General features: G+C 65.8%; 876 protein-coding genes, 8 tRNA genes, 1 other RNA gene, 27 pseudogenes and 1 other annotated feature (2 of these 913 cut by a window edge). Of the genes and pseudogenes, 424 read left to right on the top strand and 488 right to left on the bottom strand.

Going from position 1 to position 922,746, the window contains the following annotated elements:
- Together ileS and B133_RS0107745 are read right to left on the bottom strand one after the other, a co-directional pair.
- A protein-coding gene (gene ileS / locus B133_RS0107740; protein ID WP_018600176.1) for an isoleucine--tRNA ligase crosses the window boundary here: on the bottom strand, positions 1–24 show its beginning. 3,189 nt of this gene lie to the left of the window's left edge; 24 of the gene's 3,213 nt are visible here — the first part of the coding sequence; its start codon is at positions 22–24; its stop codon lies off the left edge, out of view.
- Between the two features lie 301 nt (positions 25–325).
- A complete protein-coding gene (locus B133_RS0107745; protein WP_232423272.1) occupies positions 326–883 on the bottom strand; it encodes a hypothetical protein in 558 nt (185 codons plus the stop codon).
- 136 nt (positions 884–1,019) lie between these two features.
- On the opposite strand from B133_RS0107745, the gene B133_RS0107750 reads away from it, so the two are divergent.
- Positions 1,020–1,376 (top strand): hypothetical protein, encoded by a 357-nt coding sequence (locus tag B133_RS0107750; RefSeq protein ID WP_026256117.1) that lies wholly within the window; start codon positions 1,020–1,022, stop codon positions 1,374–1,376.
- Positions 1,377–1,421: 45 nt separating this feature from the next.
- Positions 1,422–2,156, top strand: a complete 735-nt coding sequence (locus B133_RS0107755; RefSeq protein ID WP_026256118.1) for a hypothetical protein — start codon at positions 1,422–1,424, stop codon at positions 2,154–2,156.
- A gap of 55 nt (positions 2,157–2,211) precedes the next feature.
- Here B133_RS0107755 and B133_RS0107760 read toward each other — a convergent pair whose 3' ends face one another.
- The 5 genes from B133_RS0107760 to mutA form a co-directional block, all read right to left on the bottom strand.
- A complete protein-coding gene (locus B133_RS0107760; RefSeq protein ID WP_018600180.1) occupies positions 2,212–3,480 on the bottom strand; it encodes a serine hydrolase domain-containing protein in 1,269 nt (422 codons plus the stop codon).
- 74 nt (positions 3,481–3,554) lie between these two features.
- Entirely contained in the window at positions 3,555–3,896 is a 342-nt protein-coding gene (locus B133_RS0107765; protein WP_036418485.1) for a DUF4333 domain-containing protein, read from the bottom strand.
- Between the two features lie 37 nt (positions 3,897–3,933).
- The gene (gene meaB / locus B133_RS0107770; RefSeq protein ID WP_018600182.1) at positions 3,934–4,905 is read right to left on the bottom strand and encodes a methylmalonyl Co-A mutase-associated GTPase MeaB; all 972 of its coding nucleotides are present in this window, start codon (positions 4,903–4,905) and stop codon (positions 3,934–3,936) included.
- Positions 4,906–4,909: 4 nt separating this feature from the next.
- Positions 4,910–7,180, bottom strand: coding sequence for a methylmalonyl-CoA mutase (gene scpA, locus B133_RS0107775; RefSeq protein ID WP_018600183.1), 2,271 nt, complete (start codon positions 7,178–7,180; stop codon positions 4,910–4,912).
- Position 7,181: 1 nt separating this feature from the next.
- Positions 7,182–9,047: a methylmalonyl-CoA mutase small subunit gene (gene mutA / locus B133_RS0107780; protein ID WP_018600184.1), complete on the bottom strand. Its 1,866-nt coding sequence runs from the start codon at positions 9,045–9,047 to the stop codon at positions 7,182–7,184.
- Between the two features lie 132 nt (positions 9,048–9,179).
- On the opposite strand from mutA, the gene B133_RS0107785 reads away from it, so the two are divergent.
- The 3 genes from B133_RS0107785 to B133_RS0107795 all read left to right on the top strand — a co-directional run bounded on the left by B133_RS0107785 (position 9,180) and on the right by B133_RS0107795 (position 11,115).
- Entirely contained in the window at positions 9,180–9,932 is a 753-nt protein-coding gene (locus tag B133_RS0107785; protein ID WP_018600185.1) for a TVP38/TMEM64 family protein, read from the top strand.
- A 74-nt stretch (positions 9,933–10,006) separates the two neighbouring features.
- A complete protein-coding gene (locus B133_RS0107790; RefSeq protein WP_018600186.1) occupies positions 10,007–10,639 on the top strand; it encodes a TetR/AcrR family transcriptional regulator in 633 nt (210 codons plus the stop codon).
- The gene (locus B133_RS0107795; protein ID WP_018600187.1) at positions 10,636–11,115 is read left to right on the top strand and encodes a nitroreductase family deazaflavin-dependent oxidoreductase; all 480 of its coding nucleotides are present in this window, start codon (positions 10,636–10,638) and stop codon (positions 11,113–11,115) included. The genes B133_RS0107790 and B133_RS0107795 overlap by 4 nt, the downstream gene beginning before the upstream one ends.
- Positions 11,116–11,155: 40 nt before the next feature.
- Here B133_RS0107795 and B133_RS0107800 read toward each other — a convergent pair whose 3' ends face one another.
- Positions 11,156–12,355, bottom strand: coding sequence for an SPFH domain-containing protein (locus B133_RS0107800; protein ID WP_018600188.1), 1,200 nt, complete (start codon positions 12,353–12,355; stop codon positions 11,156–11,158).
- A gap of 21 nt (positions 12,356–12,376) precedes the next feature.
- Positions 12,377–12,811, bottom strand: coding sequence for an NfeD family protein (locus tag B133_RS0107805; protein WP_018600189.1), 435 nt, complete (start codon positions 12,809–12,811; stop codon positions 12,377–12,379).
- 57 nt (positions 12,812–12,868) lie between these two features.
- On the opposite strand from B133_RS0107805, the gene B133_RS0107810 reads away from it, so the two are divergent.
- Entirely contained in the window at positions 12,869–13,723 is an 855-nt protein-coding gene (locus B133_RS0107810) for a hypothetical protein (RefSeq protein ID WP_026256120.1), read from the top strand.
- Positions 13,724–13,744: 21 nt separating this feature from the next.
- On the opposite strand, the gene B133_RS0107815 is transcribed toward B133_RS0107810, so the two are convergent.
- The 9 genes from B133_RS0107815 to B133_RS22520 all read right to left on the bottom strand — a co-directional run bounded on the left by B133_RS0107815 (position 13,745) and on the right by B133_RS22520 (position 22,803).
- Entirely contained in the window at positions 13,745–14,752 is a 1,008-nt protein-coding gene (locus tag B133_RS0107815; protein WP_018600191.1) for a ferrochelatase, read from the bottom strand.
- 13 nt (positions 14,753–14,765) lie between these two features.
- Entirely contained in the window at positions 14,766–15,575 is an 810-nt protein-coding gene (inhA, locus tag B133_RS0107820) for an NADH-dependent enoyl-ACP reductase InhA (protein ID WP_018600192.1), read from the bottom strand.
- A 62-nt stretch (positions 15,576–15,637) separates the two neighbouring features.
- Positions 15,638–16,402 carry a 3-oxoacyl-ACP reductase FabG1 gene (gene fabG1, locus B133_RS0107825; RefSeq protein WP_018600194.1) on the bottom strand — a complete coding sequence of 255 codons (765 nt, stop codon included), beginning with the start codon at positions 16,400–16,402 and terminating at the stop codon, positions 15,638–15,640.
- 89 nt (positions 16,403–16,491) lie between these two features.
- On the bottom strand, positions 16,492–17,499 hold the full coding sequence (locus B133_RS0107830) for a VWA domain-containing protein (protein ID WP_026256121.1): 1,008 nt from the start codon (positions 17,497–17,499) through the stop codon (positions 16,492–16,494).
- Between the two features lie 108 nt (positions 17,500–17,607).
- Positions 17,608–18,555: a DUF58 domain-containing protein gene (locus tag B133_RS0107835; RefSeq protein WP_018600198.1), complete on the bottom strand. Its 948-nt coding sequence runs from the start codon at positions 18,553–18,555 to the stop codon at positions 17,608–17,610.
- Positions 18,552–19,733, bottom strand: coding sequence for a MoxR family ATPase (locus B133_RS0107840; RefSeq protein ID WP_018600199.1), 1,182 nt, complete (start codon positions 19,731–19,733; stop codon positions 18,552–18,554). The genes B133_RS0107835 and B133_RS0107840 overlap by 4 nt, the downstream gene beginning before the upstream one ends.
- Before the next feature lie 128 nt (positions 19,734–19,861).
- Complete coding sequence (gene ripB, locus B133_RS0107845) at positions 19,862–20,566, bottom strand: NlpC/P60 family peptidoglycan endopeptidase RipB (protein ID WP_018600200.1); 705 nt, start codon at positions 20,564–20,566, stop codon at positions 19,862–19,864.
- A gap of 15 nt (positions 20,567–20,581) precedes the next feature.
- Positions 20,582–21,994 carry an NlpC/P60 family peptidoglycan endopeptidase RipA gene (ripA, locus tag B133_RS0107850; RefSeq protein ID WP_026256123.1) on the bottom strand — a complete coding sequence of 471 codons (1,413 nt, stop codon included), beginning with the start codon at positions 21,992–21,994 and terminating at the stop codon, positions 20,582–20,584.
- Between the two features lie 200 nt (positions 21,995–22,194).
- Entirely contained in the window at positions 22,195–22,803 is a 609-nt protein-coding gene (locus tag B133_RS22520) for a DUF6676 family protein (protein WP_051088098.1), read from the bottom strand.
- A gap of 344 nt (positions 22,804–23,147) precedes the next feature.
- Here B133_RS22520 and acnA point away from each other — a divergent pair, with 344 nt between their 5' ends.
- Both acnA and B133_RS0107865 read left to right on the top strand, forming a co-directional pair.
- On the top strand, positions 23,148–25,973 hold the full coding sequence (acnA, locus tag B133_RS0107860; RefSeq protein ID WP_026256125.1) for an aconitate hydratase AcnA: 2,826 nt from the start codon (positions 23,148–23,150) through the stop codon (positions 25,971–25,973).
- A 64-nt stretch (positions 25,974–26,037) separates the two neighbouring features.
- The gene (locus B133_RS0107865; RefSeq protein ID WP_026256126.1) at positions 26,038–26,625 is read left to right on the top strand and encodes a TetR/AcrR family transcriptional regulator; all 588 of its coding nucleotides are present in this window, start codon (positions 26,038–26,040) and stop codon (positions 26,623–26,625) included.
- 28 nt (positions 26,626–26,653) lie between these two features.
- Here the strand turns inward: B133_RS0107865 and B133_RS0107870 are convergent, their stop codons facing one another.
- The 4 genes and pseudogenes from B133_RS0107870 to trxA form a co-directional block, all read right to left on the bottom strand.
- Positions 26,654–26,848, bottom strand: coding sequence for a helix-turn-helix domain-containing protein (locus tag B133_RS0107870; RefSeq protein ID WP_026256127.1), 195 nt, complete (start codon positions 26,846–26,848; stop codon positions 26,654–26,656).
- 125 nt (positions 26,849–26,973) lie between these two features.
- Positions 26,974–28,602, bottom strand: coding sequence for an ABC-F family ATP-binding cassette domain-containing protein (locus B133_RS0107875; RefSeq protein WP_018600206.1), 1,629 nt, complete (start codon positions 28,600–28,602; stop codon positions 26,974–26,976).
- Positions 28,603–28,653: 51 nt separating this feature from the next.
- Positions 28,654–28,839: pseudogene (locus tag B133_RS0107880) on the bottom strand (enoyl-CoA hydratase); the annotation flags it as partial.
- Between the two features lie 136 nt (positions 28,840–28,975).
- A complete protein-coding gene (gene trxA, locus B133_RS0107885) occupies positions 28,976–29,341 on the bottom strand; it encodes a thioredoxin (protein WP_018600208.1) in 366 nt (121 codons plus the stop codon).
- A gap of 141 nt (positions 29,342–29,482) precedes the next feature.
- Here trxA and B133_RS0107890 point away from each other — a divergent pair.
- Positions 29,483–29,623, top strand: a pseudogene (locus B133_RS0107890) (TetR/AcrR family transcriptional regulator); the annotation flags it as partial.
- 10 nt (positions 29,624–29,633) lie between these two features.
- Here the strand turns inward: B133_RS0107890 and B133_RS0107895 are convergent.
- The 9 genes from B133_RS0107895 to B133_RS0107935 form a co-directional block, all read right to left on the bottom strand.
- Positions 29,634–30,170, bottom strand: a complete 537-nt coding sequence (locus B133_RS0107895) for a hypothetical protein (RefSeq protein WP_018600210.1) — start codon at positions 30,168–30,170, stop codon at positions 29,634–29,636.
- A 93-nt stretch (positions 30,171–30,263) separates the two neighbouring features.
- Positions 30,264–30,791 (bottom strand): hypothetical protein, encoded by a 528-nt coding sequence (locus B133_RS0107900; protein ID WP_018600211.1) that lies wholly within the window; start codon positions 30,789–30,791, stop codon positions 30,264–30,266.
- Between the two features lie 29 nt (positions 30,792–30,820).
- Entirely contained in the window at positions 30,821–31,162 is a 342-nt protein-coding gene (locus B133_RS0107905; protein WP_018600212.1) for a metal-sulfur cluster assembly factor, read from the bottom strand.
- Positions 31,159–31,617: a Fe-S cluster assembly sulfur transfer protein SufU gene (gene sufU / locus B133_RS0107910; protein WP_026256128.1), complete on the bottom strand. Its 459-nt coding sequence runs from the start codon at positions 31,615–31,617 to the stop codon at positions 31,159–31,161. Before sufU ends, B133_RS0107905 begins: the two co-directional genes overlap by 4 nt.
- Positions 31,617–32,906, bottom strand: coding sequence for a cysteine desulfurase (locus B133_RS0107915; protein WP_018600214.1), 1,290 nt, complete (start codon positions 32,904–32,906; stop codon positions 31,617–31,619). Before B133_RS0107915 ends, sufU begins: the two co-directional genes overlap by 1 nt.
- Positions 32,907–32,985: 79 nt before the next feature.
- Positions 32,986–33,753 carry a Fe-S cluster assembly ATPase SufC gene (gene sufC, locus B133_RS0107920; RefSeq protein ID WP_018600215.1) on the bottom strand — a complete coding sequence of 256 codons (768 nt, stop codon included), beginning with the start codon at positions 33,751–33,753 and terminating at the stop codon, positions 32,986–32,988.
- A complete protein-coding gene (gene sufD, locus B133_RS0107925) occupies positions 33,750–34,964 on the bottom strand; it encodes a Fe-S cluster assembly protein SufD (RefSeq protein ID WP_018600216.1) in 1,215 nt (404 codons plus the stop codon). The genes sufC and sufD overlap by 4 nt, the downstream gene beginning before the upstream one ends.
- Positions 34,964–36,394, bottom strand: a complete 1,431-nt coding sequence (sufB, locus tag B133_RS0107930) for a Fe-S cluster assembly protein SufB (protein WP_018600217.1) — start codon at positions 36,392–36,394, stop codon at positions 34,964–34,966. The genes sufD and sufB overlap by 1 nt, the downstream gene beginning before the upstream one ends.
- On the bottom strand, positions 36,391–37,164 hold the full coding sequence (locus B133_RS0107935) for a metalloregulator ArsR/SmtB family transcription factor (RefSeq protein WP_018600219.1): 774 nt from the start codon (positions 37,162–37,164) through the stop codon (positions 36,391–36,393). Before B133_RS0107935 ends, sufB begins: the two co-directional genes overlap by 4 nt.
- 122 nt (positions 37,165–37,286) lie before the next feature.
- On the opposite strand from B133_RS0107935, the gene mptB reads away from it, so the two are divergent.
- From mptB to B133_RS0107955, 4 genes are all read left to right on the top strand, one after another.
- Entirely contained in the window at positions 37,287–38,960 is a 1,674-nt protein-coding gene (gene mptB, locus B133_RS0107940; protein WP_018600221.1) for a polyprenol phosphomannose-dependent alpha 1,6 mannosyltransferase MptB, read from the top strand.
- Positions 38,957–39,910 carry an ABC transporter ATP-binding protein gene (locus tag B133_RS0107945; RefSeq protein WP_081618201.1) on the top strand — a complete coding sequence of 318 codons (954 nt, stop codon included), beginning with the start codon at positions 38,957–38,959 and terminating at the stop codon, positions 39,908–39,910. The genes mptB and B133_RS0107945 overlap by 4 nt, the downstream gene beginning before the upstream one ends.
- A 202-nt stretch (positions 39,911–40,112) precedes the next feature.
- Complete coding sequence (locus B133_RS0107950; RefSeq protein WP_026256130.1) at positions 40,113–40,892, top strand: ABC transporter permease; 780 nt, start codon at positions 40,113–40,115, stop codon at positions 40,890–40,892.
- Positions 40,893–40,947: 55 nt separating this feature from the next.
- Positions 40,948–41,958 (top strand): heme A synthase, encoded by a 1,011-nt coding sequence (locus tag B133_RS0107955; protein WP_018600224.1) that lies wholly within the window; start codon positions 40,948–40,950, stop codon positions 41,956–41,958.
- Here B133_RS0107955 and B133_RS0107960 read toward each other — a convergent pair.
- Positions 41,854–42,822: a RimK family alpha-L-glutamate ligase gene (locus tag B133_RS0107960; protein WP_157625987.1), complete on the bottom strand. Its 969-nt coding sequence runs from the start codon at positions 42,820–42,822 to the stop codon at positions 41,854–41,856. The two genes, B133_RS0107955 and B133_RS0107960, sit on opposite strands and share 105 nt — an antisense overlap.
- Positions 42,823–42,932: 110 nt before the next feature.
- Between B133_RS0107960 and B133_RS0107965 the strand changes: the two genes are divergently transcribed.
- Positions 42,933–43,907, top strand: coding sequence for a quinone oxidoreductase (locus B133_RS0107965; protein ID WP_018600226.1), 975 nt, complete (start codon positions 42,933–42,935; stop codon positions 43,905–43,907).
- Between the two features lie 40 nt (positions 43,908–43,947).
- Here the strand turns inward: B133_RS0107965 and B133_RS0107970 are convergent, their stop codons facing one another.
- On the bottom strand, positions 43,948–44,874 hold the full coding sequence (locus tag B133_RS0107970) for a heme o synthase (protein WP_018600227.1): 927 nt from the start codon (positions 44,872–44,874) through the stop codon (positions 43,948–43,950).
- Positions 44,875–45,458: 584 nt separating this feature from the next.
- On the opposite strand from B133_RS0107970, the gene tkt reads away from it, so the two are divergent.
- The 6 genes from tkt (at position 45,459) to B133_RS0108000 (ending at position 53,313) form a co-directional block, all read left to right on the top strand.
- A complete protein-coding gene (gene tkt / locus B133_RS0107975) occupies positions 45,459–47,549 on the top strand; it encodes a transketolase (RefSeq protein ID WP_018600229.1) in 2,091 nt (696 codons plus the stop codon).
- Between the two features lie 12 nt (positions 47,550–47,561).
- Positions 47,562–48,680: a transaldolase gene (tal, locus tag B133_RS0107980; RefSeq protein ID WP_198291048.1), complete on the top strand. Its 1,119-nt coding sequence runs from the start codon at positions 47,562–47,564 to the stop codon at positions 48,678–48,680.
- On the top strand, positions 48,677–50,221 hold the full coding sequence (zwf, locus tag B133_RS0107985; RefSeq protein WP_018600233.1) for a glucose-6-phosphate dehydrogenase: 1,545 nt from the start codon (positions 48,677–48,679) through the stop codon (positions 50,219–50,221). The genes tal and zwf overlap by 4 nt, the downstream gene beginning before the upstream one ends.
- 31 nt (positions 50,222–50,252) lie before the next feature.
- Positions 50,253–51,164: a glucose-6-phosphate dehydrogenase assembly protein OpcA gene (opcA, locus tag B133_RS0107990; RefSeq protein WP_018600234.1), complete on the top strand. Its 912-nt coding sequence runs from the start codon at positions 50,253–50,255 to the stop codon at positions 51,162–51,164.
- Positions 51,157–51,870 carry a 6-phosphogluconolactonase gene (gene pgl / locus B133_RS0107995; protein WP_018600235.1) on the top strand — a complete coding sequence of 238 codons (714 nt, stop codon included), beginning with the start codon at positions 51,157–51,159 and terminating at the stop codon, positions 51,868–51,870. The genes opcA and pgl overlap by 8 nt, the downstream gene beginning before the upstream one ends.
- An 87-nt stretch (positions 51,871–51,957) precedes the next feature.
- Positions 51,958–53,313 carry an FAD-dependent oxidoreductase gene (locus tag B133_RS0108000; protein ID WP_018600236.1) on the top strand — a complete coding sequence of 452 codons (1,356 nt, stop codon included), beginning with the start codon at positions 51,958–51,960 and terminating at the stop codon, positions 53,311–53,313.
- A 17-nt stretch (positions 53,314–53,330) separates the two neighbouring features.
- On the opposite strand, the gene B133_RS24610 is transcribed toward B133_RS0108000, so the two are convergent.
- The 10 genes from B133_RS24610 to uvrC all read right to left on the bottom strand — a co-directional run bounded on the left by B133_RS24610 (position 53,331) and on the right by uvrC (position 64,916).
- Positions 53,331–53,477 (bottom strand): hypothetical protein, encoded by a 147-nt coding sequence (locus B133_RS24610; protein WP_018600237.1) that lies wholly within the window; start codon positions 53,475–53,477, stop codon positions 53,331–53,333.
- A gap of 60 nt (positions 53,478–53,537) precedes the next feature.
- Positions 53,538–56,342, bottom strand: a complete 2,805-nt coding sequence (gene ppc, locus B133_RS0108010; protein WP_018600238.1) for a phosphoenolpyruvate carboxylase — start codon at positions 56,340–56,342, stop codon at positions 53,538–53,540.
- A 104-nt stretch (positions 56,343–56,446) separates the two neighbouring features.
- Entirely contained in the window at positions 56,447–56,680 is a 234-nt protein-coding gene (gene secG, locus B133_RS0108015; RefSeq protein ID WP_018600239.1) for a preprotein translocase subunit SecG, read from the bottom strand.
- Positions 56,681–56,724: 44 nt separating this feature from the next.
- Positions 56,725–57,510, bottom strand: a complete 786-nt coding sequence (tpiA, locus tag B133_RS0108020; RefSeq protein WP_018600241.1) for a triose-phosphate isomerase — start codon at positions 57,508–57,510, stop codon at positions 56,725–56,727.
- A gap of 31 nt (positions 57,511–57,541) precedes the next feature.
- Positions 57,542–58,765 carry a phosphoglycerate kinase gene (pgk, locus tag B133_RS0108025; RefSeq protein WP_018600243.1) on the bottom strand — a complete coding sequence of 408 codons (1,224 nt, stop codon included), beginning with the start codon at positions 58,763–58,765 and terminating at the stop codon, positions 57,542–57,544.
- A 4-nt stretch (positions 58,766–58,769) separates the two neighbouring features.
- A complete protein-coding gene (gene gap / locus B133_RS0108030) occupies positions 58,770–59,792 on the bottom strand; it encodes a type I glyceraldehyde-3-phosphate dehydrogenase (RefSeq protein WP_018600244.1) in 1,023 nt (340 codons plus the stop codon).
- A gap of 132 nt (positions 59,793–59,924) precedes the next feature.
- Positions 59,925–60,902, bottom strand: coding sequence for a DNA-binding protein WhiA (gene whiA, locus B133_RS0108035; protein ID WP_026256131.1), 978 nt, complete (start codon positions 60,900–60,902; stop codon positions 59,925–59,927).
- Positions 60,899–61,966, bottom strand: coding sequence for a uridine diphosphate-N-acetylglucosamine-binding protein YvcK (gene yvcK, locus B133_RS0108040; protein ID WP_026256132.1), 1,068 nt, complete (start codon positions 61,964–61,966; stop codon positions 60,899–60,901). Before yvcK ends, whiA begins: the two co-directional genes overlap by 4 nt.
- A complete protein-coding gene (gene rapZ, locus B133_RS0108045) occupies positions 61,963–62,880 on the bottom strand; it encodes an RNase adapter RapZ (RefSeq protein WP_018600249.1) in 918 nt (305 codons plus the stop codon). Before rapZ ends, yvcK begins: the two co-directional genes overlap by 4 nt.
- On the bottom strand, positions 62,877–64,916 hold the full coding sequence (gene uvrC, locus B133_RS0108050) for an excinuclease ABC subunit UvrC (RefSeq protein WP_018600250.1): 2,040 nt from the start codon (positions 64,914–64,916) through the stop codon (positions 62,877–62,879). Before uvrC ends, rapZ begins: the two co-directional genes overlap by 4 nt.
- 56 nt (positions 64,917–64,972) lie before the next feature.
- Between uvrC and B133_RS0108055 the strand changes: the two genes are divergently transcribed.
- On the top strand, positions 64,973–66,931 hold the full coding sequence (locus B133_RS0108055; RefSeq protein WP_018600251.1) for a gamma-glutamyltransferase family protein: 1,959 nt from the start codon (positions 64,973–64,975) through the stop codon (positions 66,929–66,931).
- 119 nt (positions 66,932–67,050) lie between these two features.
- Here the strand turns inward: B133_RS0108055 and B133_RS0108060 are convergent, their stop codons facing one another.
- The 4 genes from B133_RS0108060 to B133_RS0108075 form a co-directional block, all read right to left on the bottom strand.
- On the bottom strand, positions 67,051–67,455 hold the full coding sequence (locus tag B133_RS0108060) for a PH domain-containing protein (RefSeq protein WP_085974256.1): 405 nt from the start codon (positions 67,453–67,455) through the stop codon (positions 67,051–67,053).
- Between the two features lie 56 nt (positions 67,456–67,511).
- Positions 67,512–67,994, bottom strand: coding sequence for a 6,7-dimethyl-8-ribityllumazine synthase (gene ribH, locus B133_RS0108065; RefSeq protein ID WP_018600253.1), 483 nt, complete (start codon positions 67,992–67,994; stop codon positions 67,512–67,514).
- Between the two features lie 48 nt (positions 67,995–68,042).
- A complete protein-coding gene (locus tag B133_RS0108070) occupies positions 68,043–69,389 on the bottom strand; it encodes a bifunctional 3,4-dihydroxy-2-butanone-4-phosphate synthase/GTP cyclohydrolase II (RefSeq protein WP_018600254.1) in 1,347 nt (448 codons plus the stop codon).
- Between the two features lie 98 nt (positions 69,390–69,487).
- Positions 69,488–70,087 carry a riboflavin synthase gene (locus B133_RS0108075; protein ID WP_018600255.1) on the bottom strand — a complete coding sequence of 200 codons (600 nt, stop codon included), beginning with the start codon at positions 70,085–70,087 and terminating at the stop codon, positions 69,488–69,490.
- Between the two features lie 73 nt (positions 70,088–70,160).
- Here B133_RS0108075 and B133_RS0108080 point away from each other — a divergent pair, with 73 nt between their 5' ends.
- Entirely contained in the window at positions 70,161–70,880 is a 720-nt protein-coding gene (locus tag B133_RS0108080; RefSeq protein ID WP_026256133.1) for an LppX_LprAFG lipoprotein, read from the top strand.
- Positions 70,880–72,493: an MFS transporter gene (locus B133_RS0108085; RefSeq protein ID WP_018600258.1), complete on the top strand. Its 1,614-nt coding sequence runs from the start codon at positions 70,880–70,882 to the stop codon at positions 72,491–72,493. Before B133_RS0108080 ends, B133_RS0108085 begins: the two co-directional genes overlap by 1 nt.
- A 1-nt stretch (position 72,494) precedes the next feature.
- Here the strand turns inward: B133_RS0108085 and B133_RS24325 are convergent, their stop codons facing one another.
- Positions 72,495–72,671, bottom strand: a complete 177-nt coding sequence (locus B133_RS24325) for a hypothetical protein (protein ID WP_157625811.1) — start codon at positions 72,669–72,671, stop codon at positions 72,495–72,497.
- 176 nt (positions 72,672–72,847) lie between these two features.
- On the opposite strand from B133_RS24325, the gene B133_RS0108090 reads away from it, so the two are divergent.
- Together B133_RS0108090 and B133_RS0108095 are read left to right on the top strand one after the other, a co-directional pair.
- Complete coding sequence (locus B133_RS0108090) at positions 72,848–73,897, top strand: ABC transporter permease (protein WP_018600260.1); 1,050 nt, start codon at positions 72,848–72,850, stop codon at positions 73,895–73,897.
- A gap of 2 nt (positions 73,898–73,899) precedes the next feature.
- Complete coding sequence (locus tag B133_RS0108095; RefSeq protein WP_018600263.1) at positions 73,900–74,892, top strand: ATP-binding cassette domain-containing protein; 993 nt, start codon at positions 73,900–73,902, stop codon at positions 74,890–74,892.
- A gap of 11 nt (positions 74,893–74,903) precedes the next feature.
- On the opposite strand, the gene ribD is transcribed toward B133_RS0108095, so the two are convergent.
- From ribD to B133_RS0108120, 5 genes are read right to left on the bottom strand one after another with little or no spacing between them, the layout of a single operon-like run.
- Entirely contained in the window at positions 74,904–75,914 is a 1,011-nt protein-coding gene (ribD, locus tag B133_RS0108100; RefSeq protein ID WP_018600265.1) for a bifunctional diaminohydroxyphosphoribosylaminopyrimidine deaminase/5-amino-6-(5-phosphoribosylamino)uracil reductase RibD, read from the bottom strand.
- Positions 75,911–77,302: an RsmB/NOP family class I SAM-dependent RNA methyltransferase gene (locus B133_RS0108105; protein ID WP_018600268.1), complete on the bottom strand. Its 1,392-nt coding sequence runs from the start codon at positions 77,300–77,302 to the stop codon at positions 75,911–75,913. The genes ribD and B133_RS0108105 overlap by 4 nt, the downstream gene beginning before the upstream one ends.
- Complete coding sequence (gene fmt, locus B133_RS0108110; RefSeq protein ID WP_018600270.1) at positions 77,299–78,228, bottom strand: methionyl-tRNA formyltransferase; 930 nt, start codon at positions 78,226–78,228, stop codon at positions 77,299–77,301. Before fmt ends, B133_RS0108105 begins: the two co-directional genes overlap by 4 nt.
- Positions 78,229–78,255: 27 nt before the next feature.
- Positions 78,256–78,792, bottom strand: a complete 537-nt coding sequence (locus tag B133_RS0108115; RefSeq protein WP_018600271.1) for a LemA family protein — start codon at positions 78,790–78,792, stop codon at positions 78,256–78,258.
- On the bottom strand, positions 78,786–80,594 hold the full coding sequence (locus tag B133_RS0108120) for a DUF2207 domain-containing protein (RefSeq protein WP_018600274.1): 1,809 nt from the start codon (positions 80,592–80,594) through the stop codon (positions 78,786–78,788). The genes B133_RS0108115 and B133_RS0108120 overlap by 7 nt, the downstream gene beginning before the upstream one ends.
- A 397-nt stretch (positions 80,595–80,991) precedes the next feature.
- Here B133_RS0108120 and B133_RS0108125 point away from each other — a divergent pair, with 397 nt between their 5' ends.
- A complete protein-coding gene (locus tag B133_RS0108125) occupies positions 80,992–81,195 on the top strand; it encodes a helix-turn-helix domain-containing protein (RefSeq protein ID WP_018600276.1) in 204 nt (67 codons plus the stop codon).
- A 7-nt stretch (positions 81,196–81,202) separates the two neighbouring features.
- Here the strand turns inward: B133_RS0108125 and B133_RS24330 are convergent, their stop codons facing one another.
- The 5 genes from B133_RS24330 to B133_RS0108135 all read right to left on the bottom strand — a co-directional run bounded on the left by B133_RS24330 (position 81,203) and on the right by B133_RS0108135 (position 85,962).
- The gene (locus B133_RS24330; protein ID WP_157625813.1) at positions 81,203–81,925 is read right to left on the bottom strand and encodes a hypothetical protein; all 723 of its coding nucleotides are present in this window, start codon (positions 81,923–81,925) and stop codon (positions 81,203–81,205) included.
- 185 nt (positions 81,926–82,110) lie between these two features.
- Positions 82,111–82,368, bottom strand: coding sequence for a hypothetical protein (locus B133_RS24335; RefSeq protein WP_157625815.1), 258 nt, complete (start codon positions 82,366–82,368; stop codon positions 82,111–82,113).
- Entirely contained in the window at positions 82,365–83,228 is an 864-nt protein-coding gene (locus B133_RS24340) for an ETEC_3214 domain-containing protein (protein ID WP_157625817.1), read from the bottom strand. The genes B133_RS24335 and B133_RS24340 overlap by 4 nt, the downstream gene beginning before the upstream one ends.
- Positions 83,229–83,236: 8 nt before the next feature.
- Complete coding sequence (locus B133_RS22525; RefSeq protein ID WP_157625819.1) at positions 83,237–83,758, bottom strand: hypothetical protein; 522 nt, start codon at positions 83,756–83,758, stop codon at positions 83,237–83,239.
- Between the two features lie 257 nt (positions 83,759–84,015).
- On the bottom strand, positions 84,016–85,962 hold the full coding sequence (locus B133_RS0108135; RefSeq protein ID WP_232423356.1) for a primosomal protein N': 1,947 nt from the start codon (positions 85,960–85,962) through the stop codon (positions 84,016–84,018).
- A gap of 168 nt (positions 85,963–86,130) precedes the next feature.
- Here B133_RS0108135 and B133_RS0108140 point away from each other — a divergent pair, with 168 nt between their 5' ends.
- The gene (locus tag B133_RS0108140; protein ID WP_018600283.1) at positions 86,131–87,081 is read left to right on the top strand and encodes an alpha/beta hydrolase; all 951 of its coding nucleotides are present in this window, start codon (positions 86,131–86,133) and stop codon (positions 87,079–87,081) included.
- Between the two features lie 77 nt (positions 87,082–87,158).
- Positions 87,159–87,512 (top strand): VOC family protein, encoded by a 354-nt coding sequence (locus tag B133_RS0108145; protein WP_026256135.1) that lies wholly within the window; start codon positions 87,159–87,161, stop codon positions 87,510–87,512.
- Positions 87,513–87,671: 159 nt separating this feature from the next.
- Here the strand turns inward: B133_RS0108145 and B133_RS0108150 are convergent, their stop codons facing one another.
- The 6 genes from B133_RS0108150 to mihF all read right to left on the bottom strand — a co-directional run bounded on the left by B133_RS0108150 (position 87,672) and on the right by mihF (position 92,268).
- A complete protein-coding gene (locus tag B133_RS0108150) occupies positions 87,672–88,109 on the bottom strand; it encodes a hypothetical protein (protein ID WP_018600288.1) in 438 nt (145 codons plus the stop codon).
- Between the two features lie 219 nt (positions 88,110–88,328).
- A complete protein-coding gene (gene metK / locus B133_RS0108155; protein ID WP_018600290.1) occupies positions 88,329–89,528 on the bottom strand; it encodes a methionine adenosyltransferase in 1,200 nt (399 codons plus the stop codon).
- Positions 89,529–89,655: 127 nt separating this feature from the next.
- A complete protein-coding gene (gene coaBC / locus B133_RS0108160; protein ID WP_018600291.1) occupies positions 89,656–90,900 on the bottom strand; it encodes a bifunctional phosphopantothenoylcysteine decarboxylase/phosphopantothenate--cysteine ligase CoaBC in 1,245 nt (414 codons plus the stop codon).
- Between the two features lie 18 nt (positions 90,901–90,918).
- Entirely contained in the window at positions 90,919–91,242 is a 324-nt protein-coding gene (gene rpoZ, locus B133_RS0108165) for a DNA-directed RNA polymerase subunit omega (RefSeq protein WP_018600293.1), read from the bottom strand.
- Between the two features lie 89 nt (positions 91,243–91,331).
- A complete protein-coding gene (gmk, locus tag B133_RS0108170) occupies positions 91,332–91,910 on the bottom strand; it encodes a guanylate kinase (RefSeq protein ID WP_018600294.1) in 579 nt (192 codons plus the stop codon).
- Positions 91,911–91,950: 40 nt separating this feature from the next.
- Entirely contained in the window at positions 91,951–92,268 is a 318-nt protein-coding gene (gene mihF, locus B133_RS0108175) for an integration host factor, actinobacterial type (protein WP_026256136.1), read from the bottom strand.
- A 251-nt stretch (positions 92,269–92,519) separates the two neighbouring features.
- Here mihF and B133_RS24345 point away from each other — a divergent pair, with 251 nt between their 5' ends.
- Both B133_RS24345 and B133_RS0108185 read left to right on the top strand, forming a co-directional pair.
- Complete coding sequence (locus B133_RS24345; RefSeq protein ID WP_018600296.1) at positions 92,520–92,672, top strand: hypothetical protein; 153 nt, start codon at positions 92,520–92,522, stop codon at positions 92,670–92,672.
- 99 nt (positions 92,673–92,771) lie between these two features.
- Positions 92,772–93,260: a hypothetical protein gene (locus tag B133_RS0108185; RefSeq protein ID WP_018600298.1), complete on the top strand. Its 489-nt coding sequence runs from the start codon at positions 92,772–92,774 to the stop codon at positions 93,258–93,260.
- A gap of 97 nt (positions 93,261–93,357) precedes the next feature.
- Here B133_RS0108185 and pyrF read toward each other — a convergent pair whose 3' ends face one another.
- The 8 genes from pyrF to B133_RS0108225 all read right to left on the bottom strand — a co-directional run bounded on the left by pyrF (position 93,358) and on the right by B133_RS0108225 (position 103,565).
- Complete coding sequence (pyrF, locus tag B133_RS0108190) at positions 93,358–94,170, bottom strand: orotidine-5'-phosphate decarboxylase (RefSeq protein ID WP_018600299.1); 813 nt, start codon at positions 94,168–94,170, stop codon at positions 93,358–93,360.
- 2 nt (positions 94,171–94,172) lie between these two features.
- The gene (gene carB, locus B133_RS0108195) at positions 94,173–97,514 is read right to left on the bottom strand and encodes a carbamoyl-phosphate synthase large subunit (RefSeq protein ID WP_018600300.1); all 3,342 of its coding nucleotides are present in this window, start codon (positions 97,512–97,514) and stop codon (positions 94,173–94,175) included.
- A 97-nt stretch (positions 97,515–97,611) separates the two neighbouring features.
- A complete protein-coding gene (gene carA / locus B133_RS0108200; protein ID WP_018600301.1) occupies positions 97,612–98,781 on the bottom strand; it encodes a glutamine-hydrolyzing carbamoyl-phosphate synthase small subunit in 1,170 nt (389 codons plus the stop codon).
- On the bottom strand, positions 98,778–99,278 hold the full coding sequence (locus B133_RS0108205) for a hypothetical protein (protein WP_018600302.1): 501 nt from the start codon (positions 99,276–99,278) through the stop codon (positions 98,778–98,780). The genes carA and B133_RS0108205 overlap by 4 nt, the downstream gene beginning before the upstream one ends.
- Entirely contained in the window at positions 99,275–100,588 is a 1,314-nt protein-coding gene (locus B133_RS0108210; RefSeq protein WP_018600303.1) for a dihydroorotase, read from the bottom strand. Before B133_RS0108210 ends, B133_RS0108205 begins: the two co-directional genes overlap by 4 nt.
- Positions 100,585–101,541 carry an aspartate carbamoyltransferase catalytic subunit gene (locus B133_RS0108215; protein ID WP_018600304.1) on the bottom strand — a complete coding sequence of 319 codons (957 nt, stop codon included), beginning with the start codon at positions 101,539–101,541 and terminating at the stop codon, positions 100,585–100,587. Before B133_RS0108215 ends, B133_RS0108210 begins: the two co-directional genes overlap by 4 nt.
- A 28-nt stretch (positions 101,542–101,569) precedes the next feature.
- On the bottom strand, positions 101,570–102,127 hold the full coding sequence (gene pyrR / locus B133_RS0108220; protein ID WP_026256138.1) for a bifunctional pyr operon transcriptional regulator/uracil phosphoribosyltransferase PyrR: 558 nt from the start codon (positions 102,125–102,127) through the stop codon (positions 101,570–101,572).
- Positions 102,128–102,221: 94 nt separating this feature from the next.
- Positions 102,222–103,565 (bottom strand): MFS transporter, encoded by a 1,344-nt coding sequence (locus B133_RS0108225; RefSeq protein ID WP_018600306.1) that lies wholly within the window; start codon positions 103,563–103,565, stop codon positions 102,222–102,224.
- A 121-nt stretch (positions 103,566–103,686) separates the two neighbouring features.
- Here B133_RS0108225 and B133_RS0108230 point away from each other — a divergent pair, with 121 nt between their 5' ends.
- Entirely contained in the window at positions 103,687–104,901 is a 1,215-nt protein-coding gene (locus B133_RS0108230; protein ID WP_026256139.1) for a serine hydrolase, read from the top strand.
- 61 nt (positions 104,902–104,962) lie between these two features.
- A pseudogene (locus tag B133_RS22530) lies at positions 104,963–106,161 on the top strand (FAD-dependent monooxygenase).
- A gap of 5 nt (positions 106,162–106,166) precedes the next feature.
- On the opposite strand, the gene B133_RS0108240 reads toward B133_RS22530, so the two are convergent.
- From B133_RS0108240 to B133_RS0108265, 6 genes are read right to left on the bottom strand one after another with little or no spacing between them, the layout of a single operon-like run.
- Positions 106,167–108,866 (bottom strand): fumarate reductase/succinate dehydrogenase flavoprotein subunit, encoded by a 2,700-nt coding sequence (locus tag B133_RS0108240; RefSeq protein ID WP_018600308.1) that lies wholly within the window; start codon positions 108,864–108,866, stop codon positions 106,167–106,169.
- Positions 108,863–109,690, bottom strand: a complete 828-nt coding sequence (locus tag B133_RS0108245) for an ABC transporter ATP-binding protein (protein WP_051088040.1) — start codon at positions 109,688–109,690, stop codon at positions 108,863–108,865. The genes B133_RS0108240 and B133_RS0108245 overlap by 4 nt, the downstream gene beginning before the upstream one ends.
- Complete coding sequence (locus tag B133_RS0108250) at positions 109,687–110,550, bottom strand: ABC transporter permease (protein WP_018600310.1); 864 nt, start codon at positions 110,548–110,550, stop codon at positions 109,687–109,689. Before B133_RS0108250 ends, B133_RS0108245 begins: the two co-directional genes overlap by 4 nt.
- Positions 110,547–111,920 carry an ABC transporter substrate-binding protein gene (locus B133_RS0108255; protein WP_051088102.1) on the bottom strand — a complete coding sequence of 458 codons (1,374 nt, stop codon included), beginning with the start codon at positions 111,918–111,920 and terminating at the stop codon, positions 110,547–110,549. Before B133_RS0108255 ends, B133_RS0108250 begins: the two co-directional genes overlap by 4 nt.
- A gap of 55 nt (positions 111,921–111,975) precedes the next feature.
- Positions 111,976–112,203, bottom strand: a complete 228-nt coding sequence (locus tag B133_RS0108260) for a ferredoxin family protein (RefSeq protein ID WP_018600312.1) — start codon at positions 112,201–112,203, stop codon at positions 111,976–111,978.
- Positions 112,200–112,955, bottom strand: a complete 756-nt coding sequence (locus B133_RS0108265) for a GntR family transcriptional regulator (protein WP_036418494.1) — start codon at positions 112,953–112,955, stop codon at positions 112,200–112,202. The genes B133_RS0108260 and B133_RS0108265 overlap by 4 nt, the downstream gene beginning before the upstream one ends.
- Before the next feature lie 211 nt (positions 112,956–113,166).
- Between B133_RS0108265 and B133_RS0108270 the strand changes: the two genes are divergently transcribed.
- A complete protein-coding gene (locus tag B133_RS0108270; RefSeq protein ID WP_018600314.1) occupies positions 113,167–113,463 on the top strand; it encodes a hypothetical protein in 297 nt (98 codons plus the stop codon).
- A gap of 129 nt (positions 113,464–113,592) precedes the next feature.
- On the opposite strand, the gene nusB is transcribed toward B133_RS0108270, so the two are convergent.
- From nusB to B133_RS0108285, 3 genes are read right to left on the bottom strand one after another with little or no spacing between them, the layout of a single operon-like run.
- Positions 113,593–114,075: a transcription antitermination factor NusB gene (nusB, locus tag B133_RS0108275; RefSeq protein WP_018600315.1), complete on the bottom strand. Its 483-nt coding sequence runs from the start codon at positions 114,073–114,075 to the stop codon at positions 113,593–113,595.
- 23 nt (positions 114,076–114,098) lie between these two features.
- Positions 114,099–114,662, bottom strand: a complete 564-nt coding sequence (efp, locus tag B133_RS0108280; RefSeq protein WP_018600316.1) for an elongation factor P — start codon at positions 114,660–114,662, stop codon at positions 114,099–114,101.
- Positions 114,663–114,688: 26 nt separating this feature from the next.
- The gene (locus B133_RS0108285; RefSeq protein ID WP_026256140.1) at positions 114,689–115,774 is read right to left on the bottom strand and encodes a Xaa-Pro peptidase family protein; all 1,086 of its coding nucleotides are present in this window, start codon (positions 115,772–115,774) and stop codon (positions 114,689–114,691) included.
- A 33-nt stretch (positions 115,775–115,807) separates the two neighbouring features.
- On the opposite strand from B133_RS0108285, the gene B133_RS0108290 reads away from it, so the two are divergent.
- Positions 115,808–116,365 (top strand): B-4DMT family transporter, encoded by a 558-nt coding sequence (locus B133_RS0108290; protein WP_018600318.1) that lies wholly within the window; start codon positions 115,808–115,810, stop codon positions 116,363–116,365.
- Between the two features lie 26 nt (positions 116,366–116,391).
- On the opposite strand, the gene aroB is transcribed toward B133_RS0108290, so the two are convergent.
- The 3 genes and pseudogenes from aroB to aroC form a co-directional block, all read right to left on the bottom strand.
- Positions 116,392–117,480: a 3-dehydroquinate synthase gene (aroB, locus tag B133_RS0108295; protein WP_018600319.1), complete on the bottom strand. Its 1,089-nt coding sequence runs from the start codon at positions 117,478–117,480 to the stop codon at positions 116,392–116,394.
- A gap of 187 nt (positions 117,481–117,667) precedes the next feature.
- Positions 117,668–118,180 (bottom strand): annotated as a pseudogene (locus tag B133_RS0108300) (shikimate kinase); the annotation flags it as partial.
- Positions 118,180–119,406 (bottom strand): chorismate synthase, encoded by a 1,227-nt coding sequence (gene aroC / locus B133_RS0108305; protein WP_018600321.1) that lies wholly within the window; start codon positions 119,404–119,406, stop codon positions 118,180–118,182. The pseudogene B133_RS0108300 and the gene aroC, both read right to left, overlap by 1 nt.
- A gap of 125 nt (positions 119,407–119,531) precedes the next feature.
- On the opposite strand from aroC, the gene B133_RS22535 reads away from it, so the two are divergent.
- From B133_RS22535 to B133_RS0108320, 3 genes are read left to right on the top strand one after another with little or no spacing between them, the layout of a single operon-like run.
- A complete protein-coding gene (locus B133_RS22535; protein WP_018600322.1) occupies positions 119,532–119,819 on the top strand; it encodes a hypothetical protein in 288 nt (95 codons plus the stop codon).
- Positions 119,791–120,114 (top strand): hypothetical protein, encoded by a 324-nt coding sequence (locus tag B133_RS0108315; protein ID WP_232423273.1) that lies wholly within the window; start codon positions 119,791–119,793, stop codon positions 120,112–120,114. Before B133_RS22535 ends, B133_RS0108315 begins: the two co-directional genes overlap by 29 nt.
- On the top strand, positions 120,111–120,686 hold the full coding sequence (locus B133_RS0108320) for a hypothetical protein (protein ID WP_018600324.1): 576 nt from the start codon (positions 120,111–120,113) through the stop codon (positions 120,684–120,686). Before B133_RS0108315 ends, B133_RS0108320 begins: the two co-directional genes overlap by 4 nt.
- A gap of 76 nt (positions 120,687–120,762) precedes the next feature.
- On the opposite strand, the gene B133_RS0108325 is transcribed toward B133_RS0108320, so the two are convergent.
- The 6 genes from B133_RS0108325 to B133_RS0108350 all read right to left on the bottom strand — a co-directional run bounded on the left by B133_RS0108325 (position 120,763) and on the right by B133_RS0108350 (position 127,033).
- Positions 120,763–121,188, bottom strand: a complete 426-nt coding sequence (locus tag B133_RS0108325) for an A24 family peptidase (RefSeq protein ID WP_018600326.1) — start codon at positions 121,186–121,188, stop codon at positions 120,763–120,765.
- Between the two features lie 43 nt (positions 121,189–121,231).
- A complete protein-coding gene (locus tag B133_RS0108330; RefSeq protein ID WP_026256142.1) occupies positions 121,232–122,035 on the bottom strand; it encodes a shikimate dehydrogenase in 804 nt (267 codons plus the stop codon).
- Positions 122,036–122,048: 13 nt separating this feature from the next.
- Positions 122,049–123,293, bottom strand: a complete 1,245-nt coding sequence (gene mltG / locus B133_RS0108335) for an endolytic transglycosylase MltG (RefSeq protein ID WP_026256143.1) — start codon at positions 123,291–123,293, stop codon at positions 122,049–122,051.
- Positions 123,286–123,834 carry a Holliday junction resolvase RuvX gene (ruvX, locus tag B133_RS0108340; RefSeq protein WP_018600332.1) on the bottom strand — a complete coding sequence of 183 codons (549 nt, stop codon included), beginning with the start codon at positions 123,832–123,834 and terminating at the stop codon, positions 123,286–123,288. The genes mltG and ruvX overlap by 8 nt, the downstream gene beginning before the upstream one ends.
- Positions 123,835–123,838: 4 nt before the next feature.
- The gene (gene alaS / locus B133_RS0108345) at positions 123,839–126,529 is read right to left on the bottom strand and encodes an alanine--tRNA ligase (protein WP_018600334.1); all 2,691 of its coding nucleotides are present in this window, start codon (positions 126,527–126,529) and stop codon (positions 123,839–123,841) included.
- A gap of 114 nt (positions 126,530–126,643) precedes the next feature.
- On the bottom strand, positions 126,644–127,033 hold the full coding sequence (locus B133_RS0108350) for a secondary thiamine-phosphate synthase enzyme YjbQ (RefSeq protein ID WP_198291050.1): 390 nt from the start codon (positions 127,031–127,033) through the stop codon (positions 126,644–126,646).
- A 211-nt stretch (positions 127,034–127,244) separates the two neighbouring features.
- Here B133_RS0108350 and B133_RS0108355 point away from each other — a divergent pair, with 211 nt between their 5' ends.
- Entirely contained in the window at positions 127,245–128,186 is a 942-nt protein-coding gene (locus tag B133_RS0108355; RefSeq protein ID WP_198291051.1) for a DUF1254 domain-containing protein, read from the top strand.
- A 115-nt stretch (positions 128,187–128,301) separates the two neighbouring features.
- On the opposite strand, the gene B133_RS0108360 is transcribed toward B133_RS0108355, so the two are convergent.
- Positions 128,302–129,648, bottom strand: a complete 1,347-nt coding sequence (locus tag B133_RS0108360) for an AAA family ATPase (RefSeq protein WP_018600339.1) — start codon at positions 129,646–129,648, stop codon at positions 128,302–128,304.
- Between the two features lie 30 nt (positions 129,649–129,678).
- Positions 129,679–130,512: a DUF3097 domain-containing protein gene (locus tag B133_RS0108365; RefSeq protein ID WP_018600341.1), complete on the bottom strand. Its 834-nt coding sequence runs from the start codon at positions 130,510–130,512 to the stop codon at positions 129,679–129,681.
- Positions 130,513–130,744: 232 nt separating this feature from the next.
- Here B133_RS0108365 and B133_RS0108370 point away from each other — a divergent pair, with 232 nt between their 5' ends.
- The 4 genes from B133_RS0108370 (at position 130,745) to B133_RS0108385 (ending at position 133,354) form a co-directional block, all read left to right on the top strand.
- Positions 130,745–131,506 carry a GAP family protein gene (locus B133_RS0108370; RefSeq protein WP_018600343.1) on the top strand — a complete coding sequence of 254 codons (762 nt, stop codon included), beginning with the start codon at positions 130,745–130,747 and terminating at the stop codon, positions 131,504–131,506.
- A 58-nt stretch (positions 131,507–131,564) separates the two neighbouring features.
- Positions 131,565–131,699 carry a hypothetical protein gene (locus B133_RS24855; protein ID WP_018600345.1) on the top strand — a complete coding sequence of 45 codons (135 nt, stop codon included), beginning with the start codon at positions 131,565–131,567 and terminating at the stop codon, positions 131,697–131,699.
- Between the two features lie 168 nt (positions 131,700–131,867).
- Positions 131,868–132,419 carry a hypothetical protein gene (locus B133_RS24860; protein WP_232423274.1) on the top strand — a complete coding sequence of 184 codons (552 nt, stop codon included), beginning with the start codon at positions 131,868–131,870 and terminating at the stop codon, positions 132,417–132,419.
- Between the two features lie 80 nt (positions 132,420–132,499).
- Complete coding sequence (locus B133_RS0108385; RefSeq protein WP_018600349.1) at positions 132,500–133,354, top strand: pentapeptide repeat-containing protein; 855 nt, start codon at positions 132,500–132,502, stop codon at positions 133,352–133,354.
- Positions 133,355–133,429: 75 nt separating this feature from the next.
- On the opposite strand, the gene aspS is transcribed toward B133_RS0108385, so the two are convergent.
- Positions 133,430–135,205 carry an aspartate--tRNA ligase gene (aspS, locus tag B133_RS0108390; protein WP_018600351.1) on the bottom strand — a complete coding sequence of 592 codons (1,776 nt, stop codon included), beginning with the start codon at positions 135,203–135,205 and terminating at the stop codon, positions 133,430–133,432.
- An 85-nt stretch (positions 135,206–135,290) separates the two neighbouring features.
- On the opposite strand from aspS, the gene B133_RS0108395 reads away from it, so the two are divergent.
- On the top strand, positions 135,291–136,172 hold the full coding sequence (locus B133_RS0108395; protein ID WP_085974259.1) for an oxidoreductase: 882 nt from the start codon (positions 135,291–135,293) through the stop codon (positions 136,170–136,172).
- Position 136,173: 1 nt separating this feature from the next.
- Here B133_RS0108395 and B133_RS0108400 read toward each other — a convergent pair whose 3' ends face one another.
- Complete coding sequence (locus B133_RS0108400) at positions 136,174–137,703, bottom strand: carboxylesterase/lipase family protein (protein WP_018600355.1); 1,530 nt, start codon at positions 137,701–137,703, stop codon at positions 136,174–136,176.
- 74 nt (positions 137,704–137,777) lie between these two features.
- On the opposite strand from B133_RS0108400, the gene B133_RS0108405 reads away from it, so the two are divergent.
- From B133_RS0108405 to B133_RS0108425, 5 genes are all read left to right on the top strand, one after another.
- Positions 137,778–138,668 carry a neutral zinc metallopeptidase gene (locus B133_RS0108405; RefSeq protein ID WP_018600357.1) on the top strand — a complete coding sequence of 297 codons (891 nt, stop codon included), beginning with the start codon at positions 137,778–137,780 and terminating at the stop codon, positions 138,666–138,668.
- Positions 138,661–140,295, top strand: a complete 1,635-nt coding sequence (locus tag B133_RS0108410; RefSeq protein WP_026256146.1) for a DUF885 domain-containing protein — start codon at positions 138,661–138,663, stop codon at positions 140,293–140,295. Before B133_RS0108405 ends, B133_RS0108410 begins: the two co-directional genes overlap by 8 nt.
- Before the next feature lie 57 nt (positions 140,296–140,352).
- Complete coding sequence (locus B133_RS23620; RefSeq protein WP_018600361.1) at positions 140,353–140,475, top strand: hypothetical protein; 123 nt, start codon at positions 140,353–140,355, stop codon at positions 140,473–140,475.
- A gap of 452 nt (positions 140,476–140,927) precedes the next feature.
- A complete protein-coding gene (locus B133_RS0108420; protein ID WP_018600364.1) occupies positions 140,928–142,832 on the top strand; it encodes a multicopper oxidase family protein in 1,905 nt (634 codons plus the stop codon).
- Between the two features lie 119 nt (positions 142,833–142,951).
- Entirely contained in the window at positions 142,952–144,169 is a 1,218-nt protein-coding gene (locus B133_RS0108425) for a hypothetical protein (protein WP_157625823.1), read from the top strand.
- Here the strand turns inward: B133_RS0108425 and B133_RS0108430 are convergent.
- The 4 genes from B133_RS0108430 to B133_RS0108445 form a co-directional block, all read right to left on the bottom strand.
- A complete protein-coding gene (locus B133_RS0108430; RefSeq protein WP_018600368.1) occupies positions 144,166–145,179 on the bottom strand; it encodes an Rv2578c family radical SAM protein in 1,014 nt (337 codons plus the stop codon). The genes B133_RS0108425 and B133_RS0108430 overlap by 4 nt on opposite strands.
- 115 nt (positions 145,180–145,294) lie before the next feature.
- A complete protein-coding gene (locus B133_RS0108435) occupies positions 145,295–145,729 on the bottom strand; it encodes a hypothetical protein (protein WP_198291052.1) in 435 nt (144 codons plus the stop codon).
- A gap of 87 nt (positions 145,730–145,816) precedes the next feature.
- Positions 145,817–147,085: a histidine--tRNA ligase gene (hisS, locus tag B133_RS0108440; RefSeq protein ID WP_018600372.1), complete on the bottom strand. Its 1,269-nt coding sequence runs from the start codon at positions 147,083–147,085 to the stop codon at positions 145,817–145,819.
- On the bottom strand, positions 147,082–147,747 hold the full coding sequence (locus tag B133_RS0108445) for an MBL fold metallo-hydrolase (protein WP_018600374.1): 666 nt from the start codon (positions 147,745–147,747) through the stop codon (positions 147,082–147,084). The genes hisS and B133_RS0108445 overlap by 4 nt, the downstream gene beginning before the upstream one ends.
- A gap of 119 nt (positions 147,748–147,866) precedes the next feature.
- Here B133_RS0108445 and B133_RS0108450 point away from each other — a divergent pair, with 119 nt between their 5' ends.
- Both B133_RS0108450 and B133_RS0108455 read left to right on the top strand, forming a co-directional pair.
- On the top strand, positions 147,867–148,733 hold the full coding sequence (locus tag B133_RS0108450) for a peptidylprolyl isomerase (RefSeq protein WP_018600375.1): 867 nt from the start codon (positions 147,867–147,869) through the stop codon (positions 148,731–148,733).
- A 3-nt stretch (positions 148,734–148,736) separates the two neighbouring features.
- Positions 148,737–149,747, top strand: a complete 1,011-nt coding sequence (locus B133_RS0108455; RefSeq protein ID WP_018600377.1) for a peptidylprolyl isomerase — start codon at positions 148,737–148,739, stop codon at positions 149,745–149,747.
- A gap of 21 nt (positions 149,748–149,768) precedes the next feature.
- Here the strand turns inward: B133_RS0108455 and B133_RS0108460 are convergent, their stop codons facing one another.
- The 6 genes from B133_RS0108460 to yajC all read right to left on the bottom strand — a co-directional run bounded on the left by B133_RS0108460 (position 149,769) and on the right by yajC (position 157,960).
- Entirely contained in the window at positions 149,769–152,099 is a 2,331-nt protein-coding gene (locus B133_RS0108460; RefSeq protein WP_018600380.1) for a bifunctional (p)ppGpp synthetase/guanosine-3',5'-bis(diphosphate) 3'-pyrophosphohydrolase, read from the bottom strand.
- A 57-nt stretch (positions 152,100–152,156) separates the two neighbouring features.
- A complete protein-coding gene (locus B133_RS0108465) occupies positions 152,157–152,699 on the bottom strand; it encodes an adenine phosphoribosyltransferase (RefSeq protein WP_018600382.1) in 543 nt (180 codons plus the stop codon).
- Positions 152,696–154,405 (bottom strand): ABC transporter substrate-binding protein, encoded by a 1,710-nt coding sequence (locus B133_RS0108470; RefSeq protein ID WP_198290987.1) that lies wholly within the window; start codon positions 154,403–154,405, stop codon positions 152,696–152,698. The genes B133_RS0108465 and B133_RS0108470 overlap by 4 nt, the downstream gene beginning before the upstream one ends.
- Positions 154,406–154,410: 5 nt before the next feature.
- The gene (gene secF / locus B133_RS0108475) at positions 154,411–155,706 is read right to left on the bottom strand and encodes a protein translocase subunit SecF (RefSeq protein ID WP_018600386.1); all 1,296 of its coding nucleotides are present in this window, start codon (positions 155,704–155,706) and stop codon (positions 154,411–154,413) included.
- 4 nt (positions 155,707–155,710) lie between these two features.
- The gene (gene secD / locus B133_RS0108480; RefSeq protein WP_018600388.1) at positions 155,711–157,528 is read right to left on the bottom strand and encodes a protein translocase subunit SecD; all 1,818 of its coding nucleotides are present in this window, start codon (positions 157,526–157,528) and stop codon (positions 155,711–155,713) included.
- A gap of 72 nt (positions 157,529–157,600) precedes the next feature.
- Positions 157,601–157,960 (bottom strand): preprotein translocase subunit YajC, encoded by a 360-nt coding sequence (gene yajC, locus B133_RS0108485; protein WP_026256150.1) that lies wholly within the window; start codon positions 157,958–157,960, stop codon positions 157,601–157,603.
- Positions 157,961–158,232: 272 nt separating this feature from the next.
- Here yajC and gabT point away from each other — a divergent pair, with 272 nt between their 5' ends.
- Positions 158,233–159,573, top strand: a complete 1,341-nt coding sequence (gene gabT, locus B133_RS0108490; protein WP_026256151.1) for a 4-aminobutyrate--2-oxoglutarate transaminase — start codon at positions 158,233–158,235, stop codon at positions 159,571–159,573.
- Here gabT and B133_RS0108495 read toward each other — a convergent pair.
- Positions 159,570–160,190, bottom strand: coding sequence for a hypothetical protein (locus B133_RS0108495; protein WP_018600394.1), 621 nt, complete (start codon positions 160,188–160,190; stop codon positions 159,570–159,572). The genes gabT and B133_RS0108495 overlap by 4 nt on opposite strands.
- 344 nt (positions 160,191–160,534) lie before the next feature.
- On the opposite strand from B133_RS0108495, the gene car reads away from it, so the two are divergent.
- A complete protein-coding gene (car, locus tag B133_RS0108500; protein ID WP_018600396.1) occupies positions 160,535–164,044 on the top strand; it encodes a carboxylic acid reductase in 3,510 nt (1,169 codons plus the stop codon).
- Positions 164,045–164,227: 183 nt separating this feature from the next.
- On the opposite strand, the gene B133_RS0108505 is transcribed toward car, so the two are convergent.
- The 4 genes from B133_RS0108505 to ruvC are packed head-to-tail and all read right to left on the bottom strand — an operon-like array spanning position 164,228 to position 166,852.
- Complete coding sequence (locus tag B133_RS0108505) at positions 164,228–164,614, bottom strand: DUF1304 domain-containing protein (protein WP_018600398.1); 387 nt, start codon at positions 164,612–164,614, stop codon at positions 164,228–164,230.
- A gap of 5 nt (positions 164,615–164,619) precedes the next feature.
- Complete coding sequence (ruvB, locus tag B133_RS0108510; RefSeq protein WP_018600400.1) at positions 164,620–165,675, bottom strand: Holliday junction branch migration DNA helicase RuvB; 1,056 nt, start codon at positions 165,673–165,675, stop codon at positions 164,620–164,622.
- A gap of 35 nt (positions 165,676–165,710) precedes the next feature.
- Positions 165,711–166,298, bottom strand: coding sequence for a Holliday junction branch migration protein RuvA (gene ruvA, locus B133_RS22540; RefSeq protein ID WP_018600402.1), 588 nt, complete (start codon positions 166,296–166,298; stop codon positions 165,711–165,713).
- The gene (gene ruvC / locus B133_RS0108525; protein ID WP_026256152.1) at positions 166,295–166,852 is read right to left on the bottom strand and encodes a crossover junction endodeoxyribonuclease RuvC; all 558 of its coding nucleotides are present in this window, start codon (positions 166,850–166,852) and stop codon (positions 166,295–166,297) included. The genes ruvA and ruvC overlap by 4 nt, the downstream gene beginning before the upstream one ends.
- A 116-nt stretch (positions 166,853–166,968) precedes the next feature.
- On the opposite strand from ruvC, the gene B133_RS0108530 reads away from it, so the two are divergent.
- Positions 166,969–167,640: an NAD(P)H-binding protein gene (locus tag B133_RS0108530; RefSeq protein ID WP_018600406.1), complete on the top strand. Its 672-nt coding sequence runs from the start codon at positions 166,969–166,971 to the stop codon at positions 167,638–167,640.
- Here the strand turns inward: B133_RS0108530 and B133_RS0108535 are convergent.
- On the bottom strand, positions 167,637–168,392 hold the full coding sequence (locus B133_RS0108535; protein WP_018600408.1) for a YebC/PmpR family DNA-binding transcriptional regulator: 756 nt from the start codon (positions 168,390–168,392) through the stop codon (positions 167,637–167,639). The genes B133_RS0108530 and B133_RS0108535 overlap by 4 nt on opposite strands.
- 150 nt (positions 168,393–168,542) lie before the next feature.
- Between B133_RS0108535 and B133_RS0108540 the strand changes: the two genes are divergently transcribed.
- Positions 168,543–169,406: a hypothetical protein gene (locus B133_RS0108540; RefSeq protein WP_232423275.1), complete on the top strand. Its 864-nt coding sequence runs from the start codon at positions 168,543–168,545 to the stop codon at positions 169,404–169,406.
- An 80-nt stretch (positions 169,407–169,486) separates the two neighbouring features.
- Here the strand turns inward: B133_RS0108540 and B133_RS0108545 are convergent, their stop codons facing one another.
- From B133_RS0108545 to B133_RS24865, 11 genes are all read right to left on the bottom strand, one after another.
- Complete coding sequence (locus B133_RS0108545) at positions 169,487–171,415, bottom strand: glycosyltransferase family 39 protein (protein WP_018600412.1); 1,929 nt, start codon at positions 171,413–171,415, stop codon at positions 169,487–169,489.
- A gap of 90 nt (positions 171,416–171,505) precedes the next feature.
- The gene (pdxT, locus tag B133_RS0108550) at positions 171,506–172,087 is read right to left on the bottom strand and encodes a pyridoxal 5'-phosphate synthase glutaminase subunit PdxT (RefSeq protein WP_018600414.1); all 582 of its coding nucleotides are present in this window, start codon (positions 172,085–172,087) and stop codon (positions 171,506–171,508) included.
- Positions 172,084–172,932, bottom strand: a complete 849-nt coding sequence (tesB, locus tag B133_RS0108555) for an acyl-CoA thioesterase II (RefSeq protein WP_018600416.1) — start codon at positions 172,930–172,932, stop codon at positions 172,084–172,086. Before tesB ends, pdxT begins: the two co-directional genes overlap by 4 nt.
- Positions 172,933–173,844: a pyridoxal 5'-phosphate synthase lyase subunit PdxS gene (gene pdxS, locus B133_RS0108560; RefSeq protein WP_026256153.1), complete on the bottom strand. Its 912-nt coding sequence runs from the start codon at positions 173,842–173,844 to the stop codon at positions 172,933–172,935. It abuts the gene before it with no gap.
- 98 nt (positions 173,845–173,942) lie between these two features.
- The gene (locus B133_RS0108565; RefSeq protein ID WP_018600420.1) at positions 173,943–175,007 is read right to left on the bottom strand and encodes an NUDIX hydrolase; all 1,065 of its coding nucleotides are present in this window, start codon (positions 175,005–175,007) and stop codon (positions 173,943–173,945) included.
- Entirely contained in the window at positions 175,004–176,173 is a 1,170-nt protein-coding gene (locus B133_RS0108570) for a glycosyltransferase family 4 protein (protein WP_018600422.1), read from the bottom strand. The genes B133_RS0108565 and B133_RS0108570 overlap by 4 nt, the downstream gene beginning before the upstream one ends.
- A 35-nt stretch (positions 176,174–176,208) precedes the next feature.
- Complete coding sequence (locus B133_RS0108575) at positions 176,209–177,129, bottom strand: phosphatidylinositol mannoside acyltransferase (RefSeq protein WP_018600424.1); 921 nt, start codon at positions 177,127–177,129, stop codon at positions 176,209–176,211.
- Positions 177,126–177,797, bottom strand: a complete 672-nt coding sequence (gene pgsA / locus B133_RS0108580; RefSeq protein ID WP_018600427.1) for a phosphatidylinositol phosphate synthase — start codon at positions 177,795–177,797, stop codon at positions 177,126–177,128. Before pgsA (B133_RS0108580) ends, B133_RS0108575 begins: the two co-directional genes overlap by 4 nt.
- Positions 177,794–178,381 carry an HIT domain-containing protein gene (locus tag B133_RS0108585; RefSeq protein WP_018600429.1) on the bottom strand — a complete coding sequence of 196 codons (588 nt, stop codon included), beginning with the start codon at positions 178,379–178,381 and terminating at the stop codon, positions 177,794–177,796. The genes pgsA (B133_RS0108580) and B133_RS0108585 overlap by 4 nt, the downstream gene beginning before the upstream one ends.
- The gene (thrS, locus tag B133_RS0108590; protein ID WP_018600431.1) at positions 178,378–180,477 is read right to left on the bottom strand and encodes a threonine--tRNA ligase; all 2,100 of its coding nucleotides are present in this window, start codon (positions 180,475–180,477) and stop codon (positions 178,378–178,380) included. Before thrS ends, B133_RS0108585 begins: the two co-directional genes overlap by 4 nt.
- Positions 180,478–180,561: 84 nt before the next feature.
- The gene (locus tag B133_RS24865) at positions 180,562–180,687 is read right to left on the bottom strand and encodes a hypothetical protein (RefSeq protein ID WP_369751444.1); all 126 of its coding nucleotides are present in this window, start codon (positions 180,685–180,687) and stop codon (positions 180,562–180,564) included.
- Positions 180,688–180,993: 306 nt separating this feature from the next.
- On the opposite strand from B133_RS24865, the gene B133_RS0108600 reads away from it, so the two are divergent.
- Together B133_RS0108600 and B133_RS0108605 are read left to right on the top strand one after the other, a co-directional pair.
- Positions 180,994–183,480 (top strand): glycogen/starch/alpha-glucan phosphorylase, encoded by a 2,487-nt coding sequence (locus B133_RS0108600; RefSeq protein WP_018600433.1) that lies wholly within the window; start codon positions 180,994–180,996, stop codon positions 183,478–183,480.
- 330 nt (positions 183,481–183,810) lie between these two features.
- A complete protein-coding gene (locus B133_RS0108605) occupies positions 183,811–184,023 on the top strand; it encodes a molybdopterin-binding protein (RefSeq protein ID WP_018600436.1) in 213 nt (70 codons plus the stop codon).
- Positions 184,024–184,031: 8 nt separating this feature from the next.
- Here B133_RS0108605 and B133_RS0108610 read toward each other — a convergent pair whose 3' ends face one another.
- Positions 184,032–186,473, bottom strand: coding sequence for a Tex family protein (locus B133_RS0108610; RefSeq protein WP_018600438.1), 2,442 nt, complete (start codon positions 186,471–186,473; stop codon positions 184,032–184,034).
- Between the two features lie 828 nt (positions 186,474–187,301).
- Between B133_RS0108610 and B133_RS0108620 the strand changes: the two genes are divergently transcribed.
- The 6 genes from B133_RS0108620 to B133_RS23625 all read left to right on the top strand — a co-directional run bounded on the left by B133_RS0108620 (position 187,302) and on the right by B133_RS23625 (position 193,169).
- On the top strand, positions 187,302–187,892 hold the full coding sequence (locus B133_RS0108620) for a TetR/AcrR family transcriptional regulator (protein ID WP_081618203.1): 591 nt from the start codon (positions 187,302–187,304) through the stop codon (positions 187,890–187,892).
- 590 nt (positions 187,893–188,482) lie between these two features.
- Positions 188,483–190,579 carry a choline BCCT transporter BetT gene (gene betT, locus B133_RS22545; protein ID WP_018600442.1) on the top strand — a complete coding sequence of 699 codons (2,097 nt, stop codon included), beginning with the start codon at positions 188,483–188,485 and terminating at the stop codon, positions 190,577–190,579.
- A gap of 139 nt (positions 190,580–190,718) precedes the next feature.
- The gene (locus B133_RS0108630) at positions 190,719–191,102 is read left to right on the top strand and encodes a cupin domain-containing protein (RefSeq protein WP_018600443.1); all 384 of its coding nucleotides are present in this window, start codon (positions 190,719–190,721) and stop codon (positions 191,100–191,102) included.
- Positions 191,103–191,573: 471 nt separating this feature from the next.
- The gene (locus B133_RS0108635; protein ID WP_081618204.1) at positions 191,574–192,161 is read left to right on the top strand and encodes a TetR/AcrR family transcriptional regulator; all 588 of its coding nucleotides are present in this window, start codon (positions 191,574–191,576) and stop codon (positions 192,159–192,161) included.
- Between the two features lie 86 nt (positions 192,162–192,247).
- Positions 192,248–192,655 (top strand): cupin domain-containing protein, encoded by a 408-nt coding sequence (locus B133_RS0108640; protein WP_232423276.1) that lies wholly within the window; start codon positions 192,248–192,250, stop codon positions 192,653–192,655.
- 187 nt (positions 192,656–192,842) lie between these two features.
- Positions 192,843–193,169, top strand: coding sequence for a WhiB family transcriptional regulator (locus tag B133_RS23625; protein ID WP_026256157.1), 327 nt, complete (start codon positions 192,843–192,845; stop codon positions 193,167–193,169).
- Between the two features lie 209 nt (positions 193,170–193,378).
- Here B133_RS23625 and B133_RS0108650 read toward each other — a convergent pair whose 3' ends face one another.
- On the bottom strand, positions 193,379–194,023 hold the full coding sequence (locus B133_RS0108650; protein ID WP_018600447.1) for an MspA family porin: 645 nt from the start codon (positions 194,021–194,023) through the stop codon (positions 193,379–193,381).
- A 296-nt stretch (positions 194,024–194,319) separates the two neighbouring features.
- Positions 194,320–195,252 carry a phosphatase PAP2 family protein gene (locus tag B133_RS23305; protein ID WP_018600448.1) on the bottom strand — a complete coding sequence of 311 codons (933 nt, stop codon included), beginning with the start codon at positions 195,250–195,252 and terminating at the stop codon, positions 194,320–194,322.
- A gap of 302 nt (positions 195,253–195,554) precedes the next feature.
- On the opposite strand from B133_RS23305, the gene efeU reads away from it, so the two are divergent.
- From efeU to B133_RS0108675, 3 genes are all read left to right on the top strand, one after another.
- A complete protein-coding gene (gene efeU, locus B133_RS0108660) occupies positions 195,555–196,454 on the top strand; it encodes an iron uptake transporter permease EfeU (protein WP_018600449.1) in 900 nt (299 codons plus the stop codon).
- Positions 196,455–196,725: 271 nt separating this feature from the next.
- Positions 196,726–197,172, top strand: coding sequence for a hypothetical protein (locus B133_RS24350; RefSeq protein ID WP_157625825.1), 447 nt, complete (start codon positions 196,726–196,728; stop codon positions 197,170–197,172).
- 258 nt (positions 197,173–197,430) lie between these two features.
- Entirely contained in the window at positions 197,431–198,837 is a 1,407-nt protein-coding gene (locus tag B133_RS0108675) for an ATP-binding protein (RefSeq protein WP_051088041.1), read from the top strand.
- On the opposite strand, the gene B133_RS0108680 is transcribed toward B133_RS0108675, so the two are convergent.
- The 5 genes and pseudogenes from B133_RS0108680 to B133_RS0108710 form a co-directional block, all read right to left on the bottom strand.
- On the bottom strand, positions 198,798–199,475 hold the full coding sequence (locus B133_RS0108680) for a response regulator transcription factor (protein ID WP_018600456.1): 678 nt from the start codon (positions 199,473–199,475) through the stop codon (positions 198,798–198,800). The genes B133_RS0108675 and B133_RS0108680 overlap by 40 nt on opposite strands.
- A 278-nt stretch (positions 199,476–199,753) precedes the next feature.
- Positions 199,754–200,443 (bottom strand): response regulator transcription factor, encoded by a 690-nt coding sequence (locus B133_RS0108690; RefSeq protein ID WP_018600460.1) that lies wholly within the window; start codon positions 200,441–200,443, stop codon positions 199,754–199,756.
- A 287-nt stretch (positions 200,444–200,730) separates the two neighbouring features.
- The gene (locus B133_RS0108695) at positions 200,731–201,939 is read right to left on the bottom strand and encodes a hypothetical protein (RefSeq protein WP_081618279.1); all 1,209 of its coding nucleotides are present in this window, start codon (positions 201,937–201,939) and stop codon (positions 200,731–200,733) included.
- Positions 201,940–202,470: 531 nt separating this feature from the next.
- A pseudogene (locus B133_RS24870) lies at positions 202,471–202,627 on the bottom strand (nucleotidyltransferase domain-containing protein); the annotation flags it as partial.
- A 290-nt stretch (positions 202,628–202,917) separates the two neighbouring features.
- A tRNA-Val gene (locus B133_RS0108710) sits at positions 202,918–202,992 on the bottom strand.
- Between the two features lie 426 nt (positions 202,993–203,418).
- Between B133_RS0108710 and B133_RS0108715 the strand changes: the two genes are divergently transcribed.
- The 5 genes and pseudogenes from B133_RS0108715 to B133_RS0108740 all read left to right on the top strand — a co-directional run bounded on the left by B133_RS0108715 (position 203,419) and on the right by B133_RS0108740 (position 205,403).
- Positions 203,419–203,491 (top strand) — tRNA-Gly (locus B133_RS0108715).
- Positions 203,492–203,518: 27 nt separating this feature from the next.
- Positions 203,519–203,589, top strand: a tRNA-Cys gene (locus tag B133_RS0108720).
- Between the two features lie 16 nt (positions 203,590–203,605).
- Positions 203,606–203,680, top strand: a tRNA-Val gene (locus tag B133_RS0108725).
- A gap of 168 nt (positions 203,681–203,848) precedes the next feature.
- A pseudogene (locus B133_RS25305) lies at positions 203,849–204,391 on the top strand (TIR domain-containing protein); the annotation flags it as partial.
- 352 nt (positions 204,392–204,743) lie between these two features.
- Positions 204,744–205,403: a heme oxygenase (biliverdin-producing) gene (locus B133_RS0108740; RefSeq protein ID WP_018600474.1), complete on the top strand. Its 660-nt coding sequence runs from the start codon at positions 204,744–204,746 to the stop codon at positions 205,401–205,403.
- A 25-nt stretch (positions 205,404–205,428) separates the two neighbouring features.
- Here the strand turns inward: B133_RS0108740 and B133_RS0108745 are convergent, their stop codons facing one another.
- Positions 205,429–206,520 carry a 3-deoxy-7-phosphoheptulonate synthase gene (locus B133_RS0108745; protein WP_018600476.1) on the bottom strand — a complete coding sequence of 364 codons (1,092 nt, stop codon included), beginning with the start codon at positions 206,518–206,520 and terminating at the stop codon, positions 205,429–205,431.
- A 227-nt stretch (positions 206,521–206,747) separates the two neighbouring features.
- A complete protein-coding gene (locus B133_RS0108750) occupies positions 206,748–208,001 on the bottom strand; it encodes an MFS transporter (protein WP_026256160.1) in 1,254 nt (417 codons plus the stop codon).
- Between the two features lie 47 nt (positions 208,002–208,048).
- On the opposite strand from B133_RS0108750, the gene B133_RS0108755 reads away from it, so the two are divergent.
- Positions 208,049–208,714, top strand: a complete 666-nt coding sequence (locus tag B133_RS0108755; RefSeq protein WP_026256161.1) for a FadR/GntR family transcriptional regulator — start codon at positions 208,049–208,051, stop codon at positions 208,712–208,714.
- Positions 208,715–208,748: 34 nt separating this feature from the next.
- On the opposite strand, the gene B133_RS22560 is transcribed toward B133_RS0108755, so the two are convergent.
- Positions 208,749–210,146: a HAMP domain-containing sensor histidine kinase gene (locus tag B133_RS22560; RefSeq protein WP_018600482.1), complete on the bottom strand. Its 1,398-nt coding sequence runs from the start codon at positions 210,144–210,146 to the stop codon at positions 208,749–208,751.
- 98 nt (positions 210,147–210,244) lie between these two features.
- Here B133_RS22560 and B133_RS0108765 point away from each other — a divergent pair, with 98 nt between their 5' ends.
- From B133_RS0108765 to B133_RS0108775, 3 genes are all read left to right on the top strand, one after another.
- Positions 210,245–210,979 carry a Clp protease N-terminal domain-containing protein gene (locus B133_RS0108765; RefSeq protein WP_018600484.1) on the top strand — a complete coding sequence of 245 codons (735 nt, stop codon included), beginning with the start codon at positions 210,245–210,247 and terminating at the stop codon, positions 210,977–210,979.
- 28 nt (positions 210,980–211,007) lie between these two features.
- Entirely contained in the window at positions 211,008–211,433 is a 426-nt protein-coding gene (locus B133_RS0108770) for a PPOX class F420-dependent oxidoreductase (protein ID WP_018600488.1), read from the top strand.
- A gap of 73 nt (positions 211,434–211,506) precedes the next feature.
- Positions 211,507–212,076 carry a GNAT family N-acetyltransferase gene (locus B133_RS0108775; RefSeq protein ID WP_018600490.1) on the top strand — a complete coding sequence of 190 codons (570 nt, stop codon included), beginning with the start codon at positions 211,507–211,509 and terminating at the stop codon, positions 212,074–212,076.
- A gap of 49 nt (positions 212,077–212,125) precedes the next feature.
- On the opposite strand, the gene zapE is transcribed toward B133_RS0108775, so the two are convergent.
- The gene (gene zapE, locus B133_RS0108780) at positions 212,126–213,214 is read right to left on the bottom strand and encodes a cell division protein ZapE (RefSeq protein WP_198290988.1); all 1,089 of its coding nucleotides are present in this window, start codon (positions 213,212–213,214) and stop codon (positions 212,126–212,128) included.
- Here zapE and B133_RS0108785 point away from each other — a divergent pair.
- The 5 genes from B133_RS0108785 (at position 213,213) to B133_RS0108805 (ending at position 218,491) form a co-directional block, all read left to right on the top strand.
- Positions 213,213–213,986, top strand: coding sequence for a pyrimidine reductase family protein (locus B133_RS0108785; RefSeq protein ID WP_018600494.1), 774 nt, complete (start codon positions 213,213–213,215; stop codon positions 213,984–213,986). The two genes, zapE and B133_RS0108785, sit on opposite strands and share 2 nt — an antisense overlap.
- Before the next feature lie 25 nt (positions 213,987–214,011).
- Positions 214,012–215,583, top strand: a complete 1,572-nt coding sequence (locus B133_RS0108790; protein WP_036419067.1) for an alpha/beta hydrolase — start codon at positions 214,012–214,014, stop codon at positions 215,581–215,583.
- 21 nt (positions 215,584–215,604) lie between these two features.
- Positions 215,605–216,897, top strand: a complete 1,293-nt coding sequence (aftC, locus tag B133_RS0108795; RefSeq protein WP_018600496.1) for an arabinofuranan 3-O-arabinosyltransferase — start codon at positions 215,605–215,607, stop codon at positions 216,895–216,897.
- Positions 216,898–216,976: 79 nt separating this feature from the next.
- A complete protein-coding gene (msrB, locus tag B133_RS0108800) occupies positions 216,977–217,393 on the top strand; it encodes a peptide-methionine (R)-S-oxide reductase MsrB (protein ID WP_018600497.1) in 417 nt (138 codons plus the stop codon).
- 15 nt (positions 217,394–217,408) lie between these two features.
- Positions 217,409–218,491, top strand: a complete 1,083-nt coding sequence (locus B133_RS0108805; protein WP_018600498.1) for a VIT1/CCC1 family protein — start codon at positions 217,409–217,411, stop codon at positions 218,489–218,491.
- Positions 218,492–218,549: 58 nt separating this feature from the next.
- Here B133_RS0108805 and B133_RS0108810 read toward each other — a convergent pair whose 3' ends face one another.
- From B133_RS0108810 to hemE, 4 genes are all read right to left on the bottom strand, one after another.
- A complete protein-coding gene (locus tag B133_RS0108810) occupies positions 218,550–219,296 on the bottom strand; it encodes a class I SAM-dependent methyltransferase (RefSeq protein WP_026256162.1) in 747 nt (248 codons plus the stop codon).
- A 151-nt stretch (positions 219,297–219,447) separates the two neighbouring features.
- Positions 219,448–220,143 carry a hydrogen peroxide-dependent heme synthase gene (gene hemQ / locus B133_RS0108815; RefSeq protein ID WP_018600500.1) on the bottom strand — a complete coding sequence of 232 codons (696 nt, stop codon included), beginning with the start codon at positions 220,141–220,143 and terminating at the stop codon, positions 219,448–219,450.
- Between the two features lie 4 nt (positions 220,144–220,147).
- On the bottom strand, positions 220,148–221,524 hold the full coding sequence (locus B133_RS0108820; RefSeq protein ID WP_026256163.1) for a protoporphyrinogen oxidase: 1,377 nt from the start codon (positions 221,522–221,524) through the stop codon (positions 220,148–220,150).
- On the bottom strand, positions 221,521–222,582 hold the full coding sequence (hemE, locus tag B133_RS0108825; RefSeq protein WP_018600502.1) for a uroporphyrinogen decarboxylase: 1,062 nt from the start codon (positions 222,580–222,582) through the stop codon (positions 221,521–221,523). Before hemE ends, B133_RS0108820 begins: the two co-directional genes overlap by 4 nt.
- A gap of 155 nt (positions 222,583–222,737) precedes the next feature.
- Between hemE and B133_RS0108830 the strand changes: the two genes are divergently transcribed.
- Positions 222,738–223,277, top strand: coding sequence for a DUF3000 domain-containing protein (locus B133_RS0108830; RefSeq protein WP_232423362.1), 540 nt, complete (start codon positions 222,738–222,740; stop codon positions 223,275–223,277).
- Positions 223,274–224,524: a ribonuclease D gene (locus B133_RS0108835; RefSeq protein ID WP_018600504.1), complete on the top strand. Its 1,251-nt coding sequence runs from the start codon at positions 223,274–223,276 to the stop codon at positions 224,522–224,524. Before B133_RS0108830 ends, B133_RS0108835 begins: the two co-directional genes overlap by 4 nt.
- Positions 224,525–224,639: 115 nt before the next feature.
- On the opposite strand, the gene dxs is transcribed toward B133_RS0108835, so the two are convergent.
- Both dxs and nhaA read right to left on the bottom strand, forming a co-directional pair.
- Positions 224,640–226,553, bottom strand: a complete 1,914-nt coding sequence (gene dxs, locus B133_RS0108840; RefSeq protein WP_018600505.1) for a 1-deoxy-D-xylulose-5-phosphate synthase — start codon at positions 226,551–226,553, stop codon at positions 224,640–224,642.
- A 27-nt stretch (positions 226,554–226,580) separates the two neighbouring features.
- Positions 226,581–227,876, bottom strand: a complete 1,296-nt coding sequence (gene nhaA / locus B133_RS0108845; RefSeq protein WP_026256164.1) for a Na+/H+ antiporter NhaA — start codon at positions 227,874–227,876, stop codon at positions 226,581–226,583.
- 126 nt (positions 227,877–228,002) lie between these two features.
- Between nhaA and B133_RS0108850 the strand changes: the two genes are divergently transcribed.
- Complete coding sequence (locus B133_RS0108850) at positions 228,003–228,446, top strand: CBS domain-containing protein (protein ID WP_018600507.1); 444 nt, start codon at positions 228,003–228,005, stop codon at positions 228,444–228,446.
- A 5-nt stretch (positions 228,447–228,451) separates the two neighbouring features.
- Positions 228,452–229,741, top strand: a complete 1,290-nt coding sequence (locus B133_RS0108855; RefSeq protein ID WP_026256165.1) for an SLC13 family permease — start codon at positions 228,452–228,454, stop codon at positions 229,739–229,741.
- Between the two features lie 73 nt (positions 229,742–229,814).
- On the opposite strand, the gene B133_RS0108860 is transcribed toward B133_RS0108855, so the two are convergent.
- Positions 229,815–231,038 carry a class I SAM-dependent RNA methyltransferase gene (locus tag B133_RS0108860; protein ID WP_018600509.1) on the bottom strand — a complete coding sequence of 408 codons (1,224 nt, stop codon included), beginning with the start codon at positions 231,036–231,038 and terminating at the stop codon, positions 229,815–229,817.
- Positions 231,035–233,035 carry an APC family permease gene (locus tag B133_RS0108865; RefSeq protein ID WP_018600510.1) on the bottom strand — a complete coding sequence of 667 codons (2,001 nt, stop codon included), beginning with the start codon at positions 233,033–233,035 and terminating at the stop codon, positions 231,035–231,037. Before B133_RS0108865 ends, B133_RS0108860 begins: the two co-directional genes overlap by 4 nt.
- A 97-nt stretch (positions 233,036–233,132) precedes the next feature.
- On the opposite strand from B133_RS0108865, the gene B133_RS0108870 reads away from it, so the two are divergent.
- Positions 233,133–233,804 (top strand): TrkA family potassium uptake protein, encoded by a 672-nt coding sequence (locus B133_RS0108870; RefSeq protein ID WP_026256166.1) that lies wholly within the window; start codon positions 233,133–233,135, stop codon positions 233,802–233,804.
- 37 nt (positions 233,805–233,841) lie between these two features.
- Positions 233,842–234,510, top strand: a complete 669-nt coding sequence (locus B133_RS0108875) for a TrkA family potassium uptake protein (RefSeq protein ID WP_018600512.1) — start codon at positions 233,842–233,844, stop codon at positions 234,508–234,510.
- Between the two features lie 12 nt (positions 234,511–234,522).
- Here B133_RS0108875 and B133_RS22565 read toward each other — a convergent pair whose 3' ends face one another.
- Positions 234,523–235,203: a DUF3159 domain-containing protein gene (locus B133_RS22565; RefSeq protein ID WP_018600513.1), complete on the bottom strand. Its 681-nt coding sequence runs from the start codon at positions 235,201–235,203 to the stop codon at positions 234,523–234,525.
- Entirely contained in the window at positions 235,200–235,571 is a 372-nt protein-coding gene (locus tag B133_RS0108885) for an OB-fold nucleic acid binding domain-containing protein (RefSeq protein ID WP_018600514.1), read from the bottom strand. The genes B133_RS22565 and B133_RS0108885 overlap by 4 nt, the downstream gene beginning before the upstream one ends.
- A gap of 134 nt (positions 235,572–235,705) precedes the next feature.
- On the opposite strand from B133_RS0108885, the gene B133_RS0108890 reads away from it, so the two are divergent.
- On the top strand, positions 235,706–236,404 hold the full coding sequence (locus B133_RS0108890) for an alpha/beta hydrolase (protein ID WP_018600515.1): 699 nt from the start codon (positions 235,706–235,708) through the stop codon (positions 236,402–236,404).
- A 69-nt stretch (positions 236,405–236,473) separates the two neighbouring features.
- On the opposite strand, the gene B133_RS0108895 is transcribed toward B133_RS0108890, so the two are convergent.
- Positions 236,474–237,220 carry a DUF3710 domain-containing protein gene (locus tag B133_RS0108895; RefSeq protein WP_018600516.1) on the bottom strand — a complete coding sequence of 249 codons (747 nt, stop codon included), beginning with the start codon at positions 237,218–237,220 and terminating at the stop codon, positions 236,474–236,476.
- On the bottom strand, positions 237,220–237,684 hold the full coding sequence (gene dut / locus B133_RS0108900; RefSeq protein WP_018600517.1) for a dUTP diphosphatase: 465 nt from the start codon (positions 237,682–237,684) through the stop codon (positions 237,220–237,222). Before dut ends, B133_RS0108895 begins: the two co-directional genes overlap by 1 nt.
- A 25-nt stretch (positions 237,685–237,709) precedes the next feature.
- Between dut and B133_RS0108905 the strand changes: the two genes are divergently transcribed.
- Positions 237,710–238,189: a DUF3093 domain-containing protein gene (locus B133_RS0108905; RefSeq protein WP_018600519.1), complete on the top strand. Its 480-nt coding sequence runs from the start codon at positions 237,710–237,712 to the stop codon at positions 238,187–238,189.
- Positions 238,190–238,198: 9 nt separating this feature from the next.
- On the opposite strand, the gene B133_RS0108910 is transcribed toward B133_RS0108905, so the two are convergent.
- The gene (locus B133_RS0108910; protein WP_018600521.1) at positions 238,199–238,501 is read right to left on the bottom strand and encodes a DUF4193 domain-containing protein; all 303 of its coding nucleotides are present in this window, start codon (positions 238,499–238,501) and stop codon (positions 238,199–238,201) included.
- 165 nt (positions 238,502–238,666) lie between these two features.
- On the opposite strand from B133_RS0108910, the gene cei reads away from it, so the two are divergent.
- Positions 238,667–239,317: an envelope integrity protein Cei gene (gene cei, locus B133_RS0108915; protein ID WP_018600523.1), complete on the top strand. Its 651-nt coding sequence runs from the start codon at positions 238,667–238,669 to the stop codon at positions 239,315–239,317.
- Here the strand turns inward: cei and B133_RS0108920 are convergent.
- The gene (locus B133_RS0108920) at positions 239,291–240,145 is read right to left on the bottom strand and encodes an inositol monophosphatase family protein (protein WP_018600525.1); all 855 of its coding nucleotides are present in this window, start codon (positions 240,143–240,145) and stop codon (positions 239,291–239,293) included. The genes cei and B133_RS0108920 overlap by 27 nt on opposite strands.
- A gap of 156 nt (positions 240,146–240,301) precedes the next feature.
- Here B133_RS0108920 and ppgK point away from each other — a divergent pair, with 156 nt between their 5' ends.
- The 5 genes from ppgK to B133_RS0108945 all read left to right on the top strand — a co-directional run bounded on the left by ppgK (position 240,302) and on the right by B133_RS0108945 (position 245,012).
- Entirely contained in the window at positions 240,302–241,108 is an 807-nt protein-coding gene (gene ppgK / locus B133_RS0108925) for a polyphosphate--glucose phosphotransferase (protein WP_018600527.1), read from the top strand.
- 215 nt (positions 241,109–241,323) lie between these two features.
- Positions 241,324–242,736, top strand: coding sequence for an RNA polymerase sigma factor (locus B133_RS0108930; protein WP_026256167.1), 1,413 nt, complete (start codon positions 241,324–241,326; stop codon positions 242,734–242,736).
- 147 nt (positions 242,737–242,883) lie between these two features.
- Entirely contained in the window at positions 242,884–243,321 is a 438-nt protein-coding gene (locus B133_RS0108935) for a MarR family winged helix-turn-helix transcriptional regulator (protein ID WP_018600531.1), read from the top strand.
- Between the two features lie 58 nt (positions 243,322–243,379).
- A complete protein-coding gene (locus B133_RS0108940) occupies positions 243,380–244,249 on the top strand; it encodes an LLM class F420-dependent oxidoreductase (protein ID WP_018600534.1) in 870 nt (289 codons plus the stop codon).
- A 136-nt stretch (positions 244,250–244,385) separates the two neighbouring features.
- Complete coding sequence (locus B133_RS0108945) at positions 244,386–245,012, top strand: response regulator transcription factor (RefSeq protein WP_018600536.1); 627 nt, start codon at positions 244,386–244,388, stop codon at positions 245,010–245,012.
- A 164-nt stretch (positions 245,013–245,176) separates the two neighbouring features.
- Here B133_RS0108945 and B133_RS0108950 read toward each other — a convergent pair whose 3' ends face one another.
- Positions 245,177–248,068, bottom strand: a complete 2,892-nt coding sequence (locus B133_RS0108950; protein ID WP_036418508.1) for a BTAD domain-containing putative transcriptional regulator — start codon at positions 248,066–248,068, stop codon at positions 245,177–245,179.
- A 700-nt stretch (positions 248,069–248,768) separates the two neighbouring features.
- On the opposite strand from B133_RS0108950, the gene B133_RS0108955 reads away from it, so the two are divergent.
- Positions 248,769–249,173 (top strand): RidA family protein, encoded by a 405-nt coding sequence (locus B133_RS0108955; protein ID WP_018600540.1) that lies wholly within the window; start codon positions 248,769–248,771, stop codon positions 249,171–249,173.
- Here the strand turns inward: B133_RS0108955 and B133_RS0108960 are convergent.
- A complete protein-coding gene (locus B133_RS0108960; RefSeq protein WP_018600541.1) occupies positions 249,125–249,487 on the bottom strand; it encodes a DUF952 domain-containing protein in 363 nt (120 codons plus the stop codon). The two genes, B133_RS0108955 and B133_RS0108960, sit on opposite strands and share 49 nt — an antisense overlap.
- A gap of 157 nt (positions 249,488–249,644) precedes the next feature.
- Between B133_RS0108960 and B133_RS0108965 the strand changes: the two genes are divergently transcribed.
- A complete protein-coding gene (locus tag B133_RS0108965) occupies positions 249,645–249,836 on the top strand; it encodes a hypothetical protein (protein ID WP_026256169.1) in 192 nt (63 codons plus the stop codon).
- A gap of 61 nt (positions 249,837–249,897) precedes the next feature.
- On the top strand, positions 249,898–250,875 hold the full coding sequence (locus tag B133_RS0108970) for a YihY/virulence factor BrkB family protein (protein ID WP_018600545.1): 978 nt from the start codon (positions 249,898–249,900) through the stop codon (positions 250,873–250,875).
- Here the strand turns inward: B133_RS0108970 and B133_RS0108975 are convergent.
- On the bottom strand, positions 250,865–251,101 hold the full coding sequence (locus B133_RS0108975) for a DUF3039 domain-containing protein (protein WP_018600547.1): 237 nt from the start codon (positions 251,099–251,101) through the stop codon (positions 250,865–250,867). The genes B133_RS0108970 and B133_RS0108975 overlap by 11 nt on opposite strands.
- A gap of 131 nt (positions 251,102–251,232) precedes the next feature.
- Between B133_RS0108975 and B133_RS0108980 the strand changes: the two genes are divergently transcribed.
- From B133_RS0108980 to B133_RS0108990, 3 genes are all read left to right on the top strand, one after another.
- The gene (locus B133_RS0108980; RefSeq protein WP_018600549.1) at positions 251,233–251,649 is read left to right on the top strand and encodes a DUF3099 domain-containing protein; all 417 of its coding nucleotides are present in this window, start codon (positions 251,233–251,235) and stop codon (positions 251,647–251,649) included.
- A 117-nt stretch (positions 251,650–251,766) separates the two neighbouring features.
- Complete coding sequence (locus B133_RS0108985; RefSeq protein WP_255327448.1) at positions 251,767–252,756, top strand: sigma-70 family RNA polymerase sigma factor; 990 nt, start codon at positions 251,767–251,769, stop codon at positions 252,754–252,756.
- Between the two features lie 170 nt (positions 252,757–252,926).
- On the top strand, positions 252,927–253,622 hold the full coding sequence (locus B133_RS0108990; RefSeq protein WP_018600553.1) for a metal-dependent transcriptional regulator: 696 nt from the start codon (positions 252,927–252,929) through the stop codon (positions 253,620–253,622).
- A gap of 22 nt (positions 253,623–253,644) precedes the next feature.
- Here B133_RS0108990 and B133_RS0108995 read toward each other — a convergent pair whose 3' ends face one another.
- Positions 253,645–254,715 (bottom strand): DUF4192 domain-containing protein, encoded by a 1,071-nt coding sequence (locus B133_RS0108995; protein WP_018600554.1) that lies wholly within the window; start codon positions 254,713–254,715, stop codon positions 253,645–253,647.
- A gap of 175 nt (positions 254,716–254,890) precedes the next feature.
- Between B133_RS0108995 and sthA the strand changes: the two genes are divergently transcribed.
- Positions 254,891–256,297: a Si-specific NAD(P)(+) transhydrogenase gene (sthA, locus tag B133_RS0109000; RefSeq protein WP_198291053.1), complete on the top strand. Its 1,407-nt coding sequence runs from the start codon at positions 254,891–254,893 to the stop codon at positions 256,295–256,297.
- Here the strand turns inward: sthA and B133_RS0109005 are convergent.
- Positions 256,294–257,133: a serine protease gene (locus B133_RS0109005; RefSeq protein WP_036418513.1), complete on the bottom strand. Its 840-nt coding sequence runs from the start codon at positions 257,131–257,133 to the stop codon at positions 256,294–256,296. The two genes, sthA and B133_RS0109005, sit on opposite strands and share 4 nt — an antisense overlap.
- 182 nt (positions 257,134–257,315) lie before the next feature.
- On the opposite strand from B133_RS0109005, the gene B133_RS0109015 reads away from it, so the two are divergent.
- Genes B133_RS0109015 through B133_RS0109025 form a run of 3 tightly spaced genes read left to right on the top strand, consistent with a single transcriptional unit; the run spans position 257,316 to position 260,149 of the window.
- Positions 257,316–258,353 (top strand): proteasome assembly chaperone family protein, encoded by a 1,038-nt coding sequence (locus B133_RS0109015; RefSeq protein WP_018600560.1) that lies wholly within the window; start codon positions 257,316–257,318, stop codon positions 258,351–258,353.
- 36 nt (positions 258,354–258,389) lie between these two features.
- Positions 258,390–259,412 (top strand): alpha/beta fold hydrolase, encoded by a 1,023-nt coding sequence (locus B133_RS0109020; protein WP_018600562.1) that lies wholly within the window; start codon positions 258,390–258,392, stop codon positions 259,410–259,412.
- Positions 259,413–259,462: 50 nt separating this feature from the next.
- Complete coding sequence (locus tag B133_RS0109025) at positions 259,463–260,149, top strand: PhzF family phenazine biosynthesis protein (RefSeq protein ID WP_018600564.1); 687 nt, start codon at positions 259,463–259,465, stop codon at positions 260,147–260,149.
- Positions 260,150–260,156: 7 nt separating this feature from the next.
- Here the strand turns inward: B133_RS0109025 and nrdR are convergent, their stop codons facing one another.
- Both nrdR and B133_RS0109035 read right to left on the bottom strand, forming a co-directional pair.
- Positions 260,157–260,609: a transcriptional regulator NrdR gene (gene nrdR / locus B133_RS0109030; RefSeq protein WP_026256171.1), complete on the bottom strand. Its 453-nt coding sequence runs from the start codon at positions 260,607–260,609 to the stop codon at positions 260,157–260,159.
- 161 nt (positions 260,610–260,770) lie between these two features.
- Positions 260,771–261,256, bottom strand: coding sequence for a LysM peptidoglycan-binding domain-containing protein (locus B133_RS0109035; protein WP_157625827.1), 486 nt, complete (start codon positions 261,254–261,256; stop codon positions 260,771–260,773).
- Between the two features lie 208 nt (positions 261,257–261,464).
- On the opposite strand from B133_RS0109035, the gene lexA reads away from it, so the two are divergent.
- Positions 261,465–262,175, top strand: coding sequence for a transcriptional repressor LexA (gene lexA / locus B133_RS0109040; RefSeq protein WP_018600569.1), 711 nt, complete (start codon positions 261,465–261,467; stop codon positions 262,173–262,175).
- Between the two features lie 18 nt (positions 262,176–262,193).
- On the opposite strand, the gene B133_RS0109045 is transcribed toward lexA, so the two are convergent.
- Both B133_RS0109045 and B133_RS0109050 read right to left on the bottom strand, forming a co-directional pair.
- A complete protein-coding gene (locus B133_RS0109045; RefSeq protein ID WP_026256173.1) occupies positions 262,194–264,422 on the bottom strand; it encodes an LGFP repeat-containing protein in 2,229 nt (742 codons plus the stop codon).
- Positions 264,423–264,588: 166 nt separating this feature from the next.
- Positions 264,589–265,749: an acyl-CoA dehydrogenase family protein gene (locus tag B133_RS0109050; RefSeq protein ID WP_018600571.1), complete on the bottom strand. Its 1,161-nt coding sequence runs from the start codon at positions 265,747–265,749 to the stop codon at positions 264,589–264,591.
- Between the two features lie 304 nt (positions 265,750–266,053).
- Here B133_RS0109050 and B133_RS0109055 point away from each other — a divergent pair, with 304 nt between their 5' ends.
- Positions 266,054–267,520 carry a PE-PPE domain-containing protein gene (locus B133_RS0109055; protein WP_157625829.1) on the top strand — a complete coding sequence of 489 codons (1,467 nt, stop codon included), beginning with the start codon at positions 266,054–266,056 and terminating at the stop codon, positions 267,518–267,520.
- Between the two features lie 15 nt (positions 267,521–267,535).
- Here the strand turns inward: B133_RS0109055 and hflX are convergent, their stop codons facing one another.
- From hflX to B133_RS0109075, 4 genes are read right to left on the bottom strand one after another with little or no spacing between them, the layout of a single operon-like run.
- Positions 267,536–268,936 carry a GTPase HflX gene (gene hflX, locus B133_RS0109060; protein ID WP_018600573.1) on the bottom strand — a complete coding sequence of 467 codons (1,401 nt, stop codon included), beginning with the start codon at positions 268,934–268,936 and terminating at the stop codon, positions 267,536–267,538.
- A 45-nt stretch (positions 268,937–268,981) separates the two neighbouring features.
- Positions 268,982–269,932 carry a diaminopimelate epimerase gene (gene dapF, locus B133_RS0109065; protein WP_232423277.1) on the bottom strand — a complete coding sequence of 317 codons (951 nt, stop codon included), beginning with the start codon at positions 269,930–269,932 and terminating at the stop codon, positions 268,982–268,984.
- Positions 269,886–270,791 carry a tRNA (adenosine(37)-N6)-dimethylallyltransferase MiaA gene (miaA, locus tag B133_RS0109070; protein WP_026256174.1) on the bottom strand — a complete coding sequence of 302 codons (906 nt, stop codon included), beginning with the start codon at positions 270,789–270,791 and terminating at the stop codon, positions 269,886–269,888. The genes dapF and miaA overlap by 47 nt, the downstream gene beginning before the upstream one ends.
- The gene (locus tag B133_RS0109075) at positions 270,788–271,474 is read right to left on the bottom strand and encodes a hypothetical protein (protein WP_026256175.1); all 687 of its coding nucleotides are present in this window, start codon (positions 271,472–271,474) and stop codon (positions 270,788–270,790) included. Before B133_RS0109075 ends, miaA begins: the two co-directional genes overlap by 4 nt.
- Positions 271,475–271,705: 231 nt before the next feature.
- On the opposite strand from B133_RS0109075, the gene B133_RS0109080 reads away from it, so the two are divergent.
- Positions 271,706–273,037, top strand: a complete 1,332-nt coding sequence (locus B133_RS0109080; protein ID WP_051088043.1) for a DUF349 domain-containing protein — start codon at positions 271,706–271,708, stop codon at positions 273,035–273,037.
- 27 nt (positions 273,038–273,064) lie between these two features.
- On the opposite strand, the gene B133_RS0109085 is transcribed toward B133_RS0109080, so the two are convergent.
- Together B133_RS0109085 and miaB are read right to left on the bottom strand one after the other, a co-directional pair.
- Positions 273,065–273,652 carry a hypothetical protein gene (locus tag B133_RS0109085; protein WP_018600581.1) on the bottom strand — a complete coding sequence of 196 codons (588 nt, stop codon included), beginning with the start codon at positions 273,650–273,652 and terminating at the stop codon, positions 273,065–273,067.
- Positions 273,640–275,147, bottom strand: a pseudogene (gene miaB, locus B133_RS0109090) (tRNA (N6-isopentenyl adenosine(37)-C2)-methylthiotransferase MiaB); the annotation flags it as partial. The gene B133_RS0109085 and the pseudogene miaB, both read right to left, overlap by 13 nt.
- 121 nt (positions 275,148–275,268) lie before the next feature.
- Here miaB and B133_RS0109095 point away from each other — a divergent pair.
- The 6 genes from B133_RS0109095 to B133_RS23635 all read left to right on the top strand — a co-directional run bounded on the left by B133_RS0109095 (position 275,269) and on the right by B133_RS23635 (position 280,619).
- Positions 275,269–275,997, top strand: a complete 729-nt coding sequence (locus B133_RS0109095) for an amino acid ABC transporter ATP-binding protein (protein ID WP_051088104.1) — start codon at positions 275,269–275,271, stop codon at positions 275,995–275,997.
- A gap of 26 nt (positions 275,998–276,023) precedes the next feature.
- Positions 276,024–276,842: a glutamate ABC transporter substrate-binding protein gene (locus tag B133_RS0109100; RefSeq protein ID WP_026256177.1), complete on the top strand. Its 819-nt coding sequence runs from the start codon at positions 276,024–276,026 to the stop codon at positions 276,840–276,842.
- 15 nt (positions 276,843–276,857) lie between these two features.
- The gene (locus B133_RS0109105) at positions 276,858–277,538 is read left to right on the top strand and encodes an amino acid ABC transporter permease (RefSeq protein ID WP_018600590.1); all 681 of its coding nucleotides are present in this window, start codon (positions 276,858–276,860) and stop codon (positions 277,536–277,538) included.
- On the top strand, positions 277,538–278,446 hold the full coding sequence (locus tag B133_RS0109110; RefSeq protein ID WP_018600591.1) for an amino acid ABC transporter permease: 909 nt from the start codon (positions 277,538–277,540) through the stop codon (positions 278,444–278,446). The genes B133_RS0109105 and B133_RS0109110 overlap by 1 nt, the downstream gene beginning before the upstream one ends.
- A 213-nt stretch (positions 278,447–278,659) precedes the next feature.
- Positions 278,660–279,649 (top strand): hypothetical protein, encoded by a 990-nt coding sequence (locus B133_RS0109115; RefSeq protein ID WP_018600593.1) that lies wholly within the window; start codon positions 278,660–278,662, stop codon positions 279,647–279,649.
- Entirely contained in the window at positions 279,642–280,619 is a 978-nt protein-coding gene (locus B133_RS23635; protein ID WP_018600595.1) for a hypothetical protein, read from the top strand. The genes B133_RS0109115 and B133_RS23635 overlap by 8 nt, the downstream gene beginning before the upstream one ends.
- A gap of 6 nt (positions 280,620–280,625) precedes the next feature.
- Here B133_RS23635 and recX read toward each other — a convergent pair whose 3' ends face one another.
- Positions 280,626–281,183 (bottom strand): recombination regulator RecX, encoded by a 558-nt coding sequence (recX, locus tag B133_RS0109125; RefSeq protein WP_026256178.1) that lies wholly within the window; start codon positions 281,181–281,183, stop codon positions 280,626–280,628.
- Positions 281,152–282,201 (bottom strand): recombinase RecA, encoded by a 1,050-nt coding sequence (gene recA / locus B133_RS0109130; protein ID WP_018600599.1) that lies wholly within the window; start codon positions 282,199–282,201, stop codon positions 281,152–281,154. The genes recX and recA overlap by 32 nt, the downstream gene beginning before the upstream one ends.
- 195 nt (positions 282,202–282,396) lie before the next feature.
- On the opposite strand from recA, the gene B133_RS0109135 reads away from it, so the two are divergent.
- The 17 genes from B133_RS0109135 to hypD all read left to right on the top strand — a co-directional run bounded on the left by B133_RS0109135 (position 282,397) and on the right by hypD (position 297,933).
- Complete coding sequence (locus tag B133_RS0109135) at positions 282,397–282,726, top strand: hydrogenase maturation nickel metallochaperone HypA (RefSeq protein ID WP_026256179.1); 330 nt, start codon at positions 282,397–282,399, stop codon at positions 282,724–282,726.
- A gap of 1 nt (position 282,727) precedes the next feature.
- Positions 282,728–283,573: a hydrogenase nickel incorporation protein HypB gene (gene hypB, locus B133_RS0109140; RefSeq protein WP_018600604.1), complete on the top strand. Its 846-nt coding sequence runs from the start codon at positions 282,728–282,730 to the stop codon at positions 283,571–283,573.
- Between the two features lie 87 nt (positions 283,574–283,660).
- A complete protein-coding gene (locus B133_RS0109145) occupies positions 283,661–284,716 on the top strand; it encodes a hydrogenase expression protein HypE (protein WP_018600606.1) in 1,056 nt (351 codons plus the stop codon).
- Between the two features lie 93 nt (positions 284,717–284,809).
- Complete coding sequence (locus tag B133_RS0109150) at positions 284,810–286,606, top strand: nickel-dependent hydrogenase large subunit (protein WP_018600608.1); 1,797 nt, start codon at positions 284,810–284,812, stop codon at positions 286,604–286,606.
- A gap of 3 nt (positions 286,607–286,609) precedes the next feature.
- Positions 286,610–287,506 carry a NifU family protein gene (locus B133_RS0109155; RefSeq protein ID WP_018600610.1) on the top strand — a complete coding sequence of 299 codons (897 nt, stop codon included), beginning with the start codon at positions 286,610–286,612 and terminating at the stop codon, positions 287,504–287,506.
- A complete protein-coding gene (locus tag B133_RS0109160) occupies positions 287,503–288,132 on the top strand; it encodes a DUF5947 family protein (RefSeq protein ID WP_018600612.1) in 630 nt (209 codons plus the stop codon). Before B133_RS0109155 ends, B133_RS0109160 begins: the two co-directional genes overlap by 4 nt.
- Positions 288,129–288,785 carry a DUF6084 family protein gene (locus B133_RS0109165; protein ID WP_018600614.1) on the top strand — a complete coding sequence of 219 codons (657 nt, stop codon included), beginning with the start codon at positions 288,129–288,131 and terminating at the stop codon, positions 288,783–288,785. The genes B133_RS0109160 and B133_RS0109165 overlap by 4 nt, the downstream gene beginning before the upstream one ends.
- A complete protein-coding gene (locus B133_RS0109170; RefSeq protein ID WP_018600616.1) occupies positions 288,782–290,104 on the top strand; it encodes a hypothetical protein in 1,323 nt (440 codons plus the stop codon). Before B133_RS0109165 ends, B133_RS0109170 begins: the two co-directional genes overlap by 4 nt.
- Positions 290,105–290,248: 144 nt before the next feature.
- Positions 290,249–290,725, top strand: a complete 477-nt coding sequence (locus tag B133_RS22580) for a hydrogenase maturation protease (RefSeq protein ID WP_026256180.1) — start codon at positions 290,249–290,251, stop codon at positions 290,723–290,725.
- Between the two features lie 3 nt (positions 290,726–290,728).
- Positions 290,729–290,983 carry a HypC/HybG/HupF family hydrogenase formation chaperone gene (locus B133_RS0109180; RefSeq protein ID WP_026256181.1) on the top strand — a complete coding sequence of 85 codons (255 nt, stop codon included), beginning with the start codon at positions 290,729–290,731 and terminating at the stop codon, positions 290,981–290,983.
- Complete coding sequence (gene hypF / locus B133_RS0109185) at positions 290,980–293,259, top strand: carbamoyltransferase HypF (protein ID WP_026256182.1); 2,280 nt, start codon at positions 290,980–290,982, stop codon at positions 293,257–293,259. The genes B133_RS0109180 and hypF overlap by 4 nt, the downstream gene beginning before the upstream one ends.
- Before the next feature lie 3 nt (positions 293,260–293,262).
- Entirely contained in the window at positions 293,263–294,012 is a 750-nt protein-coding gene (locus B133_RS0109190) for a DUF6390 family protein (protein ID WP_018600626.1), read from the top strand.
- Complete coding sequence (locus tag B133_RS0109195; protein WP_018600628.1) at positions 294,009–294,740, top strand: sedoheptulose 7-phosphate isomerase; 732 nt, start codon at positions 294,009–294,011, stop codon at positions 294,738–294,740. Before B133_RS0109190 ends, B133_RS0109195 begins: the two co-directional genes overlap by 4 nt.
- Positions 294,737–295,411, top strand: coding sequence for an SIS domain-containing protein (locus B133_RS0109200; RefSeq protein ID WP_018600630.1), 675 nt, complete (start codon positions 294,737–294,739; stop codon positions 295,409–295,411). The genes B133_RS0109195 and B133_RS0109200 overlap by 4 nt, the downstream gene beginning before the upstream one ends.
- Complete coding sequence (gene hypE, locus B133_RS0109205; RefSeq protein WP_018600632.1) at positions 295,408–296,499, top strand: hydrogenase expression/formation protein HypE; 1,092 nt, start codon at positions 295,408–295,410, stop codon at positions 296,497–296,499. Before B133_RS0109200 ends, hypE begins: the two co-directional genes overlap by 4 nt.
- A 26-nt stretch (positions 296,500–296,525) precedes the next feature.
- Entirely contained in the window at positions 296,526–296,798 is a 273-nt protein-coding gene (locus tag B133_RS0109210; RefSeq protein WP_026256184.1) for a HypC/HybG/HupF family hydrogenase formation chaperone, read from the top strand.
- Positions 296,799–296,808: 10 nt separating this feature from the next.
- Positions 296,809–297,933, top strand: coding sequence for a hydrogenase formation protein HypD (gene hypD / locus B133_RS0109215; RefSeq protein ID WP_018600635.1), 1,125 nt, complete (start codon positions 296,809–296,811; stop codon positions 297,931–297,933).
- A 1-nt stretch (position 297,934) separates the two neighbouring features.
- On the opposite strand, the gene B133_RS0109220 is transcribed toward hypD, so the two are convergent.
- The 3 genes from B133_RS0109220 to B133_RS0109230 are packed head-to-tail and all read right to left on the bottom strand — an operon-like array spanning position 297,935 to position 299,553.
- Complete coding sequence (locus B133_RS0109220) at positions 297,935–298,138, bottom strand: hypothetical protein (protein ID WP_018600637.1); 204 nt, start codon at positions 298,136–298,138, stop codon at positions 297,935–297,937.
- A gap of 41 nt (positions 298,139–298,179) precedes the next feature.
- Positions 298,180–298,371, bottom strand: coding sequence for a DUF3046 domain-containing protein (locus B133_RS0109225; protein WP_018600640.1), 192 nt, complete (start codon positions 298,369–298,371; stop codon positions 298,180–298,182).
- A gap of 9 nt (positions 298,372–298,380) precedes the next feature.
- On the bottom strand, positions 298,381–299,553 hold the full coding sequence (locus B133_RS0109230) for a glycosyltransferase (RefSeq protein ID WP_018600642.1): 1,173 nt from the start codon (positions 299,551–299,553) through the stop codon (positions 298,381–298,383).
- A gap of 42 nt (positions 299,554–299,595) precedes the next feature.
- Between B133_RS0109230 and B133_RS0109235 the strand changes: the two genes are divergently transcribed.
- Entirely contained in the window at positions 299,596–300,057 is a 462-nt protein-coding gene (locus tag B133_RS0109235) for a limonene-1,2-epoxide hydrolase family protein (protein ID WP_018600644.1), read from the top strand.
- Positions 300,058–300,069: 12 nt separating this feature from the next.
- The gene (locus B133_RS0109240) at positions 300,070–300,486 is read left to right on the top strand and encodes a DUF5313 domain-containing protein (protein ID WP_018600646.1); all 417 of its coding nucleotides are present in this window, start codon (positions 300,070–300,072) and stop codon (positions 300,484–300,486) included.
- An 18-nt stretch (positions 300,487–300,504) separates the two neighbouring features.
- Here B133_RS0109240 and B133_RS0109245 read toward each other — a convergent pair whose 3' ends face one another.
- From B133_RS0109245 to pgsA (B133_RS0109265), 5 genes are all read right to left on the bottom strand, one after another.
- Positions 300,505–301,323, bottom strand: coding sequence for a membrane protein (locus tag B133_RS0109245; RefSeq protein ID WP_018600647.1), 819 nt, complete (start codon positions 301,321–301,323; stop codon positions 300,505–300,507).
- 18 nt (positions 301,324–301,341) lie between these two features.
- Positions 301,342–302,145 (bottom strand): phage shock protein PspA, encoded by an 804-nt coding sequence (pspA, locus tag B133_RS0109250; protein WP_018600649.1) that lies wholly within the window; start codon positions 302,143–302,145, stop codon positions 301,342–301,344.
- A gap of 150 nt (positions 302,146–302,295) precedes the next feature.
- Positions 302,296–302,607, bottom strand: coding sequence for a transcriptional regulator ClgR (clgR, locus tag B133_RS0109255; protein WP_018600651.1), 312 nt, complete (start codon positions 302,605–302,607; stop codon positions 302,296–302,298).
- Between the two features lie 83 nt (positions 302,608–302,690).
- Complete coding sequence (locus tag B133_RS0109260) at positions 302,691–303,179, bottom strand: CinA family protein (protein ID WP_018600653.1); 489 nt, start codon at positions 303,177–303,179, stop codon at positions 302,691–302,693.
- Positions 303,157–303,762: a CDP-diacylglycerol--glycerol-3-phosphate 3-phosphatidyltransferase gene (gene pgsA / locus B133_RS0109265; RefSeq protein ID WP_026256186.1), complete on the bottom strand. Its 606-nt coding sequence runs from the start codon at positions 303,760–303,762 to the stop codon at positions 303,157–303,159. The genes B133_RS0109260 and pgsA (B133_RS0109265) overlap by 23 nt, the downstream gene beginning before the upstream one ends.
- A 42-nt stretch (positions 303,763–303,804) precedes the next feature.
- Between pgsA (B133_RS0109265) and B133_RS0109270 the strand changes: the two genes are divergently transcribed.
- Positions 303,805–304,326: an amino-acid N-acetyltransferase gene (locus B133_RS0109270; RefSeq protein WP_018600657.1), complete on the top strand. Its 522-nt coding sequence runs from the start codon at positions 303,805–303,807 to the stop codon at positions 304,324–304,326.
- A 168-nt stretch (positions 304,327–304,494) separates the two neighbouring features.
- Here the strand turns inward: B133_RS0109270 and B133_RS0109275 are convergent, their stop codons facing one another.
- Positions 304,495–307,044 (bottom strand): DNA translocase FtsK, encoded by a 2,550-nt coding sequence (locus tag B133_RS0109275; RefSeq protein ID WP_198290989.1) that lies wholly within the window; start codon positions 307,042–307,044, stop codon positions 304,495–304,497.
- 190 nt (positions 307,045–307,234) lie between these two features.
- Between B133_RS0109275 and B133_RS0109280 the strand changes: the two genes are divergently transcribed.
- Positions 307,235–307,549, top strand: a complete 315-nt coding sequence (locus B133_RS0109280; protein ID WP_018600660.1) for a putative quinol monooxygenase — start codon at positions 307,235–307,237, stop codon at positions 307,547–307,549.
- A gap of 66 nt (positions 307,550–307,615) precedes the next feature.
- The gene (locus B133_RS0109285; RefSeq protein WP_026256189.1) at positions 307,616–308,488 is read left to right on the top strand and encodes an SAM-dependent methyltransferase; all 873 of its coding nucleotides are present in this window, start codon (positions 307,616–307,618) and stop codon (positions 308,486–308,488) included.
- A 14-nt stretch (positions 308,489–308,502) separates the two neighbouring features.
- On the opposite strand, the gene B133_RS0109290 is transcribed toward B133_RS0109285, so the two are convergent.
- Positions 308,503–309,105 (bottom strand): DUF2249 domain-containing protein, encoded by a 603-nt coding sequence (locus tag B133_RS0109290; RefSeq protein WP_018600663.1) that lies wholly within the window; start codon positions 309,103–309,105, stop codon positions 308,503–308,505.
- A 48-nt stretch (positions 309,106–309,153) separates the two neighbouring features.
- Here B133_RS0109290 and B133_RS0109295 point away from each other — a divergent pair, with 48 nt between their 5' ends.
- Positions 309,154–309,765 (top strand): metalloregulator ArsR/SmtB family transcription factor, encoded by a 612-nt coding sequence (locus tag B133_RS0109295; protein WP_018600664.1) that lies wholly within the window; start codon positions 309,154–309,156, stop codon positions 309,763–309,765.
- Positions 309,762–310,199, top strand: coding sequence for a hypothetical protein (locus tag B133_RS0109300; RefSeq protein WP_018600665.1), 438 nt, complete (start codon positions 309,762–309,764; stop codon positions 310,197–310,199). The genes B133_RS0109295 and B133_RS0109300 overlap by 4 nt, the downstream gene beginning before the upstream one ends.
- On the opposite strand, the gene B133_RS0109305 is transcribed toward B133_RS0109300, so the two are convergent.
- The 3 genes from B133_RS0109305 to thyX all read right to left on the bottom strand — a co-directional run bounded on the left by B133_RS0109305 (position 310,196) and on the right by thyX (position 313,667).
- Complete coding sequence (locus B133_RS0109305) at positions 310,196–311,872, bottom strand: ribonuclease J (protein WP_018600666.1); 1,677 nt, start codon at positions 311,870–311,872, stop codon at positions 310,196–310,198. The genes B133_RS0109300 and B133_RS0109305 overlap by 4 nt on opposite strands.
- 9 nt (positions 311,873–311,881) lie before the next feature.
- Positions 311,882–312,784 carry a 4-hydroxy-tetrahydrodipicolinate synthase gene (gene dapA, locus B133_RS0109310; RefSeq protein WP_018600667.1) on the bottom strand — a complete coding sequence of 301 codons (903 nt, stop codon included), beginning with the start codon at positions 312,782–312,784 and terminating at the stop codon, positions 311,882–311,884.
- A gap of 130 nt (positions 312,785–312,914) precedes the next feature.
- Positions 312,915–313,667, bottom strand: a complete 753-nt coding sequence (gene thyX, locus B133_RS0109315; protein ID WP_018600668.1) for an FAD-dependent thymidylate synthase — start codon at positions 313,665–313,667, stop codon at positions 312,915–312,917.
- A 190-nt stretch (positions 313,668–313,857) separates the two neighbouring features.
- On the opposite strand from thyX, the gene B133_RS0109325 reads away from it, so the two are divergent.
- Together B133_RS0109325 and B133_RS0109330 are read left to right on the top strand one after the other, a co-directional pair.
- Complete coding sequence (locus B133_RS0109325) at positions 313,858–314,739, top strand: hypothetical protein (RefSeq protein WP_018600670.1); 882 nt, start codon at positions 313,858–313,860, stop codon at positions 314,737–314,739.
- 141 nt (positions 314,740–314,880) lie between these two features.
- Positions 314,881–315,162 (top strand): hypothetical protein, encoded by a 282-nt coding sequence (locus tag B133_RS0109330; protein ID WP_018600671.1) that lies wholly within the window; start codon positions 314,881–314,883, stop codon positions 315,160–315,162.
- A gap of 77 nt (positions 315,163–315,239) precedes the next feature.
- Here B133_RS0109330 and B133_RS0109335 read toward each other — a convergent pair whose 3' ends face one another.
- The 4 genes from B133_RS0109335 to B133_RS0109350 all read right to left on the bottom strand — a co-directional run bounded on the left by B133_RS0109335 (position 315,240) and on the right by B133_RS0109350 (position 318,599).
- Positions 315,240–315,941: an RsiV family protein gene (locus B133_RS0109335; RefSeq protein WP_018600672.1), complete on the bottom strand. Its 702-nt coding sequence runs from the start codon at positions 315,939–315,941 to the stop codon at positions 315,240–315,242.
- Between the two features lie 60 nt (positions 315,942–316,001).
- Positions 316,002–317,210 (bottom strand): winged helix-turn-helix domain-containing protein, encoded by a 1,209-nt coding sequence (locus B133_RS0109340; protein WP_018600673.1) that lies wholly within the window; start codon positions 317,208–317,210, stop codon positions 316,002–316,004.
- Positions 317,211–317,299: 89 nt separating this feature from the next.
- On the bottom strand, positions 317,300–317,776 hold the full coding sequence (locus B133_RS0109345) for a dihydrofolate reductase (RefSeq protein WP_018600674.1): 477 nt from the start codon (positions 317,774–317,776) through the stop codon (positions 317,300–317,302).
- A gap of 22 nt (positions 317,777–317,798) precedes the next feature.
- Positions 317,799–318,599: a thymidylate synthase gene (locus B133_RS0109350; RefSeq protein WP_018600675.1), complete on the bottom strand. Its 801-nt coding sequence runs from the start codon at positions 318,597–318,599 to the stop codon at positions 317,799–317,801.
- A gap of 42 nt (positions 318,600–318,641) precedes the next feature.
- Between B133_RS0109350 and B133_RS0109355 the strand changes: the two genes are divergently transcribed.
- Positions 318,642–319,379 carry a dienelactone hydrolase family protein gene (locus tag B133_RS0109355; RefSeq protein ID WP_018600676.1) on the top strand — a complete coding sequence of 246 codons (738 nt, stop codon included), beginning with the start codon at positions 318,642–318,644 and terminating at the stop codon, positions 319,377–319,379.
- A gap of 63 nt (positions 319,380–319,442) precedes the next feature.
- Here B133_RS0109355 and B133_RS0109360 read toward each other — a convergent pair whose 3' ends face one another.
- From B133_RS0109360 to dapB, 4 genes are all read right to left on the bottom strand, one after another.
- On the bottom strand, positions 319,443–319,895 hold the full coding sequence (locus B133_RS0109360; protein ID WP_026256191.1) for a hypothetical protein: 453 nt from the start codon (positions 319,893–319,895) through the stop codon (positions 319,443–319,445).
- Positions 319,896–319,963: 68 nt separating this feature from the next.
- Positions 319,964–320,416 (bottom strand): flavodoxin family protein, encoded by a 453-nt coding sequence (locus B133_RS0109365; protein ID WP_018600678.1) that lies wholly within the window; start codon positions 320,414–320,416, stop codon positions 319,964–319,966.
- A gap of 1 nt (position 320,417) precedes the next feature.
- On the bottom strand, positions 320,418–320,882 hold the full coding sequence (locus tag B133_RS0109370; RefSeq protein ID WP_018600679.1) for a hypothetical protein: 465 nt from the start codon (positions 320,880–320,882) through the stop codon (positions 320,418–320,420).
- Entirely contained in the window at positions 320,879–321,616 is a 738-nt protein-coding gene (gene dapB / locus B133_RS0109375; RefSeq protein ID WP_026256192.1) for a 4-hydroxy-tetrahydrodipicolinate reductase, read from the bottom strand. Before dapB ends, B133_RS0109370 begins: the two co-directional genes overlap by 4 nt.
- Positions 321,617–321,750: 134 nt before the next feature.
- Between dapB and B133_RS22585 the strand changes: the two genes are divergently transcribed.
- Positions 321,751–323,133, top strand: a complete 1,383-nt coding sequence (locus B133_RS22585) for an HNH endonuclease signature motif containing protein (protein WP_018600681.1) — start codon at positions 321,751–321,753, stop codon at positions 323,131–323,133.
- Positions 323,134–323,179: 46 nt separating this feature from the next.
- Positions 323,180–323,950: an META domain-containing protein gene (locus B133_RS0109385; protein ID WP_026256193.1), complete on the top strand. Its 771-nt coding sequence runs from the start codon at positions 323,180–323,182 to the stop codon at positions 323,948–323,950.
- On the opposite strand, the gene B133_RS0109390 is transcribed toward B133_RS0109385, so the two are convergent.
- Positions 323,939–324,454: an Lrp/AsnC family transcriptional regulator gene (locus B133_RS0109390; protein ID WP_018600683.1), complete on the bottom strand. Its 516-nt coding sequence runs from the start codon at positions 324,452–324,454 to the stop codon at positions 323,939–323,941. The two genes, B133_RS0109385 and B133_RS0109390, sit on opposite strands and share 12 nt — an antisense overlap.
- A gap of 92 nt (positions 324,455–324,546) precedes the next feature.
- On the opposite strand from B133_RS0109390, the gene ald reads away from it, so the two are divergent.
- Together ald and B133_RS0109400 are read left to right on the top strand one after the other, a co-directional pair.
- Entirely contained in the window at positions 324,547–325,659 is a 1,113-nt protein-coding gene (gene ald / locus B133_RS0109395; protein WP_018600684.1) for an alanine dehydrogenase, read from the top strand.
- Positions 325,660–325,771: 112 nt separating this feature from the next.
- Positions 325,772–326,317, top strand: a complete 546-nt coding sequence (locus B133_RS0109400; protein WP_018600685.1) for a DUF4334 domain-containing protein — start codon at positions 325,772–325,774, stop codon at positions 326,315–326,317.
- Positions 326,318–326,394: 77 nt separating this feature from the next.
- Here the strand turns inward: B133_RS0109400 and bla are convergent, their stop codons facing one another.
- The 5 genes from bla to B133_RS0109425 form a co-directional block, all read right to left on the bottom strand.
- Positions 326,395–327,270: a class A beta-lactamase gene (gene bla / locus B133_RS0109405; protein WP_018600686.1), complete on the bottom strand. Its 876-nt coding sequence runs from the start codon at positions 327,268–327,270 to the stop codon at positions 326,395–326,397.
- Positions 327,271–327,295: 25 nt separating this feature from the next.
- Entirely contained in the window at positions 327,296–328,618 is a 1,323-nt protein-coding gene (locus B133_RS0109410) for a pitrilysin family protein (RefSeq protein WP_018600687.1), read from the bottom strand.
- Positions 328,596–330,860 (bottom strand): polyribonucleotide nucleotidyltransferase, encoded by a 2,265-nt coding sequence (locus B133_RS0109415; protein ID WP_018600688.1) that lies wholly within the window; start codon positions 330,858–330,860, stop codon positions 328,596–328,598. The genes B133_RS0109410 and B133_RS0109415 overlap by 23 nt, the downstream gene beginning before the upstream one ends.
- A gap of 417 nt (positions 330,861–331,277) precedes the next feature.
- Complete coding sequence (gene rpsO / locus B133_RS0109420) at positions 331,278–331,547, bottom strand: 30S ribosomal protein S15 (RefSeq protein ID WP_018600689.1); 270 nt, start codon at positions 331,545–331,547, stop codon at positions 331,278–331,280.
- Between the two features lie 236 nt (positions 331,548–331,783).
- Positions 331,784–332,776 carry a bifunctional riboflavin kinase/FAD synthetase gene (locus B133_RS0109425; protein ID WP_026256195.1) on the bottom strand — a complete coding sequence of 331 codons (993 nt, stop codon included), beginning with the start codon at positions 332,774–332,776 and terminating at the stop codon, positions 331,784–331,786.
- Between the two features lie 80 nt (positions 332,777–332,856).
- On the opposite strand from B133_RS0109425, the gene mntR reads away from it, so the two are divergent.
- Positions 332,857–333,564: a manganese-binding transcriptional regulator MntR gene (gene mntR, locus B133_RS0109430; RefSeq protein ID WP_018600691.1), complete on the top strand. Its 708-nt coding sequence runs from the start codon at positions 332,857–332,859 to the stop codon at positions 333,562–333,564.
- 43 nt (positions 333,565–333,607) lie between these two features.
- Here the strand turns inward: mntR and truB are convergent, their stop codons facing one another.
- Genes truB through B133_RS0109445 form a run of 3 tightly spaced genes read right to left on the bottom strand, consistent with a single transcriptional unit; the run spans position 333,608 to position 336,137 of the window.
- On the bottom strand, positions 333,608–334,516 hold the full coding sequence (truB, locus tag B133_RS0109435; RefSeq protein WP_036418523.1) for a tRNA pseudouridine(55) synthase TruB: 909 nt from the start codon (positions 334,514–334,516) through the stop codon (positions 333,608–333,610).
- 2 nt (positions 334,517–334,518) lie between these two features.
- The gene (locus B133_RS0109440) at positions 334,519–335,184 is read right to left on the bottom strand and encodes a 4'-phosphopantetheinyl transferase (RefSeq protein WP_018600693.1); all 666 of its coding nucleotides are present in this window, start codon (positions 335,182–335,184) and stop codon (positions 334,519–334,521) included.
- Positions 335,181–336,137 (bottom strand): metallophosphoesterase, encoded by a 957-nt coding sequence (locus B133_RS0109445; RefSeq protein WP_018600694.1) that lies wholly within the window; start codon positions 336,135–336,137, stop codon positions 335,181–335,183. Before B133_RS0109445 ends, B133_RS0109440 begins: the two co-directional genes overlap by 4 nt.
- Before the next feature lie 147 nt (positions 336,138–336,284).
- Between B133_RS0109445 and B133_RS22590 the strand changes: the two are divergent.
- Positions 336,285–337,944: pseudogene (locus B133_RS22590) on the top strand (CocE/NonD family hydrolase).
- On the opposite strand, the gene B133_RS0109455 reads toward B133_RS22590, so the two are convergent.
- The 9 genes from B133_RS0109455 to rimP form a co-directional block, all read right to left on the bottom strand.
- The gene (locus B133_RS0109455; protein ID WP_018600695.1) at positions 337,933–338,490 is read right to left on the bottom strand and encodes a DUF1802 family protein; all 558 of its coding nucleotides are present in this window, start codon (positions 338,488–338,490) and stop codon (positions 337,933–337,935) included. The pseudogene B133_RS22590 and the gene B133_RS0109455 overlap by 12 nt on opposite strands.
- Positions 338,487–338,753 (bottom strand): DUF2277 domain-containing protein, encoded by a 267-nt coding sequence (locus tag B133_RS0109460; RefSeq protein ID WP_026256198.1) that lies wholly within the window; start codon positions 338,751–338,753, stop codon positions 338,487–338,489. The genes B133_RS0109455 and B133_RS0109460 overlap by 4 nt, the downstream gene beginning before the upstream one ends.
- Before the next feature lie 138 nt (positions 338,754–338,891).
- Positions 338,892–340,226: an MATE family efflux transporter gene (locus tag B133_RS0109465; protein WP_018600697.1), complete on the bottom strand. Its 1,335-nt coding sequence runs from the start codon at positions 340,224–340,226 to the stop codon at positions 338,892–338,894.
- On the bottom strand, positions 340,219–341,202 hold the full coding sequence (locus B133_RS0109470; RefSeq protein ID WP_018600698.1) for a bifunctional oligoribonuclease/PAP phosphatase NrnA: 984 nt from the start codon (positions 341,200–341,202) through the stop codon (positions 340,219–340,221). The genes B133_RS0109465 and B133_RS0109470 overlap by 8 nt, the downstream gene beginning before the upstream one ends.
- Complete coding sequence (gene rbfA, locus B133_RS0109475) at positions 341,192–341,710, bottom strand: 30S ribosome-binding factor RbfA (protein ID WP_018600699.1); 519 nt, start codon at positions 341,708–341,710, stop codon at positions 341,192–341,194. Before rbfA ends, B133_RS0109470 begins: the two co-directional genes overlap by 11 nt.
- A 34-nt stretch (positions 341,711–341,744) precedes the next feature.
- Complete coding sequence (gene infB / locus B133_RS22595) at positions 341,745–344,561, bottom strand: translation initiation factor IF-2 (RefSeq protein WP_026256199.1); 2,817 nt, start codon at positions 344,559–344,561, stop codon at positions 341,745–341,747.
- A 101-nt stretch (positions 344,562–344,662) separates the two neighbouring features.
- On the bottom strand, positions 344,663–345,010 hold the full coding sequence (locus tag B133_RS25310) for a YlxR family protein (RefSeq protein ID WP_081618206.1): 348 nt from the start codon (positions 345,008–345,010) through the stop codon (positions 344,663–344,665).
- A 48-nt stretch (positions 345,011–345,058) separates the two neighbouring features.
- Positions 345,059–346,090 carry a transcription termination factor NusA gene (nusA, locus tag B133_RS0109490; RefSeq protein WP_018600702.1) on the bottom strand — a complete coding sequence of 344 codons (1,032 nt, stop codon included), beginning with the start codon at positions 346,088–346,090 and terminating at the stop codon, positions 345,059–345,061.
- Positions 346,087–346,635 (bottom strand): ribosome maturation factor RimP, encoded by a 549-nt coding sequence (rimP, locus tag B133_RS0109495; RefSeq protein WP_018600703.1) that lies wholly within the window; start codon positions 346,633–346,635, stop codon positions 346,087–346,089. The genes nusA and rimP overlap by 4 nt, the downstream gene beginning before the upstream one ends.
- Before the next feature lie 188 nt (positions 346,636–346,823).
- Between rimP and B133_RS0109500 the strand changes: the two genes are divergently transcribed.
- Complete coding sequence (locus B133_RS0109500; RefSeq protein WP_018600704.1) at positions 346,824–347,348, top strand: hypothetical protein; 525 nt, start codon at positions 346,824–346,826, stop codon at positions 347,346–347,348.
- Entirely contained in the window at positions 347,345–347,827 is a 483-nt protein-coding gene (locus B133_RS0109505) for a ferritin-like domain-containing protein (protein ID WP_018600705.1), read from the top strand. The genes B133_RS0109500 and B133_RS0109505 overlap by 4 nt, the downstream gene beginning before the upstream one ends.
- A 79-nt stretch (positions 347,828–347,906) precedes the next feature.
- Here B133_RS0109505 and B133_RS0109510 read toward each other — a convergent pair whose 3' ends face one another.
- Positions 347,907–349,664, bottom strand: a complete 1,758-nt coding sequence (locus tag B133_RS0109510; RefSeq protein WP_026256201.1) for a proline--tRNA ligase — start codon at positions 349,662–349,664, stop codon at positions 347,907–347,909.
- Positions 349,665–349,898: 234 nt separating this feature from the next.
- On the opposite strand from B133_RS0109510, the gene B133_RS0109515 reads away from it, so the two are divergent.
- Complete coding sequence (locus B133_RS0109515) at positions 349,899–351,074, top strand: FAD-binding domain (protein ID WP_018600707.1); 1,176 nt, start codon at positions 349,899–349,901, stop codon at positions 351,072–351,074.
- Positions 351,071–351,589 (top strand): MarR family winged helix-turn-helix transcriptional regulator, encoded by a 519-nt coding sequence (locus B133_RS0109520; protein ID WP_232423279.1) that lies wholly within the window; start codon positions 351,071–351,073, stop codon positions 351,587–351,589. Before B133_RS0109515 ends, B133_RS0109520 begins: the two co-directional genes overlap by 4 nt.
- Before the next feature lie 12 nt (positions 351,590–351,601).
- Here B133_RS0109520 and B133_RS0109525 read toward each other — a convergent pair whose 3' ends face one another.
- The 8 genes from B133_RS0109525 to mqo all read right to left on the bottom strand — a co-directional run bounded on the left by B133_RS0109525 (position 351,602) and on the right by mqo (position 361,333).
- Entirely contained in the window at positions 351,602–352,363 is a 762-nt protein-coding gene (locus B133_RS0109525) for a dienelactone hydrolase family protein (protein ID WP_018600709.1), read from the bottom strand.
- A gap of 113 nt (positions 352,364–352,476) precedes the next feature.
- On the bottom strand, positions 352,477–353,997 hold the full coding sequence (locus B133_RS0109530; RefSeq protein ID WP_051088105.1) for an MFS transporter: 1,521 nt from the start codon (positions 353,995–353,997) through the stop codon (positions 352,477–352,479).
- 102 nt (positions 353,998–354,099) lie between these two features.
- Positions 354,100–355,308, bottom strand: a complete 1,209-nt coding sequence (gene cobA / locus B133_RS0109535) for a uroporphyrinogen-III C-methyltransferase (protein ID WP_018600711.1) — start codon at positions 355,306–355,308, stop codon at positions 354,100–354,102.
- Between the two features lie 20 nt (positions 355,309–355,328).
- Positions 355,329–356,717, bottom strand: a complete 1,389-nt coding sequence (locus B133_RS0109540) for a cobyrinate a,c-diamide synthase (RefSeq protein WP_018600712.1) — start codon at positions 356,715–356,717, stop codon at positions 355,329–355,331.
- Positions 356,718–356,817: 100 nt separating this feature from the next.
- On the bottom strand, positions 356,818–357,432 hold the full coding sequence (gene cobO / locus B133_RS0109545) for a cob(I)yrinic acid a,c-diamide adenosyltransferase (RefSeq protein ID WP_018600713.1): 615 nt from the start codon (positions 357,430–357,432) through the stop codon (positions 356,818–356,820).
- Between the two features lie 22 nt (positions 357,433–357,454).
- A complete protein-coding gene (locus B133_RS0109550; RefSeq protein ID WP_026256203.1) occupies positions 357,455–359,317 on the bottom strand; it encodes a magnesium chelatase subunit D family protein in 1,863 nt (620 codons plus the stop codon).
- Positions 359,318–359,331: 14 nt separating this feature from the next.
- Positions 359,332–359,817 (bottom strand): GNAT family N-acetyltransferase, encoded by a 486-nt coding sequence (locus B133_RS0109555; protein WP_018600715.1) that lies wholly within the window; start codon positions 359,815–359,817, stop codon positions 359,332–359,334.
- 13 nt (positions 359,818–359,830) lie between these two features.
- Positions 359,831–361,333 (bottom strand): malate dehydrogenase (quinone), encoded by a 1,503-nt coding sequence (gene mqo / locus B133_RS0109560; RefSeq protein WP_018600716.1) that lies wholly within the window; start codon positions 361,331–361,333, stop codon positions 359,831–359,833.
- Positions 361,334–361,513: 180 nt separating this feature from the next.
- On the opposite strand from mqo, the gene B133_RS0109565 reads away from it, so the two are divergent.
- Together B133_RS0109565 and mtr are read left to right on the top strand one after the other, a co-directional pair.
- On the top strand, positions 361,514–362,518 hold the full coding sequence (locus tag B133_RS0109565; RefSeq protein WP_026256204.1) for an alpha/beta hydrolase: 1,005 nt from the start codon (positions 361,514–361,516) through the stop codon (positions 362,516–362,518).
- Positions 362,519–362,526: 8 nt separating this feature from the next.
- Positions 362,527–363,912 (top strand): mycothione reductase, encoded by a 1,386-nt coding sequence (gene mtr, locus B133_RS0109570; protein ID WP_018600718.1) that lies wholly within the window; start codon positions 362,527–362,529, stop codon positions 363,910–363,912.
- Here mtr and B133_RS0109575 read toward each other — a convergent pair.
- The 6 genes and pseudogenes from B133_RS0109575 to B133_RS0109600 all read right to left on the bottom strand — a co-directional run bounded on the left by B133_RS0109575 (position 363,909) and on the right by B133_RS0109600 (position 367,755).
- Positions 363,909–365,003, bottom strand: coding sequence for a HoxN/HupN/NixA family nickel/cobalt transporter (locus B133_RS0109575; protein WP_018600719.1), 1,095 nt, complete (start codon positions 365,001–365,003; stop codon positions 363,909–363,911). The two genes, mtr and B133_RS0109575, sit on opposite strands and share 4 nt — an antisense overlap.
- A gap of 50 nt (positions 365,004–365,053) precedes the next feature.
- The gene (locus B133_RS0109580; protein ID WP_036419085.1) at positions 365,054–365,392 is read right to left on the bottom strand and encodes a helix-turn-helix transcriptional regulator; all 339 of its coding nucleotides are present in this window, start codon (positions 365,390–365,392) and stop codon (positions 365,054–365,056) included.
- A gap of 255 nt (positions 365,393–365,647) precedes the next feature.
- A complete protein-coding gene (locus tag B133_RS0109585) occupies positions 365,648–366,421 on the bottom strand; it encodes a 3-oxoacyl-ACP reductase (RefSeq protein WP_018600721.1) in 774 nt (257 codons plus the stop codon).
- Positions 366,421–366,927, bottom strand: a pseudogene (locus B133_RS22600) (aldehyde dehydrogenase); the annotation flags it as partial. The pseudogene B133_RS22600 and the gene B133_RS0109585, both read right to left, overlap by 1 nt.
- Complete coding sequence (locus B133_RS24360) at positions 366,920–367,048, bottom strand: aldehyde dehydrogenase family protein (RefSeq protein WP_018600723.1); 129 nt, start codon at positions 367,046–367,048, stop codon at positions 366,920–366,922. The gene B133_RS24360 and the pseudogene B133_RS22600, both read right to left, overlap by 8 nt.
- On the bottom strand, positions 367,045–367,755 hold the full coding sequence (locus tag B133_RS0109600) for a gamma-glutamyl-gamma-aminobutyrate hydrolase family protein (RefSeq protein WP_051088106.1): 711 nt from the start codon (positions 367,753–367,755) through the stop codon (positions 367,045–367,047). The genes B133_RS24360 and B133_RS0109600 overlap by 4 nt, the downstream gene beginning before the upstream one ends.
- A gap of 323 nt (positions 367,756–368,078) precedes the next feature.
- Between B133_RS0109600 and B133_RS0109605 the strand changes: the two genes are divergently transcribed.
- Both B133_RS0109605 and ngg read left to right on the top strand, forming a co-directional pair.
- The gene (locus B133_RS0109605; protein ID WP_018600725.1) at positions 368,079–369,887 is read left to right on the top strand and encodes an N-acetylglutaminylglutamine amidotransferase; all 1,809 of its coding nucleotides are present in this window, start codon (positions 368,079–368,081) and stop codon (positions 369,885–369,887) included.
- Positions 369,884–371,674: an N-acetylglutaminylglutamine synthetase gene (gene ngg, locus B133_RS0109610; RefSeq protein WP_018600726.1), complete on the top strand. Its 1,791-nt coding sequence runs from the start codon at positions 369,884–369,886 to the stop codon at positions 371,672–371,674. The genes B133_RS0109605 and ngg overlap by 4 nt, the downstream gene beginning before the upstream one ends.
- 14 nt (positions 371,675–371,688) lie before the next feature.
- Here ngg and B133_RS0109615 read toward each other — a convergent pair whose 3' ends face one another.
- The 6 genes and pseudogenes from B133_RS0109615 to B133_RS0109640 form a co-directional block, all read right to left on the bottom strand.
- Positions 371,689–372,252, bottom strand: a complete 564-nt coding sequence (locus B133_RS0109615) for an alpha/beta fold hydrolase (RefSeq protein ID WP_018600727.1) — start codon at positions 372,250–372,252, stop codon at positions 371,689–371,691.
- 89 nt (positions 372,253–372,341) lie between these two features.
- Entirely contained in the window at positions 372,342–373,004 is a 663-nt protein-coding gene (locus B133_RS0109620; RefSeq protein ID WP_026256207.1) for a hypothetical protein, read from the bottom strand.
- Positions 373,001–374,458: a cobyric acid synthase gene (locus tag B133_RS0109625; protein WP_051088107.1), complete on the bottom strand. Its 1,458-nt coding sequence runs from the start codon at positions 374,456–374,458 to the stop codon at positions 373,001–373,003. The genes B133_RS0109620 and B133_RS0109625 overlap by 4 nt, the downstream gene beginning before the upstream one ends.
- A gap of 97 nt (positions 374,459–374,555) precedes the next feature.
- Positions 374,556–375,623: pseudogene (locus B133_RS0109630) on the bottom strand (IS110 family transposase); the annotation flags it as partial.
- Between the two features lie 332 nt (positions 375,624–375,955).
- Positions 375,956–376,798, bottom strand: coding sequence for an aldo/keto reductase (locus B133_RS0109635; protein WP_018600730.1), 843 nt, complete (start codon positions 376,796–376,798; stop codon positions 375,956–375,958).
- Positions 376,799–376,803: 5 nt separating this feature from the next.
- The gene (locus tag B133_RS0109640) at positions 376,804–377,631 is read right to left on the bottom strand and encodes an aldo/keto reductase (RefSeq protein ID WP_018600731.1); all 828 of its coding nucleotides are present in this window, start codon (positions 377,629–377,631) and stop codon (positions 376,804–376,806) included.
- Between the two features lie 65 nt (positions 377,632–377,696).
- Between B133_RS0109640 and B133_RS0109645 the strand changes: the two are divergent.
- The 10 genes and pseudogenes from B133_RS0109645 to mutM all read left to right on the top strand — a co-directional run.
- Positions 377,697–377,884 (top strand): annotated as a pseudogene (locus B133_RS0109645) (alpha/beta hydrolase fold domain-containing protein); the annotation flags it as partial.
- Between the two features lie 47 nt (positions 377,885–377,931).
- The gene (locus tag B133_RS0109650) at positions 377,932–378,756 is read left to right on the top strand and encodes a DsbA family protein (protein ID WP_026256208.1); all 825 of its coding nucleotides are present in this window, start codon (positions 377,932–377,934) and stop codon (positions 378,754–378,756) included.
- Positions 378,753–379,379 (top strand): vitamin K epoxide reductase family protein, encoded by a 627-nt coding sequence (locus B133_RS0109655; RefSeq protein ID WP_018600734.1) that lies wholly within the window; start codon positions 378,753–378,755, stop codon positions 379,377–379,379. Before B133_RS0109650 ends, B133_RS0109655 begins: the two co-directional genes overlap by 4 nt.
- A gap of 49 nt (positions 379,380–379,428) precedes the next feature.
- Complete coding sequence (locus B133_RS0109660; protein ID WP_018600735.1) at positions 379,429–382,848, top strand: pyruvate carboxylase; 3,420 nt, start codon at positions 379,429–379,431, stop codon at positions 382,846–382,848.
- On the top strand, positions 382,845–383,399 hold the full coding sequence (gene rsmD, locus B133_RS0109665) for a 16S rRNA (guanine(966)-N(2))-methyltransferase RsmD (RefSeq protein ID WP_081618207.1): 555 nt from the start codon (positions 382,845–382,847) through the stop codon (positions 383,397–383,399). The genes B133_RS0109660 and rsmD overlap by 4 nt, the downstream gene beginning before the upstream one ends.
- Positions 383,400–383,410: 11 nt before the next feature.
- Positions 383,411–383,890 (top strand): pantetheine-phosphate adenylyltransferase, encoded by a 480-nt coding sequence (gene coaD, locus B133_RS0109670; protein WP_018600737.1) that lies wholly within the window; start codon positions 383,411–383,413, stop codon positions 383,888–383,890.
- Between the two features lie 136 nt (positions 383,891–384,026).
- Positions 384,027–384,764 (top strand): cell division protein SepIVA, encoded by a 738-nt coding sequence (gene sepIVA / locus B133_RS0109675; protein WP_018600738.1) that lies wholly within the window; start codon positions 384,027–384,029, stop codon positions 384,762–384,764.
- Positions 384,765–384,823: 59 nt separating this feature from the next.
- Positions 384,824–385,408 carry a DUF177 domain-containing protein gene (locus tag B133_RS0109680; RefSeq protein ID WP_018600739.1) on the top strand — a complete coding sequence of 195 codons (585 nt, stop codon included), beginning with the start codon at positions 384,824–384,826 and terminating at the stop codon, positions 385,406–385,408.
- A 117-nt stretch (positions 385,409–385,525) separates the two neighbouring features.
- On the top strand, positions 385,526–386,218 hold the full coding sequence (gene rnc / locus B133_RS0109685; protein ID WP_018600740.1) for a ribonuclease III: 693 nt from the start codon (positions 385,526–385,528) through the stop codon (positions 386,216–386,218).
- A gap of 3 nt (positions 386,219–386,221) precedes the next feature.
- A complete protein-coding gene (mutM, locus tag B133_RS0109690) occupies positions 386,222–387,076 on the top strand; it encodes a bifunctional DNA-formamidopyrimidine glycosylase/DNA-(apurinic or apyrimidinic site) lyase (RefSeq protein WP_018600741.1) in 855 nt (284 codons plus the stop codon).
- A gap of 16 nt (positions 387,077–387,092) precedes the next feature.
- On the opposite strand, the gene B133_RS0109695 is transcribed toward mutM, so the two are convergent.
- Positions 387,093–387,734 (bottom strand): hypothetical protein, encoded by a 642-nt coding sequence (locus B133_RS0109695; RefSeq protein WP_232423280.1) that lies wholly within the window; start codon positions 387,732–387,734, stop codon positions 387,093–387,095.
- 170 nt (positions 387,735–387,904) lie between these two features.
- Between B133_RS0109695 and B133_RS0109700 the strand changes: the two genes are divergently transcribed.
- From B133_RS0109700 to B133_RS0109740, 9 genes are all read left to right on the top strand, one after another.
- Positions 387,905–388,324 carry an OsmC family protein gene (locus B133_RS0109700; RefSeq protein ID WP_018600743.1) on the top strand — a complete coding sequence of 140 codons (420 nt, stop codon included), beginning with the start codon at positions 387,905–387,907 and terminating at the stop codon, positions 388,322–388,324.
- On the top strand, positions 388,321–388,608 hold the full coding sequence (locus tag B133_RS0109705; protein ID WP_018600744.1) for an acylphosphatase: 288 nt from the start codon (positions 388,321–388,323) through the stop codon (positions 388,606–388,608). Before B133_RS0109700 ends, B133_RS0109705 begins: the two co-directional genes overlap by 4 nt.
- A 26-nt stretch (positions 388,609–388,634) precedes the next feature.
- On the top strand, positions 388,635–392,222 hold the full coding sequence (gene smc / locus B133_RS0109710; RefSeq protein WP_018600745.1) for a chromosome segregation protein SMC: 3,588 nt from the start codon (positions 388,635–388,637) through the stop codon (positions 392,220–392,222).
- Positions 392,223–392,288: 66 nt separating this feature from the next.
- Positions 392,289–393,788, top strand: coding sequence for a signal recognition particle-docking protein FtsY (ftsY, locus tag B133_RS0109715; RefSeq protein ID WP_018600746.1), 1,500 nt, complete (start codon positions 392,289–392,291; stop codon positions 393,786–393,788).
- Positions 393,789–393,962: 174 nt separating this feature from the next.
- The gene (locus B133_RS0109720; RefSeq protein ID WP_369751445.1) at positions 393,963–395,318 is read left to right on the top strand and encodes an ammonium transporter; all 1,356 of its coding nucleotides are present in this window, start codon (positions 393,963–393,965) and stop codon (positions 395,316–395,318) included.
- Between the two features lie 6 nt (positions 395,319–395,324).
- The gene (locus B133_RS0109725) at positions 395,325–395,663 is read left to right on the top strand and encodes a P-II family nitrogen regulator (protein WP_018600748.1); all 339 of its coding nucleotides are present in this window, start codon (positions 395,325–395,327) and stop codon (positions 395,661–395,663) included.
- A 92-nt stretch (positions 395,664–395,755) separates the two neighbouring features.
- Positions 395,756–398,206 carry a [protein-PII] uridylyltransferase gene (locus tag B133_RS0109730; RefSeq protein ID WP_018600749.1) on the top strand — a complete coding sequence of 817 codons (2,451 nt, stop codon included), beginning with the start codon at positions 395,756–395,758 and terminating at the stop codon, positions 398,204–398,206.
- 76 nt (positions 398,207–398,282) lie between these two features.
- Positions 398,283–399,851, top strand: a complete 1,569-nt coding sequence (gene ffh, locus B133_RS0109735) for a signal recognition particle protein (RefSeq protein ID WP_018600750.1) — start codon at positions 398,283–398,285, stop codon at positions 399,849–399,851.
- Between the two features lie 4 nt (positions 399,852–399,855).
- Entirely contained in the window at positions 399,856–400,920 is a 1,065-nt protein-coding gene (locus B133_RS0109740; RefSeq protein WP_018600751.1) for an amidohydrolase family protein, read from the top strand.
- A gap of 24 nt (positions 400,921–400,944) precedes the next feature.
- On the opposite strand, the gene B133_RS0109745 is transcribed toward B133_RS0109740, so the two are convergent.
- The 3 genes from B133_RS0109745 to B133_RS0109755 all read right to left on the bottom strand — a co-directional run bounded on the left by B133_RS0109745 (position 400,945) and on the right by B133_RS0109755 (position 404,406).
- Complete coding sequence (locus B133_RS0109745; RefSeq protein ID WP_018600752.1) at positions 400,945–402,525, bottom strand: sulfite reductase flavoprotein subunit alpha; 1,581 nt, start codon at positions 402,523–402,525, stop codon at positions 400,945–400,947.
- A gap of 94 nt (positions 402,526–402,619) precedes the next feature.
- Positions 402,620–403,441, bottom strand: a complete 822-nt coding sequence (locus B133_RS0109750) for a D-alanyl-D-alanine carboxypeptidase (protein ID WP_018600753.1) — start codon at positions 403,439–403,441, stop codon at positions 402,620–402,622.
- A 77-nt stretch (positions 403,442–403,518) separates the two neighbouring features.
- Positions 403,519–404,406 carry a D-alanyl-D-alanine carboxypeptidase family protein gene (locus B133_RS0109755; protein WP_026256212.1) on the bottom strand — a complete coding sequence of 296 codons (888 nt, stop codon included), beginning with the start codon at positions 404,404–404,406 and terminating at the stop codon, positions 403,519–403,521.
- Positions 404,407–404,698: 292 nt separating this feature from the next.
- On the opposite strand from B133_RS0109755, the gene rpsP reads away from it, so the two are divergent.
- The 4 genes from rpsP to trmD are packed head-to-tail and all read left to right on the top strand — an operon-like array spanning position 404,699 to position 406,663.
- The gene (rpsP, locus tag B133_RS0109760) at positions 404,699–405,166 is read left to right on the top strand and encodes a 30S ribosomal protein S16 (RefSeq protein ID WP_018600755.1); all 468 of its coding nucleotides are present in this window, start codon (positions 404,699–404,701) and stop codon (positions 405,164–405,166) included.
- A gap of 8 nt (positions 405,167–405,174) precedes the next feature.
- The gene (locus tag B133_RS0109765; RefSeq protein WP_003881089.1) at positions 405,175–405,417 is read left to right on the top strand and encodes an RNA-binding protein; all 243 of its coding nucleotides are present in this window, start codon (positions 405,175–405,177) and stop codon (positions 405,415–405,417) included.
- A 15-nt stretch (positions 405,418–405,432) separates the two neighbouring features.
- Positions 405,433–405,951 carry a ribosome maturation factor RimM gene (rimM, locus tag B133_RS0109770; RefSeq protein WP_018600757.1) on the top strand — a complete coding sequence of 173 codons (519 nt, stop codon included), beginning with the start codon at positions 405,433–405,435 and terminating at the stop codon, positions 405,949–405,951.
- A gap of 13 nt (positions 405,952–405,964) precedes the next feature.
- On the top strand, positions 405,965–406,663 hold the full coding sequence (gene trmD, locus B133_RS0109775) for a tRNA (guanosine(37)-N1)-methyltransferase TrmD (protein ID WP_026256213.1): 699 nt from the start codon (positions 405,965–405,967) through the stop codon (positions 406,661–406,663).
- Positions 406,664–406,721: 58 nt separating this feature from the next.
- On the opposite strand, the gene B133_RS0109780 is transcribed toward trmD, so the two are convergent.
- Positions 406,722–407,651 (bottom strand): hypothetical protein, encoded by a 930-nt coding sequence (locus B133_RS0109780; protein ID WP_026256214.1) that lies wholly within the window; start codon positions 407,649–407,651, stop codon positions 406,722–406,724.
- Between the two features lie 343 nt (positions 407,652–407,994).
- Between B133_RS0109780 and rplS the strand changes: the two genes are divergently transcribed.
- Genes rplS through B133_RS0109800 form a run of 4 tightly spaced genes read left to right on the top strand, consistent with a single transcriptional unit; the run spans position 407,995 to position 410,346 of the window.
- Positions 407,995–408,336 (top strand): 50S ribosomal protein L19, encoded by a 342-nt coding sequence (rplS, locus tag B133_RS0109785; RefSeq protein WP_018600760.1) that lies wholly within the window; start codon positions 407,995–407,997, stop codon positions 408,334–408,336.
- Between the two features lie 46 nt (positions 408,337–408,382).
- On the top strand, positions 408,383–409,240 hold the full coding sequence (gene lepB / locus B133_RS0109790) for a signal peptidase I (protein WP_018600761.1): 858 nt from the start codon (positions 408,383–408,385) through the stop codon (positions 409,238–409,240).
- Positions 409,241–409,260: 20 nt separating this feature from the next.
- Positions 409,261–409,986 carry a ribonuclease HII gene (locus tag B133_RS0109795; protein ID WP_026256216.1) on the top strand — a complete coding sequence of 242 codons (726 nt, stop codon included), beginning with the start codon at positions 409,261–409,263 and terminating at the stop codon, positions 409,984–409,986.
- 54 nt (positions 409,987–410,040) lie between these two features.
- A complete protein-coding gene (locus tag B133_RS0109800; protein WP_018600763.1) occupies positions 410,041–410,346 on the top strand; it encodes a DUF2469 domain-containing protein in 306 nt (101 codons plus the stop codon).
- 9 nt (positions 410,347–410,355) lie between these two features.
- On the opposite strand, the gene B133_RS0109805 is transcribed toward B133_RS0109800, so the two are convergent.
- From B133_RS0109805 to B133_RS0109815, 3 genes are read right to left on the bottom strand one after another with little or no spacing between them, the layout of a single operon-like run.
- Positions 410,356–411,060 carry a dienelactone hydrolase family protein gene (locus B133_RS0109805; protein ID WP_018600764.1) on the bottom strand — a complete coding sequence of 235 codons (705 nt, stop codon included), beginning with the start codon at positions 411,058–411,060 and terminating at the stop codon, positions 410,356–410,358.
- 23 nt (positions 411,061–411,083) lie between these two features.
- Positions 411,084–412,556, bottom strand: a complete 1,473-nt coding sequence (locus B133_RS0109810; RefSeq protein WP_018600765.1) for a YdiU family protein — start codon at positions 412,554–412,556, stop codon at positions 411,084–411,086.
- Positions 412,553–412,939 carry a DUF2237 family protein gene (locus tag B133_RS0109815; protein ID WP_018600766.1) on the bottom strand — a complete coding sequence of 129 codons (387 nt, stop codon included), beginning with the start codon at positions 412,937–412,939 and terminating at the stop codon, positions 412,553–412,555. Before B133_RS0109815 ends, B133_RS0109810 begins: the two co-directional genes overlap by 4 nt.
- 199 nt (positions 412,940–413,138) lie before the next feature.
- On the opposite strand from B133_RS0109815, the pseudogene B133_RS22605 reads away from it, so the two are divergent.
- The 7 genes and pseudogenes from B133_RS22605 to dprA all read left to right on the top strand — a co-directional run.
- Positions 413,139–413,789, top strand: a pseudogene (locus B133_RS22605) (aldehyde dehydrogenase family protein); the annotation flags it as partial.
- 121 nt (positions 413,790–413,910) lie between these two features.
- Positions 413,911–415,296 (top strand): aspartate aminotransferase family protein, encoded by a 1,386-nt coding sequence (locus B133_RS0109825; protein WP_026256217.1) that lies wholly within the window; start codon positions 413,911–413,913, stop codon positions 415,294–415,296.
- A 157-nt stretch (positions 415,297–415,453) separates the two neighbouring features.
- Positions 415,454–416,227, top strand: a complete 774-nt coding sequence (locus B133_RS0109830) for an HAD-IIA family hydrolase (protein ID WP_026256218.1) — start codon at positions 415,454–415,456, stop codon at positions 416,225–416,227.
- 44 nt (positions 416,228–416,271) lie between these two features.
- Complete coding sequence (locus B133_RS0109835) at positions 416,272–418,407, top strand: thiamine pyrophosphate-dependent enzyme (protein ID WP_018600770.1); 2,136 nt, start codon at positions 416,272–416,274, stop codon at positions 418,405–418,407.
- Between the two features lie 87 nt (positions 418,408–418,494).
- Positions 418,495–418,863, top strand: a complete 369-nt coding sequence (locus tag B133_RS0109840) for a YraN family protein (RefSeq protein WP_026256219.1) — start codon at positions 418,495–418,497, stop codon at positions 418,861–418,863.
- A gap of 1 nt (position 418,864) precedes the next feature.
- A complete protein-coding gene (locus B133_RS0109845; protein WP_026256220.1) occupies positions 418,865–420,376 on the top strand; it encodes a YifB family Mg chelatase-like AAA ATPase in 1,512 nt (503 codons plus the stop codon).
- A complete protein-coding gene (dprA, locus tag B133_RS0109850; RefSeq protein WP_018600773.1) occupies positions 420,373–421,494 on the top strand; it encodes a DNA-processing protein DprA in 1,122 nt (373 codons plus the stop codon). Before B133_RS0109845 ends, dprA begins: the two co-directional genes overlap by 4 nt.
- Positions 421,495–421,544: 50 nt before the next feature.
- Here the strand turns inward: dprA and B133_RS22610 are convergent, their stop codons facing one another.
- The 5 genes from B133_RS22610 to B133_RS0109875 all read right to left on the bottom strand — a co-directional run bounded on the left by B133_RS22610 (position 421,545) and on the right by B133_RS0109875 (position 430,094).
- Positions 421,545–424,793 (bottom strand): NAD-glutamate dehydrogenase domain-containing protein, encoded by a 3,249-nt coding sequence (locus B133_RS22610; protein ID WP_018600774.1) that lies wholly within the window; start codon positions 424,791–424,793, stop codon positions 421,545–421,547.
- Between the two features lie 15 nt (positions 424,794–424,808).
- The gene (locus B133_RS0109860; protein WP_018600775.1) at positions 424,809–426,086 is read right to left on the bottom strand and encodes an enolase C-terminal domain-like protein; all 1,278 of its coding nucleotides are present in this window, start codon (positions 426,084–426,086) and stop codon (positions 424,809–424,811) included.
- A gap of 23 nt (positions 426,087–426,109) precedes the next feature.
- Positions 426,110–427,513: a glycerate kinase gene (locus B133_RS0109865; protein ID WP_018600776.1), complete on the bottom strand. Its 1,404-nt coding sequence runs from the start codon at positions 427,511–427,513 to the stop codon at positions 426,110–426,112.
- Positions 427,510–428,910 carry an MFS transporter gene (locus B133_RS0109870; protein WP_018600777.1) on the bottom strand — a complete coding sequence of 467 codons (1,401 nt, stop codon included), beginning with the start codon at positions 428,908–428,910 and terminating at the stop codon, positions 427,510–427,512. Before B133_RS0109870 ends, B133_RS0109865 begins: the two co-directional genes overlap by 4 nt.
- Positions 428,911–428,972: 62 nt before the next feature.
- Entirely contained in the window at positions 428,973–430,094 is a 1,122-nt protein-coding gene (locus B133_RS0109875; protein WP_018600778.1) for a tyramine oxidase subunit B, read from the bottom strand.
- Between the two features lie 180 nt (positions 430,095–430,274).
- Here B133_RS0109875 and B133_RS0109880 point away from each other — a divergent pair, with 180 nt between their 5' ends.
- The 5 genes from B133_RS0109880 (at position 430,275) to B133_RS0109900 (ending at position 434,763) form a co-directional block, all read left to right on the top strand.
- Positions 430,275–431,183, top strand: a complete 909-nt coding sequence (locus tag B133_RS0109880) for a LysR family transcriptional regulator (RefSeq protein WP_018600779.1) — start codon at positions 430,275–430,277, stop codon at positions 431,181–431,183.
- A gap of 104 nt (positions 431,184–431,287) precedes the next feature.
- Entirely contained in the window at positions 431,288–432,154 is an 867-nt protein-coding gene (locus tag B133_RS0109885) for a siderophore-interacting protein (protein ID WP_018600780.1), read from the top strand.
- Between the two features lie 24 nt (positions 432,155–432,178).
- A complete protein-coding gene (locus B133_RS0109890; RefSeq protein ID WP_018600781.1) occupies positions 432,179–433,336 on the top strand; it encodes a lactate 2-monooxygenase in 1,158 nt (385 codons plus the stop codon).
- 226 nt (positions 433,337–433,562) lie between these two features.
- Positions 433,563–433,775, top strand: coding sequence for a hypothetical protein (locus B133_RS25315; RefSeq protein ID WP_198290990.1), 213 nt, complete (start codon positions 433,563–433,565; stop codon positions 433,773–433,775).
- Positions 433,776–433,839: 64 nt separating this feature from the next.
- Positions 433,840–434,763 (top strand): tyrosine recombinase XerC, encoded by a 924-nt coding sequence (locus B133_RS0109900; RefSeq protein WP_018600783.1) that lies wholly within the window; start codon positions 433,840–433,842, stop codon positions 434,761–434,763.
- A gap of 139 nt (positions 434,764–434,902) precedes the next feature.
- Here the strand turns inward: B133_RS0109900 and B133_RS0109905 are convergent, their stop codons facing one another.
- A complete protein-coding gene (locus B133_RS0109905; RefSeq protein ID WP_018600784.1) occupies positions 434,903–435,397 on the bottom strand; it encodes a M23 family metallopeptidase in 495 nt (164 codons plus the stop codon).
- A 322-nt stretch (positions 435,398–435,719) separates the two neighbouring features.
- Between B133_RS0109905 and rpsB the strand changes: the two genes are divergently transcribed.
- Entirely contained in the window at positions 435,720–436,553 is an 834-nt protein-coding gene (gene rpsB / locus B133_RS0109910; RefSeq protein ID WP_018600785.1) for a 30S ribosomal protein S2, read from the top strand.
- A 29-nt stretch (positions 436,554–436,582) separates the two neighbouring features.
- Complete coding sequence (tsf, locus tag B133_RS0109915) at positions 436,583–437,410, top strand: translation elongation factor Ts (RefSeq protein WP_018600786.1); 828 nt, start codon at positions 436,583–436,585, stop codon at positions 437,408–437,410.
- Between the two features lie 13 nt (positions 437,411–437,423).
- Here the strand turns inward: tsf and B133_RS25175 are convergent, their stop codons facing one another.
- Together B133_RS25175 and B133_RS0109920 are read right to left on the bottom strand one after the other, a co-directional pair.
- Positions 437,424–437,546: a hypothetical protein gene (locus B133_RS25175; RefSeq protein WP_255349252.1), complete on the bottom strand. Its 123-nt coding sequence runs from the start codon at positions 437,544–437,546 to the stop codon at positions 437,424–437,426.
- Between the two features lie 112 nt (positions 437,547–437,658).
- Positions 437,659–438,087 carry a MarR family transcriptional regulator gene (locus B133_RS0109920; RefSeq protein ID WP_018600787.1) on the bottom strand — a complete coding sequence of 143 codons (429 nt, stop codon included), beginning with the start codon at positions 438,085–438,087 and terminating at the stop codon, positions 437,659–437,661.
- Positions 438,088–438,123: 36 nt separating this feature from the next.
- Between B133_RS0109920 and B133_RS22620 the strand changes: the two are divergent.
- From B133_RS22620 to rlmN, 5 genes and pseudogenes are all read left to right on the top strand, one after another.
- A pseudogene (locus B133_RS22620) lies at positions 438,124–438,702 on the top strand (class I SAM-dependent methyltransferase); the annotation flags it as partial.
- A gap of 270 nt (positions 438,703–438,972) precedes the next feature.
- Positions 438,973–439,722 (top strand): UMP kinase, encoded by a 750-nt coding sequence (gene pyrH / locus B133_RS0109930; RefSeq protein ID WP_026256725.1) that lies wholly within the window; start codon positions 438,973–438,975, stop codon positions 439,720–439,722.
- A gap of 28 nt (positions 439,723–439,750) precedes the next feature.
- A complete protein-coding gene (gene frr, locus B133_RS0109935; protein WP_018600790.1) occupies positions 439,751–440,308 on the top strand; it encodes a ribosome recycling factor in 558 nt (185 codons plus the stop codon).
- The gene (locus tag B133_RS0109940) at positions 440,308–441,198 is read left to right on the top strand and encodes a phosphatidate cytidylyltransferase (RefSeq protein WP_018600791.1); all 891 of its coding nucleotides are present in this window, start codon (positions 440,308–440,310) and stop codon (positions 441,196–441,198) included. The genes frr and B133_RS0109940 overlap by 1 nt, the downstream gene beginning before the upstream one ends.
- A 123-nt stretch (positions 441,199–441,321) precedes the next feature.
- Positions 441,322–442,437, top strand: coding sequence for a 23S rRNA (adenine(2503)-C(2))-methyltransferase RlmN (gene rlmN / locus B133_RS0109945; RefSeq protein ID WP_036418532.1), 1,116 nt, complete (start codon positions 441,322–441,324; stop codon positions 442,435–442,437).
- Positions 442,438–442,559: 122 nt separating this feature from the next.
- On the opposite strand, the gene B133_RS0109950 is transcribed toward rlmN, so the two are convergent.
- Together B133_RS0109950 and glgC are read right to left on the bottom strand one after the other, a co-directional pair.
- On the bottom strand, positions 442,560–443,114 hold the full coding sequence (locus tag B133_RS0109950; protein ID WP_026256223.1) for a TetR/AcrR family transcriptional regulator: 555 nt from the start codon (positions 443,112–443,114) through the stop codon (positions 442,560–442,562).
- A 376-nt stretch (positions 443,115–443,490) separates the two neighbouring features.
- A complete protein-coding gene (glgC, locus tag B133_RS0109955; RefSeq protein WP_018600794.1) occupies positions 443,491–444,729 on the bottom strand; it encodes a glucose-1-phosphate adenylyltransferase in 1,239 nt (412 codons plus the stop codon).
- Between the two features lie 256 nt (positions 444,730–444,985).
- On the opposite strand from glgC, the gene B133_RS0109965 reads away from it, so the two are divergent.
- A complete protein-coding gene (locus tag B133_RS0109965; protein WP_255349243.1) occupies positions 444,986–446,503 on the top strand; it encodes a sugar porter family MFS transporter in 1,518 nt (505 codons plus the stop codon).
- Positions 446,503–447,450: a carbohydrate kinase gene (locus B133_RS0109970; RefSeq protein ID WP_018600797.1), complete on the top strand. Its 948-nt coding sequence runs from the start codon at positions 446,503–446,505 to the stop codon at positions 447,448–447,450. The genes B133_RS0109965 and B133_RS0109970 overlap by 1 nt, the downstream gene beginning before the upstream one ends.
- A gap of 183 nt (positions 447,451–447,633) precedes the next feature.
- On the opposite strand, the gene B133_RS0109975 is transcribed toward B133_RS0109970, so the two are convergent.
- From B133_RS0109975 to B133_RS0109990, 3 genes are all read right to left on the bottom strand, one after another.
- Complete coding sequence (locus tag B133_RS0109975) at positions 447,634–447,888, bottom strand: DUF2631 domain-containing protein (protein ID WP_018600798.1); 255 nt, start codon at positions 447,886–447,888, stop codon at positions 447,634–447,636.
- A 188-nt stretch (positions 447,889–448,076) separates the two neighbouring features.
- Positions 448,077–448,520 carry a nitroreductase family deazaflavin-dependent oxidoreductase gene (locus B133_RS0109985; protein ID WP_018600800.1) on the bottom strand — a complete coding sequence of 148 codons (444 nt, stop codon included), beginning with the start codon at positions 448,518–448,520 and terminating at the stop codon, positions 448,077–448,079.
- Positions 448,521–448,530: 10 nt separating this feature from the next.
- Positions 448,531–449,376 (bottom strand): NAD(P)H-binding protein, encoded by an 846-nt coding sequence (locus tag B133_RS0109990; RefSeq protein ID WP_018600801.1) that lies wholly within the window; start codon positions 449,374–449,376, stop codon positions 448,531–448,533.
- Positions 449,377–449,456: 80 nt separating this feature from the next.
- Between B133_RS0109990 and sigI the strand changes: the two genes are divergently transcribed.
- From sigI to B133_RS0110035, 9 genes and pseudogenes are all read left to right on the top strand, one after another.
- Positions 449,457–450,320, top strand: a complete 864-nt coding sequence (gene sigI / locus B133_RS0109995; protein WP_018600802.1) for an RNA polymerase sigma factor SigI — start codon at positions 449,457–449,459, stop codon at positions 450,318–450,320.
- A 43-nt stretch (positions 450,321–450,363) separates the two neighbouring features.
- Positions 450,364–451,536, top strand: coding sequence for a 1-deoxy-D-xylulose-5-phosphate reductoisomerase (dxr, locus tag B133_RS0110000; protein WP_018600803.1), 1,173 nt, complete (start codon positions 450,364–450,366; stop codon positions 451,534–451,536).
- A complete protein-coding gene (locus B133_RS0110005) occupies positions 451,533–452,759 on the top strand; it encodes an RIP metalloprotease (RefSeq protein ID WP_018600804.1) in 1,227 nt (408 codons plus the stop codon). The genes dxr and B133_RS0110005 overlap by 4 nt, the downstream gene beginning before the upstream one ends.
- Positions 452,760–452,790: 31 nt before the next feature.
- Entirely contained in the window at positions 452,791–453,924 is a 1,134-nt protein-coding gene (gene ispG / locus B133_RS0110010; RefSeq protein WP_018600805.1) for a flavodoxin-dependent (E)-4-hydroxy-3-methylbut-2-enyl-diphosphate synthase, read from the top strand.
- Between the two features lie 56 nt (positions 453,925–453,980).
- Positions 453,981–454,835: a GNAT family N-acetyltransferase gene (locus tag B133_RS0110015; protein ID WP_026256226.1), complete on the top strand. Its 855-nt coding sequence runs from the start codon at positions 453,981–453,983 to the stop codon at positions 454,833–454,835.
- Positions 454,836–454,980: 145 nt separating this feature from the next.
- Positions 454,981–456,747: a penicillin-binding transpeptidase domain-containing protein gene (locus B133_RS0110020; protein ID WP_018600807.1), complete on the top strand. Its 1,767-nt coding sequence runs from the start codon at positions 454,981–454,983 to the stop codon at positions 456,745–456,747.
- A 46-nt stretch (positions 456,748–456,793) separates the two neighbouring features.
- Entirely contained in the window at positions 456,794–457,381 is a 588-nt protein-coding gene (locus tag B133_RS0110025; protein WP_018600808.1) for a DUF1707 domain-containing protein, read from the top strand.
- Positions 457,382–457,474: 93 nt separating this feature from the next.
- Entirely contained in the window at positions 457,475–458,332 is an 858-nt protein-coding gene (gene map / locus B133_RS0110030; protein ID WP_026256228.1) for a type I methionyl aminopeptidase, read from the top strand.
- A 334-nt stretch (positions 458,333–458,666) separates the two neighbouring features.
- Positions 458,667–459,734, top strand: a pseudogene (locus tag B133_RS0110035) (IS110 family transposase); the annotation flags it as partial.
- Positions 459,735–459,799: 65 nt separating this feature from the next.
- On the opposite strand, the gene B133_RS0110040 reads toward B133_RS0110035, so the two are convergent.
- Genes B133_RS0110040 through B133_RS0110050 form a run of 3 tightly spaced genes read right to left on the bottom strand, consistent with a single transcriptional unit; the run spans position 459,800 to position 464,378 of the window.
- Positions 459,800–460,501 carry an HNH endonuclease family protein gene (locus B133_RS0110040; protein ID WP_018600811.1) on the bottom strand — a complete coding sequence of 234 codons (702 nt, stop codon included), beginning with the start codon at positions 460,499–460,501 and terminating at the stop codon, positions 459,800–459,802.
- Positions 460,498–462,753 (bottom strand): ATP-dependent DNA helicase RecG, encoded by a 2,256-nt coding sequence (gene recG, locus B133_RS0110045; RefSeq protein ID WP_018600812.1) that lies wholly within the window; start codon positions 462,751–462,753, stop codon positions 460,498–460,500. The genes B133_RS0110040 and recG overlap by 4 nt, the downstream gene beginning before the upstream one ends.
- Positions 462,753–464,378, bottom strand: coding sequence for a DAK2 domain-containing protein (locus tag B133_RS0110050; protein ID WP_018600813.1), 1,626 nt, complete (start codon positions 464,376–464,378; stop codon positions 462,753–462,755). The genes recG and B133_RS0110050 overlap by 1 nt, the downstream gene beginning before the upstream one ends.
- Before the next feature lie 260 nt (positions 464,379–464,638).
- Here B133_RS0110050 and rpmB point away from each other — a divergent pair, with 260 nt between their 5' ends.
- Entirely contained in the window at positions 464,639–464,833 is a 195-nt protein-coding gene (gene rpmB, locus B133_RS0110060; RefSeq protein WP_003881125.1) for a 50S ribosomal protein L28, read from the top strand.
- Positions 464,834–465,239: 406 nt separating this feature from the next.
- Here rpmB and B133_RS0110065 read toward each other — a convergent pair whose 3' ends face one another.
- Together B133_RS0110065 and B133_RS0110070 are read right to left on the bottom strand one after the other, a co-directional pair.
- The gene (locus B133_RS0110065; RefSeq protein WP_036419098.1) at positions 465,240–465,947 is read right to left on the bottom strand and encodes a uracil-DNA glycosylase; all 708 of its coding nucleotides are present in this window, start codon (positions 465,945–465,947) and stop codon (positions 465,240–465,242) included.
- Positions 465,948–466,075: 128 nt separating this feature from the next.
- The gene (locus B133_RS0110070) at positions 466,076–467,035 is read right to left on the bottom strand and encodes a thiamine-phosphate kinase (RefSeq protein ID WP_018600815.1); all 960 of its coding nucleotides are present in this window, start codon (positions 467,033–467,035) and stop codon (positions 466,076–466,078) included.
- A gap of 107 nt (positions 467,036–467,142) precedes the next feature.
- On the opposite strand from B133_RS0110070, the gene B133_RS0110075 reads away from it, so the two are divergent.
- Together B133_RS0110075 and B133_RS0110080 are read left to right on the top strand one after the other, a co-directional pair.
- Positions 467,143–467,385 carry an Lrp/AsnC ligand binding domain-containing protein gene (locus B133_RS0110075; protein ID WP_018600816.1) on the top strand — a complete coding sequence of 81 codons (243 nt, stop codon included), beginning with the start codon at positions 467,143–467,145 and terminating at the stop codon, positions 467,383–467,385.
- A 10-nt stretch (positions 467,386–467,395) separates the two neighbouring features.
- Positions 467,396–467,980, top strand: coding sequence for a DUF3515 domain-containing protein (locus B133_RS0110080; protein WP_018600817.1), 585 nt, complete (start codon positions 467,396–467,398; stop codon positions 467,978–467,980).
- A 27-nt stretch (positions 467,981–468,007) separates the two neighbouring features.
- Here B133_RS0110080 and B133_RS0110085 read toward each other — a convergent pair whose 3' ends face one another.
- The 3 genes from B133_RS0110085 to B133_RS0110095 form a co-directional block, all read right to left on the bottom strand.
- Positions 468,008–469,129 carry a D-alanine--D-alanine ligase family protein gene (locus tag B133_RS0110085; RefSeq protein ID WP_026256229.1) on the bottom strand — a complete coding sequence of 374 codons (1,122 nt, stop codon included), beginning with the start codon at positions 469,127–469,129 and terminating at the stop codon, positions 468,008–468,010.
- Between the two features lie 61 nt (positions 469,130–469,190).
- On the bottom strand, positions 469,191–470,294 hold the full coding sequence (locus tag B133_RS0110090) for a cystathionine gamma-lyase (protein ID WP_026256230.1): 1,104 nt from the start codon (positions 470,292–470,294) through the stop codon (positions 469,191–469,193).
- A gap of 6 nt (positions 470,295–470,300) precedes the next feature.
- Positions 470,301–471,281 (bottom strand): NAD(P)H-dependent glycerol-3-phosphate dehydrogenase, encoded by a 981-nt coding sequence (locus B133_RS0110095; RefSeq protein ID WP_036419100.1) that lies wholly within the window; start codon positions 471,279–471,281, stop codon positions 470,301–470,303.
- An 83-nt stretch (positions 471,282–471,364) separates the two neighbouring features.
- On the opposite strand from B133_RS0110095, the gene cofC reads away from it, so the two are divergent.
- The 3 genes from cofC to B133_RS0110110 are packed head-to-tail and all read left to right on the top strand — an operon-like array spanning position 471,365 to position 475,249.
- Entirely contained in the window at positions 471,365–472,027 is a 663-nt protein-coding gene (cofC, locus tag B133_RS0110100) for a 2-phospho-L-lactate guanylyltransferase (RefSeq protein WP_018600821.1), read from the top strand.
- 22 nt (positions 472,028–472,049) lie between these two features.
- Positions 472,050–474,260 carry an RNA degradosome polyphosphate kinase gene (locus tag B133_RS0110105; protein WP_018600822.1) on the top strand — a complete coding sequence of 737 codons (2,211 nt, stop codon included), beginning with the start codon at positions 472,050–472,052 and terminating at the stop codon, positions 474,258–474,260.
- 56 nt (positions 474,261–474,316) lie between these two features.
- On the top strand, positions 474,317–475,249 hold the full coding sequence (locus tag B133_RS0110110; protein WP_018600823.1) for an NUDIX hydrolase: 933 nt from the start codon (positions 474,317–474,319) through the stop codon (positions 475,247–475,249).
- 62 nt (positions 475,250–475,311) lie between these two features.
- Here the strand turns inward: B133_RS0110110 and B133_RS0110115 are convergent, their stop codons facing one another.
- From B133_RS0110115 to leuC, 3 genes are all read right to left on the bottom strand, one after another.
- The gene (locus B133_RS0110115) at positions 475,312–475,941 is read right to left on the bottom strand and encodes an HU family DNA-binding protein (protein WP_018600824.1); all 630 of its coding nucleotides are present in this window, start codon (positions 475,939–475,941) and stop codon (positions 475,312–475,314) included.
- Between the two features lie 203 nt (positions 475,942–476,144).
- Positions 476,145–476,738 (bottom strand): 3-isopropylmalate dehydratase small subunit, encoded by a 594-nt coding sequence (leuD, locus tag B133_RS0110120; protein WP_018600825.1) that lies wholly within the window; start codon positions 476,736–476,738, stop codon positions 476,145–476,147.
- Positions 476,739–476,749: 11 nt separating this feature from the next.
- Positions 476,750–478,192 carry a 3-isopropylmalate dehydratase large subunit gene (leuC, locus tag B133_RS0110125; RefSeq protein ID WP_026256231.1) on the bottom strand — a complete coding sequence of 481 codons (1,443 nt, stop codon included), beginning with the start codon at positions 478,190–478,192 and terminating at the stop codon, positions 476,750–476,752.
- A gap of 110 nt (positions 478,193–478,302) precedes the next feature.
- On the opposite strand from leuC, the gene B133_RS0110130 reads away from it, so the two are divergent.
- Positions 478,303–479,004 carry an IclR family transcriptional regulator gene (locus B133_RS0110130; protein ID WP_026256232.1) on the top strand — a complete coding sequence of 234 codons (702 nt, stop codon included), beginning with the start codon at positions 478,303–478,305 and terminating at the stop codon, positions 479,002–479,004.
- Between the two features lie 167 nt (positions 479,005–479,171).
- Here the strand turns inward: B133_RS0110130 and B133_RS0110135 are convergent.
- From B133_RS0110135 to B133_RS0110155, 5 genes are all read right to left on the bottom strand, one after another.
- Positions 479,172–479,244, bottom strand: a tRNA-Glu gene (locus B133_RS0110135).
- Positions 479,245–479,301: 57 nt separating this feature from the next.
- A tRNA-Gln gene (locus B133_RS0110140) sits at positions 479,302–479,376 on the bottom strand.
- A gap of 114 nt (positions 479,377–479,490) precedes the next feature.
- A complete protein-coding gene (gene gltX / locus B133_RS0110145; protein ID WP_026256233.1) occupies positions 479,491–480,957 on the bottom strand; it encodes a glutamate--tRNA ligase in 1,467 nt (488 codons plus the stop codon).
- An 8-nt stretch (positions 480,958–480,965) separates the two neighbouring features.
- The gene (locus tag B133_RS0110150) at positions 480,966–481,769 is read right to left on the bottom strand and encodes a fumarylacetoacetate hydrolase family protein (protein ID WP_018600829.1); all 804 of its coding nucleotides are present in this window, start codon (positions 481,767–481,769) and stop codon (positions 480,966–480,968) included.
- Positions 481,770–481,806: 37 nt separating this feature from the next.
- Positions 481,807–482,982 carry a S9 family peptidase gene (locus tag B133_RS0110155; RefSeq protein WP_018600830.1) on the bottom strand — a complete coding sequence of 392 codons (1,176 nt, stop codon included), beginning with the start codon at positions 482,980–482,982 and terminating at the stop codon, positions 481,807–481,809.
- 140 nt (positions 482,983–483,122) lie between these two features.
- On the opposite strand from B133_RS0110155, the gene B133_RS0110160 reads away from it, so the two are divergent.
- Positions 483,123–484,286, top strand: a complete 1,164-nt coding sequence (locus tag B133_RS0110160) for an MFS transporter (protein WP_369751488.1) — start codon at positions 483,123–483,125, stop codon at positions 484,284–484,286.
- Between the two features lie 12 nt (positions 484,287–484,298).
- Here B133_RS0110160 and B133_RS0110165 read toward each other — a convergent pair whose 3' ends face one another.
- On the bottom strand, positions 484,299–485,057 hold the full coding sequence (locus B133_RS0110165) for a lytic transglycosylase domain-containing protein (protein ID WP_018600832.1): 759 nt from the start codon (positions 485,055–485,057) through the stop codon (positions 484,299–484,301).
- Positions 485,058–485,060: 3 nt separating this feature from the next.
- Positions 485,061–486,059, bottom strand: a complete 999-nt coding sequence (locus B133_RS0110170; RefSeq protein WP_018600833.1) for a VWA domain-containing protein — start codon at positions 486,057–486,059, stop codon at positions 485,061–485,063.
- 109 nt (positions 486,060–486,168) lie between these two features.
- Between B133_RS0110170 and B133_RS0110175 the strand changes: the two genes are divergently transcribed.
- Positions 486,169–487,137, top strand: a complete 969-nt coding sequence (locus tag B133_RS0110175; RefSeq protein ID WP_018600834.1) for a VWA domain-containing protein — start codon at positions 486,169–486,171, stop codon at positions 487,135–487,137.
- Between the two features lie 116 nt (positions 487,138–487,253).
- Here the strand turns inward: B133_RS0110175 and B133_RS0110180 are convergent, their stop codons facing one another.
- Positions 487,254–487,544 (bottom strand): helix-turn-helix domain-containing protein, encoded by a 291-nt coding sequence (locus B133_RS0110180; RefSeq protein ID WP_232423281.1) that lies wholly within the window; start codon positions 487,542–487,544, stop codon positions 487,254–487,256.
- Between the two features lie 110 nt (positions 487,545–487,654).
- Between B133_RS0110180 and B133_RS0110185 the strand changes: the two genes are divergently transcribed.
- From B133_RS0110185 to brxL, 6 genes are read left to right on the top strand one after another with little or no spacing between them, the layout of a single operon-like run.
- On the top strand, positions 487,655–488,275 hold the full coding sequence (locus B133_RS0110185; RefSeq protein WP_018600836.1) for a DUF1819 family protein: 621 nt from the start codon (positions 487,655–487,657) through the stop codon (positions 488,273–488,275).
- The gene (locus tag B133_RS0110190) at positions 488,262–488,861 is read left to right on the top strand and encodes a DUF1788 domain-containing protein (protein WP_018600837.1); all 600 of its coding nucleotides are present in this window, start codon (positions 488,262–488,264) and stop codon (positions 488,859–488,861) included. The genes B133_RS0110185 and B133_RS0110190 overlap by 14 nt, the downstream gene beginning before the upstream one ends.
- Positions 488,862–488,865: 4 nt before the next feature.
- On the top strand, positions 488,866–492,324 hold the full coding sequence (gene brxC / locus B133_RS0110195; protein WP_018600838.1) for a BREX system P-loop protein BrxC: 3,459 nt from the start codon (positions 488,866–488,868) through the stop codon (positions 492,322–492,324).
- The gene (gene pglX, locus B133_RS0110200) at positions 492,324–495,797 is read left to right on the top strand and encodes a BREX-1 system adenine-specific DNA-methyltransferase PglX (protein ID WP_026256238.1); all 3,474 of its coding nucleotides are present in this window, start codon (positions 492,324–492,326) and stop codon (positions 495,795–495,797) included. The genes brxC and pglX overlap by 1 nt, the downstream gene beginning before the upstream one ends.
- Positions 495,794–498,286: a BREX-1 system phosphatase PglZ type A gene (pglZ, locus tag B133_RS0110205; protein WP_018600840.1), complete on the top strand. Its 2,493-nt coding sequence runs from the start codon at positions 495,794–495,796 to the stop codon at positions 498,284–498,286. Before pglX ends, pglZ begins: the two co-directional genes overlap by 4 nt.
- A gap of 12 nt (positions 498,287–498,298) precedes the next feature.
- A complete protein-coding gene (brxL, locus tag B133_RS0110210; RefSeq protein ID WP_018600841.1) occupies positions 498,299–500,410 on the top strand; it encodes a BREX system Lon protease-like protein BrxL in 2,112 nt (703 codons plus the stop codon).
- A gap of 581 nt (positions 500,411–500,991) precedes the next feature.
- Here the strand turns inward: brxL and B133_RS0110220 are convergent.
- Together B133_RS0110220 and serA are read right to left on the bottom strand one after the other, a co-directional pair.
- A complete protein-coding gene (locus tag B133_RS0110220; RefSeq protein WP_018600843.1) occupies positions 500,992–502,002 on the bottom strand; it encodes a 3-isopropylmalate dehydrogenase in 1,011 nt (336 codons plus the stop codon).
- Positions 501,999–503,585 carry a phosphoglycerate dehydrogenase gene (gene serA / locus B133_RS0110225; protein ID WP_018600844.1) on the bottom strand — a complete coding sequence of 529 codons (1,587 nt, stop codon included), beginning with the start codon at positions 503,583–503,585 and terminating at the stop codon, positions 501,999–502,001. Before serA ends, B133_RS0110220 begins: the two co-directional genes overlap by 4 nt.
- A gap of 59 nt (positions 503,586–503,644) precedes the next feature.
- Between serA and B133_RS0110230 the strand changes: the two genes are divergently transcribed.
- Entirely contained in the window at positions 503,645–505,075 is a 1,431-nt protein-coding gene (locus tag B133_RS0110230) for an NAD(P)/FAD-dependent oxidoreductase (protein WP_018600846.1), read from the top strand.
- Positions 505,076–505,288: 213 nt separating this feature from the next.
- On the opposite strand, the gene ilvC is transcribed toward B133_RS0110230, so the two are convergent.
- The 3 genes from ilvC to B133_RS0110245 are packed head-to-tail and all read right to left on the bottom strand — an operon-like array spanning position 505,289 to position 508,726.
- Positions 505,289–506,290, bottom strand: a complete 1,002-nt coding sequence (gene ilvC / locus B133_RS0110235; protein ID WP_198291056.1) for a ketol-acid reductoisomerase — start codon at positions 506,288–506,290, stop codon at positions 505,289–505,291.
- 58 nt (positions 506,291–506,348) lie between these two features.
- Positions 506,349–506,861 (bottom strand): acetolactate synthase small subunit, encoded by a 513-nt coding sequence (gene ilvN / locus B133_RS0110240; RefSeq protein WP_026256239.1) that lies wholly within the window; start codon positions 506,859–506,861, stop codon positions 506,349–506,351.
- A gap of 2 nt (positions 506,862–506,863) precedes the next feature.
- The gene (locus B133_RS0110245; RefSeq protein WP_018600852.1) at positions 506,864–508,726 is read right to left on the bottom strand and encodes an acetolactate synthase large subunit; all 1,863 of its coding nucleotides are present in this window, start codon (positions 508,724–508,726) and stop codon (positions 506,864–506,866) included.
- A gap of 296 nt (positions 508,727–509,022) precedes the next feature.
- Between B133_RS0110245 and B133_RS0110250 the strand changes: the two genes are divergently transcribed.
- The gene (locus B133_RS0110250; RefSeq protein ID WP_085974182.1) at positions 509,023–509,421 is read left to right on the top strand and encodes a PH domain-containing protein; all 399 of its coding nucleotides are present in this window, start codon (positions 509,023–509,025) and stop codon (positions 509,419–509,421) included.
- 3 nt (positions 509,422–509,424) lie between these two features.
- Here B133_RS0110250 and B133_RS0110255 read toward each other — a convergent pair whose 3' ends face one another.
- Positions 509,425–510,276, bottom strand: coding sequence for a DoxX family protein (locus tag B133_RS0110255; protein WP_026256241.1), 852 nt, complete (start codon positions 510,274–510,276; stop codon positions 509,425–509,427).
- 146 nt (positions 510,277–510,422) lie between these two features.
- Here B133_RS0110255 and B133_RS0110260 point away from each other — a divergent pair, with 146 nt between their 5' ends.
- A complete protein-coding gene (locus B133_RS0110260) occupies positions 510,423–511,544 on the top strand; it encodes a PQQ-dependent sugar dehydrogenase (protein ID WP_198290991.1) in 1,122 nt (373 codons plus the stop codon).
- Between the two features lie 60 nt (positions 511,545–511,604).
- Here B133_RS0110260 and gatB read toward each other — a convergent pair whose 3' ends face one another.
- The 4 genes from gatB to gatC all read right to left on the bottom strand — a co-directional run bounded on the left by gatB (position 511,605) and on the right by gatC (position 516,176).
- A complete protein-coding gene (gene gatB, locus B133_RS0110265) occupies positions 511,605–513,110 on the bottom strand; it encodes an Asp-tRNA(Asn)/Glu-tRNA(Gln) amidotransferase subunit GatB (RefSeq protein ID WP_018600858.1) in 1,506 nt (501 codons plus the stop codon).
- A gap of 151 nt (positions 513,111–513,261) precedes the next feature.
- Positions 513,262–514,293, bottom strand: coding sequence for an ATP-dependent 6-phosphofructokinase (locus B133_RS0110270; protein ID WP_018600863.1), 1,032 nt, complete (start codon positions 514,291–514,293; stop codon positions 513,262–513,264).
- On the bottom strand, positions 514,294–515,880 hold the full coding sequence (gene gatA, locus B133_RS0110275) for an Asp-tRNA(Asn)/Glu-tRNA(Gln) amidotransferase subunit GatA (protein WP_026256243.1): 1,587 nt from the start codon (positions 515,878–515,880) through the stop codon (positions 514,294–514,296).
- A complete protein-coding gene (gene gatC, locus B133_RS0110280) occupies positions 515,877–516,176 on the bottom strand; it encodes an Asp-tRNA(Asn)/Glu-tRNA(Gln) amidotransferase subunit GatC (protein WP_018600865.1) in 300 nt (99 codons plus the stop codon). The genes gatA and gatC overlap by 4 nt, the downstream gene beginning before the upstream one ends.
- Before the next feature lie 113 nt (positions 516,177–516,289).
- Here gatC and B133_RS0110285 point away from each other — a divergent pair, with 113 nt between their 5' ends.
- Positions 516,290–516,949, top strand: coding sequence for an amino acid-binding protein (locus B133_RS0110285; protein WP_018600867.1), 660 nt, complete (start codon positions 516,290–516,292; stop codon positions 516,947–516,949).
- A 10-nt stretch (positions 516,950–516,959) separates the two neighbouring features.
- On the opposite strand, the gene ligA is transcribed toward B133_RS0110285, so the two are convergent.
- Both ligA and B133_RS0110295 read right to left on the bottom strand, forming a co-directional pair.
- Positions 516,960–519,047: an NAD-dependent DNA ligase LigA gene (gene ligA, locus B133_RS0110290; RefSeq protein ID WP_018600868.1), complete on the bottom strand. Its 2,088-nt coding sequence runs from the start codon at positions 519,045–519,047 to the stop codon at positions 516,960–516,962.
- A gap of 34 nt (positions 519,048–519,081) precedes the next feature.
- Complete coding sequence (locus B133_RS0110295; RefSeq protein WP_018600869.1) at positions 519,082–520,515, bottom strand: multicopper oxidase family protein; 1,434 nt, start codon at positions 520,513–520,515, stop codon at positions 519,082–519,084.
- A gap of 66 nt (positions 520,516–520,581) precedes the next feature.
- On the opposite strand from B133_RS0110295, the gene B133_RS0110300 reads away from it, so the two are divergent.
- Entirely contained in the window at positions 520,582–520,992 is a 411-nt protein-coding gene (locus B133_RS0110300) for an MmcQ/YjbR family DNA-binding protein (protein WP_018600870.1), read from the top strand.
- A 181-nt stretch (positions 520,993–521,173) separates the two neighbouring features.
- Here B133_RS0110300 and B133_RS0110305 read toward each other — a convergent pair whose 3' ends face one another.
- The 7 genes from B133_RS0110305 to B133_RS0110335 form a co-directional block, all read right to left on the bottom strand.
- Entirely contained in the window at positions 521,174–522,184 is a 1,011-nt protein-coding gene (locus B133_RS0110305; protein WP_018600872.1) for a methionine synthase, read from the bottom strand.
- Positions 522,181–523,251, bottom strand: a complete 1,071-nt coding sequence (gene mnmA, locus B133_RS0110310; RefSeq protein ID WP_018600874.1) for a tRNA 2-thiouridine(34) synthase MnmA — start codon at positions 523,249–523,251, stop codon at positions 522,181–522,183. Before mnmA ends, B133_RS0110305 begins: the two co-directional genes overlap by 4 nt.
- Complete coding sequence (locus tag B133_RS0110315; protein WP_018600876.1) at positions 523,248–524,465, bottom strand: cysteine desulfurase family protein; 1,218 nt, start codon at positions 524,463–524,465, stop codon at positions 523,248–523,250. Before B133_RS0110315 ends, mnmA begins: the two co-directional genes overlap by 4 nt.
- A 45-nt stretch (positions 524,466–524,510) precedes the next feature.
- Positions 524,511–525,365: a 1-acyl-sn-glycerol-3-phosphate acyltransferase gene (locus B133_RS0110320; protein ID WP_026256246.1), complete on the bottom strand. Its 855-nt coding sequence runs from the start codon at positions 525,363–525,365 to the stop codon at positions 524,511–524,513.
- On the bottom strand, positions 525,362–526,204 hold the full coding sequence (locus B133_RS0110325) for a GNAT family N-acetyltransferase (protein ID WP_018600880.1): 843 nt from the start codon (positions 526,202–526,204) through the stop codon (positions 525,362–525,364). Before B133_RS0110325 ends, B133_RS0110320 begins: the two co-directional genes overlap by 4 nt.
- A 169-nt stretch (positions 526,205–526,373) precedes the next feature.
- Complete coding sequence (locus tag B133_RS0110330; RefSeq protein WP_018600882.1) at positions 526,374–527,330, bottom strand: electron transfer flavoprotein subunit alpha/FixB family protein; 957 nt, start codon at positions 527,328–527,330, stop codon at positions 526,374–526,376.
- 51 nt (positions 527,331–527,381) lie between these two features.
- The gene (locus B133_RS0110335; protein ID WP_018600884.1) at positions 527,382–528,173 is read right to left on the bottom strand and encodes an electron transfer flavoprotein subunit beta/FixA family protein; all 792 of its coding nucleotides are present in this window, start codon (positions 528,171–528,173) and stop codon (positions 527,382–527,384) included.
- A gap of 216 nt (positions 528,174–528,389) precedes the next feature.
- Here B133_RS0110335 and B133_RS0110340 point away from each other — a divergent pair, with 216 nt between their 5' ends.
- Genes B133_RS0110340 through B133_RS0110350 form a run of 3 tightly spaced genes read left to right on the top strand, consistent with a single transcriptional unit; the run spans position 528,390 to position 531,977 of the window.
- Entirely contained in the window at positions 528,390–529,163 is a 774-nt protein-coding gene (locus tag B133_RS0110340; RefSeq protein ID WP_018600886.1) for a bifunctional 2-polyprenyl-6-hydroxyphenol methylase/3-demethylubiquinol 3-O-methyltransferase UbiG, read from the top strand.
- A complete protein-coding gene (locus tag B133_RS0110345) occupies positions 529,160–530,710 on the top strand; it encodes a glycoside hydrolase family 57 protein (protein WP_018600888.1) in 1,551 nt (516 codons plus the stop codon). Before B133_RS0110340 ends, B133_RS0110345 begins: the two co-directional genes overlap by 4 nt.
- A 25-nt stretch (positions 530,711–530,735) precedes the next feature.
- Complete coding sequence (locus tag B133_RS0110350) at positions 530,736–531,977, top strand: glycosyltransferase family 4 protein (protein ID WP_018600890.1); 1,242 nt, start codon at positions 530,736–530,738, stop codon at positions 531,975–531,977.
- Between the two features lie 67 nt (positions 531,978–532,044).
- Here the strand turns inward: B133_RS0110350 and B133_RS0110355 are convergent, their stop codons facing one another.
- The 3 genes from B133_RS0110355 to B133_RS0110365 are packed head-to-tail and all read right to left on the bottom strand — an operon-like array spanning position 532,045 to position 533,476.
- Positions 532,045–532,359: a DUF202 domain-containing protein gene (locus B133_RS0110355; RefSeq protein ID WP_018600891.1), complete on the bottom strand. Its 315-nt coding sequence runs from the start codon at positions 532,357–532,359 to the stop codon at positions 532,045–532,047.
- Positions 532,356–532,739, bottom strand: coding sequence for a YidH family protein (locus tag B133_RS23315; protein ID WP_051088109.1), 384 nt, complete (start codon positions 532,737–532,739; stop codon positions 532,356–532,358). The genes B133_RS0110355 and B133_RS23315 overlap by 4 nt, the downstream gene beginning before the upstream one ends.
- Positions 532,736–533,476: an acyltransferase gene (locus B133_RS0110365; RefSeq protein WP_018600893.1), complete on the bottom strand. Its 741-nt coding sequence runs from the start codon at positions 533,474–533,476 to the stop codon at positions 532,736–532,738. Before B133_RS0110365 ends, B133_RS23315 begins: the two co-directional genes overlap by 4 nt.
- 94 nt (positions 533,477–533,570) lie before the next feature.
- Here B133_RS0110365 and B133_RS0110370 point away from each other — a divergent pair, with 94 nt between their 5' ends.
- Positions 533,571–534,932, top strand: a complete 1,362-nt coding sequence (locus B133_RS0110370; protein ID WP_198290992.1) for a PQQ-binding-like beta-propeller repeat protein — start codon at positions 533,571–533,573, stop codon at positions 534,930–534,932.
- A gap of 12 nt (positions 534,933–534,944) precedes the next feature.
- Here the strand turns inward: B133_RS0110370 and B133_RS0110375 are convergent, their stop codons facing one another.
- The 7 genes from B133_RS0110375 to B133_RS0110405 form a co-directional block, all read right to left on the bottom strand.
- Positions 534,945–535,634, bottom strand: coding sequence for an esterase (locus B133_RS0110375; RefSeq protein ID WP_026256248.1), 690 nt, complete (start codon positions 535,632–535,634; stop codon positions 534,945–534,947).
- Positions 535,635–535,708: 74 nt separating this feature from the next.
- Complete coding sequence (locus tag B133_RS0110380; RefSeq protein WP_036418545.1) at positions 535,709–536,842, bottom strand: hypothetical protein; 1,134 nt, start codon at positions 536,840–536,842, stop codon at positions 535,709–535,711.
- A gap of 26 nt (positions 536,843–536,868) precedes the next feature.
- Positions 536,869–537,861: a class I SAM-dependent methyltransferase gene (locus B133_RS0110385; RefSeq protein WP_018600901.1), complete on the bottom strand. Its 993-nt coding sequence runs from the start codon at positions 537,859–537,861 to the stop codon at positions 536,869–536,871.
- A gap of 30 nt (positions 537,862–537,891) precedes the next feature.
- The gene (locus tag B133_RS0110390; protein ID WP_018600903.1) at positions 537,892–538,557 is read right to left on the bottom strand and encodes an enoyl-CoA hydratase; all 666 of its coding nucleotides are present in this window, start codon (positions 538,555–538,557) and stop codon (positions 537,892–537,894) included.
- Complete coding sequence (locus tag B133_RS0110395) at positions 538,554–539,393, bottom strand: NUDIX hydrolase (protein WP_026256249.1); 840 nt, start codon at positions 539,391–539,393, stop codon at positions 538,554–538,556. The genes B133_RS0110390 and B133_RS0110395 overlap by 4 nt, the downstream gene beginning before the upstream one ends.
- Positions 539,394–539,454: 61 nt before the next feature.
- A complete protein-coding gene (locus B133_RS0110400) occupies positions 539,455–540,309 on the bottom strand; it encodes an ABC transporter ATP-binding protein (RefSeq protein WP_018600905.1) in 855 nt (284 codons plus the stop codon).
- The gene (locus B133_RS0110405; protein ID WP_018600906.1) at positions 540,255–540,953 is read right to left on the bottom strand and encodes a YitT family protein; all 699 of its coding nucleotides are present in this window, start codon (positions 540,951–540,953) and stop codon (positions 540,255–540,257) included. Before B133_RS0110405 ends, B133_RS0110400 begins: the two co-directional genes overlap by 55 nt.
- Before the next feature lie 210 nt (positions 540,954–541,163).
- Between B133_RS0110405 and B133_RS0110410 the strand changes: the two genes are divergently transcribed.
- Complete coding sequence (locus B133_RS0110410) at positions 541,164–542,603, top strand: PLP-dependent aminotransferase family protein (protein WP_026256250.1); 1,440 nt, start codon at positions 541,164–541,166, stop codon at positions 542,601–542,603.
- A 7-nt stretch (positions 542,604–542,610) separates the two neighbouring features.
- On the opposite strand, the gene B133_RS0110415 is transcribed toward B133_RS0110410, so the two are convergent.
- The 3 genes from B133_RS0110415 to ctaD all read right to left on the bottom strand — a co-directional run bounded on the left by B133_RS0110415 (position 542,611) and on the right by ctaD (position 545,972).
- Positions 542,611–542,907 (bottom strand): hypothetical protein, encoded by a 297-nt coding sequence (locus B133_RS0110415; RefSeq protein WP_018600908.1) that lies wholly within the window; start codon positions 542,905–542,907, stop codon positions 542,611–542,613.
- 61 nt (positions 542,908–542,968) lie between these two features.
- Positions 542,969–544,207, bottom strand: coding sequence for a phosphoserine phosphatase SerB (gene serB / locus B133_RS0110420; RefSeq protein WP_026256251.1), 1,239 nt, complete (start codon positions 544,205–544,207; stop codon positions 542,969–542,971).
- 37 nt (positions 544,208–544,244) lie between these two features.
- Positions 544,245–545,972 carry a cytochrome c oxidase subunit I gene (gene ctaD, locus B133_RS0110425; protein ID WP_026256252.1) on the bottom strand — a complete coding sequence of 576 codons (1,728 nt, stop codon included), beginning with the start codon at positions 545,970–545,972 and terminating at the stop codon, positions 544,245–544,247.
- Between the two features lie 165 nt (positions 545,973–546,137).
- Here ctaD and B133_RS0110430 point away from each other — a divergent pair, with 165 nt between their 5' ends.
- The 3 genes from B133_RS0110430 to B133_RS0110440 all read left to right on the top strand — a co-directional run bounded on the left by B133_RS0110430 (position 546,138) and on the right by B133_RS0110440 (position 548,724).
- Complete coding sequence (locus tag B133_RS0110430) at positions 546,138–547,208, top strand: iron-siderophore ABC transporter substrate-binding protein (RefSeq protein ID WP_018600911.1); 1,071 nt, start codon at positions 546,138–546,140, stop codon at positions 547,206–547,208.
- 23 nt (positions 547,209–547,231) lie between these two features.
- A complete protein-coding gene (locus B133_RS0110435; protein ID WP_018600912.1) occupies positions 547,232–547,507 on the top strand; it encodes a YciI family protein in 276 nt (91 codons plus the stop codon).
- Between the two features lie 164 nt (positions 547,508–547,671).
- Positions 547,672–548,724: an NAD(P)-dependent alcohol dehydrogenase gene (locus tag B133_RS0110440; RefSeq protein ID WP_018600913.1), complete on the top strand. Its 1,053-nt coding sequence runs from the start codon at positions 547,672–547,674 to the stop codon at positions 548,722–548,724.
- On the opposite strand, the gene B133_RS0110445 is transcribed toward B133_RS0110440, so the two are convergent.
- The 4 genes from B133_RS0110445 to B133_RS0110460 all read right to left on the bottom strand — a co-directional run bounded on the left by B133_RS0110445 (position 548,725) and on the right by B133_RS0110460 (position 552,685).
- A complete protein-coding gene (locus B133_RS0110445) occupies positions 548,725–549,087 on the bottom strand; it encodes a DUF3349 domain-containing protein (protein WP_036419109.1) in 363 nt (120 codons plus the stop codon). It abuts the gene before it with no gap.
- Between the two features lie 183 nt (positions 549,088–549,270).
- Entirely contained in the window at positions 549,271–550,233 is a 963-nt protein-coding gene (gene nrdF / locus B133_RS0110450) for a class 1b ribonucleoside-diphosphate reductase subunit beta (RefSeq protein WP_018600915.1), read from the bottom strand.
- A gap of 75 nt (positions 550,234–550,308) precedes the next feature.
- A complete protein-coding gene (locus tag B133_RS0110455; protein ID WP_018600916.1) occupies positions 550,309–551,850 on the bottom strand; it encodes an NAD(P)/FAD-dependent oxidoreductase in 1,542 nt (513 codons plus the stop codon).
- Positions 551,851–551,944: 94 nt separating this feature from the next.
- Entirely contained in the window at positions 551,945–552,685 is a 741-nt protein-coding gene (locus B133_RS0110460; RefSeq protein ID WP_026256254.1) for a TetR/AcrR family transcriptional regulator, read from the bottom strand.
- 152 nt (positions 552,686–552,837) lie between these two features.
- On the opposite strand from B133_RS0110460, the gene B133_RS0110465 reads away from it, so the two are divergent.
- Positions 552,838–554,016 (top strand): NAD(P)/FAD-dependent oxidoreductase, encoded by a 1,179-nt coding sequence (locus B133_RS0110465; protein WP_018600918.1) that lies wholly within the window; start codon positions 552,838–552,840, stop codon positions 554,014–554,016.
- Between the two features lie 30 nt (positions 554,017–554,046).
- Entirely contained in the window at positions 554,047–554,313 is a 267-nt protein-coding gene (locus B133_RS0110470; protein ID WP_018600919.1) for a YdeI/OmpD-associated family protein, read from the top strand.
- 30 nt (positions 554,314–554,343) lie between these two features.
- Here the strand turns inward: B133_RS0110470 and B133_RS0110475 are convergent, their stop codons facing one another.
- The 3 genes from B133_RS0110475 to B133_RS0110485 form a co-directional block, all read right to left on the bottom strand.
- On the bottom strand, positions 554,344–555,006 hold the full coding sequence (locus tag B133_RS0110475; protein ID WP_018600920.1) for an ArsR family transcriptional regulator: 663 nt from the start codon (positions 555,004–555,006) through the stop codon (positions 554,344–554,346).
- Positions 555,007–555,024: 18 nt separating this feature from the next.
- Positions 555,025–555,828, bottom strand: a complete 804-nt coding sequence (locus B133_RS0110480) for a class I SAM-dependent methyltransferase (protein ID WP_018600921.1) — start codon at positions 555,826–555,828, stop codon at positions 555,025–555,027.
- Positions 555,829–555,978: 150 nt separating this feature from the next.
- A complete protein-coding gene (locus B133_RS0110485; protein WP_018600922.1) occupies positions 555,979–556,692 on the bottom strand; it encodes a LysR family substrate-binding domain-containing protein in 714 nt (237 codons plus the stop codon).
- A 28-nt stretch (positions 556,693–556,720) separates the two neighbouring features.
- On the opposite strand from B133_RS0110485, the gene B133_RS0110490 reads away from it, so the two are divergent.
- Positions 556,721–557,107 (top strand): DUF5997 family protein, encoded by a 387-nt coding sequence (locus tag B133_RS0110490; RefSeq protein ID WP_018600923.1) that lies wholly within the window; start codon positions 556,721–556,723, stop codon positions 557,105–557,107.
- 59 nt (positions 557,108–557,166) lie between these two features.
- Positions 557,167–557,823, top strand: coding sequence for a VOC family protein (locus B133_RS0110495; protein WP_018600924.1), 657 nt, complete (start codon positions 557,167–557,169; stop codon positions 557,821–557,823).
- 247 nt (positions 557,824–558,070) lie between these two features.
- Here B133_RS0110495 and B133_RS0110500 read toward each other — a convergent pair whose 3' ends face one another.
- Positions 558,071–558,550, bottom strand: a complete 480-nt coding sequence (locus B133_RS0110500; protein ID WP_018600925.1) for a hypothetical protein — start codon at positions 558,548–558,550, stop codon at positions 558,071–558,073.
- 773 nt (positions 558,551–559,323) lie between these two features.
- On the opposite strand from B133_RS0110500, the gene B133_RS0110505 reads away from it, so the two are divergent.
- The 3 genes and pseudogenes from B133_RS0110505 (at position 559,324) to B133_RS24620 (ending at position 564,720) form a co-directional block, all read left to right on the top strand.
- On the top strand, positions 559,324–563,685 hold the full coding sequence (locus B133_RS0110505) for a hypothetical protein (protein WP_018600926.1): 4,362 nt from the start codon (positions 559,324–559,326) through the stop codon (positions 563,683–563,685).
- 258 nt (positions 563,686–563,943) lie between these two features.
- Positions 563,944–564,183, top strand: a pseudogene (locus B133_RS24885) (hypothetical protein); the annotation flags it as partial.
- A gap of 300 nt (positions 564,184–564,483) precedes the next feature.
- A complete protein-coding gene (locus B133_RS24620) occupies positions 564,484–564,720 on the top strand; it encodes a helix-turn-helix domain-containing protein (RefSeq protein ID WP_018600927.1) in 237 nt (78 codons plus the stop codon).
- A gap of 77 nt (positions 564,721–564,797) precedes the next feature.
- On the opposite strand, the gene B133_RS0110515 is transcribed toward B133_RS24620, so the two are convergent.
- From B133_RS0110515 to B133_RS0110540, 6 genes are read right to left on the bottom strand one after another with little or no spacing between them, the layout of a single operon-like run.
- The gene (locus tag B133_RS0110515; RefSeq protein WP_018600929.1) at positions 564,798–565,112 is read right to left on the bottom strand and encodes a hypothetical protein; all 315 of its coding nucleotides are present in this window, start codon (positions 565,110–565,112) and stop codon (positions 564,798–564,800) included.
- The gene (locus tag B133_RS0110520) at positions 565,109–565,501 is read right to left on the bottom strand and encodes a hypothetical protein (RefSeq protein ID WP_018600930.1); all 393 of its coding nucleotides are present in this window, start codon (positions 565,499–565,501) and stop codon (positions 565,109–565,111) included. Before B133_RS0110520 ends, B133_RS0110515 begins: the two co-directional genes overlap by 4 nt.
- A complete protein-coding gene (locus tag B133_RS0110525; RefSeq protein WP_018600931.1) occupies positions 565,498–565,698 on the bottom strand; it encodes a DUF4926 domain-containing protein in 201 nt (66 codons plus the stop codon). The genes B133_RS0110520 and B133_RS0110525 overlap by 4 nt, the downstream gene beginning before the upstream one ends.
- 7 nt (positions 565,699–565,705) lie before the next feature.
- Positions 565,706–566,248: a hypothetical protein gene (locus B133_RS0110530; RefSeq protein ID WP_018600932.1), complete on the bottom strand. Its 543-nt coding sequence runs from the start codon at positions 566,246–566,248 to the stop codon at positions 565,706–565,708.
- Positions 566,245–567,312: a hypothetical protein gene (locus tag B133_RS0110535; protein ID WP_018600933.1), complete on the bottom strand. Its 1,068-nt coding sequence runs from the start codon at positions 567,310–567,312 to the stop codon at positions 566,245–566,247. Before B133_RS0110535 ends, B133_RS0110530 begins: the two co-directional genes overlap by 4 nt.
- A complete protein-coding gene (locus tag B133_RS0110540; RefSeq protein WP_018600934.1) occupies positions 567,312–567,581 on the bottom strand; it encodes a hypothetical protein in 270 nt (89 codons plus the stop codon). The genes B133_RS0110535 and B133_RS0110540 overlap by 1 nt, the downstream gene beginning before the upstream one ends.
- Positions 567,582–567,777: 196 nt before the next feature.
- Here B133_RS0110540 and B133_RS0110545 point away from each other — a divergent pair, with 196 nt between their 5' ends.
- The 3 genes from B133_RS0110545 to B133_RS24625 are packed head-to-tail and all read left to right on the top strand — an operon-like array spanning position 567,778 to position 569,245.
- On the top strand, positions 567,778–567,969 hold the full coding sequence (locus tag B133_RS0110545; protein ID WP_018600935.1) for a hypothetical protein: 192 nt from the start codon (positions 567,778–567,780) through the stop codon (positions 567,967–567,969).
- Complete coding sequence (locus B133_RS0110550; protein ID WP_018600936.1) at positions 567,966–568,340, top strand: hypothetical protein; 375 nt, start codon at positions 567,966–567,968, stop codon at positions 568,338–568,340. The genes B133_RS0110545 and B133_RS0110550 overlap by 4 nt, the downstream gene beginning before the upstream one ends.
- Positions 568,337–569,245, top strand: coding sequence for a VOC family protein (locus B133_RS24625; RefSeq protein ID WP_018600937.1), 909 nt, complete (start codon positions 568,337–568,339; stop codon positions 569,243–569,245). Before B133_RS0110550 ends, B133_RS24625 begins: the two co-directional genes overlap by 4 nt.
- Before the next feature lie 37 nt (positions 569,246–569,282).
- Here the strand turns inward: B133_RS24625 and arsB are convergent.
- Together arsB and B133_RS0110570 are read right to left on the bottom strand one after the other, a co-directional pair.
- Positions 569,283–570,769 (bottom strand): annotated as a pseudogene (gene arsB / locus B133_RS0110565) (ACR3 family arsenite efflux transporter).
- On the bottom strand, positions 570,766–571,194 hold the full coding sequence (locus B133_RS0110570) for an ArsI/CadI family heavy metal resistance metalloenzyme (RefSeq protein WP_018600941.1): 429 nt from the start codon (positions 571,192–571,194) through the stop codon (positions 570,766–570,768). The pseudogene arsB and the gene B133_RS0110570 overlap by 4 nt, the downstream one beginning before the upstream one ends.
- A gap of 101 nt (positions 571,195–571,295) precedes the next feature.
- Here B133_RS0110570 and B133_RS0110575 point away from each other — a divergent pair, with 101 nt between their 5' ends.
- The 5 genes from B133_RS0110575 (at position 571,296) to B133_RS23320 (ending at position 575,474) form a co-directional block, all read left to right on the top strand.
- The gene (locus B133_RS0110575; protein WP_018600942.1) at positions 571,296–571,649 is read left to right on the top strand and encodes an Rv2640c family ArsR-like transcriptional regulator; all 354 of its coding nucleotides are present in this window, start codon (positions 571,296–571,298) and stop codon (positions 571,647–571,649) included.
- Between the two features lie 163 nt (positions 571,650–571,812).
- The gene (locus B133_RS0110585) at positions 571,813–572,220 is read left to right on the top strand and encodes a hypothetical protein (protein WP_018600943.1); all 408 of its coding nucleotides are present in this window, start codon (positions 571,813–571,815) and stop codon (positions 572,218–572,220) included.
- Positions 572,221–572,435: 215 nt separating this feature from the next.
- Positions 572,436–572,624 carry an excisionase family DNA-binding protein gene (locus tag B133_RS0110590; RefSeq protein ID WP_018600944.1) on the top strand — a complete coding sequence of 63 codons (189 nt, stop codon included), beginning with the start codon at positions 572,436–572,438 and terminating at the stop codon, positions 572,622–572,624.
- Positions 572,624–573,217 carry a hypothetical protein gene (locus B133_RS0110595; protein ID WP_018600946.1) on the top strand — a complete coding sequence of 198 codons (594 nt, stop codon included), beginning with the start codon at positions 572,624–572,626 and terminating at the stop codon, positions 573,215–573,217. The genes B133_RS0110590 and B133_RS0110595 overlap by 1 nt, the downstream gene beginning before the upstream one ends.
- Before the next feature lie 106 nt (positions 573,218–573,323).
- On the top strand, positions 573,324–575,474 hold the full coding sequence (locus B133_RS23320) for an AAA family ATPase (RefSeq protein ID WP_018600948.1): 2,151 nt from the start codon (positions 573,324–573,326) through the stop codon (positions 575,472–575,474).
- Positions 575,475–575,873: 399 nt separating this feature from the next.
- Here B133_RS23320 and B133_RS0110605 read toward each other — a convergent pair whose 3' ends face one another.
- Complete coding sequence (locus tag B133_RS0110605) at positions 575,874–576,842, bottom strand: AraC family transcriptional regulator (protein ID WP_198290993.1); 969 nt, start codon at positions 576,840–576,842, stop codon at positions 575,874–575,876.
- Between the two features lie 57 nt (positions 576,843–576,899).
- Between B133_RS0110605 and B133_RS0110610 the strand changes: the two genes are divergently transcribed.
- The 20 genes from B133_RS0110610 (at position 576,900) to B133_RS0110710 (ending at position 587,880) form a co-directional block, all read left to right on the top strand.
- On the top strand, positions 576,900–577,736 hold the full coding sequence (locus B133_RS0110610; RefSeq protein WP_018600951.1) for an NmrA family NAD(P)-binding protein: 837 nt from the start codon (positions 576,900–576,902) through the stop codon (positions 577,734–577,736).
- A 15-nt stretch (positions 577,737–577,751) separates the two neighbouring features.
- On the top strand, positions 577,752–578,195 hold the full coding sequence (locus B133_RS0110615) for a nuclear transport factor 2 family protein (RefSeq protein WP_018600953.1): 444 nt from the start codon (positions 577,752–577,754) through the stop codon (positions 578,193–578,195).
- A gap of 154 nt (positions 578,196–578,349) precedes the next feature.
- Positions 578,350–578,550 (top strand): excisionase family DNA-binding protein, encoded by a 201-nt coding sequence (locus B133_RS0110620; RefSeq protein ID WP_018600955.1) that lies wholly within the window; start codon positions 578,350–578,352, stop codon positions 578,548–578,550.
- Positions 578,551–578,784: 234 nt separating this feature from the next.
- Positions 578,785–579,261, top strand: coding sequence for a hypothetical protein (locus B133_RS0110625; protein WP_018600957.1), 477 nt, complete (start codon positions 578,785–578,787; stop codon positions 579,259–579,261).
- An 89-nt stretch (positions 579,262–579,350) separates the two neighbouring features.
- A complete protein-coding gene (locus tag B133_RS0110630; protein ID WP_018600959.1) occupies positions 579,351–579,749 on the top strand; it encodes a hypothetical protein in 399 nt (132 codons plus the stop codon).
- 126 nt (positions 579,750–579,875) lie between these two features.
- Positions 579,876–580,187, top strand: a complete 312-nt coding sequence (locus tag B133_RS0110635) for a hypothetical protein (protein WP_018600961.1) — start codon at positions 579,876–579,878, stop codon at positions 580,185–580,187.
- Between the two features lie 23 nt (positions 580,188–580,210).
- Complete coding sequence (locus tag B133_RS0110640; RefSeq protein ID WP_018600962.1) at positions 580,211–580,456, top strand: hypothetical protein; 246 nt, start codon at positions 580,211–580,213, stop codon at positions 580,454–580,456.
- Between the two features lie 102 nt (positions 580,457–580,558).
- The gene (locus tag B133_RS23325; RefSeq protein WP_018600964.1) at positions 580,559–580,840 is read left to right on the top strand and encodes a glutaredoxin family protein; all 282 of its coding nucleotides are present in this window, start codon (positions 580,559–580,561) and stop codon (positions 580,838–580,840) included.
- 8 nt (positions 580,841–580,848) lie between these two features.
- Positions 580,849–581,145, top strand: a complete 297-nt coding sequence (locus B133_RS0110650) for a hypothetical protein (protein WP_157625833.1) — start codon at positions 580,849–580,851, stop codon at positions 581,143–581,145.
- The gene (locus B133_RS0110655) at positions 581,142–581,366 is read left to right on the top strand and encodes a hypothetical protein (RefSeq protein ID WP_157625835.1); all 225 of its coding nucleotides are present in this window, start codon (positions 581,142–581,144) and stop codon (positions 581,364–581,366) included. Before B133_RS0110650 ends, B133_RS0110655 begins: the two co-directional genes overlap by 4 nt.
- Positions 581,367–581,706: 340 nt before the next feature.
- Positions 581,707–582,282: a hypothetical protein gene (locus tag B133_RS0110660; RefSeq protein ID WP_018600970.1), complete on the top strand. Its 576-nt coding sequence runs from the start codon at positions 581,707–581,709 to the stop codon at positions 582,280–582,282.
- Positions 582,282–582,812: a hypothetical protein gene (locus B133_RS0110665; protein ID WP_018600972.1), complete on the top strand. Its 531-nt coding sequence runs from the start codon at positions 582,282–582,284 to the stop codon at positions 582,810–582,812. The genes B133_RS0110660 and B133_RS0110665 overlap by 1 nt, the downstream gene beginning before the upstream one ends.
- Positions 582,805–583,476 carry a hypothetical protein gene (locus tag B133_RS0110670; RefSeq protein ID WP_018600974.1) on the top strand — a complete coding sequence of 224 codons (672 nt, stop codon included), beginning with the start codon at positions 582,805–582,807 and terminating at the stop codon, positions 583,474–583,476. Before B133_RS0110665 ends, B133_RS0110670 begins: the two co-directional genes overlap by 8 nt.
- Entirely contained in the window at positions 583,458–584,726 is a 1,269-nt protein-coding gene (locus B133_RS0110675) for a phosphoadenosine phosphosulfate reductase (protein WP_018600975.1), read from the top strand. Before B133_RS0110670 ends, B133_RS0110675 begins: the two co-directional genes overlap by 19 nt.
- Positions 584,692–585,114, top strand: a complete 423-nt coding sequence (locus B133_RS0110680) for a hypothetical protein (RefSeq protein WP_018600976.1) — start codon at positions 584,692–584,694, stop codon at positions 585,112–585,114. Before B133_RS0110675 ends, B133_RS0110680 begins: the two co-directional genes overlap by 35 nt.
- Positions 585,111–585,752: a ParB/RepB/Spo0J family partition protein gene (locus B133_RS0110685; RefSeq protein WP_018600977.1), complete on the top strand. Its 642-nt coding sequence runs from the start codon at positions 585,111–585,113 to the stop codon at positions 585,750–585,752. Before B133_RS0110680 ends, B133_RS0110685 begins: the two co-directional genes overlap by 4 nt.
- Positions 585,753–585,787: 35 nt before the next feature.
- Positions 585,788–586,009, top strand: coding sequence for a helix-turn-helix domain-containing protein (locus B133_RS22645; protein ID WP_036419129.1), 222 nt, complete (start codon positions 585,788–585,790; stop codon positions 586,007–586,009).
- Positions 586,010–586,379: 370 nt separating this feature from the next.
- Positions 586,380–586,685 (top strand): hypothetical protein, encoded by a 306-nt coding sequence (locus B133_RS0110700; RefSeq protein WP_018600983.1) that lies wholly within the window; start codon positions 586,380–586,382, stop codon positions 586,683–586,685.
- A 114-nt stretch (positions 586,686–586,799) separates the two neighbouring features.
- Positions 586,800–587,201, top strand: a complete 402-nt coding sequence (locus B133_RS0110705) for a hypothetical protein (protein ID WP_018600984.1) — start codon at positions 586,800–586,802, stop codon at positions 587,199–587,201.
- 40 nt (positions 587,202–587,241) lie between these two features.
- Positions 587,242–587,880 carry a helix-turn-helix domain-containing protein gene (locus B133_RS0110710; protein ID WP_018600986.1) on the top strand — a complete coding sequence of 213 codons (639 nt, stop codon included), beginning with the start codon at positions 587,242–587,244 and terminating at the stop codon, positions 587,878–587,880.
- Positions 587,881–587,943: 63 nt separating this feature from the next.
- On the opposite strand, the gene B133_RS0110715 is transcribed toward B133_RS0110710, so the two are convergent.
- The 4 genes from B133_RS0110715 to B133_RS24375 form a co-directional block, all read right to left on the bottom strand.
- On the bottom strand, positions 587,944–590,640 hold the full coding sequence (locus tag B133_RS0110715) for a hypothetical protein (protein ID WP_051088045.1): 2,697 nt from the start codon (positions 590,638–590,640) through the stop codon (positions 587,944–587,946).
- 348 nt (positions 590,641–590,988) lie between these two features.
- Positions 590,989–591,246, bottom strand: coding sequence for a hypothetical protein (locus B133_RS0110725; RefSeq protein ID WP_018600989.1), 258 nt, complete (start codon positions 591,244–591,246; stop codon positions 590,989–590,991).
- Positions 591,243–591,533, bottom strand: a complete 291-nt coding sequence (locus tag B133_RS0110730) for a helix-turn-helix domain-containing protein (RefSeq protein ID WP_018600991.1) — start codon at positions 591,531–591,533, stop codon at positions 591,243–591,245. Before B133_RS0110730 ends, B133_RS0110725 begins: the two co-directional genes overlap by 4 nt.
- A 69-nt stretch (positions 591,534–591,602) precedes the next feature.
- A complete protein-coding gene (locus B133_RS24375; protein WP_157625837.1) occupies positions 591,603–591,977 on the bottom strand; it encodes a hypothetical protein in 375 nt (124 codons plus the stop codon).
- 75 nt (positions 591,978–592,052) lie between these two features.
- On the opposite strand from B133_RS24375, the gene B133_RS24380 reads away from it, so the two are divergent.
- Positions 592,053–592,298: a hypothetical protein gene (locus tag B133_RS24380; RefSeq protein WP_157625839.1), complete on the top strand. Its 246-nt coding sequence runs from the start codon at positions 592,053–592,055 to the stop codon at positions 592,296–592,298.
- A gap of 23 nt (positions 592,299–592,321) precedes the next feature.
- Here the strand turns inward: B133_RS24380 and B133_RS0110745 are convergent, their stop codons facing one another.
- Complete coding sequence (locus tag B133_RS0110745; protein ID WP_018600994.1) at positions 592,322–593,080, bottom strand: hypothetical protein; 759 nt, start codon at positions 593,078–593,080, stop codon at positions 592,322–592,324.
- Between the two features lie 423 nt (positions 593,081–593,503).
- Complete coding sequence (locus B133_RS0110755) at positions 593,504–594,325, bottom strand: hypothetical protein (RefSeq protein ID WP_157625841.1); 822 nt, start codon at positions 594,323–594,325, stop codon at positions 593,504–593,506.
- Positions 594,326–594,549: 224 nt separating this feature from the next.
- Here B133_RS0110755 and B133_RS22650 point away from each other — a divergent pair, with 224 nt between their 5' ends.
- Complete coding sequence (locus B133_RS22650) at positions 594,550–594,783, top strand: hypothetical protein (RefSeq protein WP_018600997.1); 234 nt, start codon at positions 594,550–594,552, stop codon at positions 594,781–594,783.
- A gap of 49 nt (positions 594,784–594,832) precedes the next feature.
- Here B133_RS22650 and B133_RS0110765 read toward each other — a convergent pair whose 3' ends face one another.
- Both B133_RS0110765 and B133_RS0110770 read right to left on the bottom strand, forming a co-directional pair.
- The gene (locus B133_RS0110765) at positions 594,833–595,261 is read right to left on the bottom strand and encodes a DUF1870 family protein (protein ID WP_018600998.1); all 429 of its coding nucleotides are present in this window, start codon (positions 595,259–595,261) and stop codon (positions 594,833–594,835) included.
- Positions 595,258–596,115: a hypothetical protein gene (locus B133_RS0110770; RefSeq protein ID WP_018600999.1), complete on the bottom strand. Its 858-nt coding sequence runs from the start codon at positions 596,113–596,115 to the stop codon at positions 595,258–595,260. The genes B133_RS0110765 and B133_RS0110770 overlap by 4 nt, the downstream gene beginning before the upstream one ends.
- Positions 596,116–596,441: 326 nt before the next feature.
- Here B133_RS0110770 and B133_RS0110775 point away from each other — a divergent pair, with 326 nt between their 5' ends.
- On the top strand, positions 596,442–597,050 hold the full coding sequence (locus tag B133_RS0110775) for a recombinase family protein (RefSeq protein WP_018601000.1): 609 nt from the start codon (positions 596,442–596,444) through the stop codon (positions 597,048–597,050).
- On the top strand, positions 597,047–597,850 hold the full coding sequence (locus tag B133_RS22655; RefSeq protein WP_018601001.1) for a helix-turn-helix domain-containing protein: 804 nt from the start codon (positions 597,047–597,049) through the stop codon (positions 597,848–597,850). The genes B133_RS0110775 and B133_RS22655 overlap by 4 nt, the downstream gene beginning before the upstream one ends.
- A gap of 300 nt (positions 597,851–598,150) precedes the next feature.
- Here B133_RS22655 and B133_RS0110785 read toward each other — a convergent pair whose 3' ends face one another.
- The 3 genes from B133_RS0110785 to B133_RS22660 all read right to left on the bottom strand — a co-directional run bounded on the left by B133_RS0110785 (position 598,151) and on the right by B133_RS22660 (position 601,303).
- Positions 598,151–598,681: a hypothetical protein gene (locus B133_RS0110785; RefSeq protein ID WP_036418553.1), complete on the bottom strand. Its 531-nt coding sequence runs from the start codon at positions 598,679–598,681 to the stop codon at positions 598,151–598,153.
- A 2-nt stretch (positions 598,682–598,683) separates the two neighbouring features.
- Positions 598,684–600,279, bottom strand: a complete 1,596-nt coding sequence (locus B133_RS0110790; protein ID WP_157625843.1) for a hypothetical protein — start codon at positions 600,277–600,279, stop codon at positions 598,684–598,686.
- Positions 600,280–600,421: 142 nt separating this feature from the next.
- Positions 600,422–601,303 (bottom strand): hypothetical protein, encoded by an 882-nt coding sequence (locus B133_RS22660; protein WP_157625845.1) that lies wholly within the window; start codon positions 601,301–601,303, stop codon positions 600,422–600,424.
- A 209-nt stretch (positions 601,304–601,512) separates the two neighbouring features.
- On the opposite strand from B133_RS22660, the gene B133_RS24070 reads away from it, so the two are divergent.
- Positions 601,513–601,857 (top strand): hypothetical protein, encoded by a 345-nt coding sequence (locus B133_RS24070; protein ID WP_018601004.1) that lies wholly within the window; start codon positions 601,513–601,515, stop codon positions 601,855–601,857.
- 27 nt (positions 601,858–601,884) lie between these two features.
- Here the strand turns inward: B133_RS24070 and B133_RS0110805 are convergent, their stop codons facing one another.
- Entirely contained in the window at positions 601,885–602,547 is a 663-nt protein-coding gene (locus B133_RS0110805) for a hypothetical protein (RefSeq protein ID WP_018601005.1), read from the bottom strand.
- A 222-nt stretch (positions 602,548–602,769) separates the two neighbouring features.
- Between B133_RS0110805 and B133_RS0110810 the strand changes: the two genes are divergently transcribed.
- From B133_RS0110810 to B133_RS0110820, 3 genes are all read left to right on the top strand, one after another.
- On the top strand, positions 602,770–605,847 hold the full coding sequence (locus B133_RS0110810) for an N-6 DNA methylase (RefSeq protein ID WP_036419141.1): 3,078 nt from the start codon (positions 602,770–602,772) through the stop codon (positions 605,845–605,847).
- A 52-nt stretch (positions 605,848–605,899) separates the two neighbouring features.
- The gene (locus B133_RS0110815; protein WP_018601007.1) at positions 605,900–606,193 is read left to right on the top strand and encodes a hypothetical protein; all 294 of its coding nucleotides are present in this window, start codon (positions 605,900–605,902) and stop codon (positions 606,191–606,193) included.
- Positions 606,194–606,327: 134 nt separating this feature from the next.
- Positions 606,328–607,308, top strand: coding sequence for a three-Cys-motif partner protein TcmP (locus tag B133_RS0110820; RefSeq protein ID WP_018601008.1), 981 nt, complete (start codon positions 606,328–606,330; stop codon positions 607,306–607,308).
- A gap of 18 nt (positions 607,309–607,326) precedes the next feature.
- Here B133_RS0110820 and B133_RS0110825 read toward each other — a convergent pair whose 3' ends face one another.
- The 14 genes from B133_RS0110825 to B133_RS0110890 form a co-directional block, all read right to left on the bottom strand.
- Positions 607,327–608,073: a DUF5131 family protein gene (locus tag B133_RS0110825; RefSeq protein WP_018601009.1), complete on the bottom strand. Its 747-nt coding sequence runs from the start codon at positions 608,071–608,073 to the stop codon at positions 607,327–607,329.
- A gap of 118 nt (positions 608,074–608,191) precedes the next feature.
- Positions 608,192–608,908, bottom strand: coding sequence for a hypothetical protein (locus B133_RS0110830; protein WP_018601010.1), 717 nt, complete (start codon positions 608,906–608,908; stop codon positions 608,192–608,194).
- Positions 608,905–609,549, bottom strand: coding sequence for a hypothetical protein (locus B133_RS0110835; protein WP_018601011.1), 645 nt, complete (start codon positions 609,547–609,549; stop codon positions 608,905–608,907). The genes B133_RS0110830 and B133_RS0110835 overlap by 4 nt, the downstream gene beginning before the upstream one ends.
- An 81-nt stretch (positions 609,550–609,630) precedes the next feature.
- Complete coding sequence (locus B133_RS0110840) at positions 609,631–610,110, bottom strand: hypothetical protein (RefSeq protein ID WP_198290994.1); 480 nt, start codon at positions 610,108–610,110, stop codon at positions 609,631–609,633.
- A 426-nt stretch (positions 610,111–610,536) separates the two neighbouring features.
- A complete protein-coding gene (locus B133_RS0110845) occupies positions 610,537–613,707 on the bottom strand; it encodes a hypothetical protein (protein ID WP_018601018.1) in 3,171 nt (1,056 codons plus the stop codon).
- Complete coding sequence (locus B133_RS0110850; protein ID WP_018601020.1) at positions 613,704–613,892, bottom strand: hypothetical protein; 189 nt, start codon at positions 613,890–613,892, stop codon at positions 613,704–613,706. The genes B133_RS0110845 and B133_RS0110850 overlap by 4 nt, the downstream gene beginning before the upstream one ends.
- Before the next feature lie 94 nt (positions 613,893–613,986).
- Positions 613,987–614,532 carry a hypothetical protein gene (locus tag B133_RS0110855; RefSeq protein WP_018601021.1) on the bottom strand — a complete coding sequence of 182 codons (546 nt, stop codon included), beginning with the start codon at positions 614,530–614,532 and terminating at the stop codon, positions 613,987–613,989.
- A gap of 34 nt (positions 614,533–614,566) precedes the next feature.
- The gene (locus B133_RS0110860) at positions 614,567–614,890 is read right to left on the bottom strand and encodes a helix-turn-helix domain-containing protein (RefSeq protein ID WP_018601023.1); all 324 of its coding nucleotides are present in this window, start codon (positions 614,888–614,890) and stop codon (positions 614,567–614,569) included.
- A gap of 278 nt (positions 614,891–615,168) precedes the next feature.
- Complete coding sequence (locus B133_RS0110865; RefSeq protein WP_018601026.1) at positions 615,169–615,564, bottom strand: hypothetical protein; 396 nt, start codon at positions 615,562–615,564, stop codon at positions 615,169–615,171.
- Positions 615,561–616,055 carry a hypothetical protein gene (locus tag B133_RS0110870; RefSeq protein ID WP_018601034.1) on the bottom strand — a complete coding sequence of 165 codons (495 nt, stop codon included), beginning with the start codon at positions 616,053–616,055 and terminating at the stop codon, positions 615,561–615,563. Before B133_RS0110870 ends, B133_RS0110865 begins: the two co-directional genes overlap by 4 nt.
- Before the next feature lie 98 nt (positions 616,056–616,153).
- Positions 616,154–616,384 (bottom strand): hypothetical protein, encoded by a 231-nt coding sequence (locus B133_RS0110875; protein WP_018601036.1) that lies wholly within the window; start codon positions 616,382–616,384, stop codon positions 616,154–616,156.
- On the bottom strand, positions 616,381–617,004 hold the full coding sequence (locus B133_RS0110880) for a hypothetical protein (RefSeq protein WP_018601038.1): 624 nt from the start codon (positions 617,002–617,004) through the stop codon (positions 616,381–616,383). Before B133_RS0110880 ends, B133_RS0110875 begins: the two co-directional genes overlap by 4 nt.
- The gene (locus B133_RS0110885; protein WP_018601040.1) at positions 617,001–617,432 is read right to left on the bottom strand and encodes a hypothetical protein; all 432 of its coding nucleotides are present in this window, start codon (positions 617,430–617,432) and stop codon (positions 617,001–617,003) included. Before B133_RS0110885 ends, B133_RS0110880 begins: the two co-directional genes overlap by 4 nt.
- Positions 617,432–617,611, bottom strand: a complete 180-nt coding sequence (locus tag B133_RS0110890; RefSeq protein WP_157625849.1) for a helix-turn-helix domain-containing protein — start codon at positions 617,609–617,611, stop codon at positions 617,432–617,434. The genes B133_RS0110885 and B133_RS0110890 overlap by 1 nt, the downstream gene beginning before the upstream one ends.
- A 274-nt stretch (positions 617,612–617,885) precedes the next feature.
- Here B133_RS0110890 and B133_RS23330 point away from each other — a divergent pair, with 274 nt between their 5' ends.
- The 12 genes from B133_RS23330 to B133_RS0110950 all read left to right on the top strand — a co-directional run bounded on the left by B133_RS23330 (position 617,886) and on the right by B133_RS0110950 (position 627,039).
- Positions 617,886–618,752, top strand: coding sequence for a hypothetical protein (locus B133_RS23330; RefSeq protein WP_081618281.1), 867 nt, complete (start codon positions 617,886–617,888; stop codon positions 618,750–618,752).
- A gap of 2 nt (positions 618,753–618,754) precedes the next feature.
- The gene (locus B133_RS0110900) at positions 618,755–620,803 is read left to right on the top strand and encodes an FtsK/SpoIIIE domain-containing protein (protein ID WP_157625851.1); all 2,049 of its coding nucleotides are present in this window, start codon (positions 618,755–618,757) and stop codon (positions 620,801–620,803) included.
- Between the two features lie 28 nt (positions 620,804–620,831).
- Positions 620,832–621,650 (top strand): hypothetical protein, encoded by an 819-nt coding sequence (locus B133_RS0110905; RefSeq protein ID WP_018601043.1) that lies wholly within the window; start codon positions 620,832–620,834, stop codon positions 621,648–621,650.
- Positions 621,647–621,964 (top strand): helix-turn-helix domain-containing protein, encoded by a 318-nt coding sequence (locus B133_RS0110910; RefSeq protein ID WP_018601044.1) that lies wholly within the window; start codon positions 621,647–621,649, stop codon positions 621,962–621,964. Before B133_RS0110905 ends, B133_RS0110910 begins: the two co-directional genes overlap by 4 nt.
- Entirely contained in the window at positions 621,961–622,347 is a 387-nt protein-coding gene (locus tag B133_RS0110915; RefSeq protein ID WP_026256260.1) for a hypothetical protein, read from the top strand. The genes B133_RS0110910 and B133_RS0110915 overlap by 4 nt, the downstream gene beginning before the upstream one ends.
- Positions 622,348–622,722: 375 nt before the next feature.
- Positions 622,723–623,052: a hypothetical protein gene (locus B133_RS0110920; RefSeq protein WP_018601046.1), complete on the top strand. Its 330-nt coding sequence runs from the start codon at positions 622,723–622,725 to the stop codon at positions 623,050–623,052.
- Positions 623,052–623,381 (top strand): hypothetical protein, encoded by a 330-nt coding sequence (locus B133_RS22670; protein WP_018601047.1) that lies wholly within the window; start codon positions 623,052–623,054, stop codon positions 623,379–623,381. The genes B133_RS0110920 and B133_RS22670 overlap by 1 nt, the downstream gene beginning before the upstream one ends.
- 327 nt (positions 623,382–623,708) lie before the next feature.
- Positions 623,709–624,776, top strand: a complete 1,068-nt coding sequence (locus B133_RS23335; protein WP_051088047.1) for a DUF2637 domain-containing protein — start codon at positions 623,709–623,711, stop codon at positions 624,774–624,776.
- 29 nt (positions 624,777–624,805) lie between these two features.
- Positions 624,806–625,348, top strand: a complete 543-nt coding sequence (locus B133_RS0110935; protein ID WP_018601048.1) for a hypothetical protein — start codon at positions 624,806–624,808, stop codon at positions 625,346–625,348.
- 98 nt (positions 625,349–625,446) lie between these two features.
- Positions 625,447–626,094: a hypothetical protein gene (locus B133_RS22680; protein ID WP_018601049.1), complete on the top strand. Its 648-nt coding sequence runs from the start codon at positions 625,447–625,449 to the stop codon at positions 626,092–626,094.
- Position 626,095: 1 nt separating this feature from the next.
- On the top strand, positions 626,096–626,785 hold the full coding sequence (locus tag B133_RS0110945; protein WP_018601050.1) for a hypothetical protein: 690 nt from the start codon (positions 626,096–626,098) through the stop codon (positions 626,783–626,785).
- Positions 626,782–627,039, top strand: coding sequence for a hypothetical protein (locus tag B133_RS0110950; protein WP_018601051.1), 258 nt, complete (start codon positions 626,782–626,784; stop codon positions 627,037–627,039). The genes B133_RS0110945 and B133_RS0110950 overlap by 4 nt, the downstream gene beginning before the upstream one ends.
- A gap of 94 nt (positions 627,040–627,133) precedes the next feature.
- Here the strand turns inward: B133_RS0110950 and B133_RS0110955 are convergent, their stop codons facing one another.
- The 5 genes from B133_RS0110955 to B133_RS0110975 all read right to left on the bottom strand — a co-directional run bounded on the left by B133_RS0110955 (position 627,134) and on the right by B133_RS0110975 (position 632,640).
- The gene (locus B133_RS0110955) at positions 627,134–628,504 is read right to left on the bottom strand and encodes a tyrosine-type recombinase/integrase (RefSeq protein WP_018601052.1); all 1,371 of its coding nucleotides are present in this window, start codon (positions 628,502–628,504) and stop codon (positions 627,134–627,136) included.
- 161 nt (positions 628,505–628,665) lie between these two features.
- Entirely contained in the window at positions 628,666–630,834 is a 2,169-nt protein-coding gene (gene nrdE, locus B133_RS0110960; protein ID WP_026256261.1) for a class 1b ribonucleoside-diphosphate reductase subunit alpha, read from the bottom strand.
- Positions 630,801–631,244, bottom strand: a complete 444-nt coding sequence (gene nrdI / locus B133_RS0110965; RefSeq protein ID WP_018601054.1) for a class Ib ribonucleoside-diphosphate reductase assembly flavoprotein NrdI — start codon at positions 631,242–631,244, stop codon at positions 630,801–630,803. The genes nrdE and nrdI overlap by 34 nt, the downstream gene beginning before the upstream one ends.
- A 35-nt stretch (positions 631,245–631,279) precedes the next feature.
- Positions 631,280–631,519 carry a glutaredoxin-like protein NrdH gene (nrdH, locus tag B133_RS0110970; protein ID WP_018601055.1) on the bottom strand — a complete coding sequence of 80 codons (240 nt, stop codon included), beginning with the start codon at positions 631,517–631,519 and terminating at the stop codon, positions 631,280–631,282.
- A gap of 578 nt (positions 631,520–632,097) precedes the next feature.
- A complete protein-coding gene (locus tag B133_RS0110975) occupies positions 632,098–632,640 on the bottom strand; it encodes an NADPH-dependent FMN reductase (RefSeq protein ID WP_018601056.1) in 543 nt (180 codons plus the stop codon).
- An 88-nt stretch (positions 632,641–632,728) separates the two neighbouring features.
- On the opposite strand from B133_RS0110975, the gene B133_RS0110980 reads away from it, so the two are divergent.
- The 3 genes from B133_RS0110980 to B133_RS0110990 are packed head-to-tail and all read left to right on the top strand — an operon-like array spanning position 632,729 to position 635,624.
- Complete coding sequence (locus tag B133_RS0110980; protein WP_018601057.1) at positions 632,729–633,337, top strand: TetR/AcrR family transcriptional regulator; 609 nt, start codon at positions 632,729–632,731, stop codon at positions 633,335–633,337.
- A gap of 4 nt (positions 633,338–633,341) precedes the next feature.
- Positions 633,342–634,442 (top strand): DNA polymerase IV, encoded by a 1,101-nt coding sequence (locus B133_RS0110985; RefSeq protein WP_018601058.1) that lies wholly within the window; start codon positions 633,342–633,344, stop codon positions 634,440–634,442.
- Positions 634,443–634,451: 9 nt separating this feature from the next.
- Positions 634,452–635,624, top strand: a complete 1,173-nt coding sequence (locus B133_RS0110990; RefSeq protein ID WP_018601059.1) for an AAA family ATPase — start codon at positions 634,452–634,454, stop codon at positions 635,622–635,624.
- Between the two features lie 10 nt (positions 635,625–635,634).
- Here B133_RS0110990 and B133_RS0110995 read toward each other — a convergent pair whose 3' ends face one another.
- Positions 635,635–636,489, bottom strand: a complete 855-nt coding sequence (locus B133_RS0110995; protein WP_026256263.1) for an SDR family oxidoreductase — start codon at positions 636,487–636,489, stop codon at positions 635,635–635,637.
- Between the two features lie 22 nt (positions 636,490–636,511).
- A complete protein-coding gene (locus B133_RS0111000; protein ID WP_018601061.1) occupies positions 636,512–637,153 on the bottom strand; it encodes a TetR/AcrR family transcriptional regulator in 642 nt (213 codons plus the stop codon).
- Between the two features lie 128 nt (positions 637,154–637,281).
- Between B133_RS0111000 and B133_RS0111005 the strand changes: the two genes are divergently transcribed.
- Entirely contained in the window at positions 637,282–638,763 is a 1,482-nt protein-coding gene (locus B133_RS0111005; protein WP_018601062.1) for a cytochrome P450, read from the top strand.
- 12 nt (positions 638,764–638,775) lie between these two features.
- On the opposite strand, the gene B133_RS0111010 is transcribed toward B133_RS0111005, so the two are convergent.
- Positions 638,776–639,267: a hypothetical protein gene (locus B133_RS0111010; RefSeq protein ID WP_018601063.1), complete on the bottom strand. Its 492-nt coding sequence runs from the start codon at positions 639,265–639,267 to the stop codon at positions 638,776–638,778.
- A 278-nt stretch (positions 639,268–639,545) separates the two neighbouring features.
- On the opposite strand from B133_RS0111010, the gene B133_RS0111015 reads away from it, so the two are divergent.
- A complete protein-coding gene (locus tag B133_RS0111015) occupies positions 639,546–640,307 on the top strand; it encodes a sulfite exporter TauE/SafE family protein (protein WP_026256264.1) in 762 nt (253 codons plus the stop codon).
- Positions 640,308–640,386: 79 nt separating this feature from the next.
- Here B133_RS0111015 and B133_RS0111020 read toward each other — a convergent pair whose 3' ends face one another.
- Positions 640,387–641,202: a class I SAM-dependent methyltransferase gene (locus tag B133_RS0111020; RefSeq protein WP_018601065.1), complete on the bottom strand. Its 816-nt coding sequence runs from the start codon at positions 641,200–641,202 to the stop codon at positions 640,387–640,389.
- A gap of 152 nt (positions 641,203–641,354) precedes the next feature.
- On the opposite strand from B133_RS0111020, the gene B133_RS0111025 reads away from it, so the two are divergent.
- Positions 641,355–642,029 (top strand): helix-turn-helix domain-containing protein, encoded by a 675-nt coding sequence (locus B133_RS0111025; RefSeq protein WP_026256265.1) that lies wholly within the window; start codon positions 641,355–641,357, stop codon positions 642,027–642,029.
- 23 nt (positions 642,030–642,052) lie between these two features.
- Here B133_RS0111025 and poxB read toward each other — a convergent pair whose 3' ends face one another.
- Positions 642,053–643,789 carry a ubiquinone-dependent pyruvate dehydrogenase gene (poxB, locus tag B133_RS0111030; protein WP_018601067.1) on the bottom strand — a complete coding sequence of 579 codons (1,737 nt, stop codon included), beginning with the start codon at positions 643,787–643,789 and terminating at the stop codon, positions 642,053–642,055.
- A gap of 227 nt (positions 643,790–644,016) precedes the next feature.
- Here poxB and B133_RS0111035 point away from each other — a divergent pair, with 227 nt between their 5' ends.
- The 3 genes from B133_RS0111035 to B133_RS23665 are packed head-to-tail and all read left to right on the top strand — an operon-like array spanning position 644,017 to position 648,024.
- Entirely contained in the window at positions 644,017–645,540 is a 1,524-nt protein-coding gene (locus tag B133_RS0111035; protein WP_018601068.1) for an ATP-dependent DNA ligase, read from the top strand.
- Positions 645,541–645,586: 46 nt separating this feature from the next.
- A complete protein-coding gene (locus B133_RS0111040) occupies positions 645,587–647,887 on the top strand; it encodes a carbon starvation CstA family protein (RefSeq protein ID WP_018601069.1) in 2,301 nt (766 codons plus the stop codon).
- Positions 647,887–648,024, top strand: a complete 138-nt coding sequence (locus tag B133_RS23665) for a CstA-like transporter-associated (seleno)protein (protein WP_018601070.1) — start codon at positions 647,887–647,889, stop codon at positions 648,022–648,024. The genes B133_RS0111040 and B133_RS23665 overlap by 1 nt, the downstream gene beginning before the upstream one ends.
- Positions 648,025–648,079: 55 nt before the next feature.
- On the opposite strand, the gene mgtA is transcribed toward B133_RS23665, so the two are convergent.
- Entirely contained in the window at positions 648,080–650,854 is a 2,775-nt protein-coding gene (gene mgtA, locus B133_RS0111050) for a magnesium-translocating P-type ATPase (RefSeq protein WP_018601071.1), read from the bottom strand.
- On the opposite strand from mgtA, the gene B133_RS0111055 reads away from it, so the two are divergent.
- The 5 genes from B133_RS0111055 to B133_RS0111075 are packed head-to-tail and all read left to right on the top strand — an operon-like array spanning position 650,853 to position 655,291.
- On the top strand, positions 650,853–651,953 hold the full coding sequence (locus B133_RS0111055) for a 4Fe-4S dicluster domain-containing protein (protein ID WP_018601072.1): 1,101 nt from the start codon (positions 650,853–650,855) through the stop codon (positions 651,951–651,953). The two genes, mgtA and B133_RS0111055, sit on opposite strands and share 2 nt — an antisense overlap.
- Positions 651,946–652,785 (top strand): FAD/NAD(P)-binding protein, encoded by an 840-nt coding sequence (locus B133_RS0111060; protein WP_369751446.1) that lies wholly within the window; start codon positions 651,946–651,948, stop codon positions 652,783–652,785. Before B133_RS0111055 ends, B133_RS0111060 begins: the two co-directional genes overlap by 8 nt.
- Positions 652,786–653,544 carry an oxidoreductase gene (locus B133_RS0111065; RefSeq protein WP_018601074.1) on the top strand — a complete coding sequence of 253 codons (759 nt, stop codon included), beginning with the start codon at positions 652,786–652,788 and terminating at the stop codon, positions 653,542–653,544. It begins immediately after the preceding gene.
- On the top strand, positions 653,541–654,833 hold the full coding sequence (locus B133_RS0111070) for a Ni/Fe hydrogenase subunit alpha (RefSeq protein ID WP_018601075.1): 1,293 nt from the start codon (positions 653,541–653,543) through the stop codon (positions 654,831–654,833). The genes B133_RS0111065 and B133_RS0111070 overlap by 4 nt, the downstream gene beginning before the upstream one ends.
- Positions 654,830–655,291: a hydrogenase maturation protease gene (locus tag B133_RS0111075; RefSeq protein ID WP_018601076.1), complete on the top strand. Its 462-nt coding sequence runs from the start codon at positions 654,830–654,832 to the stop codon at positions 655,289–655,291. Before B133_RS0111070 ends, B133_RS0111075 begins: the two co-directional genes overlap by 4 nt.
- Here the strand turns inward: B133_RS0111075 and B133_RS0111080 are convergent.
- Both B133_RS0111080 and B133_RS0111085 read right to left on the bottom strand, forming a co-directional pair.
- Complete coding sequence (locus B133_RS0111080; RefSeq protein WP_232423283.1) at positions 655,272–655,982, bottom strand: hypothetical protein; 711 nt, start codon at positions 655,980–655,982, stop codon at positions 655,272–655,274. The genes B133_RS0111075 and B133_RS0111080 overlap by 20 nt on opposite strands.
- A gap of 83 nt (positions 655,983–656,065) precedes the next feature.
- Complete coding sequence (locus tag B133_RS0111085) at positions 656,066–657,337, bottom strand: wax ester/triacylglycerol synthase domain-containing protein (protein WP_026256267.1); 1,272 nt, start codon at positions 657,335–657,337, stop codon at positions 656,066–656,068.
- A gap of 247 nt (positions 657,338–657,584) precedes the next feature.
- On the opposite strand from B133_RS0111085, the gene B133_RS0111090 reads away from it, so the two are divergent.
- The gene (locus tag B133_RS0111090) at positions 657,585–657,881 is read left to right on the top strand and encodes a hypothetical protein (RefSeq protein WP_018601079.1); all 297 of its coding nucleotides are present in this window, start codon (positions 657,585–657,587) and stop codon (positions 657,879–657,881) included.
- Positions 657,882–657,892: 11 nt separating this feature from the next.
- On the opposite strand, the gene B133_RS0111095 is transcribed toward B133_RS0111090, so the two are convergent.
- The gene (locus B133_RS0111095; protein WP_018601080.1) at positions 657,893–659,605 is read right to left on the bottom strand and encodes a GAF domain-containing protein; all 1,713 of its coding nucleotides are present in this window, start codon (positions 659,603–659,605) and stop codon (positions 657,893–657,895) included.
- A 157-nt stretch (positions 659,606–659,762) separates the two neighbouring features.
- Between B133_RS0111095 and B133_RS0111100 the strand changes: the two genes are divergently transcribed.
- Positions 659,763–660,872: a 3-oxoacyl-ACP synthase III family protein gene (locus tag B133_RS0111100; protein WP_018601081.1), complete on the top strand. Its 1,110-nt coding sequence runs from the start codon at positions 659,763–659,765 to the stop codon at positions 660,870–660,872.
- The gene (locus B133_RS0111105; RefSeq protein WP_018601082.1) at positions 660,856–661,749 is read left to right on the top strand and encodes a 3-oxoacyl-[acyl-carrier-protein] synthase III C-terminal domain-containing protein; all 894 of its coding nucleotides are present in this window, start codon (positions 660,856–660,858) and stop codon (positions 661,747–661,749) included. The genes B133_RS0111100 and B133_RS0111105 overlap by 17 nt, the downstream gene beginning before the upstream one ends.
- Before the next feature lies 1 nt (position 661,750).
- On the opposite strand, the gene B133_RS0111110 is transcribed toward B133_RS0111105, so the two are convergent.
- Positions 661,751–663,796 carry an erythromycin esterase family protein gene (locus B133_RS0111110; RefSeq protein ID WP_026256270.1) on the bottom strand — a complete coding sequence of 682 codons (2,046 nt, stop codon included), beginning with the start codon at positions 663,794–663,796 and terminating at the stop codon, positions 661,751–661,753.
- Positions 663,797–663,957: 161 nt separating this feature from the next.
- On the opposite strand from B133_RS0111110, the gene B133_RS0111115 reads away from it, so the two are divergent.
- Positions 663,958–664,614: a hypothetical protein gene (locus B133_RS0111115; RefSeq protein WP_018601084.1), complete on the top strand. Its 657-nt coding sequence runs from the start codon at positions 663,958–663,960 to the stop codon at positions 664,612–664,614.
- Positions 664,615–664,618: 4 nt separating this feature from the next.
- Here B133_RS0111115 and B133_RS0111120 read toward each other — a convergent pair whose 3' ends face one another.
- The 3 genes from B133_RS0111120 to B133_RS0111130 all read right to left on the bottom strand — a co-directional run bounded on the left by B133_RS0111120 (position 664,619) and on the right by B133_RS0111130 (position 670,129).
- The gene (locus B133_RS0111120; RefSeq protein ID WP_018601085.1) at positions 664,619–665,053 is read right to left on the bottom strand and encodes a pyridoxamine 5'-phosphate oxidase family protein; all 435 of its coding nucleotides are present in this window, start codon (positions 665,051–665,053) and stop codon (positions 664,619–664,621) included.
- Between the two features lie 85 nt (positions 665,054–665,138).
- Positions 665,139–669,116: a trehalose-phosphatase gene (gene otsB, locus B133_RS0111125; RefSeq protein WP_018601086.1), complete on the bottom strand. Its 3,978-nt coding sequence runs from the start codon at positions 669,114–669,116 to the stop codon at positions 665,139–665,141.
- Positions 669,113–670,129, bottom strand: coding sequence for a 1-phosphofructokinase family hexose kinase (locus tag B133_RS0111130; RefSeq protein WP_026256271.1), 1,017 nt, complete (start codon positions 670,127–670,129; stop codon positions 669,113–669,115). Before B133_RS0111130 ends, otsB begins: the two co-directional genes overlap by 4 nt.
- Before the next feature lie 158 nt (positions 670,130–670,287).
- On the opposite strand from B133_RS0111130, the gene ppsA reads away from it, so the two are divergent.
- Both ppsA and B133_RS0111140 read left to right on the top strand, forming a co-directional pair.
- Positions 670,288–672,546: a phosphoenolpyruvate synthase gene (gene ppsA / locus B133_RS0111135; protein WP_026256272.1), complete on the top strand. Its 2,259-nt coding sequence runs from the start codon at positions 670,288–670,290 to the stop codon at positions 672,544–672,546.
- A 90-nt stretch (positions 672,547–672,636) separates the two neighbouring features.
- Positions 672,637–673,419 carry a universal stress protein gene (locus B133_RS0111140; protein ID WP_036418560.1) on the top strand — a complete coding sequence of 261 codons (783 nt, stop codon included), beginning with the start codon at positions 672,637–672,639 and terminating at the stop codon, positions 673,417–673,419.
- A gap of 65 nt (positions 673,420–673,484) precedes the next feature.
- Here the strand turns inward: B133_RS0111140 and B133_RS0111145 are convergent, their stop codons facing one another.
- A complete protein-coding gene (locus B133_RS0111145) occupies positions 673,485–674,888 on the bottom strand; it encodes a wax ester/triacylglycerol synthase family O-acyltransferase (RefSeq protein ID WP_018601090.1) in 1,404 nt (467 codons plus the stop codon).
- A gap of 289 nt (positions 674,889–675,177) precedes the next feature.
- On the opposite strand from B133_RS0111145, the gene B133_RS0111150 reads away from it, so the two are divergent.
- On the top strand, positions 675,178–676,059 hold the full coding sequence (locus tag B133_RS0111150) for a universal stress protein (protein ID WP_018601091.1): 882 nt from the start codon (positions 675,178–675,180) through the stop codon (positions 676,057–676,059).
- A gap of 43 nt (positions 676,060–676,102) precedes the next feature.
- A complete protein-coding gene (locus tag B133_RS0111155) occupies positions 676,103–677,083 on the top strand; it encodes an NAD(P)H nitroreductase (protein WP_026256274.1) in 981 nt (326 codons plus the stop codon).
- 34 nt (positions 677,084–677,117) lie between these two features.
- Here the strand turns inward: B133_RS0111155 and B133_RS0111160 are convergent, their stop codons facing one another.
- Positions 677,118–678,560, bottom strand: coding sequence for an AAA family ATPase (locus B133_RS0111160; protein ID WP_018601093.1), 1,443 nt, complete (start codon positions 678,558–678,560; stop codon positions 677,118–677,120).
- A 244-nt stretch (positions 678,561–678,804) separates the two neighbouring features.
- Here B133_RS0111160 and B133_RS0111165 point away from each other — a divergent pair, with 244 nt between their 5' ends.
- Entirely contained in the window at positions 678,805–679,629 is an 825-nt protein-coding gene (locus B133_RS0111165; protein WP_018601094.1) for a universal stress protein, read from the top strand.
- Positions 679,630–679,802: 173 nt separating this feature from the next.
- Here B133_RS0111165 and B133_RS0111175 read toward each other — a convergent pair whose 3' ends face one another.
- Together B133_RS0111175 and B133_RS0111180 are read right to left on the bottom strand one after the other, a co-directional pair.
- Positions 679,803–680,801 carry a hypothetical protein gene (locus B133_RS0111175; protein WP_018601096.1) on the bottom strand — a complete coding sequence of 333 codons (999 nt, stop codon included), beginning with the start codon at positions 680,799–680,801 and terminating at the stop codon, positions 679,803–679,805.
- A gap of 141 nt (positions 680,802–680,942) precedes the next feature.
- Positions 680,943–681,749 carry a universal stress protein gene (locus tag B133_RS0111180; protein ID WP_018601098.1) on the bottom strand — a complete coding sequence of 269 codons (807 nt, stop codon included), beginning with the start codon at positions 681,747–681,749 and terminating at the stop codon, positions 680,943–680,945.
- A gap of 209 nt (positions 681,750–681,958) precedes the next feature.
- On the opposite strand from B133_RS0111180, the gene B133_RS0111185 reads away from it, so the two are divergent.
- The 5 genes from B133_RS0111185 (at position 681,959) to B133_RS0111205 (ending at position 686,242) form a co-directional block, all read left to right on the top strand.
- Complete coding sequence (locus B133_RS0111185) at positions 681,959–683,005, top strand: zinc-dependent alcohol dehydrogenase family protein (protein ID WP_018601099.1); 1,047 nt, start codon at positions 681,959–681,961, stop codon at positions 683,003–683,005.
- Between the two features lie 137 nt (positions 683,006–683,142).
- A complete protein-coding gene (locus tag B133_RS22685) occupies positions 683,143–683,616 on the top strand; it encodes a universal stress protein (protein WP_018601100.1) in 474 nt (157 codons plus the stop codon).
- Positions 683,610–684,239, top strand: coding sequence for a response regulator transcription factor (locus B133_RS0111195; protein ID WP_018601101.1), 630 nt, complete (start codon positions 683,610–683,612; stop codon positions 684,237–684,239). Before B133_RS22685 ends, B133_RS0111195 begins: the two co-directional genes overlap by 7 nt.
- 86 nt (positions 684,240–684,325) lie before the next feature.
- Positions 684,326–685,147: a universal stress protein gene (locus B133_RS0111200; protein ID WP_018601103.1), complete on the top strand. Its 822-nt coding sequence runs from the start codon at positions 684,326–684,328 to the stop codon at positions 685,145–685,147.
- Between the two features lie 213 nt (positions 685,148–685,360).
- The gene (locus tag B133_RS0111205; protein ID WP_018601105.1) at positions 685,361–686,242 is read left to right on the top strand and encodes a universal stress protein; all 882 of its coding nucleotides are present in this window, start codon (positions 685,361–685,363) and stop codon (positions 686,240–686,242) included.
- A 128-nt stretch (positions 686,243–686,370) separates the two neighbouring features.
- On the opposite strand, the gene fabG is transcribed toward B133_RS0111205, so the two are convergent.
- From fabG to purU, 3 genes are all read right to left on the bottom strand, one after another.
- Entirely contained in the window at positions 686,371–687,120 is a 750-nt protein-coding gene (gene fabG, locus B133_RS0111215) for a 3-oxoacyl-ACP reductase FabG (RefSeq protein ID WP_018601109.1), read from the bottom strand.
- A gap of 68 nt (positions 687,121–687,188) precedes the next feature.
- Positions 687,189–687,641 (bottom strand): MaoC family dehydratase, encoded by a 453-nt coding sequence (locus B133_RS0111220; protein WP_018601112.1) that lies wholly within the window; start codon positions 687,639–687,641, stop codon positions 687,189–687,191.
- A 33-nt stretch (positions 687,642–687,674) separates the two neighbouring features.
- The gene (gene purU / locus B133_RS0111225) at positions 687,675–688,565 is read right to left on the bottom strand and encodes a formyltetrahydrofolate deformylase (protein ID WP_026256276.1); all 891 of its coding nucleotides are present in this window, start codon (positions 688,563–688,565) and stop codon (positions 687,675–687,677) included.
- Positions 688,566–688,987: 422 nt separating this feature from the next.
- On the opposite strand from purU, the gene B133_RS0111230 reads away from it, so the two are divergent.
- Genes B133_RS0111230 through B133_RS0111240 form a run of 3 tightly spaced genes read left to right on the top strand, consistent with a single transcriptional unit; the run spans position 688,988 to position 693,745 of the window.
- Entirely contained in the window at positions 688,988–689,740 is a 753-nt protein-coding gene (locus B133_RS0111230; RefSeq protein ID WP_018601115.1) for a hypothetical protein, read from the top strand.
- A complete protein-coding gene (locus tag B133_RS22690; RefSeq protein WP_018601117.1) occupies positions 689,737–691,878 on the top strand; it encodes an Rv1355c family protein in 2,142 nt (713 codons plus the stop codon). Before B133_RS0111230 ends, B133_RS22690 begins: the two co-directional genes overlap by 4 nt.
- Entirely contained in the window at positions 691,871–693,745 is a 1,875-nt protein-coding gene (locus tag B133_RS0111240; protein ID WP_018601118.1) for an EAL domain-containing protein, read from the top strand. The genes B133_RS22690 and B133_RS0111240 overlap by 8 nt, the downstream gene beginning before the upstream one ends.
- On the opposite strand, the gene B133_RS0111245 is transcribed toward B133_RS0111240, so the two are convergent.
- On the bottom strand, positions 693,695–694,597 hold the full coding sequence (locus tag B133_RS0111245; RefSeq protein ID WP_026256278.1) for an FAD-binding protein: 903 nt from the start codon (positions 694,595–694,597) through the stop codon (positions 693,695–693,697). The two genes, B133_RS0111240 and B133_RS0111245, sit on opposite strands and share 51 nt — an antisense overlap.
- A 550-nt stretch (positions 694,598–695,147) precedes the next feature.
- On the opposite strand from B133_RS0111245, the gene B133_RS0111250 reads away from it, so the two are divergent.
- Both B133_RS0111250 and B133_RS0111255 read left to right on the top strand, forming a co-directional pair.
- Positions 695,148–695,858 (top strand): TetR/AcrR family transcriptional regulator, encoded by a 711-nt coding sequence (locus B133_RS0111250; RefSeq protein ID WP_018601121.1) that lies wholly within the window; start codon positions 695,148–695,150, stop codon positions 695,856–695,858.
- Positions 695,859–695,869: 11 nt separating this feature from the next.
- Positions 695,870–696,526, top strand: a complete 657-nt coding sequence (locus B133_RS0111255; protein ID WP_018601123.1) for a ScbR family autoregulator-binding transcription factor — start codon at positions 695,870–695,872, stop codon at positions 696,524–696,526.
- A 4-nt stretch (positions 696,527–696,530) separates the two neighbouring features.
- Here the strand turns inward: B133_RS0111255 and B133_RS0111260 are convergent, their stop codons facing one another.
- The 3 genes from B133_RS0111260 to B133_RS0111270 all read right to left on the bottom strand — a co-directional run bounded on the left by B133_RS0111260 (position 696,531) and on the right by B133_RS0111270 (position 701,053).
- Positions 696,531–696,893 (bottom strand): PAS domain S-box protein, encoded by a 363-nt coding sequence (locus B133_RS0111260; protein WP_026256279.1) that lies wholly within the window; start codon positions 696,891–696,893, stop codon positions 696,531–696,533.
- A gap of 243 nt (positions 696,894–697,136) precedes the next feature.
- Positions 697,137–699,362, bottom strand: coding sequence for an RNA polymerase recycling motor ATPase HelR (gene helR / locus B133_RS0111265; RefSeq protein ID WP_018601128.1), 2,226 nt, complete (start codon positions 699,360–699,362; stop codon positions 697,137–697,139).
- A 293-nt stretch (positions 699,363–699,655) separates the two neighbouring features.
- Positions 699,656–701,053: a DUF2252 domain-containing protein gene (locus tag B133_RS0111270; protein WP_018601129.1), complete on the bottom strand. Its 1,398-nt coding sequence runs from the start codon at positions 701,051–701,053 to the stop codon at positions 699,656–699,658.
- Between the two features lie 336 nt (positions 701,054–701,389).
- Between B133_RS0111270 and B133_RS0111275 the strand changes: the two genes are divergently transcribed.
- From B133_RS0111275 to B133_RS25320, 3 genes and pseudogenes are all read left to right on the top strand, one after another.
- Positions 701,390–702,070: an LpqN/LpqT family lipoprotein gene (locus B133_RS0111275; protein WP_232423284.1), complete on the top strand. Its 681-nt coding sequence runs from the start codon at positions 701,390–701,392 to the stop codon at positions 702,068–702,070.
- Positions 702,071–702,923: 853 nt separating this feature from the next.
- Positions 702,924–703,448 carry a helix-turn-helix domain-containing protein gene (locus tag B133_RS22695; RefSeq protein WP_157625853.1) on the top strand — a complete coding sequence of 175 codons (525 nt, stop codon included), beginning with the start codon at positions 702,924–702,926 and terminating at the stop codon, positions 703,446–703,448.
- Positions 703,366–703,557 (top strand): annotated as a pseudogene (locus B133_RS25320) (IS481 family transposase); the annotation flags it as partial. The gene B133_RS22695 and the pseudogene B133_RS25320, both read left to right, overlap by 83 nt.
- On the opposite strand, the gene B133_RS24890 reads toward B133_RS25320, so the two are convergent.
- Entirely contained in the window at positions 703,489–703,647 is a 159-nt protein-coding gene (locus B133_RS24890; RefSeq protein WP_232423285.1) for a hypothetical protein, read from the bottom strand. The pseudogene B133_RS25320 and the gene B133_RS24890 sit on opposite strands and share 69 nt — an antisense overlap.
- Here B133_RS24890 and B133_RS25325 point away from each other — a divergent pair.
- Positions 703,585–703,785 (top strand): integrase core domain-containing protein, encoded by a 201-nt coding sequence (locus B133_RS25325; protein ID WP_369751489.1) that lies wholly within the window; start codon positions 703,585–703,587, stop codon positions 703,783–703,785. The two genes, B133_RS24890 and B133_RS25325, sit on opposite strands and share 63 nt — an antisense overlap.
- Here B133_RS25325 and B133_RS24385 read toward each other — a convergent pair.
- The 5 genes and pseudogenes from B133_RS24385 to B133_RS23685 form a co-directional block, all read right to left on the bottom strand.
- A pseudogene (locus tag B133_RS24385) lies at positions 703,740–703,919 on the bottom strand (IS3 family transposase); the annotation flags it as partial. The gene B133_RS25325 and the pseudogene B133_RS24385 sit on opposite strands and share 46 nt — an antisense overlap.
- A gap of 177 nt (positions 703,920–704,096) precedes the next feature.
- On the bottom strand, positions 704,097–704,672 hold the full coding sequence (locus B133_RS0111295) for a hypothetical protein (RefSeq protein ID WP_018601137.1): 576 nt from the start codon (positions 704,670–704,672) through the stop codon (positions 704,097–704,099).
- Between the two features lie 42 nt (positions 704,673–704,714).
- On the bottom strand, positions 704,715–705,515 hold the full coding sequence (gene istB / locus B133_RS0111300) for an IS21-like element helper ATPase IstB (protein WP_018601139.1): 801 nt from the start codon (positions 705,513–705,515) through the stop codon (positions 704,715–704,717).
- Entirely contained in the window at positions 705,512–707,110 is a 1,599-nt protein-coding gene (gene istA, locus B133_RS0111305; RefSeq protein WP_026256280.1) for an IS21 family transposase, read from the bottom strand. The genes istB and istA overlap by 4 nt, the downstream gene beginning before the upstream one ends.
- A 206-nt stretch (positions 707,111–707,316) precedes the next feature.
- Positions 707,317–708,402, bottom strand: a pseudogene (locus tag B133_RS23685) (IS3 family transposase); the annotation flags it as partial.
- Positions 707,974–708,105: a sequence feature (AL1L pseudoknot), on the bottom strand. It overlaps the preceding pseudogene by 132 nt.
- Positions 708,403–708,422: 20 nt before the next feature.
- Between B133_RS23685 and B133_RS25330 the strand changes: the two are divergent.
- A pseudogene (locus tag B133_RS25330) lies at positions 708,423–708,566 on the top strand (IS1634 family transposase); the annotation flags it as partial.
- A 762-nt stretch (positions 708,567–709,328) separates the two neighbouring features.
- Here the strand turns inward: B133_RS25330 and B133_RS0111330 are convergent.
- Complete coding sequence (locus tag B133_RS0111330) at positions 709,329–710,717, bottom strand: hypothetical protein (protein ID WP_157625855.1); 1,389 nt, start codon at positions 710,715–710,717, stop codon at positions 709,329–709,331.
- A 444-nt stretch (positions 710,718–711,161) separates the two neighbouring features.
- Here B133_RS0111330 and B133_RS0111335 point away from each other — a divergent pair, with 444 nt between their 5' ends.
- Positions 711,162–711,461 carry a hypothetical protein gene (locus tag B133_RS0111335; RefSeq protein WP_018601151.1) on the top strand — a complete coding sequence of 100 codons (300 nt, stop codon included), beginning with the start codon at positions 711,162–711,164 and terminating at the stop codon, positions 711,459–711,461.
- Positions 711,462–711,532: 71 nt separating this feature from the next.
- Here B133_RS0111335 and B133_RS0111340 read toward each other — a convergent pair whose 3' ends face one another.
- Both B133_RS0111340 and B133_RS0111345 read right to left on the bottom strand, forming a co-directional pair.
- Positions 711,533–711,847 carry a type II toxin-antitoxin system RelE/ParE family toxin gene (locus B133_RS0111340; RefSeq protein ID WP_026256283.1) on the bottom strand — a complete coding sequence of 105 codons (315 nt, stop codon included), beginning with the start codon at positions 711,845–711,847 and terminating at the stop codon, positions 711,533–711,535.
- Positions 711,844–712,113: a ribbon-helix-helix protein, CopG family gene (locus B133_RS0111345; protein ID WP_018601155.1), complete on the bottom strand. Its 270-nt coding sequence runs from the start codon at positions 712,111–712,113 to the stop codon at positions 711,844–711,846. The genes B133_RS0111340 and B133_RS0111345 overlap by 4 nt, the downstream gene beginning before the upstream one ends.
- A gap of 216 nt (positions 712,114–712,329) precedes the next feature.
- On the opposite strand from B133_RS0111345, the gene B133_RS22715 reads away from it, so the two are divergent.
- Positions 712,330–712,854 carry a Wadjet anti-phage system protein JetD domain-containing protein gene (locus B133_RS22715; RefSeq protein WP_051088048.1) on the top strand — a complete coding sequence of 175 codons (525 nt, stop codon included), beginning with the start codon at positions 712,330–712,332 and terminating at the stop codon, positions 712,852–712,854.
- On the top strand, positions 712,773–713,003 hold the full coding sequence (locus tag B133_RS25335; protein WP_369751447.1) for a Wadjet anti-phage system protein JetD domain-containing protein: 231 nt from the start codon (positions 712,773–712,775) through the stop codon (positions 713,001–713,003). Before B133_RS22715 ends, B133_RS25335 begins: the two co-directional genes overlap by 82 nt.
- Before the next feature lie 21 nt (positions 713,004–713,024).
- Here B133_RS25335 and B133_RS0111355 read toward each other — a convergent pair.
- The 3 genes from B133_RS0111355 to pgm all read right to left on the bottom strand — a co-directional run bounded on the left by B133_RS0111355 (position 713,025) and on the right by pgm (position 716,109).
- A tRNA-Ala gene (locus B133_RS0111355) sits at positions 713,025–713,097 on the bottom strand.
- Between the two features lie 55 nt (positions 713,098–713,152).
- A complete protein-coding gene (locus B133_RS0111360) occupies positions 713,153–714,466 on the bottom strand; it encodes an MFS transporter (RefSeq protein WP_018601159.1) in 1,314 nt (437 codons plus the stop codon).
- Positions 714,463–716,109: a phosphoglucomutase (alpha-D-glucose-1,6-bisphosphate-dependent) gene (pgm, locus tag B133_RS0111365; RefSeq protein WP_026256284.1), complete on the bottom strand. Its 1,647-nt coding sequence runs from the start codon at positions 716,107–716,109 to the stop codon at positions 714,463–714,465. Before pgm ends, B133_RS0111360 begins: the two co-directional genes overlap by 4 nt.
- 80 nt (positions 716,110–716,189) lie before the next feature.
- On the opposite strand from pgm, the gene crcB (B133_RS0111370) reads away from it, so the two are divergent.
- The 6 genes and pseudogenes from crcB (B133_RS0111370) (at position 716,190) to mbtN (ending at position 721,094) form a co-directional block, all read left to right on the top strand.
- Complete coding sequence (gene crcB / locus B133_RS0111370) at positions 716,190–716,585, top strand: fluoride efflux transporter CrcB (protein ID WP_036418562.1); 396 nt, start codon at positions 716,190–716,192, stop codon at positions 716,583–716,585.
- Positions 716,582–716,950: a fluoride efflux transporter CrcB gene (crcB, locus tag B133_RS0111375; protein WP_018601165.1), complete on the top strand. Its 369-nt coding sequence runs from the start codon at positions 716,582–716,584 to the stop codon at positions 716,948–716,950. Before crcB (B133_RS0111370) ends, crcB (B133_RS0111375) begins: the two co-directional genes overlap by 4 nt.
- Entirely contained in the window at positions 716,929–718,023 is a 1,095-nt protein-coding gene (locus tag B133_RS0111380) for a DUF190 domain-containing protein (protein ID WP_051088049.1), read from the top strand. The genes crcB (B133_RS0111375) and B133_RS0111380 overlap by 22 nt, the downstream gene beginning before the upstream one ends.
- Before the next feature lie 34 nt (positions 718,024–718,057).
- Positions 718,058–718,345: pseudogene (locus B133_RS0111385) on the top strand (acyl carrier protein); the annotation flags it as partial.
- Positions 718,342–719,922, top strand: coding sequence for a long-chain-fatty acid--ACP ligase MbtM (gene mbtM / locus B133_RS0111390; protein ID WP_026256287.1), 1,581 nt, complete (start codon positions 718,342–718,344; stop codon positions 719,920–719,922). The pseudogene B133_RS0111385 and the gene mbtM, both read left to right, overlap by 4 nt.
- Positions 719,919–721,094: a mycobactin biosynthesis acyl-ACP dehydrogenase MbtN gene (gene mbtN / locus B133_RS0111395; RefSeq protein ID WP_018601174.1), complete on the top strand. Its 1,176-nt coding sequence runs from the start codon at positions 719,919–719,921 to the stop codon at positions 721,092–721,094. Before mbtM ends, mbtN begins: the two co-directional genes overlap by 4 nt.
- A 50-nt stretch (positions 721,095–721,144) precedes the next feature.
- Here the strand turns inward: mbtN and B133_RS0111400 are convergent, their stop codons facing one another.
- On the bottom strand, positions 721,145–721,768 hold the full coding sequence (locus tag B133_RS0111400) for a GNAT family N-acetyltransferase (protein WP_018601176.1): 624 nt from the start codon (positions 721,766–721,768) through the stop codon (positions 721,145–721,147).
- Positions 721,769–721,822: 54 nt separating this feature from the next.
- The gene (locus tag B133_RS0111405; protein WP_018601178.1) at positions 721,823–722,194 is read right to left on the bottom strand and encodes a DUF488 domain-containing protein; all 372 of its coding nucleotides are present in this window, start codon (positions 722,192–722,194) and stop codon (positions 721,823–721,825) included.
- Between the two features lie 19 nt (positions 722,195–722,213).
- Here B133_RS0111405 and B133_RS0111410 point away from each other — a divergent pair, with 19 nt between their 5' ends.
- The 4 genes from B133_RS0111410 (at position 722,214) to dhaM (ending at position 724,889) form a co-directional block, all read left to right on the top strand.
- Positions 722,214–722,411: a hypothetical protein gene (locus B133_RS0111410; protein WP_018601179.1), complete on the top strand. Its 198-nt coding sequence runs from the start codon at positions 722,214–722,216 to the stop codon at positions 722,409–722,411.
- 114 nt (positions 722,412–722,525) lie between these two features.
- Positions 722,526–723,524: a dihydroxyacetone kinase subunit DhaK gene (dhaK, locus tag B133_RS0111415; protein WP_018601182.1), complete on the top strand. Its 999-nt coding sequence runs from the start codon at positions 722,526–722,528 to the stop codon at positions 723,522–723,524.
- A gap of 1 nt (position 723,525) precedes the next feature.
- Positions 723,526–724,161 carry a dihydroxyacetone kinase subunit DhaL gene (gene dhaL / locus B133_RS0111420; protein ID WP_018601184.1) on the top strand — a complete coding sequence of 212 codons (636 nt, stop codon included), beginning with the start codon at positions 723,526–723,528 and terminating at the stop codon, positions 724,159–724,161.
- Positions 724,158–724,889 (top strand): dihydroxyacetone kinase phosphoryl donor subunit DhaM, encoded by a 732-nt coding sequence (dhaM, locus tag B133_RS0111425; protein ID WP_018601186.1) that lies wholly within the window; start codon positions 724,158–724,160, stop codon positions 724,887–724,889. The genes dhaL and dhaM overlap by 4 nt, the downstream gene beginning before the upstream one ends.
- A gap of 16 nt (positions 724,890–724,905) precedes the next feature.
- Here dhaM and B133_RS23695 read toward each other — a convergent pair.
- From B133_RS23695 to B133_RS22720, 9 genes and pseudogenes are all read right to left on the bottom strand, one after another.
- Positions 724,906–725,151 (bottom strand): annotated as a pseudogene (locus B133_RS23695) (LuxR C-terminal-related transcriptional regulator); the annotation flags it as partial.
- Entirely contained in the window at positions 725,090–725,560 is a 471-nt protein-coding gene (locus tag B133_RS0111430; protein WP_018601188.1) for a PTS glucose transporter subunit IIA, read from the bottom strand. The pseudogene B133_RS23695 and the gene B133_RS0111430, both read right to left, overlap by 62 nt.
- 79 nt (positions 725,561–725,639) lie before the next feature.
- Positions 725,640–725,945 carry a hypothetical protein gene (locus B133_RS0111435; protein WP_018601190.1) on the bottom strand — a complete coding sequence of 102 codons (306 nt, stop codon included), beginning with the start codon at positions 725,943–725,945 and terminating at the stop codon, positions 725,640–725,642.
- Positions 725,942–726,541: a hypothetical protein gene (locus B133_RS0111440; RefSeq protein ID WP_018601193.1), complete on the bottom strand. Its 600-nt coding sequence runs from the start codon at positions 726,539–726,541 to the stop codon at positions 725,942–725,944. Before B133_RS0111440 ends, B133_RS0111435 begins: the two co-directional genes overlap by 4 nt.
- Positions 726,542–726,661: 120 nt before the next feature.
- Positions 726,662–727,555 (bottom strand): DUF2993 domain-containing protein, encoded by an 894-nt coding sequence (locus B133_RS0111445; protein WP_369751448.1) that lies wholly within the window; start codon positions 727,553–727,555, stop codon positions 726,662–726,664.
- A 192-nt stretch (positions 727,556–727,747) separates the two neighbouring features.
- Positions 727,748–728,476 (bottom strand): TIGR02206 family membrane protein, encoded by a 729-nt coding sequence (locus tag B133_RS0111450; RefSeq protein WP_026256288.1) that lies wholly within the window; start codon positions 728,474–728,476, stop codon positions 727,748–727,750.
- A 145-nt stretch (positions 728,477–728,621) separates the two neighbouring features.
- On the bottom strand, positions 728,622–729,518 hold the full coding sequence (locus tag B133_RS0111455) for a cutinase family protein (RefSeq protein ID WP_051088050.1): 897 nt from the start codon (positions 729,516–729,518) through the stop codon (positions 728,622–728,624).
- A gap of 121 nt (positions 729,519–729,639) precedes the next feature.
- On the bottom strand, positions 729,640–730,980 hold the full coding sequence (locus tag B133_RS0111460) for a DUF1254 domain-containing protein (RefSeq protein WP_018601202.1): 1,341 nt from the start codon (positions 730,978–730,980) through the stop codon (positions 729,640–729,642).
- Between the two features lie 29 nt (positions 730,981–731,009).
- The gene (locus B133_RS22720) at positions 731,010–731,270 is read right to left on the bottom strand and encodes a hypothetical protein (RefSeq protein ID WP_036419163.1); all 261 of its coding nucleotides are present in this window, start codon (positions 731,268–731,270) and stop codon (positions 731,010–731,012) included.
- 673 nt (positions 731,271–731,943) lie between these two features.
- Here B133_RS22720 and B133_RS0111470 point away from each other — a divergent pair.
- The gene (locus tag B133_RS0111470; RefSeq protein ID WP_018601207.1) at positions 731,944–732,207 is read left to right on the top strand and encodes a hypothetical protein; all 264 of its coding nucleotides are present in this window, start codon (positions 731,944–731,946) and stop codon (positions 732,205–732,207) included.
- A complete protein-coding gene (locus B133_RS0111475) occupies positions 732,207–732,473 on the top strand; it encodes a hypothetical protein (RefSeq protein WP_018601208.1) in 267 nt (88 codons plus the stop codon). Before B133_RS0111470 ends, B133_RS0111475 begins: the two co-directional genes overlap by 1 nt.
- A gap of 90 nt (positions 732,474–732,563) precedes the next feature.
- Here B133_RS0111475 and ssrA read toward each other — a convergent pair.
- The 7 genes from ssrA to prfB all read right to left on the bottom strand — a co-directional run bounded on the left by ssrA (position 732,564) and on the right by prfB (position 737,884).
- Positions 732,564–732,932, bottom strand: a transfer-messenger RNA (tmRNA) gene (ssrA, locus tag B133_RS23700).
- A gap of 205 nt (positions 732,933–733,137) precedes the next feature.
- Positions 733,138–733,626 carry an SsrA-binding protein SmpB gene (smpB, locus tag B133_RS0111480; protein WP_026256289.1) on the bottom strand — a complete coding sequence of 163 codons (489 nt, stop codon included), beginning with the start codon at positions 733,624–733,626 and terminating at the stop codon, positions 733,138–733,140.
- A 13-nt stretch (positions 733,627–733,639) separates the two neighbouring features.
- Positions 733,640–734,536 (bottom strand): permease-like cell division protein FtsX, encoded by an 897-nt coding sequence (ftsX, locus tag B133_RS0111485; protein WP_018601212.1) that lies wholly within the window; start codon positions 734,534–734,536, stop codon positions 733,640–733,642.
- Positions 734,537–735,226: a cell division ATP-binding protein FtsE gene (ftsE, locus tag B133_RS0111490; RefSeq protein WP_026256290.1), complete on the bottom strand. Its 690-nt coding sequence runs from the start codon at positions 735,224–735,226 to the stop codon at positions 734,537–734,539.
- A gap of 45 nt (positions 735,227–735,271) precedes the next feature.
- On the bottom strand, positions 735,272–735,787 hold the full coding sequence (locus tag B133_RS0111495; protein ID WP_018601214.1) for a hypothetical protein: 516 nt from the start codon (positions 735,785–735,787) through the stop codon (positions 735,272–735,274).
- A complete protein-coding gene (locus B133_RS0111500; protein ID WP_018601215.1) occupies positions 735,787–736,779 on the bottom strand; it encodes a mechanosensitive ion channel family protein in 993 nt (330 codons plus the stop codon). The genes B133_RS0111495 and B133_RS0111500 overlap by 1 nt, the downstream gene beginning before the upstream one ends.
- Positions 736,766–737,884, bottom strand: coding sequence for a peptide chain release factor 2 (gene prfB / locus B133_RS0111505; RefSeq protein ID WP_018601216.1), 1,119 nt, complete (start codon positions 737,882–737,884; stop codon positions 736,766–736,768). The genes B133_RS0111500 and prfB overlap by 14 nt, the downstream gene beginning before the upstream one ends.
- Before the next feature lie 159 nt (positions 737,885–738,043).
- Here prfB and B133_RS0111510 point away from each other — a divergent pair, with 159 nt between their 5' ends.
- Entirely contained in the window at positions 738,044–739,411 is a 1,368-nt protein-coding gene (locus tag B133_RS0111510) for an FAD-dependent oxidoreductase (RefSeq protein ID WP_026256291.1), read from the top strand.
- A gap of 71 nt (positions 739,412–739,482) precedes the next feature.
- Here B133_RS0111510 and B133_RS0111515 read toward each other — a convergent pair whose 3' ends face one another.
- Positions 739,483–739,815 carry a hypothetical protein gene (locus tag B133_RS0111515; protein ID WP_018601218.1) on the bottom strand — a complete coding sequence of 111 codons (333 nt, stop codon included), beginning with the start codon at positions 739,813–739,815 and terminating at the stop codon, positions 739,483–739,485.
- A 23-nt stretch (positions 739,816–739,838) separates the two neighbouring features.
- Between B133_RS0111515 and hisN the strand changes: the two genes are divergently transcribed.
- From hisN to B133_RS0111530, 3 genes are all read left to right on the top strand, one after another.
- The gene (gene hisN, locus B133_RS0111520) at positions 739,839–740,621 is read left to right on the top strand and encodes a histidinol-phosphatase (protein ID WP_018601219.1); all 783 of its coding nucleotides are present in this window, start codon (positions 739,839–739,841) and stop codon (positions 740,619–740,621) included.
- A gap of 107 nt (positions 740,622–740,728) precedes the next feature.
- Complete coding sequence (locus B133_RS0111525; RefSeq protein ID WP_018601220.1) at positions 740,729–742,126, top strand: acyl-CoA dehydrogenase family protein; 1,398 nt, start codon at positions 740,729–740,731, stop codon at positions 742,124–742,126.
- 14 nt (positions 742,127–742,140) lie between these two features.
- Positions 742,141–743,361: an acyl-CoA dehydrogenase family protein gene (locus B133_RS0111530; protein WP_018601221.1), complete on the top strand. Its 1,221-nt coding sequence runs from the start codon at positions 742,141–742,143 to the stop codon at positions 743,359–743,361.
- A gap of 123 nt (positions 743,362–743,484) precedes the next feature.
- Here the strand turns inward: B133_RS0111530 and B133_RS0111535 are convergent, their stop codons facing one another.
- Together B133_RS0111535 and B133_RS25340 are read right to left on the bottom strand one after the other, a co-directional pair.
- Positions 743,485–744,462 (bottom strand): esterase family protein, encoded by a 978-nt coding sequence (locus B133_RS0111535; protein WP_018601223.1) that lies wholly within the window; start codon positions 744,460–744,462, stop codon positions 743,485–743,487.
- Positions 744,463–744,981: 519 nt separating this feature from the next.
- Positions 744,982–745,065, bottom strand: a pseudogene (locus B133_RS25340) (peptidase C56); the annotation flags it as partial.
- Positions 745,066–745,272: 207 nt separating this feature from the next.
- On the opposite strand from B133_RS25340, the pseudogene B133_RS24395 reads away from it, so the two are divergent.
- The 19 genes and pseudogenes from B133_RS24395 to nuoN form a co-directional block, all read left to right on the top strand.
- Positions 745,273–745,422 (top strand): annotated as a pseudogene (locus tag B133_RS24395) (alpha/beta hydrolase); the annotation flags it as partial.
- A 17-nt stretch (positions 745,423–745,439) separates the two neighbouring features.
- On the top strand, positions 745,440–746,639 hold the full coding sequence (locus B133_RS0111545; RefSeq protein WP_018601227.1) for a CaiB/BaiF CoA-transferase family protein: 1,200 nt from the start codon (positions 745,440–745,442) through the stop codon (positions 746,637–746,639).
- Entirely contained in the window at positions 746,636–747,526 is an 891-nt protein-coding gene (locus tag B133_RS0111550; protein WP_018601229.1) for a hydroxymethylglutaryl-CoA lyase, read from the top strand. Before B133_RS0111545 ends, B133_RS0111550 begins: the two co-directional genes overlap by 4 nt.
- A gap of 73 nt (positions 747,527–747,599) precedes the next feature.
- On the top strand, positions 747,600–748,118 hold the full coding sequence (locus tag B133_RS0111555; RefSeq protein ID WP_018601231.1) for a YceI family protein: 519 nt from the start codon (positions 747,600–747,602) through the stop codon (positions 748,116–748,118).
- Between the two features lie 64 nt (positions 748,119–748,182).
- Positions 748,183–748,581, top strand: a complete 399-nt coding sequence (locus B133_RS0111560) for a response regulator transcription factor (RefSeq protein ID WP_018601233.1) — start codon at positions 748,183–748,185, stop codon at positions 748,579–748,581.
- A 174-nt stretch (positions 748,582–748,755) separates the two neighbouring features.
- Entirely contained in the window at positions 748,756–749,124 is a 369-nt protein-coding gene (locus B133_RS0111565; protein WP_018601235.1) for an NADH-quinone oxidoreductase subunit A, read from the top strand.
- Positions 749,115–749,669 (top strand): NADH-quinone oxidoreductase subunit B family protein, encoded by a 555-nt coding sequence (locus tag B133_RS0111570; RefSeq protein WP_026256292.1) that lies wholly within the window; start codon positions 749,115–749,117, stop codon positions 749,667–749,669. The genes B133_RS0111565 and B133_RS0111570 overlap by 10 nt, the downstream gene beginning before the upstream one ends.
- Positions 749,666–750,343 carry an NADH-quinone oxidoreductase subunit C gene (locus B133_RS0111575; protein WP_018601240.1) on the top strand — a complete coding sequence of 226 codons (678 nt, stop codon included), beginning with the start codon at positions 749,666–749,668 and terminating at the stop codon, positions 750,341–750,343. The genes B133_RS0111570 and B133_RS0111575 overlap by 4 nt, the downstream gene beginning before the upstream one ends.
- Positions 750,343–751,641 carry an NADH dehydrogenase (quinone) subunit D gene (nuoD, locus tag B133_RS0111580; RefSeq protein WP_018601241.1) on the top strand — a complete coding sequence of 433 codons (1,299 nt, stop codon included), beginning with the start codon at positions 750,343–750,345 and terminating at the stop codon, positions 751,639–751,641. The genes B133_RS0111575 and nuoD overlap by 1 nt, the downstream gene beginning before the upstream one ends.
- On the top strand, positions 751,642–752,373 hold the full coding sequence (gene nuoE / locus B133_RS0111585) for an NADH-quinone oxidoreductase subunit NuoE (protein WP_018601242.1): 732 nt from the start codon (positions 751,642–751,644) through the stop codon (positions 752,371–752,373).
- The gene (gene nuoF, locus B133_RS0111590; RefSeq protein ID WP_018601244.1) at positions 752,370–753,686 is read left to right on the top strand and encodes an NADH-quinone oxidoreductase subunit NuoF; all 1,317 of its coding nucleotides are present in this window, start codon (positions 752,370–752,372) and stop codon (positions 753,684–753,686) included. Before nuoE ends, nuoF begins: the two co-directional genes overlap by 4 nt.
- A 92-nt stretch (positions 753,687–753,778) precedes the next feature.
- Positions 753,779–756,166: an NADH-quinone oxidoreductase subunit G gene (locus B133_RS0111595; RefSeq protein WP_018601245.1), complete on the top strand. Its 2,388-nt coding sequence runs from the start codon at positions 753,779–753,781 to the stop codon at positions 756,164–756,166.
- The gene (gene nuoH, locus B133_RS0111600) at positions 756,163–757,386 is read left to right on the top strand and encodes an NADH-quinone oxidoreductase subunit NuoH (RefSeq protein ID WP_018601246.1); all 1,224 of its coding nucleotides are present in this window, start codon (positions 756,163–756,165) and stop codon (positions 757,384–757,386) included. Before B133_RS0111595 ends, nuoH begins: the two co-directional genes overlap by 4 nt.
- A pseudogene (gene nuoI, locus B133_RS0111605) lies at positions 757,361–757,900 on the top strand (NADH-quinone oxidoreductase subunit NuoI); the annotation flags it as partial. The gene nuoH and the pseudogene nuoI, both read left to right, overlap by 26 nt.
- Positions 757,900–758,664: an NADH-quinone oxidoreductase subunit J gene (locus B133_RS0111610; protein WP_018601250.1), complete on the top strand. Its 765-nt coding sequence runs from the start codon at positions 757,900–757,902 to the stop codon at positions 758,662–758,664. The pseudogene nuoI and the gene B133_RS0111610, both read left to right, overlap by 1 nt.
- Before the next feature lie 23 nt (positions 758,665–758,687).
- On the top strand, positions 758,688–758,987 hold the full coding sequence (nuoK, locus tag B133_RS0111615; protein ID WP_018601251.1) for an NADH-quinone oxidoreductase subunit NuoK: 300 nt from the start codon (positions 758,688–758,690) through the stop codon (positions 758,985–758,987).
- A 7-nt stretch (positions 758,988–758,994) separates the two neighbouring features.
- Positions 758,995–760,875 carry an NADH-quinone oxidoreductase subunit L gene (gene nuoL, locus B133_RS0111620; RefSeq protein WP_018601254.1) on the top strand — a complete coding sequence of 627 codons (1,881 nt, stop codon included), beginning with the start codon at positions 758,995–758,997 and terminating at the stop codon, positions 760,873–760,875.
- Positions 760,869–762,473, top strand: coding sequence for an NADH-quinone oxidoreductase subunit M (locus B133_RS0111625; RefSeq protein ID WP_018601255.1), 1,605 nt, complete (start codon positions 760,869–760,871; stop codon positions 762,471–762,473). Before nuoL ends, B133_RS0111625 begins: the two co-directional genes overlap by 7 nt.
- A 1-nt stretch (position 762,474) precedes the next feature.
- Positions 762,475–764,040, top strand: coding sequence for an NADH-quinone oxidoreductase subunit NuoN (gene nuoN, locus B133_RS0111630; RefSeq protein WP_026256293.1), 1,566 nt, complete (start codon positions 762,475–762,477; stop codon positions 764,038–764,040).
- Positions 764,041–764,113: 73 nt separating this feature from the next.
- Here the strand turns inward: nuoN and B133_RS0111635 are convergent, their stop codons facing one another.
- From B133_RS0111635 to B133_RS22730, 6 genes and pseudogenes are all read right to left on the bottom strand, one after another.
- Positions 764,114–764,710, bottom strand: coding sequence for a TetR/AcrR family transcriptional regulator (locus B133_RS0111635; protein ID WP_018601259.1), 597 nt, complete (start codon positions 764,708–764,710; stop codon positions 764,114–764,116).
- Positions 764,707–766,203: an FAD-dependent monooxygenase gene (locus tag B133_RS0111640; protein ID WP_018601260.1), complete on the bottom strand. Its 1,497-nt coding sequence runs from the start codon at positions 766,201–766,203 to the stop codon at positions 764,707–764,709. Before B133_RS0111640 ends, B133_RS0111635 begins: the two co-directional genes overlap by 4 nt.
- 158 nt (positions 766,204–766,361) lie before the next feature.
- On the bottom strand, positions 766,362–767,786 hold the full coding sequence (locus B133_RS0111645; RefSeq protein ID WP_026256294.1) for a DUF2252 domain-containing protein: 1,425 nt from the start codon (positions 767,784–767,786) through the stop codon (positions 766,362–766,364).
- Between the two features lie 52 nt (positions 767,787–767,838).
- The gene (locus B133_RS0111650; protein WP_018601262.1) at positions 767,839–768,876 is read right to left on the bottom strand and encodes a zinc-dependent alcohol dehydrogenase family protein; all 1,038 of its coding nucleotides are present in this window, start codon (positions 768,874–768,876) and stop codon (positions 767,839–767,841) included.
- Positions 768,877–768,924: 48 nt separating this feature from the next.
- Positions 768,925–769,623 (bottom strand): PIG-L deacetylase family protein, encoded by a 699-nt coding sequence (locus B133_RS0111655; RefSeq protein ID WP_018601263.1) that lies wholly within the window; start codon positions 769,621–769,623, stop codon positions 768,925–768,927.
- 67 nt (positions 769,624–769,690) lie between these two features.
- Positions 769,691–770,012 (bottom strand): annotated as a pseudogene (locus B133_RS22730) (helix-turn-helix domain-containing protein); the annotation flags it as partial.
- Here B133_RS22730 and B133_RS0111665 point away from each other — a divergent pair.
- On the top strand, positions 770,005–771,144 hold the full coding sequence (locus B133_RS0111665; protein WP_018601264.1) for a phosphotransferase family protein: 1,140 nt from the start codon (positions 770,005–770,007) through the stop codon (positions 771,142–771,144). The pseudogene B133_RS22730 and the gene B133_RS0111665 sit on opposite strands and share 8 nt — an antisense overlap.
- Positions 771,145–771,301: 157 nt before the next feature.
- Here the strand turns inward: B133_RS0111665 and B133_RS0111670 are convergent, their stop codons facing one another.
- Together B133_RS0111670 and B133_RS0111675 are read right to left on the bottom strand one after the other, a co-directional pair.
- On the bottom strand, positions 771,302–771,661 hold the full coding sequence (locus B133_RS0111670) for a DUF4345 family protein (protein WP_018601265.1): 360 nt from the start codon (positions 771,659–771,661) through the stop codon (positions 771,302–771,304).
- A gap of 473 nt (positions 771,662–772,134) precedes the next feature.
- Positions 772,135–773,067: an alpha/beta fold hydrolase gene (locus B133_RS0111675; RefSeq protein ID WP_018601266.1), complete on the bottom strand. Its 933-nt coding sequence runs from the start codon at positions 773,065–773,067 to the stop codon at positions 772,135–772,137.
- A gap of 187 nt (positions 773,068–773,254) precedes the next feature.
- On the opposite strand from B133_RS0111675, the gene B133_RS0111680 reads away from it, so the two are divergent.
- The 4 genes from B133_RS0111680 to B133_RS0111695 all read left to right on the top strand — a co-directional run bounded on the left by B133_RS0111680 (position 773,255) and on the right by B133_RS0111695 (position 778,794).
- Complete coding sequence (locus B133_RS0111680) at positions 773,255–774,226, top strand: NADPH:quinone oxidoreductase family protein (RefSeq protein WP_018601267.1); 972 nt, start codon at positions 773,255–773,257, stop codon at positions 774,224–774,226.
- Between the two features lie 84 nt (positions 774,227–774,310).
- Entirely contained in the window at positions 774,311–775,414 is a 1,104-nt protein-coding gene (locus B133_RS0111685; protein WP_018601268.1) for a DUF2235 domain-containing protein, read from the top strand.
- A 189-nt stretch (positions 775,415–775,603) separates the two neighbouring features.
- Positions 775,604–778,519: a UPF0182 family protein gene (locus tag B133_RS0111690; RefSeq protein ID WP_018601269.1), complete on the top strand. Its 2,916-nt coding sequence runs from the start codon at positions 775,604–775,606 to the stop codon at positions 778,517–778,519.
- Between the two features lie 35 nt (positions 778,520–778,554).
- Positions 778,555–778,794 (top strand): hypothetical protein, encoded by a 240-nt coding sequence (locus B133_RS0111695; RefSeq protein ID WP_018601270.1) that lies wholly within the window; start codon positions 778,555–778,557, stop codon positions 778,792–778,794.
- A gap of 10 nt (positions 778,795–778,804) precedes the next feature.
- Here the strand turns inward: B133_RS0111695 and B133_RS0111700 are convergent, their stop codons facing one another.
- The 15 genes from B133_RS0111700 to B133_RS0111770 all read right to left on the bottom strand — a co-directional run bounded on the left by B133_RS0111700 (position 778,805) and on the right by B133_RS0111770 (position 798,128).
- A complete protein-coding gene (locus tag B133_RS0111700) occupies positions 778,805–780,061 on the bottom strand; it encodes an SLC13 family permease (RefSeq protein ID WP_018601271.1) in 1,257 nt (418 codons plus the stop codon).
- A 188-nt stretch (positions 780,062–780,249) separates the two neighbouring features.
- Positions 780,250–781,143, bottom strand: coding sequence for a universal stress protein (locus tag B133_RS0111705; protein ID WP_026256296.1), 894 nt, complete (start codon positions 781,141–781,143; stop codon positions 780,250–780,252).
- A gap of 84 nt (positions 781,144–781,227) precedes the next feature.
- On the bottom strand, positions 781,228–782,871 hold the full coding sequence (locus B133_RS0111710) for an NAD-dependent malic enzyme (protein ID WP_018601275.1): 1,644 nt from the start codon (positions 782,869–782,871) through the stop codon (positions 781,228–781,230).
- 32 nt (positions 782,872–782,903) lie between these two features.
- Positions 782,904–784,043, bottom strand: a complete 1,140-nt coding sequence (cax, locus tag B133_RS0111715) for a calcium/proton exchanger (RefSeq protein WP_051088051.1) — start codon at positions 784,041–784,043, stop codon at positions 782,904–782,906.
- Between the two features lie 54 nt (positions 784,044–784,097).
- The gene (gene sucD / locus B133_RS0111720) at positions 784,098–784,970 is read right to left on the bottom strand and encodes a succinate--CoA ligase subunit alpha (protein ID WP_018601277.1); all 873 of its coding nucleotides are present in this window, start codon (positions 784,968–784,970) and stop codon (positions 784,098–784,100) included.
- Between the two features lie 3 nt (positions 784,971–784,973).
- On the bottom strand, positions 784,974–786,164 hold the full coding sequence (gene sucC / locus B133_RS0111725; RefSeq protein WP_018601279.1) for an ADP-forming succinate--CoA ligase subunit beta: 1,191 nt from the start codon (positions 786,162–786,164) through the stop codon (positions 784,974–784,976).
- Positions 786,165–786,172: 8 nt separating this feature from the next.
- The gene (locus B133_RS0111730) at positions 786,173–787,018 is read right to left on the bottom strand and encodes an alpha/beta fold hydrolase (protein WP_018601282.1); all 846 of its coding nucleotides are present in this window, start codon (positions 787,016–787,018) and stop codon (positions 786,173–786,175) included.
- A 63-nt stretch (positions 787,019–787,081) separates the two neighbouring features.
- Positions 787,082–788,368, bottom strand: coding sequence for an acetyl-CoA hydrolase/transferase family protein (locus B133_RS0111735; protein ID WP_018601285.1), 1,287 nt, complete (start codon positions 788,366–788,368; stop codon positions 787,082–787,084).
- Positions 788,369–788,474: 106 nt separating this feature from the next.
- Entirely contained in the window at positions 788,475–788,765 is a 291-nt protein-coding gene (locus B133_RS0111740; protein WP_018601287.1) for a hypothetical protein, read from the bottom strand.
- Positions 788,766–788,832: 67 nt separating this feature from the next.
- Positions 788,833–789,933, bottom strand: coding sequence for a class III poly(R)-hydroxyalkanoic acid synthase subunit PhaC (phaC, locus tag B133_RS0111745; protein ID WP_051088052.1), 1,101 nt, complete (start codon positions 789,931–789,933; stop codon positions 788,833–788,835).
- A gap of 2 nt (positions 789,934–789,935) precedes the next feature.
- Positions 789,936–790,721 (bottom strand): poly(R)-hydroxyalkanoic acid synthase subunit PhaE, encoded by a 786-nt coding sequence (locus B133_RS0111750; protein ID WP_018601291.1) that lies wholly within the window; start codon positions 790,719–790,721, stop codon positions 789,936–789,938.
- Positions 790,718–791,857 (bottom strand): zinc-dependent alcohol dehydrogenase family protein, encoded by a 1,140-nt coding sequence (locus B133_RS0111755; protein WP_018601293.1) that lies wholly within the window; start codon positions 791,855–791,857, stop codon positions 790,718–790,720. Before B133_RS0111755 ends, B133_RS0111750 begins: the two co-directional genes overlap by 4 nt.
- Positions 791,854–793,530 carry an acetolactate synthase large subunit gene (locus tag B133_RS0111760; protein WP_018601296.1) on the bottom strand — a complete coding sequence of 559 codons (1,677 nt, stop codon included), beginning with the start codon at positions 793,528–793,530 and terminating at the stop codon, positions 791,854–791,856. The genes B133_RS0111755 and B133_RS0111760 overlap by 4 nt, the downstream gene beginning before the upstream one ends.
- 707 nt (positions 793,531–794,237) lie before the next feature.
- Positions 794,238–796,478, bottom strand: a complete 2,241-nt coding sequence (locus tag B133_RS0111765) for an NADP-dependent isocitrate dehydrogenase (RefSeq protein WP_018601298.1) — start codon at positions 796,476–796,478, stop codon at positions 794,238–794,240.
- 171 nt (positions 796,479–796,649) lie between these two features.
- Entirely contained in the window at positions 796,650–798,128 is a 1,479-nt protein-coding gene (locus B133_RS0111770; RefSeq protein WP_026256299.1) for a CitMHS family transporter, read from the bottom strand.
- A gap of 417 nt (positions 798,129–798,545) precedes the next feature.
- Between B133_RS0111770 and B133_RS0111775 the strand changes: the two genes are divergently transcribed.
- Together B133_RS0111775 and B133_RS0111780 are read left to right on the top strand one after the other, a co-directional pair.
- Positions 798,546–801,374, top strand: a complete 2,829-nt coding sequence (locus B133_RS0111775; protein ID WP_018601301.1) for an aconitate hydratase — start codon at positions 798,546–798,548, stop codon at positions 801,372–801,374.
- A gap of 127 nt (positions 801,375–801,501) precedes the next feature.
- Positions 801,502–801,909, top strand: a complete 408-nt coding sequence (locus B133_RS0111780; protein WP_018601303.1) for a helix-turn-helix domain-containing protein — start codon at positions 801,502–801,504, stop codon at positions 801,907–801,909.
- Between the two features lie 32 nt (positions 801,910–801,941).
- Here the strand turns inward: B133_RS0111780 and B133_RS0111785 are convergent, their stop codons facing one another.
- The gene (locus B133_RS0111785; RefSeq protein WP_018601305.1) at positions 801,942–802,766 is read right to left on the bottom strand and encodes an IclR family transcriptional regulator; all 825 of its coding nucleotides are present in this window, start codon (positions 802,764–802,766) and stop codon (positions 801,942–801,944) included.
- Between the two features lie 309 nt (positions 802,767–803,075).
- Here B133_RS0111785 and B133_RS0111790 point away from each other — a divergent pair, with 309 nt between their 5' ends.
- The 3 genes from B133_RS0111790 to B133_RS0111800 all read left to right on the top strand — a co-directional run bounded on the left by B133_RS0111790 (position 803,076) and on the right by B133_RS0111800 (position 804,860).
- On the top strand, positions 803,076–803,378 hold the full coding sequence (locus tag B133_RS0111790; RefSeq protein ID WP_018601307.1) for a hypothetical protein: 303 nt from the start codon (positions 803,076–803,078) through the stop codon (positions 803,376–803,378).
- Between the two features lie 153 nt (positions 803,379–803,531).
- Entirely contained in the window at positions 803,532–804,341 is an 810-nt protein-coding gene (locus B133_RS0111795; RefSeq protein ID WP_018601309.1) for an IclR family transcriptional regulator, read from the top strand.
- A gap of 78 nt (positions 804,342–804,419) precedes the next feature.
- Positions 804,420–804,860: a nitroreductase family deazaflavin-dependent oxidoreductase gene (locus B133_RS0111800; protein ID WP_198290996.1), complete on the top strand. Its 441-nt coding sequence runs from the start codon at positions 804,420–804,422 to the stop codon at positions 804,858–804,860.
- Between the two features lie 42 nt (positions 804,861–804,902).
- Here the strand turns inward: B133_RS0111800 and B133_RS0111805 are convergent, their stop codons facing one another.
- Positions 804,903–805,991, bottom strand: coding sequence for a diguanylate cyclase (locus tag B133_RS0111805; protein ID WP_026256301.1), 1,089 nt, complete (start codon positions 805,989–805,991; stop codon positions 804,903–804,905).
- A 194-nt stretch (positions 805,992–806,185) separates the two neighbouring features.
- Here B133_RS0111805 and B133_RS0111810 point away from each other — a divergent pair, with 194 nt between their 5' ends.
- Together B133_RS0111810 and B133_RS0111815 are read left to right on the top strand one after the other, a co-directional pair.
- Positions 806,186–806,611: a DoxX family protein gene (locus B133_RS0111810; RefSeq protein ID WP_018601314.1), complete on the top strand. Its 426-nt coding sequence runs from the start codon at positions 806,186–806,188 to the stop codon at positions 806,609–806,611.
- On the top strand, positions 806,608–807,510 hold the full coding sequence (locus tag B133_RS0111815; RefSeq protein WP_018601316.1) for a sigma-70 family RNA polymerase sigma factor: 903 nt from the start codon (positions 806,608–806,610) through the stop codon (positions 807,508–807,510). The genes B133_RS0111810 and B133_RS0111815 overlap by 4 nt, the downstream gene beginning before the upstream one ends.
- Before the next feature lie 54 nt (positions 807,511–807,564).
- On the opposite strand, the gene B133_RS0111820 is transcribed toward B133_RS0111815, so the two are convergent.
- Positions 807,565–807,849, bottom strand: coding sequence for a hypothetical protein (locus tag B133_RS0111820; protein WP_232423286.1), 285 nt, complete (start codon positions 807,847–807,849; stop codon positions 807,565–807,567).
- A gap of 183 nt (positions 807,850–808,032) precedes the next feature.
- Between B133_RS0111820 and B133_RS24400 the strand changes: the two are divergent.
- A pseudogene (locus tag B133_RS24400) lies at positions 808,033–808,167 on the top strand (short-chain dehydrogenase); the annotation flags it as partial.
- A gap of 82 nt (positions 808,168–808,249) precedes the next feature.
- The gene (locus B133_RS0111825; RefSeq protein WP_018601318.1) at positions 808,250–808,450 is read left to right on the top strand and encodes a hypothetical protein; all 201 of its coding nucleotides are present in this window, start codon (positions 808,250–808,252) and stop codon (positions 808,448–808,450) included.
- A gap of 380 nt (positions 808,451–808,830) precedes the next feature.
- Here the strand turns inward: B133_RS0111825 and B133_RS0111830 are convergent, their stop codons facing one another.
- Complete coding sequence (locus tag B133_RS0111830) at positions 808,831–809,121, bottom strand: hypothetical protein (protein ID WP_018601319.1); 291 nt, start codon at positions 809,119–809,121, stop codon at positions 808,831–808,833.
- Positions 809,122–809,546: 425 nt separating this feature from the next.
- On the bottom strand, positions 809,547–810,077 hold the full coding sequence (locus B133_RS23710) for a DUF4189 domain-containing protein (RefSeq protein ID WP_157625859.1): 531 nt from the start codon (positions 810,075–810,077) through the stop codon (positions 809,547–809,549).
- 908 nt (positions 810,078–810,985) lie between these two features.
- Here B133_RS23710 and B133_RS24630 point away from each other — a divergent pair.
- On the top strand, positions 810,986–812,419 hold the full coding sequence (locus tag B133_RS24630) for a sigma-70 family RNA polymerase sigma factor (protein WP_036418569.1): 1,434 nt from the start codon (positions 810,986–810,988) through the stop codon (positions 812,417–812,419).
- Between the two features lie 301 nt (positions 812,420–812,720).
- Here the strand turns inward: B133_RS24630 and B133_RS0111845 are convergent, their stop codons facing one another.
- Entirely contained in the window at positions 812,721–814,442 is a 1,722-nt protein-coding gene (locus B133_RS0111845; protein WP_036418572.1) for a CocE/NonD family hydrolase, read from the bottom strand.
- A 71-nt stretch (positions 814,443–814,513) separates the two neighbouring features.
- On the opposite strand from B133_RS0111845, the gene B133_RS0111850 reads away from it, so the two are divergent.
- Positions 814,514–815,149 carry a TetR/AcrR family transcriptional regulator gene (locus tag B133_RS0111850; protein WP_026256304.1) on the top strand — a complete coding sequence of 212 codons (636 nt, stop codon included), beginning with the start codon at positions 814,514–814,516 and terminating at the stop codon, positions 815,147–815,149.
- Between the two features lie 112 nt (positions 815,150–815,261).
- Here B133_RS0111850 and B133_RS0111855 read toward each other — a convergent pair.
- The 3 genes from B133_RS0111855 to B133_RS0111865 all read right to left on the bottom strand — a co-directional run bounded on the left by B133_RS0111855 (position 815,262) and on the right by B133_RS0111865 (position 820,293).
- Positions 815,262–815,335, bottom strand: a tRNA-Met gene (locus B133_RS0111855).
- 843 nt (positions 815,336–816,178) lie between these two features.
- Positions 816,179–819,169: a UPF0182 family protein gene (locus B133_RS0111860; protein ID WP_026256305.1), complete on the bottom strand. Its 2,991-nt coding sequence runs from the start codon at positions 819,167–819,169 to the stop codon at positions 816,179–816,181.
- 95 nt (positions 819,170–819,264) lie between these two features.
- Positions 819,265–820,293 carry a PDZ domain-containing protein gene (locus B133_RS0111865; RefSeq protein ID WP_018601324.1) on the bottom strand — a complete coding sequence of 343 codons (1,029 nt, stop codon included), beginning with the start codon at positions 820,291–820,293 and terminating at the stop codon, positions 819,265–819,267.
- Between the two features lie 73 nt (positions 820,294–820,366).
- Between B133_RS0111865 and B133_RS0111870 the strand changes: the two genes are divergently transcribed.
- From B133_RS0111870 to B133_RS0111880, 3 genes are read left to right on the top strand one after another with little or no spacing between them, the layout of a single operon-like run.
- On the top strand, positions 820,367–821,770 hold the full coding sequence (locus B133_RS0111870) for a zinc-dependent metalloprotease (protein WP_369751449.1): 1,404 nt from the start codon (positions 820,367–820,369) through the stop codon (positions 821,768–821,770).
- A gap of 52 nt (positions 821,771–821,822) precedes the next feature.
- Positions 821,823–822,668: a hypothetical protein gene (locus B133_RS0111875; protein ID WP_018601326.1), complete on the top strand. Its 846-nt coding sequence runs from the start codon at positions 821,823–821,825 to the stop codon at positions 822,666–822,668.
- A 42-nt stretch (positions 822,669–822,710) separates the two neighbouring features.
- Positions 822,711–824,045 (top strand): AarF/ABC1/UbiB kinase family protein, encoded by a 1,335-nt coding sequence (locus B133_RS0111880; RefSeq protein WP_018601327.1) that lies wholly within the window; start codon positions 822,711–822,713, stop codon positions 824,043–824,045.
- 71 nt (positions 824,046–824,116) lie between these two features.
- Here the strand turns inward: B133_RS0111880 and B133_RS0111885 are convergent, their stop codons facing one another.
- The 4 genes from B133_RS0111885 to B133_RS0111900 form a co-directional block, all read right to left on the bottom strand.
- A complete protein-coding gene (locus B133_RS0111885; RefSeq protein WP_018601328.1) occupies positions 824,117–824,434 on the bottom strand; it encodes a WhiB family transcriptional regulator in 318 nt (105 codons plus the stop codon).
- A 142-nt stretch (positions 824,435–824,576) separates the two neighbouring features.
- The gene (locus B133_RS0111890; protein WP_232423287.1) at positions 824,577–824,837 is read right to left on the bottom strand and encodes a hypothetical protein; all 261 of its coding nucleotides are present in this window, start codon (positions 824,835–824,837) and stop codon (positions 824,577–824,579) included.
- 107 nt (positions 824,838–824,944) lie between these two features.
- The gene (locus B133_RS0111895; RefSeq protein WP_036419170.1) at positions 824,945–827,056 is read right to left on the bottom strand and encodes an ATP-dependent DNA helicase UvrD2; all 2,112 of its coding nucleotides are present in this window, start codon (positions 827,054–827,056) and stop codon (positions 824,945–824,947) included.
- 87 nt (positions 827,057–827,143) lie between these two features.
- Entirely contained in the window at positions 827,144–828,094 is a 951-nt protein-coding gene (locus tag B133_RS0111900; protein WP_026256308.1) for a MaoC/PaaZ C-terminal domain-containing protein, read from the bottom strand.
- Between the two features lie 247 nt (positions 828,095–828,341).
- On the opposite strand from B133_RS0111900, the gene B133_RS0111905 reads away from it, so the two are divergent.
- On the top strand, positions 828,342–828,590 hold the full coding sequence (locus tag B133_RS0111905; RefSeq protein ID WP_018601332.1) for a mycoredoxin: 249 nt from the start codon (positions 828,342–828,344) through the stop codon (positions 828,588–828,590).
- Positions 828,591–828,671: 81 nt separating this feature from the next.
- Here B133_RS0111905 and nudC read toward each other — a convergent pair whose 3' ends face one another.
- Together nudC and B133_RS0111915 are read right to left on the bottom strand one after the other, a co-directional pair.
- Positions 828,672–829,598 carry an NAD(+) diphosphatase gene (gene nudC, locus B133_RS0111910; RefSeq protein WP_018601334.1) on the bottom strand — a complete coding sequence of 309 codons (927 nt, stop codon included), beginning with the start codon at positions 829,596–829,598 and terminating at the stop codon, positions 828,672–828,674.
- Between the two features lie 31 nt (positions 829,599–829,629).
- A complete protein-coding gene (locus B133_RS0111915) occupies positions 829,630–830,724 on the bottom strand; it encodes a TrkA family potassium uptake protein (protein WP_018601336.1) in 1,095 nt (364 codons plus the stop codon).
- Between the two features lie 53 nt (positions 830,725–830,777).
- On the opposite strand from B133_RS0111915, the gene B133_RS0111920 reads away from it, so the two are divergent.
- From B133_RS0111920 to B133_RS0111930, 3 genes are all read left to right on the top strand, one after another.
- On the top strand, positions 830,778–831,167 hold the full coding sequence (locus B133_RS0111920; protein WP_026256309.1) for a membrane protein: 390 nt from the start codon (positions 830,778–830,780) through the stop codon (positions 831,165–831,167).
- A gap of 72 nt (positions 831,168–831,239) precedes the next feature.
- The gene (locus tag B133_RS0111925) at positions 831,240–831,953 is read left to right on the top strand and encodes a VIT family protein (RefSeq protein WP_026256310.1); all 714 of its coding nucleotides are present in this window, start codon (positions 831,240–831,242) and stop codon (positions 831,951–831,953) included.
- Between the two features lie 31 nt (positions 831,954–831,984).
- The gene (locus B133_RS0111930; protein WP_018601341.1) at positions 831,985–832,476 is read left to right on the top strand and encodes a DUF2231 domain-containing protein; all 492 of its coding nucleotides are present in this window, start codon (positions 831,985–831,987) and stop codon (positions 832,474–832,476) included.
- 7 nt (positions 832,477–832,483) lie between these two features.
- Here B133_RS0111930 and B133_RS0111935 read toward each other — a convergent pair whose 3' ends face one another.
- Positions 832,484–835,786 (bottom strand): ATP-dependent helicase, encoded by a 3,303-nt coding sequence (locus B133_RS0111935; protein WP_026256311.1) that lies wholly within the window; start codon positions 835,784–835,786, stop codon positions 832,484–832,486.
- Positions 835,783–838,941 carry an ATP-dependent DNA helicase gene (locus B133_RS0111940; protein ID WP_018601344.1) on the bottom strand — a complete coding sequence of 1,053 codons (3,159 nt, stop codon included), beginning with the start codon at positions 838,939–838,941 and terminating at the stop codon, positions 835,783–835,785. The genes B133_RS0111935 and B133_RS0111940 overlap by 4 nt, the downstream gene beginning before the upstream one ends.
- A gap of 203 nt (positions 838,942–839,144) precedes the next feature.
- Between B133_RS0111940 and B133_RS0111945 the strand changes: the two genes are divergently transcribed.
- On the top strand, positions 839,145–839,915 hold the full coding sequence (locus B133_RS0111945; protein ID WP_018601345.1) for an alpha/beta fold hydrolase: 771 nt from the start codon (positions 839,145–839,147) through the stop codon (positions 839,913–839,915).
- Between the two features lie 2 nt (positions 839,916–839,917).
- On the top strand, positions 839,918–840,214 hold the full coding sequence (locus B133_RS0111950) for an MGMT family protein (protein ID WP_018601346.1): 297 nt from the start codon (positions 839,918–839,920) through the stop codon (positions 840,212–840,214).
- A gap of 76 nt (positions 840,215–840,290) precedes the next feature.
- Here the strand turns inward: B133_RS0111950 and B133_RS0111955 are convergent, their stop codons facing one another.
- From B133_RS0111955 to B133_RS0111965, 3 genes are all read right to left on the bottom strand, one after another.
- Complete coding sequence (locus B133_RS0111955; protein ID WP_018601347.1) at positions 840,291–841,145, bottom strand: TIGR02569 family protein; 855 nt, start codon at positions 841,143–841,145, stop codon at positions 840,291–840,293.
- Positions 841,146–841,181: 36 nt separating this feature from the next.
- Positions 841,182–842,375, bottom strand: coding sequence for an adenylyltransferase/sulfurtransferase MoeZ (gene moeZ, locus B133_RS0111960; RefSeq protein ID WP_198291059.1), 1,194 nt, complete (start codon positions 842,373–842,375; stop codon positions 841,182–841,184).
- 120 nt (positions 842,376–842,495) lie between these two features.
- Complete coding sequence (locus B133_RS0111965) at positions 842,496–843,527, bottom strand: DUF3152 domain-containing protein (RefSeq protein WP_018601349.1); 1,032 nt, start codon at positions 843,525–843,527, stop codon at positions 842,496–842,498.
- Positions 843,528–843,711: 184 nt separating this feature from the next.
- On the opposite strand from B133_RS0111965, the gene B133_RS0111970 reads away from it, so the two are divergent.
- Positions 843,712–844,362, top strand: coding sequence for a TetR/AcrR family transcriptional regulator (locus tag B133_RS0111970; protein WP_026256313.1), 651 nt, complete (start codon positions 843,712–843,714; stop codon positions 844,360–844,362).
- Between the two features lie 11 nt (positions 844,363–844,373).
- Here the strand turns inward: B133_RS0111970 and B133_RS0111975 are convergent, their stop codons facing one another.
- Positions 844,374–844,613 (bottom strand): DUF3107 domain-containing protein, encoded by a 240-nt coding sequence (locus B133_RS0111975; protein ID WP_018601353.1) that lies wholly within the window; start codon positions 844,611–844,613, stop codon positions 844,374–844,376.
- Between the two features lie 255 nt (positions 844,614–844,868).
- Here B133_RS0111975 and B133_RS0111980 point away from each other — a divergent pair, with 255 nt between their 5' ends.
- Positions 844,869–845,699, top strand: a complete 831-nt coding sequence (locus tag B133_RS0111980) for an MmpS family transport accessory protein (protein ID WP_018601355.1) — start codon at positions 844,869–844,871, stop codon at positions 845,697–845,699.
- A gap of 5 nt (positions 845,700–845,704) precedes the next feature.
- Here B133_RS0111980 and B133_RS0111985 read toward each other — a convergent pair whose 3' ends face one another.
- A complete protein-coding gene (locus B133_RS0111985; protein WP_018601357.1) occupies positions 845,705–846,403 on the bottom strand; it encodes a ferritin-like fold-containing protein in 699 nt (232 codons plus the stop codon).
- A 297-nt stretch (positions 846,404–846,700) separates the two neighbouring features.
- Between B133_RS0111985 and B133_RS0111990 the strand changes: the two genes are divergently transcribed.
- Both B133_RS0111990 and B133_RS0111995 read left to right on the top strand, forming a co-directional pair.
- Positions 846,701–848,218, top strand: coding sequence for a DEAD/DEAH box helicase (locus B133_RS0111990; RefSeq protein WP_018601360.1), 1,518 nt, complete (start codon positions 846,701–846,703; stop codon positions 848,216–848,218).
- A 15-nt stretch (positions 848,219–848,233) separates the two neighbouring features.
- Complete coding sequence (locus B133_RS0111995; protein WP_018601362.1) at positions 848,234–849,451, top strand: hypothetical protein; 1,218 nt, start codon at positions 848,234–848,236, stop codon at positions 849,449–849,451.
- An 18-nt stretch (positions 849,452–849,469) separates the two neighbouring features.
- On the opposite strand, the gene B133_RS0112000 is transcribed toward B133_RS0111995, so the two are convergent.
- Both B133_RS0112000 and B133_RS0112005 read right to left on the bottom strand, forming a co-directional pair.
- Positions 849,470–850,171 (bottom strand): PP2C family serine/threonine-protein phosphatase, encoded by a 702-nt coding sequence (locus tag B133_RS0112000; protein WP_018601364.1) that lies wholly within the window; start codon positions 850,169–850,171, stop codon positions 849,470–849,472.
- 8 nt (positions 850,172–850,179) lie between these two features.
- Positions 850,180–850,977, bottom strand: coding sequence for a ParA family protein (locus B133_RS0112005; protein WP_026256314.1), 798 nt, complete (start codon positions 850,975–850,977; stop codon positions 850,180–850,182).
- Positions 850,978–851,034: 57 nt separating this feature from the next.
- On the opposite strand from B133_RS0112005, the gene B133_RS0112010 reads away from it, so the two are divergent.
- The 3 genes from B133_RS0112010 to B133_RS0112020 are packed head-to-tail and all read left to right on the top strand — an operon-like array spanning position 851,035 to position 853,225.
- The gene (locus B133_RS0112010; RefSeq protein ID WP_026256315.1) at positions 851,035–851,649 is read left to right on the top strand and encodes an acid phosphatase; all 615 of its coding nucleotides are present in this window, start codon (positions 851,035–851,037) and stop codon (positions 851,647–851,649) included.
- The gene (locus tag B133_RS0112015; RefSeq protein WP_018601370.1) at positions 851,631–852,734 is read left to right on the top strand and encodes an isochorismate synthase MenF; all 1,104 of its coding nucleotides are present in this window, start codon (positions 851,631–851,633) and stop codon (positions 852,732–852,734) included. Before B133_RS0112010 ends, B133_RS0112015 begins: the two co-directional genes overlap by 19 nt.
- Complete coding sequence (locus B133_RS0112020) at positions 852,731–853,225, top strand: GNAT family N-acetyltransferase (protein ID WP_018601372.1); 495 nt, start codon at positions 852,731–852,733, stop codon at positions 853,223–853,225. Before B133_RS0112015 ends, B133_RS0112020 begins: the two co-directional genes overlap by 4 nt.
- On the opposite strand, the gene ilvD is transcribed toward B133_RS0112020, so the two are convergent.
- Complete coding sequence (gene ilvD, locus B133_RS0112025) at positions 853,165–855,087, bottom strand: dihydroxy-acid dehydratase (RefSeq protein ID WP_018601374.1); 1,923 nt, start codon at positions 855,085–855,087, stop codon at positions 853,165–853,167. The two genes, B133_RS0112020 and ilvD, sit on opposite strands and share 61 nt — an antisense overlap.
- A gap of 96 nt (positions 855,088–855,183) precedes the next feature.
- Between ilvD and B133_RS0112030 the strand changes: the two genes are divergently transcribed.
- Positions 855,184–856,017, top strand: coding sequence for a helix-turn-helix transcriptional regulator (locus B133_RS0112030; protein WP_018601376.1), 834 nt, complete (start codon positions 855,184–855,186; stop codon positions 856,015–856,017).
- Between the two features lie 10 nt (positions 856,018–856,027).
- Here the strand turns inward: B133_RS0112030 and B133_RS0112035 are convergent, their stop codons facing one another.
- Positions 856,028–856,417, bottom strand: coding sequence for a hypothetical protein (locus tag B133_RS0112035; protein WP_026256316.1), 390 nt, complete (start codon positions 856,415–856,417; stop codon positions 856,028–856,030).
- Positions 856,414–856,854 (bottom strand): type II 3-dehydroquinate dehydratase, encoded by a 441-nt coding sequence (gene aroQ / locus B133_RS0112040; protein WP_018601381.1) that lies wholly within the window; start codon positions 856,852–856,854, stop codon positions 856,414–856,416. The genes B133_RS0112035 and aroQ overlap by 4 nt, the downstream gene beginning before the upstream one ends.
- 70 nt (positions 856,855–856,924) lie before the next feature.
- Here aroQ and B133_RS22740 point away from each other — a divergent pair, with 70 nt between their 5' ends.
- The 3 genes from B133_RS22740 (at position 856,925) to whiB1 (ending at position 858,928) form a co-directional block, all read left to right on the top strand.
- Positions 856,925–857,431: a M15 family metallopeptidase gene (locus B133_RS22740; protein WP_018601383.1), complete on the top strand. Its 507-nt coding sequence runs from the start codon at positions 856,925–856,927 to the stop codon at positions 857,429–857,431.
- Positions 857,432–857,454: 23 nt separating this feature from the next.
- The gene (locus B133_RS0112050) at positions 857,455–858,426 is read left to right on the top strand and encodes a diacylglycerol kinase family protein (RefSeq protein WP_018601386.1); all 972 of its coding nucleotides are present in this window, start codon (positions 857,455–857,457) and stop codon (positions 858,424–858,426) included.
- 247 nt (positions 858,427–858,673) lie between these two features.
- Positions 858,674–858,928: a transcriptional regulator WhiB1 gene (gene whiB1, locus B133_RS0112055; RefSeq protein WP_018601388.1), complete on the top strand. Its 255-nt coding sequence runs from the start codon at positions 858,674–858,676 to the stop codon at positions 858,926–858,928.
- A 147-nt stretch (positions 858,929–859,075) separates the two neighbouring features.
- Here the strand turns inward: whiB1 and B133_RS0112060 are convergent, their stop codons facing one another.
- Positions 859,076–860,575: a sensor histidine kinase gene (locus B133_RS0112060; protein WP_018601389.1), complete on the bottom strand. Its 1,500-nt coding sequence runs from the start codon at positions 860,573–860,575 to the stop codon at positions 859,076–859,078.
- A 69-nt stretch (positions 860,576–860,644) separates the two neighbouring features.
- Positions 860,645–860,860 (bottom strand): biotin/lipoyl-binding carrier protein, encoded by a 216-nt coding sequence (locus B133_RS0112065; RefSeq protein WP_018601390.1) that lies wholly within the window; start codon positions 860,858–860,860, stop codon positions 860,645–860,647.
- 128 nt (positions 860,861–860,988) lie between these two features.
- Here B133_RS0112065 and B133_RS25345 point away from each other — a divergent pair, with 128 nt between their 5' ends.
- The gene (locus tag B133_RS25345) at positions 860,989–861,081 is read left to right on the top strand and encodes a 50S ribosomal protein bL37 (RefSeq protein WP_003882799.1); all 93 of its coding nucleotides are present in this window, start codon (positions 860,989–860,991) and stop codon (positions 861,079–861,081) included.
- Between the two features lie 86 nt (positions 861,082–861,167).
- Here the strand turns inward: B133_RS25345 and rsrA are convergent, their stop codons facing one another.
- Positions 861,168–861,470, bottom strand: coding sequence for a mycothiol system anti-sigma-R factor (gene rsrA, locus B133_RS0112075; RefSeq protein ID WP_018601392.1), 303 nt, complete (start codon positions 861,468–861,470; stop codon positions 861,168–861,170).
- The gene (locus tag B133_RS0112080) at positions 861,467–862,105 is read right to left on the bottom strand and encodes a sigma-70 family RNA polymerase sigma factor (RefSeq protein WP_026256317.1); all 639 of its coding nucleotides are present in this window, start codon (positions 862,103–862,105) and stop codon (positions 861,467–861,469) included. Before B133_RS0112080 ends, rsrA begins: the two co-directional genes overlap by 4 nt.
- A gap of 228 nt (positions 862,106–862,333) precedes the next feature.
- Between B133_RS0112080 and ybaK the strand changes: the two genes are divergently transcribed.
- The 4 genes from ybaK (at position 862,334) to B133_RS0112100 (ending at position 865,291) form a co-directional block, all read left to right on the top strand.
- Complete coding sequence (ybaK, locus tag B133_RS0112085) at positions 862,334–862,825, top strand: Cys-tRNA(Pro) deacylase (RefSeq protein ID WP_018601394.1); 492 nt, start codon at positions 862,334–862,336, stop codon at positions 862,823–862,825.
- Positions 862,826–862,924: 99 nt separating this feature from the next.
- Positions 862,925–863,302, top strand: coding sequence for a YchJ family protein (locus B133_RS0112090; RefSeq protein ID WP_018601396.1), 378 nt, complete (start codon positions 862,925–862,927; stop codon positions 863,300–863,302).
- 31 nt (positions 863,303–863,333) lie between these two features.
- A complete protein-coding gene (locus tag B133_RS0112095) occupies positions 863,334–864,350 on the top strand; it encodes a zinc-dependent alcohol dehydrogenase family protein (protein ID WP_018601398.1) in 1,017 nt (338 codons plus the stop codon).
- 83 nt (positions 864,351–864,433) lie between these two features.
- On the top strand, positions 864,434–865,291 hold the full coding sequence (locus B133_RS0112100) for an NAD(P)-dependent oxidoreductase (protein WP_026256318.1): 858 nt from the start codon (positions 864,434–864,436) through the stop codon (positions 865,289–865,291).
- A 48-nt stretch (positions 865,292–865,339) separates the two neighbouring features.
- Here the strand turns inward: B133_RS0112100 and B133_RS0112105 are convergent, their stop codons facing one another.
- On the bottom strand, positions 865,340–866,824 hold the full coding sequence (locus tag B133_RS0112105) for a class I SAM-dependent methyltransferase (RefSeq protein ID WP_018601401.1): 1,485 nt from the start codon (positions 866,822–866,824) through the stop codon (positions 865,340–865,342).
- Between the two features lie 5 nt (positions 866,825–866,829).
- Entirely contained in the window at positions 866,830–867,615 is a 786-nt protein-coding gene (locus B133_RS0112110) for an SOS response-associated peptidase (protein WP_018601403.1), read from the bottom strand.
- A 74-nt stretch (positions 867,616–867,689) separates the two neighbouring features.
- Between B133_RS0112110 and aroA the strand changes: the two genes are divergently transcribed.
- Entirely contained in the window at positions 867,690–868,979 is a 1,290-nt protein-coding gene (gene aroA / locus B133_RS0112115; RefSeq protein ID WP_036419180.1) for a 3-phosphoshikimate 1-carboxyvinyltransferase, read from the top strand.
- Between the two features lie 5 nt (positions 868,980–868,984).
- A complete protein-coding gene (gene rsgA, locus B133_RS0112120) occupies positions 868,985–869,980 on the top strand; it encodes a ribosome small subunit-dependent GTPase A (protein ID WP_026256321.1) in 996 nt (331 codons plus the stop codon).
- A 98-nt stretch (positions 869,981–870,078) separates the two neighbouring features.
- Here rsgA and B133_RS0112125 read toward each other — a convergent pair whose 3' ends face one another.
- The 5 genes from B133_RS0112125 to B133_RS0112145 form a co-directional block, all read right to left on the bottom strand.
- Entirely contained in the window at positions 870,079–871,362 is a 1,284-nt protein-coding gene (locus tag B133_RS0112125; RefSeq protein ID WP_018601409.1) for a fatty acid desaturase, read from the bottom strand.
- 68 nt (positions 871,363–871,430) lie between these two features.
- Positions 871,431–872,579: a ferredoxin reductase gene (locus B133_RS0112130; RefSeq protein WP_018601411.1), complete on the bottom strand. Its 1,149-nt coding sequence runs from the start codon at positions 872,577–872,579 to the stop codon at positions 871,431–871,433.
- 124 nt (positions 872,580–872,703) lie between these two features.
- Complete coding sequence (locus B133_RS0112135) at positions 872,704–873,201, bottom strand: hypothetical protein (RefSeq protein ID WP_018601413.1); 498 nt, start codon at positions 873,199–873,201, stop codon at positions 872,704–872,706.
- A gap of 30 nt (positions 873,202–873,231) precedes the next feature.
- A complete protein-coding gene (gene ppk2, locus B133_RS0112140; RefSeq protein ID WP_018601415.1) occupies positions 873,232–874,089 on the bottom strand; it encodes a polyphosphate kinase 2 in 858 nt (285 codons plus the stop codon).
- Between the two features lie 46 nt (positions 874,090–874,135).
- On the bottom strand, positions 874,136–875,545 hold the full coding sequence (locus B133_RS0112145) for a wax ester/triacylglycerol synthase family O-acyltransferase (protein WP_018601417.1): 1,410 nt from the start codon (positions 875,543–875,545) through the stop codon (positions 874,136–874,138).
- A gap of 201 nt (positions 875,546–875,746) precedes the next feature.
- Between B133_RS0112145 and B133_RS0112150 the strand changes: the two genes are divergently transcribed.
- Positions 875,747–876,232 (top strand): Rv3235 family protein, encoded by a 486-nt coding sequence (locus B133_RS0112150; protein WP_018601419.1) that lies wholly within the window; start codon positions 875,747–875,749, stop codon positions 876,230–876,232.
- On the opposite strand, the gene secA is transcribed toward B133_RS0112150, so the two are convergent.
- The 6 genes from secA to mtrA all read right to left on the bottom strand — a co-directional run bounded on the left by secA (position 876,229) and on the right by mtrA (position 884,993).
- On the bottom strand, positions 876,229–879,093 hold the full coding sequence (gene secA / locus B133_RS0112155; protein WP_018601420.1) for a preprotein translocase subunit SecA: 2,865 nt from the start codon (positions 879,091–879,093) through the stop codon (positions 876,229–876,231). The two genes, B133_RS0112150 and secA, sit on opposite strands and share 4 nt — an antisense overlap.
- 149 nt (positions 879,094–879,242) lie before the next feature.
- Positions 879,243–879,908, bottom strand: a complete 666-nt coding sequence (hpf, locus tag B133_RS0112160; protein ID WP_018601422.1) for a ribosome hibernation-promoting factor, HPF/YfiA family — start codon at positions 879,906–879,908, stop codon at positions 879,243–879,245.
- A gap of 313 nt (positions 879,909–880,221) precedes the next feature.
- Entirely contained in the window at positions 880,222–880,851 is a 630-nt protein-coding gene (locus tag B133_RS0112165) for a ComF family protein (RefSeq protein WP_018601424.1), read from the bottom strand.
- Positions 880,852–880,906: 55 nt separating this feature from the next.
- Positions 880,907–882,658: an MtrAB system accessory lipoprotein LpqB gene (gene lpqB / locus B133_RS0112170; protein ID WP_369751490.1), complete on the bottom strand. Its 1,752-nt coding sequence runs from the start codon at positions 882,656–882,658 to the stop codon at positions 880,907–880,909.
- Between the two features lie 5 nt (positions 882,659–882,663).
- Complete coding sequence (mtrB, locus tag B133_RS0112175) at positions 882,664–884,310, bottom strand: MtrAB system histidine kinase MtrB (RefSeq protein ID WP_026256323.1); 1,647 nt, start codon at positions 884,308–884,310, stop codon at positions 882,664–882,666.
- Entirely contained in the window at positions 884,307–884,993 is a 687-nt protein-coding gene (gene mtrA / locus B133_RS0112180; RefSeq protein ID WP_018601429.1) for a two-component system response regulator MtrA, read from the bottom strand. The genes mtrB and mtrA overlap by 4 nt, the downstream gene beginning before the upstream one ends.
- Positions 884,994–885,184: 191 nt before the next feature.
- Between mtrA and B133_RS0112185 the strand changes: the two genes are divergently transcribed.
- Positions 885,185–888,469, top strand: a complete 3,285-nt coding sequence (locus B133_RS0112185) for a protein kinase (protein ID WP_018601431.1) — start codon at positions 885,185–885,187, stop codon at positions 888,467–888,469.
- 33 nt (positions 888,470–888,502) lie between these two features.
- Here the strand turns inward: B133_RS0112185 and B133_RS0112190 are convergent, their stop codons facing one another.
- The 3 genes from B133_RS0112190 to sigC form a co-directional block, all read right to left on the bottom strand.
- Positions 888,503–889,129 carry a dTMP kinase gene (locus tag B133_RS0112190; protein WP_018601434.1) on the bottom strand — a complete coding sequence of 209 codons (627 nt, stop codon included), beginning with the start codon at positions 889,127–889,129 and terminating at the stop codon, positions 888,503–888,505.
- A 162-nt stretch (positions 889,130–889,291) separates the two neighbouring features.
- A complete protein-coding gene (locus tag B133_RS0112195) occupies positions 889,292–890,593 on the bottom strand; it encodes a patatin-like phospholipase family protein (RefSeq protein WP_198290997.1) in 1,302 nt (433 codons plus the stop codon).
- A gap of 236 nt (positions 890,594–890,829) precedes the next feature.
- A complete protein-coding gene (sigC, locus tag B133_RS0112200; protein WP_018601437.1) occupies positions 890,830–891,381 on the bottom strand; it encodes an RNA polymerase sigma factor SigC in 552 nt (183 codons plus the stop codon).
- Positions 891,382–891,477: 96 nt separating this feature from the next.
- Here sigC and B133_RS0112205 point away from each other — a divergent pair, with 96 nt between their 5' ends.
- Positions 891,478–893,709 (top strand): cation-translocating P-type ATPase, encoded by a 2,232-nt coding sequence (locus B133_RS0112205; protein ID WP_018601439.1) that lies wholly within the window; start codon positions 891,478–891,480, stop codon positions 893,707–893,709.
- 63 nt (positions 893,710–893,772) lie between these two features.
- On the opposite strand, the gene B133_RS0112210 is transcribed toward B133_RS0112205, so the two are convergent.
- Entirely contained in the window at positions 893,773–895,719 is a 1,947-nt protein-coding gene (locus B133_RS0112210; RefSeq protein ID WP_018601441.1) for a cytochrome c oxidase assembly protein, read from the bottom strand.
- Positions 895,720–895,851: 132 nt separating this feature from the next.
- Between B133_RS0112210 and B133_RS0112215 the strand changes: the two genes are divergently transcribed.
- A complete protein-coding gene (locus B133_RS0112215; RefSeq protein WP_018601443.1) occupies positions 895,852–897,333 on the top strand; it encodes a PepSY domain-containing protein in 1,482 nt (493 codons plus the stop codon).
- A complete protein-coding gene (locus B133_RS0112220) occupies positions 897,330–897,956 on the top strand; it encodes a DUF5134 domain-containing protein (RefSeq protein ID WP_018601445.1) in 627 nt (208 codons plus the stop codon). Before B133_RS0112215 ends, B133_RS0112220 begins: the two co-directional genes overlap by 4 nt.
- Here B133_RS0112220 and B133_RS0112225 read toward each other — a convergent pair.
- From B133_RS0112225 to B133_RS0112245, 5 genes are all read right to left on the bottom strand, one after another.
- Positions 897,953–898,648 carry a zf-HC2 domain-containing protein gene (locus B133_RS0112225; RefSeq protein WP_018601448.1) on the bottom strand — a complete coding sequence of 232 codons (696 nt, stop codon included), beginning with the start codon at positions 898,646–898,648 and terminating at the stop codon, positions 897,953–897,955. The genes B133_RS0112220 and B133_RS0112225 overlap by 4 nt on opposite strands.
- 57 nt (positions 898,649–898,705) lie before the next feature.
- Positions 898,706–900,559 (bottom strand): CocE/NonD family hydrolase, encoded by a 1,854-nt coding sequence (locus B133_RS0112230; protein WP_018601449.1) that lies wholly within the window; start codon positions 900,557–900,559, stop codon positions 898,706–898,708.
- A gap of 100 nt (positions 900,560–900,659) precedes the next feature.
- Positions 900,660–902,153 (bottom strand): adenosylhomocysteinase, encoded by a 1,494-nt coding sequence (gene ahcY / locus B133_RS0112235; RefSeq protein WP_018601452.1) that lies wholly within the window; start codon positions 902,151–902,153, stop codon positions 900,660–900,662.
- Between the two features lie 136 nt (positions 902,154–902,289).
- Complete coding sequence (locus B133_RS0112240; protein ID WP_018601453.1) at positions 902,290–902,913, bottom strand: TetR family transcriptional regulator; 624 nt, start codon at positions 902,911–902,913, stop codon at positions 902,290–902,292.
- A gap of 106 nt (positions 902,914–903,019) precedes the next feature.
- Positions 903,020–904,492, bottom strand: a complete 1,473-nt coding sequence (locus tag B133_RS0112245) for an amino acid permease (RefSeq protein WP_018601455.1) — start codon at positions 904,490–904,492, stop codon at positions 903,020–903,022.
- A 61-nt stretch (positions 904,493–904,553) separates the two neighbouring features.
- Here B133_RS0112245 and B133_RS0112250 point away from each other — a divergent pair, with 61 nt between their 5' ends.
- Positions 904,554–905,990 carry an NAD(P)/FAD-dependent oxidoreductase gene (locus B133_RS0112250; RefSeq protein WP_026256325.1) on the top strand — a complete coding sequence of 479 codons (1,437 nt, stop codon included), beginning with the start codon at positions 904,554–904,556 and terminating at the stop codon, positions 905,988–905,990.
- A gap of 10 nt (positions 905,991–906,000) precedes the next feature.
- Here B133_RS0112250 and manA read toward each other — a convergent pair whose 3' ends face one another.
- The 4 genes from manA to B133_RS0112270 form a co-directional block, all read right to left on the bottom strand.
- Entirely contained in the window at positions 906,001–907,227 is a 1,227-nt protein-coding gene (gene manA / locus B133_RS0112255) for a mannose-6-phosphate isomerase, class I (RefSeq protein WP_018601459.1), read from the bottom strand.
- Positions 907,228–907,231: 4 nt separating this feature from the next.
- Positions 907,232–908,326, bottom strand: coding sequence for a hypothetical protein (locus B133_RS0112260; RefSeq protein WP_018601461.1), 1,095 nt, complete (start codon positions 908,324–908,326; stop codon positions 907,232–907,234).
- Positions 908,323–909,711 carry a phosphomannomutase/phosphoglucomutase gene (locus tag B133_RS0112265; RefSeq protein WP_018601462.1) on the bottom strand — a complete coding sequence of 463 codons (1,389 nt, stop codon included), beginning with the start codon at positions 909,709–909,711 and terminating at the stop codon, positions 908,323–908,325. The genes B133_RS0112260 and B133_RS0112265 overlap by 4 nt, the downstream gene beginning before the upstream one ends.
- A 97-nt stretch (positions 909,712–909,808) precedes the next feature.
- Positions 909,809–910,228, bottom strand: coding sequence for a DUF3499 domain-containing protein (locus B133_RS0112270; protein ID WP_036418586.1), 420 nt, complete (start codon positions 910,226–910,228; stop codon positions 909,809–909,811).
- A 131-nt stretch (positions 910,229–910,359) separates the two neighbouring features.
- Between B133_RS0112270 and B133_RS0112275 the strand changes: the two genes are divergently transcribed.
- Complete coding sequence (locus B133_RS0112275) at positions 910,360–910,782, top strand: metallopeptidase family protein (RefSeq protein ID WP_026256326.1); 423 nt, start codon at positions 910,360–910,362, stop codon at positions 910,780–910,782.
- A gap of 119 nt (positions 910,783–910,901) precedes the next feature.
- On the opposite strand, the gene B133_RS0112280 is transcribed toward B133_RS0112275, so the two are convergent.
- Positions 910,902–911,291, bottom strand: a complete 390-nt coding sequence (locus B133_RS0112280) for a WhiB family transcriptional regulator (protein WP_018601468.1) — start codon at positions 911,289–911,291, stop codon at positions 910,902–910,904.
- 292 nt (positions 911,292–911,583) lie between these two features.
- On the opposite strand from B133_RS0112280, the gene cofD reads away from it, so the two are divergent.
- From cofD to B133_RS0112295, 3 genes are read left to right on the top strand one after another with little or no spacing between them, the layout of a single operon-like run.
- Positions 911,584–912,591 carry a 2-phospho-L-lactate transferase gene (gene cofD / locus B133_RS0112285; RefSeq protein ID WP_026256327.1) on the top strand — a complete coding sequence of 336 codons (1,008 nt, stop codon included), beginning with the start codon at positions 911,584–911,586 and terminating at the stop codon, positions 912,589–912,591.
- Positions 912,592–912,599: 8 nt separating this feature from the next.
- A complete protein-coding gene (locus B133_RS0112290) occupies positions 912,600–913,943 on the top strand; it encodes a coenzyme F420-0:L-glutamate ligase (RefSeq protein WP_198291060.1) in 1,344 nt (447 codons plus the stop codon).
- Positions 913,940–914,506, top strand: a complete 567-nt coding sequence (locus B133_RS0112295) for an NUDIX hydrolase (protein ID WP_018601474.1) — start codon at positions 913,940–913,942, stop codon at positions 914,504–914,506. Before B133_RS0112290 ends, B133_RS0112295 begins: the two co-directional genes overlap by 4 nt.
- A gap of 20 nt (positions 914,507–914,526) precedes the next feature.
- On the opposite strand, the gene B133_RS0112300 is transcribed toward B133_RS0112295, so the two are convergent.
- Genes B133_RS0112300 through rfbD form a run of 3 tightly spaced genes read right to left on the bottom strand, consistent with a single transcriptional unit; the run spans position 914,527 to position 917,400 of the window.
- Positions 914,527–915,606, bottom strand: a complete 1,080-nt coding sequence (locus B133_RS0112300; protein ID WP_018601476.1) for a sugar phosphate nucleotidyltransferase — start codon at positions 915,604–915,606, stop codon at positions 914,527–914,529.
- Position 915,607: 1 nt separating this feature from the next.
- A complete protein-coding gene (locus tag B133_RS0112305) occupies positions 915,608–916,507 on the bottom strand; it encodes a glycosyltransferase family 2 protein (protein ID WP_018601478.1) in 900 nt (299 codons plus the stop codon).
- A complete protein-coding gene (gene rfbD / locus B133_RS0112310) occupies positions 916,504–917,400 on the bottom strand; it encodes a dTDP-4-dehydrorhamnose reductase (protein WP_018601480.1) in 897 nt (298 codons plus the stop codon). The genes B133_RS0112305 and rfbD overlap by 4 nt, the downstream gene beginning before the upstream one ends.
- A 66-nt stretch (positions 917,401–917,466) precedes the next feature.
- Between rfbD and B133_RS0112315 the strand changes: the two genes are divergently transcribed.
- Both B133_RS0112315 and B133_RS0112320 read left to right on the top strand, forming a co-directional pair.
- The gene (locus B133_RS0112315; RefSeq protein WP_026256328.1) at positions 917,467–918,954 is read left to right on the top strand and encodes an LCP family protein; all 1,488 of its coding nucleotides are present in this window, start codon (positions 917,467–917,469) and stop codon (positions 918,952–918,954) included.
- On the top strand, positions 918,951–919,667 hold the full coding sequence (locus B133_RS0112320; RefSeq protein WP_085974187.1) for a TIGR03089 family protein: 717 nt from the start codon (positions 918,951–918,953) through the stop codon (positions 919,665–919,667). The genes B133_RS0112315 and B133_RS0112320 overlap by 4 nt, the downstream gene beginning before the upstream one ends.
- A gap of 97 nt (positions 919,668–919,764) precedes the next feature.
- Here the strand turns inward: B133_RS0112320 and B133_RS0112325 are convergent, their stop codons facing one another.
- The 3 genes in view from B133_RS0112325 to B133_RS0112335 are tightly spaced (at most 40 nt apart) and all read right to left on the bottom strand, a layout consistent with a single transcriptional unit that may run on beyond the window.
- Positions 919,765–920,934 (bottom strand): acyl-CoA dehydrogenase, encoded by a 1,170-nt coding sequence (locus B133_RS0112325; RefSeq protein ID WP_018601486.1) that lies wholly within the window; start codon positions 920,932–920,934, stop codon positions 919,765–919,767.
- 40 nt (positions 920,935–920,974) lie between these two features.
- On the bottom strand, positions 920,975–921,502 hold the full coding sequence (purE, locus tag B133_RS0112330; protein ID WP_018601487.1) for a 5-(carboxyamino)imidazole ribonucleotide mutase: 528 nt from the start codon (positions 921,500–921,502) through the stop codon (positions 920,975–920,977).
- On the bottom strand, positions 921,492–922,746 hold the 3' portion of the coding sequence (locus B133_RS0112335; protein WP_081618284.1) for a 5-(carboxyamino)imidazole ribonucleotide synthase. The gene runs 5 nt beyond the window's last position; 1,255 of the gene's 1,260 nt are visible here — the last part of the coding sequence; the start codon falls outside the window, past its right edge; it ends in the stop codon at positions 921,492–921,494. Before B133_RS0112335 ends, purE begins: the two co-directional genes overlap by 11 nt.

Genomic DNA, 922,746 nt, shown 5'->3' on the forward strand with positions numbered 1-922,746 from the left:
GGCGGGCTTGGGATAGGCGCTCACGTCTCGTCTCCTGTGCCTGTGTCGGGCCTCCGTCTCGGAGGTTCGACTCGTTCAAAGGCACGGGGACGACGTCGCGCAGGTACGCGAGCGCCGCGGTACCACCCCGCTTGCGTGTGGAAACCCACACGCCGCTCAACTATCGGGCGATGACGGGCCCACCCGTCCGGTTCTACTGGGCCGCGTTGTGAGACAAGCCCGCGCAGCCGTTCTTCCGGAAGCTCCCCGGTGATGGCCGGATCGACGCCGTTTCAAGCAGTCTAATGAGGGGCGCAAATCAGCTGCCCGACGAGCCGGCCGCGAGCTAGCCGGAGGTCACTTCGATCAACGCGAGCGGGAATTGCTCAGCCAACTCGGCCACCGTGGCACAGTCGAAACCGCGGCTGTCATACCGCCAGTCGAGCTGTAGCCCGGTCGCAGAATCGCTGTGCAGGTGCAACGCCAGCAAATATCCGGCGGGTGCTGCCGACCCAGGCCCGTCGCCGTCGTACCGGAAGTACACTTCCGCGCCGGCCGGGTGGTCGAGACGTTCGACAGGGACCGTGACCGTCGACAACAGGTCATGCCCCGACAGGCTCCGATGCGAACTGCACGCCACCGACGCTCGACGTGCCTGCGCACCGCCGACCTCGACATCGAGGACACCGTCGCCGATGGCGCGCGCGACGGCCCGACCCAAGGCAGCCAGCAGGATCTCCTCCACGCTGCTGTCCATGGCCACCCGCGCACCTGCCAGTTCGGCACTGAGGACCTCATCCAATGCGCTTGTCACCATCGCCATGTCGGACTCGACCGGCGCAGTAGCCGTGGGGTAGTCGGAGAACCAGCATGTCGTGCCCGACCGCAACACCGGAGCAACCATGCGGACCACGGTAGCCACACCGTCCCAAAATTGGGAGAGTAGTGCCAAAAGTCTGACAGTGATGTCAATAAGAAAATAGCTGCGAGCAAACCGATCCGTGCTGCCCGACGGCGGTGATCGAGGTTATCGTGTGGTGATGCCCCGCACCGATGAGAACGGCCGACAACTCAAGGCGCTGCTGGACTACCTGCTCGACGGCGAGATCGACGCCAAAGCCATCTATACCGCGCTCAGGATTTCCAGCAGCACCTACTATCGGCGCATCAAAGAGTCCGACTATCCCAATGCCGAGGAGCTCAGGCAGGTCGCGGACCGATTTGGGCTGAGCTACCCCGATCTCCAAATCAGGTTCGGTCTGATGAGTCGCCAGGAGGTCTGGCATTACCTGGAATCGGCACCTGTGACCGTCGCGCCGACTGATACCAGGACGCGGAATGCGCGTCCGGCAAAGTTATCCAAATTAGCGCCACGAACCGACGCGCCGCCGCTTTAGCCATACAATCAGCTACCTGTTAATTCTCGTCGAAGCGACTTGCCCATGTCAGTAGCCGTGCTCATAACGATCACCCTCGGGTGCATCGCATGGAGCTTGTGGATCCGGCGCGTCACCTGGTCGTGCCGGTGGGAGGTCGCCGCCACCCTCAACATCGCGCTGCAGGGCGCGGCGGTGGTGCTCATGTCTCCGCTGGCCTCGGAAACCATCGGCCGCCTGTTACACGATCTGACCGGTATGTGGAACGTCGAGGACTACATCGGTCACGACTGCTACATCGTGGCCGCGTCGGCGATCGTCTACAACGCGCTGGGCCGGTTGCAGGACGACGAAGCGATGCAGCACTCGTTCAAGCAGTACGTCGAGCGGCCCGCCACCCTGTGTATCCCGCTGCTGCTCGCCACGTTCTCGCTCGGCAACGGCGCAAAGGTCTATCGCTCCGACTTCTTCACGGTGCCAACGGACTTCTGGCTCAGCGCCTATTGGATCCTGCTGTGCGGCACGCTGACCTACCTGTTGCTCTACGGCGCGCGGGCAATGCTGGTGCTGCGCAGGGATCCGCGGTCCCGACGAATCGCCAACATCTATCTGATTGCGTCGGTCAGCGGCATCCTGGCTTGCGCGGTGCGCATCACGACTGCGTGCTTCTCCGCCCTGCAGCCGTGGGAGAACGGAAAACTCGTCTGGCTCTTCGCCTGCATGTGCGGTGCGGTCTTCGCGCTCGCCGCGGCGCATTCGTGGCGCATCAAGACGCGTTGGCGGGCGCACAGCCAGCGCTGAGTTTTGATCGTCGGCGGCTGCCGGTGCCCGCGGAACCCGGCCTTTCGACAACTAACTAGCCGGCGACCGGCTTGGGCAGCTCAAATGGAGCGGCACCGAGGTCGGCCACGGACTGGTAACCGCGCCGGCGAGCACTGGCGACATCCTTGCGGATGACGGCATTGAGGGTGACGAAAGCCGTCATGTCGAGCATCATCGGAGTGATCAGCCGGTTGTGCACGAAACCGATCGCAAGGCCACTGGCCGGGTCTGCCCAGCCGAAAGAGCCACCCATTCCGAGGTGGCCGAAACCGGGCATGATGCCGAACGGCACGGAGTGGTATCCGAGGTGGAAGGACACCGGCACAACCAGGTTGCGATCGCGCCGCACTGCTGCCGGCCCGCTGAGGCCTGCGACGGTTTCCGCGGACAGAAACTCGACGCCCTCGAACCGGCCGCCATTGGCGATCGCGCCGTACATCCGCGCCAGCCCCCGCGCGGTCGCGACACCGTTGGCGGCGGGGATCTCGCTGTCCAGGAACGGCGTATCCCCTCGGATCAGTGACATCACGCCTGGTACATACATGGACCCGAAAACGCCCGAGCGGTTCAACCGGGCCAATTTGGGTGCGAGGAAGTCGAAAACATGGTTGGGCCACAGCCGCTGTGGCGCCAGGATCTGCGCCGGGCGGGTCGGTGCGCCGTCGGGAGGCCGACCGAGATACAGACCGTCGGTACCTAGGGGTTCGGCCAGCTCGGTGCGGACCAGTTCTCGCATGCCCTGGCCCGTCACGGCACGCGCCAAACCGGACAACAGCCATCCGTAGGTAAGCGCGTGGTAGGCCGGTTTGTCGAACAGCATCGGATTCACCGGCGCGGACGCGATGCGCTCCTCCATCAACCGAGGATCCAGCAGCTCAGCCAGACTCACCCCGTTGAGCTGTGACAAGCCGGCGCGATGCGCCATGACCTGGCGGACCGTGATCCCGGCCTTGCCGTTGTCGCCGAACTCCGGCCAGTAGGCGCACACCGGCGTGTCATAGTCGAGCAGACCGCGGTCGACCAGGCGATGGATGACGGTCGATGCCATGCCTTTGGTCGCGGAGAACACCATCGCGCCGGTATCAGCCGTCCAGAACTCGGTGCCGGTGCGGTTGGAGAATCCGGTCCACACGTCGACGACAGGCTGGCCGCCCTGGACGACAGCCAGGGCGCCGCCGCCGAACCGGCGGCCCGGGAACAGCTGTGAGAAGGCTCGCACCGTGCAGGCGAAACTGGCGTCCGCAGCACCCTGGACGCCGTGCGGGAGCGCGACGGTGCGGTCCCGACAATCACTGTCCGACACAACATCGAATTTACCTGGAACCCCGGCTAACTACTGCCGCGTTACCGATCTGTTAACGCCACTCGGCCCTAACGTCATCGCATCGGCTTGTCATCGACCTTATAGTCGATATTCAGCGCACCGTTCTTGACGGCCTTGACGGTCGCGGTGACGCCATACTTGGTGCCATTGGCAGCGGTCAGCACGCAATGCTGAGTCGCACCCACTTTGCCCGCGATACCGTCGTCACATGTGACCGACTTGGCCTTGCACTTCGCCGCCGCCTCAAGCTTCTCCTTGGCCTCTGACTGCAGCTGAGCCTTGGAAAGCGTGGGCTGGCTACCGCTTTCCGCGTGACCGCTGCATCCGGTGAGCAACACACCGGCCACCGCGCCACCGGCGACAAGCCGGCGCAGCGTGGAGTTCACAGGTGACATTCGGTTCGACCCGCCTTTCGATTGCCATCGGCGGTGATCATTCCGCCGCATCGAGTATCTGCTGCGCCGCCAGGGCGGGTGTCAGTTCGCCGTCGCGCACCCGGCGCTCCACCTCCGCGCGGATCTCACGCACCCGCGGGTTGGACAGTAACCGGTCGAGCACGGTGTCGCGGACCATCGACCAGGTCCAATCGACCTGCTGCCGACGTCGCCGCTGGTCGAACTCCCCCGCCTCGGTGAGCACCTGTCGGTGTCTGAGCACCGCGTCCCACAATTCGACCAGGCCGCTACCCTCTAGTGCGCTCATGGTCAGAACCGGTGGGCGCCAAAGAGATTCACGAGGATAGAGCAATCGAACGGCTCCGGCGAGCTCACGAGCGGCCTGCTTGGCCTCGACAGCGTGCTCGCCGTCAGCCTTGTTCACCACCACGACGTCAGCCAGTTCCAAAACGCCCTTCTTGATGCCCTGCAACTGGTCGCCGGTACGGGCCAGGGTGAGGAACACGAAGGTGTCGACCATGTTGGCCACGACGACCTCGGACTGCCCCACCCCGACCGTCTCGATGAGGATGACGTCGTAGCCGGCAGCCTCAAGCAAAACGATCGTCTCGCGCGTGGCCTTGGCGACCCCGCCGAGCGTCCCCGACGTCGGCGAGGGCCGGACGTAGGCGTCGGGATGCACCGCCAGCCGGGCCATGCGGGTCTTGTCGCCCAGGATGGAGCCGCCGGTCCGCGTCGACGACGGATCCACCGCCAGCACCGCGACCCGGTGGCCGGCCTCGATGAGGTACATGCCGAGCGCTTCGATGGCGGTCGACTTACCGACGCCGGGCACGCCGGTGATACCGACGTGCATGGCCGTCCCCGCGTGCGGCATCAGCTCCAGTAGTAGCTGCTGAGCCTGCGCACGGTGGTCGGCCCTGGTCGATTCGACCAGGGTGATGGCCCGTGCCAGGGCGGCGCGGTCGCGATCCCTGATCGCGGCCGCGAGTTCGGTGACTGTAGCCATACGCCTAGCTCAGCTGGTAGCCGAGCCGATCGGCCAGCTTCTGCAGCAGGCCGATGGCCGCGTCGGCGATCACCGTTCCGGGTGGGAAGATGGCCGTCGCACCGGCCTCGTACAACTCATCGAAGTCGCCGGGCGGGATGACGCCGCCGACCACGATCATGATGTCCGGGCGTCCCACTTCGGCCAGCGCGTCCCGCAACGCAGGCACCAGGGTGAGGTGCCCGGCGGCCAGTGACGACACACCGACGACGTGCACATCGTTGTCGGCGGCCTGACGGGCCACCTCGTCGGGGGTCGAGAACAGCGAGCCCACGTCGACGTCGAAGCCGATGTCGGCGAACGCCGTGGCGATCACCTTCTGACCCCGGTCGTGACCGTCCTGCCCCATCTTGGCGACCAGGATGCGGGGACGGCGCCCGTCCGCCTCGGCGAACTCCTCGACCAATTCTGTTGCACGGCCTATTTGCGTCACGTTGCCACCACTTCCCACCTCATCCCGGTAGACCCCCGCGATGGTGCGAATCTCGGCCCTGTGCCGGCCGTACACCTTCTCCAGGGCGTCGGAGATCTCGCCGAGGGTGGCCTTGGCACGCGCGGCGTCGATGGCTAGGGCAAGCAGGTTGCTGCCCAGCCTGTTTTCGCCGGCGACGCCGGACTCACCTGCGGCGCGGGCGAGTTCGGCTAGGGCGGCCTGGGTGGCCGCCTCGTCGCGCTCGGCGCGCAGCCGCTCGAGTTTGGCGATCTGCTCAGCTCGAACGCGCGAGTTATCGACCTTGAGGACCTCGATCTCCTGATCGGTGCCAGTGCCGACGGCAACCTGATACTTGTTGACGCCGATCAGGGGCTGGGCCCCGGAGTCGATGCGGGCCTGCGTGCGAGCCGCGGCCTCCTCGATGCGCAGCTTCGGGATACCGTCGCTGATGGCCTGCGCCATGCCGCCGTGTTCGGCGACCTCCTTGATGTGAGCGCGGGCCTTCTCCGCGAGCTGGTAAGTCAGCCATTCCACGTAGTAGGAACCGCCCCACGGATCGATCGGCCGTCTGGTGCCCGACTCCTGCTGCAGCAGGAGCTGGGTGTTGCGGGCGATGCGGGCCGAGAAGTCGGTGGGCAGCGCCAGCGCCTCGTCGAGCGCGTTGGTGTGCAGCGACTGGGTGTGCCCCTGGGTCGCGGCCATCGCCTCGATGCAGGTTCTGGCCACATTGTTGAACACATCCTGCGCGGTGAGCGACCAGCCGGAGGTCTGCGAGTGGGCGCGCAGCGACAGCGATTTGTCGTTCTTGGCGCCGAACTCGGCCACCAGCTCGCTCCACAGCAGCCGGCCCGCGCGCAGCTTGGCCACTTCCATGAAGAAATTCATCCCGATGCCCCAGAAGAAGGACAGCCGCGGCGCGAACTTGTCGATGTCGAGACCGGCAGCCAGGCCGGCCTTGATGTACTCGACGCCGTCGGCCAGGGTGTAGGCCAACTCCAGATCGGCAGTGGCGCCGGCCTCCTGGATGTGGTAGCCCGAGATCGAAATACTGTTGAACTTGGGCATTTTCGCGCTGGTATAGCCGAAGATGTCGGAGATGATCCGCATGGACGGCTTCGGCGGGTAGATGTAGGTGTTGCGGACCATGAACTCTTTGAGGATGTCGTTCTGGATGGTCCCGGCAAGCTTCTCCGGGGGCACCCCCTGTTCCTCGGCGGCCACCACGTACAGCGCCAGAATCGGTAGCACCGCACCGTTCATCGTCATCGAGACGCTGACGCTCCCGAGGTCGATACCGTCGAATAGCTGGCGCATGTCGAGGATCGAGTCGATGGCTACCCCGGCCATGCCGACGTCGCCCTGTACCCGTGGGTGGTCCGAGTCGTAGCCGCGGTGCGTGGCCAGGTCGAACGCGACCGACAGGCCCTTCTGGCCGGCAGCGAGGTTGCGCCGGTAGAACGCGTTGGATTCGGCAGCCGTGGAGAATCCAGCGTACTGGCGGATGGTCCACGGCTGGTTGACGTACATCGTCGGGTAAGGCCCGCGGACGAACGGTGGCGCTCCCGGAAAGCTGTCGAGCGGATACCCGGCGGCGGCCACAGCGGCCCGGTCGGCGGCGATGTAGATGGGCTTGACGTCGATGCGCTCAGGGGTTGCCCAAGTCAACTGCTCGGGGGCGTAGCCATGGGCCGCGGCGGCCGCCGCGACGTACGCCTCGACGGCCTGCGGAGTGGCGGGCTCGCCCGTTTTCTCGCCGTGCAGCGGGACATCGGCGAAACTGCCGATTGCTGTTCTGGCAGTCATATCAGGCCCCCAGTTCGGTGAGCAGGTTCGACAAGGCTTCCACCGCATTGATTTTCGCGGTCAGATATCCGTCGGGTCTCGAGTCGGCTTCCGCCACGGCCTTTTCCCGACCAACCAGCAGGATCCTGCCGACGCCGGCATCGCGGGCGGCGGCCACCACCGCCGCGGACTCAGTGCCGTAGCGGGCATTGGTCCCGCACAACACCGCGACGCTGGGTGAACCGGCGTCGGCCACCGCCGAGGCAACACCCGCGGCGTCGACCGTGCCCGGGTTGATCGCTTCGATCCCGCCCGAGGCCAGCAGGTTGCTCGCGAACGTGGTCCGCAGGTTGTGCTCGGCCAGCGGGCCCAGCGGCAGCAGCAGCACCCGGGGACGGGCTCCGGTACTGGCCAGGAATGCATCGGAGCGGTCCCGCAGCTCTTCGAACCCGGCTGCGTAGCGCTCCCAGCCGCAAACTGAATCATCTTGCCGGAGAGGAGCTTCGGCGAGGTTCGGGAACTCATTGACGCCGGTGATGGCGGTCCGACGATGCGCGATGTCATCGGAACGCCGATGCGCCACCTCGGCGATCTCGCCGCGCAGGTAGTCCTGGGCCGCCACGAATCCGCCGCGGGCTTCTATCTGCTGGAAATGCGCCCAGGCCTGCTCAGCGAGCTGGGCGGTGAGATCCTCGACGAACCACGATCCACCCGCCGGGTCGAGCACCTGGCCCAGGTGTGACTCCTCGAGCAGCAGCAGCTGCGTGTTGCGCGCGATCCGGCGCGCGAAAGTGGTTGAAGTGCCGTCTAATCCGCCGGGAATGGCCACATCGAACGGGCGGACCGCGATGGTGTCGGCGCCGCCGATACCCGCGGAGAACGCGGCGAGCGTGGTGCGGAGCATGTTCACCCACGGATCGCGTTGGGTCATCATCGGCAGCGACGTCGTCGCGTGCACGGCGGCGGCGCCCGAGTCAGGGGCACCGATCACCTCGGCGACCCTGGCCCACAGCTGCCGGGCCGCCCGCAGCTTGGCGATGGTCATGAACTGATCGTCATCGGCCGCGTACCGGAAGCTGATCTGGCGTAAGGCATCTTCGGCCGCGATGTCACCGTCACCCAGGATGCGCAGATAAGCCACGCCTGCGGCGATCGACGCCGCCAGCTCCCAGGCCGCGCCGGCTCCGCGGTTGTGGAACGCCGGGCCGTCGACAGTGATGGCACGTACCCGGCCCGAATACCCGGACAGTTGTGCAGCGGTGATGACGACGTCGGCTTCGGGCGCACCATCGTGCCCGGAAAACCGTGCGGTCAGCGGGTCGGCGCCCAGATCGATGGACAGCCGGGCGCGCTGGTCGCCGTCGAGGTCCGCCAGCAGGGCCAGCACGGTCTCCGCGGTTGCGCGATAGTCGGCGCCCGTGGCCTCGAACACGATCGGCACCAGGTCCAGGAACACCCCGTCGAGCAGTTGCCGCACATCTGCCGCAGCAGTTCCGTCACTGCCCCCGATGCGCAGCGTGAGGGCACTGACGCCTTCGGTCAGCGCAAGCAGCACAGCCCCGTTGACGGTCTCCACCCCGGAGCCGGGCACGATCGGGAACGCTTCGGCAACCCGCCAACCGGTCTTGACGTCGCGGTGCGCGTCACCACCGCGCACGAACGGCCACTGACCGGGCAACGACGACTCGGGCGGCGCGGCGTCGGGACTCGTGTAGAGCGGTCGAATGGGGAACCCCTCGTAGGTGGCGGAGTCCAGCAGCCGCTCCGGCTCGGCCGGCAAGTCGGCGGCATTCCCGCGCCGCCCCTTGGTGAGAACGCCGGCAACCGCCTTGCGCCATTGATCACGGTCGGATTCGATTGCCCTGGACCCCTGTAACGACACCCGCATCTCCTGTTGCCTCAGCGTGTGATCAGCCACCTGTCCACCAGGCTAAATGATCGCTGCCACACTCCTGCCGCGGGCAGCACGACGAAGACGACGCCGCGAATGCGAGATATTCACGGGCGGCCCGTAATCTTGATGAACGTGAAACCCGTCGTCAGCACCCTGCGTACCGTGCGCACCGCGGTAGTGGCGACGGCACTGCAATTACCGCCCCGCCGCATCATCGGGATCCTGGCCGCAGTTGTCGTTCTCGTCGCAATCGCGCTTCTGGTGCCGTTGCCCACCGCGATGCAGCTGCGGGATCAGGCCGACTCCGTCGGACCGTGGTTTCCGCTTGCCTTCCTCGGCGCACACATCGTGGTGACGGTGTTTCCGTTTCCACGCACGGCCTTCACGCTGGCCGCCGGATTGCTGTTCGGTCCGGTGCTCGGGGTGGGGATCGCGGTCGCGGCCAGCACGGTAAGCGCGGTGATCGCGTTGCTCCTGGTCCGGGCAGCCGGCTGGCAACTGAATCGTCTCGTCTCTCATCCGAAGGTCGAGTCGGTCGACGCCCGGCTGCGTCAGCGCGGATGGCCGGTGATCATGTCGATGCGGCTGATCCCGGCCGTGCCGTTCTCGGTGCTCAACTACGCCGCCGGAGCGTCGGCCGTGCGGGTGGTGCCGTACACGCTCGCCACCCTGGTGGGGCTGCTTCCGGGCACGGCTGCCGTCGTGATCCTCGGAGACGCGCTGACCGGCAACATCAGTCCCTCGCTATTTCTGGTGTCGTTGGGCACGGCCGCCCTGGGTGTGGCCGGGCTCATCTTCGAGATGCGCAGTCACGGCGGTGAACGACGCCCGCTCCGCTCCGCGAGCGAGCGTGTCGGTACGCCGACACGCCGCACATAGCGGGATTCAACGGTCGCGCGTCACAGGCGGATTGCCACTTCCAGCGAAGTAAATGATTGTTTACAATTGTAAACATGGGTTCACCCGCCGATGACCGGACCGCGCGAGCACGCATTCGCGACGAGGCCCTGCGACTCTTCGCCAAACGCGGCACCGATGCCGTCACGATGCGCGATATCGCCGGCGCCGCCGGCGTGTCCCCTGCCCTAGTGGTGCGACATTACGGTTCGAAGGACGGCCTGGTGGCCGCGGTCGACGATCACGTAGTCGGCATTCTGGAGGGGCTGCTCAGCGAAACGACCGGCACCGCCGCCGATGACGTCCTGGGACCCTCCGCGGTGCCGACCCTGGTGGATGCCATGGCCACCCATCTGCCGCCTGACTCGCCCGTCCCCGCGTATCTGGGCCGGTTGCTTACGACAGGTGGCCCGCTCGGATCGGCATTGTTCGCCCGCCTGTACGGGATCAGCCGAACCGCCCTGGATGCCATGGTCGCCGGAGGCGTCGCCGACGCCGGAACGGATCCCGCGGTGCGCGCGGCAGTGCTCATGGCCAACGACCTGGCGGTACTGATCCTGCGACCGCACCTCACCGAGGTCCTGGGCGTCGACCCGCTGACGCATGGCGGGATGTCGCGTTGGGCAGCAGAAGTTCTCGCGATCTATCGGGATGGGCTGCAGTCCGAATCGAAAGGAGAAATACCATGACCGCCGACATGTTCGCCGACCTCGGCGCGCGCATCCTGCGCAATCGCCGGCTGGTGCGCGCCCCGATCTGGGTCTATCGCATGCGCGCGGGAGCTCTGCTGGGTTCACGGGTGCTGATGCTCGAACACATCGGTCGCACATCGGGCCGACGACGCTACGTCGTGTTGGAAGTCATCGACCACCCAGCCGCCGACATCTATACCGTCGCCTCCGGATTCGGCGCGAAAGCCCAGTGGTTCCGCAACATCGGTGCCAATCCCCACGTCCGGGTATGGGCGGGAAGCCGCGCGCCCAGGCCTGCCGTCGCACACGTGCTCGACCAACAGGGCACCGACCGCGTATTGAACGCTTACCGGTCGGGCCACCCCACGGCATGGGCGCAGTTCAAGCCGATCCTGGAAGAGACGCTCGGCCAACCGATCACCGACACCGGTACCCCGCTGCCCATGGTCGAGCTGCGTTTACAAGCCGGCTGAACCCGAGCGGCTCAGCCGGCACCACAACGGCTTTGGCGGCTCAGGCGCGATGCGATCCGCGAGGCAGGCCCTCCTGCGGATTGGGCGTGTCCAACGACCGTGGCGGCTGGGCCGGGGCCGGAGCACCTAGCGGCGGTGTCGTGGCGCGCGCTTCGGCCTCGGCCTTGGCGACAGCCTGAGCGATCGCAGGGTCGGTGTCGGTGGAGAACCAGTCGGCAACCTCTTCGCTGTCGTCCTCGGGCTTCGGCAGGTCATCCTCTACCGGGGTCGGGGTGTAGCGGAACACGCCGTCCTCGCCGGGCGCACCCAGCATCTTGGTGAATCCCTGCAGCGCCGAACCGAAATCGCTCGGCACGAGCCATACCTTGTTCGCTTCACCCTTGGCCATCTGCGGCAGGGTCTGCAAATACTGGTAGGCCAGCATCTCCGGCGTGGGCCGGCCGGCCTTGATCGCCGCGAACGTCTTCTCGATGGCCTTGGCCTGGCCCTGCGCCTGCAGGTACTGGGCGGCCCGCTCACCCTGCGCCCGCAGCATGCGGGACTGCCGATCGGCCTCGGCGGCCAGAATCGCGGCCTGCTTGGCGCCTTCCGCCGCCAGGATCTGGGACTGCTTCTGCCCCTCGGCCTGTTTGATCGACGATTCCCGCACACCCTCGGCCGTCAGAATCATGGCCCGTTTGTCGCGGTCGGCCTTCATCTGCTTCTCCATCGACTCCTGGATCGACGGTGGCGGGTCGATGCTGCGCAGCTCGACCCGGGCCACTCGCAGACCCCAGCGGCCGGTGGCCTCATCGAGCACACCCCGCAGCTGCGCGTTGATCGAATCACGCGACGTCAGCGTCTGCTCCAGCGTCATGCCGCCGACCACGTTGCGCAGCGTCGTGGTGGTCAGCTGCTCGACGCCGACGATGTAGTTGCTGATCTGATACACCGCGGCCTGCGGGTTGGTGACCTGGAAGTAGACGACCGTGTCGATGTTCAGCGTCAGGTTGTCCTCGGTGATCACGGGCTGCGGCGGGAACGACACCACCCGCTCACGCAAGTCCACGCGGGCGCGGATCCGGTCGATGAACGGCACCAACAGCGTCAGCTGGCCACTGACCGTGCGGCTGTACCGACCAAGCCGCTCGATGACCGCCGCCTCGGCCTGAGGAATCAGCGCGACGGACTTCGCCACCACGATGATCGCGAATATCACCAGTACCACCAGGAAGACCAACCCGGCTAGAGCACCGTCCATTGGTAGACCCCCTTCGTCGTTTTACAGTGACTTGAAGACAACCGCGGTCGCGCCGTCGATCCTGATAACGGTCACGTGGTCACCCGGCTCGAACACATCGTCGTCGTTGAGCGGTCGCGCCGTCCAGACTTCCCCGTCGAGCTTGACCTGTCCCTCGTGCCGCGCGACCCGGTCCAGCACCAGCGCGGATTGGCCTTCCAAGGCCTTGACCGGGTCAGGGAGACCGTGCCCGCTGAGCAACCGCCGGCGCAGCGCCGGCCGTACCAACACGAGCAGTAGAACCGAAACCACCAGGAATACCGCGCCGTCCGCCCACACCGGCCAGTCCACCAATGCGCTGGTGGCGGTGGCTGCCAGCGCTCCGCCGGCGAGCATGAGCAGGAACATATCGCCAGTCAGCGCCTCAACCCCGGCCAGCCCCAGCGCTACGATGAGCCAGATCAGCCACACAGGCATGCGTCCACCCTAGCGAATCCCGCCCATTCGGTGCCCGACTACTACACTGCCAGCATCATGTGGTGTCCAAGTGCAACATTGTCGGTGTGGGCCAACGCCTGGCTCGCCGGCGTCGCCGCGCCCGACGACGTCCTCGACGCGCTATCTCAATGGGCTCCAACGCATTCTGTGACCGCCTACGATTCCGCGGCCGCAGTGCGCACCAGTCTGCCCTGGCCGGAATTGGAGGATTCCGGCTCGGTATCGCTGCTGCAGACGTTGCGCACCGCCGCAGGGCGGTCGGTGCAGACTCCCACCATCACGGTCGCCCAGCCGGTCCCCGGTGACGTCCGCGGCCTGCCTGCAGGCACCCAGTTCCAGCGCGACGCCGTGACCGTCGGCGAGGCCGTCATCGTCAGCCACGACGAGTTACCGGGCGTCGGCCTGGTCCCCGAGTTCGAGTACTTCGAATTCGATGAAATCGAGGACGATTCGATATTCGACCCGGAGCCTCGGGCGCTGTCCTGGACGGTGTACTCGGTGCCGACGATGCCCCCGGCCGAACAGTTCGAGCTGGGCACGGCCGAGTACGAACTGCGTTCTGCTGTCCGCTCTGCTGCTGAGACGCTGGGCACACTGCGCTCCGGGACCGGGATGGCCACGGATGACCCGCGTGGCATGGTCCAACAGATCCTGGAGGCCACGCGACTGCACCGTATCCCCGACCACGCCCCGACCCGTGCCATCCGGGTCCTGGAAACCGCAGCGCACGTCGACGCGATCATCACGGTCAGCGCCGGGTTGACCCCGATCGGCCTGCAGACCTCCTCGGAAGTTCAGCTCGCCGGGGACACTCTGCGGCCCCTGACACAAGTGGTGCGGGCCGCGCGGTTAGCCGCGCTCGGCGCGATTCTGCAATCCGCCTGGCGCTGAACCTCGCGAAACGAATACGGTCTAGCGGGCGCTGCCGCAGCAGTGCGGCGAACAGGGCGCACCGTTGATGCTGAATCCGTAGCCAGGCACCGGATTCGGCCCCGGCACGCGCAACGGTTCGCCACCATCTCGCAGCTCGCCGATCAGCTCGGCGGCCAGCTTGGCGTATCGCGGATCGGCATTCGGCGTGGCGGCCCGGGCCAGCTCGATACCCACGGCCTCGGCCTGCAACCGCAGTTCGTGGTCGAGGTCCCACACCACTTCGATGTGGTCGGCGACGAAGCCGATGGGGCACACCACAACCGACTTGATGCCTTGCTGCTCCAGCTCCGAAAGGTGGTCGCCGACATCGGGTTCCAACCACGGCACCTGCGGTGGACCTGATCGTGACTGCCACACCAGGTCGTAGTCGTCGATGCCCGCGGCCGCCGCCACCAGACGCGCGGCATAGGCCACCTGCCGACTGTAGAGCCGCGGCCCGTGCCGTTCGTCGGCGGCGATCGGGATCGAATGCGCGGTGAACACCACCCGCGCACCACTGGGCAGCGTCGCCGCGGCGGCCGTAACCGCCTCGGAGTACATCTCCACCAGCAGCGGATGGTCGAAATACTGACGCAGCTTCACCAATTCGGGCGCGTCCTCCCCCACCGCGGCGCGTGCTCGGGCAATGTCCTCGACGTATTGCGTACAGCTCGAGTACCCGCCCCAAGCCGACGTGGTGAACACCGCGGCGCGGCGGACCCCGTCGTCCCGCATCGTCGCGACGGTGTCCTCGGCGTAGGGGGCCCAGTTGCGGTTTCCGAAATACACCGGCAGATCGGGTATTTCGGCCCGCAGCTGTTCGATCAGCGCGCGGTTGATCCCGTTGATCGGCGATATGCCGCCGAAATGCAGGTAGTGCTCGGCGACCTCATCGAGCCGCTCCGGCGGGATGTTGCGCCCGCGGGTGACGTTCTCCAGGAACGGCCGTACCTGTTCCGGTCCCTCGGGTCCGCCGAAGGACAGCAACAGCAGGGCATCAAAAAGCACAGCAATCCGCGATCTACAGCAGCTGGGTGTGGGCGCCACCGTCGGCGTATACGACGGTGCCGGTGGTGGCCGGCAGCCAGTCCGACAGCAGAGCACACACCGTCTTGGCGACCGGCGTCGGGTCTTTCATGTCCCAGCCGACCGGAGCACGCTGATTCCAGCCCTCTTCCAGCAGCCGCATCTGCTCACCGGCCTCGGCACCGAGCGCGCCGCCGACGATGGCGCTCATCGCGAGCGTCCGGATCGGACCGGCCGCAACGAGATTCGAGCGGACACCGATCTGCCCGGCCTCCCGCGCCACGAACCGGTTGACCGACTCGAGCGCACTCTTGGCGACCGTCATCCAGTTGTAGGCCGGCATCGCACGGGTCGGGTCGAAATCCATGCCGACGATGCTGCCGCCGGGATTCATGACCGGCAGTGTCGCTTTGGCCAGCGAGGCGTACGAGTAGGCCGAGATGTGGATGCCCTTGGCGATATCCTCGTACGGCGCGTCGAAGAACGGGTTGATGCCCATGCCCGACTGCGGCATGAAGCCGATCGAATGCACCACGCCGTCAAGCTTGTTGCCCTCGCCGATCACACCGGTGATTCGCTGGGCCAGGCTGTCGAGGTGCTCGGTGTTCTGCACGTCGAGTTCCAACAAGGGAGCCGGGTTGGGCAACCGGTCGGCGATGCGCTGGATCAGCTTCATCCGGTCGAAACCGGTCAGCACCAGCTCCGCCCCGGCTTCCTGGGCCACCTTGGCGATGTGGAACGCGATGGACGAATCGGTGATGATCCCGGTGACCAGGATCCGCTTGCCCTCGAGCAAACCTGCCATTTGTGCGACTCCTTCTTCGGCGAAAAGTTAGGCGAAAGTTCTGGTAGGCCAAGTCTTTTGGATCAGTGACCCATACCCATGCCGCCGTCGACGGGGATCACCGCACCGGCGATATAGCTCGCGTCCTCGGACGCCAGGAAGCTGACTGCGCCGGCGACCTCCTCGGCGGTGCCGACGCGCTTGGCGGGAATGAACTCGAGCGCTCCGGCCTGAATCCGCTCATCGAGCGCGCGGGTCATCTCGGTGTCGATGTAGCCGGGCGCGACGACATTCGCAGTGACGCCGGCCTTGGACAGTTCCCGGGAGATCGAACGAGCCATGCCGATCAGACCGGCCTTGGCAGCTGCATAGTTGGCCTGGTTGCCGATACCCCACATGCCCGAAACCGAACCGATGAAGATGATCCGGCCGAAGCGCTTGCGCTGCATGCTGCGCGATGCCCGCTGAGCCACCCGGAACGCCCCGGTGAGGTTCGCGTCGATGACGTCCGTGAACCGGTCTTCCGTCATTCGCATGAGGAATGCATCCTTGGAAATACCGGCATTTGAGACCAGCACCTCGACCGGGCCCTGGTGTTCCTCGACCTCTTTGAAGGCGCGGTCCACGGCGTCGTTGTCGGTGACATCGCACACGACTCCGAAGAGCCCGTCAGGCGCCCCGGATCCACGGTGGGTCACGGCCACCTTGTGCCCGTCGGCAGCCAGACGCTGCGCGATCGCCAGCCCGATGCCCCGGTTACCCCCGGTGACCAGGACAGAACGCGGTACGAACGCGGGACGGCCAGGGGTGGTTTCGGTGTCGGCTTCAGCGGCAACCTTGTCACTCATGCTGGTCAACTTAACGCGTCGGTCGCTGTTCGCTGAAATCGACACCAGGGCTGTTGCATGCCCGGTTGCACCCTCCCGATGCCGATCCCCTAGTTGGGCAGCCTGCGGTTGATGAACAGTCCGGCGAGTGCCGCAAGTGCAAGCACCAATGCACCGAGCCGCAACCAGCCCAGGCTGGCGTCGCCCTTGATGGTCTCGTAGCCGATCTGCTGTTGCAGCGACGTGAAGACCGCCTTGAGCTGCTCCAGGTTCGACGCGTTGAACGAGTCACCACCGGACAGCTGGGCGATCTTCTTCAGGGTCTCGTCGTCCACCGGCACGGGCTGGCGCTGATCGTTGATCTCGACATAGCCGTACGGCGTGCCGAACGACACCGTCGAGATCGGAATGCCCTGGTCCTTAGCGGTGCGGGCCGCCGTGTAGGCACCCTTGGGATTATCGGGATTCGACGGCACCGTTTCCTTACCGTCGGACATGAGCACGATCCGCGCCGGCGGCGGCTCGTCACCACCGCCGATCACCGCGCCCACCGTCGCGATCGCCTGCAGTGCGGTGAAGATGCCCTCGCCCGTGGCGGTCCGGTCAGCCAGCTGCAGCTTGTCCAGTGCGTTCTTCGTCGCCTCGCGGTTGGTGGTCGGCTGCACCAATACCGTGGCGGTGCCGGCGTAGGCGATGAGTCCCAGGTTGATCCCGGGCGTCAGCTGGTCGGCAAACTGCTTGGCGGCCTCCTGCGCCGCGACCAGTCGGCTGGGCTCGACATCGGTGGCCCGCATGGACTGCGAGACGTCGATCACCAGCATCACCACGGCACGGTTGCGTGGAATCCGCACGTCGTGGGTGGGGCCCGCCAGCGCGACGGTGAACAGCACCAACGCGGTCACCAGCAGGATCGCCGGCACATGGCGCCAGCGGGTCGGCCGCTTCGGTGCCACACTCTCCAGCAGCTCCATGTTCGCGAACCGCAGGATCCGCCGCTGCCGGGCGCGCTGGACGATGACATACAGCACCGCCAGGGCCGCCACCACGAACAGGAACAGGAACCACCACGGGTGCGCGAAGCCCGAAAGGCTCATCGGCCCGAGTATCGGTAATGTCATGTGCTACTTGTCATTTCAGTTTCGATGGTCGTCAGCCTGACTGTTCAACTGGGCCGTCTCCTCTTCGCGCAAGCGCTCATCGCAGTTATTTCCTCTTCGCGCAAGCGCTCATCGGCCCGCGAGGGCGCCGCGCCGCCGGTTCGCCACAAATCGCACCACATCGGCGATCCAGTCCCGGTCGGTGCGCAGGCTCAACAGCGGCGCGTCGCACCGGCGCAACGTCCGGGCCACTTCTTCGCGATGGGCAGCGGCCGCCCGTTCGAAATCGCTGCGCAACTGCGCGTCGATGGTGAACTCTCGAGTGACGCCGGTTTCAGCGTCCTGCAGGATGACTTCGCCGACGTCGGGCAGCTCCACATCACGAGGGTCGAGCACCTCAATACCGAGCACTTCGTGGCGGCCCGAGATGGCCCGCAATGGACGCATCCAGTTGATCGGCCCGAGGAAGTCGCTGATGATCACGGCCATGCCACGCCGGCGTTCCGGCCTGCGCAACGCATCGATGGCCGCGGCCAGGTCGCCGCGTACACCCGTGGGCGCCTTGGGCATCGTCGCAATCGCGCGCAACATCTCTTGCTCGTGCATGCGACCCGACAACGCCGGAACACGGCGGACCGATTCGCCGTTGGCGATGATTGCGCCGATCCGGTTGCCGCCGCCGCTGTTGAGGAACGTAATCGCCGCGGCCGCCGCGACCGCGAGGTCGCGCTTCTCACAGCCCGCGGTGCCGAAGTCGAGGCTGGCCGATACATCGACCACCAGCCAAGTCTCCAGCTCCCGGTCGGCGATCATCTGCCGGACGTGAGGCATCGTGGTGCGCGCCGTCACCGACCAGTCCATCCGGCGCACATCATCGCCGGGCTGGTAGATCCGCGACTCCCCCGGCTCTGATCCGGGGCCGGGAATCAGGCCGAGGTGATCGCCGTGCAGCACGCCGTCGAGCTTGCGGCGGACCGTCAGCTCGAGCTTGCGAAGCGCGGCCGACAGCGCGGGATCACGGATCTCGCCGCGCTGCAGCGACGGAAGGTCGACTGAGCGGCGAGCCGGACTGGTCACCGACTCGCGGCCGCGGCGGCAGCGGCCGCGGCAGGCACGACGGGCTGAACCGAATGACCTTGCTGCGGAAGGGCATTCACCTGAGGCAGTGCCACGGTCTGCAGAATGCGGTTGACCACACTCTCCGCGGAGATCTCGTCTGCCAGCGCGTCGTATGTCAGCACCAACCGGTGCCGCAGCACGTCGGGGATGATTTCGACGACGTCCTGCGGGACGACGTAATCGCGCCCGCGCACCAGCGCCAACGCACGGGAGGCCGCGATGATGCCCAACGAGGCACGCGGGGAGGCACCGTAAGCGATCCACGCCTTAGCGTCGGGCATGCCGAACTTCTCCGGCTCACGCGTCGCGGTGACGACCCGGACCACGTAGTCGACCAACGCGTGGTGCACGAAGGTGTTGGCGGCGACATCCTGCAACCGCAGCAGGTCCCCGGTGGCGAGGATCTGTTTGGGCTCCGGGGGTTTGACGCCCATCCGGTAGATGATCTCGCGTTCCTCCTCCGGCGACGGGTAGTCGACGTTGAGCTTGAACAGGAACCGGTCCCGCTGGGCCTCGGGCAGCTGGTAGACACCCTCTTGCTCGATCGGGTTCTGGGTGGCCATGACCAGGAACGGGTTGGGCAGCGGGAAGGTCTTGCCGCCGATGGAGATCTTCCGTTCGGCCATCACCTCGAGCAACGCCGACTGCACCTTGGCCGGGGCGCGGTTGATCTCGTCGGCGAGCAGGAAGTTGACGACGACGGGACCGAGCTCGATGTCGAAGTCTTCCTTGCCCTGCCGATAGATGCGGGTTCCGATGATGTCGGTGGGGACCAGGTCGGGGGTGAACTGGATACGGGCGAACGTACCGCCCACCACCTTGGCGAACGTCTCGACGGCCAGCGTCTTGGCGACACCGGGCACACCTTCGAGCAAAACATGGCCCTTGGCGAGCAGACCGACCAGCATGCGCTCGACCAGTTGATCCTGACCGACGATGATGCGCTTGACTTCGAAGATTGCCCGCTCCAAGGTGTGCACCTCGCCCTGCAGGCCGCTGTTGTTCGACGCCGCTGCGGTGTGCGCGCCGGGCTGCGGAGCAGCAGGCGCGGCCGGTGAGCCGGGGGAATAACCCGGCGCCGGGCTCGTGCCGTCATAACCTCCGGCGCCCTGCGGCGGTCCACTCGGTGACGTCATCAATTTCCTCCCACGGTGTTCGTCTGCAAACGCTGTAATACCGATAGCCGGGCAGCCGGGTGCCCAGGGTCAACTATTCCAGGCACTCCGGAATCCGTCGACGCTGGCTAGAAGAGTTCAGGTTCCCCTCAGGATTCGATGATGCGCGACAGATGGGGCGACATACCCGCTGTCCGCACGGGGCTGACCGTGACTTTGCCGGCACTGCCCGAGGCCTCCAGCATCTTGCCGCCCCCGAGATAGATGGTGACGTGCTGGCTACCGCCGGGCCCGTAGAAGATGAGATCGCCACGTTTGGCCTGTGACGGCGGAATCGCCCGCCCGGTGTTGTACTGATCCCCGGAATACTTCGGAATCTGGACACCCACGCCGGCATAGGCGTAGCGAGTCAGGCCTGAGCAGTCGAAGCCGACCTTTCCGGCGTCGTAGTCCACGCCGGGGCCAGGCCCGGTGAGCGTGCCGCCGCCCCACGAGTAGGGCACACCCATCTGGCTGCCGGCGCGCCGGATGACGTATTCGATGGCCTGCGGACCCCGTACCGCACCACTGGGAAGTGTCGATGCCGCCGTTTTCGGCATCAGACCGATACTCTGCAGGAACTGTTGGCCGAGGCTCTGCGTGGTCTGCAACGCGATCTGGCTGACCTGGAACGACGCATTGGCGATCGCCACCGGATCACCTGGGGCGCCGGAGCTCACCACTTTTGGCAGCGTGGGGTCCCAGCCGCCGCCATCGGGCGCGGCTGCGGCCGGCCCTGCACCCCCGATGGCGAGCGCGATTGCGACGGCCGTCGAAGCCAGGATCCCGACGGGGCGAAACGACTTGGAGCGCAATGCAATCCCTACGATTCAGTATTCGATGTAGCGGATGACGTACGGCGTCATGCCGCTGGTCCGAACGGGTGAGATCTTGACCGTCGACCCCGTGTACGGCGCTTCGAGCATCTGACCGTTACCGAGGTAGAGCGTCACGTGCTGGGCACCCCCGGGCCCGTAGAAGATGACATCGCCGCGACGCATCTGTGAAGCCGGGATCTTGCGCCCGGCGTTGTACTGCGAACCCGAGTAGTGCGGCAGCTTGATGCCGACGCCCGCGAACGCGTACAGAATCAAGCCCGAGCAGTCGAAACCGACGGTGCCCGCACCCGAATCGATGCCTCGGCTGGGGCCGGCGGCGTTTCCGCCGCCCCACGAGTACGGGACGCCGATCTGCGATCCCGCGCGCTGGATGACGTACTCGGAGGCCTGCCGCCCGTAGACCCGAGGGATGGCACCGTTCGTGTAGCCGGTCGGCGTGGGCAGCAGTCCCAATTTCTGCAGAAAACCGCGACCCATGTTCTGGGTCAATTGCGCGGACGTCGTCGAGATGCCGAGCAGGGTGTTGATGATCGCGATCGGGTCGCCGCTGACGAAGGCGCTCGGGATCGCGGGCAGCGTCGGATCCCACTGGCCGTCCCAGTTGGCGGGGCGCTGCCCGGCGGCGCCGGGGGCGCGGTCCCAGTTGCCCGGGTTCGCCTGGGGAGGTGTCGCGGCAGGCGCGGCCGGGGCCGACATGGGCTGCGCCTGGTCGAGCTTGGCCTGGGCCGCGGCCCGCTGCGCGGTGAGCTGCTGCAATTGGTCCCGTTGGGTGCCGAAGGTCTGCTGGGCGTTCTTGAGTGCCGCGACCGCGGAATCCTGGCTGGTCTGCGCATCCTGCGCGGCCTGATCCGCCTTCTGTTTTGCCAGCCGGGCCGTCGACTCCCGGTTCACCTGTTCGGTGCGAGCCCGCTGCAGGTCGGCCATCACCTGGTCGGCGCTGACGGCCAGGACCTGGCCGGTGGCGGCGGCGTCGATCATGTCTTGCGGGTCGGTTGCGGTCAGATACGAGCTGGACGGACCGTTGATATAGCTGGCTGCCGCGAACCGATCGAACCGCTTCTGCGCGGCGGCGATGGCGGCATTGGCGTCGGCGACGCCCTGCTGGCTGGCCGCCACTTCGCGGGTAGCCGCGTCGGCTGCGTCGCGCGCGTCCTCCACTTCGACGATCGCCTTGTTCACGCCTTCCTGCTGCGTCTGAATGGACGCTCCCAATTCCTGCAGCTTCTGGTTGGCGTTGGCCACGGCAGCAACCAAACTCGCGATATCCTCCGAGCCGCCCGGTTCAGCGATCGCCGCCGGGACGCCCCCCGCCATCGCCGTGGCGAGCAGCATCCCAATCGTCAGAGGTACGGCGCAGATGCGGCCGTACGCCTGACGCGTAGAGGCGCGAACGGAGCGTCTCATTCGACTCAAGTCTCCTAGGGCTCAACGACGGCGTACCGGCGGGTTTGCTCGGAGCCTTTGCACAGTAGTCACATGAAGCACAACTACAACAATGGGTACTGATTGCACCGTACGTCACATCTGAAGCCAAAGAAACTTTAGTCACAAATTACAGTTTTGTAATTGCGAATAGTGTGACCGTTTAGTGATATTCGGAGAATTTACGAACTAATGTTCGACGGATCCGAGGGCGCAGTTTCCGAGCTCACGGAGGCCGCCGACGACCTCGCTCGTTTGCCACGAACCTGCAGGACGCGGGTGATGACAGCGGCCGCCGCAACCCCTAGCGTCAACACGATCGTCAGGGTTGTCCACGGGAAGATCGGAGTCGTTATCTGATCGACGAAATTCCGTGCCGACTGCACCGGGTTACCGGTCTTTGCAACGTCTTGTCCGGCCTCCAAAGTGACCCGGTCTATCGACTGGCTATAAGTACCGGCAAATGACGGACTGATGGCAAGCACGGTCGACCCGGGATTGGCCTGACCAATCTCCGAGGCGATGTCCCGCAGCGGCGTGTCGATGAACGGGTCCTTGGGCACGACGACGACCTTGAGGTCGATGCCTTCCTGACGGGCGTCACTGACCACCTGCCGCAGCCCGGGGACGTCGGCGGCCGGCGCACTCACACCGTCATCGACAACGTCGGCCTGCACGACCGCCATGCACTTCGCCACGCCATCGGGTTGCGCCGGGGAGAGGCCCACCGTGTCGCACACCTCGACCGGAATGAAGGCAGGCAGAAACGGGATGACGTGCGGTCCAGTCACAGGGGCACGGTACGCCGTCTTGCCAAACCGCCGAGCAGCGACACGGATGTCACCGCTTCGACTGCCGGCCGTCACGCTGGAGTGACGATCGCTTTCGAGTGCCACTCCAGCGTGACAAACCCCGCCCCTCGTGACAAACCCCGCCCCCTCAGAGAGGGCAAAGCGGTGACGCCGCGTGAATAGAGCAGAACGCTCGGTCGAATCAGGGCATCTGGGGTAGCGCCACGGAAACAACAAGAGAAGAGTGTTACGCGCCCTCAAGCCTATTGCAGGACAAGCGTACTGTTAGAGTCAGCAGCGCCGTCGACACAGCCCGTCGCGGCGATGACTAGCCGGGAGTTGATGTGAGCAACGAGAATACGGAAAATTCGTCCCTTAACTCTTTTGGTGCCCGTGACACTCTGACTGTTGGGGACAACAGTTATGAGATTTATCGTTTGGACGCGGTACCCGGTACCGAGAAGCTGCCCTACAGCCTCAAGGTGCTCGCCGAGAATCTGTTGCGCACCGAGGACGGCGCCAACATCACCAAAGAACACATCGAGGCAATCGCCCACTGGGACCCCCAGGCCGACCCGAGCATCGAAATCCAGTTCACCCCGGCCCGGGTGATCATGCAGGACTTCACCGGCGTGCCATGCGTAGTGGACCTGGCCACCATGCGCGAAGCCGTCGCCGCGCTGGGCGGCGACCCGGAAAAGGTCAACCCACTCTCCCCCGCCGAGCTGGTCATCGACCACTCGGTCATCATCGACGTGTTCGGCCGCGCCGACGCCTTCGAACGCAACGTCGAGATCGAATACGCACGCAACGGCGAGCGCTACCAGTTCCTGCGTTGGGGCCAGGGCGCTTTCGACGACTTCAAAGTCGTCCCCCCCGGCACCGGCATCGTGCACCAAGTCAACATCGAATACCTCGCCCGCGTGATATTCGAACGCAACGGAGTCGCCTACCCCGACACCTGCGTCGGCACCGACAGCCACACCACCATGGTCAACGGCCTGGGCGTACTGGGCTGGGGCGTCGGCGGCATCGAAGCCGAAGCCGCCATGCTCGGCCAACCCGTCTCGATGCTCATCCCCCGCGTCGTCGGCTTCAAACTGACCGGCGAAATCAAACCCGGCGTCACCGCCACCGACGTCGTGCTCACCGTCACCGACATGCTCCGCCGCCACGGCGTCGTCGGCAAATTCGTCGAGTTCTACGGCAACGGCGTCGCCGAAGTCCCCCTAGCCAACCGCGCCACCCTGGGCAACATGAGCCCCGAATTCGGTTCCACCGCAGCGATCTTCCCGATCGACGACGTGACCATCGACTATCTGCGGCTGACCGGGCGCACCGAAGACCAACTCGCACTGGTCGAGGCCTACGCCAAGGCCCAGGGCATGTGGCACAACCCGGAGCACGAGCCGGCCTTCTCCGAATACCTGGAACTGGACCTCGGCGACGTGGTGCCCTCGATCGCCGGCCCGAAGCGGCCGCAGGACCGCATCGAGCTGTCCGACGCGAAGAACGCCTTCCGCAAGGACATCCACAACTACGTCGAGGAGAACCATCCCGCTCCGGAGACCAAGCTCGACGAGGCCGTCGAGGAGTCCTTCCCGGCCAGCGACCCGGTCTCGCTGTCGTTCGCCGACGACGATGCCGTCGACGTCCAGTCCGCCGCCAATGGCTCGGAGGGCCGGCCCAGCAAGCCGGTGAAGGTCCGCTCGGAGGAGCGCGGCGAGTTCGTGCTCGACCACGGCGCGGTGGCGATCGCCGCGATCACGTCGTGCACCAACACTTCCAACCCGTCGGTGATGCTCGGCGCGGCGCTGCTGGCCCGCAACGCTGTCGAGAAGGGCCTGGCCACCAAGCCGTGGGTCAAGACCTCGATGGCGCCGGGTTCGCAGGTGGTCAGCGACTACTACGACAAGGCCCAGTTGTGGCCGTACCTGGAGAAGCTGGGCTTCTACCTGGTGGGCTACGGCTGCACCACGTGCATCGGCAACAGCGGTCCGCTGCCCGACGAGATCTCCAAGGCCATCAACGACAATGACCTCACCGTCACTGCCGTGTTGTCGGGTAACCGCAACTTCGAGGGCCGCATCTCCCCCGACGTCAAGATGAACTACCTAGCCTCGCCACCGCTGGTCATCGCCTACGCGCTGGCCGGCACCATGGACTTCGACTTCGAAACCGACCCCCTGGGCAAGGATCAGAACGGCAACGACGTCTTCCTGCGGGACATCTGGCCCTCCCCTAAGGACATCTCCGACACCATTGCCTCGGCGATCAACGAGGAGATGTTCACGAAGAACTACGCCGACGTGTTCAAGGGCGACGAGCGCTGGCAGAATCTGCCGACTCCGGCCGGTAAGACGTTCGACTGGGACGCCAAGTCGACCTACGTGCGCAAGCCCCCGTACTTCGACGGGATGCCTGCTGAGCCGACGCCGGTGTCCGACATCACCGGCGCCAGAGTGCTTGCTCTGCTGGGTGATTCGGTCACCACCGACCACATCAGCCCCGCCGGATCCATCAAGTCGGGCACCCCGGCCGCGCAGTACCTGGAAGCCAACGGCGTGGAGCGCAAGGACTACAACTCCTACGGCTCGCGGCGCGGCAACCATGAGGTCATGATCCGCGGTACCTTCGCCAACATCCGGCTGCGCAACCAACTCCTCGACGACGTCTCTGGTGGCTACACCCGGGACTTCACCCAAAACGGCGGCCCGCAAGCCTTCATCTACGACGCCGCGCAGAACTACGCGAAGCAGGGCGTGCCGCTGGTTGTGCTGGGCGGCAAGGAGTATGGCTCCGGCTCGTCGCGGGACTGGGCGGCCAAAGGCACCAGCCTGCTGGGTGTGCGCGCGGTGATCACTGAATCCTTTGAGCGCATCCACCGGTCCAACCTGATCGGCATGGGCGTCATCCCGCTGCAGTTCCCCGCGGGTGAGTCGGCGGCCTCTCTCAAACTCGACGGCACCGAAGTGTTCGACATCGCCGGTATCGAAGCGCTCAACGAAGGCAAAACCCCGAAGGCCGTACACGTCACAGCCACCAAAGAAAACGGCTCCAAAGTCGAATTCGACGCAGTGGTCCGCATCGACACCCCCGGTGAGGCCGACTACTACCGCAACGGCGGCATCCTGCAGTACGTGCTGCGCAACATGCTGAAGTCGAAGTAGCCCTGGTCGGAACAACAGAACCGGCTAAGACACCCCGACACGTGCCTGCGCGAGGAGTGAACCAGTGCCCCGGGTGACCGACGACCATCTGGCAGCCCGACGACGCCAGATTCTCGACGGCGCCCGGCGCTGCTTCGCTCAGTACGGCTACGAGAGTGCGACCGTGCGGCGGCTCGAACAAACCATCGGGCTGTCGCGCGGCGCAATCTTTCACCACTTCAAGGACAAGGACACCTTATTCTTCGAACTGGCCCGCGAAGACGCCGAGCGAATGGCTGACGTAGCCGCACGCGAGGGCTTGATCCAGGTGATGCGCAACATGCTGGCCACGCCCGAGCAGTTCGACTGGCTGGCCACCCGGTTGGAGATCGCCCGAAAACTGCGCAACGACCCGACTTTTCACCAGGGCTGGGCGGAACGGTCAGCTGAGCTGACCGCTGCCACGACCGAACGATTGCGCCGGCAGAAGCAGGCCGGACGACTACGTGACGATGTTCCGAGCGCTGTCCTGCACATCTACCTCGATCTGGTACTCGACGGTCTGGTGGCGCGGCTGGCCTCCGGGGAGGATCCGAAGAATCTCAATGCGGTCCTCGACCTGGTGGAGGCATCGGTGCGGCAACAGCAGGCCACGACGTCGGCCGATCACTGAATCTGACAGCGCCGCAACGACTCTGGACTCAGACCCGGGCTCTGGTGCGATGATTGGGCCCGCCCCTGCTGCGCATGGTGGTGCCCGATTCACGCAGCAAGCTGTGTATCGAACCATAGGAACGACCTGTCGTCGCAACCAGCGAGCGGATGCTGGCGCCCCTCTCATAGGCGCTGCGCAACTCGGTCAGCAATTCGTCCCGGGTCTTGTTCGTTTCCTTCATCGACATCTCCCCGCTGTGGACGTCCCCGACGGTTACCCAGACTAGAAACAGCTCACACGTCGGCGGGCGAAATTGGCCAACGTCTTAGGATTTGGCGTCGATCCAGTCTTGGCGACGGCAAGAGCTCAGGCCAGTTCGATGAGGTCGCGGTATTCCGCCGACCAGAAATCCTCGGTGCCGTCGGGCAGCAGCACCACGCGCTGCGGGTCGAGCGCCTCCGCGGCGCCCGGATCGTGTGTCACCAACACCACCGCACCCTGATAACTGCGCAAAGCGTCGAGCACCTGTTCGCGCGATGCCGGGTCGAGGTTGTTGGTGGGCTCGTCGAGCAGCAGCACATTGGCGGTCGAGGCGACCAGGCCGGCCAGCGCCAGGCGGGTCTTCTCGCCGCCGGACAGGGTGCCCGCCGGCTGTTCGAGCTGCGGACCGGTGAACATGAAGGCGCCCAACAGACCTCGCAGGTCCTGCTCCCCCGTGTCGGGCGCCGCATGTCGAATGTTCTCCCACACCGTGGCGTGATCGTCCAGGGTGTCGTGTTCCTGCGCGAAGTAGCCGAGTTTGAGGCCATGGCCCGGCTCCAGAGCACCTGCGTCGGCCGTTTCCGCACCCGCCAGCAGACGCAGCAGTGTGGTCTTACCGGCGCCGTTGAGCCCGAGCACCACCACTCGCGATCCGCGGTCGATGGCCAGGTCGACACCGGTGAAGATCTCCAGCGAACCGTAGGTCTTGGTCAGCCCCTTGGCGACCAGCGGCGTCTTGCCGCACGGCGCCGGGCTCGGGAATTTGATCCGGGCCACCTTGTCGGCGACCCGTTCGGCGTCCAGCTCAGCGATCATCCGCTCGGCACGACGCAACATATTCTGCGCGGCAACGGCTTTGGTGGCCTTGGCGCCCATCTTGGCGGCCTGTGCGCGCAATGCGCCCGCCTTCTTCTCGGCGTTGGCACGTTCCCGACGGCGCCGCTGCTCATCGGTCGCGCGGGCATCGAGGTATTTCTGCCAGCCCATGTTGTAGACATCGGCCTCGCCACGCACCGCATCCAGGAACCACACCCGGTTGACGACATCGGCCAGCAGCTCGACGTTGTGACTGATGACCACCAGACCACCGGAATGGTTCTGCAGGAAGGTCCGCAGCCACCCGATCGAGTCGGCATCGAGGTGGTTGGTGGGCTCGTCCAACAGCAGGGTAGTCGCCGATCCCGAACCCGTATCGGAAGCCGCGAACAGGATGCGCGCGAGTTCGACCCGCCGCCGCTGACCACCTGACAGGGTGCGCAGTGGCTGGGTCAGGATGCGGTCGGGCAACGCCAGGCTCGCGCAGATACGACCCGCCTCGCTCTCGGCCGCATATCCGCCGAGCGCGGCGAAGCGCTCCTCCAGCTGACCGTATTTCCGCACGGCCTTGTCGCGGGCGGCGTCGTCGGCCACCTCGGCCATCAGCGCCTGCTGCTTCTCCAGCTGGGCCAGCAAGGTGTCCAGGCCGCGCGCCGAGAGCACCCGGTCGCGGGCCAGTATGTCGAGGTCACCTTCGCGCGGATCCTGTGGCAGGTAACCGATTTCGCCGGTACGGACAACCGTGCCGGCATACGGTTCGCCCTCACCCGCGAGGATCCGCATCGTGGTGGTCTTGCCGGCGCCGTTTCGGCCGACCAGACCTATCCGATCGCCGGGCTGGACCCGTAGCGCCGAGCCATCGATGGACAGCAGTGTGCGCGCGCCGGCGCGGACCTCCAGGTCCGTTGCGGTGATCACGCTGCTGTCTCCCTACTTGTCGGCTTACTTGTCGTCGCTGAAAACCGCGGGTCACCGCTCCGCGCGCACAGCCACCGCTTCCTCGAAGTTCGCGGTGAGCAGGCGCACGAAGAGTTGCCCGAGGCCTTCGGCCTGCATATGCCCCTCAAGGCTAGCGGCGTCCAGTCCACTCCAAAGTGTCCGCTGGGTCAACTCGATTCCCGGCCGGGAGAACGCCGCGATAACGGCTTGCAGAGCCTCCAGGCGGGGCACGAACCCCGCCGGCCTATGGTCAGCGGCTGCCCGACCAAGACGAACTGGTTGCGCCCTGTCGCGCACAGCACGCTATCGCGTTGCCCGTGAGACAAGAGCGAAGCGTCAGACCCAGGGCCTGTTAGACCTGCTGACCGTCGCCCTGCGCAGCGATCGCGGCATCGACGTCAAAATCCTTGACCTTCTGGACCAGCTCCTCGAGCGCGGCCGGCGGCAGGGCACCGGCCTGGTTGAACACCAGCTTGCCCTTCTTGAAGGCCATGAGCGTCGGAATGGACCGGATCTCGGCGGCGGCCGCCAGTGACTGCTCGGCCTCGGTGTCGACCTTGGCGAAGACCACGTCGGGGTGCTTCTCCGAGGCGGCCTTGAAGGTCGGCGCAAACGCACGGCACGGTCCGCACCATGATGCCCAGAAATCCACCAGCACGATCTCATTGTCGGCAATGGTGGCGTTGAACTGCTCTGCGGTGATGTCTTGCGTGCTCACGGTTGTCCTAACGTCGGGGCACGGTGGCCTGTTCCCAGCCTATGGTCAGTGCGAGCGGGCTAGTGTGATTTGGGCGTGATAGCCGCCGGAGACGTCGAGCCTGTCGTCACGCTTGCCTTCCTCGATCAGGCCGATGACCGACTGATCACCACCCAGCTCATCGCTTTGGCAGCGCTGCGCTACGTCTGGAAGATCGAACCTGTCGCGTCGATGACTGAGGACGAACTCATCAACTGGGTCGCCCCCAACGTCCAGCGTTACATCGACGGTGATCTCGGTTGAGTCTGGGCCTCTAACCGACTGAGCTGCCGCGCACGGTCACATCCACGTGCGCCAGTTCCATGAGGTGGCCCCAGGTGAACCCGGACCGTTGCCCCGGCACGGAACACCACGCCGTCCTGGCCCGTTCGTAGCGCTGCGAGTCCTGGGCGAGTGCACGCAGATCCTCGGTTGTGCGAATCCCGAGCCCGACGAGGACTTGCGCAGCCTCCGTGAGCGCCACCGCCCGCAGCGGGGCATTCTTCGCCGTGGAGGTGGGCCGGCGGTTGCCGATCTCCGATGCCCACTGTTGCGGGCCGCCGAGCGCGTCGATGTTGGCGAGAAGTTCCGGGACACCGTCGATTTCGGCGTCGCATCCCTGCCCGGCCCGGAAGCCACGGTACCGCTCGATCACTTTCTCGACGGTCACGTGCCGCGCACCGGTGACGTAGATCGCGTCAATGATGCACAGCGCCAACGAATGTGGATAACTCGCGGGCACAGGACCGGCTGCCGGACCGCCGAGATCGCGTTCGTGTACAGCCCCCGACTGCTCAATGTCAGTACTCATGTCAGCGCCTTCCGATCGTGCGGGGACTCTGTCGGTCCCCGTCTCGCCGAAAACTAACGAGGACAGCCGACAAGAAAGCCCGAGGATCGGGAGTTATCCACAGGCTCGGTCGACATTGGCGAGCAATTGCGCCTGGCGCTTCGGCCACCAGAAAAGCTCGGCCAACAACGCCGCTAGGTAGATCACCGAAGCCACAGCATTGCCCCACGAGCCGAATACGGCATCCCAAGCTGTCGTCCCGACCGCGACGACGAGAACCACCAGCAGTAACCACCGCAGCGATCGAGCCTGCGCCGCCGCGGCATGCATACCGCGGCGATAGTCGACGGCGGCGACCATAAGCCGGGCATCCTCGATGCGGTCACCGCCGCGCGCCGCAGTGACCACCGCGACCCGGTCGGCGCTGTCGAGTTGCTTGGCTGCTGGCCAGTACCGAGCCATCCGCAGCGGCATCCATATCCCGTAGAAGACGCCGATGATCACGAACACCGCGACGCCTGCCACCCAGAACCCGGAGTCCAACAAGGCTAGGACCGCCAGACACAACCCGACACTGCCTCCGATGACCACAGCGCGATAGAAAAAACCACCTCGCCACACGAAGGCCGGGATCGTCAGCACAACGTTACGGAAGAGGTATGACAGCGGGCCTAAACGGTGAAACCGAGCGCCCGCAGCTGTTCACGACCCTCGTCGGTGATCTTGTCGGGGCCCCACGGCGGGTTCCACACCCAGTTGATCCGGAGCTCATCCACGAGCCCGGCGCCAACCAGCGCGGTCCGCGACTGATCTTCGATCACGTCGGTCAACGGGCAGGCCGCCGATGTCAGTGTCATGTCGATCAGCGCGACAGTGCCACTGTCCTCTTTCTCGACGTTCAAGCCGTACACCAGGCCGAGGTCGACGACGTTGATCCCCAGCTCCGGATCGACGACGTCGCGCATGGCCTCCTCGACGTCTGCCAGCAGCTCGTCATTGGCCGTATCGGTCATGCCGTCTCCCTGTGCGAATCGTTGGCCTCGGCAAGCGCGGCCTTGAAGGCTGTCCAACCCAGCAACGCGCACTTGACCCGCGCCGGGTACTTGGCGACCCCGGCGAAAGCGATGCCGTCACCGATGACATCTTCGTCCCCCTCGACGTTGCCGCGGGAGGAAATCATCTCGGTGAACGCGGCGACTGTACCGAGCGCGTCGCCGACACTCTGTCCGATCACCTGATCGGTCAGCACCGAGGTGGACGCCTGGCTGATCGAGCAGCCCTGTCCGTCATATGAGATATCGGTGACGGTGTCGCCGTCGTCAGACAGCGTCACCCGCAGGGTCACCTCGTCTCCGCAGGTGGGGTTGACGTGATGTACCTCGGCTGCGAACGGTTCCCGCAGCCCCCGGTGATGGGGATGCTTGTAGTGGTCCAGGATGACGTCCTGGTACATCTGTTCCATTCTCATCATCGATCCCCGGTCGCTTCGCTCCTGCCTGCCGCACCGAAGAATTCCACGGCTCGTTTCACCCCGGCGACCAGCCGGTCCACTTCATCGAGCGTGTTGTACACCGCGAACGATGCGCGCGCGGTCGCGGCGATGCCGAATCGGCGATGCAACGGCCAGGCGCAGTGATGCCCGACCCGCACCGCCACGCCGTCGTCGTCGAGCACCTGCCCGACATCGTGGGCGTGGATGCCGTCAACGACGAAGCTCACAGGTGATCCACGGTGTTCCATGGACGTCGGTCCGATGATGCGAACGTTCGGCAGCCCCGCCAGTCCTTCCAGGGCGGCGGCAACCAGCTCGGCTTCGTGCGCCTCGACCGCGGGCATCCCGATCGCGGTCAGATACCGTGCGGCGGCCGCCAATCCGACCACCTGCGACGTCATCGGTGTGCCGGCCTCGAACCGCTGCGGCGCTGGGGCGTAGGTCGTCTTCTCCATGGTCACGGTCTCGATCATCGAGCCGCCGGTGATGAAGGGGGGCATCGAGTTCAGCAGCTCCGCCCGACCGTAGAGCACACCGATTCCGGTGGGCCCCAGCATCTTGTGACCGGAAAACGCGGCGAAGTCGACGTCGAGCGCGTGGAAATCGACCGGCTGGTGCGGCACCGACTGGCAGGCGTCCAGCACCGTCAGGGCCCCGACCGCCTTGGCGCGCGACACCAGCTCGTGCACGGGAGCAATCGCCCCCGTCACGTTCGAATGATGGCTGAACGCCACCACTTTCACACGCTCGTCGAGTTCCAGCGAATCCAGGTCGATACGGCCGTCCTCGGTGACCGAGTACCACTTCAGGGTGGCCCCGGTGCGCTGCGCCAGCTCTTGCCACGGAATCAGATTGGCGTGATGCTCCAGCTCCGTCGTGACGATCACGTCACCTGGTCCGACAGCCCGCTCGAACCGCTTGTCCCCCAGCACATACGCCACCAGGTTGAGCGATTCGGTGGCGTTCTTGGTGAAGACCAACTCGTCGGGGTCGGCGCCGACGAATGCCGCGATGTCGGCTCGGCCCTGCTCGTAAGCGTCGGTGGACTCCTCCATCAATTGATGCGCACCGCGGTGCACCGCCCCATTGGAGGTGGTCAGGAAGTTCCGTTCGGCATCCAGTACGGTCAGCGGCTTCTGCGAGGTCGCCCCGGAATCCAGGTAGGCCAACTGATTTCCACCACGCATGACCCGACTCAAGATCGGAAAATCGGCACGGATCCTGGACAGTTCGGCCAGATCCAGCGTCTGCGCTGCCGCGGTCACGATTTTGCTCCTCGCGTCCGCGTCACGATTTTGCTCCTCGCGTCCGCGTCACTATTTTGCTCCTCGCGTCCGCGCCATGTCAGGCTCCGACGGCTTGGGTGAAGCGCACGTATCCGTTCTCTTCGAGCTCGTCGGCCAGCTCGGGCCCACCGGATTCCACGATGCGTCCGCCGACGAACACGTGCACGAACTGCGGGTGGATGTAGCGCAGGATCCGGGTGTAGTGCGTGATGAGCAGAATGCCGCCGTGGGTCTCTTCCGAGTAACGGTTGACGCCCTCACTGACGACCCGCAGCGCGTCGACGTCCAGGCCCGAATCGGTCTCATCGAGGATTGCGATCTTGGGCTTGAGCAGGCTCAGCTGCAGAATCTCGTGGCGCTTCTTCTCACCACCTGAGAAGCCCTCGTTGACGCTGCGCTCGCCGAATGCCGGGTCGATCTCCAGGTCGCTCATCGCGGCCTTGACTTCCTTGACCCAGTGCCGCAGCTTCGGGGCCTCGCCGCGGACCGCGGTGGCCGCAGTGCGCAGGAAGTTCGACATCGACACGCCGGGTACCTCGATCGGATACTGCATCGCCAAAAAGAGGCCCGCTCGCGCTCTTTCGTCAATGGTCATCGCCAGCACGTCCTGGCCATCGAGGGTGATCGAACCGGAGGTCACGACGTACTTGGGATGGCCGGCGATGGCGTAGGACAGCGTGGACTTGCCGGATCCGTTGGGCCCCATCACCGCATGCGTCTCGCCCGACTTCACGGTGAGGTCGACGCCCTTGAGGATGGGAATCTCTTCGGCGGCATCCTTGGCCGCGACGCTGACGTGGAGGTTCTTGATTTCCAGAGTGCTCATGCGTGCGTGATTCCTTCGGTTTGCTCAAGTTCGTGTTCGATGGCCGCGGTGAGGCGCTCCCGGACCGCGGGGACGGAGATCTTCTGGATCAGCTCGCCGAAGAATCCGCGGACCACCAGGCGCCGGGCCTGATCCTCGGGGATACCGCGGGCCTGCAGGTAGAACAGCTGCTCATCGTCGAATCGGCCGGTAGCGCTGGCGTGCCCGGCGCCGATGATCTCGCCAGTCTCGATCTCCAGGTTGGGCACCGAGTCGGCGCGCGCGCCGTCGGTGAGCACCAGGTTGCGGTTCACCTCGTAGGTGTCGGTGCCGGTAGCCGCGGCGCGGATCAGCACGTCGCCGATCCAAACGGTATGGGTGTCGGGCTTTTTCGAAGACGGATCCCCTTGCAGCGCACCCTTATACGTGACGTGCGACCGGCAGTTCGGATGGGCGTGATCGACCAGCAGCCGCGATTCGAAGTACTGACCGTCGTCGGCGAAGTACAGGCCGAGCAGTTCGGCGTCCCCGCCGGGGCCGGTGAACCGCACCCGTCCGGTCAGCCGCGCGACGTCGCCGCCGAGGGTGACCGCGAAATGCCGCAGCACGGCGTCCTTGCCCAGCGTCGCGTGGTGCGTGCTGACGTGCACAGCGTCGTCATCCCAGTCGGCGATCGACACAACCTTCAGCTGCGCAGCGTCACCGACGACGAATTCGACGTTGTCGGCGTAGGTTCCGCCGCCACGCTGGTCGAGGACCACCACGGCTTCGCCGAGCTCCTCGACCCGCACCTGCAGGTGGCCGTAGGCCGTCGAACCCTCGCCGGGACCGTTGACGGTGATCTCGATCGGTTCGGCAACCTGGGCATTCCGCCCGACCGTAACGATCGTGGCGTGGCCGAACGACGAGAACGCCTGAGCCGCAACGCGGTCCGCGGGTACGCCGCCCTGCCCGAGCCGAGCGTCGCCACGCTCCACGGTCTCGACGGTGACGCCGGGATGCTCGGACACCTCGATCAGCGCACTGCCGGTCACTGGAGCGGACCCGTTGTGCAGGCCGCGAAGCCTCCTGAGCGGGGTGAACCGCCAGATCTCGTCGCGGCCGTGCGGTATCTCGAAGGCGTTGACGTCGAAGGACGTGAAGACCTCGCCCTTGTTGGCGGCAGCCAACGTCGAGCCGGAGCCGGCGGCAGCCAACGTCGAGCCTTCAACGGCCTCTGTCAGATTCCCCACTAGCCGACCGCGCCTTCCATCTGCAGCTCGATGAGCCGGTTGAGCTCAAGTGCGTATTCCATAGGCAGTTCCTTGGCGATCGGCTCGACGAAGCCGCGCACCACCATTGCCATTGCCTCGTCCTCGGTCATGCCGCGGCTCATCAGGTAGAACAGCTGATCCTCACTGACCTTCGACACCGTGGCCTCGTGGCCCATCGTGACGTCGTCCTCGCGGATGTCGACATACGGGTAGGTGTCCGAGCGGCTGATGGTATCGACCAGCAGCGCATCGCATTTCACGCTGGATCGCGATCCGTGGGCGCCCTTGTTGATCTGGACCAGACCCCGGTAGGAGGAGCGGCCACCACCGCGGGCCACCGACTTGGACACGATGTTGGACGACGTGTTCGGCGCCAGGTGCAGCATCTTGGCGCCGGTGTCCTGGTGCTGACCCTCGCCGGCGAACGCCACCGAAAGCACCTCACCCTTGGCGTGCTCGCCGGTCATCCAGACCGCCGGGTACTTCATGGTGACCTTGGAGCCGATGTTGCCGTCGATCCACTCCATGGTGGCGCCGGCTTCGGCCCGGGCCCGCTTGGTGACCAGGTTGTAGACGTTGTTCGACCAGTTCTGGATCGTGGTGTAGCGCACCCGGGCGCCGGGCTTGACGACGATCTCGACGACCGCCGAGTGCAGCGAATCCGACTTGTAGATGGGCGCAGTACATCCCTCGACGTAATGCACGTAAGAGCCCTCGTCGGCGATGATGAGGGTCCGCTCGAACTGGCCCATGTTCTCGGTGTTGATCCGGAAGTAGGCCTGCAGCGGGATGTCGACGTGCACGCCCGGAGGCACGTAGATGAACGAGCCACCCGACCACACCGCGGTGTTGAGCGCCGAGAACTTGTTGTCGCCTGCCGGGATCACGGTGCCGAAGTACTGCTTGAAGATCTCCGGGTACTCGCGTAGCCCCGAGTCAGTATCCAGGAAGATAACGCCTTGTGCCTCAAGGTCTTCGCGAATCTGGTGGTACACCACCTCCGACTCGTACTGGGCCGCCACACCTGCCACCAGCCGCTGCTTCTCAGCCTCTGGGATACCCAGGCGGTCGTAGGTGTTGCGAATGTCTTCGGGCAGTTCCTCCCAGGACGCGGCCTGCTTCTCGGTGGACCGCACGAAGTACTTGATGTTGTCGAAATCGATGCCGTCGAGGTTGGAACCCCAGTGCGGCATCGGCTTCTTGTCGAACGTGCGCAACGCCTTGAGCCGAGTCTCGAGCATCCATTCCGGCTCGTTCTTCTTCCCCGAGATGTCACGCACGACGGCCTCGGAAAGACCGCGTTGCGCGCTGGCACCCGCGGCATCGGAATCCGACCAGCCGTAGCCGTACTTCCCCAGCGACGCGATGGCTTCTTCCTGGGTCAGTGGCGTATCGGGCGTGATGGTCATGTCGCCGCTCCTTGATCGATAGTGGTGGCGGTCCGGGCGTGGGCTGCGCTCCGAACGTCGGACGAATGGTCGTGATCGAGTGGGACGTGGGTGGTACAGGCACAGTCACCGTTGACGATGGTGGCCAGCCGCTGCACGTGGGTTCCCAGGATTTCGGCGAACGCCTCGCGCTCCGTCTCACACAGTTCGGGGAATTCCTCGGCGACGTGGGACACCGGACAGTGGTGCTGGCAGATCTGCACACCGCGGACAGGCCCGCTGACCGGGTTGGTGGTGGTCGCGTAGCCGGCCTTGGTCATCGCCGCGGCCACCCGATCCGCGGTCTCCGCCACATTGCCGGAGCCCACGGTCACGCCCGCCAGGATGGTGTCTATACGACGCCGCGCAAAGGTCCGGACTGCATCCTTACCGCCGATCTCGCGTAGTTGCCGGATGGCTGCGACCGCCAGATCGTCGTAGGTGTGGCCGAGCTTGGCCCGCCCGGCCGATGTCAGCTGGTAGCGCTTGGCCGGCCGGCCGCGGCCGCTGTGCTGCCAGGGCGCGGCGGCACTGGCTTGGGCATCGCCGGCATCGATGAGGGCGTCGAGATGGCGGCGCACTCCCGCGGCCGAAATGCCGAGACGCTCACCGATCTGCCCGGCAGTGACCGGACCCTCGAGCAGCAGTTGGATGATGGCGCTGCGTGTCTGACCGTCGGATACGCCGGCAACGCCGACCGGAGCCGACGAACCGGCCCCAGCCTCGCGCGTCCCGCCCGAACGGATTTTCACAACACCATTGTGACGGAATTCAGCGAGCGGTTCTAGCAAGGGTAACCTTACGTGATCTGAGCCACCCCTACCCGGTCCGTTGCCTGCCCTGACCACTCAACATTGGCGGTTACGCTGCTCTGATGGCCAGCCGCCTGTCATCTGTCAGCTCGTCGATCGCCCGGTGGCACGGCGACGAACGTGCGGTCGGCTCGCCCCTCAACGACACCGAGGTCGTCGCACTGCGCCGGACCAGGCTGTTCGGCGCGACCGGCACCGTCCTGATGGCCATCGGGGCGCTAGGCGCCGGTGCCCGTCCGGTGGTGCAGGATCCGACGTTCGGGGTGCGGCTGCTCAATCTGCCGTCCCGCATCCAGACGGTGTCGCTGACGATGACCACGACCGGCGCGGTCATGATGGCGCTGGCCTGGCTGATGCTGGGCCGGTTCGCGCTCGGCCCGCGCCGCATGTCACGCAGCCAGCTCGACCGCACGCTGTTGCTGTGGATGCTGCCGCTGCTGATCGCGCCGCCGATGTACAGCAAGGACGTCTACTCCTACCTGGCCCAGAGCGAAATCGCGCTGCTCGGGCTCGATCCCTACCGCGTGGGCCCCGCCACCGGTCTGGGCCTCGACCACGTCTTCACGCTGTCCGTGCCCAGTCTGTGGCGAGAGACCCCGGCGCCCTACGGACCGCTGTTCCTCTGGATCGGACAGACCATCTCGGGAATGACCGGAGAAAACATCGTCGCGGCCGTGTTGTGCCACCGGCTGGTGGTGCTGGTCGGCGTCGGCCTCATCGTGTGGGCCACCCCCCGACTCGCACACCGATGCGGTGTCGCCGAGGTCAGCGCACTGTGGCTGGGCCCGTGTAACCCGCTGCTGTTCATGCACCTCGTCGCAGGTATCCACAACGAGGCACTGATGCTCGGCCTTATGCTCGCCGGCACCGAGTTCGCGCTGCGCGGCATCGATTCGAGCCGCCCACTGGTCCCCTCGCACACCTGGCCGCGCACCGCCGCCGACTGGGCCCGGTGGCAACCGATGGCGATGCTGCTCCTCGGCGCGGTGCTGATCACCATGTCTTCGCAGGTCAAACTCCCCTCGCTGCTGGCACTCGGGTTCGTTGCGATGGCGCTGGCGTGGCGTTGGGGCGGCACTGTGAAAGCATTCTTCCTCGCCAGCTTCTTCATGGGCTCGGTGTCTCTGGTGGTGATGGGCCTTATCGGATGGGCCAGCGGCCTGGGCTTCGGCTGGCTGTTCACCCTGGGCACGGCGAACGTGGTGCGCAGCTGGATGTCGCCCCCGACCCTGCTGGCGCTGGGCACCGGGCAGGTGGGCATCCTGCTTGGTCTTGGCGACCACACCACGGCGGTGCTGGCGCTGACTCGCGCGATCGGCGTCTCGATCATCGCCGTCGTCGTCACCTTGCTGCTGCTGGCGGTGATGCGCGGTCGCCTGCATCCGGTCGGCGGTCTCGGAGTTGCCCTGGGCGCCACCGTCCTGCTGTTCCCCGTGGTGCAGCCGTGGTACCTGCTGTGGGCGATCGTTCCGCTCGCCGCCTGGGCCACGCGCCCCGGCTTCCGCGGCGCCACCATCGTGCTGACACTCGTCGTGGGCATCTTCGGCCCCACGGCCAACGGCGACCGGTTTGCGCTGTTCCAGATTGTCATGGCGACGCTTGCGAGCGCGGTGATCGTGCTGATCCTGATCGGGCTGACGTGGCGCAGGCTGCCGTGGCGCGGGTCGCCCGAGCCGGCCACGGGGCCACCAGCGGCACCGGCCGCCACCTCCGACGCCTACGCTGAGTCCCCGTGAACTCGCGTTCCGGCTCTGAGGGCTCCCCGTCTGAAATACCCGTGCTCCTGCGCGGCGTCACCAAGCTGTACGGCTCGACGACGGCGGTGTCCGGCCTCGACCTGCAGGTCCACCGGGCCCAGGTACTGGCCCTGCTCGGCCCCAACGGCGCGGGCAAGACCACCACCGTCGAGATGTGTGAGGGCTTCATCCGGCCCGACGGCGGCACCGTCGAGATCCTCGGGCTGGATCCCGTCACCGACAACGCCCGGCTGCGCGAGCGGATCGGCGTGATGCTGCAGGGCGGCGGTGGTTACCCGGCCGCGCGCGCCAGTGAAATGCTCAACCTGGTGGCGTCGTATGCGGCCAACCCGCTGGATCCCGCCTGGCTGATGGACACCCTCGGGCTGACCGAATCCGCGCGCACCACCTACCGCCGGCTCTCGGGTGGGCAGCAGCAGCGGCTGGCCCTGGCGTGCGCGGTGGTCGGCCGTCCCGAACTGGTATTCCTCGACGAGCCGACCGCAGGTATGGACGCACACGCCCGAATCGTGGTGTGGGAGTTGATCGATGCCCTCCGTCGTGACGGTGTGACAGTGGTGCTCACGACGCATCAGCTGACCGAGGCGGAGGAACTCGCGGACAACATCGTGATCATCGACCACGGTGTGGTGGTGGCCACCGGCACACCCGCCGAACTGATGCGCAGTGGCGCAGAGAACCAACTCCGTTTCAGCGCGCCCCCCAAGCTCGACCTGTCCCTGCTCGTCGGGGCGCTACCGGAGAACTACAAGGCCATGGAGAGCGCACCGGGTGAATATCTGGTCGAGGGGCACATCGATCCGCAGGTGCTGGCCACCGTGACGGCCTGGTGTGCGCGGCTGGACGTGCTGGCCACCGACATGCGGGTGGAGCAACGCAGCCTGGAGGACGTGTTCCTGGACTTGACTGGACGCGAGCTACGGGGCTGACGAGCGCTTGCGCGAGGAACTAACGATACTGACGAGCGCTTGCGCGAGGAACTAACGATACGGACGAGCGCTTGCGCGAGGAACTAACGATACGGACGAGCGCTTGCGCGAGGAACTAACGATACGGACGAGCGCTTGCGCGAGGAACTAACGATATGGACGAGCGCTTGCGCGAGGAGCCAACGATATGACGGATAACGAGATGACGGCGGCCAACCGCTTCGAGCCCGGGACGTTCTCCCCCGACCCGCGACCGGCCAGTGTGCAGAAGATGCTGGGCGCGCAGTACGAGCTCGACCTCAAACTGTTGCTGCGCAACGGCGAGCAGTTGCTGCTCACCATGTTCATCCCGATCACGCTGCTGATCGGGATGACCCTGCTGCCGCTGGGGTCGTTCGGCGAGCATCGCGCCGCCACGTTCACCCCGCCGATCATGGCGTTGGCCCTGATCTCCACGGCCTTCACCGGGCAGGCCATCGCTGTTGCGTTCGATCGCCGCTACGGCGCACTCAAGCGGCTCGGCGCCACCGCGCTACCGGTGTGGGGCATCATCGCAGGCAAAGCGCTGGCCGTGATCACCGTCGTGTTCCTGCAGGCCATCCTGTTGGGTGCCATCGGTTTTGCGCTCGGATGGCGCCCGACGCCCGCGGGTCTGGCGCTGGGCGCGGTGATCATCGCGCTCGGCACGGCCAGTTTCACTGCGCTGGGGCTTCTGCTAGGCGGCACGCTCAAGGCCGAGATCGTGCTGGCGCTGGCGAATCTGCTGTGGTTCGTCTTCGCCGGCTTCGGAGCGCTGACGCTGGATGGCAGCCTGGTGCCTTCGACATTGCGGTGGGCGGCCCGGCTCACCCCGTCGGGTGCGCTGACCGAAGCGCTGACCCGAGCGATGTCCCTGTCGGTGGACTGGTTCGGCGTGATCGTGCTGGTGGTGTGGGGCGCTGTTGCCGCGGTGTGTGCGATGCGCTGGTTCCGGTTCACCTGATGAGCGCACCAGCCCCTACTACGAACTGTAGTTTCGGTTCATCTACGATCAGCCCGTGACCGTCGGACGCCTTCTTCTGCGACTGGTCGATCTGCTGCCCGAACCGAGCCTGCGGGCCCAGCGCATCATCGCGTTCCTGGTGATCCTGACCCAGGGCGGTATCGCGGTGACCGGCGCGATCGTGCGGGTGACGGCTTCCGGCTTGGGGTGCCCGACCTGGCCGCAGTGCTTCCCTGGAAGTTTCACCCCGGTTCCCCATGCCGAGGTCGCCGTGGTGCATCAGGTCGTCGAATTCGGCAACCGGATGATCACCTTCCTGGTGGTGTTGACCGCCGCGGCGGCCGTGCTGGCAGTCACCCGGGCCCGCCGCCGCCGCGAGGTCCTGATCTACGCCTGGCTGATGCCCGCGTCCACGGTGGTGCAGGCCATCATCGGCGGTATCACCGTCCGGACCGGCCTGCTGTGGTGGACCGTGGCCATCCACCTGCTGGCCTCGATGACCATGGTGTGGCTCTCCGTTCTTCTGTACGTCAAGGTCGGCCAGCCTGACGACGGAATTACAACCGAGCGGGTGACAAAGCCATTGCGGCAGCTGACCGCACTGAGCGCCGTCATTCTGGCCGCGATCCTGGTGACGGGCACCCTGGTCACCGGGGCAGGCCCGCACGCCGGGGACAAGAGCCTCGACCGCGTCGTGCCGCGCCTGCAGGTCGAGATCACCACCCTGGTGCATGCGCATTCATCGCTGCTGGTCGCGTATCTGTCGCTGCTCATCGGGCTGGGGTTTGGGCTCACCGCGGTGCATGCGCCGCGGCCGGTCATGATCCGGTTGGGCGTGCTGCTGATCCTGGTGTGCGGCCAGGGACTGGTGGGGATCGTGCAGTTCTACACGGGGGTGCCTGCGGCGCTGGTCGCTGTGCACGTCGCCGGGGCGGCCGCGTGCACGGCCGCGACCGCGGCGCTATGGGCGTCGATGCGAGAGCGGGCCGAGCCCGAGCCGCTCCAAGGCCGATTCGATGCCGAGCGCAAATTGCCGTTCGGCGTTAGCTCGGTTGACGGGGCTTAGCTGCCGAAAACCCAGGGACGGTTCGACGAGTTCGAGTTCCAGCAGTCGAGGATCGTCGGGACCTTTCCCCGTCGCTGCGCTCGCCCCGGCCCCGCCGATCACATCCACCCGGGCATAGAGCAGGTCGCCCGGGTCGATGTCGAACATCCGCGTCACCGCCGCGATCGCCATCCGCCCGACTTCCCAAACGTCGTCCTCGGGTTCGGCCGGGGACAGAGATTCGGTCGCGAAGGTTCCGGTCTCCTCGAACTCCGGCTCGCTACCGGCCGGCGGGAGTATCGGGCCCTTGGTGAACGCGTGGGATTCCTCGCCGTTGAGGAACACCAGGGCCGACTCGCCTGCCGCGATCCTGGCGTCATAGGGCTGCACCAGAACAGCCCGCCCGTGCGCGTGTAGGGCGGCGGCATGAGCCGCGGCGGCCGTGGCATCGATGAACCGTTGCGCGCCTCGCGAACCCGCACCGACCGCGGGTTTCACCACCACCTCGCCCGCTGGAACGGTGACTGTATGGCCGACCGGGAAATACCGCGTGGGAATCACCGGTACCCCCATCTCCGCCAGGTCGATCAAATAATGCTTGTCGGTGTTCCACGCCACCAGACTGGGCGAATTGATGAGGTTACGCACCGAACGGGTCCACGCCAGGAACTCACCGAGCCGGTCGACGTAGTCCCAGGTTGCCCGGAGCACCACCAGATCCGCATCCCGGGTCGCGGGGTCGTCCCAGGGCAGCCACCGTGCATGCAGGCCTCGTGTGCGCAACGCCGCGATGAGACCGTCGTCGTCACCGTCGCCGTCGGGCAGTGCCGGGCAACTGGCGAACACGATGCGCGGGTGGAAGATGTCCGGACGGGCGAGCTTCACACAATCCTCCATGGTCGGTACCGATCGGCGGGCCACTTCCAAGGGTGTCACGGGCCCTGGCTGCGCGTCGCGGAGCACGGGAACTGCCGGCACTTGGCAGGATGGTCTGCATGCGCGCGATCGAAGTCTCCGAGACCGGTGGACCCGAGGTCCTCAAGTTCATCGAACTGTCCGAGCCCACCCCTGGCCCCGGCGAGATACTGATCAAGGCTGAGGCGATCGGCGTCAACTTCATCGACACCTACTTCCGGTCCGGCCTCTATCCGCGCGAGTTGCCGTTCGTCGTCGGCACCGAGGTGTGTGGCACGGTCGCCGCAATCGGTGACGATGTCGCGGCGCTTGCCGTAGGCGACCGGGTGGTGACCGCCAACGCCACCGGCGCCTATGCCGAGTACTGCGTTGCCCCGGCAGATTTCAGTGCCTACGTGCCGGACAGCGTGGCTCCGGACGCGGTGGCTTCCGCATTGCTCAAGGGTATGACCGCGCACTACCTCATCAAGTCGACCTATCCGGTGCAGCCGTCGGATACCGTCCTGCTGCACGCGGGTGCCGGCGGCGTCGGGCTGATCCTCACGCAGTGGGCCACCAGCATCGGCACCCGGGTGATCACCACGGCGTCGACGCCGGAAAAGGCCCAATTGTCCCGGCAGGCCGGTGCTGTCGAGGTGCTCGACTACCCCGATGACCCGGCAGAATTCGCCGAGAAGATCCGCGACCTCACCGGCGGTCTTGGGGTCGCCGCGGTCTACGACGGCGTCGGTAAGTCCACATTCGACGCGAGCCTGGCCAGCCTGGCGGTGCGCGGCACGCTTGCTCTGTTCGGTGCGGCCAGCGGCCCGGTTCCACCGGTTGACCCGCAGCGCCTCAACTCGTCGGGATCGGTGTTCCTCACCCGGCCGACACTGGCGCACTACACCCGTACGCCCGACGAATTCTCGTGGCGGGCCGGAGAACTGATCAACGCGATCGCCAACGGGACCATCAATATCACCGTCGGTGGCCGCTACCCGCTGGCCGAAGCCGCCCAGGCGCACACGGACCTGCAGGGTCGTAAGACCGTCGGCTCGATCGTCCTGGTGCCCTAACCGAATACGCTCGGGGTTCTCGGCTCCAGGGATTGCCGGATCAGAACAGTGTCGGCAACGCGAGCGCCGAGTCCACGGCCAGTGCGCAGAACACTACCGCGAGGTAGTTGTTGGACTGCAGGAACAGCCGCAGCGGCTTGACGGGCTCGCCGCGCTTCACTCCGGAGTACAGCTGATGAGCCATCACCAGGAACCACGCGCCGGCAAGCACCGCGACCGACGCGTACAGCCAGCCGGTGGCCAGCGCCAGCACGAGCGTTGTCAACACGGTGAGCCAGGTGTAGATGACGATCTGCCTGGTCACCTGCAACTCGGTGGCCACTGCCGGCAGCATCGGCACCCCGGCCGCCTTGTAATCGTCCTTGTAGCGCATCGCTAGTGCCCAGGTGTGCGGCGGCGTCCAGAAGAAAATGACCAGGAACATCACCAACGCGGGCCACTGGATGGTTCCGGTGACCGCCGACCACCCGATCATCACCGGCATGCATCCGGCCGCACCACCCCACACCACGTTCTGCGAGGTGCGCCGCTTGAGCAGAAGGGTGTAGACGAAGACGTAGAACGCGATCGTCGCCAGGCCCAGCAGCCCCGACAGCAGGTTGGTGGTCCACCACAGCCAGGCGAACGACGCCACCGTGAGCACCAAGCCGAAGATCAGCGCATGGCGGGTGGGCACCGACGCCCGGGCCAACGGCCGGCGGGCGGTGCGCTTCATCACCTTGTCGATGTCGGCGTCGGCCACGCAGTTGAGCGTGTTGGCGCCTGCGGCGGCCATCATGCCGCCGATCAGCGTGTTCAGGATCAGCAGCGGGTCAACGACACCGCGATGCGCGAACAGCATCGCGGGGATAGCCGTCACCAGCAGCAGTTCGATGACACGCGGCTTGGTGAGTGCCAGATACGCCAGAAAAGTGGTGCGTATGCGGCTCGGCGCCCCACCGAGGGAACGGCGCTCGCGAATGCTCACGCAAATAACTCCTCGGGTGACAGCAAGCGACTTCTACTACGGACGATGGTAGACCGCGAGGCTGAGTGCCCGTCACCGCAGGGTCGATTCAGGTGAACGGCCGGGTGATCGCAGCCCAACCAGCCTGCATCGGATGAGCTCGCGGCACCAAGCCTCGATCCACCGATCGATTTCGGCGGACACGAGGGGCGTCGCGCCGCCTGAACTGGGATGATTGGTTCTCCTGAGGCAACAGTGGCCCGGTTCGAGACAAAGCACTTCCGGCCAGTCTGAACCTCGTTGCGCGAGTTCACGTTCGGCCATGCTCCCAACTCGAGTCGATGTCCGATGAGCCATCACCGGCGCCACCAACCTGAATTGGCGGACGCCTCACAATCCACCGCGAGGCCCATCCCGAACAAACCGGAAAGGCTGCCCAAAGCAGCGGTCCCATCACGCCTACAAAGTGAAAATCAAGATCCGGCACGACCGAATCTGGGCTATCTCAGTCCATCACGTGGACTCACGCTAAGGTGTCTCACGGAAGCCGTGCGCTCGACCGCGCACGGCTCGGCATAATCGATTCAGAACTTAGGAGCGACGTAGTGACCACCGTCGAAGAGATCTCCGCCCTCACCCGCCCGAACCACCCCAACGACTGGACGGACCTCGATTCGGTCGCCGTCGACACCGTCCGCGTGCTGGCCGCCGACGCGGTGCAGAAGGTGGGCAACGGCCACCCGGGTACCGCCATGAGTCTGGCTCCCCTGGCGTACACGCTGTTCCAGCGCCAGATGCGCCACGATCCCAGCGACACCCATTGGATCGGTCGCGACCGATTCGTGCTGTCCTGTGGGCACTCCAGCCTGACCTTGTACCTCCAGCTGTACCTCGGCGGTTTCGGCCTGGAACTGGCCGACATCGAGGCACTGCGCACCTGGGGTTCGCTGACCCCGGGACATCCCGAGTACCGCCACACCAAGGGTGTCGAGATCACCACCGGCCCGCTGGGCCAGGGCCTGGCCTCCGCGGTCGGGATGGCGATGGCCGCCCGCTACGAGCGCGGCCTGTTCGACCCGGACGCTGCCCCCGGTGAGAGCCCGTTCGACCATTACATCTATGTGATCGCCTCCGACGGTGACATCGAGGAGGGCGTCACCAGCGAGGCGTCGTCGCTGGCCGGCACGCAGCAGCTGGGCAACCTGATCGTGTTCTGGGACGACAACAAGATCTCCATCGAGCACGACACCCAGATCGCCCTGACCGAGGACACCCCGGCCCGCTACCGCGCCTACGGCTGGCATGTCCAGGAGGTCGAGGGCGGCGAGGACGTCGTAGCCATCGAAGTGGCCATCGCCGAAGCCAAGAAGGTCACGGACAAGCCGTCGTTCATCGCGGTGCGCACCGTCATCGGCTACCCGTCGCCCACCAAGATGAACACCGGCGACGTGCACGGTGCGGCGCTGGGCGCCGACGAGGTCGCGGCGACCAAGAAGGTCCTCGGTTTCGATCCCGACAAGTCCTTCGATGTGCGTGCCGATGTCATCGACCACACTCGCGAACTCGTGGCCCGCGGCAAACAGGCGCACGACGAGTGGCAGGTCTCCTTCGACGCCTGGGCCAAGCGGGAGCCGGAGCGCAAGGCGCTGCTGGACCGCCTGTTGGCCCGTGAGCTGCCCGAGGGCTGGGACGCCGACCTGCCGCACTGGGACACCGACTCCAAGCCGGTGGCCACTCGCGCCGCCTCCGGTGCGGTGCTGTCCGCCGTCGGGCCGAAGCTGCCCGAGCTGTGGGGCGGTTCGGCCGACCTTGCCGGCAGCAACAACACCATCATCAAGGGCGCCATGTCGTTCGGCCCGCCGTCGCAGTCGACCCATGACTGGACCATGAGCTGGTACGGCCGCAACTTGCACTTCGGCATCCGCGAGCATGGGATGGGCGCCATCCTGGCCGGCATCGTGCTGCACGGCCCGACCCGGGCCTACGGCGGTACATTCCTGCAGTTCGCCGATTACATGCGCCCCTCGGTGCGGTTGGCCGCTCTGATGGACATCGACCCGATCTACGTGTGGACGCACGATTCGATCGGGCTGGGCGAGGACGGCCCGACCCATCAGCCGATCGAGCACGTGGCGGCGCTGCGGGCCATCCCGAACCTGTCGGTGGTGCGCCCGGGTGACCCGAACGAGACCGCCTACGCATGGAAGGCCGTGCTGGAGCGCGGGGCCAACACCGGACCCGTGGGGTTGATCCTGACCCGGCAGGGTGTGCCGGTGCTGGAGGGCACCAGCGCTGAGGGCGTGGCCCGCGGCGGTTACGTGCTCGGCGGCGCCTCCGACGAGGACCCCGAGGTGGTCATTATTGCCACCGGCTCGGAACTGCAGCTGGCGGTCGCGGCCCAGAAGTCGTTGGCCGACAAGGGTGTTACGGCCAGCGTGGTGTCGATGCCGTGTGTGGAGTGGTTCGAGAGCCAGCCGCAGGAGTACCGCGACTCGGTACTGCCACCCAGCGTGTCGGCGAGGGTCGCGGTCGAGGCCGGTATCGCTCAGCCGTGGCACAAGCTGGTCGGCGACACCGGTGAGATCGTGTCCATCGAGCACTACGGCGCATCGGCTGACGACAAGACGTTGTTCCGCGAGTTCGGATTCACCCCCGAAGCCGTGGTGGCCGCAGCGGAACGATCCCTGAACAACTAGTAAAGAAGGCGAATCATGACTCAGAACCCGAATCTCGCGGCGCTGAGTGCCGCGGGCGTGTCCGTTTGGCTCGACGACCTGTCGCGTGAGCGGCTGCAATCAGGCAACCTCACTGACCTGATCAACACCCGCAGCGTCGTCGGCGTCACCACGAACCCGTCGATCTTCCAGGCTGCGCTGTCCAAGGGCACGGCCTACGACGCTCAGGTCTCCGAGCTCGCCCAGCGGGGCGCCGACGTGGACGCCACGATCCGCACCGTCACGACCGACGACGTACGCAACGCGTGCGACGTGATGGCCAAGACGTTCGAGGCGTCCGACGGAGTGGACGGCCGGGTGTCCATCGAGGTCGACCCGCGGCTGGCCCACGAAACCGACAAGACGATCCTGCAGGCGATCGAGCTGTTCAAGATCGTCGACCGGCCCAACGTGCTGATCAAGATCCCCGCGACGCTGGCCGGCCTGCCCGCCATCGCCGCGGTGATCGCCGAGGGCATCTCGGTGAACGTCACGCTGATCTTCTCGGTGGAGCGGCACCGGGCCGTCATGGACGCCTACCTGGAGGGTCTGGAGAAGGCTCGCGAAGCCGGTCACGACCTCTCCAAGATCCATTCCGTCGCATCGTTCTTCGTGTCCCGCGTGGACACCGAGATCGATGCCCGGCTGGAGAAGATCGGTTCCGCAGAGGCGCTGGCGCTGCGTGGGCAGGCCGGTGTCGCCAACGCTCGCCTGGCCTACGCCGCCTACGAGGAGGTGTTCGGCGGTAAGCGTTACGCGTCGCTGAAGGCTGACGGCGCACGGGTACAGCGGCCGCTGTGGGCCTCGACGGGCGTGAAGAACCCGGACTACTCGGACACGCTGTACGTGACCGAGCTGGTGGCCCCGAACACCGTGAACACCATGCCGGAGAAGACCATCGAGGCCGTCGCCGATCACGGTGTCGTCACCGGTGACACCATCTCCGGCACGGCCGCGGCCTCGCAGGAGACCTTCGACAAGCTCGCCGCGGTCGGCATCGATCTGGCCGACGTGTTCAAGCTTCTCGAGGCCGACGGCCTGGACAAGTTCGAGAAGTCATGGCAGGAACTGATCGATGCAACCCAGGGCCAGCTTGACGCTGCGAAGAAATGAGCGCTACGGAAACACCGATGATCTGGCGTAACCCGTTGCGGGACAAGCGTGACAAGCGCATGCCCCGCATCGCGGGTCCGTGTGCGGTCGTCATCTTCGGCGTCACTGGCGACCTGGCCCGTAAGAAGCTGATGCCGGCGATCTACGACCTGGCCAACCGCGGTCTTCTGCCACCCAGTTTCGCGCTGGTCGGGTTCGCCCGGCGCGACTGGGCGGACGAGGATTTCGGCAAGATCGTTTACGACGCCGTCAAGGCGCACGCCCGCACCCCGTTCCGTCAAGAGGTGTGGGACCGGCTGGCCGAGGGTTTCCGGTTCGTGCAGGGCACGTTCGACGACGAGGCGTCTTTCGAGCGCCTGAAGGACACCCTGCACAAGCTCGACGTGGAACGCGGCACCAGCGGTAATCATGCGTTCTACCTGTCGATCCCGCCGAACGCGTTCCCGCAGGTCTGCGAACAACTCTCCAAGTCTGGGCTGGCCGACAAACCGGAGGGCAGCTGGAGCCGGGTGGTCATCGAAAAGCCATTCGGCCATGACCTCAAGAGCGCCGAGGAACTCAACGGCGTGGTCAACAGCGTCTTCCCGGAGTCGTCGGTGTTCCGTATCGACCACTACCTCGGTAAGGAAACCGTTCAGAACATCCTGGCTCTGCGCTTCGCCAACGAGCTGTTCGAACCAGTGTGGAACTCGCACTATGTGGACAGCGTGCAGATCACCATGGCCGAGGACATCGGGCTCGGCGGGCGTGGCGGCTACTACGACGGTGTCGGCGCCGCCCGCGACGTCATCCAGAACCACCTGCTGCAGCTGTTGGCGCTCACGGCGTTGGAGGAGCCGGTGAACTTCTCCCCCGCCGAGCTGCAGTCCGAGAAGATCAAGGTGCTCGCGGCGACGCGGCTGGTGGAGCCGTTGGACGAGACGACCTCCCGCGGGCAGTATGTCGCCGGCTGGCAGGGCGGCGAGAAGGTCGTCGGTCTGTTGGACGAGGAGGGCTTCTCCAAGACGTCGACGACCGAGACGTTCGCAGCCATCACGCTGGAGGTGGATACCCGCCGCTGGGCCGGTGTGCCGTTCTATCTGCGCACCGGAAAGCGGTTGGGCCGCAGGGTCACCGAGATTGCACTGGTGTTCAAGCGGGCCCCGCACCTGCCGTTCGATGCCACCATGACCAATGAGCTCGGCGAGAACGCGCTGGTGATCCGGGTGCAACCTGACGAGGGCATCACGCTGCGGTTCGGGTCGAAGGTTCCCGGCCACATCATGGAGGTCCGTGATGTCAGCATGGACTTCTCCTACGGGTCGGCATTCGCCGAGGAGTCGCCGGAGGCCTATGAGCGGCTGATCCTTGATGTGCTGCTGGGTGAGCCGTCGCTGTTCCCAGTCAATGCCGAGGTCGAATTGTCTTGGAAGATCCTGGATCCCGCTCTCGACTACTGGGCCTCCCACGGCAAGCCGGACCCCTACGAAGCCGGTACCTGGGGCCCGGATTCTGCGTTCGAGATGCTGCAGCGAACCGGTCGGGAATGGAGGCGCCCGTGAGAAGGGCTCGCGTGAGGAACCGAGGACTCAAATGATCGTCGATCTACCCGACACTAATACCGGTGCGATCAACAAGAAGATCGTCGCGTTGCGCGAAGAGGGTGGCGCGATCACCCTCGGCCGGGTGCTGACACTGGTCATCGCACCCGATACCGAAGCGCTGCTTGAGGAATCGATCGAGGCGGCCAACGCGGCCAGCCGGGAGCACCCCTGCCGAGTCATCGTCGTCCTCCCCGGCGACCGGCTGACCACCGAAGCCCGGCTGGATGCCCAGCTACGGGTGGGCCGCGACGCCGGCGCCAACGAGGTGGTGGTGCTGCGGTTGTCCGGGCCGCTGGCCAACCATGCCAGCAGTGTGGTGATCCCGTTCCTGCTACCCGACACCCCGGTGGTGACGTGGTGGCCGGACCGCGCCCCGGAGGTTCCCGCACAGGATCCGCTGGGCAAGTTGGCCGTCCGCCGCATCACCGATGCCACCAACGGCGAGAATCCATTGGCCTCCATCAAGAGCAGGCTGGCCGGCTACTCCCCCGGCGACACCGATCTGGCGTGGAGCCGGGTGACCTACTGGCGGGCCCTGTTGGCCGCGACGCTGGACCAGGCACCCTTCGAGCCGATCACCTCCGTTTTGGTGTCCGGCCTGAAAGACGAACCGGCGCTTGACATCATGGCCGGATGGCTGGCCAGTCGCATCGATTGTCCGGTGACTCGCGCCGTGGGCGAGCTGAAGGTTCAGCTGACCCGGGCCAGTGAGACGATCACACTGACTCGGCCGCAGCAGGGAGTCACCGCCACGTTGACCCGCACCGGAGAGCCGGATGCCCGAATTCCGCTGGCCCGCAGGGAAACTCGCGATTGCCTGGCAGAGGATATGCGACGGCTCGACGCCGACGAGATCTATTTCGAAGCGCTGCAGGGCATCGACAAGGTCACGTATGTCTGAGCAGGTGATCGAGACGTACGTCGACGCCGACGAGTTGGCGGCCGCGGCGGGCGCTCGACTGGTCGGGGCGATCACGTCAGCGATCGCGAGCCGCGGCGAGGCGGCCATCGTGCTCACCGGCGGCACCGTCGGCATTGCGCTACTGCGCCATGTCGCCGGTGCTGAGATCGACTGGTCGAAGGTTCACCTGTTCTGGGGCGACGATCGCTTCGTGCCCGCCGACTCCGCCGACCGCAACGAAAAGCAGGCCCGCGAGGCGCTGTTGGAGTCCATCAACATCCCCGCGGGTAACGTGCATCACATGGCCGCCAGCGACGGCGAGTTCGGTGACGACATCGACAGCGCCGCAGCGGCATACGAGAAGGCGCTGCCCCCGGAATTCGACGTGCATCTGCTGGGGATGGGCGGCGAGGGACACGTCAACTCGTTGTTCCCGGACACCCCGGCCGTACGGGAGGCCACCCGGCTGGTCGTCGCCGTGACCGACTCGCCCAAGCCGCCGCCCCGGCGCATCACCCTTACCCTGCCCGCCGTGCACCGGGCCCGCGAGACATGGCTCGTGGTGGCCGGCGCGGAGAAGGCTGACGCGGTGGCCGCCGCGGTGGGCGGAGCCGATCCGGTCGACGTGCCCGCGGCGGGCGCAATCGGCCGGAAGCGGACGGTGTGGCTGCTCGACAGGCAGGCCGCCGCCAAGCTGCCTGCCTGAGTTCTGTGACGCGGATCTCCCCCGTAAAACTTGCCAGGTACACCTGGTAGTAATTTAGGCTTGCCTTACCTAATACGTGAGGCGGTTATGAGGACGATCCAGATAGCGGTAATCGGTGCAGGCCCGGCAGGAATCTATGCCGCAGACATCCTGACCAAGGAATACGAACACGCACGTGTCGACGTATTCGACCGTCTCCCAGCACCTTACGGTCTTGTCCGGTACGGGGTCGCTCCTGACCATCCGCGTATCAAGGAGATCATCAAAGCACTGCGCCGGGTGCTCTCGCGGGACGAGATCAGATTCATCGGCAACGTGCACTACGGCACCGATGTCACGCTGCCCGAACTGCGCCGTCACTACGATGCGGTGATCTTCTCTACCGGTGCGCGCGCGGATCGTAGCCTCGACATCCCCGGTATCGAACTCCCCGGAAGCTACGGCGCGGCCGACTTCGTGTCCTGGTACGACGGACATCCTGACGTGCCACGGAGTTGGCCGCTCACCGCGAAAAATGTCGCGGTGCTCGGCGCGGGCAACGTCGCCCTGGACATCGCCCGCATGCTCGCGAAGCCCGCCGACGAACAACTCACGACCGAGATCGCCGGCAACGTGTACCAGGGCCTGGCGGCCAACGAGGCGACCGATGTGCACGTGTTCGCCCGCCGGGGACCGGCGCAGATCAAGTTCAGCCCCATGGAATTTCGTGAGCTGTCGCACTCGCCGAACGTCGATGTCATCGTGCATCCGGAGGGTTTCGAGATCGACGAGGCCAGCCAGCAGGCCATCAACAGCACCAAGTCGACCAAACTCGTCGTCGACACCATGATGAAGTATCTGGAGCGCGAATCCACCGGTGCGGCGAACCGCATTCACATCCACCTGTGCCAGGCGCCGGTCGCGGTGCTGGGCACAGATCGGGTCGAGGGACTGCGCACCGAACGCACCGAGCTGATCGGGGACGGAACCGTACGCGGCACCGGCGAATTCACCGATTGGCCGGTCGAGGCCGTGTATCGCGCGGTGGGCTATCTCTCCACGCATCTGGCGGACCTACCGTTCGATCATCACGCCGGAGTCATCCCGCACGACGCCGGCCGCGTGCTCGACATCGACGGCACGCTCATCGATGCGACCTACGTGACCGGCTGGATCAAGCGGGGTCCCGTCGGGCTCATCGGACACACGAAGTCCGATGCCGCCGAAACCGTCAACAGCCTGCTCAGCGACCTGCCCGGGCTGCGTATGCCCGAGATCACCGATCCCGACGCGATATTCACGCACCTGTCCGCCAAGGACGTCGACTACACCACCTGGGAAGAGTGGGAACGCCTTGATGCGCACGAGGTCTCGCTGGGCGAGGTGCAGGGCCGCGAGCGCGTCAAGGTGGTTCCGCGTGAGGACATGATCCAGGCCGGGCGTCACGTACTGGTCCGTGACTAGCTTCACGGCCTGACCGTTCACGCTTCCTCGGCAGTGTGCCCGGGGCACCGGTCGCCCTGCGCGTCGGCCAGCGCCTCGCCGTACCCCGCCAGGTAGTCGGACAGAACCGGCTCGGGGGTGCGCTCACACCTCAATTGCCAGCGGTACGAACAGTATTTCGCCACACCGGTTCAGACGCACGAGCATCCGGTTCGGTTCCGTTGCCGGCCGTCGCGGCAACGGGATCAACCGCTGTTCCGCAACGCGGTGGCCAACCCACTCATCGTGAGCAGGATGCCACGCTGGACCCGCTCATCGGTGTCCCCGGAACGGTAGCGCCGCAACAGCTCGACCTGCAGATGGTTGAGCGGCTCGAGATACGGGAATCGGTTGAATACCGACCGGGCCAGGGCCGGGTTGTCGGCCAGTAGATCGTTCTGACCCGTGATCAACCGGTGCATGCGGATGGTGCGCTCGTGTTCGGCGACGATCTTGTCGAATACCCGAGCTCGCAGGTCCTCATCGTCGACCAGCTCTGAATACCGCGCCGCCAAACCCATATCCGACTTCGCGAGCACCTGAGCCATGTTCGACAGCACGGTCGCGAAGAACGGCCAACGTTCGTAGAGGTCCTGCAGTACCGCCAGCCGAGCATCCTCGTTTTCCGGACCTTCCGCCGACAAGTATTCCTCGAACGCCGTCCCGGTCCCGTACCAGCCGGGCAGCATGACCCGCGACTGGCTCCAGGCCAGCACCCACGGGATGGCGCGCAGATCGGCGATCGAGGTGGTCGGCTTGCGGGAGGTGGGGCGGCTACCGATATTGAGCGCGCCGATCTCGCTCACCGGTGTGGATGCTTTGAAATAGTCGACGAAACCCGGTGTGTCGTGCACCAATTCGGCATACGCACGTTGAGCACGGGCAGCGAGATCGTCCAGTACCGCGTATGCCGGGCCGGCCTCGTCGCCGAGCCCTTCGACGTCGAGCAGCGTGGATTCCAGGGTCGCGGCCAGCAGGGTCTCGAGATTGCGGTGTGCGATCCGGGGTTCGGCATACTTGGCCGCGATCACCTCACCCTGCTCGGTGATGCGCAGCGACCCCTTCACCGCACCGGGCGGCTGCGCCAGGATGGCGTCATAGCTGGGACCCCCACCGCGGCCGACGGTGCCGCCGCGACCATGGAAGAGCCTCAACCGGATTCCGGTTTTACGCGCCGATTCGACCAGATCCAGCTCAGCCCGGTACAACGCCCAGTTGGCCGCCAGATAGCCGCCGTCCTTGTTGGAGTCCGAGTAGCCGAGCATCACTTCCTGCTGCCGGCCGCGTGCGGTGACGATCTCGCCGTACACCGGCAGGTCCAGGGCGTCCTCCAGGATGGCCGACCCGCGCTGCAGGTCGTCGATGGTCTCGAACAGCGGCACGATGCCCACCGGGCAGTAACCGGTCGAAACATCCAGCAGCCCAGCCTCTTTCAGGAGCACCGAGGCCTCCAGCAGATCGGAGACCGACTGACACATCGAGATGATGTAGTTGGGTACCGCCTGCGGCCCGAGCACCTTGACCGCACGCGCCGCGGCGGCGACAATGCCGAGTTCCTTGTGCGCCAGCTCCGAGAGCTGTGCGCCCTCTCCGATGAGCGGCCGCCTGGTGGCCAGCTCAGCGGTCAGCAGTTCGATCCGCTGCGGTTCAGGCAACGAGGCATAGTCAGGGTGCACTCCGGCCCAGGCCAGCAGCTCGGCGACGACCTCCTCGTGCACCTCCGAGTTCTGCCGCATGTCCAGGCCGCACAGATGGAAGCCGAAGACCCGCACGGATTCCCGCAACCGGGCCAGCCGATCGTCGGCCACTACCGCGCTGCCGTGCCCGCGCAGAGAGGCGTCGACGGTATCGAGGTCGGTGAGCAACTCTGCCGGCGACGCATACGCGGTCAGCCCCAGGTCGAGCATGTGTTCGGGCTGCTCGTCGAGGATCGCAGCGGCCGTCGCGGTGAGCCGCGCATGGATCACCCGCAGCGCCCGGCGGTACGGTTCGTCCGCGCGGGCCGGTTCGGTGCAGGTATCGGCGAGGGCTGTCAGCGCGGGGCTGACACGGACCAGCCGCGCCGACATCGACAGCTCTTCCTCCAGCGCGGTGAGCTCGGTGAAGTAGCGTGCCAGCGCCATGTGGGCGGCGCGGCCGGTGGCCATCCGGACAACCTCTGGTGTCACGTTGGGGTTGCCGTCGCGGTCACCGCCGATCCACGACCCGGGCCGCAGGATCGGATCCTGCAACAACCCGGCATCGGGCCAACGAGCCTGCAACGCGGCTCTTACCTGAGCGTTGACCTGGGGTATGACCTCAAAGAAGGCCGACGGGTAGTAGCGCAGGCCGGTTTCGATCTCGTCGGAGATCTTCAGCCGTGACAACCGCACCAGGGCGGTCTGCCACAGCGTGAGGATGTGCCGCCGCAATTCGACCTCGATGTCGCGGTCGTCGGCGGTGTGAGTGTGGCCGTGCAGCCTCAGCCGCATCAGCTCAGTGATCCGGTGCTGGGTGTCGAAGACGGTCCGGCGCCGGGTTTCGGTGGGATGTGCGGTGATGACCGGTGAGACCAGCGCGCCGGTAAGCGCATCGGCGACAGCAGCGGAGTCGAGTTCAGCGGAATCCAGCTTGAGGTAAGTGGCAGCCAGGCTGCTGTCCTGCGGCGGTTCCCCGGCCGCCACATGCACCGCGCGGCGCCGCTCCCGGTGGATGTCCTCCGCCACGTTAGCCAGCAACGCGAAATGGGTGAACGCCCGGATCACCGGGATGGCCTGGTGGACATCGATTCCGGCGAACAGCCCGGCCAACTCGGCGCGGTCGATCTCGGAGCGGCGGACCCGGAACGATTCCACCCGCGCCCGCTCTACGAGGTCGAACACCGCCTCGCCGTTCTGTTCGCGCACAGTGTCACCGAGGATGGAGCCGAGCAGCCTGATGTCCTCACGCATCGGCTCAGTGGCCTCCCGACCTACCTGGGTGCGGTACACCGAGCCGATGGGCAACAGGGTGGTATCGGAAGCATCCGTCATGGGTTCCAGTATCGACGTGGTTCGGAACGTGGCGCATGCCGGGTGGGCGCCGCCTACGGTGTCGTAGGCGGCAGTACCCTACCGCCAGAGCACGACGTCCTATGTCAGCTGTACTTGATCTCCAGTGCGACGCCGATGATGGACACCAGCCAGATGCCGGTGACGAACAGCGTCAGCCGGTCGAGGTTCTTCTCGACCACTGTGGAACCGGACAAGCTGGACTGGACGCCACCACCGAAGAGGGTCGACAGACCGCCGCCCTTGGCACGGTGCAGCAGGACCAACAGCACGACCAGCACACTGGTCACGACCAGGATGATCTGCAGCGCCAATTGCATGGCCGCCAGAATACCTGGTCAGGCTGCCGGTCCCGACCCCGGGGTTACGGCAGCGGCCCACCTGCGGCGATGGCCGACAGCGTGGCGAACTGCTCGCCGTCCAGCGACGCTCCACCGACCAGGGCACCGTCGATATCGGGCTGAGCAACGATCTCACCGGCGTTCTTGGCGTTGACCGAGCCGCCGTAGAGCACCCGGATGTCCGCGGCGAGCTCGGGCGACGATAGGTTGCCAAGTTCGTCGCGGATGGCCTTGCAGACCTCCTGCGCGTCGGCTGCACTGGCCACCCGGCCGGTGCCGATGGCCCACACGGGCTCGTAGGCAATAACGACCTGGCCGACCTGCTCCTTCGACAGCCCGGCCAGGGAGCCGCGCAGCGAGTTCACGTTGAACTCGACGTGGTCGCCGGCCTCACGCACCTCGAGCTGCTCACCGATGCAGACGATCGGGGTGACGCCGTGCTTCAACGCCGCGGCGGTCTTGGCGGCCACCAGCGCATCATCCTCGTGGTGATACGTCCGCCGCTCCGAGTGCCCCACCACGACGTAGCTGCAGCCCAGCTTGGCCAGGAACGCGCCGCTGATATCGCCGGTGTAGGCACCGGAATCGTGCTGCGACAGGTCCTGCGCGCCGTACGTCAGCCGCAGTTTGTCCCCGTCGACGAGCGTCTGCACACTGCGCAGATCGGTGAACGGCGGGATGACGGTGACGTCGACTTTGTCAAAGTACTTATCCGGCAAGGCGAATGCGATCTTCTGCACCAGGGCGATGGCCTCAAAGTGATTGAGGTTCATCTTCCAGTTGCCGGCGATGAGCGGCGTACGGGCCACGGGTCTCCTCGTTGATCGTGAGTGGGACGAACTACTGCAAAATTTCGATACCGGGCAGATCTTTGCCCTCAAGGTATTCCAGAGATGCACCGCCGCCGGTGGAAATGTGCGAGAAACCATCCTCGGGCAGGCCCAGCTGACGCACGGCCGCGGCCGAATCACCGCCGCCGACGACGCTGAAGGCACCCTTGGCCGTGGCCCCGATGATGGCTTCGGCCACGCCCTTGGTGCCGGCCGAGAATGCCGGGAACTCGAACACACCCATCGGGCCGTTCCAGAACACCGTCTTGGCATTCGACAGCAGCGCGGCGAATCGCTTCACCGACTCCGGGCCGATGTCGAGGCCCATCTTCCCGTCCGGGATGCGGTCCGAAGCGACCGTCTCGGGCTCGGCGTCGGCGGCGAACTTGTCGGCGACAACAATGTCGACCGGAAGATGGATGACATCGCCGTAGGTGTCGAGCAGCCGCTTGCAGGTGTCGATCATCTCCTCCTGCAGCAGCGACGTTCCCACCGAAACACCTTGTGCAGCAAGGAAGGTGAAACACATACCGCCGCCGATGATGAGGCTGTCGGCCTTCGCCGCCAGGTTCTCGATGACAGCCAGCTTGTCGGACACCTTGGAGCCGCCCAGCACCACGGCATAGGGACGTTCGGTCGAGTTGGTCAGCTGCTCGAGCACCTTGACCTCGGCCGCCACCAACGTGCCCGCGTAGTGCGGCAGCAGCGTTGCCACGTCATACACCGAAGCCTGCTTGCGGTGCACCACGCCGAAGCCGTCGGAAACGAATGCACCGGGCGATCCGTCGGGGCTTTGGACGAGCGCCGCCAGCTCCCGGGCCAGCGCCAGTCGCTCAGTGTCGTCCTTGCTGGTCTCCCGTGGGTCGAACCGAATGTTCTCCAGCAGCAGCACGTCGCCGTCGGTCAGCCCCTCGGCCCGGGCGAGCGCGTCGGTACCCACCACATCACCGGCCAACTGGACGTGCCGGCCAAGTCTCTCCCCCAACGCCGCGGCAACCGGGGCCAGTGAGAACTTGGGATCCGGCCCACCCTTGGGACGACCCAGGTGTGCCGTGACGACGACCTTGGCTCCCGCCTCGGCGAGTGCCTTCAGCGTCGGGACAGAGGCGATGATGCGGCCCGGATCGGTGATGTTGCCCTGGTCATCGAGGGGGACGTTCAGATCGGAGCGGACCAACACGCCCCGACCCTCGACACCCTCGGCCAACAGATCCTCGAGAGTCTTGACAGCCATCGGGTTAGAGCGACTTGCCGACCAGTGCGACCAGATCGGCGAGGCGGTTGGAGTAGCCCCACTCGTTGTCGTACCAGGAGACGACCTTGGCCTGGTTGTCGATGACCTTGGTCAGGCCCGAGTCGAACAGCGAGCTGTGCGGGTCGGTGACGATGTCGCTCGACACGATCGGCGCGTCGTAGTACTTCATGATGCCCTTCAACGGCCCCGCGGCAGCGGCCTTCATCGCGGCGTTGATCTCGTCGACGGTGGCGGCCTTGGCCAGCTCGGCCGTCAGATCAGTCACCGAACCCGTGGGGACCGGCACGCGCATGGCGTAGCCGTCCAGCTTGCCCTTGAGCTCAGGCAGCACCAAGCCGATGGCCTTGGCGGCACCGGTGGAGGTCGGCACGATGTTCAGCGCGGCGGCACGGGCGCGGCGCAGATCCCTGTGCGGGCCGTCCTGCAGGTTCTGGTCCTGGGTGTAGGCGTGGATGGTGGTCATCAGGCCCCTGACGATGCCGAACTCGTCGTTGAGGACCTTGGCCAGCGGGCCCAGGCAGTTGGTGGTGCACGACGCGTTGGAGATGATGTTCTGACTGCCGTCGTACTTGTCGTCGTTGACGCCCATCACGATGGTGATGTCCTCATCGGTGGCCGGCGCGGAGATGACGACCTTCTTAGCCCCCGCATCGAGGTGGCCCTTGGCCTTGGCGGCGTTGGTGAAGATGCCGGTGGACTCGACGACGACGTCGACACCAAGGTCACCCCACGGCAGAGCTGCCGGGCCTTCCTTGACCTCCAGCGACTTGATCTTCTTGTCGCCGATGACGATGGTGTCGTCGCCCTCCAGGCTGACATCCTGCGGCAACCGGCCCAGGATGGAGTCGAACTTCAGCAGGTGCGCCAGGGTGGCGTTGTCGGTGAGGTCATTGACCGCCACGATTTCGATGTCGGTGTTCTGACCTTCGGCCTGCTGCGCCGCAACGGCCCGGTAAAAGTTGCGGCCAATGCGGCCGAAGCCGTTGACGCCTACCCGGATGGTCACGTGATTTCTCCTATGTCGCCAGTGGACTGCTCGCGCAACAGCCTAGTGGTGCCACTCTCGGCGTGTGCGATCTGGTCAGTGCAGGACTACGCGACGCAGGACTGCGCGACGCCGTGACGGGTGACGTCTAACTCAGGCGTCGTCGAGGAGATCGGGGGTGACCGCCGACTCTGTGTCGGGGATGCCGTCCTGCTTAGCCTTGCGGTCGGCCATCGACAGTAGTCGCCGAATCCGGCCTGCCACAGCATCTTTCGTCATCGGCGGGTCAGCGAGCCGGCCGAGCTCCTCGAGCGAAGCCTGTCGATGCTCTACCCGCAGCTTGCCCGCTGCCGCAAGGTGGTCGGGCACCCCCTCGCCGAGGATGTGTAACGCGCGCTCCACCCGCGCCGCGGCGGCCACAGCGGCACGTGCCGACCGGCGCAGGTTCGCATCGTCGAAATTCGCCAACCGGTTGGCCGTGGCCCGAACCTCCCGCCGCATCCGGCGTTCCTCCCAGGTGAGCCGGGTGTCCTGGGCGCCCATCCGGGTCAGCAGATCGCCGATGGCCTCGCCGTCGCGAACCACCACGCGGTCGCTGCCGCGTACTTCACGAGCCTTGGCATTGACACCCAGCCGCCGCGCGGCGCCCACCAGGGCCAATGCTGCCTCAGGTCCCGGGCAACTGACCTCAAGCGCCGATGAGCGACCGGGTTCGGTCAGTGAGCCGTGCGCTAGGAACGCTCCCCGCCAGGCGGCTTCGGCATCGGCCACGCTGCCGCCGACCACCTGAGCGGGCAACCCCCGCACCGGGCGACCGCGCAGATCGAGCAGGCCTGTCTGCCTCGCCAACGCTTCGCCATCTGCGGCCACCCGTACCACGTAGCGGGTGTTCTTCCGGATACCGCTGGCCGACAGCACGTGCACCACTGCGTTGTAGCCGTAGAGGTCGTGGATGTCCTTGCGAAGCCGGCGCGCGATGATGCCGAGATCGACCTCGGCCTCCACCACGACGCGCCCCGCGACGATGTGCAACCCGCCGGCGAACCTCAGCAGCGAGGCGACCTCGGCGCGGCGGGCACTCACCGAATTGACCACCAGCCGACTCAGCTCGTCCTTCACCTCGGCTGTCATCGCCACGGATCGTCCCCTCTCGATCTGTTCGGTGCCGGTTCCTGCCGCAGGACATCGACCGGCCCGGCGGTGGGCGTGGGAAGAGTCGGATCCTGCACGATGCTGCCGTCAGGTGTGCTGGCACGCAGGCCGACGCTTTCCAGGGCCGCGGCCAACCTCGCCGGGTCATGTAAAGGTGTACCAGGTCGGCAGACGTCAGCAAACTCAACGCGGGCGTCGAGGATCTTGGCCGTTCGGCTGAGCTGCTCACGCTCACGCTGACTCGGCACGCTGGTGGCGTCGACGATGATGTCATGCACCGTGAAGCCCGGCGCATGCTGGGCCAGTACGTGAATGTGCCGCTCCACCGAGAAGCCCGCCGTCTCGCCAGGCTCGGCCACCAGATTCAGCACCAACGCACGCCGGGCCGTCGTCGCGTCGAGTGCCGCCGCCAACTGAGGCACCAGCACATGCGGAATGACGCTGGTGAACCACGACCCCGGGCCGAGCACCACCAGGTCGGCAGCCATGATCGCGTCGATGGCCTGCCGGGTGGCGGGCGGGTCACCCGGCAGCAACCGCACCCGGCGCACCTGCCCGACGGTGGTCGCGATGGCCACCTGACCGCGGATCACCCGGCTCATCCGAGAATCGGATTCCAGCCCGGCCACGTCGGCTTCGATCCGGAGCGCGATGGGGCACATCGGCAGCACCCGGCCCTTGACCCCGAGAATCCGGCCGAGTTCGTCGAGGGCGGCCACCGGATCGGCCAGGACCTCGTTGAGCCCGGCCAGTATCAGGTTGCCGATGGGGTGCCCGGCAAGGGCTCCGCCGCCACCGAACCGATGCTGGATGATGGTTGCCCACAGCCGACCGTGCGGACTGTCGGACGCCAACGCTGCCAATGCCATTCGAAGATCGCCTGGCGGAACCACGTCCAGCTCGGAGCGCAGCCGGCCCGACGAGCCGCCGTCGTCGGCCACCGTGACCACCGCAGTCACGTGTGGTGTGAGCCGCCGGGCCGCCGACAACGTCGCATATAGGCCGTGTCCACCGCCCAGGGCGACGATGCGGGGCGGGCTCATTCGCGACCCAGATCCCGGTGCAGCACCCGCACGGTGAGTTTGTCGCCGCCCGCCAACCGCTGCGCCAGGGCTTCGGCAATCGCCACGCTGCGATGTTTGCCGCCGGTGCACCCGATGGCCACGGTCATATAGCGCTTCCCCTCCCTGCGGTATCCGTCGATCACGACGTCCAACAGCCGATGGTAGGTCTCCAGAAACTCGCGAGCTCCGGGCTGACCGAGGACGTAGTCCCGCACCGCCGCATGCTGACCGGTGTGCGGGCGCAGCTCGTCCACCCAGTGCGGATTGGGCAGGAACCGCACATCCATCACCGTGTCGGCGTCCATCGGCAACCCGTACTTGTAGCCGAACGACTCTACTGTCACGTTGGTGTCGGACACCGCCTCGCTGCCGAACGCCCGCTCGATGCTCGCCCGCAGCGCGGGCACCGGCAGAGTCGAGGTGTCGATCACCAGGTCGGCCACCGCGCGGACCGGGGCCAGCATCGCCCGCTCCGCCGCGATCCCCTCGGCCAGGGTCTGATTGCCCTGCAACGGGTGACTGCGCCGGTTCTGCTCGTAGCGGCGCACCAGGATGGTGTCGGACGCCTCCAGGAACAGCACCCGCGGTGTGATGTTCCGCGTGGCAAGCTCGTTGCGCACCGAGTCCAGGTCGCCGGTGAATCCCCGCGAGCGCGCATCCATCACCACCGCCAGCTGGGTGATCCGCGACCCCGCTGCAAGGCCGAACTCGACCATCCGGGCAATCAGCTCGGGCGGCAGGTTGTCGGCGACATACCAGCCGAGGTCCTCGAGCACCTTGGCCGCGGTGCCGCGTCCCGCCCCGGACAAGCCGGTGACCAGGACCACGTCGATACCGGAATCGCCGACCGCCTCGGTGGAGTCGAGAGGGTCCCGATGTGGCTGTTCTGTCACGCGCGATCCGCCTGCCGCTCGCTGTTATCCATGTCCGCCCCTGTCATCGCGCTGCCCCTCGGTTGATCATCCTGGATAACGGCTGCCGGTGCGCCGGAATCCTGTCCCCTGAGCGCCTCACGGACAGCCCGTGCCGTCGCGACGCCGATCCCCGGCACTGCGGTGATCTCCTCCACCGTCGCATCTTTCAGCCGCGCCACCGATCCGAAATGCGCCACTAGTGCCTTGCGCCGATTCTCTCCCAACCCACGTACCGCATCGAGGGCCGACGCCGTCATCCGCTTGGACCGCTTGCTGCGGTGGTAGCTGATGGCGAAACGGTGCGCCTCGTCGCGCACCCGCTGCAAGAGATACAGCCCCTCGCTGGTGCGCGAAAGAATAATCGGCTCCGGCGCAGATCCTTCTTCCGAGGGCACCCACACCTCCTCCAACCGCTTGGCCAACCCGATCACCGCGACGTCGTGGACGCCGAGTTCCTCGAGCACCGCGGCCGCGGCGTTGACCTGGGGGGCGCCGCCGTCGACGACGAACAGGTTGGGCGGATAGGCGAAGCGGCGCGGCCGTTGCTCGGCCGCCGCCGTCGCATCCGGCTTGGTGTCGGCAAGATGACGGTGGAAACGCCGTCGGGTGACCTCGGCGATGGAAGCGACGTCGTCGGAGCGTCCATCCCCGGCAGCCTCCCGGATTGCGTAGTGGCGATAGTCACTCTTGCGTGGCAGCCCGTCCTCGAACACCACGAGCGACGCCACCACGTCCGTGCCTTGGACATGGCTGATGTCGATGCACTCGATCCGCAGTGGCGCGTCCGCCAACCCCAGAGATTCCTGAATGCTCTGCAGAGCTTCGGATCTGGCGTTGAAATCCCCGGCTCGCTTGAGCTTGTGCTGGGCCAGCGCCTCCTGCGCATTGCGTTGCACGGTCTCGGCCAACGCCCGTTTGTCGCCGCGCACCGGCACCCGCAACGCCACCCGTGAGCCGCGCAACCCCGACAGCCAGACAGTCAGTTGGGCGGCGTTGGGCGGCAACACGGGCACCAGCACTTGCCGGGGCACCGGATTGGTCGCTTCGTCGGCGGCCCCGCCCAGTTCGGCCTGATCACCGTAGAACTGGGTGAGAAACTGCTCGACCAACTGCTCCTGCCCGGACTGCTCCGGGTCCCCCGATTTCTCCACGATCCAGCCGCGCTGACCCCGCACCCGGCCGCCACGGACGTGGAACACCTGGACGGCGGCCTGCAGATCGTCGTCGGCGAAGGCCACCACGTCGGCGTCGGTACCGTCGCCGAACACCACCGCCTGCCGCTCCAGCGCCCGTTTGAGCGCAGAGATGTTGTCCCGCAAGCGCGCCGCCCGCTCGAAATCCAGATCCTCGGCGGCGGCGACCATCTGCTGTTCCAGATCGCGGGCCAGCCGGTCGGTGCGGCCGGCCAGGAAGTCACAGAAGTCCAGGACGATCTGCCGATGCTCCTCGGCGGTGACCCTGCCCACACACGGGGCCGAGCACTTGTCGATGTAGCCGAGCAGGCACGGACGGTCGATCTGGTTGTGCCGCTTGAACACTCCGGCCGAACAGGTGCGGGCCGGGAACACCCGGGTGAGCAGGTCGAGGGTTTCGCGGATGGCCCACGCATGCGAATACGGACCGAAGTAGCGCACACCCTTGCGGCGCGGCCCGCGGTACACCATCAACCGCGGATACTCCTCGTTGAGCGTCACCGCCAGCACCGGATAGGACTTGTCGTCGCGATAGCGGATGTTGAAGCGAGGATCGAACTCCTTGATCCAGTTGTACTCGAGCTGCAGCGCCTCGACTTCGGTGTTCACCACGGTCCACTCGACGCTGCCCGCGGTCATCACCATCTGCCTGGTGCGCGGCGCGAGGCTCGCGATGTCGGTGAAGTACGACGTCAGCCGGCCGCGCAGGCTCTTGGCCTTACCGACATAGATGACCCGCCCGTGGGGATCGCGAAACCGGTAGACACCCGGTTCAACTGGGATCGATCCGGGCGCCGGGCGGTACGTCGCTGGATCGGGCACGGATTCCAGGTTACTGCCGCGATCAGACAGATCTCCGCTACCGTCTAGAGGTGCGGATGCTGGCGTCCACGCGATTGGTCATCGCCCTGCTCACTGGCGTCGTGTTGGTTCTCGGCGGATGCGCCGGCGACGGTCAGCGCCGTTCCACTGTCGCAGCCATGCCCTGCACCGTGGCCTCCAACGGCACACCGGTACCCAAGACTCCGGCAGCTCCCGCGCCGACCACTCCGGCAAACCTGGCTACCGCTCCTGAAGTCTCCACGGGCTACCGCCGCGACATGACCGCCGTCCACACCGCCAGCTACGCGGTGGCCACCGCGAATCCCCTGGCCAGCGAGGCGGCCTGCAAGGTGCTGCGCAACGGCGGCACCGCCGCGGACGCCCTGGTGACCGCGCAGGCCGTGCTGGGCCTCGTGGAACCGCAGTCGTCCGGCATCGGCGGTGGCGGCTTCCTGCTGTACTACGACGCCGCGTCGGGAGCCGTGCGAGCTTTCGACGGGCGGGAAACGGCGCCCGCCGCAGCCACCGAGAACTACCTGCGCTGGGTGTCCGACACCGACCGCACCGAGCCCCGCCCCGACACCAGGGCCTCGGGCCGCTCGATCGGCGTGCCCGGCGTCGTGCGCCTGCTCGACGACGTCCACCGCGTCTTCGGGAAGAAGCCCTGGCGGGAGCTGTTCGATCCCGCGGTGCAGATGGCCGACGACGGCTTCGACGTCAGTCCGCGGATGGCCGAGGCCATCGCCGAAGCAGCACCCCAGCTGCGCATCGACCCCACCGCCGCGGCATATCTGCTGGAACCGGACGGCGCCCCAAAACCGGTGGCCACCAGGCTGACCAATCCCGCATACGCCAAGACGTTGGGCGCCATCGCATCCGGTGGCGCCCACGCGTTCTACACCGGCGACGTCGCCCGGGCCATCGTGGCTGCAGCGACCGACACTGCGGGCGGCCGCACGCCGAGCCTGATGACCGAACAGGACCTGGCCGGTTACACCGCCAAGGAGCGCTCACCGCTGTGCACGAGCTACCGCGGCCGGGAGATTTGTGGCATGCCGCCGCCGTCGTCGGGCGGAATGGCTGTGGCCGCGACGTTGGGGATCCTCGAGCATTTCCCGATGAGCGCATACCGACCCACCGACGTCGACCTCAACGGCGGACACCCCACCGTCATGGGCGTACATCTGATTTCCGAGGCCGAACGACTGGCGTATGCGGACCGGGACCGCTACGTCGCCGACACCGATTTCGTGCCGCTGCCCGGCGGCAACCCGGACACCCTGCTCGGCGGCGCCTATCTGACGGGACGTGCGGCGCTCATCTCACCCCAGCACACCATGGGTACCGCACAACCCGGTGACTTCGGTGCTCCACAAGCCACCGCGGCACCGGCTCGAGAGCACGGCACCAGCCAGATCAGCATCGTCGACAGGTACGGCAACGCGGCGTCACTGACGACCACGATCGAATCGTCGTTCGGCTCGTTCCACATGGTGGACGGTTTCCTGCTGAACAACCAGCTCACCGACTTCGCCGCAGACCCAGTCAGTCCGGAAGGTATCCCCGTGGCCAACCGGGTGCAGCCGGGGAAGCGGCCGCGCAGCTCCATGGCGCCGACGCTGGTGTTCGACGAGACCGGTGTGCAGCGCGGGCCACTCTACGCGGTGCTGGGCTCCCCGGGCGGCTCGGTGATCATCCAGTTCGTTGCGAAAACCGTTGTCGGCATTATGGATTGGGGCCTAGATCCGCAGCAGGCGGTGTCCATGGTCGATTTCGGTGCCGATAACACTCCCGAGACCAACGTCGGTGGCGAGCATCCCGCCGTGGACACCTCCGGCCCACCGGGTGCTCAGGGCGATCACGATCCCCTGGTGGCCGGGCTACGCAAGCTCGGCCACCGCGTCAACATCGCCGACCAATCAAGCGGGCTCTCGGTGATCATGCGCGCACAACCGGGTTGGGTGGGCGGCGTGGACCCGCGCCGGGAAGGACTCGTGATGGGCGATGCCAGCTGAGTCACGGCTACGTCGCGCATTCACCGAGATTCACGTCAGGGACAGATTCGAGGGCTCAGATGTCCCTGAGGTGAATCTCGGCGCGGGACACCGCCGACGAACCCGGGCGGGAACTGAATTCAGCCGGCAGCCGGAAGGTACTTGTCGGTCAACACCCGCACCTGATCCATGGCTTCGACAGCCCGGCCCTTGTCGATGGCTTGGATCGCCATCACGGGGATGTATTCGTCGTCGGGCAGGTCGACGCGGGCCCACCGTGCCCCTTGCGGAAACGACACGTCGACAACGTCGGCCCAAGGAATGAGCCGGTAGGAGATCAGATTCCGCACCGCCAGGCCCTGCGCGCCGACTCGCAGTCGCGGCCGCGTGAACATCAACACCGCTCCGGCGAGGATGACACCCAACAGTCCCATGGCGACCTGGTCGGCCGTCTGGAAGTACACGCCGGTGGATCCCATTTTCAGCAGAGCCCCGACGCCGACGTGCACCACGACGAGAATGACCGCAACAGCATAGGCGAACATCGGTGTGCGATAAGGCTTTATCTCGATATCCCAGCCCACGTGAGTCATCGGCTCGGTCACGACAGCGCGCGCAGTTCCCGCAGGGTCAGCGCAGTGGACAGCGCCGCAGCGGCGGCCTGCGCACCCTTGTCCTCGGCAGAACCGGGCAGCCCGGCCCGATCGAGTGCCTGCTGTTCGTCGTTTGTGGTCAGTACACCGTTGGCCACAGGCGTCGACGCATCGAGCGACACCCGGGTAAGCCCCTGGGTGACGGCGTCACATACATAGTCGAAATGCGGTGTCTGACCACGGATCACCACACCCAATGCGATGACGGCGTCATGAGTCGTGGCCAATGCCTGTGCCACCACAGGGATTTCGATCGCACCCAGCACTCGCACCACAGTCGGATCAACGACACCGGCCTCGGCGGCCACCTTACGGGCACCGTCGAGCAGGGCGTCACAGATCGTGGTGTGCCACGTGCTGGCCACGATGGCCAGACTCACCGTCGAGGCATCGACCTGCGGCAGATCGGGAACGCCCGCGCCCCCGCTCATATGTCGTCTCCGACGACGCTGCTCATTTGTGGTCTCCGACGACGCTACTCATTGGGCCTCACCGGAATCCACAACCTCACCGGATCCGGTCGCACTCGGCGGACGCCTGTCCCCCAGCATGTACACCGCCTCGTCATAGTCGTCCATGCTCACCGCTTCGTCGTAGTCGTCGAGCCCGACCAGGTCGTGGCCCATCCGATCGCGCTTGGTCATCAGGTAGCGGATGTTCTCGGCGTTGGCGCGCACCGGCAGCGGCACACGCTCGACGATGTGGAGCCCGTAGCCGTCCAGCCCGACGCGTTTGGCCGGATTGTTGGTCAGCAGCCGCATCGACCGGATACCGAGATCCACCAGGATCTGTGCGCCGATGCCGTAATCCCGGGCGTCGGCGGGCAGGCCGAGCTTGAGATTGGCGTCCACGGTGTCCACACCGGCGTCCTGCAGCTGATAGGCCTGCAGCTTGTGCATCAACCCGATGCCACGGCCCTCGTGTCCACGCATGTAGAGCACCACGCCACGACCCTCTCGGGCCACCATCGCCATGGCCGCGTCCAGCTGCGGACCGCAGTCGCAGCGCCGCGACCCGAACACGTCACCGGTCAGGCATTCCGAGTGCACCCGCACCAGCACGTCCTCGCCGTCGCTGTTCGGTCCGGCGATCTCCCCGCGGACCAGTGCGACATGCTCGACGTCCTCGTAGATGCTCTTGTAGCCGACCGCACGGAATTCGCCGTGCCGCGTCGGAATACGGGCCTCGGCGATGCGCTCGATGTGCTTCTCGTGCTTGCGGCGCCACTCGATCAGGTCTGCGATGGAGATCAGCGCCAGGTCGTGGTCGTCGGCGAACACCCGCAGCTCGTCGGTGCGCGCCATGTCGCCCTCGTCCTTCTGGCTGACGATCTCGCAGATCGCACCGGCGGGCTGTAGTCCGGCCAGCCGGGCCAGGTCTACCGCGGCCTCGGTGTGCCCGGGCCGGCGCAACACGCCACCGTCCTTGGCCCGCAACGGCACCACATGACCGGGCTTACTGAAGTCGTCGACGATGGCGGCCGGATCGGCAAGGGCGCGCATGGTGGTCGCCCGGTCCGACGCCGAAATACCAGTTCCAACACCCTTTTTGGCGTCGACGGTCACGGTGTACGCGGTGCCGTGCTTGTCCTGGTTGACCGCGTACATCGGCAGCAGGCCAAGGCGGTCGCAGATCTCGCCGTCGAGCGGCACACACAGGTAGCCCGAGGTGTACCGCACCATGAACGCCACCAGTTCCGGGGTGGCTTTCTCGGCGGCGAAGATCAGATCGCCCTCGTTCTCCCGGTCCTCGTCGTCGATCACCACCACCGCTTTACCCGCGGCGATATCGGCAATCGCCCTCTCGACGGAGTCGAGCCTGGTCATCTTCGCCACCTTGCCTGTTCCAATACCACTTCCGGCACGGAACCCATCGTCATCGTGTCCAGTATGAACCACCGGAGTCCAGCGGTTATTGGCAGCTGTTACTGCCCGGTGCCACCCATCAGCCGCTCAACATATTTCGCAATGATGTCCACCTCGAGGTTCACCCGCGTGCCGACTGCGGCTGCGCCTAGCGTGGTGAGCTCGCGGGTGGTAGGAATCAACGACACCTCGAACCAGTCGTCATCCACGGCGGACACCGTGAGCGAAATCCCGTCGACGGTGATGGAACCCTTTTCGACCACGTACCGCGACAGCACTCGCGGCAGCGCGATCCGCACCACCTCCCAATGCTCGGACGGGGTACGTGAAATCACCTCACCGGTGCCGTCGACATGGCCTTGGACGATATGACCACCCAATCGGCTGTTGACCGCGGCCGCCCGCTCCAGGTTGACCTGGCTGCCCACACCGACACCGCCGAGGCTCGACCGATTGAGGGTCTCCCCCATCACGTCGGCGGTAAAAGCACCGTCGGGCAGCACGTCTACGACGGTCAGGCACACACCGTTCACCGCGATCGAATCACCGTGGCCGGCATCGGCGGTGACGACAGGCCCGCGGATGGTCAATCGCGCGGCGTCGGTCAGCTCTTGCTTGTCGACCAATACGCCCAGCTCTTCAACGATTCCGGTGAACACGGCACCCAGGGTATTGGAAACCGCCCGCGGTCGGAGACAGCAGCCCGTCACCGTGAGCCTCTACGATGCAGTCATGCAGACGCGCCCACGCTTCGCTGTCCAATCCCTGCTGGCAATCCTTTTCGCCGCGGTCGCGCTGATCGCAGGATGTTCGTCCTCGGATAAATCCGCGGGCAACGGTGAACCCCTGCCGGACGCAGCCACTCTGCTCCAGGAGTCCACCGCCACCACCAAGGCGCAGCAGAGCGTTCACCTGCAATTGACGACGCAGGGCACCGTCGACGGGCTGCCGATCCAGAAGCTCGACGGCGACCTGACCAATACCCCCGCGGTGGCCGCCCAGGGCACTGCCGACGTGACGGTCGCGGGCCAGAAGATCAGCGATGCCAAGTTCGCGGTCGTCGACAACGATCTGTGGGCCGCGCTGACCCCAGGTGACCCTCTGTCCAACTGGGGTCCCGCAGCCAACATCTACGACATCGCGGCCATCCTGAGCCCCGACAAAGGCCTGGCCAACATCCTGGCCAACTTCACCGATCCCAAGGCCGACGGCCGCGAGACCATCGACGGCGTCGACACCGTGCGGCTCACCGGTCAGGTCGCCGCCGACGCGGTCAACGCGATCGCCCCGTCCATCAAGGCCACCGCACCCGTCCCGGCCGTCGCCTGGGTCAAGTCCGATGGCGACCACGCCCTGATGCAAGCCAAGCTCACACCCAGCGAGGGCAACAGCATCACCATGACGTTGTCCGACTGGGGCAAGCAAGTCACCATCGCCAAGCCCGCGGGCTGATGCCGATGCCCCGGACATCGAGCCGCGGAATCGCGATCGGCGCCGGTAGCCTCGCGGTTCTCCTGGGAGCCCTCGACACCTACGTCGTGGTGACGGTCATGACCGACATCATGAAAGACGTCGGGATCGCGATCAACCAGATCCAGCGGGTCACGCCCATCATCACGTGGTACCTGCTGGGTTACATCGCAGCCATGCCGCTGTTGGGCCGGGCCTCTGACCGTTTCGGCCGCAAATGGGTGCTGCAGGCCAGCCTGGCCGGTTTCGCAGTCGGCTCTGTTGTCACCGCACTGTCCAACGATCTGACGATGCTCATCGTCGGCCGCGCCATCCAGGGCACTGCCAGCGGTGCGCTGCTACCGGTCACGCTGGCGCTGGCGGCCGACCTGTGGTCGGCCCGTAACCGCGCTTCGGTGCTGGGTGGCATCGGCGCGGCGCAGGAGTTGGGCAGCGTGCTGGGCCCGCTCTACGGCATCGCGGTGGTGTGGGCCCTGAACACGTGGCGCGACGTGTTCTGGATCAACGTGCCGCTGACCCTGGTGGCCATGGTGCTGATCCAGATCAGTCTGCCGTCGCGCGAAGACCGGGAGAAGCCCGAGAAGGTCGACGTGGTCGGCGGTCTGTTGCTGGCGGTCGCCCTGGGTCTGGCCACCTGGGGCCTGTACAACCCGGCGCCTGACGGCAAGCACGTATTGCCGGCCAACGGTCCGATCCTCCTGGTGGGTGCGCTGATCGCGGCCATCGCGTTTTTTGTCTGGGAGAAGTACTCAAAGACGCGGCTCATCGAGCCGGCCGGGGTGCATTTCCGCCCGTTCCTGGCAGCGTTGGGCGCCTCACTGTGCGCCGGCGCAGCGCTGATGGTCACCCTGGTCAACGTCGAACTGTTCGGGCAGGGTGTGCTGGGCATGGACCAGAACGCGGCAGCCGCGCTGCTGCTGCGCTTCCTGGCGGCCCTGCCGATCGGCGCGCTGCTCGGCGGCTGGATCGCGACCAAGGTGGGCGACCGTGCGGTGGCCTTCTGCGGTCTACTCATCGCCGCCGGTGGCTTCTGGCTGGTCTCGCAGTGGCATATCGATGTGTTGTCGGCGCGCCACGATCTCGGGCTGTTCACCCTGCCGGCGTTCGACACGGACCTGGCCATCACCGGTATAGGCCTCGGCCTGGTGATCGGCCCGCTGACCTCGGCGACGCTGCGCGTGGTGCCGGCGGCGCAGCACGGTATCGCGTCGGCGGCCGTGGTGGTGGCCCGGATGATCGGCATGCTCATCGGCATCGCGGCCCTGAGCGCATGGGGCCTGTACCGGTTCAACCAGCACTTGGCGAGCCTGCCGCACCCCGAGTCCACGGGCTCACTCGCAGCCAGGCTTGCCGCCACTGCGGCGCGTTATCGCGAGGCCTACGTGCTGCAGTACGCCGAGATCTTCAGCATCACAGCTGTCGTATGCATCGTCGGCGCCCTGCTCGGCCTGCTCATCGCCGGACGGCATGAACACGCCGACGAGGTTCCAGAGGTTCCAACAGAGTCCGACGACGCCGCGACCGAGCTGATCATCGCACCGACCCATGTGACCAACGGGTCTGCCAATCACCCGGGCCGGCACAGCAGTCAGTAGGTCAGCAACGTTCGATGCCGGGCCGGATGCGCGGTGGTTCATTGCCGGCCACCGCGCGCTGGACGGGCCACGCCGGTAGTACACCGCGCAGCTGCGCGCACACCAGGGCCTTGACCGATCGCTGGGATATTCGTGGGTTCAGCGGGGACGTACTGAGCCAGTCCTGTAGAGCCGTCACGCTCGTGTTCCTTTGCTCAAGTTCATCGGGTGCACGTTCGTCGGCGAAAGCGCTTTGGTACGAGTGTACCGAGACCGACCGACAACAGGCCGTTCCAGAACGCTCCTGCACCCGGTGAAATCGACTCCTGGCCAGAGTGCCACTCGGTAGTCTCCAGCCATGGCCGAGGCGTCGACATGCTGATAGCAGCGCTGCGTGACCTGCAGTGGCGACGCCGACGGTTCGCCATCGCGGTCGTCGGCACCGGCCTGGTCTTCGCCATGACCCTGGTACTCACCGGCCTCGCCAATGGCTTCCGGGTCGAAGCCCAGCGCACCGTTGACGCGCTGGGTCTGGACGCGTTCATGATCAAGGCGGGTGCGGCCGGCCCGTTCCTGGGCTCGGCACCTATTCCGATGGCCGAAGTTCAACGCGCCGAACGCCTTGCGGGTGTCACGGCCGCGGTGCCGCTTGTGTACGGCAGCTCGACGATCCCCGACGGCACATCGCCGCGCAACGTGAACGTGTTCGGTGTGCCGGAGCAGGGCCCGGGTGCGCCTGCGGTGGTCTCGGGCCGCTCCCCCATGGCACCCGACGAGGTTGCCGTCTCGACGACCATGGGCCGCGGCGTCGGCGCCGATGTCGACATCGGCGCCCGGAGACTCCACGTCGTCGGCCTTGTCGACGATTCCACGGCCCTGGCCGGTCAGGCCAACGTCTACCTCACCGTCACCGGCGCGCAGCAGCTGCTGTTCTCTGGTCAACCACTGATCTCGTCGATCGGGTTGCGCGGCAACCCCACCGGGGCCCTCGACGGCTACCGGGTGGTCGACCGCGGCGGCGCGGTGGACGACATGGTGCGGCCGCTGCGGGGTGCCAACCAGGCGATGACCCTGATGGCGGGGCTGTTGTGGGCCGTCGCCGCGATGATCGTCGGCTCAGTGGTCTATCTGTCTGCTCTCGAACGCACCCGCGATTTCGCGGTCTTCAAGGCGGTCGGGGTGTCCACCCAGTCGATCCTCGCCGGGCTCGCAATGCAGGCCGTCCTGGTCGCGGTGCTGGCGGCCCTGCTCGGCAGCGTTCTGTCGATCGTGCTGGGCCCGCTGTTTCCGATGCGCTGTGACGTGCCGACAGTGGCGTTCACCGCGTTGCCACTCATCGCCGTGGTGATCGGTCTGCTGGCCAGCATCGCCGGGCTGCGCCGTGCCGTCGGGGTCGATCCCGCGCTCGCGTTCGGAGGGCCCTGATCGTGGCCGATCTGCGCATCAAGGATCTCGTCGTCGAATACTCCAGTGGTGATTACGCCGTCCGGCCCATCGACGGCCTCGACCTCGAGGTCGAGGCGGGGTCGCTGGCAATTCTGTTGGGCCCCAGCGGATGTGGCAAGACCACGCTGTTGTCCTGCCTCGGCGGCATCCTCAAACCGGCAGCCGGGCGCATCGAATTCGGCGACGTCGACGTGACGGCACTGACCAACCGGGAGCTCTCGGCCTATCGGCGCGACACCGTCGGCATCGTCTTCCAGGCGTTCAATCTCGTGCCCAGCCTGACCGCGCTGGAGAACGTGATGGTGCCCATGCACGCGGCCGGGATGTTCCGGCAGGACGCGCGCCGGCGCGCCGAGGAGCTGCTCACCCGCGTCGGCCTCGAACACCGGATGCGCCACCGCCCAGGCGATCTGAGCGGCGGGCAGCAACAGCGCGTCGCGGTGGCGCGGGCCATCGCCCTCGACCCACCGCTCGTCCTGGCCGACGAGCCTACGGCGCACCTCGACTTCATTCAGGTCGAGGAGGTACTGCGGCTGATCCGTGAACTCGCCGAGGACGAGCGCGTCGTGGTCGTCGCCACGCACGACACCCGCATCCTGCCGCTGGCCGACCAGGTGGTCGAGTTGGTGCCGCACACCACCGAGGCCCACGAGGGGCCTGAGACCCTGCGGTTGCAGGCCGGCGACGTGTTGTTCGCCCAGGGCACGATGGGTGACCTGATCTACGTGGTGACCGCAGGTGAGATTTCGCTCTCCCGCGAATTGGCAACCGGCGGGGAGGCAATGGTCAGGATCTCCACACCTGGCGACTACTTCGGCGAGATGGGTCCGCTGTTCGGGCTGCCACGGTCGGCCACCGCGCGAGCCCGCACCGACGCCACCGTCGTGGGCTACACCGTGCAGGCATTCCGGGAACGGCTCGGCCCTGCCGGTGTGCGTAACCTCATCGAGCACCGATCGCTGGACGACGAATAGACCCGACGCTCTCAGCCGGGTACGAGGCTGAGCAGCACGTCGGGGCCGATCGGCTCGATCCCGTCGAAGCGCCACCGCTGGGCATGGACGATGCTGAGCACACCGACATCGTCGACCGCGGTGATCGGGCCGCCCAACAGGATCGGTGCTACATAGGCGACGATGCGGTTGACCACACCGGCGCGCAGGAACGCACCCGCCAACGTCGGACCGCCCTCGAGCAGCACATCGGTGCGGTCGGCGAGGAACTTGATCACCTCGTGCGGATCATGCGTGCGGATCACCATCGTGCGCGAATCATCGTTGAGCACTTTGGCTTCCGGAGAAACCTCGCGATAGCCGACCACGACGCGTAGCGGCTGATGCTCGGCGAGGCTGCCGTCGGCCAGGCGCGCCGTGAGCGCCGGATCGTCGGCGAACACTGTGCCGGTGCCGACCACGATGGCATCGATCACCGCGCGCCTGCGGTGCACGTCGGCGCGAGCCGCCGGGCTGGTGATCCACTGGCTGGATCCGTCGGCAGCGGCGCTACGGCCGTCCACGCTGGTGGCGAACTTCCAGGTGACGTGCGGCAGGCCGGTGCGCTGCTTGTGCAGCCATTCCCGCAGCGGACCACGCGAGACGTCATCGGCCAGCACTTCGGGCACCACCTCGATGCCCGCCTCGGTCAGCCGCGCCGCGCCGCCGGCCGCCACCTTGTTGGGATCGGAGACGGCATACACCACCTTCGAAACACCCGCTGCCACAAGCGCATCCACACACGGCGGGGTGCGGCCGTGGTGATTGCACGGCTCCAGGGTGACCACCGCGGTGCCGCCAAGCGCACGCTGCCCGGCCCGGCGCAACGCCATCACCTCGGCGTGCGGCCCGCCGGGCGGCTGGGTGGCACCGACCCCGGCCACCTGACCGTCGCGGTCGATGATGACCGCGCCGACAGGCGGATTGGGATAGGTGGTGCCCTTGACCCCGTTCGCTTGCTCGATTGCCAGACGCATCATTGTGTCGGTCGACGGTGCGCTCATCGCACCCTCAGGGCCGCGGCGAACATCGCGTCGGTGCCGTGCCGGTGCGGCCACAGCTGCACGTACGGCCCGGCGCCGAGGTCGTCCGCCGGGGCGAACAGCTCTCGGGTGTCCAGCGCGGTCACCGGATGCCGTCGGACCGCGTCGGCCACCACACCGATCGTCTCGGCCAGGTGCGGGGAACAAGTCGCATAGAGCACGACCCCGCCCGGTCGAGTCAGCTTGATCGCCGCGGCCAGCAGCTCCTTCTGCAGTTTCGCCAGGCCGGGCACGTCGCCGGGTGCGCGACGCCAGCGGGCCTCCGGGCGGCGCCGCAGCGCACCGAGGCCCGTGCAGGGCGCATCGACGAGCACCCGGTCGAAGCCTGGTGTGAGGCCCGACTCGCGGCCGTCCACCCTGCGCACGTCGACATCGAGGCCGCGGGTGTTGTCCTCGACCAGGTCAGCGCGGCGCTCCCCCGGCTCGACGGCGGTGATGCTGGCGCCCGAGGCCGCCCCCATCGCGGCCAGCAGCGCGGTCTTGCCACCTGGTCCGGCGCACAGATCCAGCCACCGCCCCGTGTCGGGTCCGTCGAGCTCGGCCAGCGTCAGTGCCCGGGCCACCAACTGGCTACCCTCGTCCTGAACCTGTGCGGCGCCGTCGCGGATGGCGCTGAGCCGACCGGGATCGCCGCCGGGCAGATACACCGCGTACGGCGAATACTTGCCGACGGTGCCGCCGGACTGTTCGGCGAGTTCGTCGGCCGTCAACGCGCCGGGCCGGGCCGCCAGATGCACCAGTGGACGCTCGTCGTCGCTGGTCAGCAAGGCGTCGAGTTCACTGGCTCGCGCACCGAGCGCGTCGGTGAACGCCTGGGCGATCCACCGCGGGTGGGCGTGCACGAACGCCGAGTGGCCGACCGGGTCGGTGGCCGCCGCCGGGGCCAGCTCGTCGGCCCAGGCCTGCTCATCGCGCGAGGCGATGGTGCGCATCACTCCGTTGACGAAACCGGCTCTGGCCGTGTCGAATTCGATGCCAGCCTGGTCGACGGTGGTGGATACCGCGGCGTGCGGCTCGACCCGGGTACGCAGCAGCTGGTAGGCGCCCAGCCGCAGCAGATCGAGCAATACGGGGTCGATGCGATCGGTGGGCCGCCCGGCTGCCCTTTCGATCACCGCGTCGAGCAGTCCGCGGGCGCGGCAGGCGCCGTAGGTCAGTTCAGTGGCGAAAGCCGCGTCGCGGCCCTCGATTTTGCGTTCGGTCAGCAATGCGGGCAGCGCCAGGTTGGCGTAGGAGTCGCGTTCGGACACCGCGCGCAACACATCGAACGCCGCCCGCCGTGCCGGGTCCAGCGGGGTGCGCCGCGGCTGCCGCTTGCGTTGGGGTGGCCGTTTGTCGGGGCGGGTCATGAGGCCCGCACCGACTCGTCGAGCCGGGCGCCCCGCGCCCAGTCAGCGGCGTTCATGAGTTTCTTGCCCGGCGGCTGGATCTGGCCCAGCCGCACCGGCTGAGAACCCGTGCCCACCACCACATCCTTGCGGTGCACCTCGATCACGCCCGGCGCCAACGGATCTGCATCCTCGACCACCGTCACCGGCCCGACCTTGACTCGCTGGTCGCCAATCGTCGTCCAGGCGCCCGGGTTGGGTGTGACCGCGCGGATGTGGCGGTCGACGACATGGGCGGGCAGATCCCAGCGCACCTTGGCCGACTCCACGGTGATCTTCGGCGCGACGGTGATGCCGTCAGTCGGTTGCGGCACCGCGGCCAGCGAGCCGTCGGCGATCCCGTCGATCGTGGCCTCCAGCAGCGCCGCACCCGAAACGGCAAGGCGGCCAAGCAGATCGCCCGCGGTGTCGGAGCTGCCGACAGCCTCGGTGACCACGCCGTAGACGGGGCCCGAATCCAACGCCGGTTCGATGAGGAACGTGGTCGCGCCGGTCACGGTGTCGCCCGCCCCGATCGCTGCCTGCACCGGTGCCGCACCGCGCCACGCCGGCAGCAGCGAGAAATGCAGATTGACCCAGCCCCGCGCCGGGACCGCCAGCAGACGCCGGCTCAGCAGAGCACCGTAGGCCACTACGGCGCAGCAGTCTGGGGCCAGTTCGGTCAGCTCGGCGACGAATTCGTCATCGTTGGGCCGCGCCGGCCGCAGCAACGGGATATCGTGCTCCAGCGCCAGCTTCGCCACCGGCGACGGCGCGGGCTTTCCCCGGCGGCCCGCGGCGGCGTCCGGGCGGGTGAGCACGGCGATGACCTCGTGGCGCGGCGAGTCGATGAATCGGCGCAGCGACGGCAGCGCGGGTTCGGGGGTTCCGGCAAAGACGAGTCGCACTGCGCCAGTGTAGTGGCGGCCCGAAGGCTACTTCGGCGTCTGGTAGTACTCGCGTTCGGAGACCCCGGCGAGCGGCGCCACGTACATCCAGGGGATGGTGCCGACCAAGCGGTTCAATGTGGCCACCGCGTCGTTGTAGTACTGGCGGGCAAAGGCCAGCTTGTTCTCTGTATCGGTCAGGTTCTTCTGCAGGTCCAGAAAGTTGTTCGACGAGTTGAGCTGCGGGTAGGACGTGCCCAGCGCCAACACGCCTGCCAGGGCGCTGTCCAGATTCTGCTCGGCCGCGCTGCGCTGGGCGACCGACTTGCCTCCGGTCGCCGAGGTCAGGGCGGCCCGCGCAGCGCTCACCCGGTCAAGGATCGCCTGCTCATGCACGGCGAAGCTCTGCACGGTGTGCACCAGGGCCGGGATAAGCGCGGCACGACGGGTCAGTTCGACGTCGATCCCGCTGAGCGCCTCGGACACGGCGATATCCGCTGTACGAATCTTGTTGTAGCCCACCACAAAACCGAACAACACGAGCACAGCGAGCACCAGCACCGCGACCAGCACCACCGTCACCATGAACCTCCGCCTCCGCCTCCACCACCGCCGCCTCCACCACCGCTGGACCCTCCGCCGCTCGAGGACGACGACGACGATGACTGCGATGCGGTGTAGGCACCGATCGATGACGACAGCGCCGAATCGAAACTGTCGAAGCCTGATCCGCCGGATCCGTCGGCGACACCCCAACTGCTATTCGACGACGCGTGGTACCAATCCGGTTGCGGGGCAACCGTACCCGTGACGTCCTGATACTTCTTGGCCCACAGTGCCGCGGTCCCAGCAGCCACCGCGAAAGGGATGTAGGCGGTGTAGAGATCCTTGCGCGCAGCGAAATCGAACCGGGTCTCGGCCGAATCCGTGGACAACAGCCGATGGAATCCGCCCACCCGCGACCAGAGTTCACGTCCCGCGGGGGTGCGCCGGGTGCCCACCCCGGCGCGCCACGAGCGTGCCGTGAGGACGAAGAACACTGCGAACGGCAGACCCCACATGGTCGCGGTGGCGCCGAACCACACCAGGAATCCGCACAGCGCCGCGACCAATGCCACGGCGTTGGCGACGCGTAGCCACAGTTCCGCGCGCTGCCTGACCAAAAGCCCACTGTCGAAGGCCCACCTACGTACGGCGGTGGCCAGGTCGGTCTTGGCCTTGTTGAGTTTCTCGCCGGAGCTCACCGACTTTTTGGCACGGAACTCGGCGCCGGTGTAGTTGACCTTGAGCGCGGACGCCACTGCGGACCCGACGGGGTCGACGTTGGCCCACGCCGCGTGGTTGACCAGGCCGCGGATCATCCATTGGTCGGCGTTGACCTGCCGCAACTCAACCAGGCCGCGCTCGGCGAGATAGAACAGCGTCGCCGTCAGCGCGCTCTTGGGAACCGCTTCGGTGCGAATGTATTCGGCCTGTACGGGCCCGATCCCTTCCGGTGGTGCGTACTGCAGCGGGAAGCCGGGCGGCGGCTCATCGGTGCGGCGCGTCCAGAAGAACCCGGCCAGGCCGAGCGCCACCGTCAGTGCTGCCACCCAGATCACCCCGGATACGGACCGGCCCAGCACCCGGTCCCAGGTGTACGGCCACGGCAGGGTGACCTGCGGCGGAGTGGGCACGTCGACACCGGCGCGCAGCGTGACCGGGGTGTGCGGATCGAGGTCGGCAGCGGTGAGCCGAACGGTGTCACCCGAGGTGGTCAGCGCCTCGCAGGCACGGCCGACGCCGTAGCCGACGCTGCACTGCGCGCCGGTGGCCGCGGCCGGCAGCGTGAGCCTGACCGTGACGCGGTCGATCCGGTTGTTCCAGGCGGGGGCGACGACATTCCAGTAGAACGCGGACGCGGAATTCGGCTCACCGACGGATCCTGCGAATCGTCGGTCGGCGCCGATGCGCCCAGGGTCCAGCACACCGTCGATGGTGTAGCGGATCTCGAACACGTGGCTGCCGTAGTCCAGGGTGCGGTCCGGATCGCCGATCTTGGCCACCGCGAACCGACCGCCGTCCTCGTCGAGCAGCCGATACTCCGCCGGTGCCCCATCGAGCCGGATCGAGGTGACGGTCGGTGGCTGACGCAGCCGGGGGTTGTTCGGGTTGGCCACATCCCAATACCGGAAGAGTCCGTGGCGTCCGCTCGGGAAATTCGCCGTGATGGTCTCGACGGCGGTGAGCTGCCCGTCGGCGCCGATTGAAAGATCCGCCGCGTAGTCGGTGATGACCACCGGGTCGTCAGTTGCGGCCGCGCCACCGCCGCTGGGCCAGAACGTCGGCCACAGCAGTCCAAACACGATGAGCGCCAACGTGAGCGACCAGGCCAGAACCCGACGCATTACGCCTCCCGTCCGGCGCACCGATGTGCTGGCGCGATGTCCCGCCTACCCTATGTGCATCGGGTCGATTTGGATACGCACCCTACCATTTAGCACTTTGACCTGCATTAATAGACGGTTTCGGCTTGGTGGGCGGACCTTCTACCCTTCCGCTACCCATCCGTGTTCGCTTTGCTCCTGCCCGATCGGTTAGCCACCCGGCCCCCGGCGAGTCCCTGCGCACATCACGCATTTTCACGCATTCTGCTATTCTCGAATTGTTCGGCCTAGCCCGCCGGAATTGCGCCACGGTAAGCGCCGAATTCAGCACGCAGGTATTCAAATTACCTGAGAACGCTACCCCCTAGAGCGTTGGCTATCCAATCGATCACGCCAACATTCGAAGGGTTTAAAGATTATGCGGAAGAATCAACCTGCACAACAGGTTTCAAAGCGCCAGCTCATTTCCACCAAACAAGCCGCCGAACAGCTCAACGTCTCCCCCAACACGGTCAGAGCATTGATTGCCAACGGTCGGTTCGCCGGCTACAAAGGAGGCCGCTTGGTCAAGGTGGACGCAAACGAGGTTGAACGCTACATCGACCGAATCGCGACCAAATAGGCGCGCATTACCGAAGGTCTGAGCCACTCCGATTACCTTTGGGGCATCTACGAAGCTTTTCATGATAAGCATTCGCTAACGCTTCACGAACCTTCTTCTCGAATTCCTTGCGACCCTCCTCTGTCGCAATATAAGCAAGGAATCTATGGCTTGTCGGGTCAGCTTCAATAGCCTCCGCTGTGCGTGGTCTCGATTCACTCTGGGGCCAGTTCGCTAGCTCAACTTGGTGCACAAGCCTTGGAAGTTCAAGGATGAATAGATGTGCTGCATCACGAAGGACGTTGTAGCGGCGCCCACGTTCAGCGGTAAATACGTTCCCAATTTCCAACAACAATTCGGTTCGTTCCGTATTATTCGTATAGATGTAGGAATTCAACGTCTCCACGGCGTCCGAAATATTATCGGCTGCGAGGGATAGCGTCGGAGTATATGTACGTATGTGGATAGCGTCCAGTAGATCTTGCAACGGATTGCCGGTGCCCGCCATCCACTTTTGTAGACCCGAATCGGATTCATCGCCGATCCACTTAAGCCCTTGTTCTAGCCGCTGAAGCCTCACGTATTGATCAAGTACGCGCCACGCACTTTGCAGTTGGGCCCATTCTTTCTCAGTATCATGGCCAATTGGCTCCATTACATCGTTTATCGCAACCCTCAGTTTCCCTGCCGCAACTCTCATATACTCAACTTTATCGCCAAGCTGTAGGCCGTATTCGTCATCAAATTCCACAGACTCGCCGCGAACATGCTTCAAGTACTGTTCAACAGAACCGGATACTTCATCGTAAGCGTTTTTACATCACGGGCTTGCATTTGCACCAGTCTGAATCGCTCATTAGACGCAAACTTCAAGGAAAGATCGCGGAATGTATACCAAGCATTTTGGGATAATCTATTAACTCGATCAAGCGTCGCTTACTCTTCACGCTGAGCGGTCATGGTCGCTAATGCGACCAAAGCAAATGGAACACCAATAAGAAACCCAGTCAACCCCGCCCAGATGTTTGTTACGAAACCTAGATTCTGCGACCAATCATCTGGCGCGAAATCAGTGAATGCGCCAAATGCTACTGATATGAATCCCGCAACAACCATTCCTACTAGCAGGCGTTGCACCCAAAGGCCGTAGCTAAGGAATGACTTACTGATCGGCCACTCCTTGACATTGCTCATTTTCGAAATCCGATCGAGGCTAAAGCGCGCAAGGCCCACCCCTTCAGTTTGAACCATTTCAAGCCCAGCCGATATCGACGGGTACCCTTCAAAGGCGGGCGCACCGCTGACGCCAACTTCACTTCCGATTCATCAATTGCGAGGAAAGCGCCAGTCTCTGTATGAATAAGTTCAGGAGACGCGACCGTCAAGGTATTCACAGTGATGCCAGATGCATCAATTGGTTCACCTTCACCCGAATGATCGTGCGCGAATACACCGCTTCCCCTATCGGCATATGAGAAATCTTCGTAAAACTGGCCCGCACCCGCTTGATTATGGGACAGCCAGTAGAACTGCATCGCGCCAGCTTCCCGAAGGTTGTAATGCTGCACATACCCATGTCGCAATCGTATTGCGACCCACAAATGCTCTCCCCCATAACCAATACCGCGCTTAGGGAACTTATCTTTTCCAAGCCTGATTTTCAGCATATTGAATGTCAGCCGCTTTGTGTTGTAATGCATCCGTGGATTGGTGACAGTAATCGAGTACGAAAACACGGCACGGTCACGAATCTCAATAATCACCCAGGCTCCCGCAAGGCGGTAGGTTCTCGTCTCGTTGCCGCCACGTTGACCGACGAATTGCGCCACACCGAACAGTGATTCGACGTACTCGACTGAGCTTCCGCAAGCCAGTTGATCCAAGAGCTTCGCTTGTGCCCTGCGACGGCCCAACCACACAGCCAGCGGGTTCAACACAAATTTGATCGCCGCCCACGCAATACCTGCAAGGACCGTCACGCCGACGGTTGCGCTAACAACGCTGTCCCAGTGCGACCAATCCAAGGCCTTCAACCACTCCACCAACCACGACACGCAACGAATCATCGCAGCGCGTAGCGCCAACATAGTGAACCGCCCCGAGTTTGATGCACGTGATTATTGGTGTGCAGCCTCTGATTGGGCTGTGCGTTGCGTGTGGGGTACTCAGTGCCCAAACTTGCAAACCAATCCCGCACAGCCTCAGTTGACATGTCTTTGACGGCTACGTGTTCGAATGCCGGAACGATCAGCTTGTCCCACTTGTCCTGATACAGATCGCGGCTTGTGTCTTTGAGCTTGCGCTGTGCGATCACCTTGGAACCGTATTCGATGAACCCCAGGGCCTTAGCTTTCTTTTCGTTCTCGCGTTCCTCGACAGTGCGCCACCGTTCGCCGGTTCCCTCGCAGCGATCAATGTAGATCTTCTCATTCAAAAGCCAAGCCTCAGCGCTCATCTTGTCGGTAAAGATGCGCGGTGCGTAGTGCCTGCGACCATCCGGCCCGTTGAAACTTGCCTGAAAGCTAGGCCGTTTCGTCGGTTGCTTTTTGATCGAGCCCCACGCTCTGTGACCTTTTTTCGCCATGTTGACCTTCTCCAATCCAGTTGTGACCCTTGTGAACTGAATTGAGCAAACGAATCGTGAGGGATTCAACGCTGGCGCAGAGCTTTTCATACTGAGGGCGAAAATTGCCCCCGACCTGTATGTTTGCTGAAACCTACCCCTTAGCTACCCATCCAGCCTGCGCGAAACCGCTTTTCTCGCGCAACCTGAGTGCACTCCTTGGCAGGCGAAACTGATTGTGCCCCAACGGATATGCAGGTCAGAGTTTGTTTGCTGGATCAGCCGATGTGCAACGAGTCGATTTGGACGCGGGATGGTTCCTGCTCGCGTCGCGCGCTGAGCACGGCCGTCGCGCGGCGCAGCGCGGCCGACAGCGCCAGCCCATCGTCGCGTGGCACGCGGACCAGCATGCGGGTCACGTCGGCATCCGGGTCGACTCCAGGCGGTCGCCGCGCACCCGGGGGCAACTCGACCGGCCCGAGCAGTTCGGCCGAATCGGGCAGTTGTGCGGAGTCCAACAGCGCGGTCACCGCCGGCCCGGTGCCGTCGACCGCGGCCATGTGCACCGCGGGCGGCAGCCCCACCTCACTGCGGGCATCGAGTTCGGCATCGGCCTGGCCGACGGGGTCCCAGCGGATCAGGGCCTGCACGGTGGGTATCGTCGCCTCGGCCACCACCGCGACCGCGCCACCGTCGCTGCGTGGGCGCACAAGGGCAGCAGCCGCCATCCACCGCCGCAGGGTGTCTTCGGCGGCACGCAGGTCCTGCCGGCCCAGCAGCGCCCAGCCGTCGAGCAACAGCGCGGCGCCGTAGCCCCCTTCGGCGACCGGTTCGGCGCCCGGCGTCGAGACCACCAGCGCCGGCCCGCCACCGACAGCGGCCACCACGTCGTCACCACTGGAGGTGATCACGCTGACGCCCGGGAACGCCCGTCCGAGTTCCTCGGCGGTGCGGCGGGCACCGACGACGACGGCGCGTACCGCGTCCGAACCGCAGCGCGCACACCGCAGTGCCGGTTCAGGTCGCCCGCACCACCGGCATTCGGCGGCCGCACTGTCGCGATCGGGCAGGGCCATCGGGCCTGTGCAGTGCCGGCACCGGGCGATCGTGCGGCAGCGCGCACAAGCCAGCGCCGGAACATAGCCGCGGCGGGGCACTTGAACCAGTACGGGGCGCTCCGCCTGCAATGCCGAACGAGCGGCCTGCAGCGCCATCGACGGCAGCCGTGCGGTCCGTGCGGCTGGATCGCGTTCCTGGGCGTACCCGCTGTCTTCGATGGCCACGATCCGAGCCGCGGCCGACCGCACCACCGGCCGGGCGGCCACCAGGTCGTGAGCCCACCGGGTACGCACCAGGGCCTGAGCTTCCGCGGTGCGGGCGTAGCCGCCGATCATCGCTGCACAACGCAATTGGTGCGCGCGCAGCATCGCCACCTCGCGAGCGTGCGGGTAGGGTGCGCGCGGCTCGGCGAGGTTGTCATCGCCGTCGTCCCACACCAGTACCAGGCCGAGATCGCGGACCGGGGCGAACACCGCACTACGGGTGCCGATCACCAGCCGGGCGTCCCCGCGCAGCACCGATAGCCAGCGTCGGTACCGCTGCGCCGGGCCCAGCCCGGCCGACAACGCCGCCACGCGCGACGCCGGAACATGTTCGACCGCCGCCGCGTACAGCGCGTCGACGTCGCGCTGGTCGGGCATGACCGCCAGCACGCCCTGTCCGGCGCCGACCGCCACCGCCGCGGCTTCGGCCAGCCGCCGCGGCCAGTGTTCCCCGGGCAGCGCCTGCCACACGGCGCGGGCGGCCCGCCGGTCCTGCAATGCCATCAGGAACTGCTCGCCGCGCCCGTAACGCGCCCAGCCACCGGTGTCGACGGCAGCCTCCGGCAGCGGATCTGGTTCGGCCGGTATCTGTTTTTCCACGGTGGCGTGGCGTGGCGGGACTGCCAGGCGCAGGACATCCGCACGCGTACCCGCGTAACGCGCCGCTACGGCGTCGACGAGCCGCCGGATCTCGGCGGTGAGCACTGTTTCCGGCGAGACCACGCGGTCCAGCCAGCCCAACTTGCCGGTGTGATCGGTGTCCGAGCGCCGCTCCAGCACGAACGCGTCGACCAGCCGGCCGTTGAACCGCACCCGCACCCGCACCCCGGGCTGCGCATCGTCGGACTGCTCGGCCGCGACCAGATAGTCGAACTCACGGTCCAGGTGTGGCACTGACAGCATCGGCAGCACCCGCGCGATGGGCTCGTGCTCGGCGGCCTGCCGCGTCGTCGTCACGACGCCGATGTACCAGAACGCCCTGACATCCCGGCGAACAACCCGTAGCAGGCTCCGACCACCGCGGCGGCGGTCCACAGCCATGCTGCGCACCGGTGTGCGTACGGTGACGGAGTGTCTGTTGCTGACGAGAAACCGGCGGTCGATGCCATCCTGCAGAAGGTACTGCAGCTGGTGCCGTTCAAACTCTCCACCGCCAACGGCGTCGACGAGGCCCGACGGCAGTTCAGCGCACTGCCACGCCGCAATGTCCACCCCGAGGTCACGACCGAGGACCGCACGATCGAGGGCCCGGCAGGCCCGATCCCGGTGCGGGTGTACCGGCCGCCGACGGCCGACGGGGTGACGCTGCCGGTGGTGGTGTTCATCCACGGCGGCGGCTGGTCAGTGGGCGATCTGGACACCTACGACGGCACGGCCCGCGAGCACGCGGTAGGCGCGGACGCAGTGGTGGTGTCGGTGGCTTACCGGCTGGCGCCCGAACATCCCTACCCGGCCGCCGTCGACGACGCCTGGGCCGCGACCCGGTGGGTGGCCGAGCACGCCGCCGAACTGGATGCCGACCCAGACCGGCTGGCCGTCGCCGGGGATTCGGCAGGCGGCAACCTCAGTGCGGTCGTGGCGCAGCTGGCGCGGGATGCGGGCGGCCCGGCGATCCGGTTCCAGCTGCTCTGGTACCCGGCCACCACCGGCGATACTTCGCTGCCGTCGTTCACGGAGAACGCCGAGGCGCCGGTCCTCGACCTCGCCGCGGTCAAGGGATTCACCAAGTGGTACGTCAGCAAGGACGTCGACTTGGCTCAGCCCCCGGCCACCCTGCTGCCGGCGCGAGCCGAGAACCTGGCCGATCTACCGCCGGCCTACATCGCCACCGCGGGTTACGACCCGTTGCGCGACGACGGTGCCCGCTACGCCGAGCTGCTCCGGGCGGCCGGCGTGCCCGTCGAGTTGCACAACGCCGAGACGCTGGTACACGGCTACCTCGGATACGTGGGGGTGGTGCCCGCCGCGACCGAGGCCTCCGACCGGGCGATGGCAGCGCTGCGAGCGGCGCTGCACGACTGACTACGCACGGGATTCGGCAAGTCGACCGGCCGCGATGCCGGGCCCGTTTACTCTGGGGGCGAGCTGAGGAGGCACTGTTGAGCGATCACGAAGTGAAGATGATCATCCTGTCGACGGACGACCTAGATGAATCGATCCGGTTCTACAGCGAAACCCTGGGTATGGCATTGAAGTTCCGCGATGGCGCCCACTTCGCAGCCCTGGACGGCGGGCCGGTCACCGTGGCTCTCGCGACCGCGGTGGATCACCCGATACCCGGGAAGGTCGTGGTCGGTATCAAGACCGCCGATGTCGACGCCGCGGCGAAAGCTGTTGAGGACAGCGGCGGCGGCATCGTGACAGGCCCTTACGACGACGCTCACGAACGCCGCGCCGTGGTCTACGACAACAAGGGCAACGGTCTGGTGTTCTACAGCCCGCTCTCGCGCTAAGAAGCGCGGGCGGCGATTGTCCAGCCGCTCACTGCTTTTCGATGCACGCCCATCTCAAGTTCGATGCGTCGCTGCGGCTGTGTCAGTACCCCTGAGGCGTACTGACACAGCCGCAGCTTCGATCTCGTCGACTATCGATTCACCAGGCAGTCATCGGCGTCAGTGACCGCCGGACCGCTGGTTCGACTGGGTCTGCCCGCCGTACTGGTTGTGCCCACCGCCATACTGGTCCTGCTCATTGGGACGCTGTTCCTGCCCGGCCGGACGCTGCGGCACGGTCTGCGTGGACGTCTCGGTCTCGGTTTGTGTGGCGGTCGCAGTAGCTGTGTCGGTCTGCGTGACGGTATCGGTAGCCGGCGCCTGCCCCTCACCGCCCGCGTGATGGCGACCGTCCCCGCCGCTGCCGCCTGACGAGCCACTGCTGTCATCGGCGGTGGTCGCCGTCGTGGTCGGTGTCGTCGTGGTGGTCGAGGTCTTCTCCGGGCTTGAGCCGTGTGAGCCGCACGCCACCGCGAACGTACCCGCCAGCGCAGCCATGCCGAGAGCGAGCGCTGCCCGCCGACGCCAGGTCGTCGCCGGCTGAGATTCGATCGTCATTCGCATAGGGTCCTTCCGATTGGGTAAGTAGCAACCGGAACATCCTGGTTAATTGCGATGGGAAAGCACTGGGCTGCATCTGTGTTGACGCTGTGTGGCCCAGCACACAGCAAAGAATCTGGGCGCGAAAGAGACCGCGTCACCCAATGGCGCGAGCAGACACGCAGGCCCCCGAACACCGGCGTGTCGGAGGCCTGCGTGTCTGCTCGGCAGAAGAAACTAGACCGACGCCTTCAGGTCGTCGACCTTGTCGAGCTGCTCCCAGGGCAGCTCGATGTCGGTGCGACCGAAGTGTCCGTAGGCTGCTGTCTGCGCATAGATCGGGCGAAGCAGATCCAGGTCGCGGATGATCGCGCCGGGCCGGAGGTCGAACACACTGCTGATGGCCTTCTCGATGCGCGCGGGATCCACGGTCTCGGTGCCGAAGGTCTCGACGAACAGCCCGACCGGAGCGGCCTTGCCGATCGCGTAGGCCACCTGGACCTCGACGCGCTCCGCCAGGCCCGCGGCGACGACATTCTTGGCCACCCATCGCATCGCGTACGCGGCCGAGCGGTCCACCTTCGACGGATCCTTGCCGGAGAACGCGCCGCCACCGTGACGGGCCCAGCCGCCATAGGTGTCGACGATGATCTTGCGGCCGGTCAGACCGGCGTCGCCCATCGGGCCGCCGAGGACGAACTTGCCGGTCGGGTTGACCAGCAGCCGGTAGTCGGAGGTGTCGAGCGACTCGTGCCCGAGGTCGTTGAGAACGGTGTTGACGACCTTCTCGCGGATGTCGGGGGTCAGCGTGGAGTCCAAGTCGATGCCGTCGGCATGTTGGGTCGACAGCACCACGGTGTCGAGCCGGACCGGTGTCGTGCCGTCGTACTGGATGGTGACCTGGGTCTTGCCGTCGGGACGCAGGTAGTCGAGCACACCGTTCTTGCGGACCTCGGTCAGCCGGCGGGCCAGTCGGTGGGCCAGCGCGATGGGCAGCGGCATGAGCTCAGGGGTGTCCTTGATGGCGTAACCGAACATCAGGCCCTGATCGCCCGCGCCCTGGGCGTCCAGCGGATCCTGCTCGCCCTCGACGCGGGTCTCGTAGGCGGTGTCGACGCCCTGGGCGATGTCCGGGGACTGCGAACCGATGGCGACGTTGACGCCGCACGAGGCGCCGTCGAAACCCTTGGTGGACGAGTCGTAGCCGATCTCCAGAATGCGGTCGCGCACAATCTTGGGGATGTCGGCGTAGGCCGTGGTGGTGACCTCGCCGGCGACATGCACCTGACCGGTGGTGACCATTGTCTCCACCGCGACCCGCGACTTCGGATCCTGCTCCAGCAGCGCGTCGAGCACAGAGTCGCTGATCGCGTCACAGATCTTGTCGGGATGCCCTTCGGTTACCGACTCACTGGTAAACAGGCGACCTTCGCTCACGGTCTGCTTCCTTTCCGTTCAAAACACAAAACTTAGTTAGGCAAATTATATCTCTGCCCAGTTTGCAACCCAAGCGTCTGGGACGCTGTCGCGCAAGACTTACCCGCACCGAGAATCCGACGTCCCCTCAGGCGGCGCGGTTGCGCAGGAAAGCCGCAATCGAGTCCACGATACGGGTCGCCATCAGCGTTTTCGATCCGTGTTCCAGGGCGGCTTCGGTACCATCTGAGCCCAGCAACCATCCATCGTTGTGGTCCACTTCGAACGCCCGGTTCTCTCCCACCGCGTTGACAACGAGCAGGTCACAGCCCTTGCGTTGCAGTTTGGCCCTGGCATGGAACAGCACGTCACCATTGGCGTCACCGGTCTCGGCGGCGAACCCGACGATCGCGCGCATGTTTGGCAATTGCCCGTCAGCCCGGGCCCGGACCGCACCCGCGAGCACATCGTCGTTGCGGACCAGATCGATCGAGCTCGGCTCCGTTTTGCCCTTCTTGATCTTGCTGGTAGCCACATGGGCGGGCCGGAAATCGGCCACCGCGGCCGCCATCACCAGGACGTTCACGCCCGAGGCGTACTTGGACACCGCGTCGCGCAGCTGAGTCGCTGAACCGATGTGCACCACGTCTACGCCGGCCGGGTCGATCAGCCCCGCGGTATTGCCGGCGATGAGCGTCACCTCGGCACCGCGCTGGGCCATCACCCGCGCCATGGCGTAGCCCTGCTTCCCCGAACTGCGGTTACCGATGAAGCGCACCGGGTCGAGAGGTTCTCGGGTACCGCCTGCGGTCACCAGGGCCTTGACGCCGGACAGGTCATAGGGCAGGGCGTCGCCGCGATCGAGCAGCAACTGGGCCAGGGTGGTGATCTCCTCGGCCTCGGGCAGGCGGCCCGCGCCGCTGTCCGATCCGGTCAGCCGACCCGACGCCGGCTCCAGCACCACAGCGCCTCGCCGGCGCAGCGTCGCGACATTGTCGACGGTCGCCGGATGAAACCACATCTCGGTGTGCATGGCAGGCGCGAACAGCACCGGACATCGCGCGGTCAGCAGGGTGGCGGTCAACAAATCGTCGGCCCGGCCCGCGACGGCGCGGGCCAACAGATCTGCGGTGGCCGGCGCGACGACGACCAGATCGGCCTCCTGACCGATCCGCACGTGTGGGACCTCGTGCACGTCTTCGAACACACCGGTGTGCACCGGATTACCCGACAACGCCTCGAAAGTGGCAGCGCCGACGAACCGCAGCGCCGACTCAGTCGGAGCCACTCGCACGGAGTGGCCGGCCTCAGTCAGCTGTCGGACCACCGTGCATGCCTTGTACGCGGCGATACCGCCGGCGACCCCGACAACGATTCGCTTGCGCGCACTCACGAGCCGGCCCGTGCCTGGTTATTCGCCCTCGGTGTGCTCGAGCAGATCCTCGTGGATCTCCCGCATCGCGATGGACAGCGGCTTCTCCTGCAGGCCTGGCTCGACCAGCGGGCCGACATATTCGAGAATGCCGTCGCCGAGTTGGTTGTAGTAATCGTTGATCTGACGTGCGCGCTTGGCGGCGTAGATCACCAGGGCGTACTTGCTCGACGCGCGGTCCAGCAACTCGTCGATGGGCGGGTTTGTGATGCCCAGCGGCGTGTCATAAGCGCTGACGGCGGATGAATCGGTGCCCAAGCCGCCCACAGCGGTCAGCTGCGCATCGGCATGCGGGGTGCTCACGAAAAGGTCTCCTGGCGGTTATACGTGAATGCTTCTGGATTAGTGGCGGGTAACTCCCGGGCCCGGTCGATTCGGGCATGAGGCCCAGGTCAGTTCTGGCCCACCAGCAAGGATACCAATTCGGCGCATGCCGAATCCAACCGGCGGTTCACCACGACCTGGTCAAAGTCACCCTGAGCGGCCATTTCGGCCCGAGCTGTCTGCAGGCGCCTGGCCATCACCTCGGGGGTCTCGGTGCCCCGCCCGGACAATCGGCTCACCAGTTCGTCCCAGCTGGGCGGCGCGAGGAAGACCGTGATGACCTCGGGCATGGCCTGTTTGACGGCCTTGGCACCGGCCAGATCGACCTCGATCAGCACCGGATGCCCCGCCCGGGTGGCGTCCCGCACCGGTTGCCCGGGGGTACCCGATCGATGCAGGCCACCGTGGATCTCGGCCCATTCCAGCAGAGCTCCGGTCTCGATCAACTCCTGGAATCGCTCGGGGCTGACGAAGAAGTAGTCGACTCCGTCCACCTCACCGGGCCGCGGGGCCCTCGTCGTGACGGAGACGGAGAAATACAGGTCGGGAAGCCGTTCCCGTAGGCAACGGACCACGGTGGACTTCCCGACGGCAGAGGGACCGGACAACACCACGACACGGGCTGTGCCAGCGGACTCATCGCCCACGTGATGTCCGGTCCCTCGGCCGGCGCTCAATCTGTGCGCCTCAGGACTGATCGAACTTCTCCAGCAGGGCCTTGCGCTGCCGGTCGCCGAGGCCGCGCAACCGGCGGGTCGGAGCGATCTCCAGTTCGGTCATGATCTCCTGTGCCTTGACCTTGCCAACCTTGGGCAGGGCCTCCAGCAGCGCGGAAACCTTCATCTTGCCCAAGACCTCGTCGGTCTCAGCGTCGGTGAGCACCTGCTTGAGGTTGGTGCCGCCGCGCTTGAGCCGTTCCTTCAGTTCGGCTCGCGCTCGACGTGCGGCAGCAGCCTTCTCCAACGCTGCCGCGCGCTGTTCGTCGGTCAACTGGGGAAGGGCCACGGTTCCTCCGTCTCCTGGCGATTTCTCTTCGGCCATCACTTGTGTTGTTCGGCTGGAATGCGAACCAGCCAGCGACGACGACCGTACCCACGCGGGCTGACGAAAGCTAACCCCACCCCCTGGTTACAGAACTAAAAGCCCAGCGTGTAGTGCGCCGTGGTGATACGCCGAAATCGGGTCCAATGCAGCCGAGTGCGCTCTCGGTTACGTCGGCGGATGCGAATATCTTTGCGCATCAAAGGTTTTCGCGCGTGCTGCAGCCGATCTGGTACAAGCATGCCGCCGTCACGACAAGCGGCGATCACCGGACGCAGCGCGAAACCGAGAAAATTTTCGCTGGTCACGGCGTGTCGGGCGTGTCGGGGAAGCCGCGTGACAACCACGACAACCCACCGCCCATGTGATGCCTAACGCCCGCCTAGCCCCGACAAAGCTAATACACAGCATAGCTAAATAACGTCGGCGATGTCGGGTACAACACTCCATTCGGAGGGAAGCTGGACATGGATATCAAGCGTCTGACCTGCGCATCGGCCGTGACTGTCGCGGTCAGCGCGGCGGCCCTGACCTTGGGTACAGGGGTCGCCGCCGCCCAACCGGGTCCGCCGCCGTGCAATTTCGGAAACTGCCAGGGCCCCGGCGGGCCTGACCACGGGCCCGGCGGTCCTGATCGGGGACCAGGCGGACCCGACCGCGGCCCTGGTGGGCCCGATCGTGGCCCTGGCGGACCCGGGAACTGGCAGGGTGGGCCCGGGGGTCCGGGCGGGCCTGATCGTGGCCCGGGAGGCTGGCAGGGCGGTGACGACCACGGCGGCGATCACCGGTGGGATCCGCCACCACCTCCACCGCCGAATCTCGGCTGGCGTGGGATCGACCAGGGCCGCTGGGACCACCAACCGTTCAACTACAACGGCAGCTGGGTGACCCCGGTGTTCGACCAGGGGTACAACGCCTGGGGCTTCTGGCTGTTCGGCATCTGGATCCCGCTGTGATCGGGTGACAGGACCATCGCCGGTTGGCGGCGGGTCGTCGAATACGGCGGCCCGCCGTCCGCACGGCGGGTTCTGTTGCGACGCACGAGGTACCGCGTCAGGTCAGATAAGCGACCGCGTCGCGCATCCGCTCGGCGGCCGCCCGCAACTCTTCGACCGCGGGGCCCGCGCGCAGCACCTCACGTGACACCGCGGGCAACAACTGTTGTGCGCCCCCGAGGCCGCCGAGCGACTCCGCACGGCCGCCCTGCGCCCCGACCCCCGGTACCAGCACGGGACCGCGCAAGCTGCTCAGGTCTGGCGGCTCGGTCACGGTGGCACCCACGACGACACCCAACGAACCACCGGCGATCCGGTTCGCCTCGGACACCGCGTCGACGATCGATTGCGCCACAGTGCGGTCGGTGTGATCCCCGACCAGCGCACGCTGCACGCCCGCACCCTCCGGGTTGGACGTGGCGGCGAGAACGAACACACCGCGACCGTTTGCCACCGCAGTGTCCAGCAACGGCTGCAGCGAACCGAACCCCAGATATGGCGAGGCGGTCACCGCATCGGCGGCCAACGGCGAGTCACCCGCCCAGGCCGCCGCGTATGCAGCCATCGTGGAGCCGATGTCGCCGCGTTTGGCATCGGCCAGCACGAGCACCCCGGCTTCGCGCAGCGCCGCCATGGTGTCCTCCAAGACAGCGAAACCTGCCGCACCGTAAGCCTCGAAGAAGGCCACCTGCGGTTTGACGATCGCGAAGTCGGTGAACGCCGTCATGCAGATGTCGCAGAACCTCCGCAGCCCCTCGACGTCGGCATCCAGACCCCAAGCCCGCAACAACTCGGGATGCGGATCGATGCCGGGGCACAGCGGGCCCCGTCGCGCAACCGCCGCGGTCAGCCGTTCGCCGAATCCGGCCATGGCTAGCCCGTTTCCAGGGCGCTGTGCAGCTCCTGCAGGCTCATCACGCCGATATCACCGCGGATGCCTGCCTCGATGCCCTGCACGGCCGCTGAGGCGCCCTGCACCGTGGTAACGCACGGAATGTTCATCGACACCGCGGCCGAACGGATCTCATAACCGTCGACACGCGGCCCGGAGTTGCCGTACGGCGTGTTGATCACCATGTTGACCTCGCCGGCCTTGATCACGTCGACCGCCGAAGGCAGCGGGTGGTCTCCGCGCGGCTCCTCGAAGTGCTTGCGGACCTCGTCACACGGAATACCGTTGCGGCGCAGCGTCTCTGCCGTACCTTCGGTGGCCAGTACGCGGAATCCAAGATCGGCGAGGCGTTTCACCGGGAACACCAGCGAGCGCTTGTCCCGGTTGGCCACCGATACGAACACGGTGCCCTGCGCTGGGAGCGACCCGTACGCCGCCGTCTGGCTTTTGGCGAACGCAGTGCCGAAGTCATGGTCGATCCCCATGACCTCGCCGGTCGACTTCATCTCCGGTCCGAGCAGCGAATCGATCTGTGCGCCATCGGCTCTGCGGAACCGGTGGAACGGCAGCACGGCCTCCTTGACCGCCACCGGGGCGTTGCGCGCGATGGTCGCACCGTCACCGGTACGCGCCAGGATGCCTTCCTCACGCAGCTCGGCGATGGTGGCGCCCAGCATCACCCGTGCGCAGGCCTTGGCCAATGGCACCGCGGTGGCCTTGGACACGAACGGCACCGTGCGGCTCGCCCGCGGATTGGCCTCCAGTACGTAGAGCACATCGTCCTTGAGTGCGTACTGGACGTTGAGCAGCCCGACCACGCCGATGCCGTGCGCGATGGCCTCGGTGGCGCGACGCACGGCTTCGATGTCGCTGCGGCCCAGCGTCACCGGCGGCAGCGCACAGGCCGAGTCGCCGGAGTGGATACCGGCCTCCTCGATGTGCTCCATGACACCGCCCAGGTACACCTCGGTGCCGTCGCACAGCGCGTCGACGTCGATCTCGATGGCGTCTTCCAGGAACCGGTCCACCAGCACCGGATGTTCCGGCGACAGTTGCGTGGCACGGGTGATGTAGCCCTGCAGGGTCTCTTCGTCGTAGACGATCTCCATGCCGCGCCCGCCGAGCACGTAGGACGGCCGTACCAGCACCGGATAACCGATGTCGGCGGCGATTCGGCGGGCCTGCTCGAAGCTGGTGGCGGTGCCGAACCGGGGTGCGGGCAGCCCGGCGGTGGTCAGCACCTCACCGAAGGCGCCACGGTCCTCGGCCAGGTCGATGGCCTTGGGGCTGGTGCCCACGATCGGGACACCGGCCTTCTCCAACCGTTCGGCCAGCCCGAGCGGGGTCTGCCCGCCAAGCTGCACGATGACCCCCACGACACCCGGTCCGCCTGCGCCGGAAGCTTGTTCGGCGTAGTAGACCTCCAGCACGTCCTCGAACGTCAGCGGTTCGAAGTACAACCGGTCAGCGGTGTCGTAGTCGGTGGACACCGTCTCGGGGTTGCAGTTGACCATCACGGTCTCGAACCCGGCCGCGCTGAGCGTGGTGGCGGCATGCACACAGCTGTAATCGAATTCGATGCCCTGCCCGATCCGGTTGGGGCCGGAACCCAGGATCAGCACCTTGGGCTTCTCGGTCTGCGGCGCGACCTCGGTCTCGGCGGCCGGGTCGAGTTCGTAGCTGCTGTAGTGGTACGGCGTCTTGGCGTCGAACTCGGCCGCGCACGTGTCGACGGTCTTGTACACCGGGTGGACGCCCAGGCGTTCCCGCAGCGTGCGGACACCGCTTTCGCCGGCCAGTTCCGGTCGCAGCGCCGCGATCTGACGGTCTGAAAGCCCACTGTGCTTGGCCCGCCGCAGCAGCGCCTCGTCCAGCACCGGGGCATCGACGAGTTCAGCGCGCAGCGCAACCAGTGAGGCGATCTGATCGACGAACCACGGGTCGACGCCTGAGGCCTCCGCGACGTCTTCGACACTGGCGCCCAGCCGCAGGGCATGCTCGATGTCGTAGAGCCGGCCGTCGGTCGGCGTGCGCAGGTTGGTGAGCAGCTCCTCGACCGTGAGATCCGAGTCGGGCGAGGTCCAGAACCCGGCGCGGCTGGTCTCCAGCGAGCGCATCACTTTGCCGAGCGCTTCGATGAAGTTGCGGCCCAACGACATCGCCTCGCCCACCGACTTCATGGTGGTGGTCAGCGTGGGATCGGCACCCGGAAACTTCTCGAACGCGAACCGCGGAGCCTTGACGACGACGTAGTCCAGGGTGGGCTCGAAACAGGCCGGGGTTTCCTTGGTGATGTCGTTGAGGATCTCGTCGAGCGTGTACCCGATGGCCAGCTTGGCGGCGATCTTAGCGATCGGGAAGCCGGTGGCCTTGGACGCCAAGGCACTGGACCGCGATACGCGCGGGTTCATCTCGATGACGATCAGCCGGCCGTCACGGGGGTCGACCGCGAACTGGATGTTGCAGCCACCGGTGTCGACGCCGACCTCGCGCAGGATCGCGATGCCGAGATCACGCATGACCTGGTATTCGCGGTCGGTGAGCGTCATCGCCGGGGCCACGGTCACCGAGTCACCGGTGTGCACGCCCATCGGGTCGAAGTTCTCGATCGAGCACACCACCACGACGTTGTCGTGGCCGTCACGCATCAGCTCGAGCTCGTATTCCTTCCACCCGTAGATGGACTCCTCGATCAACACATTCGCGCTGGGCGAGGCGGCCAGGCCGTCCCCGGCCATCCGCTCGACGTCCTCGACGGTCCCGGCCATGCCCGAACCGAGCCCGCCCATGGTGAACGACGGCCGCACCACGACCGGCAGCCCGAGTTCGGCGACAGTCTCGCGGACCTCGTCCATGGTGAAACACACCCGGCTACGGGCAGATTCGCCACCGACCTTGGCAACGATGTCCTTGAACCGCTGCCGGTCCTCACCACGCTGGATGGCCTCGAAGTCGGCGCCGATCAGCTCGACGCCATATTTCTCGAGCACCCCGTTCTCGTGCAGGGCGACCGCGGTGTTGAGCGCGGTCTGACCGCCGAGGGTGGCCAGCAGCGCGTCGATCTTGTTGCCGCGCTCGGCCTGCTGGGCGATCACCTTCTCGACGAACGACGGGGTGATCGGCTCGACATAGGTGTGGTCGGCGTACTCGGGATCGGTCATGATCGTCGCCGGGTTGGAGTTGACCAGGCTGACCTGCAGACCCTCGGATCGCAGCACCCGGCACGCCTGAGTGCCCGAATAGTCGAACTCGCAGGCCTGTCCGATGACGATCGGCCCTGAGCCGATTACCAGGACATGGTTGAGATCAGAGCGACGTGGCATTATTCGGCCTCCGGCCTATCTCGGCGCGAACGTGCGCATTTGCAGGTGGAAATGCGGCGTGTGGTGCAACAGACGCGCACGCTCGCGGTGCAAGGGGTCATTTCGTCCGCCCCGACAGCAGATCGACAAACTGGTCGAACAGGTAGTTGGCATCGTGCGGGCCCGCCGCGGCCTCGGGGTGGTACTGCACCGAGAACGCGCGCCCGTCCGACAGCCGGATACCTTCCACCACACCGTCGTTGGCGCAGGTGTGGCTGACTTCGGCCTTGCCGAACGGGGTGTCGAAGACCTCGCCGGCTTCACCCTCGAGGGCGAAACCGTGGTTCTGTGCGGTGATCGCCACGCGCCCGGTGATGTGGTCGATCACCGGGATATTGATGCCGCGGTGGCCGAACACCATCTTGTAGGTGCACCGGCCCAGCGCCCGGCCCAGGATCTGGTTGCCGAAGCAGATGCCGAACAACGGGATTCCCGCAGCGAGCACCTCGCGAGTGACCCCGACGATGTGATCCGCGGTCGCCGGATCTCCCGGGCCGTTGGACAAGAAGACGCCGTCGGGTTTGAGGTCGGCGATCGCGTCGAAGGTCACCGACGACGGCAGCACGTGGCTGCGGATGCCACGGCGGGCAAAGTTGCGTGGGGTGTTGGTCTTGATGCCCAGGTCGATGGCGGCCACCGTGAACCGGTGTCCGCCTTCAGGCGCTCCATCTGGTTCAACGACGTAGGCGCTACGGGTGCTGACCTCGCCGGCCAGGTCGGCGCCCAGCATCGAAGGCTGGCTGCGGACCCGGGCGAGTAGCTCATCGGCATCGGCCAAGGCGTCCCCGGAGAACACACCGGCCTTCATCGACCCGCGGGTACGCAGGTGACGCACCACCGCGCGGGTATCGATACCGGCGATACCGACGATGCCCTGGCGCACCAGCTCATCGTCGAGGGTGCCGGTGGCCCGCCAGTTCGATGCCCGCGGCGACGGGTCGCGCACCGCGTACCCGGCCACCCAGATCTTGTCCCCGCGGCTTTCGCCGTCCTCGGTGTTCCAACCGGTATTGCCGATCTGCGGTGCCGTGGCGATCACGATCTGCCCGTGGTAGCTGGGATCGGTCAGTGTTTCCTGATAACCGGACATACCGGTGGAGAACACGGCCTCCCCCAGCGTCTGGCCGACAGCCCCGAATCGGGTTCCGGTGAAGATGCGGCCGTCCTCCAGCACCAGCACCGCGGTGCCGCCGGATGATCCGCTGTGCTTCTCATTACTGTTCGTCATGCCTTCTCCTCAAGCCAGCGGTCGTACTCTGCGCGGTTGTCGGCGCGGAATCCGGTGTCGATCTCGGTGCCCGACGGCAACTTCCACCGAATGGCCAAAATCCCATCATGGGTGAGCGCCTTGCCGGCGATGCCTCGCTCGGCACGGATCGCGGTGATCGACTCGTTCGGGATCCAGATGGGGCCGGCCCCGCTGCGCTGCAACATGATTCCCTCGGGATAGCGCGTCAGCACAGCCTTGGCCCGGAACCCGAGATCGCCGGCGGCGACTTTGTCGTTCCAGTGTGGCGCCAGCGTGGTGCCCACATAGAGCCCCTTGGTCGCCGAAACCGTTGCCGCACTGACGGTGTCAGGCAGCGTGGGCAGAGTGCCGATCAACTCGGCCTGGCGTTGCGCCCGGTGCAACCAACCCCGCATCATCTGGCGGATCAGGAACGCGATCAGCAGGGCGACCAGTGCCGCCATCACCACAGAGGCGACCAACGTGGGAGTGTTCACCGTCTCGACTTTCCGTCGAGTGCCGTGATCCGGCCGCGCAACAGCGTGGCAGTGACCATGGCGGGCAGTTCCATCTGTTCGAACGGCGTGTTGTCCGAACGGCTGGCCAGATCCGTTCCCGCCACTGTCCACGTCGCGTCCGGGTCGATCACCGTGAGGTTGGCCGGTTCACCGACCTCGATCGGGCGGCCCTGATCGGGCAGGCCGACGATGGCCGCCGGAGCCTCGCTCATCACCTTGGCCACCCCGCGCCAGGTCAGCAGTCCGGGGCGCAGCATGGTCTCGACGATCACCGACAGCGCGGTCTGCAGTCCGAGCATGCCCGGCCGGGCATAGGAGAATTCGCAACACTTCTCGTGCTCGGCGTGCGGCGCGTGGTCGGTGGCCACGCAGTCGATGACACCGTCGGCCAGAGCCTGCCGCAATGCCTGCGCGTCGGCGGCCTCGCGCAGCGGCGGGTTCACCCGGTTGCGGCCGTCATAGCTGGCCAGCCGGGAGTCATCGAGCAGCAGGTGATGCGGCGTAACCTCCGCGGTGATCGAGATACCCTGCGCCTTGGCCCATTTCAGTAACTCGACGGTGCCAGCAGTGGACGCGTGGCAGATGTGCACCCGGGCCTTGGCATCGCGGGCCAGGATGGCATCCCGTGCGACGATGGATTCTTCGGCCGAGCGCGGCCAGCCGGCCAGGCCGAGCCGGGCGGCGTTGGGGCCCTCGTGTGCGACGGCGCCGACCGTAAGCCGCGGTTCCTCGGCGTGCTGGGCAATGAGCACTCCCAGTCCCGACGCATATTCCAGTGCGCGGCGCATCACCAGCGGATCGTGCACGCACACACCATCGTCGGAGAACATCCGCACCTGGGCGACCCCGGCGGCCATCAGACCCATTTCTGTGAGCTGCTTGCCGTCCAGGCCCACCGTGACCGCACCGACCGGGTGCACATCGACCAGCCCAACCTGCTGGCCCCGAGCCCACACGTGGTCGGTGACCACGGCGGTATCGGCCACCGGATCGGTGTTGGCCATCGCGAACACCGCGGTGTATCCGCCCAATGCCGCAGCGGCAGAACCTGTTTCGATGTCCTCGGCGTACTCGCGACCCGGCTCACGCAGGTGGGTGTGCAGGTCGACGAATCCCGGCAGCAACACCTGGCCTGCGGCCTCGATCACCTCGGCGTCGGGGGCGGCCAGTTCCGCGCCGATCTCCATGATCTGCCCGTCGGCGACCAGAACGTCGACGGGCTCACCCTCGCCATAGAGCCGGACTCCGCGGATCAGCACCTGTGGGTTGCCCTGCGGGTTCTTGCTCATACGCTGATCGCCTCCTGGTCCGCGCCAACCAGCAGATGGAACAGCACCGCCATCCGCACGTGGACACCGTTGGAAACCTGTTGCAGTATTGCCGATTGCGACGAGTCGGCCACCGGGAAAGCGATCTCCATGCCGCGCAGCATCGGGCCCGGGTGCAGCACCACCGCATGGCCGGGCAGCATGGCCTGACGCTTCTCGGACAGTCCGTAGCGCACCGAGTACTCCCGTGCGGACGGAAAGAACCCGCCGTTCATCCGTTCGGCCTGCACCCGCAGCATCAGCACGGCGTCGGCGGCGGGCAGCTCGGCGTCGAGGTCGTTCGAGACCGTGACCGGCCAGCCGGACACACCGACCGGCAGCAGCGTCGGCGGTGCCACCAGCACCACCTCAGCGCCCAGGGCGGCTAGCAGCGACACATTCGACCGTGCCACCCGGCTGTGCAGCACGTCGCCGACGATCACCACGCGCTTGCCGTCGATGGAGCCGAGCCGCTGACGGATGGTCAGGGCGTCGAGCAGGGCCTGGGTGGGATGTTCGTGAGTGCCGTCCCCGGCGTTGATGATGCTGGGGCCTCCCCCGCCGTCCTCAGCAGTCCACTCGGCGAGTTGCTGGGCCGCACCGGAGGCCGGGTGGCGGATGATCAGCGCGTCAGCACCGGCGGCCCGCAGCGTCAGCGCGGTGTCACGCAGCGACTCCCCTTTGGCCACAGACGATCCCGAGGAGCTGACGTTGATCACGTCGGCGCTCATCCACTTGCCGGCCACCTCGAAGGACACGCGGGTGCGGGTCGAGTTCTCATAGAACATCGTGATGATGGTGCGACCGCGCAGCGTCGGCAGCTTCTTGACCTCACGCCCCAGCAGTGCCTCGCGGAACCGGTCGGCGTCGTCGAGAATCGCCGTAGCGTCCTCCCGAGTCAGCTCGGCCGCCGATAGGAGATGGCGCGTCGTCATCGCAGTTGTCTCCTCTTCGCGCGAGCGCTCATCGGGCAATCACCACGCCGTCACGGTCATCATGCTCAGCCAACAGAACGTGCACACTTTCGTTGCGCGCAGTCGGCACGTTCTTGCCGACATAGTCGGCGCGGATGGGCAGCTCGCGGTGCCCGCGATCGACCAGCACGGCGAGCTGAACGACGCTCGGTCGGCCAATGTCGCGCAGCGCATCGAGCGCCGAGCGCACCGATCGGCCGGAGAAAAGGACGTCGTCGACGAGAATGACGACTGCGCCGTCGATACCGCCGGCGGGGATCGACGTCGACGCCAGCGGGCGCGGCGGTTTGAAGTTGAGATCGTCGCGGTAGAGCGTGATGTCCAGCGCGCCGTGTGGCAGCGTCACGCCCGCGAACTCATTGATCTTGTCGGCCAACCGGGTGGCCAATATCACGCCGCGGGTGGGGATTCCGAGAAGTACGACGCGGCCCCGCTCGGCGGGATCGTCCAACGCAGTTTTCTCGATGATCTGATGCGCGATCCGGGAAATGGTTCGGCCAACGTCCGCCGCAGACATCAATTCCCGGTCGGCACTTGAAGAGCCCATAAGGTGACCCTGACCTCCTTCTCCGCCTCTCGGGACGGATCGTTAAAGGACGTCGAACTGCCGCGTAGCTTAGCAGGCAACAGCGACGGTGCCGCTATCCGGTAACAGCGGCGTCCTTTTCCAGCGCGGCACCCTTCGTCTCGGGCAGCAGTGCCGTGCAGACGATGCTGACCACTACGAAGAAGGCGATCATCAGGCCCACCGCCCAGCTGCCGAGGCTCGCTACCAGCGCGCCGGCCACCAGCGGTGGGATGGCGCCACCGACGATGCCCGCGAGATTGAACGCCATGCCGGCGCCGGTGTAGCGGTAGCGAGTGGCGAAGATCTCTGGCAGGAAAGACCCGATGGGTCCGTAGGACAGCCCGAAGATGCAGAAGATGCCGGCGATCGCGACCGCGAAGCCTACCGGGGAGCCGGAGTCGATCAACGGCATCACGACGAACGCCCACGGCAGGGCGAGCGCGAATCCGACAAGGATGATGCGGCGTCGACCGTACCGGTCGCACAGCATCGCCGAGATCGCCGAGAAGACCATCAGAGCCACACCGGCGAGCACACCGACACCGAGAATCAGGCTGCGGGGATGCCCGATGCGGGTGCTGGCATAGCTCATCAGGTAGGTGCCACCCAGGAAGCTCATGGTGAAGATGCCGACCATGCAGCCCGCCGCGAGTGCCACCTGTTTGCTCTGGGTGCGGAACAGCTCGTTGAACGGCGCTTTCGGCACGCCACCGGCGACCTGCTCGCGAGCGAACACCGGTGTCTCGTCGATACTCAGCCGCACGTACAGCGCCACGATGAGCAGTACCGCGCTGAACAGGAACGGCAGCCGCCAGCCCCAGTCGAGGAACACCGCGCTCTTCTCCCCGACGGTGACGCTGACGATGAACACCACCAAGTTGCTCACGGCCAGGCCCGCGCCGGCACCGAGCTGGGTGAACATTCCGTAGGTGCCACGTTTCCCGACGGGCGCGTATTCGGCGCTCAGCAGTGCCGAACCCGCCCACTCGCCGCCGACGGCGAACCCTTGCAGCAGCCGCAACATCAGCAGGATGATCGGTGCGGCGACGCCGATGGTCGCGGCACTGGGCACCAACCCGACGCATACCGTCGACAAGCCCATGATCAGCAGCGTCGCAACCAGAGTCTTCTTGCGCCCCAGCCGATCTCCGAAATGTCCGAACACCGCGGCCCCGATCGGACGGGACAGGAACGCGACCGCGAAGGTGCCCAATGACGAGATGGTCGCCATCGTGGACCCCATGTTCGGGAAGAACACGTGGGGAAAGATCAGGGCGGCCGCGGTCCCGTAGATGTAGAAGTCGTAGAACTCGATCGCTGTGCCGATGAAACTGGCGAAGGCCACTCTGTTCATCGGGTTGGGTGCGGGGCTGGCGACGGGTCCTGATTCGCCGTCGATCTGGTCCTGCTGGGTCATCTGCCTCTTCTCACGCCGCGTTGTTCGCATGGAAGTATCGCGCAACCCGCCGTCATTCTTGTCGGAAATGCGCGGCGGGACCGTCGAGCCGGGTCGTGGCGGGCCCGCTAACGTGACGCGGGTGAACCTCGACGGCAATCAAGCATCCATCCGGGAGGCCATCGACGCCGGCCTGCTCGCCGGCGCGGTGACACTGGTGTGGCAGGCGGGAAAAGTTCTGCAGGTCAACGAGCTGGGCTATCGCGACGTCCAGGCGCGACTGCCGATGCAACGCGACGCCATCTTCCGGATCGCATCGATGTCCAAGCCCGTGACCGTCGCCGCCGCGATGACGCTGGTCGAAGAGGGCAAGCTGCGCCTCGACGAGCCGGTCACCGGCTGGCTGCCCGAACTGGCCGACATGCGGGTGCTGACCGAACCGAGCGGGCCGCTGGATCGCACGGAACCAGCGCGCAGGCCCATCACGTTCGACGATCTGATGACCCACCGCAGCGGCCTGGCCTACGTGTTCTCGGTGACTGGCCCGCTGAGCCGGGAGTACGGCAAGCTGTCCCTGCGCCAAGACCAGGACCGGTGGCTGGCCGCCCTTGCGGCGTTGCCGCTGGCCCATCAGCCCGGAGCCCGGCTCACCTACAGCCATGGCACCGATGTGTTGGGCATCGCTCTGTCGCGGATTGAAGGCAAACCGCTGTCACAGGTACTGGCTGAACGCATCTTGACGCCGCTGGGCATGACCGACACGGCGTTCTCGGTGACCCCCGCGGGGCGACGCCGGGCCGCCACGATGTACCAGCTCGACATTACGGCCGCCGACGGCCCGGTGCTGCGGGATGACGTGATGGGGCCGGCGCCGATCGTGGACCCGCCGTTCTGCGCCGGCGGTTCGGGCCTGTTCTCGACCGTCGACGACTACCTCACCTTTGCCCGCATGCTGCTGGCCGGCGGGACCGTAGACGGGGTACGGGTGCTCTCGGAGGAGTCGGTCACGTTGATGCGCACCGACCGGCTGACCGCCGAGCAGAAGCAGCATCGCTTTCTGGGATCGCCATTCTGGGTGGGCCGCGGGTTCGGGCTCAACTTGTCGGTGGTCACAGATCCGGCCACATCGCGGCAGTTGTTCGGGCCGGGTGGGCTGGGCACATTGAGCTGGCCGGGCGCATACGGCACATGGTGGCAGGCCGACCCGTCGGCGGACCTGATCCTGCTGTACCTGATCCAAAATCATCCGAAGATGTCGGTCGACGCGGCGGCCGTGGCCGGCAACACCTCACTGGCCCGGCTACAGTCCGCCCAGCCCCGGTTCGTCCGTCGCACCTATCAGGCGCTCGATCGCTGAAAACCATTGTTCAGCAACGTTTTATCCGGGCCCGTTTGACTGGGTCGGTAGGCTCTGGGCCATGGACCAGCCGACTGTGCTCATCAGCGGCGCCGGGGTTGCGGGCCTGGCACTCGCCCATTGGCTGACCGAATTCGGTTACCGCGTCGTCGCCGTCGAATCCGCGCCCACGATCCGCCCCGGAGGACAGACCGTGGACCTGCGCGGAGCGGGTCGCGAGGTGGTCACGCGGATGGGCCTGATGACATCGATGCTGTCGCGCACCGTCGACCAGCGCGGTATCGCCTGGGTGCACGCGGACGGCGGCGCCGGGCCGAGATGCCGGTGACGGCGTTCCACGGCAACGGTGTGGTCTCCGCGGTGGAGATCCTGCGCGGCGATCTGGTCGACGTGCTGTACGAGGCCACCCGGGACCGCGCACAGTACCGGTTCTCCACCCGCATCACCGCGATCGACGGCACGGTGGCCACGCTCAGTGACGGGACCCAGGTTGCCGCCGATCTCATCGTCGGTGCCGACGGCCCGCATTCCAACGTGCGCCGCCTGGTGTTCGGACCGGAGGAGCAGTTCGGCAAATACCTTGGCGGCTACCACGCGTGGTTCACCGCACCCGACACGGCTGGTCTCGACGGGTGGTATCTGATGTACCAGGAGCCCGGACACAACGCGTCGATGCGCCCGTCGCACGACCCAACGTTGTGCAAGGCCGGGCTCGCCTTCCGATCCGAACCGATCGACTACGATCGCCGCGATACCACCGAGCAGTTGGCGCTGCTGTCAAGGCAATTCAGTGGGGCCGGCTGGCATTGCCCAGCCTTGCTGGAGGCCGCGCGGGCCGCCGAGGACTTCTATCTCGATGCCTTCCTACAGATCCACATGCCCGCAGTGTCACGGGGGCGGGTGACGTTGGTCGGCGACGCCGGCTATTGCGCCTCGCCGCTGTCGGGGATGGGCACCACGCTCGCGCTGGCCGGGGCTTACGTGCTGGCTGGCGAACTCGGCGCGGCGAACAACCTGGATCCCGACCAGATCCCCGCGGCACTGGCCAGCTACGAGGCCGTGATGCGGCCACTGATCACCCGCTGTCAGGATCTGCCCAACGGCATCGAGGGCTACCTTCCCAAGTCGGAGAAGGACATCGCACTGACCGCCCAAGTGATGAAATGGATGCAGCGCTGGCCTTTTCGGCCGTTTGCCGAACGCAAATGGTTTACCGCAGGCGACACCATCGCCTTGCCGGAGTACCCGGTAGGGCGCTGACCGGATCAGCCCACACGCGACAACGCATGACGCGCGTAGGCCCGGACATCGGCGTCACCGTCGTCGAGCGCACCTGTGAGCGCATCGCGTGCCGCCGTTTCGGTGTCAGCCCACCGGCTGAGGCTGAGCACGGCCGCCTTGCGGACGTCGAGATGCCGGTCGGCCAACGCCTGAGACAGTGAGGGCACCGCGACGGCAGGCTGCGCACCGGCCAACGCCCGCGCCGCGCCCTGCCGCACCTGCCAGGCCGACTCCCCCAGTGCGCGTTGCACATCGGGTACATCGGCGTCGTCGCAGCCGACCTCACCCAGCGACGCCAGCGCGGCCGCGCGGACCAATGGGTCGGGGTCGCCGAGCAACTCGCGCACCGTGCCGGCCCCCGAGCGCAGTGTCGCCAGCCCGTTGGCGGCCGCGATCCGCACCTCTCGGTTCGCGTCGCGCGCGGCCTCGGCCACACCTTCGTCATCGTCGACGGATACCAGAGCCCGCACCGCCTCGATCCGCACCCGGTGATCCGGGTCGGTCAGGGCATTGCGATAGGCGCCGCCGGTACCGACGCGCCGCGAACTGAGCAGATACACGGTGACCGCGCGCACCACCGGATCCGGGGATTGCAACCGCCCGGCGAACTCTCCCGGTTCAGGCAGCACCTCGACCAATTCCCGTACACCGTCGGCAGTTTCCCGCCGTACCGCAGCGTCCCGATCGCCCAGCGCGGCGACCAGTGCCGCCTGGTAACCATCAGGCAACTGCTCAACCAGCGTGGCGACCGCGGTGCGCCGCACCCCTGCATCCGGGTCGGCCAGATAATCGGTGAGGTCGGCCAGCGACGGTTCCTGCAAGGCCAGCACGGCGGCGATCCGCGGTGACGGCGGCGGCACCGGAGCATCGGTGCGTACCCGCGACCGCTGTGCGGCCGGTGCCCGTCCACCGTGCGGGTCAGGCTGCGCGACCGGGGTGACGGGATCCTCGGACGGCAGATGCTCCAGACCCGGAACCGGCACGAAATACGGGGCCACCGGCCGCTTGACGAACCGCATCGCACCGTCGTCGTCCTTGTACAGATTGAGGTGGTAATGCCACCCCTCGTCGTCACGATCGGGTAGGTCGGCGCGCTCGTGGTAGAGCCCCCAGCGGGATTCGGTGCGAGTCAGCGACGAGCGGGCCGCCATCTCCGCGCAGTCGCGGATGAACGACACCTCGGCGGCGCGCATCAGTTCATGCGGGGTGCGGGCGCCGATTCCGGCGACCTCACCGGCCATCCGCTCGAAAGTCTGCACCGCGATCGACAGCTTGGTCGCGGTCTTCGGCGGTGCCACATAGTCGTTGACGAACCGCCGCAGCTTGTATTCCACTTGAGGCTGGGGCGGGCCGTCCGGTTGACGCAGGGGCCGATAGATCAGCTCGTGTGCCCCGGCCAGCTGGTCGGCTGGAAGTTGTTGCGGCAGATCGACATCGGTGCGGGTCGAGGCGGCATGCTCACCCGCGAGATCGCCGTAGACGAACGCGCCGATCATGTAGTTGTGCGGTACGCAGGCCAGGTCGCCTGCCGCGTACAGCCCGGGCACCGTGGTGCGGGCATGCTCGTCGACCCATACCCCGGACGCCGAATGCCCACTGCACAAACCGATCTCGGAGATGTGCATCTCGATGTCATGGCTGCGGTAATCGTGTCCGCGGTTGGCGTGGAAGGTTCCGCGGGTCGGCCGTTCGGTGGTGTGCAGGATGTTTTCTATCGCGGTCAGCGTCTCGTCCGGCAGATGGCTGAGCTTGAGATAGATCGGACCACGCGCCGATTCGATCTCTTGCTTCACCTCGGCCATCATCTGGCCCGACCAATAGTCGGAGTCGACGAACCGCTCACCGAGGGCGTTGACCTGATAGCCGCCGAACGGGTTGGCCACGTAGGCACAGGCCGGGCCGTTGTAGTCCTTGATCAGCGGATTGACCTGGAAACATTCGATACCCGAGAGCTCGGCGCCGGCGTGATAGGCCATCGCGTACCCATCGCCGGCGTTGGTGGGGTTCTCGTAGGTGCCGTACAGGTAGCCCGACGCCGGCAGGCCCAGCCGCCCGCAGGCCCCGGTCGCGAGGATCACGGCTTTGGCCGCGACGGTGACGAATTCCCCGGTGCGGGTGTTGAATGCGGCGGCTCCGACGGCCCTGCCGGTATCCGGATCGGTCAATACCCGCACCGGCATTAACCGGTTCTCAATGCGGATCTTCTCCCGCATCGAACGTTGCCGCAGCACGCGGTACAGCGCCTTCTTGACGTCCTTGCCTTCGGGCATCGGCAACACATAGGACCCCGAGCGGTGCACCCGGCGCACCGCGTACTCGCCGTGCTCGTCCTTCTCGAACTTGACCCCGTAGCGCTCGAGCCGCTGCACCATGGCGAAACCCCGGGTCGCGGTCTGATAGATGGTGCGCTGGTTGACGATTCCGTCGTTGGCCCGGGTGATCTCGGCGACATAATCCTCAGGTACGGCCTTGCCGGGAATGACGGCATTGTTCACCCCGTCCATACCCATGGCCAGCGCTCCGGAGTGCCGCACGTGGGCCTTTTCCAGCAGCAGCACCTGCGCGCCGTTCTCGGCCGCCGTCAGCGCTGCCATCGTGCCCGCGGTGCCACCTCCGATCACCAGGACGTCGCAGTCCAGCCGCAGCGCATCGGCGATGTCCGGGATGGCAGTCGGTTCGGTCATGATTGCTCCAGTGCGGCAATGATCTCGGCGCGTAACGCCGGGCGTCCAATGTGGTCGGTACGGGGCTCGGGCACGTCGAGCAGCGCACGCAACGGCTGCCCCGCGCGGCCTAGCACCGCGACCCGGTCCCCCAGCGTCAACGCCTCATCGACGTCGTGGGTGACGAAGACAACCGTGGTCGGGTGCGCCCGCCAGGTGTCGATGAGCAGCCGCTGCATGGCGGCGCGAGTCTGGGTGTCCAGCGCGGCGAACGGCTCGTCCATCATCACCGCGCGGGGTGCACCGGCCAGGCCGCGGGCCAACTGAACCCGTTGGCGCATACCGCCCGAGAGACTCTTGGGCAGGAAGTCGGCGAAGCCGCTCAGCCCGACCTCGGTGATCCAGCGCTCGGCACGATCGCGTCTGTCATTGCGCGGCTCGCCGCAGCGGTCATTGCGCGGCCCGCTGCGGCGGCTATTGCGCGGCTCGCCGCGGAGTTGCAGCGCCAGTTCGATATTGGAGCGCACGGTGCGCCAAGGCAGCAGCGCGCTGTCCTGGAACACCATGCCCCGGTCCCGCGAGGTGGTGGTGACCGGTTCGTCGTCGGCGAGCACCCGGCCCGCATCAGGACGCAGCAGGCCGGTCAACGCGCGCAGCAAGGTCGACTTGCCGCAGCCCGACGGTCCGGTGAGCACCAGGATCTCACCGGGCTGCACGGTCAGGCTCAGCCCGTCGATCACTGGGGTCCCGGTGTAGGACAACGTGATTTCGTCGAGCTCCAGTCGCATGCCGGCAGTCGCCGCGGGAGCGCTCACCGCAACGACGCTCTTCGCGCGAGCACTCATCGGGCCGACTCCTCGGCACGGGGCAGCCACCGGGTGGCCCGACGGCCGATCAGTTCCACCGCGGAGGCCGTACCGAAGCCCAGGACGCCGATGGTGATGATGCCGACAAACACGTCGGGGTAGTTCAACACGGTGTAGGCCTGCCACGTGCGGTAGCCGACACCGAGCCGGCCCGAGATCATCTCGGCCGAGATCACACAGATCCACGCGACGCCCATGCCCACCGAGAGCCCCCCGAACAGGCCGGGCAGGATGCCGGGCAACACGACGAGGCGTAATACGTCCAAACGCCCGCCGCCGAGGGTGCGCACCGAGTCTTCCCAGATGGTCGGCAGAGCGCGCACGGCGTGGCGGACACTGACCATGATCGGGAAGTACGCGGCCAGGAACGTGATGAACACGATGCCGGCCTCGTCGCTGGGGAACAGCAGGATGGCCACCGGAACCATGGCAATAGCCGGGATCGGCCGGGCCAGTTCGGTCAGCGGCCCGAGGACGTCGGCGAACAGGGTCGAGCGGCCGAGCAGGATGCCGGTGATCACCCCGACGACCGCAGCCAGCCCGAATCCGGTGAGAATCCGGATCAGTGACTGGGCGAGGTCCAGCCAGTACTCGGGGGTGCCGAGGCGGTGCACCAGCGCGGCGGCGATGTCGGTGACCGTGGGCAGAGTGTCGAAACGCAGCCCGGCGCGCACGTGGTTGGCGGTCAGGACCTGCCACAACCCGATGGCGGCGAGCACCGACCCCAGCCGCACCAAGCGGTATCGCCACGGCGATGCGGTGCGGCGGTTGGTGATCAGTGCGATGGTGACCGCCGCTGTGGCGGCGCCCGAGGCGGGAACGGCGTCGGTGGTGGTCATACCGCACCCGCCAAAGCCTGCTGGTAGTCGACGACGGTGGTGCCCGGGTGGGCGTGGGTATAGCGCTGGGCGCCCGCCGGGGTGCCGAATGGCAGGTAGTTGGCACCGTCCTGGACCCACACCGACTTGTCGGCGAACCACCGGGTGCCCAGTTCGGCATCGGGGACGTAGGCGGCCCGAACTTTCACGCCGCGGGCCTCGGCGTCGCGGACGGCTTTGAGCAGGCAGGTCGGCGTCGCCGCGGCGACGGTGCTGTCAGAACCGTCGAGCCACAGCTCGCTCGCCGTCGCCGGGTTGTCGACCGGAGCATTGCACAGCGTGTCGGTGCCGCCGAGCACCGAAGGATTGACGGTCGACTTCAGTGCGGCCTCGTAGTCCTTGCCCCGCTCGGCGAATGCGGCCCGCAGCGGAGCATCTTGTACGAACCCCGTGACGTCGAGGTCCGCGAAGGTATCGATCGATTTCAGGTACGGCACATCGCCTTTGAGCGCCTCGATTAGGGACGGCTTGAGTGTGGTATCGAACGAGGTGCCACCCGGCCCGTTGTAGAGATAGACCACTTCCTGCGGTAATCCGCTGCCGTCGGCCACGATCCGGGCTGCCTCCAGCGGTTTGGTGTTGAGGAAGTCGGTCGCGTCGAGCTGGGCCTGCAGGAAGGCATCGAGCACCTCGGGATGCTCGGCGGCGTACGCACGTCGCACTACCACGCCGTGCAGGGTCGGATAGTTCAACTCGGCACCGTCGTAGAGCAGCCGCGCCTTACCTTGCTGCACCAGTAGGCCGGGCCATGCGACGAACTGCGAAAGCGCTTGTACCTGACCGGATTCCAGAGACGATGCACCGACCTGCGGCTGCTGGTTGAGCACCTCGACTCCGGTCTTGGGATCGACGCCTGCCTTGCCGAGCGCCTGAACAAGCATGCCGTGACCGGCCGATCCGACGCTGGCCGAGATCTTCTTACCGGCCAAGTCAGCCAAGGTCTGGGCAGGCGAATTCGGCGCCACCACAACCATGTTCAGTGCACCCCTGGGGTTGTACCCGGTGACCGAGACGATCTCGGTCTTGGCGCGCGCGTTGGCCTGCGTCTTCGATCCGTTGATCAGCATCGGGTAGTCACCCATCGAGCCGATATCGATCTTCTCGGCCACCATCTGCGCCGTGATCGGCGCACCGGTGTCGTAGTCCTGCCAGGTGACGTTGTATTTGGTGCCGGTGCGGGTGGTGATATCGGCCAACCGTCGCTCCAGGTAGCCCTGAGCGCGTAGCAGCGTTCCGGCAGTGACGGTGTTGATGGTCTTGGACTGGTAGCCGACGACCACGTCGACGGTGTTGGCGGACTTCGTTGCCGAGTCCAGCGAGCAACCGGCCATGGCGAGCGTGAATCCCACGGCCAGGGCGATCAGGGCTGTCTTCACTTCGGGTCCTCTAACGGATCAGGTAGGGCATGTTGACATGGACGGCGCCGGTGGGACAGCGAGCGGCACACGGCCCGCAGTACCAGCACTCGTCGACGTGCATGTAGGCCTTGCCGTTGGCGGGGTTGATCGCCAAGGCGTCCAGGGGGCACACATCGACGCACAAGGTGCAGCCTTCGATACACAGGGACTCGTCGATCGTCACGGGGACATCGGCGCGCTGATTGACCAACGTCATGCGTCGCTCCTAACAAGGTTGCCGCGCATGGTGATTCGGTCACCACGCATGCGGATGTATTCGAGGTCGACTGGCCTGCCGTCGTCCAGACTGGTGAGGCGCTCGGCCATCAGCAACGCCGATCCGGCGGGCACCTGCAGAGTGGCCGCCGAATGCGGATCGGCCGAAACCGCCTCCAGCGCAAAGGTTGCCCCGCCCAATCGGTGTCCGCTGACCTGCTCGATGAGCGCGAACACGTCGTTGGTCTCCAGCGGATGCCCGATGACCTGCTCGCCGATGTCGGGAACCAAATAGGTCAGATCCAGTGACACGGGTAGGTCGCCGAGATGACGGAGCCGTTCGATGTAGACCACCTGTGCGCCGGGCTCCAACGCGAGCTTGCGCGTCACACCCGGCGGGCCGGCCAGATGCAGCACCGCCCGGACCTCGTTGCGGACCTCGCCGTAGTCCTTGAACGTTTCCTTGAGTCCGACAAGCGCGTCGAGGCCGTGGTCGTACTTGCGGACCGCCACATGGGTGCCGACCTTGGTGCCGCGGTCGATCAAACCTTCGTTCTTGAGCACGGAAAGTGCTTCGCGAATGGCATTGCGGGAAACAAAGAACTCCGCCGCCAGCTCGGCCTCGGTGGGCAGCCCGTCTGCGTAGACCCCATCGTAAATCTGATGACGCAGCACGTCGGCCACCTGACGGGCCTGGTCGGCGCGGGGACGCCGGATCGGCAACGGACCGGGATGCGCTTCGGGCTTCGACACGCAAACACGGTAAGGGCGCCGCGAGGGGCGCCGCGGCGCGCCGGATTCGGTGGTGGTGCGGGTTAACTGATTGCGCCGCCTGCACGGGGCCTACACCAGGTCAAACCGGGTGCGGATACGGGTATTACGCCATCTGCCGCAGGTCGCGAACTTACAATCGCGCTGATCGAAACGACATCGTGAGTTGCGAAACGGTCTATGGGAGGGAACCGTGAAGACACTGCAGCGCGCCGCGGCGATCGCCGCTGCAGCATTCGTTCCGATGGCATTCACCGCGGCGCTCACGCCCGCGGTGAGCCGCGCAGACTGCGACAACGGCTCGTGGTGGAATCCCGTGACAAACAGTTGCCAGGCGCCGCTGGTGCCGAACTGCGACAACGGCTGGTGGGATCCCGCGGCCAACGCCTGTCGGCCCGCGATCGGCACCACGCCGCTGGCATGCGACAACGGCTGGTGGTGGGATCCGGTCGCGAATGTGTGCCGACCCCCGGTGCTGCCTCCGCCCTAGGACTGGCCGTAACGGGTCGAGGCTTCCCTCACATGCGCGAGCGTGCGCAGAATGCTGACGTATTGCGGTGTGTTGGCCAGCAGACGCGCACGCTCGCGGTGTGAAGGTGCAGCTATGTGAAGATTGCGGCTAGTTGTCCTGGGTGCCCACACTGCGGACGGCCTGGGCGGCCGCCCGGATCTGCGGGGTCACCAGCATCACCTGGCCGAGCACACCATTGACGAACCCCGGTGACTCATCGGTGGACAGCTCCTTGGCCAGCTCGACCGCCTCATCGACGGCGACCGGTTCGGGCACGTCCTCGGCGTGCAGCAGCTCCCAGACCGCCACCCGCAGGATCGCCCGGTCCACGGCGGGCAGCCGATCCAGAGTCCAGCCCTGCAGGTGCGCGGAGATCAAGTCGTCAACGTGGGCGGCGTGTTCGGTCACCCCGCGCGCCACCGTCACCGTGTACGGATTAAGCGCGGATATCTCCGGGTCGTCTTCGGCCAGCGCGATGCGGCCATCGGCCACCGTCTCCGGCGTCAGGCCGCGCGCCTCGGCCTCGAACAGCACGTCCACCGCACGCTTGCGGGCCTGATGACGGCCCCGGTCACCGCGGCGGTCAGCCATTCCCGTCGCTCCGCTCGCCCTGGTCAGCCATTGACGCGCCCCAAGTAGCTGCCGTCACGCGTGTCGACCTTGAGCTTGTCACCGGTGTTGATGAACAGCGGCACCTGGATCTCGGCTCCGGTTTCCATCGTGGCGGGCTTGGTGCCTGCGCTGGAGCGGTCACCCTGTAGGCCGGGCTCGGTGTGGCTGACTTCGAGCTCAACCGACACCGGCAGCTCCAGGTACAGCGGGGCGCTCTCGTGGAACGCGATCTGCACCGGCATGCTCTCCAGCAGGAAGTCGGCGTTGCGGCCGACCAGTGCCTCGGGCAGTGGGTGCTGCTCGAAATCCTCGGAGTCCATGAACACGAAGTCGTTGCCATCGCGGTACAGGTAAGTGGCATCGCGCCGGTCGACGGTGGCGGTCTCCACCTTGACCCCGGCGTTATAGGTCTTGTCGACCACCTTGCCGGACACCACGTTCTTCAGCTTGGTCCGCACGAAGGCGGGGCCCTTACCCGGTTTGACGTGCTGGAATTCGACGATCTGCCACAGCTGGCCGTCGATCTGCAGGACGAGCCCATTCTTGAAGTCGGCAGTCGATGCCATGGTCGGGGTAGCTCCTAGCTTTCAGTTCACAGGATGGCCAGTTCCTTGGGGAACCGGGTAAGTAGTTCGGGTGCCGTCCCGCCGACGACCAGGGTGTCCTCGATCCGGACACCGCCGCGATCGGGCAAGTAGACACCTGGCTCAACGGTCACCGCAGAGCCAGCAAGCAGTGTACCGGCGGCCGTGGCGTTGATTCCCGGCGCTTCATGGATCTGCAGGCCTACGCCATGTCCGAGGCCGTGACCGAAGTTCTCGGCGTACCCCGCCTCCGCGATGACCTGCCGCGACGCGGCGTCGACAGCGCTCAGCGACACTCCCGGTGCCAGCGCCGCGCTACCGGCCCGCTGGGCGGCCGCCACCAGGTCATAGATGTCGTGCTGCCATTGCGCGGCCCGGTCCAACACGAAGGTGCGGGTCGTGTCGGAGTGGTAGCCGGCCACCAGCGCGCCGAAGTCGATCTTGACGAAATCACCGGCGGCCAGGACCGCGTCGGTCGGCCGGTGATGCGGTATCGCCGAGTTGGCCCCCGTCGCGACAATCGTCTCGAAAGACGGGCCGTCCGCTCCGTGGTCGAGCATCAGTGCCTCCAGTTCGTTGCGCACCTGACGCTCGGTGCGGCCCGGCCGCAGCCCGCCCCGGTTCACCAGATCACCCAGCGCGGCGTCAGCGGCCTCGCAGGCGAGCCGTAGGAGTGCGATCTCGCCGGCGTCCTTGACCTCCCGCAGCGCTTCGACGATGCCCGGCGCACGGATAAGTTCGACATCATCACCGGCGGCGTCGGCCAGCGCGCTGTACGCGTCGACAGTCACCACGTGGCTCTCGAAGCCCAGCCGGCGCACACCACCGGCACCCGCCCGGCGGGCCAGGCACGGCGCACACGCCCGCTCAATGATCACCTCGGCGTCCGGGGACTGGTGGGCGGCTTGGGTGCGGTAGCGCCCATCGGTGGCCAGCACCGGGGTTTCATCATCGACACGCACCAGCAGCGCGGCGTTGGAGCCCGTAAACCCTGACAGATAGCGCACATTGACCAGGTCTGTCACCAGCAAGGCGGGCAGATCGGCTGCCTCAAGCCGGCGCCGAAGCCGGTCCCTGCGCTGGGAAATAGTCACGGTCTGTGACGCTACTCGCTACGCTGTGGCCTCATGAGCAAGTGGTTACTGCGCGGGGTTGTGTTCGCAACCGCGATGGTCGTCGTGCGCTTGCTCCAAGGTGCGCTGATCAACGCTTCGCCGGGAAACGCGATCTGGTTCAGTGTGACGCTGGTGGCAGTTTTCACGATCGCAGTGGTCATCTGGGGCTTCATCGACGGCCGCGCCGACGCGCGGCACAGCCCTGACCCTGACCGTCGCGCCGACCTGGCCATGATCTGGCTGCTGGCCGGGCTTTTCGCAGGCGTCGTCAGCGGTGCGGTGTCCTGGATCATCAGCCTGTTCTACAAGAGCATCTATGTCGGGGGCCTGCTGAACGAGATCACCACGTTCGCTGCGTTCACTGCGCTGCTGATGTTCCTGGCGGCGGTCGCCGGTGTCACACTCGGCCGCTGGCTGGTCGACCGCAAGGCACCGCCGGTCACCAGGCACGGTCACGCCGGCGATGAGCGCGCCGACACCGACGTGTTCGCCGCGGTGAATGCCGGAGCGCCGGCGGACGACACCGAGAAGACCGGTGCCGTCGAGACGCCCGAGCAGCACGAGAAGTAGAGCTCGTCGCCAAGTGGCGTGGAACCTCAGTTCTTAGGGTCTCGCGCCACTTCCGCGTATGCCGCTGCGAGCAGCGCCGGATCCGGACCTTCCAACCGCCCAGGCTTGCCCAGCCCGTCGAGCACGACGAAGCGCAGCACGCCGGCCCGGTTCTTCTTGTCACCGGCCATGTACTCGAGCAGCTGCGGCAGTGCATCGCCGTCGTAGGCAACCGGCAGGCCCAACGTCGTCAGCACCGAGCGGTGGCGATCGGCAGTCACATCGTCGAGCCGGCCGGCCAGCCGGCCGAGTTCGGCGGCGAACACCATGCCCACCGACACCGCTGCGCCGTGGCGCCACTTGTACTGTTCGCGCCGTTCGATGGCGTGCGCGAGGGTGTGGCCATAGTTCAGGATCTCGCGCAGCTGCGATTCCTTCTCATCGGCGGCCACCACCTCGGCCTTGACGGCGATCGCGCGGCGGATCAGTTCTGGTAATACCGTCCCGGTCGGATCCAACGCCGCCTCGGGGTCGGCTTCGATCAAATCGAGGATCACCGGATCGGCGATGAAGCCGGCCTTCACAATCTCGGCCATGCCGGCCACGATCTCGTTGCGGGGCAAGGTTTCCAGCGTGGCGAGGTCGACCAGGACGGCGCTCGGCTGGTGGAACGAGCCGACCAGGTTCTTGCCGGCGTCGGTGTTGATACCTGTCTTGCCGCCAACCGCGGCATCGACCATGCCGAGCAGCGTAGTGGGCACGTGCACGATGTCCACGCCACGCAGCCAAGTGGCCGCCGCGAAGCCCGCGACGTCAGTGGCAGCTCCCCCGCCGAGGCTGACAATCGCATCCTTGCGGCCGATTCCGATGCGGCCCAACACTTCCCAGATGAACCCGACGACCGGCAGTTCCTTGCCCCCCTCAGCATCCGGGATCTCGATGCGGTGTGCGTCGATTCCCTTGTCCGCGAGGTGAGTTCGAATGGCTTCCGCCGTCTCGGTCATCGTCGGCTGATGCAGGATGGCCACCTTGTGGCGGCCCTCGAGGGTATGGCCCAGCTCGCCGAGCAACCCGGTGCCGATGATCACCGGGTAAGGGGGGTCGACGAGAACGTCGACGGTGACAGGCTCAGTCATGGTGTCGCTCCGCGTTGCGTGCGGCCAAGGCCGCGGGGGTGGGTGTGGCAGTCGAATCGGTGTGAACGGCTGCGGCGCCGGCCGAGTCCTTGTCCGCGGAGCTCGGCGAGGCCGGTCCGCGTTGCCGCCGCCGATGGCGTCGGCGCCTTGGTTTGGCTGCCAGCGGTTTGGCCGCCACTTGTTTGGGCGGCTGAGGATTGTCCAGGCGCGAGACGATGGTGCGCACGACCGCGCCCGGGTTACGCCTGTTGGTGTTGATACGTATGGTCGAGACGCGACGGTAGATGGGCACCCGCTGCGACATCAGCGCACGGTACTTCTCAGCCCGGTCACCGCCGGCCAGCAGCGGACGGTTGCTGTTGCCACCGGTTCGGCGCACGCCTTCGGACGCACTGATCTCCAAGTAGATCACCATGTGCCCGGCCAGGGCGTCGCACACCCCCGCGGTGGTGATCGCGCCGCCGCCGAGCGACAGCACGCCGTCATGGGTGGCCAGGGCTCCGCGGATCACCTCTTCTTCGATGCGGCGGAACTCCTCCTCACCGTCGCTGGCGAAGATGTCGGCAATAGCGCGCCCGGTGGTCTCCTCGATCACCGCATCGGTGTCGAGCATGGTCACATCGAGAGCCTTGGCCAACCGCCGCCCGATCGTCGACTTCCCTGAGCCCGGTAGGCCGATCAATACCGCCCTGGGCGCCATCAGCCCAGGGCCTGCGCCGCCGGTTCGCGCTCAGCGTCGTCCGGACTTGCTCCTCGCATGCGGACGGCACGCAGGTAAGCGTCGATATTGGCGCGGGTCTCGGCCAGCGAATCCCCGCCGAACTTCTCCAGCGCGGCGCGGGCCAGCACGAGCGCCACCATGGTCTCCACGACCACACCGGCGGCCGGCACCGCACATACGTCGGAGCGCTGGTGGATCGCGACGGCTTCCTCGCCGGTCGCCATGTCGACGGTGGCCAGTGCCCGCGGCACGGTGGAGATCGGCTTCATCGCGGCGCGCACGCGCAACGCCTGGCCGTTGGTCATGCCGCCTTCCAGGCCACCGGCCCGGTTGGTCGACCGCAGCACGCCGTCCGGGCCCGGGTACATCTCGTCGTGCGCGACGCTGCCCCGGCGGCGCGCCGTTTCGAAACCGTCGCCGATCTCGACACCCTTGATCGCCTGAATACCCATCACCGCGCCGGCCAGTTGGCTGTCGAGCCGGTTCTCACCGCTGGTGAACGAGCCCAGCCCGATCGGCAGCCCGGTCACGACCACCTCGACGACCCCCCCAAGGGTGTCGCCGTCCTTCTTGGCGGCCTCGATCTCGGCGATCATGGCGGCCTCGGCGTCCTTGTCGAACGCCCGGACGGGGCTGTCGTCGATGGCCTCGAGGTCCTGGGGCTGCGGCGGCGGACCGGTATAGGGCGCCGATGCCCCGATGGAGATGACGTGCGAGACGACCTCGACGCCGAGCGCTTCCCGCAGGAATGCGCGGGCAATGGTGCCGGCGGCCACCCGAGCGGCGGTCTCGCGGGCGCTGGCCCGTTCGAGCACCGGGCGGGCATCGTCGAAGCCGTACTTGAGCATGCCTGCGTAGTCGGCATGGCCGGGCCGCGGCCGGGTCAGCGGCGCGTTGCGCGCCACGTCCAGGTCGGTCTCGTCCACCGGGTCGGGGGCCATCACGGTCTCCCACTTGGGCCACTCGGTGTTGCCGATCTCGATGGCGATCGGGCCGCCGAGGGTCAACCCGTGCCGGACCCCGGCCAGCATGGTCACCTGGTCCTGCTCGAACTTCATCCGAGCGCCGCGGCCGTAGCCGAGACGACGGCGCTTGAGCTGCACCCCGATGTCCTCCGAGGTGACCGGCACACCGGCCACCATGCCCTCGACCATGGCCACCAGGGCGCGGCCATGCGATTCACCAGCTGTGGTCCAACGCAACACGCTTGTCATTCTCCCACGTCGCGTTTTGCCCGCGGAAATCCCTGTTCGAGCGTCGATGGTGTCGTATCTCGGGTGCTTCCGATCGTCTTGATTGTAGAAACCGCAAATACCATGGAGAAGGGCTCATGAAATACGTACTGATGTTCGTCGAAACTGAGCAGTTCACCCGCGATATGGCGGCGATGAGCGACGCCGAGCGCCAACGCGCCTACGAGCGGGTCGACGAATGGTTCGCCGGCAACGCTGGCAAGTTGCGCGGGGGCAGCAAGCTCAAGGCCGCGGAGACCGCGACGACGGTGCGCCGCGCCCTCAAGCTCACCGCCAACCCCGCCGAACAGGCGGTCCTGCAACAGCGGATCGCCTGCGTCCCTCGAGAGGATCTCTATGATGACCGACATCTCCCGACTACGTAGCGAACTGATCGCCCGTGTGCTCGGCGACCAGGGGACAGCACCAAAAGACCTGCGACAGAGTGCATTCGACAACACCGGCCTCGACGATCCGGTACGGACCCTGGTCGACAAGGTGGCCCACCGCTCCGCCGCCGTGACCGACGACGACATCGCGGCAGCCCGGTCGGCGGGCCTGAGCGAGGACCAGATCTTTGAAATCGTGGTCTGCGCGGCGGTGGGCCAGGCCGACCGGCAATACACCAACGCCCTTGGCGCACTTGCCCGAGTGGCCGGCGGGAAAGGGGATCGGCGATGAGGCTCGGCATCCTCGACAACGGGCATGGACTGGGAACCAAGGCGCTGCTGGCGATGATCCAGCTGGTCTCGCGTCAACCGGTGGTCGACGCCGTCAAGCTCGCGCTGTATCGCAAGGACTTCTACGGCGCCGGGGATCTCACCCACGAGGCCATGCGCGGGCCGTCGGAATGGTCGATCGGCGACCGGGAACTGATGGCGGCCTACGTCGCCGCGGCCGATGCGTCGCCATTCTGCGTCGCCGCGCACTCCGCGACCTCCGGGCAGTGGTACGGCGATCCGTGCAAGGTCACCGCCACTCTGGCCGATCTGGACACCGCACCGGTCGAGGAGCCCTTGCGGGCGACGCTTCGCCTGCTCGGCAAGCTGTCCCGTGAAGACGCCGTCTCCGAGGACGACATCCGCAGCGTGCTGTCCGCCGGTGTCTCCCCCGCTCAGGTCCAGGACGCGCTGGCAGTGGGCTTCGCGTTCAACATCACCGCGCGGTTGGCCAACGCCTTCGACTTCGACCCCGCGACCCCCGCCGCGATGGAGGCCGGCGCCAAGCATCTGCTCAAGCGCGGCTACCGCTGACTGCCGTCGACGCCGAATGTGAACTTGTTGGCGAACATTCGCCGAAATCTCGCCAACAAGTTCACGTTCGGCAGGCTTAGATCAGCACCAGCCCGATTGCCGCCGCACTGGCCGCGCACATCGACGGTCCGTGCGGCACGGTCGGAATGCCGCGCAACGCCGCGCCACCCGCGATCACGGCAGTGATTAGTGGCGCGGCCAGCGCCGCGAGTACCCATACGTCGGGCCCGAACGCGCCGGTCAGCGCGCCCACGCCGACGGAGAGCTTCACGTCACCGCCGCCGAGCGCGGCCGGCGCTATCAGATGCACCAGCAGATAAACCGCCGCCAGCGCTGCACCGCCCGCGAGCGCCGCGGCGCCATGGCCGAAAAGCATTGCGCCAACCAGGATCAGCACACCACCGGGCATTGTCAGCCAGTTCGGCAGCCGCCGCTGCCTGAAGTCGTAGGCGCTGAGTGTCACTAGCCAGATGACCGTAACCGCGACAGCCCACACCTCCATCCACCGAGGCTAACTGCCCCGCAGAGGCTGGGATGACGCTGTTTCAGCCGAACAAGGCCGTCCTCATCGCATCCTTCGGGGCAGTCATCCCCGTGAACAGTTCCACCTGGGTGACAGCCTGATTCAGCAGCATGTGCAGGCCGCTGACCACTTCACCGCCGGCGGCCTGCACCGCAGCGGCGAGCGGCGTCGGCCATGGGTCGTAAATGGCGTCGAGCAGCCGCGGCACCGCAGCGAGCACCGGAGCGTACGGTGCGGCGGCCGCGGCGGGGATCGTGCTCACCGCAACCGCGGAATCGGCGACCACGGCAACGAGTTCGGCGTCATCGAGATCGCACCAACTGCTCGCGACGCCACGCCCGGCGGCCAGTTCAACCAGCGGCGCGGCCTTGTCCGCATTGCGGGCGACGATCGTGATGCGCCGCGCGCCGAGTTCAGCCAGCCCGAGCACCGCGGCCGGGGCGGTGCCACCGGAGCCGATGACGATCGCCGCGCCCTCGACGGAGCCGAGTGCGCCCGTCACGCCGTCAATATCAGTGTTGTCCGCGCGCCAGCCACCGGAAGTGCGAGCCAGCGTGTTGGCTGAACCGATCAGCCGGGCCCGCTCGGTGTGCTCGTCGGCGAACTGCAGCGCGGCGAACTTACCGGGCATGGTGACCGATAGCCCGACCCACTCCGGCCCGAGCCCGGACACCAGTGCCGGTAGCTGCTCGGCTGTGCACTCGATGCGCTCGTAGGTCCAAGCCGCCAGGCCCAGCGCCCGATAGGCGGCCAGGTGCAGTTGCGGAGACCTCGAGTGGGCGATCGGAGAGCCGAGGACCGCGGCCTTGCGGACCCTATTTTCCACGACGGAGGGCAGCCTATCGCGCACTGTCGAGGACGCCGTTGTGTCGCGCCAGTTCGATGTTCGCTAGGTGCTGGTTGTAGTCGCGGGTGAAAAGCGTCGTGCCTTGCATGTCGATGGTCACGAAGTACAGCCAGTCCCCCGGCGCGGGCCGCTCGGCGGCATCCAGCGCGTCGGCGCCCGGCGAGCAGATCGGAGTCTCCGGAAGTCCTTCGCGGACATAGGAGTTCCACGGTGTGGCCTTGGCCCGGTCAGCATCGGTGGTGGCCACTTCCTGGCGGTCCAGCGAGTAGTTGACCGTCGAATCGAACTCCAGCTTGCGGTGCTCGGCCAGCCGGTTGTAGATCACTCGCGCGACCTTTGAGAAATCCTGCGGCTTGGCTTCCCGCTGTACGAGCGAGCCGACCGTGAGGATCTGGTACGGCGACATGTTCAAGGCAGTGGCGGTGTCCAGCAGGCCGCCCTGCGTGTAAACCGAAGCGCTGGAGGAGATCAGCGTCGACAAGATGGACTGGGCCGGTGCGGCCGGGTCGATGTTCCAGGTGCCCGGCGCGATCAATCCTTCCAGCCGGCGATGGTCATTGCCCATCGCCGCAACCGGTCCGGCGGCCCACTGCGGAACCCCTAGTGCGGCCACGGGCGTCGATCCGGCGGCCGAGCGAAGGTCGTCGACCGCAACGCACCGCTCGATATCGTCGAGTTTCACGCACGACGCCTTCGAGATCAGGCTGAAGATGCCGTCGGTGACAGCGTTGGTCTTGACGTCGGTGATGTCGTCGAGCTGACGTCCCTCTGGGATGGTGAGCTTGCCCACTCGGTTATTCGGATCGACCAGCCGCGCGACAGCATTGGCCGCGGGGATCTCGGTGCGCAACTTGTAGTAGCCGGGCTGGATCGACGTGATCTCAGAGTTGCCCTGGGCCGCGTCGACGAACGCCTTGACCGTGGCCACCACCTTGTGGTCATACAACGTCTTGGCGATCGCGGTGGTGGAGTCGCCGTCGTGGACCTGGATGACCAGATCGGATACGCCGTCACCGGCATAGTCGTTGCCGCCGCCGGAGAAACTGTGCCACAGCCTGGAACCGAGGAACACCGCAGCGATCGCCACGATGACGAGCAGCAGCAGCGACGCGGCCCGCGTGACCCGGCGACGGCGGTTCTTGCGGACCTGACGCATGCGTTCGGAGCGGCTCATACCGCGCCGTGGTGGTCCCACCGCGACGGGTTGCGCCCGCTCGCCACCCCACTCGTCAGCCATCCGTGCCCTCTCCGCGGCTCTCGTCGCGCACGGCCAGGGCCGCCCGCCGCTGATCCAACCAGCTCTGCAGAATGCCCACTGCAGCAACCTGGTCGATCACCGCTTTCTGTCCCTTCGCGCGAACCCCGGCGTCGCGCAACGACCGTTGTGCGGAGACGGTGGTGAGTCGTTCGTCGGCCAGCCGTACCGGCGTCGGCGTGATCCGGCGCGCCAGCTGTTCGGCGAGATCGATCGCATCGTGCGCCGATGTACCGACCCGATCAGCCAGCGTGCGCGGCAACCCGACGATCACTTCGACGGCCTCGTACTCGCCGACAATGCCGACCAGCCGACGCAGATGCTTCCCGCCGGCCCGGTCACGCTGATCCCGCAACACCGTTTCCACCGGCGTCGCGAGAATACCGTCCGGGTCACTGGTAGCCACGCCGATGCGGACGGTGCCCACGTCGATGCCGATGCGTCGGCCGCGGCCGGGGTCGTCGGCGCCCGGGCGATCCGGTCGAGCGGAGCGAGGGGAAGACTGCTCGTCGCTGCTCGGCACCGGGCTAGCTCCGGCCGATCTCGGCACGCAGCGCGGCCAATGCCGCGTCGATACCCGCCGCCCCCTTGCCGGAACCTTGTGCCATGTCAGCTTTACCACCGCCGCGACCGTTCACCGGGGCCGCGAGTTGCTTCACCAGCTCGTTGGCCCGCAACCCGAGGTCCTGGGCACCGGGATTGACCGACACCACGAACGGCACCGCCTCGTCCTCGCCCTCGGCGATCAAGGCGATGACGGCGGGATCGCTGCCGAGCTTGCTCTTGATGTCCCCGACAAGGCTGCGCAGATCGGTCGCCGAGATCCCGGCAGCCATCCGCTGCGCCACCACCCGAACCTTGCCGATGGTCTCCGCCCCCGCCGCAGCATTGGCGGCGGCCGCCCTGGCGTTGGCCAGACGTGCCTTATCGAGCTCCTTCTCGGCGGCCCTGAGCCGCTCCACCAGGTTGGCGACGCGCGCGGGCACCTCCTCCGACGGCACCTTGAGCGTCGACGCCAGCCCCGCCATCAGTGCCCGCTCCTTGGCCAGATGCCGGAACGATTCCAGTCCGACATACGCCTCGACCCGGCGCACCCCGGAACCGACCGAGGATTCACCCAGAATGGTGACCGGGCCGATCTGCGCCGAGTTGTGCACGTGGGTACCGCCACACAGTTCCAGCGAGAACGGTCCGCCAATCTCGACCACCCGAACCTCGTCGGGATAGTTCTCGCCGAACAACGCCATCGCACCCATGGCCTTGGCCTTGGACAGCTCGGTGCTGAAGGTGTGCACCTCGTAGTCGGCTTCGACGGCCTCGTTGGTGACTTCCTCTATCTGTGAGCGCTGCCCCTCGGTGAGCGCACCCTGCCAGTTGAAGTCGAACCGCAGGTAGCCCGGCCGGTTCAGAGAGCCGGCCTGAACAGCGTTGGGCCCCAACACCTGTCGCAGTGCCGCGTGCACCATGTGGGTGCCGGAGTGGCCCTGGGTGGCGCCGTGCCGCCACTTGGGGTCGACGGTCGCGACGACGGTGTCGCCTTCGACGAACTCACCGGATTCCACGTTGACGCGATGCGCCCACAAGGTCTTGGCGATCTTCTGCACATCGGTGACCGCCGCCCGCGCGGTTTCCGAGCTACCGGTCCCCGCGATGGCGCCTTCGTCGGCGATCTGTCCACCGGACTCGGCGTAGAACGGGGTGCGGTCCAAAATCAGCTCGACACGATCGGCGTCCAGCCCCTCGTGCCCGACCACCGGGACCCGCTTACCATCCACGAAGATACCGAGAATCCTTGCCTCGGAGGTCAATTCGTCGAATCCGGTGAACTCGGTAGGGCCCGCGTCGACCAGCTCACGATAGGCGGTCAGGTCGGTGTGGGCCTGCTTGCGCGCGGCGGCGTCGGCCTTGGCGCGCGCCCGCTGCTCGGCCATCAGCGTGCGGAAGCCCGCCTCGTCGACCCTGAGGCCCGCCTCGGCGGCCATTTCCAGAGTGAGATCGATAGGGAAGCCGTAGGTGTCGTGCAGGGTGAACGCGTCGTTGCCGGACAACGTGGATGCTCCCGCGCGCCTCGTCGCCGCGGCGGCTTCGTCGAACAGTCGCGAGCCCGAAGCCAGGGTGCGGTTGAACGCGGTCTCCTCGGCGACCGCGATCCGGTTGATGCGGTCGAAATCGGTGACCAATTCCGGGTAGGACGGCCCCATCTCATCGCGCACCGTCGCCATCAGCTGGCTCATGATGGGCTGTTCGACGCCGAGCAATTTCGCGGCACGGATGATGCGGCGAAGCAGCCGTCGCAGCACGTAACCGCGGCCCTCGTTGCCGGGGCTGACCCCGTCGCCGATGATGATGGCCGCGGTGCGGCTGTGGTCGGCGATGATGCGGTAACGGACATCGTCCTCGTGGTTGCCGACGCCGTAACCGCGCGGCGCGATGGACGCGACCAGGTCGATCACCGGGCGCACCAGATCGGTCTCGTAGACGTTGTCCACACCCTGCAGCAGGCAGGCGATGCGCTCGACGCCCATACCCGTATCGATGTTCTTGCGCGGCAACGGCCCGAGGATCTCGAAGTCGTTCTTCGAGGTGCCTTCACCGCGCTCGTTCTGCATGAACACGAGGTTCCAGATCTCGATGTAGCGGTCCTCGTTGGCCTCCGGCCCGCCCTCGATGCCGTATTCGGGGCCGCGGTCGTAGTAGATCTCCGAACACGGACCGCACGGGCCGGGGATGCCCATCGACCAGTAGTTGTCGGCCATGCCGCGGCGCTGGATGCGCTCAGGGGGCAGACCGGCCACTTCCTGCCACAGGCCGATAGCCTCGTCATCGTCGAGATAGACGGTGGCCCAGAGTCTTTCGGGATCGAACCCGTAGCCGCCCTCGGAGACCGGGTTGGTCAGCAGGGTCCAGGCCAATTCGATGGCACCCTTTTTGAAGTAGTCGCCGAAGGAGAAGTTGCCGGCCATCTGGAAGAAGGTGTTGTGCCGGGTGGTGATGCCGACCTCATCGATGTCGGGTGTCCGGATGCACTTCTGCACACTGGTGGCGCGGTCCCACGGCGGCGTGCGGGCACCGAGGAAGTACGGCACGAACTGCACCATGCCCGCGTTGACGAACAGCAGGTTGGGGTCGTCGAGGATCACCGATGCGCTGGGCACCTCGGTATGGCCCGCTTTCACGAAATGATCGAGGAAGCGCTTCCTGATCTCGTGTGTCTGCACGTCGCTTCTGCCCTCGTGTTAGTAGATGGTGGCGGTGGTACCGCTCGGTGTGCACTGCCAATAATTCGACCGCCTCACATTACCGGTCAGCGCGGTCGCCCTGAACAGCGTTGGTCAGGCCGCCAAAAAACTCAGTCGCACGGACCGTTGCGGGTTGTCCCGGTTGAGGTCGACCAGTACGACACTCTGCCAAGTGCCCAGCAACGGGCGCCCGTCCTGCACCGGCACCATGACCGACGGCGACACCAGGGCAGGCAGAACGTGATCGGCGCCGTGGCCGAACGATCCGTGCGCGTGCCGATAGCGGTCATCGCGGGGCAGCAGCCGCTCCAGCGTGTCGATCAGGTCGTCGTCGGAGCCGGCTCCGGTTTCGATGATCGCCACCCCGGCTGTGGCGTGCGGGACGAAGATGTTGCACAGCCCGTCACCGTGGCCGTCGCAGAACTTCCGGACGGTGTCCGTCAGGTCGACGATGCGGCGGCGGGAGGTGTCGACATCGATCACATCGCTGTCCATCCGACCAGCCTACGGGCAGTCCCACCACCCCATTGCCAGCCACGTCGCAGCGGGCGCCTGCTGGTTCCCGGCGGACAACCCCGAACGCAATCGGGACGACCCGCGACACGCCGTCGCGCGCATCACTTTCGGCCGATGCGTGTGGCAGTCCGGGCGAGTGCATATGGTTCGGGATGTGAATGGTGGCGCCGCGCAGATCGTGACGGTCGACAACTTCGCGCGCGCGGAGTCCGATCTGTACTTCGGCCGGGTGTGCTCGATCGCTGGCGGAACCGGGAAGTGGAACATTCACCGCACGGTGATGGATGTGCACCACCAGACTGTCATCCGCGCCAACCGCGACACCCTCTACTCGGCGGTGGTGCTCGACCTCGATGCCGGCCCGGCCACGGTGACCCTGCCCGATCCGGGCGAGCGGTTCCTGTCCGCGATCGTCATCGACGAAGACCAGTACACCTCACCGGCCACGTACGGCCCGGCCACCCTCACGCTGACCCGCGAACAGCTGGACACCCGGTACGCGATGGTGGGTGTGCGGATCCTCGTGAACCCGACGAAGCCGGGCGACCTGGACGAGGTCCACGCCCTGCAGGACGCGCTGCACATCGAGCAGGACTCCGCGGGCTCCTTCGAGGCACCCGCCTGGGACAAGGCCAGCCAGGACGCGACCCGGAAGGCGCTGATCGAACTGGCCGGGCACGTTCCCGACGCCCGGCGCATGTTCGGCGCCCGCCACGAGGTAGACCCGATGCGGCACCTCATCGGCACCGCGTCCGGGTGGGGCGGCAACCGCGAGGCCGACGCCACCTACATCACGGTCACCCCGAAGCTCAACGACGGCACCACCCCGCACAGCCTGACGGTGCGCGACGTTCCCGTCAACGGGTTCTGGTCGATCGCCGTTTACAACGCCGACGGCTACTTCGAGCCGAACGACCTCGACTCGTACGGGCCGAACAGCTTCACCGCGGTGGCGAACGCCGACGGTTCAGTCACGGTGAACTTCGGCGGGGATCCGGCCGCGGTGAACTACGTCCCGATCACCCCGGGCTGGAACTACTGGGTGCGCCTGTACCGGCCCCGGCCCGAGATCCTCGACGGCACATGGACGTTCCCGGAGGCGCAGCCCGTCGTGGGGTGATCGGATACTTCTCGCGGCCGGAGCACCACTGACGTTCATAGCGACTTGTTCAGCGCCGAGATAAGTTCTCGGTTGGCGCGGAACCGCCAATTGCATTGAGACCGCACAACGGCGCCTAGCGCTTACGCCGGACGATGGCCCGCAGCTTGTCGAGCCGAGTGGTGATCTCGCGTTCGACCCCGCGGCCGGTCGGCTGGTAGTAGTCAACCATGACCAGATCGTCGGGCGGATATTGTTGTGGCACAACGCCATCGGGATGGTCGTGCGGATACCGGTAGCCGACGGCGTGGCCGAGCTTGGCGGCGCCCGAGTAGTGGCCGTCGCGCAGATGTGGTGGCACCGGCCCGGCCTTACCCGAGCGGATGTCACCCATCGCCGCCGCCAGCGCTGTCGTCACTGCGTTGGACTTGGGCGCGGTCGCGAGATGGACGGTCGCGTGTGCGAGCGTCAACTGGGCCTCGGGCATGCCGATCAGCTGCACGGTCTGCGCGGCGGCCACCGCGACCTGCAGGGCGCTGGGATCGGCCATGCCGATGTCCTCGCTGGCGAGGATCATCAATCGCCGGGCGATGAACCGCGGGTCCTCCCCCGCCACCAGCATCCGCGCCAGGTAGTGCAGCGCCGCGTCGACGTCGGAGCCGCGCATCGATTTGATGAAGGCACTGACCACGTCATAGTGCTGATCGCCGTCGCGGTCATAGCGCACGGCGGCCTTGTCCAGCGACTGTTCGATGATCTCAAAGGAAACGACGCCACCAGGTGCCCCGGCTGTCTCCGAGGCGACTTCCAACGCCGTCAACGCACGGCGAGCGTCACCGGCCGAGAGTTGAACCAGCAGGTCGACCGCCTCGTCGGTGACCTCGACCGCACCGCCCAGGCCTCGCGGATCGGTGATCGCGCGGCGCAGCACGGCCTCGATGTCCTGCGCGGTCAACGGCTGCAACTGCAGAATCAGCGAGCGCGACAGCAGCGGGGCCACCACGGAGAACGACGGGTTCTCGGTCGTCGCAGCGACGAGTAGCACCACCCGGTTTTCGACGGCTGCCAGCAGCGCGTCCTGCTGGGTCTTGGAGAAGCGGTGCACCTCATCGATGAACAGCACGGTCTGACCGCCGTGGACGGCCGAGCGCCGAGCGGTGTCGATCACCGCACGGACCTCTTTGACCCCGGCCGACAGCGCCGAGAGTGCCTCGAAGCGGCGGCCGGTGGCCTGTGAGATGAGCGACGCCAGTGTGGTCTTACCGGTGCCGGGCGGGCCGTAGAGGATCACCGATGCCGCGCCGGAGCCCTCCACCAGGCGACGCAGCGGCGAACCGGCCCGCAGCAGATGCTGCTGCCCGACGACCTCATCGAGGCTGGCCGGACGCATCCGCACCGCAAGCGGGCCCGTGTCGGGCGCGACCAGGGAGCCGCGATCGCCGGGCCCTGAGTCGCCGGGCACATCGAACAAGCTGTCGGACACGTGTTCTGCTTACCACGCCGGGCCGACCGGCTACTCCGGCGCGGTCACGAAATCGATCAGCTCCTCCACCCGGCCGATCAGCGCGGGTTCCAGATCATTCCAGTCGCGCACCTGGCCACGGATCCGCTGCCAGGCCCGCGCGGTGTCGGCCTGGGTGGCATGGGGCCAGCGCAGCGCCTGGCAGATGCCCTTCTTCCAGTCCGTGCCGCGGGGAATCTCGGGCCACGCCGTCATGCCCAGCCGAACAGGTTTCACGGCCTGCCAGATATCGATGAACGGATGGCCGACCACCAGCGTGTGCTCACCGCCGGGGCCCCGCCGTACCGCCTCGGCGATGCGCGCCTCTTTCGAACCGGTGACCAGGTGATCGACCAGCACCCCGAGTCGCCGGCCGGGACCGGGCGAGAATTCCTCGACGATGCCGGCCAGATCGTCGACGCCGCCGAGATACTCGACCACCACGCCTTCGATGCGCAGGTCGGCGCCCCATACCTGCTCGACGAGCTCGGCATCATGGCGTCCTTCGACGTAGATGCGGCTGGCCAGCGCCACCCGGGCCTTGGCGCCTGCGACGGCGACCGAGCCCGACGCCGTGCGGGCCGGTGCCGCCGTCCGTTTCGGGACGGTCAGAATCACGGGCTTGCCATCGATCAGGAATCCGGGGCCCATCGGAAAGGCGCGCACCTTGCCCCTGCGGTCCTCGAGTTCGACGCGACCACCCTCGATGCGCACCACGGCACCCACGTAACCGCTCTGGGCGTCCTCGACCACCAGGCCTTTCTCGGCCGGCTGTTCGGTGGACCGGATGCGCTTCGGGATGTGCGGGTTTCGGGACAGGACGTCGGAACCGTAGCGATCAGTCACGCGGCGATACTAGAAACGTCCCCGAGGTTAATGGAGTTGCGACATACCGTCGTGACCTTGCCGTTAGACCGTGCGCGTGCCCAGCCCCCTTGCGCGAGCAGACAGCAAGGTACCGAAAACTCGGCGTGTCGCGGACTGACGCGTCTGCTCGCGGTGGTGCCGAATGGGCCAGATTCAGCTCGCGCTGGTTCAATCAGCAGGAGATAGCTGACGAAAGGATGGGGCCGCCCGCATGTGGAGCACGGTGCTGGTGATGGCCCTCGTGGCCGCAACCGACCCGCTGCGCATCGGGGTGATCGCTTACATGGTGTCGCGCGCACACCCCGTCCGGTTGCTAATACCGTTCTTCGCGGGCGGTTTCGCCACCAATGTGGCCGTGGCGGTGGCCGTGGTGTTCGTGTTCAGGGAGAGCGCGCTCGGCGACAGATCGGTTCATCCGGGTATCGAGATCACGATCGGTGTGGTGGCGGGGCTCATCGCCGTGTTGTCGGCGACCGGTCTGCTGGAGCGATTGTTCCATCGGGTACGCGGCAAGCGGGTGGCGGTGACGGCCGCCGTCGGTGACCACGCAGATCCTGCAACAGGCCAACCGCACTCCGAACCCGTGGAGCCGCCGACGCTGGACTCCCTGCCCGTGGTCTCGAAACTGCCCGAGAGCATCAAGGCCGCCCTGCGCGGCGAGGCGGCCTGGGCAGCCGGCCTGCTCGGCCTGAGCAACGGCATCCCCTCGCCGTACTACGTGGGTGCCATGGCGGCGGTACTCACCTCGGGTGCGACGGTCGGTCAACAGCTGGGCGCGTTGGTGATCTTCAACCTGGTCGCGTTCTCAGGCGCGCTGATCCCGATTCTGAGCTTCTGGATCGCGCCCGACGCCACCCGCTCGGTCGTCGAGTACTTGTACGCCTGGATGAAGATTCACCACCGCCTGGTGGTGACGGTCATCGCCGGTGCGGTCGGGGCGTTCTTCGTCGGGTTGGGAATCAGCCACCTGTGATCACACGCTGACGCTGGGATCCAGCTGCAAACTTCGGCCCGAGAGTAGCGTTCGGCACATGGCGGACTGGGCAGACGTGGTGCGGCTGGCCGCAATTGACGTGGCTGAGCTGACCGAGCTGATCACCGAATCATGGCTGACACAGGCACCCAAAACTCTGGCAAAGAATTTTCTGGCGGACGGGCCTGTGTAGTTCGAAACCTCATTCCGGCGTGCCGATCCGGGTCATCAGTTCGCCAGGTGGCACGGGATACCCTTTCTCGCAACGCGTCTCGACGGCTGCATCAGCACTGGACACCAGCGGGCGCCTGCACCCCGCTGCCTCGGATGTGTGGTGTGATGGCGTAGAGGGGGATCGCGTTTGACGAACGACCGTACGCCACTGTTTGTCGTGAAGCCGGTGCCGCGCGTCCGACGATTCGGTCTGCGGGGCACCCTCGTGGTGCTGGGTCTGGGCGCGATCATCTGCTATGGCGTGCCCGTCGCTGTCTATGCCTGGGTGGCGCAGCGACCCGTGGATTGGCCGACATTTTGGGAACATGCCGCCCAGCCTTACGCGACGCTGGCCGCAGGCATCGGCGCGATCACCGCCGGTGTGCTGGCCTACTACAACGGCCACTACACCCGAGCCGACGACCGCCGGCGCCACGGCGTCGAACAAGCACGCCATCGTGAAGAACGCGATCAGGAAATCCGCCGCGACCTGCACGCCCGATTCACCACCGCGGCAACTCAACTCGACAGCGCGACGCAGATGACCCGCCAGGCTGGTGTTCTGCGCTCGTGGCGCTCGCCGACGACTGGTATGCGCTCGATCCGGAAAGTCGTCACATCCAAGCGTGCGTCGACGTTCTTTGCTCCTACCTCAGTAAACCACCGGCCCCACCAGTCGATTGGGACGAGCACACCGTAGGCGTCGAGGAGGACGCGCTCGCTGCGGACAACGAGAACCGATCCCGCCGGACACGCGCGACGTACCCCGACGACGAGCGGGTGATCCGCGAAACCATTTGCACCGCGCTGCGTCAGCATCTCCTCCACGATGCTGTCCCGAACTGGTCGCATTGCACGCTCAACTTCGCCGGCGCTCGATTTCACAACCTCAACCTGTCGGGCGTCAAAATCACCTCAGCCGACTTCACTGGCGCTGTCTTCACGGGGACAACCCTGTTCGAGGGCGCCGTGTTTGTCGCAGAGGTTGCCGACGCGATCAAGTTTGACCACACCAGATTCGTCGCTGCAGGTCGGTCGAGCCGTACTAGCTTCTGTCGCACGGGATTCGATGCCAATAGCGTCGACGGCATCAGCTTCGCCCACGCCCGGTTCTCCGCGGATCGCGGCGGCAGCATCGACTTCGACACGTTCTCGATCCACTCGTTCTGGGAGGCGGGGGTCTCGTTTCAGGGTGCGCACTTCTGCGCCGCCGACTTCGCCCGTATCAACTTTCGCGATGGCTTGATCACCACTGACCGGACGAAAAACCGCTTCCGACACCGTGATCGAGGGTCGGAGGGTATTTCATTCGAATCCGCCATTTTCACCGCCGAACGTGGCGGCCTCATCGCCTTCGAGCGCATCGATTTCAGCGCTCGAGCAGCCAACATTTCCTTCGCCGGCAGCCGCTTCGCAGCCGTCACCCCCAACAGCGGCATCGTATTCCTCGGCGTCGGATGGAACACCGACAACGACGGGATCATCGACTTCATGACGGCCAGCTTCGAAGGTGACGGAGCTATCGCGTTTCTTGACCCGCCGAGGTGGGTGGGCGTGAGATTCCCGTGGGACGCTGATCCCGCGACGATGCCACCCGTCGTGTCACCGAGGCAATGGCCGCCGGCCAGCCGTTAGGGACTGAGCTGACTGCGTTCCGGTGCGCTTAGGCTCAGACGAGCTCGAACAGCAGCTTTTCTCTGTCCATCTCGGTCATGCGTTGTCGGGTTTCTCCGGTTTGGCGTCTATTCCGGATTCCTTACGCTGCTGTGCGGTGATCGGTGCCGGCGCGGCGGTCAGCGGGTCCACGCCGCCACCCGACTTGGGAAACGCGATGACCTCGCGGATCGAGTCGACGCCGGCGAGCAGTGCCGTGATGCGGTCCCAGCCGAACGCGATGCCGCCGTGAGGTGGCGCACCGAAGGTGAACGCGTCCAACAGGAATCCGAATTTGTCCTGCGCTTCATCGTGGCTGATGCCCATCATCGCGAACACCCGCTCTTGAAGGTCGCGACGGTGGATACGGATCGAGCCGCCGCCGATCTCGTTACCGTTGCAGACGATGTCGTAGGCATCGGACAACGCGTTGCCGGGATCGGTGTCGAACGTGCCCTCCGATTCAGGCTTCGGCGCGGTGAAGGCATGGTGCACCGCCGTCCAGGCGCCCGAACCCACCGCGACGTCGCCCGAGGCCGTCGCCTCGTCGGAGGTCTCGAACATCGGAAAGTCCACCACCCAGGTGAACGCCCAGGCGGTCGGGTCGATGAGGTCGAGTCGCTTGGCGATCTCGACCCGGGTGGCGCCGAGCAGTGCCCGGGCGCCCTTGGCCGGACCCGCGGCGAAGAAGATGCAGTCGCCGGGATTGGCGCCGACGTGCGCGGTCAGCCCGTCCCGCTCGGCGTCGGTGAGATTCTTGGCGACCGGCCCGCCCAAGGTGCCGTCCTCGGCCACCAGGACGTAAGCCAGTCCCTTGTGACCGCGTTGCTTGGCGAATTCCTGCCAGCCGTCCAGTGTGCGCCGAGGCTGCGAGGCGCCGCCGGGCATGACCACAGCGCCCACGTACGGCGCCTGGAACACCCGGAACGTGGTGTCTTTGAAGTACTCGGTGCACTCGACAAGTTCCACGCCGAACCGCAGGTCGGGCTTGTCCGAGCCGAACCGGCGCATGGCCTCGGCGTGGCTGATCCGCGGTAGCGGCAGGGGCAGGTCGTAGCCGATCGTGGACCACACCGCGCGCAGGACTTCTTCGGAGATGGCGATGACGTCGTCGGCCTCGACGAAGCTCATCTCCATGTCGAGCTGGGTGAACTCGGGTTGACGGTCCGCGCGGAAGTCCTCGTCGCGGTAACACCGGGCGATCTGGTAGTACCGCTCCATCCCCGCGACCATAAGCAACTGCTTGAACAGCTGCGGGCTCTGCGGCAGCGCGTAGAACGAGCCGGGCTGCAGCCGCGCGGGTACCAGGAAGTCACGGGCCCCCTCCGGCGTCGAGCGCGTCAGCGTCGGGGTCTCGATCTCCACGAAGTCGTGCTCGGCCAGCACACCACGGGCAGCCGCATTCACCTTCGAGCGCAACCGAATTGCGTGACCCGGGCCTTCACGGCGCAGATCAAGGTAGCGGTAGCGCAGCCGGGCCTCCTCGCCCGCGGTCTCGTCGAGCTGGAACGGTAGCGGCGCGCTCTCCCCCAGCACGGTCAACGATGTGGCGTTGACCTCGATCTGACCAGTCGAGATCTCGGCGTTCTCATTGCCCTCCGGCCGGACCTCGACGACGCCGGTGACGGCGATACAGAACTCGGCGCGCAGCCGGTGCGCGGCGGCGAGCACGTCACCTTCGCGGAACACCACCTGCGACGCGCCCGACGCGTCCCGCAGGTCGATGAAGATCACGCCGCCGTGGTCGCGGCGACGCGCGACCCAACCCGCCAACGTCACCGTCTGACCGGCATCGGCGGGCCGCAACGAACCGGCGGCATGAGTGCGCAGCACGAAAAACTCCCTGTGGGTCGAGGGGAAGAGGTGTGGAACGAGTGACAAGTGTAGAGGGAGCCGCACAGCCACTAAGTTGGCGATCGTGAACGTGTCTGTTGCTGTCATCGGTCCCGGCGCCATCGGCTCGGCCGTCGCGGCCCATCTGCACACCGCCGGGCACCAGGTGTCGGTCTACGGCCGCACGCCCCGCGACTCGATCGAAGTCAGACCCGACGGCTCGGCGCCTGTCATCGTGCCTGGCCCGGTGCGTACCGATCCCGACGCGGTATCAGGCGCGGTGGACGTGGTGTTCCTGGCGGTCAAGGACACCCAGAACGCCGAGGCCGCGAAATGGCTGGCCCGGCTGTGCGATGCGAACACTGTGGTGTGTGCGTTGCAGAACGGTGTGGAGCAGGTCGAGCGCGTGGGCCGGTACTGCCCTGCCGGCACTGTGGTGCCCGCGGCGATCTGGGTCTCCGCGGAGACGACGCCGCAGGGCTGGGTGCGGCTGCGCAATCCGCTTCGTTTGGTCTTGCCCGACAATGCCGCCGCAGCCACCATCGCCGCCCTGTTCCCGGACGGCACCGTCGAATTGGATTCCGAATTCGTCAACGCGACGTGGCACAAACTGCTGGTCAACGCTGCGGTCGGACTCATGGTGCTGTCCGGCCGACGCTCGGGCATGTTCCGTCGCGACGACGTCGCTGCCCTGACCCGGGAGTACCTCGCCGAATGCCTTGCCGTCGCCCGGGCCGAGGGCGCGACCCTGTCCGACGCCGTGATCAATGACGTGGTCGACATGCTCGCCAAATCCCCGCCGGACGTCACCACGTCGATGTTGACCGATCGACAGGCGGACCGACCGCTGGAGTGGGACATCCGTAATGGCGTGATCCGCCGCAAGGCCGCCATCCATGGCCTGGCCACCCCGATCAGCAACTTGTTGGTGCCCCTACTAGCGGCGGCCAGCGACGGACCTGGCTGACCTAGTACAGGCCCGCCCAGGCCGCGCGTCGGACCGCGTCGGGATCAGCGACCATCTCGTCACGTCCGGACCGGATCACCCGTGTCAGTCGGCGCACGGTGTCGTATTGCGGCCAGTCCTGAAAGACCTGGTCCTCCTCGCGTGCGGGAAATATCTCGTCCTCCTCGCGTGCGGGGCACCCCCCGGTGGCGAAATCCAGCCAGGTGCGTTGCATGCGCCGCCCCACCGACGGCTGGATGCGGCGCCCGAGCGGATGCAATTTGCGGCCCAGATATGAGCCGTAGCTGTGTTGGATGTGGACGATCTCGCTGCCGTGGGCCGCGCCGAGCCCCAGTACCTTGAGCGTCCAGGTGGTGTGATCGAACCGGTAGGCGTGCGTCGGCGCATGCGCGCTGTAAGCGTCGGCGAAAGCCCACGTCGGAGCACCGAACATGACATCGGAGCCGATCGCGATCAACGCCTTGCGGCGCGGAAAGTCCGGGTAGGCCGCGAGCACGCCGGGTCCGGCGGACGGATCAGTGCGCGCGAAGAAAGCCTGGATGGCCGCTTCGGTGGTGGGCAGCATCGGCGGCTTGCCCCACGCGAACATCGAGGCCTCGTGGCTGTTGGTGCCGATGATCAACGGCACGTGGCCGACGGCCCCGGCTCGGGCCGCCTCGATCGGATGCTGCGGCAGCAGGTCGACACCGTAGGTCAATCCATAGGCCAATGTCGGTGTGTGTTGCGCACTTTCCAGCTGCAGCTGCCCGGCGGCGCGGCGCAACTGCCGTTGCGGCAGGGTCTTGACCACTTCGGCGCCGACACCGAGGGCGGCCAGAAAGCGGCGCGCCTGCCGGGCTCGGGTCTCACGATCGGCGATCAGCGGCAGCGCCGGGCTCTGGGCAATCGCGCGGGCGAACAATCCCGTGGCGGCCGGGCTGGCCAACAATGCCAGTACCGACGTAGCACCGGCAGATTCGCCGAACACCGTCACCTGCCCGGGGTCACCACCGAACGCAGCGATGTTGTCCCGCACCCAGGCCAGTGCGGCGAGTTGATCCCGCACGCACAGGTTGTCGTCGAAACCGGGACCGAGGTCGCTGAGCTCGAAACCGCCGAACACCCCCAGCCGGTAGGTGACATTGACCACCACCACATTGCCGTTGGCAGCCAACCGCGACCCGTTGTAGAGCTGCAATTGACCCGCGCCGTACACAAACGCGCCGCCGGGAATCCACACCATGACCGGCAATGAACCCGTCGTATCCGGGGACCACACGGTGACGGTCAGGCACGCTTCGTCACGGATCTTGGGGTCGTCACGACCGCCCCCGACGAATGAACGGCCTTGCGGCGGCAACGGCCCGTGGTCGACGGCGTCGTGCACACCGGTCCACGGTGACAGCGGTTGCGGCGCCAGAAACCGTCGCGCACCGACGGGTTGCCGGGCGTAAGCGACACCCCGCCACACCCCGACACCGTCCTCGACGGTGCCGCGGAGCCGCCCCAGCGAAGTATGGGCGATGGTCGAATGTTCCGCGACGACGGACACGTCTGAATCCTAGTGTGGCAAGCTGGACACGCTGTCGAGTACGACCTACCGGCGAATGGCGATGGAGCGACGCGATGACCTTCAACGAGGGTATGCAGATCGACACGAGCACCACGTCGACCGGCGGCGGAGGCCGCGGCCCCGGTCGTGGACTGGCCATCGGCGGTGGCCTCGGCGGCCTGCTGGTGGTCGTGGTCGCGCTGTTCCTCGGTATCGATCCCGGCACGATCATGCCGGAGCAACAGCAAATCGACGCCGGGGGCGCCCAGGCTCAAGGTATCGACCTGAGTCACTGCAAGACCGGCGCCGACGCCAACAAGTACGTGGAGTGCCGCGTGGTGGCCACCGGTAACTCGGTGGACGGGGTCTGGTCGCAACTGCTCAAGGGCTACACCCGGCCGCACATGAAGCTGTTCAAGGATCAGGTGAACACCGGGTGCGGTCCGGCCACCACAGCGGTCGGCCCGTTCTACTGCCCCGTGGACCAGACTGCCTACTTCGACACCGGGTTCTTCCAGGTACTCGTCGACCAATTCGGTTCCAGCGGCGGGCCATTGGCACAGGAATACGTGGTGGCCCACGAGTACGGGCATCACGTGCAGAATCTGCTGGGTGTGTTGGGCCGAGCCCAGCAGGACCCGCAAGGCGCGACCGGTGCAGGCGTGCGCACTGAACTTCAGGCCGACTGCTACGCCGGCGTGTGGGCGCACTACGCGTCGATCACCAAACAGGAGAGCACAGGGGTGCCGTACCTGGAACCGTTGAGCGACAAGGACATCGCCGATGCTCTGTCGGCCGCCCAGTCGGTCGGTGACGACCGGATCCAGAAGGCGGCGACCGGCCGGGTCAACCCGGAGACGTGGACTCATGGCTCTTCGGCGGAGCGGCAAAAGTGGTTCACCGTCGGCTACCAGACCGGCGACCCCAAGAAGTGCGACACGTTCGCCGCAGCCAACCTTGGTTAGGGCACAGACCGAGGTAGACACCGTCGCGGAGCGCTACCTCCAGAGATACGCACAGCTGGATCCCTGCGCGGCAACCGAATTGGGCATCAAAGGCCACGATGCCGAGATCACCGACTACTCTCCCGACGGCGTGGCCGCGCGCGCCGAAGCGGCCCGGTCCGCACTGCGGGAACTCGCTGGGACCACCCCGGTCGACGATGTCGACGTGGTGACCGTCGCGGCCCTGACCGAACGACTCGGCGTGATCATCGAACTGCACGACGCCGGGCTGGATCTGGGTGAGCTGAACGTGATCGCCTCGCCGTTGCAGGCCATGCGCGACGTGTTCGATCTGATGGCCGTCGACACCGTGGACGACTGGTCGTTGATCTCGCGGCGCCTGGCCCAGGTTCCGGATCGCGTCGACGGTTACGCCCTCGCCCTGCGGACCGCGGCAGGCAACGGACATGCCCCGGCCGGCCGCCAAGTCACCCGCGGTATCGATCAGGCCACACGGATCGGGCAGTTGTTCATCGACATGGTCTCCCGGGCCGTCCCGGAAAACCCGGTGCTGCACCGTGAGTTACGCGCCCGGGCCGAGGCAGCCGCCGCGGCGTACCGACGGCTGGCGACCACGCTGCGAGACGATGTCGCCCCGCATGCCCGCCGGCAGGACGCCTGTGGCCGCGATGCCTACCGGCTGCTCTCCCGCTCGTTTCTCGGCGCCGAAGTCGACCTCGACGAAACCTACACGTGGGGCATCGAGCTTCTGGAAGCGATTGTGGCCGAACAGGTGTCGATCGCACAGCAGCTCTACCCCGGCGCCACCGTGGCCGAGACCCTGCGCCGCCTCGACGACGAGCCGCGCTATGTGCTCACCGGCACCGATGCGCTGCAGGCCTGGATGCAGGATCTGTCCGATCGCGCGGTGGACTCGTTGGCCGGCACGCACTTCGACATCGCCGAGCCGCTGCGCAGGCTGGAGTGCCGGATCGCGCCGACCCAGACCGGCGGCATCTACTACACCGGCCCGTCGGAGGATTTCAGCAGGCCGGGCCGGATGTGGTGGTCGGTGCCACCCGGTGTCGAGCAGTTCCACACCTGGCAAGAGACCACTACCGTCTTCCACGAAGGTGTTCCTGGGCACCATCTGCAGATCGGCCGGGCCGTGGTGTTGGCCGACCAGCTCAATCGATGGCGCCGGCTGGGGTGCTGGGTGTCGGGACACGGTGAGGGCTGGGCCCTATACGCCGAACGGTTGATGGCCGAGCTGGGCTGGCTCAGCGACGCCGGCAACCGCATGGGCATGCTTGACGCGCAACGGTTTCGGGCCGCCCGGGTGGTAATCGACATCGGAGTCCACTGCGGCATGAAAGCACCCGACGGAGCAGTCTGGGATGCCGAGCGGGCGTGGAACTTCCTCACCTCACATTCGGCCATGGCCCCGGAGAATCTGCAGTTCGAGCTGGACCGGTACCTGGGCTGGCCGGGGCAGGCCCCGTCGTACGCCATCGGCCAACGGATCTGGCAACAGCTGCGCGACGACGCGCTACAAGCCGGGGCGTCGTTGAAACAGTTTCACAGCCGCGCGCTGGATCTCGGCGGTCTGCCGCTCGATGTGCTGCGGTCGGCGTTGTCGACGACATGACCCATTCCGGCATCGAGCCCGACTCGGCAGGCGCGGTGGCCGACGGGTTACGTCAAGGTGTCCGGCGACTCGTGGTCGCGCCGCGGCATGCGCAGCAAAGGCAGCACCTTCACCGTGGCGTCACTGGCGCTCCAGCACCTGCGCGACATCGTGCATCACGCGTACGACGTGGACCGCTGACCGCACCCACAAAGCCGGAGCCGGTCATCAGGGCACCGGTGCGACGTTGTCGATTGCGGTTTTCGCTTGCGCGGTGGGACCGGCGAAGCAGCGGGGCGCAGCGCGTCGCGACGACGCTCTAGTGCCCGTCGAGGGCTGTCAACTCGGCGCCGAGGCTGAGGTCGGGTAACCAGCCGCCCCACTCCGCGAATATGTGCTGGAACGTATCCTTACCTCACCGCGGGACGGCCACTGAGACTTCTCGATCGGGTGAGGGGAACTGATGCCGCGAGCCCGCACGCGGGTTCGCGGCTCTACGGATGCGATTCGACCCGCAAACAGGATGACCAGCGACGCGTCCCACGTGTTCACCTACTCTAGCCACCTGCGATGCGCCTGGGGAACCTCAGCAGGCTCCCCAGGTGGGGAACTCCGGCTACTGAAAAACCAACCTCGTGTGTTTCACTGGTCAGGTGGTTTCGCGACGAGGACGCCAGTTCAGCAGGCGGGCGGTACTGCTCGGCGGCGCTGCCGGTGTCCTGGGGCTGACGAGTTCGCTGGCATCGCGGCCAGCGGGTGCCGACGAACCCCCCTTCTTCCCGTCGACAGCACTCGACCAGCCGAATCTGCCCAACTTGAGATTTCAGGGCTTCCATTCGCCGCGGAACATCCGTCCCTTTATCGACGAGCTGCCGATCCTGCCGCGCCGGCAGCTCGGCGGTCGGATCGTCGCCGCGGAGGCCTTGCACGAATTTCACAGTGATATGCCGCCGGCCCCGAGTTGGGGATACGACGGCGTGAGCCACCTCGGTCCCATCATCGAGGTGCAACGTGGCGAAGTCGCGAAGACCACGTTCGTCAACGATCTCGGCCCTCACATCCTCTCCGACTACATCGACCCCTCGTTACACGGAGTCAGCGCCGATGACGCGACCCGCCCGCCGATAGTCGTGCACCTGCACGGCGCACCGAACTCACCTGTCGATGATGGCTATCCGACCGCCGTGATCCGCCCGGGCGAAAGCATCGACTACCAATTCAACAACGAACTGGAATCCGCCACGCTGTGGTATCACGACCATGCCATGGGGATCACCCGGCTGAACGTCTATGCCGGCCTCGCGGCACCGTACTGGGTCCGCGATGAATTCGACACCGGCAAGGAGGACAATCCGCTAGGCCTGCCGGCAGGTGACTACGAGGTGCCCCTGATCGTCTCCGACAAGGTGTTCACCCGCGACGGACGGCTGCGCTACGACAGCATCCGCACCCAGCTTCTCCGAAATCATTGGGGCGGCGGTCTTGCCGGAGACGTGATGGTCGTGAACGGCAAGGCGTGGCCGAATCTGAATGTGGACCGAGGGGTTTATCGGATCCGGCTCACGTCGGCTTCGTCGGTGAGCGACTACCGGATCGCGTTCTCGAACAACATGCCGTTCTGGGTCATCGGCAGTGACGGCGGGTTGCTCGACCAGCCCGTCGAAGTCCTCGCACTCGACGTCGTCTCGGCCGAACGCTACGACCTGCTGGTCGACTTCAGCGGCTTCGAACCCGGTGACGCCGTCGAAATGATCAACATCGCGCAGATCGCATGGATCGGCCAGCTCGGTGGTAGTGCGCAGGTGCGAAACATCATGAGGTTCAGTGCCACCGAGAAGGTCGGACAGTACACGGAGATCCCGAGGGATCTGCGTGGCGGCCGGCGGCAGCCGAAGCGGCTGCCGGCCTTGGCGGCCGCGACCGAGCCCCCTGTCACCCACACGTTGAACGTCAACCTCAACCGCGAGGGTGAGTGGCTCGCCAGGATAAACATGAACATCGACAACCTGGCATTCGACAGCAGCTGCGTGGATATCGCCCGCCAAGGCGGCGTAGAGCAGTGGAACTTGGTGAACGCCGATGTCACGCTGCAAACTCACGCGATCCACGTTCATCTCGCGCAGTTCCGGGTCATCGGACGGCAGAATTTCGATCGTCGCCAGTTCGCCCACGACCTGGACAGCCCGGGACATATCGGTGATGGCCGGTGGGCGCCGTCAGCCGAGGACTACGTGCACGGTCCTATGGAGGAGCCCGCTCCGTATGAGCGGGGCTGGAAGGACACCGTGCGATGCCCCCGCGGTCAGATCACGCGAGTTCTCATTCGCTGGCCGACCGCCGACGAACTCGGCTTCGACCCGGACGCTCCGTTCGAGGCTCCCGACGGAACTCCGCTGCAGGGTTACGTGTGGCACTGCCACATGCTCGATCACGAGGACAACGAGATGATGCGACGGATTCGGTTCGTCGCTCCGACGCTGCCCGACAGCGACCTGCCCACCTGCGACATGTCCGACTCTGACATGCCGATGTCCGGGCACGGCCATCACATGGGCTAAGAAACGTCACCCCGGAAAACGTGCGCGGCCACCGGGGTGAGTTCGAGTCACAGGCTCGGAGCAGGTGACGTAGGGTGACCGTGTCGCGCGCCACACTAGGTAGGGGAAATCACATGTACATGCCCGTTCGATCGAGCGCCGTGAAGGGACTCGCGATAGCTGGCGTCGGAGCCGCTGCAATCGCCACCACTGCACCCGCGGTGGTGACCGCCACACTTCCAACGCTGACTCGAGACGTTCAGCTGGCCGCCAGCCCCGCGCCCGGGGCAATCCTGGGCACCGTCCTGTCAAACCAGTTGGGGAACTTCCAGCTGCAATGGCCCTACGTCCGGGAGGGTGTCGTGGACGCACCCACTGCGGTGCTAGTCGCGCCGCTGACCTTCCTCGGCGCAGTCCAATCGGGGGCCTCCCCGCTGGTGATCATCGGCGTTACGGGCGGATCGATCACCCAACCGGTGAGCGACGCCTGGGACGGCATCATCACCACCGACCTCGACCAGATCCTGCCGAGAGCCCAGAACTCGCTGCTGTCGACGATCGTCGCCGGGTTCAATGTCGGCGAATCGGTGACCGGAGGATTGCCGGCCTACCTCGAGGCTCTCGTCACCGGGCGCAACCAGGTCTTCAACGCCGTCAGCCAGCCGCTGTCGGACTATCCGGATCAACAGCCACCCCTGCCGGACACGCTGCCCGAAGTCGTTGCCGTGGAATCGGTCAATGTGCTCAGCGGGGTGGTGTTCGGCGGCGGTGAACTGGTCGCGCTGGGTATCCTCCAGGCGCCCAACGACTTCTACCAGACTCTGGCGGAAGGTGGCAGCCTCGGCGACGCGGTCGGGGCGAGTGCCGCCAGGGTGGAACAACGGGTCGGCCAGGGCGTCGATGTCGCAACCGCATCGATAGAGAACGCGGTGGTAAACATCCGCAACGCGAAACATGGCATCTTCCCCACGGCGGATGACGTCGAGGCCGAGGTCAGCTCGTCGGACTCGGAAAGCAACACCCCGACAACCAACAACGCCTCAGCCAAGAATATGGGAACCAACAGTGTCGCCAGCGTGCCCACAGGCGTGCTGACCCCCCCGAAGCTGGCGATCACACCGCCGTCGGCGCCCCGCTCCGGCTCCACGACGGTCGTACGCCCGTCGTTCAAGGCCGTCGTCGGATCGATCGGTACACCGCCACGTGGCGGAAACACCGCACCGGAGAAGGCGATGAAGAGCCCGGTCGGCCAGTTGAGCAGCACGGTGTCGGGTGTCGGAGCCCAGGTCAAGAAGGTCACCGACGGCCTCGCCAAGGCTGTCACGCCGCGCGACAAGGCTAAGACCTCCGCAGACTAAAACAGGGTGGGATGCGCCGGTGCGGTGGTTTCGGGGACGGCACCGGCGCTCGCCGTAAGCGGTCGCCCCGCCAGCCCGTACCGGGCGAGCAGCGGCGCCACCCTGATACGAAGCGCGTTGCGGTAGTCCTGCGGCAAGTAGGCCCCGCGCCGGTACAACCGCTGGTATTCGCCGACGAGTTCGGGATACGAGCGGTGAAGCCACTGAAGGAACCAGCCGCGTGTCGATCCCCTCAGATGCAGCCCGAACACCGTGGCCCCCGTCGCGCCCGCCGCCGCGATCCGGCCGAGCAGCATGTCGAGATGTTCGACCGAATCGGTCAGGTACGGCAGCACCGGCGCGACCATGACGTGGCAGTCCAGCCCCGCCTCGCGCACCGCCGAGATCAGCGCCAGCCGCGCCTGCGGCGACGGTGTACCGGGTTCGACATCACGATGCAGATCCGGATCACCCACCGCCAGCGAGATGGCTACGCTCGCCCCCGGCCCGTTGTGCGCGGCGTCAGCGACGAGCGGCAGGTCGCGGCGCAAGAGCGTTCCCTTCGTCAAGATCGAGAAGGGCGTTCCGGAATCAGACAGCGCGCGAAGGATTCCCGGCATCAGCACGTATCGGCCTTCGGCCCGCTGATACGGGTCGGTGTTGGTGCCGAGTGCGACGGTCTCCCTGGTCCAGGACCTGCGGTGCAGTTCGCGTCGCAGCACCTCGGCGACGTTGGTCTTGACGACAACCTGGGTGTCGAAATCGACGCCGCAGTCGAACTCCAGGTACTCATGGGTTGGGCGGGCGAAGCAATACCGACAGGCGTGTGAACAACCCCGGTAGCCGTTGACGGTATAGCGAAACGGCAATGCCGACGACGCGGGAATCTTGTTCAGCGCCGACTTGCACACGACTTCGTGAAAGGTGATGCCGTCGAACTGCGGAGTCCGCACACTGCGGACGAACCCGAGACGCTGCAGCCCGGGCAGTGCGCCGTCGTCGACCCGCAACCCCTGCCCATCCCAGCGCATGCTTCTATCGAACAATTGTTCGAGTAGAATGTCAAGAACACGTCGCCAGCTATCTCACCCCGGCGGTCTATGCGCTATCCGGCGACCATCTCGTCGGATGCCGCATCCGGCCAGTTCACCACTGCCCGAGCTGGCACCGCGGGCTGTAGGGATGGTCGTTCTGAATGGCCACCTGACCGTCGACGGAGATCTCGCAGTGCGCTTGGGGTGCCTCACGCCCGCCGTGCGTGGTACTGCTGACCGTGAAGATCGCCCACTGCGGGTCAGCCAGCGTGGTATCGAACACCCAGGGGTTGTCCGGTCCCACGTTCACCTGGGCCTTCTGCAGATACTTGTACGGATCGGCGTTGTAGACGTCTTTGCTCGGCGGCTGGGTAGCCAGGTAGTAGAGATCGAAATCGTAGGGAGCACCCGACGTCAGCGTGTAACGGACCTCGTGTTCGGCGGCCGGATCGGCATTCGCCACCGAAGTACCGACAGTCTGCCCAACCGTAATAGATGCAGCCGCTACCACCAACGCGGCACCGACCCGGCTCGTCACGTTTCGCATGTTCCTCATATCGAGGCACGCTACCGGGTTGTTACAGATGTGACAGGCTCGCAAAAGAGCATTTGGTGCAAGCCACGAGGCGAGACGTCAGGGCGTGAGTCGGGAAAGCAGCTCTGCGACGACGGCATCGGCTGCGATGTCGACCTGTTCACCGGTCGAGAGGTCTTTCAATCCGATGGTTCCTGCGTCGAGGTCTCGATCACCGGCCACCAGCGCGTACTTGGCGCCAGACCGGTCCGCCGCCTTCATCGCACCCTTGAGTCCGCGGTCGCCGTAGGCCAGGTCGACCCGCACGCCGTCGGCCCGTAACCGCGCAGCCAGCTTGACGAGCTCGAGCTTGGCGGCCTCGCCGACCGGCACCCCGAACACCTGCACCCCGCTGTTGGCACCGGCCGCCGTCTTCCCCTCGGCCTGCAACGCCAGCAGTGTGCGGTCGACACCGAGGCCGAATCCGATACCCGACACATCCTGACCGCCGAGGCGACGCATCAGTCCGTCGTAGCGCCCACCGCCGCCGATGCCCGACTGCGCACCCAGCCCATCGTGTACGAACTCGAACGTCGTCTTGGTGTAGTAGTCCAGGCCACGCACCATGCGCGGGTTGATCACATAAGGAATCCCGAGCGCGTCCAGGTGTGCCTGCACGGTTTCGAAGTGCTGCTTGGCGGTATCGGACAAGTGGTCGAGCATCAGGGGCGCATCGGCGGTCATCGCCCGCACCTCGGGCCGCTTGTCGTCGAGCACGCGCAGCGGATTGATCTCCGCGCGCCGCCGGGTCTCCTCGTCGAGATCGAGCTTGAACAGGAATGCCTGCAGGAGTTCGCGGTAGGCCGGGCGGCAGGTGTCATCGCCCAGCGATGTGAGCTCGAGCCGGAAGCCGTCGAGCCCCAGCGAACGGAAACCGAAGTCGGCGATCGCGATCACTTCGGCGTCGAGTGCCGGATCGTCGACGCCGATGGCCTCGACCCCCACCTGTTGCAGCTGGCGATAGCGTCCTGCCTGCGGCCGCTCGTATCGGAAAAACGGCCCCGAGTAGCACAGCTTGACCGGCAGTGCCCCGCGGTCCAGCCGATGCTGGATGACCGCACGGATCACCCCGGCGGTGCCCTCGGGACGCAAGGTCACCGAACGCTCGCCGCGGTCGGCAAAGGTGTACATCTCCTTGGAGACCACGTCGGTGGACTCCCCCACGCCGCGGGCGAACAACGCGGTGTCCTCGAAGATCGGCAGCTCGATGTCGCCGTAGCCGGCACGGCGGGCCGCGGTCAACAGGCCGTCTCGGACGGCGACGAACTGGGCCGACTCCGGCGGCAGATAGTCGGGGATGCCCTTGGGCGCCTGGAATGCAGATGTCACAGAGTCAAACCTTCGAGAAATGGATTGGTGCGGCGTTCGTGCCCGATCGTCGAGCGCGGACCGTGTCCCGGTAGTACCACGGTGTCGTCGTCGAGCACCAACAGTTTTGTCACGATCGAACCGAGCAGGTCCCGACCGCTGCCGCCGGGCAGGTCGGTGCGCCCGACCGAGGACCGAAACAGCGTATCGCCCGTGAAAACGACATCCGTCAGGCCATTGGTCAGCCGGAAGACCACCGAGCCTCGGGTATGCCCGGGCGTGTGGTCGACGGCCACGGTGATGCCGCCCAGCTCCACTTTGTCGCCGTCGTGGTCCAGCTCGACGAGTTGACGCGGCTCGGAGAACAGCATCCCGAACGCCAGCTGGGCCAGGCGCGGCCCGAATCCCTTGATCGGATCGGTGAGCATGAACCGGTCCTCGGGGTGGATATAGGCCGGACAGGCGTAGGTGTCGGCCACCTTCTGCGCCGACCAGATGTGGTCGATATGGCCGTGAGTGAGCAGGACCGCGGCCGGGGTGAGCCGGTTTTCGTCGAGAATGCGGCGCAGCGGCCCCAGCGCCCGCTGACCTGGATCGACGACGATCGCGTCGGCGCCGGGCCGTTCCGCCACGACGTAGCAGTTGCACGCCAGCATCCCGGCTGGGAATCCGGTGAGGAACACGGTTGCCAGTTTCCCACGTCGGTTCGGCACCTCCTGTTCACGCGGGTCGGAAGGCTCGGATTCAGCATCACCTGGCAGACTCGATGCCGATCGAAACGCCCACCAGGAGGACGACTGCGGTGCCCACCAACGAACAACGACGAGCGACGGCCAAGCGCAAGCTGGAACGCCAACTGGAGCGTCGCGCAGCCCAGGAGCGCAAGCGCCGTCTCCTGACTATCGTCGGCGCGGTTGTGGCTGTCATCGTGGTGATCGGCGCGGGCGTCGGCATCTTCGTCTTCAACCGGGATTCGGGGAGCACCACGGCCTCCGCCGCCACCAGTACCCCGTCCACCGAGGCGCAGCCCTCGGCCGACGGCCAGCTGCCGGCGTTCGTGGCCCCGGCCAACCTCGGTGCGGACTGCCAGTACCCGGCAACCGGCGAGGCCAGCAAGAAGGTCAACCCGCCGCGCACCGGCAAGGTGCCCACCGACCCCGCGACGGTCAGTGTGAGCATGACGACCAACCAGGGCAACATCGGCCTGCAGCTGGACAACGCCAAAGCACCGTGCACCGTCAACAACTTCGCCAGCCTGGCCCAGCAGGGCTACTTCAACGACACGCCCTGCCACCGGCTGACCACCGGCGGCCTGTCGGTCCTGCAATGCGGCGACCCCACCGGTAAGGGCACCGGCGGCCCCGGCTACCAGTTCGCCGACGAATACCCGGCCAATCAGTACCAGCCGGACAACCCGGCGCTGCAGCAGCCGGTGGTTTACCCGCGCGGCACTTTGGCCATGGCCAATGCCGGCCCGGGTACCAACGGCAGCCAGTTCTTCCTGGTCTACAAGGACTCACAGCTGCCCCCGAACTACACCGCGTTCGGCACCATCGACGCGACCGGCCTGGCAACCCTCGACAAGATCGCCGCGGGCGGCGTGTCCGGTGGTGGCCAGGACGGCAAGCCGGCCATCGGCGTCGAGCTGAAGTCCGTGGCGCTGGACTGACCCGTGACGATCCCGCCGCCGGGGGGCGGATACCAGCCTGGATATCCGCCACCGGTCGGGTATCCCGCCCCGCCGCCGACCAACGGCCTGGCGATCGCCGCCCTGATATGCGGTTTCTTGTTCGCGCCCCTCGGCATCGTCTTCGGGCACATCTCGCTGTCGCAGATCCGGCGCACCGGCGAGCAGGGCCGCGGGCTGGCGATCACCGGTTTGGTGGTCGGCTACCTGATGACGGCGCTCGCGCTGCTGGCGGTGGTACTCGTGGTGGCGGCCAGTCTCTTCACCGTTAGCTTCCTGCACGACCTCAAAGTGCCCATCGACAGCAGCGCCACGCCGTACCCGACCGCTCAACCATCGGTATCCCCACCGCCCACCGGGACGTCGCCGTCCCCGGCAACACCGTCGGCGCGGGCGAACGCGGGCTCCAACTGCCAATACCCTGCTTCCGACACGCCTGCCAAGCCGGTCACGCCACCGCGTACCGGGAAGGTGCCCACTGACCCTGCCACCGTCAGTGCCAGTGTCACCACGAACCAGGGCAACATCGGCCTGGACCTCGACAACGGTCGCGCACCGTGCACGGTCAACAACTTCGCCAGCCTGGCCCAGCAGGGCTACTTCGACGACACCCCGTGCCACCGACTGACCACCGGCGGCATCTATGTCCTGCAGTGCGGTGACCCGACCGGTGAGGGCACGGGTGGGCCGGGCTACACGTTCGCTGATGAATACCCGGTCGACCAATACCCACCCGACGACCCCGCACTGCAGCAGCCGATCACCTATCCGCGAGGCACCCTTGCCATGGCCAATGCCGGCCCGGGCACCAACGGCAGCCAGTTCTTCCTGGTGTACCAGGATTCGCAGCTGCCCCCGAACTACACGATGTTCGGCACCATCGACGCGACCGGGTTGGCAACCCTCGACAAGATCGCCGCGGCGGGCGTGTCCGGCGGCGGCCAGGACGGCCCACCGGCCAACCCGGTGACGATCACCTCGGCGCGGCTGGATTGACGCCGACGAGTGCCTGCTCGATCAGGCCGCGCTGGTGACCCGATACACGTCGTAGACACCCTCGACGTTGCGCACCACGCTCAGCAGATGACCGAGGTGCTTCGGATCGCCCATCTCGAAGGTGAACCGGCTGATGGCCACCCGGTCGTTGGAGGTGGTGACCGATGCCGAGAGGATGTTGACCTTCTCGTCGGCCAGCACCCGAGTGACGTCCGAGAGCAGGCGGTGCCGGTCGAGCGCCTCGACCTGGATCGCCACCAGGAACACCGACGACGGTGACGGCGCCCATTGCACGTCGATGATGCGTTCCGACTGTTCTTGCAGCGAGGCCGCATTCGTGCAATCGGTGCGGTGGACGCTGACGCCCCCACCCCGGGTGACGAAGCCCATGATGGTGTCGCCGGGCACCGGGGTACAACACTTGGCCAGCTTGGTCAGCACACCGGGCGCTCCCGGTACGGCCACGCCGGTGTCGTCGGTGGTGCGCTGCCGGACCGGCATGGTCGCCGGGGTCGACCGCTCGGCGAGTTCGTCCTCGGCCGCGTCGTCGCCGCCGAACTGGGCGAGCAACCGCTGCACCACATGCCGCGCCGAGACGTGCCCCTCACCGACCGCGGTGTAGAGCGCCGACACGTCGGTGTAGCGCAGCTCACGGGCCAACGCACCCATGGTCTCGCCAGTCATCAAACGCTGCAACGGAAGTCCGTTGCGACGGACCTCGCGGGCGATGGTGTCCTTGCCGGACTCCAGGGCCTCCTCGCGGCGCTCCTTGGCGAACCACTGCCGGATCTTGGCCTTGGCCCGGGGCGACACCACAAAGGTCTGCCAGTCCCGCGACGGGCCGGCATTGGATGCCTTCGAAGTAAAAATTTCGACCACTTCGCCGTTTTCGAGCTTGCGTTCCAGCGCCACCAGGCGGCCGTTGACGCGGGCCCCGATACAACGGTGGCCGACCTCGGTATGCACCGCGTAGGCGAAGTCCACCGGGGTGGACCCGGTCGGCAGCGTGACCACGTCACCCTTGGGCGTGAACACGAAGATCTCCTGCACCGCAAGGTCGTAACGCAGCGATTCCAAGAATTCGCCGGGGTCGGCGGCCTCCCGCTGCCAGTCCAGCAGCTGGCGCATCCAGGCCATGTCGTCGATCTCGGTCGAGGTGTGCGGATGCGGAACCCCGTTGCGGCCCTTGGCTTCCTTGTAGCGCCAGTGCGCGGCGATACCGTACTCGGCGGTGCGGTGCATGTCGCGGGTGCGGATCTGCACCTCCAGCGGCTTGCCCTCCGGCCCGACGACGGTGGTGTGCAACGACTGGTATACGCCGTAGCGCGGTTGGGCGATGTAGTCCTTGAAACGCCCCGCCATCGGCTGCCACAGCGAGTGCACGACGCCCACGGCGGCGTAACAATCACGGATCTCATCGCAGAGGATCCGCACACCGACCAAATCGTGGATGTCATCGAAGTCGCGGCCCTTGACGATCATCTTCTGGTAGATCGACCAGTAGTGCTTGGGCCTGCCCTCGACCGTAGCGTTGATCTTCATGGCCGACAACGCGACGCCGATCTCGGCGCGCACCTTGGCCAGATAAGTGTCCCGTGACGGTGCCCGGTCGGCGACCAGGCGCACGATCTCCTCGTACTTCTTGGGATGCAGGATCGCGAACGACAGATCCTCCAGCTCCCATTTGACCGTCGCCATCCCGAGCCGATGAGCAAGCGGCGCAATGACTTCCAGTGTCTCGCGGGCTTTGTGGGCCTGCTTCTCGGGTGGCAGGAATCGCATGGTGCGCATGTTGTGCAGGCGGTCGGCCACCTTGATCACCAGCACCCGCGGATCACGGGCCATCGCGATGATCATCTTGCGAATAGTCTCGCCCTCGGCCGCCGAGCCCAGCACCACCTTGTCCAGCTTGGTCACGCCGTCTACCAAATGGCCGACCTCACTGCCGAATTCGGCGGTCAGCGCCTCCAGTGTGTAGCCGGTGTCCTCGACGGTGTCATGCAGCAGCGCCGCCACCAGCGTCGTGGTGTCCATCCCGAGCTCGGCCAGGATATTGGCGACCGCCAGCGGATGGGTGATGTAAGGGTCACCGGATTTGCGCATCTGGTCGGCATGTCGCTTGTCGGCGACGTCGTAGGCGCGCTGCAGCAGCTGCAGATCGGCCTTCGGATATATCTCCCGGTGCACCGCCACCAGCGGTTCGAGCACCGGGTTCACGGCGCTGCGCTGCGCCGTCATCCGTCGAGCCAGCCGGGCGCGCACGCGACGCGACGCGCTGGTCTTGGCGACGTCGGCCGGGGTCGGATCGGGTGGAGACTGCACGGCTTGACCGGTACCGGGATTGTCGGCCATCGCCGTCACCTCCTGCTGTTCATCCCCACCTGTTCATCCAGAGTTCGAGGATATCCCTCACACCGTGTGCAGGCTGCTAACGGGCAGAGGGGCGACCGCACCGCGACCACGCAGTTCGGTCAACTCCAGTACGACCGCGGCGCCGGTTACCACGGCACCACTCGCAGTAAGGAGCTTCACCGCCGCAGCCAGCGTTCCGCCAGTGGCCAGCACATCGTCGATGATGACAACGTTGCGCCCGGCGATATCAATCCCCTCGGCCGGGATCTCCAGGGTCGCTGTGCCGTATTCCAGCTGGTAGGTCGCGCTGCGTACGGGCGGCGGCAACTTTCCGCCCTTGCGGACCGCGAGCACGCCGGTGCCCAGGCGGGTCGCGACGGCCGCCCCCAGCAGGAAACCACGCGCATCCAGGCCAGCCACCAGATCCGCGCCCGCGGCGCTGGCGGCCAGCGCGTCGGTGACCGCGCAGAGCCCGTCAGCGTCGGCCAGCAACGGAGTCAGATCCTTGAATTGCACGCCCGGCTCCGGGAAGTCGGCGACCTCGCGGGTCAGCGAGGCGACGAGCCGGGAGATGTCGGTGACGGCGTGCCGCTCGGTCACTTCGACAACTTCCAACGGTCCATGTTCCAGCCGGCACCCCAGCGGGTCGGATTGCTGCTCACGGCATACATCTTGGTCGATGTCAGCACCGTGCGCTGCTGGCGGTACAGCGGCAGCGTCGGCATGTCGCCCCATAGGATCGGCCCACCTTCCCCGACCAAGCGAGTCAGCTCCTTGGGATCCGACGTCACGGCCAGCGCGTCGATGATGCCGTCGATGCGTTCGTTGTTGTAGCCGGAGAGGTTGTTGCCGTTGCCACCATGCAGGGTATAGGCGTCGATCGCCGAGGACCCCGACGAACCACTTCCTGTCGCTCCGCCGGTACTGGCCAATAGCACGTCGAATTCGTTGTTACGCAACGCCACCGGACCGGCCGATTCTGATCCGGCGTCCTGCACCGTGATGCCGGCGGGCGCGCACGACTTGGCGATTGCACCCACCGTCGCGGCCAGCCGGGCGTTGGGCGTCTGGTACCCGATGCGGACAGTCAGCGGCTGGTTGTGGATCTCGGCGCGGGCGGCGTCGGGATCGGCGACGGTGAACTGGCCGGCAGCCGCAGCGCCCTCGGCCGCACCGAAAGCATCGTCAGCGGCCGGGCTGAGCCGCGAGTTGGCGATGGGCATAGCGACGTTGCGGGCGATGACGTCGCGGGGTGTGCACAGTGCCAATGCCCGCCGGGCCTGGGTGGCCGCCAGCGGCCCGCCCGGCGCGAAAATCAGCTGCTCGATGCCGGCCGACGGGGTGTCAGTGCTGACGTAGTCGTCCGGGAGATTGAGCACACCCGAGGACCCCGTGGCAATGTCGACGACATCGAAGTCCCCTTGGTTGACCCGCTCCTGGATATCGGCGCCGCGCGGCCACACCGTGATCTTCTCCGTGATGGGCTTGGTGCCCCACCACTTGTCGTTGGCCACCAGTGTCACGGCGCCATCCTTGGACACCGAGTCCAGCCGGTACGGGCCCGAGGACGGGAAGTGCTTGAGATCGACGCCCGGCTTGAGGTCCCACGTGGTGTTCCAGGCCTGGGCGATACGGTCCACCGTGGGCCCGTCAGCGGTCTGCAATGCGGTGGTGACTCCGCTCTCCACGAGGCCCAGCTCGTCGGCGATGACATGCGACGGCATCAGTGAGGTTGCGGTGAACAGCTGCCCGTAGTCGACGAACGGACGATCCTGGGCGAACGACACCCGGGCCTTCTTCTGGCCGGATGTGCAATCCACAGCCGAGATGTCGCGGTAACCGGCCTCGCTGGCCGTGTCGAAGCCGGCGAATCGACCCGACTGCGCGGCCCACGCGAGCACCAGATCGTCACAGGTGACCGGCTTGCCGTCGGAGTACACCGCCTTGTCGTCGATCACGTAGTCGAGCACCAGCGGCGCACGGCCCACCACAGACACCGACCCGAAGTCGTGATCAGCGACGACCTGACCGTCTGGTCCGTGGTAGGAAAAACCGGTCAAGGCGCGCGCGAAGGCCTGCGGCCCGGCCGACGCCGCACCGGCGACGGTGTTCGTGTTGTAGGTGGGCAGGGTGCCGTCGACCGCATAGTCGATCGCATCGGCCGAACTCCCCCCGCACGCCGACACTCCGAGGACGGCCAGCAGCGTCACCACAGCCGCGCAGAGCAGTCGCGTTCCTCGCGTCCGCAGTACCTGATTCGCTCCTCGCGTCCGCGGAACCCGCCCGGCGGCCCCCCAGTGCGCCATCGGGACTACCGCCGGGTGTTCCGCTTGCCCGACGGACGACCGGTTTTCGCCGTGGGCCGCGCTCCCGGCGCAGGCTTGGCCGGAGCCCGCGAGCTCACGACCGCGGAGACGGTCTGCTCCGCATCGTCGGCGTCGTCCACGTCGTCGGTTTCGACGTCGTGTGCGGCCGTCTTGGCATTTGGCTCCTTGTCCGCCTTCGCGGCGCCGGGGTGGCGGCGGTTGAGCACCTTCTTGGTGTGCCTGCGCACCAATTCGGTGCGCTCACGCAGCGACACCAGCAGCGGCGTGGCGAAGAAGATCGAGGAGTAGGTACCAACGATCACGCCGACCAGCTGCACCAGGGCCAGGTCCATCAGCGTTCCGACACCGAGCAGCCACACCGCGACCACGATCAGGGCCAGGATCGGCAGTACCGAAATCAAGCTGGTGTTGATCGAGCGCATGAACGTCTGGTTGACCGCAAGGTTGGCCTGTTCGGCGAACGTGCGCCGCGTGGTGTGTTCGAAGCCGTGGGTGTTCTCCTCGACCTTGTCGAACACGATCACGGTGTCGTAAAGCGAGAAGCCCATGATGGTCAGCAGGCCGATGACGGTCGCCGGGGTCACCTCGAACCCGACCACCGAGTACACGCCCGCGGTGACCAGCAGGTCGAAGACCAGCGACGCCAGCGCCGAGAGCGCCATGTACTTCTCGTAGCGCCAGGTGATGTAGACGGTCGCCAGCACCAGGAAGACGATCAGCGCGATCACGGCTTTCTGCGTGATCTGGCCGCCCCAGGTTTCCGACACCGCCGAGTCGCTGATCGCCTGCTTGCTGGGTTTGCCGTCCTCACCCTTCGGGTGAAAAGCGTCGAACAGCGCCGTGCGCAGCTTCTCGGTGTCCGCGTTGGTCAGGGTCTCGGACCGGATCTGAACGGTCGCCGAAGAGCCGTTGCCGACCACAACCACCGATTCGGGACTGTGGCCCAGCGTCTTGCTGAACACGTCCTCGACCTGCTGGGTGCTGATCGTGCCGGACTCGCCGGCCGACGGCATCGAGACCTTGGTTCCGCCCTCGAAATCGATGCCGAAGGTGAATCCGCGCACCACGATGCTGATGATCGCGATCGCGACGATGACGCCGCTGACGGCGTACCAGAGCCTGCGCCGGCCGACGACCTCGAAAGCGCCGGTCCCGGTGTAGAGCCGCACGAAGAATCCATGCTTGGGCAACGCCGTCGACGTCGCCTCGATGCTGGGAGCCTCGACGGCCTCCGTGCTGTCGACGTCGATGTCGGTGTCGGTTGAGTGCTTCGCCGCCATCTGTCTACCCCCGTCCCGCCGTTGCGTGCGCGGCTTCTCGACGTTCCCGGGCGATCTGTTGCACCGCACCGAGACCGTTGAGTGCTGGATTGGCCATCGTCGGCGACTTCGACGCCAGGTACACCAGCGGCCAGGTCACCAGGAACACCACCACGAGGTCGAGCAGCGTGGTCAACCCGAGGGTGAACGCGAAGCCCTTCACCTGACCGATCGCCAGCACATACAGCACCAGGGCGGCCAGGAAGGTCACCGCGTTGCCCGACACGATGGTCTTTCTGGCTCGCGCCCAACCGCGCGGAACCGCCGACCGGAACGAACGACCCTCTCGGATCTCATCTTTGATGCGTTCGAAGAACACCACGAACGAGTCGGCTGTGGTCCCGATACCGATGATCAAACCGGCGATGCCTGCCAGGTCCAGCGTGTATCCGATGTATCTGCCGAGCAACACCAGGATCGCGAAAACCATTGCGCCGGAAGCCACCAGCGAAAGCGCCACCAGCAGTCCCAGCACCCGGTAGTACAGCAGCGAGTACAGCAGCACGGCCGCCAGGCCGATCGCGCCGGCGATCAAGCCGGCCCGCAGCGAGGATAGACCCAGTGTCGCCGAGACGGTTTCGGCTTCCGACGATTCGAAGGACAGCGGCAGGGAGCCGTATTTCAGGACGTTGGCGAGTTCTCTGGCCGAGTCTGCGGTGAATTTTCCGGTGATCTGGGTGCGGCCACCAGGGATCGCTTCCCGGATCTCCGGGGCGCTGACCACCCGTGAATCGAGGGTGAATGCCGTCTGGGTGCCGACATTGGCTGCGGTGAAGTCCGCCCAGGTCTTGGCGCCGCCGCTCTTGAACTCCACGTCGACGACGTACTGGCCCTGCTGCTGATCCAGGCCCGAGGTGGCGTTCTGGATTTCCTCGCCGCTCATGATCGACTTGTTGAGCAGGTAGACGGTCTGCCCGTCGGTGGAGCAGGTGACCAGCGGCAGGTTCGGATCATCGTTGCCCGCGAGCACGTCATCCTCACCACAGCGGGTGGCCTGGAACTGCAGCGCCAGAATCTGTATCGACGGATTGGTGCTCTGCCGCAACTGCTTCTCGTCGGCGATGCGCTGGGCCAGATCGCCCTTCGCATCCGCGGGCGCCGGAGCCGGTGACTGGGCGGGAGGTGCAGGAGCGGGTGTGGGCTCCCCCGGCGTCGGCGCAGGCTCCTGCGGATACGGCCGCGGCTGCGGTGCCGGCTGCTCACCATCGGTGGGAGAAACAGGCTCCGGTGCTGGCGGTTCTCCGGGCTCACCGACAGGAGCAGGCGCCTCACCGGGCACGGCTCCCTGCGGGGGCTCGCCAGGAAGCGCTCCCGGCGCTCCGGGCACCGGTGGAGCACCTGGTACTCCCGGAACCGGTGGCGCACCTGGCGCCCCGGCCGGCGGCTGAGCCTGTTTGGGCTGTGCCGGCATGGCGTGGATGACCGGCCGGATGTAGAGCCGGGCGGTCTGGCCCAGGTTGCGCGCCTCATTGCCGTCGTTGCCGGGCACCGTGATCACCAGGTTGTTGCCGTCGATGACCACCTCGGATCCAGACACACCGAGACCGTCGACGCGGGCGCTGATGATCTGCTGGGCCTGCGACAGCGCTTCCCGGGTCGGCGCCGAGCCGTCGGGCGTGCGTGCGGTCAGGGTAACCCGGGTACCGCCCTGCAGGTCGATACCGAGTTTGGTCTTGGCCTGTTTGTCACCGGTGAGGAACACCAATAGATAGACGCCGATGAGCAGGACCAGGAAGAGCGTCAGGTAGCGGGCAGGGTGCACCGGCGCCGAAGACGATGCCACGTTTCTTGGGTCTCCTTGAGATCAGTTCGTCAGCACCGCAAAGGGTACGTGCTGGTCCTGAGTGGACAGCTGTCAGTCTTTCGTGCGTCCGTCGCTGTCGATGACGGCGGTGCTCTCGGTCAGCTCGATCACCGTCGGCGCCTCAGGCCCGGCGTTGCCCACCGCAGCATCGGCGTCGTCCGCGATGACGTCGCGGACCGCCAGCTTCATCCAGGTGGTGATGACGCCCGGGGCGATCTCCAGGTCGACGTTGTCATCGGTGATCCCGGTGATCGTGGCCTGCATACCCGACGTGGTGTGAACCCGGTCGCCGACCTTCAGCGAGTTGTGCAGATCGATGGTTTTCTGCATTGCCTTCTTCTGACGCCGCGACGCAAAGAACATAAAAGCGCCCATGATGACCAGCAGAGGGAGAAAAATGGCTATATCCATAGCGGCACTGTCTTTCGTGATCGAGTCGTGTGATCTTGGTTCCGGACCGGCAGGTCACGGCACCTCGTAAGGGACCAGTCTGCCATTGCGGTCACGCGCCGAGGCGGGCCCCGTCGCCCCGGCGACGCTTAGCGGTGCTAAGTTCCGGTGGTCGTGGGGCCGGGTGACAGCCGTTCAGCATCGGCCGAAACCGACAGTCGGGCACCCGGACGACTACCCTCGGACACGCTCCAATCCGTCCGCGCCGCCATCGGAGTTCGCAGGAGTCAGTGTTGAGCCATCCAGAGCAGAGCCGTCATCTCGCCACCACTATTCCGGGCCCCAAATCGCAGGCCCTCATCGATCGAAAAGCCGCGGCGGTGAGCCGCGGCGTGGGCACCATAATGCCCGTCTACGCCACGCGGGCCGGTGGCGGCATCGTCGAGGACGTCGACGGTAACCGGCTCATCGACCTGGGCTCCGGAATATCAGTGACCACCGTCGGCAATGCGGCACCCCTCGTGGTCGACGCCGTGGCCGCCCAGGCCGCCGACTTCACCCACACGTGCTTCATGGTGACGCCCTACGAGGGGTACGTCGCCGTCTGCGAACAGCTCAACCGATTGGCTCCGGTCGCGGGCGACAAACGCTCCGCACTGTTCAATTCCGGTTCCGAAGCGGTCGAGAACTCTGTGAAGATCGCGCGCTCCTACACCCACAAACCTGCCGTCGTGGCGTTCGATCACGCCTACCACGGCCGCACCAACCTCACCATGGCGCTGACGGCCAAAGTCATGCCCTACAAGAACGGCTTCGGCCCGTTCGCCCCAGAGATCTACCGCGCCCCGGTGTCCTATCCGTTCCGCGACGCCGAGTTCGGCAAGGAGCTGGCCACCGACGGCGAACTGGCCGCCAAGCGGGCGATCGATGTGATCGACAATCAGATCGGCGCCGACAATCTCGCGGCGGTGCTCATCGAACCGATTCAGGGCGAGGGTGGATTCATCGTCCCCGCCGACGGTTTCCTGCCTGCGCTGCTGGCCTGGTGTCGGGCGAATGACGTGGTGTTCATCGCCGACGAGGTGCAGACCGGATTCGCCCGTACCGGCGCCATGTTCGCCTGCGAACACGAAGGGATCGACCCCGATCTGATCGTCACCGCCAAGGGCATTGCCGACGGCATGCCGCTGTCGGCTGTGACCGGTCGCGCCGAAATCATGGACTCGCCGCACGTATCCGGGCTGGGCGGTACCTACGGCGGCAATCCTGTCGCCTGCGCCGCGGCGCTCGCCACGATCGAGACCATCGAGCTTGACGGCCTGGTGGCCCGGGCCCAGCAGATCGAAACCCTGATGAAAGACCGGCTGGGACGGTGGCAGACCGAGGACGACCGCATCGGCGACGTGCGGGGTCGCGGCGCGATGATCGCCATGGAACTGGTCAGGGCCGGCACCACTGAACCCGATGCCGAACTGACCAAGGCGTTGTGCGCGGGCGCGCACGCCGCCGGGGTGATCGTGCTGTCCTGCGGCACCTACGGCAACGTGCTGCGCTTCCTGCCTCCGCTGACCATCAGCGACGGTCTGCTCGTCGAAGCTCTCGATATTCTCGAACTGATCCTGCGCGATCTTTAGTGCGCATGGGTGTGTCGCCTGCCGAACAGGCCGCCCCAGCCTCGGTGCTCACGCGCGGCCGCAGTGTCGGAAGCCGGTACCTCGACGGCCTGTGCGCTGGTCGGAACGGACTCGGCCACGACAGGCCGCCGTGCATACGCGACATCGCGGACACTACGAATCGACAAGCGGCCCAGCGCGAGGGCGCCCAGGAATACGATCACCGCACCCAGGCCGGAGAAGTAGGCCAGCTCCAATGCGATGCGCTTGGCGTCCGTGACGGCGACCGGGATACCCGCATCGCCGATGCTCAACAGGCCCGCCAGCGCGCGGCCGACGATGAACCATGCCCCGGCTATGACGGCCAGCCAACCGCCGAGCATCGCAGTCGCGCGGTTACCCGACGTCAATAGCAATAGCCCACCTAGTACGGCGACGGCTCCCGGCAACACCTCCAGCCAGCCGCGACCCACCGTCCACACCCAGCCTTGGTCGGGCGTGAAGGCGAAGTCGAGGTACGGGCCGATGAACGGGATCAGTGCACCCCAGGCTCCGAACACGACCAGGAGCAGACCGCTGGCCGCACCCCGACTGCGCGGCATCCGCATCAGACTTCCGCGGGTATCGAATTCGCTCATGTTGCCTCCTTTGACGAAGCAGTGGGTACCCACACGGCATCCGGAGATAACGCGCCAAGGGTGGCGGCATACGACTGGATCACGCCGCCGTGGCAGAACGTCGATCACCCGCGGTCTGTGCGGGTCGATCGGATAAGCCGAAAGACACAGTCTGGGCAATTCAGTGACGCGGCTCACAATGAAGCAGAATTTCGAGGCCACGGCGGATGTTCCCAAGATTCCCAGCGAATTGACAGGCTCTGAGCTGGCAGTATGGAAATAAGTTTAGTTCTACTAACGTAGTAATTGATTGAGCGCAACGTCGCGCCACTTGATACATAGCTAACTTCCAAAGAGGAATACCGATGACGACTGACACCTATGAGGGGCGGCTCGAGCGCCGTGTCGCTGACCTGGTCAGCACAGATCCGCAGTTCGCCGCCGCCGCACCCAGCGAGGCCGTGAGCGCTGCCGCCGACGCCGAGGGCCTGAAACTGCCCAAGATCGTGCAGACCGTCCTGCAGGGCTACGCCGACCGCCCCGCCATCGGTGAGCGCGCCGTCGAGTTCGTCACCGATCCACAGACCGGCAGAACCAGCGCCCAGCTCCTCCCCCGCTTCGACACCATCACCTACGGCGAGGTGTGGGAACGGGTGCGGGCATTGGCCAGCGCACTGCACCAAGCCGGTGTGGCACCTGGTGACCGGGTCAACATCCTCGGCTTCGCCAGCGCCGACTACACCGTCATCGACACCGCGCTGGGGCAGCTCGGAGCCGTCTCGGTGCCGCTGCAGACCAGCTCGTCCGTGTCGGCCCTGGCGCCGATCGTCATCGAGACCGAGCCCCGCGTAATCGCGGCGAGCGTCGACCACCTCAACGACGCCGTCGAGCTCGCGCTCACTGCGCACGCGCCGGCCAAACTGGTCGTCTTCGACCACCACCTCGAGGTCGACGACCACCGCGACGCCGTAGCTGCCGCGACAGCGCGGCTCACCGACGCGGGCCACCCCATCGTCGTCGAAACACTGGCCGACCTGCTGGCGCAGGGCAAGAACCTGCCACAGGCACCCGCCCCTGAATCCTCCGATGAAGACCTGGCCCTTCTCATCTACACCTCGGGCAGCACCGGCGCGCCGAAGGGCGCGATCTACCGGCAGAGCGCGGTCGCCAAATTTTGGCGCCGCAACTCCAAGGCCTGGTTCAGCCCGACAGCGGCCTCGATCAACCTCTGCTTCATGCCCATGAGTCACGTCATGGGCCGCGGCATCCTCTACGCGTCGCTGACCTCCGGCGGCACCGCCTACTTCGCGGCCCGCAGCGACCTGTCGACACTGCTGGAAGATCTGGCGTTGGTTCGGCCCACCGAGCTGAACTTCGTGCCGCGGGTCTGGGAGATGATCTTCAACGAGTTCCAGAGCAGGGTGGATCGCCGGCTCGACGGTGCGTCCGACCACGCCGCCGTCGAATCCGAAGTGATGACCGACATGCGCCAGAATCTGCTTGGCGGACGGTTCATTTCGGCCATGACCGGTTCTGCGCCGATCTCGGCCGAACTGAAAGCGTGGCTGGAGGACCTTCTGGGGATCCACCTGCTGGAGGGCTACGGATCGACCGAGGCAGGCATGGTGCTGTTCGACGGTGTGGTGCAGCGGCAGGCGGTCATCGACTACAAGTTGGTCGACGTCCCGGACCTAGGGTATTTCAGCACCGATAAGCCGCATCCGCGCGGCGAACTGCTGGTGAAGACCCAGAACCTGTTCCCCGGCTACTACAAGCGACCCGAGGTCACCGCGAGTGTGTTCGACGAGGACGGCTTCTATCGCACCGGTGACATCGTCGCCGAGGTCGGTCCCGATCAGCTGACCTACGTCGACCGGCGCAACAACGTGCTCAAGCTCGCACAGGGCGAGTTCGTCACCGTCGCCAAGCTGGAAGCGGTATTCGGCAACAGTCCGCTGGTGCAACAGATCTACATCTATGGCAACAGCGCCCGGCCGTACCTGCTGGCCGTGGTGGTGCCGACACAGGAGGCCCAGTCGCGGTACCAGCCCGCCGAATTGAAGACCGCGATCGCCGAATCGCTGCAGGACGTGGCCAAGACCTCCGGTCTGCAGTCCTATGAGATTCCTCGCGACTTCCTCGTGGAGACAACACCTTTCACGCTGGAGAACGGCCTGCTGACCGGCATCCGCAAGCTCGCGTGGCCGAAGCTGAAGGCGCACTACGGCGAACGGCTCGAGCAGCTCTACGTCGATCTGGCCGAGAGTCAGGCCAACGAGTTGCGCGAGCTACGGCAGAACGGCGCGCAGGCTTCGGTCCTGGAGACTGTCAGCCGTGCCGCCGGGGCCCTGCTCGGCGCCTCGACCGCCGATCTGCAACCGGATGCCCACTTCACCGATCTGGGTGGAGATTCGTTGTCGGCATTGACTTTCGGAAATCTGCTGCGCGAGATCTTCGAGGTCGACGTGCCGGTGAGTGTGATCGTCAGCCCTGCCAACGATCTGACGGCGATCGCGGCCTACATCGAGGCCGAGCGCGCCCCCGGCGCCAAGCGGCCGACCTTCACGTCAGTGCACGGCCGTGACGCGACCGAAGTACGTGCCGCCGATCTCACCTTGGACAAGTTCATCGACGCCGAAACCCTGGCCACCGCACCGTCACTGCCCAAGGCCGGTTCCGAGGTCCGCACGGTGCTGCTGACCGGTGCCACCGGCTTCCTGGGCCGTTACCTGGCCCTGGAGTGGCTGGAGCGGATGGACCTGGTCGACGGCAAGGTCGTCGCCCTCGTCCGAGCCCGTTCGAACGAGGACGCCCGGGCCCGCCTCGATGCCATCTTCGATACCGGCGACGCGAAACTGCTTGCGCACTACCAGGAATTGGCCGCCGATCACCTGGAGGTTGTCGCAGGTGACAAGGGCGAGGCCGACCTCGGCCTGGACCGCGAGACCTGGCAGGGCCTGGCCGACACCGTCGATCTGATCGTCGACCCGGCTGCATTGGTCAACCACGTGCTGCCCTACAGCGAATTGTTCGGGCCGAACGCCGTGGGCACCGCCGAGCTGATCCGGCTCGCAATGACCACCAAGATCAAGCCGTACACCTACGTGTCGACCATCGGCGTGGGCGACCAGATCACGCCGGGCAAGTTCGTCGAAGAAGCCGATGTCCGCGAGATGAGTGCCGTCCGCCGCATCGACGACTCGTATGCCAACGGCTACGGCAACAGCAAGTGGGCCGGCGAGGTCCTGCTGCGCGAGGCCAACGACCTGTGCGGGCTGCCCGTCGCGGTGTTCCGCTGCGACATGATCCTGGCCGACACGACGTACTCGGGCCAGCTGAACCTGCCCGACATGTTCACCCGGATGATGTTCAGCCTCGTCGCCAGCGGTATCGCCCCGGGCTCCTTCTACCAGCTGGGCGCCGACGGCGAACGGCAGCGGGCGCACTACGACGGTCTGCCGGTCGAGTTCATCGCCGAGTCGATCTCGACGCTGGGCGCGCAGGCAGTCGAGAGCTTCGAGACCTACCACGTGATGAACCCGTACGACGACGGCCTCGGGATGGACGAGTTCGTCGACTGGCTCATCGAGGCGGGCTACCGGATCGAGCGCATCGCCGACTACGGCCAGTGGTTGCAGCGGTTCGAAAGCACCCTGCGGGCACTGCCGGACAGGCAGCGTCAGGCGTCGTTGCTGCCGCTGCTGCACAACTACCAGAAGCCGGAGCGTCCGATGCTGGGTGCGCTCGCGCCGACCGATCGGTTCCGCGAAGCCGTGCAGGAAGCCAAGATCGGTCCCGACAAGGACATCCCGCACGTGTCGGCTCCGGTCATCGTGCAGTACATCACCAACCTGAAGCAGCTCGGGCTGCTGTAACACGCTTCCTCACAAGGGAAGGTCCCCTGATCGGCCGCGATCCCACCAGGAACGCGGCCGATCAGTCTCTCCGCGAGCAGACACTGCGGCACCCGACACGCCGTTGTTCCGGTGCCGCCGCGTCTGCTCGGCAGGGGAAGACGCACCCGACGGTATCGATCCCGTCCTCGTCGAACGCAGGCGTTAGAACGCCAAGCCGATCGCCACGAGCACCACCGCTATCAGCGGGAAGATGCCTTGCGTGATCGCGGCGCGAGCCTTATCCGGTGAGGTGGTAAGCAGAACCAGCGCCGCGGCGAGCATCGAGCCGACCCCGGCGAACACCAGGGTCACACCGACAGCGTTGTGCCCCAAGGCGATTCCCACGATACCGACCATGGTGACGATCGCCAGGAACAGGTTGTAGAAGCCCTGGTTGAATGCCAGTTCCTTGGTGATCTCAGCGGTTTCCGCAGTGGTACCGAAGGTCGCGCGGGTGCGCGGGGAGGTCCAGGTGAGCGATTCCATCACGAAGATGTAGACGTGCAGAACCGCAGCGAGGGCGGCGAAAACCGAACCGGCGACGACCATGACGACTATTCAAACAGCCCGGCCTGACCCAGACCGGTGATCGGCGGTTGCATGCCGAGGTGAGTCCAGGCCAGTGGTGTTGCGACCCGACCCCGTGGGGTGCGGGCCACCATCCCGGCCCGAACCAGAAACGGTTCGCACACCTCCTCGACCGTGGTGGCTTCCTCCCCGACCGCTACGGCCAACGTGGACACGCCCACCGGTCCCCCGCCGAAGCTGCGGGTGAGCGCGGACAGCACGGCCCGGTCCAACCGGTCCAGCCCCAACTCGTCGACGTCGTAGACCTCCAGAGCGGCTTTGGCGATGTCGCGTGTGATGACGCCGTCGGCACGCACCTCGGCGTAGTCACGAACCCGACGCAGCAGCCGGTTGGCGATCCGGGGTGTGCCCCGCGAGCGGCGAGCGATCTCCGCCCCGGCCTCGGCGCCGAGGGTGATGCCGAGGATGCCGGCCGAGCGAGCCAGCACACGCTCCAACTCGACCGGTTCGTAGAAATCCATGTGCGCGGTGAACCCGAAGCGATCGCGCAGCGGGCCGGTCAGCGCGCCGGACCGCGTCGTCGCACCGACCAGGGTGAAAGGAGCCACTTCCAATGGAATCGACGTGGCCCCAGGGCCTTTGCCGACCACCACGTCGACGCGGAAATCCTCCATCGCCAGGTACAGCATCTCCTCGGCCGGGCGCGCGATGCGGTGAATTTCGTCGATGAACAACACATCGTGCTCGACGAGGTTGGACAGCATGGCCGCCAGGTCGCCCGCCCGCTCCAAAGCAGGGCCTGAGGTGATCCGCAGCGAGGAGCCGAGCTCGGCGGCGATGATCATCGCCAACGACGTCTTGCCCAGACCCGGAGGACCGGACAACAGGATGTGATCCGGTGTGCCACCGCGGTTTTTGGCGCCTTCGAGCACCAACTGTAACTGTTCCCGCACCCGAGGCTGACCGATGAACTCACGCAGCGAGCGGGGCCGCAGACTGGCGTCGATGTCGCCCTCGCCGACGGTGAGCGCGGGTGTCACCTCACGATCATCGGGCTCCTCGGTGTCGTCGAACCGGCCCATCTACGTCTGCTCTTCGCGCCAGCGGCTCATCACCGCTACTTCTTACCAAGCATGGACAGCGCCGCCCGCAGTGCGGTCGACGTGCTCGCTTCGGGGTCGTTGGCAAGCACCTTGTCGGTGGCTTCCTCAGCTTGTTTGGCCGCAAAGCCAAGGCCGACAAGCGCTTCCACCACTGGCCCGCGTACCGCGTGGCCGACGGCCACACCCGCGGCCCCGGCCGTCACCACGCCGATCTTGTCGCGCAGTTCCAGCACCATCCGTTCGGCGCCCCGCTTACCGATGCCAGGCACCCTGGTCAGGGCGGTCACGTCGCCGTCGGCGAGGGCCTGGCGTAGCGCCTGCGGGTCGTACACGGCCAGTGTCGCCAGGGCGATCTTCGGACCGACGCCGGACACTCCGAGCAGCGTCAGGAACAAATCCCGAGCCTCTCCGTCGGCGAACCCGTAGAGCGTCATGGAGTCTTCGCGCACGATCATCGCGGTGATCAGCCGCGACTCGGCACCGCGGCGCAGGTTCGCCAGGGTGGCGGGTGTCGCCATCACCTTGTAGCCGACACCGGCGGCCTCGATGACGGCGTGATCGAGAGCGATGTCGATGACCTCGCCGCGGACCGACGCAATCATGCCCTGGCCGCCTTGAGCTTGGCCTGATACTTGCGGCGTTGCTCAGCAGCGAGCGCCTCAGCTGCGGCCATCCGGGCGAGCATCGGCGCCCGCCAGCAGTGGCAGATGGCCAGCGCGAGCGCGTCGGCCGCATCGGCGGGAGTCGGTTTAGCTTGCAGCGCAAGGATTCTCGTCACCATTTCGGTGACCTGAGCCTTGCCGGCCCGACCGTTTCCGGTGACTGCGGCCTTCACCTCGGACGGGGTGTGGAAATACACGTCGATCTTTCGGCGGGCAGCCGCCAGCGCGATCACGCCGCCGGCCTGGGCGGTCCCCATTACGGTCGATACGTTCTGCTGAGCGAAGACACGCTCGATGGCGATCACGTCGGGCCGATGAGTGTCCATCCAATACTCGACGGTGTCGCTGATGGTCAGCAGCCGCTGCTGCAGCGGGGCGTCGGCCGGCGTGCGAACCACGTCCACATCAAGCGCGATGACCTGGCGGCCTTTCCCGTTCTCGATCACCGACAGCCCGCAACGCGTCAACCCGGGATCGACTCCCATCACCCGCACGCGAACCCTTTCGTCAGAACATCTGTTCGAGAGCCTAGCGTGGTCCACCGACACCGCGCGGCAGGGACACGCGCGGCAGACTGTAGGCGCACCCGAAGAAGGCTGGAGGAAGCATCATGCGCGTCGTCATCGCAGGTGGACACGGAAAGATCGCCCTACTTCTGGAACGACTGCTGGCCGAGCGCGGCGATTCGGTCACCGGGCTGATCCGTAATCCCGCCCAGACAGCCGATCTGGAGGCCGCCGGCGCCCGGGCCGTCGTGCTGGACCTGGAACGCGCCTCGGTCGATGACGTCGCCGACGCGGTGCGCGGTGCCGACGCGGTGGTGTTCGCTGCGGGTGCCGGACCGGGCAGCGGCGCGGCCCGCAAGCAGACCGTCGACCGCGACGCGGCGATCCTGCTAGCCGACGCCGCCGAGGAGGCCGGGGTGACGCGGTACGTGATGGTCTCGGCGTTGTCCGCCGATGATCGGTCTCTCGACGACAGCTATGACGAGGTGTTCCGGGCCTACATGCGGGCCAAGGCCGATGCCGACGCAAATGTGCGGGCCCGCTCGGGACTGCTGACCACCATCGTGCGGCCGGGCGGGCTCACCGATGAGGCCGGCACAGGCAACGTGCGGATCGCTGAATCCACAGGGCGCGGCACCATTCCGCGGGCCGATGTCGCCGCGGTGCTGCTGGCAGTGCTGGACGCACCACAAACAGCCGGTCACACGTTCGAGGTGATCTCCGGTGAGACACCTGTCGCCGCGGCGGTAGAGGGATGTCGAACCCCGGCTAGCTAGTCCTCGTCGAGGGCCGCGGCAACATCGTCGGGGATGTCGACGTTGGTGTAGACCTCTTGCACGTCGTCGCTGTCCTCCAACGCGTCGACCAGCTTGAGCACCTTGCGTGCACCCTCAAGATCGACCGGAACCGTCACCGACGGCTGGAAGCTGGCCTCGGCCGAGTCGTAGTCGATACCGGCATCCTGCAGTGCGGTCCGTACCGCAACCAGGTCGCTGGGCTCGGAGATGATCTCGAACGCATCGCCCAGGTCGTTGACCTCTTCGGCGCCCGCTTCGAGCACGGCCAGCAGCACGTCGTCCTCGGTCAGGCCGTTCTTCTCCAGCGTCACCACGCCCTTGCGGGCGAACAGGTAGGCCACCGAGCCCGGATCGGCCATGTTGCCGCCATTGCGCGTCATCGCGACCCTGACCTCACCGGCGGCCCGGTTGCGGTTGTCGCTCAGGCACTCGATGAGCACCGCAACACCGTTGGGGCCGTAGCCCTCGTACGTGATGGTCTGCCAGTCGGCGCCGCCGGCTTCTTCACCCGCACCACGCTTGCGGGCCCGCTCGATGTTGTCGTTGGGCACCGAGGTCTTCTTGGCCTTCTGAATGGCGTCATACAGCGTCGGGTTTCCACCCGGGTCACCACCGCCGGTGCGCGCCGCCACCTCGATGTTCTTGATCAGCTTGGCGAATTCTTTACCACGGCGCGCGTCTTTAACGGCCTTCTGATGCTTTGTGGTGGCCCACTTGGAATGGCCGCTCATGCAGGTACGCCCTCTTTCTGGTGAAACTTCGGCTGCCCAGTCTACGTGGGCCGGTGCTGGGTCGCGCGCTGGCTTGGCCTGCGTAGATTTCGTCCGATCGGCAGACGTCAGTTCCGCAATATGCCGCGCCGGGCGCGTTACCGTACGCGAATGCCGGGCGGTTCATTCCATCCCCCACCGGGCTGGCCAGTTCCTCCCGGCTGGGAGCCGTCTGTGGGCTGGGAGCCTGATCCCTCCTGGCCGCCGGCGCCGCACGGCTGGCAATTCTGGACGAACACACCCCCGCCACACCCTCCTGCTCAGCCTGCGGCCCTCCGCCGGCGCCCCGCGCTGCTGTGGGCGCTCGGCGCAGTGGCGACGGTCGCGGCTGTCGTCGTCGGCGTTGTCACGGTCAACCACTTCAACCGACGTAACGGACCCGAGGTGATCGTGCTGAGGCCTGTTGACGCACAGGGAAACGTCCAGACCGGTTGGAGGCTGAATGTCGAGGATCGCGGCAACGATCCCATCGATTGCTCGCTCGGTTTGCCGTCACGTTACGACGTGGGCGGCTCGGTGCGATCATGCGGTGGGACAGCCGATTCCGGCGACGCCTGCTGGCCGGCAGCAGACAACGATCATGTGCTGTGCGTGCGTGATCCGTTCACCAACGTGGTCGATCTGATCCCCGCCAGTGGATTGAGCACGGCCCGCAAGCCAGCGAGGCATAGCTACATACCGTTTGCCTTAGTACTCGACGACGGAACCCGGTGCCGTGCCCGGATCGGCGGCGCGTGGGGCCATTTCGCTCAACAACCCGACTGGGTGGCCTACTACGGCTGCGGTACCAACGATGCGGACTTCACTGCAGTGTGGGGACCGCGGGACGACGGCGGCGACAGCGACGGTATCAGCCGAGACCACCGCAGATGGTCGGTGACAGTCGGCACCGAAGACGGCCCGCTGACCACCCATCGGGTGACCCAGGTGTACTACGTCGGCCTCGCCGGAGAAAACCCACCCGTCTCCAAGTGACGGCCGCCCGTCGGAGCCCGACGGACACGCATGCGCGGATAACGCCTGCTCGGGCCTATCCCGGCGTAGTGGCCGGGTGGCTACTTCTTCAGCGGGGCGCTCAGGTCGTAGACCGTGTCCGAGCCCACCTTGGTCGCGGTGAAGTTCGCCTTCACCCAGTCGGTGATCTCAGTGTGCGAGTTGTTGCCGAAGAAGCCTCCACCGTGGTCCTTGGTCTCCGGGAGGATGTAGTAGGTGATCTGCCGTTCGGCAACATAGGCTTGGAACTGTTCCAGCGTCGGCACCGGATCGGTACCAATGAAGCCACCGATCGCCATTACCGCAGTGTTGGTGGACAATTCGAGATTAGCCGCTGCCGAGGAGTGATTGACCGCCGCCGACCACTTGGTAGTGGTGCCCCGCAGCATCGCGTCCACTCCGGGATTGTCGGTGAACCAGCCGTGCCCGTGGTTGCCGTCGGGATCAGCCGGTCCGACGCTCGGGCCGCCGCCGGTGTGCGGCTGACCGAGAGTGGCCACCGTGTACGCCGTCGTCCCGGCGAACCCGCCGATCAGTGCCGCCGACAGTGCGGCGACCGCGAGGCCGCGGCTGCCCGCGCGCAACCCCCACAGCAGAACCACCGTGGCCAGCACGGCCACCGCCAGAATGGCCCACCGCAGCGGCGGCAGCCAGGACGCATTGCGGCCCAGGATCCAGAAGCTCCACACCCCGGTCGCCAGAAGCATTGCCGCCAAACCGATCTGCCCCAACCAGCCGTCGCGGCGGCGCCACATCTCGTGGATGCCGATGGCGAACATGGCCGCCACGGCCGGGGCCACCGACAGGCAGTAGTACGGATGCACGTTGGTCTTCATGAAGCTCAGCACCAGACCGTCGATCACCAGCCAGGTGCCGAACAAGATGGCCCCGGCCCGCACGATGTCGGTGCGCGGCGCCCGGCCGCGCGACACCAGCACCAGCACCACCGCCAACAGCGCCGCGGGGATCAGCCAGCCGATCTCGAAACCGAACTCACCGGTGAACAGCCGTGGCAGACCCTGGACCTGGTTGCCCCACCCACCGAAACCACCGTGGTGCTGAGCGGCAGCGGCGCCCGGGACGTTCGCCGGATCGGGCGCCAGGTGGGCGCCTGGCTTCATGCCGTAGTGGTTGTGGCCCAATACGCGGCCGAACCCGTTGTAGCCCAGCACCAGGTTCATGAAGTTGTTGTCGGTCGAACCGGCGAGGTACGGCCGCGAGGACGCCGGCCAGAGCAGCGTGAGCAGCACGAACCAGCCCGACGACACAAGGAACGCAACCAGCGAGCCCAACAAGTGCAGCAGCCGGCGGCGGATCGTGACGGGCGCTGCGATCAGGTAGACCAGCCCGACGGCCGGCATGACCATCAGCCCCTCGAGCATCTTGGCCAGGAAGGCGAACCCGAGCGCGACACCGGCGAGCGCCATCCAGCGTGCGCCATGGCTTCCCAGGGCCCGCACCGCGCAGTAAGCAGCAGCCGTCATCAACAGCACCATCACCGCGTCGGGGTTGTTGAACCGGAACATCAGCGCCGTCACCGGCATGAGAGCCAGCGCGGCGCCGGCCAGCAGAGCAGCGCGCGGTCCGCTGATCCGGCGCACTGCTCCGTAGAGCAGGCCGACCGCGGCGACGGCCATCAATGCTTCCGGGACGAGCATGCTCGCGCTGCTGAAGCCGAAGACCTGACCCGACAGCGCCATCACCCACTGCGAAACCGGGGGCTTGTCCACGGTGATGAAATTGTTGGAATCCAGCGACCCGAACAGCAGGGCTTCCCAGTTCTTGGAGCCGGCCTGCGCCGCGGCGGCGTAGAACTCGTTGCCCATCCCGTTGATGGTGATGTTCCACACGTAGACCACCGCGGTGACCAGCAATAGCGCGGGGAACGCGAAACGCTCCAGCCTCGCCACGTCCAATCGGCGGCGGGAACCCGGTTCGGCGTCATTGGTCGATTCGGGCGCATCGTCAAGCGTCGTCGTCACACGCTCCATTAAGACCCGCCCCGATTTGCCGAACCTATGTATCCGCCGGGGACTTCCTGTGTCTCGACATAGGCCCAGGTCAGCGGTTTGTAAGGACGGTCACAACGAGTCGACGAACAGCTTGTGGATGCGCCGGTCGCCGGTCATCTCCGGATGAAACGACGTCGCGAGCACCGGTCCCTGACGCACCGCCACGATGTGGTCGGCAGCCCGGGCCAACACCTGCACGTCAGGTCCTACCCGCTCCACCCACGGCGCCCGGATGAACACGGCATGTACCGGAGTGTCGAGACCCTCGAAGTCGATTTCGCCTTCGAAGGAGTCCACCTGTCGGCCGAATGCGTTGCGGCGCACAGTCATGTCGATGGCTTTCAGCGGCACTGCGGCGCGCCCCTCGACTCCGGCGTCGGCGATCTCGGTGGCTAGCAGGATCATCCCGGCGCAGGACCCGTAGCAGGGCAGACCGTCGGCAATGCGCGCCCGTAACGGTTCCAGCAGATCGAATTCCCGCAGCAGATGACTCATCGCGGTGGATTCCCCGCCGGGGATCACCAAGGCGTCAACCGCTTCCAGTTCGGACAGTCGACGAACCGTACTCGCCTCTGCCCCGGCCGCACGCAGGGCAGCCAGGTGTTCTCGGGTGTCGCCCTGAAGGGCCAGCACCCCCACATGCTTGGTCATTTTTCTTCCGAAGGCGTGAAATCCCGTTGGTAGCGGGTCAGCCCCTCTTGCATCACGGCCGCCACCATCTCGCCGGACCTGTTGAAGATCTTGCCCTGGGTCAAGGAACGCCCGCCGCACGCCGACGGCGACGATTGGTCGTAGAGCAGCCATTCGTCGGCCCGGAACGGCCGCATGAACCACATGGCGTGGTCCAGGGAGGCCACCATCAGATGCTTGCGCACACCGAGGTGGTTGACCTGTGCCGAGCCCAGCAGCGTGAGGTCGCTCATGTAGGCCAGCGCGCAGATGTGCAGCACATGGTCGTCGGGCAGCGGGTCGCGGTGACGGAACCACACCTGCTGCTGAGAGGCCTTGCCGGGCACCTTGTGCACCTGGTCGCGCGGCACGATGCGGACATCCCACTCGGCGAACTGCGCGAACCCGGCGTCGTCGAACGCTCCACCGGACCGAAAGCCGGGCAGATCATCCGGCGGTGGCGCCTCCGGCATAGCGTCCTGGTGCTCGATGCCGGTCTGGCGGGTCTGAAACGAGGCCGACATCGAGAAGATCGTCTCGCCGTGCTGGACGGCGAGGACCCGCCGGGTGCAGAACGAGCCGCCGTCGCGCACCCGCTCGACCAGGTAGACCGTGGGCGTGGTGGCATCGCCGGGGCGCAGGAAATAGCCGTGCAGCGAATGCACCTGGAAGCGCGGGTCGACGGTGCGCACCGCGGAGACCAGCGACTGTCCCGCTACATGACCGCCGAACGTGCGCTGCAGGAAACCCGACTCCGGGCTGAACACGCCACCGCGATAGATATTGACCTCGAGCTGCTCCAGATCGAGGATCTCTTCAATCGCCATTTACCAGCCGCGCTCGGCGAGCCGATGCGGCTGGGCGATGTCTTCCACGTTGATGCCGACCATGGCCTCCCCCAGCCCGCGCGACACCTTGGCCAGCACATCGGGGTCGTCGTAGAACGTGGTGGCTTTCACGATCGCCGCGGCCCGCTGAGCCGGGTTGCCCGACTTGAAGATGCCTGAGCCCACGAACACGCCCTCGGCGCCCAGCTGCATCATCATCGCCGCGTCGGCCGGAGTGGCGATACCGCCGGCGGTGAACAGCGTGACCGGCAGCTTTCCGGCCCGGGCCACCTCGACGACCAGGTCATACGGTGCCTGCAACTCCTTGGCGGCGACGTAGAGCTCGTCCTCGCTCAGCGACGTCAGCCCACGGATCTCCCCGCCGATCTTGCGCATATGGGTCGTCGCGTTGGACACATCCCCGGTGCCGGCCTCGCCCTTGGAGCGGATCATCGCCGCACCCTCGGTGATCCGGCGCAGCGCCTCACCCAGATTGGTCGCGCCACACACGAACGGCACAGTGAACTTCCACTTGTCGATGTGGTTGGTGTAATCGGCCGGGGTGAGCACCTCGGACTCGTCGATGTAGTCCACACCCAACGCCTGCAGGATCTGCGCCTCGACGAAATGCCCGATCCGCGCCTTGGCCATCACGGGAATCGTCACCGCCTCGATAATGCCTTCGATCATGTCGGGGTCACTCATGCGCGACACGCCACCCTGGGCACGAATGTCGGCAGGCACTCGCTCCAGTGCCATGACGGCCACCGCACCCGCGGCCTCGGCGATCTTCGCCTGCTCGGGAGTGACGACGTCCATGATGACGCCGCCCTTGAGCATCTCAGCCATGCCACGCTTGACGCGCGCGGTACCGGTCTGACTCGTTGCACCGTTCTGCACCGCCCCAGCAATCCCCCGATCGCTGCGCTCTTGCCCGCCGATTTCCACTGCTATCTCCTCCAATTGCTACTGATTCAGTCTATCGAGCTGCCAAATCCATCGAATCCGCATCAGCGGATGGTTTGCAGCTCACGATGCGGGGGTGTCCGCGTACTCGTCTGCTCGTCGGACAAGCGATTGGCCAGGTCAACGGCCTGCCCCAACAGTTCACCCAACTGCAGCGGGTACACGGCCTCCCCGCCGGCGACCAGCTCGGCGATCATTGTTGCATCGCACCAACGGTGACCGTGGATGTAATGACGTTCCAACGTGGTCCGGCCCGAGGCCGAGGGTTCGAACCGCGGTGTCCGGTGAATGAAGAAGTATTCCTCGCTGCGGATCACCGATGCATTGAAATCGATCACCGCGTCGCGGCGCCATACCGGCCCGATCAAGGCCGCCGGATCCACCTGCAGGCCGGTCTCCTCGGTCAGTTCCCGCGCAGCCGCATCCGGCAGTTTCTCGTCCTGCTGGACCGCGCCGCCGACCGTGAACCACCAGCGCGGCGCCGGATTGTCCGGTGCATCGATTGCCGGATCGCTGCCACGCAGGAGCAGTACCGCACCCGACTCGTCGAGCAGCACCACGCGCGCCGACATGCGCCGACTGACCGGGCCGGCCGCGACGCTCGACGCATCTGCGCGCTCGGCAATCTCGAAATAGCTCGGCAGCGCCGCGGTCCCGCCCAGCCGAAGCGTGCGCACGGCCGGACGCTCACGCAGCGCGAGGGTGTCGCGCACGGCGTCATTGTGGAAACGGCGCGCCAACAGCACTCGCGCCTCGGCGTCGGCCAGCTCGGCGACGAGCGCCACCGGCAGCGATGCCGGGTCGACGGTTGCCAACGCGGCCGATAGATCGTTCTCGGCCATTTCGCGCGCTGATCGCGGTGCCCGCTCCGCGGCGTCGGCCAGCGCGGCCAGTCGTCTGCCTTGCGGGCTGCCCGCATACGCATCGACGGCGACGGCGCGGGCCACCACCGCGCGCCGCGCCAGCGCACTGTCAAGTGCCTGCCACGACAAGTCGTAGCGCACGTGCAACCGGTCCAGCCGGTTGGCGGTCTGAAACGCCCACATCCCCACCAGCAACAGCACCACGACCAGCAGGATCAGGACGCCGACGACGATCTCCCCGGTCATGAAGCTGAACCTCCGGCCGCGGCACCCTTGACCGCGGTCCCGGCGACCCGCACCTTCGTCCCAGCGCCCGCGACGGTTTCGTAGACTCTCATGATCTCGCCGGCCACGACCGACCAGTCGTAGCGGCGGACCCGCTCGGTGGCGGCAGCGATGTAACGGGCTCGGGCCGCGTCGTCATCGAGGACGTCGATCAAGCCTTCGGCAAGAGCGTCTGCATCGTCCACCGGGACGAGTCGACCCACGCGGCCATCGTCGAGGACACGCCGGAAGGCGTCCAGATCGCTTGCCACCACGGCGGTGCCTGCGGCCATCGCCTCGACCAGGACGATGCCGAAGCTCTCTCCGCCGAGATTCGGTGCGCAGTACACGTCGGCACTGCGCATCGCGGCCGCTTTGATGGTGTCATCGACCTGGCCGAGGAACCGTAAATGTGACGCGAGATCGCCGGCCTGCTCCCGCAACGCGTTCTCGTCACCGCGCCCGACGATGAGGATCTCGATGTCGGCGAACCGCTCGACGAGTTTCGGCAGGGCACCGAGCAACACGGCCATGCCCTTGCGGGGCTCGTCGAATCGGCCGAGGAACAGCACCGTGCGACCCGGCCGCGGATAGCCGTCGAGCGGTGAGGCCCCGGCGAACGACGCCACGTCGACACCGTTGGGGATCTCCACCGCGTCCGAACCGAGCGCCTCCATCTGCCAGCGCCGCGCCAGGTCGGACACGGCGATGCGGCCGACGATCTTCTCGTGCAGGGGTCGGAGGATCCCCTGGAACACCGACAGGGTCAGCGATTTCGTCGTCGAAGTGTGAAACGTCGCGACGATCGGCCCCTCGGCGATGTTCAGCGCCAGCATCGACAGGCTCGGCGCATTGGGTTCGTGCAGGTGCAGCACGTCGAAGTCACCGTGCCGCAGCCACTTCTTGACCATCCGGTGAGTCGCCGGCCCGAATCGCAGCCGTGCGACCGAGCCGTTGTACGGGATCGGCACAGCCTTGCCGCCAGACACCACGTACTCGGGCAGCGCGGCGTGGGCGTCAGCAGAAGTCGGGGCGAGAACGCTGACCTCGTTGCCGGCCGCACGCATCACCTCGGCAAGCTGCAGCACATGGGATTGCACGCCGCCGGGTACGTCGAACGAGTACGGGCAGACCATCCCGATTCGCATCGCTCAGCTCCGTCGCTTCTTCGCGCAAGCGCTCATCAGGTGCCTAACCGGGCGCGGCGCTCGTCCGAAAGGTCCGCCAGCCACTGAGGCTGCATCATGTGCCAGTCGGCGGGGTGCGCGGCGATGTTCTTGGCGAACTGATCGGCCAGCGCCTGGGTGATGATCCCGACGTCACCAGACGATGTGTCGAGCGGATCGAAGATCTCGACCACACAGTCGTCGCCGTCGTAGTAGACGTGCGTCGGGTGCAGCGGGGCACCGGTCTCGATGGCAAGCTTGGCCGATCCGGCCGGCATCCGGGTGGGTTCGCCGAAGAAGTCGACCTCGACACCGCTGCGAGTCAGATCCCGCTCGGCCATCAGGCATACGATCCTGTTGTCGCGCAAGCGCTCTGAAAGCAGCTCGAAGGGCGGCCGTTCCCCGCCGGACAGTGGGAATACCTCGAAGCCGAGGCTCTCGCGGTACTCGATGAAGCGCCGGTACAGCGATTCGGGCTTGAGCCGTTCGGCGACCGTGGCGAAGGTGCCGTACCGGCTCACCAGCCAGACACCGCCCATGTCCCAGTTCCCGCTGTGCGGAAGCGCAAGAATGCCACCGCGGCCGGCGTCGTGCGTGACCTTGAGCCTGTCCGCGCCGATGACCACTTCGTCGAGGCGCCGGGCGACGGCGGGCAGATCCATCGACGGCAGGCGAAAGGCTTCCCGCCAGTATCGCGCATAGGACGCCAGCGATTCCCGCATGAGGTCGCCGGACACCTCGGCGGGCGGCACCCCGATGACGCGGGCCAGGTTCTTGCGCAGTTGGTCGGGCCCGCCACCGAGCGACGCATACCACGCCCCGACGTCGAACATGTTGCGGGCCATCGACTCCGGCATGGCGCGCACCAGTTGCCAGCCGGCCGCGTAGCCCATATCGGTCATCCGCCCGCTGAACGGCATCCGGCTGGTGATCGTCACCGCTCGCTCTGCTCGTTCGACTCGGCGGGGTGGGCCGGGTGCAGCGGTTCCATGGCGCCGGGCGAGGTACGCACCGCGTGCAGCCGCTGCGCCACGGTGACCACACTGGCCACCGCGAGGACCCACATCGCGACATCCACCAGCCAGGGCACGTGCAGGAACGACACCCCGGACAGGCCCGCGCCCAGCAGCACGATCACCAAGCGCTCGGGGCGCTCGATGATGCCGCCGTCACCGCGCAGGCCGCTGGCCTCTGCCCGTGCCTTGATGTAGGAGATCACCTGGGAGGTGATCAGGCAGATCAGCGTCGCGACCACCAGCGACGGCCTGTCTGAACCGAAAGCCGCCCACCACAACAGACCGGCGAACACCGCGCCGTCGGCGATCCGATCGCAGGTTGCGTCGAGCACCGCGCCGAACCGGCTTCCGCCGCCTCGTTCGCGGGCCATCGCGCCGTCCAGCATGTCCGCGAGCACGAAGACGGCCACAGTGAACGCACCCCACCACAGCTGCCCGATCGGGAACAGCGTCAGCGCGGCGGTCACCGAGCCTGCGGTGCCGACGATGGTGACCATATCGGGGGTCAGGCCCGCACGCAGCGCCGCCTTGGCCACCGGACGGGACACCTTGACGTAGGCGGCCCGACTCATCAGGAACAGGTTGCTCACCGGTCCACTCCCGCCGGGCCCGACTGCTTGGCCCATTCCGTGGCCAGCAGCACCCGGGTTTCGCGCAGCAGCTGTGGAATCACCTTGGCGCCGCCGACGATCGTGATGAAGTTGGCGTCACCGCCCCAGCGCGGCACCACGTGCATGTGCAGGTGGTCGGCCAGCGAACCGCCCGCCGACGTGCCGAGGTTGAGCCCGACGTTGAAGCCGTGCGGCCGGGAGACGGCCTTGATCACGCGAATCGCCTTCTGGGTGAACGTCATGAGCTCGGCGCTCTCCTCGGCGGTGAGGTCCTCCAGCTCCGACACCCGCCGGTACGGCACCACCATCAAGTGCCCCGGGTTGTACGGGTACAGGTTCAGCACCGCGTATACCTGTTGCCCGCGGGCCACCATCAGACCGTCCTCGTCGGACAGTTCCGGGATGTCGGTGAACGGTTCCGACGACCCGGCCGACCCGACCTTGTTGTCGTTCTTGACCGCATCGGCGATGTAGCTCATCCGGTACGGGGTCCACAGTCGCTGCAGATGGTCGGGGTCGCCGACACCGTGGTCGACGATGGTCCGCTCGTCGGGATCGGTCACGTCGGGGCTACCTGGCTCTTCGCGCAAGCGCTCATCGCCGTTACCGCGTTGACCAATTCGGCTGTCGGAACGGCATTCTCACGCCGCTCGACCCATTCGGCGATGGCGTCGAATGCTTGCTCGCGGGGCACGCCGTTGATCTGGGTACGGTCCCCGAACCGGAACGAGACGGCGCCGGCCTCGACATCCTTGTCACCCGCCAGGAGCATGAACGGCACCTTCTGGTTGGTGTGGTTGACGATCTTCTTGGCCATCCGGTCGTCACTGGCATCCACCTCGACGCGGATACCACGCGACTTCAGCTGGGCGGCAACGTCGTACAGGTAATCCAGGTGCGCATCGGCCACCGGGATGCCGACCACCTGAACCGGGGCCAGCCACGCCGGGAACGCTCCCGCGTAATGCTCGGTGAGCACCCCGAAGAACCGCTCGATCGAACCGAACAGCGCCCGGTGGATCAACACGGGCCGCTGCCGGCTGCCGTCGGCGGCGGTGTACTCCAGCTCGAACCGGTCGGGCATGTTGAAGTCCAGTTGGATCGTCGACATCTGCCAGTTGCGCCCGAGCGCATCCTTGACCTGCACCGAGATCTTGGGCCCGTAGAACGCCGCGCCGCCCGGGTCGGGCACCAGGTCCAGGCCGGACGCCTCGGCCACCTCACGCAGGGTGTTGGTGGCCTCCTCCCAGATCTCGTCGGAGCCGACGTACTTCTCCGGGTCCTTGGTGGACAGCTCCAGGTAGAAGTCGTCGAGGCCGTAGTCACGCAACAGGTCCAGCACGAACTGCAACAGCCGGGTGAGCTCGTCACGCATCTGCTCACGCGTGGTGTAGATGTGCGCGTCGTCCTGGGTCATGCCACGCACCCGGGTCAGGCCGTGGATGACGCCGGACTTCTCGTAGCGGTAGACGCTGCCGAACTCGAAGAGCCGCAACGGAAGTTCCCGATAAGAGCGGCCCCGCGACCGGAAGATCAGGTGGTGCATGGGGCAGTTCATGGGCTTGAGGTAGTAGTCCTGCCCCGGCTTACGAACCGAACCGTCTTCGTTGAACTCCGCGTCGATGTGCATCGGCGGGAACATGCCGTCGGCGTACCACTCCAGGTGCCCCGAGGTGATGTAGAGGTTCTCCTTGGTGATGTGCGGGGTGTTGACGAACTCGTAGCCCGCCTCAAGGTGCTTGCGGCGCGAGTAGTCCTCGAGTTCGCGACGCACCACGCCGCCCTTCGGATGGAAAACCGGTAGGCCCGAACCCAACTCGTCGGGGAAGCTGAACAGGTCGAGCTCCACGCCGAGCTTGCGGTGATCGCGGCGCTGGGCCTCCTCGATGAGCTCGAGATGCTTGTCGAGGGCTTCCTGCGATTCCCACGCGGTGCCGTAGATGCGCTGCAGGCTCGCATTGTTCTGGTTGCCGCGCCAGTAAGCCGCTGAGCTGCGGGTCAGCTTGAATGCCGGGATGTGTCTGGTGGTCGGGATGTGCGGACCGCGACACAGATCGCCCCAAACCCGTTCTTTGGTGCGGGGATTGAGGTTGTCGTACGCGGTGAGCTCGTCGCCGCCCACTTCCATCACTTCGTCCAGGTTGTCTGCGGCACCAGATTTGTCGTCGACCAGCTCCAGCTTGTAGGGCTGGCCGGCGAGTTCCCGACGGGCTTCGTCCTTGGACGTGTAGACCCGCCGATCGAACAGCTGACCGTCCTTGACGATCTTCTGCATCCGCTTCTCGAGCTTTTCCAGATCCTCGGGCGTGAACGGCTGCGGGACGTCGAAGTCGTAGTAGAAGCCGTCGACGATGGGCGGCCCGATCCCGAGCTTGGCCTCGGGGAAGAGATCCTGCACGGCCTGCGCGAGCACGTGCGCACACGAGTGTCGGATCACGCTGCGGCCGTCGTCGGTATCGGCGGCGACCGGGGTCACCTCGACATCAGCATCGGGGATCCAGGACAGGTCACGCAGCCGGCCGTCGGCGTCGCGCACCACCACGATGGCATCGACGGCACCGCGCTGCGGCAGCCCCGCCTCGCGGACCGCCGCCCCGGCGGTAGTCCCGGCAGCGACCCGGATCGGGGCTGCGGGGGCGGAGCTGGCGGCGGCGCTCATCGGGGACTCTCCTAGGGTTGCGGGGCGCAATACGATCGCGACCATGCTATCGGTGGGGCGGCCCACGCCCCGAGCCCGCTGGGGTCAAGGCTGCCCAGGTTTGAGCCGCACAAACAGCGCGTCGGCCTCCATGGGCACGTCGTCGCCGTCGCAGAGCCGTTCGACCACGAAGATCTTGCTGTCCTCAATGCCCTCGATACCAGCGTTCACCTGCAGTTCTTTCTCGATCGGCAGGATCCTGCGCTGGCGCGGATACGCGTGAGCCTCGCGGCGGTGACGTGGGTCCGGCGGGTTGAAGCCTCTCCGCCGCGACGCGCGACGGAACGGCCGCCGTGTCGGGTTGCACGACGTGACACCTTCGGGGCGGAACTGTGACTGCGGCCTCACGGTGACTGGGCGAAGCGGCGACGCGATCAATCGATGAAGCAGAACGTCTAACCGTCGCACCGCGGCCGTTCACTTGTCGGCCTCCCATTGCCGGTTTGCTGTGCATGTCCAGCTGCCAGACTGCCCGCCATGACCGGCGTCGCGCAGAACGTACCCACGCACGAACACAGCCGCACCGGCCTGTCGGCCGACGCCCTGCGCCGCGGCATCGTTGACCATCTCCGCTACTCGATCGGCCGGCCGGCTGCCGCGCTGCGGCCCGAGCACTACTACCGCGCCCTGGCCCTGGCCGTGCGGGACCGTATGCAGGACAACCGGGTCACGTCGACGCAGACATCCCTCGACCTCGGCCGCAAGGTCACGTGCTACCTCTCTGCCGAGTTCCTGATGGGCCCGCAGCTGGGTGCCAACCTACTCAACCTGCAGATCGAGTCGGCTGCGCGCACCGCACTTGCCGAGCTTGGGCAGGATCTCGACGAGGTGCTGGCCTGCGAGGAGGAACCCGGCCTCGGCAACGGCGGTCTGGGCAGGCTTGCCGCGTGCTACCTCGACTCGCTGGCGACGCTTGAACGTCCGGCGATCGGCTACGGCATCCGCTACGAGTTCGGCATCTTCGACCAGGAGATCCACGACGGCTGGCAGTTCGAGAAGACCGACAACTGGCTCGACGACGGAAACCCTTGGGAGATAGCCAAACCCGATGTGAGCTACGAGGTGAACTGGGGCGGCTACGCCGAGCACTACGCCGACCAGGCCGGCCACAACCGGGCGCGCTGGGTGCCGGGGCGGGTGATCAAAGGCGTCGCCTACGACACCCCCATCCAGGGTTATGGCGTGAAAACGTGCAACGTGCTGACGTTGTGGAGCGCCCGGGCCGTCAAGTCGTTCGCACTGGAGGCGTTCAACACTGGCGACTATTACAAGGCCGTCGAGGACGAGGTCACCTCCGAGACCGTGACCAAGGTGCTCTACCCGAACGACGAGCCCGATGTCGGCAAACGGCTGCGCCTGCTGCAGCAGTACTTCTTCGTGTCGTGCTCGCTGCAGCACGTCCTACACATTCTCGATGACCTCGCCGATGTCTCGGTACGCGAGCTTCCCGAACGGTTCGCCTTGCAGCTCAACGACACTCACCCCGCTATCGGGGTAGCCGAGCTGATGCGGCTGCTGATCGATGAGCGGCAGCTGAGCTGGGATGAGGCGTGGGACATCACGGTCGCCTCGTTCGGTTACACCAATCACACCCTGCTGCCGGAGGCGCTGGAGACCTGGCCGCTGGCCATGTTCGGCGAATCCCTGCCGCGGCACCTGGAGATCATCTACGAGATCAACCGCCGCTTCCTCGACGAGGTCGCCGCCAAGTTCCCCGATGACACCGACCGGCTGCGCCGGATGTCGCTGATCAGCGAGGACAACGGCAAGAGTGTGCGGATGGCGCATCTTGCCACCGTCGGCAGCCACGCCGTCAACGGTGTCGCGGCGCTGCATTCGGAACTGCTGAAATCGAGTGTGCTCAAAGACTTCTACGAGCTGTGGCCCGAGCGGTTCTCCAACAAGACCAACGGTGTCACCCCACGCCGCTTTCTGGCACTGTCCAATCCCGGGCTCCGTAGCCTGCTGGACGACACCATCGGCGATGGCTGGCTGAGGGATCTGACCAAGCTGCGCGAACTGGAGACCTACGCCAACGATCCGACCTTCCGCGCCCAGTGGCGAGCAATCAAGCGGGACAACAAGGCTCGGTTGGCTGCCTATGTCGCTTCCACCACCGGGGTAGAACTGAACCCCGACTGGCTGTTCGACATCCAGGTCAAACGCATTCACGAGTACAAGCGCCAACACCTCAACGTGCTGAACATCGTCACGCAGTACCATCGCCTCAAGCAGAATCCCGGACCGGACAGCGTCCCGCGCGCATTCATCTTCGGCGGCAAAGCCGCACCCGGCTACTTCCTGGCCAAGCGAATCATCAAGCTGATCAATGCGGTCGGCGAGACCGTGAACAACGATCCAGACGTCAACCGGTTCCTCAAGGTCGCCTTCGTCCCGAACTTCAACGTGCAGAACGCCGAATTCATCTATCCCGCCGCCGATCTGTCCGAACAAATCTCAACGGCCGGCAAGGAGGCTTCGGGCACCGGCAACATGAAGTTCATGATCAACGGCGCGCTGACCATCGGCACGCTCGACGGCGCCAACGTCGAGATACGCGACGAGGTCGGGGCGGAGAACTTCTTCCTGTTCGGCCTGACCGTCGACGAGGTCGAGCGGATCAAGCGCAACGGCTACCGACCGACGGACTATGTGGCGGGCAATCCCGAGCTCGCGGCGGCGCTCGACCTGATCGCCGACGGCACCTTCTCCCACGGTGACACCGAAGTGTTCCGCCCACTGGTCGACAGCCTGCGCCACAACGACCCCTTCTTGGTGCTGGCCGACTACACCTCCTATGTCGAGCGCCAAGAGCGGGTCAGCACCGCGTGGCGCGACACCGAGGCCTGGACCTACAAGTCGATCCTGAACACCGCACGCAGCGGCAAGTTCTCGTCAGACCGGGCAATTACCGAGTACTGCGACGACATCTGGGGCGTCGACCCGGTCAGCGTCACGCGGTAGCCCCCAACGTCACGCTCACTAGCTCCCCCAGCGTCACTAGCTCCCCCAGCGGTGGCATTGGCGCCCGAGCGTCACGCTGGAGTGGCATTGGCGCCCGAGCGTCACGCTGGAGTGACACCAAGCGTGCCGCCGGTCTCAGCGCGGCGACGATACCCACGATCCGAACGACCTGAACATCGCGCAGACCAGATAACGCATTTCCGCGATCGTGAATCGTCTGCGTGGTTTTCGTGAATTTTCCGCACTGGCTTCACATTCGCGAACCTCGCAGCGCCTCGGAGCCCGGAGTGTAACCTGCACGGCGTCAGCACCACAGACGGGAGTTCCACCATGCGCCTTTCCACCCGCAACCAACTTGCCGGCACGATCGTCGAGGTCAACCTCGGCACTGTGATGGCCACGGTGAAAGTCCGCCTGGACGGCGGTGATCAGATCGTCACATCATCGATCACCCGCGACGCCGCGGTGGATCTGGGACTCAAGGAGGGGCAGCCGGCCACGGTGTTCATCAAGTCCACCGAGGTCGCCATCGGCGTCGAATGACGCCGCGACTACTTGTTCCCGAAGCCGGCCTTGCGTAGCGCATCAGCCAAAGAACCTGACGGCTGGTTCGAGCGCCGGGAGTCGTTGCCGCGACCGCGGGCCTGATTGCCGCGGGCCTGATTGCCACGAGCCTGGTTGCCGCTATCGCGACGGCTGTTTCCACCGCCGCGGTTCTGGTTGCCGCCACGGTTGTCGCCGCCACGCTCGGGTCGCTCGCCCCGATCCCGTTCGGGGCTGTCGTTCAGGCGCAGAGTCAGGCTGATCCGCTGCCGGTCGACGTCGACATCGAGCACCTTGACCCGCACCACCTGACCGGACTTCACCACCTCGTGTGGATCGGAGATGAAGCGATCGGCCATCGCTGAGACGTGTACCAACCCGTCCTGGTGCACACCCACGTCGACGAACGCCCCGAAGGCCGCGACGTTGGTCACCACCCCTTCCAAGACCATGCCGGCCTTGAGGTCGCCGACCTTTTCCACCCCGGCGGCGAAGGTGGCCGTGGAGAACGCAGGCCGCGGGTCACGGCCGGGCTTTTCCAGCTCGCCGAGGATGTCGGTGACCGTGGGGATACCGAAGCGGTCGTCGGCGAAGTCGGCGGGCTTGAGCGACCGCAGTGAGCGTTCATCACCGATCAGCTCGGCCAGGGTTACCCCGGAGCGGTCCAGGATCCGACGGACCACGGGGTAGGACTCCGGGTGCACGCCGGACGCGTCCAATGGATCTTCTCCGTCGCGGATTCGCAGGAACCCCGCACATTGCTCAAAAGCTTTGGGGCCCAGACGGGGAACTTCGAGCAGCGCCTTGCGACTGCGAAACGCCCCTGCACTCTCCCGGTGGGCGACGATGGCACTGGCCAGCGATTCGGTGACCCCGGACACCCGCGCCAGCAGCGGGGCGGAAGCGGTGTTGAGGTCGACGCCCACCGCGTTGACCGCGTCCTCGACGACCGCGTCGAGGCTGCGCGCCAGCAAACCAGGCGTCACGTCGTGCTGGTACTGCCCGACACCAATGGACTTCGGATCGATCTTCACCAGCTCGGCCAGCGGATCCTGCAGTCGGCGCGCGATCGATACCGCGCCACGCAGCGTCACGTCGAGATCGGGCAGCTCGTGCGCGGCATAGGCCGACGCCGAGTAGACCGACGCGCCGGCCTCGCTCACCATGGCCTTGGTAGGCGCGGGTGCGCCGGCCGAGCGGATGTCGGCGATGAGTTCGGTGGCCAACGCGTCGGTTTCGCGTGACGCAGTGCCGTTGCCGACGGCGATCAGCTCGACGCCATGGCGTGCGACGAGTGCGGCCAGGATGGCCTTGGCCTGATCCCACTGCTTCTGTGGCTGGTGCGGGTAGATGGCGCAGGTATCGACCACCTTGCCGGTGCCATCCACCACCGCAACCTTGACGCCGGTGCGGAAACCGGGGTCGAGGCCCAACGTCGTGCGGGTGCCCGCCGGGGCCGCCAGCAGCAGGTCCTTGAGGTTGCGGGCGAACACCGTCACTGCCTCGTCCTCGGCTCGCTGGCGCAACCGCATCCGGGCGTCGACCGACGCGGAGATCATCAGCTTGGCCCGCCAGGCCAGCCGGACAGTAGTCGCCAACCAAGGTGTCGCCGGGGCCTTCGCGGCCAGGTCGATGCCAAGAGACTGGGCGATCATGGCCTGGTAGATCTCGTCGTCGCCGGCGTCGAAGGTCAGCGCCAGCGCCTCTTCTTTCTCGCCGCGCAGCACGGCCAGCACGCGGTGCGACGGCATGTTCTCCAGCGGCTCGGAGAACTCGAAGTAATCACGGAACTTCTGGGCCGCAGCGCTTTTCGCAGCCTCGTCGGACCACGGAGCGGTGCGCAGTGCCCCATCGGCCCAGAACTTCTCCCTGGTGGCACCGACCAACTCGGCATCCTCGGAGGCCCGCTCGATGAGGATGTGGCGGGCGCCGTCGAGTGCGGCCGCAGCGTCGGCGACGTTCTCGTTGAGGAACTCGCCGGCCACCGCGTCGGGAACCAGGCTCGGGTCGGCGAGCAACCGGTCGGCCAGCGGCTCCAGACCCGCCTCCTTGGCGATCTGCGCCTTGGTGCGTCGCTTGGGCTTGTAGGGCAGGTATACGTCTTCTACGCGCGCCTTGGTGTCGGCCGCCATCAGCGCGGCACGCAGCTCGTCGGTCAGCTTGCCCTGCTCCTCGATGGAGGCCAGCACCGCGTCGCGACGTTGATCGAGTTCGCGCAGGTAAGTCAGGCGCTCCTCGAGGGTGCGCAGTTGGCCGTCGTCGAGGCTTCCGGTGACTTCTTTTCGGTACCGCGCGATGAACGGAACCGTCGCACCCTCGTCCAGCAGCGCAACGGCCGCGGCCACCTGGCGCTCACCCACGGTGAGTTCTTCGGCAATGCGGGCGGTTACCGACTTGACGACGCCGACGCGAGGAGCAGTTTTTTCGGACGGCGGAACGCTCTGAGTCACGTCGGAGGACCCTACCGAACCCTGCCGACAACGCCCGGTGGGGACGCCACGTGTGTCTGGCCGTGAGACGGCGCCCAAATCAACTCTTGACGTGACCCAGACCACAGCGCAGACATTTACGGCGAGTTCAGCTCCTGCCGAGGCGATGTGCAGCAGTTCGTTCTCCCTTGTCGCGCAATTAGGCACCAACGGGGCCGATCGTGCCGATCAAGCCCGGCCGCAAAGCCTGGCCGACACTTTCCGGTCCGCGGCCAGCCCGCAGGACCGGCGAAAGGCCGACAGCCGCTTCCACATCGGACTCGCCGTGGCCGCCCAGTCGAATCGGCTCACCACCGCCACCGTGCAGGTGCAGGGCGAGATGGCGCCTCTGCTGTGGGCGTCGGATCCGGCGGAACAACTCCTTCGAGTTCGAACAGGCCGAACACGACCACGCCGCTCAGGCGGCGGCGCTGGAGCATTGCCTGCACGAAACCGAAGCGGTGATCAACGGCCACCTCGGCCTGGTGATGGGTGGGTCGGGTTCCTGATTTCGCCAACCAGTCTGGTGGTGTTCGCCGTGAACGCAGCCATCTCCGGACGACGACCAGTCGCGCCGCATGGACGGTGGCACATGAACCCGACTGCGTGAGATTCGATCACCGGTAGGTGTCGGGCACCGGGGCGTGTTCAGACGCGACTACCGCCAAACGGACACCGCTTCGTCGTGACGTCGGGTCACCGCACCGCAGAATAGCGTACATAGACGATCGTTCAAGGCAGTGGTTCAAGACAGGACGCGGATAAGCTTTCGGTAGCCGAACAACATCCTCGGAAACTGGAGAGTGTGCTATGCGGGTGCCAGCAGACGAACGAAAAGAACAGCTGATTTCAGCGACCGTTGAACTGATGCGTCGCGAGGGTGTTCAGTCGGTGACCATCCGGGCAATAGCCAAGGAGGCCAACGCCAACTTGGCTGCAGCACATTACTGCTTCAGCAACAAGGACGAGCTCATGGAGGCGGCCGCCGAGGCGTGGTTTAAGAACCTGAGCCGGTTTTCCAAAGACGCCTCGATCGAGCTGGGACTCCGTACGGCCGTGGAACAAGTCGCCGAAGGCTACTGGCGAGCGCTGGAAGAGGAACCGAGGAGCCTCCTTGCTGAGTTCGAGCTCATCTTCTGGGCAACGCGCAACGTCGCCGCCAGCCCGCTGGCTACGAAAATCTATCCCGCCTACGAAGAGGAACTTGGACGGATCTTCTCTTCCGCGGCCGGTAACAACGGTGAGGAGTGCCTCATAGGCTTCCCGGGGCTTGTAAGAGCCTTCTTGATGGTTTACGACGGGGCAGCCATTCAATACTTGACCGATCCGACGGCCGCCGATGATTACCGAGCCTTGTTCTTCATGATGGTTGACGCACTGCTGATCAAAGCCGGCGTATAAGTTTCGTGGCCCACACGATGTCCACATAGGCAAAATCCACCGGGTCACCCCGAAGGCCGACACTCCCGCCCCGAGTAGTAGCTGGCCGAATTGCACGCCTGTGTCCGAATGCAACTCACGTTCCGACGCCTTGACGTTGACGTGCACACCGAGTCCATTGTCCCGCGGCTAACTTTCCCGTCGTTGCGGACACCGGCGCAACCCAGCTCCTCGACAAGGTGTCGCGGCGAGTTGGCCGTCCACCGCAACCGAGTCTCCGGGATCCACACTCATCCAGCTTGACCAATGCGCAGGTCGCCATAGGGTCGCGCGCGATGGATAGCCATCACTATCGTTCGTCTTAAACAGTTGACTTAGACCGATGTCTATGTCACAGTTGTGCCGGTCGTCACAGGTGACTGACGTCACACCGGATTTCTCGGAGAGGGTCCGCCTCCTCAGCCACGACAGAGGCTCGGACTCGGTGACGACATAGCCATCCCTGGCGGCGCCGACTTATCAGCGCCTTCAATACCGGGGTCAAAAGGCTGAAGACACAACTTTATCGACTGCGATGCGCGCAGCCTGGACCCAGGATTGGAGTTAAACCATTGAGTACCATCGACAAAGACGTTGACGAGCCGCCGGCTAAACTTGCCGAGAACGGCGGGCCCAGAGTCAACTGGCTCGTCCTCATCGTTGCTGCAGCTATCATCCTAACCTTCTCCATCTGGGCGATAGCGACTCCCCGCAACGCGGAGGACACCATGAAAACGGTGATGTCCTGGCTTGCGGCAAACGTCGGCTGGATCTATGTCCTCACGGTCACGGTCGTCATTGGATACATCCTGTGGGTCGCACTGTCCAAGGTTGGCTCCATCCGGCTGGGCCCCGACCACTCCCGCCCGCAATACCGACTTTTCACGTGGGTGGCCCAGTTGTTTGCTGCTGGCGTGGGAATCGACATGCTGTTCTTCTCGGTGACCGGACCCATCACCCAGTACATGAATCCCCCCACCGGCGAAGGCCAGACACCAGCCGCCGCCCAGGACGCGGTGGTGTGGACCATGTTCCACTACGGGATAGCCGGCTGGGCCATGTACGCGCTTCTGGGCATGGCCATGGGGTATTTCGCCTACCGGAAGGGCCAGCCGCTGTCAATCCGGTCCGCCATATACCCGTTGCTGGGCAGACGGGTCCACGGCCGCGCCGGTGACACGGTCGATATCGTCGTCTTGGTCGGAACGGTCGTCGGGGTTGCCACGGCACTGGGTATCGGAGTGGTGCTGCTGAATGTCGGCTTCTCCATCATGTTCGGCTTGGAACAGGGTCTAGCTCTGCAGATCGCACTGGTGGTTGTCGCCGTCGTGGTGACCATTGGCGCTTGCACCTCGGGCGTCGACAAAGGCATCCGCTGGATCGCGGAGCTGAACATCTGGGCCACGGCGGCCACGCTGCTCTACATCTTGGTGACTGGCCAGACCTCGTTCCTGCTCAACGCCCTGCTGGAGAACATCGGCCGCTTTATCTTTACGCTGCCCGCCCGCACATTGCAGACCTTCGCCTACGAGCCGGGCGGTTCAGACTGGATGGGCGCCTGGACTCTGTTCTTCTGGGCCTTCTGGCTGGCCTGGGGACCTTTCGTAGCCCTGTTCCTGGCACGTATTTCACGTGGTCGGACATTGCGTGAGTTCGTGATCGCTGCGATCACTGTCCCGGTGCTGTGCGACTTCTTAGTCGTGAGCATCTTCGGCAACAGCGCCATGCACGAGGTCCTGGGAGGGAACAAAGAGTTCGCTCAACTGGCCATTGATAACCCCCAACAGGGCTGGTACGCGTTGCTCGGGATGTTCCCCGGAGCGGCCTTTCTGATCGGGCTGGCCACGTTGGCGGGCGTGCTGTTCTACATCACCAGCGCCAACTCCGGTGCCATGATGATGTCCAACTTCTCCTCTACCATTCCCGATCCGTCTCAGGACGGGCCAAAATGGCTGCGAGTCTTCTGGGCCTTGGTCACCGGGCTGCTGGTCATCGCGATGCTGGTGGCGGGTGGCGTGACCACCATGGAGTACGCCACGCTCATCTTCGCCCTTCCCGTGACGATTATCGCGTGGCTGGTCATGGCGTCCTTCACGAAAGCGCTGCGGGTGGAGCGCGCCCAACTTGAAGGCCGGGTGCTGCGCCGCCCGTCAATGGCCGTAACCAACGGTCATGCGCCCGACCACACCTGGCGCCACAGACTTCGCGCGATGTGGTCCTATCCCTCCAAAAAGCAGGCAGCACAGTTCATGGAAGACACTGTTCATCCCGCACTGACCGAACTTGTTGGGGAGTTCACGGAGCAGGGCCACCAAGCCACCCTTGAAATCGAGCCGAACGCTCCGACAGATATTCCTAGCTACACGTTGGTCGTCAACATCCCGGACCACAGCAACTTCCTCTATCAGGTCCAGGCTGTGGAAACTCCCGTTCCCGTATTCGGGGGGCGCATGTTCCCTGAAACCGACGGCTACTACCGGGTGGAGGCCTTCACCCAGACCGGCTCCGAAGGCTACGACCTCATGGGCGTAACACACGACCAAGTGATCGAGGACGTCCTGGCCCGCTACGAGAGTCACCTGGGGTTCCTCACCTACTTGGAACAAGCAAAACCACAGGTCCGCGAACAAACCCGCCGGCCCAAGGAACTGAGTGAACCTACGCATTAGTCAACAGCGCGTGGGGTTTTGAGATCGACTCAGTCCCGTGTGCGACCAACGTGCAGATTCCGTATCCGGAATGTGCGTATCAAAGATCAACAGTTCGGCTAAAGCGGTCGGACTATTCACACCACGAATTGGAGTAACCATGACGGAAATCACAACTATCGGAACCCTGAGCAAGGCCGGGGCCATCCACAAGGTGGAGAAGGCTTACGAAGGCTTGCCGAGCATGGACGAGGCCGGTGTCGTCGCCGCTATCGGTGATGCCCTCCACAACCCCGAAGGATCGGTCATGTGCGCCGGGTTCTTCGAGCTGAAGAAGTCCGAGCCCCTGGTCTACACCTACACCTACGACGAGATGAAGATCGTCGTCAAGGGCGAGTTCATCCTCACCGACCAGGACACCGGCGAGGTCACGCACGCCAAGGAGCGCGACGTGCTGTTCTTCCCCAAGGGAACCACCGTGAAGTTCGAGACCCCTGAGTACGGGCTCGGATTCTTCGCCGGCGACCGCACCTTCGCCCCCTAGGGCCCTGGTCTGGGTTCGCTGGGAAGGGTAGACAGCCCAGCGAACCCAGACATTGGTCTATACATCGATATTTCGCCACGGGAACGGTTCAAGCCGACCGGTTGTGAAATGTCTAGGGATGCGATCCACTGCCCTGTTATCTCTGCCTCTTTTCGTCTTGTCAGTGGGTACCTGGAATTCACGTCTGCCACCGAGAAATAGCTCGGTGCACAGGCACCGGCCGTTAACAGAAAGCGGAATCGCTCAGTTACCGGCTTGATATACGGCCTCACTCACACCGTTGGACACCAACGTCCCACGAAAATCTGGAAGAGGAAATTCTCATGATATTAAGAGCCGGAATTATGGGCGGTGGCCCCAACGGCCTGCCACAACTGCGGGTATTCGAATCAGCGCGTCAAGAGGGGATTGCGATCCCCGAAATAATGTGCTTCGAGAACGGAGCGAAACCAGGAGGTTGGAGGGGTGGCTATGCGGGTATCCGCAGACAAGCGAAGAGGACAGCTGATTTCAGCGACCCTGGAACTAATGCGACGCGAAGGTGTTCAGTCAGTGACCATGCGGGCCATCGCCAAGGAGGCCAAGGCACCCTTGGCGACCGCACACTATTGCTTCGCTGACAAGAGCGAGCTCATGGACGCAGCAGCCGGCGCTTGGTTGAAGAACTTGAACAGATTTTCTCACGATATTTCAGTTCACCTAGGACTTCGCAAGGCCGTGGAACAAGTGGCCGAAGAGTACTGGCGTTCGTTAGCCGAAGAGCCCGCAAGCCTCCTCGCCGAGATCGAACTCATCCTGTGGGCAACGCGTAATGCTTCCGTAAGCCCGCTGGCCGCGAAGATTTATCCTGCCTACGTCGTGGAGCTGGGAAATATCTTCTCCGCCGCAGCCAAAAACAACGGTGACAAGTGTCTGATGGACATGACAACACTCGTGCGGTCTTTCCTGATGATCTACAACGGAGCGGCCATCCAATACATGACCAACCCGAACGCGACCGATCACCGGGCCATGCTTTTCATTCTGGTTGATGCACTTCTGATCAAGGCTGGCGTCTGAACCCTCACACTCCTGTCTTCACTTCTCTCAAATTATTTACTGGAGCTTTCCGTAGTGCAGACTCCCCCGAAGAAACGGATGTAGAAATGACAAAACCTACCCCGCCCTTGCCACTGGCGACGGGGAAAGCAATCGATTCCTGGCCGTCGAAGTCCATGGAGACCTTTGGTGACGAATGGCCCAGGATGCGCTGCAGATTCATCAACGCTGATCCTGTCGGTGCTTGGGATGATTTCATACTCTCGGAATGGGAGCTGGAGCGCTGCGGCTGGGAGGACTTCCACCCGCACACCGAGACGGCTTTCGTTGTGGAAGGTGAACTTCACATCGAGTGCGATGGCGAGTCCGTCATTCTGGGACCTGGCGACTCGGCGCGCGTCAATCCAGGACGCACAGGCCGATACTGGGCGCCCGTCTACGCGCGGATGCTTACCACTTACGGACCCAACCCCGACGGCATGGAATCGCACTCCTTCCGATACTTCGAAATCTGATTTCGGTATCTCCACCCAGCCGCGCAAGCCCAGACGTCTAACGCTCTCCAGATCATTTGATTCGGCGAGAACCCAACCGGACTCGACTCAAACTCAAGCACCAACACCTGGACCGGTCCTTTCATCACGCCGCGCGAGTGAGGCGCGTTATTTGGAGGGCTCCGGCTGACATTCGTTAGGAGCTGGTATGCGCCTGCCACAGCAGTTGCCTGGACCCAATGGCGACCATTGGGATTGGCAAATCCGTGCACGCTGTCGGGGTGTTGATTCATCAGTGTTTTTTGCCCCGGAGGGCGAGCGCGGTCGTGCCCGGTGGGCGCGTGAAAAACGCGCCAAAGAACTGTGCCGGGACTGTCCGGTACTTGCGCAGTGCCGCGCCCACGCGCTGACCATCGCTGAGCCATTCGGCGTATGGGGCGGGTTGTCGGAGACGGAACGGGCGCGCATGTTGACCAGAGGTAGGTATGGTCGCAGCGAACTCTCGCACTGCGTCAACTCTGGTAATGCACGTTGATCTGTCGATGATCCGTATGGGGTTCAGCGCCGGCTGAGGAGCCTGCGATACGCACCACCCCGGGGCACGTTGCGGTGTCCCGTCCCACAGCATGCGCCCGGCGGCCGCAGATGCACTGTGTCTCCGTATTCCGGGCTCACCCAAGGGTTTTCAACCCAGCAAACCCGCGTCGTCAGCTTTCGGGCCGCTGAGCCGAGTAGGGCTGACCGTTAGTTCATGTTCCAGGGGTCGCCGTAGGTGGTGACGCTGTCACCGGTGGAGGCGATCAGACGGGCGAACGGACGCAGCAGCACACCACCGGCGGCGCCAGTCACGGTGCCATGGGCGTTGGAGACCGCCACCCCGCCGGCCGGGCCCTTGACGTCCACCGAGAAGGTCGCGACCTCCTGGATACCCGGGCCGTTACCCAGGTCAGCCGAGATCGACACACCGGGGAACAGGTTAGGCGTGATCACCTGCCCGAGTGGGTTGAAGCCGGCTGAGAGCGGGTTGATGTTGACGTCGTCGAGCAGGATGTTCGGGGTGGTGTAACTGAAGTTGATGCCCACACCCAGGGACCACGGGAAGCCGATCTGATAGCCCAGTTCCAGCGTGCCCGCGAAGTCATCGGCACCGGGGCCCTCGACGTGGTACTTGGCCCGACCGGAATGGAACCACTCACGAGTCAGCCGGTTACGGTCCAGGGGAAACACCCCATTGAGGAAGGTGTCCCACTGCTGAACCGTCAAGGTCCGATCCTGGCCATCAACCAGACTCAGCTCATTATCCAGACCTGCATGCGCGGTCCCGGCGCCGGTGAATAGCGCTGCCATGGCGACGATCATCGCGAACATCGTCCGAACTATCACTGTCATGGTCTCCCTGGCTCTGATATCGATATGGCGCACCACGACTGCGGCGAACCGGGTCAGAGTGTGACAACGCACCCCTAAGAAGACGCTGAACCCGCCTCTGGTCTGGATTGCCCACCGATGGAATGCAGTCTGGTTTGGCGCGCGCTCGCGAGGACTGTGCCCGGACAGCGGAGTTGACCCAGATCGCAAAGTAGACAACAGGGTTCACGGAGGATAGATCAGTATCGTATAGCGGCTGGCTAGGTCCCGCGGCGCTGATCACCTACCAGCAGATCCCCTACCGAACCCGGTCTCCGTCAAGACAGCAAGTGAACGCTACGAATGCACGCGCCTGGGCCACGGGGCATCGTGACGCCTTGTGTCCCGGTCGGTTCCGACAACAACGACCCGTGGCGCATTGTCATCGACTCGTTCACCCGGTCGCGATGAACGCCCTCATACCGTGCCAGCGAGGTTCGGCGACGGCCGGAAGTTCCTCTGCACCAACGATCAATGTGCAGCGCCGCCGTAGCTAGGCATACGGCCACCGCACCCAGTAGCGCACCGGCCACCACATCGCTCAACCAATGGACACCGAGGTAAATCCGGCTCAGTGCGACGAGGCAGACCGCGACCCCTCCGATGCCCGCCAGCAAGGGCTGCAAGATTCGGCTACGGCCGCCGATCATCACTGCGGCGATGCCGAACAGCGCCGCCGCCGCGGTGACGTGACCGGAGGGAAATGAGTAGCCCTGTTCAACGGTCTCTCGCAGTATCAGCGGCGGCCTGGGCCGGCCTACCAACAACTTGATCAGGGCTCCGGCCGCGGCTGCACCGCTAACGGTGCCAATGACGGTCAGCGCCGTCAGCGCCGATCGGCGCCGCCACCCGATCCCAGCAGCGACGACACCGGTGACCACGATCGTTGCCGCCGGGCCAAACAGACTCGTGATGCCCAGCATCACTATGTCCAGGACGGGGCTGCGGTGGGCGACGATCCAATCGGTGACAACATAGTCGACGTCGGTGAGCCAGTCGTTGCGACCGACTTGGACCGCAATTGCGCAGAACGCCAGCACCAATCCCATGATCCGTATCGTCGTCGCGCGCCACGGCGGTGTCCGATACCGGAAACTTGCCGCAACCATCACCCCCGCACAGAGCAGCGTGAACAGCGTGCTGGCCGCCGGCACGTTGTCCACGATCCATGTTTCGATCGCCGTCAGCACGGCGCGTTGGCTCTCGCGCACAATCCCAGTGTCGGCGCGAGCCGCTGAGCACACCCTGAACGGTGCGGCCACATGCGGGCGTCGCCCAGTCCCCCCAAGTACGGCCGCTGTGCTCAGCATCGGCGGTGTGGTGAACGGCCGGTGTTCCCCAGAGTCCTCGTCACCAGGCGATGGCAATGTCATCGCTCTGCCACCCCTTCAGCGTGCCCTATGGCGCGCCAACGCCGGCCTAAGTCGCCATTCAGCGTCCTCTCAGGTACAGAGCCATAGTGTGGCCACCGCCCAAGGTGCACTAAAGGTTGCCTTACCTAATTCAAAGGAGCGTGGTGGTCGCCTACCTGGCAGACGGAAGCGTGTCGATCGCGGCACAGTTGGTAGGCAGTGGCCTCATCGGGCTGCGGGAAGGCCTCGAAACCGGAATCGTCGTCATGATTCTGGTCGCTTTTCTCGTCAAGAGCGATCGGCGGGATGCACTCAAGTGGGTGATGCTCGGCGTGAGTGCCGCCGTGGCTATGATCGCTGCGATATTCCTGGGGATTCACTACGGCACGTCGACGGTCACGGGGGTCGCGGCCGAGTTTGTCGCAGGCCTAGCGTCGTTGGTGGCCGTCGTCATCGTCACTTGGATGGTGCTGTGGATGCGGACCGCCTCCCGCACCATTTCGGGCGAACTCAAAGCCGGTATGGCGACCGCGGTCGCAGGTGGTCCCGTAGCGATCGTGAGCTTGTCATTCCTCGCGGTCGGCAGGGAAGGAGTCGAGACCGCACTGTTGATGGTGGGCTACGCCGAAAATGCATCGGGCGATATCTGGCCGCTCCTGGGTCTCCTCATCGGAATCGCCGCGGCGGTGGCACTGACCATCCTGCTGTATGTCGGCGCGCTTCGGATCAATTTCGCGGCATTCTTCCGGGGCACGGCAATACTGCTGATTGTGGTGGCTGCCGGGATCCTCGGCTATGGCGTGCGGGCCCTGCAAACCGCCAATTGGCTCCCAGGTGCCAGCTCCACCGCCTTCGACATCTCCGGCTGGTTTGATCTGTCGAGCTGGTATGGCGCTGTGCTGCAAGGCATTTTCAATTTTCGACCAGACCCTACGGTGCTGCAATTCAGCGCATGGGTGGCCTACCTCGTGGTGGTCTTGGCGTTATTCCTCCGGCCACTGGAGAAGCGACAGCACCCACAAGCGGACACCACGACGAACGCTTCGACAGCACAACACTGACAACAATGCTCCGAGGCTACGGTCGCGAGCACAAGAATGAGAGCACGACGACGACGGCGAGCGGCATCGAATCACCGGCCGAATACGCTGAATTGGCAGAACAGGTGCATTTACAGCTGTTCCGCCTGGTGCCAATACTATTCGCGTGACCCGCGGCCACACGCAGCGTCCCCGATGGTAGGTACGTGCGTGGAGCGCAGGCCTTGACCGCTGACGGTGGCGCCGTTGGTTCCTCAGCGTGGGTACAGGTCGGTGCTGGCACGGTAAATACGTGACCGATACCCCAGAACCTCTCGCTGCGGAAGAGCCGGCGTCCACGACGGACGGTGGCGCCGCCGATAAAACCGCCGCCGCTACACGCCAACCTGTTTGGAGTCGACTGAACAGAATCAGTCGTGTTGCCGCGCTCATCCTCGGCGCGGTCGGTGCGGTGCTCGCCTCTGCGTTGATATTCGCTGCCGGAGTCTGGGTAGGTGTCGAGAATGCTGATCACGAAGGACATCACGACCAGACGGAAACATCGGAGTACAACATTGATGAACACGAGACATCGGACGAATCAGACGGCGGCACACGCAACGAGGGCGACCGGCAGAGCGATGACCGCTCGCACGATGAGGGCGAACACAATCAGGATCAGCCGCGGCACGAACAACATGAGGCCCCGTCCGCACCCCCAGGCGCCCCACAAGCACCTTCGCCTACTCCGCGGCAGTGAAATCTACTACCAGCCAACCGATCATCCGTCCGTGATCCACGAAGACGGTCCACAACAGTCAGATTGGCCGTTCTCACAGCAGCGGGCGCCCGAGACGTATTGACCAACTCCCGCCTAGGGCATGAGGCCCGGCTCCTTTGGAGAGTCGTCGCCGCGTTTCTTCGCGACCGCGTTCGATGGGCTTGACGCCAAACCCCCCAATTTGCCCGATCATTGGATACCGCTCAACAGCTGACCCCGGGCGGGCAGAATGAGCAGATGGTGAGAAGCCGCACGTTGCTATTGGACGCGGTTCGTCGGCGGCGGGGTTTATGGGGCGGGATCGCCGTGCGGTCAGCTGTGGTCTCGGCGATGGTGGTGCTGGCCGGCCTGGTGGTTGTGGGGTCAGTCTCGGCAGTGCTGCTGTACCGGTTGATGTGCGCGGATGTCGATGACGCTGCCACTGCCCGGGCCCAGGCCGTTGCCGACGTTCTTCGCGAAGAACCGCCCGATGAGCTGGAATCCGTGCTGCTGGCGACCGATCAGCGAATCGTAGCCGTTCAGATCGCCGACCGTTCCGGCACAGTGGTGCGACGTTCGGACGCGGCACCAAAGGCTCCGCTTATTCCCTTGCAGGACAAGGACTCTCGTCGCGGCATCCTATCCCCAACCGATGACGATGTGCGAGTCAGCACGACAACCGTGTCTTCACCCGACGGAAGCCAGTACACGGTTCTGGTCGGCGGTGGCATCGAACCGATCGAATTGATGATGTCCACCGTTGCGCAGATGTTGGCGATCACCGCTCCAATCGTCTCGATCGTGGCCGCGGTGGTGACGTACCTGCTGGTGCGGCGTTCCTTGCGTTCAGTGGAGACGATTCGTTCCCGGGTTGCCGAGATCAGTACGTCCGATCTGGCAGAGCGGGTTCCCGTGCCGGGTAAGTCCGATGAGATATCGGCGCTCGCGGTGACGATGAACGAGATGCTGTCGCGAATCGAAGCCGGCCATTCTGCGCAGAGACGGTTTGTCGGTGATGCCTCCCACGAGCTGCGAAGCCCGTTGGCGACGGTTGTGTCCGCGCTTGAGATCGGGGTGACCCACCCCGAGGTGTTGGACCGCACGTTGGTGAAATCGGCGTTGCTACCCGAGGCGCGCCGCATGCAGTCGCTCGTCGAGGACCTTCTGTTGCTTGCGCGGGCCGATGAACACGGACTCCCGATGCGCCGCACGGAGGTGGATCTCGACGATGTGGCCACAGCCGAGGTCCAGCGACTCAAACGCGAAACTCAACTCCGAATCGTGGCCGATTTGTCGGCGGTCAAAGTCCCCGCGGATGCTTACGGTGTGGTGCGAGTGCTGCGCAATCTGGCCGACAACGCCGCCCGGCATGCGAGCAGCGAAGTGCGCATCGTAGTGCGCGCCGACGGGGACAGCGCGTGGCTGCAGGTATGTGATGACGGCCCAGGCATCCCTGTGGAGCAGCGAGACAAGGTATTCGAGCGGTTTGTGCGCCTGGACGCTAACCGGTCCCGCCGGGGCGGAGGTACCGGACTCGGCTTAGCGATTGTCGCCGAGATTGTTGCCGCCCATCATGGTGCGGTGGCTATCGATGATCGTGCGGGCGGTGGGACAGTGGTGACTGTTCAGTTACCACTGGCAAACTCGCCTGATTCGAGCCGGTAACCCACGCCCCGCAGAGTACTAATCATGTGAGTGCCGAGCTTGCGCCGCAGATACCCCACATACACTTCCACAACATTGTCGGGGCCGTCATAGTGTGTGTCCCAAACATTCTGCAGGATATCGACTTTCGTGACGACCGTGTCTTTGTTGCGTAAGAGGTACTCCAGCAGACCATATTCGCGGGGTGTCAGCGACACCGACGTGCCAGCCCGCGTGACAACACGGCGCGCCGGATCGAGCGACACCTCACCGGCGGTGAGTACCACGGGCCGTTCGGGCGCGCCGCGACGGACCAGGGCCCGCAGTCGGGCAGTGAGCACGATGAACGAGAACGGCTTGGTCAGATAATCGTCGGCGCCCAGATCAAAAGCATCGGTTTGGTCATAGTCACCGTCCTTGGCGGTCAGCATCAGCACCGGTGTCCACGTCTGCGCCGAGCGCATCCTGCGCAATACCTCATACCCGTTGAGACCCGGCAGCATGATATCGAGGACGATCACGTCGAAATGCCCATTGGTGGCGTGCCACAACCCATCAACACCAGTGGCTGCGGACTCCACGACAAAACCTTCAGCCCGCAGGCCAGCCGTGATCGTCTCAGTCAAACTGGGCTCATCCTCGACAACCAGGACTCTCACGAGTGCAGTTTCTCACGGTACGGACCTCCATACACCGGCTCCGCCACCGCCGCGAACGGCATGAGGGCACCGATGATCGGGGTCACCGCTTCTCGCTTGGCACTCACGTCATCACACCTTTCCGCTGAAATCTGGTCTTCTCCGGGCGAATCGACCTCTGTTGGGCTACCACTCCCCCGGAATGCCCCAGGCTGGCACCTCTCAGCTGTGAAGACGCTGAGCGCCGGCCGGCTTCCTGCTATCGGTTTCGAGCACGTCAGCGGTGGAGTCGTGTCGGTTCAGGAGCTTGTCGTGAAAGTGCCAGAGTTGAGGCGATAGCCGACGCCGCGCAGCGTCTCGATGGTGTTGGTGCCGAACGGGATGTCGATCTTGCGACGCAGGTATCCGATGTAGATTTCGACGGTATTGTTGCGTGCGGTGCGCTCGGGAGTCCAGACACTCTGCAGGATATCGGCTTTGGTGACAGCCATATCCCGGTGGCGCATCAGAAATTCGAGCAGGCCGAACTCGCGTGCCGTTAGGTCGATGACTGTTGATCCGCGTTCGACTACCCTGCGAGCGGGATCTAATGACAGGGTGCCTGCGGTCAGCACCACCGGGCGCTCGGGCGCGCCCCGGCGGATCAGCGCATGCAGTCGTGCCACTAGAACGGCAAACGAGAACGGTTTCGTCAGATAGTCGTCGGCGCCCAAGTTGAAAGCCTTGACCTGTTCGCATTCAGCGTCTTTGGCGGTCAGCATGAGCACCGGTGTCCACACCTGCCGCGCCCGCATGTGTTGGAGAACTTCGTAGCCGCTCAGACGCGGCAGCATAACGTCGAGCACGACCGCGTCGAACATATGCTCTGTTGCCTGGCGCAACCCGTCGTCACCAGTCGCGACGTGTACCACCGCGAACCCTTCAGCGCGCAAGCCCCTCACGAGGGTGCCGGCCAGGCGCAGTTCGTCCTCGACGACCAAGATGTTCATTCCATAGGCTCCCGGTCCAAGAGTGTGTCTCTATCTTGACGCAGGGATACGACGCACACCAGAGTGGCAACCGCATGCTGTGAGCACGCTGAGTGTGCCAATCACACGGTGACTGAACCGAGAGATCCATGGCGACAGGTGATCAGACTCGTTGCGACTCAGGTGATGTGAAAACGCCCGACACTGTAGATGATCGGCCTACCCACGACGAGATGTCGCGGTCGGTGTATCGCCCCGACCCCGTATGCCCGTGTTCCTCACGATCCGATCGTCACAGAGTGTCGGGCTCAGCTCAGCGAGGTGAGCAGGCTGCTGAGTGATTGCGTCTCGGTTGCGGGGTCCGGTTGGGCCGCACGCAACGCCTGCAGGACGCTGTCGATCTGCCCGTCGAGAGCTGTCCATGTGGCTTCGTCCATCGGCTGCAGTGTGCTTTGACGTTCATCCCAGGCGGTTTCGAGGTCTTTGACCCGTACTGTTGCACCGGTTTGATCGCCGGCCTGCACTTTGGTCAGCGCGTCTTGAGTGATGGTGCGGAACGTTGCGACATCGGTTGGCGGGAAGTGCGTGCTGGCCTGCCCTGGCGATAGTGTCGCGACCGCGGCGGAGGCGCCCGCCTCTTCCTCGCTGGCAGCGGCTGTTTGGTGCGGCTGCCCGGCCGCCCATACCAGCAGCGCACCGGTGAGTACAGCGACCACGGCGTAGTAGCCGAGCATGGCAGGCTCACGCACCGGACGGTTGACCACCGCAGGGGTCGGCGCTGCCGCGGCGATAACATCGGCTCGGCTTCGCGTCAGATACAGGACGGTAGCGGCGATTGCGGCCATAAAGATCACGCTGGTTACCGCGGTGCCCAATCCGAGCCCGTGTTCTGTTGTCGGAGTGGCGAACCAATCACCCAAGTTGGCACCCAAGGGGCGGGTGAGAATATAGGCGAGCCAGAACGACAGGACACTGTTGGCGCCGCACCGCCAGCCGATGACGATGGTGCCGATAAGGGCCGCGGGCAGCAGCACCGAGATGCCAGGTCCCCAGCCGGTCAACTGCAGCACCCAATCACCGACCGCGGTGCCCAGCGCAAATGTGATCAGGACTGCAAGCCAATAGAACAGCTCTCGGGGCACGGTGACAATGCTGTGAATGGACAACGTCCGTTCCCGCGCGAACCACACGGCGAAGACCACAGCGAGTGCGAACGCGAAGACGCTCGTACTCACCGCAAGAGGCACGCCCATGCTGTCGGTGAGTATGTCGGTGTAGAGCGTGCCGGTGACACTGAGCACCACGACCGTCAGCCAATAGACAAAGGGCACATACCGATCGAGCCGCAACTGCCACACCAGAACAACGGCAAGAACCACCGTGAAGATCAGCGCGGTAACGATCAAACCGACACCGAGGGTCATGTTGATCCAGTCCGCGAAGCTCTCGCCCACAGTGGTGCAGAGGATCTTGATCACCCAGAACCACACGGTGATTTCGGGGACCTTACTCAGCATCACACGCGTGGTCCCACCAGCCTCATTTCTTGATGTCTCGGTCACGATTCGCAAGCTACCGATCGGTCGCTGAATCCATGCTGAGGACCGTTTCGCGACCTGACCACCGAACTCGCTGGCCTGCACACCGCCGTCGAAGCCCTCGCCGAAGTCGTCAAACGCCGCGAACAACTCCGCAAGAGCACCAAACCAACTCAGCGATGAACCATTCCACCCGACAACTGCTCCATGTTGTCCAGCAGCAGTACATGGGCATCGCGATAGCGCTCAGATCCACTGCCCGCCTTCTTCAGTGAGTTGAGAGCCTCGTAGTGGTTACCGATGCTCGAGCGCACACCGATACAAGTCGCCAGCTGCATTAGGCATTTCGTCTTCCAAATGTTCAGCGGCGCCGAAGAACTCATTCGCCTTAGCCAGACGCCCCTAGGTAACCGCCGAATCGCAATCGCGCTGCCCCGCCATCAGGATCTCGTCGCTGCCGGCGCCCTGCCCCCGGCTACGGTCAACCCTTGCCTGGCGACGTTGCTCATCGGCGGTCAACCGAGACAATGTCCGAATCTGTCCCGCCGCATGGTGTTCGGCGTTGAGGCGGTACGTATTGGTCCTGCCCACTCGATCGTGGAAGCACGTCGCCGTCTAGCGTCGGCGTCACGGTGGCGAACGGTCGGTTCAGCTGCGTCGCAGACACCTCCGTACCTCAATTAAAAGTTGGAGTATCACAGCTACAGTTGGAGATGGAGTGGAGTAACCCTGAGGCGGGAAGACGTAACCCTCCTCATCGACATACTGCTGAAGCTGATGCGTCGCCCTGACCTACGGCGCAACTCCGAATAGCCGTCACCTCGGACGAAGCGATCGAGAGAGCACGAAAGTGTCCTGCAGAAAGCGAGGTTTTGTTCTTGTACGAATCTCAGGGTGTCACATCGCCGTCAGGCATGTTGACGGCCGCTGAGAGAAAAACCTTCTGACCAGGGTTTTTGGTGGTCCCGGCTGGTATCGAACCAGCGACCTTCCGCGTGTGAGGCGGACGCTCTCCCACTGAGCTACGAGACCGGACTAACGACGTCGAAGACTAGCACGAGCCCCCGGCGTAACCAGAATCGCCACTATCGCCTGCCGGGTCAGCTGTTAACCAAACGTCCTAACGACTGCCGGCGCTTCGCTACGGCGCTCCTGGTTCTCCTCCGGGCATTTCAACCGCTTGTCGCGCGCGGCTTGGCTGTTGCTGGACGCGATACGTCGTGCCGAGCGAACGTCGGAGCTGCACCATGGCCGCCGAAACACCGCCGACATCGAGAGCGAGACAATCGGCACATCGTGACGGCCCAGGGATTTTCAAGTTTCCGACGAAGGCGTTCCACCTGTTCTGAAACACTGATTTTGGGCGCCCGTTCCCCTCCCGTAATGGGGATTTGTGTCTGCGCGCCCCAGTGCACTAATGTTCTGCATCGCGACGGGCGACGATCTCGCCCGTGGCGCGCGGATGTAGCGCAGTTGGTAGCGCATCACCTTGCCAAGGTGAGGGTCGCGGGTTCGAATCCCGTCATCCGCTCGAAGGTGCAGTGGCATCAACCCCAGCGGTGGAGTGGCCGAGTGGCGAGGCAACGGCCTGCAAAGCCGTGCACGCGGGTTCGATTCCCGTCTCCACCTCGAACAGTTTCAACTTGCGCGATTAGCTCAGCGGGAGAGCGCTTCCCTGACACGGAAGAGGTCACTGGTTCAATCCCAGTATCGCGCACCACAGTTTTACCAGCGTTAACCCGTAGTGCACCGCCTCGGGACCGCAATGGGATATCAGCGAGACCAACGTGACTGTCGGACCGTCAGAGCCCGAATTCGACGCGGTACTTTCGTTCGCGGTGAGTAGCGCGACTATGTGCGGGTCGTCGCCTCCTAACTCACCAAGTGCGGCGTCAAAGTGTTCTTCGATGAGCAAAACGAGGTCGCCTTGTGGGGTAAGGACCTCGGCGAAGAGTTGCAGCGGATATATATGACAGCCTCAAGCATGGTCGTGATGTTCGTCTCGGCTGACTACGCCGCCAAGTCTTGGCCGATTCACGAGCGACGCTCAGCACTTAGCCGAGCAATCAACGAGCGTCGCGAGTACGTCCTTCCCGTCCGCTTCGACGACACCGAGTTACCCGGGCTAAGCCCGAGCGTGAGCTACCTGTCATTGAATGGACGCTCGTCAGCGAAGCTTGCCGAAGACATCATCGAAAAACTTGTGCAGCTGGGCGGCAAGGTCCAGCCCGCAAAACCCGAGTTTCGGGCAAGCAGCGCAAACGGCGGCAGCGACACGTGCCGCGTCATCGTCCACGATGAAAGGGGTGCTCCCGTCCCTAGGGCATCAGTCCGCTTTATCGCCCAGAACGGTGTCCACGCGGGCCGAAACGGGCGCCGACGGAGTAGCGGAACTGCCTGCCGCAGAGCCCGGGCGTCCACAGTGCAATAGGACGCATCCCCGGGTTTGCGCCAACCATAGAACCGATCGGCGACAACCATGACGGCGAGGGCGTACCGAGACGGACCTACATGTACGTCACCAATGGTTCAGTCAATGGCAGCGCAGCCCAGCCAGCCTTCTTCACGGTCGGCAACCGATGGTGCTTGAGGACAGTAACGACGGTCATCAAGTGCGCGCCATGTGTGTTGGGCGCCCTGTCGACCGACGCGATCGAGCAATTCATCCTGCATACCGTGGGCGCGCCGACGTAGACCTCCGTCCATGCGCATGCGATGCTAATTTTCTGACGCGTTGTCGACATGATGTCGACGACGTGTCGTCAAAGCCATGGAGTCGCAACATGTCGCCGAGCACAGCCGTCGCACCCGAGCTCGACCGATCGTTGTCGGTTGCCATGCGCGAAGGCTCGAGAGCCGAGCACGATGCCGTAGAGCAATCGTCATTCATGGCCGAGCTGCTGGGCGGGCGAGTCAACGTTCAGGGCTACGGTGACTATCTGCTGCGGTTGCGTGCGGTGTATCGCACGTTGGAAACCGTTGTGCGGGCCCACAACAACGATCCGTTGGTCGCGGTGGTGTACGACCCGGCGTTGGAGCGGCTCGCCGCACTCGACGACGATCTCGACTACTGGTTACCTGGCGCTCCGCGTGAGGTGGACTCCCCTGCCACGCAGGAGTACTGCGCCCGGATCGCCGATGCGGATTGGGGCGGGGTGCTGGTGGCCCACCACTACACCCGTTACTTGGGCGACCTCTCCGGCGGGCAGGCAATCAGCCGGATCCTCGATCGCACATTCCGTCTGGCAGGCACAGGCTTGGCATTCTATGCATTCTCGATGCGCACCAAGCCGTACAAGGACGCCTACCGGACGCGCCTCGACAGACTCGGCCTCAGCGACGACGGTATCGACCGGGTGGTCGACGAGGTGAAGGTGGCTTTCGGCCTGAACCAGGCGATGTTCGACGAGCTCACCGCCAATCTCGACGCCTACCGCCGGTAGATACCGGACCAGAGATACGACTGGCTCAGGAGTGCGTCCCAGCGGGCGAATCGTCACGGGCGTGGGGATCCCCGGCGAGTTCGCGCAACACCAGATCGGTTGTATCCCAGTCCATGCACTTGTCCGTGACCGACTGCCCGTAGGTCAGCGGGCAGGCCTCGGGCGACTGGGCACCGGCGACGAGGAAGCTCTCCAACATCACGCCGCTGACCGGTAGGCCGTTGCGGACGAGTTGTGCCACCTCGCCGGCAACTACCGCCTGACGCACATGATCCTTACCGGAATTGGCATGGCTGCAATCGATCACGACCCGGCCGGGCAGCCCCGCAGCGGTGAGCTTCGCGGCCGCGGCGGTCACGGACTCAGCTCCGTAGTTCGGGCCGTCGGTCCCGCCGCGCAGGATGACGTGGCAGTCCTCGTTGCCTTCCGTGGTCACCACGGCACCACGTCCCATGTCGTCCATACCGAAGAAGACATGCTCGGCGGCAGCAGATTTCACTCCGTCAACGGCCACCTGAATGTTGCCGTCGGTGCCGTTCTTGAACCCGACCGGCATCGACAATCCCGACGCCAGCTGGCGGTGCACCTGGGATTCGGTGGTGCGGGCGCCGATCGCACCCCACGCCACCGCATCGGCGATGTACTGCGGACTGGTGGGCTCGAGGAATTCGCATCCGACGGGCAATCCGATGTCGATGATGTCCAGCAGCAGCTTGCGCGCAATCCGCAGACCGCGGGTCACGTCGAAGGTGCCGTCCATGTCCGGATCGTTGATCAGGCCCTTCCAGCCGACCGTGGTGCGCGGCTTCTCGAAATAGACGCGCATCACGATCTTGAGCCGGTCTTTGAGCTCGTCGGCCACCTTGACCAGCCTGCTCGCGTAGTCCAGCGCCGCAGCCGGATCGTGTACCGAACACGGACCCACAACAACCAGCAGCCGGTCGTCACGGCCTGCGAGGATGTCGGCGATCTCATCGCGGGCACGGGCCACTTCCTCGGCCCGGCGGGCGCCCAGCGGAAACTCGGCGAGCACATCGTGCGGGCTGGGTATCGCGCTGAAGCGGCGGATCCGCCGGTCCGATGTGGCGGGCGGCGTCGCGATCTGCGCCAAAGTCATTATTCGGGTGCCTTCCTGATGGTGGGCACCTGTTGAAATATCCGGCGCCCTTGAACGACGAAAGGTAGTGACCTGATGGTCACTACCTGGGCTCCGGGTGGATGCGTGCTTACCGCTGCGCTTTATCGGCTCCGCCCGGAGCCTCAATAAAGCGCCGATAGCCGACGCATACACCGATGTTCACGTCGGCCAGGCTACACGACTACAGCAATCCGTCGCCAACCGTGTCATACGTACCGGTTACGCCCTGCCAGCGCACCGGTGACCATCTGCGCCGCATAAACCACGAGCACCATGACCCACGGAATAGTCCACCCAGCGGTCAAATCGTGCAGCAGACCGAACAGGAACGGGCCCGTCGCGGCGATCAGATAGCCCAGGCCCTGCACCATGCCGGACAACGCGGCAGTGTCCTCGGCATTGCGGGCCCGCAGCGCAATCACGGTGAGCCCCAACGAGAACACGCTCATGCCGATCCCGACCAGCACGCTCCACAGCAGGGGCGAGAATGCCGGATCGACCAACAGACCGACCATGCCGACGAAGCCGAGCACACCCAGTCCGACGATCCATCCGCTCTGGTTCTTCTGCCGTGCGGCCAGCGGCGGAACGATCAGGCTGATCGGCACAGCCAGCACCGACAACAGGCCCAGCAGCAGGCCGGCGTCACTCTTGGTCACGCCATTGTCGATGAACACCTCGGGCAGCCAGCCCATCACGATGTAGGCCATGAACGCCTGGCAGCCGAAGAACAACGTCACAGTCCAGGCCAGAGGGCTGCGCAGGAGCCGGCGACCGCGGTTGTCGCCGGTCGGGGCGGCGGCGCGCGCGCCCCGGATGGCACGCGAGGCGGGGACCCAGAGCAGCAACGCCAGCAGCGCCAACAGCACCCAGCTGCCCACCGCCGCTCGCCAACCGCCCAGCATCGGTTCCAGCGGCGGGGTGATTGCCGAGCCCAGCGCCCCGCCACCTTGCAGGGCCGCGGTGTAGACGCCGGTCATGAGACCGATCCGGGCCGGGAAGCACCCTTTGATGACGACCGGGATGAGCACGTTGACCAGGGCGATTCCGGCGCTGGCCACCAGCGTGCCGCCGATCACCACATACTGGCCGTCCAGCACGCGCACCACCAGGCCGGCGCTCAGGATGACCAACGCCACCGAGATCGCGTTGCCCAGTCCGACCCGGCGGGCCAGCCAAGGTGCGGCCATACCGGCAGCGGCGAAGCACAGCACGGGCAGCGTGGTCAGGGCGCCGGCCCAGACGGCCGAGGCACCCAGTGCTTCACGCATGTCCCCCAGCAGCGGGCCGACGCTGGTGACGGCGGGCCTCAGGTTGAGTGCGGTGAGCACCACGGCCATAACCAGCAGGGCCCCGCCTGCCGCCATCGCAGCAGGCCGGAGTTCCACGGCGCCGTCAAGCTCAAGTTCGAGATCGTGCTCATAGGTATGGGGCGGATTGCTCTGCACGTTCTGAGTCACTCAGCTATGGTTACATACATCCCATGATTGGATGAAAGGGTTTTCCCGTGCCGCTTGTCACAACCAGGCGCACCGGCCTAGTGGACCAGGTGATCGAGCAGCTGCGCGCATCGGTCAGCTCCGGAGAATGGCCGGTCGACTCGAAGATCCCCACCGAGCCCGAACTCGTCGAGGCACTCGGCGTCGGCCGCAACACCGTCCGCGAAGCGATCCGAGCCCTGGCACACAGCGGAATCCTCGAGGTCCGCCAGGGTGACGGCACCTACGTGCGCGCCACCAGTGAGGTGTCCGGCGCCCTGCGCCGGCTGTGCGGATCCGAGCTGCGTGACGTCCTGCAAGTGCGGCGCTGCCTCGAGGTCGAAGGCGCCCGGCTGGCGGCTACCGCCCGCACCGAGCAGGATCTGGCCGAGCTGCGCGCGCTACTGGACCGGCGCGACGCCGCGTCCGACGACGAGTTCGCGCACGTGGACACCGAATTCCATCTCGCCGTGGTGCGCGCCTCGCACAACACCGTGCTGATCGAGCTCTATCGCGGGCTCACTGAAACAATCATGGCCAGTGTCGCCACCACGAGCGACACACCGCACACCCGGTCGATCCCGCACGACGGCCTGGTCGAGGCCATCGCCGGAGGCGAGGTCGACCGCGCCGGGAACGAAGCCAGCGGCTTCCTCGACGAGCTACTGGCGCGCGTGCCCGTTCAGGACTGCTGAGCGGCCCGCGCTTCGGCCCATTGCCACACATCGGTCAGAACGGCGTCTCGCCGGTCTCCGAATGAATGATCGGCAACCGCAACAGCAAACGCGCGCCACCAAGCGGACTGGCCTCCAACGACGCTGTCCCACCGTGTAATTCGGCCTGCTGAGCCACTAGCGCCAGTCCCAGGCCCGAACCCGAGCGCGACGCCGTCGTCCCGCGGGCGAAGCGCTCGAACACCTCGGCGCGTTCGGCCTCGGGCACCCCGGATCCGTTGTCGTCGACCACGATCTGCACATCGTCGGCCGAACGTACTGCACTGAGCCGGATCTCGGTGGCGCCGCCGTGTTTGACGGCGTTGGCGATGGCGTTGTCGATCACCAGCCGCAGCCCGGCGGGCATGCCCTGCATCAGCACGGTAGGTGATGGCATCAGGGTCGCGCGCAATCCCGGGTAGACCCGCAGGGCGTCATGTGCTGCACGGTCGAGCAATTCGGTGACATCGACGGGTACGAAGTCCTCGACCGTGGTCAACTCCCCTTGCGCAAGCCGTTCGAGCGCCGTGAGGGTGGCCTCGATGCGGCTCTGCGTGCGCATCAAGTCGCCGATCACTTCCTGGCGCTGCTCGGGAGTCATATCCAGGGTGGACAGCACTTCCAGGTTGGTACGCATGGCCGTCAGCGGGGTCCGCAATTCGTGCGACGCGACAGCGGCGAAATCCCGGGCGGATTCGAGCGCGGCCTTGGTGCGCTGCTGTTCATCGCCGATGCGGTCGAGCATGCCCTCCACCGCCTCCGCGATCTCGACCGCTTCCCGCACCCCTCGCACCTGGACCTCGTCCGGCTTGGACTGGGCGCTGATGGCCCGGGCCTGCTGCGCCAACAGCCGGAACGGGTTGATCATCACCAGCGAGATCACCCACCCCACCACGACGGTGCCTCCGATGACACCCGCGCAGATCAGGATCACCCGCAGATGCAGCTCGTCGATACGACGCTGGGTTTCGGCGAGCGGAGCACCCAGGGCGATCGACGCCGGACCCGCGGTAAACGTGCGCACCCGGTATTCCACGCCATCGATCGTGGTATTGGCGTAGCCATTCTCCAACTGCGGCAACACGATATCGCTGGGCACCGAGACCGTGATCCCACCGATGTGGGCTGTGCGCACCAGTCCCCCGCCATCGGGTACGGACTTGGCGTCTCCGACCTTTCGGGGGCTGTTCAGCAGCGTGCTCAGATCACCCAGGCTGCTCAGCGAATCCAATCGGCGGTCCAGCTGGCTGTACTGGTCGTTGGTCACGCCGATCCACACCCAGGCGCCGAGCGTGAGGACGAGGACCACGACGGAAAGCGCCGCGACGATCACGATGCTGCGCAGCGACAACACCCGCGACACCGGCCGAAGGATCGGCCGGAGCAGTTGGATCACGCGGTCTTCGAAGTTCATCGGCGCTTATCTTGCCCGATCGTCGGCGCGCCGCGCCCAGAGCAGCATGCGTCAACCCAGGGTTGACGCCTTGGGTACGTCAACTTAGAGTTGACGCTATGGACGAGCCCGTCAAGATCACCAACCCCGTCCGCCTCGACGACCTCATTCATGCCATCAAGCAGGTGCATTCGGAACCTCTCGAACAGCTCACCGATGCCGTGATCGCCGCCGACGCCCTGGGCGAGATCTCCGATCACCTCATCGGACACTTCGTCGACCAAGCCCGGCGTTCCGGTGCTTCATGGACCGAGATCGGCAGCTGCATGGGCGTCACCAAGCAGGCCGCCCAGAAGCGGTTCGTGCCCAAGGTGCCCGACTTCGATCCGTCCGCGCTCGACCCCAACGCGGGATTCGGCCGGTTCACCCCGCGGGCCCGCAGTGTCGTGGTGGCCGCGCAGAACACCGCCCATGCAGCCGGTAACGCCGAGATCATCGCCGACCACCTGCTGCTCGCGCTGTTCAGCCAACCCGAGGGAGTGGCCGCCAAACTGCTCGTCGGCCAGGGCATCGACGCCGACATTGTCCGCAGCGCTGTCTCCCTGCCGCCACCCGCAGGCGAGCTTCCCGCGCTGATCCCGTTCGCCCCCACCGCAAAAAAGGCCCTCGAGCTGACGTTTCGCCAGGCACTTCGACTGGGCCACAACTACATCGGCACCGAACACATCTTGTTAGCGCTGTTCGAGGCGGAGCCCGACGACGGTGCGCTGCACCGGCTCGGCGTCGACCCACAGCGGTTGGAAGCCGATCTGACCACGGCACTGGAGCCCTACACCCGGCCAGAGCGGGAATGAAAGAGGGCAAGGATTCGTAGCACTGAGCGTGAAGCTCAACGACGCCGCGCGCGCACTCATCGGATCCGGTGCCGACGCCACCCTCGTCACGCTCAACCCGGACGGCAGCCCGCAGGTCACCCTGGTGTGGATGGCGCTGCAGTCCACTCCCGAGGGCGACGAGCTGGTGACCGCACACCTGGCCGAACACAAGAAAGTCCGCAACATCCGCCGTGATCCGCGGGTCGCGGTGACGATCCTCGACCCGGGACACGTCGGCCAGGTGATGCGTCCGTACCTGGCCGTCAACGGGACGGCCCGCGTCGTCGAGGGCGGCGCGCCCGAACTGCTCGAGGAGCTGGCCCAGACGCTGGCCGCACCGGACATCGCATTCCCGCCGCCGGATGCCCCGGATGGGTGGCTCACCCGGATCCGCATCGACAAGGTCGGCGGCGTGGGCCCCTGGGCTTCCTGACCGGACACGCCGATCGGCGAGGTCGGCCGGACGCTGCGGGTCAACTACGACGCGCGCCGCTACCGTAAACGAGATGACACCCGCCACCGTCGTCGTCGAGCAGGCCCGCCGCGCTGATCTGCCCGAGCTGGCAGCCGTCGCGGCCGCCACGTTCCCGTTGGCCTGTCCCCCGTCGTCGACACCGGACAACATCGCCGCGTTTATCGCCGAGCACCTCTCCGAACAACGGTTCGGCGAATACCTGGGCGATCCGGAACGAATACTGCTCGTCGCCCGGGATGATTCCGCACCCGCGAGGAGTGGAGACACCGGGGCAATTGTCGGGTACGCCATGCTGATTCGCGGCGTACCCGATGACGAGGATGTACAACGCGCCGTTGCGGTGCGTCCGGCGATCGAACTGTCCAAGATTTATGTGTTGCCCGACCGGCACGGTGCCGGTGCAGCCACCACGCTCATGACCGAGGCATTGCAGCGGGCAGCCACGCTCGGGTTCAGCTCGGTGTGGCTGGGTGTCAACCAGAAAAATCAACGTGCCCAACGCTTTTACGCCAAGCACGGCTTTACTGTCAGCGGTACCAAGAGGTTTCGGTTGGGCGCGGATATCGAGAACGATTACGTGATGGTACGGCTCGTTTCCTGATGTCGAGCGGGCCGCGGAATCACCTCAAACCCCGTGAGACAGCACGATTCTACGACTGCTCGCCGAGAGAAGCTTGGGCGGCGGCGGTCAGCGCCAGCAGGCGGGAGGTGGCCCGCAGGTACTTCTTGCGGAACCCGCCGTCAAGCATCTCCGCGCTGAAGATGGTGTCCAGCTTGGTCCCCGAGGCCAGCACCGGAATGCCGGCGTCGTAGAGCCTGTCGGTCAACGCCACCAGACGCAGCGCCACGCTCTGATCGTCGATCGGGTGCACACCGGTGATGAACACCTCGGTGACGCCTTCGATCAGCGCCTGGTAGCGCGACGGATGCATGGTGGCCAGGTGCGCGCACAGCGCGTCGAAGCCGTCGAGTGTGGCCCCGGGCGTCACCGTGGCGCGGTCCTCCACCTGATCGTCGGTCAGCGGCTCGGGGGCCGGTGGCAGATCCCGGTGACGGTAGTCGGGCCCCTCGATGCGCACTGTGGTGAAGATCTGGGCCAGCGTGTTGATCTCCCGCAGGAAGTCCTGCGCCGCGAACCGGCCCTCGCCGAGCTGCTCGGGCAGTGTGTTGGAGGTCGCCGCGATCGACACACCACGTTCGACGAGTGCCGAGAGCAGCCGCGAGATCAGTGTGGTGTTGCCCGGATCGTCGAGCTCGAACTCGTCGATGCACACCACCACGTAGTCCGCCAGCAGGTCGATGCACTCGTTGTAACCGAACACGCCGGCCAACTGGGTTAGCTCACCGAACGTGGCGAACGCCGTCGGCGCATTCCCCGCGGCTGACAACGTGTAGTACGTCGATGCCAGCAGGTGGGTCTTACCGACACCGAACCCACCGTCCAAATACAGCCCCACGCCTGGCAGCACCGCACGCTTGCCGAACAGCTTCTTCTTCCCGGCCCGCCGCACCGCCGCCTGCTCGCAGAACTGCCGGCACGACTGCACGGCCGCGGCCTGTGACGGTTCCGCCGGATCGGGCCGGTAACTGTCGAAGCTGACGTCGGCGAACGTCGGCGGTGGGATCAACTGCGCAACCAAACGCTCCGGCGTGACCGTGGGATGCCGATCGGCAAGGTGGGCGACGATGCTGGACCCCTGCATGCAAGCAGCGTAGCGACGTGCTCCAATTCTGCTCATGCCCGATGACACCGCTGGGACACAGCTCACAGTGCTCGGCCCTCTCGACACCGCCGACGACAGCCGGGTGCGTGAGCTCTACGCCTACCCCGATGACCTGCAGCGTTGCTGGGTGCGCGGCAACATGATCTCTAGTCTGGACGGCGGCGCCACGTCGGACGGAAAATCGGGTGGGCTGGCCGGACCGGGTGACCGTGCCCTGTTCAACATCATGCGCGAGGCCGCCGACGTCATTCTGATGGGCGCGGCTACGGTACGCATCGAGAACTATTCAGGCGCCCAGCTCTCCGCCGCGCAACGCGAGGCCCGACGGTGGCGCGGCCAGGCGGAGATACCCCCGATCGCCGTCGTCACCGCATCGGCCAACCTCGACCACGATTCGAAGTTCTTCACCCGCGCTGAAGTGGCACCACTGATCCTGACGTGCACCAACACGATTGCCGATGCACGCCATCGGCTCGGCGCAATCGCGGAGGTGATCGACACGTCAGGCTCCGACCCGGGCCGGGTCGACTTGGCGGTGGCGCTGCGGATCCTCGCTGAGCGCAAACTGTTTCGAGTCCTGACCGAAGGCGGTCCGCAAGTGCTGAGCACACTGATCGAGGACCATCTGCTGGACGAACTGTGTCTGACGGTCGCGCCATTGCTCGTCGGTGGGGTCGCGCGCCGCATCGCCACCGGGCCCGGTCAGGTGCACGCTCAGATGCGTCCGGCCCATCTGCTCACCGACCGTGAGGGCTACTTGTACACGCGTTACGTCCGCGGCCGATGACAGACTTATCGCTACTGTGGTCACCATGCGTCATCAGCTGGTGAGGGCCCTGTGTGTGTCGACCGTCGCGGTGTCGACACTGCTCACCGGGTGCGCCCCCATCCTTGCCGCGGACCCGGAGTACGCCACCGGTACCGGCGCTCACCCACAGGGACAACCCGAAACCACCACACCCCGACCGGCGGGCCCGCCGCCGATGGAAGCTCCGAAAAACGATCCGCTGCAATGGCAGGACTGCACCGCACGACTGTTCGGCAACGCCGCGACCCCGCCGGTACCTGGGGTCAAGCTGGACTGCGCCACCTACGATGCCGACCTCGACCCGATCGAAGGCGCCAGTGGATCGCTGAACATCGGTGTGGTGCGGGCGAGCTCAGCGCAGACACCGGCCAACGCGGCCCCATTGGTGATGACCACGGGGTCCGACATCCCGTCCTCGGTCCAGTTGCCGGCGTGGTTGTCGCGGTCGGGAGCCGACGTCCTGGCGGCCCATCCGATCGTCGCCGTCGACCGCCGCGGCATGGGCTTGTCCGAGGCGGTGGACTGCCGCGATGCGTACGACCGTCAGGAAATGCACGACCAGGCCCAGTTCGAGTCCGGCAACGACCCTGTCGCCAATCTGGGTGCGGTGACCCAGACCGCCACCACCAACTGCACCGACACCATCGCCCCCGGCGACTCGGCGTACAACAACGCCCACGCCGCCGAGGATCTCGAACGGTTGCGCAGTACCTGGGATGTCCCGACCCTGGCGCTGCTCGGCATCGGCAATGGTGCACAGGTCGCGCTGGCCTACGCCGGCTCGCACCCGAACAAGGTGTCACGGCTGCTCCTCGATTCACCCCTGCCGTTGGCCATCGGCGCCGAGGCCGCCGCCGAGCAGCGGGTCAAGGGCCAGCAGGCGGCGCTCGACGCATTCGCCGCGCAGTGTGTCGCCACCAACTGCCCGCTCGGACCGGACCCCAAAGGGGCGGTCGACGCGCTGCTGGCCGATGCGCGCTCGGGCCGCGGGCCCGGCGGCGCATCGGTGGCCGCCGTGGCCGACGCCGTCAGCACCGCACTGGGGTTCCCGCGCACTGACCGCGTTGGCTCCACCAACGATCTGGCAGCCGCGCTGGCCGCCGCGCGGTCCGGCGACCCAACCCTGCTCAATGATCTGATCACGCAAGCACAGTCGCTGCGGCAGACCGACGGCCAGTTCATCAACAGCTGCGGCGACGCCCTCAACCGGCCTACGCCTGACCGGGTACGCGAACTCGTCGTTCAGTGGGGCAAGCTCTACCCCGAGTTCGGCGCTGTCGGCGCCCTGGATTTGGTGAAATGCCTGAACTGGCCCAGCAGTTCGGCACCCGCGGATCCCAAGGACCTCAGCATCCCGGTGCTGATCCTCGGTGTGCAGAACGACCCCATCGTCGGTAGTGAGGGCGTCTCGGCCGTTGCCGCCAGCATCATCAACGCCGGCGCCATCAACCGGCGGGTCATGTGGCAGGGCATCGGCCATGGCGCCAGCATCTACACCCCCTGTGCGCTGCAACCGATCACGCTGTATCTCGACACTGGCAAGGTGCCGGACACCGACACGTTCTGTCCTGCCTGACAGCTCGCCCTCCGGTCACCGGTGTACGGTTCGGTCGTGACGGCAGTCGATTCCATCCGTAACGGCATTCTGGGGGCATTCGGTCCCCGCACCTCCCCGCCCAGCACCGCGACGGTACTGCGCTCGGTCTTGTGGCCGCTGGCGATCATGTCGATCATTCACCGCAGCTACGTGCTGTCCACCAACGGCTACATCACCGACGACTTCGGTCCGGTGTACCGCGCGGTGTCGAATTTTCGGCGGCACTGGGCCATCTACAACGAACATTTCAACTTCGTCGACCCGCACTACCTGTACCCACCGGGCGGCACTCTGCTGCTTGCCCCGTTCGGATTCCTGCCGGAGTTCGCGTCACGCTTCTGGTTCGTCGCGTTCAATTCGATAGCCGTCATCATCGCGGCCTGTCTTCTGGTACGGCTGTTCAAATTCTCTCTGACCTCGGTGGCACTGCCGGCACTCCTGCTGGCCATGTTCTGCACCGAATCAGTGACCAACACACTGGTTTTCACCAATATCAACGGCTGCATCCTGCTGGCCGAGGTGCTGTTCTTCCGCTGGCTGTTGGACGGCAAGCAGAACCATCAGTGGTTGGCGGGCGCAGCAATCGGGATGACGCTGGTGGTCAAACCACTGCTCGGAGTCCTGCTGTTGCTGCCGCTCCTGAACCGTCAGTGGCGTGCATTGGTCACGGCATTCGCGGTGCCGATCGTGTTCAACGCGGTGGCCTGGCCCCTGTCAGCCGACCCGATGGGCTTCGTGCACAACACGCTTCCCTACATCATGCAGACCCGCGACTACTTCAACTCCGCGATCGTGGGCAACGGCATCTACTACGGGCTGCCGATGTGGCTGATCGTCGCGCTGCGGGTCGCGTTCGTGGCGCTCGCCGTAGTCAGCCTGTGGCTGCTGTACCGCTACTATCGCGAACGCGATCAACTGTTTTGGATGCTGACCTCCTCGGGCGTGCTGTTGATCACCTCGTGGCTCGTGCTGTCGCTCGCCCAGGGCTATTACTCGATGACGCTGTTCCCGTTCCTGATGACGGTGGTGTTGCCGAACTCGGTGATCCGAAACTGGCCTGCGTGGCTGGGCGTCTACGGGTTCATGACCATGGATCGCTGGTTGATGTGGCGCTGGCCGACGACCGGCCGCTTCCTGGAGTACATGAAGATCACCTATGGCTGGTCGCTGATCCTGATCGTGGTGTTCTGCGTGCTGTACTTCCGCTACCTGGACGCCAAGGCCGACGATCGGCTCGACGACGGCATCGACCCGGTATGGCTGAACCGGCCGCGGGAAGCCGTCTCGGCGTGAGCTGAACTGCATGGCCGCGGCACATCCCGGATCTCCGCGGATCTGGCGCGTATCTATGCGCACCACGTAATTTGGGGATATGACGAACCCGGGCCCCGAACTGGAACTGACCGATGACCAGTGGCGCGAGAAGCTCACTGCGGCAGAGTTCGCGGTGCTGCGACGGGCAGGTACCGAACGCCCCTTCACCGGGGAATACACCGACACGAAGACCGAAGGGGTCTACGAGTGCCGAGCCTGCGGTGCCGAGCTGTTCCGCAGCACCGAGAAGTTCGAATCCCATTGCGGTTGGCCATCTTTCTTCGACCCGGCCAATTCAGACGCGGTGATCCTGCGCTCCGACGATTCCCTCGGTATGCGCCGGGTCGAAGTGTTGTGCTCCCGCTGCCACAGCCACCTCGGTCACGTCTTCGAAGGCGAGGGTTATCCCACCCCGACCGACCAGCGGTTCTGCATAAACTCGATCTCGCTTCGCCTGGTACCGGCCGAGCGCTGAGAGACGCCGTCGGGCATGGCTGCTCCGCAGCCCACCGACTCGCAGTTGCGACGGTGGCGACAATACCTAGCCAATGAACGCGCCGAAGCCGCCGTGTACCGGGATCTGGCACAGCGCCGCGAGGGTGCCGAACGTGACATCCTGCTGGAGCTGGCCGCCGCGGAGGGCAGGCACGAGCGGCACTGGTTGACTTTGCTCGGCGACCAGGTGGGCCATCCTCACCGTCCCGACGTGCGGACCCGCGCACTGGGCTTCCTGGCCCGGCACCTCGGTTCCGTCTTCACGCTGGCGCTCGCGCAACGCGCCGAGGCACGTTCGGCCTACGAGACCGACACCGACGCCACACCGACGATGGCCGCCGACGAACGCATCCACATGGAGGTGGTACGCGCACTCGCCAGCCGGGGCCGTGACCAACTGTCGGGGAGCTTCCGCGCCGCGGTGTTCGGCGCCAACGACGGGCTCGTCAGCAACCTGGCGCTGGTGCTGGGCATCAGCGCTACCGGGGTGTCCAATCAAACGATTCTGGCGACAGGTCTGGCCGGGTTGATCGCGGGAGCGCTGTCGATGGGCGCTGGCGAATATGTATCGGTCAACTCACAACTCGAACTGCTCGAGGCCTCGACACCGAGCGCCACCGCCGGTACCGCGGTGCGGGCGCTCGATGTCGAGGCCAATGAGCTGGAGCTGGTGTACCGGGCCCGCGGGATGAGCCAACGGGAGGCCGCCGACCGCGCCGCCGAGGTCTTCGCGAGCCTGCGGTCCGGTGCGCTGGGTGACTCACCGCTCGGCGAGGTGTCCACCGAGAAGCACGAAGCCGTGGGAACCGGACTGCGGGCCGCGACGTCGAGCTTCTTGTTCTTCGCGTCCGGCGCGCTGATCCCGGTGCTGCCCTACCTGTTCGGACTTACCGGCATCGTCGCCGTGGTGGTGTCGGCGGTCCTGGTCGGGTTGGCGCTCCTGACGACGGGCATGACCGTGGGCCTGCTCTCCGGCGGTCCACCGCTGCGACGTGCGATGCGCCAACTGCTGATCGGCTACGGCGCCGCCACCGTCACTTACCTGCTGGGTCTGTTGTTCGGCACCGCAGCGGGTTGATCTTCCCGACACTGCAAGCTCGATTGCTTGACAGGGCGGATCGAAACGTCCAGCGTGGTCAGCCCATCCTGGTGGCGTGCACCTCCCAGAACGGCATGTGCACGCGGCCGTTGATCAGCCACGGTTCTATGATCCGCAGCCGTTCCAGCAAAGGTTCCATGCCCTCGGCCATATCGGGGTTACGGGCGGCCATCATCTCGAAGGTCTCGACGCTGACGTTGCCCTGATAGGTGGTGGGGCCGAGGTAAGTGATGTCCCAGCCCGCGTCCGGCAGTACCGCGCGGAAATCGTCGGCGGTGAGGGACCGCGGCATACGGAAACCGTTGACGTTGTGGTCGCCGAACTCGAACATGAACAACCGAGCCCCGGGTTTGGTGGCGCGATGCAGCGCGCGGACATAGGACTTCTGCAGTTCCCGCTCGCCGGTGAACACATGGAAGAACGCGGAGTCGACGACGGTGTCGAATCGGCCCTCCAGGCCGTCGAGTTTGGTGGCATCGGCAACCTGGAAGTCGACCGTTACCCCGGCCTTCGCGGCGTTCTCCCTCGCCCGTTCAATCGCACTGGGCGACGCGTCGATACCCGTGGCAGACAAGCCTTTTGACGCGTAGTGGATGGCGTGGTGGCCAGGGCCGGTACCGGGATCGAGCACTTCCCCCTTGACGGCGCCGACCGCGACGAGCTGCTGCACAACCGGTTGCGGGCCGCCGATGTCCCACGGGGTCGCGGCCGGTAATCCGTGCGATGTCCGCTCGTCGCGATACATCTCTTCGAAATGACGCGTGGTGTCTTCTGGAGCAGTCATATCCGCGAGGGTAGGCCTACCCGTGAAATACCCAGGTCAAGCCGCCAGGCGGGTGTTACTGCACGGCACCATCTGTCACGCTGGAGTGACTTTCGGGCTCGACAGTCACTCCAGCGTGACAAACCGAGTCAGACGACCCGCCAGGCGAGTGTTACGGCAGCTTGGCGACGAGTTCCTCGACAGCGACCCGTGGTCCGGTGAAGAACGGGGTCTCCTCACGGGTGTGCCGCCGGGCATCGGTGGCGCGCAGATCCCGCATCAGGTCCACGATGCGATCCAACTCGGGCGCCTCGAACGCCAGGATCCACTCGTAGTCGCCCAGGGCGAAGGCCGGAACGGTGTTGGCGCGCACGTCCTTGTACCCGCGGGCGGCCATGCCGTGTTCGGAAAGCATCCGGCGGCGCTCCTCGTCGGGCAGCAGGTACCACTCGTAGGACCTCACGAACGGGTACACGCAGATGTACGCGCCGGGATCTTCACCCGCGATGAACGACGGAACGTGGCTCTTGTTGAACTCGGCAGGCCGGTGCAGCGCGGCACTGCTCCACACGGGGTCACTGACCCGGCCCAGCGCCGTGGTGCGGCGGAAGTCGGCATAGGTGGCCTGCAACGCTTCGATCTTCTCGGCGTGGGTCCAGATCATGAAGTCGGCGTCGGCGCGCAACCCGGCCACGTCGTACAGGCCGCGGACCACGACACCGCGGTCCTCCTGGGCCTTGAAGAAGGACGCGGCCTCGTCGATGACATCGGCGCGATCCTCCCCCAGTTCACCCGGATTCACCGAAAACACGGAGAACATCAGGTAGCGCAGGGTGGAGTTCAGTGCGTCGAAATCAAGCTTGGCCATAGGCCTATCGTGCCACGCCGGGTTTCAGCAATGTGTCGGCAGCACGGGTGGCCGACGCCACACATGCCGGCACCCCGATGCCGTCGAGATAGCCCCCGGCCACCGACAGAGTCGGCGGTAACCCAGCACGGAGCTCAGCCACAAGATCAGGGTGTCCCGGGCCATACTGCGGCATCGCGTCGATCCACCGCTGCACGTGGCTGTCGACCGGTTCAACGGTCACCCCGAACAGGGTGTTGAGGTCGCGCGCGGCCCACGCCAGCAGGTCCTCGTCGCCGGTGTCGCGGGCCAGGGTGTCACCGTAGCGGCCGAACGAGAGCCGCACGAGTTCGACGTTGCCACGACGCCCCCATTTGCGGGACGACAAGGTGACGGCCTTTGCGTTGACGGGGTTCCTGAGCTCTTCACCCTGATTGGCGCCGGCCACCAGTACCCCGGACTGCTGCGGCAGCGGTGTCCCGCCCGGCAGCGCCAGGGCCACGACCGCCGCCGAGGCGACGCGGATACGACGAGCCGCATCCGCGGTCCTGGGTGCGATGTGCTCGATAAGCTTCGGCAGCCGCGGCGCCGGGACGGCCAGGATCACCGCGTCGGCGCGCCACCGGGTGCCCTCGTCGTCGAGCACCTCCCAGCCCTCTGCTCCCCGATCGACACGCTCGGCGCCCACCTGAACCCAGCGGGCCGCCGACCGGCGGTGCAGTTCGTCCAGCAGCACGGAGTAACCGCCGTCCAACGCCCCGAACACCGAGTCACCGGCCGGGGGTGGCAGCGCCGCGCGCACAGCATCGGTCAGGCTCGGCGCACCCCGGTCAAGTGCCGTGGCCAGCGGCGGGACGGCCGACCGCAACCCGATGGTGGCCGCCGACCCGGCGTACACACCGGCCAGCAGCGGGTCGACCGAGCGGGTCACCACCTGCGCTCCGAACCGGTCCCCGACGAGTTCGGCGACGCTGGGATCAGCACCGCGGCGCCAGCGCAATGGTCGGGTCCGCTCATCCAAGATTTGCGCCACGGTTGTGTCGTCGACGAGCCCCAGCAGCGACGACGCCTCAGCGGGAATACCCTGCAGCGTGCCCAGCGGCATCGGGTGGAGCCGCCCGTCGCTGTAGATCAGGGGACGTACTCCGGTGGTGGCGATCTGGCGCCGTGCCAGCCCCAGTTCAGCCAGCAAGGCCGGCATCTCAGGCCGGCGGACCACGAACGCCTCGGCGCCAACATCGAGCGGCTGTCCGCCGACACGCTCGGTGCGCAGGATTCCACCCAGCCGGTCAGCCGGGTCCAGCAGTGTGATGTCGGCGTCGGGACCGGCGGCCATCCTCAAGCGGTAAGCCGCGACCAGACCCGAAATCCCGCCGCCAACAATGCAATATGCCGCTCTCACAGCGCGTGGACCAGCGCCACTGCCTCGGTGATGACGCCGGGATCGGTTGCAGGCAACACCCCGTGGCCCAGATTGAAGATATGCCCGGCGGCCCCGGCGGCGACCGCCTGACGCCCATCCTCGACCACCCGGCGCACCGCGGCTTCGGCTACCGGCCAACCGGCCAGCAACACCACTGGATCGAGGTTGCCCTGCAGAGCGGTGCCCGGCCTGACCCTGGCGGCCGCGTCGGCGAGCGACGTACGCCAGTCGACCCCCACCACGGCAGCCGTGGCCGGTTCCACCGCCTCGGACATGGCGCCGAGCAGCTCTGACGTGCCCACACCGAAGTGGGTCATCGGTACTCCGGCCGCGGCCAGGGTTGCGAACACCCGGGCGCTGTGCGGCAGCACGTGGCTGCGGTAGTCGACCAGTGACAGCGTCCCGGCCCAGGAGTCGAACACTTGCAGGGCGTCCACCCCCGCGTCCACCTGTGCTTGCAGGAATGCGATGGTCAGATCGGTCAACACCGTCATCAACGCGTGCCAGGTTTCGGGCTCGCCGTGCATCATCGCTTTGGTGCGCTCGTGATGGCGGCTCGGGCCACCCTCGACAAGGTAGGACGCCAGCGTGAACGGGGCACCCGCGAACCCGATCAAGGGCACCTCGCCCAGCGCCGACACCAGCAGTGACACCGCCTCGACGACCGGTGAGACCTGCTGTGGCTCAAGCGGCTTCAATCCCTGCACATCGGCGATCGTGCGGATCGGGTGCTCTATGACCGGTCCCACGTCGGGCACGATGTCCAGACCGACGCCGGCCGCCTTGAGCGGCACCACGATGTCGGAGAACAAAATGGCAGCGTCGACGCCGTGGCGCCGGACGGGCTGCAGGGTGATCTCGCAGACCAGTTCGGGGTCGAAGCAGGCGTCCAGCATGCGGTGCTGGGCCCGCAACGCCCGATACTCGGGCAGGGACCGGCCGGCCTGCCGCATGAACCACACCGGCACACGGTGCGGGGTGCGGCCGCTGGCGGCAGCCAGGTAGGGCGACTTGGGCAGCTCGCGGCGGGTATTCATCGGCTCCTATGGTGCCACGGAGCCAGTTATACGATTCTCACACCGCCGCGCCGGCATCAATACGGCGCGCCTGCGCACCGTCCTGGCCCGATGGGCTAGCGTCAAATGATGTGACGTCTGCCGAACCGGCACAGTTCCGGACGGCGGTGGCGGCCATGAATGCCACCTCCGTACGCCCGGAAATTGAGCTGGGCCCGATCCGCCCGCCACAGCGGCTGGCGCCCTACAGCTATGCGCTGGGCGCCGAGGTCAAGCATCCCGAAACCGCGATCGTCCCGGAGCGGTCCGAAGGCGACGCCTTCGGCCGGCTGATCCTGCTGCACGACCCCGAAGGCGCCGAGGCGTGGGACGGCACCATGCGGCTCGTGGCGTACATCCAGGCCGATCTGGATTCCAGCGAGGCCATCGACCCGCTGCTGCCTGAAGTGGCGTGGAGTTGGCTGGTCGACGCCCTGGATACCCGCGCCGAGCATGTCACGGCGCTCGGCGGCACGGTCACTGCCACCACTTCAGTGCGGTACGGCGACATCTCCGGTCCCCCGCGTGCCCACCAGCTGGAGCTGCGGGCCTCGTGGACGGCCACCAACCTGGAGCTGGGACCACACGTGGAGGCGTTCTGTGAAGTCCTCGAGCACGCGGCGGGGCTACCCCCAGCCGGCGTCACGGACCTGAGTTCCCACGCGCGCGTGAGATGACAGACGGAGAATCAGACCTTATCGAGGCGGCAGAGTCCGAGGCCACTCCTCTGCTCACGCCGGCCGACGGCGTGCCGGAAGTGTGCGTCACCTCTGAGGAGATTTCCTCGGCGGCAACGCTTCTCGCGCGCGGCTCGGGCCGGTTCGCCATCGACGCCGAGCGCGCCTCGGGATTTCGCTATTCCAATCGCGCCTACCTGGTGCAGATCCGCCGGGCCGGGGCGGGCACGGTGCTGATCGATCCGGTGAACCACGGTGGCTCCCCGATCGACGCGCTGGCTCCCGTGGCACACCTGCTCGAGGCCGATGAGTGGGTGTTGCACGCCGCCGACCAGGATCTGCCGTGCCTCGCCGAGATCGGGTTGCGCCCGGCCCAGCTCTACGACACCGAACTGGCGGGCCGGCTTGCGGGGTTCGAACGGGTCAATCTGGCGGCCATGGTGCAGCGACTGCTGGGCCTGCAGTTGATGAAGGGCCACGGTGCGGCCGACTGGTCGAAGCGGCCGCTTCCCGACGACTGGTTGAACTACGCCGCACTTGACGTCGAGGTGCTGTTGGAGCTGCGGGACGCGATCGCGGCAGTGCTCGAAGAGCAGGGTAAGACAGACTGGGCCACACAGGAATTCGAGTACCTGCGAACCTATGTCGCGCAGCCCACCCGCCGCGAGCGCTGGCGCCGCACGTCAGGAATCCACAAGGTACGCAACCCGCGGGCCTTGGCTGCCGTCCGGGAACTGTGGACCACGCGCGACAACATCGCCCGCGGCCGTGATATCGCTCCCGGCCGCATCCTGCCCGACTCTGCGATCGTCAGTGCCGCCACCGCCGATCCGAAGACCGTCGACGAGCTGACTGTGCTGCCGGTCTTCGGCGGATCCAAACAACGCCGCAGCGCGCAGGTCTGGCTCGACGCACTGGAGCGCGCCCGGCAGAACCCTGATCCGCCGTCGGCGGCCGAGCCGCAAAACGGCCCGCCACCGGCGGTCCGCTGGGGCAGGCGCAAACCAGAGGCCGCGGCCCGGTTGGAAGCCGCGCGGGCAGGCCTGGCCGAACTGTCCGCGCGGGTTTCGGTACCCGCGGAGAACCTCATCACTCCCGAGGTGGTGCGCCGGCTGTGCTGGGATTGGCAACCGGTGCCCGACGTCGCGACGGCGGTCGAGGAATTCCTGATCGAGACCCAGGTGCGGCCTTGGCAGCGAGAGCTGACGGTGCCGATCCTCACCACCGCGCTGACCATCGAAAGCTGAATCCGGGCAGCACCTCTCGCGAATTGGTCGCCACTGTCAAACGCGCGCGGCGTCGTCAGAACCTGGCCTGACCAGCGGGCCGCAAGACGGTGACCCGCACGGGTCCGCTTGGGGATCAGTCGACCTGTTCGGACACTTCGCGTTCGGCGACCGAGGTGCCGATGGCCGCCACCCAACCGGTGATCTGCCGAGCGATGTGCTGATCCGTCAGCCCCACGTCGGAGAGCACTTCGTCGCGCGAGGCGTGCGCCAGGAACTCCTGCGGCAGCCCGACGTCGCGGCACGGTATGTCGATCTCGTTGTGCCGCAATGCCGCCGAGACCGACGACCCGACGCCGCCGTGCACGCCGTTGTCCTCGACGGTGACCACCAGCTTGTGCGTGCGTGCCAGGTCGCCGAGCGCGTCGGGCACCGGCAGCACCCACCGGGGGTCTACTACCGTCACGCCGATGCCCTGGTTGCGCAGCCGTTCGGCCACCGCAAGAGCCATCAACGCAAACGAGCCGACGGCCACCAACAGGACGTCATCGGTAAGGCCGGGCGCCGGGACCGCCAGTATATCGATACCACCGCGCCGCTCAATCGCTGAAATATCTTCGTCCACATCGCCTTTGGGGAAGCGGATCGCAGTCGGCCCGTCGGCGATGGCGAGTGCCTCGCCGAGTTCCTCACGCAGCCGCGACTCGTCACGCGGAGCGGCCACCCGGATACCGGGCACGATACCGAGGACCGACAGGTCCCACATCCCGTTGTGGCTGGCACCGTCGGGACCAGTGACACCGGCGCGGTCCAGCACCAAGGTCACAGGCAGCTTGTGCAATGCAACATCCATGAGCAGCTGGTCGAATGCCCGATTGAGGAAGGTCGAGTAGATCGCCACCACGGGATGCAGACCGCCCATCGCCAGGCCGGCGGCCGAGGTCATCGCGTGCTGTTCGGCGATACCCACGTCGAAGAACCGGTCCGGGTAGCGCTCACGGAACGCGCTCAGCCCCGTCGGCCCGGGCATCGCCGCTGTGATCGCCACAATGTCGCGGCGCTTGGCGGCAATCTTGATCAGCTCCTCGGAGAACACCGAGGTCCAGCCGATTCCAGAGGCCTTGGTGGCCAACCCGGTCTCGGGATCGATCACACCGCACGAGTGCATCTGATCGGCCTCGTCGTTCTCCGCGGGTGGATAACCCATGCCCTTGCGAGTGACCACGTGCACGATCACCGGTGCGTTGAAGCCCCGGGCATACCGCAGCGCGTTCTCCACAGCGTGTTCGTCATGACCGTCGATGGGGCCGATGTACTTGATGCCCAGATCGGTGAACATCACCTGCGGTGAGATCGCATCCTTGATGCCGGCCTTGATGCTGTGCATGCACTGATAGCAGAACTCGCCGACGACGGGCAGCCCCCGGACAGCCTTGCGGCCCTCCTCGAGGATCCGCTCGTAGCCGGGCTGCAGCCGCAGGCCGGCCAGGTGATCGGCGAATCCGCCGATGGTCGGTGCATAACTGCGACCGTTGTCGTTGACGATAATGACCACCGGGCGCCCCGCGGTGGCGATGTTGTTCAAGGCCTCCCAGCACATGCCGCCGGTCAGCGCGCCGTCACCCACGACGGCCACGACGTGACGGTTGCGGTGCCCGTTCAACTCGAACGCCTTGGCCAGGCCGTCGGCGTAGGACAGCGCCGAACTGGCGTGACTGGACTCCACCCAGTCGTGCTCACTCTCACTGCGGGCCGGATAGCCCGAGAGGCCGCCCTTCATCCGTAGCGAGTCGAAGTCCTGGCTGCGCCCGGTCAACACCTTGTGCACGTAGGCCTGATGGCCAGTGTCGAAGATGATCGGATCGTACGGTGAATCGAACACCCGGTGCAGCGCCAGCGTCAGCTCGACCACACCAAGGTTGGGGCCAAGATGCCCGCCGGTTGCAGCGACCTTGTGGATCAGGAATTGCCGGATCTCCTGCGCGAGGTCAGTTAGCTGTGACTGCGACAGGTGCTGCAGATCAGCGGGACCGCGGACCTGTTCAAGCATTCGTTCAGTGTACGCACGGAACCTGGTTCAGCCCTCGCGTGGCGGATAGATGTCGGGCACACCGTCGTGGTCGGTATCGGCGGTCTCCAGCTGCTCGATTCGCCGGTACGCCGCGTTACGCGCGACCAGCACCAGCGCGGCCAGCAGACCTGCGATAACCGATCCCATCAGCACCGCGATCTTGACGTCGTCGTCGGCGACGCTACCGTGGGCGAACGCGAGTTCCCCGATGAGCAGCGACACGGTGAAGCCGATACCTGCCAGTAATGCCACACCGAGAACATCCCGCCAGGCCAGTCCCTCGTCCAGGCTGGCATGGGTGAATCGGGCCAGCAGATATGTGGTGCCGAACACCCCGATGGGTTTGCCGAGGACCAACCCGGCGATGACGCCCAATGTCACCGGATGCGTCAGTGCCAGGCCGAGGCCAGACCACCCGCCGACCGTCACACCCGCGGCGAAGAAAGCGAACAGCGGTACGGCGATACCGGCCGACAGCGGCCGCATACTGTGCTCGAACTGCTCGGCGGCGGCGTGGCGACCCAGGACCGGAACGGTGAACCCGAGCAGCACCCCGGCCACGGTGGCATGCACCCCGCTGGCGTGCACCAGCATCCAGGCGGCCAGCGCCAAGGGCAGCAGAATCCACCACCGCCGTATACCACGCTGCACTGCCAGGCCGAACAGGCTGATCGGGATGAGCGCGGCCGCCAGTGGACCGGGCGCCAGGTGATCGGTGTAGAAGGCGGCGATGACGATGATGGCCAGCAGATCGTCGACGACCGCCAGGGTCAGCAGGAAGATCCTCAGTGCTGACGGTAGATGGCTGGACAGCACCGCGAGCACCGCAAGTGCGAAGGCGATGTCGGTCGCGATCGGGACCGCCCAACCGCCGAGGTTCTCCGAATGTCCGGTGCCCAGGTTGATCGCGACGAAGATCGCCGCAGGCGTGATCATGCCACCCACGGCAGCGGCAACCGGCAGGGCGGCGCGGGCCGGGTCGCGCAGGTCGCCGGCGACGAACTCGCGTTTGAGTTCCACCCCGACGACGAAGAAGAAGATCGCAAGCAGACCATCCGCCGCCCACGCGGCCACGCTGAGGTTGAGGTGCAGAGACCCCGGCCCGATCACCAGCGCCGACAACCGGTGATAAGTCTGCGCCCACGGAGAGTTGGCCCAGATCAGCGCGGTGCCCGCGGCCACGAGCAGCAGAATGCCGCCGACGGTCTCTTTGCGCAGGATTTCGAATATCCGGCTGGCCTCGGCCCACGATCCGCTGCGGGTCAGCAGCCGGTGAGCAGCTCTGTCACGTCCACTATTCATCAGGGCGGGCTCCATAGGTCAGCAACAACTAGCGCCGACCAGGCTTCCCGGCACACCGTGACTCAAAATTAGCAGCAAGACCATCTACCGATACACCGGAGCACACCTGGGTCGTATGGTGCCAGGGTGCGTGCCGAGGACATAGCTGAGGAGTTTCCGGTTGTCGCAGCGGACGCCGACATCCTGGATGCCGCCCGCATGCTGGCCCAACACCGCCTGCCCGGGATCATGGTGACCGATGCCGCAGGACTTCCCTACGCGGTGTTGCCCGCCTCGGAAGTCGTTAGGTTCATCATTCCCCAATATGTCCAAGACGACCCGGCCCTCGCCGGCGTGCTCGACGAATCCATGGCTGACCGGATCGCCGAGAAGCTGCGTGGCAAGAGCGTGCGCGAAGTGTTGCCCAAACATCTGCTCGACGTCCCGTCCGCACGAGCAGACGACACCATCATCGAGGTAGCCGCATTGATGGCGCGACTACGCAGCCCACTGGTTGCGGTGCTCAAAGACCGGAGACTGCATGGGGTGGTCACCGCATCCCGACTACTCGAAGCGGCGCTGAGGCCCTGACGTCGATGGCTCTACTCGCAATCGCCGTTTTTGTGCTCGCCTACGCGTTGATTGCCAGCGATCGGATCAACAAGACGACGGTTGCGCTCGGCGGCGCGGCGATTGTGCTGGCATTCGGCGTGGTGGAGTCCCAGGACGCATTCTTCTCGCGGGAAACCGGCATCGACTGGGACGTCATCTTCTTGCTGTTCGGCATGATGGTCATCGTCAGCGTGCTGCGCCAGACCGGCATATTCGAGTACGTGGCGATCTGGGCGGCCAAGCGAGCCAAGGGTTCCCCGCTGCGGATCATGATCCTGCTCGTATTGGTGACCGCGATGGCGTCGGCGCTGCTGGACAACGTGACAACCGTTCTGTTGATCGCGCCGGTCACGCTCCTAATCTGCGACCGGCTGGCCATCAAGGCCGTTCCGTTCCTGATGGCCGAGGTGTTCGCTTCCAATATCGGAGGCGCTGCGACGCTGGTGGGCGACCCGCCAAACATCATCATCGGCAGCCGCGGAAATCTGACCTTCAACGATTTCCTGCTGCACATGACGCCGATCGTGATCATTGTCGTCGCCGCTTTCATCGCTCTACTGCCACGCCTTTTCCGTGGATCATTCGAGGTTGATGCAGACCGGGTGGCCGACGTAATGGCGTTGCAAGAACGTGAGGCCATTCGCGACTCTCGCCTGTTGATCAAATGCGGTGTCGTCCTCGGCTTGGTGTTCGCGACATTCATCCTGCATTCCGCCATTCACGTCGCCCCGTCTGTGGTGGCGCTGATTGGCGCAGGCGTTCTGATCGTGATCTCGGGGTTGGAACGATCCGACTACTTGTCAGGCGTGGAGTGGGAGACGCTGCTTTTCTTCGCGGGCTTGTTCGTGATGATCGGCGCGTTGGTCAAAACAGGTACCGTCGACGCACTGGCGCGGGCAGCGACCCAGGCGACCGGCGGCAACGCGCTTCTGACCGTGATGCTCATCCTCGGCGTCTCAGCACCGGTTTCCGGTGTTATCGACAACATTCCATACGTCGCAACCATGGCCCCTATCGTCTACGAGCTCGTTGCGTCAATGCCCGACCTGACACATCCTGACGCGCTGTGGTGGGCCTTGGCGCTGGGCGCTGATTTCGGCGGCAACCTCACAGCCATCGGTGCCAGCGCCAATGTTGTGATGCTCGGAATCGCCCGCCGCGCAGGCACTCCCATCTCATTCTGGGAGTTCACGAGAAAAGGCGCCGTGGTAACGGTGATTTCGGTCGCGCTCTCCGGCCTGTATTTGTGGATGCGCTACTTCGTATTCGGGTGAGCAGACGCGGCGGTCCCCGACACGCCGCAGCTCCGGTACCCCAGTGTCTGCTCGGCATGGTCAGCGAGCACGGTCAGCGGCTCAGGACGGCAACACACTCGACATGGTGGGTGAGCGGGAACGAGTCGAACACCCGCAACTCCTCCACCGCATAGCCATGCTTGCGATACAGACTTACATCGCGCGCGAATGACGCTGCCTCACAACCGATATGGATGACACGCGGCACTTCGGCAGCCGCCACCTGATCGATCACCTCGCGGCCCGCGCCGGTACGCGGCGGGTCGAGCACCGCCACGTCGGCACGGGCTCGCTGTGTCGACAACGCGCGCCGCACCGAGTCGGTCACCACCGACACCCAGGGCAGGTCGGCCAGTGCAGCCCGAGCCGATCTCGATGAACCGCGCGACGTGTCCACAGTGAGGACATGTCCACTCTCCCCCACCTGTTCGGCCAGCGCGGCAGCGAAAACCCCTGCGCCGCCGTACAGATCCCACGCCGTCATACCGGGCTGCAGCTGCGCCCAGCCGGCGACCAGCTCGCTGTAGAGCGCCGAGGCATCACGATGGGCCTGCCAGAACGCCGTCACCGGCACCCGCCACACCCGGCCTCCGACGCGTTGCGTGGCTTCGTAGTCGCCTTCGATCACCCGGGTCGTGTGCTTTCGGCCGTCCTTGGCCTTGGAAGCCTTGGACTGCTCAGCGGAGGCGCGCGACGCGACCACATGGCGAACACCGTCGGAATCGAGCGCCACGTGCAGTTGCGATCCTGTAGGCCAATGCGATCCGGCCAAACCGTCGAGCAGCCCGGCCGGCAACTGGGCACAGTTCAGGTCGGTGACGAGCTCCGTGCTGTGGTAGCGGTGGAATCCGGCGGTGCCGTCAGCCGCAGTATCCAGCCGGACCCTGGTGCGCCACCCGGTGGCGCCGACCGCTCCGACGGGTTCGGCGCTGACCGAGGCATCGTCGGGCCAGTCGTATCCGCCCAGCCGCACCAGCTGATTGGCCACCACCGCGCCCTTGAGTCGCCTCGCCGCCTCGGGTTCGGCGAATGCCAGATCGCAACAGCCCGCACCACCGACACCGGCGATCAGGCACAGCGAGTCGATCCGATCGGGCGAGGCTTCGATGACCTCGGAAGCTTCTGCGTGCCAATAGGATCCACGCTCATCGGTAACCCGTGCCCGCACCGTCTCACCCGGTAACGCGTAACGCACGAAAACCACCCGACCCTCGTGACGCGCCACGCAGCTGCCGCCATTGGCCGCCGCACCCGTGGTCAGGATCAGCTCGGTCACTCCAGGAATCCTCTGCGGGCATCGCCGGGAGCACTGCCCGGAGTCAGCGTGATCTTCACCCGTTCGGATGAATTGAGCTGCCAGGGAACCGATGTCACCATCACGTTCGGCATAAACAACAGCCGACCCTTGAGCCGCAGCGCACTCTGGTTGTGCAACACCTGTTCCCACCAATGTCCGACGACGTACTCGGGTATGAACACCGTGACGACGGTGCGCGGCGACTCCTTGGTGACCCGCCTGACGTAGTCCAGTACGGGTCGGGTGATCTCGCGGTATGGCGACGCGATGACCTTGAGCGGCACGCTGATATCGCTGTCCTCCCATTGATGGACCAATGCCCGTGTCTCAGCGTCGTCGACGCTGACGGTGATCGCTTCGAGCACGTCGGGACGGGTGGCCCTCGCATAGGCCAGCGCCCGCTTGGTCGGCAGATGCAGTTTGGACACCAGGACCACGGCATGGTTGCGGCTCGGCAGCACGATGTCACCTGACTCGGCCTCGTCCTGGGCCTGAAGTTCACGGGCCACCGTGTCGTAGTGCTTATGGATCAGTTTCATGACCACGAACAGCGCGCTCATCGCCAGGATCGCGATCCACGCACCGGCCAGGAACTTGGTCAGCACGACGATCACCAGCACCGTGCCGGTAGCGGTGAGTCCGATCGCGTTGATCACTCGCGAGCGCATCATGTGCAGGCGCGTCGCCCGATCGGTCTCGGTGCGCAACAGCCGGGTCCAGTGCCGCACCATGCCGATCTGGCTGAACGTGAACGACACAAACACACCGACGATGTAAAGCTGGATCAGCGCGGTCACCTCGGCCCGGAACGCCACCACGAACGCTATCGCGGCGAAGGCCAGGAACAGGATGCCGTTCGAAAAGGCAAGCCGGTCACCGCGGGTGTGCAGCTGGCGGGGCAGGAAAGAATCTTGGGCCAGGATCGAGCCGAGCACCGGGAAACCGTTGAATGCGGTGTTGGCCGCGAGCATCAGGATCAGCGCGGTCACACCTGCAATCAGATACAGGCCGATCGGGAAGTTGTGGAAGACCGCTTCGGCCAACTGCGCGACGAGGGTCTTCTGGTGGTAGTCGGCGGGCGCACCGACCAACTGCTCTGCGGGACGTTCGGCGATCTTCACCCCGGTGGCTTTGGCCAGCACGATAATGCCCATGAGCAGGCTCACCGAGATGACACCGAGGAGCAGCAGCGTGGTGGCCGCGTTGCGCGACTTGGGTTTCTGGAACGCAGGCACACCGTTGCTGATGGCCTCGACACCGGTCAGCGCCGCCGAACCCGACGAGAACGCCCGCGCCACCAGAAAAATCAGCGCGAACCCGAGTATTTCGCCGTGCTCGGGATTCATCTCGAAGCCGGCCGATTCGGCTTGCAGCGGGCGGTCCAGCACATAGATCTGGAACAGTCCCCAGCCCAACATGATGTACATGCCGATCATGAATGCATAGGTCGGGATGGCGAACGCGATCCCGGACTCCCGGATGCCGCGCAGATTCATCGATGCCAGCAGGAGAATCGCGATGACGGCGATGATCACCTTGTGCTGTGCGACGAACGGTACCGCCGAGCCGATGTTCGACATCGCCGACGACATCGACACGGCCACAGTCAGCACGTAGTCGACCATGAGCGCACTGGCAACCGTCAGTCCCGCGGTGTGACCCAGGTTGGTGGTGACCACCTCGTAGTCACCACCACCGGACGGGTAGGCATGCACGTTCTGGCGGTAACTGGCGATCACGATGAGCATGACGCCGCCCACGGCCAGGCCGATCCACGGCGTCAGTGAATACGCGCCGAGCCCGGCCACCGACAGCACCAGGAAGACTTCCTCGGGTGCGTAGGCCACCGATGACAACGCGTCAGAGGCGAACACCGGCAGCGCGATCCGCTTGGGCAACAGGGTGTGGGAGAGTCTGTCGCTGCGGAACGGCCGCCCCAGAACGAGCCGACGAGCTGCGGTCGAAACCTTGGACACGAGTGCCAAGGGTAGGCCCACGACCCGAGAGCGGTAGCGTTCCCACTGCGCGGGTTTAGTTACAGCTTGCATGTCAGCCATCGGAGAGGACCGTCGCGTGCGTGTAGTGGTCATGGGATGCGGCCGGGTGGGCGCATCTCTCGCGGACAGCCTGGCCAGAATCGGGCACGAAGTCGCCGTCATCGACCAAGACAGCACCGCATTCCAACGGTTGTCCCCGGAGTTCCCCGGCGAGCGGGTGCTCGGCGTCGGGTTCGACCGCGATGTGCTGTTGCGGGCCGGCATAGAGACGGCCGGGGCGTTCGCGGCGGTGTCTTCCGGCGACAACTCCAACATCATCGCGGCCCGACTGGCCCGCGAGACCTTCGGCGTCGAACGCGTCGTCGCCCGCATCTACGACGCCAAGCGCGCCGCGGTCTACGAGCGGCTCGGAATCCCGACCGTGGCCACCGTGCCGTGGACCACCGACCGCCTGCTCGATCTGGTCACGCGCGAGAGCGAGACCACCAAGTGGCGCGATCCCTCCGGCAGCGTCGGAGTCGCCGAACTGGCGCTGCACGAGGGCTGGGCGGGGCAGAAGGTCACCGCGCTGGAGACCGCAACGAGCGGCCGGGTGGCGTTTATTTTGCGGTTCGGCACCGGTTACCTGCCCGACGCGAAAACTGTCATCCAGGCCGGCGATCAGGTGTACCTCGCCGCGGTGTCCGGCCGGATCGCAGAAGCGCTGGCCATCGCGGCACTGCCGCCCAGTGCAGACGCGGACTCGTAATGAAACGGGCCAACCACGATCGTAAGGAGGGGCGCCAATGAAGGTCGCCATCGCCGGCGCCGGCGCCGTCGGCCGCTCCATCGCCCGCGAGCTGCTGGAGAACAACCACGACGTGACGTTGTTGGAGCGCAACCTCGATCACATCGACGTCGACGCCATTCCGGCGGCACACTGGTGCGTGGGCGATGCCTGTGAGATCACTATGTTGGAGTCGGTTCAGCTGGAACAGTTCGACGTGGTGATCGCGGCCACCGGTGACGACAAGGTCAATGTGGTGGTCAGCCTGCTGGCCAAGACCGAGTTCGCGGTACCGCGCGTGGTGGCCCGGGTCAACGACCCCCGCAATGAGTGGCTGTTCGACGAGAACTGGGGTGTAGACGTCGCGGTGTCGACTCCGCGGATGCTGGCCTCACTGGTCGAAGAAGCAGTCGCCGTCGGCGACCTGGTACGGCTCATGGAATTCCGCAAGGGCCAGGCCAACCTGGTAGAGATCACGCTCCCCCAAGACACACCCTGGGGCGGAAAGCCGGTGAAACGTCTGGACCTCCCGCGCGACGCCGCGTTGGTCACGATTCTGCGTGGCCCGCGGGTGATCGTGCCCGAATCCGACGAGCCTCTGGAAGGTGGCGACGAGCTGTTGTTCGTGACGGTCACCGAGGTCGAGGAGGAGCTACGCGCACTGCTGCTGGACCCGGCCGCGCGCTAGACGGCAAACCGCTCAGTCGACGCGTTCGGCGCCCTGGTACGCGTGGAGAGCATTGCGCGCGACGCGGATGGCCAGATAGGTCACAAGTGCAGCGACGGCCGTCAGCGGCCAGCCCATAGCGATTCGGGCGATACCCAGCCAGCCGGTCTGGTCGGACTGATACAGGTGCTGCTGCACCAGAAACCGCGACGCGAACACCAACACCCAGACGACGGTGGCGATGTCGAAGGCCATGACGGCCTTACGCACATCACGCCAGGCGCGGTCGCGGGTGTTGACCCAGCCCCAGATGTAACCGACCATCGGCCGCCGGACGAGCACTGATACGCCGAACACGACGGCCCAGAGCAACGACGTCCAGATGCCAAGCAGGAAAAAGCCTTTCGCCTCGCCCACCACATAGGCGATTAGCGCACTGATGCCAACGCCGAAGAAGCCGGAGACTGCTGGCTGAACCGAGTCACGCCGGATCAGCCGCCAGATGAGAATCAGGGTAGCCACGACGAGCGCTGCGGCGATCGCGGGCATCAGGCCGAACAACGTGGATACCGGGACGAACACCACCACGGGCAGCGACGAGTAGATCAGGCTGCTGATTCCGCCCATCTGGTCCAGGACTGCGCGACCCCGGGCAACCGTCAGCTCAGGCTCACTCGTCGATGGTGCGGGAGCGCTGTCGTCGCTCAAGCTCACTTCTGAATTTCGTAGAGCGGGTTGTAGATCGCTTTGGTGCCGTTCTCCAGCTGGCCGACGCGGCCATGCACCCGCAGGGTCCGGCCTGGTTCGATACCGGGGATACGGCGCTGGCCCAGCCAGACCAGCGTCACCGTGTCCGAGCCGTCGAACAGCTCGGCTTTCACGCCACCGGGACAGCCCTTCCCGTTGCATTCGACGGTGCGGAGAGTCCCGACCATGGTCACCTCCTGCCCGCGGTGGCAATCGATTGCCTTCATCGCGCCGGTACTGACCGCTTCCTCACTGAGCTCTTGAACGTCGAGTTGCTCCGGGTCCTCCGTCAGGCGTCGTGTGAGCCGGCGCAGATACCCTTCGGCCGTAGCCATGGCCTCTCCTGACCTTTCGTGGATCCTCTGTGAATCCACCCAACCAACGCCACCGTAGACCTCTTATTGCGCGAATGCCACGCGGGGCACGGGCTGGCGCGCCGGTTCTCCGAAACGCCAGGCAGGATCGTGTGATGAGCGTCATTCTGCGAGGTGTCACCACGGTTCTGCTACCCGGAACCGGGTCCGATGACGACTATGTCTACCGGGCGTTTTCCGCCGCGTTACACGAGGTCGGCGCAGTGGTGTCGACACCAGTTCCGCAGCCCGACCGGCTCGTGGACGGCTATCGTGACGCCCTCGACGACGCCGCCCGGTCCGGTCCGATCGCCGTCGGCGGGGTATCGATCGGCGCGGTGGTGGCGACAGCATGGGCACTGGCCAACCCTGCCCGAACCGTGGCCGTCCTGGCCGCACTGCCGCCGTGGACAGGATCTCCCGACAACGCCCCTGCCGCATTACTGGCACGCCAGTCAGCTCAACTGTTGCGCCGGGACGGGCTTGCCGCCACGGTGGCTCGGATGCGTGCGTCCAGCCCACCCTGGCTGGCTGACGAGCTGACTCGGTCCTGGGTCGGACAGTGGCCGACGCTGCCCGATGCGATGGACGAGGCCGCGGGCCACCCCGCACCCACATGCTCCGACCTGGAGCACCTGGCCGCGCCGCTGGGCGTGGTGGTCGCCACCGACGATCCCGTGCACCCGGCCGAGGTGGGCTTCGAATGGATCTCAGCGGCGCCGCGGGCGGCGCTGCGCACGGTCACTCTCGAAGCGATGGGCGCCGACACGGGCGTCCTGGGTGCGGCATGCTTGGCCGCCCTGCAAGAGGCGTGAAGGGCCGAGCTACCCGGCTGTGCCGGTTCCCACCCAGACCTACCCGGCTGTGCCCATTCCCACCCAGACTTACCCGCCCGTGATGGTGCGGAACTGCTGCATGGCCGATCCTTGAGCGCTGCGCCGCGCCACCGGCTCCGGCACCTGTTCCTGGGGCGGAGGCTCCTGCTGTCCAGCCGCAGCCTGAGCAGCGGCTCGCAGTTGGGCCGCCATCGGCTCGGGCAGTTCGATCGCGAGAGGGGTGCGCACCGGCAGCGGTGTCTCGCCGCGGCGAATCACGGTGTCCGCCAATGACGTCCGGGCCTCATCGGCGAGCGCGCCGATGGTGTCCGGAGCACCGTTGACCACGCACCGCACCATCCACCGGTAGCCGTCGATGCCGATGAAGCGCACCACACCGCCGTTGCCCACGCCAACCACCTCGCGGCCCCACGGGCCGTCCTCGACAGCGACCGACGCGGCGTCCTTGCGCAACGAGTCGGTCAGTTCGGCGGCCACTTCGCGCCACAGCCCGGGACTCTTCGGAGCCGCGTAGGCCGCGATGGTGAACCTGCCGTTGGGTGTCACCACCCACACCGCGTTCGGCGCCCCAGCCTCGTTGAGTTCGACCTGAACCTGGCCACCGTCGGGCATCGGGATGAGCACCGACCCCAGGTCGAGCCGGCCCTCGGCCGCCACCGAGGCGTCATCGAAGTCCTCGACGTCGAATGGACCCACGAAGTCGTCGCCGCCGCCGGCCTCGGCCACGGCATCGGCAGCCGAATCCAGCGCCGCATCGCCCGCAGTCTGGTCTTTGTCACGTTTTCCGAATGCCATCACAAACTCGCATGTCCGCCGGAGGAACCGTGGCCACCTGCGCCACGGGAAGTGTCGGCCAGGCCGGCCTCGTCGAACGAGGTCACCTCGACCAGTTCGGGAAGTTCTACCCTCTGCACCAGCAGCTGAGCAATCCGGTCGCCGCGATTGACCACGATAGGAGTCTCAGGGTCGAGGTTGATCAGCGAAACCTTGATCTCACCGCGGTAGCCGGCATCGATGGTGCCCGGAGTATTCACGATCGAAAGTCCCACGCGCGCAGCCAAACCCGAACGGGGATGAACCAACCCCACCATGCCGCGCGGGATGGCCACGGCAACACCGGTGGGCACCAGTGCCCGCTGCCCGGGAGCCAGTCGGACATCCTGCGCGCTGTAGAGATCGACGCCCGCGTCGCCGTCGTGCGCCCGGGCGGGCATCGGGAGATCGCGGTCCAAGCGGACCACCGCCAGAGAGTTGGACACGACGTCACAGATTACTCTGAGCCGCGTGTCAGACACGCGCGCAACCACCCAAACCGTGCGCTATCGCGAACGGTTGTGGGTGCCGTGGTGGTGGACCCTGCCGGCAGCAGTGCTGGCAGTGCTCGTCGCCCTCGAGGTCAACCAGGCAGTTTCCGCACTTCCCAATTGGGTGTCGTTCGTGGTGCTGTTCGGCGTGGCGGGTGCGGTACTCAGCTGGTTCAGCAAGGTCGAACTGCGTGTGATGGGCCAGCCGGGCGGCGCCACAGAACTGTGGATCGGCGGCGCACACCTGCCGACGAGCGTCATCGCACGCACCGCGGAAGTGCCGCGCTCGGCCAAGACGGCGGCATTGGGTCGCCAATTGGACCCGGCCGCCTATGTCGTGCACCGGGCCTGGGTCGGCCCGATGGTGCTGGTGGTACTCGACGACCCGGACGACCCCACCCCGTACTGGCTGATCAGTACCCGGCATCCGGATCGTGTGCTGGCGGCTCTGCAGGACTGAACGCCCCGGTCAGGCGGCGCAGTCCGTGCAGATCATCCTGCCGTCCTTCTCGCTCGCGAGCCGACTACGGTGGTGCACCAGGAAGCAGCTCGAACAGGTGAACTCGTCGGCCTGCTTCGGGACCACACGCACCGACAGCTCTTCGCCGGACAGATCCGCACCCGGCAGTTCGAACGATTCGGCGGACTCAGATTCGTCGACATCGACGACGGCCGATTGCGCCTCGTTACGCCGGGCCTTCAGCTCCTCAAGTGAGTCCTCGGAAACCTCGTCGGTCTCGGTACGCCGCGGCGCGTCGTAATCGGTAGCCATAGCCCTATCCCCTCCCTAAACCTTGCAGCAGAGGTTTGTACCAGCGTCGAACGCTTTACCCAAACGATTCGTGCCCTTATTGCCACATGTTCCACTGTGATTTACATCACACCAAAGCCGTGCCTCCGTCCCTGCGCAGGACGACCTTGGCTTTAGAGTGCAGGGGTGGTTGCACAAATCACCGACGGCACCGCGTTCGATCGACACGGCCGCCCCTTCCGTCGGCGTAACACCCTCCCCGCCATCGTGCTGTTTGCCATCCTGGCAGTGGTGTCGCTGGTCGCGTGGATCATCGCGCTCAATCAGCCCGGCGACGTGCGCGAAGTCACGGCGTGCAATCCCCCACCGCCGGCCACCGATCCCGCGACACCCAAGCTGGGTGAGCAGGTGGCCAGATCGGCGATGATCGACATCGCTCCCGCACCCCTCGCCGACACCAAGATCCGGGTGCTCAACGCCAGCGGGCAGGGCGGCCAGGCGGGTGAGATTGCCGGAGAGCTACGCGATCTGGGCTTCGCTCAGCCAGACGCCGCCAACGATCCGATCTATAACCACACCCGCCTGGAATGCCAGGGCCAGATCCGGTTCGGCCAGTCGGGCCGGACGGCCGCTGCGGCGGTCTGGCTGGTGGCGCCGTGCACCGAACTGTTCCAGGACGAAAGGCAGGACGCCACAGTCGATCTGGCGTTGGGCACCGAGTTCGGCGAACTGGCCAGCAGCGACGACATCAACGCTGTGCTGGCCAGCCTGCGTCCCGACGCCACCGGGCCCGCCGATTCGACGCTACTGTCAAAAATCCATACCGGCGCCTGCTAGGGCGTCGCGCAGCGCGGTGGCGACACCTGGCGCCGCGGCACCCACCTGACCCGCACCCGAATTGGTCGGCAACCACACCGTGGCGCCGGCTTCCGCCGCGATCAACGCCCCAGCCGCCCAATCCCACACGTGCACGCCCTCTTCGTAGTAGGCATCGAGCTGACCGGCGGCCACCATGCACAGGTCCAGTGCGCAGGAGCCGAGTCGACGTATGTCCCGCACCGCGGGCAGAAGCTGCGCCAGCACCGCGGCCTGCCGGCGCCGCCGCTCCGGGAGGTAGCCGAAGCCGGTACCCACCAACGCCATGCCCAGTTCGTCGACGGCAGTACACCGAAGCGGCGTGCTGACCCCATCGCGCAGGACTGCGGCACCTCCACCGAGGGCTGCCGAGTACACCGTTTCGGTAGCGACGTTGGCCACGGCACCCGCCACTGATCGCCCGTCCAGCTGAGCCGCGACGGACACCGCGTAAGCCGCGATGCCGTAGACGAAGTTCACCGTGCCGTCAATCGGGTCGATCACCCAGCGCAGCCCGTCGCTGCCGCCGCGGCCGCCCTCTTCTTCACCGAGCACTTCGTCCCCGGGGCGAAGCACGGCAAGCCGCTCACGCAACCACCGTTCGGTCTCGGTGTCGACGATCGTCACGGGATCGGTCGGCGAGCTCTTGGAGCGCACGGTGCGCACGTCGCCGTCCGCTTGGTCGGCGCTGTCCGGGCCCCGCTCTCCGAATACCTCGACGCGACGGCGTCGGACGAATTCGGCGGCCTCGGTCGCCAGCTGTTCGGCTACGCCCCGAAGGACTACCGGATCGATGTTGTTGTCGGTCACACACCTATCGCAACATCTTTCGACGAAAAAGTCGCTCGCGGGATAGCAGACCGCCCGCGAGAGCGCTGGTGAACAACTAGGGTGAGGCGCGTCGCCTTTTGCCGGCCCGTCCTGCTGCACATCGGCCTGCAACGTCTGTCCCGCAGAGGAGCACTTATGACCGTATCCGATACTCCCCCCGTCGAACCGGCCATCGACACGCCGCAGCGCCGCGGTTTCGGCGTCGACGTGGGCGGTAGCGGAGTCAAGGGCGGCATCGTGGATCTCGACACTGGCCAATTGATCGGCGAGCGGTTCAAGCTCGACACCCCGCAGCCTTCGACACCGGAAGCGGTCGCCAAGACCGTCGCCGCGGTGGTCCGGGAATTCGGCTGGACCGGCAGCCTCGGGGTCACCTACCCCGGTGTGGTCACCAACGGCGTCGTTCGCACCGCGGCCAACGTCGACAAGGGCTGGATCGGGGTCAATGCCGCAGAGGTCATCAGCGCCGAGCTCGGCGGCCAGCACGTCACGGTGCTCAACGACGCCGACGCGGCCGGCCTCGCCGAAGAACAGTACGGTGCGGGCAAGGACAAGACCGGCGTGATCGTGCTGCTGACCTTCGGCACCGGTATCGGCTCTGCGGTAATCCACAACGGTGTGCTGTTGCCCAACACCGAGTTTGGCCACCTGGAAGTCGGTGGCAAGGAAGCCGAGCACCGGGCCGCCTCGTCGGTCAAGGAGCGCAAGGACTGGAGCTACCGACGCTGGACCGAAGAGGTCACCGAGGTGCTGACCGTCATCGAAAACGCCATCTGGCCGGATCTGTTCATCGCCGGCGGCGGCATCAGCCGCAAGGCCGACAAGTGGATACCGCTGCTGAAGAACCGCACCCCGGTGGTTGCTGCGACACTGCAGAACAGCGCGGGAATCGTCGGCGCCGCGATGGCCGCAGTCGCGGATGTCACAGCTACCGGCCGGTAGCTGTGCGTTCCACGGTCGGTTACCGGCAGTTCACCATGCCAAAATTTGCCGCTCGGCACGGTGTACCCACACACTGTCGTTACAATGGTCGTCGGCGGCCGCGTACCGAATAGCGGCGAATATCCCAGCCGATACCAACGCCAACATTCGACAGCCGACGCTTTCGGTGGTGTATGCCCATGCCCACCGGATTACGCAAGACCGAAAGGGTGTACGTGGCAGCGACAAAGGCAAGCCCGGCGACCGACGAGCCGGTGAAGCGCACCGCTACCAAGACCCCCGCCAAGAAGGCCCCGGCCAAGCGGGCGGCGAAAGCTCCTGCGGCCAAGGCCGCTGCCAAGAAGGCCCCGGCCAAGCAGGCAGCGAAGGGTGCCGCGACCAAGCCCGAGGACATCACCGACGACCTCGAGACCACCGACGATCTCGAAGCTGAGCCCGGCGACGACCTCGATGTCGAGGACACGGATCTGGAACTCGACGACCTTGACACTGACGAAGATACGGTCGAGGACGAAGACGACGAGGAATCCGACGAGGCCGACGGGGAAGAGGCCGCCGCCGCGCCTGCAGCCAAGCCCGCTCAGACCGCCGCCACCGAAGACGAGGTGGAAGAGCCTTCGGAGAAGGACAAGGCATCCGGGGACTTCGTCTGGGACGAGGAGGAGTCCGAGGCACTGCGGCAGGCCCGCAAAGATGCCGAGCTGACAGCCTCGGCTGACTCGGTGCGTGCCTACCTCAAGCAGATCGGCAAGGTGGCACTGCTCAACGCCGAAGAAGAGGTCGAGCTGGCCAAGCGCATCGAGGCCGGCCTGTTCGCCACCCAGAAGATGTCTGAGTTCGCCGAGAAGGGTGAGAAGCTCACCACCCAGGTGCGCCGCGACTACCAGTGGATCTGTCGCGACGGCGACCGCGCCAAAAACCACCTGCTGGAGGCGAACCTGCGTCTGGTGGTCTCGCTGGCCAAGCGCTACACCGGTCGCGGCATGGCTTTCCTCGACCTGATCCAGGAAGGCAACCTCGGCCTGATCCGTGCGGTCGAGAAGTTCGACTACACCAAGGGCTACAAGTTCTCCACCTACGCCACCTGGTGGATCCGCCAGGCCATCACCCGTGCCATGGCCGACCAAGCCCGCACCATCCGTATCCCGGTGCACATGGTCGAGGTGATCAACAAGCTCGGCCGGATCCAGCGCGAGCTTCTGCAGGACCTGGGCCGCGAACCCACGCCCGAAGAGCTGGCCAAGGAAATGGACATCACGCCGGAGAAGGTGCTGGAGATCCAGCAGTACGCGCGTGAGCCGATCTCGCTGGACCAGACCATCGGTGACGAAGGTGATTCGCAGCTCGGTGATTTCATCGAGGACTCCGAAGCCGTGGTGGCCGTCGACGCCGTCTCGTTCACCCTGCTGCAGGATCAGCTGCAGTCCGTATTGGAGACGCTTTCCGAGCGTGAGGCCGGTGTGGTCCGGCTGCGATTCGGCCTCACCGACGGCCAGCCGCGCACGCTCGACGAGATCGGCCAGGTCTACGGCGTGACGCGCGAGCGTATCCGCCAGATCGAGTCGAAGACGATGAGCAAGCTGCGCCACCCCAGCCGTTCCCAGGTATTGCGCGACTACCTGGACTGAACGACGTCGACACCACGGCGGATCGGAGCTATTCCGATCCGCCGTTGTCGTTTTTGAGCCGCTTCCTCAATCACCTTGTCGCCCCGGGGCTTCGCACGACCATCAACCTAGATTGATAACCCAGATTGATAAATTTAGGTTGGCAATATGGCGGAGCCCGCGACCACTGAACACGTGGCCGCCGCGCTGTTCGGCGGCATCGCGCTGATAACCCGTCGGGTCCGGCAATTGCGGGCGCCCGGGGATTTGACCCTGCCCGAACGGGCCGCGCTCGAGCGCCTGGACCGCGGCGGCCCCACATCGGCGGCCGATCTGGCCCGGATCGAGCAGATCAGCCCCCAGGCGATGGGCGTCACCCTCGGCACGCTGCAGTCCCGAGGCTTCGTGCGACGCACGCCCGATCCGCGCGACGCCCGTCGGCAGATCATGTCGCTCACCGCGCAGGGGTCCGAAATCCTGCAGCACAAGCGCGATGCCCGGGTCCGCCATTTCGCCCAGATCCTCACCGAGCAGTTCTCGGCCGACGAGTTGCAGACCCTCGCGGCAGCACTACCGCTGCTCGAACGACTGGGCGAACACATCTGAGGCCACGCCTGCTGCGCGGTCGTCAGTAGATCACCAAACCAGAAAGGACACGATCCACATGGAGTTGGGAATTCACTACATCGACTTCCTGCCGGGTGCACCCGAGAAGTTGGGCCCGACGCTGGCCCAGACCGCCGTCGCAGCCGAACAGGCCGGCGCCACCATGTTCACCCTGGCCGACCACTTCTTCCAGATGGAGCAACTCGGCAATGCCCACGACCCGTTCCTCGAGGGCTACACCTCGATGGGTTTCCTTGCCGCGCATACGAAGACGATCACGCTGAGCATGCTCGTCACGGGCGTCACCTACCGGTATCCCGGCATTCTCGCGAAGACCATCACGACTCTCGACATACTTTCCCAAGGCCGTACAACGCTGTCGATCGGCGCCGCCTGGTACGACCGGGAGCATCACGCGCTTGGCGTGCCCTACCCGCCTCTGCGGGAGCGATTCGAGATGGTCGAGGAGACCCTGCAGATCTGCGCACAGATGTGGAGCGACAACGACGGCCCGTACCGCGGGAAGCACTACACCCTGGCCGAGACGATCTGCGAGCCCCAGCCGATCCGGCGCCCGCCGGTACTCATCGGCGGTGACGGCGAGAAGAAGACCTTGCGCCTGGTGGCCCAGTACGCCGACATCTGGAACAGCACCAAGGGCGCATCACTCAAGCACAAAAGCGAAGTGCTGCAGCGGCATTGCGACGACGTCGGACGCGATTGCCGCGAGATCCGCAAAACCCTAGGCCTCGGTCCGGACACCGACCCGTTCGCCGACCCGGCCGAGTTCATGCGTGCCATGGAGTCCTACGCCGAGTTGGGCGTCGAGATGGTCAACATCCCGGTGTTCCCGGGCAACCCCGACCCGGTCGGATTTGTGAACCGGCTCGGCGACGAGGTCGTACCCAAGCTGGCGCTACTGAGCTGACCGCGCTGCCCTTCCGGCGGCGCGCTGAGCTGCTCGTTGAGCATTTGTTGAGGAATGCGTCTGCACTGTTGAGCCGCCGTTGATGCCCGTCCGGATACTCGTTGGCAACTGTCCGCCCGCCCGAAGGGGAATCGCCATGCAGCGCCGAGTATCCACCTACGTCTACGCCGACGACCCGATCCTGCAGGCCGGCGTGATCAGCCAATTGCGCATGCGTCCCGAGATCGACGTCGTCGAATCCGGCAATCTCGACGGTGTCGAGGTAGGAATCGCGGTGGCCGACACACTCGATGACGAGACCATCCGCATCCTCCGCTCGTTGAAGAAGGCCGGCGTCGCACACACTGTTCTGGTGATGAGCGCCATCGACGACAGCACTGTCGTGACCGCCGCAGAGGTCGGTGTCAGCGGGCTGCTCCGGCGCGGTGAGGCGACACCGGACCTGCTGGTGCGCACCATCCACAAGGTGGCTGCCGGCGACGGCGTCATCCCCTCGGATCTGCTCGGCCACCTGCTGGGGCAGGTGGGCCAGCTGCAACGCCAGGTGCTGTCGCCGCGCGGGCTGAGCTTCACCGGGTTGTCCGACCGGGAGGTTCAGGTGCTGCGATTGATCGCCGACGGCCATGACACCAACGAGATCGCCCGACAGTTGTGCTACAGCCAGCGCACCGTGAAGAACGTCCTGCACGACGTCACCACCCGCCTGCAGTTACGCAATCGCTCACATGCTGTTGCCTATGCGGTACGCGAAGGGCTCATCTGATTCTTGCCCTGCGCACGGATGGTGCCCTCACACCGTGATCTGCTGTGCCGCAGGGCAGTTGGCGTGAGCTTGGTGGTGTCGCCGGTCGACGCGCTCGGCCCGGCCATCAACACTTCATCAAGGAAACCCCGACACCTTGTGGTTTTGGCCACGGCGCGAGCCGGCTACATGGCAACCAGGTCAGCCTGCAGGCGAGCGTGCTCGCGGCGCATCAGCTCGGCCGAGCTGTGATCGCCCAGCGATTTATGCAATTCGGCGAGCACCACCCAGGCTGTGTCCTGGTACGGCTCTAGCTGCACCGAGCGTTGCGCCATCGCCAGTGCCTGCTCGAACTCGTCGAGGCTCTGGTGATCAGCTGCCAGCGCCGCGGCGGCGGCCGCGGCCGCACGCTGCAACCGGTCACGTTCAGTGTCGAGGTACGACGAGCCCGAGATTTCCGGCAGCAACTCGCCGGTGTAGAGGCTCATCGCCTCGTGCCGTGCGGCCATCCGGCCGTGCAGATCGCCCCGCGCCGACGCGGCAGTGGCTCGGTCCAGCGCATCGGTGAAATCGCATACATCGACCGTGGACCGCTCGTCCAACTCCAACCGATACGACTCGCCGTGTCGACCGATGACCAGATCAGTCTGACCAAACATCGTCCGTACGCTCGAGACCGCCACTTGCAATCGATGGCAGGCGACCGCATGGTCGACGCCCGGCCACAGGATGTCCTCCAGGAGTTCTCGGTGGTGGTCATGCCTCGGCGCTGCCGACAGGATCTGCAGAACCCACCGCGCTTGGGGTCGCAACTGGCCCAGCGCCATGACCTCACCGTCGATCGCGATGCGGTATTCGCCGAAGCAGGTGATCGCCACCGGCGGCAGACTCGCCTCGACCACCTCGACGGCCGTGGCCATCGCACCGCGTGGGGCGCAGGTGTCGCCGCGACACAGCAGCGGCACCCCGCAGGCCTCGGCCAGCGGGCCGGTCTCGACTGTCTCGGGCACAGTCTGAATCGACGCCGCCTGCAGCAGACCGAGCGCAATCGCGTACGCACCGCGTGCCCGCAACATCTGGCTGATTGTCACCAGTTCCCGGGCCACCGGCACTGTCGGGGCGCGCACCGTCGACACCAATCGACACCACAGCTGCAGCACCGGGGCACCGAGTTCCCCGAACAGCGTGTGTGCAGTATCCAGTTCGTCGGTTCCGTCCTGACCCACCTGGTTCTTGGCCAGCCCGACCGCGAAGAGCAGCAGACCCGCACCCCAGCGGTCTCCCACCTGCTCGGCCGCGGCGATGATGTCCGAGCAACTCTCCAAGCGCCACAACGCGTCCCGTGACACGATCAATGAAATCTGCTCCAAGCCGTGGCAGAGCCGGGAAATCCAGGGCAGTCCCTCATTTTCGGCCGCCACCGCTATGGTGCTGAACCGCGAGGACAGGTCCGGCGCGGCACCGTCGAAGAGGTCGAGGGCGGCCACCACCAGGTCGGCACCGACCGCGGCCAGCGCATCGACAGGTCCCTCGGTCGAAACCATCCCGTCGATCGACTCCAGAATCCCCCGGGCCGTGCTGAGCTCACCCGCGGCGACCGCGGCAATCCCGCACATCAACTGCTCGCGGGCATCGACATACCTTTGCCTGCCGGCGACATCGGGCAAGCGGAGCAGGGCTTGCCGCAACGCTCCGCTCCAGTGATGCGCCAGCGTCGCCGGGCACCGGCCCGCAGGCTCGGCGGACAGCCAGGCCGAGACCACATCGACCTCATCACAACACATCTGCTGATAATTCAGCTCGTCGCAAAGAGTCCGGGCGTGCCGATACGCCTCGACCGCCCGGGCCAGCTCACCCGCCCTAACCAGTCGTCGGGCATGAGCCAACGCCAGCCACGGATCGTGCTGCCAGGTGCTGACCGGCAGGAGGTGGGCATCGTCAAGCGCGGTGGCATCGACGTGCTGCCCACCGGTGTACTGCACCAACCGCGACACCGCGGACCAGTCCCCAGCCTTGGCAAAAACTCTTGCTGCCGAACGGATCTCGCCGAGCGATTCCAGAACACTCGCGCTCTTGCGATAGCAGTCCCTGGCAGCGGCGGCGCCGTACTGCTCGACCAGAGCCAACTCCAGGTGAGATTGCAGCACTTCGTGATAACGGAAGTAGATACCGCCGTCGTCGGTGAAGGTGAACAGCTGGGCGCTTTCCAGCTCCTCGAGGATGCGATGGCTTCCGTTGATCCCGAGCAAGGCATCGCAGGCCATGCCGGACAACCGTCCGAGAGTGCAAGTCCGCAGCAGGAAGTCCCTGCGCTCCGCGGGCAGTTCGGCCAGGACCTTGCAAGTCAGGTACGACCGCACCAGTTTTGACCGCCCGCCGAGATCGGCGACAGCTTGATGGCGTTCGGCTGCAGTGCGCCCTACGGTGGCGAGGTGGAACAGCTGCAGCCCGGCGGCCCACCCACCGGTGCGGCGGGTCAGCGTGGCCGCAGCCTCCGGACGCAACGGCTCGTGGTACACCGAGGCAAACAATTCCTCGACCTCCCAGGAGCGGAAACGCAAGTCGTCACTTGCCGTTTCAGAGATCGACCCCGACACCCGGATCCGGGAGATGTTGATCTCGGGCATCCGGCGCGATCCGCAGATCAGTTGAAGCCCGCGCGGTCGCAGCGAGATGAACTGCTCCAATGCCCGTTCCGCGGGAGTGTCGGCGATCTCGTGAACGTCGTCGAGGATGAGCACACCGCACACGGTGGCCCCCCTATCCAGAGCAGCCAGCAGTTCAGCCATCGAACCGGCATCATTAGTGTCGGCCACGACCGACAGCGCGGCGGCCAGGTGCGCGACCATCCGACTCTCGGTCGAATCATCAGAGGTAATCCGGTACCACCCCACCGGCCGGGTCGATGCGGCGGCCACGTGCGCCAACAGTGTCGTCTTCCCAGAGCCGGCGGGTGCGACGACGAGGTCGACATCTGTTTGCGGGCCGGACAGCAGCGGCGCTTCCAACCGGGTCCGGACCAGACCTGAAACCTCGGGCATCCGCAGCTTTTCCTGTAGTACAACGCGTTCAGTCACGATTGCCCATCCATCGGTCCGAACAATCGGCGCTTGCCGCCGGATCGAGTTTCATCTTTACCGGTGATCCTCGCTCCCGTTTCCCGTGCCTCACCTGCAGCGAGCATATGACCGGGCCCGGGCCGAGCGATCGAGTAATGCACTACTCGAATTTCGTGCGGAGGCATTGCCGGGGCCGCTGCCCTTGGGGCCGGCCGGCTCGGCACCGAATCGTCCAGGTTGCGTCAAATCTGCTGGGCTGCGGTGCGCGGCCGACGACGGCTGGACTGCTGGCCTGACTATGAAATATGTTATGAGCCAATGACATCCGGCAACATCACCGCCTGCGACAGGCGCTTACGATGGACATCGGCGATGAGACGTTGGTGGCCAAAGGCATGGAGGCCGCATATCGCCGTCGACATGGCAGCGGCCACAATACTTTTCGAGGAACGCGGCGAAGTGGCGATACCCCGACATATCACCGCGCTCCCCCGGCACTGACGTGATTTCGAAGTGCTCCAGTGGAGTGCCTGCACCCAGCCGTGGCACCACAGGCGTGACCTTCACATCCGACTTCGGGCCGCGAGGCATGAAGCCGGGAGCCACGCTGTGGCCCGACAACGACCCCGCGACAGCTTCACGGTGCGGGTACTGCGCCGGCCTGGCCCGCGGGCGCCGCGGGTGATCTGCCGGTGCGGGTTCCGGCTACGCTGACGGCATGTCGCAGCCGCGTATCAACATCAGCTCCGGATCCGAGTTCGAGGACATCGTCGGATACTCCCGCGCCGTCCGGATCGGCGGTCACGTCGCGATCTCCGGCACCACCGGCGCCGGGGACGACGTCGCCGCCCAGACCCGCGACGCACTGGCCCGCATCGAACAGGCCCTGCGCGACGCCGGAGCCAGCCTCGCCGACGTGGTGCGCACCCGGGTGTTCGTCACTGACATCAGCCGATGGCGAGATGTCGCGGCAGCCCACGCCGAGGTATTCGGAAACATCCGTCCGGTCACGACGATGGTCGAGGTTTCGGCGCTCATCGCACCGGAACTACTCGTCGAGATCGAGACCGACGCCTACATCGCCGGAAGTGGCGAAAAGCTGCCGTCGGAGGCCGGCAGGTAGGCAGCGGTGGCCGTCACAGCCGCGGCGGGCAGTGGCCCGTACAGATGTGGGAACAGCATGGCTTCGGGATCGGACGGAACGCCGGGCTCCCAGCGCACCGGCGCTGTCAGCTCTGCGGCGTCGATATAGAGCAGCACCAGGTCGGTACGGCCGGCATAGAGCCGGTTGGCGGGCAGATGTACCTGCTCAGGGGCCGAGAGATGAACGAAGCCCTGGGCGTCCAACGAAGGCGGCCGGTGCTCGCCGGACGCTTGGGCGCCCTGCCACTCCCGGGCACTGCACAGGTGGACCAGCACGGCCGGCGACGGATGCATGCCGCCAGCTTGCCGGTCGAGCAATTCACAGCCAAGTGAGACACGACACACCGGTAAACCCCTAGGGAACAACGCCGGAACCGAAAACGTCTGAGACAGTAGAGACACGCAACCCGGCGCCATTGCCGGGATGCGCAGAGCAGAAGACGGAGGAGCCATGAACGCAACTCTGACCACCCCGGAGCTAACCAGAGCCCATCGTTGCGACCGCTGCGGTGCTGCCGCACGAGTGCGCGCGACCCTGCCGTCGGGCAGCGAGCTTCTCTTCTGCCAGCATCACGCCAACGAGCACGAGGCCAAGCTGGTAGAGCTGGCCGCCGTCATCGAAGTGAGCCCGGTCGAGGCATAAGCACAGCTGAGCAACACCCGCCTAGGCAGGAGCACGCCTCGTCCGTAATGCTGGTCTGGACATGACCGGCCAGCCGCTTCCAGTACCTCCGTCACGCCATCACATCTGGCATATCGCACGGCGCACGTTGTCCAAGAGCTGGGACGACTCGATTTTCTCTGAATCGGCCCAGGCTGCTTTCTGGTGTGCGCTGTCATTGCCACCGTTGCTGTTGGGGATGCTGGGCAGCCTGGCATACATCGCGCCGCTGTTCGGGCCCGATACGTTGCCCGCGATCCTGGATCAGCTGATCAACACAGCGAACAGCTTCTTCTCGAAGAACGTCGTCAACGAGATCATCGAGCCGACGATTCGTGACATCGCGTCCAGCGCACGCGGCGAGGTCGTGTCGTTGGGGTTCGTGATCTCGTTGTGGGCGGGATCTTCGGCGGTCTCGGCATTCGTCGACTCGGTCGTCGAGGCCCACGACCAGACGCCGCTGCGACACCCCGTGCGCCAGCGGTTCTACGCCCTGGGCCTCTACGTGGTGATGCTGATCGGCGCGATCGCCACGGCGCCGTTCATCGCGCTGGGACCGCGCACCATCGGCGAGCACATCCCCGCCAGCTGGGACAACGGGCTGCGCTATGGATACTTCCCCGCATTGTTCCTGGCTGTGGTGGCCGGCGTGACGCTGTTGTACCGGGTCTCGTTGCCCAAGCCGCTGCCGACCCATCGATTGCTGCTCGGTTCGGTGCTGGCCACTGTGGTGTTCATGGTGGCGACAGTCGGGCTGCGCTTCTACCTGAACTGGATCACCCAAACCGGCTACACCTACGGCGCACTGGCCACCCCGATCGCATTCCTGCTGTTCGCGTTCTTCCTGGGCTTCGCCGTGATGCTGGGCGCCGAACTCAACGCCGCCATCCAAGAGGAATGGCCCGCGGCGGATACCCACGCCCAACGACTACGGGACTGGCTGGGGGACAAAGCGCTCAACGGAAACGGCTCGGCGGCCAGGGCATCGGCCGCCGACACCGAAGAGCCGACTACTTCTTGAGCGATTCGTAGATTCGTTTGCAGTCGGGGCAGACGGGCGAACCCGGCTTGGCAGCCTTGGTCACCGGGAATACCTCGCCGCACAGCGCGACGACGTGGGTGCCCATCACAGCACTCTCGGCGATCTTGTCCTTCTTGACGTAATGAAAATACTTCGGGGTGTCGCTGTCGGTGCCGTCGTCGACGCGTTCATCTGCGTCGGTGCGTTCAATCGTCTGGGTCTGCATCTTTGTATTGTGCTCCTCACGTCCGCGGCTCCTATTGTGCTCCTCACGTCCGCGGCTCCTATCGTGCCCATCACCGCCGCTCCAGGAAATCCGCCTGCGACGGCGCCGCCAAGGTGTGGAACAGTAGAGGTATGAAACAAAGCCACGAGCTGAGTTTCGACGACGATTTCGATGGTGAAGGTCGCCCGGTTCTCATCACCCGCGCTGCAGTGGCCTACGAGGAACAACACCGCGCCCGGGTACGCAAGTACCTGACGTTGATGGCGTTCCGGATCCCGGCGTTGCTCCTGGCCGCCCTCGCTTACAACCTGTGGGGCAACGGCCTGATCTCGTTGGCGATCATCCTGGTTTCAGTACCACTGCCGTGGATGGCTGTGCTGATCGCCAACGACCGCCCGCCTCGTCGCGCCGAAGAGCCCCGCCGCTACAAACATGGCGGGGAACGCGTGCAGCTCTTCCCGATCGCGCAAAGGCCTGCGCTGGAGCCCGACGGACCGGTCTCACCGCAACCGGATGAGGACCAGCCGCCGGGCAACGTTCCTGGCTGAGACACTTCTTTAGCTATTCTCAGGATAATCTCAGGTCATCGCCGAAAAACTGCAGGTCAACAGGCATGAAATCGGCAATCAACGGGAACTCTTGGTGGGCTCACCGCGTTATACGTGGTGACAGTTCGAGCCGATCAGGAGGCCGTCATGGCAAATGCCACCACAAGCCGCGTTGACACCGATCTGGACGCCCAGAGCCCGGCTGCAGACCTCGTGCGCGTGTACTTGAACGGCATCGGCAAAACGGCGTTGCTCAATGCTGCCGATGAAGTAGAGCTCGCGAAACGTATTGAGGCCGGGTTGTATGCCCAGCACCTGCTGGACACCAAGAAGCGCCTCGGCGAAACGCGCAAACGTGAGCTGGGAATCGTCGTCCGGGACGGGGAGGCTGCCCGGCGACATCTGTTGGAAGCCAACCTGCGCCTGGTCGTGTCGCTGGCGAAGCGTTACACGGGCCGCGGCATGCCGCTGCTGGACCTGATCCAGGAGGGCAACCTTGGGCTCATCCGAGCAATGGAGAAGTTCGACTACACCAAGGGCTTCAAGTTCTCCACTTACGCCACCTGGTGGATCCGGCAGGCCATCACCCGCGGTATGGCCGATCAGAGCCGCACCATCCGTTTGCCCGTCCACCTGGTCGAGCAGGTCAACAAGCTGGCCCGGATCAAGCGGGAGATGCATCAGAACCTCGGCCGCGAGGCCACCGACGAGGAGCTGGCCGAGGAATCGGGTATCCCGGTGGAGAAGATCAACGATCTGCTGGAGCACAGTCGCGATCCGGTGAGCCTGGATATGCCGGTGGGCACCGACGAAGAAGCGCCGCTCGGCGACTTCATTGAAGATTCCGAAGCCATGTCGGCGGAGAACGCGGTGATCTCCGAACTCCTGCACACCGACATCCGCTATGTGCTGGCCACGCTCGATGAGCGTGAGCAGCAGGTGATCCGGCTGCGGTTCGGCCTCGACGACGGCCAGCCGCGCACGCTCGACCAGATCGGCAAATTGTTCGGACTGTCCCGCGAGCGGGTCCGCCAGATCGAACGCGAGGTCATGTCCAAACTCCGCAACGGCGAGCGGGCCGACAGGCTCCGCTCGTACGCAAGCTAAACGTGCCCCTGGATGTGCCCGTCGGATTCGCCGGCGGGCACATCGCGTTTCGCGCGCTGTGCCCGCGGGGAGGCATCACCACAACGGTGAGCGGTACGACCACGTTGGCCACGTCTTCAAGCCACCTGAACGGTAGACTGAGCGATGAAGTTTGGGCTGGGAAGGCGCGAATGAACGATCTTATCGATACCACCGAGATGTATCTGCGGACCATCTACGACCTCGAAGAAGAAGGCGTGGTGCCTCTGCGCGCCCGCATTGCCGAGCGACTTGACCAGAGTGGACCCACTGTCAGCCAGACGGTGTCGCGAATGGAGCGGGACGGGCTGTTGCACGTCGCCGGTGACCGGCACCTGGAACTCACCGACAAAGGCCGCGCCCTCGCGGTCGCGGTGATGCGTAAGCACCGGCTGGCCGAGCGGCTTCTCGTCGACATCATCGGGCTCCCCTGGGAAGACGTGCACGCCGAGGCGTGCCGGTGGGAACACGTGATGAGTGAAGACGTCGAGCGACGGCTGATGCACGTGCTGGACAACCCCACCACCTCGCCGTTTGGCAACCCCATCCCGGGATTGTCCGAGCTCGGGGTCGGGGCCACCGGATTCGACTCTGGCGACGTAAGCCTGGTCCGCCTGACCGAACTTCCAGTCGGCTTGCCGGTGGCGGTCGTGGTGCGCCAGCTGACGGAGCACGTCCAGGGTGACACCGAGTTGATCGGCCGACTCAAGGACGCCGGCGTCGTGCCGAACGCCCGGGTCACCGTCGAGGCCAACGACCACGGCGGAGTCATGATCCTGATCCCCGGCCACCAGCAGGTCGAGCTGCCCCATCACATGGCGCACGCCGTCAAGGTCGAGAAGGTCTGATCTCACCCGAGCGGGCCGCACGTCACGCCCCGGCCCGTCGATTGTGTCCACCGAAAGCCCGCCGCGACGGCAATTGCACGCCAAGTCGATCAGCCTGCCGATAACCACTCAGGGCCAGCTCACGGATCTGGTCTGGGCGCATACCCGACTGCAGTGCGGTATCGAGCATGCCCGCCATCCGATGATCCGGCTGACAATCCAACGCGGCGTCTAGTGATACCCCCGTCAACGGGCCGTCGCCCCTCACGTAGGCCGAGAAGGCCAGAAGTGCGAGCGCCTCGGCCCGCCACGGCGGCGGCAACGCGCGAGCTAGTTCGGCCCACAGCGCCTCCGCTGCCCCGGCGCTGTCCCCCACCGCCAGCGCATACAACGTGTCGCGTACCCGTGGGTCGGTCAAAGCCACGGCGATTCGGGCGATCTCTCCATCGCTGGGCGGCTTCCCGTCGGCGAACCGGGTCGCCGTGGCTATCGCCGCTTCAATATCGCCACGTATCAGGGCGCGGCTACGCGCGGCCGGAGTCTTCGGCAGATCATCGATCACCCGAGCCAACCGCTCGCCGCGGACCGGGTCGGCATCGATGATCTGCTGTAGTTCCTCGCGTCGCCGATAGAGCCTGCGTCCGTCGAGCACCGCGGCTACAGCCAACGGCGACGCGGACGGATCCTCGACAGTGCCGTGGCTGCCGCAACCGTCGGCGCAGTGCCAGTGACCGTCGGCAGCCACTCGATCAACCACGTGTGCGGCGAGTAGATCAATGCCGCACGCCGCGAGCCCGTCGGCCAGCATCGCCGCGAGCGCACGGAATTCGTCGTTGCACTGTTGGCAGTCGGCGGCGTTCTCATCGACAAAGACCGCAATGGCCGAATGCGGCTCGGCTGCCGCGGCCACCGAGACCAGGTGATCGATCCGGCCCGTCATGTCCGGCGACAGATCGACGCGCAAAACGCATCCCAGCGCACCATCGTCGACGGTGACCAAAACCAGAGACTGCTCGGGCACGAAGCCGAGGACCGCGGGCAGCGCCGCGATCAGGGTGCCGGGCCGGCCGAGGCCGAACTGCGCGGTATTCGGTGAATCCGATGAAAATGTCATGGTCAGACCGTCGCAGCAGCCACCGTCAGCACTCACCCGCCGCGGTACCCGATCACCGCACCCTGTGGATGAAACTCGCTTTGGGGATGACGGTCGGAGCATTTGTTCATACTCAATTTGGCGCGGTCGGCGTGCGAGATCACAACAATCGGCGTAAACACTTCCCATGGGTTCGATGCAGGAGTACGACCTCGTCGTTATCGGTTCAGGTCCCGGCGGTCAACGTGCCGCGATCGCCGCCGCAAAGCTCGGTAAGACCGTCGCCGTCATCGAGCGCGGACGAATGCTCGGCGGGGTCTGTGTCAACACCGGCACCATCCCGTCCAAGACGCTGCGGGAGGCGGTCGTCTACCTGACCGGGATGAGCCAGCGCGAGCTGTACGGCGCCAGTTACCGCGTCAAGGACAAGATCACGCCGGCCGATCTGCTGGCGCGCACTCAGCACGTCATCGGCAAGGAGATCGACGTGGTGCGTTCGCAGCTCATGCGTAACCGCATAGAGCTCTACACCGGGCGCGGCCGCTTCGCCGACGACCACACCATCCTGGTCGAGGATCCGAACCGGGCCGAGCTGGTCTCGGTCCGGGGCCGCTACATCGTCCTGGCCACCGGCACCAAGCCTGCCCGCCCGGTCGGCGTCGAGTTCGACGAACAGCGCGTGCTGGATTCCGACGGCATCCTCGACCTCAAATCACTGCCCACCTCGATGGTGGTGGTCGGCGCCGGTGTCATCGGCATCGAGTACGCATCGATGTTCGCCGCGCTGGGCACCAAGGTGACCGTGGTCGAAAAGCGCGACTCCATGCTGGATTTCTGCGATCCGGAGATCGTGGAGGCGCTCAAGTTCCACCTGCGTGACCTGGCTGTGACGTTCCGGTTCGGTGAGGAGGTGACCGCTGTCGACGTCGGCGCCGCCGGGACCGTCACGACCCTGGCCAGCGGCAAGCAAATCCCAGCCGAAACGGTGATGTATTCGGCGGGCCGCCAAGGCCAGACCGATCATCTCGACCTGTCCAAAGCAGGACTGGAGTCCGACAACCGAGGCCGGATCTTCGTCGACGACAACTTCTGTACCAAAGTCGACCACATCTATGCGGTCGGGGATGTCATCGGCTTCCCCGCCTTGGCCGCGACCTCGATGGAGCAGGGCCGACTCGCGGCCTACCACGCGTTCGGCGAGCCCACCAAGGGCATGATGCAGCTGCAACCCATCGGTATCTACTCGATCCCCGAGGTGTCCTACGTCGGCGCCACCGAGGTCGATCTGACCAGGGACTCGATTCCCTACGAGGTCGGGGTCTCGCGCTACCGCGAGCTGGCCCGCGGACAGATCGCCGGCGACTCCTACGGCATGCTCAAACTGCTCGTGTCCACCGAGGACCTACGTCTGCTGGGCGTTCATCTCTTCGGCACCAGCGCCACCGAGATGGTGCACATCGGCCAGGCCGTCATGGGGTGCGGTGGCACCGTGGAGTACCTCGTTGACGCGGTGTTCAACTACCCGACGTTCTCCGAGGCCTACAAGGTCGCCGCCCTCGACGTGATGAACAAACTGCGCGCGCTCAACCAGTTCCGCGCTTAACAGTCGCTGTCGTAGGTCGATGGGGCGGAATCGCCCGCCCCGCCGGCCTCCGCGCGAGCCAGCAGTTCCAGGACCGAGTTGTCGAACCGGGGCGAAAAAGACAGATCGTCGTCGCAGCCACCGCCGTCTGGACCGCCGATCAAGCCGATCACAGTCGACCCCACCACCCATGGTGCGCCGCTGAAACCGTCGGTCAGGCCGATACACGGAAGCGACGGGTAACCGTCGTCCGACAACCCGGTGACCCCTCGGCAGCCGAGCGGATCGCCGCCCGACCCCATCGGATAACCGGTCACCATGACCGACGTGCCCGCGGGCGGTGTGGACCCCAGAGTGAGTCCGCCACCGGCCGACGACTGCACCGATCCGGTGTCGGCTGCGGCGTCGTGACGCACCCGCGCAATGGCGAAATCGGCATGCGGGTCTTGCGATGCGACCCACCGGGGATCCAGGTACACCGTGGTGATCCGCCAAATGTCGTCGTTCCCGTCGTGGAATCCCGGAATGAATGTCGCGCCTATGCTGTCGGCGACACAGTGCGCGGCTGTGAGAATCAGATCACTGGTACTGCTGTCGAGTACCGCGGCGCTGCAGGTATGCACCGAATCCGCGGTTCCACCACCCAGAAACACCGCGCCCACCCGCGGATTGGGTGCGACAGGGGCCGCACCCTCGACGGCATCGGCTTCCGGGGTGACCTTGGCAACCGAGCCGGCCGATGTCGACGCGGAAGGTGTTGTTACGGAACCGGCCCGGCCCGCCGGCGCGCCGCAGGATGCGACGACGATGACCGTGGCCGCCGTGACCGCCAGCATCCGAACCCTGACCGCCTGCATGACCACCGATCCTGCCCGATATCCGTCGCTCAAGCCGGAATGACGGCTTGGCGGTGCCTGTTCGAATTTCACATGAGGGGCATGACACGCCCACACGATGGGAATGCGCGACACTATATGGCACCGCACGGGGCCCCGGACCCGATCTGGACCGGGGCCTGCAGCGACAAGGAGACGGAGAGATGGCCGACAGTAGCGACCACCCTGAGCACCACTACCAGCCCGATCAGAGCGGGATGTACGAGCTGGAGTTCCCGGCACCGCAGTTGTCGGCGTCCGACGGACGCGGCCCGGTGATGATCCACGCGCTGGAAGGATTCTCCGATGCCGGCCACGCGATCCGGCTGGCGGCCGAGCATCTGAAGAACAGCCTCGATACCGAGCTGGTCGCCTCGTTCGCCATCGACGAACTGCTCGACTACCGGTCGCGCCGGCCACTGATGACGTTCAAGACCGACCATTTCACCGGCTACGAAGACCCCGAACTCAACCTCTACGCCCTGCACGACAGTGTCGGCACGCCGTTCCTGCTGCTGGCCGGCATGGAACCGGACCTGCGCTGGGAGCGATTCATCACCGCGGTCCGGTTGCTCGCCGAGCGGCTCGGTGTCCGTCAGACGATCGGTCTCGGCACTATCCCGATGGCGGTGCCGCACACCCGTCCCATCACGTTGACCGCGCACGCCAACAACAAGGAGTTGATCGCCGAGCACACTCCATGGGTCGGCGAGGTGCAGGTGCCTGCCAGTGTGTCCAATCTCCTGGAATTCCGGATGGCCCAGCACGGTCACGAGGTGGTCGGGTTCACCGTCCACGTTCCGCATTACCTGGCCCAGACCGAGTATCCGCCCGCAGCCGAGGCGCTGCTGGCCGAGGTGGCGAGAACGGGTTCGCTGCAATTGCCGCTGGCCGCTCTGTCCGAGGCCGGCGCCGAGGTGTACGGAAAGATCAACGAGCAGGTTGAGGCGAGCACCGAGGTCGCCCAAGTGGTGACAGCGCTGGAGCGACAGTACGATGCTTTCGTTGCTGCACAGGAGAATCGATCTCTACTGGCGCGGGACGACGAACTGCCCAGCGGTGACGAGTTGGGTGCCGAGTTCGAACGTTTCCTCGCCCAGCAGGCCGGTGACAAGTTCAAAGACGACAAGTACAAAGACGACAGATATCGGAGCGACCGGTACACGGACGGCCCGGACGATGTAGACCCGAACCACCCCTAGGAGCCCGCAGCAGGGCCGACAGCGAGGTTGGCGAACATGACGGAACGAAAGCCCAATCTGCGGTCGGTGCGGGAGGTCACGCCGGCACTGGAGTTCCGCACGGTTCACGGGTATCGCCGTGCGTACCGGGTGGCTGGGTCTGGTCCGGCGATCCTGCTCATTCACGGCATCGGTGACAACTCGACCACCTGGCATACCGTGCAGACCGCGCTCGCACAGCGGTTCACCGTCATCGCGCCGGATCTGCTCGGGCACGGCCGCTCGGACAAACCCCGCGCGGACTATTCAGTCGCCGCCTACGCCAACGGTATGCGGGACCTGCTCAGCGTCCTCGATATCGACCGGGTCACCGTCGTCGGCCACTCGCTCGGCGGTGGGGTGGCGATGCAATTCGCCTACCAGTTCCCGCAGTTGGTCGACCGCCTAGTTCTCGTCGGCTCCGGCGGGGTGACCAAGGACGTCAATGTCGCACTGCGTATCGCCGCACTGCCGTTGGGTAGCGAGGCGCTGGCCTTGTTGCGATTGCCACTCGTCCTGCCCACGCTGCAAATCATCGGCCGCGCCGCGGGAACGTTGTTCGGCTCCACCGGTATCGGACGCGACATCCCCGACATGTTGCGTATTCTGGCCGATCTGCCTGAGCCCACCGCTTCATCCGCGTTCGCCCGCACGCTACGCGCCGTAGTGGACTGGCGGGGCCAGGTCGTCACCATGCTGGACCGCTGTTACTTGACCGAATCCGTTCCTGTACAACTCATCTGGGGCGCATTGGACTCGGTGATCCCGGTCAGTCACGCTCAGATGGCACATGCGGCAATGCCCGGTTCCCGGTTGGAAATCTTCGAGGGATCCGGGCATTTTCCATTCCATGACGATCCCGACCGTTTCGTCGAGACAGTGGAACGGTTCATCGACTCCACCGAACCTGCTGTCTACGACCAGGAAATGCTGCGAAATCTGTTGCGCACCGGGATCAGTGAGGCCGCCATCTCGGGACCCCTCGACACCCAAGTCGCTGTGCTCGACGCCATGGAAGCCGACGAACGCAGCGCCACCTAGCCCTGTCCGGAGACACGTCGCCGGTGACCGTAACCACGTAACATCAGCTTATGGCCATTGATGTGACCGTACTGCGCGTGTTCACCGATCCGGACGGCAAGTTCGGCAATCCGCTCGGCGTGATCGACAACAGCACTGTGGACCCCGCCGACCGCCAGCGGATTGCCACCGAATTAGGTTACAGCGAAACGATTTTCATCGATGTTCCACCGCCGGGCGGCAACTCGGCCCACGCCCGGATCTACACGCCGACAGCGGAACTGGCATTCGCCGGACACCCGACCGTGGGAGCCTCGTGGTGGCTACGCGACATCGGGAAGCCGGTCAAGACTCTGCAGGTGCCGGCCGGGATCGTGCAGGTTGAATACGATGACGAACTGGCCGCGGTGAACGCCCGCTCGGAGTGGGCTCCGGAATTCATCATTCATGATCTGACCTCCATCGACGAGCTGATGGCCGCGCAGCCCGACGACTTCTCCGACGACGTCGAGAACTACCTGTGGACATGGATCGACCGGGATCAGGGTGTGCTGCGTTCGCGGATGTTTGCCCCGCATCTGGGCATCCCAGAGGATGAAGCCACCGGGGCGGCCGCCGTGCGGATGACCGACTATCTCAGCTGCGATCTGACGATCATCCAGGGCAAGGGTTCGGTGATCTACACGCGGTGGAGCCCCGAAGGCTGGGTTCGGGTGGCAGGCAGTGTCGCCAACGACGGCACCACCCAACTGGACTAGGGAACGATCAGTCAGATCGGTGTGCGCGTAGCGCCTCAATCTCCCGTTCGAAATCTTCGGCCGAGGTGAACGACCGGTACACCGAGGCGAATCGCAGGTAGGCCACCTCGTCAAGTTCCCGCAGAGGTCCCAGGATCGCCAGGCCGACCTCATGGCTGGGAATCTCCGGCGTACCTAGGCCCCGCACAGCGTCCTCGACCTGTTGGGCCAGCAAGTTGAGCGCATCGTCGTCCACCTGTCGGCCCTGGCAGGCGCGCCGTACGCCACGCACCACCTTCTCCCGGCTGAACGGTTCGGTAACACCGCTGCGTTTGACCACGGCCAGCACCGCGGTCTCCACCGTGGTGAACCGGCGACCACATTCAGGGCACGATCGCCTGCGCCGGATAGCCTGCCCCTCATCGGCCTCCCGGGAATCGACCACCCGCGAATCGGGATGACGGCAGAAGGGACAGTGCATCACCGCTCCTTCGTCGTTCCGCCAGACCACAAGCTCGAGTGCTCTTGAGCCTACCCGCGCCGCCGGCGGGACCTTCCACGCCGGGGCCAACGGCACGGATGTCACCGAGCATGTCGCGAGCACTGTTGCACAGCAGCCTGTTTCAGCACTCATGGCACAGTTCAGCCGACTGGTGCGATGAGGGTCTGGCCAGCCTCGACAGCGACCGACTTGAGCTGGTTCAGGTCGCGGATCTGCTCCACGACCTGGGCCACCGGCGCATCGGGTGCCACTCGCCGGGCCACCTGCTGCAGAGATTCGCCGGTGTGTACTTGAACCACAGCCAGCTCACCGGGTGTCGGCGCCGAGGCCCCGACCACGCCGCCCAGCTGCGCCACCAGGCCCAGCCACACGGTGATCGCGGCGGCCATCAACGCCAACAGGACCGTGGTGATCGGTGTGATCGGCTTGCGGCGATGCGATGCCCGCGACATCAGCACCCCGGTGCCGCGATAACGCAGTGCCGCTCCGCCCGAACGCATCGGAGTGGGGCGGTGTACCGACCTGGGCCGGCGGACAGGACGCACGTCATGCTGCGGCGGCAGCGGACGGGGCCGACTCGCCAACACAGATGCGCGGGTCTCTGCGGGGATGTGGAGGATGGCCATCTGACTGCCTTTCAGGGCGGACTGGTTCGCTTCTGTGTTCGAATGTACTCGCTCAGGTGTTCGACTAATAGAACGTGTGATCGAACTGTTGCCAAACGATAGACGGGGGTACCGACAAGTCCTCGTCGGCAAGCTCCGCGGGCGCAGGCGACAACACGCCTCGAACACATGTTTGATCAATGGCGGTTCAGCGACTAGATTCGTCGCCATGAGCGACGAGAGCACCGACAGCCCGGCCGACAACGACGGCGCCGGTCGGCGCCGCACCCCCGACGCCAGCCTCACCGAGCGGCAACGGACCATCCTCGAGGTGATCCGCGCGTCGGTCACCAGTCGCGGCTACCCCCCGAGCATCCGGGAGATCGGCGATGCGGTCGGCTTGACCTCGACATCCTCGGTCGCACATCAGTTGCGCACGCTGGAGCGCAAAGGCTACCTACGGCGCGACCCCAACCGGCCACGCGCGGTCGACGTCCGCGCCGCAGACGATCCGGCGGTCACCCCGCTGGTGGCCACTGACGTGGCGGGATCGGATGCCTTGCCGGAGCCCACGTTCGTACCCGTGTTGGGTCGTATCGCCGCGGGCGGTCCGATCCTGGCCGAACAAGCCGTCGAGGACGTGTTCCCCCTGCCCCGTGAACTTGTCGGCGAAGGCTCGCTGTTCCTGCTCAAAGTGGTCGGTGACTCAATGGTCGACGCTGCGATTTGCGACGGCGACTGGGTGGTGGTGCGCCAGCAGAACGTCGCCGACAACGGCGACATCGTCGCGGCGATGATCGACGGCGAAGCGACCGTCAAGACGTTCAAGCGGACCCGCGGCCAGGTGTGGCTCATGCCGCACAACCCCGCCTACGATCCGATCCCGGGCAACGACGCGGCCATCCTCGGCAAGGTCGTCACCGTCATCCGCAAGATCTAGGACCGGATTCGTGCGGGCTCAGTCGGCCCGCACGAATCCGTTCGTCCGAGCAAATTCTTCACTGGCGAACCAGATTTCGGCGACCGCGTCGTCGTATTCGCGGCTGTCGGGCGACCAGTACAGGCCTGACTTCGTGTCGGCCTTGATCGGGTAGCCCTGGGGCGCCCGCTGCAGATCGTCCAACGGCAGGTGCAGCGCTGTGGCGCTGACCACCGGCTCATCCAGTTCGATCGCCGCGTGGCGTCCGCTGTGCGTTTCGGGATCCGGATCGATTTGGGGTGTCAGCGTCAGGATGGGCGTCGGCGCGGTATCGACATTGTCGGAATCGAAGTCGGGCTCACCGGCGGAGTACGTAGGTCCGTACAGTTGCTCGCCGGCGGCACCCACGCCATCGGCGTCATCCTGCTCATCGAGGTCATCCTCGTGATGGTCATAGTCATCGTCGCTGACTAGCTCGACGGCCTGCTCCGCCGGTTCGTCGTCATCGACGTCACCGACCGGGTCGACCCGAGTGGACTGAACCCACTGACCGACCGGCATCGCGATATCGGTGGGATCGTCGTACGGCGAAGCCGCAGGCGTGTACGCCGAAGCGGATTCGTGAGGTCCGGCGAACCGCGCCGCACCGGCGTCGCCGCTCTCGTAGGCAGCCGGCTCGAACAGGTTCGACTCGTCGACGTTTTGTTCCCCTGCATTGGTAGCGCCATAGTCCTGCAGGTCGTGGTCATGCGCTTCGTAATGACCCTGTTGGTAACCGGTCTGCTCGTACTGTCCCTGGGCGTGCGGCTCCTCCTCGTATCGGTCGTCGTCGCGCCCCTCGTCGTAACCGGCCTCGTCGTAATGGTCATCGCCCTCGAACGCGTCGTGGTCGAAGTCGTCGTCGACACGGCCCCGACCGCGACGCCACAGCGCGGCACCGACGATCAGGCCTGCTACCAGCACAACCGGGATCACCGCCAGCAGCCACCACCAATTCCAATGCCACGCGAACGGCTTGCCCGGCTCGGAGTGGGAGCCCTGCGGCGCTCCGTGGATCTGGGAAGTGTCCAGGCCGGGAATCTCGAGACCCGCCAGCGACGATGCGAGGTTGGGCGGCTCGGTGGTGAAGGTGTTGTCCGAGCGGTCCCAGGAGATTGCTCCCCCGCTGAATTTCTGCGTGACGACGTTGTCGTTCTCGGTCTGATCCGACATCGGTGCACCCAGGTCACCGTGGCCGCCGCCGAGCTTCTGCCAGGCCGCGTTCATCGCGCCGCGCACGATCACCGCACCGTAATCGGGAGTCAGGAAGATGACGGGCTTGTCGGCCGCCGCGAACGAAACGGTCCGACTGTTCTGCCCGAAACCGCCGTCGGCTTCGCTGCTGGTCGGGAAACCCAGATCACCCTCGGGGCCGCCGACGCTCTCGTACTTCTCGAGTAGCTGACCACTGATCGCGTTGGCTCCGGTGGCCGGGCTATAGAAGATCTTGCCGTGCGCGTAGTTCTGTCCGATCCCGTCGCCGCCGATCGGGTACTGGTCGCCGTCTTTGGCGCCCAGCGGTCCCATATCGCCCCCTGCGGCCCGATGCGCCGCGCTGATGGCCGTGGTCGGATCGTCCGGAACCGTGAGACCGCCTAGTTGACCTGCCAAATCCGGGGGATCTGTGGTGAACGCCTTGGTCTTCGGATTCCAGGACAACTCACCACCGGTGAACTTCTGCGAGACGATGTCCCCGCGGTAAGCCTCGTCCTCCGAGGGCACTCCCAGAACACCGGCGGACCCCCCCAGCTTGTCCCAACCGGCATTGATTGGTCCCCGGACCACGTGCGCGCCGGTCGCCGGAGTCCAGAAGATCACCGGCTTGTCGGAAGCACTGAACGTGGAATTGCGACTGTCCGGCGCCCGTCCGGCGCCCTCATCGATCGTGGGGAATCCGAGATCACTGCCAGCAGGACCGCCGAGCGACTCGTATTTGTCCAGGATGGCGCCCATGACGTAGTGCGCCCCGGTCGCGGGAGTGAAAAAGATCTTCCCAGTGGCGAAGTCTTGTCCGAATCCCGAGCCGACGGCATAGACGTCACCGCTTTGCGTCCCCAGCGGTCCACCGTCGCCACCGCTGGCATCCCAGGCCGCAGAGATGGCGGCGCCGGCGTCGGATTCGGGGCTCGCGGCCGCCACTGGCGCCAACAGACCGGCGACGGCCAGCGCCAACAGACCGGTCGTCACCCGCCGAACGGTCCCGTTCAGCCTTGCTCCCGGTCGCGTCATGCATCCTCCCCGCTGTTCGGCAAAATCGCGCAGAATGTATCTCGCCCGACAACTCTGCTTCAGTGGACGACGATAACCAAGGAACATGGCCGATCACGGATCAAAAACTCCGTGATTTATCCGCTCTGCGGGCTCGATACCGGCGATTCGGAAGATTCTCGCAGGGTCAGACGCCCAAGCTACGGCCGATGATTTCCTTCATGATCTCGGTGGTGCCACCGTAGATCGTCTGAACCCTGGCATCCAGGTACGCACGCGCGATCGGATATTCACGCATGTATCCGTAGCCTCCGTGAAGCTGCAGACACCGGTCAATGAGGCTGATCTGCTTCTCGGTCGAATACCACTTGGCCATCGCGGCCTGCTCCACGGTGAGCTTCTCGTCGAGGTGCAGTCGGACGAATTCGTCGACCATCATCCGCACCACGGTGGCCTCCGTGGCCAGTTCGGCCAGCACGAAACGGCTGTTCTGGAAACTGCCGATCGGCCTGCCGAACGCCTTGCGCTCCTTGGTGTACTGCAGTGTCTGCTCCAGTACCGTCTCCATGGCCGCCGCGGCCATGATCGCGATCGAGATGCGTTCCTGCGGCAGGTTCTGCATCAGGTAGACGAACCCCTGCCCCTCCTCGCCGAGCAGGTTCTCCACCGGCACTTTGACGTCGGTGAACGACAGCTCGGCGGTGTCCTGGGCCTCCAGACCGATCTTGTCGAGGTGCCGGCCCCGCTCGAAACCCTCCATGCCGCGCTCGACGACTATCAGGGAGAAGCCCAGTGCACCCTTCTCCGGGGCGGTCTGCGCCACGACGATCACCAGATCGGAGTGGATGCCGTTGGTGATGAACGTCTTGGACCCGTTGAGGACGTAGTGGTCACCATCGCGCACCGCACGGGTCTTGATGCCCTGCAGGTCGCTACCGGTACCTGGCTCGGTCATCGCGATCGCCGTGATCAATTCCCCGGTACAGAACTTCGGCAGCCAACGCTGCTTCTGTTCCTCGTTGGCCAGCCGCAGTAGGTAGGGGGCGACCACGTCGTTGTGCAGCCCGAAGCCGATGCCGCTGTAGCGGCCGGCTACCGTCTCCTCCGTCATGATCGTGTTGTAGCGGAAGTCCGGGTTTCCACCGCCGCCGTACTCCTCAGGTACGGCCATCCCGAGAAAACCCTGTTTGCCGGCCTCCAGCCAGACGCCCCGGTCGACGATCTTGTCCTTTTCCCACTGGTCGTGATACGGCGCGACATGCCGTTCTAGGAACGCTCGATACGATTCGCGGAAAAGTTGGTGTTCGGGTTCGAACAGCGTGCGCTCGTACTTCACGACACCACCCATGGTGTGACCTCCGGTACTGGGTTTTCGAACTTGGGCCCAACTTATACCAACCGGATGGTCGGCCACACTGAGGTGGGCGGGTCGTGCCGTCAGCTGTCGGGTCACACCCGTGTTCTCACCAGCCTCGCGTACCGGGGCGCGTTCACCGGGCAAGCTGATATTCGGGGATGCCGGCGCGTGATTCGACGCGGCAGTTCGCTCGATTTCTGTGTGCCCCGTTGCGTCACGATGTAAAGATCCCGTAAGCGCTGATGTCGGCGTCAGCGGAAGGAGAGACGGCCGGATGCGGATCTCAGCTCGTTCCATGACGCGTTCCCTGCTGGTGGCTGGCCTGGCGATGTCCGGTTCTGCGGTCATCGGGGTAACGACGACGCTGGCGGCCGAGGTCGCACTGAATGCCGCGGTGACGCCATTGGTGGTCCCGGGTACCGGGACACCGGACCCGAAGGATTCCGACAATTACATGGGCAATGCTGTCGCCTACTACGTGGAGCCGGGCGGTACCTGCGGGACGGACGGATGCACGACGCCGGTGCCGGTGCCCTACATCGCCCAGTTCTGGCCGTTTCCATTCCCTGGCTGGGGCGGTCTGCAAGGCGCGAAGTGGAACGTCTCGGTGGCCAGCGGTGTGACCAGCTTGACCAGCCAGCTCGTAGGGCCCAACAATCCGACCGACGACCATCCAGTCATCGTCTTCGGCTATTCGCAGGGCGCCACTGTTGCCGGCATCGTCAAGGGTCAGTTGGCCGATCTACCTGCCGACCAGAAGGACGACCTGACGTTCGTCCTGATCGGCGACCCGAACCGGCCGAATGGCGGGCTGTTCGAACGGCTCGCGATGCTCGGCACGGTGCCGGTGCTGGACGCGACGTTCGGCCAACCAACCCCCACCGACACCGGCATCACGACCTACGACATCGCACTGCAGTACGACGGTGTCTCGGATGCCCCGTCGTGGGTGCTCAACCCACTGGCCATGGCCAACGCGCTCGCCGGGTTCGGGTACGTCCACGGCACCTATCTGGCACCCGATGGAACCGACCCGGCGTCGGCAACGCCCTACGGCTACACACCTGAACAGGTACAGGCCGCAGTCGCCAACGCAAAGGCCGACTGCAGTGAGGCGACCCACTGCCAGAAAGAGGGCGACACCTACTACATCACGCTGCCGGCGAAATACCTCCCGATCATGCAGCCAGCGCTCGATCTCGGCGCGGCGACCGGCACGTCAGAGATCGTAGTGCCGGTCGTCAACCTGATCTCCCCGACTGTGCAGACACTCATCGAAACCGGTTACGACAGAAGCAATTACGGAACTCCGACGCCGTTTTCGCTGGTCCCGAAGATCAACCCCGTCACGCTGGCCGGTGACCTCATCAACGATATCCCCGAAGGCATTACCGCCGCGAGCCAACCCGGGCTCGCCCCGCTACCCGGATGGACCGACCCCACCCAAACCGTGATCACGACGCCGACCACAACCGATACGTCACCTGCCCCGATCGCGACCGCCAGCACACCGGAGGTCCGAAAAGTAACCGCCACAAGCGATCTCAAGCCGCCGCCGCGGCTCAGCGCCATCGCCAAGCCGCCGTCGGCCACCCAAACGGATCGGCCGGCGCTGCGGAAGACGTTGGGAGTCAACGAACATCCGGTCCGTGACCTGGCGAAGTCACTCGACAGCACAGTGCGCAAGTCGCTCGGTCAGGCCGGCGCCAAGGTCACCCATAAGGACGACGGCGGCACCAAGGTAGCCAAGCCCGCGGCCTGATCCGCGAGTCGACTCTCAGAACGTCGCGAACTCGCGCAGGCTCGCCGCCAATGGGATCGGCACACGCGCTTTGACCCTGGTGCCGTCGGTGCCGTGTTCAGTGGCGTCGATGCGGCCCTCGGCGTGCAGTTTGGCCACCAGGTCGCCACGCTCGTACGGGATGGTCACGTCGACCATGGTGTCTGTCGGCTCGACCAACTCCCCCATCCGCTGCCGCAGGCGGTCCAACCCGTCGCCGGAGTGTGCCGAGACGAACACCGCGTCGGGCAACGCACGGCGCAGCTGGGCCAACGCCAAGTCCCCTGTGGCATCGATCTTGTTGACCACCAGTAGTTCCGGCGCCCGACGCCCGTCGTGCTCGGCGATCACGTCGCTGATCACCTGCCGCACCGCGCTGATCTGGGCCAGTGGGTTGGCATCGGAGCCGTCGACCACATGCACGAGCAGGTCGGCATCCACGACCTCTTCGAGGGTGGACCGGAACGCCTCCACCAATTGAGTGGGCAGGTGCCGCACGAACCCGACGGTGTCGGTCAGCACGAACGGCCGTCCGTCGTCGAATTCTCCACGGCGCGAGGTGGGTTCGAGGGTGGCGAACAACGCGTTCTCTACCAGCACCCCGGCCCCGGTCAACGCGTTGAGCAGACTCGACTTGCCCGCGTTGGTGTAGCCGACGATCGCCACCGACGCGACGTCGGAGGTCAGCCGGCGACTGCGCTGGGTGTCACGGACCTTCTTCATATCGCGAATCTCACGGCGCAGCTTGGACATGCGCTCGCGGATCCGCCGGCGATCGGTCTCGATCTTGGTCTCGCCCGGACCGCGGGTGCCGACGCCGCCGCCGGCCCCACCAGCACGGCCGCCGGCCTGCCGGGACATCGACTCACCCCAGCCGCGCAGCCGCGGGAGCATGTACTCCATCTGGGCCAGCGACACCTGCGCCTTGCCCTCGCGGCTGGTCGCGTGCTGGGCGAAGATGTCGAGGATCAGCGCGGTGCGGTCGATGACCTTGACCTTGACCACCTTTTCCAGCGAGTTCAGCTGGGCCGGCGACAGTTCGCCGTCGCAGATCACGGTGTCGGCTCCGGTCGCCAGCACCACCTCGCGCAACTCGGCGGCCTTACCGGAACCGATATAAGTGGACGGATCGGGCTTGTCGCGACGCTGGATGAGCCCTTCGAGGACCTCTGAGCCCGCGGTCTCGGCCAGCGCCGCCAACTCGGCCAGGCTGGCGTCGGCATCGGCCGAGGTGCCGTCGGTCCAGACGCCGACGAGCACGACTCGTTCCAGCCGTAGCTGTCGGTATTCGACCTCGGAGACGTCGGTCAGTTCTGTGGACAGCCCGGCGACGCGGCGGAGTGAGGCGCGATCCTGAAGGGCGAGTTCACCGGTGCTGGGTGTCTGTGGGTACGTCATATGTGCTTCCAGATTGTCACGCCGACCACCCGGTGCGCACCCCAATTACGCGTGCGCAGTGTTCCACCAGGCCTCGGACAGTTCTCCGCGCGCCACCAGGACCGATGGACCCCGCAGGTAGCTGGTGGATTCGGTGACGGTCACACTCACTTCCCCGCCGGGTATGCGTACCTGCAGGGTCCCGGTGTCGGTACCCTCATGCGCCAGCGCGGCCACAGTTGCGGCGACGGTTCCGGTGCCGCACGATCGCGTCTCGCCGACGCCGCGTTCGTGTACCCGCATATTCACTACGCCATCGACCGGCGCGGTCAATATCTCGACGTTGACACCGTGGGGGAACAGCGCGGAGTCGAACGACACCGGCGCGCCCACGTCGAGGGCAACCAGATCCGCCTGATCGATCCCCACGCAGGCCAAGTGGGGATTACCGACATCGACGGCCAGGCCGGAGAAGCTGCGGCCGCCGACCACGGCCGAGCCGGCGCCGAACCGGTTGGCCTTGCCCATCTCGACGGTGACCTCGGCTGTGTCGGCATCGGCGTGGTGCAGCACCACCGGGCGTGGCCCCGCCAGCGAGCCGACGACGAACTCGTCGGCGGTCTCTAGGCCCGAGGCCTTCAGGTAGTGCGCGAACACGCGGACCCCGTTGCCACACATCTGCGCGATGGACCCGTCGGCATTGCGGTAGTCCATGTACCAGTCGTCGGCCGCGACGCCGTCGGGCAACCGGTCGAACACGCCGGCAGCCAGGGCTGCGCCGGCCGTGGTCACCCGCAGTACGCCGTCGGCTCCCAGGCCGCGTCGGCGGTCGCACAGCGCGGCCACGGCGTCGGGCTGCAGCGACAGGCGCGCGTCGAGGTCGGGCAGCACCACGAAATCGTTCTGGGTGCCGTGCCCTTTTACAAACCGAAGCCCCTTCACGGAGCTCACGCCGCCGAAGATCACCTGATCAGGATACGTGCCGCCAGATCCGCTCGGCGTGCTCGACCGTCGCATCGGAAGCTCCGTCCAGCCACGCCACCCGGTGATCCCTGCGGAACCAGGACCGCTGCCGGCGCACATAGCGGCGGGTGCCGATGAACGTCGGTTCCTGAGCGGCCAAGCCGTCGCCGCCGGCGTCGAGGTCGGCCAGCACCTGGGCGTACCCCAGCGCCCGCGCGGCCGTCACTCCGTCGCGCAAACCGCGCTCGCGCAGCGCACGCACCTCGTCCACCAGACCTTCGGCGAACATCTTGCCGGTACGCTGCGCCAGCCGCTGGTCGAGGACCTCGGTGACCCAGTCCAATCCGATGATCGCGGTGTCCCAGCGGGGTGTCCCGATGCGCGGCGCGGACGCCGCGAACGGCTGCCCGGTCAGCTCCACCACCTCCAGCGCCCGCACGATCCGTCTGCCGTCGGTGGGCAGGATCGAAGCCCCCGCCGCAGGATCGACCTCGGTCAGCTCAGCGTGCAGGGCCGCCACCCCGATCTCGGCCAGCCGCTCCTCCCACCGTGCCCGCACCGCGGGGTCAGTGGCCTGAAACGCCCACTCGTCCAGCAGCGACTGGATGTAGAGCATCGAACCGCCGACGATGACGGGCACCGCGCCACGCGCCGCAATGGCTTCCACGTCGGCCGCCGCAGCCTGCTGGTAGCGGGCCACGGTGGCGGTCTCGGTGACCCCGAGCACGTCGAGTTGGTGATGAGGGATGCCGCGACGTTCGGCGACCGTCAGTTTGGCGGTGCCGATGTCCATACCGCGGTAGAGCTGCATGGCGTCGGCATTCACGATCTCACCGCCGAGCCGTTCGGCCAGGGCCAGCGCCAGCGCGGACTTACCGGTGCCGGTGGGCCCGATGACCGCTATCGGCCTCACGGGTGCCACACCCCGACGAAGTACCCGACGCCGTAGGGCGCGCCGCGATAGAGCTCACGCGCCCCGGAGGGAGCGGGTTCGGTGAGCCCGGCCAGCACCTGATAGGCGACCCGGCCCACGATCGACTCGGGGAGCCTGGTCAGGGCCGCGGCGTCACCGCCGGCCAGCGCCTCGTCGAGGGCCAGCTGCACTGCACCGGAGTCCGGGTCGTAGCCACCGGGCGCCGCCGCGGTGAGAGTGTGCGCGCCGTCGGCGACGACCAGCACGCCGACCGGGTCTGCCGATTCATCGATCAGCGCCCGTAACCGGCGCCCGCGGGCCAGTGCCGCGTCCACCGGGTGCGCATCCGCGTACACCCGCACCTCGGCGCGTACCTCGGGATTGACCTGCGCCCGGATCCAGCCGGCGACGAGCGCGCACAGCGGCAGTTCGGTCGGGGTATGCGGGGCGCCGGGTGCCAGCGCGACCGGTGCGTCCACGCCGTATCCGGCGAACGTTCCGGCCTGGTCAGGGCCGATCACCGCGTCGGTGTCCCCGATACCGACGACGACCCACCGGGCTGGCAGTGTGTGGGCTGCCGCTACGACGGCCGCGCGGAGGTCGATCAGTTCATCGGCGGCCGCACCCATCAGCTCGGGTACCAGGATCGGTGCCGACGGGACGATCGCGATGGCGCTCAGCACCACCCCAACCTAGTGCGCAGCCACCGCCGCCGCGGCCGGCAGGCCCGGCCATCAGTCCTCGTTATCCCATGCTCACAGGCACCGACCGCGAGTTTGTCAGCCCATTGACCCGAAAGGCATGGGCATGGCACAAGCCGACCTGCTTGAATAGCGATGAACACTGACAGCTATTGGGCGCCGCGTCGCGCGGCAGATGCGCGGGTCGACCGCGGGGAAGTACAGGGAGCCGATATGACAACCAGCGAGCCCGGCGGGCAGACCCCCAAACCCACTCCGAAACCCAGCCCCCGGCCCGGGTTGCCACGTCCCGTTCCTCACCCCACCACGACCGCCCCGGTTGTTCCCGTGGCGCCGGCAAGCGATCCTCACCGGTTCGGCCGGGTTGATCCCGACGGCACGGTGTGGCTCATCAGCGGGTCCGGTGAACGGATCATCGGGTCCTGGCAGGCCGGCGACAACGAGTCGGCGTTCGCACATTTCGGTCGCCGCTTCGATGATCTGCACACTGAGGTCGCGCTGCTTGAGCACCGGCTGTCTTCGGGCACCGGGGATGCCCGCAAGATCAAGTCGGCCGCCGCGGTACTGGCCGAAACCCTGCCCACCGCAGCAGTTCTCGGGGATGTCGACGCATTGAGTTCACGGCTCGCCGCAATTCTCGACCAGGCCGACTCCGCCGCGGCGACCGAGCGTGCACAGCGCGACGAGCAGCGCGCCGCGCAGACCGCCCGCAAGGAGGCACTGGCTGCTGAGGCCGAGGAGCTGGCCGCCGATGCCACGCAGTGGAAGGCCGCCGGTGACAGGCTGCGGGAGATCCTCGACGAGTGGCGCTCCATCACAGGGCTGGACCGCAAGGTCGACGATGCGCTGTGGAAGCGTTATTCGGCCGCACGGGAAACGTTCAACCGCCGCCGTGGCGCGCATTTCGCCGAGCTCGACCGCGGCCGCGCCGGCGCCCGGCAAGCCAAGGAAGCGCTGTGTGAGAAGGCCGAGCAGCTTGCCGACTCCACGGACTGGGGTGCCACGGGCGCCGCATTCCGCAACCTGCTGAACCAGTGGAAAGCCGTCGGGCGCGCGGCCAAGGACGTCGACGACGCGTTGTGGCAGCGGTTCAAGTCTGCCCAGGACGCGTTCTTCTCCGCTCGCAACGCCGCGCACGCCGAACGCGACGCCGAGTTCGAGGCCAACGCCTCGGCTAAGGAAGCGCTACTGGCCGAGGCCGAGAAACTCGAGACCGGCGATCTGGACGCCGCCCGGGCCGCGCTGCGTGCGATCGGTGACAAGTGGGACGCGATCGGCAAGGCGCCTCGCGAACGCAGCGCGGAGCTCGAGCGCCGGTTGCGGGTAGTCGAGAAGAAGATCCGCGATGCCCCGACCGGTGGCGTCGATCCGGAAGCTCAAGCGCGTGCCGATCAGTTCCGTAGCCGCGCCGAGCAGTTCGAGAAGCAGGCACAAAAGGCAGAGGCGGCGGGCCGGACCAAGGATGCCGAGGCGGCCCGGGCCAGCGCCGAGCAGTGGCGCCAGTGGGCCGACGCGGCCGCGGAGTCGCTCGGCAAACGCCGATAGGGCGGGGGTTCGGCCAACCCCGTCAGGTCAGGCGTCCGGGTTGTCGGGGTCGGTCGGCTTGAAGTCATCCAGCAGGTCGCGCTGGTGTCGTTTCGCGGCGGCGCGGCGACGCTCTTCCTCAGCGGCCAGCTGAACCGCGGTCCGCGACCACACCACCCGGGCCCAGTGAAAGGTCAGCAGGATCACGGCGATCCACGCGATGATCAGGCCGATACCCGGGCCGGGATGGTGCACGGCCGTCTGCCGCGACCACACCGCCAACATGCCGGTCGCACTGGCCACCGCCGATCCGGCGAGTGCGACCCAGGCCAGTGCCCAACGCCGCGTCAACAGCGCCAGCGTTGAGAAACCGACCGCAAAGACGAGTGCCAGCCAGGTGAACACCCGCGATGGCAATGAGATTCCGTCGGCGACGGCCGTGGCGTCACCGACCAGAACGTCGAAACCCTTGCTGTGCCCGGTGTGCGGCAGAACGAACGACAGCAGCACGACGAACACCAGGGTCGCCACCACCAAAGCCCGGCTGCCAGGATCGAATTCCCGGGCCATCTTGCGTTCGACGGCGTCGAGATCACCCTTGAACTGGTCGAAGTGCTCGTCGGTCAACAGCTGCATCCTCCCGATGATGGTTGGGCAGGCGGGGCCCCGATACGGGGCAGTCCCAGGCCTACGCCGGTGCGTGGCCGCTGCCCGGCCGCATGGGCGTCTCCCGCGCGGGTGCGCCGGTGCTGTGTCACAGGCGCGTCGGCAATCAGATGATGCGGGGCGGCCGCGGTGACGGTGGTGGTCACGATGTCGCCGGGCCGGATCTCCGCGGGCGCAATGCCGTCGGGTGTGAAGTGCACCAGCCGGCCGTCCCTGGCCCGCCCTGACATGCGCGCGGTCGCGGCGTCTTTGCGGCCTTCACCGGTGGCGACCAACAGCTCGACGATGCGTCCCACCTGAGCCTCGTTTTCCTGCAGGGAAATCCGCTCCTGGAGTTCTACGAGACGCTGATAACGCTCAGTCACAACGGCTTTCGGTAATTGATCGGCCATGGTTGCGGCCGGGGTGCCGGGCCGGATCGAATACTGGAAAGTGAACGCCGACGCGAACCGGGCCCGCTCGACCACGTCGAGGGTGGCCTGGAAGTCCTCTTCGGACTCCCCCGGAAACCCGACGATGATGTCGGTGGTGATCGCGGCGTGCGGGATTGCGGAACGCACCTTGTCGATGATGCCGAGGTAGCGCTCGGCCCGGTAGGACCGCCTCATGGCCCGCAGGATGCGGTCCGAGCCCGACTGCAACGGCATGTGCAACGTCGGGCACACATTCGGGGTCTGGGCCATCGCCTCGATGACATCGTCGGTGAACTCGGCCGGATGCGGCGAGGTGAACCGGACCCGCTCAAGACCGTCGATGTTTCCGCAGGCCCGCAGCAGTTTCGAGAACGCGCCGCGATCGCGGGGCAGGTCCGGGTCAGCAAACGACACGCCGTAGGCGTTGACATTCTGGCCGAGCAGCGTGATCTCGAGCACACCCTGGTCGACCAATGTCTGCACCTCGCTCAGGATGTCGCCCGGTCGACGGTCGACCTCCTTGCCGCGAAGCGCCGGCACGATGCAGAACGTGCAAGTGTTGTTGCACCCGACGGAAATGGAAACCCATGCGGCATAAGCGGATTCCCGCGCTGCCGGCAAGGTCGACGGAAACTCCTTGAGCGCGTCGACGATCTCGACCTGGGCTTCGCGATTGTGCCGGGCACGTTCCAGCAGGGTCGGCAGCGAACCGATGTTGTGGGTGCCGAAGACCACATCGACCCACGGGGCTTTCTTCAGCACCGCGTCGCGGTCCTTCTGCGCCAGGCAGCCGCCCACGGCGATCTGCATGTTCGGATCGGACTGCTTGCGCGGGGCCAGATGGCTCAGGTTTCCGTACAGCTTGTTGTCGGCGTTCTCCCGCACGGCGCACGTGTTGAACACGACGATGTCGGCGTCGGCGTCGTCGGCGGCACGCCGGTAACCAGCGGATTCGAGCAGACCGGACAGCCGTTCCGAATCGTGCACATTCATCTGGCAGCCGTACGTGCGGACCTGGTAGGTACGCACGCCGGACTCCCCCTCGTGGGGGGTCTGAGCGCCGTGCGCCACCGTGGAAGTCACGACGAACATGTTACGGGGGCGCTGATACGCCCCAAGCTGAGCGTTCCCTGGGTAGGGTCTGCACCCATGGCCACCGCGACTTCGGTCCCGATGATCTCGATACAGGGCGTCAACAAGCATTTCGGCTCCCTGCACGTACTGAAGGACATCAACCTCGACGTCGGCCGCGGTCAGGTGGTGGTGGTGCTGGGACCATCAGGCTCGGGCAAATCGACGTTGTGCCGCACCATCAATCGACTGGAAACCATCGATACGGGCACCATCACCGTCGACGGTCAGCTACTGCCGAACGAGGGCCGCCGGCTCGCGCAGTTGCGCTCCGACGTCGGAATGGTGTTCCAGTCGTTCAACCTGTTCGCACACAAGACGATCCTGGAGAACGTAACGCTCGGCCCGACCAAGGTGCGCAAGACTTCCAAGGCGAAAGCCCGCGAGTCGGCGATGGCATTGCTGGAACGCGTCGGGGTGGCCAATCAGGCCGACAAATATCCAGCGCAGCTCTCCGGCGGCCAGCAGCAGCGGGTGGCGATCGCACGCTCGCTGGCGATGCATCCGAAGGTCATGCTGTTCGACGAGCCGACCAGCGCGCTGGATCCGGAGATGATCAACGAGGTGCTCGCGGTGATGACGGCACTGGCGCAGGAGGGCATGACGATGGTCGTCGTGACCCACGAGATGGGTTTCGCCCGCCGGGCGTCAGACCGGGTGGTGTTCATGGCCGACGGCGCGATCGTCGAGGACTCCGAACCCACCGCATTTTTCGACAATCCGCGATCGGATCGGGCGAAAGACTTTCTCGGCAAGATCCTCCACCACTAACGCCTCGGCGAAAGGAACCATCCCTCATGCCTATCAAGCCCATGCGCCTGGCCAGTGCCATCGCATTAGCCATAGCCCTTCCCCTTGCCGCTACCGCATGCGGTGGTGGTGGAGGAGGGGACAACAACAAGATCGTCATCGGAACCAAGTACGACCAGCCCGGACTCGGTCAGAAAAAGCCGGACGGCACCATGGTCGGCTTCGACGTCGACGTGGCCAAGTACATCGCCAAGGAACTCGGCTACAACGAAGACCAGATCGAGTGGAAGGAATCCCCGTCCCCGCAGCGGGAGACGCTCATCGAGAACGACCAGGTGAAGTTCATCGTGGCGACCTACTCGATCACCGACGATCGCAAGAAGAAGGTCGACTTCGCCGGTCCCTACCTGATCACCGGACAGAGCCTGCTGGTGCGCGCGGACAACACCGACATCACCGGTTCGTCGTCACTGGAGAACAACAAGAAACTGTGCTCGGTGGCGGGCTCCACCCCCGCCCAGAACATCAAGAAGGAATATCCGAAGGTCCAGTTGCAGCAGTTCGACACGTATTCCGCTTGTATCGATGCGCTCAAGAACGGTGCTGTCGACGCGGTGACCACGGATGAGGTCATCCTGGCCGGCTTCGCCGCCCAGAGCCCGGGCGCGTTCAAGGTTGTCGGCGACACGTTCACCACAGAGAAGTACGGGGTGGGCCTGAAGAAGGGCGACAGCGAACTGCGCACCAAGATCAACGACGCGATCGAGAAGATGGAATCCAGCGGCGCCTGGAAGGAAGCGTTCGAGAAGAATCTCGGCCCGGCCGGCATCAAGACGCCCGAACCGCCGGCCATCGACCGCTCCTGAGGTTCGGCCCCGACCGTGGAGATCTTCACTCAGTACCGCGACGAGGTGTTCGCGGCATTCTGGACGACGATCCAACTGACGGTGTACTCCGCGGTCGGAGCGCTGGTTCTGGGTACCGTACTGGCGGCGATGCGGTTGGCGCCGACTCCGGTGATGAACTGGATCGGGGCCACCTATGTGAACCTGGTCCGCAACACGCCGCTGACGTTGATCATCCTGTTCTGTTCGTTCGGCGTGGGGCAGACGCTGGGCATCAGGCTGGTGGACGCCAACTCGCCAACGGCCATCGTCGACAGTAATTTCCGATTGGCGGTACTCGGATTGACCGCCTACACGGCGTCTTTCGTGTGTGAGACGGTGCGCTCAGGGGTGAACACCATACCGTTGGGCCAGGCCGAGGCAGCCCGGTCACTCGGGCTGACTTTCGGCCAAAACCTGCGAATCATCCTGCTCCCCCAGGCTTTCCGAGCCGTCATCATTCCGCTGGGCTCGGTGCTGATCGCATTGACGAAGAACACCACTATCGCCTCGGCTATCGGAGTCGCCGAGGCCGCGCTGCTGATGAAGGAGATGATCGAGAACACCGCCGCGCTGCTGGCGGTGGGCACCATCTTCGCGGTCGGATTCCTTGTCCTGACATTGCCGTTGGGATTGTTCTTCGGGTGGCTGGGTAAGCGACTCGCGGTGGTGCGGTAATGAGTACCGCATCAGTGCTATTCGACGCTCCCGGGCCACGGGCCAAGGTGCGCAACTGGATTCTCACGGCACTGACCGTGGTGACCGTCGGCTGCCTGCTGGCATTCGTGATCGAGCGAATGTCGGCGAAAGACCAGTTGCAGCCGGAGAAGTGGAAACCGTTCCTGACCGCCGACCTGTGGCGTACCTTCGTGCTGCCCGGCGTGGAGGGCACGCTGACCGCGGCCGCGGTATCGATCGTCTTCGCCGGTGCACTGGGCCTGCTCCTGGGCGTGGGTCGGCTGGCGCCGATCGCTCCGATCCGCTGGTTGAGTTCGGTGATCGTGGAGTTCTTCCGCGCCATCCCGGTGCTGATCATGATGATCTTCGCGTACTTCCTCTATGCGAAGTTCGACGTGTTCCCTTCCAAGTATCTTGCGCTGGCCGGGGTTATCACGGGGCTGAGCCTGTACAACGGCGCAGTTATCGCCGAGATCGTCCGCGCCGGCATTCACTCGTTGCCTCGGGGGCAACGCGAGGCAGGATTGTCACTGGGGCTGACGTGGGGTCAGTCGATGCGGTTCATCCTGCTTCCGCAGGCCATAACCGCGATGCTTCCCGTGCTGATATCGCAGTTGGTGGTCGTCCTGAAGGACACCGCGATCGGCTACCAGATCACCTTCGTGGAGATGGTGCGTCAGGGCACCAATATCGGTTCAGCGTACGGTAACTATCTGCCCGCGCTGGTTGTCATAGCGATCCTGATGATCAGTGTGAACATCACACTGTCGGCACTAGCCACGCAACTGGAACACCGGTTGCGCCGATCCAGCCGAGGGCCTGCCCCGCTCGAAGCCGAAGCCATCGAGCAGGAAGGCGCACCCGGCGCGCGGGTGCTACAAGCACAGCAAGACCAGCCCCGCGGCTAGGCTGTGCCCGGCGGCGATGCCACACGTGCTGTTCTCCGCGTGATTCCCTTTGTCCAAGAAGAGTTTTCGCTCCTCGCGTCGCCGTGCTCAAGTGGGAAGCGGGATCACGCGGTCCATGCCTTTCTGCGCGCCGGCCGCACCGCGCAGAAATTCCCGCGATAGCTCGGTGCAGCCGCTAGTGTGTGCCTACACAGTTTGGCGAGGGGGTCGGTGATGTCCGATCAGGACAGCGATCACCTCTCTGCACTGACCCACCATCAACGCAATCGTGCCGTGCTGGTGGTGGTGTTGCTCCTGCTGTTCGTCTTCTCCTACAGCGAAGACATCGTGTTCGCGGTGCTCGAGGCCACCGACCACCACCACCTCACGGGCTGGATCATCGGTCTGGTCGGACTCGACGTAGCCGTGCTTGCTGTCGTCAGCCAGCTCAAACGCTTTATCGCCCGCGCCGACGGCGAGCCTCCGCGACTGTGGCGGTGGTGGTGGAGCTTGTTCGGTGCTGTCGTCGTCCTCGATGTGTTCTTATGCCTTCTGCCGGAAAGCCATCCGCTGTGGGTCGACCTCATTTCGTCGATCGCATTCGCCACCGTCATGGGCCTGCTGATGGCCGTGTCACTCAACGCCGATCCGCTGACGTTGGTCAGCAGCACCCACCGGTCGACGTTACCCACCGATTGGGCACGCGTGCGCTCCATCGTCCCGTTGATGGTCGGCACGTTCGCGTGCTTCCTCGCCGCCACAGCGTTCGACGACTACTTCGATCTCGACACCGTGCGCAGTCTCGATCCTGAGCTGCAGGCCGAGGTAGCCGCGATGCCGCTGAACGAGCGGCTCGGCGCGCTCGGCACGCTGTGCGAGGGGGCGGTGAGCCCGGCGTTCTTCCAGCAGGTAGTCGCGGTGATCCCACTCCTGCTGCTCACCCTCGGCGTCGAGTTCAACTTCTTCCGCCGTGCGCTGGTCGAGCCCGCTCAACGGGCCGCCGCTGCCGCGACCGTCACTGTCATGTCGATAAGTCTCGTGCTGGCGCTGTCCACACTGCCGTGGGAAGGGTCGGGGTGCGGCCACGTCCTCGCCTATTGGCATGAGTATCTGACCTTCGTCGTATCTGTCCAGGGTGCTGTCACCGGCCTCGCAACGCTGATCTGGTTCCTGGTGGCCAGTCGCCCCGACCAACGAATAACCGTAGGAATCAACAATGTCTGAGCCGGCCGTATCCTTGCGCTCCGATCGGGCGGTGTTCGGAGTCGTCTTCCTGATGTTCTTTGCGTTCTCCTACAGCGAGCCGCTGATCTCCGGTGTGTACCCGATCGTGGGCAACGGCGACACGGGATGGCGGATCGCCGTCATCGCCGTCGATGCGCTGGTGCTGGGCGTGGTCGGGGTCATGAAACGCGAAATCACCCGCACCGACGGCGACACGCCACGACTGTGGAGATGGTGGTCGACCGGGGTCGCCATCCTTCTGAGCATCGACGTATTGCGGCTGGTGTCACACCAATCCGTTCAGATCGATCTGCTGATCGCGACCATCTACGCCGCGGCGATGGGTTTCACCACGGCGGCGTCGCTCAACGCCGATCCATTCACGCTACTCAGCACCGCCCGTCAGGTGGCTCTGCCAACCGACTGGGCGCGGGCGCGGGCCATCGTGCCGCTGGTACTGGGAACGTGGGCCTGCTATTTGGCCGCAAGCGCTTTCATCGACGTGTTCGACGTCGACACGGTGCGAACGCTCGACGCGAAGACGGCTGCGGAGATTGCCACCATGCCCGCGGCAGATGAGATCGCGCTGCTTTCTCAGCTGTGCGAAGGAGCGATCAGTCCGACTTTCTTCCATCAGGTGGTCGGGGTGCTTCCGGTGCTCGTGCTGGCACTCGGCGTCGAATTCAACTACTTCCGCCGAACGTTGACCGACGCAGGCCAGCGCGCCGCGACAGCCGCCACCGTGACAGTGATGGCGGCCGGCCTGGCGCTCGCACTCTCGACGCTGCCGTGGGATGGCAAGGGCTGCGGCGATGTCCTGTCCGCGTGGCACGAGTACGTGGCGTTTCTCTTGGCGGTTCAGGGCGTCTTCACAGGATTGGTCACCCTGGTATGGCTGCTGGTTACGAGCACGCCCGACATCGCCTCCAATGCTGACTCGATGTCCAGCGAGTCGGAGCAACAGAACTAGCCCCCGCTATACCCGGCGACGCTCCAGCTCACTGGCCAGCTCGACGCTGACCACGTCGAACGCCATGGACTGGCTGTAGCCACGACGAGCCAACATACCGACCAATCGGCGCGTCACCTTCACATCGTCGTCATCGCTCAGCCGCTCGCGACGAAGTTTGTCGCGAACCAATTGTTCGGCCCGTTGGCGTTCGGCAGCGGGGTCCAGATCGGCCAGTGCCGCAGAGATGACGTCGCCGTCGACCCCCTTCTTACGAAGCTCGACAGCCAAGGCGCGCTTGCCTTTTCCAGAATTGGCATGCCGGGTCCGAACCCATTGCTCGGCGAAGTCCTCGTCGTCGACCAACCCGACTTCGGCCAGCCGGTCGAGAACCCTGGCGCTCACGTCATCGGGATAGCCCCGCTTGGCGAGCTGAGCCTCCAACTCCGCCCGGGTGCGTGCCCGCACGGTGAGCAGACGCAGGCACAGGTCACGTGCCTGCTCCTCGCGCTTGCGGGGATCCTGCGTCTGCCCCTCGCGAGTGTCGGCCGCCTCAGAAGTCGACCGGGGCGGGCAGGACATCATCAGCTTCAGCGGTCACGACGGCACCGATACCGAGTTTCTCCTTGATCTTCTTCTCGATCTCGTTGGCGACATCGACATTCTCCAGCAGGAATTTGCGGGCATTCTCCTTGCCTTGGCCCAGCTGCTCACCGTCGTAGGTGAACCAGGACCCGGACTTACGGATGAAGCCGTGCTCGACACCCATGTCGATGAGTGAGCCTTCGCGGCTGATGCCGTGGCCGTAGAGGATGTCGAACTCGGCCTGCTTGAACGGCGGCGAAACCTTGTTCTTGACAATCTTGACGCGCGTGCGGTTACCGACCGCGTCGGTGCCGTCCTTGAGCGTCTCGATACGCCGGACATCCAGGCGGACAGAGGCATAGAACTTCAAAGCCTTTCCACCCGTTGTTGTTTCGGGACTCCCGAACATCACGCCGATCTTCTCGCGGAGCTGGTTGATGAAGATCGCGGTGGTGCCCGAGTTGTTCAGAGCGCCGGTCATCTTTCGCAGCGCCTGGCTCATCAGGCGGGCCTGCAGGCCGACGTGGCTGTCACCCATCTCGCCTTCGATTTCGGCGCGTGGCACCAGCGCGGCTACCGAGTCGATCACGAGGATGTCCAGCGCCCCGGAACGCACCAGCATGTCGGCGATCTCCAACGCCTGCTCACCGGTATCGGGCTGGGAGACCAGCAGTGAGTCGGTATCCACCCCGAGCTTCTTGGCGTACTCGGGATCCAGCGCGTGCTCGGCGTCGATAAACGCCGCGATACCACCGGCAGCCTGGGCATTGGCCACCGCATGCAACGCCACTGTCGTCTTACCCGAGGATTCCGGGCCGTAGATCTCGACGACACGGCCGCGCGGCAGGCCGCCGATGCCGAGCGCCACGTCGAGCGCGATGGATCCGGTGGGAATGACCGAGATGGGCTGACGGACCTCGTCGCCGAGGCGCATCACCGAGCCTTTGCCAAAGCTCTTGTCGATCTGGGCCATCGCCAGTTCGAGGGCCTTTTCGCGGTCAGGGGCCTGCTGCGCCATGGTGGTGCCTCTCCAAGTAGTCGTGTTGACCGGTGTTCCGATCGGTTGGCCGTGACGCTAGGCCAAGGCACCGACAAGTCAGCTCGGTCCAACTGCACCCCACATTAGCGAACAAATGTTCGATCTCAAGTGGACACGCCGTGCTCGCGGTGATTGAGGCATATCGTGGGAACACCTGGCCTGAACGGGGCAGCGATGCACGAGTTGGCGATAACCCAGAGCGTTGTCGATGCGGTGTGCGAGCACGCCGACGGTCGTCGGGTCCACAGTGTGCGACTCGAAGTCGGGGCGCTCTGTGCCGTCGTCCCGGACTCCATGCTGTTCTGCTTCGACCTGGTCACCCAGGGCACGGTGGCCGACGGCGCCCGCCTGGACCTCGATATACGGCCCGGCACGGCACATTGCCGCGGTTGCGGGACTGATTTCGAACTCCCCGACCTGATCCTGCTGTGCCGGTGCGGGAGCGCCGATGTCGAGGTGACCGCCGGCCGGGATCTGCGAATTCTCTCGATGGAAGTGAGCTGACATGTGCGCGACCTGCGGCTGCGGTGACGATGGCCACGCCGGCCCGGTGATCACCCTCCCCGGCCAGGACCACCCCCACGACCCCCATCAGCACGAAGAACACCACGGACACGACCACCACCACCACCACGACCGGCATGCGGAAACCACCTCGACGGAGACCGTCACCCTCGAACAGAAGGTGCTTGCCAAAAACGACCTCATCGCCGATGAGAATCGCCGGTGGCTGCGGCGGCGCGGCATCCTGGCCCTCAACATGACGAGTTCTCCGGGCGCGGGCAAAACGACACTGCTCGAGCGCACAATCCGCGAATTCGGGTCCCACCGGCCCATGGCGGTGATCGAAGGAGACCAGGAGACGCTGCTCGATGCCGACCGGATCAGTGCCGCGGGTGCCCGCTCGGTTCAGATCAACACCGGAGCGGGCTGTCATCTGGATGCGGCCATGGTTCACAGTGCCCTCGACGCACTCGACCCCGATCCCGATTCGGTGCTGTTCATCGAGAACGTCGGAAACCTGGTCTGTCCGGCCTTGTTCGACCTAGGTGAAGGCAGCAAGATCGTCGTCGTCTCGGTGACCGAGGGGGCTGACAAACCGCTGAAATATCCGCACATGTTCGCGGCCGCCGACCTGGTCGTCATCAACAAGATCGACTTACTCCCCTACGTCGACTTCGATATGCAAACCTGTTGCAAGCGTGCACGATCGGTCAATCCCGGGGTGGCCATCCTGCCGGTTTCGGCGACGCGGGGGGACGGACTCGAGCCGTGGTATGCCTGGATCGACGCGCGGGCAAACGTCACGTTGCCAGCAACGGCCGTTGACAATACAAACCTGCGAGAGTAATCCAGAATTCAGCGCGGCAGAAGTTTCGGTGCGCGTTCAGACCAGATATTGGGACTCCCAGCCCGAGTTCCCAGGAAGCTGTGACATATGCCAACAGAGGCAGCAGTCAAAGCGGAAGAGGCGCTGATCCATGTGTTGTGGATCAACGCGGGTTTAAGTTGTGACGGTGACTCGGTGGCGTTGACTGCAGCCACTCAACCGAGCATCGAAGAAATTGCTCTCGGGGCCCTTCCCGGGCTACCCAAGATCGCTGTCCATTGGCCACTGATCGACTTCGAATGTGGCCCGGCCGGCGGTGCCGATGACTTCCTCGAATGGTTCTTCAAGGCCGACAGAGGCGAACTCGACCCCTTCGTCCTGGTTGTCGAGGGGTCCATCCCCAACGAGCAGATCAAGAGCGAGGGGTACTGGTGCGGGTTCGGCAACGATCCGGCCACCAATCAGCCGATGACCACCAGCGAATGGCTGGATCGGCTCACCCCCAAGGCCACGGCCGTCGTCGCGGTGGGCACCTGCGCCACCTACGGCGGCATCCATGCGATGGCCGGCAATCCGACCGGCGCCATGGGGGTTCCCGACTACCTCGGCTGGGACTGGAAGAGCAAGGCCGGTATCCCGATCGTCTGTGTGCCGGGCTGCCCCATCCAACCGGACAACCTCGCCGAGACCCTGACCTACCTGCTGTACATGGCCACCGACCAGGCGCCGATGATCCCGTTGGATGAAGCACTACGCCCCAAGTGGCTGTTCGGCAACACCGTGCACGAAGGTTGTGACCGCGCCGGCTACTACGAGCAGGGCGACTTTGCGACTGAGTACGGATCGCCGAAATGCATTGTGAAACTGGGCTGTTGGGGTCCCGTGGTCAAGTGCAACGTGCCCAAGCGCGGCTGGATCAACGGGATCGGCGGTTGCCCCAACGTCGGCGGTATCTGCATCGGCTGCACCATGCCGGGCTTCCCGGACAAGTTCATGCCGTTCATGGACGAACCGCCCGGCGGCAAGGTCTCGACGACCGCGTCCGGGCTATACGGATCGGTGATCCGTAGCCTGCGCCACGTCACCGGACGCACCGTGGACAAGGAGCCCAAGTGGCGCCATCGCGGTACGACGCTGGAAACCGGAGCAGCCCGCACCTGGTAGACGCCCGGCGGGCCATCTCGCCCCGCTTCGCCGGTCAACCACCGGAACCGTTGGCATTCCAGGCTTTATCTGCCTATTTGAAAGAGAAATTCGATGACAACCATCATCCCCGAGCCGTCACACGTGAAGCGCGAACCGGGTCAATTGGTGGAGATGGCATGGGATCCGATCACGCGCATCGTCGGCAGCCTCGGCATCTACACCAAGATCGACTTCGAGAACCGTGAAGTCGTCGAATGTCACAGCACCTCGTCGATCTTCCGCGGTTACTCGATCTTCATGAAGGGCAAGGATCCTCGCGACGCACACTTCATCACCAGTCGTATCTGCGGTATCTGCGGCGACAACCACGCCACCTGCTCGTGCTACTGCCAGAACATGGCCTACGGGGTCAAACCGCCGCATCTCGGCGAGTGGCTGGTGAACCTCGGTGAAGCCGCGGAATATATGTTTGACCACAACATTTTCCAGGAGAATCTGGTCGGGGTGGACTACTGCGAGAAGATGGTCTCCGAAACCAATCCCGGCGTCCTGGCCAAGGCCGAGAACACCGCCGCACCGCACGCAGAGGCGCACGGACACCGCACCATCGCCGACATCATGCGTGCGCTCAATCCGTTCACCGGCGAGTTCTACCGAGAAGCCCTGCAGGTCAGCAGGTGGACGCGAGAGATGTTCTGCCTCATGGAGGGTCGCCACGTGCACCCGTCGACGCTGTACCCCGGCGGCATCGGCACGACCGCCACAGTGCAGCTGATGACCGACTACATGACCCGGCTGATGCGTTACGTCGAGTTCATGAAAAAGGTCGTGCCGATGCACGACGACCTGTTCGACTTCTTCTATGAAGCCCTGCCCGGCTACGACCAGGTGGGCCTGCGCCGCACTCTGCTGGGGTGCTGGGGTTCCTTCCAGGATCCCGAGGTCTGCAACTTCGCATACAAGGACATGGAACGTTGGGGCAACGCCATGTTCGTCACGCCCGGTGTGGTGGTCGACGGGAAACTCGTCACCCATTCACTGGTGGACATCAACCTCGGCATCCGGATCCTGTTGGGTCACAGCTACTACGAGGACTGGACCGATCAGGAGATGTTCGTCAAGACCGATCCGCTGGGCAACCCGGTCGACCGGCGTCATCCCTGGAACCAGCACACCAACCCCAGGCCGCAGAAGCGCGACTTCGACGAGAACTACAGCTGGGTGATGTCGCCGCGGTGGTACGACGGCAAGGACTACCTGGCGCTGGACACCGGCGGTGGACCCCTGGCCAGACTGTGGGCGACCGCGCTGGCCGGGCTGGTCGACATCGACTACGTCAAGGCCACCGGCAACAGTGTGAAGATCAACCTGCCGAAGACCGCGTTGAAAGGCCCGGTCGAGCTCGAGTGGAAGATTCCGGACAAGGGCAGCAACACCATCGAACGCAACCGCGCCCGCACCTACTTCCAGGCCTACGCCGCGGCATGCGCGCTGCATTTCGCCGAAAAGGCACTCGGCGAGATCCGGGCCGGCCGCACCAAGACGTGGGAACACTTCGAGGTTCCCGACGAGGCCATCGGCTGCGGCTTCACCGAAGCGGTACGAGGCGTGCTGAGCCATCACATGGTCATCCGGGACGGCAAGATCGCCAACTATCATCCCTACCCCCCGACGCCGTGGAACGCCAACCCGCGGGACAGCTACGGCACCCCCGGGCCGTACGAGGATGCGGTGCAGGGACAGCCCATCTTCGAGGAGAACGACCGCGAACACTTCAAGGGCATAGATGTCATGCGCACCGTACGTAGTTTCGACCCGTGTCTGCCCTGCGGGGTGCACATGTACCTGGGCGACGGAAAGTCATTGGAGCTCATGCATTCTCCTACCCAATCCGCAACCGGGGAATGACATATGCCGCCCACTGCGACGCCAGTCCCGGACAATCCCGACGATGCAGCACGCTGGCGTACGGCAGGGGAACGCATCCAGACACTGCTCGATGCCAGCGCCGCGAACGGCGTTGCCGCGCTGGAGCGTGCCGAGCAATTGGTTCGCGAGGTAACCGATCTCTACGGAGCCGGTCTGCAGCGGTTGCTGCACATCGCCACGGCTGCGGATCCGCACCTGGCAGAGGTGATCGCCGCTGACGATCTGGTGGCGAGCCTGTTGCTGGTGCACGGGTTACATCCGCATCCCGTGCAGCGCCGCATCGCCGACGCGCTCGATTCGGTGCGCCCGTATCTCGGATCTCACGGCGGCGACGTCGATCTGCTCGAAGTCGACGGCGAAGTGGTCCGACTGCGCTTCGCGGGGAGCTGCAAGAGCTGTCCGTCCTCGGCGGCCACCCTCGAGCTGGCGATCGAAGATGCGATCAAGGCCGCCGCCCCGGAGATCTCGTCGATCGAGGTGGTGCCCGAAGAAGGTGCTCAACAGCTCATATCTGCGCAGTCACTGATGGCGCGAGTGCACACCAACGGGCATGCCGGTTGGCAGCCCGTACCCGAGCTCGATGAGTTGACTCCGGGCGAAGTGGGCGGCTTCGCCGTCGCAGACACCCGCGTGTTGGTGTGCCGGATCGGTGCGGAGTTCTTCGCCTACCGAGATCGCTGTCCTGACTGCAACCGGCCGATGGCCGGAGCGACGCTCACCGACGCTGTGCTGCATTGCCCGCAGTGTGGGGGTGGCTTCGACGTCGTGCATGCCGGGTTGGCAACCACAGGCACAGCCGATCACCACTTGGAGCCGATTCCGGTGCTGCGCCGCTCCGGTGTGCTTTCGATGGCCATCGCCCAGGAGATCGCATCGTGACCGCCTTTGACGTGCTGGCCCGGATCCGCGCCGGTCGCGGCTCACCGGCACAGCCTGGCGCGCGGTGCGAAATGTGTTCGGAGACCATCGCCGATGAGCATCAGCATGTGGTGAATGTCGATGGCCGCCAATTGATGTGTGTCTGTCGCGGCTGCTATCTGCTGTTCACCGACACCCGGGCCGAACTGCGCTACCGTGCTGTCCCCGACCGCTATCTGGTGTTTCCCGATTGTGCCGTGAGCCGGCGGAACTGGGAAGCCCTGCAGATTCCCGTCGGTCTCGCTTTCTTCTTCCGTAACTCGACGTTGGGGCGCGTGGTCGCGTTCTACCCGGGCCCGGCGGGCGCCACCGAATCCGAACTCGACCTGGACTCCTGGAACACCGTGAGGGTCGCCGAGCCGAGAGTCGATCTGGTCGACGACGACACCGAGGCGGTGTTGATCCGCATTCCGGACGATGAGACATGCCCTCCGACATGTTATTTGGTACCCATCGATGCATGCTATGAGTTCGTCGGCCGATTGCGGATGCTGTGGCGCGGATTCGACGGCGGTCAGGACGTCCGCCACTACATCGATGAGTTCTTCATCGCGCTCGACGCTCGCAGCCGGGCGGTGGCGCGATGACCGGCCCGGCGGTGCCGGCGACCGAAGTCACCTTCGCCGTACTCGACATCTCCCCCGAACCGTTTGCGGTGACTCCGATTCTGACTGCACGAATCGGTGTGGCGGCGATCGGTGACGATCCCGTCCATGCCATCGCGTTGCGCGCTCAGATTCGCATCGAACCGGCACGGCGCGGCTACACCGACGACGAGGCCGAGGGACTGCTCGACTTGTTCGGCCCACGCGAACGCTGGAGCACCACGCAGCGCACGTTCCTATGGCAACACAGCAACGCCGTAGTGCCGGGATTCACCGACACGACGCAGCTCGGGATGGCACTGGAATGCACCTACGACTTCGAGGTGGCGGCATCAAAGTACCTGCACGCGTTGCGCGGCGGCACGGTGCCGCTCCAGTTCTTGTTCAGCGGCACCGTATTCAGCCAGGGTTCACGCGGTTTCGCCGTTACCCAGGTGCCGTGGAACCGTGAGGACCGATTCGACATGCCGGTCACTGTGTGGCGCGAGCTGATCGCGCAGCACTTCCCGCACACCGGATGGCTGCGTCTGGACCGCGACACTCTCGATGCCCTGGCCGCCTTCAAGTCTCGACGTGGACTGCTCTCTTTCGACGAGGCGATCACCGCCCTGATGTCCACGCGGGAAACATCATGAGCAACACCTGGGAACATGTCAGGGCCGTGGCCGACGCCGTGCTCTACGAGGGCTATCTGCTGTACCCATATCGGGCGGATTCACAGAAGAACCAGTCGCGCTGGCAGTTCGGTGTGCTGGGCCCTACCGACGCCGCACGCACCGGGATCGGTGAGGACAACCGCCTGTCGGCGCAGCTGCTCATCCGTCCGCAGGGCCGGCCGAGGATCTCGATCGTCGTTCGCTTCCTTCAACTTCAGCGTCGCACCGCCGAACGTCGCCGTGCTCAACGCTTCGAAGCCGTCGATGAACTGGTCACCACCGGACACTCCTGGCTGAGCTGGGACGAGGCGGTCGAGCGGGAGATCAGCTTCGGTCCGTTCGATACCGTCGACCTCGGCTCCGGGTACACGTGTGGCATCTCAGTGCCACCGGGCACCGACGTCGAACCGGTCGACGGCGGCAGGCTGGTCCGTTCGCGGCGGGAACTGTGCGGCGAACTGAATCTTGCCCTCGAATCCGACGACGAGCTATTGCGATTGACGCTCACGGTGGGCAACACAGCCCCACCCGCGTCCGGCAAGGACGACGCCATTGCCGTGTCTTTGATCGGCACACACGCCGTGGTCGAGGTCGCCGACGGAGAATTCGTCTCTCTGCTGGACCCGCCCGCAGACGCGGGCGCCGCGGCTTCCCGGTGCCATCACCACCGTTGCTTCCCGGTTCTCGCGGGACCGCCCGACGAGAACCGGCTCATGCTGGTGTCACCGATCATCCTCTACGACCATCCTGAGATCGCCGAACAGAGCACGGGCGCACTGTACGACTCGACCGAAATCGACGAGATCCTCACACTGCGGATCATGACGATGACCGACGACGAGAAGGCACATGCCCGCGCCACCGATCCACGCGCGGCAGCCATCATCGACCGGTGCGATTCGATGTCGCCCGAAGCAATGCTGAATCTTCATGGCGTGTTGCGTAATCCGCATGCATCCGGAGCACCGTCGGGACTGATCCCGGAAATCCCCGACGGAATCCAGTGGTGGGATCCGCTGGCCGACAACGCGGTCGACCCTGCCGTCGACGCTGTCCTGGTCAACGGGGTTCCGGTGAGTCGCGGCAGTCGTGTCCGGCTGCACCCTTCACGCCGGGCCGACGCCCAGGATCTGTTCTTCGTCAACAGGATCGCGCGGGTGGCCTCGGTCCACGAGGACGTCGACGGTGAGCATCATCTCGGCGTCGTGCTCGATGACGATCCGGCGGCAGACCTCCACGAGTGGTACGGCCGCTACCTGTACTTCTCACCCGATGAAGTCGAACCGCTGGTGCAATGAAATGAGAGGAGCCACAATGGCAGTCGTGGGTTGGGTCGCCGTCTTGGTGGTGGCGGCAGTCGTGATCGCCGGAGCATTGGTCGGCCTGAGGTCGATTCCCGATGCGCGGCGGTATCTGAAGATGCGTCGCATGTAGCCGGTGCGATCACGTCCGGAGTACTGATCGCCGGTATCGGCAACATCTTCCTCGGAGACGATGGATTCGGCCCCGAGGTGCTGAAGCATGTCCCACAACGGCCGGATGCCGCTGGAATTCGCCTGCGCGACTACGGCATTGGCGGCATGCATCTCGCATACGACCTGCTCGACGACTGGGATGCGCTGATCCTGGTCGATGCGCTGCCGTGCCAGGGCTCACCCGGAACACTGCACGTGTTCGAGGCCGATCTCGCAAGCCTGTCCGGCACCGCCGGTCTGGATGCCCACGCGATGGATCCGGCAGCGGTGTTCGCCGGCCTCACCGCACTCGGCGGCACAGCGCCCTACACCGTAGTGATCGGCTGCGAAGTCGAGACTGTCGCCGACGGCATCGGCCTGTCAGATGCCGTCACCGCCGCAATCCCCGGCGCGGTTGCGGCGATCGAGGCCGCCACTGCGCGACTGTCGAACCGGGAGGGCTGAATCATGTGTCTGGGAATCCCGGGGCAGGTAGTGCGAATGCTGGAAGGGTACGGTGGCCAACTCGCTCTGGTAGACGTCGCGGGCGAGCATCGTAAAGTCAACGTCGGCATGCTGGCCGACGAGACGTTCGGCCCCGGCGACTGGGTGATCATCCACATGGGCTTCGCCGTCGAAAAGACCGATGCGGCGGGCGCCGACGCGGCCATGCAGGGACTGGAACTCATGGGCCGTGGTCGCGACTCGGGGGCGCCACCATGAGCATGCGGCAACGGCTTGAAATAAGTGTCCACGGCGTGGTTCAGGGTGTGGGCTTCCGACCGTTCGTGTACACGACCGCCGCAGCGCTTGGCCTGACCGGGTGTGTACGCAACGACAGCTCGGGTGCGGTCATCGAGATCGAGGGCGAGCCCGCCGCGATCGGCGCATTTCTGAATCGTCTGCGCGACAGTCCCCCACCGCTGGCGGTCGTCGAGTCGATCGAGACCGCGAGCCTGCCGGTCGCCGGCGGAACGGGGTTCGTCATCGCCGACACCTCGCGGTCCGACGGTGGCCGCACGCTGGTGTCGCCGGATGTCGCGATGTGCACCCAATGTGCCGCCGAGCAGCGGGATCCAGCCGACCGCCGATATCGGCACGCCTTCGTCAACTGCACCAACTGCGGTCCCCGCTTCACCATCATCGCGTCACTGCCCTATGACCGTGTAGCGACGACGATGGCCGAATTCGACATGTGCGCCGACTGCGCTCACGAGTACTCCGACCCTGCCGACCGACGCTTTCACGCCCAGCCGGTGTGCTGCCCCAACTGCGGCCCGACCCTGACGTTTCACGCCGGGGGCAGCACGGCCACAGGCGAATCCGGATTGCAGGCTGCCCGTCGCCTGCTGCGCAACGGTGGCATCCTCGGCGTCAAGGGAATCGGTGGGTACCACCTGGCCTGCGACACAGGCGATCACCATGCCGTCACTGAACTGCGGCACCGTAAGCGCCGTGGCGACAAACCTTTTGCGGTGATGGTTCCCGACCTTGCCAGCGCACAAGAGATCGTCGACGTCGACGACGCCGCCGCGCGGCTGCTGTGCGGGCCGGCCCGCCCGATCGTGCTCCTGCCCCGGCGCCCAAGTGCCGTGGTCGCGGAATCCGTCGCGCCGCGCAATCCCGATCTCGGTGTGATGCTCGCCTACAGCCCGCTGCACACCCTGCTCTTCGGCCTACCCGGCGACCAACCGGGGCCCCACGTGCTGGTCATGACATCGGCCAACCTCAGTGGCGAACCGATCTGCTTCACCGATGACGATGCACTGGGGCGGCTTTCGTCGCTGGCCGACGGTTGGCTGACCCACGACAGGGCGATCCTGGTGCCCTGTGACGACTCGGTGATCCGCCTCGTCGACGGCATCGAACTGCCGATCCGGCGCTCGCGCGGTTACGCTCCACTGCCCGTTGCCCTGCCCGTATCGGTACCGGCCACCCTCGCGGTGGGGGCGGATCTGAAAAACACCCTCGCCGTCGCCGAACACCGCTACGCCTGGCTGAGCGCACACATCGGCGACATGGACGATCTGGCCACGCTCTCCGCTTTCGGGAACGCCGTCGAGCACCTCGAGGCGTTGACCAACGTCAAACCCGAAATCCTTGTCGCCGACGCTCATCCCGCATATCGTTCGGCCGCCTGGGCTCACCGCAACGCCGATGGCCGACCGGTGCGGACCGTGCAACACCACCACGCCCACATCGCAGCCGTGCTGGCCGAAAACGGCCTGGACGGTCCGGTGCTCGGATTCGCCTTCGACGGAACCGGTTACGGCCCTGACGGTGCGGTGTGGGGCGGGGAACTGCTCGAAGCGGACTACAAGAGTTTCCAGCGGCTCGCACAGCTGCGGTACGTGCCGATGCCCGGCGGCGACATCAGCGTACGACGGCCCTATCGAATGGCCCTGGCACATCTGCGGGCAGCCGGAATCGAGTGGGACGCTGAGCTTCCGCCGGTGCGAGCCTGCCCGGCCGCTGAGCTGAGGGTGCTCGAGCACCAGTTGCGCACGCACACCGGATGCACACCGACCTCGAGCATGGGCCGGCTCTTCGACGCCGTCTCGGCGGTGATCGGTGTGCGGCAAGTGGTGGACTACGAAGCGCAGGCCGCCATCGAGCTGGAAGGACTGTCGCGAAACGTCGACCCCGGCACAACCCGGTACGCATTCGCCGTCGACACCGGTCGACATCCTATGGTGTTCGACCCCGGGCCGGTGTTCGAGGCGATGCTCGATGACATGCGCTGCGGCGTACCGGTCGGGGTGATCGGCGCGCGGTTCCATCACGCGGTGGCCGGACTGATCGTCGAGCTGGCCGTCGCTTGCGCGATCCCAGGCCAACCCGTTGCCCTGTCCGGGGGCGTGTTCCAGAATGCGCTGCTGCTGCATCTGACGCTGATGAGTCTGCGCGCCAAGGGGTTTCAGGTCATCACCCACCGCCACGTGCCGCCGAACGACGGTGGCATCGCGTTGGGTCAGCTCTTGGTCGGAAATGCGGGTTGAGCGATGAGCATCGTCGGATTGCATACCCTGCCTGCTGGATCACGGCTGTTCGCCCGTTACGCGTATCCGCCCAACGAGCTGGGGTACTGCGGGCCGGGTGAGTCCGGCGTGCTGTTGCACGGGGACGACGCGGCCGCGCTGGCGCGCCATGCCAGGGCATTCGACGGCGCCTGGCCATACCTGAGCACAATGGCGCGCGCCACGGGAACCGACCCGCTGGACGCCGACGTGGTCGGCGGATACTGGGTCGGCGGCCCGCAGCTGCACTGCGTCGACCCCGCCGACCTGCTCGCTACTCTGCGTGCAGCGTTTTCAGGGCAGGCCACCGGGCTACTGGACGACGTCGGATCCTCGTCGACCGTCCTGGCACACCACAGCTTTCACGTCTTCGTCGTCTACCCGTGGGTGCGCTTCCTCGATCGGGAGCCCACCACGGCACTGCGGGTGTTGCAGAACTGCCGGATACGTTGGGGCACCGTCACAGCCGTCGACGGTGAGTATGCCGTGATCGACACCTGTCCCCTCGTCCTGGACGACGGCGTGTTAGCACTGGGGTCCGCGCGTCCAGAGCGGGTGCGCTGGAGCCGAGACGGCGCGTCGTTCATCACCACACCCGAACCCGGCACGCTCGTCTCTGCTCATTGGGACTGGGTGTGCGACACCCTGACCGGCACGGGGCGCGCGGCGCTGACCGAGGCCACCGCCACAACCCTGGACATGGTAAACGCCGTCCGAAAGGTAGGTCACTCATGACCGTCACTGCACAACCGTTCGTCGACAGCCAGCTCTCTGCCGACCTCGCGGCCGCCGCCCTGGATGTCGCTCGCAGATTTCACGACGGCGCCACCCTGTGGGTCATTGCGCCGCAATGGGAACCACACGCGCACCACGTGGCCGTCGAATTCGTCCACCCGGTCATCATGGGCAAACGTGCACTGCCGTCGGTCGCCCTCGTCGATCCGGACCCGGTCGCGGCGGCCAGGGTGGCCAGCCAGCCCGGCGACCTGCTCTTGGCCGTCGCATCCGCCAACGAACCCGCGGTCATCGATGCCATGCGACGGGCACCCGCGTGGGGCGTCACCACCGTGTGGATCGGGTCGGGCCCTCGGCCGTCGGCCGGCGCCGCCCATCACATCCTGTGGATCGAGTCCGATGACCCCATGGTGCCCGCGACCGGCCGTTTCGTCTTGATGTATCACTTGCTGTGGGAGCTCACCCACGTGTGCTTCGAACACCCGGGACTGCTCAAAAGTCCCGACGGCGAGTGCACCGACGAAGTGTGCGTGACATGCAGTGACGACGGCCAAATCGCGGAAGTGATTCTGGCACCGCAAGACTCGAACAGTCCGGCGCTCGTCCGTACCTGCGATGGCGAACAGTGGGTCGATGTCGCACTGCTCGGCGAGGTGGCACCCGACGACCTGATCCTCGTGCACGCCGGCACCGGGATCACCACGCTGGGAACGGAGCAGGCCTCATGACCACGAACGAATCCGAAAGCACCGGGTTCCTCTACCCGTTCATCGAGTCCGAAGAGACCGATGCCAGGGCGTTGCTCGAGGATCTCGCGTCCTCGGCACGCGCCAAGGCCGCCGAAAGTGCTCGGCTGCAACAGGAATCCCTACAGGAATACGATCCCGGACTGGTGCAGGCCGGCCAGGCCATGGCCGACAGATTCGCCCGCGGCGGCAGGCTGTACACGCTGGGCAACGGGGGCAGCTCCACCGATGCCGCCACCCTGGCCACGTTGTTCAGCCGCCCGGCGCGCGGCCGGCCGGTGTCGGCGTGGTCGCTGGCCGCCGACGAAGCCGTCGTCACCGCCCTGGGCAACGACGTCGGATTCGAACTGATCTTCAAACGCCAGATCATCGCCCATGCCCGCGACCGAGATGTCGCTATCGCACTGTCGACATCGGGCAACTCCGAGGACCTCATGACAGCGATCACCGAGGCCAAGCAACGCGGACTGCTCACCATCGGATTCGCCGGCCACGACGGCGGTCGGATGAGTACCGCCGAGGATCTCGACTTCTGTTTCACCGTCCACAGTCAGAGTATTCACCGCATACAGGAAAGCCACGCCATGCTCGGCTACCGGCTCTGGTCGGTCGCCCAGGAACAGCTGGCCCGGATCCGGGAGCGCGCATCATGACCACTACGGCGGCAACGCAACGCGAGGACCGGGTGCTGGAACGGATCGACAAGTTCCGTCAGAGGCGGCCACGGCTCCTCGACGACGTGGTCACCCTGGCCCACGGCGCGGGCGGGAAAGCTTCTGCGGCACTGGTCGACGCGGTGTTCGTGGAGGCATTCCGCAACTCCGAACTCGAGCAGCTCGGTGACGCAGCGGTGCTGACAACTCCGTCCGGTGATCGCCTCGCATTTTCTACCGACTCGTATGTGGTTGCACCGCACCGCTTCCCAGGCGGCTCCATCGGACACGTGGCGGTGCACGGGACCATAAACGACCTCGCTGTCTCCGGAGCCCGGCCGTACTGGATATCGGCAGGATTCGTGATCGAGGAGGGCTTCCCGATCAGCGAGTTGCGCGAGATCGTCGCCGACATGGCCGAAGCCGCCGCTCACGCGGGAGTACAGATCGTCACAGGCGACACCAAGGTGGTCGGAAAGGGTGCGGCCGACGGCATGTACATCTGCACCGCAGGTGTCGGTGTGATTCCGCACGGCCGGCGGCTGTCGCGCGAATGCGTACAACCCGGCGACAAGGTGCTGTTGTCCGGCACGATCGGCGAACACGGGATGGCAGTCATGCTCGCCCGCGGTGACCTCGCCATCGACGCCGACATCGCCTCGGACACCGCACCCGTCCACGAACTGGTCGAAGCATTGTTGGAGGCGGCGCCGTCGACACGATGGATGCGGGACGCGACCCGCGGCGGTGTCGGCACCGTGTGCAACGAACTCGTCAAGGACCGTCCGTTCGCGGTGGTTCTCGACGAGGACCGCCTCCCGATCGAACCGCAGGTGCTCGGCGCCTGCGATCTGCTCGGCATCGACCCGCTGTACGTAGCCAACGAGGGCAAGTTCCTCGCGGTCGTCGCCCCCGACGAAGCGGACGCGGCCGTAGCCGCCCTCCGCGCGCATCCTCAGGGCGTGCGCGCCGCCGTGGTGGGTGAGATCGTCCCCGAACCACACGGGATCGTTGCGTTACGAACATCATTCGGTGGCAGCCGGATTGTCGACATGCTCGTCGGCGACCCGCTGCCACGCATCTGCTGAGAACAACAGAGATAGGAGCTTCCACGATGTGTCTTGGAATTCCCGGTCAGGTGGTCGATTTCGTCGACACCGAAGCTCATCTGGCCAAGGTCGACGTCAACGGGGTACGCCGCATCATCAGTGTCCGACTGCTCGCCGACGACAACCTGCAGGTCGGCGACTGGGTGCTGGTCCATGTCGGGTTCGCCATGGCCAAGATCGACGAACGCGAAGCGGCCCTGACGCTGGATCAGGTGCAGAAGATGGGCGAGAACTATCAACAGGAGATCGACGCGTTCAACGACTCCGAAATCGCTTGAGAGGCTTGACATGAAGTTCGTCGACGAATTCCGCGATCCAGCTGCCGCACGGGCCCTGGTCAAATCGATCACCGAACTGGCCGGCGGCGATGAGTTCAAATTCATGGAGGTGTGCGGCGGCCACACCCACACGATCTACCGGCACGGCATCGAACACCTGCTCCCCGAAACCATCGAGTTGGTGCACGGCCCCGGCTGCCCGGTCTGCGTGATCCCGATGGGTCGGGTGGACGACGCGATGTGGCTCGCCGAGCAGCCCGGCATCATCTTCACCACCTTCGGCGACATGATGCGCGTACCCGGTTCACGCGGAAACCTGATCGAAGCCAAGGCCCGCGGAGCCGACGTGCGATTCGTCTACTCACCGCTGGACGCGCTCAAGATCGCCCGTGACAATCCCGATCGGCACGTCGTGTTCTTCGCGGTCGGCTTCGAAACCACGGCGCCGTCCACGGCCGTCACGTTGGTCCGGGCCCGCACACTGGGCGTGCGCAACTTCAGCGTCTTCTGCAACCACGTCACGATCGTGCCGCCCATCAAGGCCATCCTCGAATCGCCCGACCTGCGGCTGTCCGGGTTCCTCGGGCCCGGACATGTCTCCACCGTGGTCGGGTTGCGGCCGTACCGATTCGTCCCCGCCGTGTACGGCAAGCCCATCGTGGTCGCCGGGTTCGAACCACTCGACATCCTGGCCTCGGTGCACATGCTGTTGCAGCAGATCCGCGACGGCCGTTGCGAAGTGGAGAACCAGTACACGCGCGTGGTGCGACCCGAAGGCAACACCCAGGCGCTGAAGTTGATGGCCGAGACATTCGAATTGCGACCCCATTTCGAATGGCGCGGACTCGGATTCATCTCCCAGAGCGCGCTGAAGGTTCACCGCGACTACGCCGAGTACGACGCCGAGCTGGTATTCGACATGCCGGGGGTACGGGTGGCCGACCCCAAGGCCTGCCAATGCGGTGAGGTCCTCAAGGGTGTCATCAAGCCTTGGGAATGCAAGGTGTTCGGAACGGCCTGCACACCTGAGACACCGATCGGAACGTGCATGGTGTCGCCGGAAGGTGCGTGCGCCGCGTACTACAACTTCGGCCGACTACACCGCGAGACCGCACAGTTGCTGATTCAGCGCTGAGTCAGCGGCGCCAGTGCGGGAAGTTGTCGAGATCCCGCAGTGTCATGACGAACCCGACCGCGCCGACGGCGATGGCCAGGAAGTACCCGACCGCGGACTGCCATCCACCCAACGTCGACGCGACCAGCCAGCACAACAGAACCGCGGTGATCACGAGCAGCACACCGTAGAGCGGTGTGCGTTGTGGATGCTCACCTAGTCGCATAACTCCGGTATACCCGCATAGGTGAGCTACGTCACACATCGCTACCACTCATCGCGTGGGACGTCGAAGTCGGCGCACAGGGCGCGCCACACGTCACGCGGTTCCACACCCGCCTCGATGGCTTGAGCAGCCGTGTGCCCCATACCGCTCAGCACATGGTCGACGAGGATGGACCGCCCCCGCATGGTGCCGAACCGGCCGTCCACCAGCTCATGGAATTCCGTCAGCCGCACGTGCCCAACCTACCCAGCGGGCGTCAGGGCGTCGTGGCACACCCGTACCGGATCCGCCACACCGACCACCGACGCCCCGCCCTGCTGCGCGGCCCGGCGATACGCCGGTGAGCCGAGCACCTCGCCGACGGCCGTTGTCAGCGCCTCGGCTGTCAACGGCCGCACCAACTGGGCACTGCCCTGGCGCACAAGGCGATTGGCGATCTCCCACTGATCCCCACCGCCGGGTACCAGGACCATCGGCACGCCGGCCAGCAGGGTCTTTGACACCATGCCATGCCCACCACCGCAGATCACCACATCGGCGTGGGCGAGCAGTTCGTCCTGTCGCCCCAGCCCGACCACAGCCCATGGCGGTACCTCGACATCGGCGCCGCCCAGCCGGGACACCACCAGCCGAGACCCCTGAGGCAGGGTCTCCCCGGGCCGCAACGATTCCAATGCCAGTTCGGCCAACCCCTGGGTCCCGGTGGTCGCGGTGGACGGCGCCACGACCACGACCGGGCCCGGCCCCGGCGGCACCGCCAGCACCGCGTCCGTCGGCTCGAAATGCAGCGGCCCCACCACGACGGCCTCCGCCGGCCAGTCCGGGCGCGGCACCTCGAGCGCAGGCAGGGTCGCGATCAATCTGCGCAGCGGTCCTGGGTCGGTCGCCGGCAGACCGATGGCCACCCTGGTCTCCGAGCGCTGCGCCAGCCCGGCCCGCCAGGACCGCGCCGTCAGTGCGCGCATCACGGAGTCGCGTATTCGGCCACGCAGTCCGACGCCTGGCGCCAGGCCGCTCCCCACGGGCGGCAGACCTTTCGACGGTAGATACAGCGGATGGGGGCTGAGTTCCACCCACGGTACCGCGAGCAGTTCGGCGGCCAGCCCGCCGCAGGCCGTGATCACGTCGGAAACCACCAGGTCAGGGCCAAGTTCCCGGAACCGAGGGACGTTGAGCACCGCCATCCGGGCCGCGCGCCGGTGGATCTTTGCCCCGGCGTCGGTGTCGTCGTCGTACGCGGTGGGGTCAAGTCCGTCGAGTTCGACCGCCTCGACACCTGCGGCCCGCGCCGTCTCCAGCCATTCCACCCCGGTCAGCAGGGTCGGCGCGTCTCCTGCGGCCAGGAACTTCAAACACAACGCCAAGGCCGGGAAGGCGTGCCCGGGATCGGGCCCGGCAACCACCGCTACGCGCATCCGGGTTACCCTGCCACAGCCCAAGAGAACTAGGCTTCGGCCATGACTGACCGATCAACCGCTGCGGTGCAGACACCGCTGACGGGAGGAGCACACGAGGGCCCCGCCGGCACGGTCGAGATCTTCCTCAACGCACTCCAGGACGAGGATTTCGCCACCGCCGAGAACTCGCTGGCCCAGAACCTGGTGTATCAGAACGTTGGCTTGCCGACGATCTACGGGCGCAACCGGACGGTCAAATTGTTCCGTTCCATGCAGGGCCGCGTCGGTTTCGAGGTGAAGATCCACCGTATCGCCGCGGACGGTGCCTCGGTGCTCACCGAACGCACCGACGCCCTGACCTTCGGACCGTTGCGACTGCAGTTCTGGGTGTGCGGCGTATTCGAGGTACACGAAGGCCGGATCACGCTGTGGCGGGACTACTTCGACTTCCTGGACACGGCCAAGGCGACTGTCCGTGGTCTGGCTGGGATATTCATTCCGTCGCTGCGCGCATCGCTATAGGAGACACAGATCATGGGCAAGACGACCGAACGCACCCGGCCGAACCTCATCCAGTTCCTGAAGTACTGCTGCGGACGCCGGCTACCGGATTCGATGCTCGACTGGGTACGCGAAGACCTGACCGGCAAGGGCGCCACGCGCCGGATGATGCTGCGCGTGCTCGTGCCCGCGTTGCTGATCCTGGCTCCATTCTGGCTGATCGACACGACGCTGTACGTACACCTGAGCATGACGGTGCCGATCCTGATCCCGTTCATCTACTTTTCGCACGCATTGAACAAGATCTGGCGCCGCCACATGCTGCGGGTGCACGGTCTTGACCCCAACCTGATCGACAAGATCGCGCGCGAGAAGAATGCGCATATCCACGACGCCTATATCGAGAAATACGGTCCCCGATCGGGGCCGCCCAGCAGCTCCGCAGTGTGAGCGCCCCTGCCCGGCACCTCAGGCCTGACGCAGCCGACCAAGTTCGTCGAACGCCTGCGCCCACCCGCTGAGCCGGTCGGTGGCGTCGGTCAGCTCATTGCGGTAGCGCTGTTGGGACAACGGTGCCGTCGGCGCCCGTCCATTGTTCACTGCGGAGACGAGTTGCGCTGCGGCAGTGACCATTTCGTTGTACTGACGGACACCGTCGTGGAGTTGCGCGGTGAACGCGTTGATGGCGGGCACCAGGTGCTGGCGGGCCTGCGGCGCATTGCTGATGGTCCGTTCCATCGACACCACCTCGGTCGCGGTGGCCGCCATGGTGCGGGCGGTCTGGTTGGCCACCGCAGTCAGCTCGCGCAGCTCGTCGGCGGGCAGCATGTGGCCGCGTTCCATCACCCCGAGCAGGGAAAACATGCCGCGCTCGGAGGCCAACAGGGTTGACATCGGCTGGCGCGCGGCCGAACCCCACGGCGGCAGCCGTCGGCCGGCAACCGGGCGTTCGGCAGGCAACGGCTCCGAGCGCAGCCAGCGGTAGCGCAGCCACAGCAAGGTCGCGGGGAACGCCGCGCCCGCGGCGATCACACCGGTGATGATCAGAACCCAGACCGGGGTGCTCCACGTCGCAAGCACCGCCGTCAGCAGGACCCAGAACCCGCAGGCAAGCGTGAAAAACACGCCGACACGCCGTGTCCACCGCCGCTTGCGCAACAGTTTCGCCCGCGGATCAGCGGCAGCACTGAGCTTTTCGGCCAACGCGCCGGACAGGTCGGCAGCGGTGTCGATACCTCGCTGCACCAACGACCACCAGGCGTCCACTCGACCGGTCTTGACAGCCATGATCACACCGCCCGCACGTTATTGGCCGAGCGGATTTTCGGGTGTCGCCGGCGCCGGATTGGTGGCAGGCGTCGCAGCGTTGCCGCCGGCGGGCAAGGTATCGCCGCGCATCGACGCGCGGATTTGCTCCAGTCGGGAGTGTCCGGCCATCTGCACGCTGGCCTGCTGCACCTCGAGCATGCGGCCCTGCACCGAATTCTGGGCAAGCTCCGCCGAGCCGATCGCGTTGGCGTAGCGCCGCTCGATCTTGTCGCGGACCTCGTCGAGGCTGGGGGTGTTGCCAGGCGCGGCGAGATCGCTCATCGACCGCAGCGACGCACTGACCTGTTCCTGCATCTTGGCCTGCTCAAGCTGCGACAGCAGCTTGGTACGTTCGGCGATCTTCTGCTGCAGCATCATCGCGTTCTGCTCGACGGCCTTCTTCGCCTGACCGGCGGCCTGCAAAGCCTGGTCGTGCAGGGTCTTGAGATCCTCGACGCCCTGCTCGGCGGTCACGAGCTGCGCGGCGAAGGCCTCGGCGGCATTGTTGTAATCCGTGGCCTTGGCGGTGTCACCCGCGGCAGTCGCCTGGTCGGACAGCGTCAGAGCCTGCCGGACGTTGACCTGAAGCTTCTCGATGTCGGCCAGCTGGCGGTTGAGCCGCATCTCCAGCTGACGCTGGTTGCCGATCACCTGGGCGGCCTGCTGGGTCAGCGCCTGGTGCTGGCGCTGCGCGTCCTCGATGGCCTGCTGAATCTGCACCTTCGGATCGGCATATTCGTCGACCTTGGAGCTGAACAGCGCCATCAGGTACTTCCATGCCTTGGTGAACGGATTAGCCATGGGTTCGTTCCGCCTTTGTTGATTCGGGCCCGGCTGCCCGGGCCAGGGTGACCCGTTGTCGGTCGGGTCATCGTGCGTCAGGTGCCAACTTATCGGGTTCTAGCGGACCGCCACAGTCCCCACGGGCGTTTCGTGCGGGTGCGTGCCCGGTCAGGCAACCGCCATTACTGCCGGCTGCGGGATCACCACCTTGGTCGCCGCGTCGATATGCGCCATCTGGGACTGTTCGCGGTGAGCCATGCGCTCCCCGGCGTCTGTCAGCACACGCGAGAGCCGCACATCGAGGGCGTCGCAGATGGAGCTGAGCAATTCGCTGGAAGCCTCCTTGCGGCCGCGTTCCACCTCCGACAGATACCCGAGGCTGACCCTGGCGGCATCCGAGACCTCGCGCAAGGTGCGGCCCTGTTCGGTGCGGGCGTCACGCAGCACGTCACCGATTACTTCACGCAGCAATTCCGTCATCGCGCCCTCCTTCGGGTACCTAGTTGACGGTCGTCACTTGCCAAACGCTGTGACCCACCGGGATGGTTCCCGCCGCACCAAACTCACTGCTGCTCGACGAGCCGGCGCAACCGGGCGATCGCCTCGTTGACCGCGGCCACCCGGATATCCCAGCGAGACCCGGACAGCCTGAGCTCAACCACCTCGGTATCGACCGGCCCGGCAAGACCCAAGAACACTGTTCCCGGCGCGTGGCCGCCGTGCGGTTCGGGGCCGGCCACCCCCGTCAGGCCCACGCCCCACGTGGCGGCGCACCGTTGCCTCGCGCCGACCGCCAGTGCCCGCGCGGTGGGTGCCGCAACGGGTCCGACAGCATCGAGCACCTGCGGCGCCACGCCGGCCAGCCAGATCTTGGTGTTCTCGGTATAGGTGACGAGACCGCCGTGCAGCACGGCGCTGGCGCCGGGCACACCGGCCAGCGTGGCTGCGAGCAGTCCGCCGGTCAGTGATTCGGCGGTGGCCACGCTCTGGCCGTTCACCGTCAAGTCGGCGATGAGCGTGCGTGCATCGTCAGTTACGAGTGGATCGTCCACGTGAGTTCCTGATCGCCGAAACCACATAGTCAGCGCCGGTGACCACGGTCAGCACCACCGCCGCCCACATTGTCACCCACGCCACCGTCAGCCATATCGCCGGCCAGTTGTGCAGCGGCAGCACGAACAACCCGATCGCCACGGCCTGCACCAGCGTCTTGAGCTTGCCGCCGCGGCTGGCCGGGATGACACCATGCCGCAGCACCATGAAACGCAGGATCGTGATTCCGATCTCGCGCACTAGGATCACGCCGGTGACCCACCACGGTAAGTCGCCCAGCAGCGACAGACCGACCAACGCCGAACCGATCAGGGCCTTGTCGGCGATCGGATCGGCCAGGGTTCCGAACTCGGTGACCACGCCGTAGCTGCGCGCCAGTGCCCCGTCGAACCGATCAGTGATCACCGCGACCACAAACACCGCGAAAGCGGCCACCCGCCAGACCGTTTCATGACCGTCACCGACGAACAGCAGTAGTAGGAAGACCGGCACCAATGCCAGCCGGGCTCCGGTGAGGATGTTGGGGAGACTGGCCACCAGGGCATGCGGCACCACCGGATCGGTAGAAGGTGGGCCCGGCACCGCAACAGAATATCGGTTGGCGAAACCGATATTCTTCCAGCTGTGAACGAAGCCAGCGCGCGACCGGCGGCCAGCCCCGTGGTGCGCCGGGCCCGCACCTCCGATGTCCCGCGGATCAAGGACCTCGTGGACATCTACGCAGGCAAGATTCTCCTCGAAAAGAATCTGGTCACGCTGTACGAGGCAGTCCAGGAGTTCTGGGTGGTGGAGGTCGACGGTGAGCTGGTCGGCTGCGGCGCGCTGCACGTGTTGTGGGCAGATCTCGGGGAAGTGCGCACCGTCGCGGTGCATCCCAAGGTCCGCGGAACCGGAGTCGGACACGTTCTGCTCGAGCAGTTGCTCAACGCGGCGCGGGATCTGCACCTACAACGGATCTTCGTGCTGACCTTCGAGGTGGACTTTTTCGGCCGCCACGGCTTCCAGGAGATCGACGGCACCCCGGTGACCGCGGAGGTGTACGACGAGATGCGTCGCTCATACGACACCGGTGTTGCCGAGTTCCTCGACCTCTCCTACGTCAAACCGAACACCCTCGGTAACACCCGAATGCTGTTGACGCTGTGAAGCGACGCTGACCGACACTGCACGAAAAGTGTCGGCCGGACTGCCTCTAGGCCGGTTGTCCTCACACCGGTTTGTCCTTTACCCCGATTGTCACGCTGGAGTGGCCGTCGGGGGCGAGCGCCACTCCAGCGTGACAAACCGGTGCGGTGCGCGGGGCCGCGCAACCGCTCAGAACTCCTCGTCCTCCTCGGGTTCGGCGCCGTTGGCGTCGGCTCCGCCGCGGATGAGCGCCAGCGTGCCGGCCAGTTCGTCGGGCTTGACCAATACCTCGCGGGCCTTCGAGCCCTCGGACGGCCCGACGATCTGACGGGTTTCCATCAGGTCCATCAGGCGGCCTGCCTTCGCGAAGCCGACGCGCAGCTTGCGTTGCAGCATCGAGGTGGACCCGAACTGCGAGGACACCACGAGCTCGACAGCCTGCAGGAAGACGTCGAGGTCGTCGCCGATGTCGGGGTCGACATCCTTGCGTTCTCCTGCCTTGACCGCGGTGACGCCGTCGACGAACTCCGGCTCGGCCTGAGCCTTGGTGGCCTCGACGACGGCGTGGATCTCCTCATCGGTGATGAACGCGCCCTGCATACGCAGCGGTTTGTTGGCGCCCATCGGCAGGAACAGGCCGTCACCCATACCGATGAGCTTTTCCGCGCCCGGCTGGTCCAGGATGACGCGGCTGTCGGTCAGCGACGACGTCGCGAACGCCAACCGGGACGGCACATTGGTCTTGATCAGGCCAGTCACCACGTCGACCGACGGTCGCTGGGTGGCGAGCACCAGATGGATGCCTGCGGCACGGGCCTTCTGCGTGATGCGCACGATGGCGTCCTCGACGTCGCGCGGCGCGGTCATCATCAGGTCGGCGAGCTCGTCGACGATCGCAAGGATGTACGGGTAGGGCTTGTACACGCGCTCACTGCCCAGCGGCGTGCTGATCTCGCCGGTGCGCACCTTCTCGTTGAACACGTCGATGTGGCGCACCCGGGACGCCTTCATGTCCTGGTAGCGCTGCTCCATCTCCTCGACCAGCCAGGACAACGCCGCCGCGGCCTTCTTCGGCTCGGTGATGATCGGCGTGATCAGGTGCGGAATACCTTCGTAGGGCGTGAGTTCCACCATCTTGGGGTCGATCAGGATCATCCTGACCTCGTCCGGGGTGGCCCGCGCGAGCAGCGAGACCAGCATCGAGTTGACGAAGCTGGACTTGCCCGAACCGGTCGAGCCGGCCACCAGCAGGTGCGGCATCTTGGCCAGGTTGGCCGAGACGAAGTCACCCTCGATGTCCTTGCCCAGCCCGATCACCAACGGGTGGTGGTCCCGACGTGTCGACGACGCGGTGAGCACGTCGGACAACCGCACCATCTCGCGGTCGGTGTTGGGTACCTCGATGCCGACCGCCGACTTGCCCGGGATCGGTGCCAGCATCCGGACGCTCTCGGTGGCCACGGCGTAGGCGATGTTGCGGTGCAGCGCCGTGATTTTCTCGACCTTGACGCCCGGCCCGAGTTCCACCTCGTAGCGCGTGACGGTCGGGCCGCGGGTGCAGCCGGTGACGGCCGCGTCGACCTTGAACTGTTCGAGAACCGACGAGATGGCGTCGGTCATCTGATCGTTGGCCGCTGTGCGCAGCTTCGGCGGATCACCCGCGATCAACAGATCCAGCGACGGCAACGTGTACGGGCCCTCGACCACCCGGTCGACCACAAGAGTGTCGTCGGCTTTCTTGGCCGGCTTCGGCTCGGCGGCCTTCTTGCGGCGGGGTTTGACGGCCGGCTCGGGAACCGTTGGCGCTTCGGCCTCTTCGGCCAGCGGGTAGTTCTCCATCGGTGTGCCGGTCAGCGCCTTGGGCGCCTCGATGGCGGCGGCGGGCCAGGTCTTGGCCTGATCCGGGGTGTACACCGGGTCGTCGTAGTAGCCGTCGGAGAAGTCATCGTCGGACTCCGCATCGGCATACTCGTCGTCGTAGTACTCGTCATACTCGTCGTCGTCATCGAATGCGCGGGTCCGGAACATCGCCCGCAATGTCGCAGGTACTTCGCGGATCGTCGTGCCGGTGATCAGAAGTACGCCGAACAGCACACCGATGAAGAGCAACGGCGCGGCGATCCATACGGTCAGTCCGTCGGAGATCGGCCCCCCGATGGCGAATCCGACGAATCCGGCCGCCAGCCGGCGTCCGGCGGGATCCTCCGGAGACCCCGCCCACAAGTGCCAAAGACCCAGGGCCGGCAGTGCGATCATGGCCGAGCCCAGCATCATCCGCGGGCGAGAATCAGGGTCGGGTTCGGTGCGCATCAGCACGACGGCGACGACGGCCAGCACGATCGGGACGAGCACGACGGGCTCACCGACGACGGTCCGCAATGCGGTGTCTATCCAGGCGCCGACCGGACGGGCCGCGTCGAACCAAGAACTGGCCGCGACCACCACGGCGACACCCAGAAGTGCCAGTGCCAGCCCGTCACGGCGATGTCCCGGTTCGATCTCGCGCGCCCGGCCGACCGAGCGTGCGGTCGAACCCGCACCTTTGGCCAGCATCAGCCACCCGGCTCGCGCGCCACGCCCGAGTTTCTGTCCGGCGACGGCCACCGGAGACACCTGAGAGCGACGAGCCGGCTTCCGCTGCGCTGAAGCCGGGCGGGGTGACGCCTGACGCCCGGATCGTGAGCCGGGCTTTGACCTGCTCGAACGGGCTCCAGATCGCGCCGCGGTCTTGTTAGCCATGCGTGTCAGCCTAGTCGCAGTGGCCTCATATTCACCATCTGCCACACAGGTCACAGATAGGCCAAACTTCGTCACCGTCGCCTGGGTCGATGGGGCGTGACAACACCGCGACAACAAGGCTGCGACCCAGACCGCATCGCATGAGTAGGCTGGACACCTGTCCGGCCATGTCACCGAGGAGTCTGCGCCCATGCCAGTTGTCGTCGTCGCCACCATGAAGGCCAAGCCCGAGTTCGTCGACACCGTGCGGGACGCCTGCAAGCAGGCCATCGAGGCGGTGCACAACGAGCCGGGGTGTGAGCTGTACTCGCTGCACGAGGCCGATGGCACCTTCGTCTTCGTCGAGCAGTGGGCCGACGCCGACGCACTGAAAACACACAGCACGGCCCCCGCGATCGGAACCCTGTTCGGCGCGGTCGGTGAACTCCTCGACGGTGCGCCCGACATCAAGATCCTGCAGCCGGTCGTCGCTGGCGACCCGGCCAAGGGCCAGCTGCGGCCCTGATGACCGTGGGTCGATCCATGTCACAGGTGTGACACTTCCGGAGGACGCGGGTAGCGTCAACAAGCGATGAGCCGCATAGATCCCGTAGCTCAAACTGCTTTAGGCCCAATGGCGTTGGCCGCCACTGAGCAGTACGAGGGTCCACGGCGGCTGGTCGACGACGATCTGGCGGAGTCATTTTTGCCGACGTCCCTGCGTGCCATGACCCGATTGATGCGCTGGCGCATACCCCGCGAATGGTCCATCCGCGCCGCGGAACGGTCCCAGCCCGGTCTGTGGGCAAACCTGTCCTGCCGCAAGCGATTCATCGATGAGTTGCTCGACGCCGCACTGCCCGACATCGACGCCGTGGTGATCCTCGGTGCCGGTCTGGACACCCGGGCCTATCGACTGGCGCGACACAGCGCCGTACCGGTGTTCGAGGTGGACCTTCCGGTCAACATCGACCGCAAACGCGCCGCAGTGCGCCGGGCGCTCGGCGCGGTTCCGAATTCGGTGCGACTGATACCCGTCGACTTCGAGCACGACGACCTCGCTACCCAACTCGCCAAGTACGGCCACCGCACGTCGGACCGCACGTTCTTCGTGTGGGAGGGCGTGACGCAGTACCTCACCGAGGCCGGTGTGCGGGCCACGTTCGACTACCTGAGCACCGCCGTACCCGGCAGTCGGTTGGTGTTCACCTGTGTCCGTGCCGATTTCATCGACGGCACCCACAGCTACGGCGCTGAATCGCTGTATCGCAGGTTCTGCGTTCGCCGGCAGATCTGGCGGTTCGGGCTGAACCCCGACGATATCGCGCCGTTCGTCGAGCCGTACGGCTGGCAGCTGATCGAGCAGGCCGGCCCGGACTATCTGATCGAGCACTACGTCAACCCCGCTGGCCGCAAACTCGGTGCGTCGCAAGTGGAATGGACGGCCTACGCGCTGCGACAGTAACCGGCCGCGCTCGCTCAGCCCGCCTTCGCCGGCACGGCGGGCTCCAACACCAATGCCTGCCGCCGCTGATGCACGGTCAGATACCGCAATCCGTCCGGACCTGCCGCGAACTGCCTGCGGGACCGCTTCGGCAGCCACACGACATCCCCCGGCCGCAACTCGACGCCGCCAAGCTCGGTGATAAGCCGACCGGATCCGCCCAGCACGTGGATGAGCACGTCGAGATCGGGACCCGCGTGCGCATCGATGCCCGCGCCGGGAGCCAACACGATGATGTTGGAATCGAGCCCGCGGTCATGCATCTGCAGCTTCCACACCGCACCGGTCATGTCGGTGGCGTCAGAGTTCGCGGCGTTGGTGTTGGTCAGCACGCGCGGTAATGGGTTCGCCGCCAATTTGGTGATTCTGATGCGCCAGACCTGCGGGCCCGACTGGACGTACTCCCAGTCGTAGCTCCCGGGGTGGTCTACCTCGAACTCGTTGTGCAGGTGCCGGGGGTCATGGTTGTTGACCAGGATGAGCGCGGCACCTATCGGCAGGCTGGCGTACGCGGCGAAGATCGCGGGATGCTTGTCCGGCTTGGGCAACCCCCGGACGTCGAGTTCGTGCTCGGTCATGGGTTAAAGTTTATACAGATCAGCATTGTGAAAACCAGGAGGACTGCGATGAGTCGACGCGCCGACGTCCTCGAGATCCTCCGTTCGGCTGCTGCACCCATGACCATCATCGAGCTGGCCGATGCGCTCGACGTGCACCCCAACACCGCCCGGTTCCACCTGGAAGCACTCCTGGATGCGGGTCAGGTGGAGCGGGTGGACGCCGATCACCGCGGACCGGGCCGCCCACCCCAGTTGTTCCGGGCGGTCCGCCGCATGGATCCCGGTGGTCCGACCCGCTACCGCGTGCTCGCCGACATCCTCACCCAGGGCCTGGCGGCAGAGCAGGATCCCGGCGCACGGGCTCTCGACATCGGTCGGGCGTGGGGACGCGGGGTCCCCCAACCGAACTCGGATACCCCGGCGGGCGCCCTGGTGGGGTTGCTCGACGAATTCGGCTTCGCCCCTGAACGATCCGTGAACGATGAGGTTCGGTTACGGCACTGCCCATTCCTCGCGCTCGCCGAAACCCGCGCGTCAGTGGTGTGTCCGATCCATCTGGGCCTCATGCAGGGCGCTCTGGAAAGCTGGCAGTCACCGATCAGCGTGGACCGGCTGGACGCATTCGTCGAACCAGACGTCTGCCTGGTTCACCTCACCACCGAAGGAGACACCCGATGAACACCGCCGCGGCCGTGGCAGTCGCCGTCACTTACTGCTGGATCGGCATGGTGCTGGCGATCTCGTTCCTGGAGGCTCCGCTGAAGTTCCGCGCGCCGGGCGTCACCCTGCAGATCGGGCTCGGCATTGGACGGCTGGTGTTCCGCGCTCTCAACGCAACCGAAACAGTCTTTGCAGCAATCGTCATCATCGCTCTCGCGATCGATCGACCGTCGGCCGCGGCCACCGCCGCATTCGTGATCGCTATCGCCTCGCTTGCGGTGCAGCTGCTGGCGGTGCGCCCCAAGCTGACGCAGCGCTCCGACGTCGTACTCGCCGCCATCCCGGGTCAAGCGCCGATCGGGCGTTCACGCGTGCACTACGTCTACGTCGCGCTGGAGGCCGTCAAGATCGTCGGCCTGCTCACCGGCGGAATTCTGCTCCTGGCGGGCTAGATCTCGATCACGGTCGGCACGATCATCGGCTGGCGACGATAGGTTTCGCCCACCCACTTGCCGACCGTGCGACGTACCGCCTGCGCGATCCTGGTTGGATCGGTGATGTTATCGGCGGCAAGGCTTTCCAGTTCGCGCTCGACCTTCTGCGCAACCGATTCCAGCGCCTTGGGGTCCTCGGAGAAGCCGCGGGAATAAAGATGCGCCGGCCCCGCGGGACGCCCGGTCTCCCGATGCACGACGACCGTCACAGCCACGAAACCCGATGAGAGGATGAGTCGTTCACCGAGCGTCGCGTCGCCCACATCGCCGGTGATGAGCCCGTCGACGAACATCTTGCCGACCGTCACCGCCCCGGATATCGATGCCCTGCCGGCCACCAGATCCACACTGACGCCGTTTTCGGCGATCACGATGTTCTCCGGCGGCACCCCGGTACGTGCGGCCAGCGCCGCGTTGGCACGCAGATGCCGCCAGGTGCCGTGCACCGGCATCACGTTGCGCGGGCGCACACCGTTGTATAGGAACAGCAACTCGCCCGCATAGGCGTGCCCGGAAACATGAACGCGCGCTTGGGCATTGGTGACCACCCTGGCCCCGATCTTGGCCAGCGCATCGATCACGCCGTAAACGGCCTCCTCATTGCCAGGAATGAGCGACGACGACAGGATGATCAGGTCGCCCGCGGTCAACGTAATGCTGCGGTGCTCACCGCGCGACATTCGCGAGAGTGCGGCCATCGGCTCGCCCTGGGTTCCGGTGGTGATCAGCACCACCTTCTCCGCCGGCATCATCTCCGCCGCAGCGATGTCGAGGATGTCGGAGTCTTCGACCCGCAGGTATCCCAGGTCACGGGCGATGCCCATGTTGCGCACCATGGATCGGCCGACGAACGACACCTTGCGGCCCAGAGCCACTGCCGCATCGATGATCTGCTGCACCCGGTCGACATTCGAAGCGAAGCACGCGACGATCACCCGGCCGTCGGCACCGCGGATCAACCGGTGCAGCGTCGGGCCCACCTCACTCTCCGACGGGCTGACACCCGGCTGTTCGGAGTTGGTGGAATCGCACAGGAACAGGTCGACCCCGGAGTCCCCCAGCCGCGACATACCCGGCAGGTCCGTGGGACGACCGTCGAGTGGCATCTGGTCGAGTTTGATGTCGCCAGTGTGCAGCACCGTGCCCGCGCCGGTGTGGATGGCGACCGCCAGACACCCGGGAATGGAATGGTTGACGGCGAAGTACTCACATTCGAAAACGCCGTGCGTGCTGCTCTGCCGTTCGGCAACCTCCACGAGCACGGGTTTGATCCGGTGTTCGCGGCATTTCTCGCGCACCAGGGCGATGGTGAACTTCGAGCCAACCACCGGAATGTCGGGCCGCAGCTTGAGTAGGAACGGGATAGCGCCGATGTGGTCCTCGTGCGCATGGGTGACGACGAGCGCTTCCACATCGTCGAGCCGATGCTCGATGTGCCGCAGGTCGGGCAGGATCAGGTCGACACCCGGCTCGTCATGACCCGGGAACAACACCCCGCAGTCGATGATGAGCAGCCGGCCCAAGTGCTCGAAAACGGTCATGTTGCGCCCGATTTCGCTGATACCGCCCAGCGCGGTGACTCGAAGCCCACCAGGGGCCAGCGGCTCGGGCGGTGCGAGATCGGTGCTCAACGGCCCGCCCTACCTGAGCACCGCTGCGGCACGCATATCGGCAGCCAGCGCCTCGATCTCGTCCGGCGCGGCCGGGATCTGCGGCAGCCGGGGTTCACCGACATCGATGCCCTGCAACCGCAAACCTGCTTTGGACATCGTCACACCCCCCAGCCGAGACTGCGCAGCGGCCAGCGGGGCCAGCGCGACGTTGATCTTGCGGGCGGTGGCGACGTCACCGGAATTGAACGCGGACAACATGTCCCGCAGCTGCCCCGCGGCCAAATGACCCCAGACACTGACGAAACCGACGGCACCCATGGCCAGCCACGGGAGGTTGAGCGCGTCGTCGCCCGAGTAGTACGCCAGTCCCGTCTCGGCGATGATCTGCGCCCCGCCGGGCAGGTCACCCTTGGCATCCTTGACACCCACGATGTTCGGGTGTTCGGCGAGCTTACGGATGGTGTCCCACTCGATCGGAATCGAGGACCGCGGTGGAATGTCGTAGAGCAGGACCGGCAGATCGGTGGCATTAGCAACCGCGGTGAAGTGCGCGAGCAGCCCCGCTTGAGGCGGCCGAGAGTAGTACGGCGTGACGACCAGCAGCCCGTGCGCGCCGGCTTCGGCGCTGGCCTTGGCCAGGTGCACGCTGTGTGCGGTGTCATAGCTACCGGCACCCGCGATGATGCGGGCCCGGTCACCAACCGCGTCGAGCACGGCACGCAGCAGTGCCAGCTTCTCGTCGTCGGTGGTCGTCGGCGATTCACCGGTGGTCCCCGCCACCACCAGACCGTCACAACCGGCGTCGACCAGGTGAACGGCCAGCTCGGTTGCGGTATCGAGGTCAAGCGAGCCGTCGGGCTTGAACGGCGTCACCATTGCGGTCAGCACGGTGCCCAACTGGGCGGTGACGTCAATTCCGCTGGTGCTCACGCGCCAAGATTACCCGCTCCCCCTCACGCTTCCGCCGCGATGTCGTCCGGCCACTCCGTCAAGCCTCCGTGGCCATTCCAGACGGGCCACTCCGTCAAGCCTCCGTGGCCATTCCAGACGGGCCACTCCGTCAAGCCTCCGTGGCCAAAGGCGACGTTGCCACCTCCGTACCGTCCGCAAGCGCCGCGATCTCGAAATCCGCGAACACCGCGGGCGCCACATCGACGAGTTCACGCAGGCAGGCGATGGCGAGCCGGCGGATCTCCACGTCGGCGTGCTCACTGGCCCGCATCGCGATGAAATGCCGCCAGGCCCGGTAGTTGCCGGTGACCACGATGCGGGTTTCGGTCGCGTTGGGCAGCACGGCGCGCGCGGCTTGCCGGGCCTGCTTACGGCGTAGGACCGCATTGGGCTGGTCGGCGAATTTGGCCTCCAGCCGGTTCAGCAGCTCGATGTAGGCAACCCGGCTGGCGTCGGCGGCCGCGGTGAAGATCTCCACCAGTTCCGGGTCGTCCTCCACGCCGGGTGGGATGACCACCTCGGCGTCGTGTTCGGGGACGTACCGCTGCGAGAGCTGCGAGTAGGAGAAGTGCCGGTGTCGGACCAGTTCGTGGGTGCAGGATCGGGAGATCCCGGTGATGTAGAAGGACACCGATGCGTGCTCCAGCACCGAGAAGTGGCCGACGTCGATGATGTGCCCGATGTAGGCCTCATTGGTGGCGGTCTTCGGATTGGGTTTTGACCAGCTCTGATAGCAGGCCCGGCCGGCGAACTCGGTGAGCGCCTGACCGCCCTCGGCTTCGGTCTGCCACGGCACGTCCGGCGGCACCAGGAACTCGGTCTTGGCGATCAGTTGCACGCGCAGCGGGGCGGTTTCGGCCACCTGATCACCCTACTGTCGCCACTTCGAAAGGCTCGCAAATGCTCGGCCGACTGGGCAGACGACAAGGGCGACGATCTGATCGCATTGATCGCCGGGGCATTTGCTGCGCTGGCGGCCGGTTCGTGACGCCTCCCTACAATTGGCGGATGCCTGGAGCCGAGTTCGCCCGTCATCAGTACGCCGGCTCGCCGTGCTGATCGGTATCGCGGCAGCACTGCTGGCCTGCTTGGGTTATGGGACAGCGTCGGTCCTGCAGTCCTATGCCGCGAGCAGATCCGGATCAGGCCATGCCGCCACCTCAGAGGGCGGACCCACGCTGCGATCGACGATCACTGCCATGCTCGCACCAATCTTCATCGCGGGAATGGCTCTTGATTTGCTCGGCTTCGTGGGCAGCCTGATCTCGGCCCGCCTGATCCCACTGTTCTTGTCCCAGACCGTCATCAGCGCCAACCTGGTCGTCACCGCAATTCTCAGCATCTTCGTGTTGCACGTGCGGCTGCACCGGCGCGACTGGATCGCCATCGCCATAGTGCTTGTGGCCCTGTGCATCCTGGGCGCCACCGCCGGACATCTGGGCGAAGGCGATCCGGGGGATGCCATGCACTGGGGTGTGCTCGTGGTGTCCGCCGTCATCCTGGCGGCAGGTGCCGCTCTGGTCCGGTTGCTCGGTCGCAATGCGGCAGTACCCGCCGGCCTCATCGCGGGCGTGCTCTACGGTGCGATGGCTGTCGCGGTGCGGGTGGTCCACGGGCTAGAGCCGCTAAACATTCGGGCGCTGCTGGCCGACCCGGCTTTATGGGCGATTGTCGTCGCTGGTCTCGGTGGCTTCTATCTGTTCACCGTTGCGCTGCAAGTCGGTTCGGTCAACGGTGTCGCCGCCGCTCTGGTCGTCGGCGAGACCGTGGTGCCGGGCGTCGTCGGCGTGCTCGTGCTGGGTGATACCGCGCGGCCAGGCTACGGCTGGCTGGTGGCACTCGCGTTTGCCGCGGCCGTGATCGGCGCTGTCGCCGTTGCGGTCTTCGGCGCGGCTGAGTACGAGCGGACGGCGTCTGTCGCAGAGAGCGGCTGAGGAGAATTCGTGCCGTCGAGACCATGTCCCCCGATCGGTGGACCAGCAGTTCATCCCGTAGCAGTCCGATCGGCGGACAGACTCAGGACTGTCGATGAGCGAGGCTTGACGGCATCGAACGCACCGACAGAAAGGAACCAAATGAGCTATCACGTCATGGATCTGGTGTGCGAGCGGGCCAACGAGCGCGACTGGGAATTGATCTTCGACAGTGGGCCGAACGGTGACTTGCGCACCATCGTCTGGGAACACCGGTGCCCCGAAGGAGCCGGACAGCCACCCGAGTTGGAGATCACGTTCAACGTCGACGGCCGGATCGTCCAGACCGAGAAGCGCCTGGACGGCAAGTGGCTCCAGCGGTCGACGCCACCCCTCGAGTTCGCGTCGACCGAGATCCACCTGGAGACATTGAGCATGATCTGACCCAGCCACCGATCACTCGCACCTTCCGGCGCGACCCCCAGATAGCCGGGTTCGCCGACCACTGGCAGGCTGACCGACTACCGAGCCAGCACCTGCATATCGGGTGCGAGCACATCGGTCAGCTGTGACCACGGCACCGTGACTACGGGTAGCCCGTGGGCGAATTGGTAATCCTCGAAATGAATTTCCAATCCGTCCACGGTAGGGATCCAATTGTGGAAGTTGTCCGCGACCGGCGCATTGCCCGGTTCGTCCGCCATCGGCCTACTTCCGCCATACACCGTCGGGAAGAGCAGTTTCGTTTGCTCGGAGAGCCGGTTCAATCCAGCCTGCGAGTCGGTGAAGAGGTTGTCGAGGGTTATGGGACGGCCGTTGCGACTGTCGATGACGATGGTGGTGACGTAGTCCAACGGATGTGCAGCATGCTGGTGGAAGTACATTCCGGTCAACACCTGCGAGATCGCCGTCGGCCGAAAGCTCACCGCGGGTTTGGTTTCGAACGTCGCGTCATCGTGGATGACCTCGTCGCGATCGAGCATGCCACCCATGGTCTTTCCGGACGCCACGCTTGCCGCGTTGAATGCCGCCGCCACCGCGCCGTCTCCCCCGGACAACTGCCCAACGTCGATTTTCCAGCCATCGCCGGGGTCGATGGACGTCGACGAGACCGTGTAGATCGCGCCGTTACTGGTCCCGCTGTCGGCGACCGCAGTTCCGGTCCCGCCGAAGACAGTCATCAACACAACAGCGAAGGCGACAACGATTCCCCTGCTCGACATCGTTCGATTATTGTCCGAGCCAGAGGACGCCTCACACATAACGGACCGGAACGGTGATCGCTACCCGGTAAGACTGCGACGCAACGCCGTGACCAGATCACCGCGCTGTCCGACTGTCACATCGTCGGCCCCGAGCCATGACGCCATCGTCCGCAGCTCTTCCGCCAACGCGTGCGCCACCCGCGACCTGTCTTGCCCGTCTTCCGTGAACGCGCCTACGACATGCAGGGCACCGTCCGTCCGCTTGAGATCCACCCGCGCTACCAGTTGCCCATCGAGCAGAAAAGGCCATACGTAGTAACCGAATTGACGTTTGGAGGCCGGCGTATAGATTTCGATGCGGTAGTGAAAATCGAATAGCCGCTCGACGCGGGGCCGGAAGAAGATCAGCGGATCAAAAGGACACAGCAGGGCCGTACCCCGGTCCCGCCGTGGCACGATCTGCCCCGACCGCAAGAAGGCCGCCCCGCTCCATCCCTCCACATCGACGGGCTCCAGTTCCCCGTCGGCCACGAGCTTGGCGATGGCCGGCCTTACCTGTTTGGCACCCAGCCGGAAATAGTCCCTGATGTCGGCTTCCGTGCCGATGCCGAGTGCCGCCGACGCACGCAGCGCCAGCTCTCGGATCGCTTCGTCGTCACCGATCTCGCGAGACACCACCTCGGGTGGCAGCACATTCTCGGTGAGGTCGTAGTGGCGGGCGAACCCGACGCGCGTCGCCGTCGTGAATACCCCCGAGGCGAACAGTGCCTCGGCCACCCATTTGGTGTCACTGCGTCCCCACCACGGACCCTTGCGCCCGCGCGGCTCGGCCTCTAGGTAAGCCTCGATCTGACCGGCGGTGGACGGACCCAACTCGGTTACGGCCGCCACGATGTCGTCGGCGAGTTTGGCGTTCTTCCGCACGATCTCGGTGCCCCATCTGCCGTGGGTGTATTCGCGCATCCGCCACCGCAGCAACGGCCAGTCGTCGACGGCCATCAGAGCGGCCTCGTGCGCCCAGTACTCCACCAACAGCCGCGGGGAGCGCGCCGAATGCGACCACGCGGCACGGTCGACGATCTCCCGGTCATACGGGCCAAGCCGGCTGAACACCGGCGCATAGTGCGCGCGCACCGCGACCGACACCGAGTCCAGCTGCAGCACTTGAATCCGGGAGATCAAGCGGCGCAGATGTGTGCGCGTGACCGCGCCACGAGGTTTGGCTTCATGCAGCCCCTGCGCCGCGACGGCGATACGGCGGGCCTGCGCGGTGGTAAGAGTGGCCACCTCACCATCGTTCCCCAAGCCACCGACAGAAAGCCGTGCACGCATGAAATGCGCCCGACGGCCACGACACTCCGCGACAGAGCCAGTGCTCACCGCCGATAGCTGCAGAACCGGTACCGCAGGCCTGAACTGCTGGTCAACCACTCTCCCACCGTGCATGCCCACGTGTCGTCGAGCGGTGGCGCCAGCGCGTCACCGTCGGTGGGTACCAAGTCGACGTCGATCTCGGTGACCTCGCATCGGTCGGCCAACGGCAGCGTCATCGCGTAGATCTGGGCACCGCCGATGACCCAGCCCCCGATGTTCTCCGGTAGCGCCGTGACCACATCGGCCCCGTCGGCGACGAATCCGGCGTCGCGGGTGATCACGACATTGCGCCTACCGGGCAATGGGCGCACCTTGGTCGGCAGCGATTCCCAGGTCAACCGGCCCATCAGCACCGTCTGACCCATGGTGAGTTCTTTGAACCGGGCCTGGTCCTCGGGTAGTCGCCAGGGGATGCCGTTGTCACGACCGACGATGCCGGTGCGCGACTGCGCCCAGATCAGCCCGAGGCGCCCCGTCACTGTTCGGTCCTGCAAGCAGACCTCATACCGCGACGGGGGCCTTGATCGCCGGGTGCGGGTCATAATTCAGGATCGCGATGTCTTCGTAGGTGTAATCGAAGATCGAATCACGGGGTGCCAGAACCAGTTCCGGGTACGGACGGGGTTCGCGGCTCAGCTGCAACGAGACCTGTTCGACGTGGTTGTCGTAGATGTGGCAGTCCCCGCCGGTCCAGACGAACTCACCGACGCCCAGCCCGGCCTGCGCGGCCATCATGTGGGTCAGCAGCGCGTAACTGGCGATGTTGAACGGCACCCCGAGGAACAGGTCCGCACTGCGCTGGTAGAGCTGGCAACTCAGCCGCCCCTCGGCGACGTAGAACTGGAAGAACGCGTGGCAGGGCGGCAGAGCCATCTGAGGGATCTCGCCCACGTTCCATGCCGAGACGATGTTGCGCCGGGAGTCCGGATCCCGCTTGAGCAGCTCAAGGGAGTTGCTGATCTGATCGATGTGCTCACCCGACGGCGCGGGCCACGACCGCCACTGCACACCGTAGATGGGGCCGAGATCGCCTGTGTCAGAAGCCCATTCATTCCAAATGGTGACACCGCGCTCCTGCAGCCACCGTACGTTGGAGTCCCCGCGCAGAAACCACAGCAGCTCGTAGACGACTGACTTGGTGTGCACCTTCTTGGTGGTGATCAGTGGGAATCCCGCGGCGAGGTCGTACCGCATCTGGTGGCCGAACAGGCTGCGGGTTCCGGTGCCGGTGCGGTCGGACTTCGGCGTTCCGGTCTGCAGCACCAGCCGCAGCAGATCCTCGTACGGCGTCGCGATAGACACGCACTCAGCTTACGGGCAGTGGTCAGGGGGTAGAACGGAGCCATGCCGACGATCAAGGACACCATAACCATGCCCGACGGCACCTGTGCCGTGACGCTCGCGACCCCAGACGGCCATGGCCCCTGGCCGGGCGTGGTCATGTATCCCGACGCCGGCGGAGCCCGAGCGACCTTCGACGAGATGGCCGCGAAGTTGGCCGGCTACGGCTACGTCGTGCTGGTGCCGGATGTGTACTACCGCGACGCAGGCTGGAAACCGTTCGACATGGCGACGGCGTTCAGCGACACCAGAGAGCGCAACCGGCTGTTCTCGATGATGAAGAAAGTGACCCCGGATGTCATGGCGGCCGATGCGGCAGCGTTCTTCGACTACCTGGAAAGCCGCCCGGAGGTCACCGGGTCGAAGTTCGGCATCACCGGCTACTGCATGGGTGGTCGGACGTCATTGGTGGTGGCAGGCCGGGTGCCTGATCGGGTCGCGGCGGCCATGTCTTTCCACGGCGGCGGGCTGGCTTCGGACGACCCCGGCAGCCCTCATCTGCTGGCCGACAAGATTCACGCCGCGGTATACGTTGGCGGAGCAGCGGGCGACGCGTCGTTCACTCCCAAACAGGCTGAAACCCTGAACAAGGCACTGACCGCCGCGGGCGTCGAGCACATCATCGAAACCTACGCCGGCACACACGGATTCGCGGTACCCGACAATGCGCCCTACAACCAGGCCGCCGACGAGCGGCACTGGGAAGCCATGGAGAGCTTCTTCGGCTCGCGGCTCGGCTGACCTGCCGCGTGGCGTCACCCGTAGCGACGACCCCGACCATGTGCCCGCGCGCCGAGACTTCCACTACTGATCGTCGCGGTGTAGGAACAACCTGACCGCCCGGAGCACACCACGGCCGGCGTACACGCCCGCGGCCACCGACACGACGATCATGGCGATGAACATCGTCAGCCAGTTGGCCCTGCTGTGGCTCACGTTCCACCAAACGATGGTGAACAACACCGCGCAGACAAATACGACGATGTCCCGCCAGTTGCCGCGGTAGGACATCGCCGCCTCACGAATCTCACGACTTCGATCCCCCGCCGTGATCAGCTCGCCGATCCGCTGATCGATGCTGGCCTTGAGTCGCGTCCGCAATTCGGCGTCCTCGGCCGGAAGCCGTTCCAACAGGTCCATGTCCTTGGCGATGAGCCCACGCACGTCCGGTGGCTTCAGGTTGCCTGCGATCAGGCCGAGCATGGCGCCCCCGGCGATCGGAGCGGCGCCAAGAGCTAGTTCGGCAATCCCCGGCATACCTGTCCTCCGTCACATGGTCGCGCTACGAGATGGCTGCAATCTTGTCGAAAATACCCGCAGGGGCGTCAATTCATGAGCTGCGCGGCAACTGTCGCACCGAGCTCCCAGCACGCCTCCAGATCGGATTTGCTCGGCTTGCCGGACACCACGACGTCCGCTGCGGCCTTCACCCAGCCCAACCCCGTCGTGATGTTGACGACTGCCCGCTCAGCACCCTCGGTGCCTTCGTTGCCGTGCAGGTACAGGCCGTACGGTCGGCCGCGTGTCGCATCCAGGCACGGGTAATAACAGACGTCGAAAGCGTGCTTGAGCGCACCGCTTATGTAGCCGAGGTTGGCCGGGCTGCCGAGCAGGTAACCGTCGGCAGCGAGCACATCGGCCGGCGAGACGGTGAGCGCGGGGCGGCGCACGACCTCGACGCCCTCGATCTCCGGGTCCGTGGCCCCGGCGAGCACCGCCTCGAACATCTCCTGGCAGTGCGGCGACGGCGTGTGGTGGACGATGAGCAACGTGGGCATCTTACGCACGCTCCTGCATCTGGACGGCGGTGCGCATGGCGTCACGCGCCCGGCTGCGGTCACCCGCGTAGTCGTAGGCCCGCGCCAGCCGGTACCAGCGCACCCAGTTGTCGGGATCGGCCTCCAACTCGTCTTTCACAGTGACGAACAGGGCGTCCGCGGCGTCCCGTTCAACCCGCCCCGACGGGCGGTGCGGCAAGCAACTGACATCTAAATCCATACCTAGCTCCCGAGCCAGCCGGGCGAGCCGCTGATGGGCGAACCCAGCACGCAGCGTGGTGACCAACACCCACGCACCAATTAGTGGAAATACCAGCAGCGCCAGCCCGAGTCCGATCGCCGCGGGCTTACCGGAGCCGACGAAGAAGACCGCGGTGCGGCCCAGCATGAGGAAGTACACGATCAGCGCCAGGCACATGAAGCCGATCAACAATTGAATGCGCAGCGACCGCGCGCCGTCTGTCACGAGAGGTCGAGGAGCGACTCAATGCCGATGGTGAGCCCGGGCCGCTTCCGCACATTCCGCACCGCTAGCAGCACGCCGGGGACGAACGACGCGCGGTCCAGGCTGTCGTGCCGGATGGTCAGGGTCTCCCCCACCGTCCCGAACAACACCTCCTGGTGGGCCACCAGACCGGCCAGCCGAACGGAATGCACAGGCACGCCGTTGACCTCGGCACCACGGGCACCCTCAAGTCCGGTGCTGGTGGCGTCCGGGTTGGGCGGCAACCCTTTTCGCGCCTCGGCGATAAGTTCAGCAGTACGTGCCGCCGTGCCTGAAGGCGCGTCAGCCTTGTACGGATGGTGCAACTCGATGATCTCGACCGAGTCGAAGTACTTTGCGGCCTGCTTCGCGAACTGCATGCACAGCACTGCGCCGATGGCGAAGTTCGGCGCGATGAGCACCGCCACTTGGGGCTTGTCCTTCAGCCATGCCTGCACCTGGGCCAGCCGCTCCGCGGTGAAGCCGGTAGTGCCGACGACGGCGTGAATTCCGTTGTCGATCAAGAACTTCAGATTGTCCATCACCACGTCGGGATGGGTGAAGTCGATGACCACATCGGTGTGGGAATCGGTGAACAGACTCAGTGAATCACCAACGTCCACCCCGGCCGAGAACGTCAGATCCTCGGCGTGCTCGACCCCGTACACCATCGCCGCGCCGACTTTTCCCTTTGCACCCAGAACCCCAACTCGCATGGGTTGCAGCCTACTGCCCTGCACCATGCCGGTATTGGCGCTCGCCATGAAACAACTTTGGTCAATGCGGCCCCGTTGGCATCGCTGGTCACATTTCATGGGTTCTTGTCAGTGGTCGAAAGTATGTTCGAACTATGGAAGGGCTGGTCGCCGCCAAACTCGCGGCGTTACGCGCGGCGGTCGACGGGGTGCGCGACCTGCCGTGGGGGTCACTGTCGACGGCGGACCTGCTGGACGTCTGCTCGGGGATCCAGGATGCTCGCAACCTGTTGCCGACCGTCGAGCATGCCGCGATCACCGCCCTGTCCGACCAGAGCACCCCCGCCAAGATCGGGGCGAAGTCCTGGCCCGAAGTATTGCGGATCCGGTTACGCATTTCGCAGAAGGAGGCCCGCCGGCGATGTCGAGATGCCATCACCCTGGGCCCCCGCACCACCCTGACCGGTCAACCCATGCCGCCGCGGCGGGAAGCGATCGCCGCCGCCCAGGCCGCGGGTTGGCTGACCCCAGACCACATCGAGGAGTTGGAGAAATTTTTCACCGACTGCCCCGTCTGGGTCGACACCGAGCGGCGACAGAAATTTGAAGGAAAGCTGGTGGCCGTCGCCGCAGCCAACTGCCCCGACGTGTTGCACCGGGCTGTCGCCGAAGCCTTGTATCTGCTCAACCAGGACGGCGCCGAACCCGTCGACCAGTGCGCGCGGCAGCGGGGCATCGTCCTCGGCCCGCAACAACCCGACGGCACCCGCACCATCCGAGGCCGCATCACCCCCGAACTCGGCGCCACCCTCGGCGCGGTCATCGGAAAATGGGGTGCGCCGGGCATGTGCAACCCCGACGACCAAACCCCGTGCGTGAGTGGCACACCCACCCAAGAACAGATCGACACCGACATCCGCACCAGCAGTCAACGCACCCACGACGCGCTACTCACCCTCGGCCGCCACGCCCTGATGTCCGGGGAACTCGGTCAACACAACGGACTACCGGTATCGATCGTGATCACCACCACCCTGCACGAACTCGAAGCCGGCGCCGGGATCGCAGTCACCACCACCGGGTCGAAACTACCCATCCCCGACCTCATCCGCCTGGCCGCCCACGCCCATCACTACCTCGCCGTGTTCGACACACACACGAACGTGCCGTTGTATTTGGGGCGCAGTAAACGTATCGCGTCGCCGGGACAACGGTTGGTGCTCTTCGCCCGCGATCGTGGCTGCACCCGCCCCGGCTGCACCGCATCCGGTGACCGCTGCCAAGCCCATCACGCCAACCAGGATTTCGCCCGAGGCGGACTCACCGACATCACCGACCTCACGTTGGGGTGCGGGCCGCATCAACGCCTCGTCGGCCCCGGCAAATGGACCACCCGCATCAACACCCACGGCCGCTGCGAATGGACCCCACCCCCACTACTAGACACCGGCCAGTCCCGCATCAACACCTATCACCACCCCCAGCAATACTTCACCGAAGACAATGGTGACGACGAAACTGACTGTCCATCAACGTGATTGACCGAGCTGGATATGAGCGTCGGCCCGGTCGTTACGGTGGGGTATGCGTTCACTCCCTGCCGCGCTCACCGCCGCCCTGGCTCTTGCTGGTTGCTCGGGCACCGTAGATGCGGATAACCCGATAACCCCTGAGGGCCGAACTTTCGTGTCGATATCCGTCGACGGTGAGCAGATTCCCGGAGGTGGGCCTTTGACGGTCAATTTCGACGAGAACCGGATCAGCACGTTCGCAGGCTGCAACCACGGCTCGGGCACCGCGGATCTATCAGGTGGACGGGTCGTCACCCAGTTGGCCAGCACCATGATGGCCTGCCCGCCACCACTCGGGGATGCCGATGCCTGGGTGTCGAAGTTCTTCCAAGCCAGTCCTTCGTGGTCGCTTACCGGCGATACGCTCACGCTCAAGACCACAACCGCCACTGTGACCATGAAGGATAAGAAAGTGGTCGACCCGGACCGCCCGCTGACTGGCACGGTATGGCTGGTGCAGAGTCTGGTCTCGCCCCAGGCGATTTCGACGTCCATCGCATTGGAACGGGCGCGGCCGACACTGACGATCAACGCCGACGGCGCGGTCACGGGCTGGACCGGCTGCAACCACGTCACGGGCCATGCCGACCTTGCCAACGCACCCGGTGATATTGCGTTCGGACCACTGACGGGTCAGGGAAACCCGTGTCCGGCAGAGGTGGGCGAAATCCAGCAAGCTGTGCTCAATGTGTTGGGCGGACATGTCCGCAGCTCAATCAACGCCGATGAACTGCGCCTCACCCGCGACGACGGCTACGGACTGATCTTGCGATCACAGGGGTGACGCACCGCGCAGATGCTCGAAGATCAATGACGTCTGGGTCCCGGCGACATCGGCATCGGCATTGAGGTTCTCGACCACGAACGCCCGCAGGTCGTCGGTATCGCGCGCAGCGACGTGCAGGATGAAATCGTCGCCACCGGCCAGGAAGTAGACGTCCATCACCTGTGGCCGCTTGCGGATCTGCGCGATGAAGCTTCGGATCTTCCCCCGGGCATTCGACTGCAGACTGACCGAGATCATCGCCTGCAGCCCCAGACCCACGGCGGCCGGATCGATATCGGTGTAGAAGCCCCGGATGACCCCGACCTCCTGAAGGCGCCGAACCCTCCCGTGACAAGTCGACGCAGCGATCCCGACGGCGTCGGCCAAAGCACTGTTGGAGATCCGCGCGTCGGCGTGCAGAGCCAGCAAAATCCGCCGGTCGACTTCATCGATACCAGGCTGCCGAACATCCTTCGGCGAGTGGACCGAACCCCGTGCCGTACTCGCCGATCCTTCACTCACACATGTACTCTAACGAATCCTTATCGGAGATATTGCTCACACTTCGAATTTTCTTCACACTTGTTTTAGACACCAACTTTGAAGGAGCGATCATGCTCGTCGGTATCCCGACCGAGATCAAGAACAACGAGTACCGCGTCGCGGCCACCCCGGCCGGCGTTGCCGAACTGACTCGCCGCGGCCACGACGTGATCATTCAGGCGGGCGCCGGCGAGGGCTCGGCCATCTCGGACAACGACTTCAAGGCCGCCGGCGCGGAGATCGTCACGACCGCTGACCAGGTCTGGGCCGATGCCGAGCTGCTGCTCAAGGTCAAGGAACCTATCGAAGCTGAGTACGCCCGTATGCGCATGGACCAGATCCTGTTCACCTACCTGCATTTGGCCGCCTCGCGGCCGTGCACCGACGCACTGCTCGCCTCGGGCATCACCTCGATCGCCTATGAGACCGTACAGACGGCCGACGGCGCATTGCCGCTGCTGGCTCCGATGAGCGAGGTCGCCGGCCGGCTCTCGGCTCAAGTCGGTGCTTATCACCTGATGCGTAGCCACAGCGGCCGCGGTGTGCTCATGGGCGGCGTCCCCGGCGTCGCACCAGCGGAGGTCGTCGTCATCGGCGGCGGCGTCGCCGGCTACAACGCTGCCCGCATCGCCAAGGGCATGGGCGCCCACGTCACGGTGTTCGACCTCAACATCACCACGCTGCGCAAGATCGACAACGAGTGTGGAAACGGCATCGAGACCCGCTACTCGTCGAGCCTCGAACTCGAGGAAGCCGTCAAGCGCGCAGATCTGGTGATCGGCGCGGTCCTCATCCCGGGCGCCAAGGCCCCCAAGTTGATCACCAATTCGACTGTCGCTCACATGAAATCGGGCGCGGTCCTGGTCGACATCGCCATCGACCAGGGCGGCTGCTTCGAGGACTCGCACCCAACCACCCACGACGACCCGACCTTCGCCGTGCACGACACCGTGTTCTACTGCGTGGCCAACATGCCCGGCGCGGTGCCCCGCACCTCGACCTTCGCGCTGACCAACGCCACCATGCCGTACGTGCTGAAACTGGCCGACAAGGGTTGGAAGGCGGCGTGCGCGAGTGACGCCGCGCTGGCCAAGGGCCTGTCGACCCATGAGGGCGCCCTCCTGTCCGAGCAGGTCGCCGCGGATCTCGGCTTGCCCTACACCGACCCGGCAACTCTGCTGTAAGAACATGAAGCCCGTCGCTCGGCTGGCATCTCATGCTGGCCGGGCGATGACTTTTGAGTCCACCTCTCCAGCTGGCGACCCTGCTTGACACGTGTCAAGTACCCTGGGATGCATGCTGTTGGGTGAAGTGTTACCGAATGTTCCGACGACCACCGACGAAGCTCTGGAGGTCTTCGATGCCGCCGAGGCGGTCGACCCGGCCTTCATGATCGGCACCTGGCACGGCGACGAAATCCCGACCGGTCATCCGATGGACGGCCTTCTGGCCGCCAGCGGCTGGTGGGGCAAGCGGTTCATCGACGCGGAGACCGTCCACCCGCTGCTGTTTCCCACCAAGGACAACACGGGCCTGTGGGCACTCAACCCGGCGTTGGCATTCGGCGGTCTCGGCGTCACGTCCAAGTTGTCGTTGTCGTTGCCGGTGTCGAGGGCGATCGCCGCGTTGCGTCCGGTCTTGCAAACCCGCTCGGCCAAGGCGCGGCTCCGCACCACGCGGTATCGCGACACCGACACCGCGACGATGATCTACGACCAGTTGCCCATCAACGATGTGTTCCGCAAGCTCTCCGACGTTGCGGTGATCGGGGCGATGGATCTGCGAGGATCACAGCCGTACTTCTTCGTTCTGCACCGCGACAACTCACTGCCACTCGTCTAGAACCCCGCAGCGGTACGGCCAACCCACGGTCAACACTGAAATTGATTCTGCCGCAGAAGAATTCTGCACCTGATAACTCAGAGCAATGACGGCACCAACAGTGCCGTCAGCTCGCCGATGAGCGGTCGCAGGTTGGCGGCCTTCGGATCGTCAGCCCGCGATCGCGTCATCACCGCGAGTAGCAGCCGCTGGCCGTCCGGACCGTAGGCGATGCCGACGTCGTTGGTGCTGCCGTAATCACCGCTACCGGTCTTGTCGGCGCTGGTCCAGTCGGCCGGGAGCCCAGCCCGCATGCTCGACGTCTCATTGCCGCGCATCCAGTCCTCGAGCTGCTGACGCTGCGGCGGGCTCAACACGTCTCCGGCCAGCAGCGCGCGGTATCCACCTCCCAGGGCCGCGGGTGTCGACGTATCCCGAAGATCACCGGGGATGGCCGTGTTCAGCGCGGTTTCCCAGCGGTCCAGGCGGGTGCGGTTGTCGCCGATGCTGCGGGCGAACGCCGTGATACCCGGCGGCCCGTCGATCATCTTGAGCAGCAAGTTCCCCGCGGTGTTGTCACTGTGCTGCAGGGCAGCCTGGCACAGTTCGCCGATCGTCATATCGGCGCCCGCCCGTCGCTCGGTCACGGGCGAGTTGGCGACGATCGCACTCGGGTCGATGAAGATCCGGGTGTCGAGCGCCAGCTGCGCACGATCGACCTGTTGCAGCACACGTCCGACGGCGTAACCCTTGAACGTCGAACACATCGCGAACGTCTCGTCGGCCCGGTGGGCGACCGTGCGATTCGAATCCACGTTGGCGGCGAAGATGCCGATCAACACATTGTTGCGCTGTTCAAGGCCGGCGATCTGATCATCGAGTGGAGTCGCCGACGCCGTCGGTGCTCCGATGCCGGCCAGAGTTACTGCCGCCAACGATCCGATGAGTACCTTGCGCCGCGAGAGCCCAGTCATCGAGTCCAGACTACCCGCATGTGTGTCAACCGGCGATAGCCTGAAGCCTTTGCGGCAGAGCCATTTCCGACGGGCCGAGCACCGCCGCGCCGTATTCCCGGGTCAGCAGCTGGCGCGCGACGGCATTGACCTCGTCTAGCGTCACTGCCTCGATCTGGGCCAATGTGTGCTCCAGATTTCGGTGTTCGCCGTAGTTGAGTTCGCTGCGGCCGATCCGGTGCATGCGTGACGCCGAATCTTCCAGCCCGAGCACCAGGCCGCCCCGCAACGATCCCTTGGCGATACGGCATTCGTCCGGGGTAATACCGTCGCGCGCAACAGTTTCCAACACATCGGTGGTTACCCGGACCACTTCGTCGAACCGCTCGGGCTGACATCCGGCGTATACCGAGAACGCGCCGCTGTCGGAGAAGGTGTCCACCGTCGAATACACCGAGTAGGCCAGTCCCCTGGTTTCCCGAATCTGTTGGAACAGACGGGAACTCAGACCACCACCGAGTGCAGTGTTGAGTACCGAAAGCGCCCACCGATGCTCCCAGTGGCGGCCAGGGGTGCGCACCCCTATCGAAAGATGAGTCTGCTCACCGTCGCGTTCGATCACTTCCAGGACAGGATGCCCGATGACCCGACCCGAACCCTTGCGGGGCGGAATCGCCGTACGCCCGGCCACCAGCTTCGGCCCGAAATACTCCCGGACCAATGCCACCACCACGTCATGGTCGACGTTCCCGGCGACCGCCACCACCATTCGGTCTGGCGTATACCGCCGAACGTGAAATGAATGCAGCTGCGCCCGAGTCATTTCCGAGATCGACTCGACGCTCCCGATCACCGGTCGTCCCACCGGGTGATCGCCGAACATCGCCGACAGGAACACATCGCCCAGAGTGTCCTCGGGGTCGTCGTCGCGCATGGCGATTTCCTCGAGCACCACGTCGCGCTCGACCTCGACATCCTCGACGGCACACCGTCCGCGCAACACCACGTCCGCAACGAGGTCGACCGCCAGTTCCAGGTCGGTGTCGAGGACGTGCGCGTAGTAGCAGGTGTGCTCGCGGGCTGTGAACGCGTTCAGCTCACCACCAACGGCGTCGACGGCCTGTGCGATGTCCACCGCACTGCGCGACGGCGTCGATTTGAACAGCAGGTGTTCCAGGAAGTGGGCGGCACCCGCGACGCTACGACCTTCGTCGCGAGAACCGACGCCCACCCATACCCCGACCGATGCGGAACGCACCGACGGGACGTACTCCGTGACCACCCGCAGTCCGCCGGGCAGGATGGTCCGGCGGACCTGCGAGGTATCCAGTTTCGACGCCTTGCGATCAGGCTTCGGCGGGCGCGGCATCGGCAGGTGCAGCCGACTCTGCGGCCTCTGCTGCCGGTTCTTCTTCGGCCACCAGGATCAGCGAGATCTTGCCGCGGTTGTCGATATCGGCGATCTCCACCTGCAGCTTGTCGCCGACCTTGACCACATCCTCAACCTTGGCGATGCGCTTACCGCGGCCCAGCTTGGAGATGTGCACCAGACCGTCGCGGCCCGGCAGCAGTGAGACGAACGCACCGAAATCGGTGGTCTTGACCACGGTGCCGAGGAACCGCTCGCCGATCTTCGGCAGCTGCGGGTTGGCGATCGCGTTGATCTTGTCGATCGCGGCCTGCGCGGACGGACCGTCCGCCGCGCCGACGAACACCGTGCCGTCGTCCTCGATGGAGATCTGGGCGCCGGTCTCCTCGGTGATCGAGTTGATCATCTTGCCCTTGGGCCCGATCACCTCGCCGATCTTGTCGACCGGCACCTTGATGGTGGTGATGCGCGGTGCGTACGGGCTCATCTCGTCGGGTGCGTCGATGGCCTCGGCCATCACCTCGAGGATGGTCAGCCGCGCGTCCTTGGCCTGGGACAGGGCCCCGGCCAGCACCTTCGACGGGATGCCGTCGAGCTTGGTGTCGAGCTGCAGCGCGGTGACGAAGTCCTTGGTGCCGGCAACCTTGAAGTCCATGTCGCCGAAGGCATCCTCGGCACCGAGGATGTCGGTCAACGCGACGTAGCGGGTCTCACCGTTGACGTCGTCGGACACCAGGCCCATCGCGATGCCCGCGACCGGAGCCTTCAATGGCACACCCGCGTTGAACAGCGACAGCGTTGAGGCGCACACCGAACCCATCGAGGTGGAGCCGTTGGAGCCCAGCGCCTCGGACACCTGCCGGATCGCGTAGGGGAACTCCTCCACACTGGGCAGCACGGGTACCAGCGCCCGCTCGGCGAGCGCACCGTGGCCGATCTCGCGGCGCTTGGGCGAGCCGACGCGACCGGTTTCACCGGTCGAGTACGGCGGGAAGTTGTAGTGGTGCATGTAGCGCTTGGTGGTCTCGGGCCCCAGCGAGTCGATCTGCTGAGCCATCTTGACCATGTCCAGCGTGGTGACACCCATGATCTGGGTCTCGCCGCGTTCGAACAGCGCGCTGCCATGCGCCCGGGGCACCACGGCAACCTCGGCGCTCAGGGCGCGGATATCGGTGATGCCGCGGCCGTCGATGCGGAAGTGATCGGTCAGGATGCGCTGGCGCACAAGCTTTTTGGTCAGCGACCGGAACGCGGCACCGATTTCCTTCTCGCGGCCGGCGAAGTTCCCAGAGGCCCCGGCCAGGCGCTCCAGTACGTCAACCTTGATCTCGTCGGTGCGCTCGTTGCGCTCATTCTTGCCGGCGATGGTCAGCGCCTCCGACAGAGCCTCGGTGGCCACCGAGGCGACCGAGTCGTAGACGTCCTCGGCGTAGTCGGGGAAGACCGGGTAGTCGCCGGTCTCCTTGGCGGCAGCCTCGGCCAGCTCCTGCTGGGCGGCGCACAGCACCTTGATGAACGGCTTGGCAGCCTCGAGTCCCTCGGCGACGACAGCCTCGGTCGGCGCCTGCGCACCACCGGCCACCAGCTCGATGACTTTCTCGGTGGCCTCGGCCTCGACCATCATGATCGCCACATCGGCGCTATCGCCGTCTCCGACGATTCGCCCGGCGACGACCATGTCGAACACGGCCTTCTCCAGCTGCTCGCCGGTCGGGAATGCAACCCACTGACCATCGATGAGGGCAACGCGAGTACCGCCGACCGGGCCGGAGAACGGCAGGCCAGCCAGCTGGGTGGACGCCGAAGCCGCGTTGATCGCCAGCACGTCGTACAGATCCTTGGGGTCCAGGCTCAGCACGGTCACCACAACCTGGATCTCGTTGCGCAGGCCGTCGACGAATGACGGACGCAGCGGACGGTCGATCAGGCGGCAGGTCAGGATCGCATCCGTGGACGGACGGCCTTCGCGGCGGAAGAACGAGCCGGGGATACGGCCCGCGGCGTACATGCGCTCCTCGACGTCGACCGTCAGCGGGAAGAAGTCGAAGTGGTCCTTGGGGTTCTTGCTGGCAGTGGTGGCGCTCAGCAGCATCGTCTCGTCGTCGAGATATGCGACGACCGAGCCGGCGGCCTGCTTTGCCAGCCGTCCGGTCTCGAAACGGATCGTGCGGGTGCCGAACGACCCGTTGTCGATGACGGCGGTGGATTCGAACACACCGTCTTCAAGTTCAACTGCAGACATTTAGTCCGGTGGCCTCTCTGATTCACTCAGTCGTTGTTTCGCGTCGTCACGCCGGTGAACACCACAGACCTCGATACGGCTACGGCCGTCGATCGAAGCGGCCGGATATACCCCAATTCTGGAGTTCCCGGCGGCCACTACCGAAGACCGCCCGATCGGGCGGGTCCTATGTGACTCGCAGGAACGGCGCCCGCCGATATGCAGGTACCGCACCCATGTTCGAAATGGCTGTCGAACGCACTCATGGTACACGGCAGCAACAGCCCGATCGTCATCACGGCGCTGCTTACGCCGCGTCCTCCGCACATACGGTGAACTGCTGTTCTGGGCCGCCCGTGAACACGGGCTGAGGGCCATAGACAGAACGACGGCCGCCCCGAAGAAGGCGGCCGCCGTTCTGATGCCATATACGCTGCGTCAGCGACGCAGCCCAAGGCGCTCGATCAGCGAGCGGTAGCGCTCGACGTCAACCTGCGCAACGTACTTGAGCAGCCGGCGACGCCGACCCACGAGCAGCAACAGTCCGCGCCGCGAGTGGTGGTCGTGCTTGTGCTCCTTGAGGTGTTCGGTCAGGTCCGAGATCCGCTTGGTCAGCAACGCAACCTGAGCCTCCGGCGAACCGGTGTCGGTCTCGTGCAGGCCGTAAGAGCCCAGGATTTCTTTTTTCTGCTCGGCGGTAAGCGCCACGAAACAACTCCATCAAATCGGTCCGCGAACATATTCTCGACACAGCCACCGCGGCCTGCAGCGTGTGCCGGATCGCCGGAAAGCTTAGCAGTGGGCCGCGGCGAGCCGCGAATTCAGCTTCCGCGGCGAGCCGCGAATCCAGCTCCAGCGGCGAGCCGCGAATTCAGCTTCCGCGGCGAGCCGCGAATCCAGCTCCAGCGGCGAGCCGCGTCCAGCTTGAGGGGCGAGCCGCGAATTCAGCTTGAGTGCGCAGAAAGAATCGATCGGGCACAGTCGGTGTCGGTCCTCATCTCCATCACCAGGTCGTCGACCGAATTGAACTTCTCCTGGCCGCGGATGCGGGCCACGAAGTCGACTGCCACGTGCTGGCCGTACAAATCGGCATTGGTGTCGAGGACGAACGCCTCTACGGTGCGCGTGCGGCCGGAGAATGTCGGATTGGTACCGACCGACACGGCTGCCTGGTACCGCTCCCCGGGAATGACCGTGCCCATCATCGGCCCGTGGCCCAGCACCGTGAACCACGCCGCATATACGCCGTCGGCCGGAATCGCCGAGTACATCGGCGGGGCCACGTTGGCGGTGGGGAATCCCAACACCCGGCCGCGGCCCTCGCCACGCACCACGACACCCTCGACACGATGTGGCCGGCCCAGCGCCTCCGCCGCCGCTACCACGTCACCGGCATCGACACAGGACCGGATGTAGGTGGACGAGAAGGTGACGCGCTCGTCGCGGTGCTCGGGGTCGAGGGGTTCGGTCACCAACGACATGGCCTCGACCGCGAAACCGAAGCGTTCACCGGCGTCGCGCAGCATGTCGACATTGCCTGCGGCCTTCTTGCCGAAGGTGAAGTTCTTCCCCACGACCACCTCGACCACATGCAGGTGCTCCACCAGCAGCTCGTGGATGTAGCGCTCGGGGGTGAGCTTCATGAAGTCCGAGGTGAACGGCATCACCAGAAACACGTCGACCCCGAGCTCTTCGATGAGTTCGGCGCGTCTGGCCAGCGTGGTGAGCTGCGCCGGATGACTGCCCGGGAACACCACTTCCATCGGATGGGGGTCGAAGGTCATCAGTACCACCGGTATCCCGCGGGATCTGCCCGCTTTCACCGCATGACTGATCAGCTCGGCATGTCCACGGTGCACACCGTCGAACACCCCGATGGTCACCACACATCTGCCCCAGTCCGTGGGGATCTCGTCCTGCCCACGCCAGCGCTGCACAGCAGTTAGCCTACGGCCCGCCCGCGCCAGGATCTGCTCTAGTGCCCGGATGAGGTGATGATTGCCTAAACTTCCTCACTGTGAGTCCTTCCGGTAACCATCGCGACCTCTCGACGGTTGCCCAGGACTATCTGAAGGTCATCTGGACGGCGCAGGAATGGTCACGCGAGAAGGTCAGCACGAAGCTGCTGGCCGAGCGGATGAGCGTATCGGCCTCCACGGCCTCCGAATCCATCCGCAAGCTCGCCGATCAAGGCCTGGTCGACCACGAGAAGTACGGTGCGGTGACGCTGACCGAGGCCGGCCGCCAGGCCGCCCTCGCGATGGTGCGCCGGCACCGGCTGATGGAAACCTTTCTCGTCCAAGAGCTCGGCTACGGCTGGGACGAGGTGCACGACGAAGCCGAAGTCCTAGAGCATGCCGTGAGCGACCGGATGCTCGACCGCATCGACGCCAAGCTCGGCTTCCCGACCCGGGACCCGCACGGCGACCCGATCCCGGCCGCCGACGGTCAAGTGCCGACGCCGCCGGCCCGTCAACTCTCGGTCTGTCAGAACGGCGACGCAGGCACGGTGGCACGAATCTCCGACGCCGATCCTGAGATGCTGCGGTACTTCGACAGCGTCGGCATCAGCCTCGACTCGCGGTTGCGGGTGCTGGCCCGACGGGATTTCGCGGGCATGATCTCGGTGGCGATAGAGCAGCCGGGCACTGCATGCGATTCTGCTACCGAAGTCACGGTCGATCTGGGTAGCCCTGCGGCAGAAGCGATCTGGGTCGTCGCCTGATCTCCCCGGTAGCCCGACCGCTCCGAATCGCAAAGTCCGCGGTCTACAGGGTCGCCGGCCGCAACACCACTACCGACTTGGTTCGCAACGAACCGTCCTGCAGCAATGCGATGACCTGGCCGTCAGGTGAAGTTGCCGCGTAAACACCGTCGATCCCGGCGGGTTTCAACGACCTGCCATGCCTGGTGTCCTCGGTTTCATCCGCGCTCAGATCACGGCGCGGAAACCCGATCAGGCAGGCCTCGTCGAGTGAGTAACTCAGCCGCGCCTGTTCGGCGAGATCGTCGAGAGTGCGCGCCTCGTCGAGGCCGTAGCGACCGACTTTGGTCCGCCGTAACGCCGTCAGGTGGCCCCCGACGCCGAGTGCCGAGCCGACGTCGCGCGCCAGCGCCCGGATGTAGGTGCCCGACGAACAGTCCACCTCGACGTCCACGTCGACGAAGTCGTCGATGCGCCTGACGGCGACCACATCGAATCGGTCGATCCGCACCGGGCGTGCGGCCAACTCGACGACCTGGCCTTCCCTGGCCAGCTTGTAGGCCCGCTGACCGTCGACCTTGATCGCGCTCACCGCCGACGGCACCTGCTGGATCTCGCCGCGGAGCGCCGCCACTGCGTCGGCGACGCATATATCGGTGACGTGCGAAGCCGAGACAGTCTGCAGCACTTCACCTTCGGCGTCTTCAGTGCTGGTGGTCCGGCCCAGCCGGATGGTCGCGCTGTACGACTTGTCGGTGGCGGTCAGCAGACCCAGGATCTTGGTGGCCCGCTCGATACCGATCACCAGCACTCCGGTGGCCATGGGATCGAGGGTGCCGGCATGGCCGACCTTGCGGGTACCGAACAGCCGACGGCATCGGCCGACCACGTCGTGGCTGGTCATGCCAGCCGGCTTGTCGACGATCACCAATCCCGGGCTCGGGTTTGGATTGTTCCTCGCGTGCGCAGGCATATTCACAGCACGATCGCCGTCAGCGTCACACCGTCACGCACCGACCAACGACCTTCGAGCAGGTTGAGCGGTGGACCGTGCTCGGCGGCCGGATCGATGAGGATTTCCGACCAGAAGCCGCCGGTGGTACCGGAATCATCAACGTCGAAGGTGATGTGCGCATCCTCGAAGCCCAACCAGCGGTGCGTCAACGGAAACCACGCCTTGTAGGTTGCCTCCTTGGCGCAGAACAGGATTCGATCCCAGTGCAGACCATCTGGCAGGCCGCCCAGCTCGGTGCGTTCGGCCGGCACCGTGATCGCGTCGAGCACCCCGTCCGGCAGGACGTCATGGGGCTCGGCGTCAATCCCGACCGACCGGACCTCGACAGTACGGCCCACGACTGCGCCGCGAAATCCCCTGCAGTGCGTCAGGCTACCGACCACGCCATCGGGCCAACATGGTTCGCCTTTGTCCCCCTTGAGGATCGGGACAGGTCCGATGCCCAGCTCCCCCAGTGCCTGACGCGCGCAGTAACGCACTGTGACGAACTCGTTGCGGCGCTTGGCCACTGACCGCGCGATGAGTGGTTCTTCTTCTGGCAGCGGTGACAGCCCCGGTGGATCGTCGTACAACTCGGCAGACGCCACCGCGTCCGGGAGCACCTGGGTGAGCAGCATGCCGCTCATGCTCTCCTCGATTGAATCCGGTCCCGCACCTGCTCGGCATGGGCTCGCATCTCCGGGGTGATCTCGAAATGACCGCCGAACTCGTTGAGATAGCCGGGTGCGTATTTCGGATCGGGCAGGATCTGCCGCAGCCACCGGTAAGGCTTGCGCCGGCGCCACTCCCGCGGGTAGCCGACCGACACCTCTTCGAAGCGCACGTCGTCGTACCAGGTGGTGCGGGGAATATGTAGATGCCCGTAGACCGAGCAGATGGCGTTGTACCGGATGTGCCAGTCTTTGGTCGCGGTGGTCCCGCACCACAACGAGAACTCGGGATAGAACATCGCGTCGCAGGGTTCCCGCACCAGCGGGAAGTGGTTGACCAGAACGGTCGGCGTGATCCAGTCGAGGTCTTCGAGCTTCTCGCGAGTCTGCTTGACCCGGTCACGGCACCACGCGTCGCGGGTCGCGTACGGCTCACACGACAGCAGGAACTCGTCGGTACCCACCACGTTGCGTTCTCGCGCCACAGCCAAGCCCTCGGCCTTGGTCGCCGTACCGGCGGGCAAAAACGTGTAGTCGTATAGCAGAAACATCGGCACGATGGTGGCCGGGCCACCTTGCTCGGTCCAGACCGGGAAGGGATGTTCGGGGGTGACGATGCCCATCTGGTCACACATGTCGACCAGATAGTCGTAGCGGGACCGGCCGAAGATTTGCATCGGGTCTTTGTTGGTGGTCCACAGCTCATGGTTCCCGGGCACCCAGATCACCTTCGCGAAACGTTTCCGCAGCAGGTCCAGGGTCCAGCGGATCTCGTCAGTACGCTCCCCCACGTCGCCTGCCACGATCAGCCAGTCATCCGGCGTGGACGGATAGAGCGACTCCGTGACGGGCTTATTTCCGGTGTGGCCGGTGTGTAGGTCGCTGATTGCCCACAGAATCGGCTGCCGGTCCCTCGACTCCTGGTCCATCACCACGGTTGCATCACCACAACGGATCAGCCTAACCGCGTGCCGGATGCCATCCCGACACCCCGGACTGGAACAGGTTCTCGTCAACTCTGCAGCGGGCCCACGCGCTGGCGCCGTACCACAAGTTCTGATCCGTAGCCTGGTGCGGTGACGCGATTCCGCCGGCATGCCGGCCAGGCAGTCAGTCGCCTGCTCGGCCTGCCACCCCCCGAAACGTCCTACACCGTGCGGCGTGGGTTGCGCGTGCCGATGCGCGACGGCATCGAGTTGGTCGCCGACCACTACTCGCCGGACACCGCCGCGCCTGCGGGTACCCTGCTGGTCCGCGGGCCCTACGGCCGTGGGCTCCCGTTCTCGGCGGTGTTCGCGCACGTCTATGCCGCCCGCGGCTATCACGTGGTGTTGCAGAGCGTGCGCGGGACCTTCGGCTCGGGCGGCGAGTTCACACCGATGGTCCACGAGATGGCCGACGGCGCCGACACCGTGGTGTGGCTGCGCGAGCAACCCTGGTTCACCGGCTCGTTCGCCACGGTCGGCCTGTCCTATCTCGGTTTCACGCAGTGGGCTCTGCTGGCCGACCCACCACCGGAGATGAAGGCGGCGGTCATCACCGTCGGTCCCCACGATTTCAGCGAGTCGGCATGGGGCACGGGCTCATTCACCCTCAACGACTTCCTGGGCTGGAGTGCGATGGTGGCCCGCCAGGAGGAGCCGGGTCTGGTGCAGGCACTGACCCGTCAGGTGCGGGGCCCCGCAGAGCTTGCCCGCGCGACTGCGGGGCTGCCGATGGGCGCGGCCGGCCGCGAGCTGCTCGGCAGCGGCGCCCCCTGGTTCGAATCGTGGCTGGAGCATCCCGACCGCGAGGATCCTTTCTGGGACGCACTGCGATTCACCGAGGCACTCGACCGCGCGGCGGTCCCGGTCCTGCTGCTCAGCGGCTGGCAGGACCTGTTCCTGGACCAGACCCTGCAGCAATACCGACAACTGCGCGGGCGCGGGGTGCCGGTGGCGCTGACTGTCGGGCCGTGGACCCACTCACAATTGCTGACCAAGGGCCTGCGGACCGTCGTCGGCGAATCGCTGGACTGGCTGGGCACTCATCTGACGGCGCGTGATGAGACTCGCCACGCCAGCGTTCGCACCTACATCAACGGGTCCGGCTGGGTGGACCTGCCCGACTGGCCACCGGCGATGCCGGAGCACGAGCTGTTCCTGCAGCCCACAGGCCGGCTGTCGGACCGTCCGCCGATGTCGAGCGCGCTGCCTGACCGGTCTAGGACATTCGTGTACGACCCTGCCAACCCCACCCCGACTGTCGGCGGTCGGCGGTCGGTTGCTGGCGCGCGAAGCCGGGTATCGCGACGACACGCGGCTGGCCCGGCGCGCCGATGTGCTGGCCTACACCGGTGACCCGCTGCCCGCCGATCTGTACATGGTCGGCACCGCGGTGGCCGAACTGCAGCACAGCTGCGACAACCCGAACCACGACGTGTTCGTCCGGATCAGCGAGGTGGACGCCAAGGGCCGCTCGCGCAACGTAACCGACGCGTTCGTCCGACGTACCGGGGAGTCCGGTCTCATCCGAATCGAATTCGACGCTGTTGCACACCGATTCGCGGCGGGATCGCGGATTCGGTTGCTGGTGGCAGGCGGGTCGCATCCACGGTTTGCGCGCAATCTCGGCACCGGCGAGCCACCGATCTCCGGTTGCCGGCTGCTCCGGGCCACCCACACCGTGCATCACGGCCAAAACGGTGTGTCCCGGCTCGTGCTTCCCGCCGGCCCGCGTCCGCCGTCAGCCGACTGAGGCGCGCACGCGCTCGGCGATGCTCTGCAGTACAGCATCGTCGTGTACGGCCGCTGCCGCGCTGCGCGAGCCGACTTCGACCATCAGCTCCACCCAGCTCTTGCAGCCCGCGAATTCGGGTGTGCGGACCAGCTCGAGGGGTTCGGTGAGCGCACGGGCCTGGACCACCAATACCGTCAGCCGGTGCTTCGGGCGGAAATCCAAGCGGTCGGTCCGTACCGACTCGGCGGTCCAAATGTGCAGATCGTCGATCGCATCGATCGCCTCAGGTTGGTTGACCTCCACGGCCGCAACTACTTTCGCTGCAGCACGGATGGTCACAGCAGTGTCGGTGCTATCCGCAGCGGCGGCTTCGAGCAGGTCGCGGTGTTCGGGGCGCACCCGCTCTGCGTGGCTGTGCGCGATCGTCGGGAATAGCAGGAACTCGGGCGCGGCGACCGAGAACCGCTTCTCACCGATGCCGCCCTTGCGCAGCAGCACAGTCTGGCGCCCGTCGAGCAACGCATGCACTGCCGCGCTCCACTCCTTGAGCGCCGGTGCATTCACCTGGCCGCCAGCCTCGCCTGTACCTCCGGGCGACGAAGTGGCGGAACGGTTTTGGGTGGCTGACGCCGCGGCGCCAGGCCGTCCAGCAGCCGTGTGGTGACCGCGGTGACGTCGGCGACGGCCGCTTCGAACGCGTCGATGTTGGCTCCGGTCGGTCGCGTGATGCCGCTGACCTTGCGGACGTACTGGCGGGCAGCGGCCTCGATTTCCTCGGCTGTGGCGGCCGGTTGCAGGCCACGCAGTTCGGTGATGTTGCGACACATGAGTCCCACGATAGGCGCATGGGGCCGGGCTGATCTCACACCACCGACCGGGCCCGCGCCCTAGAGCAGTAGGGGCGGCATGGTCATCAGTCGGTCAAGACTTCTTCGACGGATCCCAAGCTCCCCGATGGTCGTCGCTCAGGCCGTGCCCGCCACCAGCCAGCGGCCCGAGAAGGCCCGCCAGCCGACGAACACCAACCGCAGCACCATGAAAGTGCTCAGTCCGGCCCAGATACCAAGCAGGCCCCAGCGGAAGATCAGCGACAGCCAGACCAGAGGCAGAAAGCCGGCCAGCGCACTGATCAGCGTGGCATTGCGCATGAATTTGGCGTCGCCGGCACCGAGCAGAACTCCGTCGATGGCGAAAACAATTCCGGCGATAGGCAATTGGGCCACGAGGAACCACCACGGCACGCCGATCTCGTCGAGGACCGACCGATCGTCGGTGAACAATGCGGGCAGCACGTGGGCCCCGATCCCGAACACCGCCGCCAGTACCGCACCGGCCGCAGTCGAGAACAATGTCACGCGCCAGGCCACCACTTTGGCGTGGTCGAGTTGCCCCGCGCCCAGAGCGGCACCCACCAACGACTGCGCCGCGATCGCCAGTGAATCGAGCACCAGCGCAAGGAAACTCCACAGCTGCAGCACCACCTGGTGAGCGGCCACGGCGGCCGCGCCGAATCGGGCCGCGACTGCTCCCGCCGACACAAAACATGCCTGAAACGCCATGGTGCGCAGCAACAAGTCCCGGCCCAGCACCACCTGGGCGCGAAGCACCGACGGGTGCAACCGCAGCGGCACCCGCTCTGAAAGCAACGCCCGGACGAACAGGATCGCCGCCACCCACTGCCCCACCAGGTTCGCGACGGCTGAGCCGGCCAACTCCAACCGTGGCATCCCCAGCCAGCCGTAGACGAGCAGCGGACACAACACCGCCGACACCGAAAACCCGGCGATCACGTAGCGCAATGGCCGGACGGTGTCCTGCACACCGCGCATCCAACCGTTGCCCGCCATCGAGATCAGGATCGCGGGCGCGCCGAGGACCGCGATCCGCAGCCACGGCAGCGCCGCCTGCGCGATCGCTCCGCCACCGGCGATCACCGTCAGCAACGGAGCCGCGACAACCTGCACGACCGCGCAGAGCACCAATCCGATCGACACGGCCAGCCAGGTGGCTTGAACACCCTCACCGACCGCGGCCGCCCGGTCCCCGGCTCCGAAGAATCGAGCCGATCGCGCCGTGGTTCCGTAGGACAGGAAGGTCAGACTGGAGCCAGCCAGATTGAGGACCAGACCGCCGATGGCCAAGCCGGCCAGGCTGACTGCGCCCAACCGCCCGACGATCGCGGTGTCGAACAGCAGATAGAGCGGTTCGGCCGCCAGCACTCCGAGCGCCGGGAACGCCAACGCAGCGATGCGCCGACTCGTCGCGGGCGCAACGGGCAGGTCGCCTTCCGGCTCAACCAAGAGCAGCCTGCAGTGCCTGGATCACGTCGTCGACAGGGCCCGTGGCCGAGTATCCGGCCGCATGGGGGTGACCGCCACCGCCGAACGAGCTGGCGACCTCGGCGAGGTTGACCGACTTGGCTCGCATCGACACCGACCAGTGCTGCGGTTCGATCTCCTTGAACACCGCGGCGACCTCGGCCTGCTGCGTGGTGCGAACGATGTCGACGATGCTCTCGACTTCCTCGGGCCGGGCACCTGACCACTCGGAGTGCGAGACAACGACGTATACCAGGCCGCGACCGTCGAGGGCCTCCGGACACAGCCGCGCCGAGGACAGCACGCGCGACAGCATCGGCAGCCAAGCGAACGGATGGGTGTCGAGCAGCGCACGGCTGATCGAGGCGTTGTCCACGCCCAGCTCGACGAGTCGTGCGGCGAGCCGGTGTGCCCGCGCGCTGGCCCAGCGGAACGATCCGGTGTCGGTGGTCAGACCTGCGTACAGGCAATGGGCGACCTGCCGGTCGATCGGCTTGTCCCACGCGTCGAGGATCTCGGCCACCAGCATGGTGGTGGAGTCCGCTGTTGGGTCGACGTAGTTGGCGGTTCCGAACAGCTGATTGGAAGCGTGATGGTCGATGACCAGCACCTCCCGCCCGCCCTCGGCGAGACCGCTCAACGCGCCGAGCCTGTTGATACTCGGGATGTCCACGGTGACAACCAGATCGGCATCCTCACGGACACCCTCCGGTACCACCAGCAGGTGGCCACCGGGCAGCGTCTGCAAGGATTCGGGCAATGTCTCGGGAGCCGCGAACGCGACCTGGACGTGTTTGCCCGCCGCGTCGAGGACTCGAGCCAGCGCCAGCCCCGCGCCGATGGTGTCGGCATCGGGATAGATGTGGCACACCACACTGACGCTCGACGCGACCGACAACAACTCGACAGCCCCGTGCGCGTCGACGCGCACACCGGGGGCGACGATGTCAGTCGCCATATGTTCGGTCTTGGAATCCGTAACTGTCACCGGCGTCCTCTATGTCTGCCCCGTTGGCAGGCCCGTTCACATCCTCCGCCCCGCTCACACGGTACGGGTCGGCGTCGCCGGCATGCTTGGCGCCCTCCCGAACTCTTGCCAAATCCTCATCCGCGGCCCGCGCGGCGGCCAGCAGCTCCTCCATGCGGTGCGCCGCATCGGGCACGGTGTCGCGGACGAACGCCAGGGTCGGGGTGAACCGCACCCCGGTCCCGGCGCCCACCTTGGTCCGCAACACGCCCTTGGCCTTCTCCAAGGCGGCCGCCGCGCCGGCGTAATCCGGCGCGTCGTCCAGCGTCTGACCTATCACCGTGTAGTACAGCGTGGCGTCATGCAGATCACCCGACACTTTCGCATCGGTGATCGTGACACCGGCCAGCCGCGGATCCTTGATCTCGTACTCGATGGTCGAGGCGACGATCGTGGAGATCCGCTTGGCGAGCCTCTTCGCGCGGGCAGGATCAGCCACAATGCTCCTCACGCAAGCGTTCGTCGACCATGTCTTACGTACGCGCCTTCTCGACCAGCTCGTACGTCTCGATGACGTCGCCTTCCTTGATGTCGGAGTAGGTCAGCGTCAGACCGCACTCGTAGCCTTCGCGGACCTCGGTGGCATCGTCCTTCTCCCGCTTGAGCGAGGAAACCGTGAGGTTCTCGGCGACCACGACGTTGTCGCGCAGCAACCGGGCCTTGGCGTTGCGGCGCATGATCCCGGACTGCACGAGGCAGCCGGCGATGTTGCCGATCCTGGACGACCGGAAGATCGCCCGGATCTCGGCGCGGCCGAGCTCCTTCTCCTCGTAGACAGGCTTGAGCATGCCCTTGAGCGCACTCTCGATGTCGTCGATGGCCTGGTAGATCACCGAGTAGTAGCGGATCTCCACGCCTTCGCGGTTGGCCAGCTCGGTTGCCTTGCCCTCGGCACGGACGTTGAACCCGATGATGATCGCGTCCGATGCCGACGCCAGGTTGACGTTGGTCTCGGTGACACCACCGACGCCACGGTCGATGACGCGCAGCTCCACCTCGTCGTCGACCTGAATACCCATGAGGGCTTCCTCGAGGGCCTCGACGGTACCCGAGTTGTCGCCCTTGAGGATCAGGTTCAGCTGGCTGGTTTCCTTCAGCGCCGAATCGAGATCTTCCAGGCTGATCCGCTTGCGAGACCGGGCGGCCAGCGCATTGCGCTTGCGCGCGTTGCGACGATCGGCGATCTGGCGGGCAATACGGTCCTCGTCGACGACCAGCAGGTTGTCACCTGCGCCGGGCACCGACGTGAAACCGACGACCTGCACCGGCCGGGACGGCAGTGCCTCTTCGATGTCGTCGCCGTGCTCGTCGACCATCCGGCGGACACGCCCATAGGCGTCGCCCGCGACGATCGAGTCGCCGACCCGCAGGGTGCCGCGCTGGATGAGCACGGTGGCCACGGGCCCACGGCCACGGTCCAGGTGCGCCTCGATGGCCACACCCTGGGCTTCCATGTCGGGGTTCGCCCGCAGGTCCAGGGCAGCGTCGGCGGTCAGCAGCACCGCTTCGAGCAGCTGGTCGATGTTGGTGCCCTGCCGTGCCGAGATGTCGACGAACATGGTGTCGCCGCCGTAATCCTCGGCCACCAGGTTGTACTCGGTGAGCTGGGCCCGGATCTTCTGCGGGTCAGCGCCTTCCTTGTCGATCTTGTTGACCGCAACCACGATCGGCACATCGGCGGCCTGCGCGTGGTTGATCGCCTCGACCGTCTGCGGCATGACGCCGTCGTCGGCGGCGACCACAAGGATCGCGATGTCGGTGGCCTTCGCACCACGAGCGCGCATGGCGGTGAACGCCTCGTGACCCGGGGTGTCGATGAAGGTGATGGGCCGGACGTTGCCGTCCAGATCCACCTCGACCTGGTAAGCGCCGATGTGCTGCGTGATGCCACCGGCCTCGCCCTCGCGGACGTTGGCCTTACGGATGGTGTCGAGCAGTCGCGTCTTGCCGTGGTCGACGTGGCCCATGACGGTAACGACCGGCGGACGAATCTGCAGGTCTTCCTCGCCGCCTTCGTCCTCGCCGTAGGTGAGGTCGAACGATTCGAGCAGCTCGCGGTCCTCGTCCTCAGGCGAGACCACCTGCACGACGTAGTTCATCTCGCTGCCGAGCAGCTCCAGGGTCTCGTCTCCGACCGACTGGGTCGCGGTGACCATCTCACCGAGGTTGAACAGTGCCTGCACCAGCGATGCCGGGTTGGCGTTGATCTTGTCGGCGAAATCGCTCAGCGACGCGCCGCGGGCCAGCCGGATGGTCTCGCCGTTGCCGTGCGGCAACCGCACGCCACCGACGACCGGCGCCTGCATCGAGTCGTATTCCTGCCGCTTCTGCCGCTTCGACTTGCGGCCACGCTTGGGCGCGCCGCCGGGACGACCGAAGGCACCTGCAGCGCCGCCGCGCTGGCCGGGACGGCCACCGCCGCCACCACCACCGCCGCCGGGACGACCCCGGAAACCGCCGGCGGCCGCTCCGCCGCCGGCATTACCGCCACCACCACCGGCGCCGCCGCCGCGGTAGTTACCGCCGCCGCCACCACCCGGGCGACTACCCTGACCTGCGCCCGGACGGGGACCACCACCGGGTCGCGGACCGGGGCGTGGTCCGCCACGGCCGGGGGCGCCGGCCGCGGGACGCGGAGGCATGTTGCCGGGTGTGGGCCGGGGGCTGCCGGGGCGCGGTTGCGGCCGCGGAATAGGCCGCTCCACGGGCTGCTGCGACGAGAACGGGTTGTTGCCAACACGCGGCGTGCGCGGGGCCGGCTTAGGTGCGTTGGACGGTCCGGGACGTGGGCCAGGTGTTGCGCCCGGCGCCGGACGCGGGGCCGTGGGCGGCGCGCTGGGCGCGACGGCCGCGGGCTGAGTCGGCGCAGCGGGCGGTTGCGGGGCTGCGGGCTTGGGTGCCGACGGCCGGGCCGGCACTGCCGGGGCTGGGCTCTCCGGAGCCACTGCCGCAGGAGCGGGCCGGGCCGGGGCCGGGGTCGGCCTGGCTGCCGCGGCGGGCGCAGGAGCCGGTGCGCCAGGCGTGGCGGCCGGGCGCGCCGGACCGGGCGCGGGCACACCGTTGCCCTGGCGGCCGCGAGCCTTCTCGCCGGGCTTGGCGCTGGGCCTTGCCTCAGGCTTGGTCTCGGTCTTCGAACCGAACGATTCGCGCAAACGACGCGCGACCGGCGGCTCCACTGTGGAAGACGCCGACTTGACGAACTCGCCTTGCTCCTTGAGCTTGGCTAAAAGTTCCTTACTTGTGACACCGAGTTCCTTCGCCAACTCGTGTACACGGGCCTTACCTGCCACTACTTCTCCTCATCTGGAGGCGACAGCGGTGGTAGGCGCCGCGCCTCGGGTTAGCTATGACGCATGGTCATCGGGGCTTCACGGTGTGCTCATGTTCTTCGCTACCTGTTCTTCTGACCGGGTGGACGAGCCGACGACTGTTCGACGAACTCGACCACCGCTGAGGTGTCCGGTGAACCGGCGATGCGCAACGCTCGTACGAATGCTCGCCGCCGGACTGCCACCTGCACGCACTGCTGGTCGGGATGCAACCACGCACCTCGCCCGGGCAGGCTTGCCGCTGTGTCAACGGTCACGGCACACTGGCCATTCCCGTCGGTCACCGCGACTACACGAAACAATTCGACGGCCAACTCTCGCTTCCGACACCCGACGCACGTCCGCACCGGTCCGGCAGGACTGCCGGGGTTGCGTCGATGCGTGGAGGTCGGAGACTCGCGCTGGATCACGGCTGAGTCTACCGCCCCGCGGGCTGTGCTCCGAACCGCCGGTCGGCGTTAGCGTTCCGGCACCACACGCGAGGCCGTGTCGGAGTCCGGTTGTGCGGCAGCATCGCTACGAATGTCGATCCGCCATCCCGTCAATCGGGCCGCCAACCTGGCATTCTGGCCTTCCTTGCCGATGGCCAACGACAGCTGGAAGTCCGGCACCACCACCCGCGCCGCGCGTGCCGCCTCGTCGATCACCGACACCGACACGACCTTCGCCGGCGACAGCGCGTGGGCGACGAATCGGGCGGGGTCTTCGTCGAAGTCGATGATGTCGATCTTCTCGCCGGACAACTCGCTCATCACGTTACGGACCCGCTGGCCCATCGGCCCGATGCACGCACCCTTGGCGTTGAGCCCGGGCACCCGCGAGGCGACGGCGATCTTGGACCGGTGACCGGCCTCGCGGGCCACAGCCACGATCTCGACCGATCCATCGGCGATCTCGGGCACCTCCAACGAGAACAGCTTCCGAACCAGGTTCGGGTGAGTGCGTGACAACGTGATCAGCGGTTCGCGGGCGCCACGGGTGACCCCGACGACGTAGCAGCGGAGCCGGTCGCCGTGTTCGTAACGCTCCCCCGGCACCTGCTCGGCCGCAGGGATGACCCCTTCGGACCCCTTGGTCTCGGTGCCTATGCGCACGACCACCAGCCCACGGGCATTGGCCCGCGCGTCACGCTGGATGACGCCCGCCACGATGTCGCCCTCATGCGCCGCGAACTCGCCGTAAGTCTTCTCGTTCTCCGCGTCGCGCAGCCGCTGCAGGATCACCTGACGGGCGGTTGTTGCCGCGATCCGGCCGAAACCCTCTGGTGTGTCATCCCACTCATGGAGGACGTTGCCGTCCGCATCGGTCTGGCGGGCCATGACCTTGACCGCGCCGGTTTTCCGGTCGATGTCGATATAGGCGTCGGGCTCATGCCCCTCGGTATGCCGGTACGCGGTTAACAGGGCTGATTTGATGGTATCCACGACCACGTCGACCGTGATGCCTTTGTCGGCTTCGATGGCATGCAGCGCCGTCATGTCGATGTTCATGCCCCAGCCCCCTTCCCGGTCTCTCCGACCAACTCCAACTCGCGTTGGCTTGGTGGCGAGAACTCCACTTGGACAACAGCTTTGACAATGTCGGCCGGATTGATCCGACGCACGGCGAAATCGCGCCCGTCCCTGACCACGATCTCGACCGCCTCGGAGTCGGTGCGCCCCACCCTGCCGGTCAGCTGCGAATCGTCGGCCAACGTCAACTCCGCCTTGCGGCCGCGGGCCCGACGGAAGTGCTTCTCCTCGGTCAGCGGGCGGTCCACCCCGGGCGACGTGACCTCCAGCACATACGGCGTGTCGCCAGTCCGCGCGAGCTGATCGAGCAACTCCGAAGCCGTCCTGGAGAGCGCCGCGAGTGATTCGAGATCAAGACCGGTGTCCCCGTCGGCGACCACAGTGATCCGGGGCGGACGCGTGGCAGCGTCGACGACGACCTGGTCGATTTCGTATCCGGCGCGCGCAAACTCGCCGTCCAGCAGCTCGATCACCTGCTTCTGCGACGGCAAATCCGCAGACCGCAACTTCGGATCCGGTGCCACGGCGAGCTCCTCATCTTGAGTTGTTCGGACACGATTCCCAAGCCAAGTCCTGGCAGGCCCCTGGAATCGACTTTCCACGATACGCCAGGGGCAAGGCAGCAACCGGCAGACCAAGTCGGGCATCCGGAATGTCGCCGGTGCCACCCGCGCCTTGCCAGCGTGCTGCGGCCGTGCCGAGCAATGGCAGGATGTTGCACGTGCCGAGTGCCCTACCGAAAATCAGCCGGCGGCGGGCTTTGCTCTCGGCCGCCGCTCTGGCCCTGCTGGGCACCGCCGCCGCAGGCTGCGGGCAACCCCCACCACCGCCGGATCTCGCCGACCTGGCGGCGCAGCTGGACCGGGCCCGCGCGGACAGCAAGCTGGCCTCCGACGCGGCCGGCGCTCAGCCGTCGCAGTCGGCGCAGGTGCGAGCGTTGACGGTGGTGGCCGCCGAACGTTCGGCGCATGCCCAGGCGCTCACCGACGAGTTGGTCCGGATGGCCGGCACCAAGGCGCCGACCGCGCAACCGTCGACCTCGCCGGCCACATCGACGGCGGCGGGCAGCCCCGCATCCGCACCGACCGTGGCCGACGTGATCAGCGCTCTCAAACAGTCCGCGCAGGATGCGGCGCAACTGGCCTCCCGACTCTCCGGCTACCGCGCCGGTCTCATCGGTTCCATCGCGGCGTCGTGCACGGCCGCCTACACCGTCGCACTCGGCGGTGCGCAATGACGACCACCGAACCGCTACCTTCGGAACCCGCGCGCCCGGCCGATGCCGCCGACCGGGCCCTGTTCGACGCCATAGCCGCCGAGCACAGCATCATCTACGGCTACGGCATAGTTTCGGCGCATTCGACACCCGACGACAACGCGCTGGTAGCTGCCGCCATGGCCGAACACCGAGACCGTCGCGAAGCCGCGATCACCATGCTCACCGCCCGATCGGTGTCCCCGCCGCTGCCCGCGGCCGGATATCAGCTTCCGATGCCGGTGGCCAACCCCACCGACGCGGCGAACCTCGCCGTGCGCATGGAGCAGGACGCCGCAGTGGCCTGGCGCGCGGTGCTCGAGCAGGCCACCAGTGACGAGGACCGGGCCTTTGCGGTGACCGCATTGACCCAAGCGGCGGTCACCGCGGCGAAATGGCGTGCGCAGCTGGGCACCTGGCCGGTCACCGTCGCTTTCCCGGGCGGCGCCGAGTCCAGCTGACCCGGCGCCTCCTAGCCCGGCGAACAGTCACGCAGGTCCCCGACACGCCGCTGTACGGGTACCGCCGTGTCTGTTCGCCCTAACTGGCCAGCGCCGCCGAGATCTCCGTGACGGCGTCGTCCACCGCGATCTCACGGTTCTCGCCGGTCAACCGGTTGCGGAGTTCGACGGTTCCGTCGGCCCAGCCGCGGCCGACCACGACGATCCACGGCATGCCGAGCAGCTCGGCGTCCTTGAACTTCACGCCGGGCGACGCCTTGCGGTCGTCGAAGAGCACCTCGTGGCCGAGCCGGTCCAGGCCGGCGACCAGCTCGGTGGCGCCCGTGCGCGCCGCCTCGTCCTTGTTGGCCACCACCACGTGCACGTCGAACGGCGCTACTGATACCGGCCAGCGCAGCCCGAGCTCGTCGTGCTGTTGTTCGGCGATCACCGCGACCATCCGCGATACCCCGACGCCATAGGAGCCCATGGTCAACCGGACCGGCTTGCCGTCCTCACCCAGTACATCAGCGGTGAATGCATCGGTGTACTTGCGGCCGAGCTGGAAGATGTGACCGATCTCGATGCCGCGCGCCGAGGTCAACACACCTGCACCGTCTGGTGACGGGTCGCCGTCCCGGACCTCGGCGGCCTCGATGGTGCCGTCGGCGGTGAAGTCACGGCCCATGACCAGACCGACGACGTGCTTGTTGGGGGCGTCGGCGCCGGTGATCCACGCCGTGCCGTCCACGATCCTGGGGTCGACGAGATAGCGAACCCCGTTCGCCAGCAACGCTTTCGGCCCCACGTATCCCTTGACCAAGAAAGGGTTCTTGGCGAAGTCGGCATCGTCGAGCAGGGCGAACTCGGCTGGCTCGAGTGCGGCACCCAGCCGCTTCTCGTCGACCTCACGGTCACCGGGCACGCCGACCGCGAGCAACTCCCAGTCGCCGCCCGGCTCGCGGGTCTTGAGCAGGATGTTCTTGAGGGTGTCGGCTGCGGTGACCGCTCGGTCCGAGAACTGTTCCAGGCCGGCCGAATTGGCCCAGTCCACCAGTGTCGCGATGGTCGGGGTGTTCGGAGTTTCATGCACCACGGCCGCTGGTTGCCCCTCGATCGGCAGTGGCGCCGGCGCCCGGGTCACGACCGCTTCGACGTTGGCGGCGTAGCCGGATTCCACGCACCGCACGAAGGTGTCCTCACCGACCTCGCTTTCGGCTAGGAACTCCTCCGAGGCACTGCCGCCCATAGCTCCCGAGACTGCCGACACAATCACGTAGTGCACACCCGCGCGTTCGAAGATCTTCTGGTAGGCCGCGCGGTGCGCGTGGTATGCGTTCTTGAGGCCGTCGTCGTCGATGTCGAACGAGTACGAGTCCTTCATGACGAACTCGCGGCCCCGCAGAATGCCTGCACGCGGACGCGCCTCGTCGCGGTACTTGGTCTGGATTTGGTACAGCAGGACCGGGAAGTCCTTGTAGGAGGAGTACTCTCCCTTGACCGTCAGCGTGAAGATCTCTTCGTGCGTGGGGCCGAGCAGATAATCGTTGCCTCGACGGTCCTGCAACCGGAAAAGGTTGTCGCCGTACTCGGTCCACCGGTTGGTGGTGTCGTACGGACCTCGTGGCAGCAGGGCGGGCAGGAGGATCTCCTGGCCGCCGATCGCGTTCATCTCGTCGCGGACGATCTTCTCGATCCGGCGCAGAACCCGGAGCCCCAGTGGCAGCCAGCTATAGATGCCTGGGCCGACCGGACGGACATATCCGGCCCGGATCAGCAGCTTGTGGCTGGGCACCTCGGCGTCGGCGGGGTCGTCGCGAAGCGTGCGCAGGAACAGCTCTGACATACGGGTGATCACAGCGGGCTAGCTTACTGAAGGCCCAACCCACGCCGAGCGTCGTCCCGAGCAGCCGAACCACCGTGCTGTGGGCCGGTGCCGGGGTGCGGACCGGGCCAGCCGACGACGCCGGCGCCGAACCGAGCGCTACAACCCCCGGCACGCAGCGTCACTTGGCGGTAGATTATGTGCATAGTGCATGATTTTTGAACTGCATATTATGCGCTTTTCACATGTGATTGAAGGTGTGGCGCCATGCGAATCGCCATCAGCGGAGCAGGTATCGCCGGACCCGCCGTCGCGCACTGGTTGCGCCGGACGGGACACGTTCCAACACTGATCGACCATTCCCCGCATCTGCGAACCGGCGGCTACGTCGTCGATTTCTGGGGCATCGGCTATCGCGTCGCGCAGCTGATGGGCATCGAATCCGCAGTCCGCGCGGCCGGCTATCAGGCCCGGACGGTGCGCGGAGTTCGACCCGACGGGTCGCTGCTGGCCAGCATCGACGTGGGCGCATTCGTCGAGGCGGTCGCCGACCGCTACACCACCATCGCGCGGTCTGATCTGTCCGCGATCATCTTCGCCACCATCGCCGACGACGTCGAAACCATCTTCGGTGATTCCATCACCGCCATCGACGATCGGGCCGATGGCGTGACGGTGAGCTTCGACCAGCACCCGGCACGCGAATTCGACCTGGTGCTCGGTGCCGACGGCCTGCACTCCGGGGTACGCCGGATCGCGTTCGGGCAGCGCAGTCCCGAGTACTACCTGGGTTGCATGGTGGCCGCGTTCACCGCCACGGGATATCGGCCGCGCGACGAACTGAGCTACGTCCTGTACAACACCGTCGGCGCGCAGGTCGGACGCTTCGCCCTGCGCGATGACCGAACGCTGTTCCTATTCGTCTACCGGACACCGGCACCGGAGACCCCCGAACCCGTCGAGGTGGCGAAAGCGGCGCTGCGCGACCGATTCGCCGACGGCGGGTGGGAATGCCGACGGATCCTGGAACGGCTCGACGACACCGACGACCTCTACTTCGACAGCGTCAGCCAAATCCGGCAGGACAGCTGGTCCAGCGGCCGGGTCGCGCTGCTCGGTGACGCCGCCGCTGCGGTGTCGCTGATGGCCGGCGAGGGCACCGGCCTGGCGATGCTCGAAGCGTATGTGCTGGCCGGGGAGCTGCACCGGGCCGACGGCGACTACCGGCTAGCGCTGCCCGCTTACGAACAACGCCTGCGGCGGTTCGTCGAGGGAAAGCAGAGAGGCGCGACGAAATTCATCTCGTTCTTTGCCGCACAGTCACGGCTGGGACTGGGCCTGCGCAACGCCGGTGTGCGCGCACTGAGCATCAGAGCGCTGGCCAAGCTGGTCTCCGCGCGCAGTTTCCGCGATGATTTCGACCTACCCGACTACGGCATGTGAGCGATTCCCGAGAACCGATGAACGAAACCCACCGACGCGCCCCGGCGCCCACCGCCGTCTCCGGGCACTACCTCACCGAACTCGAGCAGGCCACCCGGGGACTGTTCGCCGCCAACGTCTCGGTGCTGGATCGCAGCGGCAAGCACATCGGGCTGACGTCGTTGCGCGCACTGCAGGCGCTGGATTGTCGCGGACCCAGCATGGTCGCCCAGCTGGCCACCGACCTGCACCTACTGCCCTCGACGGCCAGCCGGCTCAGCGACCGCCTGGCCGACGCCGGGTTGATCACCCGCGGCGTCTCACCGACCAACCGACGAGCGACGCAGCTGGAACTCACCGACGCGGGGCGCGCGGTGCTCGACGAACTGACTCGGCTGCGTATCGAGGTCTTCGCCGAGGTGGTGGCCCACATGACCGAGCAGGATCGGACCGCCCTGGTGCGTGGTACCGCGGCATTCACCCGGGCCCACCGCGCACTGACCGCAACTACCGCATCGTCGGCGGGCTCGCGCTGAGTCGGCGCCATCTCAGACCCGGTTACGGAAGGTCTCGTCGAACAGGTCCAGCACCGCCTGCCAGGCGCGCGCCGCGTGCGTCGGGTGATAGGCGACGCCCGGCACGGTGGCCATGGTGTGAGTGGTCCCCCCGGTGGGTGACCCGTCCGGGTTTGTCGGTTGCGCCCAGAAGGCGTGCTGGGCTCCGCCGTAGATATTCACCCGCCAGTCGACCCCGACGTCCTGGAGCACTCGGCTGAACGCCAGCACCCGATCGGGGGTGCAAAGCGGGTCTTCGGAGCCGGTGCAGAGCAGGAAGACGCCGGTCACGTCGGCCCAGTCGGCCGCAGTGATGTCCGGCAGGCTGGGATGGACGGCCGCGACGGCGTGGAACGGCACCCCCGCCCCGACGAGTTCGAGGACGATCCGGGCGCCGGCGCCGTAGCCGAGTGCGGCGAGCCGGTCCGGGTCGACACCGGGCACCGCCAGCAGGACATCGAGCGCGGCGCGGCCGATCGCGGCCATCCGCTGGGGATCGGCGATCAGCGGCAGGACCCGGGCCAGCATCGCGTCGGGTCGGCCGCTGAACAGCTGGCCGCCGTGATAGTCCATCGCCAAGGCCAGATAGCCGTGCGTAGCCAGATCGTCGGCACGACGCCGCTGATAGTCGTCGAGGCCGATCCCGTCGTGTCCGATGAGCACGGCCGGCCATGGCCCCTCGCCGTGCGGCCGTGCCAGGTGGGCAACCATGGTCAGGCCGTCCACGGCGTAGGTGACTTCCTGGGTTGCACTCATCGCCTCGGACGCTATCGGGCGGTCCGCAGTCCCGTCGCCGTGATTCGCTCTCGGCCGAAGTTGGCTGCCTCGGCCCTCCTCACCCACCTGCGGCGGGTGCGTCGTCGACGCGGCTACAGCTCCCCGGCGTCCAGCGCTTCCTTGACGTCCTGCGCATGTGCCACCTGCTCGGCGGTGTAGCCGATGAACAGTGCAGCGCCGCCGACCAGGACCGCCACCGCGGCCACCCACAGCAGGCCGTAGGTGTAGCCGGCGTCCAGCGCGGCGAGCTGCGCAGGGTTCATGTTCTTCACCGGGCCGGTGGTGCCGCCCAGGTACAGCGTGCGCGACGTGATGACGGCCTGAATCACCGACAGCACCAGCGGGCCACCGAGGCTCTGCAGCATCAGCGCGATCGCCGAGGCGGGGCCGATCCGGTCGAAGCCCACACCGGCGATCGCCGCGAGGGTCAGCGGCACCACGATCATGCCGATGCCGATGCCGCCGACCGTGATGGGAACCACCAGGTTCGGGAAGTAGGGGATGCCCGCGTGCAGCGTCGAGCCGTACAGCATCGCGCCCAACACCAGGATTCCGCCGGCGATGACCAACACCCGCGGCGAGAAGAACCGCACGGCCTGCGAGGAGACTCCGAGCCCGATGCCCATCCCGATCACGAACGGAATGAAGCCGATGCCCGCGTGCAGCGCGGTGTAGCCGAGGATGTCCTGCACGTACAGGCCGATCAGCACGGTCAGGGTGAACAGCACACCGCCGGCCAGGAAGATCGCCGCGAAGGTGGCGAGCCGGTTGCGCTCGTGGAACAGATCGAACGGGACGACGGGGTTCTCCGCGGTGCGTTCGGCAATGAGGAAGGCGAGACCGAAGACCGCGGCGGCCGCACCCGAACCGAGCGTGACGGGCGACAGCCAGCCGCGCTCGGGGCCCTGCGTGAAGGCGAACACCGCGGCCGTGCAGGCCAGCGTGGCCAGGAGCGCACCTGCTGCGTCCAGCTTCATCCGCTCGCGGTGCGTCTCCCGCAGCGCGGTGCGGGCCAGGTAGAGCATCACCAGCCCGATGGGCACGTTGACAATGAAGGCCCAGCGCCAGGACACCTCGGTGAGAGCTCCGCCGACCACCAGACCCATCACCGACCCGATGGCGGTCATCGCCCCGAACACCGCGGTGGCCAGGTTTCGGGCCGGCCCCTTGGGGAACGTGGTGGCGACCAGGGCCAGACCGGTGGGCGAGGCGATGGCGGCGCCGATACCCTGCAGCAGCCGGGCGGTCACCATCGTGGCTTCGTTCCACGCGCTGCCACACAGGATCGAGGCAATGGTGAACAGCGCAACACCCACGATGAAGGTGCGTTTACGGCCGATGGTGTCGCCGAGCCGGCCACCCAGCAGCATCAGACCGCCGAACGTGAGCACGTAGGCCGTGATGACCCAGCTGCGTCCGGCGTCGGACAGGCTCAGCTCGTCCTGGATCTTCGGCAACGCAACGATCGCGACGGTGCTATCCATGGTGGCAAGCAACTGCATGCCCGCAATGGCGATGACCGCCGACAGGAAACCCCAGGACGGGATCCAGGCCGGGAGCCGCGAAGCGGCCCCTTCGCGCTGGCCGCCGTCGCTGTCTGCCGCCTGGTACATCGGCAAAACCCGGTCCTCCCCGGCGTCGCGGTCCATTGCTGCGCGCTCTGCGTCATTGAGAGCCGTCATAGAGAATTACCTTACAGTAATCTTAAGAATCCTTTAGCCCGCGAACCCGGCCACAGCCCCTATGACGATGATCGCGGGAGGCCGGATGCCCTCTTCGCGGATCTTCTCCGGCGCGTCCCCAAGTGTGGCCCGCAACGTCCGCTGAGCCACCGTACTGCCGTGCTGCACGACCAGAACCGGCGTATCCGCAGGTCGGCCACCATCGAGCAGGGCCTTGGCGAACAACTCGATGCGTTCGACGGCCATCAGCAGCACGATGGTGCCGCTCATCTGAGCCAGTGCATTCCAATTCACTAACGATTCTGGGTGCCCAGGCGCAACGTGGCCGCTGACCACCACAAATTCGTGGGTGAGACCGCGATGGGTGACCGGAACGCCGGTCAACGCAGGAACTGCTATGGCACTGGTCACACCCGGCACGACGGTGACCGGAATCCCGGCTTCGGTGCAGGCCAGCACCTCCTCATAGCCTCGCGCGAACACGAACGGGTCGCCGCCTTTGAGTCGCACCACGAACTTGCCTGCCCTGGCCCGGTCGATGAGCACTTGATTGATCGCGTCCTGTGCCATTGCCCGTCCGTAGGGGATCTTGGCGGCGTCGATCACCTCAACGTGCGGCCCGAGCTCGGCGAGCAGATCCTGCGGCGCCAGTCGGTCGGCGACGACGACGTCGGCGCGGGCCAGCAGCCGCCGCCCCCGCACGGTGATGAGTTCGGGGTCCCCGGGGCCACCGCCCACAAGAGCTACCCCGTTGGGCGCCTCCCCCGTCATCTCCGCGGTGATGAGACCGCGTTGCAGCGCCTCGTGGATGGCTGACCGGATGGCCGCGGAACGGCGGTGCTCTCCACCGGCGAGCACACCCACCGACAGTCCGTCGTAGTCGAAGGTCGCCGGGGTGACGGCCGAACCCTCGCGGGCGATGTCGGCGCGCACGCAGAAGATGCGGCGTCGCTGGGCCTCGTCGGCGACAGCCGCATTGACATCGCCATCGTCGGTGGCCGCAATCACATACCAGGCCCCGTCCAAATCGCCGGGCCGGAAATCCCGCAGCGCGAGGGTGATCCCAGGCTCATCCTGAGCCAGCGCTTCCACCGCGGGAGTGGCGGCGCGGGCGACGACGTGCACGTCGGCGCCGTTGGCGATCAGCAGTGGCAGTCGGCGCTGGGCAACGGTTCCGGCGCCGACGACAACCACCTTCTTACCGGACAAACGCAGGCCGACGAGATAGGCGTTCTCTGTCATTTTGGCTCCTCGCGTCTGCATCACCCGCCGAGCTTAGAGCCTGCCGCCGCCGCCACGAACCGGGTGATGGCCTCCGGGTGAGCGGCAGGGTGGGTGTGCAGGTAGCCCGCGTGCACCCCGCCCCGGACCGCTCCGTCGGTGACTGGCCGCCGCTGTGCGTCGGTGAACGTCCAGGCCGGAGCCCGAGTGTCAGTGAAAGTAGCTGCGGTGCGATGGAATTCGTGTCCGGTGACGCGATAGCCCGCGGCGTGCAGCGAGGAATCTACAACCGCGACGGCGTCGCGGTATCCGAGGGTCAGCCGTTCGGTGAACCGCGCCGAGCCGGGCAGCACCCCACACATCGGCGTCCCATCGAGATCGTCGAGCAGATAGGTCAGACCGGCACATTCGGCATGTACCGGCGCGCCACAGCCAGCGAGATCGCGGATCTGCTCGCGCACAACGTCGTTGGCGGATAACTCGGCGGTGAACTGCTCGGGGAAGCCGCCCGGCAGTATCAGCGCATCGGTGCCGGGCGGCAACGGGTCGGTCAGCGGATCGAACTCGACGACGACCGCACCGGCCGCACGCAGGAGCTCACCGTGCTCGGCGTATCCGAAGCTGAAGGCCTTGCCCGCCGCGAGCGCGACCGTGATCTCGGCCACCGGCCGGGCAACGACCGGGGACCACGGCTCGGCAGCCACGTGCGCCGCGGCGACGGAACGCACCGCTGCGAGGTCAACATGACTGGCCACCAGCGCGGTCATCGCGGCCACCGCCGCGATCGCCCGACGGCCGTGCTCGACGGCCGTGACGAGACCTAGATGCCTTGACGGAACCGATAGTTCGTCGTTGCGCGGAATCACACCGAACACCGGCACCCCGGCTTGCTCACAGGCCTGTCGCAGCACCTGCTCGTGCCGGGCCGAGCCGACCCGGTTGAGGATCACCCCGGCAATGTGCACATCGGGGTCGAAGGTCGCGAAGCCGTGCAGCAGTGCGGCCACGCTGTGACTCTGCCCACGCGCATCGACCACCAGCACCACGGGAGCGCCCAGCAGACCGGCAACCTGTGCGGTGGAGCCCCGGGGCGTGCCGTGCATCCGATCATCGATACGCCCGTCGAAGAGTCCCATCACCCCTTCGACGACGGCGATGTCAGCACAGTAACTGCCGTGCCGGTACAGCGGACCGATCAGCTCGGCACCGACCAGCACCGGATCGAGGTTGCGTCCCGGCCGACCGGCGGCCAGGGCGTGGTAGCCCGGGTCGATGAAATCCGGGCCGACCTTGAACGGCGCCACCGTGTCGCCGGCACGGCCCAGCGCGCCGATCAGACCTGTTGCCACCGTTGTCTTCCCGCTGCCTGAGGCCGGTGCGGCGATAACCACTCCCGGCGTCGTGGTGCTGGTGCTGGTGCTGGCGCTCACCCCAGCACCGCGAGCGTGCGCGTCTGTTGCCCGACACGCCGTCTCACACCGGCATTCCCCGCACGCTCAGCACCGGCGAGCGTGCGCCGCCGCCGTCCCGCTACCACTCGATACCCTTCTGGCCCTTGCGGCCGGCATCCATGGGGTGCTTGATCTTGGTCATCTCGGTGACCAGGTCAGCGGCGTCGACCAGTTCCTGCGGCGCGTCGCGACCAGTGATCACCACATGCTGCGTGCCCGGGCGCGCGGTAAGAGTCGCAACGACATCGGAGACATCCACCCAACCCCACTTGAGCGGGTAGGTGAACTCGTCGAGCACGTAGAAGTCGTGTTGCTCGGCAGCCAGCCGACGGGTGATCTCGGCCCACCCGTCCGCGGCGGCCGCAGCGTGGTCGACATCGGTGCCGTGCTTGCGGGTCCATGACCAACCCGAGCCCATCTTGTGCCACTCCACCGGTCCACCGGTGCCGTGTTCATCATGCAGCCGGCCAAGCTCACGGAACACGGCCTCCTCCCCCACTTTCCACTTCGCACTCTTGACGAACTGGAACACCGCAACCCGGAACCCCTGGTTCCACGCCCGCAGTGCCATACCGAAGGCAGCGGTGGATTTCCCCTTACCCGGCCCGGTGTGCACAGCCAGCAGGGGTGCGTTGCGACGGGCTTTGGTGGTCAGCCCATCATCGGGAACGGTCAGCGGCTGGCCCTGAGGCATGGGGCGGTCCCTCTCTGCGCAGCTACGCCGCGTCGGCCCGGGCCGTGACGAGCCGGGTCAGGCTGTCGGCGTGCAGCTGTTCTAGTCGCACGGCAGGAGCGCCCAGTTGATCGGCCAGTTGCTCCGCCAAACCCAGGCGCACAAAAGATGTTTCGCAGTCCACCACGACAGCCGCAGCTCCTTCGGCGACCAGGAGCGCGGCGGCGGCGCGGGTACGGCCCAGCGGGTCGGGACCGCCGGTGGCCCGACCGTCGGTGAGCAGTACCACCAGCGGACGCCGCGCCCGGTCCCGGGCCCGCTCTCGCACCACCACGTCGCGGGCCGCCAACAAGCCTTGTGCCAGTGGGGTTTTCCCGCCGGTGTCGAAACGCGCCAAGCGTCGGCTGGCTATGTGCACCGAGGACGTCGGCGGCAATAGCACCCGCGCATCCTGCTGACGGAACGTGATCACTGCGACCTTGTCCCGGCGCTGATAAGCATCGCGCAGCAAGGACAGTGTCGCGCCACCCACGGCCGACATACGGTCGCGCGCGGCCATCGACCCGGAAGCATCGACGACGAAGATCACCAGGTTGCCTTCGCGGCCCTCGCGGATCGCGCGCCGCACGTCATCGGGCGTCGGGCGGGCCCGGCCTGGCTGCCGCTGCCGACCGGCTGCAGCCAACAGCGTGCCGAACACGTGCAGGCCCTGCCCGGCACCGGGTTCGGCTGTGGCCGCGATCGGCGTCCCGGTGCGATTGCGTGCCCGCGACCGCCGGCCCGGCGCACCCTCGCCGACTCCGGGCACCACCAGCGCCTTGGTGCGGAACACCGCCGCGGGCGGCGCGCTGGGACGGTTCGGCACGGCCTTCGAATTACCTTGTGAGGGCTGACTTTCCGGAGAGGTTCCGGAGCAGCCACCGCCACCGGGCGGATCGGGATCGAACTCGGGATCGTCGTCCACGCTCGGCGGCGACGCGGCCTCGGCCGCCTGCGTCATCGCCTCGTCCAGACGTTCGGGATCCAACCCCGGGTCGTCGAACGGATCGCGGCGACGCCGATGCGGTAATGCCAATTCGGCGGCCACCCGGACGTCTTCTTCCTCGACCGTCGTTGCCCCACGCCACGCGGCATGCGCCACCGCGGTGCGGGCCACCACCAAATCGGCTCGCATACCGTCGACGTCGAACGCCGCGCACAGTGCGGCGATCCGACGTAATTCGTTGTCGGGCAACACAACTGAATTTACCGCGATCCGCGCCTCGGCGATTTTCCTGGACACCTGCGCGTCGGCATCGGCGTAACGACGCACGAACGCCTCGGGATCGGCCTCGAACTCCATCCGGGCCCGGATCACCTCGACCCGTACCTCGACGTCACGCGAGGCCGCGACGTCGACCGTCAGCCCAAACCGGTCCAGCAGCTGCGGCCGCAGTTCACCCTCCTCGGGGTTCATCGTCCCGATCAGCACGAACCGGGCCTCGTGGGAGTGCGAGATGCCGTCGCGCTCAACGTGCACCCGGCCCATCGCGGCGGCGTCGAGCAGCACGTCGACGAGATGGTCGTGCAACAGATTGACCTCGTCGACGTAGAGCACCCCGCCATGGGCCCTGGCCAACAGACCCGGCGAGAATGCGTGTTCGCCGTCACGGAGCACCTTTTGGAGATCCAGCGAACCGACCACCCGATCCTCGGTCGCGCCGATCGGCAGCTCGACGAGCCTCGCATCGTCATCGACCGCAGACAGCACCGTCGCCAGGGCGCGTACCGCGGTCGACTTGGCGGTGCCCTTCTCGCCGCGGATCAACACCCCGCCGATCTCGGGCCGCACCGCGCACAACACCAAGGCAAGACGTAGTCGGTCCTGCCCGACGATCGCGCTGAACGGATAGGTGTGCTGGGTCATGAAGCGCTCGTCAGTCATATCGGCTCCTCGCGCAAGCGCTCGTCGCTACGGACCCCGGGGCGCACCATCGGCACGTGCGGGATACCGTCATCGAGATATTCGTCCCCATCACGCACAAAGCCGTGGCGGGAGTACATCTCCTCGAGGTAGGTCTGGGCGTCGATATGGCACGGATAGTCGCCGACCTCGGCCAAGGCGGCCTGCATCAGCCGGGTGGCATGCCCCTGGCCGCGCGCATCGCGCTTGGTGCACACCCGCCCGATCCGAAAGGCCTTCTCCCCTCCGGGATGTTCCTCCATCAGCCGCAGCGTGGAGATCACCTCGCCGTAGGGGCCTTCGAGCCAGAAATGCCGGGTTTCCGCGAGGAGGTCACGACCGTCCAGCTCGGGGTATGGGCATGCCTGCTCCACCACGAAAACCTCGATCCGCAGCTTGAGCAACTCGTAAAGCGTTGCGGCGTCGAGGTCCTTGGCCCAGCTGCGACGAGGAGCGACGGTCATATGCCCACCCCCGTTACGCGTCGGCCGGGGTGTCGAGCTGCAACGCCCGGGTACCCCACGCCCACACCTCCTCATACAGCTTCGGCTCGCTGGACAGTTTGGTGCCCAGCGACGGCACCATCTCCTTGAGCTTGGGTGTCCAGCCCTGATAGCGGTCGGCAAAGCACCGTTCGAGCACGTTGAGCATGGCGGGCACCGCGGTGGACGCCCCGGGAGACGCACCCAGGAGGCCGGCGATGCTGCCGTCGGACGCGGAGAGCACAGTGGTGCCGAATTCGAGCACACCACCGGCGCCGTTACGCCGAATCACCTGCACGCGCTGTCCGGCGACATCCAGCTCCCAATCGGAATCGACTGCGCTGGGCGCGAATTCGCGCAGTGTGTCGACCCGGTCAGCCTCGCTCAGCAACAGCTGGCCGACGAGGTAGTTCACGAGACCGATCTCGGTGAGCCCGACCCCGAGCATTGACATGATGTTGTTGGGCTTGACCGACAACGGCAGGTCGGTGACCTTGCCCTGCTTGAGGAACTTGGGTGACCATCCCGCGAACGGGCCGAACAGCAGCCACGACTTACCGTTGATCACGCGGGTGTCCAGGTGCGGCACCGACATCGGCGGGGCACCCAGCGGCGGTAGCCCGTACACCTTGGCCTGATGATCTGCGGTCAACGCCGGGTTGTCGGTACGCAGGAATGCCCCCCCGACTGGGAACCCGCCGAACCCTTTGGCCTCCGGGATGCCGGATTTCTGCAGCAGCGGCAGCGCCCCGCCCCCGGCGCCGACGAACACGAACTTGGCGTTGATCTTGCGCTTGGTGCCGGTGCGACGGTTGACAACCTTGAGCGTCCAGCTGCCGTCGGATTCCTTGTGCAGATCGCGCACCTCGTGTCCGAACAGCGTGTCCATACCGCGCTGAGCGGCGAAACCGATCAGCTGACGCGACAGTGAGCCGAAGTCGACGTCGGTGCCGGTCTGGGTCCAATTCAACGCCACAGGGTCGGAGAAGTCGCGGCCCTTGGCCATGAGCGGCAGCCGACGAGAGAACTCATCCTTGTCGTCGATGAACTCCATCGAGGCGAACAGCGGATTGCCCACCAGCGCGTCGTAGCGACGCTTGAGGTAGTCGACGTTCTGCGCGCCGTGCACGAAGCCGACATGCGGGATCGGATTGAGGAAACTGCGGACATCGGGCAACACGCCGTTCTCGGCCGCGTAGGCCCAGAACTGCCGCGACACCTGGAACTGCTCGTTGATGTTGACGGCCTTGGTGATGTCGATGGTGCCGCCGGTGCTCTCCGGGGTGTAGTTGAGCTCGCACAGCGCGGAGTGCCCGGTGCCCGCGTTGTTCCATGGGTCGCTGCTCTCGGCGGCGGCGGCATCTAGGCGCTCGATGAGGGTGATGGACCAGTCCGGTTCCAGCAGCCGGATCAACGCACCCAACGTGGCGCTCATGATCCCCGCACCCACCAGGACGACGTCGGTCTTCTCGGTCCCAGCTACCTCTGCGTCAGACACCTGAATCGCTCGTCCTTCATGTTGCAATGTTGCAGCGCACGTCACCGTCGACGGCTGTTTCTCCTGCCAAGATTATCGTGACCCGACCGATCGGTGAGCGGGCGTACCAGTGCTGTCGGTCACCCCAGCAGCCGCTACCGCCAGTAAGGTGAACCCGTGACGTCACGGGAGCCCACCTGGGTGCCGGATGTACTACCCGGCTTCTGGCAGCACACGATCACGCTCGGGCCGGATCCCGACGGCGAGGGCGATCTGGTTGCCACGCTGGTGCGCCGAGGTGACGGCGGTGCTGCCGGTGGCGCCGGGCATTCGGTCCTGGCCCTGCACGGCTACACCGACTACTTCTTCCACACCGAGCTCGCCGACTGGTTCGCCGAGCGTGGATTCGCCTTTTACGCGATCGATCTACACAAGTGCGGCCGGTCCCGGCACGAGGGCCAGACCCCGCACTTCACAACCGACCTGAGCCGCTACGACATCGAACTGACCCGAGCGTTGGAGATCATCGCCGCCGACACCGGCGGTGCCCGAGTCTGCCTGTGCGGCCACTCCGCCGGTGGCCTGATCGTGACGCTGTTCCTCGACCGACTGCGCCATCGCGGCGGAATGGCCGACCACAACGTCGGTGGCCTGATCCTCAACAGCCCGTTCTTCGACCTACACGGCCCGGCAATCCTGCGGACCGCACCGACCTCGGCCGCGCTGATCGCGCTCGCCCGGCTGCGCAAGCTGAGTGTGGCGCGCAAACCCACCGAAGGTGGTTACGGCACGAGCCTGCACCGCGACTACGGCGGTGAGTTCGATTACAACCTCGACTGGAAGCCGTTGGGTGGCTTCCCCATCACATTTGGGTGGATCAACGCGATCCGGCGCGGCCAGGCCCGGCTGCACCGCGGGCTGGATGTCGGGGTACCCAGTCTGATCCTGCGGTCAGACCACAGCGTCACCGAAACCCCCGACCCCGCAGTCATCCAGCGCGGCGACGCCGTGCTCGACGTCAGCCAGATCGCGCGGTGGGCCGGGTGCGTCGGCAACCGCAGCACGATCGTCCCGATCACCGACGCCAAGCACGACGTCTTCCTGTCGCTGGCCGAACCGCGGGCCGCCGCCTACCGCGAGCTCAACCGGTGGCTGGTCAGCTACCTGGATCCACAATCGCAGTCGAGCGCAATACCTTCCGGATAGAGGTTGACGTGGAACACTACGACCTGACGATCATCGGCACCGGTTCGGGCAACAGCGTTCTCGACGAGCGCTACGCCGGGAAGAAGGTGGCGATCTGCGAGCAGGGCACCTTCGGCGGAACCTGCCTCAACGTCGGCTGCATCCCGACGAAGATGTTCGTCTACGCCGCCGAAGTAGCCGACACGATCCGCGACAGCGCGAAGTACGGCATCGACTCCCACATCGACAAGGTGCGCTGGCCCGACATCGTGTCACGGGTGTTCGGCCGCATCGATCCGATCGCGGCCGACGGCGAACGGTACCGCCGCTCCGATGAGAACATCACGGTGTACCCCGGACACACCCGATTCGGCCCGAAACTGCCCGACGGTCGCTACACCCTGCGCACTGAGGACGGCGATGAGTTCAGCTCTGATCAGGTGGTCATCGCCGCGGGGTCCCGCATCCGGATCCCACCCGCCATCGCGCAGTGCGGCGTCACGTACTACACCAGCGACGACATCATGCGGATTCCCACGCTGCCCGAGCATCTGGTGATCGTCGGTGGCGGGTTCGTGGCAGCCGAGTTCGCCCACATCTTCTCCGCACTGGGAGTGCGGGTCACCATCGTGGTGCGCGGCGCCGAGCTGCTGGCACATACCGACGAGACCATCTGCCACCGGTTCACCGCGCTGGCCGCCGAGAAATGGGATCTGCGGACCCACGAGAACATCATCGGCTCCCACCAGAACGGCGATCAGATCGTTCTGGAACTCGACGACGGCGAGACCGTGCCCGCCGACGTGCTGCTCGTGGCCACCGGGCGGGTCCCCAACGGGGACCAGCTCGACGCCGAACTGGCCGGCGTGGAAGTGGACGAGGACGGGCGGGTGATCGTCGATGACTTCCAACGCACAACGGCACGTGGAATTTTCGCGCTCGGTGACGTGTCGTCGGAATACCAGCTCAAGCATGTCGCCAATCACGAGGCCCGGGTGGTCAGGGAGAACCTGCTGCGCAACTGGGACGACACGGGCAACCTCGTGCGCAGCGACCACCGGTTCGTGCCGTCGGCGGTGTTCACCAATCCGCAGATCGCCACGGTAGGCCTGACCGAGGCGGAAGCCCGCGATGCCGGCTACGACCTCGTGATCAAGGTGCAAAACTACGGCGACACCGCGTACGGCTGGGCTATGGAGGACACCACCGGCATCGCCAAGCTCATCGGCGAACGCACCACCGGGAAGATCCTCGGCGCACACATCATGGGCTATCAGGCGTCGTCGATCATCCAGCCGCTGATCCAGGCGATGAGCTTCGGCCAGACCGCCGCCGACGTAGCCCGCGGGCAGTACTGGATCCATCCGGCGCTGCCCGAGGTGATCGAGAACGCGCTGCTGGGGCTCGCCGACTAGGTCTGCGTGCTCCAGCGTTCCTCGATCCGGCCGAACCGCCAGATGGCCAGGGCGGCGATCCAGCTGACCACGAAGATGCCGACGATGGCAAAGCCCGCGAATTCCAGGTCGGCCGAGCCGATCACCGCGAGCGGACCCGAGGTGATGCCGAGACGATCCACCAGCAGACCGGCCAGCACGATGACCCCGATGACCAGCGCGACGATCACCGAGAGCACCGTGACCGTCAGGTTGTAATAGACCTTGCGGACCGGCTGCAGAAACGCCCAGCCGTAGGCCCGCGTCATGAAGATGCCGTCAAGGGTGTCGAACAGACTCATGCCCGCGGCGAACAGCACCGGCAGCACCAGCACCGCGTACCACGGCAAGGTGAATGCAGCCGTCCCGGCCGCCAGTACCAACAACGCCACCTGGCTGGCCGTGTCGAATCCCAGCCCCATCAGGAACCCGACCGGGTACAGATGCCACGGCTTGTTCACCCGCCCCATCACCCGGCCGAGCAGGCGGGCCATAAAGCCCCGACGGCTGAGCTGGCGTTCGAGCTCCTGCTCGTCGAGCTCGCCGGTGCGCATCGCCCGGAACACCTTGGCGATCCCCACTGCGGCAATCAGATTCGTCAACCCGATCAGGATCAGGAACGTTCCAGCCACCAGCGAACCGATCAGGCCAAGGGTCTGCAACATCGGCGAGCCCTCGTCCTGAACCGGGCCGACCAGTGCCCGCACACCCAGCGCGAGCAACAACGCCAGGCCGAACACCACACTCGAATGTCCCAGCGAGAACCAGAAACCCGCAGACAGTGACCGAGTGCCCTCCCCGACCAGTTTGCGGGTGGTGTTGTCGATGACGGCGATGTGGTCGGCATCGAAGGCGTGCCGCACACCAAGCAGATAGGCGGTGACGCCGAGGCCCACACCGAAGACCCCGGCCGATCCGAGCGTGATGTGTTGCGGCGCCACGCCGATTACCAGCACACCCCAGCCGATGATGTGTAACAGTGCCACGAATCCGCCTGTGGTGGCGATCGACACCCAGTCGGCGCGGTCGAAGCGGGTGGCGGTGGTGCTCTCGGTCAACGTGCCGATGCTCATCGACCGAGCGTAGAACTCATCTTTTCATCTGTCTAGATAAACAGATAATCTCATCCGTGCCGGGCGCCGAGCCAGTGCAGCAGATCGTGGACGACCTCGTCCTCCAGACGGTAACTGACCATTCGCCCCACCCGGACCGAGCTCACCCAGCCCTGATCGCGGAGCACCCGAAGGGCCTGCGAGACGGCATTCTCCGAGCGTCCCAGCGCGCCGGCCAGGTCTCCGACGCAGATGCCGGGCGCCTTGTGCAGACACAACAGGATCTCGAGTCGGTGCGGATCGGACAGCAGGTCGAAACGCCGCGCCCAGCCCGCGGTGTCGACGTCGGCCAACGCTGAGGTTGCCCGCTCGATCTGCACCTGGCTTTCGGGCTGGTCCACGCTTCGAATGTAGCCCAGCGCGGTCAGTCCAAGAAGCCCTGCAACAGCGCGGCGGACCCAGCGACGTGGGCCAGCATCGCCTGCCAGGATCGCTATGACGATGGCCTCGTGCTGTTCGTCGGAGTGCGCGATGTTGCGCGCCAGCAGCGGGATCCGGTCGAGCAACGCATTGCCCAACCGGACCGGACGCAGCAGAGTATCGGCCGTCACCTCGGGGGCGGAGGCGGCCGGTTGCTGCGAGTCCGGCTCGGCTGTCATGGCGAGCTACCAGGGTGTGACATAGGCCGAGCTGATGCCACCGTCGACCAGGAACGTCGAACCCGTGATGAACGATGCGTCATCGCTGGCAAGGAACGCGACTGCGGCCGCCACCTCCTCGGGTTCGGCGAACCGGCCCAGCGGGATGTGCACCAGGCGCCGCGCCGCGCGCTCGGGGTCTTTGGCGAACAGCTCCTGCAATAGCGGAGTGTTCACCGGCCCGGGGCACAGCGCGTTGACCCGGATGCCGCTGCGCGCGTACTGCACACCGAGCTCGCGCGACATCGCCAACACCCCGCCCTTGGACGCGGTGTAGGAGATCTGTGATGTCGCCGAGCCCAGCACCGCGACGAACGACGCGGTGTTGATGATCGACCCCTTGCCCGCAGGCACCATGTGCCGCAGTGCGGCCCGGCACGACAAATACACGCTCTTGAGGTTGACGTCCTGCACCCGCTGCCACGCCGGCAGTTCGGTGTTCTCAATGAGGTCGTCGTCCGGCGGCGAGATCCCGGCATTGTTGAACGCGATGTCGACGCTGCCGAATGTCGAAGCGGCCGTGTCGAAGAGATTGTCCACGGCAGCCTGATCGGCGACGTCGACGGCGACGAACAGACCTTCGAGTTCGTCGGCAGCGGCCTTGCCTGTGCTGGGGTCGATGTCACCCACCACAATCATGGCGCCCTCGGCGTGCAGCCGCTTGCCGGTGGCAAGCCCGATGCCGCTGGCACCGCCCGTGATGACGGCTACCTTGCCGGCCAGTCGTTGGGTCAGATCCATTACCGGGACTCCTCTGTTCGATCTTCTATGGCGAAAAAGACGTTCTTGGTCTCGGTGAAAGACAGGGGCGCATCCGGTCCCAGCTCACGGCCAAGACCGGACTGCTTGAAGCCGCCGAAGGGCGTGTTGTACCGGACCGACGAATGCGAGTTGACGCTCAGATTGCCCGACTCGACCGCGCGGGATACCCGCAGGGCACGTGACAGGTTGTCGGTCCAGATGGAGCCCGACAGCCCGTAGGGGGTGTCGTTGGCGAGCTCGACGGCTTCGGCTTCGTCGTTGAACGGCAGTACCGTGACCACCGGGCCGAAGATCTCGTCAGTCACCGCACGGTCGGTACGCTGCGGGGTGAGAACCGTTGGTGGGAACCAGAATCCGAGGCCATTCGGAGCGGAACCCCGAAATGCGACGGGAGCGTCATCAGGTACGTAAGAGGCCACCGACTCCCAGTGCGGACGCGACACCAATGGCCCCATCTCCGTGGCACGCACCGTCGGGTCACCGAGCCCACCGCCGTTGCGCAGCCTTGGCGCGGGCCACCGCGTCGTCGACCGCCGCCTCGCCGAGTAGTTCGACGGTGCGCAGGACCTCCTCGGTGGCCGGATTGATGACTTGGCTGACGCTCATGAAACCCTCTCTGTCGCATAGGATCTGGCGGATTCCACCAGGCCACTGAACAGTCGGACGTCATCGAGGCGTTCCTCGGGATGCCATTGCACCGCCAGCACGAACACGTCACCCGGGAGCTCGATGGCTTCGACAACACCATCGCTGGTGTCGCGAGCACCGACCACCAGACCCTCACCGAGCCGGTCGATGGCCTGGTGGTGATAGCACTGCACGTCGGAGCGACCCCCGATCAGCGCGGCGAGCCGAGTACCCGGCACCGTCTGCACCGACGACGTACTGAACACCGCATTGCCCCGCTGATGCCGGGTATGGCCGAGCCCGTCGGGCAGATGCTGGTGCAGCGTGCCACCGAGGGCGACGTTGAGCACCTGCGCACCGCGGCAGATCCCGAGCAGCGGTAGCCCGCGCCTCAGCGCGGCGCGCACGAGGGCGAAATCCCATTCGTCGCGGTGGCCCACAGGTTCGTCGGTCGACGGATGACGCGGCCGACCGTACCGAGCCGGGTCGACGTCACGCCCGCCGGTGATCACCAACCCGTCGAGCCCGTCGAGGACCCGCTCGGCGATCTGACCGCCGTCGGGTTGCGGCGGCAGCAGCACCACGGTGCCACCACCCCGGTTCACTCCTTCGACGTAGGCGGCGGGCAGGAAACTGGCGTTCACATCCCACACGCCGGTCTGCGCCCGCTGCAGGTAGGTGGTCATCCCGACCACCGGACGAGCCTGCCCGTCAGCGCCGTCCAAAACCCGCACCCTTTCTGTCCGACGATTACTTCCGACAATCCGACCATTGCAATCGCGACGGACCGGGCGATCTTCTCCCAAATATGCACGATCTCACCCTCGACGCATTCGGTTCAGCGAATCCTGGCTCGCGAGTTCGCCGGACCTGACCAGATTTGACGGAAGCGGGTGCGTACGCGCCCAACCTGAGTACATGCCCGATAGGCATCAGCCTGAACTGGGAGAACCGGCTGGGACACGCAGCAGATGAGACACCGGCGCCCAATGCTTGTAGGGTCGAATTGATGTGTGGAGCCACCGGCGAGGTGCGTCTCGATGGCCGGTCACCCGATATTGCAGCGGTGTCGGCCATGACAGAGGCGATGGCGCCCAGGGGTCCGGACGCGGCCGGAGTGTGGTCGCAAGGCCGGGTCGCCCTGGGCCACCGCAGACTGAAAATCATTGACCTGACCGAATCTGCCGCCCAGCCGATGGTCGACTCCGAACTGGGGTTGACCGTTTGCTGGAACGGCTGCATCTACAACTATCGAGAACTGCGCCGTGAATTGTCCGGGCACGGCTACCGGTTCTTCTCGCACGGCGACACCGAGGTGCTGCTCAAGGCGTATCACCACTGGGGTGACCGCTTCGTCGAGCATCTCAAGGGCATGTTCGCGTTCGCGATCGCCGAGCGCGAGACCGGCCGGGTCCTGCTGGGGCGCGACCGACTCGGCATCAAACCGCTGTATCTAACCCAGGATCCGCACCGAATCCGGTTTGCGTCGACGCTGCCGGCACTGCTTGCAGGTGGCGAGGTCGACACCCGGATCGACCCGGTCGCGCTGCACCACTACCTGACGTTCCATTCTGTGGTGCCGCAGCCACGCACAATCTTGCGCGGGGTGAGCAAGGTGCCACCCGCGTCGGTGGTCGCCATCGAGCCCGACGGCGCCGTCCGCACCACGACGTACTGGTCGCCGGATTTCAGCCGCCACGCCGACCGCGCCGACTGGTCGGAACGGGATTGGGAGGACGCGGTACTGGAATCGCTGCGGCTGGCGGTCGAACGCCGCTTGGTCGCCGATGTTCCGGTGGGCTGCTTGCTCTCCGGCGGTGTCGACTCCAGCCTGATCGTCGGGCTGCTAGCCGAGGCCGGCCAGCAGGGCCTGGCCACCTTCTCGATCGGCTTCGAGTCGGTCGGCGGCGTGGCCGGCGACGAATTCAAGTACTCCGACATCATCGCCGAGCGGTTCGGCACCGCGCACCATCAGATCCGGATCGGCACCGACCGGATGCTGCCCGCCCTCGGCGATGCCATCGATGCGATGAGCGAACCGATGGTCAGTCACGACTGTGTGGCGTTCTTTCTGCTCAGCCAAGAGGTGGCCAAGCACGTCAAGGTGGTGCAATCCGGGCAGGGCGCAGACGAGGTTTTCGCCGGCTACCACTGGTATCCGCCCATGGCCGAGTCGAGCGCCGCCACGCTCGACGGAGCGGTGGCCGGCTATCGCGGGGCGTTTTTCGACCGGGACAGCGCCGGAGTGAACACACTGATCAGCGACGCGTATCGGGCCGCGACCGCGGATCCCAGTGGGGCTTTCGTCACGGACCACTTCGCCGTTCCCGGGGCACAGACCGGGGTGGACCGCGCGCTGCGCCTGGACACCACGGTGATGCTGGTCGACGATCCGGTCAAACGCGTCGACAACATGACGATGGCGTGGGGCCTGGAGGGCCGGGTCCCGTTCCTCGACCACGAACTGGTGGAACTCGCCGCGACCTGCCCGCCCGAGCTGAAGACCTCTCACGGCGGCAAGGGTGTGCTCAAACAGGCTGCGCGACGGGTGATCCCGGCAGAAGTGATCGACCGGCCGAAGGGTTACTTCCCGGTGCCTGCACTGACCCATCTGGAAGGCCCGTACCTCGACATGGTCCGCGATGCGCTCTACGCACCGGAAGCAAAGGAACGCGGGCTGTTTCGGCCGGAGGCCGTCGACCGGCTGCTGGCCGATCCGAACGGCCGGCTCACGCCGCTGCGCGGCAACGAGCTGTGGCAAATCGCGCTGCTGGAGTTGTGGCTTCAGCGCCACGGCATCACGGGGGCGGCGGCATGACCAGCGTCGACCCTGACGCTGGCAATCGCGCCGCGGGGCATCCGGAGAGTGATCACACCGAGGCCATCACCCTCGGACTGCACGACGCCTCTCCGCAGCACCTCGTCGACGCCATGGCCGACGATGTGGTACTCGAATTAGGTTGGGGCCGGCTGATTTTCGGGCAAACCTTCGCCGATCCCGAAAAGCTCGCCGAAGTGCTGGGTCAGGAAATCCCGGGTCGCCGTGACATCTGCATCTACGCCCGCGAGTCACACGTGCTGGTTGCCCGCTCGCCCGCCGAGCTGTTCATCGACCCGAGCCACACCTACCGGTTGCGGTTCAGCGAAGACGCGGCGGCACCGGAACCGATCGGCTTCAGCATCAGAACGCTGCGGGTCCGCGACGACGCCGACGAGATGAACCGGGTATATGTGCGCTGCGGCATGGTGCCTGCACCGGTGGAGGTCATCTGGGACAACCACATCCGCAGTTCGGCAGTGTATCTGGTGGCGGTTCGCGACAGCGACGGCTCGGTGATCGGCACCGTGACCGGCGTGGACCACCAGAAGCTGTTCGGCGATCCGGAAAACGGATCGAGCCTGTGGTCGCTCGCCGTCGATCCGACCGCCGGGCTACCCGGGGTGGGCGAGGCACTGACCCGCACCCTGGCCGGCATCTTCCGCGACCGGGGCCGAGCCTATATCGACCTGTCCGTGGCCCATGACAACTCCGCGGCGATCGGGCTGTACGAGAAGCTCGGGTTCCAGCGGGTGCCGGTGCTGGCCGTCAAACGCAAGAACGCCATCAACGAGCCACTGTTCACCCTTCCCCCGGAAACCGTCGACGACCTGAATCCGTACGCGCGCATCATCGCCGACGAGGCGATGCGTCGTGGGATCTGGGTCGAGGTGCTCGACGCCGGCGCGGGCGAGATGCGCCTGTCGCACGGCGGGCGCAGCGTCGTCACCCGGGAGTCGTTGTCGGAGTTCACCTCCGCGGTGGCAATGGCGCGCTGCGACGACAAGCGCCAAACCCGGCGTATCGTCTGCGAGGCCGGTATCACGGTGCCCAACGGTCGGCTGGCCACGTTCGGCGACGCTGATCACGAGTTTCTGGCCGAGGTCGGCGATGTCGTAGTCAAGCCCACCCGCGGCGAACAGGGCAAGGGCATCACGGTCGGGGTCGGCAGCGACGCCGAGTTGGACGCTGCGCTGGAGCGGGCTCGTGAGCAGCACCCCGAGGTACTCATCGAACAACGCGCTCCCGGCGACGATCTACGCTTGGTGGTGATCGACGGCAAGGTGGTGGCGGCCGCGATCCGAAAACCGGCTGAGATCACCGGGACTGGAGCACACACCGTCCGCGAGCTCATCGAGGCGCAGAGCCGCCGCCGAGCCGCCGCGACCGGTGGAGAATCCCGCATTCCGATGGACGACATCACGTCGGCCACGGTGGCCGAGGCGGGGTGGACGTTAGACGACGTGCTGCCCGAGGGCGAGCATCTGCGGGTGCGCCGCACGGCGAACCTGCATCAGGGCGGCACCATCCACGATGTCACCGCGGAGGTGAATCCCGAGCTGTGCCGCGTAGCCGTGACGGCAGCCGACGCCATCGGCATCCCGGTCACCGGCATCGACCTGTTGGTGCCCGACATCACCGGCCGCGAGTACGTGTTCATCGAAGCCAACGAGCGTCCGGGGCTGGCCAACCACGAACCACAGCCCACCGCAGCAGCTTTCATCGATTACCTGTTCCCCGGGCAACCCGGACTGCCGCAGGCCTGGATGCCGTCGCAGACGCCCTGACCGCGCGCGGCCGGCTACCAGGTGCTGGTGCGCATCACGATCTCGGCGGCCAGCTGCGCGGTCGACTCCTGCGCGTTGCGCCTGCCGAGCATCTCCACCAGACGGAAGTCGCCGTAGACGTAGCGCTGGCTGGCCTTGGCCACCGCGCGCGCGGCCGGCGTGCTGACCAGAGCGGTGGTGTTCATCTCCACCGCGGGGCAGTCCTCATCGCGGATCACCCCGGTGAGGTCGGCAACGCGTGGGTGCCCGCGGTCCACCACGACCAGGCTGGTGAATCGGTCCAACCGGGTCGCTGCCAGTTCCCAGGCCAGCTCGCCACCGAGCCGATCCCCCACCAGCACCGCCCACTTGACATCGAGTGAGTCGAGAATGCCGACCACGGATTTGGTGGTCAGTCGTGGATCTGGCGGGATGATGACGGTTCGGAGCGCCGCAGTATGCAACCGTTGGCATACCGCGCCGTACGCCGCGGGACCATGATGGCCGGCTCCGAGCAGCACGACCGCCGAGCCCTTCTCAGGCCCGTCCACGTCGACGGGCACCGAGAAGCCGTCGAGCGTCGTCACGCTGGTCAACATTGGGACAACCTACCGCTCGACGCTGGCATGCGGGTGGGAATCAGCCGGTCCTTAACGCCGACGTAAACGGTTCTGGCAGAGCGGATATGTCAACGGGCCTCGATGCGCTGCACCTGGTGGTCGAACGCCTCGAGAAAGGTCTGCGGCAACGTGGCTTTGACGGGTATGGCCGGGTTGTGGGTCGGGAACGTGACCCCGAACACCGACCAGGACCCGATGTTCTCGAACGCGAAGTAGGCACTGCTCTCCGCCCCGGCCAGCTGCATGGTCTGTTGGTAGACCAGCTCCGACGGCCGCTGTGTCGGCAGCTTGGTGGTGGTGATCAGGATGCCTTCGTCGGCCGGGTCGAAGAAGGTGTGGAATTGCGCGCACCGCTGCGCGGTCGCGTCGAGCTGGTTAAGCGGCAGCGGTGAGCTCAGCACGGTGATGACCATGCGCGCACCGTCGTAGGACACCACGTACTTGCCCGCGCTACCTGGGCCTCTCTCGGCCGAGCGGGCGATGACCCGGGTGAGCCCGTCGGAGCAGCCTTGCGGATTCGACAGCATGGCCGGCGGCGCACCTGCGCCATCGGGCTCGCCGGGCTTCTCGACGATGCGGTCGTACTGCACTCCGGCCGGGAAATCTTCTGCGGTGAGCAGGACCTTCTCCAGGGTGGCGCCGGGCCAGGTCGGGGTGCCCGACACTACGGATGCACAACCGGTGAGCAGCAGCACTGCCAGCAATGGCACACCTATGCGGACCCTGGTCATGGGCTCAGGCTACTCACTCGGCCGTGCAGCACCGTGCTCATGGTGGGTCGGCGCGGCGGACCGTGAGCCAGCAGGTCCATGATGGCGTCGGTGTCTAGGTGCGCCGCGAGCAGATCGGCCATCAGGTCCAGCTGTGCGTCACGCCGCGCGGCGACGTCGATGTCGTCGGCAACGACGAATCCAGTGCGCCCCGCGGCCTCGGCGGCCTCGGTGAGCCAGGCTCGGCGTACCGCGTCGTTGTCGAGGAGACCGTGCCAGTGCGTGCCGTAGACGGCATCGTGCCGGATGCCTACACCGAGCCAATCCTGTTCCTCGGCACCGACCAGCCTGCCGTGATGGATCTCGTAGCCGTACAGTGGAGTTTCCCAGTGCCGCAACGTCTTTTCCGGTTCGAATACGATGTCGGCGGCCAGCAGTCCGAGACCCTCGACAGTGCCCTCACCCGACTCTACGGAGTCGTCGATCCGGCGGCACAGCATCTGAAACCCGCCACACACTCCCAGCACGGCCCGGCCCTGCAGGGCGTGCGTGCGGATCGCCTCGGCGAGGCCTCGCTCGGTCAACCAGGCCAGATCACTGACGGTGGCCTTGCTGCCGGGGATCACGATGGCGTCGACACCGCTCAGGTTCGCCGCGTCGGCCACCCACCGCACGTCGACCCCGGGTTCGCACGCCAGCGCCTCGATGTCGGTGGAGTTGGAAATGCGCGGCAGCCGGATAGCCGCGACCGTCAAGGTCTGTGCGCCGCGCGGCGGCTGCGGCGAGCCGACCAGCCCGCCCGCCAACACCGATGCCGAATCCTCGGTGTCCAGCCAGATTCCGTCGTGAAACGGGATGATGCCGTATGTCGGCCTGCCGGTCAGCTCCTGCAGCTGTCGCAGACCGGGTTCCAGGAGTGCTGGGTCACCTCGAAACTTGTTGACGATGAATCCTGCGATGAGCGCTTGGTCGGCGGGTTCGAGGACCGCGACGGTGCCATGCAGATGTGCCAGCAGTCCGCCGCGGTCGATGTCGCCGACCAATACCACCGCCAGCTGTGCGGCGCGCGCCAAGCCCATGTTCGCCAAATCCGTTGCCCGCAGGTTGACCTCGGCGGGCGAGCCGGCACCTTCACAGATCACGACATCGAATTCGGTTCGTAGGGAGGACAGTTCGTCGGCCACCACTGCCGCGAGCCGGTCCCGGTGGGCGAAATAGTCGCTCGCGGCCACTGATCCGGCCACGCGGCCGCGTACCACCAATTGGGAGGTGCGGTCAGATCCGGGTTTGAGCAGGATCGGGTTGAACCGGGTGTGCGGTGCCAGCCCCGCAGCGCGGGCCTGCATGGCCTGAGCCCGGCCGATCTCGCCGCCGTCGACGGTGACCGCCGAGTTGTTGGACATGTTCTGCGCCTTGAACGGCGCCACCCGCACGCCCCTGCGCGCCAACAAACGACACAGACCGGCGACCACCATCGATTTTCCGGCGTCCGAGGTGGTGCCGGCGACCAGCAGTGCGCCGCTCACCGGTCCTGCGCGAACTTTTCCCACGCGAGCAATAGCTCCTATGTCAAGCCGCTGCTGATTGTGGCGGCTGACTGGGGGTTTGGTGGTCGGGGTGGCCGGCGTCGCGGCGGAGGGCTTGGTAGACGCGGCGGGCGATGCGGCGTTTGACGCAGCGCCGGGCGGCGGCTTTGGTTTTCCCGGCATCGACCAGCTTGTGGTAGTAGATCTGCCCGGCGCTGCCGGTCATGCGGATCTGGGTGACGGCGATGCGGTGGAGGGCAGTGTTGAGTTGACGGTTACCGGCGCGGCTGAGCCGCATCTGCCCGGCGCTGGCCCCCGACCACGCCGGGATGGGCGCGACTCCGGCGTGACAGGCGAACGCCGCCTCACTGGTGAACCGGGTGACGCCGGCGGCTTCGCCGACGATCTTGGCCGCAGTCAGCTCCGCGCAGCCGGGGATCTCCAGCAGCGCCGGGGCGGACCGGTGCGCGCTGGCCGCCAAACGCTTGGCTAAGGCGTTGATCTCGCTGGTGAGTCGGATGATGTCGGTCAGCTCTGCGCGGGCAATTTCGGCGACCAGACCCGGCAGCTCCGTCAGCCAGGCCATGAGCGTCTGCTGCTGCTTGACGGCACTGAGTGAGCCCACCGCGGCGGCCCGCTCGGGATCGAGGTCATGGGCATGCCAGAGCAACCGGTTGATCGCCGAGGTACGTTGTGCTACAAGGACATCACGGCGATCGGTCAACAGTTTGAACTCCCGCGACGTCTCGTCATGAGACGCCACCGGCAGGTCGGGTTCCCGCAGCACCGCCCGGGCCACCGCGAGCGCATCGATCGGATCGGACTTGCCCCTCACCCGCGCGGACTTGCGGGTCTGGGCCATCAGCTTGGTGGGCACCCGGACCACTTTTTGCCCGGCGCCCAGCAGGTCACGTTCCAGGCGCGCGGACATGTTGCGGCAGTCCTCGATGCCCCAGATCAGCTCGGTGCCGAACTGCTCGCGCGCCCACGTGATGGCCGTGTGGTGCCCGGCGGTGGTGGCCTTGACGGTCTTCTCGCCGAGCTTGCGTCCAACCTCGTTGACCGCGACAAAGGTGTGGCTGCGCTTGTGTACATCGGCTCCAACAACAACCATGGTGGTTGCCTCCTTCAGTCATGAAGAGGGGGTGTATTGAGGTTGGGCCGGGCGGCGGACACTTCTCAGTCGGGGCGATGCCACGCTCCTATCAAGTCACGCCGTCCGGTCCTTCTCATCTGGTGCCGGCACTACTGCTCAACGCCAACCCCCCAAAAAAGGGGCGGCAGACGCGAAATGAGCCAGACACCAGATGATCCGGAACCAACCACCGCACGCGGGGTCTGTCACCTCGACACACCGCAACACAGCACCCTCACAATGACACTGAGACGTGAAAGTCCCCGAAACGCCGAGGTTTCGGGGACTTTCACGTCTGCTCGCGGGTACTGCTAGCCCGTGTAGGTGGCGGGGTCCGGTCGGAACCGCGTGCCGTCGTCGAGGCCGTTGAGGGTTGTCACCTCGTCGTCGGTGAGGGCGAAGTCGAACACGTCGCGGTTGGAGGCAATCCGCTCCGGCTTGGTCGACCGGGAGATCACGATGTTGCCCAGTTGGATGCTCCAGCGGATCAACACCTGGGCCGCGGTCTTGCCATGGGTCTGAGCGATGGCGGTGACGGCGGAGTTGTCCAGAAGGTTGCCGACCCCGAGCGGGCTGTAGGCCTCGGTGGTGATGTTGTTCGCGGCATTGGCTGCGCGCCAAACGCTCTGATTGAGCAGCGGGTGCAGTTCGATCTGGTTCACTGCCGGCGTGTAGAAGGTCAGGCCGATGATGGTGGACAGATCCTCCGGACTGAAGTTTGCAACTCCCACGGAGCGGGAGAGGCCATCGTCCTTGATCTTTATCAGGGCTCCCCAGCTGTCGACGTACTTGCTGGTGTCGCCGGCGGGCCAGTGAATGAGGTAGAGGTCGACGTAATCGAGGCCGAGCCGTTCGAGGCTGGCGCGGGCCGCGTTCTGCGAAGACTGGTAGCCCTGATCGGGCGTGGCCAGCTTGGTGGTGACGTAGATGTCTTCGCGCGGGATGCCTGATGCGGCGATCGCGCGACCTACGCCGGCCTCGTTCCCGTAGGCGGTGGCGGTGTCGATCAACCGGTAGCCCGCTTGCAGCGCGGCCGAAACCGCCTGTTCGGCTTCGGAATCCGACAGCGCTCCGACACCGAGACCGACAACCGGAATCGCATGGCCGTCATTGAGCGCGACGGTGGGAATCGCTGCCCCGTCGGATGGGGTCATGTTACCTACCCTGTGAAGTTGAAGGTTCGAGGATCGGGACCCAACCGCGTTCCGTTCTCGAGTGACGCGATGGACGCCATGTCCTGCTCGCTCAGCTCGAAACCAAACACGTCGAAATTGCTCGCAATCCGTTCGGGGTTCACCGACTTGGGGATGACGATATTACCCAGCTGGATGTGCCACCTGATCAGAACCTGCGCCGGTGTTTTCCCATGTTGTGCGGCGATGCCGGTGATCGTCGGGTCGATCAGCAGCGAGCCCTGACCCAGCGGGCTCCACGCCTCGGTGGCGATCCCGTACTGGGCATGAACTTCGCGCAGTGCGTGCTGCGGCAACAGGGGATGCAGTTCGATCTGGTTGACCGCGGGCACGATGCCGGTGGCGTCGATCAGAATCTTCAGGTGCTCCGGTTCGAAGTTGCTGACGCCGATCGACCGGACGCGGCCCCGATCCCGCAGGTGGGCGAATGCCTTGAAGGTGTCGACATAGGCATTCTTGGCGGGCACCGGCCAGTGGATCAGGTAAAGGTCCAGGTAATCCACTGCGAGCCGGTTCAGACTGGCGTCGAATGCGGCGAGTGTGGCGTCGTACCCATGGTCGCCGTTCCACAGTTTCGTGACGAGGAAAACCTCCTCGCGCGGCACCCCCGCACCTGCCAGCGCCAGACCCGTCTCAACCTCGTTCTGGTAGGCAGCTGCAGTATCGATATGGCGGTAGCCGGCCTGAAGGGCGGCTGTCACGGCTCGTTCGGTGTCGTCTGGCGGGGTTTGCCAGACACCCAAGCCGACCTGAGGTATCGAATTGCCGTCGTTGAGAGTGACGCGCGGATTCACAGAGGGAACTGCCATGCATGAAAGTCTGCCAGGTCGGGGCAACGCTAAGCAGGTCCTGCTCCGGCATCGCACCCGAGGATCCGGTCATCTCGCCGCTGCTCACCGAAGACCTGTCGGGACTGCCTCCTGCGCTGGTCTTCACTGCGGGGTTCGATCCGCTGCGCGACGAGGGTAACCGCTACGCGGCGGCGGTAGCGCCACGGCAACCACGGCGATGATCTCTGCCGTGCGGGCACATCTCAGCCACGCCTGAGGTCGACACCCGAAGTGCCCTGGAAGGTCGCCGGTACGCTTAACGCCGTGGCCAAACCCAAGAAGACCGCCAAATACGACTTGAAGGCAGCGGATCGCAAACGAAACCTGCTGATCCAGATCGGTCTGACCGCCGTTGTGGTGGTGTTCGCCGCGGTGCTGGTGTTCTACATCGTCATGAACGGGAACAAGAAGCCCGCCACGGGTGAGGCCAAGGCCATCCGAGTGGCGTCGAGCAGCGTGATCACCAAAGAAGGCACCAGCGAACCCAAGGTGGTGCTGTCGTTCTACGAGGACTTCCTCTGCCCGGCCTGCGGCGCCTTCGAGCGTGCCTTCGGTCCGACCATCAACAAGATGATCGACACCGGCGCAGCGGCTGCCGACTACCACATGGTGGCCATCTTGGACCGCGCCGGCGACGGGTACTCGTCGCGCGCCGGCAATGCGGCCTACTGCGTTGCCGACGAGTCCATCGAGGCGTTCCGGCGTTTCCACTCCGCGCTCTACACCAAAGAGCTGCAGCCGCAGGAAGGCGGCGGCATCTACCCGGACAACGCTCGGCTGATCGAGCTTGCCCGCCAGGCCGGTGCAGTCGGCAAGGCGCCGGACTGCATCACCAAGGGCACTTACGTTGACATGGTGAAGGGCATGGCCGCGGCAGCGGGCATCAACTCAACACCGACCATCCGGATCAACGGCGAGGACTACCAGCCCAGCACGCCCGATGCGATGGTCGCCAAGGTTAAGGAAATCGTCGGTGACGTGCCGGGGCTGACCGTCGTCACCCCGCAGGCCCCGGCGCCTGCGGCTCCCGCCGCAGGTGCGCCGGCCGCACCGCAGGCGCCCGCGGTTCCGGCGGTGCCCGGGTCATGACCGTGACCACGCAGTCGCAGACCGAATCCGGGCGATCCGCCGGACGGCCGGGCGTCGAGGTCTCCACGGCCAGTGCCCTATGGGTGCTGATAGCCGGGGTGGTCGGCCTGGCCGCCGCGCTGACCCTGACGTACGAGAAGATCGAAATACTGATCAACCCGAAGTACGTCCCGTCCTGCAGCATCAATCCGGTGCTGTCCTGCGGCTCCGTGATGGTTACCCGGCAGGCGTCGGTGTTCGGCTTTCCCAATCCGATGATCGGTATCGTCGCGTTCACCGTCGTCCTGGTCACGGGGATCCTGGCAGTCGCGAAGGTGCGTCTACCGCGGTGGTACTGGGGCGGTCTGGCCGTCGGCACCCTGCTCGGTGCCGTTTTCGTGCACTGGCTGATCTTCCAGAGCCTGTACCGCATCGGCGCGCTGTGCCCGTATTGCATGGGGGTCTGGGCGGTGACCATTCCGCTGCTGGTGGTGGTCTCCTCGATCGTTCTGGAGCCGTTGCACGACAACGCGGTCTTGCGGGTCGTCCACCAGTGGCGCTGGTCGCTTGTGGCGTTGTGGTTCGCCGCGGTGATCCTGTTGATCATGGCGAGGTTCTGGAACTACTGGTCGACGCTGCTGTAACGGCGCCGGTGTGCACCCGGGTGACAATGGTGAAGCTAGGGTTACCCGCGTGATTTCCAAACTCCTGGTGGCCAACCGCGGCGAGATCGCGATTCGTGCGTTTCGTGCGGCGACCGAGATGAACATTGCCACGGTAGCGGTTTATCCGTATGAGGACCGCAATTCGTTGCATCGACTCAAGGCGGACGAGTCGTATCAGATCGGGGAGACCGGCCATCCGGTTCGGGCTTATCTGTCGGTGGACGAGATCATCCGGGTCGCCCGCCACGCGGGGGCCGACGCGGTGTATCCGGGCTACGGGTTCCTGTCGGAGAATCCAGAGCTGGCTTCGGCGTGTGCGGAGGCGGGGATCACGTTCGTCGGCCCGTCGGCTGAGGTGCTGGAGTTGACGGGTAACAAGGCCCGCGCGATCGCCGCGGCGCGGATGGCGGGGTTGCCGGTGTTGGCGTCCTCGGAGCCGTCGGCGTCGGTGGAGGAGTTGGTTGCGGCGGCCGCGGGTATGCAGTTCCCGTTGTTCGTCAAGGCCGTCTCCGGTGGTGGTGGTCGTGGTATGCGCCGGGTGAGTGATCTGGCCGCGTTGCCCGAAGCCATCGAGGCTGCCAGCCGTGAGGCCGAGTCTGCGTTCGGTGATCCGATGGTCTATCTGGAGCAGGCGGTGATCAATCCCCGCCACATCGAGGTGCAGATCCTCGCCGACACGCAGGGCAACGTGATCCATCTTTTCGAGCGCGACTGCAGTGTGCAGCGGCGTCACCAGAAGGTGATCGAACTGGCGCCGGCGCCGAACCTGGACCCTGCGGTGCGGGAGCGGATTTGTGCTGATGCGGTGGCGTTGGCGCGGCAGATCGGCTATTCGTGTGCGGGCACCATCGAATTCCTGCTCGATGAGCGCGGGCATCACGTGTTCATCGAGTGCAATCCGCGGATTCAGGTGGAGCACACGGTGACCGAGGAGATCACCGATGTGGACCTGGTGGCCTCCCAATTGCGGATTGCGGCCGGGGAATCGCTGGAAGATCTTGGGCTGAGTCAGGATTCGGTGCGTATTCGCGGGGCGGCGTTGCAGTGCCGGATCACCACGGAGGATCCGGCCAACGGGTTCCGTCCGGACACCGGTCGGATCACGGCGTATCGGTCGCCGGGTGGTGCGGGTGTCCGCCTGGACGGTGGTACCCACACCGGTGCGGATATCGGGGCGCATTTCGATTCGATGCTGGTCAAGCTGACGTGTCGGGGCCGGGATTTCGCGACAGCGGTGGTGCGTGCTCGGCGTGCCCTGGCAGAGTTCCGGATTCGTGGCGTGTCGACGAATATCCCGTTTTTGATGGCGGTGCTCGACGATCCGGATTTCCGGGCCGGTCGGGTCAACACGTCGTTCATCGATGAGCGTCCGCAGCTTCTCACGGCGCACACCCCGGCTGACCGGGGCACCAAGATCCTCAACTATCTGGCCGACGTGACGGTCAACAAGCCGCATGGGCAGCGGCCGTCGACGGTGTACCCGAACGACAAGCTTCCGGTGCTGGACTTGGCGGCGGTTCCGCCGTCGGGGTCCAAGCAGCGGCTGACCGATTTGGGGCCCGAGGGGTTCGCGCGCTGGATGCGCGACAGCCCGGCGCTGGGGGTGACCGATACGACGTTCCGGGATGCACATCAGTCCTTGCTGGCGACCCGGTTGCGTACGTCGGGGTTGTTGAGGGTGGCACCGTATGTGGCCCGGATGATGCCGCAGCTGCTTTCGATCGAGTGCTGGGGTGGTGCGACTTACGATGTGGCGCTTCGCTTTTTGAAAGAGGATCCGTGGCAGCGGTTGGCTGCTCTGCGCGAGGCCGTGCCCAACATCTGTTTGCAGATGCTGCTGCGGGGCCGTAACACCGTCGGCTACACGCCGTATCCGGAGTTGGTGACGTCGGCGTTCGTCGAAGAGGCCGCCGCGACCGGCATGGACATCTTCCGGATCTTCGACGCGCTCAACAATGTGGACTCGATGCGCCCGGCGATCGATGCGGTGCGTGAAACCGGTACGGCCGTCGCCGAAGTCGCGATGTCCTACACCGGTGATCTGTCGGATCCGGGGGAGAACCTCTACACCCTGGACTATTACCTGAGGCTCGCCGAGCAGATCGTCGATGCCGGGGCACATGTGCTGGCTATCAAGGACATGGCGGGGTTGTTGCGTCCGCAGGCTGCCGCGGCGCTGGTGTCGGCGTTGCGGTCGCGGTTCGATCTGCCGGTGCATGTGCACACCCACGACACCCCGGGTGGTCAGCTGGCGACGTATCTGGCGGCCTGGCAGGCGGGTGCGTCCGCGGTGGACGGCGCAGCCGCCCCGTTGGCGGGGACCACGAGCCAGCCGGCGCTGTCGGCGATCGTTGCCGCGACCGCGCATACCCCCTACGACACCGGTCTGTCGCTGAGTGCGGTGTGCGATCTGGAGCCGTACTGGGAAGCGTTGCGAAAGGTGTACGCACCGTTCGAGTCCGGCCTGCCGGGGCCGACCGGGCGGGTGTATCACCACGAGATTCCGGGCGGGCAGTTGAGCAATCTGCGCCAGCAGGCTATCGCGCTGGGGCTGGGCGATCGCTTCGAGGATGTCGAAAACGCCTATGCCGGCGCTGACCGCGTGCTGGGCCGGCTGATCAAGGTCACTCCGTCGAGCAAGGTCGTCGGGGACTTGGCGCTGGCCCTGGTCGGTGCGGGTGTGACGGCCGACGAATTCGCCGCGGACCCGGCGAAGTACGACATCCCCGACAGTGTGATCGGTTTCCTGCGTGGCGAACTCGGTGATCCTGCCGGCGGTTGGCCGGAACCGTTGCGCACCAAGGCGTTGGCCGGGCGGGGGCCGGCCAAGCCCGAGCAGCAGCTCTCTGCCGCCGACGAAGCCCTGCTGGCCACGCCGGGGCCGATACGTCAGGCTGCCCTGAATCGTCTGCTGTTCCCCGGGCCCACACGGGAATTCGAGGAGCATCGCGAAGAGTACGGCGACACCTCCCGGCTGAGCGCCAACCAGTTCTTCTACGGGCTGCGCCAAGGGGAAGAGCATCGCGTGCAATTGGGACGCGGCGTGGAACTGCTCATCGGTCTCGAAGCCATCTCAGATGCCGACGAACGTGGGATGCGTACGGTGTTGTGCATTCTCAACGGGCAGTTGCGTCCGGTCCTGGTGCGCGACCGCAGCATTGCCAGCGACGTTCCGGCCGCAGAGAAGGCCGACCGCACCAATCCGGACCACGTGGCGGCCCCGTTTGCCGGTGTGGTGACCGTCAACGTCACTGCCGGCGATGCCGTGGAGGCCGGAGCGACCATCGCCACCATCGAGGCCATGAAGATGGAGGCCGCGATCACCGCGCCCAAGGCCGGAACCGTCTCCCGCGTCGCCGTCGCGCCGACTGCCCAGGTGGAGGGCGGCGACCTCCTGGTGGTGGTCGGTTCGGCGGGTAGGAGCGAAGCGACCGGGGGATCAACCTGACCCGCATCGTCTCCGGCCGCTACGGCGGGCGCCGCATCGCGGTGCCCGCCCGGGGCACCCGGCCGACTACGGACCGCGTGCGTGAGTCGTTGTTCAACGTGTTGGCAGCCCGTCTCGATCTCGCCGGCGTCGCCGTGCTCGACCTCTATGCGGGCTCGGGTGCCCTTGGGCTGGAAGCACTTTCGCGCGGCGCGGCATCAGCGTTGTTTGTCGAGTCAGATCGTCGGGCCGCCGCGGTCATTGCCGACAACATCGCTGCGCTGGGAGCGGCCGGAGCAACCGTGCGGTGCGCGCCGGTGACCGGCGTGCTGGCCGGTGCCGCGGCACGTCCGGTCGACCTGGTATTCGCCGACCCGCCTTACGAGGTTGCGGTCGCCGAGATGGAGGCGCTGGTGACCGCGTTGGTTGAGGGCGATTGGGTGCGACCGGGCGCCGTGATGGTCGTCGAGCGCGCGGCGTCGGGGCCTTTGGTGCGCTGGCCTGACGGCTGGGAGCCGTGGCGGGAGCGACGCTACGGAGACACCCGCGTGGAGTTCGCCGAATTCGCGTAGCGTGCTGCGTCATGAGTGGCGCCGTATGCCCAGGATCCTTCGACCCCGTCACCCTCGGCCACATCGACATCTTCGAACGTGCCGCAGCGCAGTTCGACGAGGTGGTCGTCGCGGTTCTGGTGAACCCCAGCAAGAAAGGGATGTTCGACCTCGACGAGCGCATCGCCATGATCGTCGAATCGACCGCGCACCTGCCGAACCTACGGGTCGAATCCGGGCAGGGCCTCGTGGTGGACTTCGTGAAATCGCGCGGGCTGACAGCCATCGTGAAAGGACTGCGAACCGGCACCGACTTCGAGTACGAGCTGCAGATGGCGCAGATGAACAAGCATGTGGCCGGGGTCGACACGTTCTTCGTCGCCACCACCCCGCAGTACTCGTTCGTGTCGTCATCGCTGGCCAAGGAGGTCGCCTCGCTCGGCGGCGATGTCTCGGAGTTGCTGCCTGGACCGGTCAACCGCCGGCTGCAGGCCAAACTGGCCGCGCGGTGAGTTCAGGGCGGGTCTACGGGGTGTTAGCAACGCCCGACAACCTGCTGGCGGCAGCGACACACCGACAATGCTCCGCAGTCACAGGGGTAACACCAGGCACACTGGTAACTAACAACGACGCCTGGAGGGTATAGCCGTGTACCGAGTTTTTGAAGCGCTCGACGAGCTGGGCGCTATCGTCGAAGAAGCGCGTGGCGTCCCCATGACCGCGGGCTGCGTGGTTCCACGCGGCGACGTCCTTGAGCTGATCGACGACATCAAGGACGCTATTCCCGGCGAACTCGACGACGCACAGGATGTGCTCGACGCACGGGATTCGCTGCTACGGGAGGCCAAAGAACACTCCGAGTCCGTGATGGCGAAGGTCAACGCCGACGCCGACGGCATGATCAACCATGCCAGATCCGAAGCGGACCGGCTGTTGGCCGACGCCAAGTCGCAGGCCGACAGGATGGTTGCTGAAGCTCGCCAGCACAGCGAACGAATGGTCGGCGAGGCGCGCGAGGAAGCCGCGCGGGTGAGCGCTGCGGCTAAGCGGGAATATGAGGCGAGCACCGGACGGGCCAAGGCCGAGGCCGATCGACTCATCGAAAGCGGCAACCTGTCCTACGAGAAGGCCGTCCAGGAGGGCATCAAGGAGCAGCAGCGGCTGGTGTCGCAGACGGAGATCGTCTCGACGGCAACCGCGGAGGCAAACCGCTTGGTCGATGCGGCACATGCCGAGGCTGACCGGCTGCGCGGCGAGTGCGACATCTACGTCGACAGCAAACTGGCTGAGTTCGAGGAGTTCCTCAACGGAACGCTGCGCTCGGTCGGCCGTGGCCGCCACCAGCTACGCACTGCAGCCGGGACGCACGACTACGCCACGCATTGATCCCCGTGGGCGGCCTAGGCGTTATTTTTAGCTGACAGGGGTCGCCGTAGGATTGCTGCATGGCGTCGCACGCAAACGTGGGGAGGCACCGCAATTCCCGGTCGCCGCTGGTCATCAACATCTCCCGACTTGGCCGGCGACCCGGCTCGATGATGACTCACCGCGAAACCGTGCCGAGCCCGGTTCGCATCGGTGTGGAACTCGTCGCTATCGAAGCGGGCGCACCACTTGAGCTGGACCTGCGGCTGGAATCCGTCTCAGAAGGTGTGCTGGTGACCGGAACGGTCGCTGCACCGACGGCAGGCGAGTGCGCCAGGTGCCTGATGCCGATCACCGGCGACATCGAGATCGACCTCACCGAACTGTTCGCCTACCCCGACAGCGCCACCGACGAGACCACGGAATCCGACGAGATGGGCCGGGTCATCGACGATTCCGTCGACCTTGAACAGCCCATCATCGACGCAGTCGGCCTGGGGCTGCCATTCTCCCCGCTGTGCAGGCCGGATTGCGTAGGACTGTGCCAGCAATGCGGCGTCCCGTTGGCTACCGCCGAACCCGGACACCACCACGAACAGCTCGATCCGCGGTGGGCGAAGTTGGCCGCGATGCTGCCGCCGGATGAGGATCAGCACCGCGCATGAGTTGTCAGCGAGAAGCGGAGCGCACCGCGCATGAGTTGTCAGCGAGAACATGAGTTGTCAGCGAGAAGCGGAGCGCACCGCGTATGAGGGGCCAGCGAGAAGCGGAGCGGATCGCGCATGAGTGAAGCGCATGCACAGCTGCTGGAGGCACTCGGGGTCGTGCTTCCCAGCGAATTGCTGACCATTGCGCTGACCCATCGCAGCTACTCATACGAACATGGCGGGCTACCCACCAACGAGCGGCTGGAATTCCTCGGCGATGCCGTGCTCGGGCTCACCATCACCGAGGAGCTGTATCACCGCCACCCGGACCGATCCGAAGGCGACCTGGCCAAGCTGCGGGCCAGCATCGTCAACACCCAGGCGCTGGCCGACGTCGGCCGTGGGCTCAGCGACGGCGGCCTCGGTGCCCATCTGTTTCTGGGCAAAGGGGAGGAGAACTCCGGTGGCGCTGACAAGTCGAGCATTCTCGCCGACGGTGTTGAATCCTTGCTCGGGGCAATCTATTTGGAGCACGGCCTCGATATCGTCCGAGAGGTGATCCTGCGGCTGTTCAGTGAACTGCTTGACACCGCACCGACTTTGGGTGCGGGTTTGGACTGGAAGAGCAGCCTGCAGGAGCTGACGGCTGCGCGGGCCTTGGGTGTGCCTGTCTACCTGGTCACCTCGACCGGTCCCGATCACGACAAGGAGTTCACCGCGACCGTGGTGGTCGGTGAGATCGAGTACGGCAGGGGAGTGGGCCGCACCAAGAAAGAAGCCGAACTCAAAGCTGCCGCGGCAGCCTGGCAGGCGCTCGACGATGGGTGATCGGTGCCCGAACTCCCCGAGGTAGAGGTCGTTCGGCGGGGGCTGCAGGAGCATGTCGCGGGCAAGACCATCACCGCGGTGCGGGTGCATCATCCGCGTGCGGTGCGCCGGCACGAGGCCGGCCCCGCCGATCTGACCGCCCGACTGCTCGATGTGCAGGTCACCGGTACGGGACGGCGCGGAAAGTACTTGTGGCTGACGCTTTCTGACGGGTCGGCGTTGGTCGTGCACCTCGGCATGAGTGGTCAAATGCTGTTGGGTCCCATCGCCGATAACCGGCATCTGCGGATCGCCGCCCTGCTCGACGACGGCACCGCGCTGAGTTTCGTGGACCAGCGGACGTTCGGAGGCTGGCAGTTGACCGACCTGGTCGAGGTCGACGGCTCTGAGGTGCCGCAGCCCGTCGCGCACATCGCCCGCGACCCGCTCGACCCCCGCTTCGATCGAGACGCCGTCGTTACGGTGTTGCGGCACAAGCATTCCGAGGTCAAGCGCCAACTGCTGGACCAGACTGTGGTGTCGGGCATCGGCAACATCTATGCCGACGAGGCGTTGTGGCGGACGAAGCTTCACGGGGCGCGGTTGTCGGCGTCGCTGCCGCGGACCCGGCTCGGCGAGTTGCTCGACGCGGCCGCCGCGGTGATGGGCGAAGCGCTGGCCCAGGGTGGCACGTCGTTCGATTCGCTCTATGTCAACGTCAACGGGCAATCCGGGTACTTTGCACGATCATTGGACGCCTACGGCCGGGAAGGGCAACCCTGCCGCCGGTGCGGCGCGGTGATGCACCGGGACAAGTTCATGAACCGATCGTCGTTCTACTGCCCGAAATGCCAGCCTCGCCCGCGAATTCGGGCGTAGGTCGGCGGTGATCAGCTCAGGACAGCCCGGGCAGGGAGGACAGACCGAGCGCATCGGTGGTGCACAGCTTCCAGTCACCGCTTTCCTTGCGGAAGTAGATGGTGCTGGTGTTGCCATTGACTTCGACCTTGGCCGTGGCCCGGTCGCCGTCGATCTTGATATCGCTGACCGTGGCTGATCCTGACGGGGCCTTGATCGTGGGCTTGGGCACGTTGATGCCGTACTTTTCCAAGCCGCTGCTGTCGATAGCGTCGAGAATCTTGCGGTCGCCCGCGCAGACGTACTTCTTCATGTCCGACATGCTGTTGCCGGAATTGCTGATGTTCTTGAGCAGTTGCCCGATTGCGCGCTCGTCACCAGAGGGCATCATCACGACGATCACGATGCCGATGATCACCACCAGAGCCAGCGCGGCCGCGGCGATCCCACCGAGGATCAGCACTTTGTGGTTGCTTCCGGCGGGCTGCGGCGGCATGCCGTAGCCGTAGGGCGGCTGGCCGTAGACGGGTGGGCCGTACTGGGGCACGCCGTACGGTGGGGCGCCGAATTGCGGCGGGCCGGGGTACTGCTGCGGACTCCCGTACTGCTGGGGCGGGCCGTACTGCTGAGGCGGCGGCTGCTGTGCCCACGGATCGGGCGGTCCAGACGGAAATGTCATCGTGCTCCTCGGCAGAACGGCGGTACGTCGAGTTTATCGTCCGCATCCCGCATCCCGTGGGTGCTGAGTCAGGCCGTCTCGCGGACGTGAGGAGCAAGACGTGAGGAGCAAAAGAGTGAAGGGGCCTTCCTGCGGGAACAGCCGATCGTCGCGGCGTGTAGAAATACCGCATGACCGAACTGTGGGTGGAACGCACCGGCGTGCGCCGCTACACCGGGCGCAGCTCCCGGGGGGCTGAGGTGTTGGTCGGCAGCGAGGACGTCGAGGGTGTGTTCACCCCCGGCGAGCTGATGAAGATCGCCTTGGCGGCGTGCAGCGGGATGAGTAGTGATGGTCCGCTACGGCGCCGGCTCGGCGACGACTACGACGCAACCATCCGGGTCTCCGGGCCGCCTGACCGCGAGCAGGAGCGGTACCCGCTGCTCGCTGAGAAGCTCGAGGTGGACCTGTCCGGTCTCTCCGAGACCGAGGTGGCCAGGCTGTTGACGGTTGTCGAGCGGGCCATCGACCAGGTCTGCACTGTCGGCCGAACGTTGAAATCGGGCACCGAGGTGACCTTCGAGATTGTGGACAAGGTCACCACGGCGTGACCCGGCCGGAAGACCAGGTGCGGCTCAACGCTTGGGTGCACGGCCAGGTCCAGGGGGTGGGGTTCCGCTGGTGGACGCGCGCGCGAGCGCTGGAACTGGGCCTGACGGGGTTTGCCTCCAACCGGCCCGACGGCCGCGTCCACGTGGTGGTGCAAGGCCCGCGCGAGGGCTGTGAGCGACTCCTTGACCTACTGCAGAGCGGTCAGACTCCAGGTGTTGTGGACAACGTCGTCGTCGACTGGTCTGACGCGGGCACACCGATGACGGGCTTTCGCGAGCGGTAGCCGACTCGGCGGTAGGGTAAGTCGACGTGCACCTCAAGAGTCTGACGCTGAAGGGCTTCAAGTCCTTCGCTTCGCCGACGACTCTGCGCTTCGAGCCGGGCATCACCTGCGTCGTCGGCCCCAACGGGTCGGGTAAATCCAACGTCGTCGACGCCCTCACCTGGGTGATGGGCGAGCAGGGAGCCAAAACACTGCGCGGCGGCAAGATGGAAGACGTCATCTTCGCCGGCACCAGCTCACGGGCACCGCTGGGCCGCGCCGAGGTCACCCTGACCATCGACAACTCCGACAACGCGCTGCCGATCGAGTACTCCGAGGTGTCTATCACCCGCAGGATGTTTCGTGATGGTGCCGGTGAATACGAGATCAACGGCAGCAGTTGCCGGCTCATGGACGTTCAGGAGCTGCTCAGCGACTCCGGCATCGGCCGGGAAATGCACGTGATCGTCGGGCAGGGCAAGCTCGCGGAGATCCTGGAATCGCGGCCGGAGGATCGGCGTGCCTTCATCGAGGAAGCCGCCGGGGTGCTCAAGCACCGCAAACGCAAGGAAAAAGCGGTCCGCAAGCTCGACTCGATGGCCGCAAACCTGGCCCGGCTCACCGATCTGACCACCGAACTGCGCCGCCAGCTCAAGCCGCTGGGTCGCCAAGCCGAGATGGCCCGCCGCGCCGCAACCATCCAGGCCGATCTGCGCGACGCGCGGCTGCGGCTGGCAGCCGACGACTTGGTGACGCGGCGTGCCGAGTTCGAGAACACGAACCAGGCCGAGACGACGCTGCGCCGCGAGCATGAGATCGTCGCCGCGCGGCTGGAGGCGGCGACCGTCGAGCACGACGCCCACGAAACGGCCGTCGCCGAACTGACACGACGCGCCGAGGCCGCGCAGCAGACCTGGTTCCGTGCGTCGGCACTGGCCGAGCGAGTCAGCGCAACCGTGCGCATCGCCACCGACCGGGCCCAGTTGCTCGAGGCCGAGCCAGAGGTGTCTTCGGGGCGTGACCCCGAGGAACTGGAGGCTGAGGCCGAAGAGGTCGCCGAGCTCGAAATGGAGTTGCTCGGCGAACTGGAGATCTCGCGCATCGCCCTGGAGACCGCGCGGGCCGAGCTCGCCGACCGGGAACGCGTGGCCGCCGAGGCCGAGCGCGCCCATCTGGCCGCGGCCCGTGCCGAGGCCGACCGGCGTGAAGGACTGGCCCGGCTGGCCGGTCAGGTCGATACCACGCGCACGCGGGTCGAGTCGATCGACGAAGGCCTCGTGCGGCTTTCGGTCAACATCGAAGAGGCTGCCGCCCGGGTACAGCAGACCACGGCCGAGTTCGAAACCGTGCAGGGCCGCATCGGTCAACTCGACGCCGGAGAAGTGGGCTTGGACGATCACCACGATCGCACCACGACCGCGCTGCGCCTGGTCGACGAACGGGTCGCCGAACTACAAGCCGCCGAGCGCAGTGCCGAACGTCAGGTGGCCTCGTTGCTGGCCCGTATCGAGGCACTCTCGGTCGGGCTCGATCGTCGCGACGGTGCTGCCTGGTTGCAGAAAAACCGGAGCGGCTCAGGTCTTTTCGGTTCGATAGGCGAGTTCCTCAAAGTACGCGGCGGGTATGAGGTCGCTGTGGCGGCGGTGCTCGGGGCTGCTGCGGATGCCCTCGCCGCCGAAGACTTCGGTGCCGCGGCGTCTGCGGTTGCCGCACTCAAGGAATCCGACGGCGGCCGGGCTGCTCTGCTGATCGGTGACTGGCCCGCGAACGGCTCGGAGCCGGCGGTACCGCTACCCGACGGCGCGATCTGGGCAGCCGACGTGGTGACCGTTCCCGATCGGCTGCGGGGTGCGATCACCGCGATGCTGTCGGGCGTGGCCGTGGTGTCCGACATGCCGGCCGGGCTGCGCCTGGTCTCGGGGCGGCCCGAGTTGCGTGCGGTCACCGCCGACGGCGACCTGGTCGGTGCCGGTTGGGTGAGCGGGGGGTCTGACCGCAAGCCCAGCACGTTGGAGATCGCCGCGGAGATCGACAAGGCTCGCAATGAGCTCGAAGCAGCCGAGCGACAGACGGCAGAGCTGGCGGCCGCCCTCTCCGGCGCGTTGACCGAGCAGTCGTCGCGCCAGATGGCGGCCGAAGAGGCGCTGGCTGCCCTCAATGAGTCCGATACCGCGATCTCGGCGATCTACGAGCAGCTGGGCCGGCTCGGTCAGGACGCCCGTGCCGCCGAGGACGAGTGGCGGCGGTTGATCAAACAGCGCGACGAGCTGGAAGCCGGACGCACCAAGACAGTTGAAGAGTTGGTCGAACTCGAGGCTCGGTTGCGCGGGGCCGAACAAGTCCCGATGTTCGAGGCAGAACCGGTGGACCGGCAGGAGTCGGTGGTTGCCGCCGAGGCAGCTCGATCGGTCGAGGTGGAGGCCAGACTGGCCGTTCGTACGGCCGAGGAACGCGCGAATGCTGTTCGTGGACGAGCGGATTCACTGCGGCGCGCGGCCGCCGCCGAACGCGAAGCCAGGTTGCGGGCGCTGCGGGCGCGCGAGGCGCGCGAACATGCCGCCAAGGTCGCCGCGGCCGTCGCCGAGTCGGGACGTCTTGTGGCCCAACAGTTGAGCACCGTGGTGGCGGTGGCCTCCCGAGCCCGCGACGAGCTGGCCACCGAGCGTCAGATCCGCGCCTCCGCCCTTGCCAAAGCACGCGAAGAGGTCAGCGAGCTCGGCGCCAAGATCAACCAGTTGACCGATGCGCTGCACCGTGACGAAGTGGCGAAGGCCCAAGCCTCCCTTCGCATCGAACAGTTGGAAGCACAGGTGCTCGAGCAGTTCGGGATGCCGACGGCCGATCTGGTCGCCGAGTACGGACCACACGTGCCGCTACCGCCCACCGAGCTGGAGCTGGCCGAATACGAGCAGGCCCGGGAACGCGGCGAACAGGTCACGGCACCGGCGCCCATGCCGTTCGACCGTCCCACCCAGGAGCGCCGGGCCAAGAAGGCCGAGCGCGAGCTGACCGAGTTGGGGCGAGTAAACCCGTTGGCGTTGGAGGAGTTCGCCGCGCTGGAAGAGCGCTACAACTTCCTGTCCACGCAGCTTGAGGACGTCAAGGCGGCCCGGCAGGACCTTCTCGATGTCATCTCCGACGTCGACACCCGCATCCTGCAGGTGTTCACCGAGGCCTACGCCGATGTGGAGCGCGAATTCGAGCAGGTGTTCTCCACGCTCTTCCCCGGCGGGGAAGGCCGGCTGCTGCTGACCAATCCCGACGACATGCTCACCACCGGCATCGAGGTCGAGGCTCGCCCGCCGGGTAAGAAGATCAAGCGGCTTTCGCTGCTCTCCGGTGGCGAGAAGTCGCTGACCGCCGTGGCGATGCTGGTGGCGATCTTCCGGGCTCGCCCGTCGCCCTTCTACGTGATGGACGAGGTTGAGGCCGCCCTCGACGACGTCAACCTGCGCAGGCTGATCAGTCTGTTCGAGCAGCTACGGGAGCGTTCGCAGCTCATCGTGATCACCCATCAGAAGCCCACCATGGAGGTCGCCGACGCGCTCTACGGGGTGACCATGCGCGGTGACGGCATTACCACGGTGATCTCCCAGCGGATGCGCGGTCAGGAGCTGGTCGCCAACTCCGGTTGACCGCCGAGGCTTGCTCGGCCGTGGCCTTGGCGGGGCCGATCGTCCGTCGGCGACACCCCTGAGACAATGGCTTCCGTGTCGGAAGGTCTCTGGATCGCGATAGCGGTCATTGCTGTTCTGCTGGTTACCGCGCTTGTCGTCGGGCTGGTCCGCTACCGCCGCAGGCGGATCAGCCTGTCCGGTCCGGACGAAGCCAAACCGATCGACCGGTCAGGCGGGTATTCGGCTTCCTCCGGCATAACGTTCAGCCAGTCGCCGACGGCCCCACCGGAGCCCCCCAAAGTGCGACGCATCGACACCAGTGGGCTTCCCTCGGTCGGTGACGATGCCACGATCCCGCGGGACGCGCCGAAGCGTCCCATCTCCGACGTGCGGCTGCCTGAACCGCCCGTCAAGGAGGCGCCACCTGCGCCTGAGGCCGCCGTACCTGTGGAGGAGGCCGCACCCGCGCCTGAGGCCGCCCCACCGGTTCAGGATGGAGCACCGGCGCCCACCGCACCGGTAGTACCAGTCGAGCCGGTGGCCCCCGTTGAGCCGGAGGCCCCCCCTGCCGAGCCGGAGGCCCCCGCTGCACCGGAAGCCCCTGCCGAGTCGCAGGTACCGGCCGAACCGGAGGCGCCCGCCGCACCTGCGCTCGAGGAAATCGCGCCCACGGACGGGCGCTTGGACCGCCTGCGCGGTCGGCTGTCGAAGTCGCAGAACGCGCTGGGTCGCAGCATGCTCGGTTTGCTCGGCGGCGGCGACCTGGACGAGGACTCCTGGGAGGAGGTCGAGGACACGCTGCTGATCGCCGACCTCGGGCCGGTGGTGACCGAATCCATTGTTGCCGCGCTGCGTTCGCAGATGGCCAGCAAGGGCGTGCGCACCGAGGCCGAGGCGCGAGCGGTGCTGCGCGAGGTTCTCATGTCCGAGCTGCGGCCCGAGCTGGACCGCTCGATTCGTGCCTTACCGCACGCCGACAAGCCGTCGGTGCTGCTGGTGGTCGGGGTCAACGGCACCGGCAAGACCACTACGGTCGGCAAGTTGGCACGTGTTCTCGTAGCCGACGGCCGGCGGGTGGTGCTGGGGGCGGCCGACACGTTCCGGGCGGCCGCTGCCGATCAGCTGCAGACCTGGGCGGTGCGCGTGGGTGCCGACGTGGTGCGCGGTGCAGAGGGTGCCGACCCCGCGTCGGTGGCGTTCGACGCCGTCGACGAGGGCATCTCCACGGGCGCCGACGTCGTGGTCGTCGACACGGCTGGTCGGCTGCACACCAAGACCGGCCTCATGGACGAGCTGGGCAAGGTCAAGCGGGTGGTGGAAAAGCGTGCCGCCGTGGACGAGGTGTTGCTCGTGCTGGACGCGACCATCGGGCAGAACAGCCTGCCACAGGCCAAGGTGTTCGCCGAGGTTGTTGACATCACCGGCGTGGTGCTGACCAAGCTCGACGGGACGGCCAAGGGCGGCATCGTCTTCCGCGTGCAGCAGGAGCTCGGCGTGCCGGTCAAGCTCGTCGGTCTCGGCGAGGGACCCGACGACCTGGCTCCGTTCGAGCCCGCCGCATTCGTCGACGCCCTGCTCGGCTGAGGTCTACAGCGGAAAACGCACGGTGTAACACCGGCGAAACGCGACCCGTCTATCCGTTCACGCCAGCGAAACATGACGGCGCTGTAGCTGAAACATCCACTCAGCATTGTCTTGGACCAGGTCAACGGTTCGTAAACCCTTGCGGCCGTGACGTGGTGAAGGAGGAAACTGCGAGTGGAGCAATTCCCGTTGATGGGCGCACCGGATACCGGTGATACAGCGTGGATGTTGGCCAGTGCGGCGCTGGTGCTGTTGATGACGCCGGGCTTGGCCTTCTTCTATGGCGGTATGGTGCGCGCCAAAGGTGTGCTCAACATGATCATGATGAGCATCGGCGCCATGGGCGTCGTGACCGTGTTGTGGGTGCTGTACGGCTACTCGGTTGCCTTCGGCGACAACACTGCCGGTGTGATCGGTGACCCGGCCCAGTTCTTCGGTCTCAAGGGCCTGATCGGAACGAATGGAACGGCCGATGCGCCCATCGCACTTGCCGGCACCATTCCTGCCACCGTGTTCGTTAGCTTTCAGCTGATGTTCGCGATCATCACCGTTGCACTGATCTCCGGCGCTGTCGCCGACCGCGTGAAATTCGGCGGATGGCTGTTGTTCGCAGGATTGTGGGTCACGGTCGTGTACTTCCCGGTGGCGCATTGGGTGTTCGACTTCGACGTCAAGGATCCCAAGACCGACGCGATCATTCACCACGGTGGCTGGATCGCCAACCAGCTCAAGGCAATCGACTTCGCCGGCGGCACCGCGGTGCACATCAACGCTGGTACCGCAGGCCTGGTCCTCGCGATCATCCTGGGCAAGCGCCTCGGCTGGCCGGGCATCCCGATGCGCCCGCACAATCTGCCGTTCGTGATGCTCGGCGCCGGCCTGCTGTGGTTCGGTTGGTACGGCTTCAACGCCGGATCCGCGGTGTCGGCCAACGGGGCCGCCGGTGCGACCTTCATCACCACCACCGTGGCGACCGCGGCAGCGATGCTGGCGTGGCTGCTCACCGAACGCATCCGCGACGGCCACGCGACATCGCTGGGCGCTGCTTCTGGCATCGTGGCCGGACTGGTCGCGATCACTCCGTCGTGCTCGTCGGTGAATGTGTTGGGCGCACTCGTGATCGGCGCAGCCGCGGGTGTGCTGTGCGCGCTGGCGGTCGGCCTGAAGTTCAAATTCGGGTTCGACGATTCTCTCGACGTCGTGGGTGTCCACCTCGTTGGCGGTATCGTCGGCACGCTGCTCGTCGGCCTGGTGGCCACCAAGGAAGCACCTGCCGGCGTCGCCGGACTGTTCTACGGCGGCGGGTTCGACCAGCTGTGGCGACAGGCGGTCGGGGCCGGTGCGGTTCTACTCTATTCGGCGGTGGGTACCGCTATCTTGGCGTTGATTGTCAAATACACCGTGGGCCTGCGCCTGGACAAAGAAGAGGAGGCGTCCGGCATTGACGAGGCCGAACATGCGGAAAGCGCGTACGACTTCGTCGCAGTCGGAACCGGATCTGTTCTTGGTCGTCGCGGCGGGGAGGGATAAGGAAATATGAAGCTAATCACTGCGATCGTCAAACCGTTCACTCTGGAAGACGTCAAGACGGGTCTTGAACAGACCGGCATTCTCGGAATGACGGTCAGTGAGGTCCAGGGATACGGCCGCCAGAAGGGACACACCGAGGTCTACCGGGGCGCCGAGTACTCGGTCGACTTCGTACCCAAGGTGCGGGTGGAGGTGGTCGTCGAGGATTCCGCGGTGGACAAGGTCGTCGACGTCATCGTGCAGGCTGCCCGTACCGGCAAAATCGGCGACGGCAAAGTGTGGGTCAGCCCTGTCGACACCGTCGTTCGCGTTCGCACCGGGGAGAGAGGCGCCGACGCCCTATAGCCGCGGTCGGTCGAGGGCGTAATCGACCGGGTCCCCCGGCCAGGCACCGGCTGAGCGTTTGTAGGTAATTGGCCGGGGGAGGGGAGTCGAAAATGTCTGAGCAGCAACCGGACTCGTTGCGGCCGGCCACCGATCTGGCGGCGGCTACCGCGCAGTTATTGTCGGGTTCGCACCAACTGGAAGCGGCGGCACTGCGGAACGCTTTGCTCGATCTACACGAATTCTGGCTCGCCGCAAAGGCAACCGAGATCGGTATCACGGCCGACAGTGGGTTCGCGATCGTGGCGTCCGGTGGGCTCGGCCGCGGTGAGATGCTGCCGTACTCCGATTTGGATCTGATGCTGCTGCACAACAACATGCCGACCGAAGTGATCAGCGAGGTCGCTGAGAAGTTGTGGTATCCGTTGTGGGACGCCAACATTCGTATTGACCACAGCGTGCGCACGGTGCCGGAGGCATTGCAGGTCGCCAATGACGACATCGCGGTCGGCCTGGCGATGCTCGAGGTGCGACACATCGCCGGTGACGCCGATCTGTCCTCGCTACTGGTCGGCGGCGCCCGCAGACAGTGGCGGATCGGTATCGCGTCGCGATTCGACAAACTCGTCGAGAGTGCGCAGGCCCGGTGGCAGCGCAGTGGCCAGATCGCCCACCGTGCCGAGCCTGATCTCAAGTCCGGCCGCGGCGGACTGCGCGATGTCCAGCTGCTCAACGCCCTGGCCATCGCGCAGTTGGCCGACGTGTATCCGAGCCCGGCTCTGGCATCCCCGACCGGAACCCTGGGTGATGCACACCTGGCGCTACTCAACGTTCGCACCGAACTGCACCGGGTGTCCGGGCGTGGCCGGGAACTGCTGTTGGCCCAGCACGCTGATGAGATCGGTGCGGCACTGCGCATCGGGGACCGGTTCGACCTCGCCCGGGTGCTGTCTGATGCCGCACGTACGGTCAGCTACTACGTCGACGCGGGTATTCGCACCGCCGCGAACGCGTTACCCCGCCGTGGGTTCGCCGCGTTGCGGCGACCGGTGCGCCGCCCGCTCGACGAAGGCGTCATCGAATACGCCGGAGAGGTAATCCTTGCCCGCGACGCGCGGCCGGAACGTGACCCCGGCCTGATCCTGCGGGTCGCCGCCGCATCGGCCACCACCGGTTTGCCGATGGCCACGTCGACCCTGGGTCGGCTGGTGGAGAGGGCACCCGAGCTGCGCACGCCATGGCCCCGTCAAGCTCTCAAGGATCTGCTGGTACTGCTCGCGTCCGGCGCCGCCGCGGTGGCCACCATCGAGGCCCTGGACCGGACCGGCTTGTGGGGCCGGCTGTTTCCCGAATGGGGCGCGGTGCGCGACCTGCCGCCCCGCGACGTCGTGCACATCTGGACCGTCGACCGGCACTTGGTCGAAACCGTTGCGCAGGCAAGCGCTTTCACCACCCGCGTATCCCGCCCCGACCTGCTGCTGCTCGGGGCCCTGTGCCACGACATAGGCAAGGGACGCGGCGCCGATCACAGCGTGATCGGTGCGGAGCTGGCCACGCAGATCGGTACGCGACTGGGTCTGTGGCCATCGGACGTCGACGTCCTATCGAAAATGGTGCGCTACCACCTGCTGCTGCCCAACACGGCCACACGGCGTGACCTGCAGGACCCCAAGACCATCGACGCCGTCGCCGAAGTACTCGGTGGTGACCTGGTGTTGCTGGAGCTGCTCGCCACCTTGGCCGAGGCCGACTCACTGGCCACCGGCCCCGGGGTCTGGGGTGAGTGGAAGGCTTCGCTCATCGGCGATCTGGTGCGGCGTTGCCGGCTGGTGATGGTCGGTGACCCGCTGCCGCAACCGGATCCGATCGAGCCGCGGTTCGTGCAGTTGGCCGCGGATGGCGGCGTGCATGTCGAGCTGGCTGAGGGCGACGGGCAGCACATCTACAACGTCACGATGATCGCCCCGGACCGGCGCGGTCTGCTGTCGAAGGCCGCCGCGGTCTTGGCGTTGAATTCTCTGCGGGTGCACTCGGCCTCGGTGAACAGCCATGACGGGTCGGCGATCAACACCTTCGTCGTGTCACCGCTGTTCGGCTCACCCCCCGCCGCCGGGCTGCTGCGTCAACAGTTCATCCTGGCCCTCGACGGCGAGCTCGATGTGCTCGGCACGCTGCTGACCCGCGAGCGCGAGGCAGCCCAGTATCCGACCACGCGAGCCGGGGAGATCCTGGCCTCCGTTCCGGCCAATCATGTGCCGGCACCACCACGGATCCTGTGGTCGGACGACAGCGCATCGGGGGCGATGGTCGTGCAGATCCGCAGCATCGACCGGCCCGGGCTGCTGGCCCGGTTGACCGCGGTGTTCGAGCGCGACGGTGTCGACATCGCCTGGGCGAAGGTGACGACGCTGGGATCGTCGGTGCTCGACGCCTTCGGCATCACCGTGCCGGGCACCGGCGGCGACGGCTTCGGCCGCGCCGCGCTGCGCGAGGAGCTGGAACGCGACCTGTACGCGATCCTGCCCACGCCGCCACCGGCCAATCCCGCCGAGCAGGCGAGCTGAGCCGCCGGACCCCGGATAAGACGAGGTCGGTCGACACGCGACACTCTCTGACGCGGCCGCCCGTTAGGCTTACGACGTGTTTGAGAGCCTGTCTGACCGGTTGACCGGTGCCCTGCAGGGGCTACGCGGCAAGGGGCGGTTGACCGACGCCGATATCGATGCCACCGCCCGGGAAATCCGGCTGGCCCTGCTGGAGGCCGACGTCTCGCTACCGGTGGTGCGCGCGTTCGTCGCGCGCATCAAGGAGCGGGCCAAGGGCGCCGAGGTGTCTGCCGCGCTGAACCCGGCCCAACAGGTCGTCAAGATCGTCAACGAGGAACTGATCGGCATCCTCGGCGGTGAAACCCGGCAGCTGGCATTCGCGAAGACTCCGCCCACGGTGATCATGCTGGCTGGTCTGCAGGGCGCCGGTAAGACCACCCTTGCCGGCAAGCTGGCGAAATGGCTTAAGGGACAAGGGCATACGCCTTTGCTCGTGGCCTGTGACCTGCAGCGTCCCGGTGCCGTGCACCAGCTGGAGATCGTCGGTGAGCGGGCCGGGGTCGCAGTGTTCGCGCCTCATCCCGGCACTTCGGTGGAGGGGCTGGAAAGTGCGGGCCATGGCGACCCGGTCGGGGTCGCCGGCGCTGGTCTGGCCGAGGCCAAGGCCAAGCACTTCGATGTGGTCATCGTCGACACCGCCGGACGCCTCGGCATCGACGAGGAACTGATGGGGCAGGCGGCCGCCATCCGCCAGGCCGTCAACCCCGACGAAGTCCTGTTCGTGCTCGACGCCATGATCGGCCAGGACGCCGTCGCCACCGCCGAGGCGTTCCGCGAGGGCGTCGGCTTCACCGGTGTCGTGCTGACCAAGCTCGACGGTGACGCCCGCGGTGGTGCAGCGCTGTCGGTGCGCGAGGTCACCGGCACGCCGATTCTCTTCGCGTCGGCCGGTGAGAAGCTCGAAGACTTCGACATCTTCCACCCGGACCGGATGGCGTCGCGCATCCTCGGCATGGGTGACGTGCTCACCTTGATCGAGCAGGCCGAACAGGTCTTCGATCAGCAAAAGGCCGAGGAGGCCGCGGCCAAGATCGGCTCGGGGGAGCTGACGCTGGAGGACTTCCTCGAGCAGATGCTCGCCATCCGCAAGATGGGCCCGATCGGCAACCTGCTCGGCATGCTTCCCGGCGCCGGCCAGATGAAGGACGCGCTGGCCGCCGTCGACGACAAGCAACTCGACCGGGTCCAGGCCATCATCCGCGGTATGACGCCCGCCGAGCGGGCCGACCCGAAAATCATCAACGCCTCGCGGCGGTTGCGCATCGCCAACGGTTCGGGAGTCACGGTTTCGGAGGTCAACCAACTCGTCGACCGGTTCTTCGAGGCACGCAAGATGATGTCCTCGATGGCCGGCCAGATGGGCCTGCCGTTCGCCCGCAAGAGCGCCACGCGTAAGGCCGCCAAGGGCAAGAACAAGCAAGCCGGGAAGGGCCGCAAATCAGGGAAGGGTCCGACGCCGCCGAAGGTGCGCAATCCGCTTGGTGGACCGGGCATGCCCGCCGGGTTCCCCGACCTGTCCAACATGCCCAAGGGGCTGGACGAGTTACCGCCGGGTCTGGCTGATTTCGATCTGTCGAAGCTGAAGTTCCCGGGCCAGAAATAGCCGCGTGACGGTCTTGCACGTTCGCGGTCGGGGACTCCCCGACGGCGAAGCCGTGCAATGGTGGATCGACCGCGGTGTGCTGCATGCCGACCCGGTCGCCGGCGCCCAGACGGTGTTTGACGGCGGCTGGATCCTGCCCGGCCTGGTCGATGCCCACTGCCACGTCGGCCTCGGACCGCATGGGCCGGTCGAATTCGACGAAGCGGTCACTCAGGCAGAAACCGAACGCGGGGTCGGGGCGCTGCTGCTGCGCGACGCCGGGTCGCCGGTGGACACCCGCAGCATGGACGACCGCGAGGATCTGCCCAGGATCATCCGAGCCGGCCGACACCTGGCCCGGCCGAAGCGGTATTCGCCGGGTCTGCCGATCGACGTCGAGGACGAATCGGAGCTGCCGGACGTGGTGGCCGAGCAGGCGCGCTGGGGCGACGGCTGGGTCAAGCTCGTCGGCGACTGGATCGACCGTGGCGTGGGCGATTTGGCGCCGCTGTGGTCCGACGAGATCCTCAAGGCCGCGATCAAGGCTGCTCATGCCAACGGGGCCCGCGTCACCGCCCACGTGTTCGGTGAGGACGCGCTGCCCGGGCTGGTCAACGCAGGGATCGACTGCATCGAACACGGCACCGGCATCACCGACGAGATCATCGAACTGATGCTGGCCAACGGCACCGCACTCGTACCGACCCTGATCAATATCGAGAACTTCCCGGGGATTGCCGACGCCGCGACGAAATATCCGGTCTACGCGGCACATATGCGGGAGTTGTACGCGACGTGCCGAGCGCGTATCGGTGCCGCACACGACGCAGGCGTGCCGATTTTCGCGGGCACCGACGCCGGAGGCATGATCGTCCACGGCCGGATCGCCGACGAGATCGAGGCGCTCAAAACCGTGGGGCTGAGCCCGACCGATGCCCTCGGTGCGGCATGTTGGGACGCGCGGGCTTGGCTGGGTCGCCCGGCGCTTGCCGACGGTGCCCCGGCCGACCTGGTCTGTTACGCCGACGATCCCCGAGCCGGTGGTGTCGACCACCCGGATCTGGTGATCCTCCGCGGCCGGGTGTACTGACGCCGTCACCGCAGAGTCAATGGGTCAATACACGTCGCGTACGTAGCGGTGGTTCTTGACGAGGTCGTTGACGTAGGCATGCGCGGCTTCGGCGTCCATGGCGCCGCAGCGGCCGACGATGTCGTGCAGCGTCGCATCGACATCCTTGGCCATGTGCTTCTCATCGCCGCACACGTAGAGATGTGCGCCGTCGGAAAGCCAGCCGAACAGCTCGTCTGCATTCTCCTGCATACGTTGCTGGACATAGACTTTCGCGTTCTGGTCGCGCGAGAAGGCGAGATCCAGCCGGGTCAATGTGCCGGATCCGACGAAGCTCTCCAGTTCGTCACCGTAGAGGAAGTCGGTGGCGCGGCGCCGGTCTCCGAAGAACAGCCAGGACGGTCCAGGAGCGTCGATCGCCCGGCGTTCCTGCAGGAAGGCGCGAAACGGCGCGATACCGGTGCCCGGCCCGATCATGATGATCGGCACATCAGCGGCGGGCAGGCGGAACGTGTGATTGGGGCGCAGGTGCACATGCGCCGTGGCGGTGCGGTCGGCCAGGAACGTCGAGGCGACACCGCTGTGGCAGCGGTCACCGGCGGTGTAGCGCACGGACGCGACGGTGAGATGGACTTGGTCGGGATGCACCAGCGGGCTGGATGCGATCGAATAGTCGCGGGGCTGCAGCGGCCGCAGCGTGTCGACGACGTCGTCGACGGTCAGGGCCGCGAGCCTGATCAGGTCGAGAACGTCCCTGTTCATGGTCTCGTTGGCTAGGGCTGTGGCAATGTCGGGGTCGCCAGTGCGGGAGGCGACGAGCGCCAGCAGGGCCCGCGACGGCGTGCGGATCTCGAAATGGTCGGTGAGCAGTACTCCGAGCGGTTCCGGGCGATCGAGCACCCGATGATCAGGGCTCACGTCGAGTGCGCTCAGGATGTCCGTGACGAGGGCGGGGTCGTTGCTCGCGTGCACAGCGATGGAATCGCCTGCGTGGTAGGTGATTCCGGAATCGCTGAGGTCCAGTTCGTAATGGCGGACCTCTTTGTCGGACGCGGGGGAGGTGAGTAGCCGATTGACCGCGACGCGGACCGCGACGGGATCGTGGTGTTCCCGGCCGGCCAGTGTGGGCGTGCCGGCCGGGATAGCCGGTGCGGCGCTGCTGTTCACCGTGTCGGCGAGCAGCTGTTTGACCAGATCAGTTGTCCACGCCGCGGCCTGCTGCCGGTACGGGCCGTCGACGTCGACGCGGTCGGCGAGGCGCGTGGCGCCGAGGGCTTCGAGCCGCTCATCGAGTAATTTTCCTGCGTTGCAAAAGAATTCGTAGCCACTGTCCCCGAGGGCGAGCACCGCGAAGCTCAGGTGGTCGAGCCGGTCGGTGGCGTTGCTGATGGTCTCCCAGAACAACGTGGCCGTGTCGGGGAACTCGCCGTCGCCGAATGTAGAGGTGGCGACGACGAAATGGGTTGCTGCCTGAAGCTCGGCCAGATCGACTTGGTTGAGTTCAACCGCGGTGGCCGCGACCCCGGCGGCCGTGACGGCTTCGGCGAACGACGTGGCGGCATCCTCGGCATTGCCCATGTCGGTGCCGTAGGCGACGATCAGGGAAAGATCGCGGTGTCCGGTCACGGTGGCCCCCTAGGTTGCACGTGGGACGATGTCCCGCACTAGTTAGGGTTACCTTACTTCTATGTCGACGGCAGTAGGGACGTCCCTTCCGGCGTCAGCCGTACTGACCGAACCCCCAGTCCAGCAGCTGTATCGCCTGGCCGTACAGATCGCCGGTGCCGTACATCTGCACGACGATCAGCCGGTGGTTGCCGCGTTGTGCGGCGCCGACATAGGTCTTGCGAGCCAGATCCGTGTACCCGGTCTTGCCGGCCAGATCGCCCGGGTAGCGGGTGAGCAACTCGTTCTGGTTGGTCAGCGTCCTGCCCGGGAATTGCGCCGTCGTCTGCCGCATGATCTGGGCGATCAGCGGATAGGTCAGCGCCGTCCGGTAGATCACCGCGAGGTCGTGCGGTGTGGTGAGCGATTCCCAACCCGGTCCGTCCAGGCCAGACGGTGAGCCTGCGTGGGTGTTGCGCGCACCCAGGCTTGCCGCCTTACGGTTCATCGCGGCCACCGCGACGCGCTGCCCGCCGAGCATGTCGGCCAGCATGTTCGCGGCGTCATTGCCCGACACCATGAGCAGCCCCTCCAGCAGCTGCTGGGTGGTGTATGCCTGCCCAGGCTTGAGCCCGACGCACGAGCATTCCACCTTGGTGTGCGAGTTGTTGGCCCTGGCGAAGTTGTCCGGCCGTAGGTTGTCCAGAACCACCATGGCCAGCAGCGGTTTGATGGTGCTGGCCGGGGCATAGGAGCCATTGGGATCCTTGGCTGCCAGCACGCGGCCCGTGTCGAGGTCTGCGACCAGCCACGCCTTGGCGGGACCATTCGCGAACGCCTGTGCGCCAGCGGGTTCCACGGATGGCTCGGCAGCGGCCACAGGCACCGCCAGCACCGTGCTGAAAGCGAGCGTGGTCGCCACGAGCAGTCTGCGCACGAGCGCCGACCCTACGGTTTGCAGGACTCGTTCGGCGCGCGCTCAGGTCTCTGTCGGGTATCGACGCCGAATCGGCTTCACAGCGAGCCGATACTGGCGGCGTGATCCTGCAGGAAACCCCAGTCCAGCAGGGCAGCGGCCTGATCCCAGTACGTCGGGCCGCCTTCTTTGACCAACCCGTGCATCATCGAGATGACCAGCCGACGACCATCACGCTGAGCTGCCGCGACAAACGTCTTGCGCGCGATGTCGGTGAATCCTGTCTTGCCGCCGATCGCGCCGGGATACCGACGCAGTAGCTCGTTCTGGTTCTGCAACACCCTGTCGCCGGACTTGGTGGGGAACACCGTCGACGGCATGGCCGTGATCTGGGCGAACACAGGGTTGGCCATGGCGCCGCGGAAGATCACCGCCATGTCGTGCGGGGTGGACCAGAACGGCATGCCGGGGGCGTCCAGGCCCGACGGTGTCACCACATTGGTGTCGTGCGCACCGAGCTGGGCGGCCTTGGCGTTCATCTTGGCTACCGCCGCGTCCGAGCCGCCGAGCATGTGGGCCAAGGTATTTGCGGCATCGTTGCCCGAGTCCAGCAGCGCGGCCTCCAGCAGTTGGCGTGCGGTGTAGGTCTGGCCCGGGGTGACGCCGGCGCAGGTGCACTCGGCCTGCGAATCGGCCTCGTCGGCGACGATGGTGCTGTCCAGCGGGAGTTCGTCGAGCACGACCTGGGCGAGCAGCGTCTTGATGGTGCTCGCCGGTGCGTAACGGGTGTTCTCGTTACGGGCCGCCAACACCTCACCGGTATCCAGGTCGGCGATCACCCAGCCGTCCGCGGGCCCATCAGGGATCGGCGCCGAGCCGATCTGCTGCACACCCATATCGGCTCTGGCGGCGGGCGGCTCGACCGAACTCACGACCGTGCTCAAAGCCGCCAACAGGACTGCGAGCGCGCAGATCAACCTCCCCATGGCCGGCCAGCCTAACCGTGTTGAATCGGGACAGGTCGAGCCTGGCCGAGATTTCGTCGAGGCCGATGCTTCGGCAAGATCGTCTGAGCCGGCTCCGGCGACGCCTACTCTGAGTCGTCTCCGGTGACAGAGATTTGGGCGAGCCGGACGCGCTCTGGCACAATGTTCGGCTGTCCGCCGTGCGACTCGTTCAATGCGCTGCGCGGTGGTCACACACGTAAGGCAAAACCGGACCCGGGCAACCCGCCCTGATCGCTGAATTGCAGCGTGGCAACCATCTAGGAGTTCCATCATGGCTGTCAAGATCAAGCTCACCCGGCTTGGCAAGATCCGCAACCCCCAGTACCGCATCGCTGTCGCCGACGCGCGCACCCGCCGCGATGGCCGCTCGATCGAGGTGATCGGCCGCTACCACCCGAAGGAAGAGCCGAGCCTGATCGAGATCGATTCGGAGCGCGCGCAGTACTGGCTGGGCGTTGGCGCACAACCCACCGAGCCGGTGCTGGCCCTGCTGAAGATCACCGGTGACTGGCAGAAGTTCAAGGGTCTGCCGGGCGCCGAAGGCACGCTGAAGGTCACGGAGCCCAAGCCGTCCAAGCTGGATCTGTTCAACGCCGCGCTCGCCGAGTCGGAGAGCGGGGCTACCACTCAGGCCGTCACGCTGAAGAAGAAGAAGTCCAAGGCGGACGAGGCCGCCGCTGAGGCTCCGGCCGCGGCCGACGAGGCTGCCGCCGACGAGTCTGCCGCCGGCGAGAGCTGAGCGCCGAAGTGAGTTCTGTTGTGGTCGACGCCGTCGAGCACTTGGTCCGCGGGATCGTGGACAACCCTGACGACGTGCGGGTCGATATGGTGACCAGCCGCCGCGGACGCACCGTCGAGGTGCACGTCCACCCGGACGACCTGGGCAAGGTCATCGGCCGCGGCGGCCGGACCGCCACCGCGCTGCGTACCTTGGTCGCCGGTATCGGCGGGCGCGGTATCCGCGTCGACGTGGTGGACACCGACCAGTAGGGCGTCGGCTCCAATATGGATCTGGTTGTCGGACGGGTCGTCAAAGCGCACGGGGTCACCGGCGAGATCGTCGTCGAGGTCCGCACCGACGACCCGGACGCCCGCTTTGCACCCGGTATGGAGCTGCGGGGCAGGGCCAAAGGCGGTGCCGAGCGACCCTTTGCCGTCGAATCCGTGCGTGAGCATGGGGGCCGGTTGCTGGTCAGGCTGGTCGGAGTGGCCGATCGCAATGCCGCAGACGAACTGCGCGGCACCGTTTTCGTCGTCGACACCGCCGATCTGCCCGCCATCGACGATCCCGACGAGTTCTACGATCACGAGCTCGAAGGTCTGCGGATGGTGTGTGTCGACGGCACGCCGGTCGGCAAGGTCTCGGAGGTTCTGCACACCGCAGCGGGGGAGTTGCTCGCAGTAACAGACGCCGACGGCCGCGAGGTGCTGGTGCCGTTCGTCAGCGCCATCGTCACCTCGGTCTCCCGCGAAGACGCAACCATCGTCATCGACCCGCCCGACGGCCTGCTCGACCTGAGCTGACGGGAGCGTCACTGTGCGCATTGACGTCGTGACCATCTTTCCGGCGTACCTCGATCCGATCCGGCAGTCGCTACCGGGCAAGGCCATCGATGCCGGCATCGTCACGCTGGCCGTGCACGACCTGCGGACATGGACTCACGATGTGCACCGGTCGGTCGACGATTCTCCGTACGGCGGTGGACCGGGCATGGTGATGAAGGCCCCGGTATGGGGTGAGGCGCTCGACGAAATATGCACGGAAGAAACACTTTTGGTGGTGCCCACCCCCGCCGGCCGGCTGTTCACCCAGGCGGTGGCCGAGCGCTGGAGCGCCGAGCGGCACCTGGTGTTTGCGTGCGGCCGATATGAGGGTATCGACCAGCGGGTCCCCGACGACGCGGCCCGTCGGATGCGTGTCGAAGAGGTGTCGATCGGTGACTACGTGCTCACCGGTGGCGAGTCCGCGGCGTTGGTGATGATCGAGGCGGTGGTCCGCCTGCTGCCCGAGGTGCTCGGCAATCCCGAATCCCACCAACAGGATTCGCATTCAGACGGACTGCTCGAAGGGCCCAGCTACACTCGTCCGCCGAGCTGGCGGGATTTAGAGGTGCCTCCGGTGCTGCTGTCGGGTGATCACGCGAAGGTGGCCGCCTGGCGTCGGGAACAAGCGCTGCTGCGTACGCGGGAACGCCGGCCCGACCTCCTCGACAACTCCCCGCGAGCAGACGTGTAGGTTCCCCGACACGCCGGTTTTCAGGGACCTCCGCGTCTGCTCGCGCGGTGGAGGTGCCTCAGATGCGCCCGCCGGGGAACATCACCTTGACCGCGTCGGTGATGGTCTTACGCGCGGTGGCGTCGTCGGTGGGTTGCATCGAGCCGATCACCATGATGAACCGGCGGTCAGCGCCGATCACCCCGGTGGACAGGTGCACCCAGTTGCCGCCGTTCCAGCAGCACATCCAGCCCTGCTTGACGGCCACGGGCTCGGCGTACAACCCGTCAGGGATACCGAAACGCTGTGGGTAGCCGTCGATACCATTCGCGGTGGACCGGGCCAGGTTGGACAGGATCGTGTTGGCCTGCTCCTGCGGCAGCCCGCCGCTGCCGTTCATCAGCATGTCGTAGTAGCGCGCCAGGTCGTCGGCCGTGCTCATGGTGTTCCACCAATGGCCGTCGTACGGCGTCGTGGTCGACTTCAACCCGTAGCGCGCCACGACGCGGGTGATGACCGCGCTGCCGCCGCTCTGGTTCCAGAAGTTCTCTGCGGCACTGTCGTCAGAGGATCGCAGCATCACGTCGAGGGCCTGACGGTCGGCGGGGCTCACCGTGGTCTGTCCCTTGGACTCCTGCAGTAGCAGGTCATCGGCGATGAAGAGTTTGGCCACCGATGCGATCGGGATGGGCGTCGAGTTCCCGTTGGAGACCACTTGACCGGTGCTGCGATCGAGTACCAGCGCCGTGATAGTGGCTCCGGCTTTCGACGCGGATGAGGTGGCGAGGCTTGCCCGGTTCTGCAGACCGTCGAACGTTGCGGCGGGTCCGTCTGGAGGTGACTCAGGCAGCGGTGCTGCGGTGCCCTGCGGCACGACCACGGTGAACTGCGGCGCGGTGGGCACCGGTGGTGGTGTTCCATACACCCTGGCCTCGCAGCCGGCGACGGTGACCACCCCGATCACGACGGCCGCGGTCACGGTCATCATTCTCGACGGCCGCCGTTGCATGCCTCTCCTTAGACCCGGTAACTGGAACCCAGACATCCGAGCCGAGCGACAGATGCGCATCGGTCGTCGGCAACCGCACGTGCGGACGGTTCAGACTAGCTGGTCCCCGGCGGAATCGCGTAGCTTGTCGGTTGCGGTAATTCCGGTGGTTGCGGTGCGGCCCGACCGCCGGATTTCACCGGACCGGTGCTCATCTGGCACAATTGAGCAGTTGTCTGCTGCAGCCTAGGGCTGGGCGCTGCCTGCCCGCTGCCAGATACGCCCCGATACACCCGAAAACCAGCTTCGGCTGCGCGAGTCCGCGCATCGGCCCGGAGCCGCTAACAACAAGGAAGTGTCACCGATGAACACGCTGGACTTCGTCGATCAGGCGTCGCTGCGCGACGACATCCCGACCTTCAGCCCCGGCGACACCGTCAACGTGCACGTGAAGGTGATCGAGGGCTCGAAGGAGCGCATCCAGGTCTTCAAGGGTGTCGTGATCCGTCGCCAGGGCGGCGGAGTCCGCGAGACCTTCACCGTGCGTAAGGAGAGCTACGGCGTCGGCGTCGAGCGGACCTTCCCGGTGCATTCGCCCAACATCGATCACATCGATGTCGTGACCCGCGGTGACGTGCGTCGCGCCAAGCTGTACTACCTGCGCGAGCTGCGCGGCAAGAAGGCGAAGATCAAGGAAAAGCGCTGAGCGCGTTGTCCTGCCCGGCGTGGTCCGGCGGCCACACGCCGCTACTGTGGACGCCGTGACCGGACCCGCCGACTCAGCCGACTCGTCATCGGACGACACCGTCAACACCGATTCCGAGAAGCCCAAGCCGGATCCCGGCGCCGCTGAAGTCACTGAAGAAGATCCCAAACCCAAGCGGTCCTCACTGCGTGAGGGTGCCATCCTGGTGACCATCGCGATTGTCCTGTACTACGTGATGCTCACCTTCGTCGCCAGGCCGTACCTGATTCCGTCGGAGTCGATGGAACCGACGCTGCACGGCTGCAGCGGTTGTGTCGGCGACCGGATCATGGTCGACAAGGTCACTTACCGGTTCTCTCATCCGGGCCCCGGTGACGTGGTGGTGTTCAAAGGCCCGCCGTCGTGGAACGTCGGCTACAAGTCGATCCGCTCGGACAACACCGCGGTGCGCTGGGTGCAGAATGCGCTCTCCTTCATCGGCTTCGTACCGCCCGACGAGAATGACCTGGTCAAGCGGGTAATCGCGGTCGGTGGTCAGACGGTTGAATGCCGCGCAGATACGGGCCTGACTGTCGACGGCAAGCGACTCCACGAGCCATACCTGGACGCGGTCACCATGAACGCCGATCCGGCGGTGTACCCGTGCCTCGGCAACGAGTTCGGTCCGGTGACCGTGCCGCAGGGCCGGTTGTGGGTGATGGGCGACAACCGCACCCATTCGGCCGATTCGCGGATCCATTGCACGAATGTGCCCGCTGACGTGCAACGCGGCGTGCATTGCACCGGGGATCCGATAGCCGGCACAGTACCGGTGGACAATGTGATCGGAAAGGCTCGATTCATCGCCTGGCCGCCGGGCCGCTGGGGTGGCGTCAGCAGCGTGAATCCGCAGACCGCCTCGTAGGACTCGTAGGAGCTGTCCCAGTGCCGGCATCGTGGCCACCTCGAACGGTGATCCGGAAGGCCTCGGGCCTGCGGACCCTGGAGTCCGCGCTGTACCGGAACGGGCTGGGACCCGTTGCGGGTGTGGACGAGGTGGGGCGTGGCGCCTGTGCGGGCCCGTTGGTCGTGGCTGCATGTGTGCTCGGGCCGAACCGGTTGGAGAGCCTGGCGGACCTGGACGATTCCAAGAAACTCGGCGAGAAGGAACGGGAACGCTTGTTTCCGCTGATCCGCCGCTATGCGCTGGCCTATCACGTGGTGTTCATCCCCTCGGCAGAGGTGGACCGCCGCGGCGTGCACGTCGCCAACATCGAAGGCATGCGGCGCGCGGTGGCCGGGTTGTCGATGCGGCCTGGTTATGTGTTGTGCGATGGATTCCGGGTACCCGGCCTGGCGGTGCCGTCCCTTCCGGTGATCGGTGGTGACGGAGCCGCCGCGTGTATTGCCGCCGCCAGCGTGCTGGCGAAGGTCAGCCGCGACCGGCTGATGGTGCAGATGGAACGCGAGCATCCGGGCTACGGGTTCGCCGACCACAAGGGTTACAGCACACCTGCGCACACCGCGGCGTTGGCGGAGCTGGGGCCGTGTGTGCAGCACCGCTACTCGTATGTGAACGTGCGGCGGGCCGCAGAGACGGCTGGGGTGCGGCGGGCCGCAGCGACGGCTGGGGTGCGGCGGGCAGAGTTTGGGGGGATCGGTGCGACGTGACGGGCTCGGGTGGGGAATGATGGAACGCAACCTAGACGAAGGACAGCAGAGTTTATGAGTGCCGAGGATCTCGAGAAGTACGAAACCGAGATGGAGCTCTCGCTGTACCGCGAATACAAGGACATCGTCGGGCAGTTCAGCTACGTGGTGGAGACCGAACGGCGGTTCTACCTGGCCAACAGTGTCGAGCTGGTGCCGCGCAATGCCGATGGCGAGGTCTATTTCGAACTGAGGTTGGCCGACGCGTGGGTGTGGGATATGTACCGGCCGGCCCGGTTCGTCAAGCAGGTACGGGTCATCACCTTCAAGGACGTCAACATCGAAGAGGTCGAAAAGCCTGAGCTGCGGCTGCCGGAGTAGCCGACGCGGTCAGGCCGATTCGGTGTGTAGGTGTTGATCGAAGAACGCGAATACGCGGTCCCAGGCGTCGGCAGTGGCCGCCTCGTTGTACCCGAATCCAGTGACCCGCAGGAGCCGTTGACCGGGCAGCTGATTGGCGAAGGCGTGTCCGGCTTCGGGGTACACCTTGATGTCGGACGTGATGTTCTTGGCGGCGACGATCCTGCGTAGCCGTGCCGGCGCGCCGATGCCCAGCGGATCGCGCCGACCGAAGCTTGCCACGATCGGGCACGACGCGTCGAGGGTCTCGTTGAGCCGCCGCGGCAGGGGAGTGCCGTAGAACGGTGCCGACGCGGCGAAGCCCTTGGGGCCCATGAGAAGTGCGAATTGTCCGCCCATGCAGAAGCCGGCGATGCCGACTGTTCCGGTGCATTCCGGCAGGGACCGTAGGTGGTCCCGCGCCGCGAGGATGTCATCGAGCGTTCGGCCACGTTGGCTCAGCAGGTCACGCATCACCCGCGTGATACACCGGGCCCGGCCGCCGCGGGCGTACAGGTTGGGGGTCAGAGCGAGGTAGCCGGCCGCGGCGATGCGTTCCGATATCGACTCGTTGTCGGGTGCGTAGCCGATGCCGTCGTGAACCACCACGACACCCGGCCATGGCCCGCCGCCTTCCGGCCTGTCCAGTAGCGCGTCGATGGGGCCGGCGGGGGTGTCGAGACTGATCGTCGTCACCCTTGCCAACCTAATCGCGTGGTTCAGGTCCCGCAGAACGTGCGGTAGGCGCCGAAGTCGGCCGGTGCGGGTGCTGCGTGGCGCTGCAAGCCTGGCCGCTCGTCATACGGCGCCGACAGCGCTACCAGCAGGTCGTCCAGCGGGGTCAGTTCGCCACTGGTAGCCGCGGCCAGCGCCTCCTCGACCAAATGGTTGCGGGGGATGTAGATGGGGTTGACGCGGTCCATCGCTTCAGGCAGTGGGTCGAGCGCCCGCCAGCGCGTCAACCAATCGTCGAACCCGTCGGGCCCGGCGAACAACTCCTGCGTCGGTCCGATGTTGCCCCGTCCCGCTCCGGCGAGGCTGCGGAAGAACGACGTGTAGTCGACGCGGCCGGACTTCAACAGCGTGAGCAGATCGTCGACCAGGCCGGTGGCCTGCTCGTGCGAAACATCTTCCGGCAAACCGAGTTTGGCCCGCATTCCGGCCAACCACGCATTCTGGAATCGGATGCGGAACCCGGCGAGCGCGTCGGTCGCCAGTGCCGCTGCCCGGTCGCCGTCCTCGGCGATCAACGGCAGCAGGGTTTCGGCGAACCGGGCGAGGTTCCATTGGGCCACCGCGGGCTGGTTGCCGTAGGCGTAGCGCCCGCCGTGATCGATCGAGCTGAATACGGTCGCCGGGTCGTAGGCCTCCATGAAGGCACACGGGCCGTAGTCGATGGTCTCGCCCGAGATGGTCATATTGTCGGTGTTCATCACACCGTGGACGAAGCCGACCAGCATCCACCGTGCCACCAGCTCGGCCTGCACCGCGATGACCGCTTCGAACAAGGCCAGATACGGGTTGTCGGCTGTTGCCGCGGCGGGGTGGTGGCGGGCGATGGCGTGGTCGGCCAGACGCCGCAGCACGCCGGGGTCGCCCATGGCCCGGCCGTAGGCGGAGGCGTACTGGAAGCTGCCCACCCGCAGATGACTGGCTGCGACCCGGGCCAGCACGGCCCCCGGCTGGCGGGTTTCGCGCAGCACATCCCGTCCGGTCGATGTCACGGCCAGCGACCGTGTGGTCGGGATGCCCAGTGCATGCATGGCCTCGCTGACGACGTACTCGCGCAGCATGGGCCCGACCACAGCCAGGCCGTCACCGCCCCGCGCGAACGGTGTGCGTCCAGAACCCTTGAGATGCAGGTCGCGGAGCTGCCCATCGGAGTCGACGAGTTCTCCGAGCAGCAACGCGCGGCCGTCGCCAAGCCGCGGTACATAGCCGCCGAACTGATGGCCCGCGTAGGCCTGGGCCACCGGGCGAGCACCTTCGGGAACCGCGGCGCCCAGCAATAGTTCGATGCCGTCGGTGCTGTGCAGCCACGCGGGGTCCAGGCCTAGTTCGGTGGCCAGCGCTTCGTTGAGTACCAGCAGCCGGGGCGAGGGCGCGGCTTCGGCCTGCCACTCGACGGCCAGTTCAGGCAGCTCGCGGGCGAACCGGTTGTCGAGCACGACAGCCGGTTTCACGCTCGTCACAGGTCGCCCAGATCGTCCGGGACGTCAACGGCGTAGCGCTGAAGGACGTCAAGGGGCACGACGTCGAGCGTGCGTTCATGGGTCGCGGCCAGCACGACGGGGGCGGCGCAGCCGTCATGATGGGCACGTAACCAGTTGACCGCAGTGACACACCAGCGGTCCCCAGGTGTCAGGCCGGGGAACCGGAAATGTGGCGCCGGCGTCGACAAGTCGTTTCCGATCGACCGCTGATGGTCGAGGAATTCGGCGGTCACCACCGCGCAGATGGTGTGTCTGCCCACGTCGGCCTCGCCGGTCGAACAGCAGCCGTCGCGGTGGAAGCCGGTGAGGGGATCGGTGCCGCACTCGTCCAGCGGGCCGCCCAGCACGTTGTGATCAGCCATCGCACCAGTATCGCCCGTCGTTCCCGTTCTCCGTCGCAGGCCGGGAATCAGGACAGCGAAACGATACGTTCGCCGGTCAGCGACGCGCCGCTGTTCACGAATGGCGACCAGAATCGCACCAGAGCCCGCAGGCAGGAGTTGATGTCATCGTCGATGTGCAGGATTCCCTAAGCGATGTCCACGACGACCCCAGCTCAGCGTGGCCATCTCCGCGGCTGTCGCGGTCGGCCCGATCGCCGACGACCTGGTCGCCAAGATCGCCGAGCGCACCGCCACCATCAAGACCGGCGACGGCACCAAGGATTCCGACATGGGTCCGCTGGTCACCAAGGCGCACCGCGACAAGGTGGCCTCCTACATCGACGCCGGTGAGGCCGACGGTGCCAAGGTCGTGGTGGACGGCCGCGCCGTGCTGGACGGGGCTGGCCACAGGGATCCAGCCGGGTTCTGGCTGGGCCTCACCCTGCCGGACAACGTCACCCCCGAGATGAGCGTCAACACCGACGAGATCTTCGGTCCCGTCCTGTCGATCGTACGCGTCGAAACCTATGACGAGGCACTTGAACTCATCAACAGCAACCTGTACGGCAACGGCACCGCGATCTTCACCGACGACGGCGGCGCCGCGCGGCGCTTCCAGAACGAGGTCGAGGTGGGCACGGTCGGCATCAACGTACCGATCCCGGTTCCCATGGCGTACTTCAGCTTCGGTGGCTGGAAGGCCTCGCTGTTCGGTGACAGCCACGCTCACGGCACCGAGGGTGTGCACTTCTTCACCCGCACCAAGGCCATCACCACCCGCTGGCTCGACCCCAGCCACGGCGGCATCAACTTGGGCTTCCCCCAGAACGGGGTAATCCCGGATTGCTGTGTGGCCCATCCGGACAACCCTTCGCCGGACAGGCCATGCAACTGGAGAAGGAACGGCAATCGACCCCCAGCTGCTGCGAGCGTAAGTGAGAGACTTGACCATGACTTTGACCGACGAGTCCACCCTGTTGCCCAACGGATTGACCGTGGAGGCGGCCCGCGCCGAGGCGGCGCGTACCTACGAACTCGACCGTGCGCACGTGTTCCACTCCTGGTCCGCGCAGGCCGAGATCACCCCAATGACGATCACCGCATCGCAGGGATCGTATGTCTGGGACGGCGACGGTAACCGATTGCTGGATTTCTCCTGCCAGCTGGTCAACACCAACATCGGTCATCAGCACCCCAAAGTCGTTGCCGCCATTGCCGAACAGGCCGCCAAGCTGTGCACCGTGGCCCCGCAGTACGCCAATGACGCGCGCTCGGAGGCAGCGCGGCTGATCGTCGAGCGCACACCGGGCGATCTGAACAAGATCTTCTTCACCAACGGCGGCGCCGACGCCATCGAGCACGCGGTGCGCATGGCCCGGTTGCACACCGGACGGCACAAGGTGCTCACTCGGTACCGCTCCTACCACGGTGGTACCGAGACCGCGATCAACATGACCGGCGACCCGCGCCGGTGGCCCAACGACCACGGCAACGCCGGCATCGTGCACTTCTTCGGACCGTTCCTCTACCGCTCGCGATTCCACGCCGCCACCGAGGCCGAGGAAGCCGAGCGCGCGCTGGAGCACCTCGAGGAGACCATCCGTATGGAGGGTCCGTCGACCATCGCCGCCATCGTCTTGGAATCCATCCCGGGTACCGCGGGCATCATGATCCCGCCGCCGGGATACATCGCCGGCGTCCGTGACATCTGCGACCGCTACGGCATCATGTATATCGCCGACGAGGTGATGGCAGGCTTCGGACGCAGCGGAAAGTGGTTCTCCATCAACCATTTCGACGTGGTACCAGACCTGCTCACCTTCGCCAAGGGCGTCAACTCCGGGTACGTACCGCTCGGCGGCGTCGCGATCAGCCCGGCGATCGCCGAGACCTTCGCCCACCGCGCCTACCCCGGCGGACTGACCTACTCGGGTCATCCGCTGGCCACCGCGGCCGCCATCGCCACCATCAATGCGATGGAGGAGGAAAGCATGGTCGACAACGCCGCAGCCATCGGCGCCGAGGTGATCGCGCCCGGCCTGGCCGAGCTGGCCGCCAAGCACCGCAGCATCGGTGAGGTCCGCGGTGCCGGTGTGTTCTGGGCCGTCGAGCTCGTCGCCGACCGGCAGACCCGTGAACCGCTGGCACCCTACGGCGGTTCCAGCCCGGCGATGAACGCGGTGATCGCGGCGTGCAAGACCAACGGCCTGCTGCCGTTCGCCAACTTCAACCGGATCCACGTCGTGCCGCCGTGCAATGTCACGGCCGACGAGACGCGCAAGGGCCTGGCGATCCTCGACAAGGCGTTCGACGTCGCCGACGAATACACCCGCTGACTTCCCGTCCGACACCCGGCCGCGCGTTGTCGCACTGGCCGTCCAGGGTGGCCATCGCCCTATCCTTGGGCTGTCAGGCCAGGACCGGGTGTCCGATTGTGACGCCTGTGGATGTGTTGAAGTGCCATATCCGAGCCGGCTTGGCACACTTATCCCCGTGCGTTCACATGCCCAGTGCTGGCTTACCGATATGGATGGCGTCCTCGTGCACGAAGACGCTGCGATTCCCGGCGCCGTCGAGTTTCTGCAGACGTTGGCCGACAAGGAACGACCGTTCCTGGTTCTGACCAACAACTCGGTCTTCACGCCGCGAGATCTGGCGGCCCGGCTGCTGCACTCGGGCTTGTCGATACCCGAGTCCGCCATCTGGACGTCCGCGTTGGCGACGGCAGCGTTCCTCGACGATCAATTGCCCGGTGGGTCCGCCTACGTCATCGGCGAGGCCGGGCTCACCACCGCGCTGCACGAGGTCGGCTACACCCTCACAGATACCGATCCCGACTTCGTGGTGCTGGGCGAAACCCGCACCTATTCGTTCGAGGCGATCACTAAGGCGATCCGGCTGGTCATCGGTGGCGCCCGGTTCATCGCCACCAACCCCGATGTCACCGGCCCGTCTGCGGAAGGCCCGCTGCCGGCGACGGGGTCGGTGGCAGCGATGATCACCAAGGCGACCGGCCGCGAGCCCTACTTCGTCGGCAAGCCCAATCCGATGATGTTCCGCAGCGCGCTCAACCGGATCGAGGCGCATTCGGAGAACACCGTGATGGTGGGGGACCGGATGGATACCGACGTGGTGGCCGGTATCGAGGCCGGGCTCGACACCATTCTGGTGTTGACCGGTTCCACCCAGGTGGACGATATCCAGCGTTATCCATTCCGGCCCAGTCGTGTGCTGCCGTCGATCGCCGAGGCGATCAGCCTTATCTGAACCGGTCCGCCGCGGCCGGGCCACATCGCGTTCAGGAGGTCGGGGTGGCTGAGCCCATCGACGAGTATTTCACCGCCACCGTTTCGGGCTGGCCCGATATCGAGGCCACCGAGACCGGTTGCGGGCTGACAGTGCCGAATGCGTTGGCGCTCTTCGATGCTCAGCTGGCCAGCCGGCACCTTGACCTGGCGGCCCGCTGGTTGCGGTCGCAGGGCAAGGGGTTTTACACCATCGGCTCGTCCGGGCATGAAGGCAACGCCGCCGTCGCCGCCGCACTACGGCCCACCGACCCGGCCCTGCTGCACTACCGGTCAGGCGGTTTCTATCTGGCCCGGGCCGCGCAGGTGGGCGGATCGGATCCGGTGCGCGATGTGCTGCTCGGCCTGGTTGCGGCGACTGAGGAGCCGATCTCGGGCGGACGGCACAAGGTGTTCGGCCGCTACGACTTGAACATCATTCCGCAGACCTCCACCATCGCCTCGCACCTGCCGCGCGCGGTCGGGGTGGCGTTCTCGATCGCCCGGGCCCGCAAGCTCGGCGTGGCCTGTCCGTGGCCGGAGGATGCGGTGACGGTGTGCAGTTTCGGTGACGCGTCGGCCAACCACTCGACCGCCGTCGGTGCGATCAACGCTGCGCTGCACGCGTCCTATCGAGGACTGCCGATGCCGCTGCTGTTCGTGTGCGAGGACAACGGAATTGGGATCAGCACACCGACGCCGCGCGGCTGGGTGGAACACACCTACGGGCACCGCGAAGGACTGCAATACTTCGCCGCCGACGGTTGCGACCTGGCCGACGCATACGGCACCGCGGCCGCCGCTGCCGACTGGGTGCGCAGCCAACGCCGGCCGGCCTTTCTGCACCTGAGCACCGTGCGGCTGATGGGGCATGCCGGCTCCGATTACGAGCCCGGGTATCGTCGGCCCGCTGCGATCAGCGCGGACTTCGACCGAGACCCGGTGCTGAGGACGGCCGAACTCCTTGTGGCGCAGGGGATCCTGACACCGGATCAGGTGCTGGAGCGGTACGAGACCACGCGCACCGAGGTGGTCGAACTGGCCGGGGAGCTCGCCGAATATCCTCAGCTCGATTCCGTGGACGCGGTGACCCGGCCGCTGGCCGATGTCATCGAGGCGGCGCGCGCGGTGTCGGTCACGCCGCCAGGAGGCGAGCCGAATCTGACTGTGGCCCTTGCTATCAACCGCGCGCTGCACGATGTGCTGGCAGCCCATCCCGAGGCCCTCGTGTTTGGCGAGGACGTCGCACGCAAAGGCGGGGTGTACGGAGTGACGCGCGGTCTGCAGGCCGCCGCGGGCCCGGCCCGAGTGTTCGACACCCTGTTGGACGAACAGACCATTCTTGGGCTGGCTCTCGGCGCGGGGATATCTGGCCTGCTGCCGATCCCGGAGATTCAGTACCTGGCTTATCTGCACAACGCGGCTGATCAGATCCGCGGTGAGGGTGCCACGCTGCAGTTCTTCTCCAATCGGCAGTACCGCAATCCGATGGTGGTGCGTATCGCGGGCTACGGCTATCAGAAGGGGTTCGGCGGGCACTTCCACAACGACAACTCAGTTGCCGCGATCCGCGATATCCCCGGTGTGGTGATCGCGTCGCCGGCGCGCCCCGACGACGCCGCGGCCATGCTGCACACGTGCGTTGGTATCGCGAAAACCAGTGGGGCGGTTTGCGTTTACCTTGAGCCCATCGCGCTGTATCACACTCGGGACCTGTACGCCGACGGCGACGGCGAATGGTTGTCCGACTATCCGGCGCAACCGGTCGGGCTCGGCCGGGCCCGCACCTACGGCGAGGGAACCGACCTGACGATGCTCACCTTCGGCAACGGGCTGAGAATGAGCCTGCGCGTCGCCCGGCGCCTGGCCGGCCTCGGCGTGAACGCCCGCGTGGTCGACCTGCGCTGGCTGGCCCCGCTGCCTATCGAGGACATGCTCGCCGAATCCGACGCGACAGGTCGCGTGCTCATCGTCGACGAGACCCGCCGGACCGGCGGCGTCGGGGAGGGCGTGCTGGCCGAGCTGCTGGCTCACGGTTATTCCGGGCAGGTGGCGCGAGTAACCAGCAGCGACAGCTTCATCCCGCTGGGCGACGCCGCGCTGCAGGTACTGCTCTCCGAGGACACCATCGAGGCCGCGGCGGTGACTCTCGCCGGACGCTAGCGGCCCGGCCTGTGGACGAAGTGCGGATTGGGGATAACCGGCCGCGGGTGAGTGAGTTTTGTCGGACCCGGGTCGCACGGTGTGGGCATGACTTCAATGACTCGGACCGAGATCGGCGCGCTGGGTGAGCAATTAGCCGTTGAGCATCTGACAACTGCCGGGCTGCGGGTCTTGGTTCGCAATTGGCGGTGTCGATACGGCGAACTCGATGTGATCGTTGAGGATCCGGTCAGGCGCGCCGTGGTGTTCGTCGAGGTGAAGACCCGCACCGGGGATGGTTTCGGCGGACTGGCCGAGGCGGTGACGGCACAGAAGGTCCGCCGTATCCGCCGCCTGGCCGCGTTGTGGCTTGCCGAACAGGACGTCCGATGGGCAGAGGTCCGTATTGACGTGATCGGTGTGCGCATCGGCCGGCACCGAGAACCGGAGATCGTGCATCTGCAGGGGGTGGGTTGAAATGGGTTTGGGTAGAGCTTATTCGGTGGCAGTGCGCGGTCTGGACGGCGTGATCGTGGAGATCGAGGCTGATATCACCTCCGGTCTACCCGGCGTGCATTTGGTCGGGCTACCCGATGCCGCTTTGCAGGAGTCGCGCGACCGAGTGCGCGCGGCCATCACCAATTGTGGCCACAGCTGGCCGATGTCACGACTTACCTTGGCGCTCTCGCCGGCCACGTTGCGCAAGGTCGGCTCGGCCTATGACTTAGCCTTGGCCAGCGCGGTGCTCTCGGCGCACACCAAGACCGCCTGGGCGCGGTTGGAGAAGACGGTGCTGCTGGGAGAGCTGGCACTCGACGGCAGGGTACGTCCGATTCACGGTGTCTTGCCCGCGGTGCTCGCAGCCAAGCAGGAGGGGTGGCCGACAGTGGTGGTGCCTGTCGACAACCTCGCAGAGGCCAGCCTGGTCGATGGAGTCGAGCTGTGGGGTGCGCACAGCCTGGGTCAGTTGACGGCATGGTTCGAGAACAAGGCTGAATTGGAGAGTCGGGTCACCGCGGGGAAACGAGTTGTTGAACCAGCCGCTGACCTGGCCGACATCGTCGGTCAAGCGCAAGCCCGCTATGCCGTCGAGGTCGCCGCGGCAGGCGCACACCATTTGATGCTCACCGGACCGCCAGGCATCGGTAAAACCATGTTGGCACAACGGCTTCCCGGTCTGCTGCCGGCGCTGTCGCACGGCGAATCACTTGAGGTGACCGCGGTTCATTCCGTCGCCGGGTTGCTGGCCGGTGACACCCCGCTGATCACGCAGCCGCCGTTCGTCGCGCCGCACCACACGTCGAGTGTCGCTGCCCTCGTCGGCGGTGGCAGTGGATTGGCGCGCCCCGGTGCCGTCAGCCGCGCCCACCGCGGTGTGCTGTTCCTCGACGAATTCGCCGAGATGGGCAGCAGCGCACTCGAAGCATTGCGAACACCGTTGGAGGACGGCGAGATCAGGCTGGCCCGGCGTGACGGGGTCGCTTGTTATCCGGCCCGCTTCCAGCTGGTCTTGGCCGCCAACCCATGTCCTTGCGCACCGCCCAACCCCGCCGACTGTATCTGCTCGGCACAGGCCCGGCTGCGATATCGGGGCAAGCTGTCCGGGCCTCTGGTGGACCGGGTGGATCTGCGGGTCGAGCTTCACCCCGTCAGCGCAGGTGCCTTCGTACCGGACGCAGGGGAGTCCAGCGCCACGGTGCGCCAACGGGTTGCGGCTGCGCGGCTCGCCGCGGAGGAACGGTGGCGGCCCCACGGTATCCGGACCAACGCCGAGGTAAGCGGGCCACTGCTGCGGCGGGAGTTCAGGTTGTCCAGGGCCACGATGGCGCCACTGCAGAACTCGCTGGACCGTGGCGTGATCAGCATGCGAGGCGCGGACCGGTGTTTGCGGGTGGCGTGGACGTTGGCCGATCTGGCCGGGCGCACTTCGCCCGCGGCCGCAGAGGTGTCCACCGCATTGAGTTTCCGCCAATCCGGAGGTGTGCGATGACCGAGGAAGAACGGCTGGCCTGGGCGTATCTGTCACGTGTGGCCGAACCGCCCTGTCCTGAGCTGGCCGCGTTGGTGATGAAGTGTGGCCCGGTCGAGGCGGCTGAGAAGGTGAAAATGGGAGATGTCGGTACGAACCTGGCGCGCAGGACCGAGGCGCGCCGCGAGCTGGATTGTGCCGCAGCCGATCTCGATATTCTGGATCGAATGGGTGGCCGGCTGGTCACACCCAATGACAGCGAATGGCCGCTGTTGTCGTTCGTGGCGTTCGGCGGAATGGACGACCGTCCGAACGGGCATCCGCCGTTGGTGTTGTGGGCGGCCGGACCGGTACGTCTCGACGACGCTGCCGCGCGGGCCGCGGCCGTCGTCGGTACCCGCGCCGCCACCGCCTACGGTGAGCACGTATCGGCAGAGCTGGCGGCAGGTCTGGTGGCACGGGACTTCGTGGTCGTCTCGGGCGGCGCCTACGGCATCGACGGAGCGGCGCATCGCGCCGCGCTGGCCTGTGAGGGGATCACCGTCGCGGTGGTGGCCGGCGGCATCGACAATCCTTATCCGGCCGGGCACAGCGCACTGTTCCGGCGGATTCGTGAGGACTGTCTGCTCATCAGCGAGTACCCGCCTGGTACTGCGCCGGGGCGGTTGCGCTTCCTCACCCGCAATCGCCTGGTGGCCGCGCTGTCGCAGGCGACCGTGGTCGTCGAGGCCGGTCTGCGCAGCGGCGCTGCCAATACCGCGTCGTGGGCCAAAGCTCTCGGGAGGCCGGTGTGTGCGGTACCGGGGCCGGTGACCTCGGCGACCTCCGCCGGCTGTCACGCGCTGCTGCAGGGTGACGTCCGACTGGTGACCCGCGCTGCCGATGTTGTCGAATTGGCCGGCCACATCGGCGAATTTGCCGCTGACGAGCCCCACCCGGTCGGGCCGCTTGACGCGCTCGGCCCGGATGAGAAACGGGTGTACGACGCGCTGCCCGCGCGTCGTGGTCACACTGTCGACGAAATCGCGGTGGCCGCCGGTATTCCGGCACACGAGGTACTGGGCCCGCTGACCATGCTTGAGATCGCCGGGTTGGCGTCCGCGGAGGCCGGTTGTTGGCGCAGGCGCAGACGGCGTTAGAACACTCCGGCGATGAGCGGTTGTATGTTCGGATCGTGAGGAGATGCCCTCTATGCCGCCTGTGTCAGCGCGCGAAGGGACCGCACGGCCACGGAGATGGCAGCCAGCGTCGGCCGCTGGTCGAGGCATATGTCGGCGATGGTCTTTTGGGTGCGAGCTGACAGGTGCGTGATATCGGCTCGCCATTGTTCGAAGATTGCTGCTGGTCCGTCGCCGCGGATCGTTGGCCGCGTTGCCGCAACCTTTCGTGTCAGTGCGCTCAGAACGGCGTAAAGATCCTCACGCTGAGCCGTGCGTGACAACCGGTCCCAGTGGCCGTGTCGGGGCAGCAGACTGACCCGTGTCAGGAGGTAGTCGACGCGAAACTGGTCGGAGACGTAGTGGTAGAGGTCAGCCACGTCGCCGGCGGCTACCTGCTGTTGATCGGCGATCTCGATGATGTCGAGTAGGACGTAGGAGTCGAGATATCCGGCTGCGATCCGTGCGAGCTCTGGGGTCGCTCCCATGGCTTCGAACGCGCTGACATTGCGCCGGAATCGATGTGCTTCTTCGCCGCACAGTCGGTCGGGCTCGCGGGGGAGCAGTTCGGTGATCTTGCTTTTGGTGTCGGTGATGATCGGGCCGAGTTGCAGACCGCTTGCGTGGCGGTTGAGGAACCACCGGGCGCCGCGATCGAGCAACCGCTGGCTCTCATGGCGTACCGAGGCCAGCAACAGGGTGGCGGCCTCACCGTTGTCGGCAGCTTTGAGCGTGGCGGTCAGGTCGCGGTGACCCAACACTTCGATGGCCGCCACATAGGCCTTCACTACGAGACTCACTGGTGCGCCGGTGTCCTCGGCTGCCCGGTATACGGCGGTGATTCCGGCACGGTTGACGACATCGTTGACGGTCGAGTTGATGACGATCTCGCGGTGTAGGGGATGAGCCGCGATGGCGGTGGGAAGCGCGGTTTGCAGCTGTGGTGGGAAGTATTCACGCAGGGTGGTACTGAACCACGGGTCGTCGGTGAAACTGGTGTGCGCGAGCGTGTCTTTGAGTGCGTTTTTGGAACTGGCCATAAGGATGGCCAATTCCGGGCCCGCGAGTCCCTGTCCGGCGGCTTCGCGGGCTGCCAGTTCTGATTCGTCCGGCATGACGCTGCCGGCCAGATCGAGGTGTCCTGATTCAACGAGTGCCCTGATCAGCCGCCGGTGCGCCGGCAGGTTCTCGACCGCTCGGTGCGCTTCCATGGCCAGCAGCACGTTTTGGTCGTAGTTGTGGCTGAGGACGGCATGCGCGACGTCGTCGGTCATGGAGTCCAGCAGGGCTGCTCGCTCGGTCTCTTGCCGAGCGAGCTCCTCGTGCCCGGAGGCCAACGCGATTTTGATGTTGACTTCATGGTCACTGGTGTCGACTCCGGCAGAGTTGTCGACGGCGTCGGTGTTGAGGCGCACGCCGGCTCGGGCTGCCTGCACGCGTGCGGCCTGGGTGAGGCCGAGGTTGCCGCCTTCGCCGATCGCCTTGACGCGCAGCGTATTCGCGTCGATCCGGACAGCGTCGTTGGTGCGGTCACCGGCCTGGGCGTGCGTTTCGCTGGATGCCTTGACATAGGTGCCGATGCCACCGTTCCACAACAGGTCGACGGGGCTGGCGAGGATGGCACGGATCAGCTCGTTCGGCGTCATCGTCCGGATGTGCGCATCCAGGCCCAGGACCGCAGCGACGGATTCGCTGATGGTCACCGATTTGGCAGTCCTGCTCACGACCATGCCGCCGGCGCTGATCAGTGTGGGATCGTAGTCGTCCCACGAGGATCGGGGCAGGGCAGCCAGGCGACGCCGCTCGGCCAGCGACACCGCCGGATCGGGGTCTGGATCCAAAAAGATGTGGCGGTGATCGAATGCCGCCACCAGCCGGGTGTGCTCGGACAGCAGCAGGCCGTTACCGAAGACGTCGCCGCTCATGTCGCCGATTCCGGCAACCGTGAAATCATCGGTGTGGGTGTTGATCCCGGCTTCCCGCAGATGTCGCTCAACCGATACCCAGGCGCCACGCGCGGTGATACCCATGGCTTTGTGGTCGTAACCTTGTGATCCGCCTGAGGCGAACGCGTCGCCCAGCCAGAAGCCATAGCTGTGTGCGATGGCGTTGGCCTCGTCGGAAAAGGTGGCAGTGCCCTTGTCCGCAGCCACAACCAGGTAGGGATCGTCGTCGTCGTGCCGGACCACGCCGGGCGGGGCAACAATGCCGTCGGCGCCTCGATTGTCGGTGATGTCGAGCAGGCCGGCGATGAATTCCCGGTAGGCGCTGAGGCCTTCGTGAAGCCAAGCTTCCCTTTTGGTCGGATCGACCGCCCGTTTCGGTAGATACGCGCCTTTGGCCCCGGTCGGAACGATTACCGAATTCTTGGCGACCTGGGCCTTGGTGAGGGCGAGGGCTTCGGTGCGGAAATCTTCGCGCCGGTCGCTCCAGCGGATGCCGCCGCGAGCGACTTTCCCGAACCTCATGTGCACACCCTCGATGATCGGGCTGTACACCCAGATCTCGGCGGTGGGCGCGGGCTGCGGGGCGAAGGGCAGGAGAGCCGGTTCGACCTTGAAGCTCAGTCGTTGCCGGGGTGTGCCGTTCTCGTCTTGATAAGCGCTGGTGCGAACCGTCGTTTCGATGATGCTCAGCATCGACCGAAGAATCCGCTCTTCGTCGAGGCTCGCCACCGTATCGAGCTGCTCGACGAATTGTTCGGCCAACTGCGCCTGGGCGGTCTCTCGTTGAGCGCATGCCGCGCCGTCATGACGATGCGGGTCGAACCGCTCTTCGAAGATCTGCACCGCCAGTGAGGCAAGCCGCGGGTGGGCGGCGACGACCTCACATATGTAGGGCAGCGAGAATGCCGTCTGGGTCTGACGGAGATACGCGGCAATAGCGCGCAACCACACCACTTTTCGCCAGGACAGGCCGGCGGTGAGAACGAGACTGTTGAGCCGGTCGGACTCGGTCTGTCCGGTCCACACGGCATGCACCGCCTCCACGAAGCACACTTGCCGGTCGGATCTCTCGGCGAGCAGAGCGTCCCACGTCCACGGCGCCGGCAGTCGCACGCCGAGATCGATCTCACGCGTCGCATCGGGGCCGGTGTCGACGACATTGATCCGTTCGTCGACGACCTCGAGCCCGAATGCGGTGAAGGGTGGCAGCAGTATCGACAGGGAACGGTCTTCGCGGCTGAAGATCTTGATGCGTGCATCGCGGTCGCCGCATCCCGGCTCGCGATAGAACTCGACACCGACCAGCGTTTCGGGAGCCTGTGTGGGGGCGGTCATGATGGGCTGCTACTCCTAGAATCTGACAAGGGACGGAACGTCTGCGAGGGCGCAGTTGGGTACCTGATCTGCCACGCGGAGCAGGAAATTGAGCTTTTCGATTCGCTCACCCGAGCGGGGTGCCCCGTTCTTCTGAAAGGGGACACCCAGTCCCACCGAGAGGTCCATCACGACATCGTCGATGACGCCGCCGGAACGGCCCGACGGGATCGCGTACAGGTCGTGATCACGGGCATAGCGGTAGCAATCCAACGCCTCGGAGATCGTGCCCACCTGATTGGGTTTGAGGATGAAGCCGTCGACGGCACGCAGTTCCACGGCCCTTTCGAGCCGGTCCCGGTTGGTCACGATGAGGTCATCGCCGAGGATGACGGAGCGCTTGATCGCGGTGACGGCCTTGGGATATCCGTCCCAGTCGTCTTCGTCGAGGAGATCTTCGACAAAGACGAGAGGAAAGTCCTCGGACAGCTCGCGGGTGAATTCGATCAGCTCTTCAGAACCGACCCGGTGTCCGTTGAGCTCATAGGTGTGGCGCTTCTTGTCATACATTTCGCTCGAGGCGCAGTCCAGTGCGAAGGCCATGACATCGGAGCAACCGGCACGTCCGACCGCCTCGGTGAGGATCTCGAGCACAACCCGCGGGTCGGCCGATGGTGCGGCATAGCCATAGGAGGAGGCCACCTGGGGCTTGTGGCCGAGACGCTCGGTGAGGACATCTTCGAGCACAGTGAACACCCGGATGCTCTTCTCGATGGCGTCCTGGATGGACGTGGCTCGGTAGGGCATGACGATGAATTCGTTGAAGGGCTGGACGAGGTCGCCGTAGCGGCCGCCGTTGATCATGTTGAAGCTCGGCACAGGGACCGTCGATACGGGATCCAGGCCGAGCATGTCGGCGACGAAGTTGTATGTGGATGTGCCCGCGGCCGCGGATGCGGCCCGCAGCAGCGCGATCGACGTTGAATAGATGGCGTTGCCACCAAGGCGGTGCTTGTCGGGTGTGCCGTCGAGATCGATCATGCGCTGATCCAGGGTGCGCAGATCGAGTGTGGCGCCGACGATCGCAGGCGCGATGCATTCGGTGACGGCGCTGACGGCGCGATGCACACTCAGACCGTTGAATTCGGCGGGATCGTTGTCACGAAGTACACAGGCTTCATGGGCGCCAACGGAACTGCCGGTCGGCGCCGCACCCCGGCCGGTATGGCCAGTGTCCGTGGTGACTTCGACCTCGACCAGTGGACGTGCTTTGCAATCGAGGAGTTGGCGTGCGGTGACAGAGGTGATTTTCATCGAGGTCTCTCCGAGTCTTTGAGTCACGCCGAGGGCGCGGGAATGTAGAGAATGTTCAAGTCGCACAGGTTGGTGCCGGTGTTGCCGGTGACAACGGCGTCGCCGATGGCGGCCAGTGCTTCGTGTGTCGCGTGGCCGCGAAGCGCGGCGTGGAGGTTGATTCCGGCGTCGGCGGCACGACCGAGGGTGGTCGAGTCGCACAGCCCACCTGCGGCCGCGGTGGTGCCGTCGGTGCCTTCGGAGTCGATGGAGATCATCGCCGCGCCTTGTGTTTTGGCGGCGGTGATGGCGAAGCTGGCGGTCAGTTCATGGCCCGGACCGCCGTGGCCGGTGATGGTGGCGTTGTCGAGGATCTCCGTGGTGGTTTCGCCGGCGGCGATCAGAACACACGGCGGCGCGATCGGATTGCCGCGGGCCTGCACTTCCCTGGCGATCGAGCCGAATAATGTCCCGGCATCACGGCTTTCGCCTTCCAGAAAGGATGTGACGATCATCGCGGGCAAGCCCATCTGTTCGGCTGCTTCTTTGGCGTAGGTGCACGAATCGGGCAGGGTGTTGAGTAGGAAATAGGTGTTGTGCGGGAACGACTTCGGGGTTTCTCCGTCGTCGCCGACCGTGGACAGGTAGTCGACGACCGAGCGGGGTAATCGGTCAGCGAGGTTGTAGTTCTCGATGACTTTGCGAGCATCTGCCAAGGTCGTCCGGTCGGGGCCGATGGGTGTCGACGCGTATTGAGCGAACGGCTGACCGATGTCGCCGGTAGGGGGATTGCCCACCGCGTCGGAGATTCCCAACCCGATCAGTTCCGCGCCTGAGGCGGCGATGCGTTTGGCCAGCATTCCGCCGTTGGTCTGGGAGATGTGGCGTCGGATCGCGTTGATCTCATAGATTCCGGCGCCGCTCTTGAGCAGGACGTCGGTGGCGTCCATCTCGTCCTGGAGAGTGATGCCGTCGATCGGACAGCTCATCAGCGCTGAGGACCCACCTGACACGACTGCGATGAAGAGATCGTCGGGGCCGGCCGAGTCGGCGAGCTCCAAGATTTCCACGGATGCGCGATAACCTGCTTCATTGGGTACCGGGTGGCCACCGACGTGTACGTCGGTCCGGTTGAAGCGATCTGACTCCTCGGGGACTTTGACGATTGCGATGCCCCGAGTCAGCCGGTCGCCCAGAATTTCGTCGATGGCCATGGCCATGTGGTTGCATGCCTTGCCGGCGCCGACCAGGTAGACATTGCGCTTGGTGGACAGATCCCAGGTACGCGTACCGATCGTCAGGATGTCGCCGTCGAGACGGGTGATGCCCTTGATCCGGTGGTAGGCGTCGAGCCGCGCCAACACTCGATCAGCGATGGTGAGAACGATGCTGCGGGATTCCTTGTCGCCCACGCTCAGCAGGCTGTCGCGATTCCTGAATTTGCTCATGACTGGACTCCCTCGGCAGTCCCGAGCATGGCGGTGAGGCGAGCGGTTTCGGCTTGTGCCAAGTCTTCTTGCTTGCGCAGTCGGTCGTTGTGCACCGACTTGGCCAGCACGCCGGCGGCGATAACCATGAGCGCCGCGATGACGTAGAAGCCGGCGTATTGGTTGCCGGTCCAATCGCTCATCAGGCCAATGAGATACGGGCTGACGAAGCCGGCGAGATTACCGCACGAGTTGATCATCGCGATACCGACCACTGCCGTGGCACCGGTCAGGAAGTAGGTCTGCAGCGACCAGAACGGACCGAAGAGTGCATAGACAGTGGCGATGATCACGGCCAGAAAGACGACGGCGACAAGAGAGTCCGCGACGAAGCCGATGGTGACAAGGGCGAGCGCACACAGCAGTGTGGGGATGATCGTGTGCCAGCGACGTTCGCGGCGGCGATCCGAACTACGACCCCACAGCACCATGGCAACTGCCCCGAGTACATAGGTGGCCGCGGTCAGCAGGCCCACGCTGGTGGCGGTGAAGTGCTTGCCGATGCGCTCGATGATCAGCGGAGTCCAGAACCCCAATCCGTATTCGCCCATCTCGATGGCGAAATAGACCACGATGAGAGCCCAGATCTTCGGATTGAGCAGGGTGTCACGCGACAGGTAGCGGTCGCTCTTGGCGGGCTTGAGCGAGGCTTCGGCGTCCAGCGACGTCTGCAGCCATTTCTTCTCGGAAGCATTGAGCCAGTGCACATCCCGCGCATGGTCGGGCAGGATGAAGAAGCAGACGATTCCACCGATGATGGACGGGATGCCTTCGAGGATGAAGATCCAGCGCCAGCTCGGCATGTCGAGCCAGTACACGTGGTCGATGATCCAGCCCGAGATGGGAGCGCCGATCATGTACGAGATCGGAATGGCCAGCATGAAAACCGATACCGCTTTGGCGGCGTCGCGGCCCAAATACCAGCGCGAGAGGTACAAGATCACGCCGGGGAAGAAACCGGCTTCGGCGGCACCGAGAAGGAATCGGGCGATGTAGAGCTGTTCGACATTGTGGACGAAGCCCGTCAGCACGATGACGATGCCCCACGTGACCAGGATGCGAGCGATCCATTTGCGGGCACCGAACCGGTCGAGCAGGATGTTCGACGGCACCTCAAAGATGAAGTAGGCCACGAAGAATATGCCGGCGACGAGGCCGAACGCGGCATCGGAGATCTTGAGGTCGGTATTCATCGTCAACGCGGCGTAGCCGAGGTTGGACCGGCCGATATAGGCCAGGATGTAGAAGACGATCAGGATGGGTAGCAGGCGGCGAGTCACCTTCCGATGGGTGCTGTCACCGACGGGCCCGCGCCAGCTCTCCTCAGAACCGGGCGCGCGCACGCGTGAGTTGCTCATGACGAATTTCCTTGTCGGGTTGGATGGGATGCTTGATTGCGGTCGGGCGACGGAGGACGCCGTCAGTCCACGTACGGTGTGTCCCAGAGCTGCAGCGAAGTGCCCAGACCCTTGGACTGCGCGGTGCGGTAGACGTCGTGGCCCCATCCGAGGTCGAAGACCGACATGCCGCAGGCGATGAAGGCGATTCGTTCGTCGTCGCTCGTGCGCTGAGGCGCATCGCCTCGAATCACCGAGCCCAGATCCGTGAAGTCCTGCAGTGCAGGAAGTTTCCCGTCGTCTATCAAGCGGTAAATCGGTCCGCCGATCACCCCGTTGTACGCGGCGAGCTTGTCTGGGGAGGCCACGGCTTCCTCGACGTAGGCCTCATGCAAGGGCACGTGGTCGAGAATGATGCGGGTGTTGGTCCAGAAGGATTCATCGGCGCTCATCGGGCCAGACACGAGGATCGTCGCGCCCTCGGCGAACCAGGAGTCTTGCACCTCAAGTGGTTTGACCCGCGAAGCGGCCACGGTGACGACATCAGCGCCCTGCAGCACTGTTCTCAGATCCGTCTCGACGACCGCTTCCACGCCGAGCTCACGATGAGCCCACGCGGCGAGTCGTTGGGCGGCGGCCGCGACGATGTCGAAGCACACCACCTTCTGCAAGTTGGGCAGCTGAGTGGCGATGGCTCGCAGGCACGCTTGGTTGATGGGGCCGCACCCCAGTACGGCGACGGTTCGGGATGTCTTGCGGGCCAGTTGCCGGGTGGCCACGGCCGGCACTGCGCCGGTCCGCGCGGAGCTGATCAAGTTGGCCGACATCAGGCACAGGGGCTCGCCGGTGTCCTTGTCGTTGAGCATGAGCGTCAGCACCGAGCGGGGCAGGCCCTTGGCGGGGTTGGAATGGTTGGAGCCGTACCACTTGTTGCCGCAGACATCGAACCGGCCGCCCAGATAGCCGGGCATCGCAACGAAACGCCGGTCTGGGCCGGCGACCGGCATATTGGGGAACGGGCTGGACTCCGGGAAGACGATGCCCATCCCGTGGCTGTTGTGGTTGGGCCCGCCCATGAGGTAATCCCCGGCTGACAACAGCTCAAAGACCTCTTGGCAGACATCCACGCAGCGGGCGGCATCCAATGCGCCGGCGTCGATACAGTCCGGCTCGGACAGGAACAAAAAATCGGTGCGTTTACCCATGGGCTCTCCTCGGCTGAAGCGGCCGCATCGCCCGTGCGGGGCGTCTGGCCAGCGATTTCACATCCCGAGGACTCCCTGGACCTCGATTGCAATCAATGGTGTGACCGAGACCACCCATCGGTCTAGCAATAGATTTGCTGTTATATTCATCGGAAAATCCGAATGATTTGAGGAGCGGCGATGCTCAACCTTCATCGCATGCGATTGCTCGTCGAACTTCACCGTCGGGGCACCATCGCTGAGGTCGCCCGCGCGTTGTCCTATAGCCCGTCGAGCGTGAGCCAGCAGTTGGGGCAGTTGGAGTCCGAAGCCGGTGTGCAGCTGCTCGAACCGGTGGGTCGAAACGTGCAGCTGACCTCGGCCGCGGAAATCCTCGTGCGGCACGCGATCGACATCCTCGAACGGGTCGATCGAGCCGAAGCAGCCTTGGCTGCAACACGATCCGACATCGTCGGAGACATCAGAGTGGCGACATTCCAGACGGCCGCCATCGCGCTCATCCCAGAGGTTCTCGACATCGTGGCGCAACGCCACCCCGCATTGACGCTCTACCTCAGCGAGATTGAGCCCGACTTCGGAACGGCTGCCTTGCTCGCCCGGGAATTCGATCTCGTCCTCGGTGAGCAATACCCTGGCCACGAACGACCACCTGCGGCGGGAATCGAGCGGCGGCCGCTGTTCCACGACCCGCTGCGGCTCTATATCTCAGCTGACTTGTGCCCGAACGCCAGTAGACATCTTGCCGACTTCGCCGATGTCCCGTGGGTGCTGGAACCCAAAGACAAACCGGCCCGCGTGTGGGCGGAAACAACCTGCCGCGCAGCCGGATTCGAACCACTCGTTCGATTCGAGTCGGCCGATCTGCTCGTCCATTCCCAGCTTGCAGAAACCGGTCACGCCGCGGCGCTGCTCCCAGACCTCGTCTGGGATGCGCGCCCTGCTACGGCGCAGTTCGTCACGCTCCCTGGAAATCCCAAGCGCCAGGTCTACACCGCGGTGCGTGCCGGCGCCGAGAACCAACCCGTCCTCGTTGAGCTCCGTCGTGTGCTCGAGACCGTGGTCCAGCGGCGGCGTGACACCACGACCTGACGCCGCGAACCGCACAACACTCGTAGACCCCAACGGCGCTGACCGGCTCCGTATAGTCGGTGAGGTCGGCTAACCATTGGCCGCGACTGATTTTTGGAGGCAGTATGGCGGGACGTCCGGTCCACACGTTTGCGGTGGTACGTCGCGAGCAGGTGACGCCGCACATGGTCAGGGTGGTGCTCGGTGACGCCGGTTCGGGCACCGGGTTCGACACCTTCTCGCCGAACGAATTCACCGATGCCTACGTCAAAATCGTCGTCGTCCCTGACAGTGTGGATGTCGCCGCCTTGCCTCGGCCGCTGACCCTCGACAGTTTCGCCGATCTGCCCGTAAAACTGCGGCCAGTTGTCCGGACCTACACCGTTCGGCACGTCGATCCCCGGCGTCGCGAGATCGCCATCGACTTTGTCGTGCACGGAGATCAGGGCGTCGCCGCCCCATGGGCGGCCGCGGTCGTCCCGGGCCAACCCGCCTACCTGATGGGCCCGGCTGGTGCCTACACACCGGATCCGGACGCGGATTGGCACCTGCTGGCCGGCGACGAAGCCGCGCTCCCGGCGATCAGTGTGGCCTTGGAATCCCTCCCCGACAACGCGGTCGGTAAGGCTTTCATCGAGGTCGCGGGCCCCGATGACGAGGTGGCTCTGCCCGCACCTGCTGGCGTCGAGGTGAGCTGGATCCACCGCGGCGGACGGGCCGATCTGGTCGGTGATGACCGGGCTGGTGACAATGCGCCGTTGGTCGCCGCTGTCAAGGCCGCCCAGTGGCTGCCAGGCCAAGTCCAGGTGTTCATCCACGGTGAGGCCCAGACGGTCATGCACAACCTACGGCCCTACATCCGCAAGGAACGTGGCGTCGCCGCCAAATGGGCCGCGTCGATCTCGGGTTACTGGCGCCGCGGCCGCACCGAGGAAACGTTCCGGCAGTGGAAGGCCGAGCTGGCCAAAGCCGAGTCCGTCACCGCTGGCTGACGAAGAACTGGCAGGGTAGCCGTCATGGCATTCGGCGACTACCAACTCGAGATCTACCTCCAGGGCCTTGCTGGTGTTTTGCCGGGGCTGCCGATGGACTGTGCGGGACTGGAAGCCAAGGCGCAGGCCGCCATGCCGCCATCGGTGTGGTCCTATGTCGCCGGTGGGGCCGGTGACGAACGCACCCAACGGGTCAACCGCACAGCGTTCGATCGGTGGGGCCTGATGCCGCGCATGTTCAATGCGCACAAGGACCGCGACCTGAGCATCGAACTGTTCGGCCTCAGGCTGCCGTCACCGGTGTTCATGGCCCCGATCGGGGTGCTCGGCATCAGCAGTCAGGACGGCCACGGCGACCTCGCCGCGGCCCGCGCAGCCGCGAAAACCGGTGTGCCGTTGATGCTTTCGACCCTGTCCGAGGACCCGATGGAAGATGTCGCCGCTGAATTCGGCGACACCCCGGGCTTTTTCCAGCTCTACACTCCAACTGACAAGGAGTTGGCGGCCAGTCTGGTGCAGCGCGCCGAGGCCGCAGGGTTCAAGGCCATCGTCGTCACGCTCGACACGTGGGTGCCGGGATGGCGCCCGCGCGACCTGGCTACATCGAACTTTCCGCAACTGCGTGGGAAGTGCCTGGCCAACTACACCAGTGACCCCGTGTTCCGCGCGGGGCTGGCCCAGCCGCCCGAACAGAACCCGCAGGCCACAGTGTTGCGCTGGGTGAGTGTGTTCGGGAATCCACTGACCTGGGACGACCTGCCGTGGTTGAGGTCGTTGACCACACTGCCGCTCATCGTCAAGGGCATCTGCCACCCGGACGACGCCCGGCGGGCCAAGGACGGGGGAGTCGACGCCGTCTACTGTTCCAACCATGGTGGACGCCAGGCCAACGGTGGTCTCCCCGCGATCGACTGTTTGCCAGGGGTGGTCGAGGCCGCCGACGGGCTGCCGGTGTTGTTCGACTCGGGTATCCGCAACGGCGCCGACATCGTCAAGGCGCTTGCCCTCGGTGCCACCGCGGTCGGTGTCGGCCGGCCTTACGTGTACGGGCTGGCGCTCGGTGGCGCGGACGGCGTCGTGCACGTTTTGCGTTCGCTGCTCGCCGAAGCCGATCTGATCATGGGCGTCGACGGGTATCCCACACTGGCCGATCTCACGCCCGACGCGCTGCGCCGAGTTTGACTAACACCGACCTCTCATCGCCGCGGGAGGCGGAGGCGACGAATGCTGGATCCAAATTATTCATTCATGTTGAATTTCCCCTCATGACTGTAGGAACAGTCCGCGAGTGGGCCGCTCATCTGGGGCCCGAGCGGCGTCGGCCGCAAGTGCTCGATGCTGCGCTGACGGTCGTCATGGAGCAGGGAGTGGCTGCCGTCACGATCAGGCCGTCGCCAAGCAGCTCAAAGTGACTCGCCCGGTGGTGTACTCGTGCTTTCCCGACCGGGTCGAGCTGATCCGCGCGTTGCTCGAACGCGAGCTGGGGTTGCTGCTCAGCGACGCGATTGAGGCGCTGCCGAACAGCAAGGCCGACCCCGACCCTGCCGTGGCCGAACACTTTCGTAACGCCGTCCTCGTGTCGTCACCACCGTGCGAGGGCTCGCAGGCCGCTACGAGATGAAGCCGTGATGATGCCAGGCGGCGCGTCGGGTGCGTGACTGTCGGGCGTCTGCCACGGTGGGACCGTGGACACCGGCGGGCACGAGCGCAGCGACCCGGAGCTCGGGACTGCACTCGATGAGTTCGACGAGTACCTCGCGCTGCAGCGAGGCCGGTCCGAACACACCCGGCGGGCCTACCTTGGCGATCTGCGGTCGCTGTTCGACTACACGGGCGGCGGGCTGGAGACCCTGACCCTGCCGACCCTGCGGTCCTGGCTGGCCGCTCAGGCCGGCGCGGGGGCGGCGCGCACCACGCTGGCCCGCCGCACGTCGTCGGTCAAAACGTTCACCTCCTGGGCCTGCCGGCGCGGACTCATGGCCAGTGATCCGGCCGCGCGGCTGCAGACCCCTAGATCGCGTCGCACCCTACCGGCGGTACTGCGCCAGGATCAGGCCCTCGATGCCATGGCTGCGCTGAATTCAGGTGCACAGCAAGGAGATCCGTTAGCACTGCGGGATCGGTTGATCGTCGAGATGCTCTACGCCACCGGTATCCGGGTCAGCGAGTTGTGCGGGCTGGACATCGATGACATCGACCACCCGCGGCGGGTCGTGCGGGTTCTGGGCAAGGGCAACAAGCAGCGCACCGTACCGTTCGGTGAACCTGCCCAGCGGGCGTTGACCGCATGGCTCTCCGACGGGCGGCCCGCACTGGCCACAGCTGACTCTGGTCCGGCGCTGCTACTCGGGGCTCGCGGTGGACGACTCGACCCGCGTCAGGCCCGCACCGTGGTGCACCAGACCATGGCAGCGGTCGATGGCGCGCCCGACATCGGTCCGCACGGCCTGCGGCACAGCGCGGCCACTCACCTGCTGGAGGGCGGCGCCGATCTGCGTGTCGTCCAGGAGCTGCTCGGCCACTCCACGCTGGCGACCACGCAGCTCTACACCCATGTCACCGTGGCACGGTTGCGCGCGGTGCACGATCAAGCGCATCCGCGGGCCTGACGCGCCGAGAGGAAGGTGCGCGGGCCGACCCGCACGAAGCGGTCACGCCCGGTCGGTAGGCCGCTCCGATCGAGGCGGTGAGTGTGCGCAAACTGCTGACAATCGTCGGCGCGCCGGGCAGCAGACACGCACGCTCGCGTCAGGGGGCGAGCGGTTTGAGTCGAATTGGGGATTCCGCAAGCAGCCCCAGCGGATCGACGTAATCGGCTCGCGCTGCCGGACCCCACATCGCACCCCAATGCAGGCATGCGGCAACCGGACACCCGGGATGGCCCGCGGCCAGCTCGCCGAGCAGCTGCCCGGAGGTCACGAGTTGTCCCACCCGCACCGCGGCCTGCACCGGCTCGTAACTGGTGTGCAGCCCACCCGGATGCGCGATGGACACCACGGGACGCCCGGCGAGCATTCCGGCGAAGATCACTGTGCCCGCGCCGGCGGCGTAGATGGATTGCCCAACCGTCCCGGCCAGATCGACGCCCCGGTGGCCGCGGTTCCAGTTCGGCGCCGGCGCGTCGAATCCACGAGTGACCGTCGGCCGCGGCGTCACGGGCCACTGCAGCCGCCCGTCGTCGGCTCGTGCGGTAACCGGCCAGGTCAGCGCCGCGACCGTCAGGACGACAGCCAGCGTCTTCATCCGATCAGTTCAGCGCGATGGCGCTCCGGGGGAAAGTCTGAAGTCGCGGGGCTGTGGATAACCTCGAGACGGGGCACGGCGTGACGGTGGACGCAGTCCGCGCGTGGACAAAGCACGCCGCATCGGCGTGTAAACTTCTACCCGCAGCTCGCCGAGCGGGCTGACTTCGCGTGTTCGCGCCACGATCACCCAGTGGGGATCGTAACCGGATGTCGGCGGTCCTGACCTGGGATTCCAGGGCGGGTCCGGCAACCAGCGGACACCAGGGCCCGGCATCACCGATACCGGGCGACAACCGACAATAAAAGGACATCGGCTCACTATGGCTGTTGTAACCATGAAGCAGCTGCTCGACAGCGGCACCCACTTCGGGCATCAGACGCGGCGCTGGAACCCCAAGATGAAGCGGTTCATCTTCACCGACCGCAACGGCATCTACATCATCGACCTGCAGCAGACGCTGACCTACATCGACAAGGCGTACGAGTTCGTCAAGGAAACCGTCGCCCACGGTGGCAGCGTGCTGTTCGTCGGCACCAAGAAGCAGGCGCAGGAATCCATCGCCGATGAGGCCACCCGCGTCGGCATGCCGTACGTGAACCAGCGCTGGCTGGGCGGCATGCTCACCAACTTCTCCACCGTGCACAAGCGCCTGCAGCGCCTCAAGGAGCTCGAGGCCATGGAGCAGACCGGTGGCTTCGAGGGTCGTACCAAGAAGGAAATCCTCATGCTCACGCGTGAGAAGAACAAGCTTGAGCGCAGCCTCGGCGGTATCCGCGACATGCAGAAGGTGCCGTCGGCGATCTGGGTCGTCGACACCAACAAGGAGCACCTGGCGGTCAACGAGGCCATCAAGCTGGGCATCCCGGTCATCGCGATCCTCGACACCAACTGCGACCCCGACCAGGTCAACTACCCGATCCCGGGCAACGACGACGCGATCCGCTCAGCAGCGCTGCTGACCAAGGTGATCGCCTCCGCGGTTGCCGAGGGTCTGCAGGCCCGCGCCGGCCAGGGTGGGGCCAAGCAGGACGCCGAAGGTGCCGAGCCGCTCGCCGAGTGGGAGCAGGAGTTGCTCGCCGGGGCGGCCGCGACACCTGCCGAGGGCGGTGCCGAAGGTGCTCCCGCATCTGAATCATCCACTGACGCTTCCTGATTTTTTTCAGTCCAAGGAGGACTGCTCACATGGCTAATTACACCGCTGCCGACGTCAAGCGGCTTCGGGAGCTGACCGGCGCCGGCATGCTCGACTCCAAGAACGCGCTGGTCGAGTCCGAGGGCGATTTCGACAAGGCCGTCGAGCTGCTGCGCATCAAGGGTGCCAAGGATGTCGGCAAGCGCGCCGAGCGCGCGACGGCCGAGGGCCTCGTCGCCGCCAAGGACGGCGCCCTGATCGAGCTCAACTCCGAGACCGACTTCGTCGCCAAGAACGCCGAGTTCCAGGCGTTGGCCGATCTGGTCGTCGCGGCTGCCGCCGCCTCGAAGGCCGCCGATGTCGAGGCGCTCAAGGCCGCACCGGCCGGCGACACGACCGTCGAACAGGCCATCGCGGACCTGTCGGCCAAGATCGGCGAGAAGCTCGAGCTGCGCCGGGTCGCCTACTTCGACGGCGCCGTCGAGCCCTACCTGCACAAGCGTGCGGCCGACCTGCCGCCCGCCGTCGGTGTGCTGGTGGAGTTCGAATCCGGTGACAACGGAAAAGGCACAGAGGCCGCCCATGCGGCTGCGCTGCAGATCGCTGCGCTGAAGGCCCGCTACCTCACCCGTGAGGACGTGCCGGAGGACCTGGTGGCCAACGAGCGCCGCATCGCCGAGGAGACCGCTCGCAACGAGGGCAAGCCCGAGCAGGCGCTGCCCAAGATCGTCGAGGGCCGCGTCACGGGCTTCTACAAGGACGTCGTGCTGCTGGATCAGCCGTCGGTGTCCGACAGCAAGAAGACCGTCAAGGCTCTGCTCGACGAGGCCGGTGTGACCGTGACCCGGTTCGCCCGCTTCGAGGTAGGCCAGGCCTAGCTGACAATCACGCTCATGGGCTGGCGGTACCACTTGGTACCGCCAGCCCATGAGTCGTATTAGCACCTTTGGCGACGACGCCCTCGGCGAACATGACGCCGTCGGACTCGTCGACGAGTTGCGGGCCGGTCGGCATGATGTTGCATCCAGGATGCGAAGCCTCGCAAACACACCCGAAAAGCCGTGAGATAGCGGCCATTACGAGCCACCGAGGTCCGCCAGGCAGGCTCGCCGACGAGTTCGTCGCGCTAATCGACGGCGCGTGCGAGTAGGTGTTTGAGCTCGTGGAGTTCCTCGGCACTGAGATTGGCCAGCGCTGCCACGTCCGCGGCGTGGACCACGTCCTCGGCTTGTTTGAGCAAGGCCGCACCGTCGGGTGACAGTTCGGCAGGTAGGGCACGTCCGGAGGGCACGCTGGCGGGTCTCCGCACCACGCCCCGGTCTTGCAGGCCGCGCAGCACGTTGTTCATCGCCTGCGGCGAGACGTTGATATGGCGGGCCAGCTCGGCGTTGGACTGCCCGGGGGCCGTCGACAGCACCCGCAAACAGACGAATTCGGGCAAGGTCAATCCCAGCGGTTGGAGCCGTGCGGCCACGATCGGCTGCAGCACTGCAGTGACGCGGTAGATCAGGAAACCGAGCGGCTGGTCGGCCAGGATGTCACCCATGTCAACCATCTTGACACATATCAACGTGGTTGATATACCGGACCTATGATCACACCTCAGGAAGCACAGCAAGTATTCGAGTCCGCCTACCGCGGCGACGCTCCCGAGTTCACCGGCGCCCGGCCACCGTGGAGTATCGGTGAGCCGCAACCGGAAATCGCGGCACTGATCGCCGAGGGCAAATTCCACGGAGATGTTCTCGACGCCGGCTGCGGAGAGGCGGCAACCGCGCTCTACCTCGCCGAACAGGGCTTCACCACCGTCGGACTGGACCAGTCGCCGACCGCCATCGACCTGGCTCGGTCCGAGGCCGCCAAGCGGGGACTGGCCAACGCCAGCTTCGACGTCGCCGACATCAGCTCGTTCACGGGCTATGACGGCCGGTTCGGCACCATCGTCGACAGCACGCTGTTCCATTCGATGCCCGTCGAGCTGCGCGAGGGCTACCAACAGTCGATCGTGCGCGCCGCCGCACCCTGAGCGTCGTACTTCGTGCTCGTATTCGACAAGGCGTCCATGGGCGACACCGGCCCGGCCCACCCCGTCACCGAGGACGAGCTGCGCGAGGTGGTCGGCAAGTACTGGGTGATCGACGGCGTCCGCCCGGCCCGCATCCACGCCAACGTGCCGGCGGCGTTCGCCAGCTTCGCCGATTTCGCCGGCACCGACATCCGCGACGAAGGCGGTGACCGCAAGTCTGTGGCCGCCTGGCTCTTGCAGGCGCACCTGGCCCAACCGGTCGGCCGGCGACACGCGGGCCCGGGCGTTCCCTGTCGCTTCGCTGGTCTGGGGACAACCCGGGCTTCGCTCGCTGCCCGCGATAGGGCAGGATGGGGTTGCCGTCCTGGGGTATCCCCGGATGGCTCTCTGATGCGAGGAGTGCCGAGGAAACCGATGGCGGATCCGAATATCGCCGGCCAGGCCGCAGCACCAATTCGCCCCCTCTATACGCGGGTTCTGCTCAAGCTCGGTGGTGAGATGTTCGGTGGCGGCCAGGTGGGCCTTGACCCCGATGTCGTGCACCAGGTGGCCCGTCAGATTGCTGAAGTGGTCCGGGCCGGCGCCCAGGTCGCGGTCGTCATCGGTGGGGGTAACTTCTTCCGCGGCGCCCAGCTGCAGCAGCGCGGTATGGAGCGCACCCGGTCGGACTACATGGGCATGCTCGGCACTGTGATGAACAGCCTTGCCCTGCAGGACTTCCTGGAGAAGGAAGGCATCGACACCCGCGTGCAGACGGCCATCACGATGGGTCAGGTCGCGGAGCAATACATCCCGCTGCGTGCCGTGCGGCACCTGGAGAAGGGCCGTGTGGTCATCTTCGGTGCCGGCATGGGTCTGCCGTACTTCTCCACCGACACCACCGCCGCCCAGCGCGCGCTGGAGATCGGCGCTGAAGTGGTGCTGATGGCCAAGGCGGTCGACGGTGTCTACACCGACGATCCGCGCACCAACCCGGACGCCGAGCTCATCACCGCCATCAGCCATCGTGAGATCATCGACCGCGGTCTCAAGGTCGCCGATGCGACGGCGTTCAGCCTCTGCATGGACAACGGAATGCCGATTCTCGTGTTCAACCTCCTCACCGACGGCAATATTGCTCGAGCGGTCGCGGGTGAGAAGATCGGAACACTGGTCACCACCTGAGGGTGCGACAGGGACGGGAGAACCCAAAGTGATCGACGAGACTCTCTTCGATGCCGAAGAGAAGATGGAAAAGGCTGTCACCGTGGCCCGCGACGACTTGGCGTCGATCCGCACGGGTCGGGCCAACCCCGGCATGTTCTCCCGGATCAACATCGAGTACTACGGTGCGATGACCCCGATCACGCAGCTGTCGAGCATCAACGTGCCCGAGGCGCGGCTCGTCGTCATCAAGCCCTACGAGACATCTCAGCTCAAGCCGATCGAAGACGCCATCCGCAACTCCGACCTCGGCGTCAACCCCGGCAACGACGGCAACGTCATCCGCATCTCCATCCCTCAGCTGACCGAAGAGCGCCGTCGGGATCTGGTCAAACAGGCCAAGTCGAAGGGCGAGGATGCCAAGGTGTCGGTGCGCAACATCCGGCGTAAGGCGATGGAAGAGCTCGGCCGCATCAAGAAGGACGGCGAGGCCGGTGAGGACGAGGTAGCGCGCGCCGAAAAGGATCTCGACAAGTCGACGCACACCTACACCGCTCAGATCGACGACCTGGTCAAGCACAAAGAAGGCGAACTGCTGGAGGTCTAGTGACCAATCAGCAGACAAGTTCAGTGGCAAACACACCGGCTTCCGAGCCGACGAACGAGGCCGTGAAAAAGACGGGACGCGCCGGGCGCAACTTGCCGGCAGCGATCGCCGTCGGGGTCGGCCTCGGCGGCTCGGTCATCGCCATACTGCTGTTCGCGCCCAAGGTCTGGGTCGGCGTCGTGGCAGCGGCTATGGCGGTGGCCACCCACGAGGTGGTGCGCCGCCTGCGGGAGGGCGGCTACTCGGTGCCGGTCGTGCCGCTGCTGATCGGCGGGCAGGCCATGGTCTGGCTGACCTGGCCGTTCGGCCCGGCTGGTGCGCTGGGCGGATTCGGCGGCACGGTGGTGCTGTGCCTGATCTGGCGACTGCTTTCCGGCGGCCTGTCCGCAGCGCCGGTCAACTACACCCGTGACGTCTCGGTGACCATCTTCCTGGCCGCCTGGATACCGTTGTTCAGCGCGTTCGGCGTGCTGCTGATCTACCCGCCCGACGGCGCGGGCCGGGTGTTCTGCTTGATGCTCGGTGTGGTGGCCTCTGATGTGGGCGGCTACACGGCCGGGGTGCTATTCGGTAAGCACCCCATGGTGCCGGCGATCAGCCCGAAGAAGTCCTGGGAGGGCTTGGCCGGTTCACTGGTGCTCGGTGTCGTCGTATCGGTGCTGGCCGTGCGGTTCCTGCTCGACAAGCCGGCCTGGGTGGGTGTGCCGCTCGGCATAATGCTCGTCATCACCGGCACGCTGGGCGATCTGGTCGAATCCCAGATCAAACGCGACCTGGGGATCAAAGACATGGGCACGTTGCTGCCAGGCCACGGAGGCCTGATGGACCGCATCGACTCAGTGCTGCCCTCAGCGGTCGCCACCTGGATCGTGCTGACGCTGCTCGCCTGAACCCCGGGTCGCTTCGCCCCTGCCCGCCGAACCGGAAACACCAGTACGGCCATGGTGCTGACGGCCTGCGGTGCTCGTCCAATCAAATTCGGCCGCGTTGAGATGAGATACTGACAAAACATCATGTCCGGATCCCTGCCCCTAGTTTTCGATGCCCCGCGACGCGCCATGCCGCCGCGGCATCTCGCCGACCTCGACGAGGAGGGTCGTGCCACCGCGGTCGCCGAGCTGGGACTGCCGAAATTCCGGGCCAAACAGCTGGCCAACCAGTACTACGGCCGGCTCATCGCCGACCCTCAGCAGATGACCGATCTGCCCGCCGCCGTGCGCGATCAGGTGGCCGAGGCGCTGTTCCCGACTCTCATCGACCCGGTGAAGCAGATCCAGTGCGACGCCGGCGAGACCCGTAAGACGCTGTGGCGCGCGGGTGACGGCACGACGTTCGAGTCGGTGCTGATGCGTTATCCGCAGCGCAACACCGTGTGCATCTCGTCACAGGCCGGCTGCGGAATGGCCTGCCCGTTCTGCGCGACGGGGCAGGGCGGCCTCAAGCGCAACCTCTCGACCGCCGAGATCCTCGAACAGGTGCGTGCCGCGTCGTCGGCCATGCGCGACGAACACTTCGGTGACACCGCCGGCGGTGGCCGCCTGTCCAACATCGTGTTCATGGGCATGGGGGAGCCGCTGGCCAACTACAACCGGGTGCTGGCCGCCGTGCGGCGCATCATCGCACCGCCGCCCAACGGTTTCGGCATTAGCGCGCGGTCGGTGACCGTGTCGACCGTCGGGCTTGCGCCGGCCATCCGGAAGCTGGCCGACGAGCGCCTGGGCGTCACGCTGGCGGTGTCCCTGCACACTCCTGACGACGAGTTGCGTGACACGTTGGTGCCGGTGAACAACCGGTGGAGTGTCGACGAAGTTCTTGAGGCCGCACGCTATTACGCCGATGTCACCGGTCGGCGGGTCTCCATCGAGTACGCGCTGATCCGTGATGTCAATGATCAGCCTTGGCGCGCAGATCTCCTGGGTCAGAAGCTGCACAGCAAGCTCGGTCCTTTGGTGCACGTGAACCTCATCCCGCTCAATCCCACGCCAGGCAGTAAGTGGGACGCCAGCCCCAAGCCGGTCGAGCGGGAATTCGTCAAACGCGTTCAGGCCAAAGGCGTGTCGTGCACGGTGCGCGATACCCGCGGTCGGGAGATCGCGGCTGCCTGCGGTCAGCTCGCCGCCGAGGGCTGAACTACTGTTTGTCACGCTGGAGTGGCTCTCGGCCGCGAGAGCCACTCCAGCGTGACAAAGTGGGGTAGGTCAGGAGTGCGACGTGAAAGCCGATGTGAGAGCGGGGCGTCTGCGGCGCAACACTAGTTCGCGTCGGGAAGCTTGATTCCGACGGCCTGGCGCAGCTGCGCGAGGAACTCATCATCATCGTCGTCGCTGCGCACGATGTAGTGTGACACCGCCAGCCGGGTCACGATCGCGGCCTTGACCGCGGCATTAGGGCCGGACAGCAGCTTCTGCAGGCGGTTCCGCATCACCGGAATGACCTGTGCCATTTGCGTGATCACGACCTCGGGTTCGATGTCGACCAACCGCACCCCCGAATAGGACTGCTGGTAGGAGACGATGAATCGCAAAGCTGCGTCTAGCTTTTCGGATCCGCGCAGCCCGACGATGGCGCGCCCGACGCCGGAATCGAACATGTCCCGCTCGAATTGTCCGAAGGCGTCGAGTAACTCCTGTTTATCGGCAAACCAGCGGTACAGCGTTGGACGCGATACCCCGGCCTGCAGAGCAACCTCGGACAAGCTGAGCTTGCTCTGCCCACTGCGGGCGAGCACCTTGGCCGTTGCCGCCAGGATCCGGTGGCGCGTCGAAGTGTCCTCGACATCCCGCTGAGCGGGCACTGGTTCATTCACATTCAAGCCTTGGTCGACAATGGTTTCCCAAATCGTAGGGCCATCACAGCGATTTCCTCGGTAATGCCACAGTATCCGGATGCAAGTGTGCATCGTGTGCAGTGTCAGGCCGAGGCCTCGTGGGCCGGCCGGTACTGTGCGTCGACCACGCGAGGACCGAATGCTATTGCGCCGCTGGAACTTTGCATGGTGGAGATCGACCGGATGTGCCACCCGCTGAGCCGCTCGGGTGAGCACCGCCGCGTCGCTGGCGCCGAGGCCCAAATGATCTGTGGCAGTGCTGGATTGCTTACGCACGCGGTCCGCTACCCAGCTCGGCCCGCTGCTGCAAATGACAGCCCGGAGATGTCAGCCGTGCACCCCGGGCTATCGGGCCTCAGACGGTGACTTGCTGAAACTTGCCGAGGACGGTCACGCCGCAGTCGGAGACGACGAATCCGCGGGCACGGTCGTGATCTTTGTCGACACCAATCTGGATCCCCGGGGGTATCACGACGCCCTTGTCGAGGATGGCGTTACGCACCACGGAACCCGCCCCGATGACTGTGTTGTCCATGATCACCGAGCGTTCGACGCTGGCGTATTCCTCGACGCGTACCCCGGGGGACAGCACCGACTCACGTACCAGTGCACCCGAGACGATGACGCCGTTGGAGACGACGCTGTTGATGGCGCGGCCCACGCGGCCGTCGTCCTCGTGGACGAATTTCGCTGGGGGGTGGGGTGGAATGTGAGTGAGGATCGGCCATTTGCTGTTGTACAGGTTGAAGACCGGCACAACGGCGCACAGGTCCATGTGGGCGTCGTAATAGGAGTCCAGGGTTCCGACGTCGCGCCAGTAGCCGGTATCGGTGGGTGCGGCGCCGGGTACCTCGTTGCTCTGGAAGTCGTAGACCTGAGCGAGGCCCCGCTCGACCATCATCGGCATGATGTTGCCGCCCATGTCGTGCTTGCTGGCGGCGTCGTTGGCATCAGCGCGCAACGCCTCGAGTAGCACGTCGGTGGAGAAGAGATAATTGCCCATGGAGACGAAGGTTTCGTCGGGGGCGCCGGGCAACCCCGGCGGGTCGGACGGCTTCTCCAGGAATGCCTCGACTGTGCGGCCGTCGGCGGCAGTCTTGATGACGCCGAAGGCACTGGCTTCGCTGCGGGGCACGCGAATGCCGGCGACGGTGGCGCCTGCCCCGGTGTCGAGGTGCTGGGCGATCATCTGGCGCGGGTCCATGCGGTAGACGTGGTCAGCGCCGAAAACGATGACCAGGTCCGGTTTTTCGTCGTAGATGAGGTTCAGCGACTGGTAGATCGCGTTGGCCGAACCCGTGTACCACTGCGGGCCGAGGCGTTGTTGGGCGGGCACCGGGGTCACGTAGTTGCCGAGCATGCTGCTCATCCGCCAGGTCGTGGTGATGTGGCGGTCGAGGCTGTGGCTCTTGTACTGGGTGAGGACCGCGATGCGGAGTATCCCGGCGTTGACCAAGTTCGACAAGGCGAAGTCGATCAATCGGTACAGTCCGCCGAACGGAACCGCCGGTTTGGCCCGGTCGAGGGTCAGTGGTGAGAGGCGTTTGCCTTCACCGCCGGCCAGGACGATGCCGAGAACTTTTGGATCGGCCATCTTCAGTACTCCTCTAGCGAGCAATAGAGCGCACATCAGCGCGGGTTTCAGGTTCGATCGCCAATTCGTCTGGACACTGAATCGTAAATGCGTCAACTCCGCACATGTGCGGTCTCCGCGAAATCAACACGATGGGATCCGTGGGACTGGCACGCCGAACGCATGTATTTGTCGGGCGCATCGGCGATTCACGCCTGCACACGTACGCCACCGTGACGGGGAAGACTGCGCGCGTGGATGATTCGGATCAGAAAACATGAAAGTCAACAGAACGCAACGGAAAACCAACACGCATTATCCTTCTGGTACGAAATCGCCGATCAAGAGGTGGCATTGCTCTGCGAACGCACTGCACCGAGTTCTAGTTTTAGCTTCCATGAAGCCTCTAGTGATTCGCAGCGCCGTCGTGGCTGCCCTGGGTGGCCTGATTTTTGGGTTCGACACCGCGGTCATCTCCGGTGCGGAGGAACAGATCCAGCACGTCTTCGCCCTCAGCGATGCCAAGTTGGGATTCACCGTGACCACCGCGCTCATCGGAACGATCGTCGGAGCACTGACTGCGGGACGGCCCGCTGACCGATACGGCCGCAAGAAAGTGCTCTACGCGATCGGCATCTTCTACGTGCTGGGCGCACTCGGCTCGGCGCTGGCCCCGAATGTCGAGATGCTGATGGCCTTCCGGTTCCTCGGTGGGCTCGGCGTCGGCGCTGCCAGCGTATGCGCCCCGATCTACACCGCCGAAGTGGCCCCGGCGGCCCACCGCGGCCGATTGGTGGGTCTGGTGCAGTTCAACATCGTGCTTGGCATCCTGCTCGCCTACGCGTCCAACGCGATCGTTCGCGCTCTTGCCGATGGCGAGCACGCCTGGCGCTGGATGCTCGGCGTGATGGTGATCCCCGCCGTGGTCTTCCTGCTGCTGTTGCCGACGGTCCCAGAAACTCCGCGCTGGCTCGCGACCGCCGGCCGCTGGGACGAGGCCACTGCCACCTGCAACCGTCTGTGCTCGACACCGGAGGAGGCCGGCTTCGAAATGGCCGAGATCCGCTCGTCGTTGGCAGCGGCCGAGAACGCGCCGTCGGTGCCGTTCTTCACCCCCGGGCACCGCAAAGTCATCCTGCTGGCGGTCGCGATCGCGTTCTTCAACCAGATGTCGGGCATCAACGCCATCCTGTACTACGCACCGCGCGTCATGCAGCAGGCGGGCGCCAGCACCAGCGCCGCGTACTGGATGAGCGTGGGCGTCGGAGCGATGAATCTTATTGCGACCATGGCCGCATTGACCGTGATCGACAAGATCGGTCGCCGCAAGCTGATGATCGTCGGCTCGATCGGGTACCTCATCTCGCTAGGGTTCCTTGCCGGGGTGATGTTCTTCTACGAGGACGCCCGCGGCGGCGTGTTCACCACCACGTCGTCGGTGCTCGTGCTCGCGGGCCTGATGGTGTTCATCGCGGCGCACGCATTCGGGCAGGGCTCGGTGATCTGGGTGTTCATCTCCGAGATCTTCCCCAACCGGATCCGGGGGCGCGGCCAGTCGCTCGGCAGTTTGACGCACTGGGTGTTCGCCGCGATCACGTCGTTCGCATTCCCGCCGATCATCGGGGCGTTCGGCGGAGGAGTCGCGTTCAGCATCTTCTTCGTTGCGATGCTCGGCCAATTGGTCTGGGTGTTGAAGGTCATGCCCGAAACCAAGGGCGTGCCGCTGGAGGAGATGGAGGCCAAACTCGGCCTCACGCATGAACCGGGCGGTCCGCTCGCGGCGACGGGCCACTGATGGCCGGCCGCGTGCTCAGCCTCGGTGAGGCGTTGATCGACGTCGTCATCCGGCCCGGGTCCACCGAGGAACATGTCGGCGGTAGCCCGCTCAACGTCGCGGTAGGTATCGCCACGCTCGGGCATCCGGCGAGCATTTGTGCGCACTGGGGCACGGATGCCCGAGGGGAGCTGCTGCGTCAACGCGCGGAGTCGGCGGGACTGGACATCGTCGCCGGAACCGACTCGGCGGAAAAGACACCGGTGGCGTTCGCTCATGTCGACGAACATGGGCACGCTACTTATGATTTCGACCTGACGTGGGAAGTGCCGCCGATACCCGACGTTTCCTCGTTCGGGCATCTGCACACTGGCAGCATCGCGGCCACGCTCGAACCCGGAGGTTCGGCCGTCGTCGATGTCGCCAAGCGGATGAAGGGGCCCTGCACCGTCTCCTATGACCCGAATATCCGGCCGGCGCTGATGAAATCACCCGACGCGGTCATGGACCGCGTCGAACAGATGGTCGCGCTGTCAGATGTGGTCAAGGCCAGCGACGAAGACTTGGTCTGGCTGTATCCCGGGACGCCCGTCGAAGACATCATGCGCAGGTGGGTGAAGATCGGTCCGTCCATGGTCGTGATCACCCGCGGACCGTGGGGTGCCTACGCGTTGCTCGCCGGCAATCGGGACATGCTGCATCTTGATCAGCTGGCCGTCGAGGTGGGCGACTCCGTCGGTGCCGGAGACTCATTCATGGCGGGGTTGATCTCGGGGCTGATGGATGCCGATCTCCTCGGCTCGTCTGAAGCGCGCCAACGGCTTCTCGCCGTCAATTGGTCCGATGTCCAGCCCGCTCTGCACCGAGCCGTCATCACGAGTGCGTTGACCGTCAGTCGCTTCGGTGCCTACGCGCCGACGATGGCCGAGGTGCGGGCGGTTCAGGCGGCCGATCCGATGTTGCGCTGAACCTGCAGGACGCTGCACCGACGCGTACACTGCGGTGATCCCCGACCGGCTGCCAGGGCGTTCGTCCTGCCATGGTTCCAACGGCGCATCCTCGAACTCGCCGCCGCGTTGTCCGACGATTTCGACGGAGCGGTCGCCACCTGATGGCGAGTCCCCGTCTCCACCACCGCCTGGTGGTTCAGGTCAGCGGATCCAGCCGCGGCGGCGGAGCCACCAATCGCGACCGACCAGGGCCACGAGCAGTACCGCAAATCCGATGAGGAAGACGTCCTCGACGTGGCCGACGTGGTTCCCGCGGAGCATCACCAGCAGGAAAGCCGCGGAGAGCAGGCCGCCGATGTGGATGACCTTGATGTTCTCCTTGGACCAGCCCCATGCAGCCGAAGGCACGTCTTCGACGTCGACGCCGTTGTATCGGTCCACTTCGGTGCTGGCCACGGTTGCTCCTCACAGTCGGGCAGAGACTGCAGACATTCTGGCATACGACGCTACGTCGTATGTCGACTGACGCCGGATTCTCCGAGTCGGCCGAGCAGATCACGCGGGAACTCGCACCCGGATCCGGGGACATCTCGATCCGCCGTGCGACGCCCGCGCCTGCCGGGCATGGCTCCTAATCTGCCGGGTCAGTCCGCCGGATCGAACCGGAACACCGTCAATCGGCCTGCCAGCGCCTCGAATTCGTCAGGTGTGCCGTCGACGACCAGGCCGCTGCGCTTGGCGAAACCGACGCCGACGGGCACCTTCACAGCGAATGTGCGCAGGATGGGGCGGGATTGTTCGGGGCTGAGTTCGACGATGCGGACCCGGCGGGACCGTCTGCCCTTGCTGAGGGTTCCGGCGCCCGCGGCCCGAGCGTTGGCCGCCCAGTCCGAACCCGGGTAGCCGGCGACGGTGTAGAGGCCGCCGGCGTGCGTGAATGGGGTCATCGGGGTGCTGCGGGGTTGCCCGCTACGGCGGCCCGGCACGGTCAGCACCATGGCGGGCCCGGTCGGGATGCCTAGGCGCTGCACCGCCATCATCACCTTGTTCATGGGCTTGAGCCAGCGCGGCGGGACTGGATCGGACATGGTTCCTCCTCTAGTCGGTGACGAAACGTTCACGGTTGTCTGCAGCCCAGCGGACGAACGGTGTCGCGGGACGGCCGAGAATCTTGTCCACGTCGTGAGTGACCAGTGCCGGCCTGCCGACGGTGTCGGCCAGCAGCGCCAGATACGCGTCGGCGAACGCCGCGGGGAAGCCGACCACGCGGAACCGCTCGCGTACCGCGTCGGGCGGCACCTCCTGGTAGCGCAACGGCCGGCCCAGGGCCGCGCCGAGGGCGGCCACCAGCTCGGTGTTGGTCAGCGCCTGCGGTCCGGTCAGCGGAATACGTTGTCCGACAAGGTCATCGGTGAGCAGCGCGACGGCGGCCACGGCCGCGATATCGGCGTCGGCGATCACCGCGATCGACGCGTCGGCGTACGGGCCGGTCACGACATCACCGGCACCGAGCTGTGGCGCCCACATACCGGCGAAATTGGAGGCGAAGATCGTCGGCCGCAGGCTCACCCACTCCAGGCCCGACGCCACCGCCAGCTGTTCGCACTCGCGGTTGCGGTCACCGCGCACTCGGGACGGCTGGCGGGCGTCGTCGTCATCGGCGTTGATCGCCGACAGCGCAACCAGCCGGCGCGCCCCGGCCGAGCGGGCCTGCTCGACCGTCGCTGCAAGGTCGGCGCCGAGCGCGCGGGAGTTGAGGAAGACCGCGTCGGCCCCGACCAGCCCTGCCGCGGCGGTCGGCACCGCCTCGACCGTGGAGGGAAAGCCCGCGGTCTCCGGGTGCCGGGTGACGGCGCGTACCCGCGCGCCGGCAGTGACGAGTTCGGAAACGAGTGGACGTCCGACGTTGCCCGTGGCGCCCGTGACGAGAATGGTGGTGTTCATGCGATCAAGGACGGGACGACCGTCGGAAAAGTTACAGCGGGATCGCGTAACTTTTCAGGCTGCGATTTCGTCGTAACGGCATGAACGATTCCCTGGTCGAGGCGGCGTGGCGGGACCACCGCCCGTACCTGGTCAACCTGGCCTACCAGATGCTCGGTGACATCGGTGAGGCCGAAGACGTTGCGCAGGAAGCGTTTCTGCGGCTGGCGCGCACCGACGCCGCTGAGCTCGACGACGTCCGAGCCTGGCTGACCGTGGTGGCCGGGCGGCTGTGCCTGGACCAGGTGCGCTCGGCGCGGGCCCGCCGTGAGCAGCCCGGGACGGTGGAGACCACCGTGTCGTCGGAGCCCGATCCGGCCGACCGCGCGACCCTCGACGACCAGGTGCGGACCGCGTTGTTCGAAGTCCTCAACCGGCTCAGCCCGGGGGAGCGGGTCGCGTTCGTGCTGCACGACGTGTTCGCGGTGCCGTTCGACGAGATCGCCGAAACGGTCGGCAGGCCGGTCGGAACCTGCCGACAGCTCGCCCGGCGGGCCAGGATCAAGTTCGGGGACGTCACACCGCACCGGGTCGACGAACACGCGGAGGCCGGCGGTGTCACCGCGGACGAGCACCGCGTCGTTCTCGAGAAGTTCATCGCCGCCTGCGCCTCCGGCGACGTCGAGGCGCTCGGTGCCGTGCTCGATCCCAGCGTGTGGGGAGTGGGCACCATCCTGGCCGATCCCGCCCCGCCCCAACAGGTCAACCACGGCCGCGACGCGGTCGCCACCAATCTGCTGCTCTACCTCGGGCCGGGCGTGACCCTGGTCGGCGGGGCCGCCGGCGAACCGGTGCTGCTGGCCTACGCCCGCCGCCGGCTCTTCGCCGTCGTCGTACTGACCATTCGCGACGGCCTGATCCTCAAGATCGATGCGACGGCCGATCCGTCTGCGCGAAACCAGTAGTGCGCGGTTGGGGGCGCCGCCCGCAGCGCGGCACAATGTAGCGGTGACGGAAAAGCTGCGGGTGCTGGTTCTCGGCAGTACCGGGTCCATCGGCACCCAGGCGCTGGAGGTCATCGCCGCCAATCCAGACCGCTTCGAAGTGGTGGGGTTGGCCGCGGGCGGCGGTAACCCGGAGCTGCTCGCGACGCAGCGCGCCGAAACCGGCGTCAGCAGCATCGCCGTCGCCGATCCGGCCGCCGCGGCGCGGGTCGGTGACGTCACCTACACCGGGCCGGACGCCGTCACCCGGCTGGTCGAGAACACCGAAGCCGACGTCGTGCTCAATGCCCTGGTCGGAGCGCTCGGCCTGGAACCCACCCTGGCCGCGCTGACCACTGGCGCGCGGCTGGCGCTGGCGAACAAGGAATCACTGGTGGCAGGCGGGCCGCTGGTATTGCAGGCCGCCGCTCCGGGGCAGATCGTCCCGGTCGACTCCGAGCACTCGGCGATGGCGCAGTGTCTGCGCGGGGGAACCGCCGACGAGGTCGCCAAAATCGTCCTCACAGCCTCCGGCGGGCCCTTCCTGGGCGCCTCAGCCGCGGACCTCGAGGTTGTCACCCCCGAACAGGCCGGCAAGCATCCCACCTGGTCGATGGGACCGATGAACACGCTGAACTCAGCGACCCTGGTGAACAAGGGCCTTGAGCTCATCGAGACCCACCTGCTGTTCGGCATCGACTACGACCGCATCGAGGTGGTGGTGCATCCGCAGTCGATCGTGCACTCGATGGCCACCTTCACCGACGGATCCACCCTGGCCCAAGCCAGCCCGCCGGACATGAAACTGCCGATCGCGCTGGCCCTCGGATGGCCGGCCCGGGTTCCTGCGGCTGCGGCTGCCTGCGATTTCACCACGGCTTCGACCTGGGAATTCCTGCCGCTGGACAACGAGGTATTCCCCGCAGTGGAGCTGGCGCGGTATGCCGGGCAGCGAGGTGGCTGCTTGACCGCGGTCTACAACGCCGCGAACGAAGAGGCAGCTGCGGCATTCCTGGAAGGCCGCATCCGGTTCCCGGCGATCGTGCACACAGTCGGTGACGTGTTGCACGCTGCCGACCAGTGGGCCGCCGAACCCGCTACCGTGGAAGACGTACTCGACGCGCAACGCTGGGCCAGGGGTCAGGCGCAGCGGGCTGTCGAGCGGGAATCCGTCAGAAGAGGTCTCGTCACCAAATGATGTTTGCACTCGGTATAGCGGCGTTCGCGCTGGCCATTCTGGTCTCGGTGGCCCTGCACGAATGCGGGCACATGTGGGTCGCGCGGGCCACGGGGATGAAGGTCCGGCGCTATTTCGTCGGCTTCGGCCCGACCCTGTGGTCGACCAAGCGACCCAATTCGCTGGGCGAGACGGAGTACGGCGTCAAGGCCATCCCACTCGGCGGCTTTTGCGACATCGCCGGCATGACCTCAATGGAAGAGATCGCACCAGAGGATCGGCCGTACGCGATGTACCGGCAGAAGGTGTGGAAGCGCGTCGCCGTGCTGTTCGCCGGGCCCGCCATGAACTTCATCATCGGGCTCGTGCTGATCTACGCCATCGCGGTGATCTGGGGCCTGCCCAACCTGCACGCTCCCACCGGCGCGGTGGTCGGCGACACCGGCTGTCTGACAAGCGAAGTCAGCAAGGGGCAACAGGGTCCCTGCATCGGCCCGAGCCCGGCCGCGCAAGCAGGCATCAAGCCCGGCGACACCGTGGTCAAGGTCGGCGACAAGGACGTGAAGACTTTCGCCGAGATGGCCGCCGCGGTGCGCAAGGCCACCGGCCCGACGCAGATCACCGTGGAGCGCGACGGTAAGCCGATCACCACCACGGTCGACGTCGCCCAGACCCAACGGTTTATCGCCAAGGACGGCTCCAGCGAGGCGACCCCGGCTCAGGTCGGGGCGATCGGGGTGAGCGCGGCCCAATTCGGCCCCACGCAGTACAACGCGCTGACGGCGGTGCCCGCGACATTCACGTTCACCGGCGACCTGACCGTCGAGCTGGGCAAGTCGCTGGTGAAGATCCCGACCAAGGTCGGCGCGCTGGTGCACTCCATCGGCGGCGGGCAGCGCGACCCGGAAACCCCGATCAGCGTCGTCGGCGCGAGCATCATCGGCGGTGAGACCGTCGAGGCCGGCCTCTGGGTGGCGTTCTGGTTCTTCCTGGCGCAGCTGAACTTCGTGCTCGGCGCGGTGAATCTGGTGCCGCTGCTGCCGTTCGACGGCGGTCATATCGCGGTCGCCACGTACGAGAAGCTTCGTAACATGATCCGTGCGGCGCGCGGCAAAGTGGCGGCCGGTCCGGTCAACTACCTCAAACTGATGCCCGCCACGTACGTGGTGCTCGCGGTCGTGGTCGGCTACATGCTGTTGACCGTGACCGCGGACCTGGTCAACCCGCTCAGCATCTTCCAGTAGGAGAAGCCCTGTGACATCGATCGGTCTGGGTATGCCGGCACCACCACCGCCCACGCTGGCACCCCGACGCAAGACCCGCCAGCTGATGGTGGGCAACGTCGGCATCGGGAGTGACCACCCGATCGCCGTGCAGTCCATGTGCACCACCAAGACCCATGACGTCAACTCGACACTGCAGCAGATCGCCGAGCTGACCGCGTCGGGTTGCGACATCGTGCGGGTGGCCTGTCCTCGGCAGGAGGATGCCGACGCGCTCGCCGAGATCGCGCGGCACAGTCAGATCCCGGTGATCGCGGATATCCACTTTCAGCCCAAGTACATTTTCGCCGCGATCGACGCGGGATGCGCGGCAGTGCGCGTCAACCCGGGCAACATCAAGGAGTTCGATGGCCGGGTCAAGGAGGTCGCCAAGGCGGCGGGGGACGCGGGGATCCCGATCCGGATCGGCGTCAACGCCGGCTCGCTCGACCCGCGATTACTGAAAAAGTACGGCAAGGCCACCCCGGAGGCGCTGGTCGAGTCCGCGCTGTGGGAGGCGTCGCTGTTCGAGGAGCACGGCTACGGCGACATCAAGATCTCGGTCAAACACAACGACCCGGTGATCATGGTGGAGGCCTACCGCCAGTTGGCCGCCCAGTGCGATTACCCGCTGCACCTCGGGGTCACCGAGGCGGGCCCGGCGTTCCAAGGCACCATCAAGAGCGCGGTGGCCTTCGGGGCGTTGCTCAGCGAGGGTATCGGCGACACCATCCGGGTGTCGTTGTCGGCGCCGCCGGCCGAGGAGGTCAAGGTCGGCAATCAGATCCTCGAGTCGCTGAACCTGCGGCCGCGGGGCCTGGAGATCGTGTCGTGCCCGTCGTGTGGGCGGGCGCAGGTCGACGTGTACACGCTGGCCAATGCGGTGAGCGCGGGCCTGGACGGGCTCGAGGTCCCGCTGCGGGTGGCCGTGATGGGTTGTGTGGTCAACGGTCCTGGTGAGGCGCGCGAGGCCGACCTGGGCGTGGCGTCCGGCAACGGCAAGGGTCAGATCTTCGTCAAGGGTGAGGTCATCAAGACCGTCCCGGAGGCCCAGATCGTCGAGACGCTGATCGAAGAGGCGATGCGACTGGCTGAACAACAGGGTTCAGGTGACGCGAGCGGTTCCCCGGTGGTGACCGTAAGCTGAGTGTGATCTTGTGAGTAAGGTCACCACCGCCCCGGGTTGAGCAGAGAGAATCGCCGATGTCGGCTCCGCCACTTTTCCGTCTTGTCGATGAACGACGGGTATCGGTGGTGCGTGACGCTGCTGCGGTGCTGCAGGTGCTTGACGAGGATCCGGTCGGGTCGTGCATGGTGGCCTCGCGCGTCGCCGAGCACGGGATCGAACCCGGTGCGATTGGCGGCGAGCTGTGGACGCGTCGTCGCGTCAGCGAAGCACTGTGTTACGCCGGTCCCAACCTGATCCCGTTGCGGGGCAGCCTCGAGGATCTGAAGGCGTTCTCCGACAAGGCGATGAGCGTGCCGCGGCGCTGCTCATCGCTGGTCGGCCACGCCCAGCTGGTGCTGCCGATGTGGCAGCGGCTGGAAACGGTCTGGGGCACGGCCCGCGACGTGCGTGAGCAGCAGCCGTTGATGGCTCTGACAGCCATGCCGCAGTGCCAGATCGACCCGGCGGTGCGGCCCGTACGGATGGAAGAGCTCGACGCCTATCTCGTGGCGGCGGTCGACATGTTCATCGGCGAGGTTGGTATCGACCCACGGATGGGTGACGGCGGCCGCGGGTACCGCCGCCGCATCGCCGGACTGATCGCCGCGGGGCGCGCGTGGGCCCGGTTCGAACGCGGCGAGGTGGTGTTCAAGGCCGAAATCGGTTCCCAGTCACCAGCCGTCGGGCAGATCCAGGGTGTCTGGGTGCGCCCGGACTGGCGCGGGCACGGCCTGGGCACCGCGGGGACGGCTGCGTTGGCGGCTGCGGTGGTCGCCTCGGGTCGTATCGCGAGCCTCTACGTCAACGACTACAACACGGTCGCGCGGGCCACCTATGCACGGATCGGCTTCGATCAGGTCGGCGTCTTCGCGACCGTGCTGATGGACTGAAAGCCGTCACAACCACACTTCACGCGCGTCTCGTTCTGATCACGGTGCGCCTCCAACCATTCCCGTCCGCACGTTCATAACATCAGCCTCAATGGCAACGCGAACATCATCAGTAACACGGACGGCAAGCTTGTTGACCGCGGCGATGGTCGTGGCGGCCGTCGCGCTCAGCGGGTGTACGCCGCGGCCGGACGGCCCGGAGCCGGCCGCCGAAAAGTTCTTTGCGGCCCTGGCCACCGGCGATGCCGGAGCTGCATCGGCGTTGTCGGACAAGCCGGCCGAGGCCAAGACCGCACTGACCGAGGCTTGGGCTGGACTGCAGGCCACCCGGCTCGACGCGCAGATCCTGGGATCGAAGTACGCGCAAGACACCGGCAGCGTCACCTACCGGTACACCTGGCATCTGCCGAAGAACCGCACCTGGACCTACGACGGTCAGCTCAACATGGTGCGCGACGAAGGACGTTGGGAAGTCCGTTGGAGCGCGACGGGTTTGCACCCGCGGCTGGGTGAACACCAGACCTTCGCGCTGCGTGCCGACCAGCCCCGCCGCGCGTCGGTCAACGAACGAGGCGGCACCGACGTACTGGTTCCGGGCTACCTGTACCACTATGGGCTGGATGCACGGGCGGCCGGTGTGGCGCTGATGTCGACGTCCAAGGCGGTTGCCGACGCGCTGCGCCCGTTCGATCCGACGATGGATGCCCAGCAGCTGGCCGAGCAGGCCAGCTCGTCGGCCCAGCCGCTGAGCTTGATCACGCTCCGGCAGTCCGATCATGACCATGTGGGCCCGGCCATCGACGCGCTGCCCGGAGTCGTGGTCACGCCGCAGGACGAGATGTTGCCCACTGATGAGACGTTCGCGCCCGCGGTCGTCAACGAGATCAAGAAGGCAGTGGTCGACGACCTTGACGGGCAGGCCGGCTGGCGGGTCGTCACCGTCAACCAGAACGGCGTCGACGTCGACGTCCTCAACGAGGTGCCCGGCAACCCGGCGCCGTCGGTCACCATCAGCCTCGACCGGGCCGTGCAGAACGCCGCCCAGAACGCCGTGAACACCACCGGGCGCAAGGCGATGATCGTCGCGATCAAACCGTCCACCGGGGAGATCCTGGCCGTCGCGCAGAACGGCGCCGCCGACGTCGACGGACCGATCGCGACCACAGGCCTGTTTCCGCCAGGTTCGACCTTCAAGATCATCACCGCGGGCGGTGCGATCGAACGCGATATGGCCAACCCGAACACGCTGCTGGGGTGCCCCGGCACGCTGGAGATCGGCCACCGAATCGTCACCAACTACGACGCGTTCGACCTCGGCGTGGTGCCGATGTCGCGGGCCTTCGCCAATTCCTGCAACACCACGTTCGCCGAGCTGGCGAGCAAGATGCCGCCACGGGCACTGAACGAGGCGGCCGCGCAATACGGCATCGGCCCCGACTACCACGTCGACGGCATCACCACGGTCTCCGGCTCGGTGCCGCCGACTGTCAGCCTCGCCGAACGCACGGAGGATGGGTTCGGTCAGGGCAAGGTGCTGGTCAGCCCCTTCGGAATGGCGCTGGCCGCCGCGACCGTGGCCGCGGGCAAGACGCCGGTGCCGCAGCTGATCGAGGGGCACCAGACAACCATCGACGGCGCCGGCACGCCGATCACGCAGAAGATGGTCGACGGCTTGCGGCCGATGATGCAGTTGGTGGTGACCAACGGCACGGCCAAGGACATCAACGGATTCGGCGATGTGCGCGGCAAGACCGGTGAAGCCGAGTACGACGGCGGCTCACACGCATGGTTCGCCGGCTACCGCGGGGATCTGGCGTTCGCGGCGCTGATCGTGGGCGGTGGTAGCTCGGAGTATGCGGTGCGGATGTGCAAGACGATGTTCCAGGGATTGCCGCCGGACTACCTGGCGTGATCTGCGGTACCTGCGGTAGCGCCAATCCCGGTAGCCTGGACAGGTCATGACCGGGATCAATGAGCAATCGGTGGAGCTGCGTGTCTCGGACGCGGACCGCAATGGCACGTTGCGGCGGCTGCACAACGCCGTCGCGCTCGGTTTGATCGCGATCGACGAATTCGAGGAGCGTTCGGCTCTGGTGTCGCGGGCGCGGCTGCAGGCTGACCTCGACGCGCTGGTGGGGGATCTGCCCGGGCCGGGAGCGGTCGTGACGTCGGCGGCCGACCGGGTCGAGCTGCGCGGCGTCATGGGTTCGCTCAAACGGCACGGCGAGTGGACCGTGCCGACGCGTCTGGCGCTGGTGCGGCGCATGGGTTCGGTCGAACTGGATCTCACCCGGGCTCGGTTCGCCGGACCGATGGTGGTCGTCGAGCTCGACTTGAAGTTCGGCTCACTGGAGATGCGGTTGCCCGAGGGGGCGAGTGCGTCGATCGACGACGTAGAGGTGATCGTCGGCAGTGCCGCCGATCATCGGCGCGACGCACCCGCCGACGGAACCCCGCACGTCATCCTCACCGGCCGCGTGATGTGCGGCTCGGTCGACATCCGTGGCCCACGCAAGAGCTGGTTCGGTCGCGGCACGCACAGCTAGCGCGGGCCGAGCACCGCCGACCTCAGGACGCCCTCCTGCCGGACGGGTCCACTGGTCGCCCGGCGAGTACGGCCGCTCGGTACCCTGACCGGTATGTCTGTACGTTCTGCCTTGCGCCCCGGCGTGCTCTCACCGACCCTGCCGGTGCCCAAGTCGATTCCGCGTCCTGAGTACGCATGGAAGCCGACAGTCCAGGAGGGGAGCGAACCCTGGGTGCAGACGCCCGAGGTGATCGAGAAGATGCGGGTCGCCGGTCGTATCGCGGCCCAGGCCCTGGCCGAGGCGGGCAAGGCCGTCGCTCCCGGCGTGACCACCGACGAACTCGACCGGATCGCCCACGAGTACATGATCGACCACGGTGCTTACCCGTCGACGTTGGGCTACAAGGCATTTCCCAAGTCCTGCTGCACGTCGCTGAACGAGATCATCTGCCACGGCATCCCGGATTCGACCGTGATCGAGGACGGTGACATCGTCAACATCGACGTCACCGCCTATATCGACGGGGTGCATGGGGACACCAACGCGACGTTCCTGGCCGGCGACGTCTCCGAAGAACATCGGCTGCTTGTCGAGCGCACTCATGAGGCCACCATGCGGGCCATCAAGGCCGTCAAACCGGGCCGCGCGCTGTCGATCGTCGGGCGCGTGATCGAGTCATACGCAAACCGGTTCGGCTACAACGTGGTTCGCGATTTCACGGGGCACGGCATCGGCACCACGTTCCACAACGGTCTGGTGGTGCTGCACTACGACCAGCCGGCCGTGCAGTCTGTGCTCGAACCGGGCATGACCTTCACCATCGAACCCATGATCAACCTCGGTGGCCTGGACTACGAGATCTGGGACGACACCTGGACCGTGGCTACCAAGGACGGTAAGTGGACCGCGCAGTTCGAGCACACTCTGGTAGTCACCGAGGACGGTGCCGACATTCTCACCTTGCCGTGACGCTTCTCCCGCGAGCAGACACTGAGGTCCCCTTTTCCTCGGCGTGTCGGGGACTTTCACGTCTCAGTGTCATTGTGAGGGTGCTGTGTTGCGGTGTGTCGAGGTGACAGACCCCGCGTGCGGTGGTTGGTTCCGGATCATCTGGTGTCTGGCTCATTTCGCGTCTGCCGCCCCTTTTTTGGGGGGTTGGCGTTGAGCAGTAGTGCCGGCACCAGATGAGAAGGACCGGACGGCGTGACTTGATAGGAGCGTGGCATCGCCCCGACTGAGAAGTGTCCGCCGCCCGGCCCAACCTCAATACACCCCCTCTTCATGACTGAAGGAGGCAACCACCATGGTTGTTGTTGGAGCCGATGTACACAAGCGCAGCCACACCTTTGTCGCGGTCAACGAGGTTGGACGCAAGCTCGGCGAGAAGACCGTCAAGGCCACCACCGCCGGGCACCACACGGCCATCACGTGGGCGCGCGAGCAGTTCGGCACCGAGCTGATCTGGGGCATCGAGGACTGCCGCAACATGTCCGCGCGCCTGGAACGTGACCTGCTGGGCGCCGGGCAAAAAGTGGTCCGGGTGCCCACCAAGCTGATGGCCCAGACCCGCAAGTCCGCGCGGGTGAGGGGCAAGTCCGATCCGATCGATGCGCTCGCGGTGGCCCGGGCGGTGCTGCGGGANCCCGNCCTGCCGGTGGCGTCTCATGACGAGACGTCGCGGGAGTTCAAACTGTTGACCGATCGCCGTGATGTCCTTGTAGCACAACGTACCTCGGCGATCAACCGGTTGCTCTGGCATGCCCATGACCTCGATCCCGAGCGGGCCGCCGCGGTGGGCTCACTCAGTGCCGTCAAGCAGCAGCAGACGCTCATGGCCTGGCTGACGGAGCTGCCGGGTCTGGTCGCCGAAATTGCCCGCGCAGAGCTGACCGACATCATCCGACTCACCAGCGAGATCAACGCCTTAGCCAAGCGTTTGGCGGCCAGCGCGCACCGGTCCGCCCCGGCGCTGCTGGAGATCCCCGGCTGCGCGGAGCTGACTGCGGCCAAGATCGTCGGCGAAGCCGCCGGCGTCACCCGGTTCACCAGTGAGGCGGCGTTCGCCTGTCACGCCGGAGTCGCGCCCATCCCGGCGTGGTCGGGGGCCAGCGCCGGGCAGATGCGGCTCAGCCGCGCCGGTAACCGTCAACTCAACACTGCCCTCCACCGCATCGCCGTCACCCAGATCCGCATGACCGGCAGCGCCGGGCAGATCTACTACCACAAGCTGGTCGATGCCGGGAAAACCAAAGCCGCCGCCCGGCGCTGCGTCAAACGCCGCATCGCCCGCCGCGTCTACCAAGCCCTCCGCCGCGACGCCGGCCACCCCGACCACCAAACCCCCAGTCAGCCGCCACAATCAGCAGCGGCTTGACATAGGAGCTATTGCTCGCCATCTTTCCAGAACTGGATTCTCGATCTGTAGGTCTCGCGCCGCTATCCCGTCGGACAGGTCCCGGCCGCCTCGCGCAGCACCGCAGCCGAAGGCGCATCGACGGGTAATCCGTAACCACGCAGTACCGCGACGAATGCCACGGCGTACTGGCACCAGAACGCGTGGTTGGGCGGCATCCAATGGGCCGGTTCCTGGTCGCTCTTGTCCTGGTTGGCCCGTCCCTGCACAGCCAGCAGGTTGGCCGGGTCGTTGGCGAACCGCAACCGCATGTCGTCGGTCCAGTCGCGGGCGCCCAGATCCCAGGCCAGTGCCAACGGCACGATGTGGTCGATCTGGACCGAGGCACCGACCTGGTTGCCACGGACGAAAGCCACGACGGAGTTGGTGTAGGGATCGTGGAGGGTACCGGTCGCGACAGCGGTGGGGCACCGCTTGATCGCGACGTACGTCTTGTCGGCGAGATCGCGGTTGAGGATGTCGTTGCGGGTGTCGCAGCCGTTGTGCCCACCGGGCGCACCGTTGTCGTCGTCCCAGGCCTCGCCGAACGCCGCGCGGCGATAGTCGTTGCCGCGCAGCCGAACCGGAATCTCAGGGATTCCGCCCAGCACATCGATTCCTGCCGCGAGGGTCGGCGTGCCGGCTTCTGCGACGAACCGGCTGGATCTCTGCGCAGACTGCGTCACCTGAACGGCGACGATGACCGTCAATGCCACCGCGACCGCCAGCCACGCCAGCCGGTTCATGATTTGTCCAGGTACTCGACCCGGTCAGTCTCCACGAACTGGGCCGCCAGCAGGCCCATCCCGGCGTTGTTCGGGTCTTGCTCATAGAACGATTCGCAGTATTCCCGGGCATCGGTGATCACCTCCAGATGCTCGCGCAGCGACAGGAAGCGCAGATTGATGGTCCGCCCGGACTGGTTGAGCCCTAAGACATCTCCTTCACGACGTTCGTCGAGGTCGAGATCGGCGAGGGCGAAACCGTCGAGTGTGGCCGCGACGGCCTTGATCCGCTCCCCCGCTTTGGAGGATTCCGGCAGCCGGGTGGCCAGTAGGCACAGGCTCGGGTGCTGGCCGCGGCCTATCCGGCCGCGGAGCTGATGCAGCTGACTGATGCCGAACCGGTCGGCGTCCATCACCACCATCACCGTGGCGTTGGGCACGTCGACACCGACCTCGATCACAGTGGTGCACACCAGGACGTCGAGTTCGCCGGCCCGGAAAGCCGACATCACCGCATCTTTCTCGTCGCCGGGCAGCCGACCGTGCATGAGACCCAGGCGCAGCCCCGACAGTGGACCGCGCTGCAGCCCGTCGAACAGATCGATAACGGTGACCGGGGGCGGACCAGCCTGCCTGCCGTCTTTTGACTCCTTGGTGTCCTTGTCGGATTCGTCGATGCGTGACGCCACCACATAGGCCTGGCGACCGGCGGCGACCTCCTCGCGGATCCGCGCCCACGCGCGATCCAGCCATGCCGGCTTCTGTGACACGAAAATGGTGTTGCTGGTGATGGGTTGACGACCGCGGGGCAGTTCACGCAGTGTCGACGTTTCCAGATCGCCGTACACGGTGAGCGCGACGGTGCGCGGGATCGGGGTGGCCGTCATCACCAGCAGGTGCGGGGTATAACCCTCACGGGCCTTGGCGCGCAACGTGTCCCGCTGTTCCACGCCGAACCGGTGCTGTTCGTCGACCACCACCATGCCGAGGTTCGCGAATTCCACCGCGTCCTGCAGCAAGGCATGGGTGCCGATCACGATGCCGGCCGCGCCGGAGACGACCTCCTCGCGCACCTGTCGCTTCTGCGCCGCCGACATCGATCCGGTCAGCAACGCCACCCGGGTACCGTGCTCGGCGCCGCCGAGCTCGCCAGCCATCGCCAGCGGCCCCAGTGCCTCGCGCACGGACCGGGCATGTTGGGCGGCAAGCACTTCCGTGGGAGCCAGCAGTGCGCACTGATAGCCGGCATCGACCATCTGCAGCATCGCCAACAGCGACACGATGGTCTTGCCGGAGCCGACCTCACCCTGCAGCATCCGGTTCATCGGGCGGGTCGAGGCCAGTTCGGCCGACACCACGTCGAGCACCTCACGCTGGCCCACCGTCAGCTCGAACGGCAGCGTCCGCAACAACTCGGCGGCGAGTCCATCATCGGTCCACGGCGCCTGCATACCCGACTCGCTCAATTCGCCGTGGCGCCGGGCCACCAGGCCCCATTGCAGCCCGATCGCCTCGTCATAGGTCAGCCGTTCGGCGGCCCGGTCGCGCTGCGTCGCGTTCTCGGCCAGGTGAATGGCCCGCAGCGCCTCGTCTTCGGACATCAGATTCCGTTGTCGGACAAAAGATTCCGGCAGGGGGTCGGGTACCGGGTCGAGGACGTCGAGCACCTGGCGCACGCAGGAGTAGATATCCCAGCTCTGCACCTTGGCGCACGCCGGATAGATCGGGAAGAACTCTCGCTCGAAGGCGGCCAGCATGTCATCGCCGCTGGCCCCGGAAGCCGTCGCGATGGTTTTCAACGACTTGGTACCGAACTGCTTACCCGACGGTGAGTCGAGCACCAGGAACGCCGGATGGTCCAGCTGCAGGGTGTTGCGGAAGTACTTGACCTCACCGGAGAGCATCAGCCTGGTGTCGACCGGAAGCTTGTCCATCATCCACCCCGCATTGAAAAACGTTGCGGTGACGGCCGGCCGGTGCTTGCCGAGCGTGACACGCAGCCACTTGCGGGTCTTCTGCCGCCCGGTCTTCTTGTCGAAGACCGGCTTCATGGTCCCTTCTTTGGTCTCGGTGACGACCTCGATGAAGGTGACGTGTTCACCCTCTTCCAGATCGAGGGCCTCACCTTCACCGCGGACCGTCATACCGTCGCTGTACTTGCGGGGATAGTGCCGGAGCAGATCGTTGACGGTACGGATACCGAAGTGCTCCTCGAGCGGCTTGGCCGACTTGGCTCCGATCACCAGGTCGAGCCGGTCGGAGAGGCCGGCCACTACTCGACTCCGATCAGCAGGGCATCGCCGCGGTGTCCGGTGTGGTAGGTCACCAACTCGGCCCCGAGATGCTTGCTGTGCACGTGCTCCTGCAGTGCTCGGCCCACGTCGCAGGTGACTCCGTCGCCGGTCAACACTGTGATGAGCTCACCGCCGGCCATCAGTAGCAGATCGATGAGCCCGGCGGCCGCGGCCGTGATGTCTGGGCCGACGATCAGCACTTCGTCGCCGGCAATGCCGAGTCCGTCTCCGGGCTTGCAGGTACCGGCCCAGGTCAGGGCCTCCTCAGTGGCTACCCGCACGGCGCCGTGCCGCATCCCCGCGGCCGCGCGGGCCATGGCGTAACCGTCGTCGACGGCCTGACGAGCACCGTCGTGGACAGCCAGCGCAACTAGCCCCTGCACCATGGAGGCGGTCGGCACCGGCACCACGTCGATACCCCAGCCAATGGCTGCTGTACAGCCCGCAACAAGCTCCTCGGCAGCGACGTACCCGTTGGGCAGCACCATCACCTGTGCGGCCCCGGTGTCGACGAGAGCCCGCAGCAGCTGCTTGGCGCTGATCGGCTCAGCGTCCCGGGACCGCAATATCGCCGCCCCCTCACCGGCGAACAGCTCGGCACCACCGTCACCGTCGACCACCGCCAGCACCGCCCGCTCCCGCGACCAGCCAGCGGCGGGGATCGCCCCGACACCGCCCAGCAGTGCCGTGATCTGGATACGGCTGAGCGTCCCGACCGCCAACCCCGCCTCGACGGCCGCTCCGGCATCGTCGACGTGGACGTGGACCGAGTACTCGGTACCTCCGAAAGTGGCGATGGTCACCGACTCGCCCAATTGCTCCAGCCCGGCGCGCAGCTCTTCGACGGCGCCGGAGCCGCATCCGCTGAGCAGATACATCACCTCGAACTGTGGCGGGGCCGCGGTGGCGGTGACGGTGCGAGTCGGTTGAGCCGATGGTTGATACGCCGGCCGGTGCGGCGCGCATCCCGCGATCGTGGACGTCATCGCGTCCAGCAGGACCAGCAGACCGCGGCCACCGGAATCGACCACGCCGGCCTCGGCAAGCACGTCGAGCTGATGTGGCGTCCGGTCCAGCGCCGCGGCGGCGGCTTCTGCTGCGGCCACGCTGACCGCGGCGATATCGGCTCCGTCGGCGGCGCAGTGCTCGGCGGCGCCCGCGGCCGCCTGCAGAACCGAGACGATGGTGCCCGAGACCGGCTCGTCCATGGATGCGACCACGAGTGCGACGGCGTGTCGCAGGGCCGCGCCAAACAGCACACCGTCGATATCGGCCAGATCCCCGGCGCGCTGTACCGCGGCGGACGCAATCACCTCGGCAACCGCCGACAAGATCTGCGAGAGGATCACCCCGGAGTTTCCGCGTGCTCCCTGCAGCGCGCCCGCAGCCAGCGCGGCTGCCACCTGCGCAACGTCGCCGGCCGGTTCCGCATCCACTTGCACCCACGCCGAACGCATCGTGAACAGCATGTTTGTGCCGGTATCGGCGTCGGGCACCGGGAACACATTGAGCCGGTTGATCTCGTCTGTGTGCGCAATCAGGTCTTCGACGGCAGTGTGCGCCCACGCCCGCAGAGCGGAGGCATCGAGCCGGCGAGCAGCCATCGAACCCCCTCCAATCCCGAGCCGTTCCAGCCGAGAACAGGCACCGCGCGGCGTGGCCGCTGTGCGCGTCAGCCTAGCCAGTGCCAGCGACAATGCTGATCAGAGCACCGGGCCCTGTGCACAACCTGACATGCTGTTGATCGACGATTTTGGCGATACCCTGGCCGGCCGGTATTCTGATCGGGTTGTCGGGTCGAGCCGCGTTGATTTGCGGTGACCAGGCCCAGACCCCCAAGTACTGATTTCGAGGAGTTGTTGATATGGCTGCCGTGTGCGATATCTGCGGGAAGGCGCCGGGATTCGGCAAGTCGGTGTCGCATTCGCATCGGCGGACCAGCCGGCGCTGGGATCCGAACATCCAGTCGGTGCGTGCTGTGGCGCGCCCGGGCGGCAACAAGCAGCGCGTGAACGCCTGCACCTCCTGCATCAAGGCCGGCAAGGTCTCGCGCGGCTGAGCGCTTGCGCGAAGACGAGAACCGGCACGGCTGAGCTGGTTAGCCAGTAGCGCTGGCGTCGTCGGCTGATCGTGGGGCCGGCAGGGTACTTGAGTTCTCATCGCTTGTTTGTCCGACTCCTGTACGGATGCGCCTGTACGTTAGCGCTGGCTTCGGCGTTGATGGCCTGCGGGGGCAGCAAGTCCGGCGATCAACGGCCAACGGGTCTACCACGCGGGAGACCTCGGGCACCCGCCCTGTCGCCGAGCCGACCTAGCAGACGACAGTATCGCTGACGCCAACGGTCGTTCCGGAAGAAACCACCCCGGGCGACGGGAACGGCACCATCGTGATTCCGTCGCGGTCCGTCACTCCTGCACCTCCGACGATTCCTGGGTCGCCCGGAACGCCATGAGCAAGAATGCCTTCAGGGCAGCCGCCAGTCGATCGGCTCGGCACCCTTCTGCTGCAGCAGTTCGTTCGCGCGGCTGAACGGCCGAGATCCGAAGAATCCGCGCGATGCCGACAACGGTGATGGGTGCGGGGACTCGATGGTCGCGCAATCACCTTCGGCCAGCATCGGTTTCAGGGTCGACGCATCGCGCCCCCACAACACCGCCACCATCGGCTGCTGCCGAGCCACCAATGCCCGGATCGCGCATTCCGTGACCGCTTCCCATCCCTTGCCCCGATGCGACGCCGGGGTGCCAGGCCGCACGGTGAGCACTCTGTTGAGCAGCAGCACGCCCCGCTGCGCCCACGGTGTCAGATCACCGGTACTGGGCTGGGGGTAACCGAGATCCTCGGTGTACTCGGTAAAGATGTTGGCCAGGCTGCGCGGCAGCGGCCGCACGTCGGGGGCAACTGAGAAACTCAGGCCCACCGCATGCCCGGGCGTCGGGTAAGGGTCCTGTCCCACAATCAGCACCCGCACCTGGTCGAATGGAAAACTGAAGGCGCGCAGGACATTCTGCCCGGCCGGCAGATAACGTCTGCCGAAGCTGAGTTCTTCGCGAAGAAACTCCCCCATCTGCGCCACCTGCGGGCCTACCGGCTCAAGAGCCCGCGCCCAGCCTGCCTCGACAAGTTCACTCAGAGGCCGTGCCGTTGTCGAACTGCTCGCGTCCGCCGTCATCATTTGGCTCCTCGCGTCCGCCGTCATCATTGGCTCCTCGCGTCCGCCGTCATCATTGGCTCCTCGCGTCCGCCGTCATCATTGGCTCCTCGCGTCCGCCGTCACAAAAACCAACTTAGCGTGAGCCGTTAATCGAACGACTGCCATCCCGGTTTTCCCGCCCACGCGTCACCGTCGACCAGGACACGCGCCGGACCGTCGATCACCCGGCCGATCACCCGCCACCCGTCCGGCACAGATCCGGCGAAGGTCGCCACCAGCGCATGGTCCTCGCCACCGCCGAGCACCCACTCCAACGGGTCGGCACCGATGACCGACGCAGCGGCGGCAACCGCGGCGCAGTCGGCGGCGAGCGCGTCGGCGCACAGGTCGATGACGACCCCCGAAGCCGTGGCGATGTGGCCGAGATCGGCGAGCAACCCGTCGGACACATCGGTCATCGAGGTGGCACCGGCGCGGGCTGCGACCGCCCCTTGACCGTACGGCGGCACAGGCACCAAATGCCGTCGCCGCAACTCTGGGTACTGATCAATACCGTTGTGCCACAGTGCATATCCCGCCGCCGATTGCCCCAGCTCGCCGACCACCGCGACGGTGTCACCGGCGCGGGCGGTACTGCGCAGCACCGGGGACCGACCTTCGAGATCACCTAGGACCGTGACCGATATAACCCACAACGGAGCCCGCACCAAATCACCGCCGACGATGCCCGCACCGAGCCGGTGTGCTTCGTCCCACATCCCGTCGGCGAGTTCGACAGCCGCCGTGCTGGCGGTGTCGGCGGGTGCGCCGAACGCGACGACAAACGCCGTGGCCCGTGCACCCATGGCTTCGATGTCGGCGGCGTTCTGCGCGATGGCCTTGCGCCCGATATCGTGTGGCGCCGACCAGTCCAGCCGGAAATGACGGTCCTGCACCAACATGTCGACCGATACTGCGGTGCGGCCGTCATCGGCGCGCACCACCGCGGCGTCATCGCCGGGTCCCAGCGCCACCGTCGCGGGCTGTTCCCGCCCCGCCACCAACCGGTCGATGACGGTGAACTCGCCTACCCCCGCGAGAGTGTCCGGACTATTCTCGCCGGCCATATCGCCTCCTGCTGGTCGCCGCTGTGCCCTGAAACACCGGGCGGCCCTGCGGTACGTTTGGTGCCTGCGGCGACTGAGTCTATGCATGGATACGGAGGAGACAGCGGGTGGTAGAGGCTTACATGCTGATCCAAACCGAGGTGGGTCGCGCCGAGGTCGTCGCCAAGCATCTCGCGACGCTCCCCGGCGTGCAGTCGGCGGAGTACGTCACCGGACCCTACGACGTGGTGCTGCGTGTCGGCGCGGCCACGTTGGCCGCCTTGCAGTCCGACGTGGTCCCGAATGTACAGCAGGTCGCCGGAATCACCCGGACCCTGACCTGCCCGATCGCCGACGGAGCACAGCCATAGAGTTGGCGGCGTGACCGACCAGCAGACCAACGATGGCCCACCCCGTACCCTGCTCATCGCAGCAGTTGTGGTGGCGGTGTCGGTGTTGATCACCGTGCTCGGGATCGCAGCGGCACATCAGCGTTCCCCGGAACACCCGCCGGTGGCGATCTCCTCGGTCCCGGCTCCGCAGGCCAACAGCCCCGAATGCAGCGCCCTGCTCGACGGCCTACCCGAACAGCTGGGCGACTTCCTGCGTGCGCCGACCGTCGACCCCACTCCGGTGGGCACGGCGGCGTGGCAAGGCGAGTCAGGCACCGAACCGGTCGTCCTGCGGTGCGGGTTGGAACGGCCCGGCGACTTCATCGTCGGCGCTCCAGTGCAGATGGTCGATGACGTGCAGTGGTTCCGGGTGAGCGACGAAGGCGCGGCACCCGGCGCCGCCGCTGCGGGCACACCGGATCAGGCGAGGAGCACGTGGTACGCGGTGGACCGAGCGGTCTACGTGGCGCTGACCCTGCCCGCAGGTTCCGGGCCGACGCCCATTCAGCTGATCTCGGCGCAGATCACTCGAACCATGCCGGTCCGGCCGCCGGATCCGGGGCCGTTGCGCTGAGTCGATTCGCTTCGCTCCTCACGTGCGCTAGCGCAGGCCGGTTCCGCGGGCAAGCGCCGTCTCGACCATGGCCGCCAGCAGGGTCGGATAGTTCACCCCACTGGCCGCCCACATCCGCGGGAACATCGAGATGGTGGTGAATCCGGGCATGGTGTTGATCTCGTTGATCACCGGCCCGTCGTTGGTGAGGAAGAAGTCCACGCGCGCGAGTCCCTGGCCATCGAGCGCGGTGAACGCGCGTACGGCGAGACGGCGGATCTCCTCGGCGATGTCGTCATCGAGCTTGGCCGGCACATCCAGTTCGGCGGCGTCGACGAGATATTTGGTGGCGAAGTCGTAGAAGCCGTCTTCACGACCGCGCACGCCGGCCACCCGGATCTCCCCCACGGTGCTGGCTTCCACAGAGCCATCAGGGAATTCGAGGACACCACATTCCAGTTCCCGCCCCGGGATCGCGGCCTCGACGATGACCTTCGGGTCATGGCGGCGAGCCAGCTCGATCGCTGCGGGTAGCTCGTCCCACGTAGTCACGCGGCTGACACCGATCGAGGATCCACCGCGGGACGGCTTGACGAACACTGGCAGCCCCAGCCGCTCGCGTTGCTCCAGATCTATAGTGGCGTCCTTGGGCCGCAGCACGGCATGGTCGCCGATGGGCAGCCCCTCGGCCGCAAGCAGTTTCTTGGTGAATTCCTTGTCCATCCCGGCCGCGCTGGAGAACACCCCGGAGCCGACATAGGGCACCCCGGCCAGCTCGAGCAGACCCTGGATGGTGCCGTCCTCGCCGTAGGGCCCGTGCAGTACGGGGAACACCACGTCGACGGCGGCCAGCACCCGCCCCGGACCAGAGCCCAGCGACAGCAGCTGGCCGCTGCGGCACGGATCGGCGGGCAGTGCCAGCGCGGTACCGGAGGTGTCGGTGACGCCGGGCAGCTGGCCGTCGGTGATGGCCAGGGTCTCCGGACTGCCGTCGGTGAGCATCCAGGAACCCTCGGGGGTGATGCCGACGGCCACCACCTCGAAGCGTTCCGGGTCGAGGTTGCGCAAAATGCTGCCCGCCGACACACAGGAAATGGCATGTTCGGAGCTACGTCCGCCGTAGACGACGGCAACGCGGACGCGGGATCCGGGCTGATTGCGGGCAGTCACAACCTAGAGAGGCTACCGCCCTGGCCGGACTTCGCCCTTCAGTGCGTCCTGACCTGCGGTTCTACCCGAGCGCTCGGTTGACGTCGGCGATCAGATCGTCGGTGTCCTCGATGCCGGCCGATATCCGGGCGAATCCGGCTGGCACCGCGTCGCCCCAGCGGGCGCGACGGTCCACCGAGGTGTGAATCCCACCGAAGCTGGTCGACGCGATGAGCAGCGCGCTGCGCTCGACCAGCGCATGCACCGCCGCGGCGTCGGCCAGTTCGATCGACACCAGACCACCGAACCGCTGCATCTGTGTGGCGGCCAGATCGTGCGACGGGTCCTCGGGCAGCCCCGGGTAGCGCACCGACCGCACGGCCGGATGCTTGCGCAGCATCACCGCGAGCGCCTGCGCGTTCTGGCACTGCCGTTCGAAGCGCAGCCCCGCGCTGCCCAGGCTGCGCAATACCAACCAGGCCTCGAAGGCTCCCAGAATCGGCCCGGCCAACAGCCGGTCGCGTTCCACCGCGGCCATCAGTTCAGGCTGACTGCCCGCGACGTAACCAGCGACGAGATCGCTGTGGCCGGACAGTGATTTGGTGGCACTGGCCACCACCAGATCGGCGCCCAACGACAACGGTTGCTGGCCGAGCGGGGTCGCGGTGGTGTTGTCGACGACAAGTGTGGCGCCGCGGCCCCGGCAAGTCAGTGCGAGCCTGTGTAGATCGACGACGTCCAGCGCGGGATTGACCGGTGTCTCGGCCAACACCACGTCTGCGTTCGACGCGGCTTGGCAGATCTCGCCGACTCCCGCCTCGACGACATTAACCCCTTGTGGCGCAAGGTATTCCGATGCGTACCGCCGGACCTGGTAGTAGCCGTCTGCGGGCACGAGGAGCGTCGAACCCGGTTTGGTCAGCACCCGCAACACCGAGGTGATGGCTGCCATGCCGGATCCGAAGGTCAGCGCCGCGGATGCTCCTTCCAGTTCGGCCAGGGCCGCTTCCAGTTGCCGCCAGGACGGATTGGAGCTACGCCCGTAGCTGTCCAGCGGTTCGGTCTCATCGGGCGACAGGTGATAGGTCGACGCCGGAATGGGCATCGGCGCCACCGGAACACCTGGGATTGATTCGGACCCAACGGCTTTGACACTGCGAGTGGAATCGCCGTACGTACCTTCGATCATGTTCTACTCCGGTCTGGTGCTGCGCCCCAGCAGGAGCGCAACGGCCTCGTGCACCGACAACCCCTTGTGGCAGACACGGTGCACGGCATCGGTCAACGGCATCTCGACGTCGTAGCTGGAAGCCAGCGCCAGCACCGACTCACACGACGAGACACCCTCAGCAACGTGTCCGCCTGCCGCGAGCAGTGCCGACTCCATGGTGCCGCCTCTGCCCAATCGTTCGCCGAACGTCCGGTTACGCGAGCGCGGTGAAGTACACGTTGCGACCAGATCGCCGACGCCTGCCAGCCCGGACAGCGTGGCAGGCTTGGCGCCCAGCGCGATGCCCAGGCGCAGGATCTCGGCCAGCCCACGGGTGATGATCGCGGCGATCGTGTTCTCCCCGAGCCCGACGCCGACCGCCATGCCGCACGCGAGCGCTATGACGTTCTTACAGGCGCCACCGATCTCGGCGCCGACGACGTCGGAGTTGGTGTACGGCCGGAAGTATCCGGTGGCCATCGCACGCTGCAACGCGACCGCGCGGCCGGAATCGCTGCACGCGACCACCGTCGCGGCCGGCTGCATGGCGGCGATCTCGCTGGCCAGGTTCGGTCCGGTAACCACGCTGATCCGGGATTGATCGGCCGCGGTGACCGCCGCGATGACCTGGCTCATGCGCATCAGCGAGCCCAGTTCGATCCCTTTGGCCAGGCTCACGAGCGTGACGTCGGCGCCGATCAGATGCTTCCAGCCTTCCAGGTTGTTACGCAGTTGCTGTGCCGGCACTGCCAATAGGACCGTGCACGCCCCGGACAGCGCCTCGGCCGGGTCACCGGTGGCACGGATGGTGGGCGGCAGCACGACATCGCCGAGGTGATCGCTGTTGCGGTGCTCGGTGTTGATCTCGTCGGCGACCTCGGGGCGGCGTGCCCATATCGTCACCGGGTTACCCGCGTCCGCCAGCACCTTCGCAATCGCTGTGCCCCATGCACCCGCGCCCATCACCGCAGCCTCCACCACGGCATCACCCTAGCCGTTGTATGCGCGCGGGCCGCGGCAGCAGTCCGGCTGGCAGGATGGCTGCCATGAGCGGCATCCACCCCGCCGGCACTACGTCGGGCGCCGAGGTCGCACTGGTGATCGCGGTCAAACGCCTCACCGCGGCCAAGACCCGTCTGGCACCGATCTTTTCCGCCTCCACCCGGGAGGCGGTGGTGCTGGCGATGCTGGTCGACACCATCACCGCGGCCTCGGCAGTCGCGACGGTCACCGTCGTCACCCCAGACGAGGACGCCGCCGAGGCCGCGCTGGCCGCCGGCGCCACGGTGATCACCGATCCGACACCAGCCGGGCACCACAACCCGCTCAACAACGCCATCACCGTCGCAGAGGCCCAGCTACGTAGGTCTACGCCGAATATCGCTGTGCTACAAGGAGATCTACCCGCCTTACAGCCCCAGGAGCTGTCCGGGGCGCTGGCCGCGGCACAAGCGCACCCACGCAGCTTCGTAGGTGACCGGCACGGCACCGGGACCTCGGCGCTGTTCGCGTTCGGCGTCCCGCTGCAACCGGAGTTCGGTGTCGATTCTGCTGCGCGCCATCGGCACTCCGGAGCGATCGAACTCACCGGCGCGTGGCCGGGGCTACGTTGCGATATCGACACACCCGACGATCTGTCTGCTGCCCGCCGGCTGGGGGTGGGACCGGCCACCACAAAATCACTCGCCCGACATCGCTCGCACGGGTAGCCGCAGAGCTGGCGCATAAGGAATGATCGGACAGGTGAGCGAAGCCACCGAAGCCGAGCCGATCCTGCGGACCGACGACACCGATCGCGGCGACACCTCGAACGGGTCGGGACAGTCGGCGGGTGCCGACACGACACCCGAAGCACCGCCGGCGGCCACCTCCCCGGCCATCGACGACGCACTGCCTGAGGACCGCTATCTCAATCGCGAACTGAGCTGGCTGGACTTCAACGCCCGCGTGCTGGCGCTGGCGGCCGACCAGTCGCTGCCACTGTTGGAGCGCTTGAAGTTCCTGGCGATCTTCGCGTCGAACCTCGATGAGTTCTATATGGTCCGGGTCGCCGGCCTGAAACGGCGCGACGAGATGGGGTTGTCGGTGCGGTCGGCCGACGGGCTGTCCCCCCGCGAGCAACTGCGCCGGATCAACGAGCGCACGCAGCAGATCGCCAGCCGCCACGCCGCGGTGTTCCTCAACTCGGTGCGCCCGGGGTTGGCCGAGCAAGGCGTCGTCATCGTCACGTGGGCCGAACTCAGCCAGGACGAACGCGAGAAACTCTCGACCTACTTCCTCGATCAGGTCTTCCCAGTCCTCACCCCGCTCGCCGTCGACCCCGCGCATCCCTTCCCGTTCGTCAGCGGGCTGAGCCTCAACCTGGCGATCACCGTCCGCCATCCCGACGACGGCGGCCAGCACTTCGCCCGAATCAAGGTGCCAGACAACGTCGATCGGTTCGTCCAACTTCCACCCCCGGCCGACAAGCCGCAGGTGGTGCGATTCCTGCCGATGGAAGCCCTCATCGCCGCGTTCCTTCCGGTGTTGTTCCCGGGTCTGGAAGTCGTGGAACACCATGCCTTCCGGATCACGCGCAACGCGGACTTCGAGGTCGAGGAAGATCGCGACGAGGATCTGCTGCAAGCGCTGGAACGTGAGCTGGCCCGCAGGCGCTTCGGCAAGCCCGTGCGCCTGGAAGTCGCCGACGACATGACCGAGAACATGCTCGAGCTGCTGTTGCGCGAGCTCGACGTCGATCCCGGCGACGTCATCCAGGTGCCGGGGCTGCTCGATCTGTCAGCGGTATGGCAGATCTACGGTGTCGACCGGCCCGATCTCAAGGACCGGCCGTTCGTGCCCGCGACCCCACCGGCATTCGGTGAGCGCGAAACCCCCAAGAGCATCTTCTCCACGCTGCGCGACGGCGACGTCCTGGTGCACCACCCCTACGATTCGTTCTCGACCACGGTGCAACGCTTCATCGAACAGGCCGCCGCCGATCCGAATGTGCTGGCCATCAAGCAGACTCTGTATCGGACATCGGGCGACTCGCCGATCGTCAACGCGCTCATCGACGCCGCCGAGGCCGGCAAGCAGGTAGTCGCTCTGGTGGAGATCAAGGCACGGTTCGATGAGCAGGCCAACATCAAGTGGGCCCGGGCACTGGAGCAGGCGGGTGTGCACGTGGTCTACGGCTTGATCGGCTTGAAGACACACTGCAAGACCTGTCTGGTAGTCCGCCGCGAAAGCTCGGCCATTCGGCGCTACTGCCACATCGGGACCGGTAACTACAACCCGAAAACCGCACGCCTGTATGAGGATGTGGGCTTGCTGACGGCCGATCCCGATATCGGTGCCGACCTCACCGATCTGTTCAACTCGCTGACCGGTTACTCCCGCAAGGATTCGTACCGCAACCTTTTGGTGGCTCCCCGCGGCATCCGCAAGGGCATCATCGATCGGATCGACCGGGAGATCGCAGCTCACCGGGACGGCGCGAAGACCGGTATTCAGTTGAAGGCCAACGCACTGGTCGACGAGCAGGTGATCGACGCGCTGTACCGGGCATCCCAGGCAGGTGTCCCCGTCGAGATCGTGGTCCGCGGCATCTGCGCGCTACGCCCTGGCGGCCCCGGTTACTCCGACAACATCACGGTGCGTTCGATCCTCGGCCGCTTCCTGGAACACTCACGGATTATTCACTTCCGCGCCATCGACGAGTTCTGGATCGGTAGCGCCGACATGATGCATCGTAATCTCGACCGGCGTGTCGAGGTCATGGCTCAGGTGAAGGACCCGCGGCTGACCGCGCAACTGAACGACGTTTTCGAATCGGCCATGAACCCGGCGACCCGGTGTTGGGAATTACAGCACGACGGCCATTGGGCGGCACTGCCGCAGGAGGGCCAGACCGTACGCGACCACCAGGTGTCGCTGATGGAACGCCACCGGCATCCCTGAGCGGGTCCCGGGTACGAGCCAGCGGCGGTACCGGAGAATGACCTGCAGGAGTTGAGGTGTCGAACAACAACACGGCCACCGGCGAGAAGGTTGTGCCCGCCGCCGGCGCGGTGCTGTGGCGTCGCAGCAGCGATGTCACAAGCGATCCGGCCGCCGTCGAGATCGCGGTCATCCATCGGCCCCGGTACGACGACTGGTCGCTACCCAAGGGCAAGGTCGATCCCGGCGAAACCGAACCGGTGACCGCGGTGCGTGAAGTCTACGAGGAGACCGGCTACACCGCGCGGCTCGGCCGCAGGCTTGGATCGGTGTCCTACGCCATCCCCCCGGGCGCGAAAAGAGTCTGGTACTGGGCGGCCCAGGCTACCGGTGGAGACTTCGCTCCCAACGCCGAAGTGGACAAGCTGGTCTGGCTTCCCGCCCATGCCGCAATGGAACAGCTGCAGTATCCATATGACCGAAAAGTATTGCGCCGCTTTGGTAAGTACCCGCCGGAAACCAAGACGGTGCTCATCGTTCGGCACGCCACGGCTGGGCGTCGGTCTCGCTATAAGGGTGACGACCGGCGGCGGCCGTTGGACAAGCACGGACGGGCACAGGCCGAGTCACTGGTGGGCCAGCTGTTGTCATTCGGCGCCAGCACGCTCTACGCCGCCGACCGAATGCGATGTCACCAGACAATCGAGCCGCTCGCACAGGAACTCGGCGTGGACATCCACAACGAGCCCACGCTGACCGAGGAAGCCTACGCACGTGATCAGAAGGCGACGCGGGACCGAGTCGTCGAGATCGCTGCGCGAGCCGGCACCCCGGTTATCTGCACACAGGGCAAGGTAATTCCCGATCTGATCGCCTGGTGGTGCGAACGCGACAGCGTGCGCCCCGAGACGACGGGCAATCGCAAGGGCAGCACCTGGGTGCTGTCATTGATCGACGGGCGACTGGTGGCCGCCGACCACATGGGCAGTCCGCTGCCCACGAAGAAGTAACGCTCCCACAGAAAGGCACGCCGTGAGCGCGTCAGCGGCTCACGGCGTGCCTTTCTGGAAATCTACCTGCGGCCCTTTCTGGCAGGAGCCTTGGTCGCGGCCTTCTTGGCCGGAGCCTTGGCGGCGACCTTCTTAGCGGGAGCCTTGGTCGCGGCCTTCTTGGCGGGAGCCTTGGTCGCGGCCTTCTTGGCCGGAGCCTTGGTCGCGGCCTTCTTGGCCGGAGCCTTGGTCGCGGCCTTCTTAGCGGGAGCCTTGGTCGCGGCCTTCTTAGCGGGAGCCTTGGTCGCGGTGGCCTTGGCCGGAGCCTTCTTGGCGACCGCGGCCCGCTTGGCGGGAGCCTTCTTGGCTGCCGTGCGCTTGGCCGGCCCTGCAGTCACGCCACGCTTGACCGCGGGGCCTTCCGCCGGAAGACGCTGTGCGCCAGAGACAACCGCCTTGAACTGCGCTCCGGGGCGGAACGCCGGTACCGAGGTGGGCTTGACCTTCACCGTTTCGCCGGTGCGCGGATTGCGCGCCACCCGGGCAGCGCGGCGGCGCTGCTCAAAAACGCCGAAGCCGGTGATCGTCACGCTCTCGCCCTTGTGCACCGCACGCACAATGGTGTCGACAACGTTCTCCACCGCGGCGGTAGCCTGCCGACGATCGGTGCCCAGTTTGGTTGTGAGTACGTCGATGAGCTCCGCTTTGTTCATCCAAAACCTCCGAAACCAGTGGTCCACTTTGAACCGACTAGTGGACACGGTAAACCCTGTGACTATTGATTTCCAAGAGCCACGCGCAATTTCGGGGGTAGCTAGCGAACATTCCGGCAATCCGCTTGCCGCCCTTGAACTCCTGTCCGGAGGGTACAGAACCGGTTTGACGGGTGGCGAATTCGCCTCGCCGAGGCCCGCGATCAGGCCTGCAGAGTACGGGGCTTCCAGGCCGGTCTGCCCTGCTCATAGGCCTCGATCGAGGAGAGTTTCCGCAGCGTAAGACCTATATCGTCAAGCCCCTCCAGCAGCCGCCAGGCGGTGTAATCGTCAATCCTGAACGGCACCACTACCGTTCCCGCAGTGACGGTGCGATCTTGAAGATTCACAGTAATTTCCAAGCCCGGATTCTGCTCGATGAGCTTCCAGAGCAGCTCCACATCGTCCTGGGAGACTTCGGCCGCCAGTAATCCGGCCTTACCCGCATTCCCCCGAAAAATGTCGGCGAAGCGGGATGAGATGACCACCCGGAAGCCGTAGTCCATGAGCGCCCAGACGGCATGCTCGCGCGACGAGCCGGTGCCGAAATCGGGCCCAGCGACCAATACCGAGCCTTTATCGAATGGCGCGAGGTTCAAGATGAATGACGGATCGGCGCGCCAGGCGGCGAACAGCCCGTCCTCGAAACCTGTTCGGGTTACCCGCTTCAGGTAGACCGCCGGAATGATCTGGTCGGTGTCGACATTGGACCGCCGCAGCGGAACGCCGATGCCGGTGTGGGTGTGAAAGGCTTCCATCGTCTTCTCCTCTAGCGGGCGGTGGTGGCGGGCAGGTCGGCCGGAGAGGCCAACGTGCCGCGGATGGCAGTGGCCGCAGCGACGGCAGGCGACACCAGGTGGGTCCGGCCGCCTTTGCCTTGACGGCCCTCGAAATTGCGGTTGGACGTCGAGGCGCACCGCTGGCCGGGCGAGAGCTGATCGGGATTCATGCCGAGACACATCGAGCAGCCGGCCTGGCGCCACTCCGCTCCGGCCGCGGTGAATACCCGGTCCAGACCTTCGGATTCGGCTTGGGCACGGACCCGCATCGAGCCGGGCACTACCAACATCCGCACCCCGTCGGCGACCTTGCGGTCCTTCAGAACATCGGCCACCACCCGCAGGTCCTCGATTCGACCGTTGGTGCATGAGCCAACGAACACGGTGTCCACGGCGATGTCCCGCATGGCCGTGCCGGGGCGAAGGTCCATATAGGCCAATGCCTTTTCCGCAGCCTGACGCGCACCGTCGTCGCCGATCAGCTCAGGGTCGGGCACCGACGCCGACAGCGGAACCCCCTGGCCGGGATTGGTGCCCCAGGTCACGAAGGGGCTCAACGTCGAGGCGTCCAGGTAGATCTCGGTGTCGAACTCGGCACCCTCGTCAGTGCGCAATTGGCTCCAGGCGACCACCGCGGCGTCCCAGTCGGCGCCCTGCGGGGCGTGTGGCCGACCCTTGAGGAACTCGAACGTCGTCTCGTCGGGGGCGACCATCCCGGCCCGCGCCCCGGCCTCGATGCTCATGTTGCAGATCGTCATCCGGCCTTCCATCGACAGCGATTCGATGGCACTGCCCCGGTATTCGATGACATGCCCCTGCCCGCCACCGGTGCCGATCTTGGCGATCACCGCCAGGATGATGTCTTTTGCGCTCACGCCGGGCGGCAGCACGCCATCCACATTGACCGCCATGGTCTTGAACGGCTTGAGCGGCAAGGTCTGCGTGGCCAACACATGCTCAACCTCTGACGTACCGATGCCCATGGCAATCGCACCGAACGCGCCGTGGGTGGAGGTGTGGCTGTCGCCGCACACCACCGTCATTCCGGGCTGTGTGAGACCGAGTTGCGGTCCGATGATGTGCACGATGCCCTGTTCGGCATCGCCCATCGAGTGCAGCCGGATGCCGAATTCCTCGCAGTTGCGCCGCAATGTCTCGACCTGGGTCCGCGAGACCGGGTCGGCGATCGGCTTGTCGATGTCGATCGTCGGGACGTTGTGATCCTCGGTGGCGATGGTCAGATCGGGGCGTCGCACCGGCCGCCCGGCCATCCGGAGTCCGTCGAACGCCTGCGGGCTGGTGACCTCGTGCACGAGGTGCAGGTCGATGTAGATCAGGTCGGGCTCACCCTCCTGGGAGGCCACAACATGGTCGGCCCACACCTTTTCGGCCATGGTGCGCGGCTTTGTAGACGTCGGTGTCGATTGATCCATCGCTACTACTCGATTCGGTTCAGGGTACTGCTGGGCTGCAGTCAATGGCTGGGAGATAGACCTGACATCTCGCGTAGCTATCTCAGTATACGAGACGTTAGTATCTCACTGTGAGAAATGATAGCGGCATCGGCGTGCTCGACAAAGCGGTGGGTGTGCTGCACACAGTGGCCGAGTCTCCGTGTGGGCTAGCCGAACTGTGCGAACGGACCGGGCTCCCCCGCGCGACCGCACACCGGCTGGCGGCCGGGCTGGAAACCCACCGGCTACTGGCACGCGACGGCGACGGTCGCTGGCGCTTGGGCCCCGCCCTGACCGAATTGGCCTCCCACGTCAACGATCCGCTCCTGGCCGCCGGCGCGGCTGTGCTGCCGCGGCTGCGTGAGGTCACAGGTGAGAGCGTGCAGCTGTACCGCAGGGAAGGACTCTCCCGCGTGTGCGTGGTGGCCCTGGAGCCGCCGGCGGGACTGCGCGACACCGTGCCGGTCGGCACGCTGCTTCCGATGACGGCCGGGTCGGGCGCCAAAGTACTGCTGGCCCACGCCGACACGGCAACACAACAGGCGGTGCTGCCGACCGCCAAGTTCACCGACCGCACACTCGCCGAGGTGCGCAAGCGCGGGTGGGCGCAGAGCGCGGCCGAACGCGAACCCGGGGTGGCGAGTGTGTCGGCCCCGGTCCGCGACGGGCGAGGCAACGTGATCGCCGCGGTGTCGGTGTCGGGACCGATCGACCGCATGGGCCGTCGCCCCGGAGCGCGCTGGGCGGCCGACCTTCTCGCCGCCGCGGACGCGTTGACCCGCCGGCTATAGCAGCGTCCACAACGATCCGGCCCGAAGATCCCGATCGCGGGATCCCTACCACGTACACGACGGCAGCACGGTGGGCCTCATCACATGGCCGTCGGTGTCGCGCGGTCCAGATGGCGCCGCAAAGCGAAAGGCACTCAGTCCCTAGGACTGAGTGCCTTTCGTGTGTGTACCCCCGATGGGATTCGAACCCACGCTACCGCCGTGAGAGGGCGGCGTCCTAGGCCGCTAGACGACGGGGGCTAGAACTTCCGGATGGTCAGCATAGCTCAGCTGATCACGCTGACCTAATCGACGCATTGGCTGGGGTACCAGGACTCGAACCTAGAATGGCTGAACCAGAATCAGCTGTGTTGCCAATTACACCATACCCCATTGGCTGCCCATCACCGCAGGTCACGGGCATTCTCGACTCGAACCGCTCGGCGGGGACTCCCCGCCTTGCTTATCGGGCCGACGAGCAGACTACCAAAGATTCTGACCCACTTTTCACACGCGGTCCGCCACGGCCCGTAAGCGGGCCAAACTCCGCTCCCGACCGAGCAGTTCCATGGACTCGAACAGCGGCGGGCTGACCGACGCTCCGGTCACCGCGACCCGAATCGGGCCGAAGGCCTTACGCGGTTTGAGCTCCAGTCCGTCCACCAACGCGGTCTTCAGTGCGTCCTCGATCGCGACCGTCGTCCACTCTTCCAGGCTCTCCAACGCGCTCAGTGCGGCCGCGAAGACTGCGGCGGCCTCGGGCTTGAGCTCCTTGGCGGCAGACTTCTCGTCGAGCTCGTAGTCGGCGTCGTTGAAGAACTTCACGAGCCCCCACGCGTCCCCGAGCACGACGATGCGGGTTTGGATCAATGCCGCAGCTTCGGCGAACGACGCGTCGTCCAGGCTCGTGTCGTGGCCGTGTGTGACGAAATACTCCCGTAGCCGCGCGGTGAATTCCTCCGGGCTCAACAACCGGATGTGCTCGGCGTTGATGGCATCGGCCTTCTTCTGGTCGAACCGGGCCGGATTGGAGTTGACGTTGGCCACGTCGAACGCTGCCACCATCTCTCCGAGGCTGAACACGTCGTGATCGTCGGCGATGCCCCAGCCCAACAGAGCCAGGTAGTTCAGCAGGCCCTCGGGGATGAACCCGCGGTCGCGGTGCAAGAACAGGTTCGACTGCGGGTCCCGCTTGGACAGCTTCTTGTTACCGTCGCCGAGAACGCTTGGCAGATGCGCGAACTCGGGGACCCACTCGGCGACGCCGATGCGTATCAGGGCGCGGTACAGCGCGATCTGACGCGGCGTCGACGGCATGATGTCTTCCCCGCGCAGCACGTGGGTGATCTTCATCAACGCATCATCGACCGGATTAACCAAGGTGTACAACGGATCTCCGCTGGCCCGGGTGATGGCGAAATCCGGCACGGAACCGGCCGGGAATGTCGTCTGGCCACGGACCAGATCGTTCCACGACACGTCTTCGTCTGGCATCCGCAGCCGCAGCACCGGCTGGCGTCCTTCGGCGGCGAACGCGGCACGCTGGTCATCGGTGAGGTCGCGGTCGTAGTTGTCGTAGCCCAGTTTGGGGTTTCGCCCGGCGGCGATGTGTCGCGCCTCCACCTCCTCGGGCGTCGAGTAGGCCTCGTACACTTCGCCGGCCGCCAACAGTCGCGCAATCACGTCGCGGTAGATCTCGCTGCGCTGCGATTGCCGGTACGGCTCGTACGGGCCGCCGACCACCGGCCCCTCGTCCCAGTCCAACCCGAGCCACCCCAGCGCGTCGAGGATCGCGTCATAGCTTTCCTGACTGTCGCGCGCGGCGTCGGTGTCCTCGATGCGGAACACGAATGTGCCGCCGGTGTGTCGCGCGTAGGCCCAGTTGAACAGCGCAGTACGGACCAGCCCGACGTGCGGGATTCCCGTGGGCGACGGACAGAACCGGACCCGGACCGGACCAGAGGGAGAAGTCATCGACATCCTTACTTCTTCTTGCGCACAACGGGATTGGTGAGCGTACCGAGGCCCTCGACAGTAATGCTGACGGTGTCGCCGTCCTCGATCGGGCCGACGCCCTCGGGCGTTCCGGTGAGGATGAGATCGCCCGGCAGCAGCGTCATCACCGCCGAGGCCCACTCCACGATCGCGCCGATGTCATGGATCATCAACGAGGTTCGGCTGCGCTGGCGCAGCTCGCCCTCGCCGGCGGAGCCGGCAATTGGACGGGTGACTTCGGTACGTATTTCCAGATCCGAAGGGTCGATCGAGGTGTCGATCCACGGCCCCACCGGGCAGAACGTGTCGTGTCCCTTGGCCCGCATCCACTGCCCGTCCTTCTCCTGTTGATCGCGGGCCGACACGTCGTTGGCGATCGTGTAGCCGAGGATGTTCTCCGCGGCGCGCGAGGCGGGCACATCTTTGCACGGCCGGCCGATCACGACGGCGAGTTCGCCCTCGTGATGTACGGGGAAGGCGTCGGCGGGCAGCTGAATCGGCACATTGGGCCCGATGATCGCGGTGTTGGGCTTGAGGAAGATCACCGGATCCTCCGGCGCCACCCCGCCCATCTCCGCGGCATGTGCCGCGTAGTTCTTGCCCATGCAGATCACCTTGCTGGCCAGGATCGGAGCCAACAGCCGCACATCGGCCAACGGCCAGCTACGCCCCGTGAAATTCGGCGTACCGAACGGATGTTCGGCGATCTCTTTGCAGACCGCGTCTGCCCCTTCGCCCTCGATGCTTACAAAGGCAACCCCGTCGGGGCTGGCGATTCGACCTAGACGCATGCCGCCAGCGTAGTAACGGCTCACTGGTCGACTGCCATCAGCTCCCGTCGAACAGCGCCCGTACGAATGGAGTGGAATCACGCATCGATGCCAGCACCGTGCCCGAGTGATCCCCGTCGGGATAGATCTTGAGGATGACGTCTTGTCCGTGATCGACGAGCTGCTGGTCGAAGTCGATCGAGAGCTTCGGCGGCACATCGCGGTCCAAGAGTCCCACCCCGAGGAAGATCGGGCGGTCATAGCCACTTGTCGGGGTTCCCATGTAGATGTCGAGCGCATCGGACATACCAGGCAGGGTCGCCAGCGGAGCACGGAAGAATCCGGTCGGGGTCATCCCGGCCAGTGCTCGGTCCAGGTCGGGTTTACACAGCGTTTCGCCCTTCGCCACCGCATCCAGCCCGGCCGGGGTCAGCACACTGTTCACGTCGAGGTCCGGCCGCGCATCCCGGAGTCCGGCCAGGATGTAGGCGGCATAGCTGTTGGCCGCAGGCCCCAGATTCGGCGGCAGAGCCATGTCGGGACCGGCCTGCTTGACGATGCTCTCGACATTGGCCGGAGTGCCGGTGGCTACCACACCGCGATAGTCCAGCCCGCTCCCCTGGCTGAATTCGGTTGCCCACCGGGCGCTGTCGACAGCCGCCGCACCGCCTTGGGATTGGCCGACGATCGCCCACTTCGGCGATAGCGGTAGATCCATGTGGTGCATGGCGATCACCGAGTCGACGACGCTGTGCGCGGTGGCCACGCTGTTGAGGTAACTCATCAGCCCCGGTGTGCCGAGACCCGCGTAATCCGAACCCACTACGGCGTAACCTTGGTCAAGCCAGTGGGTCAGATACTCGTTGTCCCGCTGGCTACGGGGGTGTGCCGACGGTGTGCAGTCGTCGCCGAGGCCGACGGTGCCGTGCGCCCAGACGACTGTCGGCCAGCCTCCAGGCGGCGCCTCTTCATGCGGAACAAACACGGCCGCGGTACTGACTGCCGGCGAATCACGTTGGTTCACCGTCGAATACAGAATCCGATAAGCCCGCGCCGCGCCTGTCACCGAGAGTGCCGGATCGAGCGGCACCGCCGCGATGAGCGATCCCGGAGCCGGAATCGGGCCGGCGTAGTCGCGGGCGTCCAGGCCCGACCAATCGGGTGCCTCTGCCGCCATGGCGACCGGAGCGGATCCCGAGAACAGGGCGCAGACCAGGGCCGCAGCACCCGCCATCAACCGTAGTGTCACCGTGACAGACTATGGTCTTTGGCAAGAATTCTCATATTTTGAGATATCAGTTCGATATTTTGGGATTGTGGTGCGACGATGACCAGGTGGCACGCACAACGCTCGGAACCGCGCGCCGCTGGTCCATGTTGGTGATCGCCCTGTCTTCGACGACGTGCGCCAACGTGTTCATCAACGGTGCCGCCTTCCTCATACCCACCTTGCACACCGAACGGCACCTCGACCTGGCCCATGCCGGCCTGCTGTCGGCGATGCCGAGTTTCGGCATGGTGACCACGCTCATCGCCTGGGGTTATGTGGTGGACCGGTTCGGCGAGCGGCTGGTACTGGCCCTGGGGTCGGCATTGACCGCGGCGGCCGCATTCGGCGCCGCCTCGGTGGATTCGCTTGTGGCCACCGGGGTTCTGTTGTTTCTCGGCGGTATGGCCGCCGCGAGCAGCAATTCGGCCAGCGGCCGGTTGGTGGTCGGATGGTTCCCACCCGAACAGCGCGGCTTGGTGATGGGCATCCGACAGACCGCGACTCCGCTGGGAGTCGGCTTGGGCGCGTTGGTGATTCCGCGGCTGGCCCAGGCGCACGGTGTCGGGCCGGCCCTGCTGTTCCCCGCGATAGTCTGCGCGGTGGCCGCCGTGGTCAGCGCGGTCGGTGTCATCGACCCGCCACGCCCGCCGCGGGCCGAAGCCCCAGCCGAACATTTGGCCAACCCGTACCGGGGTTCGGCGCTGCTGTGGCGCATCCATGCCACGTCGGTGCTGCTGGTGGTGCCGCAGGCGGTGTTGTGGACGTTCGCGCTGACCTGGTTGATCGCCGACCGCGGATGGTCGCCCGCATCGGCCGGGGCCATGGTCACGCTGGCGCAGCTGCTGGGTGCCGGCGGCCGCATCGCCGCGGGCCGCTGGTCCGACATTGTCGGCGACCGGTTGCGCCCGATTCGCACAATCGCGGTGGCAGCCTCGATCACCATGGCCCTGCTCGCACTGACCGACTGGTTCAGCTCGCCGATCAGCGTCGCCCTGATGGTGATCGCCTCGGTGATCACAGTGTCGGACAACGGTTTGGCGTTCACCGGTATCGCAGAGATCGCTGGGCCATTCTGGAGTGGGCGCGCTCTGGGGGCCCAGAACACCAGTCAGCTCCTGGCTTCCGGGCTCACCTCGCCGATCTTCGGTGGGCTGATCGGCCTGGCCGGCTACCCGGCGGCGTTTGCCGTGTGCGCGGTCTTGCCCGCGCTGGCCGTGCCGTTGGTGCCAATCTGGAGTGAACCGCTCCGCCAAGCCGCTTCGGACTGACCGCGTCTGGCTTCAGAGCGCATGCCCGGCCGCGTAGGCCGTCGCCCAATCGCGGACGGTGCGCAGGTACAGTCCCGAATTGTTGTACGCCAGTATCGCGTCCATCCAGCCGATCGGTTTGGCCAGATCGTGTCCGCGATAACACAGATAGCCCGCGGCGGCCAGGGCAGCATCGTCGATGTTGTCCACATTGACCACGCCGTCGTTGTGCGCGTCGACACCGTAGAGCCGCCACGTCTCCGGGATGAACTGCATCGGCCCCATGGCTTGCGCATATTCGGAGCCGTCGGTACCGGCGTCTTCGATGATTCGCAGATTGCCATTGGTGCCATCGAGTTTTACCCCGCGGATCGGTGGAACCACGTCGCCATTCGGCGCGATCCTGGCTCCCCGGTAGGTACCGTTGCGGCTTTCCACGGTGCCGATCCCGGCCAGCGTGGTCCAGCCGATGTGGCAACGCGGATTGACCACCTGTGCCACCTTGGCCGCATACGCGTAGGCCTCCAACGCGGTAACGGGCAATCCCAGCGCGGCGGCACGAGGGGTGGCCCACGCCGCAAGTTGATCAGCGGGCCGACCCCGGGCCGAAATATCGATGTCGGGCACCGGATCACCCGGCGGCGGTGGAATCCCCTCCGGGATCGGTGAACCGAAGTGGCCGCTGCAGTTCGAAGCCAGCACGATGACAGTGGCGGCAACGACCGCCGTGGGTTGCAGCCAACGCCGACGCGGAGTGTCCCGGATGCGACGAATCCGACGCGTCAACACCATGTCTCACAACGGTAGTCGTCGGTTGACCAGGATGCCCGCGGCGACGGCGGCGATCAGGGCCACCAGCGCCAGACCGATCCAGCTCGCGCTGGCATCCCCGCGCACGGTCTGGTAGCCCACCTGCTGCTCCAACGCCGAGTAGACAGAATCGAGCTCATCGAGGCTGCCCGCGTGATACGCCTGCCCGCCGGTGATCTCGACGATCTTTTGCAGAGTCGAGTCATCGACCGGAACCGGAATATCCTGGCCGTCGAGATTGACTGTGCCGTAGGGAGTCCCGAACGAAATGGTCGAGATCGGCACATTCTGGGCCTTGGCCGCGCGGGCTGCGGAGAACGCCCCCCGTGGTTCGTCCGGATCGCTGGGCACCGTTTCCTTGCCGTCGGACTCCAGCACGATCCGCGCCGGCGGCGGTCCGTCGCCGCCACCCATCACCGCTCCGGCGGTCGCAATGGCCTGCAGCGCCGTGAAGATGCCCTCTCCGGTGGCAGTGCGCGGCTCAGGTTGCAGCGTGCTGATCGCGCGCTTGACGGCATCGTGGTCCGCGGTCGGAGCCACCAGCATCACCGCGCTCGACGAGAACTTGACCAGGCCGAGATTGATGCCGGGCGTCAATTGGTCGGCGAAGTGGGTCGCCGCGGTCCGGGCCGCCTCGATCCGACTCGGCGCCACATCCGTGGCGGCCATCGATTCCGAAACGTCGATGACCAGCATGATCACGGCTCGATTGCGCGGGACACGGACATTGTCGGTGGGGCCTGCCATGGCCGTGGTCATCAGGGCCAGCGCCGCGACCAGAAGTGCAGCAGGTACGTGCCGCCACCTGCTCGCCGGCTGCGCGGGGGCCACCTGTTCCAGTACCGCCATGTTCGCGAACCGCAGCACCCGCTTACGCCGCGCCCGCTGCACCCACAGATACGCGACGACGATCACCACGACTGCCAGGAAGCACAGGAAATACCACGGGTGGGCGAACCCGGAGAGGCTCAGCTCATTCAGCATGAGGATTCCGACCTTCCGATGCCACCACCACGATCAAACGTTTGCTTGAGTATATAACTGAGGTGGCAGCGCACCCGCTGACTCGATACGGGTCTACCCCGCAGAATGGATGGTGACCATGACGACATTTGCCATACCGGGTGCACTGACCGCGCTGCTGGTGCCGGTCGCACTGCTGGTGCTCTACGTCGTCATCCAGTTTCGCCGACAGCGACGGTTCCACCGGTTCACCGGTGCCACTGCGCCGCGACGGTGGATCCGACACGTGCCGATGGCGCTAGCACTGTGCTCGACGGTATTGCTGATCGTTGCGCTCGCGGGGCCCACACGCGAAATCCGCATACCCCGCAACCGCGCGGTAATCATGCTGGTCATCGACGAGTCCCGATCGATGGGAGCAACCGATATTGCTCCGACGCGCCTGGCCGCGGCTCAGGCAGCCGCCAAGCAGTTCGCCGACCAACTCACGCCCGGAGTGAATCTGGGCCTTGTCGCGTTCGCTGGAAATGCCGCACTGCTGGTGTCGCCCACACCGGACCACAAGGCCACCGTAGCAGCGCTCGACCACCTCAGCCTTGAGGATTCCACAGCCACCGGAGAAGCGATATTCACTGCATTGCAATCGATTTCGTCGGTAGCCGAGGTGCTCAGCTCCGATAACACCGACGCCCCGCCGGCGCGCATCGTGCTGGAATCCGATGGTGCGGCCAACAAGCCGGCGAATCCGGACAATCCGCGTGGCGCCTACACCGCCGCGCGTGCCGCGAAAGACCAAGGGGTACCGGTGTCCACCATCGCCTTCGGCACCAAAAATGGGGTGGTCCAACTCAAAGACGAGCACGTTCCGGTGCCCGTCGACGACGACATGCTCAAGCACATCGCCGATCTGTCCGGCGGACAGTCCTACAACGCCACGACCGTCGACGAATTGACCCACAACTATCAGACCATCCAGCAGCAGATCGGCTATCAAACGATCACTGGCCCCGATCGTGGGTGGTGGCTACGGGCAGGTGCATTGACTGCTTTGGCGGCTGCTGTGAGCGCGCTGCTGATCAACCGGCGGCTACCGGTATAGCGACTGCGCCTTTTACCGCAAGTCACACCTGCCACTTTGACACCTGCTAGGTCGTCGGCACCTCCGGGTGATATCGCCGGACGGTCTTCCCGCCGTGGCGTTACGCGCGCGTCTGCCTAGTTCGAATCGGCGAAGATGGCGTCGATCAATTCCGGCACCGACACTCCGAGCACCTCGCTCAGTGCGACGAGTGTCGACAACCGCGGGTTCGCTGGACGTTTGGTCTTGCGGTTGCTCAGTCCGCGCTCGAGCAGCTGATAGTGATTGCGGCTCATACCCGAGGCTTCCGCAACGACCTCCTGGGTGAGTCCTCGCGCCTCGCGCAAGTCGCATAGCCGTCGACCAAGAGCCTGTGCAAGCGCTTGCTCGATCTCCGACTGCGGCACCCCTGCAATCTGCCGAGACACCAATCTGCAGTCGACCATCTATAGATGGCTTAAGATGCCTACACGTCGGTATCACCATTTATAGATGGCTCATCCGACACGAGAAGGGGCGTATCGGGTGGCCGAGCAACATGTCTGACGGCCACATCGTCGTGCGCTATGCGCTCTCGTTCACCAGCGGATCCCTCTTGATGCGCGAAGCCCTCGTTGCCGCACCCCTCTATCTCCGCGAGTACGACTGGGCAACGGTCCGTCGACACATCGAGGACGACAACCTCCTGCGGGCCCGCACGGTGTCCACCGGGCATCGGCTCGCACGTGAGGTCACTCAACGCCTCGCTGTCCTCACAGCGGATGAGCTCGAGCTTCTCGTTGAAGCGACGTCGTCCGAACGTGCCCACCTGCTGTGGGCAGCAGCGTGCCGGCGCTACGAGCTGATCGGTGAATTCGCCGAAGAGGTACTACGCGAACGCTTCCTGCTTCTGACACCGACGCTCGACCACGCCGACTTCGACAACTTCATCCGCAGTAAAGCTGTGTGGCACGACGAGATCGCCGACCTCACGGACTCCACGGTGCGCAAGCTGCGCTCGACCGTGTTCCGCATGCTCGTCGAAGCCGGACTGCTGAACGAGGGCGGACGTATCCAGTACGCGACGCTGTCGCCCCGGGTCAATGACGCACTGAATGCCCGCACACCGAGCGATATCCGCTTCTTCCCGATCGCAGGCGGTACCGATGAACAACGTTGACCTGGCCAAGCAAGAAGAGCACCTGCTCGCGGTGCTCAGCGGCAAGCGCTTCCTTCAGATGGAGGGCCTCAGCAACGAGGTTCCCTTCTTCATCTATCCGTACCCGCCCGAGGATGCGCTCGCTGTTGCCGACGCGAAGAAACGGATCAAGAACAGGTTGTCTCAGCGCGGCATCACGGTTCGGGAAATCAACCTCTACGACCTTTCGGTCGAGATCCTCAAAGGCCGTGGGGTTTGGGAACGCGTACTGGCCGTAGAGCCCGAGCAGGACAAGGACGACTTCCGCGACCTGCTACAGGGCATGCTCGACCCGCAGTTGCACATCGCGCCGGCCATCCGCGCCCAGATTGAGGACGACGCGTTCGACATCCTCTTCCTCACCGGCATCGGCGAAGTCTTTCCCTACATCCGCTCACACAACGTGCTGAACAACCTGCAGAGCGTGGTCACCGGCAAGCCGATGCTCATGTTCTTCCCCGGTCGTTACGACCAGTCCGACACGCTCGGCTCCACCCTCGTGCTCTTCGGGCAGCTCAAGGACGACCAGTACTACCGCGCCAAGGACATTCGGGAACAGGAAGCGTAATTCGATGCAGCTCAACGAGATCTTCGCGAAGGATGTAGCGCGCCCCATCGAGGGGGTCATCAAGGCTGACGATGTCGCGCACCTCGGTATCGAGGTCGACGAGTACGTCCTCACCAACGAGGCCGCCAAGGGGGTTGAACTGCTCCTAGAGGCATATAGCAACTACACCAACGCCAACGGGGTGTGGATCTCTGGTTTCTTCGGGTCGGGTAAATCGCACCTGTTGAAGATGCTCGCCCACCTCCTCGGCGATGTGGAAGGCCAGGACTTCGACCGCGCGGCCGTCGTCAATAGTTTCCGCGCCAAGGCAACCGACAAGTTTCTGCCCGCGTTGCTGACCAAGTCCGAGGGTATTCCGGCGAAGAGCCTGCTGTTCAACATCGACCAGAAGGCGACGCTGATCACCAAGGATCAGACCGATGCCCTGCTGAAGGTGTTCGTCAAAGTTTTTGACGAATCCCGCGGCTACTACGGCAATCAGGGCCATGTCGCGCGGTTTGAGCGCGACCTCGACAGTCGAGGTCAGTACGACGCTTTCAGGACGGCCTTCGAACGCATCGCGGGTATCCCGTGGTCGCAGGGACGGGAGCAGAGCGCGCTGGAGGCCGCGGAAATCGACGCCGCGTTCAGCGAGGTCGACGGTAGTGCGACCGAGGGCATCATCAAGCAGTACAGCGCCTCATACGCGGTGTCCATCGAGGATTTCGCCGATGAGGTCACGGCTTGGTTAGACAATCAGGACAAGGGTTTTCGGCTCAATTTCTTCGTCGATGAGGTCGGCCAGTTCATCGGGTCAAACACGCACTTGATGCTGAACCTACAAACCATCGCCGAAAGCCTCAACACCAAATGCCAGGGACGGGCCTGGGTGTTCGTGACCTCCCAAGAGGACATGGACAAGGTGGTCGGCGACCGCACCAAGCAGCAAGGCAACGATTTCTCCAAGATCCAGGCCCGTTTCGCCACCCGCGTGAAGCTCACCAGCGCGGATGTCGAAGAGGTCATCCGCAAGCGCCTGCTGGAGAAAAACCAATCCGGCACCGCCGCACTCGCAGCGATCTACGCCAAGGAATCGGCCAACTTCAAGACGCTGTTCGACTTTGTGGACGGCGGCAAGTCCTACCGCAACTTCACCGACGAAGAGCATTTCGTCGGAACGTATCCGTTTGTCAGCTACCAGTTCCCGCTGTTTCAGGCAGCCATCGAAGGCATCTCTGATCACAACGTCTTCGAGGGACGTAACAGCTCGGTCGGTGAGCGGTCGATGCTTGGTGTCGTCCAGCAGGTCGCCAAGGACATTGGCGATCTCGAAGTCGGCAATATCGCGACTTTCGACCGCATGTTCGCCGGTGTCCGAGCCTCGTTGAAGTCCGCCGCCCAGCGCTCCATCGATGTTGCTGAACGTAATCTGGACGATCCATTGGCCGTCCGACTGCTCAAGGCGCTCTTCCTCGTCAAGTACATCGAAGGCTTCCAGGCCACGGCACGCAATCTCACTGTGTTGGTCTACGACCGCTTCGGCCTCGACCTCCCTGCGTTGTCGGACATGGTCAAAGCGGGACTGACCGAACTGGAGAGGCAGACCTATATCCAGCGCAACGGCGACGTCTACGAGTACCTGACGAATGAAGAGCAGGTTATCGAGGAGGAGATCAAGAACGTCGACATCGACGCCTCGGAGGTTGGCAGCCGGCTGTTCAAGATCCTGTCCGGTGATGTCATCAAGACCACCAAGTTGCGGTATGCGAAGAATGGCCAGGATTTTGCGTTCGGTTTCCGACTCGATGACCAGCCCTACGGTCAGCAGCGGGAGCTGTCGGTCCACTTCATCACGCCGGAGTATCCGTACACCCCGGATGAGATCCGGATGCACAGCGCCGGAAAGGATGAACTGCGCGTCGTCCTTGAACCCGATGAGCGGGTACTACCCGATCTCCGGTTGCTCATCAAGACCGAGAAATACACCAAACGCAAGCAGACCACCACGCTGTCGGCAATCGAACGCCAGATTCTGCAAACCAAGGCCACCCAGAACGACGCGCGAGAAAAGGAACTGATAGAACGCATTCGCCGCGCCGTCGGGCAATCGACCCTCATCATTCACGCGACGGACGTGGCCTCTGGCGCATCGGATCCGGTCGGCCGGGTGACCGACGGTTTCCAGGATCTGGTGAGTCGCACCTACACCCAGCTCAAGCTGCTCGGTGGTGTCACGTACAGCGAGAAACAAGTGGCTGGCGCGGCGAACCCCGGCGACGAACTCTTTTCCACCGATGAGCTGACCCGACTTGCGATGCCCGGCGCCGATGTGCTGGCCCTGGTCCAACGCAAAGTTGGCCAGGGCGAACAGGTCACGGTCAAGACGATTATCGATGCCTTCCAGGCCAAGCCATACGGCTGGGACCTCGGCTCGATCGAGGTCGTGCTCGGCTACCTGGTCGGCGCGTCGAAAATCACCCTGACGGTGGACGGGAACGTGCTCAAGCGCAGCGAAGTAGCCGCGGCGCTCCGCAACACGCAGAAGCATGCGCATGTTGTTGTTGCCCAGCAGAAGTCGTTCGACGACCGCAAGGTTGCCGCGTTCCGCAAGTTCTGCACGGAGTTCTTCGACGACGGCAGTGCGCCCAAAGACGCCCAGGAGTTGGCCCGCTACGGGGCCGACAAGCTCAAGTCCAAGCTCGATGAACTCAAGCGCACGGTCGTCGTTTCCAGCTACCCGTTCATCGAACAACTCAACGGCCCAATCGGCCTGCTCGAACAGGCGACAGGCAAAGGTAACGATTGGTACCTCGCCGATTTCAGCCTTGGCGACGATCTGCTCGACGCCAAACAGGACGTCCTCGACCCGATCGAATCGTTCCTCAACGGTGCACAGCACGAGATCTACGACGACGCCGTAAAACTGCTCGCTGCCGACGCCGGCAACCTGAGTTACCTGCCGGGCGGCAGTGATGACGGAGTCCGAGCCGGACTGGCTGACCCGAACGCATTCCGGGGCAACCGGATGGTTCAGCTCAAGCAGGCTACCGACGCCTTACGAACGCTGATCGGTGACGCTGTCGCGCAAGACCGCGCGACCGTCGCCTCTGCGGTCGAAGAGCGCAAATCCGAGCTTCTTGCCAGTGCCTACTACGAGAAGGCGACCGACGCCGCGCAGCAGAGCGTGGTCCAAGCAGTCGATCAGACGCTCGCGCGGATCGACACCGAAGGTCAGATCGCCGTCTTGCTGCAAATCGGTAGTGGCTTTGAGGACAACGTCTACCCCGAACTGATCGACCTTTTAGCGACGTCCCCACGGGGCGGTGGCGCTTCGCCGACTAAGCGGACGGTGTCGATCAAGACCGTTTCCGTTCCGGGAGTCTCTGGCTTTCTCGAAACCGATGCTGACGTCGACAAGTACCTCGCGGCTCTTCGCGCTGCCCTCGTCCGAACCTTGAGCGACGAAAAGCGGATCGCGCTCTGATGGACACCTCGGCACTGAAATCCTTTGCACCATGGGCACGGACAGCTCTTATCAATGAAGTGACCGGGCGCATCGCCGCGGTCCTCGGTCCCGCTTCACGAGAACGTATTGAGCAACCCAGAGCTATCGCTGCCTTGGAGAATACCGTCAAGGATGCTGGCAACGGAGATACCGGCCGCGCGGCGGTCGCAGAGCAGGTTGCTTACACCTGGTTCAACCGGATCATCGCGCTGCGGTTCATGGATGCCAATGGCTACACCGGTATCGGCGTCGTCTCACCGCAGGCCGGTATAGAGGTGGGACAGCCGGAAATCCTCGCTGACGCCAAAGCCGGAAACCTCGACTCCGAAGTAGTCAGTCCGAAAGTCCGCGACACCGTCTCGGCACTGCTCAATGGGACCCGCCGCAGTTCGGACCCGCAAGGTGAGGCATACGCGCTGCTACTCACTGAGTACTGCCGTTTCTGGAACCGCGCTATGCCCTTCATGTTCGAGCGCGAAGGCGACTTCACCGAACTGCTCATGCCGGCCAACCTGCTGGCCGATGAGTCAGTGCTGAACCGCGCGGTCAAGGTGATGACCGTGGAAGTCTGCAAGGACGTCGAGGCAATCGGCTGGCTGTACCAGTTCTACATCTCCGAACGCAAAGACGAGGTGTTCGCCGGCTTCAAGAAGGGTAAGAAAGCTGGCGCAGCGGAGATTCCCGCGGCGACACAGCTTTTCACTCCGCATTGGATCGTGCGGTATCTGGTGGAGAACTCTCTCGGGCGGCTCTGGATGCTCAATCGCCCGAATTCACGTCTCGTCGATCAGATGGAGTACTACATCGCCCCGGTCGACGAAGAGACCGACTTCCTGAAGATCACCGGCCCCGAAGAACTTACGGTCATCGACCCGGCCTGCGGGTCCGGTCACATGCTCACCTATGCCTTCGACCTGCTATATGCGATCTATGAGGAAGAGGGGTACTCGCCATCTGAGATCCCGGGGCTGATCCTTGAGAAGAATCTCTTTGGCGTCGAGATCGATCGACGCGCGGGCGCATTAGCGGCGTTTGCGTTGACGATGAAGGGGCGCAAGCAGCAGCGGACGTTCTTCAGCAAGAAGATCATGCCGAATATCTGTGTGCTGGAGCCAATCCGATTCGCGCCACAGGAACTCGACTTCTTGTTGACATCGGATGGCGACCAGGATGAAGAGATTTCATTCTGGAATCAGTTCCAGCACGCCGACATCTTCGGGTCGCTCATCCGATCAGATCGGAATCTGACCGCACGACTTGCACATCATTTTGCTTCACTCGATGACGACGGCGACATGCTGAAACGCGACCTAATCGACAGGGCCAAGCTCGTCCTTACCCAGGCCAAGTACCTATCGTCTCGATATGCCGTTGCTATAGCTAATCCTCCCTATATGAGCAACCGAAACATGGACGCGACGCTGGCTTCTTGGGCGAAGTCTAAGTATTCAACAAGCAAGAATGATGTCTTCTCGATGTTTATCGAGCGCTGCATGCAATTGGCGACAACGCATGGAATGGTCGCTATGATTACCATGCAAAGCTGGATGTTTCTAAGTACTTTTGAAAAATTTCGATCTCAGATCGTGAAGCGTGCCCCAATTGTCACGATGGCCCATATGGGCACCGGTGCATTTGACTCGATTGGAGGAGAGGTCGTATCGACCACTGCCTTCGTTCTTGACGTCGGTCGCGATATAGATAAACCGGGAATATTTATTCGGCTTATTGAGGCGCGCAATGAACTGCAGAAGCGATCGGCTCTGTTGGAAGCACGTCACCATCAGCCGTTTAGAGTCTATGAACTAAGCAGTTCGCAATTAGCACTCATTCCTGGCGAACCGATCGCGTACTGGATACACCCGGAATTACGCAAAGCTTTTGTCACTACTAAGACATTCGGTAGCGACTTCAGCCCTAAGAAAGGAAACGATACCGGCGATAACGCTACATTCCTCCGTAGATGGTGGGAGGTCAGCCACTCTTCGATAGCGTTCGACATTAGCTCCAGCACCGATGCAGTCGCATCGAAGCGCCGGTGGTTCCCTTACAATAAGGGCGGCGGGTTTAGGAAATGGTATGGAAATTTTGACCTGGTTGTTGACTGGGAGAACAATGGACAGAAAATTCGATCATTTACCGATGATTCCGGGCGACTTAGAAGCAACTTAAGAAACCAAAATTTCTATTTCAGAGATGGCGTGACTTGGTCGGATGTGAGTTCGACTAGTTTCGGAGCACGGTATTTGCCTAAGGGTTTTCTTTGCGATAATAGCGGATCTGCTTGCTACGGAAGCGCCGCAACACTCCCGTCAGCATTAGGGTTCCTTTGCTCAACGGTTGCCTACGAGATGCTCATGGCGATGAATCCTACATTGCATTTCCAAGCTGGCAACCTTGCCAACCTTCCCTTAAGGATCGTTGATGACGGATCTTTGAATCAAACCGTCGCAGATTGCGTCACTATTTCCAAGGAAGACTGGTCCAAGCGGGAGATCGCATGGACATTCAAGACATCTCCACTTACGCCGCATTGCGATCGACCACCGGCTCTTAAGCGCGTATGGTCCCAGTGGGCAAGCGACCGCAAGGCCGTAGAAGAAAAGTTAAAGAAACTTGAGGTCAGCAACAATCGAATTTGGATCGATGAGTTTGGGCTTCAGGGAATTGTGAGCGAGTCTGTGATTCCATACGAGACCACTCTGATCCGTGCATCCCCCATGAATGACACAGTGGATCTTATCTCCTACGCAGTCGGCTGCATGTTCGGCCGATACAGCCTCGACGAACCGGGCCTGATCCTCGCCGACCAAGGCGCGACGCTGCAGGACTACCTCGCCAAGGTACCGAACCCGACCTTCACCCCTGACACCGACAACGTCCTCCCCATCATCGACGGTGACTGGTTCGAGGACGACATCGTCGCGCGGTTCCGCCAGTTCCTCCGGGCCGCTTTCGGCGAAGAACACTTCGAGGAGAACCTGCGTTTTGTCACCGAGTCCCTGGGGTTCAAGGACATTCGTGACTACTTCGTAAAGTCCTTCTACAAGGACCATGTCCAGCGCTACAAGAAGCGCCCGATCTATTGGCTATTCTCCAGCCCCAAGGGCTCATTCAACGCGCTCATCTACATGCACCGATACACGCCGTCGACGGTGTCGACCGTGCTCAATGAGTACCTGCGCGAGTACAAGGCCAAACTCAAGGCCAGCATGGAGAATCAGGAGCGCGTAGCGACCGGCGGCGGGACCGCACGGGAACAGGCCAAAGCGCAGAAGGAAGCCGACCGACTCCGCAAGGTGCTGCTAGAGCTGGGCGAGTATGAGCACGACGTGCTCTACCCCTTGGCATCACAGCAGATCAAAATCGATCTCGACGACGGCGTGAAGGCCAACTACCCGAAGTTCGGTGCGGCACTGAAGAAGATCCCGGGCCTGGAAGCCGCCGAATGAGTTCAGTAGCCGCAGTTCTCCCCCATCTGAAGCGCCGCTTCGAAAACCACCGAATCGTCTTCTGGCATGATCCGGACGGCCAGTACACCGACGACCTGGAGACCCTGAACCTGCCCGACGTGCAGACGATCCGGGTCACCAACGATGAATACGGGATCAAACACCGGCTATTGCACGTGGAGCCGACAGCCAAATTCCTCGTCTATAGGTCCGGCCCATGCCCCACGGGGATCGGGAACTGGCTGCTGGACCTGGAATTGGCCTACGGCACCTTCACCGCGAACCGCGCGTCCTTGGTCGCGCAGGACCTCGGGCTGACTGCCGAGGGAATCAACGATGCGGTCCGCGATCACGAGAAGTTCTTCAACGCCACCAAACGAATTCAGAGCCTCACGGTCCTGTTGAGCCCCGACGATGACGCGACAGACCTTTGCGCGAAGATGTCGGCGGTGGTGCTCGGGCAGCGCGAGAACTCTTTCTTGGAGATCACTCGTACGCTGTTGATCGAGAATGCCGAAGATCAGCGAGCCAAGTATGACGCACTTGTCGAGTTCGGGCTCGACGAGTTCTACTGGCGGGGCGCCGCGTCGATCTACGGCTACGAGTCCGCGTCACCAAGCGTCTACGACTTGGTGCTCTGGATCTTCCGGCAAGCAATGGAGGGGTTTGAGTCCGATAGACCGGGCGGCTTGCGCAATATCCAGCTTGACTTCGCAAGCCTGCGCAACGACCGTCGCAGCCAGAAAGCTCTCACCGCACTGGCCAAACGCACAGCCCGCAATCGGAATTACGCATCCTCCATCGAGGACACCAACTTTCGAGACCTTGTCGATGTCGACATCTTTGAGGAGACCGATCTGAAGATCACAAGCGACCTCGCCCGCGCGGTGGCTGAACAAACCATCACCGCCCACGACGTCGCCGAGATCGTGCGTGCACGCCAAAACACCGTGTGGATCGACGATTACAAGCAGCGCTACACCGCTATCGCCAGCGCGTCGGAACTGCTGACCAAACTCACCACGGTCGATTTCACTATGTCGTCGTTCGACAACGGGCTGGAGCGGTACTGCCGCGAATGGTTCCGGATCGATCAGCTGTACCGCCAGTTCGTCTTCGCCTATCGAGCCGCTGAACATCAGCAGTCGCTGGAACCTCTGCGCGAGCAGGTTGAGAAGCGCTACGTCAACACCTTTGTCTACGAGTTGGGCAGCGCATGGCAGCAGCAGGTGGACAGCGTGGATTCCTGGAGTTCCTCGGCCTTGCAACCGCAAACGTCGTTCTACACGAACTACGTCGGCCCCATCCTGCGCGACAACAAGAAGGCCGTCGTCATCATCTCCGACGCCCTACGTTACGAAGTCGCCGACGAACTGCGTACCCGTATCCGGCAGGAGGACCGGTTCGACGCCTCCCTGGACGCCGTACTGGGTGTGCTGCCGAGTCACACCAAACTGGGGATGGCGGCCCTGCTTCCGCACCGGACTCTGACGTATTCCGCCGACCTCAGTACGGCCCTGGTCGATGGTCAGCCCACGAACAGCACGGCGTTACGTGGGAAAGTCCTTACCACGGTAGGTGGTTCGGCGATCGGGGCGGAGGACTACAAGGGGCGCAGCGGAGACGAGCGCCGCGAATTGTTCCGGAACAATCGGGTGCTGTTTATCTACCACGATCGTATCGATGCCACCGGTGACAAGCTGAGTACTGAACGGCAAGTCTTCGAGGCCGTAGCGGCTACGCTGCGCGACATCGTCGATCTGGTGAAGAAGGCGGCCAGTGCCAACGCTACGAACATCTTCGTCACCGCCGATCACGGATTTCTGTTCCAAAATCATGACCTGGCCGACGCGTTCTTCCTCTCCACAAAGCCGGAAGGCGACGACATCAAGGCCACCAACAAACGCTACGTCCTAGGGCATGGATTGAAGACCGACCCAGCGTTCACGATGTTCACCTCCGCGCAGCTGGGACTCGACGGCGACCTGGAAGCGCAAGTCCCCAAGTCGATCCACCGGCTCCGGCTGGCAGGCGGGGGCTCGCGCTACGTGCACGGCGGCGCGGCGTTGCAAGAAATCGTCGTGCCGGTTCTCACCGTGACTAAGAAACGCAAGAGTGATACCCGACAGGTCGATGTCGAGATCCGGCCGGAGTCCGACAAGATCACCACGGGCCAGGTCGTCGTTCGACTGCGCCAGGCCGAATCCGTCAGCGACAAGGTCCAGCCCCGCACCCTCCGTGCGGGCCTGTACGTCGGGGAAGCCCTGATCTCCAACCAAATCAAGATGACGTTCGACCAGCAGTCGACCGATAAGCGCGACCGCGACCAGAACGCCCGGATGTTGCTGAGCGCCGATGCCGACGCCTACCACAACCGCGAGGTGGAGTTCCGACTCGAAGAGCAGATTCCCAACACCAGCCAGTGGCGCACCTACCGCAAGACGACGTACACGCTCAAGCGGTCCTTCGCCTCGGACTTCGATTTCTAAGGGAGAGCAGGGATGAGTGAGGACCTCGCCGAACAAGTGCCAACGACCGCATCGGCACTCGATCGCAAGATCAACGAGCACTTCGCCGGCGTCGTGGTCCGCAAGGATCTCGTCAAGGCCGTCAAGGGCAATGCGATCGTGCCCTCCTACGTGCTGGAGTACCTGCTCGGCCAGTACGCCGCATCAGACGACGAGGCCACCATCCAGGCCGGCATCGACGCGGTCCGACAAATCCTCGCCGACCATTACGTGCACCGCAACGAATCCGAGCTCGTGAAGTCGACCATCAAGCAACGCGGCCGATACAAGATCATCGACAAGGTGGCCGTCACGCTCAACGACAAAGACGATGTCTACGAGGCCACCTTCGCCAACCTCGGGATCAAACAGGTCCTGGTCGAGCCCGCCATCATCACCGCGCACCCGAAGCTCCTGGTCGGCGGGGTGTGGTGCATCTGCGACATCGAGTACTTCCACAGCGACAACGCCAAGGTAGTTCCGTGGATTCTCGGGTCGATCAAGCCGATTCAGCTGTCCAACTTCGACTTTGAGAGCTACATCGCGGCGCGCACAGAGTTCAGCACCGAAGAGTGGATCGACCTGCTGATCCAGTCGATCGGGTTCAACCCCGAGATGTTCGGCCGCCGTGCCAAGCTCATCCAACTCGTGCGGCTCATCCCCTTTGTCGAACGCAATTACAACCTGATCGAACTCGGCCCCAAGGGCACCGGCAAGTCGCATATCTTCTCGGAATTCTCGCCGCACGGCATGCTGATCTCCGGCGGAGAAGTCACCGTCGCGAAGCTCTTCGTCAACAACGCCAACGGCCGTATAGGCCTGGTCGGCTATTGGGATGTTGTCGCGTTCGACGAGTTCGCCGGGAAGAAGAAGCGCACCGACAATGCGCTCGTCGACATCATGAAGAACTACATGGCCAACAAATCGTTCTCCCGCGGCGTCGAAACCCTTGGGGCAGAGGCGTCGATGGTCTTCGTCGGCAACACCTCTCACAACGTGCCCTACATGCTCAAGCATTCGGACCTGTTCGACGAACTGCCCGAGAGCTATCACGATTCCGCCTACCTCGACCGCCTACACTTCTACATCCCCGGGTGGGAGGTCGACACCATCCGCGGCGAGATGTTCTCCGATGGCTACGGATTCGTCGTGGATTACATCGCCGAGATCCTGAAATCCATGCGTGACGCGGACTACTCGGATCGCTACCAGCAGCACTTCACGCTCGGCTCGGACATATCCACGCGTGACCGCGACGGCATCCACAAGACCATCTCTGGCCTGATGAAAATCCTGTACCCGCATGGGAAAGCCACCAAGGAGGAGGTCGAGGAAATCCTGCGCTTCGCCATCGAGGGCCGCAAGCGCGTCAAAGACCAGATCCTGCGCATCGACACCACTATGGCGGACGTGAAGTTCGGCTACCTCGATAGAGCCGGCGAATGGCATGCTGTCACGACACTCGAAGAAGACGAGTACCCGTCCCACTACCATCGGCAGCAATCCGAAGACGCCGCAGCAGCCGAATCTGAGGTGGAGGACGTGGTTTCGGAAGAGGACCGACGCCAGCAACCGACTTCACCACCGGCCGCGCCCCCACGCCTTTTCGAGGGACATCAAGACTTCCACGAGAACCAACGCGGGATTTCGTTTGCCGATCTGTTGATCCCATACCTGCGCGGCGCCACCGAGATCACCATCGTCGACCCCTACATTCGGCAATTTCACCAGGCCCGGAATCTGATGGAATTGGTCGAAGCCCTCGCAACGGTCAAAGATCCCGCTGATGAACTCAACGTCACAGTCGTGACCGGTGAAACCACAGACGGCCCCGACAGACTCCAAAAGCAGATCGAGTTATTGGTGCGAGTGAAGAAAGGAGCCGTGGTCGCCGGCATCAACCTGGATGTCAAGTTCGATCCCAAAATCCACGACCGGTGGATCGTCGCTAACTCAGGATGGCGGATCAACCTCGGGCGCGGTCTGGACATCTTTCAGTTCGTGCCCAACGACGCGTTCGACCTTGCAGCTAACATTCAGAAGTATCGGCAGGTCAAGGCATTCGGGGTAACCTACATCCGGCAAGACGTCGGGAACGACGAGTGAGCTGAAGCCGAACTCCGACGCAAGGTATGGTGGACCACCCCGCGTAGACATCGTCATCGATGTCGCGGATACTGATAACCTCCTTCAGGCGCCGCGCCTGACAACCCGATCCGGCTCACTCGGGTCTCCAGTGCCACTCAGTTAGCTCAACGCAGTGAAGTTAGGGCGTGTCACTCGACCATCCTCGACAGACCACACGCGTAATTGAGTAGTCGGCTACTCATGGCATCCCTGGCCAAACGCGAGAAGGTGACCTACAGACGCAATCGAAGGAGATCGGCATGCCACACAAAGGTGTCGAAGATGATACTGATCGGACCAGCGGCCAATGCGCCGAACGAGTGCGTGGTCACTTACGACTCGTCCCCAGTGGTGCCGACGCGTGGCCGGATGATGCGCCACGAGAAGCACAAGATGACGCAGACATCCAGCCGCCCAACGATGATGATGTGTCCTGCAACGTCGGCTTCACTCTCCTGACCTGGTAATGACACCAGGCCTGAGCCAGCCCCGGCTACGTCTTCCGGGGCCGTCAGGATATGCAGGCACCTCTGCGGCTAGGCCGCGGAGCGCCGCAACAACTACAGCAGCGACAGGATCCGCTCGCCGACCTCGCTGGTGGACAGCTTGGTGTCGCCGCGGGTGGCCAGATGTTCAGACACGGCCTTGTCCACCCGTGCGGCCGCATCGGTTTCGCCGACATGGGCCAGTAGCAGCGCCACGCTCATCACCGCAGCGGTCGGATCGGCGATGCCCTGACCGGCGATATCGGGCGCACTGCCGTGCACAGGCTCGAACATGGACGGATTAGTCCGCGTCGCATCGATGTTGCCGCTGGCCGCCAATCCGATACCGCCACAGACCGCGGCGGCCAGGTCGGTGATGATGTCGCCGAACAGGTTGTCGGTGACGATGACATCGAACCGGCCCGGGTCGGTGACCATATGAATGGTGGCCGCATCGATGTGCTGGTAGGCAATCTCGACGTCTGGGAATTCCCGTCCCACCTCAGCGACCACGCGCGACCACAGGCCGCCGGCGAAGGCCAGCACATTTGTCTTGTGCACCAGCGTCAGATGCTTGCGCCGCGCCTGAGCCCGAGCAAACGCGTCACGCACAACCCGCTCCACACCGTATGCCGTGTTGACGCTGACCTCGGTAGCCACCTCGTGCGGTGTACCGACGCGCAGCGCACCACCGTTACCGGTATAGGGCCCCTCGGTGCCCTCACGGACCACGACGAAATCAATACCAGACACGCCCGAAAGCGGACTGCTGACACCGGGATACAGTCGTCCCGGCCGCAGGTTGACATGGTGGTCGAGTGCAAAACGCAGTTTCAGCAATAGGCCGCGTTCCAGCACCCCGCTGGGCACCGACGGGTCACCGATGGCGCCGAGCAGGATGGCGTCGTAGCCGCGCAGCTCCTCGATGGTGTCCTCGGTGAGCAGTTCGCCCGTCGCGTGGTAGCGCCGTGCGCCCAGGTCGTACTCGGTCTTCTCCACACCGGGCAGAACCGTGTCGAGGACCTTGACTGCCTCCGCAATGACCTCCGGACCAATGCCGTCGCCGGCGATGATCGCTAGTTTCACGACAGATCAACCACTTCCAGCGTGGTGGCGCCGACCGCCGAGACGATCGCGGCGCGCACATCGTCGGGGACGTCTTGATCCAGACGCAGCATCACGGTGGCGTGGTTACCAGTGGTGTCCTGGCTCAGTTGGGCGGCGACGATGTTGACGTTGGCACTGCCGAGCAACGTGCCGATCTTGCCGAGCGCGCCCGGCTGATCGGTGTAGTTCACGATGAGGTTGTAGCCCTCGGCACGCAGGTCGAAGTTGCGACCGTTGATCTGAACGATCTTCTCCACCTCTTGAGGCCCCGACAACGTGCCCGCCACGTTGAGCGACGAACCGTCGGCGTGGACCGCGCGGACGTCGACGACGCTGCGGTGGTTGGGGCTCTCGGTGGCCGTACTGATCTCGGCCACCACACCGCGGTCGGCGGCCAGCGCGGGTGCGTTGACGAACGTCACCTGCTCGTCGACCACCGCCGAGAACAATCCGCGCAGCGCCGAAAGCTTCAGGATCTCAACGTCTTCGGAGGCCAGTTCGCCACGGACCTGAACGCTGAGCGACACCGGCGGCGCATCGGACAGGGCACCGACCAACAGGCCCAGCTTGCGCACCAAATCCAGCCATGGAGCTACTTCTTCACCGACTGCACCGCCACCGACGTTGACCGCGTCCGGCACGAACTCTCCGGCGAGCGCCAGCTTCACACTGGCCGCGACATCGGTGCCGGCCCGGTCCTGGGCTTCCTCGGTTGAAGCACCCAGGTGCGGGGTGACAACGACCTGCGGCAGCTCGAACAGCGGGCTGTCGGTGCATGGCTCGGTGGCGAACACGTCGAGACCGGCGGCCCGCACGTGGCCACTGGTGATCGCATCGGCCAGCGCCTGCTCATCGATCAGGCCGCCGCGTGCAGCGTTGACGATGATCACGCCCGGCTTGGTCTTGGCGAGGTTCTCCTTGCCGATCAGGCCGGCAGTCTCCTTCGTCTTGGGCAGGTGAATCGAGATGAACTCGGCGCGGCCGAGCAGCTCGTCGAGGGTCACCAGCTCGATGCCGAGCTGGGCCGCACGGGCCTGCGACACGTAGGGGTCGTAGGCCACGATGTGGGCGCCGAACGCCGCCAGGCGCTGGGCAACCAGCTGACCGATGCGGCCCAGGCCGACAACACCCACGGTCTTGCCGAAGATCTCGGTGCCGGAGAACGACGAGCGCTTCCAGGCGTGCTCGCGCAGGGTCGCGTCGGCGGCAGGGATCTGCCGAGCCGCCGACAGCAGCAGCGCGAGCGCATGCTCGGCGGCGCTGTGGATGTTCGAGGTAGGAGCGTTGACGACCAGGACACCGCGAGCGGTGGCAGCGTCGACGTCGACGTTGTCCAGGCCGACACCGGCGCGGGCGACGATCTTCAGCTTGGGCGCGGCGGCGAGCACCTCCGCGTCGACGGTGGTGGCCGAACGGACCAGCAGGGCGTCGGCCTCGGGCACCGCAGCCAGGAGTTTCTCGCGGTCCGGTCCATCGACCCAACGGACCTCAACTTGGTCGCCGAGAGCGGCGACGGTGGATTCGGCGAGCTTGTCAGCGATCAGTACAACGGGAAGACTCACGCGGACAGCCTAGTGTGTGCGGCCTACCACACCCGCACCGCGTGCGGTCTACTGATGGCGTGGACGTCACCGTGGTCGGGAGCGGCCCCAATGGTCTGGCCGCGGCCGTCATCTGTGCACGCGCCGGCCTGTCGGTTCGGGTGATCGAGGGCCAGCCGACAGCGGGCGGCGGCACGCGCACCACAGCCGACCCCGAATACCCCGGCGTCCACCACGATGTGTGCTCGGCAGTGCATCCGTTGGCGTACGCGTCGCCGTTCTTCACGGAATTCGGGCTGACGGATCGCATCGATTTGAACGTGCCGGAAATCTCGTACGCCAATCCGCTGCCCGGGCAGCCGGCGGCACTGGCCTACCGCGACCTCGACCGCACCTGCGCCGAGCTGAGCGACGGGGCGTCATGGCGATGGCTGCTGGGACCGATGGTGGACCACAGCCAGGCGGCGGCCGCGTTCGTGCTGGGCGACAAGAGATCCTTGCCGCCCGATCTGTTGACCTCGGCCAGGCTCGTGCTGCGGACGCTGACGCAGGGCAGCCCGGCGTGGGGGCTGCTACGCGGTGAGGACGCTCAGGCTCTGTTCAGTGGCGTAGCCGCACACGCGGTTTCGCAAATGCCGTCGATGACGTCCTCGGGGCTGGGCATGATGCTGGCAGTGCTGGCGCACTCGGTCGGATGGCCGGTACCGACCGGAGGCAGTCAGGCCATCGCCGACGCGTTGATCGCCGATTTCCTAACTCACGGCGGCGAATTGGTGCTCGGCGAACCGGTCACGGAACCGCCCGATGGCGTGGTGCTCTACGACACCCCGGCCAAGGCGTTGTTGAACATCTACGGCGATCGGCTGCCGTCGCGGTACGCCGCGGCGTTGCGTCGGCTGCGCCCAAATCCCGGAGTGGCCAAGGTCGACTTCGTGTTGTCCGGCGAAATCCCCTGGCGCGATGTCCGGCTGGCCCACGCCGTCACCTTCCACCTGGGTGGTGACCGCACACAGATGGCACGGGCGGAACGTGACATCGCCCGTGGCCGGCACGCCGATTGGCCCATGGTGCTGGCTGCGTCGCCGCACGTTGCCGACCCGAAACGGATTGATGCACAAGGTCGTCGACCGTTCTGGAGCTACGTGCACGTACCGCGGAACTCGCCCATCGACCAGACCGGCGCAGTCATCGAGATCATGGAGCGTTTCGCGCCCGGGTTCCGCGACATCGTGGTGGCAGCCCGCAGCGTCCCCGCGTCGCGGCTGGCCGAGCACAACGCCAACCTCACCGGCGGGGACATCACCGGCGGCGGTAACAGCGCCTGGCGCGCACTCGCCGGGCCCACGCTGCGACTGGTTCCCTGGAGCACCCCGATCCCCAAGGCCTATCTCTGTTCGGCGGCGGCTCCGCCGAACGGCGGGGTGCACGGCATGTCCGGCTACTACGCCGCCCGCACCGTGCTGAAACGCGAATTCGGTATCACCACGCTGCCTCAGCTGGCCCTACCGTAACCAACCCCGTACCGCGAGCGTGCGGGTCTGCTGCCCGGCGCGCCGCTTGCGGGCCGCACTTTGCGCACGATCACGGTGATCGAGAGTGCACTGAGCGAATTGCAGGGTCGCGCAAAACGTTTGAGTAAACCCACAAGACCTGGCGAGCGTGCGTGTCATGCTGCCCGATCACGGAGTGCCGGGCAGCAGACACGCACGCTCGCGGTGAAAAAATTAAGCGGTCTCGGTGATCGGCCGGTCGACCCAACTCATCAGGTCGCGCAGCTTCTTTCCGGTGACCTCGATCGGGTGCTCGGCGTTCTGCTTGCGCAGTCCCTCGAGTTCCTTGTTGCCGCCCTCGACGTTGGCGACCAGGCGCTTGACGAAGGTGCCGTCCTGAATGTCCTTCAGGATTGCCTTCATCCGCTCCTTGGTGTCGGCGTCGATGACACGCGGACCCGACAGGTAGCCACCGAACTCCGCCGTGTCGGACACCGAGTAGTTCATCCGCGCGATGCCGCCCTCGTACATCAGGTCGACGATGAGCTTGAGCTCGTGCAGCACCTCGAAGTAGGCCATCTCCGGGGCATAGCCGGCCTCGACCATGACCTCGAAACCGGTCTTGACCAGTTCCTCGGTGCCGCCGCACAGCACGGCCTGCTCACCGAACAGGTCGGTCTCGGTCTCTTCCTTGAACGTGGTCTTGATGACGCCGGCACGGGCGCCACCGATGGCAGCCGCGTACGACAGCGCAAGCGCCTGACCCTCACCCTTGGGGTCCTGGTCGATGGCGATCAGGCAGGGCACGCCCTTGCCGTCGACGAACTGGCGACGCACCAGGTGGCCCGGCCCCTTGGGGGCGACCATGCCGACGGTCACATTGGCCGGCGGCTTGATCAGGCCGAAGTGGATGTTGAGGCCGTGGCCGAAGAACAGCGCATTGCCGTCTTCGAGGTTCGGCTCGATGTCGTTGCGGAAGATCTCGGCCTGCGCGGTGTCGGGCGCCAGCACCATGATGACATCGGCCCACTTGGCCACCTCGGCCGGAGTGTCGACCTCAAGGCCCTGCTCTGCGACCTTCTCGCGGGACTTCGAGCCCTCCTTGAGGCCGACCTTGACCTGCACACCCGAGTCACGCAGCGACAACGAGTGCGCGTGGCCCTGGCTGCCGTAGCCGATCACACCGACCTTGCGACCTTGAATGATCGACAGATCGGCATCATCGTCGTAGAACATCTCGACTGCCATAAGTTGAGTTCCTTCTCTTTCTAGCTCTACCGCTTTGATCTTGACGCTACTTTGCGGTCCCGATGCCGCGCGGACCGCGTGACACCGACACCACACCGGACTGCGCGAGCTCCCGGATACCGTACGGCTCCAGGACGCGCAGGAGGGCTTCCAACTTCTCCGGCGTACCGGTGGCCTCAACTGTCAACGACTCGGTCGAAACGTCGACAACCTTGGCGCGGAACAGGTTCACCGCTTCGATCACCTGGCTGCGGGTGGCGGCATCGGCCCGCACCTTGATCAGGGCCAACTCGCGGGCCACCGCGTTGTCCTCGTCCTGCTCGACGATCTTGATCACGTTGATCAGCTTGTTGAGCTGCTTGGTGATCTGCTCCAACGGAGACTCGTCGACGCTGACCACGATGGTCATCCGAGACATGTCCTTCTGCTCGGTAGCACCGACCGCAAGCGATTGGATGTTGTAGCCACGGCGGGAGAACAGCGATGCCACGCGCGCCAGCACGCCCGGCTTGTCCTCGACGAGCACCGACAGCGTATGTGTCGGCATTCCGCTACTCATCATCAGGCATGCCCCTCGCCGTCTTCGTCGTCGAACAACGGCCGAATGTTCCGGGCCGCCATGATCTCGTCGTTGCTGGTGCCTGCGGCGACCATCGGCCACACCTGCGCGTCGGCGCCGACGATGAAGTCGATCACCACCGGTCGGTCGTTGATGGCCTGAGCCTGGCGGATGACGTCCTCGACGTCTTCAGCACGCTCACAACGCAATCCGACGCAGCCCAGGGCCTCGGCCAGCTTCACGAAATCCGGGATCCGATGAGAATGCGTGGCCAGGTTGGTCTGGCTGTAACGCTCGTCGTAGAACAGCGTCTGCCACTGCCGCACCATGCCGAGGTTGCCGTTGTTGATCAGCGCAACCTTGATCGGTGCACCCTCCAACGCACAGGTGGCCAACTCCTGGTTGGTCATCTGGAAGCAGCCGTCACCGTCGATCGCCCACACCTCGGCCTCCGGACGGGCGAACTTCGCACCCATCGCCGCAGGTACGGCGTAGCCCATCGTTCCGAGACCACCTGAGTTGATCCAAGTGCGCGGGTTCTCGTACTTGACGAACTGCGCGGCCCACATCTGGTGCTGACCCACGCCGGCGACGTACACGGCATCCGGGCCGGCCAGCTTGCCCAGTGTCTCGATCACGTACTCGGGGCTCAGGCTGCCGTCACTCTGCGGCCCGTAGCTCAGCGGGTAGGTGGACTTGATGCCAGACAGGTACTGCCACCAACTGTCCAGTTTGAGCGTCGCCGCACTGGTGCCGATCTTGTGCAGCGCCTCGGTCAGCTCGGTGATGACGGCTTTGATGTCGCCCACGATCGGGACGTCGGGGTTCCGGTTCTTACCGATCTCGGCCGGGTCGATGTCGGCGTGGATGACCTTCGCCTCGGGCGCGAACGAGGACAGCTGACCGGTCACCCGGTCGTCGAAGCGGGTGCCCAGCGCGATCAGCAGATCGCTGCGCTGCAGCGCCGCGACCGCCGCGACGGTGCCGTGCATGCCGGGCATACCCATGTGCTGAGGGTGGCTGTCCGGGAACGCGCCGCGGGCCATCAGCGTGGTCACCACCGGAATGCCGGTCAGCTCGGCCAGTTCCAGCAACTGCTCGCTGGCGTCACCGCGGATGACGCCGCCGCCGACGTAGAGCACCGGCTTGCTGGCCTCCGAGATGAGCTTGGCGGCCTCGCGGATCTGACGGTTGTGCGGCTTGGTGTTCGGCTTGTAACCGGGTAGGTCGACGCGCGGCGGCCAGCTGAACGTGCACTGGCCCTGCAGAACGTCCTTGGGGATATCGACGAGAACCGCTCCGGGCCGTCCGCTTGCTGCGATATGGAAGGCCTCGGCGATGACCTTGGGAATGTCGTCGCCGTTGCGCACCAGGAAGTTGTGCTTGGTGATCGGCATCGTGATACCGCAGATGTCAGCTTCCTGGAAGGCATCGGTGCCGATCAGGCTACGGCCGACCTGACCGGTGATCGCCACCACCGGAATCGAATCCATCTGAGCGTCCGCCAGCGGCGTCACCAGATTGGTTGCCCCCGGACCCGAGGTGGCCATCATCACACCGACCTTGCCGGTGGCGTGCGCGTACCCGCTCGCGGCGTGGCCGGCACCTTGTTCATGGCGGACCAGCACATGGCGCAGCCTCTGCGAGTCGAACAGCGGATCGTAGACGGGCAGCACCGCGCCGCCGGGGATGCCGAAGATGACGTCGACGCCGATCTCCTCCAGCGAACGGATGACCGCCTGAGCGCCGGTCAGCTGGTGCGGCGCAACCCTTTTCGACTGCGACTGGGTGGAGTTTGCGGCGGTTGACGCGCCGTTGGCCGGGGTGGCCGAGTGTTCCGGCGGTCGCGTTGTCGGTGCGCTCACGGTTTCCTCTTCACGTTCTCTTCGCGGAAATCTCGATTGTCAATGATGTCTGGCGCGCTGGGGGCAACAAAAAACCCCCGTCAGCAGGCTGCTGTACGAGGGTGGCGCGTCGATGCTGTGGCTATGCCCGGCAGAGGGCCAGCGCGGCATCAACGCGCCAACCAAGTACTACGAGCAACCCCGGGATCTGCATAACCATTGACGGTAGCTGCCGTACTGGTCGAAGGTCAAATTGCGGCGAGCCCGCGGCGACCGGCCGGGACACCGGGCCGAACCCGACGCCGCCCAGTGTAAGGATGGATGACGTGAGTTCTCGATCCGCAACAAAACCGGTCGTCGTCCGAATGTCGCCGATGGCGCACATCGCGGTCGGATTCTTTGCGCTCGGACTGCTGACGTTGGTGTTCACCAATCCCACGTGGGCCACGCCGCTACTGATCCTGCCGATCGGGTTGTCCTACGCGATCATCCGATACCGGACCATCGCCGATCACGACACGGTGACCGCCCGCTCGCTGCTCGGCAGCCGCAAGGTGGCGTGGTCGGAGATCGACGGCCTGCGTTTCGACCGGTCGTCGTGGGCCGTCGCTCACCTGCACGACGGATCGGATCTGCGCCTCCCCGCTGTCACGTTCGCGACTCTGCCCCTGCTGACCGAGGTGAGCGGCGGACGGGTACCCAACCCGTACGCGTAATGCTCAGCGCAGCGGGTTTCCGCCGTTGAGCAGCACCCACAAACCGATTCCGACGCCGATGCCCACCAAAAGCGCCACGAACGAGCCGACGAACGGGCGCCTGGCCCAGCCGCGTCCGGCGTCGAAGCCGTACCGCCCCGGACCGGTCAGAACCAGCGCGGCCGCAACGACAACCGGGATCAGCCGGTATTCGTGACCGTCGGTGAGGAAGGACGACAGGCGGGCATCGTCATGCGCGGCCATGACATCGACCAGCACGCCGTTGATCAGGTAGGCCAGTGCGCCGGCGGCCGCCACCGGGGTGAACAGGCCGAGAACCAGTAGTACACCGATGGCCAGCTCGCCGGCGGTCGCCGCGTAGGTGACGATGTCGGCATGCTGGAAGCCCGCCTGGACCAGCGAGGTCTTGAACCCGTCGAGGCCGGGACCGCCCCACCAGCCGAATGCCTTCTGCAAGCCGTGGATGATCAGCAGCCCGCCCACGGCCACGCGCAGGATCAGCAGGCCCAGATCCTGGGTGCCGCGTCGACCAGCTGTTTTGATCCGGTCATCGAGCAGACCGTCGCGTTCGATCTCGGCGGGTTCGGCACCGTACGACCCGAGGGGTTGCGGGGGGCCCGGCTGCACGTAGGGCAGCGGCTCCGGCTCGCCCATGAACGGGAAAACTGGCTGGTCATCCGACTTGGCGGAGTCGTACCGCGGGATGGCGGTGGTTTCGAAATCACCACCGTACGACTCCGACGGCAAATCGTCTTCGGGGTCGACCAGGCTCGCCGTGGCAGGTCTGGCGGAGTCGCCGGTGCCCGAACTATCTGGTCTCTGCCAAGCGAGTGGGTCCTGCGAGTGACTGGTCACGCAGCCCAGGGTAAGTGCAAGTCAAGCCGGAACCGGGTATTTACCCCGGCGCTTCCGCCTGGTATTAGCCCCTGAAGCACCGTCACGGCACCGGACACCGTTGCCCAGCGTGGCATGCACTCAGCCACGATCCGTAACCTGGCGGCATGGAATCGCGTCGGCGGATATCGGTGGTGGCCGCCGTTGTGTGTGCCGTGATGTTGGCCGGCTCGGGATGTGCCCGGTTCAACGCGGCCCAGTCGGAGCCGTTCACCACCGAACCTCAGATGGGCCCGCCGCCGTCATCGTCGCCCCCACCCCCACCGCCGCTGCCCGCCAAACCATTTCCCAAGGCATGTCCTGCACCCGGGGTGATGCAAGGCTGCCTCGACACCACCAGCGGGTTGATCATGGGTCCCGACAGCCAGTCGGCGCTCGTCGCGGAACGCCTCACCGGCGCCGTCAAAGAGGTGTCCACCAAGGCCGAACCGAAGGTCAAGCTGGTCATCCCCGTCGACCCGACCGGGGACGGCGGCCTGCTCGATATCGTCCTGTCGCCCACGTACTCCCAGGACCGGCTGATGTACGCCTATATCAGCACGCCGACCGACAACCGCGTCGTGCGCATCGCCAACACCGACCCGCCCAAGCCGATCCTGACCGGAATCCCCAAAGGCGCGACCGGCAACACGGGGTCGCTGATCTTCACCAGTCCCACCACCCTGCTGGTACAGACCGGCGACGCGGGTGACCCGGCCGCGGCGGCCGACCCGGCTTCGCTCGCGGGCAAGGTGCTGCGCATCGAACAGCCCACGACGGTCAACCAGGCCCCGGTGACCACAGCGCTGAGCGGCTTGGGCGCCGGCGGCGGAATGTGCGTCGATCCCGCCGACGGGTCGCTGTACGTCACCGACCGCACCCCGACCGCCGATCGGCTGCAGCGCATCACCAAAGACTCCAAGGTGTCGACGGTGTGGACCTGGCCGGACAAGCCGGGGGTGGCCGGATGCGCAGCACTCGACGGCACCGTGCTGGTCAACCTGGTTAACACCAAGCAGACCGTCGCGGTGCGGCTGGCCAAGGACACCGGCGCGGTCACCGGGGAGCCCGAGGTGCTTCGGGACAACACCCGCGGCCACGCCTGGGCACTGCAGCTCTCACCCGACGGCAACGTGTGGGGCGCGACGGTTAACCGGACCGCGGGCGACGCCGAGAAACTCGACGACGTCGTCTTCCCACTGTTCCCACAGGGCGGTGGCTTCCCCCGCAGCAACGCCGACAAGACCTGATACCCAACGCTTTTCGATGCTGTCCCGCCGCGGTCTCATTCGCCGGGGCGGGCTGACCGCCTATCCCTGGCCGCAGGCCGCCAGCACCAATTCCCGCACGCGGGCAGCGTCGGCCGAACCCTTGGTCGCCTTCATCACCGCACCCACGACCGCACCCGCGGCCTGAACCTTGCCACCGCGGATCTTCTCCGCGATACCGGGATTGGCCGCCAACGCCTCGTCGACGGCGGCCTGGATCAGCGAATCGTCACGGACCAGCGCCAAACCGCGATCGTTCATCACCTGTTCGGGTTCGCCCTCGCCTGCCAGCACACCCTCGACCACCTGACGGGCCAGCTTGGTGGACAACTTTCCGTCGTCGACCAGCTTCAACACCGCCGCAACCTGCGCCGGGGTGATCGGCAAGTCGGACACGGCCACCCCGGTTTCATTGGCCTTCTGCACCAGGAAGTTGCCCCACCATGCACGCGCACCCTCGCTGGACGCGCCGTGCGCGACAGTAGCGGCGACGAGTTCGACGGCGCCGGCATTGACCAGATCGCGCATCACCTCGTCGGAGATACCCCACTCTTGCTGAATTCGCTTGCGCGCCAACCACGGGAGCTCGGGTATGGTGGTCCGCAGCCGGTCCACCAACTCGGCGCTCGGAGCGACGGGTTCGAGGTCGGGCTCAGGGAAGTAGCGATAGTCCTGCGCGGTCTCCTTGCTGCGGCCCGCGGTGGTGTAACCGTCCTCGTGGAAGTGGCGGGTCTCCTGCGTCACGGTCCCGCCCGCCTGCAGCACGGCTGCCTGCCGACGCATCTCGTAGCGCACCGCGACCTCGACACTCTTGAGCGAGTTGACGTTCTTGGTCTCGGTCCGGGTGCCGAACTCCGGTGCGCCCTTAAGCTTCAGCGACACGTTCGAGTCGCAGCGCATCGACCCCTGATCCATCCGCACGTCGGAGACGTCCAGGGCGCGCAACAGGTCCCGCAGCGCGGTGACGTAGGCGCGCGCGATCTCCGGCGCGCGTTCACCGGTTCCCTCGATCGGTCTCGTGACGATCTCGATCAGCGGAACCCCGGCACGGTTGTAGTCGGCCAGCGATGTCGTGGCCCCGGCGATCCGTCCGGTGTCACTGCCCAGGTGGGTCAGCTTGCCGGTGTCCTCCTCCATGTGCGCGCGTTCGATCTCCACCCGGAAGGTGCTGCCGTCGTCGAGCGGAACGTCGAGATAGCCGTTGACCGCGATCGGCTCGTCATACTGCGAGATCTGGTAGTTCTTCGGCTGATCGGGATAGAAGTAGTTCTTGCGGGCGAACCGGCCCCACGGTGCAATCTGGCAGTTCAACGCGAGCCCGACGCGGATCGCCGACTCCACCGCGGCCTCGTTGAGTACCGGCAGGGACCCCGGCAGGCCGAGGCACGCAGGGCACACCTGGGTGTTGGGCTCGGCACCGAAGCGGTTGGCGCAGCCACAGAACATCTTGGTCGCCGTGGAGAGTTCGACGTGCACCTCCATACCCATCACGGGCTCATAGGCGGCGAGCACGTCGTCGTAGTCAAGAAGTTCCGCGGCAACAGACATGGACACGATCCTAATTGGGCAGGTTCAGGCCGGCGCCGGGTGCACTCCCCGAGAGCGCGCAAATTCCTCGGCGAGCAGACGTGGCGGTACCGGACACGCCGGGTTTCGGGAACCGCTGTGTCTGCTCGCCCGAGAAACTTGCCCGAGAAACTCAGCCGAAGAACTCGGCCGCGTCGTCGTAACGGCTCTGGGACACCAGCTTGAGTCGGCGGGTGGCGTCGGCCAATGGCACCCGGCCGATGTCCTCGCCCCGCAGCGACACCATCATCCCGTACTCGCCGGCATGCGCGGCGTCGGCGGCATTGACGCCGAACAGGGTGGCCAGCACCCGGTCGTAGGCCGTCGGCGTTCCGCCGCGCTGCACGTGACCGAGCACCGTGGTGCGCACTTCCTTCTTGATCCGCTTCTCGATCTCCACGCCGAGTTGGTGGGCGACGCCGGTGAACCGGATATGGCCGAACTCGTCGATACCGCCGTCGCGCAGTTCCATCGACCCCTCAGCGGGCCTGGCGCCCTCGGCGACGACGCAGATGAAATGCGAATCACCGCGCACGAAGCGCTGTTTGATCAACCGGCAGACCTCTTCGACGTCGAACGGATGCTCGGGAATCAGCGTCATGTGCGCGCCGGAGGCCATGCCGGCGTTGAGGGCGATCCACCCTGCGTGGCGACCCATCACCTCGACGAGCATCACCCGTTGATGAGATTCGGCAGTGCTGTGCAGGCGGTCGATGGCCTCGGTGGCAACCTGCAGCGCCGTGTCGTGGCCGAAAGTGACGTCGGTGCAATCGATGTCGTTGTCGATGGTCTTGGGCACGCCCACCACCGGGACGTTCTCCTCGGACAGCCAGTGCGCCGCGGTCAGCGTGCCTTCCCCGCCGATGGGGATCAGCACATCGATGCCGTTGTCCTCCAACGTCTGCTTGATCTGGGGTAGCCCGGCCCGCAATTCGTCGGGATTCACCCGCGCGGTGCCCAGCATGGTGCCGCCTTTGGCGAGCAACCGATCGTTGCGGTCGTCGTTCTTGAGCTGGACCCGCCGGTCTTCCAGCAGACCTCGCCAGCCGTCCTGGAAGCCGACAACCGTCGAGCCGTACCGCACATCACAGGTACGTACCACCGCACGGATCACCGCGTTCAGACCAGGGCAGTCGCCACCGCCGGTCAGGATTCCGATACGCATCTACTCATCTGCTCCTCGTGTGCGCATGTGCTCTATCTTGCCCGGCTGGCCAGGTGCCTGCTGGGCGAGCGCCGAAACTGCACCCAGATCGCTGTTCGGCGACACCTGAAGTGCGCCCGCAATCGGGCCGCGAGCCGCTTCGTAGGCGGCGCCGACCCGGTAGAGCCGGTCATCGGCCAGTGCCGGGGCCATGATCTGCAGTCCGACCGGCAGGCCGTCGTCGGGCGAGAGCCCTGACGGAACCGACATGCCGCAGTGCCCAGCCAGGTTCAGCGGCAAGGTGCACAGATCGAACAGGTACATGGCCAGTGGATCGTCGACCTTCTCCCCCAGCGCGAACGCGGTGGTCGGGGTCGTCGGCGAGACCAGCACGTCGACGCTTTCGTAAGCGCGTTCCAGGTCGCGGGCGATCAACGTCCGGACCCTCTGGGCCTGGTTGTAGTACGCGTCGTAATACCCGGCCGACAACGCATAGGTGCCAATCATGATGCGGCGCTTGACTTCCGGACCGAAGCCGGCGGCCCGGGTCAGCGCCATGACCTCTTCGGCGCTGTGCGTGCCGTCGTCGCCGACCCGCAGGCCATATCGCATGGCGTCGAAGCGCGCCAGGTTGCTGGACACCTCGGAGGGCAGAATCAGGTAGTAGGCCGCCATTGCATGGTCGAAGTTCGGGCAGTCCACCTCGGTGACCTCCGCACCGAGCGCAGTGATCTGCTCGACCGCGGCGTTGAACGACGCGAGCACACCGGGTTGATAGCCCTCACCACGCAGCTGCTTGATCACACCGACCCGAACACCCTTGAGGTCGCCCTGTGCGCCGGCCCTGGCCGCACCCACCACATCGGGCACCGGGACGTCGATCGACGTGGAATCCCGCGGGTCGTAGCCGGCGATGACCTCATGTAGCAGCGCGGTGTCGAGCACGGTGCGGGCGCACGGACCACCCTGGTCCAGCGACGACGCGCACGCGATCAGTCCGTAGCGGCTGACCGTGCCGTACGTGGGCTTGACGCCGACGGTGGCTGTGAGCGCGGCGGGCTGGCGGATCGACCCGCCGGTGTCGGTACCGATGGCCAACGGCGCTTGGTATGCGGCCAGTGCCGCGGCGCTGCCACCGCCGGAGCCGCCCGGCACCCGGTCGGTATCCCAGGGGTTGCGGGTCGGGCCGTACGCGGAGTTCTCGGTCGAGCTGCCCATGGCGAACTCGTCCATGTTGGTCTTGCCGAGGATCGGGATACCGGCCGCCCGCAGCTTGGTGGTCACCGTCGCGTCGTACGGTGAGCGCCAGCCCTCCAGGATCTTCGACCCGGCCGTGGTCGGCGCATCGTTGGTGGTGAAGACGTCCTTGAGCGCGAGCGGCACACCGGTCAGCGGCGAGGCCAGCGATTCGCCCGCGGCGACCTTACGGTCGACGGCGGCCGCTGCGGCCAGCGCCTGCTCGGCGCCGACGTACAGGAACGCGTGGAAGCGCTCATCGGTGGCGGCGATCTGGTCCAGGTGTGCCTGGGTGACCTCGGTGGAGGTGACCTCGCCGGCGGCGATCTGGGCGCCGAGGGTCACTGCGTCACAGCGTGTGAGATCGGTCATTCGGGTTCCCCCAGGATCCGCGGCACCGCGAACCGCCCGTCCTCCGCCCTGGGCGCCGCGGCCAGCGCCTCGTCCTGGGTCAGGCACGGCGCGACGACGTCGGGCCGTGTGACGTTGACGTCTTTGAGTGGGTTGTCGGTGGCTTCGACGCCGGTGACGTCGACGGACTGGATCCGGCCGACGTGGCCAAGGATGGCGTCGAGTTGGCCGGCGAAACTGTCCAACTCGTCATCGGTCAGCGCCAACCGGGCCAGATGCGCCAGGTGGGCAACCTCGTCTCGGGAGATCTGCGACACGACAAAGCAGCCTAGTCACTGCGCCTGAGCTGGTGGCAGCGGGCACGAGCGAAGCGGCCGCACGCGGGCCGCTCGGAATGCCCTCGGCGCATCGTTGTGCGACAGTGTTGCGCGTGCCTTCCTATCTGCTGCGGGTCCAGCTGGAGGACCGTCCAGGCCGTCTCGGTTCACTGGCGGTCGCGCTGGGGTCCGTAGGTGCCGATATCTTGTCGCTCGACGTCGTCGAGCGCAGTGCGGGATTCGCGATTGACGATCTGGTGGTCGAGCTGCCCGCCGGGTCCATGCCCGACGCCCTGATCACCGCCGCCGAGAACTTGACCGGCGTCTACGTCGACAGCATCCGGCCGCACACCGGCCTACTGGAAGCGCACCGAGAGCTCGAACTGATCGACCACGTAGCGGCCGCCACAGGACGCGCCGCCCGGCTCCAGGTCCTCGCCGAGGAGGCCGCCCCGGTGCTGCGGGTCGGCTGGTGCACGGTGCTGCGGGCGACCGCAACCGGCGTCGAGCGACTCGCCGGCAGTCACGGCGCACCCGAAACCCATCTCCCGTCCGCGCCCTGGCTGCCGCTGGAACATGCCGAGATGCTGAACGGCACCGCGGACTGGGTGCCACAGCTGTGGCGGGACATGGATACCACCCTGGCCGCCGCACCGTTGGGCGACCACAACACCGCGGTACTGCTGGGGCGCCCCGGCGGCCCGGGCTTCCGGCCGTCAGAGGTCGCCCGGCTGGGCTACCTGGCCGGGATCGTGGGGACGATTCTGCGGTGAGGTCGGGCGGCTACTCCGCACCGTCTTCAGGTGCGGGCCCTTCCGCGAGCAACTTCCGGAATCCGTCCTCGTCGACGATCGGAACACCGAGTTCGACCGCCTTGTCGTATTTCGATCCAGGTGCGTCCCCGGCGACGACGTAGGCCGTCTTCTTCGACACCGAACCCACGGCTTTGCCGCCGCGGGCGATGATGGCCTCCTTGGCCTCGTCGCGGGAGAACCCGGGCAACGAACCGGTGACCACAATCGACAGGCCTTCCAGCGTGCGCTCGACACTGGCGTCGCGCTCGTCGGCCATTCGTACCCCGGCTGCACGCCACTTGTCGACGATCGCGCGGTGCCAGTCGACGGCGAACCACTCCACCACCGCCGCGGCAATGGTGGGCCCGACGCCTTCGACCGCGGCGAGTTGTTCCTCTGACGCCGCGACGATGGCGTCCAGGCTGCCGAACTCGGTGGCCAGCGCTCGCGCCGCGGTCGGCCCGACGTGACGAATGGACAGCGCCACCAACACCCGCCACAGCGGCTGGGCCTTGGCCTTGCCGAGATTGGCCAGCAGGCGTTTACCGTTCGCGGACAATTCGCCGGCCTTGGTGGTGAACAGTTCGGTGCGCAGCAGATCGTCGGCGGTCAGGGTGAACAGATCGCCCTCGTCGGTGATCACCCCGGCCGCCAGCAACGCCGTCGCGGCCTCGTATCCCAGCCCCTCGATGTCGAACGCGCCACGGCCCGCGACATGAAACACCCGTTCCCGCAGCTGCGCCGGGCAACTACGGGTGTTCGGACAACGGATGTCGGCGTCGCCCTCCTTGGCCGGCGCCAGGCGGGTGCCGCATTCGGGACAGTGTGTGGGCATGACGAACTCACGCTCGGACCCGTCCCGCAGGTCGACGACCGGGCCGAGCACCTCAGGAATGACGTCGCCGGCCTTGCGGATGACGACGGTGTCGCCGATCAGCACGCCCTTGCGCTTGACCTCGGTGGCGTTGTGCAGGGTCGCCAGGCCGACCGTCGAACCGGCCACCTTGACCGGCTCCATGTAGGCAAACGGCGTGACCCGGCCGGTGCGGCCGATACTGACCCTGATGTCGAGCAGCTTGGTCGTGGCTTCCTCGGGCGGGTATTTGTAGGCCACGGCCCAGCGCGGAGCACGCGACGTCGCGCCGAGCCTGCGTTGCAGCGCCACCTCGTCGACTTTGACCACCACACCGTCGATTTCGTGATCGACCTCGTGCCGGTGTTCCCCCCAGTAGGAGATGCGCTCGGCGACCGCGGCGACGCCGGAAACCTTGGTGGTGTGAATCGAGACCGGTAATCCCCATTGCCCCAGGGCGCGGTACGCGTCATGCAGCGTCTTGAACGGGAAGCCCGCAGTGCCTTCTATATGACCCAGACCGTGGCAGATCATCCGCAGTTTGCGCCGCGCGGTCACCGCCGGATTCTTCTGCCGCAGCGAGCCCGCCGCACTGTTGCGCGGGTTGGCGAAAGGCGGCTTGCCCTCGGCGACCAGCCCGGCGTTGAGATCTTCGAAGTCGGCGACCCGGAAGAACACTTCGCCACGCACTTCGAGCACCGCGGGCACCGGGAACTCATCGGAAGGTGTGAGCCGCTCGGGGATGTCTTCGATGGTGCGTGCGTTGAGGGTGACGTCCTCGCCGGTGCGCCCGTCACCGCGAGTGGCGGCCCGGACCAGTCGTCCGTCGCGGTAGACCAGCGCCAGTGCCACTCCGTCGATCTTCAACTCGCACAAATAATGCGCGGCATCACCGATCTCACCACTGATCCGGGCCGCCCATGCCGACAACTCGTCGGAATCGAACACGTTGTCCAGCGACAACATGCGCTCCAGATGCTCGGCGGGCGTGAAGTCGGTGGCGAAGCCCGCCCCGCCGACCAGCTGGGTCGGTGAATCTGGGGTCCGCAGCTCGGGGTGGGCGTCCTCGAGCGCCTGCAGCTCGCGAAACATCGCGTCGAACTCCGCGTCGGAGATCACCGGCGCGTCCCTGATGTAGTAGCGGAACTGGTGTTCACGTACCTCGTCGGCCAGCTCCTGCCAACGTCGTCGCAGGTCAGCGTCTTCAGTGTCGCTCGAGGTCACCTCCGCAGATTATCGGAGCACACCGACTGCAAACTCACGCGACGTAGGTGAAGAATGTCGCCATACCTGCGTTGAGGTGGTAGTCGTTGTGGCAATGCACGATCCACCGACCGGGGTTGTCGGTGTCGAAGTCCACCTCGACGGTCTGCTCAGGCGGCACCAGAACAGTGTCCTTGCGTGCCCGAGGGCCCTGCGGCCCAACCACCTGGAAGGTATGGCCGTGCAGATGCATGGGATGGAACATCATCGAATCACTGACGAATCGGATCCGGACCCGCTTGTCTTTCGTCAGCTCGATGCCATCGTTGGGCGGGTCGTAGAGCTTGCCGTTGATCGGCCAGGTGTAGCCGGCCATCGGACCGGCCAGCCTCAGCTCCACGATCTGGTCCGGATTTCTTTGTGGCAGGACGACTTCTGCGGCCGGCGTGAGGGTTGCGGTGTTCAGCGGCTGCTGCGTGCGCAGCGTCTTCACCAACCCGGCGACATCGGGATTCGACGGCGTGGCGTCAACCCGCAGGTTCAGTTGTGCATAGCCGTCCTTGCCCTCCGCCGCGGCGATCAGCGGCGCTGAGGAGGCCAGCGTGACGATCGCGTCGGCGCGTTCACCCATGCCGAGGATCACCGTCTCGGTGCGGTGCCGGTGCACCGGGTAACCGTCGGTGTGAGTGACATCGAGCTCGCAGCCGGGCACCGCGACACGGAACGCGGTGTCGGCGCCCGCGTTGATGATCCGCAGCCGAATACGTTGTCCGGAACGACAATCGACGGTCTGCGGGTCCTTGACGGTGCGACCGTTGACGAGGAAGTACGGATAGGTGACGTCGCCGCCGTCATCGCCCAGTGGCATCGTCGGCGTCACCATGGGTCCCCCGCCGGCCATCGGTTTCATCCCGTTGGCCTTGAGGTCTTCGGCGACCTGATCCGGATTGGTTCCGGTGCCGTCGATCCAGTCGTCGAGCACCACGACGAGCTCGTCGTCGTAGTCCGCGCCATCCGCCGGATCTTCGATGATGAGCGGACCGTACATGCCACGGTCCAGCTGAGTCCCGACGTGCGAGTGCAGGTAGTAGGTGCCCGCATCGGGAACGACGAACTCGTAGGTGAAGTTCGAGCCCGGGGCGATTGCCTGCTGAGTCAGCACCGGCACCCCGTCCATGTCGTTCGGGATTGCCAGACCATGCCAGTGCACGGTGGTTTCCTGGGGCAGCCGGTTGGTCACCGGCACCCGCAGCCGCTGGCCCTTGCGGAGCCGGATTTCTGTGGCGGGCACCGTGCCGGTGTAGGTCCAGGTTCGGACCGCGACACCCCCGAGGTCAACATCGGATTCGGCGGCTGTGAACGCGATTTCGACCGGTTTGCCCGGGGCACTGCTCGTGGCCGTAGGGGTTGCGTTTCGCGACGAGCAGGCGCCCACCAGACCTGCCGCCCCGACCGCCGACAACATCAGAAATCCACGCCGGTCGATCATCGTTTCAGCGTGACACTGTCGTGCAGCTCACGGCAGCGTTTTACCGGCTCCGGTTATGGTGACGGCATGCCGCATCCGATCATGTTCGGCGACAACGATCCGGGACTGGCCGAGCTACGCAGCATCGCTCTCGACTTCCCGGAGGCATTCGAGAAAGTGTCGTGGGGCAGGCCGGTGTTCTGCGCGCCGAAGATGTTCGCCATGTACGGGGGCAACGTCAAGACTCGCGGGGCGATGCGCGGGATGCCCTATTCCCTTCTGATCAAAGTCGACGACAGCGACAGACGGGCACTGAAGCAGGACAGGCGGTTCTTCTTCCCGGCCTACATGGGCCCCCACGGCTGGCTGGGTTTGGATTTCACTGCGACGAAGGTGGATTGGGACGAAGTGACCGAGCTGGTCGACGCCTCGTACCGACTCGTGGCTTCCCGCAAGCTCGTCAAGCAACTCGATGAACGCCGAGGGGAGGAACCATGAGTTTCGCGGGCCCTGTTGCCGGACCTACGGCGCCGACCCGACCTGCGGCGCCGACCCGACCTACTTTGTCACGCTGGGGTGGCTCTCGAAATCGAGAGCCACCCCAGCGTGACAATCGGCGCGGCACGAGGGAAGCCGGCAGGATGCCAGCGGTAGACGAGCCTCCGCGGGCCTATGGGGGTTAGATGGCGTCCGGATCCTGCGCGAAGCCGTCGGCGGTCTTTTGCGCGAGCTCAAGTGCGACCCGCGCCCACTCGGGCGTCGCACCGGCCAGTCCGCACGCCGGAGTGATGCCGATCCGGTCCCGCAACACCTCACGGGCGAAACCCAGTCGGTCGGTGACCGTCACGACCGCCTTGGCGACCTCTTCGACCGACGGCCTGCGTTCGGGTGCGGTGGCGGGCACCACCCCGAGCAGCACTGTGCGCCCGGCGTCGACGAACTCGCCGATACCGTCCAGATCAGCCGGGGTCAGGGTCGAAAGATCGACGGAAACAGCGTGAACAGTGCTGCGCAGCAAGCCTTTCCACGGTAAGCCCGGAGCGCAGCTGTGCATGGCGGTTTCGGCGCCGACGCGCGCGACGCAGCCGTCAAGCAAGCCCATGGCGACGGTTTCGTCGACCGGATGCACCGGCGACAAGCTGGTCACCCCGGTCAACCGACCTGCCAGCGCGGCCGGCAACGACGGCTCGTCGAGCTGCACCACCACGGTTGTCTCCAACCTGCGCGCGACGTCGGCCCGGTGCTGCGCCAGCCCCTCGGCCAAAGATGCGGCGAGGTCGCGCAACGCGCCCGGGTCGGTGATGGCCCGATGCCCGCCGGACAGTTCCAGCTGCGCGGCCAGCGTGATGGGCCCGGGCGCCTGGACTTTCACGACGCGCCCGCTGCCGCGCAGCCCGGCCTTTTCCCAGGCCTCCTCGAGCGCATCGACATCCTCGCCCAGCAGACTCACCGCGCGGCGCAGCGCGGCACTGCGGCCCGATGCGATGCGGTAGCCGCGCGGCACGGTGTCGATGCCGACGTCGACCAGCAGCGCCCCAGCCCGGCCGATCATGTCGGCGCCGATGCCGCGGGCGGGCAGTTCCACCAGATGGGTCAGCGTGTGCAGTTCCCCTACGACGACCTCGGCGGCCTGCCGCGCGGCGGTGCCAGGCCAAGACCCGATACCGGTCGCGGCCGCGAAAGCGCTCACGCGCGTGCGATGGTGGCGCTGGCGATGACCTCGTCACCGTCCGGATCGGGACGGTAAAGCACCATGGTCTGCCCAGGTGCGACGCCGCGCAGCGGGGTCCGCAGGTTCACTATCAGGCGGCCGTCGAACAACTCTGCCACGACGTCGGCGATCCCACCGTGCGCCCGCACCTGCACCTGGCACTCCACGGGCCCGTCAAGAGCGACGCCGCTGGTGAAGACCGGGTTCTCCCCCGACAGCTGCCGCACCTCGAGGTCCTCGGCCGATCCGACGCGGACGGTGCCGGTTTCGGCGTCGATCGCGGTCACGTACCGGGGCCTGCCGTCGGCGCCGGGGCCCGCGATTCCCAGACCCTTGCGTTGGCCGATGGTGAAACCGTGCACGCCTCCGTGTTCGGCGAGCACTGTGCCGCTGGAATCGATCACCGAGCCGCGGCGCACCCCGATACGCGCGCCGAGGAAAGCCTGGGTGTCCCCCGACGGGATGAAGCAGATGTCATGGCTGTCAGGCTTTTCAGCGACTGCCAGCCCGCGGGCGGCAGCCTCTTCACGGATCTGCGGCTTGGGTGTGTCGCCGATCGGGAACAGCGCATGTCGAAGCTGCTCGGCGGTCAGCACACCCAGCACGTACGACTGATCCTTGTCAGCGTCGACCGCGCGGCGCAGCCTGCCGTCTTCCAGCCGTGCGTAGTGACCCGTCGCGACGGCGTCGAAACCCAGCACCAAGGCCCGGGCCGACAGTGCGGAGAACTTGATCCGCTCGTTGCACCGCACGCACGGATTCGGGGTCTCACCGCGCGCGTAGGCCTCGACGAAGTCGTCGATCACATCGTCTTTGAACCTGTCGGCGAAATCCCAGACGTAGAACGGGATCCCGAGCACGTCCGCGACGCGCCGGGCGTCACCGGCATCCTCCTTGGAACAACATCCCCGCGATCCGGTGCGCAGGGTGCCCGGCGTGGACGACAGCGCCAAGTGCACGCCGACGACATCGTGGCCGGCGTCGACCATGCGGGCGGCGGCCACCGACGAATCCACTCCACCGCTCATCGCGACCAGCACCCTCATGAGCGAGCCGTTCCGGAACTCGCCAGCGCCGCCAGCCGGGCCCGCTCCACTGCGCCCGGCAGTACCTCAAGCGCAGCGTCCACGTCGGCGTCGGTGCTGTTGTGCCCCAGCGACAGTCGCAAGGATCCGCGGGACGTCGCCGGGTCGGCGCCCATTGCGATCAGCACGTGAGAGGCCTGCGCCACCCCGGCCGTGCAGGCTGATCCGGTCGAGCATTCGATGCCCTTGGCATCGAGCAGCATCAGCAACGAATCGCCTTCGCAACCACGGAAAGTGAAGTGCGCGTTGCCGGGAAGCCGTCCCGTGCCAGCGGCCCCGTTGACGTAGGTGTCATCGATCGTTGCCAATACGCCCTCAATCAGCCGATCCCGCAACGCGCGTACCCGTGCGCTGTTGACCGCCATACCGTCGATCGCCACCTTCGCAGCCGCTGCCATGCCGACGGCGCCAGCCACAAACGGTGTGCCGGAACGGATGTCGCGTTCCTGGCCGCCGCCGTGCAGCAGTGGCACGCATGCGACGTCCCGACGCAACAGCAGTACCCCGGCACCGGCAGGCCCGCCGAACTTGTGCGCAGCCACGCTCATCGCCGCCAGCCCGCTGGCCCCGAAGTCCACCGGGATCTGACCGACCGCCTGCACGGCATCGCTGTGCATCGGCACCCCGAACTCCGTGGCGACCGCCGCCAGCTCCGTGATCGGCATGATGGTGCCGACCTCGTTGTTGGCCCACATGATCGATACCAGCGCCACGTCGTCGTGCTCCTGCAGCGCAGCCCGCAGAGCTTCGGGGGCCACCGCACCGTCCGGGCCGACCGGCAGCCACGTGACCTCGGCGCCCTCGTGCTCGGCCAGCCATTCCACGGCGTCGAGCACCGCGTGGTGTTCGACCGGGCTGGTCACGATCCGCCGCCGCGTGGGCTCGGCATCGTGGCGGGCCCAGTAGATGCCTTTGACCGCCAGGTTGTCGCTTTCGGTGCCGCCGGCGGTGAAGATGACCTCCGAGGGCCGCGCCCCCAGCAGCTGGGCCAGTGTCTCGCGGGACTCCTCCATCCGGCGCCGGGCCAGCCGGCCCGATCCGTGCAGCGACGATGCGTTGCCCGCGGTGGCCAGCACAGCCGTCATCGCCTCGATGGCAGCGGGATGCATCGGGGTGCTGGCGGCGTGATCGAGGTAGACCTGCGCACCCGAGGACACGGTCGGTGAGGCAGCCATAACGCTCCCAGGATAGCCGCGACCGGCTATCGGCCCGAATGCCGGTCAGGCGACCAGAGCGTGAGCGGGCGTGACAGGCAGAGTCTGCTCCCCACGCACCGCCGCCTCGCAGCGTGCGGCCAGATCGCGGCGGTTCTCGCCGGGCAGTTGCAGCGACCCGACGTGCACGTGGCACACGGTGCGACGGGCGGTGATGACGCGCCGGACAGACTGCAGCAGGGTGCCCTGCCCGACGAAGGCCGGAACCGTGGACAGCCGGCCGTCGCGGTGCCGGTAGGTCAGTCGCAGCGGCTGCACGGGGCGGGCGGCGTCGATGGCGGCCTGGAACATCGCGGGACGGAACTGGCCGTGGGCCAGTCCGCACCAGGTGGTGCCCTCGGGGAACGCCACCACGGTGTGCCCTTCGGTCAGACGCTGCGCGACGGTGTCCACGACCGACGGCAGCCGGCGCAGACTGCCCCGGTCGATGGGGATGACCTTCATGATGCGGGCGAGCCGTCCCAGAGCAGGCCACTCCACCAGGTCGGCGCGGGCGACGAAGGATCCCGGCAGCACTGCCCCGATGGTGAAGATGTCCAGCCAGGACACGTGCCCACTGACCACCAGCACACCCTGAAGGTTGCGGATCGGACCGCCTGACACGGTGATACGCACGCCGAAGCACCGCAGCATCAATCGGCAGTACAACCGCTGGATGTGTGAGCGCCCGGGCAACGGCACCGCCAGCAGCGGCACGCCGGGTGCCAGGAGGACCGCCATGGCGACCCGCACGGTGGTGCGGACCCAGACGACCGATCTGCGGCCGGTGTCGGCGCTGCCGGCCTGCACGCAGCTGGCATCACACGATGCCCTGGGCAACCATGGGTGTGCGCGGCCTGCGGCTGTGCGCGGACTGGTCACGAGCCCATCCCGTCGGCCATGTCGGCTGCTGCCGACACCGAGCGCAGTCGCTTGAGGTAGCGGATGTCGGCCCGGCGCCTGTCGAGCAGGGCCGGGAAGTCACCCACCCCGAAGTCGGGGTCGTGGGCCGGTTCGCCGCACACCTGCGCGCCCAGCCGTAAGTAGCCGCGCATCAGCGGCGGCACCGAGATCCGCGACGGCGGGGCGATGTCGTCGAGGCTCTCGCCGTCGAGCACGACGGGTCGGTACGGGTACACGGTGAACTCCTGCGGTGCGGCATGGCGACGGCGGACGAAATCGCGGACCCCGCGGATCAGCGTGCCGGGCGGGCCGTCGGCGTTGCCCGCGGTGGGCACCGAGACGCAGCCAGTGACATAGTCGTAGCCGCAGCGGTCCAGGTAGGCCAGGATGCCCGCCCACATGAGCAGGACCACCGCGCCGTTGCGGTGGTCGCTGCGCACGACGGCGCGGCCCATCTCCACCAGAGACGGCCGCAGTGCATCGAGGCCCGTCACATCGAACTCGGTGGCTGTGTAGAGCCCGCCGGCGGCGATCGCGCCGGGCGGCGGCAACATGCGGTAGCAGCCGACCAGTTCGCCGGCGTCCTCGTCCCGTACCAGCAGGTGGTCGCAGTACTCGTCGAACCGGTCGGCATCCAGACCAGCGGAGTCGCCGTCGCGCTTGAACGCGAATCCCGGCTCAGCGGTGAACACGTCGTGACGCAGTCGCTGTGCCGCGTAGATGAGCTCGGCGTCGGTGGACAACAACAGTGAATACCGCGGCGAATCCGCTGACGGGGTGGGACGGTCGGCGGCGATGAGTACAGATGGAGTGCTCATAGCCAGCACAGTCGCCCAGCCGGGTCGCCGGCTGGCGTCGTCAGCGTGACATGTCCGTGATGGCTAGGTGACGAATTGGACCGCCGGGCTGCTCAGCAGACGCAAAACTGCCCCTTTTCGTGCGAAAAGGGGCAGTTTTGTGTCTGCTCGCGCGAGAAAACGCGAAAAATCAGCCCTGGCGAGCCTTGATGGCGTCGGTGAGCTGCGGGGTGACGTTGAACAGGTCGCCGACGATGCCGAGATCGGCGATCTCGAAAATCGGCGCCTCTTCGTCCTTGTTCACCGCGACGATCGTCTTCGACGTCTGCATACCGGCGCGGTGCTGGATCGCCCCGGAGATACCCAGCGCGATGTACAGCTGCGGCGACACGGTCTTGCCGGTCTGCCCGATCTGGAACTGGCCCGGGTAGTAGCCCGCGTCGACCGCGGCACGCGAAGCACCGACAGCGCCGTCGAGCGAGTCGGCCAGCGCCTCGACGATCGCGAAGCTCTCCGCGCTGCCGACACCACGCCCGCCGGCGACCACGACGGTGGCCTCGGTGAGCTCTGGGCGGTCGCCGGCCACCGCGGGCTCACGCTTGGTGATCTTGGTGGCGGTCTCGGCCTGAGCCGGAACCTCGACGTTGACGACCGCACCGGCACCGGCGGCAGGCACGGCCTCGATCGAGCCGGGACGCACGGTGATCACCGGAGTGTCGCTGGTGACCTGTGCCTCGACGGTGAAAGCGCCACCGAAGATGCTGTGGACGCCCACCGCGCCTTCCTTGACCTGGATCACGTCGACCAGCAGACCCGAACCGATGCGGGCCGCCAACCGTGCGGAGATCTCCTTGCCGTCGGCGCTTGCGGCGAGCAGCACGCCCGCGGGCGCGGCAGTCTCGACCAGACCGGCGAGCACGTCGACCACCGGGGTGACCAAGTAGTTCTCGACGTCATCGGATTCGGCAACGTAGATCTTGGCCGCACCGGCGGCCTTGAGGTCGTCTACCAGCGGTGCTGCCGTGCCGGGCTTGCCCACCACGACGGCGGCAGGCTCACCTAGCGCCCGGGCGGCGGTAATCAATTCAGCGGTGACCTTCTTCAGGGCACCCTCGGAGTGCTCAACGAGCACAAGTACTTCAGCCATGGGTTTCTCGTTATGTCTTTCGCGTCTCGTTAGATTCGATGGGAGCAGCTGCTAGATGAGTTTCTGAGCAACGAGGTACTCGACAACCTTGGTACCGCCGTTGCCGTCGTCGGTGACCTTCTCACCAGCGGCCTTCGGCGGCTTCGGGGTCGACGACAGCACCTTCGACCCGGCACTGGCGACACCGACCTCGTCGGCGTCGACGCCGATCTCGGCAAGGGTGAGCACGGTGACTTCCTTCTTCTTCGCGGCCATGATGCCCTTGAAGGACGGGAAGCGGGGCTCGTTGATCTTCTCGTTGACGCTGACGACAGCCGGAAGCGCGGCCTCCAGGGTGAAGACACCGTCGTCGGTCTCACGCTCTGCGGTGACCCGGCCGTTCTCGACCGTCAGCTTGCGCACATGGGTGAGCTGCGGCAGGCCCAGGTACTCGGCGATGACAGCCGGGACCGCGCCACCGACACCGTCGGTTGCCTCGTTACCGGCGATGACCAGCTCAGTGCCCTCGATGGTGCCCAGCGCGCGGGCCAGCGCCCACGCTGTCTGGATCACGTCGGACCCGTGCAGGCCGTCGTCCTTGAGATGCACAGCCTTGTCGGCCCCCATCGACAGAGCCTTGCGGATGGCCTCGGTGGCGCGCTCCGGGCCCGCGGTCAGCACGGTGACCGTACTGTCGCCCCCCTCACGCTCCTTGATCAGCAGTGCCTCTTCAACGGCACGTTCGTTAATCTCGTCGAGCACGGCGTCGGCGGCCTCGCGATCGAGGGTGAAATCGCCGTCGGTGAGCTTGCGCTCCGACCAAGTGTCTGGGACCTGTTTGATCAGGACCACGATATTCGTCATGACTCTGGTTCGTCCTCCTCGTGAGGCCGGAGACCGGCCTGCCATATTACGTTCTTTGCAGCTAACCCCATGTTACTGGTCGGTAACTTATGGTAGTTCGCAGGAACACCATAGCTGGTCGAGCTTGGCCTGCGGTGACCACTATCACACATGGGTGGTAAGGGAACCGTTCACGAGTAGGCCACCAACCGGTCGACTGGGTTAGCCTGCGTTGCAATGAGCACATTTGTTGACGGTCCGGAAGACGCTCTGCCACTGACAGGCGAGCGGACCATCCCCGGCTTGGCCGAGGAGAATTACTGGTTCCGCCGGCACGAGGTGGTGTACCAGCGGCTCGCCGAGCGCTGCGCCGGGCGCGACGTGCTGGAAGCCGGCTGCGGCGAAGGCTATGGCGCCGATTTGATCGCCGACGTCGCCCGCAAGGTCATCGGCCTGGACTACGACGAAGCAACGGTCGCCCATGTCCGGGCCCGCTATCCGCGCGTCGACATCCGGCACGGCAACCTCGCCGAACTTCCCCTGCCAGATGGCGCGGTCGACGTCGTGGTTAATTTCCAGGTCATCGAACACCTATGGGACCAGGCACAATTCGTCGCCGAGTGCTACCGGGTGCTGCGCCCCGGCGGTGTGTTCCTGGTGTCGACCCCGAACCGGATCACCTTCTCCCCCGGCCGCGACACTCCGCTCAACCCGTTCCACACCCGCGAACTCAACGCCGCCGAGCTCACCGAGCTGCTCGAAGACGCCGGGTTCCAGATCGAGGGTTTGTACGGAGTTTTCCACGGACCCGCCCTGGCCGAACTCGATGCCCGCCACGGCGGTTCGATCATCGACGCCCAGGTGGCGCGCGCGGTCGCCGACGCACCCTGGCCCGAGCGGCTGCTCGCCGACGTCGCGGCGGTATCCACCGACGACTTCGACATCACTCCGGCCGGGGAACGCAACATCGATGACAGCCTCGACCTGGTCGCGGTCGCGGTACGCCCGTGAATGCCCCGAGCTCACACCCCGAACCGGTACCGGGGCTGTTCACTCTGGTCCTGCACACGCACCTACCGTGGCTGGCCCATCACGGCCGTTGGCCGGTGGGCGAAGAATGGCTCTACCAGTCCTGGTCGGCGGCTTACCTGCCGCTGATGCGGGTACTGCATACCCTGGCCGCCGAGGACCGCAGCCACCTGATCACGCTGGGTATGACACCGGTGGTCACCGCACAGCTCGACGATCCGTACTGCCTCACCGGTATGCACCACTGGCTGACCAACTGGCAGTTACGCGCGCTTGAGGCCACAACGCTGAGCAGCCCGGAAGGGTTGCGCGAGTTCGGGGTTCGCGAGCATGCCGAAGCCGCCGCGGCGGTCGAGGACTTCTCCATCCGGTGGCGGCACGGTGCCAGTCCGATGCTGCGCGAACTGATCGACGCAGACACCATCGAACTGCTCGGCGGCCCGCTGGCCCACCCGTTCCAGCCGCTGCTCAACCCGCGCCTGCGTGAGTTCGCGCTGCGTGAGGGGCTGGCCGACGCCCAGGCGCGCTTCGCCCACGCCCCGCAAGGTATCTGGGCACCAGAATGTGCGTACGCGCCGGGCATGGAAACCGGTTATGCCGCAGCGGGTGTGGGCCACTTCATGGTCGACGGCCCGTCGCTGCACGGCGACACGGCGCTGGGCCGCCCGGTCGGCGACTCCGACGTCATCGCGTTCGGACGCGACCTACAGGTCAGCTATCGCGTGTGGTCCCCCAAGTCCGGCTATCCGGGGCACGCCGCCTACCGCGACTTCCACACCTACGACCACACCACCGGCCTGAAACCGGCTCGGGTCACGGGACGCAACATGGCCTCCGAGGACAAGGCGCCCTACGACCCGCAGCGCGCCGACCGGGCCATCGACGACCACGTCACGGACTTCGTCGCGGTCGTGCGTCGGCGACTGCTCAGCGAGGGAGAACGCATCGGCCGGCCCGCGCATGTGATCGCGGCATTCGACACCGAGTTGTTCGGCCACTGGTGGTACGAGGGTCCGGTGTGGCTCGAGCGGGTGCTGCGGGCACTGCCCGAGGCCGGCATCCGGGTGGGCACCCTCGCCGATGCCAAGGCCGACGGATTCGTCGGTGCCCCAGTCGAATTACCACCCAGCTCATGGGGTTCGGGCAAGGACTGGCAGGTCTGGAACGGTCCAGCGGTCAGCGACCTCGTCCAGCTCAACACCGAGGTCGTCGACACCGCGCTGAGCACGGTGGACAAGGCCCTCACCCAGAACACCGCGTTAGGGTCCCCCACCCCGCGGGATCATGTCGCCGACCAGATCCTGCGGGAAACCCTGCTCACAGTGTCCAGTGACTGGTCGTTCATGGTCAGCAAGGACTCCGCGGCCGACTATGCACGCTACCGCGCGCACCTACACGCCCACGCCACGCGGGAAATCTGCGATGCGCTGGCATCGGGCCGATTCAAGCACGCCCGCCGCCTGGCAGACGGCTGGAACAGGGCCGACGGACTGTTCGGTGCCCTCGACGCACGTCGGCTCCCCAAATGACCACCAGCCGGAGAAAGCACCAGCCATGAAAATCCTGATGGTGTCGTGGGAGTACCCGCCGGTGGTCGTCGGCGGTCTCGGCAGGCACGTGCATCATCTGGCCACTGCGCTCGTTGCGGCCGGCCACGAAGTCGTGGTACTGAGCCGTCGCCCGACCGATACCGACCCGAGCACGCATCCGTCGACCGACGAAGTCAGCGAGGGTGTCCGTGTCGTCGCCGCCGCGCAGGACCCGCACGAATTCGGTTTCGGCACCGACATGATGGCCTGGACGCTGGCGATGGGGCACGCGATGGTGCGCACCGGCCTGGGCATCAAGGACCATACCGGCGGCCCGTGGCGACCGGATCTGGTGCACGCGCACGACTGGCTGGTCGCTCACCCGTCCATCACCCTGTCCGAATACTTTGATGTGCCACTGGTTTCCACTATCCATGCCACCGAGGCCGGCAGGCACTCCGGCTGGGTGTCGGGCCCGATCAGCCGACAGGTACATGCTGTGGAGTCCTGGCTGGCGCGTGAATCGGATTCGCTGATCACGTGTTCGGCCTCGATGAGCGCGGAGATCACCGAGTTGTTCGGGCCCGGGCTCGCCGAGACCAGGGTGATCCGCAACGGTATCGACGCCGCGCTGTGGCCGTTCGCGCGGCGCCGGCCGCGCCAGGGGCCCGCTCAGTTGCTCTACGTCGGGCGCCTCGAATACGAGAAGGGCGTACACGACGCGATCGCAGCACTGCCCCGGATCCGGCGCGTCCATCCCGGCACCACCCTGACTGTCGCCGGTGACGGCACGCAGCAGCAGTGGCTCGTGGACCAGGCTCGGAAACACAAGGTGCTCAAGGCCACCCGATTCGTCGGCCGCCTCGCCCACGATGAGCTGGTGGCCGCATTGCATGCCGCGGACGCTGCGGTGCTGCCCAGCCACTACGAACCGTTCGGGATCGTGGCGCTGGAGGCCGCAGCCACCGGCACACCGCTGGTCACCTCCAACGTCGGCGGGCTCGGTGAAGCGGTGATCGACGGCCAGACCGGGATGTCGTTCGCGCCACGGGACGTGACCGGGCTGGCCGATGCGGTCCGCGCTGTGCTCGACGACCCCGCCGCGGCGCAGCAGCGGGCCATCACCGCCCGAGACCGGCTGACCTCCGATTTCGACTGGCACACCGTGGCCGCCGAGACCGCCAAGGTGTACCTGGCGGCCAAACGTGGTGAACACGAACCACATCCGCGCCGCCCCATCGTCGAGCACGCACTGCCCGACCGCTGAGGGCGACCCACTCCGGTCGTGCCACGCTGGCCGAGCAGTTCGGGATTGCTTGGTCTGGCTGACTGCCCTAGCGCGGCAACGAAAGAACCGACACCGCAATGAGAATCAGCACACCGACGGTCACCACATGGACTTCACGCGTCGGGGTGATCCGGTTCGGCAGCGGATGGCGGGCCAGAACGCGTTGCCTGCGCAGCCCCACCGCATAGACCAGCAGCGCGACCGCGACCGCGACACACGCGGCCACCAACCCGAATCCGGCTTTGTGGTGCTGAATGTCATGGAGCATGAGCAACGCCCCGTTGCCCAGCACCGCGAACGCCGTGCGCGTCCAGGACAGCGAGGTCCGCTGTGCCTGAAGACCGGGATCGACAGCGGTCACCGGCTGGCGATCCTGACCACGGCGACGACCAGGACCAGCACACCGATCAGACACAACCCGACCGCCAGGTACGCCGGCGTGGGGTGGCGGGGCAACGACGTGCCGGTGCGCATCGCATGTTCCACTTGCCGCCAGCGCCACAAACCGACCCCCGAGGTCAGTGTGGCAAGGATCGTCAACAACAGGCCGAGGATGTGGCGCGCCTGGGGCACACCCAGTTCGGGCACGAACTGGATGACGGCTACCGCGGCAGCGAGAAGCCCGAGCGCGGTGCGCTGCCAAGCCAGGAACGTCCGCTCGTTGGCAAGCGTGAAGCGGTAATCGGGCTCCTGTGCTTCATCCGGACAGGGGCCTGCTTCGTCGTCAGTTCGTTCGCTCAGTTGCTCGCAGCCTTTTTGCGCTCGATGTCGGCCAGCGCGGCAGCCAGTTCGGCCCGCTGCGCCGCCGAGGTGTCCCAGGCCAGCTTGCGGTTCTTGACCACCTTCGCCGGGGACCCGACGGCGATCGAGTAGTCCGGAATGTCGCCCTTGACCACGGCGTGTGCGCCCAACACGCAGCCGCGGCCGATGGTGGTGCCGCGCAGCACCGTGACTTTCGCGGCGATCCAGGTGTCGGGGCCGATGCGTACCGGACCCTTGACGATGCCCTGGTCCTTGATCGGCAGCTCGATGCTGTCCATCTTGTGGTCGAAGTCGCAGACATAGCACCAGTCGGCCATCAACGCGGACTCGCCGAACTCGATGTCGAGGTAAGTGTTGATGACGTTGTCGCGACCGAACACGACCTTGTCACCCAGGCGCAACGAGCCCTCATGGCAGCGGATCGTGTTCTTGTCACCGATATGCACCCAGCGGCCGATCTCCATCTGCGCGAGCTCCGGGGTGCACTGGATCTCCACACCCTTGCCCAGGAACACCATGCCGCGCGTGATGATGTGCGGATTGGCCAGCTTGAACTTCAGCAGCCGCCAGTACCGGACCAAATACCACGGCGTATAGGCGCGGTTGGCGATGACCCACTTGAGGGAGTCCAAAGTGAGGAAGTTGGCCTGCCGAGAATCGCGCAGCCGGGACCCCCGCCAGCGCTTGTGAATCGGGGCGCCCCACATCGTCGTCATGGCCCGAAAGCCTACGCGAGCGGCGGCGACCGAATTCGGAGTCGCTCCGGTCCTGCAGCCTCACATTCGCAACGGTTACCCTCAGCTTGACCACATGCGCGAACCACGGGTGCCGGACCGGGCGCACCGACCGTACGTGCCGATCCGCCCGAGCCCCGAACGAAAGGACACCGTCATCCGCCGATACCTTGCGCTGGCGGTAGCGGCGCTGCTCACGGGCGTGCTCGCCGGGTGTGAGAACACCGATTCATGGGTCGATGCGCATCCCGCGTCGGGCTGGTCCGCGCAGTACGCCGACGCCGCCAACAGCAGCTACAGCGCAGTGCACGGAGCCGACACGTTGAAGTCGGCCTGGAGCCGCACGGTCAAGGGCGATCTGGGTGCCCAGGTGGCGCTGGGCGCGACCGGTTACCTCGCCGCAAACGGTCAGACTGCCGGCGGCTGCTCGTTGATGGTCTGGGAGTCCGACAACAACGCACGCCAGCGCTGGTGCACCCGGCTGATACTTGGCGGCGGCTGGTCCAGTCCGCTGTTCGACGGCTTCGACAACCTTTACGTCGGTCAGCCCGGCACTATGTTGTCCTTTCCGCCAACGCAGTGGATCCGGTGGCGCCAACCGGTGATCGGCATGCCGACCACCCCACGCCTCCTCGACGACGGCCAACTGCTGGTGGTGACCCATCTCGGGCAGGTACTGGTGTTCGACAGCCATCGCGGCACCGTGGTCGGCACTCCGCTCGACCTGGTCACCGGCATCGACCCGACCGACTCACAGCGCGGGCTGGGTGACTGCCAACAGGGCCGGCCGCGCTGTCCCGTGGCGGCCGCGCCCGCCTTCTCCAAGGCCACAAACATCGTGGTGCTGAGCCTGTGGGAGCCGGACGCCGAAGGCCCTGTCCTGGTCGGCCTGCGGTACCGCCCGAATCAGAAACCGATGCTGAACCGCGAGTGGACCAGCACGGCGGTGGGCCAGGGGCCGCTGGCCAGCCCGGTGCTCTCCGCGGACGGATCGACCGCGTACGTCAACGGCCGCGACCAACGCCTCTGGGCGATCGATACCGCTGACGGCAAGGCGAAGTGGTCGGTACCGCTGAACTTTCTCGCCCAGACGCCGCCGTCGGTGTCACCCGACGGGCTCATCGTGGCGGGCGGCGGCCCGGACGCCAAACTGATCGGGGTCCGCGACAACGGCGACAAGGGCGACGTTGTGTGGACCCGCGACGACGTCACGCCGCTGACCACCACGAGCCGAGCCGACGGCATCGGCTACGCCGTGGCGCGTGAGGGCGGGCACGGCCAGACGCTGATGGTGTTCGATACCAGCGACGGGCGCACCCTCAACAGCTACCCGCTGCCCGACGCCACCGGCTGGCCCGTCGGCGTATCGATCGGTCACGATCGCCTGGTGATCGCCGCGACCAGCGACGGTCAGGTGTACGGCTTCGCTCCGGCGTGACCGGGCCTGCGGTCACGCCAGCAAGTCCGCCAACGCATCTCGCGGCACAGACGCCTGCGTGGCGCCGGCCGCCTCGGCGAACAACTCACCCTGGCCGAAGAAGAAGATCACCGCATCGTCGGTGATCGCGAAGTTCTGGTAGTGCGTCGGGTCGAGCCCGGCACTCGACGGTATCGCCTGCTCCACACCGGACTGCTTCTGCAGTTGGCGCTGCACGATCGGGTAGATCACGTCGAGCGGCTTGGTCCCCGGCTTGAACAGTGTGTCGAACGTGATGGGCGCCCGGGTCAGGAGGCTGTAGTTGAACGCCTTGTACCAGGTCTGCGGGTGCGCCCCACCGACGTTTTGATACACCTCGAACACCAGGCTCTGGGTACGAGGCGGCATACCCGAGCTGTAGCGGGTTCCCTTGGCGTCCAGCACGTAAGGCTGGTCACGTGATCCCGGCATCTGCGAGACGTTGACGAACCCGTCCCTCGTCTGCGTCAGGTAGTCCGTCAACGCCTGCTGGTCCGGATAGTCGACCGGGAACGTGTAATCGAGCGTGTATGCCGCGTTGGCGGCGTGCACGGTGCAGGTCTGATCCAGATCGACCGTGCCGTCGAGATCGGCACATGCGTTCTGAGCCGCCGCTACCGGCGTAGAAAGCCAGCCGATCAGCACACCGGCCGCCAGAGCGGCCACTACAGGGGGAAATCGCATTGTCAGTCGTCCTCGCAAGCGATCAACTCAGGCCGGCTCCGACTCCGGCGCGTCAACCACAGGGTACGTGGCAGTCACCGTGACGGCCGACAAACAAACGCCGTCGCGGTGCTCGCGGCGCCCGATCCCAGCCGGGTGATGACGACGGAGAGTTGCTCCGCGCCGCGCAGACGCAGCCGTCGCCGCAACACATCTGGGTCCACGTTCACGCCACGCACCAGGATTTCGACGGCGCCGACCGACCGTGCCGCCAGCACCTCACGCAGTCGACGCTCGTGATAGCCGAGTTGTTCGAGCACCTCGAACCCGCGCAGCCCGACAGGCAGCTCGTCGCCGGACAGATAGGCGATGTCGGGGTCTAGTTGCCACAGACCGTGCCGAACCGCATAGTGTCGGACCAGCCCCGCCCGCACCACGGCACCGTCGGGATCGATGATCCAGCGCCCGGCCGGTGCGACCGCACAGTCGTCGGGCTCGGCATCGGTGATCTGTTCGTCGCGGTCGAGCAGGGTGGCCCGCCTTCGAACACCGGTTCCGGCCAGCCCCGGCGACCACAGACACGCCTCCCGCACTCCCCCGCCTACCGAGGTCACCTCAATCTCGCCCTCGAACCCCATCCTCGCGAGCTCATCGAAATCTATTCCGGGAGCACACTTTACGACTGTGTCGCGACCTCGGTAAATGTCCAGCAGAGCGTCGAGCGCCGGTGTGTAGGCGCGCGGATCGAACCGCCTGCGCCCACCCGCTCGGCGTGCGGGGTCCAGGATCGCCACGGCATCGCGGGTGATCGGCCGCAGCGCGTCGGCACGGCACAATGCGACACCGGGCACGTTGTGCGCAGCCATCGCCAGCCGCACCGGATCGATGTCACTGCCCACCAGGTCGGCTGCCGAATTCTGCAGTGCCACAAGCTCGCTGCCGATCGAGCAGGTGGCGTCATGCACTCGTGCACCGGCCAACCGGTGGGCCCGGTGTGCGGTCACCGGCGCCGCGGTGGCCTGCTGCAGCGCCTCATCGGTGAACAACCAGCGCGCCGGGTCATCGAACTTGGCGACGGCCCGGCGGCGCAGTTGTACCGTCTCGACCAGTATCGTCACCCGCTCACCGAATTGCGTTCGGAGAGCTGCGATATCGCTGAGCAGACTGGCGTCGGACAGCTGACGCCGGGCCACCTGGTCCAACGCCTGCAGGCCTGCCTCCGACCGCAGATATGCGACATCGGCAGTACTGAAAACTACGACGGCTTAACCCCGGTGACCATGACATTGTAGAACCAGCCCTTGGGCACCACGCGGCGCCAGACGTTGCTGTCCACCCAGCTCAGTGCCATCCAGCTGTTGAATGCGAACTTGGCCCAGCCCCAACCGAGTCGGCCCGCAGGCACCGCGGCCTCGAACGTCCGCACCGGCCAGCCCAACATCGCCGCGGTGAACTCCTCACTGGCCGTCCGCACCTCGACCGCGCCGGCGTTTGTGGCCATCCGCTCGAGATCCGCTGGATCGAAGGTGTGCAGGTCCACCACGGCCTCCAGGGCCGCTGCCCGGGACGACTCGTCGAGTTCGGCCTGCGGGCGGCGCCAGCCGTCCAGGCCCGGCAACTTGGTGACATTGGTGGTGGCGCGCCAGGTCAGGGTGGACAGTTCGCGCGCGTAGCGGTTGCCGACCTTCGTGGGTTCCCCTGCGAAGACGAATCGGCCGCCCGGCTTGAGTACCCGCACCACCTCACGCAGGGAAAGTTCGACGTCCGGAATGTGGTGCAGCACAGCATGCCCTACCACCAGGTCGAAGGTGTTGTCCTCGTACGGGATGCCCTCGGCGTCGGCGACGCGCCCGTCGATGTCCAGGCCGAGTGACTGCCCGTTGCGGGTCGCCACCTTGACCATGCCGGGCGACAGGTCGGTCACCGAACCACGCCGAGCGACACCGGACTGGATCAGATTGAGCAGGAAGAAGCCGGTGCCACAGCCCAGCTCGAGCGCCCGGCCGTAGGGCAGCTGACGCTGCTCGCCCTCGGGGACGATGGCGTCGAAGCGGCCGCGGGCGTAATCGATGCAGCGCTGGTCGTAAGAGATGGACCACTTCTCGTCATACGTCTCGGCTTCCCAGTCGTGGTAAAGCACCTGAGCGAGCTTGCTGTCGTGCATCGCGGCCTCGACCTGTTCGGCCGTGGCGTGCGGGTTAGGAGCCGGCATGTCAGCGTCGGTGCCGGATTCCTTGATCTCTGTCATACAGGGCAGCCTAATAGTCGGCGGCGCGGGTCAGGTCCGGTCGGTACGCCGGTCGACGGCCGCCTTTGCCGCTGCCAGCGCCGTAACCGGATGGTCGACGAAGCGGCGCGCCCACGCCAGCGCGGCGTCATAGACGTGATCGGGTGCCACCATCTCGTCGACCAGGCCCAACGCGACAGCTTCCTCGGCTCCGACGAATCGACCGCTATAGGCCAGCTCCTTGGCCTTACCGCTGCCGATGACTGCGGCCAGCCTCTGGCCCGCACCGCCGCGGGGCGCCAACCCGGCCAGGATCTCGGTCGCGCCGAACTTCACGTTGTCCCCGCTGATCCGCCAGTCGGCGGCCAGCGCCAACGCCAGTCCACTGCCCAGCGCGTATCCGGTGATCGCAGCGACGGTCGGCCTCGGGATCGCGGTTACGGCATCCAGGCAGTCGCGCAACACGCCCTCCGCCACGGCGGCCTCGTCGGTATTGAGCGTGCGCAACTCGGGTACGTCATCACCCGCGCAGAAGATCTCGTGGCCGCCGAACAGCACGACCACCGCGATATCCGGGCGCTCGGCCAGTTCCCCGGCGGCCGTGGTGAGCTCCCGGTACACCTGTCGAGTCAGGGCGTTAGTCGGTGGACGCGACAGCAGCAGCGTCGCAATCCAGGGTTCCGCGTCGCTCGTGACGACACTGACGAACTCGTTCACGACGCGCCGCCCGCAGCAGTCTCACCGGCAGATGAGCGGTGGCTGCGCGCCGCGTTGTACCGCTCGCTGTCGAAGAACTCGATCTCCCAGTTACCGCCCGTGACGGTCAGGTTGGGTTCGATGGCGACGATTTTGCGTTCGACGGCCAGCACCTCGGCGACCGTGCGGCCGTTGAGTGAATCCAGCTGCGTCCACGTCGGCGGGAGCAGGAACGACCGCCCCTCGGCAAAGTCGTCGAGCCCGGCCTGTGGGGTGCTCCAGAACGCGCGGTCACTCTCGGTGTTGTCGCCGTCGGCGCGCTGACCCTCGGGCAGGGCACCGACGAAGAAGTACGTGTCGTAGCGGCGGGTCCGTTCCTCTTTCGGAGTCACCCAGTTCGCCCACGGCCGGAGCAGATCTGCCCGCAGCACCAGCTTCTCCTGGCGCAGGAAGTCGGCGAACGACAGCGCATTGCCGGCCAGCGCGGCCCGGGCGTCGCGGTACACCGACGCGTCGCCGACGATGGCGTCGGGATCGTTGTCAGGGCCGGCGAACAGCACCCCGGACTCCTCGAACGTCTCGCGCGCCGCGGCACACACGAGTGCCTCGGCCAGCGCGGTCTCCACCCCGAGTCGCTGCGCCCACCACGCCGGTTCCGGGCCGTACCAGGCGATGTCGGCGTTGCGATCGCGCTCGTCGACCCCGCCGCCCGGGAACACCATGACGCCACCGGCGAACTCCATCGCCGTGTGCCTGCGCATCAGGAACACCTCGATCTCCGAGGCAAGCGCTCGTCGGTGCACGTCACGCACGAGCATCACCGTCGCCGCAGGCCTCGGGACCAAAGGGTCGGTCATGTCGGCTCCTCGCGCAAGCGCTCGTCGGTGCTCGTCGGCTCCTCGCGCAAGCGCTCGTCGGTCACACCCGTCTCCTGTGCGCCGCCCGGCTCCGGATGCGTCGCGCAAAGTACCGCCCGTCGATCACGTCCAGAGCGATCGACTGGCCGAATGCCTTGGACAGGTTCTCCGCCGTCAGCACGTCCGCGAGGAGCCCGGCGGCGACAACGCGGCCCTCGGACAGGATCAACGCGTGGCTGAATCCGGGAGGGATCTCCTCGACATGGTGGGTGACCAGCACGATCGCCGGCGCGTCGGGGTCGGCGGCCAGATCGGCCAGCCGCGCCACCAGCTCCTCACGCCCACCCAGGTCGAGTCCGGCCGCGGGTTCGTCGAGTAGCAGCAGCTCCGGATCGGTCATCAGCGACCGGGCGATCAGCACCCGCTTACGCTCGCCCTCCGAGAGGGTGCCGTAGGCACGTTCGGAGAGATGTTCGGCGCCGACGCTCTCCAGCATGTCCACGGCCTGCGCGTAATCGACCTCCTCGTAGTTCTCGCGCCACCGGCCCAGCACCGCATAACCCGCTGAGACCACCAGATCGCGCACGAGTTCGTCGTCGGGAATCCGCTGTGACAGCGTCGAACTGCTCAACCCGACACGGGAGCGCAGCTCTGACATGTTGGTGCGGCCCAGCCGTTCGCCGAGCACGTATGCGGTACCCGAGGACGGGTGTTCGGTGGCGGCGGCGATCCGCAGCAGAGACGTCTTGCCCGCGCCGTTGGGACCGATCACCACCCAGCGTTCATCGAGTTCGACGGCCCAGGTGATCGGTCCGACAAGAGTATTCCCACCTCTGCGGAGCGTGACCCTGGCGAAGTCGATCAGCAGGTCTTCGCTGCCGGCACTGTCGGCTGCGTCTTCTCCGGATTCGGGCACTCGACCATCGTAGTGATGCCGGCGACGGACTTTCGGTCGCGCCCGCCGCTGAAATCGTGGAACAGCATGGCGCGCGGGGTGAGCCTGAGGAACAGCTGTACCAACGGGCCGATACCAAAGGCATAGACGAGGGTGCCGACCCCGACCGAGCCGCCTAGTAGCCAGCCAACCGCGAGCACGGTCGCTTCAATCGCGGTTCGCACCAAGCGGATCGACAGCCCGGTACGGGCGACCAGGCCGGTCATCAGACCGTCCCGCGGACCCGGGCCGAGCCCGGCACCGATGTAGAGCACAGTGCTGATGCCGTTGAGCACCACAGCGCCGAGCATCATCGCGATACGTGCCGCCATGGCGGTGGGTGCGGGCAGCAGGGCGAGCGTGGTGTCGACAGTGACGGCAATGACGATCACGTTGGCGACGGTGCCTATGCCCGGCCTGTTGCGCAGCGGGATCCAGGCCAGTAGTACGACGACCCCGGCGAGGGCGGATGCGAGCCCGATGGTCAGCGGCGTGTGCCGGGTCAGCCCCTGGTGGAAGACGTCCCAGGGGTCCAGGCCCAGGCCGGCGCGGATCATCATGCCCATCGAAACGCCGTAGCCGCACAGGCCGATCAGCAGCAGCGTGCCCCGTTTGAGTGCGGTCATCAGGCATGGTCCGGAAATCGCACACGGATGGCATCGAGCTCGCTGCATATCCGGCGCGCGTCTGCATCACACTCTGCGATGCCGTTGCGCGGGTCGTACACACGGCGGAGATTTTCCGCGAGCCGAGATATCCAATTCGTTCGCATGCTGCGATCATTCCGACCAACTGGCTTGATCATCAATAGCCAGTTGACGGATACTGGCCTCACCATGAGTAACGTTATGGCCGCACGTGCGTTGGATGTGGACCTTTTGGCCCGCGAGCTCGGAAACTGGCGCACTTCCAGTCTGAGTGGCCCCGCATATCTGGGCCTGGCCGATGCCATCCGACTGCTGATCGTCGACGGCAGACTGCCGGTCGGGTCACGGTTACCCAGTGAGCGGGCGCTGGCCGATGCGCTGCGGGTTTCACGCACCACCGTCACCGCGGCGTTCACCCAGCTACGCGATGACGGCTACCTCAACGCCCGCCGCGGCGCGCGCAGCACCGCAGCCCTGCCGGTGCGGCCGGAACTGGTCGCTGAACCGACTCAGCCGGCCGTCAGCCTGGCTGCGGCCGCACTGTCCGCACCGTGTGCCGCGGTGCTGGACGCGTTCGCCGAGGCTGCGCACGACATCACCCCGTATCTGCACGAGCCGGGTCACGAGCTCACCGGAGTCAATTCGCTCCGTGAGGCGATCGCCGCGAGATATCGCGAGCGCGGACTCCCCACCGATGCCGACCAGATCATGGTGACGAGCGGCGCCCAACACGCGATCGGCCTGATCCTGGCCGCCCATACCCAGGCCGGTGACCGGGTACTCGTCGAGCAACCTACGTATCACGGTGCCCTGTCGGCGATCACGCAAGCCGGAGCACGCCCGGTACCGGTATCACTCACCGAGGACGGCTGGGAACTCGACGCCGTGCACGCGGCGTTGCGGCAGCTCGCACCAAGCCTGGCCTACCTGGTACCCGACTGTCACAACCCCACCGGGTTCACCTTGCCCGCCGAGGGCCGGAAACGGTTGGGACAGATCATTTCCGAAACCCGCACCCGCACGATCGTCGACGAATCGATCTCCGACATGTGGATCGATGAGCCACCACCGGACCCACTGGCCGCCTCAGTCACCCGGGACAACCTGGTGCTGACCATCGGCTCCATGTCGAAGTCCTTCTGGGGGGGCCTGCGGGTCGGCTGGATCCGCGCCGATCGCGCGACCCTGGCCACTGTCGCCGCCATCCGGCAATCCCTCGATCTCGGCACGCCGATTCTCGAACAGTTGGCCGCGGCAAGGCTTCTCGCTGCACGCGCAGAGGTCCTGCCGGAACGTCGCGAGCTGCTCAACCGCCGTCGGCGGTACCTGGTGTCCCTGCTGGCCCGCGAACTACCGGACTGGCGTCCCGGTGACGGACGCGGCGGAATGTCGCTGTGGGTGCGGCTGCCTGCACCGATGAGCACAGCACTGTCCGCGAGTGCTTCACGGCTCGGCCTGGATCTGCCCGCTGGTCCGCGGTTCGGGGTGGACGGCACGCTGGAACGCTTCATCCGGCTGCCCTATGCCCTGCCCGAGCCGCAATTGGAGGAAGCGATCGAGCTGCTGGTGCGCGCGTGGCGCAGCATCACCGGGTTAAGTGGCCCGCAGCAGCCGACGCTGGTGGTTTAGCGCACCCCTACTGATACTGGGACAGCGCCAGGCAGGTGCCGTAATTCTGGGGGGTGCACGGAACACCTCTGACCGATGGAAGCTGACCTGGCGCGTTCGCGATGCCCGAGCCCTCGCTGGCCGGCGTGAGTACCGGCAGAGCGCCGCCGCCCGACGGGCCGCTGACGCAGACTCCCGGGAACTTGGACGGCACAGTGCCCGACGGGCACGGCTTGGCCTGAGCTTGCGTGGCGAATACCAGCTGTCCCACGGTTGCCGCAACCGCGAAACCACCGATCAGAACTGCACGCTTCACCTTCGCCATGCCGACACCCTACGTGACGGCCCCGCCGGAGGCAGCCAGAACCCGGCCCCAGCAGGTCACATCAGTCTTCGGGGATATCGACCCGGCGCACCATGCCGTCGATCGCGTCGGCCGCCTCGATCTCGCCGCGGGTGATGCCCAGGATGAACAGCACGGTGTCCAGGTAGGGGTGGCTCAGCGACGCGTCGGCAACCTCACGCAACGCCGGCTTGGCGTTGAACGCCACCCCCAGACCGGCCGCGGCCAGCATGTCGATGTCGTTGGCACCGTCACCGACGGCAACGGTCTGCTCCATCGGCACGCCGGCCTGGCTGGCGAAATCCCGGAGAGCCTTGGCTTTCCCGGGCCGGTCCACGATCGGACCGATCACCCGGCCGGTGAGTTTCCCGTCAACGACCTCCAACTGGTTGGCCGCCACGTAGTCGAGCATGAGTTCGGCGGCCAGCGGATCGATCACCTGGCGGAATCCGCCGGACACCACCCCACAGTGAAAACCGAGCCGGCGCAGGGTCCGGATGGTGGTCCGGGCACCGGGCGTCAGCTCGAGCTGCTCGGCGACGTCGTCGAGTACCTCTGCGGGCAATCCGGCCAGCGTCGCCACCCGGCGGTGCAGTGATTCCGCGAAGTCCAGTTCGCCCCGCATGGCGGCCTCGGTCACGGCGGCCACTTCGGCCTCCTTGCCGACGCGCTGGGCCAGCATCTCGATGACCTCGCCCTGGACGAGCGTCGAATCCACGTCGAAGACGATCAGCCGTTTGGCGCGCCGCGACAGACTGTAGTCCTCGAGCGCGATGTCCACGCCTTCGTCTACTGCCACCTGCGCCAGTGCCGTTTGCAGCTGGGAGTAGACCCCACCGGAAGGCACCGAGACCCGCAGTTCCAATCCGGTCACCGGATAGTCCGAGACGCCTCGGATGAAGTCGATGTTGACTCCGAGATCCGCCACGGCCCGGGCCACCACGGTGAAGGCCTCGGCACTGATCGGACGGCCCAGCACCACGATCGTGTGCGTCGACGGTTCGCGCATCACGGGTAGGTCGTCGCTGTGCTCGATTGTCACGTCCAGGCCGACCCGGTGAATCACTTCCTCGACGTCGGCCTGGAGCTGACCGTCGGCCACCTCGGCCGGCGCAGCCACCAGGACACCCAACGTGAGCCGGCCGCGAATCACGACCTGCTCGACGTTGCGCAGCTCCACCCGATGCCGGGACAGCACCTCGAACAGGGCCGAGGTGATGCCCGGTTGGTCGACTCCGGTGACGGTGATGAGTAGCGATGAGTGCTTACGTGAAGTGCCCATCAGCTCGACGTGGCCCACCCCCGAATGTCGTTAACCGTCAACTGGAATGATCCGCGGTTTCGAGTTCAGGGTGGTGCGCGCGACCCACGTGGGCCTCGGCGCGCATGCGCTCGACCATGTGCGGGTAGTGCAGCTCGAACGCCGGACGCTCGGAGCGGATGCGGGGCAGCTCGGTGAAGTTGTGCCGCGGCGGCGGGCACGAGGTCGCCCACTCCAGCGAGTTGCCGTAACCCCACGGATCGTCCACGGTCACCGGCTCGCCGTAACGCCAGCTCTTGAACACGTTCCACGCGAACGGCAGCGTCGAGATGCCCAGGATGAACGAGCCGATCGTGGAGACCACGTTGAGCGTGGTGAAGCCGTCGCTGGCCAGGTAGTCGGCGTAACGGCGAGGCATGCCCTCGTCACCCAGCCAGTGCTGCACCAGGAAGGTGGTGTGGAAGCCGATGAAGGTCAGCCAGAAGTGCAGCTTGCCCAAACGCTCGTCGAGCAGGCGGCCGGTCATCTTCGGGAACCAGAAGTAGATGCCCGCATAGGTGGCGAACACGATGGTGCCGAACAGCACGTAATGGAAGTGCGCGATGACGAAGTAGCTGTCGGTGACGTGGAAGTCGATCGGCGGGCTGGCCAACAGCACACCCGAGAGACCGCCGAGCAGGAACGTGATCAGGAAGCCGACCGAGAACAGCATGGGCGTCTCGAACGTCAACTGACCCTTCCACATGGTGCCGATCCAGTTGAAGAACTTGATGCCGGTCGGGACCGCGATCAGGAACGTCATGAACGAGAAGAACGGCAGCAGAACGGCGCCGGTGGCGTACATGTGGTGCGCCCACACCGCGACGGACAGGGCCGCGATGCTGATGGTGGCGTAGATCAGCGTGGTGTAACCGAAGATGGGCTTGCGGCTGAACACCGGGAAGATCTCCGACACGATGCCGAAGAACGGCAGCGCGATGATGTAGACCTCGGGGTGGCCGAAGAACCAGAACAGGTGCTGCCACAACAGGACACCGCCGTTGGCGGGGTCGTAGATGTGGGCACCGAGGTGGCGGTCGGCGGCCAGACCGAACAGCGCAGCGGTCAGGATCGGGAACGCGATCAGCACCAGGATCGACGTCACCAGGATGTTCCAGGTAAACACCGGCATCCGGAACATCGTCATACCCGGGGCGCGCATGCACACCACGGTGGTGACCATGTTGACACCACCGAGGATGGTGCCCAGACCACCGACAGCCAGACCCATGATCCACAGGTCACCGCCCACGCCGGGCGAGTGGATGGCGTCAGTCAGCGGCGAGTAGGCCGTCCAGCCGAAGTCTGCGGCGCCACCGGGGGTGATGAAGCCACCCATGGCGATCATCGCGCCAAACAGGAAGAGCCAGAACGACAACGCGTTCAGGCGCGGGAACGCCACGTCGGGCGCACCGATCTGCAGTGGCAGCACCAGGTTGGCGAACCCGAACACGATCGGCGTGGCATAGAACAGCAGCATCACCGTGCCGTGCATGGTGAACAACTGGTTGAACTGCTCGTTCGACAAGAACTGCAGACCCGGCATCGCCAGTTCGGTACGCATCAGCAGCGCCATCAGCCCGCCGATGAAGAAGAAGGCGAAGCACACGACGCAGTACATGATGCCGATCAGCTTGTGATCGGTGGTGGTGACGAGCTTGTAGACCAGGTTCCCCTTGGGGCCCATTCGTTCCGGGAAAGGACGATGTGCCTCGAGTTCTCCGATTGGGGGCGCTTCGGCTACCAAGAGATCCTCCAAAGATTAGTCGGGAAAACCCGCATATCGAACTGAATCTTAACGCTTCCGAACCCCTGAGCGCCCCTGGGTCCTACAAACTGTCGTAAACAAGTTCGGAGCTTCTCTGGCGGCGGCCTGACCAGGTAGGACAAGCCTGAATGTTACCGTCGCCCCGTGCTGATCAACCGCCCGCGCGCTGCAGCTGCACTGATCGCCGCGACCGCGGCACTGTCCGCCGGCTGCGGCGGTTCGGACGGCGCGCCGCCGCAGGCCCAGCAGTCGATCACCACAAGTGTTACGAAGATCGCCGACGCCGGCGTGTTGGGCAACCAACGCCGGCCCGACGAGTCGTGCGCACCAGGGCCGGCAGCCGCCGATCCCGCTTCCCGCGACGTCCACAACGCCGAGGGCAACGGCATTCCCCCGTCGACTCAGGTGTCCGGCGACCCGCAACGCATCGTGGTGCTCTCGGGCGATCAACTCGACGCGTTGTGCGCTCTGGGTCTGCAGTCCCGCGTCGTCGGGGCCGCCAGGCCAGTCGATTCCGACAGCCAGCCGTCCTATCTGGGTAAGACAGTGCACGACATCGCAGCGGTCGGCGACCGCAACGCACCCGACCTCTCCGCGATCTCCGCGGCCCACCCCGACTTGATCCTGGGTTCCACGGCGCTGACCCCGGACGCCTTCGGTGCACTGGCGGCGATCGCACCGACCGTGTTCACCGGCGCACCCGGCGCCGGCTGGCAGGACACCCTGCGCTCGGTGGGCGCGGCGACTGGACGCGCCGACGCGGCCAACGATCTGGTCGACAAGTTCAACGACGCAGCCCGCAAGACCGGCACTGACAACGACGCCGCGCATTTTCAGGCCTCCGTGGTCCAGCTGACCGAGGACACCGTGCGCGTCTACGGCGCCGACAACTTCCCTGCCAGCGTGCTGGCGCAAGTCGGGTTGGACCGGCCAGCCGCACAGCGGTTCACCGACAAGCCGTTCGAGGAGCTGGCCGGCTCCAGCAGCGATTTCTCCATCGCCGACGCCGACATCGTGTACGTGTCCTTCACCTCTCCGGCCGCACGCGATCACGCCCCGGCGATCCTCGACAGCCCGGCGTGGCGCGCGCTGTCGGCAACCAAGGACAACCGGGTGTTCGTGGTCAACAACGAGGTCTGGCAGACCGGTCAGAACATCGTCGCGGCCCGCGGCATCCTCGATGACCTGCGTTGGGTCAACGCGCCGATAAACTGACCGTCGTCCACTAGTCTGGCGGCGTGTTTCACATCCTCACGCTGACCTACCTCAAGCCGACCGATGTCGTCGACCAGACCCGCCCGGCGCACGTCGCATGGCTCAACGACGAGGTTGCCGCAGGCCGTGTCCTGTTGGCCGGCCGCCAGGAACCCGCCACCGGCGGAGTGCTCATCACCGGTGACATCAGCGTCGAGGAGGCGCAGCAGCTCATCGACAAGGACCCCTACACGGTGGCCGGGCTGGCAAGCTACGAGCGGGTGTCGTTCAACGGGTCGATTCGCGCCCCCGGGCTCTGAGCTCGCACTCCCAGGCGATCGCCAGGGAGAAACGTCACAGTCGAATGTGGGACTAACGTCGACATCGCAATAGTTGCACGTGTCGGGCCGCGTGCTGCGGCGCACCAGTTAGCTGGGCTGATGTCCCCAGGACCATGCACTGACGACGATCGAAGAGGGCTGTGATGAGCACTGTTTCCGCATACGCCGCGAACTCGGCAACCGAGCCGCTGACCAAGACCACCATCACCCGTCGGGAGGTAGGGCCGCACGACGTCGCTTTCGACATCCACTTCGCGGGCATCTGTCACTCTGACATCCACACCGTGAAGGCTGAATGGGGCCAGCCCAACTACCCTGTCGTTCCCGGTCACGAGATCGCTGGTGTCGTCACCGCCGTCGGCTCGGAGGTGACCAAATACAAGGTCGGCGATCACGTGGGCGTCGGCTGCTTCATCGACTCCTGCCGCGAATGCGACGCTTGCAAGGCCGGCCTGCAGCAGTACTGCACCGGTGAATACGGCATGCACGGCACCTACAACTCGACCGAGCGTGACAACAGCCCCACCTACGGCGGCTACAGCGGCGCGATCGTCGTCGACGAGAACTACGTGCTGCGCATCCCCGACAGCATCCCGCTGGACAAGGCCGCTCCCCTGCTGTGTGCCGGCATCACCCTGTATTCGCCGCTGCGCCACTGGAATACCGGCCCCGGCAAGCAGGTCGCGGTGATCGGCCTCGGCGGGCTGGGCCACATGGGTGTCAAGTTGGCACATGCGATGGGCGCGCACGTCACCGTGCTCTCACAGTCGCTGAAGAAGATGGAGGACGGCCTCCGCCTCGGTGCCGACGAGTATTACGCGACCAGCGACCCGGACACCTTCCGCAAGCTGCGCGGCCGCTTCGACCTGATTCTCAACACGGTGTCGGCCAACCTCGACATGGGTGCTTATCTGGGCTTGCTGGCCACCGACGGCACACTCGTCGAACTGGGCGCGCCGGAGAAGCCGCTGGTGGTCCCGTTCTTCCCGCTCGCCGCCTACCGGCGCAACCTGTCCGGATCGTTGATCGGTGGCATCCCGGAGACGCAGGAGATGCTCGACTTCTGCGCCGAGCACGATGTGGCCCCCGAAATCGAGGTCATCGCGCCCGACTACATCAACGAGGCCTACGAGCGCGTGCTGGCCAGCGATGTGCGGTACCGGTTCGTCATCGATACCGCTTCGCTCCGCAGCTAGTCAGTTCGAGCCGCCCGCATCGGTCGCCTCGCCCGATGCGGGCGCTTGGCGTTCTACGCCGGCGAGGGGCCAACCGACGGCGGCGAGCCTGGCCGCAACCCGGTTGATGTTCTCCGCGCCAGCGTCGTGGTCAGTGACCTCGGAGATGAATTCCGCGATCTCGTCGCGGTCGATTGTTCCGTCTGCGAGTGCAGCCGAGCCGTTCGCAGTGATGTTGCGCACCACCTCCTTGACCTGCTCGTCGGTCAACGGGGTGGCGCGGAGCAGCGCCAGCAGGGGCACCCGGTCGGCACCCGGAACGCCTTCGGGGTAGCCAGCGCGCAGCCAGTTCAGGATCGATGTCAGCAACGTCTGAGCGGTCACCACGCCAGTCTCGTATCACTCAGCACTCGACACCACGTGGGGACCGGACAGTTCTCGGGGCATTCATTGGTTGTTCACTCGGAATCGGTGTGGAAAACGATCCGGCTCAACGCAACCCGTGACGAGACGGCGTCGTTGACTGCCCGCGGGGCTGATCAAGCTGCCGCCCCGCGAGCCCGAACTCTAAAAGTCCCAGTCCTCGTCTTCGGTGTTGACGGCCTTGCCGATGACGTACGACGACCCCGAACCCGAGAAGAAGTCGTGGTTCTCGTCGGCGTTGGGGCTCAGCGCCGAGAGGATCGCCGGGTTCACGTCGGTCTCGTCCTTGGGGAAAAGCGCCTCATAGCCGAGGTTCATCAACGCCTTGTTGGCGTTGTAGCGCAAGAACTTCTTGACGTCCTCGGTGAGGCCGACCTCGTCGTAGAGGTCCTGGGTGTACTCGACCTCGTTGTCGTAGAGCTCGAAGAGCAGCTCGTAAGTGTAGTCCTTGAGCTCTTGACGCTTGGCCTCGTCATGCATGGCCAGGCCGCGCTGGTACTTGTAGCCGATGTAGTAGCCGTGGACAGCCTCGTCGCGGATGATCAGCCGGATCATGTCGGCGGTGTTGGTCAGCTTGGCCCGGCTGCTCCAGTACATCGGCAAGTAGAAGCCCGAGTAGAACAGGAAGCTCTCCAGCAGCGTCGAAGCGACCTTGCGCTTGAGCGGCTCGTCACCCTTGTAGTACCGCATGACGATCTCGGCCTTGCGCTGCAGGTTCGGGTTCTCCTCCGACCAGCGGAACGCGTCGTCGATCTCGACGGTCGAGCACAGCGTCGAGAAGATGTTGCTGTAGCTGCGGGCGTGCACCGACTCCATGAACGCGATGTTGGTGTAGACGGCTTCCTCGTGCGGGGTCAGCGCGTCAGGAATCAGGCTGACCGCGCCGACCGTGCCCTGGATGGTGTCCAGCAGCGTCAGACCGGTGAACACCCGCATCGTCATCTGCTTCTCGTGGGCGGTCAGCGTGCTCCAGGACGGGATGTCGTTGGACACCGGAACCTTCTCGGGCAACCAGAAATTACCGGTCAGACGGTCCCAGACCTCGGCGTCCTTGTCGTCCTGCAGGCGATTCCAGTTGATCGCTGACACCCGGTCGATCAGCCTCATGCCTTCGCTCACCAGAACCTCATTTCACCTGCTCGTCTTACTTGCTCCACGCTGCCCCCGACACTACCCCTGGGGTCAGTCGCCCGCGCTCACCGCAACACCTTGTGTTTTCGTGTCGTGCTTCTCTCGCAGGAAATCGAACTCCGACGGGTCCAGATGACGGGTTGACAGCCAGTACTGCCAGGTCATGCCACTCCATAGAGTGCGGTTGACGCCATGGTCATCCATGTACCAGCTCCGGCAACCGCCGGTGTTCCACACCGTGTCGCGCAGATCGTGTTGCAACTCGGCATTGAACGCGTCCTGGGCGGCCCGGCTGGGCATGAGCGCCTCGGCACCCTCGCGGTCGACCGCGGCGATCGCCTGACCCACATATCGGATCTGCTGTTCGATCATGAACACCACCGAGTTATGTCCGAGTGCGGTGTTCGGACCGAGCAGGAAGAACAGATTGGGCATACCGGCGACGGCGATACCGCGGAGGGCCTGGATACCCTCCCGGTTCCAGCGGTCTACCAGGTCCTCGCCGCCGGAGCCCTTGATGTCGACGTAGGTGTAGGAGTCGGTGACGTGGAATCCGGTCGCCCACACCACTACATCCACGGGATGTTCGACGCCGTCAGCAGTGACGATGCCGCTCGGGGTCATCCGGGTGATCCGTTCGGTGATCACCTGCGCGTTGGGGTTGGCGATGGCCTCGTAATAGGTGTCGGAGTTGAGGATTCGCTTGCAACCCGCGGTGTAATTCGGCGTGAGCTTGCGGCGCAATTCGGGATCTTTGATGCTGCGGTTGATGTTGTAGCGGCCCATCATCTCGCCGATCTTGAGCAGCCGCGGTTGTTGGGTCATGGCGAACCCGACACCCTCGTGAATCCAGTAGATCGCAGCGCGTAGCAGGGCCCGGGTGCCGGGCACGTAACTGAACATGCGGCGCATCCACAGCGGGAATTTGTTGTTCACCCGCGGCATCACCCAGGCCGGCGTGCGCTGGTACAGCTGCAGTTCGGCGACATCCTTGACGATCTCGGGCACGATCTGGATCGCGCTGGCGCCGGTGCCGATGACCGCCACCCGCTTGCCGTGGATGTCGACGCTGTGGTCCCACTGCGCGGAATGGAAAGCGGCCCCGGCAAATTCGTCGCGACCATCGATGTCCGGGATCGACGGGATGTGCAGGCCTCCTGCTCCGGAGACGAGGAATTGGGCGATGTATTCCTGGCCGGTGTCGCTGAAAACGTGCCAGCGCAATTCGCTGTCGTCCCAGTGCGCGCGGTCGACGTGGGTGTTGAACCGGATGTAGCGGCGTAGGCCGTATTTGGCCGTCACCCCCAGCAGGTAGTCCTGGATCTCCGGCTGGAACGACCACATGTGGGTCCAGTCGGCCTTCGGCTCGAACGAGAACGAGTACATGTGCGACGGGATGTCGCAGGCGCAGCCCGGGTACGTGTTGTCACGCCAAGTGCCGCCGATCTCGTCGGCCTTCTCCAAGATGAGGAAATCCACCCCGCGACGCTGCAACTCGATGGCCATACCCAAGCCCGAGAACCCGCTGCCGATGATGAGGGCCCGGGTCCGTACGGGTTGCTGGACGTGTGCGGACTGTTCGGCAGCCGTCATGGCTTCAGGTCCTTTCCTGGGAACACTGGTACCGGATACTCGCCAGTGTGCGGACCTGGGCCGCGGCTGTCAACGAGTCCGTAAAGCAGACCGATCAGCCAACGTGTTCGCGACGCTGAACACCCTCGTGCAGCGGCAGATCAGGGTCGATCCAGACGCCCAGCAACTCACAGGTGCCGTTGATCGAGCCGACCATGATGGTGGTCAGGTGGTTGACGAACTCGTCGGCAGGCATCCGACGCGGGCTGTCCTGCTTGCTGCCCAGCCACCAGTCGGTCGCCGAGGCCGCCGCGCCGAAGGTCGCGAACGCGGCCAGCTCGATCGCCGTGCTGTCGAGTTCCATCTCACGCAGTTCGTTGGAGAACATGTCGGCCATCGCCAACGTGATGTCGCGGCCCTCGTTGAGGGCGCGCATCGCCGATTCGCTCTGCTCGGCGAAGCGGCCCTGGATCAGGAAGCGCAGCACATTCGGGTGCTCGTCGACCATTCGGACGTACTGCTCGACACTGCGACGGATGACTTCCCGGGCCGGATCGGACGCGAGGTTGATCGAAGGGAAGATCTCCGCCCACAACATGTCGCGCAGCCGCTCGCCGATGGCTTGGAACAAGTCGGATTTGTCGGCGAAATGGCGGTAGATCTTGGGTTTGGCGGTGCCGGCCTCCTCGGCGATCTCTCGCAAGCTCAGCTCCGGACCCAGCCGGTCGATGGCCCGGAACGCGGCCTCGACGATTTCGGACCGCACCCGCTTCCGATGCTCACGCCAGCGTTCGCTGCGGGCGTCTACTTTGACACCCGCTTCTCCGCTGGTATGTGATCTGACGCCGCGCCGCACGCGATCACTGTACCCGTCCTGATAGCGCTGACCTGCCCAGACCGTCCGGCAACACGGAAACAACCCGCCGGAGTGGCGATTGTCCCCGCCGGGCCGGACACCGGCGAGCTTCGGTACTATCGCTGCGACAGCCCACCGATGAGACGAGGCTCATGACGCAGCGATACGACCTGGTCATTGCCGGTGGCGGCCCCTCCGGGTCAGCTGCGGCGTGGCAGGCCGCACAAACCGGCGCCAAGGTGGTCGTCCTGGACAAGGCGGATTTCCCGCGGGACAAGCCGTGTGGTGACGGCCTCACCGCGCGGGCAGTCAGCTATCTGCAGAAGATGGGGTTGGCCGACGAGGTGGCCAAGTTCCATCGCGTCAACAGGGTCACCGTGTACAGCCCCAGCGAGTGGGAGCTGTCCTTCCCTCGCCGTCCCGGGATGCCCGACCACGGCCACACCGTCAGCCGTACCGAGTTGGACACCCTGCTGCTCAAGCACGCCGAGTCGGCGGGTGCCGAGGTGCGCCAGGGCTCAGAGGTCGCCGGGCCCGAGTTCGACGCCAACGGCCGGGTGGTCGGTGTAGTGCTCAAGAGCGGTGAAAAGGTGTACGGCGACGCGGTCATTGCCGCCGACGGCGCCTACTCCCCCATCAAGCGAGCCCTGAAGATCGACTCGGAGTACAACGGCTATTCGGCGATCGCCATTCGCTCGGAGATGCACGCCAACCGCCCCGACTCGGACAGCTTCGACATCTATCTCAAGCTGCTGTTCCAGGGCGATCAGCTGCCCGGTTACGGCTGGGTGTTCCCGATGGGCGGCGGCAGGTTCAACATCGGCCTGGGCTACGTCAACAGCTACAAGAACTGGCAGTCCATCAACGCCACTCAGTTTCTCGGCGACTTCCTGCGCACGTTGCCACGCGAGTGGGAGCTGCCGCCGATCGAGGAGCTCAAGAAGAACAAGAGTGTGCGTGCCTGGCGGTTGCCCATGGGCTTCACAGCTTGGCCACCGTGGCGTCCCGGTGTCCTGTTCGTCGGCGACTCACTGGGTGCCGGCAAGCCGGTGTCCGGCGCGGGTATCTCCAAGGCCCTCGAATCGGGTTTGACGGCAGGCGAATGCGCCGTTGCGGCACTGACCAACGGTGGGCCCGACGATTTCACCAACTACGCGCAGCGCATGCAGGCTGCGTGGGGCCGTGAGTACCGCCGCGGCCGCTTCTTCAACAAGCTTGCGGGAATTCCCGCAGTCGCCGGTCCAGGGCTCAAGGCGTTGGATAACCATACGTTCCGTGACCTGCTGCTGAAGTCGATGTACAAGAAGGCCCAGAGCCCTCAGCACACCTAGATCGCCGCATCACCGGGTTACCCTGGCGCCGTGAGCACCCAGCAAGTCCCCGGTGGTGTCGTGCACAAGCTGCCGGCCGACCTGCGCTCGGCATTGATGGGCAACGCCACGGCTCTGGCTGCGTGGAAAGACATCACGCCCTTGGCGCGTAACGAGTTCATCTGTTGGGTCGAGGATGCCCGGCAGGACACGACCCGGGAGCGCCGGATCCGTCGCACTCAAGAAGAGTTGGAGGAAGGCAAGCGCCGGCCCTGCTGCTGGCCAGGGTGCAAGCACCGCGAGCGCACCGGTAGGTAGGCGTGTCGGTGATCGTCCGGCCCGCGGGTCTCAGCTTCCTGCGCGGAGCACCAGACTGACTTCGCACGATCCACGCGGGTCGGCTGTAACTGTGGCGCAGTAACTTCCAACGCGATCGGCATTGCTGTCGATGACTTCCTGAATGAGGCCCTGCTGGATACCGCGCACGACTTCGGGCGCGCTCTGAGCCACCTCCGCCAGCGGGCAGGTGCAGATCTGCACCGTCATCTCGCCGAACGAATTCAGCACCGAGCGCACCTGGAAACCCAAGTCGCCGAGGGTGGCCGTCACCAGATCGGCGATCGTCGATTCGTCTCGGCTGCGGGCCAGGTTAACCCGGTGGGCCAGGTCGGCACCGATGCGCAGTGCCCGCTCCTCGCGTTCGCGTTCGGTGCCGCCCAGATGCGCGGCGAACAGCGACACGATGTCGGCATAGTCCAGTTTCGGCGCTACCTCGTAGGTCAGCCGGGGCCGTCCTGCCCGACGGAGCTTCGCCCGGTCCCCGCGACGGATGAATCCTTGTCCTTCAAGCGTCGTCAGATGAAATCGCGCTGTGGTGATGTGGATCTGCAGTGTGTCGGCAACATGTTGAGCATCGACCGGGCCCGCCGCGTCTCGCAACACGCTGAGAACCTTCTGCCGTTGCCAACCGACCGCCCGCTCCGAAGGCGCTTCACGATCGTGACGTGGCACAGGCACGTCTCGAGTCTGTCACGACACCGGAACGACGCCGACGACGGCAATGGCGGTCAGCGAATGCCGGTACCGGTGGAAGGTCTTCCGCATCCCGATGACCCGACGCCGGGCGGCACGGTGCACGATGAGTCGGCCGACGATGCGCAGAGCGCCGGCCACACCTTCATCGGCCACGATTCGAGCGGGTTGCAGTAGCGCCATCGGAGCGTGATCAACGGCGTCGATCTCGAATCCGGCATCGGTTAACAGCTGGGTCCATTCGGCCGTGGTCAGCGGGCGGGCGTTGACCTTGATGGCAGCGGCCATCTCCCGGCGGATCTCGTCCTTCGTCTGTTGTGTCAACGTGTCGGGTGTCAGCCCGAGTTCATGGATCGCGTAGCGTCCGCCGGGCCGCAGTACCCGGAACGCCTCGGCGACGATGGCCCGCTTGGCCTTGTCCCCCTGCATGGTCAGCATCGCCTCCCCGACGACGACGTCGGCGCTGGCATCCGGCAAACCAGTGACCGCGGCATCGGCTACCACCACCGTCCCACCGATCGCAGCGACGACGCCACGCACCGTCTCTGCTGTGGCTGCAGTGTCATCCACACCGACATAGGACCGCGGCGCCAGCGCAACGATATCGGCAGCGGTCCGGCCGAGCCCGGGCCCCAGTTCCACGACATCGGCGCCGGTGACACGAGCGGCAGCGAGCAGCCTTCTGGTCAACTCGAGACCGCCCGGACGGAGCACCCGCTTGCCGAGCCGGGCCAGCAGCCAGTGTCCAGGCAGATCGGCATCAGATCGCCCGGCCAGCGGAAGAGATTCTCGGGCAGTCATTTTCGGATCATCCTTTCGACGACGACTATGAAGACCGTCGCTACATTTAGAGGAGATATATCCGGCAAAACTACGCTCGAGCACTCAATAAGGCAAGGCTTACCTGATCACGATTGTCTTCGCCGCTGGCGGCTGCCCGGATGTACTGCGTCAGCGTCGACCGCGCTCAACCCGCTTGGGCTGGCGGGCGACCTTACCCGCAGCGGCGCGCGCGGCCTGTTTCGCGAGAGTCTTCTCCCGTGCAGTGCGTTTCGGTACCTGCTGGTCCTGCCCCCGTGACGAACCGGGCTTGCGGCCCCGCACAATCCCGATGAACTCCTCGACCAGCGCCGGCTGCGGCCCTTCCGGGAACGCGAGCGCCACGGGACAGGTGGGCGCGTCGATGATCGGACGATACGTGAGATCCTTGCGGTGATACAGCCGCGCCAGCGACTGCGGAACGATGAGCGCGCCCATCCCCGCGGCGACGAGTTCTATTGCGTTCTCGGTAGTTTCGGGTCGGTGATCGACCGGCATGCCGACGGTGTCCGCGCAAGCGATGACGTTGTCGAGTGGAAGCAGCGTCGGCTCGCCGTCGAGGTCCGCGGTGGTGATCGTGTCGACGGCACTGAAAATATGATCGGTCGGCACCACGGCCACCGTTGTTTCCTCGTAGAGGGGGATGACGGCCAGCCCAGCTGTGTCGGCGGGCAGCCGGAGCAACGCCATGTCGACGGTGCCGTCCCGCACCGCGGCGGCCGCGTCCACCGCGGCGACGACGTACAACCGGAGCGGAACCTCCGGATGGCGCTCCGCCCAGATCCGAGCCCACTTTGCCGGAGTCCCGCCGGGGACGTACCCGAGGGTCAGGGACAGCAGGGTCACCGTCTCAGGCTACCGATACGCTGATGCCATGAGCAGGCCGAACGCGCAGTCCATGAAACCCGCCACGGCGGCCAAGAAGCTGGACGTGTACTTGCCCGCGACGCCTGCGGAATTCCAGGAGAACCCGATCACTCGCGCTGAGCTCGCCGCGCTGCAGGCGGACCCTCCGCAGTGGCTCAAAGATCTCCGCAAGGACGGGCCGCACCCGAAGAACCTCGTGGCCGCGAAACTGGGCATCTCGATCGCCGGTCTCACCCGCGGCGGCGTCGAGAAAGCACTCACCACCGCACAGATCGAGCAGTTGCTCGAGGAGAAGCCCGAGTGGCTGATCGCCGAACGCGAGAGTTATCAGGAGGTGCTGCGCGAGCAGCGACGCGTGAAGGCGCTGCACGCGGAGCAGGCTCGCGACAGCTGAGTCGGGGAACCGCCACCTAATAGACTTCCGCGGGGTCGTCAGAAAGGGCACACCGTCTCGTGCAGTTCGACCACATCATCATCGCTACCACCGATCTCGACCAGTCTGCGCGTCAGCTCGCCGAGACAGCCGGACTGGCGGCCGTGGAGGGAGGCGTCCACGACGGCTTGGGCACGCACAATTACATCGTTCCGCTCGGCTGCGGTTACCTCGAGTTCGTCGCTGTGCACGACGCAGACCTCGCCAAGGGCAACCCATTTGGGCAACTGGTGTTGTCCGCGCTCTCCAACGCCGACGAAGCGTTCGCCGGCTGGGCAGTAGAGGTCACCGGCGATGATCTTGAGACTCGGGCACGTCACGACAAGCTGCCGATCGGCCGCCTCACTCGTCGCGGGCTGGGCGTAAAACACCTCGGCATGACGCGTGCCCTCATTTCACCTGGGCTGCCATTCTTCCTGGCAAGGGATCCTGGCAGCACCAATCCCGGGGCGATGGTCGCCGCGCACACCCTGACGCCGCGCGGCGTGAAGAGAATTTCAGTCGCCGATGACCAAGCGGATCTGGATGCCTGGCTGATGACACATGTTGGTCCTGACAATCCGAAACTGCCCGTCGCCTGCGGCTCGCCCGGGCGGGGCATCACCCAGGTAGACATTGAAACCGACCAAGGCGCAGTGACATTGAGTCACACCGCACCCACGATGGCGCGGCGCTGACACCCACCCTGAGACACCGGCGGCAAATTCGGCGGTCGTCAGATCGTGCGCACGGCTGGTGGCGACACCGCTCTCCATACGGAGAAGTTCAGCTGCAACGGCGACCTGCTGTGGGGGTTACTCAGGATCCAACCGGTCAGAGTGTCATGGACGCGGGGATTCCCGCCCCCGCCAAACGATCAACGCTGGGGCGCGCTGCCGGCGCTAATCGCTGCGGCATGCTGGCGCAATCGGTCAGCGATCTGTCCTAGCCATTCCTTAGTGCCGCTTCGATATCCGCGACCCGGTGCGCACTGACACCCCATGGCTCGTGGAGTCCGAGATGAGAGTCCAGATCCCACAGGACGCACCGTTCACCCGGCTCGGCGACCATGGACCAGGCGATGACGGTGCGGCGCAGCTGTTCATCCATGCACTCGCCGCCCGCCGCAGCGCCGGGTGGCGCACCGCCCTCGGGATGATGGTGTAGGAACTGGCCGTAGGCGGCGTCGCAGAATGCCGCATAGCGGACGGTGCACAGGATCAGGCCGTGCCAGGCTTCATCGACTGCACGCGACGGCATTCCGATGATCTGACCGTCGCGCAGCGCCACCGCGCAGCATCGAAGCCACTGCCGCAGGCCGGTTTCGACGAGTTCACGTGGTTGCCAGGGGCAGGTCTTGAATACCGCCTCCGGCAATTCCAAATCGGCGATATGTCGGGCGTCGGCCTTTCTCAGCGTGATCATCAGCAACCACCGCCGCCGCAACCACCGCCCCCACCGCAACTGCTTCCGCCGCCGCAGCCGCTGTGTCCGCCACCGCAACCCGAATGGCCCCCATGGCTTCCGCCACCGCAACCCGCGTGTCCACTATGCCCACCGACGTCGGCTCCGGTAGCCCAGATAGCTGCTGTCCCGCCGGCACCGGCAACAGACCCGAACCCACTGCGGCGGGCCGCCCCACGCCCACGACGCCGCCGTTTGGCGGTAGCGAAGATCGCGAAGAGCGCTATGTCGAACGCGATGACCACCACCGGAATCACCCACCACACGATTTCGTCCTCTCCTGTCGTCCACTTCCTTACCGGACAAGCGGACCACGCACCGCATGGCTACCGATCCCAACTTGTGCGGACTGTGTGGCGCGTCGCCGTCACCGCGGCCAACAGCTGTAAGGTCCGGCCGCGCACATCTCCTTGGCTTACAGGCTCTTACCAGCAGTTTTACAGACTAATTCGGGTAGTGGACTACTCAGGTGCGCCAGCGTCGACGTCAATAGGCTCACGACAGCTTGACAGCGACAACGGGGAGGTGCCCAGTGGTGACGAGACCAGCAACCCTTGCATCCAGCCGCCGACCGCCACGGCTCCTGCCCGCACATGGGGACTGCTTCTTCGACCGCAGCGACCAGCTCGCCATCGAACACCCTGAATCTGACTAGGCCAGCCTCAGCCCCGCACCGCAGCACGCGCCACCCGGACACCCGGACACCCTTGACCCAAACATAGGGGGATCGAAGCGTGAATCCAGAGCCGCTCTACCTGTTCACCGGCTCGCCAAACCGGTTGGCCATCTTCCTGATTGACTCCAGCACCGGATCCCCGTTGACGCTTCGCCCGGTCATGGCCGAGGTGGTCGTCCCCTGCCCGCCTGTGCTGCGGCCAGGCCAGAGGGACTATGAGGATCTTCTCGGCGGAATCTACGAGTTCGACAACCAGATCAGCCCCGAAGAACACGCTCGCGTCGCCGCGGTGATGAAAGACACCTACGCCCGAGTCCTGACCGACACCGCTCAAGATCAGCTCGCGGCCGCCGGGAACCGGATGCGGCAATTCAGCCACGAGTCGCTGCAACGTGTCACCGACCAGTCCAGCACACGACTCGGCGCCATGGCCCCCACTGACCTGCCAAGTGCCCTCGACGCCGCGATGCGCGCGACCGCCGCCGATATGGGACTGCAGACCCGCTCGCCCGACGAGGTGAACACACCCAAATGGTCAAATCCCCTGGGTGTCTTGACAACCGACCCCGCCGGCTACGTGTCGTTCGATCTCACCCGTCTTCGACCGGACGCACGCGCACTGCTGGACACCGCGATCCAAACACGCCAATCCGACCCCACCATCGAACCCGGCGCCCGCATCTACATTCAACCGCTCGGCCAACAACCAACCGATGTGCTCACCCAAGCGCGATTCGGCGCCGACGCGATCGTCGGGCTGGTCCGCGCGGACGGTGAACAAGTCCCCGTGCGCCAAGGTGGCGGGCAGGCATTGCAGAATCCGTCGCTGACCGACTGGCTGCTCTCACCCGGATCGTTCGCATCCAACCCCGCAGGCCTGGTCGGTGACGGTGGATGTGAACAGATCTATCCCGCAACGCTAGCCCTGTATGAGTTCGTGGTCCGTCAGGTGGTCCGCCTTACCGACGGCAACGACGTACAGGTCCCGGATCCCTATAAGCCGGCCTATGTCGACGAGTACCTGGTCACCTGGTCATCGCTGGGGCATTCCCTCGGCGAAGTGCTCTACAGCCTTCCCCTGGCACCCGGCGAAACGGTGCGCCTGGCCGCCATCGACTGGTCCTGGGACAGTGACACCGCACGCACCGAACAGACCACCGAGTCCGAGGACCTCCGGCATGACACCCACCGGGACCGGGTGATCGACGAAACCGTCAAGGCCGCCCTCAAAGAGCATCAGAGCGGATCGTCAATCATGGGCGGGATGGCGCACTCGCTCGGGGCCAGCGGCAGCGCGAACTGGGGAATTCTCGGCTTGGGCGCCGCCTCCGGAGACACGAACTCGATCGGAGGGGCGACTGCCAGCACCGACGGCAGTCGCGATCTGACCGCCGACAATGTCCAGCGGCTATCGGACAGCTTCGCCCAAGCGAGCACCAGCCAGCGGCAACTCAATTCGACGGTCGTCATCCAGGCCGAGCAGGCCGAGAAGGAGACGATCCAAACCCGCACCTTCACCAACTACAACCATGCGCACACCTTGACGGTGCTCTACCACGAAGTGCTGCGCCATTACCGCGTCACCACCAAATGGATCCGGCGACGCCCAGCGGTGCTCATCCCCCGCCCCACCTACGGATGGGATAGCACCACGCTTCGTCAATATCGGCCGGCGCTTGAGGCGGCGCTGCTCGACCCGCTGGCGCAACCCGGCTTCGACGCCCTCGAACAACTCCTGCTCGTCGAGACCGACGACGCGTACAACCCCGCCCAGGGTCCCGTGCCGATCGTTCAGCAAAAAGACTGGCAATTCGCCGAATTCGAGATCACCACCAACGTCGCAGACAACACCAGCGGGGACCCGGTGTGGCTCTACGCCGAACGGCTCGGCCAACCCGACATCCAGATGGTCGAAGGCACCAACCCCAACATCAACTCCAACGGGCGATTCCAGAATCGACAGACAACAACGTTCACTGTCAGGGCCGACGGCGGGCAGCCCATCCGCTGGGGCGACCTCATCGGGTTCCACCTCTCCCGTCCCCAAGGGGCTGACCCAAAGTTCCTGTGGGTCTGCATCGTCGGCATCAGCACGGCCGCTCCCGGCGGGCAAATCGAACTGCGCCCACCCAATTCAGGTGAAGTGCATCTGCTTCAAGCCGACACGAACTACTTCGTCAGCATCACCGCCGCCGGTCCTGACGTCCCCCAGCCGGCCACCGCGCCCACCGGGCGCCGTCGCCTCACCATGCAGCAGAACGGCGCCATCGCACGCCTCACCGAACACATCCAGGCCTTCCCCGAGTATTACAGCAGCGTCCGCTACTTCGGCCGCCCCGCCGTGGACGTCGCCAAAGAACTCGCAGGCCTCTCGTGGAACGGCACCACCGTGCTCGACCACGTCGAACCCACTCCCTTAGAGATGTTCGGCAGCGATATCGCCTACCCCCTCGCCGGCGGCACCACCGCCATGGACTCACTGTCCGTCGACCTCGCCTCAGCACTCGACGGCGCCGACCCGACCCGCCGGCAATGGGCGATCGCCACGCTGGCCAGACTCAACGAAGAAGACCAGCAGAACGTCGCTGCTCTGCTGTCACTGGCCTCGTCACGCGCCGAACGCCTCGTCACGCTGCCCACGCGTGGCGTGTTCGCCGAAGGCCACCTCGGTCATTGCAACGTGGCCGAGGAGATCGACAACACCCGGTTCTGGAAATGGGAGGAGCACCCTCTGCCGATCGAAGCCCCGGAGATCGCCCCTGTTACCCCGGTCACCCCAGCGCCTCAAAACACCGCAGTGTCGCCCACACCGTTCCCCCAGTCGCTGGTCAACATCGTCAGTCCCACCGCGGCACCAGACCCGGTCGGGCTCAGCGCAGCCCTCAAACTCTTGGGCACCCCCAACATTTTCCGCGACATGTCCGGGGAATCCGAACTCACTGATCTCCTCAAGAAGCTTTCCGACAACACGATTTCGATCGCCGAGGCCGCCAACAAGGCCAGAGAGATTCAGGCGAAACTCGGCAGCGGAGCCGGATCAAGCGGGGGTTCCGGCGGCAGCACAACACCCAAAGCCGGACTGGGCGCCAACCGCACCACACCCGCCGACAGGAGCTCCACCACCACTCAGGACCTCCAAGATTTGCAACACGTCCTCAGCAATGCCCAAGGCAAGAACTTGCTCACCGCCGACGACGCCCGCAACGCGTACACCAATGCCCTGCAAAACGCCTACGCGCCACCGGTGACCGACGTGTCGTATCCGACTCCTGGCGGCGGCAGCGGCACAGGGGGTACGACGAGCACACCGATCTCGTCAGCCACCGACGCCCAACTCGCCGAAGCCGCGGCAGTGGTGTTCTTCAACGCAGTCGACATCGACAACTACTTCACCGACGTCACAGGCCAACCATTTGAGCAATGGTTCCGCAACAATCTCGCCGGCCGCAGCAGCTGGGCCGGCTTCACCCTCGCCAGCGACGCCACCACCCAGGACCGCTTCATCACACTGTGGAACGCTGTCCCCGCCGTTGTCGGCAGTGACCACGGAGACGGCACCCCCAGCATCACGCTCCCTGAGCTCGCCACCCTCCTCGCCATCATGCTCCACGAGACGGGGCCGGACCTGAACTTCCGGGGAGCCGAAGGAATTGGAAATGCAGCTCATCTCGGCCTGGCCTACGCATTCGAGCGCTTCCTGATTACGCCGGCCAATCGGAGCGAACAACCGTTCTGGAAAGCCTCGTACAACCTGTCGAACGGAAATCGCACTGCCTACGAGTGTTTCCACGATCCGGGCTACCTAAAGGTTTACGGCACATTGCAACCCACATCACAGACTGTGCGCGACCTCCCCGCATGGTCGGGCAAAGACTGGCCGCAGGGGGTGCCCACAACAAAGACTGGCGTCGAAACAGCGTTCCTGCAGGAGGCCGACTTCTACAAGTTCCGCGGCCGCGGCACCATCCAATCCACCGGGCGCGGCGCTTACCTTCCGATCGTGCGATACGTCCGCGGCTACAGCGGAGACGACACCAACGTCCTCGATGTCCAACAGCGTTGGAATGACATAGCAACCGCGGTAGCCGGGCAAGGGACCACCATCACCACCGATGACCAGTTCGCGTTCATATCCTCAAACATGGACTGGGACAAGCTCTTCCAGTCAATCCTCATCCAGGTGGTAGCTCTGCGCGGGCACAACAACATTGCGGGCAAACATTACCTACCGATGTCGTCGGACCCGACAGTCCTCAGAGGGACCGGACGCGGGTCAGCCTCATGGGTCGCACAAGCGATCTCCGGGAGAGACCCCCGCGACGACTCCTATCCTCTCGACGTCCGAAGCCGAATGCTCGAGTTCATTGGAACGCTCTGGAAGACTCCCATGCCACCCTTAGGGGGCACCGTTAACCTCTAACTGTCCTTCTTCCGCGCGAGCAATTCCCGCAACGCCTGCAACGCCCGAGACAAGGGCTTCCGGGGTTTCCGTCCAGACAAACAACGGCCAACCCCTTTGCAGGAACACCTGTGCTGCACACCGTTCCCGTAAAGGCTCAGTTCTCGCCACATCACCTAAGCGGGAGCTCGTCACGGATTTGTCGCTGTTGGAACAACAGCGCATCGCCACGCTGCGCGAGCGCGGGCAGGTCGACCGAACCAGCCGAGCGGTGTGCCCGATCCATCTTCCGTGCGGTCATGGCGCCGAGGCATTCACGCTAACACCAACGGCCTTCTGCGCCAGTTCTTTCCGAAGGGCAAAGATCTTCGATCTACACACAGCTACGCGCCGTCTTCCGCGCCCAAACCTGCATACGAGCGCAAAGCTGCCAGACCGACACCCTGGAAAAGAAGCGGGCCAGGGGATGTTTCCCCTGGCCCACGCCTTAGCTACGAAGCGCTCACAACATGCAGCTGACGCAGACCCAAGTGCGGATGTCTGTGCAGGTAGATGACTCGCAACCGATGAGACCCACTCCCGCGTGCCCCACCCGTGCCCCACACGCAGCTTCGACACGCCGAAGGCCTGGCGGCCGCCTCGGTAGAGGGTGTCGCACCAATCCTGCACAATCGAGGCAGGCCGCGAGTCCGTGCGCGGCCGTCGCTCCCCGGAGCGCCACAGGCACGTGCCGAACCCGCTGGATAGCGCTCGACTCCCGCCACGGACGGGACTGCCGAGGTAAGTCCGGCTCACTGCGCACCTGCAGGAGCCACTCCGTTGTCCAAGCTCGATCTCACAGCCCTCACCGTTGGCGGCATCGCCCCCTCCTTCGTCAGCGTCGAACACGCTGCACAACTGATGGACGTCAGCCACTGGACCGTCCGTAGGTGGATCACCAACGGGCACTTGGCCGCTCGCAAGATGCCGAGCGGTGGCCTTCGCGTCGCGGTCGTCGACCTGGAGAATATCGGTGAGCCGGTGCGGCCCGACAAGCAGAGGAAAGGCGCGGCGTAACCAACGCGTTCGGTCCCTCAACTGCGTCAAGCCCGGCAGCCGAATCGGCTGCCGGGCTTGTTCCGTCTCCGGGTCGGTCACCCGTGCTGCCCGCAGAGCGGCGGCCACCCGTCACCGGTTCCCCCGCACACCACGCAAGTGCGGCCGGCCAACTCCTCCGCCTCGTCGATCCTGTCGAACACCTTGTCCGCTGCGGCCGGCGACAGCGACGACGCCGTGGCCCCCGGATTGATCGAGCCGGGCTCGAAGTCGGCCACGACCAACTCGGGATCCAGCTCACGGACGTCTCGGATCATCCGTGCGTAGAGCTGCGCCCACCCGGGCCAGGGGCACGCCGGCCATATGTGCGGCCACCGCTCTTCGGTGTCGGTGTCGATGTCAGTGTCGGTCACGAGCTCTCCTCCGGCTCCGTTCCGGCGGCGGGTTCCGCCCACTCCAGCCCGATCACGCCACCGTCCCGGATCACCACCGCCGAGAGGTCGTGCGACCCGTCGCAGAACCCGCGCGCATGCAGCCACAGCCCATCTGCGGCCACGTCGTACACCAGCTCATCGCCGAGATCCCATGCCAGCGTCCCGTCGATCACCGCGGCAGTCGCGAACACCACCGGGTCACGCAGGGAGATGAAGTCGTCGTGGAACTCCTCCGGCTGGAAAATGTGCGTGGCGCAGGTGCCGTCGCGGTGCCGAACCCACACCAGACCGTGGCGGATCACCCTGACCTCGACCACCTCGGTGTCGCGCAGGTCCTGGGGCAGGTGCCGATGCACGTTGTCAGTCACGGCTGGCCCTTCCGGGACTGGAGGTCGTCCTCGTTGAGGGTCGCCACGGCGACCGTGGTCCCATCCGCATCGAAGACCTCCACCTCGAAATCGCGGCCGCCTGGGTGAACGTGGACGATCACGCCGCGGGCGCCCGCGGTCAGGCCCTCCGCTGGGACGTCGGTTGCCAGCGTCACCGGGTCGAGCTCACGGAACATCCGCTCCTCACTTCCTCTTCTTGCACGCGGCGCACCAGAACTCCGCCCGCCACTCGGTCTCGTTTTCCTGCACGCGTCCGCACCCGCCACAGGTGCTCCGCAGCTCGTTCAGCGCGGCGAACACGGCGTCTCTGCCCGCGTCCGTCGTGGTTGTGAACACCGCCTGCGGCCCAAGCCGACTCGCCGACACCATCTGCACCCGGGCACCGGGATCGACCTCGGCCAGCTCATCCACCAGCTGATCGACACGCTGCTGCCAGCCCGGGCGGTACCGCACGAGCGGACTTGAGGCGTGCCTGCCGCAGAGGGTCTTGATCCAGCCATTAGGGCGCCGGTGCCGCTCCGCCGGACTGACTCCGCAGACCTCGCATACGGTCGCTGACCGTTCCTCGGCCCGGTCGCAGATCGCCTGCGCCTGCGGGGTCCACGGGCTCACCTCGGCCCGCATCCAGCCGTACTTCTCGTACGTGGACACGTGGGTGACGCCGATCGCCGCCAACTCGGCGCGGAGGTCCGCCTCGATCTGGGCCCAGCCCCTGCCGACGCTCATCGCACCCGCTTGATCGCAGCAACCAGACCCGACTCCACCTCGGTGCCATCGGCCAACCGCACCCGCCACGCCCGCTGCACACTCGGTAGCGCCAGCACCGTCGCGTCACGGTGGCGGGTGCCGTCGATCGTCACCTCTGCGTGGTTCATGTCCCAGATGCTGGCGGCGTCGTCTCCGTAGCAGGCGACACTCCACACGCCGCGGTGTTCCGGCGTCAAGTCGTTCACCAGTTCGCCGATCCGCTCGTATCCCTCTGCGGTGGCGCAGGACGGGCACAGCGTCTTGAGCCACCGGCGTCGGTTGGCGTGCTGACTGCCGGGCTGCCCGCAGAGTTCGCACGTTGCTGAGCACCGGGTTTCGGCTTCCCGCACCAGTGCGCGCATGCGGTCACGGGCGCCGTCGACCTCAGTGTGGAAGTAGTACCGCAAGCCGGCGAACTTCTCCTTCACCTGCCGCAACTCGTAGACCGGATCGACCGCCGCGAGGTCAGCGTCGAGCTGGCAGATGATCGGATACCAGCCCTTGTCGCAGCTGATCCACCGTCCCCAGTCCGGCGGGATGCGCCGCATGATCGCGATGAGGGCCTCGCGGTACTCACCGGCATCATCCGGGACGTGGAGCTTGTCGCGGGTCGCGTCGGGGTCCATGTTGCTCAGCGTTTGCATCAGCTGACCGAACGCCGCGTGACGCTCGTCAAGGTCGCCGCTGTCCATTGCGGCGCGCAGGTCACCGGACGCCGCGCGGGCGGCACGCTGCTGCGCCTTCTCGGTGTCGGTCAGCTCCTCGGGTTCGCGGAGCGCCATGAGCCACGCCCGGGTCCGCGCGTAGCCGTTCGCGGCGTCTGCTTCGGCCTCAGCCAGTCCCCACAGCGTCGGTGCCCACAGCTGCACGGCTTCGTCTTCGGCGCCGGGTTCACCGAGGACCGCGCGGACACCGAGAACCTCGCCGCTGGACCAGACGGACTCGTAGTCGGACCAGCCGTCACGGCGGACGAGAGCTGCTCGCTCGCGAAGATCGGAAGCGCGGCGGTGACGGTGCTCGTCGCTGGGTGAATCGATCGGCATCAGCGGCCCTCCCGCAACAGCACTACTGCGCAGCCCTGGTCCTCGGTGATCGTCAGCGCCGCGATACCGGTGAACCCGGCCTCGTAGCCGGACGTCAACAGCGGGGTGTCCGCGGGGATGTACCTCAGCCGTTCCATGAGCTCCCCCACCGTGGCGACTGGCCCGGTGGCGATCTCCGCTGTGCTGTCGTCGGAGCAGCGGATCCACACCAAGCCCGCCTGCGGGACCGGCACGGCCTCGATGATGCGCATCTCCGCGTTGTCGTTCATGCCGTCAGTGTGGCGGTCCCGTCCGACATGTCGCGAGCGATTTCTCCGATGCACGATCTGGTGCATGTGCATCGGAGCATGCAGAACTCGACGGACCTGCGGCGATCCCGAAGGACGATGCATCTTCACCGGAAGTGCTTGAGCAGCAATTCTTTTCGGTGTATCCGATGTCGCACCCGCGTGGCACGATTCGGACATGCACACCACCGACACCCGCCCCGTCATCCGCGCCAGCACCGCGAGCATCGCCGCGGCGGCGGAGTTCTTGAGCATGATGTTCGACGCCCCGGTCGTGATCACCTCCGCTGGCGCCGAGGTACCGACCCCCGGCGAACGTCATCTGATCCTGATCGTCGCCGAGACCTCATCGATGGGAGATGCCGCATGAACGCCGCCACCCTGTCCAGGATCATGATCTTCACCGAGCCTGAGCACGTCGCCGACACCGTCGCCGTCCTCGCCGCACTCACCGAGACCAGGCCGACCACCGTGCCGATGCGCCGGCGGGACCGCATCACGATGGATCGCTACGAGATCATCAGTGGTGGGATCAACATCCAGGTGATGGGTGGTGACCCCGCCGTCCCCGCGCTGATCGAGTTCCACGTGCCCGGCGCTGTGGAGCTGGCCGCAGCGATCGAGCGGGTCTCGGCGGTGGGGTACACCGCTGAGCCGTGGCCAGTCGGTGATCCGGATCCTGCGCACGCTCTGATCCGGGTCGGCGAACTGGAGATCAACGTGCAGCGAGCACCGCGGTGATCACGGAGATACGTCTGGTCTCCAATGACGGGGGCTCCAGCGCGGCGTTCTGGTCGGTCATCTTCAACCGTCCGGCGGAGGACCTCGGCGGTGGTCGATGGCGTGTCACACCGGCGACCGGTCCCGCGATCGTGATCACCACAGCGTCCGTCGCGGAGACGATCAGCCGGTACGTCGATCTGACCGTGACAGTTGATCACGCGGCGGCGGATCGGTTGCGGGAGCTAGGCCGCTACGAAGTGGCGCTCGACGGAACCCAGGCAGTCGATCTCAATGGCTGCGACAACACCGTGTACCTGCGCCCACGCGGCTGGGATGGCGCGAGCGACGTTGCCTGGGAAGAGCCCAGCGACGAGGAGAAGAAACGGATCCGGGAGTCGACAGCATCGCCGCTGCGCCTGTCCCTGGTCGTGCTGTACATCCCGCCACCGACGCTGGACCGGGCCGCGGCGTTCTACGGGGCGATCCTCGATGTCGAACCGGTGCGGAAACAGAACGACGCCCAACCGGAGTACTACGTGATCAGTTCGTACGCCACCGGCCTGACGATCGAGGTCCACCCCGCGGTGTCGCGGCCGGCGACCGTGACAAGGTTGGAGTTCCGCGGCCCGCACGTCCGGCAGGCGATCCAGCGGCTGGCGGACGAGGCGTACGCGCTCCCGGAACCGCACACGTCTGGCGGGTGGTGGTGCAGCGACCCGGCGGGTAACACCGTGGTGCTGATGGGGTCCGCGAGCTACGACCGGTTGACGGAGCCGATGGGTCTGCGGTTCGTGGAGCTCACCGCCGAAGAGGCCACCGCGAACAGGCGGCGGGCACAGGAGCTGATCGGGAAGCCGTTGCCGGTGAGCGAGTACGAGCGGGGCTTGTACCTGGCGGAGGGGAAGCCGGTACCAGAGGACTGATCCCGCCGCTTCCGTCGATCAGTCGCTCGGCGTGCGATTACCGCCGCTGCTCGTCCACGCCGAGTTCGGCCAGCAGGCCCCGGATCCGCTGCTCGATCTCATCGCGGATGGGGCGGACGGCATCGACTCCCCGACCGGCGGGGTCGGGCAGCTCCCAGTTGAGGTACCGCACACCCGGGAAGAAGGGGCAGGCGTCACCGCAACCCATGGTGATCACCACGTCAGATGCCTCGACGGCGTCGGGGGTGAGGATCTTCGGCTTCTGGTCGGCGATGTCGATGCCGACCTCGGCCATCGCTCGCACGACGGAGGGGTTGATGGTGTCGGCGGGCGCGCTGCCGGCGGAGCGGACCTCCACCCGGTCGCCGCCGAGCGCGGTCAGGAACCCCGCGGCCATCTGTGAGCGGCCGGCGTTGTGTACGCACACGAACAGGACGGAGGGCTTGGACATCATGATTCCTTCGGAGTGAAGCGGGAGCGCAGGCCCAAGGACACGTAGACGAGGGCCACCAGGACGGGTACTTCGATCAGCGGGCCGACCACCCCGGCCAGCGCTTGGCCGGAGGTGGCACCGTAGGTGGCGATCGCCACGGCGATGGCCAGTTCGAAGTTGTTGCCCGCCGCGGTGAACGCCAGGGTGGTGGTCCGCTCGTAGCCGAGGTCCAGCACCATGCCCAGCAGGTAACCCCCGCCCCACATGATGGCGAAATATGCCAGCAGCGGCAGCGCGATGCGGGCAACGTCGAAGGGCCGGTTGGTGATCTGATCGCCTTGCAGCGCAAAGAGAATCACGATGGTGAACAGCAACCCGTAGAGCGCCCACGGCCCGATGCGCGGCAAGACCTTCGACTCATACCAGCCGCGGCCCTTGGTCTTGTCCCCGATGCGGCGCGAGAGGTAGCCGGCGGCCAAGGGGATGCCGAGGAAGATGAGCACGGATTTGGCGATCTGCCAGGGTGAGGTGGTGATGGTGGTCTGCGGTAGGTGCAGCCAGCCGGGTAGCACCGAGAGGTAGAACCAGCCCAACACGGCGAACATGATGACCTGGAAGATCGAGTTCAACGCGACGAGCACGGCGGCGGCTTCGCGGTCCCCGCAGGCCAGGTCGTTCCAGATGATCACCATGGCGATGCAGCGGGCCAACCCCACGATGATCAGCCCGGTGCGGTACTCGGGCAGATCCGGCAGCAGCAACCAGGCCAGGGCGAACATCAACGCCGGTCCGAGCACCCAGTTCAGCAGCAGCGAGGCGATCATCAGCTTGCGGTCGCCGGTGACCGTGTCGAGGCGGTCATAGCGCACCTTCGCCAGGACCGGATACATCATGATCAACAAGCCCAGGGCGATAGGCAGCGAAATCCCGTCGATCTGAACGCTTTCCAGCGCGGTGTTCAGACCCGGTATCCACCGGCCCAGCAGCAGCCCGACCAGCATGGCCGCGCCGATCCACACCGGCAGGAACCGATCCAGGGTGGAGAGCTTCGCGACGACCGGTTGGTGACTCGCAGAGGTCGATGCGGTCACTGCGGACCGCAGCAGACGGTGTCGTCGCCGGTGAGCAGATTCGGAGCGGCACCGAAGGTTTCGGCGTCGGCGAGCACGGTGTAGACCTCCCACCGCTCACCGCCCGGACCGGTCACCCACACCTTGTCTTGCGTCGCGAAGCAGCAGGTGGTGCCGATCTCCTCCTCGGTGAACATCCCGGCGTCAGTGAGGCGGACGATCTCGGCGTGCACGGTGGCGCTGGACTCGACTTCCACGCCGAGATGGTTGAGGGTACCGCCGTGACCGGGGTTCTCGATCAACACCAGTTTCAGCGGCGGATCGGCGATCGCGAAGTTGGCGTAGCCGGGCTTGACCTTGGCGGGTTCGGTGCCGAACAGCTTGGTGTAGAACCCGATCGACCCGTCGAGATCGTCGACGTTGAGGGCGAGCTGGATGCGGGACATGATGACGACCTCCCGAGCTTTGAGACGTATATCGAAACCGTTGACGGGACCGTTCTACCCACCTTTTCGACATATGTCAACGGGGTGCGTAGTATCGGACCATGCCCAAGGCCCTGCCCGTGATCGACATGACCGACCCGGTGTGCTGCTCCCCGGTCGCCGCGGCGCCGGCCGATGACGCCGCCGCCCTGGACGTGGCCATGCGCTTGAAGGCTCTCGCCGATCCCGTCCGAGTGAAGCTGCTGTCCCTGTTGTTCACGTGCGGCGAGCCGTGCACCACCGGGTCGCTGGCGGCCGCGGTCGATCTCGCTGAGTCCACGGTCAGCCACCACCTCGGGCAGCTCCGCACCGCCGGGTTCGTCACCTCGGACCGCCGCGGGATGAGCGTGCACCACACCCCGCGCCGCGACGCACTCACCGCGCTGTGCCGTGTGCTGGACCCCAACTGCTGCTGACGGCGGGGTGAACGGGCCGATCTCCTTGAAACCCTGAAGATCTCGCGCCGCGCACCCCCGCGGTGGACGCCGCGGGGGTACAGCTGCGGCATGACGAATCCGTACGACGACGAGCAGATCCACGACCAGGGTGACGAGTACAGCGACGAGGAGCGGCACCGCGATGAGTGACCTGATCGCGGAGATGCACCGGCTGCTCGACGCGTTCGTGGAGCTGGAACCGGACCTGCTTGAAGTCATGGTCGCGGAACGGCTGCTTCGCACGGCTCGGGACGCGATCAAGGCTGCGGTCGCGGCTGATCGCTGCAGGCAGGCGGACCCGTGTGAGTGCGGGCATGAGGATGTGCCGATCTGCTGCGTCGCCGGCGAGGTGACCCCGGACGGGAACGAGCAGATGCCCTGCCACGGAGACGGACCGCACCCCGAGATCGGCTGCTGGTGCGTGTGCCACGGCCCCGACTGCCCGGTCAGCGGCGGGAGCGTCTGCCGCTGCGACGTTGCCGATGAACCGGATCAGGGCCTGTATCTGCGGTCGGGTGTGGTTGCGGTTCCGAGCGACTGGGAGGTCTGATCCCGCGAGAGTGACTGTGCCCCTGCCCTTCCGGGTGGGGCACAGCTGTGTTCGGGGTGTCCGCTGTCTCTGTTTTGGAGAATCGTCGCGTTATCACTTTGGGGTTCAACGTAATTCGGCGTCGGGCGTGGGGTGGGTCACGGGTGCGAACGAGGGGCTGGATCGTGAATTCGTGTGCTACAGCTGGAGATACCAACTCAGCAAAGGAGTGACACATGGACAAGATCATGAACACGGCTTACGTCGAGCCGCCCGCCGCCGGTCTGGAGCTCGGGGTAACCGGTCAGGCCGTCCGCAACATGATTCACCGCGGCGAGCTGCCCGCGCTGCGGGTGGGCCGCCGGTTCAAGATCCGGCGCGAAGACCTCGACGCCTACCTCGCGGGCGCCATGGTGGTGGTCTGATGAACAACCTGTACTCGCGCCACTGGGAAAAGGACGGCGCCCACAGCAGCAACGCTCGCATCAACGTGGATCGTGCCGACGAACGTCTCGGTGTCCCGAGCGGCACCGTTGACGCGCTGCGCCGGCAGGGCCTGATCTGGGATCTATGGGGCACCGACGCCTCCACGATCCCGCTGCGCTCGATCCGCGAGTTCGAGGCCCGCAGCTGGGGCGACCTGCCAGGTCTGATCCTCGACACCAACAGGCTCTGGGACCGCGACCTCGGACGGGTGCTCCTCCAGGTGCTGGACACGTCGTCGACCCGCGGCTTCAAGGAGATCGAGAACTATCTGCGCGAGACGGGCGGCGTCGAGCACGCCAACAGCATCGCCCGGGTACGGGCCTACCAGGAGATGCGCGACGGAGCCGTACCGATCGACTTGAGGGGACTTCCACCCAGCTACACGAACCTGGTGGGTGGCTTCAAGGGAACCAAGATCCCGGTCCAGCAGGTAGTCGACTGGATCGACGCGAACTGGGGGCCGATCGTGATCCAGACCCTGGTCAAGACCATCGAGGAGAGCGACAACGCCGACTTCCTCGTCACCACCTGACCTGAACAACCCCCAGAAACGGCGAAAGCCCGGGTGTCGGAACCCGGGACTTTCAATGCCAACCGCCCCTGACAAGACGGAACCTCCGCGAAGGAAGGCCTATCCCATGGTCGCACAGAATCCGACCGATGCAACTGTCGGCGCGTCCGCGCCGACCCCGAACCCCAACGCGGACAACACCGCAACGTCGATCCCGTGGGGCGACATCGCCGCGGTGGGCCTCTGGCAGAGTGGCATCGCCAAGTGCGGCTGTGCCGAGCATCGGCACTCTGCCGATGACGGTTGGTTCGGCGGAGCGCCGGTCACCCTGCACAACCCGAACAGCTGTGGCAAGGCCCGCGGTGACGCCGAACTGGATCCTCGCCTCACCCGCCACCTCGGTGTGGTCGTCCCCGACGGTGCGGCCAGCGTGTCGGTGCCGCCGGAGGTGCTCGCAGGTGCCCTGCGCGGCATCCCGGCCGTCGAAGCGCTCACGGCGGTGGCCGCTGAACGGGAGGCGGAGGCCACGTACACGGCGGCTGGTATCGAGCGGATCGAGCGGCGGCTGGCTCTCGCAGCGGAGCTTGACGCCCGCGGCCTCGACGGAGATCTCGCCGCACGGCTGCGTGATCAGATGCCCCCTGCACGTACGCCTCGGCGGTACCTGCCGATCCTCCTCGACAGTGGGCGGCCGGTGCCCCGCTGCGGGACGTGCGGTCGCACCCGGCCCGCGGCAGCCGGAACGGGTGCTTCGAAGCCCGCTGCGGCGTCAGGGATTCCACCGATCGGCAACGTTGGTGCTCCGGCTCCCGCGACGTCAGGGGTTCCGCCGATCGGCAATCTCGGCGGTCCAGCGGCGTTCACCGTGCCGCCTGCGCCGGGTGCCGCTCCGGCTCCCGGCAGTGTCCCACCGATCGGCAACGTCGGTGCTCCGGCTCCCGCGGCGGGTACGGTTCCGCCCGCTGCGAATCGGCCGGTCGGTCCGGCACCCACCAACGTGCCGTTCAGCGAGTCCGACCTGGAGGGCGCTGAACTGGAGGACGCCCAGGCAGCGCTGAAGAGGGATCCCGACGATGTGTTCGCAGCGGCGACCATCAAGCGGCACGCGGAGAAGACGGAACTCCGGCGAACTCTCACGCCGTACCTGGACCGGATCCCCGACCCGGACACAGCCGGTGGCGAAGTAATCGCCGCGATGCGCATGACCCGTGCCGATCGCGACGAAGCCGTCGACGCCGCTCTCAGCGGGCGCCTGACCCTTCTTGACCTCCTGATCCGCGACCTCGCTCCGACAGCACGGGACGCGAAGTCGGCGTGGGAGCGCGTACGCGAACCCGAGACGTCAGGCGACCGGTACGTCGGCGGCGGCGCGTTCATTCACGGCATCCCGGAAACCACTCCGGCTATCTGGGGGTCCGGCGAAGATGTCTACTGGGCGGAGGGTGAGGCGACGATCGTCGCCGGATCGCAGGGCGTCGGCAAGTCCACGCTCGCCGGGAACCTGGTGCTCGGCATGATCACCGGAGGAATGGAGTTCCTGGGCTACCCGATCAAGAAGATCGACCGAATCCTGTACCTGGCCATGGATCGCCCGAAGCAGATCGCCCGCGCCCTCCGCCGGCAGCTCAAGCACCTCGACCAAGAGACCATCGACCGGCACCTGGTGATCTGGAAAGGCCCGCCGCCCGAGGATCTCGCCGCGCACCCCGACCGCCTCCTGGCCATGGCGGAGAAGGCCCGCGCCACCGTGGTGATCGTGGATTCCCTCAAGGACGCGGCACTCGGCCTGTCCAGCGATGAGGTGGGCGCCGGATGGAATCGGGCGCGGCAGACCGCACTCGCCGCGGGTGTCGAGGTGCTGGAACTCCACCACGACCGGAAGGCGAACGACACCTCAGCGCCGATGATCGAGAAGCTGTACGGCAGCGTGTGGATCACCTCAGGGGTGGGTTCCGTGATCCATCTCGGCGGTGAGCCCGGCGACCCTGTGGTCCGGATGTACCACCTCAAGCAGCCCGCGAACGAAGTCGGACCCTTCGATATCAACCACGACAACGTCACCGGAAAGATGACGATCCACGAGTCCGTCGATCTTCTCGGGCTGTGCCGCCAGCCCGGTGGGGTAAGCGCGAAGGCCGCCGCCGCAGCGCTGTACGACATGGAGCGCCCTTCCCCGGCACAGGTGGAGAAGGCGCGACGCAAGCTCAAGAAGCTGGCCGAAGAGGGCACCGTCACGGAGGCGATCATCGGCAGCGCCTCGATGTTCATCTCGACGTGAATCCGGACAAATAGGGTCACGGACCCCCTCACGCACGTTTTCGGCGGGCGACCTCACGTTTCACCTCACGCACCCTCACGCCCTCCGTGAATGCGCAGGTTACAGCCTCACGCAACCCCTCACGGAGGGTCACGCACGCCTCACGCGCTCGGGGGTCACGCGGAAGCCCCCCTTTAGAGGGGGCTTCCGTGACCCCCTGCTGAAGAAAATCAGAAACAGACCGCCGCCGATCCGCCGAGACGCCACCTGGTACTCCGCCGATTGAGAAGTTCTTCCGGGACTTCTCATCGCGCATGGAATCTCGTCACTCACCCCGCCGAGAACTCCAGCAGACCCCGCAGCGACGACTCCAGACCCCGCGCTGGTGATCGCCCACGGCCGATCACCGTGACGGTGGCGCTACTCCGCGTTCACGACCAGCGGCTTCACCGCGTGCTGCTGTCGCCAGGTGATCGGCGGCACGCCGTGCTGGCGCCGGAACGCCGCGACGAAGGAGTAGGGCGAGCCGTAGCCCACCCTCGCCGCGATGCCGGACAGGCCGAGGTCGGTGGTGCGCAGCAGGTCCCGGGCCAGCGACATCCGGTGCTCGGTGAGGTATTGCAGCGGTGGCTGGCCGAGCACCTCACCGAAGATCCTCGCGAACGCCGCACGGGACAGTCCCGCCACCGCCGCCAACCCGTCCACCGTCCACGCGCGTGCAGGTTCGTCGTGCATCGCCTGGAGCACATCACGCAGACGCGGGTCCGCCGCCGCCCGGTACCACCTCGGTGCGGTCGGGCTGTTGCGGAAGTCGCTGCGCAGGGCCAGCACCAACAGCACGTCGAGGAGTCGGTCCAGCACCGTCTGCTGTCCGGCGTCGACCACGGCGAGCTCCCGCGACAGCAGACTGATGACCTCCCGGAGAGGACCATCCGCGGCCGAGGAGAGCGTCAACACCGGCGGCAGCGCATCGACCACCCCGCCGGTGACGTCACCGGCGAAACGGTACGCACCACACAGGAACACCGTCGAACCGTGTTCGGGCTCCGGGAGCCGCCGACGGAACTCGTCGGGGTCCAGGCAGGCGGCCCCGGGCTCGTGCGCCAGATGATGCGGCACCCCGCCGCGCACCAGGGTGATCTCCCCCGGGATCAGCTCGATCGCGTCGCGCACATCCTCCCGCCACAGCCAGGCGCGGCCGCGGGTCACCGCGTGCACCGCCAACTCGATCGAACCGCCGAGCAGCAGCCCCCACGGCGGCGTCACCACGGTGCGGGCGAACACCGCGCCCGTGGCTCGTGCGCGCATCAGGTGGTCGTAGAGCAGGTCCACCCGAACCAGAGTGCGCGAGACGCTTCCGGCGGGCAAGCAGATGAGACGCTCGCGCAACGAATGGAGCTTTCGACGCATTGAACCGCCCAGCACCGGCACGGAACAGTGAGGTGCATGGACGACACAGGAGCGGTACTGGTTCTCGGCGGCACCGGCCGCACCGGATCACGCATCGCGCAGGCGCTTGCCGAGCAGGGGGTGCCAGCGCGCACCGCCTCCCGCAGCGGCAGCGAGGCGCGATTCGACTGGGACGACCCGCAAACCTACCGGTCGGCGCTCGACGGCGTGGACCGCGTGTACCTGGTGCCACCCACCATGCGGGTGCGGTTCGCCGATCAGGTTGCCGCGTTCCTCGACGCCGCGGTGGACGCCGGTGTCCGCCATGTCACCCTGCTCAGCGCGCACGGCGCGGAGAGCGCACCGTCGGTGATCGATCTGGCCGCCGTGGAGAAGCTCGTGTCCGAACGCGACGACATCACCCGCACCATCCTGCGGCCGGCCTGGGTGATGCAGAACTTCACCGACGAGCACCTCCCCCTGATCGACGACACCCTGATGGTTCCGAGCGGCGGCGGCGCCGAGGCCTTCGTCGACGCCGACGACATCGCGGCAGTGGCCGCCCGCACGCTGCTGGAACCGGCCGCCCACGACGGCGCCCGCTACCAGCTGACCGGTCCCTCAACACTGACCTTCAAGGAGATCGCGACCATCATCTCCGACATCAGCAGCCGGCCCGTGACCTACGTCGACATCGACCAGCAGACCTGGATCGACGGCGCGGTCGCCGCCGGCGCGCCCGCGGACTACGCGGCGATGCTGCAGTGGCTGACCGGCACGATCATCGACGGCGACGGTGCCACCCCCACCGACCACGTCGAACGCGTGCTGGGGCGCCCCGCCACCGACTTCACCACCTTCGCCCGCCGCAACGCCGCGGCGTGGACCCACTGAATCGAGGAGCAGAACGTGACCAAGTACATCAACGACGCGTCGGCCTTCGGCGCTAACGGGCCGTTCTTCGACGTGATCCGCACCGGACTGGCCGGGTTGGTCGACGGGGAGGACTACTTCGACCTGCTCGCCGAGGACGTCGTGTTCGAGTACGTGATCTCGGTGCCCGGGTACCCCCGCCGTGTCGAAGGCCGGGACGCGGTGCTGGAGCTGTACGGCGGATACGACGATTACATGACCCTTCACAGTGCCGACGGGCTGCGCGTGTACCGTGACCCGGCCGCGTCGGTGGTGATGCTGGAGTACGAGGTGCATGGGCATCCCGTGCACGGCGGGGACGCGTACGACAACCGCTTCGTCTCCATCATCACCGTGGCAGACGGGAAGGTGACGCATTGGCGGGACTACCTCGATCCGATCGCAGTGTTCAATGCCACCGGGTGGCCCACGGTGGGCTGATGCGCCGGCTCCCCCGCGAAGAAACCCCGGTGCACCACGCATCGGGGGTTTCTCCGGCTCTCACGGCGTTCGCTTCGCACCATCCAGCACACCCGGTTCAATATCCGATTGGCACGGTAGGATCGATTACAGACCCCGAAGTGAAGGACCCGCTGTGACCACCGACGACGCCACCCCGACCCCCGACGAGCTCATCTCCCGACCCGACGCCGGTCGGCTGCTCGGACTCAGTGCCAAGGGTGTTGACGGCCTGATCAAGCGCGGCGAGTTGCGCGCGTGGCGCGTCGGCACCCGAGTGAAACTGGCCGCCGCCGAGGTGAACGCCTACCTGAGCACGGCGCAGATCCGGCCGTAGCCGACGCACTCCACCAGCCCCCGTAGCCACCGCGGTGCGGGGGCTTTTTCGTGCCCACCGACGGGGAGGTCCGGCGTGGAACCGGTTCTCTATTTTAGAGAATAGCTGCTGGTCAGACACCACATCCTCACCTGAGAGCAGTCTTAGAGTTGGGCGCGATTGGTAGCTTTGGCACGATTGGCACGGTAGGCTTGATTGCAGCAAGCAAGAGACAGATCGAGCCAGGAGGACACCTTGACCGTCACCCTCACCACCTTCACCATCGACGACGTCTACGACGCCCTCGAAGCCCTCCCCGGCGCACACCCGGACCCGAAGCGGGTCGGCAACGCCGACGTGGCCCTGACCGTCACGGGCGCCGACCTCTCCATGGTCGAGACCTGGGTCCCGGCCCGTGTCTACTGGCCGCGTCGCGGCAACCCCGCCGCCGTCGCCGTGTCCGCCTACGTGACCTACGCCGAGGCCGAGGCCGGCGGCTGGATGGCCGCCTACGACTACATCGAGTTCACCGACCACGCCACCGCGGCGGAGGTCGCAGAGACGGTGCAGAAGCGGGCCGATGAGCTGGTCACGGAGGTGAACGAGGCGGCGCGGCTCGTGCTCGACGGTCGCCTGGCGGACGCGGCGCGGTTCGCGGAAGAGCACCGGATCAAATGGGAGCCGGCGGATATGTCTCTCGAGGCCATCTACGAAGAGCTGGACGTCGCCTGACCCGCCCGACAGCCCCGGTTGGACCGGCAGCGGGGTTCGAATCCCCGCCGGGGCACGCAACACATCGCCAACAGGAACGGAGCACGACCATGACCACCACCCTCACCGCCGAGTCCCCCACCGCCGCGCTGAACCCCACCGTCGTGTGGGAGGCCCTGCTCGACGCGCAGGGCGGGATCGGCGAGGTCCTCCCCGCCGAGCGGGCGCTGGAAATGGTGACCTGTCAGAGCGACGTGTTCGTGTTCGCCGTGGTGAAGCGCCGGTCGATCCGCGTGACCGCCTCCCGGTTCAGCGCCGATCACGTGACGGCCGAGCGCACGGTCAAGATCCGGCTCAACGAGTTCGATGGCCGCTACGACATGCGCTCCGAGGCCGGCCGGACCTACGCCGCCGCCGATGCCGCCGAGGCCGCTGTGGACGCAGCGGTGGCGCTGTCGCAGATGCTCATCCTCTCGGCTCCGAACGCCGACGCCGCTGTGGCGGCGTAGCCGACCAGTTCGGCAGCCCCGAAGGTCACCGAGGGCGGGTTCGACTCCCGCCCGGGGCACTGCGCCCGTAGCAATCCGGCTACAGGGTCAACAGCGGGCTTCGGCCCGGGAACGGAGAACGACACCATGACCATCACCGCCGAGGCCCCCGCCCAGTCGCACACCTGCCCGGACTGCCTGCACACCGCGCGCATCACCGCGGTGTCCGCCGGCCTGGACCCCGACCGGCTGGCTGCTCGGGTCCGCGCCGAGCTGTGTCGCTGGGCGGCCGACGACATCGACGCCGAGGTGATCCGCTTCGGCCCTGACCACGAGCTGATGGTCGACGTCGTCGGCCACGAGGTGTGGGAGGGCGAGTGGAACCGCTCCGCGGATCAGCAGCTGCGCTTGGCCCTCGTCCACATCGCCGCCGCACTGGCCGCCGGCGCGAAGCTCTGACCCGAAACACGAACGGAGACACCGTGAACACCACCGAGCCCCTCACCCTCCGCGGCGCGATCCTCGCCGAGATCGGCCCCCTCACCGGCGCGGAGGACTACGACATCGACGCCATCGAGGCCGAGCTGCGGCGCCTCGGCGTCACCGCCGAGCAGCTGCGCCTCCTCGACGCCGACGTGGACGGCCAGCTCGCGATCGACGCCGAGAACCTCAACGTGCTGCTCTGGCTCATCGCCGTGGAGCACGAGCGCCTCGCGCCCGTCGCCTGACCCCGAACCCCACCAGCTCCGGTGCGCCGCCGCCGGCCCAGATGCCCAGCGGCGCACCGGGTCCCACTTCCCGAGCACGAACACCAGAAGGAGATCGATCCCATGTCCCTGTCCGCCACCGTCTACTCCAAGCCGGGCTGCCCCGGCTGCACGTGGTCGAAGTCCCTGCTGTCCCAGCACGACATCCCGTTTATCGAGCACGACGTGACGACCGACCCGGCCGCCTATGACCGGCTGAGCGCCATCTACGCGGACGTCCGCCGCGGGCAGCCGATGGCGGTGCCGGTCACGGTGCTGATGTCGGAGCAGGGCCTGGAGACCGTCTTCGGTCCTGTCACGCGCGAGCACCTGCGCCGCTGGACCCGAGCGGCGGTGGCCGCGTGATCCCCGACATGAACACGACGGACCTGACGCGACCGGAGATGATCGAGCGCGTGCTGACGCAGTACGGGCGCATCGCGGCGATCGACGGCTACGGGTATCTGATCGGCTCCGTAGGCGACCATGGCATCTTCCTGGCCCCGGCCGGCGGCGACCTCACCGAGGAGATGTACGAGCTGTGCCACGTCGAGGCCGCCGCGGCGGGACTGAGCGACGAGCGGCTGTACGTGCACGCGGTGCGGTCGTTGATCTTCACCGACGACGTGGTCTTCAGCCACGTGCGTTGGACCGGGGCGGTGGCGGCATGACCGAGAAGCCAGGCGACCTGATCGACCTCCGCCACGCCGCGCGCCTTCTCGGACCCGAGCCGGTCGGCATCGCCGGACTGATCGCCGCGGGCATGCTCACCACGTACCACGTCGGCGGCATCGTGATGCTGTCCCAACAGCAGGTGATCGATCTGCGGTTCCGCGCGGCCGGTCTGATCCCGGCTGCGGAAGTCTGGAACAAGCCCGCACCACCGCACTGACCCACACGAAACAGCAAGCAGCCCGTCACCGTTCGGTGGCGGGCTGCTTCCGTTGCCGTGCCCGCGTTCTCCGCGGTGCTCGCGGTTATGCGATCGCATAACCGCTGACCCGACCCTCTACGTCGGCGCACCCCCGCTCACGCGTGGGCGAAATGTTCCGGTATGTCCCTGGCAGCAAAAAAAACTTCCCGATTCAGCTAACTTTCCATTTCCGCTGGTCGACGGTTCGACGTTCTCTAAAGCAGAGAATATACGCAGGTCAGACCCACTTTCTTGGTTGGATATCGTAGCCGTCATAGGTATCATTGATGTCATCAGCAACGCCCGAGGAGGAGCCAACATGGTCACCGTCCAGCCGACCGCCACCGCCACTGTCACCATCCGCAAGGCCGGCCGCCGCCACTACATCGACGGCGCCCCCTACTCGTCCCGCGCCACGCTCAGCAATGCCGGCTGCAAGTGGGACCCGGACGCGCGCGGCTGGTGGACCGGTAAGGCCGACGTCGCGGAGAAGCTCGTCGCGCACCTCACCCGCAACGCCCCCGACCCCGACGCCCCGGAGACGGTCTCGCCCGACGCCGCCGTGCTGAAGGGCCGCGCCAACTACAAGGGCAAGAGTTACTACGTCCTCGCCGCCGGCATCAGTGCCCGGACTGGTAACCGTTACGCGAAGCTCTGCTCCCGCGACGGCGCGCTGGTGTTCTGGGTGAAGGACTTCGAGCAGTTCCAGGTCGCGGTACGTTACGAGCGCCCGAGGAGCATCGACGGGCTGCGCCGGTTCGCCGAGGAGGCGAAGCGCGGCGGTGCCCGTCGGGTGAGCTACAACGGCTTCCGCGGCTGGGAGTGCGCGGGCTGCGGCGAGGAGCACGAGGAGAGCGTCGCCACCTGCTGGGAATGCGGCGGGAGCCGTGACTGATGCAGATCGCAGGTAGCACCGGCCGTCTCCTCCCGCCGCCGGAGCCGAAGCGGGAACGCCCCGCCGCGGCCCGGTGGTTCCGGGCCGGAGAGAAGGAGCCCTGGCGGCTGCAGGTGCGGCGCAGCGTGCACCGTCCCGGTCGCGCCGCGAAGGTGACCGGAGCCGGTCGAGCACAGAAGATGCTGGTGCTCGGCGACGTCGACGAGGCGCTGACCGTGGCGCACGCCCGCGACGGTTTCGTGATCACCACCTTCACCGATCCCGGTCTGCGCTCACCTCGGCAGGCGTCACGTCGCCTCCCGGCCGATCCGAAGGGACCGGTCCGGACGAACGAGCGGGGTGAGGTCATGGCGAGCGACGCGCAGGTAAACCGCGCCGCACAGCTGTGGTGGGACGCCGGGGATGGCGACTTCTGCGCAAGCAGTGGGGGCGTCATTCTCGCCCGGCCACAGGCCGGGTGGGACCTCCTCACCCGGGAGGAAATCAGCTGGTACATCGATCTTTTGAAGAAGGGGGCACGCGATGCGTGACGGCGACGTGAACAGGCGTGAGGGGTGGTGCCGCCGATGCCGGGGCATCATCCCTGCCGGGGCGGGCGTGTTCCACAAGCGGGCGCTGGTGCACGCCGAGGCGTGCCCGGAGCCGGAGGAGATCGTGCGGCCCAACCGGTACGCCGGCGCCTGCGACCTCTGCAACGGCTGGGTCGCCGAGGGCGAGGGCGTCGCGGTGCGGCAGGACACCTCGACCGTGACGGGCGCCCGGTACGCGGCCCGCCACGACGGCTACTGCCCGGCGAACGCGAAACCGGCGCCGGTCGAGGGCGGCTTCACCGCGCAGTGGACCGCCGCCAGCGTCGGCACCAAGATCGAACCCAACACCGTACACAAGGGCTGGGATCCGCACCCGTGGGTGCGCGAGCTCACCAAAGGCGTGCACGGCGAGCAGCGGTACCGGTGGATCCGCGGCCGGCGCGACTACTCCGGCGTGTCGCCGGACGGCAGCGCGGGCATCACCACCAGCTTCACCCTGCGCCACGGCCACATCTATGAGGCTGAGTGTGTGGTGCGGACCCCCGGGCGCGGGCAGATCCACAACGCCCGCCGCCGCATGTTCTTGCAGGTGACGGCCGACGGTGACGTGAAGATGCTGGCCGAGGGCTCCGAGGAGGTGCAGACGTGGCTGGCCGCGGGCTGAGCGCGAACAAGCGCGGTCTCGGGATCGACGTCCTCACCGCCGCGCAGCAGCGCCTGGCCCGCACCTTCGACGACTTCCCGGTGGTCTACTGCTCGTTTTCGGGCGGCAAGGACTCGGGTGTGATGCTCGAACTCGCCGCCCGGGAGGCCCGGTCCCGGGGCCGCAAGCTCGGGGTGCTGATCGTCGATCTCGAGGGCCAGTACCAGCACACCATCGACTTCATCTCTGCCATGTTGACCCGCCACGCCGACGTCGTCGAGCCGTTCTGGGTGGCGCTGCCGCTGAACCTGCGCAACGCCGTGAGCCAGTTCCAGCCGCACTGGCAGTGCTGGGACCCGACCAAGAAGGCGCAGTGGATCCGGCCGCTCCCGCCCGGTCCCGGCCTGGTGTCCGATCCGAAGTTCTTCCCGTTCTTCACCCGCGGCATGGAGTTCGAGGAGTTCGTGCCGCGCTTCGGCGAGTGGTACTCGCAGCGGCATGGCGGCAAGCTCACCGCGTGCCTGGTCGGCATCCGCGCCGACGAGTCCCTCAACCGGTACCGCACCGTCGCGAGCTGGCGCAAACGCACCCACGAGGGCCTGCAGTGGACCACCTGGATCGGCGACGGCCTGGTGAACGTGTACCCGATCTACGACTGGCGCACCGAGGACATCTGGCGCTTCAACGGCCGCGAGAAGGTTCCGTACAACCGCGTGTACGACCTCATGCACCAGGCCGGAGTCAGCATCCACCAGGCGCGCCTGTGCCAGCCGTACGGTGACGATCAACGAAAGGGCCTGTGGCTCTTCCACATCATCGAACCGGACACCTGGTCGCGGGTCGTGTCGCGGGTCCAGGGCGCAAACTTCGGCGCGATCTACGCCACTCACACCGGCAACATCCTGGGGCGCGTGAAGATCGAGAAGCCGCCCAGCTGCGACACCTGGCAGCAGTACGCCACCGCGCTGCTCGCCTCGATGCCGCCACCGACAGCGGACCACTTCCGGGACAAGATCGCGAAGTTCCTGCACTGGTACGAGACCCGTGGGTACCCGGGCGGGATCATCCCGGACGACGGCCCGTTGACGAAGGACTCGCCCAGCTGGAAACGCATCTGCAAGTCGCTGCTGTCCTACGACTACTGGTGCAAGGGCCTGTCGTTCAGCGTCCCGGTGAACACCCGCAGCTACACCAGCTACAAGAACTACATGCAGCTCAAGCGAAGGGAGTGGGGCTATGACGACCTCACCAGAACTGCTCACCTTGACTAACGTCGACCGGCGGTTCTACCCGCTCATCGGCCCGTTCCTGGGCCGACGCGAGGTGCACCGCGCCATCGGCAGCGCGGTGTACGACGACGACGACAAGACCTGGATCATCGCCCGCAAGGGCCGGAGGGTCACCGGATTCATCGCCTACCGCGCCCAGCGCGGCGTGATCGCAGCGGAGAGCTGCTACATCGCCCGCCGCAACGGTGACCACGAGGACCCCGCGGTGCGGGAGACCCTGCTGCAGAAGCTGATCGAGGTCAGCCACCCGTCGCCGCTGACCGCAATGGTGCCCAACGAGGTGACCGACGTCTACACCGAACTCGGGTTCACCGAACTGCCGCCGAAGTCCACAAAGAACTTCACCTACCTGATCAGGAACGCCGCATGACCATCCTCGACGACGCCGAGAAGCTGTTCGCGCAGCTCGCGGCTCTGCCCGTGCAGGAACGCATCGACACGATCAACGCGCTTCGGCAGGCCCTGCACCAGCACTCACCGCTGCGGGATCAGCCCATCGACTGCGTGCTGTGGGTCGACGCCGAGACCGTGCACGGCAACGCCTACAACCCGAATTCCGTTGCGCCACCGGAGATGCGGCTGCTGGAACGCAGCATCGAGGCCGACGGATTCACGCAGCCCATCGTGACCTGGCGCGCCGCCGCCGCCGAGGGTCTGGAGGTGGTGGACGGCTTCCATCGGCACCTCGTCGGCAAGGGCAAGGCGGTGGCCAGGCGGCTGCACGGGCGGCTTCCGGTCACCGTCGCGAACGCGGACCGCACCGACCTGCCCGACCGAATGGCGAGCACGATCCGCCACAACCGCGCCCGCGGTGAACACCGCGTCGAAGGCATGAGCGAGATCGTCGTCGAACTCGCCCGCCGAGGGAAGACAGACGAGTGGATCGGCACCGAACTCGGCATGGACGCCGACGAGGTACGTCGGCTGCGGCAGGTCGGCGGCATCGCCGAGATGTTCGCCGACGACGAGTTCAGCGAGGCCTGGGAAGCCGACACCTGGAAGCAGTGACCACCCCGACCACCAGAGACCACAAGGAGAACCCCATGCCCGCCCCCGCCCCGCCGCCCGGATACGTCACACGCCACGGAGCAGCGAAAATCTTGGGCTGCTTCATGCAGAAGGTCACCGCGATGATCAAGCGTGGCGAGCTGACCGCCTACGAGCTCGACGGCGTGGTGCTCGTGAAAGAGACGGACGTGGCCGCGATCGCCGCCCGCACGCCCCGGCCGCTCACCCCCGACGAGGTGCAGTCGCTCAACGACTGAGAGAGGTGCCTCGACCGCGCAACATCAAGCAGCCCCCGCCAATGGCCGGGGCTGCTTGATGTTGCGGATCCGCTACTTCACCGCCGCCGGGTCCTCGGATGCCTCCATGGTGACAGGTCCGATCTCGATGGGACCGGCGGCCGGCGCGTGGGTGAAATGTCCCGGTATGTCCCCGCGCGGCAAGAAGTTTTCTGAATCCAGCTAACTCGATATTTCCGCTGGTGGCACCCGGTAGGCGCCTGCATCCCCTCTCTAAAACAGAGAAATAATAGCAGGTCATAGCCACTTTCTCAATTGCGCGCCCGTCAAGGATTCTGTACCATCGATTGTAGCAAGATCCAGAACACAGCAAACACAAGGAGCACCCCCAATGAGCATCACCGCATACGGCACCTGGACCACCATCATCGACAGCTCCTCGGCTGGCTTCGCGCACTCGGTGGCCACCTCCCTGGGCAGCTTCGTCGATGACTTCGATGTCGACGCCATCATCAGCGACTACCACGACGCCGTGGCCGCGGCGGTGCGCGCCGAGTGCGACGTGGACCTGTCCGGCAGCGAGTTCCTCGGCGAGTACCCGAAGCCCGAGGGCATCAACGAGCAGATCGCCGCCGCCGTCGAGGGCGTCGACTTCTGGGCCATCGTCCAGCGCCACGACATCAGCGGCGCCGCCTGACCCACCAGCTAGGTAGCCCCGAACGGTTCCACCGCCGAGAGGCGACGGCCACGGTTCGAACCCGCGGCGGGGCACGCAAGACCACATCACCTGCACGAAACGGAGAACACCGCCATGTCCGAGACCAAGACCCGCACCGAGGCGAACCGCGCCAAGCGGCACCGCCAGAAGACCAACCGCGCCGAGCGTGATCGCATCGAGCGCGCCAAGCCGCTGGGCCTGACCCTCGACGCCCACATCACCAGCCCGCGCCTGATCGCGAACGGCAACGGCGCTTGGGAGGGCACACTGCGCGAGCTGCTCGAGCTGGACTGGGTCATCGGTGGAGTCGACCGCGCCGGCGAGGTGGTCGGCCGCATGATCGCCGACGGTCGCATCGTGGACGTACCGCGCGACGAGGACGGATTCGTGGCGGAGGAGTACGAGTACCCGATGCTCGAGCAGGTCGTGCACCTGCTCGGCTACGGCGACATCGAGGACCTGCTGGACGACCCGAACGTCGCCATCGCCGCCTGACCCATCGCTCACGCGTCTCGCCCGACCCCGGAGGTTCCCCATGCGCCACGGAGAGCGCACCCCCACCACCGCGTGCACCGCCATCCCGCCGGCCTATCGGATCGCCGCCGACGACGACTGGCTCACCACCGCCGAGGTCTGCGCCGAACTGGAGTGCACCCGCGCCAACGTCTCCCTGCTCGTCAAGGCCGGAAAGCTTCGGGCCGAGCGACACGGATCGTCGCCCACCTCGCCCTACCGCTTCCGCCGCAGCTGGATCGAGGCGTACAGCTCCCGTAGGACGCCGGACATGCTCACGGTGCCCGAGGCGGCCGCCGAGATCGGAGCCTGCGTGGACACTCTCTGGCGAGCCCTCAAAGAGGACCGTCTGGAGGGTGTGCGGGTCGGCTCGCGGCGGTACATCCGCCGGGACGATCTGGAGGAGTACCGGAAGTTCCGCGATACGCGCTGGGAGCGCCGCGTCGTCACCTTGCGAGAACAGCGTCGGCGAGAGGTGGATGAGCTGCATGCGGCCGGTTTCCTCGGCGTTCAGGAAGCGGCCGAGGAACTCGGTGTGCACCGCGTGACGGTGCAGAGGTGGATCACCGCGGGGATGCTGGGCAGCGAGCGGCTCGGGTGGCGGTACGGCATCCGCCCCAGGTGGATCGAAAAGTTCCGCGCCGAGCACCCGTCTCACTGACTCCGAACACGAAGCACCCCGCCACCGAGAAGGTGACGGGGTGCTCTGCCGTTCAGCCCCGGCTCATCGGACGGCGGACGGATCCAGCGCCTGCCCGCCGGTGCTCACCCCGCCCACGCCGGTCCCGGTGTTCGTGCTCGCGGCGTTGGTCGGACCCGCACCCGGAGCCGCAGGCTTCGGCGCACCCGGCGTACCGACACTGGGCACCCCGGCCGGGGCCGCGGGAGCCGCCGGACCCGCCGCGTGCGGATCGATCGGCCCCTGCGGTGCACCAGTCGCGTTGGGCACCGGGAACTGCGGGCCGGTGGTGCTCTGCGGCGACACCGGTCCCTGAGGCCCGGGAACTCCACCGAGGCTGGGCTGCCCCGGCGCGGCGGCGGGGTTCGGATCAGTCAGGTGGAAGTATCCCGCCCGGTCGCCCATGTTCTGCGGGATCTCGCCGGCCCCGACGACCTTGTAGTCGGTCAGGTCGTAGAACTTGCCATCGCCCAACAGCATGTAGTTCTTGTTGCCCGCCACCATCACGTCGCCCGGCTTGGCATCAGCGGGGCTGACCTGCTTGCCGGGATCCTGACCGGGCACCGGGGGCGTGAGACCCGCGGCCTTGGCCGCGTCGGCCAGGGACACCGGGTGCGTGGGATCGGCCTTGCTGAGGATGTCCGCGAGCTTGGCCGTCTTGGCATCCGGGAACGTGGTCTTCTGGCCCTTCACGTCGACCTCCTTCGACGGTTCCTGCACCGCCGGGGCGGGAGCCTGCTTGCCCTGTGGCACAGGCGGAGTCGCCGCGGGTGCTTGAGCAGCGACAGGGGCGGGTGCGGCGGCCGCAGCGGGCTTGGCCTCGGGTGTCGGGACCGCTGCCTTCGCCTGCTCCGGCTTGGGAGCCGCCAGCGACTTGTCGTCGAGCTTGCGCGGCTCGGTCTTGCGCTCCGGCGTGGTGTCGACCAGCTTCTTCGGCTTCGACTGCGACGACGTGTCCGGCTTCGACTGCGAAAGCGGCGTTCCGCCACCGGTTCCAGAACCGAGACCCGAGCTGCCCAGCGGGGAACCGCCACCGAGACCGGAGCCAAGGCCCGACATCGGATTCGAGACCGGAGTCGTGTTCTGCTTCCCGAGCTGGGACAGCAGCTTCGACAAGTCATCGTTCGTCCTGGTCGGTGTATCCGTCTTCGCCGGGGTGACCGGTGTCGCCGGGGTGGTCGGCGTAACCGCGGCCGGAGTCACCGGCCGCACCGCAGCGGGGGTGGCCGGAGTTGGGGTCGGAGTTGGCTTCGCGGTGCCGGTCGGCGTGCCGGTACGCGCGGCCACCACGGCCGGCGGGGTCCCGGCGAAGAGCTTGGCCAGCTTGTCGTTGGCCGTGGCGATCGTGGACTTTCCCTGCTGGAGCTGCGTGACCATTGCCGTCGCTGGCCCCTGATCGGTGAGCGATCCGCTGTCCGACAGCTGTTGCCGTGCAGCCGCATTCGTGTCGATGATCGACTTGTACATGACCCCAGCACCATCACTCGCGGCGCCCAGCTGCGCCATCAGGGCCGGGATCTGAGTCTTGAGCGCTGCCATGGCTGTCAGGTGTGGTGTCAGCGCCGAACGCTGTTCGGTGAAGTACTGCTCGTTCGCGTCGGTCAGCGCCTTGTCAATCTGCTGGAACAGATCGCTGATCCCGCCGAGATAGCTGCTCACAAGCTGCTGGATACTGCCGTCAGCGTCGCTCTTACTGGTGCCCGTCACCTTGCTGAACGCGGCGGTGAGGTACTCGGAGCCGGTGGTGGCCACGCCGATTCGGCTCTTAACCGGCTCAACCTTGTCATCAAGCCGAATCGCGGCGGGCGGACTGCTGCTCCATACCGTGCCGGTGGGGCCGTCCTGGTAGCTGAACACGTTGCTCTGCGCATCTCGCAGTCCCGCATCCAAGTCCTTGACGTTGGCCACATCCTTCGCCGCGGCCGGCAGGATGTAGGTATTGGTGCCATCGGGCTGCGCCCACTCGTCGATCCGGTGGTGGCCCCACCCGGTGAGGTCCCAAATCGTCCCCGCTCCGAGCGCGATCCAGCCGACAGGTCCGGGGATCACGCCGAGGCCGTTCAGTACAGCGCCGACGTAGTCACCTTGCTTGGCATCTTGGTAGGCCGCGTAGCCGGCCACCAACGCGCCAACGCCGGGTAGCAGCCGAGCAGCTCCCTTGATCCCCGCCTTACCCAGACCGGCCAGTCCGCTGTCGGCGAGCTTCGCGGAGAGTTTCTCGCCGGCCTTACCGGACCAGTGCTGGCCGGCGTTCCACTGCGCGCGGGCAAGGCCCTTGATTCCCGCCACTGGCTCACCGGCTCGCAGCTTCCGCACCGCGCTGGGTGGGACGCCGAGCTGGGTGCCGATGCGGCCGGCGGACCACGCCCTCTTGCCGTCACCGGCGGCCGCGGCGGCGTCGGGTGCGGCCTTCGGAGATGACTTGGGAGTGTCGGGAGCGGGCTTCGGCTCCGTCTTGGGCTCGGGCTTCGGCTCGGAGGGCGACTGGTGCTTGGCGTTGCGGAAGTCCTCCCGCGCCTGGGCCCGGCGGTCATCCTCAGCGTCCTCCGCTGCGATTCGACGGTTGACCTCCTCGTGGTCCGCGCGGATCCGGCGCCAGCTCTCGTTGTGTAGCTCGTCGGCCCGACGCTGCGCCTCAGCGAGGGCGGAATCGGCCCGGCGCTGGGTCTCGTCTCGGATGAACTTCTCCTGCTCCGCGGCGCTGCGGCCACCGGCCCACCGCGAATCGATCGTGTCAGTCATCGGAGATCACCCCCGAGAGACGCCTTGTAGGCGTCCAGGTGTGGGCGACTGATCAAGATCGCGCGGCCGTCAGTCTTGGCCGCGAGGACACCGCGGCGGGCCAGGTTCCGGACATGCTGCTGGGTGCAATCAAGCTCCACGGAGGCCACGCGCGTCCCGATCCAGATTTTGCTCGATGTCACGTCCCCGCTGGTAGGAGGTGATGATTTCATTTGCTCACTCATGCCTCCAGATGTACCTGGACATGACCGGATGCGCTACCAATTCTGTTGTGCGACTGGAGGTATAGGCGGATACAGACGTGCCCCTGACTAATCCAGTCAGGGGCAGGTTGGTTTGCCGGGGCGGCTACCCGCGGCGCTGCCGGCGCCGCATCCGCTCCACGTTCTTCGCGGCGCGGCGTTGCTGCCTGGGTGATGAGCTGCCGTAGTACGACCCGTCGTACCCGGAGGCCGCCACCGCCCACAGGACCGACAACCGGATGATCCCGAGTCCGACCACCGCGGCGAGTGCGATCCACGCCCACCGTTCCACCGGCGGCCAGACGAGGTGCATGAGCACGGCGGCGGCCAGCAGCGCGGCGATCAGCTTGAGCCAGCGCATCATTCGCCCATCACCTGCCGCACCACCTCCACGCCGTAGGTCCGCTCCCACCGCCGACGGGCACCGCGGCGGCACCCGTCGATGATCGCGGTCACCTCGTCGGGCTGGAGGGCGGCCACCCGCCGCTGCGCACCCTCCCACTCCCGGGAGTAAGCCCGGACGGTGCTCACCGAGATGTTGAACTCGGCGGCGAGCTGTTCGACGGGGATACCGCTGCGCACCGCGGCGGCGATGTCACGGCGAACGGCGGGGTTCGCGACGGCGTGAGTGAACGGCGGCGGGGTGGTCATGCCGCGCCTTGTACACCCGCAGTGATCGGGGCCTGGTGCGCGACACGAGTTTCGGTGTCCGACGCCGCGCTAGTCGTCGTCCAGCTCGTCGAAGTGCTTCAGGGCACTCGGCAGGATCCGGACCCGGTCGGGCGGGATGACCATCTCGGCCCGCGGCGCGATCCGAAGCTCTCCCCGGGCTTCCTGCTCTCGCAGCTCCCGCTGCTTCTCCTCCGGCAACGTGGCGACATGCTCCGCGGCGATCTGCAGGCTGCCGGGTACCGGACCGAAGCCTGGAGTCGGCGTCGGGTGCACATCGGGGCAGTCAACCATGCAGCACCCGCACTGGCTGTACTTGGCGAGTGTCGGGTCGTCTGGATCCTCGCTGCGGATCGACGGTTCCGCGCATCCGCCGTCGGCGGAGTCGACGTGATCGCGGCGGGGACAATCGCACAGCTCGGACATGTCCGCAGCATGGCACCCGGCACCGACATGACGCACCTGCATTTCTGTCGGCCCCGCCGCGTACCGTCCGCCGGCATGGGCATCACGAGACACGCCATCCGCGTCCACCTCTCCACCCGGATCGCCACAGAGGATGACCGGATCACTCTCCCGGGCATGACGCTGTGGGCGGTCTCCTACACCGTGACCGACCGCGGCAAGCAGTCGAGCTACGTGACCGGCCATGCCGCGGAGGCCTCGGCTCGGCGCATGGTGTCGAATCTGCTGGCGGATCGGGTGCCGGGGCTTAGCGTCGAGGACGTCTACACCGAGGCACGGTAGCTTGGGGTGTCAGAGGTACACGGTCAGACCAACGTCGTGGGTGAGCCACAGCATTCACACTGTGACGTGACCACGGTGGCATCGGTGGACCGAGGTTGAGGTTTCGGGTCGGGCTTGCCGGGAACTCTTTCGATCGCTTTGTCCGCCACCTTCTTCGCCGATTGCCCAAAGCCTTGTGCTGCGACCGAGATCGGTGTCTTGCTGATCTCCTCAGGCTTGATGTCCAGGAACGACGAGTCTCCACCGTGATTCCAATCGAACACCTGGACAAGTACTTCCGGATCGATCTCGCCATCGTTGAGATAGACGTACATGCGTCCGAAACGGAGGGCATGTCGTCGAGACAGCAATGTCACGCTCTCGTGGAAAAAGGATCGCGCGAGCGCAATCAGATACTTGACCGCTATCAGAACGACCGCGGTGAGAGAGATCGCGGCGACGATGTGAATGGAGACGAAGCCGACGTCCAACGGCTTATCCTCGGGAGGCTTGACATCATTGCGCGTGACCATAAGAAACCAGGTCAGGCCGGCGAGAACTGCAACTGCGGTCAGCGAGGTGGCGATCCCTGCCCAGGTCATCCACCGCGCGCGGCGGGAGAGGACCGCCTGAGCTTTCTCTACGAAGAGGTCGACTGCCGCGAGCCGAAAGAGCCTGCCGTCCGTCAACTTTGGCGGCTTCTCACCACCGAAGTTTTCGGTGAGCGCGACCAAGGATTTTTTGAGCGTTTCATTGCGGCGTTCCAGCGATCCCTTAATACTGTCGAAATCGTCGTTTGGCAAACTGCCACCCCCTCACTCCCAGCAAATATTCGCGGTCTGCTGACCGCTGGACCGGAATGCTAACGGGTACACAGCCCGACAGCAGCGGGTTTCGATTCTGTTCCCAGCAATGGCGGTGAAACTACGCTGTACTTGCCAGCCGTGGACCGTGGCCTCCACGGTCACCAGGGGCGGCGCCAGGCGAGTAGCTTCACCGCAACCGCGTGGCCGAACCCGTCGCGCGGCGCATGGTGGCGAACCTGCTGGCGGATCGGCTACCGGGCACCGAGGTGGAGGACGTCTACTCGGAGGAGATGGGCTGAGACCTGCTGGCGGGCAACGTTATCAGTCCCACCACCCGCCGCCGTACATCGCGCGGCGGGCCGGTGGGTGGGCGCGTCCGGGTGCCGACAGCGGTGTCGATCTGGGGTGTGATTCCGTTGGTCAGCCGGCCGGTGCGGATTCATCGACTGCCGCGGACAACGCCGCTGCGATGGAGTACAGGTCGCCGTTCGGTGCACGATCCAGGGGCTGGAGCTTTTCCGAGCCTGCGCGAACATAGTTGAAGTCCCACACGGTGTCGCCCGGCGCCGCTTCTTTCCAGTCGGGGCCCAGCACCGCGGGGCGGGTGAGAGTGGCGCTGTAGATCGGAGCGAGGCGTTGCGCCCACCGACGCACTTTCTCCTCCCGGAGCACGACGACGTACGCGACCTCTGCTGCGGGGGCGGTCGCGAAGGCCTCCGCGCAGGTGGCGATCACGGTGCTGGCGAGTGCCTCCCGGTACAGCTGCACTCGCTCTTGCTTGTTCCGCTGGCGCGCGACTTTGCCGTCGATCACGTAACCCTTCGTGAACTCGGGACCGGGGTAGATCACCGACAGTGAGACGTACCGTTGCCCGTTGAACACGCCGGCGTCGATGCAGGTCGACAGCGAGACGTTGTCGGCGAAGGCGTCGTCCACTGCGGAGATGACCGCCGCCGGCTCGTGGCGCGAGACGGCCTCCCACGCCGCGTTCAGAACGTCCTGGTGAGCTGCCGCGATCGCACGGGCCTCGGGTGTGGCCTTGCGCCACCACTTCTCGCGCTCGGGCTTGGCGACCTGCCGTGAGGCGTTAGGGAAGCCGTCGCGGTGTAGGGATGTCAATGTGGAGATGCGCTTCTCGTCTCTGTGCGCGAGCTTCAGCAGTTCGATCTGCTTATCCAGCGCACGTTCGAGTGGCCCGCTGAACAGATCGAAGACGGCGAACGCCCCGTTCATGACGCTCATCAGGTCGACCTGGGGTGCGGGGGCGGACCTTCCGCCGATCCCTTTCGACGCGGTGAACGGACCGAAACCCGAGGACACCGTCGTACGCCCACCCCCGACATTGATCCGTGCCGCCCGCGGTCCGATGCTCGACCGAACTCCTCGGCCCGACGCTGAGAATGACAGGCCGGGAGCAACCCGAATCCTCGCACTGAATCCCACGGTGCCCCCACATCGTCTCGGAGATGACGTCCTCACCATGCCAGACTCCGATCGGAATAAGCCGCCGGGACTCATCCGACCAGGCGGAGTGGTCAGACGAGGACGGTGAGTTCGTCGCCCTGGCGGCCGAGTTCCCGTCGCTGTCGTTCCTGGCGCCCACACCGTATGAGGCGCTGGCGGGGATCAAAGCCCTTGTGGCCGAGGTGTTGCGCGAGATGGCGCAGACCAGGGAGACGCCGCCCGGGCCGTCGGAGTGAACGACACAGCCCCGGCCAATGCGACCGGGGCTGTGTCGTTCAGGCGGCGTTAAATGTTTGGATCCTCCGGCACCCAGCTGACCACTGCCCGCCCGTCGAGCTCCTCGACCAGTACGGCCAGCATCGCGTTGTGCAACCCGATCCCGCCGGGGAACCCGCGATGCACCCGGTCCAGCTGTTCCTGCGAGCGGTACCGCACCAGCGACACCACCGCGACCTCGCCGTCGCCCGCGTCGAACTCGGCGTCGAGTTCCTCCAGCTTGTCGAGGATGTCGGCGACGCGGGATGCCTTCTCTTGCAACAGGTGATCGAGCAGCGCGAACACGTCCTCCTTGATCTCCTGAGTCGAGTCGGGGGACTCCCAGTACTGCCAGGTGCGCAAGCTCACGCCGGCCAGGTCGGCGGCGGCCTGCAGGGTCAGCCCCGCGGCCTCGCGCATGGTGCGCAGGTGGGCGGAACCCAAGCTCGGGGGCGTCATGCTGCCACCGCCTGCGTCTTGGTGGTGGACACCAGGCGGATGCGCCGGTAGTTGAACAGGAACACCTCGGTGCGGCCGCTCTCCAGGTCGCTGACCGCGCGGGCCGCGATGTCGCCGTAGCCCTCACGCAGCCAGGCCGCGACCTGGCTGCGGTTGACGCGCTTCCACTCGCCCGTGTTGCTGTTGGCGAGGAATTCGATCCGCTTACCGGCAGCGACGGCGCGGAGTCGGCGATCGATATCGGCGTAGAACTCGCGGGCGGCACGGCGGGTGTCCCGCTCCTGCGCCTCGCGCCGACGACGTGCCTGCTTCTCCTGCATCTCGCGCTGACGGCGGTCCGTGGCCGACTCGAAGCGGAACCCATCGGTGGACACGCGCTTCGTGAACGTGGTGCCGTCGGTCAGGGTGATGGTCGCGGTCTCGCCACGCACAGTGACGGTCGCACCCTCGGCGCGGTGCTCATCAGGCGCGATCCTCTTGCCGAACCACTCCAGCCACTCGACGGTGCAGTTGCGGTGAACGGTGCCGGCCTTCTCCGACTCGCGACGAGCCTTCGCGGCCCGCCGCGCGGCGGCGATCTGTTCCGAGGTGAGTGCAGCGACCTGCTCCCGCAGCTGCTCCGGGCGGTAGAAGCCGGTCTCGGCGAAGAAGCCGCCGGTGTGGTGCCACTCGCCGGTCCCGACGACACCTTCGGTGACCAGGTCCAGCAGTGCGGCGCGGGTGCAGTCGATGCCGTGCTCCCGGACCCAGGCGGTGGTGATCTTCGACAGCGGCAGCGCCCCGTCATCGTAGGCGGCGGTGGCGCGGACCGACATACGGTTGCCGACGTAGCCAGAGTTCCGATTCCAGGTCATGGTTCCGATTCCCCTCTTGGGTGTGGGGCCGAGCCGTCTCGATCCCCTTGGAACGTCAGCGTACCGTCGTTGCGTAAATTACGCAAGATCTAATTCGCTTGCAGTAGCATATGTTTCGTTGCATATGCATCGGAACATGCATCGCCGCAGGAGTTTTCGATCTCATCCGCTCAGCGATGTCCGATTCTCGCAATCGCTTGGATCTGGGACCGGTCAGACGAAGGACCGCGACCCGCTGTTCGCCGTCGCAGAACCTATCTCAGAACTCCAGCTGCGCAACGTGTCTCGCAACCCGTCATGTCGGGGTGTGGTGATAAACCGGGTCCATGAGCGACAGCAGCACTGGTTCCGAAGCCACCGGCCGCCGTCTCGGCTACGCCCGCGTCAGCACCGACGAGCAGGATGAGGATCTCCAGGTGCGTGCACTCGAACGCGCCGGCATCGACGCGCTCTACATCGACCACGGCGTCAGCGGCGCGGCGATATCGCGGCCGCGATTCGACGCGATGTTGGCGGACCTCCGTGAGGGCGACACGGTGGTGGTCTACTCCCTTTCCCGGTTGAGTCGTGGCATGAAGCACCTTGTGGATCTCGGCGAGCAGTTCGAGCGCGACGGCATCGGCTTGGTCTCGCTCACCGAGCAGATCGACACCAGCACCGCAATGGGCCGGTTCGTGTACACGATGCTCGCCGCGTTGGCGGCTATGGAACGGGATCTGCTCATCGAGCGGACCCACGCCGGACTGGAAGCCGCGCGAGCGAAGGGACGTTTCGGTGGTCGGCCGGAAAAGCTGACCGCCGATCAGAAGCGGCACGCGGTGCTGCTGCGGAACGGGGGCATCCGCGTCGATGAGATCGCAACGTCGCTCGGAGCGAGTCGCGCCACGGTGTACCGCGCGCTCGCAGAGGCGAAGAACAAGGAGAAGGCAGCGTGACCACCCTGACCGTCGCCGAAGCCGCCGCCCAGCTGGGACGGAGCCGCCGACCGATCGAACTGGCGATCCAGGAGGGCCGCCTGCCAGCCACCCGCGTCGAGAAGCGCCCCTACCTCCGCGTGACCCAGGAAGACCTCGATGCGTACGTGGCGGCGCAGCGGGGCGCGTACCTCGCCGCTGCGGTCGCCCGGCGTGGGCAGGAGGTCGAGCATTTGCACAGTCAGGGCTACCTGACGGTGGACGAGGCCGCCGAGCAGCTCGGACTCGCCCACGTCACCATCACTATCGCGATGGCGCAGGGACGACTGCGCAGTGAACGGATCGGCGGACGGCGCGTCACCCGACCGGAGTGGATCGCCACCGCGCAGGTGGGACGACCGGCCCGCGTGGCACCCACCGTTCCCGACGTGGTGGCGCTGCCCGTCGCGGCCCAGCGGTCGGGACTGGGCAGGGGCACCCTGTTGAAGGCGATCCGCGACGGTCGCCTGCCCGCCGTCCCACCGTCGAAGACCGGGGAGAGTTTCGGGATCAAGCCCGCCGATCTGGAGGCGTTCGCCGCCGGGCAGAAGCCCCGGGCGCACGTCGGTGGTGCCGTCACGGCGGACAAGGCTGCGGAGTGGCGACGGGAGCAAGGGGTGCTGTCGGTGACGGAAACCGCTGCGGCTCTGGGAATCAGCGTCCAGGCGGTGCGGGCGCGTATCCACGCCGGAGCCCTGCCGGCGCATCGGTCACCGGCCGGGTCGCCGTCACCGCGGTCCTGGCTGATCCGGGAAGAGGAAGTGACGCGGCGGGTGGCGTGATCGGAATGTGCAACAGCCCCGGCTCTCGTGATGAGAGCCGGGGCCGTCGGGTGGAGCAACCCCCGCTACGCGGGGAACATGACGGGTCATCCCCGCTCGCGCGAGGAACCGGAGCACCCCCGCTACGCGGGGAACATGCGTCGATGGCGCTGAAGTCGGGGTCGGTGGGAACACCCCCGCTACGCGGAGAACATACTTTCTGACCAGCGCCCCTTGGGTGATGCGCCGAACGTCAGTACCTCTCCACCCTACACGCACCGAGTGCCCGTCGGTGTGCGAGAACTACGGTCCTGCAACGGATTACGCAGCGGCCGAAGCCCGTTCATCGATCCGCTCCCATGCGCGACCTACCTCCGTGGCGATCCTGAAGCATCCCTCCGGCCCGAGATCCCTCATCGCCGCGGCAGCGACCGGATCCACCAGCGCCTCCCCCAGATCCATGACCCGGCCGCCGTACAGCCGCACCCACTTCGCCTCCGCCGCCGCGCCGGCCCACGCGATCGCAGCGCAGCTCTCCCCGTCCGCAAGGGCCAGCTCCTCCGCGGCGCGCCGGTACACGGCAGCCTCGTCCGGCACCACCGGGAGCGGGTCGGAGGGAAGCGCATCGGACACCGCGTCGAGCACCGCGGCGTCCTCGGTGAGCCGCTCCCGGCAAGTGTCCAGCCACTCCTGCATCGCGGCCAACTGCTCCGTGGTGACATGCCGTCTGGCGGCGCGCACCACCGTGTCCGCGGGTGCTCCCGCCAGGTGCCCGTACACCGCGACGGTGGCTGCCGATCCGCCGGCCGCGGCGGCGTATCCCTGCACCGCGCGAATGAACGAGGTGGACATGCTCACGCCGCGGTGGGTCGGTTCTGCGCGATGGTGCCACCCCGGACGGCCTCACGGACGGTGTCCTCACCGTGATAGCCCTCGCTCCGGTACGTCTCGATCTTCTTCCCGTCGCCGTCCTTGCCGTGACCGCCACCAGCACCTCCACCGACGCCGCCCATGTGGGGAACCATCGGCATCTGCGGCATCGCCGGCTTGCCAGCGGCCTGCTGTGCCGCGGCGGACTGCCCGCCACCGGCACCACCGGCGCCCGCCGCGCTGGTCTTCGTTTCGGCTCCGGCTGGGGTGGGGCTGAACGCGGTGGCCGTCGGGGTGCTGCGGCCGGACACGTCGGAGCTGGTGTGCAGTCCGGTCTGGCTGGTGCCGCTCGTCGGCGGCACCTGGGTGTTCACCGCGGGAGCACCGCCGATGCCGGTGCCGGTGATCGGGGTGCCGGCCGGTCGAAGCACAGTCGACGGACCGGCGGCGGGAGCGGCTGCGACCGGAGCATCGACCGAGGACGAGGAGCCCCCACCGCCGAGGCCGAGAACGCTGGCTGTCGCCGTCGCGGGGAGAGCACCGCTGCGGATCAGATCGTCGACGTCGATCGCGCCGTCCTTCTTCTCGTTCTTCCCGTCACCCTTGCCCGGCTGGTTCTGCTGGGGTTGGGTCGCCTGCTGCGGCTGCTGCTGGGCGGCGGTCGGAGTGGCCGCCTGCTGCTGCTGGGGTTGTTGCTGCTGCCCCTGGCCTTGGGAGAGCAGAGATGCAAGCGCGAGAGTGGACGGGTCGATGCCACTGCCGCTGGTCTTGGTGTCCGGGGTGCCGGCGGACGGAGCCGCGGTCCCCGGGGTCTTGCCGGCCGGGGTGGGCGCCGCGGTGCCCGGTGCCTTCGCGGCGGGGGTGCCAGAGTGGGGGGCAGCGGGAGCGCCGGTGCCGGAACCTGACCCGTTGCCACTGCCGGTGGACTGCCCGGGGAGCGGTACACCGGTGGTGCCGTCGCCGCCAACATCCGCCGTCTTGGAGCCCTTGAGGTCCTTGATCTTCTCCGCGGCCAGCTTGCGCTGCGCCTCGTAGGCGTCGTCAGCATCCTTGCGCTTCTGTTTCAGGTCGAGGAACGCCTTCCACTTTGCGTCGAAGTCCTTCTTCTTGGCCTTCGTGTCCGCGACCGCATCGTTCAGCTTCTTCTTGGCGGCGATCCGCATGTTGTCGGTGACGTTCGATTCCTGCTGCAACGCGGCGTACGCCTCGCGGGCGTCATCCTCCGCCTTCTGCGCTGCGGCGAGGGCCTTGCAGGCGGTGTCCTGGGCGTCGTCCGCGGTCTGCAGATCCGTCGCCTTCGGGGCGTTCTTGTCCCACGTGGCCTTCGCGTCCTTGAGGATCTTGATCGCGGCCTCGGCCACCGCCGCGTTCGTCGCGGCGTCCCGAGTCGCCTGCTGCACCTCGGCGAGCGCTCCCTGCACTGCCTCGGGAGTGTTCCCGGCGGTGGTGGCGGCCACCCCGCCGGCGGTGTCCTTGATCGCCCCGGCGAGGCCTTCGAGTTCGGTGGACAGCTTGGGGCTCGTGGATGGGTCCGGAAGGGAGTCCACATCGGAGAAATCGGGATCGGTGTACTTCGCCATGTGATCCATCATTGCAGGTCATCAACGGAGTTGGCACGCGAAACATGTTGCTGTGGCTTGAGTTCCGACTATCTGATCACTGAATACGCTTGTGCACAGCATGATTCGGTTCACATCGCTGCGAATCCGTTGCAGCGACGGACTACTGGGAGGTGATCCGCTGCGAGAACTGCCCGGAGACAGGCGAGCCGAACGCTGTCACGCCCGGGTCGAGCCTCGCCAGGGTGCCGGTAGCCAGAAGTGCCGCTTCGATATACGTGGCATGAGCGGACGTCGTGTCCGTGGACTTGACGATGCCGATCAGCGCCGCGTTGTGCGTGACGGAGTCCACCAGGAACAGCGGAGCTCCGGAGTCACCATGCTGCGCCGCATGGGAGAACACCAGCAGCCCATCCGCGTCGTCGGACAGCCGCTCGCCGCATACGACACCGGACACCGCCCCGTCGAAGCACACCGGATCGCCGAGCCTCACCAGGTCACGTACACCCTTCGGGGTGAGTACACCGGCGACGGGCCACGTGCCAGCGATCTTCGTCACCGTGGCACCAGAGGTTCGGACCACCGCGGCGTCAACAGGTCCGGCCGGGGCGGAGGCGGTGCCCAGCAGTTGCGGGTCGCCGGTCGCGCTGCCCATCAGGTACTGGTCCGCGCTGAAGTCCCGCGCACAGTGACCTGCCGTGAGCCAGCCCTTGTCCACGGCGGGGCCGAGCGTGCACGGCACCGTGTCACCCGGCTGGCTGCCGGTGGCGTGCACGATCTCGATGCCCGGAGCGGGGTCGGCGCCGAACTGGGCACGGTACCGGGTGGCGTCACGGTCGGCCTCGTGTCCCTGCCCAGTGACGTCCTGCCACACGAACCGCGGAGCAGCCGGAGCAGGTGCGGCCGTATCCGTCACCGGCACATCAGCCGCCACCGGGCTCGGCGTGGGCCATGCACGAGTCTCCGAGGGCGCGTGAGTCGAACACGCCGACAGCGCCATGGCACCCGCCACAGCGGAGATGAGTACAGCGTGTCGTCTCTTCACGATCCCCATTATCCCACGTCACGCCGAGGAAACTCCAGGTCAGTTCCACGAGACCCCTTGAGGGCCTGAAGGATTCGGCTACGCACCCCTTCGGCGCGCCGTTCGATGTGCCCCTGCGGCCGTCGCACAGCCACCAGCTTGTCGGCGCCGACAACCCCACCGACCAGCCCCAATACCGATGTCGATTCTCCAAAATAGAGAATCAGCAGATGATGCCGATGCTCCACGACGAAGTCTGGATCCCGTTCAGTTTGGCGGAACTCGCCGCCGACGAATCCCTCCCGTTCGATGACCCGGACGCGTACATTCCGTACCTGATCGAGAAGTGGCCACCAGGCGGGAAGCCACACCGCGTGGAGCACTACCTGCCCGAGTTGGCCCCGCCACCTGGGCGGCGCAGGCCACCGCCCGGTGTCCACGGCTGGCTGGTGTTCCGGATGCCGCCGACGGAGCCGGAACCCGATCCGGAGGCGCCGACCATCGACTGGGACGCGATCCGAGACGCGAGGGTGGTGGACCGGCGTCGGTCGCGGAAGCGGCCGGGGACCGACTGACCCCGCACGACGCCACCTGGGAGAGCGTCAGCCATCGCCCCCTGCAAGGCTGCTCCGCCTGACTGCCCGAAGCAGGCGCGCGATCGCAGCGTCCATGCCCGCACGGCCGGCCCACCCGGCCGTGGCCGCGGCCTCGTTCCAGGTGCTGCCCGAGAGAACCCGTTCCGCGGCGTGGGCGAGTCGGTCGCCACTGGGACGCTCGGGCGTGGCTGCGAGGGCGACGAGAACCCGGTGAGCACGTACGCGGCGCGCGTACGCGTCCGCCCACTCGGCCATGGCACCGGTGATCGCGGGCTCTCGCCCCTCGGCGGCGGCGTCCCACGCCGGTCCGTCCTTGACGATCAGCGGATGCGCCGCGCGCGTGCTGGGGCGTTCCCTGACCCATGCGGTGATCACGTGCTCGGAGGCGAGCACGATCCAGAGGTACTTCTCGGGGTCGAGCTTGCGCCGCAGCGACATGTAGACGATGCGGCCGGTGCGAACCGCGGTCTCCACGGTGACCACCTCCCAGAGTTCCGGCTGGAAGTCGGTCAGGTACTGCCGTGGAATCTCGCGCTCGTCGAAGCGGGACTGCGCGTGCGGTATCTCCAGGTTGAGGCCGGCGAGGCCTTTCAGCTGTTCGCGCGCCTTGTCGAACAGCGGCGCGGGGCCGTGCTCGGTGTGGAAGCGGAGGGTGCGCACCTGGGTCATCGCTGGACCAGACTGCCAGGCCCCACCGACACCGTCGGAGCGGCGTGAATTCGGTGGAACCGTTCGGCTCCGACGTGCGTCTAAACGGTCGTGGATGAATTCGCGGAGGACCTGGACCTGCCAGCGCTGTCCGGGTGGATGGAGGACACCCGACAGTTCACGGCGACGGCGGAGGCGGCGTGCCGTCCGGAGGCTGTCGAGGCCCGTGCCTACGCTGCCTGTGTGACCGCTCCACATCTGGAACAGATCGTCGCTCGCCTCGCCGCGCAGACCAACCGGCCCGAAGCAACCACTCAAGCTGACATCTACTCGCTGTTGACCCAGGCCGACATCGGGCTGGGAACAGACGAGGTCGCAACGATGGAAGCACAGGTGGGTGACGGGACCCGTCGCCGGATCGACGTCGAAATCGGCCAGTGTGTCATCGAGGTGAAGAAGAACCTGCACGCCGCTGACCTGGCTGCCGCCGAAGAACAACTCGGCGGATACGTTGCGCAGCGGACTCAGGCGCTCGGCCGGTACGTCGGAATTCTCACCGACGGCAGCGAGTGGCGCCTGTACCACCTCAACGACGATGTGCTGGAGCTGATCTCGACCCACACTCTCAGTGCGACCAATCCGAACGCCGATGAGCTCCTGGTCTGGTTGGAGTCGGTGATGTCGACACTGACCGCCATCAGTCCCATTCCAGAGGAGATCGAGAGCCGCCTCGGTGCCCAGTCCCCGGCGCACAAACTGGACGCGGCCGAGCTGCAAGGAATCTACGAGGCCAACAAGGACAACAAGGAGGTTCAGCTCAAGCGCCAGCTGTGGGCGAAGCTGCTCCGCGCTGCGTTGGGCGAGGACTTCGTCGACAGCGAAGAGCTGTTCATCAACCACACCCTGCTGGTGACCACCGCTGAGCTGATCGCCCACGCGGTACTCGGCTTCGACGTTGGGCCGACCGGCACTCTGACTGCGCAGCAGATCACCAGCGGATCCGAGTTCTCCAACGCACGCATCCGTGGTGTAGTGGAGGCCGACTTCTTCGACTGGGTTACCGACACCGAGGCCGGTGAATCGTTCGTCCGCAACCTCGGCCGACGGGTGTCCCGCTTCGACTGGAACGCCGTCGAGCACGACGTACTCAAGATCCTCTATCAGTCTGTCATCACCAAGGAGACGCGCGAAAGCCTCGGCGAGTACTACACGCCGGACTGGCTGGCCGATCGCATGGTAGAAGCGTTCGTCTCCGACTCCTTGAACTCGGTGGTGGCCGACCCCAGTTGCGGCAGCGGCACATTCCTGTTCCACGCGGTACGGGGCTACTTGGCTGCGGCCGTCGCCGCTGGAACCGACATCGACGAGGCGGTGCAGCAGGCAACCCACCATGTGGTCGGCATCGACGTGCACCCCGTGGCCGTCACTCTGGCCCGCGTCACCTATCTGCTGGCGCTGGGGCGGGAGAACATCACCTCAGCCGGCCGAAAGGACCTGACGGTCCCGGTCTACCTCGGTGACTCGATTCAGTGGCGGCAAGAAGACGACATCTTCAGCAGCGAGGCCGTTCGCGTACGGACCGACGAGGCCGACCTCGCCGGCGGAGGCGGGCTGTTCACGCTCGACTTGCTGTTTCCCCGCTCGGTGCTCAAGAACGCCACCGAGTTCGACTACCTGGTCTCCGAGATGGCCGATCGGGCGCTCGTTACCGAACCTGCGAACGCGGGCAAGGCGATCTTGCCTGTCCTCAAACGCCGCGGGATCGCCGCGGATAGCAAGGACGGGAAGATGCTCGCCGAGACCTTCTCGAACCTGTGCACGCTGAGAGCACAAGGACGCAACCACATCTGGGGCTACTACGTCCGGAATCTTATCCGCCCACTGTGGCTGGCCGAACCAGAGAACCGAGTCGACGTGCTCATCGGGAATCCGCCGTGGCTCCGCTACAACAAGATGACCGGACCGATGCAGGTGCAGTACCGCGCTCTCTCCCGGGACCGGAACCTGCTCACCGGTGCACTCGGGGCCTCAGGGCGTGACCTCGCCACACTGTTCGTCGTTCGTGCCATCGAGCTATACCTCCGCCGGGGTGGTGAATTCGCGTTCGTCATGCCACATGGGGTGATGACTCGGAGCCCCCACACAGGCTTCCGCAGCGGTGACTGGCGCGGCGACACCGGCAACCACCTCACCGTGAAGTTTGAAGAGAGCTGGGATATGAAGGGAGCCGACGCAGCAATCGGATTCCCGATCCCGTGCTGCGTGGTGCACGGAAAACTGTCCGAGTCACCCGGAAAGATGCCCGTCACTACACGCGCGTGGGCGGGGAGACTGACGCACCCCGACGTGCCGTGGTCAATCGCAGCGGAGAAGATCACAACAGGACCCTCCACGGTGCGCGCGCTCGACCATGGTGCGGTTGTTGTCGAGAGTCCGTACAAAGAGCGCTTCCGAAACGGGGCGATCCTCTACCCTCGCTCGCTCATGTTCGTCGTCGACGCACCGGCAGGCCCCCTCGGAGCCGGTGCCGGCCGCCGGGCGGTCACCTCCTTCCGGAACAACTTGGAGAAGGAGCCGTGGAAGTCGTGCGACTCGCTGAAGGCGAACGTCGAGAACCGCTTCATTCGGCCGGTATATCTCGGCGAGCAGGTGCTCCCGTTCCGCACGACAGCGCCCCGTGAAGCCGTACTCCCGATCACCGACACCGCGATCCTGTCCGCCGACGAACTGGAACTCCACCAGGGCCTCAACAGCTGGTGGTCGGAGGCGGAGGAGGTGTGGGAGGAGCACCGTCCCGCGCGCGAAACACTGCCGCTACGGGACCGGATGAACTTCCACAATCAGCTCTCGTCGCAGTTGCCGGTCACTGCAACCCGGGTCGTGTACACGGCGTCGGGCAACGCAATCGCCGCGGCGATCGTCCGCGACTCAAGGGCACTGATCGAGCACAAGCTGTACTGGGCGCCGACGATGATCGAAGCCGAGGCTCACTACCTGGCGGCGATCCTCAACTCCGCACCCGTACTGGCGAATGTGCAGCCGCTCCAAGCGGTGGGACTGTTCGGGCCGCGCGACTTTGACAAGCACCTGTTCACCGCGCCGTTCCCCACTTACGACAACGAGGTGAGCCTGCACGTCCAACTGGCGGAGCTCGGCAAACGAGCGGAGACCGAAGCCGCGAAGGTCGACATCAGCAGCGCCAACACGTTCCAGCAGGCGCGCACCCTCGTACGCGCGCATCTGGACAGCGAAAACATCCTGCACGACATCGTCGAGGCCGTGACCCAGCTGCTACTCACCGTGGGCGACGCGGCGTCCTGACCCGCCCCCAGGCATGCCCAACTGTCACCGCTGTCCACCAGAAGGAGACCCGATGTCTGGAGACGATCTCGTCGAAGACGAAGCAACCGATGACTACATCGAGACGCTGAAAGGCCACATCAGCGGCCTCAACATGTTGATCGACACCCTGATGGGCAACACGGCTGACGGAATCGAGACCACGCCCGAGGAACAGCGCCAGGCGTGGGAGGACGGAAAGGAAGCCGCCCGGCAGAGGGTCTCGCCGCTCGACAACCCCTACCGAACCACCGACGAGGGTCGGCACCTCCTGCCGCAGCTGTGGCGAAGCGGGTGGTGGAGCGTCCGGGAAGGCGACTTGACCTGACCCTTAGCGTCGAGTCCCTGGAGCCCACGGATCGTGTTCCGCTGAGGGCGAATCGACGGCGAGGCTGACCGGTCGTGTCCGTTCCTGTGGATACGCTGCTCCCGGGGCAATATCTGAACGGGAGGGGCACGTACATGGCGCGGGAATGGTCGTACTGGACGCGCAACAAGCTGCAGATCCTCGCCGACTACCTACCCCGCTTCAATTCCGCGAGCCAGCGGTCCGAGCAGCGTATATACCTCGACCTCATGGCCGGTGAACCCGACAACGTCGAGAAGCACACCGGGGAGCAGTTCGACGGGTCACCGACCATCGCCCTGAAAGCCGACCCCGGGTTCACCGTGCTCAGGTTCGGAGAGCTGGGCTCCAAGGCCGACAAGCTATCTGCCGCACTGGCGCAACGGTTCCCCGGAGACAACCGGTACCGGGTCGTGAAGGGCAACTGCAACGAGACGATCGACGGCGTCCTGCAAGAGTTGCAGCCGGTCAACTGGGCGCCGACGTTCGCTTTCCTCGACCAGCAAGGCGCGGAGATCCACTGGAGCACCATCGAGAAGGTGGCGCGGTTCCGACAGAACAAGAACGGCTGGAAGACCGAGCTGTGGATGCTGATGTCGCCGGCGATGATCGCCCGCGGTGTCCGCGGAACCAACGCCGAGGAGTTCGCGCAGCAGGTATCGCTGTTGTACGGCGGGGATGACTGGCGTCGGATCCTGCGGGCGTTGCGCTACCGCACGATCACCGCGCCGCAGTACCGGCAGGAGATGGTCAACCTCATGCGGTACCGGTTGGAGACCGACCTCGGTTACCAGTTCACCCATCGGATCCCGATGACGATGTCCACCAACAAGATGACGATCTTCGACATGGTGTTCGCGACCGACCACGACGCCGGCGACCGGATCATGCGGCACCTATACAACCAGGCCGCGCAGCGTGAGCCCGAGATGATGCGTCAGGCTCAGGCGGCGAAGGCTGAGAAGGAAGCGGAAGAAGCCGGGCTGATGGCGCTCTTCGGTCCCGACGAGATCACGGTGAAGCCCAGCGACACCCTCGGCCAAGTGCTGTGGACACCGGAGCCGACCTGGAACCCAGCCTCACGCGACTGGTGGTAGGCCGGCAGGAGACGACTCCTAACCGGTTGCGGCCCCGGGCATCTCGTCCCACAGCTGCCCGTCGAGTTCGCGGCCGAGCGCCTTTGGGGTACGGCCACCCCACTGCTTGAAGAAGAACGGCACCTCGGCTTCGGTGCAGGCGTCGCGGATGCCACGGACCCAGTTAACGTCGACGGGCCGGTAGCGGGGGCCGGACTCACCGCCCGCGATGACCCAGCCGATGCCGGCGAGGTCAATGCCGTCCAGCGGTCCGATCAGCGGCTCGCAGGACAGGAACCGCACCGCGGCCGGTACTTCGCGGAGGTGGTCGACCCGGCTGAGCACGTCCGCGTTCTCCACCGACACACCCATCCAGAGGTTGTCGGGCCAGTCCAGCTTGTCGGCGACGCGGCGAAGGCGCAGGCTGCGCTTGGTCAGCACCTGGTAGGTGTGCTGCGGGGTGTCACGGCAGACGTCGAACACGTCGCGGATGAAGTCGATCGGCACCTTGGCGTGGAAGAGGTCCGACATCGAGTTGACGAACACCACCCGGGAATTGCGCCAGCGGCGCGGTTCGTCGAGGGCTTGCGGATGCACGGTGACGCCGAAGCCGGGACCGGAGGTACGGGGGTCGCCGTCGACCTGGTACTTCGCCGAACCCATCGCCTTGAGTCGCTTGGCCAGGGTCATCGCGTAGCAGTGGTCGCACCCGGCGGAGATGCGATCGCACCCGGTGACGGGGTTCCAGGTGGCCTCTGTCCACTCGATCGCCGAACGATCCGCCATCGACTTCTCCTCGCCCTGCGGTTCCTTGCTGTCGCGGTCACTCTATGGTGAGCCACCGACGCCCCCGCGGTGTTGCAACTGTGACCGGTGTGTCGTATGTGACTATGGGCAATGGCCGTCAGCGGCGGAGGGCCTTCTCGACATCCGTCAACGCCAGGCTGAAGTGTTCGCGCGCCAGGTCGAGATGCGATTGCCGGCGCAGCGCCAGCGTCGTCCACGCCGTCTTCAGCAACTCCTGGTCCGGCCGGCGTCCCAGAGAGAACACACGGTTGATCTCCGGCAGTACCTCGTTGTTGATCGCGCTCAGGTCCCGCATGACGGCACCGACACCAGACTTCAGCGGGCTGTCGTCCAGCAACGCCAAGGCCACGAAGATGTGCGGCTCGACCGCCGTCACCCATCTGTCCAGGAAGCGCGCGATCCGGTTGCCGAACTCGTAGCAGAGGGGGTCGCTGGGGTGGTCCTGTGGGACGTTGTCGGCACGCGGGACGTTGGGGTCGAAGGTCGCTGGAAGATTCATGATGTAGTCGCACAGACTGTGCGTTTCCAGGCCGACCTGCATGATCGCACCCCAAAGGTCGCCGAGGGCGTTGATGCGCTCCCGGCGGCGTTCGAGTTCGTAGTCGATCAGCCGATCACGCCGGCCCCGGGTGGATTCCCGCAGCGCGACGATCACCGCTGCGAAGGTGGCGGCGCCGGCGATCCACTCCGCCAGCGGACCCCACTGTGGTGTGCCCCAATGGTGAACCAACCCGAACCCGACCAGGAAGACGAGGGCGATCGCGACTCCCAGGCCGGCGACCAGTTGCCCGCGGCGTCGCATGGGTGTCTTCACGACAGCAGCGGGAGCGCCGTCTCGATGATCGCCTTCCCGAGATCCGTTCCCGCTGCGGTGGCGATCGACGTCATCGCGGTGGCGGCAAACGCCTTCAACCGGCCCGGCTTCGGCTCCTCCGACTTCGACTCGGCGCGGATCTCCAACGCCAACTGCTCCGCTTCCGCGCGCACAGTCGCGTCGGTGACGGCGGGCAGCGCCCGCTCGATCGCCTCCGCGAGCGCCTGGGCCTGTTCGACCCGCTGCTGGACGTTGACGGTCTGCGTGACGTTGTTGCCCCCGAACGCGACGGCGACACCGCTGCTTCCCTCGATGTGCAGGTAGGGACTGTTCACCTCAACTACTCCCGGGAGGTCTCGAACGGATCGGCCGGACGCGGCGTACTTCTCGCCGTAGGGGGTCAGGCTGGGTCGGACGACGATCCGCTGCATGGTGCCGGTGCCATTGACGTAGCCCTCCTCCATCAGCCACTCGAGCGCGGCGTTCAACTCCTCGCGGGTGACGTCGGTGTCGGACCAGGACGTCGCCGCCATGAAGGGGTCGGGCAGCGCCTCGGCGATGGTGTGTCCCTCGATCCGCAGCTCGTACAGCCACGCGAGCACACCGTCGCGCAGACGCCACAAACGCTCGGCCTTGTTCATCCCCGGTTCCTCCTCCAGCTCGGTCGGATCAGCGTATGCGGAGGCACCGACACCTTCGGGAGCTGAACCGGTCGTCTACGGTCACCAGCACTCCCCCGCGTGCGCCGTGAAGCAGTCCGGGCACACCGCCGGTTCCGATCGCGCGCCCGCACCCGCCTTCGCCGGCACCCCGGAACCGTACGGGCACTGCAACGGCTCCACCTTCAAGTCCGGGAGGTACTCGGCCTTGAAGCGTGCCAGCTGTGTGTCGACGTGCTGGCGCAGCCCGTCGCTCATCTCACCGCGGAAGTGGAGCAGGGCGCGGTGCACCGCTTCGTCGTAGCCGGCCTGCGTCGCGTTGGCGGAGAACTCGCCGTCGAGCAGCCGCTGCACGGCGCGGCGGCAGGATGCCACCTGGTCGCGGCCGACGTCGCGGAGTTCGGACGCTTGGTCGACGGTGAGGCCGTCCTCCACCTCGCGCAGCGTGTGGCCGAAGTGGCAGTCGGCGCGGCGGAGCAGGTCGAGGATCTCGTCGCGGTAGGTGTCGGTCACGGCGGTGAGCATCGCACGGACGGGTGACACCCGCGGCTGGTTATCGGCGTGCACCACTCGTTGCCTCCCAGCAGAAGGGGGGAACGCGTGGTTCCCCGGGGGGAACAGAAAACCCCAGGTCAGCGGCAGGGGGGAACGGGGGAACCGTTCCACCCACCCTCTCCCGAACCGGACACAGATACTGTTAAATAACGTTCAGTAGTTAGTTAGTTTAAGTAGTAGTTTCTACCTAGTTACGTCCCTGTATGTCCGTTTGCCTGCGGGAGGGGGTGGAACGGTTCCCCCGTTCCCCCCCAGGGCTGACCTGCGGAAACGTGTTCCCCCCGGGGAACGCGTGTTCCCCGCCGCGGCGCGGTCAACCGCAATCTGCGTGCACGTTGGTGAATCAGCCCACCCGCCGCGTACAACAAAGCAGCCCCGCCACCGAATGGCGGGGCTGCTGAGAAAGTGGAGCTGCTAGGCGACGTTGACGTTGCCGATGTTCGGCACCGACTGCAGGATGCCGGCTGCGGGTGCCGGGTTCACGGCGACCTTCGTCACCACACGGAACCGGGTGCCGTCGAAAGCGATGTCGTCCGAGGCCTTGACGACCTTGAGGGCGTCCTCCACGTAGAGATCGCGTTCGGATGGCTTGCCTCCGCGGCGGGTGGAACCGAGGACCTTCTTCGCCTCGCCCTGGGTGAGCCCAGCCGGGCCTTCCCCGACGATCTTCGCGATGATCCGCCGCGCGCAGGCCTCCACTCGCTCGCGATCCGCCGCGCTCGCTACACGGATGCCGTACTTCCGCAAAACCTCCGCGTCACCGGCCTCGTCCTGAGCCGCGTGATCCTTGGCGGCCTCGCAGTAGGCGCGGCTGCGGCGGGCGTGCTCCATGATCACGCCCGTGTGCTCCCAGCACTCCTCGGTCACCACCAAGCTGCCGTGGTAGGCCGCGACCAGGCAGGCGAGGCGCACCCGCACCATCAGCAGGTGCGAGTCCATGTCGCTGACGCCGACCAGCGTGTCGATCGAGCCGTCCTCCTCGTTGTCGTCCATCGCGAGCTGGATCGACTCGCAGAGAACGAAGACAGTCTCGTGTCCAAGGGCCAGCGACGGCGCCGGCTGCGGACCCGGGTTGGCGAGGACGGGCAGGCCCACCTTCCGGAACGGATCCGTCACCGCGGAGTGGATGTTGCGCTGCACGTAGCCGACGCCCTCCGACGCGAAGTACGGCCCAGACTTCTTGGGCTGCAGCCCCGAACTCATGAACAAGTTGTACGGGCTCACGGCCCCGCAGATGGCCAGCTTGGGGCCGGCGTTCCGCGACGAGTCACCGATGTCGGCCCGCGCCCACGCCGAGCAGACCGTCTGTAGGGATGTGTTCTGCGGACCGGTGGAACGTGCGATGAAGGCACTGAGCTCGTCCTCGTGGACGTGGATCGAGAGGTGATCGTTGGGCTTGAACCGCTTCTGCCCCTTGATCTGGACGCCGGTCTCCTCGTTGAACACGGGCTCACTTCCGCCGTACAGGTCGACGATGACCTGGCCGGAACCGAGCCGGTGGGTGAGGTTGACATCGGCTCCGGTCAACGGGTACTCCCACGTCCCCTCAGCGAAGTTGCGCCGGACCACGCCGAGGGTGGCCCAGTCGGTCGGCGACAGGTCCGCACGCCCGGTCTGCGTCTTGCCGGTGCCGGCGCGTCCGACCAGCACCACGAAGGTCGACAACGACACACCGGGATACGGGCCGAGGTCGGTGGGCAGCCTGTTCCCGAAGCGGATCAGGTCCATCAGGTAGAGCCCGATGGGGTGGACGTTGCGCTCGGACCGTGCTTTGTGGAACAGCGCCCGGGTGCGATCCGAATAATCCATCACGCCCGCGATGATCTCGGGTGTGCTGTGGAACCCGAGCGGGTACAGGGTTTTGCTCGTGGGATCGAAGCCCTTGGCCTTGACCCGCTCCCAGATCTCCTTCTTGCCGGCTGGGATGCTGGCGTCGATGGCGGCTTCCGGCGACTGGTCCACCTTGTTCTCCGACGGGGCACTCGTTCCGGCCGGAGTAGCCGTCTGCGTCGTGGTCTCCGTACCGGTAGCCGCCGCGGGCGCCGAAGCGGCCGGGACGCCCCGCATCATCGGTGGTGCCCCGCGCACCTGCCCCTCCCCGGCGTCGAAGAAGATCTCGCCGTTTGCCTTGGCCTGCTCGCGGCGTTCAGCAGCCGCTTCCCGGAGCTTGGCCGCCACCGCGCGGAGTTCACCGGCGGTGCCGTGGTCGCCGCGCTCGTCGGCGCGTTCAGCGGCCTCGTCGAACGACTCCGCGTCGAGGCCGTGCAGCTCGGCGCGATCCTCGCCGATGTTGATGTTGACTGCGGCGCAGGCCTCCTTGAACGTCTCACCCGCGAGCACCATCCGCAGCTGTGCGCGCGACAGGTGCTCCCCGTCGAGTGCCTCCTTGGCGATCATGGTGCCGGACCACACGTGGGCGCCGCAGCCGTACTCGGAGCAGCCTTCGTGCAACGTCAGCGACTTGTCGGTCGACGCGCCGAGGTAGTGGTACTCGGGGCAGCCGCACCCGCTGTACCGGCCGGTGAACACGATCTGGCCGAGGCCGTCGAGCCACTGCTCCCAGGGAACGTCGTCGATCAGCTGATCGAGCTCCGAGCTGCGGGCGTTGCGCTCCACCCGCTCCCGGGGCTGCACGGGCGTCAGGATGCCGTGCAGCGGAGCCAGCTCCGGCGGACAGGGCACGCTCCGATCGAACAGCCACATCGGCGCGACCTGCAGCGCCGTGAGTTCGACGGACGGATCGAGGGCACGGTTGACGAGAACGGCGTACTGCACACCAGGTGCCACCGCCAGCTGCGATCCCGGTGCCATCGCGTACCGGCCCGCGGCCAGGACATCGATCACGCCGCCGTTCGGAAGGTCGATGCCGATGGTGCCGCTGTGCGGCAACGTCGCCGGGTCGATTCCCTCGGGCAGCAGCAGCCAGGTGTGGGTGCCGCCCCGCTTGGTGTTGGGCTTGCCCGAGTCCTCGTCGCCCTCGACGGTCGCGAGGATGTCGGACGCGTACTGCGACTTCGCCGGAAGTACGAGCGGGACGATTCCGGCCGCTTCCACCGCTGCGGTGGCCGCGAAGTCCTCGGCGTCGAACGCGATCATCCGACTGTTGACGCCCATGACCGCGGCGAGGTTCCCGCCGGCCACCCGATGCGCGTACGCGGCGTCCGCGGTGAGCCCCGGGTGCGACGGGAACCCCGGAGGGGGTTGCCGCTTGCCGCCCCCACCCATCGGGATCAGGGTGGCGCCGACCGCGCACATCCGCACGATGGTGTCGTACATGGCCTGCTGCGGCGAGACGGTCTCCCCTGGTGCGACCGGCGGCGCGGTCGGCGCCGGACCAGCCGGGGGCACGACCCCGGTCAACGGCTTCGGCGTGAACTTGCGCTTGCGGGGCTTCATCCCCCAGCCGACGCTGCCGTCACCCTTCGGGCGCTCGAGACCACGACGCGCCATCTCGGCGACCACGTGGGCGTGGGCGACGCCGAGTTCACCGTCGGGCAACGTGATGTCGTCGATGGCGAGTCCGACGTCGCTAGCCCAGCCGGCCGCCACCTCGTCGGTCCAGTGGCGCTCGGAGTTCGGGGTCATCGACCCACCGCCTCAGCCACGAGGAAGCCGAAGTGCACCTGGGCGCCCTTGACGATCTTCAACGCCTCGCGATCGTCGCCGGATTCGACTGCAGCCGAGAGCATCCGGACGAAGGCGCGGCTGATGCCGGCGGTGCTGATGGGCGTGGCGGAAGCGCGGGGTGCAGGAATCTGCTTGTGTGCCATATACTGATCTCACTCACTTAGATAGTTCGGAACTTCGGTTCTGAGAGACAAGCCCCGGCCGCCCGCCGGGGTTTTTCTTGTCTCCGGGGATGTTTCAGGCGCCGACGGACCGCAGCGCGGCGTCGAATCCGGTCCAGCAGTCCGGGCAGGCCCCGGCGCGGTACAGCAGCGACCCGTTGCCGACCGAAGCGACCCTGACCCCACCGTCCTCGGGCAGCGAGATCCGTCCGCAGCAGTCGCAGCGGTACTCCTCGATGCCGCCGGCCTCCAGCAGGTGCAGACACTGCGGGCATGCCACCAGGTCCGGCTTCCACGCCACGGCCCACCCGGGCACCGAGCCGTCCGGACGCGGATCGTGCATGCAGGTACGGGCCTCACCGGCGACCCACGCCGTGGTCACCGACAGCATCCCCAGCCGGACCCACATCGGGACGTCGGTAGACGTCACAGCGCCGTTCGCGCCAGGTAGGGCCGCAGTCGTGGCCTCGATAGCCGCCACCCGCTGCCGGCGCTCGGGGGTGTCGTACAGCGCCTTCACCGCCGGGTGGTTCATGTAGCAGAAGATGGCGCGCAGGGACTCCGGGTCGGTCAGCGCGTCGTCAAGCGCGGCGGCCAGCTTCTCGGTTTCCGAGGTGCTCATGTCGTTGCGCTCCTTCGCGTTTCGGTTTAGTAGGTCAGGCCGGTGTACCGGCCAGGGCACCGTGCAGCGGCTCCCAGCCCGCCGGGGCCGGCACGGCGCGGTCGAACAGCCACTTCGGACGAGCCATGATCACCTCGGCGAGCCGCTCGATGACAGTGGTGGAGTTCGCCGCGAGATCCGTCACCGGAGCGGAGGCGACCGGCGACTTAGCCTTGTAGGCGTCCACCGCTTCCTGGGTGGTGCGGTACTGCCGGGCCACCCGGAACCCCTTCAACTCCTCGCGCTGGATCATCCTGCGCACGGTGGTGGAGCACACGCCGAGCTGCTCGCCGGCCTCCGCGGTGTTCAGGTAGGTCATATCCGTTGTCTCCGTTCGTTGGAGTCGTTCTGTTCCTCAAAGCCGTTGTAGCACACTAAATCTCGGCGTAGATTCTCTAAAACAGAGACATCGCAGGTCAGAGGCGGTTAGGACAGAATTACGAGTTTTGTTCCAACTTTCGGCGTGTCGCGCACCCATCCAGAATCGGAATCCGCTGCACCCACTCTGATTCTCTGCTTTAGAGAATGGATCACCCCAGACAGCACTGCGCCCCCAGCCGAGATAGCCGGGGGCACAGTGCAATTCATCACGCGGGATCAGTCAGCCGTCACCGCCGCCAGCAGCCGTTCCCGCACCCCGGGCGGCACCCCCAGCAGCGCGGCCGCCTGCTCCCGTACCTCCTCGAACAAGTTGCCGTCCCAGTGTCGGTTCGCCTCGGTGCGGCCCCGCACGCTGAGCAGCAGGAGCAGGTCCACGGGCTCCATGTCGAGGCCGTGATCCCTGGCGCGGACGAACTCCTCGAAGGTGTCGAACGGCGGCCAGCTCGCCCCGCGGAACGACTTCCAGCGGTCGTCCTGGAGCAGCTTGGACAGCCAGAGAACGACGCCAGCCGGGTCTCCGCCATCGCTCTCGATCGCGGAGTGGAGACGGCGCCAGTCCAAGTACTCCGGACTGAATCCGATGCGGGTGACCCGCGTGCTCGGCGCGGTCACAGGTCCTCCACCGAGATGCCGGCCTTGATCTCATCGACCCGTACCCGGTACTCCGGGTCCTCGATGTGCGGTGCGCCGAATGCGGCGGTCGCGAACACGCGATCCCGCTCCCGCTCCTGCTCCCAGTCCGCACGCTCGGCGTCCCGCAGCATGTGCAACTCCTCGGCCAGCCCGAAGATGGGGCTGCCGTTGCCGGCTTCCGCCGCCGTCACGTAGGCGGCGATCTGCTCGTCGGTGGTGGCGTGGTCGACGAGCTCCGCCACACCGAGGTCCATCACGCTGCGAACCACCATCTCGGTGTCGGTCAGGGCCATGGTCAGCCTTGCGGACTCCGCGGCGATGGCGCGCAGCTCGTCGCGCAGGGTCGTGAGATCGGCCAACAGCTCCGCGCTCGCAGCAGCGGTGGCGGCCGCGACGATCAGCTCCAGCTCATGGTCGGTCGTGGTGGCGGTGACCAGATCGGTCAAGTTGTCGTAGATGTTGTCGTTCATGGTTGTTGTTCCCCTTTGGGGTAGTTCGGTTTCTATCGGTCCGGGCGGACCCGGCGACTGACAGCTCTGCGTCTGCCGGCCACCGCCGCTCGCCCGGCTCACGCCGTGGTGATCCACGCCCCGCAGCACAGCACCTGGGTGCGCGGGTCCGCCCGGATCGCCTGCCACCGCTCCCGCGCGACGGGATCGGTGGCCACCAGCGCGCAGAAGCTGCACCCGCACTCGGGCACCATCCGCGCCAGCAGTTCCCGGCACGCCTGCGCTTCCGCCTCCGGGGTGGACGGGTGATCAGCCCGCGCCTTCAAGGCGGCCACACGGCGGACGTTCACGGGGCCACCAACCCCGACTCGGCGCCGATCCGTTCTACAGTCGCGATGGTCTGCGCCCGCTCGATCACCGCGCGCCATACAGGCGGGTGCATCAGCCAGTTCGCGAGGTCCCAGCACGTAGTCCCGGACTGTTCGGCTCCTGCGACGATCTCGCGTTGGGCGGTCACGAGGTCCGGTCGCCCGACGATGATCCCGTTGACGTTCACGCCGCGGTGTTCGGCTTCGGCAACAGCGCCGATGTACAGCACCGATGCCGACCACCCACCTCGTTCGGCTGCGAGTTCACGAGCCGCCTGACCGACGACCTCACCGCTGAGACCGGCCGGAATCAGCACGCGAATCGGCGGCGGTGGATCGATCGGAGTCCACCACGCATCGATCAGCTCGCGGATCCGTTCCTGTGCGGCGGCGGTGATCCGCTCGGCGGCGGCCTGCGCGTCGGGGTCGCGACGCAGCTCGGTGACGAGCGGATCATCCGTGGCACCGGGCAGGCCGCACTGGTCCGCGAATGCCTTCGCACTCGCGTACACAACGCCATAGCGGATCGCGCAGCCCGGCAGACCGAGATCGATCAGGTACACCGCCGCAGCGCGGCGGCGGTCGAGGATGCCGGTGCTCATCGCCGTGCCTCCCGTCGAGCGCGCCACGCGTGCAGCAGCCGCTTCCACCACGGTGCGCGGGCCGTGTACTGCGCAGGTCCCTGGTATCCGTCGCGACTCATGCCCGCCACCTCACTCACGCCGCGCAGGTGCGCGAACTCCGACACGATCGCCCGCCAGCAGCGAGCCACCGTCATTTCGACGGACATCACCTCGACGCGGGACAACTGGCCCCACGCCTCCATCGCGCCGCCGGTCAGCAGCTCGAACGCGAGGACTTCGTGCATCGCCTTCTCCTCCGCGTACGCGGCCGCCGTCGCCGCGGCGAACGCACCGGCCACCAGCACCATGGCGTCCCTGTTCGGCAGGTCCGGCGGCAGGCCGGCGGCGGCGATCCGGGTGCCGGCGGTGCGCCAGAGCGCCGTCACGGCGGGGGTCAAGGCGGCCATCACGCGTCCCCCTTCAGTGCGTCCTCGCGGCGGATGCGAAGCGTCTTGCCCGATCGCACCACGGGCACGGCGCCGGCCTTGATCCGGCGGCGCGCGGTCTCCGTCGAGATACGCCACAGCGCGGCGTACTCGGCGACGGTGAGCAGCTCCGGCGGCTCAATCTTCTCGGTCTCGTCCACGTCCCTCTTCCCTTCCGAAAACTTCACTACACTTGTTGTAGCAAAGTTTTATTGGCATTCAATTGACTGCCACTGACCGTCACCGTAGACCGCTTCAGCGCCTCTGTCGAGCCATTCCTGAGAGCGGTTCTCTAAAACAGAGAATAGGGGCAAATATTCTCAGAAACGCTGGTACCAGCGGCTATACGGCAGGAGCCGGGCTCATGTGCAGGATCGTGCAGGCGACCCGGAAATCCATTCCGAGAATGTCTTGGAATTGCTGTACAACAGGTGCATGAACCAAATTCGCTTCACAGCAGCAACGTTCCTTACCGCCACGATCGCGGCCTCCTGCGCGGCCGCTCCGGCCGCCGCCGACCCCACCGGCGCGTGCGCCACCCCGTCCCCCGAACTGACCCACTTCTGCAGCCAGCTCGATCAGATGCAGCAGCTGCACAGCCCGCCGGTGCCGACCACCACTGCACCCGGCACCAGCGGTGGCGAGACTCTCTACGCCGGGCATCCGCTCTGGCACTACCTGGTGCTCGGAGCGGTGGTGGCCTTGGTGATCGCCGCGGTGGTCAAGCTGGCGGGCTCCGCTGTCGACGACGCGGAGAAGACCGCAGCGGAGCAGGCCGCCGAGCTTGACCGCGGCCGACGCATCGCACAGGACGCCGGCACCGAGCACGCGGAGAGGTCCCCGGAGGACCTGCGGCGCTACGCCGACTTCGGGTGGGCGGTGCCCTGGCAGCAGGGCACCGCGTTCGGCAACCTCGTCACCCGCGACGGCGACACTAGCCGCGTGTACGCCGCGTGGGCGGAGGCATGCCAGCTCGCACGCCTCGGTCACTGGGATGAGGCAGGGACGTTCACCCCCGCCGCGGCGGTGGTCAACGTCAACGGCTACAGCGACGACGACACCGGGGACTTGGAGCTGGCGGTTAACACCGCCGACTACACCGTCGGCGCGCGGGAGTTGAACCGCGTGCTCGAGCACCTGGTGCGCACCGCGCGCGTCGAAACCGCGAGCGACTTCACCCGCGACGCCGTGCGGGACTGGCACGTAACCCGGCTCAGCATGATCCCGAAGCAGCAGCAGGCCGCACCCGCCCCGGAACCGGAAGCGTCCGTGCCCGATCCCGCCGCCGGCTGGGAGTGGTGACGGTGGCTGACATCGACGCGCTCCTCGGCCGCAGCGGTGCGGCTCGCGCCGCGCGCCCGGCTCCCGAGCCGGCGCAGAAGAAGGCAAAGGCGAAGGCCGGACCGCGTCTGCACGTGGCGGATGAGACCGAGACCGACGGGGAGACCGTTGCACCGACAGGTCCGTCCGCCGCCGCAGCGAAGGCCGCGCAGCAGGCCGCCATCACCAGTGCGGTCGATGAGCTGGCCGCGTTGTGGCGGCAGATCGAGGCCGGCGCACAGTGCCCTGAACCGCAGCGGGTCGACGCGGACGCCACCGCCGAGGAGTCACCGGAGCGGGTGGCGCGACTGTGGACCGCTCGATTCGAGCGGGAGGATTGGAGGCGACATCTGTTCGGCTGCAACGCCCCCGCCCTCGCACGAGTGGACGGCCTCGGAGTAGCGATCAAGGCTGAGATCGGTCCCGACATGGACACGTACGCGGCGATCGCCACGTTCCAGCAGGCGGCGCTGAACATGGGCGCCGGCCGATACGAGGGGAAGCCACTCCCCGGTGTTGGACCCCGCGGCGGGCAGCTGGTTTTGCTGTGGCGCAGCGTGGTCGGAGTCGATCCGGCGACCGCGTTCCGAGCGGTGAACCACAACGCCTACCTCATCTACGCGGACCTGAATCAGCGCCGCGAAGCACTGTGGTTCAACGCCGGACTCGCGGTCAAGAAGATCGACCGCCGCTACGCGCAGAAGCCGAAGCAGCCGACCGTCTACCGCTACGAGTTCCCGCAGATCATCGAGTGCCTCGCCGACACCGGCCGCGGCCCCGGCTTCGTCGTGGAGATGCACCGGGAGCAAGCCCGCGAAGACTTCGAAGCCGCGCTACCGAAACTACGGGGGCTGCTCCGTTGCGACCTGAAACTGATCGAGCGCAAGCCCGGCCTCGTCGAGATCCAACTGCTTCACCGCGCGAAGGCGAACTGGCCCGCACAGACGCCGCTCTCCCCGTCGCAGCTGTGGCGTCCCCGCAGCAAGGCTGAGGCCCTCCTCGCCGCGCGCGACGGCATCCTCGTCCCTGTCGGCGTGACGCAGGAGGGACGCCCGCTGATGCTCGACCTCCGCCGTCGGCCGCATCTTCTGCTCACCGGAACCAGCGGCGCGGGCAAAAGCACCCTCTTCCGGCTGATGCTCCGCGCTCTGCAACTCCAGCTTGGTGTCGGAGGCACGCTGATCCTCGCCGACGGCAAGGGCGCCGACATGGTGGCCGTCTACGGCGAGGGCATCGGGCAGAACTTGAGCGTGGAGGACGCCTCGATTCACCGGGCGATCGCGTACCTGCACGACGAGTTGCTCCGCCGCAAGCGCATCTACAAGAAGCTCGTCGCGCGCCGGCTCCCGGACAAGTTCCCGTTGTTGGTGCTGTGTTTCGACGAGTTCGGGGCGTGGGCTGGCCGCGGCTTGGCGACGGGTTCGTCGAAGCGCCGCAAGGCCGGCGTCGAGGCCGCGATGGAAAAGCTGCGGTTCATCCTCCGGCAGGGCCGCTCGCTCGGAATCCATGTGCTGCTGAGCACCCAGGACGTCACGGTCGAGTCGGGCATCAACACCGCGCTGCTGAGCGTGGTGTCTAGCCGCATCGTCGTCGGGCAGGTCCAGGGAGGATCCGGTTCGGCGATGGACAAGCTGTTCTCTGCGTCGGAACGCCCACGCGTCGCGGAAGCCGGGGCGCACATCCGCCCCGGAGACATGGGCATGGGTGTGATGGTCGACGAAGACGGCGAGGTCGTCGCGTTCAAAGCGTTCTACAACGGCGGCCAGGCCGCGGAGATTCTCGACGCTGCGGTGGCCGCGGGCGGCCGGGCAAGCCGGTTCGCGTGGAAGTTCCCCGATGACGGTGGCGAGTGGCTGCTCCGCACCTGCGCTGCGTTCGAGGACACCGATCCTGTCGACGACATCCCCACCATCGCTCTCGAAGACGAGCACGGCCGCTACATCGCTGAGCACGGCCGCTACGACGAGGGCAACGCCGAGGAGCACGACCCCGGCACGCCCGACGACAACGCCGCACACTCCGGCGCTTTCTGACCTGAACACCTTCCCGAAGGGAGACCTCATGACCCCGAACACCGCCCACGCCGCCATCGAGTCGGCAGCCGCCACGATCGTCACCGCGCACGTCACCGCGCTCGGTCCGCTGGTGCAGATCGCCGACCGTAGCGTCGCTCATCCACCGACCATCGACCGCGCTCTCACCGCGGTGTTGCATCTGAACTCCGCTGGCCCGCAGCTGGACCACGCCGTGAACGGACTGCTCCGGGAGCTGGTCGCCGCCGGGGTGTCCAGGGCGAAGCTCTGCCGGCTGCTGGCTCTGCGCACCTCCGCGCTGACCGCCCGTCTGACTGCGACTGCACCCACCGCGGTGACCGTCCCCGATATCCAACCCGGCAGCTACGGGCTGCGGGACAAGGTGAGCCAGCGCGCCGCGCGGGAGTCTCTGATCACCACGGCCGATGCGGTGCGTGCGGCGTACCTGGATGCGCTGCGCCCCATGGCCACGGTGAGCCAGGGCACCGTGGTCGAGGCGGCCACCGTCGACGCTGCGGTGGAGGCCGTGGTCGGTCTCCGAGTCGCGCGGCGGTCGATGGAGACCGCGGTCGACCAGGTGCTCGCCGCTCTCGTGCTCGGCGGTGTGAAGCGCATGGCGCTGGCGGGGCTGCTCGGATGCAGCCCCGCGACCTTGCAGCGCCGGCTCACCCTGCAACCGCTGGCACACGCGAGGTGGGTGGACCTCGTAGACGACGGGGATGGCGTCTGGACCGTGCAGCGAGTCGATGTCGGTAAGTACTCGCCGGCGCCCGAGGCCGCCGACTTCGACGAGTCCCACTTCGACATCGAAGCCGCGATGAACGCGGCCGCTGGATACGCCCGATGAGCACCGCCGTCCCACCGCTCCAGGTGGCGGCTCGCGATGTCGTGGTCGGGTACCGGCGCGCCCTGTTCCCACTCCGCGACCTCACCAGGTCGGAGTATCTGAACGGCGTCAAGGTCGCCGCGTCGGTCGGCGATGTCATGCACGAGCTGGGCACCGTGACCGACCCGGAGCGGACCACGCCCACCGTCGACACCCTGGAGCGTGCACTGGTCCTGGAGATCATCGCGGCCGGGATCCCCGCATCCACTGTGGCCCGACGGTGCCGCATCGCCCCGGCGACGGTCGCGCGGTGGATCGCGGAGGACTTCGGATGACTCGCCGTCGCGCCCCTACCGCGCAGAACCGGGTAATTGCCAAGGAGCTGATGCGAGAGATTCCGAGGCGGGAGTTGCAGGAGTTCACCGATGCGATCGCGGCGATGGAAGCCCTCGCCGACGCGGACCCCGAAGACGTCACCGCGGAGGCCGCCTTGGACGCTCTCGCCGCGCTTCGGTCACACAGGCCGCTGCTGGACGCTCGGCTCTGGCATCTGCTCGGGCTGGCGGTGCTCGAAGGCACCCGTCCGGCGTACGTGGCGTCGAACGCGAAGGTGCCGTCGCGCACCTTGACTCGGCACCTCGCGGAGAGCCCCGCGGCGTGGTGCGGACGGGTCCTGGTGGCCGATCCCCGGCGCGCGTACGGCTGGCGCACGGAATAGTGCCCCAACGCATGTGCGCGTGAAGATTCCACAACATCCTGCGAATCCTGATTCTCGTTCCGAGACTGTCGCACAACGCGATTCACAAACAATCCCAGAAAGCAAGGCCCCCGTTGTTGCACCAGGCAGCGGGGGCCTACTCATGCATCCCCGAACTCTGCTGTAGCGCAACGCGATAGACGCGGGCTCTTTGCCTATCAATTTTGAGCCGGATCTGTGCCCGCACCCACGTCTACCTGCGGTTCTCTAAAACAGAGACGAAATATGTTGTGGCTCAAGACTTTTAACTCACGTACGGTGGCCTTAGGCGCTCAGGCAGTCCCACCAGAGTAGGACAGCCCCGCCTCCAACCGACCCGACCGATAGGACCGCACCATGACCCGCTTCACCACGAGCAACCCGGCCGCCGCCGCCGAGGCCGTCGGCGCTCTGCCCGCCGCCGTCACCGAACTCGTCGCCCGCGCCAACGCGGCCACCGCGGCGCTCGACCTGCCCGCCGCCGTCACCGACGCGGCCGTCGTCCTCGACGCCCTGGTGGCCTACCGCCGCGGTCAAGCCCCGGTGATCCGCGCCGAGAACGAGGTCATGCGGCTGCTGCGCGACGCCGGTGCCTCGCCCCGTGGCATCGGGAACGCGTTGAACATCAACCGCGAGACCGTCGCCAGGCGCATCGCCCTCGCCGAGGCCGAGCGGGAGGTCAGCTGATGCCCCTCCGGTTCACGACCACCGATCCCGCTCCACCGGGACAGCAGGACCAGTTGCTGCGCGCCGCCAACATGCTCGCGAGTCAGATCCGCGTGTCCGCACAGGAACTCGAAGACCTCGAGTCTGGCGACCCACACCGGGTCGCTGCGGCGCTCGGCCGGTGGCGCCGCCGGCAGCCGCTGATTGCCCGTCGCGAAGACGCCCTGCTGCTGGCACTGCACGAGTCCGGCGCCTCCGACCGTGGTCTCGCCGAGCTGATGGGCCTCAACCCCGGGACGGTCGCCCGCCGCCTCGATCGCGCCCGTGATGAACGGGAGGTCGTCGGATGAGGACTGCACCCGCATACGGACGCCCCTACAGCGCCATCAACTCCGGTGGGCCGAACCGGGTCACCCCGACCACGCCAGGGGTGTCTCACGAAGCTGTTTCCGCAGGTCACGACTTCCACTTCACGGTATCGGCCACTCGTGTACATGGCTCCCCGCGCTACAAGCGGAGCTACAGCGGGGTCTACATGGCCGGTACGGACACCGCGTCCGGACCGTCGCACAGTGGCCGATCTAGTCCGGACACCCTGTCCGGACCGCACGTTTCCGCAGCTCACCGCACCTAAATCCCGATCCACCGCCACCACCAGTTCCAGGAGGAACCGCACCATGAACGCCCCCGATCACCGCCGCGAGGTCCGCCGCATCATCTGGACCCTGCTGATCTTCGGCGCCGTGATGAGCCTGGCCGGCAACGTCGTGCACTCGATCTCGCTGCACGGCTGGAGCTGGAGGCTGATCGGCCCCGTGGTCGCAGCGGTGATCCCTCCGGTGGCGCTGCTGGGTCTCATGCACCTGATGGGCACCTGGTCTCGGTGGCAGGAGGGCGACGGCGTCAGCTACTGGGTGTTCCTCGTCGGAGTCGTGGCCCTCGGTGTGGCGGCGTTCCGGCTGTCGTTCGCCGCGCTGCGGGACCTCGCCGTGAGCTACGGCTACGGCCGATTCGACGCGGCGCTGTTCCCGCTGATCCTGGACGGCTTGATGACGCTGATGACGTGGGGGCTGGTCGCGGCCACCAGGCCCAAGGTGGTGAAGCAGATCGCCGCGGAGGCGTCCACCACCACCACGACCACCACCGCTCCGGCGGTGCACCACCGTGGCCCGTACGAGCTCCCGATCCAGGAGCCGCCGCGGTCAACCGCCACCGCGGTCGTACCTCCGGCTGCCCCGGTGGCTGTCGCGGACCCGGTGGACGCTCCGACAGCGTCTCCGGAACCGGTGGCGGACCCGGTGGTTGACGTTGAGGCCACCACTGTGGAACTGCCGGTGACCTGCGGTGACGAGGTGGTGGTTGTCGCCAACCACCAGGTTCCGGTCGCCCCAACCACCAGGGTCGAAGCCACGGTGGCGGGCTTGGTTGAGGATCCGACCACCACCGCTCCGGAGCCGGCAACCACCACTGTCGATGAGCCGGTGGTTGAAGCTCCGAGCCTTCGTCTGGTGGACGCCGCGGTGGTGGCGGTTGATCCGGTGGCGGTTGGCCCCGCCGAGCTGGTTGCGGGACTGGTGGCGTCCGGCCGGCTGCAGCCGGACAAGGAAGCCGGCGCCCTCGGCGCGATGGCGCTGGTGACCGCTGACCCCCGGCCGTCGCAGCGGCAGATCGCCGAAGCCGCCGGTATCGACCGCTCGATCGTCAAGAAGTTGATCGATGCCGCCGATGCGAACAAGACCGCCTGACGCCATCCCCAAGAGAAGAGGAACCCCGTATGCCCAAGATCACCAACCTGACCGACACCCGATGGGACATGGGAGCCGCGCCGTCGACACCTGCGGGCGTGGTGAACATCAGCGCCTGGACCACGGACGAGGAGCTCTCCCGCCTGGCGGCGAACATGCACGACGTGTACGGGAGCCGTTCCTGCACCGCGGCGGACCGGCAGGACGTCCTCCGAACGTTCCGCACCTATCTCCGTGAAGCGGCGATGATCGCGGAGGGACCGGCGGCGGATGCGCTGCGCGTGCAGTTCGTGCTGGAGGACGGGGTCGCCGAGCGGATCACCGCGACTTCGACCGACGAGCATCTCGACTTGCTGCTAAACGCCGCCGAGGCCGGCGCCGGTGGGAACATCCCCGGCCTGGCGGAGGCGCTGCTGGAGATCCGCGCCGCTGGCGGCTGGCGCGGCCGCGTCTCCGAGGTCCCCGGCGCGGGGCGGCGTGACGTCGCGGAGCGGGTCGGGATTACCACCGCCGCGGTGGATCTCATCCGCAAGGCCGCCCGCGACCTCCACGAGGAGCGCGCCATCACCTGACCCACCCCTGACCCGCATCCAACCGACACCGACGCGAGGCAGGGCACCAACGCACGGGGCCGCCCACCCCACACGAAGTTCCAGAGGAGGAACCGAACATGAAGTACACGATCACGACCGCCGCAACGGTGGCCGCCATCGCGGCCGTCACCCTGACCGCTGGTTGCTCGACCAGTCCCGCACCGTCGAACACCAGCACCGCGGCTGCGCCCAGCAGCAACTCGTCCGCGGAGTCGGAGCGGGCCATCCGCCACGAGATGGACCTCAACGGATCCGTCGGCCTCCCCGCGCGAGTCGACCGTAACGCCGCCGAGACCGCCGCGAAGTCCGGCGTCCCGTACGCGTTCAGCTATGACTGGCGTCCCGGCGCCTGTTCCTGGATCCGGTTGCCGGACCAGAGCCTGTGGTCGCTGAACGCGGGCGGTGCGCTGACCCGGGACACCGTGAGCGAGCGGGCGTTCCGCCAGACCCCCGGAGCGGCGGACGCACTCAGCTGCGTCACCACGCCCGCACCCATCGGCTTCGACGCGGCGGCGGCCGAGGCCGCGAACCGGCACGGTGCGCCGTACCAGTGGCGCACCGTGGTGACGGCAACCGGCAACACCTGCAAGCAGCTCGTCCGCATCCCCGGGTCAGCGCGGATGTTCGAGCTGCCGGACGAGGTGCGGGTAGTCGGTGACGCCCTCGATGACGCCGCGCCGGTGCTCGGGTGCACCGCCGCCGATGCACCGCGGGGAGGGAACTGACATGTCCATCACCAAAATCGCCACCGCCGCCGCGCTACTCGCCGCGGCCGTCACGCTGACGGCTGGCTGCTCGACCGGTTCCGCACATGAGCACCACGCCGCCCCGGTCAGCTCTACAGCGGCGGTCGCGCCCACGCTGCCGAACCTCCGCGAGCTGTCCCCCGAGGTCGACACGGTCGCGGCCCGCGGTGCGCTCGACCACGGCGCCCCGTTCATCTTCGGGATCCCAGACGGGCCGGAGCCCGCCTGCCACTCGGCGGTGGTCGACCCGGCCGGCAGGGTGTGGATCCTCAACCGCGTCGGCGCCGCGCCGGCCACCGGAGTCGCCCTCACCGACACGGTTGAGGAATACGGCTGCACGGGCGTCGCCATGCCGCCCGGTACCAGCATCCCGGCTCCCGCGCCGGCATCCGCGGCGGTCCACCCCGCGGGTGTGCCGGACCTGTCGCGGTGGAGCACGCAGGTGGATCTGACCGCTGCGGGTCGGGCCATGAAGGCGGGTCAGCCGTTCATGTTCGCCATGCCGGCCGGCGACACCGCGGCCTGCCACTCGGCGGCGCTCCTGCCGCCGGGTGCGGTCTGGGTGATGAACGTCAGCGGGCCGGCTCCGGTCGCGGGGGTCGCACTGTCCGACGTCACCGCGGCGTACGGCTGCCGCACCGGCATGCAGATCCCGGGCGGCACGCGATGACCGCCTCGCAGGAACTCCGCACCTGGCTCACGCAACCCGTCACGTGGGCCGCTGCCGTGACCATCACCGCGGTGATCGGCTGCTGGATCGCGTTCGGACCGGCACCCGATCCCACCTCGGTGACCATGCTTCAGCACCCGTTCACCGTGGCGTCCTGCCGTGTCGAGGCGGTCGGCGCGGACGGAGCGGCCTGGGTCCGACCGGTCGGCGGGACCGGTGATCTGCACCGGGTGATGGGAGCGGCGGACTGCTGATCGACACCGACCCACACCGTCAATGCCGCAGCCCCGCAACCGAATCAGGTTGTGAGGCTGTGGCGTGTCCGGGGGCAGCGGACGGAGCACATGGTCACTCCCCCGAAGCTACCGCGCGCACCTCGGCGAGCCGCTCCCCCAGGTACGCGATCATCTCCTCGTCGCCAGCCGTCTGCACCCTCTCGATCAGGTCGGCAACCGCGTCCATCACCGTGTCGATGTCCCCGGTCCCGAGACGTGTCACGTCCTCCGTCACCGTCTCCGTACGTGGCGCCACGCGGTGCGGGTTCGCGGCGTGCTGGCTCATGCGATGCGCTAGGTCAGCATCAGCGCCGCGAGCGGCGACGATGTATCGCTCGGCTGCCTCGCTGGTCCTGTGCCGCAGCCGCTCTTTCAACTCGCCGACAGTCGCGCCGGCCATCGCAGCGGTCGTCGACGACGTGCGGCGCAGGTCGTGGAAGACGAGATGCTCCAAGTCGCACGCCTCCCTCGCCAGTCGCCACCGCCGGTCCACGGTCGCAGGTCCGACGGGCATGTCCACGGTCCGCGTGCCGGGGAACAACCACTGTGGGTTGGTCTTTCGCGCGTACTTCTCCACGTGCAGCCACAGTGGTACGTGCAGGTGCGGCGGAACCACCACGGACTCCGTCCGACCGGTCGCCTTCGAGCCTGGCACGATCGTCATGGACCCGGTGCCGCGACCGGCGACGACATGCCGGCGGATCTGGATCCGGACCACCGGGAGGAGTGGGCACGGAGTGCTCCGATCCACCGAGATGTCGCCGATCTGCAGCCCGTTCACTTCTCCGAGCCGGAGCCCCGTCCACGCTGAGATCTGCGGGAACATCGACAGCTCCGGTGGCATCGCAGCGGCAAGCTGGTCCACCTCGGCGGCGGAGGCCGTCTGCGGTTCACGGGTCGGTGTATCGATCAGCGCGCCCTTGATCCGCAGCGGCGAGCGTCCGATCCAGTCCTCGTTGACGGCGAGCTTGAGCATGGCGTGCAGCGCCGCGAACGTCCTGCGGACCTGTGTCGGGGCACCTGGGCAGAGAGTTGTCTGCATATCGCGGTACCACTGATCGCATCTCTCTTTGGTCAGCTCGTCGAGCTTGATGTGCCCGAGCTCCGGGTTGATGAACCGGCGCACGCGGCTGATCGAGATGACGCGGTGGTTCTCACTCGGGATGGTTTCCAGCCAGATCTCCGCGAGCTGGCTCACTGTCATCACCTCGGCCCGCGCGGCGGTGGCTGCGGCTTCCTCGGAGGCGACCTGCTCCGGTGACTTCCACCTATCCCGCTCGATGTCTGACTGGATGTCCGCCAGCCAGGCGGAGGCGGCCTTCTTCGTGGTGAACGTCGTGGGTGCAGTACGCCGCTCCCCGTCGGGCGCACGGTACCGAGCCTGGTACTTGCCCGAAGGCAGCCTCCGGATCGTGCCGAAGTCACGTGCCCCGGTACTCGCCATGCTGTTCCTTCTGTCGTGCCCCGTGCCCCACGGCGTGCCCCATATGTGCCCCACGCTGTGCCCATTCTTGCTCATCGGGCGCAAAAGCTGCTCGCCGGGTCTGGATACGAAAACGCTGGCCAGGAGCAATTTCCCTGGCCAGCGTCTTAGCTAGAACACCCCTAGAGCATGCAGCTGACGCAACCCTCCACCTCGGTGCCTTCCAAAGCCATCTGACGCAGCCGGATGTAGTACAGCGTCTTGATGCCCTTGCGCCAGGCGTGGATCTGCGCCTTGTTGACGTCGCGCGTGGTGGCGGTGTCCTTGAAGAACAACGTCAGGCTCAACCCCTGGTCCACGTGTTGGGTGGCCGCGGCATAGGTGTCGATGATCTTCTCGTACCCAATCTCATACGCGTCCTGGTAGTACTCCAGATTGTCGTTGGTCAGGTACGGCGCTGGGTAGTACACCCGGCCGATCTTGCCTTCCTTGCGGATCTCGATCTTGCTGGCCACCGGGTGAATCGACGACGTCGAGTGGTTGATGTAGGAGATCGATCCGGTCGGCGGGACGGCCTGCAGGTTCTGGTTGTAGATGCCGTGAGCCTGCACCGACTCCTTCAGCGAGCGCCAATCATCCTGTGTCGGAACGTGAATCCCGGCGTCGGCGAAGATCTCCCGGACCTTGTCGGTTTTCGGTTCCCACACCTGCTCGGTGTACTTGTCGAAGAACTCCCCCGACGCGTATTTCGACTTCTCGAATCCACCGAAGCGTGTATTGCGTTCGATGGCAATGAGATTCGATGCACGCAGAGCGTGGAACAGCACCGTGTAGAAGTAGATGTTGGTGAAGTCGATGCCTTCTTCGGACCCGTAGAAGATGCGCTCGCGGGCCAGGTACCCGTGCAGGTTCATCTGCCCCAAGCCGATCGCGTGCGAGCTGTTGTTGCCCTGCTCGATCGACGGTACCGACCAGATGTGGGTCTGATCGCTCACCGCGGTCAGTGCCCGGATCGCGACCTCGATGCTCTGCGCGAAGTCCGGCGAGTCCATGGTCTTGGCGATGTTGAGCGAACCGAGGTTGCACGAAATGTCCTTGCCCACCTGGGCGTAGGACAGATCGTCGTTGAACACCGACGGCGTCGACACCTGCAGGATCTCCGAGCACAGGTTGCTGTGGGTGATCTTGCCGTCGATGGGGTTGGCCCGGTTCACCGTGTCCTCGAACATGATGTACGGGTAACCCGATTCGAACTGCAGCTCGGCCAGCGTCTGGAAGAACTCGCGCGCCTTGATCTTGGTCTTGCGGATCTGCGCGTTGTCGACCATCTCGTAGTACTTTTCGGTCACCGAGATGTCGGCGAACGGCAGGCCGTACACGCGCTCGACGTCGTACGGCGAGAACAGGTACATGTCCTCGTTCTTCTTCGCCAACTCGAACGTGATGTCCGGGATCACCACGCCCAACGACAGCGTTTTGATCCGGATCTTCTCGTCGGCGTTCTCGCGCTTGGTGTCGAGGAACCGGTAGATGTCGGGGTGGTGTGCATGCAGGTACACCGCTCCGGCGCCCTGGCGGGCCCCGAGCTGGTTGGCGTAGGAGAAGGAATCCTCCAGCAGCTTCATGATCGGGATGACGCCCGAGGACTGGTTCTCGATGTTCTTGATCGGCGCGCCGTGCTCACGAATATTGGAGAGCAGCAACGCAACTCCGCCACCACGCTTGGACAGCTGCAACGCCGAATTGATGGAGCGCCCGATGGACTCCATGTTGTCCTCGATGCGAAGCAGGAAACATGAGACCGGCTCACCGCGCTGCTTCTTGCCCGAGTTGAGGAATGTCGGGGTGGCCGGCTGGAAGCGGCCGTCGATGATCTCGTCGACCAGTTTCTCGGCCAGCTCGGTGTCACCGGCCGCCAGCGTCAGCGCGACCATGACGACGCGGTCCTCGAACCGTTCCAGGTAGCGCTTGCCGTCGAAGGTCTTCAGCGTATAGCTCGTGTAGTACTTGAATGCGCCCAGGAAGGTCGGGAACCGGAACTTCTTGGCGTAGGCCCGATCCAGCAGCTCTTTGACGAAGTTGCGGCTGTACTGGTCGAGCACATCGCGCTCGTAGTAGTTCTTCTGGATCAGGTAGTCGAGCTTCTCGTCCTGGTTGTGGAAGAAGACCGTGTTCTGATTGACGTGCTGCAAGAAGTACTCGCGCGCCGCTTGCACATCCTTGTCGAACTGAATCTTGCCGTCTTTGTCGTACAGATTCAGCATCGCGTTGAGGGCGTGGTAGTCCGTCTCCCCCGGAAGCGCGTGCGTGCTGTCGGTTACAGGCTCTGCAGCTGTGACGGTTGGTGGCACGTCCGTTCCTTCCAGAAGTTTTCCAACCCCGCACGGACAGCTTCCACGTCGTCCGGGGTACCCATGAGTTCGAAGCGATACAGGTACGGCACACCACACTTGCGCGAGACCACGTTGCCCGCATAGGCGAACTCCGCGCCGAAGTTGTTGTTGCCCGCGGCGATGACGCCGCGGATCAACGACCGATTGTGTTCATTGTTGAGGAACGCGATGACCTGCTTGGGTACGTAGCCACCGTTGTTGATGTCCGGGGTGGCACGGCCTCCGCCGTAGGTGGGCAGGATCAGGACGAACGGCTCGTCCACCTCAATGCGGCCGTGCAGTGGAATGCGGGTGGCGGGTATACCCAGCTTCTCGATGAAACGGTGAGTGTTTTCCGAGACGCTAGAGAAGTAGACGAGATTGGTCATTCTGGCCCCATCCTTCCCCGTGGTTACTGCCTTCGCTAGGCGCTGACCGCTGCGCTGCTGAGCGCCTTGATCCGGTCTGGACGGAAGCCCGACCAGTGCTCGTTGCCGGTCACGACGACGGGCGCCTGTAGGTAACCAAGAGCCATCACGTAATCGCGGGCTTCACTGTCGAGCGTGATGTCGACCTTGTCGTAAGTGATACCCAGCTTGTCCAGCGCCTTGTAGGTGGCGTTGCACTGCACGCATGCGGGCTTGGTGTACACGGTGACGGTCATCTGCGGTACGGCTCCTCTTGCGGTAAGTGAGATATCTGAACCCGGACTGGCAACTTGGCCGGATCACGGTGCTCGCTAAACTTCAGCGACCTCCAGCCCCCCGTAATTCCTAGCCCGAGAGGCCGCCTTCCGGCCGGTTCTGAAACCGACTCCGCCGGATTCGCTGCGCTCCGGCGGACTCCCGAACTGTGGTGGCCTGTCGGTGTCAGAAACACTACACCTAGTGGCCGAACATCCGAAGCCATACAACATGTTCTGAATAACATTTTTGAAATTCCCAGGTCGTAAGCTCACCGCGAGCCACGCATCCCGGCGTGTTGCAAGCAGTCGCAGGGTCCGTGTCGCACTATCTCTATTGGTGTATCACCACCCACCGACAAGTACGGCCGGCCTAGCACATCAAGATCATCGGCAGCAAACGCGCTGCATGCGATCTGCGGTCATATCGCGCCCGCGCCGACGAACCGATCACAAGCCGGGCCAGACCGCGACACCACACGTCGACCTGACCAGCGCCGGACAACAAAAAGGCTGGGGCCGACCCAGTCGACCCCAGCCCCGGTTGCCAATACCTCCGCTTAACTCACCTCGGCGGCGAGCTTGCCCACGATGTCGCGGACCGTCGCGGCGACCTCTTCGTTCTCCCGGGGATGCCGACCGTCCAGAGCCTTGGCGGGCAGTGACAGTTTGAGGTCCTCGACCACCCGGGGCCCGGCGATGCCGAATGACTTGCGGGTCTCGTCGTGCGCCCACACGCCGCCGTACTGACCCAGTGCCGTGCCGACCACAGCCAGCGGCTTGTCCTTGAGCGCACCGTTACCGTACGGCCGGGACAGCCAATCGATCGCGTTCTTCAGCACGCCCGGGATGCTGCCGTTGTACTCGGGCGTGACGATCAGAGCGGCGTCAGCCCCCGCCGCCACATGGCGCAGCACCCGCACCGTCTCGTCCACATCGTCACCGTCGATATCCTCGTTGTAGAACGGCAGCTCCCCCAGCCGATCGAAGATCCGCAGGTCCACCCCATCAGGCGCCGTCTCGACGGCAAGCTCGGCGAGCTGCCGGTTGATCGACGCGGCCCGCAGGCTGCCCACCAGTACCAATACCTTCACATCGGCCATGTTCGTTCTCCCTTGTCGCCTGACCCGATCTTCGCCCAGGATAACCGGACTATGGTCCGATTAATTCCGGCTGAGTTAAAGTTCAAAGGTGACTGCTTCTGATCGCCGCACAAGGCTCGCGGTCACCGATTCCGCGCCACCCGAGCGTGGCGACGCCGCCCGCAACCGCGAACTCCTACTCGACGCCGCACGCCGGCTTATCGCAGAACGCGGACCCGACGCCGTCAGCACCGACGATATCGTGGCAGCCGCCGGCGTGGGCAAGGGAACGTTGTTCCGGCGGTTCGGCAGTCGGTCCGGGCTGATGATGGTCCTGCTCGACGAGGACGAGAAGGGCGAACAGGAAGCGTTCATGTTCGGCCCACCGCCGCTGGGCCCCGGAGCACCGCCTCTGGAACGCCTGCTCGCCTACGGCCGCGACCGGTTGCGGTTCGTGCACTGTCACCATGCGCTGCTGTCCGACGCAGCGCGCGACCCGCAGACCCGCTTCGCCGGCCCGGCGATGCTGCACCGCGCACACGTTCGGATGTTGCTCGAAACCGCAGGCACCACAGGCGATCTCGAGGCTCAGGCGGATGCGCTGATCGCTCTGCTGGACGCCGACTATGTGGCATACCAGCTCAACGACCGCGGCCGCACTCTCGACGAACTCGACGCGGCATGGGAGGAGACGGCCCGCAAACTGTGCGGTTGCTAACGCCATGAGCGGAGTGCTGCGCTGGATTCTTCATATCGACCTGGACCAGTTCCTGGCGTCGGTGGAGTTGCGGCGCCACCCCGAGCTGGTCGGTCAGCCCGTCATCGTCGGTGGCAACGGCGACCCGACCGAACCGCGCAAGGTCGTCACCTGCGCGTCGTATCCGGCCAGGGAGTTCGGCGTGCACGCCGGCATGCCGTTGCGGACCGCCGCCCGCAAATGCCCCGATGCGACGTTCCTGCCGTCGGACCCGGCTGCCTACGACGAGGCCTCCGAACAGGTGATGAGCCTGCTGCGCGATCTCGGACATCCCGTTGAGGTCTGGGGCTGGGACGAGGCCTACCTCGGCGCCGACGATACGGTCGACCCCGTCGAGCTGGCCGAACGCATCCGCACCGTGGTGGCCGCCGAGACCGGGCTGTCGTGTTCGGTAGGCATCAGCGACAACAAGCAGCGCGCCAAGGTGGCCACCGGGTTTGCCAAACCGACGCGCACGCGAGGAGCAGATCAGGCCCCGGGCGTGTACAAGCTCACCGCGGCCAACTGGATGGATGTGATGGCCGACCGCCCGCCGGACGCGCTGTGGGGCATCGGAAGCAAGACCACCAAAAAGCTTGCCACGCTTGGTATCACCACGGTCGCCCAGCTGGCCGCCACCGACCCAGAGGTGCTCACGTCGACCTTCGGGCCGACGACCGGCCTATGGATCCTGTTGCTCGCCAAAGGCGGTGGCGATACCGATGTCAGCGCCGAACCATGGGTCCCGCGATCACGCAGCCACGTCATCACTTTCGCCGAGGACCTCACCGACCGCACCGAGATCGACGCGGCGGTGCGGGATCTGACCGAGCGCACCCTGACCGAGGTGGTCGAGCAGGGCCGCATCGTCACCCGGGTGGCCGTGACGGTACGCACCAGCACCTTCTACACCCGCACCAAGATCCGCAAACTGCCCGAACCAGGCATCGACGCTGCCGTGATCGCCGATACCGCACTGGCGGTGCTGGATCTCTTCGAACTCGACCGGCCGATCCGGCTGCTCGGCGTGCGACTCGAACTGGCCATGCCGCCCAGCAGTGCCGCCGGTGTCGGACCCGATCAATAGCCTTGTCCCATGCTGCAGACCATCGCGATCCGGGGTTACCGGTCACTGCGTGACGTGACACTGCCGCTGACCGATCTCACCGTCGTCACGGGCGCCAATGGCACCGGGAAGTCGTCGCTCTACCGCGCGTTGCGCCTGTTGGCCGATTGCGGACGCGGGCAGGTGATCGGATCACTGGCCCGCGAAGGCGGCTTGCAGTCGGTGCTGTGGGCCGGCCCGGAGCAGCCGGCCGAAAAAGCTCAGGGGACTACGCGGACCCGCCCGGTGTCACTCGAACTCGGGTTCGCCGCCGACGACTTCGGCTACCTGGTCGATCTCGGCCTGCCCCAGATGGCGGGCACCGGGCCGACGGCGTTCGCGCTGGATCCCGAGATCAAACGCGAGATGGTGTTCGCCGGGCCGGTATTGCGGCCCAGTTCGGCAGTGGTCCGCCGCACCCGCGAATACGCCGAGGTCGCAGCCGAATCCGGCCGAGGCTTCGAAGAGCTGAGCCGGTCGCTGCCGTCCTACCGCAGCGTGCTGGCCGAATACACCCACCCCCACGCCCTGCCAGAACTCTCCGCGGTCTCCGAGCGGTTGCGCGACTGGCGGTTCTACGACGGCTTCCGGGTCGACGCCGAAGCTCCGGCGCGCCGGCCGCAGGTGGGCACCCGCACCCCGGTGCTTTCCGACGACGGCGCCGACCTCGCCGCGGCGACCCAAACCATCATCGAGGCGGGGTTCGACGACCTGGCACGCGCCGTGGCCGATGCGTTCGACGGCGCTGCCGTGTCGGTCGCCGTCAATGACGGGGTGTTCGACCTGCAGTTGCACCAGCGCGGCATGCTACGGCCCCTGCGGGCCGCCGAATTATCCGACGGCACACTGCGTTTCCTGCTGTGGGCCGCAGCCTTGCTGAGCCCGCGACCCCCTTCTCTGATGGTGCTCAACGAGCCCGAGACATCGCTGCACCCCGACCTGGTGCGGCCTCTGGCGAGGCTGATCGCCACCGCCGCCACCCAGACGCAGGTAGTGGTGGTGACCCATTCGAGGGCCCTGCTGGAATTCCTCGACACCACGCCGGTCGCCGACGAGGACCGCGACCGCGCCATCGAGGTCGAGCTCTACAAACAGTGGGGCGAAACGAAAGTCGCTGGTCTGGGCCTGCTGACCACGCCCGCCTGGCATTGGGGAAACCGCTAAGGCGAAACGATCAGCGGTGTGGCCGCAGCGCGCGGGTGAACAGCACGTTGACCTGGCGCATCGCCACGCTGTACGGCCACCAGGCGATGCGTTTGAACGCGTACAGCGCACGGATGTCGGGCGAGGTGTAGATGAGGAACCGGTTGCGCCGGGCACCGGCCAGGATCTTGGCAGCGGCCTTCTCCGGCGAGACGGCGTGGGCGGCGAACCGATCCACCCACTTCTGCACGTCGGGGTCGTCGCGGTCGACGCCGGCGATCTGAACCGTCCGCACCAGACCGGTTTTCACCGCGCCGGGCACCACCACCGACACCCCGATGCGGTGCCTGGCCAGGTCGAACCGCAGTACCTCGCTGAGGCCGCGCAAACCGTACTTGCTGGCGCTGTAAGCAGCGTGCCAGGGCAGGGCCACGATGCCGGCGGCCGACGAGACGTTCACCAACTGACCACCCCGGCCGGCCTCGATCATCGGTGGGACAAAAGTCTCGATCACGTGGATCGGGCCCATGAGGTTGACGTCGATCATCGAACGCCAGTGCTGATGGGTGAGCTGATCGACCGTGCCCCACGCCGAGATACCGGCGATGTTCATCACCACGTCCATCGCGGGATGCGCGGTATGGATGTCGGCTGCGAACGCGGCCACCTGGTCGTAGTTCGAGATGTCAAGTGTCCGGTGTGCGAGCACCTGTGCGCCCAGCGCCTGCGCGTCGGCCACCGTCTGCGCCAGACCGTCGGCATCGCGGTCAGTCAGATACAGTTCGGCGCCCTGCGCCGCCAAGGCCAGCGCAGTGGCCCGCCCGATACCGCTCGCCACCCCCGTGATGAAGCAGCGTTTCCCGCGAAAATCGCTCGCCTGCGCCATAGCGGTGACCATACCGGGACGGCTAGTTGGGCTGGCCACCCCAGAGAGCATTGAGCCACAGCCGTTCCAACACGTCGATCGCGCGCTGCGGGTCCTCGCCGCGGCCGATGAACGCCGGATCATGCGACAGCGTCATCGCGGTGGTCGCCACCAGCATGCGCACCAGCCCGGAGATGTCGTCGGAGATCGGCCGGGCCCCTCGGTCCTGTTCGATCAGACCGACGATCTTGGCGATCACGCCGTCCTCGAAGTCGTTCATCAGCTCGCGGATCTGTGCATCGGTGTTCTGCGCGATGGTGCAGGCCGACATGATCGGGTCGTTGCGAGCGAATACCAGAGCAGCACTGCCGACCATCCGCTTGGCGAACGCGGCGGGCTCCTCGTCGGGCTCGCGGGGCGCATAGTTGTGTGTGAGCTGGTCGAGCTGTTCCATGGCCTCGGCCACGATCACCGCGAGAACCGCGTACTTGGTGTCGAAGTAGAAGTAGAAGCCCGAGCGGGCCAGCCCGGCGCGTTCGCTGATCGCGCTGACGGACAGGTCGGCGAACGACTGTTCCTCGAGTAGCTCCCGAACGGCCTTGACGATGGCGTCGCGCTGCCGATCACCACGACTGCGCCGCATCGGGCTGTCGTTGCTGCCCCCCGGGATCTGTTCGGCGGTCATGGCACTAGACCTTTGCATTGCGACAGGCCAGAACAAAACTTGACCTGCGTCAAGTCTGGCGATCAGGATGGCTTCAGGCGGTGACATCCACCACGCATTGTCAGTTTGAGCAACCTCGGGAGTGGGACATGGCCACGATCAGCGCTCCGCACTATCTGCTTGATCAGGCGAAGCGACGATTCACCCCGACTCCGAACACGCTGCCCGGCATGGCCGCCGTCGAGAAGCGCCTGAACGAGACGCACTGGCATGAGTTCGTCTTCGCCGAGCCGCCCGCGGGCAGCGGCCTCAAACCGATCATGGGTGACACCGGGCTGCCGATCATCGGCCACATGATCGAGATCTTCCGCGCCGGCCCGGACTACATACTCGACCTCTACCGCAAGCACGGCCCGGTGTACTACGCGCAAACGCCGGCACTGTCGCAGGTCATGGCACTCGGGCCCGATGCCACTCAGGCGGTGTTCTCCAACCGCAACAAGGACTACTCGCAGCGCGCCTGGGATCCGGTGATCGGCCCGTTCTTCGAAAACGGTCTCATGCTCCTGGATTTTGAAGAGCACATGTTCCACCGCCGGATCATGCAGGAGGCGTTCACCCGTAGCCGGCTGGCCGGCTACGTGTCACACATCGATTCGGTGGCAACCAAGGTATTGGCCACCGACTGGGCAGCCAACGACCCACGCTTCCTGTTCCACCCGGCGGTTAAGAAGCTGACCCTCGACATCGCCTCCGAGGTGTTCATGGGCCATCCCGCGGGCACCGACCGCAAACTGGTCACCACCATCAACCATGCGTTCACCACCACCACGCGGGCCGGCAACGCCATCGTGCGCAAGCCGGTGCCGCCACTGACCTGGTGGCGTGGCATCAAGGCGCGCAAGACGTTGGAGGACTACTTCGCCAGCCGTGTCGCCGAGAAACGCCGGACTGAGAGCACCGACATGTTCAGCGTGCTGTGCCACGCTCGGGACGAGGACGGGCAGAGCTTCACCGACGACCAGATCGTCGCCCACATGATCTTCCTGATGATGGCCGCGCACGACACCACGACGTCGACGCTGACCACGATGGCCTATCACCTGGCGGCGAACCCACAGTGGCAGGAGCGGTGCCGCGACGAATCGGCACGCGTCGGCGACGGCCCGCTCGACATCGAGGCATTGGAGAAGCTGGAAACCTACGACCTCGTGATCAACGAGTCGCTGCGGATGCAGACGCCATTGCCGTTCAACTTCCGCCGAACCGTCCGGGACACCGACCTGCTGGGCTACTACATCCCGGCCGGGACCGATGTGGTGACTTGGCCGGGAATCAACCATCGGCTGCCCGAATTATGGGCCGCCCCAGAGCGTTTCGACCCCGATCGGTTCGCCGAGCCGCGCAGCGAACACAAGAAACACCGCTACGCGTTCGCCCCGTTCGGCGGCGGGGCGCACAAGTGCATCGGCATGGTCTTCGGCCAACTCGAGATCAAGACCGTCATGCACCGACTGCTGCGCCGCTACCGGCTGGAGTTGCCGCACCCGAGTTACCAGCCGTGGTACGACTACGGCGGCATGGCGGTACCGATCGACGGCATGCCGATGGTGCTGCGGCCGCTGCACTGAGGCTGCGGTCGTTCAGGCGCTCATCAACCGGTTCGCGCACGCGATGACGGCACGCAGCGCCGACAGTTCCGGGTCGGCGTCGAGCCCCAGCGCCCACATGCTGTGGTTCCCGTCGCTGCCCTGTAGGAAGGTGGCGATGCATCCGTTGATCGGCAGCTGATGAAAGGACACGGTTTCCACGGCGATACCGCGGTCGTAGAGCATCGCCGTCAGGGCCGCCACCGGACCGCAGGCCACAGCGCGCGTTGTGCTGATCGTGTCGCCGATGCCAAGGGTGGCCTGGTAACAGCGGCTTTGCGGTCCGAGGCTGCAGGCCGGGCGCGCGGCGTCGGTGCAGATCCACTGTCTCATACGCAGCAGTCCCGCACTTGGGGCGTATTCGGCCAGAAAGTCGTCCCACGAAGCGGACTCCGCAGCTTCGCGCACACCACGGGGCAACGGCGCGCCGAAGCTGGCCGCGAAGGCAGGGCGCTGGGTGGTCGGTGTTGCCGATGAGGGATGCATGTGCCGGTCTTTTCTTGATCAGATGGATTGACCGACGAGGTGGCAATGACCCACAGCGGGGGGGTCGGTCCAGATCAGACCCCGCTGCGGGTTGCTACAACGAGTGGCCACGGCATGTTGGGATGTTAGACGCTCCCCAGCTGGTGACGCAATCATTTCTTCGGCGCGCGCCGGGTCGGCTGACCTCTGTCCATCGGTCACGCAGGATTGCTCCGTAGCCGTCCAAGTAGCGTGAGCCGGATGTGCACGTCCAGTCCGCGGCACCGTCGGCACACCGCATGACCTGGTGGGATATTGCACTGCTCGTGGTAGCCGGAATCGCCGGCGGATTGTCCGGCAGCATCGCCGGACTCGCTTCGGTCGCCACGTATCCCGCGTTGCTGATGGTCGGGCTGCCCCCGGTGACCGCCAACGTGACGAACACCGTGGCGCTGGTGTTCAACGGCGTCGGGTCGGTGTGGGGTTCACGACCTGAGCTGGCCGGGCAAGGTGGATGGATCGGGCGGATCATCCCGCTGGCCGTGCTCGGCGGGGCGGTGGGCGCAGCTCTGCTGCTGTCGACCCCGGCCGAGGGTTTCGAAAAGGTCGTGCCCGTCCTGCTCGTGGTCGCTTCCGTCGCGATCCTGGCACCCCGCGGGGAACATCGGGAAGCGCGCGCAACCAGCCACCGCGACCAAATCATGCGGGTCACCTTCGAAGCCATCGCGATATTCCTGATCACGATCTACGGCGGCTACTTCGGCGCTGCCGCGGGCGTGCTGTTGTTGGCTCTGCTGCTGCGTGCCGGCGGCGCCACGCTCGCCCATGCCAACGCGAGCAAGAACGTCGTCCTCGGTGTCGCCAATTCCGTGGCCGCAGTGGCCTTCACGGTGTTCGCGCCGGTGTACTGGCCGGCTGTGGTGCCGCTCGGGTTGGGCTGCCTGATCGGCTCGCGGCTGGGTCCGATCGTCGTACGGCACGCGCCGGCAACACCCCTGCGCGTGCTGATCGGCGCGGCGGGTGTCGCGTTGGCGATCAAGTTAGCGCTCGACGCTTACTGACATACGCGCGAGCAGTAGCTGCGGCGCCGGTGTCACTCGACGTCGGCATTTGCTCGGCAGGCATCGTGCCCGCCCCTGTTCAGCGCTTGCGCGCCGTCACTAGTAGATATCCCCAGTCCATCGACCCGCCGCGGATAATGCGGTCACCCAGCGCGGCGATATCCGCATCGAGGGCCGCCACCCGCTCGGCGTGAGCGGCGATCGCGCGGTAGGCCGCGATCGTCGGCCCGTAGTTGGCTTTGAAGTAGTCGCGGAACGCGGCACCGTCGCCGAACTTGTCGACGGTCAGCTCGCGCCGTTCGGTCACCAGGTCGGTCACCCGCTCGCCCAGCAGCGCAACCACGTATGCCTCGCCGCCCCACAGCGGTGGCGGCGACACCCCGGCCGGGGGCTCCGGCAGATAAGGCTTCATGGTGGCGAAGAGCTGCCCGACGAATCCTTCGGGCGTCCAGCTGATCAGTCCGATCCGCCCACCCGAACGAGCGACCCGCACCAGTTCGTCAGCAGCCTGCTGATGGTGCGGCGCGAACATCACCCCGATGCACGACATCACCACATCGAACTCATCGTCCCCGTACGGCAGCGCTTCGGCGTTGGCTTCGCGCCACTGCAGCGCGACACGGCGTTCGGTGGCCTGCTCTCGGCCCCGCGCCAGCAGGTCGGGACACAGATCGCAGGCGACGACATCTGCGCCGGTGGCCGCAGCAGGGATCGCGGCATTGCCGGTTCCCGCAGCGACATCGAGTACCCGGTCCTGCGCCCGGATGCCACAGGCGGCCACGAGTTCCGAACCCAGCGGCGCCACCAGATCGACGGCGACGGCGGCGTAGTCGCCCAGCGCCCACAGCCCGCGGTGCTTGGCCTCCAGCTCACGGTCGGCAATCACGGCATTCATCGACGGCTCCTTTCCCCAGACCAATGGTCGCGCCCGGACCCGGCGGCTATCCAGTACCAAATCTGTACCGGTGCGGGTTCAAAATCTGTACTGGCTTCCGGACGCTGCGGGCGGTGTACTTGTGCACAGCGCTTCTCGCGGGAGGTATCGCCATGTCGACTTACGGCCAGTTCTGCCCCGTGGCCAAGGCCATGGAGGTACTCGACGAACGCTGGACCATGTTGGTGATCCGCGAGCTGCTACTGGGCAGCACGCACTTCAACGACCTGCGCCGCGGCGTGCCGAAGATGTCGCCGGCGCTGTTGTCCAAACGGTTGAAGTCGCTGACGCGGGCCGGCGTGCTACAGCGGACCGAAAGCGATGGTCGCGCAACATATTCCCTGACCCCCTGTGGACAGGAGCTGGCGGGTGTGGTGACGGCGCTCGGCGCGTGGGGTGTGCGCTGGATCGGCGAACTGGGCGAGGAGGATCTGGACCCGCATCTGCTGATGTGGGACATGCGACGCACCATCCCGATCGACGACTGGCCGCGCACGCGCACCACGATCGCCTTCGTCCTCGACGGAGTCCCCGCCAAGGCCGCCCGGTGGTGGCTGGTGGTTGCCGACGGAAAGGCCGACGTGTGCGATATCGATCCGGGCTATGACGTGACGGGCACGGTGGAAACCAGTCTGCGCACGCTGACCCGGATCTGGCGGGGCGACGTCGGCTGGTCGCACGCGGTGTTCGACGGAAGTGTCGCGTTGTCCGGGCCTGCCGAGGTCCGCCGGGCCATCCCGAAGTGGCTGGGCCAGAGCACGGCCGCCGCCGTCCCCCGCCCCGCGTGAAAATCCGCCTCGGACTTCTGTTCTCAGTCCAGGATGCGCCGGGCGACGTTGGTGCTGACCAGGTCGAGCAGTTCGTCGGCGCGTCCGGCCAGGATGGTCCGGATGGCGTAGAGCGAGAAGCCCTTTGCCTGTTCCACGGTGATGGCCGGCGGTATCGACAGTTCCTGACGAGCGGTGACGACGTCCACCACCGCGGGACCGTCGTAGGCGAACGCGTCGGTCAGTGCGAGTTCCAGTGCGGCGGGCTCGGTCACCCGTCTGCCGAAAACACCCATCGACTGGGCGACGGCGGCGAAGTCCGGATTGACCAGGTCGGTGCCGAAGGTGACGATGCCCGCGGCTTTCATCTCCAGCTCGACGAAGTTCAGCGACGAGTTGTTGAACACGATCAGCTTGACCGGCAACCGGTTCTGGATCAGTGTCACCAGTTCGCCGAACAGCATGGTCAGCCCGCCGTCACCGGCTAGCGCGACCACTTGCCTACCGGGATAGGCAGTCTGTGCGCCGATAGCGTGTGGCAGTGCGTTGGCCATGGTGCCGTGGTTGAACGACCCGATCAGCCTGCGCCGACCGTTCATGGTGAGATAGCGGGCCGCCCACACCACCGGCGACCCGACGTCGCACGTGAACACCGTGTCATCGCTGGCCAATCGGTTGGCAAGCGCGGCAACATATTCCGGGCGGATCGGAGTCTTGTCGCGGTCGTTGACGGCCAGCGCGTCCAGGGATGCACGGGTCTTGGCGTAGTGCCGTAGTGACCGGTCCAGGTGTTCATGGTCGGTCTTTGCGCGCAACAAAGGTTGCAGCGCGGTCAGGGTGTCCTTGACGGTGCCACGCAGGCCGAGGTCTATCGGTGTGCGCCGACCGAGATTCCGTCCGCGGATGTCGACCTGGATGACAGTGGCGCCCTCGGGATAGAACTGCTGATACGGGAAATCGGTGCCGAGCATCAGCAGGGTGTCGGCCTCTTTGATGGCCTTGTATCCCGACGCGAACCCGAGCAGACCGGTCATCCCGACGTCGAACGGGTTGTCGTATTCGATGAACTCCTTGCCGCGCAACGCGTGCACGATCGGCGCCTGCAGCGTCGCGGCCAGTTCGATCAGCTGGTCGTGCGCGCCGGCCACCCCTGCGCCACCGAGAATGGTGACTCGCTCGGCTGCGTTGAGCATGTCTGCCGCACACCGCACCGACTCGTCGTCGGGGCGTACCACTGACCGCGTCGGCCGGACCGGACGCGACGTCCATTCCGATTCCCCGGCGCGCGCCAGGAAGATCTCGCCGGGCACGACGACGACAGCGACCCCGTTCTCCTCGACCGCAGCACGCATCGCCATCTCAAGGATCCGCGGCGCCATCTCCGGGGTGCTGACCAATTCGCAGTACACGCTGCACTCACCGAACAGCTGTTGCGGATGGGTTTCCTGGAAGTACTCCGAGCCGATCTCGGTGCGCGGGATATGCGCGGCGATCGCCAGGACCGGCACCCTGCTGCGTTGCGCATCGAACAGGCCGTTGATCAAGTGCAAATTGCCCGGACCGCAGCTGCCCGCACAGACAGCCAGTTGACCGGTCAGGGCCGCGTCGGCCGCCGCCGCGAACCCTGCCGTCTCCTCATGCCGGACGTGTTGCCAGGTGATGGATCCGGATCGCCGGATGGCGTCGGTGAACCCGTTGAGGCTGTCGCCTGGCAGGCCATATACCCGTTGCACGCCACTGGCGCTCAGCGCGGAGATCACCTGGTCTGCAACGGTTGCCATAGCGCCTCCCGGTGTGCGATGTCGGCATGACCGGTGTCGAAGCATGACCGGTCACGCCGTGGCCACTCTACTGGGAGACTTGCGCCATCCGTCCGGCCATCATGGTTGCGTCAGCACCGCGAACGTGCGCGTCTGCTGCCCGACACACCGTAAAACGTCGCCATTTCGCGCACGCTCACCACACCCACGCATGATCGCGCTGGCTTACCTCGTGGCACGCTGAACGCATGCTGCTCGCCGAGGTCGTCGCCGCATCCGCTGACGTGGCGGCGAGTTCGGCGCGGCTCGCCAAGACCGAGCGCATCGCCACACTGCTGACCGCGGTCGCCGAGGATGGCGACCCAGTCGCGGTCGTGGTGGCCTGGCTCTCCGGCGAACTACCGCAACGCCAGATCGGCGTGGGCTGGGCGGGGTTACGCACACTGCCGCCGCCTGCGGCCACCCCGACGCTGACCGTCACCGACGTGAACAGCCGGCTCACCGCAATCGGCAGCGTCACAGGCAAAGGGTCGCAGGCGCGGCGGGCTCAGCTCGTCAGTGAGCTGTTCGGCGCCGCGACTGCCGGTGAACAGACCTTCCTGCGTCGGCTGCTGGGCGGTGAGTTGCGACAGGGGGCACTGGCCGGTGTGGTGGCCGACGCGATCGCGCGCTCGTCGGGAATCCCGGTGGCCGATGTGCGGCGTGCCGCCATGCTGGCCGGCGACCTGCCTGCTGTCGCGACCGCGGCGCTCACCGGCGGTGCCGCGGCGGTGCAGGCCTTCCGGCTCCAAGTGGGCCGCCCGGTGGGGCCGATGCTGGCGCAGACCGCAAGCAGTATCGACGATGCCCTCGAAAGGCTCGGTGGCACAGCGGTTCTGGAGACCAAACTGGACGGTGCGCGGGTGCAGATCCACCGCGTCGGGTCCGAGGTGTCGATCTATACGCGCAGCCTCGACGACGTCACGTCACGCCTGCCGGAGGTGGTATCGGCCACCCTGGCGCTTCCGGTGACGGATCTGATCGCCGACGCAGAGGCCATCGCACTACACCCCGACGGTCGGCCGCACCGGTTCCAGGTGACCGCAGCGCGCTTCGGGCGCCGGAATCCGACCGACGAGGTGCCGCTGTCGGTGTTCTTCTTCGATCTGCTGCATGTCGACGGCACGGATCTGCTCGACCTGCCTACCCTCGAACGCCGCGCCGCACTCGATGCGCTCGTCCCGGTCGATCGGCGGGTGGACCACATCGTGACCGCCGATCCTGCGCAGGCCCGGTATTTCCTCGCCGCCACCCTGGCCGCCGGACATGAGGGGGTAATGGCGAAAGCACCGCACGCACCGTACGAGGCGGGACGTCGCGGCGCGGGCTGGCTCAAGGTCAAGCCGGTGCACACCCTCGACCTCGTGGTGCTCGCCGTGGAATGGGGCTCGGGCCGGCGCTCCGGCAAGCTCTCCAACATCCATCTGGGTGCGCGCGATCCGGCCACGGGCGGTTTCGTGATGCTGGGCAAGACGTTTAAAGGCATGACGGACGAGATGCTTGCCTGGCAGACCGAACGCTTCACCGAACTCGCCGACGGCCCGACCGACGGGTATGTGGTGAAACTGCGGCCCGAGCAGGTGGTCGAGATCGCGTTCGACGGCGTGCAGGGCTCATCACGGTATCCCGGTGGAATGGCGCTGCGGTTTGCCCGCGTGCTGCGTTACCGCGACGACAAATCGCCGGAGGAGGCCGACACCGTGGCAACTGTACGGGCCCTGTACGAACGCTGAGGAGGGTTCCGCCACGCGAGTGCGGCGGCGATGAAAAGATCGGCCCATGTCCATACCCACCGCGTCCGACCGGATCGAGGTGACCGACGGCGACGTCACCTACATCCGCACCGACAAGGATCTGCCGCCGGTGGCGATCATCGACCGCTCACCGATCACCACGCGGCACAAGATCGTCTTTGCGATCATCGCGCTCGTCGGCGCCATCGCCTGGGCGGTGATCGCGTTCTTCCGCGGCGAGACCGTCAACGCGGTCTGGTTCGTGATCGCCGCGATCTGCACCTACGTCATCGGCTTCCGCTTCTATGCTCGGTTGATCGAGATGAAGATCGTCAGACCGCGCGACGACAATGCCACTCCGGCAGAACTTTTCGAGAACGCCACCGACTACGTGCCCACCGATCGGCGGGTGCTGTTCGGGCATCACTTCGCCGCCATCGCCGGAGCCGGCCCGCTCGTCGGCCCGGTGCTGGCCATGCAGATGGGCTACTTGCCCGGCACCATCTGGATCATCGTGGGTGCTGTGGTGGCCGGCTGCGTCCAGGACTATCTCGTGCTGGCGATCTCGGTACGCCGCCGCGGTCGGTCGCTGGGTCAGATGGCCCGCGACGAGCTCGGCGCGGTCGGCGGCGTCTCGGCCATCGTCGGGGTGCTGGTCATCATGGTGATCCTCTTGGCGGTGCTGGCGCTCGTGGTGGTCAATGCCCTGGCCGAAAGCCCGTGGGGCGTGTTTTCCATTGCGATGACCATTCCGATCGCCATCTTCATGGGCCTCTATCTGCGGTTCCTGCGGCCCGGCCGGGTGTCGGAAGTGTCTCTGATCGGTGTCGTGCTGTTGCTGTTCGCGGTGGTCTCCGGTGGTTGGGTCGCCGAAACCGATTGGGGTACCGACTGGTTCACGCTGTCGAAGGTGACGTTGTCGTGGTGCATCATCGTCTACGGCCTGGCCGCCTCGGTGCTTCCGGTGTGGCTGCTGCTGGCGCCCCGCGACTACCTGTCCACGTTCATGAAGGTCGGCACCATCGCGCTGCTGGCGATCGGCATCCTCATCGCCCGGCCCGTGATGGAGGCGCCTGCCATCTCGCAGTTCGCCGCCAGCGGCACCGGTCCGGTGTTCGCGGGCTCGCTGTTCCCATTCCTGTTCATCACCATCGCGTGCGGTGCGCTGTCGGGATTCCACTCCCTCATCTCGTCGGGCACCACGCCGAAGCTGCTGGAGAAGGAAGGCCAGATGCGGCTGATCGGGTACGGCGGCATGCTGACCGAGTCGTTCGTCGCGATCATGGCGCTGATCACCGCCGCAATCGTCAACCAGCACCTGTACTTCGTCATCAACGCCCCGTCCGCACAGACTGGCACCACCGCGCAGACCGCGGCCACCTACGTCAACAGCCTGGGCCTGTCCGGGTCCCCGATCACCCCGGACGAAATCACCGCGGCCGCCGCCGGTGTCGGCGAGGAGACGATCGTCTCGCGTACCGGTGGCGCACCGACTCTGGCCTTCGGCATGTCCCAGGTACTGCATCAGGTGTTCGGCGGGGAGGGCCTGAAAGCGTTCTGGTACCACTTCGCGATCATGTTCGAGGCACTGTTCATCCTCACCACCGTCGATGCGGGAACCCGGGTGGCGCGGTTCATGCTCTCCGACGGACTGAGCAACCTCGGCGGTCCGATGAGGAAATTCCGCAACCCGAGCTGGCGAGTCGGCGCGTGGGCCTGCAGCGTCGTGGTGGTGGCGGCGTGGGGATCCACCCTGCTGATGGGGGTTACCGATCCGCTGGGCGGCATCAACACCCTGTTCCCGCTGTTCGGCATCGCCAACCAGCTTTTGGCGGCGATCGCGCTGACCGTCGTCACCGTCGTGGTGATCAAGCGTGGTCTGGTGAAATGGGCCTGGATTCCGGGTATTCCGCTGACGTGGGATCTGATCGTCACGATGACAGCGTCGTGGCAGAAGATCTTCTCCGGCGATCCCAAAGTCGGTTACTGGAAGCAGCATTCGCAGTATGTCGCGGCCAAGGAAGCTGGGAAATCGACATTCGGTGCAGCCAAGAGCCCCGAGCAGATCGATGCCGTCATCCGCAACACGTTCATCCAGGGCACGCTCTCGGTGATATTCGCGGTGCTCGTGCTCATCGTGTTCCTTGCAGGCGTCATGATGGCGCTGCGGGCGCTCCGTGGCACCGGTCGCCCGCTCACCGACGACGATCCCACGCCGTCGCGGCTGTTCGCCCCGTCGGGCCTGATCCCGACCCGGTTGGAAAAGGAGGTACAGAAACAATGGGACGCCTTACCGGGAACACGCGTCGGGCCGCACGCCAAATCAGTTGGTACATCGCCACATTGATGGGTGACAACCACTACCGACGCTACGTCGAACACCAGGCCCGCCAACACCCCGGCGAGCCGGTGCTCACCGAACGCGACTACTGGAAGATGCGGCACCACAACACCGAGATCAACCCGAACGCGCGCTGCTGCTGACGCGCGAATCTGCCCGGTCACCCTCAACGCGGATGATGAACCGGCGAATAACGGTTCAGACGTGCGAGAAGCGGGCCGCGCGACGGTGAACGCGGTGTTCGTATCCGCGGGTGCGGTGCGGCTGGCCGAACAGGCGCATGGGTTCTGAGTAGAACATCTTCTTGGCGAACTCGACCAAAACGAGGTAGGTGATGACAAATGCAGCCAGCACAGCAAAGAACTGCCACGGCAGTGGTGTGAAACCTAGCGCCGCTGATACCGGTGACACTGTGAGCAGCACGCCGATCACCACGACGGTCAGGCTCGTGATCGTCAGCAATCCGCCGGGTCTGCTCCGGAAGAACGGCACCTTTCGGGTACGGATAGCGAAGATGATCAGCGTTTGCGTGGCAAGCGATTCCACGAACCAGCCCGTGCGGAACGTGACAGCTCCGGCGTGCAGCACACCGAGCATCAGCCCGAAGGTCATGAAGTCGAACAGGGAGCTGATGGGACCGAAGATCAGCATGAACCGTCGGATGAAGGCAACATTCCAGTGTGCGGGCGCGTGCAACTGTTCGTCGTCGACCCGATCGGTCGGGATGGCCAGCTGTGAGCTGTCGTAGAGCAGGTTGTTCAGCAAGATCTGGCTCGGCAGCATCGGCAGAAACGGCAGCAACGCCGACGCCGCTGCCGCCGAAAACATGTTGCCGAAGTTGCTCGATGTTCCCATCAGGACGTATTTGATGGTGTTGGCGAAGATCCGGCGGCCGTCTGCCACACCCGTGGCGAGCACACTGAGATCCTTTTCGAGCAGCACGACGTCGGCTGCGTCCTTCGCGACGTCGGTGGCGGTGTCGACGGAGATGCCCACGTCGGCGGCATGCAAGGCCAGAGCGTCGTTGACGCCGTCACCGAGGAACCCGACCGAGCGTTTCTTGCGCCGAGCCGAGGTGACCAGTCGCGCCTTCTGCTCGGGCGAGATGCGCGCAAAGATGGTGTGATTGTCGGCCGCCAGGGCGAAGCCGTCGTCGTCGAGTCCCTCGAGCTCGCTACCGGTGATCGTTCCTTTCGAGATCAATCCGAGGTCGCCACAAACCTTTTCCGCCACTTGGGCGTTGTCACCCGTGGCGATCTTGAGTTCGATCCCCAGTGCGGCCAGTTCTGTCAGCGAGTGCCGTGCCGCCGCCTTCGGCTCGTCGGCGAACACCAAGAATCCGGCCAGCATCAACTCGGCTTCGTCAGTGGGCGTGATGGCCGAAAGGTTCGGTGCGGGTCTGGCCGCCACTGCCACGACGCGCCGGCCGGCGGCGAACAATTCGGCCAGGGTCTCCTGCGCGGCGGGATCGGTCATCGAGCACCGGGCCAGGACCTGTTCGGGCGCGCCTTTCACCACGAGAACGCGCTTGCCGTTGTCGTCGACCAAGGCTGACGACGAACGACGAAGGTGATCGAAGGGCAGCAGCGCAATCCGGTGAACGTTTGCGACGGCGTCGAGAGCATTCGGAGCCTCGCACAGGGCGGCGTCGAGAGGGTTGGCGCTGACCCCGCCGGCCTGCAAGTCGACATCGGAAGCGAACAGGCCGAGCCGCAGTACCGAATCACTGTGCGCACCAGCGGCATTGACGGTGTCCACCAGGCTGATCCGCCCTTCGGTCAAGGTGCCCGTCTTGTCGGTGATCAAGATGTCGATGTCGCCGAGATCTTCGATACACACCAGGCGCTTGACCAACACTTTCGCCTTGGCCAACTGCCGCGATCCGGTGGCCAGACTGGCGCTGACCACGGCCGGCAGCAGTTGCGGGGTGATCCCGACAGCAATCGCCAGCGAGAACAACACCGAATCGATGATTGGCTTGCGCAGCAGCAGATTGCTGACAAGGATCAGCAGGGTCAGCGCGACCGCCACCCGCAGGAGCAGATACGAGAACCGGCGCAACCCGACCTGGAAATCGGTCTCGGGTTGTCGTTCACCGAGACCCGCTGCGATGCGGCCGAATTCAGCATTTCGCCCGGTGGCGTAGACAACACCGAGTCCTTCCCCGGCGTTGACGATGGTGCCCATGAACGCCAGATCCGCACAATCGGCAAGATCGGCGTCGGCAGGGACCGGATTCGGGGATTTCTCCGATCCCATCGATTCACCGGTCAGGATGCTCTCGTTGCACTCCAGCGCGGCGACCTCGATCAGCCGCACATCGGCAGGCACCGCCTCCCCCAGCGTCAGTCGGATGACATCGCCGGGAACGAGCGTGGCGACGTCGACGGAGACGAACTGCCCGTCCCGCAGTACCACCGCGCTGTGACGCATACGTGAGTGGAGTGCGGCCGCTGCCTGCTCCGCACGATATTCGTTGAAGAACCCCAGCCCGACGCTCACGGTCAGGATGGCCCCGATGATGATGGCCTGCATGCTGTCGCCGAGGAAGTAGGACACGATCGCGGTTGCGGCCAGCAGGATCAGCACTGCGTTGCGCAACTGACGGCCCAGTACCGCAAGCGCTTTGACCTGGTGAGTGCGCACAGCGTTGGGGCCCAACGTCGCCAGCCGCTCCGTCGCCTCTGCGCTCGACAGCCCCGCGGTGGTGCTGTTCAACGCCGCCAGGACCTCATCCACGGAAGCCGCTGCAGCCCGCCGCGCGGTCAGCACAGCCAGATGGGGTCCGTCGCTGACCTTCGGCGTCTCCATCGCCACATTCTGAACCACTTGTCTGACAGGCACGTAGGGCAGAAAGACCCCACCGCGGCTGTCCTGCGATCCGACCGGACACCGGTAAGGACCTTTGTCCCCTTCCGGAGTGCCGAATGGACCGTGCATGTCGACGTATCGAGGGGCACGATTGGAGTCCATGGACGGTGCGGTGATCGACACCGCGGGAGTGCACCAACTGGTCTCCACGCTGATCGACCGTGGATACCGGGTAATCGGCCCGACCCGCTCGGACAGCGCCATCGTGCTCGCCGAGCTGTCCTCAGCCGACGACCTGCCCCGGGGCTGGGGCGTAGAGGTGGGACCCGGGCATTACCGGCTACGACGACGCGACGACGACGCACTGTTCGGCCACTCTGCCGGGCCGCAGTCGTGGAAGCAGTTCTTGCACCCGCCGCGGCAGTTGTTGTGGTCGTCTGACGACCCGGCACCGGAGGAACCCGCCAGATATGCCTTCCTCGGGGTACGGGGATGTGATCTGGCTGCGATCGCGCGGCTCAACGACGTTCTCGGTGAGCGCCAACATCCCGACCGCGGTTTCGTCGGGCGACGGCGTCGCAGCTTCGTGGTCGCGGTCAACTGCACTGAACCCGGCGGCCTGTGTTTCTGCGCATCGATGGGGACGGGTCCGCACGTCGGGCCAGGCTACGATCTGGCGCTCACCGAACTGACCGGCCCTGGCGGTCGGCCCTACTACGTCGTTGACGTCGGCAGCGACGACGGCGCCGACGTGCTCGCGGCCGTGCCTCACCGCGAGGCCGATCGGCAGGAGATCGAATCGGCCGGAGCCCAGGTCGACGAGGCGGCGCAACACATGGGACGTCAGATGCCCCAAGGCGATCTGCGGGAACTGCTGATCCGATCTCGCGAGTCCCCGCACTGGGACGATGTCGCCAGTCGGTGTCTGACCTGCGGTAACTGCACAATGGTCTGCCCCACATGCTTCTGCACCAGCGTCGAGGACGTCACCGACCTCACCGGCGGGCACACCGAGCGGTGGATGCACTGGTCATCGTGCTTCGAGCCCGACTTCACATTCGTGCACGGGGGCAGCGTCCGGCAGTCCGGACCGTCGCGGTACCGGCACTGGCTCACCCACAAGCTCGGCACGTGGCACGACCAGTTCGGTAGCAGCGGGTGCGTGGGTTGCGGCCGGTGTATCGCCTGGTGCCCCACCGGAATTGACATCACCGAGGAGATGACCACGCTCGCGGATCTCGATGAGCAACGCGATGACTGATACCGCACTGTCGGCGATGGCACCGGTGCCATACCGGGTGCATGGCAGCGTCAGGGAGAACCGCGACTCCTCGACGTTGCGCCTTGAGCCCGTGCGCACCGCGCTGAATGCCCCGCAGCCGGGTGAATTCATGATGATGTACGCGTTCGGGATCGGTGAGATCGCCATCTCGGTCAGCGGCATCCCCACCGAGTCCGACCACACCATCGCCCACACCGTCCGTTCGGTCGGCGCGGTGAGCCGAGCATTGCGCGACTCACCACCGGGCACGGTGATCGGCATGCGCGGCCCATTCGGCACCAACTGGGGTCTGACCGATGCCGCCAGCCGTGACCTGGTGATCGTCGCCGGCGGCGTGGGCCTCGCACCGCTTCGTCCGGTTGTCCTCGGGGCGCTCGCCGATCGCGCTGGGTATGGGCGGGTGACCGTGATCGCCGGTGCTCGCTCCCGCGACGACTTCCTCTTCGGCGCGGAACTGCGGGAGTGGATGCACGCTGGAACCATCGACGTGCACCTGACCGTCGACGTTCCGGTGCAGGGATGGCCGGGTGAGGTCGGCTTGGTCACCGAACCGCTGCAGCGACTGCCGCTGCGGCCCGAGGACACCACTGCATTCCTGTGCGGACCCGAGTCGATGATGCACGCCGCCGCCGACGCGCTCATGCGAAAGGGCATGGCGGCCAGTGATATCCGGGTATCGCTGGAACGCAATATGCAGTGCGGCATCGGCTGGTGCGGGCACTGTCAGTTGGGACCCCTGCTGCTGTGCCGCGACGGCCCGGTCGTCGGCTACGACGTCGCGCAGCCCCTGCTCTTGGTGAAGGAGCTATAGATGACCACACCATCGTTGGCCGTGTGGAAGTTCGCCTCCTGCGACGGTTGCCAGCTCACCCTGCTCGACTGTGAAGACGAATTGCTCACTCTCGCAGGGCAGGTGCAGATCGCCACCTTCCTGGAGGCCTCCAGCGCGGTGATGGGTGGTCCTTATGACGTGTCGTTGGTCGAGGGGTCGATCACCACCCCGGCCGACGAGCGCCGGATCAGGGAAATCCGTGAGCAGTCGGAGATCTTGGTGACCATCGGAGCCTGCGCGACGGCCGGTGGCATACAGGCGCTGCGTAATTTCGCCGATGTGGCCGAGTTTGCGTCGATCGTGTACGCCCATCCCGACTACATCGACACCCTGGCCACGTCGACCGCCGCGGCCGACCACGTCAAGGTCGACTACCAACTGCAAGGCTGCCCGATCGACCGAGGCCAGTTACTCGACACACTTGCCGCGCTGCTGATCGGGCGCGAGCCGCGGTTGCCCGCAAAGACGGTGTGCACAGAATGCAAGCTGCGTGGGGTGACGTGCGTGGTGGTAGCCGACGGCATCCCGTGCCTCGGGCCGGTCACCCACGCCGGGTGTGGGGCATTGTGCCCGACGTACCATCGTGGCTGCTATGGCTGTTTCGGGCCAGCCGCCGCACCCAATTCCGCGGCGCTGGTTCCGCTGTTGCGCCGCGACGGGCTGTCGAATGACGATGTCGGCAGGGTGTTTTCGACATTCAACGTCACCCGTTTCTCGGCTGAGCGGAACGATCGATGAAGCCCGAGGTGCGCACGCTGTCGGTGGGTGCGCTGACCCGGGTCGAGGGCGAAGGTGCCCTGCATGTCACGCTCAGCGACGGTGCCGTCGAGAGTGTCGAACTCAACATCTATGAGCCGCCGCGGTTCTTCGAGGCGTTCCTGCGAGGCCGCGCCTACACCGAACCACCTGACCTCACCGCACGCGTGTGCGGCATCTGCCCGGTCGCCTACCAGGTGAGCGCATGCAACGCCGTCGAAGACGCCTGCGGGGTGACGGTCGACCCCGAGCTGGTACAGCTACGCCGTCTGCTCTACTGCGGAGAATGGATCCACAGCCACGCCCTGCACATCTTCCTGTTGCACATGCCGGATTTCCTCGGCTATCCGGACGGCATCAGCCTGGCCAAGGATCGACCGGACCTGATCGAACGCGGCCTGGCCCTGAAGAAGGCCGGCAATCGGTTGATGGAGCAGATCGGCGGGCGTGCCATCCATCCGATCAACGTCCGGTTGGGCGGGTTCTATTCGGTGCCCGAGCGCGACGATCTCAAGCCCGTGGCCGAACAACTGCGCCGCGCCCTCGACGACGCCCTGTCGACCGTGCATGACATCGCTCAATTCGATTACCCGGACCTCGAATTCGACCACGAGTTCCTGGCGCTGACCGATTCCGGTCGCTATCCGATCGAGAACGGCACGATCGCACGCAGTGCAGGCGCCGCCTTCCCGGTCTCCGCCTTCACCGATCATGTGATCGAAACTCAGGTGCGACGTTCCACAGCGCTCCATGCGACCCTCGACGGCGCCCGTTACCTGACCGGTCCGCTGGCGCGCTACTCGCTGCACCATGCCGCGCTGTCACGTGTGGCTCAAGACGCGGCGGCCGCCGCAGGATTGGGTCAACAGTGTCGAAACCCTTTCCGCAGTATCGGAGTTCGCACGGTCGAGGTCGTGTATGCCATAGACGAGGCATTGCGCATCATCGCCGAGTACACCCGGCCTCCGCGTCCCTTCGTCGAGGTCGCACCACGGGCCGGGATTGGACACGGGGTGAGCGAGGCGCCGCGCGGGCTGCTCTATCACCGTTATGCAATCGGAGCCGATGGACTGGTCCGAGCTGCGACGATCGTGCCGCCCACCGCCCAGAACCAGGCGGCTATCGAACACGAGATGGCAGAACTCGTCGCGGCGAATCTCATCCTCGACGATGCCTCCTTGACCGCGTTGTGCGAGAGGTCGATCCGCAACCACGATCCGTGCATCTCGTGTTCGGCGCATTTTCTGACGCTGACTGTGGACCGCAGATGACTGGTCCGGTCCTCGTCATAGGTATCGGGAATGCTTTCCGGTCCGACGACGGGATCGGTCTCGCGGTGGCCGCGGAAATCGCTCGACACCGCATGCCGGGCGTACACGTCATGACCGACATAGGCGACCCGGGATCGATGCTCGACGCATGGGTGGGCGCCGATCTGGCAATCGTGGTCGACGCGGTGATCAGCTCTGCCGGGACAACCGGCCGGGTTCGACGCTGGACACCGGGCGAAGACCGAGAGCCGCCGGTAGTGAGCTCGCACATGCTCGGTCTGGCACAGGCGTATTCGCTGGGCGAAGCGCTCGGGCGGCTACCGCGGCGATTGGTGGTCTTCACCGTCGACATCGCAAACGTCAGCCACGGTGACACCTTGACGCCCGCCGTCGCCGCGGCTGTACCGCGTGTGGTCGATGCCGTACGCGCCGAACTCCTTACAGGGAAATCGTCGTGACGCTGGCCAAATTCTGCGGCGCTGGCGCACTGAACACCCGGTATTGCTCGTACTCCGCACGAGCGGTTCGCTGTGCACGCTCGCGGATACCGCACATCATTCCGTACTCCATGATGAAATGTGCGATGTCGAACAAGGCATATCCAACCGGGGCGCCGGCCGTACGCGCAATCATCCGGGTCCGGCCATTGCTGGGTTTCAGATGGAAACCCCATGCCCACGAAGCCTTCTCGCCGCGTTGCACGCGCTCGAAATCGCCCGGCGACATCAGCACCAAGTGAGCCTTCGGCTCGACGAGCGCCACCACCTGACGAGCGTGGGCGCCGTAGCGCCGAGCCAGCCAGACGGTGTCACCGACCTGGAGATCCTGCCACTCCGGATGAATCCTGTTCGCGTTGTGAATGCGTGCCCCCAAGGCCCGCTCCAGCAATGCATAGCTGTAGAAACCGGCTCGGCCTTCGCCGATCTGCGCCAGCCACGGCCATACCGCCCGCCGCGGGGCATCGACCGTCACCGCCCGCGTCGTCCGAGGCACGCCCGCCGTCACCAGATCGTCTCCGGGGAGCACGGCAGCCGCTTCGTCTGCACCTGCGCCCCAGGTGTACATCCACGGGCGGAATCTACCGCGGTACATCGCAATCACGCCGGTCGCCGCCATCAAGCCTGCGAGGCAAGGACGTTGCTTTCCCATGACCCGACGGTAAGAGAACCGACACGCATGGGAGAAGGGCCGAAGGTCCCCCGGTATCGCGCGCTGCGGCCCACGCTCGGCGATCACGCCGCGACCGCGATCGTCTCGTCGAAGCCCGCGACGAGGCAATCGTGCAGCACATCAGGGTCCGGAATCGCGCCGGTGTCGATGTTGATGCCGATGGCGCACGTGTCGACGTAGGTGAACAAGGTGACGTTCACACTCGCGCCCATGGTCGGTGAGAACGCATACTGCATCCGTACCGGTGCGCCACCGAGCTGCAGTGGCATCGGGAACCCCGGAACGTCGCTGGCGACAAAGTCGATGCGACGGAGTTGAGAACCGATGTAACTGCGCGGCATGGCATTCAGAGAGGCGGCGATGAGCTGGGTGTAGGCAACGGACTTCTCTCCCCTTGCCTTGCTGGTCCGTTCGTGTAGTTCGCGGATTCTGCGTGTCGGGTCCGTAACCCCAACGGGCACAGGCAGGCGCACGAGGGTTGCCCGGTTACCACCGGCGGCATCCTTTTGGCTGCGGATGCTGATCGGCATCGACATCACCAGTTCCTCGACCGAAACGTCATGGTGTTCGTGATAGCGACGGAGGCCGCCGGCGACAGCCGCCACGAAAGCGTCGTTCAGGGAGCCTCCCGCGACATGACCGGCAAGCTGCAGAGCGGGACGACTCACCTCGAGAACGTCGAGATGCCGAGTTGGCGTGCGGCTCCGCATAATAGGTGATCGAGGCCCCGCGATCGGACGTGCGGCTCGATAGATCGACAGCGCCGTCGGTGCTACTGCCAGGGCGGCCGTGACCGGGTGCCGCAATGTCGTTACGGCATGGGAAACCGAGCCGAATGAACGCGACGGCACGACGACATCTTTACTTGGCCCCAGCACGTCGTCGTAGAGAACCTCCGCGATGTGTACTGCACCGACACCGTCGGTGAGCGAATGATCGAACTTGCACAGCAGCGCTGCACTCCCGTCGGCCAATCCGTCGACAAGTGTCGCTTCCCAAAGCGGTCGGTTTCGGTCATAGCCGGCCATGACTGCGGTCCCGGCAAGTTCCAGGAGGTCCGATTCCCGGAATTCGGGTTCGGTCAGGCGGTGCAGATGAAATCCGAGATCGAAGTCAGGGTCCGCCTCCCAGCGGGGCGGCCACAGCGGCGCCGCCCGGACAACTCTCTGCCGGAAGCGCGGCACCGCGTGGCTGATCCGATCGAAACGATCGACAACCAATTTCCAGTCGGGGGGCCGGTCGAACAGGATGAGGGTGACGATTGTCGATCGCAACACCGGGTCAGCCCCGAGTGACCACATGAACGCGTCGGTACCGCTCAGGTAGCCGTCCATGTCAGCGCTCAGGCCCGGTGACCGGCTGTTCAGCACGGCTTTCTCGAGCGTCGTTGGACATTCTTAGATGTTCGTCACACGCTGCGGCGCGCGACAGGGTCGTCCGGACACAGAGCAGAGGACTTAAGCCACTCCGACGACATCGCGGGACTTCGGTACCACCGGATGCTGTCATGGGGACCTTCGTCCCTAGCGATATGCCCACTGTGCGGAAATGATGGGAGGTGTATGTATACCCGGAAAGGGGATGGTAACGGTGACGGCGATCACCACAGCCGAATGCGCAGGGCTGACTAGACCGCAGATCGAAGCTGTCGCGTGGGGTTTCCTGCGATCTGAATTCACCCAGCGGATGTACGCCAGCTGGCCGATCGACCGGCGCATCGATGCATACCTCCATCATCACGGTCTGCAAGACATCATCAATGACGGCTCCGCCTATGACCGGTTGACCGAGCGAGTGATGGCGAACCTGGGTCGTGCACGGCGTACCGGTCAGCTGGGACTGCCGAATCAGTTGGGATTGCCGAAACAACGATCGTGACCGTCGTCCGGTCACGGCAATGGTGCCGACCATCTCAGCTTGGTGCCGCGGCCGGCCATTGCTTCAACGGTGAACGAACCGCCGGACTCCTCGGCACGGCGACGCAGGTTGATCAACCCGCTGCCGGTGATCTCGTCACCGATTCCGCAGCCGTTGTCGATCACTTCGATCGTCAGTTCGTCGGCGACCGCGACATTGACCGACAGAGTGGTGGCGTGTGCGTGCCGGACCGCATTGCTCACCGCCTCTCGGACAACAGCTTCGGCATGATCTGCCAAGGAAGTATCGACAACGGACAGCGGACCGGAGTACTGCACCGTGGTTCGGACCCCGGAACCGGCGAACTGTCCGATGGCTTCGTCGAGCCGCTGCCGCATCCGGGTGATCCCCGACTCAGCGCTGTGCAGGTCGAAGATCGCGGTGCGGATCTCCTGGACCACCTCTTGGAGGTCATCGACGCACTCGGTGAGTCGCTGTCGCACCTCGGGGGCACGGGCGCGCGGGATCGTGCCCTGTAGCGCCATGCCGACCGCGAACAAGCGCTGAATCACGTGATCATGCAGATCGCGCGCGATCCGGTCACGGTCGGTCAACACGTCGAGTTCACGCATTTGCCGCTGTGTCGTCGCCAGCTGCCACGCGAGCGCGGCCTGGTCGGCAAACGCGCCCAGCATGTCCAATTGCTCTTCGCTGAACGGCTCTGCCCCCGCTGGACGCAACGCCACCAGAACTCCGGCAACGGTATCGGTCGCGCGCAGGGGCAGCACGAGCGCCGGGCCGGTTGCTTCGTCAGCTTCCGGCAAGATGTGAATGCCGTCGAAGCGTCCGGCTTGCCGCTGGACGAATGCCTGACCGATGACCGTTTCGGCTACCGGGATGACCGTTGCCGCCGTGCCGGGACCCGCGCCCGCGGTGGCTACCACGATCAGCTCATCGGTGTCTTCCGGCGGCGCATCGGGGTCATCCGGAACAGCGACCAATGTCGATTCCGCACCACTCAGATTCCGGGATTCGTCGGCAACGAGCCGGAAGACCGTCGCAGGATCAGTACCGGACAACAACTCGGTCCCGATGTCGCGAGTCGCCTCGATCCAGGACTGTCGGGCCTTCGACTTCTCATAGAGGCGCGCATTGTCGATGGCGATGCCCGCCGCAGCGGCCAAGGCTTGCACGAGAACCTCGTCATCCTCACTGAACGGTTGTCCACCGGCCTTTTCGGTCAAATAGAGGTTGCCGAACACCTCGTCTCGGATGCGGATCGGCACGCCCAGGAAGGTCCGCATCGGCGGGTGGTTCGGCGGAAACCCCACAGACGCAGCATGATCCGAAATGTTGTCCAGCCGGATCGGTTTGGGTTCGTCGATGAGCACCCCCAGAACGCCACGTCCGTCGGGCAGGTTCCCGATACGCTCCCGCGTCGCCTCGTCGATGCCCTCGTAGATGAATTCGACCAGCTCGTGATCATGGCCACGCACGCCTAGCGCACCGTAGCGGGCATCGACCAACTCGATCGCGGTGTGCACGATGGTCCTCAGGGTGGCGTCGAGTTCCAGCCCGGACGTGACCACCAGCATGGCATCGAGCAATCCGTCGAGGCGGTCACGGCCCTCGACAATCTGTTCGACGCGGTCCTGAACTTCCACGAGTAACTCGCGCAACCGCAGCTGCGACAACGTCGCCCTGAGCGGATGCACGGTGCCGTCAGCGCCCGTCCCTCCGGCCACGACACGATGATCCCACTCAACAACCGCGAACGCGAGTGAAAGTTCGTCCCGGTTGCTGCGGACTCAACGATTTCCGCTGTACCTGAGGACTTTCGGACCACAGCCAGCCGACTTAGCGCCCTGTTCCGCGCACCGGCCCGGCAGGCATGATCCCTGGATGAGGCATGACAACTGGCTGATGATGGAACCTACTGGAGACGGGCCACCGGCGCCGTTTCGCACCCGTCTGGCCGGGGCGGGTCGTCACCTCCCCGACACGCACCTGACGTCCGCGGCTTTGATGTCGGCGACGCGTCATCGCACCCACATCGACCTTGAGCGCCTGACGGGTATCAGGGAGCGCCGCATCTCCATCGGTGACGAAGACTCTTTCAGTCTCGCCACCGCAGCAGCCCGGAACTGCCTGGACGCCGCGCAGTGCGAGGCTGCGTCGGTCGACGCCGTCATCAACTGCAGCATCACAAAGTTTCGGGGCGGATTGATCCAACGGGTGGAGCCGCCGATGAGCGGTATGGTCGCCCACGCCATCGGCGCGGACAACGCCATCACGTTCGACCTGTCCAACGCGTGCGCGGGAATGCTGACCGGCGTCATGATCGCCAACAACTGGATTCGGCACGGGATGATCCGTCGAGCGCTCGTTGTCAGTGGTGAGTACATCTCGCAGCTCGGCCGCAATGCCTCCCGCCACATCCGCACCATCATGAGCAAGGAACTCGCCTCGCTGACACTCGGTGACGCAGGCGCTGCGCTGCTGCTCGAGCGGGCAGATGACGACTCGCCGGCGGGAATCACGTTGGCCGGGTTCACCACGGTGGCCGGTTACAGCCGGCTCTGCCTTGCCTATCCGAAAGGTCACGAATCCGGTGGGCGAATGTTCACCGATGCCAGAGGCATTCAGCAGGCAGCGATGTCCGACACTCCCCTGCTGTTGCACGAGGTGCTCGACTCGGTGGGCATCTCGATCCACGACATCGACCACGTCATAACCCACCAGACCTCCGCCCGGGCGATCCGCAAGGGCATGGCGAAGGTTTCCGCGTCCTTTGGTGATCGGCCCCGACACGACGCGGTGATCACCGTCGACCGCTACGGCAACACCGCGTCGACAACGCACACCGTGGCGCTGATCGAAGAACTCGAAGCCGGGCACGTCGGGCCCGGAGAAACGATCGCCCTGATCGCCCTGGCCTCCGGACTCGAAATCGGCATCGTCCTCCTGACCCTCGACGAGACAGTGGTGAACCATCATGGGCACAGTGATTGAAGCGACCGCTCTCACCTCCGGCCGGCATTGGCGCGATCGGCACAGCGCGCTGAGGCTCGCGGTGCGAGCGGCCGAGGATTGCCTGCACAGCGCCGGCCGCGAGGCCTCCGATGTCGACCTGCTGATCAACGCCGGGATCTACCGCGACCGCAATCTCGGCGAGCCTGCGCTGGCCGCAATGATCCAGCAGGACATCGGCGCTCACCCGGAAGACCCACACCCGGAAGCGCACGGGACGTTCTCGTTCGACATCGCCAACGGATCGTGCGGAATCCTCACAGCGCTGCAGATCGTCGACGGTTTCCTCAGCGCACATGTCATCGATCGAGCATTGATCGTCGCGAGCGACGCCGACCCGGGCCGCAGAATGAGTGAGGACTTTCCGTTCGCGCCCGCAGGAGCCGCATTGCTGTGCCGCTGGTCCGACGACGACGATGGGGTCGGCCGCGTGCAGTGGACAAGCATCTGCGACGAGGGGGAAAGCTTCAGCGCCGCGGTGGGACAGGGCAATAGCCGAAATGTCCTCCGGGTCAGGGAACGTGGCGTCATGGACGAACGGTTTGCAGCGGCCGCTGCACAAGCCGCGATTCGGTGCCTCGACGCCGCGGTACTCGACATCGCCGAGATCGCCGCAATCGTTGTCGCGCCCGCCCGTGATCAGTTCCGGAGCTTGCTCGCCGAGCATCTCGCGGTCCCCGAAGACACCATCCTCATTGCCGATGACGAACACAGCCACACCGCCGCTCTGGCCGGTGCGTTCGAGCGCGCCGTACGGGTGGTGGGTCCCGGTGATCGCATCCTCATGGTGGCGGCGGGCGCCGGTGTCTCAGCCGGCGCCACGCTCTACCGGATGCCGCGGCAAGCGTTGGCAGGCTGAGCTAAAGCCCCGTCGGATACGTCTCGGGCGTTTCACCTTGAACCCACGTGCTGGTGGTCTCAAGCGGTTCCAGCGCGCGCGTCCGGTCGATGTGGATGATCGCATCGAACTGCTCAGACGGACGTACGTGGTAGTAGTGGCTCTGGCGTTCCGTGGCGGGCAGGTAGATCACCCCGATGGCACGGCCCAACCGGACGACGTCGAGAGGCTCTGCTGCGGCTCGGCTGATCATCGCCGACACCAGGAACTCCGGTTCACCGGTCTCGTGGAAAAGCTCCTCGATACTCCCGTTGAGTGCCGGCCTGACCACTTTGCGCTCGGCGACTCCGCCCCATTCGCTGGCCGCCGTGACGGTGCCCGTGTACGTGGTGAAACCGATCGAACGGGAGTCCTTGGCCCAGCGCTCGCGCACCAACTGTCCCAGGGTCAACTGGCCGTCGTTGCCTACTTCAGTGGCTCGAGCGTCGCCGACATGAGAGTTGTGGGCCCAGACCACGATTCGGGCCGGCTCGCGGTCTCCGTGGCGATCGAGGTGCGCCAGCAACGCCTGCAGCGTTTGCGCCATGTGCTGGTCACGCAGATTCCACGAGGTCACCCGCCCACCGAACATCGCGCGGTAATACACCTCGGCGTTACGCACGGTTTGCGCGTTCTGCTGGGCGTAGAAGAGTTCGTCCTCCGCGAGCAGGCCGTCACGACGCGCATACTCCACCGCGTTGCGTTGCATCTCGACCAGTTGGTCTACCGCTTGACGTTCGCACGACAGGCCGGCACCGAACGCCGCGGCAAACCCATAGGCCTGGCCGTCGTCGGCGGAGGTGTGGTCGAAGCATGCGTAGCGTTCTCGCGCCCGTGCCGCGGCAACCGGATCGACGTTTTCGAGGTATCCGATGACCTCCTGCATGGACCGATGCAGGCTGTAGAGATCCAAACCGTAGAAGCCGGTTTCACGGTCACCGTCAGCCCGCCGGCGCCCATTGTGGACATGCAGCCAGTCCACGAAGTCGCGGACCACGACGTTGCGCCACATCCAGGCCGGGAACCGCTCGAATCCGCTCAGCGCCCGGGTGGCCGAGCCGTCGTCACCGAGTCCGCGGACGTACCGGTTCACGCGGTAGGCATCCGGCCAATCCGCCTCGGCAGCAACGGCGCAGAAGCCCTTTTTCTCGATCAGCCATTTGGTGATCTCCGCCCGCGCCGCGTAGAACTCGTGTGTGCCGTGCGAGCTTTCGCCGATCAGCACGATCCTGGCATCGCCGATGATCTCCTCGAGGGCTTCGGTCGGGGGGACGCCGCCCGGGGCATCGACGGCTACCCGTCGAACGACCGCCGCGGGTGTCTCCTCGACCCGAACCCGTTCTGCGACAGGGCTCGTGGTCGGTGTCGCGAGCAGCTCACGCACCTCTTCGTCGCTGACCTGCCGGAAATCCCAGAACGACTCACCGACCGCCACAAATGGTGTGGGCATCGACGCGCACACCACATCGTCGACCACGGCCGCGAACTCGCGGCAGGTGGATTCCGGTGCCGCGGGCACGGCAATCACGATTTCGGCGGGGTCGGATTCCCGCAGCGCCTGCACCGCAGCGGCCATGCTCGCTCCGGTTGCCAACCCGTCATCGACCAGGATGACGGTCTTGCCGGCGACGTCGACGCGCGGGCGGCCGCCGCGATAGGCCGCTTCACGCCGGTGCAGTTCCCGCCCTTCGCGTTCGGCGACAGCGCGCAGTTGCTGCGGGGTGATCCGCAAGGCACGAAGCATGTCGTCGTTCACCACGACGCGTCCATCTGCGGCAAGCGCGCCTACGGCGAACTCCTCGTGTCCCGGCGCGCCGAGCTTGCGCACGACGAAGGCATCCAGCGGAGCTCCGAGGGCGGCTGCCACCTCCCAGGCGACGGGGATACCGCCGCGGGGCAGCCCCAGAACGATGAGGTTCTCGCGGTCTCGGTATGCGCCCAGCAGACCGGCAAGGACTTGTCCTGCCTCACGGCGATCGCGGAACACATGCCGCGGCGTACCTCGGGTGAGGCCTCGTGATCGAGTCATGATTGCTCCCTCGGTGCTGTTCGAGCTATAGGCGAATCTGACCACCGCGGCACCGCCGCCACTAGAGACCGAAGTCCCCGGTGCCCGGGGACATTTGTCGACGTCCAGTTGAGGGACCACTGGCCCTAGCCCAGAACGCGCAGCCGCTGCATGGTCGGGATATGACGACGAACATCACGCGCGGCGCAGGTGCGATCGCACTTCTGTATGCGGCAAGGCGCTTCTACCGCAACTGGGGCACGACGAAGGAAGAATGCCAGCTGCCGATCCCCGGTGACAAGCTGATCAGTAAGCCCGCAGACGTTACGACAGAGGGTATTTGGATCGATGCCCCGCCGCGCGCCGTCTGGCCGTGGCTGGTTCAGATGGGACAGGATCGCGCCGGTTTCTACGCCCTGCCGGGGTTCCAGAACACCGATCGGATTCATCCGGAATGGCAGCGTCTCACCGCAGGCGATACCGTGCGACTCACGCCGGAGAACTGGGCGGGCCAGCCCAACGGGTACGTGCTGTCGGTCGTGGAAGTCATTGAGCAGCAGGCGATCGTGCTGCGCACGCCCAAGGGCAGCAGTTGGGACGCTGTCTGCACGCTCCACCTGGCGCCACATTGGCAAGACCGGTGCCGGCTGCTGGTCCGGACTCGCATCGGGCTGGTCCATCCTGGCGCGGTCGTGCTCACCGAACTCGTGGGAGCTCCCAGGGCACTGACTGTTCGACACATTCTCAAGGGCATCAAACAGCGCGCAGAAACTGCCTACCAAGCCGAGGTGTCCGCCGAAACATCCAATGCCGCGGCGGACATTCACCGGGTGAACTGATCACCTACTCATCGGCAGTGTCACGGGCCGGCTCAGGGCCGAAGACAAATCGCCTTCCGGTGACCCTCAGCGGTCGAATCCGCACGTAGTGCCTTTTGGTCGTAGCCGTCCAGGGATAGAGTTCGGCACGCTCGGCCTCCTCGATCTCCTCATCGGTACGCAGCGTTTGTGCGAGCCCCCGGACGATCACACTCCAGCCGTCGCCGGCCTCGTGGTCGTCGGCCTCGAACAGCACGTGGTTGTTGATTGCGGCACTGACCAGCTTGGCCCCCTCGTCGGTACGAAAGAGCACGGTGCGTCGCTGCACGACGAAATTCACCGGGAAGATCTCCGGCTCTCCATTCACACTCGTCACGAGCCGCCCCAGCGCCACGCTGGACAGCAGATTCCAGCTTTCGGGCTCGGACAGAATGGAAATCGGTTGCGATTCTCTGGTCATGCGAAAGACGCTACCCAGCGTGAGGCCTGCACCGACATGGCCGAAAGTCCCGAAAGGTCAGACACCAACGGCCCTCGTCGAGCGGCTAACGGACAGCCAACGAACCAGCGGACGCACCGGGGAACCGGACCATGTGCCCCGGCGACACTCGTTCGACCCGACCACGGCATTCGACCGTGACGGGAGGAAGCTCGCGCGGGCTCACACTCACCTCCGCACCGAGGCCGCTGACCCGGATATACAGGTGATGACCTCGATAGTGAATCGGAAAGCCCAATGCGCCAAGTGATTCGGGCCAGTGCGGGGAAAGGACGATCCGGTTGCTGCGGGTTTCGAGACCGGTGAAACAGCGCTGCATGAGGTCGACACTGCCGGCCATCGCGGCGAGATGAATCCCCTCGGAGGTCGTACCCCCCTGGATGTCGGCGACGTCGGACTTCAGCACGTCGCGGAAAAACTCCAAGGCGTGATCCCGGTTGGCGCGCGCGAGAACCCACGAGTTCACCACCGCGCTCAGCGTGGAGCCATTAGAGGAGCGCGCGATGTAATAGTCGACCATCACCGGGATCCGCTCGGGCGGAAATTCGTAGTCGAGTCGGTCGAGCAACTCCCCAAGCTCATCGGACGACAACAGATACAGCAGCATCAACGTGTCGGCCTGCTTGGCGGCCTTGTACCGATTGACGTCATCACCCTGGGCTTCCAGAATGCGGTCGAGCCGTTGGATGTTTCCGTACCTGGTGCGGTAGGACTCCCAATCCAGTTCCGCCAGTTGGTCGTACCCGTCGAACTGGCTGATCATGCCCTCATGGAACGGCACGAACATCCGGCGGCTGACATGGTCCCAGCGTGCGAGTTCATCGTCTGTCAGGGCGAGTTTTTCACGTAGGTCGAGCCGGTTCGCCAACGGCATGGCCGTCAGCGCGTCGATGGCCCGCAGGATGACCCATACGGCCATGACGTTCGTGTAGGCGTTGTCGTCGATTCCGTCATTGGGTCTTTCGGGGTACCCGGAGTGGAACTCATCTGGCCCGATCACGCCGTTGATGTGAAAACGGTCGGCTGTGCTGTCGTAAGTCGTTCTGCTTACCCAGAATCGAGCAATTTCGACCAGCATCTCTGCCCCGTAGTCGATCAGATAGGCCAGATCCGCGGTGACCTGATAGAACTGCCAGACGTTGTAGGCGATGGCAATACCGATGTGATGCGCACGATGGCTCGCATCGACGCTCCACCGGCCGGACCGCGGGTTGAGGTGCAGCTCAGGGCTTTCCTCGCGGCCGTCGCTTCCCGACTGCCACGGGAACATCGCCCCCGCGTAACCCGCCAACCTGGCGGCGCGACGCGCCTCGGTGAGCCGCCGGTACCGGTAGCGCAGCAACGCGCGGGTGATCGTCGGGAAATGCAGGTTGAGCACCGGGAAGATCAGCAACTCGTCCCAGAACACATGGCCGCGGTATGCCTCACCGTGGAGGCCACGCGCCGGGATGCCGACATCCAGGTCCTCGCTGTTGTACGAAACCGTTTGCAGCAGGTGCATCAGGTGCAGTCGCAGCACTCGTAACTCGTCGACGTGACCGTCGAAGTCGATGGTCAACCGTTCCCAGATGTGCGACCAGACCAGCTCATGCGCGCCTCGCAACTCGGCGAATCGGCCCTGCCGTTCCAGCCGGCGTTCAGCGCCGCCGGCCGCATCGGACGTCGCCACGTCGCGTCCGGTCACCACCACCGCGATCTTCTCGATCGCCAACGCCTGCCCCGCGGTGAGTTCAGTGCTGATCTCATGGCCGATCTCGTATCCGTCGTCGACGAGCCGATACTTCGCTACCGCGGCGGCATCGTCACACCACACCGTGGTTCGCGCAGCAAGCGCGATGGGAATCTGCGACTGCTTGGTCTCAACCGTCAGGAGAACCGAATTGTCGGTCAGTGCCCGCTTTTCCAATGACCGGAGATGGTCACCGGCCAGCTCGCGGTAGCGCTCGACACCGACATTGCAGACGTTCGCGTCCAGTGTCGAACGAATCTCGATCGTGCCGCACCAGTCCTCGGCACGGACAACGGTTTCCAGAGCCGCGACATGGGCCTGGTCCATGGCGGCAAATCGATTCTGCGTCACGGCCGTCGTGTGTCCGGCTTCATCGCGGAAACGGAACTCCCGGGTCAGCACCGCGGCGCGGAGATCGAGGGCCTGGCGGAATGAGAGCAACGTGACGGTGTCGATGTCGAACCAGTCCCCACCGTTCACACGAAAGCTCAGGGGGAGCCAGTTGGGGACGTTGACGAGGCTTTCGTTCTCGACCGTGGTACCGCCGACCAGATCGGCCAGACGGTTGTACACGCCCGCGACGTAGGTACCCGGATAGTGCACCTGATCCGCCGTCGATTCGGGTGCCGCGCCGCGGGTGGCGAAGTAGCCATTTCCCACTGTGCACAGCGCTTCTCGCAGCTTCTCGTCCGCCGGCACGTACTCGTCGTAGGCAAACGTCCATCCGCTGCGGGAATCACTTTGCCGGTGAGCCAGCCAAGCCGCGCCGCGCCGCAGGAACCGGCCGACTTCGACGGGATCGTTCAGGCGGTACTGAGCGGCGGTCCGGCGATCGCCGTCTTCGCCATGGCAGACGATCACGCCGACACCTTTGAGTCGAATCGCGTCGAAGACGTCTTCGTCGGTGAGGTCGTCGCCGATGTAGATGGGCAACACGTGGTCACGCGGATGCATCTGGTTGCGGATCCAGGTCAGCGCCGTGCCCTTGTTCCAGTCGATGTCTGGCCGCAACTCGACCACCATCCGTCCACCGGTCACCCGCAATCCGCGGCGGTGTCCTTGCCGGTGTGCGGCGACGAGAATTTCATTCACGTGCCGTGGCGCCACGTTGCGGTAGTGAATCGCAACCGCGTACCGCTTGGGTTCGATGAGTACACCTGGTACGTCGGCCAGTTCGGCGTGCAAGGCCTCCGCCGCGCGCTTGAGAGCCGGTACGGCGGCCAGGGCCGCGTTTTGGTCGTGATGATGTCCTTCGGGGTCGACGAGTTCGAAGCCGTGGTTGCCGGCGTACCACAAACCTGGCACACCTACTCTCTCGCGGATATCAGCCAGATCACGTCCGCTGATTACGGCGACAGGACACCGCGCGGCCAAGTCGGCCAGTGTCTCGGCGACACCGCCGACAAGCGTCGCAGTGTCCGGATCCGTCACGATCTCGGACAACGTCCCGTCGAAGTCGAGACAGACCAGCGGCCGCCTGCCGTCGACGACACCAGTCAGCTCGCCATAGGCATCCATCACATTGGGCAGCCCTGACATGGGTCTGTCTCCGGTACGGACCACGGCGGCCGCCAGATCGGGAACCACGACGTCGGCGCCCGCGCGGAGCAGTTCCTCCCGGTGGCCGGTCCGGTCGACGCCGATGACAAGAGCGAAGCCGCCATTACGTCCGGCCGTCACGCCGGCTTGTGCGTCCTCGACGACCACGCAGCGTTGCGGCGTCACGTGCAACCTGGCGGCGGTCTCCCAAAGCACCGCCGGGTCGGGCTTGCCCGGCAGCTTGAGCGCTTCGGCAACCACACCATCGACACGGACGGGAAACAGATCGCCCAGTCCGGCTGCCTCGAGCACCTTTTCGCAATTCCGGCTGGACGAATAGGCTGCCGTGGCCACGCCTGTCTCAGCGAGCCTGCGCACCAACGCCACCGTGGACGGATAAGCCCGCACCCCATTTGCCATTCGCTCCAAGAAGAGCTGTTGCTTACGATTCGCCAGACCCCAGACCGTGTCGTATCCGGTGTCGTCCGGGTGACCGCTCGGAAGCGAAATCCCCCGGGCTCGAAGCAACGCCGCGATGCCGTCCTGGCGAGACTTGCCGTCCACATACCGGCGGTAGTCCGCCCCGGTGAATGGCGAGACGTCCTCGTTGTTGCGGGCCACCCGGTGTGCGAAGAACTCGGCGAACAACGCCGTCCACGCCGCGGCGTGAATAGAGGCCGTATCGGTGACCACGCCGTCGAGGTCGAAGATGACCCCGTCATGCGACCGTGGGTCGATCGTGGCCGACACAGTCATTGACGGCCGCTGCCGGAAAGCGATACGTCGACGTCGGTGTCCCTGTCGCCGAAGTCGGCGAGGACGACGGGTTCGTCGGCGAGCGCAAAAAATCGTTCCACATCGGCTTGCGTGCACGGTTGGCTGCCCGGCGTCAGCAACTCGGCCGTGGCGGCCGCAATCCCGTACCGCACAGACTCGTTCATTGACCAGTCCCTACTCAGCCCCACGGTCATCGCCGCAACCATCGCATCACCCGCACCGACACCACTGACCACTGTCCTCATCGGAATTCCGGGGAACCACAGCGCTTGCCGTCCAGTTATCAGGAGTCCGCCATCGGGGCCTAGGGAAACGACGACAGTCTCCGCTTGACCGCACGCGATGATGTCTCGGGCGGCGGCGACCTGCTCGGACCTGGTTGCCAGCTCACGTCCGGCCAATTCCCGGAGTTCGTGCACACTGGCCTTCAGAAGAAACACGCCCGAGGTGAAATGCCGCAGCCCGCAGCCGGAGGTGTCCAGTATCAGCCGCGCACCGACATCTCGACACACGAGGGCGACCTGCTGGTAGAAGTTCTCGGCGGCACCCGGCGGAAGACTCCCGCTGGCCACCACGAACCGAGCCGATGCGGCCTGCTGCCGCAGCTCTCGTAGGCAGCACTGCTGTTCGACGAAGGACACCCGCGGCCCCGGGAGCACGAACCGGTATTGCAGACCGGTACGTGTCTCGTTGACCGTGAAGCTTTCCCGGGTCGCGCCCTCGATAGTGATGCGTCGGATCGGGATGGCGTCCCGGGCAAGAAGTCCGGTCAACAGATCCCCGGATGAACCACCCGCGGGGTAGATGGCACAGACCGATGTACCGAGCACATCTGCCACCTTGGCGACATTGATTCCACCACCGCCGGCGTCGTAACGAGGGTCGGCGCACCGTATCTTGTCCGTCGGTCGCACCTCCTCGACGGAGCTGGTGATATCGACCGCTGGGTTCATCGTCAATGTGACGATCGTTGGCGAGATTGGCCGCTCCATGTTGTTGATCCGACTACGCGCATCCGCTCAGCGCTAGGGGCCGAAGTCCCAGATCGGCATATTGAGGACTTCTTGCCTGACGTATCGGTGACCTTCAGCCCACCGGTTGTGGTCCTCGGGCGCTACGCGTGTCATACGGCATGTCGAAAGCTGGTTCCATGCAACGCGACACCTACATCCGTGCCATCTCGACGCTGCGAATCACCGATGCCGAGGAAGCGGGCGGCAAAGGTGCCAACATGGGTGAGTTGGTCGCCGCGAACCTTCCCGTCCCACCCGGCTTCGTCCTGCTGCGCGACTGCTACCGCGAGTCGATGAACGCGGGTGGAGTGGCTGAACAGCTCAACGACCTGCACCGGGACGCGATGAAGAATGCGGCGGACACGACACGGCTCAAGGACATGTCCAGCCACATGCAGGATCTGGTCCGCAAGGCCGGTGTCGCAACTGTCGTACGTGATCTACTCATCGACGCTTATCACGCCCTGGGTTCTGACGTCGTTGTCGCCGTTCGCTCCTCGGCGACCGGTGAGGATGGCCGCGACGTCTCGTTCGCCGGCATGAACGCCACGGTCACCAATGTCAGCGGTGAGGACAATCTGGTCGCTGCGGTGCTCCGGTGCTGGATGTCGCTGTTCAGCCCCCGCGTCATCACCTACCGCGCCACCCGCGGCTTCACCGCGGACCCGGCCATGGCCGTGGTGGTCCAAACGATGGTCGACTCCGAAAAGGCCGGCGTGGCATTCACCGCCGACCCCAGCAGCGGCGCGCTCGACCGAGTAGTGATCGAGGCCGCGTTCGGTCTCGGTGAAGTCGTGGTATCGGGAGAGGTCGAGCCCGACACCTATATCGTCTCCAAGGAAACACTGAGGCCGCTGGATGTCAGGGTCGGCCACAAGAGCTTCAAGATCGTCCGTGGTGCGGACGGGCACGACCATGCTGTCGACCTCGACGACGGTTCGGCCGACACCCGCGTGCTCGACGACGGCGAATTGCGGTCGATCGCCGAACTCGCCGTCGCGACCGAGCAGCACAACGGCTGTCCGCAGGACACCGAGTGGGCGATAGCAGACGGCAAGACATATCTGGTGCAAGCCCGCCCCATCACGACGTTGCCGACCGCGTCGACCGACCCACATGCGGTTCTCGTGCGTGGGCTGGCCGCCGCACCCGGGAAAGCCACAGGCAAGGTCCGTGTTCTGCAGTCGCCGGACGACGGCGTCCAGTTGCTCGACGGCGAGGTCCTGGTGGCGCCGATGACGAACCCGGACTGGCTACCCACGATGCGCCGGGCCGCGGCATTGGTGACCGATACCGGCGGCATGACCTGCCACTCCGCAATTGTGGCCCGCGAGTTGGGGATTCCGTGTCTGGTAGGTGCCCGCACCGCGACCCGTGACCTCCATGACGGCACAACGGTCACAGTGGACGGGACGCGTGGACAGGTGATATCCGGTCGGGTCGATGCCACGACGACCACGGTTGCCGACCGCACGTCGCCCGCCGAACCGACCGCGGAAGCCACCGGCACCCGGATCTACGTCAATCTCGCGATGCCCGACACCGCGGAAGCCGTTGCCGCACAGGGGCCAGACGGCGTCGGGCTGCTCCGGGCCGAGTTCATGCTGACCAACGCGTTCGATGGCCGGCACCCGCGCGACGTGATCGCCCACGGGGAGCAGGACGCCTTCGTCGACAAGATGGCGGCAGCCGTCGGCCGAATCGCCGCCGCGTTTGCCCCGCGGCCGGTCATCTACCGCGCCACCGACTTTCGCAGCAACGAGTTCCGCGGTCTGGCCGGAGGCGCGGCCTACGAACCGGTCGAACACAACCCGATGATCGGCTACCGCGGCTGCTACCGCTACATCAAGGAGCCCGACCTGTTCGCGCTCGAGTTGCGGGCGCTGGCGAGGGTTCGTGAGCAATTGCCCAACGTGCATCTCATGATTCCGTTCGTGCGCACCCGATGGGAGCTTGAGGAATGCCTGACGCTGGTGGACGCGAGTCCACTGGGCCGGCACCGCGGCTTGCATCGTTGGGTGATGGCCGAAGTCCCGTCGGTCGTGCACTGGCTCCCCGAGTACATCGGGATGGGCATCGACGGGGTGTCCATCGGCAGCAACGACCTGACTCAGCTGATGCTGGGCGTCGACCGCGACTCCGATATGTGTGCTGAACTGTTCGATGAGTCCGATCCCGCCGTTCTCGATGCCATCGGTCAAATCATCAGCACAGCACGGAAGTTCGGCATCACGTCCTCCTTGTGCGGACAAGCGCCGTCGACCGACCCGACATTCGCGGAACACCTGGTCCGAATGGGTATAACGTCGGTATCGGTAAACCCGGATGCGCTGACCGCGACTCGTCGCGTGGTGGCCGCGGCCGAACGTCGCCTGCTACTCGACTCGGCGCGATGACTCTCGGCGACGACTCCGGGACTTTGGACTCCAGCACAGCGTATTCGAGCAGCCGTAGCGTCGTCAGCAACCAGCGGATTGGAGAGCATCATGAATGGCAGCCGCATGGCGAAGCCCGTCGTCGTCGGGATCGATGGCTCCGCACCGTCCATCGCCGCAGCACAATGGGGCGTCAAGGAAGCGATCAGCCGCGATGTACCGCTACGGCTGGTATGTGTCATGAAGTCGAAGCACCCGTCCAGTGACGACTATTACCGCGATATCCATCACGCGGAGGAGTCGCTCCGGTTTGCGCAGGCCGCCGTGGACGCCACCGGAACCTACGTCAAGGTCGAGACGGCGATCCTCGACGGTCCGCCCGGCGCCGTTCTCATCGAAGAGTCGCGGAACGCGGCGCTGATCTGTGTCGGCTCGGTCGGGATCGGGCAGTACGTGCGGTCGATCCTGGGCTCCACCGCCGCCGAGCTCACCGAAAAGGCGCACTGCCCCGTCGCGGTCATCCGCCCGCAGGAGTTCCCATCACAGCAGGATGTCGACTGGGTGGTGGTCGCCGTGAACGACAAGCCCGGCAACGACGTTGTGGTCGAATCCGCCCTGACGGAGGCGGAGCTACGCCGCGCACCGGTGCTCATGCTGGGCAGCCACGGCAGCGTCGAGCAGCGCGTGAAACAGTGCAGCCAACACCACCCCGGCGTGCACATCTATCCGATCACCGAAGGTGCCGGTGTCGCCCGATTCCTCAAGAGGCACGACGAGCGCGTGCAACTCGCCGTAATCGGCAGCGCCGAAGCCGATCAGCTCGCACACATCATCGGACCGCACGGCCACCGGCTCTTCAATCACGCTCGGTCGTCGACGCTGATCGTGCGTTGACGGGAGACGTCTACGCCGAATGTCCGAACGGCCACCGTAGTCTCCTGTCGGCGACGGCGGTGAATTCAGGTCTGCTCTCGATCAGGCCGCTTTTGCTTTCCCGCGTTCTGCAGACTCAGAGCGACGAGCCGACGTACCCCGTCTTCGATACCGCGCGCGAACTTGTCGACATCTCGGCCGGTGTCGTAATCGGCGGTGATGCCGAACACGAGGTCGTCGCCATAGCTGAGAATCGCTATGCCCGTTCGCAACTGGAGTGCGATCGGAGGGATGGGCAACAGCCGGACCACCTCTTGTCCCATGACCCGCAGATGCGTGCGGGGCCCGGGTACGTCGGTGGCGACTGTGACGACGCCGCGCTGCGGCAGTTTCATCAGGGTCCTGACAGTCCAGGCCGCCAGCGGAAACGGGGCGGCATTGACGAGATCGACGAACCAGGTCCCTCCTTCGCGCTGGCCAGCGACCTTGGTTCGCATCAACCGCTGGTGAACCAACTGGAGCTGCTCCAGTGGATCCTCCTTGTCAACGGGAAGAAACGGCAGCATCGCCGAAACCCGGTTGTCGGCAACATCGAATGCGTCGCTACCGCGAATCGACACCGGTACCAGAGTCCTCAGCGTCGTTCGCCGGGGTTTCTCGCCGCGGCGGGCCAACGCGGTCCGAAAACTGTGGGTGATCGCCGCCAGCGCAACGTCGTTGAGCGTCACGTCGAATTCGTCGCATACCTTCCGCACATCACAGAGGCTCACTCGCGCGGCACTGAACCGCCGCATGGTGGTAACCGGGCCCGTCAACGACGATTCCGCCGCGGGATTCAGCAGTCCGGCAGCGAGTTCGATCGCGCCTCCCACTGCAAGGGTCGCTGTTCTGGTCGTCGCCGCTGCCAGGTGCCACATGCCACTCACCCAACCCAGGGGGTTCAGACCGATCCCGGCCCAATCGAGCCCCGAGCTGGATTCCGTGGTAGCGGCCCGTATTGAGCTGGCGAACGTATCTCCCGCGCCCTCGTCGCTGAGCCCCGCGAAGATCCGCATCGTCGCTATACCGTCGGCGACGCAGTGATGGATCTTCATCAGCACAGCCCATCGACCGCCGGCGAGACCTTCCACAATCCAGCACTCCCAGAGTGGTCGGTCACGGTCGAGTCGTCTCTCTACGACATCGGCGACAAAGCGAAACAGTGCCTCATCATCCCCGCCATGCGGCAGCGCGGCCAGATGGATGTGGCGGGAGGGATCGAGGTTGGGGTCTTCGGCCCACACTGGCGGTCCCAGATCCAGCAGATGCGTGTGCAGGACCTGCCTGAGCCGTGGTACCGCCAGGATTCGTTGCGCGATCGACGCGGCGATCGTGTCGAAATCCGGCATCGGCCCCTCGATGATCGCGAGACCGCCAACCGCAAGACTGACGTGCCGGTCGGAATCCTCTGCCTCGAGAAACGCTGCGGCAAAGGGCGACAAGTGCTCCATAAGATGACTGTCCGCCCACTGCCGGAATGGGTGAAGGGAACGAGGTCACCTACTTGCAGGGACCACGTCCTCTTTCCACCAACGTTGGCTGAAGGCCTGAACCGCACCGGCATCCGATACCGCGTTCCTGACCTTGGTCGTACGGGTTGATGACCAACGGCCCACGAAACGGTCTCGACGCACGCCTAGGCTCATCCCAGACAGGCGAATATCGCGCAAAGCCACGGGTCTCACCTTGGCGTGCAGCCCTTGACAACTGTGCAGCCTTCGACCACAAGGGAGAAAAGCCATGTCTCATCAAGGTATTCTCGTCAGCGTAGACGGCTCGTCGCAGAGCGATGCCGCGGTGCGCTGGGCCGCCCGCGAGGCGGTGATGCGAAACGCGCAACTGACCATCGTCAATGTGGTCAACCCTTTGACCGCCGACTGGTCGCCGGCCGGCATGATCGGCGCGCCGCTGCCCGAACGGATCGGTGAGTGGCAGGAAGAAGCGGCCCGGCGAATCGTCCAAGACGCAATCCGTATCGCACGCGATACGCCTGCCGGTGACTCGTTGCGGATCCAGACCGAGACGCCGTGTGGTCCGATCGTGCCCGTGCTGCGAGACCTCACCAAGCAATTCGCGATCATCGTGGTCGGTTCGCACGGCCGCCGCGCGTTGGCCCGCGGGGTGCTCGGATCGGTCAGCACGGCGCTGGTACATCACTCGCACTGCCCGGTCGCTGTCGTGCGTGATCAGTTACCGCCCCGGCGTCGGCGGGCGCCCGTCGTGGTGGGCATAGACGGATCCCCGGCATCTGAAAGCGCTACCGCCCTGGCTTTCGACGAGGCTTCCTGGCGCAACGTCGAACTCGTCGCCGTACACGCGTGGATCGATGAGGAATGGCCGGACGCTCTGCCTCTGCCGTGGTCCGACGTAATCGCCAATGCCGACGAAACGCTGGCTGAACGTCTGGCGGGATGGCAAGAGCGCTATCCGGACGTTGTCGTGCGCAGGGTCGTGGTGCGCGACGACGCCGCCGGTGCTCTGCTCGCACAGTCCGAATCGGCACAGCTGATTGTGGTCGGAAGTCATGGGCGAGGCGGATTCGCCGGCATGCTGCTCGGATCGGTCAGCTCTGCAGTCGTCCACGGCGCTCGCATTCCGGTAATCGTGGTCCGTAGCGACTGATGTCCGCTACCGGAGTTTGCTTGACAGGAAGGTGAGGTTCGTCATGCGCGATGTCGCAGTAAATACCAAAATCATCAAGGATGCAGTCACTTTGGCCTGCCGTGCACCATCGATGCACAACAGCCAACCGTGGCGGTGGGTCGCCGCCGGCCGGACGGTGGAGCTCTTTGTCGACCCGAACCGGGCACCCCGGCACGCTGACACTTCGGGCCGTGAGGCGCTGATCTCCTGCGGCGCGGTTCTCGATCATTTCCGGGTGGCGATGGCAGCTGCCGGGTGGACGACGAACGTCGACCGATTCCCCAATCCGAACGACCTTCACCACCTGGCCTCCGTCGATTTCAGCCCGCTCGACTTCGTCACCGATGGCCACCGACACCGAGCCGATGCCATTTTGCTGCGACGAACCGATCGCCTGCCGTTTGCCGCTCCACCGGACTGGGAATCGGTTGAACCTCGCCTGCGCTCAAGCGTCAACGCTGAGCTTGTTCGCGTCGACGTGGTGCCCGACGACCTTCGCCCCGAACTCGCGGAGGCGTCGGCACTGACCGAGTCGCTTCGCCTGTACGACTCCTCTTACCATTCCGAGCTCGAATGGTGGACTTCCGATTTCTCAGGGCGCGAAGGGATCCCGCACAGCTCGCTGGTGTCGGCAGCGGAGAGTGATCGCGTCGACGTAGGGCGGACGTTCCCCGTCACGCATCATCGTGAGCGACGTCGTGAAGTGGGTGATGATCACTCCAAGATCATGGTCTTGTCGACATACGACGACACCCACGACGCCATGTTGCAGTGCGGTGAGATGCTGTCCGCCGTGCTCCTCGATGCGACACTCGCCGGTTTGGCGACGTGCACGCTGACGCATATCACCGAGCTGCCGGCCAGCCGACAGATCGTCGCGACATTGATCGGACAGTCGACAACACCGCAGGTACTGATCCGGATTGGACTCGTACCCAGCTTGGACGACGTTCCCCCGGCGACGCCTCGGCGGCCCATCAACGAGGTGTTCGAGGTCCGCTGAATCATCGGTCAGCGATCAAGCGCCGCGAGCGGTGTCAGGTTGCCCGACAACATAACTCGTAGGCATCGTGCACCGATTCGGCGAGACTGCGGGTGGTGTCGATTCGATGAGCGGAGCTCCACGAATGGTCATCAGAGGCCATGGCGGCGGCGATCGCGGGAGTGGCGTCGGAGTTGCTTCCCGACCGCTGTCTGATGCGATCCATCGCCGCAGACAGCGGCGCTTCACAGATCAGCTCTACCATCGGGGATAAATATTCATCGGCAACTTCAGCTGCGCGCTGCCGTTGGCCCGCGTCACGCCAGGTGCCGTCGAGGATGACCGATCGTCCGCGGGCCAAGGCTGTAGCTGCCCGGCGCAGGGCATGTTCGTATACGGCGTTCACGTTGTCGGGCATATAGAGTCCGCCCCCGAACACGCCCTCCGAACCCTCGATGATGCCAGACTCGAGCAGTTCACGTCGCACATCGTCGGTTGATATCACGTCGGCCTTCATGCGCTCTGACAGCGTCCGCGCCAACGTGGTCTTGCCGGTTCCCGGGCCTCCTCCGACGAGGACCAGCCGCACAGTTCCCAACCGCAGGTGCGTCAAAGCGATGTCAAGGTGGCGCTGCGCATCGGATCGGGCATCGGTGACACCTTGATCGAATCTGATGCAGTCGACCTTCGCGCGAACGACGGCGCGGTAGCTGATATAGAAGTGCCATAGGGAGTTTGGTTCAGACCCACTCGTCAAGCGCACATAGTGGGACTGAAACTTCGCAGCCAAGTCGTTGCGACCCAGGAATTCGAGGTCCATCACGAGGAACGCGGCGTCGTCGACGCAGTCGACATGGCGAAGCCGGTCGTCGAACTCCAGACAGTCGAGCAGGGCGGGCCCGTCCGGCAGACAGAAAATGTCGTCGGCCCTCAAGTCACCGTGGCCGTCGACGATACGGTGATCCGCGATCCGCTCCGCGAACAGTTCTGTCCTGCCCGAGATGAACCGAGCAGCCAACCGAGTGACTTCGGCTATCCGTTCGGTGGACAGGATGGTGCCACCGTAGCGACCCAGCTCGGTCAGGTTTTCCTGCCAGAGCGCGGTGATTTCGGGCGGCGTGCCACACGCGTCGATTGCAGGCGATCGTTCGGCACGCTCGTGGAACCGGGCAAGTGTCTCTGCGATGCGCACGATATGGTCGTCGGCCGGCTCGTCGGTGGCGACCAACGTGGTCAGCCGCAGCGAGTCCGGGTGACGTCGCATGACGATGACGGGTTCAGCCGGACACTGTCCGGCGTTGTCGAAATGTCCTATCCCCAGGTAGCTTTCCGGTGCCAGCCGCCTGTTGAGTTCGACTTCGCGGACGCAGACCTGCTCGCGTCGCTCCACCGAGCTGAAGTCGAGAAAATCCGTCACCACGGGCTTTTTGACCTTGTACGCCCTGTCCCCAACCAAAACCACGATACCGGTATGGGTTTCGAAAACCTCTGTGTTCATCTACCAGCCCACTCCCCTCGTCCGGCCCTTCGCTGTCAACCGAACACCCCCACCATCTCGCACCGGCAGGTGGGGGCACAGAGTCCAAAGTCCCGCCTTGCCGGTGGTCCGAGATGACGTTGCGGGCGGCGGGATCCGCAGATTACCTTGGTCCCCGCTCAGATCGACCAAAGCCTGCATACCCACGCGTGCCCGACGTCATACCGTTTGTCCAATAATGACCGCAGGCAGGTGAGGGGGCCAAATGACCAGCGCAGTCGATGTCCGGCCCGTCGTGGTTGGCGTAGACGGATCTCAAGCAGCGCTGCAGGCCGCGCTGTGGGCGATGGACGACGCCATCCACCGCGGGGCGCCGCTTCGTCTCGTGCATGTCACGGGTATCCCCCTTGAGCCGTCAGTTCCGATCGACGTCTATCGTCCCGAACTCCATTACGGCGAAAGCGCGCTGCATGCCGTGTCATCCGGCATCGAGGCGACTGGCAAGGCGGTCAAGGTCGAAACCGACATCATCTGGGGATCGGCAGCGGCGGCACTTGTCGAGGAATCCCGTTCAGCGGCGATGATCTGTGTCGGATCGGTCGGCATCGGTTGTCTGGCACGCCGACTGCTGGGATCGACCGCGGCGGAGCTCGCCGAAAATGCCCACTGCACCGTCGTTGTCGTCCGGCATCGCACATCGTCCCCTGCTCCGACGACACCCGATTGGGTGGTGGTTGGAGTTGACGATCGAACCGACAATGAACTCGTGGTGGCGCGAACGCTCGACGAAGCCCGACTACGCCGTGCACCGGTCCTTGCCGTGGCTACTTGGTGTGACACGGCAGCCGGCGTGTCCGCAGAGGACCTCGACGACCGCGTGGCGAAATGGCGCCGACGCTATCCGGATGTCCACATCTATCCGGTGTCGACGAAATCCGGACTGCCCGAGTTCTTGGAAGACAACGGAACTGGATATGTTCAGCTCGTCGCGCTCGGGCCGGCGGACGTCGCGGATCTCCAACGGATCATCGGACCACATGACCGACCGTTCGCCCCGCATACGGATTGTTCGGTGATGGTCATCCGTTGAGCGGTCCGCGGCGGACGAATTCGCCACGCCCGCTACATCCTTGCCGAGAACCGCGCAATGTGTCGGGTCATAACCGATGCCGGCTGGCCGATGACGCAGCATCGCGATGCGGGAGTGTTCAGCATCGATGTCGACCTCGACACCCTCCGGTAGCAGCCCCTGCCAGACTGCTCCTACTCGAAGTCGAAGGGGGAACCGTCCAACCGCGTCACGACGTCGTCCAACGGTCGACGGGGTGTCGCGGGCAGTGGGTCGGCGTTGACGGGTGCCCAGCCGATACGCAGCAGCACTTGCGGATAGCAGTCATCGTCGAACACGTCTTGCCGAATGATCTCGCGGCTCGCGGCAACTTCCAGCGGTTCGGTGATCGGGCAACTCGCCAAACCGGCCGCAGTGGCGGTCAGCAGGATCATGCTTGTCGCCTCGCCGGCTCGTATCCGGTGCACCACACCGTCGGTGGCGGTCCCGAGTGCGAGCACCGTCGCACCGTCGCGATGCCCCGTTCCGTCTGGTGATTGCGCCAGTACCGGAGCGGCAAACAACCGCGAAGGTACGGCATCGGCAGGGTCGGATTCCGGAGTATTGCGTGCAGGGACCCCGGCCGTGGACGCATACCTGCCGCTCCACTGCGTCAATTCGGTCAGGTAGTCGGGATCGCGGAGATGTTCGCGGACAGCCATCGCCAGCAGCGCGTGAAAGTTCGGCGTGACATCGACGCGACGCATCGTGACCCCCATCCGCGCAACGCGAGATCCCATCACCGCGATATCGCCGGGCGGGACCAACCACGAACTGAAGTGCCTACGGTCGGTGCGCCGTCGCGGTATGGCGGCCGCCAGTGCGATATCGACCGGACCAGGTTCAAGTGGATGGGGCTGAATCGACGCCAGATGATCGGGGTCCGCTGGATTCGGTAGGTAACTCACCCTGGACTGCCATCCGAGCGCGGCCAGTGCGATGACGCAGTGGTTCAGTGCCGCGCCGCAACTGACGATGAGGTCACGGCAGTCGGGATCCGTATGCGACAAATGCAGCTCCGTGTCCGCGTAGAGATGCACACTCTGTGGCCCGACCCGCCATCGCCACGGCTGCGAATTATGGACGGACGGTGCTCGGTTCGCGAGCGACAACGCCGTACGAACCGTCTCGGTATCGGGAAAATGGGCGTTCATCTCTGGCTACCTTCTGTCCGAAATGGTGGCCTCTACTATCTGTCGGCTGGGAACGTCCAGATAGAGGCACAAGTCCCCACTTTGGCGTGACCTATTTGCCGCTCGGCGACCCTCCTGCCGCGGTGTCAGTGGGTGAAGAGCTCAGCGGGTGAAGAGCAACGAGCAATCTGTGCCCCGCAAGATCTCTCGAGCGCGGTCGCCGGTCAGCTCCTCGACCAATGCCTGATGATCGGCGGCGATGACCAGCAATTGGTCGATGCTGACGCTCTGACGTAACAGGTGTAGCAGGTGGGTCGGCATGGGTAACGTGCACACCTGTGCATCGGTGGCGCCCCGGCCGGTCAGATACTCCTCGAGAACGGTCCGCACCGGATGGCGGTCGGCGTCGCCGACGTCTGCGCGAGGACCGTGCGACCACGACTCCAACACAAGAACCGGTGCATCACGTAGGACACCCTCGTGCATCGCAGCCCGTAATGCGTCGAGCGCAGAGTCTGTTTCATCGAGTACCACCACGATCCACTTGCGCGGGTCGATGGATTCTGCGGTGCGGCGGTGAATGACCGCGACCGGCCCGTGCGCCTGCTTGACCAGGGCGGCCGCCGTCGCGCCCCGCCCTTCGCCGGCCCCGACGCACACCATCGCCGCCCCGCGGGACGCCGCGACGAGGCAATCGACCGGCCGCTCGAAAACTATCTCTGATTCGAGCTTGACCACGACACCGGTGTCGGTCACTGCCTCCCAGGCACGGTGCAGGACCGAGCGGGCCTCTGCCATCGTCCGCTCGTTGTCGGCGTTGTCGGCGTCTGCGGCATACACCAGGCGCAGCACGGTGTTTCGGGCCGCTGCTTCCTTGGCGGCCCAGACGGCCGCGTATTCCCCGGCAGGTGAGCCGTCCACGCCGGTGACGATCGGCTCTGCCGTCGTCGTAGGCGCAATGACATTCATCGTCGTCCTCGATTCAACTCGAGCGGTGTGCGACCTATTGGGCCTGTACCAATCCCATCGCCGGGACACGAGTTGCCATAGGGCCGAAGGTCATCGTCCGGGCAGCACTGAGGTCTTTCGTCCCCATCAGTGGGGTCACACGGCCGCTGCGCCACACGCCTGCCGTGCGTGAGGATCCCAAGCATCCGGCTATAACAGGAGGACAGAGCGTGAAGGCGTTGATCTATGACGGTCCGGGAAAGCCATCCTGGACCGAGGTTCCCCAGCCGCGGATCGTCGACGACACCGACGCCGTGGTCCGTGTCGATGCAGTCACCATCTGTGGTACCGATCTGCACATCCTCAAAGGCGATGTGCCAGAGGTGACACGGGGCCGGGTGCTGGGCCACGAGGCAGTGGGGACGGTCACCGCGATCGGTCCTGCGGTGCGCACCGTCACACCTGGTGACCGGGTCCTGGTGTCGTGCATCAGTGCGTGCGGTAGCTGCCGCTACTGCCGCGACGGGTGCTACGGACAGTGCCTCGGCGGGGGCGGCTGGATTCTGGGCCACCGGATCGACGGGACCCAGGCCGAGTACGTCCGTGTGCCGTTCGCCGACAACTCGACCTACCGTCTACCCGACGGAGTCAGCGACGAGCAGATGGTCATGCTTGCGGATATCCTGCCCACCTCCTACGAGGTAGGGATCCTCGCCGGTGGCGTACGGCCCGGCGACACCGTGGCGATCGTCGGCGCCGGTCCCATCGGTCTGGCAGCCGCAGTGACGGCTCAGTTGTACAGTCCCAAACACGTAATCGTCATCGACATCGCCGACTCGCGGCTGGACGCAGCGCGAAAGTTCGGTGCGGACATCGTCATCAATGCCGACAAAGAGTCCGCACGCGATCTGGTGTTGCAAATGACCGACGGGCTGGGCGCCGACGTGGCGATCGAGGCCGTGGGGACACCGGCGACCTTCGAACAAACTGTGAGTCTCGTCCGTCCGGGAGGACACGTCGCCAACGTAGGCGTCCACGGTGCACCCGCGACCCTTCACCTGGAAGACATCTGGGACAAGAATCTGACCATCACAACAGGTTTGGTCGACACCCACGCCACCCCGACGCTGATCGACCTCGTGGCCGACCACCAGATCGACGTCGCTCCGATGATCACGCACCGGTTCTCTCTGGACGAGTTCGAGGATGCCTACCGGGTATTCAGCCGGCCGGTTGACACCGGTGCGCTGAAGGTCGTCCTCACGAGACAACGCTGAATATGGGTCCGCCACTGACGACGGGACTTTCGGCCCTGCCGCCAGGTACGCGACGGATCTAGCGTTGATACCGACCCCCCTATACGAACTGGGAGTTTTATATGTCGTCGACCTGGCTGCCTTCTCCAGGAGTCGTCGTGGGTATCGATGGCTCGAGGTGGGCGCTGAACGCCGCACTGTGGGCCACCGATGAAGCACTCAGGCGCGATGTACCTCTACGGCTGGTCTACGTCGTCGAGCCCCGCACACACGCCCCATTCGATGCCCAGCAAGCCGCACGCGATCTGGCACGTGCCGATATCGCGATCCGTCAGACGGTGGTGGCGGTGGAGTCAACACAGAAACCCATCAAGATCGAATGGGAAGTCGTACACGGCGACCCGGCCGCGGTGTTGTTGAATGCTTCGCGATCGGCCGACATGGTGTGTGTCGGATCGCTCGGGATCGCGCACGGGATCGATGACAAACGACTCGGGCCAACTGCCGCAACGCTTTCCGCAAGGGCCGACTGCCCGGTCACCGTCGTCGACACCGATTTCCGACCGCACACCACGGCTGGTCCCGGCATCGCCGATGCCGCCGGGATGCCACAGCAGCCACCGCGATGCTGAAAGTCTTCCTCGTCGACGATCACGAGATCGTCCGCCGCGGGTTGGTCGGGCTGCTCGGCACCGATCCCGAGCTCGACATCGTCGGTGAGGCCGGCACGGTCGCCGAGGCGATGCTCCAAATCCCGGCCTTGCAGCCCGATGTCGCGGTCCTGGACGTGAGCCTGCCCGATGGCAACGGCGTCGAGCTGTGCCGCGACCTGTTGTCACGCTTGCCGAACCTGAGGTGCCTCATGCTCACCTCGTTCACCTCCGACGAGGCGATGCTCGATTCCATTCTGGCCGGGGCCAGCGGCTACGTGATCAAGGACATCAAAGGATTGGCGCTCGCCGAAGCGGTCAAGACTGTCGGAGCCGGACGATCTCTGCTCGACAACCGGGCGGCGGCCGCGCTGATGACCAAGCTCCGTGAAACCCAACATCACAGCGACCCGCTGTCGACGCTCACCGATCAGGAACGGGAACTCTTGGATCTGCTCGGCGAAGGCCTGACCAACAAGCAGATCGCCGATCGGATGTTCCTGGCAGAGAAGACGGTGAAGAATTACGTATCCCGGTTGCTGGCAAAGCTCGGGTTGCAGCGGCGGACCCAGGCCGCGGTGTTTGCGTCACGACTGGATCATTGACAGCAGCGCGATCAGTGACCACGGCGTCGCCGGGACCGCCCGCCAGTGGCCCACGCCGCCGCGGTCACGACAGTGAAGGAACGCCGATGATCACGTCGCACAACGGCAATCCCGTCGTGGTAGGGATCGACGGGTCCACCGCTGCGGTGCATGCCGCGCAATGGGCGATCGACGAAGCAGTGGCTCGTGACGTTCCCCTGCGACTGGTGTCCTGCATCGATCGGGGTGATGGCACGGCATTCACCGACAGCGAGTGCGGTATGAACCTCGAATACGCCCAGACATGCTTACGGGCGGCCCGCTCGGTCATCGACGCCACCGGAAATCCGGTGAAAGTCGAGACCGCAGTCCTCTACGGCCGACCGGATGCCAATCTGCTCGACGAGTCACGCCGCGCCGCCATGGTCTGTATGGGATCGGTCGGCATAGGGCGTCTCGCCAAGCTGCTTTTCGGATCGACAGCCGCCAAGGTTGCTGAACATGCGTGTTGCCCTGTCGCGGTAATCAGAAGTCGCCCAGCGCAACAGTCCCATCACCCGGGGATGATCGCCGTGCCGGTCGGTGCATCCGGCGACGATGACCACGTTATCGACGCTGCCGTCACCGAAGCTGACCTGCGCGGGCGCCCTGTCCTGGCCGTCGGGGTCTGGCGGCGGGATTTCGGCGATATCTCCTATGACGAGCTGGATCGCCGCATGACGGCATGGCAGCGGAGTCATCCTCGTGTACGCATCCACGTCACCGCCGGCGCGGCCGGGATCGGTCAGTTTCTGGCCGCACGCACCGAGCCGGTCGACATGGTCGTTCTCGGACCGGACGACGCGGCTGATGTGACCAAAATTATTGGACCTCACACAAATCCGCTGGCCAGCCATCCCGATTGCTCAGTCCTTGTGGTGCATCAGTAGCCGTTCGGGCGGCCGGAGCCTGGGCACTTACATCGAAGACTGTCGTGGTATGGCCGCCAGGGTCAAACGACCCGGCGTTGGTCCCGACTTCCGATGACCGTCGGCGCTGCGCCGACCGACCTACGGCTCTGCTTTGCCGCCGTGGGACCGGCCTAGCGTCGACTGCTATCGGCGCCGCGCAATGCGTCGCCGCATCGGACAGGAGGATTCGAAATGAGCCTGACCCCAGACGAATACGGAATTGTCGTTGCGGTGGACGGATCGGCCGCGTCGAACGCAGCCGTCAAGTGGGCCGCTCGCGAAGCCGTCATGCGGGCGGCGTCAGTGACCCTGACCCACATCATCGAACCGGCGGTTGTGAGCTGGCCGATTGCGCCCATGCAAGGATCCATCACCGAGTGGCAACAGGAGAACGCCGATCAAGTCATCGCGCAAGCTCAAGAAATCTTCGTCACCAATATCGATGAAGCGCAACCCCCCACCGTGCACACTGACGTGAGGGCTGGCATCGCCGTATCCGAGCTGACCGAAGCATCCACCCACGCACAGATGGTCGTTGTCGGCAGTCAGGGTATGGGGGCCTTCGAGCGAGCCGTCCTCGGATCGGTCAGCAGCGGTTTGCTCCATCGCGCGCATTGCCCGGTTGCCGTGGTCCATGCTGACGAAACCCGTTCGGTGGACACCACATCCCCGGTCCTGCTAGGCATCGACGGGTCACCCGCTTCTGAGGGCGCGACCGCGTTGGCGTTCGATGAAGCGTCGCGGCGCGGCGTAGATCTCGTGGCACTGCACGCGTGGAGTGACGTCCCGGTCTTCCCGATCTTCGGGATGGATTGGCGCCGTGACGAAGACGAAGGGCACGAGGTGCTCGGTGAACGGCTGGCGGGCTGGAACGAGAAATACCCAGACGTCCACGTACAGCGCCGAATCGTCTGCGATGAACCGGCGCGGTGGCTCGTCGAGGAGTCCCGGCAGGCGCAGCTCGTCATCGTGGGCAGTCACGGCCGCGGCGGCTTCACCGGCATGCTCCTCGGCTCTGTCAGCTCCGCCGTGGCGCAAGCTGCGCGGGTTCCGGTGATCGTGGTTCGCAGCTGAAGCTATGACGGAAAGACGTTTACTCGAGCACGCCCATGCGCTCGAGGTGATCGCTCAACGGCTTGGAGGCCGTGCACAGATGCTCGGCCATGGCCTCGCCGATATGCGCCTGCACTCTCGCCACATCGTCATACGTACCGACCGCCCGTCACCTCAAGCACCGTGCCGGTCATGTACGACGACAGATCGCTGGCCAAGAACAGCGCGACCTTAGCCACCTCGTCGGGCTCACCAGCCCGTCCCATCGGCACCTCGGCCAGCTTCTGGTCCCAGATACGTTGAGGCATGGCCTCGGTCATGGCCGATCGGATCAAGCCAGGCTGGATCGCGTTGACCCGCACTCCGAGGTGCGCCAGTTCCTTGGCGGCGGCCTTGGTCATGCCGACGATGCCCGCCTTGGCCGCCGAGTAGTTGGTCTGCCCGATGAGGCCGACCTTGCCGGAGATCGATGACATGTTCACGATCGCCCTGCGCTTGTTTTCCCGCATGATCGCCGCGGACGACTTGGTGCCGTTCCAGGTACCTTTCAGGTGCACGGCGATGACCTGATCGAACTGCTCCTCGGTCATCTTGCGCAGGGTCGCGTCGCGCGTAATTCCGGCGTTGTTGACCATGATGTCCAAACCACCGAACCGTTCCACAGCGGCAGCGACGAGTGCCTCAACCTCGGCGGAGGAGGTCACGTCACACCGCACTGCCGCGGCGACATCGGAACCGCCGAGCTGAGCAGCCGCCGCCTCGGTGGCTTCCAGGTCGAGGTCGCCGAGCACCACGCGGGCGCCCTCCTCGATGAACCGTTGTGCGATCGCCAAACCCAGGCCCTGGGCGCCACCGGTCACCACCGCAGTTTGGCCGGTAAGCAATGACACCTGCGTCACCCAACTTCCGATTATGAAGACCCGTCAGCACCGACCATATTTCATATATGACACTGGCCATTTGAGCCTCAGCCTATGAATCGGACGATGGACTCGGCCACCGCGGCAGGTTTGGCCGCACCGTCGATCTCCACGGTCACCGTCATTTTCGCCTGCACGGCACCGTCGAGCTCGGCGACCTCATCGATGTGCGCGCGAGCCCGCACACTGGCACCGACCTTCACCGGCGTGATGAAACGAACCTTGTTGTAGCCGTAGTTGATCGCCATCGCGATGTCGTCGACGCGGTACAGCTGATGAGTGAAATGCGGCAGCAGCGAGAGGGTGAGCAAGCCGTGCGCGATGGTCCCGCCGAACGGCCCACCGGCGGCCTTCTCCGGGTCGACATGGATCCACTGGTGATCGTCGGTGGCGTCGGCGAACAGATTCACCCGATCCTGGGTGATCTCCATCCACCCGGTCGGCCCGAGCTCGCTGCCCGTCGCCGCCGCGAACTCGTCAAGCCCGTTGAAGACCTTCAACCCCGCCCCTCTCGGAGTGCACTTCGGCACCGTTCAGAACACCACGGTCTGGTTGCCGAACCGAATCACGCGATCCTCGCAGTGCCACAGCACCGCACGCGACAAGACCACCCGCTCGACATCGGATCCCAAGCGCACCAGATCCTCGACGGCGTGCCGGTGGTCGACCCGAACCACGTCTTGTTCGATGATCGGACCTTCGTCGAGGTCGCCCGTGACGTAATGCGCTGTGGCTCCGACCAGTTTCACACCGCGCTCTTTGGCTCTCCGGTACGGCGCCGCTCCGATGAACGCCGGCAGAAACGAGTGGTGGATGTTGATCAAAGGGCATCCGACGGCATCGAGGAACTCTGGGGTGAGAATCTGCATGTACCGCGCGAGCACTACCAGGTCGACGTTACCGCGCAGTAGATCGAGCAGCCGCTGCTCGGCTTCGGCGCGATTGTCTCGGGTCGCGGGAACATACAGATATGGAACACCGAACGCCCGTACCTGCTCGGCGAGATCCGGATGGTTCGAAATCACCATCACCACGGACATGTCCAGCTCACCGCGGCGGTTGCGCCACAACAGGTCGAGCAGGCAGTGGTCCTCGCGGGAGGCCATCAACGCCACCCGCTTCGGTTTGGCCGCCTCGGTGAGCCGGAAGTCCATCGCGAACGGTTCCGCCACCCGGGTGCGGAACTCGCCCTCCAACTCGTCACGAGCAGCGGTCAAACCTGGCAGGTGGAAGATGGTGCGCTGCATGAAGGTGCCGCCGGTCTGCTCGGTCGAATGCTGATCCAGCGACACGATGTTGGCGCCCGCGCCCGTCAGAAAGCTACTGATCGCCGCGACGAGGCCGGGTCGGTCCGCGCAACGCAGCAGGAGACGGCCCATATCGCGGACCGGTAGGGTTTTCGCTCTCGGATACTCCTCAGCCATCACCCGTCAGATTCTCACCCGACCGGTTCCGCCGCGCGCCAACCGGGTACCAGATAGGTATGGCGGTCCGAAACGTCGTCCGGGTGACTGGCTCGCGGCCAAGCAACAAACTGACCGAAACCGGCAGAGAGAATGGCCGCCCCAAATCCCAGCGATGGGTCAACTTTGCTCCGCGAACATTCGACCGGAATATACAGTACCGTCATCAACCATCCGATTTGCCAAATTTGCACATCCCTGTAAATACATGGTGTTGGGGAGTGAAGAATTGGACGCGCCGCTGGACAAGTCTTGTCTGCTAGCTGGAATTACCCGTCCCTGCCGCGTGATACTCATCTCGCGTAATCGCGCACAACCGCGGTGCGCATGACAAATCAGCCGACCCGGTCGGGGGTGAGGCTGCCAGAGGAAATGGATCGCCAATGACCGCTCCCCAGCGCGATGTCGCTGCTCGTTCAACCCTGTCAGTGGAGAAAACCCACAGTTGGTGGGATCCGGGCAGTGACTGCACGATCGTCATCGCAACCCCTGGTTCGGAACGCGAATTATGGCGCGAGTATGTCAACGGGGCCCGCCGCAACTATCGCAAGCATGGCGTCGAGCATGCACTCGACATGGCGGCACTACGCAAGGGTGACGACACGGCATTGTTCTGCGCGGGCATCAATCAGGCCGGCCGTGTTGTTGGCGGATTGCGAGCCAAAGGCCCCTATCAGCACGTTGACGAATGCCATGCCACCGTCGAGTGGGCAGGACAACCCGGCCTCGGCACCGTACGCAAGATGATCGAAGACCGGCTTCCCTTCGGTGTCGTCGAGATGAAGACCGCGTGGGTCTGCGACGACCCCGATCAGAGCCGCGTCCTGACCGACACGCTGGCCCGCATGCCACTGCATTTCATGGCCCAGCTCGACATCGGTTTCGCGATGGCTACCGCGGCGGCCTACGTGCTCAAACGTTGGCTGTCCTCCGGCGGCGTGCTGGCTGCCAAAATCCCCGCAACCCCGTACCCGGACGAGCGCTATCAGACCAAGATGATGTGGTGGGACAGGCGCACGTTCGCCAACCATGCTGAGCCCAAGCAGCTTTCGGCGTTCTACAGCGAAGTCCAGCGCATCTCGGCCGGGCTGGACTCCATCGAAACCGTTGATGCCTCCACCGCGGCAGGGCAATGAACCACAATATCGACGACTCTTCAGACGGCAACGCAGTCATCATCGAGGCTGACGATCCGTCGGACATGCTGGCGGGTCTACTGGCAGATCCCCACATCACCGTCATCGATACCTGTCGACGGCAGCGGGAGGCACTCAGAGAGCTCACCCCGGCCCCGGAGGCCGACGTCCTCGACGAACCCACATCATGGGCGTACTACCCATGGCGGCGCAGCGTGGTGCACATCCTCGGCCCCATGGGGTTCCGGCGCTTACGCCTCGACCGCAACCGCAACCTGATCAGCGCCGAGGAGGACCGGCGGCTGGCACGGCTGCGGGTCGGGGTCATCGGGCTGAGCGTGGGCCACGCCATCGCCTACGCGCTTGCCTCGGAAGGACTCTGTGGCGAGCTGCGGCTCACCGATTTCGATGAGCTGGAGTTGCCGAACCTCAACCGCGTGCCCGCGTCGGTCTTCGACCTCGGGGTGAACAAGGCCGTGGTTGCCGCGCGCCGAATTGCCGAGCTCGACCCGTACCTTCGAGTGCGCATCGACCGCGACGGCGCAAGCTCGGACACCATCGATGAGTTTCTCCGCGGACTCGACGTCGTGATCGAGGAATGCGATTCACTCGACGCGAAGGTCCTCATCCGCGAGGCAGCCCGCGCCCACCGACTGCCGGTCTTGATGGCGACCGCCGATCGGGGTCTCCTCGACGTCGAACGCTTCGACCTGGACGCCGAACGGCCCCTCCTGCATGGACTGCTGGGCACCGTCGACACCACCGCGCTGGCCGACTTGTCCAGTAAAGACAAAGTCCCCCACGTCCTGCGGTTGCTGGACGCCGCGGAATTGTCGCCGCGGATGGCAGCTTCGCTGGTCGAGGTGGGCAAGACCCTCACCACCTGGCCGCAGTTAGCCGGGGAAGTTCAGCTCGGGGCGACCGTGGTAGCCGAAGCCGTGCGGCGCATCGGGCTGGGCGAGCCCCTGACGTCCGGACGAGTTCGGATCGATTGCGGTACCGCCCTGGACGAGATCACCGATCCGTTCGCGCAGCGAACAGACCCGCCGGTGCCCCTTGCCGCGGCCGAAGAACCTCCCGCGCCGACCGATCCGGCCGGCATCATCGCGGTGGCTGCCAATCGCGCCCCCTCGGGTGGCAACGCGCAGCCATGGCGTATCGACTCGACCGGCGACACAGTGAACCTGCGGCTGGCAACCGAATACACCACTGCAATGGACGTCGGTTTCCGCGGCAGCGCCGTCGCGCTCGGAGCCGCGATGTTCAACGCCCGGGTTGCCGCGGCCTCACAAGGCCGCACTGGTGAGCCGGCATGGCATCGAGGAGACGAAGGGACGCCGTTGGTGGGCACCCTGGCGCTGGCCGCCGGGCACGCACCGGAACTGGCGCAGTTATACGAACCAATGCTGCAACGTGAGACCACCCGCGCGCGTGGATCCAGAGCACCCATTGCCGCCGACATCCTCGACGCGCTGAGCGCCGCAGCGCGCGCCGAGGGCGCCGCAGCCCACATCCTGGCCACCGCTGCCGAAGTCAAACGCGCGGCGCACATTCTCGCTGAGGCCGACCGGATCCGGTATCTGACCCCCACGTTGCACCGCGAGATGTTCTCCGAACTGCGCTGGCCCGGCGACCCGGATCCGGACACGGGGCTCGACGTGACCTCGCTCGGTCTGGATCCGACCGACCTGGTGTTACTGGACATCCTGCGCCGGCCGGAGGTGATGGCTCGACTTGCCGACTGGGACGCCGGCTCTGCGCTCGGAGACGACACCTACGAGCGGGTGACGTCGAGTTCTGCCGTCGCGGTCGTCGCGGTGCGGGGCCAACGGCTGACCGACTACGCCCGGGCCGGTTCGGCGGTGCAGGCGCTGTGGGTGAAGGCCCAGCAATACGGGGTCGCGGTCCAGCCGGTGTCACCGGTATTCCTCTATGCCCACAGCGACGAAGACCGTCAGCGGCTATCCCGTGCCCATGCCGGAGAACTGTGGGATCTGCAGTACGCTTTCCGCCAGTTGACGGCGACAGAACACGACGAGCGCCAGGCGTTGGTGCTCAGGTTGTTCTTTGCGCCGCGCCCACTGGTACGCAGCCGGCGCAGGCCGCTGCCGCTGGTCCACGAGCCGATACATGGCTGAGGCGAGTCCGGAGGTTGGTGTGCCACGCAGCCTGGAATTGGTTGTCACATCGGTCGCCACACAGCTGATGGCGGTCAACGCCGCCACCGCCGCGGCAGTCAGCCAGCAGGTACTGGCCGACCTGGTGTCGTATTTCGACGTCGACGTGAGTTTCCTGCGACATAACGATCACCTGGCTCACACCACAAAGCTGATCGCCGAGTGGCCGCCGCGGCCGGTGGACGCCCTCACCGATCCCATCGCGGTCGTTCGGTTCGCCGACGCCGACCCGGTGTTCGCGATGGCCGAGAACCTGAAGGAACCGGCCGTTTTCCGGCCCGAACCCGCCACCGACGATTACCAGCGAACCATCGAGGCGGGCCGCCATATTCCGAGCACCTCGATGGCATCCGTGCCACTGCTCTCCGGCGAGGTCACCACCGGTGTCCTCGGCTTCGTCAAGTTCGGCGACCGAGAATGGCTGCCCGAGGAACTCAACGCGCTAAAGGCGATTGCCTCGTTGTTCGCCCAGGTGCAGGCCCGCATCGCCGCCGAGGACCGACTGCGCTACCTGGCCGATCACGACCATCTCACGGGGTTGTACAACCGTAGGGCGCTGTTGGCTCACCTCGATGACCGGCTTGCGCCCGGTCAACCAGGCCCGGTTTCGGTGATGTTCCTGGATCTGGACCGGCTCAAAGCGATCAACGACTATCTGGGCCACACCGCCGGGGATGCGTTCATCAGAATTCTTGCGCGGCGCCTGCAGGAAGGCGACGACGAGCCGCAACTCATCGCACGCCTCGGCGGTGACGAGTTCGTCGTAGTCCCGGCGGCCCCAATGCCGGTCAAAGCTGCTGAGGCATTGGCCTATCAGCTGCAATCGATGCTGCGCGAACGGGTGACAGTCGACGGTGAGATGCTCACCCGGACCGTGAGCATCGGTGTGGCGGAGGGAATACCGGGCCGGGACTCCACCTCGGACCTGCTCAGCCGCGCTGATCAGGCCGTGCTGACTGCCAAGAACGCCGGCGGCAACCAGGTGGCGGTGTTCTCCGATGCGATGGCGCTGGAGATCGATTTCCGCAACGACATCGAACTGCACCTGCAGAACGTGATCGAGGACGGATCGCTGGTGCTGCACTACCTGCCCGAAATCGACATGCGTACCGGTGAGGTGCTCGCAGCCGAGGCGTTGGTCCGGTGGCAACACCCGACGCGTGGCCTGCTCGCGCCGGATTCATTCATCGGCGTCGCCGAGTCGATCAACCTCGCAGGCGAATTAGGGCGATGGGTGTTGCGCACCGCCTGCGCCGAGTTTGCCCGGTGGCGTGCGAACGGGCTCGGCCGGCGCATCCTGTTACGGATCAACGTCTCCCCCGTGCAGTTGGTAACTGAGGGCTTCGTCGACTCGGTGGCCAGCATCATGGCCGAATTCGGGCTGCCTCGCGGATCGGTCTGTCTGGAAATCACCGAAAGCGTGGTGGTTCAGGACATCGAGACCACTCGCCGCACCCTGTTCGGCCTGCAGCACGTGGGCGTCCACGTGGCGATCGATGATTTCGGCACGGGCTACAGCGCGCTGTCTCTCTTGAAATCGCTACCGGTCGACACGCTCAAGATCGACCGGAGCTTTGTGGCCGAACTCGGCTCGAACCCGGGTGATCTGCCGATCGTCCGGGCTGTGATCGCGCTCGCCGGCGCCTTCGGTCTGCAACTTGTCGCCGAGGGCGTGGAGACAGAGACCGCCGCGCTCACCCTGCTACGGCACGGCTGTTATCGCGCGCAGGGATTCCTGCTGTCCAGACCGATATCAGGTGGTGAAATGGAGCGGCTGCTAGCCAAGGGGCGGGTTTCGGTGCGTTTTCCGCCAGTGCCGCACATGTGAGCGGCCCGCATCCCGGAGCCCATCGTGCACCCGGGGGGATCTGCAGTACGCCAATGAAATCGAATCCGCAGCGACGTCGGCGGCGAACAACTCGACCCGGGCGAAGCGGCTGGCACTGTGCCCGACCAGCCACACCTGCAGCCGCCGACCCGGCTCGTCGGCCGGGAACACGCCGCCCGTCAGGACGCCCGGCTGGCTGAGCGTGTCAACCGCCACACCATGCCGGGCCCGGATAGCTTGTCGGCCATCCGGGGTGTCGATCACCACACCGACGATCTCGCCCTCCTCGAACACGATGCGATTGAGCGCGCTGCTCTCGTATGTCGGAATCTCACGGTTTCGGATCTGGGCGGTCAACCAATCGCTGAGCGCTGTCGCGGCGCCGGTGCTGTCGGGTGTCAGCGAGCCGACGACCTTGACCTCGATTTCCTCACCCGAATGGGTCTTCATCGCCGTGGTCTGCCTGCCGGTCAGCCGGGTGTAGAGCACACCGTAGGGCGAGTGCAGACACTCCGAAGCCCAGTCACGCAGGCGAGCGCCGTAGAACGGCGCGACCAGGCCGCCGGGCTTTGCCGGTACCAGGTCGGTGGCGGACCGAACCGTCAGTTGGGCATCAGCTGGTTCGGAGGATCCCAGGTCAGCCGATAGTGCGTCGAAGTACTCCCGCGTCTCCGGATCCTCGATGCCGGCAGCCAACAGTGGAACGACGGAATCTTCGCCACCATGCCGATATTCGATGCCGGGCTGCACGATGAGTACGTCCAATCCAGCGTCGGCCGCGGCGACAGCGCACGCCAATGCACCGAACCCGGAACCACAGCAAACTACATCAAATTCGTCGTCCCACATCATCTATGGCTACCTCAACGTTGGTAGGGACGACGGCGCGGGACCCGTCAACCCGGCTGCACCCACACCTTTCGGTGCGCCGTTACCAGCACCGAACAGGGTTTTTTCGGCTAATTCACCATATTGTCGACTCAGCGACCGAGCTCCGATCACGCCTCTGAGACGATCGGAAGAAGAGGTTGCCACAGCCCGCACCGGGATTCGAGGGGGGTAGCCAGAACGGGCTATGGCAACGTCTCTACGATAACTCGCGGCAACTGCCGGCGACATCGCCACACGGTCGGGGCGCATGTCCACAGTGATCGCAGACAGACCGGTCGCGTGGTCCGCCAACTGCGAACCAAGAGTTATCACGCTAAGCACCATACATACCTTTAGAATGATATGCACCCGTGACGATGACTTTAGGTATTTCGATGGGGAGGCAGACATCCACCTCGGCCACCGAAGTGTCCGTGCACGGGGACGACGGATGAAACAATCCCATGCACGCGCCGGGCACCGCCCGATGTTCCACCCGACCACACAGTCGTGAAGATCTTGAGGTGTCCTGGTGACTGAGCAGCTCGACCGACGGGCCGACGTCACCCGACTTCAGATCCTGCAGGCGGCGGCACGCCAATTCGCGCACAAGCCGTACAGTGCGGTGAGCCTCGACGACATCCTCGCCGATGCCGCGGTCACCAAGGGAGCGCTGTACTTCCATTTCCGGTCCAAGTACGCGCTGGCGTCCTCGATCGTCGAACACCGCGCTCAACTGGCCCGCGAACAGGTCCGTGAAGTGCTGGCCCGCAACCTGTCCGCGGTGGAGACGCTGGTCGACATCTCCTATCAGGTGACCGTCGACGACATCGGCGAGACAATGGCGCGTGCGGCCGGGAACCTGCTGGAGTCGGTCGGCCGGACCGACAGGCTCGGACCGCAAGTGCTGGAGCCCTGGATCGCCGGATACGCAAAAATCGTCCGCCGCGGTATCGAGGAGGGTGATTTCGTCGACGGTACCGATCCGCACGTCGCTGCGACGCTGTTGGTTTCGATGCAGCTCGGTATCCGCCAGACCAGTGATCTGGACGACCCACAACGGTTTCTCATCGATCTCGAGCAGGCGTGGAAATCGATGCTGCCCGGCCTCGCGAACCCGAATCGGCTCGGGTATCTGGACCAGTTCGTCAAGCGCCGCACCATCGTGGCACTCAAGAAGGCCCTTGCTAGCAAACCCGCCAAGGCCGAACTCGATGCGGATTCGGCCGCCGGGTCGGCCTGACGGAGTACGACATGGCACGCCAGGCCCGCTCAGAGCTCACCCGCCGCAAGATCATCGACGCCGCTGTCGATCTGTTCAGTGAAATCGGCTATCCCGCTGCTGGATTAGGTGAGATCATCGAGCGCGCCGAGCTGACCAAGGGGGCCTTCTACTACCACTTCGACGCCAAGGAGACGTTGGCCGCAGCCATCATCGAGGAGGCCGGCGCGCGCACGTTGGCGACGTTCCGCGCCATCACCGCATCATCGTCGCCTGCGCTGGAGAACCTAGTACACGGGCTGTTCATGGTGACCGACTTCACCGCCTCTGACAAGCTCACCTGGATCGGCATGCAACTGATGCGCACCTTCAGCGGTCTCAACGAGGCGCCCGGCCGGGTCTACGGGAGCTGGCTCGAAGAGCTCACCCAGCAGGTCGAGCAGGCCGGTACGGAAGGCGACCTCCGCAGCCACCTGAACCCCAAGAGCGCCGCCGAAGTGATCCTGAGCTCTTTACTCGGGGCAGAGGCACTGTCCCAAGCCACCGCAACCGGCACCGATCTGCGGCAGCGTGTGGCGTTCATCTGGGAGCTGCTGCTGCCCGCCATCGTGAGCGACGAGTCGCGTGGCTACTTCGGGGAGTTTCTGGCACGCGAGTCCCTGCGCCGGTCACCGGAGGCAGGCAGGTAGCGACCTACAACTCCTCCACCCACAGCTGTTCGGTGAGATCTTGGAACGTCGCCAGCGCCAACGGATCGTCCCCGCGGAGCAATGCGGACTTGCTCATTCGCGCCCGCACGAGCGAACCGTCCTGGTGCACAAGGTCTACGACCAGGTCGGCATTGGCCCGCACGACAGATACCGCTGACTCGTCATCGGGCAGTGAATGAAAAATCTGGGCGAACTTCAGGGCTTTTACCGATTCCGCGCTGCGGCCCACCATTTCGGCGAATGCGCTGTTCGCGAAGAGAATGCTGCCGTCCTCCGCGATGGCGAGCACCGGAACCGGGAACCGCTCCAAGATGACCAACGCCGGCATTTGCTGCAACGTTGTCATCGGAGATCGGGTGTCCTGCTCGTTGCGCCGCCGCTCCACCCCCCGATTATTGCGGACACAACAGGCTGTTACCAGCGCACGTGGCGGCTTGTGGCACGGACACCCTCGGTGCCACGGCCAGGCCACCTCAGTTAGCTGACTAGGTTTACTGCCTGGAAGACGGCCGGCGCGATCTCCCGGCCGACCCGAACCCATTCATCGCACCGCTGCGAGGGTGCCCGGCCGCACAGCATCCGACGGCTGTCACCGGCGCTCGGCCAGACCTGCCAGCGCCGCCGGTAGAGGATCCCGGTGCAGGACACCGAGACGCTGCGTGGCACGGGTGAGTGCGACGTAAAGCTCGGCCGCACCGCGCGGCCCGTCCGCCAGGATCCGCTGCGGCTCCACCACGAGGACCGCGTCGAATTCCAATCCCTTGGTCGCCGACGGCGGTACCGTGCCCGGCACCCCCGGTGGTCCGATCACCACACTCGTGCCTTCGGACCCAGCCTCGTCTTGCACGAATTCCTCGATGGCAACCGCCAATTCATCGTCAGCGACCTGGCGTGACCACGGTTTCACACCGCATGCCCGGACCGACTCCGGCGGCTGGACACGCGGGGCGAACTCGGCCAGCAACGCGGCGGCGACCTCCATGATCTCCGCCGGGGTGCGGTAGTTCACCGACAGTGCCCGATAGACCCAACGACCTGCCCGGTTGGTGCCCGTGGTTTCCGCCGGCACATACGGTTCGAGCATCGATCCCCATGACGTCGCCCCCGCGGCCGAGCGGCGCTGGGCGAGATCACCGACGATAGTGAACGATCGCCGGGGGCAGCGGCGCATCAACACCCGCCAGTCCATCTCGGACAGTTCCTGCGCCTCATCGACCACCACGTGTCCGTAGGTCCAATCACGTTCCGCGGCAGCACGTTCGGCGAGTTCACGATTGTCCTGCTCTTGGAAACGCTCCGCCAATTGCTCGGCGTCGAGCAGGTCCGCGGCCAACAGGTGGTCCTCGTCGTCCATGAGGTCCTCACGGTCGACCATAAGGTCGAGCACCCCTGCCGCGTAGGCAGCCTCCTCCTTCCGCTGCCGCTCGGCGGCCTCGTCGGCCGCCCTGTCGCGGCCCAGCAGATCAACCAATTCATCGAGCAACGGCACATCGGACACTGTCCATGCGGCGCCATCGGTCCGGTACAGGGCGTCGTCGGCTCCCGCTGCACTCAGCCGCTCGCGTGAGGTATACAGCTGCACCAGAACGTCTTCCGGGGTGAGGATCGGCCACAGGCGATTCAGTGCAGCGGTGAACTGCTCGTGGTCCTCGAGCTCGTTCACCACGTCAGCACGCATCTGTGCCCACGCGTGCTTGTCGTCGCGGGTCAGCCAGCCCTTCCCGATCCGGGCGACAGCCCGTTCGGTGAGCACGTAGGTGACAACGTCGATGAACTCGGCACGGGCCTCGTTGTGCGGCAGACCGGTCTTGCGCGCCTCCTCCCTGGCCCACTCCGCGGTCGCGGCGTCGATCCGCGCGGTGACGTCGGAGAGCTCGATGGGTATCGGATCCGCCGGCAGCTCCTGGCGATCGGCCACCGCCGCAGCGAGCACGTCGAGCATCTTCAACGACCCCTTCAACCGCGCGGCGTCCGGGCTGTCCTCGGCACGCACACTGAGGCCGGGGACGAAGTCACCGGTGGTCATGAACACCGCCTGGGACTCCCCCAGCGAAGGCAGCACCCGCCCGATGTGATTCAGGAATTCCGGACTGGGGCCGACCACGAGCACACCGTGGCGTTCCATCTGCTTGCGCTGTGTGTAGAGCAAATAGGCCACCCGGTGCAGGGCGACCACCGTTTTCCCAGTACCCGGGCCGCCCTCGATCACGAGGACGCCGGGGTGTTCGAGTCGGATAATCGCATCCTGCTCGGCTTGGATCGTCGCGACGATGTCGCGCATCCCCTCACCCCGCGGAGCGTTGACTGCGGCCAGCAGAGCCGCATCTCCCGGGCCGTCGCGCTCCTCACCGAGCTCGGCCCCGGTCGGACGGCCCAGCGTCTCGTCGGTGAAGTCGATCACCTTACGTCCGCGAGTGTGGAACTGCCGACGGCGCAGCATCCCCTCCGGACTGGCCGCGGTCGCGACGTAAAAGGCCCGCGCCAGTGGAGCCCGCCAGTCAAGCAGCAACGGTTCGTAGTCGTTCTGGCTGTCCAGCAGACCAAGGCGCCCGATGTAGAGATGTTCGTCGTCCAGCGTCTGGAGCCGACCGAAGCACAGACCGTAGTCGGCAACATCCAACCGCTGCATCTCCTTGGCCATCGCGCGCACTTCGGCGTCACGTTCGACGAGCGTGCTGCCGTTCTGGGGGTCGATGGGGCTGCTCAAAGCCGCCTTGTAACGCCGGTTGGCCTCGGCACGCTCGTTGTCCAGGCGCGCATACAGCCCGGCAATGTATTCCCGCTCGGACCGCAGTTCGTCTTCGTACTTTGACATACCTCTCGCTTTTCGCTCTCACATCTCGCACCGCATCAGAACCGGATGCGCGCCGAGTTCCGGCTCAGGCCAGCGATTTTGCGGCCACTCCAGACCCGGCTGCTACGCGCAACCCGTCGAGTTCATCGCTCGTTCTGGAGAAATATTGTTACTGCACAATAGCTTTCGCACACCTCGGGCAGTGTCATCGACCACATGTCATCGATGCCCGAACGCCCGCGGTTGTTGCCGACGCTCATTCCCTTGTTTCCGTTATGGATTCCCTCATCGAGTTCGTCCGACGACCCGGGGCCTTACCGAGCCGGGTCGTCGGCGACCTCGATCTCCCCTGCCCTGGCCGCGGACTGCAGTCGATGGAAGTCCTCGAGCGCCTTCTCTGCGTACCGGTATGACCACTCCAGTACCGCGGCGCCGACCTTGTCGCCGCTGCCGACGTAGCCTTGCAGTATCGATCCGTTTGCGCTCTGCGCGTGCCCGCGGGCAAGCACCATGGCGCACGCCGCCGCATACTGACCGAATGCGGTCGGCGACATGCCTTCGGTTTCGATCGAACCCTTCATGTCCTGGAACTGACGGACGTAAAAGTCGCGTCCACCGTGGCGCGCGGAGCCGAGGAATATGTCCGACATCGCCTGCAGCACCCGTTGCCCGTCGACGACCCTGCCTCCCTGGCCGGACGCCTCTACCGCGCGAGCCACGCTGCTCGGCTGCCGGACACCTCCGTATTCTTCGAGAACAGAGGTTTTGGCCTCCTTGACCTGCAAGATCAACGGTGTACCGTCGGGTCCGGCCAGGATCACCAGGTAGCAGCGAGTCCCGACGCTGCCGACCCCGACGACACGCTGTGCGACGTCGGACACCTGGAAGTGGGACAGCAGAAGTGCGACATCGCCAGGCACACTCGTGAGGTACTCCCGAAATGACTCGACGACACCGGCCTCGTGATCGACATCCAGGTGCTGAAGGACGGGAGGGTTCTCTCGGAGGCGCGGCGTGCCGTCCGGTCCAGACACCATGATGCGGCCGAACACCCGCGCTGAAGTGCGCTTGCGCGCGTTATCGGCGCTGCGGGCGATGAGCGCGGCGAGGCTTTTCGTGACCTGGTTCAGGTACCGCTCCGGTTCCGCCCGTAGGTAGTACCGTTCCAGCACGTTCATGTCGAGGATGGTTTGCAGGCCGTCACGGTAGGCAACTATCGCTTCACCGGCGAAGCGGCGGATCTTCTTCTCGGGATAACCAGCGTGCCGCCCACCCACTATGACGCTGGTGATCAGACGTTTGAGATCCCATTCCGCCGGTGCGACCGCGGCCTCATCGAAGTCGTTCAGATCGAACACCAGCTCCCGGTGCGGAGCCGCATAGATTCCGAAGTTGGATAGATGCGCGTCGCCGCAGCACATCACCTCCACACCGCTGGAGGGGCTGGTCGCCAAGTCGGCGGCCATCACCGCCGCTGTCCCGCGGTAGAACGAGAAGGGATCGGTCAGCATCCGCGCGAAACGCAGCGGGACCAAATCGCGCAATCGGCTTCGGTTCTGTTCTACGAGGATCTCAATCGCGCTGCGGTCGCTCGGAACCAACTCGGCGAGCGCGGTCCTGGGAGCGGTCTGCCGCAAAGCGCGACCTCGTACGAGGTCATCCTCAACGTTCTCGACCTCGATGACACGATCCCGTAGCGGTGCGCCGGACATGGAGCCCAGCGTAATCGCCCAAACTTCCCTTAGACCGGGAAGCGCGCGGTGTTTGGCATTCCGCCGACCCGACGTTCAGACACCACCGGGTGACTGTCGGATCGTGGCGCCGCCCACCACGCGCCGAGTCGTTTTCGACAAGGTGTCTGGACGGTGACGACGTAGGATAGCCGAGGCTGTTCCACGACTGCTGCCCGACACGATTGTGACGGCACGGTCAATTTTGCACACTGTTCAGTGTCTTCGTGAGATGCTCTGGTTAAGCATCCAACACACTGCCGAACGGCGAGGAGAAGCAATTCCATGAGGAACACGTTGGTGACAGCGACAGCAGGCTTGTGCGCCACCGCACTGAGCTTTGCCATCGTTGGCTGCGGCAGCGGCACGAAGACCGAAGCAACAACGTCAGAGTCCACGACAACAACCTCAGCAGCGGCATCAGCGACCACCTCGGCGCTGCCGCCTCCTCCCGACCGGCCCGACGGCACCAAGCAGACATTGCACGATTACATCGTCGAGCACAACATCGCGGAGGTGCCTTACCGGGCCAAGGAACCCGGAACGCCGACCGTCGAGCTGTCCTTCCCGCCCGGCTGGAGCCAACTCGCGAAAGAGGACACTCCCGATTGGGCATACGGGGGCATCATCTACGACACCCCCACGGACCCCGCCATCCCGCCGACCATGCTCGCGATCGCCAGCAAGCTTGTCGGCGATGTCGACGCCGCCGAGATTCTCCAATACGCACCGGGCATGCTGCAGAACCTGCCCGGATTCCAGCCAGTCGGTGATCCGGTAGTGGCTCCGTTCTCGGGCTTCGATTCCGTCACCTATAAGGGGACCTACACCAATGATGGAAAAAATATGGTCGTAGGTGAGAAGACCGTGGTGGTACCCGGAAAAGACAAGGACTTCTTCGTCTTGCAGCTTCAGGCGACCGCGCCGGCGGACGAGCGGCAGGTTGTGCTCGATGCCGTTGATTACATCAACACGAATACCAAAATCACCGCCCCATGATCACGCCCATCACGGCCGGCCCGGAAACCTATGGAGAGTAAGCAGTCAATGACCATATTTCGCACCTCCATGTTCGTCGCGGTGATCGTCGGCGGAACTATCATGTCGACACCGCTGGTGTCTCCCCCTACCGCCCATGCTGCTCCTTGCAACGGGCTGACAGATCCGCGTACCGGCGTCTGCTGGAGTAACCAAGACCTGAGCAACCGGGGCAACCCGAACAGTCTTGGCGGTACGGCGCATTGCAGCCCGGGACGACTCGGTCAGTGCTTGGGTGCAGCACAAAACGGAACAACACCCGGGGCCAATCTGCGGACCCAGCCACCGGCTGGCCCGGCGCCGCGTATCTGGCCAAGCCAGTAGGCATACGGCGTCCGGACCGCAACCATCGGATGTAGCGGGACCGGAATCGAGTAAGGGTTGGTCTTCAGCAGCTGTTGAAGACCAACCCTTACTCGGTCACGAGCGTTGATCTTGCTCGCGTGCTCCGGCACCGGTTCCGAGTTACAGACACGGTGCACCTAGTGACCGCACTCATTTCGAGACTGGGCAAGCACCGCTGGCTCGGTCGGAGGCCGATCTAGATCGTCGGTGATGGTTTACCTGGCGCTGACCGCCGCTGCTCACTACGAGCAGCTCCACTGCGATAAATGCATCAGCTGCCGCGCCCGCTACGAGCCGGAAAGGCGATAGAGCCACTGCCCAAGCGCAAACGGCACTGTCGTCAACGTCCTGGACAGGCAAGCGCCCGAAGTGTTGTTTTTCCTGGGTGCTAAGGGTGTGTAGGTTCACGACATAGGTGACACATGAGTCGGGACATGGGTGACAGTCGTGGCTCATATCCAAAGCGCGTGTGGTCGTTCTCGAAGTCACCAGCTGCCGCCTCACCGTGACGGCAGCAACCCGCACCTACGGACTCTCCCGCCAACACATCTACCGCCTGCTCAAACGCTTCCAACTCGGCGGCCTCGACGCGGTCGACCCCCGCTCCGGACACCCCACCAGCAACCCACGAGCGGTCCGCGACGACGTCATCGCCGCGATCGTGCTGCTACGCGAACAACTGACCGCCGACGGCCTCGACGCCGGCCCACTGATCCTGCAAGAACATCTCCCCAAACAAGGCCTGCCCGCACCGGCCACTTCGACCATCCACCGCATCCAGCACCACCACGGCCTGATCACCCCACAACCACGCAAACGATCCAAAAGCTCCTACCGGCGCTTCGCCGCCGACCAACCCAGGCGAATGCTGGCAATCCGACTTCACCCACTGGCCCCTCGCCGACAGCACCAACACCGCAATCCTCAACTGGCTCGACGACCACTCCCGCTACGTCCTGCACTGCACCGCATTCCGCAGAGTCACCGTCAATGACGTCGTCGCCAGCTTCACCACCACCGCCGAACATCACGACCTACCGGCATCCACCCTGACCCACAACGGCGCGGTCTACACCGCACGATTCACCCACGGCCACAACGACTTCGAACGCCTCATCGGCCAGCTCGGGATCACCCAGAAAAACGGTCACCCCGGCCACCCCCAAACCCAAGGCAAGGTCGAACGCTGCCACCAAACCCTCAAACGCTGGCTGGCCCGACGCCCACTACCGGCAACCCTGGCAGACCTACAACCGACACGCTCTGGTTCAGCCGGAGGCTCGGGCTATTGGATTTCGACCAGGGTTTGGTCGGTCCGTTGTGCATCGTAGAACGCGGCTTCGTACTCGGCGGGTGGGACGTCATTGAGGTAGCCGTGGAGGCGGGCGGTGTTGTGCCGGTAGACCCAGCCGAGAGTGGCCAGTTCGACGTCTTCGACGGTCTTCCAGGGGCCGGTGCGGGCGGGTGGCAATGTCAACCTGAATTGGCCCCGGTGTGACGCGAGTTTTGGCCCCACCTCGGTCGAGTTCGGGGCTGTAGCGGTGGTGTCGGTGTTAGCGGCAGAAGATGGTCGGGTCGCGGTCGACTTCGGCGAGAAGGTCCTCGATGTGCGGTGGGGGTCGAGGAGGGCCCGTCGCGGTGATTACCGGGGTTGGTCGATGATGGCAGTCAGGGCGTCGTAGGCGGTGTCGAGTTGTCGTTGGCGTCGGCGGTTGAGTTCGTGGTTGGACTCGGCGGCGAGTGTGTCGATCAGTTCGTCGAGTTCGGTGTCGGTCAGCGCAAGATGCAGCTCGTTGTTGTGGTTGCTGATCGCGAAAACCGCTCTCTGGCAGTCAGAGTCGAGGAATGTCAGTGTGCGCAGGACAGCTGCGGTGTCAGCGTCGATGACGATGTCGTGGCGCGGTTGGGCCGCGGTCAATTGCTGGCGGCGTAGGTCGTAGATGGATCCTGCCCAATTGCTGATGGTGCCGTCGTCGCCGCAGTGGCTGCAGCGCCAGCCGATGGGTTGGTCGGGTTGGGCGCTGACCACGTTGATGTGGCCAGGGCAGCGGCGGTTGGCTGGTCGGCGCCGGCACGGTAGGGCGGTTTCCCACGGGGTGTGGGCGTCGCCAGCGCTGGCGGCGGCGACGATGCCGGTGAGGTGTTCGGCGAGCTTGCGTGCGGGCCCGGGGGTGTCGGGGCCCAGGTCGAGGAAATGCTGCAGATCGGCGACCAACATGACCTGGTCACTGTAGCCGCCGCGTGGTGTGACGGTCTGCTTTCAGGTACTGCTGGGTTCGGTGCTGGCGGTGCGCCGTTTGCGGGCATGAGCGAGTCGGTATGAGGTGGTGCCGGTTTCGATGATCTGCCCGGCGAAGGTCAACCGGTCAACGATGGCCGCGCATAGCCGTGGGTCGGTGAAGGTTTTGGTCCACGCCGAGAACGGTTCGTTGGAGGCGATCGCCACCGCGGAGCGTTCTTCACGTTCGGTGAGCACCTGGAACAGCAGCTCCGCGCCGCGGCGGTCTAATTGCAGGTAGCCCAGCTCGTCGATCAGCAGGAGATCGACCCGGCCGTAGCGGGTGATCAACTTACTGAGTTGGGCGTCGTCGGCGGCTTCGACGAGTTCGTTGACCAGCTTGCTGGCCAGGGTGTAGCGGACGCGGTAACCGGTCTCGGCGGCCAGGGTTCCCAGTCCGATCAGCAGGTGGCTTTTGCCGGTCCCGGAGTCCCCGATCAAGCACAATGGCTCACCGGCTTTGACCCAGGCGCAGGTGGCCAGGGTCCCGATCACTGCTGGGTTGATTGCCGGGTTGGCCTCAAAGGTGAACTCGTCGAGCCGCTTTGGCCGGGGGAACCCGGCGTCATGAATGCGGCGCTGCGCCCGGCGGCGGTCGCGGTCCTCGCACTCGGCGATCATCAGCTCCGAGAGGAAACCCAGATAGGACTGTTGTTCACGTTCGGCCGCGGCGGCGATCTCGGCGAAGCGATCCCGGATCGTCGGCAGCCGCAACATCCGGGCGCCCTGTTCGATTGCCGCGACCGCGGCTTGGTCAGTGACCGTGTGACGCGGGACGGTCATGAGCTCTGCCTACCCAGCAGAGTGTCGTAGGGGGCCACCGACGGCAGCGGACGTTCGTCGGCGATCGCTACGCCTAAACGGTGTTCGGCCAGCAGGAGCACCTCAGTGTCGGCGCCAGAACTGTTCTGATGCCGGTGACCGCCGGTGCGGTGTTCGGCGGCCTTGCGTGCTTCCAATGCCACCACATCGGCGTTGGCTGAGCCCACCGACAGGGCCGCGCCGATTCCGGCCAGCACGTCAGCGCGGTCGAGGTAACGATGCAGCAGCAACACCTCGACCAGGGCGCGGGTGCCGGCGGCGTCGCCATAGGTCTTTCGGGCGGCCGCCCACCATGCGTCGTGTTCGGCGGTGAACATCTTGGCTGCCCGTGCCTGCGCCAGGGCGGTGGCCCCGGGCAGCGCGCCGGGTTTGCGGGCCAGGATCTCCAGATAGTGATCCAAGTCCAGCACTTTGGTGCCCTTACCGATCGCACGGGGATGGCGCGCCACCACAGTCGTGCGGTCATAAACGGTGACGTGGGAAGCCGACAGTTTCACCCGCAGCCGATGCCCGATGAACCGGGCCGGCACCGAGTACTGGTTGCAGCGCACCATGATCTGGGCGTACCGATCCACCCGCGGGGTCAGCGTGAGCGCCGTATCAAACGGCTCGTCAGGGACCGGCTGCAGCGACAGTTTCTCCAGTTCCCAGTCCTGGCCAACACTATTGGCGCGGTGGGTGATCCGACGGTGATCGTCAGCGTCATCAGCAGCAGTCAGCAGCGCATTGAGTTCGTCAATGGAGTCCACCACCGGCATCGGCACGCAGTGGTTGCGCCGGAATCGGCCACCTTCGCCCTCCACGCCACCCTTCTCATGACTGCCTTCGTGACCGGGCTGGCAATACCAGGCTTCGAAACCGTAGTGCGACCGGAACGCAATCCAACGCTCGTTCTCCTGACGCGACCGTCCGAACAGCACCTGCTTGACCGCACTGTTGAGGTTGTCGTAGCGGATCTTGTCGACCGGCACGCCGCTGAGCCGGGCGAACCCATAGACGTGGCCTTCCAGGAACGCCTCCTGGCCTTGGGTCGCGAATGCCCGATGCGCTGCCCGCCCCGAGAACGACAACCGCATGGTGAACAGCGCAGTCTTGGTCTTCACCCCAGCCAGCACCACCCACAGATCATGGAAGTCGACCTCGGCCTCAGCACCCGGCCGATACGTCTGAGGCACAAACCCCGCTTCCAACGCCCGGCCCGCCTCCGCCGCAATCTGCGGGCGACGTTTCCGGATATGGTCGCGTACCGTCGAATACGACAAACCGGTCGCATCATGTTCATCGACCAGACGCGCCAAAACCCTTCGGGCGGTGTGGCGTTGCCCCTTCGGGGCATCCAGATCCGAACGCAGCATCTCATCAATCGCGGCCTTGAACGGCTCCAACCGCGGCGCCACCCGCTGCGCCGTCTTGCGCGGCGGCGGCACCGCCGATTCCAACGCCTGGCGCACCGTGCGCCGATGCACCCGATGCTTATCGGCCAGCGCCCGGATCGACAAACCCTCAACCCGATGATCCCGCCGGATCGCCGCGAACTGCTCCACCCTTGACCTCACCTTCCAGCCACCACCTCTCACCAGCGATCCGGGCCATCCGAACCGCACGTGATCACTGTCAGGCGGGGCCAATTCACGTCGTCATAACCGACGCGGAGTGTCGTGGAGACGGAGCCAACTCAGACCGTCAAACGGCACACCCGCGGCCACACAGGTGGAGCCATTTCTAGTCGTCCGCCCGGGGCCAAATCAGGCTGTCACAGCCAGGCGGGTCCGTAGATCAGTTCGGCCTTGTAGTATCCGTTGACCGTCTCGGCGAGCGCGTTGTCGTAGCTGTCCCCGATCGTCCCGATCGAGGGCGCCGCGCCGATCTCAGCGAGTCGCTCCCCGTAACGGATGGATGTGAATTGGGACCCGGCATCGGAGTGACATCTCAAGCCGACCAACAGGTTTCCGCGTGACCACCGAGCCATCTCCAGCGCGTCGAGCACCATCGAAGTCCGCATGTGTGGTGCGACTCGCCAACCGACGATCGTGCGGCTATAGGCGTCGATAATGAAGCACGCGTAGGCCACCCCGGCCCAGGTGGGCACGAATGTCAGATCTGTACCCCAGCGCTGGTTGGGCGCGGTGGCGGTGAACTGGCGCTGCACCAGATCGGGGTGCCGGGCTGCCGTGGGGTCGGGTTTGGTGGTGCGTACCCGTTTGCCGCGCCGCGCCCCTTCGATGCCGACGGCCCGCATTAGTCGGGCCACCTGATCCCGGCCGACGTCATGACCGGCACGGCGGGCGGCTTTCCACAACTTGCGGGCCCCGTAGACGCGGTAGTTGTCCTCCCAGAGCTGCCGCAACGCCGGTCCCAGTACGGCGTCACGCCGGTCCCGCGCCGACGGTGGCCTGGCTTTGGTGTCGTAGTACGTGCTTGGGGCCACCGCCACCCCTGCACTGCGCAGGACGGTGATGATGGGCTCGACCCCGAACTCGCCGCGCTGGGCGTCGATGAAGGCGACTATTTCTTGTGTTGGCGGTCGAGCTCCGCCCCGAAGAAACTCGCTGCTCGTTTCAGAATCTCATTGGCACGCTTGAGTTCTCGGATCTCCTGCTCAAGCTCCTTGACCTTCTGCGACTCGGTGGTCGTCACACCAGGCTCGTAGCCGTCGTCGACGTCAGCCTGACGCACCCAGGAGCGCACCGACTCCGTAGCCGAGCTGGTGAGCGACCCGGGACACCGTGCCCTGCTCGGTGCCGAGTTCGGCCCGCAACGCGCGCACCATCCGCACCGCCGCGGCCTTCTCCTCCGGACTGTAGCGGCGGCTGGTCGGCTTCTTCCCCGATGACGATTCCGTGGGCATACCTGCATCCTCGTTTCCAAGGTCAGGAGCCTCCGGGATTTCCAGAGCGATTCATCACTCTCGGGCTGTTGACCGATGCCACCGGGTTCCCGCTGACCGTGGCCGCTTTTGAGGGCAACAGGGCAGAGACCGCCACCATGCTGCCCGTCATCAACGCCTTCAAGACCACACTGACGTATCGCACTGAGGAATCGAACGGACCCCGGCGGATCACGCTGCATCCGGTCAACCCCGACGACGCTGCGAAGTTCCAGCAAGCAATTGGGATCCGCTTAGAGAACTTCGCCTTCTTCGAGTACGACGGTCAAGTCACGGTTGGGGTCGCACAACCTGCCAACACCACACGTTCGTTCTTCGCCGGATACAACCGGATGGCCGCGAATGATCTAGTGACGCAGTGGAGTCCGCCGCTACCTGCCGTGCTTCCCTGAATTCGAGGGCACCCGCCGCGCCCCGGCTGGTCACAAGGCCAGGCCTGTCTCACGCACAGGAGCGGACCCGCGAATCGCATGCACACTCATCTTTGAAGTTGGCAGGTACGATTCGCGGTCAATGGCGGTCGACCTGATGCCCTCCTGGCTCGATGGCTGCGCGAGCGGTGAGCTCCCACAGGTTTGGCGACGCGTAGAACCGATCGATTTCGTGTCGGACCTCTTCGGAGAGTTCTCCGAGATCGTAGGACGCCGTGGATGATGACCGAATGAGTTCGTCGGGACCAGTGCCGTCGTATCCGCAGGTGTATTAGCCGCCGAACGCCCCGAACAGGGAGGGGCCAGGCGATCAGCCCGGTGACGTCGTCGTCTCGAAAGAATGCGGCCCTGCAGCTCGACGGGACGGGGCCGTGCCGAACTGCGGCCGGTCGACACCATTCCGTTCGCTACGTTGACGTATCGCGCAGAGGATTCCGTCGGGCCCGGACTATCAACCTAGTGGGGATCGGGACGCGTAGATACGAGAGTGGCTGTGGACACGGTAAACCCGGGCTTGCCTTGCGCGTTACGGGCCGTCGTCCCACCGCGGCGGTAATAGATCACGCTCTCATCCAGTGTCTCTTCCACGTCGTCCTTACTCGTGCAGTGCTTTCTGTATAGGTCCATCTGGACATCGATCTCGGGCAGGGTGATCCGGGAAACTTTGCGGTCCGGGCTGACCACAGGCAGAAGCGGGGCCTGCCACCACGGTAGGCGATCCGGGGCTAGTTTCACCTCTGTCGTATCCAATTGGTGTGTGAAACCAAGGGGTTTACGGTCGCCTTCTTCGTCACCACCCGGTGGGGGCTTGATCAACACGGCACCCGGTGGCTTGGTCCTGATCCCGACTATTTCCGGCTTCACACCGTGAAATGTCCGGCTGAACGCCACACCCTTGCCATCACGTGTTTTCTCGAGCACGGTAACCCCAAGTCCGCCTTCTTCTTCGGGCACTATTCCCACGCGAATGGGCGAGCTATCTAGGTGCTGTCCCATAACGGCGTAGAGAGTTTGTTCTTTTTTGAGGTCTGACCTCCACCACGGAGTGAATGTGAATGCACTCACGTCCATGTCGGGCCGGTAGCGGCAGTCCCATTTGACGGGCTTGTCTTCCGCGAAATCGTTGTTCGGGTGACGATGAAGCTGGACTGAGTATCTCGGGGGCTCCCCACATCCAGCAAACGCTCCGGCTAGAGCGGGGCTCGTGGTCAATCCCTTCGGCCCTAGGGGGCCGTCGAACGGCACTAAGCCCTCCACCACTGTGCCGGCGCAGTTGGGCCAATCGTTGAATATGTCTGTGATCAAACCAGCTACGGCTTTAAGCCCCATCTCGACTAAACCGCCACCGCCGCCGGAGGCAATCTTCTTCGCGATGTCGAGAACGTCGTTAGCCCTATCAGCCGCAATGATCGCCGCCAAACCTTCTTTCAGTGCGTATCCTGCCGCTAGTCCTGCTGCTGCCGAGCCGACCGTGAACAGTACCTTCGCGAGCAAGTAGGGATCGGACACACCGCGGACGTTGACGACGGTGACCTGTAGGTGGTGTTCTCCCGCGCCAGCAGGGGCATATATGGTGCCAACCCCCGGTTCCCATTGCTGGGCGGGTCCGCCATTGACGCTGACGGTGAGTTTGTCGTCGAACGTCGCCTTCACTCCCGATCGAAACCCCAGCGGTTTCGGTGCGCCGATGACCAGCGTTCGCGGCGTTCCCACCGGCTTTTGCACCCCGATTTCGTTCCCGTCGTGGTCGAGTTCGGTCGTATCGGCCACGGGCTGAAGGTAGACGACGATTTGGTCGACGTAGTCCGCCTGCATCGCTTTGTCGAAGCACTCGACTGATGTCAACGAAATTGATTGTGGCATTTGCGAACCCCCCGATTGCACCATGAACATTGCATTGACCAGGACTCATCGCCGTCTCGTGGCTCACGTGGATGTGAGCGGTCTGAAACTCGATGGCGTGACCTCGTACAGGACCAAACTTACTGGCCAAGTTCGGTGCGGACTTCAGTAATGCACTACTGCATTTTGGCCTAGACATCAGTAATGCACTACTGCATTTTGGCCTAGACATACTGACCGCGGATGTGCCGTCAGTGGTGAAATGTGGCGCCATGAACCAATGACTCGACTCATCACATTGGTGGAGGCAATAGGAAGAAACTCGAACCTCGGTCACCTCTGTAAGGAATGGGCCCAACTTGGCCATTGACACCCAACTGCGCAAACGCCGCCGAATCACCAGCACGACCACCCCAGGACGGTCCGAATCGCCGTTCCAAACGCTTCTTGACCGCTGATGACCTGAACAACATCGTGCACCGTTACAAAGCCGGCGAAACTACCCAGCAGATCGGCACTCGCTTCGGCATTTCCAAGACTCGCGTCGCCACCGTGGTGCGAGAACAAGGTGTCGCCATCCGCCGGCGAGGCTTGAACGACGCACAGGTCGCCGAAGCAGCAGCTCTATACACATCGGGTAAATCTCTGGCCTGGATTGGTGCTCACTTCGGCGTCTCGCACACAGCCGTCGCCAGCGCGCTTCGGAACGAGGCCGTTGAGTTGCGAGGACGGTCGGGCTGGATCTGAATACGCCACGATGACTGACTCCAAACCAACGCAAAGTTCGAACAACAGAAAGTATTGAGGCAGTATCGAACTCACCTATCCACCTCGGTGCCGAGAACCGCCTCGTAGTCGCGCCCACCGTAGAAGATACCGACAATCACGACCGATTGGCCGAACACAGCGAACGCAATCACGACTCGACGCTTGAAGCCGACCGTGCGAAGACCTGATCTGATGTCATCTCGCGTCCTGCCACGATGCGGGAATACACCCAAGTCCTCACAGAACGCCACGATCGATTCAACGTAGCGCGCAGCTACTTCCGCCGAGCCTGCTGCCGCGATGTAGCGGTGCAGCCCAACGAGCTGGTCCTCGGCCCCAGGCGTGAAGACGACGCTGAGGCTCAACCGTCCCCGGCTTGCTCACGGGCAAGGCGCGCCCGCACCGCCTGCGTGGAGACCGTCGTAGAGGGATCGGCAACGACGGCGTCGTATGCGGCGGCCACCTCATCCCGTAGCCAGGCTTCAACCGCTTGATCGCGGGCAAACAAGGCCCGCAGTCCTTCGCGGATAGCCTCACTCTCGCTGGCGTATTCCCCCGACCGCACTCGTTCACGCAGACCATCAGCCATGTCGTTGGGCAGCGTGATGCTTAGTTGACGTGTCGTACGCATAGCCACCTCCAGAACGATAGGATTCAATCCTACTTCATACGCCTCGATACGACGCCCCGCGTTCCAACGTCTTCGGAGCTTAACCGCAGACCTTGCGCACCCATTCGAACTGCGCCGATGCCCGAGAAGGCCTGAAATCGGCGGAATCGAAACCGACAATCGAGGCATCTGCCCCTCGAAACGCCCTCGACCCAACACTGAACCGGCTCCGGGCTGTTGATCCGACAGTTGCCGATCCCGGGCGTCGACACCAAATGGCTTGGCACCCACCGGGCCGCCGTGATATCGCTTGTGGTCCCGCTCGGTATACCCGGGCATCTGGGCTTGCGTGAACGGGACCTGCTGCGGGCGATCGCCATCCTCGATCCCACACTGCGGCAGGGTCTTCCACGCCTGGTGGCGGCATCGGACCGAGAGCTGTCGGCTCTGAATTTGGCGCCGCCACGGGTTCTCGTCGTGGAAAACCTGCAGACTCTTGAAGCACTTCCCGACCTACCCGATACCGTCGCCGTGTTCAGGTGGGGCGGCCATGCGCTGGCGGTTGCCGACTTCCCATGGGTGCGTGGCGCAAAACACGTGCTCTATTGGGGCGACCTGGACACCGACGGTTTCGCCATCCTGGCCCGCTCCGTGCGAGACGTTCCTGCGAGAGCCTGCTCATGGACCGCGCTACCTTGGCAGGCTGGCGTGATCTCACGGTGTCACACCCAGCCGTCGAACACGTGGACGCCGCTCTGCTGACCAACGATGAACTCGCGGCGCTGGAGCTGCTACGAAGTGAAAGCCTACGACCGGAGCAGGAACGCATCCCGATGGATGTCGCCGTGAACCAAATCCGCATCCGGCCATTGCCGTCCTGTGCGCCCAAAGCGAGCACCGAGTTCGAGTAAGGACACCAAGGTGTCCAAAAGTGGAGCTAAGGGGATTCGAACCCCTGACCCCCACACTGCCAGTGTGGTGCGCTACCAACTGCGCCATAGCCCCGTTTGTCGTGCTCCACGAAGTTACACCACGGCTACCCGCCATTCAAAATCGCTGGTCAAGGCACCTCGCCACCGGCCTCCGGTCCCAGTGCGCGCGCCAGAGTGTGGTCGGTAGCGGGAATGTGACGGGTCTCCGGGGCAAAGGTCCAGCCGAGAGCCGCCAGCAGCAGGATGGTGCCGCTGATGGCGAACGCGCCCGAGAACGACCAGTGCTGAGCGATGAGGCCCACGACCAGAGACCCGCCGATCGAGCCGACGTCGGACATCATCTGGAATGTCGCCACCGCGGTGCCGCCGCGCGCCTTACTGCCGATGATGTCGGCCACCGCCGCCTGCTGCGGAGCCGTGAAAATCCCGGTGGAGAACCCTGCGATGAATGCGCTGACGAGAAACAGCGTCAACCCGTCGGTGAATCCGACTAGCACAGTGGAAATGCCCGCCGCGGTCAACCCGATGATGAGCAGCACCCGCCGGCCGACCCGGTCGGACAGATACCCACTAGGGATGACAGCCGAGACGTTGCCGATCGCGAAGGTGGCCAGTGCCAAGCCGGCAACGCCGGCTCCCCGGTGGAACACCTCAGTGATGAACAACGGCACGAGGGCAACCCGCAAGCCCAACGCCGACCATCCGGTGGCGAAGTTCGACAGCAGCGCTGCGCGATATGCGCGATTACGCAGTGCGGTCCGCACACCCACCTTGGGTTCGTCCTCGGGTGCCGGTGCGGCCAGCGACGAGTGCCGCAGGCTGATGAACACCACCGCCGCCGCGATAAGCAACGCGCCACCATAGATGACGAACGGTGCGCTGAGCCCAAGCCCGGCGGTGAGGCTGCCGAGTACCGGCCCGCCGACCGAGCCGACGAGGAATGCCGAGGAGAACATGCCGGCAACCCGGCCCCGGGCATCCTCCGGGCTGATCCGGATCATCAGCCCCAGCGCCGAGACGAAGAACATCGTCGAGCCGATTCCGCCGAGCGATCGAAACAACAGCAGCTGCCAGTAGGTCTGCGCGAACGCACACGCACCTGTCGACAACGCCACGATAAGCAGTCCGGCGACGTAGATCCGCCGCTCCCCCAGCCGCTGGATCAGCAGCCCACTGGCCGGTGCGAAGGCCAGCCGCATCAGCGCGAACGCGGTGACGACGAAGGTCGCGGCGCTGATGCTGACCCCGAAGTGGCGGGCGTAAGCCGGGAGCACCGGTGCCACCACGCCGTAACCGAGCGCAATCACCGCGTTGGCGGCGATCAGGACCCAGACTTCACCCGGGAGCTTGGGTTTGGTCTGGCTCGATGCAGTCTGCTCCTCGCGTCCGCAGTGCTTGTCTTGCTCCTCGCGTCCGCAGTCGCCCTCCGCGATAGAACTCACCCAATGACTGTATTAACCAACTCCTTGGCGGCCTGCTGCACCTCCGCAAGATGCTCGGGCCCCTTGAACGACTCTGCGTAAATCTTGTACACGTCCTCGGTTCCCGACGGGCGGGCGGCAAACCAGGCATTCTCCGTCGTCACCTTCAACCCACCCAGCGGTGCCCCGTTGCCTGGCGCCGCGGTCAGCTTGGCGGTGATCGCCTCACCGGCCAGCTCCGTCGCAGTGACCTGATCAGGCGAGAGCTTCGCCAACCGCGCTTTCTGCTCCCGGTCGGCAGGCGCGTCGATACGCGCATACGTCGGCGCGCCGTACCGCTGCGCCAACTCGGCGTAGCGCTGTGACGGCGTTTTCCCCGTCACCGCCAGAATCTCCGAGGCCAGCAAAGCCATGACGATGCCGTCCTTGTCCGTCGTCCATGTCGATCCGTCGGTTCGCAGGAACGACGCACCGGCACTTTCCTCACCACCGAACCCGATGCTGCCGCTGATCAGACCGTCGACGAACCACTTGAACCCGACCGGAACCTCCACGAGCTTGCGCTCCAGCCCCGCGACCACCCGATCGATGATCGAGCTGCTCACCGCGGTCTTGCCGACGGCGGTGGAGCCCGGCCAGTCCGGCCGGTGGGTGTAGAGATAGTCGATGGCCACCGCGAGGTAGTGATTCGGGTTGAGCAGGCCGCCGTCGGGAGTGACGACGCCGTGCCGGTCGGCGTCGGCGTCATTACCGGTGGCGATCTGGTAGAGGCCGGGGTTGGAGCTCATCGTCCGAAGCAGCCCGGCCATCGCGTTGGGCGAGCTGCAGTCCATGCGGATCTTGCCGTCGGTGTCCAGCGTCATGAACCGCCAGGTGGCATCCACCAGCGGATTGACCACGGTCAGATCCAGATTGTGTCGCTCGGCGATCGCATCCCAGTAATCGACACTCGCCCCGCCCAGAGGATCGGCACCGATGCGGATCCCCTCGGCACGGATCGCATGTAGGTCCACGACGTTGGGCAGGTCCGCGACGTAGGCGTCCATGTAGTCGTGGCGCTGAGCGCTCTGCAAAGCCCGGGTCAGCGGGATTCGCTTCACCGACGCGAGGCCTTCTCGCAGGATGTCGTTGGCGCGCTTGGCAATCACACTCGTCGCATCGGTGTCGGCCGGCCCGCCGTTGGGCGGGTTGTACTTGAACCCGCCGTCTCGAGGTGGGTTGTGTGACGGCGTGACGACGATGCCGTCGGCGAGATCGGCGTCACGGCCCCGGTTGAAGGTCAGGATGGCATGGCTGACCGCCGGGGTCGGCGTAAACCGGTCAGCCGAATCGATCATCACCACAACGTCGTTGGCGGCCAGCACCTCCAACGCCGAAGCCCACGCCGGCTCGGAGAGAGAATGCGTGTCACGCCCGATGAACAACGGCCCGGTGGTGCCCTGGGCGGCGCGGTATTCGACGATGGCCTGGGTGGTGGCCAGGATGTGATCCTCGTTGAACGCCGTGTCCAGACTCGAGCCACGATGCCCAGACGTGCCGAACGCCACCTGTTGCGCCACATCCTGTGGATCGGGGTGCAGCGTGTAATACGCCGTCACCACCTGCGCGACGTCGATGAGATCCTCGGGTTGCGCCGGTTGTCCGGCACGGGGGTTGGCAGCCATGGTTGACGATTCTGCTACCAGAAGCACGTCGGTGTCTGCCGGTCGCCGAGTTGCCGCCATACTTTTACCCCATGTTTGGCATGCGCGGCCAGGTCGACCCTCGTGAGTTGGGCGCAGTTTTCGTCGGCGGCGCGCTGGGCACGGTGGCCCGGGCTGCCTTGGCGAGCGTGGCTGCCCCCGCACCGGGCCACTGGCCGTGGCCTACCTTCATCGTCAACATCGTCGGGGCGTTCCTGCTCGGGTACTTCACCACGCGACTGCTGGAACGTCTACCGGTGTCGAGCTATCGCCGCCCATTGCTGGGCACCGGCGTGTGCGGCGGTTTGACCACGTTCTCGACCATGCAGGTGGAGACCGTCCGGATGCTCGAAGTCGGGCAGTGGCGCCTGGCCGCGGGCTACACCGCGGCCAGCCTGGTGCTCGGGTTACTCGCGGTGGCGCTGGCCACGGCTCTGGTGCGACGGGCGCGCGTGTGACGACCCTGGCGGTATGGACAGGAGTGGTGCTGCTCGGCGGCACCGGTGCGGTGTCGCGGTTTCTGGTCGATCGGGCGGTCTCGGCGCGGCACACCCGCGGGTTCCCGTTCGGCACGCTGGTGGTGAACCTCAGCGGCGCGCTGCTACTGGGATTTTTCGGCGGGCTGGCATTGAGCCCGCACCTCGCACTGCTGGTCGGCACGGCATTCGTCGGGTCGTACACCACGTTCTCGACGTGGATGTTGGAAACGCAGCGGTTGGGTGAAGAGCGCCGCCTCTGGCCGGCGGTGGCCAATATCGTGGTCAGCGTGGTTCTGGGCCTGACAATGGCGGGGTTGGGGATATGGATCGGAGCCCAGCTGTGAGCGAACACGCTGCGGACTACCTCAAGCTCACTGCCTATTTCGCCGAACGGATGCGCCACGGCCACCGGTTCGCCGCTGACGCCCTGTTCGACCTCTACGGCAGCAACGATGTCGCCACCAGCGTGATGATGCGCGGAATTGCCAGTTTCGGTCCACACCATCACTTGCGCAGCGACGAGACGTTGAGCATGTCGGAAGACCCTCCGGTGGTTGTCGCGGCGGTAGACGTTGCCGACAAGATGGCGGCCCTGGCCGAACAGACCGTGACATTGACCACCCGCGGTCTCATCACACTGGAACGTGCGCAACTGGTCAGGCGGGGCAGCCCAGCACCGACCATCCCCGAAACGGCCAAGCTGACGGTCTATGTCGGGCGGCATCACCGCGTGGGCGGCGCGCCGGCCTACCGTGCGGTCTGCGCCGCACTGCACCGGCACGGCTTCGCCGGGGCCACAGTGTTTCTCGGGGTCGACGGGACCGCACACGGGCAGCGTCGACGGGGCCGCTTCTTCAGCAACAACTCCGACGTCCCGATCATGACCATGGCGATCGGCACCCGGGAGCAGGTCGCGGCGGCACTGGGCGAACTCGACGATCTCCTGGATGAGCCACTGCTGACCGTCGAGCGGGCGCAGCTGTGTAAGAGCGGCGGTGAGCTGCTCACTCGCCCGCTCGCCCTGCCCGCCACCGACACCGATGGCCGGCCGCTGTGGCAGAAACTGATGATCCATACCTCCGAGGCCACGCTGCACGATGGCGTACCGATCCACCGGGCCATCGTGCGTCGACTCCTGCAGTCGGGTGTCAGCCGCGGCGCGACCGTGCTACGCGGCGTATGGGGATACAGCGGCAGCCGGGAACCTCATGGGGACAAGCTCTTCCAGATCGGCCGCCAGGTACCCGTGACGACGATCGTGGTCGATACCTCGGACCGGATCGCCGCGGCCTTCGACACGGTGGACGAGCTCACCGACGGCCACGGGCTGATCAGCGCCGAGATGGTTCCAGCCGCGGTGGTGGTCGACGACGGCGTGCGCTACGGCAGCACAGACTTGGCTCGACACTACTACTAGCCACAGAGGTAAGCCTAGCCTCCCCTTACTCGCCGGTGTACCGTCGCACCCCATGCAACCGACTACGCCTGATGCCGTGAGCGCTGCCCTCACCGAAATCCTGCGCGACGACATGAACGTCGATATTCGACGGGTGACCCGGGAATCCCGGCTCATCGACGACGCAGGTCTGGACTCGGTGGCGTTCGCGGTCGGAATGGTCGCAATCGAAGACAAGCTCGGGGTGGCCCTGTCCGAAGAGGATCTGCTGAGCTGCGACACCGTCGGCGACCTGGAAGCCGCGATCCTGGCCAAAGTGCCTGCAGCTCAGAGCAACCAGTGAACACCCTCGCTGCGGCGCTGTCGAGGTCAATGACCACGACGAGCGCCGATCTTGTCATCTTCGACCCCGAAACCCGTACCTGGGCGCGTCATCCGTGGGGTCAGGTCCACGACCGTGCCGAGAACGCCGCCGAACGCGTCGGCGAAAACGGCGCCCGCGCGGTCGGATTGGTAGGCGAGCCGACCGTCGAGTTCGTCGCTGCGGTCGTGGGAGCAGTCATGGCCGGCGCGGCCGTCTCGATCCTGCCCGGCCCGGTACGTGGCGCGGACTCCGAGCAGTGGGCGCAGTCCACGATGACGCGGTTCACCGGTGTCGGCGTGGACACCGTGTTCAGCCACGGCAGCGACCTGGAACAACTGCGGGCGGTTCCGGCCGGGCTCAACATGTACGACGATGCGACGGTAGCTCACGTTCGGCGTTCGACCACCTGGCGCGTCTCGACGCAGCCTACCGATATCGCGGTGCTGCAGGGCACCGCCGGGTCGACCGGCGCACCGCGCACCGCGCAGATCTCCTCGGCTGCCGTGCTGGCCAACCTGCGCGGCCTCAGCGAGCGAATAAGCCTGTTCAACAGCGATATTGGATGTTCATGGCTGCCGCTCTATCACGACATGGGGCTGACGTTCCTGTTGGCCGCAGCCGTCGGCGGAATCGAGGCGTGGCAGGCTCCGACCACCGCCTTCGCAGCGTCCCCGTTCAGCTGGCTGAACTGGCTCTCCGACAGCCGAGCGTCCTTGACGGCGGCACCGAACCTGGCGTACGGCCTCATCGGCAAGTACGCGAGCCGGCTGCAGGATCTCGACCTGTCGGCCCTTCGATTCGCCCTCAACGGCGGCGAACCAGTTGACTGTGACAGCACCCAGCGGTTCGGCGCCGAGATGATCCGCTTCGGCTTCGATCCCGGTGCGCTCACCCCCTCCTACGGTCTGGCCGAATCATCTTGTGCGGTAACGGTTCCAACGCCAGGTACCGGCATCGTGGTCGACGAGATCACGGTCGAGACCGACGCGGGTACCGGCATCCGCCGCCAAGCGGTGCTCGGCGAGCCGATCCCCGGCATGCAGGTACGGTTGCGGCCGAGTGAGCACAACGCCGGAATCTTGGATCGCGAGGTCGGCGAGATCGAGGTCCGCGGCGCGTCGATGATGTCGGGATACCTGGGTCAGGAGCCGCACGACAGCGACACCTGGTTCCCCACTGGCGATTTAGGCTATCTGGTCGACGGTGGGCTGGTCGTGTGCGGCCGCGCCAAGGAACTGATCACCGTGGCCGGACGCAATATTTTCCCCACCGAGGTCGAGCAGGTTGCCGCACGGGTCAACGGAGTTCGCGAGGGCGCCGTGGTGGCCGTCGGCACCGGTGAGCACGCCGCGCGTCCCGGATTGGTGATCGCCGCAGAGTTCCGGGGCGGCGACGAGTCCGCCGCCCGCAGTGAAGTGGTGCAGCGCGTGGCATCCGAATGCGGTGTGGTACCGGCCGATGTGGTGTTCCTGGCACCGGGCTCGTTGCCCAGAACCTCCTCGGGCAAACTGCGCCGCCTGGAAGTCAAACACAACCTGGATACGGTGAAGGCATGACCGTAACTGAAGCGGAGACCACGGCAACGACCACAACCGTCGAGGAATACCGCGAGCTGCTCGACGGCGTATTCGACGAGCGGGTGAAGGCCTGGACAGCTGAAGCTGAAGAGACTGAACGCTTCCCACGTCAGCTCATCGAGCACCTCGGGCGTTCGGGAGTGTTCACCGAGAAGTGGGGCGACGGACAGCAGCCGGACGTGGCCAAGCTTTTCGAACTGGCGTTTGCCTTGGGCCGGACCGGGTCAGCGGGCATCGGAGTGGGTGTGAGCCTGCATGATTCGGCGATTGCCCTTCTGCGCCGCTTCGGCAAGTCGGACTATCTGCGCACCATCTGCGAACAGGCGGTCCGCGGCGAAGCAGTGCTGTGCATCGGCGCGTCCGAGGAATCCGGCGGCTCGGACCTGCAGATCGTGGAAACCGAAGTCCGCACGGCCCGAGGCGGGTTCGAGGTCAAGGGCATCAAGAAATTCGTGTCGCTGTCCCCGATCGCCGACCACATCATGGTGGTGGCCCGCAGCGTCGACCATGACCCGACCAGCCGGCACGGCAACGTCGTCGTTATCGCCGTCCCGACCAGCCAGGTCGAGGTGCAGACGCCCTACCGCAAGGTCGGCGCGGGCCCCCTGGACACCGCGGCCGTACACATCGACACTTGGGTACCCGCGGACGCACTTGTGGCGCGCGCGGGTACCGGCTTGGCGGCGATCTCGTGGGGCCTGGCCCACGAACGGATGTCCATCGCCGGGCAGGTGGCCGCCGGGGCACAGCGCGTCATCGGAATCACGTTGGCGCGCATGATGAAACGCCGTCAATTCGGTCACACCCTCTACGAGCATCAGGCATTGCGGATGCGAATCGCCGATCTGCAGGCACGCGTAGACATGCTGCGTTACAGCCTCGCGGGTATCGCGGCTCAGGGCAAGCTGGATCTGCGCGCCGCTGCCGCGATCAAGGTGACCGCTGCCCGTCTGGGTGAAGAAGTGCTCTCGGAGTGCATGCACATCTTCGGCGGCTCCGGCTATCTGATCGACGAGACGCCTTTGGGCAAATGGTGGCGGGACATGAAGCTGGCCCGCGTCGGCGGTGGCACCGACGAGGTGCTCTGGGAGTTGGTGGCCGCAGCCATGAAGCCCGACTACGACGGCTACGCCGAGTTCGGCCAGGACTGAGGCAAACCCGCACCCGAAAGTGAGCCACTCACCACGTGAGCGGTCAACGGCTATGAACGGGGTACGTCCTGCGGTGTGCGAGGCAGCACGTAGAGCGCCATCCGCCGGTTGGACATTTCGTGCTCGCCGAGGAAGGTGCATCCCGCCCACTCACAGAGCCGACGCGCACCGGTATTGCGGTGGTCCGGGTCGAACATGATGCGCCTGCATCCCGGCTCGAGCTCGAACACGCTGGCCACGACGCGCGGCAGCATGAACGCCGCGAAGCCGCGATTGACATACCTGAGGTCGGCGATCGCGGCGTGGATGCCGATGTCGTCGGGCTCGGCGGCGTAGCGGGGCGCGATCGAATCCTTCGCGGCCCGGTACAGCTCGATATAGCCGACCGCTTCACCCTTGAAACTGCCGATGAACGGCCGGGAGTATTCGCCGTCGAGCTGCGCCTGCAGATGGCGCCGCCAGCGTGCCGGCGTCCACTCGTACTCCCATGCCTCGACCAGGTGAGGACGGTTCATCCATTCCGACACCATCTCGGCGTCGGTCTGCGGGTCGGCCAGCCGAATCGCATAGGGTTCGGCCACGATCGGAGTGGGAGGCGCCGGCACTGCCCGAACGACGTCGGATATGTCGGTCAGTTCGCGCTTGAGTACGGGCGCATCGTCGATCTCGGTCATTGATCGGCCAGCCTACCTCAGTAAGTGAGGGTAGGTTTACCTACGTTTTAGCGGTTACGGCAGCAGCTTCGCCAACACCACGAGTTGGCTCAGTTCCAGCTCCCGCGTCGCAGTCACTAACGTGACCGGGCCATCGCGCACCATCGCCCGAAGCTCATCAAGCGCCTCGGCGGCCGGGGAGGTCTTCAACTCCGCGGTGTAACGGGCGGCAAACTCGTCGAACCGCTCGGCCCGGTGGTCGTACCAGTGCCGCAGCTCGGCGGACGGCGCGACAGCGGGCAACCACCGCCCGACCCTGGGATCGGTCTTGCGGATTCCCCTCGGCCACAACCGGTCCACAAGGACCCGCTGCCCGTCGGCAGAATCGGGCTGCTCGTACACGCGCGCCAGCCGCACCTGCGGCTCGTTTGCCTTGAGTTCAGCCATCAAGTGAAATGCTAGGCCGATGGAGGTCAACCGCGTCGCCGATCTACAGCGTTGGCAGGAATCCGGTGCCCACTGGCAGGTGATCGCGCGAACGGATGACACCGTGACCGTTGCGTTGCTCCGCTGCGACGGCGGTGAAGAGGTCGACAGGTTCACCTCACATGATCCCGCGTTGCTGGCCTTTCTCGGCCATCGAGCCAGCAGCGAGGATGAATAGCCGTGCGGAATCGTCAATTGCTCCTCACGTCCGCGGAATCCTCAATTGCTCCTCACGTGCACGGTAACGTCGTCTCGTGCAATGCCACCGACGGCCCACCCTGAGGAGCCAGCGATGAAGAAGCTCATCAACGATCCCGCCGACGTGATCACCGAGGCCCTGCAGGGCATGGCCGCCGCCCATCCCGAACTTCGCATCGACCAAACCAATCGGATCATCTACCGCGGGGACGCCCCGGTCGCCGGCAAGGTCGGTCTGGTCTCCGGCGGCGGGTCGGGGCATGAACCGTTGCACGGCGGGTTCGTCGGGCCGGGCATGCTCGACGCCGCTTGTGCGGGTGAAGTTTTCACCTCGCCGGTGCCGGACCAGATGCTGACCGCAACCCAGCACGTCGACGGCGGGGCGGGCGTCCTACACATCGTGAAGAACTACACCGGTGACGTGATGAACTTCGAGATGGCCGCCGAACTGGCCGCCGCGGAGGGCATTACGGTCGAGTCGGTGATCGTCGACGACGACGTCGCGGTGCGCGACAGCACTTTCACCGCCGGACGCCGCGGGGTCGGCGCGACCGTTCTGGTGGAGAAACTCGCCGGCGCGGCCGCAGACCAGGGTCGCTCACTGAACGACGTGGCCGCCGTGGCGCGGCGCGTCAACGCCTCCTCCCGGAGCATGGGTGTGGCACTGGCGTCGTGCACGGTACCTGCGGTGGGACATCCCACCTTTGACCTGCCCGACACAGAGATCGAGCTGGGCATCGGGATTCACGGTGAACCCGGACGCCAACGGATCCCCATGCAACCGGCTCGCGCCATAGCAGAACTCATGGCTGAGCCGATCCTGACCGACTTCGATTTCACCGGCGGCGACGGGGTGATCCTGTTCGTCAACAGCATGGGCGCAACCCCGTTGATCGAGCTGTATGTCATGTACGCGCAATTCGCGACCATCCTGGACAAGGCCGGCGTGCAGGTCGCCCGATCCCTGGTCGGTCCCTACATCACCAGCCTGGACATGGCGGGCTGCTCGGTCACCCTGCTGCGCGCCGACGACGAACTGCTGCGGCTGTGGGACCACCCGGTGAGCACCCCGGCGCTGCGGTGGGGACGCTGACATGGACCTGACCCAGCTCACCGCGTGGCTGCGCGAATTCGCCCGCGTGATCGGTGAAAATGCGCAGTACCTCAGCGATCTCGATGCGGCGATCGGCGATGCCGACCACGGTATCAACATGGAGCGCGGGATGACGGCCGTCGTCGCAGCGCTCGATGACACCCCACCGGCCGACCCGGCGGCCCTGTGCAAGCTGGTCGGCATGACCCTGGTGAAATCCGTGGGCGGCGCCAGCGGTCCCCTGTACGGCACGTTCTTCCTGCGGATGGCGCCCGCGCTGGGCACCGACAACGAGGTCAGCGCAGCGAATTTCGCGTCCGCACTGCGGGCCGGGGTCGACGGCGTGGTCCAGCGTGGCCGCGCCGAGGCGGACGACAAGACAATGTACGACGCCCTCGCCCCCGCCGTCGACGCGCTGGACTCCGCGTTGTCGACCCACGCCTCGCTGACCGAAGGTCTGTCAGCAGCGGCCACCGCGGCCCAGAAGGGCAGGGACGCAACAGAATCACTGATAGCCAGGAAAGGCCGAGCCAGTTACCTCGGTGAACGTAGCGTCGGGCATATCGATCCGGGTGCGGCGTCGGCGGCGCTGCTGATCGCCGCGGCGTCCGCGGTGCTGAACGGTGGTCCGGCATGACGGCGGGTTTGGTGGTTGTGTCACACAGCCGTCAGCTGGCTCGCGCCGCGGTCGCGCTAGCCCGAGAAATGGTGCAGGACAACGAAGTCCGGTTCGAGATCGCCGCCGGGCTGGACGACACCACGTTCGGCACCGACGCCGAGGCGATCGCCGAGGCGGTCACGGCGGCCGACGACGGCGACGGCGTGGTGGTGCTGATGGACTTGGGCAGTGCCGTCCTTTCCGCCGAATTCGCCCTGGAATTGCTCGATGACGATGCGAGGCAACGCACCGTGCTGTGCCCTGCCGCACTTGTGGAAGGCCTCATCGTAGCGGCCGTGTCCGCAGCCGGCGGGGCATCGACCGCGACGGTGGCGGCGGAAGCATCCAACGCGTTGGCCGGCAAGATCGCACAACTCGGGCCGGTAATGTCGGCAACTGCTCACGAGGGCGACGGCGCAGCTGAAATCACCGGTAGCTTCGTCATCACCAATCCGCACGGACTGCACATCCGGCCCGCCGCCCGGTTGGTCCAGGAAGTCCGCCGTCGCGATGCACAAGTGTGGATCCGCAACCGGCGCAGCGACTCCGACTGGGTCGATGCCAGCATCCTGTCGGGTCTCACGACTCTCGACGTGCGGTGCGGCGACGAGATGCAGCTGCGCATATCCGGTCCCCACGCCGCTGAGTCACTGGCCGACATCCTGGCGCTGGCCGACCGTCAGTTCGACGAGACCCCGACCAGCTGACCTTCAGGTGGCCGCCGACGGTACGCACCGACAGGCACAGCCGATCGGCAATCTGCCGGTTGCTCAGGCCTGCTCCCACCAGACTAGCGATCTCCCATTCGCGCTCGGTGAGCCGCAGCGGATCGGCGGCGCGCCGTGTTGCCGGCATCGCCAAGCCGCAACGGCTTGCCAGCCAATGCGCCCGCGGCGCGGCCGCCGGATCACCTGTGCGCAGTGAAGAGAACAGCCCCCGAATCGACGTCCGAACCCGTCCGCACCGCATCTGACACCGTGATGTTTGCCGCCTCACGCTCGTCCATGATCACAACCGGCACAATCGGATTGAGGCCTTTCGCGATCACCGACGCGGCGTCATAGGTGATGACGACCTGACCCGCGGTGACGTCGTCACCCTCGCTGAGGTGGATGGTGAAACCCTCGCCGTTGAGCGCGACGGTGTCCAGCCCGAGATGCACGAGGACACCGACATTGCCCGCGGTCAGCACGACATACGCATGCGGCATCAGTTTCAGCAACTTCCCGCTGGCCGGGGCAACCGCATCCACCACCCGGGCGCCCGGGTCGACAGCAGCGCCGTAGCCGACCATTCCGGCCGAGAAGACCGGATCGGGGACGTCGGACAGGGCGACGGCGCGCCCGCCGACGGGGGCCAGTACTGGCGTCGTACTCATGTCTCGGTCTCCTTTGTTCGTAGCTGCAAGCTTACGAGGCGCGCCCGCCCGTCCGATGCGTCTCGTCAAAGCTTGCGGTTCAGACCGACAACAGCCGCTGGAAGAAATCGCGGTAGCGCGTGAGAGCCACACGCAGTTCCTCCGTCGAAACATCCTCGCCGCGGGCCCATTGAGCCTCAAGCCGAGAACGGGCCTCCACGAAACTCGCGTTCAGCTCTTCGACGACTTCTTCTACGAGTTTGTCCGCTTGCTGCACACACTGTTTCGGGTCATCGATGAATGCCGCCTGAACATCGTTCCACCGCGAACGCAGTCCTGACCGATGCTGTTCGGCAAACAACAATGTGTTGTCACCGGTCGACGCCTGCTCGTCGTGAGTAGTCATGGTCGCGCCTCCCTCGGCGAATCCGTACCGGTCTCACGCCCAGTCGGTGTTCCATGCTCAGCGCCGAGTAGTTCCTCGAAGAGCGCCCGATAGTGCACGATCGCCTCCCGTTGGGCCTCGGTGCCGATCTCGCCCTGCTCTTGCGCCAGGTGAAGGATGTGCGCCGCCCGATAATGCTCGACCACCTTCGGGTGATCCACCGAGATGTCAGCGGCTTGCTGTTCGAAATCGTCTATCGGGTAACCGCGTTCGCGCAGGACCCCGGTCACCAGTCGATCGGCTTCGCTGACCGATTCCGCGGGATTGTCCACGAACCCGGCCTGCGTTGCCCCCCACGCCTGGACGTATCGCGCCCGCGATTCCGGCGTCAACTCATCGATGTTCAGCTTGTCGTGCTTGCGTTCACGTGCACGAAGTTCCTTCTCCGCGGCGCGTTGGCCGCCCGCGCTGTCCACTGCCCTCTCATACTCCGGGCCGAACCGGCCCTTCAATCTGTCACTGCGCTTCTTCCGCATGATCGAAGCGACCGCGATCAACGTCAGCACCACGATGACCACGACGACTACCGCGATGACGATCCAACTCCACGTAGGCATTTCTGACCTCCTGCACGGGGGTGTTACCCGAAGGAGCAGTGCACAAACGTCAATTTCCGGTGGACGCGTCCTCGGCGTGGTGGTGACGGCATCGATTTCGGCAACGGCACGAACGCGCGCTCACACGTTCGCGAAGCAGGAGTTGGCTTCGCCGTTGGGAATTGACGCGTTCTGACTGGAGAACTTTCCGACCACGCCGGTGCTGGTCACCTCGACGCTGTCGGCGTGGATGCCCAGCGGATAGTTGTCGTTCAGCTTTTTGGTGAGGCCGTCCAGCGCTGACTGCACGGTGTCTTTCGAGAACGGTCCGGTGGCATCGAGCACTTGCAGGTTCAAGTCACCGTTGGCGACGACGGGTTTGGCGGTGACGCTGGTGCCACCAGCGGCGTCGAGGACAAGGGTGCCGGCAGCGGTGTCGGTATGAACACCGGTGAGCAGGCTGCCCACGAAGGGCAGGTTCTCAGCCACGGTCTCCTTGATCCCGGCCGAGGTCCACGACAGCGTGGCGGTCAGGGATCCGATGGTGCCCTTCGAATCGGCCGTGCCCTGCAAGCGAATGTCGGACAGGCTCACGTCGGCCGTCATCCCCTTGGCTGCCTGGATCCGGTTACCAGCGGTGTCGACGGAAATGTTGGTGTAGTGGCCGGTGATGTGCTGCCACAGGAACGGCGGACTCACTCCGAACGAGATGGTGGCACCGTCCTGCACAACGCATTGGGTGACGTCGGCCAGCAGGCTTCCCGCCCGGTGCCGGGCATACAGTTCGGCGCCCGCCAGGCCGCCGGCCAGCAGAGCGACGACGATGATCGCGATCAACACGACCGTCTGCAGGCGGCGCCGCCGTGGTCGCCCCTTGCCCTGTGGGGGTTGCGCCCCCGGCGGTCCGACGACGCTGGGACGCTGTCGGGCGATCTTCTCAGTGGCGGAGGTATCGGAAGGTTGACGGCTGGCGTGAAACTGCTCGGTCGGCGCTTCGTGTTGAGCGGGCGGCCGCTGCGGCGGAGGTGGCCTCATACGCTGAGTCGGCGGCTCGGGTGGCCGCAGACGCTGAGTCGTGGGGTCAGGCGGCGGCGCTCCGGGGCCGCGCCAACCAGGTTGTCCGGGGCGTTGCGGCGGTGTCGGCATCCGGGCAATTCTGCCCCATCGACATGGGTGCGAGCTGAGAAGGAAACGTTCCGCGACCCACCCACCGATCCCTGCGGGCGATCAGACCACGCCAGAACTTTCCTCAGCATCTTGACGCGTGCGCTCCCAGGGCCAGGTCATCAGCGCCCATACGACGAGAACGATCGTGACCTCGGTCAGTAGATAAAGCGGCCACGGGCCCAGTACGTCCAGCAACGATGCGGTGGGTGGCTTCCTGTTGAGGTAGCCGTAGTTGGTGCCAGTGATCACGTTGAAGACGAGGGTCAATGCTCCCCACGCGAACGTCGCGATGACTGCGAACCCGTAGTCGCGCCACCGCGGACGCATTCCACGCCCCCAGGCGAGATAGATCGCCGCCCACACCACGAGCACGTGAAGCGTGAAGAACGTGATGAACAGGTGGTGCGGAAAGTCCGGGGCGCCATCTCTCGGCGTACCGATATCCGGCGTGATCAACGCCTGTGAACTCAGGACAAGACCCCAGTAGTAGGTGAGGACGAAGGCCCAATGTCGCTGCGACCAAAGGGCGTACGCCGCCGCGAGTTCCGCTACGTCGCACAACTGCAGCGGCACCGAGGTATCGACGGCGGGCTCGACCAGCTTGTAGACCAGTGCCACGACGAATGCCGCCAGGAGCAGACCTCCCAGGACACGGCCGAGGAGCCGCGCCTGCGTTTCGGTCTGTCGACGACCGATCATGACCAGCACGACCGCGCCCGCCGCGAACACCGCCAGCACCACCAAGTGTGACGGGCCGTAGGCCGAAAACTCGCGTTGTGCAGAGAACAGTTCGATCAACCCCGTTTCGTCGCACGCGCGGAACGATTACCCATGATCGCAGGCGGCGTTCGACCTGTCCGCTCGAAACATCCGCATAGACGTTGGGTCAACCGCTCAACCAGATAGGCCGCGTTGCCCCGATGTCTCGACTCTGTCAGCGGACGGCCGAGACCCAGCCGAAATCGGGGGGCGGCGAAGCAGGCCCGTATGTCGATGGGTCAGGCCCCGGGGACTGCTGACCGCCATACCCTGGTGCCGCCGGGCCGTACCCCGGCGGCAAATCGTAACCGGGTCCCGGGCCGTGTATCGACGTCTGCGGGCCGTAATCCGGCGTCGCGGGGCCGTATCCCAGCGATGGCCCATACCCAGGCACCGTCTGACCGGACCCGGCCAGCAGCTTAGATGCGGCAAAAGCCGCCGCCTGGGTGGTGTACACGGGGATGTAGCCCTCGGTGTGACCGCTCCAGTCGTTGCCTGGACCCGGGTGACAGATCGGGTCGTTGGGATTACACAGGTCGATCGCTTTTGAGCTGAGTAGCGTGCTCTTGGCCGACAGCGCTTCTCCCGTGCGGGTAGCGACGTCGCCGAAGGTTACGACCGCCGCGACGTTGGCCGTGTACTGGGGTGGAAGCGGATCAGCCCATGTGATGCCGCCCAGAGGGTTTCCGGCCACGATGTTGATCACGCTCGCACCCTGCGAGTAGCCGCCCAGGACGATCTTGGTGTCGGGGCAGGAGGACACCGTCGATTTGAGGTGGGCAATCGCGTCTTTGGCTCCGTCACCACCGTGCAGCTGCAGCTTGGAGGCCTTGTAGTTCACCGCGTAAGCGTCGATGTTCATACCGCCGGTCTGCTTGCGCAGCGAGTCGACAAAGGCGTCGCCGACCCGACCGAGGCCAGCCGGCTCATCGGTGCCGCGCGCGAAGATGACCTCGGCGCCCGGGCAGTCGGTGGCGGACGCTACCGGCAGCGCACTTGGGGCGACGAGCAGGACACCGGCAGTGAACAGTGCCGAAGCGCCAAACCCCACCCACCGACCGGCTCTACGCATGCGGTGTTTGCGGCGAGAAAGCACCCCTCAATCTAACCCGTATACAAGACGGCTGAACTTCACTTCGTATGCCTGGGCAGGTTCGACCAGTACCTATGCCAGTTGGATTACGCGCCGGCGATCAGCTCTTGACGGCTCGGGGTGCTTTCCAGGTGCCGTTGAGCGCTTCTTCCTTGGGCCAGTACAGGCGCAGGATCATCTGGAACGGTCCGTCCTGTGCGGGTAGCCAGTTAGCCTCCTTGTCCGGGCCAGGCGACTGATTCTGCACGTGGATGGTGATGCCTCCGTCGGGATCGCGGGTCAGATTGGGCAGCATCGGCGAGTTGATGAGGTAGCGGTTGATGGGGTTGGCGACCAGCAGACTCTGGGGCATCTTGTACATGGTGATCGACCAGAACGAGTTGACCGGCGGCAGCTGCCCGGGCGCGAACCGCAGGGTGTAGTTGTCGGCTCCGGTCAGCGGCGCCCCGGTGGAGTCGGTGGCGATCACCGGGTACATGGCCTCCTGCGCGACGTTGCCGTAGATGCCCAGCACCGAACCGGCCATCCGGTAGAGGTAGTTGTCCTTGAGCTCCGCGTGGGTGCCGAACAGCTGTCCGGAGGTGACCTGACCGGTGTTCAGCTTGTCCTCCTGGAATGTGGTCAGCTCGGCCCAGGCGTCGGCCATCCCGTCCCGTACGGCCTGCAGGGTTTCCTTGTCCATGGTGTCGGGGTCGAAGTCACCGTCGGGACCGATGCCAATGGTGGCAAACCGGTCCCGCAGTTCCTTCTCGTCGGGCAGCACAGGAGCGGACTCGAGAACGAAGTTGAGGATCTGGAAGAACTTCGGCGACGTCTTCTGCTCGTCCGGAGTCAGCGGAGCGACGAAGTCCATCGGCGGGACCGTGGCGGCAGACTTCTTCTCGAACGCCGACAGCGGCTCGACCGTGTAACCGGCCTGGATCTTCTCGACGTTGTCGATGTCGCCGGGATCGAACAGCTGGGTGCGGTAGATCACCAGGGAGAAGTCGGTATCCGACCGGATCACCTCGTTGATGCCCTCGGGCTTGTCGCCCTTCCAGCCCGGCCCGGCCAGCAGGTATTTGCCGCCGCCGTTGCCGGTGGTGCGGCTGCCCACGTAGGCGTAGTCGTAGGTATAGCCGTCGACAAACTGCAACGAGTAGTACCGGCTAGCCTCGATCGGCGGCACTGTCAGCGCCAGTGGCTCGGCCCGCAGATCAGCACCCAGCATCGTGTACGGCGTGTCGGAGTTGGGTGTCTGGATGGTCGTGTCTTCGGGGGTGAACACCCGCGCGATGCTGTGCGTCTGGTTCCAGTCGCCCTTGTGCTGCGGATTGCTCTTGTCGACGAAGTAGGAGTGCTGGATGCGGTAGTTGTCGACCATCGGGAAGCCGTATATGTAAGCCTCCTTGACGATCTCACGCACTTGCTGCGGCGTCGAACTCGAAACCCCGGCCTTCATCCGTTTCCCTCCATGTGGGCCGCCGCTCGTCAGCAAGGCTGCCCGGGCGGAGTGAAGTACGGGACTCCTTCGACGGTGTAGCAGGGAATCTCGCCGGGTACGTACGGGACATGCTGCGCCGCGATCGCGGCGCCAGTAGCGACGTCACCGGCGATGTTGGTGCAGCCTCCGGCGGAGAAGTGCCGACCGTCAGCCCCGGCGCACACATCGGCACTGGCCGTGGGTGCCGACACGATCGGCGCGAAGGCCAATGGAGCTGCGATCAGCAGTGCGGTGGTGTGTCTGTTCACGGGTTCCCCTGGTTCATCTCCGTTGCGGCCCAATACCATCGAATCGGTCACTACAAGTAGCGATCCCCGGGCCCGGGCATCCACTGTGCATCATCGAATAACCGTTCGTCTTGACTTTTAAGGACAGTTTTTTGACCATCCTGGACACCTGGTCCGTGGATCGTCACTCACGGGATTCGCACCGCTGGTCTCCGCCCATGGAGGAGACTCGGACGTCTACTGACGCTCGCCGGTAACGATCCCGCCGACGCTGGTCACCGTGACCGGCTTCGGACGCCAGCCCGTGCAACGCCAGAGCATCGACATTTCTCGGACCGGTTGCCGTGGCCGCCCGAACCGCAGCCACGGTCTGGATTCCCAGTCCGAGTTCGGCTCCGGACGATGAGGGTTTTGCGGTTGCGACCCGCGAAGGGCGCGACCCAATGAGTGGTGATGTCTTGCTAGCACGAGCGTGCGGGTTCCGAGTTGGCAACGCCCCAGGCGAGTGGAGAGCTGGTGGTGTGCTATCTGTAGATACGGCACGTCATGTAGGCGTGGCCCCGGACGAGGGCGACCGTACCCGGACTCGACGACGGCCAGCAGTGTGGAGGCCGCCGTGAGCAGATCTTTTCCCGATGTAGTGGACGCACTGCCCAGTGCGGTATCCGCTCGAACAGCCGGGGCCTAGGTGCACATGGGCGGGATGGTCTTCGACGTCACTCAAATTGTCGGCGCTCTGCTTGTGCTCGCCTGTTTCCTCCTAGCGCAGATTGACCGGATCAACCCGGCCGGCTATCCCTACCTGGCCGTGAACCTCGTGGGCTCTGGCGCGATGACGGTCACCGCCGTGATCGAGCAGGAGTGGGGTTTCGTGTTCTTGGAGGGCGTGTGGGCGCTGGTGTCCCTGTGGGGGCTGGTCCAGCGGGCGCTTGGCGTCACCCCAAAGGCGGTGCACTGATGGAGATTGCCCTGCAGTTCGCCGGCGCACTGGGCATCCTGACGGCATTCACGTTGATGCAGCTTCGCCGATGGAGCACGCATTCCTGGCCATACCTGGCGCTGAACTTCGCTGGCGCATCGGTGCTGACCTGGTTGGCTGCTGTGGAGTCGCAGTGGGGCTTCGTCATCTTGCAGGGTGTGTGGGCGCTCGCCGCGCTGATCGGGCTTATCCGTCGCGCCGCTGCCCAGAAGACGCAGCCTGGAACTGCACCCGAACCTCTATAAACGGTCTCCGCGTGGCCCGCTACCGGGCCGCCAAACAGCAGAAGGGCCACCTCCCGATCGGGAAGGTGGCCCTTCTCTCGTGCTGCTCGTTCGTGGAGCTGCCGGGAATTGAACCCGGGTCCTACGGCATGTCGTCGAGGCTTCTCCGTGCGCAGTTCGCTAGGCCTCTACTCGGATCTCTCAGTCACGCGAACAAGCCGAGATGACGATCCCAGTCGCTGTTTGATGTCCCCATGGATTCCGCGACCGAACCCATGGGTGGGTCCCTCTAGCTGATGCCAGGGTCCGGGCCGAGGGCGCTCCCGGTCTGACAGACTAGCCGTCGCTTAGGCAGCGAGGGCGTAGTCGCGCTGATTGGAATCGGCGCTTAATTGGTTGCAACGACGCTTACGGTGGTCTCTTGCCTGCACCGGCACGCTTCCCTTGATTCGATGCGCGAAGTCGAAACCGATCAGCCCCTCGCATCCCTGCCGACTCTCGGCAGGACAACCAATGGTACGCGATCACCAACGGCAGGTGCCAAGTGATTATCCCGGGGCATTTCCGTCTCGCTCGCGCCTGCCGAGCGACGGCGAATGTACGGAATTTTGCGGCGTGTTGGCGCACAGACACGCGCACTCGCGGTGCGGTGCGGTGCGGCGGGGTGGGGAAAGAACTCGCGGGGCTAAGACTTGCCCTTGGCGCGACGACCCAACTCCCGGATGATCTCCCGGTCGGCGTCGCGCTTGGCCAGGTCTTGGCGTTTGTCGTGCGCCTGTTTGCCGCGGGCCAGGGCGAGCTCTACTTTGACTTTGCCGTCGGAGAAGTACATCGACAGCGGCACCAACGTGAGATTGCCGTCGCGGATCTTGCCGATGAGGTTGTCGATCTCCCTGCGGTGCAACAGCAGCTTGCGATTGCGGCGCGGTGCGTGGTTGGTCCAGGTGCCGTGGTGGTACTCGGCGATGTGAACATTGCGCAGCCAGATCTCGCCGTCGTCCACGGTAGCGAAGGCGTCGGCCAACGATGCTTGCCCTTCGCGCAGGCTTTTCACCTCGGTGCCCATCAGCGCGATACCGGCCTCATAGGTGTCGAGGATCGTGTAGTTGTGCCGCGCCTTGCGATTACTCGCCACGATCTGCTTGTTGCCGGCGGGACTGGACTTCTTGGTCACCACTACCTCACGCCTACCTGCGTACGTAAAGCCGCAGGGTGACGTACGCGGTCAGCCCTGCCATCGCGACACCGACCAACAACAGGATCGGCGAGATGTACAGGATGTCGGCAAAGTCCACCCTGGCAATCAGGTTGGCTTGATAGAACTGGTTGAGCGCGCGTTCCATGAATACCGCCCGCACGACGGTCAGCCCAATGATCGCGATGACGACACCTATGAGGGCCGCCAGCATCGCCTCCACCAGGAACGGCAGCTGGGTGTACCAGCGAGTGGCACCAACGAGGCGCATGATGCCGATCTCGGTTCGTCGGGTGTAGGCGGCCACCTGCACCATGTTGGCGATCAGCAGCACGGCGCCGATCGCCTGTACCAGCGCCACCGCGAACGCCGCGTTACTCAGGCCGTTGAGCACCGAGAACAACCGGTCGATCAGCTCTTTCTGATTGAGCACACTGCGCACACCCGGCTGCCCGATCATCGACTTGTCGAACTCGGCGTGCTGCTCGGGATTGTTCAGTTTGACGATGAACGACGCCGGAAAGGCGTCTTTGCTCGCGACATCCTTGAACTGCGGGATCTTGCGGATGGCGTCCTGATAGGCCTCGTCGCGGTCGAGGAACCGCACCGACTTGACCTGGTCGGTGTTCTCTTCGAGCTTGCTCCGCAGCGCCTTACACGGGTCGGCGTCACAGTTCGGGTCGTTGGCCGACACGTCGTCGGTCAGGAACACCTGGGTCTCGACCCGGTCGAGGTAGATGTCGCGGGACTGGTCCGCCAACCGGACCACCAGCAGGCCGCCACCGAACAGCCCGATGGAGATGGCTGTGGTCAGGATCATCGCAACGGTCATGGTGACGTTGCGGCGAAGCCCGGTCAGAACTTCATTGACAAGAAAGCCGAAGCGCACTTAGCGATCCATTCCGTAGACGCCGCGCTGTTCATCACGAATCAGCCGGCCGAGGTCGAGTTCGACGACCCGCTGACGCATCGAGTCGACGATGTGATGGTCGTGCGTGGCCATCAGCACTGTCGTTCCGGTGCGGTTGATCCGCTCCAGTAGGTCCATGATGTCCTTACTGGTCTCCGGGTCCAGGTTCCCGGTGGGCTCGTCGGCGATCAGCACCAGCGGGCGGTTGACGAACGCGCGGGCGATCGCCACACGCTGCTGCTCACCGCCGGAGAGCTCGCTGGGCAGCCGGTTGGCCTTACCGGACAGCCCCACCATCTCCAGCACGTCCGGAACGACCCTGTTGATCACCTCGGATCGCTTACCGATGACCTCAAGGGCGAATGCCACGTTCTCGAACACGGTCTTCTGCTGCAGCAGCCGGAAATCTTGGAATACACAGCCGATCACCTGCCGCAGGCTCGGGATGTGCCGACCCGACAGCTTGTTGACATGGAACTTGGAGACGCGGATATCACCGGCCGACGGCGTCTCCGCTGCCAACAGCAGGCGCATGAACGTGGACTTGCCCGACCCGGACGGGCCGATGAGAAATACGAACTCACCCTTGTCGATCGTCAACGAGACGTCATCGAGCGCTGGTCGCGCTGACGACTTGTACTGCTTCGTCACGTGGTCGAGGGTGATCATCACGGCACGCCAGTGTAGCGGTGAGAGCCTAGAAACCGGACCACGCTATGGCTGCAATGTCGGCGCGGTGGGTTGCTCGGCAACAGGCGAGGGTTGCTGAGCGGGGGCCGGAGTCGATGCCGGCGCAGGCTCGCCCGGCAAGACCGGCAGCGTGATCGCCGGCAACGGACCAGGACCGTCCGGATCGATCACCGTGGTGCGCGGCCCCGGCGAACTCGACGTCGTGGTCGGGCTCGTGGTGGTCGGACTCACACTGGTCGTTTCCGGCGTGGTGGTCTCGGGCGTCGTCGTTTCGGTCGTCGTCGGCGTGGTGGTAAGCGTGGTCATCGGGGGCGCCACTTTGGTGCGCGGCACCCACGTGTAATCGGGATCGGGTACGAAACCCGGCGGTGCCGCCGGCGCGGGAATCTGCGGCCGATAGGCCTGCTGCACCCAGAACAGCGCCACGAACGCCACCACCAGCACCACCGTCGACGTACGGACCCGACCGAGGTGCTTGGGCCAGTACTTGACCGCGATGTCCTTGATGGCTGTGAACTGCGAGGACAAATCGAATTTCATTAGGTGGTCTCCCGGCCGGGGCGTCCCGCGGGCATCTGCTCGGCCCCCGCCGCCGTCGCCGGATGCGGGATCGACTCCACGGTGGGTGTCGCGCCATCGCTGGGCGTGGCCACTCCGGCGCGTCGCAAGGCACGTACGACGCGGACCCGCAGTCGCCGCCCCACCTCGAACTGCTTTCCGGGCAGGGTCCGGGCGACCATCTGCAAGTTGACGGTGTCCAGTCCGATGCTCTCCACACCCATGAGCTGCGGTTTGTCGAGCAGCAGCTTGGACAGTTCCTCGTCTTCGGATGCCTTGTCCGCGACGTCGTGCAACACGTCGTTGACGGCGCTGAGGTCTGCGCTGGCCGGTATCGGGATGTCGACCACGGCGCGGGCCCAGTCCTTGGAGAGGTTCAGCGACTTGACGATCTGGCCGTTGGGAACGGTGTACATCTCCCCCTCTGAGGACCGCAGCTTGGTGATCCGCAGCGTGACATCCTCCACGGTGCCCTCGGCCTCATTGGCTGCCGCGATCGTCAGCCTGACCAGGTCACCGAAGCCGTACTGCTTCTCCGTGATGATGAAGAAGCCTGCGAGCAGGTCTTGGACGATGCGTTGTGCGCCGAAGCCCAGCGCAGCACCGACCACCGTCGCCGGAGCCGCCAACGACACGATCGGCACGTCCAGTGCGTCGCTGACCTCGACCAGTACGACGACGAACAGCATCGCCACCGACACCCAGGAGATCACCGAGGCGACGGCCTGGCGGTGCTTGGCGCTCTCCGAGCGCACCAGCTGGTCGCTTTCCTCATATTCGGCGTCGATGCGCCGCACGAATCTTTGCGCGGCCCAGCTGATGAAGCGGGCCAGAAGCAACCCGCCGATCAGCAAGAGCGCGATGCGCAGACCCTTGGTCAAGATCCACACGCCGAACTCGCCGTGCCAGAAGTCATGCCAGCGATGGGCCATCGGATAAGCCAGCACCGCGGTGGCCAAATTACTCGTCGTCATCTTTTCTGTTGCGCCACCTGATTCCTGCTTCCAGGAATCCGTCGATGTCCCCATCGAGCACCGCGGTCGGGTTACCGACCTCGTACTCGGTGCGCAGATCCTTCACCATCTGATAGGGCTGCAGTACATAGGACCGCATCTGGGTACCCCAGGAACTTCCGCCGTCACCCTTCAGCGCATCCATTTCGGCGCGTTCCTCTAAACGCTTGCGCTCCAGCAACTTTGCCTGGAGAACCCGCATTGCCGAGACCTTGTTCTGCAGCTGCGATTTCTCGTTCTGACAGGTGACCACGATACCGGTCGGGATGTGGGTGAGGCGCACCGCCGAGTCCGTGGTGTTCACCGACTGTCCGCCGGGGCCACTCGAGCGGTAGACGTCGACGCGGATGTCGCCCTCGGGAATCTCGATGTGATCGGTGGTCTCGACCACCGGCAATACCTCGACGTCGGCGAAGGAGGTCTGGCGCCGGCTCTGGTTGTCGAACGGGCTGATCCGCACCAGCCGGTGGGTGCCCTGTTCGACCGAGAGGGTGCCGTAGGCGAACGGCGCGTGCACCGCGAACGTGGCGCTCTTGATGCCGGCTTCCTCGGCGTAGGACGTATCGAACACCTCGATCGGATACTTGTGCTGCTCGGCCCAGCGGATGTACATCCGCATCAGCATCTCGGCCCAGTCGGCCGCGTCGACGCCTCCCGCGCCGGACCGGATGGTGACGACGGCCTCCCGCTCGTCGTATTCGCCGGACAGCAGCGTGCGGACCTCCATCTGCTCGATGTCCTCGCGCAGCTTGTTGAGCTCGGCGTCGGCCTCAGCGAGGGCATCGGCGCCCGCCTCTCCTTCTTCGTCGGCGGCCAGCTCGTACAGCACAGGCAGATCGTCGAGACGGCTGCGCAGCTCCTCCACCCGGCGCAGCTCGCCCTGGGCGTGCGACAGCTCACTGGTGACCGTCTGCGCGCGGGTCTGGTCGTCCCACAGCTTCGGGTCCGACGCTTCCTGCTCGAGTTTGGCCACCCGGTCACGCAGGCCGTCCAAGTCAAGCACCCGCTCCACCGTCGTCAGGGTGGTGTCGAGTGCTGCGATATCGGCTTGACGGTCTAGATCCACGAAAGTTGAGGTTACCTGTAGCCCGTTCGGGGAAGTTATCGCTGACCGGCGGCAGCTCCAAGAATCCGCGTTTAGAGTCGGGGGTACCAGCCCTGACGCGTCGCGACAGCCCCCTGCGCGGGTCGGGGTGGTCAATTGATGGCTCACAGAAGGTTGTGCATGCGCCCATACCACGTGGCAATCGTCGGCTCCGGCCCGTCGGGATTCTTTGCCGCCGCATCGCTGCTCAAATCCGCCGACTCCCCCGAACACCGCGATGTCCGCGTCGACATGCTCGAGATGCTGCCGACCCCGTGGGGTCTCGTGCGGTCGGGAGTCGCGCCGGATCATCCCAAGATCAAGTCGATCAGCGCCCAGTTCGAGGCCACCGCTGCCGATCCACGTTTCCGCTTCTTCGGCAACATCACCGTCGGCACGGATGTCGCGCCGGCCGAACTGGCACAGCGCTACGACGCGGTGATCTATGCCATGGGCACCCAGTCGGACCGGTCACTGAACATTCCCGGAGAAGATCTGCCGGGCAGCATCGCCGCCGTCGATTTCGTCGGCTGGTACAACGCACACCCCCGCTTCGGCGAGATGGATCCGAATGTGTCGGGCAGCCGCGCGGTCGTGGTCGGCAACGGCAACGTGGCCCTGGACGTGGCCCGCATTCTCGTGAGCGATCCCGCGGCGCTGGCCCATACCGACATCGCCGATCATGCCCTGGCTTCGCTGGACGCACATGGCGTCGAGGAAGTGCTGGTGATCGGACGACGTGGCCCGCTGCAGGCCACGTTCACCACGGTCGAGCTACGCGAACTCGGCGGCATGGAAGGCCTCGAGGACGTTGACGTCATCCTCGATCCGGCCGATTTCGCCGGCATCACCGACGAAGACCTCGACGCCGCAGGCAAAACCGTCAAACAGAACATCAAAGTGCTGCGCGGCTACGCGGAGCGCAAGCCCGAGGGAGCCAAGCGGCGCATCATATTCCGCTTCTGCACCTCGCCGATAGAACTGCGCGGCGACGGCCGGGTCGAGTCGGTTGTGTTGGGCCGCAACGAGCTTGTCCGTGACGCCGATGGACGCGTGGTCACCAAGGACACCGGTGAGCGTGAGGAGTTTCCGGCGCAGCTCGTGGTCCGGGCCGTGGGCTACCGCGGTGTGCCCATCGCGGGGCTTCCGTTCGACGAGCGGTCCGGCACTATCCCGCATGCCGACGGCCGTATCGAGGGCAGCCGCAACGAGTATGTCGTCGGCTGGATCAAGCGCGGTCCCTCCGGCGTCATCGGCAGCAACAAGAAGGATTCGGCGGACACCGTGGACACCCTGCTCGCAGATCTGCGGGCGCGCGAACTCAGCGAGTTCGGTGACGACTACGGTACCGCGCTGGCCGCGTGGCTCGCCGAACGCCAACCCGAGCTGGTCACCGACGACCATTGGCGCGCCATCGACCTGCACGAGCGCGCCGCCGGGGAGCCGCTGGGCCGGCCACGGGTCAAAGTGCCCAGCCTGGCCGAGCTACTACGCATCGCCCACAGCTGACGGCCGAGCGCCGTCTTCGCACCCGACCACATCCCGTCCGAGCCACTCGACCTATCGAAGGCTGCCCAGGGTCACGGCGCGGGAGAGCCCGGTGAGGCGAACGCCCACTTGTCCGGGTTCTTCGGCGAATACACCACTGGGATCAGCTGGCCCATGGTGGGCCAGCTGGACACATCGACAGCCATGCGCTGATACACCACATGCTCGTTGACCGTCGGTCCGTTGATGACGCCGGTGATCGTGACGAACTGCTCCCCCTGGGCGTCCGGGCGCGGGCTGACCCCCGTGACCAGCAGCGTGCCGGATACGGTGTCGGGCCCCATACCGCGGCGTCGCATGATCCGCGGCGCCAGCAGCAGCACCAGCACGCCGACTAGCAACAGGAGTATGCCGAATTCCCACACAAGGCCATGGTAGGACTGCTGCCATGAGCACCCATGCAGATGACCTGTCCCTGGCACTCGGACTCGCCGATCAGGCCGACGTTCTGACCATGGCCCGATTCGGCGCATTAGACCTGCGTGTTGAAACCAAACCCGACCTGACGCCCGTCACCGACGCCGACCGCGGCGCGGAGGAGTCACTGCGAGCGACGCTGGCCGACGCGCGGCCGGACGACTCGGTGCTCGGCGAAGAGTTCGGTGGCACAACCGCTTTGACGGGCCGGCAATGGGTTCTCGATCCGATCGACGGCACCAAGAACTTTGTCCGCGGCGTACCGGTGTGGTGCACGTTGATTGCCCTCCTCGAGGATGGCACACCGACTGTCGGGGTAATCAGCGCACCGGCCTTGGCCCGTCGCTGGTGGGCGGGCGCCGGCCAAGGCGCGTTCGGCTCGTTCGCCGGGACGACGCGCAAGCTTTCGGTCTCCGGTGTCAGTGATCTGGCATCGGCCAGTCTGTCGTACTCCGACCTCACGACCGGCTGGGAGGACCGCCGGGATCGCTTCGTCGAACTGACCGATGCGGTGTGGCGGGTGCGAGCCTACGGGGACTTCTGGTCGTACTGCATGGTCGCCGAGGGCGCGGTCGACATTGCCTGCGAACCCGAGGTGAAGCTGTGGGATATCGCTCCGCTCGACATTCTGATTCGCGAGGCCGGAGGCACTTTCACCAGCATCGACGGCGTCGACGGACCGCACGGCGGCAGTGCGCTGGCCACCAACGGACGGCTCCATCCGGAGGTGCTGAGCAGGTTGTCCCAGGGGTGAGCCGACCTGTGCGACGGGTGTGAAGTTGGGTTGCTGCGGCGCCATACCTTACTCCGGAGTAAGATACGGTCAGATGCGTCGTCACGACCAACTAGAGGCAGCTGACAATGACCAACACCCTGCCGTCCAACAACGGCTCTACACCCCACTCCCAGCGCTCCGGCCAGCCGAGCGCCGTGGGTATGCACAAGCACAAGCGGACAGCGACCGACATCGGATTGGCGCTGATCACCCCGATCCTGGGCCAGGAGTTCCTTGACCGCTATGGATTGCGCGACCCGCTCAATCGCGGCCTGAAATACGGTGTGAAGCAAGTCTTTTCGACTGTCGGGGCAGCCACCCGACAGTTCCAGCGGGTGCAAGGCCTAGGCAAGCCGGCCACTCGGCTCAAGGCCAGCGGCGCCGATTACTTCGACCTCACCCCCGACGACGACCAGAAGATCATCGTCGACACGGTCAACGCGTTCGCCAAGGAGATCCTGCGGCCGGCGGCCCACGACGCCGACGAAGCGGCCGCCCACCCGGCGGACCTCATCGCCAAGGCCGCTGAGCTGGGTATCACCGCCATCAACGTCCCGGAGGACTTCGACGGCATCGCCGAGCACCGCAGCACCGTGACCAATGCCCTGGTCGCCGAGGCGTTGGCCTACGGCGACATGGGTCTGGCACTGCCGATCCTGGCGCCCGGCGGGGTCGCAGCGGCGCTCACCCACTGGGGCAGCGCCGATCAGCAGGCCACCTATCTCAGGGAATTCGCGGGCGAGAACGTCCCGCAGGGCTGCGTGGCGATCGCCGAACCGCACGCACTGTTCGACCCGACCATGCTCAAGACCACCGCGGTACGCACGCCGAGCGGCTATCGGCTGTCCGGGGTCAAATCGCTGGTGCCGGCCGCGGCCGACGCCGAATTATTCATCGTCGCAGCACAACTGAGCGGCAAACCGGCACTGTTCATCGTCGAGGCGTCGTCGCAAGGCCTTACCGTCAAGGCCGATCCCAGCATGGGCATCCGCGCGGCCGCGCTCGGCCAGGTCGAACTCGACAATGTCGCCGTACCCCTGCACGCCCGCCTCGGTGAGGACGAGGCCGCTGACCAGGATTACTCGGAAGCGATCGCGCTGTCGCGACTCGGCTGGGCAGCGCTGGCGGTCGGTACGTCGCATGCAGTGCTGGACTACGTGATTCCCTACATCAAGGAACGCCACGCGTTCGGCGAGCCCATCGCCCACCGGCAATCCGTCGCGTTCACGGCCGCCAACATCGCCATCGAACTCGACGGCCTACGACTCATCACGTGGCGCGGTGCCGCGCGGGCCGAACAGGGCCTGCCGTTCGCCCGCGAAGCCGCGCTGGCCCACAAGCTCGGCACCGACAAGGGCATGCAGATCGGTCTGGACGGGGTCCAGCTGCTCGGCGGTCACGGATACACCAAGGAACACCCGGTCGAGCGCTGGTACCGCGATCTGCGGGCCATCGGCATCGCCGAAGGCGTCGTGGTCCTCTAAGCGAAAGACGAATCATGGCAATCAATCTGGAAATACCCCGCAAGCTTCAGGCCGTCATCGAGAAGGGCCATCAGGGCGCCGCCGAGATGCTTCGCCCGATCTCACGCAAGTACGATCTCGCCGAGCACTCCTATCCGGTCGAGCTCGACACCCTGGCCAACCTGTTCGAGGGCATCGCGAGTGCCAAGACCATCTCGTTCGCGGGTGCCGAGGCGTTCCGTGACGATGCGAACGGCGACGGCCAGAAGACAACTGTCAACGGCGCCAATATGTCTGCACTGCTCAACGCAGTGGAGATCAGCTGGGGCGATGTGGCACTGCTGCTTTCGGTACCGCGCCAAGGCCTGGGCAACGCCGCCATCTCCTCGGTGGCCACGCCCGAGCAGCTGGAACGGCTCGGCAAGGACGTGTGGGCCGCGATGGCCATCACCGAACCCGGCTTCGGCTCCGACTCCGCTGCCGTGACCACCACCGCGGTGCTCGACGGCGACGAGTACGTGATCAACGGCGAGAAGATCTTCGTCACCGCGGGTTCGCGCGCGACCCACATCGTGGTCTGGGCGACGCTGGACAAGTCTTTGGGCCGCGCGGCGATCAAGTCGTTCATCGTGCCGCGCGAGCATCCCGGGGTCACCGTCGAGCGCCTCGAGCACAAGCTCGGCATCAAGGCCTCCGACACCGCGGTGATCCGCTTCGAGAATGCCCGCATCCCGAAGGACAATCTGCTCGGCAATCCGGAGATCCACGTGGAGAAGGGTTTTGCCGGGGTCATGGAGACCTTCGACAACACTCGACCGATCGTGGCGGCCATGGCTGTCGGTATCGCGCGGGCCGCGCTGGAGGATCTGCGGGCCATCCTGACCGATGCGGGCGTGGAGATCTCCTACGACAAGCCCGCGCACGCCCAGAGTGCGCCCGCGGCGGAGTTCCTGCGGATGGAGGCCGACTGGGAGGCCAGTTACCTGTTGACGGTGCGCTCCGCGTGGCAGGCCGATAACAGCATTCCCAATTCCAAGGAAGCCTCGATGGGTAAGGCCAAGGCTGCCCGCGTGGCCAGCGACATCACCCTCAAGGCCGTCGAAATGGCCGGGACCGTGGGCTATTCGGAGCAGACCCTGCTGGAGAAGTGGGCGCGGGACTCGAAGATCCTCGACATCTTCGAAGGCACTCAGCAGATCCAGCAGCTCGTAGTGGCCCGCCGGCTGCTGGGCCTCTCCTCGGCCGAGCTGAAGTAACCTTCCCCTCGCAAGCCGCACTTCGAGCCCAGCGCTGCGCTCCTAGTTCCAGCCGGCCAGCAGACAGAAAACTGCCCCAAATCCGAAGATTTGGGGCAGTTTTCTGTCTGCTCGGCGAGGTGGTTAGCCCAGGACTCGCTGCAGATCCGGGACCATGGCCTGCAGTTCCCGGCCCCAGTAGGCCCAGTTGTGCGTGCCATTGTCCGGGAAGTTGAACACGCCGTTCTTACCGCCCGCGGCGATGTAGTTGTCCTGGAACGTCTTGTTCGTGCGGATCGTCAAGCCCTCCAGGAACGTCGCCGGCAGGTCGCCGCCGCCGAGCTCGTCCGGCTGACCGTTACCGCAGTAGATCCAGATCCGGGTGTTGTTGGCGACGAGCCTCGGGATCTGCACCATCGGGTCGTTACGCTTCCAGGCGCTGTTCGGATCCTCGGTGGGACCCCACATGTCGTTGGCCTTGTAACCGCCGGCGTCACCCATCGAGATGTTGATCAGGAACGGCCACCAGCCCTCGGAGGGGTTCAGGAAGCCCGACATCGAGCCGGCATAGATGAACCGGTCGGGGTGGTAGGCGGCGAGGATCAGCGCGGCCGAACCGGCCATGGACAGGCCGATGGCTGCGTTACCGTTCGTAGCGACGTCGCGGTTGGCGGCCAGCCATTCCGGCAGCTCGCTGGTCAGGAAGGTCTCCCACTTGTAGGTGACACAACCAGAGTTGCCACAGGCCGGCTGGTACCAGTCGCTGTAAAAGCTGGACTGTCCGCCGACCGGCATGACTACCGACAGCCCGGTGTTCAGGAACATCTCGAACGCGTTGGTGTTGATGTCCCAACCGTTGTAGTCATCCTGAGCGCGCAGGCCGTCGAGCAGGTATACCGAGTGCGAACCCGACCCACCGCTCTGGAACTGAACCTTGATGTCACGGCCCATCGACGGCGACGGGACCATCAGGTACTCCACCGGCAGACCGGGCCGGGAGAACGCTCCCGCGGTCGCCGATCCGCCCGCCACGCCGATCAAGCCAGGCAGCAGCAGTGCTGCCATGGCCGCCACCGAAAGCCGGCGCGCCCAATGGCCACGAATCTTGTCAATGAAGGTCATACTGCGAATCCGTCCATCTTCCGGTTAACTACGCCCAGTACTGCGCGATCATGGATCATCGTGCGACATGCAACGAAGGATCGCTGCATCGTCACGCCCGCTCGACTGAGCCCGGTGCTTCAGCGGAGCGGACCGAGAAATTCAGTTGTTGCGTCTTGAGTAAATCATGAGGGCGCGATGAGAGAAAACCGACGGCCCGTTACGGCGCGGCACAACTTGGCTCGGCAAAAAATAACGCTGCCTTTGTCTTCACACCCTGCCGGGGTGTCCTACCAGCGCAAACGGGAGCTGCCCCCCGTTCAAGTCAACCGCGTCAAGTTACGGCCGACACCAATCCGTCTACAACCGGTGTCCGGAGGGTTATCCAATCGTCTCCGAGCAGATTCCGACTGCACTCAAAACCACATACTAAAAGTATGGTCACTTTCCGCTGCGCCAACGCTGGGCTTGCTGGCTGGAATGGGCCGCAGGGCGAGGGGGCATGGCCTGCCCGCCTACGTCTGGGCCCGGAGTACTCGCCAGTTCTCCCGACTTTATGGACAGCAGCTCGCCGCGGCCACCGAGTTCGATGCGCTCTACACCGTCCGCGGCCAGAATGCCGATCCGGCGACCTTGTCATTCCTTGGACATGCGGGTCCTTTCGTTCGGCGCACGGCGGAAGAGCAGCAGACTGCTTGTGCGTCGCGCTGATTCGAGATTCCAGCGCGAAGGAAGTCGCAGATCGGCATCGGTGAACGGCGAGGTCCTAGCCCTGGAATCCAACGGTTACCTGCGCAAAAGGCAAAACCTCGAAGCGGGTGGACGGGACAGTACTGTCTGGGCGATCCTCAGGTGGTGAACACGAGCCCCGTGGGTCTGGCCCGATCCTGCACACTCCCCAGCTGGTTGTCGCGGTGGAGCTACGACGGTGCCAATGGCGACGCGGCCAAAACCGGCCCGGGCATCGCGGTGCCCACGCTGGGCACGAGGCTGTCGCTGTGACGGGCGCATTGGACGGCATCAGGGTGCTCGAACTCGGCACCCTGATCTCCGGGCCGTTCGCCGGTCGGCTGCTCGGCGATATGGGCGCCGAGGTCATCAAGGTCGAGTTACCCGGCAGCCCCGACCCGCTGCGCACCTGGGGTCAGGCCGAGCTCGACGGGCATCATTTCTTCTGGACAGTGCACGCGCGCAACAAGAAGGCCATCACGCTGGACCTGCGTGCCGACTGCGGCCGCCAGCTGTTTCTCGAGCTGGTCGACCGCTCCGACATCATTGTGGAAAACTTCCGGCCCGGCACGCTGGAGAAGTGGAATCTGGGCTACGACGTGCTGCGGGAACGCAACAAGGGCATCATCCTGGTACGGGTATCCGGCTATGGGCAGACAGGGCCGGAGGCCGGTAAGGCCGGTTACGCCTCGGTTGCCGAAGCAGCCAGCGGTCTGCGGCACATGAACGGCTTCCCCGGTGGCCCTCCTCCACGGCTGGCGCTATCTTTGGGCGACAGTCTGGCCGGGATGTTCGCCGCCCAGGGGGCGCTCGCGGCGCTCTACCGCCGCAGCGTCACCGGCGAGGGACAGGTGGTGGACACGGCGCTGACCGAATCATGTTTAGCCATCCAGGAATCCACTATTCCGGACTATGACACCGGCGGCGTCGTGCGCGGACCGTCTGGCACCAGACTGGAAGGTATTGCGCCGTCCAACATCTATCAGACTGCGAATGGCAGCTGGGTGGTCATCGCCGCCAACCAGGACACCGTGTTCCGCCGCTTGTGCGCGGCAATGGATCGCCCTGAACTGGCCTCCGACGACCGGTTCGTCAATCACGTTGCACGTGGCCGTAATCAGGACGAGCTGGACAAGATCATCGGTGCGTGGGCAGCCGAACGTCAGCCTGTCGACATCATCGAGACGCTGTCGCAGGCCGGGGTGATCTCCGGGCCGATCAACACCGTCGCCGAGGTGGTCAAGGATCCGCAGCTGCAGGCCCGCGGCATGATCGCCGACCACTGGGATGACCGGATCCAGCGCAACGTCAAAGGCCCTGGCATCGTGCCTGTGCTGTCCGAGTCTCCCGGCACCATACGCAACGCCGGACCGGCACGACCCGGCCTGCACAACGACGAGGTGTACGGCGAGCTGCTCGGGCACTCCGATGACGAGTTAGCGGCGCTGCGTGAGGAGGGAGTCCTGTGAAGGTCGATATCCGCGAAGTCTGTCTGCGCGACGGCCTGCAACTGGAGAATCCGATTCCGTTGTCGGCCAAGGTCGCACTTCTTGAGGCGATCGTCGCCACCGGGGTCAGGGAAGTCGAGGCGACCGCGTTCGTGTCCCCGTCCAAGGTGCCGGCTCTGGCCGACGCCCCCGAGTTTGCGGAGACCCTGACGGCGTTTCCCGATGTGGAATTCTCCGCGCTGGTGGCCAGCCCCAATGGCGCCAAACGTGCCATCGCCGCAGGGCTGCGATCCATCGAGTACGTGGTGTCGGCCTCCGATAGCCACAGCCAAGCCAACGTCGGCCGCACCAGCGCCGAGGCGACCTCGGCCATCGCAGATGTGGCGCGGGTTGCGCACGACGCCGATGCCACCGTCGAGGTCATCGTCGCCACGGCGTGGGACTGCCCGTTCGACGGACCGACGGATTCGCATCGAGTGATCGATATCCTTTCCGCCGCAGTCGAATTCGGTGTTGATCGCGTCGCGATCGCCGACACTATCGGGACCGCCACGCCGCGCCGCGTGACGTCGCTGGTCGAGCATGCGCGCCCGGTCATCGGCGCCCTGCCACTCGGTGCGCACTTCCACAACACCCGGGGCTCCGGACTGGCCAGCGCCTACGCTGCGGTGCAGGCCGGGGTGACGCGACTGGACGCCTCGGTCGGCGGTCTGGGCGGCTGCCCGTTCGCTCCCGGCGCGACGGGCAACATCGCCACAGAGGATCTTGTGTATCTGTTGCGGGACAGCGACATCGACGTCGACGTCGATCTCAGCGCCGCGATCGCCGCAGCCAAGGTGGCCGAGCAGGTTGTGGGCCACGCATTACCGAGTGCCCTGCTGCGCGCGGGTGACCGAATCCTGAACTGACGCGAAGCTGATCTCGAGCACGTCGTAGCCCAACCTGATCAAGACCCACCAGCCCGATCACCACGGAGGCGCCATGACCACTCTGCCGGACATCCTCGTCGACACCGCGGGCCGCTGGAGGCTCACGCCAAACCGATCCTCGGTGACGTTCCGGAACAAGACCGCGTGGGGACTCTCGACGGTGACCGGCACATTCTCCGGGTTCAGCGGCGACGGCATCGTGGGAGATACGGTGACCGGGCGCGTGACGGTCCGCGCGACGTCACTGCACACCGGGATCGCCAAACGCGACAAGCATCTGCGCTCCGCCGATTTCTTCGACGTCCACAACCACCCCGACATCGTCGTAGAGGTGACGGGAGCGCTGCCCGGCGATGCGCACGACGCTCGGCTGCAGGCGACACTCACGGTCCGCGCCATCTCGCGCCCAGTCGAATTGCCAGTCACCGTGCAGATTCTGGCGGGCGGAGCGGTACGGGTGGCCGGTGGCTGCACGGTCGACAGGCGCGAATTCGGCGTCTCGGGCAACCTGCTCGGCATGGTCGGCCCGATGACGGAGATCTCCGCGGAGTTGGTGTTCACCCGCGACTGAACGCATAAGTCGAATTCGCCGAGTTGACCGGCCCGCGCGCTACTCAGCCAGTAGCATCGCGAGCATGGTCGGCCCCGCGCCGCTGCGCATCCTGGTGTACAGCAACAATCCGCGCACCCGTGAGCAGGTACGACTCGCGCTCGGCAAACGCATTCACCCGGAATTGCCTGAACTGGAATATGTCGAGATCGCGACCGCACCGATGGTGATCGCACAGATGGACAAGGGTGGATTCGACCTCGTCATCCTAGACGGTGAGGCCACGCCCACCGGCGGAATGGGGATCGCCAAGCAGCTCAAGGATGAGATCGACGACTGCCCGCCGGTCCTGGTGCTCACCGGACGGCCGGACGATGCCTGGCTGGCCAACTGGTCACGCGCCGAGGCGGCCGTCCCGCACCCGATCGACCCGATCCGGCTCAGCGACGCGGTGGTGTCGTTGCTGCGCACCCCCGCGCGGTAGCCAGAACGCGAAATACCCTGTAACCGTTCAACATTCATAGCACGGCAAAGTGCGCTGTTGCACACCGGCCCGGTAGTAACCGATACTAATCAAAATGCATGGCGCGGGCCGCAAAGCTCGCTAGGCTGTGGGTGAGCTCACATCGACAGCCCAGCGAGGGAGCAGCCGCACGGCATGAATCTATACACACCAATTCTGGTTCTCGGTGCGATCGCCGCTGCGTTCGCGGTGGTTTCCGTGGGCATGGCCCTCATCATCGGTCCCAAGCGTTACAACCGGTCCAAACTCGAAGCCTACGAATGCGGTATCGAGCCGATAGCTCCTGGTTCCGCAGGTTCTACCGGCCAGCGCATGCCCATCCGGTACTACCTGACGGCGATGCTGTTCATCGTGTTCGACATCGAGATCGTGTTCCTGTACCCGTGGGCGGTCGCGTTCGATAGTCTCGGCCTGTTTGCGCTGGTGGAGATGCTGTTGTTCATGCTGACGGTGTTCGTGGCGTACGCCTACGTTTGGCGGCGAGGGGGCTTGAATTGGGACTAGAAGAACGTCTGCCCGGCGGGATCCTGCTCTCCACGGTGGAAGCGGTGGCCGGTTACGTCCGCAAGGGATCGTTGTGGCCTGCGACGTTCGGCTTGGCGTGCTGTGCCATCGAGATGATGTCGACGGCCGGCCCGCGATTCGACATCGCACGGTTCGGGATGGAGCGGTTCTCCGCGACCCCCCGCCAAGCCGATCTGATGATCGTGGCAGGCCGGGTCAGCCAGAAGATGGCGCCCGTGCTGCGGCAGATCTACGACCAAATGGCCGAGCCGAAATGGGTGCTGGCGATGGGGGTCTGCGCGTCCTCGGGCGGCATGTTCAACAACTATGCGGTGGTCCAAGGGGTGGATCACGTGGTTCCGGTCGACATCTATCTACCGGGCTGCCCGCCCCGCCCCGAAATGCTGTTACATGCCATCCTCAAGCTGCACGACAAGATTCAGCAAATGCCACTCGGAGTGAACCGGGCCGAAGCCATCCGCGAGGCCGAGAACGCAGCCCTGTCGGTCGCACCCACCATCGAGCTCAAGGGGCTGCTGCGATGAGCACCTCCAACGGCGACACGCCCGAGGTGATCGGAGTGCGTCACGGTATGTTCGGCGCCTCCGGCACCGGTGATACCTCGGGTTACGGCGGCTTGGTCCGGTCGGTCGCCCTGCCCGGCAGTTCGCCGCGGCCGTACGGCGGGTGTTTCGACGACGTGGTCGATCGGCTGGCCGAGGTGCTCGGGGAGGAACGCTACGAGCTATCGATCGAGCGCGTGGTGGTGTACCGCGACGAGTTGACCCTTGAGATCAGCCGAATGCAGCTGCCCGCGGTCGCGGCGGTGTTGCGTGACGATCCTGCCCTGCGCTTCGAACTGTGCCTCGGCGTGAGCGGTGTGCACTATCCCGACGACACCGGTCGTGAACTGCATGCGGTGTACCCACTGATGTCCATCACACACAACCGGCGCATCCAGTTGGAGGTCGCCGCGCCGGATGCCGATCCGCACATTCCGTCGTTGTACGCGATCTACCCGACGACCGACTGGCACGAACGCGAGACCTACGACTTCTTCGGCATCATCTTCGACGGTCATCCGGCACTCACCCGCATCGAGATGCCTGACGACTGGGTGGGCCACCCGCAACGTAAGGACTACCCCCTCGGCGGCGTTCCGGTGGAGTATCACGGCGCCCAGATTCCACCGCCCGATCAGCGGAGGTCGTACAACTGATGACTACCGACGAATCCTCCGTCGTCATGGTCGGCGGACAGGACTGGGACGAGGTCGTGGCGGCCGCCCGGGAGCATGCCGGCGAGCGCATCGTGGTCAATATGGGCCCGCAACACCCATCCACCCATGGAGTGCTGCGCCTGATCCTGGAGATCGAGGGTGAGATCATCACCGAAGCCCGTTGCGGCATCGGGTATCTGCACACCGGTATCGAGAAGAACCTCGAATTCCGCAACTGGACCCAGGGCGTCACGTTCGTCACTCGAATGGATTACCTGTCACCGTTTTTCAACGAGACGGCCTACTGCCTCGCGGTGGAGAAGCTACTCGGCATCACCGACGACATCCCCGAGCGGGCCAGCGTGATCCGCGTGATGCTGATGGAGCTCAACCGCATCTCGTCGCACCTGGTGGCATTGGCGACCGGCGGGATGGAACTGGGCGCGATGAGCGCGATGTTCTACGGATTCCGGGAACGCGAGGAGATCCTGAGAGTCTTCGAGGCGATCACCGGTTTACGGATGAACCACGCTTACATCCGGCCCGGCGGGGTGGCCGTCGACCTTCCCGACGACGCGATTCCCCAATTGCGAGCTCTGATGGAATTGCTGCCGAAGCGGTTGACCGACTTGGAGGATCTGCTCAACGAGAACTACATCTGGAAGGCCCGCACGGTCGGCGTCGGCTATCTGGATCTCACAGGGTGCATCGCGCTGGGCATCACCGGGCCCGTGCTTCGGTCCACCGGGTTGCCGCACGACCTACGCAAGACCCAACCGTATTGCGGTTACGAGAACTACGAATTCGATGTGATCACTGACGATCAGTGTGACTCCTACGGCCGCTACATCATCCGGGTCAAGGAGATGCGGGAGTCGTTGAAGATCGTGCAACAGTGTATAGACAGGCTGGAGCCCGGCCCGGTCATGATCAGCGACAAGAAGCTGGCCTGGCCCGCGGATCTCAAAGTCGGACCTGACGGGCTGGGCAACTCTCCCGAGCACATCGCCAAGATCATGGGCCGGTCCATGGAAGGGCTGATTCACCACTTCAAGCTCGTCACCGAAGGCATCCGGGTACCGGCAGGTCAGGTGTATGTGGCCGTGGAGTCGCCGCGCGGCGAGCTCGGCGTACACATGGTCTCCGACGGCGGCACCCGGCCGTACCGGGTGCATTATCGCGACCCGTCGTTCACCAATCTGCAAGCCGTGGCGGCGATGTGCGAGGGCGGCATGGTGGCCGACGCGATCGCGGCGGTGGCGTCGATCGATCCGGTCATGGGAGGGGTGGACCGCTAGGTGAAGGAAGTCTTCCTGGAACTCGGGCAACGACCCGACGAAGCGGGCCCGCCGATCAACGGGCCCGCGGCATATCCCGACGACGTCACAGACCGGCTGACCGCTGACGCGCAACGCATCATCGACCGCTACCCCGATGCGCGCTCGGCCCTGCTGGCCCTGCTGCATCTGGTGCAGGCCGAGGACGGCTGCCTCACCCCCGCCGGAATCCGGTTCTGCGCAGCACGACTCGGACTGACCGACGCCGAGGTCACCGCGGTGGCGACGTTCTATTCGATGTATCGGCGCACCCCGACCGGTGACTATCTGGTTGGGGTATGCACTAACACGTTGTGCGCGATCATGGGTGGTGACGCGATTCTCGATGCGCTAGAGGACCATCTGGACATCCGCGCCGGTGAGACCACCACGGACGGGCGCGTAACCCTCGAGCACATCGAATGCAACGCCGCCTGCGACTACGCCCCGGTGGTCATGGTCAACTGGGAGTTCTACGACAACCAAACCCCTTCTTCGGCACGCGATCTGGTCGACGGGCTGCGCACCGCCAACCCGCCGGACCCCACCCGCGGCGCACCGCTGTGCACCTTCCGCGAGACCGCGCGCACACTGGCCGGGCTGACCGATCCACACGTGCCGGGCGGGGCACCCGGAGCCGCCACATTGGCAGGGCTGTACCAGGCACGTGAACTCGGGATGTCGGCTCCGAACCCGGACGGGACAGAAGCATGACTGCGCTGACACCCGTGCTGAGTCGGTTCTGGGACGAACCGCAACCTTGGACGCTGGAGACCTACCTCCGCCACGACGGCTACCGCGCATTGCAGCAGGCGCTGGCGATGCCGCCTGACGATGTCATTGCGCTGGTGAAGGATTCGGGCCTACGCGGCCGGGGCGGTGCCGGTTTCCCGACGGGCATGAAATGGTCGTTCATCCCGCAGGGCACCGAGGGGGCCGGCGCGAAGCCGCACTACCTGGTGGTCAACGCCGACGAATCCGAACCCGGCACCTGCAAAGACATCCCGCTGATGCTGACCACACCGCATTTCCTGGTCGAGGGAATGATCATCGCGGCTTACGCGATTCGGGCCAAGCATGCCTTCATCTACTTGCGCGGCGAAGTCGTGCCGGTGCTGCGGCGCCTGCAGGCGGCCGTCGCCGATGCCTATGCCGCCGGCTACCTGGGCTCGAACATCCTCGGCTCGGGCTTCGATCTGGAACTGACGGTGCACGCCGGCGCGGGCGCGTACATCTGCGGCGAGGAGACCGCACTGCTGGATTCTCTGGAGGGGCGCCGCGGCCAGCCGCGACTGCGTCCGCCGTTCCCGGCTGTGGCGGGCCTCTACGCCTGCCCGACCGTGGTCAACAATGTGGAATCCATAGCCAGCGTCCCGCCGATCCTGCTCAACGGGGTGGACTGGTTCCGGTCCATGGGGTCGGAGAAATCCCCCGGTTTCACGCTGTATTCGCTGTCCGGCCACGTGAACCGGCCAGGGCAGTACGAAGCTCCGCTGGGCATCACGCTGCGGGAACTGCTCAACTACGCGGGCGGCATACGTACCGGCCACACATTGAAATTCTGGACCCCGGGCGGCTCCTCGACACCACTGCTGACCGCCGAACATCTCGACGTTCCACTGGATTACGAGGGAATGGCCTCGGTCGGGTCGATGCTCGGAACCAAGGCGCTGCAGATCTTCGACGACACCACCTGCGTGGTACGCGCGGTCCGCCGCTGGAGCCAGTTCTACGCGCACGAATCCTGCGGCAAGTGCACGCCGTGCCGTGAGGGCACCTACTGGCTGGCCCAGATCTACGCCCGGCTGGAGACCGGCGCAGCGACCGAAGAAGACATCGACAAGCTGCTCGACATCTCCGACACCGTCTTCGGAAAATCGTTCTGCGCCTTGGGTGACGGCGCGGCCACCCCGGTCATGTCATCGATCAAGCTTTTCCGCGACGAGTATGTCGCGCACTTGGACGGCGGTTGTCCGTTCGATCCGCACGCCTCGGCGTTGATGGCAACCGAAGAGGCGGGTGTGTAGATGTTTCTCACCGCGAGCAGACACATAGGTACTCGACACGCCGAGGATACGGGGACTTTCATGTCTGCTCGCGCAAGGAAAGGGGGCCGCTCGTGACGTTGGCCGAGCCGACCAAGGACACGCCACCGGTGGAAATGGTGACGCTGGTTATCGACGGAGACGAAATCAGCGTGCCGAAGGGCACATTGGTCATCCGCGCGGCCGAGCTGATGGGGATCCAGATTCCCCGGTTCTGCGACCATCCACTGCTGGACCCGGTGGGTGCCTGCCGCCAATGCCTGGTCGACATCGAGGGTCAGCGCAAGCCGATGGCGTCGTGCACCACGCCCGTCAGCCCTGACATGGTGGTGCACACGCAGTTCACCTCCGAGGCGGCCGACAAGGCGCAACGCGGCGTGATGGAACTGCTGTTGATCAACCATCCGCTCGACTGCCCGATCTGCGACAAGGGCGGGGAATGCCCGCTGCAGAACCAGGCCATGTCCAACGGGCGTCCCGAGACCCGGTTCACCGACGTCAAGCGCACCTACCCGAAACCCATCAATATCTCCGCACAGGTCCTGCTGGACCGTGAACGTTGCGTGCTGTGTGCCCGCTGTACCCGTTTCTCCGCCCAGATCGCCGGGGACCCGTTCATCGACCTATTGGAACGCGGTGCGCTGCAACAGGTTGGGATCGCACCGGACGAGCCGTTCCAGTCGTACTTCTCCGGCAACACCGTGCAGATCTGCCCGGTAGGGGCGCTGACCGGCGCCGCCTACCGATTCCGGGCCCGGCCGTTCGACCTGGTGTCCAGTCCCAGCGTGTGCGAGCACTGCGCGTCCGGGTGCGCCCAACGCACTGACCATCGCCGCGGGAAAGTGCTGCGCCGCTTGGCCGGTGACGATCCCGAGGTCAACGAGGAGTGGAATTGCGATAAGGGCCGTTGGGCGTTCACCTACCCGACCGTCGGTGATCGCATCACCACTCCCCTGCTTCGTGACGACACCGGCACCCTGCGGCCGGCGTCCTGGTCGGAGGCCCTCACCGTGGCCGGAGCCGGCTTGTTGGCAGCGGGCGGCAACGCTGGGGTCCTGGTGGGCGGGCGCAGCACAGTGCAGGACGCCTACGCCTACTCGAAGTTCGCACGGATGGTCTTGGGCACCAACGACATCGACTTCCGCGCCCGTGACCACTCCGCCGAGGAGGCCGACTTCCTTGCCACCGCGGTGGCCGGCCGGTCGATGACGTTGCGGTACGCCGAACTCGAGGTCGCGCCAACCGTGCTGCTGGCCGGCTTCGAGCCTGAGGAAGAATCGCCGATCGTGTTCCTGCGGCTGCGCAAAGGTGCCCGCAGACATGGGGTACGGGTGCTGTCGCTGGCACCTTTCGCTACCCGCGGTTTGGAGAAGATGTCGGGAACGCTGCTCCCCACCGTTCCCGGTACCGAAGCCGCCACGCTCGACGGCTTGACCGGCGACGCCCGGTTGCGAGAACCGGGTGCAGTCATCCTGGTCGGTGAGCGGCTCGCCGGGTCACCGGGTGCGCTGTCCGCGGCCGCGCGACTGTCCGCTGCCACCGGCGCCCGGTTGGCCTGGATTCCACGACGGGCCGGGGAACGCGGTGCCGTGGAGGCCGGCGCCCTGCCCAACCTGCTGCCGGGCGGCCGTCCCGTCGCCGACCCGCAAGCGCGCGCGCAGACCGCACAGGCCTGGCGGGCTGGGGAACTGCCGGACACACCTGGCCGCGACACGACGGCGATCCTGGCCGCGGCGGCCGATGGCCGACTCGGCGCCCTGCTGGTCGGCGGCGTCGAACTCGACGATCTGCCCGATCCGGTCCTGGCGGTGTCAGCGCTGCGCACGACACCGTTCGTGATCAGCCTGGAGCTACGGGAGAGCGCGGTGACCGAACTGGCCGACGTGGTGTTCCCGGTCGCGCCGGTGGTGGAGAAGGCCGGCGCATTCGTCAACTGGGAGGGCCGGATCCGCCCGTTCGAACCGTCATTGCGCACCAACGCGATTCCGGACCTTCGGGTACTGCACTACCTGGCCGACGAGATCGGCGTCGACCTCGGCCTGACGACCCCGGCGGCCGCGGATGCCGAGCTGGCCGCGCTGGGTTCCTGGTCGGGACCACGTCCAGACGCACCATCGGTGCCGACCGCGGCACCAGCGGATCCCCAGCCGGGGCAGGCGGTGCTGGCGAGCTGGCGCATGCTGCTCGACGCCGGGCGCCTGCAGGACGGCGAGCCGTATCTGGCCGGTACAGCACCGACGCCGGTGGCCCGGTTGTCGGCCGCCACTGCCGCTGAAATCGGTGCGGTGCATGGTGATCCGGTGACCATCCGCACCGATCGCGGTGCCGTCACCCTCCCGCTTGCCGTTACAGACATGGCCGACCGGGTGGTGTGGCTCCCGCTGCACTCCCCCGGCTCGGCGGTGTACCGGCAACTCGGCGCCGTCGCCGGGGCCGTCGTGTCGATCGGAGCCGGTTCATGACATATCCCGACCCCAACCTGTTCGGTCACGATCCATGGTGGCTGGTCCTGGCCAAGTCGCTGGGCATCTTCGTGTTCCTGTTGCTGACGGTGCTGACCGCCATCCTGGCCGAACGCAAAGTGTTGGGCCGCATGCAGTTGCGGCCCGGGCCCAATCGGGTCGGACCCTGGGGTCTGCTGCAGTCTCTCGCCGACGGCGTCAAGCTCGCGCTCAAGGAGGGCCTGACCCCGGCCGGGGTGGACAAGCCCATCTACCTGCTGGCGCCGGTGATCGCGGTGGTCCCCGCGTTCATGGCATTCGCGGTGATCCCGATGGGCGGCGCGGTGTCGGTGTTCGGGCACCGCACACCACTGCAGTTGACCGATCTGCCGGTCGCGGTGCTCTACGTGCTGGCCGTCACCTCGATCGGCGTGTACGGAATCGTGCTGGCCGGGTGGGCATCGGGGTCCACCTATCCGCTGCTGGGTGGGCTGCGGTCCAGCGCCCAGGTGATCTCCTACGAGATTGCGATGGCGCTGTCGTTCGCCACGGTGTTCCTCTACGCCGGCACCATGTCCACCTCGGGCATCGTCGCGGCCCAGGATCACACCTGGTACGTGTTCCTGCTGCTGCCGTCGTTTGTGGTGTACGTCACGTCGATGGTTGGTGAAACCAACCGTGCGCCTTTCGATCTGCCCGAGGCCGAGGGCGAGCTCGTCGGCGGCTTCCACACCGAGTACTCGTCGCTGAAATTCGCGATGTTCATGCTCGCCGAATACGTCAACATGACCACCGTCTCGGCGCTGGCCACCACTATGTTCCTCGGCGGCTGGCGTGCCCCGTTCCCGTTCAACCTGATCGACGGCGCCAACAGCGGATGGTGGCCGCTGCTGTGGTTCGTCGCCAAGGTGTGGACGTTCCTGTTTTTCTACATCTGGCTGCGCGGAACGCTGCCACGGCTGCGCTACGACCAGTTCATGGCGCTGGGCTGGAAGGTCCTGATCCCGGTGTCGCTGGTCTGGATCATGGTCGTGGCCATCACTCATAGTCTGCGCGCGCACGGCTATCAGGGCTGGGCCACCGGTCTCGTCAGCGCCGCGGTCGTCATCGTCCTCGTACTCGCCGTGGCGTTGTGGAAGTCGTTGCGGCGCAGAACCGTTCCACCGCCACTGGAGCACGGCGCCGGGGCGTACCCGGTCCCGCCACTCCCGTCCCTCAGGAAGGAGACGGCTGATGCCTAAATTCCTCGACGCGCTGGCCGGTTTCGCAGTCACATTCGGCTCGATGTTCAAGAAGACGATCACCGAAGAGTATCCGGAGAAGCCGGGGCCAGTCGCACCCCGCTATCACGGCCGCCACCAGCTCAACCGGTATCCCGATGGCCTGGAGAAGTGCATCGGCTGCGAGCTGTGCGCCTGGGCCTGCCCGGCGGACGCCATCTTCGTCGAAGGTGCCGACAACCAGCCCGGCGAACGCTTTTCACCGGGTGAGCGTTACGGGCGGGTATATCAGATCAACTATCTGCGCTGCATCGGCTGCGGGTTGTGCATCGAGGCGTGCCCGACGCGCGCGCTGACCATGACCAATAACTATGAAATGGCCGACGACAACCGCGCCGATCTCATTCTGGGCAAGGACAAACTGCTGGCCCCCTTGCAGCCCGGCATGCAGGCCCCACCGCATGAGATGGCACCGGGCAGCACCGACGACGACTACTACCTGGGCAAGATCACACCCTGTACCGAGGACGCCTAATGAGCGTCGAACTGCTCACCGCTGCGACCGACGGTATGACGACGACCTCGACGTCGGAAGCCGTCGTGTTCTGGATCCTCGGCACAGTCGCGGTGGCCGGTGCCATCGGTGTGGTGGCCGCCCCCAAGGCGGTGTACTCGGCGGTGTCCCTGGCCTCGACGATGATCGCGCTCGCGGTGCTCTACGTCGCCCAGGATGCGTTGTTCCTCGGGGTGGTTCAGGTGGTGGTCTACACCGGTGCGGTGATGATGCTGTTCCTGTTCGTACTCATGCTCATCGGTGTCGACCTGTCGGAATCAATGGTGGAAACCCTGCGCGGGCAACGGGTCGCGGCACTCGTCGCAGGGCTGGGCTTCGGGATCCTGCTGATCGCGGGCATCGGCAACGTCTCGACTGTCGGCTTCACCGGGCTCACGCAGGCCAACAGTGGCGGCAACGTGGAAGGACTGGCCGCGCTGATCTTCACCCGGTACCTGTGGGCGTTCGAGCTCACCAGTGCCCTGCTGATCACAGCTGCGCTCGGCGCCATGGTACTGGCACACCGGGAACGGTTCGAACGCCGGAAAACGCAGCGCGAATTGGCGATTGAACGCTTCCAAGCCGGTGGGCGGCCGACTCCGTTGCCCAATCCCGGTGTCTACGCACGCCACAACGCAGTCGACGTCCCGGCCCGACTGCCCGACGGCTCCGATGCCGTGCTGTCGGTCAGCGCCATCCTGCCGCAGCGCAGTATGGCGACAGATACGACAAGGGAGGGCCAGTGAACCCGCGGACGCGAGGAGTATAGATGAATCCCGCGAACTATCTGTATCTGTCGGCTCTGCTGTTCACCATTGGTGCGTCCGGAGTGTTGTTGCGGCGCAACGCCATCGTCATGTTCATGTGCGTGGAGCTGATGCTCAATGCCGCGAACCTGGCGTTCGTGACGTTCTCTCGCATGCACGGTCATCTCGACGGTCAGGTTGTGGCGTTCTTCACCATGGTGGTCGCCGCCTGCGAGGTGGTGATCGGGCTGGCCATCATCATGACCATCTTCCGCACGCGACATTCGGCCTCGGTCGATGACGCCAATCTGCTGAGACATTAAGGGCGCGATGACACTACCTGTATGGCTGCTGATCGCCCTCCCGTCCGCGGGGGCAGCGATCCTGCTGTTGGCCGGGCGACGCTCCGACCGCTGGGGTCACCTGCTGGGGTGTGCGATGTCGATCGCCGCGTTCGTCGTGGGGGCAGTGCTGTTCACCGGAATGCTCGGCCGCCACGGCGAGGACCGGGCGATTCACGAAACGTTGTTCTCCTGGGTCCCTGTCGGCGGACTGCACGTCGACTTCGGTCTACAGCTCGATCAGCTGTCGGTGTGCTTCGTGTTGCTGATCACCGGTGTCGGCTCACTGATCCACATCTACTCGATCGGGTACATGGCCGAAGATCCGGACCGGAGAAGGTTTTTCGCGTACCTGAACCTGTTCCTCGCAGCCATGCTGCTGCTGGTGTTGGCCGACAATTACCTCGGCCTGTACGCCGGGTGGGAAGGTGTGGGCCTCGCCTCCTACCTGCTCATCGGGTTCTGGTCCTACAAGCCGTCGGCGGCGACCGCCGCCAAGAAGGCATTCGTCGTCAACCGGGTCGGTGACATGGGCCTGGTGATCGCGGTGGCGATCATGTTCGCCAGCATCGGCTCGATCTCGTTCGCGGGTGTGTTCTCCGCCGCGCCGGGGGTGAGCCAGTCGACGTTGACCGCCATCGGGCTGCTGCTGTTGCTGGGGGCGTGCGGTAAGTCCGCGCAGGTGCCGCTGCAGTCCTGGCTGGGTGACGCGATGGAGGGCCCGACGCCGGTGTCGGCGCTGATCCACGCGGCCACCATGGTCACCGCAGGCGTGTACCTGATCGTGCGGTCCGGCCCGATCTTCGATCTCGCGCCGGCCGCCCAGACCGGTGTCGTCATCGTCGGCGCCGTCACGCTGCTGTTCGGCGCGATCATCGGCTGCGCCAAGGACGACATCAAGAAAGCCCTCGCAGCATCGACCATGAGCCAGATCGGCTACATGGTGCTCGCTGCCGGGCTCGGTCCGGCCGGTTATGCATTCGCCATCATGCATCTGCTGACGCACGGGTTCTTCAAGGCCGGGCTGTTCCTCGGCGCCGGTTCGGTCATGCATGCCATGAACGACGAGGTGAACATGCGCCGCTACGGCGGGCTGCGTAAGGTCCTGCCGATCACATTCGCCACGTTCGGGCTCGGTTACCTCGCGATCATCGGGGTGCCGCCACTGGCCGGGTTCTTCTCCAAGGACGGCATCATCGAAGCCGCGCTGGGGGCCGGCGGAGCGCGCGGCGTGATCCTCGGCGGGGCCACCATTCTCGGCGCGGGGATCACTGCTTTCTACATGACACGCGTGATGCTGATGACGTTCTTCGGTGAGAAACGTTGGGCTCCAGGCACTCATCCGCACGAGTCCCCGGCCGTGATGACCTGGCCCATGATCCTGTTGGCGGTGGGCTCGGTGGTCTCCGGTGGTGCCCTGGCGATCGGCGGGACGCTGTCGCACTGGCTCGAACCGGTTGTCGGCAGCCATGAGGCGGAACACGGCGTACCCGCGTGGGTGGTGACGGTCGTGGTGTTGGCGGTGGTGGCAGTGGGCATCGCGATCGCCTACCGCATGTACGCCCGCCAGCCGGTTCCGGTGGACGTCCCGGTAGGTTCGGCGCTCACAGTGGCGGCCCGCCGGGATCTGTACGGTGACGCGTTCAACGAGGCGGTGTTCATGCGGGGTGGGCAGACGTTGACCGCAGCTCTGGCGGAGGTCGACGACAAGGGTGTGGACGGGGCCGCCAACGGCCTGGCCGATCTGGTCAGTCGATCCTCCGAGCGGTTACGACAATGGCAGACGGGCTTCGCTCGGTCCTACGCGCTGTCGATGCTTGCCGGCGCGGCGCTCGTGGTGGCGGCAATTCTGGCGGTGCGACTGTGGTGAGTACCTTTCCGTGGCTCACGGTGCTCTGGGCGGTCCCGACCGTGGGCGCCATAGTCGTGATCCTGATCCCGGCCGGTCAGCGGATTCTGGCCAAATGGCTCGCGCTAGCCGTCTCGCTCGTGGCGCTCGGCGTCACGATCGTCCTCGCGGTCGGCTTCGACCCGGCCGGTAAGCAGTACCAGTTCGTCGAATCACATCCGTGGATACCGTCTTTCGGCACCGGATACATCCTCGGCGTTGACGGGATTGCGCTCGCGCTTGTGGTTCTCACCGCGGTTTTGATGCCGCTGCTGATCGTCGCCGGCTGGAACGACGCCACCGACCGGACGGGCTTGGCCGGCCGATCGGTCCAGGCGTATCTCGCACTCATGCTGGCAGTCGAGGGCATGGTGTTCATGTCGCTGGTAGCCCTGGACATCCTGCTGTTCTACGTGTTCTTCGAGGCCATGCTCATCCCGATGTACTTCCTCATCGGCGGGTATGGCGGCAGCCGGGCGCAGGCTTCCAAGGCGGCAGTGAAGTTCCTGCTGTACAACCTGTTCGGCGGATTGGTCATGCTGGCCGCGGTGATCGGGCTGTATGTGGTGACGGCGCAGAGCGACGTTTTCGGATCCGGCACCTTCGACTTCCGGGCCATTGTCGAGGCGGTCGCATCGGGCCGACTGGTGCTCAGTCCGGTGGTGGGCGGCTTCCTGTTCCTCGGCTTCATGTTCGCGTTCGCGGTCAAGGCTCCGCTGTGGCCGTTCCACCGCTGGCTGCCGGATGCCGCAGTGGAGGCCACCCCGGCCAGCGCGGTGCTGATGATGGCCATCATGGACAAGGTTGGCACGTTCGGCATGCTCCGCTACTGTCTGCCGTTGTTCCCCGACGCGGCAACCTATTTCCGTCCGTTCATCATCACGCTGGCGGTGATCGGCATCGTCTACGGCGCGGTGCTCGCGATCGGTCAGGTCGACGTAATGCGGTTGATCGCCTACACGTCGATCTCGCACTTCGGCTTCATCATCCTGGGCATCTTCGTCATGACCAGCCAGGGGCAGTCCGGGTCGACGCTCTACATGATCAACCACGGAATCTCCACGGCGGCCCTGTTCCTCATCGCCGGCTTCCTGGTGTCGCGGCGCGGCAGCCGGCTGATCGCCGCCTACGGCGGGGTGCAGAAGGTGGCGCCGGTCCTGGCCGGCACGTTCCTGGTGGCCGGGCTCGCCACCCTGTCACTGCCCGGCCTGGCGCCGTTCATCAGCGAATTCCTGGTCCTTATCGGCACATTCACCCGCTACCCGGTGCTGGCGGTATTCGCCTCGACGGCCCTCGTGCTCTCGGCGGTCTACATCCTGTGGACCTACCAGCGGATGATGACCGGTCCAGTCCGCGAGGACGACGGGGACGGCACCGCCGGTGTGCGCGGCCTCCGCGATCTCGTTCCTCGCGAACTCGCCGTGGTGGCACCGTTGATCGCCCTGCTGCTGGTGCTGGGGATCTATCCCAAACCCGCGCTCGACGTGATCAATCCGGCAGTCCAACACACCCTGACCATCATGGGCCAGACCGATCCGGTACCGAGTGCACCGCCGACCGTGGCGGAAGGGAGCCGCTGACATGGTGACACCTAGCATCGAGTACGGCTTGCTCTCACCCATGCTGATCGTCTTCGGCGTGGCGGTCGCCGGTGTCCTCGTGGAGGCCTTCGCGCCTCGGCGCAGCCGTTACCCGGTTCAGGTGACCTTGGCGCTCGGCGGGCTGGTCGCGGCACTCGCCGCGGTGGGACTGCTGGCGCGCGACCTGCACGGCAGCCCAGGGCGGTCTGCCGTGCTCGGCGCGGTCATGCTCGATCCTCCGGCGCTGTTCCAGCAGGCCACGATTGCCTTGGTCGGCATTCTCGGAATCCTGCTCGTCGCCGAACGACAGATCGGCAGCCGAACCGACGGCGACGCACGAGGTCTGGACGCTTTCACACCGCAGGCTTCCGCGGTTGCGGGCAGTGTGGCCGAGCAGTTGGCCACCCGGGCCGGCGTGATGCAGACCGAGGTGTTTCCGTTGACCATGCTGGCGATCGGCGGCATGCTGCTGTTCCCGGCTGCCAACGACTTGCTCACCATGTTCATCGCCCTGGAAGTGCTGTCGCTGCCGCTGTACCTGTTGTGCGGGCTGGCACGCCGGCGTCGGCTGCTGTCGCAGGAAGCCGCCCTGAAATATTTTCTGCTCGGCGCGTTTTCGTCGGCGTTCTTCTTGTACGGCGCGGCGATGATGTACGGCTATGCCGGGACACTGACACTGCCGGGGATCGCCGACGCGGTGGCCACGGGCAGTGGCCGTACCCCGCTGGCGCTGGTCGGCATCGGCCTGCTGCTGGTCGGACTGCTGTTCAAAGTCGGTGCGGTGCCGTTCCATTCGTGGGTACCCGATGTGTATCAGGGAGCGCCCACAGCGATCACGGCATTCATGGCGGCCGCCACCAAGATCGCCGCCTTCGGTGCCATGCTGCGGATCTTCTACGTGGCATTGCCGGAGTTGCGGGCTGACTGGCGCCCGGTGTTGTGGGCGGTGGCGATCCTGACCATGGTGATCGGCACCGTCGTCGCGGTCACCCAGGCGGACGTCAAACGCATGCTGGCCTATTCCGCCATCTCGCACACCGGCTTCATCCTCACCGGCGTGATCGCCGCGAACCCGGCTGGGGTGTCCTCGACGCTGTTCTACCTGTTCGCCTACGGTTTCAGCACGGTTGGCGCGTTCGCTGTGGTCGGCCTGGTCCGTGACGCCACGGGCGAGGAGGCGACCGCCATGTCCCGATGGGCCGGGTTGGGGCGGCGCTATCCGGTTGTCGGTGTGGTGTTTTCACTGTTTCTGCTGGCTTTCGCCGGCATCCCGCTGACCAGTGGGTTCGTCAGCAAGTTCGCGGTGTTCAAGGCGGCCGGCCAGGGTGGCGCGATACCACTGGTGGTCGTCGGCGTGATCGCCAGTGCGATCGCCGCTTACTTCTATGTACGGGTGATCGTGTTGATGTTCTTCACCGATCCTCCTGACGACGCGCCGGAGGTGGTGGTGCCGAGCGGGCCGACCATGATCGTGGTGGCCGTCACCGCAGTGGTCACCTTCGTGCTGGGCGCGCTGCCACAGCCACTGCTGGATCTGGCCAACAACGCCGAGGTGTTCCTGCGCTGATTTCCCCTGCGCGAGCAGACGCTGCGGTACCGGACACGCCGCATTTCCAGTACCGCAGCGTCTGCTCGCGCGGTTAGGGCAACAGACCCGCCTGGCGGTAAGCGGCCTCCAAGTAGTGCTTCATCTGCTTGGCGGTCGGTGGATCTGGTTGCAGCACACGGTAGGTGACGCCGCCGGCGAGCATGTCGACCAGCACTTCCAAATCAGTGTCGGGCGCGATCCGGCCGTCGGCTTTCGCGCGGCGGAGCATCGCGATGGTCAGCTCACGCCGCGGCTGGATGTAGTGCGTCCAATACGTCTGCATCAGCAGCGGGTGCGTCACCGCCGAGCCGTAGATCTGCGCGATGAGAGCACGGAATCGCGGATCGGCGGCGGTGTGGGCGGTCGCCACAAGGTTCCGCTCAACGAGTTGATGCGTTGGTACGGTATCGATCTCGTCACGGGTCGGCCAGGTGACATCGGCGACGACGAGCGCTTCGATCGCGTCGGCAACGAGCGCCTCTTTCGTCGACCACCGCCGGTACAGCGTCGGTTTGCCGACGCCGGCACGCTTGGCGATCTGCTCAATACTCATCGCAGCGATACCTTGTTCGATGAACAGATCCAGTGCCGCGGTGAGGATCGCCGTATCGACTGCGGGGTCACGGGGCCGCCCACGCCCGGCGGTCATCTGACCCGTCCGCGGACCAGCATCCGGGACAGCCAGCTGTCGAGCTGGCCGGAATCGGTGCCGCGCCAAGCGAGGTGGCCGTCGGGACGGACGAGGTATATCTCAGACCGGCCGGTCTGGCGCAGAATGGTCACGCGGTTGCCGAGATGGGCCCGGGCGATGCTGCACAACGCCGATTGAGTGTCAGGCACGACAAGCACCCAATGCCCACGCAACTGTGTGTAGAGGCGAACGGGGCTGCCATCAAGCGCCAGGTACGGCCCGTCGGGCACCCGGTCGCCAGGTCTGGGCTTGCGCGCCAACGGAAGTGATCTTTCGGCCAGTGGTCCCTTGCGGTAGCTGACCCACAACTGCGACGTCTGGTAGGTCACCCAGCGCTGCACGGCAGGCAGATTGAGGAGTGGCACAGCGATCCGGTCGCGGATGAACCGGCCGGCCGGCCGCTGCGTGATGTTCACCTTGGTGACCGCGGTGGTGCCCCGCAGAACCTCTGTCGCCAGTGGACGGCGTTCGGGCTCATAGCTGTCCAGCAACACGGCGTCGGCGACACCCTGGACCACCAGACCGAGCTTCCACGCGAGGTTCTCGGCGTCGCCGAGGCCGGTCAGCATGCCTTGGCCGCCGAAGGGAGCATGAGTGTGAGCGGCGTCGCCGGCGATCAGGACCCGGCCACGGCGGTAGGTGTCGGCCAGCCGACGATGCACGATGAACATCGACAGCCACTCGGCCGCCGTCACCTGCACGTCGCGGCCGGTTCGCTCGGGTAGCAGTCGCTGCAGTCGATGCAGGATCTCGTCGTGGTCGGGCGCGTCACCGGATAGATCGGGGTCGTAGGCGATGATGCGCCAGCTGCCACCGGGCATCGGCATGGCGCCGACCATGCCATCGGGGTGGATCCAGCCGGTGGTGCCCGACCTGTCCAGGTCCCAGTCGAGCCACACGTCGGCCAGCAGGAAACGTTCGGTCAGTTGCACGCCGGGGAATCCGATCCCGGCGCGGCGTCGTGTGGTGCTGGCGGCACCGTCGCAGCCGACCAGCCAGGCCGTCCGAGTCGTGCTTCCATCCCCGAGTGTCACCACGACGCCGGTGCCGTCCTGTCGTAGCTCGGTCAGCGGTGTCGACCACTCCACCGCACCGCCCAGCTCGGTGAGCCTGTCCCGCAGTGCCGCTTCGACCGTCGCCTGCGAGATGACCATAGGTGGTGCGGCTGAACGAATTCCAGGATCTCCGAACCGCACCCGCATGACCGGTTTATCGCCGAGATAGGTGGTGATCTGCATGGCGCGCACCGACCGTTGCGGCAAGTCATCGAGTGCACCGAGGCGGTCGAGCACCTCCGATCCGCGCGCGTGCACGAAGTTGGCCCGCGACGTGGTGGCGGGACCGCCGGCCTTGTCGACGATGCGCACCGGCACACCCTGACTCAGCAAGCCGCAGGCCACTGCCAGACCGGCCGGGCCGGCACCGGCGATCAGTACCTCACAATCGGTCATGATCCCTACTTAAATAACGAAACGGTACCGTAACTAAATTACACCGCGACGCGGTCGCCCGCCACAGTGATCATGGTTCGGTCCGGAACCCTGCCAAGGGATCGATCGGAAGCCTGAAATACGTTGCGCCGTCGGGGTAGCTTCGCGTCTGATCGACGCTAGACGCCGCGCTCGACGGGCAGCAGCCCGCGGTCCACGGCGGCCACCAACGCAGCGTGATCGGCCTCGGTCTGATCGGCGTAACGTCGGGCGAACAGGCACAGTGCCTGGTCGACCCGATCGGAGCGGCCCATGTAGCCGGCGATCATCGACGCGCCACTCGTGCGTGCGTGCCCCTTGGCGAGTAACTGCCCCACCACGCCCGCGTAGTCGGTGAGCGCAGCAGCGTCGATGGCATCCAACGGGATGGTGCCCTTCATGTTGCGGAACTGGCGCACGTAATACTGCCGGCCACCCATGCTTGTCCAGCCCAGCAGCGGATCGCTCACGGTCTGCAGTGCCTGCTGGTACTCCACCACCCGCTGCCCCTGGTGGGCGTGCCAGGCGGATTCGCCGTGCACGTAACGCGCCAGCACCGACCGGCGGGCCTGCTTGAGCTGCAGGAAAATCACGTCGTCAGCGGTCGAACCTTCGAGCAGCGCGACGTAGGCGCGCAGTCCGACACTGCCGACGCCGACCACCTTGTGCGCAACGTCCACGAGCGTGTACCCACCAAGCATGCGACGCCAGTGCGGAGCCAGGGTGGCCAAGTACTCGTCAAGCGCTTCGGCGAGCTGCTCGGCGTCCGGCTCGCATAACCGATTGATCAGCGGGGGCTCCTCTACCAGCCGGCGCACCCCATCGATCTCCTGGGTGAACCGTGGCAGGGCCCGGTCGCTCGTGCGGTTGCGGGCACGCTTGGCTGCGCGGCTCACCTCACCTTGCAGCGGCCCTTCAGCCTCAGCGGCCAGTTTGTCGGCGAGGATCCGCTGAAACGAGCGGGCAAACAGCGGCTGGTCGGCCAGCCAGCGAATCTGGCTGCGGTAGGACGCAACACAGGCCTGCACCGAGGCGCCGCACTGCTCTTCTGTGGCGCCATTGTGCCGGCCGGCAACCCAGATGCTGGCCACCAGCCGGCGCAGATCCCATTCCCAACCCCCGGGATGGGCCTCGTCGAAATCGTTGAGGTCGATGACCAGGTCCCGTTCGGGTGACGCGTAGAACCCGAAATTACCCAGGTGCGCGTCACCGCAGACGACGGGGGTGATGCCGGTGGTCGGTAGGCGCGCGACATCCTCGGCCATGACCACGGCCGAACCACGGAGAAAGCCATACGGAGAGGCGATCATGCGGCCGACCCGGATCGGTATGAGCCGATCGACGCGGCCTTGGTGGTTGATCGAGATCAATTGGACCGGATCGGGGCGACCGGCCGGTGGATCCCAGTCAGCCAGCGTGTGGCGTGGCACCCGCTTACGCAGCGCCTTGCCGATCCCGTACCGCTCAGCACGCGACACCGGCCGGTGCCGCAGCGACTGATAGGCGGTGCTGTCGGCCTCGGCCAACACAGTATGGCTGCCGTTCTTTCCCGAAGCGCTGGTCACAGGCTGATGGTACGACTTGACACCACGCGGCCCGGACGCGAGGAGGACAAAGTCAAACCGGCATGACGATGGTCATCCCGGGACCTGCCGGTGCATCCATGGCGGCCAATGCCGCACCCGCCTCATCGAGTCCGACCACACGGGTGACCAAACGTCGCGGGTCGAGTACACCGCTCACAAGGAGCTCCAGCATCGCCGGATAGTCGACAGCAGGCATCCCGTGCGATCCGAGAATCGCGAGTTCCTGTGCGACGACACGGTCCATGGGTAAGGCGGTGTGCGCCGCGTCACCGAGCAGCAGACCAACCTGAACGTGGCGACCGCGTCGGCGCAGCGACGACACCGAAGCTTTCGCGACCGCGGGATGGCCGATGGCGTCAACCCCGATATGGGCGCCTCCCCCGGTCCGGTGGACGACTTCGCTTGCGACATCTACGATCTCGGACCCGTTGACCACTTCGTCGGCCCCGAGCCGGCTGGCTGTTGCGAGGGCTTCCGCGCTGTGGTCGATGGCAACGACCTTGGCTCCGAAGGCTTTCGCGATCATCACCGCCGATAGGCCGACGCCGCCGCAGCCATGGACAGCGACCCACTGACCAGACTGTACCTGGCCGTGGGTGACGACAGCCCGGAACGATGTGGCGAACCGGCAACCCAGCGCCGCCGCCGCGACGAACGACACGCTGTCCGGCAATCGCACCAGGTTGGCCTGCGCGCGTGGTATCGCCACCTGCTGCGCGAAGGCCCCCGGCAAGGTGAACCCGGGCTGCAGTTGATCGGGGCACACCTGGGCATCACCGGCCAGACAGAACTCGCAACGTCCGCAACCTATTACGAACGGCACGGTGACGCGTTCGCCGACCTGCCAGCCGGACACATCCGCCCCGACTGTTGTGATGGTGCCGGAGAACTCGTGGCCGGGAATGATCGGCAGTTCCACGGGATCGTGGCCCCGCCAGGCGTGCCAGTCCGACCGGCACACGCCGGTCGCGGCCACCGCGAGGATCACCCCGTCGGCCGGGCATTCAGGGTCGGGCACCTCGACGACCGTGGGAAGCACGCCGACCTCGGCATACATGACAGCACGCACAGTTGTGATGGTAGGCGGATAGTCGCCGAAACCGGTCCCGATCGCCGCTCAGCGATGACGTTTCAGAATGAAGCCCACGGTTCGCCCACCTAGTTCGGAGCGCGGGGGCGTCGACATCTCGACCTGCCTGCGGGCCTGTTCGATGACCGGCGTGTCCGGATCGAGCACCGACAAATACACCTCATGGGCGGCAAGCGAATTCACCGCCAGGTCGGTGTAGCCGTCGACCACTTCACAGTGGGTCGGGTCCGGACCGTTCTCGAACAGCCATACGGGAGCACCAGTCAGACTGCCGGAGAGGCTGTCAAAGGCCGCCGCGACGGCGTGCGCGAACTCGATGTGATCTGGCTGATTCGGCGCATCAGGAGCCCAACTGGACCCGCTGTAGATGGTGACGACGACGTCGGGGCGCAGCGCCGAAAGGGTCTCGGCGATCTTCGCCCTCAGCGGTGCGGTGTCGCGAATGTTGCTGTCGGGGAAGTCCCAGAACACCACGTCGTGGACCCCGACGACGGCGGCCGACCGCCGCTGCTCGCTTTCGCGCAGTGGCCCCGCCTGTTCGGGCGGCATGCCGGCGATACCCGCCTCGCCGCGTGAGGCCAGCGCATAGTGCACGTCCTTGCCGGCAGCGGTCCACTTCGCGACGGCCGCACCGATCCCGTACTCGGGATCGTCCGGATGCGGCACCAATACCAGTGCGGTGTTCCAGTTCGCGGGAAACGGTTGTACGGCTTTTGCGTTCACCACACCAGTGTCAGACCTCAACCATGGTTGACGTCAAGTGACCATCGGGCCAGCGATGATGGAGACCGGGGTCGGCAGCCAGGTCGGCCGAGGTAGCCAGAGCATTCGACGCCGCGCGGAAAAGCCGCTTCGTGCACAAGTTCGGTCTTGCTCGACCATCTCCGGTACAGCACGGTCTTGGTGGTCTGTGCACGTTCGGCCACCGCAGCCGTGGTGGCGGCCGAATAACCGATTTCCACAATAAGATCCGCGGGGGCGCACAGTAGGCCGACATCGATGCGCGGGTCTCGGGGGCGTCCCGCTACGGAGACCTTGCCATTCGAGGACGGGCCTGCTTTCGTAACGCTACCGACAGCATCGCAATCACGCGGGGAGGGAAAAGCTGTGGCCACTGAACGGGCCGTAGAGGACGTCGACCGCCTGCAGCGGTCCAGTCGGGACACCAGCAAGCTGCCCACCGTGATGTCGCAGTGGCTCTCCACTGTGATGCCGGGTGGCGTGATACCGCAGATCACCGTGGAAAGCGGCGTGGATTCCAACGGAATGTCCTCGGAGACCATCATCCTGACCGGGCGGTGGACCGAAGACGGTGAAGCCATGGAGCAGCAATGGGTGGCTCGGGTGGCACCCGCCGCCGACGATGTCCCGGTGTTCTCGGCGTACCGACTCGATGAGCAGTTCGACGTGATGCGACTGGCCCGCGCATTGACCGACGTTCCGATACCGGCGGCGCGCTGGCTGGAACCCACCGGCGAGGTGCTCGGCCGGCCATTCTTCCTAATGGACCGCGTCGACGGCGTGGCGCCGCCCGACGTCATGCCTTATACGTTCGGCAACAACTGGTTTGCCGATGCCGCCACCGAGCAACGGCGGACGTTGCAGGACGCCACCGTTGCCGTGCTGGCCAAGCTGCATGCGATTCCCAACGCCGAGAAGATATTCGACTTCCTTGCCGAGACCGACCCGCCAGGTGACACCGCGCTGCGCAGGCACTTCGGCTGGCTCAAGGACTGGTACGAATTCGCTGTCCCCGACGTCGGCCGATCCCTGCTCGTGGATCGCGCGCTGCGATGGCTGGAAGCGCACTTCCCCGAGGACATCGCGGCCGGCGAGTCTGTGCTGGTGTGGGGCGACGCGCGGATCGGCAACGTGCTCTACCAGGATTTCCGGCCCTCCGCGGTATTGGACTGGGAGATGGCCACGGTGGGCCCTCGCGAGTTCGATGTAGCGTGGATCATTTACGCGCACATGGTCTTTCAAGAGCTGTGCGGCATGGCTGGTCTACCCGGGCTGCCGGATGTGCTGCGCGAGGAGGATGTCCGCGCCACCTACCGCAAGCTGACCGGCATCGAGGTCGGGGATCTGAAGTGGTTCTACGTCTATTCCGGGGTGGTGTGGGCCTGTGCCTTCATGCGCACCGGCGCACGTCGCGTGCGCTTCGGCGAGATGGAGAAGCCCGATGACGTCGAAACCCTGTTCTACCACCGGCCTTTACTGGAAAGCATGATCGAGGAGACCGAATAGTGCTTAGCCCGGACTGGCTGACCGTCGCGCCGTGACTTTCTCCCGCGAACAGACGCTGCGGCACCGGTTTTGCGGCGTGTCGGGGTACCGACACGTCTTCTCGAAAATTAGGTGACCAGATCCCGCAACCGCCCGGATAGCTGTTCGCGGAGAAAGATCACGCCACCGAGAACAGGGCGGACGCCGCGAGGGTCTCGACCAGGCAGTAGAACCAGTTGGGATAGAACGAGGTTCGGCTGTCGATCACGGCAGAGACGATGCGGCCCAAAGCCATTCCCGCGAGAGCGATGCCGATGGTGATCACGATCCCGGTGCGCAACTGTCCCGGCGTGACGGCAGCGTAGCCGAGCGCAGCGGCCATCGCCAGGCCGAAACCGCCGTACACCGCCCGCACCTCGGCGCGGGCGGTCGAGTCGACGGGCACCATGCCGAAGGGTCGCAGCAGAGCCGCCGGGGCAGCCAGGGCATAGAACCCCATACCCGCGAAGAACACACCGACGACGATGATCACAACCACGGTAACCTCCCGTTCAGAATGACCAGGAGACCAGCATGGCACCCCCACGTAGCGAGATCGCAGCGACCGCACTATCCGGCACGCAAATCGGTTCCCGTACCGCTACCCTTCCGCCATGTCAGATGGAGGTGCCAGTCATTCTGGGATCGCTTCGACATCCACGTCGGGCGCCGGCAAACGTTCTTCACCCTGATCGTGACGCTGGGTACCATCACCGGTTTTGTCGGCTACAAGGTGGATTGGCATCGACGATATGAAACCGAACGAAGCACATCCGTGAAACCACATGCCGCGCTATGACGCACGCTCGCGGGCCAGGGCTTCCGCGGGCGCACGACTGAACACCATGGACTCCTCGATACGGTCGAACCGGTGGTCGGGGGCCGCGTCGGCGGACGTTCGTCGACGGTGCCGTGCGCTCCGGCCAGCGTGCAGCCACCGAGATCCGCGAAGCGCTGACCGGATGACGATCTCTAGCTGACGCGTTCCCGCGGGACAACCGATTCGGCCAAGACCCGTAGCTGACGGTTGACCTGCTCAGGGCGTTCCAGGATGGCGCAATGGCCACCGGTGAGTTCGATGAACGCGGCCAGGTTGGGCGCGTCCGCCGCGATCCGGCGGGAGGCGTTGATGGGCAGCAACCGGTCCTGCTCGCTGCCGATCACCAGCGTGGGCACCGCCAGATTGCGCAACGAAATGTGCCGGGAACCCAAGTTGTCCACCAGCACCCGTGCCCAGCCACCGCGTCCGGCCGCCGGGGTCGAAGCGAACAGCTCGTAGACGAATTGCGCTACCCACGGGTCAGCGTCACGGCCCACGGCCAGGTAGCACACGAACCGCTTGTTGGCGACGTCGACCAGCCGCGGTATGGGCGTCGCCCCGAACGTCCTGAGCAACGTCCCGGCAGCCCTGATCCGAGTCGCGGTCAACGGTGCGGGCACCCGAGCCAACTGCACGTCGCGCAACAGGTCGCCGGTGGTGGTGTTGATCAGCGCGACAGCGGCGGCACGTTCGCACACCCGGTCGGGGTAACGCTGCGACCACGCGCTGATCGCGATGCCCCCCATCGAATGGCCGGCGATGACGGCCCGCTCTCCCGGTGCGAGCGTGGCGGCCAGCACAGCATCCAGATCGGCTGCCAAATGGTTGAGGCTGTAGCCATGTCGCCCACGTGGGGTCTCGCTATGCCCGTGTCCACGGTGGTCATAGGCGATCACGCGATAATCGGCGGCCAGATCGGCGATCTGATGTGCCCACACCCTGATGGCGCAGGTGATGCCATGTGCCAGCACGATCGGTTGACCATCGGGCGGCCCGAACACCTGGGCATGCAGCCGGACACCGTCGGTGCCTCGAACCTCCAGCGGACGTCCCGGTGGTAGCTGAGGAAGGTCTCCGGTGGTCATGGGCTGCTCCGATCGTCGGCGTCGTTGCCTTCAAGAAGTGCACTGATTGTCAGCCTACCCGCCGGTAGCTAAGAGGGGTTTGACGAAATTGCCGTTTGCGGTTGGCCTCAGTTTCCCGAACCGGACGAGAGCGCCCGTGGCGGCAGGCGCAGAATTGGTCCCGACCCGATACAGAGAAAGAGACGCGATGCGCGCAGCACAGATCACTCGGCTCGACGGACCGTCTGCGGTACAGGTGGCCGAGATCGATGAGCCGGCCGGCGGCGACGGGGTGGTCATCGACGTTCACGCGGCAGGGGTGGCATTTCCCGACGCGTTGCTGACGCGCGGCCTCTATCAGTACAAGCCCGAGCTGCCGTGCATCCCTGGCGCGGAGGTTGCCGGTGTGGTGCGCAGTGCACCCGTAGGCGCTCACGTGAGCGCGGGCGATCGGGTGCTGGGACTGACCATGCTGTCCGGCGGTATGGCCGAAGTCGTTGCGTTGCCGCTCGATCGGGTGTTCGCCCTGCCCGACTCGGTGTCGTTCGAATCCGGAGCCGGCGTCCTGTTCAACGACATGACCGTGCATTTCGCACTGCGTACCCGCGGCCGGCTGGCGGACGGTGAGACAGTCCTGGTGCACGGCGCAGCCGGAGGAATCGGCACTTCGGCGCTGCGCCTGGCACCCGCGCTGGGGGCCGCGCGCACCATCGCCGTGGTCTCGACCAAGGAGAAGGTCGAGATCGCCAGGGCAGCAGGGGCTTCCGATGTAGTCCTGGCTGAGGGGTTCCGCGATGCGGTCAAAGAGCTGACGGGCGGCCATGGCGTCGACATCGTGGTCGACCCGGTCGGCGGTGATCGGTTCACCGACTCACTGCGGTCACTCGCCGTAGGTGGGCGGCTACTGGTGATCGGCTTCACTGCCGGGGAGATCCCGACGGTCAAGGTGAACCGATTGCTGCTCAACAATATTGACGTCGTCGGTGCAGGCTGGGGTGCGTGGGCGTTCTCCCACTCCGGCTACGTGGCCGAGCAGTGGGCCGAACTGGCGCCGTTGCTGGCCTCGGGCGCGATCCTGCCACCTGATCCCGACGTCTATCCGCTGGAGCAGGCGGGCGAGGCCATCGCGTCGCTGGAAAATCGCAGCGCCAAGGGCAAGGTGGTGCTGCGCCTGCGCTGAATCGTGGCGTCAGGACAGGCTGTCAGAAGCCGACCAATGACCGCCTGCGTGGATATCGTTTAGATGTCCACGCAAGGGAGAAACATGCCGAAACGCTTGGTGCTGTGCTGCGACGGCACATGGAACACCCCCGATCAGCAGGCACCGACCAACGTCACCAAGGTCGCGCTCGCGGTGGCCGATCACGACGCCAGGGGAACCGAACAACGGGTCTTCTATTCCCTGGGTGTCGGCACCACACGAGGTGAGCGGATCGTTGGCGGTACGTTCGGATACGGGCTGTCGCACAACATCATCGAGGCCTACCGGTTTCTGGTGGAGAATTACGTCCCGGGCGACGAACTATTCTTCTTCGGGTTCAGCCGGGGCGCCTTCACGGTGCGCAGTGCCGTGGGATTCGTCCGCAATGCCGGCATCCTGAGACCGCAGCATGCCAACAGGATCGGCGAGGCCTACACGCTCTACCGCGACCGAACCAGTAAGACACATCCGCGGAGCACCGAGTCGACCCTGTTCCGACGGTCATTCTCGTACGAGTCCAGGATCCGTTTCATCGGCGTCTGGGATACGGTCGGTGCACTGGGAATTCCCGTGACTGGGTTCGGCCTCGCCAAACTGGCGAATAACCGATGGACGTTTCATGACACGGACCTGAGCAGCTACGTCGACGCGGCCTTCCAGGCACTGGCCATCGACGAGATGCGCGGCCCGTTCCGGCCGACACTGTGGGCCCATCAGCCAGATCCCCCGAAAAATCAACGGGTGGAACAGGTCTGGTTCTCCGGGGTACATTCCGACGTCGGCGGCGGCTATCCGGAACACGACCTGAGCGACATTGCGCTGCTGTGGATGGTGAGCTGTGCGCGTGACTACGGCCTGGCCTTCTATCCCACGGCGTTCCACCAACGCCCGCCAAGCATGGTGCCGCCGGCCCCGGAGGACGAAACCCTCGGCACCCAGACGCAGGTGTACCCCGACGCGTTCGGCAAACAGCACCAGACCCGAACCGGCATATACCGGCTGATCACGCGGTACATCCGCCGGCCGGGCGCCACCGATCCCGACACCGAGTACGTCGCATCGAGCGCGCTCACGCGCAGTCGTGCGCTGGCGCCCTCCGCGACGACCACGCTCGGCTTCGTCGAAGGCAGTCCACGCACGATGCCGGTGCGGTACCTGCGGCGCTGACACCGTGCTGGGCACGGCCCGCTCGGGTATCTGCACCGGGGCATACAGGTCTTGTCCCGGCATGAATGGGTGTCGGACCCGATGGTGATCGACCGTCCTACCGAGAAGACTGGCCTCACACCAAGTTGCTCTGCCGCCCCGGCGGAGATGACCGATTTGGGAAAGGTGTCTCGAACTTCGGAGTAGCACATGCAGAACGGTCCGACCGACAGACCGGCGGTGTCCAACCGGGCCCGCATCCTGATCAGCGCAGCTGTCGCCGTTGTCGTACTTCTGCTTGTCGTTCCTCGGCTGCTGAACTCATACGTCGACTGGTTGTGGTTCGGAGAAGTCGGTTTCCGCAACGTCTGGATCACCGTTCTGTTGACACGGGTGGCGCTCTTCGTCGCGGTGACCCTGCTCGTCGGCGGCAGCGTTCTGCTGGCGATGACGTTGGCATATCGCACCCGGCTGATCTTCGCCCCCACCCAGCGCGACAACGACCCGGCCACGCTGTATCGGGCCCTCGCAATGCGCCGGCCACGCTTGCTGTCATGGGGCGTCGCATCGGCGATCGCGGCGCTGTGCGGTCTGGTCGGGCAGACCAGTTGGGTCACGGCTCAACTGTTCTTGCACGGTGAACCCTTCGGTATCGCCGATCCGGAATTCGGGCGCGACATCGCCTTCTTCGTGTTCGACGTACCCTTCTACCGATTCGTACTCAACTGGCTTTTCGTCGCCGTATGCCTGGCGTTGGTGGCAAATGTGGTGACGCACCACCTCTTCGGTGGCATCCGACTGACCGCCGGCAAGGGTACGCTCACGCAGCCCGCCCGGATTCAGATCGCGGTGCTGGCCGGCACAGCCATCCTGCTGAAGGCTGTCGCGTACTGGCTCGATCACTACGAACTGGTGTTCAGCACCCACAAAGAACCGACGTTCACCGGTGCCGGTTACACCGCCATCCATGCCGAGCTACCGGCCAAGCTCGTCTTGCTCGCGATAGCGGCGCTGTGCGCGTTGGCGGTTTTCGCGGTGATCTTCCTGCGGGACATGCGGATTCCGGCGATGGCGATCGCGCTGCTCGTGCTGTCATCAGTTCTGGTTGGCGGCGCCTGGCCGCTGGTGATGGAACAATTCTCGGTGCGGCCCAACGCAGCCGACGTCGAGCGCCCCTACATCGAACGCAACATCGCCGCGACTCGTGACGCATACCGGCTCGGCAGCGACTGGGTCGAATACCACGACTATCCCGGCATCGGGACCAAAGACCCCCGTGACGTCGCCGCGGACGTCACCACCATCGCCAATGTGCGGTTGCTCGACCCCAATGTGCTCTCCAGGACGTTCACCCAGCAACAGCAGCTCAAGAATTTCTACAGCTTCCCAGCCGAATTGGACATCGACCGCTATCACATCGACGGTCAGCTACGGGATTACATCGTCGGCGTCCGCGAACTGTCACCGGACAGCCTGACCGGGAATCAGACCGACTGGATCAACCGGCATACCGTCTACACCCACGGCAACGGTTTCGTTGCCGCACCGGCGAATCGGGTGAATGCGGCGGTCCGTGACGCCCCGAACACCTCGGAACCCTCGGACAGCAACAGTGGCTACCCGATCTACACGATCAGCGACATCGCCTCTCTTGGGTCCGATCGACAGGTCATCCGGGTCGACCAACCACGCATCTACTTCGGCGAAGTGATCGCCGAGGCGGATCCGGACTATGCGATAGTCGGTGGACCGCCGGATGCGCCGCCCCGTGAGTACGACACCGACACCTCGAAGTACTCCTATACCGGTGCCGGTGGCGTGCCGATCGGCAACTGGCTCAACCGCACGTTGTTCGCCGCCAAGTTCGCTGAACGCAACATCTTGTTCTCGCGCGCGATCAGTGCGGAATCGAAACTGATCCTCTACCGGAACCCGAAGGAACGTGTGCAGCGCGTGGCCCCGTGGCTGACCACCGACACCAATGCCTATCCGGCAGTGGTCGATGGACGCGTCGTCTGGATTGTCGATGCATACACGACCCTGGAGCGGTATCCCTACGCGCAGCGCAGCTCGCTGCAAGGACCGGTGACCGGCGCCGGCGGCATCACTCGACCCGGCGCACCGATCGGGTACGTGCGCAACTCCGTCAAGGCGACCGTCGACGCTTACGACGGCACCGTGACGCTCTACCAAGTCGACCACGACGATCCCGTGCTACGCGCATGGATGCACACCTTCCCCGGTGTCGTGCAATCTGCAGACAAGGTGTCTGACGAACTGCGCGCGCATTTCCGCTATCCCGAGGATCTGTTCAAGATCCAACGGGAGATCTTGGCGAGATACCACGTCGACGAACCTCGAGAGTTCTTCACCACCAACGCCTTCTGGTCGGTGCCCAGCGATCCGACCACCGAGTCCGACGAACCGCAGCCACCGTTCCACGTCCTCATCGGTGACCAGCAGAGCGCGCAACCGTCGTTCCGGCTGGCCAGCGCGATGGTCGGGTACAACAGGGAATTCCTGTCGGCCTACATCTCGGTGTATTCCGATCCGGAGAACTACGGCAAGATCAGCGTGCTGCAACTACCGACGGATACGCTGACGCAAGGCCCGCAACAGATCCAGAACTCGATGATCTCCGACACTCGGGTCGCCTCCGAGCGCACCCTGCTGGAGCGATCCAACCGAATCCACTACGGCAACCTCCTGACACTGCCGATCGCCGACGGCGGCGTGCTCTACGTGGAACCTCTTTATACCGAGCGCATTCCGACCACACCCCACAGCTCGACATTCCCACAGCTGTCCCGGGTGCTGGTCGGCTTGCGTGAACCCCGTGCCGACGGCGGCGTCCGAATCGGCTACGCCCCAACGCTGGCCGAAGCCCTCGATCAAGTATTCGGCCCCGGCGCTGGGCGCGCAGCGACCGCCCCCGGTGGCGACGCCGCCGCGACACCACCACCGGATATGCCGCGGCCGCAGTCTCCCCCGCCCGCAGCCGCGCCGCCGGCCACGGGCGGCTCACCTCGAACAGCGACTGAACTCAAAGAAGCACTCACGGAGTTACGCGCGGTTCTCGAGCGCCTCGAAAAGGCGGTCAACGCCCAAGAAAACACGGGCGGATAGTAACCACTGCTCGCACACCCAAGAAGGCACACCATATGAAGACCAAGCCACTGGATGCGGTCCAGCCGGCTCAGGACGTCGCCGCACGGCTGGCAACGGAGTTCGACGGGCTGCTGCCACCTGAACTCGTGACCCGCATTGTGGTGGAAGCCATCTGCGATCTCTACGGGCAGGTGCAGCCCAAAGCCTTCCCCGAACTGCTGCACCGGCTCGCCCACTATCGACTCGACATCGCGTGCGGCAGAGCCCAGGCTTCGCCGATCGCGTCGCCGTAAACACTCGACATCAGCTTGCGGCGGCCGCGACGCCGGCCAATATTCCGGGGACGATGACGGCGAGTGCCAGGGCGAGCCCGAGGAGCCTGCGGAACAGCATGTCCTGGTGTTTGACAGCGCTGTTGCCGATGATCAGGGTGCCGGCCACGTGGATGGGGTTCATGACCATGAGAGCAGCCGGTGCGCAGATGGCCGCGATGACCCAGAACACCCCCGGTGACCCGCCGAAGGCGGTGAACGCCAGCGGCATCATCAGCCCCAGGACTCCAAGGGTCGAGCTCTCGATGTTGCACAAGAACGCCGTCGTGTAGGCCAGGACGAAAATGAGCAGGACCCCGGCGCCGAGGTGTTGGAGGTCCTTCTCGATCGAGTCCATGGTGCCGATCTTTTCCATGAGCCCGAGGTAGGTGAGCAGGCCGCACAAGAGAAGCACGCTGTTCCACGGGATCCGAGCGAGCAGCGCATGCTCCTTGGGATGAAAGACGATCTGGAGCAGCGCAGCCAAACACATGGCCGTCACACCGACATCTGTCTTGGGGACGACGACGAGGACGACGAACAGGATGAGGGAGAGACCCGAGCACCAGGCGTAGGTCTTGTGATGCTGTTGCCCCTCCGAGGACTCGGCCAGTGGTGGTGCGGGCCATACGACGAAGGCCTGTCCGCGCTGCGCTCGAAGGGCGAGAATGAGCTGGAGGGCGATGACGACGATGACCGCGACCGCGACGGAAACCGCCCACAGTCCCCAGCCGGAGTAGTGCACGTGGAATTTGTCCGCGGCGGTGCGCACGACGGCGCCGGTGGGGTTGAGCGGTGAGAGTCCGGCGCTATTGGCCCCGATGATGACGGCGAGCTCGCAAAGATAGAAGCTGCGGCGGTAGCGCTCACCGAGGTGGGCGACCATTGGCACGAGGAAGGCGATGGGCGCCGTGGAGAAGGCACCCGCCGTGGAAAGCGCACCGGCGATGAGGAAGCCGGTCCATGGCAGCAGCGCCTCACGGTCACCGACAGTGGCGTAGATTTTCTCCACGACATGCGCGAGGGCGCCGCTGCGTTCAAGGTGCGCGAAGAGCAGGGAGACGCCGGCGATGAGCACGAAGATGCTGCCGGGGAATGTCGTGTACATCGTCGTCGGGTTCAGGCCCGACACGGCCAGGACGGGCAGGGCCGCGGCGAGCGCGAGCACACCGATGTTCATCCGCCGCCAGATCGCCACGATCAGTACGACGAGAAGCAGTGCTATGGATAGGATTTGGGCCGACGACATCGGTGGCCTCCTCGTCGTAGACACGCGCTCTGGATCACCTGCGGATTTCCTCCGGAGGTTATACCGATCACGTTGATTGCGTGCTCATTTCATGCACCTGTGCGCCAGCTGAGTGTTACGTCGTAATTACCTGTACTGCAACATATTTGATCGCAGACCGCAACGGCGTCCAGCTTCCCGCCGAGGCGCTAGTAACCTTCCTCTGCGAGTTCCTTCGCGGCGGTCCGGGGAATGGCCAGGACGGGAACCGGCGAGTGCCGCACGATCTTGGCAGCCCCCGACCCCAGGAACACGCGTGCTATCGGTCCAGCCTCGCTGGACCCGATCACCATGAGATCTCCTGGGCTCCAATCTATGTCGTCAATGGCATCCTCCCAATTCTCACCCTTGCCGATGACAAGTTCCGGATCCCGCCGGGCTGTCGTGGCATCGGCCTTGATGGCGTCCGCGGCAGCGGCGCGCATGCCATTGATCCACTGGTCGAGGACAGTCGAGTATTCGAAATGATCCCGGAGTACATCCGGTGGCGTCATGTGCACGGCGAACGAGGCCAATCGCAGGTCCGCACCGAAATGATTGGCCAGCGTTGCGGCCGCCGCGACCTGTAGGCTGCCCTGCTCACCGCCGCTGAAGGCGAGTGTCACCCGCTTCACGTTGCCGGCTGTCCGAAAGCCGCGGATCGCGACCGCAACGGGAACCGGTGAGCTGTACAGCAATCGATCAGCAAAACTGCTGAGGGTCACTTGCTCTATTGGCCCCATTGCGGAGCCGACCACGATGGTGCTCGCAGCGTATTGTTCGGCAGCTTGCACCAGCCCGCTGGGCACTGACCGGGCTTCGAACCTGACGAACTGTGCAGGCACGTCCTTGGGCATGTCCTCGCGGGCCCGCGTCTCGGCAGTGTGGACCAACACGTCGACGTATGAGCGAAAACCCGGATCTCGGGCGACGCCCGGCATCCGAGGATCCACCGCGACGATGCAGACCACCACGTCCTCGCCGCTGGATCGAGCGAGCATGCCGGCCAGGCTGAGCACCGACTTGGCGCGTCTGCCAGTGGGGTATCCAACAAGAATCGTCATTTCCTGGTCAACCTTTCGTTTGCAGCATCGTCGGGTCGCTCTGGCAATGAACGTGATTCCTGGCTGCCGCACATGTTCGGCACATCAGTCGTCGTAGCTGGGGCGCCACCGAATGCCCTCGATAGCGTGGCTGATGTTGTCGTAGGTCTTTCTGGCCACGCCGTCGGCGACCGCCGCGTGATACACCGCCTCCGTGACTGCCGTCGATATGGCCGGCAGATCGGCGACGCTGGGCAGCAGACCCGCGCCGGGTGTGGTTGGGTCAGACTGGCGAGCAACGGCTTTGGCTGCAGCGTCGAGCATTCGGTTGGTCACGCGGGTGGCACCGGACACGGCCACTCCCAGGCCGATTCCGGGGAATGTCAGGACGTTGTTGGCCTGGCTGACGGTATAGGTAACGCCGTCGTATTGCACTGGGGGCGAGGGTGAACCGGTCGCCACCAGGGCACGGCCGTTCGACCATGTGATCACCTCGTCTGGGGTGGCCTCCATGCGAGAAGTCGGGTTCGAGATCGGGAAGACCAGTGGGCGCTCGGTACCCGCTGCCATCGCCTCGATGACCTCGCGAGTGAAGGCGCCAGGCACGCTCGCGCAGCCCAGCAGAATGGTCGGGCTGGCCAGCTTGACGGCCTCGAGCAGGTCCACCCGCCGATCCGCCGTGAACCCGAGCTGCTGTCGGTTCTTGGCATAGGGCGTTTGAAATTCGTGTAGCCCGTCCATGTCGTCGAACAACAAGCCTTGCTTGTCGATCGGCCAGATGCGGGCCGCCGCCTGCTCTGCGGTAGCCCCGGCGGCGACCATCGCGTCACAGATCTGGTCGGCGATCCCGATCCCGGCACTCCCCGCGCCGAACACCACCACGGTCTGCTCAGTCATCGGGACGTCCGTGACCTTCAGCCCGGCGTACAGGGCTGCCATTATCACCGCGCCGGTGCCCTGGACGTCGTCGTTGAACACGCAGTACTCCGATGAGTACCGGTCGAGGATTGCGCGGGCGTTCGCCGCACCGAAATCCTCGAAATGCAGCATGGCGTGCGGAAACAGGCGGTGCACGATCTTCACGTAGCGCTCGATGAACTCGTCGTATTCGGCGCCGCGCCGGCGCGGATGACGATTGCCCACGTAGAACGGATCATTGAGGAGCTGCTCGTTATCGGTGCCGACATCGAGTGACACCGCGATGGTTCGGCGTGGATCGATGCCACCGCCTGCGGTGTAGAGAGCAAGTTTCCCGGCGCTGATCTGGATGCCGCCCACACCCCAGTCACCGATACCCAGGATCGACTCGGCATCAGTGCACACGATCAAGTCGACGTCATCCGGCCCCTGGCGAAGAGTTTCGAAGGATTCTGCGATCTCATCGGGATGATCGATGGAGAGGTAGATGCCCCGTTGTCCACGGTATTCGCCGGAGAATCGCTGGATGGCCTCGGAAACCGTCGGGGTGTATACCACCGGCATCAGCTCGGTCAGATACTCGGAAAGCACCTTGAAGAACAGGATCTCGTGGCGATAGCGCAGCTGATCAAGAGCCAGGTTACGCGCCATATCCGTTGCCATTCCCTGCAACTGGCGCCACACCCGCTCGGCCTGCTGGTCCAGCGTCAACACACCGGAGGGCAGCCTGCCCGTCAACCCGAGCTGCTGCCGCTGCTCGTGGGTGAACCCCACCCCACGATTGAGACTCGGAACGGACAAAGCGACGGGAACGTGCGGTGTGCCGGTCATTTCACCTCTTCATTCGTTGAGTTGGGGCAGCGTCATACGAAGTAGAAGGTGAGTCCGAGCACCGCATAGATGGCAAGCAGTTGCAGGCCTTCGTACCATGTGGATTCACCGCGCTGAGTGACCTCGTTGCCGATGATGACCGCCAAGAAGATCGCACCGATCTCGAACCCGTTGAACACCAAGGGCATCGGGAACGGTCCGATCACAAACGACGCCAGCACCAGCACCGGGGCGACGAACAGTGCGATCTGGGCGGCGGACCCCACTGCGATGTTGACGGAGATGCCAATCCGGTCGCGGGAAGCGAAATACACCGCAACCCAGTGCTCGGCGGCATTGCCGACGACCGCCACGACGATGACGCCGACGAAAAACGGTGAGAGCCCGATAGTCTCCGATGCCTCGGTGATGGAGTGCACCAGGATCTCTGACATCCAGCCCACCGCCGCACCCGCAATGGCCAGCATGAGCACGCTCTTGCCTACGGGCCATGGCTCACCGCCGTGATCGGGTTCGTCGTGGGCGGGGTTGAACAAGTGCGCGTGGGTCTTCAGGGAGAACAGCAACCCCGCCGCGTAGGAGACCAACAGCACCACTGCGACGCCGACCGACAATGCCTCTAGGGCGGGGGGAAACTGTATCGCCTTAGCTCTAGGATTGGGCAACCCATCCCCGGCCACCAACTCGAATATCGCCGGCATGATCAGTGCGACCGTCGCAAGCAACAGCATGAGCGACTGGGCGGTGGCCGCCCGCAGTTCGAAGTGCTGCCGGTCTCGCTTCCTTCCGCCCACCAGCATCGAGACGCCGAGAACCAGCAGGATGTTGCCCAGGATTGACCCCACGATCGAGGCTTTCACCACCTCGTGCAGCCCGGCGCCCAGCGCGAACAGCGCGATGATCAGCTCCGGGGCATTACCGAATGTCACGTTGAGCAAAGCACCCAGCCCCGGACCCGAGCGGGCCGCCAGCTCCTCGGTCGCGCGGCCCATCAGCGCTGCCGTCGGTATCACGCCGAGCGCGGATGCGGCGAACACGGCTACCGCGTCGGCGTGCATGAATTCCAGCAGGATCGCGACCGGGATCAACGGCACCAGCAGGTACGGCCAGCCCTCCCCCGTCAGCAGAAACGGCTTAGGGCGCTCAGTGGTCGGCGTCACAGAACTCGTCATCGTATCCCTTCGGCAGTTCGTCCACGAGGACTCGCTTTTCGATGGGCCCCGCGATCAGCCGGGACTCACCGCAGCGCGCACCAACGCAGCCGTCTCGGATGGAGTCTTTCCGACCTTGACACCTATGGCCTCGAGCGCGGCTTTCTTTGCCGAGGCGGTGCCGGATGATCCCGATACGATTGCGCCTGCGTGTCCCATGGTCTTGCCTTCGGGGGCAGTGAATCCGGCAATGTAGCCGAACACCGGTTTTGTGACGTGCTCGGCGATGTAGCGCGCGGCACGTTCCTCGGCATCTCCACCGATCTCGCCGATCATGACGATCAGGTCGGTTTGGGGATCATCTTGAAATGCTTGTATGCAGTCGATATGGGTGGTGCCGACTACGGGGTCACCACCGATCCCGATGCATGACGAGAAACCGATGTCGCGGAGCTCGTACATGATCTGATAGGTCAAGGTGCCCGACTTCGACACCAGGCCGATGGAACCCGCACTGGTGATGTCGGAAGGAATGATGCCCGCGTTGGATTGGCCGGGGCTGATCAAGCCGGGACAGTTCGGTCCGATCACGCGGGTGACGCCGGAATTGGCTGCGTGCTGGACGAATTCGGCGGTGTCTCGCACCGGAACACCCTCGGTGATCACCACCACCAGCGGTATCCCTGCATCGATCGCCTCGTGGACTGCGCCTTTGGTGAACCGAGGCGGTACGAACACCACCGACACGTCGGCACCGGTATGTTGTACGGCATCGGCGACGGTCGAGAAGACAGGTATGCCGTCGACCTCCTGACCACCCTTGCCCGGGGTCACACCCGCCACGATATTGGTGCCGCCGGCCACCATGCGCCGGGTGTGCTTGAGGCCTTCGGAACCCGTAATACCCTGCACCAGAACCCGGCTGGCCTTGTTGAGAAAAATCGACATCGTTCAGGCTCCTTTACCCGTGGACCCGGCAAGTTCGGCGGCCCGGCGGGCGCCTCCGTCCATAGTGTCGACGCGCTCGACGAAATCGAGTGCGGCCTCCTCGAGGATCCGACGCCCTTCGGCGGCATTGTTACCGTCGAGCCGTACGACAAGCGGCTTGTTGACCGCCTCGCCCTGGCGCTCGAGCATGTCGATGGCCTGGACGATGCCGCCGGCCACTTCATCGCATGCCGTGATGCCGCCGAAGATGTTGACAAATATGCTCTTTACGGCCGGGTCGCTCAGGATGATGCCGAGTCCGTCGGCCATGGTCGCAGCTGACGCGCCGCCACCGATGTCGAGGAAGTTCGCGGGTGCGACACCGCCGAATTCTTCACCCGCGTACGCGACGACATCCAGCGTCGACATCACCAACCCCGCGCCGTTGCCGATGACGCCGATCTCGCCGTCCAGCTTGACGTAATTGAGGTCCTTTGCCTTTGCCTTGGCTTCCAGCGGGTCAGTGGCCGCACTGTCCTCCAATTCGGCGTGACCGGGCTGGCGAAATGCCGCATTCGAATCGAGGGATATTTTCGCGTCGAGTGCCAGTACGCGTCCATCCTCGGTCTTGACCATCGGGTTCACCTCGACCAACGTGGCGTCCTCGGATACGAAGACCTGCCACAGTTGCTCGATGATCGCGGCGACTTGATCACGGACATCGTCGGGAAAGGCTGCCGCCTCGACGATCTCGCGCGCTTTGTCCGCATCGATGCCATCAAGAGCGTCGATGGGTATTCGCGCCAATGCGGAGGGCTTGGTGGCCGCGACCTGTTCGATGTCCATGCCTCCCTCGACCGACGCCATGGCGAGATACGCGCGGTTCGCCCGGTCGAGGAGCAACGAGAAGTAGTACTCGTCGGCGATATCGGCTGCCGGAGCGAGCATCACCCGATTGACGGTGTGCCCCTTGATATTCAGCCCCAGAATCTCAGCGGCCTTGTCTTGCGCGTCATCTGGCCCGTCCGCAAGCTTCACCCCACCGGCTTTACCCCGCCCTCCGGTCTTGACCTGAGCTTTCACCACGACGCGACCCCCGCCGAGACGCAGTGCTGCCTCTCTGGCCTCAGCGGGGGTTTCAGCGACGGCGGCGTCCAATACCGGTACGCCGTGTTTGGCGAATATGTCTCTTGCCTGATGTTCCAACAGATCCATTTTGCCGCCTATCTGAAAGTGTTACCGAGATCTTCATTGCCTGTGGCCGACACTGCGGTACGAACAATGTCGTTGAACACATCGGGGCGCTCGATCCAGCAGAGATGTCCGGCTCCGTCCAGCGTGATCACCGACGCATGGGGGTGTCGGCGCACGAGATGGGCGGCATTTGCGTACGGCACGACGCGATCTGCGGTCCCGTGCACAATCGTGATCGGCCGGTTGATGTCGCCCTGTGGAAGACCGTCATGCAGGAAGACGGCACTCGCCTCGAACTGCAACCGCCACGTGGCCGTCGGCGTACTTGCGTGTAATCGAAGCGCCAACAGTTCTTCGAACTCCTCCGGGTGCTGTCCTGCCCAGCCGGGGGTGAAAGACATCGGCATGGTGGCGCGCGCGAACTCGGCGGGACTGAGCCCCGACGCTCCTATCCAACATCTCAATGTCTCATCCGGGACCGGGGTGCAGCCCTCGCCGCCGCTGGTGGTGGACACCAGAATCAACGATCGGACCACGTCCGGATGGCGCAGCGCCAAACTCTGCGCGATATAGCCGCCCATCGAGGTTCCCACCACATGAGCCGGACCGCGCGCCTTCTGCCGCAGCACCTCGTAGGCGTCGTCGGCCATCTGCTCGATGGAATAGCGGCTCCGCGGCTTGTCTGAATGTCCCACGCCCCGGTTGTCCATCGCCAGCATGCGGGCGAATTCCGAGATCGGACCGACCTGACGCTCCCAGCACCATCCGGCATATCCCAGGCCGGGAATAAACAGCACATCGTCGCCTTGGCCGTACTCCGACACGAACAACCGGGTGCCGTCTGATGCCAGCGCCATCTCGCTGTCGACTATCACGCTTGCTCTACCACCATCGTTGACGTCCTTCCCACTGTTGTCCGCTGACTGTTCGTGCACTTGTCAGATCAGCGCCATCTCTCGCGCGGCGGCGGTCAATTCGTCGCGGAAGTTGGGGTGTGCGATGGCGATGAGGGCCCGCGCACGTTCGCGCAGCGTTTTGCCGCGCATCTCCGCCACCCCGTATTCGGTGACGATCTTGTCGACGGTGTTCTTGGACGTGGTGACCACCGACCCGGGAGTCAGCGTCGGTGTGATCTTCGACTTCGAACCATCCCGGGTGGTCGACTGCAACACGATGAAACCCTGGCCGCCATCGGAATACACTGCGCCGCGGGCGAAGTCATACTGCCCTCCGCTGGAGGAGAAGTACTTTCCGGCCACGGTCTCCGAGGCGCACTGCCCGTAGAAGTCGACCTCGGTGGTGGCGTTGATGGAAACGAAGTTCGGCTCCCGGGCGATGACCCGCGGATCGTTGACCCAGTCCACCGGCGCGAAATCGACCGCCGAGTTCTCGTGCAGGAAGTCGTAGAGCCGCCGGGAGCCCAATGCCAGGGTGGTCACGATCTTGCCGCGGCGAAACTGCTTGTGGGTGCCGGTCACCACACCGGACTCGACCAGGTCGATCACGCCGTCGGAGAGCAACTCGGTGTGCACACCAAGATCCTTGTGCCCCTTGAGCATCGACAGCAACGCATTGGGCATGCCCCCGATGCCGGCCTGAATGGTGGCCCGGTCCGGGATCCGTTCGGCAACCAGCGCTGCGATGGCCTGATCCTTGTCGGTGGGCACCACCGCGTGACCTTCGACCAAGGGGTAATCCGCCTCTGTCCAGCCCACCACCTGGCTGATGTGCACCTGATTACCGCCGAACGTGCGCGGCATCTGTGCGTTGGCCTCTAAGAAGAACGGTGCCCGCCCGATCAGGGAGGCGGTGTAGTCGCAGTTGGTGCCCAACGAGAAGTAGCCCTGCCGGTTCGGCGGCGATGCCGCGGCGATCACCAGTGAGCATTTGGTGTAACGCTGCAGCAGGTCTGGCACCTCGCAGAAATGGTTCGGCACCAGGTCGCACTTGCCGGCCAGAAACGCCTTGCGCGACGCCGGCGCCAAGAAATACGACACATACCGCAAATGGTCGCCGAACTCCCCGTTGATGTAGCGCCGCTCCCGCAGCGCGTGCATCTGATGAATCCGGACGTCCTGCAATTCTTGCGCGTGTTCCTCCAGGGCGTCGACCACCTTGACCGGCTCGCCGTTGGCATTCGGCATGATGAGGTCCGCGCCCGGTTTGATGTGCTCGAGTACGGCCTCAGGTGGTACCGGCGGGGTGAGAATGTTGTGAGAAGTCATCGGTCGTCGTCTTCCTGGCAGCATGGCATGTTGTTCGTGGAGCGAATGTTGTTGTTGCGGCGAATCGTCGAGAATCCGCCTCGGATGGGTACGTCCGCAGAGAGACCTACTTGACCGAGTCCCGGGCAGCTTTGACGTACGCCGCGCTGATGTCTTCGACGAATTTTGTGTGTGCCGAGGCCAACGCCGAGATCCAGTCGAGCTGATTTCCGCCGCGAGCTACGCGTTCCTGAAAATCGACCATGCTCCGTAACGCCTTCTCGTAGGCGTCCAGTGCGGCCCGGCCGGCGGTCCTGTTGGATTCGATCAGCTTTTCGGTCATTTCTCGGATCTGCGCAATGGTCTTATCGAGACTCGCCGGATCGAAGTTGGTGTTGGTGAAATCACCGGGGTTCATGAGTACAGCCTCTCTACTTGGTTGGATGCTGGCAGGTGGAAGCTACGGTGGTAGGCCAGAAGCCGCGTCAGGTGTCGCGATCCGCCAGCCACTCGGTAATGCCGTTGCCGACTATTCCTTGCGATTTGGAGGAGACGAACAGCCCGATGTGACCACCGCGCAGGCCCATTTCGGTGTAATCGCTTGTGCCCAGTTTCCCGTTCAGGGCTTTCGACGTCGCCGGCGGAATGATGTGGTCACCCGACGCGAAAATATTGAGAACCGGCATGGTGACCTGCCGAAGATCGACATTGCGGTCGCCGAGCTTCCAGGTGTTCTTGATGAGCTTGTTGTCCTGGTAAAGATCCTGCAACCATTCCCGCGCGGCTTCACCGGCATGGTCAGGCCGATCTGCAAGCCACTTCTCCATGCGCAGGAAATTCAGGAATTTGTCATCGTCGTCGACGACATCGAGTATGTCCAAATTGTATTTGGTAGCGGATCGCACCGGCGTAAGCATCGAGAAGACAGCACCCATGAATTCGCCGGGAAGCACTCCCCACACGTCGATCATCTTGTCGACGTCATCCTTGGTGAGGCTACGTGTCCATACGTTGATGAACCCCTTCCCGGGATCATCCTCTTCCTCATCGGCGTGAAAATCGAGCGGTGTCACGGCCAACACCAAGTTTTGCACTTTCGCCGGCTCCAGGGCCGCGTACGCGAGCGTGAACACGCCGCCCTCGCAGATACCGAGAAGGTTGACCTTGTCCGCTCCTGTGGCGTTGCGCATGGCGGTCACACATTCGTCGATGTAACCCGACACGTAATCGTCGATGCTCAGCCAGCGATCCGCGCGACTGGCATTGCCCCAGTCCACCACCCACACATCGATGCCCAGACCCAGCAGTTTGCGGACCAGTGATCGATCCTCTTGCAGGTCGGTCATCGTGTAACGGCCGATGAGGCTGTACACAATCAGCAACGGGGTCCGGATCCGCTGTTCTGCCAGGGGCCGATACCGCGACAGCGTGACCTTGTCGGTGCGCAGGATCTCGTCCTTGGGGGTCGTCGCGATCTCGACCTCGGAGTCCTTGATACTGCTGAGCCGCTCCATCCCCGCGGTGATCTTTGCATTGAGGGCCGAAGCCTCTTGCATGAGCTCGGCCGCATTCGGAATCGGCATCATCGTCACTCCTCACCCTTGTCACCGGACGCACTCGACTCCGTGTCTGTCAGTGCCCGCAGAGTTTTCTGTAGCGCTTTGACCTGCTTTTTGAGTTCGTGTACGTTCTGATGCACTTCGTCGATTTCAGATCGTGTCGGCAGGCCTATCGGTTTGACCAGATTCTCGATGAATTCGCGTTCGACAAGGATGAAATCCAGTCCGTCTCGCAGCAGCTGCCGCTGTGCAGCCAGAAACTTCTCTGATCGTTGTGTCTCGAGAAGAACCTGATTCGAGATATCCAACCAGACCTTGAGTGCTTCTTTTGCGTCGAGTTCGCCTTGCCCGGTGCGATGGCGCTCCGCCATCTGCGCGGCATAGCGGGTATTGGTTTCGGCCCAATTGGCCGCCAGGATTAATTCGTACTCCTGGGTGGATTTCTGGACCGCCAGCCACTGTTCCATCACCCTGGCCATCAGTCGCTCCGGCGCACCTACGTCGGCGAAACTGGGTCCTTCCGTCACTTTCCGCAGTACGTCACTGACGACACCGCCACCGGCCAACGACAACGAGATCGAATCCGGCAGACCGCCCATCACGCCGGCACCCGGGATCCCCTTGCTGACACCGTTCGTCGACGACCCCCACAAGGAGTTACCCAGCGTCGTCCATGACCGCCATAAGTCCGTGAACGCCGGGGTGCCCGGCATGGCGCCCTCGGACTGGTTGAACCAATTCTGTGCCTGCGCCGCCTGGTCCACGTACATCTGGCGCCACCGTTTGGCCTGGTCCTCCCAGGATTCTGCGGTCATAGCGCGATCACCTGGCGGATCGCCTGACCATCGTGAAGACGATCGAAGCCTTCGTTGATGTCGTCCAGCTCGATGGTGCCGGTGAGGAGTCGGTCGACAGGCAGCCGGCCCAGTCGATACAGCGCGATGTAGCGCGGGATATCGCGGGTGGGCACGGCTGTGCCGATGTAGCTGCCCTTGAGGGTCCGTTCTTCGGCCACCAAGGTGACCGGCGCCAACGGCATCGTCGCGTTCGGTGCGGGAAGCCCGGCAGTCACCGTCATGCCACCGCGGCGCGTGATCCGGTAGCCGAGGTCGAGCGCCCGCGTCGATCCGGTGAAGTCGAATGCATACTCCACGCCGCCACCGGTCGCGGCCCGCACCTGCTCGGCGGCCTCGGGATCGGCCGCGTTGATCGTCGAGGTGGCACCGAGCTCACTGGCGAATGTCAGTTTCTCGTCGGAGAGGTCAACGGCGACGATCGAACGCGCGCCGGCGGCCACGGCGCCAAGCAGGGCTGCCAGACCAACGCCGCCGAGTCCGATCACTGCGGCAGAGGCGCCGGCCGGCATCCGTGCGGTGTTGATGACCGCACCCGCCCCGGTCAGAACCGCGCAGCCGAACAACGCTGCTTCGGTCAGGGGCAAGTCCGGGTCGACCTTGACTAGTGAGCGCCGGGACACCGTGGCATATTCGGCGAATCCCGATACACCCAGGTGGTGATTGACGTCAGTCCCGTCTTCACGGTGCAGCCGGCGCGCACCCGAGAGCAGCGTGCCCGCCCCGTTGGCCGCTGCACCCGGTTCGCACAACGCCGGACGACCTTCGGTGCACGGCTCGCAATGCCCGCACGACGGCACGAAAACAAACACCACGTGATCGCCGGGCCGCAGATCCGGTTCTCCGCCGCCCTCCGACGGGCCGACCTCCTCGACGATGCCCGCCGCCTCATGCCCCAACGCCATGGGCATCGGGCGGGGGCGACTGCCGTTGATCACCGACAGGTCGGAATGACAGAGCCCCGCGGCCTTGACCTTGACTAGAACCTCGCCCGGGCCCGGCCCATCCAGCTCCAAAGTCTCGATCGTGAGGGGCTTCGACGACGCATACGGCGAATCGGCACCCATCGCGTTCAGCACAGCGGCTCTGGTGATCATGACGGGAGCACCTCCGAGGGAGCGGGAACACGGTTCTGCAGCTCGTCAACCAGGACTCGGGTGTTCTCCGAATAGTCGACCGGTACCACCACCAACTGCACACCGCCGCGCTCGAATGCCGACTCCAAGACGGGAACGAAATCCTCGCACGACTGCACGACCGATCCCTGCGCACCGTACGACTGTGCGTAGGACACGAAATCCGGATTGCCGAACGTCATACCGAAGTCGGGGAACTTATCGACGGCCTGTTTCCAGCGGATCATGCCGTAGGCATTGTCCTGAAGGATCAGCACCACGAGGTTCAGCCCGAGCCGGACCGCCGTTTCGAGCTCCTGCGAATTCATCATGAACCCGCCATCGCCGCACACCGCGAGAACCCGGCGCCCCGGATAGGTGACCGCGGCCATCATCGCCGACGGCAGACCGGCTCCCATAGTGGCCAGCGCATTGTCCAGCAGCAGCGTATTGGACATCGGGGTGCGGTAATTGCGGGCAAACCAGATCTTGTACATGCCGTTGTCCAGCGCCACGATCCCGTCCGCCGGCATCACCTTGCGTACATCGGCCACGATGCGCTGCGGCACGATGGGGAAGCGGCCGTCGTCGGATCCCTCCATGACCTGGCCGAGGATGAAGTCCCGCAGCGGCAGCAGCGCCGAACCGTTCGGCAGTTGCCCCTCAAGCCGGTCGGCCAACAGCAGCAGACCAGGCCCGATGTCGCCGACGAGAGAAGCGTGCGGGAAGTACACCTCTTCCACGTTGGCCGCGGTATATCCCACGTGAATGACCGTGGGGCCAGTCGGCCCCATCAAGAATGGTGGCTTCTCGACCGTGTCGTGACCGATCGCGAGGATCACGTCGGCGCGATCGATCGCCTCGTGCACGTAGTCGCGCTCCGACAGTGCGGCAGTGCCCAACCACTGCTCGACGGGTGCTCCATCCGGATCGCCGGCCACCACGCCCTTGCCCATCTGGGTGGTGATGAACGGCATCCGTGTGCGCGTCAGGAACTCGCCCAGGTATGCGCCCAGCCGCGGCCGACTGGCACCGGCTCCGAGCATGACGAGTGGGCGGGCCGCCCCGCGGATCATCTCGGCGACCCGGTCGATGGCCACCGCGGGAGCTATCGGCAACTCGACTTCGTGCAGAGAAATCAGCGGCACCTCAGCACATGACTCGCCGGCGATATCTTCCGGCAACTCCAAGTGCACCGGACCCGGCCGTTCCTCCATGGCCACCCGGAAGGCCTCCCGCACCACGGTGGGGATGCTCGACGTGCTGGCGATCTGGCGGGAGAACTTGGTCAGTGGTTTCATCGTCGCCACCATGTCGACGATCTGGAAGCGCGCCTGCTGGCTACTCCTGATGGCCTTCTGGCCGGTGATCAGAATCATCGGCATCGCGCCCAGGTGTGCGTAGGCCGCACCCGTCGCAAGGTTCAATGCACCAGGACCCAGTGTGCTCATGCAAACACCGGGCCGGCCGGTGAGCCGGCCGTATGTGGCCGCCATGAACGCCGCCGATTGCTCATGGCGGGTGACGACGAGCTCGATGCTCGACGTCCGTAGCGATTCAACCGTGTCGAGGTTCTCCTCCCCCGGCACACCGAAGATGCGCTCAACGCCCTCGTTCTCCAGCGCCCTGACGAACAGATCCGAACCCTTGGTCATGCGGTCATCCCTTTACGTGTGAGGCTGTTCATGTCAAATGAGTTCATCGCTGGCGGAATCATCGGTGGGGAACGTCTCGACGCCAGCACAGTTTCGCGACGACGACCCAGCCCGAGCCTGGTATGCAACGTGTGCACTCGGCTCGGATCTAGTTGCAGGCCAACGGAAGTCGAAAGTGATTGGCACGAGGTTTGTTCTCCAGCGGCACCCGTGTTCATCATTTCCTGAACCTCCGCGTGGTCGGTTGGTCGGACCACAGTCCAAACCCGCAATGCAGATCGGTACAGAGCATTGAAGACTGTCGCCAACACTCTATGCCGACAGCCGAAGTTCCAAGGCACATTTCGGGTTTGCGCTACCGAATGCCACCCGGTCACAGCGACGCGCTGGGCGAAGACGATCCGCGACCGGTTCCCTATCCGCAGCAGGCGATCGACGCAGAACACAATCCGTTCCAGGCATACCAGAATGCTCTCGACACACACGGCGGCGCGTCAACAGTTCGATCGGAGTTTCCATCCAGTGAAATTGGAGCTGTCATAGCACTTTTCAGACGCAGCAGTTACACCAAGACAGCGAGAAACTACTGTCATGGCGAGGACACTTTGCCCTTGTCGCACGCCGGCAGCGAATCAAAAGCGCTCACCTGAATCGCCCAACGTCATTCAGGCACAACAGAACTCACACCTGCTCATTGAGCAGGAAGGTTAGACCTTGGCTTGGCCCGTCAGTGCGGCGTTGAACGTCTTGCTCGGCCGCATCACGGCAGCGGTCGTCTCCTTGTCCGGCGCGTAGTAGCCTCCGAAATCCACCGGCTTGCCCTGTATTTCTGCGAGTTCGGTCACGATTGTCTCTTCGTCCTCGGCCAATGCCTTGGCCAGCGGCGCGAAGTGTTCGGCCAGCTCCTGGTCTTCGGTCTGCCGGGCGAGTTCCTGTGCCCAGTACATGGTGAGGTAGAACTGGCTGCCGCGGTTGTCGAGTTCACCGGTATTGCGCGACGGACTCTTGTCGTTGTCGAGCAGCTTGCCGATCGCGGAGTCGAGAGTCGTGGCCAACAGCATGGCCCGCTTGTCGCCGGTCTTGTTGCCCACGTCCTCGAAACAGGCGCCCAGAGCCAGAAACTCGCCGAGCGAATCCCACTCGAGGTGATTCTCCTCGACCAGCTGCCTGACAAGCTTGGGTGCTGTGCCGCCGGCTCCCGTTTCGTACAATCCGCCGCCGGCCATCAGCGGCACGACGGACAGCATCTTGGCGCTGGTGCCCAGTTCCAGGATCGGGAACAGGTCGGTGAGGTAGTCCCGCAGGATGTTGCCCGTGACAGCGATGGTGTCCAGCCCGCGAATCAGGCGCTCCATCGTGTACCGGATGGAACGCACCTGCGACATGATCTGGATGTCGAGGCCCTCGGTATCGTGATCCTTCAGGTAGGTCTGGACCTTCTTAATCATCTCGTTCTCATGCGGACGGTACGGGTCCAGCCAGAACAGTGCGGGCATGCCGGAGTTGCGTGCCCGGGTCACGGCGAGCTTGACCCAGTCGCGGATCGGCGCGTCTTTGACGGTGCACATGCGCCAGATATCGCCGGTTTCCACGTTCTGGGTCAACAACACCTCGCCGGTGTCGACATCCACGATATTGGCCACGCCGTCCTCAGGAATCTCGAACGTCTTGTCGTGGCTGCCGTACTCCTCGGCCTTCTGCGCCATCAGACCGACATTGGGCACGGTGCCCATCGTCGTGGGGTCGAACTGGCCGTTGGTCTTGCAGAAGTTGATGACCTCCTGGTAGATCCGCGAGAAGGTGGACTCCGGGTTGACCGCCTTGGTGTCCCTGAGCTTTCCGTCGGGCCCGTACATCTTGCCGCCTGCGCGAAGCATCGCGGGCATCGACGCATCGACGATGACGTCACTGGGGGAATGGAAATTTGTGATACCCCTGGCCGAATCCACCATGGCCAGCTCGGGCCGATGCTCATGACACGCGTGCAGATCTTGGATGATCTCCTCGCGTTTCGCTGCCGGCAGCGACTCGATCTTGCTGTAGAGATCCGACATGCCGTTGTTGACGTTGACGCCCAGCTCGTCGAACAGCTGCTGATGCTTGGCGAAGGCGTCCTTGTAGAAGATCTTCACACAGTGACCGAAGACAATGGGGTGGCTGACCTTCATCATCGTGGCCTTGACGTGCAATGAGAACAGCACGCCGGTCTGGTATGCATCCTCGATCTGTTCCTCGTAGAACTCGCACAATGCCTTCTTGCTCATGAACATCGAATCGATGATCTCGCCGGCGTCCAACGACACCTTGGGCTTGAGCACGATCGTCTCGCCGCTCTTGGTCACCAGCTCCATCTTCACGTCGCGCGCGCGATCCAAGGTCATCGACTTCTCGCCGGCGTAGAAGTCGCCGTGGCGCATGCAGGCCATGTGGGTGCGCGAGGCCATCGACCACTTGCCCATGCTGTGCGGGTGCTTGCGCGCGTACTCCTTCACCGCTTTGGGTGCGCGACGATCCGAGTTACCTTCCCGCAGCACCGGATTCACCGCGCTGCCAAGCACCTTGGCGTAGCGCTCTTTGATGGTCTTTTCCTCGTCGGTCTTCGGATCCGCGGGGTAGTCCGGAATTGCGTAGCCCTTCTCCTGCAACTCCTTGATAGCGGCAGTGAGCTGCGGCACCGAGGCGCTGATATTCGGCAGCTTGATGATGTTGGTGTCCGGTAGCTGTGTCAGCCGAGCCAAGTCGGTGAGGTCGTCCGACACCTGCTGGGTGTCGGTCAGGTGGTCGGAGAACTCGGCGAGGATGCGAGCGGGCATCGAGATGTCTTTGGTCTCGACCTCGATGCCGGCGGGCTGGGTGAACGCCTGGACTATAGGCAGAAAGGCATAGGTCGCCAGCAGCGGGGCCTCGTCTGTCAGCGTGTAGATGATGGTCGGTTGCTCAGCACTCATTCTGGTTCTCCCGGCGTCAGTTTCGGTGAGGTTCAACGGCATTTCACGTTGGAGTGGTCACTGGATGCGTCCACACGTGGCAAGCCCGGAGTTCCGATTCTGCGCTCTCATTCTATGAACGGCTCCGAGCCGACTCAATGTCGGACGCTCTCTATCTCTCGTAGTGGGACGTCAGCCGATGGGGACGACGCCGATGGCGATTGCGACGCCAAGCATGACCAATGAGCAGATAGCCGCTCGCCAGATGGCCTTCTTGTGAAAGTCGGCGAGGTCGACCCTGGCCAGGGAGATCAGCAGGAGCATCGCTGGAACGAGTGGGCTGGTCAGGTGGACGGGCTGCCCGACGATGGAAGCCCGGGCCATCTCGACAGGTGTGATGCCGTACTGGGCCGCGGCCTCGGACAGGATGGGCAGAACACCGAAATAGAACGCATCGTTGCTCATGAAGAACGTGAGCGGCATGCTCAAGATGCCGGTGATCACGGCGAACCAGGGCCCGAGACCGGACGGCACCACCGCCACGATGGCATCGGCCATGGCCGTGACCATCCCGGTGCCGTCCAAAATGCCGACCAGGACCGCAGCAGCGAAGACCATGGAGACCACGGCAACGATCGAACTGGCGTGCGCCTTGATCCGCTCGGACTGGTCGTGCGGGTTGGGGAAATTCACAACTAAACCGATGGCCGCGGCGATCATGAACAGCAGGCCGAGTGGGAAGATGTCCATCCCGAGCATGACCAGCAGGACGATGGTCAACGCGGCGTTGAACCAAATCAGCTTCGGACGCAGCGTCGATCGATTCGGATCCAGCCCGGTGATCATGTCGGGGTTGTCCTCGGCGTAATCCAGTTCGGCGTCGGGATCACCCACGTGGGGCGGGAGGATGTCCAACCCGTGATCGCCACCGTGGCTTCGGCTGCCGCCGCCGCTGCCGCCTTCGGCGACTGCGGTGGCGGTGGTCGGCTTGCTCACACTGAGCGATTCGGCGACGGTATCCAGAGTTTTACCGGAGGCCAGCAGCCGTTTCTTCTCCGAGCGCCCCAGCATGTACGCCAGTATCAGCACCGCCACCAAGGCCACCGCCATGCCGGGCACCATGGGCAGGAAGAGATCGTTCGGGGACACCTTCAACACCGTCGCGGCCCGCACCGTTGGCCCGCCCCAGGGCACGATATTGAGTACGCCGTTGGCCAGCACGGCCACTGTGGTGAGCACGACGGGACTCATCCCGAGCCTCAGGTAAATGGGCAACAGCGCCGACACGGTGATGATGAAGGTCGTCGAACCGTCGCCGTCGAGCGAAACCATCGCCGCCAGCAGCGCGGTACCCAGCACAACCCGCACCGGGCTGTTACCGACCACTCGGAGGATGAACCGGATCACCGGGTCGAACAGACCTACATCGATCATCAATCCGAAATAGGTGATTGCAAAGAATAGCAACGCCGCGGTCGGCGCAAAATCCTTGATTGCACTCATAATTGCGGCGGCGACGCCCTTATCGGCTACGTTCGCCACCCCGAGTTGTACGGCGAGGATCCCGAACGCGATAGGGACGAGTATCAACGCGGCCACTGGCGTCCATCGTTTAGTCAGAATCAAAGTCATGAATACAGCGATCATGAGAAATCCGAGACCGACGAGCATCAGTTCACCTCCCGAGAAGAACAGTCGAACACCGTGAAGAACGGACTGACAGAAGTCGCGTACACAGTGGCCACTGGCGACGACCATAGACCCGACAAGCACTGTCATGAGCTAGTTTTGGACCAATCCGCCCAGATCTGACCTGCCAAGTGATGATTTCACAGTCGCGAGATGAGAATTGCGCGGTCGCGTGTTTCACTCAGTGGAAAGTAATTGTGCCACAAGCAACTTGCCTGTTTTATCCGACGGGCGCGGAATGGTTACGTGATCTTGCCCAAAATGATGACAGCACACGCCGCTTAGCGCGAGACTGGATGCGAGCGACCGGACCTGCCTTGTTAACAGCACCATGGCGTCAGGGTCGGGAACTCCGCCGACACAGCCCGTCGCGGCGATGATCTAGCCGGGAGTTGACTTATGAGCAGCACGAATTCGGTGAACACTTTTGGTGCCCGTGACACTCTGACTGTTGGGGACAACAGTTATGAGATTTATCGTTTGGACGCGGTACCCGGTACCGAGAAGCTGCCCTACAGCCTCAAGGTGCTCGCCGAGAATCTGTTGCGCACCGAGGACGGCGCCAACATCACCAAAGAACACATCGAAGCGATCGCCCACTGGGACCCCCAGGCCGATCCGAGCATCGAGATCCAGTTCACCCCGGCCCGGGTGATCATGCAGGACTTCACCGGCGTGCCCTGCGTAGTGGACCTGGCCACCATGCGCGAAGCCGTCGCCGCGCTGGGCGGCGACCCGGAAAAGGTCAACCCCCTCTCCCCGGCCGAGCTGGTCATCGACCACTCGGTCATCCTGGATGTGTTCGGCAACCCGGATGCGTTCGAAAAGAATGTTGCACTGGAATACGAACGGAACGGCGAGCGCTACCAGTTCCTGCGTTGGGGCCAGGGCGCTTTCGACGACTTCAAAGTCGTCCCCCCCGGCACCGGCATCGTGCACCAAGTCAACATCGAATACCTCGCCCGCGTGATATTCGAACGCAACGGAGTCGCCTACCCCGACACCTGCGTGGGCACCGACAGCCACACCACCATGGTCAACGGCCTGGGCGTACTGGGCTGGGGCGTCGGCGGCATCGAAGCCGAAGCCGCCATGCTCGGCCAACCCGTCTCGATGCTCATCCCCCGCGTCGTCGGCTTCAAACTGACCGGCGAAATCAAACCCGGCGTCACCGCCACCGACGTCGTGCTCACCGTCACCGACATGCTCCGCCGCCACGGCGTCGTCGGGAAATTCGTCGAGTTCTACGGCAACGGCGTCGCCGAAGTGCCCCTAGCCAACCGCGCCACCCTGGGCAACATGAGCCCCGAATTCGGTTCCACCGCAGCCATCTTCCCGATCGATGACGTGACCATCGACTATCTGCGGCTGACCGGGCGCACCGAAGACCAACTCGCACTGGTCGAGGCCTACGCCAAGGCCCAGGGCATGTGGCACAACCCCGAACACGAACCCGCCTTCTCCGAATACCTAGAACTAGACCTATCCACCGTGGTCCCCTCAATCGCCGGCCCCAAACGCCCCCAAGACCGCATCGAACTCTCCGACGCCAAGAACGCCTTCCGCAAAGACATCCACAACTACGTCGAAGAGAACCTGCCTGTCGAACACACCCATCTCGACGAGGCCGTCGAAGAATCCTTCCCCGCCTCAGACCCGGCCGCCCTGTCCTTCGCCGACGACGGTGCCGAGGACGTTCGTCCGTCGGCGGCCAACGGCGCCACCGGCCGCCCCTCCAAACCCATCACCGTGCGCTCGGAGGAGCGCGGCGAGTTCGTGCTCGACCACGGCGCCGTCGCCGTCGCCGGCATCACCTCCTGCACCAACACCTCCAACCCGTCGGTGATGCTCGGCGCGGCCCTGCTCGCCAAAAAAGCCGTCGAAAAAGGCCTCACCACCAAACCCTGGGTCAAAACCAACATGGCCCCCGGATCACAAGTCGTCACCGACTACTACAACAAGGCCGGCGTATGGCCCTACCTAGAGAAGCTGGGCTACTACCTGGGCGGCTACGGCTGCACCACGTGCATCGGCAACACCGGCCCACTCCCCGAAGAAATCTCGGCAGCCATCAACGACAACGACCTCACCGTCACTGCCGTGTTGTCGGGTAACCGCAACTTCGAGGGCCGCATCTCCCCCGACGTCAAGATGAACTACCTAGCCTCGCCACCGCTGGTCATCGCCTACGGCATCGCCGGCACCATGGACTTCGACTTCGAAACCGACCCCCTGGGCAAGGATCAGAACGGCAACGACGTCTTCCTCAAAGACATTTGGCCCACCGCAGCCGAAATCGAGGAAACCATCACCTCCTCGATCAACCGGGACATGTTCACCGACTCCTACGCCGACGTCTTCACAGGCGACGACCGCTGGCGCTCGCTGCCCACCCCCGATGGAAATACCTTCGCCTGGGACGAAGCCTCCACCTACGTGCGCAAAGCCCCGTACTTCGACGGGATGCCGGCCGAACCGCAGCCCGTCAAGGACATCACCGGCGCCAGAGTGCTTGCCTTGCTGGGTGATTCGGTCACTACCGACCACATCAGCCCCGCCGGATCCATCAAACCCGGCACCCCCGCCGCCCAATACCTCGACGCCAACGGAGTGGCACGCAAGGATTACAACTCGCTGGGCTCGCGGCGCGGCAACCACGAAGTCATGATCCGCGGTACCTTCGCCAACATCCGGCTCAGCAACCAGGTACTCGCCGGATTGGGAGAAGTCGTCTCTGGCGGCTACACCCGGGACTTCACCCAAAACGGCGGCCCGCAAGCCTTCATCTACGACGCGTCGGTCAACTACAAGAAGGCTGGCATCCCGCTGGTCGTGCTGGGCGGCAAGGAGTATGGCTCCGGCTCGTCGCGCGACTGGGCGGCCAAAGGCACCGTCCTGCTCGGCGTGAAGGCCGTCATCACCGAATCCTTTGAGCGCATCCACCGGTCCAACCTGATCGGCATGGGCGTCATCCCACTGCAATTCCCCCCGGGTGAATCGGCCGCCAGCCTCAAACTCGACGGCACCGAAGTGTTCGACATCACCGGCATCGAAGCGCTCAACGAAGGCAAAACCCCGAAGACCGTACACGTCACAGCCACCAAAGAAAACGGCTCCAAAGTCGAATTCGACGCAGTGGTCCGCATCGACACCCCCGGCGAAGCCGACTACTACCGCAACGGCGGCATCCTGCAATACGTACTGCGCAACATGCTCAAATCGACCTAGGAGGTAAACATCGCGGATGAGCGTGTTGCTTGCTTAAGACGGTGGCCATCCTCGGGATACCGATAGCCTCCACGCCCAATGGCGGTGCTCGTCGAAGTCGTTGACCGCGACCCGGCACAATAGCGGCATGACAACCGAGGATGATCCGTCGTCAGGTCCGAAGGATCCTTGGCAGCCCCAGGCAGACACGCTTGGCAGCTTCATCCGTATGCAGCGCCAACTGGCGCACCTGTCGCTGCGAGAAATGGCCGCAATGACGGCCGTCTCCAACGCGTACCTCAGTCAGGTCGAGCGTGACCTCCATCAGCCGTCGCTGAAGGTGATGCGATCGATCGCCGACGCACTCGGTATACCCACCGCCGACCTGCTGCGCCAGGCCGGTGTCGCGGAGCCGGACGGAGCGTCCACCACGTCAGCGACGGAGGACCCGGACTCAATGAACACCGAGCGGGCGATCAAGACCGATCCTCGATTGAGCCAGGCGCAACGTGAGGCGCTGCTCGGCGTCTATCGCAGCTTCCTCGCAGAGGGCTGAACCGAACTCCCCCGCGGACCACATCGGTTCAGCTATAACGCAGAGTCGAGCGTCATCGATGCTTCGTACGGAACCGTACGCAAAAGCCGTTCCCTCGGCTGCTCGTCGAGAGATCCGCCTTTTAGCTCACGAGCCAGGCTGCCACAGGCCATCGCGAGAGCAGCCGTAACTGTCGCCAGCTCCCGGCGCGGGTCGGACACCCGCAACTCCAGCACTGCAATCGCCTTGCGATCACCGAACACCGGCATCGCGACCGCGTTCGATCCGATCTCAAGTTCACCGACAGACACAGCGAATCCCGCCCGTCGTATGGAGACAAGGGTGTGCCGCAATTGATCGGGTGACGTGATGGTGTTCTTGGTGAACTCAGGCAGGCCATTCATGATCAGCCGCTCGATGTTCCGTGGCGGAGAAAACGCCAGCAGGGCTTTGCCGAGCGCGGTCGCGTGCGCCGGAAGCGTTGCGGAGGTATCGAAGCTCGTGACCGGCTGGCTGGGTCGTTTCTCGATGTAATGGACCGCGGTCCCGCGCAGCACTCCCAGGCGCGCAGTGCGATGCGTCGCGGCCGACAGATCATCGAGTACAAACGGGCCACGTTCCGCCAGGGTCGGCGGTCGCCACCCAGCCGCTCCCAGGTGCCGCAACCGAGGCGCGACGCGATAACGCCCCGAGGCGTCGCGCTCCAGGAAGTCCGTGGCGGCCAGCTCGACCGCAAAGCGGTGTGCAGTCGAAACCGGCAACCGGGTCAGCCGGGCGATCTCGGTCAACGAGTGCACATTGCTGTCAGTGAACGCCAGCAGAATCGCGGCGATCCTGCTCGTGACCGACTGCCCGGGCCCTGTCGAATTTCCTGCCATTGAACCTTCCTGACGTGGTGAAAGCTCCTCCACGGGGCCCACCAGAGACGTGTGACATAGATCATATCGCCGGTCGCACTGAATGCCCGCACCCGCATCCGCCCCAGCCGGAGCTCCTCAAAAAGTATTCCTCGACGGGGTTGTGCTGCCAACTGGCACTTCTAGGAGTGCCCGGATTCAAGGCTTGCCCACGGGCCGATCCCGCCAGGACCGCAACCAACCCACCACAATCGATTGACATTCAGTGCATGCGTTAACTATAGTTATCGATGTTCGTATCCGAACTACACAGCTACCCAGGGAGAAACAATGAACACCGCACAAGAAATCGGTCAGAAGGTTCAGGAACAGGCGCTGGAGACCGTCCGCAAGACGCAGGACGCCGTCGTCGAGGCAGTCACCATCTGGACCGAGACGGCCAACAAGCTCGCCGCACAACTGCCGGAGTTCGCCAAGGACTACAAGGGTCCGGAATTCGCCGACTTCACCAAGCAGTTCCCTACCGCCGCAGACCTCATCGATTCCAATTTCGACTTCATCGAGCGGCTTCTGACCAACCAGCGCGACTTCGCCCAGCGCATCCTCGCAGCCACGCAGCCGGTCGCCAAGTAAACGGTTCGATCGACAACGAGCGGGCTGCGCGCCCCACCCGGGCCGTAGCCCGCTCATCGTGTGTCAGTCCAGGTTCGACGCCACGGTCGACTCGACGGCGGGCTCGCGTTCACATGCACGTTGTTCACGCCGCATCTCCGGGAGTACAGGCTCATGGCAGGCAATTCGACAGATCCGGGCCGTTCGGTCACCAGCAAAGTCGCGGCAATACTGATGGCATTCAGTGGCGACGCCGTTCTTACCCTGACCGAGATCGCCAGTATCGCAAACCTGCCCACATCGACCACGCATCGTCTGGTGTCCGAGCTGCTGGCCTGGCGCCTGTTGGAGCGCACCGACGAAGGCGGTTACCGGATCGGCCTGCCGTTACGAATCATCGGAAAAGACGCGGCCGATTTTGACGTCCTGAACCGCGCGATCCTCATGGTGCGGGCTCGTCCAGTGCTCGACGAGTTGGCCTGGACGATGCGCACGGATGCCAAACTGGGCACGCTGCTCGACGACGAGATCGTCTTTCTCGGGAACAGCGGACCGAGCGCTACCGGGGCATCCCTGACACCGACTCCGCCGGCACATACGACCGCCATCGGAAAAGCCCTGCTGGCTTTCTCTCCGACAAACGTCATCGACCGAGTCCTCGCCGACGGTACGCGGGCGGCGAAGACGATGACCGCGCCGGACAAGCTTCGCCAGGAACTATCAGTCATCCGGCTCACGCAAGTCGCGACCGCGCGCGATGAATCGCAGTGCGCCCCTTCATCGATTGCCGTGCCGGTCTTCAGCGGCGGGGGCAATGTCGCTGCGGCGATCGAGTTGACAATCCGCGATTCCGATATCGACGTCACAGCCGCTACGGGTGCGCTGACCGTGGCGTGTAGAAGCCTGTCTCGACAGTTGGCTACCGAGTTTCGCGACGACGGCGCAAATCGCTCCTGCGGGCACCGGAACGAAACCGCAGTGTGAGCTGACGAATCACCTTACGCGCCAACGCCTGGCCTGATAGCGAGACATCAAGGATCACCACTTGGGAATATGCCGCCGATGTCCGGTGTTGCGCCCGTGGTGACTGAAGCCGAGCTGAGCCCGACCGACTGGGTACGCAAGCAGACCGAACAGATCCTCAAGCAGGGCACCACCGATGGCGTCGAAATCCTCGACCGCCCCGTCGTCTTGTTCACGACAACGGGCGCCAAGTCTGGGAAGAAGCGGTACGTGCCGCTGATGCGGGTCGAGGAAAACGGAAAGTACGCGATGGTCGCGTCGAAGGGTGGCGCACCGGAACACCCGTCGTGGTACTTCAACGTCAAGGCCAATCCGGCAGTCACAGTGCAGGACGGCGACAAGGTTCTCCAGCTGACTGCACGCGAACTCGACGGCGACGAGCGCGCGCACTGGTGGAAACTCGCCGTCGAAAGCTACCCGCCGTACGCCGAGTACCAAACCAAAACTGCGCGGCAGATCCCCGTTTTCGTGGTGGAGTAAGCGCACCGTCTGGACGTCAGCGCCACTGGCTGAGCGTCCCGTTCAATCCGAAGACTCGCCGCCACAAGCCAACGTCGGGTAGTAGGCGCTGGTGACCCGGTTGCCGCCACCGCTCCTGGACTGCTGCATCGCGCGCGTTGCCAGGGTTACGAGGGTGTCGACGGCTTCCTCTGCGGGAAGGTCCGCCGCCGAGCGCAGCGGGCTGCACACGGACCCGATACTCGTGGTCAGCCGCATCTCAGTGGTATTGATCGAGCCACGTATTCGATCGATCAGCGGCGACGGATCGTTGGTCTTGAACACGTCGGCGATCAGAAAATCACTTTCGGTGATGTGTGCCAGCGGCACCTTGTGGCGAATCGTCTCCCGCAATGCGCGTCCGACGGCAACCCGCGCACTGAGCGTGCCATGCACGCCTTCCATGTCGGTCAGCAGCGCCACGTCGTCGATGGACACTGCAACCACGACAAGGTACTGGTCGTCGTGGCGACTTGCGGCACCGAACATCGTGGCCGCTGCGATGTCGAACGCCTCCCGGTTGAGCAGCCCGGTCAAGGGCTCGATTTCGTCCGGATGCCGCATGGCGTCGGGGTCGACGAGCTGCACCGCCATTCGGCACATCAGCGACGGGAACGCCAGGACCAGGCTGACGACAATCGCGCCGGCCGCACCCAACAAGACGTCGGTGAGCGCCACTCGCACCGCGAGGTACACGGCGACGATCTCACCGGCAGCCAGTGTCAGCACCCATACCCGACGGCTGTGCAGGAAGGCCGCGTAACTGGTGAGCATCGCGTAGACCGACATGCCGAGCAGACCGATCATCGGATTGGTCAGCACCAAGCAGGTGACGATGATCCCCAGAGCTCCGACGGCAAGGATGATCCAGGACTCGGTCCGGCTGGGCCATTGCAGGCGCCACCACCGCCAGGCCATGACGATCCCGCCGATGGTGATCAGGCCCGCCGTGTAACGCACAGGGCCGCGCATCCCCATCGAGCTGGCGAACAGGAGCAGCGGTACCACACTCAACACGAGCATGGACACCGCGTTGAGCCCCCGCATCCTGTCACGCAGGCCAAGCGCCGCTAAGTGTGCGGTGCGTCCGTAGTAATGGTCGTACGGACTCACGCCGCCCTCACCTCACCGACTGTTACGACGGAAGGCCGTCGCGGCCGGCAGCTCAAAATCTGCGCCACAGCCGCAATTGTCCCACTCCCGCCCAACAAGACCACCCAGCATGGCGCTATCGGTCACATTGCGTGGCCCTGAGGTGTCGGAGAAGTAGGAGCACGTCCACCGATCACAGCGAACAGGCCATCGACATGACTGCAATCACCACAACTCACAGCACTTCCGCACGCACGGTCGCCTACTGGATCATCACCGGTCTACTCGCCGTAGAACTGATCCTCGGCGGCATTTGGGACGTCCTGCGTATTCCAATGGTCCGCGACGTCGTCACCGACCTCGGGTATCCCACCTATCTGCTGGTGATCCTGGGGACCTGGAAGCTGCTGGGCGGAGCAGCGATCCTGGTCCCGGGATATCCCGTGCTGAAGGAGTGGGCATACGCAGGCGCCTTCTTCGTCTTCTCCGGGGCGATGGTCTCGCACTTGACGACGGGCAAGGACTTGCAGGAGCTTGGAGTTCTGGCCGTCGCGCTCGTACTGGTAGTCGCATCGTGGGCGCTGCGTCCATCCAGCCGCCGCGTCAGCGGCACAGCGGATCGATCGGCATCCGGCCCATGACCGTGACAAAGGAGTGCGACCCCATGCCGGACAACGACCGGTGGGCGGAGCCGTTCGAACGCGCCCGTCCGCAGTTACGCGCGGTGGCCTACCGCATGCTCGGTTCGCTCGCCGACGCCGAGGACGCCGTGCAGGAAGCGTGGCTGCGGCTCAGCGGTGCCGATACCACGGCAGTGCACAACATCGACGCCTGGCTCACCACCGTAGTTGCCCGCATCTGTTTGAATGTGCTGCGCGCCCGGCACATTCGGCCTCAGGAGGAATCACTCTCGACGATTCCGGATCCCGTCATCGACGCGCCAGACGACATCGACCCGGAACATCAAGTGCTGCTGGCCGACTCGGTCGGGTTGGCGTTGTTCGTCGTCCTCGACACGCTCGCACCCGCGGAGCGTCTTGCCTTCGTGTTGCACGACGTGTTCGCGGTGCCGTTCGACGACATCGCGCCGATCGTCGACCGTTCGGTGGAAGCCACCCGCAAATTGGCCAGCCGGGCTCGTCAGCGCATCCAAGCAGCCGGAACATCACCCGATCGCGACCTGGCCACCCAACGAAACGTCGTCGACGCATTCTTCGCTGCCGCGCGCGGCGGAGAACTCGACCGGTTGGTGTCGGTTCTGCATCCCGACGTCGTGTTACACGGCGACTTCGGTCCAGGCGGCAGCCGATCGGAGCACGGCGCCGACGCCGTGGCCCGGCTCGCCAGCGTGTATGCCCGCTCGGGTGCACAGGTGCACCCGGCTACGGTCAACGGCGTGGCGGGTGCCGTCATCGTCGCAGCCGGCCGGGTGGCAGCGGTCATGGGCTTCGTCGTCGTCGACGAACGGGTCACCGAAATCGATGTGCTGGCCGACCCGCGACGACTGTTGCGTCTCGACGTCAGCGCCGTGCTCGATTGACTTTGTCGGTGCTTGCCGCGGAACCTTATTTGGCTTCCGTCCAGAGTCGCCGGATCAGCTCGATCGAACGGTCGCGCCGCTCACGGTAGGCGCCGAACGACCGGGTGCTGCGCTCAGGAGATGGCCCCACTCTCGCCGTGCGGTGCGGAATGCCGGCTGCAGGTCGTCCACGTCAGTCGTCACCTGCCGACCGGAGGCCAGATCCACCAGGGCCTCGGCCAATTCGGACGGGCACATACGACAACCCTGCGCTACCTCGATCAACTCGACGATCTCATCTTCCCAGCGCCGACAACGCAACCCGACCAGTACACCGGCCGCAAGGCTGATCATTCGCACTTGAGCGATGTGGTGCTTCTCAGAGCTCGGATCCGCTTCATAAGTTTCCAACGTTGTCTCCTGCATGAACCTGCCGCTGACCACTGGGCATACCCGGGCGTCGGTGCGGCCAAACTCCCCCGAAGGTTGTCCGATGCACGCAAAGCGACCAGGTGGTGATGCGACTTTCCCGCAGTTCTGTCATACGCGGTCTCCAAGAGCGCACTGGCGGTCTTCGGCCGCAGTCTCAACGCCGAACGACCGCATCCGAACATGTGCGCGACGAATGTCCACTTTTCGCTGATCCGGACCGAAATGATCGCTCCGACAGTTGAATACACCTGTCACGGCGCAGTAGAGCGCCCCTTGTAGCCGCCGATCGCCGGGCCTACGGTTAAATTCGACGGAAGGTGGTCCCGCGATGGAAATCTACAAGTGGTGGCTCAATCTGCCCCTGGACAGCAAGGAATGGCTGCGCGAGAACCTGCGCGCTGAAGAACTACCGCCGCAGGTGTCACAACATATTGCCGAGGCCGGAGGTCCTGGCACCGATAAGGCCAGTGACGTTCTGACCGCGGCGGATTGGGACTTTATCGAGACCCAGTCGGAGTTCGTGGACTGACACTGGGCCGGGCTGCGCAACGTTCGCCCACCACGCACAGAAGTTCCCCAGTAGCCGCACAGTCAACTTTGCGGAAGCGGTTCAGCCGCAGTTCGGCATCAGTTCGGAGAGAGCCGGGCGCCGCGAGACAAACCGGGGCCGTAGAAGAGCCCGTCCAGTTCGCATTCCACTACGCCCAGCCGCAATCCTTACCAAGACTGGACCTTCGACCAACAACCGAGGGACGGAACCGATCCCGACGAAATACGTGGAATTGTATTTTGACGCAGGACGCATCTCCCGTCCGACTCACTATCCCGGGGAGAGAACCATTTCGTCGCGACGGCCAGAAACGAAGACCGCTAATAAGCGACCCGCGCCGGTATCCGTCACGCCGTTTGCTAGCTCCCGTCCGCCCCGGCCGCTCCATCTGAGTGACCCTGGCTGGACTGCGAACGATAAGCTCGCGCATAGGCACTGATCGGCTTCCGAAGGGCCAGCGCGCCGAAAGCTCCGCCGATCGCGGTCAAGGCCGCCACGCCGCTGAGTTTCCAGAACAGCTCACCGTGACCTGTCTGGTGCACGATTACCCAGTAGGCCACGCAGCCAGCCGTAAACAGCAGGATCCCCGCGAACAGCACACCGAAACTCGACGGGTAGTTGGTTTTCCTCTCGGTGCTCTTTTTCACCATGTCTCCCTATTTGTTTAGAATCAAGGTCGCATCGTTGCGGCCGATTGGAAAAGTAATCCGGGGAGACATAGTTGCCTTGACCCTTGACTCGCCGAGTGATTGTAGTACCGCGCTATTGGAAAGTCAATGACTTATGCGGCGACCCTACTCCTGCACCAAGTAACCAGAGGTCGAATTCAGAAGAACTTTGGCTTCGGAGTCGAATGCGCTCGCTGTGGCCAGCCAATTTTCGTCAGATGCCGAGTTCTGCGGCGAGGATCTTCGCGTCGTTAGTGGCAATGGTGAGCCATGCCTCCCGCACGCGGCCGCAAAATCGGTCGCGCCGTACGGGTCAGCGGTCGCGCCGCGTGCGGCACGACCGACCCGGTAGCTTCAGCAAACAGCGGTCCCGTCAAACCCAGACCGGTGAAAGCCCGTGGCTAGCTCTATGAGGCCGCGGTCGGCGGTCCCGGATTCTTCGCGATGGTGGGGGCATTGGTGGAACAACCCGACGTCAGGATGTGGCCGCCTGGGTTCTGCGCCAGGGCGCTTTGCTGAGCTCGGTAGATGAACGGGCCGATGCCGGTGGCCCAATCCTTCGTGCCGGCGACGGCAAGTGCGATACATGCGCTCTGGGTACCGCCCATATACCCGCAATGGTCGCCACCTTTGCTTGTGCAGTCGTTAAGGGAGGCGATCATCGCGGAATGCTCATCCGCTCCAGTTCCCACGCCGCCGATCTGGTCACCCGGAGAGTTGGCAGTCTGGGGGTATCCGCGGCTGACCGCCACCCAGGTGCTGGGTGGAGTTGGTGGAGCCTCAACGATTGTCGGGGGTGGAGTCGGGGGCGAGACGGGCGGTAGCGCATTTGCCGGTCCGGCCGCGGCGAACCCACCGGCGGCCATCGTGGCGGTAACCAGCGTTGCGGCTGCCGCAATCAGTCCGTGACGATACGGGCTTCGATAGGTGGTGGTCATGGCGATCTCCTCTCGAGTTGAGGCCCGCGGTGGGCTCATACACCTGTAGGAGCACGCCGCACGCCCCGGTCGGACACTTTTTGAGGCCTCGATTCGCGCGATCGGATACGCGTGGGTGAACGAGCGTGTGAGCGCTGGTTGCTTTCAGCTCACATCGCCACGGTTCGACGAAGTCGCGGCCATGGCCAGTCGCATCGCCCGCCGCGTTGACAAGCAGGGACCAGGTGCGGATGTGGATCGTGCCAGGTGTGACGGTCATCGTGTTTGACCCTTGCTGCATCCGGGGCAACGCCCGACCGCTCCGGAGAAAGAAGAATTACCGATTTGAGTTGTCCACTCATTATTGATCAATTCGCTGCGTGATGGTAGGCATAATATTGTATTCGAGCAACTAATGAATACTTGCCAGATGGGGCCGACGGGCTCATCCTGAAGCTGAGGCGAGTACCGATATTTGGTCGCGCCGTAATTAGTGGAATCACTAAAAAGAGCGGGTGCGTCATAGTGACAGATGTGGAATAAGTCGCCGGACGGCTGATAGTGGGTGATGCAACAGGAGTTGTGAGTTCCCTGTCTATATGCTGTGTAATTACCGTATATCGCGACGTGGTATGGATTCTGTAATTCAAGTTTCGGTGACAACTGGACTGGTTCGGTCCGCTCGGCTGCGTCGCCCGCACCGAGTTTTGGGTGCCGCCCAAAAAATGTCCTCGGCCGTGACGTCTGTTGCTCCTACCCGTGAGGAGTACACCACGGCCGAAGGAGCGTGCATGCCCGTCGTATTGCGTACGCCGACCGCCGGCGGCCAGAGGGACCGCTCCCGGCCCGGCTCGGACCGACAACCAAGTTCGCGGAATGAGCACTAAAATCACGGGTTGTCGCCGACGGATCCCTGAGGAGGCGATGTGATGACCGCACTGCCAGACTGGGACGCGGTCACCGACGCTGAGCTGGCCTGTGCGGCCGCCGCGGGTGATCGGGGGGCGTTCGCGGGGATCTACGACCGATACGCCGACCGGTTGTACGACTTCTGTGTCGGCATGCTGCGGGATCGCGACGGCGCGGCCGAATGCGTTCAAGAAGCGTTTTGCATTGCCGCAGACCGTCTGCCTCAGTTGCGCGACGCGGAGAAGCTGCGTCCGTGGCTGTATGCGATAGCACGTAACGAGGCGCTGCGCGCCATTCGCGAACGTAGCCGCGAGCGAGTCGTCGACCAAGTGCCCGAGGAAGTTTCGACCGAGCCGGGGCCCGAGATGCTGGCGGTCCGCAGCGAACTGGCTCGTCTGGTAGCCGAGGCCACGGGTGGGTTGTCCGAACGCGACCACGCTGTTCTGGAGTTGACCTATTGCCACGGGTTGGATGGACCCGAACTCGCCACGGCGCTCGGCGTCAGCCACGCCAGCGCCAACAAGATGACACAACGACTGCGCGACACGGTCGAACGATCTCTGGGTGCACTGCTGGTTTCCCGCAGCGCCCAGAACAATCCCCGCGGATGCGCGGAGCTGGCCGCCATCATCGAGGGCTGGGACGGCGTCTTTACCGTACTCATGCGCAAGCGGATCGCCCGTCATATCGAATCTTGCCCGGCGTGTGACGAGCAACGCCGCCGTCTGGTCAGCCCCGCCGCACTGCTGGGCGGTGTTCCGGTATTCGTTCCGGCCCCCGACTGGCTACGTGATCACACCCTGCACCGAATTCGCCTCACCGCCAACGCAAATGCCACGAGCGCGCCGGTGGATCGGCGCGAGAGATCAGGCATCGTGCAGGGCGGCGCCGACGGCAGCGATCGAGGCCGCTTGTCACGCCAGCTGCTGCTCGGTGCGGCACTGATTGCCATCCTCGTCGGTGGGCTGGCATTAACCGTCTTCCGGCCGAGTCCCCGCAACCTACCGGTCAGCCCGGCCAACCTCACTCAAACCACCGCCGCGCCGAGGACTACATCGATGACCGCCTCGCCGCGCACCGCCGAAGCACCCCAGCACAGTGCGCCGGCCTCGCCGGTCGTGCCGTCGAGCGCGGCGGCGAGTGTGCCCGACACTACCGCGAGCACACGGCAGCCTTTCCCGGCAATACCCTCGGAACCGCCACCCGCCGCACCGATCGAATCCACTGTCCCGGTGGCCACACCGGTCCCGCCGTCGATCACACTCCCGGCGCCGCCCTCTGCTACGCCGGTCGTACCGAGTGCACCAGTGGCGCCGTGGCGTCCTCCCCTGAAGCCGATCCAGTCGCCCACAGCCGGTCCGATCGCACCCACCAAGCCCGTCCCGATACGGCCGCCACGGGCACCTGTCGCACCTCCCGCGATACCGGTGACAACGCAGCCAGTCATCGGATGACATCACGCATATCGTCCATCGTGACCTTCGACTGCCTGATCAGGTCGGGCGAAAGCGTCGAACAGCGATCTGAATGCCCAACACGCGGGCATATCGAAACAGCATGGCTCCCAACAGAAGTAATTCGAGCGGCCGTGTGAAGCCATGTCGTCGCTGCCTCGCGTGGTGAACGACTGACCTCGGCCACCTCGAATTCCTGCAAACCCTATGCGAGGACAAGATCGCCCGGAGCCCTACCGCGCAGCACCGAACAGAACCACCGCCAGCAAACAGAATCACATACGCTTGAAGACCAGCAGAGTCAGAGGTTTGCCTCAGTCACCTCGCGGTATCCGCCTCGTGGGATGACGGGGATTTCCAAAGCGGACGGTTGATCGGGGCAGCAACGGATAGTCGCTTTACCCTGGGCGCTGGGCTCGTAGTGAGTCGGGAAGTGCCCAAACAACGGGTTGCGGGGTTCCAGGTATCGACCGGCGACGATGAGGCGAAGGCTTTCGCCGGCGTGAAAAAGGGTCGCGGAGTTACTCAACGGGATGACCACGTCGATCTGCTCGTTGTCGCGAACCGGTTGCAGGGTGCGGAAGGTATGTTCGGGCTGGTGGGGTCTGCCGCGTTCGGGATCTAGTTCCCGGAGCGCCAGTCGCAGCCGCCCTTGGGCGACGCGGTCGCGCCCGTATCCGTAGGAGCCGTTGAACGGCACCGGGACGCCGTGTGACCATTTCTCGACGCCGACGAACAACCGGGGGTCCTCGGTACCGGTCACCGTGACCTGCAGTCGGAGAGTCATGGGGCCACTGACTTCAGTGTCTTCCTCGAATCGATACTCGAAAGCGGCGCCCGTGTTTCGCAGGTCGAAGGTGACGTTGCCCTCGGCGCCGTCTGGCCGCGCGCTGAGTTTGCCGTCGACGCACAGGTACAGCTGCTGCCAGCAGGTCCGCGCCAGCGGCCACTCCTGCTCGTCGCGTACTTCGACGACATGGTCGGCTCGGTCCCGGATCTCCAGCCGCACCGGGGGCAGCGGCGCAACATCGCGTTCGCGCAGATGTCGGTCGAAGAACGCGAGTTGGGCCCGGCAAGCCTCGTCTCCGTAGAACGTGGCCCACTTGGGTCCGCGGTGGGCGTAGGCGTGGCGTTCGCTTGACCCGGTCTCCTGGAAGGCTCGCATCGACCCGATGCTGTGAAGGTTGTTGTCGGAGAAGCTCGTGCACACCAGCATGGGCACCCGAACCTTTGACAGCTCCGGTGTCAGAGCCTCCCACCAGGCGTCGCGCAGGGGATGCTTGCGGCGCTCCGCACCAAGGTTGGTGTGGAGCCGAACCACCCGTCGGGTCATGAAGAGCCACACCCGGGCGAACCCGTCCTCCACGATTCCGCCGGACGTCATGAAGTCACGGTAGGCGTCGGTGAACCCTTCCCACGGGCAGATCGCCTTCAAGGCAGGGGGATTCAGGGTGGCCACCTTGTACTGTGACAGTGCGAGGTAGGACACCCCGAGCATTCCGACGCGACCGTTCGACCAAGGCTGGTCGGCGGCCCAGGAAATAACCTCAGAGACGTCGTCGGCTTCTTGATCGGACAGCAGATCGCCGCGTCCGTCGGAGTGGCCGCCGCCGCGGGTGTCCAGGTTGACGACCGCGTACCCCTGCTGCACCCACCACACCGGATCGGGTGCCTCCCAACTGGTCTGGTCGGAGATCCGCAGCGGTTCGGGCTGATTCATGATCCGGAACTGCTTGTTCACCTTCCACCCGCCGCTCTTCTTGGTTGGCACTCGGTCTTTGCCGTAGGGGTGCGCCGACAGGATCACCGGAAACGGTCCGTCACCGGCGGGGCGGAACAGGTTGAGTCGCAACATGACTCCGTCACGCATCTGCACTTCCACGTCCTCGTTTTTCGTGACGTGGGCCGGCATCGGATACACCGTGACCGGCGGGTGCAGAGCCGCGCGGAGCCGCTTTCGTGCGTATCTAAATTTCCCGGGGCGGTCCCAGGGCTGGTCGAACGGCGTCTTAGTCATGGCCATTCCCCTGATGGTTTTTAGTGACACTCAAATTCACTTGATCGCCACTCTAAAGCATAAGTAACCTGTTGTCCATGACCGCATCGAGAGCTGCGAAGCCCATGAGTCGGCAGAAACAAGTTGGTGACGCCCTGCGGCAAGACACGCGCAACCGTCTCCTTGAGGCCGCGGCGAGCGAGTTCCCCGCGCACGGTTACGCAGGAACGACCGTCACCCGACTCGCAGCGGCCGCCGGGGTCTCCGTCCAGACCCTCTATCTGGCGTGGGGAAGCAAGCGCGCGCTGCTCCGGGGGTATATGGAAAGGGCGATTGCAGGCGACCTCGCGTCACCGGAAGACGCCAGCCTACGATTCGCGGACTTGTCACCCCAGCAGCGGCTCGCCGAGATCGCGGCCCTTGTCACAGAAATAGCCGAACGCGCCGCGGACGGCTGGCAGCTGTACCGGGACGCCGCCGCCGTTGACCCCGAGATCGCGGCGGACTGGCAGGAGCTCCAGCGTCTGCGACACCGGACCCTTTCCAGGATCCTGGGCGACGTCCCCGTCAGCGCCCTCGCCGAGGGGCTCACACCCCAAAAGGCCATCGACACAGCGTGGGTCATAGCCAGTCCTGAGAGTTACGAGCTTCTTGTGCGGCGGCTCGGCTACACACTCGCCGAGTTCCGGGTCTGGGTGAAAGAAACCCTAGGCGCGGCCATACTGGCCTCGTAGGCGAACTTAGAACCCGACGCTAGAAATCGACGAGCATGGCTAGGGTCACAAATCCCTTGACACATCCTATGAATCGGCCCCCGGAGTATCCTCCGGGGGCCGATTCCGCTAGTAGCGGGGACAGGATTCGAACCTGCGACCTCTGGGTTATGAGCCCAGCGAGCTACCGAGCTGCTCCACCCCGCGTCGGTGAACTTAAGGTTACCGAAGCGGTTGGCACTGCACCAAATCGAGTGCTCAGAGGCCCTTTTTGGCCGAATCAGCCGTTCAAATCAGTCCCTGAAACGCACCATCTGACCGCATTGGAACAGCCCCGGCCGGGTGACACCGTTCGGCGAGGGCGGCCAGCCAGTGCCGAATGCCCTCGTCATAGATCCGGAATCATCCGTCCGGCGTCGTCCGACGGTGCGAAGTCCGGCAGCTGCCCACCGGTGGACCACGTCTGCGATGGGCACCGCCACTCCCACCACCGTCACGCCGCGTGACAGTGGGCATAGCACGCGGGGGCGACGTCCGTCACGGGCCAGCACTCCACCGATCATGTTGATGTCGACGACCGGTGACTCGCAGGACCAAATCGACAGTCTCCGAGGTTAATTCGCACAACAGCGTGCAATGTCCGGATTCGGGCGTCGTTCCACCTAGTCGGCGTACGCGGCGCGATTGCCGCCTACGGCGGCACGCCGACGGTGTCGAGTGGCGGGGTAGTGACTGCCCGCGGGAAGCCCATCGCTGAATCTACGGAAGTCGCAGGGCAATGGAGTTGAGAGGCTGGCGGGCAGTTCCACACACCACTGCTCCCACCCCTGTATCACCACAGCAACATCTGCTCCATCGAAGTCGATTGGCCCACCGTGAAATTCAGGGACAACCCGGAAGAAATCGGGACTCTCCTCGGGCGTCGCGCGAGGCAGGCCGGTCAATGACGGACGGCCTGCACTGCCCAGGGACGCGGCCAGCAGACACGTAGGTCCCCCGACAACGGCGTGTCGGGGGACCTACGTGTCTGCTCGCGAGGGAGAGGTGAGGCTACTTGGTGGTGTCGTACTTCTGCATCGCGTCGGCCAGACGCTGCAGTGCCTGGCCGTAGTTGGCGAAATCACCACTGCGCTGGGCCTCCTGGGCCGCCGACACTGCCGCGTCGATCTCCTGCAGCGCCGCCGCCTTGGCCGGCGACAACTGCACGGGCGGCTGACCCGGCACGGGCACTGACACTTCCGGTGCGCGGCCGGCCTGATCCGCCGCCGGCGGCGGTGCGGCGGTAGGCGCCTGGCCCGGCACTCCCGACTTCGCATCCGTGGGTGCGACATTCGTCGCGGTGGCACCGGCTCCTGGGCCGAACAGCTCGGTCAGTGCGTCACTGACCGTCGGGCCGTAGCCGACCTTGTCGTTGTAGAGCATCGCCACCCGGATCAGACGCGGATAGGACGACGCCGCGTCGCTGGTGCCCGGCGAAGCGTAAACCGGTGCGACATAGAGCAATCCGCCCTCACCGACTGGCAGGGTCAACAGATTGCCCCACCGGATGCGGTTCTGGTTGTCCCGACCGATCACACCGAGGTCCTGGCTCACCGCGGTATCGGTGCTGATCGCGTTGAATGCCAGCTTCGGACCGTTGACCTGACCTGGGATGGTCAGAACGGTGATCTTTCCGTAGTTCGACGGATCCGAACTGGCACTGACATAGGCGGCCAGGAAGTCACGTTGGAATCGGTTCATCGCACTCGTCAACTGGAACGACGAGGAATCGTCGTTGTTCGCAATGTCCTTGGCGACGATGTAGTACGGCGGCTGATAGCTGCTGGCGGTCGGGTTCGGATCCAGCGGCACATCCCAGAAGTCCTGCGCGGAGAAGAACGTGATCGGGTTGTCCACGTGGTAGCGAGCCAACAGGGCCCGCTGCACCTTGAACAGGTCCTCCGGGTACCGCAGATGTTCTTGCAGTTCCGGGGAGATGTCACGCTTGGGCTTGACGGTGCCCGGGAACACCTTCTCCCACGCCTGCAGCACCGGATCGCTCTCGTCCTGGGCGTAGAGGGTGACCGTGCCGTCGTACGCGTCGACAGTGGCCTTGACCGAGTTACGGATGTAGGACACCTTCTTGTCCGGCGCCAACCGGTTGACCGCCACCTCGTTGGAATCCGCGGTCGCGCTCGACAGCGTCGTCAACTCCGAATACGGATAGTTGTCCAGCGTGGTGTAGCCGTCGACGATCCACACCATGCGTCGGTTGACGATCGCCGGGTACACGCTGGTGTCGGTGGTCAGCCACGGAGCCACCGCTTGCACCCGCTTGGCCGGATCGCGGTTGAACAGGATCTTGCTGTTCGCGCCGATCACGTTGGAGAACAAGAAGTTCCGCTCGGCGAACTTGGCCGCGAACACACTGCGCGACAACCAGTTGCCGATCGGAACGCCACCCTTGCCCTCATAGGTGTAGTTCTTGGTCTCGGTGTTGGTCTCGTAGTCGTATTCACGGTCGGGGCCGTTGCTGCCGACAATCGCGTAGTCAGCGGGCGCATTGGCGATCACCGGACCGAAGTACACCCGCGGCTGATCCAGCGGAGCCGGACCAGGCGACACCACGCTGCCGTTGGCACCCACGACACTGGCCAAAAACTCGGGATAGCCACCATTCTGGTTGGGATCGTTGGCGATCCCGCGCACGGTGTTGGCCGGCGAGGCGATGAACCCGTTGCCGTGGGTGTACACCGAGTGGCGGTTGATCCAGTCCCGCTGGTTGTCGATCAGGCGGTCCGGGTTGAGTTCGCGGGCGGCCACCACATAGTCCCGCAAGTTACCGTCGGGGCCGATGTAGCGGTCGATGGACAGCTGATCGGGGAAGTAGTAGAAGTTCTTGCCCTGCTGGAACTGGGTGAACGCCGGGCTCACTATGGTCGGGTCGAGCAGCCGGATGTTCGATGTGGTCGCCCGGTCCGCCGCAACCTGGGCCGCCGTCGTCTGCCCGTTGCTCTCGTAGTTGCGGTAGGTCACGGTGTCACTGGTAAGACCGTAGGCCTGCCTGGTCGCCGTGATGCTGCGGCTGATGTACTCGCTTTCCTTCTGCGCCGCGTTGGGCTTGACGCTGAACTGCTCGACGATCAACGGCCACCCTGCGCCGACGACCAGGGAGCTCAACAGCAACAGCACCACGCCGATCGCGGGGATCCGCAAGTCCCGCAATACGATTGCCGAGAACACCGCCAAGGCACAGATCACGGCAATGGCCAGCAGGATGAGCTTGGCGGGCAACACCGCGTTGATGTCGGTGTAGCCGGCACCGGTGAACGGCTTGGCCGAACGGGTGACGCTGAGCAGCTCGTAGCGGTCCATCCAGTAGGCGACCGCCTTGAGCAGGATCAGCGTGCCGCCGAGGCTGATCAGCTGGATACGAGCCGAGCGGCTCAGCGCGCCGGTACGCCCGGACAGCCGGATACCACCGAACAGGTAGTGGCCCAGCAGGTTTGCGATGAACGCCAAGAACGTCGCGACGAACAGGTAGGTGAGGATCAGCCGGTAGAACGGCAGATCGAACGCATAAAACCCGAGATCGCGCCCGAATTGCGGGTCCGTAACCCCGAATTCGCCGCCGTGCAGGAACAACTGGACCCGCACCCAGTAGGTCTGGGCGACGATGCCGGCCAACAAGCCGATGAACACCGGAACGCCGATGCCGAACAGCCGCAGGCGCGCCAGCACCGCACTGCGGTACCGGGCCACCGGGTCATTGGGCCCGGTGGCGGGAACGAACACCGGGCGCGTGCGGTAGGCCAGCGCCAGCCCGCCGAACACGATTGCACCGAGCACCACTCCGGCAACGAGGAACACGATGAGGCGAGTGGCGAGCACTGTGGTGAACACCGACCGGTAGCCGAGTTCACCGAACCACAACCAATCGACGTAGGTGTCGATGAAGCGCGGCCCGATCAGCAATAGCAGCACCACCACGAGTGCCAGCCCGATCAGAACCCGGCTTCGTCGCGTCAGCTTCGGCATCCTTGCCGCGGGCCGCATACCCACTCGTCAACTCCAGTCTCGGGTTCCCGGATTACTGGCCTGCCTGTCCGGCCTGCCGGATTTCCCACAACTCTAGTCAGGTCCCCCGTGGTAGCGGTTCAGCAGCGCGGAGGTTCGCCACCGGCAGAAAGCGTGTGCAAGGCGTCGACGGCCTCGGTGAGCGTGTCGACCTTCACCAGTTCCATGCCGTCCTGCTGTGCCGAGCGGGCCTCGGCACAGTTCTCTGCGGGCACGAGGAACACCGTGGCGCCGGCTTCGTGGGCGGCCAGCATCTTGTGGGTGATGCCACCGATCGACCCGACCTTGCCGTCACCCGTGATGGTGCCGGTGCCTGCGATGAACTTGCCGTCGTTGAGATCGCCCGTGCTCAGCTTGTCCACCACGGCCAGGCTGAACATCAGGCCCGCTGACGGGCCGCCGATGTTGGCCAGGTTGAAGGTGATGTCGAACGGCGCCCACGGAGCTTCGAGTACGCCTACTCCCAGGAAGCCGTAGTCGCGGTCCGGGTTGTGGCCCAGGGTGATGGTGGCCGTGCCGGCGGGAGCGTTCTTGCGGCGGTAGTCGATGACGATGGTGTCCCCTGGTTTGGTCGTCTTGAGCAGCGTTTGGAACTCATCAAGGTTGGCCACCGGCTTACCGTTGACCCCGCCGATCGCGTCGCCGACCTGCAGCTTGCCCGCCGAGGGGCCCGGGTCGGTCACGCTCTGCACGGTCACCGCCATCGGGTACTTCAGGAACGACAGCGCGGCATACTCGGCGTTGTCCTCGGAGCGCTTGAAATCGCTGGTATTGGCCTTGTCGATCTCGTCCTTGGACTTGTCCGGCGGGTACACCAGGTCACGCGGCACCAACTGTTCGCGGCCCGACATCCACAGCGTCAGAGCCTGGCCCAGGGTCAACCCGTCGCGCTGAGAGACTGTCGTCATGTTCAGGTGCCCTGACGTCGGGTGCACTCGGGCGTCAGGGCCCTCGATGTCGACGACTTGTTTGCCTTCCACCTCACCGAGGGTGTTGAAGGTCGGACCAGGCCCCAAAGACACGAAGGGCACCTTCACCACTGAGAGCAGCACACCGAAGGCCAAAATCGGCACCAGAGCCACCACCAGCGTCAAAATCCGCCTGTTCACGCCGCCAACAGTAAAGCCTGCGGCGTCAGGTTCACTGACAGCATGACCCACAGCGCCGCGAGTCCACCCTGTAGTGAGTACCGTTGGGGATATGGCTGACCTGCCCTTCGGCTTCTCCGCCGGGGACGACCCCGAGCGCGACAAGCGCAAGAAAGACCCAGATCCGGGATCCGGATCCGGCCCTGGCTCTGATCCGTTCGGTTTCGGCGCCGGGGGCGCCGGCTTCGATATGGGTGACCTGGGCCAGATCTTCACCAAGCTCGGCGAGATGTTCAGCGGAGCAGGCACAGCGATGGCCGGCGGCGGTCAGTCCGGCCCGGTGAACTACGACCTGGCCCGCCAGTTGGCGTCGAACTCGATCGGCTTCGTCGCCCCGGTGCCCGACCAGACCAAAGGCGCCGTCGCCGACGCGGTCCGGCTTGCCGAAACCTGGCTTGACGGTGTCACGGCACTGCCTGCCGGAACCAGCCACACGGTCGCGTGGACGCCGAGCGATTGGCTCGACAACACGATGGACACCTGGAAGCGGCTCTGCAATCCGGTGGCCGAGCAGATTTCGACTGTGTGGGCTTCTGCGTTGCCCGAGGAAGCCCAGAGTATGGCGGGCCCGCTGCTGGCGATGATGTCGCAGATGGGCGGCATGGCCTTCGGTTCGCAGCTCGGCCAGGCCTTGGGCAAGTTGTCTCGGGAGGTGCTGACCTCGACCGACATCGGACTGCCGCTGGGCCCCAAAGGGGTGGCCGCGCTCATGCCGGAGGCCATCGAATCGCTCTCGGAGGGCCTGGAGCGCCCGCGCAGCGAGATCCTGACGTTCCTGGCTGCCCGAGAAGCCGCGCATCACCGGCTGTTCAGCCACGTGCCGTGGCTCTCCAGTCAGTTGCTGGGCGCAGTCGAGGCGTTCGCCAAGGGCATGAAGGTCGACATGTCGGGCATGGAGGATCTCGCTAAGGGGTTCAACCCGGCCTCGTTGTCAGATCCGTCCGAGATGGAGCAGCTGCTCAGCCAGGGCATGTTCGAACCCAAAGCAACACCCGAGCAGGAAGCCGCCTTGGAGCGGCTGGAAACCCTGCTCGCGTTGATCGAGGGCTGGGTGCAGACCGTGGTGTCCGCGGCACTGGGTGACCGGATTCCCGGCACCGAGGCGCTGTCCGAGATGCTGCGCCGACGGCGGGCCACCGGCGGCCCGGCCGAGCGAACCTTCGCCACGCTCGTCGGCCTGGAACTGCGGCCGCGCAAGATGCGCGAGGCAGCAGCGCTGTGGGAACGGCTGACCGAGGCGGTTGGCTCCGACGCCCGCGACGGCGTATGGCAACATCCCGACCTGCTGCCCGACGCGTCCGATCTCGACGAACCCGCCGGTTTCATCGACCGGGTGATCGGCGGCGACATCAGTGGAATCGACAGTGCGTTCGAGCAAGCGATCGCCGATCTGCAGAAGGAACAGGGCGAGGGTCCCGAACGCCCCGACGAGTCCTGAGGCCTGTGGATAACTGACCGGGCGGTGCCTCGGGTCGTGGCAGAGTCATGTCATGACGACGCGGTATGTGCTGGCAGCCGGTCGGCCCGTGCTGCTGCGGCCCGACGGAACAGTCCAGGTGGGCTGGGACCCCCGTCGCGCGGTGCTCGTCCGCCCGCCCGGGTCGATGACGCAAGCCCAGCTCGCCGGACTGCTGCGCACCCTGCAGGGCAGTGGCGCCTCCCGAGACGAACTTGCCGCTGCTGCAACACAATTCAAATCGGCCGAGGCCGTCGATGAGGTGATTCGCGCGTTGACCGACGCGGGCATCGTCACCGTCGAATCACCGCACCCGTCACGCACCGCATCGGTGCGCATCCACGGCCGGGGACCGCTCTCGGAACTGCTTACCAGCTCCTTGCGCTGCTCGGGCGCACGGGTCCGGCACACCAGCCGACCGCACGCAGCGGCCGTACCCGATGCCACCGACCTCGTGGTACTCGCCGACTACCAAGTCACCGAACCACGGATGGTGCGCGAACTGCACGAGGCTCGGGTTGCACATCTGCCGGTGCGGCTGCGCGACGGCGCCGGATTGGTCGGCCCGCTCGTCATCCCGGGGTTGACAAGTTGCCTGCAGTGCGCCGACCTGCACCGCAGCGAGCGGGACGCGGCATGGCCGGCCCTCGCGGCGCAGCTGCGCGGCACGGTCGGTACCGCCGGGCGCGCGACGATCCTGGCCACCGCGGCGCTGGCGCTGCGCCAGATAGATCTGGTGATCCAGGCAGTAAGGGAGGCCGATGCGCCGCGACGCGCCCCCGCACCGCCGCCGACGCTGGACACCACGCTCGAACTCGACGCCGACGGCTACTCGATCACCGCGCGTCGTTGGTCACGCCACCCTGACTGTCCGTGTTGAAAACGTACGCTGCCGCTGAATTGTGGCTCGTTCAGCGCCGTCGTGGATGATGGACTGGTGTCTGACATCAAACGGGGAAGCGTCGCACGCAACGCCAAGCTCGCGGGCTTGGCGGGCGGCATGGCCGGCCGGGCGGCGCTCGGCTTGGGCAAACGCCTGACCGGTAAGTCCAAAGACGAGGTCACCGCCGAGTTGATGGACAAGGCCGCACAGCAATTGTTCACCGTGCTGGGTGAGCTCAAGGGCGGCGCGATGAAGGTCGGACAGGCCCTTTCGGTGATGGAAGCCGCCATACCTGAGCAGTATGGCAAACCGTATCGCGAGGCACTGACCAAGCTGCAGAAGGACGCTCCCCCATTGCCGGCAGCGAAGGTGCACCGGGTGCTCGACGGCCAACTGGGCACTAAGTGGCGGGACCGGTTCACCTCGTTCGACGACGCTCCGGTCGCCTCGGCGAGCATCGGCCAGGTGCACAAGGGCATTTGGTCCGACGGCCGCGAGGTAGCGATCAAGATCCAGTACCCGGGCGCCGACGAGGCGCTGCGCGCCGACTTGAAGACCATCCAACGACTCGTCAGCGTGTTCAAACAGCTGGCGCCCGGCGCCGACATCCAGGGCATCGTCGATGAACTCACCGAGCGCACCGAGATGGAACTGGACTACCGGCTGGAAGCTGAAAACCAGCGCGCCTTCGCCAAGGCGTACCGCAACGATCCGCACTTCGCCGTACCCGCCGTAGTCGCCAGCGCGCCCAAAGTCGTCATCGCGGAATGGATGGACGGCATCCCCATGTCGGTGATCATCCGCGGCGGTACCCCCGAACAGCGCGACCTCATGGGTACTCGCTTGAGCGAACTGACCTTCGACGCGCCTGCGCGGCTGGAGATGATGCACGGCGACGCGCACCCGGGCAACTTCATGCTGCTGCCTGACGGCCGTATGGGTGTCATCGACTTCGGCGCCGTCGCCCCGATGCCCGGCGGATTCCCGTCCGCGTTGGGGCGGACGATCCGGCTGGCCCGCGACCAGAACTACGATCAGCTGCTGCCCGCGATGGAGGAAGCCGGATTCATCCAACGGGGCCAACAAGTTTCGGTTCAGGAAATCGACGACATGCTGCGCCAGTACGTCGAGCCGGTCGAGGTCGACGTGTTCCACTACACGCGTCGCTGGATCCAGCGCATGGCAGCGGGTCAGTTGGACAACTCGGTGGCACAGCTCAAGATGGCCCGCCAGCTCGACCTGCCGGTCAATCTGGCCATCCCGCTGCGCGTGATCGCCTCGACTATCGCCATCTGCTGTCAGCTTGATGCCCATGTGCCGGTGAAATCCATTGCCACCGCACTGGTTCCGGGATTCGCGGAAGAAGCTGCCTGACACTGGGGCAGGCGGGGCTATGACCGTGGGACGGACGAGGCGCGGACGGACGGGATGGACCTGCCGCGGCATCACGCCGCGGCCGGATTGCTTCCGACGTCCTTACGCGGGCGGCCACGCGGCCGTTTCCGGGCGACGATGCTGCCGCGGTCGAGGATTTCACCGCCCCACACCCCCCACGGCTCCTGCCGCTCCAACGCTGCGGCCAGGCACTCGTTGCGGATCGGACAGTCCGCGCACAACGCCTTGGCGCGCTCGAGGTCGACGGGGCTCTCGGCGAACCACAGATCCGGATCCTCGAGGTGGCACGGCACCGCCGGCAGTCGCTTCTCGCATGTCACCGGCGTGAACCCCGTCTCCGGAGCGTTCATCGCAATGGACATGTGCATATCCCCTGCTTCCTGGTCGTAGATTTCGGCGATCGATCTGTCTTGTGATGGATCTACGACCAGATTCCTCGGGGAAACCGACAAATATGGCCACGGATCCGGTTGACTGCGGGTCCGTGGCCATTAGGCGGTGACGAGAGCTCTACCTAGGAGCGCTCCAATCCACGGACGCGCGGAGCACGGCGGCGGGGCGGCGCTTGCGCTGCGGGGCAATGCCCGCGACGGGCGGCCACACGGCGTTGGCGACGGGCAGATGCCGCTCGGCCGGGACCGCAGCAGCGGCGACCATGCCAACACGGGCAACGGCCGCCAACCCAGCATGGGCAGGGGCTACGGCATAGCTGGTACGGAAGGAGGGCATGCTTGTGACCGCGACACCGCTGACTTTGATGTTGCTAATCATTTCGGGCATCCTCCTTCCATCTCGTCACCAGAGTTATTGACTTTGAGGCTAAAGCCTAACAGCCAATTATGACAACCTATTTTCTACCTGCGGTTTTGGCGTGATCTTTACGATTTCTGACGGCCCTTCACCAATGCCAGTACATCGGCGCCGTACTGCTCGAGCTTGCGGGCACCGATGCCGGGGATGGACACCAGAGCAGCGTCGTCAGTGGGTTGCGACTCGGCGATGGCGATCAGCGTGTTGTCGGTGAACACGACGTAGGCCGGGACCTTCATCTCCTTGGAGACGCGCAGCCGCCAGTCTTTGAGCTCGGTCAGCAACTCCTCATCGAGGTTGGCCGGACACGTTTCGCAGCGCCGCAGCATGATCGCCGGTGACGTGGTCAGGGTGGCGTTGCATACCCGGCAGCGCGGAGTGGCGCCGCGTTGGCGGCGGTTGCGGTCGGGGGCGGCCGGTGTGCTCGAGAGCTGAGGCGCGATGCCGTTGAGAAAGCGCGACGGCCGTCGCCCCTGTCGCCCGCCCGGAGTACGGGCCAGCGCCCAACTCAACGCCAGGTGTATCCGCGCCCGGGTCACCCCGACGTAGAGCAGCCGGCGTTCTTCCTCCACCGGCTCACTGTCCGGGCCGTGTGTCAGGGCGTGCGAAATCGGTAGCGTGCCATCCGCTAGACCGACCAGGAACACCGCGTCCCATTCCAGGCCCTTGGCCGCGTGCAGGGACGCCAACGTCACGCCCTGCACAACCGGTGGGTGCCGGGCGTCGGCGCGTTGACGCAGTTCGGCGACCAGGGTTCGCATATCCAGGTCGGGACGCAGCGCGACCTCCTCGTCGACGAGTTCGGCCAGTGCGCCGAGCGCTTCCCAGCGCTCGCGGGCCCGGGTACCTGCGGGAGGTTCGGCCGTCAAACCGAGTGGCTCGAGCAGTTGGCGCACCAGCGCGGCCAGATCGTCGGTTTCGGCACCGCGCTCGGCGCTGCGCTGCAACGCCACCAGGGCCTGGCGGATCTCCTGACGGCTGAAGAAGCCCTCGCCACCACGCACCTGGAAGGCGATCCCAGCCTCGGTCAGCGCCTCCTCGTACACCTCAGATTGAGCATTGATCCGGTACAGCACCGCGATTTCGGCAGGCGCCGTTCCCGATTCGATCAGCTTCTTGATCGAGCGGGCCACCGCAGTAGCCTCGGCGACCTCGTCGGGGTGTTCGGAAAAGGTCGGCGCGGGGCCGGGATCGCGTTGCCCCACCAGATGCAACTTGCTACCCGCCATGCGGCCCCGCGCAGCGGCGATCACCCGGTTGGCCAGCGACACCACCTGCGGGGTGGACCGGTAGTCACGCTCCAGGCGCACCACCGCGGCGTCGGGAAACCGCCGCGAGAAGTCGAGTAGATACCGCGGCGTGGCGCCGGTGAACGAGTAGATGGTCTGGTTGGCGTCACCGACGACGGTGAGATCGTCACGATCCCCGAGCCAGGCGTCGAGCACCCGCTGCTGTAGCGGGGTGACATCCTGATATTCGTCGACGACGAAGCAGCGGTAGCGGTCGCGGAACTCCTGCGCGACGGCGGAGTCGTTCTCGATGGCCGCGGCCGTGTGCAGCAGCAGATCGTCGAAGTCCAGCAGCGTGGTGTCGTCGCGGCGGGCCTTGAGTGACTCGTAGCCCGCGTAGACAGCAGACACCCTCGCCGCGTCGAACGGTATGTCGCGGCCGACCTCGGCGACGGCTGCGGGATATCCCTCCGGCGTGATCAAAGATGCTTTGGCCCATTCGATTTCGCCGGCCAGGTCTCGCACGTCGTCAGTACTGGTCTGCATGCCCGACCGGCTGGCGGCCTGAGCGACGACGGAGAACTTGCTGTCGAGCAACTCCCAGCCGGTGGTACCGACCAGGCGCGGCCAGAAGTACTGCAGTTGCCTGCGGGCCGCCGCGTGGAACGTCACCGCCTGGACAGTGCCGGTGGGCACCCCGGACTCCTGTCCGAGCGCCCGCAACCGGCCTCGCATCTCCCCCGCCGCACGAGCGGTGAAGGTCACCGCGAGTACCTGGCTGGCCGCGACATGCCCGGCGGCGACGAGGTGCGCGATCCGGCGGGTGATGGTGCGGGTCTTTCCGGTACCCGCGCCGGCCAGCACACACACCGGGCCGCGCGCGGCGAGCACGGCCTCGCGTTGTTCATCGTCGAGATCGTCCAGGGTTGCGACGGGGGCCTGCGACGACATGGGGTCCATGATGGCAGCCACAGGCGACATGAGCAGGCATCCGGTGCCGGGACGCCGCATGTCGGGCCTGTGACCAGCGGAGATCAGTTATGCATAAGTGGCGGTCGCGGTGGCGTGAACGGCGCCCGCACCCGACACCACGCTGAGTCTTACCGTGGTGTCGCCGTCGCCCTGCCCATTTCGCTCCTCACGTGCGCAGGGTTCCTTTCGCTCCTCACGTGCGCCCGGTTCATCTCGCTCCTCACGTGCGCCCGGTTCCCCCTGCACCCGGATCCGGTCACCCAGGAAAACCGGGCGACGCAACCGGAAGTCGAACCGAGCCACACTGCGCCGCGGTCCGTGCGCCCGCAGCAGTTCGGCCATGTAGATCGCCAGCAACGGACCGTGCACCACGAGCGCCGGGAACCCTTCGGTGCCCGTGGTGTACGGCTCGTCGTAGTGGATGCGGTGGGCGTTGGCGGTCAGCGCACTGAACCTGAACAGCAGCGCGGGATTGGGTACCGGCTCAGCTGCCCACGGAGTCGATTGCGCGGCAAGAGGTTCGGTGGTGCGGGTGAACGACGTGGCGGTTCCCGCGTCGCTGCGATACACCAGGTCCTGCTCCTCGACCAGGCGCACCGCCGGACCCTGGCGGTAGCTACTGCGCACGGTGACGAACAACAGTTCACCGGTACTGCCGTGTTTGACAGCGGTGCCCGTGACCTCGGAACGACGCACGGCCGACTCCCCCAACAGCAACGGAGAACTGATCGATATCCGGCCCCCGGCGAACATGCGGCGGCGGTTCGGGATCGGCGGCAGGAAGTGGCCGTCGTGGGGATGCCCATCGGCTCCGAGCTCGACTGTTCTCGGCCATTCGGGAAAGTAGATCCACTGCCACAGCGGCGGTAGTGCGGAGCCGACGGCGAAGCGGTCGTCGAGGTCGAGGGTCGCGGCCAGATCTGTGGCTTGCTTGGGGGCCAGCGGATCCGACGATTCGACCGGCTCGGGCGACCAATCGGCGATGTAGCGCAGCGTGTCTGAGGTCTCAAAAGACATGTCGACTCCTCGAATCACAGCGGCGGCGTACTCGGTCAACGCGTCGTCCCGGTGCTGCACCGAGCCGCGCTCCGAATACCATGCCAGCGCGCATCACCACTGTGACAGCCCCGCAGACGAACACGCTACGGCGACAAGGAATCCAGGTATTCCGAGATCCAGTCATGCTCGGCCCTGTCCCAACACTGCATTAGCAACTTACCGCTGAGCAGGAAGCCACCGGCGGTTCGGCTACGTTGTGTGGACTATGACTGCTACGTCCTCCGACCTGACCATGTACACGACCAGTTGGTGCGGCTACTGCCGGCGCCTGAAGACAGCGCTGCGGGCCGAAGGCATCGGCTGGACCGAAATCGACATCGAGGCCGACCCCGCCGCCGCGGAGTTCGTGGGTTCGGTCAACGGAGGCAACCATGTGGTGCCGACGGTGAAGTTCGCCGACGGATCGACGCTGACCAACCCGAGCATCAAGCAGGTCAAGGCCAAATTGGGCTAGTCGCCGCTTCTCGCGAACAGACGCTGCGGTCCGCGACACGCGGCTTTTCCGGTACCGCCGTGTCTGCTCGCGGTGAGAACGTCAGTCGAGCGCGGCCCAGGATTCGATGATCTCGCGCGCAATGGAGATCGAGCCCGGCAGCAGCAGCCGCGATGACGAATCGACCGAACTCCAGTCGCCGTACTCGAGGGCGTGACGGATCTCAGCCCGGGTGAACCAACCGGCTTCGGCGATCTCGCCATCGGTAAAGGCGAACGGCTGCTCGGGATCACCGATCGCGTGGAAACCGACCATCAACGACCGCGGGAACGGCCACGGCTGGCTGCCCAGATACTGCACATTGGTGACGGTCAGCCCGATCTCCTCGGCGATCTCGCGCACCACGCAGGTCTCGAAGGATTCCCCGGCCTCGACGAATCCGGCGAGAATCGAGAACAACCGTTCGGGCCAGACCGCCTGACGAGCCAGCACCGCGCGGTCATGGCCGTCGTGCACCAGGCAGATCACCGCAGGATCGATGCGGGGATATTCCTCGTGACCACTGGCGGCGTTGACCCGAGCCCAGCCGGCCTTGACCGATTTGGTCGCCGCGCCGTCGACCGCGCTGAACCGCGCGCGGTCGTGCCAGTTCAGCAACGCCGTCGCAGTCGCCACCAGTTGGGCGCTGGTGTCATGGAACACCGAGCCGGCCCGGCGCAGATCCAGCACCTCGGTTTCAGCGCCGGGGTCCTCGGGTGCCTCCACCGCACCGCGCACCGCCCAGACATGTCTGCCGTCGTAGAGGCGGCCCAGGAACACGGCATGCTCCGGAGGCGTGTCGGCAATCGCCGAGGCCTTGCCCAACACCACCTTGCCCTGCGAAATCAGCACCTGGTTGCGGTGGTCGACGCACAGCAGCAACGCGTCGGCCCAGCCGGCGATCGCCGCGTCGATGTCGGTGCGCACGGTGTCGGCGCGGTCGGCCCCGACCCGGGACAGCAGTGGGACGTTGCGCAGGCGGAAGTCCATCAACTTCCCCCGTCGCTGCGCTCGCCCCCGGTCATCGCTCAGCGTCTGCGCTGCGGATGTAGAGCAGCCGGTCGCCGGACTCCAATGCATCCACCTCAGGATCGTCCACCCGCACCAGGCGGCCGCCGCGGACCACACCGAGCACGATGTCATGCAGATGCCGCGGCGAGCCGCCCTCCTCCTTCGGTTCGACCTCCCGCTCGGCAATCGCGAAGCCCGCGTCGGGTGTCAGCAGGTCCTCGACCATCTCCACCACACTCGGGGTCTGGGTGGCGATGCCCAGTAGCCGGCCCGCGGTCTCCGCGGACACCACGGTCGAATCCGCGCCGGACTGCCGCAGCAGATGCTGGTTCTCGGCTTCCCGCGCGGCCGCGATGATCTTGGCGTTGGGAGCCAGCTCCCTGGCGGTCAGGGTCACCAACACCGCGCTGGCATCGTTATCGGTCGCGACGACAATCGATTTGGCGTGCTGCGCGCTGGCCAGCCGGAGGATGTCGGACTTGGTGGCGTCACCGTGGACGGTGACCAGGCCGGCACTCTTCGCGCGTTCCAGCGCGGTGGCGTTCTCGTCGACGACGACGATGTCGGCCGGGGCCACCTCGTCACCCACCATGGCAGCCACGGCCGTGCGGCCCTTGGTGCCGTATCCGATGACGACGGTGTGGTTACGCACTCTGTTCCTCCATCGCTGGATCTTCAGCGCCTGCCGAGACTGGGTGGTCAGGGTTTCCACGGTGGTACCGATGAGGACGATCAGGAAGGCCACCCGCAGCGGCGTGATGATCAGGACGTTGACCAGACGCGCTGATTCCGTATAGGGCGTGATGTCGCCGTAGCCCGTTGTTGACAGCGACACGGTCGCGTAATAGAGGCAATCCAAGAACGACAGCGGATGATCCGGATCCGGCGCGCTGTCGTTGTCGCGGTACCCGTAGCGGTCCATGTAGACGATCAGCACCGCCGCGAACAGTGCTGCCAACGCGTAGAACACTCGCATGGCGATTCTGCGCGCCGGGCTGACGAACGGCTCCGGTATGCGGAGCACGTCGGTGAGCGCGGCGTCAGGCCGCGAGGTGAGGTTCTCGTCGATCGCGGCGAGTCGGCGCCGCAGCCTGCCCTTAACCATGGGTACCGGTCATGCGGGGATCCATCCGAGCGGTCGCACGCCACAATGTAACCATGACCACCGCCGCGTCTCAGCGAACCGCCGCCGCCCGCACCGCCCGGCGGCTCGCCGTCATGCTGCTCGGCATGGGCACATTGCATTTCGTTACGCCCAAACCGTTCGACACGATCATCCCGGCAGAGCTGCCCGGCCCCGCCCGCTTTTACACCTACGCCTCCGGCGCCGGCGAATTGGCTACCGGCGCATTGTTGGCGGCTCCACGCACCCGGCGGCTCGGCGCACTGGCCGCAGCGACCCTGTTCATCGCGGTGTTCCCGGGCAACGTCAATATGGTGCGGCTGTGGTGGGGCAAGCCGTGGCCGATGCGCATCGTCGCGATCGCTCGCCTGCCGCTGCAGATCCCGTTGGTGACCACGGCGCTCAAGGTGTACCGCAGCTCCTGAGTGCGCCGCCGACTGGTTTGGCAAGGCTATCGTTGCTGGCAGCACATGGTTTCGATGTATATCGTCGCAGCCGTGCCGAGCCCCACACACCCGGCCGAACCGCACGTCGGATCGGTCTCCTCGAAGCTGAACTGGCTACGCGCCGGCGTGCTGGGCGCCAACGACGGAATCGTCTCCACTGCAGGCATCGTCGTCGGCGTGGCCGCTGCGACCGCGGACCGCGGACCCATCCTGACCGCCGGCGTCGCCGGCCTGGCGGCCGGTGCGGTGTCCATGGCGTTGGGTGAATACGTCTCGGTGAGCACGCAACGGGACACCGAACGAGCGCTGCTGAGCAAAGAACGGCGCGAGTTACGTACCGATCCCGCAGCAGAATTGGACGAGCTCGCCGAACTCTATGAAGCCAAGGGGTTGTCGCCCGTCACTGCGCGCACCGTGGCCGAGGAACTCACCGACCATGACGCCTTCGCCGCACATGCCGAGGTCGAACTGGGTATCGATCCGAACGAACTGACCAACCCGTGGCAGGCCGCGTCGTCGTCGGCTCTGTCGTTCACCGTCGGTGCGCTGTTGCCGTTGGCCGCAGTTCTGTTGCCACCGGCGACGTGGCGGGTCCCGGTCACCGTTGTCGCGGTGCTACTGGCCCTGATGCTCACCGGGACGGTGTCGGCTGGTTTGGGTGGTGCGCCTAAGGGCCGTGCAGTGCTGAGAAACATGATCGGTGGTGGCCTGGCGTTGGCGATCACCTATGCGATCGGCCGTTTGGTCGGCGCCGCGATCACGTGAGCTCGATACCTCCCATCAGCCAAGGAGTCCCATGACAGTCATCAACGGCCTGCCCGCCCACGTTTTGTTCGTGCACGCCATCGTCATACTCGCGCCGCTGACCGCGGTAATGGAGATCATCTGCGCGCTCTGGCCGGGCGCCCGTAGGGGGCAGCTGATCTGGGTCACCCTTGCTCTTGCCGTCGCCACAGCGGTTTTGACCCCCATCACGATCCAGGCCGGCAACTGGCTGTACGACCTGCGCCGCAACCCCGACGCCATCCTGCAGGAGCACGCCGAGCTCGGCGACACCATGATCTATTTCTCGGTGGCATTGCTGGTCGTCGCTCTGGCCCTGGTGGCGCTGCGGTACGCCGAGCGGCGCGACAACACCCGCCGGGTGCTGTACAACGCCATCGTCGCGGTGGTGGCGGTGCTGATCGGGGTCGCCTCGATGGTGCAGGTCTATCGCATCGGAGACGCCGGGGCCCAGTCCGTGTGGAGTAATGAGATCGCCAATCTGACCTCGGCCAACAAGGGCTAGGTCCGGGCTAGGTCTGCTGCGCTGCCGGCGAGTCCGCCAGTAACGCAGCCAATTCCTCTGCTCCGGGCAGGGTTTCGGGCCTGACCGTCTGGCCGGACCGCACGTAGTGGAAGGCCGCGCGCACCGATCCCGGCGGGCACCCGCGCAATGCGGCCCAGGCCAGTCGGTAGACCGCGAGCTGTATCGCGGCTTGCTCCTTGGCTTCCGGAGTGTTCGGTGGCTCACCGGTCTTCCAGTCCACGACGGTTGCGGTGCCGTCGGTGTCGGCGAACACCGCGTCGATGCGGCCCCGGACCACGGTCTTACCGAGCACCATGTCGAAGGGCACCTCCACCTCGATCGGTGTGCGCGCGGCCCACGATGACATCACGAATGCGTCCTGTAATACGGCGAGCTCTTCGGCGCAGCCGCGGCCGACCTCGCTGTCGACCGCACCGGGCAGATCGTCGAGATCGAACAAGCGCTCGGCATGGAAGAACCGCTGGACCCATTCGTGGAAGATGGTGCCCAGCAAGGCATGCGGATCCGGACGCTGCGGTAGCCGGCGGTGCAGCCGTTGCAACGCCGCCTGCGGATCCCGGCTGAGTTCGACGAGCGTGCTGACCGACACCTGGCCTGGCAGTTCGGCCGGAACCGTATGCGGCGCCCGGGCCCGTTCGGCCAGCAGCGCGTCCACGTCGGCCCCCCAGCCGTCGGTGTCTGTTCCCTCGCCGAGATCCCCCGCCATCGCCCGAGCGATGAGCTCCGCTCCGCGGCGTACATCGCCGTCAGGACTCGGCTTCGCCGGCCATATCGCTTTAACTTCCTTATCCCGCAAAGGGTTCTGCTCACCGGCTACCGGCTCGGACGCCCACTGCTCGATGTCGCCGCAGGGTCTGCCGTCAGCTGCGGCCTCTTCCAGAATGGTCTTGATCTCGCACAGAAACTCCGATGGTCCCCGCGGCTTGCTCTCGGTGGCACCCCAGTGGTGACCAGACAGCAGCAACGTGTCCTCGGCGCGGGTGACCGCCACGTACAGCAAGCGACGTTCCTCATCGACGCGGCGCTGCTCTAGCTTGCTCTTGTGATCGGCAATCTTGTCCGACAGTATCTTTCGATCGTTGACATCCGAGGTGTCGAGCACCGGGACGCCGATCTCGGACACGGTGGCGCGGTCACCGCGCAGCAGCGGCGGCAGATCCGCGGCGTCGGTGAGCCAGGTGCGCGCCGACGCCGTCGACGGGAATATCCGCGCACTCAGATGCGGCACCGCCACCACCTGCCATTCCAGCCCCTTGGCGGCGTGCACGGTCAGGATCTGCACCCGGTCGTGCGAGACCGCCAATTCGGCGGGCGCGAGCCCGTTTTCGACCACCGTCGCGGCGTCGAGGTAGGCCAGCAGCCCCTCGACCACGGCGCCGGGGCGCCCAACGCGCTCAGCGCCGGGGCGCCCAACGCGCTCTACACCCGAGCGGCCGGCGTAATCGGCCACCAGATCGCAGAACGTGTCGAGGTGTTCGGTGCCGGTCCAGCCCGCGGTCACGGGCTGCGCTGCCCGCGCCTCTGCGTCCAGCCCTGCCACCCGCCGGACCTCGGCGACCAGTTCGGGCAGCGGGTGGTTCAGATGTGCCCGCAGCATCGTCAGTTCCCGGCCCAACGCCACGATCCGCTGGTAGCCCGCGGCCGAATAGTTCTCGGCCGCACCGGGATCGCAGATCGCGTCGGCCAGGCACGCGACGTCGGCGTCGGGAGCGGCCGCCGCGACGATGTCGGCCGGGCCGGGCTCCCCGTGCGGGCGATCGTCCAGCTCAACCGCTCGGCGCCACAACGCCGTGAGGTCGCCGGCGCCGAACCGCCACCGTGGCCCGGTGAGAATGCGCATGACCGCAGGTCCGGCGGTCGGGTCGGCGACCAGCCGCAGCATCGCCACCAGATCGGCTACCTCGGGCACCGCCAGCAACCCCGCCACCCCGACCACCTCGACCGGAACCCCGCGGGCCTCGAGCGCTTCGGCCATCGGAGCGGCATCGGCGTTGCGCCGCACCAGAACTGCCGCCGTCGGTGCCGACGCACCGTCTTCGCGGGCGCCGTGGTACCTGCGCGCGACCTGATCGGCCACCCAATCCCGTTCCGCCGCAACATCGGTCAACAGCGCACAGCGGATGGTGCCCGGATCGGCACCGGGCCGGGGCAGCAATTCCCGCACCGATACCGAACGGTGCCGCGCCTCAGCCGAGATGGCATTGGCGACGTGCAGAGTACTGGGCGGATTGCGCCAGCTGGTCCGCAACTCCAGGGTCGGCGCCGGGGTGCCGTCTGCTAACGGGAAGTCGGTGGTGAACCGGGGCAGGTTGGTGGCCGATGCGCCCCGCCAGCCATAGATCGACTGGATCGGATCACCGACAGCCGTCAGCGCCAGCCCGTCGTCGGTACCGCGACCGAACAACGCCGACAACGCGACGCGCTGGGAATGCCCGGTGTCTTGATACTCGTCGAGCAGCACGACGCGGAAGCGTTGCCGCAACTGCTCACCGACCTGCGGGAAACCCGCCGCCAGCCGGGCTGCGGCGGCCATCTGCATGCCGAAGTCCATCACCTTGTCGGTACGCAGCCGTTGGTGCAGCGCGTCGATCAGCGGTACCAGCTCCGTGCGTTCGGTCTGGGTGGCCAGCATGCGCAGCAGCCACTGGCTCGGCCCGCGGTCACGCTGATATGGCCCGGCCGGAAGGGTGTGGACCAACCGCTCGAGTTCGGTGTGGGTGTCGCGAAGCTGATCGGTGTCGACGAGGTGCTCGGCGAGCGCCCCGGAAAGACGGAGCACCATCGCGGTGACCGCGCCCGGGGTCTTGTCGGTGTCGAGCCGGCCCGGGTGAGCGCACACCACATCAAAAGCCAACTGCCACAGTTCAGTTTCAGTGAGCAGCCGGGTGTCCGGTTCGACGGGCAGCAACAGGCCGTACTCGCGTAGCAGTGTGCCGGCGAATGCGTGGTAGGTGCTGACGGTGACCGCTTCGTCGGTGCCCACGGACAGCGCCAGACCCGCACCGGCCAGCCGCGCCAGCCGGGTGCGAACCCGGCGCAGCAGCTGCCCGGCGGCCTTGCGGGTGAAGGTCAGCCCGAGCACCTGTGACGGTGTGGCATAGCCGTTGGCCACCAGCCACACCACCCGAGCGGCCATGGTCTCGGTCTTCCCTGCGCCCGCACCCGCGATCACCACGAGCGGACCGGGTGGCGCGGCGATCACTGCGGCCTGCTCGGCGGTCGGCGGGAAAAGGCCCAGCGCAGAGGATAGTTCGACCGGGCTGTAGCGGGCCGTCTCGGCCGGTGTCATGACCGCGGCGCCTGTGCCGGACAGGCCGACCGCACCGGGCAGTTCGAGCATCCGTCGTTGACTCTCGCCAGGAACTGCGGTCCCGCGGTGGCGGCGGCCGCGTCACCGACCGCTGCCAGCCAATCGGCACGGGTCTCGGATGTCATCGGATCCTGTTCACGCACCGTGGCACCGGCTGCGCCGGCCTTTCCGAGGTATATCAGCCGACCTCCGCCGGGCTCGTCCAGATCGGTAGCGGCTTCGTCCGTCAGCAGGCCTGCGGCGACGGCCAACTGGTACATGGCCAGCTGAGCATGGCTCTGTGCGTTCTCCTTGGTCACCGGACTCTTGCCGGTCTTGAGATCGACGATCACCAACCGACCGGCCTGATCACGCTCGAGGCGGTCCAGCCGGCCCCGTATCCGGACCCCGGGTGCTTGGTTCCCGGACTCGGGATCGGCGGCCCGGATGACTCCCTCGACGTTGATCTCTGTGCCCACCTCTGTGAGCTGGCACCTCGTGTCGGCCCGCCACCGGGTGAATGTCTCCAGCATCGCACGGTGCCGTTCCAGCTCGTTGTCCGAATACCATTTCGCCTCGAAAGGTAGTTGGTCCCAGACCTTTTCGAGCTCGTTGACGAGTTGACCCTCGGTGCGCCCCGGCTCGGCAACCAGCGCGTGCACCAGCGACCCGACGGTGGACCGCACGTCGCGGCCCGAGCTACCGCCATGCCGTTCCAGCAGCCAACGCAATGGGCAGTCGGTAAGCATCTGCAGCGTCGAGGGTGACAGCGTCACCGTCTGATCGGCACCGGACCACAACGGATGGTCGGTGGACAGCGGGGTCATGGCGTACCAGTCCGCCGGGTTGGCCCCGGGCACCCCGGCTTCGGCCAGCCGGGCCAACTGCGTTGCCGCACAGGCCCGGGAGTCCTCGTCGACCGCATCATCGGGTGCACATACCACCGCGCGCAACCGACCAACCAGCGCCGAGGGGGCCAGCACCCTGGGCGCCGCCAGTGGCGGGAGCACCGGCACGTCGGTGGCCAGGGCGGTCAGCTCGGTGCAGAACGGCGAGGGCAGCAGCGAACCATCACCGGAATCGCTGTCCACCGCGGTCACCAAGAGCCGGGTGCGGGCACGGCCCATCGCTGCCATCAGCAACCGCCGTTCCTCGGCCAATAGCGGCGCCCGGGTAGACACCGCGGCGTCGGCGGGCCCGGTAACGCCGTCGAGCACATCCACCAGATGCTGGGTTCCGAGCACACCGCCGCGAGGAATAGTGTTGGGCCACAATCCTTCCTGCACACCAGCGATGACGACGAACTCCCATTCCCGGCCCAGGGAGGCATGGGCGCTCAGAACGGCGACGGCGTCGGGCTGTTGACGCGGGTCGGCGGGTGCGGCCGGTGCGCCGAGCGCCCTGACGTGGTCGATGAGACCGCGCAGCGACGCACCCGCCGTCCGGTTCACGTATTGATCGGCGATGTCGAACAGCATCGTCACCGCGTCGAGGTCGCGATCTGCCTGCGCGCCAAGAGTTCCGCCACGCTCGCTGGCCATCAGCCACCGTCGCTGTAGCCCGCAGGCATGCCAGACGTCCCAGAGGGTGTGGCGCGGATCCGCTCCGGCGGCCACACTGCGGCGGGCCGCGGTCAGCACCGCACGCAGCCGCCGCAACGGGCGCAGTTGCTCGACGGGGAGCCCCCGGGGTTCGGTGTTCACCGCGGCAACAACGAGGTCGCCGAAATCACGCGGCGGTACCGAGCCGTCGGCACGGCGCAGCGCGCGGCGCAACTGCCGCAGGCTCACCGGGTCGACCCGTCCGATCGGCCCGGTGAGCAGGGTGAGTGCGTCGTCGCCGGTCAGCTCTCCGGTGGCGACATCGAGCACCGTGAGCAGCGCGGCGACGGCGGGCTGCTGGGCCACGGGTGACACGTCTCCGGCAGCCTCGACCGGCACCCCTGCGCCGGTCAAAGCCCGGGCCAGCACCGTCCCGGCGCGGGGCACTGAGCGAACGATAACTGCCATCTCCGACCACGGCACCCCGTCGACGAGGTGGGCACGCCGCAACGCATCGGCGATCAGGGTCGACTCGGCGTGCGTCGACGCGGCCAGCCGCAGGGTGACGGCCCCCTCGACCGCGGCGCTACCGACCAATTCGCGGGTGGGGCTGACGCCGGGAAGGCGTCGTCCGATACCGGCGATGGCCGCCGCGACCTCGGGAGCGCACCGGTGCGATTCGGTCAGCACGATGATCGCGTCGTCGGCGTCGCCCGGATCGCGCAACAAGACCGGATCGGCGCCGCGGTAACCGAATACCGCTTGATCGGGGTCACCGGCAATCACGGTCAGCCCGGCGCCTGCTCCCAGCACGCGCACCAGCAGAGCGGCTTGCGGGTCGAGGTGCTGGGCGTCGTCGACCAGCAGCAGGCTGATCCGGCCGCGTTCGGTGGCCAGCAGGTCGGCGTCGGTGCCAAGAGCCTCCAACGCGGCACCGACCAGTTCGGCCGCGCCCAGTGCGGGCACGGTGGCCTGCGGTGCGGCCATGCCCACCGCCGAGCGGAGCAGCATGATCTGCTCATAGGCCTGCGCGAACTGCCCGGCGGCCACCCACTCGGGACGCCGCGCCGACCGGCCGAGCCGTTGCAACGCAAGCGGATCCACACCGCGCTCGGTGCAGCGCGCCATCAGGTCGCGAAGTTCACTGGCGAACCCTGCGGTGCTCAACGCCGGCCACAGCTGGTCGGGCCAGCAGACACCCGAGTTGGGCCCGTCCTCCAGATTGCCGGCCAGCAGTTCACGGATGATGCCGTCCTGTTCGGCGCTGGTGATGAGCCGCGGCGGCGGGTCACCGTTGCGCTGGGCCGCCAACCGCAACAGCGCGAATGCGTACGAGTGGACCGTTCGTACCAGCGGCTCACGCACCACGTGCCGCTCCCCCGCACCCAGCAGCCGCGCGGTGACCGCGGCCCGCGCGGCCGCCCGCAGGCGTGCCGAACCGGTCAGCAGCAGAACCGATTCCGGATCGGTGCCTGCGGCGATGTGTTCGACGGCCGTGTTGATCAGCAGCGAACTCTTGCCGGTTCCCGGCCCACCGAGCAACCGCACCACGCCCGTGCGTCCCGGAGCGAGCAGCTCGGTACCCGCCAGTGCCGGTTCGACGTGTGCAGTCATGGAAGGCATGACACCAGAAGGGACCGACAAGTAGCGGAGCGGATTGGCGCAAGCAGGCCCGACAAGTAGCGGAGCGGATTGGCGCAAGCAGGCCCGACAAGTAGCGGAGCGGATTGGCGCAAGCAGGCCCGACAAGTAGCGGAGCGGATTGGCGCGAGGGGTCCCACAAATCTGTTGGGCCGGGCCCTGGCAGCATCACGGGGGTGTCCCCCGATTTGTTGCACGTGCTCCGGTACGGCCCGCAGGCCCCGGCCGAGCTGCTGTTGATCCACGGTGTGACCGGGCACGGTCAGCGCTGGCAGACCCTGGCCTCCCAGCTGCCCGAGGTGTCGATTCTGGCGCCCGATCTGCTGGGACACGGCAGGTCGTCGTGGGCGGCGCCGTGGACCCTGGCGGCCAACGTCGACGCCTTGGCGGCACTGCTGGACGGCCCGACGCTGGTGGTCGGGCACTCTTTCGGCGGTGCGGTGGCCCTCACGCTGGCTGCCACCTACCCGGACCTGGTGTCCGGGCTGATCTTGTTGGACCCCGCGGTGGAACTTGACGGTGAGTGGGTGCGGGAGATCGCCGAGAACATGATGGAGTCGCCGGACTATCCCGACGTAGCCCAAGCTCGAGTGGAGAAGATGAAGGGCTCCTGGGGTGAGGTCGAGCCCGCCGAATTGGACCGCGAGTTCGGCGAGCACCTGATCGCGCTGCCCAACGGCCGATACGGGTGGCGGGTCTGCATGCCCGCGATGATGGCGTACTGGAGTGAGCTGGCCCGGCCAGTTGTCTTACCGCGCACCGGAACACCGACCACGCTGGTGCGGGCCACCAAAACCAGCCCGCCGTATGCCACGGATGCGCTGATCGGCGCGTTGAGCGTGCGGCTCGGACCCGATTTCACGCTGCTGGACTGGGATTGCAATCACATGGTGGCTCAGGCCCGGCCCGCCGAGACCGCGGCGTTGATCCGGGAACGGCTGGGATAGCCGTGGCGGCGGTGACCGAGGAGCAGGTGGAGACGGTCCGCGCGCTGGTCGCCGCTATTCCCGCGGGCAGGGTGTCGACGTATGGCGATATCGCCGACGTCGCGGGGCTTTCCAGCCCCCGGATTGTCGGGTGGATCATGCGCACCGATTCGTCGGACTTGCCATGGCACCGTGTGATCCGCGCCTCGGGCCGCCCCGCACCCCATCTGAGCACCCGGCAGCTGGAGCTGCTGCGCGCCGAGGGTGTGCTTTCCGTCGACGGCCGGATAGCACTGAGCGAATGCCGCCACGAGTTCTGAGCGCGAGCAGTCACGCGGGTACCGCGATCGCGGCGTGTCGGGGTACCCCCGCGTCTGCTCGCGGGTTAAACGTGGGTTAGAGGATGAGCCGGACCAGCGACGCGGTGCGGGCCAGTCCGGGGAAGGCCGCCGCGGTGGACCGCGGATGCAACGCGTGCACGGCCAGCCGGAACATCAACGCCCGCAACAACATCTGCGGCCACTCCGGTAACGTGTCCCAGCGCTCGATGAGCCCGTCGTCAGCGTCGCCCCAGGACAACGCGTCGACGACAACGACCCCGGCCGCCCACGACGAAGGGCGCCAGTATGGAGTGATGTCGGTGATGCCTGGCGCCGCGGCGCCGGCGAAAAGCACTGTGCCGTAGAGGTCGCCGTGCACCAGCTGGCTCGCGCTCTTGGTCGGTTTGCGGAGTGTGGCGAGCTGGTTGATCAGCTCGACCGAACGCTGACCGTCCGTCGAACCCGGCGCGACCCTGGCTCCGGACGGGAGCGAGTGCAGCGGCCGGTCTTCCCACGCCGCGCGGTCGGCGGCGATGAACACGTCGACATCTGCCCACGGCGCGACCGGAGGCTGGGTCAGGAACCGGGGCCGCTCCAGGGTTCCGGTGGCTTCGTGCAACCGGACCGCCGCCGAGACCACCTCGTCGTGACGCGGTTCCGGGGTCCCGGCGACAAATGTGTCGGCGCGCCAACCGGCCACGACGTAGCGCCCGTCGGTGGAACGCACCGGGCGGGCCAGCCGTACCCCATCGACGAACAACGTCTCCCGGATCTTCGCCGACCACGCCGCACGGGCGTGGTCGGGGACCACCGACAGTACGACTTCGCCGCAGCGCCAGCCGCCCTCCCAACTCGAACCAAGTGGGACCGGACGCACCCCGGACAGCCCGAAGGCCGCCAGCACATGTTCCGGCGGCCGTTCTGCACTCACAACCTCAGCCTAAGGTGTAGACCCGCAAACCGGCGGTCAGTACATGACCATGTCGGGATCGACCTGTCGACCCCACGCCACGATGCCGCCCTGCAGATGCACCGCATCGGAGAATCCGGCCTGTTGAACGATGGCCAGCACTTCTGCCGAGCGCACACCGGTCTTGCAGTACAACACCGGTGTGCGATCCAGCTGGAGCTTGGCGAGCGCATCGCCCGATTCGAACGTCGGCTTCGGGATGAGCTCGGCACCCTGAATATGATTGATCTCCCACTCCACCGGCTCACGGACGTCGATGAGCGCCAACGGCTTCCCCGAGTCCAGCAGCTCCCGCAGCTCCTGCGGGGTGATGGTGGAGTCTTTCGTGGCTTCGGTCGCCTCATCCGAGATGGCGCCGCAGAACTCCTCGTAGTCGATGAGCTCGGTGATCTTCGGAGTCGTCGGGTCCTTGCGGATCCGGATGGTGCGGTAGGTCATGTCGAGCGCGTCGTAGATCATCAGCCGGCCCAGAAGCGGCTCCCCGATACCGGTGATCAGCTTGACGGCCTCGGTACCCATGATCGACGCGATGGATGCGCACAGGATGCCCAGCACGCCACCCTCGGCACACGACGGGACCATTCCCGGTGGTGGCGGCTCGGGGTACAGATCGCGGTAGTTCAGGCCCTGCTTCTCGCCGTCGGGACCGTCGGGTGCGTCTTCCCAGAACACCGACACCTGGCCCTCGAACCGGTAGATCGAACCCCACACGTACGGCTTGCCCGCCAACACCGCGGCGTCGTTGACCAGGTATCGGGTGGCGAAGTTGTCGGTGCCGTCGAGGATCAGGTCGTACTGGTTGAACAGCTCGACGGCGTTGTCGGCCTCCAGCCGGAATTCGTGCAGGTTGACGGTGACCAGCGGGTTGATCGCCAAAACCGATTCCTTGGCGCTCAGCGCCTTGGACTTCCCGATGTCAGCCTGGCCGTGGATGATCTGGCGCTGCAGATTGGACTCGTCGACGACGTCGAACTCGACGATGCCGATGGTTCCCACCCCGGCGGCAGCCAGGTAGAGCAGGGTCGGCGAGCCGAGTCCGCCGGCACCGATCACCAGCACCTTGGCATTCTTGAGCCGCTTCTGTCCGATCACGCCCACGTCGGGAATGATCAGGTGGCGGCTGTAACGCGTCACCTCTTCGCGGGTGAGCTCGGCGGCCGGTTCAACCAGCGGCGGTAACGACACACCCAAATTCACGGACACCGAATGTCTCCTCAAGTCATGGACCGTACGTAGGGACAACGGTAATCCGGCGGTCATGCTTCCCGCGCCGCGGTAGGCGTCAATCGGCTACCGAACCCAAGACAGGCGCTACGCGATGGGATATGGCCAGGGGTTGAAGCGGCAGGTCTTCCCGTCCGGCTTGACGGTCTCCGGGTCGAACTTCGCATCGTCGTTGTTTGCGGTGGAGAAGGTCTGCTGCATCATGATCGGCGCCAGGCCGCCGTCGTCACGGCACGGCTCATGCCGCTGGTAACCGATGGCGTGGCCGACCTCGTGGTTGATCACATACTGTCGGTATGACCCGATATCGCCCTGGAACGGCATCGCGCCGCGCACCCAGCGGGCTTCATTGATGAAGACCCGGGCCTGGTCGTCGTAGGACGGGTTGTAGCACGACGCTTCCAGCTGGATGTCGTAGCCGCAGCCCTCCCGCACGGTGATCGGCGAGGTCAAGGACACCCGGAAGTCAGGCTCGACGCCGCTAGTGGCGTCGACGCGGGTGAACCCGAACATGCCGTCGTGGGTCCAGCTCTTGGGGTTGGCCAGCGTTTCACTGACCATCCGCGCGAAGCCCTCGTCGCCCCCGAACGATGTGGTGTCCACGCCGTCCTCTACCTCGACGGTATAGGTGAACGACTTGGTGGTGCCCTGACCGACCTTCTCGGTAGTTCCGGGCACGATGTGCCAGGTCTTGGCGCCGGTCTCGGTGAACTGCCCGCCCGCGGGCAGGATGCCGGTGGGCAGGTTGGCGTCGAACTGGGTCAGCCCTTTGGGCGGCGCGCCGATGATGGCGGTGGCGGCCTGGTCGATGGTGGGCGATCCCTGGATGGGCCCGTCGTCGGCGTGCCCGGTGCGCGCGGACGTACCGGTCACCGTCTGGTACAGCACCACCACGGTCAGCACGATGAGGACCGGCAGCGCGTAGGCACGCCAGCCATAGGTGGACACAAAGCGGCCGAGCCAAGTCTGCTTGCGCCACTGGCCCCGCTCGTCGCGATTGACCCGGGGCCGACCCGAATCGGCCGCAAGTGGATCCCGTTGGGCCCGCAACGGCTCCCGCCATTCGTCGCGCAGTGCCGGGACGCCGCTGCCCGCGCGGGGCCCCGGGTCGTAGGTCACCGATCCAGAATGGCACAGACCGCTGTGAATGCCATTCCCGTGCGTCAGGTCCGTGACCCCGCCGCAGCCAATTCGCAACCGTCGGACGTTTCGCAACCGGCGCCGCAACGGTAGTACTGTCGTCCGATGAGCAGCCTGGTTGACCATGACCAAGCGCGCCGAAGGAATCCAGATTGAGGACTACATGAGCGATCTCGCGAACACCGAGAGGAGAGCCGACAAGCCGGCGACCGGTCGACGCGGCAATCGACTGCCCCGCAACGAACGACGCGGTCAGCTCTTGGCGGCCGCCAGCGAGGTGTTCGTGGACCGGGGTTACCACGCCGCGGGTATGGACGAGATCGCCGATCGCGCCGGTGTCAGCAAACCGGTTCTTTACCAACACTTCTCGTCGAAGCTTGAGCTGTACCTCGCGGTATTGCAGCAGCACGTCGAGAATCTGGTGTCCGGCGTTCGCCAAGCCCTGCGCACCACCACGGACAACAGGCAGCGGCTGCGCGCCGCCGTGGAGGCATTCTTCGACTTCATCGAGCACGACGGTCAGGGTTACCGGCTTATCTTCGAGAACGACTACGTCAGCGAGCCACAAGTGGCTGCGCAGGTGAAGGTCGCGACCGAAGCCTGCACGGACGCGGTGTTCGACTTGATCAGTCGCGATTCCGGCCTTGAGGCGCATCGCGCCCGGATGATCGCGGTCGGCTTGGTCGCGATCAGTGTCGACTCCGCGCGGTACTGGCTCAACAACGAACGGCCGATCGACAAGGACTGCGCGGTGGAGGGCACGGTGCAGTTCGCCTGGGGCGGACTGTCACACGTGCCACTCACCCGCGCCTGAACGGGCCTTCTCTAGGCCGACTCAGCCCCGACACCGAAGCCGACGCGGCGCACATCGGCAGCGCCGATCTCTACGTAGGCGATCTTTTTGTTCTGCACCAGGAACCGACGGCCCTTCTCGTCGGTCAGCGCCAGCACACCCGAGTCCTGGCTGAGCGCGTCAGTGACCTGTTTCTCCACCTCACTGGGAGTCTGCGCGCTGTTGAAACTCAGCTCCCGCGGACTGTCCGTGACGCCGATCTTGACCTCCACGCTGGACCCCTTCTCTGTCTCTACTGTCTGTGTCCCTCAGCAGGCTAGTGGACAGTGCGGGCGCGAGGCCGCCAGCGTCGGCCATTGAGAGTTCGCCGTGCGCGAAGCGCTCGATGCCTGCGCCAAGCGCGGGAGACCTTCAGCGACCGAACCGAGTCCGGACCGTAACCAACACGCTGGTCATCAAACCTCACCCGTCACATCTGCCTCGATAGCATCAGCAGCGATATTGGACGAGACGACTGGGATAGCCTCATGACCAGGCATTATTCGCCGTATGGCACGACTTCGACCGAGCGTTTCGGTGAGCATTCGACTAGGCCCGGATCGTCCGACCCGGACGATAACTTCCGGAGCCGTTACCGCTCGAGCGATGACAGCGAATACCGCACCGGCGGCGACGATGCCGGCTTCGCGGACTACGACGCCTACGTGGGCGACAGCCCCGATGAGGACATCGACGACGAGATCTACGAGTACTACGACCCTGCCGACCGGCGATGGATGTGGGTCGCCGCCGTCGCGGGCGTGATCCTGCTGGTCGCGGTCATCTGCACGGTGATCATCCTGGGCGGCGGCGACAGCGGGTCGGTCTCGGCCACCGTGACCTCTTCAGCGGCACCCACGACGAGCCAGCCCACGACCACTCCGGCACAGGACGCCACATCGAAGCCGGTGCCGACGCCGGCACCGCCCGTAGCCGGCATGTCACCCGAGACGGTGACCACCGTGACGCCGACCCCCCAGGCCACCGCGGAACCGACACCCGAACCTGCACCGCCTGCCGAGGCGGCCCCGCCGGCGACCGTCGCCAGCCCGCGCACCATCACCTACACCGTCACGGGCACCCGGCAGCTGATCGACCTGGTGAGCATCGTGTACACCGATCAGCAGGGGGCACTGCAGACCGACATCAACGTCGCCCTGCCGTGGACCAAGACCGTGACGCTCGACCCCGGTGTCGAGCTGAAATCGGTGACCGCGACCAGCGTGGCAGGTCAGCTCGACTGCGCGATCACCGATGCCAACGGCACAGTGCTGGTCCAGCAGGCCAACAACACGATGATCGCGACCTGCACGCAGTAGAGCGGTCAGGCCAGGCCCAGCTCCTGCATCCGGGAGTGATGGGTGTGCTGCAGCCCGTTGAAGAACTCGGCGAGCTGGGTCAGGCCTTCCCCGCTGGACATCACCAGATCGACCAACTCGTCGTGATCGGCCAGCACGAATTGCGCCTGGGTGACAGCCTCGCCGAGCAGTCGGCGCGCCCACAGTGCCAGCCGGTGGCGCTGCCGGACGCTGGCGGTCACCGCCGCCCGCACCTCGGCCACGACGAACTGTGAATGCCCGGTCTCCGAGAGCACCGACCGCACCACCGAGGCAACCTCGTCCGGTAGCGAGTCGGTGATCTCCAGGTAGAAGTCTGCGGCGAGCGCGTCACCGATGTAGGTCTTCACCAAAGCTTCCAGCCACGTGCTCGGCGTGGTCATGCGGTGGTAGTTCTCCAGCGCCGAGGCGTACTTCGTCATCGCCGCGACGACATCTACTCCCCTGCGCTCCAGCGCATCTCGCAAAATCTCGTAGTGACCCATCTCGGCGGCGGCCATGCTGGCCATGTTGATCCGGCCACGCAGATTGGGCGCCATCCGCGCCTCCTCGGTGAGCCGGTAGAACGCGGCGACCTCCCCGTAGGCCAGCACCGCGAACAGTTCGTCGACCCCGGGGTGATCGGCCGACACGCCTGGGGCGACCGGTTCGGCGATCTGTTCTGCGGCGGGCTGCGGCGTTGTCATGGGGCCAACTTTAGACGCCGCACGACGGGCCGACTTGCCGGCAAATCGGCCCTGCCATCGCGACCAGCTACAATGACTTCTGGTAACAGGATCTGCAGCGGCTTCGAGCCCGCTTGCGAGCCGCCCAGGCCGCTACCGAAGAAATGTGCGTGCACGCAGTTGGCCCGCCCCGTAGCGCTGGGCCCCGCGGATCGGCACCGCCGCCTGTACCGGGCGAACCGGCCGTGTCATTGTCGAAACTCGTGCGCGCGTGGACGCCCCATGAGGTTTGACAGTGAAAGGCTACCTCCACCAACCATGACGCATCTCAACAAGACGTTTGCCGAACTCGGCGTGCGCGAAGAAATTGTGCGCGCACTGGCCGAGAACGGTATCGAACACCCCTTTGCCATCCAAGAACTCACCTTGCCCCTGGCACTCGCCGGCAGCGATCTGATCGGCCAGGCCCGTACCGGCATGGGCAAGACCTTCGCCTTCGGCGTGCCCCTGCTGCACCGGGTGGTCGGCGACGAGACCCGACCGCTGACCGGAGCGCCGCGCGCGCTGATCGTGGTGCCCACCCGCGAGCTGTGCCTACAGGTCTACGACGACCTCGCCGCCGCAGCAAAGTACTTGACGGCAGGTACCGGAACCTCCTCGCAGCGCCCGTTCACCGTGACCTCCATCTACGGCGGACGTCCTTACGAACCGCAGATCGAAGCGCTGCGTAAGGGTGTCGACGTGGTCGTCGGCACGCCGGGCCGACTGCTCGACCTGGCCCAGCAGGGCCACCTGCAGCTCGGCGGCCTTTCGGTACTGGTCCTCGACGAGGCGGACGAGATGCTCGACCTGGGCTTCCTGCCCGATATCGAGCGCATCCTGCGGCTGACCCCGGATGACCGGCAGTCGATGCTGTTCTCGGCAACCATGCCCGATCCGATCATCACGCTGGCCCGCACGTTCATGAACCAGCCCACCCACATCCGGGCCGAAGCCCCGCATTCCGCGGCGACCCATGACACCACCGAGCAGTTCGCCTACCGGGCCCACGCCCTGGACAAGTCGGAGCTGGTCAGCCGGATCCTGCAGGCCGATGGCCGCGGCGCCACGATGATCTTCACCCGCACCAAGCGCACTGCACAGAAGGTGTCCGACGAACTCGCCGAGCGCGGATTCAAGGTCGATGCCGTGCACGGCGACCTGGGCCAGGGCGCCCGGGAGAAGGCCTTGAAGTCCTTCCGCACCGGAGCCGTCGACGTGCTGGTCGCCACCGACGTCGCGGCGCGCGGCATCGACATCGACGACGTCACGCACGTCATCAACTACCAGTGCCCCGAAGATGAGCAGGCCTATGTGCACCGTATCGGACGCACGGGCCGCGCCGGCAAGACCGGCGTCGCGATCACGCTGGTGGACTGGGACGAGCTGGCCCGCTGGGAAATGATCGACAAGGCGCTGAACTTGGGCTGCCCCGATCCGGCCGAGACCTACTCCAGCTCACCGCACATCTATGAGGAGCTGGGCATCCCCGCCGATGCCACCGGCACCGTCGGCACCCCACATCGTTCGACAGACAAGCGTGCCGACAAGTCGGAGAAGCGGATCTCCTCGACCGACTCGAACTCGGAGCGGCCGAGCCGGACCCGGACACGGCGGCGAACCCGCGCCGGCAAACCGACGACCGGGCATCCGGAGACGCCCTCGGCTCCGGAGACCGATGTCGAGGAGCCGGTCGACGCACCGGTTGCCGAATCCGAGAACGGCGAAGCTCCGGCTGCCGGACGGCGGCGCCGTCGGCGACGTCCCCGCAAGACCGAAGCCGCCAGCGCCAGCTAGCCGACCGCGCCACCTATGGTCAAACCCGAACGTCGCACCCGTGGCGACATGGTGGCGGCTGCTGCGATCGTTGCGGTCATCGCCGTCGTCGCCGCCCTGATCTGGTGGACCAGCGACGAGCGGGCGACGATCAGCCGTCCCGCAGCGTCGCCGGTCGCCAATCTGAACCCGGCCCGGGACGTACCCGCCGGACTGCAGCAGCTGTGGACCGCGCCGAGCCCCAAGACCACAGTGCCGGTGATCGCCGGTGGGTCAGTGGTCACCGGAGACGGGCACACCGTCACCGGGCGCGATCCGGTCACCGGTGCCACGTTGTGGAGTTACGCCCGCGATCTCGACCTATGCGGTGTGACCTCGGTGTACGACTACGCCGTCGCGGTGTATCCGGACAGTCGCGGCTGCGGGCAGGTCAGCACCATCGACGGTAAGACCGGCCAGCGCGGGCCGGCCCGCAGCAGCTATTCCGATCCCGAGGTGCGGTTGTCCTCCGACGGGACCACCGTGCTCTCGGCCGGGGACAGTCGCCTGGAGATGTGGCGCTCCGACATGGTCCGGATGCTGTCCTACGGTGCACTCGACGCCCGCATCAAGCCCGATGTCCCAGCGTCACCGGTGTGCCGGCTGGTGTCGGCGGCGGCCAGTTCCTCGGCGGTGTCGGTGCTGGAGTCGTGCCCCAAACGGGACGATCTGCGGCTGACACTGCTGCGTCCGGCCGATGAGGAGGACCAGCCCGACACCCGGAACGTGGAGCTGCCGGGCGTGACGGACGACTCGGGCGCACAAGTGATCGCCGTATCGGACACGACAACCGCGATCTACGTGCCGACGCCGAAGCCGACGGTCAATGTCATCGACCGCGACGGTGCCACCATCGCCAGTACGCTGCTGCCCGCACCGCCGGGGCCGCAAGCCACCACCAGCCGTGCCGGAGACCTGATCACCTGGTGGACGGGCAACTCGGTGCTGGTGTTCGACGCCAATGGGCTGCGCTACAAGTACACCGTCAGCCCGACTAGTACGGCCAACCCGGTCGGACCCGCCACCGAGATGGCCGGGCGGCTGCTGGTCCCCGTCAGCGACGGCTACGACGTGTTCGATCCCGCTACCGGCGCCGGTGAGCGGCACATCGCGTTGGCCCGCCAACCGAGTGCCTCGCCCGTGGTACCCGCGGTGGCCGGGTCGACTCTGCTCGAACAGCGCGGCGCCGAACTGGTCGCGCTGGGGCCGACGTGACGGCAGGGGGCCCGCGGCTCAGCCCAGGTCGATGACGATGACGCTGGTGTTGTCGCTGCCGCCGGCATTGTTGGCCACCTCGATCAACCGCTGAGCTGCCGTCGCGGGCTCCACCGTGCCGGCCGCCTCAGCGATCGAGGACTCATCGGCGGCCGCGAACAAGCCGTCGCTACAGATCAGCAGCCGGTCACCAGGGAGACAGTCGAGATCGGCGACATCGACACGGATCACCGGCCCGATGCCGAGCGCACGGGTGAGCAAGTGGCGGTGTGGATGGAAGCGGGCCTCCTCGCGGGTGATCTCCCCGGCCTGCACCAGCTCACCGGCCACACTGTGATCGGCCGTGAGCTGCTCCATCCGGCCGTCCCGAATTCGGTAGAGCGGCGAGTCGCCGATGTTGAGGACCATGGGGCCACCCTGTTCGGTATCGAACATCGCCACTACGGTCAGTGTGCAGCCCGAGCTTGCGCCTTCTGCCGTGACGAGAGCGCTGACGCGTTCATTGGCCTGCCGCACCGCGACCATCAGCCCGTCCCGGTCAGGCACGGCGACGAAACCGGCCCGCAACATGTCCAGCGCCAGCCGGCTGGCGTGGTCACCGACCGCGCCGAAGCCGTCGGCGATGGCATACAGCACCCCCTCGACGAGCACAGCATCCTGGTTGCTGACCCGGACGGGGCCCTGATCGGTGGCCGTCGCGGCCGCGAGCACTGTCGCCATGGTTCCTGCTACACGACTTCGGGTGTGAAGGTGGCCATCGCCTTCCCGGACTTCCAATACCTGCGCAGGGCCTCGGCCAGCTGCCGGTAGGCCTCCGCGCCCTTGTTCTTTCGGCCGGCCAGTACCGACACACCTGACGCAGTGGCCTCGGCGAATCGAACAGTACGCGGGATGGGCGGTGCCAACACCGGCAGCTGATAGCGGTCCGCCACATCGAGCAGTACGTCACGGCTGTGGGTCGTGCGCGAGTCATAGAGCGTTGGCAACGCGCCCAGCAGCGTGAGATCGGCGTTGGTGATCTGCTGAACGTCAGCGATGGTGCGCAGGAACTGCCCGACGCCGCGGTGCGCCAACGTTTCGCATTGCAGCGGCACGATCACCTCATTGGCGGCGGTCAGGCCGTTGAGAGTGAGCACCCCCAGCGACGGCGGGCAGTCGATGATCACCACATCAAAGGAGTCGGCGACCTTGGCCAGGGCACGTTTGAGTGCGTACTCGCGACCCGCCCGCATCAACAACATGGCCTCAGCACCGGCCAGGTCGATGTTGGCCGGCAACAGCGTCATACCTTCATCGGTCTGCACCAGCGCTGCGTCCGGCTCGACTTCGCCGAGCAGCACCTCGTGTACCGACACCAGAAGCTTGTCGGGATCCTGGCCCAAGGAGAACGTCAGACACCCCTGCGGATCCAAGTCGACCAGTAGTACCCGCTGACCGAGTTCGACCATCGCCGCGCCCAACGACGCCACTGTCGTCGTCTTGGCTACCCCACCCTTTTGATTGGCGACCGCTAGTACCCGCGTCACACCTTCATCCAAGCACGCTCCCGGCAGGCACCGTCAGACGTGCGGCAGAATCACCGTATGAGCGCCCCACAGCACCGCCTCATGCTGCTCCGTCACGGTGAGACCGAATGGTCCAAGTCGGGTCAGCACACGGGCCGCACCGATCTTGATCTCACCGATACCGGACGAGAGCAGGCCAAGTCGGCAGCCGCGGTGCTGGCCGACCTGCAACCGCAGAACCCGATTGTGATCAGCAGCCCGCGGCTCCGCGCACAGGAGACCGCCGAGCTGGCCGGCCTGACCATCGACGAAGTATCTCCGCTGCTCGCCGAATGGGATTACGGCGAGTACGAGGGGCTGACTCCCCAACAGATCCATGCGATGGTGCCGGACTGGATGGTGTGGACACACGGCGGCCCGGGAGGGGAAAGCCCGGCCGATGTCAGTGCCCGCGCCGACCAGGCGATCGAGCTGGCGTTGGGGTACCTGGAGAGCCGGGACGTGGTGTTCGTCGGACATGGCCATTTTTCGCGGTCGGTGCTGACCCGATGGGTGGAGCTGCCGATAGCCGAAGGCATCCGGTTCACGATGGAGACGGCCTCGGTCGCGGTCTGCGGCTTCAAAGACGGTGTGCGGCAAATCACTGCACTCGGCCTCACCAGCCGCACCAATCCGTGCCCGCCGCCACACTGAACCCCGGGTTCGTGCTGGCTGGGCCGTCCGGGGTGCTGATCACCGAAGGCGTGCGTACCGGCTACTCGCGAATCCCCGACGCGCAATCCGCACTGCAATCCGGGGCGGCATCAATCATATTGGGCGCGTTGCCGTTTGACACGACACGGCCGGCCGCGCTGTACGAACCGGTAACGGTCCACCGACCCGAGGCGCTGCCCGACTGGCCGGCCGGACCGTCACCTTCCGTGACGTTCCGGGAGACACTGCCGGCCAGCGCGGTGCACCGCGACCGGGTCGCCGAAGCCGTGACTCGGTTGCGGGATCCCGCCACAGCGCTGGACAAGGTGGTGCTGGCCCGGGCACTTCAGCTCACCGCGGACGGCCCGTGGGACCCCCGCACCGTGCTGCGCAGGCTGGCCGATGCCGATCCAGCCGCCACGGTGTATCTCGCGGACCTGTCCCCGGCGGGCCCGCGATATGCCGGAACCGTCCTGGTGGGAGCCAGCCCCGAACTGCTGGTCGCCCGCAAAGGTGACACGGTGATCTGCCAGCCCTTCGCTGGTTCGGCGCCACGGTCAACCGATCCGGCCACCGACGCTGCCAACGCGGCCGCACTGGCAGCGTCGGCGAAGAACCGCCACGAGCATCAACTGGTCGTAGACGTCATGCGCAAAGCCCTCGATCCACTGTGCGTCGAGCTGCAGATCGCCGCCGAACCCGAATTACACGGCACCGACGCGCTGTGGCACCTGAGCACGCCAATGCGTGGGCGGTTGCGCGGAAAAGACATCACGGCAATCGATCTGGCGCTCGCCCTGCACCCCACCCCCGCGGTGGGCGGGGTGCCCACCGGCACGGCCGCTGCGCTGATCGGCGAGTTGGAGGGTGACCGCGGGTTCTACGCGGGGGCGGTCGGTTGGTGCGATGCCGACGGCGACGGTCGCTGGGTGGTGTCGATCCGGTGCGCCGTGCTGTCCCCGGACCGCCGGGAGGCCTTGGCCCACGCCGGTGGCGGCATCGTTGCCGAATCCGATCCCGATGACGAAGTCGACGAGACCACAACGAAATTCCGGACCATACTGGCAGGACTGGGGGCAGCATGACCGAAGTGATCAGACGGGTACAGCCCGGCGACGAGGGCGAGATCGTTGCGATGATCCGCGAGCTGGCCGAGTTCGAGAAGGCGCTCGACGAGTGTACTGTCACCGAAACTCAGTTACACACAGTACTTTTCGGCGAGAAGCCGATGGCATACGGGCACATCGTCGAGATCGACGGCGAGGTGGCCGCCACCGCGGTGTGGTTCCTGAACTTCTCGACATGGGACGGCGTCGCCGGGATCTACCTGGAGGACCTCTACGTCCGCCCGGCCTTCCGACGCCGCGGGCTGGCCCGAAAATTGTTGGCCACCTTGGCGGCCGAGTGCGTGAAGAACGGATATTCCCGGCTGACGTGGGCCGTGTTGAACTGGAACGTCAACGCGATCGCGCTGTACGACGCTGTCGGCGGCAAACCGCAGACCGAATGGACCACCTACCGCGTGTCGGGTCCTGAGCTCAGCGCGCTGGCCGGTGAACACGGCGAAGCGCGGTAGCCCGCCCGGCTCGCGGCCTCGATCAACGACACATCACGCACCGCACCCCGGTCCGCCGAGACAGCCATCGCGGCATAGGCCCGCAGCGCCGGTGACATCTCCCGGTCCCGGCGCCGTGGCCAGTACCCGCCGTCGTCCTCCAACCGGCGTCGGCGGTCGTCGAGTTCGGCGGCGTCGACCCGCAATTCGATGCGGCGGGCCGGGATATCGATGTCGATCAGGTCCCCGTCCTGCACCAGCGCGATGACGCCACCAGCCGCCGCTTCCGGCGAGATATGCCCGATCGACAATCCCGATGAGCCGCCGGAGAAACGTCCGTCGGTGATCAGCGCGCACACCTTGCCGAGCCCGATGGCCTTGAGATATGAGGTGGGATACAGCATTTCCTGCATACCGGGGCCGCCGCGCGGACCCTCGTAACGCACCACGACGACGTCGCCGGGTCGCACCCGGCCGGTCAGTATCACGTCCTGCGCGGCCTCCTGGGATTCGACGACGATTGCGGGCCCACTGAAGCGCAGGATCGACTCGTCCACACCGGCGGTCTTGACCACACACCCGTCCTGGGCGAGGTTTCCGCGCAGGATGGCCAGTCCGCCGTCCGCCGAATAGGCATGGGCGACATCGCGGATACAGCCCGATGCGGCATCCAAGTCGAGGCTCTCCCAGCGGCAGGACTGGGAGAACGCCGAACTGGAACGCACCCCACCGGGCGCGGCGTAGAACAGGTCGACGGCCTCGGCCGAGACCGTGGGAGACCTCAGATCCCACTCATCGAGCCAGGCGGTGACTGAGTCAGCGTGTATTGCATGCACGTCGGTATCGAGCAGTCCGGCGCGCTGCAACTCCCCCATCACCGCGGGGATACCGCCCGCCCGGTGCACGTCCTCCATCAGGTACCTGCCGTTGGGGGCGACCTTGCAGATGCACGGAATCCGCGTGGACAGTTGCTCGATGTCGGCCAGCGTGAAATCCACGTCGGCCTCATGTGCCGCAGCCAGCAGGTGCAGGATCGTATTGGTCGACCCACCCATCGCAATGTCGACCATCATCGCATTGGAAAATGCTGCGGCAGAAGCGATGTTGCGGGGCAGCACGCTGGCGTCATCGCCGTCGTAGTAGCGCCGAGCCAGCCCCATCACCGCGGCGCCGGCATCTTCGTACAAGCGGCGGCGGGCCGTGTGGGTCGCGAGCGTCGTGCCGTTGCCCGGCAGCGCCAGCCCGATCGCCTCGGTCAGGCAGTTCATCGAGTTGGCGGTGAACATTCCCGAGCACGATCCGCAGGTCGGACAGGCGGCGGCCTCCACCCGTTCCATGTCGGTGTCGGAGACCTCGGGAGTGACGGCGTCGGTCATTGCCGAGATCAGATGCAGACCGCTGCGGACAGTTCCGTCGACCAGCGTCGTGGTACCGCCCTCCATCGGTCCGCCCGAGACGAACACCGTGGGGATATTCAGTCGCAGCGCCGCCATCAACATGCCCGGGGTGATCTTGTCGCAGTTGGAGATACACACCAGGGCATCGGCACGGTGCGCGTTGACCATGTACTCGATCGAGTCAGCGATCAGGTCGCGTGACGGCAACGAGTACAGCATGCCGCCGTGCCCCATCGCGATGCCGTCGTCGACGGCGATGGTATTGAACTCCCGAGCTATTCCACCGGCCGCCTGGACCGCCTCGCACACGATGCGCCCGACGGGCTGCAGATGGGTGTGGCCAGGTACGAACTCGGTGAAGCTGTTGGCGATAGCCACGATCGGCTTGCCGAAGTCGGCACCGGACACGCCGGCGGCGCGCAGCAAGGCCCGTGCGCCGGCCATGTTGCGGCCGTGGGTGATGGTCCTGGATCTCAAATCGGGCATATGCCCATGCTTGTCGCCAATTCACCGCGGGCGAAGACGGCCCCACCACTAGTACTGCCGGTACCAGGCTCACATCTCGAGCCTTAGAATCTGGCCATGCCCAACCAGGCCGCTCGCGCTGAACTGGGTGGCTTCCTGCGGATGCGCCGGGAGGCACTGGATCGGTCCGAGCGGAGCCTGCCACCGATCCGCGGCAGGCACAACGGCTTACGCCGTGAGGAAGTCGCATTCCTGTCGTCGATCAGCGTTACCTGGTACACGTGGCTGGAACAGGGTCGTGACATCAACCCGTCACGACAGGTCCTGGAGGCCATCGGGCAGACTCTCGCGCTCTCGCCCGCCGATCAGGCGTATCTGCTTTCGCTGGCCGGGTTTTCGTCCGGCGGCACACAGCCCGTGCCGGATCCCGGCGAACCCCCGGATCATCTGCGCCGGCTTCTTGAGGCGTTCGGCCGCTCACCGGCCTTCGCGATCGATCTCGATTGGGAGATCACTGCATGGAATCGCGCCTACGCGGCGCTGTACCCGCGGGTGCGATCAGTCGCCCGCGAGGACCGAAATCTGTTGTGGCTGGTATTCACCGATCTGTCGATCAGGCAATTGATGCCCGACTGGGAGGTGGAGAGCCGACGTTTCGTGTCCGAGTACCGCATACAGAACGGGGCACGGCTCGACGAACCCACGGTCATTCACCTGCTGGATCGACTGCGCGCGGAAAGTAGTGACTTCCAACGTATTTGGGAAGACCACGCCATCGAGGGCTTTCAAACCCGGATTCGGCGATTCGACCACCGGCTGATCGGACAGACCGGGTTGGAGTATCACCGGCTGACCCCGGCGGACCTCCCGGACGTCAGCATTGTCGTCTACACCCCGACTGACGCCGTCGCCGCCGCACAACTGGACCGACTCATCGACGACACCTTGTGACGGCGACTGTTCAATCCCGCCCGGACGTCCAGTGCACGGCCGACGGACTCAACAGCATGCCCAGCGCGACCAGTGCCAACACGCCAACGGCGATGCCGTAACCGATCTGGTGGGACGTGAACACGTACCAAGCCACGCCGAGCAACAGCAGGTTGGCGAATACGCCGATGCCGCGGCCCCAGCGCCGACCCGTGATCAATGCCCAGCCGCCGGCCAGCACCCCGCCGCCGACCAGAAGGAACCAGAGCGCGGTGCCGTACCCGCTGACGATGTGCTGATCGGCCCCAGCCAGCCCGCGAACGACCAACACGACCGCGGCCACCAGACCCAGCACCCCTTCGGCGGCGACGAGGTAGCCCGCGTAGCGAACGATGGGCGGCTGCACAGGCGGTTGAGTCACGACAGCTTGCCGGCGAGGTAGCGGACGGCGTACTCGTAGCCGGCCGGACCGGCCCCGGCGATCACCACCTCGGCGACACCGGACACATAGGAGTGGTGCCGGAACGGTTCCCGGCGGTGGATGTTGCTCAAATGCACTTCGGCGACCGGTAGTTCGACCGAGGTGAGGGCGTCGGGGATGGCCACCGAGGTGTGGCTGTAAGCGCCCGGGTTGATGATGATGCCCGCGCAATCGGCCCGGGCGTCGTGGATGGTGTCGATCAGCACGCCCTCGTGGTTACTCTGCACCGCGCGTACCTCGAACCCGAATTCAGCGGCCAGCGCGGTCACCGATCCCTCGATCTCGGGCAGGGTGGTCGCACCGTACACCTCGGGCTGGCGGGTGCCCAGCAGGTTGAGGTTGGGCCCATTGAGCAGGAGCAGTCGGCGAGCAGTCACGTTCGTACCGTACCGGCGCCGCACCGCTGTCGAGCAAGAGCGCGCCCCACCCCGACGTAGGGTGGGGCGCATGCGAATCGCCATGACGGTCGGGGCGGTCGCTGTCGCATCGGCATTCGTCCTGGCGCCCAGCGCGGCGGCCGACAGCGACGGCGCAGAGGCCGACGGCCAGGTGTTGACCGCCTTTGACACGCAGGACCCTGCGATCGGCCGGCTGGATCCCGCCTTGCTGGCCGCCATTCAGCACGCCACCACGGCCGCCGCGGCCGACGGCGTCACCATGACGATCAACTCCGGCTGGCGGTCACCGGAGTTCCAGCAGCGGTTGCTCGACCAGGCAGTCCAGACCTACGGCAGCATGGCCCTGGCCCGCCAGTACGTGCAGACGCCCGAGCAGTCCAGGCACGTGACGGGACAGGCGGTCGATGTGGGCGGCCCCGGCGCCGACGAGTGGCTCATCGCCAACGGTGCGCGGTTCGGCCTGTGCCGGATCTACGCCAACGAGCTGTGGCATTTCGAACTGGCCACCGATGCATTGGGCAACTGCCCGCCGTTGCTACCGAACGCGGCGGGCTGACAACCCCGATAGGCTCATGCCCCGTGCGCGCCGTCCTGATCGTCAACCCGAACGCGACGTCGACCACCCCTGCCGGGCGTGATCTTTTGGCGCACGCCCTGGAGAGCCGGGTGAAGCTGACCGTCGCCCACACCGATCACCGCGGCCACGCCATCGAGATCGCCCGCGACGCCACCGGCGACGGCGTCGACGTGCTCATCGTCCACGGCGGTGACGGCACAGTGAACGAGGTGGTCAACGGCATCCTGGGACACTCTGGCGGTCGGGCTAGCGCCGACTCGGCGCCTGCGGTCGCGGTGGTTCCGGGCGGCTCGGCCAACGTCTTCGCCCAGGCCCTCGGAATCAGCCCGGACCCGATCGAAGCCACCAATCAGCTCGTCGACTTGCTCAGCGAATACCGGCGCGGCGGACAGTGGCGGCGGATCGGTCTGATGGACTGCGGCGAGCGCTGGGCGGTGTTCACCGCCGGGATGGGTGTCGACGGGGCCGTCGTCGCGGCGGTCGAGGCCCAACGCGCCAAGGGCCGCAAGGTCACCGCCTCGCGCTATGTCCGGGTAGCGGTACGCGAGATGCTGGCCAGCGCCCGCAAGGACCCGGCACTCACGCTGCACCTGCCCGGCAGAGAGCCCGTGCCGGGAGTGCACTTCGTGTTCGTCTCCAATTCGAGCCCCTGGACCTACGCCAACGCCCGCCCGGTATGGACCAACCCCGATACCACATTCGAGACCGGACTGGGCGTGTTCGCGACGACGAGCATGAACGTGTGGGCGAATCTGAAGCTGGTGCGGCAGATGTTGTCCCGCAAGCCGCGCATCGTCGCCAAGCACTTAATCCGTGACGACGATGTGTCGAGCGTGACAGTGACAAGCGACACGCCGGTCGCGTGCCAGATCGACGGTGATTACGCAGGACTCCGGGAAATTATGACGTTCACAGCTGTTCCAGAGGCTCTCCGCGTGGTCGCACCGCCGGTAAAAGCCCTTGATCTGCGATAATCGGCCCGGTACCGTCGTTTGAGGGTGCAGGCGGGTCGAGTCTAGTACAACCGGGTAAGGGGTCTGGTAACAGACCGGGCAAGTGACATTGCGCACTTGTTAACTCGCGAGTATTGACATCTGTTCAGCCTGTGAAAGCATCGGATACAACAGTGCAGGATTGTTTCGCATGCACGCGTTAACAGCCGAAGAAAAAGCTTGTGCGCTCCATTGCGCACATATACATATCTGACAAGGAGTTAGATCAATGGATTGGCGCCACAAGGCGGTCTGTCGCGACGAGGATCCGGAGCTGTTCTTCCCGGTCGGTAACAGCGGACCGGCGCTCGCGCAGATCGCCGATGCGAAGCTGGTGTGCAACCGCTGCCCGGTGACCACCGACTGCCTCAGCTGGGCATTGGAGTCCGGGCAGGACGCCGGCGTCTGGGGCGGCATGAGCGAGGACGAGCGCCGTGCACTCAAGCGCCGCAACGCCCGCACGAAGGCCCGCACCGGCGTCTGATCCACCGTTATCCAACAGGTCGCTACGGCCCCGACGAATTCGTCGGGGCCGTATCTCTTTCTTGACGAATTCGGTAGTAATTTCCGTTATCACGGTCACATTTCGTATTTGACGCGAGTGTCCATTCCGTTGAACGGGCTCTTACTGTTACTGTGCGCCCCGGCCGCGTCGGCCGATCGGCACCCGCAGCACCACGTCGGTGCCGCCGTCGGCCGCGTCGTGCATCCCCAGCGACCCGTCGAGTTCCGCCGACACCAGCGTCCGCACGATCTGCAGCCCTAGCCGGTCGGACTTCTCCAAGCTGAATCCGTCAGGCAGGCCACGGCCGTCGTCGTGCACCACCACATCGAGCCAACGGGCCGATCGTTCCGATCGAATGGTCACGCATCCATGCGGTGCCTTAACGTCGAAGGCATGCTCGATGGCGTTCTGGACCAACTCTGTGATCACCATGGTCAGAGCCGTGGCGCGATCGGCATCCAGCACACCCAGATCTCCCACGCGGTTGATCCGGATCGGAGTGTCAACGGACGCGACGTCGTTCATGATCGGCAGGATCCGGTCCACCACCTCGTCGAGGTTGACCTCCTCGTCGACCGACATCGACAGCGCATCGTGCACGAGCGCGATCGATAGCACGCGGCGCACAGATTCGATCAGTGCCTCGCGGGCCTCGATGTTGTTGGTGCGCCGGGCCTGCAGCCGCAGCAGCGCCGCGACGGTCTGCAGGTTGTTCTTCACCCGGTGGTGAATCTCCCGTATCGTGGCGTCCTTGCTCAGCAGCGCGCGGTCCCGGCGTTTCACCTCGGTGACATCGCGGATCAGCACAGCCGCACCGACCGCGGCGCCGTGCACCACCAGCGGCAGCGTCCGCAGCAGCACGGCCGCACCACCCGCGTCGACCTCCATGCGCATGCTGGACCCGCCTACCAGCGAGTCACGAACATGGTTGGCCAGTTCCTGCGCCTCGAACGGATCGGAGATCAGGGGCCGGGTGATGGCGACGAGGTTGTGCCCGTCCAGCTCGGAAGTCAGCCCCATCCGGTGATAGGCCGAGATGGCGTTGGGACTGGCGAAAATCACATCACCGACCTCGTTGAGCCGGATGAATCCATCCCCGACCCGTGGACTGGACCGCGACATGGCCAGATCACCCACATTGGGGAAGGTGCCCTCGGCCAGCATGTGCAGCAGATTGCCCGCACAGTCCAGATAGGCACCCTCCAGGGGGCTGGCGAGCCGTCGGGCGGCCAACGCGGTCTGATGGGTCAGCACGGCGACCACCCGGTCGCGGTGGCGCACCGGAACCGCCTCGACGTTCAGCCCGGGTACGTCCTGCGGGTGCTGTTGTGCGTCATCGCCTTCCGCTGCGATTGCACCGGATTCGAAGGCGGTGGTGACCACCGGGAGATCGACCGGACCGGCGAGCGTGCCCACGGAGTCGGCGAGCAGACCCGTCGGGGCGGTATTCGGCCGCACCTGCGCGACGCACACCAGCAGGCCGTCGTCGCGGCGCACCCACATCAGGTAGTCGGCGAACGACAGGTCAGCCAAGAGTTGCCACTCACCCACCACCGCATGCAGGTGGTCCACTGCGCTTCCCGGCAGGACGGTGTGCTGGGCGAGCAGATCACCGAGGGTGGACATCAGCTGTTTCCGCGCACGTGAGGAGCATGAAAGTAACTGCGCACGTGAGGAGCATGAAAATGCTCAGCGTCAGTCGATCACCGCGATGAGGTCACCGGCCTGGATCACGTCGCCCTTGGCCACATTGACCTTCGTGACGGTGCCCGCGACCTCGGCGAGGACGGGAATCTCCATCTTCATCGACTCGAGCAGCACGAGAGTGTCGCCCTCGCCGATCTGATCGCCCTCGTGAACCACGACCTCGAGCACACTGGCCACGATCTCAGCGCGAACGTCCTCGGCCATCCTTCACCCCACTACTCCGGCTGCTGTCTGCCTACCGGGCTATATCGAACCACAAGACCGGGTGGACGGTGCTGTAGCCGGGCCGTGAGACACTGGGGAGCAAGCTCTCGAACATCTGGAGGAACATCATGGCCAAGCGTGGCCGCAAGAAGCGCGACCGTAAGCACTCGAAGGCGAACCACGGCAAGCGTCCCAACGCCGGTTCGAAATCAGTGCGCTAACCGCGCCAACGCCATCCGAGGGCCGGGCTTACATGCCCGGCCTTCGTGCATTGACCGGCCCGCCCAGGCCTTTCTGGCAGCCGGCGTCAGCCCCGGATTATCGTGGTGCGGCTGATCTCGATACGCAGCCGCTCACGCAGACCATCGGGGGCCCGCTCACCGCTGCACTTGTTGGCGATCAGCCGCTTCACGCGCTCCTCGACGCCGTAGTGGCGCAGGCAGGCGGGGCATTCTTCGAGGTGATGCTTGAGCTTGTCACGGCTTTCGGGCGTGCATTCACCGTCCAGCAGCGTCCATACCTCGGCGATCACCGCCGCGCATTCGGGATGTGCCGGATCGATGGGCCCGATCGGGGGCGTCCAGCGCTCGTCCTCGTCGAAGTCGCTCATGACGACACTCCCTCCGGCGCGCTGAGCTGCTGATCTCGGATGAAGCCGCGATCGCGGGCAACATCGGCCAGCAGATCCCGCAGCTGCTTGCGGCCACGGTGCAGCCGCGACATGACAGTCCCGATCGGCGTATCCATAATCTCGGCGATCTCCTTGTACGGGAATCCCTCGACGTCGGCGTAGTACACCGCCATCCTGAACTCCTCCGGCAATGCCTGCAACGCAGCCTTGATCTCGGTGTCGGGCAGCGCCTCGAGTGCTTCGACCTCGGCCGAGCGCAGGCCGGTCGAGGAATGCTCGGCGTTCGCCGCCAACTGCCAATCGGTGATCTCGTCGGTCGGATACTCCGACGGTTGCCGCTGCTTCTTGCGGTAGCTATTGATGTAGGTGTTGGTCAGGATGCGGTACAGCCAGGCCTTGAGGTTGGTGCCCTCGCGGAACGACCGGAAACCGGCATAGGCCTTGACCATGGTTTCCTGAAGCAGGTCCTCGGCGTCGGCAGGGTTACGCGTCATTCGCAACGCGCCGCCGTAGAGCTGGTCCAGCAGCGGGATGGCATCACGCTCGAACCGCGCGGTCAGCTCCGCGTCGGTCTCCTGCGGCTCGGACATAGCCCGCTCGTCGACGTCAGTCATGGTGCAGAACACCGTCCCTTCTGTCGCGGCGCCGCCGAACTCCCCGATGTGTACAGGGCGTTCAAGGCACACGGTTGGCACCAAACTCCCCTTCCGATCCTAGAGCGTGCTACCGACAGGTAGCTTCGGCCGGCACCCTGGCCACCGAAGCTGTACGCAACAACAGCACGCGGCACCCGCTGTGTTCCCCGAACGCTCGTCGGCTGTCTTTCGGGCTAACCTGGCCCGGTGGCACGCGCAGGGACCCCGGCCATAGCGGCGCTCGTCGCAGCAGGCATCGATCACGAGGTGGTGCAGTATCGCCACGATCCGCGCAACGAATCGTTCGGTGCGGAAGCGGTCGCCGAGCTCGCCGCCTCCGGCATCGTCGCCGAGCAGGTGTTCAAGACCCTCGTCATAGCCCTGCCGAAAGGTCTGGCGGTGGCGGTGGTCCCCGTGCCGGCCAAGCTTTCTCTGAAGGCTGCGGCCGCCGCGTTGGGAGTGGCGAAAGCCGAGATGGCTGATCCCGCCGCCGCGCAGCGCTCGACGGGTTACGTGCTGGGCGGTATCTCACCACTTGGCCAGCGCAAACCACTGCCCACCGTCGTGGACACTTCGGCGTTGAGTTTCGACCGGGTGCTGTGCAGCGCGGGCAAGCGCGGCTGGGATGTGGCGCTGGCGCCGGCCGACCTGATCCGCGCCACGAATGCGGTGACCGCCGAGATTGCGGTTCCCGCTTGACATTCCGTATCGACCGCCGCCTCGCGCAGATCGAGTCTCCGATGGGCCGGATCGCCGCAATGCTGGCTTCAGTGCACCACGGGTTGGGATAATCGGCCGATGCAGCAGGCGTGTCCGTGTGGAACCGGTGACGAGTATGAGCACTGTTGCGGTCCGCTGCACCGTCATGAACGATCCGCCGCCACGGCACTGACCCTGATGCGATCCCGGTTCAGCGCATTCGCGCTCGGGCATGTCGACTATCTGATCGCCACCTGGCATCCCGACACCCGGCCGAAACGACTGGACCTCGATGACGGCATCACGTGGCGCCGGTTGCAGATCGTCGACACCGACGCGGGCGGCACCGACGACGAGACCGGCGTGGTGGAATTCCGCGCCCAGTATGAGCGCGGCGGCACGCGGCACCTCATGCATGAGCGCAGCCGGTTCGACCGGGACCGCGGCGGCGCATGGCGTTACATCGACGGCAAGTAATCGGCACCGACAAGGTAAGGGAGACAACGACATGCGCGGAGCGGTCATGTACGGCGAGGGCGATGTACGCCTGGAGCAACTGCCGGAGCCGACCATCGTCGAGCCCACGGACGCGATCGTGCGCAACGCTGCCTCCTGTGTGTGCGGGTCAGACCTGTGGAACTATCGCGGCATCAACGAAACCCCGAAGCCCAGGCCGTTCGGCCACGAGTACTGCGGGGTCGTCGAGGCGGTCGGTGACGCTGTCACCACCGTCAAACCGGGCGACTTCGTGATCGGCTCGTTCTTCTCCTCCGATGGCACCTGCCCCAACTGCCGCAACGGTTTTCAGACCTATTGCTTGAACGCGAAGCCGATGATCGGCTGTCAGGCCGAGGCGGTCCGGGTGCCGTGGGCCGACGGCAGCCTGGTCGCCACCCCCGAACAGCCCTCCCCCGATCTGATTCCCAGCCTGCTGGCGTCGTCCGATGTGATGGGCACCGGCTGGTTCGCCGCCGATGCCGCGCAGGTCGCGCCCGGGATGACCGTTGCGGTCGTCGGTGACGGCGCGGTCGGGTTGTGCGGGATCATCGCGGCTCGACAACTGGGTGCGGAACGGGTGATCGCCATGAGCCGGCACGCACCGCGCCAGCAGCTGGCTCGCGAGTTCGGCGCCACGGACATCGTCGAGGAGCGCGGCGAAGAGGGAGTGGCCCGGATCAAGGATATGACCGAGGGCATCGGAGCCGATGCCGTGCTGGAATGCGTCGGAACGGCCGACGCAATGGACCAGGCGATCGCGTCGGCCCGCCCGGGTGCCTTCGTCGGGTTCGTCGGGGTGCCGCACGGGGTCAACATCGACGGCAACAGGCTGTTCCGCACCCAGGTCGGGGTGAACGGAGGCCTCGCGCCGGTACGCCGGTTTCTGCCCAATCTGATCGACCTGGTGTTCAACGGGACCATCGATCCAGGCCGGGTGTTCGACACCGTGATGCCGCTCGACGACGTCGCCGAGGCCTACCGCGCCATGGACGAACGCCGCGCCATCAAGGTCCTGCTGCAACCCTGATCGATGAAATCCGCCGAGTCGGCCACCATCACGGCGGTGAGACTCTGGACCGCCCGCTGCTGCCCGCGGAATATCGTGACCTCATGGCACCCACATCGTTGTCCGGAAAAACCATGTTCATCTCCGGCGCCAGCCGCGGCATCGGCCTGGCAATCGCCAAGCGCGCCGCGGCCGACGGCGCCAATATCGCGCTGGTCGCCAAGACCGCCGAACCCCACCCGAAGCTCGAAGGTACCGTCTACACCGCCGCCAGAGAGATCGAGGAAGCCGGTGGGCAGGCCTTGCCCATCGTGGGCGACGTGCGGGACGGCGACTCGGTAACGGCCGCGGTCGCTGCCGCCGTCGAGCAGTTCGGCGGTATCGACCTGTGCGTCAACAACGCGTCCGCCATCAACCTCGGGTCCATCGAGGAAGTGCCGCTCAAGCGCTTCGATCTGATGAACGGTATCCAGATCCGCGGTACCTACGCCGTCTCGCAAGCCTGCATCCCACACATGAAAGGCCGGGAGAACCCGCACATCCTGACCCTGTCACCACCCATCCGGCTGGAACCGGAATGGCTCAGGCCTACCGCCTACATGATGGCGAAGTTCGGGATGACGTTGTGCGCGTTGGGTATCGCCGAAGAGATGCGCGAAGCCGGCATCGCCTCGAACACACTGTGGCCGCGCACTCTGGTGGCCACCGCCGCGGTGCAGAACCTGCTCGGCGGTGACGAGGCGATGGCCCGGGCCCGCAAACCCTCCGTCTACGCCGATGCGGCCTACGCCGTCTTCGCCAGGGACGCCCGCGAATACACCGGTCAAAGCCTGCTGTGTGAAGACGTCCTGCTCGACAGCGGCGTCACGGACCTCTCGGTCTACGACTGCGTGCCAGGCTCGGATCTCGGCGTCGACCTGTGGGTCGACACGCCCAACCCGCCCGGATACGTGCAGCCGTAGGCATGCCGCATCTCGATGCCCCCGCGTCGAGCGTCGCACCAACCGGTCTCAGTCGGCCTGATAGAGAATCCCGCGTCCGATCGCGGCGCGCACCTCCGGCAGTGCGGCTTCGGCCAGTGCATGCGCGTCGACACCGTGATGCGCCGCGAGCAGATCGAGGAGGGCGCCGAGCGGCACCTCACCACGGCAGCCGGCGAGCAGCGCCCGCAGCACCTGGTCAACACCGATGACCGCGCCGGGACCGCCCGGACGGCGCACGGCGGCCCCGACCGATTGCCAGCCGTCGGGACCGGGCAGGGACTGTTCCTCCAGAAAGACCGGCGCCGTCGAGAGCCTGGCGGCGAGCAGTTCGCCATCGCTGGTGTCGCGCAGATAGGCCCGGCGGGCGAAGAACGCCTCCACCTCGGAACCCGTCACCATCTCGTCGGCGCCGGTGATCTCCTCCAGAACCTGCTCCACAGCCTCGCTGTCGCGGGGCACCCGCAGCGAGATCACACCCATCCCGATTCCCGTGATGCCCTGTGCGGCAAACCAATCCAGCCACTGCGCGCCCCGGTGCGCCGTCTGTTCCGGAGTCTCCCCCGCGTCGGCCAGCCACAGCGATACGTAGCTCACCGGGTCGGCCAGCTCACGCTGCACCACCCAGGCATGCAGCCCGGTCCCGGCCAGCCAGCCTCGTACCCGATCCCGCCAATCGTCGTCCCGAACAATCCAGTTGGCCATGATGTGCGCGGTTCCGCCTGGCGCCAGGTAATCGGGCACCTGCTCGATGATGCTCTGGCACAGCGCATCTCCCGCCACCCCTGAGTCGCGGTAGAGGTAATCCTGGGCGCCGGATCCCACCACGAAGGGCGGATTGGAGACGATCAGGTCGAACCGCTCCCCCGCGACCGGCTCGAAAAGGCTGCCGCTGCGCAGATCCCACGACATGCCGTTGAGCCTCGCGGTCATCGCCGCAAGCTGGAGCGCCCGGCCGTTGGTGTCTGTCGCCACGATCTCGGCGCAGTGCGCGTCGAGGTGCAGGGACTGGATCCCGCACCCGGTGCCGAGATCCAGTGCCCGGCCCACCGGTGTACGAATAACGGTACGGGCCAACGATATCGACGCTCCACCGATACCGAGGACGTGGTCGTGCCGCACCGGTCCGCTGCGCAACGCGGCATCCTGGTCGGAGACGACATAGAACTCGCGTATGCCGTCGCTGTGCGGACGGATGTCGAGCGCGGCGCGGGCCGTCTCGCTCGACACCTCCAACACACCATTGGCGGCCAGTACGGCCAACGGTGTCGATGGCAGCGCGGCCTGCACCTGCTCGCACGGTTCGTCGGAGCCGAGGAGGAACAACCGCACCAGCACGGCCAGTCGTTGCCGGCCGGCGGGTACCGCGTGGGTTGCCCGCAGCGCCGGCCACCACACGCCGCGGCTCAGGGCCGCGTCGGCCTGCTCACCCAGTAGTTCGGCCACCCCGTCGACTGTGTAGCCGGCGGCCCGCAGATCGGCACCGATCGCATCGACCACGCCGGGATCGATCATCTCGGTCAAAACAGCCCCGGCTCTTGCGCTTCGGGCTTGGCCGGTTCGATCAGCTCCGGGCCGTTGTTACGCACGCTGTTGACCAGCCGGGAGACCTCACGGATGGCGATACAGTCCAGGTCGCCGTGGCCGCGTAACAGTCCCTCGTCGATCGGCGCATCCGGGTCCAGCCAGTGGTCCCAATCGCGTTCGCTGACGGTCAGTGGCATCCGGTCGTGGATCTCCGCAAGCGGCCCAGCGGCGTCGGTGGTGATGATGGTGCAGCTCAGCAGCGGGGGCGCATCCTTCGGTGCACCGTGGGGTCGCCACGTCGACCACAGCCCGGCCATGAACAGCAATTCTCCGTCGGCCCCGTACATGTAGAACGGGGTCTTGCTCGCCTTCTTTCCGTCGGCGACGGGATTGGGGCGCCACTCGTACCAACCGTCCATCGGGATCAGGCAGCGCTTGTTCTTGGCCGAGTTGCGGAAGGCCGGTGAGCTGGTCACCTTGTCGGCCCGAGCGTTGATCAGCAGCGGCCCCTTGTTGTCCGGGCCGCCGTCCTCGGCTGTCTTCACCCACGGCGGGATCAGCCCCCACCGCATCGAGCGCACTCGCCGGGTCGACTCGTCGTCAGGTTCGGTGTGCCGCTTGACCACGCTGCTGATGATCGTCGTCGGCGCCACGTTGTAGTTGGCGCCGGGGAGGTCCTTGTCCGCGGAGGCCGCCGCGCTCGCCGTGCTCTCGTCGATGGCATCGATTTTCTGGGCCAGCAGCGCCGGATCGGTGGTCACCGTGAAACGTCCACACATGGAGCCCATGGTTGCAGAACCTGCGGACAAGGCAGGATGTAGCTGTGCGAACACGCGGACGCGAGGAGCAGAAGATGCACTGGCCTGCCCCCTCGACGACGAGCCCGGTCGACGCCACGGTGACTGTTCCCGGCTCGAAGTCGCTGACCAACCGGGCCCTGGTGCTGGCCGCCCTGGCCACAGCGCAGGGGCCGTCGACGATCAGAGGCGCGTTGCGCAGCCGCGACACCGATCTGATGATCGACGCGGTCCGTTCGCTCGGCGTGACCGTAGACGACAGCACGGGTGACGGCACCGAGCTGAGCATCGGTGGACGTATCTGCCCCGCCGACGACGCCCGCGTCGACTGCGGGCTCGCGGGCACGGTGCTGCGGTTCGTCCCGCCGGTCGCCGCGCTGAGCACGGCGACAGTGACCTTCGACGGCGACGAACAGGCCCGCGCCCGGCCGATCTCCCCGCTGCTGAATGGGATGCGTGCGCTCGGTGTGGACATCGACGGCAACGGTCTACCATTCGTGGTCCGCGGTCGCGGCGCGGTGGCCGGGGGCACGGTCCGCATCGACGCCTCCGGGTCCTCGCAGTTCGTCTCCGGGCTGCTGCTCTCGGGTGCGGCGTTCACCGAAGGCGTCACCATCGTGCACACGGGCACCTCGGTGCCGTCGGCGCCACACGTGGCCATGACGGTGACGATGCTGCGCGAAGCCGGTGTACAGGTTGACGACAGCGTGGCCAACCAGTGGCGCGTCGAGCCCGGCCCCGTGGAGCCGCGCGCCTGGAACATCGAGCCCGATCTGTCCAACGCCACACCATTCCTGGCAGCCGCCCTGGTGACGGGCGGAACAGTGCGGATCGCCGGCTGGCCGCAGGCGAGCATCCAACCCGCCGACACCATCCTGGCACTGTTGGCAAAGGTCGATGCGACTGTGCGCCAGGCTGATTCAGGATTAGAGGTCACCGGCTCCAAGAGCTATGCAGGTTTCGAAGCCGATCTGCACGATGTCGGCGAACTGGCCCCCACCGTGGCCGCGCTTGCCGCATTGGCCGCGCCGGGGTCGGTTTCCAGGCTGGGTGGCATCGCCCATCTGCGGGGGCACGAGACCGACCGGCTCGCGGCGCTGAGCACCGAGATCAACGGCCTGGGCGGCGACTGCGCCGAGACCGAGGACGGCCTGCTCATCACGGCCCGGCCGCTGCACGGCGGGGTGTGGCGGTCCTACTCCGATCACCGGATGGCCACCGCCGGCGCGATCATCGGATTGAAGGTGCCCGGCGTCGAGGTGGAAAACGTCGAGACGACGGCCAAGACCCTGCCGGACTTTCCAGGAATGTGGGCAGCCATGCTGGCGGACCCACGGGGGGAATAGGCGATTTGAGCCCGCGGGGCAGCAATTTTCGGGACTACGACGAATCCGATGTCCGGATCAGGCCGGGTCGGGGCACCCGTCCGCGCACCAAGACCAGGCCTGAACACGCCGATGCCCGCTCCGCAATGGTCGTCACGGTGGACCGCGGCCGGTGGGGGTGCGCGCTGGACCGCGACCCGGATCGTCGCGTCACCGCGATGCGGGCGCGTGAACTCGGCCGAACCCCGATCGTGGTGGGCGACGATGTGGACGTCGTCGGGGATCTGTCGGGCCGTCCCGACACCCTGGCCCGCATCGTGCGGCGCGGTGAGCGACGAACGGTGTTGCGCCGCACCGCCGATGACACGGACCCTACCGAGCGGGTGGTGGTCGCCAATGCCGACCAGCTGCTCATCGTGGTGGCGCTGGCCGACCCGCCGCCGCGCACGGGGTTCGTCGAGCGTGCGCTCATCGCCGCATACGCCGGCGGGCTCAGACCGATTCTGTGCCTCACGAAGTCGGATCTGGCGCCGCCGGAGGCCTTCACCGAACAGTTCGCCGATCTGGATCTGACGATCGTCAACGCCGGGCGCGATGATCCGCTCGACGCGGTTGCGCCACTGTTGGGCGGTGAGGTGACGGTTTTCCTGGGCCATTCCGGCGTGGGCAAGTCCACGCTCGTCAATCGCCTTGTGCCTGAAGCCGATCGCGCGACCGGCGAGGTGTCGGGCGTCGGTAAGGGTAAGCACACGTCAACTCAGTCCGTTGCGCTACCGCTCGACGGCGCGGGCTGGGTGATCGACACTCCGGGGATCCGCTCGTTCGGGTTGGCCCACATCGAGCCGGACGACGTGCTGTTGGCGTTCTCCGATCTGACCGAGGCCATCGCCGATTGTCCACGGGGTTGCGGGCACATGGGTCCGCCCGCAGACCCGGAGTGCGCGCTCGATCAGCTGTCGGGTCCGGCGGCGGATCGTGTTGCCGCGGCTCGCCGCCTGTTGGCCGTGCTGAAGGAAACCTGAGCTCAGTCTTCGCCTTCCTGAATACCCGGAAACGACAACTGCGGTGAGATCAGCAGTCCGGATGGACCGCGATCTCACCGCAGTGTCGACGCGTCAGCTTACGAGGCGTGCCCGACGGCCCGCTTGGTCGCTCGGCGCTCACGGCGCCACTCGCGCACGGTCTCGAACGCGGTCTTGAGGCCGCGCCGGCGCCCGGTGACGGGATCGGTCCCGATGAATCCGCCTTCCAGGGCGTCCAACTCGGCGAACATCCGCTCGCTGTGCGTCTCCGGAGCATCGTCGGCGGTGTCCCGCAGGAACCTGTTCGGCAAAGACAGCTTGGCGATCGTGCGCCACGACTTGCCGTACTGCACCAGGAACGACCCCGTGGTGTACGGCAGGTCGTACTTGTCGCACAGCGCCTGCACCCGAATCGAGATCTCGTAGAGCCGGTTGCTCGGCAGATCCGGATACAGGTGATGCTCGATCTGGTGGCACAGGTTGCCGCTCATGAACCGCAGCACCGGGCCGTTCTCGAAGTTGGCGCTGCCCAGCATCTGCCGCAGGTACCAGTGGCCGCGGCTCTCACCGATCATGTCGGTCTTGGTGAACTTCTCTGCACCATCGGGGAAATGACCGCAGAAGATCACGGCGTTGGCCCACACGTTGCGGATGATATTGGCCACCGCGTTGGCTTTCAGGGTGGACTTGAAGGTCGCACCGGGTGACAGTGAGGTCAGCGCCGGCCAGACGACGTAGTCCTTGGCCAACTGATGGCTGGCCTTGATGCCGAATTCCTTGATCCTGATCAACGTGGCCTTGCGGTCGTCGCGACCCTTGAAGATCTTGCCGAGCTCCAGGTGCTGCAGCCCGACACCCCATTCGAACAACACGCACAGCATGGTGTTGTAGAACAGGTTGAGCAGGTTGAAGGGCTTCCACCGCTGATCACGCGTGACCCGGATCAGGCCGTAGCCGATGTCATCGTCCATGCCGAGGATGTTGGTGTACTTGTGGTGCATGAAGTTGTGGGTGAACCGCCAGTGCTTGGACGCCCCGCTCATGTCCCACTCCCACGACGAGGAGTGAATCTCGGGATCGTTCATCCAGTCCCACTGGCCGTGCATGACGTTGTGGCCGATCTCCATGTTCTCGATGATCTTGGCCACGCCCAGGGTCGCCGTACCCGCCCACCAGGCCGAACGTCGTGTGCTGGCCGCCAGCATCAGCCGGGCCGCCACCTCGAGGGCGCGCTGCGCAGCGATCGTGCGGCGGATATAGCGCGCATCGCGCTCCCCGCGGGAGTCTTCGATGTCCTGACGGATCGCATCGAGCTCGATGCCCAGGTTCTCGATATCGGCCTCAGTGAGATGCGCGTACGCGGGAACGTCGGTGATAGCCATCGTCAGCCTCCTCTCTCTTACCTACGCTAGCGTAACCTACGTTACCGTAGGTTACCAGTCAGTAAAGTTTAAACGTCGAGTACACAATCGCCGGAAGCCGCCGAAATACAGGTTTGAATCCGGTTCCCGGGTTCATATTCGACGCCCGTACGCAAGTCGCGGACGTGTCCACCGACCAGACCCACGACGCAGGACTGGCAGATACCCATCCGGCACCCGAAGGGCATCTGGATGCCGACCTGTTCGCCCGCATCCATCAGCGGCGTCGCACCGTCGGCTTCGACGGTCTTGCCACTGCGCTCGAACGTCACGGTGCCACCGACCCCGTGCACCGCGGCCCGCGACACCGCGAACCGTTCCAAGTGCAGATGCTCGGGGATACCCGCCGCCGCCCACACCTTCTCGGCGTCGTTGAGCATGCCTTCCGGTCCACACGCCCAGGCCTGGCGTTCCTGCCAGTCCGGCACCGCCTCGGCCAGCCGGGACAGGTCCAGCCGCCCCTCTGTGCGGGTGGTGCGCAGCTGCAATCGGTAGCCCGGATGAGCTTCGTGCAGCTCGGCCAGCTCGGTAGCGAACATCACGTCCGATTCGGTCGGCGCCGAATGCACATGGATGATGTCGGTGACCTGATCGCGACGCACCAGCGTGCGCAGCATCGACATGACCGGGGTGATGCCGGAGCCGGCGGTCAAGAACAGTACCGACGCCGGCGCCGGATCGGGCAGGACGAAGTTGCCCTGCGGGGCAGCCAGCCGCACCACGGTGCCTGGCGCCAGGCCGTTGACCAGGTGGCTGGACAGGAATCCCTCGGGCATCGCCTTGACGGTGATGGCGATGGTGCGCTGACCGGCGATCGGATGCTTGTCCGGCACCGAGGTCAGCGAGTAGGAGCGCCAGCGCCACCGGCCGTCCATCAGCACACCGATTCCGATGTACTGCCCGGGCTCGTAATCGAACGAGAATCCCCAGCCCGGCTTGACCACCAGCGTCGCGGAATCGGCGGTCTCCTGCCGGACCTCGACCACCTTTCCCCGCAACTCGCGAGCCGACCACAGCGGGTTAGCGAGCTTCAGGTAGTCGTCAGGCAGCAGCGGTGTGGTGATCCGGCCCGCAATGGTGCGTAACGCATGCCAGCCGGGACGCTCCTTGGCACCCGCGACAGTGGGGCGAACAGTGTCGGCCACATTGGCCGAGAATTTTATGGAGTTCTTGGCCATGACAACCTACGGTACCGTAACTTACGGTGTCGTAGCCAGCCTTGGCATTCGATGAGCGGCACAAGTCATGCTCCTGATTCTCCACCAGATCCGCAGCCTCGGCGATGGCGAAAACAGGGTTTATTCAGAGCAGTTCGAGCAGAAACGGCAATTCCTGCGGCGCATACCAGGCCAGGTCGTGATCCTGGGCATCCCCCACGGTGAGCTCGGCGTCCTCGTCACCGAGGTCCGCAGCGTCGACCACGTCCACCGCCGCCAGCACGGCAGATTCGGCAGCGGCGTTGTCCACGTAGACAGCGATGACATCCTCGATGGCCGCCGGCCCTGACAGCCGCACGACCGCGTCGTCGAGATCGGGCCGCGGCTTGGCCGTCGCCACATCGGCAACCACCACCGCGCGACGAGGCGGCAGGTCGGTATCACCCCCGCTAGCCAACAGGCGCAGCGAGGCCAACGCGGCCTCTCGCAGCGCGACTTCGGCTAGTTCATCGTCGTCGCCCGCGGCGTAGGCCTCCCGCAGGGTCGGGGTCACCGCGAACGCGGTCCCATTCATGACACGCAGGGACCGGTCGGCGACGAGTTGTTGCAGGCCGGCCAGAGTCGCCGGGATGTAGACGTGCACTCCGCGAGATTAGCCCGCCCAGGCCCCGAGCTACTCGCAGTCCCCGATCAACGTCGCGACATGATCGCCGACGTAGCGGGCCAGATCCCGTGACGGACGCCGGTAGCCTCCGGTCAACACGGGCCGATCGGGCAGTGTCACCTGCGGCCGCTCCACGTCGTGGTAGTCGATGGTGGACAGCAGATGCGCCATCATATTGAGCCGGGCATGCTTCTTGACGTCGGATTCGACGACATACCAAGGACTTTGCGGCGTGTCGGTGTGAACCATCATCTGGTCCTTGGCCCGTGAATAATCCTCCCAGCGGTACACCGATTCCAGATCCATCGGCGAGAGCTTCCACTGCCGCATCGGATCGTCCTGCCGCGACCGGAACCGACGCAACTGCTCGTCGTCGGACACCGAGAACCAGTACTTGCGCAACAGGATCCCGTCCTCGAGCAGCATCTGCTCGAAGATCGGTGTCTGGCGCAGGAACAAGTGATGCTCTTGCGGCGTGCAGAACTCCATGACCTGTTCGACGCCGGCCCGGTTGTACCAGGACCGGTCGAACAGCACGATCTCGCCCTTGGCGGGCAGGTGCGCGACGTAGCGTTGGTAATACCATTGGCCCCGTTCGCGTTCTGTGGGTGCGGGCAGCGCGGCCACCCGCGCGATCCGCGGGCTGAGATACTCGGTGATCCGCTTGATGGTGCCACCCTTGCCCGCGGCGTCGCGGCCCTCGAACACCACCACGATGCGAGCGCCGGTATGCCGGACCCACTCCTGCATCCTCACGAACTCTGTTTGCAGCCGGAACAACTCGGCCTCATACACCTTGTTCGAGAGCTTCGGCTTGCCGTCGCGCTTCCGGCCGCCGGCCGACCCGCCGTTCGATGCTGTATCCATTCACGAATTCTAGGAGTGCATTCCGCGGTGCGGGATGTCGACGGCCTCATCTGGCCGCATCGAGCAGCTCCTCCAGCGACTCGCGCAGCAGGCTCGGCACCACGTCGACATCGCTCATGGCGTCGCGGTCGGCGTTGATCCCGAAGTACAGCATGCCGTTGTAGGAAGTCACACCGATCGCCAACACCTGGTTCTGCAGCAGCGGCGGTACCGCGTAGGTCTCCAGCAGCTTGGTCCCCGCGACGTACATCTGCTTCTGCGCCCCAGGCACATTGGTGATCAGCAGATTGAACTGCCGTGCCGAGAAGCCGGTGGCCACCCGAATCCCCATGGCATGCAACGTCGGCGGAGCGAACCCCGACAGCGTGACGATGGTGCGCGCATCGACCAGACTGGCTGCGGTGGAGTGTGATTCGGTGGCGTGGGCGATCTGGGATAGCCGCACGACGGGGTTACCCTCCCCCACCGGCAGGTCGACCAGGAACGGAGACACCTCACTGATCGCCTGGCCGGGTGCCGTCGAATCCAATTCGGCGTCCGGATACACCGACATCGGCGCCATCGCCCGCACCGTGGTGGTGGGCGTCACCGGCTCGCCGCGAGACAGCAACCAGTTGCGCAGCGCCCCGGCCACCACCGCGAGCACCACGTCGTTGATGTCGCAGTCGTAGCGGGCTCGCACCGTCCGGTAATCCTCCAGCCGATGCTCGGCCACAGTGAACCGGCGATTGCGCGACACCGTGGCGTTCAACGGGCTGCTGGGCGCAGTGCCACGGGCCACGGTGCGGACCACATCGGCCACCCGGCGCCCGACGGCGGCCAGCTCACCACTGTTGGTGGCCACGTCGATGACGGCGTCCCGCACGGCCGCCAGCTGGCTGGTCGGCCGGGCGATCCACTCGCCGATGGCGCCGAGCACGAGCTTCCTGTCGCTGGGTTCACGGGCCGGAATCCAGATGTCCTCGCCGAACTCCGGCGGCTTCTGGGTGCGGTCGGCGATCACGTGGCCGATCTCCAGGGCCGTCATCCCGTTCACCAATGCCTGGTGGGACCTGGTGTAGATGGCGATCCGGTTCTTCGTGAGGCCCTCGACAAGGTACATCTCCCACAGCGGACGCGTCTTGTCCAGCGGTCGGGAACCCAGCCGCGCGACCAGATCGTGCAGCTGCGCATCGCTACCCGGAGATGGCAGCGCCGAGCGACGGATGTGATAGGTGATATCGAAGTCACGGTCGTCGACCCAAACCGGTCGGGCCAGCCCCAGAGTCACCTCCCGCACCTTCTGGCGGTACCGGGGAATCTGCGGCAGCCGCCGTTCGACGGTCGCCAGCAGCGTCTCGTAGCTCAGCCCGGCCCGAGGTTTGCGCAGGATCTCCAGCGACCCCACATACATTGGAGTCGAAGAGTTCTCCAGGTGGTAGAACGTCGCGTCGGACGCCGACAGCCTGCTCACCATGCGGCGCCAACCTCCCCTTCAGTCGCCAGGAACCCCGTCACGGTAACCGGCCGTGCTGATGGCACGCATCACGGGTGCTGGGGGCTGTCACGGTATCCGGCGAAACTGGCGCGCGTGCCAGCAATTCGAGCGTGCGATGATGGACAGGTCTGCACCTCTCCAGCAGATGCGTCCCGCCTGTTCCCACTGCTGGAGATTGCCGTGCCCATCCCGGAAACCACCCCCACGTTGTCGTTGACCGCCCCAGTGGTCGACTGTGAGCCGCCCCCGCGGCCGCTCGGCCCGGTGGCTCTCACGCCGTGCCCGGCGCCCACGACACTGCACCGGCCGAGCCCACGCCGGTTGCGGTTGGTCGAGCCGCCGGCGGACCTTCCACCGCAGACCGGGGCGGCACAGTTCGCCGAGCTGGCGCTGCGCCGAGTGCTGGAGGTCGTTGACCGACGCCGGCCGCCTGCACAGCTGCGGCCGCTGATGAGCTCTCAGGTGCTCGACGCAGTGCTGGCCCTTCCACCGGCTCGGCAACCGGCAGCAGCAACCCTGCGCCGGGTGCGGTTACGCACTGCACCGGGGCCCGGCGGGGCAGAGGTGTTCGCCACCTTCAGCCGCGGGCCGCGAGTGCACGCCATCGCTGCAAGAATCGAATTGCGCAGCGGCCGTTGGCAACTGACTGCCCTGCAGGTCGGCTAACCCTTGCGGTGCGAACTCGGCTTACCGGTCTTGGCCTGCCGGCGCGCCGCTTCCCGGCGCTCCCGACGGGTACCACCGGACGGTGCCGCGTGCCGACCCCCGCCGGAACCCGAGCGTTGCACCTCCACGGACCCGTCCTCGGAAGGCCCGCTGTAGGTCAGCGCAGGTGCGCCGTTGTCGGTCCGCTCATCGTCGATGCCCTTGGCCCGCAACGCAGCCGGACGTTCCTTGGTGGCGACGGCGGCAGGCTCGGGTCGGCCGGCGGAATCCGATGATGCCGAGGCCCGCTCCGCGGCCGCTGCGGCGAACTCGGCGAGGCCCTGCGGGGCGGCCACCGGGGCCACCGCCGGAGCAGGGGCGGCTTCGACCTGCACGTTGAACAGGAACCCGACCGACTCCTCCTTGAGCGCGTCGAGCATGCCGGCGAACATGTCGTAGCCCTCGCGCTGGTATTCCACCAACGGGTCGCGCTGCGCCATCGCCCGCAGGCCGATGCCCTCTTTGAGGTAGTCCATCTCGTAGAGGTGCTCGCGCCATTTGCGGTCGATCACGTTGAGCAGCACGTTGCGTTCCAGCTGACGCATGGCGCCCTCGCCGGCAATCGCCTCCAGCTGCTTCTCGCGTTCGGCGTAGGCCCGCTCGGCATCTTTGATCAGGGTTTCGCGCAGCTCCTCGCGAGTGAGCTCACCGGCCTCCCCGACGGCACTGGAATCCACCAGATCGTGGTGATCGATGCCGACCGGGTACAGGGTCTTGAGCGCCGTCCACAAGGTTTCCAGGTCCCAGTCCTCGGCGTAGCCTTCGGCGGTGGCGCCGTCGACGTAGGCGGTGACGACATCGACCAGCATGTCGTGGGCCTGCTCCTGCAGGTTCTCACCCTCGAGGATCTTGCGGCGTTCCTTGTAGATGACCATGCGCTGCTGGTTCATCACCTCGTCGTACTTGAGGACGTTCTTACGGACCTCGAAGTTCTGCTGCTCGACCTGGGTCTGTGCGCTCTTGATGGCGCGGGTGACCATCTTGGCCTCGATCGGCACGTCATCGGGCAGGTTGAGCCTGGTCAGCAGCGATTCCAGCGTCGCGCCGTTGAACCGCCGCATGAGCTCGTCGCCCAGGGACAGGTAGAACCGGGACTCGCCCGGGTCGCCCTGGCGACCGGAGCGCCCTCGCAACTGGTTGTCGATGCGGCGCGACTCATGACGCTCGGTGCCCAGCACGTACAGGCCCCCCGCGGCGACGACCTTTTCGGCTTCTTCGTCGGCCTCGTCCTTGATCTTCGTGAGCGTGTCGTCCCACGCGGACTCGTAGTCCTCCGGCGTCTCGACCGGGTCCAGACCCTGTTCGCGCAGCCGCTTGTCGGCCAGGAAGTCGACGTTGCCACCCAGCACGATGTCGGTGCCGCGGCCGGCCATGTTGGTGGCCACAGTGATGGCGCCCAGCCGGCCCGCCTCGGCGATGATGCCGGCCTCCTGCTCGTGGTATTTCGCGTTGAGCACGTTGTGCGGGATTTTGCGCTTGCTGAACTGGCGCGACAGATATTCCGAACGCTCGACGCTGGTGGTGCCGATCAGCACCGGCTGACCCTTTTCGTAGCGCTCCGCGACGTCGTCGACGACGGCGATGTACTTGGCTTCCTCGGTCTTGTAGATCAGATCGGACTGATCAGCGCGGACCATCGGCCTGTTGGTGGGGATCGGCACCACACCCAGCTTGTAGATCTCGTGGAGCTCGGCGGCCTCGGTCTCAGCCGTACCGGTCATGCCGGAGAGCTTGTCGTAGAGCCGGAAGTAGTTCTGCAGTGTGATGGTGGCCAGCGTCTGGTTCTCGGCCTTGATCTCGACGTGCTCCTTGGCCTCGATGGCCTGGTGCATGCCCTCGTTGTAGCGCCGCCCCAGCAGCACGCGGCCGGTGAACTCGTCGACGATGAGCACGTCGCCGTCGCGGACGATGTACTCCTTGTCGCGCTCGAACAGCTCCTTGGCCTTCAGCGCATTGTTGAGGTAGCTGACCAGCGGCGAGTTAGCCGCCTCGTAGAGGTTGTCGATACCGAGCTGGTCCTCGACGAACTCCACACCCAGCTCGTGCACGCCGATGGTGCGCTTCTTGATGTCCACCTCGTAGTGGACGTCTTTCTTCATCAACGGAGCCAGCCGGGCGAACTCGGTGTACCAGTTCGACGCGCCGTCGGCCGGGCCGGAGATGATCAGCGGGGTACGGGCCTCGTCGATGAGGATCGAGTCGACCTCATCGACGATGGCGAAGTTGTGGCCGCGCTGCACCATGTCCTCGGTCGAATGCGCCATGTTGTCGCGCAAGTAGTCGAAGCCGAACTCGTTGTTGGTGCCGTAGGTGATGTCGGCCGCATAGGCGACCCGACGCTCCTCCGGCGTAAGTCCTGACAGGATCACGCCGACATCAAGGCCGAGGAAACGGTGCACTCGGCCCATCCACTCACTGTCGCGCTTGGCGAGATAGTCGTTGACGGTGACGACGTGCACACCCTTGCCGCTCAGCGCGTTGAGATAGGCCGGGAGCACCGCGGTCAGGGTCTTGCCCTCACCGGTCTTCATCTCGGCGACGTTGCCGAAGTGCAGCGCCGCACCACCCATCACCTGGACGTCGAAGTGGCGCTGGCTGAGCACACGCCAGGCCGCTTCGCGGGCCACCGCGAACGCCTCGGGCAGCAGGTCATCGAGCTGCTCGCCGTCGGCGATCCGCTTCTTGAATTCGTCGGTCTTGGCCCGCAGCTCGGCGTCAGAGAGCTTCTCGACGTCGGAGGCCTGGGTGTCGACATACTCAGACACCTTCTTGAGGCGCTTGACCATGCGGCCTTCACCGAAACGGAGCAACTTCGACAGCACGCTATATCCCCTGTGGGTATCGATGGATCTTCGAGTGTTGATCGTGGTCCATCGTAGGTGACCGGTCGAAATCCCCGGTTGCACTCACCGGCGGAGACGAAAACGCACCCCGGATCGCTCCGAGGTGCGTTTGCGGCCGGCCTGGTCGATCAGGCGAGGCGGATCAAGCCGTAGTCGTAGGCGTGCCGCCGGTACACCACCGTCGGTTTGTCGCACTCCTTGTCGTGGAACAGGAAGAAATCGTGGCCGACCAGTTCCATCTCATAGAGGGCGTCGTCCACGGTCATAGGCCGGGCTGGGTGCTCCTTAATGCGTACCACCCGGCCGGGTTCGTGATCGTCGAGGTATGCGGGTTCGCCGGTGTCGATCACCGACGTCGCACCCGGCTCTCCCAGGACGGGATCCTGGGCAGTCGCTTCGTGCAGCGATACCGGCGTCTTGTCGCCGTAGTGGATCTTGCGGCGGTCCTTGCTGCGGCGCAGTCGGGCCTCGAGCTTGTCGGCCGCTGATTCAAGGGCCGCGTAGAAACTGTCCGCGCAGGCCTCGCCGCGGACTACTGGGCCCCGACCTCGAGCGGTGATTTCCACATGTTGACAGTTCTTGCGTTGTCGTCGGTTGCGTTCGTGGTCAAGTTCGACGTCGAAAAGGTAGATGGTCCGGTCGAATCGCTCCAGGCGCGACAGTTTCTCCGCTACATAGATACGGAAATGATCGGGAACCTCCACGTTGCGCCCCTTGACCACAACTTCGGCGTCGGGTTCCAGGTTGGCGTCGGCGTCATGATCCTCGACCACCACGGTGCGGACTGAATCCATGGAATTGGTTGACATACTTGGCAACTCGTTTCTCTCACTCGTTGCACGCGGTTTGCGTGCCGGGCTCTAACGAATCGCGGCGATGGATCAGAGTTCTGTCGCTCCGCCCATCGGCGCAAGTGTCGGGTAACTCACCTCCTACCTTGCAATGGTTATGTGCGGTGAAGTAGCGCGGTGACGGAGCGCCGCCGTGAGGTGTTCACGGATCGTTGCTGCCGACGGTAGTCCGTGTTCACCGGTTCGTGCCACCGATTTCGACGACATGTTTCCAGTTCTTCATTTCCGTTTGATTGCGCGGCAGTTGCCGCCTGTGTCAGGCATGTGCGAGCACCAACACGCCCGCCACGAAGACCCCCGCGCCGCGCAGTACACGCACCGACTCGGCTGCGGTGGCACCGGTCGTCACGATGTCGTCGACGAGCAGCACCTCGCCGGTCACACCGGCCACCAAACGGACCCGCCCGGCGATGTTGCGCTGCCGAGCGGCGCTGGAAAGCCCGACGGAATCACGGACCCAAGGCCGCAGCCGCAGCGCCGGCACGGTTCGCACCCCGGGGCGACCCGCGCACGCCGCGATGGCCATCGCGGTGACGGGGTCGCCACCACGACGGCGGGCGGCGAGCCTGCGGGTGGGCGCGGGCACCACGTCCAGCGGCGCGCCGACGACACCCCAGGTCAGTAACCGATCCAGCCCAACCCTCAGTGCGGCCGCCAGCGGTGCCACGAGGTCCGTGCGTCCCCGCTCCTTGGCGGCCACGATGGCGGCGCGCCTGGCGCCCGCGTAACGCCCCAGCGCGAACACCGGTACGCCAGGATCGGTACGCGGGGTGACCAGGTGCGGTTCGTCGGAACGCACCGTGAGCACCGACGCGCACGCCGGGCACCACGGCGTGGCCGGGGCGCCGCAGCCGCCGCATTCCAGCGGCAGGATCAGGTCGAGCATGCTGGCAGTGTGCGCGCAGGGACCGACAGACGCCGGACCGGCGAACGGGATCGGCTCAGCCCGGCAGCACGGGTATCGCGCCGGCCACCATCAACGGGTGCACCTCCGACCAGCCGGGGTTGTCGCTGCTGGCCGACGCCGAAAGCTGCAGTACGCCACGCTGATCGGCCACGTACACCGTCGACGGGTTAGCGGCCACGGTGGTCACCGGCATCACCAGATTGCGGCTCGGCCCGTCGGAGTTGACCCCGTCGATGTTGACGTAGGACACGGGGTGCTGCGGATCGGTGCGCGAGACCACGATGTCATCGCCGGTCCGCCAGGCCAACGACACCACGGTGTTGCCAAGCCCGAAGCCGAGCCGGCGCGGATAGGTCAGCTGGAACTGTCCGTCCTGGTTCTGCTCGACACCGGCCAGGATCACCTGACCGCTGATGACCATCGCCGCCCGGGTGCCGTCACGGGACAGCTGCAGGTCGGTGATCGGCCCGGGGTATCGAGTGGCCACCGCCGTGGTGTCGACCGGAATCCGGGCCGGGGCACCGGAGGCGTCCTGAATGGCGCGGACCACGTTGATGCCGTCGACCACCACCCAGACCGCCTGGTCCAACGCCCAGCTCGGTCGTGACAGCGTGTGGCCCTCCATGGCCTGCGCTGCGCCGCCGCCCAGCGGGCCGATCCACAGGGTGGCGCCGGCATTGGGCGCGCCGGGCGGTGCCACCACCACAGAGGCAGCCTCCTGCCCGTTGCGTGACACCGACGCCGAGACCTGGTTCGGCGCAAGCCCGAAGGAACCCGAGACCCGTGGCGCCGCCTGCCCCTCCAGCGACACGAGCGACCCGCCTACCAGTGCATGCAACCCCGCTGCTGCGCCCGGGGCGGCCCCCGGATCGGTGGCCGCGACGTCGGAGGTTTCCCAGCCATCGGCGAACCGGTCGTCGAGCGGCGCACCGTCGGCGTTGATCACGTAGGGCCCACTGATGCCTGCACGCGCCAACGTCCAGATGATCTGGGCGGCCAGCAGTTGTCTGCTGTGCGGATCTCCGGCCGGCAAATTCTCCAGATCGATACGGGCACCGCCGTAGCCGCGACCGACACCCGTCTTGCCGCCGTCCGCACGCGTGACCGGGCCGCGCAGTTTCAGCGGCGCGCCCAGCAGGTTGTCCACCGACTTGGCCATCTCGGGCCGCGGACCGGCGATCAGCTTGGAGATCAGCTCGGTGGCCAGCTGGTCGGGGTCGGACACCGCAACGTAGCGCGGGTCGGGCACGACGGTATTGCCGGTCGGGTCCACGAAGTACAGGTTGTTGCGCTTGTAGGTGGACTGAAACTGTTGCCAGTCAAGGAAAACACCGTTGGGCAGCTTGTCGATGCGCCACCCGCCGCTGGTCTTGATCAACTCGATCGGGCCCGGGTCGGGCAGCGCACCCTCCCCTGTCTCGAATACGCCGAGATCCGAGAACGATCCGAGGATGTCGGCGTGCATGGTCACCGAAACCCGGTCTGAGCTACGGGTTTCGACGAACACGACCCGGTCGATCAACAGGGCGCTGCCGGCGTCGTCCCAGGAACTCGACGCAGATTCGGTGAGAAACTGCCGGGCGGCCAGATGACGATTCGCAGGATCGGCTGTGGCCTTGAGGAATTCCCGCAGCAACACGTCGGGGTCCATCTCCGGAGACGGCTTGGGCAGATTCTGCGGCGCCGGGCGCTCGACGGTGCCGATCGCCTGGGGTGAGGATGTGCTGGGGATTCCCGCACAGCTGGACGTGAGCACCACCAGGCCGATGATCGGCGCGGCCAGCACGCGCTTCACACGTTCTCCTCTTCCCGGACCGGTCGGTGTGGGTTATGTTGCGGCTCAATCGGTTTGAGCGGCAAGGGACTTGCGGTCACCTTGTGGCCGCGAACCAACGGCAGGGTCAGCCGGAAGCAGGCGCCCTTGCCCGGCTCACCCCAGGCTTCCAGCCTGCCCTGATGCAGCCGGGCATCCTCGATGCTGATCGCCAGGCCCAGGCCGGTGCCGCCGGAGCGTCGGACGCGCGACGGGTCGGATCGCCAGAACCTGCTGAACACCAACTTCTCCTCGCCGGGACGCAGCCCGACGCCGAAGTCGCGGACGGTGACGGCGACGGTGTCCTCGTCGGCGGCCATCCGGATCCGCACCGGCTTGTGTTCGGCGTGGTCGATCGCGTTGGCGATGAGATTGCGCAGAATCCGCTCCACCCGACGGGGATCCACTTCGGCGATCACCTCCTCGCGCGGCATGTCGACGTCCAGTTCGATGTCGGCGTCGGCCGCCAGGTGCCCGACATTGTCGAGCGCGCTGCGCACGGTGCCGCGCAGATCCACCGACTCGACCGACAGTTCGGCCACACCCGCGTCGTGCCGAGAGATCTCCAGCAGGTCGGCCAGTAGCGTCTCGAAGCGGTCGAGCTCGTTGACCATCAGCTCGGTCGAACGGCGCAGCGCCGGGTCGAGGTCGTCACTGTGGTCGTAGATCAGATCGGCCGCCATCCGCACGGTGGTCAGCGGGGTGCGCAGCTCATGGCTGACGTCGGAGGTGAAGCGGCGCTGCAGGTTACCGAACTCCTCGAGCTGTTGGATCTGCCGGGACAGGCTCTCGGCCATGTCGTTGAACGACTCCGCGAGCCGCGCCATGTCGTCCTCGCCGCGCACCGGCATCCGCTCGGTGAGATGCCCCTCGGCGAACCGCTCGGCGATGCGCGACGCCGAACGCACAGGCTGCACGATCTGGCGCGCCACCACCAACGCGATGGCGGCGAGCAGGCCGAGCAGCACGACGCCGCCGGTGGCCATGGTGCCGCGCACCAACGAGATGGTGCTTTCTTCGTTGTTCAGCGGAAAGATCAGGTAGAGCTCAAGATTGGGCACCGACGACGAGACCGGGGTGCCGACGACCAGCGCGGGCCCGGTAAACCCTTCGGTGTGCACCGTGGCGTACTGGTAGCTGACCTGGCCGGCCTTGACGAAATCGCGTAATGCGTTGGGCACCTGGGCGACCGGGCCCGCGGCAGTGGCCGCTCGTGGCCCGTCGCCCGGGACCACTAGCACCGCGTCGAACGCGCCCGCGAGATCACCACGGACGTCGGCCTTGCGGTCGATGAGGGTGTTGCGCGCCAGCTGCAGGCTGCTGTCCAGGGACCGCGACTCTTCCCCACCGACGATGCCGCTGACCGTGTTTCGGGCCCGCTCGACCTCTTCGGTGGCGGCCTTGACCTTGACTTCCAGGATCCGGTCGGTGATCTGACTGGTCAGCACGAAGCCCAGTACCAGGATGACGGCAAGGGAGAGTCCGAGCGTCAGCGTCACCACGCGCAATTGCAGCGAGCGGCGCCAAATCAGACCAACAGCCCGGCCCAGTGTCCCCAATCCGCGCAACAGTGGGCCGGAACCTCCCCAGCGCCCACGGATGCGCCGTCTGGAGCCAAATATCACGGGGGTCCGGCCTTGTATCCCACTCCTCGAACGGTCAGCACCACCTGTGGGTTCTCCGGGTCTTTCTCGACCTTGGCCCGCAACCGCTGGACATGCACGTTCACCAAACGGGTGTCAGCGGGGTGTCGATATCCCCACACCTGTTCGAGCAGCACATCACGAGTAAACACCTGTCGCGGTTTGCGTGCCAACGCCACCAGCAGGTCGAATTCCAGCGGTGTCAATGAAATCTGCTCACCCTGCCGGGTCACCTTGTGGGCCGGCACGTCGATCTCCACGTCGCTGATCGACAGCAGCTCGGCCGGCTCATCTTCGTTGCGGCGCAACCGCGCCCGCACCCGTGCCACCAATTCCTTCGGCTTGAACGGCTTCATCACGTAGTCGTCCGCGCCGGACTCCAGCCCGAGGACCACGTCGACGGTATCTGTCTTGGCGGTCAGCATCACGATGGGCACACCGGAATCGGCCCGCAGCACCCGGCACACGTCGATGCCGTTCATGCCGGGCAGCATCAGGTCCAGCAGCACCAGATCCGGTCGCAGCTCGCGGACGGCGGTGAGCGCCTGGCTGCCGTCGCCGATGACCGCGGTGTCGAAACCCTCGCCACGCAACACGATGGTGAGCATCTCGGCCAGCGATGGGTCGTCGTCGACGACAAGGATCCTTTGCCTCATGGTGTCCATGGTGTCACCAGAGTGCGATAAAACTCGGGTACCACACGCGGTGATCTTGGCGGCGCACCGGCTCGATCCAGTGCATCAGACGGTTGCGACACGGTAATCGTCCGCGCAACCGGGGATATGCTTAGGCGTAGATCATCGCGATATGGCTGATGTAGCAACTGGGCCGGCGTCTCGGATGAATCGAGGTTTCGATGGCCGATGTCGATCCATTCGTGACGCAATACGCCGTTTCAGGTTCCATCACGGCGGAATTGGCAGCTGCCGGATTCGAAGACGCTGAAGAGATCGGCCGCGGCGGTTTTGGCGTCGTCTACCGCTGCACCCAGCCCTCGCTTGACCGCACGGTAGCGGTCAAGGTCCTCACGGCAGACCTCGACGAGGAGAATTGCGCGCGGTTCTATCGCGAACAGCGTGCGGTGGGCCGGATGACCGGGCACCCCAACATCGTGTATGTCCTCGAGGTGGGCACCACCGACAGCGGCCATCCTTTCCTCGTCATGCCCTATCACCCCCAGGACTCTCTGCACACGCGGATTCGTGATCATGGTCCACTTCCGCTGAAGGACGTGCTGCGGCTCGGGGTGAAGCTGGCCGGCGCCCTGGATGCCGCGCACCGCCTGGGTATCGTGCATCGCGATGTCAAACCGGGAAATGTCCTGCTCACCGATTACGGCGAGCCGGCACTGACGGACTTCGGCATCGCCCACGTCGCGGGAGGCTTCGAGACCGCCACCGGTCTCGTGACAGGTTCACCGGCCTTCTCCGCGCCAGAGGTCATCGTGGGACGGCCTCCAAGTCCGGCCGCGGACGTCTACGGACTCGGCGCGACCCTGTTCGCGGCGCTCACCGGTCACGCCGCGTTCGAACGACGCAGCGGTGAGCAGATGGTGGCCCAGTTCCTGAGGATCACCACCGAGCCCATCCCGAATCCACGTGAGCACGGCGTCCCTGAGGACGTCAGCGTGATCATCGAGCAAACGATGTCCGACGACCCGGAGTGCCGACCGTCCGCTGCGGAACTGGGCCGCCTCCTGCGTGAGTCCCAACGCCTCCATGGCTTCGCCGTCGACGATATGGCCGTGCACGCCGAATTGGGTGCGGCTCACCAGGACACGGCGCAACAGGACACGGCCTGGAAAGCCGAATCACCGTCGAGTGTGCGCCCCAAGGGCAATCTTCCGGCGGAACTGACCAATTTCATCGGACGTCGCCAGGAGATCGCCAAGATCAAGCGACTACTCTCGGCGTCGCGGCTGGTCACTCTCACCGGTGTCGGCGGCGCGGGCAAGACTCGGCTGTCTCTGCGTGTTGCCGCGGATCTGCAACGCGCTTTCCCCGACGGCGTGTGGTTGGTGGAATTGGCGGAGCTGAAGGACGAGGCACTGCTCGCCCAGACCATCGCGAGCACGCTCGGACTGCACAACCGCAGCGGGCGATTGCCCACGCCTGCCCTGGTGGAATACCTGTCGGACAAAAACCTGCTGCTGGTGCTGGACAACTGCGAGCATCTGCGCGACGCCTGCGCCATGGTCGCCGAGGCGGTGCTGCACGGCGCGGCTGGTGTACGCATTCTCGCCACTAGCAGGCAGGCCCTCGGGCTGACCGGGGAGTACATCTTCCAGATTCCGACGATGTCCATGCCCGACGAGGTGCGGCTGCCGCCGGAGGAGCTCGGCCAGTACGAGGCGGTGACGCTGTTCGTCGACCGCGCGACCGCGGTGCAGCCGGAATTCGCATTGACCGAGGAGAATGCCGAGACGATCTCGCGCATCTGCCAGCGGTTGGACGGGATCCCACTGGCAATCGAGCTGACCGCGGTGCGGCTTCGCGCCCTCTCGCCGAACGAGATCCTGGACCGGCTCGAGGACCGCTTCAGGCTGCTCACGGCGGGTAGCCCCGGTGTGCTGCCACGGCATCAGACCCTGCGGGCGTCGATCGAATGGAGCCACGAGCTGTGCTCGGAGCAGGAGAGGCTGTTGTGGGCGCGACTATCGGTGTTCTCCGGCGGATTCAGCCTGTCCGCGGCAGAAGCGACCTGCTCGAGCGATGAGCTCGACGAGCAGGACGTACTCGGTGTGCTGGCGACGCTGGTGGACAAGTCGATCGTGATCTCCGAACAGCTGGACGGTCATCAGCGGTACCGATTGCTGGAGACCATCCGCCAGTACGGGCTGGAGCGGCTGCGCGCCGACGGTGACGAGCATGTGCAGCGCCGACGCCACCGAGACTACTTCGCCGACCTCGTCGAACGGGTGCGGGCGGACTGGCTGGGCCCCGAACAGGGCAGGTGGCTCAATACGCTGCACCACGAACACAGCAACCTCCGTATCGCGTTCGAATTCTGCTTCACGGAGCCGGACGAGGCCGCCACTGGCTTGCGGATGGCCAGCGCGTTGTGGTTCTTCTGGATCGCATCTGGGCTGACCAGTGAAGGGCGCCGCTGGCTGGAGCGCGGGCTGGCGCTGGACACGCAGCCCAGCGACATTCGGGCACGTGCGCTGTGGGTGACCGGATATCTGTCCACGCTCGAAGAGAACATAGGTGCGGCCAGGGCGATGCTCGAGGAGTGCACGCCGCTCGCCGAGCAGCTGGGCGACACCGATGCGGCGGCATGGGCGGTGCAGCTGGACGGTATGACGAAGATGTCCGAGGGAGACCTGCCTGCGGCGCGGCGCCTGCTCGCAGAAGCGCTGGACCGGCATCGCGCCACAGGCAGCAAGCTTGGCACCCTCGACGCCAGCTTCTATCTCGTGGGCGTAACCACGCTGCTCGGCGACATGAAGTCCGCCATGCAGGTCTGCACGGACGCCGTGGCACTGTGCGACGCGCTCGGCGAGCGCTGGATGAAGTCGTACATGCTGTGGGACCGCGCACTCGTCGCGTGGCTGCAAGGCGATGGCGAGCGCGCCGCCGACTCGGCGCTGGAGAGCCTGCGGTTGGCCCGCGAGTTCAGCGAGCAGTGGGTGATCGCCTTCTGCTTGGAGATCCTGGCGTGGGCGGCCGGCGGCGAGCCGGAGCCCCGGCGCGCGGCCCGGCTGCTGGGCGCGGCCGACCGGCTGTGGCGGCGGATCGGCGCACCCCTGTACGGCATGCGCCACCTCGTGTCGGTGCACAACCAGCAGCAGGAGCGCGTCCAGCAGGCGCTGGGGCGCAAGGCATACGACGCTGAGTTCGAGAGCGGCCACCAGATGCGCACCGACGCTGCGATCGGTTACGCACTCTCCGAACGCACGCCGTCGCCGGCGACCGTAGCGTCACCGCGGCCGAACGATGCGCTGACCCGACGGGAACGCGAGGTCGCCGCGCTGATCGCCGAGGGCATGACCAACAAGGAAATCGCCGCAAAGCTCGTGATTGCGCGCCGCACCGTGGAGGCGCACATCGAGCACATTCTCGGCAAGCTCGGCTTCATCTCCCGCACCCAGATCGCGGTATGGGTCGTCGAGCAGCGCGGAAAGGACTCTCTGGCGCCCTAACGGGCCGTGTCAGTTCAACTGCGACGCCCCGCATCAGTTCAACTTCAGCGCCAGTGCCGCGGGATCAACGTCGGGGCCCGCAATCACCCACCGTCCGCACCAGTCGGCCGCGGCCAGCGCCGCGTACACCTCACCGGTGCGCTGTTGCAGCCCACCGTCGCGCTCGTAGGCGTCCTTGGCCCGGTCGGCCTCGGTGTTGGCCCGGTGCTCGGCGCGCTGTACGGCGAGTTCGGTCGGCACGTTCAGCAGCACCTGCCAGTCCGGGACCGGCAGCTTCAACCGCTCGTATTCGAGCTCACGCACCCAGGACACCACTGCCCCGTCGGCGCCCTCGTGCAACCGGGCCGCACTGTAGGCGGCGTTGGAGGCGACGTAACGGTCGAGGATGACGACATCGTGGGCGGAGCGCAGATGCTCGATCTCCTCACGCGCACCGGCCCGGTCCAACGCGAACAGCACCGCCATCGCGTGCACCGACCCGGCGAGGTCACCGTGTGCGCCGTGCAGCGCTTCGGCAGCCAGGTCCGCGGGCACGGACTGGTGATAACGCGGAAACGCCAGGCTGCCGACTGACTTGTGCGCGGATTCGAACGCCGCGCGTAGCCCGTTGGTCAGCGTGCGTTTGCCGGCACCGTCGACGCCCTCGATCGCGATCAGCACGCCGCGAGCCTAATGGGAGTTGATCGGCGAGCCTCGAACGGATAGCGATTCGGTAGCGGGACGCTGGTCGCTGAGCAGCTGGTGGTGAGCACTGCACCATCACAGTTTTGGAGAAGGCACACACAACACAATTTCTCCCGGTGCTGATGCCGGTCGCGGTCCTCAACCGGCGCCGAGCGTAAAGCGGACGATCTTGCCGTCCTCGAACCGTGCTCCCGCCTGCCCGTCTGCGCATTCGCCGGCATCTCCGCCGGAGAACCGAACCCGCCAGCGCACTTCGTCGCCGGCGAACTGGCGCCTCGTCATGTCGACTTCGATCTCCCTGGCCAGCTGCTCGGTGATGAAGCCGTGCAGTCCGTCCTTGTCGCCGTGCAACGATGCGATGGAGAAGGGGTCAGTAGAAATCAGTTTGCAATCGTCGGCGAAAAACTTGAACACCCCGTCGGCGTCTTTGCTCCGCCAGGCCCGCTCGAAGTCCAGCGCTGTGACGAAATCGTCCGCGGTGGCTGCACCGTCGTCGATCAGGCCGCGAAGGAATGCCGGATCGCGATTCATCTTCGACACAGTTCCCAACCGGCGGGACTTCTCTGACCGCGACTTTTCGATGATTCGTACGGCGATCGGTCGGTACTGCGCGCTACGCAACACCCCTGCTTCTAGCATCTGGCCGATCTTCTCGATGAAGTGCAACTCCTGATAGAGCGACAGATTGCCGGCCAGCTCGTTGCGTCGGTCGGCGATCTCGTTGACGGTCGTCGGTTCGGTGGAGCGGGATTGGGCGTTGATCTGGATCACCCAGATCTCGTCGGGCTTGGCGGGGAGCAGGTCGCGGATCGGCGGATTCTGGGAGAACAACCCGTCCCAGTACAGGCTGTCGCCGACCGGAACCGACCGGAACAGGTTCGGGAGCGCCGACGACGCCATCACCGCTTCCGCGGTGATTTCACCCTTACGGCTGTTGAACGCCTTGAAAACCCCCGACAGGACGTCAACTGCGCCGAGCACGAGCATGGGCCGCTCGGATTCCGGGTCGTCACCGTCAGGGTGATTGAGGCGATCGAAGTCGACCCACGTCTCGAGCATGTCGCGCATCTGCTTCAGGCCCAAATCCGACGCCGGGTTCATGTATGGGCTGATCTGTGGCGTCGCGACGTAATTCGCTGCGTATCCGGCCCACACCGTCCACCAGTTCATGATCCACTCGGCCGGTGACGACGTCGCGTTGTCGGCCCAGAAGCCTTCGAGGAGTTCGACGGCCTTCTGCGGCTGGCTGTCCACCAGTGCCGTCCAGCTCAGCAGGGCGCAGATCGCCCCACCCGAGGTGCCGCTCAAGCCGACGATCTTGTACTTATCGGTGACGTCGGGTTCGAGGAGTCGGCCGAGCACCCCGGCAGTGAAGGCGGTATGGCTACCCCCGCCCTGGCAGGCGATCGCCACCCGGATCGGTTGGGCTTCTTCAGTCACCGGTGCTCCTCGCTCATCGACATCGTTCGCTCGGTCCTGAGCGGCGTGGATCATGCCACGCCCCGTCGACCACCGGCAACGCCACCGACCAGCGGGACAACTATACCCAGCGCGCGGACGTTGAGTCTCTTTGCGGGACACCGTGGGGTGTGCGACAGAGTTGAAGGTAGGTCGATCGGGCTTTGCACCGACTACGAAGTCTTTTGGTCTCCCGAAGGCGCCGGCGACGAGGATGTCTAGCCGGCGCGGTCGTCGGCGTTCGCAGCACGCATCAGATCGTCGCGGGCGCGCGCCACCCGAGACCGGATGGTGCCGACCGGACACCCGCACACCTCGGCGGCTTCGGTGTAGGACATGCCGATCACCTGGGTCAGGAGCAACGCTTCGCGCCGGTCGGCATCCAGGCCGGCCAGCAGCATCCGAATCTCGACCATGTTCTCGATCTGGGTACCGCGCCCGCCCGCACCCGTGACCTCGTCGAGATCCACCACATGCACGGTGCGCGGCCGGCTGGTGTTGTAGCGAATCTGGTCCACCACCACCCGCCGGGCAATCGACAGCAGCCAGGTGCGGGCACTGGACCGACCGGTGAACCGCGGCAGCGAGCGGATCGCCCGCAGGAATGTCTCCTGGGTCAGGTCGTCGGCGCTGCCGGGGTCGGCGAGGTAGGCAACCGTGCGCCAGACGTCGCGTTGGGTGGCCTCGATGAACTGCGACAGTGCGGCCTGGTCACCCCGGCCCGCGGATTTGGCGAGGTGGGTAATTTGGTCGTCGTCACCTGTCGCCACGGCTAGTCAGCGTAGGTCATCGCGCCCGGGAACTTTCCGACGCGTCGCACCGACCATTAGGCGCATAGGCCGCATGGGCAAGGAGGAAGCAACACGATGTCGAGTTCGGCGCCGGTGCGCGACGATACGGTGAGCACCCAGCGGGTCCAACTGGACGTCACCGGCATGTCCTGCGCCGCGTGTGCCAACCGGGTGGAAAAGGCGCTGAACAAGGTCCCCGGGGTGCGGGCCTCGGTCAACTTCGCCACCCGCGTCGCGACCATCGACACCGATGAGCAGACCGGCGCGCAGGAACTCTGCGAGGTCGTGCAGCGGACCGGGTATGAGGCCACACCCCGGCAGGCCGGCGTCGACGACGATGGAGATCCCGACGCCGATCACGCGCGTCATCTGCTTATCCGGTTGGCTGTCGCGGCGGTACTGTTCGTGCCGCTCGCCGACCTGTCGGTGATGTTCGCCGTGGTGCCGAGCACGCGCTTCACCGGCTGGGCCTGGGTGCTCACCGCGCTGGCACTGCCGGTGGTGACCTGGGCGGCGTGGCCGTTCCACCGGGTGGCACTGCGCAATGCCCGGCATCGCAGCGCTTCGATGGAAACGCTCATCTCGGTCGGCATCACCGCGGCCACTATCTGGTCGCTCTACACGCTGTTCAGCACCCACCACAGCACCGACCGGCGCGGCATCTGGCAGGCGCTGCTGGGCAGCGATGCCATCTACTTCGAGGTGGCTGCCGGGGTCACGGTGTTCGTGCTGGCCGGCCGGTACTTCGAGGCCCGCGCCAAGTCGAAGGCGGGCGGGGCGCTGCGGGCGCTCGCGGCGCTGTCCGCCAGGGATGTCACGGTGCTGCACGCCGACGGCTCGGAGATGCTCATCCCGGCCGACGAACTCAAAGAGCAGCAGCGCTTCGTGGTGCGCCCGGGGCAGACCATCGCCGCCGACGGTCTGGTGATCGAGGGCTCCGCGGCCGTCGACATGAGCGCCATGACCGGCGAGGCCAAACCGGTGTGGGCCGATCCAGGTTCCAACGTCGTCGGCGGCACCGTGGTGCTCGACGGCCGACTGATCGTCGAGGCCGCGGCGGTCGGCGCCGACACCAGGTTCGCCGGCATGGTTCGCCTCGTCGAGGAAGCCCAGACACAGAAGGCCAACGCGCAACGCCTCGCCGACCGTGTCGCGTCGGTGTTCGTGCCCACGGTATTCGTGCTGTCGGCGCTGACGGCCAGTGCGTGGCTGCTCGCCGGCAGTGGAGGGGACCGGGCATTCTCGGCGGCGCTCGCGGTGCTGGTCATCGCATGCCCGTGCGCGCTCGGTCTGGCCACGCCGACGGCCATGATGGTCGCGTCCGGCCGCGGCGCCCAGCTCGGCATCTTCCTCAAGGGCCATCAGTCGCTGGAGGCCACCCGCGCCGTGGACACCGTGGTCTTCGACAAGACCGGCACCCTGACGACGGGCCGGTTGAGCGTCACCACGGTGGTCGCGGTGCCGGGGTGGCGTCCCGAGGATGTGCTGGCCCTGGCGGCGACCGTGGAATCGGCATCCGAACACGCCGTGGGGCTGGCCATCGCGACCGCCGGTGGCCGCGGCGAGCCCGTGGAGGATTTCCGCGCGGTTGCCGGCCGCGGTGTCAGCGGCAACGTAGCCGGCCGGGCCGTGCGGGTGGGTAAACCGTCGTGGATCGCCCCGCAATGCGATTCACCGACCCTGACCACGGGGCGTCACAACGGTGAATCACGCGGTGACACTGTAGTTTTCGTCGAGGTCGACGGCGAGCCGTGCGGAGTCATCGCGGTGTCCGACGCCGTCAAGGACTCAGCCGCGGACGCCGTCGCCGCACTGCACCAGCGGGGACTGCGCACGGTCCTGCTGACCGGCGACAACCCGGCGGCGGCCGCCGCGGTCGCCGCGCGCGTGGGCATAGACGAGGTGATCGCCGACGTCCTGCCCGAGGGCAAGGTCGACGTCATCGAGCAATTGCGCGACCGTGGCCGCGTCGTGGCGATGGTCGGCGACGGCATCAACGACGGACCGGCGCTGGCCTGCGCCGATCTCGGCATGGCGATCGGCCGCGGTACCGACGTCGCGATCGGCGCTGCCGACATCATTCTGGTCCGCGACAATCTCGACGTCGTCCCGCTCGCGCTGGATCTGGCCGCCGCCACCATGCGCACGATCAGGGTCAACATGGTGTGGGCGTTCGGTTACAACGTGGCCGCCATCCCGATCGCCGCGGCCGGCCTGCTCAATCCGCTGATCGCGGGTGCGGCGATGGCGTTCTCGTCGTTCTTCGTCGTGTCGAACAGCTTGCGGCTGCGCAACTTCGGTCGATAGCAGGCGGTGCGTCCGCCGAGCCGACCAGCAATCGGCTACTGCCGCCGCGAGCACCACACGCGCTCAGTGCCGGTCGCGGGACAGTTCCCTCAGCATGGCGTTGTAGGCGTCGAGCTCGTCGTCGGCATAGGAGGAGTCGGCGTGGCGGTCGGATCGCGACGCCGCGCGACGGTCTTGACGCGCCCACTGGGCCACCAGCGCGATGACGACGATGATGACCGGAAGTTCGCTTGAGCCCCAGGCGATTGCGCCGCCGAGGTGCTGGTCGTCCTCGATGCTGGCCAGCCACGGCAGCGCCACGCTGCGGTAGAACGGTCCGCCCATCACCGAGGTCATCGTCATGGTCGCGATGCCGAAGAAGGCGTGAAAAGGCATGACCGCGAACAGCAGTCCGAGGCGGCCCAGGAACGGCAGCTTCCGCGGTCCGGGGTCGATACCGATGATGCCCCAATAGAAGAGATATCCGACGAGCAGGAAGTGCAGGCTCATCAGCTCGTGGCCCCAGTGGTACCGCGCCAGGGTGTTGAAGATCGGCGTGAAGTACACGATGTACAGCGACGCGACGAACAGGATGAACGCGATCATCGGGTTCGCCAGGAACGCCGTGACTTTGGAGTGCACCAGCCACAGCAGCCATTCCCGGGGTCCCGGCGGCCGACTGTCACCGGCGGCGGGTAGCGCACGCAGCGCCAGGGTCACCGGACCGCCCAGGACGAGCAGCACGGGGATGAACATGTTGAGGGTCATGTGTTCGGCCATGTGCACGCTGAACATCGCCGACCCGTACGCCCGCACCCCGGAACTGACGGTGAAGACCAGCACGGCGCATCCGGCCAACCACGCCGCGAGCCGGCCGGCGGGCCAATCGTCGCCGCGACGGCGCAGCCTCAGGTATCCGGCAAGGTACAGCCCGGCCAGGACAATGGTGCCCACACCGATGAAGGTGTCGAACCGCCACACGGTCAGCAGCGTCAGCACGCTTGGCGGATCGGGCAGTTGATACCCCAGGAAGACGTCCCAGGCGGTGAAGCGGTGCGCCAGCAGACGCGGCGCGGGTTGGGTGGCCATCACGGCGAGCAGTGCCAGCACCGCGATCAGGGCCACCGCGTCGATCGCGGCCTTCCCGCGGTACGGCGATTTGTCGCGACGCCACACGGTGATGACGTCACCCAGCCATACGGCGAGCAGGACGGTACCGGCGACGAGTCCGACCCGCCCGTAACCGGTGTGCAGCAGGCCGGATCCAGCGAGCAGGGCCAGCAGGATCGCGCCGTAACCGAACGCGACGGCACCGCTGAGGGTTTCGAGGAGCAACACGCGGCGCGCCACCTCGGAAGCGGGCGGACCGGTAACGGCCGCCACCTTGAAACCGGCCAGCGCAGCCAATGCGACGGCGAAAACGATCGCTGTGCTCGTCGCATAGTCGTGGTCGGGTCCTTGGCCCGCGTTACCGCTGACCGTCACCGCCACCACGGCGACGACAGCGGGCACCAGCAGCACCACGTGGGTGATCCACTTGACCGAAAATCGCACTGTAACTGCCACGAGAAATGCTGCAGCGGCAACCACGACCCACGCTCGCGATGTCTCCGATGCCACGATCGCGGGAATCAGGCTGCCGCGCAGCACAAGCCGCGTGACGTCGGCGCCCGCGGCGCTCGCTGCGGACACCGCGACCATGATCAGCGCCGTGGCCGCCCAGACCGCGGCGGCCCGCTCGATCAGCAGGTGCACACGGAACGCCCGCTCGTCGATCACCCCGGCGATGTCGGGCCGGGCGGTGGTGACGACGTAGAGCAGGCCGCCAAGGCACACAGCCCCGCACAGCGTGGCGATGAACTGTCCGACCGGTAGCGCCGCAGCGGTGAGCGCACCCGGATAGGAATCACCGGTGGCCGCATACACGCCGGCACGCCCGGTCAGGCCGTAGGCGACCAGGCCGGCCAGCGCGGCCGCGATCGCCACCGCCGCGGCACTCTTCGCCCGCGGGCACTTCTGGCTTGACTGCACCGGGGTGACGTCCTCCGTCCGAGACAGGTATTCATCAACGAGCCTACGACCGTCTGTCGTAGACATTCCCGGCCGCGGGAACTATTCGCCCGCCCCGACCGACCAATGCACACGAACCACCGTCGATCTCCCGTGCCCGCTACCCCGAGGAAAGTCGCGACCACCGTGAGCCACACCCCGCTGGAAGATCCCGTCGACCGCGACGGTACACCCGTTGCGCCGAACGCCAGACCCAGGCCGTTGCCCGCCTCGGCCCGGGTCAGATTCCGCCCGGTCCTGATGCGCCTGCATTTCTACGCCGGAGTGTTCGTCGCCCCGTTCATCCTGATCGCGGCGTTCACCGGCCTGCTGTACGCGCTGATCCCGCAGATCGACACGTTCGTGCACCGTCACGAACTCACCGTCGAGCACATCGGTGATCACCGGATCCCGTTGTCGGACCAGATCGCCGCGGTGCGTCGGGCCCATCCCGAAGGCACGGTCGCCAGCATCCGGCCGCCGGCCGCACCCGACGAAACCACGTGGGTCACCCTCGATGTCGCCGACGTGCCACCCGACTATGCCCGCACGGTGTTCGTCGATCCCTACACCGGCGACGTCCGCGGCGCGTTGACCACCTACGGCCAGTGGCTGCCGCTGCGTGCCTGGTTCGATGAACTGCACCGCAACCTTCATCTCGGAGCCATCGGGCGCAACTACAGCGAGCTCGCGGCCAGCTGGCTGTGGGTGATCGCCGGTGCCGGTCTGCTGCTGTGGATCGGGCATCGGATCGGCACCGGGAAACTCCGCCGGATCGCCGCCCCCGACACCGGCGTGACGGGCCGCCGCAGACTGCTGTCTTGGCATGGGGCGCTGGGCGTCTGGATCATCGCGGCGCTGGCGCTGCTGTCGGTGTCGGGCATGACGTGGTCACGTTTCGCCGGCGCCAACGTGAGCGAGATCCGCTCCCACCTGACCTGGTCGACGCCATCGGTGGACACCGCGCTGCCCGGCGGCGAACCGGCCGCGATCGGCGCACATCACGGAAACCCAACGGCTGCATTCGGATCCGACGAATCGCAGGCGTTGCGCGGCGCCGACATGGCGCTGCGCGCGGCGCACGACGCCGCACTGAGCAACCCGATCTGGATGTATCCCCCGGCCTCACCGACCCAGGGCTGGCAGGTTGCCGAGAACAAGCGGGACTGGCCGACGCGCTACGACGCCATCGCCGTCGACCCGGACACCGGCGCGGTGATCGCCCGCGTCGATTTCGCCGACTGGCCGTTCATGGCGAAGCTGGCCGACTGGATCGTCGGGGCCCACATGGGGATCCTGTTCGGCATCGTCAACCAAATCCTGCTCGCCGCGGTGGCCGTCGCGCTGATTGTCGTCATCCTGCTCGGCTATCGCATGTGGTGGCGCCGAAGGCCTACGCGAACAACAGGTTTGACCCTGCCCACCGGTCCTCGCCGCGGTGTGCTGGCGGGGCTACGGCCTTATGAGGCGGTGTTGGTCACCCTCGCGCTGGCCGGATTCGGTTACTTCGCCCCGCTGTTCGGGGCCTCCCTGGTGGCCTTCATCGCGCTCGACGCCGCGCTGGGCTGGTGGCAGACCCGGACGATGCCGCAATGATCGACGATCTGTTCCTGCGCTGGATCGTCACAGCGCTTTTTGTCTTGAGCGCGCTGGAATGCGGCTACGCCATCGTGATCGGTCACCGGGCATGGACACATGTGGTGGGTCATCTGCTGCACCTCGTCATGGCAGTGGCCATGGCGGTGATGGCGTGGCCGCGCGGTGCGGCGCTACCCACCACGGGCCCGATGGTGTTCTTCGGGTTCGCCACGGTGTGGTTTCTGGCAGCCATGCTCACGATGGCTCAACGCCGCGCGATCGCCGGGTACCACGCGTTCATGATGCTGGCGATGACGTGGATGTACGCCGTGATGAACGGCGGCCTGCTGCCCGGCCAGACGACGTCGGGGCATCACGACGGGCAGGCCGCGGCGACGTCGATGAACATGCCGGGCATGGACATGTCCGCCGGCGCGGGGGCGTCGTCAGGGCCTGGATATCCGGGGTGGATCGATGCCATGAACTGGCTGTGCACGGTGGTGTTCGCCGTCGCCGCCGCCTGGTGGTTATATCGCTATTTCACTGAGCGGCAGGCTGATTCGGCTCACCGCCACATCAGTATCCTGTGCCAGGCCATGATGGCCGCGGGAATGGCGGTGATGTTCGGGGTGATGCTCTAGGCGGCCGAGCCGTCGGTCGGCCATAGATGCCCGCGCCGACGGCCGCGGGATGCGTTGTGCGGCAAGGTGATATCCGTTTCAGCGGCGTGTTGGCCGGGTTCCGGCCCTGGCGCCGACGAATCACGCCACACCAGGACCGCGAGGATCGCACCGAGCAGCACCGGTAGGTGGGTCAGCATCCGCACCGGCGTGACCGCGCCCATCGTCGCGTCGACCGCGACGTACACCGTCAGGACCGCGGCGAACACACCCAACACCCCGGCCAGGCCTGCGGCAGCAACTGGTCGCAGCGCCGCACCGATCATCACCGCGCCGAGTGCGGCCGACCACGCCGTCGACTCGTTGAGCAGATGCCCGTTGCCCATGCCGTGGCCGTGGGCCAGTCCGACGCTCAGCCCGAGGCCCTGCACGGCAGCAAGCAGGATCTGCACCACGCCGACAGCGAACAGTGCCCCACGCCGCCAGCCCAGCCGCGGTCGCCGGGGATGCTCGACGGAGTGTTCGAGCGCGGTGAGCGTGGGACGGCGTTCGGCCAAGCGGCGCAGATCGAGCGCCTGATCGGTGACGGCGTCGCGCCAGGCGCGGCACTCGGCGCACTCACGCAGGTGCTCGTCGACGCGTGCCGACGGCACGGGCTCGCGCTCACCGTCGAGCCGGGCCGACAGCGCCTCCCGCGCCACCTCGCAGTTCATCCCCCTATAGTCGCGCAGAAGCCGCCGATTGTTCCCCGCGGGTGGGCCACGCAGGTCTCAGCCGATGACCGGCAGGGTGACCGAGGAGGGGTGGGCCGGGTCGTGCAGGACGGTCTGGGCGGCCTGCTGGGTTCTGGTGTCCTGCCCGAACGGCGCCCCGGTGTTGGGGTTGGGCGCGAACTGCGGGTAATCGCTGCTGGAGATCTCCAACCGGATCCGGTCGCCGGCCCGGAACAGATAGCTGGTGGGCCAGACCTGGATTCGATACTGGTACGGCCGGCCCGGTGTCGTCGGCGTGGGGTTCGACAGCGAGTCTCGGAACGACGTCCGCAGGATGCCGTTGTTGAGGTTGACCGCCTGCCCGTCAGGTTTGACGACGATGAGCTTGGCGGTGAAGTCGGTGTCGACGGCGGTGGACTGGGCCCACAATGTGACCGTCACCGGACCGGTGACCTCGGTGTCCTTGGTCAGCGGTGCCGAGCTGTACACCAGCACGTCGGAGCGCTGCTCGACCGGAGTCTGGTCATAGGGCCCCTGCGGGCCGTTCAGCGCGCCGCAACATGAGTGCCCACCGAGGCTGGGCGCCGGGAACGCCGGATCGTAGAGATAAGTGTCGGGCGGCTGCGCAGCCGGCGGCTGGACGGTGAGTTGACCCTCGCGCTCGGCGAACCCACCCGATCCCGACAGATACCAATTCGTCCAGTGCGTCTGCGGTAGAGGCCAATTCGGCGCAGTCTTCCAGACGTTGGCACCCATCAGGAAGTAGTCGACGCGCGGCGAACCGGCCACGTCGTTGTTCTGACCCTTCAGAAAATGGTCGAACCAGGCGAGCTGGAGTTCGTTGATGGGACTGTTCCCCACCGGCCCGATGTCCTTGAGCATCGGTGCGGCAACCGAATCCGATCTGCCCCAGCCGACGTGATCCCACGGCCCGATGACCAGCCGCTGGTTGGTGCGGGCCAGGTCGCTGCCGCCGTGAGTCGTCATCCCGGTGAAGTTCTCGATCCCACCGGCCAGGAAGGCGTCGTACCAGCCCTCGACGTGCAGCACGGGGATCTTCACCGCGGGGTAGCGGTCCCTGATGCTGAAGCGGCGCCAGAAGTCGTCGCGGGCGCTGTGCCGGATCCAGTCGAAATACCAGGGCGCGACCACGGGGTTGTTGGGCTGCATCGGTGGAAGGTCTTTGAACGGACGGAAATTCAGCCATCGGGTCGGATCGGCAGCGGCAACGTTCAGTTCGGCCACGGCCTGCCGGTCATCGCGGTTGATCGCGGCGGTGGTCGCGATGTCTTGGATCGCCCACGGCAGCACGAAACCCAGCCGGAACTCCCCGCCCTCGTAGTTCCATCCGTCGTAGTAGTCCGACGCGGTGTTCACGGGCACGATGGTGGCCAGGTGTGGAGGTGTGGTCACCGCCGCCAGCCACTGGGTGGCGCCGACGTAGGACGACCCGTACATGCCGACCTTGCCGTTGGAACCGGGCAGCCCAGCCGCCCATTCCACCGAGTCGTAGCCGTCGTCCATGTCGTGGGTGAATTCACTGAACACGCCACCCGAGTTGCCCTGACCCCGAATATCCTGCACCACAACCAAATAGCAGTGCGACGCGAACCAGTCGGGCGGCTGGAAGCGGTCCACTTCCGTCTGTGCCGAGGACTTGCCGTACTGGGTACGCATCAGGATCACCGGTACCGCATCGGACGTTCGCGGACGGTAGACGTCGGCGCGCAACACGGTGCCGTCGCGCATGGTGGCCGGAACGTCGTGCTGGGTCGTCACCTCGCACGGTCCCCGTCCGGTTGCCTCAGGGAACGGACGCTGCGCGTCCGTATCCCGCCCGCTCGTGCAGCCGGTCAGGACCAGGGCGGTACAGACCAGGACGGCGATGACGGCGCGGATCGCATGGGGCACCAAGCGAGCGTATCGCCGCCAGGCCTGGCGAGCAGACGCGAAAGTCCCCGAAACACCGAGGTTTCGGGGACTTCACGTCTGCTCGCGCTACGTCAGTGACTCAGTAGCGGTAGTGCTCCGGCTTGTAGGGGCCTTCGACGTCGACGTTGATGTACTCGGCCTGCTCCTTGGTGAGGCGAGTGAGAGTGCCACCCAAAGCGTCCACGTGGATGCGGGCCACCTTCTCGTCGAGATGCTTGGCCAGCCGGTACACGGCGTTGTCGTACTCGTCGTTCTTGGTCCACAGCTCGATCTGGGCGATCACCTGGTTGGAGAAGCTGTTGCTCATCACGAACGACGGGTGACCGGTCGCGTTGCCCAGGTTCAGCAGGCGACCTTCCGAGAGCACGATGATCGACTTGCCGTCATCGAAGGTCCACTGGTCGACCTGCGGTTTGATGTTCAAACGACGAGCGCCGGACTTTTCCAACGCGGCCATGTCGATCTCGTTGTCGAAGTGGCCGATGTTGCCGAGGATGGCCTGGTCCTTCATCGACTTCATGTGGTCGAGGGTGATGATGTCCTTGTTGCCGGTCGCGGTGACGACGATGTCGGCATGGGAGATGCCCTGCTCGACCGTGACGACGTCGAAGCCGTCCATGAGCGCTTGCAGCGCGTTGATCGGGTCGATCTCGGTGACCGAAACGCGTGCACCCTGGCCCGCGAGCGACTCGGCGCAGCCCTTGCCCACGTCGCCGTAGCCGCAGATCAGCACCTTCTTGCCGCCGATCAGCACGTCGGTGCCGCGGTTGATGCCGTCGATCAGCGAGTGACGGGTGCCGTACTTGTTGTCGAACTTGCTCTTGGTGACCGAGTCGTTGACGTTGATCGCCGGGAACGGCAGCTCACCGGCGGCCTCGAACTGGTACAGCCGCAGCACACCCGTCGTGGTCTCTTCGGTGACGCCCTTGACCGACTCGGCGATCTTGCTCCACTTGGTGGGGTCGGTCTCGAAGGTCTTGCGCAGGACCGACAGGAAGATCTTCCACTCCGCGGGGTCGTCATCCTCGGCGGGCGGGACCACGCCGGCCTTCTCGTACTGCGCGCCGCGCAGCACCATCATGGTGGCGTCACCACCGTCATCAAGGATCATGTTTGCGGGTCCGCCATCCACATTGACCCCGCTCGCTGCGCTCCCGGCGGTCGGCCAGGTGAGCATCTGCTCGGCGGCCCACCAGTACTCCTCGAGCGTCTCGCCCTTCCACGCGAACACCGGCACGCCCTTGGGCGCGTCCTCGGTGCCGTGCGGGCCCACGACCACGGCCGCGGCCGCGTGGTCCTGGGTCGAGAAGATGTTGCACGACGCCCATCGAACTTCAGCACCGAGGGCAACCAACGTCTCGATCAGCACGGCGGTCTGCACGGTCATGTGCAGCGAGCCGGAGATACGCGCACCCTTGAGCGGCGCCACGTCGGCGTACTCACGGCGCAGCGCCATCAGGCCGGGCATTTCGTGTTCGGCCAGGCGAATCTCCTTGCGGCCGAAGTCGGCCAACGACAGGTCGGCGACCTTGAAATCGATCCCGCCCCGGTTATCAGCCTTCAACTCAGTCATGTAGAGCCCTCTTTCAGTCGTGATTGCTTGCCAGCGCACGGGTGTGCCCCACGGCGACGCCACATGCAGATACCTCTAGCCTGCGGGCTCGCGGGACAGGCGCTCACGTGTTTCGACAGCGGCGGCGCACTGACAGCTAGACGGTATCTATCACACCGTAGCGCTCGGCGAATGGTGTCATGAGTCGGGCCAGGTCACCGGCCACATCGTGATCGGCCTCCGGCGGTATGGAGATGTAACTCATCGCCAATCGCACGATCGCGCGCGCAAGCACCCCGGCGTCCTCGTCACTCGCCTTCATCCAGCTGTTCTGGAAGATCCCGGTCAGCCGGTCCGAGCACCGGCCGATGATGGGTCCGCTGCCGGTGGTGATGATTTGCAGCAGGTCGGGTTTGGCCGCCCCGGTGAGCAATGAGATCACCAGCGGGTCCGCAGCCGAGTCGACGAAGAACGTCCGGAAGCCTTCCAGAAATGCCTCGTATACCTGGCCTACGTTGTGGTTGATCGCGTGGTCCACCGCGTCGGCCAGGCGGTCGGCGAGCCGCATCGCATACCCTTCGGCCAGACCCTGCCGGGATCCGAATTCGTTGTAGATGGTCTGCCGGCTGATCCCCGCGGCCTGCGCCACATGCGACAGCGTGATGGCCGACCAGTCACGGGTCATCAGCAGGTCGCGCATGCCGTCGAGGATCGAATCGCGCAGCACTACCCGCGACGCCTCTGCATAGGGGATGCGCTGCTTGTCCCGGGGCCGACTCACACGCGCGACTCTAATCCCTCTCGTCGCCGCAATCGGCCTTCCTGCAGTTCCCGGCCTGCTGACCGGGGCTGCGGTCGTGATCAGGCGATCTCCCACCCGGCCGCGGTCACTGCTTGCCGGCGGCTTCCCGTTGACCCAGGACCGAATGCTTGCGGCCGTAGATCGCGTACACCACGAGGCCGATCGCCATCCAGATCAAGAACCGGATCCAGGTCAGGCCGGTCAGGTTGAGCATCAGCCATCCGCACGCCGCGATCGCCGCGATGGGCAGCACCGGGACCAAGGGCGTACGGAATCCCCGCGGCAGGTCCGGGCGGGTTCGCCGCAACACGATCACCCCAGCCGAGACCAGCATGAAGGCGAACAGCGTGCCGATGTTTACCATCTCCTCCAGCTTGCCCATCGGGAACACCGAAGCGGCGATAGCGACCAGCACACCGACGATCACCGTGATACGCACCGGCGTGCCCTGGCTACTGGTCCTGGCGAGCCGGCGCGGCATCAGACCGTCACGGGACATCGCGAACAGGACCCGCGTCTGGCCGAGCATCAGCACGATCACCACAGTGGTCAGACCGGCCAGCGCGCCGATAGAGATGATCTTGGCCGCCCAGTGCACGCCGTTCTGCGCGAATGCCGTAGCCAGGTTCGCCGAGTGACCGTCAGAGCTTCGCAACTCCCGGTAGGACACCATCCCGGAGAGCACTACCGCCACCGCCACGTAGAGCACCGTGACGATGGCCAGCGAGCCGAGGATGCCGCGCGGCACGTCGCGTTGCGGGTTTTTGGTCTCTTCCGCGGTGGTGGCGACGATGTCGAACCCAATGAAGGCGAAGAATACGATGGATGCGCCGGCCAGCACGCCGTACCAGCCATAGTGGCTGCCCGTGGCGCCGCTGATCAACGAGAACAGCGACTGGTCGGCACCGCTGCCGCCCGTACCTGCCTCGCCAGGCGGAATGAACGGCGAATAATTCTGCGGCTTGATGTAGAACGCGCCGACAATGACCACCAGCAACACCACCGACACCTTGATGACGGTGATCACCAGGCTCACTGTGGCCGACAGTTTGGTGCCTCGCGCGAGCAGCAGCGTCACCGCCGCGACGATCAGCAGCGCCCCCCAGTCCACTTCGAACCCACCGACAGTCAGCGTGCCCCCACCGAAGCCGAATACCGTTCCGAGGTAGCTTGACCAACCTTTGGCAACCACTGCCGCGGCGACCGCGAACTCCAGGATGAGGTCCCAGCCGATGATCCAGGCGATGAACTCACCGAAGGTGGCATAGGAAAACGTGTACGCACTGCCGGCGACGGGGAGAGTCGAGGCGAACTCTGCGTAGCACAACGCAGCCAAGCCGCATGAGATTGCGGCGATGACGAATGAGATCGAAATCGCCGGCCCGGTGAGGTTGCCCGCCGTCGATGCCGTGATGGTGAAGATGCCGGCACCGATCACCACCGACACACCGAATACGGTGAGATCCCACCAGGTCAGGTCTTTGCGTAATCGGGTCGAGGGCTCGTCGGTGTCAGCAATGGACTGCTCGACGGATTTGGTACGCCACCGTGAGGTCATATTGACGCCGCCTCTCGTGGTTGAGCATGTGCGGGGATTGGATCCATTACTGTTTTCCCCGATGTGTCAGAATCTTCATCTCCGCTCCCACCATGCCGTTGTCATCGGAGGCAGCATTGCAGGCCTGTGCGCGGCCCGCGTGCTATCCGATCACTTTGACCGCGTCACGATTTACGAACGTGACGATCTGCCCGAGACACCCGTCAACCGCAGCGCAATTCCGCAGGGTTTGCACGTCCATCTTCTGATGGCGCGCGGGGCGCAGGAACTCGAATCGGTGTTTCCCGGACTGCTCAAAGATATGGTCGCAGCGGGCGTTCCGGTGATCGAGAACCGGCCCGAGTCGATTCACTTCTCCGCGGCGGGTCATGTACTGGGCACCGGCCAGCAGATGCTCGGCGAGTTCACCGCGTATGTGCCCAGCCGCGGACACCTGGAATGGCAGATCCGCAACCGTGTGCTGAGCATCCCGAATGTCAACGTGGTGCAGCAGGTGGTCTCCCAACCCCGGTTCGACCCCGTGACCCGGAGTGTGACGGGCGTGGTGCTCGACGACGGCGAGATCGTGTCGGCCGATCTGGTGGTCGATGCCTCCGGCCGTGGCAGCCGCCTTCCGGTCTGGCTGGACGAGTGGGGTTTCGGCCGGCCCAGGGAAGATCAGATCCAGGTCGGCGTCAGCTATGCATCGCAGCGGGTACATATCCCCGAGGGCCTGATCACGGAGAAGATGGTGGTGTGCGGTGCCGCGCTCGCCCAACAGCGAGGCATAGGCATGCTGTTCCACGAGGACGGCATCTGGATCGTCACTGCGTTCGGGGTCGCCAAGACCGAGCCGCCACGGGACTTCGCGGGCATCTGCGCGATGGCCGATACCCTGCTTCCACCACACATCAGCGCCGCCCTGCGAGAAGGCGAGCCGGTGGGCAAGATGAACTTCCATCGCTACCCCACCAGCAAATGGCGTCGCTACGACAAGATGACCGACCTGCCGGTCGGGATCATTCCGTTCGGCGACGCCGTCGCCAGCCTCAACCCCACCTTCGGGCAGGGCGTGACGATGTCGGCACTGCAGGCCAACAATCTGCGTACCGTGCTCAACGACGGCAAGGACGATCTGGCCGGCCGGCTGGCGAAGGCGACCACGAGGACCACCCTCCCGGTGTGGCTGATGAATGCCATCGCCGATATCGAGGAACACGGGGCCCAGGGGTCAAGGCCGTGGTGGTACAGCCCGGTATTCGGGTTGTTCAAACAGTTCGTCGGCGCCGCCGAGAGCGATCCGGTGCTCGCCGAATGGTTCCTGCGGCGCACCAGCCTGCTCGACAGCCTGTGGCTGATTCCGACGCCGCGGCTCATCGGGCGCGCCATCCGCAACAACCTGAGACTGTTGCGGGCCGAGCGCCGAGCGGGTGCCAAAGCATCTGCTACCGATGGCGACAGCTTTCAAGGGCCAGCTGCCGAACACACCGAACCGCGGTTGAGCGCACAGGCCGAGTGACGGTCGGGTCTCAGATCCCGACTGTGACTCGGAACAACTGGGTCGGCCGCTGAGCGGTCAGCCGGATCGGCCCATCGTCGGCGGCCATCCAGGCCGCCGACCCGCGTTCGAGCGCTAACGTGCCGCTCTTGGCGTGCACCGTCGCGGCGCCCTCGGTGCACAGCAGCACCTGCGGGCCGTCGTGACGACACGGCGCGTCGATCTCGTGGCCGAGCTGATCGCCATCGATTTCCAGGACTGACAAGCAGAACTCCGATGCCGGCGTCTTGTAGATCCGTTCGCGTCCGTCTCTGACGATTGTGGAGCGCAACTGGTCCTGCGGGGTCGGCGTGAAATTCAACACCCGCAGCAATTCGGGAACATCGACGTGTTTGGGCGTCAGGCCACCCCGCAACACATTGTCGGAGTTGGCCATCACCTCGACCCCGATGCCGTTCAGGTAGGCGTGCAGACTGCCGGCAGCGATAAACATGCCGTCACCCGCCTGCAAACTGATCCGGTTGAGCAGCAACACCGCCAAAACACCCGCATCACCCGGATAGCGCTCGCCGAGTTCCAGCACCGTCTTGGCCTCGGCGGCGAAAGTCGTTTGCCCCGAACGGATGTAGTTGATCGCACCGTCCAACACCGCGGGCACCAGTACGTCGAGGTCGGGCTGCGGGGCGGTGATCCACGTGGTGAACAACGCCCGCAGTCCGTCGGCATCGGACTGATCGGACAGCAGATGGATGTACGGATCCAGATCCGGGATGGCCAGTGCCCGCATCAGTTCGACCGTCTGCGCCACCGGGCGGAAGCCGGCTAGCGCGTCGAACGGTCCGAGCGCGACGAGCAATTCGGGTTTGTGGCTGCGGTCGCGGTAGTTGCGGATCGGCGCCGAGACGGGTATCTCGAGGCGGTCCTCGCGGTCGTAGCCCTCGCGCGCCTGCTGCGCGCTCGGATGCGCTTGCAGGGACAGCGGTTCCCCGGCGGCCAGCACCTTGACGAGGAACGGCAGAGTATCTCCGAAGCGTCCGATGGTTGCGGCGCCGAGTTGCCCCTCGGGATCGTCGGTGACGACCTCAAGCAGCGACTTCTCCCCATGGTCGGTCAGCGCCCACGCGGGATCACCGGGATGCGCACCGAACCACAGTTCGGCCTCGGGATGAGTTGTGGGGCTGGGCCTTCCAGTGAAATCGGCAATCGCGGTCCGCGAACCCCACGCATAGGTCCGCACCGCTCCCCGTAGCAAATACACTCGCTTAACCTCGAACCAGTTTCAGGTAGACGGCGGTCATCTCCAACCGCACGGCCAGAATCGCCAATTGTTGTTCCACCCGCCTGGCCGGGATGGTCGGGCTGCCCGGCTCATCTCCTTGACGGCTCGCGTCGGGCACATCCTCGGCGCCGATCGCCGAGATGTCGGCGAACCCGGCGATACGCGCGGCCACGGTGGGCCGTTCGGTATCAGTGGCCAATACAAATGTCCGCAGCCGCCGAGGCAACGACCCGTCGATCTGCTCGTCGTGGAACAGCGACCGCTCGAAGCCGGACCGGCTCGCCGCGAGGTTCCCCGTGGCGGCCAGCACGTCGGTCAGGCCCGCGGCGGCCGTCACCTGACCGGCCAACCGCAGCATCACCGTCGTACCGTGCCGGGCCAGTGCCAGCGTCGCCGCCGTGTCTCCGGCCAATACGACGTCGGCGCCGGACATCCGGTCGGCCAGCATCTTGGCCGGGTTGGTGAACAACTCGCGTGCAGTGCTGTTGCGCAGCGCCTCGGCGTCCAGCTCATCGGCCAATTCCGGCAGATCCACCCGAGTCCCGGGGTCCACCACGTGCAGCGCCGCCAGGCCCGCGGCCAGATAGCGGGTGAGCCCGAAATCGTCGGGAACCCACAGCCGCGGCGGCAACGCCACCGCGCGTCCCGCCGTCACGTCGCGCAGCGGACCCTCCTGTGGTGCCACCACCAACACCCGCGCACCCCGGTGTACGGCGATGGCCGCGGCATTCACCAGAGCCGGGTCGCCCGGATCATCGCCCGCCACGATCACCACGTCCAGGGCGCCGATCCACGACGGTGTCTCGGCGGCGACGACAATCGGCGCGGCCACCGATCCGCCGAGCGCGGCGGCCAGCAGGGTGCCCGCACCGTGTGCCACTCCACGACCGGCCACCCAGATCACCGTGCGCGGCGGAAAATCCGACCGCAGAGGCTCAAGGACGCCCTCGGCGAGCGCCGCGGCGGTCGCCCGCACCTGAGCACCGGCCATCGCCGCCGCGCGCAGCAGACCGTTGTGGTCGGCCGCGAGCAGACCTTCGCCGTCGTCGAGGTCTACCGTCGCGTCGACTGCATTCACGTCGCCGCCCCACTCACCATGCTGATCTGGTCAGCCACCGTCTTCACGATCGCATCGACATCCTCGGTGGTGCGGGCCTCGACGTTGAGCCGCAGCAGCGGCTCGGTGTTGGATGTGCGCAGGTTGAACCAGCTGCCCTCACCCAGATCCACGGTGACCCCATCGAGATGGTCGACGGTCTGGATGCCGGAGCCGAAGGTTTCCAGTACCGCGTCGACGCATGCGCCGGCGTCGGCTACGGTGAAATTGATCTCGCCGGAGGATTCGTAGCGCTGGTAATCGGCCATCAGATCCGAGAGCGGGCGGTCCTGCTCACCGAGCGCGGCAAGCACATGCAGGGCCGCCAGCATTCCGGAATCGGCACCCCAGAAGTCACGGAAGTAGTAGTGCGCCGAATGCTCGCCGCCGAAGATCGCGCCGGTGTCGGCCATCAGAGCCTTGATGAAGGAATGCCCGACGCGTGAGCGCACCGGCGTGCCGCCGCATTCGATGACCAGTTCCGGCACTGCCCGCGAGGTGATGAGGTTGTAGATAACGATGGCGCCGATTTCGCGGCCGAGCTCACGCCCCGCCACCAGTGCGGTCACCGCCGACGGGGAGACCGGCCTGCCGAGTTCGTCGATGACGAAACACCGGTCGGCGTCACCGTCGAAGGCCAAGCCGATGTCGGCACCGGTTGCCAACACATGGGCCTGCAGGTCGACCAGATTCGCCGGCTCCAACGGGTTGGCCTCGTGGTTCGGGAAGGTGCCGTCCAACTCGAAGAACAGCGGCAGGACAGTGGCGCCGGCGACCGGCCCGAGCACCGCGGGCGTGGTGTGCCCGGCCATGCCGTTGCCCGCGTCGACAGCGATGCGCAGGGGCCGCAGCGCACTCAGATCCACCAGTGAACGCAGGAACTCGCCGTACTCGGTGAGCACGTCACGGTCGGTGACGGTGCCGGGCGCACCCTCGAAGACCGGCACTCCGGCCATCACCTCGTCGGAGATCGTCCTAAGCCCGGTGTCTCGACCAACCGGTTTGGCTCCGGCCCGGCACAGCTTGATGCCGTTGTAGGCGGCCGGATTGTGGCTGGCGGTGAACATCGCGCCGGGGCAGTCCAGTAGGCCGGACGCGAAGTAGAGCTGATCGGTGGAGGCCAGTCCGATCCGGACGACGTCGAGCCCCTGCGCCCGGACACCTTCGGCAAACGCCGAGGCCAGCGGCGGGGAGCTTTCCCGCATGTCGTAACCGATGACAACCTGCGCCGCACCCTCACCCCGGACCAGCCGGGCAAACGCCCCGCCTACGTCAGCGACGAACTGTTCGTCGAGCTCCGTACCCACCAAACCACGCACGTCATACGCTTTGATGACACGCTGAACAACCGCAGCTGGGCGAGACATGGGAACTCCTTGTGACCGGGATCGTTGGCTCAGCCTAGCCGTCGCGAGACGACCACACGGACACTAGCCTCAGTCAACCACGCTGCTTAACAGTCGTTTAATCGCTTAGGTCGGGCAACACACGTAGGTGGCCGCGACGCCGACCGTTTGGTTCGGGCCTGTGCACTGCCGGTGCCATCACGGCACCGCCGGCGACTCCGCTGGTGGGGTCGGAGAACCCTGCCGTGACTCCGCCTCGCACCACCGCGCCGTCGTGCGCCTCACGCACTGCGTCGGCGAGTGCCACCAGATCGTCTTCATCGGGATGGTTCGGTAACGGGCCGGCATGGCGCACCAGCTCCCAGCCACGCGGTGCGGTGATTCGGCTGGCGTGCCCGACGCACAGATCCCATGAGTGCGGTTCGGAGACGGTGGCGAGCGGTCCGACGACAGCGGTCGAGTCGGAGTAGACGAAGGTCAGCGTCGCCACGGCATAATGCGGGCACCCGGGCCGGCAGCAGCGACGGGGAACATTCACGCACCAGAGATTATCTTGGACGATCGCTGGACGCGTTCGGACACGCGCAGCCGCCGGGCTCCCGATCCCGAACCGTTACGATCTCTTGCGTGGCCCAGCGGAATCTTTGGCGATCGCGCCGCGGTCGCGATATTCGTGGGCCTCTGCTTCCCAGATCCGTTCCGGGCTGGCGCAGCCGGGCCGAACGGTTCGACATGGCGGTGCTGGAGGCCTACGAACCGATCGAGCGTCGGTGGGCCTCGCGGGTCAGTGTCCTCGATGTCGCTGTCGACGAAATCCCGCGGATGTCACCGCGGGATCCTGAGACCGTGCAGTGGCCACCGGAAGTCGTGGCGGATGGTCCGATCGCGTTGGCCCGGTTGATCCCGGCGGGGGTGGACGTTCGAGGAAATACCACGCGGGCCCGAATTGTGTTGTTTCGCAAACCGATCGAGCGCCGAGCCAAGAGTCCCGACGATCTCGCGGAGCTCTTGCATGAGATCCTGGTGGCTCAGGTGGCCACATATCTGGGGGTGGAACCGTCGGTCATCGACCCGATGATCGACGACGACTGAGCGCCGCGGACGCGAGGAGCAGAAACAATCGCGCGAGCACTCACGCGAAGCGCTTCAGATCACCGTGAGCGCTTCGCGAAGCGGCTCAGAATGCGATCTGAAGCGCTTCGCAAAGAGCTTTAGATGACGCCGCGCTTGAGCCGACGACGCTCGCGTTCGGACAGCCCGCCCCAAATCCCGAAGCGTTCGTCGTGCGCCAGCGCGTAATCGAGGCACGCATCCTTGACTTCACAGCCCTGGCAAATGCGCTTGGCCTCACGGGTAGACCCGCCCTTTTCCGGGAAGAAAGCCTCAGGGTCGGTCTGCGCGCACAATGCACGCTCCTGCCATTGGTCATCTTCGGTTGCCGGAGCAACATCAATTTGATCGGGAACCAAACTCAGTTGAGGACGTCCGGTTGCCCCCATCGGTGTCGGCCCGGTGTTGATGTGCGGTGCGTTGTCTACCGAGCCGAGTAACCGGTTGTCAAACCGGACAACACGATCGAAATCGCCGCTCTCATAAGACATATCCCCCGCCTCCTCACTCGGTCTCGTAGATCCTCAGTGGAGCCCCACTATGGTGATATAGGCCATTTCATTCGAACATTCGATCGAATCTCCGTTTGCGACACCGGAATCAGTCGCTAACCGGGAAATGACACTGGTGTGATTAGACACGCGTTAGCTGCCAGGGTCAAGCGGATCGGCGGGAATTCATACCATCTCGTGATATCAATTCGGCGCGTCGCAACGTCGGCGTGTCCTGGCCGTGACGACGTCGTTTCCATGCGCGCCCCCTTTCCGCCTAATGTCGACCGTTGTGAAGATCACCGTTTTGGTCGGCGGCGTCGGCGGCGCTCGATTTTTGCTGGGTGTGCAAAACCTGTTGCGACTCGGCGCCTTCGCGCAGAGCCCTGGCAACGAGAACGCCGAGCACGAGATCACGGCGATCGTCAATGTCGGTGACGATGCCTGGATGTACGGTGTGCGGATCTGTCCCGACCTCGACACGTGTATGTACACGCTCGGTGGCGGCATCGACCCCGAGCGTGGCTGGGGGCATCGTAACGAAACTTGGCACGCCAAGGAGGAACTCGCCGCGTACGGTGTGCAGCCGGACTGGTTCGGCCTGGGCGACCGCGACCTTGCCACCCACTTGGTACGCAGCCAAATGCTGCGGGCCGGGTACCCGTTGTCGCAGGTCACAGAGGCGTTGTGCAGACGCTGGACGCCGGGCGCACGATTGCTGCCTGCCAGCGACGACCGATGTGAGACACACGTGGTGATCACCGACCCCGGCCCCGGCGAACTCGAGGGCCAGCGGCGCGCGATCCATTTCCAGGAGTGGTGGGTGCGTTACCGGGCCCAGGTGGCCTCGCACAGCTTCGCGTTCGTCGGCGCCGAACAGGCTACTGCCGCACCGGGTGTCATCGAGGCGATCGCCGACGCCGACGTGGTGTTGCTGGCTCCGTCGAATCCCGTCGTGAGCATCGGGTCAATCCTGCAGATCGGCGGCATCCGTGGCGCTCTTCGGTCCACCCCGGCACCGGTCATCGGCTACTCTCCCATAGTGGCGGGAAAACCGTTGCGTGGCATGGCCGATGAGTGCCTGTCGATCATCGGGGTGGAGTCCACCTCGGAAGCCGTCGGGCGACATTTCGGGGCACGGTCGGCGACGGGGCTGCTGGACGGCTGGCTGGTGGATTCCGGCGATCACGCCGACATCGACGGCGTCGCAGTGCGTTCGGTACCACTGTTGATGACCGATCCCTCGACCACCGCCGAGATGGTGCGCGCCGGCCTGGATTTGGCCGGGGTTCCGCTGTGACCACCGGGGTGAGCGCCGAACACGGCTCCGCGGACCGGGTGGAGATCCTGCCCGTGGCAGGCCTGCCCGAGTTCCGGCCCGGCGACGATCTGGTCGGCACCCTTGCCACCGCGGCACCATGGCTGCTCGACGGCGACGTACTGGTGGTCACCAGCAAGGTGGTTTCCAAATGCGAGGGCCGCATCGTCGACGCCCCGTCAGATCCCGATGAACGGGATACGCTGCGACGCAAGTTGATCGACAGCGAGGCAGTTCGGGTGCTGGCCCGCAAGGGCCGGACCTTGATCACCGAGAACTCCATCGGACTGGTGCAAGCTGCGGCCGGGGTCGACGGCTCCAACGTCGGATCCACCGAACTGGCCCTGCTCCCCATCGATCCCGACGCCAGTGCCGCAGCGCTGCGCGAGGGCCTGCGTGAACGACTCGGCGTCACCGTTGCCGTGGTGATCACCGACACCATGGGCCGGGCTTGGCGCATCGGCCAGACTGACTTCGCCATCGGTGCGGCCGGATTGACCGTGCTGCACGGCTACGCCGGGACAGTGGACCGGCACGGCAACGAACTGGTCGTCACCGAGGTCGCAGTGGCCGACGAGATCGCTGCCGCGGCCGATCTGGTGAAAGGCAAGCTGACCGCGATCCCGGTGGCGGTGGTCCGGGGACTGAGCCTGGCAGACGACGGATCCACTGCACGAAAGCTACTGCGATCCGGTCAGGACGATCTGTTCTGGCTGGGCACCGCCGAGTCAATCGACCTGGGCCGCAAGCAGGCTCAGCTGCTACGTCGATCGGTACGCCGGTTCTCCCGCGAACCCGTTCCTGCCGAACTCATCGAAACCGCTGTCGCGGAGGCGCTGACCGCACCGGCCCCGCATCACACCCGGCCGGTCCGGTTCGTCTGGGTTCGCGATCCGGCCACGCGCGTGCGCCTGCTCGATCGGATGAAAGACCAGTGGCGCGCCGATCTGACCCGCGATGGCAGATCAGCCGATTCCGTCGAACGCCGGGTGGCCCGCGGCAACATCCTCTACGACGCGCCAGAACTGGTGATTCCCTTCATGGTTCCCGATGGCGCGCACAGCTATCCTGACGCGGCCCGCACGGGGGCGGAGCACACCATGTTCACCGTGGCGGTCGGCGCCGCTGTGCAAGCACTGCTCGTGGGGTTGGCCGTTCGTGACGTGGGCAGCTGCTGGATCGGCTCCACGATCTTCGCCGCGGATCTGGTGCGCGCCGAGCTGGATCTGCCGGGCGACTGGGAGCCGTTGGGCGCCATCGCGATCGGCTACCCAGAGGAGCCGCAGGGCCCGCGTGATCCGGTGCCGACCGACGACCTGCTCATAACGCGATGAGCCTGCATGCCTCTGCCGTGGAGATTCTCACCGAATGGCAGACAACCGATCCCGCGCAGGACTCGATGCGCCACGCGGTGCTGGCGTTTTTGGCCGCCCGGTCCGACGCTTGCGAACGCGCCTGTGTCCCAGGCCATATCACGGCTTCGGCACTGGTGCTCGACCACACCGGGACCCAAACCCTGCTCACCCTGCATCCACGCTTCGGCAGATGGCTGCAGCTCGGCGGCCATTGTGAGGACACCGATCTCGACATCCGCGCGGCGGCGCTGCGCGAGGCCACCGAGGAGTCGGGCATCGCGGGGCTCACGATCGACCCGGAACTTGCTGCGCTGCATGTACATCCGGTGACGTGCTCGCTGGGGGTACCGACCCGCCACCTGGATCTGCAATTCGTGGTGCGGGCCCCGGCCGACGCCGAGATCGTCTGTAGCGATGAATCTTTGGATCTACAGTGGTGGCCGCTCGACAGGTTGCCCCCCGACACCGACTTCGGCTTGCTTCAACTCGCCGAAACTACGGTTTCTGCTGTGGTTTCAGCCGATTCGCGCCACAAACCGTAGTCTCGGCGAGACCTGACGTCTTACACGTCGGTCGAGAAACGCAGTCCGCCGTCGGGAATCGACACACCCGGCCACACCCGGGCCCCGCGCAGCAGTTCGCAACGGGCACCGATGTCTGCGCCGTCGCCGATCACGCCGTCACGAATCAACGCGCGCGGGCCGATGCGGGCGCCGAAGCCGATGATCGAGCGTTCGATCACCGCACCGGCCTCCACCCGCACGCCGTCGAAGATCACCGCGCCATCCAGGCGGGCGCCTGCACCGATCTCCGCGCCACGGCCTACCACGGTGCCGCCGATCAGCAGCGCGCCCGGTGCAACGCCGGCGCCATCGTGCACAAGCGACTCACCGCGCTGGCCGTGCAATGCCGGCGACGGCGCGATGCCCCGGACCAGATCGGCCGAGCCGCGGACGAAATCCTCCGGGGTGCCCATGTCCCGCCAGTACGACGCGTCGACGTATCCGCACACCCGGTACCCGTCGGCGAGCAGGCCGGGGAACACCTCACGTTCCACCGATAGCGCCCGCCCCTTCGGGATCTGGTCGATCACCTCGCGCTTGAACACGTAGCAGCCGGCGTTGATCTGATCGGTCGGCGGATCCTGCGTCTTCTCCAGGAAGGCGGTCACCACACCGTCGGCATCGGTCGGCACGCAGCCGAAGGCCCGCGGATCCCCGACGCGGACCAGATGCAGCGTCACATCGGCCCCACGGTTGTCGTGCGACTCCAGCAGCCCACCCAGGTCGGCTCCGGAGAGCACGTCACCGTTGAACACCATGGCGGTGTCGTGGCGCAGGTGCCCGGCGACGTTGGCGATGGCCCCCCCGGTGCCCAGCGCCTCGGTCTCGGTGACGTAGTCGATCTGGAGGCCGAGCTTGGATCCGTCACCGAACTCGGTCTCGAACACCTCGGCCTTGTACGAGGTGCCCATCACCGCATGGGTGATGCCGGCGGCGGCGATACGCGACAGCAGGTGGGTCAGGAACGGCAGTCCGGCAGTCGGCAGCATCGGTTTGGGCGCCGAAAGAGTCAGCGGCCGCAGCCGGGTGCCCTGGCCACCGACCAGGATTACGGCATCGACCTCCGCGGGATTGGTCACCTCAACGCCGCCCTTTCGCCTGTTTACGTCGGGAATTACCGACCACCAGGCTCGCACGTACCGCCAGTGCGCCCCGGATCGTCCACCGTAACGGCGCCTGCCAGGGCTCCGGGTACCGATCGGCCAAGAAAGTGTAGGTACTGCGGTGATGAGCGGCCAAATTGCGGGCGGGGTCACGACCGGTGGAGTGGCCCTTGTGGTGCAGTACCTCGGCCGCCGGCACGTAAACGTTCTGCCAGCCGGCGCGGTCGAGCCGATCACCCAGGTCGACGTCTTCCATGTACATGAAGTAGCGCTCGTCGAAACCGTCGACCTGATCGAAGGCCGCCCGGCGCAACAGAAGGCACGAACCCGACAACCACCCGACCGGACGTTCGCTCGGCGGCTCGCGGTCCTGCCGGTAGGTCGCGGTCCACGGGTTGGATCTCCAGAACGGGCTGACGACAGCGTGCATGCCACCGCGGACCAGGCTGGGCTGGTGGCGTGCCGACGGGTAGACAGAACCGTCGGGATCGCGGATCAACGGGCCCAGTGCGCCGGCCTGCGGCCAGCGCTGGGCGGCCTCGAGCAGCATGTCGATTGCCCCGGGCCCCCACTGCACATCGGGGTTGGCCACCACAAAGAACTCGGGATCGCAGTCGCCGTCGTTGCAGTAGGCGGCCACTCCGCGGTTGACCGCACTGCCATAGCCGAGGTTGGCGCCGATTCGCAGCAATCGCACGTTCGGATACCGCTGCTCGGCTTCTTCGGGACTGCCGTCGACAGACCCGTTGTCGGCCATGACAACCGTCAGGGGGCGGTCGGTGGCCAGTGAGAGTGACGCCAGAAACCGCTCCAGGTGTGGGCCCGGTGAGTACGTCACGGTCACCACGACAAGTGGGCGGAGGACTTCCTGTGTCACGGCGTAGAGGGTAGCGGTCCGGTGACGGCGTCCCTGTCAGCGTCGGCGATCGCTGCGATCAGAGCATCGCGCCAATCCCGCAGCCCGGTCAGCCCGGCCGCCACCGAACGCTGCTGTGACAGCGCGGTGTAGCCGGGCCGCGGGGCCGGACGCGGGTGCCGATCACTGCCCACCGGGTGCACCCGCTCGGGGTCGGCCCCCAGCGCTGCGAATGCGGCCCGGGCCAGTTCGAAGCGGCTGGCAGGTCCGGAGTTGGCAGCATGCAGCACGGGCGCGTCGATTCCGCCATCGGCGACCTGCAGCAACGCGGTGGCCAGATCGCCCACGTATGTCGGTGAGCCGATCTGGTCGGCCACGACATCCACCGGCTTGTCGCCGACGGCCAGCCGCCGCATGGTGGCGACGAAGTCGGTGCCGTCGGTTCCTTGGTATACCCAGGCGGTGCGGACCACGTGCGCGTCTGGTTTGACGGCCAGCACGGCTTGTTCACCTGCCAGCTTGGTGCGGCCGTAAACGTTGATCGGAGCAGGCTCGTCGTCGATCTCGAAAGGACGCTGGTCCCCGTCGGCTGCACCGCTGAACACGTAGTCGGTCGAGACGTGGACCAGGCTGGCACCGGTCTCGGCGCAAACCTGGGCGATATTGCCCGCACCGACGGCGTTGACGGCATAGGCGCGAGCCTCGTCGGTTTCGGCGGCGTCGACCTGGGTGTAGGCCGCGCAGTTGATCACCACGTCGCCGGGCGCGACGTGCCGACGCACCGATTCGAGATCGGTGATGTCACATTCCGAGGACGTGAGCGCCACTACCTCACGGCCGGCGCGACGGGCCTGAACAGTCAAAACACGGCCAAGCATGCCACCGGCCCCGGTGACGACGATCCGCTGCGACATACGCCGAGTCTGGCACGCCGGTCGGCGTTACCCGGCTCACGCGTACCCCGCAAGTAGCCTAAGCGGGTGCCTAACCGCCTCATCCGCACGCTCGCTGTCACTACAGCGTCGGCCGTGGTCCTCGGAACGGGCGTGGCCTGGAGCCAGATCCGGTCCTTTGAGTCGGGCATCAACCACATCAGTTCCGCAGCGCTCGGCGGAGGCGGCGACGACGGCGCCATAGACATCCTGCTGGTGGGTTTGGACAGTCGCACCGATGCGCATGGCAATCCGCTGTCCGAGCAGGAGCTGGCGACATTGCGCGCCGGCGACGACGTGTCGACCAACACCGACACCATCATCCTGATACGCATCCCGAACAACGGGAAGTCCGCCACCGCGATCTCCATCCCGCGCGACTCCTACGTCGAGGCGCCGGGCTGGGGAAAGATGAAGATCAACGGTGTCTTCGGCGACGTCAAGCTCGACAAGATGAAGCAGCTCGTCGAGGTCGAGGGTGAGGATCCTGCCGTCGCCGAACCAAAAGCCGTCGAGGCCGGCCGCGAGGAGCTCATCAAGACGGTCGCCAACCTCACCGGCGTCACCGTCGATCACTACGCCGAAATCGGGCTGCTGGGTTTCGCATTGATCACCGACGCCCTCGGCGGGGTTAACGTGTGCCTGAAAGAAGCTGTCGACGAACCGCTTTCGGGTGCGGATTTTCCGGCGGGCTGGCAGAAGCTGAACGGCCCGCAGGCGCTGAGCTTCGTTCGGCAACGTCATGACCTGCCGCGTGGCGACCTGGACCGGGTCACCCGCCAGCAAGCGGTGATGGCCGCACTGGCCCACGACGTGATCTCGGGCAAGACGCTGTCCAGTCCGTCCACGCTGAGCAAGTTGCGCGACGCCGTGCAGCGCTCGGTGGCGATCTCCAGCGGTTGGGACGTAATGGATTTCGTCGATCAGCTGCAGAAGCTGGCGGCGGGCAACGTCGCGTTCGCCACCATCCCGGTGTTGCGGGAGGACGGTTGGAGCGACGACGGTATGCAGAGCGTGGTGCGCGTCGATCCGGCGCAGGTGCGCGAGTGGGTGTCTGGGCTGCTGCAGGACCAGAGCGAAGGCAAGACCGAAGAGGTCGCGTACTCCCCTGACAAGACAACCGTGCAGGTGGTCAACGCCAGCGACATCAATGGCCTGGCCGCGGCGGTGTCACACGTACTGACCACCAAGGGGTTCACCCCCGGCGAGACCGGTAACCATCAGGGCGATGCGGTGACGGGCAGCCAGGTGCAGGCGGCCAAAACCGACGATCTTGGCGCCCAAGCGGTTTCGAAGGATCTCGGCGGGCTACCGGTCACCGAGGACGCCTCGGTTCCACCGGGCACGGTGCGGGTGGTGCTGACCGCGGACTACACCGGCCCGGGCTCCGGCCTGGACGGTCACGACGCCACCTCGGACGCCGAGTCGGCCAATACGCCGTCCAGTGCCGGCAGCAGTACCGAAACAGGTGATGCGCCGCCGCCACCTTCGCCCATCCTCACGGCCGGTTCGGACGACCCGGCGTGCGTCAATTGACCACGCTCAGCGCGGCCGTCCTCGATCCACTGCTGGCCTCGGATCCCGCGGGCCCGCGGATCACCTACTACGACGACGCGACCGGCGAACGCATCGAATTGTCGGCGATGACGCTCGCGAACTGGGCCGCCAAGACGGCCAACCTGTTACGCGACGAGCTGGGGGCCGGCCCCGGCACACGTGTCGCGGTGCTGCTGCCCGCGCACTGGCAGACCGCCTCGGTGCTGTTCGGTATCTGGTGGATCGGCGGTGAAGTGTTGTTGGGCGACGGCTCCGACAATCCGCCCGACATCGCGTTGTGCACTCGCGACCGGCTCGACGAGGCCGACGACGCCGTGGCCGGCGGTGAGGTGGCCGTACTGTCCCTGGACCCGTTCGGCAGACCCGCCGATGATCTTCCGATCGGCGTGACCGATTACGCGACCGCGGTGCGGGTACACGGCGATCAGATCGTGCCCGAACGCCACCCAGGTCCAGCCCTGGGCGGCCGGTCCGTCGTCGAGGTCCTCGACGCTGCTCGAAACGCCGCGGCCGCACAGGGTTTCACCGCCCGCGACCGCGTGCTGTCAACAGCTGCCTGGGACACTGCCGACGATCTCGTGGAGCACCTGCTGGCAGTGTTCGCCGTGGGCGCCTCACTGGTTCAAGTCGCCAATCCCGATCCCGCGGCACTGGAGCGGCGACGATCGATGGAGAAGGTCACCCGAGGCTGAAGCTCACCCAAGCTGGCGAGCAGACATAAAAGTCCCGCAATCGCGGCGTGTCGGGGACCTCCGTGTCTGCTCGGGCGGGAACGGTCTTCTGTGGGAGTTACTTGAGCAGGGCGCGGCTCATGACGACACGCTGGATCTGGTTGGTGCCCTCGTAGATCTGGGTGATCTTGGCATCACGCATCATTCGCTCGACCGGGAAGTCCACGGTGTAGCCGGCCCCGCCGAACAACTGCACAGCGTCGGTGGTCACCTGCATCGCCACATCGGAGGCAAAGCATTTGCTGGCCGCGGAGATGAATCCCAGATCCTTTTCCCCCCGCTCGGCCCGCGCCGCGGCGTGGTACACCATCAACCGCGCGGCCTCCAACTTCATCGCCATGTCGGCCAGCATGAACTGCACCGCCTCAAACTCACTGATCGACTGCCCGAACTGCTTGCGATCCTTGGTGTAGGCGATCGCCGCATCCAACGCCCCCTGCGCGACCCCTACCGCCTGAGCCCCGATCGTCGGGCGGGTGTGGTCCAAGGTCGCCAAGGCTGTCTTGAACCCGGTACCGGGCTCCCCGATGATCCGATCCCCGGGGATCCGGCAATCCTCGAAATACAACTCGGTGGTCGGCGACCCTTTGATACCCAGCTTGCGTTCCTTCGGGCCCACTGAAAAGCCCTCATCGTCCTTGTGCACCACGAACGCCGAAATCCCGTTGGCACCCTTGCCCGGATCGGTCACTGCCATCACGGTGTACCAGGTCGCCTTGCCACCGTTGGTGATCCAGCACTTGGCGCCATTCAAAACCCAGTCATCCCCATCGGCCTTCGCCCGGGTGCGCATCGACGCCGCGTCGCTCCCGGCCTCGCGCTCCGACAGGGCGTAACACGCCAGTGCCGAGCCGTCCGCCAACGTGGGCAACACCTGCTTCTTGAGCTCCTCGCTGCCCCGCAGGATCAACCCCATCGTGCCCAGCTTGTTGACCGCCGGGATCAACGACGCCGAGCAATCCACCCGCGCAACCTCTTCGATGACGATGCACGCCGCCACCGAGTCCGCCCCCTGCCCGCCATAGGCCTCGGGTATATGCACCGCGTTGAACCCCGAAGCGTTCAACGCCTCCAGAGCCTCCTGCGGGAACCGGGCATGCTCATCCACATCGGCGGCATGCGGAGCGATCTCCTTTTCCGCCAATGCCCGGATCGCCGCCCGAAGCTCTACATGCTCCTGCGGCAGTTGAAACAGGTCAAACGATGGATTACCGCTCCAGCCCGCCATGACAGCCTCCCTGCAGTGTGCAAGCTACTCGGCGGTAACTTTACTCGTCCGCGCCGCCGCCCAGTAATTGCTGCCGTAGTGCGGCGTCTTTGGCCAGCACCATGGCCTCCAGATCCGCCTGGAACGCCGCCATTCGGGCCCGCAGCGCAGCATCGCCGGCACCCAGGATGCGTACCGCGAGCAGACCGGCGTTGCGAGCGCCACCGATCGACACTGTGGCAACCGGCACACCGGCGGGCATCTGCACGATCGACAGCAACGAATCGAGGCCGTCGAGCCGGGCCAGCGGCACCGGCACGCCGATCACCGGCAGCGGTGTCGCTGACGCCACCATCCCGGGCAGGTGCGCGGCCCCGCCGGCCCCGGCGATGATCACCTCGATGCCTCGGTCGGCTGCGTTCTGCGCATAGTCGAGCATCCGGCCCGGGGTGCGATGCGCCGAGACGACACCAACCTCGAACGGCACCTCGAATTCGGCCAGGGCAGTGGCCGCATCGGACATCACCGACCAGTCACTGTCGCTGCCCATGATGAGCCCGACGCGGGGCTGATTCGGTTTACCCGGCATGTGAGTCCCATCCGTCGGTCCATTCCGCATGGGACAGCCAATGCGCCGCGCGGACCGCCCGCTCACGCAGGTCGACCGCATCGGAGCCGAGCATGTTGACGTGCCCGATCTTGCGGCCGGGCCGCTCCCCCTTGCCGTACAGGTGCACCTTGGCCTCGGGCATCCGGGCGAACAGATGATGCAGGCGCTCGTCCATCGACATGGCCGGTGTCTCCGGAGCACCGAGCACGTTGGCCATCACCGTGACAGGTGCAATGGCCGAGGTGTCACCCAGCGGATAGTCCAGCACCGCCCGCAGATGCTGCTCGAACTGGCTGGTCACCGCGCCGTCCATGGTCCAGTGTCCGGAGTTGTGCGGTCGCATCGCCAGCTCGTTGACCAGCAACGCGCCGTCGACCGTCTCGAACAACTCGACTGCCAGCACGCCGACGACACCGAGTTCGCAGGCCAGTCGCAGACCGAGTTCCTGGGCCGCAGCGCCCAGCTCGTCCGACAAGCCGGGCGCCGGGGCGTAGGCCTCCACACAGATGCCGTTGCGCTGGACGGTCTCCACCACCGGCCACGCCGCTCCCTGCCCAAATGGCGAGCGGGCCACCAGCGCAGCGAGTTCCCGGCGCATCGTCACGCGTTCCTCGGCCAGTACGGGCACGCCGTCGGCCAGGTGGCTCGCCACAATCTCGCGCGCCTGGTCCAGGTCGTCGGCCATCGAGACGCCCTTGCCGTCGTAGCCACCGCGGATGGTCTTGATCACCACAGGACCGTCGATCCGGCGCACGAACTCCTCGACGTCCTCGACGGAGGTGATCTCGGCGTACCGCGGGACCGGCGCGCCCAGCGCTTCGAGCCGTCGGCGCATCAACAACTTGTCTTGCGCATGGATCAGCGCCTGCGGCGGGGGCGCCACTGTGATGCCCTCGGCGACCAGTTGGTCCAGATGCTCGCTGGGCACGTGCTCGTGGTCGAAGGTCAGCACCGAAGTGCCCTTGGCGGCCCTGCGCAGCGCATCGAGATCGGTGTGCGATCCGATGACCACGTCGGGGGTCACCTGAGCGGCGGGGTCATCGGGCCCGGCGGCTAGCACTCGCAGGGTCTGGCCCAGCGCAATAGCGGCCTGGTGGGTCATCCGGGCGAGCTGGCCTCCCCCGATCATCACGACTTGAGCGACTCTCCCGCTCGGGGGCGAAGGCTGACTGTTGGGTGTACTCGGCACGGTGTCCATCGTGTCATGCGGCTTCTGCGTCTCG

It is taken from the genome of Mycobacterium sp. 155, from assembly GCF_000373905.1.
Classification (GTDB): Bacteria; Actinomycetota; Actinomycetes; order Mycobacteriales; family Mycobacteriaceae; genus Mycobacterium.

Coding starts and splice junctions, on each gene's coding strand:
- B133_RS0107745 (WP_232423272.1), bottom strand. CDS start 883: ATGGTTGCTCCGGTGTTGCGGTCGGGCACGACATGCTGGTTCTCCGAC.
- B133_RS0107750 (WP_026256117.1), top strand. CDS start 1,020: ATGCCCCGCACCGATGAGAACGGCCGACAACTCAAGGCGCTGCTGGAC.
- B133_RS0107755 (WP_026256118.1), top strand. CDS start 1,422: ATGTCAGTAGCCGTGCTCATAACGATCACCCTCGGGTGCATCGCATGG.
- B133_RS0107765 (WP_036418485.1), bottom strand. CDS start 3,896: ATGTCACCTGTGAACTCCACGCTGCGCCGGCTTGTCGCCGGTGGCGCG.
- meaB (WP_018600182.1), bottom strand. CDS start 4,905: ATGGCTACAGTCACCGAACTCGCGGCCGCGATCAGGGATCGCGACCGC.
- scpA (WP_018600183.1), bottom strand. CDS start 7,180: ATGACTGCCAGAACAGCAATCGGCAGTTTCGCCGATGTCCCGCTGCAC.
- mutA (WP_018600184.1), bottom strand. CDS start 9,047: ATGCGGGTGTCGTTACAGGGGTCCAGGGCAATCGAATCCGACCGTGAT.
- B133_RS0107785 (WP_018600185.1), top strand. CDS start 9,180: ATGAACGTGAAACCCGTCGTCAGCACCCTGCGTACCGTGCGCACCGCG.
- B133_RS0107790 (WP_018600186.1), top strand. CDS start 10,007: ATGGGTTCACCCGCCGATGACCGGACCGCGCGAGCACGCATTCGCGAC.
- B133_RS0107795 (WP_018600187.1), top strand. CDS start 10,636: ATGACCGCCGACATGTTCGCCGACCTCGGCGCGCGCATCCTGCGCAAT.
- B133_RS0107800 (WP_018600188.1), bottom strand. CDS start 12,355: ATGGACGGTGCTCTAGCCGGGTTGGTCTTCCTGGTGGTACTGGTGATA.
- B133_RS0107805 (WP_018600189.1), bottom strand. CDS start 12,811: ATGCCTGTGTGGCTGATCTGGCTCATCGTAGCGCTGGGGCTGGCCGGG.
- B133_RS0107810 (WP_026256120.1), top strand. CDS start 12,869: ATGTGGTGTCCAAGTGCAACATTGTCGGTGTGGGCCAACGCCTGGCTC.
- inhA (WP_018600192.1), bottom strand. CDS start 15,575: ATGGCAGGTTTGCTCGAGGGCAAGCGGATCCTGGTCACCGGGATCATC.
- fabG1 (WP_018600194.1), bottom strand. CDS start 16,402: ATGAGTGACAAGGTTGCCGCTGAAGCCGACACCGAAACCACCCCTGGC.
- B133_RS0107830 (WP_026256121.1), bottom strand. CDS start 17,499: ATGACATTACCGATACTCGGGCCGATGAGCCTTTCGGGCTTCGCGCAC.
- B133_RS0107840 (WP_018600199.1), bottom strand. CDS start 19,733: ATGACGTCACCGAGTGGACCGCCGCAGGGCGCCGGAGGTTATGACGGC.
- ripA (WP_026256123.1), bottom strand. CDS start 21,994: ATGAGACGCTCCGTTCGCGCCTCTACGCGTCAGGCGTACGGCCGCATC.
- B133_RS0107870 (WP_026256127.1), bottom strand. CDS start 26,848: ATGAAGGAAACGAACAAGACCCGGGACGAATTGCTGACCGAGTTGCGC.
- B133_RS0107895 (WP_018600210.1), bottom strand. CDS start 30,170: ATGAGTACTGACATTGAGCAGTCGGGGGCTGTACACGAACGCGATCTC.
- B133_RS0107905 (WP_018600212.1), bottom strand. CDS start 31,162: ATGACCGATACGGCCAATGACGAGCTGCTGGCAGACGTCGAGGAGGCC.
- sufU (WP_026256128.1), bottom strand. CDS start 31,617: ATGAGAATGGAACAGATGTACCAGGACGTCATCCTGGACCACTACAAG.
- sufC (WP_018600215.1), bottom strand. CDS start 33,753: ATGAGCACTCTGGAAATCAAGAACCTCCACGTCAGCGTCGCGGCCAAG.
- sufB (WP_018600217.1), bottom strand. CDS start 36,394: ATGACCATCACGCCCGATACGCCACTGACCCAGGAAGAAGCCATCGCG.
- mptB (WP_018600221.1), top strand. CDS start 37,287: ATGGCCAGCCGCCTGTCATCTGTCAGCTCGTCGATCGCCCGGTGGCAC.
- B133_RS0107950 (WP_026256130.1), top strand. CDS start 40,113: ATGACGGCGGCCAACCGCTTCGAGCCCGGGACGTTCTCCCCCGACCCG.
- B133_RS0107965 (WP_018600226.1), top strand. CDS start 42,933: ATGCGCGCGATCGAAGTCTCCGAGACCGGTGGACCCGAGGTCCTCAAG.
- zwf (WP_018600233.1), top strand. CDS start 48,677: ATGAGCGCTACGGAAACACCGATGATCTGGCGTAACCCGTTGCGGGAC.
- opcA (WP_018600234.1), top strand. CDS start 50,253: ATGATCGTCGATCTACCCGACACTAATACCGGTGCGATCAACAAGAAG.
- pgl (WP_018600235.1), top strand. CDS start 51,157: ATGTCTGAGCAGGTGATCGAGACGTACGTCGACGCCGACGAGTTGGCG.
- B133_RS0108000 (WP_018600236.1), top strand. CDS start 51,958: ATGAGGACGATCCAGATAGCGGTAATCGGTGCAGGCCCGGCAGGAATC.
- ppc (WP_018600238.1), bottom strand. CDS start 56,342: ATGACGGATGCTTCCGATACCACCCTGTTGCCCATCGGCTCGGTGTAC.
- secG (WP_018600239.1), bottom strand. CDS start 56,680: ATGCAATTGGCGCTGCAGATCATCCTGGTCGTGACCAGTGTGCTGGTC.
- pgk (WP_018600243.1), bottom strand. CDS start 58,765: ATGGCTGTCAAGACTCTCGAGGATCTGTTGGCCGAGGGTGTCGAGGGT.
- whiA (WP_026256131.1), bottom strand. CDS start 60,902: ATGACAGCCGAGGTGAAGGACGAGCTGAGTCGGCTGGTGGTCAATTCG.
- yvcK (WP_026256132.1), bottom strand. CDS start 61,966: ATGAGCCCGCCCCGCATCGTCGCCCTGGGCGGTGGACACGGCCTATAT.
- B133_RS0108055 (WP_018600251.1), top strand. CDS start 64,973: ATGCTGGCGTCCACGCGATTGGTCATCGCCCTGCTCACTGGCGTCGTG.
- B133_RS0108060 (WP_085974256.1), bottom strand. CDS start 67,455: ATGTTCGCCTATGCTGTTGCGGTCATTCTCGTCGTGGTGCACGTCGGC.
- ribH (WP_018600253.1), bottom strand. CDS start 67,994: ATGAGCGGGGGCGCGGGCGTTCCCGATCTGCCGCAGGTCGATGCCTCG.
- B133_RS0108070 (WP_018600254.1), bottom strand. CDS start 69,389: ATGACCAGGCTCGACTCCGTCGAGAGGGCGATTGCCGATATCGCCGCG.
- B133_RS0108080 (WP_026256133.1), top strand. CDS start 70,161: ATGCAGACGCGCCCACGCTTCGCTGTCCAATCCCTGCTGGCAATCCTT.
- B133_RS0108085 (WP_018600258.1), top strand. CDS start 70,880: ATGCCGATGCCCCGGACATCGAGCCGCGGAATCGCGATCGGCGCCGGT.
- B133_RS0108090 (WP_018600260.1), top strand. CDS start 72,848: ATGCTGATAGCAGCGCTGCGTGACCTGCAGTGGCGACGCCGACGGTTC.
- ribD (WP_018600265.1), bottom strand. CDS start 75,914: ATGAGCGCACCGTCGACCGACACAATGATGCGTCTGGCAATCGAGCAA.
- B133_RS0108105 (WP_018600268.1), bottom strand. CDS start 77,302: ATGACCCGCCCCGACAAACGGCCACCCCAACGCAAGCGGCAGCCGCGG.
- B133_RS0108115 (WP_018600271.1), bottom strand. CDS start 78,792: ATGGTGACGGTGGTGCTGGTCGCGGTGCTGGTGCTCGCTGTGCTCGTG.
- B133_RS0108120 (WP_018600274.1), bottom strand. CDS start 80,594: ATGCGTCGGGTTCTGGCCTGGTCGCTCACGTTGGCGCTCATCGTGTTT.
- B133_RS0108125 (WP_018600276.1), top strand. CDS start 80,992: ATGCGGAAGAATCAACCTGCACAACAGGTTTCAAAGCGCCAGCTCATT.
- B133_RS24335 (WP_157625815.1), bottom strand. CDS start 82,368: ATGAGCAATGTCAAGGAGTGGCCGATCAGTAAGTCATTCCTTAGCTAC.
- B133_RS22525 (WP_157625819.1), bottom strand. CDS start 83,758: ATGGCGAAAAAAGGTCACAGAGCGTGGGGCTCGATCAAAAAGCAACCG.
- B133_RS0108135 (WP_232423356.1), bottom strand. CDS start 85,962: ATGCTGTCAGTGCCACACCTGGACCGTGAGTTCGACTATCTGGTCGCG.
- B133_RS0108150 (WP_018600288.1), bottom strand. CDS start 88,109: ATGACGATCGAATCTCAGCCGGCGACGACCTGGCGTCGGCGGGCAGCG.
- B133_RS0108185 (WP_018600298.1), top strand. CDS start 92,772: ATGGATATCAAGCGTCTGACCTGCGCATCGGCCGTGACTGTCGCGGTC.
- pyrF (WP_018600299.1), bottom strand. CDS start 94,170: ATGGCCGGATTCGGCGAACGGCTGACCGCGGCGGTTGCGCGACGGGGC.
- carB (WP_018600300.1), bottom strand. CDS start 97,514: ATGCCACGTCGCTCTGATCTCAACCATGTCCTGGTAATCGGCTCAGGG.
- carA (WP_018600301.1), bottom strand. CDS start 98,781: ATGACGAACAGTAATGAGAAGCACAGCGGATCATCCGGCGGCACCGCG.
- B133_RS0108210 (WP_018600303.1), bottom strand. CDS start 100,588: ATGAGCAAGAACCCGCAGGGCAACCCACAGGTGCTGATCCGCGGAGTC.
- B133_RS0108215 (WP_018600304.1), bottom strand. CDS start 101,541: ATGACGACGCGCCATCTCCTATCGGCGGCCGAGCTGACTCGGGAGGAC.
- pyrR (WP_026256138.1), bottom strand. CDS start 102,127: ATGGGCTCTTCAAGTGCCGACCGGGAATTGATGTCTGCGGCGGACGTT.
- B133_RS0108225 (WP_018600306.1), bottom strand. CDS start 103,565: ATGACCCAGCAGGACCAGATCGACGGCGAATCAGGACCCGTCGCCAGC.
- B133_RS0108240 (WP_018600308.1), bottom strand. CDS start 108,866: ATGACCGAACCGACTGCCATCCCGGACATCGCCGATGCGCTGCGGCTG.
- B133_RS0108245 (WP_051088040.1), bottom strand. CDS start 109,690: ATGAGTGCTCGCGCGAAGAGCGTCGTTGCGGTGAGCGCTCCCGCGGCG.
- B133_RS0108250 (WP_018600310.1), bottom strand. CDS start 110,550: ATGACCACCACCGACGCCGTTCCCGCCTCGGGCGCCGCCACAGCGGCG.
- B133_RS0108255 (WP_051088102.1), bottom strand. CDS start 111,920: ATGGCCGGTTGCTCGCTGGACTCGGCAACGAAGTCCGCCAACACCGTC.
- B133_RS0108260 (WP_018600312.1), bottom strand. CDS start 112,203: ATGACGTTGGTCAATCAGCGCGCCGATGTCCCCGTGACGATCGACGAG.
- nusB (WP_018600315.1), bottom strand. CDS start 114,075: ATGGCTGACCGCCGCGGTGACCGGGGCCGTCATCAGGCCCGCAAGCGT.
- efp (WP_018600316.1), bottom strand. CDS start 114,662: ATGGCATCGACTGCCGACTTCAAGAATGGGCTCGTCCTGCAGATCGAC.
- B133_RS0108290 (WP_018600318.1), top strand. CDS start 115,808: ATGAGCAAGTGGTTACTGCGCGGGGTTGTGTTCGCAACCGCGATGGTC.
- aroB (WP_018600319.1), bottom strand. CDS start 117,480: ATGACTGAGCCTGTCACCGTCGACGTTCTCGTCGACCCCCCTTACCCG.
- B133_RS22535 (WP_018600322.1), top strand. CDS start 119,532: ATGAAATACGTACTGATGTTCGTCGAAACTGAGCAGTTCACCCGCGAT.
- B133_RS0108315 (WP_232423273.1), top strand. CDS start 119,791: ATGATGACCGACATCTCCCGACTACGTAGCGAACTGATCGCCCGTGTG.
- B133_RS0108320 (WP_018600324.1), top strand. CDS start 120,111: ATGAGGCTCGGCATCCTCGACAACGGGCATGGACTGGGAACCAAGGCG.
- B133_RS0108325 (WP_018600326.1), bottom strand. CDS start 121,188: ATGGAGGTGTGGGCTGTCGCGGTTACGGTCATCTGGCTAGTGACACTC.
- mltG (WP_026256143.1), bottom strand. CDS start 123,293: ATGGCTGACGAGTGGGGTGGCGAGCGGGCGCAACCCGTCGCGGTGGGA.
- B133_RS0108370 (WP_018600343.1), top strand. CDS start 130,745: ATGTGGAGCACGGTGCTGGTGATGGCCCTCGTGGCCGCAACCGACCCG.
- B133_RS24855 (WP_018600345.1), top strand. CDS start 131,565: ATGGCGGACTGGGCAGACGTGGTGCGGCTGGCCGCAATTGACGTGGCT.
- B133_RS0108405 (WP_018600357.1), top strand. CDS start 137,778: ATGACCTTCAACGAGGGTATGCAGATCGACACGAGCACCACGTCGACC.
- B133_RS0108425 (WP_157625823.1), top strand. CDS start 142,952: ATGCCCGTTCGATCGAGCGCCGTGAAGGGACTCGCGATAGCTGGCGTC.
- B133_RS0108430 (WP_018600368.1), bottom strand. CDS start 145,179: ATGCGCTGGGATGGGCAGGGGTTGCGGGTCGACGACGGCGCACTGCCC.
- B133_RS0108435 (WP_198291052.1), bottom strand. CDS start 145,729: ATGCGAAACGTGACGAGCCGGGTCGGTGCCGCGTTGGTGGTAGCGGCT.
- B133_RS0108460 (WP_018600380.1), bottom strand. CDS start 152,099: ATGGCCGACAATCCCGGTACCGGTCAAGCCGTGCAGTCTCCACCCGAT.
- B133_RS0108470 (WP_198290987.1), bottom strand. CDS start 154,405: ATGGCGCACTGGGGGGCCGCCGGGCGGGTTCCGCGGACGCGAGGAGCG.
- secF (WP_018600386.1), bottom strand. CDS start 155,706: ATGGCGGCGAAGCACTCAACCGACACCGACATCGACGTCGACAGCACG.
- yajC (WP_026256150.1), bottom strand. CDS start 157,960: ATGGATATAGCCATTTTTCTCCCTCTGCTGGTCATCATGGGCGCTTTT.
- B133_RS0108495 (WP_018600394.1), bottom strand. CDS start 160,190: ATGAGCGAATTCGATACCCGCGGAAGTCTGATGCGGATGCCGCGCAGT.
- car (WP_018600396.1), top strand. CDS start 160,535: ATGACGACTGACACCTATGAGGGGCGGCTCGAGCGCCGTGTCGCTGAC.
- B133_RS0108505 (WP_018600398.1), bottom strand. CDS start 164,614: ATGGTCGTCGCCGGTTCGGTTTTCGCCGCCCTCGCTGCGGTTCTGCAC.
- ruvB (WP_018600400.1), bottom strand. CDS start 165,675: ATGGGCCGGTTCGACGACACCGAGGAGCCCGATGATCGTGAGGTGACA.
- ruvA (WP_018600402.1), bottom strand. CDS start 166,298: ATGATTGCGTCGGTCCGCGGCGAGGTCATCGACATCGCTCTCGATCAC.
- B133_RS0108530 (WP_018600406.1), top strand. CDS start 166,969: ATGCGCGTCGTCATCGCAGGTGGACACGGAAAGATCGCCCTACTTCTG.
- B133_RS0108535 (WP_018600408.1), bottom strand. CDS start 168,392: ATGAGCGGCCATTCCAAGTGGGCCACCACAAAGCATCAGAAGGCCGTT.
- B133_RS0108540 (WP_232423275.1), top strand. CDS start 168,543: ATGCCGGGCGGTTCATTCCATCCCCCACCGGGCTGGCCAGTTCCTCCC.
- B133_RS0108545 (WP_018600412.1), bottom strand. CDS start 171,415: ATGGAGCGTGTGACGACGACGCTTGACGATGCGCCCGAATCGACCAAT.
- pdxT (WP_018600414.1), bottom strand. CDS start 172,087: ATGACCAAGCATGTGGGGGTGCTGGCCCTTCAGGGCGACACCCGAGAA.
- tesB (WP_018600416.1), bottom strand. CDS start 172,932: ATGGCGATTGAAGAGATCCTCGATCTGGAGCAGCTCGAGGTCAATATC.
- B133_RS0108565 (WP_018600420.1), bottom strand. CDS start 175,007: ATGACCGGGGAGATCGTCGTCGGCGTCCTGATCCTGCTGGTCGTGGTG.
- B133_RS0108570 (WP_018600422.1), bottom strand. CDS start 176,173: ATGCGAATCGGGATGGTCTGCCCGTACTCGTTCGACGTACCCGGCGGC.
- thrS (WP_018600431.1), bottom strand. CDS start 180,477: ATGAGCGCCGCCGCCAGCTCCGCCCCCGCAGCCCCGATCCGGGTCGCT.
- B133_RS0108600 (WP_018600433.1), top strand. CDS start 180,994: ATGACCGGCGTCGCGCAGAACGTACCCACGCACGAACACAGCCGCACC.
- B133_RS0108605 (WP_018600436.1), top strand. CDS start 183,811: ATGCGCCTTTCCACCCGCAACCAACTTGCCGGCACGATCGTCGAGGTC.
- B133_RS0108620 (WP_081618203.1), top strand. CDS start 187,302: ATGCGGGTGCCAGCAGACGAACGAAAAGAACAGCTGATTTCAGCGACC.
- B133_RS0108630 (WP_018600443.1), top strand. CDS start 190,719: ATGACGGAAATCACAACTATCGGAACCCTGAGCAAGGCCGGGGCCATC.
- B133_RS0108635 (WP_081618204.1), top strand. CDS start 191,574: ATGCGGGTATCCGCAGACAAGCGAAGAGGACAGCTGATTTCAGCGACC.
- B133_RS0108640 (WP_232423276.1), top strand. CDS start 192,248: ATGACAAAACCTACCCCGCCCTTGCCACTGGCGACGGGGAAAGCAATC.
- B133_RS23625 (WP_026256157.1), top strand. CDS start 192,843: ATGCGCCTGCCACAGCAGTTGCCTGGACCCAATGGCGACCATTGGGAT.
- B133_RS0108650 (WP_018600447.1), bottom strand. CDS start 194,023: ATGACAGTGATAGTTCGGACGATGTTCGCGATGATCGTCGCCATGGCA.
- B133_RS0108675 (WP_051088041.1), top strand. CDS start 197,431: ATGGTGAGAAGCCGCACGTTGCTATTGGACGCGGTTCGTCGGCGGCGG.
- B133_RS0108690 (WP_018600460.1), bottom strand. CDS start 200,443: ATGAACATCTTGGTCGTCGAGGACGAACTGCGCCTGGCCGGCACCCTC.
- B133_RS0108695 (WP_081618279.1), bottom strand. CDS start 201,939: ATGCTGAGTAAGGTCCCCGAAATCACCGTGTGGTTCTGGGTGATCAAG.
- B133_RS0108740 (WP_018600474.1), top strand. CDS start 204,744: ATGTCGCCGAGCACAGCCGTCGCACCCGAGCTCGACCGATCGTTGTCG.
- B133_RS0108745 (WP_018600476.1), bottom strand. CDS start 206,520: ATGACTTTGGCGCAGATCGCGACGCCGCCCGCCACATCGGACCGGCGG.
- B133_RS22560 (WP_018600482.1), bottom strand. CDS start 210,146: ATGAACTTCGAAGACCGCGTGATCCAACTGCTCCGGCCGATCCTTCGG.
- B133_RS0108765 (WP_018600484.1), top strand. CDS start 210,245: ATGGACGAGCCCGTCAAGATCACCAACCCCGTCCGCCTCGACGACCTC.
- B133_RS0108775 (WP_018600490.1), top strand. CDS start 211,507: ATGACACCCGCCACCGTCGTCGTCGAGCAGGCCCGCCGCGCTGATCTG.
- B133_RS0108785 (WP_018600494.1), top strand. CDS start 213,213: ATGCCCGATGACACCGCTGGGACACAGCTCACAGTGCTCGGCCCTCTC.
- zapE (WP_198290988.1), bottom strand. CDS start 213,214: ATGAGCAGAATTGGAGCACGTCGCTACGCTGCTTGCATGCAGGGGTCC.
- B133_RS0108790 (WP_036419067.1), top strand. CDS start 214,012: ATGCGTCATCAGCTGGTGAGGGCCCTGTGTGTGTCGACCGTCGCGGTG.
- msrB (WP_018600497.1), top strand. CDS start 216,977: ATGACGAACCCGGGCCCCGAACTGGAACTGACCGATGACCAGTGGCGC.
- B133_RS0108805 (WP_018600498.1), top strand. CDS start 217,409: ATGGCTGCTCCGCAGCCCACCGACTCGCAGTTGCGACGGTGGCGACAA.
- B133_RS0108810 (WP_026256162.1), bottom strand. CDS start 219,296: ATGACTGCTCCAGAAGACACCACGCGTCATTTCGAAGAGATGTATCGC.
- hemQ (WP_018600500.1), bottom strand. CDS start 220,143: ATGGCCAAGCTTGATTTCGACGCACTGAACTCCACCCTGCGCTACCTG.
- hemE (WP_018600502.1), bottom strand. CDS start 222,582: ATGAATACCCGCCGCGAGCTGCCCAAGTCGCCCTACCTGGCTGCCGCC.
- B133_RS0108830 (WP_232423362.1), top strand. CDS start 222,738: ATGAATGCCACCTCCGTACGCCCGGAAATTGAGCTGGGCCCGATCCGC.
- B133_RS0108835 (WP_018600504.1), top strand. CDS start 223,274: ATGACAGACGGAGAATCAGACCTTATCGAGGCGGCAGAGTCCGAGGCC.
- dxs (WP_018600505.1), bottom strand. CDS start 226,553: ATGCTTGAACAGGTCCGCGGTCCCGCTGATCTGCAGCACCTGTCGCAG.
- nhaA (WP_026256164.1), bottom strand. CDS start 227,876: ATGAATAGTGGACGTGACAGAGCTGCTCACCGGCTGCTGACCCGCAGC.
- B133_RS0108855 (WP_026256165.1), top strand. CDS start 228,452: ATGGCTCTACTCGCAATCGCCGTTTTTGTGCTCGCCTACGCGTTGATT.
- B133_RS0108875 (WP_018600512.1), top strand. CDS start 233,842: ATGAAGGTCGCCATCGCCGGCGCCGGCGCCGTCGGCCGCTCCATCGCC.
- B133_RS0108885 (WP_018600514.1), bottom strand. CDS start 235,571: ATGGCTACGGCCGAAGGGTATCTGCGCCGGCTCACACGACGCCTGACG.
- B133_RS0108890 (WP_018600515.1), top strand. CDS start 235,706: ATGAGCGTCATTCTGCGAGGTGTCACCACGGTTCTGCTACCCGGAACC.
- B133_RS0108895 (WP_018600516.1), bottom strand. CDS start 237,220: ATGGCATTCGGAAAACGTGACAAAGACCAGACTGCGGGCGATGCGGCG.
- B133_RS0108910 (WP_018600521.1), bottom strand. CDS start 238,501: ATGGCTACCGATTACGACGCGCCGCGGCGTACCGAGACCGACGAGGTT.
- ppgK (WP_018600527.1), top strand. CDS start 240,302: ATGACCGTATCCGATACTCCCCCCGTCGAACCGGCCATCGACACGCCG.
- B133_RS0108935 (WP_018600531.1), top strand. CDS start 242,884: ATGGCGGAGCCCGCGACCACTGAACACGTGGCCGCCGCGCTGTTCGGC.
- B133_RS0108940 (WP_018600534.1), top strand. CDS start 243,380: ATGGAGTTGGGAATTCACTACATCGACTTCCTGCCGGGTGCACCCGAG.
- B133_RS0108945 (WP_018600536.1), top strand. CDS start 244,386: ATGCAGCGCCGAGTATCCACCTACGTCTACGCCGACGACCCGATCCTG.
- B133_RS0108955 (WP_018600540.1), top strand. CDS start 248,769: ATGTCGCAGCCGCGTATCAACATCAGCTCCGGATCCGAGTTCGAGGAC.
- B133_RS0108960 (WP_018600541.1), bottom strand. CDS start 249,487: ATGCATCCGTCGCCGGCCGTGCTGGTCCACCTGTGCAGTGCCCGGGAG.
- B133_RS0108965 (WP_026256169.1), top strand. CDS start 249,645: ATGAACGCAACTCTGACCACCCCGGAGCTAACCAGAGCCCATCGTTGC.
- B133_RS0108970 (WP_018600545.1), top strand. CDS start 249,898: ATGACCGGCCAGCCGCTTCCAGTACCTCCGTCACGCCATCACATCTGG.
- B133_RS0108975 (WP_018600547.1), bottom strand. CDS start 251,101: ATGCAGACCCAGACGATTGAACGCACCGACGCAGATGAACGCGTCGAC.
- B133_RS0108980 (WP_018600549.1), top strand. CDS start 251,233: ATGAAACAAAGCCACGAGCTGAGTTTCGACGACGATTTCGATGGTGAA.
- B133_RS0108990 (WP_018600553.1), top strand. CDS start 252,927: ATGAACGATCTTATCGATACCACCGAGATGTATCTGCGGACCATCTAC.
- B133_RS0108995 (WP_018600554.1), bottom strand. CDS start 254,715: ATGACATTTTCATCGGATTCACCGAATACCGCGCAGTTCGGCCTCGGC.
- sthA (WP_198291053.1), top strand. CDS start 254,891: ATGCAGGAGTACGACCTCGTCGTTATCGGTTCAGGTCCCGGCGGTCAA.
- B133_RS0109005 (WP_036418513.1), bottom strand. CDS start 257,133: ATGCAGGCGGTCAGGGTTCGGATGCTGGCGGTCACGGCGGCCACGGTC.
- B133_RS0109015 (WP_018600560.1), top strand. CDS start 257,316: ATGGCCGACAGTAGCGACCACCCTGAGCACCACTACCAGCCCGATCAG.
- B133_RS0109020 (WP_018600562.1), top strand. CDS start 258,390: ATGACGGAACGAAAGCCCAATCTGCGGTCGGTGCGGGAGGTCACGCCG.
- B133_RS0109025 (WP_018600564.1), top strand. CDS start 259,463: ATGGCCATTGATGTGACCGTACTGCGCGTGTTCACCGATCCGGACGGC.
- nrdR (WP_026256171.1), bottom strand. CDS start 260,609: ATGCACTGTCCCTTCTGCCGTCATCCCGATTCGCGGGTGGTCGATTCC.
- B133_RS0109035 (WP_157625827.1), bottom strand. CDS start 261,256: ATGGCCATCCTCCACATCCCCGCAGAGACCCGCGCATCTGTGTTGGCG.
- lexA (WP_018600569.1), top strand. CDS start 261,465: ATGAGCGACGAGAGCACCGACAGCCCGGCCGACAACGACGGCGCCGGT.
- B133_RS0109045 (WP_026256173.1), bottom strand. CDS start 264,422: ATGACGCGACCGGGAGCAAGGCTGAACGGGACCGTTCGGCGGGTGACG.
- B133_RS0109050 (WP_018600571.1), bottom strand. CDS start 265,749: ATGGGTGGTGTCGTGAAGTACGAGCGCACGCTGTTCGAACCCGAACAC.
- B133_RS0109055 (WP_157625829.1), top strand. CDS start 266,054: ATGACGCGTTCCCTGCTGGTGGCTGGCCTGGCGATGTCCGGTTCTGCG.
- hflX (WP_018600573.1), bottom strand. CDS start 268,936: ATGACGTACCCACAGACACCCAGCACCGGTGAACTCGCCCTTCAGGAT.
- dapF (WP_232423277.1), bottom strand. CDS start 269,932: ATGCGACGGTCGAGCACGCCGAGCGGATCTGGCGGCACGTATCCTGAT.
- B133_RS0109080 (WP_051088043.1), top strand. CDS start 271,706: ATGACAACCAGCGAGCCCGGCGGGCAGACCCCCAAACCCACTCCGAAA.
- B133_RS0109085 (WP_018600581.1), bottom strand. CDS start 273,652: ATGCAGCTGTTGACCGACGAGCACTTCGACCAGTTCAAGGGTGATCTC.
- B133_RS0109095 (WP_051088104.1), top strand. CDS start 275,269: ATGATCTCGATACAGGGCGTCAACAAGCATTTCGGCTCCCTGCACGTA.
- B133_RS0109100 (WP_026256177.1), top strand. CDS start 276,024: ATGCCTATCAAGCCCATGCGCCTGGCCAGTGCCATCGCATTAGCCATA.
- B133_RS0109110 (WP_018600591.1), top strand. CDS start 277,538: ATGAGTACCGCATCAGTGCTATTCGACGCTCCCGGGCCACGGGCCAAG.
- B133_RS0109115 (WP_018600593.1), top strand. CDS start 278,660: ATGTCCGATCAGGACAGCGATCACCTCTCTGCACTGACCCACCATCAA.
- B133_RS23635 (WP_018600595.1), top strand. CDS start 279,642: ATGTCTGAGCCGGCCGTATCCTTGCGCTCCGATCGGGCGGTGTTCGGA.
- recX (WP_026256178.1), bottom strand. CDS start 281,183: ATGATGTCCTGCCCGCCCCGGTCGACTTCTGAGGCGGCCGACACTCGC.
- recA (WP_018600599.1), bottom strand. CDS start 282,201: ATGGCGCAGCAGGCCCCTGACCGCGAAAAGGCCCTCGAACTGGCGATG.
- B133_RS0109135 (WP_026256179.1), top strand. CDS start 282,397: ATGCACGAGTTGGCGATAACCCAGAGCGTTGTCGATGCGGTGTGCGAG.
- hypB (WP_018600604.1), top strand. CDS start 282,728: ATGTGCGCGACCTGCGGCTGCGGTGACGATGGCCACGCCGGCCCGGTG.
- B133_RS0109145 (WP_018600606.1), top strand. CDS start 283,661: ATGCCAACAGAGGCAGCAGTCAAAGCGGAAGAGGCGCTGATCCATGTG.
- B133_RS0109150 (WP_018600608.1), top strand. CDS start 284,810: ATGACAACCATCATCCCCGAGCCGTCACACGTGAAGCGCGAACCGGGT.
- B133_RS0109155 (WP_018600610.1), top strand. CDS start 286,610: ATGCCGCCCACTGCGACGCCAGTCCCGGACAATCCCGACGATGCAGCA.
- B133_RS0109165 (WP_018600614.1), top strand. CDS start 288,129: ATGACCGGCCCGGCGGTGCCGGCGACCGAAGTCACCTTCGCCGTACTC.
- B133_RS0109170 (WP_018600616.1), top strand. CDS start 288,782: ATGAGCAACACCTGGGAACATGTCAGGGCCGTGGCCGACGCCGTGCTC.
- B133_RS0109180 (WP_026256181.1), top strand. CDS start 290,729: ATGTGTCTGGGAATCCCGGGGCAGGTAGTGCGAATGCTGGAAGGGTAC.
- hypF (WP_026256182.1), top strand. CDS start 290,980: ATGAGCATGCGGCAACGGCTTGAAATAAGTGTCCACGGCGTGGTTCAG.
- B133_RS0109190 (WP_018600626.1), top strand. CDS start 293,263: ATGAGCATCGTCGGATTGCATACCCTGCCTGCTGGATCACGGCTGTTC.
- B133_RS0109195 (WP_018600628.1), top strand. CDS start 294,009: ATGACCGTCACTGCACAACCGTTCGTCGACAGCCAGCTCTCTGCCGAC.
- B133_RS0109200 (WP_018600630.1), top strand. CDS start 294,737: ATGACCACGAACGAATCCGAAAGCACCGGGTTCCTCTACCCGTTCATC.
- hypE (WP_018600632.1), top strand. CDS start 295,408: ATGACCACTACGGCGGCAACGCAACGCGAGGACCGGGTGCTGGAACGG.
- B133_RS0109210 (WP_026256184.1), top strand. CDS start 296,526: ATGTGTCTTGGAATTCCCGGTCAGGTGGTCGATTTCGTCGACACCGAA.
- hypD (WP_018600635.1), top strand. CDS start 296,809: ATGAAGTTCGTCGACGAATTCCGCGATCCAGCTGCCGCACGGGCCCTG.
- B133_RS0109220 (WP_018600637.1), bottom strand. CDS start 298,138: ATGCGACTAGGTGAGCATCCACAACGCACACCGCTCTACGGTGTGCTG.
- B133_RS0109230 (WP_018600642.1), bottom strand. CDS start 299,553: ATGCGCGTAGCGGTGGTTGCCGGGCCCGATCCCGGGCACGCCTTCCCG.
- B133_RS0109235 (WP_018600644.1), top strand. CDS start 299,596: ATGACTGACCGATCAACCGCTGCGGTGCAGACACCGCTGACGGGAGGA.
- B133_RS0109240 (WP_018600646.1), top strand. CDS start 300,070: ATGGGCAAGACGACCGAACGCACCCGGCCGAACCTCATCCAGTTCCTG.
- B133_RS0109245 (WP_018600647.1), bottom strand. CDS start 301,323: ATGGCTGTCAAGACCGGTCGAGTGGACGCCTGGTGGTCGTTGGTGCAG.
- pspA (WP_018600649.1), bottom strand. CDS start 302,145: ATGGCTAATCCGTTCACCAAGGCATGGAAGTACCTGATGGCGCTGTTC.
- clgR (WP_018600651.1), bottom strand. CDS start 302,607: ATGACGGAATTGCTGCGTGAAGTAATCGGTGACGTGCTGCGTGACGCC.
- B133_RS0109275 (WP_198290989.1), bottom strand. CDS start 307,044: ATGGCTAACAAGACCGCGGCGCGATCTGGAGCCCGTTCGAGCAGGTCA.
- B133_RS0109280 (WP_018600660.1), top strand. CDS start 307,235: ATGCCAGTTGTCGTCGTCGCCACCATGAAGGCCAAGCCCGAGTTCGTC.
- B133_RS0109285 (WP_026256189.1), top strand. CDS start 307,616: ATGAGCCGCATAGATCCCGTAGCTCAAACTGCTTTAGGCCCAATGGCG.
- B133_RS0109290 (WP_018600663.1), bottom strand. CDS start 309,105: ATGACCGAGCACGAACTCGACGTCCGGGGGTTGCCCAAGCCGGACAAG.
- B133_RS0109295 (WP_018600664.1), top strand. CDS start 309,154: ATGAGTCGACGCGCCGACGTCCTCGAGATCCTCCGTTCGGCTGCTGCA.
- B133_RS0109300 (WP_018600665.1), top strand. CDS start 309,762: ATGAACACCGCCGCGGCCGTGGCAGTCGCCGTCACTTACTGCTGGATC.
- B133_RS0109330 (WP_018600671.1), top strand. CDS start 314,881: ATGAGCTATCACGTCATGGATCTGGTGTGCGAGCGGGCCAACGAGCGC.
- B133_RS0109335 (WP_018600672.1), bottom strand. CDS start 315,941: ATGTCGAGCAGGGGAATCGTTGTCGCCTTCGCTGTTGTGTTGATGACT.
- B133_RS0109355 (WP_018600676.1), top strand. CDS start 318,642: ATGCCGACGATCAAGGACACCATAACCATGCCCGACGGCACCTGTGCC.
- B133_RS0109360 (WP_026256191.1), bottom strand. CDS start 319,895: ATGCCGGGGATTGCCGAACTAGCTCTTGGCGCCGCTCCGATCGCCGGG.
- B133_RS0109365 (WP_018600678.1), bottom strand. CDS start 320,416: ATGCCCACGTTGCTCATCGTCCACCACACGCCGTCGCCGCACTGCCAG.
- dapB (WP_026256192.1), bottom strand. CDS start 321,616: ATGCGAGTTGGGGTTCTGGGTGCAAAGGGAAAAGTCGGCGCGGCGATG.
- B133_RS22585 (WP_018600681.1), top strand. CDS start 321,751: ATGGAAGGGCTGGTCGCCGCCAAACTCGCGGCGTTACGCGCGGCGGTC.
- B133_RS0109385 (WP_026256193.1), top strand. CDS start 323,180: ATGCGTTCACTCCCTGCCGCGCTCACCGCCGCCCTGGCTCTTGCTGGT.
- ald (WP_018600684.1), top strand. CDS start 324,547: ATGCTCGTCGGTATCCCGACCGAGATCAAGAACAACGAGTACCGCGTC.
- B133_RS0109400 (WP_018600685.1), top strand. CDS start 325,772: ATGCTGTTGGGTGAAGTGTTACCGAATGTTCCGACGACCACCGACGAA.
- bla (WP_018600686.1), bottom strand. CDS start 327,270: ATGACTGGGCTCTCGCGGCGCAAGGTACTCATCGGATCGTTGGCGGCA.
- B133_RS0109410 (WP_018600687.1), bottom strand. CDS start 328,618: ATGCCGCGCCCGCCGAAGCCTGATCGCAAGGCGTCGAAACTGGATACC.
- B133_RS0109415 (WP_018600688.1), bottom strand. CDS start 330,860: ATGTCTGCAGTTGAACTTGAAGACGGTGTGTTCGAATCCACCGCCGTC.
- truB (WP_036418523.1), bottom strand. CDS start 334,516: ATGCCTGCGCACGCGAGGAACAATCCAAACCCGAGCCCGGGATTGGTG.
- B133_RS0109440 (WP_018600693.1), bottom strand. CDS start 335,184: ATGAGCGGCATGCTGCTCACCCAGGTGCTCCCGGACGCGGTGGCGTCT.
- B133_RS0109445 (WP_018600694.1), bottom strand. CDS start 336,137: ATGGACCAGGAGTCGAGGGACCGGCAGCCGATTCTGTGGGCAATCAGC.
- B133_RS0109460 (WP_026256198.1), bottom strand. CDS start 338,753: ATGTGTCGCAACATCACCGAACTGCGTGGCCTGCAACCGGCCGCCACA.
- B133_RS0109470 (WP_018600698.1), bottom strand. CDS start 341,202: ATGGCGACTGACATCGTCGCCCCCGGTGTGCGCGTCGACGCGCACGGG.
- nusA (WP_018600702.1), bottom strand. CDS start 346,090: ATGAACATCGACATGACGGCGCTGCATGCCATCGAAGCCGACAAAGGC.
- B133_RS0109500 (WP_018600704.1), top strand. CDS start 346,824: ATGTTGCACGTGCCGAGTGCCCTACCGAAAATCAGCCGGCGGCGGGCT.
- B133_RS0109505 (WP_018600705.1), top strand. CDS start 347,345: ATGACGACCACCGAACCGCTACCTTCGGAACCCGCGCGCCCGGCCGAT.
- B133_RS0109515 (WP_018600707.1), top strand. CDS start 349,899: ATGCGAATCGCCATCAGCGGAGCAGGTATCGCCGGACCCGCCGTCGCG.
- B133_RS0109525 (WP_018600709.1), bottom strand. CDS start 352,363: ATGAGTGCAACCCAGGAAGTCACCTACGCCGTGGACGGCCTGACCATG.
- B133_RS0109530 (WP_051088105.1), bottom strand. CDS start 353,997: ATGTACCAGGCGGCAGACAGCGACGGCGGCCAGCGCGAAGGGGCCGCT.
- cobA (WP_018600711.1), bottom strand. CDS start 355,308: ATGACAGAGAACGCCTATCTCGTCGGCCTGCGTTTGTCCGGTAAGAAG.
- cobO (WP_018600713.1), bottom strand. CDS start 357,432: ATGCCTCAGGGCCAGCCGCTGACCGTTCCCGATGATGGGCTGACCACC.
- B133_RS0109550 (WP_026256203.1), bottom strand. CDS start 359,317: ATGACCCAGCACACCTATCCGTTCAGCGCGATCGTCGGGCAGGACCGA.
- B133_RS0109555 (WP_018600715.1), bottom strand. CDS start 359,817: ATGACCGTCGCTCCTCGTCGCAGCTGGGCCAAGGACCTCGACGCCGCA.
- B133_RS0109575 (WP_018600719.1), bottom strand. CDS start 365,003: ATGAGCATCGGCACGTTGACCGAGAGCACCACCGCCACCCGCTTCGAC.
- B133_RS0109585 (WP_018600721.1), bottom strand. CDS start 366,421: ATGGATCTGACCCAACGACTGGCCGGCAAGGTAGCCGTCATCACGGGC.
- B133_RS24360 (WP_018600723.1), bottom strand. CDS start 367,048: ATGAGCGTCAGCCAAGTCATCAATCCGGCCACCGAGGAGGTCCTGCGC.
- B133_RS0109600 (WP_051088106.1), bottom strand. CDS start 367,755: ATGACCACCTACCTGCAGCGGGCGCAGACCGGCGTGTGGGATGTGAAC.
- B133_RS0109605 (WP_018600725.1), top strand. CDS start 368,079: ATGTGTGGAGCCACCGGCGAGGTGCGTCTCGATGGCCGGTCACCCGAT.
- ngg (WP_018600726.1), top strand. CDS start 369,884: ATGACCAGCGTCGACCCTGACGCTGGCAATCGCGCCGCGGGGCATCCG.
- B133_RS0109615 (WP_018600727.1), bottom strand. CDS start 372,252: ATGTTGACCAGCGTGACGACGCTCGACGGCTTCTCGGTGCCCGTCGAC.
- B133_RS0109620 (WP_026256207.1), bottom strand. CDS start 373,004: ATGACCAGGGTCCGCATAGGTGTGCCATTGCTGGCAGTGCTGCTGCTC.
- B133_RS0109625 (WP_051088107.1), bottom strand. CDS start 374,458: ATGGTGGTCGCCGGTCTGTGTCGTTTGTTGGCGCGCAGGGGCGTGCGG.
- B133_RS0109635 (WP_018600730.1), bottom strand. CDS start 376,798: ATGACCCCATCCGACGGGGCAGCGATTCCCACCGTCGCGCTCAATGAC.
- B133_RS0109655 (WP_018600734.1), top strand. CDS start 378,753: ATGACCGTGACCACGCAGTCGCAGACCGAATCCGGGCGATCCGCCGGA.
- coaD (WP_018600737.1), top strand. CDS start 383,411: ATGAGTGGCGCCGTATGCCCAGGATCCTTCGACCCCGTCACCCTCGGC.
- B133_RS0109680 (WP_018600739.1), top strand. CDS start 384,824: ATGGCGTCGCACGCAAACGTGGGGAGGCACCGCAATTCCCGGTCGCCG.
- rnc (WP_018600740.1), top strand. CDS start 385,526: ATGAGTGAAGCGCATGCACAGCTGCTGGAGGCACTCGGGGTCGTGCTT.
- B133_RS0109695 (WP_232423280.1), bottom strand. CDS start 387,734: ATGACATTTCCGTCTGGACCGCCCGATCCGTGGGCACAGCAGCCGCCG.
- B133_RS0109700 (WP_018600743.1), top strand. CDS start 387,905: ATGACCGAACTGTGGGTGGAACGCACCGGCGTGCGCCGCTACACCGGG.
- ftsY (WP_018600746.1), top strand. CDS start 392,289: ATGGCTTCCGTGTCGGAAGGTCTCTGGATCGCGATAGCGGTCATTGCT.
- B133_RS0109725 (WP_018600748.1), top strand. CDS start 395,325: ATGAAGCTAATCACTGCGATCGTCAAACCGTTCACTCTGGAAGACGTC.
- B133_RS0109730 (WP_018600749.1), top strand. CDS start 395,756: ATGTCTGAGCAGCAACCGGACTCGTTGCGGCCGGCCACCGATCTGGCG.
- B133_RS0109755 (WP_026256212.1), bottom strand. CDS start 404,406: ATGGGGAGGTTGATCTGCGCGCTCGCAGTCCTGTTGGCGGCTTTGAGC.
- rpsP (WP_018600755.1), top strand. CDS start 404,699: ATGGCTGTCAAGATCAAGCTCACCCGGCTTGGCAAGATCCGCAACCCC.
- rimM (WP_018600757.1), top strand. CDS start 405,433: ATGGATCTGGTTGTCGGACGGGTCGTCAAAGCGCACGGGGTCACCGGC.
- B133_RS0109780 (WP_026256214.1), bottom strand. CDS start 407,651: ATGCAACGGCGGCCGTCGAGAATGATGACCGTGACCGCGGCCGTCGTG.
- rplS (WP_018600760.1), top strand. CDS start 407,995: ATGAACACGCTGGACTTCGTCGATCAGGCGTCGCTGCGCGACGACATC.
- B133_RS0109800 (WP_018600763.1), top strand. CDS start 410,041: ATGAGTGCCGAGGATCTCGAGAAGTACGAAACCGAGATGGAGCTCTCG.
- B133_RS0109815 (WP_018600766.1), bottom strand. CDS start 412,939: ATGGCTGATCACAACGTGCTGGGCGGCCCGCTGGACGAGTGCGGCACC.
- B133_RS0109825 (WP_026256217.1), top strand. CDS start 413,911: ATGACTTTGACCGACGAGTCCACCCTGTTGCCCAACGGATTGACCGTG.
- B133_RS0109840 (WP_026256219.1), top strand. CDS start 418,495: ATGACTTCAATGACTCGGACCGAGATCGGCGCGCTGGGTGAGCAATTA.
- B133_RS0109845 (WP_026256220.1), top strand. CDS start 418,865: ATGGGTTTGGGTAGAGCTTATTCGGTGGCAGTGCGCGGTCTGGACGGC.
- dprA (WP_018600773.1), top strand. CDS start 420,373: ATGACCGAGGAAGAACGGCTGGCCTGGGCGTATCTGTCACGTGTGGCC.
- B133_RS22610 (WP_018600774.1), bottom strand. CDS start 424,793: ATGACCGCCCCCACACAGGCTCCCGAAACGCTGGTCGGTGTCGAGTTC.
- B133_RS0109860 (WP_018600775.1), bottom strand. CDS start 426,086: ATGAAAATCACCTCTGTCACCGCACGCCAACTCCTCGATTGCAAAGCA.
- B133_RS0109865 (WP_018600776.1), bottom strand. CDS start 427,513: ATGAGCAAATTCAGGAATCGCGACAGCCTGCTGAGCGTGGGCGACAAG.
- B133_RS0109870 (WP_018600777.1), bottom strand. CDS start 428,910: ATGAGCAACTCACGCGTGCGCGCGCCCGGTTCTGAGGAGAGCTGGCGC.
- B133_RS0109875 (WP_018600778.1), bottom strand. CDS start 430,094: ATGGGTAAACGCACCGATTTTTTGTTCCTGTCCGAGCCGGACTGTATC.
- B133_RS0109880 (WP_018600779.1), top strand. CDS start 430,275: ATGCTCAACCTTCATCGCATGCGATTGCTCGTCGAACTTCACCGTCGG.
- B133_RS0109885 (WP_018600780.1), top strand. CDS start 431,288: ATGGCGGGACGTCCGGTCCACACGTTTGCGGTGGTACGTCGCGAGCAG.
- B133_RS0109890 (WP_018600781.1), top strand. CDS start 432,179: ATGGCATTCGGCGACTACCAACTCGAGATCTACCTCCAGGGCCTTGCT.
- B133_RS0109905 (WP_018600784.1), bottom strand. CDS start 435,397: ATGAAGACGCTGGCTGTCGTCCTGACGGTCGCGGCGCTGACCTGGCCG.
- rpsB (WP_018600785.1), top strand. CDS start 435,720: ATGGCTGTTGTAACCATGAAGCAGCTGCTCGACAGCGGCACCCACTTC.
- tsf (WP_018600786.1), top strand. CDS start 436,583: ATGGCTAATTACACCGCTGCCGACGTCAAGCGGCTTCGGGAGCTGACC.
- B133_RS25175 (WP_255349252.1), bottom strand. CDS start 437,546: ATGCCGACCGGCCCGCAACTCGTCGACGAGTCCGACGGCGTCATGTTC.
- B133_RS0109920 (WP_018600787.1), bottom strand. CDS start 438,087: ATGGTTGACATGGGTGACATCCTGGCCGACCAGCCGCTCGGTTTCCTG.
- pyrH (WP_026256725.1), top strand. CDS start 438,973: ATGGCGGATCCGAATATCGCCGGCCAGGCCGCAGCACCAATTCGCCCC.
- rlmN (WP_036418532.1), top strand. CDS start 441,322: ATGTCCGGATCCCTGCCCCTAGTTTTCGATGCCCCGCGACGCGCCATG.
- glgC (WP_018600794.1), bottom strand. CDS start 444,729: ATGGCCGATCCAAAAGTTCTCGGCATCGTCCTGGCCGGCGGTGAAGGC.
- B133_RS0109965 (WP_255349243.1), top strand. CDS start 444,986: ATGAAAGTCAACAGAACGCAACGGAAAACCAACACGCATTATCCTTCT.
- B133_RS0109970 (WP_018600797.1), top strand. CDS start 446,503: ATGGCCGGCCGCGTGCTCAGCCTCGGTGAGGCGTTGATCGACGTCGTC.
- B133_RS0109985 (WP_018600800.1), bottom strand. CDS start 448,520: ATGTCCGATCCAGTCCCGCCGCGCTGGCTCAAGCCCATGAACAAGGTG.
- B133_RS0109990 (WP_018600801.1), bottom strand. CDS start 449,376: ATGAACACCACCATTCTCGTCACGGGCGCCACGGGCAACGTCGGACGT.
- sigI (WP_018600802.1), top strand. CDS start 449,457: ATGAACGATTCCCTGGTCGAGGCGGCGTGGCGGGACCACCGCCCGTAC.
- B133_RS0110005 (WP_018600804.1), top strand. CDS start 451,533: ATGATGTTTGCACTCGGTATAGCGGCGTTCGCGCTGGCCATTCTGGTC.
- ispG (WP_018600805.1), top strand. CDS start 452,791: ATGCCGGCACCACCACCGCCCACGCTGGCACCCCGACGCAAGACCCGC.
- B133_RS0110015 (WP_026256226.1), top strand. CDS start 453,981: ATGTCGGCTCCGCCACTTTTCCGTCTTGTCGATGAACGACGGGTATCG.
- B133_RS0110020 (WP_018600807.1), top strand. CDS start 454,981: ATGGTCGTGGCGGCCGTCGCGCTCAGCGGGTGTACGCCGCGGCCGGAC.
- B133_RS0110025 (WP_018600808.1), top strand. CDS start 456,794: ATGACCGGGATCAATGAGCAATCGGTGGAGCTGCGTGTCTCGGACGCG.
- map (WP_026256228.1), top strand. CDS start 457,475: ATGTCTGTACGTTCTGCCTTGCGCCCCGGCGTGCTCTCACCGACCCTG.
- B133_RS0110040 (WP_018600811.1), bottom strand. CDS start 460,501: ATGAACCGGCTGGCGTGGCTGGCGGTCGCGGTGGCATTGACGGTCATC.
- B133_RS0110050 (WP_018600813.1), bottom strand. CDS start 464,378: ATGGCTGCTCGCCGGCTCGATGCCTCCGCTCTGCGGGCGTGGGCGCAC.
- rpmB (WP_003881125.1), top strand. CDS start 464,639: ATGGCTGCCGTGTGCGATATCTGCGGGAAGGCGCCGGGATTCGGCAAG.
- B133_RS0110065 (WP_036419098.1), bottom strand. CDS start 465,947: ATGACGGCGGACGCGAGCAGTTCGACAACGGCACGGCCTCTGAGTGAA.
- B133_RS0110070 (WP_018600815.1), bottom strand. CDS start 467,035: ATGGCCGGCGAGAATAGTCCGGACACTCTCGCGGGGGTAGGCGAGTTC.
- B133_RS0110095 (WP_036419100.1), bottom strand. CDS start 471,281: ATGGGCGCGGGTGCATGGGGCACAGCGATTGCGAAGGTGCTGGCGGAC.
- cofC (WP_018600821.1), top strand. CDS start 471,365: ATGAGCGGCATCCACCCCGCCGGCACTACGTCGGGCGCCGAGGTCGCA.
- B133_RS0110105 (WP_018600822.1), top strand. CDS start 472,050: ATGATCGGACAGGTGAGCGAAGCCACCGAAGCCGAGCCGATCCTGCGG.
- B133_RS0110115 (WP_018600824.1), bottom strand. CDS start 475,941: ATGAACAAAGCGGAGCTCATCGACGTACTCACAACCAAACTGGGCACC.
- leuD (WP_018600825.1), bottom strand. CDS start 476,738: ATGGAAGCCTTTCACACCCACACCGGCATCGGCGTTCCGCTGCGGCGG.
- leuC (WP_026256231.1), bottom strand. CDS start 478,192: ATGGATCAATCGACACCGACGTCTACAAAGCCGCGCACCATGGCCGAA.
- gltX (WP_026256233.1), bottom strand. CDS start 480,957: ATGACTTCTCCCTCTGGTCCGGTCCGGGTCCGGTTCTGTCCGTCGCCC.
- B133_RS0110150 (WP_018600829.1), bottom strand. CDS start 481,769: ATGCGTCTAGGTCGAATCGCCAGCCCCGACGGGGTTGCCTTTGTAAGC.
- B133_RS0110155 (WP_018600830.1), bottom strand. CDS start 482,982: ATGGCGGGTGCTGCGGCCCTGGTCTGCGCCCTGTTCTCGGGATCCGCT.
- B133_RS0110160 (WP_369751488.1), top strand. CDS start 483,123: ATGTTGGTGATCGCCCTGTCTTCGACGACGTGCGCCAACGTGTTCATC.
- B133_RS0110165 (WP_018600832.1), bottom strand. CDS start 485,057: ATGGTGTTGACGCGTCGGATTCGTCGCATCCGGGACACTCCGCGTCGG.
- B133_RS0110170 (WP_018600833.1), bottom strand. CDS start 486,059: ATGCTGAATGAGCTGAGCCTCTCCGGGTTCGCCCACCCGTGGTATTTC.
- B133_RS0110175 (WP_018600834.1), top strand. CDS start 486,169: ATGGTGACCATGACGACATTTGCCATACCGGGTGCACTGACCGCGCTG.
- B133_RS0110185 (WP_018600836.1), top strand. CDS start 487,655: ATGTCTGACGGCCACATCGTCGTGCGCTATGCGCTCTCGTTCACCAGC.
- B133_RS0110190 (WP_018600837.1), top strand. CDS start 488,262: ATGAACAACGTTGACCTGGCCAAGCAAGAAGAGCACCTGCTCGCGGTG.
- brxC (WP_018600838.1), top strand. CDS start 488,866: ATGCAGCTCAACGAGATCTTCGCGAAGGATGTAGCGCGCCCCATCGAG.
- pglX (WP_026256238.1), top strand. CDS start 492,324: ATGGACACCTCGGCACTGAAATCCTTTGCACCATGGGCACGGACAGCT.
- pglZ (WP_018600840.1), top strand. CDS start 495,794: ATGAGTTCAGTAGCCGCAGTTCTCCCCCATCTGAAGCGCCGCTTCGAA.
- brxL (WP_018600841.1), top strand. CDS start 498,299: ATGAGTGAGGACCTCGCCGAACAAGTGCCAACGACCGCATCGGCACTC.
- ilvC (WP_198291056.1), bottom strand. CDS start 506,290: ATGTTCTACGACGATGATGCCGATCTGTCGATCATTCAAGGTCGCAAG.
- ilvN (WP_026256239.1), bottom strand. CDS start 506,861: ATGAGTAGCGGAATGCCGACACATACGCTGTCGGTGCTCGTCGAGGAC.
- B133_RS0110250 (WP_085974182.1), top strand. CDS start 509,023: ATGGATGACGTGAGTTCTCGATCCGCAACAAAACCGGTCGTCGTCCGA.
- B133_RS0110260 (WP_198290991.1), top strand. CDS start 510,423: ATGGAATCGCGTCGGCGGATATCGGTGGTGGCCGCCGTTGTGTGTGCC.
- gatB (WP_018600858.1), bottom strand. CDS start 513,110: ATGTCTGTTGCCGCGGAACTTCTTGACTACGACGACGTGCTCGCCGCC.
- B133_RS0110270 (WP_018600863.1), bottom strand. CDS start 514,293: ATGCGTATCGGAATCCTGACCGGCGGTGGCGACTGCCCTGGTCTGAAC.
- gatA (WP_026256243.1), bottom strand. CDS start 515,880: ATGACCGATCTCACACGCTGTGACGCAGTGACCCTCGGCGCCCAGATC.
- B133_RS0110295 (WP_018600869.1), bottom strand. CDS start 520,515: ATGATCGACCGGCGTGGATTTCTGATGTTGTCGGCGGTCGGGGCGGCA.
- B133_RS0110300 (WP_018600870.1), top strand. CDS start 520,582: ATGCCGCATCCGATCATGTTCGGCGACAACGATCCGGGACTGGCCGAG.
- mnmA (WP_018600874.1), bottom strand. CDS start 523,251: ATGAGGGTGCTGGTCGCGATGAGCGGTGGAGTGGATTCGTCGGTGGCC.
- B133_RS0110315 (WP_018600876.1), bottom strand. CDS start 524,465: ATGGCTGCCTCACCGACCGTGTCCTCGGGTGCGCAGGTCTACCTCGAT.
- B133_RS0110325 (WP_018600880.1), bottom strand. CDS start 526,204: ATGAGCACTCCATCTGTACTCATCGCCGCCGACCGTCCCACCCCGTCA.
- B133_RS0110330 (WP_018600882.1), bottom strand. CDS start 527,330: ATGGCTGAAGTACTTGTGCTCGTTGAGCACTCCGAGGGTGCCCTGAAG.
- B133_RS0110335 (WP_018600884.1), bottom strand. CDS start 528,173: ATGACGAATATCGTGGTCCTGATCAAACAGGTCCCAGACACTTGGTCG.
- B133_RS0110340 (WP_018600886.1), top strand. CDS start 528,390: ATGAGCACATTTGTTGACGGTCCGGAAGACGCTCTGCCACTGACAGGC.
- B133_RS0110350 (WP_018600890.1), top strand. CDS start 530,736: ATGAAAATCCTGATGGTGTCGTGGGAGTACCCGCCGGTGGTCGTCGGC.
- B133_RS0110365 (WP_018600893.1), bottom strand. CDS start 533,476: ATGACGACGATGTGGGGCGCCCCGATTCACAAGCGCTGGCGGGGGTCC.
- B133_RS0110370 (WP_198290992.1), top strand. CDS start 533,571: ATGCGCGAACCACGGGTGCCGGACCGGGCGCACCGACCGTACGTGCCG.
- B133_RS0110375 (WP_026256248.1), bottom strand. CDS start 535,634: ATGCGATTTCCCCCTGTAGTGGCCGCTCTGGCGGCCGGTGTGCTGATC.
- B133_RS0110385 (WP_018600901.1), bottom strand. CDS start 537,861: ATGACAGAGATCAAGGAATCCGGCACCGACGCTGACATGCCGGCTCCT.
- B133_RS0110395 (WP_026256249.1), bottom strand. CDS start 539,393: ATGACCGACCCTTTGGTCCCGAGGCCTGCGGCGACGGTGATGCTCGTG.
- B133_RS0110405 (WP_018600906.1), bottom strand. CDS start 540,953: ATGACCGCACTCAAACGGGGCACGCTGCTGCTGATCGGCCTGTGCGGC.
- B133_RS0110410 (WP_026256250.1), top strand. CDS start 541,164: ATGAGTAACGTTATGGCCGCACGTGCGTTGGATGTGGACCTTTTGGCC.
- B133_RS0110415 (WP_018600908.1), bottom strand. CDS start 542,907: ATGGCGAAGGTGAAGCGTGCAGTTCTGATCGGTGGTTTCGCGGTTGCG.
- serB (WP_026256251.1), bottom strand. CDS start 544,207: ATGGGCACTTCACGTAAGCACTCATCGCTACTCATCACCGTCACCGGA.
- B133_RS0110440 (WP_018600913.1), top strand. CDS start 547,672: ATGAGCACTGTTTCCGCATACGCCGCGAACTCGGCAACCGAGCCGCTG.
- nrdF (WP_018600915.1), bottom strand. CDS start 550,233: ATGAGGCTGATCGACCGGGTGTCAGCGATCAACTGGAATCGCCTGCAG.
- B133_RS0110455 (WP_018600916.1), bottom strand. CDS start 551,850: ATGACGGCTGCCGAACAGTCCGCACACGTCCAGCAACCCGTACGGACC.
- B133_RS0110465 (WP_018600918.1), top strand. CDS start 552,838: ATGACGCAGCGATACGACCTGGTCATTGCCGGTGGCGGCCCCTCCGGG.
- B133_RS0110480 (WP_018600921.1), bottom strand. CDS start 555,828: ATGACTGCCCGAGAATCTCTTCCGCTGGCCGGGCGATCTGATGCCGAT.
- B133_RS0110490 (WP_018600923.1), top strand. CDS start 556,721: ATGAGCAGGCCGAACGCGCAGTCCATGAAACCCGCCACGGCGGCCAAG.
- B133_RS0110500 (WP_018600925.1), bottom strand. CDS start 558,550: ATGATCACGCTGAGAAAGGCCGACGCCCGACATATCGCCGATTTGGAA.
- B133_RS0110525 (WP_018600931.1), bottom strand. CDS start 565,698: ATGTTCCGTGAGCTCGACCCGGTGACGCTGGCAACCGACGTCCCAGCG.
- B133_RS0110530 (WP_018600932.1), bottom strand. CDS start 566,248: ATGAGCGTCGGCAGGGGCTGGGCCCAGATCGAGGCGGACCTCCGCGCC.
- B133_RS0110535 (WP_018600933.1), bottom strand. CDS start 567,312: ATGCCGATCGATTCACCCAGCGACGAGCACCGTCACCGCCGCGCTTCC.
- B133_RS0110540 (WP_018600934.1), bottom strand. CDS start 567,581: ATGAACGACAACGCGGAGATGCGCATCATCGAGGCCGTGCCGGTCCCG.
- B133_RS0110545 (WP_018600935.1), top strand. CDS start 567,778: ATGCACACCACCGACACCCGCCCCGTCATCCGCGCCAGCACCGCGAGC.
- B133_RS0110550 (WP_018600936.1), top strand. CDS start 567,966: ATGAACGCCGCCACCCTGTCCAGGATCATGATCTTCACCGAGCCTGAG.
- B133_RS0110570 (WP_018600941.1), bottom strand. CDS start 571,194: ATGTCCCGCATCCAGCTCGCCCTCAACGTCGACGATCTCGACGGGTCG.
- B133_RS0110575 (WP_018600942.1), top strand. CDS start 571,296: ATGCCCAAGGCCCTGCCCGTGATCGACATGACCGACCCGGTGTGCTGC.
- B133_RS0110585 (WP_018600943.1), top strand. CDS start 571,813: ATGAGTGACCTGATCGCGGAGATGCACCGGCTGCTCGACGCGTTCGTG.
- B133_RS0110590 (WP_018600944.1), top strand. CDS start 572,436: ATGGACAAGATCATGAACACGGCTTACGTCGAGCCGCCCGCCGCCGGT.
- B133_RS0110595 (WP_018600946.1), top strand. CDS start 572,624: ATGAACAACCTGTACTCGCGCCACTGGGAAAAGGACGGCGCCCACAGC.
- B133_RS23320 (WP_018600948.1), top strand. CDS start 573,324: ATGGTCGCACAGAATCCGACCGATGCAACTGTCGGCGCGTCCGCGCCG.
- B133_RS0110610 (WP_018600951.1), top strand. CDS start 576,900: ATGGACGACACAGGAGCGGTACTGGTTCTCGGCGGCACCGGCCGCACC.
- B133_RS0110630 (WP_018600959.1), top strand. CDS start 579,351: ATGACCACCACCCTCACCGCCGAGTCCCCCACCGCCGCGCTGAACCCC.
- B133_RS0110635 (WP_018600961.1), top strand. CDS start 579,876: ATGACCATCACCGCCGAGGCCCCCGCCCAGTCGCACACCTGCCCGGAC.
- B133_RS23325 (WP_018600964.1), top strand. CDS start 580,559: ATGTCCCTGTCCGCCACCGTCTACTCCAAGCCGGGCTGCCCCGGCTGC.
- B133_RS0110650 (WP_157625833.1), top strand. CDS start 580,849: ATGAACACGACGGACCTGACGCGACCGGAGATGATCGAGCGCGTGCTG.
- B133_RS0110655 (WP_157625835.1), top strand. CDS start 581,142: ATGACCGAGAAGCCAGGCGACCTGATCGACCTCCGCCACGCCGCGCGC.
- B133_RS0110660 (WP_018600970.1), top strand. CDS start 581,707: ATGGTCACCGTCCAGCCGACCGCCACCGCCACTGTCACCATCCGCAAG.
- B133_RS0110665 (WP_018600972.1), top strand. CDS start 582,282: ATGCAGATCGCAGGTAGCACCGGCCGTCTCCTCCCGCCGCCGGAGCCG.
- B133_RS0110670 (WP_018600974.1), top strand. CDS start 582,805: ATGCGTGACGGCGACGTGAACAGGCGTGAGGGGTGGTGCCGCCGATGC.
- B133_RS0110680 (WP_018600976.1), top strand. CDS start 584,692: ATGACGACCTCACCAGAACTGCTCACCTTGACTAACGTCGACCGGCGG.
- B133_RS0110685 (WP_018600977.1), top strand. CDS start 585,111: ATGACCATCCTCGACGACGCCGAGAAGCTGTTCGCGCAGCTCGCGGCT.
- B133_RS22645 (WP_036419129.1), top strand. CDS start 585,788: ATGCCCGCCCCCGCCCCGCCGCCCGGATACGTCACACGCCACGGAGCA.
- B133_RS0110700 (WP_018600983.1), top strand. CDS start 586,380: ATGAGCATCACCGCATACGGCACCTGGACCACCATCATCGACAGCTCC.
- B133_RS0110705 (WP_018600984.1), top strand. CDS start 586,800: ATGTCCGAGACCAAGACCCGCACCGAGGCGAACCGCGCCAAGCGGCAC.
- B133_RS0110710 (WP_018600986.1), top strand. CDS start 587,242: ATGCGCCACGGAGAGCGCACCCCCACCACCGCGTGCACCGCCATCCCG.
- B133_RS0110715 (WP_051088045.1), bottom strand. CDS start 590,640: ATGACTGACACGATCGATTCGCGGTGGGCCGGTGGCCGCAGCGCCGCG.
- B133_RS0110725 (WP_018600989.1), bottom strand. CDS start 591,246: ATGATGCGCTGGCTCAAGCTGATCGCCGCGCTGCTGGCCGCCGCCGTG.
- B133_RS0110730 (WP_018600991.1), bottom strand. CDS start 591,533: ATGACCACCCCGCCGCCGTTCACTCACGCCGTCGCGAACCCCGCCGTT.
- B133_RS24375 (WP_157625837.1), bottom strand. CDS start 591,977: ATGTCCGAGCTGTGCGATTGTCCCCGCCGCGATCACGTCGACTCCGCC.
- B133_RS24380 (WP_157625839.1), top strand. CDS start 592,053: ATGGGCATCACGAGACACGCCATCCGCGTCCACCTCTCCACCCGGATC.
- B133_RS0110755 (WP_157625841.1), bottom strand. CDS start 594,325: ATGAGCGTCATGAACGGGGCGTTCGCCGTCTTCGATCTGTTCAGCGGG.
- B133_RS22650 (WP_018600997.1), top strand. CDS start 594,550: ATGACGTCCTCACCATGCCAGACTCCGATCGGAATAAGCCGCCGGGAC.
- B133_RS0110765 (WP_018600998.1), bottom strand. CDS start 595,261: ATGACGCCCCCGAGCTTGGGTTCCGCCCACCTGCGCACCATGCGCGAG.
- B133_RS0110770 (WP_018600999.1), bottom strand. CDS start 596,115: ATGACCTGGAATCGGAACTCTGGCTACGTCGGCAACCGTATGTCGGTC.
- B133_RS0110775 (WP_018601000.1), top strand. CDS start 596,442: ATGAGCGACAGCAGCACTGGTTCCGAAGCCACCGGCCGCCGTCTCGGC.
- B133_RS0110785 (WP_036418553.1), bottom strand. CDS start 598,681: ATGTCCACCTCGTTCATTCGCGCGGTGCAGGGATACGCCGCCGCGGCC.
- B133_RS0110790 (WP_157625843.1), bottom strand. CDS start 600,279: ATGGCGAAGTACACCGATCCCGATTTCTCCGATGTGGACTCCCTTCCG.
- B133_RS24070 (WP_018601004.1), top strand. CDS start 601,513: ATGATGCCGATGCTCCACGACGAAGTCTGGATCCCGTTCAGTTTGGCG.
- B133_RS0110805 (WP_018601005.1), bottom strand. CDS start 602,547: ATGACCCAGGTGCGCACCCTCCGCTTCCACACCGAGCACGGCCCCGCG.
- B133_RS0110815 (WP_018601007.1), top strand. CDS start 605,900: ATGTCTGGAGACGATCTCGTCGAAGACGAAGCAACCGATGACTACATC.
- B133_RS0110820 (WP_018601008.1), top strand. CDS start 606,328: ATGGCGCGGGAATGGTCGTACTGGACGCGCAACAAGCTGCAGATCCTC.
- B133_RS0110825 (WP_018601009.1), bottom strand. CDS start 608,073: ATGGCGGATCGTTCGGCGATCGAGTGGACAGAGGCCACCTGGAACCCC.
- B133_RS0110835 (WP_018601011.1), bottom strand. CDS start 609,549: ATGAACAAGGCCGAGCGTTTGTGGCGTCTGCGCGACGGTGTGCTCGCG.
- B133_RS0110845 (WP_018601018.1), bottom strand. CDS start 613,707: ATGACCCCGAACTCCGAGCGCCACTGGACCGACGAGGTGGCGGCCGGC.
- B133_RS0110850 (WP_018601020.1), bottom strand. CDS start 613,892: ATGGCACACAAGCAGATTCCTGCACCCCGCGCTTCCGCCACGCCCATC.
- B133_RS0110855 (WP_018601021.1), bottom strand. CDS start 614,532: ATGAGCACCTCGGAAACCGAGAAGCTGGCCGCCGCGCTTGACGACGCG.
- B133_RS0110860 (WP_018601023.1), bottom strand. CDS start 614,890: ATGACCTACCTGAACACCGCGGAGGCCGGCGAGCAGCTCGGCGTGTGC.
- B133_RS0110870 (WP_018601034.1), bottom strand. CDS start 616,055: ATGAACGACAACATCTACGACAACTTGACCGATCTGGTCACCGCCACC.
- B133_RS0110880 (WP_018601038.1), bottom strand. CDS start 617,004: ATGAGCACCGGCATCCTCGACCGCCGCCGCGCTGCGGCGGTGTACCTG.
- B133_RS0110885 (WP_018601040.1), bottom strand. CDS start 617,432: ATGGCCGCCTTGACCCCCGCCGTGACGGCGCTCTGGCGCACCGCCGGC.
- B133_RS23330 (WP_081618281.1), top strand. CDS start 617,886: ATGAACCAAATTCGCTTCACAGCAGCAACGTTCCTTACCGCCACGATC.
- B133_RS0110905 (WP_018601043.1), top strand. CDS start 620,832: ATGACCCCGAACACCGCCCACGCCGCCATCGAGTCGGCAGCCGCCACG.
- B133_RS0110910 (WP_018601044.1), top strand. CDS start 621,647: ATGAGCACCGCCGTCCCACCGCTCCAGGTGGCGGCTCGCGATGTCGTG.
- B133_RS0110915 (WP_026256260.1), top strand. CDS start 621,961: ATGACTCGCCGTCGCGCCCCTACCGCGCAGAACCGGGTAATTGCCAAG.
- B133_RS0110920 (WP_018601046.1), top strand. CDS start 622,723: ATGACCCGCTTCACCACGAGCAACCCGGCCGCCGCCGCCGAGGCCGTC.
- B133_RS22670 (WP_018601047.1), top strand. CDS start 623,052: ATGCCCCTCCGGTTCACGACCACCGATCCCGCTCCACCGGGACAGCAG.
- B133_RS23335 (WP_051088047.1), top strand. CDS start 623,709: ATGAACGCCCCCGATCACCGCCGCGAGGTCCGCCGCATCATCTGGACC.
- B133_RS0110935 (WP_018601048.1), top strand. CDS start 624,806: ATGCCCAAGATCACCAACCTGACCGACACCCGATGGGACATGGGAGCC.
- B133_RS22680 (WP_018601049.1), top strand. CDS start 625,447: ATGAAGTACACGATCACGACCGCCGCAACGGTGGCCGCCATCGCGGCC.
- B133_RS0110945 (WP_018601050.1), top strand. CDS start 626,096: ATGTCCATCACCAAAATCGCCACCGCCGCCGCGCTACTCGCCGCGGCC.
- B133_RS0110950 (WP_018601051.1), top strand. CDS start 626,782: ATGACCGCCTCGCAGGAACTCCGCACCTGGCTCACGCAACCCGTCACG.
- B133_RS0110955 (WP_018601052.1), bottom strand. CDS start 628,504: ATGGCGAGTACCGGGGCACGTGACTTCGGCACGATCCGGAGGCTGCCT.
- nrdI (WP_018601054.1), bottom strand. CDS start 631,244: ATGACCAATCTCGTCTACTTCTCTAGCGTCTCGGAAAACACTCACCGT.
- nrdH (WP_018601055.1), bottom strand. CDS start 631,519: ATGACCGTCACCGTGTACACCAAGCCCGCATGCGTGCAGTGCAACGCC.
- B133_RS0110975 (WP_018601056.1), bottom strand. CDS start 632,640: ATGGCCGATGTGAAGGTATTGGTACTGGTGGGCAGCCTGCGGGCCGCG.
- B133_RS0110985 (WP_018601058.1), top strand. CDS start 633,342: ATGAGCGGAGTGCTGCGCTGGATTCTTCATATCGACCTGGACCAGTTC.
- B133_RS0110990 (WP_018601059.1), top strand. CDS start 634,452: ATGCTGCAGACCATCGCGATCCGGGGTTACCGGTCACTGCGTGACGTG.
- B133_RS0110995 (WP_026256263.1), bottom strand. CDS start 636,489: ATGGCGCAGGCGAGCGATTTTCGCGGGAAACGCTGCTTCATCACGGGG.
- B133_RS0111000 (WP_018601061.1), bottom strand. CDS start 637,153: ATGACCGCCGAACAGATCCCGGGGGGCAGCAACGACAGCCCGATGCGG.
- B133_RS0111005 (WP_018601062.1), top strand. CDS start 637,282: ATGGCCACGATCAGCGCTCCGCACTATCTGCTTGATCAGGCGAAGCGA.
- B133_RS0111010 (WP_018601063.1), bottom strand. CDS start 639,267: ATGCATCCCTCATCGGCAACACCGACCACCCAGCGCCCTGCCTTCGCG.
- B133_RS0111015 (WP_026256264.1), top strand. CDS start 639,546: ATGACCTGGTGGGATATTGCACTGCTCGTGGTAGCCGGAATCGCCGGC.
- B133_RS0111020 (WP_018601065.1), bottom strand. CDS start 641,202: ATGAATGCCGTGATTGCCGACCGTGAGCTGGAGGCCAAGCACCGCGGG.
- B133_RS0111025 (WP_026256265.1), top strand. CDS start 641,355: ATGTCGACTTACGGCCAGTTCTGCCCCGTGGCCAAGGCCATGGAGGTA.
- poxB (WP_018601067.1), bottom strand. CDS start 643,789: ATGGCAACCGTTGCAGACCAGGTGATCTCCGCGCTGAGCGCCAGTGGC.
- B133_RS0111035 (WP_018601068.1), top strand. CDS start 644,017: ATGCTGCTCGCCGAGGTCGTCGCCGCATCCGCTGACGTGGCGGCGAGT.
- B133_RS0111040 (WP_018601069.1), top strand. CDS start 645,587: ATGTCCATACCCACCGCGTCCGACCGGATCGAGGTGACCGACGGCGAC.
- B133_RS23665 (WP_018601070.1), top strand. CDS start 647,887: ATGGGTGACAACCACTACCGACGCTACGTCGAACACCAGGCCCGCCAA.
- B133_RS0111055 (WP_018601072.1), top strand. CDS start 650,853: ATGGACGGTGCGGTGATCGACACCGCGGGAGTGCACCAACTGGTCTCC.
- mgtA (WP_018601071.1), bottom strand. CDS start 650,854: ATGGACTCCAATCGTGCCCCTCGATACGTCGACATGCACGGTCCATTC.
- B133_RS0111060 (WP_369751446.1), top strand. CDS start 651,946: ATGACTGATACCGCACTGTCGGCGATGGCACCGGTGCCATACCGGGTG.
- B133_RS0111065 (WP_018601074.1), top strand. CDS start 652,786: ATGACCACACCATCGTTGGCCGTGTGGAAGTTCGCCTCCTGCGACGGT.
- B133_RS0111070 (WP_018601075.1), top strand. CDS start 653,541: ATGAAGCCCGAGGTGCGCACGCTGTCGGTGGGTGCGCTGACCCGGGTC.
- B133_RS0111075 (WP_018601076.1), top strand. CDS start 654,830: ATGACTGGTCCGGTCCTCGTCATAGGTATCGGGAATGCTTTCCGGTCC.
- B133_RS0111080 (WP_232423283.1), bottom strand. CDS start 655,982: ATGGGAAAGCAACGTCCTTGCCTCGCAGGCTTGATGGCGGCGACCGGC.
- B133_RS0111085 (WP_026256267.1), bottom strand. CDS start 657,337: ATGGACGGCTACCTGAGCGGTACCGACGCGTTCATGTGGTCACTCGGG.
- B133_RS0111090 (WP_018601079.1), top strand. CDS start 657,585: ATGGTAACGGTGACGGCGATCACCACAGCCGAATGCGCAGGGCTGACT.
- B133_RS0111100 (WP_018601081.1), top strand. CDS start 659,763: ATGAGGCATGACAACTGGCTGATGATGGAACCTACTGGAGACGGGCCA.
- B133_RS0111105 (WP_018601082.1), top strand. CDS start 660,856: ATGGGCACAGTGATTGAAGCGACCGCTCTCACCTCCGGCCGGCATTGG.
- B133_RS0111110 (WP_026256270.1), bottom strand. CDS start 663,796: ATGACTCGATCACGAGGCCTCACCCGAGGTACGCCGCGGCATGTGTTC.
- B133_RS0111115 (WP_018601084.1), top strand. CDS start 663,958: ATGACGACGAACATCACGCGCGGCGCAGGTGCGATCGCACTTCTGTAT.
- B133_RS0111120 (WP_018601085.1), bottom strand. CDS start 665,053: ATGACCAGAGAATCGCAACCGATTTCCATTCTGTCCGAGCCCGAAAGC.
- otsB (WP_018601086.1), bottom strand. CDS start 669,116: ATGACTGTGTCGGCCACGATCGACCCACGGTCGCATGACGGGGTCATC.
- B133_RS0111130 (WP_026256271.1), bottom strand. CDS start 670,129: ATGGAGCGGCCAATCTCGCCAACGATCGTCACATTGACGATGAACCCA.
- ppsA (WP_026256272.1), top strand. CDS start 670,288: ATGCAACGCGACACCTACATCCGTGCCATCTCGACGCTGCGAATCACC.
- B133_RS0111140 (WP_036418560.1), top strand. CDS start 672,637: ATGAATGGCAGCCGCATGGCGAAGCCCGTCGTCGTCGGGATCGATGGC.
- B133_RS0111145 (WP_018601090.1), bottom strand. CDS start 674,888: ATGGAGCACTTGTCGCCCTTTGCCGCAGCGTTTCTCGAGGCAGAGGAT.
- B133_RS0111150 (WP_018601091.1), top strand. CDS start 675,178: ATGTCTCATCAAGGTATTCTCGTCAGCGTAGACGGCTCGTCGCAGAGC.
- B133_RS0111155 (WP_026256274.1), top strand. CDS start 676,103: ATGCGCGATGTCGCAGTAAATACCAAAATCATCAAGGATGCAGTCACT.
- B133_RS0111160 (WP_018601093.1), bottom strand. CDS start 678,560: ATGAACACAGAGGTTTTCGAAACCCATACCGGTATCGTGGTTTTGGTT.
- B133_RS0111165 (WP_018601094.1), top strand. CDS start 678,805: ATGACCAGCGCAGTCGATGTCCGGCCCGTCGTGGTTGGCGTAGACGGA.
- B133_RS0111175 (WP_018601096.1), bottom strand. CDS start 680,801: ATGAACGCCCATTTTCCCGATACCGAGACGGTTCGTACGGCGTTGTCG.
- B133_RS0111180 (WP_018601098.1), bottom strand. CDS start 681,749: ATGAATGTCATTGCGCCTACGACGACGGCAGAGCCGATCGTCACCGGC.
- B133_RS0111195 (WP_018601101.1), top strand. CDS start 683,610: ATGCTGAAAGTCTTCCTCGTCGACGATCACGAGATCGTCCGCCGCGGG.
- B133_RS0111200 (WP_018601103.1), top strand. CDS start 684,326: ATGATCACGTCGCACAACGGCAATCCCGTCGTGGTAGGGATCGACGGG.
- B133_RS0111205 (WP_018601105.1), top strand. CDS start 685,361: ATGAGCCTGACCCCAGACGAATACGGAATTGTCGTTGCGGTGGACGGA.
- purU (WP_026256276.1), bottom strand. CDS start 688,565: ATGGCTGAGGAGTATCCGAGAGCGAAAACCCTACCGGTCCGCGATATG.
- B133_RS0111230 (WP_018601115.1), top strand. CDS start 688,988: ATGACCGCTCCCCAGCGCGATGTCGCTGCTCGTTCAACCCTGTCAGTG.
- B133_RS22690 (WP_018601117.1), top strand. CDS start 689,737: ATGAACCACAATATCGACGACTCTTCAGACGGCAACGCAGTCATCATC.
- B133_RS0111240 (WP_018601118.1), top strand. CDS start 691,871: ATGGCTGAGGCGAGTCCGGAGGTTGGTGTGCCACGCAGCCTGGAATTG.
- B133_RS0111245 (WP_026256278.1), bottom strand. CDS start 694,597: ATGATGTGGGACGACGAATTTGATGTAGTTTGCTGTGGTTCCGGGTTC.
- B133_RS0111255 (WP_018601123.1), top strand. CDS start 695,870: ATGGCACGCCAGGCCCGCTCAGAGCTCACCCGCCGCAAGATCATCGAC.
- B133_RS0111260 (WP_026256279.1), bottom strand. CDS start 696,893: ATGACAACGTTGCAGCAAATGCCGGCGTTGGTCATCTTGGAGCGGTTC.
- helR (WP_018601128.1), bottom strand. CDS start 699,362: ATGTCAAAGTACGAAGACGAACTGCGGTCCGAGCGGGAATACATTGCC.
- B133_RS0111270 (WP_018601129.1), bottom strand. CDS start 701,053: ATGTCCGGCGCACCGCTACGGGATCGTGTCATCGAGGTCGAGAACGTT.
- B133_RS0111295 (WP_018601137.1), bottom strand. CDS start 704,672: ATGTTGGTCGCCGATCTGCAGCATTTCCTCGACCTGGGCCCCGACACC.
- istB (WP_018601139.1), bottom strand. CDS start 705,515: ATGACCGTCCCGCGTCACACGGTCACTGACCAAGCCGCGGTCGCGGCA.
- B133_RS0111345 (WP_018601155.1), bottom strand. CDS start 712,113: ATGCGTACGACACGTCAACTAAGCATCACGCTGCCCAACGACATGGCT.
- B133_RS25335 (WP_369751447.1), top strand. CDS start 712,773: ATGGACCGCGCTACCTTGGCAGGCTGGCGTGATCTCACGGTGTCACAC.
- pgm (WP_026256284.1), bottom strand. CDS start 716,109: ATGGCTGCCAACCCCCGTGCCGGACAACCGGCGCAACCCGAGGATCTC.
- crcB (WP_036418562.1), top strand. CDS start 716,190: ATGCGCGGCCAGGTCGACCCTCGTGAGTTGGGCGCAGTTTTCGTCGGC.
- B133_RS0111380 (WP_051088049.1), top strand. CDS start 716,929: ATGGATCGGAGCCCAGCTGTGAGCGAACACGCTGCGGACTACCTCAAG.
- mbtN (WP_018601174.1), top strand. CDS start 719,919: ATGACCGTAACTGAAGCGGAGACCACGGCAACGACCACAACCGTCGAG.
- B133_RS0111400 (WP_018601176.1), bottom strand. CDS start 721,768: ATGACCGAGATCGACGATGCGCCCGTACTCAAGCGCGAACTGACCGAC.
- B133_RS0111405 (WP_018601178.1), bottom strand. CDS start 722,194: ATGGCTGAACTCAAGGCAAACGAGCCGCAGGTGCGGCTGGCGCGCGTG.
- B133_RS0111410 (WP_018601179.1), top strand. CDS start 722,214: ATGGAGGTCAACCGCGTCGCCGATCTACAGCGTTGGCAGGAATCCGGT.
- dhaK (WP_018601182.1), top strand. CDS start 722,526: ATGAAGAAGCTCATCAACGATCCCGCCGACGTGATCACCGAGGCCCTG.
- dhaL (WP_018601184.1), top strand. CDS start 723,526: ATGGACCTGACCCAGCTCACCGCGTGGCTGCGCGAATTCGCCCGCGTG.
- dhaM (WP_018601186.1), top strand. CDS start 724,158: ATGACGGCGGGTTTGGTGGTTGTGTCACACAGCCGTCAGCTGGCTCGC.
- B133_RS0111430 (WP_018601188.1), bottom strand. CDS start 725,560: ATGAGTACGACGCCAGTACTGGCCCCCGTCGGCGGGCGCGCCGTCGCC.
- B133_RS0111435 (WP_018601190.1), bottom strand. CDS start 725,945: ATGACTACTCACGACGAGCAGGCGTCGACCGGTGACAACACATTGTTG.
- B133_RS0111440 (WP_018601193.1), bottom strand. CDS start 726,541: ATGCCTACGTGGAGTTGGATCGTCATCGCGGTAGTCGTCGTGGTCATC.
- B133_RS0111445 (WP_369751448.1), bottom strand. CDS start 727,555: ATGAGGCCACCTCCGCCGCAGCGGCCGCCCGCTCAACACGAAGCGCCG.
- B133_RS0111455 (WP_051088050.1), bottom strand. CDS start 729,518: ATGCGTAGAGCCGGTCGGTGGGTGGGGTTTGGCGCTTCGGCACTGTTC.
- B133_RS0111460 (WP_018601202.1), bottom strand. CDS start 730,980: ATGAAGGCCGGGGTTTCGAGTTCGACGCCGCAGCAAGTGCGTGAGATC.
- B133_RS0111470 (WP_018601207.1), top strand. CDS start 731,944: ATGGGCGGGATGGTCTTCGACGTCACTCAAATTGTCGGCGCTCTGCTT.
- B133_RS0111475 (WP_018601208.1), top strand. CDS start 732,207: ATGGAGATTGCCCTGCAGTTCGCCGGCGCACTGGGCATCCTGACGGCA.
- ftsE (WP_026256290.1), bottom strand. CDS start 735,226: ATGATCACCCTCGACCACGTGACGAAGCAGTACAAGTCGTCAGCGCGA.
- B133_RS0111495 (WP_018601214.1), bottom strand. CDS start 735,787: ATGAAATTCGATTTGTCCTCGCAGTTCACAGCCATCAAGGACATCGCG.
- B133_RS0111500 (WP_018601215.1), bottom strand. CDS start 736,779: ATGACGACGAGTAATTTGGCCACCGCGGTGCTGGCTTATCCGATGGCC.
- B133_RS0111510 (WP_026256291.1), top strand. CDS start 738,044: ATGCGCCCATACCACGTGGCAATCGTCGGCTCCGGCCCGTCGGGATTC.
- hisN (WP_018601219.1), top strand. CDS start 739,839: ATGAGCACCCATGCAGATGACCTGTCCCTGGCACTCGGACTCGCCGAT.
- B133_RS0111525 (WP_018601220.1), top strand. CDS start 740,729: ATGACCAACACCCTGCCGTCCAACAACGGCTCTACACCCCACTCCCAG.
- B133_RS0111530 (WP_018601221.1), top strand. CDS start 742,141: ATGGCAATCAATCTGGAAATACCCCGCAAGCTTCAGGCCGTCATCGAG.
- B133_RS0111535 (WP_018601223.1), bottom strand. CDS start 744,462: ATGACCTTCATTGACAAGATTCGTGGCCATTGGGCGCGCCGGCTTTCG.
- B133_RS0111555 (WP_018601231.1), top strand. CDS start 747,600: ATGACCACTCTGCCGGACATCCTCGTCGACACCGCGGGCCGCTGGAGG.
- B133_RS0111560 (WP_018601233.1), top strand. CDS start 748,183: ATGGTCGGCCCCGCGCCGCTGCGCATCCTGGTGTACAGCAACAATCCG.
- B133_RS0111565 (WP_018601235.1), top strand. CDS start 748,756: ATGAATCTATACACACCAATTCTGGTTCTCGGTGCGATCGCCGCTGCG.
- B133_RS0111575 (WP_018601240.1), top strand. CDS start 749,666: ATGAGCACCTCCAACGGCGACACGCCCGAGGTGATCGGAGTGCGTCAC.
- nuoD (WP_018601241.1), top strand. CDS start 750,343: ATGACTACCGACGAATCCTCCGTCGTCATGGTCGGCGGACAGGACTGG.
- nuoF (WP_018601244.1), top strand. CDS start 752,370: ATGACTGCGCTGACACCCGTGCTGAGTCGGTTCTGGGACGAACCGCAA.
- nuoH (WP_018601246.1), top strand. CDS start 756,163: ATGACATATCCCGACCCCAACCTGTTCGGTCACGATCCATGGTGGCTG.
- B133_RS0111610 (WP_018601250.1), top strand. CDS start 757,900: ATGAGCGTCGAACTGCTCACCGCTGCGACCGACGGTATGACGACGACC.
- nuoK (WP_018601251.1), top strand. CDS start 758,688: ATGAATCCCGCGAACTATCTGTATCTGTCGGCTCTGCTGTTCACCATT.
- nuoL (WP_018601254.1), top strand. CDS start 758,995: ATGACACTACCTGTATGGCTGCTGATCGCCCTCCCGTCCGCGGGGGCA.
- nuoN (WP_026256293.1), top strand. CDS start 762,475: ATGGTGACACCTAGCATCGAGTACGGCTTGCTCTCACCCATGCTGATC.
- B133_RS0111635 (WP_018601259.1), bottom strand. CDS start 764,710: ATGACCGCCGGGCGTGGGCGGCCCCGTGACCCCGCAGTCGATACGGCG.
- B133_RS0111640 (WP_018601260.1), bottom strand. CDS start 766,203: ATGACCGATTGTGAGGTACTGATCGCCGGTGCCGGCCCGGCCGGTCTG.
- B133_RS0111675 (WP_018601266.1), bottom strand. CDS start 773,067: ATGACCACCGGAGACCTTCCTCAGCTACCACCGGGACGTCCGCTGGAG.
- B133_RS0111680 (WP_018601267.1), top strand. CDS start 773,255: ATGCGCGCAGCACAGATCACTCGGCTCGACGGACCGTCTGCGGTACAG.
- B133_RS0111685 (WP_018601268.1), top strand. CDS start 774,311: ATGCCGAAACGCTTGGTGCTGTGCTGCGACGGCACATGGAACACCCCC.
- B133_RS0111690 (WP_018601269.1), top strand. CDS start 775,604: ATGCAGAACGGTCCGACCGACAGACCGGCGGTGTCCAACCGGGCCCGC.
- B133_RS0111695 (WP_018601270.1), top strand. CDS start 778,555: ATGAAGACCAAGCCACTGGATGCGGTCCAGCCGGCTCAGGACGTCGCC.
- B133_RS0111700 (WP_018601271.1), bottom strand. CDS start 780,061: ATGTCGTCGGCCCAAATCCTATCCATAGCACTGCTTCTCGTCGTACTG.
- B133_RS0111705 (WP_026256296.1), bottom strand. CDS start 781,143: ATGACGATTCTTGTTGGATACCCCACTGGCAGACGCGCCAAGTCGGTG.
- B133_RS0111710 (WP_018601275.1), bottom strand. CDS start 782,871: ATGACCGGCACACCGCACGTTCCCGTCGCTTTGTCCGTTCCGAGTCTC.
- cax (WP_051088051.1), bottom strand. CDS start 784,043: ATGACGAGTTCTGTGACGCCGACCACTGAGCGCCCTAAGCCGTTTCTG.
- sucD (WP_018601277.1), bottom strand. CDS start 784,970: ATGTCGATTTTTCTCAACAAGGCCAGCCGGGTTCTGGTGCAGGGTATT.
- sucC (WP_018601279.1), bottom strand. CDS start 786,164: ATGGATCTGTTGGAACATCAGGCAAGAGACATATTCGCCAAACACGGC.
- B133_RS0111735 (WP_018601285.1), bottom strand. CDS start 788,368: ATGACTTCTCACAACATTCTCACCCCGCCGGTACCACCTGAGGCCGTA.
- B133_RS0111740 (WP_018601287.1), bottom strand. CDS start 788,765: ATGAACCCCGGTGATTTCACCAACACCAACTTCGATCCGGCGAGTCTC.
- phaC (WP_051088052.1), bottom strand. CDS start 789,933: ATGATGCCGATTCCGAATGCGGCCGAGCTCATGCAAGAGGCTTCGGCC.
- B133_RS0111750 (WP_018601291.1), bottom strand. CDS start 790,721: ATGACCGCAGAATCCTGGGAGGACCAGGCCAAACGGTGGCGCCAGATG.
- B133_RS0111755 (WP_018601293.1), bottom strand. CDS start 791,857: ATGATCACCAGAGCCGCTGTGCTGAACGCGATGGGTGCCGATTCGCCG.
- B133_RS0111760 (WP_018601296.1), bottom strand. CDS start 793,530: ATGACCAAGGGTTCGGATCTGTTCGTCAGGGCGCTGGAGAACGAGGGC.
- B133_RS0111765 (WP_018601298.1), bottom strand. CDS start 796,478: ATGAGTGCTGAGCAACCGACCATCATCTACACGCTGACAGACGAGGCC.
- B133_RS0111770 (WP_026256299.1), bottom strand. CDS start 798,128: ATGCTCGTCGGTCTCGGATTTCTCATGATCGCTGTATTCATGACTTTG.
- B133_RS0111775 (WP_018601301.1), top strand. CDS start 798,546: ATGAGCAGCACGAATTCGGTGAACACTTTTGGTGCCCGTGACACTCTG.
- B133_RS0111780 (WP_018601303.1), top strand. CDS start 801,502: ATGACAACCGAGGATGATCCGTCGTCAGGTCCGAAGGATCCTTGGCAG.
- B133_RS0111785 (WP_018601305.1), bottom strand. CDS start 802,766: ATGGCAGGAAATTCGACAGGGCCCGGGCAGTCGGTCACGAGCAGGATC.
- B133_RS0111790 (WP_018601307.1), top strand. CDS start 803,076: ATGAACACCGCACAAGAAATCGGTCAGAAGGTTCAGGAACAGGCGCTG.
- B133_RS0111795 (WP_018601309.1), top strand. CDS start 803,532: ATGGCAGGCAATTCGACAGATCCGGGCCGTTCGGTCACCAGCAAAGTC.
- B133_RS0111800 (WP_198290996.1), top strand. CDS start 804,420: ATGTCCGGTGTTGCGCCCGTGGTGACTGAAGCCGAGCTGAGCCCGACC.
- B133_RS0111810 (WP_018601314.1), top strand. CDS start 806,186: ATGACTGCAATCACCACAACTCACAGCACTTCCGCACGCACGGTCGCC.
- B133_RS0111815 (WP_018601316.1), top strand. CDS start 806,608: ATGACCGTGACAAAGGAGTGCGACCCCATGCCGGACAACGACCGGTGG.
- B133_RS0111825 (WP_018601318.1), top strand. CDS start 808,250: ATGGAAATCTACAAGTGGTGGCTCAATCTGCCCCTGGACAGCAAGGAA.
- B133_RS0111830 (WP_018601319.1), bottom strand. CDS start 809,121: ATGGTGAAAAAGAGCACCGAGAGGAAAACCAACTACCCGTCGAGTTTC.
- B133_RS23710 (WP_157625859.1), bottom strand. CDS start 810,077: ATGACCACCACCTATCGAAGCCCGTATCGTCACGGACTGATTGCGGCA.
- B133_RS24630 (WP_036418569.1), top strand. CDS start 810,986: ATGACCGCACTGCCAGACTGGGACGCGGTCACCGACGCTGAGCTGGCC.
- B133_RS0111845 (WP_036418572.1), bottom strand. CDS start 814,442: ATGGCCATGACTAAGACGCCGTTCGACCAGCCCTGGGACCGCCCCGGG.
- B133_RS0111850 (WP_026256304.1), top strand. CDS start 814,514: ATGACCGCATCGAGAGCTGCGAAGCCCATGAGTCGGCAGAAACAAGTT.
- B133_RS0111875 (WP_018601326.1), top strand. CDS start 821,823: ATGACGACGCGGTATGTGCTGGCAGCCGGTCGGCCCGTGCTGCTGCGG.
- B133_RS0111885 (WP_018601328.1), bottom strand. CDS start 824,434: ATGCACATGTCCATTGCGATGAACGCTCCGGAGACGGGGTTCACGCCG.
- B133_RS0111890 (WP_232423287.1), bottom strand. CDS start 824,837: ATGATTAGCAACATCAAAGTCAGCGGTGTCGCGGTCACAAGCATGCCC.
- B133_RS0111895 (WP_036419170.1), bottom strand. CDS start 827,056: ATGTCGTCGCAGGCCCCCGTCGCAACCCTGGACGATCTCGACGATGAA.
- B133_RS0111900 (WP_026256308.1), bottom strand. CDS start 828,094: ATGTCTTTTGAGACCTCAGACACGCTGCGCTACATCGCCGATTGGTCG.
- B133_RS0111905 (WP_018601332.1), top strand. CDS start 828,342: ATGACTGCTACGTCCTCCGACCTGACCATGTACACGACCAGTTGGTGC.
- nudC (WP_018601334.1), bottom strand. CDS start 829,598: ATGGACTTCCGCCTGCGCAACGTCCCACTGCTGTCCCGGGTCGGGGCC.
- B133_RS0111915 (WP_018601336.1), bottom strand. CDS start 830,724: ATGGTTAAGGGCAGGCTGCGGCGCCGACTCGCCGCGATCGACGAGAAC.
- B133_RS0111920 (WP_026256309.1), top strand. CDS start 830,778: ATGACCACCGCCGCGTCTCAGCGAACCGCCGCCGCCCGCACCGCCCGG.
- B133_RS0111930 (WP_018601341.1), top strand. CDS start 831,985: ATGACAGTCATCAACGGCCTGCCCGCCCACGTTTTGTTCGTGCACGCC.
- B133_RS0111935 (WP_026256311.1), bottom strand. CDS start 835,786: ATGACACCGGCCGAGACGGCCCGCTACAGCCCGGTCGAACTATCCTCT.
- B133_RS0111940 (WP_018601344.1), bottom strand. CDS start 838,941: ATGACTGCACACGTCGAACCGGCACTGGCGGGTACCGAGCTGCTCGCT.
- B133_RS0111970 (WP_026256313.1), top strand. CDS start 843,712: ATGAGCGATCTCGCGAACACCGAGAGGAGAGCCGACAAGCCGGCGACC.
- B133_RS0111980 (WP_018601355.1), top strand. CDS start 844,869: ATGACCAGGCATTATTCGCCGTATGGCACGACTTCGACCGAGCGTTTC.
- B133_RS0111985 (WP_018601357.1), bottom strand. CDS start 846,403: ATGACAACGCCGCAGCCCGCCGCAGAACAGATCGCCGAACCGGTCGCC.
- B133_RS0111990 (WP_018601360.1), top strand. CDS start 846,701: ATGACGCATCTCAACAAGACGTTTGCCGAACTCGGCGTGCGCGAAGAA.
- B133_RS0111995 (WP_018601362.1), top strand. CDS start 848,234: ATGGTCAAACCCGAACGTCGCACCCGTGGCGACATGGTGGCGGCTGCT.
- B133_RS0112000 (WP_018601364.1), bottom strand. CDS start 850,171: ATGGCGACAGTGCTCGCGGCCGCGACGGCCACCGATCAGGGCCCCGTC.
- B133_RS0112010 (WP_026256315.1), top strand. CDS start 851,035: ATGAGCGCCCCACAGCACCGCCTCATGCTGCTCCGTCACGGTGAGACC.
- B133_RS0112020 (WP_018601372.1), top strand. CDS start 852,731: ATGACCGAAGTGATCAGACGGGTACAGCCCGGCGACGAGGGCGAGATC.
- ilvD (WP_018601374.1), bottom strand. CDS start 855,087: ATGCCCGATTTGAGATCCAGGACCATCACCCACGGCCGCAACATGGCC.
- B133_RS0112030 (WP_018601376.1), top strand. CDS start 855,184: ATGCCCAACCAGGCCGCTCGCGCTGAACTGGGTGGCTTCCTGCGGATG.
- B133_RS22740 (WP_018601383.1), top strand. CDS start 856,925: ATGCGAATCGCCATGACGGTCGGGGCGGTCGCTGTCGCATCGGCATTC.
- whiB1 (WP_018601388.1), top strand. CDS start 858,674: ATGGATTGGCGCCACAAGGCGGTCTGTCGCGACGAGGATCCGGAGCTG.
- B133_RS0112060 (WP_018601389.1), bottom strand. CDS start 860,575: ATGTCCACCCTCGGTGATCTGCTCGCCCAGCACACCGTCCTGCCGGGA.
- B133_RS0112065 (WP_018601390.1), bottom strand. CDS start 860,860: ATGGCCGAGGACGTTCGCGCTGAGATCGTGGCCAGTGTGCTCGAGGTC.
- B133_RS25345 (WP_003882799.1), top strand. CDS start 860,989: ATGGCCAAGCGTGGCCGCAAGAAGCGCGACCGTAAGCACTCGAAGGCG.
- rsrA (WP_018601392.1), bottom strand. CDS start 861,470: ATGAGCGACTTCGACGAGGACGAGCGCTGGACGCCCCCGATCGGGCCC.
- B133_RS0112080 (WP_026256317.1), bottom strand. CDS start 862,105: ATGACTGACGTCGACGAGCGGGCTATGTCCGAGCCGCAGGAGACCGAC.
- B133_RS0112090 (WP_018601396.1), top strand. CDS start 862,925: ATGCAGCAGGCGTGTCCGTGTGGAACCGGTGACGAGTATGAGCACTGT.
- B133_RS0112095 (WP_018601398.1), top strand. CDS start 863,334: ATGCGCGGAGCGGTCATGTACGGCGAGGGCGATGTACGCCTGGAGCAA.
- B133_RS0112100 (WP_026256318.1), top strand. CDS start 864,434: ATGGCACCCACATCGTTGTCCGGAAAAACCATGTTCATCTCCGGCGCC.
- B133_RS0112105 (WP_018601401.1), bottom strand. CDS start 866,824: ATGATCGATCCCGGCGTGGTCGATGCGATCGGTGCCGATCTGCGGGCC.
- B133_RS0112110 (WP_018601403.1), bottom strand. CDS start 867,615: ATGTGTGGACGTTTCACGGTGACCACCGATCCGGCGCTGCTGGCCCAG.
- aroA (WP_036419180.1), top strand. CDS start 867,690: ATGCACTGGCCTGCCCCCTCGACGACGAGCCCGGTCGACGCCACGGTG.
- B133_RS0112125 (WP_018601409.1), bottom strand. CDS start 871,362: ATGGCTATCACCGACGTTCCCGCGTACGCGCATCTCACTGAGGCCGAT.
- B133_RS0112130 (WP_018601411.1), bottom strand. CDS start 872,579: ATGGCCAAGAACTCCATAAAATTCTCGGCCAATGTGGCCGACACTGTT.
- ppk2 (WP_018601415.1), bottom strand. CDS start 874,089: ATGGATACAGCATCGAACGGCGGGTCGGCCGGCGGCCGGAAGCGCGAC.
- B133_RS0112145 (WP_018601417.1), bottom strand. CDS start 875,545: ATGGTGAGCAGGCTGTCGGCGTCCGACGCGACGTTCTACCACCTGGAG.
- hpf (WP_018601422.1), bottom strand. CDS start 879,908: ATGGATTCAGTCCGCACCGTGGTGGTCGAGGATCATGACGCCGACGCC.
- B133_RS0112165 (WP_018601424.1), bottom strand. CDS start 880,851: ATGCTCGACCTGATCCTGCCGCTGGAATGCGGCGGCTGCGGCGCCCCG.
- mtrA (WP_018601429.1), bottom strand. CDS start 884,993: ATGGACACCATGAGGCAAAGGATCCTTGTCGTCGACGACGACCCATCG.
- B133_RS0112185 (WP_018601431.1), top strand. CDS start 885,185: ATGGCCGATGTCGATCCATTCGTGACGCAATACGCCGTTTCAGGTTCC.
- B133_RS0112205 (WP_018601439.1), top strand. CDS start 891,478: ATGTCGAGTTCGGCGCCGGTGCGCGACGATACGGTGAGCACCCAGCGG.
- B133_RS0112220 (WP_018601445.1), top strand. CDS start 897,330: ATGATCGACGATCTGTTCCTGCGCTGGATCGTCACAGCGCTTTTTGTC.
- B133_RS0112225 (WP_018601448.1), bottom strand. CDS start 898,648: ATGAACTGCGAGGTGGCGCGGGAGGCGCTGTCGGCCCGGCTCGACGGT.
- ahcY (WP_018601452.1), bottom strand. CDS start 902,153: ATGACTGAGTTGAAGGCTGATAACCGGGGCGGGATCGATTTCAAGGTC.
- B133_RS0112245 (WP_018601455.1), bottom strand. CDS start 904,492: ATGACCTCACGGTGGCGTACCAAATCCGTCGAGCAGTCCATTGCTGAC.
- B133_RS0112250 (WP_026256325.1), top strand. CDS start 904,554: ATGTGTCAGAATCTTCATCTCCGCTCCCACCATGCCGTTGTCATCGGA.
- B133_RS0112265 (WP_018601462.1), bottom strand. CDS start 909,711: ATGTCTCGCCCAGCTGCGGTTGTTCAGCGTGTCATCAAAGCGTATGAC.
- B133_RS0112280 (WP_018601468.1), bottom strand. CDS start 911,291: ATGTCTTATGAGAGCGGCGATTTCGATCGTGTTGTCCGGTTTGACAAC.
- B133_RS0112295 (WP_018601474.1), top strand. CDS start 913,940: ATGAGCCTGCATGCCTCTGCCGTGGAGATTCTCACCGAATGGCAGACA.
- rfbD (WP_018601480.1), bottom strand. CDS start 917,400: ATGTCGCAGCGGATCGTCGTCACCGGGGCCGGTGGCATGCTTGGCCGT.
- B133_RS0112325 (WP_018601486.1), bottom strand. CDS start 920,934: ATGGCGGGCTGGAGCGGTAATCCATCGTTTGACCTGTTTCAACTGCCG.
- purE (WP_018601487.1), bottom strand. CDS start 921,502: ATGCCGGGTAAACCGAATCAGCCCCGCGTCGGGCTCATCATGGGCAGC.